The sequence below is a fragment of the Pseudomonas sp. TE3911 genome (genome assembly GCF_054062775.1).
Window position 1 is genome coordinate 1141777 of the sequence record NZ_JBSSFP010000001.1, and the last position, 922746, is coordinate 2064522.

Genomic DNA, 922746 nt, shown 5'->3' on the forward strand with positions numbered 1-922746 from the left:
CCTGGATGTTCGGTGGTTCACTGTCGGTCTACCTGGCCGGATACATAGAGACACCCTCGGCTCGCGTCATCGCGGGCTGCGCCATCATGTTCATCGCCACGCTGCTGGTGGGAGCAATGGTCAACTATCTTATTGGCGAATTGATACGTGTCACCGGTCTCTCCGGGACCGATCGATTTCTCGGCATGGCCTTTGGCGCCGCGCGTGGCGCGTTGCTGGTGGTCGTGGCGGTCGGGCTGTTGAGCCTGGGGCCGGTACAGCAGGATTCGTGGTGGCAGGAGTCGGTACTCGTGCCAAAATTTCTATTAGTTGCAGATTGGTCCAAGAACCTCATCTTGGGGTGGAGCAGTCAGTGGCTGGCCAGCGGGATCAGCGTACCCGCTGATCTTCCGTTCAAGGAACACCTCTTACCGGCCAAAACGCCTCAGTAAGCTGTGTTCAGTCAAGATTCATTAAGTAGGGGTTGCGTCGCATGTGTGGCATCGTCGGTATCGTCGGTAAGTCGAACGTCAATCAGGCGCTGTATGACGCGCTAACCGTCCTCCAGCACCGCGGCCAGGATGCTGCCGGTATTGTGACCAGCCACGACGGCCGGTTATTCCTGCGCAAGGATAATGGGCTGGTACGTGACGTGTTTCATCAGCGTCACATGCAGCGCCTGGTCGGACACATGGGCATTGGCCATGTGCGTTACCCGACTGCTGGTAGCTCGACCTCGGCTGAGGCTCAACCGTTTTACGTCAACTCGCCTTATGGCATCACCCTGGCGCACAACGGTAACCTGACCAACGTTGAGCAACTGGCCAAAGAGATTTACGAGTCTGACCTGCGCCACGTCAACACCAGCTCCGATTCGGAAGTGCTGCTCAACGTGTTTGCCCACGAGCTGGCCCAGCGCGGCAAGCTGCAGCCCACCGAAGAAGACGTGTTCGCCGCCGTGATCGACGTGCATAACCGCTGCGTCGGCGGTTATGCCGTCGTGGCGATGATTACCGGCTACGGCATCGTCGGCTTCCGCGACCCGCACGGCATCCGCCCGATCGTGTTCGGCCAGCGTCATACCGACGAAGGCGTCGAGTACATGATCGCGTCCGAAAGCGTGTCCCTCGACGTGCTGGGCTTCACCCTGATCCGCGACCTCGCGCCGGGCGAAGCGGTGTACATCACCGAAGACGGCAAGTTGCACACCCGTCAGTGCGCCGTAGCGCCGAAACTCACCCCGTGCATCTTCGAGCACGTCTACCTGGCGCGTCCGGATTCGATCATCGACGGCGTTTCGGTATACAAGGCACGCCTGCGCATGGGCGAGAAACTGGCCGACAAGATCCTGCGTGAGCGTCCTGAACACGACATCGACGTTGTGATCCCGATCCCGGATACCAGTCGTACTGCGGCGCTGGAGTTGGCGAACCATTTGGGCGTCAAGTTCCGCGAAGGCTTCGTGAAGAACCGCTACATCGGCCGTACCTTCATCATGCCGGGCCAGGCAGCGCGCAAGAAGTCGGTACGCCAGAAGCTCAACGCCATCGAGCTGGAATTTCGCGGCAAGAACGTGATGCTGGTGGATGACTCCATCGTGCGCGGCACCACCTGCAAGCAGATCATCCAGATGGCCCGCGAAGCCGGTGCTAAGAACGTGTATTTCTGTTCCGCAGCGCCTGCCGTGCGTTATCCGAACGTGTACGGTATCGACATGCCGAGCGCTCACGAATTGATCGCACACAACCGCACGACCCAGGACGTGGCCGACCTGATCGGCGCCGATTGGCTGATCTACCAGGATCTGCCGGACCTGATCGAGGCTGTCGGCGGTGGCAAGATCAAGATCGACCAGTTCGATTGCGCTGTGTTCGACGGCAAGTACGTGACCGGTGACGTCGACGAGGCTTACCTGAACAAGATCGAACAGGCGCGTAACGACTCGTCGAAGATCAAGACCCAGGCGGTGAGCGCGATCATCGATCTGTACAACAACTGAGTAAACACCGGCCCTGAGGGGCCGGTTTTGTATCTTAAATAAAGAATTGAGTAAGGAGTCGCAGCATGAGTCAGGAATGGGATGCCGGTCGCTTGGACAGCGACCTCGATGGCGTAGCTTTCGATACCCTGGCTGTGCGCGCTGGCCAGCACCGTACGCCAGAGGGCGAACACGGTGATCCGATGTTCTTCACCTCCAGCTACGTGTTCCGCACTGCCGCCGATGCGGCTGCGCGGTTTGCGGGCGAAGTGCCAGGCAATGTGTATTCGCGCTACACCAATCCTACCGTGCGCGCGTTCGAAGAGCGCATTGCGGCCCTGGAAGGCGCTGAGCAAGCGGTGGCCACGGCCACCGGCATGGCGGCCATCCTGTCGGTGGTGATGAGTCTGTGCAGCGCTGGTGACCACGTGTTGGTGTCGCGCAGTGTGTTTGGTTCGACCATCAGCCTGTTCGAGAAGTACTTCAAGCGCTTCGGTATCGAAGTGGACTATGTGCCCCTGGCAGATTTGTCCGGCTGGGACGCTGCAATCAAGGCCAACACCAAGTTGCTGTTCGTCGAGTCCCCGTCCAATCCGCTGGCCGAGCTGGTGGATATCGCCGCGCTGTCCGAAGTGGCTCACGCCAAGGGCGCGATGCTGATAGTCGACAACTGCTTCTGCACGCCGGCCTTGCAGCAGCCGCTCAAGCTGGGCGCGGACATCGTCGTGCACTCGGCTACCAAGTTCATCGACGGCCAGGGTCGTTGCATGGGTGGCGTGGTCGCCGGTCGCGGCGAGCAGATGAAGGAAGTGGTGGGTTTCTTGCGCACTGCCGGCCCAACCCTGAGCCCGTTCAACGCATGGATCTTCCTCAAAGGCCTGGAAACCCTCAGCCTGCGCATGAAAGCTCATTGCGCCAACGCTCAGGCTCTGGCCGAGTGGCTGGAGCAGCAGGACGGTATCGAGAAAGTGCACTACGCCGGCCTCAAGAGCCATCCGCAACACGAGTTGGCCCAGCGCCAGCAGCGTGGTTTCGGTGCCGTGGTGAGCTTTGAGGTGAAGGGTGGCAAAGAGGGCGCCTGGCGCTTTATCGACGCGACGCGTCTGATCTCCATCACGGCCAACCTGGGGGATAGCAAAACCACCATTACCCATCCGAGCACCACCTCCCACGGGCGCCTGGCGCCGCAGGAGCGTGAAGCGGCCGGCATTCGGGACAGCCTGATCCGTATCGCGGTAGGCCTGGAAGACGTGGCCGACTTGCAGGCAGACCTGGCCCGCGGGCTGGCTGCCTTGTGATCGAATGGTCCATGGAGGCTGCAGCGGCCAGTAATGGGCGCGTCGCACTGGTGACTGGCGCGGCGCGAGGTATTGGCCTCGGGATTGCCGCGTGGCTGATCAGCGAAGGCTGGCAAGTGGTATTGACTGACCTGGATCGCGAGCGCGGCTCCAAGGTGTCTAAGGTGCTGGGCGAGAACGCTTGGTTTATCACCATGGACGTGGCCGACGAGAAGCAGGTTGCCCAAGGGGTTGCTGAAGTGCTCGGGCAATTCGGCCGCCTGGACGCGTTGGTGTGTAACGCGGCGGTGGCCGACCCGCGCAATATCACCCTGGAAAGCCTGGACCTGGCTTACTGGAACCGCGTGCTGGCGGTGAACCTGAGCGGGCCGATGTTGCTGGCCAAGCACTGTGCGCCTTACCTGCGTGCTCACGGCGGGTCCATCGTCAACCTGGCGTCGACTCGGGCCCGTCAATCGGAACCTGATACCGAGGCTTACGCGGCGAGCAAGGGCGGCCTGCTGGCCCTGACTCATGCCTTGGCGATGAGTCTTGGGCCGGAAGTGCGGGTGAATGCGGTCAGCCCTGGCTGGATCGATGCCCGTGACCCCGCTGCGCGGCGTGCCGAGCCGTTGACTGACGCCGATCATGCCCAGCATCCGGCGGGCAGGGTGGGGGTAGTGGAGGATGTGGCGGCAATGGTGGCGTGGCTGCTGTCGCGCCAGGCCGGGTTTGTCACTGGCCAGGAGTTCGTGGTGGACGGTGGTATGAGCAAGAAGATGATCTACAGCGAGTAGTGGGGTCTTGAAGCAATTTTGTCTTTTTCAGAAAAACTTCAAGCAGGCTATTGACTTAGGTCCGCTACCTGCGTAAATTTCGCGGCCTCAACGAAGCAAAGGGTGATTAGCTCAGCTGGGAGAGCATCTGCCTTACAAGCAGAGGGTCGGCGGTTCGATCCCGTCATCACCCACCACTTCTTGAGAGTTTTACCTTCGGGTAAAACGCAACGTTAAAAGTTGCACCGACGCGCAGCGGTAGTTCAGTCGGTTAGAATACCGGCCTGTCACGCCGGGGGTCGCGGGTTCGAGTCCCGTCCGCTGCGCCATATTTTCCAGGTCTGACTTGTCAGGCTTGAGATTGAACAGCCAAGGCTGATTGATCAGATGTTTAAAGACGGTTGAGGTGTTTTGCTCAACTGATCAAGCGATACGCAGCGGTAGTTCAGTCGGTTAGAATACCGGCCTGTCACGCCGGGGGTCGCGGGTTCGAGTCCCGTCCGCTGCGCCATATCTGCCTCAAGGCCCACTGAACGCCTTGAAGCACAAAGTAAGCCTTTGGCTACTTTGATCCGATAGCAAAGACCCTGGTCGAAAGATCGGGGTTTTTTGTGTCTGCGATTTGGTGGTGTGTTGCTAGAGCCGGCGAGCCGGCTCCTGCGGCATTGTTAGAATCCCAGCTTGTCGCGCAAGCCGTAGTACCAAGCCCCCAGCGCCGCAAACGGCGTGCGCAACAGTTGCCCGCCCGGAAACGGGTAATGCGGCAGGTCGGCAAACGCATCAAAACGCTCTGCCTGACCTCTCAATGCCTCCGCCAGTACCTTGCCCGCCAAGTGGGTGTACGTCACGCCATGGCCGCTGCAGCCCTGTGAGTAGTAGATGTTGTCGCCAAGGCGCCCCACCTGCGGCAAGCGCGACAGGGTCAGCAGGAAGTTGCCGGTCCAGGCGTAGTCGATCTTCACATCCTTGAGTTGCGGGAAGGCCTTAAGCATCTTTGGGCGGATGATCGCTTCGATATTCGCTGGGTCGCGCGCGCCATATACCACGCCGCCGCCGAAGATCAGGCGTTTGTCGCTGGTGAGGCGGTAGTAGTCGAGGAGGTAATTGCAGTCCTCTACGCAGTAATCCTGCGGCAGAAGGGTCTTGGCCAATTCATCCCCCAGCGGTGCAGTGGTGATCACTTGCGTACCGCAGGGCATCGACTTGGCTGCAAGCTCCGGTACCAGGTTGCCCAGATAGGCATTACCCGCGACGATGATGAACTTGGCCCTGACCTTGCCCTGGGCTGTGTGCACGACCGGATTGGCGCCACGCTCGATACGCACTGCCGCCGATTGCTCGTAGATCGTGCCGCCCAGGGATTCTACGGCCGCGGCTTCGCCGAGTGCCAGGTTGAGCGGATGGATGTGGCCCCCGCTCATGTCCAACAGGCCGCCTACGTAGTTGTCACAGGCCACCACGTCACGGATGCGACGCTCGTCCAGCAACTCCAGCTGAGTATGGCCGTAGCGCTCCCACAGGCGCTTCTGCGATTCCAAGTGTCCCATGTGCTTGCTGTTGAGTGCGGCGAACACGCCGCCGTCCTTCAAGTCGCACTGGATCTGGTACTTGGCTACCCGCTCGCGAATGATCCTGCCGCCCTCGAACGCCATCTGCCCCAGCAACTGAGCTTGCTGAGGACCTACGCTGCGCTCGATCACATCGATGTCGCGGCTGTAGCTGTTGACGATCTGCCCGCCATTACGGCCCGACGCGCCAAAGCCCACCTTGGCAGCTTCCAGCACGGTAACGCGAAAGCCGTTCTCTAGGAGAAACAGCGCACTTGAGAGTCCGGTATAGCCGGCACCAATGACGCACACATCGGTTTCGACTTCACCCTGCAGCATCGGGCGCGGCGGAACGGCATTCGCGGAAGCGGCGTAATACGACTGTGGGTAGGGGGTGTTCGCCATCCTGGAACCTCTGTTTTATATTTTTTACGAGTGCGCCGATCCTACCTGAGTTGAAAATTGCCTGCCAGCCACCCAAAAAATGCAGGTAGGTTGGTCGCAAATAAAAAATTCGCATATTCATAGGCTTAGCTGCAAAAAAGATGTTGACACCCCTCCGGAATTCCGTAGAATGCCGCCTCACAGCAGGCACGTAGCTCAGTTGGTTAGAGCACCACCTTGACATGGTGGGGGTCGTTGGTTCGAGTCCAATCGCGCCTACCAAACAAAATCCGCTCTGCTGGGCGGTCTAGAAGGGCTCACCGAAAGGTGGGCCCTTTTTTGTTGTCTGCGATTTGAAAAGTATCATTTCGTTGCCTGCCTCTCACTAGATAGTCTTCTTCATTCCCTCATCCGTGCCAATCCAGCCAGTTCGGGCTTGGATTTCTTTTTTGCAATGCCAGCCCTTGCGCGTTCACTTTCTACAGCTGAAATCTCAAGATCTTTGACGGGTGTCGATACTGTCGTAGTGCCATCTTTTTGGGTGGGTGATGTTAAAACAGGGAGAAGCAAAATGTCGGGTGTAGAGTGGTATTACGCGCTGAGCGGTTCGCGACAGGGACCTTTTACGTTTGAGCAAATGCAAGGTTTCTTGAGTTCGAACACTATCAGCGCGCAAACAAAAGTATGGCCGGGCGAGGGCGATTGGGTCGCGTTGAAAGACACTGACTTGGCCCAAAGCATTCCACGCCCCTCGGGCCCACCACCTCTTGCAGCAACAGAAATAGACAACCGATTTGTATGGGCGTTGGCGGGCGTCCAGTTGGCGGGTGGGTTGATCGAATACTTTTCCGGTATGAGTATTTGGTGGGTTTTTGTGATCTTCAACGTAGCCCTGTGTGTTGTCGACGAAAAGCGTTTGAAAGCAGCCGGTCATGCCGCGCCACAAAGCTGGTGGGCGTTGATTGTTCCTGTTTATCTTTGGAAGCGAGCGGCGCTTTTGAAGCAGGAAAAGCACTATTTTTACGGTTGGGTGGCGGCGTTCGTTGTATCGGTCGTGCTGGGAATGTTCGGTGGCCAGTCCGCTATCGAAGAAGCGGCATGCCCAATTGTCACCGACATCATTCATAAGCAGTTTTACCAAACGTCATCGTGCGTTGCCGTGACGATTGATGACGAGATTAAAAGTGGTCTCTATCGTGCGAGCGCCTTGCTCGATAACGGAAATGAGATCGACATCACTATCGAGGAAAAGGGCAAGCAGATCCTTGTTCGGATTCCTCGCCAGTGATCGCATTGGCGTGACCAGTAAAAGCCCAACATTGTGTTGGGCTTTTTTTTGCTGCTGCGACTAAACGTGCAACGCTTGTCTAAAGTAATTGCCTGGCAGGCCGATGCATTCTCAAATCTCTGAACGTCGGATATTTGGCATGCTTATCAACATTAGCACTACCGTTTCCGTAGCAAGCACTCCAAGCACTGTCACGTCGATGGATACCGCCACCACCGAAAGTGCACGTACCGCCAGCAGTTCCTCCGCTGGCGCGAGCGGTGAAACTAAAGGTGCGGCCGGCGCGGGCGGCGGCCTGGCCTCATCGAGCTCGCAGGAGTCCGATCGGGTCAAAGAGTTGAAAAAACAGATCGAGCAGTTGCAGCAGCAGCTTCAAGAACAGCAGCAGGCCCTTCAGAAGGCTCAGTCCAGTAGCCAGAGCGCAGACGCCAAGGCTGCCGCTATAGCCGCGGCTCAAACGCAAATTGCAGGCACTGCTGCCGCATTGCAGACGGCAACTTCGGCGCTATTGCAGGCCGTCACGGATGAGGGGGGCAGCGCGTCCGGTTCGATGGTCAGCACCACCGCCTGATCGCAGAAAAGTGTGTTGAACCGCCGTTTTTATCCGCGGTTCAGCACACTTTCTCCTGCACCCTTGGGCAATCGATACACATCCACCAGCGCCCACATCCCCAGCAACGCCACCCCGATGAACGCCACGCGGAAATCCACCGGCTGCGCCTGAACCTCATGGCCTTGCACGGTCATGGATGCGCGCAACAACAGCGCAGCCACTGTCACGCCCATGCCCATGGCCAGTTGGAATGACAGGCTGAACAACGCCGACGCTTCGCTCATGCGTGCCTTGGGCACATCTGCGAAGCCAATCGAGTTGTAACAAGTGAACTGCATTGAACGTGACAGCCCGCCCACAAACAACACGGCCGCAATCAGCGAAAACGGCGTCTGTGCCGTGAACAGCGCGCACGCCATTATAGACACCACACCGATTACCCCATTGACCAACAACACTCTGCGAAAGCCGTAGCGTTGCATGATGGCGGTGGTGAAGGGTTTCATCGCCAGGTTGCCGGCAAACACCGCAAGTACCAACAGCCCCGCGTCCACTGGCGACAGGCCAAATGCGACCTGAAACAGCAGGGGCAGCAGGAAAGGCAGGGCGCTGATGGCAAGGCGAAACAGTGAGCCGCCGTAGATGCTCACGCGGAAGGTGTTGATGGACAGTGTATCGAGCGGCAACAGGGGAGCGCTGTAGTGCCGACAATGGTGCACGGCCCATACCGTCAGCAGTAAACCTGCCGCAACCAGCGCTGCGCCCGGGATGAGCATTTCGCCTGCCTGGCTGCCCAGCCATTCCAGCCCGCCCAAGAGGGCCACGCAGGCGCCTGCCAGCAGTAAAAAAACCTTCGTATCGAACTTGCGCACATCCGCCTCGCGGCCTTCCGGTACCAGCCACAGTGCCGCGACCAAGGCCAGGGCGCCCAATGGAAGGTTCACGTAGAAGATCCATGGCCACGATGCATGAGTCACGATCAGTCCACCCGCCAGCGGCCCAAGAATCGGCGCCACCAAGCCAGGCCAGGTAATCACTGCGACCATCTTCACCAAGTCTTTTTTATCGGTATTGCGCAGCACCGCTAGACGCCCGACCGGCACCATCAGTGCGCCACCGATGCCTTGCAGGACGCGGGCAAATACGAACATTTCGAGGCTTTGGCTGAGCCCGCAGAGCAGCGAGGCGAGGGTGAAAACAATGATCGCGCCAGCAAATACCCGGCGTGCACCGTAGCGGTCGGCGATCCAGCTGGACAGCGGAATGAAGATCGCCACGGCAAGAATGTAGGCGGTGATGCCAATGTTCATGTCGACCGGCGTCACGCCGAATGCCGCGGCCATGGTTGGCAGCGCGGTGGCGATCACCGTGGCGTCGAGGTTCTCCATAAAAAAAGTCACGGCGACCACCAGGGCGATCAGGCGGGTTTGCGTGCTGAGGCCGGTGTCGGCTGTGGATGAGGTCACCGGTATTTCCCCTTGTTGGATGAGGGATGGCTGCTTGGCGTCGGTCTCAGCCGTTCCATATTTAAAGTTGTAATGAAGGCGCCATGAGCACGCGGCGCCACGATGCGCGAATCTGTCGCGGACTGTCTACAGGTTGTTAACGGTGTGGACTCCAGTCGCCGACAAAATTTATTGGTTCGCAGCAACAATTTTTCTTGTTGGACACCTTCCGCTTTCAGGCAGCACAGTTGCTGCCACTGACGCTCGCCCTGACGGGTCAACAATAAAAAAACCGAGCCGACTGCACGCCACTTCCTGCTGTGAACCCTTTGTTCACATCCTGCTGTAATGGCGCCGCAGCGCGCACTTAAGGACCTCTCCGCCATGCAAACTGTTGTGAACTTATGGCCGTTGATCGGCGTACTTGTGATCGTGGTTGGCTTTGTTTTACGTTTCAATCCGCTGTTGGTGGTCACCGCTGCGGCTATTGCCACCGGGCTTGCTGCCCACTTCCCGCTGGAAAAAATCCTCGCCACCATGGGTGATGGCTTCCTTCAGACCCGTGCCCTGCAATTGATCCTGTTGTTGCCTCTGGCCGTCATCGGCTTGCTGGAGCGCCATGGCTTGCGCTTGCATGCGCAAAACTGGATTGCACGGTTTGAGCGTGCCACTGTCGGGCGTCTGCTGATCATCTATCTGTTCGTGCGTGAATCCACCGCCGCCATGGGCTTGACCAGTCTGGGCGGGCACCCGCAGATGGTGCGCCCGCTGTTGGCACCGATGGCCGAAGGTGCGGCGGAAAAGCGCTACGGCAAGCTGCCGGACAAGTTGCGGCATAAAGTGCTGGCCATGTGCGCGGCGACGGACAACGTCGGGCTGTTTTTTGGCGAAGACATTTTCGTTGCGTTTGGCGCCATTGCATTGATGCACACGTTCCTGCTGGGCTCTGGGATTGATGTCGAGCCGCTGCACATCGCGGTGTGGGGTATCCCGACGGCGATCTGCGCCTTCATCATCCATGCGATCCGCTTGCATCGGTTTGATCGACGATTGACGCGTGAGATGACTCCCGTCGCCACGCCGGCAGGGGCCTCCCAATGATTATTTCCATTCAATACCTCTACTGGCTGGCTGGTGTGTTGTTGCTGATCACCGCAGGCATGATTCTGTTGGACCGAACCCATCCCAAGCGCTGGTCCAGTGCCTTGTTCTGGTTGCTGTTTGCCATACCGTTTCTGGTGGGCGAGCGCCTGCCATCGGTGGTGATCGGTGCGGGTGTGGTGGTGATGGCATTGATAGCAGGGTTCGGCGGCGTGGGGCGTGGCACCCATGTCGAGCTGCACGACAAGGCCTCGCGCGCCAGTGCTGGCCGCCTGGGCCACAAGCTGTTTATACCGGCGCTGGCCATTCCCCTGACCACGGTAATCGGCTCGGTATTGCTCAAGCACACCGAGATCGGCGGTATACCGTTGCTGGATCCGAAAAACACCCACCTTCGTGTCTCTCGGTATCGGCTGTCTGATCGCTCTCGGCCTGGCCTGCTGGCTGACCCGCGATACGCCGGTGCAGGCCTTGCGCGAATCACGCCGCCTCACCGAAGCCCTGGGCTGGGCCATGGTGTTGCCGCAGATGCTGGCGATGCTCGGGCTGCTGTTCAATGAAGCGGGCGTCGGCACGGCTGTCGCCCATGTCACCACCACTTACATCAACCTGGATTTCAAGTTGGTCGCGGTGATGGTGTATGTGTTGGGCATGGCACTGTTTACGGTGATCATGGGCAATGGCTTCGCCGCTTTCCCGGTGATGACTGGCGGCGTCGGTGTGCCGGTGTTAGTGGGCATTTACGGCGGCAACCCGGCAGTGATGGCCGCCATCGGCATGTTCTCCGGTTACTGCGGGACCCTGATGACGCCAATGGCCGCCAACTTCAACATCGTGCCGGCGGCGTTGCTGGAATTGCCGGACAAGAACGCAGTGATCAAGGCCCAGTTGCCGACGGCGCTGATGATGCTGGTGGTCAATATTGTGCTGCTCTACCTGTTGATGTGAGGTCTTGTATGCGTACCGTACTGCTGACGGGCTTTGAGCCCTTTGATCAAGATTCGGTTAATCCGTCCTGGGAGGCCGCGTGCCAATTGGACGGCGTGCAGCTCGCCGAGGATGTGCAGATTGTTGCGCGTCGGCTGCCCTGTGCGTTCACCACCGCCCCCGAGTGTCTGGTGCAACTGATCAATGAACTGCGTCCGGTCATGGTTATCGCCACTGGTCTGGCGCCGGGGCGCGGCGAGATTTCCATCGAGCGGGTGGCGATCAATATCAACGACGCGCGTATCCCCGACAACCTGGGGTATCAGCCCATCGATACGGCAGTTGTCGTGGATGGCCCGGCGGCCTATTTTTCGACGCTACCGATCAAGGCCATGGTCAAGGCGGTGCGTGGGGCGGGGATAGCCGCGGCGGTGTCCCAGACGGCGGGCACGTTTGTCTGCAATCAGGTGTTCTACCGTTTGCAGCACGTGCTTGCGGGCACGGATGTTCGCAGTGGTTTTATTCACGTTCCCAACCAGCCATTGATGGCGCTGTCGAGCTTGGTCGATGGGTTGCGCGTCGCAGTAGCTACGGCGTGGAACACGCCGGTAGACGTGGTGGAAGTGGGCGGTCAGGTCAGTTGACGCCGCCCCAGGGATGACACTTCGGCTTGCCGGTGACGGCAAGAGGCGATTGTTTACGCCTCGCGGCCAGGGAAAAACAGTTCGAAACAGGTCACGCCGTCCTTGCTGCTGACGCTGTACCGGCCGTGATGCAACTGCATGATGGTCGCCACAATCGACAGGCCCAGGCCATTGGACTGGGCCGAACGTTCCCTTGATTCATCCACCCGATAGAACCGCTCAAACAGTCGCGATAAATGCACGGCAGGGATGGTTTCCCCCTGGTTGCTGACTCGCAGATGGATGCCCTCGGCGTCTGCAATCGCCTGGATCAACAACTCGGAACCCGGTGCGCCGTATTTGATGGCGTTGGCGCACAGGTTCGCCAGGGCCCTGCGCAGCAGCATCGGTTCGGCCCAGATCACGCCTTCACCCTCGGCACGAATGCTGATGTCCGCATCGCCTGCCAAGCCTTCAAAGTAATCGGCAATGCGGGCCACTTCATCGGTGGCGCTGAGTGCCTGGCGCTGGCGCAGGGCGCTGGCCGGGTCGGTGCGGGCCAAGAACAGCATGTTGTCGAGCATTCGCGCCAGGCGCTCAAGCTCTTCGACATTGGAGGCCAAGAGCTGCTGATAACTTTCGATGCTGCGGTTCTGTTGCAGGGCAACCTGGGTTTCCCCCAGCAGGTTGTTGATCGGCGTGCGCAGTTCGTGGGCCATGTCGGTGGATACTTGGCCCAGTTGCGCAAAACCCTTGGCCAGGCGCTCAAGCATGGTGTTGAACGACTCGATCATCGGCAGCAGTTCTTTTGGTACTCCCTGGCCGTCGATGCGTTCGGCCAGGTTGCCGACGCCGATCCCTTGAGCGTGTCGGGCCAGTCGACGTAACGGTAGCAGGCCGCGATGCACCAACAGGTAGCCCACCAGTGCGAGGAAGATCGCGGCGATGCTCGCCAGGACGTACACGCTCAACCGATAGCTGGCGAGCATGGCGGTACGCTCGGTCATCAGGCGCCCGCTGGTGACTTGCAGGCTCCCCAGGTCGCCGGAGTCTATGGATGCGGCCAAGGTGGAAAAGGGCACGCCATTTACGCCCGGCAGATGCTGCACATCGCTCAGCGTGAGGATGTGGCCTTTGGGGACCGGCTCGACTGCTGGCAGATCGATGTTGGCGGGGTTTACCAGCAGCAGCGGTTTTTGGCCGGGTGCGGCGATGCTCAGCACCGATTCGCGGTTGCCCAACATATTCTGGAACAGTTCCGGCTTGGTCTTGATCAAGTCCAGTGTGTTGCTGTCGTTAAGCAGGTTGCGTAGTTGATCCACGCGGGAAATCAATTGCACATCGTCGCGGCGGATCAGCTCGCGCTCCAACTCGCGGTACAGCGCCACGCCGACGGTAGCGAGCAGTGCAAAGGCGAGCAGGGCGAAGATCAGGGCCAGGCGCAGTGTCAGGGAATAATGGCGACGGTGGGTCATGGTTGGGTATCGAAACGGTAGCCAATGCCCCGCACGCTGTGGATCAACTTGAGCGTGAACGGGTCGTCGATTTTCAGGCGCAGGCGCCGTACGGCCACGTCCACCACGTTGGTGTCGCTGTCGAAGTTCATGTCCCATACCCGCGAGGCGATCAGCGAGCGCGACAGCACTTGGTCCTGATGGGTGGCGAACAGGTGCAACAGTGCGAACTCCTTATTGGTCAGGGTGATGCGTGTACCGGCGCGAGTGACGCGGCGTTTCAGTACGTCGATGTGCAAATCTGCGATTTGCAGGTGTTCTTCTTCCCTGAGCGGGCCGCGACGGGTCAGGGTGCGTAAGCGTGCTACCAGCTCGGCGAAAGAGAAGGGCTTGATCAGGTAATCATCGGCACCCAGCTCCAGGCCCTTGATTCGATCGGCAATATCGTCGCGAGCTGTCAGAAAAAGCACTGGGGTGTCGGAGTCTTTACGCAGGCGGCGCAGTACTTCCCAGCCGTCCATTTTCGGCATCATCACATCCAGCACGATCACGTCGAACGGCGTTTCCAGTGCTTGGTGCAGGCCGTCCACGCCGTCCCTTGCCAGGCTTACGGAGTAGCCCAGTTCCTGCAGACCGTTGAGGAGGTAATTACCGGCCTTGGGTTCGTCTTCGACAACGAGGATGTTCATGTGAAATGCCTTGATTCAATACGTGGCGCCAGTGTAGCTCGATCAATTGTCACTGGCGCAGGCCATGGCCTGCACTGGGTACTTGAGTCGTGCCAGTGCGCTCACGGTAACCCCGTACTTCAAACAGCCAGCCAACAGGATGATGACAAATTCGTAATGATTGGCTGGCTGTTGGGGCGTCAGCGTTTACAACCCAGTGGGTGATCCGTAGATTGCATCGGGCCGATTATTCGTTTCAGCTTACGAGGAAACCCCGCAGTGTCTATCCGAGGTTCAGCTGTATCAGCCCGCCTTTACCGCGCCTTCCTGTTCGATATGGATGGAACCCTGCTCAACTCCATTGCCGCTGCCGAACGTGTGTGGGGCATCTGGGCTGAACGTCATGGGCTGGACGTGGAGGCCTTCCTGACCACCATTCATGGTGCGCGGGCGATTGACACTATCACGCGCCAGGCATTGCCCGGCGTCGACCCGCAAGTTGAAGCGCAGTGGATTACCGAGGCTGAAATCAACGATGTAGAAGGCGTCGTGGCGATTCCCGGTGCCGTCGAGTTTCTCAATAGCGTGCCTGGTGATCAGTGGGCATTGGTCACCTCTGCGCCGAAGGCGTTGGCATTGCGTCGGTTGCAGGCCGCGGGTATCGCGCCACCGGCGGTGTTGGTAACGGCCGAGGATGTGGCCATCGGAAAACCGAACCCCGCCTGTTATGAGCTGGGTGCGCAACGCCTGGGTGTGCCGGTGCAGGATTGTCTGGTGTTTGAGGATGCGACGGTGGGGATTCGTGCGGGGGAGGCGGCGGGTGCGGATGTGCTGGTCGTAACATCGACGCACCTCAAGCCCATGCCCACGGAGCATCCATCGATTGAAGGGTATGAACAGTTGCAGGTGCGTCGCAGCGCTGATGGCTTGTTGTACCTGCAGAGCGCAGTGGACTGACACAAAAAAGCCGAGTCCGTCTCCGGTCTCGGCTTGGTTCGCTTGGTCAGCCGCCAGTTTTATTTTCGGCCCGCCGGCACAGCTGACGCTGCAATGCTTTCTGGATAGGCTTGAGGCAGAACATGAACAGGTACGCACACAGCAGCAGTGCCAAATCAAACCAGGACTTAGGATAGGCGGGGTCCGAACCTTCGACTTCCAGCCCCAGGCCATATTCTACGCCCACAAAGGCCAGCCCAATCAGCAGGGCAATCATCCAGGATCTGGAAAAAAATGGCTGCGCGGTAATAGGCCTCATCGACGTGCTCCTGAGTCCACACGGATGGAAGTATGTCAGTCAGGAGATTCGGCTTTGGATAGTGGAACAAGTTCCAGACGCGAGGATAATTTCATCTTTGGGGCGCATGGACTTTGGACGACGCTAATCACTCATTCAGCCCAAGAACAGTCCAATAGGCTTTCGCCAGCCGTTACATGAACGAAAGGGCTGGCTACTGAGTGCGCCTCAAGGCGTCTGGTTTTTATCCGGAGCGGTCAGGCCGGCCTGGATGCGCTGGTAGATCTCCTCGCGATGCACGGCAACATCCTTGGGGGCGTTGATGCCGATTCTTACTTGCTGGCCGCTGACGCCCAGGATGGTGATCGTGATGTCATCACCGATGTTTATGCTTTCACCGACTTTGCGGGTGAGTATAAGCATGGACTTCTCCTTGATTGCTTTTAGGACACATGTTTCAGACAGGGCAGGTGTCGGATGTGTGTAGCTTACTGCTAAGCGCTTCCCTGTGACTGCCTCTTTTAGGACGCATAGAGGCGACATTAATTCCCATGGCGGCATCATACAGGTCTGGGATACATCATTCGCATTGTTTAAGCCAACGTTTATGACGGCCAGAATAGACAGTGAATGATAAAGTTGCCTCTTTATCCTTAGAGGAGCAGGGCAGTGCGTAAAGTAGCGATGGCAATTGCGGTGTTGGCACTGGCCGGTTGCGGTGAAGGCAAACGCGTCGACGCCCCCAAGGCCAAGCCTGCCGTGACCGAAAGCCAGCCACAAACCGGCGCGATTGCCGCCCAGGAGTGGGACCTGCGAGTAGGTCCGCCGGACCACAAACTGCAGGCGATCACCGACCTGACCGCCTGGTTGCTGGAACATGGTTTTAATTTTTATATCGTGAAGGTCGACGGCAAGGACGAAGTGCTGTTGGGGCCGTTCGCAACTAAGGCCGAAGCCGAGGCAAAGCAGACCCTGCTTAACGAAAAGATGGCTCGTGCCAAGAAAACTGACACGGTGTCTGAGGTCATCGAACACCAGCCTGCGCAGTAACGGGCCGATTGGGCGGCAGCGCCGCCCATCTTCAACCGCAGGCTTTCAGGTTGACCGGGCCGACAAACTCATTGCCACGCCCCATCACACACGCCACCGTCTGGTTACGCTGGCGCTCCCAGGCTTGGACCGGGTAGGTTTTGTTCCAGGCTTCGTACAACTGACGATCCTGTTTCGACAGGCGCAAGCCGTATTGTTTGCTCATGTAGAAGTAGGTTCGCGCGATCATTCCGCGTATGGAAGGTCGCGGCATCACCTTCTTGGCCTTGAAATCCACTTGGGTCAGGCATGAACCGTACTGCCCGCGTTGCACTGGCAGCCAGCCAAAGCTGAAGTTGCTTCGGTCTCCATTGACCTCGCCGATACTCGGCACCAAATTGTGCAGGTCTGCTTCGGCACGCTTGAACACGTCATCATGGCGCGTGCAGTTCTTGCGCCCGCCATTCTGCCAGCACTGGCGCTGATGTCCGATCTGCCAGGCCGGAACAATGTGTTCCCACTCGATGCGTGCGGCGCGGTTGGCGTTTTTGCGTGGGATATATCCGCAGGCTTTCAAGTCAACGCGGTTGCCGCTGTACTTGCAGCCGCAATAGAACTCGGTGGATTGCGGGGCGTAGAGTGTCCAGGCAACTTTTTTGGCTTCACTGAAGGTTCGGGGCGCCTGAGCGTGAGCGGTAACGGCAAAAAACAGGCAACACACAGCAATAAAACGGGCACTCATTCAATCAATCTTCCTTCGGCACAACCCAGAAAATCTGCACGCCACCGTCATCCCGGTAGGCTAGGGTGACGTTGTCGTTCTCCGCAATCTCCTCCAACAAGCGCTGCCAATCGTCCTCTGGTTCCTCCGGCAAGCGGAAGATCAGGGCTGCCTTGGCTTTTTGGGCATTGGTGGAGTTGATGATTTTTTGCACGCGAATGGCCAGGCGTGTGTAGGCATCGGGCGGGGTAGGTACTGCGGAAGATGACTTTGCCACGGAGCATTCCTTAATAAGCTGTACGTGCATACAGTATTTAAGTGTGGGCAATTTCGCAACTGCTTAAAATTTAAGAGATTCGTCTGGCGGCGAGTTAGGGGGTTGGGTGTAGGGCGGGGGGAGAGGGATAGGTAGGTTGTTGTGGCGAGGGAAGTTGTTCCCGCTGGTCCGCGAAGCGGCCCCAAAAGAAGCTTTCGGGCGCTGCGTACATGAGCGGGAGCAAGCTCCCTCGCCACATACAGGGTTCAGTCAGGAATCAATATTCCCAGAAAATCCGTTGAAGCTCTTTGCTGTCTTGGGTCTTGGTCAGGGCAACCATTGCCAGAATCCGCGCTTTCTGCGGGTTCAGGTCGAGGGCAGCAACCCAGTCGTATTTGTCGTCAGGCTGTTCAGCGTTACGCAACACCATGCCGCCGGCATTCACGTGGGAGGAGCGAATGATCTGCACGCCTTGCTTGCGCAGTTCCACCAGGGCAGGCACCACTTTGGAAGATACCGAGCCATTGCCAGTACCCGCGTGGATGATTGCTTTGGCACCAGCCTGGGCCAGGGCTTTGTAGGCTGTGTCGCTTACGTTGCCGTAGCCGTAGGCGATTTCGACGTCCGGCAGGCTTTTGATGTTCTTGATGTCGAATTCCGAATCCATGGTGTGGCGCTTGGCAGGCAGGCGGAACCAGTAGGATTTGCCTTCAACCACCATGCCCATTGGGCCCCATGGGCTCTTGAAGGCTTCGGTCTTGATATTGATCATCTTGCTTACGTCGCGACCCGATTGGATCTCGTCGTTCATGGTCACCAGCACCCCTTTACCGCGCGCGTCCTTGCTGCCGGCTACAGCCACGGCGTTGTAGAGGTTGAGCATGCCGTCGGCCGACATGGCGGTGCCTGGGCGCATGGAACCAACTACCACGATTGGCTTGTCAGTTTTTTCCACCAGGTTCAGGAAATAGGCGGTCTCTTCCAGGGTGTCGGTACCGTGAGTGATTACGATGCCATCCACGTCTTTGTTGTCAGCCAGTTCCGCGACGCGCCGACCCAGTTGCAGCAGGTTCTCGTTGTTGATGCTTTCGGATGCAATTTGCATCACTTGCTCGCCACGCACATTGGCAATCTGGCTAAGTTCAGGAACACCGGCGATCAATTGCTCGATACCGACTTTGGCCGCCTGGTAGGTAGCGCTGTTGGCCGCACTGGCGCCAGCGCCGGCAATGGTGCCACCGGTGGCGAGAATTACCACGTTGGCCAGTTTGGTCTTGGATTCAACTTCCTTTGCCTGAGCGGCAACAGGGAACAGCAGCAGAAGGGCTAACGCGCCCGGAACAAAGTTCTTCAGTGCAGATTTCATTGTTTTTCTCTCTGGTTTTTGATGAGTGCTGTAGCAGGTTCATCTAGAGCGCCCGGGCGGTTCTGAATGCCACGAGGTGCTGGGTAGGAGCAGGATTTGTACCAGGCTGATTAAGTTCTTGGATATAAATTAACTATCTGATTTATAACAATAATTGTCGTTATTATGGCAGGTCCCGCAATGCGTCTGTCCGGCTTTCCGAACACGCTGCATGATTGCGTTCGGTTGTCCGAAGATGATCATCGGGAAATACTGAGTCGCATGAAGAGGTCTGTCGTTTCAGAGAACGAAGCGTTGGAGGGAATGTTTAATAACGTCCTTTCGCTGGACGGGAGGACAGAGGCTAGAGGCCTTAGATGAAAGGCTGTGTTCTACCGTTGACAAATCTCGACAAGGTTCTCATAGTTTGATTAACGCAAACGTTTGCGAGATGTTTCACACGGTGCTCCCTGAGTGCTCTGAAAGATCGTATCAGCCACCCGTGTGGGATGGCTGCCGAAGGACTCTTCGGTGCAAGCGTTGCTTACAATAATCATAAGATCGGAGTGAACCCATGAAGCTGCCATTCGCTGGACGTCTTCTTGCTGTCGCTGTGCTTGCTGCCGCATCCGCCGCTTTACCTCTGTCCTCTGCCTTTGCTGACGACGCCGCCGCCAAACCCAAGGTCGGCCTGGTGATGAAATCTCTCGCCAATGAATTCTTCGTCACCATGCAGGACGGTGCCAAGGCTTACCAGAAAGACCATGCCGCCGATTTCGACATGATCACCAACGGCATCAAGAACGAAACTGATACCAGCGCGCAGATCGATATCGTCAACCAAATGATCCTCGCCAAGGTTAACGCCATCGTCATCGCGCCTGCTGACTCCAAGGCACTGGTCACCGTACTGAAGAAAGCCTCCGACGCCGGTATCAAGGTCGTCAACATCGACAACCGCCTGGACCCCGGTGTACTGAAAAGCAAAAATCTCGATATTCCCTTCGTTGGCCCCGACAACCGCAAGGGCTCCAAGCTCGTGGGCGACTACCTGGCCAAGCAACTGGCAGCAGGTGACAAAGTCGGCATCATCGAAGGCGTACCGACTACCACCAACGCCCAACAGCGCACCGCCGGCTACAAAGATGCGATGGACGCTGCCGGTATGAAGATCGTTTCCACTCAATCCGGCAACTGGGAAATCGACCAGGGCCAGAAAGTCGCCTCGGCCATGCTGAGCGAATACCCGGACCTCAAGGCCTTGTTGGCCGGTAACGATAACATGGCCCTGGGCGCTGTCTCCGCGGTGCGTGCGGCAGGCAAGGCGGGCAAGGTAATGGTCGTGGGTTACGACAATATCGAAGCGATCAAGCCGATGTTGCAGGACGGCCGCGTACTGGCTACCGCCGACCAGGCAGCTGCCCAGCAAGCGGTATTCGGTATCCAGAACGCCCTTAAGCTGGTCAAGGGTGAGAAAGTCGATGCCAAAGACGGCGTGATCGAAACCCCGGTCGAACTCGTCCTCAAGAAGTAATTCTGGCGGCACCCAACAGCGCCCGCTCGTCCTGAGCGGGCGCCTGGAGATTTTCCTATGTCATCTTCCGCCCCGAACGCTGTCCTCTCGGTCAGCGGTATCGGTAAGACCTATGCCCAACCGGTTCTGTCCGACATCACCCTCACGCTCAACCGTGGGGAAGTGCTGGCGCTGACCGGCGAGAATGGTGCAGGCAAAAGCACCCTGTCCAAGATCATCGGCGGGCTGGTCACGCCGACCACCGGGCACATGCAATTCAATGGTCAGGATTACTGTCCTGCCAGCCGTACCCAGGCTGAAGCGTTGGGTGTGCGCATGGTCATGCAGGAACTCAACCTGCTGCCGACGCTGACCGTGGCCGAAAATCTGTTCCTGGATAACCTGCCCAGCCACTGTGGCTGGATCAGCCGCAAGCAACTGCGCAAAGCCGCGATCGAGGCCATGGCCCAAGTTGGCCTGGACGCCATCGACCCTGACACGCTGGTCGGCAGCCTGGGCATCGGTCACCAGCAAATGGTTGAGATCGCCCGTAACTTGATTGGCGACTGCCATGTACTGATCCTCGACGAACCCACGGCCATGCTCACCGCGCGTGAAGTCGAGATGCTGTTTGAGCAAATCACCCGCCTTCAGGCCCGGGGCGTGGCGATTATTTACATTTCGCACCGGCTGGAAGAGTTGGCCCGTGTTGCCCAGCGCATTGCGGTATTGCGCGACGGCAAGCTGGTCTGCGTCGAACCGATGGCCAATTACAACAGTGAGCAATTGGTCACCTTGATGGTGGGGCGCGAGCTGGGTGAACACATCGACCTGGGGCCGCGCAGCATCGGCGGCCCGGCCCTAACTGTGAAAGGCCTGAGCCGCTCGGACAAAGTCCGTGACGTGTCCTTTGAAGTGCGTGCCGGCGAGATCTATGGCATTTCCGGCCTGATCGGCGCTGGCCGTACCGAATTGCTGCGTCTGATCTTTGGTGCCGATCTGGCCGACAGCGGCACCGTGGCCCTGGGCTCACCGGCTAAGGTGGTGAGCATTCGCTCTCCCGTGGATGCAGTAGGGCATGGTATCGCCCTGATCACTGAAGATCGCAAGGGTGAAGGCCTGCTGCTGACTCAGTCCATCAGTGCCAATATTGCCCTGGGCAACATGCCGGAAATCTCTGGCGGCGGCGTGGTAAACAGCCGCGATGAAACCGCGTTGGCCAAGCGCCAGATCGACGCCATGCGCATCCGCAGTTCCAGCCCGGCGCAACTGGTGTCGGAACTGTCCGGCGGCAATCAGCAGAAAGTGGTGATTGGCCGCTGGCTGGAGCGCGACTGCTCGGTGATGTTGTTCGACGAACCCACCCGCGGAATTGATGTGGGTGCCAAGTTCGACATTTATGCCTTGCTCGGCGAATTGACCCGCCAGGGCAAAGCGCTGGTGGTGGTATCGAGCGACCTGCGTGAGCTCATGCTGATCTGCGACCGCATCGGCGTACTGTCTGCCGGGCGTCTGATCGAGACCTTTGAGCGTGACAGCTGGACCCAGGACGAATTGCTCGCGGCCGCCTTTGCCGGCTATCAGAAACGTGATGCGCTGCTCAATGACGCAGTGCTTAGGGATACCCCATGAAAACCACAACTACCTCCGGTAAAGCGGGCGGCAACTTCTACGGACTGGGCACCTACCTGGGGCTAGCGGGCGCCTTGCTCGCGATGATTACGCTGTTTTCGGTGCTCAGTGACCACTTCCTGTCCTATGACACCTTCAGCACCCTGGCCAACCAGATCCCGGACCTGATGGTGCTGGCGGTGGGCATGACGTTCATCCTGATCATCGGCGGTATCGACTTGTCGGTGGGCTCGGTGCTGGCCCTGGCGGCGTCGGCAGTCAGCGTGGCGATTCTTGGGTGGGGCTGGAGCGTGTTGCCGGCCGCTCTGCTCGGCATGGGCTGCGCCGCGTTGGCCGGCACCATCACCGGCTCGATCACCGTGGCCTGGCGGATCCCGTCGTTTATCGTGTCCCTCGGTGTGTTGGAAATGGCGCGGGGCGTTGCGTACCAAATGACCGGTTCGCGCACCGCCTACATCGGTGATTCGTTTGCCTGGCTGTCCAACCCGATTGCGTTTGGTATCTCGCCGTCGTTCATCATTGCCTTGCTGGTGATCATCGCTGCGCAGCTAGTATTGACCCGCACCGTGTTCGGTCGTTACCTGATCGGTATCGGCACCAACGAAGAGGCCGTGCGCCTGGCCGGTATCAATCCCAAGCCTTACAAGATTCTGGTGTTCAGTCTCATGGGCCTGCTGGCCGGTGTCGCGGCGTTATTCCAGATCTCGCGTTTGGAAGCAGCGGACCCGAACGCTGGCTCCGGTCTGGAGCTGCAAGTGATCGCCGCGGTGGTGATCGGCGGCACCAGCCTGATGGGCGGGCGCGGTTCGGTAATCAGTACCTTCTTTGGCGTGTTGATTATCTCGGTATTGGCCGCTGGCCTGGCACAGATCGGCGCCACGGAGCCCACGAAGCGCATCATCACCGGTGCTGTGATCGTGATTGCCGTGGTTCTCGATACGTACCGCAGCCAACGTGCTAGTCGGCGGGGCTGAACCATGGCAACGATCAAGGATGTGGCGGCGCTTGCAGGAATTTCCTACACCACCGTGTCCCATGTGGTGAACAAGACGCGCCCAGTGAGTGAGCCGGTACGGGTCAAGGTCGAAGCGGCCATCAAGCAGCTCGACTATGTGCCCAGCGCCGTCGCGCGCTCGCTCAAGGCCAAGACCACGGCCACCATCGGTTTGCTGGTACCCAACAGCCTCAACCCGTATTTCGCGGAGCTGGCACGAGGCATCGAGGATTACTGCGAGCGTAACGGCTACTGCGTGATCCTCTGCAACTCCGACGACAATGCTGAAAAACAGCGCAGCTATTTGCGGGTGTTGTTGGAAAAGCGCATCGACGGCTTGATCGTGACCTCGGTGGGTGGTGATGACAGCGGCCTCGCCGCTGGGTTGAGCGCGGTGCGCACGCCCATGGTGATTGTCGACCGGGCGCTGGACGGCATTGATGTCGATCTGGTGCGCATCGATCATGAAGAGGGCGCCTACCTGGCGACCCGGCATTTGCTTGAGCTGGGGCATCGGGACATCGCCTGTATCGGCGGCCCGGCCCACACCCGTGTCGCGCAAATGCGCCTGGCGGGATACCAGCGCGCGCTCCGCGAGGCCGGTGTGGACGTTGCGCCCAATCGCACCCGGGAAAGCGACTTCACCAGCACCGGCGGTTATGCTGCTGCCGTGCAATTGCTGGCGCAGAACCCGCCCAGCGCGATTTTTGCCAGTAACGACATGATCGGCTTCGGCGTATTGCGTGCTGCAGCTGAGCGTAATATCCGCGTGCCCGGCGAGCTGTCGGTGATCGGATTTGATGATATTCAAATGGGCCGCTATGTGTACCCGGCCCTGACCACGGTCGGCCAGTCGATCCTGCAACTGGGCGAGACGGCCGCCGAGCTTTTACTGCGACGAATTGCAACACCCCAACTGCCGATCGATCAACGCATCGTGACGCCGAGCATCGTATTGCGCGAGTCGACGGCGCCCGTCGCCGGTGTGTTCGCGCAATACCGCTGAACCGAATTGATGAGTACTGATGTATGCCAGCAAAAGTAGTGGTAGTAGGCAGCTTGAACATGGATCTGGTCACCCGCGCCAGCCGGCTGCCCCGTGCCGGTGAGACCCTGATTGGCCAAACTTTTTCCACGGTGCCGGGCGGCAAGGGTGCCAACCAGGCCGTTGCATCGGCGCGACTGGGTGCGAGTGTGGCGATGATTGGCTGTGTCGGCACCGATGCCTACGGCACTGAGTTGCGTGACGCATTGCTGGTGGAAGGTATCGATTGCCAGGCCGTCAGTACCGTGGACGGTTCCAGTGGCGTGGCGTTGATCGTGGTGGATGACAGCAGCCAGAATGCGATTGTGATTGTTGCCGGCAGCAACGGCGAGCTGACGCCCGCGTCACTGCAGGCGTCTGATGCGGTGCTGCAGGCCGCCGATGTGATCATCTGCCAGCTGGAAGTGCCGATGGCTACCGTGGCCTATGCGCTCAAGCGCGGTCGTGAACTGGGCAAGACCGTGATCCTCAACCCTGCGCCGGCCAGCGCACCGTTGCCCGCCGAGTGGTATGCCTCGGTCGATTATCTGATTCCCAACGAAAGCGAGGCCACCGCATTGAGCGGTGTGACAGTCGACTCTCTGGACAGTGCCAAAGTGGCTGCCACGCAACTGATTAAAGCCGGTGCCGGCAAAGTCATCATCACTCTGGGCGCCCAAGGTGCATTGTTTGCGGATAGCAGTGGCTTTGAGCACTTGGTGGCGCCCAAGGTCAAGGCGTTGGATACCACGGCTGCCGGCGATACCTTTGTCGGTGGTTTTGCGGCGGCCCTTGCCAGCGGTAAAAGCGAAGCCGAGGCCATACGTTTTGGTCAGGTCGCTGCAGCATTGTCAGTCACACGTGCGGGTGCGCAACCTTCCATTCCTACGCTGCATGACGTTCAAGGTTTTGTACCTTTATGAAAAAGACCCCTCTGCTCAATATCGCTCTGTCGCGGCTGATAGCTTCCCTGGGCCATGGCGACATTCTGGTGATCGGCGATGCTGGTTTGCCGGTGCCGCCCGGCGTCGAGTTGATCGACCTGGCGCTTACAAAAGGTATTCCTGATTTCATCAGCACTTTGCGTATCGTGCTCAGTGAGATGCAGGTGGAAAGCCACGTGCTGGCGGAAGAAATCCTGCTCAAGCAGCCACCTGCGCTGGCGCAGTTGAACGTGCTGAGTGAACAGGCCGCCCTCGGCGAGCGACGTCTGCTCAGTCATGAAGCGTTCAAGCAACTGAGTCGCCAGGCGCGCGCGGTTGTGCGCACCGGCGAATGCCAGCCTTACTGCAATATCGCGCTGGTGTCCGGCGTAACGTTCTAGAGTTCCCCAACGACAAGGAGTGTTTTATGCAACGTGGTCTTCCAATCCTGAGAAATCTGTTTCGGAGTGTCCTGCTTTTGTCCGCGCTCACTGCTGCAAGCGCCCACGCGGCGGAAAAAATCGACCTCATCATCGACACTGACCCAGGTGCCGACGATGTAGTGGCCTTGCTCTTCGCCATGGCTTCCCCGGACGAATTGAACATCCGTGCGCTGACCACCGTCGCCGGTAACGTGCGCCTGGACAAGACCTCGCGTAACGCGCGCCTGGCCCGCGAGTGGGCGGGGCGTGAGGACATTCCGGTCTACGCCGGTGCACCAGCGCCGATGCTGCGCAAACCGATCTATGCCGAAAACATCCATGGCAAGGAGGGCATTTCCGGCGTCACCGTGCATGAGCCTAAAAAGGGCCTGGCCGAAGGCAATGCCGTTGATTACCTGATCAAGACCCTTCGTGCTGCCAAGCCTCACAGCATCACTATCGCCATGCTGGGTCCGCAGACCAACCTGGCGCTGGCACTGACTCAGGATCCGGAAATCACCCAGGGCATCAAAGAAGTGGTAGTGATGGGCGGCGCGCACTTCAATGGAGGCAATATCACGCCGGTTGCCGAGTTCAACCTGTTCGCCGATCCGATTGCTGCAGAGATCGTGCTCAAGAGTGGCGTCAAGCTGACTTACCTGCCGCTGGATGTGACCCACAAGGTACTGACCAGTGAGGCGCGTCTGAAAAAGATTGCCGACCTCAAGAACAACGCCAGCAAGGTCGTCGGCGATATTCTCAACGAATACGTCAAAGGCGATATGGAGCACTATGGCATCCCGGGCGGCCCGGTACATGACGCCACCGTTGTTGCGTACCTGCTCAAGCCTTCGCTGTTCAGTGGTCGCGAGGTCAATGTGGTGGTGGACAGCCGTGAAGGCCCGACATTCGGGCAGACCATCGTCGATTGGTACGACGGTCTGAAACAACCAAAGAATGCGTTCTGGGTTGAGAACGGCGACGCTCAGGGCTTCTTCGATCTGCTGACTGAGCGCCTTGCGCGGCTGAAGTAAATCGATTGCCGGTCGACGTTCGTCGGCCGGTTCTTATTCGCGCTCGGGGTTGTGTGCCCCCATGTGATCGGCCGGGTATTTCTCGAATACCTGGCCAATGAAGGCTTGTGCCGCCTGAGTGCCGAGTTCCTTGACCAGCAGGTCTATACCGATGATTGCCAGTTCCTCTGGGCTTCCGGGGCTGTAGGAGCTTTGTCCTTGGGGCCACTTGGCTTTGATGTCGGCTTGGAGCGTTACGGTGGTCATGGAAGTCTCACGAGCTGAAATACTGGGTAATGCGCTGGGGCGCGGTTTTACCGGGCGCAGTTAAGCATTTTGCGCGGCGTTTGGCACTGCTACTTAGGCATGAAGCAAGTGCTGTGCGACACTGTGCTCCTGTTTAATTGCCGGGGAATACCGCGTGCAGATCGATTTGAATGACCCCGAGAATCTCACCCTGGCCGCCGTGCGCCAATTGATCGCCAGTGCCAGTGATGACGAACATACTCAATTGCGTGTGACTAAGGCCGGTATCGCCTACCTATCATCTGGGGTAGTCGGGGGCACTGACATAGATGGCCTGTTGTTTCGTCTTGAGACCTGGGCAAAGGGCTCCGGTTACGTCGGAAATGTCGCTGCCAGCGACGAGGTCTGGGTCACACAGGTTTTCAACGCGCTGAAGCAAAACTGGCCCAAGCCACCTTTTGACTACATCGACATCTACTGATTATGTTCATATCTGGTCACGATTGATCGGGCGAATGCCTGCTGATAGTCAGGCAGACTTGCCCGACGGCGATTTACGTCTTGAAACCAATCTGCAAGGCGGTTGTCGCACGATCTCTGTTCATTTTTTCAATAGGAGGCTTCATGCCTTGGAAGCTCGCATCATTCGGTACTTTGTTGGCAGCACTCGCGTTGGCGGGTTGCAGCACCCCGGGTACCTCTGAGCCAGCCAAAGACGCCGCAGTGACCGATGCAGGTCATAGCCGCTGTGAGTCAAAGGCTGCCGAGTTCACAATCGGCCAGAAAGCTTCGCCTCAGTTGCTGGAGCAAGCCCGGGCCCGTGCCGGTGCGCAGAATGCTCGCATCCTCAAGCCCAACGATATGATCACTTTGGAATACCGCTCCGACCGCTTGAACCTAAACGCTGACGACAACTTGGTGATCACTCGCGTCAATTGCGGCTGATCGCTGCTTTTGCAGCGCCCATAAAAAACCCCGCCACATGGACGGGGTTTTTTTAGCTCAGCGGAGAATTACTCGCCGCGAACCTGTGCAGCTTGCATACCCTTTTGGCCTTTCTCAGCCACGAAGGAAACGGTTTGGCCTTCTTTCAGGCTTTTGAAACCGTCGCTTTCGATAGCTTTGAAGTGTACGAACAGGTCGTCACCGCCACCTTGAGGAGTGATGAAGCCGAAGCCTTTTTCATCGTTGAACCATTTAACGGTGCCGGTTTGGCGATTAGACATGGTGTATCTCCAAGAAACATATATTTTCAGTAGTGCTGTGCTGCTCAGGCCAACTGGGCACACCGGGCTATCATAGTCGAAATGTTCGGCTTGGGAGCCCCCCCAAGGCATTGTTTGCCAATCAATAGCGTTGCATTTAGTGCTTAGGTCGGCTGAAAGCCCCGGTCTACGGGGCTTTGGCGCGAAATATCAGCTGTTAAAAAAAGCCGTAAAAGCTGCGTAATTTGTGAGAAATGGCAGTTTTCGGGCGATTTTTCCAGCAGAGCGGCCGTCTGATCTGGCGCCGATCTTACTTTTTCTTCACGACTTTGCAGGATGAAATTGCAGCCACCGCTTTGTTTTTAAGTGGTGCGCTGGCGTTCGGATTGGTCATCAATTCCTTGATTTCGGAACTGCTCAATTCGGCGTTGATCTTGTCGGCGCCACATTCGCAGTGGGCTTTGGCCGTTTTGACGTCAACGTTCTGGCTGGCGGCCGCGCTGCAGTCGTTGATGAAACTGTCACGGGCACCGGCCGGCCAATTGGAGGGCGCAGCAGCCTGCGCGCCGATGGAAAGGAGGCTCAGGGTAGCGGCGAGAGCGAGGGTAGAAGTAAAACGCATCATGGGATGCTCCTTTGGGTCGAGGACAAACAGCGATTCTCAGTGGGTTTGAGGTAGTGCGTACAGCTCAAGTTCCGTTTTGCAGCTATAAAGGCTGGAATTAGTAGTTACCTGGCCTGGCGCCGGCGCGATGACCGTTCATCTGTGCTAGCATCGCTCTCCTGGCTATTCCCGGGCGCGCCATTTGCCGCCTCGCCATGTTCTTTTTGTTCACTCCAGTCACTCTGGTTCGATTATCGGTTGGCCGAAAGGCTCCTGCCGCTGTAAGGCAGGCGTTCATCACTGAACGGCCTGGTATTGGATCTTGTACTGGCTCATCCCAACCCACGTGACCTTTGGTAGGGGTCACCACTAGGAGAGGAGGCGCCATGCCAACTATTACTCTTCCCGATGGCAGTCAACGTTCATTCGATCATGCTGTATCCGTATCCGAAGTCGCCGCATCCATTGGTGCCGGTCTGGCAAAGGCTACTGTGGCCGGCAAGGTCGACGGCAAACTGGTTGATGCCAGTGACCTGATCACCTCTGACGCCAGTCTGCAAATCATCACGCCCAAGGATCAAGAGGGGCTGGAGATCATTCGCCACTCTTGCGCGCACTTGATTGGCCATGCGGTCAAGCAGTTGTACCCAACCGCGAAGATGGTAATCGGTCCGGTTATCGAAGAAGGCTTCTATTACGACATCGCCTACGAACGTCCTTTCACTCCGGACGACATGGCTGCCATTGAGCAGCGCATGCACGCGCTGATCGAGAAAGATTACGACGTCATCAAGAAAGTCACCCCGCGCGCCGAAGTGATCGAAGTGTTCACTTCCCGTGGTGAGGACTACAAGCTGCGTTTGGTGGAAGAGATGCCGGACGAGCAGGCCATGGGCCTGTACTACCACGAAGAATACGTCGACATGTGCCGTGGTCCGCACGTGCCGAACACACGCTTCCTCAAGTCATTCAAGCTGACCAAGCTGTCCGGCGCCTACTGGCGCGGCGACGCTAAGAATGAGCAGTTGCAACGTATCTATGGCACTGCCTGGGCTGACAAGAAGCAGCTGGCCGCCTATGTCCAGCGCATCGAAGAAGCTGAAAAGCGCGATCACCGTAAGATCGGCAAGCGCCTGAATCTGTTCCACCTCCAGGAAGAAGCGCCGGGTATGGTGTTCTGGCATCCGAACGGCTGGACCCTGTATCAGGTGCTTGAGCAGTACATGCGCAAGGTGCAGCGTGATAACGGTTACCTGGAGATCAAGACCCCGCAGGTCGTTGATCGCAGTCTGTGGGAGAAATCCGGGCACTGGGCCAACTACGCCGACAATATGTTCACCACCCAGTCGGAAAACCGCGACTACGCCATTAAGCCAATGAACTGCCCATGCCATGTGCAGGTGTTCAACCAGGGCTTGAAGAGCTACCGCGAGTTGCCGATGCGCCTGGCCGAGTTCGGTGCTTGCCACCGTAACGAGCCGTCGGGTGCGCTGCACGGCATCATGCGCGTGCGCGGTTTCACTCAAGACGACGCCCACATCTTCTGCACAGAAGAGCAGATGCAGGCTGAATCCGCTGCGTTTATCAAGCTGACCATGGACGTTTATCGCGATTTCGGTTTCACCGACGTCGAGATGAAACTGTCCACTCGTCCGGAAAAGCGTGTCGGTTCCGACGAGCTGTGGGATCGCGCCGAAGCAGCACTGGCCGCAGCGCTTGATAGTGCGGGGCTTGCGTACGACCTGCAGCCGGGGGAGGGCGCGTTTTACGGTCCGAAGATCGAGTTCTCGCTGAAAGATTGCCTTGGCCGCGTCTGGCAGTGTGGTACCCTGCAGCTCGATTTTAACCTGCCGATCCGTCTGGGAGCCGAATACGTCTCCGAAGACAACAGTCGTAAGCACCCGGTTATGCTGCACCGGGCGATCCTCGGCTCGTTCGAACGGTTCGTCGGGATCCTGATCGAGCACTACGAGGGTGCATTCCCCGCGTGGCTGGCTCCGACCCAGGCAGTGATCATGAATATCACTGATAAACAGGCAGAATTTGCCGCTGAAGTTGAAAAAACTCTCAACGAAAGCGGATTTCGTGCCAAGTCCGACTTGAGAAATGAAAAGATCGGCTTTAAAATCCGCGAGCATACTTTGCTCAAGGTCCCCTATCTTTTGGTTATTGGAGATCGGGAAGTCGAGATGCAGACTGTCGCTGTGCGTACTCGTGAAGGTGCTGACCTGGGCTCTATGCCCGTCGCCCAGTTCGCTGAGTTCCTCGCGCAAGCGGTTTCCCGGCGTGGTCGCCCAGATTCGGAGTAATTATTATTAAGCGTGAAATGAGACAAGATAAACGAGCTGCACCGAAAGCCCCGATCAACGAGAATATCTCGGCACGCGAGGTTCGGTTAATTGGCGCTGACGGCGAGCAGATTGGCATCGTCTCGATTGATGAAGCGCTTCGTATTGCAGAAGAGTCCAAGCTGGACTTGGTGGAAATCTCCGCCGATGCAATCCCACCTGTTTGTCGGGTGATGGACTACGGCAAGTCGATCTTCGAAAAGAAGAAGCAGGTTGCCGCGGCGAAGAAGAACCAAAAGCAGATTCAAGTAAAAGAAATCAAGTTTCGTCCAGGGACGGAGGAAGGGGATTACCAGGTAAAACTGCGCAACCTGGTACGTTTCCTGAGTGATGGGGACAGGGCCAAGGTATCCTTGCGATTCCGCGGCCGTGAGATGGCCCACCAGGAGCTGGGGATGGAACTCCTCAAGCGGGTTGAAGCTGACTTGCTTGAGTACGGTTCGGTCGAACAGCATCCTAAGATGGAAGGACGCCAACTGATCATGGTCATCGCCCCGAAAAAGAAGAAGTAATCAACAGGGCACGGCAGGCCTTCTGATTATGTTTATCAACTGAATGCGGAGTATCCGAACATGCCAAAGATGAAGACTAAAAGTGGTGCTGCTAAGCGGTTTCTGAAAACTGCTAACGGTATCAAGCATAAGCACGCTTTCAAGAGCCACATCCTGACCAAAATGTCGACCAAGCGTAAGCGTCAACTGCGCGGTAGCAGCTTGCTGCATCCGTCTGACGTGGCAAAAGTCGAGCGCATGCTGCGCCTTCGTTAATTTTGGATCAAGAATAGAGGAAGTAACTCATGGCTCGTGTAAAGCGTGGCGTCATGGCCCGTAAGCGTCACAAAAAAATTCTGAAACTTGCTAAAGGCTACTACGGCGCGCGTTCACGCGTATTCCGTGTTGCCAAACAAGCGGTAATCAAGGCAGGCCAATACGCCTACCGTGACCGTCGTCAGAAAAAACGTCAGTTCCGCGCTCTGTGGATCGCTCGTATCAACGCCGGTGCGCGTGTTAACGGTCTGTCCTACAGCCGTTTCATCGCTGGCCTGAAAAAAGCGTCCATCGAAATCGACCGTAAGGTTCTGGCTGAACTGGCCGTGAACGAAAAAGCGGTGTTTGCTGCGATTGTCGAGAAAGCTAAAGCCTCCTTGGCTTAAGTACCCCCGACAGTCACCTTGGGCTGCTCCTGTAGCCCAAGGTGGTAAACGTCATAAATAGGGGAAGAGCCTTCAAGCTCTTCCCCTATTTTGTATCTGGAGTCTGTACATGGAAAACCTGGACGCGCTCGTCGCTCAAGCTCTTGAGGCTGTGCAAAGCGCTGAAGATATCAATGCCCTGGAGCAAATCCGGGTTCACTACCTTGGCAAAAAGGGTGAATTGACTCAGGTGATGAAGACCCTGGGGAATTTGCCAGCCGAAGAGCGCCCGCAAGTCGGCGCGCTGATTAACGTTGCCAAGGAGCGCGTCACAGAGGTTCTCAATGCGCGCAAGGCGTCGATGGAGGAGGCCGATCTTGCGGCCAAACTCGCCGCCGAGTCTATTGATGTAACTTTGCCTGGCCGTGGCCAGGCCTCGGGTGGTCTACATCCGATCACCCGGACTCTGGAACGTATCGAGCAGTTCTTCACCCATATAGGCTATGGCATTGCCGAAGGCCCTGAGGTCGAAGACGACTATCACAACTTTGAGGCGCTCAACATCCCAGGCCATCACCCGGCCAGGTCGATGCACGACACCTTCTATTTCAACGCGAACATGCTGTTGCGCACCCATACCTCACCGGTACAGGTCCGCACCATGGAAGCGAACAAACCGCCGATCCGCATCGTCTGCCCAGGTCGCGTTTATCGTAGCGACTCCGATATCACCCACTCGCCGATGTTCCATCAGGTCGAAGGCCTGCTGGTTGATCGCGATATCAACTTCGCCGACCTCAAAGGCACCATCGAAGAGTTCCTGCGAGTGTTCTTCGAGAAAGAGCTGGCGGTACGTTTCCGTCCATCGTTCTTCCCGTTCACCGAGCCTTCCGCTGAAGTCGACATGGAATGCGTGATGTGCAGCGGTAAAGGCTGCCGAGTCTGCAAGCAGACTGGTTGGCTGGAAGTGATGGGCTGCGGCATGGTTCACCCCAACGTGCTGCGCATGTCCGGGATCGATCCGGAAGAGTTCTCGGGCTTTGCCTTCGGCATGGGCGTTGAGCGTCTGGCCATGCTGCGTTACGGCGTGAACGACTTGCGTCTGTTCTTCGACAACGACTTGCGGTTCCTCGCGCAATTTCGCTAGTCGTAACGAATCTTTAGGAGAGCAGGATGAAATTCAGTGAACAATGGCTGCGCGGCTGGGTAAGCCCGCAGGTAGATCGCGACGCGCTGGTTGCTCGTCTGTCGATGGCCGGTCTTGAGGTCGATAGCGTAACGCCGGCCGCCGGTGTTTTCAGTGGCGTGGTTGTGGGCGAAGTGCTGAGCACCGAGCAGCACCCTGATGCCGACAAACTGCGTGTGTGCCAGGTCAGCAACGGGGCGGAAACTTTCCAGGTTGTGTGCGGAGCGCCAAACGTGCGTCCGGGTCTGAAGATTCCGTTTGCCATGATCGGTGCCGAACTGCCAGGCGACTTCAAGATCAAGAAGGCTAAGCTGCGCGGCGTTGAGTCCAACGGTATGCTGTGCTCCCAGGCGGAGCTGCAGGTAGGCGAAGGTAACGACGGCTTGATGGAGCTGCCGGCGGATGCGCCTGTTGGCCAGGACATTCGTGTCTACCTGGAACTGGAAGACGCCAGCATCGAGGTCGACCTGACCCCAAACCGTGGCGACTGCCTGTCCCTGGCTGGGCTGGCCCGTGAAGTGGGCGCGCTGTACAACGCCCCGGTTACCCGTCCAGTAGTTGCCGCCGTGCCTGCGGTACACGATGAAGTGCGTCCGATTGAGGTGCTGGCGCCAGCTGCCTGCCCACGTTACCTGGGCCGCGTAATTCGCAACGTCGACCTGTCCAAGCCAACTCCGCTGTGGATGGTTGAGCGCCTGCGCCGCGCCGACGTACGCAGCATCGACGCTGCCGTCGACATCACCAACTACGTGATGCTTGAACTGGGCCAGCCGCTGCACGCCTTCGATCTCGCCGAAATCAATGGCGGCATCCGCGTACGCATGGCTGAAGAAGGCGAGAAGCTGGTTCTGCTCGACGGCCAGGAAGTCAGCCTGCGCGCCGACACCCTGGTGATCGCTGACCATTCCCGCGCTCTTGCGATCGCCGGCGTAATGGGTGGCGAGCACAGCGGTGTTTCCGCGACCACTCGCGATGTCTTCCTTGAAAGCGCGTTTTTTGATCAAATCGCCATCGCTGGCAAGGCCCGCTCCTACGGCCTGCACACCGATGCGTCGCACCGTTACGAGCGTGGCGTAGACTGGAAGCTCGCCCGTGAAGCCATGGAGCGCGCCACTGGCCTGCTGCTGGAAATCACCGGTGGCGAAGCCGGCCCGATCACTGAGATTGTCAGCGAACAGCATCTGCCGTGCGTTGCGCCGATCACCCTGCGCGCCAAGAGCGTTGAGCAAATGCTTGGCCTGGTCATCGCACCGACTGAAATCGAGCAACTGTTGTCGGCCCTCGGGTTGAACATCTCTGCGGGCGGGGAAGGGCAGTGGCATGTTGAAGTGCCAAGCCATCGCTTCGATATCAGCCTGGAAGTCGATCTAATCGAAGAGTTGGCTCGTCTGTACGGTTACAACCGCCTGCCGGTTCGTTATCCGCAAGCGCGCCTGGCACCGCAACCCAAGGCCGAGGCGCGTGCGCACTTGCCAGAGTTGCGTCGTCTGCTGGTTGCCCGTGGTTACCAGGAAGCGGTGACCTACAGCTTCATCGATCCGAGACAGTTCGAACTGTTCAACCCTGGTGTCCAGCCCCTGTTGCTGGCCAACCCGATCTCCAACGACATGGCCGCGATGCGCTCGTCTCTATGGCCTGGTCTGGTGAAGGCCCTTTCCCACAACTTGAACCGCCAGCAAGACCGCGTGCGCATGTTTGAAAGTGGTCTGCGTTTCGTTGGTCAGTTGGACGGTTTGAAGCAAGAGCCGATGCTGGCCGGTGTTGTCTGCGGCAGTCGCTTGCCGGAGGGCTGGGCGCAGGGCCGCGATGCTGTGGACTTCTTCGACGTCAAGGCTGACGTGGAAGCCGTCCTTGGCTTTGCTGGTGCATTGGATGCGTTCACCTTCGTTCCTGGCAGCCACCCGGCGCTGCATCCAGGGCAGACTGCACGTATTGAACGTGAAGGTCGCTTGGTAGGCTTCGTCGGTGCTATCCACCCAGAATTGTCGAAAACCCTCGGTCTCGACCGTCCAGTATTCGTTTTCGAGTTGGTCCTGGCTGAAGTCGCCTCGGGCAAGATGCCTAAATTCAGCGAGCTGTCGCGCTTCCCAGAAGTGCGCCGCGACCTGGCACTGATCGCTGACCGTGAAGTTGCCGCCACTGCCGTTTTGGATGTTATCCGTGAAAATGCAGGGGAATGGCTGACAGACCTCAGGCTATTTGACGTCTATCAAGGTAAAGGCATTGATCCGCATAGAAAAAGCCTTGCAGTTGGCTTGACCTGGCAGCATCCATCGCGCACTCTTAATGACGATGAGGTGAATACCACGACACAAAATATCCTCACCTCGCTCGAACAAAGGTTGAACGCCACGTTAAGGAAGTGACGTATGGGGGCTTTGACGAAAGCTGAGATGGCGGAACGTCTGTACGAAGAGTTGGGTCTGAACAAGCGCGAGGCCAAGGAATTGGTCGAGCTGTTTTTTGAAGAAATCAGACACGCTCTGGAAGACAACGAACAGGTCAAGTTGTCCGGTTTCGGCAACTTTGACCTGCGTGACAAACGCCAGCGGCCTGGCCGCAATCCAAAAACGGGAGAAGAAATCCCGATCACGGCTCGCCGTGTGGTCACCTTTCGTCCAGGGCAGAAGTTGAAGGCCCGAGTTGAGGCTTATGCTGGAACCAAGTCATAACGACGAGCTACCCGTCATCCCAGGCAAACGCTACTTCACCATTGGTGAAGTCAGCGAGCTCTGTGCGGTAAAACCGCATGTGTTGCGCTACTGGGAGCAGGAGTTTCCTCAACTTAACCCCGTCAAACGCACTGGGAACCGTCGGTATTATCAGCGCCAGGATGTGCTGATGATCCGACAGATCCGCGCGTTGCTGTACGACCAGGGGTTCACCATCAGCGGCGCTCGCCAGCGCATGTCCGGTGATGAGGCCAAAGACGATACCACCCAATACAAGCAAATGATTCGCCAGATGATCTCCGAACTCGAAGATGTGCTGGTGGTTTTGAAGAAGTAATACAGGCTTTTAAAATACTTCCACATTTCAAAAGCTTGCGGTATATTCCTGATCGCTTCGTTCAGAAGCGAACCCAGTAAAACGCCTAGTCGGGGCGTAGCGCAGTCCGGTAGCGCACTAGCATGGGGTGCTAGGGGTCGAGTGTTCGAATCACTCCGTCCCGACCATATAATTCAATGACTTAGCCGCTTTCGAGCGGCTTTGTTGTTTTTGCCATAGTGACTTTCCAAGTGACCCTGGCGTTTTTCATCATGCTTCCCTCCTTTTCAGAATCGTCAGCGCTGGTGCGCGTGAGTCGGTTGCTGATACTGTGAGTTCACGCCGTTTTTGGCCCTTTTTCGCGCTGCCTTTGGCACCAATCCTGTTTGATAATTCTCTTCCTGTGAGTTCACGCCGTTTTTGGCCCTTTTTCGCGCTGCCTTTGGCACCAATCCTGTTTGATAATTCTCTTCCTTTCTCAGCTTTTTCGCATGTCAGATAGCCTTGGAAAGCGCACTGTTTCCGGGCGATTAGGGCGTTTTTCCTCAGGGCTCCGCGGCGCTAAACCCTGGAAGCTCAGTTCCGATTCTTCGTTCTTAAAGGTCACCATCCTAAATCAGCGAAACCGGCTGTACGTCACGCGGGCCGTGCCTTTGAAGACAAACGGAAGCAGCGAAAGCCGGACTTCCGATTGTGCGCTAGGGAAACGGAACAGAGCGCGGGGAGGGCGCATCCTATTCGAATTGATTGCTGACGGGCTGTGGGCCTTCTGACGACCCTTTGATCACAAGGCCCAGGGGCCGATTTGGAATCAAACCATCGCGTCCGAGAGCCTGACCTATACCTCCAAATTCGACGTTTTTGGGCCCAAACCGCAGTGCCAAACAGACCGCAAATTCACCCGACTTCTTGCTGTTTTGGTGACAAACCATTTTGCAGGTAGTTGGCACCGATTGAGTGCCGCTGAACCCTCGAAAGATCCGTCGGCCGCGGCTTCTAGCGGTCAGCTCGGAATCTCTTGCAAGGTCCTGGTCGGTGCCAAATCCGCTGCTAACTCACATCTGGGTGGAATCCTCACGGCTGCCGCGTGGGCGGGTGTAAGGAGGCGTCGGTTTTGGCACTACCTTGCACGATGTTTGGCACAACACCTCGCTGATGTAATCCGCAAAATTTGCACTTTGTTTGGCACCTTCAAATTTGAACGTACCAAGCGCTCAATCAGCGATGATGATTCGTCTAGCATTTGTCGAGCAGGTCATTGACGTTGCCTAGCTGCGCTTATCGGCTGGGACGTGGTTCTTGTTCGGAAGGGTTGTAGAAAACGGTGAAGTGCCCACAGGTGCAGAGAACTGCGCTACCGCCTATTGCGGGGTATGCCCGCCAATGAATGCGTTCCTGCTCCACGTGGTCGCCAGGATGCCGGGACTGGTAAGCGTCGAAATCGAGGTTGCTCCGAGAGCATTCTGGATTACCACAGGCCACGGTATTGGGGCGTTTTTCAGTCTTTCTTGGCATATTTCAGTCCTTACGCCTGCTTGAAAAATAACAGGCGTTACCCTCTCAGTTAGTTTGGATGCTATCGAAGTATGAGTGTCAACGTGATCAATGCTTAATGTGACATCAACACACATGACGCTCTCTGGCTGTAGGCGTGGAGGTCGCGTCGGCGGCTGATCATTCAATAGGAACGCTAGGGTAGGGCAAACAAACGTTTCCTTACTAGCACTGTGATACCAGAATTAAAAAGACCTTGGAACGCTAACCAAGCGTCCAAGGCCAAGGTACGACGGGATGGACCCACGGAGAAGTAAAACCATCCCTTCCTGCTACAGCTGCTTCCTAGCCTCCACGTCTCACCTGCATACCCACTCGTCGTTCAAACTCTGCAAACACCGTATTGGTATCGGTTCTTACCTCAAATACAAAGGGACGATTGAGTACCCCCTCCAAGCGGCTGATAGCGCTATTGAGGCCATTGACGCCGCCCGCTGCACCCTCGTTGCCAATCATCCCGTTAAGGCTCCCATTGGGCTGGCTGCCCCCTTGTCCCAAAGAGCTTGAGCCAGTCAACCGTTGGGCTTGCGCCGACATCCAGTCGGTAGGACTGGATTGCGTCATCATTGCCTGCAACCTCGCATTCGCTGCTTGAGTCGCCATACCAGCATTCACTGCACGTCCTGCAATTCCTGCCGCCCAGCTATTCGCACCTTCAATCGGTAAGCCTGATGCAGTCAGGCCCGTTTCATGGTGTGCTAGACGCTGGGCTTCCGATGACAGCCAATCTGATGACTGGTCAGGATTCTTGTCGGCCAGAGCCATACGGTTACGGTAGAAGGAAGTTTGATAGGTTCGTTGGTCATCGTTGAGTAGTTTGTTTCGTTGAGCCTGGTCAAGCCGCGAATCATCGTCTTGAGGTGTGGAGCCAGGGATAAATGCTCCTGCGATGTAAGGGGATCGACGCATCAAGTAGGTTGCTGTTGCAGCTACTGCCCCTCTGCTGGCAGGTTCTGCGACCTTTCCAGCTCTTACCGACAAGTCCGGAACACCACCGCCGAGAGGCATACCACTAGGCCAGTTGGTGACAAACACAGACGTAACGCCTGTGGCTTCTTCTAGCACTTTACCTACCGCGATTCCCTGCATGGTTTCCAGTGGGTTCCCTACACCTGGCAGCTTGTTCAGCAGTGCCCCGGCCCCTTTCTTGAGGCCTCGACCTGTGTAATAGCCGCCGATTGCTGTAGCAGCGCCCAGCCCCATCATTTGTTCACCGGAGAGATTTAGGTCATCAAGCAGATAGGTGCCCATGCTGGCGAAGGCTTCGTTGATCGGGCGCGACATGCGGTCGGTGGCGTCGCGTAATGTGGCACGCATGCGTCCAGCTGTCCCGGTGGCGCTGCTGGTGTTCTCCTTGAGCTGTTGGTTGAAAATAGGTGCTGCGTTATGAACCTGATCAGAGATACCAACCATGTTGTCCTGCCGATCACCTGAGAGCATCCACCGCCAGGCGGTGACCGCATCGCGATCCATGCTTTTGAACACCACGTTGAAAAAGCTAGCGCGGGTCTTATCATCAGGCAGCTTGTCGTACTTTTTGCGCATGTCCGCGACGACTTCAAAAGGGTCGCGACGGCTCTTGTCTTTGTTGAAAAACTCAATACCGGTGGTCTTGGATACTTGCTCTTGATAGGAGCCAGTGTTGAATACCGTCAGGAAGCTTCCGACCATCGTGCGCAGGTTGTCGGCGTTGGGCTCGACGTTGGACAAAGACTCGATCAGACCAAGGGACTGATGGAACTTAAATCCCGCAGCGCTGGCATTGGCCCCGACCTTGTTAAAGATGCCGCCCAGGTCAGTCAACTCAGCCTTGGCCGCATCCCCCGCGATGGTCATTTTTTGGAGAATATCCAGCATCGTTGCCGGGTTCTCCAGGTCAAAGCCGTATGCCTCCTTTGCTGCCATACCGGCGCCCGCCAGAATCGTAGGATCAGCGTTGCGTAGAGCGCTGGCTTGACCAATAGCATCAATACTCGACTTCGCTGCTTTTGGACTGAGACCACCAGCCAACAAGGCTTCTGCGCCGCCCAGAATAGAGTCGGGATCATTGCCATACGACTTAGATACTCGGAATACCTCTTTGCGCATATCCTCATTTTCAGCAGGCGACATGTTGGCTGTCTGCCCTAACTGGATCATCCTGCGGTCAGTCTTGGCGCTGCTCGCTACCGAAAGTCCAACACCAATACCCAACCCTGCACCGGCTAAGTGACCATTAACGCCTGTCATCATGCCTTTGACCCTACTGAACTCGGCCCGCGTGGCGGCGGCTACTGACTTGATCGTCCGCAAGCTGCTGGTGGCAGCACGAGCCAGCTGCCGAAAACTCGTACTGGTGCGATCAACACCAGTGCGAAGCGGTGTGATGCCCTCGCGTTCTGCACTGCGTAGTGTTGCCTTGGTTTCCTGAGAGGCGCGGCGAGCTGCCTGCCCCATGTCTTTAAGCCCAGCACCTGTCTGAATTACCTCGGTGCGGAACTCGCGTCCACTTTTGGTACTGTCCCGCATCGCCTGGCGAATCGCTTTAAAGCTGCCGACGCCTGCACGGCCAATACCTGAAATAGATGTTTGTGCTTTCTGGCCTTCAGTTGCCAGGGCACGAGCGCCTTCTTTACCAGCCTGGCGCAGGTCACGATTCAAGCCCGCGATCTCGCGTCGGCTGTTGCCCGAATTTGCCTGGATACGTAATGCGACGCGTAGATCGGCGGACATGAATTACCCCTTGGTTTTCTTACGTCGTTTACTCACGTAGCGAGTACCTGTTTTTTGTTTGCCTATGAGCAGGTCGAGACGTGCTTCGACCTCCGATTTAGGCATACGATTTATTTCGTCGAGTCGGTAGCCGAATCGGACAAGGGCGTGTTCGACTTGTCGCCAGCCGTGCTTGCTGCGCTCGGCAGCGCGAGCTTTTTTTCCAGCGCTTCGTCGGCGGCACCCAGCAATGCCAAGTCGGTTTCTGCCAGTTCAGCCCGCAACAAATCGAAGGTCAGCGCCTCGGCTGGAATATCACCAAGCGACAACAATTGGCGGTGATAAATAGCCATGGTCGCCACATGCAACGACGCTTCAGGATGTTCGCTCTGGACGTCGATCAAATCACCTGCCAGCGGAATACGCATGGTGAATGTCTTGTGCCGCAACCCGGCGTAGTACACGCCGACTGCTAGCTCACCGCCGATGGTCAAGCCTTCCCAACGCTTATCAATATTAGTCATCGTGACAACTCCTAAATCAGCTTAACCAGGTACTGACCAGAGGCTCCGCAGTACCTGCCCAGGGATTGCCACCGCTGGCATCTTTGACGAGTAGCGATCGGGCTCTACCTTCAAGCACTGGCGGCACCAGCAACATGCCCGGAACAACACCCAGAGGTCGGCCACCGTCGCTTTTGAAATCCATCATCGCGGCGCGAGCTGCTTCATAGTTCTCGACAGTGAGAGGTGCTTTCGAGCAGTAGGCGAACTGCCAGAAACCGAACCCAGCGTTAACCCGCGCATCCACGCCATAGCGGTACTCATCGCGCATGAACACCGACTCATCATCAACACGGGTCATCGCTTTAAGGTCATAGTCCTGACGCTTCTGGAAGATGATGGGCTTGATCGCTCGACTGACATCGAGCAGATACCAGGCAGGGCCAGCGCCATCTTGGAAGTTGCTGACCGAGACCGCGTCCCCGGTCGCGTCGCTGTTCGGATAAACCGGGTGATCGGTATCGAAGAAGTTTTGGCCGTCATAGCACTTTGTAGTGAGGCCGGCCTTGAGCAAGGCGAAGACCAATTCGTTCGGGTGGGCTGTTGACGCTCGCCCCATTTCCTCGATCAGCGGAGAGTAAACGCCAATTTGGTCATCTTCGATATCGGTACGCGATACAACGATGGAGCTTTCATACTTCTTGTTATCAATGGTGTATCCGTGAGCCGCCATATCCTTCAATACGCGGTCTCCCACCCACTCACGGAATGCTGGAAACTGTCCCAGCCAAGCGTAGGTGTTACTGCGAGTCGAGGACGGTACGACTGTGGCAATTTTCTGCCAATCGGTCGGCGTGCCTGTTTGTGCTTTTTGGAATACCGCTTTAAAAGCAACGAATAGTGCATTAATGGTGTTTTGTGTAACGATCATTTGATAAACCTATTTTTTGATTTCTTCAAGCCTTCTTCTTTTGCGAAGTTGGCAACGATGTCATAAGTTGTTGCAGATGTGAGTCCGTATTTCTTCGATATATCGACAATTGGAATATCGCTTTTCCAAGCAGCATAAATTTCCTCATTACGCTGCGCTAGTTCGTATTTGAAACCTCTTGGGATATAAATTACTCGCCCGCCAAAATTAATGGAGAGTCCTGTGACCACGTTGCTTGCAAGGTGATCTGGCGTCACCCCATGCTCCAAGGCATATGCTATTGAGCTTTCAATCGACTTGAAAAGTTCGAGCGCGGTTCCTTCCCAAGTTCCACTTGGAATGCGCCTTCCCTTCTTACTCTGTTTTTTTTCTTCGCTCACGCAGCCCCCTTCAGTGTTTAAAATTTGTCGCAAGACTCAATGCACGTTCATTAGTGATAATGTCGTACACCGTCTGTGACGCCACCGCGTACTTTCTGATTAGGTCTTCATGGGTCATGCCATTCAGAAAGTCGGCGTAAAGAGCCTCACTTCTGAGCTTTTTCTTTAGTGCTGTACCGCGTGGGAGATAAATCATTCCTCCGCCCATCACATCGCATATAGCGACAACTGCCGATTTAGCCAAGTGATGGGGTGAGGCATCGAATTCCATTTCTTTATTAATGGAGTGCTCTATTATTTCGAGCATCTCTATCATGCTCTTAGGCAAAGGATTCAAGTCTTTCTTTCGTCCGGCCTTTTTCTCGGTTTCCTGCATTTCAATGTCTCCAACCAACCTTGCGTCGACAGGAATCATTGAAACGCTTTCTCTTAGAGGTTCGTATATCAGGACGGTTTAAGGTTTTCGGCGCCGGTCAACAGCGCCGCTTTATATAGAGGAACGATTTCGAGAGATACCGTGAATCACGATATTCTGTATTGGCGGGAAAAACGTATAGAGCGTGACTGCGTTGCACAGCCATGAAGGGCGTTAGACCCGCGTTAGAAATGGAGAGCGGTGCTTAAGGTAGGCAGAGCCACCACCTCATAACAAAAAACGCTTACACGCGATCTGAGGCGTTACTTGCACCTCCTGAGCAAACTTCGAACCTGATGAAGGCTTGGGCACTCGCCCTGGTACTTGCTCACAAAGACTGTATAGGGAGTCTTGACACTGGGCAGGACACCAGTAGTGCTCGAAGAAGGCACCAGCCCAAACCTGCGGGCTTACTGTCTGTTGAGGTCGCAAGGGCGCGAGGCCAATCACCCCAGACTCACGACATTCCGCCAGCCAGCGCTTGAGCATCCGCTCGGATAACGTTCGATCCTCGCCCTTGCGGTCGTTGCAGTGCCATTCTTGCGGTCAACTAGGCACTGAGCGTGCCGTCCTCTGCTCGACCAATCAGGGTCAAGATGGCGCGTTGCTGACTGACCGTCTGACTCATGCCCTGGATCTCACGTATCAAGGCGAACCTTGCCGACATGATTGAGCGCTGATCCTGAGACAAACACCCACTCGATACCGCGCCCCGTTCGCCCAGGGCGTTGTTGGTTGCGTAATTGCTTGGACTTGACCACCTACTTGCATTCGACTTGACCGGTTGTTTGCATCGGGTTTGACCAGCACACTGCGTGTTATTGACAGACAGAAGTCGACCCGAAGCGGACGCTCAGACAGTCAATCGGAGACTGGCAGCAATTCGGGATAGTCCAACTGCTTTGGGTGACTGTGCGCCCCAGTTCTAAGCTGCTAACCTGTCCGTCCAGGAACGCTAACCATGTGCTGACAAGGGGTCTTATGTCGATTGCAGGCTTTGAGAATAAAACCGACTTTACGACCAAACTGAATGAGCACATCTCAGCATCAGGCCCGGTTAAGAGCATACAACAGCTATTTGGACGCGAAAAAGAGCTATCTTTAATAGAGGAGGCTCTATATGCCAATGGGCGTCATGTTTTTATCTATGGAGATAGGGGCGTAGGGAAATCGTCATTGGCAGCCGCCGCTGCCGCCCAGTATCAGTCCCCGGACAATTCACCTATACAGATAGGTTGTGGGCCTGATACTAGATTTTATGAAACTATTGAGAACTTAGTCGATAGGGTGATGAAATCGCTTGAGGGTAAGTATGAACACGTAATTAGCCAGTCTGTTAATATCAAGATCTATTCTATTAGCTGGAAGAGTACTGCCAAAAAGGTTGAGGTGCCTAAGGTGGACTCAATGTACTCAGCGGTCAACGCCACTGAGGAGATAGCAAAATATCACTCTGAAAACCCTGTGGTAATTATTGATGAGTTTGATCAGATAGATTCAGAGGTCGAAAGAAAGCTATTTGCGACGTTCCTCAAAGATCTTGGGGATAGAGGGGTGAATGTAAAGTTCATCTTCACTGGGGTGTCTACATCACTTGAAAAGCTCTTAGGTTCACACGAGTCGAGCTTCCGACAGCTCCATACCATTGGACTTGAGCGTTTAGGATGGTCAGCGCGAGAGGACATTGTTCGAGATGCTGCTGCTGCGTTCTCACTTTCGGTAGATGACGACGTGTGTTTCAAAATTGCCAAGATTTCTAACGGCTTTCCATATTATGCACATCTAATTACGGAAAAACTTCTCTGGCTAGCATTTAACGAAGAATCCTCTATCAGTCATCTGGACGTTACGATTTTTGAAAAGGCACTGGAAGATGCGATTTTGAGTATCGGCGCCCATCTCAAGCGGCCTTATGAGCAAGCAACATCTCATAGATCTCCTGACTACACCGAAATACTTTGGGCGACAAGTGATTCGGAGGATATTATCAGATACGGCGAGAGTATCTTTTTTTCATATATTCGCATACATGAAAAGCTGCACGGAAAAACCCCGTCCGCGGAATATCTCCCATTATCTCAGTCAAGCTTTCTAGCAAAGCTGCGCGATTTGAAGAAGAAGCAGTATGGCGAGATAATTGAGAACGCTCTAGACAGAAAAGGGATCTACACATACAGGGAAAACATACTTCGAGGCTTTATAGCTATGAAGGCTCTTGAAGGTGGCGTCGAACTGCAAGGAAATATACCGGACGCCCCTAAAGCTCCAACCGCAATGGCAAAAGCCAAGCGACCTACCTCTGCGGGAAAAGATAATACTCCTCGTATAAAATTTAGAGGGGAGGAAGAGTTACGTGAAGAAAGTTAAAATGTTCGTAGTTGCAGCCAGATATTAAAACTGAAGATATGCTTTAGTTGTAGAAAGCATTGGAAAATGTTCGGAGCAGCCGCTTCTGGCCGACACCTGCCGGTCAAGGATATTCAGTATGCTGGTCAAATCCGATGCAAATGCCTGGTCAGGTCAAATGCAAATGAATGCTCAATGGCAATGCAAACGGGTGGTCAAGTGGAATGCAACTCTCCGGTCGGTCGCCTCCTGTTCATGCGCTTCAATCAGCAGAAAGCCGGGGTAGACGCCAGCAGCGGTGGCTATCAGTGGCTCTATCTGCGCGATTCTTTGAGTTTGCGCACAACCGTTACTTTTCCAGTGTTTGGGTCAAAGACCTGTCCTTGACGCTGAATCATGGGTGCTATAGGTCCTGTGTACATGCCATATGCAAGGCAATAACGTGCTTGCTTCCCAGGTTGCGCTGGAGTGACAACGCTCAGATAACCAGCCCAGTTCAACCACTTGAGATAGTTTTTTGCTGTGGCAATACTTGTCGGCGTTGCTGTACTGGCGTACATCGCAAGCTCGGTCGCGTTGACTTCGTCCAGTATCCTGAGCGTGCGCCACATTGCTTCTGTGCCGCGACCTTGTTGGCTTGGGGTGCCGTCCAATCGAAGCTGGGGAGCCTCGGCGCCCACGTCACGAACCAATTGGAATTCAGCTCTATCCCCAACACCATTGCCGCGTTCCAGGTATCCAGCTTTTCTCAGGCTGTTTATGTATGTCCGAACGGTCTCATCGTTGAGGTCAGTGCGCCGACTGATGGTGTAACAACTAATCCCCTCAGGATGCTTTCTAATCATTTCCCACACACGCTGACGATTGCTTTTACCGTCCTGAATGACCATGTGCGCGGGCTTCCGGCCAATGCCCATTAGAGCGCTCTCCGCAATGGTGCCTCACCGGTGAACCAGCCACGGTCTCCCCACTGAGCACTATTAACAGAGTCCCAGCCGAACGCTTGGGCTTCGGATTGAAGGCGGTAAAGATTTACCACCACTCGACGTAAGCAGCCACGCACGGCTTTTCGTAAGTCTTCAAGAAGATCGTCATGAATCTGGAGATTCGGATAGCAGGCGGCTGACAATGTTCGCAGATCTTCCTGTGTGGCAGGTTGTGCTGGCACCCACTCCAATACCCTATTATGTAGGCGCTCAAGCTTGGCTAGGCTGAACGGTACGCGCTCTTCTCCGATCAGAACAATGGTTCCGTGGCTGGCGTTATAGATGTCGGTCAGAACGTTGGCCGCTGCCTTTTCTAGAAGGTACTGTGCATCGTCGACGATGAGAGGGCGCCCGCTCCGTGACAATTGATCTGCGATTTGATCAACCATCTCCGACATGGTGCGGCTTGGCACTATCGTCATCTCCCGCAAAACGGCGGCGAGAAAGGCCTTCTTTGTCCAAGTGTCCCGGCATTCGACGTAATAGGCGCGATAGATGTTCGCCGCGAATGTTGCTCCCACGGTTTTGCCTAGCCCGCTAGCACCGTACATCACCACTAATCCGGGTAAGTTGGATGGTCGTGCCATAGCACGCTCAACTGCGCTGGCCAGCAAGCCGACGTTCGTCAGGGGGACTATCTTCGGTGCGCTCATTCCGTGCTTCTCCATGCTGTTTTCTTGCTATCGGCCATCAGCGTTGGCGATGGCCCTACGAGTTGGTGTGCTCATACATCCGCTTGATGGCGGTAAAGTCGAGATGGCGCGGGTATCGCTCATGCCATAAACCTTCTTCTGAGTTAAGAATCTCCCCGGCTTGGAAGCGCTTATTGAGTGCTTCCCACAGTCGATACCTACCTATCGGGTCGCTGGGTAATTCGAATCTGTTGGTTTTAGGAACCGTAAGGCTTGCGGCAAAGCGATGAGCGTCGGCCAGTTGCTCGGCACTGAGGTCGGCGGACGGGGCAGGGGAGGTAGTGATCATTTCTACGCGACTGCCGGTCAGCGTTTCCAGCTTGTCCACGGCACGTTTCATCTGGCCTTTCTCGCGTTTGTCATAGGCCTTTTCAATCATGGATTTCGGTATGTAATCGCTGGCATTACCGTCGAGGGTTGCTTCGCCGATCAACTCCCCGTCCAGCGTGCGGACCCAAACGCGGGATGAATCGCGCACGTCGTATGCCAGGCGGATTTGCTCGCCCTGAAAGTTACGCAAAGCGTCCAGGAAATAGGTTTCTCCGGCCCAGGTAACTTCGCCGCGACGTGTCGGGCGGATAACTTGCGGGCGTGTCAGGTCATTCAACAACTCGGCGGGTGCCACAATCGGCTCCCAGCCAGCGGCAATGGCTGCCCTCCAGGCCTCATTTGGGCTCATGTGGCGAATCTTGCCGGTCAGCGGATCGCGGAGTTTGGCAAGCCCCCGGTGCGGGCTATTGTTGTAGGTTTCAATCTCGTATTCGACACCGGCCATGAACTCGGCAAAGGTCGGAATCAAACGGGTGCGGCCGGTTTCGCGTAGCTCTTTGCGGCCGATCCGATGCACTTTGGTGCCAGAATGCTTGTCCATGTCGGCGCCGATATAGCTGGTTAGTTTCTTGGCCGCGTTGACCCAAATCGTTTGATGGGAGCGCTCGATAAGACCGCGTGCCTGGCTGTTATAGGGCAGTGCGTGGGTCATGGTGCCGCCGAGACGGTCGACCACTTCACGGACGGTGTCGTTATGAAAGCCTGAGCCATTGTCGACGTAGAACATGGCGAACATGCCGTGTTGCATGGCGTCACGCAGGGCGTCCATCACACCGATGGTTGACTCGGCCTCACCGATGGAAATGCCCAGTGCCTTGCGCGTTGCGACATCTAGGACGGTGGTTACTTCCGGGCGGTAAGGCTTGCCGGTGCGCGGGTTCAATACCTCGGCGTCGAACTTGTGGCCGTCGGCGGTAAGCACGTCGCATGGGAGCAGGTTTGTTGTGGACCGGCGCTTGAAGGGTTGTAGGGCCTTCAGCTCCTGCGGCGAGCGACGGCCGCGCTCACGGGCCTCGGCGCTCAACTTATTAAGGAAGCGGCGGACGACATGAATACTCGGGCGCTCGACTGGATGCTTTAGGGCGAACTCGGCATAAGCTGCTTCGACGCTGGGCTTGGTCGGGCGCTGATAGCAGGTTAGGAATGCTGCTGACCATATTGGCAGACTCAACTCTTTCTGGCGGCGCGCTGGAGCCAACCCGATTTCACCCTGTTTACGATAGTCGGCCAGCCAGCGTTTTAGCGTGCGCTCGCTCAAAGATCGCTCGCCGGATTTACGGTTGTTCGCCCGTTCCACGAGGCCGGTCAGGTACGTGCTGAGTTGGTCGGCTTTCGCCAGACTTACTAGAGTCTCGATAGCGCGTTGCTGACTGATGGCGTGATTCAATCGCTCGATCTCGCGCACAAAGGCTAGGCGGGCCGTCATTACAGAGCGTTGGCCTTCGTTTAAACGTGACGGAAAAACAGTGTCACGCTCTAATAAATTTTGGTGGGTATTGGCACTCGGTGACGTTTGCAGCGTTGTGACTGAACGGGCAATTAGCGCTGTTTGGGTATCGACCGGTAATTGAGAGAATGGAAATTCCTGTGCTTTTGAGCCTTGCCTAAGCTGGCTTTTCCAGCCCGCACGCGATGCAGTTTTCCTAACGCCCTGAGTCGTTTTTGGCATGCCAGTTAAACCGGCGAGCTCTTTGGCGGTGTACCAGCTTTGCATCAGCAGACCTCCTGCTTCGTTACCGGACGACAGGCCCAGGTGCCATTGGCGCCAGGGCCTGTAGCTATCGCTATGCTGCTTGGCGAGCGGCCTGGTATAGAGAGTCAGCATCTTCAACGAGTAGCTGTAGAGCACGCGAAACCTTCGCGATGTCCCGAGCCCCAGTGTCATCTGCATTGCAAACGCTCAATACAGAAAGCAGGTCTTTAACGGCACCTAGACGCCAGTCGGCAGCGTCCATCAGATCCCGTCGAGTTGCACTGTCATTGAGGTAAAGGACTGGGTTTGAAGAGCCTTGTGAGTTGGAGTCGAGAGGCTTGAAGTTAGCCATGAGTCACCTCCGCAACATCGTGGCTTGATTCAAGAGCACGGGCCTTTTCCATCGCGGCGTTGTAACGACCAAGGCGTACGGAAAGTGATGAGTCTGCTCGCAGGGCGGAGAGAGCCATAGCTCTGAGGGCTGCTGCCCGGCTAAGCGCGGACGGATTTCGGGTATGTTGCTTCATGGGGTGTTGCTCCAACTTAATATGTGGAGCTGTCACCAATCGCCGTCAAACGATTTAGGGTGGCAGCTGTGCGCGGGTTGACGGACCGGGAAAGTTGGCACCCAGCGCACCCGAAGGTGCCCCACGCACAGCCGCCATAACACGAAACGGCAGGCACAAAAAAAGCGCCTGCTGTCGAATGGTGGGCGCTTATGCGCCAACTTGCTCGGGCCGTCAAACCCGGTCGCTGATGTGCAGCGACATGTGGACATTAGCGGTTTCCCATGTGATCGGCAAGAGCTAACGTTTCGTAGGGGATAGAAAAGTGGCGGGGGAAATGCGTTGCGTCTGTTTCTTTTTGCATCCGTTTTAAATCACCTGACCATTAACACGAAAGTAAAAATAAACCTTTATAAAACAATGGTTTGATATCAAAACGAAACGATGGAAACAGAAAAGATGCTCGCATCCTTTTCTTCCGCTAGAAAAAGAACCAGTTTGATGGTCGGGAAGTGGGTCAAGAGGCCTTGTTCTCGGGCTCTTTAATGATTATTAGATGAAGAGCAACGTATGCCAAAGAATCTGCAAAAGGGTGCGATACCTATCTAAATGTCGTCTTTTTTGTTTAGCGCGTCTTTGGCACTGATTCAGGGTTGAGTTGATAAGAGGTGCAGGCCGGAAACCCTTGATCTACCTGGCTTAGCTCGTTTTGTCTCGGATAATCCCGCTTCTTCCCGCCGACTTCCTCACCAGTGCCAAACCTGCCACCTCCCCACACGACCATATAATTCAATGACTTAGCCCAAGTGGAAACACTTGGGCTTTTTCATGCCTGAATTTCTTACTCGGCAGCAAACCTCGTCCATCACCGCTTAGCGCTATACCGAGAGCTTCCCTCAGTACGTTGTGGCGATGACCTGTGCTAATTGCATATCAGGCATGAACGGTGGGCTGTAGGTCGAGTGATAGTATCTGGACGCCTGCTCAAACTGGGCGCCGCGGATCTCGCCCTCTGAACCGATAAACGCCAGTGCATCGGCCTTGGCGGCGCCGAAATATTTGCTGGGATGGCTTGTCGCATCACTGGCGAAGGAGCTGAAGAAGGTGGGCCCCGATGTCGTCCAGAACATGGCGCGGTCGCCGGGTTTCTTGATCTCTCCTGCCATCGCTTGAGTGGAAAATAACGCCAGCCCTGCGATGATTGCTGCCTTCCATGATTCCATTCGTCGTCGCGCCCCTTTTGTTTAATCAGCCCAGGGTAGCAGCGCGGGCGCGGTGATTTTGCTGGGCTGGAAAAATTTCCCATATCCGGCGCATCCATCTCGGCCAAGGAGAAGCTCAATCAGGCCTAACGCGCACGTATCAAAACGTTTGCCCCATGGAAAACTGGAACACCTGCTTATCTGCATTCTCCGGCGTTCGAATCGGATACGCCAAGTTCACACTCAGCGGCCCCAAAGGGCTGTACCACGTCACGCCCACGCCTACCGAGCTGGCCATCTGGCTCAAATCCACGCTGCCACAGCCCTGGGTGGTGCTGAGGTAGCACTTGTCCGAATACACCGTGCCTACATCCCAGAACACTGAGGTCCGTACAGATTTGTTGTCTTTGATAAACGGCACCGGGAACAGGTATTCCGCCCCGCCGGTTATCAGGATATTGCCGCCCAAAGCCTCGGTGTCGCGGTCGGTGTAGTACGCCTGGCCGGCGCTGGAGTAGGCGCCGGTGGCCGGGGTGTTGCGTGGGCCGAGGGTGCCACTTTCAAAACCACGCACACTACCTTCGCCGCCTGCCGTGTAGGTTTCGTAGAAGGGCAGGCTATCGGTCGAGCCATAGCCGCCGCCGTAGCCAAGCTTGGTATGGAAGCGCAGCGACGTGCTGTTGGTGATAGGCAGGAAGGTCTGCCCCGAGTAGTCGATCTTGTAGAAGCTCAGGTCGCTGCCGGGCACTGTCACCATCACGTTGAGGTTCTGTGAGTGTCCGCGGGTGGCCAGTACACCCTTATTCAGCGTCGATTCCGACCAGCCCAGGTTGGCCTTGAAGTTGGTGAACTCCTTGCCTTCGCGGTCGACGAAGTCGTAGATCTCGTCTGCGCTGTAGGTGCCCGGTTCAATGCTGTCGTGTTGCGCCGTGAGGCCAAAACTCAGGCGAGAGGTTTCGTTGATCGGGTAGCCCAGGGTTGTGCCAAGGCCAAAGCTATTGATTGCGTAATAGGAAACGCCATCATCGTAGTAGTCGTTGTAGTCAGTCTTGCTGTAGAACGCGTTGTAGCCGAGGCTCACGCCGTCGGCAGTGAAATAGGGGTCGGTAAAACCGATGTTGTATTTGCTCTGGTACGACGAGCGGGTCAGCCCCAGGCTGGCGTAATTACCGGTGCCCAGGAAGTTGCTCTGGCTGATCGAGCCGCCGAGGATCAGGCCCGAACTTTGGGCAAAGCCGACACTGGCGGTAATCGATCCAGACGCCTGTTCTTCCACGGCGTAGTTCACGTCCAGTTGGTCATCCACACCGGCCACCGCCGGCGTTTCCACGTTCACTTCCTTGAAGAAGCCCAGACGGTCAAGGCGCACTTTGGATTGGTCGATCAAGTAGGTCGACGCCCAGCCACCTTCCATCTGGCGCATCTCACGGCGCAGCACCTTATCGTCTGTCTTGGTGTTGCCACGGAAGTTGATCCGATTGACGTAAGCCCGCTTGCCGGGGTCGACGGCGAAGGTAACGTCAACCGTATGATCTTCCTCATGCACCTGCGGAACGCCGTTGACGTTGGCGAACGTATAGCCCTCGTTTCCCAGGCGACGGGTGATCAGCTCCGAAGTGGTGGTCATCAACTTGCGCGAAAACACCTGGCCCTTTTGTACCAGCAGCAGCGAATTGACCTGATCCTCAGGCACCTTCAGCTCACCACTCAGCTTCACCGAACGGACCCTGTATTTCTGGCCTTCCTGGATGTTCACGGTGATATACACGTGTTTTTTGTCCGGGGTCATGGAGACTTGGGTCGAGGCGATATCCATGTTGATATACCCACGGTCCAGGTAGTAGGAGCGCAGCCGTTCGAGGTCGCCGGAGAGTTTTTCCCGAGCGTATTTATCGTCGTTCTTGAAAAATGACAGCCAGTTGCTGGTCTTGAGCGTGAACTGGTCGATCAGTGCTTCATCCGGGAATGCTGTATTGCCCACCACATTGATGTGCTGGATCGACGCCACTTCGCCTTCATTTATCTTGATCTTCACGCCCACGCGATTGCGCGGTTGGGGCACGACCTCAGTGTCGACCGAGGCCGAGTAGCGGCCCTGGGCAACATATTGGCGCTGCAATTCGTTGCGCACGCCTTCCAGCGTGGCCCGCTGGAAAATCTCGCCCTCAGCCAGGCCGGACTGCTTCATGCCTTTCATCAGGTCGTCGGTGGAGATCGCCTTGTTACCCTCGAACTCGATACTGGCAACCGAAGGCCGCTCAACTACATTAATAATCAGCACGTCGCCTTCGCGGCTAAGTTGAATGTCCTGGAAGAACCCGGTCTTGAACAGCGCGCGGGTCGAGTCCACCAGGCGCCGGTCATCCGCTTCATCGCCTACGTTCAGCGGCAATGCGCCAAACACGCTGCCAGCAGAGACCCGTTGCAGGCCGTTGATTCGGATATCCGAGATTTTGAAACCCTGGGCGAGCGCCAGTGAGGTATTGAGCAGCAGCGCAACCGAGCAGAGCAGGCGCGAAAAATTCATCAAGATCTTTTCCAGAATACAGCGCCGGCGCAGCCGGACGGGTGAACAGGCAGCTTAAGAGCGTGCGGCGTTTGGTGCGGTTAACCGAATGTCAAGTTAGGTAAAGGTTGGCCTGCAAAAACGCGCCAGGGCCAATAATGCGCGACCACCCACTGACGAGCTCGCGATGATCTCCGTACTGTTAGTCGACGATGACCAGGAACTCACTGGAATGCTGAGCCAATACCTGGAGCGCGAAGGATTTGCTGCGACCGCCGTGCACACGGGCGAGGAGGGTGAAGCAGAGGCGTTGTCGGGGCGCTACAGCATTGTGGTGCTGGACGTCATGCTGCCCCAGCGCTCGGGGATCGAGGTGCTCCGGCGCATTCGCGCCGTCAGCCAGGTGCCGGTGGTCTTGCTCACCGCCCGTGGCGACAACATCGACCGCATCACCGGCCTGGAACTAGGTGCCGATGATTATGTACCCAAGCCCAGCTCCCCCGGTGAGCTGGTCGCTCGCCTGCGCGCCATCATGCGCAGGGTGCAGCCAGCCGGCCAGCCGACTTCGGAGATGATCAAGACCGGCTCACTGGTGTTGTGGCCGGGCAAGCGCCAGGCAATATGGAAAGGGGTTGAGCTGGGCGTGACCAGCACCGAGTTCAGCCTGCTCGAAGAGCTCGCCCGCAGTGCCGGCCAGGTGGTGAGTAAAAAGGACCTGTCGTTGAACGCCTTGGGTTGCCCATTGACCCGCTACGACCGGCGTATCGACGTGCACATCAGCAGCATTCGGCAAAAACTCGGGCCACGCGCGGATGCCAAGGCGTGGATTCAAAGTGTGCGCGGCCTCGGCTACCTGTTGATTGCCGAATGACCAAGCCCAGCCTGCTGTTCTGGAAGCTGTTCCTGGCCTTCTGGTTGGCCACCAGCCTGACGTTCCTGGCGGGGGTCGGCGTGATTGAATTGGGCAGTTTTCGCGCGGGTGATCCGCACGTGGAAGCCATTCTTACCAGCGAAGAAAGACTGCTGGAGCAATTCGGTGTCGAAGCGGCCACCCAACTGCTTAACGTGTGGGAGCATCCCTCGGACGAGGCCATTGGGGTGTATGACAGCGCGGGCCACCTGGTGGCCGGTTCAACGGTGCTGAACCCGGTCTATGAGCGATCAATCATCAGTAAGGAAGGGCTGTCGCTGTCGGTCAAGTCCACCCATGCCCCCGACGATCACGGCAGGCCCTGGCGCCAGATCCCGCTGATTATCGGTACGCTGATGAGTGCGTTGTTCAGCGGTTATATGGCGTATTACCTGGCCTGGCCCCTGGCTCATCTTAAGCGGGCCATGAGCGACGCGGCCCAAGGGCGTTTTGAAACCCGGGTCAAGCCCGCCATGGGCAAGCGCCGAGATGAAATCGTCGACTTGGCCGAAGACTGCGACCGCATGGCCAACCAGCTGAAGGTGCTGGTGGAGGCTCAGCAGCACTTATTGCACGATATCTCCCATGAGCTGCGTTCACCCCTCACGCGCATACAGGCCGCCATCGGGTTGTTGCGCCAGGATGTGGCGCGCGTGGAAATGCTCGAACGCATCGAGCGCGAATCCGAGCGCATGGACACGCTGATCGAGGCGCTGCTCACCCTGGCTCGTCTGCAGGGGCGCCCCGAAAGCATTGAGCGTGACGCCGTGGACATCGTCGAGTTGCTGGGGATGATTGTCGAGAATGCGCAATTCGAAGCCGGCATCAAAGGCTGCCGCGTGCACCTTGGGGCATGTCCGCCATTTATTGCCTGTGTCAGCGGCGAATTGCTGTACCGCTGCTTCGAAAACGTGATCCGCAACGCTGTGCGCTACACACGGCCTGGCACCACGGTGCAGGTGTCGGCCCGGATCAGTAGCGATGGGAACCGCCTCTGCGTGCACATCACCGACCAGGGGCCGGGCGTCGAAAACCGCCGGCTGCGTAGCATTTTTAACCCGTTTGAGCGCGGTGCAGGGGACGCCAGCGTGGGCTTTGGCCTGGGCTTGGCCATTGCGGCCAGGGCAGTGCAAATGCATGGCGGCAATATTGTGGCGCGCAACGAGCCGACCGGGGGACTGACGGTGGAGGTCAACCTGCACAGCGCGCGATCTTTACACGACATTACATTGGCTTGACCGCCCTGTACGTCGCACCTCTTTAGACTGGTCACCATTGATTGAGTGGAGGTGGCGATGTTTCAGGTGCATAAAAAAGGCTTTGTGCCCGGCAGGAAAATGGTCGATGGCCTGGTCCCCTATGACTTCTTTTGTGAAGACAGCCCGGCGATCAATCTGTTTGTGTTTACCGGCGCGGCCACGCCGGATGCGACTGTGCAGGAGCAGACCTTATGGGGTTTCACCCGGCTCGAACGTTTTGAAGCAATGACCGGCGCCCTGTTGAGCAACAAGCAGCACGCCGGATGGTTTCAAAGCGTCAGCGTCCTCACCGGACCCAGCCAGAACGGAACGCAGAGCGTGAAATTCCAGCGCGTGCTGAAGATCATCAAGCACGCCAGCGCCACCCGAAAAGTCGACTACGAGATCCTGACTGACGAAGGCGACACCTACTTCACCCGTCAGACCGTTGCGCAAGACACCGCACAAACCATCATCTATTCGGCCGAATCCGTCTGATTCTGCACGTGCATGTGGCTGTTACCGGCGACCGCACTGCCCCGGCACGGGGCATTTTCTGAGCCATTTGGTAGCACATTCCTACACCGTCTTTGCGTATGCCGTCAGGCACTTGCGACCTATTTCATCCAAATCAATCACTTGGCTTACCCCATGAACGATTGGCACGCATTCTGCATTTATGTATCCGTGGATAATTGGATACAAAAATTCAAAAGGTGCAGCCGATGCAGTTCGCCCCCGCTTACGTTGATCGCCAGCCTCTCACTGCCGAGGAGGAGGCCTACAAGTTCCTCCTCGACGCCATCTGCGGTGGCCGCTACCACAAGGGCGACCGGCTGATTGCTGAGGATATCGCCAGCGAGATCGGCATGAGCCGCATGCCGGTGCGCGAGGCGTTCCGTCGCCTGGACGCCCAGGGCCTGGTGACCTTGCGTCCCAACCGTGGCGCCATCGTCAGCGGCCTGGATATCGATGAACTGCACGAAGTGTTCGAGATGCGCAGCGCCCTGGAAGGTCTGGCGGTGCGCGTAGCGGTGGGCCGTATCGGTGAGCGGCAACTCGCCGCGCTGGAGCGCCTGCTCGACGAGATGGACGACTACCGCGATGAAAGCGCCGTGTGGGTCAGCCGTCATCGTGCCTTCCACGAATACCTGTGCAGCCTCAGCGGTCGCCCGCGCCTGATGAAGCAAATCTCGGCGCTGTACTCGCTGGTGGAGGCGCCCATGCGCTTGTGGTTGCAACACGGCGAAAAACCCCTCAGCGCACGTCAGGAACACGCGGTGATCCTTGAGGCGATCCGCGCCGGTGATGGGGCACGCGCTGAAGCGGTGGTGCGCGAACACATCGAAGGCACCGTGCCCGCCCTGATCCAATTCCTGCAATCCGAACAATAAGAAAGCTGTCGTGTGTTGACGTTGAGTCCTGCCCCCGTTACTTAACGAACTGGAGTGTCTGGTCATGCATAAACGCCGTGCCTTGCTGATGGCTGTCTCCCTCGGCCTCTGTACCCAATGGGCTTTTGCTGCGCCCCAGGTGCCGGAGCGCCTGCAGAAAGTCGACAAACTCACCTACTGCTCGGGGATGGATTCACCGCCCCTGGTGTCCTTCGACGAAACCCAGCAACCGCGCGGGCTCACTGTCGATCTGGGGCTGGAAATAGCCAAACGCCTGGGCGATAAGCACGTGCAATGGCGGGTGATTCCGTTCTCCGGGCTGGTGCCGGCGTTGCTCGCCCAGCAGTGCGACATGATCGTTGACCAACTGTTCGACAAACCCGAGCGGCGCCAGGTGATCGACATCGTCAACTACATGTATTCCAGCCAGTCGGTGGTGGTGCCCAAGGGCAACCCCAAGGGCATCAAGACCCTGGATGACTTGTCCGGGCACAAGGTCGCGGTGCTCAACGGTTCGACCATCAAGACCCTGCTCGATACCCAGAATGAAAGCCTGACCAAGGCCGGCAAGCCGCCGATGAAACTGGTGGTCTACAACACCGACACCGATGCCTTTCAGGCTCTGCGCATCAGCCAGGTCGACGCATACGGCACCACCGTGGAAACCGCCGGCTACTACGCCGCAATGGCCCCGGATCTGTTCCAGGAAGGTGTGCCCGCGTTCAGCCGCATCCTCACCGGCCTGGGCATGCGCAAGGACGACCCGCAGCTCACCGCCGCCGTACAGCAGGTGATCAGCGACATGCGCAGCGATGGCAGCTACGTGCAATTGCTTAACAAATGGCATGTCAGCAGCGACACACTCGACTGAGGCGCACCGACGATGAATTTCAATTGGGATGTGTTCTGGCAGTACCTGCTCCAGCCCAGTGGGGTGTACCTCACCGGGCTGTGGCTGACCTGCCTGATCAGCATATTGGCGATGCTGCTGGGCTGTGCGCTGGGGTTGGCGGCGGCGCTGTTGCGCCTGTCGAAGAATCCGCTGCTGCACCTGCCGGTGCGCTTTTACGTGTGGTTGATGCGCGGCACACCGTTGCTGGTGCAGATCGTGTTTTTGTACACCGCACTGGCGGCTGGCGGGATTTTCCGCTTCGAAGACATCGAGCTGTTCGGCCTGATCGTTCCCGGCAATATCCAGGCAGCCATCATTGCACTGGGCCTCAACGAAGGTGCGTACATGGCCGAGATCATCCGCGCCGGTATCGGCGCGGTGGACAAAGGCCAATACGAAGCGGGGCGTTCCCTGGGTATGGGCTTTGCCAAACTGATGCGGCGCATCGTGCTGCCCCAGGCGTTCCGCGTGATCGTGCCGCCGTTGGGCAATGAGTTCAACGTCATGCTCAAGAACACCACCCTAGTCAGCGTGATCGGCGTGCAGGAACTCTTGCTTAGCACGCAGATGATCACCTCGGCGACCTTCCGCGTGTTCGAGCTGTACCTGGTGGTCGCCCTGTATTTCCTGACGCTGACCACCCTGTGGGGCTTCTTCCAGCGCTGGCTCGAAAATCGCTTCGGCCAGTCCGATCGACCTTCCTCGCCACCGCCGGCCGCCAGCCGTATGTTCGGTCGCAGCACCCTGAAATTGCTGAGGGGACGTTAACCATGGCGCACCAAAGTGAAGAGCTGATCATTGAGGCTTTGGATGTTCAGAAGTCGTTCGGCGAGTTGCAGATTCTCAAGGGTATCTCTCTGCAAGTGCGGCGGGGCGAAGTGGTGGTGCTGATCGGCGCCTCCGGCTCTGGCAAGACCACCTTTATCCGCTGCATCAACCTGCTCGAAGATATCCAGGGCGGACGCATTCGTGTCAACGGCCGCGCCATGGGCTATCGCGAACGCAGCGACGGCAGCCTGGTACGCGATTCGGAGCGCAACATCGCCCGTCAGCGCCGGGACATCGGCATGGTGTTCCAACGCTTCAACCTGTTCCCCCATATGACTGCGCTGGAAAATATCATCGAGGCGCCGATCCAGGTGCTCGGCACCCCGCGTGCCCAGGCGCTGGAACAGGCGCGCGGCTTGCTGGCGCGGGTCGGCCTGGCCGACAAAGCCAACCATTACCCGTCAATGCTCTCCGGCGGCCAGCAGCAAAGGGTAGCGATTGCCCGCGCGCTGGCGATGAAGCCCCAGGCCATGTTGTTCGACGAACCCACCAGTGCCCTCGACCCGGAAACCGTCGGCGAGGTCTTGCAGGTGATGAAGGAACTGGCGGAGGAGGGCATGACCATGGTGGTGGTCACCCATGAAATGGGGTTTGCCCGTGAAGTGGCCGACCGCGTGGTGGTGCTCGATCAGGGCGAGCTCATCGAGCAGGGGCCGCCGGAACAGATCTTCAGCCACCCCAGCCATCCGCGTACCCGGGCCTTTCTCAGTCGCGTGTTATGACCCTTTTTTGAAGAGCGTTTGCCATGTTGAAATTTTCTCCTCACGAGTACCCCTATCCGTCGCAACGCCAGAGCGTGTTTGCCCGTCGCGGCATGGTCGCCGCGTCGCAACCCCTGGCCGCCCAGGCCGGTATCGAAGTCATGCAAAAAGGCGGCAACGCCATCGACGCCGCCATCGCCACAGCCGCCGCCCTGACGGTGGTAGAGCCCACCGGTTGCGGCCTGGGCGGCGATGCGTTTGCCCTGGTCTGGTGCAAGGGCCAGTTGCACGGCCTGAACGGCAACGGCCACGCGCCGGCGGCCTTGAGTATTGAGGCGGTCAAGGCCGCCGGGCATGAACAGATGCCCCTGTATGGCTGGACCCCAGTCACGGTACCGGGTTGCCCGTCGGCGTGGGCTGAGTTGTCGCAACGCTTCGGCAAGTTGCCGTTCGCCGAGTTGCTGCAACCGGCGATTTCCTTGGCGCGGGAAGGCTTTGCGCTGTCGCCGGTGGTCGCCCATCAATGGCAGATCTCCATGAACGAATTCAGCCCGCACCGTGACGAAGTGCTGGACGCGTGGTTCGATACCTTCCTGATCGACGGTCGCGCGCCACGCGCCGGTGAGATCTTCCGTAACACGGCCCAGGCCCGCACCTTGGAAGAACTGGCCGCTACCTGCTGCGAAAGCCTCTATCGCGGCGCGCTGGCCGAGCGCCTTGACGCCCACTCGCGCGCCAGTGGAGGCTACCTGCGCGCCAGCGACCTCAAGGATTACCGCGCGCAGTGGGTGGAGCCGATCCATATCAACTACCGCGGCGTGGATGTCTGGGAAATTCCGCCCAGCGGCCAGGGCCTGGTGGCGTTGATGGCGCTGAAAATCCTTGAAGGCTTCACCTTCGATCACCGCGACAGCCAGCAGACCTGGCATCGCCAACTGGAGGCGATGAAACTTGCCTACAGCGATGGGCTGCACTACATCACCGACCCCGCGCACATGCGCGTGGCGGTGGCCGACCTGCTCAGCGACGACTACAGCAGCCGCCGCCGTGGCCAGATCAGCGAGCAGGCGCAGCCGCCCAAACCCGGCGACCCCCACGCCAGCGGCACGGTGTACCTGGCCACGGCGGACGCCGAAGGCAATATGGTCTCGTTTATCCAGAGCAACTACCACGGCTTCGGCTCCGGCGTTGTGTTGCCCGACAGCGGCATTGCGCTGCAGAACCGTGGGCAGGAATTCAGCCTCGACCCGGCCCATGCCAACCACCTGGCACCGGGCAAGAAGACCTTTCACACCATCATCCCCGGCTTCCTCACCCAGGACGGCCAGGCACTCGGCCCGTTCGGCGTGATGGGGGGGTATATGCAGCCCCAGGGTCATGTGCAGATGGTGATGAACCTGGTGGACTTCGGCCTCAACCCCCAGGCCGCGCTGGATGCGCCGCGCTGGCAATGGCTGGGTGACATGAAGGTCGGCATCGAACACGGCGCCTCGCGGGGCCTGGTCAATGCACTGGCGCGGCGTGGTCATACCGTGCAGACCGACAGCGACCTGACCGATTACGGGCGCGGGCAGATTATCCTGCGTGACCCGGTCAGCGGCGTGTTGTGTGGCGGCACCGAACCACGTGCGGATTCCCATATCGCGGTGTGGTAGGGCGCAGCATGCCCGGCCGCTGCGTGGCGACGGAACCCTTCGACATCACCGGAAACATCGGCGACAGGTGAATCAAAAAAACCATGAGACGCTCCATTTCTGCATGCTGAAGGAGTTGGGATAGTATTGAGGCCCTGGTCGTCATTGGTCTCTGAGTCGAGGCTGTTTTCGATAAAATTTCTCACCCCGTCGAGCACGCACCGAATGGCCAAACCCGCTTCTTACACGCTGGACCTGGACGGCTTCGACTGGTCCATCCTGGCCCTGGTGCAGCGCGACAACGCCTTGCCCCTGCGTACTCTCGCCGAGAAGGTCAACCTCTCCACCGCCGCCGTGCAACGCCGCATCAAGCGCTTGGAAGAGGGTGGAGTGATCATCGCGAATGTGGCCCTGGTGGACCCGGTGAAGGCCGGCAAGCCGATCACCATCATTGCCGAGGTTTCCGTCGAACGTACCAGCATCGACGCGCTGTCGACGACCAAGGCCAGCTTCTCCGTGCCCCAGGTGCAGCAGTGTTATTACGTCACCGGCGAAGCGGATTTCGTGCTGGTGCTGAACGTTGCCAGCATGCAGGAATACCAGGATCTCGCCGCCCGGCTGTTCGCCGAGAACCCCAACGTGAAGTGGTTCAAGACATTGGTGGCGCTGGATCGCGTCAAGGTAGGGCTGGAAGTGCCCATTGGCTAAAAAATAACTCTCGAAGCCTGTCCCCTTTTTTTACCTCGCCTGTCATTCCAGGCAAGTGAACAAAATCGAGAGCTTCCTCCAATGTCCGCAGTCCTACCCTTGCGTTTGCGCCCGTTGCTCAAACTGAGCCTGATGCTGAGCCTCAGCGCCAGCCCATTGTTTGTGCCTACAAGCTTTGCCGAAGACGCCGCGGCGCGTCGCAGCTATCAGGTGCCGGCCGGCAGCCTGAGCGCAGCGTTGACCCGTTTTGCCGGGTTGTCGGGCGTCAACCTGTCAGTGGATCCCGCGCTGGTCAGCGGGCGCAGCAGCAGTGGTTTATCCGGCGAGTACGGCGTGGAGGAGGGCTTCGCGCGCTTGCTGCAAGGCTCCGGCCTGCAACTGCAACCCATGGGCGAGCAGGCCTACATGTTGGTGCCAGCGCCGGACGGCGGCACCCTGGAACTGGCGCCGACCTCTATCCTCGGCACCACCGGCCTGTACGACGGCGATACTTACGCCGGTGGCCAAGTGGCGCGCCGTGGTTCCCAAGGTTTGCTGGGCACGCGGGACTTCATGGAAACACCGTTCAGCATGACCACCTACACCGCCGATGCGGTGAAGAATCAGCAGGCGCGCACCCTCGGCGACCTGATCAACAGCGACCCCTCGGTACGCGCCACCAACCCGGCCGGTGGGCGTTATGAGCAGTTCACCATTCGTGGCTTCAGCCTGTTCAACAGTGATGTGTCGTACAACGGCCTCTATGGCGTATTGCCGACCTACACCATCGACATGGAAATGGCCGACCGCGTCGACATCTTCAAAGGTCCGACCCAACTGATCAACGGCATCTCGCCGCGCGGCAGTGTGGGCGGCGGCATCAACGTGGTGCCTAAGCGCGCCACCGACAAAGACATCACCTCGTTTACCGGCACCTGGGCCTCGGATAGCCAAGCCGGTGGCGCGGTGGACGTGGGCCGGCGCTTTGGCGAGGACAACAAGTTCGGCTTGCGTTTCAACGGCGTGAAGCAGTCCGGCGACACCGAATGGGATCACCAGAGTGTCGACCGCGAGATGGCCGTGCTGGGACTGGATTTCCGGGGCGAGCGCCTGCGGTTGTCCACCGATATTGGCCGCACCGAACGGGATACCGATGCGCCCCAGGAACGTGTGCAGGTAGCGCCCGCCGCGCCGGTACCGAGCGCCAACGATGTGCGCCGCAATTACGCGCAATCCTGGAGCAAGGCCCGCACCAAGGACACCTTCGGCACTGTGAATGCCGAATATGACCTGAGCGATTCGGTGATGCTCTACGGCGGTGTAGGCGCGCGTAAAAGTAATCACGAGTTCCTGCGCCATGCGGTGTCGGTGAGCAATGCGGCCGGTGACTTCCGCGTGCAGCCCCGGGATTTCACCCGTGATGAAAACGTGCGAACGGCCACGGCGGGTGTACGCAATTGGTTCCATACCGGGCCGGTGAGTCATGAGGTCAACCTGGCACTCAGCGACTTCTATATGGACTTCACTAACGGTGGCGCGCGTTATCCAGAAGGCACGAGCAATCTCTACAACCCTGTGCAAACCCCGACGCCGTCTACGGCCACGCGCCAGGATGCGAAGGTCTACACCGAAAACCGTTTCAGCGGCGTGGCCCTGTCTGACACCCTGGGCTTCTTCGAAGACCGCTTGTTGCTGACCCTTGGCGCGCGCTGGCAGCGGGTGAAAGTCGACGACTGGAGCGATGGGGTCAAAGGCAAAACCAACTACGACGAAGAAAAACTCTCGCCATCCGGTGGCTTGCTGTTCAAGGCCACCGACAAACTGTCGCTGTACGCCAACTACATGGAAGGCTTGAGCCAAGGCAAGATCGCGCCGTCCACGTCGCGCAACGAAGACGAGATCTTCCCGCCGTTTGTCAGTCGCCAGGTGGAAGTGGGCGCCAAGTACGACGCCGGTGCCTTCGGCGTGACGGCCGCCGTGTTCCGCATCAAGCAACCGGCCTACGAGACCAACGCCACGTCGAGGCTGTTCGGGCCTAACGGCAAGCGCGAAAACTCCGGTGCGGAACTGAGTGTGTTCGGCGAGCCGCTCAAGGGTGTGCGCCTGCTCGGCGGCGTGATGTACATCGACAGCAAACTCAAGGACACCACCAACGGCACCTACGACGGCAACCGCGCGCCGGCCACGCCCAAGTACAACGTCAACGTTGGTGCCGAATGGGACGTGCCGATGCTCGAAGGCCTGACCCTGACCAGCCGTGGCATCCACTCCAGCTCGCAGTACCTGGACCAGTCCAACGTCAAGGAAATCGACGCCTGGAACCGTATCGACGTGGGTGCCCGGTATGGGTTCAAGGTCGACGACAAGCACATCACCCTGCGGGCAAATGTGGAGAACATCGCCGATAAACGCTATTGGAGCTCGGCGGGTGCGTCGGATGACAGCGAGCCGGGGCTGACCCTGTCGACACCGCGCACCTATCTGCTCTCTGCCACCGTCGACTTCTAGAGGCCGATCAAATGGGGGAGGGGCAAGTCCCCTCCCACAAATGAGAATGTTTTTTGATCACGCCGCGCTGATATGGAATAGTACCCGCCGTTTTCCCCAGCCGGTCCAGCCGGGGTGTTTTAACGCCGAGGTCCCTTCATGCAACTGTTGCGCTCCATCCCCATCCTTGCTGCCTGCCTGCTGGCGTTCTCTTCAAGCCTGTTAAGTGCTGCCCCCATCGATCTCAACGACGGCCAGCACGCTGTGCATCTGCCCGATGCGCCCAAGCGTGTGGTGGTGCTGGAGTTCTCCTTTCTCGATAGCCTCGCCGCCGTTGACGTAACCCCCGTCGGTGCAGCGGATGATGGCGACGCCAACCGCGTTTTGCCCCGTGTGCGCCAGGCCATCGGCCAATGGACGTCAGTGGGCCTGCGTTCGCAGCCGAGTATCGAGGAAATCGCCCGGCTCAAGCCGGACTTGATCGTCGCCGACCTCAATCGCCATCAAGCGCTGTACAGCGACTTGGCCAGCATCGCGCCAACCTTGTTGCTGCCTTCGCGCGGTGAGGACTATGAGGGCAGCCTCAAGTCCGCCGAGCTGATCGGTAAAGCCTTGGGCAAAAGCCCGCAGATGGAAGCGCGCATCGCCCAGAACCGCGCGAACCTGACAAAAATTGCCCAACAGATTCCCGCCGGTGCCAGCGTGCTGTTCGGTGTCGCCCGCGAAGACAGCTTTTCGGTGCACGGCCCGGATTCGTACGCCGGGAGCGTGCTCCAAGCCATCGGCCTGAAAGTGCCTTCGGTGCGCGCCAATGCCGCCCCCACCGAATTCGTCAGCCTGGAACAACTGCTGGCCCTTGACCCCGGTTGGTTGCTGGTCGGCCATTACCGTCGCCCGAGCATCGTCGACACGTGGAGCAAGCAGCCACTCTGGCAAGTGCTCGGTGCCGTGCGTAACAAGCATGTGGCCGAAGTGGATGGCGACAGCTGGGCGCGCAACCGTGGCGTGCTCGCTTCGGAGCAGATCGCCGAAGACGCCTTGGCGATTCTCAAGGGCGGCAACGCCGTACTGAGCCAATAAACATGGCGCGTAGTCTCGCGGCGGCGGGCATTGTGCTGCTCGGCGCCGTGCTGTTCTGGTTGTCGTTGTACAGCTGGTCACCGTTCACCCTGACTGCGACAGATGCCTGGAATGGCTTGGTTCATCAAGGTGCTGTCGGCGGCAATATGGCTTATATCGTTGCCCAATTGCGGGTGCCGCGCGCGGTGTGTGCGGCGCTGGTGGGTGCTTGCCTGGGCCTTGCCGGGGCACTGATGCAAGGCATCACCCGTAACCGCCTGGCCTCGCCGTCGTTATTTGGCGTGACGGCGGGAGCGGCGTTGGGGCTGGCGTTGTTTTCGACAGGATTGGTTGCACCGCCGTTTGCCGGTGGCGCCTTGCTGATGACCTGCATCGGTGGCGCGTTGGCCTGGGTCACGGTGTTCAGCCTCGGTGGCGCCTGGTCGCCGACCACGGCCCAAGGTCGCTTGGTATTGGCCGGCGTGGCGGTGGCGGCGTTGTGCGCTGCCTTGACCCGGCTCACGGTGATTCTGGTGGAGGCTCAGGCACAAAGCGTATTGAACTGGCTGGCCGGCTCCCTCGCCAATGTGGGCGCTGCCCAAGTGCAACTGCTGTGGCCGTGCACCTTGATCGGTGGCCTGTGGGCGCTGTGGTGTGCGCCACGCCTGAACCTGATCAACCTTGGCGAAGACGCCGCCCGCTCGTTGGGCGTGGGCATCACCAGCCTGCGCTTGCAAGTGTTCATTGCCAGCCTGTTGCTGGTGGGCGCCAGTGTCTGCGCGGTGGGGCCGATTGGTTTTGTCGGCTTGATTGCGCCGAATATCCTGCGCCAGTTTCTCGGCAATGATTACCGCTGGCTGATCCCGCTGAGTGCGGCGTTGGGCGCGGTGATCGTGCTCGGCGCCGACCTGCTCAGCCGCGCCGTGGCCTTTCCGGTGGAAACCCCGGCCGGTGTAGTCACGGCGCTGATCGGCGCACCGTTCTTTCTGTTTCTTGCCAGGCGCGCCCTATGATCCGCCCACGTTTTCGCCTGTGGTTGCTGCTCGGCCTGTTGCTGCTGGCGACCTTCGTCAGCCTCAGCGCCGGCACGTTGTGGCTCAAGCCCGCGACCGTCTTCGATCGCCTGCTGGCCCATGACGCCCTCGACTTCGAAGTGTGGAACCACCGCCTGCCGCGCAGCCTGATCGCCATCCTCGCAGGCGCAGCCTTCGGCTTGGCCGGTGCGATCGTGCAAGGCGTGATCCGCAACCCGCTGGCCTCGCCGGAAATCCTCGGCGTGACCCAAGGCGCGGGGTTGGCGCTGACCGTGGCGATCATCAGTTGGCCGCACCTGCCGATTGCCTGGCTGCCGTTGGTGGCCTGCCTGGGCGGTGCCGGCGGCGCTTTGCTGCTGGCGTTGTACAACACCGGCGTGAGTTTTTCCGGTGTGCGCTTCGCGCTGTCCGGGGTGGCGATTGCGGTGACCTTGTCCAGCGTCACCGAGTTTCTGATCCTGTCCCATCCGCTGGATATCAACACCGCGCTGCTCGCGCTCACCGGCAGCCTGTGGAGCCGCAACTGGCACCATGTGGCGCTGGTGTTGCCGTTCCTGCTGCTGATCCCGTTGGGGCTATGCCTGGCCAAACCGCTGAACCTGATCGCCCTCGGTGATGAAGCGGCCCACAGCCTGGGTACCGCATTGAGTCGCACGCGCTGGCTGGCGATGGCTTGCGCGGTGCTGCTCACCAGCCTGGGCGTAGGCGTGATCGGGCCGATTGGGTTTATCGGTCTGGTCGCACCGCACATGGCGCGGCGGCTGGTGGGCGGGCATCACCAGTACCTGCTGCCGGCGGCGATGCTGGTCGGCGCGCTGTTGCTGGTGCTGGCCGACACCCTCGGGCGCACGTTGATCGCGCCCAGCGAAATCCCCGCCGGGGTGCTGACGGCGGTGATTGGCGCACCGTATTTTCTTTGGTTGCTGGCACGGTTCAAGGGTTGATGACATGAGTATTCTCCAGGCCCGCGAGCTTGATATCGGCTACGGCGGCACACGCATCGTGCAGGGGCTTTCGTTTGCGCCACCGGTGGGAAAAGTCACCGCGCTGATCGGGCCCAACGGCTGCGGCAAGTCCACGTTGCTCAAGGCCTTTGCGCGCATTCTCAAACCTACGCAGGGTGAACTGACGCTCGACGGCCAGCCTTACAGCGCCTTGTCCGCCCGCCAGCTGGCACGGCAGATCGCGTTTCTGCCCCAGGTATTGCCGGTGCCGGAAGGCGTCAGCGTGCGCCAGTTGGTTGCCTACGGCCGCAGTCCTCACAACTCATTGTGGGGACGCCTCAGCGGCAGCGATCAATCCCAGGTAAACCAGGCCCTGCAGCGCCTGGAACTGGACAACCTGGCCGACCGCGCCCTGGCGGATCTGTCCGGTGGCCAGCGCCAACGCGCGTGGCTGGCGATGGTGCTGGCGCAGAACGCGCCGGTGGTATTGCTGGATGAACCGACGACCTATCTCGACATCAGTCATCAGGTCGAACTCATGGACTTGATGTGCGAACTGGCCGCCGAAGGCAAGACCGTGATCACCGTGCTCCACGACATCAACCAGGCGTGCCGCTATGCCGATCATTTGGCGGTGATGCACGGCGGTCATCTGGTCGCCGATGGCGCGCCGGGGCAGGTGATCAGTGCGCAGTTGATGCGGGAGGTCTTTGAGGTGCAGGTGCAGATCATCAATGAGCCGGTTTCCGGTACGCCGATGTGCGTCGTGGAAAAAAGCACCCGCACTCAAGCCTGACGCGTTAAAAATGTGGGAGGGGGCTTGCTCCCGATAGCGCTGAGTCAGTACAAGCTGTTCCAACTGAAGCACCGCCATCGGGAGCAAGCCCCCTCCCACATATTGATCTCCAGGGGGGCAGTTACTTAGCTTTAACTTTACGCATTCACGATCAACACATTGCCGGACTGGAATCCACTCAACTGTGGGAGGGGGCTTGCTCCCGATGGCGGTGCAACAGTCAAAACATCAAATGACTGACACACCGCCATCGGGAGCAAGCCCCCTCCCACATGTTGATCTTCAGGGGGTCAGTTACTGAGCTTTAACTTTACGCATTCACGATCAACACATTGCCGGACTGGAATCCACTCAACTGTGGGAGGGGGCTTGCTCCCGATGGCGGTGCAACAGTCAAAACATCAAGTGACTGACACCCCGCCATCGGGAGCAAGCCCCCTCCCACATGTTGATCTTCAGGGGGTCAGTTACTGAGCTTTAACTTTACGCATTCACGATCAACACATTGCCGGACTGGAATCCACTCAACTGTGGGAGGGGGCTTGCTCCCGATGGCGGTGCAACAGTCAAAACATCAAGTGACTGACACCCCGCCATCGGGAGCAAGCCCCCTCCCACATTTTGATCTTCAGGGGGTCAGTTACTTAGTTTTATCTTTACGCATTCACGATCAACACATTGCTGGACTGGAATCCACTCAACTGTGGGAGGGGGCTTGTTCCCGATTGCAGTGCAACAGCCAAAACATCAAGTGACTGACACACCGCCATCGGGAGCAAGCCCCCTCCCACATATTGATCTCCAGGGGGTCAGTTACTTAGCTTTAACTTTACGCATTCACGATCAACACATTGCCGGACTGGAATCCACTCAACTGTGGGAGGGGGCTTGTTCCCGATTGCAGTGCAACAGTCAAAACATCAAGTGACTGAAACACCGCCATCGGGAGCAAGCCCCCTCCCACATGTTGATCTTCAGGGGGGCAGTTACTTAGCTTTATCTTTACGCATTCACGATCAACACATTGCCGGACTGGAATCCACTCAACTGTGGGAGGGGGCTTGCTCCCGATAGCGGTGCAACAGCCAAAACATCAAGTGACTGACACACCGCCATCGGGAGCAAGCCCCCTCCCACATATTGATCTTCAGGGGGTCAGTTACTTAGCTTTAACTTTACGCATTCACGGTCAACACATTGCCGGATTGGAATCCACTCAACTGTGGGAGGGGGCTTGCTCCCGATGGCGGTGCAACAGTCAAAACATCAAGTGACTGACTCAGCGCTATCGGGTGCAAGCCCCCTCCCACATGTTGATCTTCAGGGGGGCAGTTACTTAGTTTTATCTTTACGCATTCACGATCAACACATTGCCGGACTGGAATCCACTCAACTGTGGGAGGGGGCTTGCTCCCGATGGCGGTGCAACAGTCAAAACATCAAGTGACTGACACCCCGCCATCGGGAGCAAGCCCCCTCCCACATTTTGATCTTTAGGGGGGCAGTTACTTAGCTTTATCTTTACGCATTCACGATCAACACATTGCCGGACTGGAATCCACTCAACTGTGGGAGGGGGCTTGCTCCCGATGGCGGTGCAACAGTCAAAACATCAAGTGACTGACACACCGCCATCGGGAGCAAACCCCCTCTCACATTTTGATTTCAGTGGACTTCGGATTTCCACACGGCCTGCTTCACCTCAATCGCCTTGGGCAACAACCGGTTCTGGAAAAACAAATCCGCCGTCGCTTGCTGCGCCTGAATAATCCCCTCATCAATCGGCAAAATCGGCGATGGCGGGCGGTTATCCATATAGCGGGCGATCACGTCACCGGGCAGGCCCATGAAGGCTGTCAGTACCTTCAAACTGTCCTCACGCTGGCTGCGGGTCAGTGCTTCGGCGTTGGTCAACTCACCCAGCAGATCATGGATAAATCCACCGTTGGCCTGGGCATATTCACGCCGCGCGGTGTACACCGGTCCCGACAACCCCAAGCCTTCACCATTGGCCAGCACATGGCTGGGGCTCTGGCTCAAGGCGAGGGACGAGTAGGGCTCCCAGATCGCCCAGGCATCCACGCTGCCTTGTTCGAACGCCGCGCGGGCATCGGCGGGCGGCAGGTACACCGGCTGGATGTCCTTGTAGCTAAGGCCCGCTTTGTTCAGCGCGCGCAGGATCAGGTTGTGGGAGCTGGAGCCTTTCTGGAAGGCAACTTTCTTGCCTTTCAAATCCGCCACCGAATGCAGTGGGCTGTCATTGCGCACCAGTATGGTTTCGGCGCTGGGCTTGGGCGGCTCGGCGCCGATATACACCAAGTCGGCGCCCGCCGCCTGGGCGAACAGCGGCGGGATGTCGCCGGTGGAGCCCACATCCAGTGCGCCCACGTTGAGCGCTTCAAGCATCTGCGGGCCGGCGGGGAATTCGATCCACTTCACATCCGTCTGCGGGAAGCGTTTTTCCAACAGGCCATGTTCCTTGGCCAGGACCAAAGCGATGGAGCCTTTCTGGTAGCCGATGCGCAGGGTGTCCGGCTCGGCCGCCCACGCGGTTTGGGTCATCAGTAAGGCCAACAACAGTGCCGGGATCTTCATGCCGGAGTCTCCTTGAAGCGATTTTCCGGGCGCGCCAAACCGAGGTTTTCCCGCAAGGTCGTGCCGGTGTATTCGGTGCGCAACAGGCCACGCCGTTGCAGTTCAGGCACCACCCACTGGGCGAAATCCTCCAGCCCACCGGGCAGATGAGGCACCAGGATATTGAAACCATCCGCCGCGCCGTTTTCGAACCAGTTTTGCAGCTCATCGGCAATCTGCGCGGGCGTGCCGATCAGGCTGTAATGCCCGCGACCACCGGCGATGCGCCGCCCCAGCTGTCCCAGGGTCAACTGTTCGCGATGAGCCAAATCACTGAGCAATTGCTGACGGCTCCGTTGCCCGCTGTCGGTCAATGGCAGCTCCGGCAACGGCCCATCCAGTGGGTACCCTGACAGGTCGAAATTGCCCAGCATGCGCCCCAGCAAGGCAACGCCGACTTCGGGCTCCACGAGATCCTGGAATGTCTCGAATTTTGCCTGGGCCTCGGCCTCGGTGTGCCCGACCACCACAAACACGCCGGGCATGATTTTCAGCGAATCCGGCTGACGTCCATACCCGTCCAGGCGCCCTTTGAGATCAGCATAAAATGCCTGGGCATTGGCCAGCGAAGTCTGTGCGGTAAACACCACCTCGGCGGTCTGTGCCGCCAAATCGCGGCCCGTTTCCGAAGAGCCCGCCTGCACGATCACCGGCTGGCCTTGAGGCGAGCGCGCCACGTTCAGCGGGCCTTTGACCCGGAAGTGTTCGCCCACATGATCGAGCACATGCCGCTTCGTCGGCTCGTAGTAGGTGCCGCTGGCTTTGTCGCGCACGAAGGCGTCGTCTTCCCAGCTGTCCCAAAGGCCCGTCACCACCTTATGAAACTCGCGGGCGCGGCTGTAGCGCTCGGCATGGCCCACGTGTTCATCGCGGCCGAAATTTTGCGCCTCTGCAGCAGCGTCCGACGTCACCAGGTTCCAACCCGCCCCGCCCCCCAGACAGGTGATCCAGCGAGGCGAATTTGCGCGCCACATGGTAGGGCTCGTTGTAGGTGGTGGTCGCCGTGGCAATCAGGCCGATATGCTCCGTCACCGCACTCAACGCCGAGAGCAGGGTCAGCGGCTCGAAATGATCCGATCGCGCCATATGGCTGGCGATCTCGCCCGTGGGCGCGGCAATGCTGTCGGCTACGAACAGTGCATCGAACCTGGCCGCTTCGGCCACCCGCGCCAAGTGTTTGTACTGGGCGAAATCCAGCCCGGCATTTGCCGGTACGTCCGGATGGCGCCACGCGGCCACATGGTGCCCGGTGGCCATGAGAAAGGCGCCGAGTTTCAGCTGACGGCTCATGTTAGAAATCCTTGCGCAGTTGCACGCCGAAGTAACGTTCATCGTCACGAGGTACGGCGCGGTAGATGTAGTTGCCGCCACTGGCCAGCAATGGCGAGTAGGACTTGTCGGCGAGGTTTTTGGCCAGCAGCGCCACGCGCCAGCCATTGCTGTAGTCCGCCAGGGCCACGCTGGCGTTCCAGATGCCGTAGGCGCCTTGTTTGGTGTCGAGGTTTTGGCTGATGTCGTACTGCACTTCGCTCTGCCAGCTGTAGTCGGTGCCCAGTTCGATATCCAGGCCGTTATCGAGTGGGATGGTGTAGTCGGCGCGTACGTAACTTTTCCAGTCCGGGCTGTAGGGCAGCGGCTTGCCGTTGACGTTGCAGGTGGCCGCCGCGCCCGCCGGGCAGGCGAATTCGTCGATGCGTGCACGGGTGTAGGCCAGGGCGCCGGAGAGCTTGAGTTGCTGGGTGGCCTGCAAGGCGTAATCGAGTTCGACGCCTTCGGTGCTGACGCTGCCGGCGTTGATCAGGCGGGTCACCACTTGGCCGGCGACCGAGTCGAAAAAGTTGGCCTGGTAGTTGTCGTAGTCGCTGTGGAAAACCGCCAGGTTGGTGGTCAGTCGGTTGTTCCAGGCCGTGGCCTTGATCCCGGCTTCCCAGGTGTTGGAGGTTTCCGGCTTGAGCGCATCGGTATCGCGCGGCTGCATGTTGAAGAACACGTTGTAGGCCGGGCCTTTGTAGCCGCGCGAGTAGGTCAGGTAGCTGGTGATGTTATCGGTCAGGTCGTACTGCACGCCGAGGCGCCCGGACCAGCCATCTTCGTCCACTGAACCCGAGCTGGACGTGGCCGGTTGAATCCCACTGACGGTGGTGGCCGAGGTGGATACGCGGCGGTGATCGTATTTCAAGTCGTCATGGGTGTAGCGCAGGCCCGCGATCCCGCGAAAGCGCGAGGTGAAGTTGAGCGTGGTCTCGCCGAACACCGCGTAGCTGTCGCTGGTGGTGCTGTAGTCGGCGACGCCACGGTCGGTGCGCGTGGTGGTGGTGAGCGTGCGCTGGTAAGTCTCTTCGTCCTTGCCATGCATGTAGAACAGGCCGCCGACGTACTCCAGGAATTCACCCTTGGGCGAGGCCAGGCGCAACTCTTGAGAGTACTGGTCGAAGGCCAGCTCACCCTTGTCGGCAGTGCCGGGAAACGCGGCGGTCACGCTGCCGAGGCGGTCGCCATCCTGGTATTGGGTGTTGTCCCAGCCGCGCCAGGCGGTGATTGAGGTCAGGGTGTAGTCGCCCAGGTTCCAGTCCAACTGGGCGGACAAACCTTTGTTGGTGTCCTCGACATGGCTGCGCGTATCGGTGTTGATGTCGCGGTTGTCGCTGGAGGCCCGCACCGGGCTCAAGGCGTTGCTGAATGCCGGGGTCAATGACTTACTGACCACACCATTCGGTGCATCGTCGTGAGACTGCATGTAGTCGGCGATCAGCGTCAGCGTCACGTCGTCGTTGGGGGTGAATTCCAACTTGCCGCGAATGCCTTTGTGGTTGTAACCGTTGACCTCCTGACCGTTGTGCTGGTTGTCGACGTTGCCGTCATAGCTGCCAAACAGCGTGCTGACCGAGCCTTTGAGCACGTCCGGCACCAGGCTGCCGCCGATGCCGAAACGGGTGCGGCTTTCATTGCCGCTGTAGTACGACTGGTCGATGTAGCCGTGGGTCTCGGCGGTGGGGGCCTTGCTGGTGATGTTGAGCACACCGGCCGAGGCGTTCTTGCCGAACAGCGTGCCTTGGGGGCCGCGCAGCACTTCGATGCGTTCCAGGTCCAGCAGGTCGAGGGTGGCCTGGCCGGGGCGCGCATAGACCACGCCGTCGATCACCGTGGCCACGGTCGGCTCCACGCCGGGGGAGGTGGAGATGGTACCCACGCCGCGTACGAATAATGAGGTGTCCTTGTTCGATGCGCCGGTACGGAAGTTCAGCGACGGCACCTGTTGCGCGATGCTCGCTACGCCGTTGCGGTTGTCGCGCTCCAGTTGCTCGCCATCGAGTACCGAGACCGCCACCGGGACTTTCTGCAGGGATTCTTCGCGGCGGGTGGCGGTGACGGTCACCGCTTCGAGGGTGGCTTGCGGCTCGTCGGCGGCAACGGCGACGCCTGCCGGAAGTGCGGTCAAACCGGCGAGGAATAACAAGTGAGTGTGTTTGTGCATGTTGTGCCCGCTCAAAAAAATGCCCTGGTCCGCTGCGGTTCTACGACCGTCAGCGCCTGTGAAACTGTCTTGGGCATTCGCTTGAGCGAGTAGCAGACAGCGCGCTTTGTTAGCGCTAACATCGGCATTATTGTTAGCTCTGCTTTAGAGCGTCAAATACTTAAAAATTAGCCTCATATTCTTTTTGGTTGTTAACAGGATTCTCCCGTGAGCGAAGAAAAACCGCGCAAGCGCCGTGGCGCCGGGCGTGTCACCTTGAATACCGTGGCGCGCCAGGCTGGCGTGTCGGCTATTACCGTGTCGCGTTATTTCAACCAGCCGGAACAGGTGTCCCCAGAACGCCGCGAACGCATTGCCCAAGTAGTCGCCGAGCTGGGTTACGTGCCCAACCTGGTGGCCGGCGGATTGGCGTCGGCGCGTGGGCGGATCGTGGCGATGGTGATCCCGAACATTTCCGGACCGATTTTTGCCAATACCATTCAGGGGTTCAGCGATACCCTCAGTCGCCATGGCTACCAACTGTTGCTGGCGTCGAGTTACTTCAGCGCTGAGCAAGAAGAAAGCGCGGTGCGGGCGTTTCTGGGTTGGTCGCCAGCGGCGCTGGTGCTGACCAGTCGCTTCCACAGTGCGGCGACCGAAAAGATGATTGCCGACGCGGACATTCCGGTGGTGGAAACCTGGGACTACGTGCCCGAGCGCGCACCGGTACAGATCGGCTTTTCCCACTACCAGGTCGGCGTCAGCGCCGCGCGTTACCTGCATGGCAAGGGCTATCGGCGCATGGCCTTCGTGCAGAACAGCGTGGCGGGTGACTTCAGCGCCCATGAGCGTGGGGAAGGATTTGCGGCAACCCTGGTCGAGCTGGGCGTGCAGCCCCAGGTGTTCGTCCCGGACGCCGGCCGCGCACCGTTCGAGGCGGGCAAGCAGGCCATGGAGGCGCTGATGAGCCACGCCATCCCACCGGAGGCGATCTTCTTCGCCAATGACAACCTGGCCGCCGGTGGCCTGCTGGCCGGGCAGCGTTCCGGATTGAAGTGCGCGGTGCTCGGGTTCGGTGATTACCCGTTTGCAGAAATGCTGCTGCCGAGCCTGAGCACCATCAAACCGCCGGCGCTTGAGATTGGTGTGCTGGCGGCGACGCGGGTCCTGGAAAGCCTGGGGGTCTTACCGGTTGCGGAGGACGTCCAGCGGCTGAATTTCTTGCAATGTCAGTTGATCGCGCGTGAGAGTGCCTGACACAACCGGGCGCTACTCACGCGGGCTCGTATGCTTATGTGCCGGTCCGACGAGTTGCCTTCGGGTAGGCCTTGTTTGCCCAGGCGATATCGCCTGGGCTGAGCATCGAGTTTCTTGAGTGGAAGGTATTACTCGTCGTCAACGCGGGGTTGATCGCGTAGTGCATGGCTGAGTCTTCGTCATACGGCAGAAAATCATAGGCAGCGCTGCGCGGCAGGGGCAGCAAGTTGGCTTGCTGGTAGTGATGGGGTATATGCCGGTCAAGTTTGGCCAGGTCCCACGGGATATTCGCGTCAGGATGCTGATGGGCATGCCGGGCGCCGAGCATGTGGCCGAATTCGTGCAACACGGTGTGGACGAATGAAGTCGACGAGTAGTCTATCGGCAGGTTCATGGTCGGCATTCCGGGGGAGACTTTTTGTGCATCGGTACCGACCATTGAGACCCCGGAACCTTGATGAATCGGCACCCCCGAGATGCGAACATCGCCTTCTTCCCCGCTGACGAATTCGAATTTGAGGTTGATATGGGGCAGCCACTCGCTGGCGGCCTGCTTGACCGCCTGCACATAAGGGTCGTCCATCTCGTAGTCATACATGGCGATTTTGAGGGTACTGTGCTGCGGCCAGTATTTATCGGGCTCACCCACATCGCGGCGACTTCGGGAGAGGCGTTCGGTCGGTTGAATGCTGTCGCCGTCCTTGGCGGGCGAGGGGGGTGGCGCGGGCAGCGGAGGCGTGAATAGTCTTGAAGCGATCATGGCGTCTTACTCGGGTTATCTGGGACAAGTCCGAGCATTGATTGGCATGGATTGCCCAGAGCGTTCCATTGAAACCCCGGCGCTCGCCCGAGGTTTATTTGCGGCGCGGTGGCATTTTGGATACGGTGCAAGCCTCTTCCTCCAGGACTTTTCCATGACCGAGTCGCCGCCGAAAACCCGCCGCGCACCCAAAGGTGAAAAACGCCGCGAAGAGCTGCTGGATGCGGCCTTGCAAGTGTTTTCCCTGGAAGGCTACAGCGGTGCCTCGATGGCGCAGGTGGCGGGAATCGTAGGGATTTCCGTGGCCGGGTTGCTGCACCATTTTCCGAGCAAGATCTCGCTGTTGATGGGCGTGTTGCAGCGGCGTGATGAGGTCAATCAGCGGATTGCCGATGAAGTGCGTGCGGAGAAAACCCTCAATGGTTTGCTCGGCAGCCTGCGCGCAATCAATCGTTCAAATGCCACGGCGCCTGGCGTGGTGCGCGCGTTTACCATCTTGAATGCCGAAAGTCTGTTGGATACCCAGCCGGCCTGGGCGTGGTTCCAGGCGCGCTACGCGGCGATTCACCAACGCATGCAAGGACAGTTTGCCGACCTGGTGGCGGCGGGGGAGGTGCGCGGCGACGTGGACATCGCCGGGCTGGTGGAGGAGATCCTGGCCATGATGGATGGCCTGCAGATCCAGTGGTTGCGGTTTCCCGAGCAGGTGGATCTGGTGGCGCGCTTCGACGCCTACATTGCGCGGGTTGAAGCGGCCATTCGAACCTGAGTCAAACACAGTCAAAAATGTGGGAGGGGGCTTGCCCATCCCACATTAGACCGAGTCGGGATCAGTTACCGGAAGCACTGCCCTGGCTGCTGTCATCGCTCATGTCATAGCCATCACCTTCACTGGTGCCGCTGTCGCCTTCATTCTGATGCAGCACACCGCCAGTCTTCACCTGTGGCAGCTCACGCAACGTCGAATTGAGCGCTGAACGCGGCAACGGGTTGCTGGTGGTCGTCGACAGTTCCTGGCGGAACGGGTTGACCAGCTTGGCGTTCAGGCGAATGTCCTGAGACGACGCGCCCACCGACAAGTTGAAGCTGTCGGCGTCCACCACCCATTGCTTGCTCTTGACGTCGTAGTAGGCCAGCGAGCGATCGTTAAGCTCGATGGTCACGCGCTTGCTCTCGCCCGGCTTCAAGAACACTTTCTTGTAGCCCTTGAGTTCCTTGAGCGCCCGCTCGACTTTCGGATTGTTCTGGCCCACGTACAGCTCGGCGACTTCGGCGCCCGCCACCTTGCCGGTGTTGGCCAGGTCGAACGACACCTTGATCGGCGCCCCTGCAACTGCAACCCCTGGCGTCACGCTGATGTTGCTGTAGCCGAAGGTGGTGTACGACAAGCCATAGCCGAACGGGTAGAGCGGCTTGATGCCTTTTTTCTCGTAACCGCGATAGCCCAGGAACAGGTCGTCCTTGTAGCTCATCTCAGCCAGGGTTTCCTGGTTGTCGAACTTGGGGAAGGTCGCGTAGATCGGGTTGTCTTCGATGTTGCGCTCGATGCTGATTGGCAACTTGGCCGACGGGTTGACCTTGCCCAGCAGGATCTCCGCCAATGCTTGGCCGCCGTTCTGCCCAGGGTAGAACGCATGCAATGCGGCCGGTACCTGGTCGATCCAGTCGCTCATTTTCAACCCGGTACCGCCGTGCAGGGTGACGACAGTATTGGGGTTGACCTTGGCGATGCTCTGGATCAGTTGGCCCTGGAACTCCGGCAGGTCGAAGCTGTGGTCAAAGCCTTCACCTTCGTATTCATTGCTGTTGCCCGCAGCCACCAGCACGGCGTCGTACTTGGCCAGGTCCTGTGGCGCCACCAGCGAGGCCCAGCTCATCTGCACGCCCACCAAACCGCCCATGGTCGAGAGGTAGCCGTTGCGGCGCGAGTATTCCAGCTTGATGTCGACGGCTTTGCCAGCCTCAAGATTGACCTTGGCGAATACCGGAATGGTCGGTGGGATGCTGTTGTTGGGCAGCGGCTTGCCGTCGCCGTTATCCAGCACTTTCTTGCCGTTGACGTAGAGACGCACGGCACCGTCGGCGCGAATCTTGAACACCTGTTCGCCGCTGACGGTCGGGGTGATCTGGCCGCTGTAGCGAATCGAAGTGGCCGCCGTATCGCCGTTCACCGGCAGGCTGTCGGTGGACCAGTCCAGGTCGACATGGCGATCGGTGCGGCTGGCCGCCGGGTCGCCGGACCAGTTGGTGTTGTTGAAGAACTCAGTCTTCACGCCTTTGACACTGTTGCCGTCGCTGTCCGTGTGAGTCCAGTTGGAGGCCGTCGGGTCCAGGGACAGGCCGTCGATAAACTCGACCTTGGCACCCGGCGCCAATTGCTGCAGGCCGCTCAGCTCGCTGATGTAGTTGGCCGCCATCACATTCGCGCTGCCGAAACCGGTGGGCGGGGCGTATTTGGCCAGGTTGCCGACCACCGCGATGGTCTTGACCTTCTTGGCATCCAGAGGCAGCAGGTTGTTCTGGTTTTTCAGCAACACGATGCCTTCGCGCGCCGCGTTCAGGGCCACGCGGTTGCTGGTGGCGCTGTTCATGTTGTGGCTGGTCAACGGCGCTTTGCTGTCGAACTTGTACAGGTAGATCTGCTTGAGGATGCGCCGCACCTTGTCATCGATGGTCGCGCTGCTCAGCTCGCCGCTGTCCAGGAACGGCTTGAGCACCGTGCTGTTCATCTGGTAGCCCATCATGTCCAGGTCGGTGCCGGCCTGCGCCGCCGGCAAGCCGTTGACCACCGCGTTGTAGTCACTCTGCACGAAGCCTGGATAGCCCCATTCGGTCTTCAGGATGTCGCGCATCAGGTGTTTGTTCTGGCAGGCGAACTCGCCGTTCACTTTCTGGAACGCACACATCATCATCGCCACCTTGCTGTTCTTCGAGGCGGACTCGAAGGGCGGCAGGGTCATCTCGCGCAGCACACGCTCGCTGATGATTTCGTCGAGGTGGAAGCGATTGCTTTCCTGGTCGTTGGCCGCGAAATGCTTGGCGTTGGCCCACACGCCACGGGACTGGATACCGTTGATCACTGCCGGCCCCAGGCTGGCGCCGAGGAACGGGTCTTCACCGGACAGATACTCGAACGCACGGCCACTGTAGGGCATGCGGTACAGGTTCACGCCGGGGCCGGTGACGAACTGATAACCGCCGCTGGCGGTGTCGTAGCCCAGTGCACGACCCAGGTCGATGGCACGGCGCGGGTTCCAACTGGCGGCCAGGTTCGGTCCGGAAGGGTAGACCACGCCCTGGGCGTTGCCTTCACTGGTGTAGCGCACACCGACGCCGCCGTCGGCACCGTGGATCTGTGGGATGCCGTATTGGGTCAGCGGCTTGACGTCCCAGCCACCGGTGCCGCCGATGTAGGCGAGTTTTTCTTCCATGGTCATCTTCGCCAGGGTTTTGTCCGCGGCCTTTTCTGCACGGTTCACCCGGCCTTCGTCCAAGGCAGGGCTGGTGGCCGCGTGCACCTGGGACACGGCCAGCGCCAGCAGGGCAAACGCCGACTGCGCACCGATCATCTTGCGTTTATTCATGGGGTTTCTCCGACAACTGTTTAGTAAAAATAGGGTGACGCTCGTCACTTTTTCGTGGGCAATAGTTCGCCTTGATCGCAATGTTTAACCGATGGCTAATTGCAATTACTTGGCGGGTTTTGCAGATTCTGTAAGTTTAATAATTGTGTTAATTATTGTTGTGGATGATGTCTTGGCGATATCACTAGATGGCATTTTGAACCGCGAAAACGTGATAATTAAGGCAATTCTTGCGGTTATAAGTCAAACGAAAGCTAATTTTTGCGTGAAATAAGAAATATTTCATTACGATTTTGAACTAAGACTAAACCTACCAGTCGATTGGTTTAAGAAAATAGATGGTGGCATGGCGAACTAGTGGCGTTGCTCGGTAGTTCTAAAAGGCCATGTTTTATACACGCTGTCATACACAACGCTTTGCTGTAGGGTCTTGAACCGATTCAAGGCGCCACGTGAGCGTTTCGCAGTTTTTTATCTGGAGAATGTTTATGAAAAAGTCCCTGCTGGGTGCCGGTTTTGTGCTGGGCGTTGCATTGAGCGGCGCGGCCATTGCGGCTGAAGCCACCGACGCGGATGCCAAGTCCGGCGCTGCCGATTCCACCGTGTTGACCCAGTCCCACGATGCCAAGGCTGCCAAGAAGCAGAAGGCTGAAACGACCAAGGGTGGCCGACCGTTGAATGGCAGCCAGGCCGCGCCGAAGACCTCGAACTAACGGCGAAACGCGGCCCCCTGCGGGAGGGGAAAGCCCACTCCCACAGGGGTTCCCAATAGCCCTTTAGAACATCGCCCCTCAGATAGCTACTCATGCCAAGTCCCTCAACGCCCATCAACGCCTGCCAGATGCACATCCCGCACACCGAACAGGTCTGCGCGTGGCTGATGCAGCACGCCGGCTTGAAAACCGTTGACCTGGAGCGCGCCCGGCGCCTGTCCCAGGAGTCTGACGACACCGAATTACTCGGCCTGCTCACCCGCCTGGGACTGGTCTCCGAAGTGGAGTTGGCCCGCGCCTGGGCAGACCTGCTTGGCGCACCGCTGTTGCTGGCGGACGCAGCGCCGCCGTTGCTCGACCCGTTACCGGCCCTGACCGAGCGTTTTATGCGCCATCACCAAGTGGTGCCCGTGGGCTGGAGCCAGGGCGGGTTGCGGGTGCTGGCGGCCAACCCGGCGTTGGTTTATCCGTTCCAGGCCATGGCTTATGCCTGCGGTGTGCCGGTGTGGCTGGCGGTGGGCCCGCGCAATGAAGTCGATACCCTGATCGAGCGCTACTACGGCCAGGGCCGCTCGGCGATGGGTACCCTGATCGAAAACCTCGACGAACAGGGCGGCGCGCTCGAAGACATCGAACACCTCAAGGACATGGCCTCCGAAGCGCCGGTGATTCGCCTGGTCAACCTGATCCTGCAGCGCGCGGTTGAACATCGCGCCTCGGACATCCATATCGAACCCTTCGAAAATCAGCTCAAGGTGCGCTACCGCATCGACGGCGTGCTGCACGAGGCGGAGGCGCCGCCGTCCAGTTCATCGGCGGCGGTGATTTCGCGGGTAAAGATCATGGCGCGCCTGGACATCGCCGAACGCCGCCTGCCCCAGGACGGGCGCATCATGCTGCGCATCCAGGGCAAGGAACTGGACTTGCGTGTGTCCACCGTGCCCACCAGTTTTGGCGAGTCGGTGGTCATGCGTTTGCTCGACCGCCAGACCGTGCAGTTCGATTTTCAGAGCCTGGGCTTCGATGGCCAGCGCCTGGAAACCTTCCTCGAAGTGCTCGAACGCCCCCACGGCATCCTGCTGGTCACCGGTCCGACTGGCTCGGGCAAGACCACCACGCTGTACACCGCGCTGTCGCGGCTCAATACCGCCGAGCGCAAGATCATCACCGTGGAAGATCCGGTGGAGTACCAGCTCGAAGGCATCAACCAGATCCAGGTAAAACCGGCCATCGGCCTCGACTTTGCCGGCGCACTGCGCTCCATCGTGCGTCAGGATCCGGACGTGATCATGATCGGCGAGATCCGCGACCTGGAAACCTGCCGCATCGCCATCCAGTCCTCGTTGACCGGCCATTTGGTGCTGTCGACCCTGCACACCAACAGTGCGGCGGCGAGTATCACGCGCTTGCTGGACATGGGCGTTGAGAGCTATCTGATCGCCTCGACCGTCAACGGCATCCTCGCCCAACGCCTGGTGCGCCGTCTTGATCCGGCTACTCGAGAAGCCTTCGAAGCACCGGCCGAATTGATCGCCGAACATGGCCTGGATCGTTTTACCGAGCAGCGCCCGATCATGCTCTATCGCCCTCGCGCCGACGCGCCCGGCGGCGGCTACCACGGCCGCAGTGCAATCACTGAATTGTTGGTGATGAACGATGAACTGCGCAGCCTGCTGATGCGTCAGGCCGACGCCGCCACCCTGGAACAGGCTGCCCGTCGCGGCGGCCTGCGCACCTTGCATGAAGAGGGCCTGCGCCAAGCCGTAGCCGGGGTTACATCCCTGGAAGAAGTGCTGCGCGTTACCCGAGGGGAGGGCACGTGAGCCTGTTCAAATACCGCGCCCTCGACAGCCAGGGCACGCCGCAAAATGGCACCCTGGAAGCCAAGGACCAGGATGCCGCCGTCGCCGCGCTGCACAAGCGCGGTTTGTTGTTATTGCACATTGATGTGGCCGGCGCTCAAGGGCTGCGCAACGCCCTTGGGCGCGGCCAGTTGAACGGCGCGGCGTTGGTCAGTTTTACCCAGCAACTGGCCACGCTTTTGGGCGCCGGACAGCCGTTGGAACGCTCCCTGGGCATTTTGCTCAAACAGCCCGGCCAGCCCCAGACCCGCGCGTTGATCGAGCGCATTCGTGAGCGCGTCAAAGCCGGTCAGCCTTTGTCCAAAGCCTTGGAAGAGGAGGGCAGCCAGTTCTCGCCGCTGTACCTGAGCATGGTGCGTGCTGGCGAGGCGGGTGGTGCCCTGGAAAACACCCTGCGTCAGCTCAGCGACTATCTGGAGCGCAGCCAGCTGTTAAGGGGCGAGGTGATCAATGCGTTGATCTATCCGGCGTTTCTGGTGGTCGGCGTACTAGGTTCACTGGCGCTGTTGCTGGCCTATGTGGTGCCGCAGTTCGTGCCGATCTTCAAAGACTTGGGCGTGCCGATCCCATTGATCACTGAAGTGATCCTGAATCTCGGCCAATTCCTGGGTGCCTACGGCTTGGCGGTGTTGGCCGGGTTGATCGTGACGATCTGGACCCTGGTCGCTCGCCTGCGGGACCCCCGGCGCCGCGAAAAATACGATCGCCGCGTGTTGGGCATTCGCCTCATCGGCCCACTGCTGCAACGGGTCGAAGCCGCCCGACTGGCGCGCACCTTGGGCACCTTGCTGAGCAATGGCGTGGCCCTGCTGCAAGCCCTGGTCATCGCCCGGCAGGTCTGCACCAACCGCGCCCTGCAAGCGCAAGTCGCCCAGGCCGCCGAGTCGGTCAAGGGCGGCGGCACCCTGGCGAGTGCCTTTGGCTCGCAGCCGCTGCTGCCGGACCTGGCCTTGCAAATGATTGAAGTCGGCGAACAGGCCGGCGAACTGGACAGCATGCTGCTCAAGGTCGCCGACGTATTCGACGTTGAAGCCAAACGCGGCATCGACCGCTTGCTCGCTGCGCTGGTGCCGTCCCTGACCGTGGTCATGGCGGTGCTGGTGGCGGTGATCATGCTGGCGATCATGCTGCCGCTGATGAGCCTGACCAGCAATATATGAACCCTCAAGGACCCACCTCCATGCGCTCAAAACCTGCACGCCGCCAAAGCGGTTTCACCCTGTTGGAAATGCTCGCCGTGATCGTACTGCTGGGCATCGTCGCGACCATCGTGGTGCGCCAGGTCGGCGGTAACGTCGACAAGGGCAAATACGGCGCGGGCAAGGCGCAACTGGCCAGCCTTTCGATGAAAATCGAAAGCTACGGGCTGGATGTCGGCTCACCGCCCAAGACCTTGCAGCAACTGGTCGAAAAACCGGGCAACAGCGCCGGTTGGGCCGGGCCGTACGCCAAGCCGTCGGACCTCAAAGACCCGTTTGGCCATGCCTTTGGCTATCGCTTTCCTGGCGAGCACGGCGCGTTTGACCTGATCTTCTACGGCCAGGACGGCCAACCCGGCGGCGAAGGCTACAGCGCCGACCTGGGCAACTGGGAATAACCCACGACCATGCCCAACGCCCAACGCGGCTTTACCCTGCTGGAGATGCTGGTGGTGATCGTCTTGATCAGCATCGCGGCCGGGTTGGTCGGTTTTGGCCTGCAACAAGGCCTGCGTGCGGCGAAAGAGCGCCAGGCGGTCGGGCAGATCGTCGAGGCGCTGCGCAGCACGCGGGCCCGGGCGATTGTCGGTGGCACCACTGAAAGCACCGTCTTCGATTTGCGCGACTTGAGTTTCCAGGCGCCCGGTCGCCCGAAAAAACACTGGCCCGCCGAGCTACAGGTAACGCTGCACACCGCCGAGCAAGCGGGCTCGGCGGTGGATTTCTATCCTGATGGCAGCTCCACCGGCGGCAACGTGCTGCTGGTCAACGGCAGCCGACGTTGGCGCATCGACATTGGCTGGCTGACCGGCAGCGTCCAGTCCAAGGCCCTGCCATGAAGGACCAGCGCGGTTTTACCCTGTTGGAAATGCTCGCCGCGCTGACGCTGATGGCGATCTGTAGCACGGTGCTGCTGGTCGCCTTCGGCCAGAGCGCGCGCTCGTTGTTGCAGGTAGCCCATAGCGACCGCCTTACCCATGCCGCCTTGAGCGTAATGGATCAGGAGGGTACCGGGCCTCTGGCGAGCGGCACGCGCCAGGGCGAACTGGACGGCATCGCCTGGCAACTGCGCATCGCCCAACAGCCCAGCCGCATCGGCCAGGCGCATTTGTTTCGCCTGGACCTGAGTGTCAGCGAAGGCCCGCGCCAGGCGAGCTTCAGCACCTTGAAACTGCGCGCCGCCGGGGCTGGATTGTGAAGCGGCGCCAGCAGGGCTTTACCCTGCTCGAAATCATGATCGTGCTCAGCCTGCTGGGGGTGCTGCTGACCCTGGTCGGCGGCGCGTTGCTCGGTGCCAATCGCGCGGTACTCAAGGCCCAGCGCTACACGGTCAGCCTGGATGAAATGCGTGCTGCCCAGCAATTTTTGCGCACCGCCATCAGCGAGGCGTTACCGCTGGATGTGACCGAGGACGACAGCCAGGTCGATGGTTTTTTCGCGGGCGGACCGCAGCGCATGCAGTTTGTGGCGACCTTGCCCGGTGTACTCGGTGGCGGCATTCAGCGTTTCACCCTGCAACTGACTGGCCCTGAGGCGCAGCGTGATTTGCAGGTGGCGTTTGCGCGGTTTGAGTCCCTGGCGCAGGTCAGCGTGCCGGCGTCACGCAGCGAGCCACAGGTGTTGCTCAAGGGCGTCGAAGACCTGCAATTCAGCTATCGCGGCTTGTCGCCCAAGGGCCAGGCCACCGGCTGGATCAGTGAGTGGCCGTGGACCAAACGCCTGCCCTACGCGGTGCGGATTGCTGCCCGCGTCGACGGCCCGGTGCCGTGGGTGCCCCAGGTGGTTGCTTTGCGCCTGAACCTGTCCGGCGGGGCGCCCGAATGATCAAGCACCAACGGGGTGTGGCCCTGCTGCTGGTGCTCTGGGTGCTGGCCTTGCTCAGTTTGTTGCTGGGCGGGCTGGCCGGTTGGGTACAGCTGGAAACGCGCCAGGCCGCGTGGCATCGCCAGCACACCCAGGCCGTGCTGGCGGCGGAGGCGGGCGTGGCGCTGGCGATGCAAGCCGTGGCCGACCCGTTACAGCGCAAACAGTGGATTGCCGACGGGCGTGAAATCCCGCTGGTGTTCGACGACGCCCAACTGCACGTGAGCCTGCGCAGCGAGCGCGGCAAGTTGTACCTCAACAGCGCCGAAGTGGGGGATTTTGCCCGCTTGGCCCTGGCCTGCGGCGCCACACAGACCCAGGCCAAGCAGTTGGCCAGGGACTTGGAAGTGCGCCGCAACCAGGGCCTTGCACCGTTTCGGGTGGTGGAAGAAGTGCGACAACTGCCGGGCATGACCCAGGCCTTGTACAGCGCGCTGGTGCCGGAAATCAGCCTGTGGAGCGGCCTGGATCGGCCCGATCCGGCGTTCGCGAGCCCGTTGATGCGCCGTGCCTTGAACCTGCCGCACCAAAGTGCGGTGGGTGCCGACCCCGGTGATGTGCTGGTGGTCAGCAGCCGCGCCCAACGCCCCGGCGGTTACCACGCCGAGCTGCAAGCCACGGTGTTATTGAGCCCCGCGCAAGGCAGCGCACAACCTTATCGAGTACTACGTTGGCAAGAATGAATGAACACTTAACCGCGCGGCTGCACCTGCTGACGCAGCCGCTCGCCCGGCGCTGGCACGGCAGCCTGCTGCAACAAGGCTGGCGCCTGTGGCTCAAGGAGCTGCGTGGCTGCCTGCCGGGGTGGTTGTTGCCCCATGACATTCCCGAGCACGTCTACCCGTGGCCGATCACTGTGCCTGTGGTGAAGCTCACCGGCGAGGCGCGCCAGGTGTTGTTGCTGGCACCGGACGCCGTGTTGGTGCAGAGCCTGCAATTGCCTGTGGCCGCCGCACGCAACCTGTCCACGGTCGTCGGTTACGAACTGGACCGCTTCACTCCGTTCGACGCCGCCCAGCTGTACTTTGTCGCGCGTCAGGAACGCCGCACGGCCGCCCATCTACAGGTGACGCTGGTGGCGATCCTGCGCGAGCGTCTGGACCAGATCCTCGATGACTGCGCGGCACTCGGCTTGCAACCCCACGCCGTGGACGTATACGACCGCGCGGGCGTGCCCATGGGCATCGACCTGCTGCCGGCGCCGTTGCGTCCGCGCCAGCGCCCGGCGGGCAAGGGCTTGCAGCGCAGTCTGCCGTGGCTGTGCGGCGCCTTACTGATTGCCGCCATGGTGCTGTGGCTCAACGACCGCCAGCGCGTGCTCGACGCCATGCAACAGAGCGTGCGTGCGCAAAAGGCCCAGGTCGCCGAGGTCCAGGCCCTGCGCCAGCAACTGCTCAACACCCGGGGCGCCGCGCAGTACTTGATCCGCCGCAAGGCCGCGCAGCCGCCCTTGGCCGCATTGCTCAATGAACTGACCGCCTGCCTGCCGCCTGACACCTGGATCGACCAGTTGGAAGTCAACGACGGTGCCGACGTGTCCTTCTCCGGGCAAAGCGCCAAGGCCAGTGCCCTGATCACCCGCATCAAGAACTGCCGCAGCCTGGAAAACGCTCAGTTCGAAGGGGTTATCCAACCCGATGCGCAAACCGGCAAGGATCAGTTTTCCTTGCGCGCCCACCTGCACCAGGAGGCCGCCGATGCGCCGACCACTGACACCCCGTGAACGCCGTGGCGCGGCCTTGATCGTCCTCGCGTTGGTGCTCGGCGGCGCGTATTGGCTGTTGATCGACAGCTGGTTCGCCGGCCCGTTGCGTACCCTGGGCGAACAGGCCGAGCAGCTGCGCGAACAGCAGCAACGCTACGCCGGCGTGCTGCGCCAGGGCGACAGCTTGCGCCAGCAACTGGAAGAAGCGCGCCAGGACCCGGCCAGCAGCACCAGCCTGTTGCCCGGCGATGACCCCAGCGCGGTGGCCGCCGATTTGATGCAGCGCATCGCCGACCTGATCAATAGCCGCGCCGGTCTCGGTGGCGGCTGCAGCCTGACCCAGCGCATGCCCATCACCCCGGAGCAGGACGATGCCGAGCCCTATCGCCAGGTCAAAGTCAGCCTGACCCTCAACTGCGCCATCGAGCCCTTAACCGCGATCCTCCATGAACTGGAGTACCAGCGACCGTTTTTGTTTGTCGATGAAATGAGTATCCGCCGCGCCCCGGATGCACCCGCCAGTGGCGGCGCCGGCAAATTGGTGGTGCACCTGTTGGTGCGTGGCTACCTGCAACCGGCTGCCGCCGCGCAGGTGCGCCGATGATCAGCACCTTGCGTCCCCTGGAGTGGGGCTTGATCGGCGTGGCCGGCCTATTGGGGCTGCTGATGGCCGGCATCCTCAGCAGCATCGGCGATGCGCCGCAGTGGTTGCCGCCGCCCGCGCCCGACACACGCGCCAATGCTGCGGCCAAGGTGCTGGTGGCCCCGAGCGCAACCCTGGACAGCCTGGCCGGCACCTGGCAGGCACCGTTGTTCAGCCCCGACCGCAGCCCCGACCGCGCGGTGGGCCAAGGCACTGTCTCCAGCCTGTCGAGCCTCACGCTGACCGGCATCGTCCTCGACGGTGACCTGCGCGTGGCGCTGCTCAAGCGCGCCGACGGCCCCCCGTTGAAAGTCCACCAGGACCAGACCCTGCCCAATGGCTGGCGCCTGGAGCACCTGACCCCCCGCGACGCCCGTTTCGTACTCGACGGCCGCAGCCAAACCCTGAGCCTGCGGGCCCTGCGTTTGCCGCCGCCGTCCAGCACACCGCCGATTACCCTTCCTCGCGAGTCCACCCCTTGATCGATACCTTCCCTGGCGCCTTGCGCACCACCGCATTTTGCCTGGCCACCGCCGTCGCCCTCGGTGGCTGCGGGACATTCCCCGACCACCTCGACCCGGACGAGGCCCTGCTGCACGAAGCAATGCAGGGCACCGGCTCGCAACGTCCGCCCGTGGACCCGGCCAGCGAACAGGCGCCGGTCGACAGCGGCCAGCCCCAGACAAAAACGCCGCCCCAGCGCCAACTGATTCGCGGCAACCAACAGTTTGTGCGGCAACCGGTTGCGGCACCGTCTGCGAAGGAGGAGGGCGGCGGCGACATCGTGTTCAACTTTGCCGACCAGCCGATTGAAGCGGTGATCAACAGCGTGATGGGCGATCTGCTGCACGAGAACTACAGCATCGCTCAGGGCGTGAAGGGCAACGTCAGCTTCTCCACCTCCAAACCGGTGAACAAGCAGCAGGCGTTGTCGATTCTGGAAACCCTGCTGTCCTGGACCGACAACGCGATGATCAAGCAGGGCAGTCGTTATGTGATCCTGCCGGCGAATCAGGCGGTGGCGGGAAAACTGGTCCCCGAAATGCGCGTGTCGCAACCGTCCAGTGGCCTGTCGGCGCGGTTGTTTCCGCTGCGCTATATCTCCGCCACCGAAATGCAGAAACTGCTCAAGCCGTTCGCCCGCGAAAATGCCTTCCTGCTGGTGGACCCGGCGCGCAATGTGCTGAGCCTGGCCGGCACCCCCGAAGAACTGGCCAATTACCAGGACACCATCGACACCTTTGACGTGGACTGGCTCAAGGGCATGTCGGTGGGCGTGTTCGGCCTGCAACGCGCCTCGGTGGCCGAACTGATGCCCGAACTGCAAAAGATGTTCGGCCCCGACAGCGGCATGCCCCTGGCGGGCATGGTGCGCTTTCTGCCTATCGAGCGGACCAACTCGGTGGTGGCGATTTCGTCGCAGCCGCAGTACCTCAGTGAAGTCGGCGACTGGATCCACACCATCGACGAAGGCGGCGGCAACGAGCCGCAGATGTATGTGTATGACGTGCGCAACATGAAGGCCACCGACCTGGCCAAGTACCTGCGGCAGATCTACGGCACAGGCGCGATCAAGGACGATACCCCGGCCAAAGTCGCCCCCGGTTTGCGCACGGCAACATTGTCGTCGCCGGGCACCAACAGCACGTCCGGCAGCACGCCGGGTGGCCTGAGCAACAATCTCAATGGCAACCAACCCGCCGCAGAGGATGAGGAGCAGGAGCCCGAAGTCGAGCAGGACACCGCCGAGCAGGGCGCGACCGAAGACGCCCCGGCCAAAAGCCTCGACGCCGGCACCCGGATCACCGCGCAAAAAAGCAGTAACCAACTGCTGGTCCGCACCCGGCCGGTGCAGTGGAAAGAGATCGAATCGGCGATCAAACGTCTCGACAATCCACCGCTGCAAGTGCAGATCGAGACGCGCATTCTCGAAGTCAAACTCACCGGTGAACTGGACCTTGGCGTGCAGTGGTACCTGGGGCGCCTGGCGGGCAATTCCACCAGCACCACTGTGGCCAATGCCTCCGGCAGCCAAGGCGCGTTGGGGGGTGGCGGTGCTGGGCTAGGCGCGGATTCGTTGTTCTACTCCTTCGTCAGCACCAACCTGCAAGTGGCGCTGCATGCATTGGAAACCAACGGTCGCACCCAAGTGCTGTCGGCGCCGTCGCTGGTGGTGATGAATAACCAGCCAGCGCAGATTCAGGTGGGGGACAACATTCCCATCAGCCAGACCACGGTTAACACGGGTACCTCGGATACCACCTTGAGCAGTGTTGAATATGTGCAGACCGGGGTGATCCTCGACGTGGTGCCGCGGATCAATCCGGGTGGATTGGTGTACATGGATATTCAGCAGCAGGTCAGTGATGCGCAGGATCAGGCGTCGAGTAAACAGCGACACGCCTACTAATCCGCGTATTTCCACGCGGTCGGTGTCCACCCAAGTGGCGGTGCAGAGTGGGCAGACGGTGTTGCTGGGCGGGTTGATCAAGCAGGACAACGCCGAGTCGGTGAGTGCGGTGCCTTACCTTGGAAAGATCCCGGGGTTGCGGTGGTTGTTTGGGAATACGAGCAAGTCCAAGGATCGGACGGAGTTGATTGTGTTGATTACGCCTAGGGTGATTACCAGCAGTAGTCAGGCGCGGCAGGTGACGGATGATTATCGGCAGCAGATGCAGTTGTTGCGGCCGGCTCGGTAGGTCTGGGTATGTGGTTGATGTGGGGCTTGCTTCGGATCTACGGGTTGTCGGTGTACATATCCGTTATTCAGGTAATAGCGGCTTGTGGTTCCGCTCTTACAGCGGGTCACTTTTGTAAAGGCCGGAATGCCGGCCAGCGTGGTTGACGGGGCGATTCCAGATCAAAAGCAAGGTCGCGGCGGCCTCAGAGCCGACCGCATTCCAAATGTGGGAGGGGCGGTGCGACGATTCGACTTGCTCCCGATTGCAGTGGTTCAGTTACAGCTCTGTTGGCTGACATACCGCCATCGGGAGCAAGCCCCCTCCCACAGTTTGATCTCCGTAGACCAGACAGATAGGTCCTAGCCTGCTGTTCTGCTTTTGATCTGCTTTTGATCTTTATCTTAGGCGCCCCGTCAAACACGCTGGCCGCACACCGAGCCTAGGCGAGGTGCCGAGTGCTGGGCAAGAGTCCTTGGTTACTTTGGGATGGGCCGACATTCCGGCTCTTTTCCAAAGTGACGCGCCTTAAGGGCGGAACCAATAACCCGCCGTTACTCCAACAACGGATATCCCCCCAATCCACCTAACCCCTCGCACCCAAAAAAACATCATTATTATGAATAAAGTAATTAATAAATAATGAAATTAGAGAATATTAGCTTATATCAAAACAGCATTATATTTTCAAAACCCATTCCGTTATGTTTGATCGCAACAGCCTACCCCTGACCTCGGATGGTACCCAGCGTAATCAAGATTCTGCGCGCCATAACCGGGTGATCATCCCCCGCAGCAGAATCGTTGGAAGTGAGTTCAACGTATGTTGCCAATTCAATCCCCGCAGTCGCCCTAACCCCAAATCGCCGCAATAGCCCCATAAAACCGAGCACCGCGCATCGCCGCGTGACTGCCCGACTTCGCGATTTGGAAATACAGGCACGCCTATGAAGCAAACGTCAAAACCCACCGCCATCCTGGCCCTGGCAATTCTGGCCAACACCGCCCATGCCCAGGACGACAGCACCTTGTCCACCGTGGTGGTCACCGGCAACCGTGGTGCTGAGCAGCGCACGGTCACCAGCAGTCCGGTGCCGATCGATGTGGTCAGCGCCAAGCAACTGCAAAGCACCGGCAAGCCGGGTTTGATGGAGGCGTTGAGTGCGGTGATCCCATCGCTGACCCTGCCGGAAAAAACCGGTTGGGACGCCAGCGGCATTGCCCGCGCGCCGAACCTGCGGGGCATGAGCGCCGCCGAAGTGCTGGTGCTGGTCAATGGCAAGCGCCGCCACACCGCCGCCACGCTGAATATCAACGGCATCAACACCGGCGCCGCCCCGGCAGACCTGGACCTGATCCCCATCAGCGCCATCGACCATGTGGAAGTGTTGCGTGACGGCGCCGCTGCCCAGTACGGCTCCGATGCCATCGCCGGGGTCATCAACGTGATCCTCAAGGCCGACACCAGCGGCACTTCGGTGACCAATGCCGGCCTTGGCTATGACGGCAAAAAACAGACCGTGCAACAAAGCCTCAACAAAGGCTTTGAGATCGGCAACGGCGGCATCGTGCAACTGGCACTGGATGCCCGCAGCCAGAACGATGACAACAAGGCCAGCGCCAACGGCTACACCTACGCACAGGCCTATGAGCAAGCCGGCCGTTCCACTTATGGCGGCTACGGCACGCCGAAGACCAACCTGCTGACCCTGGGCTACAACGCCGAGTTGCCTATCGACGACGATTTCAGCCTGTATTCCTTCACCACCTATTCACGGCGCAAGGCCGAGCAGGGGCAGAATTTCCGCCTGCCGACCATCACCAACACCATCACCACCGGGCCTAACGGTTACCCCGGCGGCTACACGCCGACCTGGTACATCGATGAGGACGACTTCCAGGCTGCGTTTGGCGGCAAGGGCACCGTCGGCGAGTGGGACTGGGATTTGTCCACCACCTACGGGCGCAACGAAGCGGAGCAGGGCACCACCCATAACCAGAACCCGTCTTTGGGCGAGGCCACGCCGAACAGCTTCACCTCCGGCACTTGGATCAGCACCGAGCTGACCACCAACCTCGACTTCAAGCGCGGCTTCGATATCGGCCTGCAAAAGCCGCTCGACCTGAGTTACGGCTTCGAGCATCGGCGCGATACCTATGAGGTGCAGGCCGGTGATTACGAGTCTTATGCCAACGGCGGTTACTGCGTAGCCCCAGGCAATTGCGCATCAAGCGGGGCGCAGGTCACCAACGGTATTTCGCCGGATGAAGAAAGCAGCGCCTCGCGCAGCAGCCTGGCCAGTTACGTCGATGTGGGCTTCAACCCGGTGCCGGACTGGTACGTGGGCACCGCGTTTCGCTACGAGCATTACAACCAGGGCGTGGGCGCCACCCGCAGCGGCAAGTTGACCACTCGCTACGATTTCACTCCACAGTTCGCCGTGCGCGCCACGGTGAGCAATGGCTTCCGCGCGCCGTCCCTGGCCAACAGCCTGTTCAGTGCGCGTTCCACCACCTATGGCGTGGTGGACGGGGTGTATCAGTCGATCAACTACGGGGTGCTGCCCACCGGTTCGGCGGCTGCCCAAGCCCTGGGCGCCCAGGATTTGAAACCCGAGCGCTCGACCAACTTCAGTCTCGGCTTCACCCTCACGCCCACCGACCGCCTGAGCTTCACCGCCGACGCCTACGTGATCAACCTGCGCGACCGCATCACCCTGACCGGCACCTTGCTGGGCCCGGAAATCACCCAGGTGCTGCAAGGCAACGGCATCACTTCCACCTCCGGCGGCCAATACTTTATCAACGGGGCCGACACCCGCACCAAAGGCCTCGACCTGGTCGGCAACTACAGCCAGGACCTGGGCCAGTACGGCGCGCTGAAGTGGACCGCAGCGTTCAACTGGAACCAGACCAAAATCCTCAACTACAAGGAGTCCACCACGATCCTCGGCACGTCCTACGACCTGATGGACCGCCAGGCACGCAACCTGATCACCGGCGTACAGCCCAGCACCAAGCTGATCCTGGGCGGTGACTGGAGCATCGATCGCTTCAACCTCAACCTGGCCCTGACCCGCTACGGCTCCTACAAGGAGGTCAATGTGTCCGCCGACCGCAGCCTCGACCGGGTCTACGCGGCCAAATGGATCACCGATCTCGACCTTGGCTACAACCTCACCAAAGACCTCAACGTGGCCATCGGCGCCAAAAACCTGTTCGACGTCTACCCCAAGAAACAAGGCGTGCCCAGCAGCACCATGGTCAGCAGCTACGGCACCTATTCGCCCTACGGATTCACCGGCGGGTACTACTACACCCGCTTGACCTATGCCTTCTAAGGCCGAGGAATAAACCATGCCTATTGTTGCCAAACCCTATGACCTGATTGACCAGCCCCGCGAGGTTCGCCAGGTCCGTGTCTCCCCACCGATCAAAGCCCTGCAAGTGGTGCCTGCCCGGCACCCGTGGCGTTGGGCCGGGTCGATCTTCGCCGCTCTGGTGCTGCTCGCGATCGCCCATTCCCTCGCCACCAACCCGCGGTGGGAGTGGGGTGTGTTCGGCCAGTGGTTCTTCTCGCCGTCGGTGCTGCGCGGGCTCGGGCAAACGTTGTTGCTGACACTGTTGAGCACGGTGTTCAGCGTGATCCTCGGCACGGCGCTGGCCCTGGCGCGACTGTCCGGCTCGCCGCTTTTGGCGGCCCTGGCCTGGGGCTATATCTGGTTTTTCCGTTCGATGCCGGCGTTGCTGGTGCTGATCATCCTGTACAACTTTGCCTACCTGTATGACCACATTGTGCTCGGTGTGCCGTTCACCAGCGTGGTGTTTGCCGAGTGGTCGACGGTGGACGTGCTCAGCCAGTTCACCACGGCGGTTCTCGGTTTGAGCCTGATGCAGGCGGCCTACGCGGCGGAGATCATTCGCGGCGGCCTGATCGGTGTGGACGCCGGTCAGCATGAAGCGGCAGCGGCGCTCGGTTTGCCTGCATCACGCCGCATCTTCCGGATCATCCTGCCCCAGGCATTGCGCTCGATCCTGCCGTCGGGCTTCAACGAGATCATCGGCCTGGTCAAGGGCACGTCCATCGTCTACGTGCTGGCCCTGCCGGAGCTGTTCTACACCGTGCAGGTCATCTACAACCGCACCCAGGCGGTGATCCCGCTGCTGATCGTCGCCACCGTGTGGTACCTGATCATCACCACCGTGCTGACCAGTGCTCAATATTACGTCGAGCGTCATTTCGCACGGGGAACGGCAAGGGTGCTGCCGCCCACGCCGTTGCAGCGCATACGCGGTTGGCTCAAGGAGAAATCCCATGAGTGAAGCGCGTGCAGGACGTATCCAGATCCAGGGCGTGGGCAAGCGCTTTGGCAGCCAGCAGGTGCTCAAGGACATCGACCTGACCATCGACCCCGGCAAGGTCACGGTAATTCTCGGGCCGTCCGGCTCGGGCAAGTCCACCTTGCTGCGCACCATCAACCACCTGGAGAAAATCGACAGCGGGCACATCACCATCGACGGTGAATACGTCGGTTATCGGCGCAAAGGTGACCTGCTGTATGAACTCAAGGAGCGGGAGATTCTCAAGCGCCGTATCGACGTGGGCTTCGTGTTCCAGAACTTCAACCTGTTCCCGCACCTCACCGCTTGGGAAAACGTCGCCGAAGCGCCTTTGGCCCACAAACGCTGGAGTAAGGCTGAGGCGCAGTCCAAGGCCGCAGAGCTGTTGGCCAAGGTCGGCCTGGCGGACAAGGTCGATGCTTATCCGCGCCAGCTTTCCGGCGGTCAGCAACAGCGCGTCGCCATCGCCCGTGCCCTGGCGCTGGACCCGAAGGTGCTGCTGTTCGACGAGCCCACATCGGCCCTCGACCCCGAGTTGGTGGGGGAAGTCCTCGACGTGATCAAGGGCCTGACCCAACTGGGCGTGACCTTGGTCATCGTCACCCATGAGATCGGCTTTGCCCGTGAAGTGGCCGACCACGTGGTGTTTCTCTGCGACGGCCAACTGATCGAAGAAGGCCCGCCTGAACAGATTTTCCGCCAACCCCGACATCCCCGCACCGTGGCCTTTCTCGGCAAAGTGCTTTAGTTAACGGAGTGACTGCCCATGTTTATCTCTACCGCTCGTATCGGCCTATTGGCGCTTGCCGTCAGCACCGCACAAAGCGCATTTGCTGTGCAACAGGTCGACCTCAGCCCCGACCGCGTGCGCGTTCATGTGCCGCGCAACGAGGCGGCCATCGCGCAGATCCCACCGGGTTTCAAGTTCGCCCAGCCGGGCAAGTTCACCGTGGCCGTGTCCGGCGTGGCCGGACCACCCCTGGCGCTGCTGGCCAGTGACGACAAAACCACCATCGGCAGCGAAGCCGACACCGCGCAATTGGTGGCCGACAGCCTTGGCCTGCAACTCAACGTGGTGCAGACCAGTTGGGAGGATTGGCCCCTGGGCGTCAGCTCGGGCAAGTACGACGCGGTGATCAGCAACGTCACCGTGACTGAGGCGCGCAAGAAGCGTTTCGACTTCGCCACCTATCGCCAGGACGTGCTCGGCTTCTACGTCAAGACCACCAGCAAGATCTCTGAGATCAAACAGGCTGCGGATATTGCTGGGCTGAAGATCATCGTCGGCTCCGGTACCAACCAGGAAAAAGTCCTGCTGGCTTGGAACGAAGCCAATGAAAAGGCCGGCCTCAAACCCGCGCTGTTGCAGTACTTCGACGACCAGGCCGCCGCGCAATTGGCGGTGCAGTCCGGGCGCAGCGATGCGCTGTTCGGGCCTAACTCGGTGTACGCCTATTCGGCGGCGATCACCGGGGGCATCAAGCGCGTCGGCACGGTGAACGGTGGCTGGCCGTTGCAGGCCGACATCGCTGTGACCACGCGCAAGGACAACGGCCTGGTCAAGCCTATCCACACCGCCCTGGAAGGCGCGATTGCCGGCGGCCAATACGAACAGGTGCTGCAACGCTGGGGCCTGGATGTGGAGCGCGTCGACAAGTCGCTGATCAACCCACCGGGCCTGCCGGATTAAGGAGCAATCGACATGGGACTGACACGACGTGAAGCGTTGTCGAGCATAGCGGCGGTAGGCGGCGAAAAAGCCGTCAAGGATGCACTGGCGGCATTAGGTTTGGGGCCGTCGTCGCACCGCCGTCCGCAACCGTTGAAACTCAAAGAAGGCTTGGGGCAAGGCACCCGCGTGCTGGTGTTGGGCGCCGGGATCGCCGGTCTGGTCACCGCCTTGGAGCTGACCCGCGCCGGGTTTGACGTGCAAGTGCTGGAGGCGCGTGAGCGGGTCGGTGGGCGCACCTGGACCCTGCGCCATGGCGACCGCGTGGACTACAAGGATGGCCGCACGCAAACGGCGGCATTCGATCAAGGGCATTACTTCAACGCCGGCCCGGCCCGTATTCCCAGCCAGCACCGCACGATCCTCGACTATTGCAGTGAGCTTGGCGTGCCGTTGGAAGTGCTGGTCAACAGCAGCCATGGCGCCCAGGTAAGGCCCGATGTGCAAAAGCCGGCGTTCAGCGTTGGCCAGGCGATCAATGATGCGCGCGGGCACTTGTCCGGCCTGCTGGCCAAAGCCGTGCAGCGTGATGCCCTTGATGATGTGCTGAGTACTGAGGAACGCACGCGGTTGCTGGCGTTTTTGCAGGTGTACGGCGACCTGTCCCAAGAGTTGGCCTTTGAGGGCACGATTCGCTCGGGGCACCTTGAGTCTCCTGCCCATCCGGGCGCGTTGCCGGCCAGTCGCAGCCCGTTGTCGCTGGATCAACTGCTGCACCCGGAACTGTGGGGCGCATTGCTGCACACCGAGTTTCCGGAGTTTTCGGCGACCATGTTCCAACCAGTCGGCGGCATGGACCGCATCACCGACGCGTTCTATCAACGGGTGAGTGATCACGTGCAGTTGGGGGCCGTGGTGCGTCAGATCCGCCAATTGGAGGACGGCGTGGCGGTGACCTATCACGACCGGCACAGTGGCCGCGAACAGGTGGTGCGTGCCGATTACCTGATCTCGACGTTGCCGCTGCCGTTGCTGGCCAAACTCGATACCGACTTCAGTGACCCGATCAAAGCCGCGCTGCTCAGCACCCGCAGCGACCAGGCGACCAAAGTGGCGTGGCAATCCCCGCGCTTCTGGGAAACCGACTACCGCACCTATGGCGGGCTGTCGTGGATCGAACACCCCGCGCGCCTGTTGTGGTACCCGAGCAACGACCTCAATACCCGCGAAGGCCTGCTCGTAGCCGGCTATGTAACCGGCGAGGGCGCCGATGCGTTTGGCGCAAAACCCTTCACCGAGCAATACGCCACGTCCAGAGAAGCGGTTGAATTGCTGCACCCCGGTTTCTCCAAACACCTGCGTAACCCGCTGGCCGTGACCTGGGAACAGATCCCCTACAGCGAGGGCCCGTGGTTGCAACGCGAACACTTCCCGGCTGACGCAAGCAGCCTGCTCGAAGCCGGCCATGGCCGTGTGTACTTCGCCGGCGACGGCCTGGTGCAAAGCGGCGTGGGTATCTGGCAGGAATCGGCTGCCAACTCGGCGCGGCATGTGATCGCGCAACTGGCCGAACGGGTAACCCAACAACGACAGGTCGCGGCACTCGCCGCCTCTTAAGGAGACACACCATGAGCGACAGCATTCAACGTACCAGCGTCGGCGATTTTCCGATCTCGCAGACCGTCACCGTGCCGGCGTCCGCCAGCCTGATCTTTGTCAGCGGGACCTTGCCGGACCCTGCCGATCCTCAGGTGCCGGGGGTCTATGGAAACACCGAAGTACAGACGGTTTCGGTATTCAACAAACTGCGCAAGGTTCTTCAGCAGCAGGACCTGGATCTGGGCGATATCGTGCAATTGCGGGTGTTTTTGGTGGGGGCTGAAGAGACCGACGGCAAGCTGGATTTTGCCGGGTTGCAGCGTGGGTATACGCAGTTCTTCGGTACGCCGGAGCAGCCGAACAAACCGGCACGGACGGCGTTGCAAGTCGTCGCGCTGCCATTGCCCGGAGCGTTGGTTGAAGTCGAAGCCATCGCTGCCCGCACAGCCTGATTCACGCGGTTAAACGTGTGGAAGGGGGCTTGGCCCTTGATGAGGGCGTGTAAGTTGATGCCTCTTTGACTGACCCGCAACCATCGGGGGCAAGCCCCCTCCCACAGTGGGATCCGTTTTTTGCCAGTCAGTCCTCATGTCCGTTATGGAGAAATCCCTATGTCCACCTCACCCCGGCAACTCAAATTCGGTGCCATCCTCACCGGCGTCGGCACTGCGCAAAACGAATGGCTGCACCCACAAATCCCCGGCGATGCCAGTGTCGATATCGACTGGTACCGTGCCCAGGCGCAACAGGCAGAAGCGGCCAAATTCGATCTGGTCTTCATCGTCGACAGCCCCTACATCACACCGGATTCCGCGCCGCATTTCCTCAACCGTCTGGAGCCACTGACCCTGCTTTCGGCCATCGCCGGTGCGACGTCGAAGATCGGCCTGGTGGCTACGCTGACCACGTCCTACACCGAACCCTTCAACGTCGCCCGCCAGTTTGCCTCGCTGGACCTGATCAGCAGCGGCCGCGCCGGTTGGAACGTAGTCACCACCGGCCTGGAAGGCGCGGCCGGCAACTTTGGCCGTGAGCAGCATATTGATCACACCGAGCGCTACCGCCGCGCGGCCGAGCACCTGAACGTGGTGCAGGGGCTGTGGGATTCCTATGAAGACGACGCCTTCGTGCGCGACAAGGCCAGCGGCGTATTCCTCGACCCGCAACGCCAGCATCGCCTCGACCACCATGGCGAGTTTTTCTCAGTGACCGGCCCGTTGAACATCGCGCGTTCAGCCCAGGGCCAGCCGGTGATTTTCCAGGCGGGTATTTCCGAGTCCGGCCGCAGCCTGGCAGCGAATTACGCCGAAGGCATTTTTGCCGGCGTGGGCAATTTCGAAGACGCCCAGGCGTATTACAGCGACATCAAAAAACGGACTGCTGCCGCCGGACGTAACCCTGATCACGTGACCATCCTGCCGGGCATTTCGCCGATCATTGCCGACACCGACGAACAGGCCCAGGCCATCGACCGCGAGCGCAATGGCGAGCTGGACCTGGACAAAGCGCTGGTGCAACTGGGGCGGCCGTTCAACTACCACGACTTCAGCCAATACCCATTGGATGAACCCTTCCCGGAGCTGGGCGACCTGGGCAGCAACGGCTATCGCGGCCATGCCGAAAACATCAAGCAAGTCGCCCGTGATCAGGGCTTGACCCTGCGCCAGGCGGCGTTGCGTTTTGCCAAGCCGTTCTCCAGCTTTGTTGGCTCGCCCAAGACCGTGGCCGACGAGATCGAACGCTGGTTTGTCGAAGGTGCGGTGGATGGTTTCAACATCCACGTGGGCGCACCGGATGACTTCGCGCGGTTTACCGACCAGGTGCTGCCGTTGTTGCGTGAGCGTGGGTTATTTCGCAGTGAGTACAGCCACAGCACCTTGCGTGGGCATCTTGGGCTGCCGGTGCCGGTGAATCGGCACACGGCTGCGCGGAGCGAGGCGGCCTGAGGGTTACCACCATTTCCAGCGGCCCTGTTGTTTCAGGGTCGCGATGATGGCTTCGCGTTTGTGGCGTAGCTCTACCGACTTTTGCCGCAGTTCGCGGCAGCGGTTGCTGTTTAGGATCAGCAGACCGACAAGTGGGCCGAGTAGGGCCAGTGCGTAGAGATAGGTGTTGGGGCGCCACAGGATGGCGGGTAGGGATATCAGCAGGCAGAGGAGGTAGATCGCGACGTTTATCCATACCCAATGGATTCGGCCGTAGAGCACTTCGTATTTGGCCAGGGCGAAAACTGCGGCGACTACCATGCCGCCAATAAAGGATGCGTTAGTGGATGTATGAATAGGAAGTGCAGAAAAATAGGTCATTGCGACCAGCAGCGTTACCAACCCTATTGAAAAGCATCCTGCAATAAGGTCGGCGCCTATTATTGGCATGAAGCGTCTTAGGAGTTTGCGCGGATCTTCGATAAAGAGCTCTGAGTGATAGGTATCTTCTCCTGTCATCCCTTTCCCGTCGTTTATGCTTTTAAGGTTGTTCAGACTGTTGGTTTTTCTTCGCTTATTCACTCGGTCACCTCTTCGTATAGACCGATTGCGAGTGTCTTGACGTTTCCGTTCATTGCACTGCTGGTAAACCCCAATGTTGCTGCCAAGGTATCTCTTATATGGTTGGCGGTGGCTTGTTTCATTTCGGTTGCGCTAATGCGTTTGGACGCCCGACCTGCTGCCTGTTCCAACTTGAGTAGCTGAGTGGTGAGGCGTGGGTCGCGGATTCTGAGCAACTCGTTGTTCAGTTTTGCCCGCTCTTGTCGGGATAGACCGCTAAGGACTTGCCGCAGGTTTTTTCCTGTCACGCGCGTAGCAGTGTTAGCCGCTTTAACCGTTACAAGCGCCGAGCTTGTGACGCCGAGCAACGCCACACCATCCAGGACAGTCATTGCAGCGTCATACCATGCATTCAGCCACAGCACCTTGCGGGGGCATCTTGGGCTGCCGGTGCCGGTGAATCGGCACACGGCTGCGCGGAGCGAGGCGGCCTGAGGGTTACCACCATTTCCAGCGGCCCTGTTGTTTCAGGGTCGCGATGATGGCTTCACGTTTGTGGCGTAGCTCTACCGACTTTTGCCGCAGTTCGCGGCAGCGGTTGCTGTTGAGGATCAGCAGACCGACCAGGGGGGCGACGAGGGTCATAGAGTAGAGATAGGTGTTGGGGCTGTAGGCGATGGTGGGAAGGGATGCCAGCAGGCAGGTGAGGTAGATCGCGACGTTTATCCAGACCCAGCGGGGGCGGCCGTATAGCACCTGTAACTGGGAAATAGAAAACACCGCGCTTATTGCTAAGCCGATAAAGAACCAATTTCGTAACATCGTACCCTTAGGCGCTCCGGATAGATAAGTGCCCAATATCAGCACCCCGGTCATGGCAATTGAAAAACACCCGGCAAGCATCCAGCCGCCGATGACTGGCATATAGCGTTTGAGCAGTGGTCGTGGATCTTCTATATAAAAAATAGAGTAATAGAGATCTTTTCCAGTCATCGTTTTCCAGTCAGGAAAATTACTGCTACTACTGTCGTACCCTAACTTCTCGAGGGTTTTCAACGCTCTCCGTTTTTTCATTGTTTGAACTCCTCATAGAGGCCGATAGCGAGCGTCTTAACGTTCCCCGAGGCCATACTGCTTGAAAATCCAAGCGTTGCAGCCAATACATCTTTTATATGGTTGGAGGTGGCCTGTTGCATGTTTGTCGCACTGATGCGTTTGGTGGCGGTTCCAGCGGCTTGTTTCAGCTTGAGCAGTTTTGTGGTCAAGCGCGGGTCTTGGATTCTGAGCAGCTCGTTGTTGAGTTTTACTCGTTCTTGTCGGGTAAGCCCTCTTAACACTTGTTGAATGGGTTTTCCCGTGACTTTCGTACTTAAGCTGATAGTTTTTACCGCCGTTAGGGCGGATGTAGTCACCCCTAGTAGTGCAATGCCGTCCAGTACAGCGACTGTCGCTTGATACCAATCCTCGCCGTCGAGACGATCTATCGTTTGCGGGCTAAATGCTTCAACACCGGTTCTGCCTAATCCGATAAGACATTGCGCAGCACTCGCAGCCGCAGCTCCTGTGGCGACAAAGGAGATCACCGCACTGGCTCCCGCAGTGAATGGCATAAACATAAACCCACTCCAGATCACCACCCAGCTCAGCAGCGCCCCTGTACACGTCACGGCCGTAATGAGTGCCTCGCTCATCCATTCCGACTCTCGAGGCTCATGCTCCAACATCCGCTTGAACTCCACCGGCCCCACATACCTCGGCGCTTCCCGCAGCACCACTTTGATCGGCCGCACGCTGCAAATCGCCTGGAACTCTCGCAGTACCACCACGTTGAACTCCCCATCGATATACACCACCCCCGCACCAATCAACGCCGGGTCGGCGTCTATGGCGAAGAACAACCGCCGCAGGTCGAGGCTGCTTTCAATGCGTTGGCGTGTGGTGCGGTGGGCTGAGGGGAATCCATCCTTGAACAGAGCGGCCGTCATTCCTTAACTCCTTTTTTTGGGAGCTGAGAGAGTAAATACGCCGCAACTGGGATGAATGTCGGAAGCTTCGCCATTTACAGTCGGGTACGTCCTGAAGCGACGTTGACGTCTTGTATGCCCGCTCCTGATTGAGGAAAAGTGCGCGCCACGTCACTTCCGGCGGACCACAGGACAAGGAGCCAACATGGCAGTCGACATGTTTTTGAGACTGGGCGACATCAAGGGTGAATCGCAAGACTTGGCCCATCGTGACGAGATCGATATCACCAACTGGGGTTGGGGATTATCGCAAACGGGCTCGATGCATTCCGGCACGGGAGGCGGTTCGGGCAAGGCCGACTTCACCAACCTGAACCTGACCAAACCCCTGGATAAATCCAGCCCCAACCTGATGATGGCGTGCGCCACCGGCAAGCATTATCCCGAGGCCAAATTGGTGGTGCGCAAGGCCGGCGGAACCAGCCCGGTGGAGTATCTGGTGATTACCTTGAAGGAAGTCATGGTGTTGTACGACAGCATCACCTTGAGCTTCGCCACCGTGGATGGTTTCAACATCCACGTGGGCGCACCGGATGACTTCGCGCGGTTTACCGACCAGGTGCTGCCGTTGTTGCGTGAGCGTGGGTTATTTCGGCAGTGAGTACAGCCACAGCACCTTGCGTGGGCATCTTGGGCTGCCGGTGCCGGTGAATCGGCACACGGCTGCGCGGAGCGAGGCGGCCTGAGGGTTACCACCATTTCCAGCGGCCCTGTTGTTTCAGGGTCGCGATGATGGCTTCGCGTTTGTGGCGTAGCTCTACCGACTTTTGCCGCAGTTCGCGGCAGCGGTTGCTGTTGAGGATCAGCAGGCCGACAAGTGGGCCGAGTAGGGCCAGTGTGTAGAGATAGGTGTTGGGGCGCCACAGGACGGCGGGTAGGGATATCAGCAGGCAGAGGAGGTAGATCGCGACGTTTATCCATACCCAATGGATTCGGCCGTAGAGCACTTCGTATTTGGCCAGGGCGAAAACTGCGCCCAAGCCCGCGGCGCTGAAAAAGCATGTCTTGGCGACAAAATCTACGGGGTAAGTAGGCAAATACGTAAGCATCGCCAAGATCGTTGTCAACGCTATCGAGAAACACCCTGCCAATGCATCACCTCCAATCACGGGCATGAACCGTTTGAGGAGTTGCCAAGGATCCTCAATAAAGAGTGATGAGTAATATTGGTCTTTTATCTTCCGTTGTTGGCTCACTGGTTAACTTCCTCGTAGATGCCCAACGCCAGAGTTCTTACGTTTCCAGAGACTGTACTGCTGGTAAAGCCGAGCAAGGCCGCAGCTATATCCATTTTGTGCGCGGCAGTTGCACGCTGCATTTGAATAGCGCTGATACGTTTGGTCACGTTGCCAGAGGCTTTTTCCAGCTTGAGCAACTTGGTCGTCAGTCTTGGATCTCGGATTTTAAGCAGCTCATTGTTCAATTTTGTCCGTTCTTGCCGTGTCAGGCCTCTAAGCACTTGCCTAGCTGTTTTTCCGGTTACTTTTGTGGTCGTTGTGACGACTTTCACGGTGACGAATGCCGAGCTGGCAACACCCATCAAAGCAATACCGTCCAACACTGCTGTTGCGGCCTCATACCACGTCTCGTTATCCAAGTAGTCATTAACTTCCGGAAAGGCTAACTCTGATGCTGTACGTAAAGCGCCACCGATGCATTGAACTGTACTTGCAACGGCAGCAGCTTTACCGATAAACGAAATTATCGAGCTAGCCCCAGCTGTAAAAGGCATCAGCGCAGCCCCACTCGCAATGACCATCCAACTCAACACTACTCCGGTGCACGCAATTGCCGTATTTATAGCTTCCACCGCCAACCTCGACTCCCGAGGCTCATGCTCCAACATCCGCTTGAACTCCACCGGCCCCACATACCTCGGCGCTTCCCGCAGCACCACTTTGATCGGCCGCACGCTGCAAATCGCCTGGAACTCCCGCAGTACCACCACGTTGAAATCCCCATCGATATACACCACCCCCGCACCGATCAACGCCGGGTCGGCGTCTATGGCGAAGAACAACCGCCGCAGGTCGAGGCTGCTTTCAATGCGTTGGCGTGTAGTACGGTGGGCTGAGGGGAATCCATCCTTGAACAGAGCGGCCGTCATTCCTTAACTCCTTTTTTTGGGAGCTGAGAGAGTAAAGACGCGGCAATTGGGATGAATGTCGGAAGCTTCGCCATTTACAGTCGGGTACGTCCTGAAGCGATGTTGACGTCTTGTATGCCCGCTCCTGATTGAGGAAAAGTGCGCGCCACGTCACTTCCGGCGGACCACAGGACAAGGAGCCAACATGGCAGTCGACATGTTTTTGAAACTGGGCGACATCAAGGGTGAATCGCAAGACTTGGCCCATCGTGACGAGATCGATATCACCAACTGGGGGTGGGGATTATCGCAAACGGGCTCGATGCATTCCGGTACGGGAGGCGGTTCGGGCAAGGCCGACTTCACCAACCTGAACCTGACCAAACCCCTGGATAAATCCAGCCCCAACCTGATGATGGCGTGCGCCACCGGCAAGCATTATCCCGAGGCCAAATTGGTGGTGCGCAAGGCCGGCGGAACCAGCCCGGTGGAGTATCTGGTGATTACCTTGAAGGAAGTCATGGTGGTGTCGTACAGCACCCGCGCTGACACGGCCGATGATGTTTTGTACGACAGCATCGCCTTGAACTTCGCCACCGTCGACGTCAGCTACCAGCCGCAGAAGGCGGATGGCGCCAAGGACGGTGGGCCGGTGAAGTTTGGCTGGAATATTCGGCAGAACGTCAAAGTCTGATCCCTTGCCGCCAACCCGGTTGTCTACCCGCTCGACGGCAATGCGACGATGGCAGCGTTGGGCACCAAACAGCTCAACCGCCTGTTCCTCAGCCCCATGCCGCTGCGCATCGAACACAATGTGCCCACCTTCGACTGCATGCCGCAGGTGGGCGAGGGCGCCCAGCATGACCCACTGACCACGTGCCCAGCGGCGCCGCCTGTGCTTAGAGGATGTTCAACGGGTAGCTGACAATCACCCGATGCTCATCACTGTCCCGTTGGGTCGTCACTTCAGTGCGCAACGACGCGTGGCGCAGGGCAATGCTCAGGTTCTTCAACGGCCCCTGCTGGATCACGTAGCTCACCGTCAGGTTGCGCTCCCACTCGCTTTTATCCCCTGTGGGCGTACGGATGTTCGAGCCGCTTTCGTACATGCCCATAAAGCTCAGGCCTGGCACGCCGACCGAGGCGAAGTCATAGCCGTAACGCACCTGCCAGGTGGTTTCCCCGGCGCGCTGGAATTTGCCGATCATCGACTCGGTCATGAAGTAGGCCGTGGAACCGTCACCCTGGTTCAACCACACCGCATCGCTGTCGCCGCTGACCTGTTGCAGGCCGGCGGCAATCGTGTGGCCGTTGACCAGGTAGGTGAATTGGGCGCTGCTCAGGCGGCTGTCGACCTTGCCCTTGGTCACGCCGTCGCCGTAGTAGCCGAAGGTGTAGAACGCTGGGTCGTTGCCGTTGGCGCCGTCGGAGCGGTTGTCGAAGTGGCGCAGGTCGGTGCGCAGGGTGCCCGGGCCGATCTGCCAGTCGTACTTGAGGCCCAGGAAGTTCTGTTTGTAGAAGTCCTGCAGGTTGCCGTAGTAGTACTGCAAGGTCAGGTCTTTGGTCGGTTTGTAGTCGACGCCGCCGTAGTAGAACTTGTTGACGAACTCACCGGTACGCGCGTTGTTGGCGCCGGGAATCGACATGCCCATCTGGTCGCTTGAACCACGGCCCTTCACGTGTTCCAACTGGCCGAGGGTGAAGGTGAAATGGTCCAGGTCCTTGGACTGCACCTGCCCGCCATTGAAGGTCTGTTGCAACATGCGGTCGGTGGACATCACCACCGGCAGCATCGGCACCAGAGTGCCGTATTTCAGCTCGGTCTTGGCAAAGCGCGCCTTGGCCGTCAGCCCCAGGCTGCCGAACTCATCCACTGCGCGGCCATCGCTGTCGGTGGGGAACACGTTGCCGTTGAACGCGGTGCTTTGCGGGTTGTAGTGGCGCCCCTTGCCGGAGTCCAGACGCACACCGAACATGCCGATGGCGTCCATGCCGAAGCCCACGGTGCCTTGGGTGTAACCGGACTCGAAGTTGGCGATAAAACCCTGGCCCCATTCCTGGGTGTAGTTGGGGGCGGCGGCGCCGCTGCGGTTGTCGGCGTTGCTGAAGAAGTTGCGGGCCAGCACATTTAGCTTGCTGTCTTCCACCAGGCCTGCGGCGTAGCCCTGCTGGGCGATGATCAGGCCACAGAGGCCGGCGAGTACGGTTGGTGCGCGATTGAAAAGCTCCATTGGTGTCATCCCCATGTGTGATTGGTTTTTTGAGGGCAGTCAAAAGCGGCAGTGAAAGTTTTCTATTTTTTTTCAGGAGCGGGAGCAACGGTGGCCGGCACGACGTGCAGTCGCACCGGCGGTAAGCGGTACAGGATGAACAGGGCGAGCACGCCAATCCCCGCGCACAGCAGCAGGCCCACGCCCACCGACTGGGCCAGCGCATCGCGGGCCAGCTCCAGCCATGGCGTGGCGTCGAGATTGGCGTGCAACAGCACTTGTGGGTCGGCATACAGGGCAATGCCCTCGGCGTGGCCCGCCGCAAGAAACACCCGTTGCAGATGGGTGCTGTAGAGCAGGTTGACCAGCACGCCCATGCCGGCAGTGCCGAGCAAACCGCCCACCAGACGCAGGGATTGAGTGAGCGCGGTGGCGATGCCGAGGAACTGCCGTTCGGCCAGGGTCTGGGTGAATACCGTGAGGTTGAGCAGGATGAATCCCAGGCCCAACCCGGCCAGTAGAATCAAGCCAAGCAACTCATTGAACGACGCGCTTCGTCCGACCACTGCCAACCCCAGGCACGCCAGCAACAACGCGACAAAACCGGCCAGCGGCAACCAGTTTGGGTTGCGCAAACGGGTCACGATTCGGCTGTTGACGATGGCGCCGAGGGTGATGCTCAACGCCAGCGGTGTGATCAACACACCGGCGTCCTGAGGCGAATACCCGTAGGCGCCTTGCAGTAAGAGCGGCAGGTAAAACAGCAGCGAAAACATGATCGCCCCGGCGGCCACCGACAGCGTGAACAGCAGCTGCAGGCTCGGCAGGATGAACAGCGCGGCCGGCAACAGCGCATGCGGGCAACGCCGTTCCCAGTGCCACAACGCAATGATCGCCGCGATGCACCCCAGACCTAACGCCGCGCTGAGTGCGAGGCTCGAATGCCCCAGCCATTCCACAAACAATTGCAGACTGCCCAACGCCAGGGCGATCAACAGTGCGCCGGGCCAATCCAGACGAATGCTGCTGTGTTGTTGCGGGCGATACCACGGCAGGAAACGCCAGGCAATCAACAGCGCCAGGCAGCCCAACGGTAGGTTGATATAGAACACCGAGCGCCAGCCGAAGGCGCCGGTGAGATAGCCCCCCAGCCCCGGGCCGATGGCATTGACCACGCTGAACAGCGCACTCAACAGCATCTGCCAGCGCAGGCGCTGGCGGGTGTCGGGAAACAGTTCGGGGATACAGGCGAACGCGGTGCCGATCAACATGCCGCCGCCAATGCCCTGCAACGCACGGCCGATCACCAGCACCAGCATGTCGTTGGCCAGGGCGCAGGCCAGGGACGCCAGAGTGAAGATCAACGTGGCGGCCAGTACGAACGGCTTACGCCCGTAGTAATCCCCCAGCCGCCCGAAAATCGGGATGGTGACGATGGACGCCAACAGATAACCAGTGGCGACCCATGCATAGAGTTCAAAGCCGTTGAGCTCGGCCACGATGCTCGGCAAGGCGTTGCCGATCACGGTCTGGTCGAGCGCCGAGAGCATCAGCACCAACGAGATGCCAATCATCGCCAGCAAGGCTTGCTTGAAACTCAGGGGAGGGTGGGCCGCCGCGGTCATCGTCGATCCTCAGCGCAACGCGGCAACGGCAGCGGCAATGCGCGCGCAGCCTTGGTCGAGGGTGCTGATGTCGGTAGCAATCGACATGCGAAAGAACGGCGCCAGGCCATAGGCCGTGCCCGCCACTACCGCCACGCCCTGGCTTTCGAGCAGGTACATCACCACTTCGCTGTCGCTGTTGAGGGTTTTACCCTCGGCGGTTGTTTTACCTAGCAGACCGCCGCAGTTCACATACAGATAGAACGCGCCGTCCGGCTTGCGGCAGCTCAGGCCGGGGATTGCATTGAGCAGTTCAAGGCAACGGTCGCGTCGTTGCTGGTACACCTCGACGCTGTGTTTGACGAAGTGTTGGTCGCCGTTGAGCGCTTCCAATGCCGCCGCCTGACTGACTGAGCAGGCGTTACTGGTGGACTGGGATTGCAGGGTCGCCATGGCGCCGATCAGGTCGGCGGGGCCGGCGGCATAACCGATGCGCCAGCCGGTCATGGCGTAAGTCTTGGACACGCCGTTGACCACTAGGGTGCGGTCCTTCAAGGCCGGTTCAATGGCCAGGATGTGTGGGTTGTCCAGACCGTCGAAGCGGATGTGCTCGTAGATGTCATCGGTCATCAGCAGCACATGCGGATAGTCCAGCAGCACGTCGGCCAGGGCGCGCAGTTCGGCTTGGCTGTAGCTGGCGCCGGTGGGGTTGCTCGGTGAGTTGAGCAGCAGCCAGCGGGTGCGCTCGGTGATCGCTTCGCGCAACTGTGCTGGGGTCAGCTTGAACCCGTTGTGTTCCGGGCAGGCCAGGGTCACCGGCTCGCCTTCGCAGGCCAGGACCATGTCCGGGTACGACACCCAGTAGGGCGCAGGAATCAGCACTTCATCACCGGCGCCTAGGGTGGCGGCGAAGGCGTTGAAGATCGCGCTCTTGGCGCCGCTGGTCACCAGTACATGAGCGGCGGTGTAGCTCAGGCCGTTCTCGCGGGCCAGTTTATCGACGATGGCCTGGCGCAGTTCCGGGGTGCCGGCGTTTTGGGTGTAACGGGTTTCACCGCGCTCGATGGCCGCGCTGGCGGCTTGGCGGATGTGGGGGGGTGTATCGAAATCCGGTTCGCCCACTACCAGGTTGATGATGGACTGGCCTTGGCGACGCAGCTCGTTGGCGCGGTCGGACGCGGCGCTGCTGGGCGATGGTTTGATGCGTTGCACACGGGCGGCGATGCGGGAGGCGGTCACGGGCGTTCCTCGATGATGGCGTTGATGGCGTCACAGTACGAGGGCCGGGCGAGGGGGCCATAAGACGAGTTTGTTCTGGGTTGATAGGCAGTGCTTATGGTTGGGCTTGCACCAAGCAGGTGCGTCCAGGCCTGGCTGCTCCGAGCGGGTGCTTTGGGTGGGGGATCAGGAGCAACCATAGCAAAGCCTTATGGCTGGTTATGCGGGTGGCCTGTCTTTTGCAAACCTGCCAGGTGTACACAAAACCAAATGTGGGAGGGGGCTTGCTCCCGAAAGCAGTGTGCCAGTCACAGATGCATCCACTGACACTGCTATCGGGAACAAGCCCCCTCCCACATTTAAGGCATCACTTGTCCCTTGCATGAGCACCGCCATTTTGAACCTGCGTCGATTGAAGTATTTCGTAAAACTGGTCGACATCGGCAGCATGACCCAGGCCGCTGATGTGTTGCATGTGGCGCAACCGGCGTTGAGTCAGCAACTGGCAACCCTGGAAGCCGAGTTGCAACAACAATTGCTGATCCGCACCAAGCGCGGGGTGACGCCGACTGAGGCGGGCAAGGTGTTGTATGGCCATGCGCAAATTATCCTGCGCCAGTGCGAACAGGCTCAGAGCGATATCAATGCCACCGGCCATGCCTTGTCCGGGCAGGTGTCGGTGGGGCTGGCGCCGGGGACGGCGGCGTCGACGTTGTCGCTGCCGTTGCTGCGCACCGTGCGCGAACGTCACCCCGGCATTCTGCTGTACCTCAATGAAAACTTCGGCACCACGTTGAGCGAACTGATCATGAACGGCCGCATGGACATGGCCGTGCTTTACGGCGGGCGGGAGGTGCATGGTTTGAGTTTTGTCTCGCTGCTGCGCGAGCCGCTGTACCTGGTGAGTGCCGACCCGGCCATTGCCAGTCGCGAAGACATCCCGCTGGCCGAGTTGGCCGACATGGACATGCTGTTGCCGCGCCCCTACAACGTCATGCGTCGGATGGTGGACGAAGCCTTCCTGCGTATCGGCCTGGGTGTGCGAGTCGTGGCCGAGATTGAATCGTCCACCACGCTCACCGCCGCCGTGGCCGACCACTTCGGTTCGACCATCCTGCCTGAGTCGTCGGCGCGGGTCATGGCTGCGGACCCTTCGGTGCATATGTGCCGCATCGTCGAGCCCGAGGTGGAGGCGCCGTTGGCGTTGTGCCTGTCCGGGCATTTGCCGTTGTCCGTGCCGGCCCAGGCGGTCAAGGCGATTCTGCTGGAGCTGGTGGCGCAGATGCGTGGCAGCGCCGTGTGAGGCGTCATAAGGTCGGCTTATCACCCCAAAGCCAAAGCGTCTTGGCCGCGTTTCGAGGGGCTCGGTAGATTGGGCTCATCCACTCAAGACACGCTCGACAGGCAGGGGCCATACATGGATTCAGCACGTATCAAGGGGTTGATGGATTTGCTGGCCGAATCCGATCTGCTGGAACTGAGCCTCACCGAAGGCGACAGCACGCTGCGGCTGTTCAAGCAGGCGGGGCAGGGGACTACCAGCGTTGCACCCACCGTGGTCGCAGCCCCCAAAGCTGCACCGGCTGCCAGCGCCGTTGAAGTCAAAGCCAGCCTTTATGGCGTGCTGCACCTGACGCCCGCCGTCGGTGAGCCGCCTTTTGTGACCGTGGGGCAAAGCATCGAGGCCGGCCAGACCGTGGCGGTGATCGAGGCGATGAAGATGTTCCACCCGGTAAAGGCCAAGGTGGCGGGCCAGGTGGTTGAGATCCTGGTCGAGGCCGGGGTTGAAGTCGACGCCGGCCAGTCGCTGTTCCGGCTCGGTTGACCCTTACGCGTATTCGTTATTCAGGTGAATCCAATGTTCGACAAAGTGCTGATCGCCAACCGTGGCGAAATCGCCCTGCGCATTCAGCGTGCCTGCCATGGCCTGGGCATCAAGACCGTGGCGGTGTTTTCCGAAGCGGACCGTCACGCCCACTACGTGCAAAACGCTGACGAATCGCTGTGCATCGGTCCGGCCGCGCCGGGCATGAGCTACCTCAACCAGACGGCGTTGCTGTTCGCCGCCAAGGTCACTGGCGCCCAGGCGATCCACCCTGGCTACGGGTTCCTTTCGGAAAACGCCGGGTTTGCCGAGCGCATCGAAACCGCCGGCCTGACCTTTATCGGCCCGAGCGCAGCCTGCATCCGCACCATGGGCGACAAGGTGGCCGCCAAGCGTGCCATGCGTGAAGCCGGTGTGCCGTGCGTGCCGGGGCCTGATTCGACAATGCCTGCCGACGACGCCAGCATTCTCGCCATCGCTGCCGAGATCGGTTACCCAGTGATCGTCAAAGCCGCCGGTGGTGGCGGTGGTCGCGGCATGCGTGTGGTGCAGGCCGAAGCCGAGTTGCTCGCTGCCATCGCGCTCACCCGTGAAGAGGCGCGGTTGGCGTTCGGCAACCCGGAGCTGTATATCGAGAAATTCCTAGGCCACCCGCGGCATGTGGAAATCCAGGTGCTGTGTGATGCCCACGGCCATGCGATCTGGCTCGGCTGCCGCGACTGTTCCCTGCAACGCCGCCACCAGAAAGTGTTGGAAGAAGCGCCCGCACCGGGCATCGATCCCGCATTGATCGCCAAGGTCGGCGAACGCTGCGCCGAGGCCTGCCGCCAGATTGGCTATCGCGGTGTGGGCACGTTTGAGTTCTTGTACGAAGACGGCGAGTTCTTTTTCATCGAGATGAACACGCGTCTGCAAGTCGAACACCCGGTCACTGAAATGACCACCGGCATCGACATCGTGCAGCAGCAACTGCGCATGGCCCGCGGCGAAGTGTTGGGCTTGCGCCAGGAGGATGTGCAGTTGAACGGCCACTCCCTGGAGTGCCGGATCAACGCCGAAGACCCGATCACCTTTATGCCCACACCCGGCTTGATTCAGCGTTGGGAAGTGCCCGGCGGATTTGGCGTGCGGGTTGATTCCCATGTCACCACCGGCTACCGCGTCCCGCCGTACTACGACTCGATGGTGGCCAAGGTAATCACCCACGGCGCCACGCGGGAAGAGGCGTTAGCGCGGATGCGTCTGGCCCTGAGCGAAATGATCGTGGACGGCATCAGCACCAATATCCCGTTGCACCGAGACATTCTCGACGATCCGGCATTCTGCGCCGGCGGTGTCGACATTCATCACCTGGAGCGCTGGTTGCAGCAAAGGAGCCCGACATGAACACCGCACCTTCCATCAGCCTGCTGGGCTCCAGCGCGTTACTGTTCGAGGCGCCGGGCGAGCTCGACCTGGCCCCGCAGCAGCGTATCTGGCGCCTGGCCCTGCAAGCGGGCGAATGGCCGGAAATCCACGAAGCCGTGCCGGGCATGAACAACCTGATGCTGACGTTCCTCACGCCGCCCCGTGAACTCAACAGCGTGTGCCAGCGCCTGCTGGATGCCTGGGAACAGAGCCAACCGCTGCCCCTGGAAGGGCGAATTGTCGAGTTGCCGGTGGTGTACGGCGGCGAATTCGGCCCGCACATGGCAGACGTGATCGCCCACACCGGGCTGGATATCGAGACCATTGCCAACCTGCATTGCGAGCCGCTGTACCCGGTGTACGCCCTGGGCAGCCACCCCGGTTACTGCTACCTCGGTGGCATGGACCCACGCCTGGCCACGCCCCGTCGCCAGGTGCCGGTGCTGAATATCGGTGCGGGCTCGGTGTCCATCGGCGGCGTGCAGACGGGCGTCTCCGCCTCGGCCGGCCCCAGCGGCTGGAACACCATCGGCCGCACCGAGATGGCATTTTTCGACCCCGCCCAAACCCCGCCTGCCATCTTGCGGCCGGGTGATTTCCTGCGCTTGCGCATCGAGAGGATCATTCGATGATCGAGATTCTATCGGCCACCGCCCTGGCCACCGTGCAGGACCTCGGTCGTTTCGGCAGCCTGGGTTACGGCGTAGGTACCTCTGGCGCCATGGACCATCTGGCCCTGGCCTTGGGCAACTTGCTGCTGGGCAATCCCGAAGACGCCGCTGCGATTGAAATCCCGCTGTTTGCGTTTGAAGTTCGCCTGCTGCAGGACTGCGCCTTTGCCCTGACCGGCGCCGCCTGCGACGCCACGCTGGACGGCCAGCCGTTGCCGCCGAACTGGGTTTGCCAAGGGCGAGAGGGTCAAGTGTTGAGCCTGGGGTATCCGACGTCTGGCAGCCGCGCTTATCTGTGTTTGGCGGGGGGCGTGGACGTGCCGTCGGTGCTGGGGTCACGCAGCACGCAATTGCGTGGCGAGTTCGGTGGTTTGGACGGCCGAGCGTTGCAGCAGGGCGATCGACTCGCTGCCTTGCGACCAGGCCTCAGCACCTTGGCGCTGGACTTCGGCGTTTTGGCGCCCAGTCTCTCGCTGCCGTTACAGGTAGACGGCGTGCCCGCGATGCGCGTGCTGCCCGCCGCTGAATACGAGCGCTTCCAGGAAACCTCCCGCGCCGCGTTCTGGGCCGGCGAGTGGAAGATCACCACCCAGAGCAATCGCTATGGCTACCGCATGGAAGGTGAACCGCTGCTGCCCATCGCACCGATGGAAATTCGCTCCCACGGCATCGTGCCCGGCGTGATCCAGGTGCCCCATGGCGGTCAGCCGATCATCCAGATGCGCGACGCGCAGCCCAGCGGCGGCTACCCCAAGTTCGGCAGCGTGATCGAGGCTGACCTATGGCGTTTGGGGCAGGCGCCGATCGGCAGCAAAGTGCGCTTTATCGAGTGCAGTTATGAAGAGGCCGTCGATGCCTTAGAAACCAATCGACGTTACCTGCGTGAAGTCAGCCGTCTGGTGGAGCTGCACCGTCAAGGAGTGAAAGCATGACGCTTGAAGAGATTCGCCAACTGGCGCTGTGGCTCAAGGAACACCACTTGGCTGGCGCAGAGGTGAGCAGGCCTGGCGTGCACCTGACCCTCAAGCGCGGTGCGCCTGCCGTCAGTGTGGTCACGCCAGTCGCGGCTGCGACAGTGGATGACAAGGTGCTGCGCACCACCGGCCTGGGTCGTCTACTGCTGACTCATCCGCAACAAAACCAGCCGTTCGTGGCTGTGGGCGATCAGCTTAGCGCCGGTCAACTGGTGGCCGTGCTGCAAGTGGGTGACCTGTTGCTGCCTCAGCGCAGCCCGAAAGCCGCCAAGGTCGTGGATATACGCGTGCCGTGCGGCACCACCGTCGGCTACGGCGAAGCCTTTCTGGGCCTGGAGTACCCGGTATGAAGATCGATTTGAATGCCGACCTCGGCGAAGGCTTCGGCCCGTGGCGCATGGGCGAGGACGAAGCACTGATGAGCCTGATTTCCTCGGCCAACGTCGCCTGCGGTTATCACGCCGGCGACCCATTGATCATGGACACCACCGTACGCCTGGCGAAAGCCGGTGGCATCGACCTGGGCGCGCATGTGGGCTTCCCGGATTTGATGGGCTTCGGTCGTCGACAGATGAACATCGAGATCAAGGAACTGGCCACCTATGTGATCTACCAGCTCGGTGCGCTGGCCGGGATGGCGGCTGTGAATGGCCATCGCATGACCCATATGAGCTTCCACGGCGCCCTGGGCAATATGGCCGCCGCCGATGCGGCGCTGGCCGAGCCGTTGGTGCGGGCGGTGGCGGCGTTCGACCCCACGCTGATCATCAGCTCTTCCAGCAGCCGCGCCATCGAAGGCGCGGCCGAAAAATGTGGTCTGCGCGTTGCCACGACGTTCCTCGCCGACCGCGCCTATGACGATGACTGCCTGCTGGTGCCACGCAAGGTCGAGGGCTCGGTGATCAAGGAGCCTGCGGCAGTCTTGCAACGGGTGCGGCAGTTGCTGGAGGAGGGCACCGTGACCGCCCTGAGCGGCAAGGTGCTGCGGGTGCCGGCCCACTCGATCCTGCTGCACGGCGACACCCCTGGCGCGGTCGACCTGGCGCGCACCATTCGCCAGGAAATCGAGCAATTGGGCGGGCGGATTACCCCGATTTCCCAGCTGCTGGCGGCGTCATAAGCAGGCCTTATCGCCACACAATCATCGCGTCTTGGTCCAGCGCCTGAAGGCTGGATAGAGTCGAACCATAACCCGCGACACAAGGATCACCCCATGCCATTTTCCGACTACAAAACCGCACTGGTCACCGGCGCCTCATCGGGCATCGGTGCCGCCGTTGTGGAGCGTCTGTGCCAGGAAGGCGTGCAGGTGCATGCCCTGGCCCGCAGTGCCGACAAGTTGCAGGCACTGGCGGCAAAGACCGGCTGCATTCCCCACGCCATCGACGTGACCGATATTGCCGGCCTGACTCGGTTGTTCGCCGAAAACACCTTCGACATCCTGGTCAATAACGCCGGTGTCGATAAACCCGGCTCCTTGCTCAAGGCCGATGCCGACGGTATCGACCTGCTGATCGACGTCAACCTTCGCGCGGTGTTGCACCTGGCGCGCCTGGCGTTGCCGGGGATGGTCGAGCGCGACTGCGGGCACATCATCAATATCAGCTCGATTGCAGCGGCCTACAACTTTGGCGGCAACTCTACCTACCACGCGACCAAGGCCGCGGTGAGCATGCTCTCGCGTCAATTGCGCATTGATGCCTTCGGCAAGCGCGTGCGGGTTACCGAGATCTGCCCAGGCCGAGTGGCCACGGACATCTTTGCCCATGTGCATGGCGACTCCGAGGAGACCTACAAACGCTTCGTCGAAGGTTTTGAATTGCCCCAGGCCGAAGACATCGCCAACGCCATTGCCTTCGCGATTGCCGCGCCGATTGCCGTCAACGTCGGGCATATGGAAATCACCCCCACCCTGCAAGTGCCGGGCGGGCTTTCTACCGCGCGACCTCAGGATTATCAGGGCTGAAACCAGCCCTCTAAAACAGAACGGATCGATCCGTCATTGCTGCACCGCGCCACGGCCACGCCGGGTGACTTTGATTTCTGCCCTAGCCCAATGCCGATAGGGATTGACCATGAAGCAAGACTTCGATTTGGCCGCGATTCTGCAAGGCGAGTATGCCGAGCTGATCGTCAAGGGCATCGAAATGACCTTGCAGCTGGCGTTGTTCGCCTGGCTGCTGGCGATATTGCTGGCGCTGACGCTGGTTACGGTGCGCCTGACCGGCAACAAGCTGGCCGACCGTCTGGTGGCGGGGTACGTGTCCTACCACCGCAACGTGCCGACCCTGGTGCAACTGATGCTGTGGTACTTCGGCGTGCCCACGTTGCTCAGCGAGTCCGCGCAACTGTGGCTGGCCAACCACAACACCGAATACCTGTTTTCGGTGATCGCCCTGGGCTTGTGCCAGGCCGCGTATTTCTGTGAAGACATGCGCAGCGGCCTGCGCGCCATTCCGGCCGGGCAGACCGAAGCGTCCAGAGCCCTGGGACTGGGCTACGTGCGCTCAATGCGCTACGTGATCCTGCCTCAGGGGGTGCGCAACTGCCTTCCGTCCTTGATCAACCACACCGTGTTGTTGTTCAAGAACACCAGCCTGGCCATGGCGATTGGCGTGATGGAGCTGACTTACGCCAGCCGCGAAGTGGAGAACTATACGTTCCGCACCTTCGAGTCGTACCTGGTGGCCACGGTGTTCTACCTGGTGTTTTCACTGCTGCTGATGGGCGCCGGGGCGTTGCTCGCTCGGCACTTCAGCAAAGCCATGGCGAGGTAGATGGCGATGTTCGATATCGTTGAAATCCTGCAGAACAACTGGACGTTGTTCCTCATCGGTCAATACCCCCACGGCCCATTGGGTGGCCTGGCGAGCACTCTGATCCTGGCCGCGCTGGCATTGCTGTTGGCGTTCCCGTTCGGCTTGCTGCTGGCGCTGGCGCGGGTATCGCCGTGGAAAGGTTTGTACTGGGTCGCCACGGTGTGGGTCTACGTGCTGCGCGGTATTCCGTTGCTGATGGTGATCTTTTGGACGTACTTCCTGGTGCCGTTGCTGATCGGCCATAACATCACCGGCTTCATGACCATGCTCTGCACCTTGGTGATCTACCAGAGCGCCTACCTGTGCGAAATCATTCGCGGCGGCATCCAGGCCTTGCCGAGTGGGCAATACGAAGCGTCCCGCGCCCTCGGCCTGGGCTACGTGCGCACCACGCTCTGGGTGATCCTGCCCCAGGCACTGTACAACGCGTTGCCGAGCCTGATCAGCCAGTTCATCTCGATCATCAAGGAGACCTCACTGGGCTACGTGATCAACGTGCAGGAGGTGACGTTTGCCGCCAACCAAGTCAACAACCAACTGCTGACCAAGCCGTTCCAGGTGTTTTTCATCCTGGCGATCATCTACTACCTGCTGTGTTTCGGCCTGACCCGCCTGGCCGGTTATGTGGAACAGCGCATTGCGCGCAAGCGCCTGGGCGACGGAGGGCAAACCCTGCCTGGCCAACCGTTGCTGGCCACCGATAATTGAAGAGGGCTGCGCTCATGCATCCAATGATCATGTTTTCGAAAATCAATAAATGGTACGGCGAGTACCAGGCGCTCACTGACATCACGGCCGAAGTGCAACCCGGCGAAGTGGTGGTGCTGTGCGGCCCTTCGGGGTCGGGCAAATCCACCTTGATTCGCACGGTCAATCGCTTGGAAGACATCCAGGCCGGCCAGATCCTGTTCGACGGCCAGGACGTTCACGGCACCGACGCGCAGATCAACCGCCTGCGTAGCCGCGTGGGGTTTGTGTTCCAGAGCTTCAACCTGTTCCCGCACCTGTCGGTGCTGGAAAACATCACCCTGGCCCCCAACAAACTGCGCAACCTCAAGGGCGCGGCGGCCAAGCAAAAAGCCATGGAACTGCTCGACCGTGTCGGCCTGGCCCACAAGGCCGGTGCTTACCCGGCGCAGTTGTCCGGCGGGCAACAGCAACGCGTGGCAATCGCCCGCGCACTGGCGATGGAGCCGCCGGTGATGCTATTCGACGAGCCCACCAGTGCCCTCGACCCGGAAATGGTCGGCGAAGTGCTGAGCGTGATGAAGGGCTTGGCCAAGGACGGCATGACCATGATGTGCGTGACCCACGAGATGAATTTCGCCCGCGAAGTGGCCGACACCATCTGGTTTATGGATGCGGGGCAGATTCTGGAAAAGAGCAGCCCCGAGGCCTTCTTCACCCAGCCCTCGCACCCGCGAGCGCAACGTTTCATCGCCGACCTGCGGGCCCATTGAGCTGCGGCGGTTTTGCTCCCTCTGCCATTTTGCTGGTCCAACTTTCTGGAGATTTCCCATGGGTATGAAGCATCTGTTTACTGCGCTGGCGTTGGGGCCACTGGCAATCGCGGTCGCACAGGCCGACCAACTGAGCGACATCATGGCCAAGCAATCCTTGAGCTGTGGGGTGTACGCCGACGTCCCGCCATTTTCCGCACCGGACCCGAAAACCCGCGAGCTGGTCGGCATGGACGTCGACCTCTGCAAAGCCCTGGCCAAGACACTCGGCGTAGCCCTGGAACTCAAGCCACTGTCGGTTGAAGCGCGTATTCCTGAAGTGAAAATGGGCCGTGTCGATGTGATCTTCGCCAACCTGGCCTACACCAAGACCCGCGCCGACCAGATCCAGTTCAGCGACCCTTACTACATCGCCAAGGAAACCCTGGTGGTGCGCGCGGCGAATGCCGACCAGCCGAAAAGCTTCTTCAAGGACAAGCGCATCAGCTCCACCAAGGGCTCGACCTCCGAACAGTCGATCCGCCTTGCTGGCGCCACCCCGGTGACCTTCCAGGACACTGGCTCGGCCTACATGGCCCTGCAACAGAACAAGGTCGTGGGCCTGGTGACCAACACCATGACCGCCCTCAAGCTGGTCAATCAGGCCAAGGCCGGTGGTGTGGAACTGGCGATTGCCAACGAACCGATGGCCCTGGAGCCGATTGGTGCCGGTATGCGCCGCGACGAGCCCGCGTTTTTGGCCAAGGTCAATGAGTCGCTGATGGCGATGGAAAAGGCCGGGGAGATCGACGCGATCTGGGAGCGCTGGATCGGCCCGAACACCGAGTACAAGATGGTGCGCGAGGACAAGGTGCAGCCTTTGAGCGCGTTGAAGTTCGAGCCGTTGCCTTAAGGGTAATCGGTCACAAAAAAGCCCGCCGTGTGTGATGCACGGCGGGCTTTTTTACTGGGTGCTCCAGACAGGGTTCAGATCCTCATCAATCATCCAGTGCGGCTGGCCAGGTGTGATACGCACGCCGCCGACCCAGCGCTCATGCGTTGCATGGTCGGGCCAATAGGCTCGGCCATGGAGCACGTCCTGCCCCAAGGGGGTCAGCGCCAACATGCGTTGCGGCCATGGTTTTTGCGGGTCTGTCTCGGTCAGCAACGGCTTGTCGCCATCGATCAATGGCCGCAACAGCACCTGAAACATCATGTCCCCCATGGACGGCAGCGGGTCGCGCTTGGCCATCAATTCGGCGAACACGCGACCGAACGGCAACGGCCCAGCTTCGGCGAGGTAGGTGAGGGACAGGCGCTCGGTCAGCGACAGACCATCGTGTGTTCCCGGCAATTCCTGCAACTGGCGCAACAGCGCCGGGGCAAGCAAGGGCAGGGCGGGATGTTTGCCGTGGGCCAACGCTGCCCATGCGATGGGTGAACTGTCGCAATAGGCTACCCAGGCCCGTTTGGCCAGTTGCACGGCCTCGTCGCCGATCAGTCTGCGCTGCGGCCAGAGCCAGGCGAGCACGTCCGGCGCTAGTTGGCCGATGCCGATAAAGCGCTCGACGCCGGGAATGCGGTCCACCTCGATCAGCTCCAGTTTGCCCGGTGCTTGTTCAAGACCGGCCAAGGCGCGGATCAGGAACAACTGGTCATAGGCATCTGCCTCACACCACAACACGCTGTGTTCGGCGCTGGCCAGGGTTTCGAGGTGGTTGTATTCATCGTCGACGCGGCGCGCTGCATCCGTCTCATTGATGGCAAAGGCTTGGCTGATAAAGGCACTGCGCATCGCACGAAATGCCGGGCTGGGCAGATCACGCACCGGACCCATGCACAGCGGGTCGCTGAGCATGTGGAACCGGCCCTTGAACCCCGCCACCTGCAGGCTATGGGCGATGTCATTGCCGCAGCGCCAGTGGGTGGTGCGCGCTTCATCGCTGGCTGCAAAGTCGGGATGGCGGGCGGCGAAGTCAATGGCGTCGATATGGGCCTTGAGCTTGGGCCAACTGCTGAAACCCAGTTGTTTGGCCACCTGCCATTGGGCCTGGGACAGTGTGGCAGCCGGGTCTTGGCTTTTCAGGTGCCGCAACAGTTCCTTGGCGCGCTTGCGCTGCTGCTCAAGGTTGAGACGGCCATCGGTGTTGGAAGATAGGGGGCGTTGCGACATACGATCTCCTTGCACAGACCTTTTCCGCTTTAAGGTTGGGAGTCGTAGAAATGAGGTGAAGCTTGAGTGTCTTGGGCGCTGCCCTTTCCGCGGAAGGTGGCGTAGAGAGCGCCAGGCGGGAAATATAGGCAGTGTGGCGCTCGATTGCAAATCAGGTATGCGCCCCCGATAGGGTTTAAGAATCGTCTTAAAGTCATGCGCTCCCGCTGACGGTTACCGTGTGCACCGTTGAATGATCGACGTTGCTGCCCAACTGTCAGGGTTACCCTATGTCCACTAAAACGCTCCGCCTCTTGATTGCCGATGCTGACCTTCAGCAGCGGATCAGGATTGAGAAGATGCTCAACCTGATGGGCTATCACCGCATTGCGCCTTTGAGCTCGTTCGATGAGTTGCGGGTGCTGACGCGTTCGGGAGGCGTGGCATTCGACCTGTTGATCATCAACAGCGCATTGGTGAGTTCGCCGCAGGAGAACCTGCTGGAGTACTGCCACGCCAACCCGTTGATTCGCCACACGCTGATTTACGATGGGCAATGCACACCGCATGTGCTGGTAGCGGGCAATCAGCCGACCTTGCACCTCTCAGTGCCGCACTTGCCGGACTTTATCGCGCTGCAGCATTGCATGGGGATCGTCGATCCTGCCCCTCGCATACGCGTGGGTAAGCGGCCGACCTTGCGCGTTGCTGACAGCCCCAATCCAGCATCGGCGCGCTTCCAGGGTGACCCGGCCTTGGTGGCGTGCGCAGTGGGGCTGTCGCCCAGGCGTTGAGGGGGTCAGGGGTTACTTGTCTTTGCGTGCATCCATGGTTTTCTGATGCTCGGCCAGGAACGGCTGCTCCGCCGGATCAAAGCGATCAATGCCGGCCGTAAAACGATGCCAGTACGGATACAACGGTTGGCGCCGTGTCACCGCTTCGATACGCGAGGACTGTTCGTCGGTGAGTTTCAGTTCGGTGGCCGCGAGGTTGTCGCGCAGATGCGCTTCAGTGCGGGCGCCGACGATCAGCGAGGTAATCCCCGGACGATCCTTGAGCCACGCCAGGCAGGTACGCGCCACCGACACGCCGTGTTCATCACCCACGGTGGCGAGGGTTTCGATGATGTCCAGCGCACGCTCCTGGTCATGGACGTAGGGTTCCGGCCAGTCGCTGCCCTGGCGGGTATTGGCCGGCGGTTTTTGCCCACGGCGCGTGGAGCCGGTTAGCAGGCCTTCGCCCATTGGCCCCCACACCAGGGTGCCGACGTTCTGATCCAGGGCCAACGGTAGCAACTCGTACTCGGCCTCGCGGGATTCCGGGGTGTAGTAGATCTGTTGGGTGATCGGCTTGAGCATGCCGTGCAGTTCGGCCTTGCCCAGGGTTTTCATCATCTGCCAGGCGGTGAAGTTGCTGGTGCCGAAGTAACGGATTTTCCCCGAGCCCACCAACAGCCGCAGGGCTTCGAGGGTTTCCTCGATGGGCGTCATGCCGTCCCAGTTGTGCAATTGGTAGAGATCGATGTGGTCGGTACCGAGGCGCTTCAAGCTGGCTTCGCAGGCGCGAATCAGGTGGTAGCGCGAGGAGCCGGAGTTGTTCGGGTTGCTGTCTACCGGGCTGCGGCCCTTGGTGGCCAGCAGGATATCGTTGCGTTTGTCACCCAGGGCCTTGCCGACCACTTCTTCGGCCAGACCGTGGGAATAGAGGTCGGCGGTGTCGACCATATTGACCCCGGCATCGAATGCGATATCGAACATGCGCTTGGCTTGGGGCACGTCCACCGATCCGCATTTTTCAAACTCGGCGCGACCGCCAAAGGGCACGGTGCCGAGGATGATTTCGGATACCAGCAGGCCCGAATGGCCCAGTTGTCGGTATTGCATGTCGTCTCCTACTTAACGTTGAACCTGAGTTTCTGAACAACGTGGGTGGCGATAGTTTGAATTTTTTCATGAAAACTTCCTGCGCCTGCTTCACCATTGCGCCCAACAGGTTTTAAGAGGAATACCGCGTCCATGAGCGCCCTGATAGAAACCCGCGCCCTCACGCGTATCGACGAGCGTCGCCAGGTGGCTTTGCTGCAACCCACGGATTTCACCTTGAAGCGCGCCGACCGTGTCTCCATCACCGGCTCATCGGGCTCTGGAAAAAGCGTCTTCCTGCGTGCGCTGGCTTTGCTCGATACGCCGAGTTCCGGGCAAGTGCTGTGGAATAACCAGCCGATCGTCAACGCGCAGATCCCCCATTACCGCAGCCATATCAGCTACCTGTCTCAACGCCCGGCGTTGCTCGAAGGCACGGTGGAGGACAACCTCAGGTTCCCGTTCAGTCTCAAGACGCTCCACCAACGCCGCTTTGACCAGGACGTGGTGACGACCTTGTTGGGGCATGCCGGCAAGGCGGCGGATTTTTTGACCAAGAACGCGTTGGACCTGTCGGGCGGTGAGTCCCAGGTGGTCTCGCTGATCCGCACACTGCAACTGAACCCCGAAGTGCTGTTGCTCGACGAGCCAACCGCCGCCCTCGACCCTGCGTCATCCCGTGACGTGGAAGCGCTGATCGACGCCTGGTTCGCCGGTAACAAGTCCCGCGCCTATATCTGGGTATCCCACGATCTGGATCAGGCACAGCGCATGAGTGACATCCACTTGCACATGAGTGCCGGTGTCCTCAGCGGAGCGGCCCAACCATGAATTATCAAAACCTCACTGCCCTGGACATGGGCATTGCCGCGTCGCTGATCCTGGTCAACGGCGCGCTGTCGTTGCTGCTGCGCCTGGGCCTTGGACGCCAGTTGTTATGGGCGGCGGTGCGCACCGTGGTGCAACTGCTGGCCATCGGTTACCTGCTGGGCTGGGTGTTTGAATTCGCCTATTGGTACGTGGTGCTGCCGCTGATGTGCGCCATGACCCTGATCGCCGGGCTTTCGGCGGCGGGGCGCGGGCGGCGTACGTATCGGGGGCAGCGGGTCGACAGCATTCTGTCGGTATGGGGCAGTTCGTGGCTGGTGACGGCGGTGGGCTTGTTTGCGGTGATCCGCATTCACCCATGGTACGAGCCGCAATACGCGATCCCGATCCTTGGCATGATCCTCGGCAACACCTTGACCGGCGTGTCCTTAGGGATTGAGCGCATGACCCAGGAACTTACCTCGGGCCGCAACACCATCGAAATGATCCTGGCCCTGGGCGGCTCACGCTGGGAAGCCGCCCAGGAAGCCATTCGCCAGGCCGTGCGCGCCGGGATGATCCCCACGCTGAACCAGATGACCGTGGTCGGCATCGTCAGTCTGCCCGGCATGATGACCGGCCAAGTGCTGGCCGGAGAGAGCCCTGTGGACGCGGTGCGGTATCAAATCGTGATCATGTTCTTGATCGCCGCGTCATCGGCGTTGGGCACGGTAGGGGCGGTGTTGCTTACCTATCGGCGGTTGTTTTCGGTGAGCCACCGCTTTTTGCGCGAGCGACTGGAAGAGCGCTGACAAACCAGCCCCTGTGGGAGCCAGCTTGCCGGCGATGGCGGTCGATCAGGCAACCTCAGGTTATCTGGCCCACCGCTTCAATCCACCTCCGCCACACCAAAATCGAGCACCACCTTCATCGCCTGGGTCTTGTCCGCTGCCAGTTCAAACGCCTGCACGGCTTGTTCGAACGGCACCGTATGGGAGATCACCGGCCGTACATCAATGACCTGGCGATTGAGCAAGTCCACCGCCTGGGCAAACTCACTGTGGAAGCGGAAGGTGCCGCGCAGGTCGATCTCGCGGCTGACCAGCAGGTTCAGCGGCAGCGACACTTCACCGCCCAACCCGACAGTGACCAGCACGCCGCGCGGGGCGATGCAGTCCAGGCCGTTGCGCAGGGCTTGGGCACTGCCGGAGACTTCGAACATCACCTCGAAGTAACCCTTCTCGGCGGTGTAGCGTTTGAGCGCATCGATGCCGTCGGCGATGTTATGGGTGCGCGTGGCGCCCATTTTTTCCGCACAGGCCAGTGCGCTGGCGGACAGGTCCACAGCGACGATTTCAGCGGCGCCGGCGGCGCGCAGGCTGCCGATCAGCAGGTTGCCGATGGGGCCGCAACCGGTCACCAGTACGCGCTTGCCGAACACCGCGCCAGCCCGTTGGATCGCATGCAACCCGACCGACAACGGCTCGGCCAGCGCACCTTCGGCGAGGCTGACGTGATCGGCCAGCACATGTGCCTGATGCGTCTCGATCACCAGGCTCTGGCGAAACGCGCCCTGGATATGCGGAAAGGGCATCGCGCTGCCGTAGAAGCGCATGTTCAGGCAATGGTTGGGCAGGCCTTCATGGCAATAGCGGCAAGCGCCGCACGGGCGTGACGGCGATACGGCAATGCGCTGGCCGACCTTGAACAGGCCGGCGTCCGAGCCCACGGCGTCGATCACTGCCGATACTTCATGGCCGAGCACCATCGGCTCGCGCAGGCGCACAGTGCCGAAGCCGCCGTGCTGGTAATAGTGCAAGTCCGAGCCGCAGATACCGCCGCGGGCGATGCGTACACGCAGTTGCTCGGCCCCCAGAGCAGGGGGTTCGTCCTGGGGGCTCACCCGCAGGTCTTTTGAGGCGTGGCAGACAATGGCGTGCATAAGGTTCTCCAGGGTTACAGCGACGCGGTGATGCCACCGTCGACATACAGGATATGACCGTTGACGAAACTTGCGGCGTCGCTGGCCAGAAACACCGCTGCACCGGCCAACTCGGCGACGTCGCCCCAGCGGCGGCTCGGTGTGCGCTGCACCAGCCAGTCGCTGAATTCGGGGTTGGCCACCAGGTTGGCGTTCAACTCGGTTTTGAAGTAACCGGGGCCGATACCGTTGACCGTCAGCCCGTGCGGGCCCCAGTCGATGGCCATGCCCTTGGTCAACATCTTCAACGCGCCTTTACTCGCCGCATACGGCGCGATGCCCGGGCGGCCCAATTCACTTTGCACCGAACAGATATTGATGATGCGCCCCCGTTTGCGCGGAATCATCGCCCGCGCCACGGCCTGACCCACCAGGAAGGCGCTGTCGAGGTTGGTGCTGATCAGTTCGCGCCAGTGCTGCTCGCTGTAGTCTTCCAGCGGCCCACGGCGTTGCATACCGGCGTTGTTCACCAGGATGTCCAAGGGGCCGAAGCGTTCCTCGATCGTTGCCACCCCGTCCTGGATTGCTGCGCTGTCGGTCACGTCGAAGGCCTGGGTGTGCACCTCCAGGCCTTCGAGGGTCAGCAGGGCGGCGGCGTCACGCAATGTGCTGCGGTTACGCCCGTTGAGCACCACCCGTGCGCCCGCTTGGGCCAGGCCACGGGCGATGGCCAGGCCGATACCGGCACTGGAACCGGTGACCAGCGCCAGCCGGCCGTCGAGGCGAAAGGTGTCTAGAACGCTTTGCATGGGCATATTTCTCCGCGCGCGCTTGTGATAATCAAAACGCTGTCTGATGGGCTTAACTTCACCTCGGTGTAGGGCGCAGGTCCAATGTTCATTTATGATCGGCTGATCAATATCCGTGATAACCAGGAGGGCTGGATGGAACTCAAGCACTTGCGCGCCTTTGTGGTACTGGCCCAGGAGCTGCATTTCGGCCGGGCGGCGGGGCAGTTGTCGATTGTGCAACCGGCGCTGAGCATGCAGATCAAGCAACTCGAAAGTGGCTTGGGCGTACGCCTGCTGGACCGCAATCGGCACTCGGTGACGTTGACCGATGCCGGTCGGGTGTTCCTGCCGGAAGCCCAGGCGACCCTGCACCAGGCCGCGCGTGCGGCGGAGGCGGCGCGGGCCTCCAACCGGGGGGAAATCGGCCGAGTGCGGCTGGGCTTTGTGTCGTCGGTATTGCCGCAACTGTTGCCCGAGTTGATCCGCGCGGTGCATCAGCGCTACCCGCGTATCGAGCTGGAACTCAAGGACATGCCCGGCCCCGATCAAGCCGCCGCGTTGAAGCATGGCCGCCTCGATTTCGGCTTGATGCGCCTGCCCGCCGCCTACCCCGGTGTGCAGACCCGTGTGGTGTTGCGCGAGCCGTTCTGTGTGGCCTTGCCGATGGATCATCCGTTGGCCGCACAGGATTCGATCCAGCCCAGCGATCTGCTCGACGTGCCGGTGTACATCCTCGCGCGGCGCTATGCGCCGGGGTTCTACGACGAATTTATCCAGGCCGTGGGCATCCCGCTGCAGATCGCGTCCGAGCTGGGCGAGTTCACCACCATGCTCGCGCTGGTCTGTGCCGGGTTGGGCGTCGGCGTTTTGCCGCAGCAGGCTGCGCGGGCGTTGCCAGCCAACTGCGTGTCGCGGCCGCTGGTATTGGGAGCGTTTCAGGCCAGCACGGGGTTGGCTTGGACCGAGTTGGACAGCGCAGTGAAGACCACGCTGTTTACGCTGATCGTTGAACTGTTTGGCGAGTGATTGTTTCACCCGGTGAAATGCTGGATTGTAAAACCTGGTGATTCCATTGATCGACGCAGCGGTAGAACATCTCAGGTGTCGGAACCCCCACCTTTTGGAGCCTTACATGTCCCAGCCTGCGATCAAACTCTATGGTTTTCCACTGTCCGGCCATTCCCATCGGGCCGAGCTGATGCTGTCCCTGCTGGGGCTGCCCACCGAATTCATCCTGGTGGACCTCAAGCAAGGCGCCCATAAATCCGCTGATTTCACGGCGACGATCAATCGCTTCGGCCAGGTGCCGGCGATTGACGATAACGGCACGGTGCTGGCGGACTCCAACGCGATCCTGGTCTACCTCGCCACGAAATACGGCAACGGCCACTGGCTGCCAAGCGACCCGGTGGGGCAGGCGCGTGTACAGCGTTGGTTGTCGGCGGCTGCCGGGCAGCTGCATGCCGGGCCCGCGACTGCACGGTTGGCCACGGTATTTGGCGCCGACGTGGACGCGGCGGCCGCCATCAGTCGCGCCCATGCCTTGTTGGAACTGGTGGAACAGCAACTGAGCGAAACCCGCTTCCTGGCTGGCGAGCAGCCGAGCATTGCAGATATCGCGTTCTACACCTACGTGGCCCATGCGCCGGAAGGTAATGTTTCGCTGGTCGACTACCCTAAGGTGCGCGCCTGGCTTGCCAGTATTGAGGCCCTGCCAGGTTTTGTGGGCATGCCGCGTACGGCGGTAGGTTTGCAATCACAGTAACCTTCCTGAGGCGCATCGATGGACCGATTTCACGAAATGCAGGTGTTCCTGGCGGTGGCCGAGGAGGAGGGTTTCGCTGCCGCCGCGCGCCGCCTGAACACCTCGCCGCCCAGCGTGACCCGCGCCATCGCGGCCATGGAACAACGCATCGGCACCCAGCTGCTGGCGCGCACTACGCGCAGCTTGCACCTGACCGAAGCCGGCCAGCGTTACCTCGCAGATTGCCGGCGCATCCTCGCCGAGTTGGACGAAGCCGAAGAAGCGGCGGCGGGCAGTTATTCGATCCCCTGCGGCCACCTTACGGTGACCGCACCGGTGCTGTTTGGCGAGCTGTTTGTGGCGCCGGTGCTGGGTGACTATCTCGACCGCTTTCCCCAGGTGAACATCAATGCCTTGCTGGTGGATCGGGTGGTCAACATGGTCGACGAAGGGATTGATGTGGCTGTGCGTATCGGCCATCTGCATGAACCGGGGCAACAGGCGATCAAGGTGGGCGAGGTGCGCCGTGTGGTGTGCGCGTCGCCTGGTTATCTCGACCAGCACGGTCGCCCGCTGCACCCCGAGCAATTGCGTGCAGCGCAAATCATCGGCCTATCCTCCAGCCATTTGGTCAGTGAGTGGGCGTTTGTCGACGCCGGCCAGCCGCTGACGGTACCCATCGAACCACGCTTGGTGGTCTCGGCGAACAACGCGGCGATTAACCTGGCGCGCCTGGGGTGGGGCATGACCCGTGTGCTGTCGTATCAAGTCGCGGCAGCGGTGGCGGCCGATGAACTGGAGATTGTGCTGGAGGCTTTTGAACCGGCGCCGCTGCCGATCCAGGTGGTGTTCCAGAGCAGCGGGCGTGTGCCGGCCAAGGTCAGTACGTTTGTGGATTTTCTCAGCCAGCGCCTGGGCCAGGACGCCGCGCTCCAACGGCACGGCTGATGGAGCGCTTTCGCGATATGCAACTGTTCGCCGCCATGGCCGGGCAACCGAGCCTGGCATCGGCGGCGCGCCGTGCGTGCGTCTCCGGCCCGACCTTGGTACGTGCCATTGCGCGGTTGGAAGCACGCCTGCACCTGACGTTGCTGCAACGCAGCACCCAAGGCGTGAGCCTTACGGACGCCGGCAGCGCCTACCTGGCCGACTGCCTGCAACTGCTGGCCAGCGTGGACGCCGCCGAAGCCTCGGCCAAGGGCGCGCATGTGCAGGCTCAGGGCAATCTGCGGGTGTTCTTGCCGCTGTTGTTCAGCCGTTACCTGATGGCGCCGGTGTTGGCCGACTATCTGGAGCGTTACCCCGACATGCGCGTAGTGGCGCGTTATCACGACTATGACCCCAACCTGCATGAGGAGGGCCTGGACGTGGCGATCCTGTTGGGCGAGCTGCCCAGCTCGTCACTGATCGCGCGGCCGCTCGGGTGGGTGCGGCAACTCCTTTGCGCCAGCCCCGATTATCTCGCCACCCACGGCGAGCCCCGGCACCCGAGCGAGCTCAAGCAGCATCGGCTGATCGCCAGTGCCGAGCACGTGCATTGGGATTTTCCAGGCTATTTGCTCAAGGCGCGTGCGCGGTTGAGTTGCTCCACGGTACAAGGCGCAATCAATGCCGCGGTGCAGGGGGCGGGCGTGGTGCGTTGCCTGAGCTACCCGCTGCACGGGCCGTTGGGCAGCGGGCAATTGCGCCGGATCTTGCCGGCCTATGAAGGGCCGCCGCTGCCAGTCAATGTGGTGTATCGCGAGGGCCGCAACGCGCCGATGCGTGTGCGCAGTTTTGTCGACCATTGCGTGGCGGCGTTGCGGGAACACCCAGCATTTCAGTTGGCGTAACAGTGGATTGTCTGGGGTGGTTATTCCCTCTGTTGGCGGGCAGGGCGCAGCATCGCAGCATCTAACGGGAGGTCATCGCCATGAATCCAATCGAACTATCCCCCTGGCATGCCGGCGAACGGCAGATGCAGGAAAGCGCCGGCGTCGCTGAGCGCATGGCTGTGGTCGGGCCCAAAGTGATTCGTGATCACTTGCCTGAGCAGCACCGGGATTTCTACCCTTTGCTGCCATACCTGTTGCTGGGTGTGGTGGACGAACAGGGCATTCCCTGGGCGACGATGGTTGAGGGCGCACCGGGTTTCGCCCATTCGCCCGAGCCGCAGACCCTGCAAATCGACAGTCTGCCCAATACCAGCGACCCCGCTCGCAATGCCGTGCGGCAAGGAGCGTCCGTGGGGCTGCTGGGCATCGACCTCAACACCCGCCGTCGCAACCGCATGAACGGCCGCATCGGCGCCCTCGATCACGAAGGTTTTTCGGTGGACGTGGTGCATACCTTCGGCAACTGCCCTAAATACATCCAACTGCGGCCGGTGGACGGTATCGCGCGCAAACCCGGCACCGTGGCCGAGCGCTCCAGCAGCCTCGACGCTGGCGCCCAAGCGATGATCCGCAACGCCGACACCTTCTTCGTCGCCAGCTATGTGGACGCTGAAGGCGAACGTTCGGTGGACGTGTCCCATCGCGGCGGCAACACCGGCTTTGTGCGCGTCGACGGCAACGTGCTGACCATCCCGGACTTCGCCGGCAACCTGTTCTTCAACACCCTGGGCAACCTGGCAGCCAACCCGGTGGCGGGTCTGCTGTTCATCGACTTTGACTCGGGCGACGTATTGCAGATTGCCGGAAGCACCTCGCTGATCCTCAGCGGTCCCGACGTGGCAGCGTTTGAAGGCGCGCAGCGGTTGTGGACGGTGACCGTGGAACACGTGGTAAGGCGCCCGGCGGCGTTGGCGTTGCGTTGGGAGTTTGAGCAGTTTTCGCCGTTCAGTCTGGCGATGGGGGGGTGGTAGTGCGCGTGCCGTTCTGGTCGAAGTGAACCCTGTACTAATGACCACAGGTAATAAGAAACGCGTGTTTAAACCTGTCATAAGTCACAGGTTACAACTCACGTTTATTCCACTTCAATACCGGTTGAACGCGCGGCGACCTCACATTGATAGTGGAGCGGGAGATCAACATGTTTGAAGACATCGAACTGCATAAGTCTAATAAAGGGACGGCCACCGGTACCATGAACGGCACGGTCGAAACCCTGAGCGGTGATCAAACGTATCCCTTTAAGGCGACATGGATCTACCGTGACAACCTAAATGGGATGTTGCGTTTCCATGGCACAGTGGATGATCTGGAAAGCCCTGGTCGAACATCGCTCATTGGGCTGGAGCTTACTCCTGAGAGCACTCCCAGCGGCACCTATAGTATTGGTGTAAACCCTGAGAGCGCTCCCAGCGACACCGATAGTATCGGCGCAACCCCTGTGACGCTGAGGTTGGATTATATGACTTTTATCCGAGACACCGGTGTCACCACAGATTACGAAGGGATTGAGGGTTGGGTTAAGCTGATAAGCGCCTACCCTGCAAAACCGATCAGCGGAAAGATGTGGTTTAAAACAAGAACACGCGTGGGGCGTGGGTACGAGGTCGAGCTGGACTTCAATATCACAGACTTTTAAGACGTAGAGCTTCAGGTGCTTGTCTGTTGAATTCAGTCTGGCACTGAGGGAAGGTCAGGCCGGGTCGTACCGTAGACCACTTCCGGGAACAGCTGGTTGGTCATCTCGATGATCTTGTTCTGTGCGTCGATAAACTTGCCCATCCGCGCGCCACCTGAAGTCGAGTCGTACAGCGCCTGGCCGACCTGGCGGCCGTTCTCGAACACCTGGATCTGGGCAAAGCTCATGTACAGCGCCATGTCCCAGCTCCATTTGCCAATGTAGGTGGTCGACAACGCACAGCTGGCAGGCGGGCTCCCGGGCGGCAATTCGCGGGTGTGAAAACCCTTGCTGCGCAGTTGCGCGGTGTAGGTGGTGTTGAATCCTTCGCGCAGGCCTTCTGCGGGGATCGTGCAGATCTCCGGGGACTGGGTGGTGGACAGGGAAACTGGGGTGACGGTTTGCGTGATGCTGCAGCCGGTAAGGGCCAGGGCAAGTGCGGGAGCTGCGATCAGGCGCATAGTGACGTCCATGTGGGGAGTAATGGCTGGATGATAGCAGTGAAGTCCTGAGGGCGATTACGATCTGCAGTGCTCAGCGTCGCGAGTGCACACCTTGTGTTGTGACGAGCAGGCTCTGTGTAGTGAGCAGGCTTGCCCTGCGCTGGGCTGCGCAGCAGCCCCAAAACCCATCACTGCGGACTGTCTGGCAAACGGCATTCCTCAGTACTGGGGGCCGCTTCGCAGCCCAGCGCAGGGCAAGCCTGCTCACCACAATAAACCTGCTCACGTCCATGTGGGGAGTAATGGCTGGATGATCGCAGTGAAGTCCTGAGGGCGATTACGATCTGCAGTGCTCAGCGTCGCGAGTGCACACATTGTGTTGTGGCAAGCGGGCTGTTTGTAGTGAGCAGGCTTGCCCTGCGCTGGGTTGCGCAGCAGCCCCAAAACCCATCACCGCGGAGTGTCTGGCAAACGGCATTCCTCAGTACTGGGGCCGCTTCGCAGCCCAGCGCAGGGCAAGCCTGCTCACCACAGTAAACCTGCTCACGTCCATGTGGGGAGTAATGGCTGGATGATGGCAGTGAAGTCCTGAGGGCGATTACGATCTGCAGTGCTCAGCGTCGCGAGTGCACACATTGTGTTGTGGCAAGCGGGCTGTTTGTAGTGAGCAGGCTTGCCCTGCGCTGGGTTGCGCAGCAGCCCCAAAACCCATCACCGCGGAGTGTCTGGCAAACGGCATTCCTCAGTACTGGGGCCGCTTCGCAGCCCAGCGCAGGGCAAGCCTGCTCACCACCACAAGCCCACTCACCATCGCGGCCACTTCTTCTTGTGTGATTGCCAGCCGTGCGCAACTGGATGGCATTGGGTGGTATTTTCATTTGCCGGGCTTTCTTTTGGGATCATTTTCAGCGCAGCTGCTGTACGCGCTGGGTGGGGCGACGATCAGAAGAATGCGTGTCGAAAACCCGGACTTTATTCTGCTTAACCGAACGAGCGGTGTTTGTCTCATTGGCTTTGCTGCCTGGCAGATGTATCGCTTATTGAGACATGAAACTGTTTGAGTCAGCCTTATGCTCCAACTAACAACAAGGACCCGTTATGCAACGCAATGTCATCAATCCCGCAAGCGTATTCAACTCTCTGCAATATGGCTTCAGCCAGGCAATTGAGGTTCCTGTTGGCCGGCGCATTCTGCTTTCAGGCCAAGTCGGGGTGGATGCCCAGGAGCGTACGGTCGGCCCAGGCATGGCCGAGCAAGTTGCTACCTCGCTGGACAATATCGAAAAGATCTTGGCCGAGGTCGGTGGTGACCTGTCCCATGTGGTGATGCTGCGGCTATATATCGTCGAGTCCGCACGTGATCAGCAGGAGCCGATAGCTGAGGCCTTGCGTGAGCGCTTTCCCCATAACCCGCCGCCTTCTTCGTGGATTATCGTCAGCGGCTTGTCGTTGCCGCAATGGTTGATCGAGGTCGAGGCGGAGGCGGTGATTACGCTGAAGTAGGGCTTCTCCATCATCGTTGTGAGCGGGCTTTCGTAGTGAGCAGGCTTGCCCTGCGCTGGGCTGCGCAGCAGCCCCAAAACCCATCACCGCGGAGTGCCTGGCAAGCGGCATTCCTCAGTATTGGGGCCGCTGCGCAGCCCAGCGCAGGGCAAGCCTGCTCACCACAATAAGTCTGCCCACCACAATAAGTCTGCTCACCACAGTAGGCCTTCTCACCACTGTAGGCCCGCTCGACAGCACTCACTCGACAGTTCCGCTAGCGCTGGCTCGTCAACACCGCCCCATCCCCCCATGCACCGCCCAGCGCGGTATACAGGTTCACCTCCGCCACCAGCTGCGCCAGCCGGTCCACGATCAATGCCTGTTGCGCGCTGAACAGCGAGCGCTGGGCATCGAGGAAGGTCAGGTTGCTGTCTACGCCGCTGCGATAGCGGTGTTGGGCCAAGTCGTAATACGCCTGGTTGGCGGCGACGAAGTCCCGTTGCGCGTTGAGTTGGTCGGTAAAGGTCTGCCGGGCCGCCAGGCCGTCGGCGACTTCCTGGAAGGCGGTCTGGATGGACTTTTCATACTGCGCCACGCCGATGTCTTTTTGCAGCTTGGCGTAGTCGAGGCTGGCGCGCAGGCTGCCGGCGTTGAAAATCGGCAGGTTGATTTGCGGCTGGAAGGTCCAACTGCCGGAGCCGCCCTTGAACAGCCCTGACAGTTCGGTGCTGGTGCTGCCGGCGTTGGCCGTAAGGCTTACCGACGGGAAGAATGCCGCACGGGCGGCGCCGATATTGGCGTTGGCCGCGCGCAACTGGTATTCGGCCTGAAGGATATCCGGGCGGCGTTGCAACAGGTCCGACGGCAGCCCGGCGGGCACGCGGGCTACCAGGTCATCCGCCAGCGGACGGGACGGCAGGGTTTGGTCCACCGGGCCGCCGACCAGCAGGGCCAGGTTGTTGAGGTCTTGCGCAACCTGGCGCTCATAGCGTGCCACGCTGGCGCGGGTGCTTTCGACGCTGGTGCGCGCCTGCACCACGTCCAGGGCCGAGGCTTTGCCCGCCGATTTGCTGCGGCTGGTCAGGTGCAGGCTGTGGTCGTTGGCCGCCAAGGTTTGCTGGGCCAGGGCCAGCAGTTCCTGGTCGGCGCGCCAGGTGAGGTAGGCATTGGCGACGTTGGCCACCAGGCTCAATTGCGCACTGCGCCGTGCCTCTTCGGTGCCCAGGTAAGTGAGCATCGCCTGTTCGCTGAGGCTGCGCACGCGGCCGAAAAAATCCAGCTCATAAGCGCTGATGCCGAGGGTGGCGGAATAGGTGGACGTAATCGCCGGTTTACCGGTGCCGTTCACAGCCCCAGGCACACGCTGACGGGTGCCGGCACCTGTGGCGGACACCGCCGGGAACAGATCGGCCCGTTGGATGCGGTACTGCGCCTGGAAGGCCTCGACGTTCAGCGCCGCCACCCGCAGGTCACGGTTATTGACCAGCGCCTCGCGGATCAGCTGTTGCAGTGCGGGGTCATGGAACAACTGCTGCCAGTCCGAGGAGGGCGTCAGCGTGCCGGCCTGTGCCAGCGCATACACACCGCTCTGGGGGTACTGGCCAGGCGTCGGTGCTTCGGGCCGCTGGTACTCGGGGATCAGCGAGCAGCCACCCAGCACGAAGACCATGCCGGTGAGGGTGAGTTTTTTCATCAAGCGCCTACCATCCATTTGGCCAAACCATGCCGGCCACTCACACCCAGCTTGGCGGCGGCGCGCTTGAGGTAGGTCTCGATTGAGCTGTTTTTAACACTGAGTTTTTCCGCCAACTGCGGCACGGTGCCGCCGGTCAACAGCCCGAGGCACACCTCCTGCTCGCGGGCCGACAGGGTGATGTCTCCGAGAGAAAGGCGCTTATAGAACTCACGCTGCAATTGCGATTGCTCAAGCAGTGTATGGCCCGGCTCGGACTGGTCGTGCGGCGCCTGGCGCAGGATCTGGGCGTGGCGTTCGATCAGCGGCAGCAGCGTGTCCGACAGGCACTTGAGAAACGACAACTCGGCCAGGGAAAACCCGCGCTGGGTCGGCGGCCGGTAGAACGAAATCACGCAGCGCCGGTTACCCTGGCGTGACACGAGGTTGCACTGGTGCGAGGTGCCGCGCGGGTGTGCGCTGTTGGGTCTGGCGTTCATCTGGATCAGCAGTGGGTCCTGCATGCTGAGCATTTGCAGTAGCAGCGGGTGGTCATCCAACTGGCACACCGCCAGGGGCGGCGGCAAGTCCTGCTTCTGGCCGGCGCTGCCGAGCAGCTTGATATCGAGCACGCGATCGCGCAGCTCGTCGAGGGTCCACTCACTGAGGTCCACCAAGTGGATCGGCACCCATTTGCTGACCAGATGCAGCATATGGTCGGCAAACGCCTCATGGCCGCTGTGTGCAATCAATTCACCCATTTCAGCGAAGAAATTCGGGCTCTGTGTGTTACCCATGCTGCGCTTCAAACTCATAGCCATCTCATCCTTGATGTCGAAAACCGTCAACGAACTCCCTGGGCCTCTGGGGGGCGATCCGTTCCTCATGAACGAGAGTCGGCACTCGAGATTTTATTTAGCCAGGGGATTCTTCCTACGTATGTAGCGGAAACGAGGGACACAAACTGCCATAAAAACCACGTCATTAATTCGACGTTTCTGAGAGCTGTTTCCGACTAAGTGAACGGCTGAGTCTTTTTGAATTTAACTTAACTTGCTGATTTAAATAGAAAATATACTTATCGAGATAAGGTTGTAAAAAATCAGTAGCGACCGCGTATAGCCAATTTCCTACAGCTCTTTAATCGTTTCAGCTGTGAACCTTCAGTCAACCGGGATCCATCCATTTAAATGTCCGGGTTTAGGGTGACAGACAGCCCCAACCCCCCATGCTCAAATCCGGCAATTTCGCCGTAATGGGGCTCCCTGCGCGGCCAGTGCCTGACACCCATGAGAAGGATCTTATGCAGCAATTTTCCAGCCTGCCGGCCAGTTTTCCCCTCACCGCGGCCCAACAGGACATCTGGCTCGACCAACTGCGGATGGGCGATTCGCCGCTGTACAACATCGGCGGTTATGTCGACTTCGAAGGTGCGGTGGTGCCTGAATTGATTCAACGAGCTGTCGAGCAGTTGGTGGCCCGGCACGATGCGCTGCGCACTCAACTGCACAGTGACGACCACGGCTTGCCTCGACAAACCTTCGCCCCCGCGTTGTTGACCGAAGTGGCGCAGTACGATTTATCCGCATTGCCCGACCCACAGGCCGCCAGCCAGGCCTTGATGCAGGCGCACATGGCGCGGCCTTATCAGAGGGAGGGCGCGCCGCTGTTCCACTTCTTCCTGGTCAAACTCGCCGACAACCACTACCGCCTCGGCACCCAGGCCCATCACGTGATCCTTGATGGCTGGGGTTTTGGCCAGATGCTGCAATCCCTGGCGCAGCTCTACACCGGCCTTGAACAAGGCCGTTCATCGGAGCCGGCGGCACCGTCTTATATCGACTTTATCGACGCCGACCAGCGCTACCGCAACTCGTCTCGCTTCGTCCGCGACCGCGCCTACTGGCTGGACAAATACCAGGTGCTGCCGGAACCGTTGCTCACGCCCAAGCACCTCGCCAACGCGACCAGCAACACCCTGGCGCAACCCTTTTCGGTTGCTTTGCTTGACCGCATGGAACAGGTGGCCAGCCGTTATCAGGCCTCGGCGTTTCATGTGCTGTTGGCGGCGATGTATGTGTACTTCACCCGCACCGCCCAGCGCCCGGATTGGGTGGTCGGGCTGCCGATTCTCAACCGCTCCAACGCGCGTTTTCGCGCCACCGTAGGGCTGTTTGCCCAAGTCAGTGCGGTGCGTTTTCAGTTCGATGAACAACTGCCGTTCGGCGCCTTGGTACGCGGCGTGCGCGACCAGCTCAAGCAGGATTTGCGTCACCAACGGTTTCCGTTGAGCGAGATGAACCGCGAACTGGGCCTGCGCCGTGCGGATCGCGCCCAACTGTTCGACCTGTCGGTGTCCTTCGAACAGGACGACCATGAACTGCGCTACGGCGCCACCCAGGCCCGCGCGATCAAGGTGTCCAACCACCATGAACCGCTGCCGATTGCCATCCACTTGCGCAGCAACCGCTGCCAGGGCACCGCGACGCTGCATTGCGTGTACAACGAGGCGTACTTCCAGCACGACGAGGTGCTCGCCTTGGCCCAGCGCTTTACCGGGTTGCTGGAGCAAGGGCTGGATAACACCGAGTTGCCTGTCGGTGCGTTCTCCATGGTCACGCCCGCCGAACAGGCCCGACTGCACGAGTGGAACGCCACCGCACAGCCGATTGCGCAGCCGCACACCCTGCACGCACGCATCGAAGCCCAGGCCGTGCGCACGCCGGACGCAGTGGCCGCGATCTACCAGGGCCGTCAGTTGACCTATGCCCAACTCAATCAAAAAGCCAATGGATTGGCCCATCAACTGATTGAGCTGGGCGTGCAGCCCGATGATCGCGTGGCGGTTCTGGCCCGGCGCAGTTTGGACACGCTGGTGGGCCTGCTGGGGATCCTCAAAGCCGGCGCCTGCTACGTGCCGGTCGACCCGGCCCATCCCGCTGAGCGCTTGAGCTATCTGCTGCAAGACAGCGCGCCGGTGGCGGTGCTCACCCAGCACGATTTGCGGCATCGCCTGTCTGCCCTGGCGCTGCCGGTGGTTGAGTTGGACCGACCGACGTTGCAGGTGGGCGCCAACCCGCACGTTGCGGTCAAACCGTCGAACCTCGCCTACGTGATCTACACCTCCGGCTCCACCGGCTTGCCCAAGGGCGTGATGGTCGAACACCACAGCGTCTGTAACCTGGTGGACTGGCACTGCCAGGCCTTTAATCTGCAGGCGGGCAGCCACACCGCCAGCGTCGCCGGCTTCGGTTTTGACGCGATGGCGTGGGAAGTCTGGCCGGCGTTGTGCGTGGGGGCCACGTTGCACCTGCCGCCGGCCCATGACGGTGCGGAAGACATCGACGCGCTGCTCGGTTGGTGGCGCGCGCAGCCGTTGGACGTGTGCTTCCTGCCGACCCCCGTGGCCGAATACGCCTTCAGCCAGCGTTTGGAGCATCCGACCCTGCGCACCTTGCTGATCGGCGGCGATCGCCTACGCAGCTTCACACGCGCACAAACCTTTGACGTGATCAACAACTACGGCCCCACCGAGGCCACCGTGGTTGCCACCTCCGGTCGCGTCGATGCGGGCCAGCCGTTGCACATCGGTGCGCCCGTCGCCAACGCGACCGTTTACCTGTTGGATGACCAGCAGCGCCCGGTGCCCATCGGCGTGGCGGGGGAGTTGTACGTTGGCGGTAAAGGCGTGGCGCGCGGTTACCTGAACCGCCCGGAACTGAGTGCCGAACGCTTTCTCGACAACCCCTTTGCGCCGGGCCGGATGTACCGCACCGGCGATCTTGCGCGCTGGCTGGCCGACGGTCAGCTTGAATACCTGGGCCGCAATGACGACCAGGTGAAAATCCGTGGCATGCGCATCGAGCTGGGGGAGATCGAATCGGCCGTGGCCACCCACACGGACGTCCAGGAAGCCGTGGTGCAGTCTCGCGACGGGCAATTGCTCGCCTGGTTTATCCCATGCCAGGCCGTTGACATCGAAACCCTGCGCACCCATCTGCAAAACTCATTGCCGGACTACATGCTGCCAGCGGCCTACATGCCCTTGGACGCGTGGCCCCTGACCGCCAACGGCAAACTCGACCGCAAGGCACTGCCGGCGCCGACCCAGGCGGCATTCGTCACTCGACGGTTCGAAGCGCCGCGCTCCGGTGTGGAGACCGTCCTGGCGCAGCTTTGGGCCGAGCTGTTGCAGGTGCAGCACGTGGGCCGTCACGACCATTTCTTCGAACTGGGCGGGCACTCGTTGCTCGCGGTGCAATTGGTGCAGCGCATGCGCCAGGCTGGTTTGCGCGCCGATGTGCAAGTGCTGTTCGGCCAGCCGACGCTGGCGGCGTTGGCGGCGGTGAGTGAAGGCAGCGAGGTGCAAGTGCCGGCCAATCGCATCCCTGCTGACTGCCGCCACATCACCTCGGATTTACTGGCGCTGGCCGAGCTGGATCAAACCAGCGTGGACGGCATCGTCGCGGCTATTCCCGGGGGCGCGGCCAACGTGCAGGAAATCTACCCCCTGGCGCCGCTGCAGGAAGGTTTGCTCTACCACCACCTCACCGATGAGCACGACCCGTACCAGCAACAGGCGCTGTTCAGCTTTGAACGGCGCGAGCAATTGGACGCCTTTGCCCAAGCCTTGCAACAGGTGATCGACCGCCACGATATTTTGCGCACCAGCCTGGCCTGGGAAGCCTTGGAGCAGCCGATGCAGGTGGTGTGGCGCGCGGCGCGCTTGCGTGTTGAACCGTGGCGTGAGGGTGATAGGCCTTTGGACTTGCGCCAGGCACCGTTGATGGCGCTGGACTATGCCGAAGCGCCCGCGGGTTGGGTCGCCCGATTGCGCTTTCATCATTTGGTGAACGACGCCACGTCCACCACTATTCTGATGCAGGAACTTCGCGCCCATCTGCTCGGCCAACAAGCGCAATTGCCGACGCCGGTGCCATATCGCACGGTGGTGGCGCAGTCTCGTTCACCGGCGCGCCAGGCGGCCCATGAGGCGTTCTTTCGTGAACTGCTGGGGGATGTGGACGAGCCTACGTTGGCCTTCGGCCTGCAGGAGCGCCAGGCCAATCGTAGCGACACCGAAGAAGCCCAGCGTGCCCTGAGTGATGACCTCAATCTGCGCTTGCGTGCTCAGGCCCGTAGTTTGGGCGTCAGTGCTGCCAGCCTGTTCCACCTGGCCTGGGCCCAGGTGCTCAGCCGTGTAGCGGGCCGTGATGATGGCGTGTTCGGCACCGTGTTGCTCGGCCGTTTGCAGGCAGGCGAGGGCGCCGACCGGGCCTTGGGCATGTTCATCAATACCCTACCATTGCGTCTGCATCTGGCCGGGCAAAACGTCGCGGACGCATTGCGCGACACCCATCGCCAACTCAGCGCCTTGCTCGCCCATGAGCAAGCTTCGCTGGCCTTGGCCCAGCGTTGCAGCAGCGCGACGCCGCTGTTCAACAGCCTGCTCAATTACCGTCATACCGATGCCGAGCGCGACCTCGTCCTGGTGCCGGGCATCGCTTTGGTCAGCGCCGAAGACATCCTCAGCTACCCGCTGATGCTCAGCGTGGACGACACCGCCAGCGGTTTTCATCTCAAGGCCAAGGCACCGCGCAAGGTCGGCGCCGAGCGAATCCTGGACTATCTGGAAACGACGCTGATCAACCTGGCGGATGCATTGGAAAATACACCGCAAGCACCGTTGCGGGACGTGCAGGTGCTGCCCGCCCGTGAAGTGCAGACACTGCTGTTGGACTTCAACGCCACCGCAACCGACTACCCCGAAACCCTTACCGTCCAGGCGCTGTTCGAAGCCCACGCCCGCCACATTCCGCACGCGGTGGCGGTGCAGGCCGGCGAGCAGCAACTGACGTATCGCGAACTCAACGAGCGCGCCAACCGGCTGGCTTTTTACCTGCGCGAGCGTGGCGTGCAGCTGGATTCCCGCGTGGCGCTGTGCGTCGAGCGCGGCCTGGACCTGGTGGTGGGGTTGCTCGCCATCCTCAAGGCCGGTGGCGCCTATGTGCCGCTGGACCCCGGTTACCCCCGCGAACGCCTGGCCTATATGCTCCAGGACAGCCAACCGGTGGCGCTGCTGGTGCACGCGGCCACCCGCGACTTGCCGGGTGAAGTCGCCATCCCGGTGATCGACTTTGACCACTGTGCCTGGAGCCACGCGCCGGAGGGCAACCCATCGGTGCCGGGGCTGAGCGTCGCCAACCTGGCCTACGTGATGTACACCTCCGGCTCCACCGGCACGCCCAAAGGCGTGATGATCGAACATCGCGGCCTGGGCAACCTGATGCACTGGGGCTCGCAACTGTGCCCTAACGCCGAGGGCGGAGCGCTGTTGCAGCGGGCGCCGTTCAGCTTCGACGGATCGGTCTGGGAGCTGTTCTGGCCGCTGGCCAATGGCATGCGATTGGTCCTGGCGCGGCCCGATGGTCATCGTGAGCCGGCCTACCTGGCGCAAGTGATTCGCGAGCAACAGATCACCGTGATCAAATTCGTACCGGCGATGTTGCAGCAGTTCCTTGAGTTGGAAGAATCCGCCCTGTGCACCAGCCTCACCGATGTGCTGTGTGGCGGCGGCGAGCTCACCGAAGCCCTGGCCCGTGGCGTGCAGGCGCGCTTGCCCAAGGTGCGCCTGCACAACGTCTATGGCCCCACCGAAGCCACCGTAGACAGCAGCGCCTGGACCCTGGAGCCCGGCGCGCCGGTGCCCGCGCTGCAATTGCCCATCGGCCGGGCGATCAACAACACGCGCCTGTACGTGCTGGACGAACACGACGCGCCGGTGCCCATGGGCGTCAGCGGCCAGTTGCATATCGGCGGTGTCGGCGTGGCCCGTGGGTATCTGGGGTTGGAGCAAATGACGGCCGAGCGCTTTATCGACAGCCCGTTTGTACAAGGGGATCGGCTGTACCGCACCGGCGACCTGGTGCGCTACCTGCCGGACGGCAACCTGGAATTCCTCGGGCGTAACGACTTCCAGGTCAAGCTGCGCGGCGTCCGTTTGGAACTGGGGGAAATCGAATCGTGCCTGCTGGCACATCCGGCGCTGCGTGAGGTGGCGGTGTTGATTCGTGATGAGCGTCTGCTTGCCTACTTCACCGTGCGCGGCCCGGCGCCGAGCCTGGAAGACTTACGCACCCATGTGCTGGCGCAGTTGCCGGAATACATGGTGCCGTCGGCCTTCGTACAGCTTGATGAACTACCGCTCAACCCCGCCGGCAAACTCGACCGCAAGGCCCTGCCAGAACCGGGGTTGGAGGCGGTCCTCAGCCGCGCCTATGAAGCGCCCCAGGGCGAAGTGGAAACCTTGATGGCCGGGATCTGGGCGCAGGTGCTCAAGCTGGAGCGGGTAGGGCGCCACGACCACTTCTTCGAACTGGGCGGGCATTCGTTATTGGCCGTGAACCTGGTGGCGCGCCTGCGCAAAGCGGGGTTGGAGGTGGATGCGCGGACGTTGTTCAGCCAGCCGACGCTGGCGCAGTTGGCTGCGTGCACGGTGGCGCAGGTGGTGAAGGTGGAGGTGCCGCAGACGGCGATTCCGCAGCTCAATCGTCGGCGGCGGATCTGAATATGAAAGCAGTCAATGTGGAGCAGGCAACTGCGGATACAGGATCAGTTCCAGGTACCCCTTGGAATAACGCTTGCCTCCAAGCGGCAGTTGCCCGGCCTCGCGCATTTCACTGGTGCTGTTGACGCGCATCAGCACGCCCACCGAGCCGTGTTGGCGCGCGTCGTTCAGCCAGGCCTGTACCTGATCCAACTCGATTTTTCGCGTGCCTGAATCTGCGAACTGCAAGCCGTAGCGCAACTCGCCCTCGGTGTCATACAGCGCCACATCGGCGCGTTGCAAGCGCCAGGCCAAGGCGCTGGCACTGCCCAGTTCGTTGCTCAACAGGGCATGGGTATGTTGCAACTCGTCCAGGTGTTCCAGCACGAACTGGTCGGGCATTTCGTTATCGGCGATCTGCGCCGGCATGCTCGCCGGCAGGAGGATCACCAGCACGCCGATGCCCAAGGCCGGCATGGCCCACAGCGTGAGCGGACGAAAGGCTTGCAGCAGGTTAGTGAGGATCCACACCAGCAACACGATAAAGGCCAGGGACAGGCTGAACATTTCGGCATGGCTGTTGCTGTACAAGGGCTTGGCGATTTGCAGGTAGATCAGGCCGATCATGGCCGCCATGCCGATCACGAAGTTGAGCAGGCCATTGCGGCTGATCTGGCGGGCGCGGCCGTTGCGCAGCAGGTCGCTCAAGGTGTGGCCCATCAGCAACGCCAGGGGCAACAGGCACGGCATGATGTAGGTCGGCAGCTTGCCGTTGCTCAAGCTGAAAAAGCCCAGGGGCAACAGCAGCCATAGGGTCAGGAAACCGATGGCTGGCTCGCGTTTTTGCTGCCAGGCCTGGCGCAGGGTGCTGGGGAGTAGGCCGGCCCAGGGCAGGCAGGACACGGCGATGATTGGCAGGAAGAACCACCAGGGCCGTACGTGTTGCGCGTCGTCGGCGCTGAATCGGCGGATGTGTTCATTCCAGAAAAAGAAGCGCCAGAAATCCGGTTCCTGGTTGTGGATCGCCAGGACCCAGGGCAAGCACACCAGCACTGCGACGCCAATCGCCAGCGGGCCATACCGCAGCAGCTGACCCAGGCGCCGCTGCCAGAGCACGTACGGCACGGCAATCAAGACCGGCAGCGCCCACGCCAGGAAGCCCTTGGTCATAAAACCCATGGCACAGGCAAACCCCAATAGCGTCCAGGCTCCCAGTCGACCGCGCGACGTGCGGCTGTCGAGGGCGAACCATAGCGCCACCAGGCTTAGGTTGACCCACAACGTAAACTGCGGATCGAGGTTGGAATACCCCGCTTGCCCCGCCACGAGGCCAAAACTCAGGTACAGCAGCGCGCAGGCGAAGCTTTTGCGCGGATCGCTCCACAGGCGACGCGCGATGAGGTAGGCGAGCAGCACGCTCAAGCCGCTGGTGAGGGCCGAGGCGATGCGTGCACCGAACAGGTTCTGGCCAAACACCGCTTGGCCCAGGGCAATCAGCCAATAACCGGCGGCGGGTTTTTCGAAATAGCGGATGCCCATGAAGTGTGGCGCCACCCAATTACCGGTCTGCAGCATTTCCTGGCTGATCTGGGCGTAGCGGGTTTCATCCGGGATCCACAGGCCGTGCAGGCCCAATGGCAATAAATAGAACGCGGCGAAGGCGAGTAACAATAGGTACAGCGGATTTAAACGCGTCATGAAAACGTCGCTCCTTGACGTTTAAGGCCAGGGTTTTTAAGTAATAAGCTCATCGTGCAAACAGTCACTGCGGTCACTAAGTAACAGGAGAGAGTCAGGGGGGTGCTTAATTAAAAGGCGCAACTAAACATGCCAGAACAGGGCTGTCTTGTTGCTGAACACAGGCAATGAGTTAGAGGTGTTTGAGCGCAGCCGGCCAGTCCGGATTGTTCATGATGCCCAGGGTCTTGAATTTACCGTTGGGCAACACTTGCACGAACAGGGCGCTGCCGTACTCGGGGAATGCCGCATGGGGGAAGCCCTGGGTTTTTTCGAAGTCGGCGATGCAGCCACTGTGCGTCACAAATACCAGGTTACGTCCCGGCTGTTTGTGGCTGAGCAGTTCTTCACCCATGGCGGCGCCGCAGACGGCCTGCTGGCCGGAGGTCAGCTCGTTTTTACCGAACATAAAGCGCAAGGTCTGGGCGGTACGGATGGCCGGGCTGGCGAGTACGTCGCTGCCTTCCATGCCCAATGATTTAAAGGCGTTGCCGAGGTTTTCGGCGTGTTCGCTGCCGTTGATCGTCAGGCCTTCAACTGGCCCCAGGCACGGATTGGTAGAACGGTCGCAGCGCTCTTCATGACGCACCAGCACGATCACGTCGCCGTCACGCCACAGCGGCATAACCTGTGAGGTCAACAGACTGTTGCCCACGCCAAGGTCCCGTGGCGAGGCCGGCCAGAACAGGCTGCAAGCGAGCAGCACGGTGATCACGGCAATGCCTGGATACAGCCGTTGCAGGCGCTTGAAAAAAGTCCGGGGCGAGCGCGGTTTGGTCAGGGTAATGTCTACCACTTCATTCACCTTGGACATTGTTGGCAATGTTGTATTAGTTAGGCGCAACGTGTTGGCGAATAGCCGCAGTGAAACAGGAGGCTGTCACAGGGCTGCTGTCTTTTCGCTGAACATGGGGCGGTTAAAAGTTATCAGGCGTGGCAACTTAATAAGTGGTCGACGCGTGACGCATAACCGGCAATTTAGAGGTGGGCGAGTGGGCATCCGGTGAAATCCATGTGAAAAATTTGCGTGGCCCCAAGGCGCAGCCGTTATTCTCGATGGCCGCCCATCAATCGAGTGCTCCCATGCTGCAGGCGCAAGGTGTCTTCAAAAGCTATGCCACCCCTCAAGGCCCGTTGGCGGTGTTGGCAGGTGTGGATTTGCACCTGGCCGCACGCAGCAGCCTGGCGTTGATGGGCGAGTCGGGCAGTGGAAAAAGCACCTTGTTGCACTTGGTGGCGGGGCTTGATCGGTTGGATCGCGGCAGTATCCAAGTGGGTGAGCAGCGCCTCGACCAGATGAGCGAGGCGCAACTGGCTCACTGGCGGCGCACTGAAATTGGCCTGGTGTTCCAGCAGTTCAACCTCATTGGCAGTTTGCGCGTCGACGACAACCTGGCGTTCCAGGCCCGGCTGGCGGGGCGCTTTGATCCGCTCTGGCAGGCGCAGTTGGTGGAACGCCTGGGCCTGGGCGACTTGCTCAAGCGCTATCCGGAACAGCTCTCGGGCGGCCAGCAACAGCGGGTCGCGGTAGGGCGGGCCTTGGCGTCGCGGCCGGGCTTGCTGTTGGCTGACGAACCCACCGGCAACCTCGACGAAGCCACCAGCGACGAGGTGTTGCAACTGATGCTGGACTTGTTGCGCGACAGCCCCACCAGCTTGTTGATGGTCACCCACAGCCCCCGTATCGCCGCACGGCTGGACCAGCAGGTGGTGTTGCATCACGGCCGCGTCCTGCCTGCGGATGCTCGCTGAAATGGCGGTGTTTTATTGGACACTGCGCGCGTTGCTCAGCCATTGGCGGCGCCACCCGGTGCAGTTTTTCAGTGTGCTCACCGGCTTGTGGCTGGCCACCGCACTCTTGACCGGCGTGCAGGCCCTCAACAGTCAGGCGCGCGACAGCTATGCCCGCGCCAGCCAGTTGATCGGCGGCGAACCCCAAGCCAGTCTCAGTGCGCCGGACGCTGCCAGTTTCCCGCAAACGCTGTTTGCCGAACTGCGCCGCGCGGGTTGGCCGGTGTCGCCGGTGGTGCAGGGGCGGTTGCAGCTCAAGGGGCATGAGGACGTGCGCCTGCAATTGATGGGCCTCGACCCGCTGTCGTTGCCCGGCAGCGGCGCGGTAGCGGGGCAGCGCTTGAGTCAGGCGCAGATGCTCGCCTTCTTTGACCCTCCGGGGCGTACCTGGATCGCGCCGCAAACCTTGCAGGCCCTGGGGCTGCACGAAGGGCAGCAACCCCTGGCGCTGAACGGGCAACGTCTGCCGCCGCTGCAAGCCCAGCCGGACATGGCGCCCGGGCTGTTACTGACCGATATCGGCTTTGCTCAACCTTTGCTTGAGATGCCTGGGCAGCTGTCGCGGCTGCTGCTGGACAAGGCCTTCGCCGCCAGCCATCCCACGCCTCCCGCAGGGCTGCAACTCAGGCAGGGCGAGGACAGCAACTTGGCGCGCCTCACCGAAAGTTTCCACCTGAACCTTGATGCGCTGGGCTTCCTGTCCTTTGTGGTGGGGCTGTTTATTGTGCACGCCGCCATCGGCCTGGCCCTGGAGCAACGCCGCGGACTGCTGCGCACCTTGCGTGCCTGTGGGGTCAGTGCGCGTTTGTTGATCCTCGGGCTTGGGGTGGAATTGGGCGCGCTGTCGCTGCTGGGCGGCGTGCTCGGCGTCGCCAGCGGATACCTTCTGGCCAGCCTGCTGTTGCCGGATGTGGCTGCCAGCCTGCGCGGCTTGTATGGCGCCGAAGTACCGGGACAGTTGAGCCTGAGTCCATGGTGGTGGCTGGCGGGGTTGGGCTTGAGCCTGTTGGGTGCCTTACTGGCCGGTGCCAGCAGCGTGTGGCGGGCGGCGCGCTTGCCGTTGCTGGCGCTGGCCAACGCCCAGGCCTGGCACGAGGCCCATGGTCGCTGGTTACGGCGTCAGGGCTGGGTCGCCGGAACGGCATTGCTGATCGCGCTGTTGGCGCTTTGGCTGGGCGACAGCTTGGCGGCGGGGTTTGTATTGATGGCGACCTTACTGCTCGGCGCGGCCTTGGGCTTGCCGGTATTGCTCAACGGGCTGCTCAAGGCCGTGTTGGGGCGCAGCCGTTCAGTGCTTGGCCAGTGGTTTCTTGCCGATTGCCGCCAACAACTGCCGGCTTTGAGCCTGGCACTGATGGCGCTGCTACTGGCCCTGGCCGCGAATATCGGCGCGGGCTCCATGACCTCGGGCTTTCGCCACACCTTCAATCATTGGCTGGAACAACGCCTCACTGCCGAGCTGTACCTCAACCCGCAAACCCCGGCCCAGGCGGATCAGCTCAGCACCTGGCTGGCGCACCAACCGTTGGTGCAGAGGGTGTTGCCTACCTGGCAGATCGCCGTGCAAGTGCAGGGCTGGCCAGCGGATCTGTTCGGGGTGGTCGACGATCCGACCTATCGCGAGCACTGGCCCTTGTTGGACGCTGCCGATGCACCTTGGGACCGGTTGCAGCGTGACGACACCTTGATGCTCAGCGAGCAGTTGGCGCGCAGGCTTTCAGTCAGGCTCGGGGATTCGATTGATATCCCCACGCCTCAAGGCGTCTGGTCACCCAAGGTGGTGGGGATTTACGCGGATTACGGCAATCCCAAGGGGCATATCCTGGTCAATTCCGAACACCTGCTGGCGCACTGGCCGACGCTCTCACCCGCGCGCTTCAACCTGCGCGTCGCGCCGTCTGATGTAGCGCCACTGGTGCGAGAAGTGCAGCGCGCATTTGCCCTGGACGACAGCCGCATCGTCGATCAACAGCAACTCAAGGGCTGGTCGAGCCAGGTGTTCGAACGCACCTTCGCCGCGACTGCGGCCCTCAACAGCCTGACCTTGGGCGTGGCTGGCGTAGCGCTGTTCATTAGCCTGCTGACCCAGAGCCAGAGCCGCCTCGGCCAACTCGCACCGCTGTGGGCGCTGGGCGTGACACGTCGACAATTGATGTTGCTGAACCTGGGCCAGACCTGGCTGCTGGCGGTGCTCACCCTGATGTTGGCGTTGCCGCTGGGGGTGTTGTTGGCATGGTGCCTGGACGCGGTGATCAACGTGCAGGCCTTTGGTTGGCGGCTGCCGCTGCAGGTGTTCCCGTGGCAGCTCGCACAATTGCTTGGGCTGGCGATGCTCGCCACATTGTTGGCATCGGCCTGGCCGTTGTGGCAGCTGTACCGCAGCCGTCCGGCGGATTTGCTGAGGACCTTTGCCCATGAAGATTAAGGCGTTGATGTGCGCGTTATTGCTGCTGGCGGCTTGTGACAAAGCCCCCGCGCCCCAAGAGAGCTTTGCAGGCCTGGGCAGCGATGCGGCGGACTTTGCCCAAGTGCTGCCCGGCAAGGTGTTCAGCTTTCCCGAGGACCATGGCCCCCATGACGGCTTTCGCATCGAGTGGTGGTACGTCACCGCCAATCTGAAGGACGCCCAAGGCAATGTGTTTGGCGTGCAATGGACGCTATTTCGCAACGCCTTGAAAGCCGGGCCGACCCAGGCCGGCTGGCGGGATTCGACGGTGTGGCTCGGCCATGCCGCCGTCACCTCCGCCAACCGCCATTACGCCGCCGAACGGCTGGCCCGTGGCGGCATTGGCCAGGCCGGTGCCCAGGCAGCGCCGTTCAATGCGTGGATTGACGATTGGAACTTTGCCAGCTGTCCTGGCGCGGTTAGTGCATTGGCGGATATGCAACTCAAGGCCAGCGCAGAGCACTTCGCCTACGACTTGCGGCTGACCTCCAGCCGTCCATTGGTGTTGCAAGGTGACAACGGCTACAGCCGTAAATCCGACCAGGGCCAGGCGTCGTATTACTACAGTCAGCCGTTCTTCACCGCCAATGGCAGCGTCAGCATCGATGGCACAACCTATCAAGTCACTGGCCCGGCGTGGCTCGACCGCGAATGGAGCAGCCAACCACTGAGCGCCAGCCAGACCGGTTGGGACTGGTTCTCCCTGCACCTCGACCGGGGCGCGCAACTGATGCTGTTTCGCGTACGCCAGAAGGACGGCGGCGGTTATCTCACCGGCACCTGGATCGACGCCCAGGGACGTACAGAGACCTTGCATAACGCTGACATCCAGCTGACACCGCTGGAAACCACGGCCATCGATGGGCGCAACCTGCCGACGCGCTGGTCGCTGAAAATACCTGGCAAACAGCTGGATATCACCACTGAAGCCGTCAACCCGAACGCCTGGATGAACCTGAGCATTCCGTATTGGGAGGGGCCGGTGAGGTTTGACGGGGGCGTGGGCTACCTGGAAATGACCGGGTATTGAGGGTACTTCCGTAAGGGCATGTCCGCGTTGACGTAGGTAACTTCCCAAATGTTATTCAGCCTTCCTCGGGTTGTGTCCGGGGTGTATCTGCTTGCTTATATTTCGACGCCATCTTCATTGCATCCCGGATGTAAGGCATGGCGCAGAGCTATCTCAACGACCGCACGATGGACTATCCGAGTGTGAAATCCCGCTTGATGGGTAGTGCTCCGAGCCGGCAGCGTTCTGATCATTTTGATGTGTTGAATCGGCACCTGCGCCATGGGCTGGTGACGCCGGGTCAGATGGTGATTATTCCCGATGCCTACAGCGTGACGTGTTCGTTGGAGGAGGCCTGGTTGATGCGCCGGGCGGAAGAAATTCACCGGCAGTTGGCGCAAGACGCGTCAGTCGGAACGGCGGTGATCAATAACTATGACTTGCTGCAGAGCTTTCTCGCGTACAGCTCGATCGGGGTGGGCAGCGTGACGTCGGCGTGGTCGCGGCATCTGGACGAGGTGGCGCATACGCTGGAGAACATTGAGCGGTTGCATCAGCGCTTTCGGGACGGTGGGTTGGACCGGCAGGCATTTTTTCGCCAGCGCCAGGTGTTGTTGTCGCTGTTGGACACCCAATTGCAAGGCGCGGCGCGCTATGGCACGGGTTTGCAGGGCAATCAGGGGTTGAAGAAGCTGCTGGGGATTTCCACGAAAAGCTATCTGAAGAAGGGTGAGATCGCCGGGTACGCGCAGCGGATTCGGGAGATCGCGCAGATGTCAAAGTGGTTGGGCAAAGGCACGTATGTGGGGTTGGCGCTGGACGTGGGCGTGGCGGGATTGGAGATCAAGGAGGCGTGTGTGACGGGGCGGGAGGCGCAGTGTCGGAGGGCGAAGTATGTGGAGACGGGGAGGTTGGTGGGGGCGGTTTCGGGGGCGGCTGTCGGGGGAAAGTATGGCGCTGCCATCGCTCATCGTGCGTGTCACATATTTTTGGGCATTTCCCTGAAGTCACAAGGTGCGCTTGTGTGCGCAGTTATCGGAGGCGCTGCGGGGGGGCACGCGGGAGGCTCTGTTCTAGGTGATGAAGGTGCGTTACTGGGTGGAAAGATTCTAGAGGTTAATGGTGAGTTGATCTTCGAGCCACAGGGAGCTTAATCGTGTCGTTTTTTCTTGCCTTTACCCTTGTGCATTTTGTTGGGATGTTTGTCGTTTTGGGGCTGATGCTGTTTGCCGAATACACAAAACTGGACAAGGTGGAGAGTTATTTCAGTCAGAACGAAAGAGTCCGCGACAATAGGCGATTCTGGAGACGAAACCAGTGGATCGACAGGCAATACCGCATGTTGTTGATGTTTGAGTACCTGTCAGACTCAGCGCGTCATGTGAAAGCAGGTGTGGTGACCGAGGCCGAACTGGCGTCTGTTCCGTTAACACTCAGGCGTTGGGTGTTGTGGCCCTATTATCTCGGCTTAATTTGGACTATTGCCACAGTCGTCTGGGTCGTTTGGCGAAGATGGTGCGACATCCCGATTGACTGAAACTTAAAGGGTGCGACCAAACTGCTCCTGCATTCACTCCCTTGGCACTTAAGCGTTGGGCCGTATGGCCATACCGTCTCGCGATGATTTGGGCTATCAGTTGAGGTTATTGGTGCACTTGGCTATAGGGGAAGCGTCCTGTTCTTTTTTTAAAACACTATAGAGGTCGATGGTGACTTGATATTCCAGCCAGAGGGGGCTTAGCCATGGATTTTTTTCTGGTCTATACCGTTGTCTGGTTTGTCGGGACGTTTGTTTTCTTAGGATTGGTACTGTTTGCCGAATATACGAAGCTCGACGAGCTGGAAAGTTACTTCAGTGAAAATGAAAAGGTTCGTAGACATAAGCGTTTTTGGAAAAGAAATCAGCGAATCGACCGGTATCATCGCATGGGGTTGATGGTCGACATTCTGTCGATGCCCAAGGCCTTCCTGAAAGCAGGCCTTGTGACTGAGGCCGAACTGGCATCTGTTCCTTTAGCGCTTAAACGTTGGGCATTGTGGCCGTATCGTCTTGGTTATGTTTGGACTATTGCCGCAGTCGTCTGGGCCGTTTGGCGAAGCTGGTGCGACATCCCGATTGACTGAATCTCATTGGGCAGCTTGACCGCATACATAGCTGTCGGCCTACGTGGTTGACCGGGCGACTTCAGATTAAAGGCAGAAGCGCGGCAGCCTTAGAGTCGATCGATTTTTTAGTGAACTCAGACCAGATGTGCGATAGGGCCTGACCCCAGTGGCAGTGGGTCAGTCATAGATGTATCAACTGACACTCCCTCATCGAGGGCAAGCCCACTCCCACATTTGATCTTCATGCATCAGATAGACCTCCGGCTGGCTTAGGCTTGTTCTCTGCTTTTGATTTTGATCTCAGGCGCCCCGTCCGGACCAAACTGACCCTCTCTTCACTCCGGCTTTAACGCCAGTTGCAACGGCACGCGCGCCATGCTCGTGTTCGTCAGCGAGCCCAGGTACAACCAGTCGCCATACTCCCGCGCCGTGGTAATCGGTGAGTAGTTGCCCGCGCTGCCATCCTGTAAGTTGGCGATGACCTTGCCGTTGGTATCCAACCCCAACACAAACGCTTTGCGCTCGATGGGCTTGGGCACCACCGTCAGTGCGCGCACCATCACTTTGCGCAGCAGCGGGTAGCCGGCGAAGCTGTCCAGCAACGGGTTGCGCGGTGAGTAGAGCGCTACCCAGAAACGGTCCTTGCCGTTGAAGCTCAGGTTGTCCGGCAGGCCGGGCAGGTTGTCGATAAACAGGTCGTGGCTGCCAGCACGTTCGCCTTTGAGCCAGTAACGGCTGATGCGGTAGGCGCCAGTTTCATTCACCAGTACGTAGCTTTCGTCCGGGCCCAGGGCTACGCCGTTGGCGAATTGCAACTGGTCGAGCAACACCTCGGTGTTGCCGTTGCTGAAGTCGTAACGCAGCAATCGCCCATCGCCGCCATGTTCGATCACCGCTTCGCCGTCTTGCCCATAACCCCAGCGGCTCGACGCATCGCTGAAATACCCATAGCGGCCGTTGGCGTCCACGATGACGTCATTGGTAAAACCGAAGGGCAGGCCATTGGCGCTGGTGCTCAGGGAAGTGAGTTGGCGGTTCGAGTCCAGCGCGAGCAGACCTTTCACCCCATCGGCAATGATCAAGCGCCCATCCGGGTGCATCGCCAGGCCCAGTGGGCGACCGCCCGTATTGGCCAGTACTTCCAGGCTTTGACTGTCGGGCGATGTGCGGATGATGCGCCCGTCATGCAGGCCGCTGATGAGCAAACCCTGTGCATCCAACAGCAACGCCTCCGGTCCGGCGATGTCCTGGGCGCCGATTTTCTGTACAGCCTTGAGTCGCTGGTTTTCGGCGAAAGGCCCATCCTTCATCGATGGCGCTTTGGGCGGTGACCAGTTCACCGGTTGTACCTTGGTGGGCATCAGCAGCAGAAAGGCGACCACCGCCAGCAGCAACACAAATAGCAGATGGCGCAGTTTTTTTGGACGGGTACTCATGACGATTCCTGGTTGTCGTTGGGGTTCGGCTCCCAGTGCAGGGTGCCGAACAGGTAATCCATCAGGGGAAGGACGATATTGAAATTGCGCCCCTGCATCAGCTCGCGACGATGGTGCAGGGCATGCAGCCGGTGCATCTGGCGAATCCACGGCAGGCGCGCCACCGGATGCTCCGCAGGCAGGTGCTCGCAGGCGTGGAACACTTCGTAGAACAGGTAGCCCAGGAGCATGCACCCGGCAAATAGCCCAGCAACGTTGGGGCTCAGTTGCTTGAGCAGCCACCAGGCGGGGAGCGTGATGGCCAGGCTGTGCAGCACGATCAACCAGGCCGGGAACAGGATCACCCGCCAGTCCCGTGGGCTGTCGTAAGTCATGTGGCCAGGGGTGAAAAAACTGTGGTGGTCGCCGGTATGGCGTGCGTAAAACAAGCGCGCGAAGGCGTGTTTGTGATGGCCGAGGTGGCGGTGCACGAGGTAGATGCAGAGGTTGAAGAACAGCAGGGTCAACGGCACGGTCAGCCATTGCAGCGCTGTGATCTGCTCAGTGCTGGACCAGGCCAGGGTGATGCAGGCGATGCCGTAACCCAGTACAAAAAAACCATGAAGCCAGGGGTTGTAGCGAGCGGAAACCGCGGCGCGGTAGCGGGCACGGAAAGCCTCGGTAGCGTCGGGCATGGTCGGGACTCATATTATTTTTGGGTGGTGACTGAGCTTAGTCCGCCTTCGCGATTGTGCGAGTCCATAGTCCATTTCACATCAGCGGATCCCAGCGTTGCGACCAGTCACCTTCGGCCTTGACCACGTCGCGCAGTAACTCAAGGGCCTGCTGCAACACCGCCGAATCCCGTGCCCGCGAATACACCAGGTAGGTTGGGAAACTGAACTCCGGCGCCTTGGCCACACGCTGCATCACACCGCTGTCCAGGTAGCTTTGCACCACCCGCGTGCGGAAATACCCGGCGCCGCCGTTTTCGAGGATGTACTGCAAGGCCAAAGGCCCCAGGTTGAAGCTCACCGCAGCGCGGGCCTTGTCGGGCAGGGCCGCGTCATGTTGCTGGCGAAAGCCCGGGCCCCAGTCGATGTAGACGTACGGCGCCGGCTTGCTGACCAATTGCACCAGGATCAGCTTTTCTTCCAGCACCTGCTCCACCTGCAACCCCGGCCAGTACTGCGGCTGGAACACCAACGCAGCGTCGAGCACTCCCAGTTCCAGTTGGCGCAACAGGTATTCGCCTTCACGCACTTCGGTGCGCAATGCGTGGCCGGGAATATGCTCGCGCAGCGCCTGGGCCCAGCCGAGCATCAGCGGGTTGCACAGGCTGACCTCTCCGCCGATATGCAGCACATTGCGATAGCCATCGGGCAACGGCAGGTCGCGGCGCGCGGCCTCCCAGGTTTGCAGCAACTGGTTGGCGTACACCACGAAGGCCTCGCCGTCAGCGGTCAGGCGTGCACCCGCGCGGTTGCGGATGAACAGCGTACTGCCCAGTTGGCGTTCCAGGCTTTTGACCCGTGCGGTGATGGCGGTCTGGGTGACGTGCAGTTTCTCGGCCGCCGCCGCGAGGCTGCCGCAGCGGGTGATTTCGAGGAAGGTGCGTGCCAGTTCGATGTCCATGAAAACCCCTGGGGATGAATGGGGGGCATTGTAGAACTGATCACTGAAGAGGGGGGCGTGGAATGCAATTCAACGGTGGACCTACTCCAAGGTATGCCCGTCAAGACAGCGAGTGGAGGGCGGCGGCTGTTTGCCAAGGGCCAGGAAATCGCCCACCCATCGGCTGATACACCCTCCGCCGTCCGGTTTGGCGGGCTCCCTGAGGCGCAGGTGTGTGACTTGAAAGGCGTCTGCCGTGCCCTGTTCAGCGTTGACCAGCACCATGCGTGCGACGCGTTCGGGAAACTGCACCGCGTAACGGCTGCCCAGGCGGGTTGCGTGGCCGTTACCCAAAAAATGCAATCGTGGGTCGCCCAGTTGTGCGCGTACATACTCCATGTCCTGAACTGCCTGTTCGACGTCATGGGCCTGAGTGAGTTCGCGAGGGCTGAGTTCAATCACATCGTAGCGGTTGAGCAGAGTGCGGTAGGCCTGTGTGTAGTAGGTCTCCCAACGGCTGACGAGGTGAATGCTGAACGTACTTGCGCTGTTTTCCTGCAGTGTGTCACCGGGTTGGACGAATACCACACCTTCACGACTCAGTGGCTCACGGGCGCCGACACGGGTTAGGTACAGGCGTTGAGTGCCTTCCCCGGGGGCCGCGTGGTTACGCGGTACTGTCACGACGCCGCACTGGGTGCGCGCCAGCACCTCAGGTGCCATCTGTTCGTCTGTGGGGAGGGTGCAATCGAGCAGCCAATCGATGGCGGTGGGTTTGATCAGTGACTCCGCCTGGACAAGATGAGTGATCAGCCAGAGACAGCCGCATGCGAGGTGTTTTGCAACATTCATCAGGAGGTCCCGGGCAGCCGTGTGGAAGCGGCTTTTTACCAAGGATCCTGAGGTGACGAATGTAGGGGCGTGAGACGACTGGTGTACGAAACAAGAGTTTCGTTTATCAGATATTAGTCTTCCAACCGCCACCCAATGCCTTGTACAGCGCGATGCTGGCCTGCAGGCGTGACAGTCGCAATTGCACGTTCAAGTCCTGGGCAGCATAAAGCGTGCGCTGGGTTTCCAGTACCGTAAGCAGGTCCTCGGCGCCCGCTTGGTAGCGGCTTTCAGCAATCTGGAAAGCGGTCTGGGCCTGCTGCAATTCTTCTGTTTGCCATTGGCGCTGCTGGTCCAGGCGCGTGATGCTGCTGAGGGCTTTTTCCACATCGGCAAAACCGTTGATGATCGCACCGCGATAGGCGTACAGCAGCTCATCCTGGCGCGCTCGGGCCTTGTCGCGTTCGGCGCTTAAACGGCCGTTGTTGAAGATCGGCCCTGCCAGTCCGGCAGTCAGCGTGTAATACGGGCTGCGCAGGATGTCCACGGCCTTGTAGGCGTCGGAGCCCAGTGTGGCGCCGAGGGTCAAGGCTGGCAGCATCGCGGCGCGCGCCACGGTGACGTCCGCTTGCGCGGCGGCCAGTTGGGCCTCTGCCTTGGCAATATCGGGGCGGCGGCTGAGCAACTGGCTGGGCATGCCGGTGCCGATGGTTGGCCATGTCAGGGCCTGGAAGGGCTCGGCGCCCAGGTCCAGGGTTTGAACCGGCTGGCCAAGGAGAGCCGCGAGGGTGATCCGGGATTCTTCGGCCAGTTGCTGAATCAATGGCAGTTGGCGTCGCTGGCTGGCGACCAGGCTTTTCTGTTGGGCCAGTTCCAGCGCCGTGGCGGAGCCCGCGTCGTAGCGGGTTTGCACCAGGTCGAGCACGTTGCGTGCATTGGCCAGGTTCAGCTCGGCGATTTGCTGGCGCTGACGTGCGGCCAGGGTTTGCGCGTAGCGGTCGGCCACGTTGCTGAGCAAGGTCAGTTCCACGGTGGCCTGATCGAACTCACTGGCCCGCAGGCCCTGCAGGGCGCTGTCTCGGGCGGCGGCGCGGCCGCCCCAGAAATCCACTTCATAACTGGCCGTCAAGCTGGCGCCGAAATTGTCGACCGCGTCGTCGCTCTGCGAGACGTCCAGGTCTGGTCCGCCCTGGCCGTGCAGCAGCTTCTGGTGGCTGGTGGCGAGGTCGAACTTCACCTCGGGTAGCAACGGCGCCCCGGCGATCACTGCACTGGCCTGGGCCTGCCGCACACGGGCCATGGCGGCGGCCACGTCGACACTGTCACGCCGGGCCTGTTCGACCAGCCGGTTCAATTGCGGGCTGCCGAATTGCGTCCACCAGCGCTGGTTGGTGGCCTGGGCCGCGTCGCGCTCGGCGAACTGCCAGGCGGCCGGCGGCGCAATATCGCTGTCCACCGCGGGTTGATCGCCGGCGCACGCACTGAGCAGCAGGCACAGGCTGACTAGGGACAGCTGCGAGGGGATGGATCGTTTATTCACTGGTCAACGCCTTAACCGGATCGAGCCGGGCAGCTTTACGGGCCGGCATAAAGCCGAATACGACGCCGGTGACCAGCGCACAACCAAATGCGCCAAGCACCGCCACCAGGGAAAACTGCACCGCCACCTTGGCCAGCACCAATACGCCGCCCACCAGCAGGGCCAGGGCAATGCCGCACAAGCCGCCGACCACCGAGAGCATGACCGCCTCGGTAAGGAACTGGCGCAGGATGTCGCGTTGGCGCGCACCGGTGGCCATGCGGATGCCGATTTCGCGGGTGCGCTCGCGCACGGTCATCAGCATGATGTTCATCACGCCAATACCGCCCACCAGCAAGGAAATCGCGGCAATCGAGCCCAACATCAGCGACAGGGTGTTCTGGGTACGGGCCTCGGCCTGAATCATTGCGGCGTTGTTGGTCAACTCGTAGTCGGGTTTGCCGTTGTGCAGCTTCTGCATAAGTTGGTCGATGGCCACTTCGGCTTCGTGGACCCTGCCTGCATCGGCGGCGGCAATCACCACGTATTCGGGGTCGTAGCTGCCAAACAAACGCACGCTGGCGGCGGTGTAGGGGATGGCGATACGGTCGTCGCTGTCCTTATCGCCGGAGGCGGCGCCTTTTTCCGCCAGCACACCGATCACCTGAAACGGCACGTTCTCGATCAGGATGTATTGTCCGATCGGATTGACCTGGCCCTTGAACAGCTTTTCGCGGATACGGTGGCCGATCACCGCGACCGTAGCCCCGCTGCGCTCGTCGGCGGTGGTGAAGTAGCTGCCCTCGACCACCGGCCAATTGAAGATATCCGGGAAGTTGGTGTCGTTGCCGCCCACGTACGCCATGTAGTCGACGTTGCCATAGCGCACGCCTGCTTTGCTGCCGTTGACCGGCATGATGCGCTTGACCTGGGGCAACGCACCCAGTGCCTCGACGTCATTGAGGGTGATGACGCCCAGTGGCGTGCGTGGGTTGGGCGATGCACCGCTCAAATAAAGAATGTTGGAGCCGAACGCGCCCATCTGCGCCATGACCTGGCGCTTGCTGCCTTCGCCGACCGCCAGCATCACCACCACCGACGCCACGCCGATGATGATCCCCAGCAGGGTCAATGCGGTGCGAAAACGGTTGATCCACATCACCCGCCAGGCGGCTTGTACCGCGTCCACCAATTCGGCTTTCCACGCGCCGTTATGCTCCGCACCGTCGACCAGGCGTTGACGCAGGTCCACGGCTTGCAACGCGCCGCTGGCGGCTGTTGGGGCGGTTTCACTGTCATCGGCCGAGTCGCTGATGATCAGGCCATCGCGAATCTCGATGATACGGTTGGCCCGCGCGGCGACTTCGCGGTCGTGGGTGATCAGGATCACCACGTGGCCCTGGCTGGCCAGTTCGTCGAGCAGGGTCATCACCTCGGCGCCGCTATGGCTGTCGAGGGCACCGGTGGGTTCGTCGGCGAGAATGATATGGCCGCCGTTCATCAGTGCGCGGGCAATGGACACCCGCTGCTGCTGACCGCCGGACAGTTGATGTGGACGGTTACCGGTACGCTCGGCCAGGCCCAGACGGGTCAGCAGGGCGTTGGCTCGGGCATGGCGTTCGGACGCGCTGATACCGGCGTAGATCGCCGGCATCTCGACGTTCTCCTGGGCCGTGCCTGAAGGAATCAGGTGGTAGCCCTGGAACACAAAACCAAAGGCCTCGCGGCGTAGCCAGGCCAATTCATCACTGTCCAGGTGGGCGACGTTTTCCCCGGCGAACAGGTAGTCCCCGACCGAGGGCCGATCGAGGCAGCCGAGGATGTTCATCAGCGTGGACTTGCCGGAGCCGGACGCACCGACGATGGCGACGAATTCCCCGGCATGGATCGACAGGTCGATGCCGCGCAACACGTCCACCTGTGGGCTGTCGCCACCGCCGTAGGACTTGCGGATGTTCTTGAGTTCGATCAGAGGCGTGGTCAACTCAACCCCCGCTGCCAGCAGCCGGGCCGATCAACAGGTGGTCGCCTTCGTTCAGTCCACCGAGTACCTGCACCCGCAGGCGATCACTGATGCCCAGTTGCACCTCGCGCTCCTCGATGCGGCCGTTCTCCGTGACAACACGGGCGATCTGTTTGTCGGCGCTGTGGCTGCCCAGCAGGGCGGCGACCGGCGCGGTCAGGGCATCCTTGACCTGGCTGGCGACAAAAAACACTTGGGTGGTCATTTCGGCCATCAACGCGTTATCGCCGTTGTCGACATCCAGCAGCACGGTGTACAGCACCACGCGGCCGGTGCCGCTTTTGCCGGAGCTATTAGGGCTGCCGCTGCCCTGGGTTTCGTTCAAGGGCTGGGGTGGAATCGGCAAGATCTGCCGCACGGTGCTGGTCCAGCGCCGGGTGCCGCCGCTCAGGGTGGTGAAGTAGGCCGTCATGCCGGGTTTTACATGGCCGATGTCGGCCTCCGAGACTTCGGCCCACACGGTCATCGGCGACAACTTGGCGATGCGCAGGATCAACGGCGTCTGCTGCTGGGCATTGAGGGTCTGGCCGACCCGCGCGTCCACGGCAACCACCGTGCCGGTCATTGGCGCGTAGATGCGCGTATAGCCCAGCTCCGCTTCATCGCTGCGCAGGCTGGCCTGAGCCTGCAGGATCTGCGCCTGGAACATATTGACCCGGGCCTGGGTGGCGCTCAGTTCGGCCTTGGCGGTCTGCACATCCTCTTCGCGGGTGGCGTTGCCGGCGACCAGACGCTGCTGGCGCTGGTACTTCTGCCGCGCCAGTTCGTGCTGGGCCTTCTGCTCCTGCAGCTGGGCCTTGAGGTTTTCGATGGCGTAGCGGCTGGCATCGAGCTTGGCTTTTTGCGTCGAGGGGTCGATCTCTACCAGCAATTGGCCTTCCTGCACCTGGTCGCCGGCTTCAACATGGATCTTGCGAATCTGCCCGGACGCCTGGGCGCCCACGTCCACGTAACGACGTGGCTGCAGGGTGCCCAAAGCGGTCACGCTGTTTTCGATATCGCCGCGGGTCACGGTGACGGTGGTCAGCGTGTCGCGGCCGGTCGGCAGTACTTGCCAGGCGGCGACCGCGATGACGGGAATCAGGCACGCCACAACTAGCAGGGCGCGTCGGGCAGGTCGAGGGCGTTTCATGCTTAGGTTCCAGCCAGGAAAGTTCGGAGCGCAGTTGCGCAGAGCTGACAGTTAAACGAGAGAAACGCGTGAGGATTTAGGCTGTTACACACTGTGTAACGGGTCGTTTGCGTAAAAAAAACGACCGGTGGCGCAAGACTTGTTTAAAAGTAGATGAGAATTACTATAAATTGCACGCACCCAAACTGCCATTACGCTATGGGTTGTCATTTTCAGGTACTCAAGGAACGGATATCGCCTTTCTGTGGCGGTCGGGAGTCATGTTGGAAAACTACTATCGCGAGCTGGTGTGTTTCCTCAACGCCAAGCTGGGCAACCGTCAGGTGGCCGAAGATGTGGTGCATGACGCCTACGTTCGGGTACTTGAGCGTTCCAGCGCTGTCCCCATCGACCAGCCCCGCGCGTTTTTATACCGCACGGCGCTGAACCTGGTGATCGACGGGCATCGGCGCAACGTACTGCGCCAGCACGAGCCGCTGGAAATACTCGACAGCGAAGAACGCTTCTCCCCCAGTTCCCCCCACGCCAGCCACGACCAAGGCCAACGCCTGGAGCTGCTTGATCGTGCCCTGGCCGAGTTGCCGAAAGCCTGCCGCGACAGCTTCCTGCTGCGCAAACTCGACGGGCTGACCCACCTGCAGATTGCCGAGCGCCTGGGTATTTCCCGCGCCCTGGTGGAAAAACATATCGTCAACGCCATGAAGCACTGTCGGGTGCGGATGCGCGAGTGGGAAGGGCACTGATCGCTGATCAGGTAAATTTTATTTCACTGTCCTCGTTTCCTATCAACACATGACCTGTTGTGCAGGTCTTGAAGGTATTCCTGCCCCATCGCCAAGGGGCTTATCCAGAGGACACTGGAATGACACAGGCAATTGCTTCGCCCGCGGTTCACGACCTTATCGGTATCGGTTTCGGCCCATCGAACCTGGCGCTGGCCATCGCTCTGCAGGAACGAGAGAAAACCCAGGGCAAGCTGGACGCGCTGTTTCTCGACAAGCAGGCCGACTACCGCTGGCATGGCAATACCCTGGTGACCCAGAGCGAACTGCAGATTTCGTTCCTCAAGGACCTGGTGACCCTGCGCAACCCCACCAGCCCGTACTCCTTCGTCAATTACCTGAAAGCCCACGACCGCCTGGTGGACTTCATCAACCTGGGCACCTTTTACCCGTGCCGCATGGAGTACAACGACTACCTGCGCTGGGTCGCGGCGCAATTCCAGAACCAGGGCCGTTATGGCGAGGAAGTACTGGCCATCGAGCCGATCCTGCATCAGCAGCAGGTCGAGGCACTGCGCGTGATTTCCCGCGATGCCCACGGTGAGCAGCACGTGCGCACGACGCGCTCGGTGGTGGTCAGCGCCGGTGGTACGCCACGAGTGCCTGCGGCGTTCAAAGGGCTCAAGGATGACAACCGCGTATTTCATCACTCCCAGTACCTGGCCCGCGTGGCGCAGCAACCCTGTGTGGACGGCAAGGCGATGCGCATCGCGATCATTGGCGGTGGCCAGAGCGCGGCTGAAGCCTTCATCGACCTCAATGACAGCTATCCGTCGGTGCAGGTCGACATGATCCTGCGCGGTTCGGCGCTAAAGCCGGCCGATGACAGCCCGTTCGTCAATGAGGTGTTCTCGCCGGCCTTCACCGACCTGGTGTTCCAACAAGTGGGGGCCGAGCGCGAGCGTTTGGTCGCGGAGTACCAGAACACCAACTATTCGGTGGTCGATCTGGACCTGATCGAGCGTATCTACGGGATTCTCTACCGCCAGAAAGTCTCCGGCATCGCCCGTCACGCGTTCCGCACCATGACCGTGGTGGAAAAAGCGGTGGCCGGCCCGATGGGTATTGAGTTGACCCTGCGCAACAATGCCAACGGTGACATCACCGTCAATCATTACGATGCGGTGGTGCTGGCCACCGGCTACGAGCGTCAGATGCACCGCGAACTGCTGGCGCCTCTGGAAGCGTATATGGGTGATTTCGAAGTGGCTCGTGACTACCGCATCGTGACCGACGATCGCTGTAAGGCGGGTATCTATATCCAGGGCTTCAGCCAGGCCAGCCATGGTTTGAGCGACACATTGCTGTCGATTCTGCCGATTCGCGCGGATGAAATTGCCGCGTCGTTGTATGAATACGACCGCAGCCGAGGCAAGGCGCGTTCGGTGCAGGACCTGCTGTTGGCCACCGCCAGCTGACAGACTGCACTTGTGACCCGGAGGGCTGCCTGATACTGTACAAAAAACCAGTATCGGTAGCCTTCCATGCAGTTGATCGAAAAACTCAGCATCCTCGCCGACGCCGCCAAGTACGACGCTTCGTGTGCCAGCAGTGGCGCACCCAAGCGCAGTTCGGAGGGCAAGGCGGGGCTGGGTTCAACCGATGGCATGGGCATCTGCCACAGCTATACGCCCGACGGCCGTTGCGTGTCGTTGCTCAAGGTGCTGCTTACCAACTTCTGTCTCTACGACTGCCAATACTGCGTCAACCGCCGCTCCAGCGACGTGCCCCGCGCGCGTTTCAGCCCGGAGGAGGTGGTCACCCTGACCCTCGATTTCTACAAGCGCAACTGCGTCAGCGGGCTGTTTCTCAGCTCCGGCATCATTCGTTCGGCCGACTACACCATGGAGCAGCTGGTACGGGTGGCGAAGCTATTGCGTGAAGAGCATGACTTCCGCGGCTATATCCACCTCAAGACCATTCCCGACGCCGACCCTGCGCTTATCGCCGAAGCCGGGCGCTACGCCGACCGGCTGAGCGTGAACATCGAACTGCCCACCGAGGCCAGCCTGAACACCCTGGCGCCGGAAAAACAAATCGTCACCATCAAGCAGGCCATGCAGACCATCTACACCGGCGAACAGACCGTGTTCAACGAACCTCGCGCCCCGCGTTTCGCCCCGGCTGGGCAGAGCACGCAGATGATCGTCGGCGCCGACGATACCGATGACAGCACCATCCTGCACGGCGCCGAGGCGCTGTATGGCAACTTCAAGCTGCGCCGCGTGTATTACTCGGCGTTCAGCCCCATCCCCAACAGCCCGAAAAGCGTGCCCCTGGCCGCGCCGCCTTTGATGCGTGAGCACCGTCTGTACCAGGCGGATTTCCTGCTGCGCAGCTATGGCTTCAGCGCCAATGAATTGTTCGAAGGCCCCGGCCATCTGGCGTTGGATATCGACCCCAAGCTGGCTTGGGCCCTGGAGCATCGTGAGGTGTTTCCCCTTGATCTGAACCGCGCCGAACCCACGCTTATTGCGCGCATCCCAGGTATCGGCCTGCGCACCACCCAACGCCTGGTGGACCTGCGTCGTGAACGCAAGATTCGCTTCGAAGACCTGGCCCGCATGCGCTGCGTGCTGGCCAAGGCCAAGCCGTTTTTCATCACCAGCGACTACCACCCGCAACAGGCTGACAGCACCAGCGTGCTGCTGCGCGAACAACTGCGCGATCGTCCGCAACCGCAACAGATGGGGTTGTGGGGATGATCAGCCTGGAATGCGACAACCTGTTCAGCACCTGGCGCGATCAGGCTCGCTGGTTGCTCAGCCATCAGGTCGACCCCAGCCAGGTGAGCTGGGGTGAGGCCGAAGTGGCGGATTTGTTCGCCACTGACGAGGCGATTCCTGAAGGGCTCGGTCCGTTTCAGGCGCGGATTCCCAAGGCGCTGATCGAGCTGCTGGAGTCTGCGTCCTGCTATCACGGCGACCAGCGTTGGAGCCTGTTGTATGAGGTGCTGTGGCGGGTCAGCCATGGCGACCGCACGGCGATGCTGGCGGGCGACAAGCTGGGCAGCGAATTGCAGCGGCGCATCAAACAGGTCAGCCGTGAAGCCCATCACCTGCATGCGTTTGTGCGGTTCATAGCGTTACCGGCAGAGGCGGGGCCTGAACTGCCGGAGTATGTGGCCTGGCATGAGCCGGCCCATGACATCTTGAAATCGGCTAGCCAGCACTTTGTCGGGCGTATGGGGCGTCATCGTTGGATGATCGCTACGCCGTTGGATGGGGTGTATTACGACGGTGAACAGCTGATTCATCAGCGCGAGTGCCCCGAGGCGTGGCAGCAATTGGCGCAGAATGTCGAAGACCCGCACAGCGCTATGTGGCTGACTTACTACAGCCATATTTTCAATCCGGCGCGGTTGAATCCCAAGGTAATGGAAGGGCACTTGCCCAGCCGGTTCTGGAAGAATCTGCCGGAGGGCAAGTTGATACCGGGGTTGATCAGCGAGGCGCGCACGGGCAAGCAGAAGGATGGGCAGGCGAAGCTGGTGGCGGCGCGCCAAGGTAAGAAAATCTTAAGCGGGCATGGTTAAAAATGTGGGAGGGGCTCAGGCCAGTTCGATGGCGGTATTTTTCACCACCGCCAACTCCGGATGCGCCACCAACTTATCAATGTGCAACTCATCATTGTTCAGCCAGATCTCCGATACCACCCGGTAGTGCTCCATGTCCCGACAGCGCATGCGCAGACTGTAGTCAAACGGCCCGCTGATCAACTGGCATTCGAACACCTGGGGGCAGGCTTTGATGCAAGCTTCGAAGGCCTTTTGCGCCGAGCGCCCGCTTTGGTTGGACAAGGCCACCAGCACCAGCAACGACAGCCCTGGCGAGACCATCTGCACGTCGATGATCGCCCCATACCCACGGATCACTCCACGGCGCTCCAGCTTGCGCACCCGCTCCAGGCAAGGCCTGGGGGTAAGGTGCACCAGTGACGAGAGCTTTTCATAGGTGATCCGCCCCTGATGGCGCAGTACTTCGATGATTGCCTCATCGATGCGATCCAGCGCGGGGGAGGTATGGGGTCCGTTGGCCTTGGTATCCATGGGTTTCACTTCAAACGGTTGGAAAGAAATTGCTGCAAGCGCTCGCTTTTGGGGTGGTCGAGGATCTCGGCGCTGCCTTGTTCCTCGACCCGTCCCTGGTGCAAGAACAGCACTTGGCTGGACACCTGGCGGGCAAAGCCCATCTCGTGGGTGACCATCAGCATGGTACGACCTTCCTCGGCCAACGTCTGTATGACTTTGAGGACTTCTCCTACAAGTTCTGGGTCCAGTGCGGACGTCGGCTCATCGAACAGAATGATTTCCGGCTCCATCGCCAAGGCCCGTGCAATCGCCACGCGCTGTTGCTGGCCGCCGGACAGGAACGCCGGGTATTGATCTGCCACGCGGCCTGGCAGGCCGACCTTGTCCAGGTACATCCGTGCGCGTTTTTCCGCCTCGGCCGCACTTACGCCCAGCACCCGGCGCGGCGCCATGGTGATGTTTTCCAGCACGGTCATGTGGCTCCACAGGTTGAAGTGCTGGAACACCATGGCCAGGCGCGTGCGCAGGTTCTGCAATTGCGCCTGATCCGGGGCACGGGTGCCGGCACGCCCTTGCTGCATTTCTATGCTGATGCCGTCCAGGGTGATGACTCCAGCGTCGGGCTGCTCCAGAAAGTTGATGCAACGCAGCATGGTGCTTTTGCCGGAGCCGCTGGCGCCGATCAGGCTGATCACATCGCCTTGGCGCGCGTTAAGGGAAACACCCTTGAGCACTTCGTGCTCGCCGTAGCGTTTATGAATGCCTTCGACTTGCAGCTTGATGGCAGCAGTTGCAGCCTTGGTAGCGGGAACATCGACAGGATAAGTGGCCAGGGCCTGCGCGGACTGATTCATGGGTTAGCCTCGGGTAGGAACAAGAAAACGCATCCAGCGACGTTCGGCCAGTCGAAACAGGCCCACCAGTGCAAAGGACAGCAACATGTACAGCAGGGCAGCGATGCCAAAGGCCTGGAACGTCAGGAACGTCTCGGCATTGGCGTCGCGGGCCACTTTGAGGATATCGGCGACGGTGGCGGTGAACGCCAGCGAGGTGGCGTGCAACATCAGGATCATTTCATTGCTGTAGGCCGGCAACGCGCGGCGCAGGGCGGCGGGCACCACCACAAACAGATTCAAGCGCCAGCCGTGCAGACCGTACGCGCGGGCGGCTTCGATCTCGCCATGGGGGATATTGCGAATCGCCCCGGCGAAGATCTCCACGGTGTAGGCGCAGGTGTTCAAAACAAACGCCAGCAGGGTGCAGTTCAGCGCATTGCGGAAAAACTGGTTGAGCAGGGCGTTGTCCTGCACCACTTCAAGGCTGTAGAGCCCGGTGTAGCAAATCAGCAGTTGGATATACAGCGGCGTGCCGCGAAACAAGTAGGTGTAGACCTCTACCGGCCAGCGCAGCCAGAAGTGCTCCGAGACCCGCGCCAGTGCCAGGGGAATCGACAGAATGAAGCCCAGCACCACCGAGATGATGAACAGCCACAGGGTCATGGCCACGCCGGAAAGGCCCGAGCCATCACTGAACAGGTAGGCCAGGCCGTATTGCTGGAACAATTCGATCATCGCGCCATCCCCTTGATGCCGAGGTTATAGCGCCGCTCGAGGCGCTTGAAGATGCGGTTGGAGAGGGTGGTGATCACCAGGTAGACCAGGCCGGCAAGGATCAGGAAGTACAGCGGCTCGTTGGTGGTCTTGCCGGCGTTTTGCGCGGCTTTGACCAGATCCGACAGGCCGATGATCGACACCAGCGCCGTGGACTTGAGCAGTACCAGCCAGTTATTGCCCAGGCCCGGCAAAGCGAAGCGCATCAACTGCGGAAACAGCACCAGATGAAACCGCTGCCAGCGACTCAAGCCATAGGCGGTGGCGGCTTCCAGTTGGCCGACCGGCACACTGAGGATTGCGCCACGGAAGTTCTCGGTGAAATACGCGCCGTAGATAAACCCCAGTGTGATCACGCCGGCGGTAAACGGGTCGATTTCAAAATAGTCCCAGCCGACGCGTTCGGTCAGGTCGTTAAGCCACAGTTGCAGGCTGTAGAAAATCAGCAGGATCAGCACCAGGTCCGGCACGCTACGGATCAACGTGGTGTACAGCGTGGCCGGCACCCGCAGCCATTTGGCGCTGGACAGCTTGGCGCCCGCGGCGAGCAGGCCGAGGGTGAGGCTCAAGGCCAGCGCGAGGAACGCCAGCTTGAGCGTCATCCAGGCACCCTGGGCCAGCATGGGGCCGTAGCCTTGCAGGTTGAGGAGTTCGTTCATGGGGGGAATCTCTAAAGGGCGCAGACATACCCCTGTGGGGGGGCTTTTGTGGGAGGGGGCTTGCTCCCGATGAGGGTGTGTCAGTTGATGCAGTTGTGACTGACCCACCGCTATCGGGAGCAAGCCCCCTCCCACGCAAATCTTTTCCCACAGGGATTGTGTTGGCTTATTCGTTGTAGATGTCCTGATCGCCGAAGTACTTCTTCTGGATCTGCGCGTAGGTGCCATCGGCCTGGACGGCGGCGATGCCCTTGTTGATCAGCGCACGCAATTCCTGGTCGTTCTTGCGCAACCCCATGGCGATATCCAGCGGCAGGGTCGGGTCCTTGAAGGCCGGGCCGGTCTTGAAGTCGGCGCCTTCAGGTTTGGACAGGAAGTTGAGCTGGGCTTCGAGTTTGTCGGTGAGGGTCGCGTCGAGGCGGCCGTTTTGCAGGTCGGCGTAGTTCTGTTCCTGGGACTGGTAGGCCTTGACCTGAGCCCCGAGCTTAGCCAGGTGCGCACGGGCATAGGCTTCCTGCAACGAGCCTTGCAGTACGCCGACCTGCTTGCCTTTCAACGATTCAGGCGTGTCGCCGAAGTCGGCGCTTTTGCGGGTGATCACGGAGGTTGGGCTGAGGAACAGCCGGTCGCTGAAGTCGATGACTTTTTCACGGGCCGGCGTCACGCGCCATGGACGACATGATGGCGTCGAATTTGCGCGCGCGCAGCGCCGGGATCATGCCGTCGAATTCGTTGTGCACCCAGGTGCATTTGACTTCGAGCTTGGCGCAGATGGCATTGCCCAATTCGATATCGAAGCCTTGCAGGCTGCCGTCAGCGGCCACGGATTCAAAGGGTGGGTATTCGGGGAATACGCCGAAGCGGATTTCTTTCCAGTCTTGGGCGTGGGCGGCGCTGGCGCACAGTGGCAACAGCAACGCAGCGAAAAGTGATCGCAGTGGAATCATGTGTCAGTCCCTATATTTTGTAATTGATGTCAGGGCAGTAAAAAGGGTGCGGCTTGCATTCATTCGGTGACTCTTCGGTCGGGCTCAGAATGCTTGATGGTGGTGCTTTTTTTGTGTCGTTTACCCGGTGCTCAAAGCGCAAATTGCGCTGTTAAAACGAGCATTGCAGCGGAATCGGCTGTTGCACCCGCTGAATCGGCTTTTCAGCTCTGTAAATCGGGCCTGCCCTCGGCGCAAAGGGGCAGGCCAGAGCGGTCTCACGCGCGCTTTTTGTGCTGTGCGCGTGGCTGCTGGGCCAGGCGTGCGAACAGGTCTTTCGGGTCGGCCAGGTCCGGCACCAACTCCAACTCGCTGCCCACATCCAGAGCCTTGGCCACGTCGAGCACGTAGCGCAGGGCCGAGTAGTCTTCGATGGCAAAACCTACCGAGTCGAACAGGGTGACCTGGCGCTCATGCTCGCGGCCGGCGACCTGGCCGTTGATCACCTGCCACAGTTCAGTCACTGGTGAGTCTTCCGGCATGTGCTGGATCTCACCTTCGATACGGCTTTGCGGCTCGTACTCGACGATGACCCGGGCGCGCTCGACGATGCGTCGGTCCAGCTCGGTCTTGCCCGGGCAGTCGCCGCCCACGGCGTTGAGGTGCATGCCGGGTTCGATCATGTCGTCAGTGAGGATGGTGGCGTAGGCCTTGTCCGCGGTCACGGTGGTGACGATATCCGCGCCCTTGACCGCTTCCGCCACGCTGCCGGCCAGGATCACCCTGATCGCCGGGAAGGCCTTGAGGTTGGCTGCCAGTTTGGCAGTGGCCTTGGCGTCGATATCGAACAGGCGGATTTCGTTGATGCCGAGCATGGCGTGGAAGGCCAGGGCCTGAAACTCGCTCTGCGAGCCGTTGCCGATCAACGCCATGCTGCGGCTGTTGTCTCGGGCCAGGTAACGCGCGACCAGCGCCGAGGTGGCGGCGGTGCGAATGGCGGTAGTCAGGGTCATTTCTGCCAGCAGCACTGGTTTGCCGGTGTCCACGTCGCCCAACGCACCGAACGCCATGACGGTGAGCATTCCGGCGAGGGTGTTTTTTGGGTGGCCGTTGACGTACTTGAAGGCGTACAGCGACGCGTCTGACACCGGCATCAACTCGATCACGCCATCCGGCGAGTGGTTGGCCAGGCGCGCGCACTTTTCAAAATCCTGCCAGCGCAGGTAGTCAGCGCGAATGTACTCGGCCATCTCGGTGATGCAGGTTTGCAGGCCTTTTTGCGAGACCAGGTAGCTGAGGTCGTTGACGTCGATATAGCGGGTCATGGCAAGACTCCTTATTGAAATGAGGGGCGGGCGGGCAGGTGCACTTCCGCGAGCATGCAGCGGGCACTGCCGCCGCCGATGCGTTCGATGTTGTCGATATTCACCACCACAGGCCGCGTATGGCGTTCCACATGCTGGCGCTGGGCCGGTTGCAGTGCGCCCCAGGCGCTGGCAGACATCACCAGCAGCGGCTGGCCGTCGCGGTCGTGGACTTCAAGCATGTTGCCGGCGAAGGCTTCCAATTGGTCGAAGTCGAGGGCGAGGATGTCCTTGCCGGTGTCGCGCAGGGAGCGTTCCAGGGCCAGGCGTTCGTTTTGGTCGGGCAGGGCTTGCAGGCACACCACCGACAGGTCGCGGCCGACGCTCATCATCACGTTGCTGTGGTAGATCGGCGCGTGGTGGCGGTCAACCGCATGGAATACGCAGAGCCGGTAGTCGAGGCGTTCGGCGAATTCGCGCAGCGCATCCTGATGGGTGCGCCCGGAGTGGCAGGCGTAGCTGATGCGGTGTTGGCGGTCGAGCACCATGCTGCCGGTGCCTTCGAGGAATATGTTCTGTTGTTCGAGGTGGCTGAGGTCGATGGTGCTGTTGATCGCAAAACGTTGCTCCAGCACTTGCAACACACCCTTGTTGCGCTCCAGTCGTCGGTTCTGGCCTTCCATCGGGTACAGCACCAGGCTGCCGTCGGCGTGGCTGCTCCACCAGTTGTTGGGGAAGATTGAGTCGGGAGTGTGGGGCGCCAGAGTGTCCTGCACCACCAGCACTTCTACGCCGTGCTGGCGCAGGGTGTCGACATAACCGTCGAACTCTTCCAGCGCTTTCTGCTGTGCGCTGAGCGGGTCAAGGGGCGGGCGTTGAAAGCGGTTGTTGATCGCAGTGTCCGGGTTGAAGGCAAAGCGCGCCGGGCGAATCATCAAGACGGTGTTGGTGGTTTGCATGGGTGCACGGATCCATGAGTAAGGCGGTGAACAAAGATGCAGTGGGGCTATTTTGTGGCTTGTGCGGGATGAATCCCGGCTGAAACCCAGGGGCGGCTCAGCCGGGAAAGCTGAAAAGGGGGGTAGGCCAGCCGAATCGGCTGCGAGAGGTGGAATGCGGTCAAAATGCGGGAGGGGCAAGCCCCCTCCCACATTGGTACAGTGGCGCCTGTTATAGCGCCGTCAGCCAGGAGGAATCATGTCTACCGCCGTTCGTCTCGCCCAACCCACCGATGCCGAAGGGATCAGCCAGGTCATCCTGGCGGCCCTGCACAGCAGCAATGCGCGGGATTACCCGGCGGACGTGATTGCCCGTGTGGCGAGCAACTTCACGCCGGACGCGGTGTTGGCCTTGCTCAAGCGGCGTGTCGTGCTGGTGGCGATTGAGGATCAGAGGGTGGTCGCCACGGCGGCACTTGATGCCAATGTGGTGCGCTCGGTGTTCGTCAACCCGACCTTGCAAGGGCAGGGCATTGGCCGGTTGCTGATGATGGAAATCGAACTACGCGCCCGCGAAGCAGGAGTCACCGTATTAAGTGTGCCGTCTTCGCTGACTGCCGAGCCGTTCTACACCAAGCTTGGGTTTCACACGGTGCGCGATGTTTACCATGGCAACGAGCGCACGCTGGTGATGGAAAAGACGTTGTCATCGCGCTACCCCATCGGGCCATATCGCGATCGTCCGCATCGCGCGCAGGTGATTGAGCTATGGCAGGCGGCGTTTGGTTATGACACGGCCCATAACCTGCCTAGCCTGGCGATCGATAAGAAGCTGGCGGTCAATGACGGGTTGTTCTTCGTGGCGACGGATAAAAAAACCGTGATCGGCACCATTCTCGCCGGGTACGACGGGCATCGTGGTTGGCTCTATTCGGTGGCGGTGCACACGGACTACCGGCGTCATGGCCTGGGCTCTTCGCTGGTGCGGCATGCGGAACAGGCGTTGACGGCGCTGGGCTGCATGAAGATCAACCTGCAGATCACCAGTGGCAATGAGGCGGTGGCGGGGTTTTACGAGGCGCTGGGGTATGGGGTGGAGGCGAGGGTCAGCATGGGGAAGAAGATTGCCGAGAATATCCCGAAAGAGTCTTGAATACGCCGGAGAGCAAATGTGGGAGGGGGCTTGCTCCCGATGGCGGTGTATCAGTCAACAGATTCATTGACTGACCCACTGCTATCGGGGGCAAGCCCCCTCCCACATGGGATATGCGTTGAGGCTGTTAGACCTTCACGATCCAACCCGCTGGTGCTTCGACGTCGCCGGTCTGCACACCGGTCAGCTCTTTGTAGAGCTTCTGGGTGATCGGGCCGACTTCGGTTTCGCTGTGGAACACATGCAGGTTGCCGTTGTACTGGATGCCGCCGATCGGCGAGATCACCGCAGCAGTACCGCAGGCGCCGGCTTCCTTGAAGTCAGCCAGCTTGTCGATGAACACTTCGCCTTCAACCACTTCCAGGCCCAGGCGGGTCTTGGCCAGTTCGATCAGCGACAGGCGGGTGATGCCTGGCAGCACCGAAGGCGACTTCGGCGTGATGAACGTGTTGTCGTGGGTAATCCCGAAGAAGTTGGCCGAGCCGACTTCTTCGATCTTCGAGTGGGTCATCGGGTCCAGGTAGATCGCATCGGCGAAACCGGATTTTTTCGCTTCAGAGCCCGGCATCAAGCTGGCCGCGTAGTTGCCGCCCACTTTCGCAGCACCGGTGCCTTGTGGCGCGGCGCGGTCGAAGGTGGAGATCTGGAAGTTGTGTGGCACCAGGCCGCCCTTGAAGTAGGCACCGACCGGAATGCAGAACACCGAGAAGATGAACTCCGGCGCGGTACGCACGCCGATGTTGTCACCGGTGCCGATTACGAACGGGCGCAGGTACAGCGCGCCGCCACTGCCGTACGGCGGGATGAAACGCTCGTTGGCCTTGACCACCTGTTTGCAGGCGTCGATGAACACGTCGGTCGGCACATGGGGCATCAGCAGGCGGGCGCAGCTGCGTTGCATGCGCGCGGCATTCTGGTCCGGACGGAACAGGTTGATCGAGCCATCCTTGCAGCGGTAGGCCTTGAGGCCTTCAAAGCACTGCTGGCCATAGTGCAGAGCGGTGGAGCCCTCACTGATGTGCAGCACGTTGTCGTCAGTCAGGGAGCCTGCTTGCCACTCGCCGTCTTTAAAGGTCTGGATATACCGTTTGTCGGTCTTGATGTAGTCAAAACCCAGCTTGTCCCAATTGATGCTTTCGTTACCCATGACACCCTCTATCTTTGGTCAAGTCGGTTTTTTTCTGAATGGGCGCAACAATACTTCATTCTTGGCTTGTGTGGGAGCCACTGGGTGGACGCCTTCAGCCTCTGTATTGACCGATCCACCGCTATCGGGGGGCAAGCCCCGTCCCACATGTGGAATGCATTCCCCTGTGGGAGGGGCGGTGCGACGATTCGACTTGCCCCCGATGGCCTCACCACGGTTTTACAGATGCAACGCGTGGCCCAATGCGCGCAGCGCAGCTTCCTGGACCGCCTCGCCGAGCGTCGGGTGAGCGTGGATGGTGCCGGCTACATCCTCCAGGCGCGAACCCATTTCCAGGCTCAGGCCGAACGCAGTGGACAGCTCAGATACACCCACACCCACGGCCTGCCAGCCGACAATCAGATGATTGTCACGCCGCGCCACCACCCGCACGAAGCCGGTTTTCGACTCCAGGGTCATCGCCCGGCCGTTGGCTGCGAAGGGGAAACTCGACACGATGCAGTCCAGGCCGGCGGCCTTGGCTTCATCGGGCGTCTTGCCGACCACCACCAGTTCCGGGTCGGTAAAGCACACCGCCGGGATCGCCGCCGGGTTGAATTCGCGGTGTTGACCGCTGATCAGTTCGGCAACCATTTCGCCCTGGGCCATGGCGCGGTGGGCGAGCATCGGCTCGCCGCTCAAGTCGCCGATGGCGTACACATTGCGCATGCTGGTCTGGCAACGGCTGTCGATCTTGATTGCCGCGCCATTCATCGCCAAGTTCAGCGCTTCAAGGTTCCAGCCTTGGGTGTTGGGTTTGCGACCCACGGCCACCAGGACCTGATCGGTCTTCAGCGACACCGTATCGCCGTTCGGATCACGCACTTGCAGGCAGTTGTCGGCAAACCCGGTGACGCTGTGCTTGAGGTACAGCTTCACCCCCAGTTGCTTGAGAGATTCGTTCACCGGCTGGGTCAGCTCGGCGTCGTAAGCCGGCAGGATGCGATCCTGGGCCTCGACCACACTCACCTCAGCGCCCAGCTTGCGGTAGGCAATCCCCAGCTCAAGGCCAATGTAGCCGCCGCCCACCACAATCAGGCGCTTGGGCACCCGGGTCGGCGCCAGGGCTTCGGTGGAGGAGATGATCGGCCCGCCAATTGGCAGCATTGGCAGGTTGACGCTTTTCGAACCGGTGGCCAGCAGCAGGTGTTCGCACTGGATGCGCTGGTCGCCAACGTCGACGGTCTTGCCGTCCACCACCTTGGCCCAGCCGTGGATCACCTGCACTTTGTGCTTTTTAAGCAGTGCGGCGACGCCAGTGGTCAGGCGGTCGACGATGCCGTTTTTCCATTCAACGCTTTTGCGGATGTCCAGGGTCGGCACATCCACTTCGATACCCAGTTGCGAACCCTGGCTATGGTGGATGGTTTGCTGAAACTGCTCGGCCACATGGATCAAGGCCTTGGACGGAATGCAGCCGATGTTCAGGCAGGTGCCGCCCAACGCCTGGCCTTCCACCAGGATGGTCGGGATGCCCAGTTGGCCGGCGCGAATGGCGGCCACATAACCGCCAGGGCCGCCGCCGATAATCAGCAGCGTGGTATGCAATGTCTGAGTCATGTCCTTACTCCAGGAACAGGCTGGCGGGTTGTTCGAGCAGGCCGCGAATGGCCTGGATGAATTGCGCCGCGTCCATGCCATCGACCACGCGGTGATCGAAGGAGCTGGAGAGGTTCATCATTTTGCGAATCACGATCTGGCCCTTGATCACCATCGGCCGCTCAACGATACGGTTGACGCCAACGATGGCCACCTCCGGCAAGTTAAGCACCGGGGTGCTGACGATGCCGCCCAAGGCGCCCAGGCTGGTCAAGGTAATGGTCGAACCCGACAACTCGTCACGACTGGCCTTGCCATTGCGCGCGGCCGTGGCCAAACGCGCGATTTCCTCGGCATTGCCCCACAGGCTGCGGGCTTCGGCGTGACGCACCACCGGCACCATCAAGCCCACGTCGCTCTGGGTGGCGACGCCCACATGCACCGCGCCGAGGCGGGTGATGACCTGGGCTTCGTCGTCATAACGCGCGTTGATTTGCGGGAAATCCCGCAGCGCCACGACCATGGCGCGCACGATAAACGGCAGTAACGTCAGCTTGCCGCGCGTTGCGCCATGCTTCTCGTTGAGGTGCACGCGCAGCTCGTCGAGGGCGGTGACGTCGATCTCTTCCACATAGCTGAAATGCGCGGCACGGCGGGTGGCGTCCTGCATGCGCTGGGCAATCTTGCGGCGCATGCCGATCACCGGGATCTGTTCTTCGGTGTTGCGTTCGGCGTAAGGGTTGGCTGCCGTCGAAGCGTTTGACGCCCCTTGTTGCAGGTAGGCGTCGAGGTCTTCGTGCAGGATCCGCCCGGCGGGGCCGGAGCCCTGGACCAGACGCAGTTGAATTCCGGCATCCAGCGCATGCTTGCGCACGGCGGGGGAGGCCAGGGGGCGTTCATCGGCATCGCGGGCCACAGGGGCCTGTGCGGTCACGACGGGCGCGGGCTTGCTTTCAACCACTGGTGCAGGTTTGGCCTCGACAACGGGAGCAGCTTTCACCGGCTCCGCCACCACGGGCGCCTCCTTGGCGTTGCCCGCACCTTCTACTTCAATGCTGATCAGAATACTGCCCACGGCCATCACTTCACCCGGCTCGCCGCCAAGGGAAATCACTTTGCCGTGCACCGGCGAGGGAATATCCACCATCGCCTTGTCGGTCATCACATCCGCCAGCACCTGGTCTTCGACGACCATGTCGCCGACCTTCACATGCCAGACCGACAGTTCAACTTCCGCGATGCCTTCGCCAATGTCCGGCATCTTGATAACGTGCGTGCCCATTCAGACCTCCATGACCCGTTTCAACGCCGCGCCCACTCGGGACGGGCCTGGGAAATACGCCCACTCCTGCGCGTGCGGGTAAGGGGTGTCCCAACCGGTGACGCGTTCGATCGGCGCTTCCAGGTGGTGGAAGCAATGCTCTTGCACCAGCGCCACCAATTCGGCACCAAAACCGCAGGTGCGGGTGGCTTCGTGCACCACCACGCAACGGCCGGTCTTCTTCACGGATTTGACGATGGTCTCCAGGTCCAGCGGCCACAGGCTGCGCAGGTCGATGACTTCGGCGTCGATGCCGGTTTCTTCGGCAGCGACTTGGGACACATACACCGTGGTGCCGTAGGTCAGCACGGTGACTGCCGAACCCGGACGCACAATGGCGGCCACGTCCAGCGGCACGGTGTAGTAACCGTCCGGCACTTGCGCTTGCGGGTGTTTCGACCACGGTGTTACCGGGCGGTCGTGGTGGCCATCGAACGGGCCGTTGTACAGGCGTTTAGGCTCAAGGAAGATCACCGGGTCATCGTTTTCGATGGACGCAATCAGCAGGCCTTTAGCGTCGTAGGGGTTGGACGGCATCACCGTGCGCAGGCCGCAGACCTGGGTGAACACCGCTTCGATACTCTGGCTGTGAGTCTGGCCGCCGTAGATGCCGCCGCCGCAGGGCATGCGCATGGTCAGCGGTGCCGTGAACTGGCCGGCCGAGCGATAACGCAGGCGCGCCGCTTCGGAGATGATCTGGTCGGTGGCGGGGTACACATAGTCGGCAAACTGAATCTCAGCCACCGGGCGCAGGCCATAGGCACCCATGCCCACGGCCACGCCGATAATGCCGCTTTCCGAGATCGGTGCGTCGAACACCCGCGAGCTGCCGTACTTGGTCTGCAAGCCTTCGGTGCAACGGAACACACCGCCGAAGTAACCCACGTCCTGGCCGAACACCACCACGTTGTCATCACGTTCAAGCATCACATCCATGGCCGAGCGCAGGGCCTGGATCATGGTCATGGTGTTGGTGGTCATGGCGGTTTCCAATTCGATGCTGTTGTTGTGATCGTTCATGTCAGACCCCCAACTCTTGACGCTGGCGCTTCAAGTGCTCCGGCATCTCTTTATAGACGTCTTCGAACATGGTCGCGGCGCTTGGAATCTGGCCACCGGCCAGGGTGCCGTACTGTTCGGCCTGTTTCTGCGCGGCGATCACCTCGGCTTCAAGTTCAGCACTGACCGCCGCGTGTTCCTCTTCGGACCACTGGCCAATCTTGATCAGGTGCTGTTTGAGACGAGCAATCGGATCGCCCAACGGGAAGTGGCTCCAATCATCGGCGGGGCGGTATTTGGACGGGTCATCGGACGTGGAGTGCGGGCCGGCGCGGTAGGTGACCCACTCGATCAGGCTCGGGCCGAGGTTGCGCCGCGCACGTTCAGCGGCCCAGGCGGAGGCAGCGTACACGGCGATAAAGTCGTTGCCGTCCACGCGCAGGGAAGCGATGCCGCAACCGACGCCGCGTCCGGCGAAAGTGGTGGCTTCACCGCCGGCGATGGCCTGGAAGGTGGAGATAGCCCATTGGTTGTTGACCACATTGAGAATCACCGGCGCGCGGTACACGTGGGCAAAGGTGAGGGCGGTGTGGAAGTCGGATTCGGCGGTGGCGCCGTCGCCGATCCAGGCCGAGGCGATTTTGGTATCGCCCTTGATCGCCGAGGCCATGCCCCAGCCCACGCCCTGAACGAATTGGGTGGCGAGGTTGCCGGAGATGGTGAAGAAGCCGGCGTCTTTCACCGAATACATAATTGGCAACTGGCGACCCTTGAGCGGGTCGCGCTCGTTGGACAGCAACTGGCAGATCAGGTCCACCAGTGGCACTTCGCGGGCCATCAGGATGCTTTGCTGGCGGTAGGTGGGGAAGCACATGTCGTCGATGTTCAACGCCAGGGCCTGGGCGCTGCCGATCGCTTCTTCGCCGAGGCTTTGCATGTAGAACGACATTTTTTTCTGACGCTGGGCGACCACCATGCGGTTGTCGAAGATGCGCGTCTTGAGCATCGCACGCATGCCTCTGCGCATGATCTCAGTGGAGACGCCCTCGGCCCACGGTCCCAAGGCTTGGCCCTGGTCGTCGAGTACGCGGATCAGGCCCTTGGCCAGGTCGGCGGTGTCGGCGGGTTCTACGTCGATGGCGGGTTTGCGCACCAGGCCGGCGTCGGTCAGGCGCAGGTAGGTGAAGTCGGTCTTGCAGCCTGGTCGGCCCGAGGGTTCAGGGACGTGCAGGCGCAGTGGTTCGTACTGCTGGGTCATGGCTTCTACGCTCGATCTTGTGAATTTCTTGTAGTGGGCGCGCTAGCTGACAGTCAGTCTTCGGGTAGAAGAAATCTTGTCCTACAACAATCATAGGCGTGGCGTAGAAGAATATTTATCTCTGTTTCGTTGCGCATGGGATCAATTGCGGATAAAAAACCTGCATAAACATAATAAACAGGTGATTTTGTCTCATGCGCAAACTGGACCGTACCGATATCGGCATTCTCAACGCTCTGCAGGAGAATGCCCGCATCACCAACGCCGACCTGGCCCGCTCGGTCAACCTGTCGCCCACGCCGTGTTTCAATCGGGTCAAGGCGATGGAGGAATTGGGCCTGATTCGCGAGCAGGTCACGCTGCTCGACGCCGATTTACTGGGGCTGCACGTCAACGTGTTTATCCATGTGAGCCTTGAAAAGCAGAACGAACTGGCGTTGCAGCAGTTCGAAGGCGCGATTTCCGACCGGCCCGAGGTGATGGAGTGCTATTTGATGGCCGGTGATCCGGACTATTTGATTCGGGTGTTGGTGCCGACGATCCAGTCGCTGGAGCGGTTCATGATGGACTTTCTGACCAAGGTACCGGGGGTGGCGAATATCCGCTCCAGTTTTGCCCTCAAACAAGTGCGTTACAAAACAGCATTGCCACTGCCAAGAGATGGACTGATGGTCTAATAAAGTGGCGCGGTTTCCCTTGGCACGTTAATAGTTAGCTAGACACCTAAACTCGCTATTTAAATATTTAGGATTGCCAATAAAAAAATACCTAATTAGTCACGTATTTTTCACGTCTGGTTTAACACATTAATCCCCATCAGGCCGTGAAGTTCGCGGCCCAGGAAAGGGGTGCGCCGCGATGTCCATGAGAGCCTTGAAGCTGAACTTCCGTACCACACTTTGTTTTGGTGTGGTGTGTCTTCTGCTGTTGATCCAAGGAGCAATGACGCTGATAAAAGTCGATAAAGTTTATTCATCGACGGTTGAAATCGAATCTAACTGGCTTCCCAGTATTCGTTCGGCAGGTGAAATAGATTCGGCTTTTTACAAACTTCGTCTTGATCTACGCCGCTATGCCATGGATATCGGGCGCCAGGATCCGGCCTCCCTTGAGAAGCTCAAAGCGACGCGCAAGGAAGCCCTTGATATTGCAGAGCGTTATGCGCCGTTAGTCTCAAGCCCCGAAGAACAAGCCAAGTACAACGACGCATTGACCGGCATAAAGAACTACAGCCAGAAGATGGATGAGTTCCTCGCGCAATCCTCGACGCTGTCCGCTGAACAGATGTCGACTTATTTGCGTGACGTCAATGGGCCGATTGCCCTTGATGTACAGCGTTCCATCAGCGAGTTGATCGCGTTGAATTCCGGTGGCTCCAATACGGCGGTTCAGGTGGCTTCCAGCGAATATGACGCGGCGCGTCTGTTCACTTGGATATTGATGGGCACCTCCTTGATGGTCACCGTCGTGGTTGCAAGCCTGTTTACCCGCAGCATCATTACTCCGGTCCGTGAACTGTTGGTATCAACCGGCAAGATTGCTGACGGCGATCTGCGCGTGGCGATTGCCATCAATGGCAACGACGAGTTGACCGAGTTGCAACGATCTACCGCGTCTATGCAAATGAACCTGAAAAGCACCTTGCAGCATATCTCGGAGGCGTCCGGGCAATTGGCTGCGGCGGCGGAGGAGATGAGCGCCATTACCCGCGAGTCCAGCGCCGGTATTGAACGCCAAAGCATGGAAACCGATCAGGCCGCGACGGCGGTTAACGAAATGACGGCGGCCGTGGAAGAAGTGGCGCGCAATGCGGTGTCGGCTTCCCAGTCAACGCAGGATTCCCAGCGCTCGGCCAAAGTCGGCCAGGAGCGTGTGACACAAACCATCGCCTCCATCGAGAAGCTCAGCGCCACGGTGCAGCAGACCGGCGTCGAAGTCGAAGGGTTGGCCAAGCAGGCCCAGGATATTGCCCGAGTGGTTGAAGTGATCCGTTCAATTGCCGAGCAAACCAACCTGCTGGCCTTGAACGCCGCCATTGAGGCGGCCAGGGCAGGGGAGCAGGGCCGAGGCTTTGCGGTCGTCGCCGACGAAGTGCGGGCATTGGCCCATAGAACCCAGACCTCGACCCAGGAAATCGAGCAGATGATCGCGAAAATCCAAACATGCTCCAGCGAAGCGGTGTCTTCCATGGCCCTTAACCGCAACGAAGCAGTGGATTCATTGAAGATCGCCCATGAAGCGGGCGCCGCGATTACTCAGATCACCGACGCCATTACCGACATCAATGACCGCAACCTGTTGATCGCCACGGCCTCTGAAGAACAGGCCCATGTGGCCCGCTCGGTGGACCAGAACCTGATCAGCATCCGTGATCTTTCCATCCAGAGCTCTTCGGCGGCTGGTCAGACGTCGATTGCCAGCCAAGAGCTGTCGCGGCTGGCGGTGGACCTCAAGCAGATCGTGTCGAAATTTGCCGTAGCCTGATCACACCTGCGTAACACCCTCGGAACATTCAATGGCATGGACGCCATGCGGGGCGGCTTTAGAGCTGGTTCAACGGAATCTTCAAGTAAACCACCCCGTTTGCCTCCGCTGGCGGCATATGACCGGCCCGCACATTCACTTGGATCGCCGGCAACAACAGCGTGGGCATCCCCAGCCCAGCATCGCGTTGGGTGCGCATCGCCACAAACGTCGCTTCATCCACTCCGTCATGCACATGAATATTGCCCGCTCGCTGCTGCGCCACGGTCGTCAGGCATTTTGCCTCGCGACCCTCGGGCGGGTAGTCATGGCACACGTACAGCTGCGTGTCGGGAGCGAAGGCCAACAGCTTGCGCATCGACGCATACAGCTGCCGCGCATCGCCGCCAGGGAAGTCGCAGCGGGCCGTGCCGACATCGGGCATGAACAGGGTGTCGCCGACCAGGATCAATCGATCCTCGATCAGATAAGCCATGTCCGCCGGGGTGTGGCCGGGCACGTGCAACGCCTGGGCCTTGAGGTTGCCGATGTGAAAGATTTCATCCGGCGCAAACAGGTGGTCGAACTGCGAGCCGTCGACGCGAAATTCCGGCTCCAGGTTGAACAGGTTCTTGAACACGCCTTGCACCTTGCTGATCGACTGACCAATGGCGATCTTGCCGCCCACTGTCCGGCGCAGGTACGGCGCGGCGGACAGGTGGTCGGCATGGGCGTGTGTCTCCAACAGCCACTGCACTTGCAAGCTGTGCTCACGCACAAAGGCAATAACCTTGTCGGCCTGGGCGGTGTCAGTACGCCCGGAGGCCGGGTCGTAGTTGAGAACCGAATCGACGATGGCACAGGGGCCGCCGTCCGTTTCATAGACGACGTAGGTGTAGGTCGACGACGTCTCGTCCAGAAAGGAATGAATCAACGCTGACATGACGGCTGCCCCTGATGCTGAAAAAAGTGATTACAATCACTTTACATTTACACATAATGTTTTGAGCTTAAGTGAGGCAAAGGACCCGAGGCAAATGGAATCTACTCTGAGTGAAGGCGAAGTCGCCCAGTTGCGCGCGTCGGCGTCCAAGGCCTGTGCCTTGCTCAAGGCCCTGGCCAATGAGGATCGCCTGTTGATCCTGTGCCAGTTGACCCAGGGCGAGCGCAACGTCGGCGAGCTGGAAACCATGACCGGCGTGCGCCAGCCCACCCTGTCACAACAGTTGGGCATCTTGCGCGACGAAGGGTTGGTCGCCACCCGTCGGGAAGGCAAGTACATCTTCTACGGGCTGGCCAGCCACGAAGTGATCCAAGTGATGAAAACCCTGTCCGGGCTGTACTGCGGCGCGGTCATAAAAAGCTGGGCGTGACGCCATACGGCAACGACCCTTGTGTGCATTGACGATAAAAGGCATCAGACCATGACCGAACAACACTGGGGCCCAACCATCAGTGGCGATATCGTTGTCATCGGCGGCGGTTCGGCAGGCATCGGCCTGCTGGCCAGCCTGCTCAAGCGCGACCCCGACCTGAACATCACCCTCATCGAACCCAACGACCACCATTGCTACCAGCCGGCCTGGACCCTCGTGGGCGGCGGCGCCTATGACCTGAAAAAGACCCGCCGCCCGTTGGCCGACGTGCTGCCTAATGGCGTCACCTGGATACAGGCAGCGGTCAGCGAGGTGCTGCCGGACGAGCAAACCCTCTTACTCGACAGCGGCCAGCGCGTGAGTTGGCAACATCTGATTGTGTGTCCCGGCCTGCGCCTGGCCTGGGAGGCTATCGAGGGCTTGCAAGACACCCTCGGTCAGCACGGCGTCACCTCCAACTACAGCTACGAATACGCCGCCTACACCTGGCAGTTGGTGCAGCAGTTGAAGGGCGGCAAGGCGATCTTCACCCAGCCGGCCATGCCGATCAAATGCGCCGGCGCGCCGCAGAAAGCCATGTACCTGTCCTGCGATCACTGGCTCAAGCAGGGCCGTCTCAAGCACATTGATGTGGAATTCAACCTGGCCGGCGCGGCGCTGTTCGGGGTGGCGACCTTTGTGCCGCCGTTGATGAAGTACGTTGAAAAATACAACGCGCGCCTGGCGTTTAATTCCAATCTGGTGAAAGTTGACGGTCCGGCACGCAAGGCCTGGTTTGCAGTGAAAGACGCCGAGGGCAATACAACGGTTGAAGAGAAATCCTTCGACCTGCTGCACGTCGTCCCGCCGCAAGTCGCCCCGGACTTTATCCGCCAAAGCCCGCTGGCCGACGCCGCCGGTTGGTGTGAAGTGCACCCCCATACCCTGCAACACCTGCACTACCCGCACATCTTCGGCCTGGGCGATGTGTGCGGCACCACCAACGCCAAGACCGCCGCCGCTGTGCGCAAGCAGATCGTGGTGGTTGCCGAAAACCTGCTGGCCCTGCGTAAGCAAGCAACCTTGCCGCTCAAGTACGACGGCTACGGGTCCTGCCCGCTGACGGTGGAGAAGGGCAAGGTGGTGCTTGCCGAGTTCGGTTACGGCGGCAAGTTGCTGCCGACCTTCGCCCTCGATCCGACCAAGGCGCGCCGTTCGATGTGGTTCCTCAAGGCTACGCTGCTGCCGTGGTTCTACTGGAACGGCATGCTCAAGGGCCGCGAGTGGCTGACCCGTCTGAGCAAGGTGGACTGAATGCTGCTGGCCAGTGTGTTGGGTGTGTTGATGGGCCTGGTCATGGGCCTGACCGGTGCGGGCGGCGGCATCCTTGGGGTGCCGGCGTTGGTGCTGGGATTGGGCTTGAGCATGACCCAGGCCGCGCCGGTGTCTTTGCTGGCGGTGGGCGCGGCGGCGGCTGTCGGTGCGATTGATGGCTTGCGCCACGGCCTGGTGCGTTACCGCGCCGCGCTGCTGATCGCCTTGCTAGGCGCGCTGTTCTCGCCGCTGGGGGTATTTCTTGCTCACCAAATGACGGAACCGGTGCTGATGGGCTTGTTCAGTGCGCTGATGGTGCTGGTGGCCTGGCGCATGTTGCAGCGTGAAAAGGTCGAGGCCGGGCCGAGTGATCACGGCGCCGCCTCCTGGGGCCAGAAGAACTGCATGCTCAATCAACAGACCGGACGCCTGGCCTGGACCGCCAAATGCAGCGCCACCCTGGCCGCGCTCGGCGCCGTGACCGGTGCGGTCTCCGGTTTGCTCGGCGTGGGCGGAGGCTTCCTGATCGTGCCGGCGTTCAAACAACTCACCGATGTGCAGATGCGCGGCATCGTCGCCACCTCGTTGATGGTGATCAGCCTGATCTCGCTGATCGGCGTGGCCGGTGCGTTGCATGCCGGGGTGAGCATCGAACCGGTGGGCTGGGTGTTTATCGGCGCCAGTATCGTCGGCATGCTGGTCGGCCGGCGCCTGTGTTCCGTGATCCCCGCGCGCACCTTGCAGGTGGGGTTTGCCAGTCTGTGTGTACTGGTGGCTGTGGGCATGTTGGCCAAGGCCGGTCTTACGCACTAAGTGCCGGGCCTGTGACCGGGCCCGTCTTACACCAGAGTTGCCGGGCACCCGCTGCCCGTCCAAAGCACCCTGAAACCACGGCCAAGGCAGCGTAGGCCGTGGCCTGGCGCTTTTCGATAATCGCCTCCGACATCAAGTCCCCGTTGCGGAGCGCGCCATGCATAACAATAAAAATCTCCCCCTGCGTCTGTTACCTGCTTTTATCGTCGGCCTTAGCCTCAGCCCGTTCGCTGACGCCGAAATCATGCTGTACGACAAGGACGAAACCACCTTTTCCACCGACGGCTACATCAACGCTTTCTACGTCAACAGTGACGTGGACCGCGCCGGCGACCAATACGACCGCCGCCAATCCCGGGTGAAGATGGGTTTTCTGCCCAATTACTTGGGCTTCAACATGGGCAAGCAGGTCGACGACCTCAAGCTCGGCGCGCGCGCCTCGTTTTGGGTGACGATCAACGACAGCGAAACCAACGGCACCGACACCGCCATCGATGTGCGCCAGTTTTACGGCACCGTGGCGAACCCAGAGTGGGGCGAAGTGCTGATCGGCAAGGACTTCGGCCTGTTCGCCCGCTCCAATATCCTGCTCGATGAACTGCTCGCCGGTTACGGCCAGGTCAGCGACAGCCTTGGCTTGGTGGACGGCGGCGGTGTGTCGTTCGGCAATATCGGCAGCGGCTACCCGTACCCGTTCCCCACCTCGCAGATTACCTACCGCACCCCAATGATGGACGGCCTGCGCGTGGCCGTCGGCATCATGGACCCGGTGGACACCAACGACAGCAGCGCACTGGGCAAGGCCTACCAGAAGAACCCGCGCACCGAGAGCGAGATCACCTACCAGTTCGACCTGGGCGGGGCGAAGATCTACAGCTGGCTCAATGGCAGCTACCAGACTTCGGACAACACCGACTCCACCGTCGAATCGGTGACGTCCAAAGGCCTGGGCTATGGCGTACAGGCGAAAATCGGCGGCTTGTCGCTGACCGGTTCGGGCTTCCAGGCCAAGGGCATCAACCCGTTCTTCACCAACAATGCCGGGGAAGCCACCCTGCGCAATGTGGACAGCAACGGTTACCTGGTGCAAGGCTCGTACAAAGTGGGCAAGAACCGTCTGGCGCTGTCCTACGGCAAGACAGAGGACGACGGCAACGGCGTGGTGGGCAGCGGGGCGGATTATGAGACGCGCGGGATTGCGTTGTTTCATGACGTGAACGACAACCTGAAGCTGGTGGCGGAGTACAACCAATTCCAGATCAAGGGGCATGACACCCGTGCGCAGAATGAAGACACCGATACCTTTGCGGTAGGTGCAGTCCTGACGTGGTAAGCCATTCAAAAATGGGGGAGGGGCGGTGCGACGATTCGACTTGCCCCCCACAGGCAGAGGTATCTACACCTCTTTGGTGAAAACACATTCTGGGAAAATAGTGCTTTCGTGGTGAGCGGGCTTGCCCCGCGCGGGGCTGCGAAGCAGCCCCAAACCAGACGCTGAGTTCTACCAGAAATATCCCCGCGTTTTTATTGGGGCTGCTGCGCAGCCCAGCGCGGGGCAAGCCCGCTCACCACAGCGTTATGTGTCGGCTTTTAGGCAAGGTGTAGATACCTTTGCCCCGATGGGGTGGATCGGTCAGTGGAGAGACTCATCCCATCGCATCCCCCCACCCAGTACCCAAGTAGCATAGGTCCCACCCCCCGCCCTTCGTACACTCATGCCTCAGAGGGGGAATCAACGATGCATAACAGTGAAGGCGTAATCAGCGCCATGTCCCAGGCCACCGACGCCGGGCAGGCGGCTGAGGAGTTGGCCCGTCAACTGCTGCACCCCTACCTGGGGTTTGTGCTGTTTTTCTGTTCGGCCTCCTACGATTTGCAGGCGTTGGGCCAGGCCCTGCAACAGTGCTTCGGTAACGTGCGCGTGGTGGGTTGCACCAGCGCCGGCGAGATCACGCCCCAGGGCTACGGCCGCAATTGCGTGACGGCGATGGGCTTTAACCACGCGCACTTTTCCATCGCCACCGAGCTGATCGATCAGGTGGAACACTTCAGCCTGATCGACGCCCAGCAGATGGTCGAACGTCTGGTCGGCGGTTGCCGCAGCAATACCCTGGCGCCGATCAAGGGCAACACGTTCGCCCTGACCCTGCTCGATGGCCTGTCCAGCCGTGAAGAGGTGGTGCTCGCGGCCCTCAGCGCCGCGCTTGGCGACATCCCGCATTTTGGCGGTTCGGCCGGCGACGACAACTTCCTCACCCACACCCACGTGTACTTTAACGGCGCCTTCCACAGCGGCGCGGCGGTGGTGGTGTTGGTCAATACCTGGCTGGATTTCGAGGTGTTTACCACCCACCACATTCTGCCGCGCAGTGAAAAGCTGGTGGTGACCGGCGCCGACAGCCCGTCGCGCCGGGTCTTCGAGCTCAACGCCGAACCTGCCGCCGAAGAGTACGCGCGGCATATCGGCGTGGCCGTGACCGATCTCGATCACCGCGTGTTCGCGGCGCACCCGCTGGCGGTGCGCATCCACGATCAGTATTACGTACGCGCGATCCAGCAAGTGCACGACGACTTGAGCCTGAGTTTCTACTGCGCCGTGGAAAACGGCATCGTCCTCACCGTGATGAAGCCCGGGCCGATCCTGCCGAACCTGCAAACGCTGTTCGACGGCCTGCAAGCGCGCCTTGGCGACCTGCTGTTGACCATCGGCTGCGACTGCTTCCTGCGCCGCCTTGAGCTGGAAGACAGTGACAATCTGGAACAGATCGGCGGCTTCCTGCGTGACCAGCGGGTGATGGGGTTCAACACCTACGGAGAACAGTTCAATGGCATGCATATCAACCAGACCTTCACCGGGGTCGCCATTGCCCGAGGCCGGCGCTGAACTGCTCGCCCAGGTTGCCCAACTGCAACAGGACAACCACAAGCTGGCGCGGATCAACGCCGCGCTGATCGAGCGCATCGAGTCCGGCGTGACCCAGGGCAACAACCCCTACACCACCTTCCAGCATTCGGTGGTACTGGCCGAGCAAGTGCGTGAACGCACCGACGCGCTGAACCAGGCGATGGCCGAACTCAAGGCCAGCAACCACTTGCTGATCAACGCCCGGTTGCGTGCCGAAACCCTGCGTGGCGAACAGGTGGCGGCGCAGAAAGCCCAGGAAAGCGAGCGCTGGATTCGCTTGATCACCGACCACGTTCCGGCCCTGATCGGCTACCTAAATGCTGACCTGGTCTACGAGTTCACCAACAAAGTCTACGAAGAATGGTACTGCTGGCCGCGCGGCATGATGCTCGGCCAGAGCCTGCGCGAAGTCCACAGCGAACAGCACTGCCAGCGCCTGGACGCCTACGTCGCCCGGGCCTTGGCGGGGGAGAGCGTGACCTTTGAATTCGCCGAGACCAATATCAATAACCAGGAGCGCTACATGCTGCGCTCCTATGTCCCCAATCTGCTGGCCAGTGGCGAAGTGGTGGGGATCTTTGTGCTGATCCGCGACATCACCGAACGCCGCCGCACCGCCGAGGCCCTGCATCAGGCCTATCAACACTTGGAGCAGCGTGTCGCCCAGCGCACCTCGGAACTCACTGCGCTTAACGACCAGTTGCTCAAGGAAATCGACGAGCGCCGCCGCATGGAAACCCGCCTGCGCGAAGCCAAGCTCGAAGCCGAACAGGCCAACCTGTCGAAAACCAAATTCCTCGCCGCCGTCAGCCACGACCTGCTGCAACCGCTGAACGCCGCGCGATTGTTCACCAGCGCTTTGCTCGAACGCCCCAGCGAACAGTTGGTGCGCAACGTGAGCAATTCCCTGGAAGACGTGGAAAACCTGCTGGGTACTCTGGTGGATATTTCCAAGCTGGATGCCGGGGTGATCAAGGCCGACATCGCGCCGTTTGCCCTGAGTGAATTGCTCGACAACCTGGCAGCCGAATACACCGAATTGGCCCGCAGCGAGGGCCTGGAGCTGCATTTTGTCGGCTGCTCGGCGCTGGTGCGCAGTGATATTCAGTTGCTGGCGCGGATTCTGCGCAACCTGCTGAGCAATGCGATTCGCTATACCTACAAAGGGCGTGTGGTGCTGGGATGTCGCCGCCAGCACCAGCGCCTGTCGATCCAGGTGTGGGACAGCGGCATGGGCATTGCCGAGGAGCGGCTGGAGGAGATTTTTCAGGAGTTCAAACGCGGCGATGTGCAGCGTCCGGACCAGGACCGCGGGTTGGGCCTGGGGCTGGCGATCGTGGAAAAAATCGCGGGGATACTGGGTCATCGCATCAGCGTCAAATCCTGGCCGGGCCAGGGCTCGATGTTCTCGGTGGAGGTGCCGTTGAGCGCCACGGCACCCAAGTCACTGCCGATGCTGGCCATGAGCGAACCGATGCTCGAACGCCTGCAAGGCGCACGGGTGTGGGTGCTGGATAACGACGCGGCGATCTGCGCGGGCATGCGCACCTTGCTGGAAGGCTGGGGCTGCCGGGTGATTACCGCCTTGTCGGAACAGGATTTGGCACGGCAGGTGGACAACTACCATGCCGAAGCCGACTTGCTGATCGCCGACTATCACCTCGACGACGACCAGAACGGTGTAGATGCCGTGGCACGCATCAACGCACGCCGGGCCAGTGCAATCCCGGCGCTGATGATCACCGCCAACTACAGCAATGAGTTGAAGCAACAGATCCGCGAATTGGGGCACACCTTGATGCACAAGCCAGTACGCCCGATGAAACTCAAGACCGCCATGAGCCACCTGCTCGGTCGGCCCTGACAAACGGAGATCAAGTGTGGGAGGGGGCTTGCCCCCGATGGCGGTGTTTCAGTCAAGTAGATGCCGACTGATCCACCGCTATCGGGAGCAAGCCCCCTCCCACATTTGACCGGTGTTGTGTCTGGAGGATTGGCGCCGCAGTTACGGCCGATGAAGCTCAATACTGCCACGAGCCACCCCTCGGTCGTCCCTGACAAACGGAGAACCAATGTGGGAGGGGGCTTGCTCCCGATGGCGGTGTTTCAGCCAAGTAGATGTCGACTGACCCACCGCTATCGGGAGCAAGCCCCCTCCCACATTTGACCGGTGTTGTGTTTGGAGGATTGGCGGCGCAGGTACGGCCAATGATGCTCAAGACCGCCACGAGCCACCCCTCGGTCGGCCCTGACAAACGGAGAACCAATGTGGGAGGGGGCTTGCCCCCGATGGCGGTGTTTCAGCCAAGTAGATGCCGACTGACCCACCGCCATCGGGAGCAAGCCCCCTCCCACATTTGACCGGTGTTGTGTTTGGAAGATTGGCGCCGCAGGTACGGCCGATGAAGCTCAAGACTGCCACGAGCCACCCCTCGGTCGGCCCTGACAAACGTAGATCAAGTGTGGGAGGGGGCTTGCCCCCGATGGCGGTGTTTCAGTCAAGTAGATGCCGACTGACCCACCGCTATCAGGGGCAAGCCCCCTCCCACATTTACCACTGTTGTGTCAGGCGGGTCAGCGGCGCAGGTACGAGCCGAAATCGATATCCCCGGCACTGAGGATCGCCTGCACCCGGTTGTGCACGTTCAACTTGCGCAGGATCGCCGACACGTGGGCCTTCACGGTGGTCTCGGCAATCTCCAGGGTGTAGGCGATCTGCTTGTTCGACTCGCCCTTGGTCATCCGCTCCAGCACCAGCAATTGCTTGCGTGTCAGGGCTTGCAGCAGTTCGGGGGCGAAGCCGGGGTTTTCGTTGAGGCGCCGGTGGGTGCCAGGCTTCTGGGTGCGGATGATGTCCGGCGGCAGGTACACGTTGCCGTTGAGAATCTGCTGGATCGCCTCGGTCATTTGCAGGCGTGGCGAGGACTTGGTGATAAAACCCACGGCGCCATAGGTGATGGCTTGCAGCACGATCTGCTTGTCCTGCTCGGCCGAGACGATCACCACCGGAATGGTCGGCGCCTCGTTGCGCAGGTTGATCAGGCCATTGAGGCCGTGCATGCCGGGCATGTTCAGGTCCAGCAGGATCAGGTCGAGGTCGTCGTGTTCCTGGGTCAGCGCCAGGGCGCTGTCGAGGTCGGCGGTTTCCATCACTTCGCTGCCGGGAAAGCCGTCGCTGATGACGTTATGGATCGCTTCGCGAAACAGTGGGTGATCGTCGGCAATCAGGATTTTGTACATGGCCGTTCACCTTTCTTATTGTGATGTTTGAAATGGCTCGGGTTGGGCGACCGTCACCGGCAGCTTCGCCGCCTCCCAGGCATCCAGACCGTCGCGATACCAGTACACAGAGGTATAGCCGAGGTTGGCGGCACGTTTTACCGCGTTCCAACTCAGCCAGCAATCGGAGCGGCAATAGAAGACCAACGGTCGCGTGAGGTCGCCGCCGCTGTAGGCATACAGGTGGCGCACGAAATAGCTTTGCCACTCCGGCGTGAGGTCGCCGTCGCCGGTATTGGCCAGCCAGTGGCTGCCGGGCAGGTTGGCGTGGGGCTGGTCTTCGATGAAGCGGCCTTGCAGCCATTGGCGGCGGTACACATCGATCAGCACCGGCGCCGGGCTTTGGCCGAGCAGGGTTTGCAGGGCCGCGGTGTCGACAATCGTGGCGCCAGGCAGGTGGTCGGGCGTGGGGCTGCGGTACAGGCTGATGCGGTAGCCGTCGGCGGAAAACAGTGGGGTGTCGGCCTGGACGTGGGCGACGAACAGGCACAGCAGTGCCAACAGAGGCAGTCGGGCGTGCAGCATGGCAGGGCAATCCTTATCGTTATGCGCGCATTACACGTGAGTCCCGAGCCCTTGGGAATGCGACGATAGACAGGAAAACCAGTACCAAAGTAGTAGTTTTATCGGCTTCAGCCTTTTTTGCGCAGTGCGGCATGCTGGGGATTGAAGGTCAGCACCGCCAGCAGCGTGAACAACAGGGTCAACCCCAGGCACACCGCCAGGGCCAGGCCGGCGAAGCGTTCATACAGGGCAAAGCGCACCAGTTCCACGGCGTGGGTAAACGGGTTGACCGCGCACAGCCAGTACAGCCATTCGCTGGAGTCGCGCATTTTCCACAGCGGGTACAACGCCGACGACAGGAAAAACAGCGGGAAAATCACGAAATTCATCACTCCGGCAAAGTTCTCCAATTGGCGAATCGCGTTCGACAGCAGAAGGCCCAATGCACTGAGCATCAACGCCACCAGCAGCAACGCCGGCAGGGCAGTCAACAGGCCCATGGCTGGCGGTTGCACGCCGTAGACCCAGGCAATCGCCAGGAATCCGTATACCTGCAACAGCGAGATCAATGCCGTGGCCAACAGTTTGCTGCACAGCAAAAACGTGCGCGGCAACGGGCTGGTCAGTAACACGCGCATGCTGCCCATCTCGCGGTCGTAGACCATCGACAACGAGCCCTGCATGCCGTTGAACAGCAGGATCATGCAGGCCAGTCCCGGAATGATGTAGACCTCGTAGGGGATGTAGGTGTCGTAGGGCTCGATCACCGAGATGCCCAACGCGGCACGGAACCCGGCGGCGAACACCACCAGCCACAGCAACGGGCGCACGAGGGCGCTGAGAAAGCGCGTGCGCTGCAACACAAAACGCAGCCACTCACGCAGCACGATGCCGCGCAGGCATTGCCAGTAAGCGTTCATGCGGCGGCTCCCGTCACAGTGGGTCGGGTCAATCGGGCGAACACACTGCCCAGGTCGCCGCCTTGTTGCTGTATCAGCTCATCAACTTGCCCGCTGGCCACCAGGCGGCCTTGGTGCAGAATCATCAGTGCATCGTTGGCCTGCACTTCGTCGAGCAAGTGAGTGGTCCACAGCACGCTTATGCCGTGCTCGGCGCACAGGCTGCGCACATGCTGGTTCAGCGCCAGGCGGCTGGCCGGGTCGAGGCCGACGCTGGCTTCGTCGAGCAACAGCACGCGCGGTTCGTGCAGCAGGGCGCGGGCGATTTCCACCCGGCGCCGATGCCCGCCGTTGAGTTCGCGGACTTTTTCGCGGCGGCGCTCGGTGAGGGCCTGGCGCGTCAGTTCGGCGTCGACCCGTGTGTCGGTCTGGCGCCGCGACAAACCATGCAGCGCGGCGTGGTAGCGCAGGTTCTGCTCAACGCTCAAGTCCAGGTCCAGGGTGCTTTGTTGGAATACCACGCCCAATTGCTTAAGGGCGGCGCGCGGCGCATCGCGCAGGGAATGACCGCCCACGCGAATGTCGCCGCTTTGCAGGTCATACAGCCGCGTGAGCAGGGCGATCAAGGTGGATTTGCCGGCGCCATTGGGCCCCAGCAATGCCGCAAAACGCCCTGGCGCCAGGCTGAAACTCACCTCGCACAAGGCCTGCCGTGCGCCATAGGCGAAGCTCACGTCGCGCACCTCCAGGGCGTTCATGGCGTCACCACCACACCCCACGGGTAACGCCCGACTTTCACCGACTTGACCACCTTGAGGCTGTCCACGTCGATCACCGACACATCACCGCTCACGCCGTTGGTGGCGAGCAACTGTTTCTCGTCCGGGGTAAATGCCATCTGCCACACGCGGCGGCCCACCAACAGGTAGTCGAGAATCTCAAAGGTCTTGGCATCAATCACCGCCACATGGTTGGCCGGGCCGAGGGCGACAAAACCGTATTTGCCGTCGGCGCTGAGCTTGATGCCGACCGGCTGGACTTTATCCGGGTGCACGCCCTTGATCTTGAAGGTCAGGGTCTTGAGGATCGCGCGGCTGGCCACGTCGAGGATGGTCACGGTGCCGCCGATTTCCGCCGAGGCCCACAGCTGCGAGCCATCGTGGTTGAACTCGACGAAGCGCGGGCGCTGGTCCACCAGGGTGCTGTCGGCCAGGGTCTGGGTGCTGGTGTCGATCCAGTGCAGCATGTTGGTGGTTTCGCTGGTGTTCACCGCCCACTTGCCGTCCGGGCTGACGGCCATGCCTTCGGGTTCGACGCCGACGTTGATCTGGCCGAGCACTTTGGAGGTCTCGGTGTCGATCACGGTGACCAGCGCATCGTCTTCGTTGGACACGTACAGCCAGCGGTTATTGGGGTGCAGGGCGAACTGCTCGGGGTCTTTGCCGGAGGGCAGTTCCTTGATGATCTTGCGCGTGGCCACGTCCATCACCTGCACGCGGTCCGAGTCGCTGGCGCAGATGTACAGCAGCTTATTGTCATGGGACAGCAGCAAGCCTCGCGGGCGCTGGCCGACTTTGAGGGTGTCGGTGACTTGCAGGGTCTGCATGTCGATCAGGCTCAGGCTGTTGTCTTTCTCGTTGGAGACCCAGGCGGTACTGGCCACGGCGTGCCCGGCGGCAAGCAGCAGGGCGCATGAGAGCAGGGTGCGGCGCATGGCGGATTCCTTATTATTGTGGGTAGGTGATCAAGGGAAGCGGCAGGTCACCTCGGGTTTGTCATAGCCCAGGCTGTCCATTTCGTTAGTGGGGTGCAGGAAGCCTTCCTGGGGCGATGTGCTGACCAACGCGCGGGGTTGCACGATGGGAATCGGTTGGCGCAATTGGCCGTTCCAGGCGCGGTAACTGAGCTTGCGGCCCTTGAAACCATCCAGGGGCAGTTGCTCGCTGATTTCCAGATCGCGGATCGCCATGGGCTCGACCTGACGCAACTTGCTCACTGCACTGGCGACGCTGCGCACGGCCATCCAGGCGGCGAAGTCGCGATCGTTCATCCAACGTCCGGCCAGGGCCTCGAAGCGTTTCTGCAGTTGGGCGGCGCCGTAGGTCTCGACGGTCTTGTGCCAACCGGTGGGCGTCAGGCCCTGGGTGCCGGCGACGGGGCGCGGGTACCAGGTCTGGTAGGGCACGTACTCGCCGAAGTCGCCGCGCTCGTCGGCCACCAGCACCACGTCGTATTCGGCGGTCTGGGTGAACAGCGGCATATCTGCCTGGGCGCTGCGGCGTTGGTCGTTATCGAAGCGCCAGGCTTTCTCCGCCACCAGACGCACGCCGAAGCGTTTGGCGGCGCGGCGCAGAGCGGCGGCGTAGGCTTGGTCATCCTCGGTGGGGCCGACGATCAACAACGCTTTCTGCCATTTACGGACGACCAGGAACTGCGCCAGCGCATCGGCGAGCATCGCCCGGCTGGGCAGCGTATGCAGCACGTTGCCCAGGCAGTCGGTGCTGCGCAGGCTGTCATCCGGGCTGCCGGCATTGAACAGCAGGCTGTCAGGCAACGCGGCGCTGAGTTGGCGAAGGCTCGCGGCGGGGGCGTTGACCACGAACAAACGCAGGCCCTGGGCATGCTGGGCTTGGGCGGCGGCGAGCAGGGCGTCCGGCGTATCAACCGTGGCGGTCGTCAGGCTGTAGCGCTGGTTGAGAAAGGCGCCGGTGCTGTTGCTGTCGATGATCGCCAGTTCAGCGCCGCGCTGCCCGGCATCGGTGGGCTCGGGAATTACATTCGACAGCAGCGGGCCCGGATCGGGCCGATAACCCAAGTAGCCGATCCGCACCTGCAAGGGCTCGGCGGCCTGGCTGGCGGTGGCCACCCCGGCTGCGCAAGCAATCGCCAGCAGATAGATCACGGCGTAAGGGGCGAGCTGGCGCATAAGGCACTCCATGACAGGAAGCGCCAGCATAGAAAGCCTTAAGGTCGCTGCAAATATGCAGAAAGTAGCGCTGGGGCAGTACCAAGGTAGTAGCTCGCAGCGCGTGAAGCGGTCTTAGCATGACGCTTCAGTGTGTTGTTCGGGAGTTGGCTATGTCGGCGTTGTGGCGCATCAATCTATGGGTCTGCGGCTTCTTCGCCCTGGTGACCTGCGCCTGCACCGCGCTGTTGCTGCACCAGGCCCTGGCCGATGTGGAGCGCGAGTTGCAATCGGCCGAAGCGGTGGTGCACTACCTGAGCGAAACCGCCGAGCGCGACCCGGCCAGCCTGCAACCCCACCTAACCGCGAGTTTGCGGCATGTACGCGTGCACTGGCTGGCGAGCGGCGACACCGCGCAAGCGCCGGCCTCGGACGGACTGGACGCCTGGCTTGGGCGCCTGCTGTTCGTCGAGGCGCGACGCAGTGCCCAGGTGCTGGACTTGCCGGACGGTCGGCGCGTGTCCATCGCCGTCGACCCACGGGATGAAATCGACGAAGTCTGGGATTCCTTGCAACAACTGTTGGGCCTGTGCGCCCTGGCGTTGGCCCTGAGTCTGTTGACTATCCGCTGGGCCGTGCGGCGGGGCATGGGCGTGCTCGATGAATTGCTGCGCGCCCTGCAACAGGTGTGCGCCGGCCAGCTCAATGCGCGTCTGCGCGGTGAAGGCGCGCCGGAAGCGCGGCAACTGGCGCTGCACTTCAACCGCATGACCGACGCCCTGGAGCAGGCGCGCACCGATAACACCCGGCTCACCCAGACCCTGCTGGCGGTGCAGGAGCAGGAACGCACCCACCTGGCCCAGACCCTGCACGATGACCTCGGCCAATACCTGGCCGGCATTCGCGCCCAGGCCTGCCTGTTGCGGCTGGTCGCCGATCAGCCGCACGTGCTGACCCGTACGGTGGGGCTGCTGGAAGATCATTGCGAGCACTTGCAGCAAGGTTTCCGCGCCCTGGTCCACGACCTCTACCCGGTGGCGTTGCAACACTTGCCGATGGGCGAGGCGTTCTCGATGCTGGTAACGCAGTGGCAGGCCAGCCATGGGATTCCCTGTCAATTGCAGGTCAGTGCCGACCTGCCGGCGTTGTCCGGCGCCAACAAAACTCACCTGTACCGCCTGCTCCAGGAAGCGCTGACCAACATCCTGCGGCATGCCGATGCCAGCCAGGTGCGCGTGCGCCTGCAACACCGCGGTTCACGTCTGCGCCTGTGGGTGCGTGATAACGGTCGCGGTGCAGTCACGCCCCAGCGGCCCGGCGTGGGCCTGTATTCGATGGCCGAACGCGCCCGCTGCCTGGGCGGCGAATTAAAGATCATCAGCCACCCCGGCGGCGGTTGGGCGCTGGCGTTGAACATGCCGTTGGAGGCCTCATGAATATTCTGTTGGTGGATGACCACGCCGTGGTGCGCCAAGGCTATGCCAGCCTGCTGCGCGCGCTGCTGCCAGCGGTCGAAGTACGCGAAGCGGCCAGTGGCGAAGAGGCCCTGAGCCGGGTGCAGGAGGCGGTGCCGCATCTGGTGATCATGGACTTCGGCCTGCCAGGCATCAGCGGCCTGGAAACCACGCGCCGCCTGCGCCAGCGCTTGCCACAATTGCGCGTGCTGTTTTTCAGCATGCACGACGAGCTGCCGCTGGTGCGCCAGGCGTTGGACGCCGGAGCCTCCGGTTACCTGACCAAAAGCTCGGCGCCCGAGGTGTTGATTGAAGCCGTGCGGCGCATCCTCGACGGCCACGCCTATATCGAACAGGCCCTGGCCACCGAGCTGGCCTACACCCCCAGTGATCAACGCTTGCAGGGCATGACCCCGCGCGAACTGGAAATCTTCCTGATGCTGGCCAAGGGCACGCCCACCCGAGCGATTGCCGACCAGCTGAATATCAGCAGCAAGACCGTGTCCAATCACCTGACCTTGCTCAAGAGCAAACTGCAGGTGAGCTCCCATGCCGAGCTGGTGCATCTGGGAATCGACATGGGGGTGGTGCGGGTGGTTGGATAATTGGGTGTGCACAAACCCACTGTGGGAGGGGCGTCGTTTCAGCGATCCCAGGTCGTTGGGCAATCCTGGCAGCCCTCCATATTGGCATCCTGAAAATTCCCATAATGTTGCCGCGCACCGGTTAGCGTGGCGTTTTCAAGGTTGCTCTCGCCGAACTTCGCTTCCTGCAGATTGGCGTCGCTGAGGTCAGCACCTTGCAAGTCGGCCTTGCTCAGCCAGGTCATCTCCAGGTCGGCCGCACGCAGGTTGGCCTTGTGCATTTTGGCCCCTGACAGCCGTGCAAATTGCAGGTAGGCCGCACTGAGGTTGGCGTTTTCGAACTGCGCGCCTTGGGCGAACAGGCCCCAACCCTGGATCGCCATCAGCGTGGCACCGCTAAAGTCCGCCAGGCGCAGGTTGCTTTGTTGCAGGCTGGCGCGGGTCAGGTTGGCGCCTTGCAGCTGGGCCTTTTCCAGGTTGGCCAGGTCGAGGTTGGCATGGCGCAGATCTGCATCGCGCAGGTCAGCGCCTGCCAGGTTCATTTTGCTCAGGTTCTGATTTCGAAGGTTGGCGCCCTTGAGGTTGGCGCCGGGGCATTGGCTGTGTTCGGCGATGGTGCAGCCGTTGACGATCAACGGGGCGTCGTCGCCATCGTCGGCGTGGACCAGGGGTAGGGATAACAGGAGTAGCAAGGGCAGGTAGTTCATTGCGAGACCTCTGGAGATACTGTGGTGAGCGGAATTGTTATGGTGAGCGGGCTTGCCCCGCGCTGGGCTGCGAAGCGGCCCTGGCATTCCTCCAGCACCTGCGTGCGCTCAGGTTCTACGACTGCTGCGCAGCCGAACGCGGGGCAAGCCCGCTCACCACAAAAAAACGCGGCCCGGCATTTCCTGAAGGGTTACTTCTGGGCCGTTTTGTTATCCCAGCTCGGGATCTTGAACACCCAGAAGGACCCGCCTTGCGCCACCGGTTTGGTCAGCTCGGCCATGTCGCCGCCCCACAACGGCACCGCGCCGCCGTAGCCGACGGTCACGCCGATGTACTGTTCGCCATCCTGTTCCCAGGTGATCGGCGGCGAGACGATGCCGCTGCCGGTCTGGAACTTCCACAGCTCCTTGCCGGTTTTGGCGTCGAAGGCCTTGAAGAAACCGTCGCCGGTGCCGGTAAACACCAGGTTGCCCTTGGTGGCCAACACGCCGGCCCACAGTGGCAAGGCTTCCTTGTGCTCCCACACCACCTTGCCGGTAGTCGGGTTCATCGCGCGCAGGGTGCCGACGTGGTCGTCATACATGCGCTTGATGCGGAAACCCATGCCCAGGTAGGCCGAGCCCTTCTTGTAGTTGACCTCTTCGGTCCAGTATTCCTCTTTCCACTGGTTGCCCGGAATGTAGAACAGGCCGGTGTCCTGACTGTAGGCCATGGGGTTCCAGTTCTTGCCACCCAGGAACGGCGGCGAGACTTCCACCGGCTTGCCTTTGGTTTCACCCGGCAATGGCTTGGCCGGACGCTGGCCTTCGTTTTCCACCGGACGCCCGGTCTTCAGGTCGATATGACTGGCCCAAGTGATGTTGTCGACAAACGGGAAGGCGTTCTGCAGCTTGCCGTTGTTGCGGTCCACCACGTAGAAGAAGCCGTTGCGGTCGGCGTGGCCGGTGGCCTTGACCACTTTGCCGTCCTTGTCCTTGTAGTCGAACAGCACCAGCTCGTTGTTGCCGGAGAAGTCCCAGGCATCGTTCGGGGTGTGCTGGTAGAACCATTTCACTTCGCCGGTGCTCGGGTCGACGCCAACCTGGCCCGAGGTGTAGAGGCTGTCGAAGTCGTGGGGGTTGCCGTCCTTGGCGGTGCGTGCCCAGGTGTTCCACGGGCCAGGATTGCCGGCGCCGACGATGATGGTGTTGGTCTCGGCATCGAAGCTTGCGCTCTGCCAAGGCGCGCCGCCACCGTGGCTCCAGGCCTCGACCTTGCCGGTTTCGGTGGTGGGGTCATCCGGCCACGAAGGGGCCTTGACGTCGCCGGTGGTGGTGCTGTCCTTGCCGTTGAGGCGGCCCATATGGCCTTCCACGAACGGGCGCATCCACACTTCTTCACCGGTGTCGGGGTCGCGGGCAAACAGCTGGCCGACCACGCCGAATTCATCGCCGGAGCTGCCGTGGATCAGCAGCACCTTGCCGCTGACCTTGTCTTTGATCAGCACCGGGGCGCCGGTCATGGTGTAGCCGGCGGCGTGGTCGCCGAATTTCTTGTTCCACACCACTTTGCCGGTGTTTTTGTCGAGGGCGATCAGGCGCGCGTCGAGGGTGCCGAAGTAGATCTTGTCGCCGAAGATCGCCGCGCCGCGGTTGACCACGTCACAGCACGGGCGAATGTTGTCGGGCAGGCGGTGGTTGTAGGTCCACAGGCGCTTGCCGGTCTTTGCATCCAGGGCGAACACGCGGGAGTAGGAACCGGTGACGTACACCACGCCGTCGCTGACGATGGCCTGGGATTCCTGGCCGCGCTGTTTCTCGTCGCCAAAGGAATAGGACCAAGCCGGGGTGAGTTTGAACACGTTCTTGTCGTTGACCTGGGCCAGCGGGCTCCAGCGCTGGGCGTTGGTGCCCATGCCGTATTGCAGCACGTCCTTGGTGGTCAGGTGGTCGTTGGCAATGTCTTCCCAGGTGACGTTGCGTGTCGATTTGGCAGGCTCGGCGGCTGCGAAGGTTGCAGCACTGAGGGACAGGCTGCCCACCAGCATAAAGGCTTGCACGGCAAGGCTTAAAGGTGAGCGGGCGGGTAGCGATCTTATTGTCATGGTTGCAGTTCCCAGTGGAGGTTTTGGCCTGCACAGGGTGGAACGCCGGGGCGCCGGGCGGATACGGAAAAAGTCCCGCTGTGGCCGGGAAGACTTCCCGGACCGCCGCTGTTTTAGGTGTGCCCCACAAGCCCTACTACCAAGGGAGGAGAGGGCGGCCACCAAAGCAGCATACGGCCCATGCCTCGGGGTTTCTAAGATGGTTGCCATAGCCTCTGCAATGAGGTTTTGCGTGCAATCCTGAGGGCAAAAATAATGACAACAAAACACAATGCCTGGCTCGTGGCTGGCCTGTTGGTGGGTGTATTCGGCGCCGGCTCTGTTTGGGCCCATGGCAACGTGGTCCCGCAAGCGGTGGAAACCAAGGGCCTGACTTCGATCAAGGACGCCGGCGTGCCGGTCAACGAAGACGGCTGGGCGGCGGTCAATCCGTACCGCACCTCACCGGAACACGATCGGGCCGTGGAAATCGGCTCGTCCGCCTACAACCAGAACTGCGCCGCCTGCCACGGCCTGGAAGCCAAGTCCGGTGGTATCGCCCCCGACCTGCGCATGCTCGATGTGGGCGAAGCCGGTGATGAGTGGTTCGTCGAGCGTGTGCGCCATGGCGCGGTGCGTGACGGCCGCGTGTACATGCCCAAAATGGCCGACTACCTGAGCCAGGAAGCCTTGTGGGCGGTGCGCACCTACCTGGACAGCGTGCACGTCGAGGAGTAAGCCATGCGCCTGTTCGCTTATGTGCTTGGCCTGGCCCTGCTGTGTTGCCAGTCGGCACAGGCGCAGGTGCGCAGCTATGACCAGATGATCGCTGACGGCGAAATCAAGGTGGCGGTGTACAAGGACTTCGCCCCCTACAGTTTCGAAGACGGCGCCAACGCGCGGGGGGTCGATGTGGAACTGGCCCAGGCCTTGGCCACGGCGCTGGGGGTAAAGCTCAAGTTGATCTGGGCGCCGGCCGGCGAGAAGCTCGATGACGACCTGCGCGACTACATCTGGCGCGGCAGCCAGTTGCACAACCAGCAACTGGCCGACCTGATGATGCGCGCGCCCTACGATCGCGATTACGCACAAAAGCGCAACGACCAGGGCGAACTGGAAAACGGCCATGTGGTGATGTTCGGGCCGTACCAGAACGAACAATGGCAGGTGGCCTATGACCGTCGGCGCCTGGACACGGTCGCCAGCGTGGCGGTGTTCGAGCAGCACCCGATTGGCGTCGAAGTCGACAGCGTGCCGTCGTTCTACCTCACCTCGGTGTTCAACGGCATGCTTGCCGCCAAGACCCATCACTACCCCGACGTCCCCCAGGCATTTGCGGCGATGAAAGCCGGTGAGGTCGATGCGGTGATGGCGATGCGCGGCGAAGTCGATTGGCAGGTGCATGAAGCCCACGACCCGCAACTGGCCCTCGCCGAAAACGCCTACCCGAACATGGGCAAGCAACGCTGGGAGATCGGCATGGCGGTACACGAGAGCAATCGCCAGTTGGCCTACGCGGTGGAAGAGGCGCTGGAAGGCCTGATCCGCGACGGCGCGGTGCAAGCCATCTATGCCCGTTACGGCCTGCAGTACGAAGTCCCCGAGATGTATCAATAGGAGCAGGCGATGAACTGGCGACTGAGCTGCATCTTGGCGTGTTGGCTGCCGCTGGCGGCTCACGCCGTGGAGGTCGACCCGGTGCCGTCGGTGATGTGGGACTTCTATCACAAGCAGTTCCTGGCGCAGGCGCCGTTCGTGTTCGACGACCGAGTCAAGCTGCTCGCGCCGCCGTTCGCCGAAGATGCGCGCCAGGTGCCGCTGGAAATCGACGCCCGCGCCTTCAACGGCCATGTGGTGAAAATCCTCGCCTGGGCCGAGCTCAACCCATTGCCGAAAATCGTCGACTTCCAGCCCAAGGCCGGCGTGCTGCCGTGGCTGTCGCTGCGGATTCGTATCGAGCAGGCCACGCCGTTGCGTGCGGCGGTGCTCACCGATGACGGCCTGTGGCATGTGGGTTCGACCCTGATCGACGCGGCCGGTGGCGGCTGCACCGCGCCCAGCGTGGTACGCACCCAGCCGGGCTGGGAAGAGCACATCGGCGAAGTGCTCGGCGGCCGTTACCCGCGTGGTGAGTTCAGCCGCGTGCGTGTGCAGGTGGCGCACCCGATGGACAACGGCATGGTCAGCGGCATCCCCGAGTTTTTTATCAACCATGCGCAACTGCGCGACCAGGACGGCCAAGTGCTGGCTGATCTTGAGCTGTTCCCGGCGGTTAGCGAGAACCCCAACCTGGCCTTCGACATCGACGCGCCGGGGCCCACCCGACTGGTGCTGCGTGACAACAGCGGCAACGAGTTCGACGCGGCCATCCCCTGACCAGAAGGAGCGCGGCATGCGCTGGATTCTATTGTTGTGCCTGGGCCTGAGCTTGCCCGCCCTGGCAGATCTCGACTACGCCCTCAAGCCCCGGCTGATCGCCGACGACACCTGGCTACTCGAAGGCAGCACTGACAATTTTGCCAAGGCCAATGGCGGCAATATCGTCAACACCGCCTTCATCGTCACCGAGGCCGGCGTGGTGGTGATCGACACCGGGCCGTCGCGGCGCTACGGCGAAGCGATGCGCGAGGCCATCGCCCGCGTCACCCCCAAGCCGGTGATCCAGGTGCTGATTACCCACCATCACCCTGACCATGCGCTGGGCAACCAGGCCTTCAAGGACGTGCCCATCGGCGCCCTGGCCGAGACCACGCGGCTGCTGCATGAGCAGGGCGACGGCATGGCGGAAAACCTCTACCGCATGGTCGGCGACTGGATGCGCGGCACTGAGGTGGTGTTGCCCACTCAGGTGCTGGAACCCGGTGTGCTGAGCGTCGGCGGCCACGACTTGCGCCTGCTCGCGCTCACCGGCCATACCGGCGCCGACCTGGCGATCTTCGACCAGAGCACCGGCGTGCTGTTCGCCGGCGACATGGTGTTTTACCAACGCGCGCTCACCACCCCCAACAGCCCGGGGCTGGCGGTGTGGCTGGCCGACCTCGGCACCCTGCAAGCCTTGCCCTGGACCCTGATCGTGCCGGGCCATGGCCCGGTGGCCAGCGACGCGCAACCCTTCACGCAAATGCGCGACTACCTGACCTGGCTCGATCAACTGCTGCGTGACGGCGCTGCCAAGGGCAACGACATGGCCGAGATGATCCGCAGCCCCATCCCCGAACGCTTCGCCGCGATCAGCCTGAGCCGCTATGAACTGATCCGCAGCGTCAGCCACCTGTACCCGCGTTACGAGCGCGAGCAGATGCAACCGCTACTAAGGAACTAGCAAACTCGATACTGCGGTCAATTGTGACAATGGCCCCTGCGCCCAAGAATCTGCACCAGACCGGGAAAATTTCCCGGGTATAACAAAAAACCGCAGAGGTAGCCGTCATGACCCAACCCGCACGTCGCCAACCCTTCGCCTTGAGTGTGTTGCTCGGTGCCATCCTGTTATCCGGCCAGGCCATGGCCTCGGTCACCGATGAGGACATCCTCCAGGACCCGAAAAACCCCGGGCAGATCGTCACCAACGGCCTGGGCGTGCAGGGCCAGCGCTACAGCCCCCTCGACACCCTGAACGTCGACAACGTCAAGGAACTGCGCCCGGTCTGGGCGTTTTCCTTTGGCGGCGAAAAGCAGCGTGGGCAACAGGCGCAGCCGATGATCAAGGACGGGGTGATGTACCTCACCGGTTCCTACTCGCGGGTGTTCGCGGTGGATGCGCGCACCGGCAAGAAACTCTGGCAGTACGATGCGCGTCTGCCCGATGACATCCGCCCGTGCTGTGACGTGATCAACCGTGGCGTGGCGCTGTACGGCGACCTGGTGTTCTTCGGCACCCTCGACGCCAAGCTGGTGGCGCTGAACAAAGACACCGGCAAAGTGGTGTGGAGCAAGCAGGTCGCCGATCACAAGGAAGGCTACTCGATCAGCGCCGCGCCCCTGGTGGTCAACGGCAAGCTGATCACCGGCGTGGCCGGTGGCGAATTCGGCGTGGTGGGCAAGATCCAGGCCTATGACCCGAAAAACGGCGAGCTGCTGTGGAGCCGCCCGACGGTCGAAGGCCATATGGGTTATGTCTACAAAGACGGCAAGGCTGTGGAAAACGGCATCTCCGGCGGCGAGGCGGGCAAGACCTGGCCGGGGGATTTGTGGAAAACCGGCGGCGCGGCACCGTGGCTGGGCGGCTACTACGACCCGGAAACCAACTTGCTGCTGTTCGGCACCGGCAACCCGGCGCCGTGGAACTCGCACCTGCGCCCTGGCGACAACCTTTACTCGTCCTCGCGCCTGGCGCTGAACCCGGACGACGGCACCATCAAGTGGCACTTCCAGAGCACGCCCCACGACGGTTGGGACTATGACGGCGTCAACGAGCTGGTCTCCTTCAACTACACCGAAGGTGGCAAGGAAGTCAAAGCGGCGGCCACCGCCGACCGCAACGGCTTCTTCTACGTGCTCGATCGCACCAACGGCAAGTTCATCCGTGGCTTCCCGTTTGTCGACAAGATCACCTGGGCCACCGGCCTGGATAAGGACGGTCGTCCGATCTACAACGAAGCCAGCCGCCCAGGTGCGCCGGGCAGCGAAACCAAGGGCACTTCGGTGTTTGTCGCACCGGCGTTCCTCGGTGCGAAGAACTGGATGCCGATGGCCTACAACCGTGACACCGGGCTGTTCTACGTGCCGTCCAACGAGTGGGGCATGGACATCTGGAACGAAGGTATCGCCTACAAGAAAGGCGCGGCGTTCCTCGGCGCGGGCTTCACTATCAAGCCGTTGAACGAAGACTACATCGGCGTACTGCGCGCCATCGATCCTAAGACGGGTAAGGAAGTCTGGCGCCACAAGAACTTCGCGCCGCTGTGGGGCGGGGTGCTGACCACCAAGGGCAACCTGGTGTTCACCGGTACGCCGGAAGGTTTCCTGCAAGCATTCAACGCCAAGACTGGCGAGAAGGTCTGGGAATTCCAGACCGGCTCCGGTGTACTCGGCTCGCCTGTGACCTGGGAAATGGACGGCGAACAGTACGTCTCGGTGCTCTCCGGCTGGGGCGGCGCGGTGCCGTTGTGGGGCGGTGAGGTGGCCAAGCGCATCAAGGACTTCAACCAGGGCGGCATGCTCTGGACCTTCAAGCTGCCCAAAGAGCTGGTCGCCAAACACTGAATCTACGACCAAATGACAAGTGCCCCCCTGCCAACGGCGCATTCGCCCGGCAACGGGGGCTCTTTACTATCGGGTCATCGCCTGTTGACCGACAGGCCCGGACCCAGACAGAGGCTTTAACATGATCTACGCACAACCTGGCACCCCTGGCGCTATCGTCAGCTTCAAGCAGCGCTACGGTAATTACATCGGCGGAGAGTTCGTCGCCCCGCTGAGCGGTGAGTATTTCACCAACACCTCGCCAGTGACCGGTGAAGCGATCGCCGAATTCCCGCGCTCCAACGCTGCCGATATCGACAAAGCCCTCGACGCCGCCCATGCCGCCGCTGACGCCTGGGGCAAGACGTCGCCCCAGGATCGCTCCCTGGTGCTGCTGAAAATCGCCGACCGTATCGAGCAGAATCTCGAAGTACTGGCCGTGACCGAAAGCTGGGACAACGGCAAGGCCGTGCGCGAAACCCTCAACGCTGACGTGCCCCTGGCCGCCGACCACTTCCGCTACTTCGCCGGCTGCATCCGCGCCCAGGAAGGCGGCGCCGCCGAGATCAACGAACACACCGCGGCCTATCACTTCCATGAGCCATTGGGCGTGGTCGGGCAGATCATTCCGTGGAACTTCCCGCTGCTGATGGCCGCCTGGAAACTCGCCCCGGCCCTCGCTGCCGGTAACTGCATCGTGCTCAAGCCGGCCGAGCAGACGCCGCTGTCGATCATGGTGTTTGCCGAGCTGATCAATGACCTGCTGCCACCGGGCGTGCTGAATATCGTGCAGGGCTTTGGCCGCGAAGCCGGGGAGGCACTGGCCACCAGCAAGCGCATCGCCAAGATTGCCTTTACCGGCTCGACCCCAATCGGTGCGCACATCATGCACGCGGCCGCCGAGAACCTCATTCCGTCTACCGTGGAACTGGGCGGCAAGTCGCCGAACATCTTCTTCGAAGACATCATGCAGGCCGAGCCGCAATTCATCGAAAAAGCCGCCGAAGGCCTGGTGCTGGCGTTCTTCAACCAGGGCGAAGTGTGCACCTGCCCGTCGCGGGCGCTGGTGCAGGAGTCGATCTACGACGACTTCATGAAAGTGGTGATGAAGAAGATCGTCAAGATCAAGCGCGGCAACCCGTTGGATACCGAGACCATGGTCGGCGCCCAGGCGTCCGAGCAGCAATACGACAAGATCCTCTCCTACCTCAAGATCGCCCAGGAAGAGGGCGCCGAGCTGCTCACCGGCGGCGCGGCCGAGCGCCTGGAAGGCGACCTGTCCAGCGGTTATTACATCCAGCCGACCCTGCTCAAGGGCCACAACAAGATGCGCGTGTTCCAGGAAGAAATCTTCGGCCCGGTGGTGGGTATCACCACCTTCAAGGACGAAGCCGAAGCCCTGGCGATTGCCAACGACAGCGAATTCGGCCTCGGCGCCGGGCTGTGGACCCGCGACATCAACCGCGCCTACCGCATGGGCCGGGCGATCAAGGCTGGCCGCGTGTGGACCAACTGTTATCACCTGTACCCGGCGCATGCGGCGTTTGGCGGCTACAAGAAGTCGGGCGTGGGGCGTGAGAACCACAAGATGATGCTCGATCACTACCAGCAGACCAAGAATTTGCTGGTGAGCTACGACATCAATCCATTGGGTTTCTTCTAACCCTCGCATTGCAACGCGGTCCCCTGTGGGAGGGGGCTTGCTCCCGATGGCGGTGGGTCAGTCAACAGTGATGTGGCTGACACATTGCTATCGGGAGCAAGCCCCCTCCCACATTTTGATCGGCGTATACCCGCTACCAATGCGGGTGCGAGCTACTTCGAAAGTAGCATTCGCACCCCCATCCCCCCATGCATTAATGCCTCTACCGGAATCTTCCGGCACAACAAGAGGACTCTCCCCATGTGGACCAAACCCGCCTTCACCGACCTGCGTATCGGCTTCGAAGTGACCATGTACTTCGCCAGCCGTTGATCCATCTCCGGCCAGCCTCGCGCTGGCCGGTGCCGTATTGGGAATGACCCTTTGGTCTGATTGCATTCGCCTGCGAATGGGTTAGTGTGAAGCGCATCTCCCAAAAATAATAAGAACAGGCTTTCCAATGAGCCCCAATCTGAGCCTCCTGCGTAAATTCGTCTCGCCTGAAATCATCTTCGGTGCCGGCTGCCGGCACAACGTCGGTAACTATGCCAAGACCTTCGGTGCGCGCAAGGTGCTGGTCGTCAGCGACCCCGGTGTGATCGCTGCCGGTTGGGTGGCGGATGTGGAAGCCAGCCTGCAAGCCATCGGTATCGACTACTGCCTGTACAGCGCTGTGTCGCCCAATCCGCGCGTCGAAGAAGTAATGCTCGGCGCCGAGGTGTATCGGGAAAACCATTGCGACGTGATCGTGGCCATCGGCGGCGGCAGTCCGATGGATTGCGGCAAGGCCATCGGCATTGTGGTCGCCCATGGGCGTAGCATTCTTGAGTTCGAGGGCGTGGACACCATTCGTGTGCCCAGCCCGCCGTTGATCCTGATCCCCACCACCGCCGGTACGTCGGCGGATGTCTCGCAGTTCGTGATCATTTCCAATCAGCAGGAGCGCATGAAGTTCTCCATCGTCAGCAAGGCGGTGGTGCCGGATGTGTCGCTGATCGACCCGGAAACCACGGCGAGCATGGACCCGTTCCTGTCCGCCTGTACCGGCATCGACGCGCTGGTGCATGCCATCGAGGCGTTCGTGTCCACCGGCCACGGCCCACTGACCGACCCCCATGCGCTGGAAGCCATGCGCCTGATCAACGGCAACCTGGTGCAGATGATCGCCAACCCCACGGACATTGCCCTGCGCGAGAAAATCATGCTCGGCAGCATGCAGGCGGGCCTGGCGTTTTCCAACGCGATCCTCGGCGCCGTGCATGCCATGTCCCACAGCCTCGGCGGCTTTCTCGATTTGCCCCACGGTTTGTGCAACGCGGTGCTGGTGGAGCATGTGGTGGCGTTCAACTACAACTCGGCGCCGGAGCGCTTCAAGGTGATTGCCGAGACCTTTGGCATTGACTGCCGTGGCCTCAACCATCGACAGATCTGCGGACGATTGGTCGACCACCTGATCGCGCTCAAACATGCCATTGGCTTCCACGAAACCCTGGGTCTGCATGGGGTGCGCGTGGCGGATATTCCGTTCCTGTCCGAGCATGCGATGGACGACCCCTGCATCCTCACCAACCCTCGTGAGTCCAGCCAGCGTGACGTCGAGGTTGTTTATGGCGAAGCGCTCTGACGACCAGCAACAAGCACTGGCCGGGCTGCTGGGCCTGGGCAATCACTCGGCACGCAAGAGTCACTACCCGGAACTCACCGCGCGCCTCGACGAGCTGGAGGCGGAGCGCAACCGCTATATCCGTCTCAACGATGAGCTGGAACAGCGCGTGGCCGCGCGCACCGATGAGCTGCTGGAAGCCAACCGCAACCTGCAACAGCAGATCGCCCAGCGTGAGCAGGTCGAGCAGGAGTTGCGCGATGCGCGCGACGCCGCGGAGGCTGCCAACCGCAGCAAGGACAAATACCTCGCCGCCGCGAGCCATGACCTGCTGCAACCGCTGAACGCGGCGCGGCTGCTGATCTCCACCCTGCGTGAACGCAACTTGCCCAGCGTCGAGCAGGTGCTGGTGGAGCGTACTCACCAGGCGCTGGAAGGCGCAGAAGATTTACTCACCGATTTGCTGGATATTTCGCGGCTCGACCAGGCGGCGGTCAAACCCGACGTGGCGCTGTATCGCCTGGATGAACTGTTTGCGCCGCTGGTCTCGGAGTTCCAGTCGGTGGCGCTGGCGGCCGGGCTGAACCTGCGTGCGCGTACCGGTCATTATGCGATTCGCACCGACTTGCGCCTGGTGACGCGGATCCTGCGTAACTTCCTCAGCAATGCCTGCCGCTACACCGACGAGGGCTGCATCCTGCTCGGCGCGCGCCGCCGTGGCGACCGCCTGCGCCTGGAGGTGTGGGACACCGGGCGCGGCATCGCGGCCGACCGGCTCGACGCGATCTTCCTCGAATTCAACCAGCTCGACGTCGGCCGCGCCTCGGATCGCAAAGGCGTGGGGCTGGGCCTGGCGATTGTCGAGCGTATCGCCGAGATCCTCGGCTACCCGGTGGCGGTCCGTTCGTGGCCGGGGCGTGGCTCGATGTTCAGCATCGAGGTGCCCATCAGCGAAGAGATGCCCCTGGCGATCAGCCAACTGCCGGTGCTGCCGACCACGGGCAACCCGCTGCCGGGGCGGCGTTTGCTGGTGATCGATAACGAGGTGAGCATCCTCGAAAGCATGCGCGCGCTGCTGGTGCAGTGGGGCTGTGAGGTGGTCACCGCCACCGACCAGGCCGGCGCGTTACTGGCGTTGCAGGGCAGGGCGCCGGAGTTGATCCTCGCCGACTACCACCTCGACCACGGCGTGGTGGGCGCTGCGGTGGTCAAGCATCTGCGCGAGCATTTCGCGCAAAAGATCCCGGCCGTGATCATCACCGCCGACCGCACCGACCAATGCCGTCGTGTGCTGCGCCGCCTTGACGCGCCGTTGTTGAACAAACCGCTCAAGCCCGGCAAGTTGCGGGCGGTATTGAGCCAGTTATTGACCTAGGGCCTTGATACCCGTCAACACCCGTTGCGGCGCTTTGCCCCATGCTGCCTGCCTGATTTAGAGCACGACGGAGCCCGCCATGAACGCCCCCGCAACAACCGCAGCATCCTTCAAGTTGCCCCTGGGCCTGGTGATCGGCGTACTGGCGATGGTCGGCGTGCTGCTGTTGCCGCTGCCCGCCGATCTGCCGGTGGCCGGGCAGCGCATGCTGGCGATCCTCGCGTTTGCCGTGGTGGTGTGGATCACCGAGGCGGTGTCCTATGAAGCCAGCGCGATCATGATTACCTCGCTCATGGCATTTTTGCTGGGCACGGCGCCGTCGCTGCAAGACCCCGCCCACCTGATCGGCTCCAGCCCGGCCATCAGCATGGCGCTCACCGGCTTTTCCAACCCGGCACTGGCCTTGGTGGCGGGCGCGTTGTTCATTGCGGCGGCCATGACCCACACCGGCCTCGACCGGCGCATCGCCCTCGTGACCCTGACCCGCGTCGGCACCAGCACCCGCGGCATTCTGCTGGGGGCGATTGCGGTGACCATCCTGCTCAGCCTCGTGGTGCCCAGTGCCACCGCGCGCAGCGCCTGTGTGGTGCCGATCATGATGGGCGTGGTCGCCGCGTTTGGCGTGGACAAGCGCTCCAATATTGCCGCCGGCCTGATGATCGTGGTGGCCCAGGGCACCAGCATCTGGAACGTCGGCATCCAGACCGCCGCCGCGCAAAACCTGCTGACTGTGGGCTTTATGGACAAGATGCTCGGCCAGCGCGTGTCGTGGATCGATTGGCTGATCGCCGGCGCGCCGTGGGCGGTGATCATGTCGGCGGTGTTGCTGTTCCTGGTGATCAAGCTGCTGCCGCCGGAAACCGACAGCATCCCCGGTGGCAAGGAGGCCGTGGCCCAGTCCCTGGTGGACATCGGCCCGATGACCGGCCCGCAGAAGCGCTTGCTCACCGTGTCGGTGCTGTTGCTGTTGGCGTGGGCGACGGAAGGGCGCCTGCACCCTTTCGACACCACCTCGACCACCTACGCCGGGTTGGTCTTCCTGCTGTTGCCGGGGATCGGTGTGATGACCTGGAAGGATGTGCAGTCGCGTATTCCGTGGGGCACGGTGATTGTATTCGGCGTGGGCATCAGCCTCGGCACCGCGTTGCTGACGACCCAAGCCGGGCAGTGGCTGGGCTCCCAAGTGGTGGCGCATACCGGGTTGGATCAGGTCGGGCCGTTGGGGGTGTTTGCGATTTTGGGAGCGTTTTTGATTGTGATCCACCTGGGCTTTGCCAGCGCCACGGCGCTGACCTCGGCGCTGCTGCCGATCCTGATTGCGGTGTTGCAGACCTTGCCCGGGGAGTTCAACCGGTTGGGGATGACCATGCTGCTGGGGTTTGTGATGAGCTACGGGTTTATCCTGCCGATTAATGCGCCGCAGAATATGGTGTGCCTGGGGACTGGGACGTTTACGGCGCGGCAGTTCGCCAAGGTGGGGATCCTGGTGACGGTGATCGGGTATGGGCTGATGTTGGTGTTTGCGGCGACTTACTGGAGTTGGTTGGGGTGGATCTGATCGGGAAGGCGGTTCTGGATGGGCATGCAATCCAAAGAGAGCAAGCCCCCTCCGACTTTTGACCGTACCCGCTCCAGGCATCAATTCCATGCCCAAGATGGCAAGATGAACCCCGCTCAGGTTTACTACTCTGAGTAATGGTTTTACCGACCTCACCCGTCGGGTCATCTAGGTCATCGAATGGATAAATACACCCCCCACACCTGGGAACCCCACGAGCGCCCGAGCCTGCCCGGTTCGCCGTCGACGCCGTGGCACCCTACGCACAAGCGTTGGCTGTATGCGCTGGTCGGTGTGCTGGTCGCGATCACTGGCGGCCTGGGAAATGCCCTGGTCATCGCCAACCTGCAATACCTGCAAGGCGCCCTCGGCGCGACCACAGCGGAAATGGCCTGGCTGCCCGCCGCCTATGTGATGACCAACGTGTGCATGAACCTGCTGCTGGTGAAGTTCCGCCAGCAGTTCGGCCTGCGCGTGTTCACCGAGGTGTTCCTGGTGCTGTACGCGCTGGTGACCTTCGGCCACTTGTTCGTTAACGATCTCAGTTCGGCCATCGCGGTGCGGGCGGCCCATGGGATGGTGGGCGCGGCCCTGAGTTCGTTGGGCTTGTACTACATGATCCAGGCGTTCCCCGCCAAGTGGCGACTCAAAGCCCTGGTGCTGGGGTTGGGCACGGCGCAGTTGGCGTTGCCGCTGGCGCGGTTGTTCTCCGAAGATTTGCTGCAAATCGCCGAGTGGCGCGGTTTGTATCTGTTTGAATTGGGGATGGCGCTGATCTGCCTGGGTTGTGTGTTCTTGCTCAAGTTGCCGCCGGGTGACCGCTTCAAGACCTTTGAGAAACTCGACTTCCTGACCTTCGGCATCCTCGCCACCGGCGTGGCGTTGCTCTGTGCGGTGCTGTCCCTGGGGCGCATCGACTGGTGGCTGGAGGCCCCGTGGATCGGTATCGCGTCAGCCTGTTCCCTGGTGTTGATCATGGCCGGCCTGGCCATTGAGCATAACCGCGCCAACCCGATGTTGATGACCCGTTGGCTGGGCAGCGGCACCATGATTCGCCTGGCACTGGCGGTGATCCTGATTCGCATGGTGCTGTCGGAGCAGTCCACCGGTGCGGTCGGGTTCATGCAGATGTTGAACATGAGCTACCAGCAGATGCATACGCTGTACGTGGTGATGCTGGCCGGCGCGATCAGCGGGCTGGCGGTCAGTGCGCTGACGATCAACCCGGCTCACCTGCTGATGCCGCTGGTGATCTCCCTGGCGCTGATGGCCACGGGCTCGGTGATGGACAGTTTCTCCAGCAACCTGACCCGGCCCGAAAACCTGTATATCAGCCAGTTCCTGTTGGGCTTTGGCGGCACTTTTTTCCTGGGACCGACCATGGTGTTGGGCACCAAGAACGTGCTGACGAACCCGCGCAATCTGGTGAGTTTTTCGGTGATGTTCGGCATTTGCCAGAACCTCGGCGGCCTGATTGGAGCCGCGTTGCTGGGAACGTTCCAGGTCGTGCGCGAGAAGTTTCATTCCAGCATGATCGTCGAACACTTGACCTTGCTCGACCCGCGTGTGGCCGCGCGGGTGAGCAGCGGTGGCTCGGCCTATGGCGGTGTCATTGCCGACCCCGAGCTGCGCAACCTGATGGGTATCCGCAGCTTGGCCACGGCGGCCACCCGTGAAGCGAATGTCATGGCTTACAACGATGTGTTCATGCTGATTGCGATCATCGCGATCCTGACCATGCTCTGGATATTTATTCGCAGTCTGTGGCTGATGAGCACCACCCAAGCAGCAGCCCCTCCCGTTCAACCCAGCGGCGCACCTTCATGACCGAACCTTCGACAACCACCACCACCGCCATTGCATCCACCCCGGAAGGCACCATGCCGCCCGGCGCCACGGTCACCGAGCCGCGCTCATTGCGCGTGCGCATCCTTTCGTCCATGGGTTTCGCCGCGATTGCCATCGTCGGGGTACTGATCGTGCTGTATGCCTGGCAACTGCCGCCGTTCAGCAGTGCGGTGGAAACCACTGAAAACGCCCTGGTACGTGGCCAAGTGACGATTATTGGCCCGCAGCTCAGCGGCTATGTGTTCGAGGTGCCAGTGCAGGACTTCCAGTACGTCAAGGCCGGTGACTTGTTGGTGCGCCTTGATGACCGCATCTACAAGCAGCGCCTGGACCAAGCCTTGGCGCAACTGGCGGTGCAGAAGGCCTCGCTGGCCAATGTGGTGCAGCAGCGCAACAGCGCCGAAGCGACCATCAAGTTACGCCAGGCTGCGCTGGTAGACAGCCAGGCACAGGCGCGTAAAAGCACTGCGGATTTGCGTCGTAACGAGGAGCTGATCAGCGACGGTTCGGTGTCCAAGCGCGAGCTGGACGTGACCCGTGCTGCCAATGCGCAGACGGTCGCCGCCGTCGCCCAAGCCCAGGCTAGCCTGGAAATCGCGCGGCAGGATTTGCAGACGGTGATCGTCAATCGCGGCTCCCTGGAAGCGGCGGTGGCGAGTGCCGATGCGGCGGTGGAATTGGCGCGGATCGATCTGTCCAACACCCGCATCACCGCACCCCGCGACGGTCAGTTGGGGCAGATTGGCGTGCGCCTCGGTGCCTACGTCAACTCTGGCGCGCAGCTGATGGCACTGGTGCCGAAGCAGCTGTGGGTGATTGCCAATATGAAAGAAACCCAAATGGACAATGTGCAGGTCGGCCAGCCGGTGACCTTTACCGTGGATGCGCTGAACCACCGCAAGTTTCATGGCACGGTGCAGCATATTTCGCCGGCCACCGGCTCGGAGTTCAGCCTGTTGCAGGCGGACAACGCGACGGGCAACTTTGTGAAGATTGCCCAGCGCGTGCCGGTAAGGATTACGGTGGACCCGGATCAGGCTGAGAGCGAACGGTTGCGGCCGGGGTTGTCGGTTGTCGTGAGTATCGATACGGCTGGGCGTCTGAAAAACTCTCCACCCTGACATCACTGACAAAACCTAAATCAAAACTGTGGGAGGGGCTTGCCCCCGATACTATAGGTATTTACACAACTTTATAGCAGTCAACGGTAATCACGATGCGAAGCGAGCCGCCGTAAGGGCGGAACCCATAGCGGCCGTTGGCTGAATAATGGATATGTACTCGGTCTGTTCCAGCATCCTGTTCGGCTGTCAGGCCGCCATCGGGGGCAAGCCCCCTCCCACATTTTGAATGTATTTCAGGGTGAAGTTGAGTTGGACCGACTGATTGTGTTCCAGCAGTTTCAGGCCCGGTCGTCCCGCTAGGTGATGAGCATTCACCGGATGACTCACCGGCTCGATGCAAAAGAACCCCAGCCCCGGCGGGCAGTACAGCAGGAAGTAATCGGCCCCGCTGGCCTGGCATTCCAGCGCATAGCCCAGGTCCGGCTGTTCGATCCGGCAATACCCGTCCCACTGGCAAAAACCGTTGTCCACCAAGCCTTGGGGCAGGGCATTCATTTCCTGGAAATCCCACTCGTCCGGCACCGGTGCCAAGCCGGTCGGCAGCTTGGACGCGTCACTCATCCACACTTGCGCGGCCTTGGCCTGCAACCGGGTACCCGGCCGACGCGGAAAGTACGGATGCAAGCCCACGCCATGCCACGCCGCTGTTTCGGCCAGATGGGTCACGCGCAGTTCGATACGCAAGGCCCCATCGCTCAAGTGAATCCGCTGCTCGGCGCGATAGGCAAAAGGCGTCTCGCAGACCACCTCCAGCACCACTTCATCTGCCGACTGGCTGACCACCTGCCACGCTTGTTGCCAGGCCGAACCGTGAATCGGCAGCGCATCGGTCAGGCTGTTAGGCGTGAGCACCAGCCAACCGTCGGGGTTATCGAAACCGCCTTGGGCAATGCGGTTGGACCAGGGCACCAACGGATAGCACCCCAGCTTGCCCGGCAAACCGGTATGGATCGCCTGCTCATCGTTATGGCGCAGCAACGGCTGCCCGGTGGCGCGCACCGTCCAGTTGACGATGCTGCCGCCCACGGCCGGATTCAAGGTGAGGTGGGTCAGGTTGTCTTCAAGTTCAATCAGCATTACAGCACCACGCTCGGCAGCCACAGCGACAATGCTGGAATGTACGTCACTGCTATCAGCACCAGGAACAGCACGGCATAAAACGGCACCAGCGCCTTTACGGTTTTCTCGATGGTGGTTTTGCCCACCGCTGCGCCGACAAACAGCACCGCGCCCACCGGCGGGGTGATCAGGCCAATGCCGAGGTTCACCAGCATGATCATGCCGAAGTGCACCGGGTCGACGCCGATACCCAACACCACCGGCAACAGGATCGGCGTGAGGATCAGGATCAGCGGCGCCATGTCCATCACCGTGCCGAGCAACAGCAGCATGGCGTTGATGCACATCAGGATCACGTAGCGGTTGTCCGACAGCGTCAGGAACAGCGTGGTGATCTTCGCCGGGATCTGCATCAGGGTCATGATGTAGCCGAAGCTGGCGGCGAAGGCGATCAGGATCATCACGATGGAAATCGTGCGCACCGTGCGGTGCATCAGCTTGGGCAGCTCGCGCCACTTGTAGTCGCGGTAGATGAACATGGTCACGAAGAACGCCCACAGCACCGCAATCGCGGCGGACTCGGTGGCAGTGAAGATGCCCGAGAGGATGCCGCCGAGGATGATCACCATGGCCATCAGGCCCCAGAGCGCATCGGCGGCAATCTTCAGCGCCTGCTTCAGGGGGATGACTTCGCCTTTGGGGTAGTTGCGTTTCTTCGCGAAGATCAGGCACAGCACCATCAGGCACGCGCTCATCAGCAGGCCCGGCACCACGCCGGCCATGAACAGCGAAGCGATGGACACTGTGCCGCCAGCCGCCAGGGAGTAGAGCACCGAGTTGTGGCTGGGTGGCGTGAGCAAGGCCTGCACCGAGCCGCTGACGGTCACCGCCGTGGCAAATTCCCGTGGATAGCCACGGCGCTCCATTTCTGGAATCAGCACCGAGCCCACCGAAGCGGTGTCCGCCACCGACGAGCCGGAGATCGCGCCGAAAAACGTCGAGGCCATGATGTTCACCAGGGACAGCCCGCCGCGCACAAAGCCCACCAGCACCCCGGCAAACGCCACCAGCCGCCGCGACATGCCGCCCTCGGCCATGATCGCCCCAGCCAGCACAAAGAACGGTATCGCCATCAGCGAAAACTTGTTCACCCCGCCAGCCACCTGAATCATCAGGGCCTGGAACGGGATATCGATCCACCACGCGCCGATCAGCGCCGACAGCCCCAGGGCATACGCCACCGGCATGCCGATCAGGATCAGGGCGATAAAGCTGCCCAGCAGAATCAATGCGTCCATATCAGGCAGCCCCTTCGTTTTCTTCTACCAGGTCGAAGCGCACCACGCGCCGGTTGCTCTGGTCACCCAGCAGCAGTTTTTCCAGCACGAAAATCAGCGTCAGCACGCCCCCGATGGGGATCGGCATATAGGTGATACCCACGCGCAGGGTGGGGATGGCGCTCATGAACTGGTTCCAGGTGGACAGGCACAACTTGGTGCCCCAGATCGCCATGAACAGGCAGATTGTCGCCATCAGCAGTTGCGAGAAAATGCCGACGATTCGGCGTTGGGCAGGTGGCAGGCGGTCCGTGACCATGGCCACCGACATGTGCGCCCCGGCACGATAACTGGCGGCTGCGCCGATAAAGGTGAACACCAGCATCAGCAGGATAGCGGTGGGCTCCGGCCAGCTGGAACCGGTGCCGAGGATGTAGCGGGCAAAGATGCCCCAGGGAATGATCAGTGCGACCCCGAGGACCGAGAGACCGGCGACCCAGATGCAGGTCATGTAGATACGGTCGTTGATGCGCAGCAGTAGATTCTTCATGGCGTTCACCGTCACCGGGCGCGTCGATGCCGACCGCGCCAGGCCTTGTCAGGGAATGGGGCGTTACTGAACGGCGTCGATACGCTTGATGATGTCGGCGTAAGGCGCGCCGTACTTGGCTCGCACCGCGGCGGTGGCGTCGTAGAAGGGCTTTTTGTCGACGGTGATGAACTCGACCCCGGCCTTCTTGAGTTTTTCCTCACTGCTGGCGGACTTGGCGTCCCACAGCACGCGCTCATCGGCCTGGGCGACTTTGGCGGCTTTTTTCACCATGTCCTGCTGGGCGGGAGTGAGTTTGTTCCAGGTGATTTTCGACATCACGATGGGCTCAGGCAGGATCAGGTGTTCGGTGAGGGTGTAGTACTTGGCGTTCTGGAAGTGGTTGTGTTCCAGCAGGGTGGGCGGGTTGTTCTCCGCGCCGTCGATGACACCGGTCTGCAAGGCACTGAAGATCTCGCCGGTGTCCATGGCGATGCCGTTGGCGCCCATGGCGTTGAAGGCGTCGATGAACAGCGGGTTGCCCTGCACGCGGATCTTCATGCCCTTGAGGTCTTCGATCTTGCGCACCGGTTTCTTGGTGTAAAGGTTGCGCGTGCCGCCGTCCATCCAGGCCAGGGCCACGAGGCCGAACTCGGAGTCGGTGATCTTGGCGAGGATTTCATCGCCGATCTCGCCGTCGATGACCTTGCGCATATGCGCCTGGTCGCGGAACACGAACGGCAGGTTGAAGACGTTCACGTCCGGCACCACCGGCCCGACGATGCCGAGGCTGACGCGGGTCATCTGCACGGCGCCCACTTGGGCCTGTTCGACCACTTCTTTCTCGGAGCCCAGCACGCCGCCCGGGAAGTACTTGAACGTGAGTTCGCCGTTGCTTTCCTTGGTCAGCGCCTTGCCCATGTTTTCTTCGGCCACCACGGTGGGGTAGCCAGCGGGGTGGATGTCGGCGAATTTGATTTCCAGCGCGTGAGCGGCGCTGCTGAGGGTGAACACTGCGGCGGCGAGCAAGGTGCGTTTGAAGTCCATTGGGGGTCACTCCTGTCTTGTTATTTTATTGTTGTATTCAAGGCACAGCGATGCAGCTAGAGGGTGAAGGTGGGCTCCGGCAATCCGGTGACGCCGGGGTTGAGCGCAAACACGCCGCCGGCGATGGACTGGTCGCTCTGGTCATCACGGATCGAGGTGACGAAGAGGGTGTCCAGCCGACTGCCGCCGAAGGCGCACATGGTGGGTTTTTTCACCGGCACGCTCAGGGAGCGATCCAGGCGACCGTCGGGGGTGAAGCGGTGGACCAAACCGGCGTCGTTGGCGCAGATCCAGTAGCAGCCTTCGGCGTCAACCGCGGCGCCGTCGGGTCGACCCAGGAAATGGTTCATGTCGACAAACACGCGGCGATTGGACGGCGTGCCGGTCTCGATGTCGTAGTCGAAGGCCCAGATCTGCTGCACCAGCGGGTGGGAATCGGAGGCGTACATCGTGCGGCCATCGGGGCTGAAGGCCAGGCCATTCAGGGTGATGAACCCGTCAAGTTGGGCGTGGGGCGCTGAACCGGACGCATAACGGTAGAGGATGCCTTGCGCCGCATTGGCGCTCATGTTGAGCACCATGCTGCCGGCCCAGAAACGGCCCTGGCGATCACAGCGGCCATCGTTCAGGCGCATGTCCGGGCGCGGGTGTTTGACACTGGCCAGAGGGGTGGTGTCGAGGCTGCCGTCGTTGTGTGCGGTGAGTTGGAAAAAGCCGGTTTCCATGCCTGCGACCCAATTGCCCGCATTGGTGCGGGCGATGCAGGCAAGCATCTGCGGGGCTTTCCAGGCGGCGACATGGCCGTTGCCGGCGCTCCAGCGCTGCAGGCCGCTGTTGGGAATGTCCACCCAGAACAGCGCGTTTTCCTCAGGCACCCATACCGGGCATTCGCCCACGGCATTGCGGGCGTCGACGATCAATTCAGCAGTCATGGCAACTCATTCCCTTGGGTTGATGTGAACTCAGTCACCGAACGGTCCGGCTGCGCAGAATGCGCCACCCTGATAGACCTTGGCCGGGTCATCGGCTGCCACTGGCGGCTGGGCTTCGACCTGGGCGCGGAACACTTCGGACGTGTCCTTGGGCACAAAACCCAGGTGTGCGGCGTGGCGGTTGTCCCACCAGGTGTCGAGGTTATCCGACATGCCGTAGACCACGGTGTGGCCGACGTTCGGCGTGTACAACGCGCGTTCGAGCAGTTGAGTGAGGTCGTCGAAACTCAGCCAGGTGTGCATCATCCGGCGGTTCTGCGGTTCCGGGAACGAGGAGCCGATACGGATGCTCACGGTCTCGATGCCGTAGCGGTCGAAGTAGAAGCTGGCCATGTCTTCGCCATAGGACTTGGACAGGCCGTAGTAGCTGTCGGGGCGGCGTGGGGAATGGGCGTCGATGGTTTCGGTCTGCTTGTAGAAGCCGATCACATGGTTAGAGCTGGCGAAGATCACGCGCTTCACGCCATGGCGGCGGGCGGCTTCGTAGATATGGAATGTGCCGCTGATATTGGCACCGAGGATTTCTTCAAACGGACGCTCCACCGAGACACCGCCAAAGTGCAGGATGGCGTCGACGCCTTCCACCAAGTGGTGCACGGCTTGTTTGTCGGCGAGGTCGCACGGTTGGACTTCCTCCGAGGCATCGGCAGCCGGGGCCATGGCGGCGATGTCGGACAGGCGCAGTACTTGGGCGTAAGGGCGCAGGCGCTCGCGCAGGACTTTACCGAGGCCACCGGCGGCACCGGTGAGCAGCAGGCGGTTGAAGGGAGCGGGGGTGGTCGTGGTCATGGGGATTCCAAATTTTTGTTGTAGGTTGTCGTATGACTATGCCGAAGTATTGTTAGGGAGCCCCCAGGTTGTCAACGTTCTTGCGGACAGAGTGCGGAGCAAAATGCGGGAGAGGGCTTGCCCTCAATGAGGGCGTGCCAGTGAATGCATCTGCTACTGACCCACCGCCATCGGGAGCAAGCCCCCTCCCACAGGGGATTTTCTTGGGCTGGGAGACTGAGCTCTACAGCAGGGAGATTGGATAGCTGATAAAGATCCGGTTTTCGTCGAACTCGTTGGTGCTGAAATCCCGACGCATGGTCGAGTTCCGCCACTTAACGTTCAGGTTCTTCAACGCACCGCTCTGCACGGTGTAGGCCAGCTCCGACTCACGCCCCCACTCCTTGCCATCAGTGATCGCCCCGGTGTGCACGTTGCTGCCGCTGATGTAGCGGTTCATCAGGGTCAGCCCCGGTACGCCGAGCACCACGAAGTTGAAGTCATGTCGCACCTGCCAGGATTTTTCCTTGGCGTTGTCATAGCTGGCGTTGTAACTGTCGTTGGCCAGGGTGCCGCCGCTGGTGCCGTTGACGCGCATCCACACGCTGTCGCCGGTGAGTTTTTGCAGGCCCACATAGAAGGTGTTGCCGCCGTATTTGGCCGAGAGCAGGGCGAAGGTGGTCTTGTTGTCCAGGTCGCCGGCCAGGGCGCTGCCGTCTTCCTTGCCGCTGAAGAAACCGAGGTTGGCGCCCAACGTCCAGTCGCCTACCGGCTGGCTGTGGGTGAGGTTGACGTAGCGCTGCTGGTAAATGTCGCTCAGTTCGGCGTACCACAGGCCGACCTGGGTGCGCTTGTCATTGAAGCTGTATTCGCCGCCGCCGAAGTTGAACCGGTCGGAGGTGAATGCCGCTTTGCCGTTCATGAACATGTCTTCCATGCTCGCGTCGTTGCGCGGGCTGTTGCCACGGAACTGGCCGCCGTAAAGGGTCAGGCCGGCGATCTCGTTGGACGTCACCTGGCCGCCGCGAAAGGTCTGGGGCAGGGAGCGACCATCGTCGGAACGCAGGATCGGCAGCACCGGCATCCATTCGCCGACCTTCAGTTCGGTCTTCGACAGTCGGGTTTTCAGCGCCACACCCAGGCGTCCGAAGTTGTCGGCGGGGCGGCCGTCATCGTGGATTGGCAGCAATTGGGTACCGCCAGTGCCTTTGCCGCCATCCAGTTTCTGGGAATACAGGCCCAACACATCAAGGCCGAAACCCACCGTGCCCTGGGTGAAGCCCGACTTGGCATCGAGAATGAAACTCTGCGTCCACTCTTCGGCCTTGCCCTGGGCGTTTGCCGGGTTGGTGAAGTTGCGGTTGAAGTAGGCGTTGCGCAGGTTGAGCGTGGCTTTGGCGTCGTCGACAAAACCTTCGGCGTGGGTGATGAGGGGCAGGGTGAAGGCCAGGCCGCCGAGACCGATAAGGCCGATACACGACGAGGAATTACGGGCGAATTGACTCACAGTGACGCTCCCTTTGATTTGTTGTTTTTATTATTTGTTATACGTCGTCGTACAACACCAGGGCGGATATTTGCGGGGTTTTCGTGGAGTGTCAAGCAGAAGTTATACGATGACTAAGTGAAGGCGGGAACAGTCAATGTGGGAGGGGCGGTGCGAGGATTCGACGTGCCCCCGATAGCAGTGGGTCAGCCGCAGATGATGTCGCTGATACACCGCCATCGGAAGCCAGGCGAATCGTCGCACCGCCCCTTGTATATTCAGTCAGCCAGGACCATCGGCGGCAAAGTGCCGAGGAGCGAAACAGCGGCTACTGCGCAAACACCCAGCAGCCACTCCACCATCACGCTGACCTTCAAACTGCCCAACTGCTGTTCGCAACGATCAAGGCGCAGCCGGTTCAGCAGTGCCAGGGCCAACATGCCCAACACCAGCATCACCTTGATCAACAGAATCAGGGAAAAACCACTGAACAACGGCGTGGGCCACAGTTGCCCGGTCAGTACGCGCACATTGATCAAGCCAGTCACCAGCAGGCCCGCGACCAGGCCATAGCCCACGCCGCTGAAACGACGCAGGACAGGTGCCAGCTCATCACGGTTCGATTGCCTGAGGATCATAACCAGCAGCAATAACCCACCCAACCATGCACCGACGCACATCAGGTGCACCACCTGGTTGAGGATCAACAGCTGCCCGCTCAGCCCGTCGAGCATGGCGCCATGGCCGACCGGCGCGAGGGTCATCAGCAAGAGTGTGATCAGCGGCAGGCGCGGGGCCTTCCACTCGGTCATCAGGGCGATGGCCAGCAACCCATTCAACATCAGATGCCAGGTCCATACCTGGCCAAAAAAGGTCTTGCCCAGCACCAACTTCACGGTCGACGGTTCCAACGCTGCCGCCCATGAGCCCGCCATGCTGACGGTGATCAACATTAACCAGATCACACCCGACGCGAGGGCAGTCCATGCCAGGCCACGGGTCAGGCGCAACAATTGTCGGTCCAGCACGGGCTGCGGTTTGGCGCCCAGGAGCCAGGGCCTGAACACACAGGCCCCGAACATCAGCAACACGACGATGAAATGCACAAAGCGGCACAGCACCAGCAGCGTCGCCATGGATTATTGGCCGACCTTGAAGCTGTATTCGCCGTTGCTCTTGTGGGTGTCGACCGAGACGGCATTCCACACCACCTTGTAGTTACCGGCCGCCAATGGCGCGGCCGGGGTGACTACGAGGGTTTTCTTGTCGGCGCCTTCGGTATCCAGGCCCTTGATGGCGATTTCGGTGCCGTCCTTGCTCAGGGATACCTTGGTGAAGGTGGCTTCGATGCCTTCGCTGAAGGTCAGGCGCAGATCCTGGGGGGCCGTTACAGTGCTGTCTGCCGCAGGCGTGGCGCTTTTGAGATGAGCATGGGCAAATGCTGCGGAGGCACCCAGCAGGGAGGCGAGCAGGGCGACAGTGGTCAGGGTTTTCTTGATCAACATTGTGCAATACCCATCAATGGTTAGGAGCGGGCAGTGTACGAAGTTTCGACTGCGCCTGTCGCCCCGATCTAGAGCGGGTGGTAGTCTTTGGCGTATGTCTTTGTCAGGGAGCCCTTATGGGCAATCACAAGATCGGAATTCGTCGGATCAACGTCGAAAAAATCCTGCTGGCGGCGGAGAAAATCTTCGCCGAGAAAGGCTACGGCAGCACCGCCATGGCCGACATTGCTGAAGAAGCGCAACTGCCGCGCTCTAACCTGCATTACTACTTCACCACCAAAAGCGAACTGTACAGCGCCGTGCTGTTCGACCTGCTGGAGGTGTGGAAACAGGACGCCCTGAGCTTCGAAACCTTCGATGACCCGCGTGTGGTCCTCAGCAGTTACATCCGCGCCAAGATGCAGCGCTCACGCACGCGGCCCTATGGTTCGAAGGTCTGGGCCAACGAAATTATCCACGGCGCGCCAACACTCGGTGAGGCGCTGGACGAGAGCCTGTACGACTGGGCCAAGATGAAGGAAGCGAAAATTCGCCAGTGGGTGGAAGACAAACGCATCCTGCCGGTGGAGCCATCGAGCCTGCTGTATATGATCTGGGCATCGACCCAGCACTATGCCGACTTTGACCACCAAGTGAAGATTTTGAATGATCACCAGCCGTTGTCGGATATGCAGTTCGAGAAGGCGATCCAGACGGTGACAGGTGTGATTTTGCGCGGGATTGGGTTGGAGCCTTGAGTGGTGTGGTGGGGCTTAGGGCCTCATCGGGGGCAAGTCGAATTGTCGCACCGCCCCTCCCACCTTTACTGCATTTTGTCTGAAAGAATGCAGACAACTGTGGGAGGGGGCTTTACTGCATTTTGTCTGAAAGAATGCAGACCATTGTGGGAGGGGGCTTGCCCCCGATAGCGGCCTACAGGCCTACACCGCCTCCCGGTAGGGATTCCTCGGATCCTGCGTCCAATTCAAAAACGGCTTGCCCGTATCGATAGGCACCATCTCGATACAATCCGCCACTGGGCAGGTGATCTGGCACAGGTTGCAGCCCACGCACTCATCATCGATCACCTCGTACTTATGCGTGCCGTCCGCCTGCTTCAAGCTGGCGATGGCCTGGTGCGAGGTATCCTCACAGGCAATATGGCAACGCCCACAGCCAATGCACGCCTCTTGGTCGATCTTGGCGATCACCTGGTAGTTGATGTCCAGGTACTTCCAGTCCGTTGTATTGCCCACCGCCCGCCCGGAAAACTCTTGCAAGCTCGCGTAACCCTGGCTGTCCATCCACCGCGACAGCCCGTCCTTCATCTCCTCCACGATGCGAAAACCATGCAGCATCGCCGCCGTGCACACTTGCACCGCGCCGCAACCGAGGGCGACAAATTCAGCGGCGTCGCGCCAGTTGCCGATGCCGCCAATGCCGCAGATCGGCAGGCCTTTTGTCTGCGGGTCGCGGGCGATTTCCGCGACCATGTTCAAGGCGATCGGCTTGACCGCTGACCCGCAATAACCGCCGTGGGTGCTTTGCGTACCGACGATGGGCAGGGCGACCATGCGATCCAGGTCCACGCTGGTGATGGAATTGATGGTGTTGATCAGCGACACCGCGTCCGCACCGCCGCGATAGGCCGCCCGCGCCGCCACACGGATGTCGGTGATGTTCGGCGTGAGCTTGACGATCACCGGTAGCGAGCAATAGGTCTTGCACCAGCGCGTCACCTGTTCCACATACTCCGGCACCTGGCCTACCGCCGCGCCCATACCGCGCTCGGGCATGCCGTGGGGGCAGCCGAAGTTCAGCTCGATACCGTCGCAACCGGTGGCTTCCACCAGGGGCAGAATGTTTTTCCAGGACTCTTCAACACACGGCACCATCAGCGACACGATCAGCGCGCGGTCGGGCCAATCCTTTTTCACCTGGGTGATTTCCCGCAGGTTGATTTCCAGGGAACGGTCGGTGATCAGCTCGATGTTGTTGATGCCCAACACTTCACGGTTGGCGCCGAAGTGCGCCGAGTAACGTGACGACACGTTGACCGCTGCGGGGTCCTCACCCAGGGTCTTCCACACCACGCCGCCCCAGCCTGCTTCAAACGCACGCACCACGTTGTACGCCTTATCGGTGGGCGGCGCGGAGGCCAGCCAGAACGGGTTGGGAGCTTTGATACCGGCGAAGACAATCGAGAGATCGGCCATTACGCAGCCTCCACATTGAGCATGAGTTGGGCGTGCATGGCTTCGGCGGCCAGCTTACCGTGTTGCACTGCCTGTACGGTGAGGTCCTGGCCGAGGCTGACGCAGTCGCCGCCGGCGTAGACCCCAGGGATGCTGGTGCGTAGCTGTTGGTCGACGAAGATGCGCTCGCCCACGCGGTGCAGCTGTTGCGCCAGGGGATCGTGCAATGCGTCGTTGTCGAAGCCTTGACCAATGGCCTTGAAGATTGCATCGGCAGCCAGTTCGAAGGTTTCCCCGGTGGGGAGCAGGCGGCCGTTTTCCACGCGGGTTCGGGCGAAGCGCATGCCGCGTACGTGGCCCTTGTCATCCAGCAGCACTTCTTCGGGCTGTGCCCAGGTTAACAGGCGCACCTGATTAGCCTTGGCGATGTCTTGTTCATGGTGAGTGGCGCCCATATCGGCAAGGCCACGGCGGTAGACGAGGTTCACATCGCGGGCGCCGAGGCGGGCCATCTGCACGGCCATGTCGATGGCGGTGTTGCCGGCGCCGAGCACGATGCAGCGGTCGGCCAGGGGCAGTTGAGTCAGGTCATCGGCCTGGCGCAGCTCGCGGATGTAATCGGTGGCGGCGAGCAGGCCGGGGGCGTCTTCGTGGGGCAGCCCCAGTTGTTTGCTGGCGGCGAGACCCAGGCCGAGGAATACCGAATCGAATTGTTGATGCAGTTCGCTCAAGGTCAGGTTGTCACCCAGGCGCTGGCCGTGGCGGATCTCGATGCCGCCGATTTGCAGGAGAAAATCCAACTCCTTCTGGGCAAAGTCGTCCACCAGTTTGTATTTGGCGATCCCGTATTCATTCAGGCCGCCTGCTTTTTCCTTGGCTTCGAAAATCACCACGTCGTGGCCATGCAGGGCTGCGCGATGGGCACAGGCCAGACCGGCTGGCCCGGCGCCCACCACGGCGATGCGCTTGCCGGTGGAAGCGGCGCGCTGGAAGGGGTGTTCGCTGAAGTGCGCATTGTCGATGGCGTAGCGTTGCAACAGGCCGATCAGCACGGGCGCGCATTCTTCGCTGTTGTTACGCACGCAGGCTTGTTGGCAGAGAATTTCGGTGGGGCAGACCCGGGCGCAGCTGCCGCCGAGGATATTGGCCGAGAGGATTTTCTGCGCTGCGCCCTGGACGTTGTCGGTGTGGATATTGCGAATGAACGACGGGATGTCGATTTCGCTGGGGCACGCGTTCACGCACGGGGCGTCGTAGCAATACAGGCAGCGCGAGGCTTCCAGTTGGGCCTGGCGGGCGTTGAGGGGCGGCGCCAGGTCGGTGAAATGGCTGGCGAGGGTGGCCCCGTCTTCATGGGGATGGGGGAGGTGGGTCAGGGTCTGGATCACGGTGTCGGCCTCACGGTTTTTTTGGATTGCCTCTAAGTGGGCATTTTTGTTGCCTGTACTGGCCTCATCGGGGGCAAGCCCCCTCCCACATTCGACCGAGTTGTATCTGAATGAATGCGGTCAAGCGTGGGAGGGGGCTTGCCCCCGATGGCGGTCTCAGCGCTTCACAGCTACGGGTTTGGAATGCTCGGCCCGCTTGCTCAACTGCTCAAACACCGACGGATACGCCGGCCGTTCCACATACCGCCCGGCCCCGCGTTCGGCGCGCAGGTCGCCATCGGCCCAGACCAGTTTGCCCTGGCTGATGGTGTGGCTCGGTACGCCGCGCACGGTCTTGCCTTCGAAGATGTTGAAGTCGACCTTTTGATGGTGCGTCTTGGCGGAAATGGTCCGCGTGCCTTCGGGGTCCCACAGCACCAGGTCGGCATCCGCACCCACGCGGATCGCGCCTTTGCGTGGGTACAGGTTGAAGATCTTCGCGGTGTTGGTGGAGGTCAGCGCGACAAACTCCTGCATCGACAGGCGCCCGGTATTGACGCCTTCGTGCCACAGCAGCGCCATGCGGTCTTCGATACCGGCGGTGCCGTTGGGGATCTTGCTGAAGTCGTCACGCCCGGCGGCTTTTTGCTCGGCGCAGAAGCAGCAGTGGTCGGTGGCGGTGGTGTGCAGGTTGCCCGATTGCAAGCCATGCCACAGCGCTTCCTGGTGCCCGCGCGGGCGGAACGGCGGGCTCATCACATAGCCGGCGGCGGTTTGCCAGTCGGGGTGTTGGTAGACGCTGTCGTCCAGCAGCAAGTGGCCGGCGAGCACTTCGCCGTACACAGCCTGGCCTTTGCCACGGGCATAGGTGATTTCATCCAGCGCTTCTTTGGTGGACACGTGCACCAGGTACAGCGGCGTGCCGATCGTCTCGGCGATACGGATCGCACGGCTGGCCGCTTCACCTTCTACCTGGGACGGGCGCGACAGCGGGTGCGCCTCCGGCCCGGTGATGCCCTGGGCCATCAACTTGCGTTGCAGGTGATACACCAACTCGCCATTTTCGGCATGCACGGTGGGCACGGCGCCGAGTTCCAGGCAGCGCTCGAAGCTGGCGACCAGGGTGTCGTCGGCCGCCATGATTGCGTTCTTGTAGGCCATGAAGTGCTTGAAGCTGTTGATGCCGTGATGGCTGACCAGCTCGGCCATTTCCTCGCGCACCTGTTCGCTCCACCAGGTGATTGCAACGTGGAAGCCGTAGTCGGATGCCGATTTTTCGGCCCAGCCGCGCCATTGGTGAAACGCTTCCATCAAGGACTGCTGCGGGTTGGGGATCACAAAATCGATGATGGAGGTGGTGCCTCCGGCCAAGCCCGCTGCTGTACCACTGAAAAAGTCTTCACTGGCCACGGTGCCCATGAAAGGCAGTTGCATGTGGGTATGGGGGTCGATGCCGCCGGGCATCAAGTATTGGCCGCTGCCATCGAGTATTTCAGTGCCGGCGGGAATATCCAGATCCGTGCCAATGGCGCGAATTAGACCGCCTGCGCATAACACATCGGCGCGGTAACTTTCATCATGGGTAATAACGGTAGCGCCACGGATCAACAGCGACATGTCGAGTTCCTCACAGGCTTGACCGGCTTGTGCCAGTTCTAAGTGTTGTAATACTGCTGCCGATGGTCGGTTAATTCCTGTCATCGGTGACAGGAATAGAAACTAGCCCGAGTTTTTCGATTGAGCAAGAAGATTTTTAATAAGCTTATATCCATATTAAGTATCTGATTTATAAGGATTAAAAATTAACATCACCAAAATGTAGCGGCCTCTCACCATTTTGACGCACTTGACAGGATCTCAATATGAGCAACATTTCTTATTGCAAATCAGACGGTTGAGATATGCCTCTTGACGGGGCTGGGAAATAAAAATAATTGTGTTGCACCAGATTGAGTCCTGACAGTTCGGGCAACTTCTACGTTATTCGGCCTGAGTCACGTGGCAAGTACCGCAGGTTCAATCGGAAAGCTGATTAACATCAGTCAGTTATATGAGCGGTAAGGGTGTGGTAGCGGTTTTCGGCACGGTTATTGAGTGCAGAAACGGCTGGCCGGGCCCGTGATGTCATGTTGTTTACGAGGTACTCCGGCCACCTGCACTCACCACGCAGGTGAGCAAAAATAATTCGAAAAAACCGTGGAGCGGCCATGCAACAGAACAGATCGCAAGTCATAGAACGCAACGGCCTGTACGAACTCGACGCCGGCCCCGACGTCCTCGACAGCCCTCGCTATAACCACGACATGGCACCGACCAAGGTGCATGAACGAACCTGGAACAAATGGCACATCACCGCGCTGTGGGTCGGCATGTCGATCTGCGTGCCCACCTACACGCTGGGTGGGGTGCTGACCGCTTACTTCGGGTTGTCGGTGGGCGAGGCGCTGATGGCGATTTTGCTCGCCAATATCGTGGTGCTGATTCCGCTGACCCTCAACGCCTTCCCCGGCACCAAGTACGGCATTCCGTTTCCGGTGTTGCTGCGTTCGTCTTTCGGGATCCTCGGTTCCAACGTGCCGTGCCTCATCCGCGCGCTGGTGGCGTGCGGCTGGTTTGGTATCCAGACGATGTTTGGCGGACTGGCGATTCACCTGTTCCTGGGGTCGATTTTCGAGGGGTGGAAGTCCCTAGGCGGCACCGGTGAAGTGATCGGCTTCATGATTTTCTGGTGTCTGAATTTGTGGGTCGTATTGCGTGGCGCCGAGTCGATCAAGCGCCTGGAAACCCTGTCGGCGCCGTTGCTGGTAGCTGTGGGCATTGGCCTGCTGGTGTGGGCGATGCCGAATGTATCTATCAGCGAGTTGATGGCTATTCCTCCCAAGCGCCCTGAAGGGGCGAGCCTCACCGGTTATTTCATGGCCGGCCTTACCGCGATGGTGGGCTTCTGGGCCACCTTGTCGCTGAATATTCCCGATTTCAGCCGCTACGCCAAAAGCCAGAAGGATCAGATCCTCGGGCAGATTTTCGGCCTGCCGCTGACCATGTTTCTGTTCGCCGCCCTCGGCGTGATCATGACCGCCGCGTCAGTGAAGCTGGTAGGCGTCAGCGTGTCCGATCCGGTGACCCTGATCGGTCATATCCAGAGCCCGGTGTGGGTGGCCGTGGCCATGGCGCTGATCATCGTCGCGACCTTGTCCACCAACACTGCCGCGAACATCGTCTCGCCCACCAACGACTTCCAGAACATCGCGCCCAAGCTGATCAACCGCACCACGGCGGTGATCCTCACCGGCCTGGTCGGGCTGGTATTGATGGGCCATGAACTGCTGAAAAAACTCGGCCTGATCGTCTCGGATGTGAGCCTGGAAACCGTGTATTCCAACTGGTTGCTGGGTTACTCAAGTTTGCTGGGCCCGATTGCCGGGATCATGGTGGTGGACTACTTCATCACTCGCAAACAGCAACTGGACCTGGCCGGTTTGTACCGCGACGACGTATACCCGGCGTGGAACTGGAGCGGCTTTATCGCCTTTGGCGTGCCGGTGGTGTTGACGTTGCTGTCGTTGGGCAGTGATGCGTTCAGCTGGTTCTACAGCTACGGCTGGTTTACCGGTTCGGCGTTGGGCGGGTTGTTGTATTACGGCCTGAATGCCAGGCGCGGAATCAGCCCGGTCGTTGTCAATTCATAAGAAATACAAGCCTGAGGAGATCCCCATGAACGCTGCCCTTGACGTTCTGCAATCGACCCACCAGCACATCAACCGCGACCGCTTGTGGCAGTCGCTGATGGACCTGGCCAAACTCGGTGCCACCCCCAAGGGCGGCGTGTGCCGCCTGGCCCTCACCGACCTCGACCGAAAGGCCCGCGACCTGTTTGTGCAGTGGTGCGAAGACGCCGGTTGCACCGTGACCGTCGACGGCATTGGCAATATTTTCGCGCGCCGTCCCGGTCGTAATCCCAACCTGCCGCCCGTGATGACCGGCAGCCATATCGACACTCAGCCCACGGGCGGCAAGTTTGATGGCTGCTTTGGTGTATTAGCCGGGGTGGAAGTGCTGCGCACCCTGAACGATCTGAATATCGAAACGGAAGCGCCGCTGGAAGTGGTGGTGTGGACCAACGAGGAAGGCTCGCGCTTCCCGCCTTGCATGATGGGCTCCGGAGTGTTTGCTGAGAAATTCACCCTGGCGGAGACGCTGACCAAAGTCGATGCGGATGGCGTGAGCGTGGGTGATGCGTTGAATGCGATTGGCTACGCGGGAACCCGTCCTGAGAGTGGGCACAAGGTCGGTGCGTATTTCGAAGCGCATATCGAACAAGGGCCGATTCTTGAGGATGAGAAGAAGACCATCGGCGTGGTACTCGGCGCCCTCGGACAAAAGTGGTTCGACCTGAAGCTGCGCGGCGTTGAAGCGCATGCGGGGCCGACACCGATGCACCTGCGCAAGGACGCCCTGGTAGGCGCGGCGGCAGTGGTGGCGGCGGTGAATGCGGCGGCGTTGGGGCATCAGCCCCATGCTTGCGGGACCGTGGGTTGCCTGCAGGCGTATCCCGGCTCACGCAACGTCATTCCTGGCGAAGTGCGCATGACCCTGGACTTCCGTCACTTGGAACCGGCGCGCTTGGATTCGATGATTGCCGAGGTGCGCAAGGTCATTGATGACACCTGCGCCAAGCATGGCTTGAGTTTTGAAATGGAACCCACGGCCGACTTCCCGCCGCTGTACTTCGACAAAGGCTGCGTTGACGCCGTGCGCGATGCGGCGAATGGGCTGGGCTTGTCGAACATGGACATCGTCAGCGGGGCAGGTCACGACGCGATCTTCGTCGCCGAGTTGGGGCCGGCGGGGATGATCTTTGTACCGTGTGAGGGGGGGATCAGCCATAACGAGATCGAGAATGCCGCCCCGGATGATCTGGCGGCAGGGTGTGCGGTATTGCTGCGCGCCATGGTGGCTGCTTCAGCAGCCATCGCCAGCGGCAAACTCGCGGCCTGAAATGCCGGTAAAAAATGTGGGAGGGGGCTTGCTCCCGATAGCGGTGTATCAGTTACAGATAATCTGACTGACCTACCGCAATCGGGAGCAAGCCCCCTCCCACATTTGAACGGTGTTGTTTCAGCTAATGTTGCCAGACGTTAGACCCAGATGGCATCCCACAATGGGTAGTCGCCAATCCGCTCCACCAGGCCCGCTCGCAATGGATTGGCCACCACCTATCGGGCCATTTTTACGGTATTGCTGCGCGCGATGGTGGCTGCGTCGGCAGCCATCGCCAGCGGCAAACTCGCCGCCTGAAATGCCGGTAAAAAATGTGGGAGGGTGTTGTTTCAGCTAATGTTGCCAGACGTTAGACCCAGATGGCATCCCACAGCGGGTAGTCGCCAATCCGCTCCACCAAGCCCGCTCGCAATGGATTAGCCACCACCTATCGGGCCATTTTCTCGGTATTGCTGCGCGCCATGGTGGCTGCATCGGCAGCCATCGCCAGCGGCAAACGCGCCGCCTGAAATGCGGGTAAAAAATGTGGGAGGGGGCTTGCTCCCGATAGCGGTGTATCAGTTGCAGATGAACTGACTGACTTACCGCAATCGGGAGCAAGCCCCCTCCCACATTTGAACGGTGTTGTTTCAGCTAATGTTGCCGGACGTTAGACCCAGATGGCATCCCACAGTGGGTAGTCGCCAATCCGCTCCACCAGGCCCGCTCGCAATGGATTAGCCACCACATACCGGGCCATTTTCACCAAGTCATCTTCCTTGCGTAGCGCCCGGTCATGGAAGCTCTCTTGCCAAAGCCGCCCCTTGCGTCCGCTTGCACCATTAACGGTCCTGGTGCTTTTTGACTTCACCTGGCACATCAAGTCCGCCAGCGAGCCTTTTTTCAGTTCAAGCAGCCAGTGGAAATGGTCCGGCATGATCACCCATGCCAGGGAATTGGCCAGCCCTTGGTACTGAGCCAGCCGAAATTGCCAGACCACTAAGCGAGCGAGATGGAAGTTGTTGAATATCGGTATGCGTTCGTGGGTGTTGGTGGTGATGAGGTAAATGCGGTTGGGTTCGCTGAAGCGGCCGATGCGCAGGCGGTGTGAAGCGGGTAAATCTGCCATTCCCTGGCCCTCTCTAGATGTGCTTAGAGAGGCTAGATTGGAGAGCAAGAGGTTGATGGGCAGGCTTTTGGCAGGATGTGTCTGGACGGTCGCCATCGGGGGCAAGCCCCCTCCCACATTGGCTTAGCGGTGCTTATACATTATGTGTCTGACGCAGAATCAGTGTGGGAGGGGGCTTGCCCCCGATGGCGGTATTTCATTCAAGGCATCATTAACTGACCCACCGTTATAGAGAGCAAGTCGCACCGCCCCTCCCAGACCTAGAGCCGTGCCAGGTCCGAGAATGATGTCAGGCGCCAGGTTGCCAGCCGCCGCCGAGTGCCGTCACGAGTCCTACACTGGCCTGCAACTGCCGCGTCTGCACCGCCTGCAATGTCCGTTGCGCTTGCAACGCCGCCGTCTGCGCCGTCACCACATCCAGGTAACTCACCGCACCTGCTTGATAGCTGTTCATCGCCAATGATTGCGTATGTTGCGCCGCGTCCGCCGCCGCTTGCTCATCCTGCGCTTCCTGCTGCAAATCCCGCAGTTGCGCGAGGTTATCTTCCACCTCACGCACGGCCTTCAGTACCTGGCTGCGGTACTGCGCGGACGCTTCTTCAAACTCGGCCTTGGCCTGGCGTTCATTGGCGCTCAGGCGCCCGCCATCAAAGATCGGCAAATTCATTAACGGCCCCAGCGCCCAATACCGATTACCCGCCGAGAGCAAATTCCCCACGCCCTGCGTTTGCCCGCCGATCAGCCCGGTCAAACTGAAATCCGGATACCACGCCGCCTTGGCTACGCCGATATTCGCGTTGGCCGCAAACACCCGGCGCTCTGCCGCCGCAATGTCCGGGCGACGTTGCAGCAGGTGGCTTGGCAGCTGCGACGGAACCCCTGGCAGGGCGATCAGTTGCTGGCCGGGCGGCAGCGTAAAGTCGCTGGCTGCCACACCCACCAATTCACCGATGGCGTGCTCGGTGAGGTTGCGTTGCCCGCGTACCTCATCCAATTGCGCCCTGGCCTGCGCCAGTTGATTTTGCGCACGGGTCAGGTCCAGCTCCGAGGCTATCTGGCCCTTGTAACGGCTGCGGGTCAGTTGCAGTGCCTGGCTGAAATCCTCCAGCGAGCCAGTAAGAATCCGGCTCTGTGCATCCAGCCCATTGAGCTGCACGTACAAGGTCGCCAACTGACGCTGCAAACTCAGGCGCGCCACCGCCAGGTCATCCCCGGACGCTTGCGCCTGGGCGTCACCGGCCGCGACCTGATTGCGAATTTTGCCCCACAGGTCCAGGTCGTAACTCAATGAAAAACCGGCGGTGTTGCTGTTGTACACCGACGGCTGCGTCTCCCCCCGTAGCGGCCGCGAGTCAGATTGGCGCTGCCGCAACGGTTGTGCGCTGGCGGTAATCTGCGGGAACAGCCCGGCGTGTAACTGACTGGCATAGGCTTGGGACGCATCGAAGTGCGCCAGCGCTGCAGCCAAGTCCGGGTTGGCCTTGAGCAATTGCTGTTGCAGGTCATTCAGGCGCGAATCGTTGTAGAGCTTCCACCATTCGGGAGCCAGTTGGTCGGACGGCTGCGCGCTGTGCCAGTGGCCGTCGCTGGTCTGTTCGCGGTAGTTGGCTGGCAGGTCAATCGACGGCACCTTGTAGGTCGGCGCCATCGAGCAACCTTGCAATACCAGCAGCGTCAACGCAGCGAGTGGTTTAAGCCCTGTGCGCATGCGCACCTTAAGCCTTACGCGCATGCGCACCTCCGGCGTCGGCCAGTTGCACAGCGTCGCCTTCGCGCAGAGCGTCGGGCGGGTTATCGACCACGCGGTCGGCAGGTTTCAGGCCCTGGTCGATTACCAGGCGTTCGCCCAGGTCGAGGCCGATATGGATGGCTTGCAGGTGCACATGGTTCTGCCCATCCAGTACCGCGACCTGGGTGCCTTGGGCGCGAAAGATCAACGCGCTGGCCGGGATGCTCACACCATGGGTGTCGGCCGGAATCGGCAGCGTGGCTTCGGCGTAATCACCCGGCAGTAGCGCGTCGTCGGGATTGTCGACCACGAACTGCGCGAGCAGGGTGCCGGAGCGGCGATCGATGGCAGTGGAGTCGCCGATCAGCCGTGCCTTGAAGTGCTCGCCAGGGTGTTCGGGCACGGTGAGCCGGGCTTCCAGGCCGGGGTGAATCACTGCCGCGTAGTTCTGTGGCACGGGTACATAAAGGCGCAGCTGGTGCGTATCCGCGATGCTGAACAACTCCGGGTCGCTGTCGGTGTCGGCCTTGATCAATTGGCCGATGTCGGTGTTGCGCGCCGTGATGGTGCCGGCGAACGGCGCGCGAATTGTCTTGTAGCCTTCCAGTGCGGACAGCCGCGCATAGTCGGCAGCAGCAGCCTGGGCATTGGCTTTGGCGGCCGCGGCGTTGGAGGTTTTTTCATCGGCTTCCTGGCGCGATACGGAGTGGCTCGCCAGCAGGTTTTGCCATCGGGTTGCGGTGGTTGCAGCGAGGCGCGCATTGGACTGTTCCTGCACCAAGCGTGCATGGGCTTGCGCCAGTTGCTGGTCGAGGTCGGGGCTGTCGATTTCGGCGAGGACTTGCCCGGCCTTGACCTGGCGGCCGATGTCGACTGTCCAGTCCTTCAAATAACCGCTGACCCGGGCGTGGATCGGCGCTTTGCTCCACGCCTCAAGGTGCGCCGGCAGGCGCAAGGTATCGCCGGCCACATTCTGCTTGGGTTGAAACACCATCACTTGCGGGATGGCGGCGGTCTCTGTCCAGGCGGTGACCGATTGCTCGTGCAGCGTGCGGGCATGCAAGCCGTTGGCGACCAACAGGGCAGCCACGGTCAGGCCGCCGACACCCATGAGCATCAGGCGCTTGCGCGAGGGTTTGTGATCAGACGACATGTGGGGTTTCTCCTGCAACTGCGCGACTAGGGTGACGCCCGTGGACCAGGCTGAAGACCACGGGAACAAACAACAGGGTGGCGATGGTGGCGAAGATCAAACCACCGATTACCGCACGGCCCAGCGGCGCGTTTTGCTCCTCGGACAGCGCCAGGGGCAACATGCCGATGATCATCGCCAGGGCGGTCATACACACCGGGCGGAAGCGCGTGTAACCGGCCTCCAGCGCGGCCTTGAGCGCATCACCATGTTCGGCCAGGCGCTCACGGCAGAAGCTAACCACCAGGATTGAGTTGGCAGTGGCTACGCCCATGCACAGGATCGCGCCGGTCAAGGCGGGCACCGACAATGAGGTGCCGCTGAGGAACAGCATCCACACGATTCCCGCAAGTGCGGCAGGCAGGGCCGTGATGATCACAAACGGGTCGGCCCACGATTGGAAGTTGACCACGATCAGCAGGTAGATCAGCACCACAGCGCCGAGCAGGCCGAAGCTCAAGCCGCTGAAGGCTTCATGCAGCGCGTCGATCTGGCCGTGCAGGCTGATCGTCGCGCCTTTTGGGCGCATGGACGCGGTGTCATCCAGCACCTTTTGCACGTCGCGGGCTACGCCGCCGAGGTCGCGGCCTTGCACGTTGGCGTACAGGTCCAGGGTCGGTTCGATGTTGTAGTGGGTCACCACCGCCGGGCTTTGCACACGGGAGATGGTTGCCACACCGCCGAGGATCTGCGACTGCCCGTTGGCGCCGGTGACGGGCAGCGCTTCCAGTGACGGAAGGCTGTCGAGGCGGTATTGCGGGGTGGCGGCGACGATGGAATAGGACACGCCGTTGGCCGGGTTGAGCCAGAAGGTCGGCGCGGTTTGCGAGCTGCCGGCGAGAGAGGCGACCATGCTGTTGGTCACGTCGCGCTCGGTAATGCCCAGGCCGTTGGCGCGCAGGCGGTCGACATTCACCTGCAGCGACGGGTAGCCGGTTGACTGCTGGATGCGCAGGTCGGCGATGCCGGGCACGTGTTGCAGGCGACGTTCCAGCTCGACGGCATAGGCGCGGTTTTCTTCATCGCTGCGCCCGGAGATTTTCACGTCCAGCGGCGCCGGCGCGCCGAAGTTGAGGATCTGGCTGCTGATGTCCGCCGGCAGGAACGCGAAGTGGCTGCCGGGAAAACTTTGCGGCAGCGCTTCACGCAGTTTTTTCACGTAGTCGGCGGTGGGTGCGTGGTCCTTTTTAAGACTGACCTGGATGTCGCCGTCCTGCGGGCCAATGGTGCCGCTGCTGCTGTAGGCCATGTCGATGCCGCTGAGCGGGATGCCAATGTTATCGACGATGGTGTCCAGTTCTTCGGCAGGGATGACCTCACGGATCCGCGCTTCGATACGGTCGAAGGCGGCGGCGCTTTCTTCGATGCGCGTGCCCAGCGGCAGGCGTACATGCAGGGCCAACGCACCGGCATCCGTGGCCGGGAAAAAGTCCTGGCCAAGGCTGGGCAATAGCAGGAATGAGGCGAGCACACAGGCCAGAAAACCCACGATAAAGCGCTTGCGATGACCCAGGGCCAATGTCAGCAAGCCATGGTAGGTGTCGCGGATATTCGAGAAGTGGCGCTCGAACCCTTGCTGGAAATTCAGCACGGCTTGCAGCGCGGCAGTGCGCGGTTTCGTGTGCTGCTCACCCTCATGGTGGTTGATGAATTCATCCTCCGGATGATGCCCCGCGCCTTGCTCCGGCGTATGCGGCTTGAGCAGGAACATCGCCAGCGTCGGTACCAGGGTGCGCGAAAGAATGAACGAGCTGGCCATGGCAAAGATCACCGCCAGCGCCATGGGCCGGAACAGATAACCGGCAATGCCTTGCAGCAGGAACATCGGCACGAACACGATGCAGATGCACAGCAGCGAGACGAACGCCGGGCCGACAATTTGCGCGGCGCCGTCGAGGATCGCGGTCTTCACCGCCTTGCCTTGTTCCAGGTGCCAGTTGATGTTTTCGATGGTCACCGTGGCGTCGTCCACTAGGATCCCCACCGCCAACGCCAGCCCGCCGAGGGTCATGACGTTGAGGGTTTGCCCGCTGACGGCCAGCAGCGCAATCGCTGAGAGCACTGCCAGAGGAATCGACGCCGCAATAATGATCGTGGAGCGCCAACTGCCGAGGAACAGCAGGATCATCGCGCTGGTCAGCAGCGCGGCGATGATGCCTTCCTGGGCCACGCTGCCCACCGATTGCTTGACGAACACCGAGGCGTCGCCCAGCAACGAGGTCTTCAGTGACGGTGGTAGGGTCTCGTTGATGCGCGGCAGCATTCCACGGATACCGTCGATGATCGACAGGGTGGAAATGCTGCCGTTTTTCAACGCCGGCATCAGCACTGCGCGATGACCGTCGACGCGCACGATGTTGGTCTGCGGCGGCGAGCCGTCACGCACGTGGGCAACCTGGCCGATGGTGATCAGCGCGCCGTCGACGGTCTTGATCGGCAGGTCGTTAAGCTCATCGATGGCCTTGGGGCTGTTGTTGAGCAGGATGGTGTATTCGTTGGGGCCGAGCTTGGCAGTGCCCACCGGAATGATCTGATTCTGCAGCGCCAGGGCATTGCCCACATCCTGGGCCGACAGGCCTTTGGCAGCCAGCGCTTGCGGGTCGAGGTCGAGGGTGATCTGACGCTGCTTGCCACCCATCGGTGTGGGCATGGCCAGGCCGGGCAGGGCGCTCAACGGCAGGCGGATGTTGTTCTGCACCAGGTCGCGGATCTTGGCTTCCGAGAGGCTTGGGCTGGAAAACGCCATTTGCAGGATCGGCACCGTGGACGCGCTGTAGTTGAGGATCAGCGGCGGCGTGATGCCCGGCGGCATTTGCTTGAGCACGGTTTGTGACACGGCGGTCACTTGGGCATTGGCGGTGCGGATATCGACGCCGGGTTGGAAGAAGATTTTCACGATGCCCATCCCTGGCAGGGATTGGGATTCGATATGTTCGATGTCGTTGACGGTGGTGCTCAGGGAGCGTTCGTAGGTGTAGATCACGCGACCCGCCATGGCGTCCGGCGACAGGCCGTTGTACTGCCAGACCACGGCGACCACAGGGATGCCGATATCGGGGAACACGTCGGTGGGAGTACGCAGGGCCGCCATCGGCCCGATGATGCAGATAAATATGGCCAACACGATAAACGTGTAGGGCTTTTGCAGTGCGGTCTTTACCAGCCCGAGCATGCGTGAACCTCCGAGGGAGCAGGATTGCAAACCCCGGCAGTCTTGCCCGACCCACCTAACACGCGCCTTTCAGCCAGGTGAAGGAACATTTAGGTAAGGGCTGAAGATCGTTTCATATGGATTCATTTGTTCCAGGCAGCGCTGCTGGTCACGCTTGTCACCCATCGGACATATCGTCTTTTTGGAGTACTGCCATGTCACTTAAACCTCTGTTGTTGATCCCTGCATTGGGTGTCGTATTGCTGCTGTCGGCGTGCGCCGGCCCGATCCCTAAAGCGGATCCGAGTGAGGCCTGGATTGGTCTGACAGAGGATGCGCCGAATGACTTGCTGGCTGAGCGCGTGGACGGCAAGCGTGTGGATGACGGGCGCTATTTCGAGGTAAAACCGGGGGCTCACAGCCTGGATGTTACGTTGTACGAAGAGGAGCCCGGCGACGACAATCAGCGGGATTGCCAAGGCCGGGTCGAATACGAAGCCTTTAAGGCGGGTGAGCACTACACGCTGGTGGAATCCAGCCTGGGCACCACCGTGCGTGCATCCTTAAAGGATGGCCACGGCAAGGAAGTTGCGGCGACGCGGGACTTCAATTGCATGCCTGGCTAGGCGTGGTGTGCCGCTGCCTTTAGGGGCTTGGCAGGTTTTACGTGGGGGTGATGGTGCCGACGGGTAATGCGCAACACCCCCCACAACATGGCGCCGGCAACCGCCAGCCAACCGCAGATCAACATCACAATCGTCGTTGCAAGGCTCATTCAGGCCTCCTTTCGCCCAGTACGGGGCACACACAGTCTTCTCAATGGACAGTCTAGCTACCTGACGGTTGCCTGCTATTGACCAATGGTCGTGTTCATCCAACTTGTTTGCTCTATCTCAGGCGGTAAACCCTGGCTTTGGGCTATACCCGCGTGGCCGAGCGCCCTATGATCAGGGCCCTTACCGGCAGTTGATCAAGAGAGTAAAAAATTGCGGTTACGGTCGAACGTTAAATCATCCCTGTTGCTGGCCTGCGCCATGGGCCTCGCGGCCTGTTCCGGGCATCCTTCGAAACTGCCGGGCTTGCCGGAGCGCGTCGAACTCAATGGTGTGCCGACCTTTCGCAGCGAGGCTTATCAGAGCGGTCCTACGGCGTTAGCCAGCATGCTGTCGCAACAAGGCATTGTCATGACACCGGGTTTGCTGGATAAGCCGCTGCGTTTGCCGGGCGGCGAAGCGGACCTGGAGCGCAACATGCAAGTGTTGGCGCGTGAGTATGGGCTGATGGTGTATCCACTGGATGCCAAACTGACGGCCGTGCTGGCGCAAGTGGCGGCGGGTTATCCGGTGATGGCGCGGGTGGGCGGCGGGCTGTGGTCGGATGCGCACTATGTCGTCGTGGTGGGCTTCAATCAGCAGAAAAGCACGGTTCTGCTGCGCTCGGGCATGGACCGGCGTTTATTGATGAGCTTCAGCGACTTTGAATCGAAGTGGGCAAGCGCCGGGCACTGGGCGATCCTCACCCAGCGTCCGAGCCAGTTGCCAGCGAATGTGGATGCCCAGCGTTGGCGCGAGGCGGCAAATGCGACGGCCCAAGCCGGGCAGGAGCAGGCGGCGGCCCAGGCGCTTAAAGTATTGTCAGAACACCGATAAAAATGTGGTGCGGCGCCCTTTAACGGTGGGCTTGCGCCGCATTCGAGCGGTTCTTCAGATTTTTGTCGGCCTTGTAGCGCAATGCCACGTCCGGCACCGAACCGCCCTTGCCGGTCTCGACCCAGCTGCGAATACGGCTGGCATCGGCAAAGTGCGTGAACTTGCCGAACGCATCCAGGATCACCAGCGACACCGGGCGATTACCCATGCTGGTCACCAGCACCAGGCAATGGCCGGCCTGGTTAGTGAAGCCGGTCTTGGTCAACTTGATATCCCAGTTGGCGCGGTTGATCAGGTGGTCAGTGTTGGAGAAACCCAGGGTGTAGTTGGGCTTGCGGAACGCAACGGTCTTTTCCTTCGTGGTGCTCAACTGGCTGAGCAGCGGGTAGTGCCGTGCGGCAGCCAACAGCTTGCTCAGGTCGCGGGCGGTGGACACGTTGTGGATCGACAGGCCGGTGGGTTCAACATAGTGGGTGTTGGTCATGCCCAGCGCCTTGGCCTTGGCGTTCATCGCCGCGATAAATGCCGGGTAGCCCCCCGGATAGTGGTGGGCCAGGCTGGCGGCGGCGCGGTTTTCCGATGACATCAGGGCGATCAGCAGCATTTCCTTGCGAGGCATTTCGCTGCCGATTTTTACGCGGGAGAACACGCCTTTCATTTCCGGCGTGTCTTTGATGTTGATGTCGATGTACTCATCCATGTTCTGCTTGGCTTCAAGCACGATCAGGCCGGTCATCAACTTGCTCACCGACGCAATCGGCACCACCACGTCGGGGTTGCTGGCGTAGATGACCTTGTTGGTCTGCAGGTCCACCAGCATGGCGCTGCCGGATGCGATCTGCAGTTTGGATGGGTCGCGCGGCGCCTGGGTGGATTCGGCGGCGTGCGCAAAGGTGCCTGTGAACGCAAAAAATAGGCTGGCAATAGAAAGACGAATTTTCACGCGGATGAACTCGCTAAAAAAGTAGGAAATACCGTTGAGCAACGGTTTCTTTGATAAATGCCGTTACATTTTAGGAGTATGGACGATGGAGTGTCGAATGTTCTTCTAAAACCAGACGAAAGTGCTTAAAAACTAAGAAAAAACAGGTTTTTTTCGGGCAATAAAAAGCCCTGCGATAAGGCAGGGCTTTTTCAGTACGACTGGTTATTAACCGTGCAGGGTCTCTGCGGCGTACAGGGTGTTCTCCAGCAGGCAAGCGCGGGTCATCGGGCCGACGCCGCCTGGCACCGGGGTGATCCAGCCAGCGCGGGGCAGGGCAGTGTCGTACACCACATCGCCTACCAGCTTGCCGTCTTCCTGACGGTTGATGCCCACGTCGATAACGATGGCGCCTTCCTTGATCCATTCACCCTTGACCAGGCCCGGCTTGCCGGCGGCTACGACAACGAGGTCGGCACGACCAACGTGGCCTGCCAGGTCCTTGGTGAAGCGGTGGGTAACGGTCACGGTGCAGCCGGCCAGCAGCAGCTCCATGGCCATCGGGCGACCGACAATGTTGGACGCGCCGACCACAACTGCATCAAGGCCGTACAGATCGACACCGGTACTTTCCAGCAGGGTCATGATGCCTTTTGGCGTGCACGGACGCAGCAGGGGGATGCGCTGGGCCAGGCGGCCGACATTGTAAGGATGGAAGCCGTCGACGTCTTTGTCCGGGCGGATACGCTCCAGCAGCTTGGACGCGTCCAAGTGCTCGGGCAGTGGCAGTTGCAGGAGGATGCCGTCGATCGCAGGGTTGTCGTTGAGGCCGTCGATCAGATCGGTGAGTGCCTCTTGGGTGGTGGCGGCAGGCAGGTCATAGGCCTTGGATATAAAGCCGACCTCTTCACAGTCTTTACGCTTGTGCGAGACATAAACCTGAGAGGCAGGATCGCTGCCGACCAGGATCACCGCGAGGCCAGGCGTGCGCAGGCCTTGCTGGCTGCGCTCGGTGACTCGTTTGGCGATCTGCTGGCGCAGGCTGGCGGCGATTGATTTGCCGTCGATAAGTTGTGCAGTCATTACGCGTGATTAACCATCGAGAGGGGGAGGAGAAGTGCGCGCATTCTCGCACGCCACGGCGTGAGGGCAAAGGCGCTTGGTCTGCAAATTGGCCTAACCCCTTAAATAAAATGAATTTTTTTCAAAAAAGATTTGACGGGTTTCCGGGCCCTCTATACTATTCGTCGCACTTGTCGGGCACAGCCTAGCACTGGTTAAGAAGGTCGAGCAGAATTGTTGTACTGCAAGGCTGGAAGCACTTAGTTTGTAATCCTCTAAGAGTACAGATTAATAAGGCGCCCGTAGCTCAGCTGGATAGAGCATCCGCCTTCTAAGCGGATGGTCGCAGGTTCGAGTCCTGCCGGGTGCGCCATTAGGCAGCTTTGGCACAAGTAGCGCTATATGGTGGGCGTAGCTCAGTTGGTAGAGCACGGGATTGTGACTCCCGTTGTCGAGGGTTCGATCCCCTTCGTCCACCCCATATTTTGAAAAGGCGCCAGATTAATCGTCTGGCGCCTTTGCTTTAAGAGCTTCAAACGCGGATGTGGTGGAATTGGTAGACACACTGGATTTAGGTTCCAGCGCCGCGAGGCGTAAGAGTTCGAGTCTCTTCATCCGCACCAATTAAAGCTTCGCCAAGCCGTCAGGCTGGGTGGGGTCAACAAAGAAGATGTTCGAGTTCTTTGTTAATGCAATATGGTGGGCGTAGCTCAGTTGGTAGAGCACGGGATTGTGACTCCCGTTGTCGAGGGTTCGATCCCCTTCGTCCACCCCATATTTTGAAAAGGCGCCAGATCAATGATCTGGCGCTTTTTTTTGCATCTGGAAAAAGCCGGGTCTTGTTTCTGTGGGCGGTTGCGGTCGAGTAGTGCGACGCGCCTAGAGATTATGGTTGTCAAAAAAGCAAGCATTCTCAATGCCTTGGCGTTAGAATCGTTGCCGGTTTTGAACGTGTAGGACTGATGCTCGTCTATAGAGGGGTCAGTACCGCTATTAAATAGCGATAACGGCGCAGTACCTGAAAAGGGCTGTGCCGTTTTCGTTTAAGCGTTTCGAGTTTCAAGGGCGGGGCGCTTCATCGTATTTGTGTTTCTCGATGCTGCTTCCCTGTCGCCGGTCTTGCTCGCAAGGCTGGCTGCCGGGGGCTGCGTTCCTGGTCCTTCTATATATAGAAGGGTTGGCGCAGAGCCCTGGCGTGATGAGCTGTATTTGCTAACGGGATGAGGTGCACGCGTGCACTTGAACCTACAAATGGCCTGCTGTTTTTTTACCCGTTTCCAGTAGGGTGACTTCTTGAGTTTGACCCTCTAGAATGCATGCCCTTGATTCTGGGGTCGGAAACGGCCGGCTAACGTCTGTGCAACGAGGAATATTCATGCAAGTTTCTGTTGAAAATACTACTGCTCTTGAGCGCCGCCTGAGCATCACCGTGCCGGCAGAGCGTATCGAGACTGCGGTCAACAAGCGTCTGCAGCAGACTGCCCAAAAGGCCAAGATCGCTGGTTTCCGTCCAGGCAAAGTGCCGATGAGCGAAATCAAGCGCCGTTTTGGTGCTGATGCGCGTCAAGAAGCTGTAGGTGACGTGATCCAGGCTTCCTTCTACGAAGCCGTTGTTGAGCAAAAGCTGAACCCAGCTGGCTCGCCTTCGATCGAGCCTAAGTCCCTGGAAGCTGGCAAGGACCTGGAATATGTTGCCGTATTTGAAGTGTTCCCAGAGTTCGAAGTCGCTGGTTTCGACGGTATCGAAATCGAGCGCCTGAGCGCTGATGTCGCTGATTCCGACCTGGACAACATGCTGGAAATCCTGCGCAAGCAGAACACTCGTTTCGAAGTGGCCGATCGTGCCGCCCAGAACGAAGACCAGCTGAACATCGATTTCGTTGGCAAGGTTGACGGCGAAGTGTTCGCTGGTGGCTCTGCCAAGGGTACCCAATTGGTACTGGGCTCCAACCGCATGATTCCTGGTTTCGAAGACGGCCTGGTTGGCGCCAAAGCTGGCGAAGAGCGTGTTCTGAACCTGACTTTCCCTGCTGACTACCAAAATCTGGACTTGGCTGGCAAAGCTGCCGAGTTCACCGTGACCGTCAACAGCGTTTCCGAGCCTAAGCTGCCAGAGCTGAACGAAGAGTTCTTCAATCAGTTTGGTATCAAGGAAACCGGCATCGAAGGCTTCCGCACCGAAGTTCGCAAGAACATGGAGCGCGAGCTGCGCCAGGCCATCAAGTCCAAGGTTAAGAATCAGGTCATGGACGGTCTGCTGGCTGCCAACCCGATCGAAGTGCCTAAGGCTTTGCTGTCCAATGAAGTGGATCGCCTGCGCGTTCAAGCGGTTCAGCAGTTTGGTGGCAATATCAAGCCTGACCAACTGCCTGCCGAGCTGTTCGAAGAGCAAGCCAAGCGTCGCGTTGTGCTGGGTTTGGTCGTGGCTGAAGTGGTCAAGCAGTTCGACCTCAAGCCTGATGAAGATCGCGTTCGCGAAATGATCCAGGAAATGGCTTCGGCCTACCAGGAGCCTGAGCAGGTTGTGGCTTGGTACTACAAGAACGACCAGCAACTGAACGAAGTGCGTTCGGTTGTGCTGGAAGAACAAGTTGTGGATACTGTTCTGCAGAAGGCTAAGGTGACCGATAAAGCGGTCTCTTACGAAGAAGCAGTCAAGCCGGCGGAAGCAGCACAAGCCGACTGATTGTCCAACTCGTTGGAAATTCAACCATAAGCCAGCCTCGCGCTGGCTTATGCGTTTTCAAGACATGACTATTTGGGAGTAACTGCAGAGCATGTTCCGTAATTCCTATATTCAGCAGAACTCTGATATCCAGGCCGCAGGCGGCTTGGTCCCGATGGTTGTCGAGCAGTCTGCTCGTGGCGAGCGCGCCTACGACATCTACTCGCGCCTGCTCAAGGAGCGAGTGATCTTTCTGGTGGGCCCGGTAGAGGACTACATGGCCAACCTGATCTGTGCGCAGCTGCTGTTCCTTGAAGCGGAAAACCCGGACAAGGACATCCATCTCTACATCAACTCGCCGGGCGGTTCGGTGACGGCAGGTATGTCGATCTACGACACCATGCAGTTCATCAAGCCTAACGTCTCGACGACCTGCATTGGCCAGGCCTGCAGCATGGGCGCGTTCCTGCTGACGGCGGGTGCTGAGGGCAAGCGTTACTGCCTGCCGAACTCGCGCGTGATGATTCACCAGCCACTGGGCGGTTTCCAGGGCCAAGCGTCGGACATCGAAATCCACGCGAAGGAAATCCTCTTCATCCGCGAACGTCTTAACACGCTGATGGCCAAGCACAGTGGGCACACGCTGGAAGAAATCGAGCGCGACACCAACCGCGACAACTTCATGAGCGCCGAAGCCGCCCGTGAATACGGGTTGATCGATGCAGTGATCGAAAAGCGCCCCGCTTAATATAAGCCGCTCAAAATAGGGCTGGTCGGCGTGTCCGATCATCGGCGGGCTTGAAAAAGCCCGCATAAGCCTTCATCTTGTGTTGCAAGCCTATCGGATTTGGATCGAACGAATGACTGACACCCGCAACGGCGAGGACAACGGCAAGCTGCTCTATTGCTCCTTCTGTGGCAAAAGCCAGCATGAAGTACGCAAGTTGATTGCCGGCCCCTCGGTCTTTATCTGCGACGAGTGCGTCGACCTGTGCAATGACATCATCCGCGAGGAGGTGCAGGAAGCACAGGCCGAGAGCAGCGCGCATAAACTGCCTTCGCCTAAAGAAATCAGCGGCATCCTTGATCAATATGTGATTGGTCAAGAGCGTGCAAAGAAGGTTCTGGCCGTAGCGGTGTACAACCACTACAAGCGTCTGAACCAGCGTGACAAGAAAGGCGACGAAGTCGAACTCGGCAAGAGCAACATCTTGCTGATCGGTCCTACAGGCTCGGGTAAAACCCTGCTTGCAGAAACCCTCGCTCGTCTGCTGAATGTTCCGTTCACCATCGCCGACGCTACCACCCTCACTGAGGCTGGCTACGTGGGTGAGGACGTCGAGAACATCATTCAGAAACTGCTGCAGAAGTGCGATTACGACGTAGAGAAGGCCCAGATGGGTATTGTCTATATCGACGAAATCGACAAGATCTCGCGCAAGTCCGACAACCCGTCGATCACCCGGGACGTTTCTGGTGAGGGCGTGCAGCAGGCTCTGTTGAAGCTGATTGAAGGCACGGTTGCTTCCGTACCGCCACAAGGCGGCCGCAAGCACCCGCAGCAGGAATTCCTTCAGGTTGATACGCGTAACATCCTGTTCATCTGTGGCGGTGCGTTCTCTGGGCTGGAAAAAGTTATTCAGCAACGTTCCACCCGGGGCGGTATCGGTTTCAGTGCAGAAGTGCGCAGCAAGGAAGAAGGCAAGAAGGTGGGCGAGTCCCTGCGTGAGGTTGAGCCTGACGATCTGGTCAAGTTCGGTCTGATCCCGGAATTCGTTGGCCGTTTGCCGGTCCTGGCCACATTGGACGAGTTGGATGAGGCTGCTCTGATTCAGATCCTCACCGAGCCGAAAAATGCCCTGACCAAGCAGTACGCCAAGCTGTTTGAGATGGAAGGTGTGGACCTTGAGTTCCGTACTGATGCCCTCAAGTCGGTAGCCAAGCGGGCGCTGGAGCGCAAGACCGGTGCACGTGGTCTGCGTTCTATCCTTGAAGGTGTATTGCTCGACACCATGTACGAAATCCCCTCGCAGTCTGAGGTGAGTAAAGTGGTGATCGACGAAAGCGTTATAGAAGGTAAGTCCAAGCCGCTGTATATCTACGAGAACAGTGAGCCGACTGCCAAAGCTGCGCCAGACGCGTAAGCGTTTCGCAGTTTCGGTACAAACAAGGGGCCCCTAGGGCCCCTTTGTTTTTTGTGCGACTTTTATCTTGAAGCGTTTACTGCGTTTAACTGCTGGCAATAAGCTTGTTTTTTTTGCATGCAGCCCCCATCTTGGTTTCAAGCTTATTTTTCAACTGTCATAGAGGCGAAATCATGAAGACAACCATTGAATTGCCTCTCCTGCCGTTGCGTGATGTCGTCGTTTATCCGCACATGGTTATCCCGCTGTTCGTGGGGCGCGAGAAGTCTATCGAAGCCCTTGAGGCAGCGATGACGGGCGACAAGCAGATCCTGCTGTTGGCCCAGAGAAATCCTGCCGATGATGATCCAGGCGAAGACGCCCTGTATCGCGTCGGTACAATTGCTACTGTCCTGCAACTGCTCAAACTGCCTGATGGCACCGTCAAGGTGCTGGTAGAAGGCGAGCAACGAGGTGCTGTAGAGCGTTTCATGGAGGTGGATGGTCATCTGCGCGCCGAAGTGGCGCTGATCGACGAAGTCGAAGCCCCTGAGCGCGAATCCGAAGTTTTTGTACGCAGCCTGCTCTCGCAGTTCGAGCAGTATGTGCAGTTGGGCAAAAAAGTCCCGGCTGAGGTCCTGTCTTCCCTCAATAGCATTGATGAGCCAAGCCGTCTGGTCGACACCATGGCCGCACACATGGCGCTGAAGATCGAGCAGAAGCAAGACATCCTCGAAATCATCGACCTGTCGGCCCGTGTTGAACATGTCCTGGCGTTGCTGGATGCCGAAATCGACCTGTTGCAGGTTGAGAAGCGCATTCGTGGTCGCGTGAAGAAACAAATGGAGCGCAGCCAGCGCGAGTACTACCTGAATGAGCAGATGAAGGCCATTCAGAAAGAACTTGGCGACAGCGAGGAGGGCCACAACGAAATCGAAGAGCTGAAAAAGCGCATTGATGCCGCAGGCCTGCCGAAAGACGCTCTTACCAAAGCTAATGCCGAGCTGAACAAGCTCAAGCAGATGTCGCCGATGTCCGCTGAAGCGACCGTGGTGCGCTCGTACATCGACTGGCTGGTGCAGGTGCCGTGGAAGGCCCAGACCAAAGTGCGTTTGGACCTGACACGTGCCGAGGAAATTCTCGACGCCGATCACTATGGCCTCGAAGAAGTCAAAGAGCGGATTCTCGAATACCTCGCCGTGCAAAAGCGCGTGAAGAAAATTCGTGGTCCGGTGTTGTGCCTGGTAGGCCCTCCAGGGGTTGGTAAAACCTCTCTCGCCGAATCGATTGCCAGTGCGACTAACCGCAAATTCGTGCGCATGGCGCTCGGCGGTGTGCGTGATGAGGCGGAAATTCGTGGTCATCGCCGAACTTACATCGGTTCGATGCCAGGAAGATTGATTCAAAAGATGACAAAGGTGGGTGTGCGCAACCCGCTGTTCCTGCTTGATGAAATCGACAAAATGGGCAGCGACATGCGTGGCGACCCGGCATCGGCGTTGCTGGAAGTGCTCGACCCTGAGCAAAACCATAATTTCAACGACCATTACCTGGAAGTCGACTACGACTTGTCTGACGTAATGTTCCTCTGCACTTCCAACTCCATGAACATCCCGCCGGCCTTGCTGGATCGGATGGAGGTGATTCGTCTACCGGGTTACACCGAGGACGAGAAGATCAACATTGCGGTCAAGTACCTCGCGCCCAAGCAAATTTCGGCGAATGGCCTGAAGAAGGGCGAGATCGAATTTGACATCGAAGCGATCCGCGACATCGTGCGTTACTACACCCGCGAGGCCGGTGTGCGGGGCCTTGAGCGCCAGATCGCGAAGATTTGCCGCAAGGCAGTCAAAGAGCATGCGCTGGAAAAACGCTTCTCCGTGAAGGTGGTGGCCGACTCCTTGGAGCACTTCCTGGGTGTGAAGAAATTCCGCTACGGCCTGGCCGAGCAGCAGGATCAAGTCGGTCAGGTGACTGGCTTGGCGTGGACCCAGGTGGGCGGGGAATTGCTGACCATCGAGGCTGCTGTGATCCCAGGCAAAGGCCAACTGATCAAGACCGGTTCCCTGGGTGACGTGATGGTTGAATCCATCACTGCTGCGCAGACCGTGGTGCGCAGTCGCGCCAGAAGCCTGGGGATCCCCCTGGACTTCCACGAGAAGCATGACACTCACATCCATATGCCGGAAGGTGCTACGCCTAAAGATGGCCCTAGCGCTGGCGTAGGCATGTGCACGGCCTTGGTGTCTGCATTGACCGGCATCCCGGTGCGTGCCGACGTTGCCATGACTGGGGAAATCACCCTGCGTGGTCAGGTATTGGCCATCGGTGGTCTGAAAGAGAAATTGCTTGCAGCACACCGGGGTGGTATCAAAACAGTGATCATCCCTGAAGAGAATGTTCGCGACTTGAAGGAAATTCCTGACAACATCAAGCAGGATCTTCAGATTAAACCGGTTAAATGGATTGACGAGGTCCTGCAAATTGCGCTGCAATACGCGCCAGAGCCCTTGCCGGATGTGGCTCCGGAGATAGTTGCCAAGGATGAAAAACGAGAGTCTGATTCCAAGGAAAGAATTAGCACGCATTAATGTGAATAAGCCTGGAGGCTTCCTTGACAGCTTTTTAGAGCCCTTGTTATAAAGCGGCTCTTAAGTGTCTGTAGGCCATTCAGCACTGGTTTTTGCTGTTTACCAAAAAACTTAGAATCATACTCAATAGATATATAAGGGGACTTAGAGTGAACAAGTCGGAACTGATTGATGCTATTGCTGCATCCGCTGATATCCCGAAAGCTGCTGCTGGCCGTGCGCTGGATGCAGTAATCGAATCCGTCACTGGCGCTCTGAAGGCCGGCGACTCCGTGGTACTGGTAGGCTTCGGTACGTTCTCTGTGACTGACCGCCCAGCTCGCACTGGCCGCAACCCACAGACTGGCAAAGCACTGCAAATCGCTGCTGCCAAAAAACCAGGTTTCAAAGCCGGTAAAGCCCTGAAAGAAGCCGTTAACTAAGCTTCGTTCAAGCCTTTGCTACCCGGGTCGGACGCAGGTCTGGCCTGGCAGCGGAGCGGTAGCTGACCCACGTATCCATTGGGTCGCCACGCCGGGGGTGCAAGTTCAACCCCCCGTCCGCTCCGCCAGTTACGAGAAGGCGCATCCTCGGATGCGCCTTTCTTCTATCCGGATTCTACCCACGCTCCACGGTTGCCAATTTTTGAAGTTCAACCGTTTCTGGGGGACGCATGCTGCAAAATATCAGGGACAATTCACAAGGCTGGATTGCCAAGACCATTATCGGGATCATCGTCGCATTGATGGCGTTCACCGGTATCGAAGCCATTTTCCAAGCTTCGGGTACTAACAAGCAGGACGTGGCCAAGGTCAACGGTGAAGAAATCACCCAGACCGAGCTGAGCCAGGCCGTCGACATGCAACGTCGACAGCTGATGCAACAGTTGGGCAAGGATTTCGACGCTTCGCTCCTCGACGAAAAACTGCTGCGCGAGGCGGCTCTCAAAGGCCTGATCGACCGCAAGCTGCTGCTGCAAGGTGCTGCCGATTCCAAGTTCGGGTTCTCTGAAGCTGCATTGGACCAGGTGATCCTGCAAACGCCGGAATTCCAGGTTGACGGCAAGTTCAACGCCGAACGCTTTGACCAGGTGATCCGTCAGTTGGGCTACAGCCGTCTGCAGTTCCGTCAGATGATGACCCAGGAAATGCTGATCGGTCAGGTTCGCGCAGGCATTGCCGGTAGCGGCTTTGTCACCGATGCCGAAGTGCTCGCATTTGCCCGTTTGGAAAAACAGACTCGCGATTTCGCCACCGTCAACATCAAGGCCAACCCTGCGGCGGTGAAGCTCACCGACGAAGAGGTCAAGGCTTACTACGACCAGCACGCCAAAGAGTTCATGACCCCGGACCAGGTGGTCATCGACTATCTGGAATTGAAGAAGTCTTCTTTCTTCGACCAGGTCAACGTCAAGGACGATGAACTGCAGGCGGCCTATCAGAAAGAAACCGCCAACCTCGCTGAACAGCGTCGCGCGGCGCACATCCTGATTGAAGTCAACGACAAGGTTTCCGACGCGCAAGCCAAGGCTAAGATCGAAGAAATCCAGGCACGCCTGGCCAAAGGTGAGAAGTTCGAAGCCCTGGCCAAGGAGTTTTCCCAGGATCCTGGCTCTGCCAACAACGGCGGTGACCTCGGCTTCGCTGGCCCTGGCGTCTACGATCCGGACTTCGAAACGGCCCTGTATGCGTTGAAACAGGACCAGGTCTCGACGCCGGTGCGCAGCACCTTCGGTTGGCACTTGATCAAGTTGTTGGGCGTTGAAGCACCGCAAGTGCCGACGTTCGCCAGCCTGAAAGACAAACTGACCCGTGAGCTCAAGGCCCAGCAGGTAGAGCAGCGTTTTGTCGAAGCGACCAAGCAATTGGAAGATGCGGCATTCGAAGCTTCTGATTTGGCTCAGCCTGCCTCTGACCTGAAGCTGACCGTGCACACCTCCGCACCGTTTGGCCGTGAAGGTGGTGACGGTGTCGCGGCCAACCGTGCCGTGGTCACCGCTGCGTTCAGCCCGGAAGTGCTGGATGAAGGTGCCAACAGCACCGCCATTGAGCTGGACCCGGAAACCATCATCGTGCTGCGTGCCAAAGAGCACCGCAAACCTGCGCAACTGCCGCTGGAAAGCGTTGCTGCGGCAATCCGCACGCAGATGGCCAAGGAGCGCGCCAGCGCGGCTGCCAAGACTCACGCTGACGAGCTGATCGCCAGCCTGCGTGATGGCAAGACACCGCTGAACCAGCCGGTCGATGGTCAGGCGTGGAAAGTCACTGAAGCGGCTACCCGTAGCCAGGAAGCGATCGACCCAGCCGTATTGCAAGCCCTGTTCCGCATGCCTAAGCCTGCGGTCAAGGACAAGCCGACCTTCACCACCGTGACCCTGGCTGACGGTAGCCTGGCGATCGTTCGCTTGAACGGCGTGAATGAAGCTGCAGCCCCATCGGAAGAAGAAAAGGCCCAATACCGCCGCTTCCTCGCTTCCCGTGTCGGCCAGCAGGACTTCGCAGCGTACCGCAAGCAGTTGGAAACCAAGGCTGATATCAAGAAGTACTGATGTTGGTTTGAACAAGAAGCCCCCGGCCTGAAAAGACCGGGGGCTTTTTTATGTGCGCTAGACTGGGTGCTCGGTATCGTCGACCCAGGAGTTCCATGCATGTTGATTCAAGGAATGGACGGCTTGCTGATCCGCCGCGCCCGTGTGGCGGATGTTTCTGCCGTGCTCCAGGTGTTCGACGAGGTGATTGCATGGTTCGTTGGCATAGGCAATACCCATCAGTGGGGCACCGAGCCCTGGTCGGCGTTGCCCCGGCGGGTCGCGCAAGTGGCTGAAGCCTGCGCGTTGCCCGGGGCGTGGGTGGTAGAGGATCCCGCAGGGCGTATCCGTGGAGCGCTGGTTTTGGGCGATCCTATGCCTTATGTACCGTTGGCGACTGAGCCCGAGGTGTATGTGCGCCTGTTGATTGCCGCGCGTGACCCGCGTGTTCGCGGCCTTGGGCGGCGCATGATGGCCTTTGCCGATGATCAGGCCCGGGCAGTAGGCGTCACGCGTTTGCGTGTGGACTGCTACGGCGGCGGGACAGGGGATCTGGTGCGTTTTTATGTGTCCTGTGGCTACGAGCGCATTTCAACATTCGACTTGGCGGGCTGGCCGGGCCAACTGTTGGGGCGCCGTCTGTGATGCGCCGGCCCAGGCCAGTAGCATCAGTAGCATAACGGCCCATGGAAAGCCCGCGACGCCCCAGCCCTGAAGCAACACGCCACCCGCCAGCCCGCCACCGGCTATCCCCAAGTTCCACACGGTCACCAGCATTGATTGTGCGGCATCCGCCGACTCGCCCGCCGATTGGGCCAGTGCGGTTTGCAACAGCGCCGGCAGGCCGCCGAACGCCAGGCCCCATAACGCCACGGCGGTATAGATGACTGCCGGCACATTGATCCAGAACGCCAGCGCCAGGGCGATCAGGCCAAACAGCGCACAACTGATTAATAGTAAGGCGCGCAGCCACCGGTCAATCAACACACCTGCCAACCAGATGCTAAGCACCGCCGAGAGGCCAAACACCAGCAGCACTCGGTCAACATCCGCATCGATCCCGGCGGGCACCAGCAACGGGGCGATGTAGGTGTAGAGAATGTTGTGGGCCAGCACGTAGGTAAACGTTACCCACAGCACCGGACGAATTCCTGGCAGGTTCAGCACCTGGCGCAGCCCCAAGCGTTTATCCGCCCGTTCGCCAGCAAAATCCGGCAGTTGCCAGCGTGCCCAAGCCAGTAACACCAAGGTCAGCCCGGTCATGATTGCAAAACTCAGGCGCCAGCCAACGGCGGTGCCGAGGAAGGTGCCCGCAGGCACACCCAGTGACAGCGCCAGCGGTGCACCCAGCATGGCCACGGCAATGGCGCGACCTTGCAAGTGTGGCGACACCATTCGGCTCGCATAACCCGCTAGCAACGCCCAAAGCAGCCCGGCGAAGACCCCGGCAAAAAATCGCGCCACGAGGGTCAGCCCGTAGTGGCTGGACAGCGCGGTTACGCTGTTGACCAAGGCAAAGCCGCCGATGGCCATCAGCAGTAACGGTCGTCTGCGCAAGCCGCGGGTCAGCAGCGTCAGGGGGATGGCTGCCAGCAACGAGCCAAGGGCATAGACCGTGACCAGTTGACCGACCAGGGCGGGCGACACGCCTAGGCCTTCGCCTATCTGGGGTAGTAATCCGGCGGGCATGGCTTCGGTGAGGATGGTGATAAAGCCAGCGCTGGCCAGGGCCAGTAGACCGCCCAGCGGTAATGAATCCCGCTGGGCTGATGCGGCGAGTGAAGGGCTGCTGCTCATGACGTTTTATCCAGGTAAAAGGGCAAGCGGGCAGAGTAGGGGGCTGTGGTTGACGGAAAAACAGGCTAAGGTTCCGAACTTATCGGACGCAAGTGTCCGCAATCGCTGAAGGCGGGATCATGGACAGCTTGGGCAGCCTTTCGGTGTTCGTGCAGGTGGCGCAGACGCTCAGCTTCACCGCCGCCGGCCGTGTGCTGGGGGTGTCGTCGTCGGCTGTAGGCAAAAGCATTGCGCGGATGGAAGAGCGCCTGGGCGTGCGGCTGTTTCACCGCAGCACGCGCAGTATCACCTTGACCAGTGAAGGCTCGCTGTTCCTTGAACGGTCGCGGCGGATTCTCGCTGAGGTGGAAGCAGCCGAGCAGGAACTGACAGACGCCGGTGCAACCCCACGGGGCAAGCTGCGTATCAGTGTGCCGCAGGTGCGTGGCTTGTTGATGCCAGTACTCAGTGACTTTATGCGCGTCTATCCGGATATCGAGTTGGATGTGGATTTCTCTGACCGTATGGTGGACGTGATCGAGGAAGGTTTCGATGCGGTGATTCGCACGGGCAAGCCGGAAGATTCGCGGTTGATAGCGCGCCACCTGGGTCACTACCAGTTGGTGCTCGTCGCCACACCGGGATACTTCGCCCAACACGGCACCCCGCAGCAACCACAGGACCTGAATGGCCACGCCTGCCTGCGCCACAAGTTCTGCGCCACGGGCAAGCTCGAGCCCTGGCCGTTGCGTCTTGCCCCGGGTACTGCGGAACCGCTGTTACGTACGCCGTTGGTCAGTACCACCATTGAGTCTCTGAACCACGTGGTGCTCGAGGGTTTGGGCATTGCCTGCCTGCCGGACTACATGGTCAACCAGGCCGTGGGCGAGGGGCGCTTGCAACGGGTGTTGGATGATTACTTGGAACACCGGGGCAGTTTCTGGATGTTGTGGCCCGGTCGCCATACCTCGACCAAGGTACGCGTGTTTATTGACCATATGTGCGCCGGGCTTTTCCCTGCAGGCCCCGGTGCGTAACCCTGTGACGTTTTACCGACAGGAATGCGCGCGCCAAGGCCTCGTTCTGTTGCACAATACCGCCCAGACCGTTTTCCTCAGGATCTTCAATGTCGACATCATTCCACTTGCGTAGCCTCGGGCTGGCGCTGGTGCTGGCGGGCGCCGCGGGCTGCTCGTCACCCAAGACCGCTATTTATGAACATGAGAACTTCGACGACTCCGGTACGTTTTCCCGGGATTACCCCGTTAGCGATGTAGCAGCGTGCGAGGCCGCGCGGCGTGCCTTGCTGAGCCAGGGCTACATCATCACCAGCAGCGACCCGAAACTGGTCGTGGGTAACAAGAGTTTCCAGCAGACCGGCGAAACTCACCTGCAGATCAGCTTCAACGTGGTGTGTGCCGATGACGGCAAAGGTAAAAAGCACTCGACGATGTTTGCCAACGCCCTTCAGGATCGCTATGCGCTGAAGAAGGTCAACAACTCCGCGAGCCTCGGTGTAGGCGTGCTGGGGTCGGTGTCGATGCCGATTGGCTCCACCGATGACTCGATGGTGAAGGTGGCGAGTGAAACGGTGTCCGCGCCGAAGTTCTACGATCGCTACTTTGCGTTGGTGGACGTCTTCCTGCCCCAGGAAGTGAAGAAGGCTGAGCATATCCCCGAGCAGCCAAAGGCGGACCTCGGTGTGCCGGAGCCGAAGGCCGCACCCGCTGCGGAGAAAGTCGAGGCGCCGAAGGAAGAGCCTGCCGTACCAGCTGCTGCGGAGCCGGTTGTGCCTGCGCCTGAAGCCGCACCGATTGCCCCGCAGGCCGAGCCCGCACCCGCCACGACCACGCCGGACCTGCCGGCGCCGACAGAAGCGATTCCGCCCCTGCCAACGCCTGCGCAGTAGTTCAGACCGCTACGGGATTCACCTTGTCGACGTTGATCCCGTAGCGTTTGATCGCTTCACTGACCTTGTCGCGACCGATCATGCCGTCATCCGCCAGCGCCTTCAGGGCGGCCAGGGCGATGAAGTGGCGATCCACCTCAAAGAACTCACGCAAGGCTTCCCGGGTGTCTGATTGCCCGAAGCCATCAGTGCCCAGCGCGACAAAGCGACGGCCCGGCACGAACGGACGAAGCTGATCGGCGAACAGTTTCACGTAGTCCGTCGCCACCACCACTGGCCCCGAGTGCCCGGCCAGGCATTGCTCTGCATAACTCGCGCGAGGCTCGCTTTCCGGGTGCAGCAGGTTCCAGCGTTCGACCGCATGCCCGTCACGGCGCAACTCGGTGAGGCTGGTCACGCTCCACACGTTGCCGTGCACACCGAAGTCGGTGGCCAGCAGTTCAGCGGCGGCGATCACTTCTCGCAGGATCGAACCACTGCCCATCAGTTGCACTTGCGCCTCAGGGTTGGCGCTGAGCCTGTACATACCTTTGAGAATGCCGCCTTCCACGCCTTCGGGCATCGCCGGGTGCGGGTAGTTTTCGTTGAGCAGGGTGATGTAGTAGTAAATGTCTTCTTGCTCAACGTACATGCGCCGCATGCCCTCGCGAATAATCACCGCCAGTTCGTAGGCAAAGGTCGGGTCATAAGAGATGCAGCACGGAATCACCGACGAGAGGATATGGCTATGACCATCGTCATGCTGCAAGCCTTCGCCCATCAGCGTGGTACGCCCGGCCGTGGCGCCCAGCAAGAAACCACGCGCGCGCGCATCGCCCGCCGCCCAAGCCAGGTCGCCGACGCGCTGGAAACCGAACATCGAATAGAAGATATAGAACGGCACGGTCATCAGGCCGTGGTTGCTGTAGGACGTACTCGCCGCGATCCATGAGGAAATGGCGCCTGACTCATTCAGGCCTTCCTGCATGATCTGTCCGTCCTTCCTCTCCTTGTAGTAGCTCAGTTGTCCGGAGTCCTGTGGGGTGTAGAGTTGGCCGACGGCGGAGTGGATGCCGATCTGACGGAACAGGCTCTCCATGCCGAAGGTGCGTGATTCGTCCGGCACGATGGGCACGATCAGCTTGCCCAGGTGCGGGTCTTTCAGCAGGGTGCCGAGGATGCGCACGAAGGCCATGGTGGTGGAAATCGCGCGCTCGCCAGTGTCCTTGAGCTGAGTGGCGAAGGCGCTCAGTTCGGGGATCTGCAGCGATTCGACCGCAGTGTGGCGCGCGGGCACATAGCCGCCCATGGCCTGGCGACGTGCGGCGAAGTAACGGGCTTCTTCGCTATCGGCTTTGGGCTTGAGGTAAGGAATTTCAGCAAGTTGCTCATCGGGCACCTCCAGGCCGAAGCGGTCGCGGAAGGCCTTGACGGCGTCGGCACCCATCTTTTTCAGTTGGTGGTTAATGTTCTGGCCTTCGCCGGCTTCGCCCATACCAAAGCCCTTGACGGTTTTTGCCAGGATCACCGTCGGTTGGCCACTGTGACGCACGGCGGCGGCATAGGCGTTGTAGACCTTGTCCGGGTCATGGCCTCCCCGTGAGAGTTTCCAGATGTCGTCGTCGGACAGGTCCGCAACCAGTGCCAGCAACTCCGGGTATTTGCCGAAGAAGTGTTCGCGCACGTAGGCGCCGTTCTGGGATTTGTAGTTCTGATAGTCACCGTCCACACATTCCATCATGCGTTGGCGCAGCAGGCCGCTTGTGTCTTTTTCCAGCAGTGCATCCCAACCACCGCCCCAGATCACTTTGATCACATTCCAGCCGGCGGCGCGGTACAGGCTTTCGAATTCCTGGATCACCTTGGCGTTGCCGCGTACCGGGCCGTCCAGGCGTTGCAGGTTGCAGTTGACCACGAAGATCAGGTTGTCGAGTTTCTCGCGTCCGGCCAGGGAAATGGCGGCCAGGGATTCCGGCTGGTCCATTTCGCCATCCCCCAGGAATGCCCAGACCTTGCGGCCCTGGTGTTGCTTGAGGTCACGAAACTCCAGGTAGCGCATAAAACGCGCCTGATAGGCCGCCGTGATCGGCCCCAGTCCCATGGACACCGTAGGAAATTGCCAGAAGTCCGGCATTAGTCGTGGGTGGGGGTAGGACGAAATGCCCTCACCACCGGCTTCACGGCGGAAGTTATCCAGTTGTGCTTCGCTGATGCGGCCTTCGAGGTAGGCGCGGCCGTAAATGCCAGGCGAGGAATGCCCCTGGATGTACACCAGGTCGCCGTCGAAGCGGTCGGTGCGGCCACGGAAGAAGTGGTCGAAGCCGACGTCGTAAAGCACAGCGGCTGACGCATAAGTGGCGATATGCCCACCCACACCTGAGTGTTTGCCTGCACGCAATACCATGGCCATGGCGTTCCAGCGGATAAACGCATTGGTGCGGCGTTCGATGGCCAGGTTGCCGGGGTAGGGCAACTGGCGATCCACCGGGATCGTGTTGACGTAAGGCGTGGTCACCCGCCCATAGAAGTCGCCATGCCGCGCCACGTCGAAATCCAGCAACTGATCGATCAGGTAATGGGCGCGCGGGCGGCCTTCGGTGGACAGCACCGATTCGATGGACTCCAGCCACTCGCGGGTTTCCTGTGGATCGACGTCGCGTCTGACTTCGTTATTCGGGGTCATGTGAGGCTCCAGGGGCGGCGGATTTCAAGTGGCGGGCTCCTTGTGGGAGCGTCGTCAATGTTATTGCAATTGCAACTACATGGCCGAATCTAGCGTGGGATGAGCTACTATTGCAACCTTCTTGAAATCCACCGGATGGTGTTGCATGTCGTCGAAAGAGCCCGATGTATGGTTCCGTTTTGTCAGGGCCCACAGGACGGTCATCCGTGAAATCGAGCGCCGCCTGGCGGCCGCCGACTTGCCCCCTTACGCCTGGTACGACGCACTGTGGGGTCTAGAAAGCGGCCCCGAAGGCACCCGCCGCATGCACGAGTTGGCCGATGTATTGGCCATTGAGCGCTATAACCTCACGCGCCTGGTAGACCGCCTGGAAAAGGAGGGCCTGGTGCTGCGTTCACGCTCCGACGGCGATGGCCGCGCGGCATTTGCGTCGATCACCGATACCGGCCGGGCGTTGCGTAAAAAAATGTGGAAGATCTACGAAAGTACGGTGGACGAGTTGTTCCTGTCGCAGATCGAACCGGAGCAGCGCCGGGCGTTTGCCGAGGCGTTGGAGCGTACCGCCGGGATGGCGGTGGAGGCGGGTGTTCAAACCCGTGGCCGACGCAAAGCTGAAACCTGATGCAGATCTCATGTGCGAGGGTGCAAGCCCCCTCCCACAATGGAATGCATTGCAGTCCATTTCAGTGCGTAGCTGATTGCAATCGCGCTTCAAAGCCCTGGCGCTAAATCCGCATAACGCTGCTACGTTTAATCTTGAAGTGCAGGAACATCATGGCGCAGACATTTTTTCGTCATGACGGCACTTTAGGCTGGTGATGCAGGTCATTTATCTGCAGCCACTTTTAACGTCAAGAAGGAGTCCATGATGGACGATTACCAGGAAGAACTGCTGGAGTACCAGGCCTTTGAATTCGATCCGCTGGATCCGGCCGACGACGCCACCGAGCTGTAAGACCGACTTCAGGCGGAATGCCGCTGACTGCGGCGAAATTCCCCTGGGGTCTGGTTGTTCCATCGCTTGAATGCCCGTTGAAAGGCTTGGGCTGAGGCAAAGCCGAGCAAGTAGGCGATCTCGCCGAACGCCAGTTCCGTATCGCGAATGTAGGTCATGGCCAGGTCGCGGCGGGTATCGTTGAGAATCGCGCGGAATTGAGTGCCTTCTTCGGCCAGTTTACGGCGCAATGTCCAGGTCGGCAGCTTCAAGCGTGCCGCCACTTCTTCCAGGTCGGGTTCCCGGCCGCCATTGAGCATCGGCCCGAGCAACCGGGTAATGCGCTCGCGCAAGCTGCGGGTGCGGGTCAACTGCTCCAACTCCCTTTCACACAATTGCAGCAAGAGCTGCCAGGTACTTGGGCAATGCTGCGGGTTACGCATTGCCAGGGTGGATTGGCTCAGGCGCAACTGGTTGGCCTCGGCACCGAAGTGGACCTGATTGGCGCCCAATAGGCTGTACTGCTCGCTGTACTCGGGGGCATCGAACTCGATGTCGATTCGTTGCGCCAGCAACGGTTGTTGTGCCAAGTTGGCGAGCTGATGCAACCAGCTGGAAATGATCGAGTCCACCACAAAACGGTTGTAGGCGTTGTAGGGGCTGATGGAATAGAAACGCAGCCAGGCGCCTTCGGCATCCTCATGAAAACTCGATTGCCCGCGATAGTTGGCACCATACAGCGGCTCAAAGCGCGTCAGGGTGCGAGCGGCTTCGCGTACGTTAGGCGCCTGTGCGGCGGTGACACCAGCCAGTCCCGCTTGGCTCAAGCGGCTGAGTTGCCCCATGCGCAAGCCCAGGCCGGGGTCGCCGGTCAGTTGAATGGCCGCATGGCCCAGGCGCATATAGCGCGGGATCGACAAGCGCGCGCCAGCTTCGGCGAGGCGCGCCGGGTCCAGGCCGTATTGCAGCAAGAGCGGTTGCGGGTCCAGGCCGTGGCTGTGGATCGCGTCGGCCAGGGTGTGCACGAAGCCCACCGACAAATCCCCGAGGCGCACCGGCTTCACCGCGTTACAGCCAGATATTCAGCAGGCGCGCGCCACGGGCGTCGCTGTCGGCGTTGATCTGCCCGTTGTGACTCAGGAAACTCTGCCCGGCAGTGCCCAAATCCCAGAACTGCCCGCGCAGAAATACGCTCATGCCGGCGCTGGCCTGGCTGATCGGTTGTTGGCTGATCAAGGTCAAGCGGCGCCACGCTTCGCCCTCACTGAGCTCTTCGGGCTTGAGGCTGATTTCCTGTGGAGTGGAGACGCTTTTGAAACCGCGCCATGGTCGATCCCAGGTCTCGCGGCCAAGCACAAAGGCCGGCACTGCAATCAGTTGCGCGCCCTGTTCGTTGAGCTTGCGGTAGTTGTCCGGGTACCAGCTGTCACTGCCCACTAGCACGCCAAGGCGGCCGGCCGGGGTGTCGACCACGCTGACGATATTTTCGTCTCCAGGCTCGATAAAACCGCGCTCATCGTAGATCGGGTAGAGCTGGCGTTGCAGATTGCCGACGGGCAAGCCGTCTGCCGCAAATACCACGCTGGCGTTAAACAGCGCGCCATGGCCGACCTGGAGTTGCCCTTGGCTCACACTTGGGTTGGGCAGGGCAATGGAGCCAGCGACCACCGTGACCCCGAATTCCTTGGCCAGGCCGCCGAACAGCACTTGATAGTCACGCGCCATGGCCGGGGCTTTCATGCGCAGGTAGGCGTCGTTGGTGCGGTCATCGCCCGTGGCGCTGATCCAGGCACGCAGGAATTGCAAGGGATTGCTCAGCGACAGCCAGTGCATCGCGTCCTTCACATGCAGCGCTTGGTACACCTCGTTTTTTTCGCCGGTGAGCATCAGCCAAGTGCCGATGTGTTCAGGCAGTACCACAATGGTCTTTTCGTTGATCAGGCCCTGGTCCCGTGCGTTTTGCAGGTACGCCGCAAGCTTCAGGTGCAGGCGTTCCAGGCTCTGGTAGTCGGCGGGGAATAACTCCGGCTGGATGCCCAGCAGGTTACCTCGATCGGCGGGTTGGCCTTCGTTGACGGCGAGGGTGCTGCGCAGGTCCGACAGGTAATGCGCCACGGGGCGCTCCTGGGTCCAGACCAGATACGCGGCGACGGCGGCAACCAGGGCCAGGGTGACGGTAAAAGCTAGAAGTTTACGCATGGGGGAACAGACAACAGACCAAGTGCAGGGTTCGCTGACTAGGGTAGGGCCCATGCGGCGGCTTGCCAAGGGGCGCTGTGCGTTTGGATCAATAAGTTGTGAGTTTCGGTCATTGAGCGGTAGGGGATCGCCTCTTAGTCTGTGGGACATAAACCGATGGCAGGCCATTCGAGCCTTCCACGTCCCGTGATGATCCGTTGTGGAGCTGTACCATGACCGCTGCTGCCTACCCGCACCTGCTGGCCCCGTTGGACCTGGGTTTTACGACCTTGCGCAACCGTACTCTGATGGGTTCGATGCACACCGGCCTTGAAGAAAAACCCGGTGGCTTCGAACGCATGGCGGCTTATTTTGCCGAGCGCGCCCGTGGCGGCGTCGGCCTGATGGTCACCGGTGGCATTGGCCCCAACGATGAAGGCGGGGTGTACGCCGGTGCGGCCAAGCTGACTACCGACGAGGAAGCGCAAAAGCACAAGATCGTGACCGAGGCCGTGCATGAAGCGGGCGGCAAGATCTGCATGCAGATCCTCCACGCCGGCCGTTATGCCTACAGCCCCAAGCAGGTCGCGCCAAGCGCCATCCAGGCGCCGATCAACCCGTTCAAGCCCAAGGAATTGGACGAAGAGGGCATCGAAAAGCAGATCCAGGATTTCGTCACCTGTTCGCTGCTGGCCCAGGTCGCCGAGTACGACGGCGTGGAAATCATGGGCTCCGAAGGTTATTTCATTAACCAGTTCCTTGCCGCCCACACCAACCACCGCACCGACCGTTGGGGCGGCAGCTACGAAAATCGCATGCGCCTTGCCGTGGAAATCGTGCGCCGGGTGCGCGAAGCGGTGGGGCCGAACTTCATCATCATCTTCCGCCTGTCGATGCTCGACCTCGTGGAAGGCGGCAGCACTTGGGAAGAAATCGTGCAGTTGGCCAAGGCCATCGAGCAGGCCGGTGCGACCATCATCAACACCGGCATCGGCTGGCACGAAGCGCGTATTCCGACCATCGCCACCAAGGTGCCACGCGGCGCGTTCAGCAAAGTCACTGCCAAGTTGCGCGGAGCGGTGCAGATCCCGCTGATCACCACCAATCGCATCAATACACCGGAAATTGCCGAGCAGATTCTCGCTGAAGGCGATGCGGACATGGTTTCGATGGCGCGACCGTTCCTCGCCGACCCGGAGTTCGTCAACAAGGCCGCCGCCGGGCGTGCCGATGAAATCAACACCTGCATCGGCTGCAACCAGGCCTGCCTGGACCACACCTTTGGCGGCAAGCTGACCACCTGTTTGGTCAATCCCCGTGCATGCTACGAGACCGAACTGAATTACCTGCCGGTCAAGCAGATCAAAAAAATCGCTGTGGTCGGCGCCGGCCCCGCTGGTCTGGCCGCTGCCACCGTAGCCGCTGAACGCGGTCACCACGTGACGCTGTTCGACTCGGCCAGCGAGATCGGCGGCCAGTTCAACATCGCCAAGCGTGTGCCCGGCAAGGAAGAGTTCTTTGAAACCCTGCGCTACTTCAAGCGCAAGTTGCAAACCACCCACGTCGAGCTGTGCCTCAACACCCGAGTGGATGTCGCGCAGCTGGCGGCTGGCGGCTACGACGAGATCATCCTGGCCACCGGCATCGCGCCCCGCACGCCGGCGATTGCGGGCGTGGAAAATGCCAAGGTGCTGAGCTACCTGGACGTAATCCTTGAACGCAAGCCGGTGGGCAAGCGCGTCGCGGTGATTGGCGCTGGCGGTATTGGTTTCGACGTGTCGGAATTCCTCGTGCACCAGGGCGTGTCTACCAGCTTGGACCGTGAAGCATTCTGGAAAGAATGGGGCATCGACACCCAGTTGCAAGCCCGTGGCGGTGTGGCCGGCATCAAGCCTCAACCCCATCCACCGGCCCGTGAAGTGTTTCTGTTGCAGCGCAAGGCTTCAAAGGTCGGCGACGGTCTGGGCAAAACCACCGGCTGGATTCACCGTACCGGCTTGAAGAACAAGCAGGTGCAGATGCTCAACAGCGTTGAGTACCTCAAAATCGACGATGACGGCCTGCATATCCGCATCGGCGCCGAGGGCGAGCCGCAGCTGTTGGCGGTGGACAATATCGTCATCTGTGCCGGCCAGGATCCGTTGCGTGAATTGCACGACGGCCTTGTCGCAGCGGGCCAGAACGTACACCTGATCGGCGGCGCCGATGTGGCGGCTGAGTTGGATGCCAAGCGCGCCATCAACCAAGGCTCACGCCTCGCCGCCCAGCTGTAAGACGACGAAAGGGGCGGTGTTAGACTACCGCCCCTTTTTTTATTCAGATGCCGCCCGATGGGTCCTTTCGATTGGCTTCCCCATGCTCCGCTTGAACCGTTAGCACTGGATTGGCTCAACGGCGTCGAGTTGGCCGTGCTGCGCCTGGACCGCATCGACCCGCTGATCAGTGGCAACAAGTGGTTCAAGCTCACCGAGCACCTGGCCCAGGCGCAACGGGCGGGGGCCGGCGGCGTTATCAGCCTCGGCGGCGCCTATTCCAACCATCTGCACGCACTGGCGGCGGCGGGCAAGCGTTTTGGCTTTCCCACTGTCGGCCTGTTGCGCGGTCATGCGCAAGACACGGCTACCGTCCAGGATTTGAAAGCATTCGGCATGCAGCTGCATTGGCTCGGTTATGGCGGCTATCGTGCGCGCCATGAGCCGGGTTTCTGGGAACCTTGGCGCGCGCTTTATCCGCATCTGTATTCCGTGCCTGAAGGCGGCGGCGGATTGGCCGGCGCAGTCGGGTGTGGGGTGTTGGTCGAACAGGCCGGTGAACAACTGAGAAACCTGGGTTGGGCCGATTACGACGGCTGGTGGCTGGCAGCAGGCACCGGCACCACGCTGGCAGGTTTGGTCCTGGCAGAGGCGGGCGCCCATCCGGTGTTCGGCGCAATGGCCGTGCCGGACGATCATGGTGTGGCGCAAAACGTGAGTGCCTTGGTGCAAGGTGGCTATACATTGCTGGATGCCAGCCGTGGTGGCTTCGCCAAGGTCGACCCGCTGTTGCTCGACTTTATTGAAACCACGGAGCAGGCCTGCGGCGTGCCGCTGGAACCGCTGTACACCGGCAAAGCCCTGCTGGCGTTGAAGCAGCAGATCGAGGCCGGGCACATCGCGCCCGGTACTCGCCTGATCTTTGTGCACACCGGCGGCCTGCAAGGCCGCCGAGGGCTTACAGCCTAGCGCGCTTACCCGGCATCATCCGCAACGCTGTGTTATCGCGCATCACATAATGATGAAAGATCCCCGCCAGGGCATGCAGGCCGATCAGCCAATACCCGATTTGGCCGAACAACACGTGCCAGCTTTCAATCTCTTTGGCCAGTGGCTTGTTCTCGCCAATTAACGGCGGCAACTCCATGCCATAGAACATCACCGAATGTCCCTCGGCACTGACGATCAGCCAACCAGCAATCGGCATACCGATCATCAAGGCGTACAGCGCGGCGTGCATCAGGGTGGCGAGCAGGCTTTGCCATTGCGGCGGGGCGGGGACGATCTTCGGCGCCACCCCCAGGCTGCGCGCGAACAGACGCAGCCATACCAATACAAACACGGTGAGGCCGAACATGAAGTGCATCTCGACGATCAAGGTGCGGGCGCCGCTGCCTTTGGGGAACTGGCCGCGTAACTCTATGCAGGCGTAGACCACCGCCAGCAGCACCACCATCAACCAGTGCAGCGCAATCGACATGGTGCTGTAGCGCGTATCGGAATTTTTCCACGGCATCGCTCGGTTCCTTATTCATCAGGGTAAACCTCCGCTCTTTGGCGACGGAGTCTTTTTACTTTATGCCTGTTTTGAACGATTTGCCCGGCGCGAATGCCTTTGTATTGACGCTTGTCAGTGGCTTTGCGGCATTTCACCGCGCGCCAGACGCTGGTTAACATCGGCGATCACCGCCGGCAGGTCAGTGATGGTATCGATCAGGTAATGCGGGCGTGAGCCTTCGAACATCGCCTCGATGCGCGTGCGTTCGCTGGCCAGGGTGGCGGCATCGAGGGCTTGAAACTGTTCATAGGTAAGCCCCAGGGCATTGCCGGAGCAGGTCAGGGCCACGGTCCACATTCCGGCGCGACGACCTTCGAGTATGCCGGGCACGGTGTCGTCGACCTTGAGGCACGCCGCCACATCATCAATTCCGAGGGCAATTACGTTGGCCAGGGCCTGGGCCGGCCATGGGCGGCCGTTGGGCACTTCGTCGGTGGCGACCACATGGTCGGCGACGTAACCATTGGTGGCGGCCAAGGCGACAACCTTGTCCATCACCTGCTTGGGGTAGCCGGAGCAGGAGCCAATCTTGATGCCTTGCTCACGCAGTTGAGCGATGGTGTCGAGTGCGCCGGGGATCAGCGCCGAGTGTTCGGCGATCTTCTCGATCTGCAACGGCATGAAGCGCTGGTAGATGGCGGTCACGTCGTCGTCGGTGGGCGTGCGGCCGAACGCCTTGCGATAACGCTCGGCGACTTGCGGTTGGTCGCAAAGGGTGCGGATATGGTCCCACTTGCCCATGCCCATCGGGCCACGGGCTTCTTCGATGGAGACTTGCACGTCGAACTCGGCGAAGGCCTCGACAAAAATCTGAGTCGGCGCGAAGGAGCCGAAGTCGACGACGGTGCCGGCCCAATCGAGGATGACGGCCTGGAGGGTGTTGGGGTTTTGATAGTTCATGGTTCAGATCCTGTGGGTTATGGGGAGAATCAGATGTCCAACACTTCCATTTCTTGCAGCACCTCGGCGATCGCCTTGACCGCCGTCTGCATGCCGGTTGCGTCGACATGGCCGATGCAGCCGACGCGGAACGTTTCCACTTGGGTCAATTTGCCGGGGTACAAGATGAAACCCTTGGCCTTGACCCGCTCGTAGAAGTCCTTGAACTGGTAGCGCGGGTCTTTGGGGGCGTGGAAGGTGACGATGATCGGTGCCTGGATTGCGGCCGGCAGAAAACTGCGCAAACCAATGCTGGCCATGCCGTTCAGAAGCGCCTGGCAGTTGTCGGCATAGCGTCGATGGCGTGCAGGCAGGCCACCTTCCTCCTGGTATTGCAGCAGCGCTTCGTGCAGGGCGGCGACCACGTGGGTCGGTGGGGTGAAGCGCCACTGGCCGGTCTTCGCCATGTAGGTGTGCTGGTCGAACAGGTCCATCGCCAGGGAATGGCAGTTGCCTTGGGCGGCGGCCAGTGCCTGCTTCTCGGCAAAGACGAAGCCCATGCCGGGCACGCCTTCGAGGCACTTGCCCGAGGCGGCGATCAGTGCGTCGAACGGTACGTTGCGGGCATCAATTGGCAGGGCGCCGAAGGAACTCATGGCGTCGATGATCAGGCGCTTGCCGTGGTTCTTAACGACCTGGGCGATCTCCGGCAACGGATTGAGAATGCCGGTGCTGGTTTCGCAGTGGATCAACGCGACGTGGGTGATGCCCGTGTCGGCCTGGAGCAAACGGTCCACATCGGCGGCGGTGGTGGGTTCGTCTTCAGCGGTTTCAAAGGTGCTGAAGTCGCGGCCCAGCACTTCACAGATCTTCGCCAGGCGCTTGCCATACGCACCGTTGATCAGGACCAGCACCTTGCCATTACGTGGGACCAGGGTGCCGATGGCCGCTTCGACGGCAAAAGTGCCGCTGCCTTGCAAGGGCACACAGTGGTGGCTTTCAGCACCATTGAGGATTGCCAGCAATTGCTCGCAGACGCTGGCAGTGAGTTGGTTGAAACGGTCATCCCATGAACCCCAGTCCACCATCATGGCCTGACGGGTGCGGTTGGATGTGGTCAGGGGGCCAGGGGTCAGCAGGATCGGCGTGGCAGTGGTCATCTCAAGTCCTCGCAAGGCATCGGGGGTTGAAGCTACGGCGCCTAAATTGCAGTTTGGCTTGTCATCAATCAAATTGTTTGTTGTTATGCGAGCTATCAGTGAGGCCGATGACTATGAACCTGTTCCAACTGCGCGCATTCGATGCCGTGGCCCGCGAGGGCAGTTTTACCCGTGCTGCCGCGCGGCTTTTCATCAGCCAACCGGCGGTGACCGGGCATATCAAGGCCCTGGAGGAGTACTACCAGATCCCGTGTGTGTTGCTACGGCGCACCGCCCGACGGGTTGAGTTGACTGAAGAGGGCGCACGGCTGGCGGCGATCACCCGGGCGATCTTCGGCCTGGTGGACGAGGCCCAGACGATGCTGGAGGCCAACCGCCAACTGCTGACCGGGCGTCTGGAAGTCGCGGCGGACGGCCCGCACTTGGTGATGCCGATGATTGCCAGCCTGCGCGCGCGCTACCCCGGGATTACCGTCAACCTGCGCCTGGGCAATGCCCAGGAAACCCTCGCCGCACTGTTATCCGAACATGCGGATGTGGCGGTGCTCACCGAAGTGGAGCCGCGCAATGGCCTGCACCTGCAACCGTTGAACGAGTCGAGGATTTGCGCATTGGTGCCGGCCAGCCATCCGTGGGCGCAGCAACCCGAGGGTATTCGCCTCGAGCAACTCAACGACGTGATCATGGTGCTGCGCGAGCCCAGCTCCATCACCCGGCGTACCTTCGATGACGCCTGTGTGGCGGCGAATGTGCAGCCCAAGGTGCTGCTGGAACTGGACAGCCGCGAGGCGGTGACCGAAGCCGTCGCTGCTGAGTTGGGGGTGGGCGTGGTCTCGTCCATGGAAGTCAGCCCCGACCCGCGCGTGCAGGCCGTGGCGATTGAGGGCGATGGGCTGGTCAACCGGCATACGCTCGGTTGCATGGAGCGGCGCCGTTCGTTGCGCCTGATTCAGGCGTTTTTCGAGTTGGCGCCGAGCTGAAGGCTGTCGCGCACGATCTCCAGGAACGTCGCCACCACCCGGCGGGAACTCTGTTCCTTGAGGCATACCAGGGTTTCTTTCATGCGCTGGCTGCAATCGCGGATCGGCATGGCGCACACCCGTGAGTCGGCGCCGAACTCCGCCGCCGAGACCACGCCCACGCCGATGCCCACCACCACCGCTTCACGCGCGGCCTCACGGCCTTCCACCTGGATCGCCGGGCGAATGCGCAAGCCTGCCTGGCTCATTTCGTGTTCAAGGGTCTGACGGGTGACCGAGCCGATTTCACGCAATACCAGCGGCGTGTCGTCCAGGTCAGCCAAGCAGATGGACTCGCGTCCGGCCCACGGGTGGTTGCGCGCGACAAAGGCGAGCAATTGGTCGTCAGGCAACGGCAGCGACAGCAGGCGCTCATCGTCGACGTCGCGGCCCAGCAAGGCCAGGTCGGCCTGGTAGTTGTACAGGCGAAACAGCGATTCGTCGGTGTTGCCGGTTTCGATCTTCACGCTGATTCCCGGGTACAGCTGGCAAAAACGCGCGATCTGCGGCAGCACATGCACGGGGGCATCCACGGCGAGGGTGAGGGTGCCGGTGAGCAACGCGCGGGAGTCCTGCAACAGTTCCTCGGCTTCGGCCTCGATCACAAACAGGCGTTGGGTGATGCTCAGCAGGCGTTCGCCCAGGTCTGTCAGGCGCACTGAGCGCTTGTTGCGATGAAATAACAGCACGCCGAATCGCTCTTCGAGTTTGCGCACCTGGTCGGAAATCGCCGGTTGCGTCAGGAACAACCGTTCCGCGGCCTGGGTGAAACTGCCGTGTACGGCCACGGCATGGAAGGCTTTGAGTTGGGTATGGGACACCGACATCGCAAATCCTCTTACAAGCTGAGCTTATATTTGAAATACGATAAATCGATTTTACCTATTAGTCAGCCATTGCTTTGATATGTCTCAACCACTGTAGGTTGAGTCCTACAACCTCCGGTGGTCATGGGCTCTGGGACACCGGACTCATCTGACCAATACCGCGCCATCCACGGCTCGGCATTGCAGTGCTTAACCATAAAAACAACAGGCATTTGCTTCTCGATTCTGCCGGCACACTCACCTGAGGTCAGAACCACCATGAATATCCCTATGGGTAGCATCAAGCGTTGGCGCGTGCAGATTTTCGCCATCACCTGGCTGGCGTACGCCGCGTTCTATTTCACTCGCAAAGCGTTTTCCGTGGCCAAGCTGGGGATCGTCGACGACCCGAGTTTCCCCCTCGACAAAATGATGATGGCCAACCTGGATGGCATTTACCTGGCGGCCTATGCCGTCGGACAGTTCACCTGGGGCATGCTGGCTGACCGCTTCGGGCCGCGTGTCGTTGTGCTCGGCGGGTTACTGATTTCTGCCGCTGCGGCGCTGGTGATGGGCACGTTTGCCACCTTGCCGATCTTTATAAGTTGCATGCTGATCCAGGGCTTGGCGCAGTCCACCGGCTGGTCTGGACTGTGCAAGAACCTCGGCAGTTTCTTCCCGGCGCAGCAGCGCGGGCGGGTGCTGGGGTTATGGAGTTCGTGCTACGCCTTCGGTGGCCTGGTGGCGTCGCCCTTTGCCGGGTGGTGGGCCTACACCCTGATCGGCAGCTGGCATGCGGCGTTTATCTCCAGTGCGGCGGTGGTAGCGTTTGTGGCGGTGCTGTTCTTTCTCTTCCAGCGCAACACGCCGCAGGACGTGGACTTGCCGGCCGTGGAACCGGAGCCGCTGTTGAGCGCCGAGGAGGCCGCCGCCGAGAAGCGCATCAGCGTGCTGGAACCGCTGCGGGCCATCTTGCGTAACCGCACCGTCTTGACCCTGGGGCTGGCGTATTTCCTGTTGAAACCGGCGCGCTACGCGATCCTGTTGTGGGGCCCGGTGATCGTGTATGAGCAAATGCCCTCGGTCGGCAAGGTCGGCGCGGCCATCGTGCCGACGGCGTTCGAACTGGCCGGTTTGCTGGGGCCAGTGCTGATCGGGCTGGCGTCCGACAAACTCTTCGGCGCCCGACGCATGCCGGCCTGCGTGCTCAGCCTGCTGGCCCTGACCGTGGCCTTGGCGCTCTTCATGGGCGCGCTGCACACCGGCAGCGTGCTGCTGGTGATGGCGTTGTTGTTTGTGATGGGCCTGACCCTCTACGGGCCGGACTCAATGATCAGCAGCACCGCCGCCATCGACTTCGGCACCGCCAAGGCGGGGGCGACAGCCGCAGGCTTTGTGAACGGTTGCGGTTCGGTGGGGGCGATCCTCGGCGGGTTGCTGCCGGGCTACTTCGATACGGTGACGGTGTTTATCGTGTTTGCCGGTGCCGCGCTCTTTTCCTCGCTGGTGCTGATGCCCTACTGGAACGCCAGGCCGGCCGTGCTGGCCCAGGTCGGGGATTTCGTGCCGGACCGCGGTCTTGCGATCAAACCCTTGCGAACCTGAGGGGGATGGCCGGTTTTTGGTGGATCAGAGCGTTTTTGCCCTATAAACTCTGCCCCCAAAGCGCCGGCCAGTAGACGTTTCGGCGCGATGTATAGAAGAGAGTGAGTCATGGGCGCACAGTGGAAAGTCAAACATAAAGAAGCGGCATCCAATGCCAAGGGCAAGATCTTTGGCAAGCTGGTGAAAGAAATCACCATCGCCGCCCGCAATGGCGCCGACACCGCGACCAACGCTCACCTGCGTCTGGTGGTGGAGCAGGCCAAGAAGGCCTCGATGCCCAAGGAAACACTGGAACGCGCGATCAAGAAGGGCGCCGGTCTGCTCGGTGAAACTGTGCAATACCACCGCGTGACCTACGAAGGTTTCGCCCCGCACCAGGTGCCGCTGATCGTTGAGTGCGTAACCGACAACATCAACCGCACCGTGGCGGAAATCCGCGTGGCGTTCCGCAAGGGTCAGTTGGGTGCTTCGGGCTCGGTAGCCTGGGACTTCAACCATGTCGGCCTGATCGAAGCGTCGCCGGATACCCCGGACGCGGATCCGGAAATGGCTGCGATTGAAGCCGGTGCACAGGACTTTGAAGACGGCGAAGAAGAGGGCGCGACCCTGTTCATCACCGAAACCACCGACTTGGACGCAGTGCAGAAAGCGTTGCCCGAGCAGGGTTTCACCGTGCTATCGGCCAAGCTGGGCTACATCTCGAAAAATCCGGTCAGCGGTTTGACGGATGAGCAGATGGCTGAAGTCGAAGCCTTCCTCGAAGGTTTGGACAACCATGATGACGTGCAGGATATGTTCGTGGGCCTGGCGGGCTGATTGAATTTATAGCTGTACAACTGTGGGAGGGGGCTTGCTCCCGATAGCGGTGGGTCTGACCCACTGCAATCGGGAGCAAGCCCCCTCCCACATGGTTTAAGAGTGTTGGATAGATGCCAGCAAGGCGTTGATTTCTTCGAAGCTCGGTCGCGCCAACACATCCGGCTGACAGCACATTTTTTGGAGTTCCAAGAGTTCACCGCTCAACCCCGTTTCAACCCGCTCCAACAATTCCCCCAGCAACACCCCGAACGCCCGCACTTCAAGTCGCTGTAACGCCCGTGTTTCCAAGGTATCCGTCGTGGCATGGAACGACGCTGCGCCAAAATCCCCTAGCAGGCAATCGCCCACTTCATTCCACAGAATATTGTGGCCGTACAGGTCGCCATGGGTGATGCCGTGCCTGTGCAAATGAGCGGCCACCGAGGCGATACCCTGGGCCATGCGCAAGGCCACATTGGCACTGAAACGGGCAGTCGGCTCGTAGATGTCGCGGGTGCACGAAGCCAGGCTCGGCAGGGCGGCGAGGTTGCGGTAACTGGGGTCAATCAGGTCCATCACCAGTGCGGCCTGGTGATCGGGATGGCCGACTATACGGCCCTCGACCTTGATCAGATTGGGATGCAGCCCGGCGGCGATGCAGGCCTGCATTTCGTGCAGCGGCGAGCCATCGCTGGTGATGGTGCCTTTATAGAGTTTGACTGCCACCGGCTTGGCCTGCGGTTTCCATAGGGCCTTGCGGATCACCCCCGAGGCGCCTTCGCCCAGCACTTCGGCCAATTCCAGCTCTGTCCACGGGATGTCCGGCGTTGCGTCGTCTGCCGCCACATCCACTGCCATTTCCACCGGGTTTCCGGCATAGGCCAACCAGGTCAGGCTTGGCAGGGCTAACAGCCATTGCGGCAGGTGGGTAAAGCGGTTGGACGCGATGCGAAGCAATTCGAGGTTGTGACAGTTGGCCAGGCTTTCCGGCAGCGCCGCGAGCTGGTTCCCGGCAAGCATCAGTTTTTGCAGCAGCGGCCGCTCGCCCAACGCGTCGGGCAACTGGCTGATGCGATTGTCGGTGAGGATCAGCCAGCGCAACAGCGGCGGTAAAGCGGCGGCGGGAACGTGGCTGATCTGGTTGGCCTTGAAGCCGATCATGCTCAACTTGGCGCACTGCCCCAGGCATTCCGGCAGCTCAGTAAAAGCGTTATCCGAGCAGAAGAGCACGCGAAGGTGCGGCAGGCGGTGCAGGTCGTCGGGCAGGCGGCTCAGGGCGTTACCGCTGAGGTTGAGGATCTCCAGGGAGTCGGCCAGCCCGAAGATTTCTTCTGGGAATTCGGTGAGCCCGCAGGACAGGTCCAGGCGCGTAACGCCGGCCAATTGGCCAGCCTTGAGTTGGGCGAGGGTATTCATGAACGGCGCGGTCACTCGGCAAGGGGGCGTAAATGGCGCTCATGATACCGGGTCGGGCACCGGTTGCGGGCTGGCGTGTTGCAGTTGATTCAGGCGGCTGGCGGTGCGCGCCAAGTCGATGGCCTGACCGCTCATCGCCTGTGCCAGCGGTTGTTCGCCGATCAGGATCAGGTGCTTGTCTTTGTCGTAGAGCACGTCCACCAGGTTGATAAAGCGCTGCTGCACAGCGATCGGGCACTCGGCCAAGTGGGGCAGGCCGTCGATGATCCAGTGATCGAAATCCTCGCACAGCAGCAGGTAGTCCATCACGGCTGTCAGCTGTTCGCAGAGGTCGCTGAAGGTAAACGCGATGGTACGAGCGTGATGCTGGCGGCAGATCAATTGTCGGTTGCCCACCGTCAGGTGCTGCGCCGGGCCATCGGTGACCGGCAGGCCGAGCGCCGCACGCTGGGTCGGTGTGCCCGGCCACACGTATTGCCCGGTGGTAAAGCGCTGCACGGAATGAGCCTGGGGCAGGCTGCGAAAATCCTTGGGCGAGCTGACTTCCAGCACCTCCATGCGCGTGGCGATCAAGTCGATCACCGGTTTGAACCGCTCGTGGTACAGCGGGTTGGGTAACAGGCCTTCGGGCGCATAGTTGGAGGTGACCAGTACCAGTACGCCGCGCTGGAACAACGCCTTGAACAGCCGGGTAATCAGCATGGCATCGCCGATATCGTGCACGTGGAACTCGTCGAAACACAGCACACGGCAGCCGTCGAGCAGTTCGTCCAGGGTGACGGCCAGGGCATCCTCGGCCTTCTGGTGGGCGAACATGCCCCGGTGCAACTGGGCGAAAAAATCATGGAAGTGCACGCGCTGCTTTTCGGCGATGGGCAGCGCCTGGAAGAAACCGTCCAGCAGCCAGCTTTTGCCGCGACCTACCGGGCCGTGCAGGTACAGGCTGCGGGTGGGTTGGCCAGCGAGCAGGCGCTGGGTCGCGCGCGCCATGGCGGCGATTGCCTGGGCCTGGCCGTCGCTGAGGGTATAGCCCTGTTGCCGGGCCTTGTTCTCAAAGAACGTCTGGATGGGCGAGTCGTCGTGGCCGTCGGTGTGTTTACCGAGCAAGCGACGGATTAAAGGAAGCACGGCCAATGGGATTCACTCTGTGTGTCGAGGTCGCTTACTTTAGGTCGCTCGGGGCGATTTGACCAATACAGAAGGGCGCGGCCAGCTATCTCTAAACGGCATGGAGCACAGGTAATCCTGTCCACACTGGCAGATTTTTTCTCAGTGACTACCCTTCTACATGGCAGTCACCCCTGTATAAGGATTTGGGGCAGTGAAGGGACGAGCAGTATTGACAGTCATGGGCGCGATGCTCTGCAGCACGGTTTACGCGGCGCAACTGCAAGTTGTGGTGCGCATCGATGTGCAACGGGGCTGTCAGTTGGTGGGCACCACCCGCAGCGCTGGCATCGAGCAACTTGGCGTATTGGATTTTGGCAGCGGCCCGCGTCTGGATGACCCGGCCGGGCCGTTGAGTGCGGCGCTGATCAGCCAGCGCCAGCCGCGCCTGGAATGTAACCCCGACACCCCGTACCAGATGCGCGTCGATGGCGGCCTGAACGGTGGTACCGGCGAAGTACGTTACCTGAGCACGGGCATCCCCTCCGGCAAACCCATTCCTTATCGCATTTATGCCGACGCCGCGCGGCGTGTTCCGTTGCCAGTGAATGTCCCGCTCAGCGGCCGTGTGCCGGACTCTGGCTCCGTCGATCTGCCGCTGTATGGTCGTATCGAACCGCTCAAGGACATCCCGGCCGTCGGCCGTTACACCGACCTGCTCAAGGTAACGGTCACATGGTGAACCGTGGCTGGACCCTGCTGGCCATGGGTGGCCTGTTGCTGCTGGCTGAAGACGCCCGCGCGGCGGTGGCCAGCGGGTTTATCCAGGCGCGCATGGTGATCACCGCCAGTTGCGAAGTGAGCAAGGGCAACGACACAGCGCCGGTCAGCCCGACGGGCGGCACCGCCATGCTGGACTTCGGCAGCCAGGGACCTACGTGGAGCAACCCCTTGGGGGCGAACATCTCAGACGGCAGTAACGCGCCGCTGACAGTCTCGTGCAACCCGACGGTCGCCAGCTTCACCGTGACCATCGACGGCGGCACCAATGCCGTCGGCACCACCCGGCGCCTGAGCAACGGCCGCCAGACTATCCCTTATCAACTGATGGCCGACCCGCGGGGGCGTATCCCTTACACCATCGGCCAGCAACGCAGTTTTGTAGCCGCTAATGGCACGCAAATGACCATCCCGGTGTGGGGCGCCGTGGTGGCCAATACCACGGCCCTCCCTGCAGGAACCTATACCGACACATTGACGGTGACACTGGATTGGTAAATCAAAAGGATGACGATCATGCATGCACTTGTATCTCGACTCGGCGTTTGTGCACTGGGTCTGGCGATGGCCTCCAGCCTGAATGCGGCCACCACGGTGACCGGCCAGATCACCTCCAGCCTGACACTGATTGCCAGTTGCCAGGTCAACGGTTCCGGAGCGGCTACTGGTCTCAACTTCGGTAGCTTGAACTTCGGCACCACCAACAGCCTGTTTACCAATGCTGACGCCCAACTGCTGGGCGGTACCGGTACTGGTGGCGCGCTCTCGATCCTGTGCTCCAGTGGCACCACGCCAGCAGTGAAAGTGCGTGCCGGTGCCCATGATGGTGCTTCTCCGGGAGGCACCCGTGCACTGGCCGACGGCGCGGGTAACTTCGTGCCTTACGACTTCTACACCGACAGCGGCCATTCGGCGCTGCTGGCGATTGACGGCGTGATCACCCTCGCGACCAGCACCGGTGTGGCGCAAACCGTGAACCTTTATGGTCGGGCAGTGGGCAAGGCCGGGCTGCCGGCGGGCACGTACTCGGACACCGTGGCCGTTGAACTGACGTTCTAATGCGCTGGCTTCGCGCATTGCTGGCCTGTGGGCTGGTGGTGCCGCTGCCGTTGTCGGCGGTGACCAGCCAGAGTTTTCAGGTGAGCGCGACGATTACGCCGGGCTGCCTGATCGTCGGCGGCGGCGCCAACTACGGTGCGCTGAACTACGGCGGTTACTCGGCCCTGGCCACCAGCACCGTGACCGCGGCGCTGACCGGCGGCGTGACCCTGCAATGCACGCCGGGGGTGGCGTTAAGCATGAGTGTCGACGGCGGCCTGCATAACAGCAGCGGGCGCAACCTGCAACTCAACAGCGGCAGTGCGCGAGTGGCTTATCAGCTGTTTCGGGACGCGGCGTTCAGCCAGAGCCTGGGGATCAGCCAGAGCGTCAGCGTGGCGTACAGCGACGCAAACAACATCAGTCTGCCGATCTATGGGCGGGTGGTTTTACCGGGCAATCAGCCTGGGGGGACCTACAGCGACACGCTGCAGGTGCAGCTGACGTGGTAGGGCTTATCGGTAAAAGGAGTGGTTTTATGCGTTCACCTTCCCGGCGGCTGTGGGCCGCAGGTATTGCCTTGGGGGCGTTGTGCACGACGGGGCTGGTGCAGGCCGCCAGTTCGGTGCTGATCTGGCCTATCGATCCGGTGCTGGAAGCTGATCAACAGGCCAGCGCGCTGTGGCTGGAGAACCGCGGAACGGAAACCGCGAGCCTGCAGATTCGCGTATTTGCCTGGAGCCAGAGTGGCTTTGACGAGCAGTACCAGAACCAGCGCGATGTGATCGGCAGCCCACCGGTGGCCAGGATCGAACCGGGTCAAAAGCAACTGGTACGCCTGACCCGCACCCGTGAAGTGCCGCCGGGCCAGGAGTTGGCCTACCGCATCATCATTGATGAAATTCCCTCGCCATTGCAGGTGCCCACGCCGCCGGAAGGCAAGAATACGGCGGCGGCGATTCGTTTCCAGATGCGCTACTCGGTGCCGTTATTCGCCTACGGCGCGGGGCTGTGGAGCAAGGAGGACGCCACGCGTCAGCGTGACCCGGCGGGCGCGGGCAAACCGGACCTGAGTTGGCACAAGGTCACCGTCGCGGGGCGCAATTACATCGAGGTGCGTAACCAGGGCGCTGTGCATGCACGACTGACGGACGCGTCGTTCAAGCAGAGCGGACAGACGCGGCCGCTGGTGGAGGGCTTGTTGGGTTATGTGCTGCCCGGCGCGACGATGCGCTGGCCGGTGCCGGATGCTGTGTCGGCTGATCAGCCGTTGCAGGTTCGCGTCAATGGTGCGGCGCAGTTGGAGAGCCTGGCGCCGAAGCGTTGAAGGCAGTGTAACGGGGCGGGGAAGCTCCGGGTTTTAAGCAGATGGAGATGTCCATTGAAGGACACAACGCCATGGTGAGTCGTGGTCGGGCTCGTCATCTATGGCTGTCGGTGGTGGTCAGCGGGCTGTGGGGCGTGGCAGTGGCTGGCGACCTGCCGCCGCCGCCGAGCAGCATGGAGGCTGTCGCCGATGCACAGTTATTTCTGGAGTTGGTGGTCAACCAGATGGACACCGGCCGCGTCGTTGCAGTCGATCAACGTGCCGGGCAACTCTATGTGCCGGCCGGCGCGCTGCAGGACGTGGGCATGAAATTGCCCGGTGAACTCAGCGGCAGCGTGGCCCTGGACGCAATCCCCGGCCTGCACAGCGATTACGACAGCAACGGCCAGCGCCTGCTGATCGACGTGCCGCCGTCGTGGTTGCAGGAGCAGTTCATCGGCAACCGCGACACCTACCCGCGTACCCAGGCCATGAGCAGCTTTGGCGCTTTGCTCAACTACGACCTGTACTTCAACGACACCGATGAAGGCGGCAGCTACCTCGCGGCTTGGAATGAAGTGCGGCTGTTCGACAACTGGGGCACCTTGTCCAACACCGGGCAGTATCGCCAGACCCTGGCCGGCGGTATCAACGACAGCACCCTCAATAATGGTTACCGGCGCTACGACACCACCTGGCGTTTCTCGGATGATGAGCGCTTGCTCACCTACGAGGCCGGCGACGTGATCAGCGGTTCGCTGCCCTGGAGCAGCTCGGTACGCTTGGGCGGGGTGCAGTTGTCGCGCGATTTTGCGGTGCGCCCCGATCTGGTTACTTATCCCTTGCCGCAATTTGCGGGCGAGGCGGCAGTGCCGTCGTCGGTGGATCTGTTCATCAACGGCTACAAATCCGAAAGCGCGCTGCTGCAACCGGGCCCCTACACCCTGACCAATATCCCGTTTATCAACGGCGCGGGTGAAGCGGTGGTCGTCACCACCGACGCCCTGGGTCGCCAAGTGTCGACCACGGTGCCGTTCTACGTCACCAGTACGCTGTTGCAACAAGGCCTGACGGATTTTTCGGTGGCGGCCGGCACGTTGCGCCGCGACTACACCGTGCGCGACTTCTCCTATGGATCAGGGGTGACCAGTGCCACGTTGCGTTATGGCTACTCCGACAACCTCACTCTGGAAAGCCACGCCGAAGCCACCAGCGATCTGACCCTCGGCGGGCTGGGCGCCAATGTGCGCCTGGGCAATTTTGGCGTGCTCAACACTGCCCTCAGTCAAAGCCAGTTTGAAGGCCGCAACGGCCAGCAACTGAGCCTGGGTTATCAGTACAACAGCACCCGTTACAGCCTGTCCTACCAACGGGTAGAACGGCGCGCCGATTACGCCGATCTGACCCTGGTCGACACGCCCTATGCCAGCCTCAGCAAGCGCAGCGAACAGGTGACCCTGAGCCTCAATCTGCAGCGTTTTGGCAGCCTGGGCCTTGGGTATTTCGACGTGCAGGCAGCGGACGATTCCCGCACGCGGCTGCTCAACCTGAGCTGGAGCAAGCCGTTGTGGCGCAACACCAGTTTCTACCTGTCGGCCAACCGCGAGATCGGCGATAGCAATTGGGCCATGCAGGCACAACTGGTAATCCCGTTCGACCTCAACGGCAGCCTGGCGTTGAGCACCGAGCGCGGAAAGGACGGCACCCGTCGCCAGCGCGTCAACTACAGCAGTGCGGTGCCCAGCCAAGGTGGGTTCGGCTACAACCTGGGGTATGCCCAAGGCGATGCACCCAGCTATCGACAAGCTGACTTGACCTGGCGTTTGCAGTCGGTGCAATTGCAGGCCGGCGTGTACGGCAGCAGCGATGCCGAGACGCGCTGGGCGGATGCCAGTGGCTCTCTGGTGTGGATGGGCGGCGACACCTTTGCTGCCAACCGCATCAACGATGCATTTGTGGTGGTGAGTACCCAGGGGTTTGCCGGGATTCCGGTGCGCTACGAAAACCAGTTGGTGGGAGAGACCGATCGCAATGGGCATTTGCTGGTGCCATGGAGCAGTGCGTATTACCGGGGCAAGTATGAAATCGATCCGCTGAACCTGCCGCTCAATGTGCAGAGCCCTAACGTGGAACAACGAGTTTCGGTGCGCCGTGGCGCGGGTTATCTGCTTGAGTTCCCGCTGCGGCGAGTGCTCGCTGCGAGCGTTACCCTGGTGGACAGTCAGCATCAGGAATTACCCCTGGGCAGTTTGGTGGTCCATGAGCAAAGCGGCCAGCAGGCGGTGGTGGGCTGGGATGGTCTGGTGTACCTGGAGAACCTGTCGGCCCACAACACCTTGCAGGTGACGTTGGGACAAGGGCGAACCTGCCAGGCGACCTTTGATATCGATGAGCAGCAACAAGGCGTGCCGCTGATCGGGCCGTTGGTGTGCCAGTGAGAGGCAGGGCATGGTTGCTGCTCGGGCTGCTGCAGGCGGGCCCGGCGATTGCGGCGTGCTCGGTGGTCACCACCGCGCCGGCCAGCTTCGGCTCGATCAGTTCAATGACGGTGCGCACTGCCGCGCAGACCAGTTCCACGGCCAACGCCGGTTTGAGTTGCACGTCGGCGCTGATTTCGCTGTTGGTGTCGTCGGACCACTTCTACGCCACCGTTACGTCGGCCCAGAGTGGCATGGTCGGGCCGACCGGTGACGTGATCGGTTACACCCTTTACGGCAACAACAGCAGCAGCTATCCGATTACCCGAGGCACGCAATTCGATTTTGGTGGATCCGGGGGGATTGCCCAGGCGTTGGGGCTGATCGCAGGGCCAGGGACGAAAACCGTGCCGCTGTACCTGAGCAGTATCACGGGCAGCAATGTGGCAGCGGGGCTATATACCGAGACGTTGAACATTGCCTGGAACTGGAACTATTGCTCGGGGATCGGCATCGGCGGCGTCTGCCTGGGACGGGACATTGGTAATGCCGTCGCGACCCTGACGGTCAGCATGATCGTCACCAACGACTGTCAGATCACCGCGCCCAATATCAGCTTTGGCAGTGCTCCGGTGATCAGTGGGTTCACTGCCGTGACCGGACAAACCATCAACATCGCCTGCACCAAGGGCAGTGCCTACACCGTGGGCCTGAGCGACGGCCAGAATCCGCTGAGTGCGGGTGGGCGGCGGCGCATGATTTCAGGCAGCAATTACCTGGCCTACGACATTTTCAAAAGCGCCGGCACCACGCGGTGGGGCAGTGTTGGCGCAGCGCGGCGGGCCAGTTCCACGGCTGAGGTCAACCCCGGCAATGGCTTGGGCACCGGCAGCCAGGTGTTCAACTACAACGCGAAAATCTACAGCGACCAGACCACCCCACCCGCTGGCACCTATCTCGACAATATAGTGCTGGACGTGGGGTTCTAGAACGGCTGAAGGGAGGGGGGCGGCTGATCCGTCGGGCTGACCACCGCATAGTTGTAGCCGCCGCCGGACCAGTATTGCGCTTGTAACCCATCTGCCGTGCGCTGGCCGCGGGGCAGGAAACCGTTGTCCGGGCCCGGTGGGCGAATGTAGAAACTGATGCGCCGACCCTGGGGATCTTCGTACAGCACCATGGCGGCGGCGCCTTGGTCGGTGGCGAGCAATCGACCGCTGACCGGCTTGAAGCCCGACTGACTCAAGTCCGGCAGGCGGTGGGCCTGGTTGAAGTAGCGGTCGAGCCACGCCTGCATGGTGCCGCTGTCCTGGCCGTTGTAGTCGGCGGGCATGATGCCTTCCTGGGCAAACAGGCGGAACGCTTGCATCGCGTCGGCCATCGGCAACATCGGTGCTTGTGTGGCTTCACGGGCGTGCCAGCCGCCGAGGCCGCCCAGGCTGACGGCAATCAGCAATACCGCCGCCGTGGCGAAGTGGCGGCGCGATTGATGCTTGATGCGTTGGCGAATCAGCGCCGGGTCCAGTGCCGGGTTGGGCGGCTGTTGCAGGGCGCCGCTCAAGGACGCGCGCAGCAGTTGCGCGTCCTGTTGCCAGGCCTGGACCCGGGCCGCGACGTCGGGATGGGCCGCCAAATAGGTGTCGAGCACACGGCGATCACTCTCCAGGAGCTGGTGGTCGACGTAGGCATGCAGGTCGCGTTCGCTGGGGGGCAGGCTGATCATTTGAGTATCCGCAGGGAAGGGCTGGCAATTTCGCCATCGCTGAGTTGACGCAAGGCTTGGCGTGCCCGGGACAGGCGCGACATCACGGTGCCCACTGGCACGTCGAGGATGTCGGCGACGTCCTTGTAGCTCAAACCTTCGACCGACACCCATAACAGCAGGGCGCGCTGTTCGGTGTTGAGTTGATCGAAGGCTTGCAGGGTCGACTGGGCGATCACGGTGCGCTCCACCGACGGCTGCGCGTCATCGCGGCCGGTAAAAAACTCCAGCATGCGTGCATAGCGCCGGGTGCGGCGGTGGGCGTCGAGGAACTGCCGATAGAGGATCGAAAACAGCCACGCGCGCAGATCGCCCTCAACGCGTTTGTCGGCCCAGCGGGTAATCGCCCGTTCCAGGGTGGACTGCACCAGGTCATCGGCGCTGCTGGCGTTACGGGTCAAGGACACGGCAAAACGCCGCAGCCTGGGGATGAGTTCACGTAACTGTTCGTCGAGTTCATGCATGGGTGTCTGGCTGGTCACTACGCTGGGACTAGAGAGACGTCCGGCGTTAAGGGTTATTCCAGGCTAGGAAAAATAAATCCACGGCCAGGGAATAGAGCAGATCGGCATTCGTCTCAATGCTCCGACCTTAAGTTTCACCCCCTAAGGCCTCTGGCCCTGGAGTTTGTTCATGGTAGATCACTCATCACCGCCCCGTCCTGCGTTGAGCACTGCGAGCCTGATTGCGCGACTCGCCGGTATTGGGGCCATAGTTGCTGTCGTTGCCGGGGCATTTGCCTACGTCAACGGCACGCTCGACCCACAGCGGCTGCGGCCGAAAACCTTGGTCAATGCCCTGGAAACGAATAACGGCGTGCACCCTGGTTTTCGCCGTAACCATGCCAAGGGCGTGTGTGTGGCCGGGTATTTCGAGAGCAGTCCCGAAGCCCGTGCGTACTCCAGTGCCCAGGTGTTCAGCGAGGCCAAGACGCCCCTGGTCGGCCGGTTTGCGTTGCCCAGTGGTAACCCATATGCACCGGACAGCAGTGTGCCGATCCGCAGCTTTGCCGTGCAGTTCAACCAATCCAACGGCCAGCAATGGCGCACGGGTATGAACAGCATGCCGGTGTTCCCGGTAGGCACGCCCGAGGCGTTCTACCAGATGCTCAAAGCGGGTGCGCCCGATCCGGCCACCGGCAAGCCGAACCCGGCGAATATGCCGGCGTTTTTCGCCGCGCATCCCGAGACGGCGCCGTTTTTGGCGTGGGTCAAGACCGCCAAGCCATCGGCCAGTTACGCCACCGAAACCTATAACGGCATCAACGCGTTTTACCTGGTGAGCGCCGATGGCAAGCGCCAGGCCGTGCGCTGGGGCGTGGTGCCGCAGAGCCAGGACGCGGCGGGGGATACTGCGCCGGCCGGTGCTGACTTCCTTGAGAAAGACTTGGCGCAGCGCCTGGCGTCAGGGCCATTGCGTTGGCAGTTGAACATCACCCTGGGCAACCCCGGCGACCCACTCGACGATGCGAGTAAGACCTGGACCGGCGAGCACAAAGTGTTGAACGCCGGCACCCTGGTGCTGCAAAGCAGCCAACCTCAGGCCGACGGTGATTGCCGCGACATCAACTTTGACCCGCTGATTCTGCCCAGCGGCATCGAAGCCTCAAATGATCCGCTGCTGGCCGCCCGCTCGGCGGCGTATGCCAGTTCGTACCTGCGCCGTGCCGGTGAAGTCGGCCCGTTGCACAGTGCCCCTCAGGAGTCGAAACCATGAATGCCCACCCTCGGTTTTTTGCGCCCCTGGCACGTCTGCTGCACTGGTTGATGGCGCTGATGGTCATCGCCATGTTGTTTATCGGCGCGGGGCTGGCGGCGTCGGTGTCGGAGCGGCATGAGTGGTTGATCCACCTGCACAAGCCGCTGGGGATTGCGATCCTGGCGTTGGTGATCGTGCGATTGGTGGTGCGTTTTTCCACCCGTCAGCCGCCGTTACCGTCTGACTTACCGCAGTGGCAAGTGCTGGCGGCCAAGGCATCCCATCTGGTGCTGTATGGGTTGATGCTGGTATTGCCGCTGCTGGGCTGGGCGATGATCTCGGCGGCAGGTGATCCGGTAATGCTCAGCAGTTCGGTGCAGTTGCCGGCGCTCGTGGCGGCTAACGCGCCGCTGTTTGCGCTGCTGCGCAAGGCCCATGGGTATCTGGCTTACCTGCTGTTTTTCACGGTGCTGGTGCACTTGGCGGCGGCGTTGTTCCATGGACTGATTCGGCGTGACGGGGTGTTGCAGAGCATGACCGGCACCAGGGACTGATGCCGGCTGAGGGCAGGGGCGTTAGCGCAGGACCGTGACGATATCGGCCACGGTACTCAACACATCCTTGCCCAATTGCTTGGACCGCTCACCCGACCAACCGGTTTTCGGGTTGGGGGCGTCGTCGTTGTCCTTGAATGGCATTTCCAGGGTCAGGGACAGGCAGTCGTATTTTTCGCCGACTGCATTGCACGCCAGGGTCATATTGGCTTCGCCCGGCAAGTCGCGGGTGTAGCCATGTGTGGTCTGGAAGTCTCGGGTCAGCGCGCTCAAGTGGCGGCGGAAGTGTTTTTCCAGCGCTTCGATACGCGGGGTATAGCCCGGGTTGCCTTCGCAGGCGGCGGTGAACACGTAGGGGATTTCTTCGTCACCGTGGATATCGAGGAACAGGTCCACACCGTACTCTTCCATCTGTTGCTGCACGAACAGTACTTCTGGACTGATCTCCTGGCTGGCGCTTTGCCAGGCACGATTGAGGTCCTGCCCCATGGCGTTGGTGCGCAAGTGACCGTGGAAGGCACCGTCGGGGTTCATGTTCGGCACGAGGTACAGGTCGGCAACGGCCAGGAGTTTTTTCATCTCGGCATCGCCGTCCTGTTGCAGGCGCTCGATGATGCCTTCCATGAACCATTCGGCCATGTGTTCGCCGGGGTGCTGCTGGGCGATGATCCAGATGTTGCGACGGCCTTCGCCGCCTTTGCCACGGCGCAGCAGTTGGATATCGCGGCCTTCGACGCTTTTACCGGTCGCCAGCAGTTGAGTGCCGGCGTATTTCAGCGCCAGCTCTATCAGCCGATCATGGCGTTCACGGCTGTAGGGCTCAAAGTAGGCGAACCAGGCATGTTTCTCGCGGGTTTCGAGGCTGATGTGCAGGATCTCTCCGTCGAAGCGCGTTGGTACTCGGAACCAGTTGACGTGATCATAAGACGCGACAGCGTGGTAGCCGCTCCAGGCGTGCTTATACGAGGAGCCACCCGCGTTGCTCAGGCGAAAGGTGTGGGTGTGGCCCACGTGCATGCCTTCGGCCTTGAAGTGGAACCATTGGAAATGGTGGCTGCGGGTATCGGGTCGAATTGCCAGCAACAAATGGTATGCATCGCTGGCGTCGAGTACTTGGATATTGCCACTGTCGAAGTCGGTGCTGATCTTGATGGAAGTCAAGGCCACGGTCATAGTCTGGTTGCCTGAATATGAGTGTTGTGACGACTATATTACACAGGAGTCTGGTAAAGACTGGACGCAAAATTGTTGCGAGAAGGGGGGCGTCATCCGTGACGCTGCCGCAGCTTAAAATCTATGAGATTGATTCTCAAGCGCTATTTCGCAGAGATCTGAGCCAGAGCGCCCGACTGACTTTCTTTTGGCGATGGTCTTTTGCTACCATGCGCGCCATCGAGCAACACACAGTCTTCATTAGCCTGAAGCCACGCCAGGGAAACTGGCAAAAAAAAGACCCGGCCAAAGAGCCGGGTCAAAAACCGTGATTAGCCTGATGAGGAGATATTCCAAGAGTCCGACCTAAGGTCCCTTGGTTTATCGACTGATCTCGCGATCAGCTGAGCACAATAATAATCATTATCATTTGCAAGTCAAATGTTTTTATCCCTGTGATAGAAATATTTTCCTTCGCGCCTCTTACGCGTTCGTCTGAGCCTCCGATGCCTGCAGCGACCGCTCTATCATCGCCTTCGCCATATCAATCAAATACACCACTGAAAACGCCAGGTCGCGCTGATTGCCTTGATGGCTGCTCGCCGATTCATAGGCCGTAGCGGCGGCGCTGCGCAACAGCTCTGAGGCGTGCACCAGCGCTTCTTCCTGACTGATGCCCGGTTTGAGTGTGAAAAAACCTTCGTCCGGGACGGGTGCTGACATATTTTCTTTCAAGTAAAAGTCCAGCGCCCTCTGGGCAGCACCGCTGCTGCGCAGGTTGTAAACGTCGTCACTCTTGGTGGCTTCAGGCAGGAGATACGGGCTCGTTGTCATAAGGGGCGGTACTCTGTGTGGGTGTCGAAAACCTTGAGCCTGATAATAGTACGTATCGTATTTATGTCGTTTTATGGATTACTACAAACTGTTTATTGCCCTGAAAAATACCTGCCGTATTGTCTGGCGCCATGGATAACTGGATAGCGTTGGTCAAGGCCAACATGAAAGACCGCAAGGTCACACAGGGTGAGCTGGCTGAACGCTTGGGCATGTCCCAGGGCGGTGTGGGCCATTGGCTCAACAAGCGGCGCGTGCCGAGCCTGGCAGACATGAACCGGGTCCTGGAAGAGTTGGGGCTGGGCTACCTGGAAGTGGTGCAGGAGGTGCGTGAGAAAACCGACGAAGTCCCCATTCAGGCTAAACAGTACACACCGTATTTTCGCTACCCGGTCAGCGAGTGGAGGGGCCTGTGCGAAGTGCGCGAAGAGCGCCCCGCTTATGGCGCCGCGGGCTTCGAGCTGTCGGACTACCATGCCCACGGAGATGCCTTTTGGCTGCCCGTGACGGGGGACGCCATGACTGCGCTTAGTGGCCTGAGCATCGCTGCGGGCATGATGATTCTGGTGGATCCCGCAATCGCCGCACAACCCGGCAGGCTGGTGGTCGCCCAATGGGCAGACAGCCCCCAGGCGACCTTCCGCCAGTTGATGGAAGAGAGCGGCGAGCTCTACCTGGTGCCGCTCAACCCTACCTACCCGAAACGGCTGTTCACCAAGGATTGCCGCATCCTTGGCGTCGTCGTGCAGGCCACGGCGAAGTTCTAATCAGCGGTTTCGAGTTCCACCAGCGCGCAACCTTCGGCAACCATTTCGCCTTCCTGGCAGAACAGCGCCTTGACCACTCCGGCCTTGGGCGCGCGGATGCTGTGCTCCATCTTCATCGCTTCGAGCACCACCAATTGCGTACCGGCTTCAACCGCTTGGCCGACTTCCACCAGCACTCGCACAATGCTGCCGTTCATCGGCGCTGTAAGGCCACCTTGATGAGACTGGTTGGCCTCGACGGCGGCAATTGGGTCGAACAGGCTCACGCCATGCATCTCGCCATCCCAACGCAAGAACAGGGTGCCCTCGCGACGTACTGCCAGATGTGAATGACGCACGCCGTGATGGTCGATCAGCAGGCGCTCCCCGCACAGTCGCGGAACATCTTCGCCCACTGTCACTCGGCGATCCTGCCCATTACAGCTCAAGTGCAGGGAAACCTCGGCGGGTAGCCCGGCACGAAACCCACGGGTGTCCGCCCAAGGCCCTTCACCCGCCGGCAAGCTCTGCATAAACGCCGAACCCGCCGCCTGCCAGAACTCATCGCTCAACTCACCGGGCACGGGCAGCAACTCATCCTGATAACGCGGAATAAATCCGGTATCCAGTTCGGCCGCCGCAAATGCGGGATGGCCAATGATGCGCCGCAGGAAGCCCAGGTTGGTCTTGATCCCGCCGACGGCAAACTCATCGAGCATACCCAGCAATCGCAGACGTGCCTGCTCACGGTCCTCGCCCCAGGCAATCAACTTGCCGAGCATCGGGTCGTAGAACGGCGAAACGCTGTCCCCTTGCCCAACGCCGCTGTCCACCCGACGCCCCGGGCCCGACGCGGATTCGCGGTACAGCGCCAAGTGCCCAGTGGCGGGCAAGAAGTCATTGGCCGGGTCCTCGGCATACAAGCGCACTTCAATCGCATGGCCGATCAGTGGCACCTGTTCCTGGCTGATCGGCAGCGCTTCGCCCTGGGCGACACGAATCTGCCAAGCCACCAGATCCAGGCCGGTGATGGCCTCGGTCACCGGGTGTTCTACTTGCAGCCGCGTGTTCATTTCCATAAAGAAGAACTCGCCGCGCGCATCCAGCAAAAACTCCACGGTACCGGCGCCAACGTAGCCGATGGCCTGGGCGGCACGCACGGCGGCTTCGCCCATGGCTTTGCGCTGTTCAACACTCAGCCCCGGCGCTGGCGCTTCCTCGACGACCTTCTGGTGCCGACGCTGGATCGAGCAATCGCGTTCATTGAGGTAGAGGCAGTGCCCCTGTTGATCGGCAAATACCTGGATCTCCACATGGCGCGGCTTGAGCAGGTATTTCTCCACCAGCATCTGGCCGTTGCCAAACGACGACAGTGCTTCACGCTGGGCGGAGGCCAATGCTTCGGCGAGTTGGTCGACGTGCTCAACCACCTTCATGCCCTTGCCACCGCCGCCCGCTGTGGCTTTTAGCAGCACCGGATAACCAATACGTTCGCAGGCGGCGCGGAAGGTTTCCAGGTCTTGGGCTTCGCCGTGATAACCCGGCACCAACGGCACACCAGCGGTTTCCATCAGCGCCTTGGCGGCGGATTTGCTACCCATGGCGTCGATGGCCGAGGCGGGCGGGCCGAGGAAGATCAGGCCGGCGGCTTCAATCGCCCGGGCAAAACCGGCGTTTTCCGATAAAAAGCCGTAGCCCGGATGAATCCCTTGGGCACCGCTGGCGTGGGCGGCCGCGATGATCTTATCGATTTGCAGGTAACTTTCCGTGGCCTTGCTGCCGCCCAGGTCCACGCGAATATCCGCCTCGCGACTGTGCCGCGCATCGCGGTCGATGGCGCTGTGCACGGCCACGGTTGTCAGGCCCATTGCTTTGGCGGTGCGCATCACCCGGCAGGCAATCTCACCTCGGTTGGCTACCAGCAGGGTCGTCAGTGTACTCATGGGCGCGGCTCCTGGGATTGCCAGCTCGGTGACCTTTTTTGCAGGAACGCCCTCAATCCTTCCTGCCCCTCGGCACTGACGCGAATCCGTGCAATTGCGTTTTCGCAGTAGCGGCGCAGTGCTGGGGTGAGGGCGCCGTTGCCCACTTCACGCAGCAGATCTTTACTCGCGCGCATCGCTGCCGGGCTGTTTTGCAACAGGTTGGCAATCCACTGCTCGACCTGGGTATCCAGCTCACCGGCCGGGTAGCTTTCGGCCAGCAAACCGATGTCTCGCGCACGTTGGCCACCAAAGCGTTCGGCCGTCAGAGCATACCGGCGCGCCGCGCGTTCGCCGATGGCCTGCACCACGAACGGACTGATCACCGCCGGCGCCAGGCCAATGCGCACTTCCGACAGGCAGAACTGCGCGTCATCGGCGCCGATCGCCATGTCGCAGCAACTGATCAACCCGAGGGCGCCACCGTAGGCTGCGCCTTGCACCACGGCCAAGGTCGGGATCTTCAGCTTGGCCAGGTTGTACATCAGCTCTGCCAGTTCGCGGGCGTCGTCGAGGTTGGTGTGGTAATCCAACTCGGCCGACTGCTGCATCCAGGCCAGGTCCGCGCCGGCACTGAAGTGCTTGCCGCGCCCGCGCAGCACCAAAAAACGCAGGGATGGATCGCCTTGCACCTGGTCGAGAGCAATGATCAATTCGCGGATCATTTCGGCATTGAACGCGTTGTTCTTGGCTTCACGACTGAGCCACAGGGTGGCGAAGCCACGGCTGTCGGTGATCAGTTCGAGGGTGTTGAAATCGCTCATGGGTACAGCTCCGATTACATGCGGAACACGCCGAAGCGGCTCGGCTCGATAGGGGCGTTCAGGGAGGCGGACAGCGCAAGGGCGAGCACCTCGCGGGTCTGCTGCGGATCGATGACACCGTCGTCCCACAGGCGCGCGCTGGAGTAGTAGGGGTGGCCCTGGGTTTCGTACTGATCGAGGATCGGCTGCTTGATCGCGGCCTCTTCTTCAGCACTGAATGCATTGCCCGCACGCTCGGCCTGCTCACGCTTGACCTGCACCAACACGCCGGCGGCCTGCTCGGCGCCCATGACCCCGATGCGTGCGTTGGGCCACATCCACAAAAAACGCGGGTCGTAGGCGCGGCCGCACATGCCGTAGTTACCGGCGCCGAAACTGCCGCCGATGATCACCGTGAACTTCGGCACCTTGGCGCAGGCCACGGCGGTGACCAGCTTGGCGCCATGCTTGGCGATGCCGCCGGCTTCGTATTTCTGGCCTACCATAAAGCCGGTGATGTTCTGCAAAAACAGCAGTGGGATCCCGCGCTGGCAGGCCAATTCGATAAAGTGCGCGCCTTTTTGCGCCGCCTCGGCAAACAGAATCCCGTTGTTGGCCAGGATCGCAATCGGGTAGCCGTGCAAGTGCGCAAAACCGCACACCAGTGTTGTGCCGAACAGCGCCTTGAATTCATCGAACACCGAACCGTCCACCAACCGTGCGATCACTTCGCGCACATCGAATGGCTGCTTGGCATCCGCCGGGATCACGCCGTACAGCTCATCGCTGCTGTACAACGGCGCGACCGGCGCGCGTTGCACCAACTGGCCCTGCTTGCGCCAATTGAGGTTGGCCACACTGCGTCGGGCCAGGGCCAGGGCGTGTTCGTCGCTGTCGGCGTAGTGGTCGGCCACGCCGGATATCTTGCAGTGCACATCGGCCCCACCGAGGTCTTCAGCGCTGACCACTTCGCCCGTGGCGGCTTTCACCAGCGGTGGGCCGGCAAGGAAGATGGTGGCCTGCTGGCGCACCATGATCGCTTCGTCCGCCATGGCGGGGACATAGGCGCCACCGGCAGTGCACGAGCCCATCACTACCGCAATCTGTGGGATGCCTTGGGCGCTCATATTGGCTTGGTTGAAGAAGATCCGCCCGAAGTGCTCGCGGTCGGGGAATACTTCATCCTGGCGCGGCAGGTTGGCGCCGCCAGAGTCCACCAAGTAGATACACGGCAGGCGGTTCTGCTCGGCGATGGTCTGGGCGCGCAGGTGCTTTTTCACGGTCAGTGGGTAATACGAACCGCCTTTCACCGTTGCGTCGTTGGCGACGATCATGCATTCGACGCCTTCCACGCGACCGATCCCGGCGATTACCCCGGCTGCAGGCACGTCTTCGCCGTACACCTGATGGGCGGCCAATTGGCTGAGTTCAAGGAACGGCGAGCCCGGATCGAGCAGGCGATTGATGCGCTCACGGGGCAGCAATTTGCCACGTGAGGTGTGCCGCTCCTGCGCCTTGGCGCCGCCGCCTTGTTGCACATGGGCGAGCAAGGTGTGCAGGGCGTCGACCTGTTGGCGCATCGCCGCGCTGTTGACGGCAAACTCCGCCGAACGCGGGTTGAGTTGAGTGTGCAAGGTGGCCATGGGACGCTCCTTCAGCGAGTTTCGTTGAAGAGTTCACGACCGATCAGCATCCGCCGAATCTCACTGGTGCCGGCGCCGATTTCATACAGTTTGGCGTCGCGCAGCAGGCGGCCGGCGGGGAATTCATTGATGTAGCCGTTGCCGCCGAGAATCTGGATCGCGTCCAGGGCCATTTGGGTGGCGCGTTCGGCGCTGTAGAGGATCACCCCGGCGGCGTCCTTGCGCGTGGTTTCGCCGCGCTCGCAGGCCTGGGCCACGGCGTAGAGGTAGGCGCGGCTGGCGTTGAGTTGGGTGTACATGTCGGCGACCTTGCCCTGGATCAGCTGGAATTCGCCGATGCTCTGGCCGAACTGCTTGCGGTCGTGGATGTAGGGAACGATCAGGTCCATGCAGGCCTGCATGATCCCCGTAGGGCCCCCGGACAGCACCACACGCTCGTAATCGAGGCCGCTCATCAGTACTTTTACGCCGCCGTTGAGCACCCCGAGGATGTTTTCCTCGGGCACTTCGACGTCATCGAAAAACAATTCGCAGGTGTTGGAGCCGCGCATACCCAGCTTGTCGAATTTGCTGCTGCGGCTGAAGCCCTTCCAGTCGCGCTCGACGATAAACGCAGTGATGCCGTGAGGGCCTTTTTCCAGGTCGGTCTTGGCATAGATCACGTAGGTGTTGGCGTCGGGACCATTGGTGATCCAAGTCTTGCTGCCGTTGAGCACGTAGCGGTCGCCGCGCTTGTCGGCGCGCAGTTTCATAGAGACCACATCGGACCCGGCGTTCGGCTCGCTCATGGCCAGAGCGCCGACGTGTTCGCCACTGATCAATTGGGGCAGGTATTTGAGTTTCTGTTCGTGATTACCGTTGCGGTTGATCTGGTTCACGCACAGGTTCGAGTGTGCGCCGTAGGACAGCGCTACAGACGCCGAACCACGGCTGATCTCCTCCATGGCCACCACATGGGCCAGGTAACCCAGGCCGGCGCCGCCGTATTCTTCGGCCACGGTAATGCCCAGCAGGCCCATGTCACCGAACTTGCGCCACAGGTCGGCGGGGAACAGGTTGTCACTGTCGATCTGAGCCGCGCGAGGCGCGATCTCCTTGGCCACGAAGGACTGCACCTGGTCGCGCAGCATGTCGATGGTTTCACCGAGGGCGAAGTTCAGGGACGGGTAACTCATGGACAGGCACCTTAAATATCAGCGTTGTTGTTGTATGGAGGGCTCATCAGAGGAGGGCGCTCACCTTTACGTTAACGTAAGCTTGCGTTGTGGTGCTGTCAATCGTAGTTTACGTTTACGTCAACCTACAAAAAAGACAACAGGGGTCGTTATGGATCAACCGCAGCCGAGCTATAGCCGTGGCGCTCAGGACAAGGCCTTGTTGGCCATGACCATTGGCCAGGCCTTCGATCGCACCGTCGCGCAATACCCTCAGGGCGAAGCGCTGGTAGTGCTTCATCAGCAACGTCGTTATACCTGGCAGCAATTGGCCGAGACGGTTGAACTGCATGCCCGCGCGTTCCTCGCATTGGGCATGCAGACCGGCGATCGCCTGGGCATCTGGGCGCCCAATTGCGCGGAGTGGTGCATCAGCCAGATCGCCAGCGCCAAGCTCGGAGTGATCCTGGTCAACATCAACCCCGCGTATCGCAGCAGCGAGCTTGCCTACGTGCTCAAGCAATCCGGCTGCCAATGGCTGGTGTGTGCCGGTTCGTTCAAGACCTCCGATTACCACGCTATGTTGCAGGAACTGAACCCCGACCTGCGCGGCCTGATCAGCCTTCACCCCGAGCCGCCCGCGGGGTTTATGCCTTGGTCGCAACTGGCGAACCTCGGCGCCGGCGTTGCGCCCGAGCAACTTCACGCGCGCCAGGCCAGCCTGCACTTCGATCAACCGGTCAACATTCAATACACCTCCGGCACCACCGGTTTCCCCAAAGGCGCCACCCTCAGTCATCACAACATACTCAATAATGGTTACATGGTCGGCGAAAGCCTGGGCCTCACCGCGCAGGATCGTCTGGTGATCCCGGTGCCGCTGTACCACTGTTTCGGCATGGTGATGGGCAACCTGGGCTGCATCACTCACGGCACCACCATGATCTACCCCAATGATGGCTTTGACCCGCTGCTGACCCTCACCGCCGTCGCCGAAGAGCGCGCCACCGGCTTGTATGGCGTGCCCACCATGTTCATCGCCATGCTCGATCATCCGGGCCGCGCCGACTTTGACCTGTCCACCCTGCGCACCGGCATCATGGCCGGCGCCACGTGCCCCATTGAAGTGATGCGCCGGGTCATCAGCGAACTGCACATGGGCGAAGTACAGATTGCCTACGGCATGACCGAAACCAGCCCGGTGTCGCTGCAGACCGGCGCCAATGACGACCTGGAACGCCGCGTGACCACTGTCGGTCGCACCCAGCCGCAACTTGAAAACAAGATCATCGACGAGGCGGGCAACACCGTTGCACGCGGCCAGATCGGCGAACTGTGCACCCGTGGCTACAGCGTGATGCTCGGCTACTGGAACAACCCCGAAGGCACCCGAGAGGCCATTGACGACGCCGGTTGGATGCACACCGGCGACCTGGCCAGCATGGATGAACACGGTTACGTGTGCATTGCCGGGCGCAACAAGGACATGATCATTCGCGGCGGCGAAAACGTGTACCCACGGGAGCTGGAAGAGTTCTTCTTCACCCACCCGGCAGTGGCTGACGTGCAGATCATCGGCATTCCCGATGCGCGCTACGGCGAAGAAATTGTCGCCTGGATCAAGTTCCACCCTGGCCATGTGGCCAATGCGCTGGAGTTGCAGGCGTGGTGCAAGGACCGCATAGCGCACTTCAAGACGCCTCGGCATTTCAAGTTTGTGGAGGAGTTCCCGATGACGGTGACGGGTAAGATCCAGAAGTTCAGGATGCGCGAAATCAGTCTCCAGGAGCTGCAGGGCGACGCCTGAAACGCGGTGCATGGCTACCGCTTCGGTATGGGGCCCATTGCCTAGAGTGGCGGGATATTCCGCTATCTGAAGGCGATGCACATGACAGACCCAGCCACACCTGACATTGAGGAGGATCAGGGCCCTCACGTCACGGTAATCCGCGACAACACGCCCGGGTGGTACACCGATGCAGTAGACGCGCGTAAAACCGAACTGACCGCCGTGGGCCTGCGTATTCCGGATTGGTACAAACAGGCGCAAGCGCCAGCCAAGGAGCGGCTCAAGAAGGTTCACGAGCGCAGTCGGCGCTCGCTGAACCAGCTCGATCAGTTGCTTGGTTCGCTGCAAAATCCGGCGGACTACGCCGAGCCATTACTGGTTGCCGCCATCGAGAAAACGTTCGGTAAACGCCTGGACGTTCGCCAGGTGTTCTATGCGCGCAAGATGGCGAACACCACATGCAACCCCGGACCCGCTGAGTTGGAACCCGACAGCGAGCATGCACTGGCGCCCGAGTTTTATTTCTATAAAGGCCTGAGCCTGCTTGAAGCGGCGCTGAATAACTTCACTGCGAGTGAGGCCACCGCACCGGTGTGCGGTGATTGCCACCTGATCACCTGTTACAACTTTCACAGCTACCGCGTACGCGTCATTCATTCTGTGTGGAGTGTCCAGGCGCAAAAACTGGACATTGACGCCTATCGTTTTGCCCAGTTGTGCCGGGAGCTTGACCTGGGCAAGTCATACTTCGAACACGTGCGTGCCACGATCAATGCACACATAAACGCAGTGCCAGGCGCGCCGCCCGGAAAGCTTTACAGCACGCTGATCACCAGCCATCGAAACCAACTGGAACTGGCCGCTGAGATCGCCTTGATGAAGGCGGATATCGACCCGTCTCAGCATGCGCTGATCAAACAGATCCTGATCGACCCAGTTGGACGCAAATGGGCGGGTGATGATGTCGCGTTCTGTCGATTTCGGCTGCTGGGGCTGGAGCTGGACAGCATCCTGATCATCGGCCCGCGGGTGATGGAGCAGTACCTGGTCAACTCCGAGATCGTGCCTCGGCCGTGCATGGTTTACATCCCCGGCGATCCGCTTTATCCGCTAAAGGCCTATTACAACGTGGGCGCTTTCACCGAAGCACTGACCCTACGCCTGTGCCGCGCACAGTACCGCACGTTCTTCAGCCAATTTGTGCCACTGGCCGAGCAGAATGATTTTTTTGCCAAGCTTAAAATGTTGCTTGACCCTGAAGAGGGGTACAGCTTCAGCGATGATTTTGATGCAAGCAAAAGGACGCCGGTCCAGCGCCAGGGGGACTACGGCAAGGTCTGGAAAGACGTGTGGTACGACAGCGCGCTGCAGCGCGTGCGTTCGATCATGAACAACGCCAGTGCCGGCCGCGGTCTCGACCGACGACATCACTACGCGAACCTACAATGCCTGGCTCTGGTCCTGGGGCAGCAAGGCCCTGGATATTCTTAATCTGGCGGCGTTCGTGGTGCCGGTGCTCGGTGAAGTGATGCTGGTGGTGGGGGCGATACAGATGGCTCGCGAGGTGTGTGAGGGCCTTGAGTCATGGTCCGACGGCGACACGCACCAGGCCTGGGCGCATCTCTCGGCGGTGGCGCTGAATGTGGCGGGGCTGGCGGTCCCCAAGGCGCTGACGGTATTGAAGGACACCGCGTTGGTCAGACGGCTGGTGCATGTCCAGATGGGCGGGCGACCGCGTCTGTATGACTTCAGCCCGGGTGCCTACAAGCATCAGGTTACATTGCCGGCCGGTCTTGTACCGCAGTCCGATGGACTCTATCCCCACGAGGGGCGCCTGTACTTGCCGGCTGCAGGTGGCGGCCACTATGAAGTCCAGGCCGCACGGGGCCGCAATGCCTTCACACTGATCCATCCCGACGGTGACACGCGTTATGCACCGCGTATCCGGCATAACGGCGAAGGCGCGTGGGTGCACGAGTTTGAACAGCCTTTGAGTTGGGATCGCACAACCTTGTTGCGCCGTATGGGCCCCCGTGTCGAGCGCCTGAGCGATGACCAGTTGGAGCAGCTTCGGCTGATCAGCGGGGTGTCCGATGATGAACTGCGCCGTATCTATGTCGAGCAGCAACTGCCGCCACCGATATTCAGCGAAACCCTGCGGCGCTTTGAGTTGGCGGGCAAGCACCAGGCGTTTATCGACCAGTTGAGCAGCAATGATCCGCAGGTGTTTGGCCGGGTCGACGCGACCTTGCAATTGAAATTGCTGGTGGACAATGGCCTGTGGCCAAAATCCAGGGTGCTGGTGATCTTTGATGCCGAAGGCAATCTGACCTGGCGTTCTGACCGGGTCAGGACGCGCAGCCAGGTGGTGAAGCTTGATGCCGAGCAGACCGACAGTGGCATGTTGCTGCCAGCTTTTCTCAAACAATTGAGTGAGCCTGAAATCCGTCAACTGCTCGACGAAGAGGCCGTGCTGCACGATCTCCGTACTCGCCTGGATTTTGGTGGGCTGACGGACGAGGAAGGCGATCCCATTCCCCGGCCGGCAAGCCGAGAAGACTTGGAGGCAAAGGCGCAGCTTATGATGCCCGCGCAGCGTACGCCCGAGGCGAGAGCACTCAGGTACCGTGACCGGTTGCTGGAGGTGGCGAAGAACACCCAGGGCAAGCTGTACCGCGAGGAGGTTTTGGCCGGTGATAGGCCCAGCAATACTCATGCACAGCTGATCCAGGACAGCTTCCCCGGACTGCCCCGGCTCGCCGCCGAGGAGCTGGCCAACCACGCCAGCCCCGAGGAGTTGGTGCACCTGGACAGCACATCCCGGTTGCCCCTGCGTCTGGCCGAAGAGGCTCGTTGTTACCTGCAAAAAGCACGGGTCATGCGTGCACATACCGACTTGCTGTTTGACAGTGAATTGACCATGGATGGCGTACACCTGGCGCTGCACAAGCTGGCGGCACTGCCCGGCCGCCTCGACGGTGTCGGCATTGAGTTGCGTGCAGGCACCTATGACGGGCCGGTGCTGGACCGCATAGGCCGTGCGGACGCCCCGCGACAGCGGCGTCTTGTGCGCGTCAGCATGAAGGAATGGGCGGTGTACCGCGAACCGCAGGTGGCTTCGTACCATCGTGCCGATAAAGACGCGTTCTACAGCGCGCTACTGGTGGCCACTGAGGATCAGGGCCTCGACATGCCGCGAATACGCGAATCGACGCCGACCTTGAAGGCACAGATCACCACTCAGCCGTTGAGCGAACAGGCGAGCCGCCAAGCCCTGCGCCTGCAAGCGATCAAGCCGGGGTTCAAGTCGCCCATGCGCCTGGCCGACGGGCGCATCGGCTACCCGCTCAGCCCGGTGGGCGGCGCGCAGCAATGGCCCTCGGTGTGCGTGATGAAAGCAATGATGCTGTACCCGTCGAAATCCATCGAGGCGGTGGTCGAGATGCTGGGGTTGCAAGGCCGTGGCAGTGCGGCGCTGGTGGCCAGGCTCAATCAGCTTGAACAAGAGTTCGCACAGCTTGACCGGGAATTGGTCGCCTGGCAGCAACAAGGTGAGCCCGGTTACCGCAGCGCCAGGCGTCGGGTCAGCGCGACCGTGCGATACGCCTGGCAGCGCGAGTCGGCTACGGCGTTCGCGGCGGATGGCACGTCTATCGGGCATGTCCTGGATCTGTCTGGTGAAGTCATCGACGAGCTTCCGCAGCTCAGCGCCAATATGGACCACGTGGGCCGCCTGACTTTACGGCGCATGGGGCTGTCGGACAGCTCCCTGCCGTTTCTGCAGTCCTTCGGCGGTTTGCGCTGGCTGGACATGCGTGAGAACAACCTCACTCAACTGCCGGAGTTCGCCAACGCGGGCGTTGGGCTGACCAAGCTCAACCTGAGCCGCAACGATATTCGCCTGACCGAGCAAAGCCGAGCGCGCCTGGAAGCCATGCATGGCCTCAAGATTCTAAACCTCTCCGGCAATCGCAACCTGGGATGGACCGCCGACGTGCGCAACATGCGCAGTCTGAACCAGCTGTATCTGAGCGATACCGGGACCACTCGTTTCCCGGCGGGCGTCGAGCAACTGACTCAACTGGCGCGGATCGACCTGCATACCAATCGGCTCACGACACTGCCGGAGTACGCGTTCCAGCATCTGGAACGGATCTCTGTGCATGACAACCCCTTTTCGGAGGCTACCCGGGTGCGCCTTCCCGGTGAGTTTCCGGTGAATCAGGCGCAATGGGCAGACCATGTCACCGCCGACGAAGCGCGGGTACTCTGGCTGGCCGATACACCGACGGCGCTGCAGGCCGAGCGCGGGATCCTGTGGGATGACCTGAGTGCCAGTGCCGACTCGGCGCCGTTCTTCACGGTACTGGCCGACACCACACGCAGCGCCGAATATGCCTCACCCAACACCCGTGCAGCCCTGGCGGCGCGGGTGTGGGACATGCTGGAAGCAGCACAGCAAAGCCAAGACATCCGCGAAACGCTCTTCAGCACCGCAGATGATCGAGTCACCTGTGGCGATGGCACCACGGTGGAGTTCATGAACCTTGAAAGGGAACTGATCGGCGCAAGGGCCCTGGTACAAGCGGGGGATGCGCACGCGGAGGGCGCACTGATCAGCACCGCGAAAAAACTGTTTCGCCTGCATCTGGTGGACACCCTTGCGCAACGGGACGTCGAGGCGCGAGGGCCTGGGTTCACCGAGCAGGTCGAAGTCATCCTGGCCTATCGGGTCGGTCTGGCGGACCGGCTGGACCTACCCGTCAAATCCCGCGGCATGTTGTTTCCCCAGCAAGCCAATGTAAGCCCGGCAGCACTCGACCAGGCCTATACGCAGGTGCTCGCGAATGAGCGGATGGTTGCGGATGAGTCAGCGTTTTTTGCCGAGCGGCGTTTCTGGCAACAGCACTTGCGCACTCGCTACCCTCAGGAGCTTGAGGCCTTGACGGCGCCCGGTACCGCGCTGAACCGGGCCAAGGGCGAGGCGCTCGAAGCGGTCTCGGACTGGCAGGCGCTGGAGGATAGCGCGCCGGACAGGGCGCAGTGGCAGGCAACACACACCGAATTGGTCGATAACCTGATGACTGTGCTGGGTAAGCCCAGGGAAGAGATTCTGGTGGATGGTTCGATGCAAAGTGCGTTCTATATCGAGCAGTTCAACCTGCTGCGCGTGGCGCAGTGGGAGCAAGAAGAACAGGCCATGCGCACACTGACGCGGTCGGTGCTCAACAACGCCGCCGCGGAGCAGGGGACAGAGGTCTGAAAAGGCCATGTGCAGAAAGCACAAAGGGGACCCGAGGGTCCCCTTTAATTTGTCGTTGCGTGCTCTTTTTTATTATTGAAGGGCGGCCTGTTGTTGTTTTTGGTAGCCGTGACCCTTTTACCGCTGTTTTTAGCGACCCCCATGCGGGGTCAAGAGCAAACGTATTTTTTTGAGCGCTGACCTGCTTCTTCGTGACCGATCCAACCAGTGGGTAGCTACCTGAGGTAGTTTTATTTTTCTCTAACCGGTTGCGGGTTTCGGCGAGCCGTACCCTGCGAAGCACATCTTCTCCAAAAAAATCTGTTAGCTGCGTCTCTGCCGTGTTGTTTTTGTTATGTCAGAGTCGTTTCGTCTTATTTTTATTAGGTTTGGCGCTTTTTATTCTTGTTATGCCATAGAGATAGCAGAAGCCGTGCCAACTTTTAAAAAGCCTTTAAAATCAGCATGTTATTTTTTTGTTCGGATTTGGCTTACGCAAAGTTCGACAAAATATGTTCCCGTGTTACTCGATGTGTAGTCGTGCGGTAACACATTGTCACGGCTGCTCTACTCAAACGGCATTACGGACCTTGGCCACCCGCGAACCCGTAGGGCGGCCCAGGACCTGACTGATTTGCAGGCCTGCGGCAATCAATGCTTGCAGGTCGATGCCGGTGTCGATCCCCAGGCCGTTGAGCAGGTAGACCACGTCTTCAGTGGCAACGTTACCGCTGGCGCCCTTGGCGTAAGGGCAGCCGCCGAGGCCCGCGATAGAGCTGTCGAACACACTGATCCCCTCAAGCAGACTGGCGTAGATGTTGGCGACCGCCTGGCCGTAGGTGTCATGGAAGTGGCCCGCCAGTTTGTCCCGTGGCACCTGCGCACCGACGACATCGAACAGTCGCCGGGTAGAGCCTGCCGTGCCGGTGCCGATGGTGTCGCCCAGGGAAACCTCGTAGCAGCCCATGGCATACAACTCCCGCGCGACTGCGGCAACTTGCTCTGGAGCAATCTCGCCTTCGTAAGGACAACCCAACACGCAGGACACATAGCCGCGCACGCTGATGCCATGTTGCCGGGCTGCAGCCATGATCGGCGCAAAGCGTTCCAGGCTTTCACTGATGGAACAGTTGATATTGCGTTGGGAAAACGCCTCGGACGCTGCCGCAAACACCGCGACTTCTTTCACCCCGGCCGCCAGCGCAGCCTCAAAACCCCGCAGGTTCGGTGCCAGTGCGCCATAGGTCACGCCGGGCTTACGCTGGATCTGCGCAAATACCTCGGCCGAACCGGCCATCTGCGGTACCCACTTGGGCGAGACGAAACTGCCAACTTCGATGTAGCTCAAACCCGCCGAGCTGAGGGCGTCCACCAGTTGCACCTTGTCGGCCACGCTGATGGGTTGGGCTTCGTTCTGCAGCCCATCGCGCGGACCGACTTCGACCAGGCGCACATGGGAGGGGAGTGGATTTGATGGGTGGGACATGGCAGTTACCTTCTGATCAATGGCCAGCCTGGCTCATGGTGTGCGCGAGGGCCTGGGTGCAGCGCTCTTCGGCGGTGTCCAGTTCCAGTTTCATCTGTTCGATATCCAGCAACTGTTGCTCAAGCTGCTCGCGGCGCTCTGCGATCTTGGCCAGCATGCTGTTGAGCTGGATGTGGTTGCCGCTGCTGGGGTCGTAGAGTTCGATGAGCTCGCGGCATTCGGCCAGGGAAAAACCGATGCGTTTGCCGCGCAGGATCAGCTTGAGGCTGACCTTGTCTCGTGCCGAATAGATGCGTTCCTGGCCCCGGCGCTCCGGGGTCAGCAGGCCTTGTTCTTCATAGAAGCGTATGGCGCGAGTGGTGATGTCGAGCTCGCGGGCGAGGTCGGAGATGCTGTAGGTGATGCTCATGGCGGCGCTCAAGAAGGTCCTGGCGCTAAGCTAATGGCAGGTTGACGTAAACGTCAAGGCCAGCTTCGCTGACCATAGGGGGCAAGCCCCCTCCACAGGGAACGCGCTTCAACCTCAGGCTTGTTGTTTGTCCAGCTTCTTCTCATGGGCCGTAACCTGCTGGCACAACTCGATCATCTGCTCACGCATCCAGCGGTTGGCCGGATCCTGGTCGGTGCTTTCGTGCCAGTACAGGTGCGTTTCCACCGCAAGCACATCGTTGACCGGCAGGTTGACCCAGTGCAACTCATGGCGCCTTGCGAAGCGTTCGGGCACGGTCATCACCATGTCGGTCTGCTGCAGCACTTGCGAGGCCATCAGGTAATGCTGGGAGCGCAGGGCGATCTTGCGTTGCAGGCCCATCTTGCCCAAGGCCAGGTCGACATGGCCCAGGCCGTTGCGGCGGCTGGAGATGTGGATATGGGTCAGCCCCAGGTAATCGTCGAGGGTCAGCTTGTCCTTGCCCGCCATCGGGTGGCCCTTGCGCATGGCGCACACGTAGCGGTCTTCCATCAGCTTGACGTGGCGCACTTGCGGGTCGGTGTTGAGCGGCGCATCCACAGCAAAATCCAGGCGCCCGGCGGCCAGTTCTTTGGTGGTTTCGCGGCGCTTGGACAGGAAACTTTCGATCACTACCGTCGGCGCCAGACGGCGCAGGCGCTGGAACAGCGCCGGCAGAATCACCGCTTCGGTGAGGTCGGTCATGCTGATGCGGTAGGTCTTGGCCGCCTGTTGCGGATTGAAGATACGGCTTTCCTGTACCGACACTCGCAGCAACGACAGCGCATTGCGCACCGGGCCGATGATGTTCTGCGCCATCGGCGTGGGCACCATGCCCTGAGCGGTGCGCACAAACAGCGGGTCGTTGAAGGTCTCGCGCAGGCGTGCCAGGGCGTTGGACACCGCCGGCTGGGTGATGCCGACGATCTGACCGGCGCGGGTCAGGTTGGCTTCGGTGTAGATCGCGTCGAAGACGATAAAGAGGTTGAGGTCGACCTTGCTCAGATTCATTGGGTTGCGCTCTTATTGTTAGGTGGCGATTTGTTGCGTGCTGAGACGCCGATCATATATCGGTGATGAATGTTAATACACGCCGAGAATAGGCTAGGTAAATTATGAGCGCTGTTCTAGCATCGATTGCATGACCTAAACAACCTCTCAAAGAAGGGAGCTGCTCATGGATTTCGCCTATTCGCCCAAGGTTCAGGAACTGCGTGAACGCGTCACCGCGTTTATGGATGCTTACGTTTATCCGGCCGAGCCGGTGTTCGAACGCCAGGTCAACGAAGGCGACCGCTGGCAGCCCACCGCCATCATGGAAGAGTTGAAAGCCAAGGCTAAAGCCGAAGGCCTGTGGAACCTGTTCCTGCCCGAGTCCGAACTGGGCGCCGGCCTGACCAACCTCGAATATGCGCCGCTGGCCGAAATCATGGGCCGTTCGCTGCTGGGCCCGGAGCCGTTCAACTGCTCGGCACCGGATACCGGCAACATGGAAGTACTGGTGCGCTACGCCAACGAAGAGCAGAAACAACGCTGGCTCGAACCGCTGTTGCGCGGCGAGATTCGCTCGGCCTTCGCCATGACCGAACCGGACGTCGCCTCGTCGGACGCCACCAACATGGCCGCCCGCGCCGAACGCCAGGGCGACGAGTGGGTGATCAATGGCAAGAAATGGTGGACCTCCGGCGCCTGCGACCCGCGCTGCAAGATCCTGATCTTCATGGGCCTGAGCAACCCCGACGCGCCGCGCCACCAGCAGCACTCGATGATCCTGGTGCCGGTGGACACCCCCGGCGTGAAAATCGTGCGCCCGCTGCCGGTGTTCGGCTACGACGACGCGCCTCACGGCCACGCCGAAGTGCTGTTCGACAACGTGCGTGTGCCCTATGAGAACGTACTGCTTGGCGAAGGCCGCGGCTTTGAAATTGCCCAAGGTCGTCTTGGCCCAGGCCGTATCCACCACTGCATGCGCTCCATTGGCATGGCCGAACGTGCGCTGGAGTTGATGTGCAAACGCGCGGTCAGCCGTACCGCGTTCGGTAAACCATTGGCACGCTTGGGCGGCAATATCGACAAGATCGCCGACTCACGGATGGAGATCGACATGGCGCGCCTGCTGACCCTGAAAGCGGCGTACATGATGGACACCGCGGGCAACAAAGTGGCGAAAAGCGAAATTGCGCAAATCAAGGTGGTGGCGCCAAACGTAGCGCTGAAGGTCATCGACCGCGCGATCCAGATCCACGGCGGCGCAGGCGTCTCCAACGACTTCCCGCTGGCCTACATGTACGCGATGCAGCGCACACTGCGCCTGGCCGACGGCCCGGACGAAGTGCACCGCGCTGCAATCGGCAAGTTTGAAATCGGCAAATATGTGCCTAAAGAGTTGATGCGCAGCGGGCAGTAATACGGCGTCGCCTGCAATCGGGGGCGAGCCCCCTCCCACATTCGACAGTATTCCTACTGGAGATACGCGGTCACCTGTGGGAGGGGGCTTGCTCCCGATGAGGCAGGATCAGGCACTGAAGATCCGGCAGTCCTCAGTACACCCAAACCTCCACCCGCCGATTTTTGATCCGCCCCTCATCCGCCGTATTCGCCGCCACCGGCATCTGCGCACCAAACCCGCGAATATCTCGCAGTACTACGCCGCTCTTGACCAACTCCCGTCGCACCGCCATCGCCCGCAATTTAGACAGCAGCGCCGCCCGCTGCGGATCGTTCTTGGTATCGCCGAATCCCACCAGCGTCACCTTTTTGTCCAGCTTGTCGTGACCCTTGAGATACGCCACCACCCGCTGTACATCCTGGCGCGCCTTGTTATCCAGGCTGGCGCTGCCTTCTTCGAAACGAAAATTCACGGTCAAGCGCTGAGCGTCCCGAGCGATGGCTTGATAGTCATCCGGCATTGTCGGGCGCGGTTCCACGGCCATGGCCTGCACCTGCTGCGCAATAAACCCACTGGCCGCCACAATCGCCTGGCCTTTGCTGCTCTGGGCAAAGTCCACCAGCGCCTTGGCCCAAGGGTTATGGGCCGTGGGCGGCAGGTAAAAGAACAATCGGCGCGACAGCGGATAATCCTCGGTGGCGATCAGGCTGTTGAGCGGCAACATCGGTTGCGAATCGCCATCCACAATCGCCACGGCCTTGGCGTGGCGCACGTAGGGCAGCCCAATAAAACCGATGCCCTGAGGGTCCTGGCTCACCGCATCGGACAATGCCTCGCTGGACTCGAAACGCTTGGCCGAAGAAACCAGGGGCTTGCCGCGCAGGCGCAACACCAATTCCTTGAAGGTGTCGTAGGTGCCCGACTGGTCATCGCGGGCGTAGATATGAATCGCGCCGCCGATGCCGCCCAGAGCCTCCCAAGTGCTGACCTCACCGTTGAAGATCTGCGCCAGTTGCTCGGTATTCAGGGTATTCAGCGGGTTCTGCGGGTTGAGGATGATTGCCAGGCCATCGATGGCGATCACGTGTTCGGCGTCGGGGCTTTTCAAGTCACCAAGCAGTTCAAGGTCTACCAGTTCGCTGTCCTTGATCGGTCGGGACGAGGCCGCAAGGTCGGCGCTGGTTTTCTTCAGGGCGGCAAAGCCTGTGCTGGAACCGTGGGCTGCGACGTCGATAGTCACCGTTTTGCCCTGGCGTGTCTTGCCGATCACGCGCTGTTCATTGGCGCCCTCGGCAGGTTCGCTGTGCACGTTCTGCAACCCTTGATACTCCATCAAACCCTTGGCCAATGCCGGGGCCAGCGCCGCGCCAATGGTGTTGGAGCCCTGGATGCGCAAGGCCGGGCCTTGATCGGGAACGGGTAGGGGGGCAGCCACAACGGAGAGGGAAAACGCGCAACACAACAGGAACAGAACGCGCAGCATCATGCCGGCACCTTCTCAAGCCAAAGGGAGTGCCGCGAGATTAAGTCAGTAGGATTTCAATAATGTGACTGACACTCAAATGATCAAAAGTGTGGGAGGGGGCTTGCCCCTTCTCCCACATTTGACCCGAGTACAGTCAGGGGGATCAGCTCAGTTCAAGCCAGATCGGCGCATGGTCCGACGGTTTTTCCAAGCCACGCAGGTCGTAATCCACGCCGGCATCCTTGACCCGTGGCAGCAAACCGTTGGAGGCCATGATCAGGTCGATTCGCAGCCCACGCTTGGGCTCATCTTCAAAGCCGCGGCTGCGGTAGTCGAACCAACTGAAGCGGTCGGCCACGTCCGGGTTGAGGTGACGGAAGCTGTCCACCAGGCCCCAGTTTTTCAGGCGGGCCATCCACTCGCGCTCTTCGGGCAGGAAGCTGCACTTGCCAGTTTTCAGCCAGCGCTTGGCGTTGTCGGCGCCGATGCCGATGTCGCAGTCTTCCGGGGAAATATTCACATCGCCCATCACCACCAGCGCCTGATCGTTGCTGAACTGGCTTTCCAACAACTGTTGCAGGTCTTCGTAAAAGCGCTGCTTGGCGGGGAATTTGGTTGGATGGTCGCGGCTTTCACCCTGTGGGAAATAGCCGTTCATGATGGTCACCGGGTTGCCGTTTTCATCGGCGAAGGTGCCCCAGATAAAACGACGCTGGGCGTCTTCTTCGTCACTGGCAAAGCCTTTGTGAAGGCTCAACGCAGGCTGACGCGAAAGCAGCGCCACGCCGTAGTGGCCTTTTTGGCCGTGGTAGTAAACGTGATAGCCCAGTGCTTGTACTTCGGCCAGAGGAAACTGGTCGTCGTGGACCTTGGTTTCCTGCAGGCCGATTACATCGGGTTGATGCTTTTCAATCAGCGCCGCCAGCTGATGGGGGCGGGCGCGCAGCCCGTTGATATTGAAGGAGACGATTTTCATGGTCGGCGGTCCAGTCTGGCAAAAGGGCGATGCTAGCGGACAAGTCGGACGGGGGCCAGCGTGGCGGTAGGACAGATGCGCTGCTAATGTCTGGGAACGACTGGTGCTGCGTAGGTTCGTACCCATAAGAACGCCATCTATTGAGTGGCGCCCAGGGAGATTGATTGTATGACTGACACTGCCATTGGCGAAGTTCGCTTGCTCAACAGCGGCTATTCCCGCGAGGCCCGCTCCCTGCTGTACCAGGCCTATCGGCATGAGCCGACGTTTGCCTACATCTTCGAAGCCGAACGCCCAGGTTATGAGCAGCGGGTACGCGCCACCGTGCGTGAGCTGGTCAAGCAGCATTTCTTTCAAAAACTTCCGGCGATCGGTTTGTTTGTGAATGATCGGCTGATCGGCATTGCCTTGATCGCACCCCCGCAACGGCGCCTGGGGATCACCGAGAGCTGGGCGTGGCAACTGCGCATGTGGCTGAGCACTGGCGTGCGCGGTACACGGCGGTATCTTGATTATCATCACGCCGTGCTGGCGTGCCTGCCGAGCGAATCGGTGCATGTGCTGCCGCTTTTGGGTATTCACCCGCAGTTCCAGGGCAAACATTACGGTGAACAGTTGCTGGAGGCGGTGCATAACTGGTGCGCCGAAGACCCGCACTCTTCGGGTGTGGTGCTGGACACCGGCAATTCCCGCTACCTGGATTTCTACAAGCGCCAGGGCTATGAGGAAATCGGCGAAGTCGCTGTAGGGCCTATCCTGGAGCATGTCTTTTTCCACCCTAATCCCCAGCTGTTACATGCTGCAACGGCTTAATGCAGAATTTTTCAGAATCGTCTGAGTTCTAAGTTTTCCCCCAGCTCGTGTAGCATCCGCGCCTATGAAGTTTCCAGGAAGATTTACCAGCGGCTTGGTTCTGCTGTTCACAAGCTGCGGCGCATTTGCGCTAAGCGAATTGGACGTGCGGATCAAACCCTCAAACGACGCGTTGAAAGCCAACATTGAAGGCTACATCGGCGGGGTTGGCGATCGTGACGAAGAGGCCTTGCTGCGGTTCAGCCGTGGCGCCGAAGAGCAGGCGCGCAAAGCGGCGCAGGCACTAGGCTTCTATCAGCCAAACATCGACAGCGAGGTGAAAGGCGGCAAGAACCCGCGCCTGATCCTCCGCGTCGACCCCGGTGAACCGGTGCATTTACGCAACGTGACTATTCGGGTCGACGGCGAGGCTGCGAACCTTAAGTCTTTTCGCGTGCCTGCCAGCGATGACCTTATCTCCGGCGCCGTGCTCAACCACGGCCACTACGAAGACGCCAAGCGTCTGATCCAGAATCAAGCCTCGCGCTACGGTTTTTTCAGCGGGCGCTTTACCAGCCAGAAACTCGCGGTGGACCCACAAGCTGGCGTCGCCGATATCGAACTCATTTATGACAGCGGCCCGCGCTACAGCCTGGGCAAGGTCAGCTTTGCCGGCGACACGCCGTTTGATGACGAACTGCTGCAACGCATGGTGCCGTTCAAAAACGGTGACCCTTACGATTCCGAACTGATCGCCGAACTCAACCAGAACCTGCAAGCCAGCGGCTTTTTCGAAGGGGTGCGCGTGGATGCCAGCCCCACCGCCTCGACACAAGACGTGATCCCGGTGGCCGTCAATCTGGACACACGCAAGCCGCGCACCATGGGCCTGGGCCTGGGTTACTCCACCGACGTCGGTCCGCGCGGCAAGGCCAACTGGACCCGTCACTGGGTTAACCCCCAGGGCCATAGTTATGGCTGGGAAGCCGAACTCTCGGCTCCGCGCCAGAACGTCGGCCTGTGGTACGACATTCCGCTGGACCCGCCGCTCACCGACAAACTGCGCTTCGCTGGCGGCTACCAGAATGAAGAACTGGCGAACACCGACACCCTGAGTAAATTGCTTACCGTCGGCCCCGAATGGCACAGCAAATTGCCCAGTGGCTGGACACGGGTGATTTCTCTCAAGTACCAGCGCGAAGAATATCGCCTGGGCAACGACTCCGGCCTGAGTAACCTGCTGATGCCTGGCATCAGTTATTCCTACCTGCGCAGCGATAACCGCATCGACCCCCACAACGGCTACCGCCTGCAATTCGACACGAAGGTGGCGAAGGAGGGCCTGGGCTCCGACACCAACTTGCTGTACGGCACGGCCATGGTCAAAGGCCTGACGACCCTGTGGGACAATCATCGTTTCCTGGCGCGGGCGCAGTTCGGCGGCAGTGCCACCAATGGCTACAAGTCGGTGCCACCGTCGTTGCGCTTCTTTGCCGGTGGCGATCAGAGCGTGCGCGGTTATGAGTACCAGACGCTGTCGCCCGAGAACGACCAAGGTGATCGCATCGGTGGCCGCTACATGGTGGCCTTGAGCGCCGAGTATCAATATTCCATCGCCGAAAAATGGCGGATCGCGACCTTCATCGACCAGGGCAACTCGTTCAACACCCTGGAACTGCCCAGCCTGAAAACCGGCGTGGGTGTCGGTATCCGCTGGGTGTCGCCGGTGGGGCCAATCCGCCTCGACCTGGCCCATGCCCTGGAAGACCCGGGCGGCGTTCGTTTGCACTTTTCCATGGGGCCTGAGCTGTGATGCGTGGTTTGAAAATAGCGGGGCTGGCCGTGGTGGCCATCCTCGCCGTGCTGTTGCTGGCACTGTGGGCGGTACTGGGCAGCCAGGCGGGCAGCCGCTGGGCGTTGGGCCAAGTGCCGGGTTTGAGTGTGGAGAATTTCCAGGGCCGTTTGGGCGGCCAGTGGAGCGCCGATCATCTGCTGTGGCAGCAAGACAGCAGTCGCGTGGAACTCAAGGCGCCCACGTTTGAGTGGTCGCCAGCCTGCCTGTTGCGCATGACCTTGTGCATTGACCGGTTGGATGTGGATCAGGTCATTCTGCAATTTCCACCCAGCACCGAAGAAAGCAGTGGCCCCCTTGTACTGCCAGATCTGAAATTGCCGGTTGCTCTCCAGTTAGGCGACGTTCGCGTCGGTAGCCTGGTGTTCAACGGCAGCGAAGAGCTTAAAGGCCTGCAACTGGCGGCGCATTGGACCGCCGCCGGCATGCAGATCGACTCAGTGCATCTGCAGCGCGACGATCTGGTGCTGGACCTGTCTGGCCTGTTGCAACCCACTGGCGACTGGCCGTTGACCGCCAGCGGAAACTTGAGCCTGCCTTACGCGCCCGGCGGCGCGCCCTGGAAAGTTGCCCTTAAGGTCGACGGCGACCTGCTCAAGACCCTCAAACTCGACGCCGACAGCCGCGGCTACCTGCCGGCCAAACTGCAGGGCGAGCTGCAACCCCTGGCTGAAAACCTTCCGGCCCAGTTGCACATCACCGCTGACGGCTTCAAGCCCAGCGCCGATCTGCCCGACACCCTGCAACTCAATCAACTGGACCTCACCGCCAAGGGTGATCTGAAAAACGGCTACCAACTGCTCGGCAAGGCCGTGCTACCGGCAGAGAAAGGTCCGGTGGACCTGCTGCTGCAAGGCAAAGTCGACGCCAACGGCGCGCAAATTGCGGGCCTGGACCTGAATGCCGGTGACAAGCAAAGCCTCAAGCTGAGTGCCAATCTGGATTGGCAACAAGGCTTCACAGCCGATGCCAGGATCGACTGGCTCGACTTCCCCTGGCATCGCCTCTATCCCGTGATCGACGAACCCCAAGTGACGGTGCGTACGTTCAACGGCGAGATTTCCTATAAAGACGGCAACTACCTGGGCAACCTCAAGGCCGACCTCGACGGCCCGGCCGGCAAGTTCAATGTGGTCACGCCGTTCAGTGGCGACCTCAAGCAAGTCTTCCTGCCCGAGCTGAAACTCACCGCCGGTCAAGGTAAGGCCGAAGGCCACCTGAACCTGCAGTTTGCCGATGGCATCGCCTGGGATACCGCGCTGGACCTGTCGGCGCTCAATCCGGCGTACTGGGTCGCTGAACTGCCGGGTACGTTGGCCGGTCCGCTGCGCAGCAAGGGCGAGTTCAAGAACGAGCAACTCAAGCTGAATGCCGACCTCGACCTCAAGGGCCGCCTGCGGGGCCAAACCGCCGTGCTGGCGGCCAAGGCCGAAGGTGCAGGGGAGCAATGGACCCTGGCCAACCTGGATATTCGCCTGGGTGACAACCGCATCAACGGCAGCGGCAGCCTGCAACAACGCCTGGCCGGGCAGATCGACATCAAGCTGGCGCGCCTCGCCCAGCTCTGGCCGCAGTTACGCGGGCAGATCAATGGCCGCCTCGACGTAGCCGGCAGCCTGAATGCGCCTCAGGGCAAACTCGACATCAAGGGCCAGCAACTGGCGTTTGCCGACAACCGCCTGCAAAGCCTCAGCCTCGGCGCTACCCTCGACAGCGCCCAGCGCGCCAAGATCGACCTCAAAGGCAGCGGTATTCAAAGCGGCGACACCCAGATCGGCACCCTGACCGCCAGCGCTCAAGGCGACATCAAGAACCAGAAGGTCCAGCTCGACTTGGCCGGTCCGCTGGTCAAGCTGGCCCTGGCCCTGGACGGCAACCTCGACAAAGGCAACTGGCGCGGGCGCCTGGCCAGCGGTGATGTCCAGGCCGGCGGGCAGGATTGGAAACTGCAAGCCCCGGCGAAGATCGATTACATGGCCGACGGCAAGCTGACCTTCGCGGCGCACTGCTGGGTCTCCGGCGGCGCCAGTCTGTGCGGCGAAGACCAGCGCCTGATGCCCGAGCCCAAGTTGCGTTACCACCTCAAGCAATTCCCAATCGACAGCCTCGCGGCCTTTTTGCCCAAGGATTTTGCCTGGCGCGGCAGGCTCAATGCCGATGTCCAGCTCGACCTGCCCGACAGCGGCCCCAAGGGCTTGATTTCGGTGGATGCCAGCGGCGGCACTTTGCGCGTCAAGGACAAGGACCAGTGGCTGGATTTTCCTTACGACACCCTCAAGCTTGAAACCACCCTCAACCCCAAGCGCATCGACACACAGTTGAACTTCCGGGGTGGCAAGCTCGGTGAATTGCTGTTGCAGGCGCAGATTAATCCGCTGCCGAAGAACAAGCCGATCACTGGCAATTTCAGCCTCACCGGGCTGGACCTGGCGGTAGCGCGTCCGTTTGTGCCGATGGTGGAAACCCTCAACGGCAAGCTCAACGGCAACGGCCGGATTTCCGGTGGCCTGCTCGCGCCGCAGATCAACGGCAATGTGAACCTGATCGGCGGCGAAGTCTCTGGTCCGGAGTTGCCCGTCAGCCTCGAAGGCCTGAACGTGCAGGCTCTCATCGCTGGCGAAAGCGTGCAGCTCAATGGTGGTTGGCGCAGTGGCAAAGCCGGGCAGGGCAGCCTCAAGGGCCAGATCGACTGGGGGCAGGCCCTGGCCGTGGACCTCAGTCTGCAAGGCTCGCAATTGCCGGTCACAGTCGAACCCTACGCCACGCTGGAAGTGGCGCCGGACCTGAAGATCACCTTGAAGGACGACAAACTGGCGATTGCCGGCAAAGTGAAGATCCCGCGTGGCGACATCACCGTGCGCGAACTGCCGCCGTCGACGGTCAAGGTCTCGGACGACACTATCATCGTCGGCAGTCAGACCGAGGAGGGCAAGCCAGCGATGGCCATGGCCATGGATATCGACGTGGCAGTGGGCGAAGACCAGCTCAACTTCTCAGGCTTCGGCCTCACCGCCAAGGTGCAGGGTCATGTGCATATCGGCGACAACATGGACACTCGTGGTGAGCTTTGGCTCAACGATGGCCGCTACCGCGCTTACGGTCAGCGGCTCAATGTGCGGCGGGCGCGCTTGCTGTTTGCCGGCCCTCTGGACCAGCCGTTCCTGGACATCGAGGCGGTGCGTGTCACCACAGAGCCGTCGCGGACCGTGACCGCCGGTATTCGCCTGAGCGGCAGCGCCGAGCAACCGACTACGCAGATTTTCTCCGAGCCGGCGATGGCCCAAGAGGATGCGTTGTCGTACTTGGTACTGGGGCGTTCACGCACCACCACTGGCGAAGACAACAACATGCTCGCCGAAGCGGCGCTGGGCCTGGGTTTGATGGGCAGCGCCGGGGTGACCTCGGACATCGCCACCAAGTTGGGCATCCAGGACTTCGACCTCGACACCCAGGGCAGCGGCAATAACACCGCCGTGGTAGCCAGCGGCAAGATCACCGAGAAGCTCAGCCTGCGCTATGGCGTGGGCGTGTTCGAGCCGGCCAGCACCATTGCCTTGCGCTACCTGCTGAGCAAGAAGGTATACCTGGAGGTGGCGAGTGGCGTGGCCAGTTCCCTCGACATTTTCTACAAGCGCGATTTCTAAGTCCTAGTCGGTCAACCAATGTGTGAGGGGGCTTGCCCCCGATTGCGGTGTGACAGTCAGCAGATGTAGTGACTGACACACCGTGATCGGGGGCAAGCCCCCTCACACATTTGCTCCCGCCTGTCGTCGAATTAGCAAGCAAGCTAATTATTCCATTTGACATTCGCTGCCTAAGCAGTAACATCTCGTCATACATTCGCTGCCTAGGCAGCAATAAGGTGACTTTCGATGCCCCATTTCACCCCCGAAAACTTCCACAACTGCCATCTCGGCCTGTTGCTGGGCCGCGCTGCGATCCTCAAGGACCGCATCATCGACACCCATATGGAACCCCACGGCATCACGGCCGCGCAGTTCAAGGTGTTGATCATCATGGCCCAGTTCGGCGTCGACACCCCGGCGGAGCTGTGCCGCAACCTGTCCCTGGACAGCGGTTCGATGACCCGCATGCTCGATCGCCTGGAGCAAAAAAACCTGCTCAGCCGCAAGCGTTCCGAGCTGGACCGACGCCAGGTGCAGTTGGTGTTGACTGCCGACGGCCAGCGCCTGGCGGACATGCTGCCGCACATCGGCGCCCAGGCGCTGAACCAACTGGCGGGCGTATTGGAGCCCGGCGAGTTGGAAACCCTGGAACAGATCCTCAAGAAAATTCTGATAGCTGCGGGTGATCCCATCACCCTTCAGCGGGTAGGTAAATGATGAATCCACGTGCCCTATGCCTAGTGCTGGTCGCCATGAGCATGGCCGGTTGCGCCAATTTCAGCGGCCTCGACACCCAAGGCCAGCGCCTCGACGCCAACACTCTGCAAGCCGGTAAATCCCTGAGCGGCGTGACCCTGTCGAGTGCGGCCTGGCCCAACGCCGATTGGTGGAAAGGCCTCGGCGACCCACAGCTCGACGGCCTGATCCATGAAGCCCTGCAAAACAGCCCCGACATGCAAGTGGCGAGCGCCCGTGCCCACCAGGCCGAAGCGGCCGCCTACGCCGCCGACGCGTCGCGCATGCCGACCCTGGATGCCAGCGCCGGTGTGACCCGTTCGCGGCTGGCCAAGGATCAGGACCCGCTGGGGCAGGGCGATGCGTACTCCACCGTGCGAAAAATCGGTGCCAGCTTCAACTACACCTTCGACCTCTGGGGTGGCCAGCGCGCCGCCTGGGAAGCTGCATTGGGCCAGGCCCGTGCCGCTGAAGTCGATCAACAGGCCGCGCGCCTGACCCTGGCTGCTGATGTGGCCAAGGCCTACAGCGACCTGGGCCAGGCCCATATCGTGCGCGACCTGGCCACTGACGACCTCAAGCGCACCCGGCAAATGCTCGATCTCAGCAAGCGCCGCCTGGATTCGGGCATCGACAGCCACTATCAGTACCAGCAGACCGAAAGCCTGGAAGCCAGCTCCCAATCGCAATTGATCGACGCGGAAAAACAACTGCAGAGTGCCAAGATCGCCCTCGCGGTGCTGCTCGGTAAAGGCCCGGATCGCGGCAATGAGCTGGCGCGTCCCAGTGTGTTGAAACCCGCTGCCGTTGCCGTACCGTCGGTGTTGCCTGCCGAACTGTTGGGCCGTCGCCCGGACCTGATCGCCGCACGGTGGCGTGTGGAGGCGGCGAGCAAGGACATCGCGGCCAGCAAGACGCGCTTCTACCCCAACCTCAACCTGAGCGCGAGCGCCGGGGCCGAGTCGTTGCTGGGGGATGCGATGTTCGGGTCGGCCAGCCGCTTCTTCAATATCGCGCCAACGATCTCGCTGCCGATCTTTGACGGCGGCCGCCTGCGCGCCGGCCTCGATGCCCGCGACGCCGACTACGACCTCGCCGTGGCCCAATACAACAAAACCCTGGTGCAAGCCTTGGGTGATATTGGCAACACCCTTTCGCAACTGCGCGAAACCGGCCGGCAGATCCAGGCCCAGCAACACGCTACCGATATTGCCCAGCAGTCCTACGACACGGTGCTTCAGCGGTACGGCTCCGGGATCGGTAACTACCTGGACGTGCTCAGCATCGAACAGCAATTGCTGCAGGCCCAGCGTCAGCTGGCGACCCTGAATGCCGGGCAGATCGCTCTATCGATTCAATTGATGCAGGCCCTGGGCGGCGGGTTCAACGCCGACAACGTGGCGTCGACCACCCCAGCCACTCGCACGGAATAATTTGAGGTATTTGTCATGGCCACTGCCGAAAACACTAACGCTACAGAACAACCCAAAGACAACAACCCGCGCAAACGCAAAGTCATGCTGATCGGCCTTGCGCTGATCGTCATCCTCAGCGTCCTCGGCGTATGGGCCTGGCACGAATTCTACGGGCGCTTCAACGAGAGCACCGACGACGCTTATGTGAACGGCAACGTGGTGGAAATCACCCCGCTGGTCACCGGCACCGTGGTGAGCATCGGCGCGGACGATGGCGACTTGGTCCACGAAGGCCAGGTGCTGGTCAACTTCGACCCGAATGACGCCGCCGTCGGCCTGCAAAGTGCCCAGGCCAACCTGGCGCGTACCGTGCGCCAGGTGCGTGGCTTGTACAGCAACGTTGATGGCATGAAAGCCCAGGTCAACGCGCAGAAAGCCGATGTGCAGACCGCTCAGGACAACTACAACCGTCGTAAGACCCTGGCCCAGGGCGGGGCGATTTCCCTTGAGGAACTGTCCCATGCCCGTGACAGTCTGACGGCCGCCAAGAACGCCCTGACCAACCTCGAGCAGCAGCTCAAAACCAGCAACGCCCTGGTGGATGACACGGTGATCTCGTCCCATCCGGACGTGCAAGCCGCCGCCGCGCAATTGCGTCAGGCCTACCTGACCAATGCGCGCAGCACCCTGATCGCGCCGGTCACCGGCTATGTCGCCAAGCGCTCCGTGCAACTGGGCCAGCGCGTGCAGCCGGGTACCGCATTGATGGCCGTGATCCCGCTGAACCAACTGTGGATCGACGCCAACTTCAAGGAAACCCAACTGCGCGACATGCGCATTGGCCAACCGGTGGACATCGAGTCGGATATCTATGGCAGTGATGTGAAATACAGCGGCACCGTCGACAGCCTCGGCGCCGGCACCGGCAGCGCGTTCGCCCTGTTGCCGGCGCAGAACGCCACCGGTAACTGGATCAAGATCGTGCAGCGAGTACCGGTGCGCATCCATATCAATGCCGAAGAGTTGGCCAAGCACCCACTGCGCGTTGGCTTGAGCACCGTGGTGAATGTGGACCTGCACGACCAGAGCGGTCCCGTGCTGGCGCAACAGCCGCCACAAAAGGCCTCTTTCACCACCAACGTGTATGACCGCCAATTGGCCGAAGCCGATGCCATGATCACCCAGTTGATCCATGACAACAGCGTCGCCGCTCCCAAGGCTGTGCAACGCTGATGAGCAATAACGCCTCGTTCACGCCACCCAGCCTGTTGATGGCCACCATTGGCCTGTCGCTGGCGACTTTTATGCAGGTGCTCGACACCACCATCGCCAACGTGGCGTTGCCGACCATTTCCGGCAACCTGGGCGTGAGTTCGGAGCAGGGCACCTGGGTGATCACCTCGTTTGCGGTGAGCAACGCCATCGCCTTGCCGCTCACCGGTTGGTTGAGCCGACGCTTTGGCGAGGTGAAGCTGTTTCTGTGGGCGACCATTCTGTTTGTGCTGGCATCGTTCCTGTGCGGGATTTCCACTTCGATGCCCGAGCTGATCGGCTTTCGGGTACTGCAAGGCTTGGTGGCGGGGCCGTTGTACCCGATGACCCAAACCTTGTTGATTGCGGTCTACCCGCCGGCGAAGCGCGGCATGGCACTCGCGTTACTGGCGATGGTCACGGTGGTCGCGCCGATTGCCGGGCCAATCCTCGGCGGCTGGATCACCGACAGCTACAGCTGGCCGTGGATCTTCTTTATCAACGTCCCCATCGGCATCTTTGCGGTGATGGTGGTGCGTGCTCAGCTGAAGAAGCGACCTGTGGTCACCAGTTATCAGCCGATGGATTACGTCGGGTTGTTAAGCCTGATCGTGGGGGTCGGCGCCTTGCAGATCATCCTCGACAAGGGCAATGACCTGGATTGGTTCGAATCCAACTTCATCATCATCGGCGCGGCGATTTCGGCGATTGCCCTGGCGGTGTTCGTCATCTGGGAACTGACCGATAAGCACCCAGTGGTCAACCTGCGGCTGTTTGCCTACCGCAACTTCCGCATCGGCACCATCGTGTTGATCCTCGGTTACGCGGGCTTCTTTGGCATCAACCTGATCCTGCCACAATGGCTGCAAACCCAGATGGGCTACACCGCCACCTGGGCCGGCCTGGCGGTGGCACCGATCGGGATTCTGCCGGTGCTGATGTCGCCGTTCGTGGGCAAGTACGCGCACAAGTTCGACCTGCGTCTTCTGGCGGGCCTGGCGTTCCTGGCGATTGGCTTGAGCTGCTTCATGCGCGCAGGCTTTACCAATGAAGTGGACTTCACCCACATCGCCCTTGTGCAGTTGTTCATGGGGATTGGTGTTGCACTGTTCTTTATGCCGACCTTGAGCATCTTGATGTCCGACCTGCCACCGCACCAGATTGCCGACGGTGCGGGCCTTGCAACCTTCCTGCGTACGTTAGGCGGCAGTTTTGCGGCGTCGCTGACCACCTGGATCTGGATTCGCCGGGCGGACCAGCACCATGCGTACATGAGCGAGAACATGACCACCTATGACGCGGCCACGCGCAATGCGCTGGATGCGTTGGGTGGGGCAGGGCACAAGGCCTATGCGCAGTTGGACCAGATCCTCACCAGCCAGGCGTACATGATGTCCACCGTGGATTACTTCACGTTATTGGGGTGGATGTTCATGGGATTGATGCTGCTGGTGTGGCTGGCGAAGCCGCCGTTTGGCGCCAAGGCAGGGCCGGAAGCAAGCGGCCACTGATCCACACGGACTGGAATGCAATCAAATGTGGGAGGGGGCTTGCCCCCGATAGCGGTGGGTCAGCCAAAAATAGGCTGACTGATCCACAGCCATCGGGGGCAAGCCCCCTTCCACATTTTGATCTCTGTTCACATTGGATCAGTGATGTTTGAGGTCTCAGGCGCCAGGCAATGCCAGCTGCGGATTCACAAAATCAAACGCCGCCAACTGAAACCCTTGCTCATCCACCTGCAACGCCCAACCCTGCTTGTCCCAATCCCCCAGCACAATGCGCTTGGCCGCCTGCTCGCCAATCTGCAGTTTGTGGATCGCCGGGCGGTGGGTATGGCCGTGGACCAGGGTGCGCACGCCGAACTGCTGCATCACCCGCGGCACTTCCTCGGGGGTTACATCGACAATGTCGTTGGCCTTCATGCGCGTCTGCGCCCGGCTCTCACTGCGCAGCTTGCGCGCCAGCTTGTGGCGGGTGCGCAAGGGCAAGTGACGCAGGATAAACAGCACAATCGGGTTACGCAGGATGCGCCGCAGCTTCATATAACCCACGTCGCGGGTGCAGAGGCTGTCGCCGTGCATCAACAGCACGGGTTCGCCATACAACTGCACGACACTCGGGTCCTTGAGCAAGGTCGCGCCTGCTGCTTTGCAGAACGCCTTGCCGATCAGGAAATCGCGGTTGCCATGCATGATAAAAATCGGGGTACCGCTGTCGCTCAGCTCGCGCAGGGCTGCGCAAATCGAACGTTGAAAGGGGGTCATCCCATCGTCGCCAATCCAGGCTTCGAAGAAGTCCCCCAGAATGTACAACGCCTGGGCGCCACGGGCGCGGCCGTGGAGCAGATCCAGAAACGCCCGGGTGATGTCCGGGCGCTCCTCTTCCAGATGCAAATCTGAAATCAGCAGTATCACCCAACGATCTCGGCTTTCTCGACGATTACGTCTTCTGCTGGAACGTCCTGGTGACCGGCTTTGGACGTGGTGGACACGCCTTTGATCTTGTCGACAACGTCCTGGCCTTCGGTGACTTTACCGAACACGGCGTAGCCCCAACCCTGCACGTTCTTGCCGCTGTGGTTCAGGAAGGCGTTATCGGCCACGTTGATGAAGAACTGTGCGGAGGCCGAATGCGGCTCCATGGTACGGGCCATGGCGACGGTGTACTTGTCGTTGGAAAGGCCGTTGTCCGCTTCGTTCTGGATGCTTGGACGCTTGTCTTTCTTCTCTTTCATGCCTGGCTCGAAACCGCCGCCCTGGATCATGAAGTTACCGATGACGCGGTGGAAAACGGTGTTTTCGTAGTGGCCAGCGTTCACGTACTCGATGAAGTTGGCGACGGTGATCGGCGCTTTCTCGGCGTTCAGCTCGATGACGATCTCGCCGTGGTTGGTGGTCAGTTTGACTTGAGTCATGTTCACTACTCTTTCAGGAAATTCGTGGGTTTGAGCGCCTTGGCGCCTTACCGGTTTGGCTAAACTGCGGCCAAGGCGCGCAGTTTAGCGTGCCTTGCAGGAATTTCGAGGTGGTTTTTTACCGCGCCCGTCATAAAAGCAGCAATAAATGCAGCAGTTTTTGACCGCGCTCTGTCAGCAGCTTGACAGCATCAGCTATGATACGGCCTTTGTTTTATCTGGCCCCAACCGGCCACGAACCTGTCTGTTCAAGGATCCTATGAGCAAGCCCACTGTCGACACTACCTCGAATTCCAAGGCCGGACCTGCCGTCCCGGTCAATTTCCTGCGCCCGATCATCCAGGCGGACCTGGATTCGGGCAAGCACACGCAGATCGTCACCCGCTTCCCGCCAGAGCCCAACGGCTACCTGCACATTGGTCACGCTAAGTCGATCTGTGTGAACTTCGGCCTGGCCCAGGAGTTCGGTGGTGTCACGCACCTGCGTTTCGACGACACCAACCCGGCCAAGGAAGACCAGGAATACATCGACGCCATTGAAAGCGACATCAAGTGGCTGGGCTTCGAATGGTCCGGTGAAGTGCGCTATGCCTCCAAATACTTCGACCAGTTGTTCGACTGGGCCGTCGAGCTGATCAAGGCCGGCAAGGCCTACGTCGACGACCTGACCCCGGAGCAGGCCAAGGAATACCGTGGCACGCTGACCGAACCGGGCAAGAACAGCCCGTTCCGCGACCGTTCCGTGGAAGAGAACCTCGACTGGTTCGCCCGCATGCGCGCCGGTGAGTTCCCGGACGGCGCCCGCGTACTGCGCGCCAAGATCGACATGGCTTCGCCGAACATGAACCTGCGCGACCCGATCATGTACCGCATCCGCCATGCCCACCACCACCAGACCGGTGACAAGTGGTGCATCTACCCGAACTACGATTTCACCCACGGTCAGTCGGACGCCATCGAAGGCATCACCCACTCCATCTGCACCCTGGAGTTCGAAAGCCATCGTCCGCTGTACGAGTGGTTCCTGGACAGCCTGCCGGTTCCGGCGCACCCGCGTCAGTACGAATTCAGCCGCCTGAACCTGAACTACACCATCACCAGCAAGCGCAAACTCAAGCAACTGGTCGATGAGAAGCACGTGTTTGGTTGGGATGACCCGCGCATGTCGACCCTGTCGGGCTTCCGCCGTCGCGGCTACACCCCGGCGTCGATCCGCAATTTCTGCGACATGGTCGGCACCAACCGTTCCGATGGCGTGGTTGACTTCGGCATGCTCGAATTCAGCATCCGTCAGGACCTCGACGCGAATGCTCCGCGCGCTATGTGCGTCTTGCGTCCGTTGAAAGTCGTGATCACCAACTATCCGGAAGACAAGGTCGATCACCTCGAACTGCCGCGTCATCCGCAGAACGAAGCACTCGGCGTGCGCAAGCTGCCATTCGCCCGTGAAATCTACATCGACCGCGATGACTTCATGGAAGAGCCGCCAAAAGGCTACAAGCGCCTGGAACCGAACGGCGAAGTACGCCTGCGCGGCAGCTACGTGATCCGCGCCGACGAAGCAATCAAGGACGCCGATGGCAACATCGTTGAGCTGCGTTGCTCCTACGACCCGGAAACCCTCGGCAAGAACCCTGAAGGCCGCAAAGTCAAAGGCGTGATCCACTGGGTGCCGGCTGCGGCCAGCATCGAGTGCGAAGTGCGTCTGTACGATCGCCTGTTCCGCTCGCCGAACCCTGAGAAGGCCGAAGACAGCGCCAGTTTCCTCGACAACATCAACCCTGATTCCCTGCAAGTACTCACTGGTTGTCGTGCTGAGCCATCGCTTGGCGACGCACAGCAGGAAGACCGTTTCCAGTTCGAGCGCGAAGGTTACTTCTGCGCGGATATCAAGGACTCGAAACCAGGCGCTCCGGTATTCAACCGTACCGTGACCTTGCGTGATTCGTGGGGCCAGTGATTCTGTTTTAAGGAACTGTCGTGCTAACGATCTACAACACACTCAGCAAGACCAAAGAAGTCTTCAAGCCGCTGGATGGCAACAAGGTGCGCATGTACGTGTGCGGCATGACCGTGTACGACTACTGCCACATCGGCCACGGCCGCAGCATGGTTGCCTTCGACCTGGTGACCCGCTGGTTGCGTTTCAGCGGCTATGACTTGACCTATGTTCGCAACATCACCGACATCGACGACAAGATCATCAACCGCGCCAATGAAAACGGTGAGTCGTTCGACGCGCTGACCGAGCGCATGATCGCCGCGATGCATGAGGACGAGGCTCGCCTCAACATCCTCAAGCCGGACATGGAGCCGCGCGCCACGGACCACATCCCTGGCATGCACGCCATGATCCAGACCCTGATCGACAAGGGTTATGCCTACGCCCCCGGCAATGGCGACGTGTACTACCGCGTCGCCAAGTTCATGGGCTACGGCAAGCTGTCGCGCAAGAAGATCGAAGACCTGCGCATCGGTGCGCGTATCGAAGTCGACGAAGCCAAGCAGGATCCGCTGGACTTCGTGCTGTGGAAAGGCACCAAGCCCGGCGAGCCGAGCTGGGAATCCCCGTGGGGCGCCGGGCGTCCGGGCTGGCACATCGAATGCTCGGTGATGTCCACCTGCTGCCTGGGCGAGACCTTCGACATTCATGGCGGCGGCAGCGACCTTGAGTTCCCGCACCACGAAAACGAAATCGCCCAGAGCGAAGCCGCCACCGGCAAGACCTACGCTAACGCCTGGATGCACTGCGGCATGATCCGCATCAATGGCGAGAAGATGTCCAAGTCCTTGAACAACTTCTTCACCATTCGCGACGTGCTGGAAAAGTACCACCCGGAAGTAGTGCGTTACCTGTTGGTGTCCAGCCACTACCGCAGCGCCATCAACTACTCGGAAGACAACCTCAAGGACGCCAAGGGCGCCCTGGAGCGGTTCTACCACGCGTTGAAAGGCTTGCCCGCCGTTGCACCGGCTGGCGGCGAAGCGTTCGTGGCACGGTTCACCGAAGTCATGAACGACGACTTCGGCACACCCGAAGCCTGCGCGGTGCTGTTCGAAATGGTGCGTGAAATCAACCGCCTGCGCGAGAGCGATCTCGACGCAGCGGCTGGCCTAGCTGCTCGCTTGAAAGAGCTGGCCAGCGTGCTGGGCGTATTGCAGATGGAAGCCGATGACTTCCTGCAAGCCGGCGCCGAAGGGCGTGTGGATGCGGCTGAGGTTGATGCGCTGATCCAGGCGCGTCTGGCGGCTCGCGCAGGCAAGGACTGGGCGGAATCCGACCGTATCCGTGACCAACTGACCGCGATGGGCGTGGTGTTGGAAGACGGGAAGGGCGGGACGACGTGGCGGTTGGCTGATCAGGCCTGATTGGCAAACGCTGGATGAAAAACGCCCCGACTGGTTCGGGGCGTTTTTTTTGCGCACCTTTTTAGTGAGCGGCTCACCCGATCGAGTGTGGGAGGGACGGAGTGAGGATTCGACATGCCCCCGATAGGGCTGTGTCAGCCAACATACCTGCCAACAGTGCCGCCGCCTTCGAAGCCTCGCTAAAGCTCGACATCTCCCACAGGGGGCTGTGTCCATGAGGTCTACAGCCGACTGCTTTCCACCTGGCAACAGCGATCAAGTGTGGGAGGGGGCTTGCCCCCGATTGCGGTGAGTCTGCAACAGATGAACTGACTGAACCACTGCGATCGGGGGCAAGCCCCCTCCCACATTTTTACCGTGTTCGCCTCAGAGCTCAGCGGCGGCTGCTGACTTCAGCGGGCACGTCATCACCGGCCATGCGCTTACGAAACAGCGCCGTACGGGCCAGCAGCACACCAGGCCCCCAACGTCGAGGCGAGGGCAGGCGGCTGCATGTGCTGGAAGACGTCCTTCATGCGCAACAACCCGGTCGCACCGATCAGCGCAAACACTCTGCGGAGTGGCTGGCAGGTGTTCACTATGTGCCGACTGGTGTACCGAATGAAGGCTAATTGCAGTTGCCGGGTTTGACTCGCGGCAATGTGCCTGAGTCACCTTTCTTGACAAACATCAATTTATGATCCTGACTTAAATCAGAGAACGTTAGCGTAGTGTGCGGCGAAACAGTTTTATCTCTTAAAGAATTTTGATCTCCTCACCGGTACGAAGGATATTGGAATGAATAAGATATTAACTGTATTGGCGCTACTGGTGTGGATGCCGATCTCCCAAGCTCAAAGTGTGTGGATGCAACTGCAAAGTCAGCACGATGCGCTAGATGTTGCTGAAGTTTCCCTCGGTAATTACAAGGTGCCTCCGGCGATTTTGGCGGAACATGCCGATGTTGAGCGGGGATGGAAAGTTATTACTGTGGACGCCAATGGCAATACGCTTTATAGCAGCACCATTAATGACAGTCGTTATCGTCGCGGCGAAGTTTTTAATGAGATAACAGGTGCAATATCAAGTGTCAGTGCGGAATCTGCTGTAGAAGGCACTGAAGAAGTATTACTTCCTTACGACAGCCAAGTGTCCAGGATCAAGATCTTTCGTATTGACCTCAAGGCGGTTGACTCACTCGATGGCACAGCGATGCGTAAGCCGTTACTGGAACTCGATCGCCAGGCCATCGAACGCTTGGCGAAGCGAGCACCTTTGCGTGGTGTCCTAGGCGATATCGACAGCGACAAGGTGGTCATGCTTAATCCGGACGGTAGCACCCAGAGAAAACCGCTGGTGTTTGCCATTGTCGGCGATGGTTATGCCCAAGACGATATGCAGGCCTTTCGTGACGACACTCAGGCCGCCATTGACATTATTATGGGTGATACTGTTTTCGATGCGATTAAAGATAAAGTGGGTTTTTTACGCTTTGACCATGTTTCGCCGGTATCGGGTGAGCCGGATACCAAGAATATTGAAACGATCATGCGGCACAGTAATCAATTGGGGCACGGCATCTATGACGTCTCGATTAAACTTTCAAAGTTCACTTACCATCAGAACGGCGTCGGCGGCCTCGCCAGTACCAATAGGATTTATATCTTTAAACCGTCTGCCAATACGCCGCTGGCCATCACATCGATTCCCCATGAAATCGGTCATGCGTTGTTCGGGTTGTCGGATGAGTATGCGTCCTATGGCGCCGGCGAGACGTGCTTCGATGTCGAGCCTGCGGCGCCGAATATCACCCGTCAGACTGACAGGGAAAAAATCAAGTGGGGCGATCTGATCAGTCCGCAAACGCCTTTGCCAACCGAAGAAAATGCGGTTGAAGCTGGCACGTTAGGCCTTTACACCATCCACAAAGACTGTACGTACGGCCCCGTACCCCAAGGCATCATGGGCGGTGGACGTTATGGCGTGAAAAGTCACGAGGCTGGTTGGGGGGCGGTCAACGAGCGGCAGATTCGCAGTGTGCTGCATGCGTACCTGGGTAACGACGTGCCGCTTGTTTTTGCCCCGTCAGTTGTCATGAAGATAAAAACCGGGGAGAGACGTGAACCCATAGTGTCCTCTTACCGCAACAGTCGCGCTCCCCTGACGGTGGAGGCGGGATCGACGAGTGTGCCTAATGCAGGCGGAGCGCCGTTTACGTATCGTTGGAAGATCCCTGTTGAACTCAACCCGCAGGTCAACGGGCGTTACGCGTTGATTGAGGCTCCAGCGGCGCCGCAATTCATGGAGTACCCGGTCGAGGTGCAGATTACTGACGGCAAGATGGCGAACACCCGGAGTGAGACGCTGAAAGTCCTTCCCTCGGTGCGGATCAAAGGGGAAATCATTGGCGCCTCTTCCGCTAACGGAGGGACCTGGGTGGAATTGACGGCCGACATCTCCCACGAAGGCGCAGAGGACCCCGAATTTCAATATCGCTGGACCGTGCCGGACGGGTGGACCCAGCCCATCGGCGTGACGCAGAAGAGTTTGCGCATCGTTGCCCCCACGCCCTCTGTCAGTACGCCCTTTACGTTCAGTGTCAGTGTCACGCCGCTGATGAAGTTACCGGGCACCGAGAACGATCCTTATCCTGAAAAAATCAGCCTTCCGGCCGATACCGTGACACTGGAGACCTCCGTTGTCGTCAGGCGCAGGCAACCCGTAGACACTGACCCCTATGCCAAAATCCAGGGACCTTCGTCGATAAAAAGCGCTCAAACCTTTCAGTTGGATGGGTCCAGTTCAGAGATCCCCCATTCGTCGGCCAAGATGACATATCGGTGGAATGCCGCTGATTTTGAGCCATCCAGTTCATCCGCAGTGGCACCTGATTTCAAAGCGCCTGAGAAAGCGGGCAGTTTCCTGGTATCGCTGACGGTGACCAACAGCGAGAACCGCAGTAATACCGTCACGCGCAGCATTCAGGTCGAGTCCGATGAGCCCACGCCCGAACCCGACAGGGTAGAGGGGCCGCAGACGCTGATGTCCGGTGAGGTGGCTGTCTTTACCGCCGTCGTCAATGATCTGCGGGATGTTCGCGGCTATAGCTGGGCGTTTTCGCCGGCGTTTGCTTACCAGAATGTGAGCGCCCCGAATATCGTGGCGAAGGCGCCCGAGGTCACGCAAAGTACGACCGGCAGGGTTACGGTGCTGGTTTACCGCACCGGTTCCCCCAATCCGACTTCGCTGTCCAAGGACGTCGTGATAGAGCCCAAGCCAGTGGATAGCCCTGCACCGCAGGCGATAATCAGCGGTCCGATTTCCGTGGAGGCAGGCAAGACGCTGACTCTGTCGGGCGCGGGGTCGAGTGGCGGCAACCTGCGTTATGCATGGACGGCGAATGAGTTTTCGCCGGCGTCTTCCTCCGGGATCGGTCCGATCCTTACCGCGCCTGCCACGGCTGGCCCACGCATCATCAACCTCATGGTGACCGATGTCGACAATCGCAGCGCCAGTGCAAGTCATACGGTTAACGTCACAGCCCAACAAGCCGGTAACTGCGCGCCGGCCTGGGTGGCGAGCAAGGCCTACGCGACGCCCAACGAGAAGGTGTCCTATGACGGTTACAACTACGAGGTCGCCCACTGGACGCAGAATAATCGGCCTGACCTGAACTTTGTATTGAGCGGTTCAGCCAAGCCGTGGCGGCGCTTGAGTCCTTGCACGCCCTGAGGCGGGCGGACCTTCAATCACTGTTGGAGCGAAGTTTGCTCGCGAAACCCTGAGTGCGCCACGATTCAGCATGAAGTGCTGCGTTATCGTTGACGAGCTTCGCGAGCTAGCGCTGATAAAGTGCCGGAGCTACGGTGTTTTATCGGCGCGGCGGCTGCTGACTTCGGCCGGCACGTCATCACCGGCCATGCGCTTGCGAAACAGTGCCGTACGGGCCAGCAGCAACGTGGTCACCGGCACGGTGATCGACAGCAAAATCGGAATCAACCACCCGTGCAGCACCGGCCCGGACTTGAGTACCGAAAAATACACGATCGACGCCAACGCTACACACCAGGCTCCCAACGTCGAGGCCAGGGCAGGCGGGTGCATGCGCTGGAAGAAGTCCTTCATGCGCAGCAAGCCGATCGCGCCGATCAGCGCAAACACACTGCTCAACACCAGCAGCACCGCGACCACGATTTCCATCCAGAACGGCATCATTCAATCACCTCCCCGCGCAGCAGGAATTTCGCCAGGGCAAACGAGCCCACAAAGCCAAACAACGCAATCAACAGCGCCGCTTCAAAGTAGGTGTCACTGGCATAACGAATACCGAGCACCAGCATCATCAGCATCGCCAGGATGTACAGATAGTCCAGCGCCAGTACCCGGTCTTGAGCTGAAGGGCCTTTGAACAGGCGGATCAGCGTCAGCACCATGGCCAGGGAGAACAGGAACAGGCTGAACAGGATTGCATTGGAGAGCAGGGCGCTCATTCGAAGATCTCCATCAATGGCCGCTCGTACGCGCTTTTGAAATGTTCGATGAAGGCCACTTCGTCCTCCAGATCGAAGACGTGCAGCAGCAGGATGCTGCGATCCAGCGCCAGTTCCGACCAGATGGTGCCGGGCACTACGGTGGTGATCATCGACAGGGCGGCAAGGCCGTTGGCGTCACGCAAGTCCAGGGGGATCTTGATGAAGCGCGAACGCGGTGGGCGCGAGCCGCATGTCAGCACAGCCCAGGCCACTTGCAGGTTGGAAACGATCACATCGCGGCCCACCAGGAAGAACAGGCGGATGATTACGCCAGGTCGGCGGATACGGATCGGCAGCGGGCGCAACGGCGCCATCAGCAGTGGGGCGAGCACCCCCAGCGCAGCACCTAGCAGCAGATGGCCAGGGCTGACGGAGAGGTTCAGCACCAGCCACAGCACCCACAATGCCAGGGACAACCACGGGGCAGGGAGCAGACGCTTCATGGTTGCACCTCCAGAGCGGCCGTCTTGGCTTCAGGGCTGAGCACTGGTCGCGTGGCCATGACCGCCATCACGTAGCTTTCCGGGTTGTTCAGGCTTTGGGCGGTGGCCTGGGTGTAGCGCATCAGCGGCTCGGCCTTGAAGGTCAGCAGGATGCTCAGGCCCAGCAGGAAGAAAATCGGCACGCATTCGTAGCGGCGCAGCAAGGGCGATGGACGCTCCTCCGGGGTCCAGAAACGCTGGACACCCAGACGGGCGAAGGCGATCAGCGAGGCCAGTCCGGACAGGATCAGCAATGCCATCAGGCCCCAGGCCGCAGGGCGAATCGGGCCTTCCTGGCCGCTACCCAGGCCCAGTGGATTGACCAGCGCACTCAGCAAGCTGAGCTTGCCGATAAACCCGGACAGCGGCGGCATGCCGATGATCAGCAGTGCGCAGGCGACAAAACTCAAGCCCAGGAACGCCATGGTCCAGGGGATCACCTGGCCGACTACGGCTTTCTGCTCGTCATCCAGGTTGACCCCTGGACGCGGGTGCAACGACTCCATGGCCTTGGGCAATGCATCGATTTCTTCATCCAACGGCAGGTCATTGGCCGAGCGCGAACGCTCGATCAATTCGGCCAGCAGGAACAGCGCACTCAACGCCAGGGTCGAGCTGACCAGATAGAACAGCGCCCCAGCGGTCAGGCTCGGCTGGGCGAAACCCACCGACGACAGCAGGATGCCGGCCGACACCAGGATGCTCAGGCTCGCCATGCGCTCCAGGCGTTGCGCCGCCACCATTGCTAGCCCAGCGAAGACGATGGTTGCCATGCCGCCGTACACCAGCCAGTCGCCACCAAACAACGCCGAAGCGCCGGCCTGGCCGGAGAACAGCAGCGTCCACAGGCGCAGCACGGTGTACACGCCGACTTTGGTCATTATCGCGAACATCGCCGCCACCGGCGCGCTGGCCGAGGAGTAAGCGGGCGCGAGCCAGAAGTTCAGCGGCCACATGCCGGCCTTGGCCAAAAACGCGGTGGCGAGGATCGCCGCACCGGCATGCAACAGGCCACGATCGGCCTCCGGTACCAGCGGGATTTTCAGTGCCAGATCAGCAAAATTCAGCGTACCGGTAACGCCGTAGATCATCGCCGCGCCAATCAGGAACAGCGACGACGCCAGCAGGTTGATCGCAATGTAATGCAGGCCCGACGACACCCGCGCGCGGCCCGAGCCGTGCAGCATCAAACCGTAGGACGCGGCCAGCAGCACCTCGAAGAACACGAACAGGTTGAACAGGTCCGCCGTGAGGAACGCGCCGTAAAGGCCCATCATCTGGATCTGGAACAGCGCATGGAAGCTGGTACCGGCACGGTCCCAGCGGGCCATGGCGAACAACAGCGCGCTCACGCCGATAATCCCAGTGAGCACCAGCATCAATGCCGAGAGTTGATCCACCACCAGCACGATGCCGAATGGCACCTGCCAGTTGCCCGGCAGGTAGACGCCAATCGAGCCGGGGCCACCTTTTTGCGTCCAGTACAACAGCAGGATCGCGATGCCGAGGCCGATGACGCTGGAGAACAGATTGATCTTGGCTTTGAGCGGGCGGCGTTTTTCGCCGAGCATCAGCATCAGCGCTGCGGTGAGCAACGGCAGCAGGATGGGGGCGACGATCAGTTGGTTGACCCAGTTCATTCCTTGGGCTCCCGGCCGTCCACATGGTCCGTGCCGGTCAGGCCCCGTGACGCCAGCAGCACCACCAGGAACAGTGCGGTCATGGCGAAGCTGATCACGATGGCCGTCAGCACCAGTGCCTGGGGCAGGGGATCGGTGTAGTTGAGCAGGTCTTGCGGCACGCCGTCCTTGATGATCGGCTCTTTACCGATAAACAGGCTGCCCATGCTGAAAATGAACAGGTTGACCCCGTACGACAACAAGCACAGGCCCATCACCACCTGAAACGTCCGTGGCCGCAGTATCAACCAGACGCCGGAGGCCGCCAGGACCCCAATGGCAATTGCGATGACTTCTTCCATCAGGCGGCTCCTTCTGTTGCGGCGACTACTTTGGCCTGGTTACTCGGTTTATGCGCGCGCACCGACTGGTGACCGAGGGCAGTGAGCATCAGCAAGGTCGAGCCGACGACCATGGCGTAAACGCCGACGTCGAAGAACAGCGCGCTGGCGACATGAATATCGCCCAGCAGCGGCAGGCTGAAATGCCAGGTGTGCGTGGTGAGGAACGGGTAGCCGACAAACAACGCGCCGATCCCGGTCAGCGTTGCCGAGAACAGGCCGAAGCCCATCCAGCGCATTGGCCGCAGGCTCATTTGTGCCTCGACCCACTGCGTACCGGCCACCATGTATTGCAGGATAAACGCCACCGACATCACCAAGCCGGCGACAAAACCGCCGCCCGGTTGATTGTGGCCGCGCATAAACAGGTAGAACGACACTACGAGGGCAATCGGCAGCAGCAGGCGTACCAGCACTGCCGGCACCATCATATAGCCCAGGGCGGTATCGCTGGCCTGGCGCGGGTTGACCAGGTCGGTCGCCACGTCCGGCGCCAGTTGGCGCTGTTGTGCAGGCAGCTGCATGCTTTCCTTGGACGGGCGGAAGCGCCGCAGCAGGGCGTACACCGTCAGCGCCACGGCGCCTAGCACGGTGATTTCGCCGAGGGTGTCGAAGCCACGGAAGTCCACCAACATCACGTTTACCACGTTGCTGCCGCCGCCTTCGGGAAGGGCGCGGCTCAGGTAGAACGAGGAAATATCGTTGGGCGTCTGGCGCGTCAGCATCGCGTAGGACAGCAGCGCCATGCCGCCACCGACCACGGTAGACAGCAGGAAGTCACGCAGGCGGCGAATGCGCGCCTTGCGTAGCGAGCTGGGCAGTGGCGAGACTTCTTCGATCCGCCGTGGCAGCCAGCGCAGGCCGAGCAGGATGAGCACGGTGGTGACCACTTCGACCACCAGTTGAGTCAATGCCAGGTCGGGCGCGGAGAACCATACGAAGGTGATGCACGTCATCAGGCCGCACACGCTGACCATGGTCAGTGCCGCCAGCCGGTGGTATTTGGCTTGCCAGGCGGCGCCCAGGGCGCAGGCAATTGCCAGCAGCCACAGGGTCACGAACACGATGGAGCCGGGGATCTTCGGCCGGTCGCCCCAACTGAGGCCGCTGTTGAACATTGGGATCATGGCGCCGATCACCGCGACGATCACCAGCAGGAACAACTGGGTCTGCAGCCGCTTGGTGCTGATGCGTTTTTCGATTTTGCGCACGCCGCGCATCATCACCACCAGGCTGCGCTCAAAGCCGCGCTTGCCGTTGAAGTAGCTGATGACCGGCGGGTACTTGAAACGGCCGAGCTTGAGCTGCTTGCGCAGCATCAGGTAGAGCACCACGCCACCGGTCATGGCCACCAGGCTCATGATCATCGGCGCGTTCCAGCCATGCCAAATGGCCAGGCTGTACTCCGGCAGTACACCGCCGACCACCGGCAGTGCCGCAGCGGCGAGGATCGAGCCGACCACCTGGGCCGGGAAAATGCCCACCAGCAGGCAGGTGAATACCAGCAACTCGACGGGGGCACGCATCCAGCGTGGTGGCTCGTGGGGTGTGTGGGGCAGGTCTTTGGCAGGCGGACCGAAGAACACATCGACCGTAAAACGCAGCGCATAGGCCACGCTGAAGGTGCCGGCGATGGTTGCGATCATCGGCAGGGCGATTTCCACCCACTGAGTGGCCGAGATAAATACGGTTTCGGCGAAGAACATCTCTTTGGACAGGAATCCATTGAGCAATGGCACGCCGGCCATGGATGCGCTCGCCACCATCGCCAGGGTCGCGGTGAACGGGATCAGGCGCACCAGGCCGCTGAGCTTGCGGATGTCGCGGGTGCCGCTTTCGTGGTCGATGATGCCCGCCGCCATGAACAGCGAGGCTTTGAAGGTGGCGTGGTTGAGGATGTGGAACACCGCCGCGACGGCCGCCAGCGGGCTGTTGAGGCCCAGCAGTAAGGTGATCAGCCCGAGGTGGCTGATGGTGGAGTAGGCCAGCAGGCCTTTGAGATCATTCTGGAACATGGCGCAGTAAGCGCCGAGGAGGAGGGTGAGGGCGCCGGCACCGCCGACGATCCAGAACCATTCTTCGCTGCCCGACAGCGAGGGCCACAGGCGGGCCAGCAGGAACACGCCGGCCTTCACCATCGTCGCCGAGTGCAGATAGGCAGACACCGGGGTCGGTGCCGCCATGGCGTGGGGCAGCCAGAAGTGGAACGGGAACTGCGCGCTTTTGCTCAAGGCGCCGATCAGCACCAGGGCCAGCATGACCGGGTACAGGGCGTGCGCGCGAATCTGATCGCCCGCCGCCAGCACCAGGTCCAGGTCATAGCTGCCGACGATATGCCCCAGCAACATCACGCCTGCCAACAGGCACAGGCCGCCTGCACCGGTGACCATCAACGCCATGTAGGCGCCGCGTCGCGCATCGGCGCGATGGTGCCAATAACCGATCAACAGGAACGAGAACAGGCTGGTCAGTTCCCAGAAAAACACGATTTGAATCAAGTTGCCGGAGATCACCAGCCCGAGCATCGCGCCCATAAAAGCCAGGAAAAATGCGAAGAAACGTGGCACCGGATCGTCCGGCGACATGTAGTAGCGCGCATACAGCGCCACCAGCGCGCCGATGCCGAGCACCAGCATCGAGAACAGCCAGGCAAACCCATCCATGCGCAACACGAAGTTCAGCCCAAGGCTGGGTAACCACATGAATTCTTCGCGGATCACGCCACCGTGGGCGATCTGGGGGTAGAGCAGGGCGACTTGAATGGTGCCGACCAGGGCCACAAGGCCGGCCAACAGGGATTCGGTGTTACGTGCATTGTGCGGCAGCAAGGCCGCTAGACAGCTGCCAATGAATGGCAGAAGCAGTAGAACTATCAGGGACATAGGCTTCTAATCTGCGGGAGTTTGGGATGCATCATACGTGCCGCTTTGATGATCACCAAACGGCAAGATGTGGCAGGATCCTACAAGGTAGGCTGAAACTTCCCATTTGGCATTGTTTCATTAGGCTGGAATTACCCCTGTCGCGAGGGCGTATGCTCTTGCCGGGCTGCGAGGCAACTCCAAAACACGAACCTCAGTTCTGACGCTCTTGCTCCAGCTCTTCAGCCAACGCGAGCGCTTTCTGCCCCTTCGTCTTTAATTCGCTGACAATCACTGCCACCACGATCAACACCGCCCCCAGCATCGCAATCGGCGGGAACCGCTCGCCGGCAATCCGCCCCACCACACCTGCCCACACCGGCTCGCCGGCGTAGATCAGCGTGGCTCGTGTCGGTGAAACGCTCTGTTGCGCCCAGTTCATCGCGACCTGGATTACCGCGCTGGTCAAGCCCAAGCCCACGGCGCTGAACAGCAGCAACCACGAAAACCCCGGCAGCGCCTCGCCCATCGGCACCACCATCAAAAACGATAGGAGTGAGGCTGTGGCCAATTGCACCACCGTCACCCGGCGCACATCCACCTGACCGGCAAATGCGCTGATCAAGATGATTTCCGCCGCAATCGCAATGGCACCGATCAAGGTCGCGATTTCACCTGGGCTGAAATTCAGCGAAGCCCCCGCAGGCCCGGTCAGCAGCATCAATCCGGCAAACGCGAGCATGATGCCGATGCTCGGCATTAACCCAGGGCGACGGCCGAGTACCAGCCATTGCAACAACGGCACGAACGGCACGTAGAGCGCGGTGATAAACGCCGACTGGCTGCTCAGGATCGTCTGCAGGCCGATGGTCTGCAAGCCGTAGCCAAACATGATCGCCACACCGATAAACACCCCGGCCTTCAATTCAAACAAGGTCAGGTCGCGCAGCGTGCGCAACGAGAAGAAACCCACCACGATGGCCGCAGCCGCAAAGCGCAGACCCACGAAAAACATCGGACCGCTCACCGTCATAGCGTGCTGCACCAATAAAAAGGTGCCGCCCCAGATCATGGTGATAAACACCAGAATGCATTCGGCTTTGCTGAAGCGGTTGAAACGCGAAGGGGTTTTGGTGGTGGTCATGGCGGCTCGGTCTTGCACAGGGAAAGGTACGGACCGCACAATGCGCCGCACGCTGGGCAGTATACTGCGCACACCCACCTATTGAGCAATATAGTGCACAAAGAAAATCCACAACGGGCCTCGGTCCTGCAGCACGTCAGCCAAAACGTTCGTCGCCTGCGCCACGCCGCCGACCTGAGCCAGACCGCGCTCTCGGAAAAGTCCGGGGTCAGCCGGCGCATGCTGGTGGCCATCGAAGCAGGCGAGAAAAACGTCAGCCTGTCCACCTTGGACCGCGTGGCCGAAGCATTGGACGTAGCCTTCAGCGACCTGATCCAGGCTCCGGACGTACGCGATCACAGCCGCATCAACGAACTGGCCTGGGCCGGTGAAATTGCCGGGAGCAAGGCGGTGCTATTGGCCAAGGCTACCGCGCGGCGCGAGGTTGAATTGTGGGAGTGGCGCCTCGAACCCGGTGATCGCTATTGCCCGGACCCCGACCTGGAAGGCTGGAGCGAGCAGCTGTTTGTGTTCGAGGGCAGCTTGACGCTGGTCGTGGGCGATCAGGAAAACACCATCGGCGCCGGCGAATTCTTCATGTTCGCCAGTCACCAGCCCCACGCCTATCGCAACGATGGCGAGGTCGCCGTGCGCTTTGTGCGCAACGTGGTGATTTAGCGGCCTTGTCTACAAGGATGCTGATGAGCACCTGTCAAGTTTCACAGCTTGTTTGTCTCATGTACCGGGCATAGGTTTATGGCATCACTGCCCGGAAGTGGTTGGTTGGCGGTGTTTGATCAATCACTGGAGGATGCACCATGAAAGACGAACAAACCCCCGTGCTGGTGAACCCCGCACCATCCCTGGAGCCATCACAGGGCGGTGTCGTCCAATATGCTGATGTGGAGGCTAAAGAGCTCAAATTGGTTATCAAACCGTTCGTTGGCATGGCAGAAGGTCAAATAATCAATGCGAAGATTGAGGGGAATGGCACCAGTTACTTCAGGGTTGAAGTTAAATCGGTAGAAACCTTGGAAATTCCCGCGTGGACTGGAAAACCGGTTTTTTTCACGCCCCTCGTTTATGTGAGTTTTGAGGTGGAAGGGCTTTCGCCGCCTTATAAATCGGACCTTGGTAAGTACATTGTCGAAGGGGCTCCTCCCACCGCTGCATAGAGCGTGTTCCATACGTTACTGTTTGCAGGTGAACAGTGACTAGACAGTTTGCTGTATGACAGCGCTCCCGTTCTTTGCGAGCTTTTAATTTAACTCATTGTTTTTAAAGTTTTTTTTCATGTGGCACGACTTCTGCTGTAGCTCCTGCATATCCCTGGAGCCTGGAGTCGGCCCATGTCAGCCCATCCTCAACACCCTGCCCATATCATCCGCTCGGACGCGGAGGCCATCGAGGTCGCCACGCGCCTGGCCGAACGCTTCGCCGTCGATGCCAGCGTGCGTGACCGCGACCGTCGCTTACCGGTAGACGAACTCGACGAGTTCTCCGCCAGCGGTCTGTGGGGCATCACTGTTCCCAAGGCCTACGGTGGCGCCGGTGTGTCTTATGTCACCGTGGCCGAAGTGATCAAGTTGATCTCCGCCGCAGACCCGTCCTTGGGGCAAATCCCGCAGAACCATCTGGGTGTCGTCGACATCCTCCTGCAAACCGCCACCGAGGAGCAGAAGCGCTATTACTTCGGCAAGGTGTTGGCGGGCTACCGCTTCGGCAATGCTTTCTCCGAGGCCAAGAGCAAAAACGCCGGCACCTTTGACACCCAAATCCGGTTTCACGGTGATACCGCGCAAATCAACGGTGAAAAGTTCTACTGCACTGGCGCACTGTTCGCCCATATCGTGCCCACGGTGGGCAATAACGAAAAGGGCCAGGCGTTCATTGGTTTTGTCGAGCGCAACGCGCCAGGCCTGACCGTGATCGACAACTGGGACGGCTTCGGCCAGCGCACCACCGCCAGCGGCGGCGTGACCCTCGACGGCGTGACTGTGCCTTTGAGCGCGGTGATTCCCGCCCACTTGGCGTTTGACCAGCCCACGGCCGATGGGCCGATTTCGCAAATCATCCAGGCAGCGGTGGATACCGGCATTGCCCTAGGCGCCCTTGAACAGGCAAAAATTTTCGCGCGCCAGGCCCGTCCCTGGATCGACAGCCAGCAGGATCACGGCTGGCAGGACCCGTTCACCATCGCCGCCATCGGCGATCTGGAATGGCGCGTGCACGGCACTGAAGCGATCCTCGCCAAGGCCGGCATCGCGGTTGACCAAGCCTTGGCGCAACCGAACGAAGACACCGTGGCCAACGCCTCGCTGATCGTCGCCCAAGCCAAGGTGCTGTCCGCCGAAACCGCCTTGCTCGCCAGCAGCAAACTCTTCGAACTGGCCGGCACCCGTTCGGTCACGGCCAAGCACAACCTCGACCGCTTCTGGCGCAACGCGCGCACCCACACCCTGCACGACCCGGCCCGCTGGAAATACCACCTGATCGGCAACTTCGTGCTCAACGGCGTGAAACCTGCGCGCCACGCCTGGAACTGAGGAACCTGACCCATGACTGCCTTGAATCTCGCGCGCCAACTGCTGGACAGCACCCGCCGCCATGTCGAAAAAAGCGCTGACCCCTATGTGATCAGCCGCTTCGGCGACTTGCAGATCCGTGTGGATGTGGCCGCTGCCTTGCTCGAACGCGCCGAAACCCACCCGAGCCCGGTGGCCGCCACCGAGGCGCAGATCGCCGCCGCCGAAGCCCTCATCGCCGCCAGTAACGCGGAATTTGAACTGACCGGGCAACGCACCGCGCTGCCGTCGACCCTGGATGATCCGTTGCGCAACAAATACCAGGTTGTCGGCAACTACCACCTCAACGGAGTGCTGTGATGTCCCGTGAAATCCGCTTGAACGCTTTCGACATGAACTGCGTCGGCCATCAATCTCCCGGCCTGTGGGCGCACCCACGTGACCGTTCGTGGCAGTACAAGGACCTGGAATACTGGACCGATCTGGCGAAAATTCTGGAGCGTGGCAAGTTCGACGGTCTGTTTATAGCCGACGTGCTGGGCATCTACGATGTGTACAACGGCAACGGTGATGCGGCGATTCGCCAGGCCACCCAAGTGCCGGTCAACGACCCGTTGTCGCTGATCGCGCCGATGGCGTTGGTCACCGAGCACCTGGGCTTTGGTCTCACCGCTTCGTTGTCGTTTGAGCATCCGTATCCATTCGCGCGTCGGCTGTCGACCCTGGACCATCTGACCAAGGGCCGTATCGGCTGGAATATCGTCACTTCCTACCTGGAAAGCGGCGCCAAGAACCTCGGCCAGAAAGCCCAGACCGAACACGACGCACGCTACGACTACGCCGAGGAATATCTGGAGGTTTGCTACAAGCTTTGGGAAGGCAGTTGGGAGGAGGGCGCGGTACTGCGCGACCGCGAGCGGCGGATTTTCAGTGATCCGAGCAAAATCCACGAGATCCGACACGTCGGCAAACACTTCCAGGTGCCCGGCATTCACCTGTGCGAGCCGTCGCCGCAGCGCACGCCTGTGCTGTACCAGGCCGGCGCGTCCAGCCGTGGCAAGCAGTTTGCCGCCGAGCAGGCCGAATGCGTGTTCGTCGCCGCGCCGTCCAAGGTGCTGCTGAAAAAAACCGTTGCCGACATCCGCCGTCGTGCGGCCGAGGCCGGGCGTGATCCGAAGAAAATCCTGATCTTCAATTTGCAGACGGTGATCGTCGACGAAACGGACGCCAAGGCTAAAGCCAAGTTTGACGACTACAAATCCTATGTGAGCTACGAAGGCGCGATGGCGCTGATCTCCGGCTGGACCGGCATCGACTTCAGCCAGTTCAAACCGGATGAGCCGCTCAAGCATGTGCACACCAACGCCATTCAATCGGCGGTGGAAGCCTTCTCCACGGCCGATCCGAATAAAGTCTGGACGCCGAATGAACTGGCGGACTGGGTCGGCATCGGTGGCTTCGGTCCGCTGTTTGTCGGCGGTCCGGAGACGGTGGCAGACCTGTTGCAGGAATGGGTCGAAGAGACCGACGTCGACGGCTTCAACCTGGCCTATGCGCTGACCCACGAAACCTTTATCGACGCTGTGGAATGGCTGGTGCCGGAGTTGCAGAAGCGTGGGGTGTACAAGACCGAATACGCCGAAGGCACGTTGCGCGAGAAGTTGTTTGGCGACGGTGCGCGACTGGGAGCCAACCACCCGGGCGCCAGCTATCGCGATCTTTCCAATGCACATAAATCCAATGTGGGAGGGGGCTTGGCGCCGATAGCGGTGGCTCAGTCAAAGGTGGTCTAACTGACCCACCGCCATCGGGAGCAAGTCGAATCGTCGCACCGCCCCTCCCACAGTTGTCCCGTGTCGATCCAAATAATCAAGCCAGCGGACCACCGCACGCACACCCTCCACTAGGAGCAAACACCTATGAGCGTGCTCGAACCCAAGGCCCTCCTGGAACACCTGCAACACTGGGCACAACTCACGCCGTTGCACATCGCCCTGCGCCACAAGCGCCAGGGCCAATGGTATGCCTGGCGCTGGATTGACACCCTGCGCGACGTCGAGCGCCTGGCCGATGGTTTGCGCCAGCAAGGTTTAAGTGAGCAGTCTCGCCTGGTGCTCAGCGGCGCCTTTGAGCCGAACCTGCTGTTGCTGGCGTTGGCGGCCCATTCCGTCGGCGCGCAAGTGCTGACGCTGGCCGATGACCTTGAGCCGCAGGCCCTGGAGCAACACCTGTGGCGTATGCATCCCAGCCACGCCTACGCTCAAGGTCGTCAGCGCGATTGGACGTTCACCCAGCGGTTGGATTTCGCCCAATTGCTCGGCCCGGTCGAGCCTGCGCAGCATTTGCAGCGCTGGTGGCAACCCTCCGGCGAAACCGCACTGTGGAGCGAGGAGGGCACCCATTGGCAAGGCGGTCTGGCGGTGCTGCTGGAGCAATGGCTGAGCAGCGGCCACGGCCTGGCCTTCCCGGAAAGCCTTGCCTCGGCGCAGCGCGATCGCAGTGAAGTGGCGCCCACCGGCTTGCTGCTGTCGCCGGAGCGTTTGCGGCACCTGGCCGATGAGATCGAAAGCCGCCTTGCACCCCGCGGCACCTGGCGCCGACGCCTGTGCGGCTGGGCCATCGCCCACCCTCAAAGCGGACTGCGCCGTTTACTGAAGAACCGTGTACGCAAACTGCTGGGTTTCCAGCGCCTGGCCTCTATCTGGCAGCCACTCAAATCCACTGCCGAGCCCGTGTGGCTGGCTGAACTCAAACGGGATATCGCATGAGCGACGCTATTCTTCAGGTGCGCGATATCTCGCTGTCATTCAAAGGGGTCAAGGCCATCAATGCCTTGTCTTTTGACGTGCAGCGCGGCGAGATCTGCGCGTTGATCGGCCCTAACGGCGCCGGTAAAAGTTCGTTGCTCAATGTGCTCAATGGCGTGTATCGCTTTGACGCCGGCGAGATCGTCTTCGAACAGCAACATTTCCACCGCATCGACCCCTTGGGCGCCGCGCGCCGAGGCATTGGCCGCACCTTCCAGAACAACGCGCTGTTCAAAAAAATGAGCGTGCTCGACAACCTTCTCACCGGCCTGTCGCGGCACATGCGCAGCAGCTTTATCGAGCAGGCCCTCGGCTTGCCACGCGCGCGCCGCGAGGCCGCGGCCTTTCGCCAGCGGGGCCAAGGCATTCTTGAGTTCCTTGAGCTGCAAGCACACCGCGATGTGCTGGTGGGCAACCTGTCCTACGGCCTGCAAAAACGTGTGGAGTTGGGCCGTGCACTGATCGCCGGACCTAGCCTGTTGCTGCTCGACGAACCCATGGCCGGGATGAACGCAGAAGAGAAACAGGACATGGCGCGCTTCGTCGCTGACGTGAACCGCGACCTCGGCACCACCGTGGTGTTGATCGAACACGACATGGGCGTGGTGATGGGACTGTCCGACCACGTGGTGGTGCTCGACTACGGGCGCAAGGTCGGCGACGGCACGCCGGCGCAAGTACAGGCCAATCCCGAGGTGATCGCCGCCTACCTGGGAGCCGTACACTGATGACCTTTTTCTTCGAAACCCTGCTCGGCGGCCTGCTCGCCGGCACGATGTATTCACTCGTCGCCATCGGCTTCGTGCTGATCTACAAAGCCAGCGGTGTGTTCAATTTTGCTCAGGGCGCGATGCTGCTGTTTGCGGCGTTGACCTTTGTCAGCCTGCATGACCAAGGCGTGCCGTTTGCTCTCGCGTTGCTGCTGACGGTGATCGTGATGATCGTCGGCGCGTTGCTCATCGAGCGCCTGGTGCTGCGCCCGCTGGTGAACCGCTCTCAGATCACCCTGTTCATGGCCACCCTCGGCTTGTCATTCATTATCGAAGGCCTGGCCCAGGGCTTGATGGGCGCGCAAGTGCGCGCCCTGGACTTGGGCATCGACGACGTGCCGCTGTTTGTCGGCCCGCTGATGCTCAGCCAGTTCGACCTGATCGCCGCAGCGGCTGCCGTGGTGCTGGTGACGGTGCTCGCGCTGCTGTTCAACAAGACCCGCATCGGTGTGTCGTTGCGCGCAGTGGCGGATGACACCACAGCAGCGCTGTCCATCGGCATCAACCTCAACCGCATCTGGCAGATCGTCTGGGCGGTGGCCGGCATTGTCGGGCTGGTGGCCGGGCTGTTGTGGGGCGCGCGCCAGGGGGTGCAGTTTTCGCTGTCGCTGGTGGTGCTCAAGGCATTGCCGGTGTTGATCATCGGCGGCTTTACCTCGATTGGTGGCGCGATTGTCGGCGGGCTGATTGTCGGCGCGGCGGAAAACCTGGCCGAGGTGTATATCGGCCCGCTGATCGGCGGCGGCATCACGCCGTGGTTCGCCTATGTCTTGGCCTTGGCCTTCCTGTATATCCGTCCCGCCGGTCTGTTCGGCGAGCGCGCTATTGAGCGAGTCTGAAACCATGTCGATCCCTGTTGCTCAAGAAACCGCGCCGTTGTTGCTGGTCCCGCGACGTGTCCCCTGGGGCCTGCTCGGCCTGCTGGCGTTGGCGTTTATCGTGGTGCCGCTGTGGGGCAATGACTATTGGCTCAATGCGATCCTGATCCCGTTTCTAGTGCTGTCGCTGGCCGGGTTGGGTTTGAACCTGCTGACCGGCTACACCGGGCAAACCTCGGTGGGCGCGGCCGGCTTCATGGCGGTCGGCGCCTTCGCGACCTACGGATTTCTGCTGCGCTTGCCGGAGCTGGGATTGCCGCTGGCATTGCTGGGCGGCGGGATTATCAGCGCCTTGGTCGGCCTGTTGTTCGGGTTGCCCAGCTCGCGGATCAAAGGCTTCTACCTGATGGTCACCACATTGGCCGCGCAGTTTTTCCTGGAATGGCTGTTCGTCAAATTCCCGTGGTTCTACAACTACGGATCGTCCGGGACTATCTCGGCGCCGAAACTGGCGCTGTTCGGCCATGACCTTAATACGCCGCTGGGCCGCTACTGGCTGACGCTGGTCACGGTGCTGCTGTTGACCTGGACCGCCGTCAACCTGGTGCGCAGCCAAGTGGGGCGCAACTGGATGGCGATCCGCGACATGGACACCGCTGCCGCCGTGGTCGGCATCCCGGTGGTGCGCTACAAGCGCCTGGCGTTTGCGGTCAGCTCGTTTTACCTCGGCATCGCCGGCGCGCTGTGGGCGTTTGCCTACCTGGGCACGGCCAGCGCCAGCAGCTTCGATATCAATCGCTCCTTCCAGATCCTGTTCATCATCATTATCGGTGGCATGGGCAGCATCGCCGGCAACTTCGTGGGCGCGGCGTTTATCAGCTTGCTGCCGATCTTTCTCAGCCACGCGGGGCAAGCGCTGTTCGGCGGCGCGGTGGACGCGGGGCAGTTGCAGAATCTGCAGAAAATCATTTTTGGCGTGTTGATCATCGTGTTCCTGATCAAGGAACCCGAGGGCTTGATTCGCCTGTTGCACAACCTTCGCGATCGGCTGCGTCAGTGGCCCCTACGTTTCTGACCTATAGAAGAGAATTTCCATGCGTGCATCCTTAAAACGATCCCTGGTCAGTGCGGCCTTTGCGTTGGCGGCGTTGTCCGCTGCCGTGCCCCAGGCGATGGCCTCGGCCGACCAGCAGTTCTTCCCCCTGGCGACTTACCGGGTGGGCGCCTACGCGTCCAGCGGCGTGCAGGTGTGGGCCGGGATGATCGACTACCTGCGCTATATCAACGAGGTCGAAGGCGGCATTAATGGCGTGAAACTGGTGTGGCAGGAATGCGAGACCGAGTGGACGGCAGAGAAGGGCATCGAGTGCTACGAGCGCTTCAAGAATGGCCTGGATGGCGCGCCGGTCGCGGTGTATCAGCCCAACGGCGCGCCGGCGGCGTATGCCTTGAGCGAGCGGGCCGAGGTGGACAAGATCCCGCTGATCACCCTCGGGTACGGTCGCACCGAAGCCACCGACGGCACGGTGTTCCCTTACAACTTCCCGGTGATGCTGACCTTCTACAGCGAAGCCTCGACCCTGGTGAACTACATTGCCCAGCGCGAAGGCGGCTTCGACAAACTCAAGGGCAAGAAGATCGCCACGGTCTACCACGACTCGGCCTATGGGCGCGAAACCCTCGGCCCGCTGAAATTGCTGGCCGAGAAATACGGCTTTGAAAATATCCAGATTCCGGTGGCTGACCCCGGCAATGAACAGTCCGCGCAATGGCGTCAGGTACGCCAGGCCAACCCGGACTGGGTGTTCCTGCGCACCTGGGGCGTGTCGACGCCGGTGGCGGTGAAGACCGCCGCGCGCTTCGGCTTCCCGGTTGACCATATCATCGGCGACATCTGGGCCAGTTCCAGCGAAGACGTATTGCCCGCTGGCGCTGCCGCCAAGGGCTACCTGGCGCTGACGCCATACCCGGCCGGCGCCGATTTTGAGATCCACAAACGCCTCAAGCAATACATCCTCGACAAGGGCCACAGCGACCTCAAGGACCTGAAAAACTTCGGCAGCGTGTACTACAACTCCGGCTTGGTGAACGCGGCCGTGGCCGTAGAGGCGATCCGCACCGGTCAGGCCAAGTTCGGCAAGCGTCCACTCAATGGTGAAGAAGGCCGCTGGGGCCTGGAACACCTGAATATCGACGACGCACGCCTCAAGGCCATGGGTTACCTGGGCCTGATGCAGAACCTCAAGCTGTCATGCCGCGACCATGAAGGCGGCGGTTCTGCGCGGGTGCAGCAATGGGACGGCGCCAACTGGACGCTGGTCAGCGAATGGATCGCTGCCGACCGTGGGCTGCTGCGCCCGTTGATCGATGAAAAATCCGCCGCGTTCGCCAAGGAAAAAGGCCTCACGCCACGCACCTGCACGGGGGATGAATAAGCCATGAGCCAGCCTGCCACTGAAGCCGAAAGCGCGTCACTGCTGACGGTCAATGACATTGAAGTGATCTACGACGGCGCGATCCTGGCGGTGGCCGGGGTCTCGCTGAGCGTGCCCAAGGGCGCCATTGTCGCTTTGCTTGGTGCCAATGGTGCCGGCAAGAGCACCACCCTCAAGGCCATCTCTGGTCTGGTGCGGGCCGAGCGCGCCGAGGTCAGCCGAGGTGTGATTGAGTACGCAGGCAAGGACCTGGCGGATGTCGGCCCCAGCCAGCGCGTGCGCCAGGGCATGGTGCATGTGCTGGAGGGGCGCCATGTGTTCGGCCAACTGACGGTGGAAGACAACCTGCGCAGCGGCGGCTTTGTGCGACGCCTGAGCCGCAAGGAAATGGAGCACGACCTGGAGCGCATCTACGCCTGGTTCCCCCGGCTCAAGACCAAGCGCCACACCCGCGCCGGGCTCACCTCGGGCGGCGAGCAGCAGATGGTCGCCATCGGCCGTGCGTTGATGACTCGTCCTACTTTGGTACTGCTCGACGAGCCATCCATGGGTTTGGCGCCTATGATCGTGCAGGAGATTTTCGAGATCATCGCGCAGCTCAACCGCGAGCAGCAGGTGAGCTTCCTGATCGCCGAGCAGAACATCAACGTCGCGCTGACCTATGCGTCCCAGGGTTACGTGCTGGATACTGGGCGCGTGGCCTTGAGCGGCAGCGCCGCTGAATTGTTGGCGCGGGGTGACTTGCATGATATTTACCTGGGTAAACAGTAAGGGCTAACCTGCATGAGTGAATCCATCCGCAACGCTGATGTACTGATCGTCGGCGGCGGCCTGAGTGGGACGATGCTGGCCGTGCAACTGCTGCGTCTAGGTGGTCAGCGTCGGATCCTGGTGATCGAGCCGCGCGCCGAGCTTGGGCGTGGCGAGGCCTACAGCGCTGTGGAGTTGGGCCACACCCTGAACGGCAACGCGGCACGCATGAGTGTTGACCCGGACAATGCCGATGACCTGACTCAATGGCTCACTGACTACATCGGCGCTGGCGGCTGGCCGGAGTCGGACCAGCAGCACGTGCCCATCAGCGAACTGTTCCCGCCCCGCGGGATTTTTGGCCTGTATGCGCAGCAACGGTTGGCTGAGGCCAAGGTGTTGTCGGCTTCCACGGTGGAGCATGTCAGGGCGCAAGTGGTCGACCTGCAAGTGGACGCGGATTCAACCCTGCTGACCCTCGACAACGGCCAGCAACTGCGCGGTGCGTTTGCCGTATTGGCCACCGGCATGTTCCCGGCGGCACGCACGCCACAAACCGAATCCAGCGGCTTGAACGCCGCGGCGGTGGACCCGTGGGATGTGCAGGCCATGACCCAACTCGACCCGCAGTCTAGGGTGCTGATCATCGGTTCCGGGCTGACCATGGTCGACGCGGTGGTGTCCCTGGAACAGGCCGGGCATCGCGGACCTATCGAGGTTTTCTCACGCCACGGTTTGTTGCCCCATGTGCGCCGGCAACCGCCGGCTTGGGAGGATTTTCTTGCCGCTGACCACGGCCTTCGCAGCCCTCGGCAGTTGCTGCGCGAAGTGCGTCGGCAATGCCGGATCGCGCTGGAGCAGGGCATCGATTGGCAGTCGCCGCTGGACACCGTGCGTGCTCATATCGGCCGGTTGTGGAGCCAGGCCAGCGAGCGGGAGAAACGTCAGTTCGTGCGGCATGTGCGGCCCTGGTGGGAAAGCCATCACCACCGCTCGCCGCCGTTGAGCGCAGAGTTGGTAGCGCGGCTGCATGAGGAAGGGCGCTTGCGGATTCAAGCGGCGTCTTTCAAAGGGCTGGAGCCTTCGGGCGAGGGCGTAACCATTCGCTTGCGTTATCGAGGCGAACAGGCGATCACCCAAGTGTTGGGGGCAGCGCTGATCAACTCCAGCGGCATCGAATACGATTGGCGCCGCGTGGCCCGGCCGTTGCCGCAGCAGTTGCTCAAACGCGGGTTGATCAGGCCTGGACCGTTGGCGTTGGGGATTGCGGCGGATGTGTCCGGCGCAGTGCTGGATGCCCAGGGGCAGGTCAGTGAACGCCTGTTTGCCATGGGCCCGCCATTGCGCGGGATGTGGTGGGAAAGCACGGCGGTGACGGATGTGGCGCTTCAGGCCAAGGCGCTGGCTTCGAGATTGGTGAAGGCCTGAATGGGGTAGGGCTTGCTTCAGATCTGCGGTTTTTTGGGGTGCATATCCGTTATTTAGGTAACGGCGGCTAGTGGTTCCGTTCTTACAGTGGGTCACTTTTGTAAAGGCCGGAATGCCGGCCATCGTGGTTGACGGGGCGATTTCAGATCAAAAGCAAGAGCGTGGCGGCCTGAGCGCCGACCGGGTTCTTAAGTTGAACTCATTTCAAATGTGGGAGGGGGCTTGCTCCCGATGGCAGTGTGTCAGTTTATGCAGCTGTGACTGACACACCGCCATCGGGAGCAAGCCCCCTCCCACAGTTTGATCTCCATAGATCAGATAGGCCTGACCTTGTCTTGGATCTGCTTTTGATTTGGCTCTTACATCCTTTTCGCAGACGAATTCAGCGGTCTTTTGATCTGCGCTTTTGATTGTGATCTTAGGCGCCCCGTCAAACACGCTGGCCGAACGCAGGCTTTAATCCGTGGCTAACCCGGCAGGACGCCGGGTTAGACGCACTGGGCCATGGATGGCCCAGTGCGGTGGCCCACGGATTCAAGCCTGAGTGCGGGCACACCGAGCCTAGGCGGCTAGTGGTCCCGCTCTTACAACGGGTCACTTTTGTAAAGGCCGGAATGCCGGCCATCGTGGTTGACGGGGCGATTTCAGATCAAAAGCAAGAGCGTGGCGGCCTGAGAGCCGACCGGTTCTTAAGTTGAACTCATTTCAAATGTGGGAGGGGGCTTGCTCCCGATGGCAGGGGGTCAGTCACAGCTGCATAAACTGAAACACCGCCATCGGGAGCAAGCCCCCTCCCACAGTTTGATCTCCATAGATCAGATAGGCCTCACCTTGTCTTGGATCTGCTTTTGATTTGGCTCTTACATCCTTTTCGCTGACGAATTCAGCGGTCTTTTGATCTGCGCTTTTTGATTGTGATCTTAGGCGCCCCGTCAAACACGCTGGCCGAACGCAGGCTTGAATCCGTGGCTAACTCGGCAGGACGCCGGGTTAGCCGCGCTGGGCCATGGATGGCCCAGCGCGGTGGCCCACGGATTCAAGCCTGAGTGCGTGCACACCGAGCCTAGGCGGCTAGTGGTTCCGCTCTTACAACGGGTCACTTTTGTAAAGGCCGGAATGCCGGCCATCGTGGCTGACGGGGCGATTTCAGATCAAAAGCAAGAGCGTGGCGGCCTGAGAGCCGACCGGTTCTTAAGTTGAACTCATTTCAAATGTGGGAGGGGGCTTGCTCCCGATGGCGGTGTGTCAGTTTATGCAGCTTTGACTGACCCTCTGCCATCGGGAGCAAGTCGAACCGTCGCACCGCCATCCCACAGGGGATCTCCATTTATCTTGAGGTCTTCACAAAGCCAGGCTTGAGGCCGAACACCTCAACCCCCTGCGCCGTCGATTGCCCGGTGGTCACTTTCACTCGCTCCACCGGCTTATCCATCGCTTCTCGATACTCCACCGTCATATCTGCCTGGATCGCCTCGCTCGGAATCACAATCGCCTGCGCATTGTTGTAGGTGATGATGGTCAACCGCGCACTCATCCCCAACCGCACCCGCTGCAACTGCTGGGGCGTCAGCTTGGGGATCGATAGCGTCACCGGAAACTGCGCACTGCCCTGGCTGTCACTGGCCATCGCCAACCCGCTGACCACACTGACTGAGCCAGTCAGCCGCTCGCCATCAAACCCATCGCCCATGACCTCCACCGCTTGGCCCTGATGCAATTGGTTGATGTCCAACTCCGAGACCTTGGCGACGATTTTCAGCCGTTCTATGTTCGCCAACCCGAACAACACCTGGCCTTGGCTGATCTTGCTCCCAACCTGGATGGGTGCGTTGGTAATGCCGCCGCCTTGGGGTGTGTTATTGCCAGGCGCGGGTACCACGATGCCGGAAAACGGCGCCTTGACCTCCTGGCCTTCGAGCAACGTGCGCAGGGCCTCGTATTTCACCGTAGCGTTGGTCAGTTCCATGTCGGCAATCTGGCGGTACTCGCCTTTGCCCTGATCGAGCGCCTGTTGCAGTTCGCTGCGGGCGGAGGCGAGGTCCAGCTGTTGTTGCTGGGCTTGCTGCTTGAGTTCGTCCAGTTCGTTGCGCGGGATGATGCCGCGCTTGAACAGGTTGTCGCTTTCGGTGAGTTTGCGCTGGGTGTTGCCGGCATTCATCTCGGTGGTGCGCAGGCTGCGGCGGGCACGGCTGACTGCCGGGCTGCTCTCCCAGTCTTGCATCTCCTGCACGGTACGCCGGGCCTTGAGCTGGGCGGAAAGTGCGTCGCGCAGTTGCACTTGGAGGGTGGCCGGGTCCATGCGCAGCAGCACCTGACCGGCCTCGACCCGTTGGCCTTGTTCCACCAGGTTGGCCTGCACGTTGCCGTCGAACGGGGCGGTGAGGATGAGGGTGGTGTCGGGCTCGATCTTGCCCACCAGACCTATCTGGTGCACCAGCGGGTCGGGTTTTATGGCCAGCCATTGCTCGGCGGTACTGGCGGGACTGGAAGCAGGACTGCGCAACGCCAGCCCCGCTCCGACCAGCAGCAGGATCACTACAGCGCCCAGCAGGCGTTTTCGATTAGTAGTCATTGAGGATGATTTCCCAACTTTCCAGCGTCATGCCCAGAGTCAAGTCGAGCTGGGTCTGGGCGTTCAAATAAGCGATCAGTGCATTGAGCTGCGCGTTTTCGGCGTTGCGCAGGTCGGTCTCGAAACTCAGCACCTGGAAGTTGGTGGAACGTCCGGCACTGAGCTTTTCCCGCTCGATCTCGATCTTGCGCCGTGACAGCTCCACCGCACGCTGGGAGATTTCATATTGGCGCCAACGGGTGCCGAGGTCGCGCACCACATCGTTGACGCTGCGCTCCAGTTCCTGACGGGCGTCGGTGATGCGGATTTCCTGATCCTCCACATTCACCCGCGCACGCACTTCGGCCTGGCGTGTGCTGATGTCACCGATGGGGATCTGCACCTGCACCCCGGCGTAGCTGTCCCAGGTGCGGTTATTGCTGCTGCCGGCGTCGTTATTGTAGTTGTCGCGAATCTGGTTCGCGCCGGCCACCAAATCCACCTGCCAGCGCCCGGAGTCTTTGGCGATCACCAGGTCGAGGTCGGCCTGCTGGCTGCCGAGCAGGGCGGCGAGGTACTCCGGTTGCTGGGTTTGCGCCAGGGTGAAAGCCTGGCGCTTGTCGATCTGCATGGGCTTGGCCTCCAGGGCTTCGGTGGCGCGAATCGGCGTGGACAGGTCCAGGGCCAGCAGACGCAGGAGCGCCATGCGATTGGTATCGAGTTGGTTTTGCGCTTCTTCCACGCCCAACTGCTGGGTGGCGATATCGGCTTCGGTCTGCACGATTTCGAACTCGGCCATGCGCCCGGCGCTGATCAGCGCCTTGTTCACGTTCAGCAAGGTGTCGGAGCGTTTGAGGGCTTCCTGCACGATCAGCAGTTGTTCCTGGGCGCGCAGCAGTTCGCGGTAGGTGGCGATGATCTGGCTGATGGTCTGCGCCACGGTGGCCTTGAGGTTCAGGCGATTGGCCTGTTCCGACAGGCGCGACAGGCGCAGCGGCGCGGTGGTGGCGTCCCAGCCGGCACCGCGCAGCAGCGGTTGGATGATCGCCAGGTCCAGGCCGTCGCTGCGGTAACGGCCGGCGCGGTCGGCGTTGTTCAGTTGCTGGGTCCAGCCCATGCTCAGTCGGGTGCCGTACTCACTGAGCAAACTGGTGGCCGGCGCCACGTTGGTGTTGCGTGCGCTGTCCTGGGAACCGCGGGTGGCGCGGTAATAGCTGTTGAGCGTGAGCTTGGGGTTGAACACGTCTTCAGCGACCCGCAGGTCGAACTTCTGCGCCACCCGTTGCAGGTAGGCGCTGCGGATTGCCGGGTTGTTGCGCAGGCCCAGGTACACCGCGTCGCCAAGGGTCAGCGCGGTGACCTGGGCGTTCAACGACACGCTGCGGGGGCTGCTGGGGGCCGAGGGACGGATGACCACATCGGCCGCCACGCCGGGCAGGCTGATTAGCGCGAGCAACCAGAGCCATTTACTCATCACGCAGGGCCTCCACCGGTTGCAATCGCGAGGCCGAAACTGCCGGGTAGAGGCCGAAGAACAAACCCACCAGCAATGTACTGCCCACGCCGAGGGGCAGGGCGGCAGCCGCCAGCGCGAACTCCCAGCCCGACAGCCAGGCGTAGAGCCAGGCAGCGCTCATGCCCAGCACCGCGCCGCACAGCGCGCCGACGGCGGTGAGGGTCACGGCTTCGAGCAGGAACAGGTTGCGGATATCCCGCTGGCGAGCGCCCAAGGCCATGCGAATGCCGATCTCGCGGCGGCGCTCCGAGACGTTCATCAGCATCACGTTCATCACCCCCACGCCACCGCCCACCAGGGAAATCGCGCCGAGGGCCAGTAGCAGGTAGGCGAAGGTGCGGCTTTGCCGGGTCATGCCGTCGATCATTTGCTGGGGCACCTGAATGTCGACAGTGTGTTCGGTGAGCTGGGTCTGCAAGGCGTCGGCGGCTGCCCGGGCGATGTGCTCCATGTCCTGGCCGGGCGCGGCGCGGATGATCACATTGCTGATCTGCGGCGTGGCGTAGATACGGCGCATGCCTTCGGCGGGGATGAACAATGACTCGTTGGCCTGCACCGGCATCAGCATCGCCCGCGGTTGGTTGTGCAGAATGCCGACGATCAGGAACAGGTAGTCGTTGATGCGCACCCGGTCGCCCAGTTGCACGGGATCGCCCGGCGCCCCGAGTGCCTGGGCGACCTGGTCGCCAATCACGCCATAGGTTTCGTTGGCGTCGTAGCTCGACAGAAAACGCCCTTGTCGCAGTTCCAGGCGCATCGTTTGGGGAATCTCCGCTGTGCCGCCGACGAAGTTGGCGTTGGCTGTGCGGCCATGGAACACGATGGGACCGCTGAACAGGCTGAGTGCGCCGATATGCGCGATGCCTGGCACGGCCTCGCGCACCGCTTGCAGGTTGAGTGGGGTACGCATCGGCACATTGTTGTTGCCTTTGGGCGGGAACTGCACCACCAGGGTGTCGGTGCCCATGTCCTTGAAAATCATCGCGGCATCCACTGCCGCGTTATGGCCGATATTGATCAGTGCTACCACCGACGAACTGCCAATCACGATGCCCAGCAGGGCCAGAACCGAGCGCTTGCCAAGGGTGCGCAGGCTGATGAAGGCTTCATGCAGCAATTGGCTGAGGCTCTGTTCGACCCGCAGGCTCATAGGCGACCGACCTCGTGCACCACGCCGTTGCGCACCAGAATCTTGCGTTCCAGTCGCTCGGCGATAGTCGCGTCGTGGGTGACGATGATCAGCGTGACCTGTTGCTCGCGGTTCAGCGCCAGCAGCAGGTCCATGATGTCCTGAGCGGTGCTGCTGTCGAGGTTGCCGGTGGGTTCGTCGGCCAGGATCACCGAAGGTTTGCCCACCAGCGCGCGGGCGATAGCAACGCGTTGGCGCTGACCGCCGGAAAGGTCGGCGGGGCGATGGTGAGCGCGGTCGGCCAAACCCACTTGTTCGAGCATGCGCAGGGCCTGCTCCACCGATTCGTGGCGCGACACACCGCGATAGCTCAGCGGCAAGGCGACGTTGTCCAAGGCGCTGAGGCGCGGCAGCAGGTTGAAGCTCTGGAACACAAAACCGATCTGCTGGTTGCGGATCGCCGCCAGTTCATCCGGGGTGGCGCTGAAAATATCGTGGCCCGCAAAGTGGTACTGGCCGCAGTTGGGCAAGTCCAACAGGCCAAGAATATTGAGTAGGGTGCTTTTACCGGAGCCGGACGCGCCGAGAATGCCGCAGCTGTCACCGCGGGTGATGGACAGGCACACGTCATTGAGAATGGACAGCTCTTGCCCGGCCAACTGATAGCGTTTGCCGATGCCTTGCAGGGAGATCAAGCCTGGGTGCGCGGGGGTATCTGTCATCATGACTACGCCTGCAGTCTCGACGCTGCCGTCATGTCCCCCGGTAAATCCTTGTAACAAGTTCGGGAGTTGTCAGGTACGCGTCACGGACTGGTTTTATTTCTTGTTTTTAAAATATTGTTTGAATACTAACCGTGTTCCCAGCGCTTCGCCAGCCATGGATGTAGAGCGGTTTTACCCTTTGAAACGATTACATAAGACGGTGTGAGGGGCCGCCAAAATTGCCCGGATCACCCTCAAAATGCCCGCTGGCCAAGGCTTTGAATCGTATGGCGGTGTATCCCCACTTGCTTTCGACCGGCCGCCCCGGTATAAAAAATCAAATTATTTTTTAAAACAATATTTCCGCCGTGGAAGCCTTTATGGTCGCGAAGAAACTCAGCGCTCCAAACATTACCAAGACTCGATTGCTGGATGCGACAGAGGCGCTCTTTATTAAGTACGGTTATGACGCAGTGTTGTTACGGCAGATTACCGAGCGAGCCCAAGTAAACCTGGCCGCTGTGAACTACCACTTCGGGGACAAGGATTCCCTGATGAAAACCCTGCTGATGCAGCGCCTGGAACCGCTCAACGAGCAGCGCCTGGAACTGCTGGCGCGCTGCGAAGCCGAGTCTGATGGCCCACTCGATTGCGATACCCTTCTAGGCGTGCTGTTCGCCCCGGCCATGGGCCTGGAGCGCAGCGATCCGGCCAGTGCGAGTGGGGAAGGGCGTTCGTTCATCCGTTTCCTGGGTCGTGTGTACAGCGACACCTCACCGTTCATCCAGGAATACCTCAAGGTGCATTACCAGCCGGTGTTCCAGCGCTTCTTCGAAGCGTTCGCCCTGGCCTTGCCAGATCTGCCGCGCAATGAGCTGGGCGTGCGCCTGCAATTTGCCCTCAAGGCGATTTCCGGGGTGATGGCCGGCACCGAACTGCGCCTGCTGATGAATTCCATGAGCCTGGGCCGCCCGGCGACGGATGCCGAAGTGATGGCCAAATTGATCACCTTGGTCTCGGCGGCGATTCGTGTGCCGCAGCAAAGCCCGGAAGCGGAAACCGCGTTGGCGAAGGTGCTGGATACCCAGCGTGCCATTCGTGAGCAAGCGGCCGCGCCCGCTGCCAAGGCCTCGCGTTAAGTCAAATCCCAGGCAAAAAAAAGCCCGCTGGGGCGGCGGGCTTGATGTACAACGTTTGTAACGGATGAGGCTTCACCCTACGTCCCGGGATGTGAATAAAACGTGAAAAATATGTAGGAGAAAGTGTGAAGGTGTAGATGCTGGGTACACGTCAACGGACCAGCTTTCTAGATCTTCCAGCGCCCGGCGCTCTTAGCCAGCCGCTGGCGCATCCCATCCACATTCGCCGCCAATTGCACCGTCAGCAACCGATAACCGTCCAACGCGCTGTAGACCGGCGTATCCAGCGCCGGCTCGCTCACGCCGGCATGGCTTGGCCGCTCCAACCGCTCTGTCACCCCCGACTTCAGCGCCCGCGCCATCCCCACCAACTGCACACGAATCTGCCGGTGCTCGGCCTTCAACAGCATCTGCATGCGCGCAGTGGCCTGTTCATCTCGCGGGTCCGGCCGCGTGTTGCCGAGAATTTCCAGGGTGCTGATGCACATGCGCAGATGCCGCTGGATCGCGTCCAGTTCGGTCATGGAGATGCGCACTTCCTTGGACACCGACGGCATCAGCGAGCGCAGTTGCACCATGGCGGCGTTCAAACGGTTCAATAATTTGAGGTGTTCATCATCAGTGACCGATTGGCCGTTGATGATCCTGCTGTAAATCGCCGCACAGTCGCGCAAAGCACTGGCCAGGTTGTAGCGCCACGAGTACACGGCATACAGCGGTAGGGCGAAGGAAAACGCCAGGGCCAGCACGATGCCAATCAGGATATCGACCGTGCGCCACAAACCATCCGAGATCGGATTGTCGCCGTGGCCGGCGACGATAAACACCGTGATCGCCGACAGCAGGGCGATGTATCCGCCCTTGCCGATGGCGTGATAGGAAAAGAACCCGCACACCACCGACATCAGCAAATAGGTCAACAGCGGCAGACCGAAGTAGGCCTGTTGCACCACCAGCAACAAGCCGACGCTGGCGCCGATCAAAGTACCGTAGGCGCGCTCCACGGCTTTCTTGCCGATATTGCCGTGGTGCTGCAAACCGCCGATCACGATCAGCATGGTCACCGACGCCCACTCACCGTGGGGCAGGTTGATGCCGGTGGTCAGCAGGATCGTCGCCAGCAAGCCAATGGACACGCGCACGGCGTGGATCAGCTTGGCATGGCGATAGCGACGGTACGGGTCGAGCAACGGGCGCAGCAGGCGCCGGGCAAACATAGGCAAATGCAGGTTAATCAACTGCTCGCGTTCCTCTAGAAAATATAATCGGTGGTCAGGAAGCTCGAATCGCGGTTGCGCAAGATGTCGCTGACCAGCGCCTTGTTGCTCTCCTGGAACTTGGTGGCTACCAAGGTGCGGATCGAGAACACCCGCAAGGCGTCATGTACCGACAACGTGCCTTCGGCCGAGTTCTTGCGCCCGTTGAATGGGAACGTGTCCGGCCCGCGTTGGCATTGGGCGTTGATATTGATCCGGCCAACCTGATTGGCAAAGGTGTCCACCAGACGCCCGACTGCCACGGCGTTGGTGCCGAAGATGCTCAATTGCTGCCCGAAGTCCGAGTCGAGTACGTACTCGATCACCGTCTCCAGATCGCGGTAAGGCACGATCGGCACCACCGGGCCAAACTGTTCTTCGTGGTACACGCGCATCTGCGGGTTCACCGGGTACAGCACGGCCGGGTAGAAAAACGAACCACGGCTGGTGCCACCGTTGGCATTCACCACCTGGGCACCGTGTTGTTGAGCATCGGCCACCAGATCATTGAGGTAATCCACCTTGCCCACTTCCGGCAGCGGCGTCAGCGACACGCCGTCTTCCCATGGCATGCCGGGCTTGAGTGTCGCCAGCTTGGCGTTGAATTTCTCGATAAAGCTGTCGACCACATCCTCATGCACAAACAGGATTTTCAACGCGGTGCAGCGCTGGCCGTTGAACGACAACGAACCGGTGACGGCCTCGCTGACGGCATTGTCCAGGTCCACCTCGGGCAACACGATGCCGGGGTTTTTCGCGTCCAGGCCCAGTGCAGCACGCAAGCGGTGCGGCTTGGGGTGCAGTTTTTTAAGGTCGCTGGCGGCCTTGTTGGTGCCGATAAACGCAAAGATATCGATCTTGCCGCTGGCCATCAGCGCGCTGACGGTTTCACGGCCACTGCCGTAGATCACGTTGATCACTCCGGCCGGGAAGCTGTCGCGGAACGCTTCCAGCAGCGGGCGGATCAGCAGCACGCCGAGCTTGGCCGGTTTGAACACCACGGTGTTGCCCATGATCAACGCCGGGATCAGCGTGGTGAAGGTCTCATTGAGCGGGTAGTTGTAGGGGCCCATGCACAGCGCTACACCCAGCGGTACGCGGCGGATTTGCCCGAGGGTGTCCTGTTCCAGTTCAAAGCGGCTGCTGCGACGGTCCAGTTCCTTGAGGGCATTGATGGTATCGGTGATGTAGTCGCAGGTGCGGTCGAACTCTTTTTGCGAGTCCTTGAGGTTCTTGCCGATTTCCCACATCAGCAGCGTGACCACGGCATCGCGCTGTTCGCGCATACGGCGCAAAAACGCTTCGACATGCTGGATACGGTCCGCCACACGCATGGTTGGCCATTCGCCCTGGCCCCGGTCGTAGGCGCGCACGGCGGCATTGAGGGCGGTGAGGGCGGTGTCGGCGTCCAGCAGCGGCGTGCTGCCGATCACCACACGGCTGTCGCCCAACTGCACCGGGCTCTGCACCTGGGCCAGCGGGCCGTTCCACACCTGCAACTGGCCATCGACCAGGTAATCACGCTGTTCAATGGGCGCTTCAAGCCGGAATTGCTCGGGAATATCGGCCACGGACGTTGGAAATAGCTGGGCGAGCAGGTTGCTGGTGGTCATGTCGCTACCCCTGGAATAGTTTCAAAACATGACTAGAGAGTCACCCAACAAAGGGCTCTATGGCAAGGCTTGCGCGCTTTCTCCTACGCACGATGACGTACGGCGGGTAAACTGCGCGCCTTTCTTGAAGGAGTTCACATGAGTCACTACCAGCCGGGCATTCTTGCCGCACCGGTGCCTTTGCAGGCACGCCATCTGTTTTTTGCCGTGCAAACCCTTGAAGCCGTACCGGCCGCGTTGGACGCGCTGGTGCAACTGGTGGATTCGGCGGCAGTGGTCGGTTTTGGTGAACCGCTGGTAAATGCACTGGGCACGCACATCGATGGTCTGCGCCCATTCCCGGCTGTCAGCGGCCCGGGTGCGAATAATCCGTCCACCCAGCAGGCACTGTGGGTGTGGCTGCACGGTGTGGATCGCGGTGAACTGCTGTTGCGCAGCCGTGCCTATGAAAAGGCCCTGGCCCCGGCGTTTGGCCTGGTGCAGTCAACCGAAGGCTTTCGCTACAAGACCGGGTTTGACCTCACCGACTATGAAGACGGCACCGAAAACCCCCACGACGACGCCGCCGTTGACGCCGCGCTGACCGACAGCGGCGCCAGCTTCGCTGCGATCCAGCAATGGCAGCACGATCTCGACGGCTTCGCCGCCTTGCCCGCCCAGGAGCGCGACCACATCATCGGCCGCCGCCATGGCGACAACGAAGAGCTGGACGACGCCCCCGAATCCGCCCACACCAAACGCACCGCCCAGGAAAGCTTTACCCCGGAAGCCTTCGTGGTACGCCGCTCGATGCCATGGGCCGAGAACGGTCAGGCGGGGTTGATGTTCCTCGCGTTCGGCCACTCGTTCGATGCTTTCGAAGCACAACTGCGGCGGATGAGCGGGTTGGAAGACGGGATTGTCGACGGGTTGTACCGCATCAGCACGCCGTTGACCGGTGGTTACTACTGGTGCCCGCCGGTTATAGGCGGGCATTTGGACCTGAGCGCGCTGGCGAACATGAAATTGTCGACAGGCAACTGATCCGCGGCTGAAAAAAATCAGCGCTGCCCTTAATCTGGCAGCCTTATCACCCGCGTGGATCGTTCATGTCTTCTGCCGCCGATGGCCTGCCTCTCAACAAACGCCTGCCTGCCGTGATCGCGATCTCCCTGGGGATCGGCATGGCGACGTTGGACACGGCCATCGTCAACACCGCACTGCCGACACTGGCCGAAGGGATTGGTACCGATTCCGCCTCGGTGATCTGGGTGGTCAACGCCTACCAGTTGGCGATTATTGCCACGGTGCTGCCGTTTGCGTCGCTGAGTGACGTGCTGGGGCATCGCCGTGTGTACCTTGGCGGGTTGCTGCTGTTTATCGTCTCGTCGCTGTTTTGCGGGTTGGCAGGTTCGCTGGAGACCCTGACGGCTGCGCGGGTGGTGCAGGGGCTGGGGGCGGCGGCGATCATGAGTGTGAACACGGCGTTGCTGCGGCATATCTACCCGTCGAAAATGCTTGGGCGCGGCCTTGGTTATAACTCGTTGGTGGTGGGGTTGGCCTTTACCTTGGGGCCGACCGCCGCCTCGGCGATCCTGTCAGTGGCGACCTGGCACTGGCTGTACCTGATCAATGTGCCGCTGGGGCTGTTGGCCCTGGCACTCGGCGTGCGTTCACTGCCCGTTCTCCCCATCACCGGGCATGCGTTTGACCGGCTGGCGGCATTGTTATGTGCCGGTTTGTTCGCCTTGTTGGTCTTGGGCCTTGGCACAGCGGTGCACGGCGCTCAAGGCGCACTGACCCTGGGCTTGATTGCCGTGGCGCTGCTGTGCGGCACCTTGTTGCTGCGTCGCCAGGCCGGTCATCCGGCGCCGATGCTCGCCTTGGACCTGTTCAAGCGGCCGGTGTTTGCCTTGTCTTCTCTCACTGCGATCTGCGCCTTCAGTGCCCAGGGCCTGGCCTTCGTGTCGCTGCCATTTCTGCTGCAAGCAGTGCTCGGCCATAGCCAGGTGGAAACCGGCTTCCTGATGACGCCGTGGCCTGCCGTGGTGGCGGTGATGGCACTGGTCGCCGGGCGCCTGGCCGACCGTGTGTCCCTGGGCCTGCTGTGCGGCATCGGCCTGCTGATGTTGAGCCTGGGCATGGCCGCATTGGCGACCTTGGACACCGGCGCGTCGGCCTTCGATATCGGTTGGCGCATGGCCTTGTGCGGCGCCGGTTTTGGTTTTTTCCAGTCGCCCAATCTCAAGGCGTTGATGACCAGTGCACCGCTGGCGCGCAGCGGCGGGGCCAGTGGCATCGTGGCGATTTCGCGCTTGTTGGGGCAGACGCTGGGCGCCTCGCTGGTGGCGTTGTGTTTCCACCTGTTCATGGCCAGCGGCCCGCACTCTGCGTTGTGGCTGGGCTGTGCATTTGCGCTGGTGGGCAGCGTGGCCAGCGGTTTGCGTTTGCTGCCCTATGGGAAAAAGACGTGACGGGGCGTTGTAAAGCGCGGTTCGCTAAGGCTACCGTGGCGACCTGAATATTTCGGGATGTTTCAGATTTATGTCCAGTCAGGCCCAACGCACTGCCGACACCACCTCCCGCCGCGCCGCGCTGACCCTGGCATTGTGCCTGCCCAGCGACGTGTTGCTCTACCTGCTGCTGCCCATGGAATCCCAGGCCTTTGGCATTACCCTGGCCCAGGCCGGGGTGTTGCTGGCGGCCAACCGCCTGGTGCGGATTTTCGGTTACCGGCATGTGTTGAATTTCTATGCGCGCAACGGCGATCGTCTGACCTGCATGATCGCCGCCGGTGCCGCTGCGCTGTGTGCTCTGGGCAATTCGGTGCTGTCCGGCTTCGCCGCGTTGCTCGGGTTGCGGCTGGTGTGGGGCCTGTGTTTCGCCGCGTTGAACCTGTCGACCCAGGTATTGGCCACCGCTGAGCCAGAGGGCGCCGCGCGCCGGGCCGGGCGTTCGCGGGCCTTGATCGCCTGGGGACCGATGCTGGCGTTGCCGTTCGGTGGTTGGCTGACGCTGTGGGCCGGGCCGCGTCCGATCTTTGTGATTCTCGCCGGTTGCTGCCTGATAGGCCTTTGGATGGCGCGCGGCTTGCCCAGCGCCGGACATGATTTGCACAGCACACCAGGGCGTCGCTTCAAGTGGCCGGACAGCGTGGCACTGTGGTCGTTTATCGAAGGCGTGGCGCTGGACGGGCTGTTTATCTTTGGGCTGTCGATCCAGGCCCAGAAAATTCTCGGCGGCGATGCGGTGCTGATTGCTGGTGGCTTAATGGCCCTGCGCTACGTCTCGGAAATGCTTCTGAGCCCCCTGGGCGGTCGCGCGGCGCAGCGATTTGGCGCCACCGCCATGTTGCTGCTGTTTTCGTTCTTGAGTGCCCTGGCCTTGAGCGCATTCGGCAGCTATTGGGTGATCGTCGGCGCGGCTGCGGTGCTGGTGCTGCGCGCATTGCAACTGCCGCTGGTGACTACCTTGGTCGCCGAGCGCAACCCCGGTTCGATGCGAGTGTCGGCGCTGGCGTCCAATGCGGTCTGGCGCGACATCGGCGCTGGCCTGGGGCCGCTGCTGGCGGGTCTGCTGCTGCCGGTGGCGTCGGCGCCGCTGGTGTTTGGCGTGGCGGGTGCGGCGATTGCGGTGAGTGCGTTGTTCTGCTGGCGAGGCAGATGATTTAAACGCTTTTCAAACCGTCCAGCCACGCGGGGTCGAAACGGGTCTGTTCGGTGTCGATTCCCAGCGTCTGCATCCTGGCTTTATGCGCGTCCATTTCGCCGACCAGTTGCGCCTGGGCGCTGGAGTTGGCGTCCAGTGCATGCATCTGCGTCAGCCCCAGGTGATAGAAACGCAGCACTTTCATGGCCGCCGGATCATTGGCCTGCACACGTTCGGTGACGGTGTGCATCACATTGGTCACGCGCATCAGCGTGCGCTTGAGCTGCCAGCCGTACACCGCAGCGGCCAGCCACGACTTGGACCAGAACGGGCCGCGCACCAGGGCGACGGTAATCAGCACCCCCGCGAACACACCGCCGACATTGAAGCGAAAGTTATCACCGCCGGGTTCGCCGAACAGCATCACCGCCAGGGTCGACAGCAGCATGGCCAAGGCCATGAACAGCACGGCCACGATCAACGTGCTGCGGCGGGTCTGTTGGCGGTAGGTGACGGGGTCGCAGGGTTTGAGCTCGAACATCCGGTCCAGGTCTCCAGGGCGGGTAGGGGGTGGCATCTTCTCATGGTCAGCGGTCAGCGGTGGGGCAATCAAGTTGAACCATGATCTGTGGCAGTTTCTCTAAACGAATGTAGTCCCTTTGAGGTGAACCACCATGCCCGAATACAAGCAACCACCGCCCGGTACACCCGACCCTGATCGCACACCCGGTGAAGAAGAGCGCGACAACGATGCCTTGCGCCCCAATGACCCGAAAGAGCGTGACGACCATGATGATGTGGAGCGCGTCGAAGAAGACTTGGAAAACCTCCACGACAAAGCTCGCCCGCTCTAACAGGAGACCATGATGAACAAGCGCTCGGATGGGCCCCCCTCTAACGAACACGCCAGCGGCAAGGATGAGCTGGGATTTGACCCCGACTCGCCGGATGTGGCTGATCCGCAGGTTGACCCGGTAGGTCCGGCGATTGCCCCGCTGGATAAAAAGGACAAGGACGAGGCGAAAAAAAAGCCGCCCTACGATCCGTTGGGCGACTTAAAGAAATAACAGCGTAATAGGTAATCAGGCCCCGCCATTGAGCGGGGCCTTCGTTTATTTGGGCGGCGTCCAGGAAACGTCGGTAATCCCGAACTTCTCCGCCCAGGGCCGGGTGGTTTTTTTCACCTGCTCGTGGCCGACGCGGCCGATACGGCTGACATGAGCAATGTCGGCATCGACCGCTGCCCAGTGCCAGGCCTCGGCGTTATTCATCACTTCGGCACGCACCACAAAGGACTTCGGTTGACCGTGCAGTTGGTAGTGGATGGTGTAGATTTTTGCGGTACTCATGTTGCCTCCCTGTCTTGTTATAGATGGAGGCTGAAGCGTTCAAAAAGGTTCATTCAAAATGACAGTTTGCATGTGAACGCGGCATAGTGACGCACTCTTACTGCGCCCAAGGACCGTGCCATGACCCGCCTCAACCATAGCCATCTGTACCTGCAGCGCCTGGGATACGATTCGCCGCCACCGCCCACCCTGGCAACTCTGCGGGATCTGCAACTGCGCCATGTGTGCACCTTCGCCTTTGAAAGCCTGTCGACCCTGCTGCGCCTGCCGGTGCCGATCGACTTGCCCAGCGTCGAGCAAAAGGTGTTGTTCGATGGCCGCGGCGGCTATTGCTATGAGTTGAACCAGATGTTCCTCGCGCTGCTGCAGGAACTGGGTTTCGAGGCCCGTGGCATTACCGGTCGGGTGGTGATGGGCGGACCGCCGGACGCGCGCACGGCACGCACCCATCGTTTGAGCCTGGTGACCCTGGACGGGGTTCGTTACATCACCGATGTAGGCTTTGGCGGCATGGTGCCCAGCAGTCCGTTGCAGTTGGACACTGAGGCCGTGCAGGCCACCGCCCATGAGCCCTATCGCCTGACGTTCAATGCAGGGGAGAACAGTTACACCTTATGGGCCGAAGTGGCCGGGGAGTGGCGTGGTTTGTATGTGTTCGACTTGCAGGTGCAGGCCGCCATCGATTACGAAATCGGTAATTGGTATGTCTCGACCCACCCGAACTCGCCGTTCTTGGGCCAATTGAAAGTCGCACTGCTGGCGCCCGGCAAACGCCATACCTTGAACAACGCGCATTACGCGATCCATTCCCTGGATCAGCCCAGCGAAAAACGGCTGCTGAACAACGCGCAAGAGCTAACGGTCTTGCTGAGGGACACCTTCGGTATTCGCGTGCCGGTGCAGCCGTCACTGGCTCAAGCAATGGCCGGCGGGTGGCCGACCTAAAGCCAGGCGACGCTATTTATGAGTGCGCTTTCTCTGCTCACGAGCGCTGCATTCGCAGCTTAATCCTACGCCCCGCAATGACACTGCCTGCATTCTCGTGTGGTCCCATCGCTATATAAATCCGCCCACGCTGAATATTTTCGGCAGTAGGCGTAGCGGGGGGCTCCAACAGGCTCAGTTTTCTGAACCGTTGGATTCGACGTCCTGACTCGCGGCTCTACTGCCAGAGCCATTTGCCCGAGGGACACATAATGGGGTCGCCCACCGAAGCTCAACCACTGGATTTCACCCTGTTGTGCTTGCCCCTGAGCGAGGCCGATGGCGGTGGCCAGAACTTTGAATATTCGGCGCAATTCTTAGAACTTGAAGAAGAGGCACTGGGTAAACCCGAGGTTCAGTACGGCGACACCGTTACCGACGCCATCGAGCCGAACTGGAAGCGCGTCATGGCCCTCGCACTGCCGATGTTGGAGCGTAGCCGCGATTTGCGCCTGGCCATCTGGGCCACCCGCGCCGAACTCAACGTGCACGGCATCGCCGGCCTGTCGGCTGGCCTGGGGCTGGTGCAGGGGTTGTTGGAAAATTGCTGGGACGGGCTGTACCCCAGGCTCGACCCGGAGGATGGCCATGACCCGCTGTTGCGCATCAATGTCCTGGCGTTCCTATGTGCCCCCAACGGCCTGGTACGCGACGTGTTGGATGCGCCGTTGATCAACGCACGAGGCATCGGCGCGGTCAGCTTGAGAATGATCGATCTGGCGATTGTCGAGCACGGCGGCGAGGGCAATCACCCGAGCCTGGCGATGATCGAAGGGGCGCTTGTCGATGCCAATGCGCAACAGCTACAGGCCATTCACCTTGCGCTGACCCAGGCGTTGGCGCACAGCCTGCAGATTGAGCAGTGGCTGACGGAAAAAGTCGGCGTAGGTCGCGCCATCGACCTCAATGGACTGGTCGCTCCACTGCGTCGCGCCGCTGAAATAGTCCGCCGGTTCTTGCTTGAACCTGCGCCAGTCGAAGCGGCTGCAGCCACTGTTGCTACCTCAGAGGTGGCCGCACCGCAGGCACTGTTCGGCGAGATCCGCAGCCGCGAAGAGGCGCGCCAGGTCATCGATCGGCTGTGCAGCTATTTTCATACCCATGAGCCCGCGAGCCCGGTGCCGTTCCTGCTGCAACGGGCAAAAACACTGATCGACAAGAATTTCATGGAGTTGCTGCAAGACCTGGCGCCCGATGGACTTGCGCAACTGGCGCAGGTCAGCGGCATCCGCACCAACGACAACTGAACGTTCATCTATCCACTCCACTCACCGGAGCCAGTTCCGTGGCCAAAGAAAGTAGCCAGAAGTTTATCGCCCGCAATCGTGCGCCGCGCGTCCAGATCGAATACGACGTGGAGATCTACGGCGCGGAAAAAACCGTGCAGTTACCCTTCGTGATGGGCGTGTTTTCAGACCTTTCCGGCAAACCGGCCGAGCCTTTGCCGCCGGTAGCCGAGCGCAAGTTTCTGGAAGTCGATGTGGACAACTTTGACGAACGCCTCAAGTCCATGAAGCCCCGTGTGGCATTCCAGGTGCCCAATACCCTGACGGGCGAGGGCAACCTGCCGGTGGAGATCACCTTTGAGAGCATGGACGACTTCTCCCCAGGTGCAATCGCCAACAAGGTGCCCAGCCTTAATCAGTTGTTGGCCGCGCGCCGCCAGCTGTCGAATCTGCTGACCTATATGGACGGCAAGGTAGGGGCCGAAGAATTGCTGGCCAAAGTGCTCAGCGATCCGAGTGTGATGCAGGCCCTGTGCGCGGCCCCCCAACAACCCGACTAACTGAATGACCGTGGTCTCTGCCGGCGCCTCGTTTGCCCCGGTATGGGGACGCTGTTGCCCATAATTCAAGGATACCGTCATGTCCACTACGCAATCGGAACAACCCGAACAGGGAGCTCCGGCCACGGCATTCGACGCCGGTGACTTCGCCAGCCTGCTGCAAAAAGAATTCAAGCCCAAGACCGACAAAGCCAGGGACGCCGTGGAATCCGCCGTGCGCACCCTGGCGGAACAGGCGCTGCAAGGCACGCAGGTGATGTCCCATGACGTGCTCGGCACGATTGAAGGCCTGATCGCCAGCCTCGACCAAAAGCTCACCGAACAGGTCAACCATATCCTCCACCATGAGGAGTTCCAGGCCGTGGAAAGCGCCTGGCGCGGCTTGCATTACCTGGTCAGTAACACCGAGACCGACGAGTCCCTGAAGATTCGGGTGATGAACATTTCCAAGCACGAAGTGCATAAGACTCTGCGCAAGTTCAAAGGAGTGGCCTGGGACCAGAGCCCGATTTTCAAGAAGCTGTATGAAGAGGAATACGGCCAGTTCGGTGGCGAGCCCTATGGCGCTTTTGTCGCTGACTACTACTTCAACAACAGTGCGCCGGACGTCGAGCTGTTGACCCAGATCGCGCGTGTCAGTGCCGCCGCGCACTGCCCGCTGATCACCGCCGCTGACCCCAGCGTGATGCTCATGGAGTCCTGGCAGGAACTGGCCAACCCACGTGACCTGACCAAAATCTTCCAGACCCCGGAGCACGCGGCGTGGCGCAGCTTGCGCGCCAGTGAAGACTCACGCTACGTGGGCCTGGCCATGCCGCGTTTCCTGGCCCGTGCCCCTTACGGTGCCAAGTCCAATCCGGTGGAAGACTTCGATTTTGAAGAAACCACCGACGCCGCCGACGCCAAGGATTTCACTTGGGCCAACGCGGCTTACGCCATGGCCGTGAATATCAACCGTTCGTTCAAACACTATGGCTGGTGTTCGCAAATTCGCGGCATCGAATCCGGCGGCGTCGTGGAGGGCTTGCCGGTGCATACCTTCCCAACTGACGACGGCGGTGTGGACATGACCTGCCCGACCGAGATCGCCATCAGCGACCGGCGCGAAGCCGAGCTGGCCAAGAACGGCTTCATGCCTCTGGTGCACAAAAAAAACAGCGATCTGGCGGCCTTCATCGGCGCCCAGTCCCTGCACAAACCGGCGGAGTACGACGACCCGGATGCCAGCGCCAACGCCAACTTGGCAGCGCGTCTGCCGTACCTGTTTGCCACGTGCCGTTTTGCTCACTACTTGAAGTGCATCGTGCGCGACAAGATCGGTTCATTCAAAGAGCGCGACGATATGCAGACCTGGCTCAACAACTGGGTTGGCCGCTACGTGGAGCACAACCCGGCGACCGCGACCGATGCCGATAAAGCGCGTAAGCCGCTGGCGGGGGCCGAGGTCGTGGTGGAAGAAATCGAAGGCAACCCCGGTTACTACAGCGCCAAGTTTTTCCTGCGTCCGCACTACCAGCTTGAAGGCTTGACCGTGTCCTTGCGGTTGGTCTCCAGGCTGCCTTCAACCCAAGCGTCATAACCCCGTTGTTCAACCTGAAAGGTACTCACCATGATCCTGCTGAACTTTAAAGGCACCCCAATCAAAGGCACTTCCACCGTCGACGGTCACAAAGACTGGATCACCCTCGACGCTATCCAAATGGGGGTTTTCCGAGCGATTTCCTCCAGTGGCGGCGGTGCTGACCGTGACACCAGCAACCCTTCGTTCTCGGAAATTTCCGTGACCAAACTGGCCGACGTGGCCTCGGCCGATCTGTTTATGCAGGCAGTGTGCGGCAAGAGCCTGGGCGATGCCGAGATCCACTTTGTCCATACGGGTGGCGCGGACAAAAAACAGCAAGTGTTTCTTAAGATCATCCTGGGCGGCGCGATTATCAGTGCTTACTCCGCCAGCAGCACTGGCGATCGGCCGGCCGAAACCCTTTCGATCAACTTCACCACCATCAGCTATGCCTATGACGCCTTCAACGGTGACACGGTAATCACCGGTACGCCGAAGAAGTGGGACTTGGAAAAGAATCAGAAGATCTGATTCGGATGCCCGACGGTGGGTGGGTTCGCCCGCCCGCCGTCCTGTCGATGGAGGCCTCAGCGCATGGCTGAACTAACCAGTCTCGAACGTTTGCAACCGTCCTTGCTCGATCGCTTGAGTGATGACGACACCGCGCAGGTTTTCGAGCCTCGCGACAAGCGCGTGTTGTCCATGCGCCGCTTGCGCAAGGCGGTATTACGCGATTTGGGGTGGCTGCTCAACAGCACCAGTCTGGGCAGCTTTCGCGACCTGAGGAAGTGCCCGTTGGCGGGACAATCAGTGCTCAATTTCGGGCTGCCCGATCTCGCGGGAAAGACGGCTGCCGGCCTGGACCGTGAAGCGTTGGGACGCCGCATTCGCCAGGCGATCTGGGATTTCGAACCGCGGATTTTGCGCGAAAGCCTGCGTGTCGTGCCGGTTGCCTCCTCGGGTGCAACCCTCAGTCCCAACCAGATGACCTTTGAAATTCATGGCGAACTCTGGGGCCAACCGTTGCCCGAGCGCCTGTACCTGAAGACCGAACTCGACCTGGAAGCAGGCGAGGCGCGGATCTTCGATATTGAGACAAGGGACGTGCGTTGAACGCAAAACTGCTGCGCTATTACGAGCGTGAGCTGGCGCATCTGCGGGAAGTTGGCGGTGAATTCGCCCGCGACTACCCCAAGGTTGCCGGCCGCCTGGGGCTGGAAACCTACGCCTGTGCCGACCCCTATGTTGAACGGTTGTTGGAAGGTTTCAGCTTTCTCGCCGCGCGGGTGCAACTGAAGATTGACGCCCAATTCCCACAATTTACCCATCACCTGCTGGAACTGATCTACCCACACTACTTGGCGCCAACGCCATCGATGGCGGTGGTGCAACTGCACCCGGACATGGGCGAGGGCAGCCTGGCCGCCGGCTTCAAGGTGCCACGCCACACGGCATTGCACAGCCAGTTGGGCAAGGGGGACCAGACCGCCTGCGAGTTTCGCACTGCCCATGAGGTAACCCTGTGGCCGGTGGAGTTGGTCGAGGCGCGCTATTTCGCCTGCAGCACGCAGGTGGCCGGGGTTGACCTGTCACGTCTCGGCGCAGTCAAGGCCGCGTTGCGCCTGCGCTTGAGTGTCGGGGCTGGCCTGGCTTTCAGCGACCTGGCCCTCGACACCCTGCGGCTGCACATCCGTGGCGGGGACGGCACGCCCGCGCGGGTTCTTGAACAGCTGTTGGCCCAAGTGGCGGGTGTTCTGGTCATGCCCATGCAAGCGTCTGGGGACTGGCATCAGCTGCTGCCCAACAGTGCGATTCGCAGCGTGGGCTATAGCGACAGCGAAGCCTTGCTGCCCATCGGGCCGCGTTCGTTCCAGGGTTATCGCTTGTTGCAGGAATACTTCGCCTTGCCGCAACGCTTCATGTTCGTCGACGTGGTGGGGTTGGCGAGCAGTGTCAGCCGCTGCACCGCCGAGCAACTGGAGCTGATCGTGTTGTTCAAGACGGCAGACCCGTTACTTGAGCAAAACCTCAGTGCCGCCAATTTCGCGCTGTATTGCACGCCGGCGATCAACCTGTTCCCGATGCGCACCGAGCGTGTGCACTTGGATGAACAGCGCTCTGAATACCATGTGAGCCCCGACCGCACACGGTCAATGGACTACGAGATCTACGAAATTGAAGGGGTGACCGGTTACGGCAGTGGCGCCGAGGCCAGTCAGACATTCGAACCCTTCTACCGCGCCAACGACCTGCAGGGACGCACGCCGCCGCGTGCGTACTACCAGGTACGGCGCGACACGCGGGTTTTGTCCGAACAGCAGCGCAGCCGAGGCCCGCGCTCCAGTTATGGGGGCAGCGAGGTATTCGTGTCGCTGGTGGACGGCGAGCAGGCTCCTCACCGCAGCGACCTGCGCCAATTGGGCATCGACGCCCTGTGCAGCAACCGCGACCTGGTGCTGAGCATGCCGGTGGGCAGTGGCAGCACCGACTTCAGCGTCCAATCCGCTGCGCCGGTGCAGTCGGTACGTTGCGTGGCAGGGCCCACGGTGCCCGCGCCGTCGTATGCCGAAGGCGATACCGCATGGCGTCTGGTCAGCCATTTGTCCCTTAACTACCTGTCACTGCTGGACCAGGACACGGAGCAGGGCGCTGTAGCCTTGCGTGACATGTTGCGCCTGTATTGCCGCGTCGACGATGCCGTTGCACATAAACAGATCGAAGGCGTGCGTTCGGTGACTGCGCAGAGCATCGTGCGGCGCCTGCCATTGTCTGGACCCGTCACCTATGGGCGAGGTTTGCAGATCAGTGTGAGCGTGGATGAGTCTGCGTTCGAGGGTGCAGGCGTCTGTGTATTGGGCTCGGTGCTGGAACAGTTTTTCGCCAAGTACGTGTCGCTCAACTCATTCACCGAGACGCGGATCGTGAGCGCGTCACGCGGCGTAATCATGCAGTGGCCTGCGCGGGTGGGCAGATGCGAGATCCTCTGAGCCTGCTCAGCGAGCTTGAAGCGCATCCGGGTCGGTTTGATTTCTACGCGGCATTGCGCCAGTTGGAGTGCGCCTTTGCGCACCTGCCGCGTATCGGCGAGGCCACGCGCCCGGCGGACGAGGCGGTGCGTTTCGGCCAGCATTCTTCGCTGGCGTTTGAGCCGGCAATGATTGCGGGCCTCATACCCGGCGACACGCCTAAACTGCTGCTCAATTTCTTCGGCCTGATGGGCGCCAATGGCCCGTTGCCGATTCACCTCACCGAATACATTCGCGACCGTCAACGCAACCTCAACGACCCTACGCTGGCGGCATTTTGCGACGTGTTTCATCACCGCATGATCAGCCTGTTCTATCGCGCCTGGGCCAGTGCCCAGCCAACGGTGAGTCTGGACCGTCCGGGGGCGGACCGGTTTGCCAACTACCTGGGATCGTTGCTCGGTATTGGCCTACCGTCGCTGCAGGCGCGCGACGGCGTGGTGGACCTCGCCAAGCTGCATTTCGCCGGTCGCCTGGGACCGCAAACACGCAATGCCGAAGGCCTGGCCGCCTTGCTTGGCGACTACCTTGGCGTTCCCGTAGAGGTCGAGCAATTTGTCGGCCACTGGATGACCCTGCCCCGTGACGGGCTGTGCACCTTGCGCAGCGGTCCGGATGCGGTGGTGCTCGGCCAGGCCACGGTCATGGGCCGGAAAGTCTGGAATGCCCAACACAAGTTTCGCCTGCTGATTGGCCCTCTGGACCTGACACAAACCCGCCGTTTGCTGCCCGGTGGCGACAGCCTGCAACGGGTGCAGGATTGGGTGCGTCAGTACGTCGGCATGGCGATGGACTGGGACGTCAACCTGATCGTCAAGAAAGAACACCGGCCTCGCTTGCGCCTGGGGTCCACGTCATTGGGCTGGACCAGTTGGCTGAGCAGCAGAGCGCCCCAGCGGGATGATCGGCAATTGCTGATCAAGCCTCGACCCTCATTTTCTTCTCAAGGAACTGCCCATGGCTGATATCAGTCGCGTCGCGCTTTTCGGCAAGCTCAACAGCCTGTGCTACCGGGCGATTGAAAGCAGCACTGTGTTCTGCAAACTGCGCGGCAATCCCTATGTCGAGCTGGTGCACTGGTTGCAGCAGTTGTTGCAATTGACCGATTCGGACCTGTTGCGCCTGGTCCGCCATTACGGCATTGATCCGGTGGTGTTGGACCGGGACCTCACTGCCGCCCTAGATCGTTTGCCTAGGGGCTCGACCTCGGTGACGGACCTGTCCTCGCAGGTCGAGGAAACCGTGGAGCGTGCTTGGGTCTACGCGACCCTGATGCTGGGTGAGTCCCAGGTGCGTTCTGGCCATTTGCTGCTGGCGATGCTGAAAACTCCGGCATTGCGTAATGGTTTGTATGGTGTGTCCCGGGAGTTCAACAACGTCAGGACCGACGATCTCAGCGAGCAGTTTGGCGCGTTGCTCAAGGATTCGCCCGAGGCCCGCATGACGGCCAGCGACGGGTACCAGGTGCCGGGTGAGGCTGTCGGTGCACTGGCGCCCGACCGTCAGGAAGGCCTGAAGCGCTTCACTGTCGACCTGACCGAGCAGGCGCGGCGAAACACGATGGACCCTATCGTCGGACGCGATGAAGAGATCCGGCAGGTCATCGATATCCTGATGCGCCGTCGCCAGAACAACCCGCTGCTGGTGGGCGAGGCGGGCGTGGGCAAAACTGCTGTGGCGGAAGGATTCGCCCAGCGCATCGCCCGTGGCGACGTGCCGCCTAGCCTGCGGGACGTACAATTGCTGGCCCTTGATGTCGGCCTGTTGCAGGCCGGTGCGAGCATGAAAGGTGAGTTTGAACAGCGCCTGCGCTCGGTCATCGATGAGGTTCAAGCCAGCGTCAAACCGGTGGTGCTGTTTATCGATGAAACCCACACCCTGGTCGGCGCAGGTGGCGCCGCGGGTACCGGCGATGCGGCTAATCTGCTCAAGCCGGCCCTGGCCCGTGGCACCTTGCGTACCTTGGGTGCAACCACGTTTGCCGAGTACAAAAAACACATCGAAAAAGATCCGGCCCTGAGCCGGCGCTTTCAGACGGTGCAGGTCGATGAGCCTGATGAAAGCCGTGCGCTGCTGATGCTGCGCGGTCTTGCCTTCAGCCTGCAGGAGCACCATCAGGTGCAGATCCTCGATTCGGCGCTGGAAGCGGCCGTGCGTTTGTCCAATCGCTATATCCCGGCGCGGCAGTTACCGGACAAGGCGGTGAGCCTGATCGACACCGCGTGCGCCCGCGTCGCCATCAGCCTGCACGCCACCCCGGCGGAAGTCGATGACAGCCGCCGGCGTATCGAATGCCTGGAAACCGAGCAGGCGATCATCCAGCGTGAACGCGCCATGGGGGCGCAAACCTCAAGTCGTTGTGCATCGGTCGATGCGTTGCTGGCGACCGAGCGCGAGCGCCTGAAGGTCCTTGGCAGCCGCTGGCACAGCGAGCTGGCGCTGGTCATGCAGATCTTGCGTCTGCGTAGCCGGTTGGTCGATGTGGATGCCGATGAACCTGAAGCGGGCCGGTTGGAACTGCGTCAATTGCAGGACCAACTGGCGTTGTTGCAAGGCGAGACTCCGTTGGTCCTGGTCAACGTCGACGAACAGGCCGTCGCGGCGGTAGTACAGGACTGGACCGGCATCCCCGTGGGTCGCATGGTCAAGAATGAAATCGAGAACGTGTTGCACCTGGCAGACCGTTTGGGCCAGCGCATTATCGGTCAGGATCATGGGCTGGAGATGATCTCGCGACGTATCCAGACCTCCCGCGCGGGCCTCGACAATCCAGGCAAACCGGTGGGGGTGTTCATGCTCGCCGGCACGTCCGGGGTGGGGAAGACCGAGACAGCCCTGGCCCTGGCCGAGGCGTTGTACGGCGGCGAGCAGAACGTCATTACCCTCAATATGAGCGAATACCAGGAAGCCCACAGCGTCTCTACCCTCAAGGGCGCGCCGCCTGGTTACGTGGGCTACGGCGAAGGCGGCGTGCTCACCGAAGCAGTACGGCGAAAGCCTTACAGCGTGGTGCTGCTGGACGAAGTGGAGAAGGCGCACTCGGATGTGCACGAACTGTTTTTCCAGGTGTTCGACAAGGGCTGGATGGAAGACGGTGAGGGGCGAGTCATCGACTTCAAGCACACCCTGATCCTGCTGACCACCAACGTCGGCACCGACCTGATCAGCCGCCAGTGCCGTGACCCGCTGGCAATGCCAGAACCGCAAGCCCTCGCAAAAGCCTTGCGTGAGCCGTTGCTGGAGGTCTTCCCGCCGGCTTTGCTCGGACGCCTCGTGGTGATCCCGTATTACCCCCTCAGCGACGCCATGCTCGACCGCATCATCCGCCTGCAACTGGAGCGGATCAGGCAGCGCATCGCTGACAGCCACAAGATTCCCTTCACGTACAGCGATGACGTGGTGCAGTTGATTGCCAGCCGCTGCACCGAGCTGGAAAGTGGTGGGCGGATGATTGACTCAATCCTGACCAACTGCTTGCTGCCAGCAATCAGCCGCGAGTTCCTCGATCGTCTGTTACAGGGCATCCCGGCCAGCCAGGTTGGGGTCAGCGTGGAAAACGGCGAGTTTGCCTATGTCTTTTCCGAGTCCGCGAGGTAGTCCCTATGGCAACCAGTCAAATGCATCGTGACATTCAGGTCAGCAGTGTGCTCGGCGACGATGTGCTGCTGTTTCGCAGCATGCAGGCATTCGAGGGGCTGTCTCGTCTCAGTGAATACGAGGTGGAGCTGTACAGCGAACGCGCCGACCTGGACATCAACGACTTGCTCGCTACGCCGATGAGCATTGCGGTGGACTTGCCCAAGGGCGGTAGTCGTTACTTCAGCGGGCATGTGAGCCACTTCTCCATAACCGGTCGTCAAGGGCGCTATACCACGTGCAAAGCGGTGTTGAGGCCGTGGTTGTGGTTCCTGACACTGGCCAGCGACTGCCGTATTTTCCAGGGCCTGAGCGTGCCGCAGATCCTCAACCAGGTGTTCGCGCCTTACAGCATTGCCGATGTCGACACCTCGGGCTTGAGTGCGGACTACGCGGCACTTAACTATTGCGTGCAATACCGCGAGAGCGATTTCAACTTTGTCAGCCGGCTGATGGAGCAGGAAGGTATCTACTACTTCTTCAAAAGCGCTGCTGGCCGTCATACCTTGGTACTTGCCGATTCCTGCGGCGCGCATTCGCCGGCGCCGGGCTATGCCCAACTGCGCTACATGCCGTCCCAGGATCACGCCCTGCGCGAAAGCGAGGTGATCTACGCCTGGCACATGAGCGGCGAGGTGGCGCCGGGCGGCTATACCCTGAAGGACTTCGACTTCGAAAAGCCCAGCGTCAATCTGATGGTCAAGTCAGCCATGCCTGGTGACTACCCGCAGTCTCGTCACGAACGTTACGACTATCCGGGTCGATACACCGAGCGCAAACAGGGCGAAACCTATGCCCGCACCTTGATTGAATCGCTGCAGACCGGCGCCGGTCGGATCAGCGGTGCCACTCGTGCCCGGGGGCTGTTCCCGGGAGCGTTGATGACCTTGGCCGAGCACCCGCGCAGTGAACAGAACGCGCAGTGTTTGCTGCTGGAAGCGCGTTACACGTTGTCGTTAGACACCTATGAGCCGACGCCACCGACCGAGCCCGCGCCCGTGTTGACTTGCGAGTTCGTGGCCATGCCGCACCAGCAGCCATTTCGAGCACCTTGCGTATCGCCCAAGCCACGGATGCACGGTCCGCAGACCGCCAAGGTGGTGGGCAAACAGGGCGAAGACATCTGGACCGACAAATACGGACGGATCAAGGTGCAGTTCCACTGGGACCGCGAGGGCAAGGGCGACGAAAACAGCTCATGTTGGGTCCGAGTAGCCCAGGGCTGGGCCGGCAAGCGTTGGGGCAGCCTGCATATCCCGCGTATCGGCCAGGAAGTGGTGGTCAGCTTTCTCGACGGCGACCCCGACCAGCCGTTGGTCACCGGCAGCGTCTATAACGCGGAATCGCTGCCGCCCTATGCACTGCCAGAAAATGCCACCCGCTCGACCCTCAAGACCCATTCTTCAAAGGGCGGTGGTGGCTACAACGAACTGCGCTTCGAGGACAAGAAGGGTTCGGAGCAGGTGTTCCTGCACGCCCAGAAAAACTTCGACCAGCGAGTGCTCAAGGATGCCCTGGACTGGGTAGGCGGCGACCGTCACTCCAGAATCGACCAGGACCTGCGCGAGAAGGTCGGCGGTGATCGTCATTCCTCTGTGGACGGCAACCGCAATGAAAAAACCAGCGGTGCGGTGTCGATGAGCGCCGGCAGCGAGATGATTATCGAGGGCGCCATGAAGACGGGTATTACCGCCGGTACCGATGTGCATATCAAGGGCGGGGCGAACGTGGTGATCGAAGCCGGCGCGAGCATCACCTTGAAGGTCGGTGGGGCCTTTATGACCTTTTCTCCAGGTTCGATTCTCGCTTCGGCCATGCCTGTGCCCTTGCCTCAGGCCGCAACCGCTGCCACCGCCGCGGCATTGGCGGCGGCCACCGGGCCTGCGGGTGTGCCGCTGCCGCCCAAGGAGGCCGACGATGGCAAGTAAGCCGTTGTCGGCTCTGTCTGCTTCTACCGTTGCCAATATTGGAAGAACTTAATGTCCTGGAAACACAAAGTGGTTTGGTCCGAAGGCATGTTGTTGCAGCCTCAGCATCTGCAACAACATGACCGTTTCCTGCAAACCCAACTGGAGGCACGGGTCACGGCGTTGCGTGCGTATGGCTGGGGCTTTTCGGCGTTGGACATTGACCCGCAGCAACTGGCTCTGGGCAAGGTATCGTTGCTTTCATACAGCGGTATATTCCCGGATGGAACGCCTGTCGGCCTGCCATTCGATGATGAAATGCCGCCGCCCCTGACCATCCCCGATGATGCGCGCGACCTGACAGTGGTGTTGGCGTTACCAAGCTTACGTCCCGGGATCCCGGAGGTTGACGACAACCCCAGTATCGAAAATTTCGCCCGACTTCGCAGCGCTGAATACGAAGTCTGGGACAGTAATGGACTGGACAGCAGTGCGCTGATGAGTGTCGGCAAGTTGCGCGTGCGTCTGGCCTTTGAGGGCGACGTGGCCGATGCCTTCACCTCACTGGGTATCGCCCACGTGGTGGAAAAGCGCGCCGACAACTGTGTGGTGCTTGATCGCGGCTACTGCCCGCCCTGTCTGGATATCCGGGCGGCCGAATGCCTCAAGGCGATGGTCGATGAGGTCGCAGGGCTGGTGCAGCAGCGGGGCGAAGCCACGGCCTCGCGCGTGGCCCGGCTCGATGGCAGTGGTGCAGCGGACATTGCCGATGTCCTGCAACTGCAGGTGCTCAATCGCAGCCTGCCGCTGATGCGCCATTTATCGACCATGAGCGGCCTGCATCCCGAGCAACTGTATCGCGACCTCTCGGCCCTGGCCGGTGAGCTGGCAACGTTTAGCCGCGACGATAAGCGCACGCCTGCCTACCCGGTGTATCGCCATACGGCCCTGGCAGAGACGTTTGCTCCGGTGATGCTTGAACTGCGTCGGATGCTCTCGACCGTGATGGATACGCGGGCCATCGCTATTCCCTTGGAAGAGCGCCAATACGGCATCCGTGTGGCCGTGCTGCCGGACCGGGCGTTACTGGCCTCGGCCACCTTCATCCTGGTGGTTCAGGCTCAAATGGCGGCCGACAGCGTGCGCAGCAGTTTCCCCTCCCAGGTCAAGATCGGCTCGATGGAGAAAATCCGCGACCTGGTCAACCTGCAACTGCCGGGTGTTGGCCTGCGGCCTTTGCCGGCAGCCCCACGGCAATTGCCGTTCTATGCGGGCTGCACGTATTTCGAACTTGATCGCAGCAGCGAGTATTGGCAACTGTTGAGCCAGTCGAGCGGTTTTGCGATCCATGTACCCGCCGGGTTTCCTGGGTTGGATATGCAATTTTGGGCCATCCGCGATTTGGCCCAAAACGAGTGAGGTGAACGCCCTGTTGCAGGGCATCCAGAAACGCAAAACGGCGCCCGAAGGCGCCGTTTTGTTTACTGCATCCCGCTAAGCGATCAAACGCCCAGTACCGCGTGCTGCACCAGGGTGAGCAACGGTTGTGGGTAAACGCCCAGGAAGAACGCGAGCAGGGCGATGGCCAGCAGCATCACGCCGCCTGCCTTCTGTTCCCAATGCAGCTCGGCATCCACACGGCGCAGGTTTGGCTCGATCAGGTACAGGGTGACCATCACCCGCAGGTAGTAGAACACGCCGATAGCGCTGCCCAGTACCAGGGACGCAACCAGCCACCACTCGTGGGCTTCGACACCGGTAGCGACGATGTAGAACTTGCCGATGAAACCCGCGGTCAGCGGGATACCGGCCAGGGACAGCATCATCACGGTCAGTACGGCGGTCAGGTACGGGCGGCGCCAGAACAGGCCGCGATACTCGTACAGGGCGTCAGCGTCACGGCCTTTGTACGGCGAGGACATCAGCGTAATTACACCGAAGGCGCCGAGGCTGGTGATCACGTAGGTGACCAGGTAAACGCCGATGGCTTCCACGGCCAGGCCTTTGCTCGCCACCAGGGCGATCAGCAGGTAGCCGAAGTGAGCGATGGACGAGTAACCCAGCAGACGCTTGAGGTTGTTCTGGGTCAGGGCCAGCAGGTTACCAAACAGGATCGACGCGATGGCGATCACGGTCAGCACGTTGCTCAGCACGCCGGTATTGGCAGCAGGCGAGATCTGGAACAGACGCACCATCACGGCAAACACAGCAACCTTGGACGCGGTAGCCAGGAACGCAGCCACCGGCGCCGGGGCGCCTTCGTACACGTCTGGGGTCCACAGGTGGAACGGCACCAGCGACAGCTTGAATGCCAGGCCGATCAGCATCATCGCCAGGCCCAGTTGGGCAATCGGCGCCGGGCTGTTGGTGGCAGCCAGTGCGTGGCCGATACCGGTGAAGCTCAGGCTGCCGGCTTCGGCGTAGAGCAGGGCCATACCGAACAACAGGAACGCGGAACCGGCCGCCGACAGCACCATGTACTTGATGCCGGCTTCCAGGGAGCGCTTGTTGAAGAAGGCGTATGCCACCAGGCCGTAGGTCGGGATCGACAGCAGTTCCAGGCCGATGAACAAGCCGGCCAGGTGCTGTGCGCTGACCAACACGATACCGCCGGCCGCAGCCAGCAGGATCAGCAGGTACAGCTCTTCGCGGTTGCCTGGGTAGCCGGTGCCGCCTTCGCCGAGGTAGGCGTGGGCGAGGGTGACGCAGGCGAGGGTGGCGACGAGGATCAGCGCGATATACAGCAGCGCGAAGTCATCGACCATCATCAGCGGGGTCACCGCCAGTGGCGCGACCTTGAGTGCCGGGATAATCGACAGCAAGGCCAGGTTCAAACCGGCACAGGACAGCAGGAACGTTTGTGAGTGATTGCGGCGCCAGGCGATTGCCAGCATCACCACCACGATGGTGAGGCTGGTAATCAGCAGCGGCGCAAGCGCGATAAAGTGTTGGATCGTGAATTCCATAGCGCTCTTACCGGGCCGAAGCGAGTTGAGAGAAGGCGGTGCCGAACCACTGCTGCACGCCATGCATCGTTGCGGCAGAAGTGTCCAGGAACGGTTGCGGGTACACGCCGATGTAGATCAGCAGCACCGCAAGGCCGAGCACCATGATCAGTTCGCGAGCATCCATCCCTTTCAGGACGGTGTCGGACTTGGCCGGGCCGAAGTAGGCGCGGTGGATCATGATCAACGAGTAGACCGAACCGAATACCAGGCCGGAAGTAGCAATGGCGCTGATCCAAGGCGTTTGCACGAAGGCACCCATCAGGATCAGGAACTCGCCGATGAAGTTGCCGGTACCCGGCAAGCCCAACGAGGCAGCGGCAAAGAACAGGCTGATCGCCGGCAGGTACGCGATGCGCGACCACACGCCGCCCATCTCACGCATGTCACGGGTGTGCAGGCGCTCGTACAACTGGCCACTCAGGATAAAGAGTGCAGCGGCGGAAACACCGTGCGCCAACATCTGGATCACTGCGCCTTGCAACGCCAGCTGGCTGCCGGAGTAGATGCCGATCAGTACGAAGCCCATGTGGGAAACGGACGAGAAGGCAATCAGACGCTTGATGTCGGTTTGCGCGAACGCCAGGAACGCACCGTAGAAGATCCCGATCAGACCCAGGGTCATGGCAATCGGCGCGAACTCCGCCGAGGCGTTCGGGAACAGCGGCAGCGCGAAACGCAGCAGGCCATAGGCAGCGGTTTTCAGCAGGATGCCGGCGAGGTCAACGGAACCGGCGGTCGGTGCCTGGGCGTGAGCGTCAGGCAGCCAGGAGTGGAACGGCACCACCGGCAGCTTCACCGCGAACGCGATGAAGAAGCCCAGCATCAGGATGTACTCGGTGGTCAGGGACATCTTGGTTTTCAACAGGTCGGCGTAGTTGAACGTAATCACGCCTGTGCTGTTGAAGTTGACCAGTACCAGACCCAGGATCGCCACCAACATGATCAGGCCGGAAGCCTGGGTGAAGATGAAGAACTTGGTCGCCGCGTAGATCCGGGTTTTCTTGCCGTCCGAAGAACTGTGACCCCAGAGCGCGATGAGGAAGTACATCGGCACCAGCATCATTTCCCAGAAGAAGAAGAACATGAACAGGTCGAGGGCGAGGAACACGCCGACAACGCCGCCCAGGATCCACATCAGGTTCAGGTGGAAGAAGCCCACGTGACGCTGGATCTCTTTCCAGGAGCAGAGTACCGAGAGGATACCCAGCAGGCCGGTCAGCAGGATCATCAACAGCGACAGGCCATCGAGGGCCAGGTGCACGTTGATGCCGAAGCGCTGGATCCACACGTGCTTGAATTCAAGCGCGAAAGTCGGATCGACACCCGGTGCCGGAGCGAATGAATAGTCACCGTGGGCCCACAGCCAGAGGCCGAGTGCGAGTTCCAGGGACATGGTCAGCAACGCAATCCAGCGGGGGAGGGTGGCGCCGAAGCGTTCACCCATCCAGCAGAGCAGGCCGCCGATGAAGGGGATCAGGATTAGCCAGGGCAGAATCATGACAGGCTCGTTTCCTTTCGCAAGTTTGCAAAGTTCGCAATGTACATAGACATGGTCAGACCGCCACGACAACGATGGCGCCGATCACCAGCACGGCACCGACCGCCATGGACGCTGCATACCAACGCAGTTGGCCGGTCTCGCTGCGGCTCAGGGCGGTGTGACCGGCCTTGGCGGCGCGCGGGATCAAACCGATGGTCTGGTCGAGCGGGTCTTTGCGCAGTACATGGCTGATAGCCAGGTAAGGCTTGACGAACAGTTTGTCGTAGATCCAGTCGAAGCCCCAGGCGGCGAACCACCAGGCCGACAGGAAGCGGCCAATGCCACTGTTGGCCACGGCCGTCACGAAGCGACGCTTGCCGAGGAACAACAGCGCGGCCAGCAGGATACCCGCGATGGCAATGGCGCCCGAGGCGATTTCCAGGCTGTGCTTGGCGGCGCCACCGGCATGGCCGGCGCTTTCCGGCAGTACACCGGCCAGGGGCGGGGTGATCAGCGCGCCGACGAAGGTCGACAGCACGATCAGCACCGACAGTGGCAACCAGTGGGAGATGCCGTGACCTGCGTGCGCTTCGGTCTTGGCTTCACCGTGGAACGTGATGAAGATCAGGCGGAAGGTGTACAGCGAGGTCATGAACGCACCCACCAGGCCTGCGTAGAGCAGGTTCTGGTTACCGCTGGCAAAGGCTTCCCAGAGGATTTCGTCTTTCGAGTAGAAACCTGCGGTCACCAGTGGCAGTGCGGCCAGGGCTGCACCACCGACGATGAAGCTGGCGTAGGCCAGCGGCAGTTTCTTCCACAGGCCGCCCATCTTGAAGATGTTCTGCTCGTGGTGGCAGGCAACGATCACCGCGCCAGAGGCAAGGAACAGCAGGGCCTTGAAGAAAGCGTGAGTCATCAGGTGGAAGATCGCCGCGTCCCAGGCGCCAACGCCCAGGGCCAGGAACATGTAGCCGATCTGGCTCATGGTCGAGTAGGCGAGGATACGCTTGATGTCGGTCTGCACCAGCGCGGCAAAGCCGGCCAGCACCAGGGTCACGCCGCCGACGATGCCCACCAGGTGCAGGATGTCCGGCGCCAGGGTGAACAGGCCGTGGGTACGGGCGATCAGGTAGACACCCGCAGTTACCATCGTAGCGGCGTGGATCAGTGCCGACACTGGGGTAGGACCGGCCATCGCATCCGCCAGCCAGGTTTGCAGCGGCAGTTGCGCGGATTTACCCACGGCGCCGCCCAGCAGCATCAGGGTCGCCAGGGTGATCCAGAAGTCGCCGACCTGGAATTTCTGTGGTGCCAGCACCAGCAGTTCCTGGATGTTCAGCGTGCCCACCTGTTGGAACAGGATGAACAGGCCGATGGCCATGAACACGTCGCCGATGCGGGTAACGATAAATGCCTTGAGTGCCGCGTTACCGTTGTTGCGGTTGCTGTAGTAGAAACCGATCAACAGATACGAGCACAGGCCCACGCCTTCCCAGCCGAAGTACAGGAACAACAGGTTATCGCCGAGCACCAGGAACAGCATGCTGGCGATAAACAGGTTGGTGTACGAGAAGAAGCGCGAGTAGCCCGCTTCACCGCGCATGTACCAGGACGCGAACAGGTGGATCAGGAAGCCCACGCCGACGACCACGCCGAGCATGGTGATCGACAGGCCGTCGACGTAGAGGGCGAAGTTAGGCTTGAAGCCTTCCACCGACATCCACTGCCACAGCACCAGGGTGTAGTGACCACCTTCCGGCGGCGCTACGTTGAATTGCCAGATGACGTAGGCGGCCACGATGGCCGACAGGCCAATGGAACCCACGCCGATCAGGGCCGAGAGGTTTTCCGACCAGCGTCCACGGGAGAACGACAGCAGTAGGAAACCAATCAGGGGAAATACGAAAGTCAGAAAGATCATGTTCATCCGCGCATCTCACTGGCAGCGTCGATATCAAGCGTGTGGAAGCGACGATACAGTTGCAGCAGGATCGCCAGGCCGATACTGGCCTCGGCGGCTGCCAGGCTGATCACCAGGATGAACATGACTTGTCCATCAGGCTGGCCCCAACGTGCACCTGCAACGATGAACGCCAGTGCCGCAGCGTTCATCATGATTTCCAGGCTCATCAACACGAACAGAATGTTACGGCGAACCATCAGGCCGACCAGGCCAAGGCAGAACAGGATGCCGGCAACCGCCAGACCATGCTCCAAAGGGATAGCAGGCATCGTCATTGCTCCTTGGCTTCGTTGCGGCCCAAGTGGAAGGCGGTGATGGCTGCCGCGAGCAGCAGCATCGAAGCCAGTTCGACCACCAGCAGGTACGGGCCGAACAGGCTGATGCCCACGGCTTTCGCGTCTACGGTGGTGTGGCCGATGGCCTGGCCGCTCTGGTGAGCGAACAGCACATACAGCAGTTCACCCAACAGCAGCGCTGCGAGGACAACCGGGCCGAGCCAGATGCCGGGCTTGAGCCAGACGCGTTCCTGGGCGACCGAAGCCGGCCCCAGGTTGAGCATCATCACCACAAACACGAACAGCACCATGATGGCGCCGGCGTAGGCGATCACTTCGAGCACACCGGCGAACGGTGCGCCAAGGCTGAAGAACGTCATGGCCACGGCGATCAGCGAAATGATCAGGTAGAGCAGGGCGTGCACGGGGTTAGTGTTGGTGATCACGCGAAGCGTGGACACCACTGCAATACCCGATGCGAAATAGAAAGCGAATTCCATCTTTCTTCCTTAAGGCAGCAAGCTCTTCACGTTGATCGGCTCGGCTTCGTTTTGTGCGGCGCCTTTCGGCTTACCGGCAACGGCCATACCTGCAACACGATAGAAGTTGTAATCAGGGTTTTTACCGGGACCAGAGATCAGCAGATCTTCTTTCTCGTACACCAGGTCCTGACGTTTGAACTCGGCCATCTCGAAATCCGGTGTCAGCTGGATTGCGGTGGTCGGGCAAGCTTCCTCGCAGAGGCCGCAGAAAATGCAGCGCGAGAAGTTGATGCGGAAGAAGTCCGGGTACCAGCGACCGTCTTCGGTTTCAGCTTTCTGCAGGGAGATGCAACCCACCGGGCACGCTACGGCGCACAGGTTGCAGGCTACGCAACGCTCTTCGCCATCGGGGTCGCGGGTCAGCACGATACGGCCGCGATAGCGCGGCGGCAGGTACACCGCTTCTTCCGGGTATTGCAGGGTGTCGCGTTTGCGGAAACCGTGACCGAATACCATCACCAGGCTTCGCAATTGGGTACCGGTACCCTTAACGATGTCGCCAATATATTTGAACATGGGTCAAATCCTCACTGAACCGCGGCCGCTGGCGTGTTCAACAACACAACGGCAGCAGTCACCAGCAAATTGATCAGGGTCAGTGGCAGGCAGAAGCGCCAGCTGAAATCCATCACCTGGTCGTATCGTGGACGCGGAATGGAAGCGCGCAGCAGGATAAACAACATGATGAAGAACGCGGTCTTCAGGAAGAACCAGAAGAACGCCAACTGCGGCAGGATGCCGAACGGACCGTGCCAGCCGCCGAAGAACAGCGTCACCAGCAGGGCAGAGATCAAGATGATGCCGATGTACTCACCGACGAAGAACATGCCCCATTTCATGCCGGCATATTCAATGTGGTAACCGTCGGCCAGTTCCTGTTCTGCTTCAGGCTGGTCGAACGGGTGACGGTGAGTCACGGCGACGCCAGCGATGAAGAACGTACAGAAGCCGAAGAACTGCGGAATGATGAACCACAGGTTCTGCGCCTGGTACTCGACGATGTCGCGCATGTTGAACGAGCCGACCTGCACCACGATGCCCATCAGCGCCAGGCCCATGAACACTTCGTAGGACACGGTCTGCGCCGAGGCACGCAAGCTGCCCAGCAGGGCGAACTTGTTGTTACTCGACCAACCGGCGAACAACACCGCGTATACCGACAGACCGGCCATGGCGAAGAAGAACAGCAAGCCGATGTTCAGGTCCGCCACGCCCCAGGTCGGGGTGATCGGGATGATCGCGAAGGCAATCAGCAAGGCGCTCATGGCCACGACCGGCGCGAGGGTGAAGATCACCTTGTCGGCAAACGGTGGGGTCCAGTCTTCCTTGAAGAACATTTTCAGCATGTCGGCAGCGATCTGGAACATGCCGAATGGGCCAACGCGGTTCGGACCGTAACGGTCCTGCCACCAGCCCAGCAGGCGACGTTCGACGAAGCTGAGCAGGGCGCCCGCAACGACCACGGCCAACAGGATCACGATGGCCTTGACGACCGAGATGATCACGTCGATCACTTCAGGGGTGAACCAGGTCATTGCGCTGCCTCCTGCAGACCGTCAACGGTTTTGCCAAAGATCGCAGGCGGAATGCCGGCGAGGCCTTTAGGCAGTGCAACCAGGCCAGCGCCCAACGCTTCGTTGATACGCAGCGGCAGACGCAGAGTCTGGCCGGCCACGTTCAGGCTGAGCACGGCACCGTCGTTGACGCCGAGACGGTCGGCTTCGGACTTGGCCACGGACACGTACGCTTCTGGGATGCGGCTTTGCACCGGCGCGGCCTTGGAAGAGTTCTCTTCGCTGCCGAACAGGTGGAAGAACGGCACAACCTGCCAAGTGCCCTGGGCCGGGTTGAACGGGCGCGGTACTGCTGCGAACCAGTTCAGCGAGTCACCGGTGCTTTCGATCAGGCGGGTGCCTGGGTCGCCAGCGCGGATGTGACCACCGACTTCGTCCTGGAACTTGTTCCAGGCTTGTGGCGAGTTCCAGCCCGGCGACCAGGCAAACGGCACCTGCTGACGCGGCTCGACTGACCCCGAGTAACCTTCCATGGAGAAGGCGAACGCGGTGTCGTTGTCTTGTGGGGTACGCGGTTCGTGCACGCTGATGTCGGCGCGCATGGCGGTACGACCGGAGTAACGCAGCGGTTCACGGGCCAGTTTCATGCCCTTGATGCGGAACGCGGCGGACGGTGCGGCATCGACGATACGCGCAAGCTGCGGTGTGCTGCCGGCGACGGCTGCGGTCACGTGGTCCAGTTGGGTCCAATCGATCGGTTGGTTCAACAGGGTCGCGCGCAGGGCATGCAGCCAGCGCCAGCCTTCGTGAACCAGGATGCTGGCGTCCATGTACTTCGGATCGAATACCTGGAAGAAGCGCTGGGCGCGGCCTTCCTGGCTGACCAGGGTGCCGTCGCCTTCGGCAAAGCTCGCCGCTGGCAATACCAACTGAGCGCGGTCGCTGGTGGCGGTCTTCTGGTGGTCGGCCACGATCAGAACTTTGGCGGCGTTCAGTGCAGCGTCAACCTTGGCGGCGTCGGTGCGTGTGTACAGGTCGTTTTCCAGCACCACCATGGCGTCGGCGTTGCCGTCGATCACGGCTTGCAGGCCAGCGTCCAGGGACTCACCACCCAGCATGGCCAAGCCTAGGCTGTTGGCTTCCGGCACGACCAGGCTGATGGAGCCGTTCTTGTCGCGCAGCTTCAAGGCCTTGGCGATGTTGGCGGCGGCTTCGATCAATGCTTTGGAACCCAGCGAGGTACCGGCAATGATCAATGGACGCTTGGCTGCCAGCAGGGCGTCGGCAATGCGTTGGGCCAGTTCGACGGCTTCAGTGTCCAGGCCTTCGACGGCAGGCGCGCTGGCGTCCAGGGCGTGGGCCACGGCGAAACCGATGCGGGCGAGGTCGTCCGGTGCAGCGTGGACGCATTCTTCGGCGATGTCGTCGAGCTTGGTTTCAGCGATGCTGGCGATAAACAGCGGGTTCAGCGCGTGCTGGCCAATGTTTTTCACCGCAGCGTCCAGCCACGGCTGTACGCGCATGGCGTCGGCCATCTCTTCAGCCTTGCCTTTGACCGACTGACGCAGGGACAGCGCGATACGCGCGGCGGTCTGGGTCAGGTCTTCACCGAGCACGAAGATGGCATCGTGGTCTTCGATGTCGCGCATGTTCGGCACTGGCAGCGGGCTGTCGTTCAGCACTTGCAGGACCAGACGGATGCGTTCCAGCTCACCAGCTTCGATGCCGGAGTAGAAGTGCTCGGCACCGACCAGTTCGCGCAACGCGTAGTTGCTTTCGAGGCTGGCGCGAGGCGAACCGATACCGACGATATTACGACCGCGCAGCAGGTCGGCGGCTTTATCCAGCGCGTCGTCCAGGCTCAGCTTAGTGCCGTCGGCCAGCAGTGGTTGGCGCGGGCGATCCTTGCGGTTGACGTAGCCATAGCCGAAACGGCCACGGTCGCACAGGAAGTACTGGTTGACCGAACCGTTGAAGCGGTTTTCGATACGACGCAGTTCGCCGTAGCGTTCGCCCGGGGAAATGTTGCAACCGCTGGAGCAGCCATGGCAGATGCTCGGGGCGAATTGCATGTCCCACTTACGGTTGTAGCGCTCGGAGTGGGTCTTGTCGGTGAACACACCGGTCGGGCAGACCTCAGTGAGGTTGCCGGAGAACTCGCTTTCGAGCACGCCGTCTTCAACGCGACCGAAGTACACGTTGTCGTGGGCGCCGAAGACACCAAGGTCGGTGCCGCCAGCGTAGTCTTTATAGAAACGTACGCACCGGTAGCAGGCGATGCAGCGGTTCATCTCGTGGGAAATGAATGGGCCGAGGTCCTGGTTCTGGTGGGTACGCTTGGTGAAGCGATAACGGCGCTCGTTGTGGCCGGTCATCACCGTCATGTCTTGCAAGTGGCAGTGACCGCCTTCCTCACAGACTGGGCAGTCGTGGGGGTGGTTGGTCATCAGCCATTCGACAACGCTGGCGCGGAACGCCTTGGATTCTTCATCTTCGATGGAGATCCAGGTGTTGTCGGTGGCTGGGGTCATGCAGGACATGACGATACGACCACGGGTGTCGTTCTCGTCGGTGTATTGCTTGACCGCACACTGGCGACAAGCACCGACGCTACCGAGTGCGGGGTGCCAGCAGAAATACGGGATGTCGAGGCCTAGTGACAGACATGCCTGTAACAGGTTGTCCGCCCCATCGACTTCGAGCGCTTTGCCGTCTACGTGGATAGTGGCCATGGTTCAAAGTTCTTCGTTGGCCCGTTGTCAGCGGGCGTGGCTAATGGAATCTTGTTATTCATGGGCATCAACACAGCCTTTACGGCGTCAGCCCATGAGAAGACGAAGGGCACGGACCCTTCGCCTTTTAAAGCGTTACGCGCCGACTACGATCGGCCTTGCCAGAGGCGGGACGGCGGCGCTGGTAGGCGCAATACCGGCTTCGAACTCCGAGCGGAAGTATTTGATTGCGCTGCCCAATGGCTCCACGGCGCCCGGTGCGTGAGCACAGAAGGTCTTGCCTGGGCCGAGGAAACCGACCAGACCCAACAGGGTCTCGATGTCACCCTCACGGCCTTCGCCATTTTCCAGGGCCATCAGCAGCTTGACGCTCCACGGCAGACCGTCGCGGCATGGGGTGCAGAAGCCACAGGATTCACGGGCAAAGAACTGCTCCATGTTGCGCAGCAGCGAGACCATGTTCACGGTGTTGTCCACCGCCATCGCCAGGCCAGTACCCATCCGGGTGCCCACCTTGCCGATGCCGCCGGCATACATTTGTGCGTCGAGGTGCTCGGGCAACAGGAAACCGGTACCAGCGCCGCCTGGCTGCCAGGCCTTCAAGGTGTAGCCGTCGCGCATGCCGCCGGCGTAGTCCTCGAAAAGCTCACGTGCGGTAACGCCGAATGGCAGCTCCCACAAGCCAGGATTCTTGACCTTGCCGGAGAAGCCCATGAGCTTGGTGCCCATGTCTTCGCTGCCTTCACGGGCCAACGATTTGTACCAGTCCACGCCGTCGGCGATGATCGCCGGCACGTTGCATAGGGTCTCAACGTTGTTGACGCAGGTTGGCTTGCCCCATACGCCCACGGCGGCGGGGAAGGGGGGCTTGGAGCGCGGGTTGGCGCGGCGCCCTTCGAGGGAGTTGATCAGTGCGGTTTCTTCACCGCAGATGTAACGCCCGGCGCCGGTGTGCACGAACAGTTCGAAATCAAAGCCGGAACCCAGGATGTTCTTGCCCAACAGGCCAGCAGCCTTGGCTTCTTCCACGGCACGGTTGAGGTGCTTGGCGGCGGTGGTGTATTCGCCACGCAGGAAGATATAGCCACGATAGGTTTTCAGCGCGCGGGCACTGATCAGCATGCCTTCGATCAGCAAATGGGGCAGTTGCTCCATCAGCATGCGGTCTTTCCAGGTGTTCGGCTCCATTTCATCCGCGTTGCACAGCAGGTAGCGGATATTGATGGACTCGTCCTTGGGCATCAGGCCCCACTTCACGCCCGTGGGGAAGCCTGCACCGCCGCGGCCTTTGAGGCCGGCGTCTTTCACGGTCTGGACGATGTCGTCCTGGGCCATGTCGGCAAAGGCTTTGCGCGCAGCGGCGTAGCCGTTCTTGGCCTGGTACTCATCGAGCCATACCGGCTCGGCATCGTCACGCAGGCGCCAGGTGAGAGGATGGGTCTCAGGCGAACGCTTGATCAGGTTGGCTGGGCCGAAAGATGTAAGGGTCATGGGTAGCCCTCAAGCAATTGGGTCACGCCAGCAGGCTGCACGTCACCGAATGTGTCGTCGTCGATCATCAACGCCGGCGCCTTGTCGCAGTTGCCCAGGCAGCACACCGGCAGCAGCGTGAAGCGGCCGTCCGGAGTGGTTTGGCCCAGGCCGATGCCCAGTTTGTTCTGGATCTCGCTGACCACGGATTCGTGACCACCGATGTAGCAGACCATGCTGTCGCACACGCGAATGATGTGACGGCCCACCGGTTGGCGGAAGATCTGGCTGTAGAACGTAGCCACGCCTTCAACGTCGCTGGCAGGGATGCCGAGAATCTCGCCGATGGCGTAGAGGGCGCCGTCCGGCACCCAGCCACGTTCCTTCTGAACGATCTTCAGGGCTTCGATCGACGCCGCGCGCGGGTCTTCGTAGTGATGCAGCTCGTGCTCGATGGCCGAGCGCTCGGTTTCACTCAAGGTGAAACGGTCTGTCTGGATAAGCGTGCTGTTCATGCTTAGCGGTCCACGTCGGCCATAACGAAATCGATACTACCCAGGTACGCAATCAAGTCCGCGACCATCTCGCCTTTGATCACCGAAGGGATCTGCTGCAAGTGCGGGAAGCTTGGAGTACGAATCCGGGTGCGGTAGCTCATGGTGCCGCCATCGCTCGTCAGGTAATAACTGTTGATACCCTTGGTCGCTTCGATCATCTGGAAGGATTCGTTGGCCGGCATGACCGGGCCCCACGAAACCTGCAGGAAGTGCGTGATCAGGGTTTCGATGTGCTGCAGCGTGCGTTCTTTGGGCGGCGGCGTGGTCAGCGGGTGATCCGCCTTGTACGGGCCGGCCGGCATGTTGCGCATGCACTGTTCGATGATCTTCAGGCTCTGGCGCATTTCTTCGACGCGCACGATGCAACGGTCGTAGGCATCGCCATTGGCGGCCACCGGCACTTCGAACTCGAAGTTCTCGTAGCCGGAGTATGGGCGCGCTTTACGCAGGTCGAAGTCGCAGCCAGTCGAGCGCAGGCCTGCACCGGTGACGCCCCATTCCAGGGCCTCTTTGGTGTTGTAGGCGGCGACGCCGATGGTACGGCCCTTGAGGATGCTGTTATCGAGCGCGGCTTTTTGGTACTCGTCCAGACGCTTGGGCATCCAGTCGATGAACTCCTTGACCAGGCGCTCCCAACCATTCGGCAGGTCGTGGGCCACGCCGCCGATGCGGTACCAGGCCGGGTGCAGACGGAAACCGGTGATGGCTTCGATGACCTTGTAGGCGCGCTGACGGTCGGTGAATGTGAAGAACACCGGGGTCATGGCGCCGACGTCCTGGATATAGGTACCCAGGAACAGCAGGTGGCTGGTGATCCGGAAGAACTCGGCCATCATGATGCGGATGGTGTCGACGCGGTCCGGGACCTTGATGCCGGCCAGCTTCTCGACCGAGAGCACGTACGGCAGGTTGTTCATCACGCCGCCGAGGTAGTCGATACGGTCGGTGTACGGGATGAAGCTGTGCCACGACTGACGCTCGGCCATCTTCTCGGCGCCACGGTGGTGGTAGCCGATGTCCGGCACGCAGTCGACGATTTCTTCGCCATCCAGTTGCAGGATGATACGGAAGGCACCGTGAGCCGAAGGGTGGTTCGGGCCCAGGTTGAGGAACATGTAGTCCTCGTTGGTGCCGGAGCGTTTCATGCCCCAGTCTTCCGGACGGAAGCGCGCAGCCTCTTCTTCAAGCTGTTGCTTGGCGAGGTTGAGGCTGAACGGGTCGAATTCGGTGGCGCGGGCAGGGAAGTCCTTGCGCAGCGGGTGACCTTCCCACGTGGGCGGCATCATGATGCGCGTCAGGTGCGGGTGGCCGGGGAAGTCGATACCGAACATGTCCCACACTTCACGCTCGTACCAGCTGGCGTTCGGCCAGATACCGGTTACGGTCGGGACGCTCAGGTCGCTCTCGGAGAGGGCAACCTTGATCATTACGTCGCTGTTACGTTCCAGCGACATCAGATGGTAGAACACCGTGAAATCGGCACCGCTTGGCAGGCCCTGGCGCTTGGTGCGCAGACGCTCGTCCACGCCATGCAGGTCATAAAGCATGACGTACGGCTTGGGCAAGTTACGCAGGAAGGTCAGGACTTCGACGAGCTTGGCGCGCGCCACCCACAGCACCGGCATACCGGTACGTGTGGCCTGGGCGGTGAAGGCGTCAGGGCCAAAACGGTTATTGAGTTCGACGACCACATCCTGGTCGTCTGCCTTATAAGGCGGGATGTACAGAGCGCTGCCTGTAGTCATGGTTTTTTATCGCTTTCGGTCAACGTAAAGAATGAAGCCAGGTGTTCGTTCTATAAAAGAAGCGGGCTGGATCAGACTTCGTCAGGGCTGCGCAGGTTGGTGACTGCGATTCGCTGTTCGCGGCGCTGTTCCTTTTGCGAGGGCATCTCGGCGCGGTAAACGCCTTGATCGCCGACGACCCAGGAAAGCGGACGACGCTCCTTGCCAATCGATTCCTGCAACAGCATCAAGCCTTGCAGAAATGCTTCAGGGCGGGGCGGGCAGCCAGGCACGTAGACGTCCACGGGCAGGAACTTATCCACCCCTTGGACCACTGAGTAGATGTCGTACATGCCACCGGAGTTGGCGCACGAACCCATGGAGATAACCCACTTCGGTTCGAGCATTTGCTCGTAGAGACGCTGAATGATCGGCGCCATCTTGATGAAGCAGGTTCCGGCGATAACCATGAAATCCGCCTGGCGCGGTGATGCCCGGATAACTTCGGCGCCAAAGCGCGCGATGTCGTGGGGCGCCGTGAAGGCGGTGGTCATTTCCACGTAGCAGCACGAAAGGCCGAAATTGTACGGCCACAGGGAGTTTTTACGCCCCCAGTTGACCGCGCCACTCAGCACGTCTTCGAGTTTGCCCATGTAGATGTTTTTGTGGACTTGGTCTTCTAACGGATCGGAAACGGTTTCCCGTTCGCCGATGGGGTACTGCTCGTTAGGAGCATCCGGGTCGATCCTGGTGAGATTGTATTGCATCGCCAAAGCCTCATTGTTTCAGCTTCGCTTGCCGCTTACGACGAGCTTCCGGAGCCCAGTCAAGGGCGCCCACTCGAAATAGGTAGACAAGGCCTGCCAACAGAATTGCTATGAAAACGAGAGCTTCGACGAATCCGGTCCAGCCGCTTTCGCGGACGGACACAGACCAGGCAAAGAGAAAGAGGGCTTCGATATCGAAGATCACGAACAGCATCGCGACCAGATAGAATTTGGCTGAGAGCCGCAGGCGGGCGCCACCTGTAGGTAGCATGCCCGACTCGAACGGTTCGTTTTTGCTGCGGCCCCAGGCTTTTGACCCGAGGAGGCTGGAAACACCGAGCATGAAGGCGCAAAGGCCGACAACACCGAGGAGGAAAATGGCAAAGCCCCAGTTGTGGGCCATGAGTCCTGTCGCTTCGGTCATGCTGGAAATCCTTAACAGAGAGCAAAGGTCTCTGAGCTCGAAAAAGTAATGATGCAGTGACGATATGTCGCAGCGCAGTCAATCGCGGTGATTTTATGGCTAAACACCGGGCAAGTAAAATTCCTATAGCGAAATTATTCGATGGAATAAGGACATAGTGCACCTTCTTGGGGCTGTAGCCCTTGCGGGGCGGGGATTAGCGGGCATTTGATCAATTATGTTTTGTTTAACCAGTAACGAAGTTTTCATGGTCTAAATGATAATGAATATTGTTTGCGCGGGGTTTAAGCGATTGTTTCTCATGTGGCGGGGTAAGTTGCCGTTACTTGTTTGATTGGCGCAAGTTGCCGGAGCGGATCTTTTAACCGATTTATCCGCAGCGAATACCGCTCTGGATCAAGGTTTTGTACAAAATCTTCAGGTTGCGTGCGTTCCCTTGTGGGAGGGGGCTTGCCCTCGATGGCTGAGTGTCAGTCAATAACGCTGTTGCTGATCCACCGTTATCGGGGGCAAGCCCCCTCCCACATTTGGATTCTCATTGGCCCGGGGCAGATATCTCAGGCAAAAAAACGCCCCGAACCAGTCGGGGCGTGATTGTCGTGCAGCACTGCGGTTAGCTCTTTAACGGGTCCGCAGTGGCTGTGTACTCACATCGATCAGTGGAACTGCTCTTCTTCAGTCGACCCGGTCAGCGCGGTCACGGACGAGGTGCCGCCCTGGATCACGGTGGTCATGTCGTCGAAGTAGCCAGTACCCACTTCCTGCTGGTGCGCCACAAAGGTGTAGCCTTTGGAGGCGTCAGCGAATTCCTGCTCCTGCAGCTTCACGTAGGCGGTCATGTCGTTGCGGGCGTAGTCGTGCGCCAGGTTGAACATGCTGTGCCACATATTGTGAATGCCGGCCAGGGTGATGAACTGGTGCTTGTAGCCCATGGCGGACAGTTCGCGCTGGAACTTGGCGATGGTCGCGTCGTCCAGGTTCTTCTTCCAGTTGAAAGAAGGCGAGCAGTTGTAGGACAGCAGTTGGTCCGGGTATTCCTTCTTGATCGCTTCGGCGAAGCGACGCGCTTCGTCCAGATCCGGCTTGGCGGTTTCGCACCAGATCAGGTCGGCATACGGTGCGTAGGCCAGACCGCGGGCGATGGCCTGGTCGAGGCCGGCGCGTACCTTGTAGAAACCTTCCTGGGTGCGTTCGCCGGTAACGAATGGTTGGTCGTACGGGTCGCAGTCGGAGGTCAACAGGTCTGCTGCGTTGGCGTCGGTACGGGCCAGGATGATGGTCGGCGTGCCGGCAACGTCAGCCGCCAGACGGGCAGCGGTCAGCTTCTGTACAGCTTCCTGGGTTGGAACCAGTACCTTGCCGCCCATATGGCCGCATTTCTTCACGGAAGCCAGTTGGTCTTCGAAGTGAACGCCCGCGGCGCCTGCTTCGATCATGCTCTTCATCAGCTCATAGGCGTTCAGTACGCCGCCGAAGCCGGCTTCGGCGTCAGCTACGATTGGCGCGAAGTAGTCGATGTAGCCTTCATCGCCTGGGCCTTTGCCGGCTTTCCACTGGATCTGGTCAGCACGACGGAACGAGTTGTTGATGCGCTTGACTACGGTCGGCACGGAGTCAACCGGGTACAGCGATTGGTCGGGGTACATGGATTCAGCGGAGTTGTTGTCCGCTGCCACTTGCCAGCCGGACAGGTAGATCGCCTGGATGCCGGCTTTTACCTGTTGGACTGCTTGGCCGCCAGTGAGGGCGCCCATGCAGTTGACGAAATCTTTGTCGGGGCGGAAGGAAGGCTTGGCACCTTGGGTGACCAGGTTCCACAGCTTCTCGGCGCCGAGTTTTGCAAAGGTGTGCTCAGGTTGAACCGAGCCACGCAGGCGGACGACGTCAGCAGCGGAATAAGCGCGGGTTACGCCTTTCCAGCGTGGGTTTTCAGCCCAATCTTTTTCAAGGGCTGCAATTTGCTGTTCGCGTGTCAGTGCCATGGGGAAAAACCTCGTCGCATAGGTCTAGGTGGAAAGATCCATTTGCCAGCCGCGCAATCGTTGCGGGGTATGGCTGCTCGCTGACCAGAAGCATAGGTGGTCAAGTCAGGTTCGACGGGGAAGGCGACGGTGAACGATGATCGAGAGGGGGCAGGTAAAGGCTGGCCGAGAACGGTCTTCGGGCATCGTGGGCCCTTGGGTATTCTGCAGCATGTTGCCGGGTTACCTGGTTAGCTTCCGTCCCTCGGGACAACTTCGTTCCAGTCGCAACCTCGTCAAACACACCTTGTGGGCGGTACAGACACGAATCGGCTCAGGTGGGTAGCTTAGAGCGACGATCCGAAGGCCCTTGCCAGGGCCCCTGATTAGCGGGAGCGAGGCCATCATGCCCATGCTTTTTTGGATCGTCAAATGTTTTGTAGTGCTTTTTTTATGGCACTACATCTTTAGTCTAATACGACTCATCAGTCAGTTTTTGGTGCTTCAGTTCAGGGTGTCGACCTTGACCCGCAACGTCAGGTCATCACGGCCCTGGGTAGAGTAGCTGCGGGTTGTAGAGGATTTGTCGGCTTGGGTTTCACGGTTGATGCCGGCCAGGGGGATCCAGTCGCCAAGACGCCCGCTGACGGTTGTGTCGGTACTTTGTACATTCACTACATCGGGACGTTCCTGGCTCATGCGGTCACGGTTGGTACTGATCGCCAGATGCACGGTCTCGCCGGTGACGCTGGCAGTGACGTAGAAGCCCTGGGTGACGTTGCGGTATTGGGTCTGGTTCTGCGGGCGGCCGTAGGCGTCTGGTTGGGTGGTGGTCAGTGGCACGCTCTGGCCGACCTGGATTAGCGCAGGCACGCCTTCGCTGGCCTGGATCTGCTGGATGCCGCCGTCGCGACTGGCAGTACCGTAGTTGATGATGCGGGTTTGGCTATCGCCACTGTTCTGTTGGTTGTTTTCGTTGGTGTCTACAGTAATCAGCAGGCGCTTGGCCGGTGTGTCCAGTTGTGCAATAAATGCGCGCAGGTCCTGGAGCTTGCTGGGATCGGCGTTAACAATAAGTTGGTTGCCGTAGGCGCTGACGGTGCCGTCCTTGCCGATGAAATTCTGCGCCACCGGCAATAGATCGGCGCTGGTGCGGTTGTTCAGGTTGACGACTTCGGTGTCGGCCATTGTCGAGCAACTGACGGCCAGGAGGAGGGCGGTGAGCAGGGTGCGTAGGGACATGTCCGTTATCTCTGCGAGTCATTTAGGCTTGATAGTGCCAGTTTGTCGGCCTGGCGTGTAGTGAGCGGGCTTGCCCTGCGCTGGGCTGCGTAGCGGCCCCTATAAAAAACGCCGCGTTCTTTCAGAAAGAACGCGGCGTTTGGTTTTGTGGCTGCTAAGCAGCCCAGCGCGGGGCAAGCCCGCTCACCACAGACAAGCCCTTAAGCAGGGATCAGCCCCCACGCACCATATCAACATGGGGAATCCCGACTTCCAGGAACTCATCGCTGACGATCTTGAAGCCCAACCGCTCATAAAACGGCGCTGCGTAGACCTGCGCGCTGAGGAACTGTTTGGTCTGGCCGCGTTGCTCGGCCACGCCAATCACCGCTTCCATCAGCTTGTCGCCAACCTTCAGGCCGCGCCAGTCCTTGAGGACCGATACGCGGCCGATCTCGCCGCTGGGCAGCAGGCGAGCGGTGCCGATTGGAAAGTCGCCTTCGAACGCCAGGAAGTGCATCGCACCAGCGTCATCCGCGTCCCACTCCAACTCGGGTGGAACCGATTGTTCAGCGATAAATACCGCTTCACGAATGCGCCGAATCTCGGCGATATCCTTTTGCCAGTCCGCGACACTTACGTGAATTTTATTCATCGGCAAATCCCAGGCTGCCTTGCTTGACCAGCTCGCACAGCAGGTCGCGGCCGTCTTCGTCGGCGAGCCACTCACCCAGGTTTTCGCTGTGCAACGCATCTGCGGAGCACACCAGTTTCAACAGTTCACGCAGCTTGCCGGGCAGGTAGCGGCTCTGGCCGCTGGCAAACAGCAGCACGTCGTCGTCCACTTCCGACCACGCCATGCGCGCGCTTGGGTTGCGTACCAGAATCGCGCCGTCTTGCAGGGTGCTGATGAAGTCTTCTTCGCCCAACTCTTCGCCGGCGACGAGTTCTGGGTAGCGCGGTTCGGTCATGAACTGGCCGAACCAGGTCAGTAGCATGCGTTCGTCGCTCATGTGCTCGGCCAGCAGGCTCTTGAGGCGGTCGAGGGCGTCGCGCTGGATCTGATGCGGGTCGCTGACCGGCTGCGCGTCGGCGTCGGTGTAGCGCTCTTCATCCGTCAGGTATTGGGCGAGGAAATCGGTGAAGTGCGTGAGCACTTCGGCGGCGCTCGGCGCACGGAAGCCGACCGAGTAGGTCATGCAGTCGTCTTCGGCGATGCCGAAGTGTGCCAGGCGTGGCGGCAGATAGAGCATGTCGCCCGGTTCGAGTACCCATTCGGCGGTTTCTTCGAATTCGGCGAGGATGCGCAGGTCGGCGTGTTGCAGCAGCGGGCTTTCGGAGTTGCACATCTGGCCGATCTTCCAGTTGCGCTTGCCTTGGGCTTGCAGCAGGAACACATCGTAGTTGTCGAAGTGCGGACCAACGCTGCCGCCAGGCGCGGCGAAGCTGATCATCACATCGTCGATGCGCCAGCTTGGTAGAAAGCGGAACTGCTCCAGCAGCTCGGCCACTTCCGGAACGAACTGGTCGACCGCCTGCACCAGCAGGGTCCACTCGCGCTCAGGCAGGCTGCCGAAGGCGTCTTCGGCGAACGGGCCGCGACGCAGTTCCCACGGGCGCTCGCCGTGTTCGATCACCAGGCGCGATTCGACTTCTTCTTCCAAGGCCAGGCCGGCCAGTTCGTCGGCGTCGATCGGGCTTTCGAAATCAGGGATGGCCTGACGGATCAGCAGTGGTTTTTTCTGCCAGTAGTCGCGCAGGAATTCCCGTGCCGTGATGCCGCCCAGAAGTTGAAGAGGGATGTCAGGATTCATGTGTAACCTATTGAAAGAAAGCACTTTTCAGACTGGAATAAAAACGCCCGGCGCGGCCGGGCGTCTCAAGGGTCTTGCGATGATCAGATGCGCTTGGCTTGCTCTACCGCGTTGCCGATGTAGTTGGCCGGGGTGAGCAGTTTCAGCTCGGCCTTGGCGGCGGCTGGCATGTCCAGGCCGTCGATGAAAGTTTGCAGCGCTTCAGGGCTGATGCCCTTGCCGCGCGTCAACTCTTTCAGCTTCTCGTACGGGTTTTCGATGTTGTAGCGACGCATCACGGTCTGGATCGGCTCGGCCAGCACTTCCCAGCATGCGTCCAGATCAGCGGCGATTTTCTGCGCGTTGAGCTCCAGCTTGCTGATGCCTTTGAGGCTGGCTTCGTACGCGATCACGCTGTGGGCAAAACCCACGCCGAGGTTGCGCAGTACGGTCGAGTCGGTCAGGTCGCGCTGCCAGCGGGAGATCGGCAGCTTGCTGGCCAGATGCTGGAACAGGGCGTTGGCGATGCCGAGGTTGCCTTCGGAGTTTTCGAAGTCGATCGGGTTGACCTTGTGCGGCATGGTCGACGAACCGATTTCACCGGCAATGGTGCGCTGCTTGAAGTAGCCCAGGGAGATGTAGCCCCAGATATCGCGATCGAAGTCGATCAGGATGGTGTTGAAGCGCGCAATGGCGTCGAACAGCTCCGCGATGTAGTCGTGGGGCTCGATCTGCGTGGTGTAAGGGTTGAAGCCCAGGCCCAGCTCGTCTTCGATGAAGGCGCGGGCGTTGGCTTCCCAGTCGATCTCAGGGTAGGCCGACAGGTGCGCGTTGTAATTGCCGACGGCGCCGTTGATCTTGCCCAGCAATGGTACGGCAGCGACTTGAGCAATCTGACGCTCCAGACGATACACCACGTTGGCGAGTTCTTTGCCCAGCGTGGTCGGCGAAGCCGGCTGGCCGTGGGTGCGCGACAGCATTGGCACGTCAGCGAAACGGATGGCCAGTTCGCGGATAGCTTCGGCGGTCTGGCGCATCAGTGGCAGCATCACGTCATCGCGGCCTTCGCGCAGCATCAGGGCGTGGGACAGGTTGTTGATGTCCTCGCTGGTGCAGGCAAAGTGGATGAACTCGCTGACCTGGGCCAGTTCCGGCAGCTTGGCCGCCTGCTCTTTGAGCAGGTATTCAATGGCTTTGACGTCGTGGTTGGTGGTGCGCTCGATCTCTTTCACACGCTCGGCGTGCTCCAGGGAGAAGTTTTCCGCCAGCGTGTTGAGCACAGCGTTGGCTTCGGCAGAGAACGCCGGCACTTCGCTGATGGCGGGATGAGCGGCCAGGCGCTGGAGCCAGCGCACTTCAACCAGAACACGAGCACGGATCAAGCCGTATTCGCTGAAAATAGGGCGCAGGGCCTGGGTTTTGCCGGCGTAGCGGCCGTCAACAGGGGAAACCGCAGTGAGCGAAGAGAGCTGCATGGGGTGTTCTCGGACAGTCGGGCAACGAAATGGGGCGCGTATCATACATGAAAAAATCCGCCGGTCCGTCGCCAACTGACCGGCGTATTACGCGTAACGGCTTGAAAAAAGCCCTTTGCTGCGACTTATTCGTTGCGCATCAACGGGTAAAGCTCTTTGAGCAATTTTCGACGGCTGATCACCAGCTGCCAGCGATGGCCGCCCAACTGGCGCCACAACCGCGCCGAGCGAATACCGGCCAGAAGCAGGGCGCGGATTTTCGAGGCGTTGTTCGGTTGCTGCAGGTTGCGCATGTCGCCGTGAACCTGGATCCGCTGGCGCAAAGTGCTCAAGGTGTCTTGATACAGCGCACCACAGGCGGCGATCACGTTTTCGTGGGCCGGGCCGAAGTGTTCTACCTGAGACTGGATCTGTGGCAGGCGTTTGCCGATGGTTTCCAGCATGTCTTCGCGCTTGGCCAGTTGGCGCTCGAGGCCGAGCATCGACAGGGCGTAGCGCAGCGGCTCGCGCTGCAGGGTGCTGGGGTCGCGCTCCAGGGCGCCGATCAGGGCGCGGTAACCTTCACGCAGTGCGAGGTCGTCGCCGCCGTAGACTTCCAGGGTGTCCTTGGGGTCGCGGATCAGCAGGCTGCCGAGCATGCAAGTCAGGCCGGCTTCGGTGACCTGGCCGGTCTTGGCGATCTTGTCCACGAGCACGGCGGAGAGAAATACCCCGCCGAGTGCCGTCAATTGCTCTTGGGTAGGGCTCATGCCGGGTTGCTCCAGGCTTGCGCGACTTCAATCACGCCGCCGCCCAGGCAAATTTCGCCGTCATAGAACACCACCGACTGGCCAGGAGTGACCGCACGTTGCGGGTCATCAAAGGTGGCGCGGTAGCCTGTCGCCGTTTTTTCCAGGGTGCAGGGCTGGTCGCTTTGGCGATAGCGCACTTTGGCAGTCAGGCGGCGCGGGGTGCTCAGGTCGATCGGGTTGACCCAATAGATCTCCGAGGCCAGCAGCGCGCCCGAGAACAGCAGCGGGTGTTCATTACCCTGGCCGACGATCAGCACGTTGTTTTCCAGGTCCTTGACCAGCACATACCACGGCTCTTCACCGGCGTCTTTCAAACCGCCGATGCCCAGGCCCTGGCGTTGGCCGATGGTGTGGTACATCAGGCCGTGGTGACGGCCGATCACTTCACCTTCGGTGGTCTTGATCTCACCCGGCTGCGCCGGAAGGTATTGCTTAAGGAAGTCGCTGAAGCGGCGCTCGCCGATAAAGCAAATCCCGGTGGAATCCTTTTTCTTCGCGGTAGCCAGGCCGTGTTTCTCGGCGATCCTGCGAACTTCGGGTTTTTCCAGCTCGCCCACCGGGAACAGGGTCTTGGCGATCTGTTCACCGCCAACAGCGTGTAGGAAGTAGCTCTGGTCCTTGTTCGGGTCCAGGCCCTTGAGCAGTTCAGTACGGCCATCGATGTCGCGACGGCGCACGTAGTGGCCAGTGGCAATCAGGTCGGCGCCAAGGATCATGGCGTAGTCGAGGAACGCCTTGAACTTGATTTCGCGGTTGCACAGGATGTCCGGGTTCGGCGTGCGACCGGCCTTGTATTCAGCCAGGAAGTGCTCGAACACATTGTCCCAGTACTCGGCGGCGAAGTTGGCGGTGTGCAGCTTGATACCGATCTTGTCACACACGGCCTGGGCATCTGCCAGGTCGTCCATGGCGGTGCAATATTCCGTTCCATCGTCTTCTTCCCAGTTCTTCATGAACAGGCCTTCCACCTCATAACCCTGCTCCATGAGCAGAACGGCGGAAACGGAAGAATCCACGCCGCCGGACATGCCGACGATGACGCGCTTCTTTTGTGTGTCAGAAGGGGCTGGATCACGCATAGGGTTTCAACGGGTGTCTTGAAAAAGGACGCGATTCTAGCAGGCCTGGGCCCGCAAGGCTAAAGAGAAGGGCGGATCAATTCCAGACTGTGACGCTGGCCGGCCAGATAATCATCGATGCAGTGGATGATCAGCTCGCTGCGCCAGTCCTCGCGCACGGCCATCAGCTCGTCACGGCTCAGCCAGCGGGCGCGCAGGATGCCTTCGTCGAGTTGGTAGTTCGGGTGGTGTTTCAGGGCTTTGGCAATGAAACAGACCCGTTGGTAGGTCACGCCATTGCTGGGTGCGGTGTACAGATAGATGCCTACGATACCGGTAGCTTCCACGTCCCAGCCGGTTTCTTCGAGGGTTTCACGCACGGCTGCTTCGGTGAGGGTTTCATGCGGGTCGAGGTGGCCGGCGGGCTGGTTGAGCACAGCGCGGCCGCCCTTGAGTTCTTCGACCATCAGGAAGCGTCCGTTGTCTTCGACGATGGTGGCGACGGTAATGTGGGGTTGCCAGGTCATAAGCGGGTCTCGAATTCAGGCGGGGCAGCTCCCATGATACGCCTGGCATCAGCAAGCTGCTCAGAACGTGCCGGTGGTCTGAGCCGAGGGAGAGAAAATCAATGTCGTCTCATTGTCCGGGTCGGGTTGCCACTTCTGAACATCCAGAGGGTTATTTTCGTTGCGAATAATACACTTCCACTTCACCTCCTGATTGAGCTCAACATTTGCAAAACTCACCTCGCCTGTCCACGTCGGGTAGTTTGCAGGGCTTAGCAAAAAAGCTTTCGCTGGAACCCATTCCCCGATCTCCGGTCGCGAGCCAACCACGTAAACGCTATATCCGGGTGTCGTGATGCCGTTTTTACAGGTGAAGTTTGCCTGGAGGAAATACTTTATTTTGATGTCTTGACCTGCATCTGACAATGGCGCTAAAGCGAGCAGGAACAGGTATAGCGGCAGTAGTTTGTGGGTGCGAAACATTTGATGGACTCCTGTTCTCGGGTCATTAATCACAAGAGCAGAATGTTCTTTTGGGGGCAGGGCGTAACCTGTCAACATTTACAGTTCGCTAGCATTTTTCGATATAGCTTCAGCTCTGTCAGGGCCTTAAAACAAAAACCCCGGCACATGGCCGGGGCTTCTTTGCATCCTTACAACCTTACTTCAACTTGGCAATCGCCGCATTGAGGGTGTTGCTTGGGCGCATGGCCTTGCTGGTCAGCTCTGGGTTCGGCGCGTAGTAGCCGCCGATGTCCACTGGCTTGCCCTGTACGGCGTTGAGTTCGGCAACAATGGTTGCTTCGTTCTCGGCCAGAGTTTTTGCCAGTTCGCCGAACTGCGCTTGCAGTGCAGTGTCCTCGGTCTGGGCGGCCAGGGCTTGAGCCCAGTACAGCGCCAGGTAGAAGTGGCTGCCGCGGTTGTCGATGTTGCCGACTTTGCGCGATGGCGACTTGTTGTTGTCGAGGAATTGGCCAGTGGCCTGGTCCAGGGTCTTGGACAGTACCAGGGCTTTCGGGTTGTTGTACGTCACACCCAAATGCTCAAGGGAGGCGGCCAGGGCCAGGAATTCGCCCAGGGAGTCCCAGCGCAGGAAGTTTTCTTCCAGCAACTGTTGCACGTGCTTCGGTGCCGAACCGCCGGCGCCGGTTTCGAACAGGCCACCGCCGTTCATCAGCGGCACGATCGACAGCATCTTGGCGCTGGTGCCCAGTTCCATGATCGGGAACAGGTCGGTCAGGTAGTCGCGCAGTACGTTGCCGGTCACCGAGATGGTGTCCAGGCCCTTGCGGGTGCGCTCCAGGGTGAACTTCATCGCGTCGACTGGCGACATGATGCGGATGTCCAGACCTTCGGTGTTGTGGTCTTTCAGATAGGCCTGAACTTTCTCGACCACGACGCCGTCGTGAGCGCGCTTAGGGTCCAGCCAGAAGATGGCAGGGGTGTTGCTGGCGCGCGCGCGGTTGACGGCAAGCTTGACCCAATCCTGGATCGGCGCGTCTTTGGTCTGGCACATGCGGAAGATGTCGCCGGCTTCGACGTTCTGTTCCATCAGCAGGTTGCCCTTGCTGTCGGTGATACGGACTACGCCGTCAGCCTTGATCTGGAAAGTCTTGTCGTGGGAGCCGTACTCTTCGGCTTTCTTCGCCATCAGGCCAACGTTTGGCACGCTGCCCATGGTGGTTGGATCGAACGCGCCATTGGCCTTGCAGTCTTCGATGACGGCTTGGTAGATGGTGGCGTAGCAGCGATCCGGGATCACGGCCTTGGTGTCGTGCAATTGGCCGTCGGTGCCCCACATCTTGCCGGAGTCACGGATCATGGCTGGCATCGAGGCGTCGACGATGACGTCGCTCGGCACGTGCAGGTTGGTGATGCCTTTGTCGGAGTTGACCATCGCCAGGGAAGGGCGAGCGGCGTAGACCGCCTGGATGTCAGCTTCGATCTGCGCTTGCTGCTCGGCCGGAAGAGCCTTGATGCGAGCGTACAGGTCACCGATGCCGTTGTTCAGGTTGAAGCCGATCTGCTCCAGTACCGTGGCGTGCTTGGCCAGGGCATCTTTATAGAACTCGGCAACGATCTGGCCGAACATGATTGGGTCGGAGACCTTCATCATGGTGGCTTTGAGGTGAACCGACAGCAGTACGCCTTGTTTCTTGGCGTCTTCGATTTCAGCGGCGATGAACGAGCGCAGTGCGTTTTTGCTCAGCACGGCGCTGTCGAGGATCTCGCCAGCTTGAGCGGTAGTCTTTTCTTTCAGGACGGTGGTGGTGCCGTCCTTGCCGACCAGCTCAATTTTGACAGTATCAGCGGCTTCGATCTGTACGGCTTTTTCGCTGCCGTAGAAGTCGCCATTGCTCATGTGGGCGATGTGGGACTTGGAGTCCGCAGCCCATGCGCCCATTTTGTGCGGGTGCTTGCGGGCATAGTTCTTGACCGACAGCGGCGCACGGCGGTCGGAGTTGCCTTCGCGCAGTACCGGGTTCACGGCGCTGCCCTTGACCTTGTCGTAACGTGCACGGGTTTCTTTTTCCGCGTCGGTGGTTACGGTTTCCGGGTAGTCCGGCAGGGCGTAGCCCTGGGCCTGCAGTTCCTTGATCGCCGCTTGCAGCTGCGGGGTCGAGGCGCTGATGTTAGGCAGCTTGATGATGTTGGCTTCAGGGGTAACGGCCAGGTCGCCCAGTTCGGCGAGGTGGTCCGGTATGGCCTTGTTGCCCAGTTGCTCGGGGAAGCTTGCGAGGATGCGCCCGGCGAGAGAAATATCGCGGGTTTCCACGGCAATATCAGCGGAAGCGGTGAAGGCCTCTACGATAGGCAGCAGTGAATAGGTGGCGAGGGCAGGGGCTTCGTCGGTGAAGGTGTAGATGATCTTCGAGCGGGTGGGCATATTCGGATTAACTCTCTTCTTTGCTGAAAGCGTGCGCAGAAACTCGAGATGCGCCGGGTGGAGCGCGTTCGTTCAAAGTCATCCATGAGCGAAATGTCGAGGTTTCTTCGCGGTGATGTTGGGTTGCATCAGTCGAGCGTCAAGCGGGTGGACTATTGTAATAGTCCGGCTTTGTAGCTGAAGGCACCTATTCTAGAGCGGTCAGCCGTCGTGACTCTTGGGTCAGCGGCGGCATTATACATAGGTCGCTATGCTTACGCCGAGCCTTCATACAAAAGGTGTGTCGTCCATTGGTCTAAAGGTCGCAGGTACCGGGGTACGCCTAAAGTCGCATGATGTGCTCAAGATTGGCGCTTTTCCCTTTGCTTTCAGGCTTGTAGGCGACAAATTATGCTGTTTTCGATGCAAATGAACATGGCGTGAGGTTTCGGTCGTCATTTATCTGGAGTAGGCTCGAACGCAGCCAGATGTTTAATCCATAGATGGAGTTCAGCATGGGATACAAGAAGATTCAGGTTCCGGCAGTCGGCGACAAAATCACCGTCAATGCAGACCATTCTCTCAATGTTCCTGACCAACCGATCATCCCTTATATCGAAGGTGACGGTATTGGCGTCGACATCAGCCCGGTGATGATCAAAGTGGTCGACGCAGCTGTTGAAAAGGCATACGGCGGCAAGCGCAAGATCTCGTGGATGGAGGTGTACGCCGGCGAAAAGGCGACTGAGGTCTACGATCAGGATACCTGGCTGCCCCAGGAAACCCTGGATGCCGTCAAGGATTACGTGGTGTCCATCAAGGGTCCGCTGACCACGCCGGTCGGTGGTGGTATTCGATCGCTGAACGTGGCTCTGCGTCAGCAGCTCGACCTTTATGTGTGCCTGCGCCCAGTGCGTTGGTTCGAAGGTGTGCCGAGTCCGGTCAAGAAGCCCGGCGACGTGGACATGACCATCTTTCGCGAAAACTCCGAAGACATTTACGCCGGGATCGAGTGGAAGGCTGGCTCGCCGGAAGCTATTAAAGTGATCAAGTTCCTCAAGGAGGAAATGGGCGTTACCAAGATCCGCTTCGACCAGGATTGCGGGATTGGCATCAAGCCGGTGTCCAAAGAGGGCACTAAGCGCTTGGCGCGCAAGGCCTTGCAATATGTGGTGGATAACGACCGCGAATCGCTGACCATCGTGCACAAAGGCAACATCATGAAGTTCACCGAAGGGGCCTTCAAGGAATGGGCCTATGAAGTGGCGGCCGAAGAGTTCGGCGCGACCCTGCTCGATGGTGGGCCGTGGATGCAGTTCAAGAACCCGCGCACCGGCAGGAATGTGGTGGTCAAGGATGCAATCGCCGACGCCATGCTCCAGCAGATCCTGCTGCGTCCGGCTGAATATGACGTGATTGCAACCCTTAACCTCAATGGTGACTACCTGTCTGATGCGTTGGCGGCGGAAGTGGGTGGTATCGGCATTGCGCCGGGTGCCAACCTGTCTGACACCGTTGCAATGTTCGAGGCGACTCACGGGACAGCGCCCAAGTATGCGGGCAAGGATCAGGTCAATCCGGGGTCTTTGATCCTTTCAGCGGAAATGATGCTGCGTCATATGGGTTGGATTGAAGCTGCCGATCTGATCATCAAGGGCACCAATGGCGCCATTTCGGCCAAGACCGTGACCTATGATTTCGAGCGCCTGATGGAGGGCGCCACGCTGGTGTCGTCGTCGGGCTTCGGTGATGCGCTGATCTCGCATATGTAACGTCTCACGCGACAAAAAACGGCCATCCCAGCTTGAGTGGGATGGCCGTTTTTCTTGCCGCAGACTGCATGCTCGGCGGCGGTTCAGGCCGGTTGCTTCTTCTCTTTATGAGCGTGTTTCTCCGTGGTCTTTTCCGGTGCTTGCGCGCTCACTGCGCCGATGTTCACGGCATGCAGTCCCTTGGGGCCTTGAATGATTTCAAAACTCACGGGCTGGCCCGCTTTCAGCGTTCTATAACCATCCATTTGGATTGCTGAATAGTGCGCAAAAAGGTCCTCGTTTTTCCCTTCCTCATTAACAAAGCCATATCCTTTGGCGTTGTTGAACCACTTGACCTTGCCATTGATCTTGACGCCGGACATACCCATTTCCCTCTGCACCAGACTCCATCACTGGAGTATCATCCAGTTTATCCGTCCTAACCCGAATAAATTAAGGTTGACTGCGCGGACCTTTTTTACCCACTGTGGGTTCTATTGGTTGTAACACCGATTCGCCGATAGTCAAGGCGACCGGCCAGTTGAGAGTTGAAATTCTGACAGGTCGCCCCCACCACTGTATTTGAACCACTGACGAACCTTTCTTTCCATGCATGCAATCAGCCAGATTCGACTAACATTCAATCAGGATCGACCGGATCACGAACACGATGACGACGGTTCTGCAGGCATTGCTGTTCAGGAGGCCAAGCCTGCTCTACAGGCGCCGCCGATGTACAAGGTGGTTTTGTTCAATGATGACTACACACCGATGGATTTCGTGGTCGAAGTGCTCGAGGTGTTTTTTAACCTGAACCGAGAGTTGGCGACCAAGGTAATGCTGGCCGTTCACACAGAAGGACGGGCAGTATGTGGAGTGTTTACCCGTGACATCGCCGAGACAAAGGCCATGCAGGTCAACCAGTACGCCAGGGAAAGCCAGCATCCGCTACTCTGTGAAATCGAGAAGGACGGTTAACGCCGACCACTTGGGTATGAGGTGAAGCTATGTTAAACCGCGAGCTCGAAGTCACCCTCAATCTTGCCTTCAAGGAGGCTCGTTCGAAGCGTCATGAATTCATGACAGTCGAACACCTTTTGCTGGCACTTTTGGATAACGAAGCTGCCGCCACCGTTCTGCGTGCGTGCGGCGCCAACCTCGACAAACTCAAGCATGACCTGCAGGAGTTTATCGACTCCACCACGCCACTGATCCCCGTGCATGACGAGGACCGCGAGACCCAGCCAACCCTGGGCTTCCAGCGGGTATTGCAGCGTGCTGTTTTCCACGTACAGAGCTCCGGTAAGCGTGAAGTCACAGGCGCCAACGTGCTTGTGGCGATCTTCAGCGAACAGGAAAGCCAGGCAGTGTTCCTGCTCAAACAGCAGAGCGTTGCCCGTATTGATGTCGTCAACTATATCGCCCACGGTATCTCCAAGGTGCCTGGGCACGGCGATCATTCCGAGGGTGAGCAGGATATGCAGGACGACGAGGGCGGTGAGTCTTCTTCTTCAAGCAACCCGCTGGATGCCTATGCCAGCAATCTCAACGAACTGGCGCGCCAGGGTCGGATCGATCCGCTGGTGGGGCGTGAGCTTGAGGTTGAGCGTGTAGCGCAAATCCTCGCGCGTCGTCGCAAGAACAATCCGTTGCTGGTGGGTGAGGCGGGCGTGGGTAAAACCGCAATCGCCGAAGGCTTGGCCAAGCGTATAGTGGATAACCAGGTGCCTGACCTGCTGGCCAACAGCGTAGTCTACTCCCTTGATCTGGGCGCGTTGCTCGCCGGGACCAAGTACCGGGGCGATTTCGAGAAGCGCTTCAAGGCGTTGCTCGGCGAGTTGAAAAAACGCCCGCAGGCGATCCTGTTCATCGACGAAATCCACACCATCATTGGTGCTGGCGCGGCGTCTGGCGGGGTGATGGATGCGTCCAATCTGCTCAAGCCGTTGCTGTCGTCGGGTGATATCCGCTGCATTGGTTCGACCACCTTCCAGGAATTCCGTGGCATCTTCGAGAAAGACCGTGCGCTGGCGCGTCGCTTCCAGAAGGTCGACGTGTCCGAGCCTTCGGTTGAAGACACCATCAGCATCCTGCGCGGGCTCAAGGGGCGTTTTGAAGCGCACCATGGCATCGAGTACACCGATGAGGCGCTGCGTGCAGCTGCAGAGCTGGCGTCGCGTTACATCAATGATCGGCATATGCCGGATAAAGCCATCGACGTGATCGACGAGGCGGGGGCTTATCAGCGCCTGCAACCGATCGAGAAACGTGTGAAACGCATCGACGTGCCTCAGGTCGAGGACATCGTGGCGAAGATTGCGCGAATTCCACCAAAGCACGTCAACAGCTCCGACAAAGAGCTGCTGCGTAACTTGGAGCGCGATCTCAAGCTCACTGTGTTCGGCCAGGATGCAGCCATCGACGCGCTGTCCACTGCGATCAAATTGTCGCGTGCGGGCCTCAAGTCGCCGGACAAACCGGTCGGCTCGTTCCTGTTTGCTGGCCCGACCGGTGTCGGCAAAACCGAAGCGGCGCGGCAGTTGGCCAAGGCCATGGGGATCGAGCTTGTGCGGTTCGACATGTCTGAGTACATGGAGCGTCATACCGTGTCGCGCTTGATCGGTGCGCCTCCTGGGTATGTAGGCTTTGATCAGGGCGGTTTGTTGACCGAAGCGATCACTAAGCAGCCCCATTGCGTATTGCTGCTCGATGAAATCGAGAAGGCTCACCCGGAAGTCTTCAACCTGCTGCTGCAGGTCATGGATCACGGGACCCTGACCGACAACAACGGACGCAAGGCGGACTTCCGCAACGTGATCGTAATCATGACCACCAACGCCGGTGCCGAAACAGCCGCGCGGGCTTCGATCGGCTTTACCCATCAGGACCACTCCTCTGATGCGATGGAAGTGATCAAAAAGAGCTTCACGCCGGAGTTCCGCAACCGTCTGGACACCATTATCCAGTTTGGTCGCCTCAGCCACGAGGTTATCAAGAGTGTGGTGGACAAGTTCCTCACCGAGCTTCAAGCGCAGTTGGAAGACAAGCGCGTGCAGCTGGATGTCACGGAGGCGGCGCGCAGTTGGATCGCCGAGGGTGGCTACGATGCCGCAATGGGCGCCCGCCCAATGGCGCGTCTGATCCAGGACAAGATCAAGCGGCCATTGGCCGAAGAGATCCTGTTCGGCGAACTCTCCGACCATGGTGGCGTGGTGCATATCGACCTGAAGGATGGCGAGCTGACCTTCGAGTTCGAAACCACGGCTGAAATGGCCTGATCGTTCTGCAGTAACGCAAAAGGCGCCGAAAGGCGCCTTTTTGCTGTCTTGAAATGCAGTTCTCAGAACAATGAAGATCCGGTGTGGGAGGGGGCAAGTCGCCTCCCACAGGAATCATCGGTGTTTGAGAATCCCATGCACACAAAAACGCCCGGCATAACCGGGCGTTTTGTATTGACTTGCTTAGCGAGCGCGGTAAGTGATGCGCCCTTTGCTCAAGTCATAGGGCGTCAGCTCGACGCGCACTTTGTCACCGGTAAGAATACGAATGTAGTTCTTGCGCATCTTGCCGGAGATATGCGCGGTTACGACGTGCCCATTTTCCAACTCCACACGAAACATGGTGTTGGGCAGGGTGTCGACGACAGTGCCTTCCATTTCGAAGCTGTCTTCTTTCGACATGCAGTAAAGCCCTCGGTATCCAGTGAATGGCCCGGTGCAACTGCGCCAGGCAAAAGCGGCGTGCATTGTGCCCGAAAAAGGGTGTTTAAGCCAAGGGGTTCTAGTTAAGCGTGACCCATCTTTGATTAATTAGCAGTTCTATGGGGCGATATTGGGTCTTGTAGCTCATCTTTTTGCAGTTCTTGATCCAGTATCCGAGGTAGACGGCCTCCAGCTCCAGGCGCAGTGCTTCGCCGATTTGCCAGAGGATTGCAAAGCGCCCGAGGCTGCGGCGCTCTTCGGCAGGTTCATAGAACGTGTATACCGCCGACAGGCCATTAGGCAGCAAGTCGGTCACGGCGACGGCCAGCAGGCGACCGTCCGCTCGAAACTCATAGAAGCGTGAAAAGGGTAGGTCACGCACTAGAAACGTGGAGAACTGGTCGCGGCTCGGGGGGAACATATCGCCGTCGGCGTGGCGTTGCTCAATATAGCGCTGGTAAAGGTCGAAATATTCTTCGGTAAATCGAGGCTTGCACGATGTCACCGTCAGGTCGGCGTTGCGCTTGAGGATGCGCTTCTGGTTACGATCCGGCAGAAATTGCGCCACGGGCAGGCGTGCCGGTACGCAGGCATTGCAGTTCTGACAATGGGGTCGGTAAAGGTGGTCGCCACTGCGTCGAAAGCCCATTTCCGAAAGATCGGCATACACGTGCACGTCCATCGGTTGGCTGGGGTCGAGGAACAACGTGGTGGCCTGCTCGTCTGGCAGATAGCTGCAAGAGTGGGCTTGAGTGGCATAAAACTTCAAACGCGCCAACTCGGTCATGATCAACCCTCGGGATAAGCTTTGAAATAAGTGTAAGCCAGGTGCGCGGATGTCGCCTAAGAAACCCATGGTCCGGTGTTGGGCTGGTCCAAGTGGTCGCGTAGAAAACCGGCGAACTCAGTGCGAGGAATGGCGCGGGCACCCAAGCTGTGCAAGTGATCGTTGGGCATCTGGCAGTCGATCAGCACAAAGCCCCAGGCCTGTAATTGTCGTGTCAGTGTGGCGAAGCCGAATTTTGAGGCATTGTCGGCGCGGCTGAACATGGATTCGCCAAAAAACAGTTGGCCCATCGCTAGGCCATACAGGCCTCCCACCAGCACCCCTTCGTCCCATACTTCTACCGAGTGTGCATGGCCGCGTTTGTGCAACTCCAGGTAGGCGCTCTGAATGCCTTCGGTGATCCAGGTGCCATCGGCATAGGCGCGCGGTGCGGCGCAGGCTTGGATGACTGCTGCGAAGTCCTGGTCGAATGTCACGCTGTAGCGCTGCTGGCGTAACAGCTTGCTCAGGCTGCGGGATACGTGCAGCTCGTCAGGGAAGATCACCGTGCGCGGGTCCGGAGACCACCAGAGGATCGGTTGACCCTCCGAGAACCATGGGAAGCAGCCATGGCGGTAGGCTTGGACCAGTCGCTCGGCCGACAGGTCGCCGCCGGCGGCGAGCAGGCCATTGGGTTCGCGCATAGCTTTGGCCAGCGGTGGGAAGGTCAGGGTATTGCGTTGTAACCAGGTCAGCATGGCATCCAGGCTTATGGAAGGGGAGGGGAGTGGCAGGTATGACACCCGCCTCGGCAGTGCTGATTATTGTCGACGCAGCGCCATCGGGCCAGCTTGAATCAGCCATTGATGCGTATTAGCGTGAGCGGGTGTTTCTGCAACTCTATGCCGGGGGTGTGGTCGTATTCGGGGCCGGCCCATGCAGGCCATTTGCCAAGCTTGTCTGGATTAGTAAAAACAGTTCATAAGCCTTTGTCAGCAAAGACAATGCATGCTCAAATTGAACATGTCGTGACACACAATTGGCTATGCTGCCTGAAGAAAGCCAAGTGGCGTGGCATCGGGGGTACAAACCCGTACAATGCGGCCATTGTGGCGTTATCGTCCTTTCATTCAGCAATTGCCCAGTGTTAAACGTACATTCAACGACGATCGTTTATTTTTCAACTGCTCGGATTGGGCAGTATTTGCAGTCATTCAACAGATGGACGCGCTAAAGGCGCAGGAAAAGACCCGTTTTGAAGAAATCCGCCGCAACACCTAAAGCAGCAGTCGTGCCGGCTTGGCGCCAGCACCTGCATTATCGACTCAAGGAAGGCGCGCTGATCGCTATCGGCGCGCTGTGCTTGTTCCTGATGATGGCCTTGCTCACCTACGGCAAGGACGATCCGGGCTGGAGCCACAACAGCAAGATAGACGATGTGCAAAACTTCGGCGGTCCGGTGGGTTCCTACAGCGCCGACATCCTCTTCATGGTGCTGGGTTACTTTGCTTACATCTTCCCGCTGCTGCTGGCGATCAAGACCTGGCAGATCTTCCGTCAGCGTCACGAGCCGTGGCAGTGGAGCGGCTGGCTGTTCTCCTGGCGCCTGATCGGTCTGGTGTTCCTGGTGCTCTCCGGCGCGGCGCTGGCCCATATTCATTTCCATGCGCCCACCGGTTTGCCGGCGGGCGCGGGCGGGGCCTTGGGCGAAAGCCTCGGCGACCTGGCGCGCAAGACCCTGAATATCCAGGGCAGCACTCTGATGTTTATTGCGCTTTTCCTGTTCGGCCTCACGGTGTTCACCGACCTCTCGTGGTTCAAGGTGATGGACGTGACAGGCAAGATCACCCTCGACCTGCTCGAATTATTCCAGGGCGCAGCCAACCGTTGGTGGTCCGCTCGTGTTGACCGCAAACGCATGGTGGCTCAGTTGCGTGAGGTGGATACCCGCGTCAACGAAGTCGTAGCCCCAAGCACACCGGATCGCCGCGAACAGGCCAAGGTCAAGGAGCGCCTGATCGAGCGCGAACAGGCCCTGAGCAAGCACATGTCCGACCGCGAGAAGCAGGTGCCGCCTGTGATTGCACCTGCGCCGCCCAAGGCCCCCGAGCCAAGCCATCGCGTGCAGAAAGAGAAACAGGCGCCGTTGTTTGTCGATAGCGCTGTCGAAGGCACCTTGCCGCCGATCTCGATTCTCGACCCGGCTGAAAAGAAACAGCTCAACTATTCCCCCGAATCACTGGCGGCTGTCGGCCACTTGCTGGAAATCAAGCTCAAGGAATTCGGCGTCGAAGTGTCGGTGGACTCGATCCACCCTGGCCCGGTGATTACCCGTTACGAAATTCAGCCGGCCGCTGGTGTGAAAGTCAGCCGCATCTCCAACTTGGCCAAAGACTTGGCCCGCTCCCTGGCCGTGACCAGCGTGCGTGTGGTGGAAGTGATCCCCGGCAAAACCACCGTGGGTATCGAGATTCCCAACGAAGACCGCCAGATCGTGCGCTTCTCCGAAGTACTGTCGACGCCGGAATACGACAACTTCAAATCGCCGGTCACCCTGGCGCTGGGCCATGACATCGGCGGTAAGCCGGTTATCACTGACCTGGCGAAAATGCCTCACCTGCTGGTCGCCGGTACCACCGGTTCCGGTAAGTCGGTGGGCGTGAACGCGATGATCCTATCGATCCTGTTCAAGTCCGGCCCGGAAGACGCCAAGCTGATCATGATCGACCCGAAGATGCTTGAACTGTCGATCTACGAAGGCATTCCACATCTGCTGTGCCCGGTGGTCACCGACATGAAGGACGCGGCCAACGCCCTGCGCTGGAGCGTTGCCGAGATGGAGCGCCGCTACAAGCTGATGGCGAAGATGGGTGTACGTAACCTGTCGGGCTTCAACGCCAAGGTCAAGGAAGCCCAGGACGCCGGCACACCGCTGACCGACCCGCTGTACAAACGCGAAAGTATTCACGACGAAGCGCCACTGTTGAGCAAGCTGCCGACCATCGTGGTGGTGGTCGACGAGTTCGCCGACATGATGATGATCGTCGGCAAGAAGGTTGAAGAGCTGATCGCGCGTATCGCCCAGAAAGCGCGGGCAGCAGGTATTCACTTGATCCTCGCCACCCAGCGTCCGTCGGTGGACGTGATCACCGGTCTGATCAAGGCCAACATCCCGACGCGCATGGCGTTCCAGGTATCGAGCAAGATCGACTCGCGGACCATCATCGACCAGGGTGGCGCCGAGCAACTGTTGGGTCACGGCGACATGCTCTACATGCCACCGGGCACCAGCCTGCCGATTCGCGTACACGGCGCCTTTGTTTCCGATGATGAAGTGCACCGCGTGGTGGAAGCCTGGAAGCTGCGCGGCGCACCCGAATACAACGACGACATCCTCGCCGGCGTCGAAGAAGCTGGCAGCGGTTTCGACGGTGGCAGCAGCGGTGGCGACGACGATGCCGAGACCGACGCCCTTTACGACGAAGCCGTGGCGTTTGTGCTGGAAAGCCGTCGCGCGTCGATTTCTGCAGTTCAGCGCAAGCTGAAAATCGGCTACAACCGCGCCGCCCGCATGATCGAAGCGATGGAAAACGCCGGTGTCGTCACCGCAATGAACACCAACGGCTCGCGTGAAGTCATTGCCCCTGGGCAGATGCGCGACTGATCCCGCGCCGCGTGGCAGCACGCGGCGCGCCCTTACGACTCAATGAGGACTCCCATGCGCTTTATCCGCATGCTGTTGTTGCCGGCACTGGCCCTGACCGCTGTTTCGGCTCACGCTGACCCGGCCTCTGTCGCCAGCCTGACCAACCTGCTGGACAAATCCAAGACCCTGACGGCGCGCTTCTCCCAACTGACCCTGGATGCCGGCGGTACCCGTTTGCAGGAAACGGCAGGCGAAATGGCTGTGCAGCGTCCGGGGCTGTTCTACTGGCACACCGAAGGGAAGGCTGAGCAGACCATCGTTTCCGACGGCCAGAAGGTCACGTTGTGGGACCCGGATCTGGAACAGGCGACTATCAAGAAGCTCGACCCGCGCCTGAATCAGACGCCTGCGCTGTTGCTGTCGGGTGATGTGTCGAAGATTAACGACAGCTTCGACATCACCTCCAAGCAAACCAGCAACGTGATCGAATTCACCCTCAAGCCGAAGTCCAAGGACACGCTGTTTGACAGCCTGCACCTGTCTTTCGGTAACGGCGTGATCAATAACATGCGCCTGATCGACAGCGTCGGCCAACGCACCGATATCCTGTTCTCCGGGGTCAAGGCCAACGAGCCGGTGCCTGCTTCCAAGTTCAAGTTCGACATCCCTAAGGGTGCCGACGTGATCCAGGAATAAACCAGAGGTTTCAAACGCTGCCCATGGATCTGTTTCGAAGTGACCCGATTGCCCAACCCCTGGCCGCGCGTTTGCGTTCGACCAACCTGGATGAGTACGTCGGTCAGGAACACCTGCTCGCTCGCGGCAAGCCTTTGCGCGAAGCCCTGGAGCAGGGCGCGCTGCATTCGATGATTTTCTGGGGCCCGCCGGGGGTGGGTAAAACCACTCTGGCGCGGCTGCTGGCGAAAGTCTCGGATGCGCACTTCGAAACGGTTTCCGCGGTGCTGGCTGGGGTCAAGGAAATCCGCCAGGCGGTGGAAGTGGCCAAGCAGCAGGCTGGGCAATACGGTAAGCGCACCATCCTGTTTGTCGACGAAGTGCATCGCTTCAACAAGTCGCAGCAGGATGCGTTCCTGCCTTATGTCGAAGATGGCACGCTGATCTTTATCGGCGCCACTACCGAAAACCCGTCCTTCGAATTGAATAACGCCTTGCTGTCGCGGGCGCGAGTGTATGTGCTCAAGAGCCTCGATGAAGCGGCGATGCAAAAGCTGCTGCACCGCGCGTTGAGTGAAGACAAGGGCCTGGGCAAGCGCCAACTGAGTGTCAGCGAAGAAGGCTTCAAGATCCTGCTCACCGCTGCCGATGGCGACGGTCGCCGTTTTCTCAACCTGCTGGAGAATGCGTCGGACCTGGCCGAGGATGGCAGCGAGATTGGCGTCGATCTGTTGCAAAGCCTGCTCGGCGACACTCGTCGTCGGTTCGACAAGGGCGGCGAAGCGTTCTACGACCAGATTTCGGCGCTGCACAAATCTGTGCGTGGCTCCAACCCTGACGGCGCGCTGTATTGGTTCGCGCGGATGATCGACGGCGGCTGCGACCCCTTGTACCTGGCGCGCCGCGTGGTACGCATGGCCAGCGAAGACATCGGCAACGCTGACCCGCGCGCCTTGAGCCTGTGCCTGGCGGCGTGGGACGTGCAGGAGCGGCTCGGCAGCCCGGAAGGTGAGTTGGCGGTGGCCCAGGCCATCACTTACTTGGCCTGCGCGCCGAAAAGCAACGCGGTGTACATGGGCTTCAAGGCGGCGCTACGTGCTGCCGCCGAGCACGGCTCCCTTGAAGTGCCGCTGCACCTGCGCAATGCGCCGACCAAGTTGATGAAACAATTGGGCTACGGCGATGAATACCGCTATGCCCACGATGAGCCGGACGCCTATGCCGCCGGCGAAGACTACTTCCCAGATGAGCTTGAGCCATTGCCGCTCTACCAGCCGGTGCCCCGTGGCCTGGAGCTGAAAATCGGTGAAAAACTCAATCACCTGGCCCAACTCGATCGCCTCAGCCCCAAACAGCGGAGAAAGTAGTGCTCAAGACGATTCTTGCCGTGTCCGCAGCCGGCATCGCTGGTACATTATTGCGTTTCGCCACCGGTACTTGGGTGAGCGCCAACTGGCCTAAGCATTTTTATGCCGCAACCCTTGCGGTCAACCTTGTTGGCTGCTTGATCATTGGGTTGCTGTACGGCTGGTTCCTGTTGCGCCCGGAAATACCGATTGAAATTCGTGCCGGCTTGATTGTCGGCTTTGTAGGCGGTCTGACGACCTTTTCATCCTTTTCACTGGATACGCTGCGCTTGCTGGAAAGCGGGCAGGCCCTGGTCGCCTTTGGGTACCTGGGCATCAGCGTGTTCGGCGGGCTGCTCGCCACCTGGGCTGGCCTGTCCTTGACCAAACTTTGATAAACGAGAGACCGACATGCTCGATTCCAAACTGTTACGTAGCAACCTTCAGGACGTAGCGGACCGCCTGGCATCCCGTGGCTTTGCCTTGGATGTTGCGCGCATCGAAGCGCTGGAAGAACAGCGCAAGACCGTCCAGACCCGCACCGAAGCACTGCAGGCTGAGCGTAATGCGCGTTCCAAATCCATCGGTCAGGCCAAGCAGCGCGGCGAAGACATCGCGCCGCTGATGGCGGACGTCGAGCGTATGGGCACCGAGCTGTCCGACGGCAAGGTCGAGCTGGACAAGATCCAATCCGAGCTGGATTCGATCCTGCTGGGCATCCCCAACATTCCGCACGAGTCTGTGCCCGTTGGCGAAGACGAAGACGGCAACGTCGAAGTGCGCCGCTGGGGCACGCCAAAAGCCTTTGATTTCGAGATCAAGGACCACGTCGCCCTGGGCGAATTGACCGGTGGCCTGGATTTCGAAACCGCCGCCAAGATGTCCGGCGCGCGCTTTGCGTTGCTGCGCGGTCCGATTGCGCGCATGCACCGTGCCTTGGCGCAATTCATGATCAACCTGCACACCGGCGAGCACGGCTACGAAGAGGCCTACACCCCGTACCTGGTTCAAGGTCCGGCGCTGATGGGTACCAGCCAGTTGCCGAAGTTCGAAGAAGACCTGTTCAAGATCAGCCGCGATGGTGAAGCCGATCTGTACCTGATCCCGACTGCTGAAGTGTCGCTGACCAACATCGTCGCTGGCGAGATCCTCGATGCCAAGCAACTTCCACTCAAGTTCGTGGCCCACAGCCCGTGCTTCCGCAGTGAAGCCGGTGCATCGGGTCGTGACACCCGCGGCATGATCCGCCAGCACCAGTTCGACAAGGTGGAGATGGTGCAAGTAGTTGAGCCGTCGACCTCCATGGAAGCCCTGGAAGGCCTGACCGCCAACGCCGAACGCGTGCTGCAACTGCTGGAGCTGCCGTACCGAGTGCTGGCTCTGTGCACCGGCGACATGGGTTTCAGTGCCGTGAAGACCTACGATCTGGAAGTTTGGGTGCCGAGCCAGGATAAGTACCGCGAGATCTCGTCGTGCTCCAACTGCGGTGATTTCCAGGCCCGTCGTATGCAGGCGCGTTTCCGTAACCCGGAAACCGGCAAGCCGGAACTGGTGCACACCCTCAACGGTTCGGGCCTGGCTGTAGGTCGTACCCTGGTTGCCGTGCTGGAAAACTACCAGCAGGCTGACGGTTCTATCCGCGTACCTGAAGTGCTCAAGCCTTACATGGCGGGCGTTGAGGTCATCGGCTAAATGGAATTTCTGCCGCTGTTTCATAACCTGCGCGGCAGCCGTGTGTTGGTCGTTGGTGGCGGGGAAATTGCTTTGCGCAAATCCCGGCTGCTGGCCGACGCCGGTGCGGTGTTGCGGGTGGTTGCTCCTCAGATCGAAGACCAGTTGCGTGAATTGGTACTGGGCAGTGGCGGGGAACTGATTGTGCGCGGTTATCAGGAGGCCGACCTTGACGGTTGCACCCTGATCATCGCCGCCACCGACGACGAGCCACTGAATGCGCAAGTGTCCAGTGATGCCAAGCGTCGCTGTGTACCGGTCAATGTGGTGGACGCGCCGGCCTTGTGCAGTGTGATCTTCCCGGCAATTGTCGACCGCTCTCCCTTGGTGATTGCGGTGTCCAGCGGCGGCGATGCGCCGGTGCTGGCACGCTTGATCCGCGCCAAGCTGGAAACCTGGATTCCGTCCACCTATGGCCAGTTGGCGGGGTTAGCGGCGCGTTTTCGTGCCCAGGTCAAAGGCTTGTATCCGGATGTGCAGCAACGTCGTGCGTTCTGGGAAGAAGTGTTCCAGGGCCCGATTGCCGACCGCCAGTTGGCCGGGCAGGGTGATGAGGCTGAGCGTCTACTGATTGAAAAGGTCAACGGCGCACCGCCGTATGCGCCGGGTGAGGTCTACCTGGTGGGCGCAGGCCCGGGCGATCCCGACCTGTTGACCTTCCGCGCGCTGCGTTTGATGCAGCAAGCGGACGTGGTGCTCTATGACCGCTTGGTCGCCCCGGCGATTCTTGACCTGTGCCGCCGCGATGCCGAACGTGTGTATGTCGGCAAGCGTCGCGCAGACCATGCCGTGCCGCAGGACCAGATCAACCAGCAACTGGTGGACCTGGCCAAGCAAGGCAAGCGCGTGCTGCGCCTCAAGGGTGGCGATCCGTTCATCTTCGGGCGTGGTGGTGAAGAGATCGAAGAGCTGGCGGCCCATGGCATCCCGTTCCAGGTGGTACCAGGAATCACGGCGGCCAGCGGCTGCGCGGCCTATGCGGGTATTCCGCTGACTCACCGTGACTATGCGCAGTCAGTACGCTTTATCACCGGGCATTTGAAGAACGGGACGTCGGACCTGCCTTGGAGTGATCTCGTGGGGCCGTCGCAAACCCTAGTGTTCTACATGGGCTTGATTGGCTTGCCGATTATCTGCGAGCAACTGATCAAGCATGGCCGTGCTTCTGATACCCCGGCGGCGTTAATCCAGCAGGGCACCACCTCCAACCAGCGCGTGTTCACCGGCACGCTGGCGGACTTGCCGCGCATGGTGGCGGAGCATGAAGTGCATGCGCCGACGCTGGTGATCGTGGGTGAGGTGGTGATGTTGCGTGAGAAGCTGAAGTGGTTTGAAGGCGCCCAGTCTCAGGTCTGAGCCTTTTAAAAACATCGGGAGCAAGCCCCCTTCCATATTTTTACTGTATTCACAGTTCCAAATGTGGAAGGGGGCTTGCTCTCGATGAGGCCATCACACACAGCGCATTTCCTGAATCAGCGCCAGACGCCTTCGCCACTCAACCGCTGGCGATCATGCCCAGCATCAAACCTTTGCAACGGCCCCTTTGGCACAACCCCCGTCGGGTTGATCGTGCGGTGACTGGCATAGTAATGCCCCTTGATGTGCTCAAAATCCACCGTCTCGGCCACCCCCGGCCACTGAAACATTTCCCTCAGCCAATTCGACAGATTCGGATAATCCGCAATCCGCCGCAGATTGCATTTGAAGTGGCTGTAATACACCGCATCAAAACGAATCAACGTGGTGAACAACCGCACATCCGCTTCGGTCAGGTACTCGCCGGCCAGGTAGCGATGGTCGCCCAAGTGCTGTTCCAGATGGTCCAGTTCAGCAAACACATCATCAAACGCGCTTTCATACGCTTTTTGTGAGGTGGCAAAACCTGCGCGGTACACGCCATTGTTCACGGCCGGATAGATCCGCTCGTTCAGCTCATCGATGGTTGTACGTAGGGACTCGGGATAGAAATCCAGGGTATTGCCAGTCAGTCCGTTGAAGGCGCTGTTGAACATGCGGATGATCTCCGCCGATTCATTGCTGACGATGCGCTTGAGCTTCTTGTCCCACAAGACCGGCACGGTCACGCGGCCGGTGTAGTCGGCTGTGTCGGCGGTGTAGCGTTGGTGCATAAATTCGAAATTATCCAGCTTATCGCCGGTCGAGCCGTGGGCCTTGTCGAAGGTCCAGCCGTTTTCCAGCATCAGCCAGCTGACTACGGACACATCGATCAGGCTTTCGAGGCCCTTGAGCTTGCGCAGGATCAGCGTGCGGTGCGCCCATGGGCAGGCCAGGGACACATAGAGGTGATAACGACCGGCCTCGGCCTTAAAGCCGCCTTCGCCGCTCGGGCCAGGTTGGCCGTCGGCGGTCACCCAGTGGCGCCGCTGTGCCTGTTCCCGTTGGAAAGCGCCGTCTGCGCTACTTTCGTACCACTGGTCTTTCCAGCGTCCTTCGATCAGCAAACCCATGACTGGCTCCTTGGCTAATAAGCGTTGGAGCCCAGTCTAAAGGGATGAGTTCGAACTAAAAGCGCAAAGACTGCGGATGAATGATCGATTAAATCGATTTATCCCGTGCTTCCCAATATTGCTGCGCCAGTTCGAACGCCTGCTCCCGCGGGTGGTCAAGGCCGCGCAAGGCCAGGGCCATGGTGGCGATCAGCGCCAGCTGCGGGTAGCTGTCCTCTGCATCGCCGCGCCATACGGCCTTCAAGTGCTCAGGCTCCAGCGTTGCCGGCTTGACGTGGCGCTGGGCGGAGAGGGCGGGCCATTCTTCATCCCAGCTCTCGCCGCCGGTGGTGCCGTACAGGTGGCTGATAGTGTCGGGGTTGATCTCTATCTCGCCACCGTCGCCTTTCACCACAATCACGTTATCCCCGAGCAGCCCGCTGGCATCGCGGTGCACGCCCTGGTAGCCCGGATGAAAGATGCTTTGCAAGCCGCAACGGGCATTCAACGGGTTGAGCAGCCGCGCCAGCGAGTGGATCGGCGAGCGAAGACCCAAGGTGTTGCGCAAATCGATCATGCGTTGCAGTTGTGGTGCCCAGTCGCCCAGCGGGATAAATGCGAGGTTTGCGTGCTCAAACGCCGTACCGACCTGTTGCCAGTTTCGGCACAGGGGAATGTGCAGGGTATCCAGCAGCTGCTCGGTGTATAGCCGGCCCGCCGTATGGGCGCCGCCGCCGTGTATCAGGATGCGCACACCGTTCTGCGCCAGGCATTTGGCTGCCAGCAGGAACCACGGCAGGTGGCGTTTCTTGCCGGCATAGGTGGGCCAGTCGACGTCGACATTCAGTGCGGGGGCATCCAGGCGCTCGCGCACGGCTTCGGTGAAGCCGGCGAGTTCTTCCGGGCTTTCTTCCTTGTGCCGAAGCAGCATCAGGAAGGCGCCCAGTTGGGTGTCTTCGACTTTTTCGTCGAGCAACATGCCCATGGCTTCGCGGGCTTCTTCGCGGGTGAGGTTACGCGCGCCGCGCTTGCCTTTGCCCAGGATGCGTACGAATTGCGCAAATGGGTGCTCGGCAGGAGTTTGCAGGGTCAGTGGGGAGAAGTCGGTCATAAGCAATTCGTCGGCCGGGGCAGGCCCGCCAGCTTGGCGGCGAGTTTGGCGGGAGTGCCGTTGAACAATTGGTTGAGGTGCAGGCTGTTGCCTTTGTCCGGGCCTAGCTTCAAGGCGGTGTACTTGATCAGCGGGCGCGTGGCTGGGGACAGCTGGAATTCGGCGTAAAAGCCGCGCAATAGTTCGAGGATTTCCCAGTGCGCCGCAGTCAATACCAGGTTTTCGGCGGTGGCCAGGGCGTTGGCCACCTCGGTGGACCAGTCGTTCAGGTCGACGAGGTAGCCGTCTTTGTCCAGTTCGAGGCGGCGCTCGCCCACGGTCAGGGTGTTCATAGCCAGGTGTTGACCTTGTCGTAGTCGATCGACAGTTGCACGAAACCGGGATAGTCCACGCTGTCGGCCCAGTCCGGTAATGGCAGGTTGCGCGCCTGCATGTCTTCGGCCAGCACAAAGACCTTCACGCCCTTGGTTTGCAGGGCTGGGGCGTGCAGCCCGTAGGCGCCGTCGCCGCACAGCATGATCGCGTCCTCGGCGCCGCAGATACGCAGGCAGCTGTCGAGGCGGCTATCGGTAAACGGGGAGTGAGACACCACGTGTAAAGTCGACATCAGAGGGTAATTACCTGGTCGTAACGGTCAATCAATTGGGAAATAGCGTCGTTGCTCAACGGTTGCGCTTCGGTTGGCGGCGTCAAGCCACGCACGGCCATGCTGTGGCGGCAGACAAACACATCATCGATGCCGAACAGCTCCAATGCCTGCAGGTTGGCACTGAGGTCCTTTTGTTGCACGGCCTTGGCGTTCTGGTGCGGCGCGAGCTGGAACACGCCGTCATCCATGAACAGCAAGCCGATGGGCAGATCAAAGGCGCCACCCGCCAGCACGATATCCAGCGCTTCCCGTGCGCTCGGCCCGGACCACGGCGCCTGACGGCTGATCAGCAATAAGGATTTGGACATTTCACGGCCCTCCAAAACAGATCAGGCGGTCGGCATCCTGGATTGCATCATGCAATTGCCCCAGGCCTGACAGCGTCCACGGTGCATCCAGGTTCACTGCGCTGCGTTGATAGCGCGTGGCCTCTTCGCTGTTGAGCACGCCACGACGCAGGGCGGCGGCGATGCATACCACGCCGTCGAGCTGATGAGTGCTGACAAACTCACGCCATTGGCGGGCAATGTCCTGCTCATCTTGGGGCGCTACGAGGTTGTTGGACGCGCTGTAAACGCCATCCTGATAAAAAAACAACCGCACAATCTCATGCCCACCGGCCAACGCCGCCTGGGCGAAGAGCAAGGCGCGGCGCGAAGAGGGCGCGTGGGCGGCGGAATACAGGGCAATCGCGAACTTCATGGAACACTCGGCAAGCAAACGTAGGCCAATGATAAAGCCGCCGTCGCGAAAAAGCCCGCCGTGATCAAAACGGTCACTGTCGGTGATCGTTCTGACGATTGCCGGTAGGCGCAAGGCTGCCTAGTCTGTGGGCATTCGAACCGAAAGTGGAGTCCCCATGTCAGGTCCCTTGGCGTCCCTCAAAGTACTGGATTTTTCCACCTTGCTGCCCGGCCCGTTTGCTTCGTTGATGCTGGCGGACATGGGCGCCGAGGTGCTGCGTATCGAATCGCCCACGCGCCTGGACATGCTGCGGGTCTTGCCGCCCCATGATCAGGGCACCTCGGCAAGCCATGCCTACCTCAATCGCAATAAACGCAGCCTGGCGCTGGACCTCAAGCAGGTCGAGGCCTTGGAGATTGTGCGGGCGCTGGTCAAAGACTACGACATCGTGCTCGAACAGTTTCGCCCCGGCGTGATGGAACGCTTGGGCCTGGGGTATGAGGCATTGAAGGCGATTAATCCCCGGCTGATTTATGTGTCGATCACCGGTTATGGCCAGACCGGCCCGTATAAGGATCGCGCCGGCCACGATATCAACTACCTGGCACTGGCAGGCGTGGCCAGCTATACCGGGCGCCAGGACAGCGGGCCGCTGCCGTTGGGTGTGCAGTTGGCGGACGTGGGCGGGGGTTCGCTGCATGCGGTGGTGGGGTTGCTGGCGGCCGTTATCGCCCGCCAGCAAAGTGGCGTCGGGCAATACCTGGATGTAAGCATGACCGATTGCTCGTTCAGCTTGAATGCCATGGCTGGGGCGGGTTATCTCGCCTGTGGTGCGGAGCCGGAATGGGAAGGCCATGTGCTCAATGGCGGGAGTTTCTACGATTACTACCGCTCGCGCGATGGGCGCTGGATGTCGGTGGGCAGCCTGGAGCCGGCGTTTATGCAGCAATTGTGTGAAGCGTTGGGGCGCCCGGAGCTGGCCGCGCAGGGCTTGAAGCCAGAGCGGCAGGCGGCGCTTAAGCAGGCCTTGCAAGTGGAGTTCGAGAAGCGCAGTTTCGCGGAATTATGCGAGCTGTTTGCCGGGGTTGATGCCTGCGTTGAACCTGTGCTGACGCTCAGCGAAGCCGTTGCCCATCCGCAGTTAAAGGCGCGGGCACTGGTCAGCCAGGTGCCCAGGGGCGATGGCTCGAGCCAGGCGCAGATTGCCTGCCCGTTGAAATTTTCGGAAGGGTTGCCAGCGCCCCGGCACATTGGCGTCGCCGTGGGCGCGCACAGTGATGAAGTGTTGGCGGAGCTGGGCTTGAGCCCGCCGCGCATCAGCGAGCTGCGCAGCTCCAAGGTGATTATGTAGTGGCTGGGCGGACGATATCGGGAGCAAGCCTCCTCCCACATTCAGGCCTGTGAATACGATCAAAATGTGGGAGGGGGGTTGCTCCCGATGAGGCCTTTATTCCACCCGGGTTTCGCCGGTAAACACCAATGTCTGCCGACAGCGCCGACACAGATACCGCCGCCCCTGAGCCACCATGCCATGGCGCTGCGACGAAAACGGAAAGTCGCTGTCGGCACATGGGCAGCGGTAGATATAGCGGGTCACCTGGCGCCGCTGCACGGCATAGGTATGGCAACGGTCCGGCGGCAGTTCGTAGACCCCGCGCATGATCAACTGCCATTCCTCGCCATGGGGCTGGATGCGTTCACCAAACAATTGGTGGGCGATCAGGTGCGCCACCTCATGGGCCACGGTCTGCTTGAGGAAGTGCTGGCTGTTTTCTCGGTACAACTGTGGGTTAAAGCGCAGCAGGTTCTCGTGCAAATGCGCGACACCGGCTTTCTGGCCCCGCAGCTTGAGGCTGACCTGGGGGCGTTTGAAGCTTCGTTTGAAAAAGGATTCGGCTTGCAGGAAACAATCTTCGACGCGGGTATTGAGTTGCTCGGGCATGCTGTACATATCTCCAGAGATGCCCAGTATGCCGCAAAGCTGAGTGTTTCCGAATCTGTCAGGCGCCGAATGGTCATGCATAACGCACAAAGCCACCTTGCGGTGGCCTTGCCTACGGTTTCAGCGGTTCAGTTGGTATAGATCGGCCCTACGCCCAGGCCCCAGACGATCACCGTAAACGCCATGATCGCCACCAGCACCACCAGGCCTACGGCCAGTACCGAGCTGGAAAACAGGAAGCCCTCGTCCGGATCGATGTTCATGAACGTCGGCAGCCCCACATACAACAGGTACACCGTGTAGCAGATCGCCGCTGTGCCCACGACCATACCCAGCCACATGTGCGGGTAGAGCGCCGCCAGCCCGCCGATAAACAGCGGCGTCGCGGTGTAGGTCGCAAAGGCCACGCAGCGGGCCATGCTGGGGTTGGCGTCGTAGGTACGGGCCATCCAATGAATGAACGCGCCCATCACCGCCACGCCGCCAAGCATGGCTGCGTACGACATGATGGTCATCCACAACGCACTTTCCTGGGTCAGCATCACCGGCGCGCGATTGCCGATGACCCAGCCCACCTGGGTGGTGCCGATAAACGCTGATATTGCGGGAATTGCCGCGAGAATCAGGGTGTGAGTGAGGTACATGTGGCCGATGCTTTCTTCTTTATCGCCACGGATTTCCCGCCATTCCTGGTCGGGATGGGTAAACAGCCCCACGACGTGATGGATCATGCCAGTCACTCCTGTCGTTGTTACCATCGCCCCCCATCGGAGCGCCCACGGGCCAATTGGCCTGAAAGGTCTGGATATAGATGTGCGACCTCACGTCGCAGTATAGGAAGGGATGACCGGAATAACTGTAGGGCCTTTAGAGCAAATCGCACTGTAAACAGTGGGCCTAATCGCAGATTGGAATGCGGGGCCACGTTGAATGTGTGGACTCGACATCGGTAAGATACCCGGCTTTTCGTCACACACCTCCAGCGGATCCAATCGCCATGGGCACTCTTACGGTCAACCAGAACAAACTGCAAAAACGCCTGCGTCGCCTGGCGGGTGAAGCAGTCGCCGATTTCAACATGATCGAGGATGGCGACAAGGTCATGGTCTGCCTCTCCGGCGGCAAAGACAGTTACACCCTGCTCGATGTGCTGCTGCACCTGCAAAAGGTCGCGCCGATCAAGTTCGACATCGTTGCCGTCAACATGGACCAGAAACAACCGGGGTTTCCCGAGCACGTGCTGCCGGCTTACCTGAAAGCGCTGGGCGTCGAGTACCACATCGTCGAGAAAGACACCTATTCGGTGGTCAAGGAGTTGATCCCGGAAGGCAAGACCACCTGCTCGCTGTGCTCGCGCCTGCGCCGTGGCACGCTCTACACCTTTGCCGATGAAATCGGTGCGACCAAGATGGCATTGGGTCACCATCGCGACGACATCGTCGAAACCTTCTTCCTCAACATGTTCTTCAACGGCTCCCTCAAGGCCATGCCGCCCAAGCTGCGCTCCGATGACGGACGCAACGTAGTAATCCGTCCGCTGGCGTATTGCAACGAAAAAGACATCCAGGCCTACTCCGACTTCAAGCAATTCCCGATCATCCCGTGCAACCTGTGCGGCTCCCAGGAAAACCTGCAGCGCCAGGTGGTCAAGGAGATGCTGGTGGACTGGGAGCGCAAGACGCCGGGGCGCACCGAAAGCATCTTCCGCAGCTTGCAGAACGTGCAGCCGTCGCAGTTGGCCGACCGCAACCTGTTTGACTTCACCAGCCTGAAAATCGACGAGACGGCCGCTTCGCGCTTCGTCAACGTAGTGAACCTCTGAAGCAGTTCAACGCTCTGAAAGACGGCGCTCAAGGGCGCCGTTTTCATTTCAATCCCCAGGAGAGGGCATGCGCGATTACAAGTGGCTGCACGAATATTGTCTGAACCGCTTTGGTTCAGCGGCTCAACTGGAAGCCCACCTGCCGGCACCCAAGACCCCGGCCCAATTGCGCAAGATCAGCGATGATCGCTACCTGTCGACCTTGGCGCTCCGGGTGTTTCGCGCCGGGTTGAAGCACAGTGTAGTGGACGCCAAGTGGCCGGCGTTTGAGCAGGTGTTCTTCGGCTTCGATCCGGAAAAAGTCGTGCTGATGGGCGCCGAGCACTTGGAACGCCTGATGCAGGACACGCGTATCATCCGTCACCTGGGCAAGCTCAAGAGCGTGCCGCGCAATGCGCAGATGATTCTGGATATTGAGCAAGAGAAGGGCAGCTTCGGCGCGTTTATCGCCGACTGGCCGGTGACGGATATCGTCGGGCTCTGGAAGTACCTGAGCAAGCACGGCCATCAGTTGGGCGGCCTGTCGGCGCCGCGATTCTTGCGGATGGTGGGCAAGGATACGTTTGTGCCGAGTGATGACGTAGTGGCTGCATTGAATGCGCAGAAGATCGTCGACAAGGCGCCGACCAGCCTGCGGGATCTGGCAACGGTTCAGGGCGCGTTCAACCAGTGGCATGCCGAGAGTGGGCGGCCGATGTGTCAGTTGTCGATGATGTTGGCTTACACCGTCAACCACTGACCCAGTCGGCGCAAGTTCTTGTGTGGTGAGCTCGCTCGCCACACAAGCCGGATGCACTGCAAATCGTTGATCAGGCCTCAGCCAGCCGCCGATTCAACTGATGCCGCCACCGCACATAGAGCAGTGCGGTACAAAACACCGCCAGACTTGCCAGCATCTCAAGCACCCCGAACCACTGGCGGTTCGGATCATACGCCGCCAGCGCGCCCTTGATGAAATACAGGTTCACCGCAAAGCACATCCATGAATGCCCCCGCGCACTGCCGCTGATCATGCCCGGCGCCAGCAACAACAGCGGCACCAGTTCGATCAGCAGGATCACCCACGGGCGTGCGCCATGCAGGTCGGCGACGAACAGGTAATACACGCAGAGCAAACCCACCAGGCTAAAAAACGCCAGCAGGCTCAGCGCGCGTGCCACCTTGACCCGCGGCTCCAGCCACGCTTGGGGCGGCAGAACTTTAGGCTTTTTGGCCACGACCATTCTCCAGCAGCGTGGCGGTGGTGGCGAGGCGCAACCCCAGTGCCCGGCACAGGGTGATTTCATGTTGATCGAGCATGCGCTTGCCGTCCGGCCCGGAATGGTGGCTGGCGCCATATGGCGTACCGCCGCCCTGGGTGTCGAGCAATGCCTGTTCGCTGTAGGGCAGGCCGGTGATCAGCATGCCGTGGTGCAGCAGCGGTAGCAGCATCGACATCAGCGTGGTCTCCTGGCCGCCGTGCAGGCTGGCGGTGGAGGTGAACACGCCAGCCGGCTTGCCGACTAGCGCGCCGGTGAGCCACAGGTTGCTGGTGCCATCGAGGAAGTACTTGAGCGGCGCAGCCATGTTGCCGAAGCGCGTCGGGCTCCCCAGGGCCAGGCCTGAGCAGTTCTTCAGATCATCTAGATTGGCATACAGCGCGCCTTCGTCCGGAATGCTCGGCGCCACGGCTTCGCATTCGGTGGAGATCGCCGGCACTGTGCGCAAGCGCGCCTCCATGCCGCCTTGCTCAATGCCCCGGGCAATCTGCCGGGCCATTTCGCTGACCGAGCCGTTGCGGCTGTAATACAGCACCAACACGTACGGTGTGGTCACGGCAGAATCTCCAGCACGTTTTCTGGTGGGCGGCCGATGATGGCTTTGTCGGCGGTTTCCAGGATCGGACGCTCCATTAGCTTGGGGTGTTCGGCGATGGCGGCGATCAGATGGGCTTCGCTGAGGCTGGCGTCGGCCAGGTTGAGAGTTTTGTACTCGTCTTCGCCGGTACGCAGCAATTGACGGGCGCTGAGGCCCAGTTTGGCCAGCAAGGCCTTGATTTGCGACGCACCCAGCGGGGTTTCCAGGTAGCGCACCACGGTTGGGGTGAGACCGCGGGCTTCAAGCAATTCGAGCGCACCGCGGGATTTCGAGCAGCGCGGGTTGTGATAAAGCGTCAGATCGGTCATGTGCGGGTCGCATCTTGCGTAAGGTGGCGGGTATTCTACCCGCGCTGCACCCCGTCCTTAAACCGTAAGAGGCGATAGGTCGCAGCCAACGTTCATTTTTGCGAAGGATTACCCCATGACACGTCGACTGATCGGTGCATTGGCGATCATTACAACCCTGCTGCTCAGCGGCTGCGGGAATGACTATGGCGTTGACCAGTACGGCCAGAAAGTCGCGGCCGAGCGCTTGGACAAGCAATGGCTGGTGGTCAACTACTGGGCAGAATGGTGTGGCCCGTGCCGCACGGAAATCCCTGAGCTCAATGCCTTGGCGGAACAGCTGAAGGGGCAGGGCGTGGGGGTGTTCGGGGTTAACTTCGACAATGTGCAGGGTGCAGAGCTGAAAGAGGCCAGCGACAAGCTGGGCATTAAATTCACCGTGCTGGCGCAAAACCCCGACGGGATCTTTGAAATTCCGCGCAGCGAGGCATTGCCGGTGACTTACATCATTGATGACAAGGGCAAGGTGCGTGAGCAGTTGATGGGCGAACAGACGGCGGAAGGGGTACTGGCCAAACTCAAGGCCTTGCGCGGTTAAAGCAACCACTCAAATCAAATGTGGGAGGGGGCTTGCCCCCGATTGCAGTGTTTCAGTCAATACATCCGTTGACTGTTACACCGCCATCGGGGCCAAGCCCTCTCCCACATTTGGACCGCAAGCAGCGTGATCAGCCTTCTTCCAGCCACAGGCGAATCGGCTTGCCTTCGGCCGGCCAGAAGCGGGTCTGCTCGATCGGCGAGATGTCCCAGCGTTGTACGCTTTGCAGGGCCTGGAAGAAGCGATGCTCCTGCTCCATCAAGGCCTCGGCGCAGAGCTTGCGGGTGCTGCCGATTTTGCCGAAGCTGAGTTTGTCGCCATCGACCGTGTACGGCGCAAACCAGTGGTTGCAGCCGCCATTACCGTAGGCGCGGCCATCGGCGCCGAGGGTGACAGTCAGGTGTGCGTAGTCCATCAATGGCCGCTCACCAATCCACTCCACCACGTAACTGTGATCCTGCTTGAGCTTGACCGCATCACCGGCACAGCCGCTCAAGGCCACGCCGACGGCGGCGAGCAGAAGCAGGCCTTTCATTGCGCAGCCTTCTGGCATTTCGGGCAGCGGTGCTTGTCGCCTTCACTGGCCCAGCCCAACTCTTTGATGCGCGCGTTGGCGGCAGGCTGCAGCGGTTCTTTGGTCAGCTTGGTTTCTACCGCGAATTCAAACTCCAGCACGGTGTCGCAGCTGTCGCAGTTGACCTTCCAAGTGTGAATCTCCAACTCGCCGAATTTCGGCCCTTGAGCCATGGCGACCCATTGGCCCGCCGGGCGGATGGAGTAGCGCGCGTCACCTTCAACGGTCAGGCGCATCGACAGGGTTTTACTGCCGCGCAGGGTGACGATCAGGACATCGCCATGCTTGATCGAACCACCGTTGCCGGTGACTTGGTAACGGCCCGGCACTAGGGCTCGGCATTCGATTAGGGTGTGTTGCGGGCTCAGCAAGCTGAAGCGGAAATCGTGTTCGGCCATGGATCCTCCAAATAGGCGCGGCATCCTATCACGGGTGCCTGCTCATCATGAGCTTGCTATGTGACCGCTGATCATCCTTCGACGAGGTTCTGCGCCCGACCATCGGCCCATGCAGCAATGTTGGCAAGGGTAGTGCCGGCAATGGCCGCCAGGGCCTCGCGGGTAAGGAACGCCTGGTGTGCGGTGATGATCACGTTGGGGAAGGTCAGCAGGCGTGCGAGCACGTCGTCTTGCAGGGGCAAGTCCGAGCGGTCCTCAAAAAACAGCTGGGCTTCTTCTTCGTAGACATCCAGCCCCAAGTAGCCGAGTTGGCCGTCCTTGAGGGCTTCGATCAATGCCGGGGTATCCACCAGGCCGCCACGGCCAGTATTGATCAGCATCGCGCCGGGCTGCATGTGCGACAGGGAACGGGCGTTGATCAGGTGCTTGCTGTCAGCGGTCAGCGGGCAGTGCAGGCTGATGATCTGCGCCTGGGCCAGTAACTCGGGCAGGCTCACGTACTTCGCGCCCATTGCCTGTACCTGTTGATTGGGGAAGGGGTCGTAGGCGAGCAACTCACAGCCGAACCCGGCCATGATCCTGGCAAATGTCGCGCCGATCTGCCCAGTGCCGACAACACCGACAGTCTTGCCCACCAGGTCGAAACCGGTAAGACCGTGCAAGCTGAAGTCACCCTCGCGGGTGCGGTTGTAGGCACGGTGCAGGCGGCGGTTGAGTGCGAGGATCAGCGCTACGGCGTGTTCAGCGACCGCATGGGGCGAGTAAGCAGGTACCCGTACGATCGTCAGGCCCAGGCGCTTGGCGACGGCGAGGTCGACATGGTTGTAACCCGCCGAGCGCAGTGCAATCAGTCGGGTGCCGCCCTTGGCCAGGTGTTCCAGCACCGGGGCGCTGAGGTCGTCGTTGATAAAGGCGCAAACCACCTCGTGGTGTTCGGCCAGGGCCACGGTGTCGAGATTGAGTCGGGCCGGCTGGAATTGCAGTTCCAGCCCAGCTGGCAGTGGCTCGCCGAGGAAACTATCGCGGTCGTAGGTCTGGCTGCTGAAAAGAATCACGCGCATTGAAAAGCTCCCTGCAATTTGTCAGTGGGTCAGCGCCATGAAATAGGGTCAGACACTGACCCGTGCTTCGCTGGCCAGTCGCGCGATGGCCATGTCCAGTTCGTCCAGCGCGGTCATCGCCTTGGCATCGTCCTGCTTGAGCAGGGTTTCGGCGCGCTGGCAGGCGGCGCGCAGTTGCGGTACGCCACAGTAGCGGGTGGCGCCGTGCAAGCGGTGGACGCGTTCGATCAGCGCCAGGTTGTCCTTGGCGTCGCGGGCGATGTGAATGGCTTGGCGGTCGGCTTCCAGGGAGGCCAGCAGCATGGCAAGCATGTCAGCCGCCAGATCGGTTTTACCCGCGGCCAGGCGTAGGCCTTCCTCATGGTCCAGAACCGGCAACTGCACCCCTGGGCCCAGACCTTCAGTGACACGCTCAGGCACTTGGTTGCGCAAGGCTAGGCCGGTCCACTTCAACACCACTTGGGCCAGTTGCCTTTCGCTGATGGGTTTGGTCAGGTAATCGTCCATGCCGCTTTGCAGCAAGGCGCGTTTTTCGTTAGCCATGGCGTGAGCAGTAAGGGCGACCACTGGCAAGGGTGTGCCATGGCGCTCACTTTCCCACTGACGGATCGCCTCGGTGCTCTGGCGCCCATCCATGCCAGGCATTTGTACGTCCATCAGCACCAGATCGAAGGTGTCCTGTTTTACCGCGTCGACTGCGGCATAACCGCTTTCTACCGCACGTACCTGGGCGCCCATGTCCTCCAGCAACGTCTGCACCAAGAGCAGGTTTGCCGGGTTGTCGTCGACACACAGCACACGCGGCGCACGGCTGGACAGCGGCTCGCCCGGTTCGCTGCGCGACGGGCGCGGGCTGATCAGGTCGGAGAGGGCGCGGCGAAGCTTGCGGGTGCATGCCGGCTTGGCCTGCAACTGGCTGTTGGGGTTGGGCACCGACTGGTTGAACAGCATCTGTTCTGTGGTTGGGCACAGCACCAGCACTTTGCAACCCAGGCGTTCCAGGTCCCAAAGATGCTGGTTGAGGCGTTCGGGCGGGATGTCGTTGGCGGTGACGCCGAGCACCGCCAAGTCGATGGCTTGCTCGGTCTGATGGGCGCTGGTGATGCCGTTGGTCAGGTTTTCCAGGCTGTTGAACGGCGTGACTTCCAGGCCGCAGTCTTCCAGTTGATGTTGCAAGGCCTGGCGCGCCAGTTCGTGGTTTTCCAGTACCGCCACGCGATGGCCCAGCAGCGGCGCGCAGGGCAGGTCTTCGATGTCGTCGCGGGTTTTGGGCAGGTTCAGGCTGATCCAGAATTCCGACCCTTCGCCCGGCGTACTGTCGACGCCGATTTCACCGCCCATTTGCTCGATCAGGCGCTTGGAAATCACCAGGCCCAGCCCGGTGCCGCCCGGCTGGCGCGACAGAGAGTTATCGGCTTGGCTGAACGCCTGGAATAAAGCCCGCACATCCTGGCTGGACAGGCCGATGCCGGTGTCCTGCACGCTGATGCGCAGTTGCACGCTGTCTTCCTGTTCCTCCTCGATCATCGCCCGGGCCACGATAGTGCCCTCGCGGGTGAACTTGATGGCGTTGCTGATCAGGTTGGTCAGGATCTGCTTGAGCCGCAGAGGGTCGCCCACCAGTGCTAGCGGCGTGTCGCGGTACACCAGGCTGACGAGCTCCAACTGCTTGGCATGGGCAGCGGGGGCGAGGATGGTGAGGGTGTCTTGCAGCAAATCCCGCAGGTTGAACGGGATGCTGTCGAGCACCAACTTGCCGGCCTCAATCTTCGAGAAGTCGAGGATCTCGTTGATGATGCCCAACAGGTTGTCGGCGGATTTTTCGATAGTGCCCAGGTAATCCAACTGGCGCGGTGTGAGCTCGCTTTTTTGCAGCAGGTGGGTAAAGCCGAGGATACCGTTGAGCGGTGTGCGGATTTCATGGCTCATATTGGCCAGGAACTCGGACTTGATACGGCTGGCCTCGAGTGCTTCTTTGCGGGCCAGGTCCAGCTCGATGTTCTGGATTTCGATGGTTTCCAGATTCTGGCGTACGTCTTCGGTGGCCTGGTCGATGCTGTGCTGCAGTTCTTCCTGGGCGTTTTGCAGGGTTTCGGCCATGCGGTTGACGCCTGAGGCGAGTTGGTCCAGCTCCTGGCTGCCCAAAGGAGGCAAGCGGGTTTCCAGGTTGCCGTCCTTGAGCTGGGCCACTGCTTGCTTGATCAGGCCAATCGGCTCGTTGATCGTGCGGCTGATGCGCAGCGCCAGGGCTGCTGTGCAGATCAGGCCAATGGCGATCAACAGCAGGCTGGCGAACAGACTGCGATAGCCGCGCAGCAACATACCGTTGTGGGACAGTTCTACTTCGACCCAGCCCAAGAGGCGGTCGGCTTCATCGGGGATCAAGTCGCCGGCAAGGTTGCGATGGCGGCCAAACACCGGCAGCAGATAGCGCGTGGCGTCATTGTCGGTGCGTTGCAGCAGGTGAGAGCTGTTGCCGGCCGGCGGCTGGTTGAGCATGGTCGGGCCAGCGTGGGCGAGGGGCGTACGGTCCGGCGCAAGGAACGACACGGTGCGCACGTCCAGTTGTTCCAGGGATTGAGTGGCGATGCGCTCCAGCAGGTCAGTGTTCTTGCTGCTTAAAGCAGGAGCCACCAGAGGCGCCAATTGCTCGGTGATCATTTCGCCGCGCTGCAGCAATTGGGTCTGCAACTCCGAGAGTTGCATCCAGGTGAAGTAGCCCCCCAACAGTAAGGCCATCAGGCTGGTCGGTAATAAGCTCAGCAACAGTACGCGGCCTTTTATCCCCATTCTTCTAAGCACGCCACTCTCCTGCTACCACACTGAAATCAATCTTCCGCGCCGGCATCCGGCCCGCGCCACCTGCGCAGTGTAGCCATTTGCACGGCCTGGAATCTCGCAAATTGTTGAGAGAGGGCAATCTTCGGCTCGTTTGGCCCCGTAGCGATTGCCTGCGCCAGGGTAATCTTGAATAATCAGCGATTGAGAATGACTTGCAGACGCTAATGAATCCCGCAGCAGTTGGCCTACCCAATATCCTGACCATCGAAGATGATCCCGTGCTGGGCGCCTATGTCCACGAGCATCTGGGGCGCTGTGGCTTCCAGGTCACCTGGTGCCAGAACGGCCAGCAAGGGCTGGCGATGGCGCGCGAACAGGCGTTCGACCTGGTGTTGATGGATATCCTGCTGCCGGGGCTGGATGGTTTGTCGATCTTGACTCATCTACGCCAGAGTCATTCGATCCCGGTAATCCTGATGTCGGCATTGGGTGCCGAGGCCGATCGCGTCAGCGGTTTTCGCCTGGGCGCCGATGACTACTTGCCTAAGCCGTTCAGCATGGTCGAGTTGCGCGTGCGCATCGAAGCCATCCTGCGCAGGGTGGCCCTGGATCGACGCCCGCTGCCGACGCTTGCGCCGGTGCGTGGGGATGCTCGCACACTGCGTTTCGACGATGAGCTGTGCGATGTGTTTCATCAGGAACACTGGGCAGGCCTGACCCGCAGCGAATACCGCCTGTTGGAAACCCTACACCGCAACACTGAAGAAGTCCTCAGCAAAGCATTCCTTTACCAACATGTGTTGCAGCGCGGCTATGCGCCCCATGACCGCAGCCTCGACATGCACATCAGCCAGATCCGTCGCAAGCTCAAGGCGATCGGCTACAGCGAGCGCGAAGTGCGCACGGTGTGGGGCAAGGGCTATGTGCTCAGTGGTCACGACGATGGGCTTTGAAAGGGCGCTGAAACGGCTGCCGGGCAAACATTCATTATTTTGGAAGCTCGCCTGCCTGTTGATTGCCTTCTGTTTGCTGATGATCTGGCTTAGTTGGTCCTGGGGCCGGTACATGGAGCAAAAGAACGCGTATTTGTCCGACGAGGCGAGGGTCACGCTGAGTGGTTATGCGGTGAGCGCCGAGCAGGCCTGGAACCGTGGCGGCCATGCCGGTGTTGATGCGTGGCTGCAGGCGATGGGCAAACAGGAAAGCACGTGGATCGGCGTAATAGGCAACGACTTGCAGTCGTTGAGCAGCTATCCACTGACCGCTACGGAAAGCCAGCGCCTGACGTTCTTGCGGGGCCTGGATTGGCCGGTCAGCCGCCACGTCAAGGGCTTGCCGTGGCTCAAGATCCCGTTTGCGGTAGATCCGGGTGCCGGTTCGCTGGTCATTGAATTGCCACAGCGTTTTATGCCGGGGCGTTATCAAGTTGTCTGGCGCGTGGTGACCAATGGTGTGATTCCAGGCCTCTTTACCTTGTTGCTGTGCGTCGGCCTGTACCGGCTGCTGATCATGCCTCTCAATCAACTGCGCGAGCAGGCCAATGCCTGGCGTGCCGATCAATTGAACACGCGGATGCCCCTTGACGCCACCAGTCGACAGGACGAATTGGGCGAGTTGGGCCGTGCGTTTGACCACATGTCTGAGCGTTTGCAGGGCACTGTTGTATTGCAACAACAACTGCTGCGGGACATGTCCCATGAACTACGCACTCCGTTGAGCCGCTTGCGCGTGGCCTGCGACAGCGAGCAGGATCTTGCTCAGTTGCGTGAGCGTTTGGGCCGAGAGATTGACGCTATGCAGCGCCTGGTGGAAGACAGCTTGCAGCTGGCCTGGCTGGACACCGAGCGGGCGCCACTGCCCAAGGAGGATCTTCAGGTACAGGCGTTGTGGGACATGTTGCGGGAGAATGCCTGCTTTGAAAGCGATTGGTCCGCATCGCGACTGCCGTGCCTGCTGGGCGCTGACTGTTGGGTGCGCGGTAATCTAAACGCCCTGGCCCAGGCCTTGGAAAATATCCTGCGCAACGCCATACGCCACTCTCCGGAGAACGGGGTTGTGTGTCTGGATGGGCGACGCGATGGGGAGTACTGGCACCTGTGGTTGGAGGATCAGGGCGGGGGGATTGATGAGCGTGATCTGGAGCGGATTTTTGCGCCGTTCACGCGCTTGGACGGCTCGCGGCCCGGTGATGGTGGTTTCGGCCTGGGCCTGAGCATCGCGCGCAATGCCGTTCAGCGTCAGGACGGCAGCCTGTGGGCGCAAAACACCGGTCAGGGCCTGCGTGTACACCTGCGGTTACCGGCGCGCTAGGGCTCAGCCCCGGCGCAGCTTGCGCTTCTTCCATTGGCGCGCGACCCACCAGCGCCAATAGCCCATCGTCAGGCAATAGGCCAATGCGCCCAGCACCAGCCCCAACACCACTGAGCCGAGCAAGAAGGGTTGCCACAGCGTACTCAACTGGCCGCTGATCCATTCCCAGGTCAAGTCATCGGGCAGGCTGCGCGGGGGCACGTTCATCAACCAGGCGCCGGTCATGTAAGTACAAACAAATACCACTGGCATCGTGATCGGGTTTGTCAGCCAAACCAGGCTGACGGCGATGGGCATATTGCCGCGCACGGTAATTGCCAGCACCGCAGCCAATAGCATCTGCAACGGAATGGGGATAAATGCTGCGAACAGACCCACCGCCATGGCGCGCGCCACTGAGTGCCGATTCAGATGCCAGAGGTTCGGGTCATGCAGCAGCGTGCCAAGAAACTGTAATGACTTGTGTTCCCTGATACTGGTGGGGTCGGGCATGTACCGTTTGAATAAGCGCCGTGGCATAAGGGGTCCAGGTCAGTTCGAGGGGCAAGTATGCCCGCATTCTATAAACAGAAAATTCAGACTTTGTGACAAAACATCATAGGACGTACCGAGCACCCAGCTAAGACTGAGTGGATCACTTGAAAAGGATGATTCATGAAGACAGGGATGTTCGCGCTGGCGCTGGGCTTGCTTGCCCTGCGTTTCCTACCTGAGTTACCGACCACTGGATGGCTGATAGCCATGCTGGTGCTGGTTTTGATGCTGCTGCCATTTCGTACGTCTCCCTTGGCGTTTTTCCTGCTGGGCTTGAGCTGGGCGTGCATCAGTGCGCAATGGGCGCTGGATGATCGCCTGCCACCGGCGCTCGATGGCCAGACGCGATGGTTGGAGGGGCGCGTCATTGGGTTGCCACAACAGACCGGCACCGGGGTGCGTTTCGATCTGGCCGACAGCCGGTCGCGTAACGCCCGGTTGCCCAAGCGCATCCGTGTGTCCTGGCACGGTGGGCCCGAGGTACGCAGCGGGGAGCGCTGGCGCCTGGCAGTCACGCTTAAGCGGCCGTCCGGGCTGCTAAATTTTCACGGTTTTGATCAAGAGGCATGGTTGCTGGCCCAACGCATTGGCGCCACTGGCTCGGTAAAAGACGGTGAGCGCCTGTCGCCGGCCCGCCATGCCTGGCGCGACACGGTCCGCCAACGGTTGATTGCCGTCGACGCTCAAGGTCGCGAGGCGGGCCTGGCAGCTTTGGTGCTGGGGGACGGTTCCGGGCTGGCAGCCGAGGATTGGCAGGTGTTGCAGGACACCGGCACGGTGCACCTGCTGGTGATTTCCGGCCAGCATATCGGCCTGCTGGCGGGGCTGATCTACGGGTTGGTCGCGTTACTGGCACGCTACGGTTTCTGGCCTCGAATGTGGCCATGGCTGCCGTGGGCGTGTGGCTTGGCGTTTGCGTCCGCGCTGGGTTATGGCCTGTTGGCGGGGTTCGGTGTGCCGGTCCAGCGGGCCTGCGTCATGGTGGGCCTGATGCTGCTGTGGCGTTTGCGCTTCCGTCATTTGGGGTTCTGGTGGCCGTTGTTGCTGGCGCTCAATGGTGTACTGATCCTTGAACCATTGGCCAGCCTGCAACCGGGGTTTTGGCTTTCTTTTACGGCTGTTGCCGTATTGATCCTGGCTTTCGGCGGGCGCCTGGGGCCGTGGGGTGTCTGGCAGGCCTGGACGCGTCCTCAATGGTTTATTGCCATTGGCCTGCTTCCTGTGTTGTTGGTGCTCGGGTTGCCCATCAGCGTCAGTGCGCCGCTGGCCAATCTGGTGGCCGTGCCTTGGATCAGTCTTGTGGTGTTGCCGCTGGCGTTGCTGGGGACCGCCATGCTGCCGCTGCCATATTTGGGGGAGGGCTTGCTGTGGCTGGCGGGTGGGGCGTTGGATGCGTTGTTCCTGGGTCTGGCATGGCTCGCAGGGCAAGTGCCCGCGTGGATACCTGCCGATGTGCCCTTGGGTTACTGGCTGATCAGTCTGATGGGTGCGGTGCTGTTGTTGCTGCCCAAAGGCGTGCCGTTTCGGCTGTTGGGCTGGCCTATGTTGCTGTTGGCAGTCTTTCCACCGCGTGAGCCGGTGCCCCATGGGCGTGTGGAGGTGGTGCAGTTGGATGTGGGGCAGGGGCAGTCCTTGATTCTGCGTACCCGGCATCACACGTTGCTTTACGACGCCGGCCTGCGGTCTGGCACAGTTGATCTTGGGGCTCGTGTGGTATTGCCGTCGCTGAAAAAACTCGGCGTCGAGTCACTGGACATGATGTTGCTTAGTCACGCTGATGCCGATCATGCCGGTGGGGCAGCGGCTGTTGCCCGAGGGGTGCCGATCAAGCGGGTGGTGGGCGGCGAAACCGAAGGGTTGCCAGCGTTTCTCGGAGCCCAGCCATGTATCAGTGGCGAACAGTGGGAGTGGGACGGTGTGTCATTCGAGTTGTGGCAGTGGTCTGAGGCTATTAATGGCAATCCAAAGTCTTGCGTTCTGCAGGTCCAAGCCAATGGTGAACGGCTATTGCTCACCGGGGATATTGATCGCGCCGCCGAACGGGCATTTCTCGACTCACCACTGGCCGTGCGGACCGATTGGCTGCAAGCCCCTCACCATGGCAGCCGGAGTTCGTCATCCTGGCCTTTTCTACGGCGGCTGGCACCCACGTCAGTGCTGATCTCCCGTGGGCGTGGCAATGCGTTCGGCCATCCTCATCCACAGGTGGTTGAGCGCTACCAGGCGCTGGGCAGCCAGTTATATGACAGTGCTGAGCATGGAGCGGTGCGCTTGCAATTGGGGGCTTTCCTGCCACCCATTGTTGCGCGTAGTCAACGCCGTTTTTGGCGCGAAGCGTTACCGTAATTCGACGTTACTATAAGGCTGGAGCCTACGACAGGCGAAGCCATGGCTGACGAACCCCGTTGCCGAACCTGTATGGTAAAGTGGCGCACTTTTTCGAGGGGACATTCACTGTGTGGGAATTGGTCAAATCCGGCGGCTGGATGATGTTGCCGATTATCTTGAGCTCCATCGCCGCACTCGGCATCGTTGCCGAACGCTTGTGGACCCTGCGCGCCAGTCGAGTCACGCCCGAGCATCTATTGGGGCAGGTCTGGGGCTGGATCAAGAACAAGCAACTGGACAAGGAAAAACTCAAGGCACTGCGCGCTGATTCGCCTTTGGGCGAAATCCTCGCCGCGGGCTTGGCTAACTCCAAGCATGGCCGCGAGATCATGAAAGAGTGCATTGAAGAGGCCGCCGCCCGGGTTATTCATGAACTGGAGCGCTACATTAATGCTCTCGGCACCATCGCTGCCATGGCACCGTTGCTCGGTCTGCTGGGAACGGTATTGGGCATGATCGATATTTTCAGCTCATTCATGGGGTCGGGCATGACCACCAACGCGGCGGTGCTCGCCGGGGGGATTTCCAAGGCCCTGATTACCACGGCAGCAGGCTTGATGGTCGGTATTCCTGCGGTGTTCTTCCATCGTTTCCTGCAGCGGCGCATCGATGAGCTGGTGGTCGGCATGGAGCAGGAGGCCATCAAGTTGGTGGAAGTGGTGCAAGGCGACCGTGATGTGGACCTGGTTGGGGGCAAAGCGTGAAATTTCGCCGCAAGCAACGGGAAAATGTCGATATCAACCTCGCGTCGCTGATCGACGTGGTATTTATCCTGCTGCTGTTTTTTGTCGTCACCACCACCTTCACCCGGCAGACCGAACTGCGTGTCGACTTGCCGGAAGCGGTGAGTGGTTCGCCGGCGGAAGACCAGGAAATCAAGCAACTGGACATCGCCATCAGCGCCGACGGCGCGTTCTCGGTGAATAACCAGTTACTGGAGAAAAACGATCTCGCCAGCCTGATGGTCGCCCTGGAGAAAGAATCCGGAGGAGACACCAAGATGCCGTTGTCCATCAGTGCCGATGGCAAGACCCAGCATCAGGCCGTTATCACCGCGATGGACGCCGCCGGCAAGCTCGGTTTCAGCCATCTGCGCATGAGCACTGTCGAGGCGGCGAGCCAACCTTGATGCCCATGTCCGATCGTTTGCTCAAGGCCTGGTACGAGGGGCATCCGGCGCTCGCGTTATTGCGGCCGCTGGAGTCTTTGTATCGCCGCGTAGTGCAGCGCAAACGCGCGCGGTTCGTGGCGGGCGAGGGCGACATTTATCAATCGCCCGTGCCAGTGGTGGTGGTCGGTAACATCACCGTAGGCGGCACCGGCAAGACGCCGTTGATCCTGTGGTTGATCGAACACTGTCGGCGCAATGGCTTGCGTGTAGGTGTGGTCAGTCGAGGGTACGGCGCCAAGCCTGCGCAACTGCCATGGCGCGTCGAGGCCAGCCAAAGCGCCGAAGTGGCGGGTGACGAACCTTTGTTGATCGTGCAGCGTTGCGGCGTGCCCATGATGATCGATCCCGATCGCAGCCGTGCGGTCAAGGCACTGTTGGCCTGCGAGCCGCTGGACCTGATTCTTTCCGATGATGGTCTGCAACACTATCGCCTGGCCCGTGACCTGGAACTGGTGTTGATCGACGCCGCCCGTGGCCTTGGTAATCGTCATTGCCTCCCGGCCGGGCCGTTGCGCGAGCCGGTCGAGCGCCTGCAGAGTGTAGATGCGCTGCTCTATAACGGCGCAGTATCAGATCGCGACGATGGCTTTGCCTTCCGCCTGCAGCCTACGGCACTCGTTAATCTGTATACCGGCGAACGCCAGTCGGTGGAGTACTTTCAAGCAGGTCAACGGGTGCACGCGGTCGCCGGTATCGGCAACCCGCAACGTTTCTTCAACACCCTTGAAACGCTACACTGGCAACCGATACCCCATGCGTTTGCCGACCATGCGCCCTACAGCGCCGAAGTCTTGAATTTTACTCCGTCATTGCCGCTGGTAATGACCGAGAAGGACGCGGTGAAGTGCCGCGCCTTTGCCCAGCCCGACTGGTGGTACCTTGCGGTGGATGCGGTGCCGTCACCGGCGTTCGTCGCGTGGTTCGACACGCAGCTGACGCGCTTGTTGCCCGCCCGTCCCTTGCCTTAAAACACTTCTTTCCAGGAAATATTCATGGACACCAAACTGCTCGATATCCTTGCTTGCCCGATCTGCAAAGGCCCGCTCAAGCTCAGCGCCGACAAAACCGAGCTGATCAGTAAAGGCGCGGGCCTGGCATATCCGATACGTGATGGCATCCCGGTAATGCTGGAAAGCGAAGCCCGCACCCTGACCACCGATGAGCGCCTGGATAAATGACCACCGCCTTTACCGTTGTCATTCCCTCGCGTTACGCATCGACCCGCCTGCCAGGCAAGCCGCTGCAATTGATCGGCAGCAAGCCGATGATCCAGCTGGTGTGGGAACAGGCCTGTAAAAGCAGCGCTGATCGGGTGGTTGTAGCGACTGACGATCCACGCATTATTGACGCGTGCAAAGGCTTTGGCGCCGAAGCGGTATTAACCCGCGAAGACCATAACTCCGGCACCGACCGCCTGGCCGAAGTGGCCACGCAGCTTGGTCTGGCGCCTGACGCCATCGTGGTCAATGTACAAGGCGACGAACCGTTGATTCCGCCGAGCGTGATCGACCAGGTGGCCGCCAACCTGGCTGCCCATGGTGAAGCGCGCATGGCCACCCTTGCCGAGCCGATTCACGATATTGAAACCCTGTTCAACCCGAACGTGGTGAAGGTGGTCAGTGATGTGAATGGCCTGGCGTTGACCTTCAGCCGTTCCACCTTGCCCTGGGCGCGTGACGCCTTTGCCAAGAACCGAGACGTGTTGCCGGAGGGCGTACCGTACCGCCGGCATATCGGCATCTATGCCTACCGCGCAGGTTTCCTGCATGACTTCGTCAGTTGGGGACCGTGCTGGTTGGAAAATACCGAATCCCTGGAACAACTGCGGGCCCTGTGGCACGGCGTGCGTATTCACGTAGGCGATGCGTTGGAAGCGCCGCCTGCCGGTGTCGATACCCCGGAAGACCTTGAGCGCGTCCGTCGCCTGCTGGGGGCCTGATGGAGGTTCTGTTTGTCTGCTTGGGCAATATCTGTCGCTCGCCCACCGCTGAAGGCGTCCTGCGCCATAAATTGCGCGAAGCCGGGCTGGCCGGGCAGGTCGAGGTTGCTTCTGCTGGCACCGGCGACTGGCATGTCGGTAACCCGCCGGACCAGCGCAGCCAGCGTGCAGCGTTGGTCCGCGGTTACGATTTGTCGGGCCAGCGTGCCCAGCAGGTCTCCCGTGCTGACTTTGCGCGTTATGACCTGATCCTGGCGATGGATAGCAGCAACCTGCGCAACCTCAAGGCGCTACAGTCAGGGCAGGGTAAGGCCGAACTGGATTTGTTTCTGCGCCGCTACCACTCGGAAGTGGACGACGTGCCAGACCCGTATTACGAGGGCGAGCAAGGCTTCGAGCGAGTGCTGGACCTGATCGAGCGGGCCTGTGATTTATTGGTGATCGAATTGAAGGGGCGATTATGACCTTGCAAGTGCATGCGCAGGTTTCGCTCAAGCCATTCAACAGTTTTGGCATCGACGTTCGCGCCCGGCTTTATGCCGAGGCCCGCAGCGACGCCGATGTGCGAGAGGCATTGGCTTACGCTTCGGCGCAAGCGTTGCCCTTATTGGTGATCGGCGGTGGCAGCAATCTGCTGCTGACCCAGGACATACCTGCGTTGGTGCTACGTATGGCCACCCAGGGCATTCGCGTGCTGCACGATGACGGCGTGCATGTGGTGGTTGAAGCCGAGGCGGGCGAGGCGTGGCACCCATTTGTACTTTGGACATTGGCGGAGGGCTTTTGCGGTCTGGAGAATCTCAGTCTTATCCCTGGGACCGTTGGGGCTGCCCCCATGCAGAACATTGGCGCCTACGGTGTGGAGATCAAGGATGTATTTGCCGGCCTGACCGCACTGGATCGTCATACCGGTGAGCTACGGGACTTCAGCCTGCAAGAATGCAACTTTGCCTACCGTGACAGCCTGTTCAAGCACGAAACCGGACGCTGGTTGATCCTGCGGGTACGCTTTGCCCTGAGCCGCGTCAGCCACCTCAAACTCGACTATGGTCCGGTACAACAGCGCCTGGCAGGGCAGGGCATCACTGACGCGACGCCAAGCGATGTCAGTCGCGCGATTTGCAGCATTCGCAGCGAAAAATTGCCAGATCCGGCAGTACTGGGCAATGCCGGCAGCTTCTTCAAGAATCCGCTGGTGACCAGGGCATTGGCTGAAGAACTTCGAGCGCAGTATCCGGACCTGGTGGCCTACCCCCAGGGGGATAGGCACATGAAGCTTGCCGCCGGTTGGCTGATCGACAAGGCCGGCTGGAAGGGCTTTCGTGAGGGTGACGCGGGCGTGCACAAGCTGCAGGCGCTGGTGCTTGTCAACTATGGCAACGCCACAGGGCATGATATTGCGCACCTGGCCCAGCGTATCCAAAAGGATATCGTTGAGCGTTTCAAGGTCGAACTGGAAATGGAACCCAACCAGTACTGATGCCTTGCTCCTGGTAAGTAAAAAATAAAAATGCCCCGTATCTTTCGATGCGGGGCATTTTTTATTCGGCTAACAATTAGTCATCGCGGCTCATGATGCCGAAGATCTGCAACAGGCTGATAAACAGGTTGTAGATCGACACATACAGGCTAACAGTGGCCATGATGTAGTTGCGCTCACCGCCGTGGATGATGGCGCTGGTCTGGAACAGGATGCACACCGAGGAGAACAGCACAAACCCCGCGCTGATCGCCAGTTGCAGGCCACTGATCTGGAAGAACATGCCTGCAACCACCGCCGCCAGCAATACGAAGAAGCCTGCGGTGATAAAGCCGCCCAGGAAGCTCATGTCCTTGCGGGTGATCAGCACGTAGGCCGACAGACCGCCAAATACCAGGGCCGTCATAGCAAACGCCGAGCTGACCACTTCCGCTCCGCCAGCCATGCCGAGGTAACGGTTGAGGATCGGGCCGAGGATGAAGCCCATGAAACCGGTCAAGGCAAACGCCGACACCAAGCCCCAGGCCGAGTCACGCAGCTTGTTGGTCAGGAAAAACAGACCATAGAAGCCAATCAGCACGACAAAGATATTCGGATAGCCGACGCGCATCTGCTGCGCTACGAACGCCATCACGCCGCTGAATGCGAGGGTAAGGGCGAGCAGGCCATAGGTGTTGCGCAACACGCGGCTGACTTCAAGCTGCTCAGCCTGCGCGTTACCATTCACTGCGTAATTCTGTTCGCGCATGGCGACACTCCTTCGGTTTTGAAACGTTCAGTCGCAAAGATCATAACAGACGCTCTGTAACAAGCGATGGCGAGAGTTTGACAGTGTGTTTCATTCGGGTATTATGGCGCCCGCTGAGACAGGATGACCTACTATAATCCTGTGACGCAAAAGGGAAATTGGCAGAGTGGTTGAATGCACCGGTCTTGAAAACCGGCGGACGTTAATAGCGTCTCCAGGGTTCGAATCCCTGGTTTCCCGCCAAGATTCAAACGAAAGCCCCGCAAATGCGGGGCTTTCGTGTTTCTGGAGTTCTGGTTGCGGAAGACGGTTCGTCATAGGCATGCCTAAATTTGCCTATTCGAAGGATTTGACGGTTGTATATCTCCTTCTGTAACCCGTTTGGTAACCGCCTGCTCACCGTGCACCAGTGGCTGACTCGGGCCGCGAATGTCGATAACTTTCGGTGCTGTCTTGGGCCTTCTATCACGAAGTTGAAACCACCACAGTGGCTTAGTAGCCGCGTTGTACCTCCTTTGCCTTCCTGATGCGTCGGTCCGGATTCTCCCGCTCAGCATCCCCAATCAGGGGGCATGCTTAGTTTGGTTCCATAAATTGTCCCAATAATTTTGTGGCTTTTCTGAAGAGCTTTTACTCGTCATCTTTTTGTTTTTTTACTATTATCGCTCATCTGTGCACTCAAGGAAGAGAGGCTGAGCGCCTTGAGTCTGGTAGAAAATTTACACTCGATCACTGAATGAGTTATGACTTTTACCCAGAACCTAACGACTCAGCCAACCGTAATTACTTCTTGGTGAAACCGATGGATAAAATGTGTGGCATCGTTGTAGTGGTAGGACTTGCCCTCTCGGGATGCGCTACGAAAACTCCAGAAAAACCTAACGTGACTCCACCCCCTGCCGTGGTCCATGAAGCACCACCTGAAGTCGCCCATTCGACACCAGAAAATTGGACTGTGCGTTATGAAGCTGCACCTGCTGCGAACGCCAGTGCTGAATCCCCAGACCATGCCTCTGCTGAAGCCGCTCAGTCAGAATCAGAAACAGACCTAAATCAAAATCGCGCTGAGCAATGCCGTAAAGAGCTGGATGTTTTAAAGGTTTACAACAAAGCGTCTTACGCCAAATATGAAGCGGAATACCAAGCCATTGCTGCCAAAACTGCTAAATACATGGAAATTAAAGACTCGTTAGGTCCCGATTTAAACTACATGGTTATGCCCGCTTATCAATTTCAAATTCGCGAGTTCTGCTTCCGAGTTAAAACCCGTCTGTCGGAGCTTGTGCTTCGCCAAGCCAAATAATGACTCCACGTTAGGGGCGGTCTTTTGCCAGTAGAGGGAGCGCTGAAAAAGACTTCCGTCTCTGTTGAAGTACGTGCCTCACGGGACTCGAATGGTTGAGCGCCGATGAAGTATATTTTCTTCGCGGTTGCCGAATGCGCTGGCAAGCATAAGTAGATCCAGCATGGGCACTTCTTAGCCTAGAGAGGCTATGGGGTGTCCAAGAAGCGCTCGAACCCCTGGTTTCCCACCAAGATTCATACGAAAGCCCCGCAATGCGGGGCTTTTTTGGTTTTGGGATTTTGGAGTCAGGTGGGCAATACCTCTCACTGCCACACCCGCAGCCACTGTTAAAGGCAGTTTCTCATCTCAATCAGCAGAAAAGCTGAGCCACCGAAAGCAGGCAAATCATCTGGGCAAACATCTGTGCTCGAATTGGATGCTTCATCGCCGTCACCTCGTAGGCAGTTGCTGGTGGTAGTGCCGTAGGCAATGTACATATATGCGCCAGAACGCTCGAAAATGGAAATGCAACCCTGGCTCGCCAACAACACATTCAACTGCTTCCAGAAGTATAGACCCTGTGACGAATTCGTCACGAAGCGCTCTGGCACACACTTCGAACACAATCTGCCGATATCGGTCGCACTTTTTTTGATTTCTCGGCTCTATCCTTGTCCCAGCCCCGCCGATTCCCCGCGAGGGCAGTAGAACAAGATCGGGTTTCGATGGATCGTACGTTTCCTCTTTCAATCATTCGTCGCCTACGCCGGCCACTGCTGTTGGTTGCGATGTTTGTACTCGGCGCCACCGGTTGCACCCAGCAACAGGGGCAGGACATTGCCAAGCAGTTCAGCAATGGAAAGCCCGATGAGTTCTTTCAAACCAGTGTCGATCGTATGGCGACCCTGGGCATGCGTGACAACCTGCAAAGTTTGTATTTACTGATGAGCAAGCTCTATCTGCGCAATCCCAGCCAGTGGCGACAGTCGGGTTACCCGGATGCGGTGAGTGCCGAGCGAGAGATTCGCCAGGCGATTGAGCAGCGACGACCGCTGCCCGCCCTGGGCGAGCGTCGCGATCTGGTCGCCTTGAGCTACTCCTTGAGCCCAGAGTTTCAGGGCGATCGAGTCGGTGCGTTTATCTATGCGATCGGCAGCATGCTGGTGACAGCCCATGGTGGGCGCACCGAGTTCTACATAACCGACTCGATCAATCCACAGTTTGTCAGCAATGCCGCGCGCAATATCGAGAAGGCCACATGGCTGCTCAGCAAGCGCCAGGATGCGAATGGCGTGTTGCTGTTGTTTTCCAATGAGATATCGGAGGAGGGCAGCAACCTTAGTTTTGCGGTGGAATTTGGCAAGATCGTGGCGCGCCTCGATCTGCTGACACAGATGCTTGATGAACGATACCGGCGTATAGGTCTCAACTATGCGCAAAGCTTATTGCTGATGAATTTCCTGCCAGTACAGTGAGCTGCCGGCAGGCAACGCGGTAGCGTCAGCCCGATATGCACTACCCTAATCCTCGTGCAGGTAAGGTCTTTCTCTTTTGGTTGTAGGAAACAGCCTATCTTGCACCCCCGTGCTTGAAACACCCCGACGTCGGCAATAGCCTCGGACTTTTCCGAAAAAGTGAGGCCCTACCTTGGGGAAGCGAAAAACGGTGTGGCCGACGGACCGCGAGATACGCCTGCGCTTTATCCTCTTTGCGGTGATCAACGCCGCGAGTATCGAGGGAGTTCCCGCCGAGTTGTTATTGCCTGCGCACAAACTGCTGCGTGACTCACCCACCGAAGCGCAGTTGATCGAGGCCCTTCGGGAAATACTGGCGGCTGATGAGATGTACGGGTTCAGGTTTGCGGTGGGATCCGAGGCAGACGATCTGATGCAGGCACTGGATAAGCCCGGCGATTAATCCATCTTCGTTGAGCGGAACAACTGAGGGGCAAGTGACTATTCGTCGGCCTATGCTTAAGCCGTAGGCCGCATGGCCGATGCAGTGATGACTACCCCAGGGACGCCGCCATGTTTAATCGCCGTTTGAAGAAGGATCTGCAGGACCGGGACGACGAGCTTTTCCAGTTACGACAGCTTGTTGCGCAGTATGACCGTGGCATGCTCTCCATATGCCTGGATGCTGACTTGCGGCTTACGGCCGTCAACGAGGATTTTGCCCGGGCTTTGGGCTACTCCCGCGAACAGTTGCAGGGTCGACTCCTGAGTGAAATTGTTCCGCCTTACGTCATGGATTTACCCTGTTTTCGTGACTTCAACGCAGCAATCGCCCGTTCAGAGCCGGTGAGTGACGATTACCGCTTCCTGCGCAGTGACGCCAGCCTGGCGTGGATCAACCTGACATGGTGCCCGATCAGAGGGCGTGACGGCCGGCTGTCGCAGATCCAGGGCTACGGCACCGAAGTCAGTCGCGCCATTGAGCAAGCCAAAGAAAACGAAGCGTTTATCAACGCGTTGATACGTTCGACGGCCGTCATCCAGTTCCGACTGGACGGAACGGTGGTCACCGCCAATACCCAGTTCCTCGACGCCATGGGCTACACGCTCGATCAGATCGTCGGCAAAAAACACAGTATGTTCTGCACCACGCAGGAGGCCGCTTCGAGCGGTTACGCCGCGTTCTGGCAAACCCTCAATCGCGGCGAATTTGTCGCCAGCCGCTTCAAACGCGTGGACAGCCGTGGCAACGAGGTGTGGCTCGAAGCTACCTACAACCCGGTGCACGATGCGGAAGGCAAGCTGTGCAAAGTGGTCAAGTTTGCCAGCGTGGTCACCGACCAGGTCTTGCGCGAGTCCGAGGTCAAGGCCGCCGCCGGCGTGGCCTACGAGGTGTCGCTGCAAACCGATGTCACGGCCGAACGTGGCGCCGCGGTTGTGCAGAACACTGTACAGACCATGCAAAACATTGCTCTGCAAATGCAATCCGCCACCGGGAGCATTGAGGCGTTGGGCAAACAATCGTTGCTGATCAGCGCCATTGTGCAGACCATCGGGGGCATCGCCGCGCAAACCAATCTGCTCGCGCTCAATGCCGCAATTGAGGCCGCCCGAGCGGGTGAACAGGGCCGTGGATTTGCGGTCGTAGCTGATGAGGTAAGGCAATTGGCCAGCCGTACCAGCACTGCAACCGAAGAGATCGTCAGCGTGGTCCAGCAGAACCAGCGCCTCGCCGACGAAGCCATCACAGAAATGTTCAGCAGTCGCGAGCAAGCTGAGCAAGGCCTGACACTGGCCAACCAGGCCGGCGCCGTCATCACCGAGATCCAGGGTGGCGCCAAGCAGGTGGTGAATGCGGTGGGGCGTTTTGCGAATGAGCTGCAATAGCCCAGGTATAGGGCTGCTTGGTTTTATTTGAGAATCAGGAGAGCGCTATCAAACCTTTAACCTCTGAAGAACTGGCGGTCATCGCCGAGATAGAAACGGCGTCCAATATTCTGCGGCTGACTACACGCCTGACGGATATGCGCTTCTCGGCGATCTCGAAAATGACCGATACCCATTGGGTGGCATGTGCGGTGTACGACGAGCTGCATTTTGGCGTGGAGGTCGGCTATGAATTGCAGCTTGAAGCCACGCTGTGCAACGGTCTGCGTGCTAATCCCACCCCCATCATCATCGAACACGCCAGCAAGGATCCGGTTTTCTGGCAAAACCCATTGCCCAGGGAACATGGCTTCGAAAGCTATATCTCACTGCCGATTGTCTTTTCCGATGGCAGCGTCTTCGGCACCCTATGCGCCTTGGACGTACTCCCCAAAAAACTGGAAAACCCGCAAATGATCGAGATACTCACCATCTTCACTCGCCTGATCAGCACCACGCTGGAATTGCAGTACAGCCGGACCTGAGGCTGATGTTTCTGAACCAGCGTTAGATCGTTTATTTCCTTAAGGTTGGTGGGTATTCCTGGTTCGAATATCCATCACATCGATTTCGCTGTTTTGATTTACCAAGCCGTTGTCATCACAGCGGAATGCCGGTCATCACATTACGTTTCGCTGTTGCGGTTGACTAAGCGGGCTGCGCAACACCCATTCCCGCTGCTCTGCCGTCGTCTTGTGCAGCGCTCCGGCATCACTAGAATCGGCGCCAGAACTTAGCCATTTCCTGTCGATTACGGAGTTTCGAACATGATGAACGCAATGCAGATGCCGATGAACACCGCCATGCCAATGATGCCGATGATGGGCATGCCGATGATGATGGCGACCATGAAGTGCGAAATGGCCGGTGACGCGATGATGTGCACCATGAAGCCTGCCGCCGGCATGGACATGGCTCAGTTCAAGACCAACGCCGAGATGATGGCGATGATGATGAACTGCGGCATGCCGATGATGATGCAGTGCGCCAATATGTCGATGATGTGCCTGTCGGCCGACGCCATGGCCATGATGGCGAGCATGAATATGCCGATGATGATGCCGATGGGCATGTCGATGCCGATGATGAAGTGCGTGATGGAATGCACGATGCAGGCCGATGGCATGCTGTGCAAAATGATGCCGATGCCGGGCATGAGCATGGCCATGATGGACAACTGCTGCATGCTCATGAACAAGTTGATGAGCGATTGCGCCATGCCGATGATGATGAGCTGCAACGGCATGCCAATGATGTGCTGCACCTGCTGACAGGTCCCGCGCAACCAAAAACGCCCCGAATAGTCGGGGCGTTTTGCATTCAGTCCAACCGTTCTGGGTAGGTGATCACCAGGAACGCCACCGCCTCGCTGTCCGCCGGGTTGCGGTAGCGGTGGGGCTGGTCGGCGTAGAACAGGATCGAATCGCCGGTAGACAGCAAGTAGCGCTCTTCATTGACGCTGACTTCCAATACGCCCTGGGCGACCACCAGGTTTTCCTGGATGCCTGGGCCATGGCCTGCGGACACTTCCTCACCCAGAGCGCGCAGGCGGATCTCGTAGAACTCCGACTGGCGCGCCGTATCGTAGGGAAATAACGCTCGACTGATAAATGCCCCATCGGCACTCACCAGGCGTTTGCTCTGTTGCGCCGGCAACACCTCGACCCCTTCGAATGCGCGGTCTTCCAGGAACGCCGCCACCGACACTTTCAATCCTTTGGCAATCTTGCACAGCACCTTGATCGACGGCACGCTGCGCCCGGATTCGATCTGCGCCAGCATCGCCCGGCTCACGCCACAGGCACGGGCCAGTCCGTCCAGTGACAAGTGGCGCTTGCTGCGCAGGCGTTGCAGGTTATGGGCGACGCACAGGCTGATTACATCGTCGTCCGTAGTAGGTTTGGGTAGGGGGGCGGGAGGTTCGGGAAGCACATGCAGGAAATTCATCGGCCTACGCCCGGCGGGTATCGCTGGGCGTCGCAGCGTGGTTGGTAAACACCGCCAACCCTGCGCGTGCCGCGTACATCGTCCACATCAACTCAGCCGCTGCGCGGGCCTGGCGGCGTTTGCGGTGAAGGGTAAAGTCAATGACGTTCGCGGATGTTGGCATCGGGGTGATCTCTTAGGTGACTCAGTGGCTCCACAATAATGGTTAGTGGTTATTTCTTTAAATACTGAGTTTGCATGTGTTAATTCGTTTTTGGACTTAAAAAGAAAGTGGGTCCGAAGGTGTTGTGGGAAGGGTCTGGTCCATTAAAAAGGCGTGACTTGGTGATCATCGCTGGCTTCCCATCACTGTTCGCGTGACGGCCCAGCCGTCACGCCCCCGCATTTCAAGGACTCACCCATGCTGCTGCGCCAACCTCCATTCCTGTTTGCCGCCCTGACCTTAAGCTCGCTGGTGCATGCCGAAAACTTGCAGCTGGCACCGGTCGAAGTCACCACCGCTGAAGCCACGGCTGGAGAAGTCGCCCAGGCGCAGCTCAAGAGCGTGCCCGGCGCCACCAATTACATCGACATGAGCAGCGTGCAGCAGGGGCGGGTGAGCACCAACGAAGATGTGTTCAAGTACCAGCCGGGGGTGTACGCCAAGGCGGCGAATAACGAAGGGGTGAAGCTGTCCATTCGCGGTTCGGGCCTCAACCGCAGCCCTGGCTCCCATGCGTCGGGGCTCTACGAGATGTTCGATGGGCTGCCGCTGACCGGCCCCGGTGGCACACCTTATGAGCTCAAGGATCCGTTATGGCAAAGCCGGGTCGAGGTGTTACGCGGCGCCAACGGTTTTGATCAGGGCGCCCTGGCGCTCGGTGGCGCGGTCAACTACGTGACCCGAACCGGCTACGACGCACCCAAGCTGCAGGTGCGCTATGAGGCGGGCAGTCGTGGCTACGCCCAGCGCGAGATCAGTTCGGGGCAGGTGCTGGGGGATGCGGACTACTACATCAGCCTGACCGACTCGGAATCCGACGGCTACCAGCGCCAAAGCGCGGCCACAGGCAAGGGCGTGGCTGCCAACTTCGGCTATCGCTTTAACCCGAATCTGGAAACCCGCTTTTATTTCCGTTACCGCGAAACCACCAACGACACACCCGGCAAACTCACCCGCGACCAGATCAGTCACGACCCGCGTGCCGCCAACAGCCTCAACGCCGCTCGCGACTCCAAGCGCCTGCAACCCGGCTCAACCTGGATCGCCAACAAGACCACCCTGCAACTGGACGACAACTCCCGCCTTGAAGTTGGCCTGGCGTATCACGATTACCCGATGGACCTGCGCGAGGGCACTATCCGTCTGAAAGTCGCCTACACCGACGTCAGCAGCACCCTCAATTACATCCGCCAGGACACGGTGTTCGGTCACGACAGCAAAACCACCCTAGGCCTGCGCACCACCCAGGCGATGCCCAATAACGGCGGTGCCGAGTATGTGCGCATTCCCGCTGGCAACACGGCCAGCTACGCCCCCGGCACCAAGACCCGCGACTACAGCTACCTCGGTTCCGACACCGTGTTGCATATCGGCAACGACCTGGAACTGATACCGGACCTGTGGCTGACCACCGGCCTGGCCGCCATCTACACCCGTCGCGAAACCCAGGTCAGCTATCCCGAAGGCCAGGCGCCGCTCAGCCAGCACGATTGGGACTACGCGCCTCGCATCGGGCTGCGTTACGACTTCAACCCGCAATTGCAGGTGTACGGCAACCTCAGCCGCTCCGTCGAGCCGCCGCACGCGTGGTCGATGATCTGGGGTTCCAACAAGTATTTCCCTGCGGGCAGCGGACCGGCCACCGGATTGGCGCGTGAAGGCGTCAGCCTGAAAAACCAGACCGCCACCACCCTGGAAGTCGGCGGTCGCGGTGAAGCGTGGCTCGGCCAGTGGGACCTGGCGCTTTACCGCTCCGAAGTGCGCCACGAACTGCTCACCGTAGAAACTCAAGCCCAGACTTCAACCAGCAATGCCATCGTTGCCGAATCCAACGCCAGCCCCACCGTGCATCAAGGCGTGGAACTGGGCCTGCTCAGCCCGGTGTGGGATGGCGGCCGCAGCGGCAAGCTTGACCTGCGCCAGGCCTACACCTTCAGCGACTTCCATTACCGTGACGACGAGCGCTTTGGTGGCAACACCTTGCCGGGCATCCCCAAGCACTACTATCAGGCGCAACTGCGCTACAGCCACCCGACCGGTTTCTACACCAGCCTCAACACCGAGCATTCATCAAAGGTGGCGGTGGACTACGCCAACTCCTACTACGCCGCGGCCTATACGATCGTCGGCGCAACGTTCGGCTACGACGCGCCAAAGCAGGATTGGCAAGCTTGGGTTGACCTGCGCAACCTCACTAACCGCCGTTACGCCAACACGGTCACGCCGGGCTATGACGACAAAGGCCTGGATGTTGCTCGGTCTACACCCGCGGATGGTCGTGGCATCTACACCGGCGTGTCGTGGAGCTGGCGCTAAGCGGACACACTTGTGGGAATGGGCTTTCAGAGAATGTGAGCCCGCTTGCTCCAACGCTGTTTTACTGGCATTGTTTGCGCAATTGGTAACACTTCCCATTTGAGAATTTTTTGCGCATGCATGACATTCCGGCCGCGCTGGGCGACTCAGCGCGTCAGCAGGCCCTTACGGCGATGTACCGCGAGCACCATGGTTGGTTGCATGGCTGGCTGCGCAGGAAACTCGGTTGCTCCCAGCACGCCGCCGACTTGGCACATGACGCATTCATCCGTGTCCTGATGCTGGCCGAGCCGCAAGCTATCAAGGAACCCCGGGCCTTCCTGGCCACCACGGCAGGGCGCCTGCTGATCGACGGCGCCCGTCGTCGGCGTATCGAAAAAGCCTATATGGAAGCGCTGGTCATCCAGTGCGAAGACGCCGGCATGCCCGACCCGGCGGCGATCCATGTTGCGCTACAAGCCTTGGAACGCATCGCCGAAATGCTCGCCGGTTTACCGACCAAGGCCCGCGAGGCGTTCCTGTTGAGTCGCCTCGATGGGTTGACCTACAGCGAAATCGCCGCACGCCTGGCGGTGTCCCCCAGCACCGTCAAAAACTACATTTCCAGCGCCCTGGTGCACTGCTATCACAGCCTGCACGCGGCGGATCCACTGACATGAACTCCGAACAGATCATCCAGCAAGCAGCGAATTGGCTGACGCGCCTGCACGATGAGGATGTCACCGACGCTGACCGTCAGGCCTTCACTACCTGGTGCGAGGCCGACCCGCGCCACGCCGTGGCCATCGACCGCATGCGCGCCTTATGGGGCAGCCTCGACAGCGTGCCGGCGCAACCGGCTCGCCTCGCCCTGAACCGCGCATTTGCCCCGCAACGGGCGCGCAGCGCACAGGTGCTGGGGGTGCTCGGCGTCGTGTTCTGCGGTTGGCTGAGCCTGGAGCACCTGCCGGTGTGGATGGCCGACCAGCGCACCGGCGTCGGCGAGCGCCGTCAGATCGCGCTCGAAGACGGCAGCCAGTTGCAGCTCAACAGCAACTCGGCGGTGGACGTGAAGTTCGACGGCCACCAGCGGGTGATCGAGCTGCTGCAAGGCGAACTCTGGGTAGACGTGGCCAAAGATGCGCAACGGCCGTTCGTGGTACGAACCGACCAAGGCACGGCGACCGCACTGGGTACGCGTTACCTGGTCAAGCGTGCGCCGGACGGCACAACAGTGGTCACTGTGATCGAGTCCACCGTGGCGGTTAAAGGTGAGGTCGAGGAAGGCGTCAAGGTCACCGCCGGCCAGCGTTCCGTCCTCGACCATGGCCGCGCCATGCCTGCGCAGGCGATCGGCAATGCCGACCCGGACGCCTGGACTCGCGGCCTGCTCAAAGTCAACGACCAGCCGCTGAGCGAAGTACTGCAAACCCTGGCCAGCTACCGTCCTGGCATGGTGCGTTTCGACCCACAAGCGCTGCGCGACCTGCGCGTGTCTGGCGTGTTCAAGCTGGACGATACGGCGGCGGCCCTGTCGACCTTGGCGGATAACCTGCCGATCCAGGTGGAGTACTTCACCGACTTGCTGGTGGTGATCAAGCCCCGCTAGTGCTGGCGCAGGCGTTTGTACAAGGTATTGCGGCTCACCCCCAGTTCCCGCGCCAAGTGGGAAATATTCCCGCCGGCCGCCTTCAAACGTTGGGTCAGATCAATGCTGTCGTCCAGGTACTCACTGGTCGGCAGCGGCGGCGCCACGTTCAAATCCACAAAAAAATCATCCGGCAGATGCTCCGCCCGTATCGGTTGCTCCTCGGCCATGGCCAGCGCCACCTGCAAAACGCTGCTGACCTGGCGCAAATTCCCCGGCCATGGGTGCTGCTCGAATAACGCCAACACCTCAGCGCTCAAACCGGCCCATTGAGTGGGCTCGCGGTGTTGTTGCCACAGTTGCTGGAACAGCGCCTGCTTGTCGGTACGCTCGCGCAAGGGTGGCAACTCCAGGGTCAGGCCGCCGATGCGGTAGTACAAATCCTCGCGAAAGCGCCCGGCTTGCACCAGCTCGCGCAGTGCGCGGTTGGTCGCCGATATGATGCGCAAATCCACTGGGAACAACTCGCTGCTGCCCACCGGTTGCACACAACGCTCCTGCAACACGCGCAGCAGGCGCGCCTGGGTCGGCAGTGGCATATCACCGATCTCATCGAGAAACAGCGTGCCCTTGTCGGCCTTGCGGATCAGGCCAATGCTGCCTTTTTGATTGGCGCCGGTGAACGCGCCTTTTTCGTAGCCGAACAGTTCCGATTCCACCAGCTCAGCGGGAATCGCCGCACAGTTCACCGCGATAAACGCCTTCTGGCTGCGGGAGCTGGCCTGGTGCAGGGCTTTGACGAACACTTCTTTGCCCACGCCGGTTTCGCCGTGGATCAGCAGCGGGATATCTTTTTCCAGCAAACGCTCGGCCTGGCGCACGGCTTTTTCTACGCGAGCATCACCAAAATGCAGGGTGTTGAGACCAATCGTCGCCTGTTTCGAAACCACAGGCTCAGTGAAGACGCGCGCCTGCACTGGCATCTGCTTGGGGCGTTTCAATAAGCACTGAAACCGATTGCGTCCCGCCGCTTGCAACGAAAACGGCAAGCCCTCCGGTTGGTTGAGCAACTCCAGCAGCGACACTTTGAACAAGCTGTCGATCATCACCCGCGACAGGCTGATGCCCAGCAGGTTATCGGCGCGGCGGTTGGCCGACAGCACCTGGCCACTTTCATCAAAGATCAGCAGGCCCGCCCATTGGCTGTCCAGGTTGCTCAGGCCGGTGTTGAAGGTCAGTTGGAAATGCTCACCACGAAATAGATTGAGGATCAGCCGGTTCTCAACGGTCTGGCTCATCATCTTGACCATGCCCAGAGTGTGGGAGGGCGGCAGGTAACTGTCGCTGGATACATCCAACACCGCGATGATCTCGCGCTGAGCATCGAAGATTGGGGCCGCCGAGCCGGTCATGAAACGGTTGGCCTTGAGGAAATGTTCGTCGTGTTCGATATGCACCGCCTGGGCACAGGCCAGCGCGGTGCCGATGGCATTCGTACCGCTGGAGCGCTCCTGCCAACTGGCACCGGCGCTGAATCCACGGGCCAGTTTGGGCTCGATAAAGCGTTGGGTGCCCCACGAGGTCAACACCTGGCCCTGGTTGTCCGCCAGCATGATCAGGCAGTTGGAATTGCTCAGGATGTTTTCGTAATAGGGCAGGACTTCCTGGTGCGTGGTCTGCACCAGGGAATGCTGGCTTTCCAGCAGTTGGCTGATGCCCTCGGCCGGCAATTGATCGAAGCTGGGCGTGCTTTGGTGGTCCAGGCCGAAGGCGCGGCAACGGCGCCAGGAGTCTTGGATGATGGTGTCGTGCGCCAAGGGTTCGGCCATCGGGCGACCTTCTGTTTTTATTGTTTTTATGGGGCCCCGCAGGCGCGGGGGCCCCATTAGTGTTGTTCAGAACTGTTCATTGTCAACCCCCTGAGTGTTCAGTTGTTCAGCCCGATTGTTCACTCCCGAACATCCCATTCACTCCATTTCCTTGTGGATCAAGCACCTGCCGTTTTTGGCACGAAACTCGCTCTGACGACTGGCCAGATTCATTCCAATAATAAAAAGGTCGTGTCATGTCATTGACCCTGGAACATGTCTCCCGCGTCGTCGAAGGCCAAACCTGGATCGACGATGCCACCCTGCGTTTCGAACCCGGTTCCTTTAACGTGCTGCTCGGTCGCACCCTGTCCGGCAAGACCAGCCTGATGCGCTTGATGGCCGGCCTGGACAAACCCGACAGCGGTCGCATCCTGATGAACGGCGTCGACGTCACCCACAAGCCGGTGCGCCTGCGCAACGTGTCGATGGTGTATCAGCAGTTCATCAACTACCCGACCATGACCGTGTTCGAAAATATCGCCTCGCCGTTGCGGCAGGCCGGTGTGTCCAACGAGGTGATCCAGAGCAAGGTGCTGGAAACCGCCAGGATGCTGCGCATCGAGAAGTTCCTCCAGCGCCACCCGCTGGAGCTGTCCGGTGGCCAGCAGCAACGCACGGCCATGGCCCGCGCGTTGGTCAAGGATGCCGAACTGATCCTGTTCGACGAGCCGCTGGTGAACTTGGACTACAAACTACGCGAAGAGCTGCGCCAGGAAATGCGCGAGCTGTTCCAGGCCCGCCACACCATAGCGATTTACGCCACCACCGAACCCAACGAAGCCCTGGCCCTGGGTGGCACCACCACCATCCTGCACGAAGGCCGGGTGATCCAGAGCGGCAAGGCCGCGGAGGTCTACCACCAGCCACAGACGGTGCTCGCCGCCGAGCTGTTTTCCGAGCCACCGATCAACCTGATGCCTGGGCGTATTGCTGGCAACGAGGTGAGTTTCGCCAATTTTGTGCACTTCCCGCTGAACGTCGACCTGCGCCCCATCGGCGAGGGCGAATTCCGCTTTGGCGTGCGCCCCAGCCATATCAGCCTGGTGCCGAGCAACGACGACGATCTGGAGCTGGCGGTAACCGTAGAAGTCGCCGAGATCAGCGGCTCGGAAACCTTCCTGCATGTGCGCAGCGAACACTTCCTGTTGGTGCTGCACCTGCCGGGGGTACATGAGTACGACGTCGACGCGCCGATCCGCGTGTATATCCCCACCCATAAACTGTTTGTGTTCGATGGCCAGGGCCGTTTGGTCCAGGCCCCCGGGCGCCGTGTCGCGAGGGTTGCCTGATGGCCGAGATCCATTTGCAGAACCTGGCGCACAGCTATAACCCCGCGCCGACCGGGCCCGAAGACTACGCGATTCGGGAAATGAACCACGTCTGGGAACAGGGCGGCGCCTACGCTTTGCTCGGCCCGTCGGGCTGCGGCAAGTCGACCCTGCTCAATATCATTTCCGGCCTGCTCAGCCCGTCCGAAGGCCAAGTGTTGTTTGACACGAAAGTCGTCAACGACCTCACGCCCGAGAAGCGCAACATCGCCCAGGTGTTCCAGTTCCCCGTGGTGTACGACACCATGACCGTGTTCGACAACCTGGCGTTCCCACTGCGAAACCAGGGCATGGCCGAAGCGAAAATTCACAGCAAGGTGCAGGAAATCGCCGAAGTCCTCGACCTGCAAAACCTGCTGAGCAAGAAAGCGCGCAACCTCACCGCTGACGAAAAACAGAAAGTCTCCATGGGCCGTGGCCTGGTGCGTGACGACGTGTCGGCCATCCTGTTCGATGAGCCGCTGACAGTGATCGACCCGCACCTCAAATGGAAACTGCGACGCAAGCTCAAGCAGATCCATGAGCAGTTCAACATCACCATGGTCTATGTCACCCATGACCAGTTGGAGGCTTCCACCTTTGCCGACAAGATCGCGGTGATGTATGGCGGGCAGATCGTGCAATTCGGCACGCCACGGCAATTGTTCGAGCGGCCTAGCCACACGTTTGTCGGCTATTTCATCGGCAGCCCTGGGATGAATCTGATCGAAGTGCAGGCCGAGGCGGGCGGGGTGCGGTTTGCCGGCACCCACTTGCCATTGCCCGAGGCGTTGCAACAACGCATCGCCAGCACGGACTACAAGAAATTGCAGGTGGGCATCCGCCCGGAATTTATCCACGTGTGGGACGAGTACAACCCCGACGCCATGCAGGCCGATGTCACACATCTGGAAGACCTCGGCACCTACAAGATCATGACGCTCAAGCTTGATGGCGCCACCTTGAAAGTGCGTTTGGCCGAAGACAAACCGGTGCCCGAAGGCACGGCCTCCATCAGCTTTCCCGCGCAATGGCTGATGCTCTACGCCGACGATTACCTGCTGGAGGTGCTGCCATGAACAAGGTGCAGAACAACAAGGCCTGGTGGTTGGTGCTGCCGGTTTTCCTGCTGGTGGCGTTCAGCGCGGTGATCCCGATGATGACCGTGGTCAACTATTCGGTGCAGGACATTTTCGACCAATCCAGCCGCTATTTCGTCGGCGCCGATTGGTACAAGCAGGTATTGCTCGACCCGCGGCTGCACGACTCCCTGCTGCGCCAGTTCATCTATTCGGCCTGCGTGCTGTTGATCGAAATACCCCTGGGCATCGCCATCGCCCTGACCATGCCGACCAAGGGCCGTTGGTCGTCCCTGGTACTGATCGTGTTGGCGATCCCACTGCTGATCCCGTGGAACGTGGTGGGCACCATCTGGCAGATCTTCGGCCGTGCTGACATTGGCCTGCTGGGTTACAGCCTCAACGCCATGGGCATCAGCTACAACTACGCGGCCAATACGGCGGATGCCTGGGTGACCGTGCTGGTGATGGACGTATGGCACTGGACCTCACTGGTCGCGCTGCTGTGCTATTCGGGGTTGCGGGCGATTCCGGACGTGTACTACCAGGCCGCGCGGATTGATCGTGCATCGGCCTGGGCAGTCTTCCGACATATCCAACTGCCCAAGATGAAAAGCGTGCTGCTGATCGCGGTAATGCTGCGGTTTATGGACAGCTTCATGATCTACACCGAGCCCTTCGTCCTGACCGGCGGTGGACCGGGTAACGCCACCACTTTCCTGAGTCAGACGTTGACCCAGATGGCTGTAGGTCAATTCGACCTAGGCCCGGCGGCGGCGTTTTCCCTGGTGTATTTCCTGATCATCTTGTTGGTGTCCTGGCTGTTCTACACCGCCATGACCCACTCTGACGCCAACCGCTGAGGCCGCTGACATGAGCAAACGCAAGCTTATTCCGCTGCTGATCTACATCCTGTTCCTGCTGGTGCCGATCTACTGGCTGTTGAACATGTCCTTCAAGAGCAACACCGAAATCCTCGGCGGGCTCACGTTGTTTCCCCAGGATTTCACCCTGGCGAACTACAAGGTGATCTTCACCGACCCCAGTTGGTACACCGGCTACCTCAACTCGCTGTACTACGTAAGCCTGAACACGGTGATTTCCCTGAGTGTGGCGCTGCCGGCGGCGTATGCGTTCTCGCGCTATCGTTTCCTGGGGGATAAGCACCTGTTCTTCTGGCTGCTGACCAACCGCATGGCGCCGCCGGCGGTGTTCTTGCTGCCGTTCTTCCAGCTGTATTCATCCATCGGTTTGTTCGACACGCACATCGCTGTAGCCCTGGCTCACTGCCTTTTTAACGTGCCGTTGGCGGTGTGGATCCTCGAAGGCTTCATGTCCGGCGTGCCCAAGGAAATCGACGAAACCGCCTACATCGACGGCTACTCGTTTCCGAAGTTCTTCGTGAAGATTTTTATCCCGTTGATCGGCTCCGGCATCGGTGTGACTGCGTTTTTCTGCTTTATGTTTTCCTGGGTCGAGCTGCTCCTGGCGCGCACCCTGACGTCGGTCAACGCCAAGCCCATCGCAGCGGTGATGACGCGCACGGTGTCGGCCTCGGGTATCGATTGGGGCGTGCTGGCAGCGGCGGGGGTGTTGACCATCCTGCCGGGCATGCTGGTGATCTGGTTTGTTCGCAACCACGTGGCCAAGGGCTTTGCCCTGGGCCGGGTCTGAGGAGTCGATGATGGAATGGATGGCCTGGACCACCCCCACTGCACTGTTCTTTGGCGGCATCGCCCTGATTCTGGCGGGCATGACCACTTGGGAACTGCGTTCGCCGAGCATCCCCCGGCGCGGTTTGTTACCGATCAGCACCACCCGTGGTGATCGCTTGTTTATCGGTCTTCTCGGCAGCGCCTACCTGCATTTGCTGGTTATCGGCGTTACCGACTGGAGCATCTGGGTGGCGTCCGCGCTCTCCCTGGTATGGCTGTTGAGTGTGATGCGTTGGGGTTGATGCCCTTATAAATAAACAACCTGGAGGTCTCTATGTTGAATAAGAACAATAAGCTGCGACATAGCATTTCATTGGCTGCCGTACTGGCCCTCAGCGGTTTGAGCGCCACGGCTTGGGCCGATGCGTACGAAGATGCCGCGAAAAAATGGATCGGCAGCGAGTTCAAACCGTCCACGCTCACGGCTGAGCAGCAGCTTGAGGAGCTCAAGTGGTTTATCAAGGCCTCGGAACCGTTCCGTGGGATGAAGATCAACGTGGTGTCGGAAACCCTCACCACCCACGAGTATGAATCCAAGGTGCTGGCCAAGGCCTTCAGTGAAATCACCGGGATCAAGCTGACCCACGACCTGCTTCAGGAAGGCGACGTGGTCGAGAAGCTGCAAACCCAGATGCAGTCGGACAAGAACATCTATGACGGCTGGGTCAACGATTCCGACTTGATCGGTACGCACTTTCGCTATGGCAAGACCGAATCCATCACCGACCTGATGGCCAACGAAGGCAAGGACTTCACCTCGCCGACCCTCGACCTCAAAGACTTTATCGGCCTGTCCTTCACCACCGCGCCGGACGGCAAGATCTACCAGCTGCCCGACCAGCAATTCGCCAACCTTTATTGGTTCCGCGCCGACTGGTTCGAGCGCCCGGAGCTCAAAGCCAAGTTCAAGGAGAAATACGGCTACGACCTCGGCGTGCCGGTGAACTGGTCGGCCTATGAAGACATCGCCAAATTCTTCAGCGAAGACGTCAAGGAAATCGACGGCAAGCGCATCTACGGGCACATGGACTACGGCAAGAAAGACCCGTCCCTGGGCTGGCGCTTCACCGATGCCTGGTTCTCCATGGCCGGCGGCGGCGACAAAGGCCTGCCCAACGGCTTGCCGGTGGACGAGTGGGGCATTCGCGTGGAGGACTGCCATCCGGTGGGCTCCAGCGTGACCCGCGGCGGCGACACCAACGGCCCGGCCGCGGTGTTTGCCACGCAGAAATATGTGGACTGGATGAAAGCCTATGCGCCACCGGAAGCGGCGGGCATGACCTTCTCCGAGTCGGGGCCGGTGCCGTCCCAAGGCAACATCGCCCAGCAGATCTTCTGGTACACCGCGTTCACCGCCGACATGGTCAAACCGGGCTTGCCGGTGGTGAATGCCGACGGCACGCCGAAATGGCGCATGGCGCCGTCGCCTGTGGGACCTTACTGGGAAAAGGGCATGAAGAAGGGCTATCAGGACGTAGGCTCCTGGACCTTCCTCAAATCCACGCCTGAGAAGCAAAAACTCGCGGCCTGGCTCTACGCGCAGTTCGTGACCTCGAAAACCGTCTCGCTGAAAAAAACCATCGTGGGTTTGACGCCGATTCGTGAGTCCGACATCAACTCCCAGGCCATGACCGACATGGCCCCCAAACTCGGCGGTCTGGTGGAGTTCTACCGCAGCCCGGCGCGCACCGAGTGGTCACCGACCGGCACCAACGTGCCGGACTACCCACGTCTGGCGCAACTGTGGTGGAGCAACATCGCCTCGGCCGCCAGCGGCGAGAAAACCCCGCAACAGGCGCTGGACAACCTGGCCAAGGAGCAGGACGCGATCATGACGCGCCTGGAACGCTCCAAAGTGCAACCGGTGTGCGGCCCGAAAATGAACCCCGAGCGTGACGCGCAATACTGGTTCGACCAACCGGGCGCACCGAAACCGAAACTGGCGAACGAGAAGCCAAAAGGCGAGACCGTGAGCTACGGCGACCTGCTCAAGTCGTGGGAGGCGGCGCGTAAATAACAGGTCTGCTGGATTTCTGTGACGAGGGAGCTTGCTCCCGTTGGACTGCGCAGCCGCCTCATTTTTGGGGGCGCTTCGCGGCCCAACGGGGGCGGCTCCCTCGCCACATCTATCAGTGCCTCTCGGCGCCATTCGAACCGAACTCCATGGCGGTCAGAACAACTGACCATCGCCGCTGATCCGTACCTTGCCAACCCTGATTGAATTTTCCGCATACCCGCAGGTTCTGCATTTTAGAAGCGTGTGGTTTTCAGCGCTCTTGCGGGGCCTCCTTGTCGGGAGGCCTGGTTGTATCGGACTTTGCGGAAACTGCCATCATGACGCTACTTACAGCGCTGTCGGGCCAACCGGCCTCTATCACCCACCCGGTTCACGGCCAGTATCGCGGGGTTTACCAGCAGCTCTATCGCGAAGCTCCGGGCGCTGAAGAGGCTGCGCGGGCGTTTCTGCAAGGGCAATTGAGCCAGGTGCGCGAGGCGTCGTCCGAGCTGCCGCCATTGCCTGAAGAATTGTCGGCCTGGATCGAGCAGCGGTGTGCCGATGTCGCCCAGGCCTACGCCGGGTACTTGGAACAACGCCAGCAAGGCCATCCAAGGCGCTACTTCCAGAACAAAGCTCAGGCGTTGTATTTCCTGCAACGCGTGGCGCCGACCAAACAGGTCGACGGCGCCTGGCTCAACGGTTTGCTGCGCTATTGGCAGGATCCGCGGTTCGACGGCCTGCTCACCACTTACCTGGAAGAATTGGGCGACGGCGAAGCGGCGCAGAACCATGTGCTGATCTACCGCAAATTGCTCAGCGATCACGACGCCGACAGCGACGCCGGCCTCGACGACGCCCACTACCAGCAGGGTGCTCTGCAGCTGGCGCTGGGACTGTGTGCCGAAGCGTTTTTGCCGGAAATCATCGGCTACAACCTCGGCTATGAGCAGCTACCGCTGCACCTGCTGATCACCGCCTACGAATTGAGCGAGCTGGGGATTGACCCGTATTACTTCACTCTCCACGTCACCATCGACAACGCCAGCAGTGGCCATGCGTGCAAGGCGGCGCAGTCGGTGCTCAGCCTGCTGCCGCTGGGGGAGGGCCGTGCGGAGTTCTACCGGCGCGTTGCCGAGGGTTATCGCCTTAACGATCTTGGCCCTGGCACGCTGGCGGTGATCGACGCGTTTGATCTGCACGACGAGGTGGTCGCCATGCTCGAACGCAAGCGCACCTTCGGCCAGCACATGCATTCGGACTACTGCCGCTTCGAGGGCAAGACTGTCAACCAGTGGCTGGCCCAGCCGGGCCAGGCCGGCGCGTTTCTCAAGGCGATGGAAGACAAGGGCTGGATCAAGCGCCACCAGGACCCGGCCGACAGCCGCTTCTGGCAATTGATCGAGGGGGCTGGCGCTGCGATGTTCGGTGTGTTCAGCGGCTATGAGAAACAGGTGCTGCATGACTGGATCGCCGGCGACTGGATCAGCGGCGAGCGCATCGCGCCCGTACGGCCGGGGCGCGGCAGCCGGACTTCCCGCGAGCACCATCGCCCGGCCGACCCGGATATTCAGGCGCTGGTGGATTCGTTGTGGAATTTGCCCGATGAGCAGCAGCTCACCGCACTGTTGCCCTGGCTCTCGGCACGCCGCCACTGCACGCCTGCCGGGTTGTATGCGACTCGCCGATTTATCCAACTGCGCGCACGTCTGCGCTAAGGAATTCACCCATGTCTGCGCAACAACTCGCTGATCGCGCCCTGCTGAACCTGGGCCGGGGCTTGAAGGAAAACGGCTACCGTTTCATCACGCCGACGCCGTTGACCCATGAACGGTTTTACCAGCGTCTGGGGACGCCGCTGGCGGTGGACCTGCGTGACGTGTTCGGCTGGTCCATGCCGTTTGATCACGGGCTGTTACCTGATGCCTTTCGCGAAGAATTGCAGCAAGCCGATGTAGTCGAGCAGCACGATTCGCTGTGGCGCAGCACGGTGCGGTGGTCGAGCCTGAGTGATCTGTTGTTCGCCCATTCGGCGTATCCCACCACACAGGCGGATGCGGTGTTTTTCGGGCCGGACAGTTACCGTTTCGCGCAACTGATCGAGGCTCATCTGCAGCAGCGTTTCGAGCCGATTAAGCGCGCGGTGGATATCGGCTGCGGCGCAGGTGTGGGCGCGCTGATGATCGCCCGTGCGCGGCCCGACGCCGAAGTGTTGGCGGTGGATATCAACCCGCGCGCCTTGCGCCTCACGGCGGTGAATGCCGAGTTGGCGGGGCTGGTCAACGTCAGCGCTTACCATAGTGATGTGCTGGGCAGCGTCCAAGGCGAGTTCGATTTGATCGTCGCCAACCCACCCTATATGAACGATGACCGCCAACGCGCCTATCGGCATGGCGGCGGGGCGCTGGGTGAGGAACTGTCGGTGCGTATTGTCGGCGAGTCGCTCCCACGCCTGGCCTTGGGCGGCAGTCTGGTGCTGTACACCGGGGTGGCGATCGTCGCCGGGGAAGACCCTTTCCTGAAGGCGGTCATGCCTTTATTGGGCAGCGATGCAGTGGGCTGGACCTATCGCGAACTTGACCCGGATGTGTTCGGCGAAGAACTCGACAAACCGGGGTATGAGCGCGTGGAGCGTATCGCCGTGGTCGCGCTCACCGTTACGCGCTTGTTCTGACGCCGCCCAAGCCAGTGTCGCCGACACGCACGCCTGTCTGCGGTAGGTGGTGGACCGCCTTCTGGCCCAGCGTCGGGGTGACTGCTGATCAGCTGCCGCCCCGAGCTGAAAGGTCAGGCGGCCGCTTGCGGTTGCAGATGGAGCTCGCCGTCGACTTCCTTGACCAAGCCGCTGGCGAGGAACAATGGGGCCAAGCGCTTGTGCAGCTGTGGCTCGACAAATTCCTTGACCGTATCCAGTGCCAACACGCCACTGAGCGGCAACTCGGCCTTGGAGTACGACAACCATGCCTTCTTCAGCGCCATCAGTACATCACTGCCCGCTGTGGAGGCAAAGCGGCGTTGGGTCGGTTTACTGTCGAAGTTGAAAGTGTGCTGGAACTCATAGCCGCTTTCATCGCCACCGCTGGCACTGCAGCGGATGCAGGTGCACGGGCCGTCACCGAAGGCGCTGCGCAGGTAGGCGTTGAAGTCCACCACGGGCTTGAGTGACAGACGCTTATCCACTTCGAACAGGTCCCCAGTCATTTTTTCGTCAGTGTTCAACGTGCATTTCCTCGCGGGTCGGTGGCCGTTTTTCAAAGCGCGGCACAATAGCAGCCGTGCGAAGTGTGGAACAGCATTTCCACGCAGAGCGGGCTGGTGCCAGGCATGTTGCGTGGGTTGATCACCGAAACTTGCTGGGAGGGGGGCGATGAGTATGGGTCTCTACACAACTCCCAGAAGCTGAAACAACTCCCAGAGCCTTACATAAATCCCAGAGGCTGACACAACTCCCTGAGCCTCACATAATTCCTAGAGGCTGACACATGACCCTGTGGTGAGCGGGCTTGCCCCGCGTTGGGCTGCGCAGCAGCCCCAAAACCAGACGCTGGGTTCTAACAGAAAAATCCCAACTTTTGCTGGCTGAGTACATATCCGTTGCTGCGGTAACGGCCGCCTAGGGTTCTGCTCTTACAGCAGGTCTTTTTTGTAAAGGCCGGCATGCCAGCCCAGCCAAAAGTAACCAAAAGGCCTTCGCCCCACCACTCGGCAACTCGCCTAGGCTCGGTGTGCCCGTAATCCGACATTGATTTGGGGGGCCGCCGCCACGCGCCGTCCATGGCGCAGGGCCGCTAAACCGGCATCCCTGCCGGTTTACCCCCCAAATCAATGTCGAATTCCGGCCATCGTGGTTGACGGGGCGATTTCAGATCAAAAGCAAGGCCGCGGCGGCCTTAGAGCCGACCGGGTTCTCAGCTCCAACTCCGTCCAAATGTGGGAGGGGGCTTGCTCCCGATGAGGGTGTGTCAGTTGATGCAGCTGTGACTGACCCACTGCTATCGGGAGCAAGCCCCCTCCCACAGTTTGATCTCCATAGATCAGACAGATAGGTCCTAGCCTGCTGTCCTGCTTTTGCTCTGCTTTTGCTCTGCTTTTGCTCTGCTTTTGCTCTGCTTTTGCTCTGCTTTTGCTCTGCTTTTGCTCTGCTTTTGCTCTGCTTTTGCTCTGCTTTTGCTCTGCTTTTGCTCTGCTTTTGATCTGGCTTTTACATCCTTTTCACTGACGAAGTCAGCGGTCTGTTGATCTGCGCTTTTGATTGTGTGAATCGCCCCCGCCCACATTCGACCTTCAGTACCTGAGGCCTCACCGAAAGAACTCCCCCGGCGTCGCATCAAACTGCTGGCGAAACGCATTGATAAACGCCGACGTCGACTCATACCCACACCCCAGCGCCACATCCGTCACGCGCTCGCCTTGCTCCAGGGCGGGCAGGGCGCTCAGCAGGCGTAGGCGCTGGCGCCAGGCGCGGAAGGTCAGGCCGGTATCCCTCAAAAACAAGCGGCTGAGCGTCTTTTCGCTAAGCCCCAGTTTTTCGCTCCATTGCCCCAGTGTGGTCTGCTGCTCCGGGCGCAGGTTCAAGCTGCGGTAGATCTGTCGTAAACGTGGGTCGAGGGGCAGTGGCAGCATCAAGTCCACCTGGGGCGCGGCGGCGAGTTGGTCGAGTACCACTTGGGCCAGGCGCCCCTCGGGACCGTCCTCGGCATATTCCACCGGCAGCTCGCTGAAGCTGCGGATCAATTCGCGCAACAGGCTGCTCACCTCCAGCACGTGGCAACACTCCGAGGCCCAGGCGGTCACGCTACAATCGAGGTACAGGCTGCGCATTTCGGTGTGGGGCGAGCTGAACACGCGGTGCGGCATGCCCGCCGGGATCCACACCGCCCGCTGCGGCGGCGCGACAAAGCGGCCGGCGCTGGTCTGGATCTCCAGCACGCCTGAAATCGCGTAAGACAATTGCACCCACGGGTGACTGTGGCGCCGGGTCAACGCGCGATTGGGCAAGGATTCGGTGCGCCCGTACACCGGCCGTGGCAGGCTGGACAGCCCGGGGATGCTGCGGCGCACCGTTTTGTCATGTCCTTTAGGCGGCATTTACTGGCTCATTGGCGTTAGTCGGTAACAAGCCGTTACGTTAGAGTCGCGGTGACGCTCTTGGCAACCCCTGGAAGATCCGCTTATGACACGCCCTCGTTTTCTGCCCGACAACTTCACTCTGACCCTGATCGCCACGGTGATCCTCGCTTCCTTGCTGCCCGCCAGCGGCCAGACCGCCGTAGCCTTCGGTTGGGTCACCAACCTGGCCATCGCGCTGCTGTTCTTCCTGCATGGCGCCAAGCTGTCGCGCCAGGCCATCGTTGCCGGGGCTGGCCACTGGCGCCTGCACTTGCTGGTGTTCAGCCTGACCTTCGTGCTGTTCCCCTTGTTGGGCCTGGCGCTCAAGCCGGTGCTGTCGCCGCTGATCGGCAAAGACCTGTACATGGGCATGCTTTACCTCTGCGCCTTGCCGGCCACCGTGCAATCGGCGATTGCGTTCACTTCGCTGGCGCGGGGCAATATACCGGCGGCGATTTGCAGCGCGGCGGCGTCGAGCCTGTTCGGTATCTTCCTTACGCCGCTGCTGGTGACGTTATTGCTCAACGTGCACGGCGAAGGCAGCTCCACGGTCGATGCCATCCTGAAAATCAGCGTGCAACTGCTGCTGCCTTTTATCGCCGGGCAAATCGCGCGGCGCTGGATCGGCGAGTGGGTGGGCCGCAATAAGGCCTGGCTCAAATTCGTCGACCAAGGCTCGATCCTGCTGGTGGTCTACGGCGCATTCAGCGAAGCGGTCAACGAAGGCATCTGGCATCAGATCCCACTGTGGGAACTGGGCGGTCTGGTGGTGGCCTGCTGCGTGTTGCTGGCCTTGGTGCTGGTGGCGTCGAGCGTGCTGGGCAAGGCGTTTGGCTTCAATCAGGAAGACCGGATCACCATTTTGTTCTGCGGTTCGAAGAAGAGCCTGGCCACCGGCGTACCCATGGCACAAGTGCTGTTTGCCGGGGCGAGCATGGGGGTGTTGATTTTGCCGTTGATGCTGTTTCACCAGATCCAGTTGATGGTCTGCGCGGCGTTAGCGCAGCGGTATGCCAAGCGTCCTGAAAGCGTTCCGGAGTTGATGGCGCAGGTAGATCCTTGATTCAAACCGACGAATAACCTCAAGTTACTGCTCAGCCCGGCGACTTACTGCTTACTGGCCCAAGAAGGAGTGTCGGCATGAGCAGTAAAGGTATTTCGGTAATCGCAGGCCTCCTCGGCCTATGGGCAAGTACATGCGGCGCGGCGCAGTCCGTGGGGCAGGGCACCATCGCGTTCAGTGGCAGCATCGTCGAGCCAGGGTGTGCGACAAATGCGCGCAGTGGGCTGGTGACGGAAGGCAAGGGCTGTGTCGCTTCCGGTCGTGCCAATCGCTTCGACGTGCGCAGTTTGATGCCGGTGGCGGGTGTCGCCGTTCCCCGGCTATCGCCTGTTGCAGACAGCGGCCTTGGGCGTGATCACGATCAGCGGTATGTGCTGGTAGACAGCGCCGGCCAGCCGATTGTGTCGGGCAAGTACGTCGTCACTGTGACCACACCGTGACAAAACTGAGGGTGTCTTGAGGGGTATCGGCGTCAACAGCCAGCCGAGAAACCTATAGAATGCCAAGCGGCGGCGCTTGTCCTGGGTGGCCGTTTGATCATCGCCAGAGTACCTCGCCTTTCAATGAGCATTTCAGCCGCAACCCCCCAAGCCAACTGGCAACCGGTCATCGCCCTTGCGCTGGCCGCGTTTGTGTTCAATACCACCGAATTCGTACCGGTCGGCCTGCTGAGCGCCATTGGTGCCAGCTTCGACATGCCCGTGTCCAGCGTCGGCCTGATGCTCACCATCTACGCCTGGATCGTGTCCCTGACCTCACTGCCGGTGATGCTGCTGACCCGTAACGTCGAGCGGCGCAAATTGCTGATCGTGCTGTTCGGCATGTTTATCCTCAGCCATATCCTTTCCAGCGTGGCCAACAGTTTTGGCTTGCTGATGGTCAGCCGGATCGGCATTGCCTTGTCCCATGCGTTGTTCTGGTCGATCACCGCGTCCCTCGCGGTGCGCCTGGCGCCGGAGGGCAAACAGGTGCAAGCCCTCGGTTTGCTGGCCACCGGTACGTCATTGGCGATGGTGTTGGGGATTCCTCTGGGGCGTCTGCTCGGCGAGGCCATGGGCTGGCGCACTACCTTCCTGGTGATCGGCGCTTTCGCCGCCGCTCTCGTGTTCTGGCTGGCACGCACGTTGCCACCGTTGCCGAGCCAGAACTCCGGTTCCCTGCGCAGCCTGCCGCTGCTGTTCAAGCGCCCGGCGCTGGTGGCGCTTTACGTGCTCACCGCGCTCACGGTGACCGCGCAATTCACCGCCTACAGCTACATCGAACCCTTCGTCGAAGGCGTGGCCGGGATGGATGGCAGCGCCGTGACCCTGATCCTGCTGGTCTTCGGCGGCGCGGGCATCATCGGCTCGTTGCTGTTCAGCCTGGTGCACCGCTTCAACCCGCACCTGTTTGTGGTCGGCGCGGTGTTTATCCTGGCCGCGTGCCTCACGCTGATGCTGCCCTTGAGCGGCGCCGAGTCGTACCTGGTGATCCTGAGCATTTTCTGGGGCATGGCGATCATGGGCTTCGGCCTGGCCATGCAATCCAAAGTGCTGGTACTGGCGCCGGACGCCACTGACGTAGCCATGGCGATGTTCTCCGGCATCTACAACATCGGCATTGGCGGCGGCGCCCTGATGGGCAGTTGGGTCGGCAGTCACTTCGGTTTCGCCTGGATTGGCGTGGCGGGGGGGATGCTGGCGGCGGTGGCGTTGATCGGGTATTGCCTGGCGATTCGCAGGTTCGGCACGGGTGTGGCACAAAGCTGATGCAGGAGCGAGCCAGCTCGCTCCTGCAGGTTGACGGCGTTACAGCCCAGCCAACAGCGCCTTCAACTTCTCCTGATCCCGCGCAAACTGGCGAATGCCTTCGGCCAGTTTTTCGGTGGCCATTGCATCTTCATTCGACGCCCAGCGGAACTGCGCTTCGGTCAACGGTTGGCGCGCTTCACCGGCCGCCCCAGGTTGCAGCTTGCGTTCCAGCGGCCCGTTGTCTTCAGCCAGTTTTTGCAGCAAGTCCGGGCTGATGGTCAGGCGATCACAGCCGGCCAGTTGTTCGATCTGGCTGAGGGTACGGAAGCTGGCGCCCATCACCACGGTCGGGATGGCGTTGGCTTTGTAGTAGTTGTAGATGCGCGTCACCGACTGCACGCCTGGGTCTTCAGCCCCGGTGTAGTCCAGGCCTGTGCTCTTGCGGTACCAGTCGTAGATGCGGCCCACGAACGGCGAGATCAGGAACACGCCAGCGTCGGCGCAGGCCTGAGCCTGGGCGAAGGAGAACAGCAGGGTGAGGTTGGTCTGGATGCCGGATTTTTCCAGACGTTCGGCGGTGCGGATGCCTTCCCAGGTGGAGGCCAGTTTAATCAGCACGCGGTCGCGGCCGACGCCGGCCTGGTCGTACAGGGCGATCAATTGGTTGGCCTTGGCCCACAGCGCGTCTTCATCGAAGGACAGACGCGCGTCGACTTCAGTGGAGATGCGCCCCGGAATCACCTTGAGAATGCCGCAGCCCACTGACACCGCGAAGCGGTCACACGCCAGGCCTACATCGCCTTTGGATGACGACACCGCATTGCGCAGCAATTCGGCGTATTCCGGGATCGCAGCGGCTTTGAGCAGCAGTGACGGGTTAGTGGTGGCGTCGACAGGGCGCAGGCGGCTGATGGCTTCCAGGTCGCCGGTGTCGCAGACCACGGTGGTGAATTGCTTGAGTTGTTCGAGCTTGGACGTCATGAGCGGCTGTCTCCAAAAAATAGGTTATTGGTTGAGGGCCTGTGCGGTATCCAGGTCGGTGATCAGGATGTCCAGGTAGCCGCCCTTGAGCGCGCCGCGTATCGCCTGGACCTTGTTCAGCCCGCCGGCCAGGCCGAGCACGCGGTGGATTGAGCGCAGCTTGGGCAGTGCCACCGACACCACGAATTCTTCATCTTCTTCCAATACCGGCTTGCCCTGGGCATCGAAGTAGCGCAGGCAGATATCGCCCACCGCACCGCGCTCGGCCAGCAGGCGCAGCATGTCCTCGGTGTAGTAGTTGCCGCTGTTGCGCAGCAATTGCGAGGGCTCCAGGTCGCCGATGCCGACGATCGCCAGGGTGATGCTGTCAAAGCGTTGCAGCACTTCCTTGACCTCTTCCATCTGCACGATGCGCTGCTTGCTCTGCACCGATTGCTCAATGCTTTGGGACGGCAGCAAATACGCCGGGCAGTTGAGCAGGGTGGCCAGGCGTTGGGTCAGCAAGGTGGCTTCGAACGCGCCTTTGTTGCCGACGCCACCGAGCAGTTGCACCACTTCCTCGGCGCCTTGCTTGCCCGACTGCGCATGCAGGTGGCCGACCATGGCGCGAATAGTGCTGCTCCACGATGAAATGCCGATATGGTCCTGGGGCGACAGGCTGGTTTCCAGGTAGTGCGCAGCGGCCGAGCCGATGGCTTGCTTGATGCTTTCGTCATTTCCGGCCTCGGTGGCTTCCACCACGATCACCCGGCGCACGCCGTAGCGACGTTGCAATTGGGTTTCCAGTTCCAGGTGCAGGCCTTGCAGGCGCATCACGCTGATCTTCACTACGCCTTCCTGCAGCGCCCGGCGCAGGGCGCGGCTGATAAAGGACTGGGACAGGTCCAGTTGCGTGGAGATTTCGGACTGCTTGAGCCCTTCTTCGTAATAGAGGCTCGCGATCTTGGTGATCAGGCGCTGTTCTTCGATCTGGCTCATGAAAGCCTCAGTTATTGACACAATGGCCGTGAGGATACCAAACCCTTACGACATGATCAGGCCGCCGTCGATATTGATCGCCTGGCCGGTCAGGTACGCCGCGTCGTCGGAGGCCAGGAAGGCTACCAGACCCGCCACATCCGAGGGTTTGCCGGCACGGCGCAGGGGGATGTTCTTGACCCACTCGGCCATCAATTCACCCTTGCCGTAGCGTTTTTCGTCGGTGCTGAGGATCTCGCCCCACACGCGGTCGTTGTAGTCCCACATCTCGCTTTCGATGATGCCGGGGCAGAATGCGTTGACGGTGATGTTATGCGGCGCCAGCTCCAGGGACAGGCTTTGGGTGATGCCGATCACGCCCATTTTGCTGGCTGCGTAGTGCGGTGTGTAGATAAAACCCTGGCGACCTTGCCCGGACGAGGTGTTGATCAACCGCCCGCTGCCTTGCTTGACCATGTACTTGGCCGCTTCCCTGCACCCCAGCCACACGCCGGTGGTGTTGACCTGTAGCACCTTATCGAAATCAGCGCGGGGCATTTTGTCGTAGTGGTCGATGGTGATGATGCCGGCGTTCTGCACCGACACGTCGATGCTGCCGAAGCGGGCGTGGCCTTCGCGGTAGAGCTTCTCGATATCGCTTTCGTTGGTGACGTCGATGCCGAGGGCGAGGGCGCTCACGCCGTATTCCTGCGCCAGTTGGTCGGCGGTGAACGTCACGCGCTCCAGGTCGTTGGAGGCCAGCACCAGGTTGGCGCCTTCCTGAGCGAAGCGCTCGGCTATGCCGGCACCAATGCCACGGCAGGCGCCGGTGATCACGATGGTTTTACCGCTGAAACGTTGCGACATCACAAGACTCCTTACCAGCACACAAAGCCGCCATCGACCAACAGGTCGACACCGGTGCAGAAAGATGACGCCTGGCTGACCAGGAAAATTGCCGGGCCGACCATTTCTTCCACGCTGGCCATACGGCCCATGGGCGTGGTCTGTTCAAAGATCTTCACCTGGTCGGCGACTTCCGGGCGCGAGTTCATCGGCGTGGCGGTGTAGCCGGGGCTGATGCAGTTGACGCGCAGGCCCTTGTCGGCCCATTCCATCGCCAGGCTTTTGCTCAGGTGGATCACCCCAGCCTTGGAGGTGTTGTAGTGCGCCTGCAACAGGCCACGGTTGACGATGCTGCCGGACATGGAGGCGATGTTGACGATTGCACCTTTGCCACGCGGCAACATCACGGCGGCCTGGGCCTGGCAGCTGAGGAAGATGCCGGTGAGGTTGATGTCCAGTGTGGTTTGCCAGCGTTGCAGTTCCAGGTCTTCGGCGGCCTGGGCGTTGGCGATGCCGGCGCAGTTGACCGCGACGCTGAGTTCGCCGAGTTCCTGTTCGGTTCGTGCGACCGCTGCATCCAGTGCGGCGCGCTCGGTGACGGTGCCGCTCAACGCCAAGGCGCGACGGCCCAGCGCCTGGATGCGTTCTACCGTGCTGGCAATGCCGGGGCTGCCCGGAAGATCAAAGCAGGCGACATCTGCGCCGGCTTCGGCCAGCCCGACAGCGATGGCTTGGCCGATGCCGCTGCCGGCGCCGGTGACAAAGGCCACTTGGCCCTGAAGACTGAAAAGCTGCATGGATAACTCCGTTATTTGAAATCACAGTGGACCCGTGTGGGAGGGGGCTTGCTCCCGATAGCAGTGGTTCAGTGACAGATGCTTCTACTGACACTCCCTCATCGGGGGCAAGCCCCCTCCCACATTTGATCGCCATTGTTTGTGAGGACCTGGTTCCTAGGCGGTGGCCATTTCCATCACCGACACCGGTGTGGCCTCGCCACGCTCCAGAATCCCCATCTGCCGGCCTCGGCTCATCACCATCACCCGATGGGACAAGCCCAGCACTTCATCCAGGTCGGAACTGACCACGATCACCGCCATGCCCTTGGCCGCCAAGTCCGCGATCACTTCATAAATCGCCGCCCGTGCACCCACGTCGATGCCGCGTGTTGGCTCATCCAGAATGAACACCTTGGGGTTGCGTGCCAGCCACTTGGCGATGATTACCTTCTGCTGGTTGCCGCCGGACAAACTGGAAATCCGCGACTGCGGCGAACCTTTCACGCCGAGCCGCGCCACCGCCGTTCGGGCGAATTCACGCAGCGGGGCAGGGAGCACCCAACCGCGTTTGTCCAGCAGGTCGGTGTTGCCGTAGACCAGGTTGTCTTCGATGCGATGTTCCACGACTACGCCTTGCTGTTTGCGGTCTTCAGGTACCAGCACTACACCGGCCTGAATCGCTTCAAACGGGCTGCGCAGCTGGCGCACCTCACCGTCCAGCACCATCTGCCCCTTGATGTCCTGGGCCGCACCGGCAATGGTGCGCACCAGCTCCGTACGCCCGGCGCCGACCACGCCGGCAATGCCGAACACTTCGCCGGCACGCACGCTGAAGTCGATGCCATGCAAAGCGAATTCGCGGCAGGTCAGGTCTTTGACCTGCAACATCACCTGCTCCTGCGGCGCCTGCAGCGCGGGGAAAATCCGCTCCAGGCTGCGCCCGACCATCTGCTCCACCAGCTCGCGCACCGGCACTTGCGCGGTGGCATGCAGGGCGATCTGACGACCGTCGCGCAGCACCAGCACGCGGTCGGCGATGCGCGCGATTTCTTCCAGGCGATGGCTGATATAGATAAACGACACGCCTTCTGCTTTCAGCCGTTCCACCTGCTTGAACAGCAACTCGGTTTCTTCAGCGCCCAGCGCAGCGGTGGGTTCATCGAGGATCAGCAAGCTGGCCTTCAAGGTCAGCGCCTTGGCGATTTCCACCAATTGCTGGGCCGCCACACTCAGGCCTTCGACCTTGCGCGACGCCGGCACGTTGAGCCCCAGGCGTTCCAGTTGGATCTGCGCCTGGGCCTCGATGTAGTCGCGATCGACCCGCCCGTAACGCATGGGCAGGCGACCGACGAAGATGTTCTCGGCGATCGACAGTTGCGGCAGCAGACGGATTTCCTGGTGGATCAGGCCGATACCTGCGCCCAGTGCCGCACCCGGCGAGGCGGGTGCATACGGCGCGCCGAGCCAGGTCATGCTGCCGCCAGCTTCGGGTTGCACGAGGCCTGCGATGATCGACGACAAGGTCGACTTACCGGCACCGTTTTCACCGAGCAGGGCCAGCACTTCACCGCGGCGAATATCCACATTGACCTGGGACAACACCTGCACCGGGCCGTAGGCCTTGCTGATATTGCGCAGGCACAGCACCGCATCGGCGCTGCTATCCAGAGCTGCTGCTTGCATGACGACCTCCAAGGCTTACGGGTGCTGTTGCAGGAACGGCGCGACGTTTTCTTTGGTGGTCAGCACGGTGGGCAGCAGTTGCTCCTTGGGCACGGCCTTGCCGGCTTTGAGATCAATCGCCGAGGCCACGGCCAGGCGCCCCATTTTCTGGGTCTGCTGAGTCATGGTGGCGTTGAGCACGCCGCTTTCGACGGCCTTGAGCCCGGCGACGTCGCCGTCAAAACCGACGACCACGACCTTGTGATCCAGGTTGCCGACCTTCACCGCTTGGGCTGCGCCCAGGGCCATGGCATCGGCGCGGCCGAAGAATACGGTGATATTCGGATCACGCTGGAGCAGGTCCTGGGCCACGGCGAAGCCTTTGTCTTGAGCCCATTCGGCGGGTTGCTGGGCCACGACCTTGAGGTCCGGGAAGGCTTTCAGGCCCTCCTCGAAACCCTTGGCGCGATCATTCTCCGGCGTGGTGCCGAGTTGGCCTTGCAGGATCGCAATGCGGCCTTTGCCGTCGGTGATCTTGCCCACGTACTCGGCCAGGGTCTTGGCGCCGGCCACGCTGTCGCTGGCGATAAAGGTGTCGCCTGGTGCGTCGGGGGCGTTGCGGTCCACGGCGATCACCGGGATACCGGCGGCCTTGGCGGCTTTGACGGGCACACCGGCGGCGGTAGCACCGGCGGGGATGTAGATCAGCACGTCGATCTGGCGGGTGATCAGGTCTTCAATCTGGCTGACCTGGGTCGAGGAGTTGCCTTGGGCGTCCACGGTGATCACCTTGATCCCCTTGGCCTTGCCCTCGGCTTCCACCGATTGCTTGATCTGGTTGAAGAAGTCGGCCTGCAGGTTGGCCACGGCCAGGCCGATGGTCAGGTCCTTGGCCCAGGTGGTGCCGGCAGCGGTAAGGGTCGCGGCCGCCAGAGCAGTGGCGATAAGCAGTTTCTTGGGGCTGAACATGTCGGTGACTCCTGGTTTTATTGTTGGAGGGTGTCAACTGTCGAACAGGTTTAACGGGCAGTACTGGAACGGCGTCGCAGGGTGTCGATGGTTACGGCGAGGGCGATGACCACGCCGATCACCACTTGTTGAATAAACGGGGAAACGCCCAGCAGGTTGAGGCCATTGCGCAACACGCCAATGATCAGCACGCCCACCAGGGTGCCGCCGATGCTGCCGACGCCGCCGCTGAGGCTGGCCCCGCCAATCACCACGGCGGCAATAGCGTCCAGTTCCAGGCTGAGGCCGGCACTGGGTTGGGAAGAGTCGAGGCGCGCCGCCAGGGTCACGGCGGCGATGCCGGCCAGCGCACCACTGATGGCGTACACCCACAAGGTAATCGCACGCACCTTGATGCCGGACAGGCGCGCCACTTCAGGGCTGCCGCCCATGGCGTAGAGGTTGCGGCCGCCGGCACGAAAGCGCAGGAACACCCACGCCACCAGCAGCATCACCAGAAACAGCCCGACGGTTGCCGAGAGAAAGCCGAAGTGCCGCACCGTGGCCAGGCTGGTGAACCACTCCGGGTAGCCGACGATCTGCCGGCCTTCGGTGAGGATATTCGCCAAGCCACGGGCCACCGACATCATGGTCAGCGTGGCAATAAAGGGCGGCAGCTTGGCGTAGGTGATCAACGCGCCGGACACCAGCCCGGCGAGCATCCCGGTGGCAATCGAGATCGGAATCGCGAAGCCCAGCGGCACTGCCTGATCCTGGTAGAGCCAGCCGAGCATCATCATCGAGAAGGCCAGCACCGAGCCTACCGACAGGTCGATGCCGCCGATGACGATCACCGCCGTCATGCCGATCGCCAGGATGCCCAGCACCGTGACCTGATCGAGGATGTTCAGGCCATTGCGCAAGGAGAAGAAGAATTCGGAACTGAAGGAGAAGACCAGCACCAGCAACACCAGCCCGATCAACGGGCCGCCGATGTTGCTGGGCAGCAGTTTCACAATACGTGGGCGGGGTGGCGGCTTGAGTTCGGCCGGGTGCTGGACAATAGCTTTGGCGTCCACAGTGTTCTCCTGATTTATTTTTTTTGGAGTGCTTTCAGGTCGCTTGAATATTTATGCGTGCCTGACTGTTAATTCAGATTCCAGTGACACCGTGGCAAAGTCAAGCGCTTAATTTTTCAGGTATGCCTCTAAACCGGCGCTTTCACCACGGCCAAAGCCACGGGATAGACCAGCCCGTGTGGGATTTTGCCCGTTTGTCCGAGGGATGTTTCTTCTATTTATTTCGTTTTTCCGTGGATCGCTCACTTGACCGCGCGGACGATCAGCGTCTAAATAGAAATATATTGTCACTGCTGAATAAATATTCAAACACAGCTTTGGACACTTTCACCTCACGTGGTCAGCCCCACAGGAGCCGCTGCATGAATGCCTTCCAGTACGACGCCCACCAGATCAAGGAACAGGCCCGCCTGATCCGCCGCCATGTGATCCACCTCAACGCCGATTCACCGGCGGGCGGTCACACCGGAGCGGACCTGTCGGAAACCGACATCCTCGCCACTCTGTACTTCCGCATCCTCAATACCGGCCCGGAACGCACTGAAGACCCTGATCGCGATATCTATATCCAGAGCAAGGGCCATGGCGTGGGTGGTTTGTATTGCTGCCTGGCACAGGCGGGCTATATCCCTACTGAATTGTTGCCCACTTACCAGCACTTCAATTCCCATTTGCCCGGCCATCCGGTACGCCAGAAAACCCCCGGCATCGAACTCAACACCGGCGCCCTTGGCCACGGCTTGCCAGTGGCAGTGGGGCTGGCATTGGCGGCAAAGATGTCCGGCAGCAAAAAACGCATCTACGTGCTGACCGGCGACGGCGAACTGGCCGAAGGCTCCAACTGGGAAGCCGCCATGGCGGCAGCCAAGTACGGGTTGGATAACCTGTTTGTGATCGTCGACAAGAACAAACTGCAACTGGCCGGCCTGACCGCCGAGATCATGCCGCTCGACCCACTGGACGTGAAATGGGCCGCCTTCGGCTTCACCGTCAGCGAATGCGATGGCAACGACGTGGGCCAGTTGATCGAAACCCTGGAAACCATGCAGACCCAAACCGGCGCGCCCCAGGTGCTGATCGCCCACACCATCAAAGGCAAGGGCGTGTCGTTTATCGAAGCCCGCCCTGAATGGCACCACCGTGTGCCGAAGGGCGATGAAATCAATGCAGCACTGGAGGAGTTGAACCATGGCGAGTGAACATTTGGCGAGTGTCATGGTGCAGGCCTTTATTGATGCAGTCGACGCCGGGTTGGACGTCGTGCCAGTGGTCAGCGATTCCACGTCTACGGCCAAGATCGGTCCGTTTATGCAGCGCTTTCCAGAGCGGTTGATCAATGTCGGGATTGCCGAGCAGTCCTTGGTCAGCGTCGCGGCGGGGCTGGCGCTGGGCGGTAAGATTGCAGCCACCTGCAATGCGGCGCCGTTTCTAATCTCTCGCGCCAATGAGCAGATCAAGGTGGACGTCTGCTACAACCAGGCCAATGTGAAAATGTTCGGCCTGAACGCCGGTACCAGCTATGGCCCGTTGGCCAGCACCCACCACAGCCTTGACGATATTTCTGTGATGCGCGGCTTCGGCAATGTGCAGATTTTTGCCCCGGCGGATGCCGTCGAGTGCCGGCAGATCGTCGATTACGCGCTGCGTTACCACGGCCCGGTGTATATCCGTCTCGATGGTAAAGCCTTGCCGGACGTCCACGGCGCCGACTATCAGTTTGTGCCCGGTCAGGTAGACATCCTGCGCCAGGGCGCCGATGTGAGCATCGTGGCCCTGGGCTCGGTGGTGCATGAAGCGGTGGATGCGGCGGCCTTGCTGGCGGAGCAGGGCATCCAGGCGCAGGTGATCAACCTGTCGTCGATCCGGCCCTTGCAGCGTGATGTATTGCTCAGCGCCTTGAGCGGCACCCGCGCCGTCATCAGCGTGGAAGAACACAACGTTAATGGCGGCGTCGGCAGCCTGGTCGCTGAAGTGCTGGCTGAAGCCGGGCTGGGCATTCCATTGATCCGCCTGGGTATCGGCGATGGCGAGTACGCCGCCGCCGGTGCCCGCGAACCGACCCGCGCCTTGCATAACATCGACGCGGCTGGGATCGTGGCGGCTGCCACTCGGTTGCGGTGAAATCAATGAATAACAACACCCCGCTGATCCTTGCGATAGATGAAGGCACCAGCAACGCCAAGGCGGTGCTGGTCAACGAACTGGGCCAGGTGATCGCGCGCGGTTCGCGGCCCTTGAGCATCAGTCATCCCCAGGCCGGGTTTTCCGAGCAGGACCCGCTGCTGATCTGGCAAAACACGTTGGCTGCGATTGAAGAGTGCCTGGCCCAGGTAGATCGGCCGATCACTGCGCTCGCGATCAGCAACCAGCGCGAATCGGTGGTGGCTTGGGATAGGCATACCGGTGAGCCATTGTCGCCGTGCATCAGTTGGCAGTGCCGACGCTCTACGGCGTTATGCACGCAACTGCATGCGCAGGGTCATGAAGCGCTGATCCTGGAAAAGACCGGGCTGGCGTTGGACCCGATGTTCTCGGCGGGCAAATTTCGCTGGATTCTCGACAACCTGGACAATGGTCACGCCCGCGCCGCTGCGGGTGATATTTGCCTGGGCACGGTCGACAGCTGGCTGTTGTGGCAACTCAGCGGCGGTCAGGTGTTCGCCACCGACTATTCCAATGCCGCACGCACCCAGTTGTTCAACCTGCACTCATGCGCCTGGGATCCTGAGCTTTTGGCACTGTTCGGCATTCCTGCTGCGGCCTTGGCGCCGATCCAGCCGAGCGCCGGGTTCTTCGCCGAAACCGTCGCCGTGGGCGGCTTGCCCGCCGGTATCCCGGTGATGTCGATGATTGGCGACTCCCATGCCGCGCTGTACGGGCAGGGCGGTTTTGCGCCGGGTTTGGTCAAGGCCACCCTCGGCACCGGTTCGTCCTTGATGACGCCCATGAGTGGCCCGATTGCGTCCACCCATGGCTTGTCCACCACATTGGCCTGGCATGACGGCAGCCAACCCACCTTCGGCATGGAGGGCAATATCGTCCATACCGGCGCTGCCGTGCAGTGGGCGTCGCGCCTGGTGGCTGGCGAATCCCTGGATGCCTTGACCGAACAGGCTGCGCAACTGCCGGATAACGGCGGTGTGTATTTTGTCCCGGCGCTGTCGGGCCTCGGCGCACCGCACTGGAAGGCCGACGCCCGTGGGCTGATCTGCGGGTTGACCGAAGCCACGTCCGGCGCGCACATCCTGCGCGCCTCGCTGGAATCCATCGGCTATCAGATTCGCGATGTGTTTGAGGCGATGCAACAAGACATCGGCAGTCCTTTGAAGGAACTGTGGGTGGACGGCGGCGCCACGCGCAATCGCTGGCTGATGCAGTTCCTTGCCAACCTGCTGCAACGCCCGGTGGTGCGCAGCCTGTCGCCGGAGGTGTCGGCGCTGGGCGCAGCGCACCTGGCGGGACGGGCGTTGGGCGTGTGGGCGAGTGATACGGCGCTGGGGCAGTTGGAGCGCCAGCGCGAGCGGTTTGAGCCGCAGGATGACCCCGCAATGGCAGGGCGTTATGCAGAGTGGAAAAAGGCTTTAGCCCGAACACTCCTCTAACGGCATATGCAAACCCACTGTGGGAGGGGCGGTGCGACGATTCGACTTGCCGCCGATGAACATAGGGATCTACATAACGTTGACTCAACACTGAACGTCCGGCAGATAGGGCTGTTGTGGCGAGCGGGCTTGTCCCGCGTTGGGCTGCGTAGCAGCCCCAAAACCAGCCTCAACAGAGTGTCTGATACACCGCATTCTTCTTGACTGGGGCTGCTTTGCAGCCCAACGCGGGACAAGCCCGCTCGCCACAGGGATATTTGTCAGCGTCTGAAAAGTTGTTTAGATACCCATGGTCATCGGGGGCAAGTCGAATCGTCGCACCGCCCCTCCCACATTTAGATCACGCCAGCCTTCAAGGCCGCCAGGTCTGCACATCCTTGGCATCCACCGCCTTGGGCAATAACCCCGCCTTGAAGAACGCATCGGCAATCTTCTGCTGCTCACCCAACTGATCCACCGTCACCGGCTGCACCTGATAACTGCGGTGCGCGTTCGCCGCTTCCACCGTGGCCACGTCCAGGTTGCCCCACAGCGGGCCGAGCACTTTCGCCGCTTCTTGCGGATGGGCTTTCACCCACTTGCCGGTCTTTTCCAATTCCCCATACACCACCTTCAGCACTTCTGGGTGCGCCTTGGCGTAGGGCGTGCCTGTCAGGTAGTAACGCTTGTAACTGGCGAGGCCTGCGCCATCGGCCAGGGTGCGGGTCGGCAGTTGGCGCTGCACGCTGGTGAGGAAGGGTTCCCAGGTGACCCAGGCGTCGACTTTGTTGTTCTCGAACGCCGCGCGGCCATCGGCTGGCGACAGGTAAGCCGGTTCGATATCCGAGAACGCCAGGCCAGCTTTATTCAGGGCGGCGATCAACAAATAGTGAGTGCCGGCAGCCTTGGTCACCGCGATTTTCTTGCCCTTCAAGTCCGCCAACTGTTGGATCGGCGAGTCCTTGCGCACCACGATGGCCTGGGCCGAAGGCGAGGGCGCTTCCTGGGCGAAGTAGGTGAGTTTGGCCTGGGCGGCCTGGGCGAAGATCGGCACGGTGTCAGCCACGTCGGCGCTGATGTCGACGTTGCCGACGTTCAGCGCTTCCAGCAGCGGCAGGCCGCTGGGGAACTCATGCCAGCTCACATCGATGTTGTCGGCCTTGAGGGCTTTCTCCAGGGTGCCCTGGGTCTTGAGCAGGGTGATCAGCGTGGAGGATTTCTGGTAACCGATGCGCACGGTTTCCTGGGCTTGCGCACTAAAGGCAACGGAAAAGGCCAGCAATCCTAATACAGCGGCGAGGGGACGACGAAGGGACATGGTGGGCTCGATCTTCAACGAAATAGCCCTGAGCTTAATGATCTAAAAACCATTCGATAAATACTCTTTCGATCTGAGCTTAGGATGCTTTCAGCCGCTTCCTGCCCGCTGGAACAGCTGGGCCATGGGCGGGTGCGCGGCTTCGATCATCAAGTAATACACCTCCGTTTCGCTGCCCCCGCGCGCCGAATGGGGTCGGTGGTGTGGCTCAGTCCACGCAGATCGCCCGGCCCAGCTTGCCTTTCTCTACCGTCGCCGAGCAGCCGAAGTGGCCGTTATCTACCTGGCACGCGCCGGTCACCGGGCCGTTGCCGGACTGGGTGGTGACACTGGTCTGGCACTCGCCTTCACACTGACTGGAGTCGGTGCACGCCTTGCCTGCGTCCTTATATGGTGTGATGCACTTCCAGCTTTGCAGCTTGCCGACTTGCTTCATGGTGCCGCCGCCCGCCAGGCAGGTGGACGCTGCAGCGTCCTGAGCGGGCGGGGTCGTGGTGCATGCCGATACCAGCAGTAAAGCGGCCAGGCCAATCATTAATTTCATGCAAAGTCCTCGTGGAGTGAGCGCAGCGGTGCAGTGTACGGGCATATGGACTACTTTGATTGACGAGCGATCCCCACCCGGTAATGACTCATGCACACGTTATGGAAGCGGTATGTGGCCCTGCTGGAAAATGACCTGAGCACTCAGATCTTCGACAATGTTAAAAACCTGCTGGTGTGCGCGCTGCTGTTCGCGGCGGGCACCAATACGCTGCTCGGGCAACGTGAACTCTTTATTGGCATGTTCGCGTCAAACGTGGCGGGCTGGGGGCTGATCATCCTGTCCACGGTGTTGATGCTGTTGAACGTCAGCGACGGCATTCGCCGGCTGGCCAAGCTGCGTTATCACTTGGCATTGCAGCTGTTGTTGATCCTGGTTTATCTGGTGGTGGCCGAGCGGGTTGTGGAGATTGTGTGGGGCTTCCGCGCCCATTGAAGTATCCTCCGCACCCCGCTTTCCACTGATTCAAAGACAGATGACAGGACAAGACATGCAGGCGCTGCTGGAGTCGATCCTCGACGAAGTGCGCCCACTGATCGGCCTCGGCAAAGTCGCCGACTACATTCCCGCGCTGGCCGATGTACCGGCCAACCAACTGGGCATCGCCGTGTATGGCAACGACGGTTCGGCCTACCGCGCCGGAGATGCCGATACGCTGTTCTCGGTGCAGAGCATTTCCAAGGTGTTCAGCCTGGTGCAGGCCATCGACCATGGCGGCGAATCCATCTGGGAACGCTTGGGCCACGAGCCGTCGGGGCAACCGTTCAACTCGTTGGTGCAACTGGAGTTCGAACGCGGTCGCCCGCGTAACCCCTTCATCAATGCCGGTGCGCTGGTGATCTGCGACATCAACCAATCACGCTTTGCGGTGCCGATCCTGTCGATGCGCGACTTCGTGCGGCGCCTGTCGGGAAACCCGCAGATCCTGGTCAACAGCGTCGTCGCCGACTCCGAAGCCCAGCACGGCGCGCGCAACGCGGCCATGGCCTACTTGATGAAATCCTTCGGCAACTTCCACAACGACGTGGATGCTGTACTGCATAGCTACTTCAACTACTGCGCCTTGCAGATGAGCTGCCTGGACTTGGCCAAGGCGTTCAGCTTCCTCGCCAACGAGGGCACGAGTGCCCACAGCGGCGAACAGATCCTCACCGCGCGCCAGACCAAGCAAGTCAACTCGATCATGGCCACCAGCGGGCTGTATGACGAGGCGGGGAATTTTGCTTATCGCGTGGGCTTGCCGGGCAAGAGCGGGGTCGGCGGCGGCATTGTCGCGGTGGTGCCGGGGCAATTTACCGTGTGCGTGTGGTCGCCGGAGTTGAACGCGGCGGGGAACTCACTGGCGGGGATCAAGGCGTTGGAGTTGTTGAGTGAGCGGATTGGGTGGTCGGTGTTTTGAGAGCGTTCCCACGCGCGTGGGAACGCTGATCTGGATGTCATGCCGCTGGAGGGGCGTCATCCAATGCTACGCTGCCGCCGCAGCCCAGGAATTTTCCCTTTTCTCAGATGGATGTCTGTATGGCCTATGAACTCCATATCGCCCGTGTCGAAAGCAATGCAATAACGCCTGAAGAATGGCGTGACGTGTGTGCCGGTGACCCGTCCCTCCTGTTGCAGGACGAAGTGACTGCCGTTAATCCCACGACAGGAGCGACGATCTCCATCAGCGGTAACCAAACGGCGTACTGGACCTCTCCCACCACGCAGCAGGATTACTATTTCGATTATCGCCGTGGCCAAATTTCGTTTGTATACAGCGATGAGAGCATCGTGAAAGCCAAGGCGATTGCCCTGGCCCTCGCCGCTGAAATTCGAGGCGATGAGGGGGAGAAATACTGATACGCCTAGGCTTTACGCGGCTTCACGAACAGGTCGATCAGCAGGTACAGCGCGCCGACAGTAATTGCGATATCCGCAATATTGAACACCCCGGTATGCGCTGGCCCGACGTTCAGGACCATGTAATCAACCACATGGCCGTCGCGAAACACCCGGTCGATCAGGTTGGCGATGCCACCCAAGGCGATGGCGTACAGCGGCAAGACTTTACGCAGCGGCTGGTTCCAGTTGGAGAGGGACCACCCCATCGCCCAGGCCACCACAACGGCCACGCCGACGATAAAGATCAGTTGTTTGACCTGTGGTGGCAAAGCGGCGCCCAGGCTCAGGAATGCGCCAGGGTTGAGGCTTAGCTCCAACGCAAAGTTGATCGGGTTTGAGCCGATTTTGAAGCTGTTGGCCTGCAGTGAAACCAGGGCCCAGAGTTTCACAAGCTGGTCCATAGCAATGAAGGTGATGCCGGCGAGGAGGGCGAAGCTGCGGCCTCGCAATAGGGGCGACGTGCTCAAGCGGTAACTTCCTGTTTCGGGGCGGTCGATAAGGCGGCTGAAGATAGCTCAGGCGCTCTATCCCGTCCATCTTCAAGCCGCCGGGCAGGCTGTGTTCAACGCCTTAAGTTCAGGACTCAGTACCTTTGTGCAAATTGCCGATAATTGCAGTGCACACGGTCATCTGTGAATTCCAATGTGGGAGGGGGCTTGCCCCCGATTACGGTGTGTCAGTCACTGCTGCTGTGACTGATGTACTGCAATCGGGGGCAAGCCCCCTCCCACATTGGATGTTCAGTGTCTTGGAACTCGGTATCCGCCCAAACAAAAAATGCGCCCCTGAGGGCGCATTTTTTTGTTCGGTCAGCTATCGCCTATCAGGCAATCGCATCCCAGGCTCGATCACCGTGCTCGTCCTTGATCCGAGTCGGCAAGCCCATCACGTCCAGCGCCTTGAGGAACGGCTCAGCCGGCAGTTCCTCGACGTTGGCCATGTGTTTCACATCCCACTCGCCACGGGCTACCAGCAGCGCTGCGGCTACCGGTGGAACGCCTGCGGTGTAGGAGATGCCCTGGCTGTCGGTTTCAACGTAGGCTTCTTCGTGATCCGCTACGTTGTAGATGAACATCTCGCGCGGCTGGCCGTCCTTGGTGCCTTTGACCAGGTCGCCGATGCAGGTCTTGCCGGTGTAGCCCGGAGCCAGCGAAGACGGGTCGGGCAGCACGGCCTTGACCACTTTCAACGGCACCACTTCCAGGCCTTCGGCGGTGGTGACCGGCTTCTCGGAGAGCAGGCCGAGGTTTTTCAGCACGGTGAACACGTTGATGTAGTGTTCGCCGAAGCTCATCCAGAAACGCACGTTGGGCACGTCGAGGTTTTTCGACAGCGAGTGCACTTCATCGTGGCCGGTGAGGTAGAGGTTCTGCGAACCCACGACCGGGAGGTCGTCGGTACGTTTGACTTCGAACATGGTGTTGCTGGTCCACTGGCTGTTCTGCCAGCTCCACACCTGCCCGGTGAATTCGCGGAAGTTGATTTCCGGATCGAAATTGGTGGCGAAGTATTTGCCATGGGAGCCGGCATTGACGTCGAGGATGTCGATCGAATCAATGCGGTCGAAATGCTGTTGCTGCGCCAGCGCGGCATACGCGTTGACGACACCCGGGTCGAAGCCCACGCCAAGGATGGCGGTGATGTTCTTCTGTTTGCACTCTTCCAGGTGGTTCCATTCGTAGTTGCCGTACCACGGTGGGGTCTCGCAGACCTTGCCCGGCTCTTCGTGGATGGCGGTGTCGAGGTACGCAACGCCCGTGTCGATGCAGGCACGCAGTACCGACATGTTGAGGAACGCGGAACCCACGTTGATGACGATCTGCGATTCAGTCTCGCGGATCAGGGCCTTGGTCGCTTCCACGTCCAGGGCGTTCAGCGCGAAGGCCTGGATGTCGGCGGGAACCTTGAGGCTACCCTTGGCCTTGACGCTGTCGATGATGGCCTGGCATTTGGAGATGTTGCGCGACGCGATAGCAATACGACCGAGTTCGTCGTTGTGCTGCGCGCACTTGTGGGCCACCACCTTGGCGACACCTCCTGCACCAATGATAAGAACGTTCTTTTTCAATTGCTTTATTTCTCCTATATCCGCCAGCTTACGAAAGGCTGGACAGGTAGTCGTCGTAACCAAATTCACGAACCACTTCGACTGTACCGTCGAGTTGTTTCACTACGATGGACGGCATTTTCAGGCCGTTGAACCAATTTTTCTTGACCATGGTGTAGCCCGCGGTGTCGATGAACGACAGCCGATCGCCGATGGCCAGCGGACGATCAAATTGATACTCGCCGAAGATGTCCCCGGCCAGGCAGGATTTGCCGCACACCATGTAGGTGTGTTCACCGTCGCTCGGCGCCAGTTTGGCGTTGAGGCGGTAGATCAGCAGGTCCAGCAGGTGGGCTTCGATGGAGCTGTCCACGACGGCGAGGTTTTTGCCGTTGTAGAGCGTGTCGAGCACGGTGACTTCCAGGGAGGCGCTGTTGGTGATCGCCGCTTCGCCGGGTTCCAGGTAGACCTGCACGTCGTACTTCTGCGAGAACGCCTTGAGGCGCTGGCAGAAGGCGTCGATGGCATAGCCTTCACCGGTGAAGTGGATGCCGCCGCCGAGGCTGACCCAGTTGACCTTGTGCAGCAGCGCGCCGAAGCGTTCTTCGATGGTGTTCAGCATCTGGTCGAACAGGTTGAAATCGCCGTTCTCGCAGTTGTTGTGGAACATGAAGCCGGAGATCTGCTCGATCACGCCTTCGATCTTCACCGGGTCCCATTCGCCCAGGCGGCTGAATGGACGCGCCGGGTCAGCCAGCAGGTAGTCGGAGCTGCTCACTTGCGGGTTGACGCGCAGGCCGCGGGTCTTGCCTTCACTGCGCTCAGCAAAACGCTGCAGCTGGCTGATGGAGTTGAAGATGATCTTGTCGCAGTTATCGAGCATCTCTTCGATTTCATCGTCGGCCCAGGCCACGCTGTAGGCGTGCGCCTCACCTTCGAACTTCTGGCGACCGAGCTTCAACTCATACAGCGACGACGAGGTGGTGCCGTCCATGTATTCCTGCATCAGGTCGAACACCGACCACGTGGCAAAGCACTTGAGCGCCAGCAGGGCCTTGGCGCCGGACTGCTCGCGCACGTAAGCAATCTTCTGCATGTTGACCAGAAGCTTCTGTTTATCGATGAGGTAGTACGGCGTTTTGATCATTTTTGAGAGCCTGCGGCGGTGCCTGCCAAAAAAGGACACGCATTGTGCCCGCACTTGGATCGAATCGAAAGGTTAGCCGGCGGATTTTGCACGCCGGTTTTTCAAGCATAGCCCCGGAGTATGACTATCTAAGGATATGCACCGGCCCGGTGTGGGAGGGGGCTTGCTCCCGATAGCGGTGTGTCAGGCACCCTATTGGCGGGCTGATCCACCGCTATCGGGAGCGAGCCCCCTCCCACATTTTGGCCTATGTGACTTTGTTGCACTGCCATCAAACCGTCATCTCCCCACCACCTTCCTGCCACATTCCCCCGTTACTGTCCTCGCCAATGAGATCGATCTCAAGCGAGTAAACATGACTGACCTGAAAGACGTTGCGCGGCTGGCTGGCGTATCCCGCGCCACTGCCGCCCGCACCTTTGCCTCTCCCGAGCAGGTGCGCCCGGCGACCCGTGAGCAGGTGTTCGCCGCCGCCCGTGAGTTGGGGTTTCGGCCCAACCTGCTCGGCCGCCAACTGCGCCTGCAAACCACCCAGTTGATCGGCGTGGTAGTGCCCAACCTGCTCAACCCGGTGTTCGCCGAGCAGTTCCAGGCCATGGAGCGTGCCGCGCGGTTGCGTGGCTACAGCCTGGTGCTGGCGACCACCGACTACAGCAGCGAGCGCGAGTGCATCGTAGTGGAAGAACTGCTGCGCCAGCGCGTCGATGGCCTGGTGCTGACGGTCACCGATGCCGAAAGCAACAGCGTGCTCAGCAGCCTGAATACCGAACAAACCCCGTTCGTGCTGGCCTATCACCAACCGAGCAACCCCAACTACAGCGCCGTGTCGGTGGACAACCGCGCGGGCATGGCCTTGGCCACGCGCTACTTGCTGGAGGCCGGTCATCGACGCATCAGCATGGTCGCCGGCCCCGCCTTGCAGTCCGACCGCGCACGCCTGCGCTATGCCGGTTACTGCGACGCGATGAAGGAATACGGCCTCAAAAGCCGCGCGGTGATCGAAATGCCCGCGCATACCCAGGCCGAATTCGCTGCCATCCAGCCGTACCTCAACGGCCCCGACGCCCCCAGCGCGCTGGTGTGTTCCAACGATTTCCTGGCTATCAGCCTGATCGCAGAGCTGCGCCGCAATGCCTGGAATGTACCCGGGCAGTTGTCGGTGATGGGCTTTGACGGCATCGCCCTCGGCACCCAGATGCACCCGACCCTGTGCAGCGTGGTGCAGCCCATCGCGCTGCTGGCCAGCACGGTGATTGATCAACTGCTGGCGCAGATCGCCGGGAATGCCCCGGTTTCCCATTGCCTGCCTTGCCATATCCGGCCGGGCGAAAGTACCCAACCCTTTGAGGAGTCCCTTGATGCGCGCATTCAGTAAAACCCTGGCAGCCGTGCTGCTGTGCGGTGTGGCCAGCCTGGCCCAGGCCGCCGACACGGCTATTTGCTACAACTGCCCGCCGGACTGGGCCGACTGGGGCACCCAGCTCAAGGCCATCGCCGCCGACACGGGTGTGCAGGTGCCGCTGGACAACAAGAACTCCGGCCAGTCCCTGGCGCAACTGGTGGCCGAAAAGGCCGCGCCGGTCGCGGACGTGGTGTATTACGGCGTGACCTTCGGCTTGCAGGCGCAAAAGGCCGGTGTGGTTGATGGCTACAAACCCAAGGGCTGGGAGCAGATCCCCGCCGGGTTGAAAGACCCCGCCGGCCAGTGGTTTGCGATCCACTCCGGCACCTTGGGCATCATGGTCAACGTCGATGCATTGGGTGGCTTGCCGGTGCCGCAAAGCTGGGCCGACCTGCTCAAGCCTGAATACAAAGGCATGGTCGGCTACCTGGACCCGTCCAGCGCCTTCGTCGGTTATGTCTCTGCCGTGGCGATCAACCGCGCAATGGGCGGCGACCTGGACAACTTCGCCCCGGCCATCGACTACTTCCAGAAGCTGGCGAAAAACGCCCCCATCGTGCCCAAGCAGACCGCCTATGCGCGGGTGCTGTCCGGCGAGTTGCCGATCCTGGTGGACTACGATTTCAACGCCTACCGCGCCCGCTACAAAGACAACGCCAACGTCGCCTTCGTGATCCCCAAGGAAGGCAGCATCAGCGTGCCCTATGTGATGAGTCTGGTGGCCAACGCGCCGCACCGCGCCAATGGCGAGAAGGTGCTGGACTTCGTGCTGTCGGACCAAGGCCAGGCACTCTGGGCCAAGGCGTACTTGCGCCCCGTACGCCCGGTGACCATGCCGGCCGACGTCGCCGCGCAGTTCCTGCCCGACAGCGATTACGCCCGCGCCGGTGTGGTGGACTATCAGAAAATGGCCGCTGTGCAGGAAGCCTTCGCCGCCCGTTACCTGAACGAGGTCAAGTAAGTGGCTGCATCGGCAAAACAGGCGGCCTGGGCGCTGGCCCCGGCCTTTGCGGTGCTGTTCGCGTTCTGGCTGTTGCCGCTGGCGCACTTGATGGTGCTCGGCGCCGACAGCCGCGACAGTCACGGCAGCGGCTATTGGCAGGTGCTCAGTAGCGCGCAGTACCTGGGTAGCCTGGCGCAGACTTGCGTGCTGGCGATCGTGGTGACGTTCACCGCGTTGTTGATCGGTGGCATCAGCGGCGTATTCCTTGCGCGCCAGCAGTTTTTCGGGCGCTCGGCGTTGGTGGCCTTGCTCACGTTTCCTCTGGCGTTTCCCGGGGTGGTGGTGGGCTTTCTGGTGATCCTGTTGGCCGGGCGCCAGGGGTTGCTGGCGTCCCTGGGCCTGCAAGTGGCCGGTGAGCGCTGGATTCTTTGCCTACTCGCTGGCCGGGCTGTTTGTCGGCTACCTGTACTTCTCGATTCCCCGGGTGATCCTCACGGTGATGGCCGCATGCGAAAGCCTCGACCGCAGCCTGGAAGAGGCCGCGCATTCGCTGGGAGCAGGGCACTGGCGGGTGGTGTGCGACGTGATCGTGCCGGGCCTGGCGCCGGCGTTGGCGTCCTGCGGCGCGATTTGCTTCGCCACGTCCATGGGCGCCTTCGGCACCGCGTTCACCTTGGGCACGCGCCTGAATGTGACCCCGGTGGCGATCTACAACGTGTTCACCAACTACGCCAACTTTGCCGTCGCCGCCGCGTTGTCGGTGGTGCTCGGCGCGGTGACCTGGGCGGTGTTATTGCTCACGCGGCGCCTGGTGAAAAATGCGGGGACTGTCTTGTGAAGCGCTCATCGCTGTTCGTGATTCAACTGCTGTTTACCTTGCTGGTGTGCGCATTCATGTTGGTGCCGGTGCTGATGTCGTTGCTGGCCGGGTTGACGCGCAATTTCTTCGTCGGCCTGTCCAGCGGCCTGACCTTCGACTGGTTGATCCAGGTATGGCAGGCCTACTCGCCCACCGTATGGCTGTCGTTGCAATTGGCGCTGGCGTGCGCGGTGTGTGTCTGCGTGATCGGCGTACCGGCGGCCTATGCGCTGGTGTGCATGAACAACCGCTTCAGCCGTGCCTTCGAAGAACTGATGGTGTTGCCGGTGGCGATGCCGGGGTTGGCCAGTGCGCTGGCGTTGCTGCTCACCTACGGCCAGTTCGGCACGTTTCGCAGCAGCTGGTTGTTCATCCTGGTGGGCCATGTGTTGTTCACCTTGCCGTTCCTGGTACGTCCGGTGATGGCGGTGATGCAACGCCAGCAACTGCCGGTGCTGGAAGAGGCAGCGGCCAGTCTGGGCGCCGGGCCGATCAAGCGCTTTTTCAGCGTGGTGGTGCCCAACTGCCGGGCGGGGATTCTCGCTGGCGTGCTGATGGTGGTGACCTTGTCGTTGGGCGAATTCAACCTGACCTGGATGCTCCACACACCCATGACCAAGACATTGCCCGTGGGCCTGGCCGACAGCTACGCCTCGGCGCGCCTGGAAATCGCTAGCGCCTACACCCTTATCTTTTTGCTGATGATCGTGCCGCTGCTGATTGCGTTGCAGGCCATCAGCGCTCGTTTGTCCCGTGGAGAGCGTCGATGACCGCTATCACTATTCGCCTGCAAGGCTGTCGCAAGGCGTTCGCCGACGGCACCGTGGCTGTGCATGATCTGAACCTGACCGTTGAAGGCGGTGAAACCCTGGCGATCCTCGGCCCGTCCGGCTGCGGCAAGACCACCACCTTGCGCCTGATTGCCGGCCTGGAACGCCCGGATGTGGGCCAGGTTTTTTTCGGCACCGACGACGTCACCCGCCTGCCCATCGAGCGCCGCGACGTGGGCATGGTGTTCCAGAACTACGCGTTGTTTCCCAACCTCGATGTGGCCGGCAATATCGTCTACGGCTTGAAGATTCGCGGCATGGCGCCGCTTGCGCGGAACAAGCGCTGCGAGGAACTGCTGGAGCTGGTGGGCCTGCAACAGCATGGCAAGCGCAGCATCCACGAACTGTCCGGTGGCCAGCGTCAACGCGTGGCCTTGGCCCGTGCCTTGGCGCCGCGCCCTAAGGTGCTGTTGCTGGACGAACCGCTGGCCGCCCTGGATGCGCAATTGCGCGAGCGCTTGCGCAGCGAGCTGAATGAACTGCTGCGCGGTCTCGGTATCACCTCGGTATTTGTCACCCACGATCAGGGCGAAGCCATGGCCCTGGGCGATCGTATCCTGGTGATGGAGCACGGCCGCGTCGCGCAACTGGCCAGCCCACGGGAGATCTACCAGAAACCGGCCAATGCTTTCGTCGCCGGTTTTGTCGGCAACCTCAATGCATTTGCTGTTACCTCGCGAACAGCCCATGGCCTGAAAGTCTGCGGCGGCGAGTTGCCGTGGCAGGCCGCCGACGTGCCCAGCACGGTGTACTGCCGCCCCGAACACCTGCGGGTGATGGAGAGCGAAGGGCACTTGCACGGCTATCTATTGGCGCAGTTCTTCCAGGGCGCACAAAGCCGCCTGCTGGTGGATGTGGGCGGCCCGCAACCGCTGCTGGTGGACAGCAGCGACAACCACCTGTACGCCGTCGGCGCGCCGATCGCCCTGGCGATTGCGCCGCACATGTTGTTCACCCTGAATGCGTGAGAGTTTGCTTGTGAATCGTCCGTTTCTTGTTGCGCAAATCAGCGACCTGCACCTTAAAGCCGGCCAGCGCCTGACGTACGGGGTGGTCGATACCTTGGGCGCGCTGCGTCGTGCCGTCGACCATTTAAACGCCAGCCAACCCCGGCCCGATATCGTGGTGGTCAGCGGTGACCTGGTGGACTTCGGCCGCGCCGATGAATACGCCGTGCTGCACCCCGAACTCGCGCGCCTGCACATGCCGTGCTACCTGGTGCCCGGCAACCACGACACACGCGGTCCGTTGCTTGAGGCATTCCGTGATCACGCTTATTTGCCGTCGTCGGCAGAGGGGCCGTTGGACTGGGTGGTGGACGAGCATCCGCTGCGCTTGATCGGCCTGGACTCGACTATCCCCGGTGGGCATGGCGGCCAGCTACTGGACAGCCAATTGCACTGGTTGGACGAGCAACTGGCACGCCGCCCGGACGCGCCGACGTTGCTGATCCTGCACCACCCGCCGTTTATCAGCGGCATCGGCCATATGGACCGCGAACCCTTTATCAATGCCGCCGCACTGGAGCGCGTCGTGGCGCGCCACCCGCAAGTGGAACGCCTGCTGTGCGGGCACCTGCACCGGCCGATGCAACGACGCTTTGGCGGCAGCTTGAGTTGTGTGTGCCCCGGCACCTCCCATCAGATTGTGCTGGACCTGCAAGACGCCGCGCCCGCGCATTTCAACCTGGAACCGGCGGGGTATTTGTTGCATCGCTGGGATGCGCAACACGGCTTGATCAGCCACAACGGCGTGTTCGGGGATTACCCGGGGCCGTATCCGTTTTATGACGCTCATGGATTGATTGACTGAGGTTTACGGAGGTTTCACTTCACTCAACTAGCTAACAACTAAGTAACTGAACAACCGTTAATGCCCCGGCCAACGTCACGTTTGGCCGACGGTATCCTGCTGCCCATTTTTTGCGCCCGGAACTTGGATTCCGCGCCGGAGTTCGTCCTGATGAAAGCCACGTTGAATGTATTAAGTGTATTGACCGGCAGCCTGGGCATTGCTCTGAGCCCCTTGGCGTCTGCTGACTTTTTGAGCGACAGCAAAGCCAACTTGAGCATGCGTAACTTCTACTTCAATAACGACAACCGCGACGGCACGGCGGCACCGTCGAAGACCGAAGAGTGGGGCCAGGCCTTTATCCTCAACTACCAGTCGGGCTTCACTGACGGCACCGTCGGTTTTGGCCTGGACGCCATCGGCATGCTCGGCGTGACCCTCGACAGCAGCGCCGCGCGCCATGTCGGCAGCTCGATGATCCCCACCGAAGACGGCAAGGCCACGGATAACTGGGCCCGTGGCGGCGCGACCGCCAAGGCACGCTTTGCCAAGACCGAAGCGCGCTACGGCTACCTGCGCCCGAACCTGCCGATCCTGGTGAGCAACGACGGCCGCCTGTTGCCGCAGTCGTTCGAAGGCGGGCAAGTCACCAGCAAGGACATCGACAACCTGACCCTGGTCGGCGGCCAGCTTGAGCACACCACCGGTCGCGGTTCCAGCGACCGCAGTGGCCTGGCCGCGGCGGGCGGTACCCAGGAAAGCAATAAATTCACCTACGCCGGCGCGGACTACCAACTGACCAAGGACCTGATGGTCCAGTACTACTACGCCAATCTCGAAGACTATTACCAGCAACACTTCGCCGGGTTGATCCACGTATTGCCGTTGGGCGAATACGGCTCATTGAAAACCGACCTGCGCTACTTCAAGACCAGCTCCGACGGCAAAAACAGCAGTGCTGCCGGCCGTGCCGAGGGCTACAAGCTGGGCGGCTATACCAAGAACGGCAACGGTGAAATCGACAACAACACCTGGAGCGCCGCGTTCATCTACTCCCTGGGCCCGCACGCGATCACCGCCGGCTACCAGCAAGTCTCGGACGACAGCAACTTCGCCCAACTCAACCAGGGCGGCCTGGTGAACAAAGGCGAGGGTGGTGCCAGCCTGTACCTCTACACCGACCGAACCGTGCAGACCTTCATCCAGGCCGGCGAACGCACTGCCTTTGCCCAGTACGCCTACGACTTCGCGTCGCTGGGTGTACCCGGCCTGAAGGCCTCGGTGATGTACCTGAAGGGCGACCACATTCTTACCGCCAGCGGCAACGACGCCAGCGAGTGGGAGCGGGACATCTCGTTGGATTACGTGGTGCAGAGTGGCACGTTCAAGAACGTCGGGTTCGGCTGGCGTAACGGCGTGTCACGCAGTGAAGTGGCGCGGGACCAGGACCAGAATCGGGTGTTTGTGAGTTATTCGATTCCGTTGATGTAGTACAGCTGAGCGCCTCACCTCTGTAGGCGCGAGTGGGCGCTCAGTGATCGTGCATGCGTTGCGGTGTCATCGCTGATCTGATGAAAACCGCAGCGCAGATAAAATGCTGCGGCTTCGGGTGTATCGGTAGATAAGCGCACATCGTGGAATTTCAGCGTGGCGTAACCCAGCAGTGCTTGAACCAAGGCCTTACCCACGTCTCGCCCTCGCATTTGGGGAGTCACGTATACCCGGCGCAGCCGGCCCACGGTTGAGCCGGCGTAGGGATCACGGGAAACGCCGCCGACTGCAATCAGTTGCTCCTGGTAAAACACGCCCAAAAGGTACTCGCCCGGTTGTTCGAACCGATTGGCGCCTGTTTCCCACTCTGTGATCAGGCGCGTGAGGAACCTGAACCCTTCGGCAATGGCTTGCGCTTCCAGCGTGTGGATCTCGTCTGGGAGTTCTTCCAGTCTACGTATCGAAGGGGCTTCGCTGGAGGGCTTCATAGGGACTCTTTGTGTGGGCACTGAGCGTTCGACCTCATAGCTGATTGCGCCCCAAAGACAACAGCCTTGGGTAATGACATCCCTGTAGGGACCTATCCGAAATAGCGTGGCGGGCACTGTACCTGTGGCGAGGGAGGCGTGCTCAAACCACCCGGTTTCTGCCCGCGGCCTTGGCCTCATACAAACACATGTCCGCGCGTTTGAGCAGTGCCAGGGAGTCACGGTCCGAAGGCTCGGCCACGCCCACGCCGATGCTTACGGTCAGACGGCCTACGGTGGGAAACACTGCCGCCTCGACGGCCGCGCGGATTTTTTCGGCGACCACGTCGGGGCTGTCCGGCGCTTCGACTTCCGGCAGCAGCACGGCGAATTCTTCCCCGCCATAACGCGCCACAAAGTCAGTGGCGCGCGTCGTGCTTTCTATCAGCGCGGCGAGTTGGCACAGCACATCATCGCCAATGGCGTGGCCGTAGGTGTCGTTGACGCGCTTGAAGTAATCGGCATCGATCAGCAGCAGGGCGAAGGTGCGGCCGGTACGTTGGAACAGCAGGCTGTTCTCGGCGAGTTTTTCATCGAAGCGGCGACGGTTGAACACGCCGGTGAGGGCATCGTGGGTGGCCAGTTTCAGCAGTTCGGCGTTGGCCTGGGTGAGGTCGGCGGTGCGTTGGGCGACAGTGGCTTCCAGGGAGGCGTTGGCTTCCTGCAGCTGGCGTTCCTTGGCCAGCAGCGCTTGGGTCATGCCGGTGAGCGAACGGCCCAGTTGGGCGATTTCCAGTACCGAGTGCTCCTGGGGAAACACTGCGCCGGGCTGGTGCTCCTGGACTTGCTTGGCGGATTTGGCCAGTTGTTCGATAGGGCGACTGAGGGAGGAGGCCAGGTAATACGCCGCGACCATAAACGCCACGGCGGCGAGTACACCGAGTATCAGCAGTTTGTAGAGCAGCGTGCGCGCCGGTTGCAGGGCCACATCCAACGGCTGGCGCACCATGATGTACCAAGTCATTTTTGCGTTGGAGGGGCTGGGCACCGCGACCGAAGCGGTCACAAAACCGTCCGCCGTGGACCAGCCGGAAGGCGTGACCAGCTTGTCTTTAGGCATCTGCTCGCCGGCCAGCAGTTCGGGATAAAGCACCTTGCCGTCGAAGTCGACAATCAGCGCCTCGATATCAGGGATGGCGTCCTTCTGCATCACTGCCGAATCGACGATTTGCGTCACCCAGCGCCAGTGCGCATGGGCCCCCAGCACGCCGATGGTCTCGCCCTTGGCGTTACGGATAGGCTCGGCGAAATCAATAAAACGCAACAGCTCGCCGTTGGCCGCCCCTGGCAGCAACTTGGCCAGCAGCACCGCCTCATGGGGATCGCCGGTGTACTCGCCAAGCAGACCGGCCTGGAACCATGGGCGCTGGCTGACAGATTGATTCACCAGCAGCCCATTCACCGCCTGGCGCACACGGCCGTCGGCATCGGCGACGCCCATCCACGCGTACTCGGCGCGAGACTGGGTACGCAGCTCCATCAGCGTGAGGATGTCCGGCTCGTTCAAGTCACCCTTGCGAAACAGCGGCGCTTTGCTGAGCAGGGTCACTTCCAGCTGACGCTCGCGCAGTTGCACGGCCAACAGCGCAGCCGTGGAGCGCGCTGTGCTCAACAAAGCAACGCCGCTGGCCTGCTTCATCTGCCCAGTTGCGATATGCCCTACATAAAAGCCCACGCTCAGCAAGGTGAGCAGGGATAAACCGGCAAACCATAAGGTCAGGTGACTGCGCAGACTGGCTTTGATCATGGGTGCTCATTTGAATGTATTGTTTGCGAGCATAGTACCCGCAATGAATGAGTGCCGTGTCGGCTAAAGGCAAGCCTCAACATGAGCGAAACTTGTGCTGATCTAAAATAGAATGAGTTTGTCTCACTATGATCAATTCCCGACAATGACTGCCATACATAACGACATTGGAGTTGTAAGTCATGGCTGTCGCTCATTCCCTGGGATTTCCGCGCATTGGACGCGATCGTGAACTGAAAAAAGCGCAGGAAGCGTTCTGGAAGGGTGAGCTCGACGAGGACGGCCTGCGCGCCGTTGGCCGTGACCTGCGCAAGACCCATTGGGCGTTGCAGAAACAGGCCGGTATTGAGTTGCTGCCCGCTGGCGATTTCGCCTGGTACGACCAGGTGCTGACTCACTCGCTGATGTTCGGCGTGATCCCTGAGCGCTTTCGCCCGGCGGATGGCAAGGCCACCCTGCAAACCCTGTTCGGTATGGCGCGGGGTGTCAGCGACAACTGCTGCGGCGGTGCCCACGCCCAGGAAATGACCAAGTGGTTCGATACCAACTACCACTACTTGGTGCCTGAATTCAGCGTCGACCAGCACTTCCATCTGGGCTGGGATCAACTCTTCGAAGAAGTGCAGGAAGCTCTCGAGCTGGGCCACACCGTCAAGCCGGTGGTGATTGGCCCGTTGACGTACCTGTGGCTGGGCAAGGCCAAGGGCGGCGACTTCGACAAGCTTGATCTGCTGGAGCGCCTGCTTCCGTTGTATGGCCAAATCTTCCAACGCCTGGCGGACCTGGGCGTGGAATGGGTACAGATCGACGAGCCGATCCTGGTGCTCGACCTGCCACAAGAGTGGAAAAACGCTTTCGAACGCGCCTATAACCTGATCCAGCGCGACCCATTGAAAAAGCTAGTGGCGACCTACTTCGGTGGTCTGGAAGAGAACCTCGGCCTGGCCGCGAACCTGCCAGTGGATGGCCTGCACATCGACCTGATACGGGCGCCGGAGCAGTACCCGACCATCCTCGACCGGCTGCCGGCGTACAAGGTGCTGTCCCTGGGGGTAGTGAACGGACGCAACGTCTGGCGCTGCGACCTGGAAAACGCCCTGGCGACCTTGCAGCATGCTCATGAAAAACTCGGTGATCGCCTTTGGGTGGCGCCGTCCTGCTCGCTGCTGCACAGCCCGGTGGACCTGGGCCGTGAAGACAAGCTGGATGCCGAGTTGAAAAGCTGGCTGGCCTTCGCTGTGCAGAAGTGCGCCGAAGTAGCGGTGCTGGCCCAGGCGGTCAACCAACCTGAAGCGCCCAACGTGCTTGCTGCTCTGACGCACAGCCGCACGGTGCAGGCCGCACGCGCCGCTTCGCCAAGAATCCACAAACCGGCCGTCCAGGCACGTGTTGCCGCTATTACTGACAAGGACAGCCAGCGCCACTCGCTGTTTGCCCAGCGTATCGAGCAACAGCGCGCTGGCCTCAAACTGCCGTTGTTCCCGACCACCACCATCGGTTCGTTCCCGCAAACAGCCTCGATTCGCCTGGCGCGCCAGTCATACAAGGCCGGCAAGTTGAGCGAGGCCGAATACGTCGAAGCGATGCACAGCGAAATCAGGCACGCCGTCGAAGTGCAGGAAAACCTCGGCCTGGATGTGCTGGTGCATGGTGAAGCTGAACGTAACGACATGGTCGAGTACTTCGCCGAGCAACTGGATGGCTACGTGTTCACGCGCTTCGGCTGGGTCCAGAGCTACGGTTCGCGTTGCGTGAAACCAGCCGTAATTTTCGGCGACCTGAGCCGTCCGAAGGCGATGACCGTGGAGTGGATCCGCTATGCCCAAGGCCTGACCCACAAGGTCATGAAAGGCATGCTGACCGGTCCGGTGACCATGCTGATGTGGTCGTTCCCCCGCGAAGACGTGAGCCGTGAAGTGCAGGCCCGCCAACTGGCCCTGGCGATTCGTGATGAAGTGGTGGATTTGGAAACCGCTGGCATCAAGATCGTGCAGATCGACGAAGCCGCGTTTCGCGAAGGCCTGCCGTTGCGCCAGGCACAGTGGCAGCACTACCTGGATTGGGCCACCGAAGTGTTCCGCCTGTGTGCCTCTGGCGTGCGTGACGACACCCAGATCCATACCCACATGTGCTACAGCGAGTTCAACGATGTGATCGAGTCCATCGCAGCGATGGATGCCGATGTGATCACCATCGAAACCTCACGTTCGGACATGGAGTTGCTGAACGCGTTTGAAGCCTTCGCCTACCCGAATGACATCGGCCCGGGAGTCTACGACATCCACTCGCCACGGGTGCCCGATGCATCGGAAATGGCTAACCTGCTGCGCAAGGCTGCCAAGCGGATCCCGGCCGAGCGGTTGTGGGTGAACCCGGATTGCGGTTTGAAGACGCGTGGCTGGCCGGAGACTGAGGCGGCGCTGATTCATATGGTCACTGCGGCGCGTCAACTGCGAGCGGAATTGGCGTAACGCGGTTAAAAATGTGGGGCGAGGTTTGCTTTCGATGGCGGTTTGTTGGTGTGCGTATCCGTTTCTGCGGTAACGGCGGGTATTGGTTCCGCCCTTACGGCGGGTCACTTTGGAAAAGAGCCCCAAAGTAACCAAAGGGCTCTTGCCCCAACACTCGGCACCTCGCCTAGGCTCGGTGTGCCCTCACTCCGGCTTGAATCCGTGGGCCGCCGCGATGGGCCATCCATGGCCCAGCGCGGCTAACCCGGCGTCCTGCCGGGTTACCCACGGATTCAAGCCTGCGTTCGGCCAGCGTGTTTGACGGGGCGCCTGAGATCAAGATCAAAAGCGCAGATCAAAAGAACGCTGACTTCGTCAGCGAAAAGGATGTAAGGGCCAGAGCAAAAGCAGAGCAAAAGCAGATCTAAAGCAGAGCAAAAGCAGATCTAAAGAAGAACAAAAGCAGAGCAAAAGCAGAGCAAAAGCAGAACAGCAGGCTAGGACCTATCTGGCTGATCTATGGAGATCAAACTGTGGGAGGGGGCTTGCTCCCGATGGCAGTGGGTCAGTCACAGCTGCATCAACTGACACACCCTCATCGGGAGCAAGCCCCCTCCCACAGTTGGACGGAGTTCGGCTTAAGAATCCGGTCGCCGTAAGGGCGAAACCGTAAGCCGCCGTTATCGCAGCAACGGATATGTACTCAGCCAGCATCCTGACTCGGAGACATCGTAGTCAGGGCCTGTAGCATCGCCACACTGCCCCTCCCACAATTAAATCTACGCTCATAGGTATTTGAGCCACGCCAGATCCCTTCGACGCGCCTTCAGCCCGGCAAACCAGCGCACTGGCACGTAAAGCACCAGCGGCAGCAACAGGGCCGCCAGCCATACGGCACCGATGCTATCGAACCCGAAGTAGTTGCCATGGTTGAGGCCGAACGCCGCCACACACGCTACATACAGCACTTTCAGCACGTACAGGTGCAGCAGGTAAAAGAACATCGGCGCTGCACCAAACACGGCCAATACTCCGATCCAACGTTTATGCCCCGCGCGCTCAAACGCCAACAGCAACAACAGTCCAATCCCCAACGTCAACGCCAGGAACAACAACGAAGGCGGGTATTTGGTCACGTTGAAAAAGCTCATCACCGTTTGCACGCCGGTCTCGTACGTCTGCCAAGGCTTCTCGCCGTAGCCGTTGACCGCACGCAACATCACAAACCCCATCAACGAACCCGCACCGGCCAGCAACAGATGGCGCTGGCGCGCTGCAGGCACGGTGGCATTGGCGAACCACGGACCGATGCTGTAGCCCAGTGCAATCACACCGATCCACGGCAACACCGGATAGGTAGTGCGCAAGCGCAGGTCGGCGGACACGTCGATCCAACTGCGTTCATGCAGGATTGCCCACAGATTCTGCAGCGCCGAACCTGGAGCAAAGTGCACGCCATCCAGCAGGTTGTGCCCGCCGATGATCACCAGCGCCACGATGATCAGCAGCGGGCGCGGCAGCCACACGAGGGCGGCGAGGGCGATCATGCTGATGCCAATCGCCCAGATTACTTGCATGTAGATCACGCTCGGTGGGAGCTGGAAGGTCCAGGCAAAGTTGACCAGGGTGAATTCCAGCACCACCAGGAACAACCCGCGCTTGAACAGGAACGCCGACACATCGCGGCGGCCCTGGTATTTCTGGCCGTACAAAAACGCGGATAACCCCGTGAGCAAGACAAACACCGGCGCACACAGGTGGGCGAGGGTGCGGCTGATAAACAGCGCAGGTTCGGTGTTGTCGATGCTCATCGGGTCGCCGACCTGACGGTGCAGAAGGAAGGTTTCGCGAACGTGGTCGAGCAGCATGAACAGGATCACCAGGCCGCGCAGGGCGTCGATGGAGAGCAGGCGTTGACGGAGGGGAACAGCATCGGTCATGGGTGTGGTCGCAGGGCTGGGTGGAAAGTGGATGTTATCCTATAACATTAAATTGCACATTGCTGAGGTCCGTCACCCAGACTAGAATGCGATCAATTCTTAATTACTCCGTGGCCTTGATGCCGGTGACTCGCATGTCGTCCCCCCTCAACCTGCCTATTCAGGCGCTGTACTGCGAACACCACGGATGGTTGTACCGCTGGCTCGACCGCAAACTGGGCAATGCCAGTGATGCGGCCGACCTGGCTCACGACACCTTCGTGCGGTTGCTGAGTCGCCAGAGCTGCGCCGGTTTTGGCAGCGAGCCACGGGCGTTGCTCACTCATATTGCCAAGGGCCTGATGATCGACAGTTGGCGTCGTCAGGAGGTCGAACGCGCCTACCTGGAAACCATCGCCCACTTGCCCGAGCAGCAAGTGCCATCGCCGGAAACCCGCTGGCTGATTCTCGAAGCGCTGTACCGTATCGAAGCCATGCTGCGAGACTTGCCCGAGAAAACCCGCCAGGCGTTCCTGATGTCGCAGCTCGATGGCCTGACGTACCAGCAGATTGCCGATGAGTTGAAGGTGTCGCTGGTGTCGGTCAAACGCTATATGCGCGATGCTTTCCTCGCCTGCCTGAGCGTGGCATGAACCCGTCGATTGACCCGCTGATCCTGGGCGAAGCCGCCGACTGGATGGTGCAGTTGCAGTCCGGCAGCGCGACCGACGAAGACCACCGCGCCATCGCCCAATGGCAAGGCCGCAGCGCCCAGCACGCGCAGGCCTGGCAGCGTGCGCAGGCGATTCTGGGGGACTTCAACAGCGTGCCGAGTGCGATTGCCGGCGACACCCTCAAGCGTATCGGCCGCAAAAAATCCCTTGGCCGGCGCCAGGCATTGGGGTTGTTGCTGCTGGCAGGTCCGGCGACGTGGCTGGCCTTGCAGCAAAAGCCCTGGCAGTCGTGGGCGGCCGACCAGCACACCGCCATCGGCGAGCAACGCAATTTGACCTTGCCTGACGGTACGCGCCTGCTGATCAACACCGCCAGCTCGTTGAATATCGGCTTCACCGATCAGGTACGGCGCATCGAACTGCTGCAAGGCGAAGTGATGATCACCACCGCCAAGGACCCTGCGCCAAGCCATCGTCCGTTTATCGTACAAACCCGCCACGGCACCGCCCGTGCGCTGGGCACGCACTTCAGCGTGCGTGTCGGTGAGCACAGCAGCCGCGTGGCCGTGATCGAAGGAGCGGTGGAGATGCTGCCTACCCACGCCGAGCGTGGGTTGATCCTCAAGGCCGGTGAGCAGAGCGCATTTGGCAACGACAGCGTGGCGGCGGTTGGGCCGCTGGATGTCAGCGCCATGACCTGGGAGAACGGCATGCTGCTGGCCCAGCATATGCGCCTGGCGGATTTGCTCGACGAACTGGGGCGCTACCGTGCCGGCGTGTTGCGTTGCCACCCCGGTGTGGCGGGGTTGACCGTTTCCGGCGCATTCCCCCTGCGTGATACGGATGCCAGCCTGCGCCTGTTGCAGGAAACCCTGCCGGTGACCGTCAGCCGCTTGACCGGCTACTGGGTCACCGTCGAGCCGCGTTGAAATTTCTTTCAGATTCGCTGATACCTTTTTCGTTGTCGTCCGGTGTAAGGGGGAACCCTCAACGTTGCACCGCGCCGACAGGAACGCCCATGAACGCCAGACTGCACCTTTTTTGCCCCCGTCCCCTCAAGGCGCTGAGCCTGGCTGTTGCGCTTGCCACTTTCGCACCGCTGCACAGCGCCATGGCAGCAGAGACAGTCGCGGGCGCCGCGCGCAGCTATGCCCTCGCGCCGGGGCCCTTGGGCAATGTGTTGGCGCAGTTCGCGGCGTTATCCGGTGTGCCGCTGTCGTTTGATTCCGCGCTGCTCAATGACCAACAGAGTCCGGGCCTGCAAGGCAGCTACACTGCGCAATCGGGTTTCATGCAACTGCTCCAGGGCAGCGGCTACACCGTGCAAAGCACCGGCAGCGGCGGCTACACCGTGGTGCCCGAGGCCACTGGCGACGTGCTGCAACTGGGCGCCACCACCATCAGCGCCGAAACGAGTGGGGCAGAGGTGGACACCTATGGCGGTGGCCAGGTAGCGCGTTCGGCGCGCCTGGGGGTGTTGGGCAATCGCTCGATCAATGACGTGCCGTTCAGCGTGGTCAGCTACACCTCCAAAACCATCGCCGACCAACAGGCGCGCACCGTGGGCGACGTGTTGCTCAACGACGCGTCGGTGCGCCAGTCCTCCGGGTTCGGTAACTTCTCCCAAGTGTTTACCATCCGCGGCCTGCCACTGAACACCGATGACATTGCTTTCAACGGCCTCTATGGCGTGCTGCCCCGGCAGATCGTCACCACCGAGGCCCTGGAGCGTGTGGAGTTGTTCAAAGGCCCCAACGCCTTCGTCAACGGCGTATCGCCGGCGGGCAGCGGGATTGGCGGCAGCGTCAACCTGGTGCCCAAGCGCGCCCAAGACACCGCGACCCGCAGCATCAGCCTCGACACCACCACCGACGGCCAGGCCGGTGGGCACCTCGACCTGGGCCAGCGCTTTGGCGAAGACAACCGTTTCGGTGCGCGGGTCAACCTGGCCAAACACGGCGGTGACACGGCCATCGAGGATGAATTCAAAAGCTCACAACTGATCGCCATCGCCCTGGATTACCGTAGCGAGCGCCTGCGCATGTCCACCGATTTCGGCTACCAGAAAGAGCGTATCAACAGCGGCCGCTCGGTGGTCTACCCCACAGGTACCCAAGTGCCGAAGGCGCCATCGGCGAAAACACAACTACGCCCAGGACTGGAGCTGGTCGGAGTTGGAAGACACCTACGGCATGTTCAATGCCGAGTACGACCTCAATGACAACTGGACGGCTTACGTGGGCGGCGGCGCCAAGCACACGCGGGAGAATGGTCAGTATTCGTCGTTGTATGTGGGCAACAACGGTGCTGGGCAAGTGGGCTTTTTGTATTCGCCCCATGATGAGGACAACAAGAGTGCCATGGCCGGTTTGAACGGGCATTTCAGCACTGGGCCGGTGACCCATCAGATGAACGTCGGTCTGTCGGGAGTCTGGGGCGAACAGCGTTCGGCGTTTGAAGCGATCCTGCGGGGCAATCGCAAGCCCGGCGATCTGTACAACCCGACCCAGATAGCGCGCCCGACCGTCACCTATTTCGGCAGCGATGTGCACGACCCACGCATCGTTGGCAAAAACCGCATCAGGAGTGCTGCGGTGTCCGACACCTTGGGCTTTATCGACGATCGCGTATTGCTGACGTTGGGCGTGCGCCGCCAGACCATCGAAGTGGACGCCTGGAACACCACCACCGGCGTGCGCAGTGCCAACTATGCCGAGTCGATCACCACGCCGGTTTATGGCCTGGTGGTCAAGCCTTGGGAGCATGTGGCGTTCTACGCCAACCGTATCGAAGGCTTGGCCCAAGGTCCGACGGCGCCGCTGACCAACGTCACCAATCCCGGCGAAGTCTTTGCGCCCAACCGCAGCAAACAGACTGAAGCCGGGGTCAAGTTCGATTGGGACAGCTATGGCGCTACCCTCGGTGTCTACCGCATCGAACAGCCGAACAGTGCGACCAACACCAACGCCAATGGCACCAATACCTTCAGCGTCGACGGTGAGCAGATCAACAAAGGTGTGGAACTCAACGTCTTCGGCGAACCCCTCGACGGCCTGCGCGTGCTGGCCGGTGCGACCTGGATGAACACCGAGTTGAAGCGCACCGCCAACGGCCTCACCGACGGCAACCGCGCCGCCGGTGTGCCGCGGTTTCAGTTCAACGTGGGCGCCGATTGGGACATTCCTGGCATCCAGGGCGCTGCGGTTAACGCACGGCTGCTGCGCACCGGCGGCGAGTACGTCAACGCTGACAACACACTCAGCATTCCGGCCTGGACCCGTGTTGACCTCGGTGCGCGTTATGGCTTCAAGGCCGACGACAAGTTCATCACCTTGCGCGCCAACGTCGAGAATGTCGCGAACAAGGCGTACTGGGCGTCGGCGTCGACCGCCAATAACTACCTGACCCAGGGCGAGCCACGGACGGTGAAGCTATCGGCAACGGTGGACTTCTAAAGGGTAAACACGGTCCACTGTCGAACGTGTTTGGGGGGGCGCCAGACGCCTGACGCCCACCCAATACCGATCTATAAAGGACGTGTAGGCACCCACCGGCAGCCCTACACGGGCGAGGTCGATATTCAGGCGTTTTAAGCAGTATTCCCGCCAGGAATGCCCCCATAAAAACCCTGCATTGTCTTTATCCGCGCACATCTCGTAGCGTGAGGGCTCATTCAAGGAGATTGCCCATGAGCCAGAGCCCGTTGCGCCTTTACGTTGATTCGCTGTTCACCAGCCCCTACGCGATGTCGGTGTTCGTCACCCTGCGGGAGAAGGGCCTGGCCTTCGAACTGGTTACCCTGGACCTGGATGCCGCGCAAAACCAGACCGCCGATTTCGCCCGGCTGTCTGTGACCCAACGGGTGCCAACCCTGGTGGAAGGTGACTTTGCGTTGTCGGAATCTTCGGCGATCACCGAGTATCTGGAAGAGGCCTACCCCGAGACAGCGGTGTACCCCGCCGATCCAAAGCAGCGGGCGAGGGCGCGGCAGGTACAGGCGTGGTTGCGCAGTGATTTGCTGCCAATTCGTCAGGAGCGTTCCACGCTGGTGGTGTTCTACGGCCAGCAGATGCCGCCGTTGTTACCCGTGGCCGAAGCGGCCGCCAAGCGGTTGATCACTGGGGCGCAGGCGTTGTTGGCGGGTAACCCGACGAACCTGTTCGGTGAGTGGTCGATTGCTGATGTGGATCTGGCGATCATGCTCAACCGCCTGATCCTCAACGGCGACCGCGTACCGGCTGAGTTGGTGGCGTATGCCCAGCGTCAGTGGCAGCGGCCGTCGGTGCAGGAATGGGTCAATCAGCAACGTCCTGCGCTGTAGCGTTTGCGGTGATGTGTTCCACACGCCGATCCAGGTCTTCCCAATCGGCCATGCCCAGCACCCGCGTAGTGTTCAAGCCGCGCAGGTAACCGCGCAGTTGTTGGGCGCTGGCACAGACTTGGTCGGCGTCGGCGTTGATGTCCTGCAGCACGGTTTCATAGTCGACCAGGTAATCGGCGACCCGCTCGCGAAATTCCGGCAAGACGGCTTCACGGATGCGGTCGAAGGTTTTCTGGTGGGGCTTCATGGCGGCTCCTTATCGGTTTTATCGCAACACTATCGCTTCAGATAATAGTCACCATCACGCAACGCAAGTTCTGTTTTCGCACGGAAAGCGCAAAATCCCTTCATCGAGACGCTGTTCAAGGAAATGCGCGATGAGGACGATTATTCAGCTTGGTCTAATGATTCTGATGCTGGGTACGGTGGCAGTGAGCAACGCGGTCATCGCCGGCGAACTGCGTACAGGCCATTTGCTACCCATCGCCGGTAGCGTAAACTCCCTGCAGCACACGCAGTCAGTCGGTGTGTTGTTGAGCGACAATACTCGCGACAACCTCAGCTATCTGGAACGCTACCACGATATGGCCTTGAATGGCGCCAAGGATGCCCTCGACGGGCGTATCCGCCAGGCGTTCGTCAACAGCTCCGACCCGGAGTTGGCCATTGATTGGTTGATGAGTTCGCTGCAGGGCGCCTTTTTGTCGGTGACCGTCTACGACAACCTGGATGCCTTGGTGCAGGCTCATCCCGATGTAGTGGTGATGCTCGATACCCATAATCAACTGCTCACCCAGCGTAACGATCAGGTCGAGGCGCGCTTTATTGCGCGGTTCTATGACGCCGACCTGCAATACATCGCCAAGGCCGAAGGCTCGGTGCACAAACAGGTGCCGTCGGTGTGGGTCCGTGACAAGGACGCGCCGGAAATTGCCGCGCAGATCGAGCAGCAGCGAGATGTGCAGTTGGATGCTTTGAAGCAGTTTGATGCGTCGCTCAAGGCGCTGGTACGTGCCGGTTGATGTGAACGTTTATATTCAATATCAGGATTTTTTCATGCGCTCTTTTTTTGTACCGGCTACGGCTCTTTTGATGGCCGGCTGTGTCTCTGCCCCAAACACTCCAACCTTGACCCTGCAAACCAGCAAAGGCCCTGACGCCTATTTCCAATGCGTCTTGCCCAAGCTGGAAAAACACGGGATTACGTCGACCGTGACCCAGAACTCGCGCCACGCCCGCGCGGTGTTGACCAGTAAGATTGCGGCCGACGATGTGCTGGAAGCCTACAAGGCTGGAGAGGGCGCCAAGGTGTTCCTGTATGAGCGCAAGCCGCTGGCGTCGGCGTTAACGCCGTCGCGACTGGAGTTGGCGGCGCAGGAATGTAAGTAGCACACACATCCAATGTGGGAGGAGGCTTGCTGTGGTGAGCAGGCTTGCCCTGCGCTGGGCTGCGAAGCCGCCCCTCCCCACAGGTTGATGTGTACTCGACCTAGGCTTTGGCTTCGTTGCTGAAACTGTTGACGGTCTTGACCAGCCCTTGAGCCGCCAACGCCACCAATTCACCGCCTTTCTCCACCGTCGCCAGCGCCGGGTCCGAGCCCATGCGTCCATCGGGGAAGCGTGCACGGAAGTCCAGGGCTTCGCGGATCGGACCGGTGTTGGCGATCTGCGGCGAATAGTCGGCCGACTTGATCGAGTCCGGATACGCCCACTGCGTCACCGCGATCTCTGACGGCGTGGCATGACTGCCGTGGCCTACCGGGAATTGGCGGTGGGCCAGGTCACTGACGCCTTCCAGGTCCCACCAGTTCACCAGCTTCAGGGCGAAGCCGGCGGGTCGACGGGCAAAACTGGCTTCGGCGTACAGCTCGGAAAACGCCGCCTCGATGGTTGCGATATTCCCGCCATGGCCGTTGAGGAACAGGATCTTGTCGAAACCATGCCCGGCCAGCGAACGCACCCAATCGCCAATCGCGGCGATAAAGGTGGAAGGGCGCAAGGAAATGGTGCCGGGGAAACCCAGGTGATGCTGGGCCATACCGATATTGAAGGTCGGCCCGATCAGGATGTCGGCGTTTTTTTGCGCCTCAACGGCGATGATTTCCGGACACATCCAGTCTGTGCCCAGCAGACCGGTCGGGCCGTGCTGCTCGTTGGAGCCGATGGGGATCACCACCGTGCGACTGCGCTCCAGAAACTGCCCGATCTCGATCCAGGTCGATTGGTGTAGAAGCATTGAACGCTCTCTTTTATCTGTGGGGACAGGCTAACCGCCACGGATTGTACGACTACTTGCCACCTGTTGGAGTTTGCAATTGAGGTACGTCGAGGACTTCAACCAGCGCTGGTCGGGGTACCACGAAAACATAAACTGCCCGTCCTTGAGTTTATCCACCACCTGGCGCGCCACCTGCGGGCGCACCGCCGGGCAACCCTGGCTGCGGCCGATACGGCCTTCGCGCTTGCTCCACAGCGGGCTTACGTAGTCGGCGGCGTGAATCACGATGGCGCGATCACGGGCCTGGTCATTGAACCCCGGCTCCAAGCCATCCATGCGCAGCGAGTAACCGTGGGTGCCCAGGTAACTTTCCTGGGTGCGGAACAGGCCCAGGCTGGATTGATGGCTACCTTCGGTATTGGAGAACTGGGTGGCGAAGTTCTCCCCGGACTTGGCGCCGTGGGCTACCAGGTCGCGCAGCACCAGGGTTTTCTTGCGCAGGTCGAAGATCCACAGCCGACGGGCGGTCGACGGCTGAGAATAGTCAATCACGGCCAGGCGCTCGGAGCGTTCCTCGCCATTGCTGACCGCGCACTGCATCGCGCTCAGGGCACTTTTCAGCACAGTGGGATTGAGTTCTGGAGCCGAGCGCGCCAGGCTGCTATACAAGGAAGGAGGGTTGCCATTGGCGGCGAGCGCAGAATTGCTCAATACAGCCAAACTCAAGGCGATTCCCAGGCGATACATAAAAGTCAGCATCTACAGTACATCTCCCCCACTGTGGATTGGAGCCAAGCCATTGTTCAAAAAACACGCATGTTACTTGAGCATTTGCCTGCTCGTTGCACCATTGGTCGCCACAGCGGATGCGCTGCCGGTGGAACCGCTGCCGGTCACGACCCCCGCGCCGGTGGACCTGGCTCCGTTGCAACAAGCCCTGGCGCAGTTGCCCAGTGTTTGCCCAGGCCTGGCGCCGCAGATCGACGCGCCAGCCCTTGCGCGCCTGCAAGCGTTCTATCAGCAGCAAGGCGATGCACCGTTATGGTCGGACGAGACGCGCCGCCAAGCACTCCAAACGCAATTGCTGATGCTCGCCGACGATGGCCTGGATCCCACCCACTATAGTCTGCCCGCGCCGCACGCCACGCAAAACGTACTGTGCAGCGATATCGACAGCAGCCAACACTACCTGCAAGCCCTCCAGGACTTGCACTTCGGCCGGCTGCAGCAATCGCGCTTCGAACCGCTGTGGCATTCCCAGCCTCCCACCCGCGATCCCAACACCGACGTGCTGGCCTTTGCCGCCATCGGCTTGAATGACATGGCGCAAGCGTTCGACCAGGCACGCCCCAGCGCAGATTTGTACCGCAGCCTGCGCAATGCCTATTCCACGGTGCGCCAGCAGCCATTGCCCCATTGGGAGGCGGTTGGCAGCGGCCCGTTGTTGCGTCCCGGCATGGAAGACCCACGCGTTCCGGAACTGGCGCGGCGGCTCTACAGCGGTGGTTATCTGCCCAGCGAACCGAAGGGCGTCGGCAAGCAATACCGTCCTGAGTTAGTCACGGCGGTGAAGGCTTTCCAGGTCAGCCACTCCTTGCAATCGGACGGTGTGATCGGCGCCGGCACCGTGGCCGAACTCAACATCAGCCCGGCCATGCGCCGCGAGCAACTGCGCATCAACCTTGAACGCTTCCGCTGGCTGGCCCAGGACCTGGAGCCCGAAGGCGTGCTGGTCAACGTCGCCGCCGCGCAATTGAGCGTGTACCAGAGCGGCATCCCGGTGTGGCAAACCCGCCTGCAAGTGGGCCGCGCCGAACGCCAGACGCCGCTGCTCAAATCCCGCATTACCCGGCTGACGCTCAACCCCACCTGGACGATCCCGCCGACCATCATGCGTGAGGATAAACTCCCGGCCATCCGCCTGAACCCTGAATACCTGCGCCAGCAAAACCTGCAAGTGCTCGACGCCGAAGGCCACCCGCTGGCGCCCGAGCAGATCGACTGGGCGCGCCCCGGCAATATCCTGCTGCGCCAGGAAGCTGGGCCGCGCAACCCGTTGGGCAAGATCGTGATGCGCTTTCCCAACCCGTACTCGGTGTACCTGCACGACACCCCGAGCCAGCCGCTGTTCACCAAAGGCCCTCGCGCATTCAGCTCCGGTTGCGTGCGGGTGGAACAACCGTTGTTGCTGCGCGATCTGCTGGTCAGCCCGGCCGAACGCGCGCGCACCGATGAACTGCTGGCCACTGGCGTGACCCATGAATTCAGGCTGTCCACACCGGTGCCGGTGTTGCTCGGTTACTGGACGGTTGAAGTCGACCGCCAGGGTGGGTTGGTCTACGCGCCGGATATTTACGCGCGGGACCTGGTGTTGATGAAGGCGATGGGCAGCGTGCTCTAGTCCCCGGTCAGTGCTCTTTCTGTGGTGAGCGGGCTTGTCCCGCGCTGGGCTGCGCAGCAGCCTCAAAACCTGCCACAACCCCAGCGTTTTGTGCCGTTTCAGGGGACCAGGTGCGATCAAACAGTGGCGCCAGCGCCACCTGATGACTGATGCCAATCACTGTGCATTCAGGCAATTGCTCACGCACCAGCACCAATAGGGCATGCGCACTGGCCTCGTCGAGCTGATTGGTCGCTTCATCCAGGTACAACGTATCCGGCGCATACAGCAGCGCGCGCGCCAGACCGATGCGCTGTTGTTCACCGCCCGACAGTTCCCGCGCCCATTCACGTTGTTCGTCCAGGCGCTTTACCAACCCCGGCAACCCCACCTGTAGCAGCACGGCAACCAAGCGCACGCCACTCGGCACTTCAACCGCAGGGTAAGCCAGCAACTGACGCAGCGGCATGCTCGGCAGATAAGGCTTCTGCGGCAGCAAAAGGCTGCGCCCTGGCGGCAATTGCCAGCCGCCCCGGCAATACGGCCAGATGCCCTGCAAGGTGCGCAGCAACGTGGATTTGCCGATACCACTGCGGCCGGCAATCAATAGCCACTCCCCCTGAGCCACTTGTACTGACACATCGCCCAGCAGCAGGCCCGCGTCAGGGCGCAGTACATCCAGGCCGCTGACGCACAGGCAGTCGCCAATCACCGGTGCCTGGGCCTGGCAGCGGCTGGCGGCGATGGCGTGTTCAAACTGCCCCAGCCGTTCCACCGCCGAACTCCAGCGCATCAACTTCGGGTACAGCTTGATAAACCAACTGAGGGAGCCTTGCACCGCGCCAAACGCGCTGCGGATCTGCATCAATCCGCCTAACGTGATGGTCTTGGCCAGAAACGCGGGCAGGGCGGCAAACACCGGAATGATCAGGCTGACCCGTTCATAGCTGACGGTAAACAGGCTGAGGTTACGCTCGCGGCCCATCAGTTGCCGCCAGTTGTGCGCAATCGCCTGGAAACGCTCAGCCAGGTGCGCGCGCTCCACCGCCTCGCCCCGGTACAGGGCGATCTGTTCGGCGTGTTCACGCTTGCGCAGCAGGCTGGCACGAAAGTCAGCTTCATAGTGCTGGCGGTCCACGTTCAGGCGGTGCAGCGGACGGCCGACCCAGTGGGTGATCAAGCTGCCGGCCAGGGTGTAGAGCACCACAATCCACACCAGGTAGCCCGACAGTGTGATGCTGTATTCGCCGACGCTGAACGTCTGCACCCCCGACAGTTGCCAGAGAATGCTCATGAAAGCACCGACCTGGGCCATGTTGATGATGAACGATGCCACCAACTCCACACTCAGGTCGGCAACGATATCCACGTCCTCGCTGATGCGCTGGTCGGGGTTGTCCGGCTCGCCGTTCAGGCCCAGGCGGTAGAAGGCCTGGTCAGCGAGCCAGGCATGGGTGAACTGCTCGGTCATGGCCTGGCGCCAACGCAGCACCAAGGCTTTGCGCACCCAGTCCAGGGCGACGACGATCAGCACATAGGCGCCGAGGTAAATCACGTAGCGGCCCATCAGCGCGTACAGCGCAGGCGTGTCGAATGCGCCGAGGGTGTCGTAGAAGCTTTTGCTCCAGGCGTTGATCAAGACATTGATCTGTACGATCAACAGGCCCATGCCGATGATGCTGACCAGCATCAGCCAGCCCAGCCACTGCGAGCCCTGGCGCCAGAACGGCGCGGCCAGGCGGTAGAACGTACGCAGGCTCTTCAAGGGGCATCCACCTTTGGCAGGACGCGCAGCAGCACTTGGTTATTCGCCGGGAACAACTGGCTGGCCAAGGGTTTGAGCAATTCCAGTCGCAGGCCGTCCGGCAAACGGGTCTGGCGGCTCAGGTAGCGCGGGTCTTGCCATTGGCGTTCGCTGAGCAACAGGCGGCGCCATTGGGTGGTGGGATCGAGCAAGCGCTTTCGCTCCTGACGGCGCAGTTCCATGCGTTCGTCAGCGACCCATTTCGCATCCACCGAACGGCCTAACTGCGCCAGAGTCTGCTGGGCCAGCGCCCACAGCTCGTCGGCGCGTTGGGGGTCGCAGGTGAAGCTCAACTGGCTTTCGATGCGCTGGGTGTCGGGGTTCAGTTCGCTGTCGAAGCGCAGGCGGTAGACGCCGGACGCCTCGCCACGCAGGCGTTGCTTGAGCTGCTGGTTGGCCAGTTCACGCAGGGCTGCGACACGGGCCGCCGCTTCGGGCGTCCATGGCTGTTCGCTGAAGCTGTTGGCTTCGAGTACCACGCGAGGTTCCAGGGCTACGGCGATGTCGGCGCGGCGTTGACCGGGTTTTTGCAGGGCAGGGCGGCCGGGTTGGGCAACGCCGCGCGGGATATTGGCCAGTTGCTCGACCACGGCTTTTGCCAGGTGCGCCGGATCCATGTCCGCCATCAGGTAGTAGGTGACCGGGGCCTGCTTGAGCTGCTGCCAGTCCTCGTTCAGGGTGCTTGATTGCAATGCCTCCAAGGCGTGTTGATCCGGGGCTTGCCAGGTGTCGACGCCGTAGCGCAGTTCACGTCGGGCGGCGGCGATGGCGTCCGGTCGGGTGCTCACGCGGGTCAGCAGATCATCGCGGGCAGCGCTGAACAGTTCGTCATCGATCGGCGCGCCCACCTGGCTCTGGCGATAGCTTTGCAGCAGTGTGGTCAGGGCGACAATCGAGGCGTTTGAGCGGGCGCTTAATTGCAGGCGCGTAGCACTTTGTTCAAGGCTCAAGGTTGCCTTGTGCTGTTTACGCCACGCCTCCAATCCTGGCGCGCCACTCTGGTTGCCCAGTTGCGCCGCCATTTGCAGGCGCCAGGCGGGTACGTCGCGGCGCTCGTAACCGGCGGACGATTCGGCTTGCAGTCGCCATTGGCCGTCTTCGGCATTGCGGCGCAGCCAGACCAGGCGATCACCGTTGCTCAGTTGCCAGTGCTCGACCTGTTCAGCGGTAAAGCTGCGTTTGCCCAGCACCGAACCGGGTGCACCAGCCGATGGCAGTGTGAAGGTGGCAGCAGGCGGTGCCACCGGCGGGGCCGACTGCGGCGCTGCCAGTGATGAGTGGGCAATGGACGCGCGCAACTGTTGCACATCGTCCACCGTCGGCAGGCGCACCACACGGTTGCCCGGCGCGGTGAATTGCAGCACTTGGTCGGGGCTGTTCAGCCAACGGTTCAGGCGGGCATTGAGGGCTGCGAGGTCGATGGTGTCCAGCGCGTTAAGCGTGCGCTGGGCGATCTGATGCGGCGCGACGACGGGGCGGTTCTGCACGGCGGCATCGTTGAGCGAGGTCACCCATTGCTCGAAGGTGCGCGACTCATCCTTGGCCAGCATGGCGTCTGCCAATAAGCGGATTTTGCTCCGTTCCCGGTCCAGATCCTGCGCAGTCAACCCGTGTTGGCGCACACGCTCCAACTCGGTCAGCAGCTGCTTCAGGGCATCGTCATGATGAGCACCGTCAACACCGGCCGCGACGCCCAGTACGCTGGAATACTCGCCGATCAAGGTCTTCTGTGCGGTAAGGCTGCGCACGCCGGTTGGCAGGGGTTGGCGGCGTAACTGGGCCAACAGCGCCGACAGGGCCATGCGGTCGACCAAACGCTCGCGGCTGGCCTCGGCCGTGATGCCACGGCTGTCCGGTTCGTGCAGGCGAAACAGCAGGGACACTTGGTTGCTGCCGGTTTGCGGGTCTTGCAGGCGGAAGATTTTGAGCTGGTTATCGAGAGGCAGTTCGCGGTGTTCACGTTCCGGTAGTGCCTTGGCGAGGGGGGTGCCAAAGGCCTGCTGGATCTGCTGCGTCAACTGCTGTGGCTCGAAGTCGCCGACCACCGACAACACCATGTTATTGGGTACGTACCAACGCTGTTGAAAGCGCTGCAAGGCACCGAGCGACGCTTCGCGGATCGCCGTTTCATTGCCGATGGTGCGATGTTGCGGGTAACGCGAACCCACTCGTTGAGTGGCCGCGCGTTGGTCATTCATGCGTTGGGCCACGCCAAGGCCGCCGCGCCATTCTTCGATGACGATGGGGCGTTCGCGCTCAAGGTCTGCGGCGTTGTAATCACCCGCGAACACCAGTTGCGCAAGCTTTTCCAAGGCTATCGGTGTTTGCGTGGTACCGGCCATGGGGCTGAGCAGGTACTGGGTGCGGTCATAGCTGGTCATGGCGTTGTAGTTGCGGCCCTGCACCCAACCCAACGCGGTCATCTGCGCACGCAGGTCGCTGGCTTGGCCCGCACGGCTGCGGAAGGTCAGGTGTTCGAGCATATGGGCCACGCCCACCTGGTCGTCGTCTTCATCCACCGAGCCGGCGCGCACGGTCAGGCGCAGGTCCAGGCGACCGGTTTGGGTGCTGTCCTGCACCAAGCGGTATTCCAAGCCATTGGCCAGTTGGCCGCGCACCACCTGGGGCGCCCACGGCAGCGGTTCTTGGGTGACGGGCGATGCGCAGGCGCACAGCAGCAGTGGGCCGAGCAGGCCTGCAAGTAACTTATTCATCAAGGGTTCCAGGCTAATCAGGTGGCTGGTTAGAAGCGGTAGCCGACTTCGAGCCAATATTGGCGGCCGACTTCATAGGTGACGGTCGAGCTGCCACTGCCGACGATCTCGTTGACGTGGTCGGTGACGTTGGTGATGTCCACCGCGGCGAACAGCGCCTGCTCCTTGCCTGTGGGGATTTCCCAACTGATGCGCATGTCCCACGTGGGGGCGGCCTTGACAGTCGCGGCGTCGTACACCGCCAGGTCATCGCCGTCGACGGTCACGGTTTTGCTGGTACTGACGATCTGTTCGTAGGGACCGCGATAGCGCAGGAAGTTACTGATGGTGAGGTTCCACTGCGGGATCTCGGTGATGGTGGTCAGGCGGGCTGTCCAGGGGCGATTGAAGTCGCTGGCAGGCAGGTCGCTATAGGCCATGCGCTTGCCGTCGTAGATCACGTCAGCATCGGCGAATTCATCGGCGTCGATACCTGACTCGTAAGTGCCGTAGGCGTCTTTGGTGCGTGACCAGTCAAAGGCTGCTTGCACGCTGGTGCGGGTGCCTTGCCAATTGAATTCCCCTTTGGGGGTGATGGTCAGGCTGATGTTATCGCTCTCGCTGGAAGCTTGGTTGGTGTAGGTGTAGTAGATGCTGTCATAGCCGGCTTGTGCTCCAAGGCCCAGCACGCGAGAGGAGGCCTTGACGATTTTGTCCTTGCCTTCGCGGTGCACGTACTTGAGGCGAAAGTCGGTGTCGAGCCAAACCTGATCAAGCCCCAGGGTCCATTCGTCATCGTAGGGCACCTTGAGGTCGGTCAGCTTGTTCAGGTTTTCCACTTGAGTGGAACGCCACGCGCCGTCTTGGGTGGTGCGGGTGTAGAGCGTGTTAAAACCCTGGCGACCGTCGGCCAGGCGGTATTTGAACAGGTTGCGGCCGTAGTAGCGGTTGACGCCGAATACCAGCACGGTACTGCGGTCACCGAAGAAGTCGTAGTCACCGGCAAAACGTGGGGCCAGGTTCTGTTGTTGCATGTAGTCGTCGCCTTCCAGGCGTAACCCCGGACGCAGGCCGAGCTTGCCGATCTGCATCGCGTCTTCGACGAACACTGCGTATTTGTTTTCCGTCAGGTCGATCTTGCCGGCGCCGTACTCCAGGCGCGTACCGGCCCACTGGCGGGTGGACCCGTTGAGCAGCGTACCGATGGAACACAGGTTGTCGTTGTTGGCGCAGGTGGCAATGCTGTCGCGCTTGTTGATGGTGGCGGAGGTGGCCATTTTTTCCCGCTCCCAGGTCGCTTGGGTGCGGGTCAGTTGCAGACCGGTGACCACTTTGTGTTCGGTGCCCGCCCAGTTGAAGGCCTGCCAGTCAGCCTTGAGTTTGTAGTCGATGCTGCTCTGGGTCTGGTCCAGGTTGCCATAGGCACCCTCGCCACTACGGGAGTTGGTAGTTTCCGGGCGACCCCAGTCTTTGGTCGTGGAGTAGAACCAGGCGATCGCGTCATTGGATTCGGAGCGGCGCGAGCTGTTGAGGTCGCTGACCGCCAGCGTGTGCGACCAGCGCGCCGTGTCGCCTTCCCATACGGCTTTGACCGAGCCCTGCCAGCCGCCGTTGATGTTGGTGAAATCAGCGTTGCGGTAGTTTTCGCGGAAATAGGTGTTTTCCTGGGGCGCCTGGATAAATGAACCGTCGAGGCTGAGCCTGTCGTTGACGTTCCAGTAGGACTTGACCATGTAGTTGTCGAGTTGACGCGTCTGGTCCCGAGTGTTCTCGCCGGTGGGGCTGTTGTAGCCCCCGGTGTAGGTGTTCAACGGAATGACCGAGCGCTTTTGCGAGAAGCTCAGGATGCCGCCGAAGTCTTCGGTCAGGTGGCCTTCGAGTCTGCCGCGCAGCGTCGTCTTCTCGAACTCGGGCTGGTATTGCTCGTTGGATGCGTTGTCGAAGTTAGCTTGGTCTTTCTCGGTGATGTGGTAACTCGTCCACGCCGACCGGCTCATGGAATAGGAGAGTTTACCGTGCAGCGCCTGCGTGGGCCGACGGGTGATAGCGTCGACTACACCACCGTTGAATCCCCCATATTCGGCGGGCACGTTGCTGTCGTAGACCGTCACTTCCTGCAGCAGGTCGGCGTCCAGGGCGATGCCGTGGGAGCGACTCGGTGCTGCATCGAACTGACGGGTTTCGCCGTAGCCGTGGGCGCCGGGGTCGAGGTCGTTGTTGATCGAGATACCGTCGATCATGAAGTTGTTCTGGTAGAACTTGGCACCGTTGATGCTGATGTCCGCCGGGTCGATTTCTCCGGGGGTCTTGGAACTCTGCTGCGCACCGCTGAACTGCACGCTGGGGTGCATTTGCAGCAGCGTGGTGATGTCGCCATTGGCGCCGGGGAAGGCCTGGATCGCCTTTTGATCAATAACGGTGGCGCCCTGGAACGAGTTTTCCTGGGTGAAACCCAGCACCACCGTGCTGTCCAGCATTAAGGGTTCACCGGCAGCGGCATTGGGCAGGCGATGGAATACCAGCGCGCCATCCTGATAGCCCCAGCCGATGCCGGTCCCTTGCAACAGGTAAGCGAGGGCAGCGTCGTTGCTCATGTCGCCATTCACACCGGGGGAACTCACGCCCTTGAGCAGCTGCGGGTCAACGCTCACTTGCTTGCCGCTCTGTAGGCCGAAGGCGATCAAGGCGCCGGCCAGCGGCTGCGGCGGGATGTTGAACACGTGGCCCGAGGCGGGCGCATCGGGTTGCGCCAGGGCCAGCGGCAGCGGGCCAAATGCGCAGCAAAGCCCGAGCACGCTGGCGGCAGCACCTTTTTTCAGGCGCAGCGGCCACGTGCCCGGCGTACCGAACGGGTGAAGGGTGTGTGTCATGCAAAGATCCCCGCGCCGGCACAAAAAACCGGCCAGTCAATGAATACGAATAAATCTCAATTGCTGCGCGCGGGACAGAAGACGGGACAGCGCGGGGGATTTTCAGAAAAAAGCTGAATTATTTTTAAATGCCGGGAAATTACTTGCTCAACACCAGCAGCCACGGGCTGTAGGCGCTGACTTTTGCGCCGTAGGGTTGCAGCACGGCCTGCAGCGCCGCCTTGGGTTTGCGCAGGTCGTAAACCCCCGTGACCCGCTGCGCACCCAGTTGCTTATCGCGCAGCACAATGATGGCGGGTGTATAGCGGCGCAGTTGTTCCAGTACCTCGTTGATCGGCAGGTCATCGGCAATCAACTGGCCCTGACGCCAGGAAGCAGCCTGGCTGGGGGAAAAACTGCCGAGTTCGGCGCGCCCGGCGCGCAAGGTGAGGCGTTGCCCCGGCACGAGGCTGGCGAGGGTGCGGCGGGCTTGCGCATCGGTGACATTGACCGAGCCTTGTTGCACGGCGACGCTCGGATCATCCGGCGTGGCATTGACGTTGAACGCGGTGCCGGTCACGGTCACGCGCAATGTCGTGGTCAATACATGAAAGGGTTTGCTCTTGTCCGGCGTCACCTTGAAAAACGCCTGGCCGGTCAGCAATCGCACATCGCGGTGATTGTCGGCGATGTCGACGGCAATCGCCGAATGGCTGTCGAGTTGCACCACGCTGCCGTCACTGAGGGTGATGTCGCGGGTTTCCCCAGCGCCGGTGCGGTAATCGGCTTGCCAGCGCAGCAGCAGGCTCGGCGCCAACGCCACCACCAGACACGCCGCGATGGCAGCGGCGACCCAGCGTCGAACCCGGCGCGGGCGGGCGGTGTAACGCTGCAGTGGCGCTGCGGGCTGTGGCCAATGTTCTGCGCTGACCGGCGCTACATGCCCAGTCAACTGCCATACGCGTTCAGCCTTGCGATAGGCCTTGGCATTGGCCTCGCTGGCTGCGCACCAATCGGCCACTTGCCCACGCAGGCCCGCATCCAGCGGGGCCTGTTGCACGCGCATCAGCCAGTCCAGGGCCTGGTCGCGGCGGGTGTTGGCGCTATCCTCGGTGGGCATGAATGGCGTATCTCCGCAGGCAAAAAACGGCGGGCAGGATCCCATGGATTCGCCCTTCACCGCAAAAGACGCATCAGCAGAGTTTTTTTTCAGAAAAGTGTCGGTGCGCTCAGTCATCGTCCACCTCCAGGCAGTCCATGCAGTGGCGCAGCGCGTCGTGAACCAGTTGATGCACCAATGCAGTCGACACCCCCAAAGCGGCGGCTACCTGTTGCAACGTGAACCCGCCCAGCCGATGCATTTCAAAAGCGCGGCGGGTGCGCTCGGGCAATTGGGCCAAGGCGCGGGAGATGGCTTCCAGTTCATTCTGGCTGCTCACTTCACGCTCAGGGGAGGCGCTGCTGGAGGGCAAGTCGTTGAGCAATTCGTCGCCACCGGGCTGCACCCGCTCGGTGGCGGTGCGGCGCGTCAGGTCCAGGGCAAGGTTGCGTACGATGCGGTACAGATAGCTGGCCGGGTGGCGGATATCGGCCTGCTCATCCTGGCCGCTGAAACGCAACCAGGCTTCCTGCACCACGTCCTCGGCGCGCGCGCGGCAGCCCACGATGGGCGTGGCATAGTCCAGCAGCGCGGCCCGGTGGGTCAGGTAAAGCTGGAGTTTTTCATCCGCCAAGAGAGTCAGCTGCCTGCGCGCGACTGTGCCGCGTGGCACAGACTGGGAAGTGAGAGGGCGCGGAGTTTAGCGGTGGTTGATAATGGTTATCAACAACTTGATCGCTTTTGTTGCGCGGCAATCAACGGCGCAAGTGCTTGAGGAGCTTTTCAACAGCCTGCGCCGCATCGATCTGGGCGGTGTCGACCGTCAATGGCGCGTCATCCCAAGGTTCGTATTCATGAACCAATACCGACTGCCAGCTCGGCGCAATTAGCCCTGGAATATCGCTCTCACGGCTTTCGACGCGGCGTTGGTGCTCACGCGTATCAGAGCAAACGATTTGGATATCGACCAACGCCACCCCCGCCGTTGCGGCAGTTGCTCGCCACGCCGCGCGGCTTTCCTGCACCGGGTTCACGCAGTCGGCGACCACCGTATGCCCCAACTGCAAGTTGCTCAAGCCCAGAGCGTTCGCCACGCCATAGCCGCTGGCGCCCGGCACCACAGCTGCATCGCGAAGCGCTTGCTCGATGACATCGATGCGCAGGTAAACCGCATTGAACCGGCGTGCCAGTTCGCGGGCAATCGTGGTCTTGCCGGTGCCGGGCAAGCCGCTGAAGACGATAAGCATGGTTCGGTCCTTCGATAGTTCACAGGGGCGCGTTCAGGGTATCCTCCACTTCCTCCACAGGTCGACCCCAGGACACTCCATGCCCTTGCAGTTCGTAAAAATGCACGCCCATGGCGATGACTTCATCATCGTCGACCGCCGTGGCCTGGACGACCCGATCACCCCACAGATCGCCCGCCGCCTGGGCAATCGCCACACTGGCATCGGCTTCAATCAACTGGCCGTGGTGCTTGATTGCGAAGATGCCGTCGCACGTATCAAGTTCTGGAACCCCAACGGCACAGCGCTGCAAACCTGCGGGAGCGCCACCCGAGGCGTGGCCGACCGTTTGATGCATGAAATCGGCGGCGATTCGGTTGTGCTGCGCACTGACCGTGGCCTGCTGACCTGCGTGCGCGAGTCGGGGCGGCGGGTGTCGGTGAACATGGGCGAGCCGTCGTTGGACTGGGCATCAGTGCCGCTGGCCGAGGCCATGGACACGGGCACCTTGCCGATCGACGGCAGCCCGGCGGCGTGCAGCATGGGCAATCCCCATTGCACGTTTTTTGTCGACGACATCAACGCCATCGATGTGGCGGCAATAGGCCCGGCGTTGGAACTTCATCCGTTGTTCCCGGCCAGGACCAATGTGCATTTTGTGCAGGTGCTGGACCGTGGGCATATCCGCCTGCGCATCTGGGAGCGTGGCGGTGGCGTGCCGTTGGGTTCCGGTTCGTGCTGTTGCGGGGCGGTGGTCAATGGCATCCGGCGCGGCTTGCTGGATGCCACGGTGCAGGTGCAGTGCGATGGCGGCACGGTCACCGTGCACTGGGCGGGCGAGGGCGGCGTGGTGTTGACCGGCAGTGTCGAGCCGATCATGCAGGGCAGTGTCTATCTGTCCTGAAACTTCACCGTAAACGTGGTGCCGGTGTTGGCGCAGGAACTCACCGCCACATCGCCGCCATGCACTTTGGCCAGCTCGCGCACGATATACAGCCCCAGGCCCACACTGCGTACGTCACTGCCCTGGTCGGTGCCGCGGGTCATGGGCTCGAACAGCCCGGTCAGCAAGGCTTCGGGAATTGCCGGGCCGTGGTTGTGCACAGCGACTTCACACGCGCCATCACCCAGGTTCGAGGTGATGGTGATGGGTTGCAGCGGGTCGCCATAAGCCACGCTGTTGGCCACCAGGTTGCCGATGATCTGCTGCACACGGTCTGCGTCCAGACACGCGCCGCCACTGCCTTTGGCCTGATGCTCCAACGTCGCTTTGGGGAATGCCACACGCAGCTCATCCACCGTGCGATGAATCACGTCATGCAGGTCCAGCGGCGCCGCCTTGATGCTGATGCCCTGGCCGACCCGGGCCTGGGTGAAGTCCAACAGGTCGGCAATCATGCGTTGGGCGCGTTCGGATGATTGGCCGATATGCCCAAGTAGCTGGCGTTCTTTGGCGGTGCGCTCGCCACGGTTGAGAAAGTCCGACGCCATGCGGATCGCCGTAAGGGGGTTTTTCAGGTCATGGCTGACAATCGCAACCATCTGCTCGGCAAACAGTGCGCGGCGCTGGGCAATGGCGTAGGCCTCGCTCAGTTCGGCCTGTGCCTGGTGCAGCGCCAGTTCGGTAGCGGTCTTTTCCTGCAGCAGCGCTTCGGCCAGGTTGCGTGCGTTGAGCAGCTCGCGCTCGTACTTGTCCCGGTCGGTGGTGCCGAACAACGCCAGGTCGTGCACTACAGCGCCGGCCTGTTCGCGTTTGTTGCCGTTGAGCAGCACGGTCACCTTGTGCCCGTCGTGGTGCAGCATGTCCAACTTCACTTCGGTGACGCTGCCGTGCATGCGTAGCATCGGCGCCAGGTGGGTCTGGTGGAAGATCCGCCCGCCTATGGTCAGCAGGTCCTGGAAGCGATGGCCGCACAACTCGGCATTGCTGAACCCCAACCAATCACTGAAGCGCGCGTTGGCTTGCAGGATCGTGCCGTCTTCCGAGGTGACGGCCAGGGCGCAGGCGGCGCTGTCGAACAGCTCAGTGGGCACGGGAAACCGCCCAAGGCGCGAGGAATGCGTCCATGGCCGCCGCGCAGGCTTGCGGCGCGCTCATGTGCGGGCAGTGGCCGACGTTAGCCACCAGGCAATAGGTGCTGTTGGGCAACACGCGGTGCAGGTATTCGCCCACGGCCACGGGGGCAATCAGGTCGTCGCTCGATTGCAGGATCAACACCGGGGTGGTCAGGCCGATCACGTCCTGGCGGTTGTCGGACATGAAGGTGACGCGCGCGAATTGCTTGGCGATGTCCGGTTCGGTGCGGCAGAAACTGTCGGTCAGTTCGTCACTCAGCGCTGGCTGCCCAGGCGCGCCCATGATCACCGGGGCCATGGCGCTGGACCAACCGAGGTAGTTGCTGTCGAGGGTGTCGAGCAGGTCGTCGATATCGCTGCGCTTGAAGCCGCCTACGTAGTCATCGATATCGATATAGCGCGGTGAGGGACCGATCATCACATGGGCAGCGACACGGCCGGGGCTCAGGCGATCGGCGAGGGTGCCGATCATCGCGCTGACCGAGTGCCCCACCAGAATCACCGGGCCTTCGGCATAGGCGTCGATGATTTCGTTGAGGTCGCGGGCGTAGCCTTCCAGCACGTTGTATTTGGTCTTGTCGAAGGCGCTCAGGTCAGACAGACCGGCGCCCACCAAGTCATACATCACCACGCGAAAGCGGTCTTCAAACTGCGGTGCCAAGTATTTCCACATGGCCTGGTTGCAGCCGAATCCATGGGAAAACACCAGGGTCGAAGCCCCACGGCCCATCACAGTAACGTTGTTGCGGTGGCGTAGGTCCATGTGGGTCCCGAAATTATGGCGTATTGCTATATACGCGGCAGTTTAGATAGTCATCGGCGTGGGGTCACGCGTTATAGCGCTGATAAGGTAAAGTCGGCGCCTTCAGGAAGAAACTTCAGGTAACAAACATGATGCGGTGGTTACGGCAATCTCTCTCGATTCTGCTGGTAGTGGTGTTCACCAGCCCGTTAATCAGCGCCCAGGCTGACACCTCGCCGATTGGCATCGCCCTTGACCAGCGGGTGATAGACCTCACCAACACCCTCGACACCAGCACCACCACTCGTCTGAAAGAGCAGCTCGCCGCCCTCGAACAACGCAAAGGCGCCCAGGTGGCCGTGTTGCTGGTGCCCTCCACTGGCGAGGCGAGCATCGAGGATTACGCCAACCAATTGTTCCGCGCCTGGAAACTGGGGCGCAAGGACGTCAACGACGGCATCCTGCTGGTGGTGGCCAAGGCTGATCGCAAGGTGCGTATCGAAGTGGGCTACGGCCTGGAAGGCACCGTCACCGACCTGTTGGCCCACCGCATCATTGAGGAGCACATTACGCCGGCGTTTCGTCGGGGCGACTACGCGGGCGGCATCAGCCAAGGCGTGGATGATCTGGTCGTGCTGGTGGACGGCGGAGAGTTGCCTCAGGTGACAGGCCCCGGCGTTGCGCCCGAGGCCATCGCGGTGTTGCTCGCGTTTATCGTTGGTGCGATTGGCGGCGTGCTGATGGCCGCGCGAAAGCTGGGTTGGCGCGGGGCGTTAATCGCCACGGCCGCCGTCACTGTGTTGCTGGCGGTGTTCGCCGGTGGCCGGGAATGGCCGGTGTATCTGCTGGTATTGCCGCTGAGCATCCTGATTGGCGGCGCCACCTTCGGCGCATTGTGGCTGGCGCGCACGGCGTTCTACTGCGTGATGGGGGTGCTGGCCTATGTCGTCGGTGTGGTGATAGCCAACCGGTTTGTAGAGGTCAGTTATGTCCATTGGCTGGTCTGGCCGTTTGGCGGGGCGTTAGTGCTGGGCTTATACCTTGGGTTGTACTTCGTCATCAAAGCATCCTGGAAAAAGAGCCCGCGCTTTTTCCTCCTGCGTGCGTTGGCGGTCACGGCTGTCTACGTTGCCGCAGGGATGCTGCTGGGGCACGGTTACCAGGGCTGGATCGTGGCGATCCCCGTGGCCTCCTTCGTGGCGTTTATTGTGTTTGTGCAGAGCATTGCCAGTTCCGGGTCGGGTTCGAGTCGGAGTTCCGGTTCAAGCTCCAGCTCTAGTGGCTCCAGCTCCAGCAATTCCTCGGGGGGCGGCGGTTCCAGTGGCGGCGGCGGGGCTTCGGGGAGTTGGTAAGCCTGACGAGGCCCTGACCGTTACAGCTGTTTAGAGAGAAAAACGCGGCTGCTGCCTTGGGGCGCGCAGGGTATTTCTCCAAACCGCACCCATCCATTTTTCTCGTAAAACCCCGGCGCCTGAAAGCTAATGGTGTACAGCACCGCATTCAGGCAGCCCCGACGCCGAGCTTCGTCTTCAAAAGCTTTCAGCAACTGGCTGCCGAGGCCCGTGCCACGCAGGGAGTCGGGCAGGTGAAACAGGTCAAGGAAGGCCATGCCGAACGCTGTTCTACCCGTAATGCCTCCCAAGACTTCCTGGGTGTGCGGGTCTCTGATCAACACCGTCAAAGGGCGCCGGTCATGGTAACCGGCGGCCTGTTCGTTGAAGGCGGCCAGGCCGCTACTCAGGATACGCTCGGCGTCGGGGTTGGGTTGGTCGCTGATTTCAATCTGAGCATGCTGCATCGCGATGGCGTCCGTGTTGTGCCTAACCTTGGCGCTGGCCCGTGGTTCAGTGGGGCGAGGCGTCTGATGAGTGTTCGGGTGATGCTTGTCCTGTTTTGTTTCCAGAGGGCGTTGCAGCGTCTGTTGCCGGCGCCGACTTCCTGGGTGTGCGAATCGCGTTGCTGCTTTGAGTGAGCACACAGTAGTCGGAATGTTCCGGCCACTCCTTGAGCGTTTTGTTGATCAGGCGGGTTGGGCACAAAAGCAGCACATCGCCGAAGGAAAACAGTGGGAATGCCGATACCACCGGTTGTCCACGCAAGGTCTCGACATTGCCCCACACTGCGCTTTCGAAGTCTTCCTTGGCGTAGGTTTTCGTCAGCAGGAACCTGGCCTCGACCACGGTGTGCGCGTCCATGACACGTGCTGCCGCGTAAACGATTGTCGCAGGGCTCCCCGGCGAAATACCAATCACCATGCTCCCGGTAATGAGCACTGCCAGCAGGCACAGGCCCAGGCGCTTGAACAGGTCAGCCTTGCTGACATAGAACACCACCACGGGCGTTAGCGTGACGCTGGCGGCGAACATCGAGATGAACATCAACTGCCTGACGGCTTCAGGCGTGTCCTCGCCCGTATAGGCTTTCAGTACAAGGCTGGCAGGAAACACCGCGGAAATCACTGTACTGACCAGCAACAATGCCACCATCAACATGAACCAGCAGCGTAGGGACCAGCTATTGGCATTGCTGGGGCTCGCCATGGTTGCGCATGTGTCGACCGCGACCCTGAATGTCTTGGTTGCCAGCAGGGTGCCTAGTGACACAACGAGCCAGAGCAGTGTCCAGCCGAGTTTTTCCCCGTCACTCAATGCAGGTCCTTCAAAGATCTGCCACAGCAATAGCAGGATGCCTGTCAGCACAGGCAGCAGAAGCAGACCCACCAACCGGTTCTGCAGAGAGGTGATGTCATTGAACAAGGACACCGTGAGCCCGAACAGTACTGTGGTTGAGAGCAGAATCAGCAGATATACGCCAAGCATGCCGATCACTGTTGCCAACCAGGGGATCAGCGCGGACTTTGCCTCAATCGCGGCAGCCATCACATCCGGCCGGCCAATCGCAGTGGCATAGGTCGACAGCGTATAAAACCCCAGCAAGGTGCCCATCCCGGCGAAAATAACGCTAAGGGGCGCCCAGTAGGTCAGGACCCGTTTGAGGTTTTTTTTCAGGGCTTGTTGAAAGGTCAGCGGTCTTGCGTGAATCACGTCGTGGTTCCTTCACGGGTGGTCGATGAGCAGGATTCAAGGATGGCTGAGGCGCATCACCATCTCATGCCACGCCATCCCGCCGTGATCCGAAGGCGAAGGCCGAACATAGGTGTAACCCAGCCGCGCGTACAACGGCACATGCCGCTCCTTGCACATCAGGTGAATGGTTCGTTTGCCTAGCGTCTCCATGCGCTGCACAAACTCGCTCATCAACACCGTGGAATAGCCGTTGCCCTGATGCGCTGGGTCGACCACCACCGACATGATCACCACATTCGGCGCCTCGGGTGCATGCCCCACCAACTCCTTGAATGCCTCGTCCGACATCACCACTTCATGGGCGCAGCCACTGTTGATAAATCCCACCACCTCGCTATCGGCTTCAAGAATCAGGAAGCCTTGCGGGTACAACGCAATGCGCGTGGCGATCTTCTCCAGGGTCGCGGCTTCGTCGCCTTCGTAGGCAGTGATTTCTATCTCAAAGCAACGGGCAGCGTCGGCGGGGAGGGCGTTGCGCAGGGTGAGGGCGGGCATGCAGGTTCCTGGGGCATTGATTGAAAGGGCACATGATAGATACAAACCCGCCACGTGGCACAGTCTACGGTGTATGTCGCGACATCCTGACTGTTGCACTGCCCCCAGCATCGCGCCACTCGATCGCGCTAATATAAAAAACCACGTCTGGCTCCAAGGTATCGATCAAGCCTTGAAGTCACCAACACGCATAAAGGAAGGACCCTGTGCTGGAAATAAAACGCGCCACCCCCGAAGACGCCAACGCCGCTTTTGACATCCGCCGCGAAGCCATCCGCAGCCAATGCATCGGTGCCTACACCGCTGAGCAAATGGCGCTCTGGACTCGCGGCAGTGCCGACGATGGTTACAGCACGTTGATGGAAAAACCGTTTTACCTCGGCTGGGTAAACGATGAACCGGTCGCCACCGGCATGCTCGACCTCGACAACAATGAAGTGGGCGCGTTGTTTGTACTGCCGCAGTTCACCGGGCGTGGGTACGGCAAGGCGATGCTGGATCATCTTGAGGCGCTTGCGCGGGAACTGGAGTTAGCAGAGGTGGTGCTGGATGCGACATTGAATGCGGCGAGTTTCTATCGGGCATGCGGCTACGTGGGGGAGCAGCCGGCGATCTACCACTCGCCGTCGGGGCTGGAGTTGGCGTGTATACCGATGACTAAGCGGATTGAATGAGCAGCGCTACCCAATGAGGGGCTTACTGGCGATAGCGGTGGTTCAGGCAACAAAGCTCTCGACACTGTCCTTGCCCCTCAACAGGTACGGAAGGCCGCGCGCAGCCCCTCTATAACCGCGTCAACCGAGTCCCCATGAACCTGCGGCGGCACCCGACTTTCCCCAAATTCGCGCCACACAAACAGCGTCAACTCGGCGCCGTCGGTCTGCGCCTGCGCATGGCCGGGCGCGGCAAAGCTATGCAGCAATCGATAACGCTCATCCCGCCAGAACGCATCTTCCACCCAGTCATACACCGGGATGAAATGAAAATGCAGCGGGAACCCAGGCATATGCCCGTAGCGGCTGATGTACAGCCACTTGGGTTCGAGTTGGGCCTCCATGACCCGCTGGGTCCTGGCCAGTAACCCACCCAGTTCGGCCAGTGCGGCTTCCGGCATGTCGGCCAGGGAATGAATACGCGCCTTGGCACCCAGCATCAGGTAGCCCGGCAGTTTTGACGCCAGGTGATGGTTGAGCTGCCAGTGCTCGGTCTCAAGCAGGATGTAAGCAGGGTCGATCTGCATCAGCGCGCATCCACGGGAACAAGACCGGCAGGATAACAAGCGTCGCCACCTGTATCCCACAAAAGCATGGGATCTGTGTCTGTCGCCTACCGTTGCAGGCCGATAGCCTTCCTCCACCACAACTCACGACTGAGCCCCCCATGAACCTCACCGCTGTCCCCTTTGGCACCACCGACTGGTCCGCCATCGACCCCGTCGTTTACCCCGGCGTTACCGGCCATGCGCTGTGGCGCACCTGCCATTTCGGAAACACTCGTGTACGCATGGTGGAGTACACCCCCGGCTACCTGGCCGATCACTGGTGCAAACGCGGGCATGTGTTGTTGTGCCTGGAAGGCGAGTTGGACACGGAGTTGGAAGACGGCCGTCAGTTCACGCTGACGGCCGGGATGAGTTACCAGGTAGGTAATGACATGGAAGCGCATCGCTCATCGACGAGCGTTGGGGCGAAGCTGTTTATCGTGGATTGATGCAGCACGGTCAGTGCATCTTGCTGTGGTCCATATGGCTATGGTCCACACCATCCAAACCACGTGCTGGCGCGGTCACTTCGACGGTCTGCTGTTCACCCTTGGCGTTTTCCACCGTCAGGGTCAGCGGTACTTGGTCGCCTTCCTTGATCTGCCCGGTCAGGCCCATCAGCATCACGTGGTAGCCATTCGGGTCGAGTGTGACGGCCTTGCCTGCGGGCAAGGCCACTGCGTCTACCGGGCCCATGCGCATGACGTCGTCTTTCATGCTCATTTCATGGATCTGCACGTCCTTTGCCACCGGCGATGCCACACGCAGTAACTTGCTGTCGCTGTCGGCCGTGACGGTCATGAACGCGCCGCTGGACGGCTGGCCCTGCACCGTGGCGCGCACCCAGGCGTCGGTCACTTGCACCTGGGCGCTGGCGTGGGCGGCGAAACCCAAGAGGGCGAGGCCGAAGGTGAAGCGCTTGAGGTGTTGAACGGCAGTCATTAGCAGACCTCCATGACGGTGAGCAGGTCTTCTGCGCACTCTTTTGCGGTAAGGGATGCTTGCAGGCCCAGGCGCAGGTTGCCGCGCGTGTCGAAGACGAAACTGGTGGCCGTGTGGGACAGCGTGTAGGTGTCGCCGGCGGGGATCTTTTCATAAAAGATCCCGAACTCCTTGGCGGCCACGGCGATTTCTTCGGGGGTGCCGTACAGCGCTTCGAAGCTCGGATCGAAGGCCTTGACGTACTTGTCGAGAATCTCCGGTGTGTCGCGTTCCGGGTCGAGGGTGATAAAGATCACCTGCATGATCTCGCCGTCGCGGCCCATCAGCTTCTTGGCTTGGGCGGCGCGGGCGAGGGTGGTCGGGCACACGGCCGGGCACTGGGTGAAGCCGAAGAACACCACCGGCATCAGGCCACGGTAGGAGCTGAGGGTGACGGTGTCGCCCTCGGTGTTCTTGAGCTTGAAGGTGCGGCCCATGATCTTGTCGCTCAAGTCCTTGCCGTACTTGAAGTTCAACCTGGGGCTGTTGTCACAACCGGTCAGCAGGCCCAGACCCAGCAGGCCCATGCCGGTCAGGACCTTGCGGCGGGTGAATAACGTACTCATCAACTGTGCATCCTGTGAAACGCCTGCATTGCTCTGGATCTACACATCAGGCTTTGAAAAGGAGTAAACGAGGAGGGCGCCAAGTCTACCAACCCTGGCGATGGCACGTAATCTGCGACGTTCTGCCACAGGGGGCCGCCGTATTTCATCCCTTTGCGGCTTCGGTGGTAGAGTCGCCGCCATGAAATCGAGCCACCCCGACCGTTCGCCAATCGTCTGGACCCTGTACTTCTGCGTACTGATGAACCTGTTCGTGTGCGGTTTGGGCCATGGCCAGATGATGGGCCAGGAGCTCAATGGGATCGGCGGCGCGTTCTGTTCGGTGGACGGTAAGCAGACGCCACTTTCCGACAAAGGGTTGGGCAGCCCGTCTTCCAGCAACATCTCGAACTACTTTGCCTGCCCGGTGTGCGCCGCCCTGACGGTCGCCCTGGTGTTCCTGATTGGACTGGCGTGGCTGTTGGGCCTCGGACAAACCCCGCGCCCGGCCCGTGAACAACGCAACAAGGCGCCGCCGCGCCATGCCTGGCCCTCGGCCAATCCCCGCGCTTCCCCCGCATTCTGACGTGTGCCTTGGGCTTCCTGTGACCAGGAGGCGTTCTATCGTCACGACTGTGAGTGCATTTCATGAACCAACAATTGCCTGCAGGCGCCAGTCGCCTGATCAGCAAGGCGTCCCGTCGCCTGCGCGCGGAACCGGCGCGGGCTGAATACCCGAGTAACTCCCGCTGCTTCGTGCACCTGGATGCACGCCTTTTGCCCTACTGGCACACCCTGTTCGATATCTGCCCAGCGCTGCTAAAGCTCGACCCGCCCGAGGGCTTGAACCTGTTCCGCAGCTTTATGACCTGGGCCTATCGCAACCAGCCCGCGCAGGATTGGACCTACCACCTGAATGTGTGCCGCTGGTTGCTGAGCTCGACGTATCGCCAGCACATCGACGATGAGCCCATCGAAGCGTTCATGGCGGCCGCCGCAGCGTGTTGGGTCAACACCGATACCAGCCACGCGCAGGGGGTAGTCCTGGCCTGGCAATCGATGACGGTGTTCGATTGCAAGCAAGCGATGTTCGCCGACGCTGCACCCTCAGCCTTGCCACCCTCGCCATGGGATTTCGCCTGGTGCCCGTTGAATGCCCAAGGACGCTTCAACGACTGGTTGCCTGTGCCTTGATCGGTATCAAGGCGCGTGCGTATTGCGTTGGCACTAAATGGTGCAGCACATCGCAGCGTCGGTGGCGTGGCCCGGAACAGCGCGCGCTGACTGACAGGCTGCGTTGCCGATTACGGTTGAGCTGTCAGCTGCCGGTGCGTGGTTTTGGCTGACGGTCTTTGTCTTCATCATCGCGGTCATCAGCCTTGGGAGTTTTGTCCGGCTGTTTGACGGTGTCCTGGCTTTTTTTGCCGCTGTCGGCCGGGCTGCTCGGGTACGTGCCGGGTGGCAGCGCGGAGCCTGCAGCCCCGTCGCCTGCAACAGCATTGGCTGCAGGTGTCGGGTTGTCGCCGAAAGCGGCGAGGGCGGGTTGGCCTGAAAGAGCCGTCAGGCAGAGTGCAAGCACGATCCTTTGTCTATTCGTCATGATTCAATCCTCTTGATTCATCGAACACACCCGTGGACTTGTCCACGGGTCGACGGGTGCGTCACGCAGCCATTGGCTTGTCCGCCATCGCCTTCTTATGCGCGGCCTTCATGGCTTGCATTTGTTCACCCAGTTCTTCCAGTAGAGCTTTGCCCAGCAGTTTCTTAGCTTGAGGAAACATCTCGGTTTCCTCTTCTTCAATGTGGTGTTCCAGCAGTTCCTTGACCACCTTCACCCGACCGGAAAACTCGGTGGTGGACGGCTCCGTCTGCTTCAGGTCAGGCAGCACCAGCGAGTCGACGGTGCGATGCTCTTCCTTGGCTTCGTGGTACATGATGTCCTGCTCCTTGCCGCCGGCTTTTCGGAACGCCGGGTACAGAATCTCTTCTTCAAGCTTGGTGTGCAGGCTGATTTCCATTTCGAGTTTAGCCAGCAACTCGGTGCGCTTTTTAACCCCGCGTTCGGTGGATTCGCTCAGTTGGGTCAACAATGCTTTAACACGTTCATGGTCGGCTTTGAGCAGGTCGATGGCATTCATGATGAAACCTCACAGTCAGGGTACGGGCGCGTCGAGGTGCGCGCGTTGTCTGGTAGGAAATTGCATAAGTCAGACCATCATGGATGATCGGTTAAACGTCATTCGAATCAATAAGTTGAGATTGATTTTAGAAAACCTGTGTCGTGCAGCTTGCATGGTCGGTCCCCAACCAGGTTGCATTAAACCCGCTTCTACCTGCGCACTGGACAGACGGAGGTGGCTCGGCATGTGCCGCAACCATTGGGCGAGAGCGCCCTGGCGTAATTTCGATGGAACCCTTGGGGGGAATGCTTGACCTAACCCTTAGACCTCAGGAGGTGAATCATGGAAATAAATTATGTCTGGATCGGTTTGGCGGTAATTCTGCTGCTCTTGGAATTGTGGGCAATTAACGTCGTATTGCGCAGTACCGGTGGCTGGGAGACCAAGGGGCTGTGGCTGGTGATCCTGATCTTTGTGCCGTTGCTGGGCCTGATTGCGTGGGCGATGTTCGGGCCCAAACGCGAGATGCCGGAACACCGCAAGAGCTGACGCCTAAGGCCGTTAGCAAACAGGCGCCCTATGGGCGCCTGTTTACGTTCAGGTGCCGGATATCAGCCAGCCAGCGCCTTGGCAATCGCCTCATTGAACGCCGGCAAATCGTCGGGTGTACGGGAGGTGATCAAGGTCCAGCCATTGGCGTTGCATTGCTTGACCTCGGCGTCGACCCAACCGGCAGCGCCGGCGTTTTCCAGGTCGATGCGGACGCTTTTGTAGGAGGTCAACGTCTTGCCTTTGATTACGCCCGCGTCGATCAGCGTCCACGGCCCATGACAAATGGCCGCAATGGTTTTGCCGTCGGCGGCGAAGTCCTTGATCAAGCGCAGCGCCGCTGCGTCCTGGCGCAGGGTGTCGGCGTTCACGGTACCGCCGGGGATCACCAGCGCATCAAAATCGCTGCTCTGCACATCCGACAGTTGCACCTCGGATTCCACGGTCCTGTCCTTTTCGGTATCACCGACAAACGTTTGGGTGCTGCCGCCCTTGCTGGAAGCGTGGGTCACCGTCGCGCCAAAACCGCGCAGCGCTTCCAGGGGCTTGAGCAACTCGTCGCGCTCGATGCCGGTGTTGGAGGTGATGATGAGGATTTTCTTTCCGTTGAGTTGCGAGGTCATGGTCGAGTGTCTCCTGGGTGAAGGGGGTTAATGGTCGTGTCTGGCCTGTCGCTTCCTGGCCATTTCAGCTTCGCCGATACCTGACTGTTGAGGGCGCGCGTGGGCAAAAGGTTTAAATTTTTTTGCGCCGATTTCTACGCTGAAATTTCCTTGAACTATCGAAATACCCAGGGCTCTGCTTCACACAGGACGCGATTTTTTGTGCGCCCTTAATTGCTTGGAGAGATACCGTGGCCGCTCCCATAACTGCCGTTAAAACGCCTGACCGTATGAGCTCGCAAGAGGCACGGAAAAGTGCAGACTCAGCCGCCACGGCTGATCGCAAGCGGGGTCAATAAGCATGGCGCGCGCGATTACCGCTGCTGAATTGGGGATCGAACTCAAGCCTGACGACGACAGCGGCTTGTTCAAGTGGTTTATCGCCAGTTTCCTGATGGGCAAGCGAATCCAGGCACCCATTGCCGCACAGGCATACAGGGTGATTGTGGAGCAGCAGGGGCGCGACACTGCCCGCAAGTTGCAGCACTGTACGTCGCGAGAGTTGGTGGCAATGCTGGGGCGTGCCCATTACGTTCGCTACGACGAATCTACTGCGCAGCGGCTGCTGGACCTCAGCGCGAAGCTGAACGCCGATTACGGGGGAAAGATCACTCACGTACGTCGCGCCAGTGCAGACCGCAAGGCGTTTGAGAATCGCTTGGCCGAGTTCGATGGCGTAGGCCCCAAGACCATCGAGATTTTCATGCGCGATGCGGCGGCGGTGCTGTTTTGACGGGATTGTTGTACGTCGGCTGTGCGGGCTGGAGCTTGCCGCGTGAGCACTGGCCGGCGTTCAGCGACGCGGGCACGCATTTGCAGCGCTACGCGTCGCGCTTTAACGCGGTGGAGATCAACAGCTCGTTCTATCGTCCACACCTGCCGAAAACGTACGCACGTTGGGGCCAATCCGTGCCGTCTGCGTTTCGTTTTTCGGTGAAAGTGCCCAAGCGTATTACCCACGAGTTGGGCCTGCAGCGTTGTGAAGCTGCGCTGGATGAGTTTCTCGAACAGTGCGCGCCTCTGCGTGAACACATGGGCTGCCTGCTGGTGCAACTGCCTCCCTCATTGAGCTATGAGCCCTCCAGTGCTAGCGCCTTTTTCATGGCTGTTCGCCGATGTTTTGCCGGCAATGTGGTGCTTGAGCCGCGCCACGCCAGTTGGCTGGCAGCTGAGGCGATGTTGCAGGATTTGCACATAGGACGGGTTGCAGTCGACCCACCCGTGATCGACGCCACGCCCACCTGCGCGGGATGGCAAGGCGTGCGCTATTGGCGCCTGCACGGATCACCGCGCATCTATCACAGCGCCTATGGCCCGGAGCGTGTACTCGGGTTCGCAAGGCACCTGAGCCGGTCGGCTGCAGATGGCATTCCTACCTGGTGCATTTTCGACAACACCGCCAGCGGCCATGCGGTGGCCGATGCCCTGTACCTACTCGACCTCAACCCGCAACACTTCCAACCCTAGCTGCTCGTACGCCTCCACACTCGGCACATGCCACTCGGTAATCAACGTGTGAATCCGGCTGCACGGCGCCACCACAAACGGCTCCACCGCGCCGAGTTTGTCCGCCATGGTCACCGCGACCACCTGGGAGGCGCTGTCGAGCAAGGCTTGCTTGACCGCGACTTCATCAAAGTGCAGCGAGCTGATGCCTACTTGCGGATGCAATGCGCATACGCCGGTAAACAACAGGTCGGCCTTGATGCTCTGGATCAGGCGTACGGCTTCGTGGCCGCCGGTGGACAGCGTGGCCGGGTTGAGTTGGCCGCCGGCCAGAATCACGGTCACATTGGGATGGTCGGCCAAGGCAATGGCGATCATCGGTGAGGTTGTGACCACCGTCAGCCGGATCGCGCGCGGCAATGACTGGGCGATCTGCAGCGTGGTCGAGCCGGAATCGAACAGCACAATCTGGCCGTCTTCCACCCTCTGTGCGGCCAACTGCGCGAGTTGGCGTTTGGCGTCATTGGTCTCGCCGACCCGGGTGAAAAAATCTTTGCCTGTGTCCTTGGGCCGAGGCAGGGCGCCGCCGTGTACGCGCTGCAACAGGCCGGCGGCGGCGAGTTCGCCAAGGTCACGGCGGATGGTGTCCTGAGACACCGCAAAGTGTTCCACCAGTTCCGAGGCGGTGACTTTGCCATCACGCTCCAGCAGCAACAGAATCTTCTGTTTGCGGAGGGAAGGCAGGTCGATGGCTTGATGAGTGTCGTGCATGTTTTTGCGCTTTTTTGCGGGTTTGTGCGAGATTAGTCGCCCGTAGATATAAACGCAATCACTGGTTGAGCGACCGTGGTGCGGCTACTCTCTGCGCTCAGTTCAGGGAGAGGTGACCTAGATGTCGTTGATCACAACCATCGAAGATTTACGCAAGCTGGCGCAAAAACGTGTCCCAAGGATGTTCTACGATTATGCCGATTCCGGCTCCTGGACTGAGAGCACCTACCGGGCGAATGAAAGCGATTTTGCCCGGATCAAATTCCGCCAGCGGGTGGCGCGCAACATTGATGAGCGCTCGATCCGCACCGCTATGATCGGCCAGGACATGGCCATGCCCGTGGCCCTGGCTCCCACCGGCCTTGCGGGTATGCAGCATGCCGATGGCGAGATTCTCACCGCCCGCGCTGCCGCCAGGTTCGGCCTGCGCTACACCTTGTCGACCATGAGCATCTGCTCCCTTGAAGACATCGCTGAACAGGTGGGCCAGCCGTTCTGGTTCCAGCTGTATGTGATGCGTGATCGTGGCTTCGTCGAGCAACTGATCGAACGCGCCAAGGCCGCTGGCGTAGATGCGCTGGTGCTGACCCTGGACTTGCAGATCCTGGGGCAACGGCACAAGGACCTGATCAACGGCCTGTCTGCGCCGCCCAAACTGACCCTGCCGAATATCCTCAATATGGCGACCAAACCGCGTTGGGTGATGGGCATGCTCGGCACCCAACGGCGCGGTTTCGGCAATATCGTTGGGCATGTGAAGGGTGTGGCGGACATGAGTTCGCTGTCGTCCTGGACCGCCCAGCAATTCGACCCGCGACTGAGCTGGGACGATGTGGCGTGGATCAAGAAATGCTGGGGCGGCAAGTTGATCATCAAGGGCATCCTCGATGTCGAAGACGCACGCCTGGCGGCTGATTCCGGTGCGGATGCCTTGGTGGTGAGTAACCACGGTGGCCGTCAGTTGGACGGCGCGCCGTCGAGCATCAGCCAGTTGCCGGCGATTGTCGATGCGGTAGGCGAGCGTATCGAGGTGTGGCTCGATGGCGGTATTCGTTCCGGCCAGGACGTACTCAAGGCGATGGCGCTCGGCGCTAAAGGCACCATGATCGGTCGTGCGCATTTGTATGGTTTGGGTGCGATGGGTGAGGCGGGCGTGACCAAGGCACTTGACATCATCGCCCGTGAATTGGACGTGTCGATGGCGCTGTGTGGCTATAACGATATACGCGATGTGAACCGTGAGATTTTGCTGCCGGGGACCTTTCCCGAAAGCATTGTTTGAGCAAAAAAATCGTAAAAATACGAAAAGAGTTGTCCACGAAAACCGTGGGTATCTCTGTGGATAACTTTGCAAGACCCCGGCGGGTATGGCGATTTAGGCCGCGGTCAATATTTGATCAACTTTCAGCGAGGCCCAGTATGGGCAGGGTTTGCGCTTGACAGCCAAGCGCGAACCCAGTGTCGAAAAGCTGTTTTATGACTCGCCCTTGCGCTCCGCGGAGTGCGTGACAGCGTGTGCGGGCATCTTGGTCTGCATCAAGTTGTCGAGAGCCTGGCGATAACTGCGACCGGCCAGACTCATGCTGTTGTTATGGCTGGCGCCGGGCACCAGCAACAGCCGCTTGGGTTCCTGGGCAGCTTCAAACAATTGTTGGCTGAAGCGCGGCGGCACGTAGCGGTCGTCGAGGCCATGCACCACCAGCAACGGCATATGGATGTCGGCAATCTTGTCGATAGAATCAAACTTTTGCGACAGCAACCAGCGCACCGGCAACGACGTGTTGGCCACCGCCGTCGCCACGTCTGCCAGGGAGGTAAAGGTGGATTCGATCACCAGGCCGCGCACCGGCCGAGGCGTTTGCTTGCCCAGTTCGGCAGCCAGGTCGATGGCGACCGCGCCACCGAGGGAATGCCCGTAGATCAGGCGCTTGCTCGGGTCGGGTTGCAGCACTTGGAAACGTTCCCAGGCGATACGCGCATCTTCGTACACGGTGGTTTCCGACGGCAGCTCGCCGCGGCTTTGGCCAAAGCCGCGATAGTCGATGGCCAGAACCGAATAGCCGAGGGCATGCAATTGCTCGATGCGGAACAATTGCCCGGTGAGGTTCCAGCGTACGCCATGCAGGTAGAGGATCGCTGGCGCGTCCTTTTTGTCCGCCGGGTACCACCAACCATGAATGTTCTGCCCCGACTTAAAACTGGCGGGCTTGAGTTCAAATTCCTGCACCGCCTTGGGCAAGCCGCTGTACCAACTGGCGGTGCCCGGTTCGATGCGAAACACCAGTTCGCGCTCCTTGTGTTGCAGCACGCTGCACCCCCACCGGCAGGCCGACGATCAACAACGCCATGCACAGCAGGGGCAACCAGCGCAGGCTCAGGCGCGATAGAAAACGAGAGGGCATGAAGATTCCTGAACAAAGGTGAAGCTGGGGTTTTACCAGATGGCCTACACAGGCAGGTATAAATTCGACGGCCGCCCACGGCGATTGCTTGCAAAGTGTTACAGCATTGAACAACCCGTACACCGGTTGTTAGGGTAGGCGGCCGAACAGGAGAGCAAGCACATGGATTTCACAGGTAAAACCGCCATCGTCACCGGCGGTGCGCGGGGGTTGGGACTCAGTTATGCACGGGCACTGGCCCTGGGCGGTGCCCGGGTGGTGATCAGCGATATCGGCGCCGACAAGGTGGGCGCCGGCAACGATGCCTCGGTGGTCCAGGCGGCGGCAGAAGCCTTGCAGGCCGAAGGGCTCGCGGTGATCGGACATGGCGGTGACTTGTCCACCAACGAGGGCTGTCAGCAACTGGTTGCGTACGCCATCGAGGCATTCGGTCAACTCGATATCCTTATTCACAACGCCGGTTGGGTGGGTTACCAGAACATCCAAGACCTGGATGCCGCGTTCCTGCAGCGGGCCATGGACATCAACCTCTACGCGCCACTTTGGCTGTGCAAGCACGCGTGGCCGCACCTTCTGCGCTCAACCGCGCCACGGATTATCCTCACCACGTCCGACCGCGCCATGTACGCACAATACGAGCAGACCGGCCTGGTGGCCTATAGCGCTGGCAAGATGGCGCAACTGGGGATCATGAACGCGCTGAGCCATGAGGGTGCCGAGGCCGGCATCCGGGTCAATGCGATCTCGCCGGTGGCCAAGACGCGGATGTGGGGCGTGACCGAGGAACCTGACGAACTCAAGCCGGATTGGGTAACCCCGGGGGTATTGTTTCTCGCCTCCACGCTGTGCGAGGACACGGGCTACATCCTGCGGGCCAGCAACGGTCAATTCACCGCAACGCGCTTCACTGAGAATCCCGGGGTGGACTACCCGCGCAACCTGGCGCGGATCAACGCCGGCAGTGCTGAAGAAGTCGCGGCAGCGTGGCCTCGCATCAAACAAGCGTGAACCCCCGATTACTCCTTGGAACAAAGAGCCCGACCATGGACAACAGCCCCGTTCGCATCACCGCCGAAGAGACCCTCTCGGACAACTGGTACCTGCTGAAAAAATACAGCTTCGACCTGCGTCGTCGCGACGGCAGTTGGCAAGCTCAGACCCGCGAGGTGTACGACCGAGGCAATGGCGCGACCATCCTGCTGTACAACCGCGCGCAACGCACCGTGTTGCTGATTCGCCAGTTCCGCATGCCCACCTTCGTCAATGACTACCACGGTTATCTGATCGAAGCGGCGGCGGGCTTGCTGGACAATGCCAGCCCCGAGGAGCGTATTCGCCTGGAGGCCGAGGAAGAGACCGGTTATCGCGTGGGGCAGGTTGAGAAGGTCTACGCGGCGTTCATGAGCCCAGGCTCGGTCACTGAGCGGATTCACTTTTTTATCGGCGAATACCAGCCGGGGGATCGGGTCAGTGGTGGCGGTGGCCTGGAAGAGGAGGGCGAGGACATCGAGGTGCTGGAACTGGGCTTCGAGCAGGCCCTGGCGATGGTGCAGAGCGGCGAGATCGCCGACGGCAAGACCATCATGCTGCTGCAGCACCTGGAGTTGCGTATGTTGAAAGAAGGCTGGTGACTTAAACAGCACGTACATCCAATTTTCCCACCTCCCATCCGCGGCAAACTCCCCTCATCGCTGACATTTCAAGGCAGAGGGGCACACCATGGACCCAGCACCACAGACGGGACCCGACGAAGTCGTCACCCTGGTCGTCAAACACTTGATCAAGCAAGGCCAGGAAGCCAACTACGAAGCCTGGCTGCGCCGCATCGTGCGCATCGCCGGCGAGCGCCCAGGGCACTTGGGTGTCGACGTGGTGCGCAGCAAACAGAACAACCTGGCGCTATTCACTTGCGTATTGCGCTACCGCTCCACCGACGACCTGGAAACCTGGCTCGACTCCCCCGAGCGTAAAACCCTGATTGTCGAAGCCTCGCCGATGCTGGCCGATGGCGACAAGACCGAGATCGGTGCGGTCAACGAATTCTGGTTCGCGCCCCTGGCCGACAGCGCCGCCAAGCCGCCGCGCTGGAAACAGGCGGTCGTCAGCCTGTTTGTGATTTTGCCGCAGACCTTGCTGTTGCCGTTTATCTGGGGGCCCATCCTGCGTCTGCACCCGTTCCTGTCCAACTACGTGGTCTCCACCTTCCTGGTCACCCTGACCATCGTGCTGCTGGTGGTGTACCTGCTGATGCCGGCGGCTACCCGCCTGTTCGCACCCTGGCTTGAAGCCTCTGTAAAGGAAACCCTATGAACGCCGATCTGATTCTGTTCAATGGCCAGTTCCACACCGTGGACCGTGAAAACCCGCGCGCAACCGCCGTCGCCATCAGCCAGGGCCGCTTTGTCGCCGTCGGCACCGATGGCGAGGCCATGGCCCTGCGTGGCAGCGGCACCCAGGTCATCGACCTCAAGGGCCGCACCGTGATTCCCGGCCTCAATGACTCCCACCTGCACCTGATCCGTGGCGGGCTGAACTACAACCTCGAACTACGCTGGGAAGGCGTGCCGTCCCTGGCCGATGCACTGCGCATGCTCAAGGACCAGGCCGACCGCACGCCCACGCCGCAATGGGTGCGCGTGGTGGGCGGCTGGAACGAATTCCAGTTCGCCGAAAAACGCATGCCGACCCTGGAAGAGCTCAACCAGGCCGCGCCGGACACGCCGGTGTTTGTGCTGCACCTGTATGACCGCGCCTTGCTCAACCGCGCCGCCCTGCGCGTGGCCGGCTACACCAAAGACACGCCGAACCCGCCGGGCGGCGAGATCGTGCGCGACAGCAACGGCAACCCCACCGGCATGCTGGTGGCGCGGCCCAACGCGATGATTCTGTATTCGACCCTGGCCAAGGGCCCGAAACTGCCGCTGGAATACCAGGTCAACTCCACGCGCCAGTTCATGCGTGAACTCAATCGCCTGGGCCTCACCAGCGCCATCGACGCTGGCGGCGGTTTCCAGAACTACCCCGATGACTACGCGGTGATCGAGCAACTGGCCAAGGACGAACAGCTGACGGTGCGCATCGCCTACAACCTGTTCACCCAGAAGCCCAAGGAAGAACTCAGCGACTTCAAGAACTGGACCGGCAGCGTCACCCTGCATCAGGGCGATGACTACCTGCGCCATAACGGCGCCGGCGAGATGCTGGTGTTCTCGGCGGCGGACTTTGAAGACTTCCTGGAGCCGCGCCCGGATCTGCCCCTGACCATGGAGCAGGAGCTGGAACCGGTGGTGCGCCACCTGGTGGAACAACGCTGGCCGTTCCGCTTGCATGCCACCTATGACGAGTCCATCTCGCGCATGCTCGACGTGTTCGAAAAGGTCAACCGCGACATCCCGTTCAATGGGCTGCCGTGGTTTTTCGACCACGCCGAGACCATCACCCCGAAAAATATCGAGCGCGTTCGAGCCCTCGGCGGCGGCATTGCGATCCAGGACCGCATGGCGTTCCAGGGTGAGTATTTTGTCGAGCGCTACGGTGCCAAGGCTGCCGAAGCCACGCCGCCGATCAAGCGCATGCTCGCCGAAGGCGTGCCGGTAGGGGCGGGCACCGACGCCACACGGGTGTCGAGCTACAACCCTTGGACCTCGCTGTACTGGATGGTCAGCGGCCGTACCGTCGGCGGCCTGGAACTGCACGCCGAAGGTCTGCCGCGCCTCACCGCGCTGGAGCTGTTCACCCATGGCAGCGCCTGGTTCTCGTCCGAGCAGGGCAAGAAAGGCCAGATCAAGGTCGGCCAATTGGCGGACGTCGCCGCGCTGTCAGCGGACTTCTTCAGTGTCGATGAAGAAGCCATCAAGTGGATCGAGTCAGTGCTCACCGTGGTGGGCGGCAAGGTCGTGTACGGCGCCGGCGACTTCGAAGACTACGCACCGCCGCGCGTGCCGGTGCTGCCGGACTGGTCGCCGGTGGTCAAGGTGCCTGGTCACTGGCGTCCAAATTCGCCTTTGCAAGCTCAAGTACACCAATGCAGCGGCCCGTGCGGCGTGCATTCCCACAGCCATGAGAAAGCCCGTCTTTCCAGCGTGCCGGTCAGCGACTTCCAGGGTTTCTGGGGTGCGTTCGGCTGCTCGTGTTTTGCCTTTTAAACCCCCCAAGGAGTTAACCCATGACTTACAAGCGCTTGAACAAAGATGACGCCGTCGTACTGTTGGTCGACCACCAGACGGGCCTGATCTCCCTGGTACAGGATTTCTCCCCCAATGAATTCAAGAACAACGTACTGGCCCTGGCCGACGTGGCGAAGTTCTTCAACCTGCCGACCATCCTGACCACCAGTTTTGAAGGCGGTCCTAACGGCCCATTGGTGCCAGAACTCAAGGCACTGTTCCCGGACGCGCCGTACATCGCCCGTCCTGGCCAGATCAACGCGTGGGACAACGAAGATTTCGTCAAGGCGGTCAAGGCCACCGGCCGCAAGCAGATCATCATTGCCGGTGTAGTGACGGACGTGTGCGTAGCGTTCCCGACCCTGTGTGCCCTCGCTGAAGGCTTCGAAGTGTTCGTCGTCACCGATGCTTCCGGGACCTTCAATGAAACCGTGCAACAAGCCGCCTGGGCGCGCATGACCGCCGCCGGCGCCCAGCTGGTGAACTGGTTCTCCGTGGCCTGCGAGCTGCAAGTGGACTGGCGCAACGACATGGAAGGCCTGGCCAACCTGCTGTCGCCGCGCATCCCCAACTACCGCAACCTGATGAACAGCTACTCGGCGTTTACTGCCAAGTAACCGGTTTTCAAGCCTGTAGGTGATCAATGTGGGAGGGGGCTTGCCCCCGATAGCGGTGCCTCAGTCAAAGCTATTGAGACTGACACACCGCAATCGGGAGCAAGCCCCCTCCCACATTTGATTTGTGGTGTTGCGACCATCCAGTTATAAATCAGCCCATCGTCCACCGAGAAGCGACAATGAACCCCTTCGAAGACATGCGCCTGTTTTGCCAGGTCATGGAATCCGGCAGCTTCACCGCTGCCGCCGAACAATTGGGCCTGTCCAAGCAATTCGTCAGCCGCCGCCTGATCCAGCTGGAAGATCGCCTCGGCGTGCGCCTGCTCAACCGCTCGACGCGCCGGCTGGATGTCACGCCCCTGGGCCAGAGCTACTACGAATCCGCCTTGCGCCTGCTCGGTGAAGTCGAGCAAGTGGAGCAGGGCATCGCCGGCCAGAACAGCGAACCGCGCGGCACCATTCGCCTCAGTGCGCCGTTGTCGTTTGCCATGGCGCACCTGGGTTGCCTGTTACCGTTGTTTTTGCAGCGCCATCCCCAAGTGTCGGTGGAGGTCGACCTCAGCGATCGCCCCGTGGACCTGATCGGCGAAGGCTACGACCTGGTGTTGCGCATCGGCACCCTGGAAGACTCCACCCTGATCGCCCGCCGTATCGCCAGCATCCAGCGGGTGTATTGCGCCAGCCCCGACTACCTGGCTCTGCGCGGCACACCCTTGCAACCCGATGATCTGGCTCAACACGACTGCCTGCCTTACGGCCATGGCCGTCAAGTTCAATGGCGCTTCAAGGGCAAGGTGCAGGCGCTGAATGTCAGCGGTCGCATGCGCGTGAATAACGGTGAGCTGTTGCGTGACACCGCCATCGCCGGGCTGGGCGTCACTTATCTGCCGACCTTTATCGTTGGCGACGCGTTGAAGGACGGTCGCCTGATCACCATTCTCGACGACTTCGCCCCCGAAGCCCTGACCTTGTCGGCGGTCTATCCCCAACATCGGCAAAGCTCGCGGCCGGTGCAGGCGTTGGTGGAGTTCCTGCGCGAGCGCCTGGCTAGCGGCTGTTGAACAACTGGCGGATCAGGTTCGGGGTGCTGCCAGTCCAGCGCTTGAATGAGCGTCTAAAGTTCGCCGCATCATTGAAGTTCAGGTACGCCGCCACTTCATCATTGCTGTAGCCCTTGACCTGGTACAGGTGCAGCGCCACCTGTTTGCGTACCCGGTCCACTTGCTGCTGAAAGCCGGTGTGGTGTTTGTGCAGTTTGCGCTTGAGGGTCGCCGGACTCATGGCGAAGGCCTGGGCCGCCTGTTCCAGGCTCGGCGGTTGGCGCACCTGCTCGCGCAAATAGTCGTAGAGGCAATCGAGAAAACTGCCGGCAAAGCCCAAATGTTCGATCTGTTCGCGAGCCTGCTGGCGCGCGACCTGGCCGGCGGTAGCCGAAGCCCCGGGCCAGGCGCGGGTGAGGTGTTCGCGGGGGATGCACATCATGTCCAGCGGGCGCTCGAAGCGCGTCTCTTCGCCCAGATGCACCCAATACTGCTCGACATAACGCGGCTCGGCATGGCTGAAACTGCACACCCACGGCAGACGCTCGCCGCTGAGCCATTGGCTCATGGCAACCAGCGACGTCATGCTCGCTTCCAGCAGAAACCGCCACTGCTCGCCAGCACCGCAACTGTCCAGCCAATACAGGTAGGCGTGGTGCTCATCCAGCTCCACTTGCAGGGTGACCAACGGGCTGAGCAGCACCTGTTGCTGAATAAGGATCTCCAGCGCCTGATGCAGATTCTGTGCATGGCCCAAGGCATGGCTGGCTGCGCCGTAATAGCCGAGCAGCAAGCGCTGGCCCAACAGAAAACTGCTGTCGTCGGCATCCAGCAGCTTTCGACTGTTACCGATCAGTGCCAGGAACTGCTGCGGGCTCAAGCGCGCCGTTCCGGCCAGGATGTCCTCATGGAACAGCCCGGTGCCGCGCAGCAAACGATGGCTGTCGATGTCACGGGACAGTGCCAGGTCAATCAGCGTGGCCGGTTGGTTGTGCCCTGGTATGAAGCGGCTGTCGGCCTCATACCAGTTGGTTTTCACCGCCATCTCAGGCGCTTTTCGCGAGAGGTTGCTTGGCCCTGGCCAACGCCAGGTTCAGGCGCTTGAGCAAGTCCTGGGGCGGCTCGTCCAGGGCCATTACTACCGCTGTGGTCGCCGCCAGTTGCAGGCGTTCGCCCTGTTGCCGGGTTTTGTGGGCCAGGCCATGTACCGCTTGCTGCAACTCCAGCGCGAGCTCTTTGGCCTGGCGCTCGCCGGTGTTGGGCAGCAGCACCACAAAGCGGTCACCGGCCAGTCGACAAAGCAAGTCCTGGCGGCGCAGATTGAGTAACAACAAATGGCTGAGGGCCTGGAGCACGGCGTCACCTTCGACATGCCCGTAGGCCTGGTTAATGGCGGCGAAGTTGTCCAGGTCCAGTGCCAGCAGTGACAGCGGTTGTTGCTGTTCGCGGCTGTCGTGCAGGCTGTCGGCCAATTGGCGCTTGAGGTAGTCGGCACCGGCCAGGGGCGTGAGTTTGTCGAACAGGCGGTGCTCGCGAAACAGCCGTTCGCGCTTTTCCATCTGCGCGCTGATCGCCAGTTGTTCGCGGTGCCAGTGGTAGATACCGATGGTCAGCAGAATCATGCCCACTGGCATCGGGCCGGATTCCAGCCAGTGGTCCCAGGTGATGCTGTCAGGCAGGCGGATAAACTCATCGAGGCTGTCGATCCACCACGAAAAGAAGATGCACGACAGCCCCAGCGCCAGGTAATTGGTGACGCGCCCGGCGGGGCGGCTTTTAAGCACCAGGCCCAGCCACACCAGGGCGAGCAGGGCGGAACCGCCTTCGCCGAAAATATCCAGCCAGACCCACTCGCTGACGCTTTTCAACTCGCCGCAGGCCAGGTGCAGGATCAGCCCGGCGTTGGCGGCAATGAGCAAGAGTGCGAGTTTCCAGCGATGAGGTTTGAGCACGGAAAACATGGCCGCGGGTCCTTGGGCGAATGAGCGATGGGCGCCAGCACAGCAGATGGATGTGACGGTTGGATGACGGCGTGGGAGGGTCGAATCAGCTCACCTCAAACACACTGGAGATCAGAAAATGTGGGAGGGGGCTTGCTCCCGATGGCGGTGTATCAGTCAACAGATAGGCCAGCTGACCAATCGCTATCGGGGGCAAGCCCCCTCCCACAGGGGATCTCCACAGGTCATATCAGCTCATTCCACGTCCCGGTTCGGGCAAAACCCCCGGTTTACGGGGCTTCGCGCCGACCCCTGTCACAGAACCGTCATCCCCCACCCCTAGCTTGCCCTCCCAGTTGCCGGGCCATTTGCCTGGCGCCAACGGATTCTTGGGGAGGATTTCATGTACAAGCGCACCGGGCTCGTCAGCTTCACGCTCACCGCCTTGGCCCTGGCGATTGCCAGCGAACGGTTGAGCGCCGCCGAGGCCACCACCACCGAGCATGTCGAAGTGGTCGGCCAGGCCGCTGCCATCGATCAAGCGCTTAAAGAGCAGCGCAGCTCTGACAGCATCAAAAGCGTGGTGCATGCCGACGGCGTGGCCCAGTTGCCGGATGAAAACGTCGCAGAAGCGGTACAGCGTTTGCCCGGCATCAGCGTCGAGCGCGATCAGGGCGAAGGGCGATTTGTCAGCGTGCGTGGCCTCGGCCCGGACCTCAACAGCGTAACCATCAACGGCACCCTGGTGCCCGCCCCGGAAAGCGCGCGCCGCGCCGTGGCCCTCGATGTGCTGCCTTCAGAACTGGTGCAGTCGCTGTCGGTGATCAAGACCCTCACCCCGGACATGGACGCCAACTCCCTCGGTGGCACCGTCGACGTGCAGAGCTTGTCGGCCTTCGACCACAAAGGCCTGTTCTACACCGGCAGTACCGAGGCCAGTTACGACAAGAATACGAGTCAGACCAGCCCCAAATTCTCCGGCGCGGCGAGCAACCGTTTCAGCCTCGGCGACGGCATCGACAACTTTGGCGTAGCCGCAGCCCTAAGCTGGCAGAAGCGTGATTTTGGCTCGGACAACGTCGAAACCGGCGGTGCCTGGGACTTCACCGACGGCGCCAAACTCAACGAATTCGAACAGCGCGACTACGACATCAGCCGCGAACGCGCCGGCGGTGGACTGAACTTCGACTACAAGCCCGATGACCTCAGCAGCTACTACCTGCGCACCCTCTACAGCCGCTACAAAGACACCGAAACCCGCAACTCCACCAGCATTGAATTTGCCGACCCCCAAGCCGCTGGTGAACTGGGCGACGCTGAAGCCAAGCGCAAGCTGAAGAACCGTGAGGAAACCCAGGAAATCCAGTCCTACGTGTTCGGCGGTGAGCGCATGCTTGGCCTGTGGACCCTCAGCGGTCAGGCCGGCTACAGCCAATCGAGCGAAGACAGCCCGGCGCACATCGCCGGAGCCACCTTCGACGGCGGCGACTTTGCCAACAGCGGTTTCTACGACAAGGACAAGCCACGGCCAATCATCGGTGCCGGTTTCTACGACCCAAGCAACTTCACGCTCGACAAAGTTGATTGGGAAAAACAGAACACCAAGGACACCGAGAAAAACCTGCGCCTGGACCTGGCCCGCGACTACGACCTGAGCGGCTATGCGTCCCAGGTCAAATTCGGTGGCAAGGTGAGTCGCCGTAATAAGGACAATGACCTGGAGGCCTGGGTCTATAAGGACTTCGACACCCTTGGCTACACCGCCGACCAGCTCAACCTGACCCAGTTCCAGAAGGGCAGTGTCGACTATCGCTTGGGCAACTACGGGCCAGGCATCAGCGCCAGCGGCATCAAGCAACTGATCGGCAGCCTCAATGCGGCGGACTTTTATGACGAGACCGAGTCCCGGGTCAACGACTTCACCATTCGCGAAGACATCAACGCCGGCTACCTGATGAACACCATCGACATCGACGACTGGCGCTTTATCGCCGGCCTGCGCTACGAAGGCACCGAGTTCGAAGCCAAGGGTACCGGCGCCACCGATGGCGTGTTCACTGCCACCGAGACCAAGCGCCAGTATCACCACTGGCTGCCGGGCCTGCATGCGCGCTACCAGATCGACAAAAACACCCAGGTGCGCGCGGCCTGGACCAAGTCCGTGGTGCGCCCGACCTTCGGCCAACTGGCGCCGGGTTTTGTGATCGACGATGACGAAGCCACCTTTGGCAACCCGGACCTCAAGCCCCTGGAATCGAGCAACCTCGACCTTGGCATCGAGCACTTCATGGGCCGCGCCGGCACCGTCTCAGCGTTCGTGTTTTACAAAGACATCAAGAACTTCGTTTACAACACCGACGTGGCCGGCACCGGCGCCTGGACCAACTTCTCCGAGGCCCACACCTACGCCAACGGCGACAGCGCCAAGCTCTATGGCCTGGAACTGGCCTACTCGCAGAAATTCGACTGGCTGCCCGCGCCCTGGAACGGTCTGCTGATCGGCGCCAACAGCACCTTCAGCCGCTCCAGCGCGGATATCGAAGGCTTCGACGCCGCCAGCGGCACGAACCGCAAACGCAACATCAGCCTGCCGAACCAATCGGACACCGTCGGCAACCTGATGCTCGGTTGGGAAGACGACAAGCTCAGCCTGCGCCTGTCGGCCAACTACAAATCGGCCTACCTGTATGAACTGGCCTCGATCAACGACAAGGCCCACGACCTGCATGTGGACGCGCAGACCTTCGTCGATTTCAGCGCGCGCTACTCGCTGACCAAGAACCTGCAAGTCAGCTTCGAGGCCCAGAACCTCACCGATGAGTCGTACTTCGTCTACACCGGCCACCGCAGCTACAACGGCCAATACGAAGAGTACGGCCCGACCTACAAGCTCGGCCTGACCTTCACCCATTTCTAACTCACACCTCGATTCCAATGTAGGAGGGCGCTTGCTCCCGATAGCGGTGGTTCAGTGAATACATCTGCTGACTGACACACCCTCATCGGGAGCAAGACCCCTCCCACATGGGAACTCCATTGTTTTCGAAGGATTTGTTTGTACATGAGAATCTCCACGTTGTACTTGCTGATATCGGTGTTGACCTGCACTCATGCACTGGCTGCCGACCTGACCCTGACGCCTTGGGCGACATCCCTGAACGCCGAAGCAGTGGCTTTCCTCCCCAGCACCCCCGAGCGCCTGGCCGCCAGCACCCGCGACGGCCTGCAACTGCTCGACGCCAAAGGCACTGAACTGACCCGGTTCAAAGGCAACTTCAGCAGCCTCGACACCCGCACCGCAGGCGCCCAGGTACTGGTCGCCAGCCTCGACAATGATCGTCAACAAGCGCTGTTGATCACCCTCGACGCCGCCAGCAAAACCTGGGGCAAACCGCTGTACCTGCCGGCCCGCGATTACCCGGTGAACGGCCTGTGCCTGTACCGCGATTCAGCGGCCAACCTGTTTGTGTTTTTGGTGGGTGAGGAGGGCAAGGGCGAGCAATGGTTGGTGGGCAATGGCGCGACGCTGCTGACTGAACCCCAGCGTGTGCGCGGTTTGCCGCTGCCACCATCGGCGCAGTTCTGCCAGGTGGACGACGGGACGAATCAACTGATAGTCAATGAAGAAAATGTCGGCTGGTGGGCCTACCCGGCGCACCCGGAAGCGGACGTGAAACGCACCCCGGTGGCGGTGTTCGATAATCCCAAGCGTGAAGCCGGTGCCGTCGCCCTGGTGCCGGGTGGCGTGGTCGCGCTCGATCCAAAGACTGCGCAACTTCACCTGTTCCAAAGGACGGGCGAGCGCTGGGTGGAACAGCCGAGCCTGAGCTTGCCTGGCCTGAAAGAACCCGAGCAATTGAGCGTCAACGGCCAACAGCTGCTGGTACGCGACGACGACAGCGGCACGCTCTACCAGGGCAAGCTCAACTGGCAGGCCAAGCCTGTAGCGGCCGATCCTGTACTGCCGGAAGTCGCCGCCGTGCGCCAAACCGACCCAGTCGGCCGCCAGGGTGATGCGGCGGATGATCCGGCGATCTGGATTCACCCCGACACCCCGGCCAAAAGCCGCGTGCTTGGCACCAATAAAAAACAAGGCCTGTTGGCCTATGACCTTGACGGCAAGCTGTTGCAGGAATTGGCGGTCGGACGCCTGAACAACGTCGACGTCCGCCCCAACTTCAAGCTGGGCGCCCAGACCGTGGATCTGGCCGTCGCCAGCAATCGTGATCACAACAGCCTCAGCGTATTCAGCATCGACCGTCAGAGCGGCGAGTTGCGCGAAGCCGGTGAAGTGCCTACGCCGCTCAAGGAAATCTATGGCATCTGCCTGTATCAGCCCGCCAGCGGCGAGATCTATGCCATCGCCAACGGCAAGGACGGCACCTTCCTGCAATACCGCCTGAGCGCCCCGGATGGCCGTGTGCAAGGTGAGCTGGTGCGCCAGTTCAAGGTCGACAGCCAGCCTGAAGGCTGCGTGGCCGACGACCAGCGCCAGCGCTTGTTTATCGGCGAAGAAGACGTGGGGGTGTGGGCGGTGGACGCTCGTGCCGATCAACCGGCCACCCTCACTAGCGTGATCAAGGTCGGCCCGCAGTTGCACGCGGACGTCGAGGGCCTGGCGCTGTATCAGAGCGACAAACGCGACTATTTGGTGATCTCAAGCCAAGGCAACGACAGCTACCTGGTGGTGGATGCCGAGCCGCCGTTTGCGATTCACGGTGGGTTTCGCGTCGGCCTTAATGCCGCCGCCGGTATCGACGGCGCCTCGGAAACCGATGGCTTGGAGGTCACCGCCATCAACCTGGGCGGGCCTTGGAGCCAAGGCATGCTGGTGGTGCAGGACGGCCGCAAGCGCATGCCCGAGCAAACCCAGAATTTTAAATTCGTACCGTGGGCTGACGTGACCCGTGCGCTGAAATTGCCGTGAACCGTCATCACCCCGTCATCACTTTTTAATCGAATAGGACATCACCATGCACGCGACGATGGAACATATGACGATCTGGGGCCTTATCAGTGACGCCAGCCTGTTGGTCAAGGCGGTCATGATCACCTTGCTGCTGGCGTCGTTGCTCAGCTGGTACCTGATCATCCAGCGCGGCAGCGTACTGCGCCGCCTGGAGCGCCAGTTGAATGGCTTCGTGCAGCGCTTTCGCGCAGCGTCGGACTTGCAACCGCTGTACCGCGAAACCGTGCAGGCGGGCGAGGGCGGGATTGCGCCGATCTTTATTGCCGGCGTCCAGGAATACCAGCACCTGCACAGCCATGACCCTGCGGTGCTCGAAGGTGTTGAGCGGGCCTTGCAGGTGGCGATCACCGAGCAGGAAATCGAACTGGAAAAGGGCCTGCAATTTCTCGCGACCGTGGGTTCAGTCAGCCCGTACATCGGTTTGTTTGGCACGGTGTGGGGGATCATGAATTCCTTTATCGGTTTGTCCCAAGTGCAACAGGCCACGTTGTCGACAGTGGCGCCGGGCATTGCCGAAGCGCTGATCGCCACAGCCATCGGCCTGTTTGCAGCCATCCCGGCGGTGATCGCCTATAACCGCTTCGCGGCGCGTGGCCAGACGCTGCTCACCCGTTACTACGCGTTTGGCAATGAGCTGCAAGTGCGCCTGCACCGCACCCTGCGCGGTGCGCCGATCAACCTGGCCGTGGCCGCCTGAAAGGAGCAACTCCCATGTTAGTCAGGCCGCAACGCAAGCACGGGCCCAAGGCCGAAATGAACGTGGTGCCGTATATCGACGTGATGCTGGTGCTGCTGGTGATCTTCATGGTCACCGCGCCAATGCTGACCCAGGGCGTGAAGATCGAGCTGCCCAAGGTCGCCGCCGAGGCGCTGGCCACCGATACCCGCCAGCAGATCCTGACGCTGTCGGTAAAGGCCGATGGCGGCTACTACTGGAACCTCGGCGGCGAGCTCGACACCCAGCACCAGACCGACAGCGCCGTGAGCCTGGACGAAATGGGCGCCAAGGTCATGCAGGTGGTGGCGGCACGCAGCGACACCCAGGTCTACATCCGCGCCGACGACAACGCCGGCTACGGACGTGTGGTTGCAGCCATGGCGGTGTTGCAAAAAGGCGGTGTCAGCAACCTGGGGCTGGTGACCGAGGCCCCGCAATGACGGCGATGATCATGCACAGTCCGACGCTTGTGATGGAACCCAGGGATACCTCCGGCGTGTGGCGAAACAGCTTCGCCGCCAGCCTGGCGGTGGCGCTGCACGTGGGCGTGTTGGCGGCGTTGATGGTGGGCTGGTCGACGGAAAAACCGATGGTGGAGGCACCTCGGGTGATGCACACGCAGTTGGTCATGCTGCCGCCTGCGCCGGTGGCAGTACCAGAACCGGTGGTTGCTGCACCGGCACCTGCGCCGCCGGAGCCGGTGGTGATTCCGGTACCAGTGAAACCTGCGGTCGACCCCCGAATCCAGGCGCAAAAACTGGAGAAAGCCGCCCTGGCGCGTAAACGCGTCGAAGAAAAGAAAATCGAGCAACAACAGGAACGCCTGGCCACCGAACAACGCACCCGCGAGCTGGAACTACAGCGCCAGGCCCAGGAGCGATTGGCTGCGGAAAAAGCCCGCCTCGCCACACCTGCGCCTGCAGCGGCACCGGCCTTTGACAGCCGCCAATACCAGCCTCTGAGCAAGGAAGCGCCGGATTACCCAGAGCGTGCTTTGGACAAGAACATCGAAGGCGATTGCACCCTGGAGTACAGCGTCAACACTCAAGGCCGCGTGGAAAATCCCAAGGTGTTGGACGGCTGCCACCCGTTGTTCATGCGTCCTTCACTGGCGGCGGCGAACACCTTCCGCTATCAGCCAAGGATCGTTGATGGCAAGGCTGTTGTGGTCCCGGCTGTGAGGAATACCTTTCACTACCGCATCAAATGATCCGTTCGGTTGGCAATGCTGCTGTTGTGGTGAGCTTGGTTTACCGCAGGTGGTGTTTAGTTGACCAGGATGTTGGATGGGATCGAGTGCATATCCGTTGCTGCGGTAACGGCCGCCTGTGGTTCCGCTCTTACAGCGGGTCACTTTTGTAAAGGCACAAAAGTAACCAAAAGGCCTTCGCCCCACCACTCGGTGCCTCGCCTAGGCTCGGCATGCCCGTAATCCGACATTGATTTGGGGGGCCGCCGCCACGCGCCATCCATGGCGCAGGGCGGCTAAACCGGCATCCCTGCCGGTTTACCCCCCAAATCAACGTCGGATTCCGGCCATCGTGGTTGACGGGGCGATTTCAGATCAAAAGCAAGGCCGCGGCGGCCTTAGAGCCGACCGGGTTCTCAGCTCCAACTCCGTCCAAATGTGGGAGGGGGCTTGCTCCCGATGAGGGGGTGTCAGTTGATGCAGTTGTGACTGACCCACTGCTATCGGGAGCAAGCCCCCTCCCACAGTTTGATCTCCATAGATCAGACAGATAGGTCCTAGCCTGCTGTCCTGCTTTTGCTCTGTTTTTGATCTGTTTTTGATCTGTTTTTGATCTGTTTTTGATCTGCTTTAGATCTGCTTTAGATCTGCTTTAGATCTGCTTTAGATCTGCTTTAGATCTGCTTTAGATCTGCTTTTGATTTGGCTCTTACATCCTTTTCGCTGACGAAGTCAGCGGTCTTTTGATCTGCGCTTTTGATCTTGATCTCAGGCGCCCCGTCAAACACGCTGGCCGAACGCAGGCTTGAATCCGTGGGTAACCCGGCAGGACGCCGGGTTAGCCACGCTGGGCCATGGATGGCCCATCGCGGCGGCCCACGGATTCAAGCCGGAGTGCGGGCACACCGAGCCTAGGCGAGGTGCCGAGTGTTGGGGCAAGAGCCCTTTGGTTACTTTGGGGCTTTTCCAAAGTGACCCGCCGTAAGGGCGGAACCAATACCCGCCGTTACCGCATAAACGGATATGTACACCAAAAAACCGCAATCCAAACAACCCCCACCTTCAAACGGCATCACCCATTAGCCAGATTCACCAATTCCACACCCAAAACATAACGCTCCAGGTTCGCCAAAAACGTATCAGCAATCTCATTACGGCTATCGGTCGATATCGCCGACGTATGCGGCGACAACCTCACCCTCGGATGCGTATACAACGGGTGCCCATCCGGCAACGGTTCCGGCTCGGTCACGTCGAGCGATGCCAGGCCGATTTGCCCGTTATCCAGCGCTTCCAGCAGCGCCTCCTGATCCACCAACCCGCCGCGCGCAATGTTGATCAAATGCAGCCCCGGCTTGGCGCTGCCCAACACGTCCCGATCGACGATATGGCGCGTAGCCTCGGTCAGCGGTGCCGCCAGCACCAGGTGGTCGGCGCGGGCGAACAGGTCGTGGATGTCCCTGGCCGCCTCGACCCCGTCGATCCCGAACGGTGTCGGGCTTTGGCGCAGCGCAACCACCTTGATTCCCAGCGCGTGAGCCTTCTGCGCCAGGCGTTCGCCAATCGCACCAAAGCCGAGAATCCCCAATGTGGTGCCCTTGAGCGGACGCAGCGGGGTGAAATTCCACTGTGAATCCTTCACCCAGATATCCGGCAAATGCTTGGACGCGGCAAAGATCGCCGCCAGGGCGAACTCGGCCAGGTTGTCGGCGGCGCTGCCCCGGGAGGTGGTCACCGGCGGGCCGTTGAACAGCCATTGCGGGTAGAAGTCGATGCCCGATGAGACCAAGTGCACCCATTGCGCGCCGTAGGGCCAGCCTGGCGGCGGGGTCTCCGGGGCGGTGTAGCCGCGCACGTTGATCGGACGCAGCAACAGGATATTCGCCTGGGGCGGCAGGTCGCTTGGCACGCCCACCGGAACGCCGATCACCTGGGCTTCGGGGTGGACCGTGCGCAGGCGAGCGCGGATCACGTCGTTGTAGTCTTCGTCCAACTGGCTGGCAATAATCACGTGAGTCATGTGCGTTCCTTCTGGCGTTGGGCGAACACGGCTTTACCGACGCCTTGCAGCACTGCATCGTTCTGGGGGGTATGTACGCGACTGCACAGCACATCGCGGTAGTGGCGTTGCAGCGGGCTATGGCGCGACAGGCCAGGGTTGCCGGAAGCCTCAATGGCCAGTTCCACCGCGCGAATAGCGTTGTGGGTGACCAGGTACTTCAACTGTGCGGCGTTGGCGGCCGGGGTGTGGCCGTCGGCGGCGGCGTCGAGCAGGCTGCGGTTGGCGAACAGCAGGGTGTCGATATGCCCGACGGTTTCCTGAAAGCGCGGCAAGGTCGACAACGCCGCACCGAGGTTGGACGGCGTGCGTTCTTCCAGCCAGTTCACCAGCCAGTCCCGCGCGGCCTGGGCCACGGCGTCGTACACCGACGAGAGCAGCACCGACATCCACAGGAAACCCTCCGCATCCAACTCCGGCTGCGGTGCGCTCCAAGGGCTGACACTGACGGCGTGGTCCAGCGGCACCAGCACGTTGTCGAGCACCACTTCATGGCTGCAGGTGGCGCGCATGCCGAGGTGGTCCCAGGTGTCGATGATGCTCACGCCGGGGCTGTCCTTGGGCACCAGCCAGGCGCCCACCAGCGGGTCGGCGTCGTCACTGCGCGCCCACACGCTGAACCAGCTCAGGCCATGGCTGCCGGTGGAGTAGATCTTGCGCCCACTGATGCGCCAGCCTTCGGCGGTGCGCACCGCAGTGGTCGCGGGCAGGCCGCCACGGGCCGGGGTGCCGAGGTCGGGCTCGACGCGCAGGGCGTTGATCAGCGCACCGTTACGCACTGCGTCTTCGGCGACTTTCACGCGCAGGTGCTGGGGCCAGGTTTTGCTGTCTTGCAGGCGTGTGTGTTGCAGGTATTGCATCACCAGGATCAGCGCGGTGGACGGCTCGCCCTTGGCAATCGCACTAATCGCCTTGCGCGCCTGAGGCAGGCTGGCACCGCCGCCGCCCAGGGTTTTGGGCACGGTGAGGGCGACCAGGCCGTGTTCATGCAATAGCTGGAAGTTGGCGTGGGGGAAGGCGCCACTGTCATCGTACTGCGGCGCGGTACTGGCCAGCTCGGTGGTGAGGCGTTCGAGCAAGGCTTCGAAATTGGCGACTTCCACGGAGCGTAGAGACGGTTGGGTCATAAGAATGTACTCGGTCAAAAATGTGGGAGGGGCGGCGCGACGATTCGACTTGCCCCTCCCACAGAGGATTTTTGGCTTAGATGGCGAGGCGCACAGGCTGTTGGCCCAACAAGCGCTCCACCACCTGCACCACCGGCTCGGCTTCGGTACGTACCAGCCAATCCGGGCTAACGTCTACGAACGCGACCGTGCCGTCCTGGGCAATCACCACGACGGTCGGTTGGGGCAACTCCCAGGTCCCCGTACCGGTGGTTTCACCGATGTGACTGCCCTTGGCCAATGCCGCGTTACGCGAGGCTTCATCGAAGCTGTAGAGAATCCCCAAGCGCCGCCCGAGGTTGTTATCCGGGTCGCTGGCGACCAGCAGTTGCAGCGCGTGGTGGGTCTTGATTTCCACCAGGCGTTCCGGCACTTGCGGGCTGATCGCTACCAGCGGTACACCCAATTCGCGCAGGCGTGGGTACAGCTGGCGCTCGTAATAGGGCAGGGCGATGTTGCACGCCGGGCAGCCGGCAAAACGGAAGAAGATCAGCACCGCCGGGCCGTCTGCCAACAGCAGCTCGCGGTTGAGTTCGCCGCCTTCGACGTTGAGCAAGGTAAACGGGTCGAGCTCATCACCCACCTGCACGTAGTCGTCTACCCGCGCTTCATCCACCAGGCGCTGGCGCTGGTCGATATTGACTTGCAACGCCGCCGGGGCCCAGGTCGCTACACGCTCGGCGTGCAGCGCCGCCAACTGACGGTTAAGGGATTCGCTCATGCCAATGCCTCCTGCGGCGCTTGCACCTCGACGCTGTAGCGGTTGACCGGTACGTCCAGGCCCAGGTTGTCGCGCAGGGTCTGCCCGGTGTATTCGGTGCGGAACAGGCCGCGCTGTTGCAGCACCGGCACCACCAGTTCGGTGAAGTACTGCAAGCCATCCGGCAGCACCGAGTTGACGATGAAGCCATCGCTGGCGCCGCGCTCGAACCAGGTCTGGATCGCATCAGCGACTTGCTCAGGGGTGCCGACAAAATCACGCTTGGGCCGCGAGAACCGCAGGGCCACTTCACGCAGCGTGAGGCCTTCGTCCTTGGCCAGTTGCTTGATGCGATCGGAGCCGCCTTTCTGGCTGTTGGAGCCCAGGTCGCCGAGTTCCGGGAAGGGTTCGTCCAGGGGGTATTTACTGAAATCGTGGTCGTTGAACGGGCGGCCGAGGGCGACGATGGCGTCTTCCACGGTGACCAGCTCCACGGCCTGCTGGTAGCGGCTTTCCACTTCGGCCTCGTCGCGCCCGACAATCGGGCGGATGCCCGGCAGGATCGACAGGCTGTCGGCATCGCGGCCAAAGCCTTTGGCACGGCGTTTGAGGTCCTGGGAGTAGGCCAGGCCTTCTTCGATGCTTTCCACATGCACAAAAATCGCATCGGAATGTTCGGCGGCAAAGTTACGCCCGTCTTCCGAGGTGCCGGCCTGGAAAATTGCGGGCTGGCCCTGGCGCGAACGCGCAATGTTCAGCGGGCCTTTGACCGAGAAAAACTCGCCCTTGTGGTTCAACGCGTGAAGCTTGTCCGGGGTGAAAAACTCGCCGCTTTGCTTGTTGTAGGCAAAGGCGTCGTCCTCCCAGGAATCCCACAGGCCCTTGACTACGTTCAGGTGTTCCTTGGCGATGCGGTAGCGCACGGCATGGGGCGGGTGCTCGGCCTTGCCGAAGTTATCGGCGGTGCCGCTGAGCCACGAGGTGACCACGTTCCATCCGGCGCGGCCGCCGCTGATATGGTCCAGAGACGCGAACTGACGCGCCACTTGGTACGGCTCGGTGTAGCTGACGGTCACGGTGGCGACCAGGCCGATATGGGTGGTCAATGCCGCGAGGGCTGACAAGATCGTCAGCGGCTCGAAACGGTTGAGGTAATGGGGGCTGGATTTGGCGTGTATATGCAGGCTATCGGCGATGAACACAAAGTCGAATTTGGCAGCTTCGGCCAGTTCAGTCTGCTGCTTGTAGAAGCCGAAATTCGTACTGGCATTCGGTTGTGCCTGCGGGTGGCGCCATTCGCCCCAGCCGTGGCCGACACCGTGGACCATGGCACCCAGTTTTAAATGGCGTGGTTTTAGTTGACGTGGCTGGCTCATGTTCTGTTCCTTCAGCGCGAGACTTGGTTGTTGGGGGCACGCTTGGCGTTAAAGCTTTTGTCGAAGCCCTGTGACACGTCGATGTGTTTGGTCAGCAGGCCTTCTTTTTGGTAGGTGTCGGCGGTGGTTTGCAGGCCACTGATCACGCTGTCGTCGATCAATACCGGGCTCAGACGGGTTTCCTTGGCCACCGCCACATGCACGGCCAGTGGCAGGCCGGTGATTTTGGTCTGGGCGGCGGCGTATTCGTTGGGGTGCGTATTGGCCCAGGCGTAGGCGCGATCGACGCGGGCGACAAAGTCGTCCAGCTGCGTGCGCTTGTCGGCAATGGCCTGGCTGGTGGCCGCGAGGTACAGGTGGTTGCTCAACAGCGTGTTGCCACTGGCGATGATTCGCGCCTGGCTTTGGGAGGTCACCACGGTGGTGTAAGGGTCCCAGGTCGCCCAGGCATCGGCGGTGCCGTTATCCAGCACCAAGCGGGATTCGGCGGGCAACAAGAAGATGAACTGCACATCCTGGCTGGTCAGGCCCGCGCTGGCCAACGCCTTGATCGCCAGGTAATGCCCGATGGAGCCACGCCCGGTGACGATTTTCTTACCCTTGAGGTCGGCGGCCGTCTTGATTGGCGAGTCCTTGGGTACCAGCAGCGCGGTGGTGTTGCGTCCTTCGGCGTGGATGATGCTGACCACTTTTAAGGACGCCCCGGCACCCAGCGCGAACACGTAAGGCGCATCGCCCAAGGCACCGACATCCACCGCGCCGGCATTCAGGGCTTCGCCCAGGGGCGAGGCGGAGGGGAACTCCGACCACTGGATGGCATAGGGCACGTCTTTGGTTTCGCCGGACACTTCCAGCAGCGTCTTGATCGTCGATTTCTGATTGGCCACCCGCAGTGGTTGCAGGTCGGCGGCGTGGGCGCTGGTGGCCAGGCCAAGGGCCAGGGCAGTACCCAGGAACAGGCGCTTGAAGGGGGTGGTAAAGACCATGGGATAGAGGCTCCAGGCAGATCAAAAAAGGTGTGGGTTACCTCCGCCTGGAAAGGGGTCGGTGAAGCCTGCCCCCATTCAGAGGCAGGTGTGTTAGATGATCAGATCACGTAGAACCCATGGGTCCCATCACGGGCCAACTGGGCAACCAAACCGAACTCCCAATCCAGATATGCCTGCATGGCTTCCTTGGGGTTGTCAGTGCCTTCGTACGGACGGCGGTAGCGGTCGATCCGTGGTGAGGCCAGGTGGGTTTCGCCTTCTTCCAGGGGCAATTTCGCGTTGATCCAGCCTGCCGTGCCGTCTTCCAGCAGGAACACTTGCTTGCCGGTGATGGCTTCGACTTCAGCCACCGCCAGGCGCGCCAGTTGGCTGCTGCCGCAGGTCAGCACGTAGCGCTCGGCGGTCGGCACTTTGGCGAGGGCCTGGGGCAGTTGCGCGCGCAGGGCCCACCAGGCGCCGGGGATGTGGCGTTTGACGTAGTTGGCGCTGGCGGTGAAGTCCAGCACCACGGTGTCGCCGTGGGCCAGCCAGTCGGCGAGGGTGTGGGGGCTGATCAGTTCGGCTTGGGGCGGCGTGGGCACCGGGGCGACCCAGACGCCTTTTTCGCTGAAGTGCGCCGCTTGCAGGCCGTCCAGCACGTGCACGTCCCAGCCCAGTTGGGCGAGCCAGGACGCGGACATGTTGGCGCGCACGCCGTCGTCATCCGCCAGCACCAGGCGTGCGCCGCGTACGCTGGCCACGTGATCGGTTTCCTGGACCAATTGGCCGCCGGGGGTGGAGCGAGCGCCGGGCAGGTGACCGGCTTCGAATTCTTCCGGGGTGCGCACATCGAACAGGTAGGTGGTGCGAGTGGTTTCCTGCTGCCAGGCGTGCAGATCGTCAAGGGTGGCACGGCCAACGCGGACTTTGTCGGCGACGCGGCGTGCCTCGATGGCGGCGACCTGGCGATGTTCTTCCGAGGTTGGGGCAAAGCGTCTCGCCTGGCCGTGGGCGAGTGTTTGCCCGGCCAGGGTCCAGCCGATGGTGCCATTGCGCAGTGCGGATACCGGGTTGGCCACGCCCGCATTGATCAGCGACTGGGTACCGATGATGCTGCGGGTGCGTCCGGCGCAGTTGACGATAATGCGCGTGGCCGGATCCGGCGCCAGTTCACGGGCGCGCAGCACCAGTTCGGCACCGGGCACGCTGATGCTGGTGGGAATGCTCATGGTTTGGTATTCGTCGAAGCGGCGGGCGTCGAGCACCACCACGTCGGCGTGGCTGTCGAGCAGGGCCTGCACTTCTTCGGCGGCCAGGGACGGCGTGTGACGCTCGCTCTCTACCAGTTCGCCAAAGGCTTTGCTCGGCACGTTCACGTCAATAAACAGCTCGCCACCGGCGCTACGCCAGCCATTGAGGCCCCCTTCGAGCAGGCTGACTTGGGTGTAGCCCAATGCAATCAGGCGCTCGGCGGCGCGGCTGGCCAGACCTTCGCCGTTGTCGTAGACGGTGACCTGGGTATCACGCCGTGGAATGCGCGAATACACCTCCAGCTCCAGCTTGGACAGCGGGATATTCGCCGCGAACAGCGGGTGGGATTCAGCAAACGGCGCTTCTTCGCGCACGTCGATCAGGGCGACTTCTGCATGGTCCAACAGGGCCTGGCGAATCTGGGCGAAATTGCGGGTCGGTACGGTGCTCATAGGGCAGGGCTCTTTTCTTTGGACAAATCCCAGATGTTCGGGAGGAAGGCGTTGGAATAACCGGAGATAAACAGTTTCTCGCTGCCGTCGGGCTGGTACACCGCACGGCGTACCGCACCGATATTGGCGCCGTACACGTGAATGCTGATGGACACTTGGTCGCTGTGGGCGTTGCTGACCTGATGAATGTCGCCGACCTTGGGCGATACGGCTTCGACCTGGCCCGGCACCAGCTTAATAGGCTTGCCTTCGGCGACCAGGCTGCCGTCGGGGGCGCGTTCAAACCCTTGGGAAAACTCCGCGCCGCGCAACATGCCGATCAGCCCCCACACCCGGTGGTCATGAATCGGCGTGGTCTGCCCCGGACCCCAGACAAAACTGACGACGCTGAAGCGCTGGCGCGAATCGGCGTGCAGCAAAAATTGCTGGTAGCGCTCGGGGTTGGGTTGGGCGAATTCGTCGGGGAGCCAGTCATCATGGCTGACCAGTTGCGCGAGCAGCTTGCCGCCACGGTGCAACAGGTCGCCTTCGCGCGGATTGCCGTCGATCAGTTCCGCCAGGGCGCCAATGAAGGCTCTGAGTCTCTCGGGGTGTCGGGCCTGGGTCATGGCAATTCCATCAGTCGGTGTTGATGGGTTTATCTAAGCATAATGTTTATAGTTAATATGCTATTTTTTAATGATTAGCTTATAGCTGAAGGTAATTTAGAACCGGCATGTATAGCGTTAGACGTTATCGATCACAGCGTGGGCTATTCAGATAACGTTCCTGCAACTATGCTTCGCGGACATCTTAATGACTGTTCTCTATGTGCGGCCCAAATGAAAATTGACGATATCGATGCCTTTGTCGAAGTGATTCGTTGCCAGTCCATCAGCCATGCCGCCGAGTCGTTGCAACTGACCCAGCCGGCCATTACTCGCCGCGTGCAGAACTTCGAGCAGGCGCTGGGGGTGGAGCTGTTTGACCGCAACACCAAGCCCCTCAAACCGACGTTGATCGGTACCCGCGTGTATGAACAATGCCGGTTGATCCTGCGCGAGATGGATGCCTTGCGTGAGCTGGTAGCCACCGACGCACCCCCCTCCGGCGTACTGCGCCTGGGCGTGCCGCAGACCATCGGCGATGTAGTGCTGCTGGACGCGCTGAAGCTGCTGCGCACTGAGTACCCCGAACTGCGCGCCCAGGTCGCGACCGGATGGGGCAGCCAGTTGGTCGGCAAGATTGAACGGGGCGAACTGGACGCGGCGGCGGCATTGTTCCCGGCAGGCAAGATCTTCCCGGATAACATCGTTGGCGAGTCTATCGGCAAGATGGAGTTGGTGGTGGTGTGCGCCAAGGCGCAGTTGCCGAAAAAACCCTGCAAGCTGGCGGATGTGTACCAGAACGGGTGGATTCTTAACCCGGACGGCTGCGGGTTCCGTGCCGGGTTGCAACGCACTTTGTCCGATCAGGGCTTGGCGCTGCGGGTCAACCTGGAAACCTTCGGCACTGAATTGCAATTGGGTCTGGTCGCCGATGGCCTGGGCTTGGGCCTGGTGCCGCGTCCCTTGCTGGAGCGCAGCGCTCACCGCGAACAATTGGCGGTAGTGCCGCTCAAGGACTTCAAACCGGTGATGGACCTTTGGCTGATCTACCCGCATTTCCTCGGCAACCTGCAAGGGCCGGTGGATGCGTTTGGCAAATGGGTGGCGGCGTCGTTGCACAAGATTCGGGATGCGGCTTGATATGAAAAAAAATAATAATTAGCTTAGATTAAAATGTGCTTTTTATTATTTTTGAGCATCCCCTAGGCTTGCCTGGAAGTCCTTAAGGCCATCCAGGAAGTTTTGCCATGAGCAGCGTCACCTCGATTTCCAGCGTCTCCAACAACGTTCGTCAACGCGTCACGCCAGAAGAGTGGGAAGTGCGCGTGAAACTGGCCGCCGCCTACCGCCTGGCGGCCTTGTACAAGTGGACCGATCACATTTACACCCACTTCTCCGCCCGTGTACCGGGCCCGGAGGAGCATTTCCTGATCAATGCCTTCGGCCTGTTGTTCGATGAAATCAACGCCTCCAACCTGGTCAAGGTCGACCTCGACGGCACGATCGTCGACGACCCCACCGGTCTGGGTATCAACTACGCCGGCTACGTGATCCACAGCGCCATCCACGGCGCTCGCCATGACTTGCAAGCGGTGCTGCACACCCATACTCGCGATGGTATTGCGGTGTCCGCGCAGAAGGACGGCTTGTTGCCGATTTCCCAACACTCCATCGCCTTTTCCGGGCGAGTGGCCTACCACGGCTATGAAGGCATCGCCCTCGACCTGGACGAGCGTGAGCGGTTGGTGGCGGATCTGGGCGACAAGAGCGTGATGATCCTGCGCAACCACGGGCTGTTGACGGCGGGTATCAGCGTCGAACATGCCTTCCAGCAGCTGCAAGGGTTGGAGCGTGCGTGCAATATTCAGATCGCGGCGCAAGCGGCGGGGAATGCTGAGCTGGTCTTTCCGCCACAGGAGGTAGTGGCGAAGGTTGAAGAACAGGCCAAGGCGCATAGCAGCGGCGAGGGGCCGGGCGTGGCGCGGCATTGGAATGCGCTGATTCGGCAGTTGGAACGCAGCGATACCGACTACAAGAACTGATCCTGAGCTAAATGAAGATAGGCAGGTGGGAGAGGGCGAGTCGAATCAACGCACCGCCCCTCCCACATTGGTTTTGCCGTGTTCTGGCTTACGCGACCTGTTTGGCCTGCTCGCGTTCTGCAATCAGTTGGCGGGTGAGGGGGATCAACCGCTTGCCGTAGTCGATCGCATCATTGAGCGGATCAAACCCACGGATCAGGAAGGTGGTGATGCCGAGGTCGTAGTAATCCACCAGCGCTTCAGCCACTTGTTCGGCGGTGCCCACCAACGAGGTTGAGTTCCCTTGCGCGCCCAGCAACCCCGCAATCCCCGTCCACAAACGCTTGTCCAGCCGGGAACCCTGTGCCGCCGCTGCGAGTAGCCGACGCGAGCCTTCATTCGGCGGTTCACGCCGCACAAATCCATTCTTCTCAGCCAACTCAGTGGCCTGTTGCAAGATGCTGTCAGCGCGTGCCCACGCCAGCTCTTCGGTCTCGGCGAGGATCGGTCGCAGCGACAGGCTGAAGCGAATCGTGCGTCCATGCTTGGCTGCTTCGGCCCGGACCTGAGTCACGATCTCGCGCACTTGCTCGTAGGTTTCGCCCCACAGTGCGTACACGTCGGCATGTTTGCCCGCCACTTCAATCGCGGCCTGGGAAGACCCTCCGAAGTACAGTGGGATATGCGGTTGCTGCGGCGACTTCACGGTGGAGTGCGCGCCTTCGACCTGGTAGTAGGTGCCGGTGAAATCGAAGGGCTGTTCGCTGGTCCATTCCTGTCGCACCACACTCAGATATTCGTCGGTCCGTGCGTAGCGTTCGTCCTTGCCGATATGGCTGCCATCGGCGCGCAGTTCGCGGTCGTCGCCACCGGTGATGATATGCACGGCGGTGCGCCCGCCGTTGAACACATCCAACGTGGCGAACTGGCGCGCGGCGAGGGTGGGTTGTGCAAAACCGGGGCGGTGGGCGATCAGGAATTGCAGTTTGCGGGTGACGCTGGCGGCATGGGAGGCGATCAGCGTGCTGTCCGGGCTGTTGGAGTGGAAGGCCACCAGGGCGCGGTCGAAGCCGGCCTCTTCGTGGGCGCGGGCCACGGTTTCCACGTAGTCCGGTTGCAGGGTCGGGCCGCTGCGTGGATGAATTTCGGATGCATGGTGGCCGCCGATATAGCCGATGAATTCGATGCTCATGGTCTGTCCTTGTCGAGTAGGGAGTGTGTACCTCCGCCGGGCAGGGGGTCGGTCATGCTCGTCCAAGGTAGGGGCCCCGACGTCCGCTGTAAAATGCCGTTTGGTTCTAACCTAATTATTAAAAAATAGAATTATTTTGTGATTTTATATCAGTAAATAGCATTATCTGAGTTGGCAGCGCCGCAACCCCAAGTGTTTGCGAGTTGAGTGCACTTTCTAATAGACGAAAAAAAACCGGCTGATCAGGCCGGTTTGGGGGTGCCCTCGAACAGGGCGGGTTATGCGTGGTTTTCCATCAGACGGTCCGAGCCACCTTCAGCTACGCGGTTTTCCATCAGACGATCCGAGCCACCTTCAGCTACGCGGTTTTCCATCAGACGATCCGAGCCACCTTCAGCTACGCGGTTTTCCTGCAGACGGTCCGAGCCACCTTCAGCTACACGGTTTTCCATCAGACGATCCGAGCCACCTTCAGCTACGCGTTTTTCCAGAAGACGATCCGAACCACCTTCAGCTACACGGTTTTCCATCAGACGATCCGAGCCACCTTCAGCTACGCGGTTTTCCAGCAGACGGTCCGAACCACCTTCAGCTACACGGTTTTCCATCAGACGATCCGAGCCACCTTCAGCTACACGGTTTTCCATCAGACGGTCCGAGCCACCTTCAGCTACGCGGTTTTCCAGCAGACGATCCGAACCACCTTCGGCAACACGGTTTTCGATCAGTCGATCCGAACCGCCTTCAGCGACTACAGGGTGGGCAAATGCGTTTGCAGCGAGTACCGAGAAAGCGAGGCTAAGCAAGATTTGGCGTTTCATGATGGTGTGCTCCGAGTGTTTTAGTTTGGGTGTTGCCTGGTATGGGTTTGATGTTACGCGTTGCATTTTTTAAGAGAACTTCATTGCGCTGATGGTGACTATCGATGCCAGCGATGGACCGTTTGCAACGGCCATCGCCCGGCTGATCAAGGCATTTGCGGCAGTTCCTGAGGTCGCAGGTCGAACACCAGCACCTCGGCGTCCTGACCTTGACTCAAGTGGACGCGCTGCTCATCACGCACTCGGGCACCGTCACCTTCCTGCAAGCGCTGGCCGTTGATCTCCACGCTGCCCCGGGCCACATGGATGTACACGTGGCGATCCGGCGGCAGGTCAAGGGTTGTGGCTTCGTCACCGTTGAACAGCCCGGCGTACACCCTGGCGTCCTGGCGTACGCTCAGGGAACCGTCGGCGCCGTCCGGCGAGATGATCAACTGCAGGCGCCCACGCTTTTGTGCCTCGCTGAAGTGTTCCTGTTGATAGCGCGGTTCGGCACCGGCCACGGCGGGCACGATCCAGATTTGCAGGAAGTGCACCCCACGGTTTTGGCTGTGGTTGAACTCGCTGTGGGCCACGCCGCTGCCGGCGCTCATCAGTTGCACATCGCCAGGGCGGATCACCGAGCCAGTGCCCAGAGTGTCCTTGTGCTCCAGGGCGCCTTCGAGCACATAAGAGAAAATCTCCATGTCACGGTGCGGGTGCTGGCCGAAGCCTTTGCCGGCGGCGACGCGATCATCGTTGATCACCAGCAGGTCGGAAAAACCCTGCTCGTTGGGGTTCCAGTAGTTGGCGAACGAGAAGGTGTGGAACGACTTCAACCAACCGTGATTGGCGGCGCCGCGTTCGGAAGCTTTGCGAAGGGTCAGCATGGTGGTGTCCTCAAGTGGGCGCTGGCTGCGAGATGCAGGGCGCTTGCGTTGAGAAGAAGGTTACTGGTTACTGAAATATTCATTAAGAAGCTGAAATCTGAATAACTGTCCCTCTCAGATTGACAGTGAAAGGCATGCCATAATGCCTCCCGCTTTCTTCCCCTCGATGGATGCCTTCTGTATGAAAACCGTGGCCATGGCGCTGTTCCCGGACTTCCTCTTGCTCGACATGGCCGGGCCGCTTGAAGTGTTTTCCATCGCCAACCGCTACCTGCCGGCGGCGGCGCATTATCAGATCCTTACTGTTGGTACCGAACCAGGCCCACTGCGCGCATCCAACGGCGTAATGGTGCAGACCGACCTGTTGCTGGAGCAGGCCGACGGTGCCTATGACCTCTTGCTGGTGCCCGGTGGCCCCGGTGCCTATAACGAATGCCATCCGGCGCTGCTGCCCTGGCTAAAAGCAGCGGCGCCACGGGCACGGCGCTTTGGCTCGATCTGCACGGGCGCCTTTGTGCTCGGGCACGCCGGGCTGTTGGACGAGCACCGCGTGACCACTCACTGGCATTACACCGAGCGGCTGATCAAGGCGTTCCCCAACGCCATCGTCGAGACCGACCGTATCTATCTGCAGGACGGGCGGTTGATTACCTCGGGCGGGGTCACGGCCGGTATCGACCTGGCGTTGTCCATCGTTGCCCAGGACCATGGCAAGCAGGTGGCGGTGGATGTGGCGAAGGTGCTGTTGGTGGTGATGAAACGCCAGGGCGGCCAGGCCCAATTCAGCCCGATGACCGCGGCCGTGGCGCCCCAGGAAACTGCGATTACCCGCGTGCAGAACCATGTTCTCGCGCACCTGGAGCAGCCGTTCACCATCGAGTCCATGGCCGAGTTGGCCGGCATGAGTGCGCGCCACTTTGCCCGGTTGTTTGCCAAGGATGTGCAGATGACGCCCATGGCCTTCCTGCAAGGCGCGCGCATCGACCGTGCTCGGCAATTGCTGGAAACCACTGATCTGCCGCTCAAGACCGTGGCGTTCCATGCAGGCTTTGGCAGCGTGCGGCACATGCGCTTTTTATTCAGTGAAAAGCTCGGTCTTAACCCTACCCAATACCGACAGCAGTTCAGTTAACGACAGGATGTCCGTCTCGCACACCCGATTGTCCGTATCGCTCCCCGTGCCAGCATTGTCCTGTCATGGGTAGCTGGCAAGAATAGCGTCGAGCCCACGGAAAAGGATGCGCGAACGCCCAAGGCCGGGTGTTTCAGCGCGATTGCAGACATGAACGACCCTCAGGCGATTGACGCGGATAGCACGGTGCGCTTCGGTGCCTATGCCTTTCACCGGCAGCAGCGACTGGTCAGCAAGGCGGGTTGGCCGGTGCCGTTGGGCGGGCGGGCGCTGGATATCCTCGCGATGCTGCTGGAAGCGCCTGGGCAATTTTTCAGCAAGGCCACCCTGATCGAGCGGGTCTGGCCGAATAGCGTGGTGGAAGAGAACAACCTGCGGGTGCACATCGCCGCGCTGCGCCGTGCCCTCGACGGGCAACGGTTTATCCTCAATGACCCCCAGCGCGGCTACTGCTTCGCTGCGCCCGTGCAAGGCGTGGCCGCAGCGGTGCTGCCTCGGCACAACCTGGCCGCGCGGCTCAGCCCGGTGATTGGCCGTGATGAACTGCTGGGCGTGCTGGTGCGGCGTTTGTCCGGGCAGCGGCTGATGACCCTCACCGGATGCGCCGGCGTGGGCAAGAGCACCTTGGCCCTGGCCCTGGCCGAGCGCGTGTTGCCGCGCTACCGCGACGGTGTGTGGTGGGTCGACCTGGCCACCGTCGAGGCGCCGCTGATGATGCTGCGCCACCTGGCCACGGTCCTGCATCTCGAACCCAGCGGCAGCGCCACTGAACTGTGCCGTCAATTGGCTTCCCGACAATTATTGCTGGTACTTGATGGCGCTGATCTGCTGCTTGGCGCCTGTCGACATCTGCTGCGTGTGCTTAGCGAAAACGCGCCCCGGATCAGTGTGCTCGTCAGTAGCCGTGAAGCCTTGCATGCCCCGGGCGAGTGGGTGTTGCGCGTGCCCCAGTTGGCGCTTCCAGCTCCGTCGGTGTTGGGCAGCGTTGAACAGGCGATGGTGAGTCCGGCGGTGCAGTTGTTTGTTGCACGGGTGCGTGCCAGCCAGCAGGGGTTTGTGTTGCGGCCCCAGGACTTGGCACCGCTGCGTGATATCTGCCGGCGCCTCGACGGTATTCCTCTGGCTCTCGAACTGGCCGCCGCCCAAGTGGACGCCCTTGGCGTCCGTGGTGTGCAGGCGCAAGTGTGCAGGGGCTTGCAGATCCTCACGCGGGGGCGCCGCACAGCGGTTGAGCGCCACCAATCCCTCAGCGCCGCGCTGGATTGGACCTACCAGCGCCTGAGCTTGCCGGAGCGCTGGCTGTTCCTGCAGATGAGCCTGTTCAAAATGGCGGTGACTTTGCCCACCTTGAGTGAGCTGGTGGTCGGCACGGAGCTGGAGCATGCCGACCTGTCTTACTTGTTGAGTCGGCTGGTCGACACCTCACTGCTGAACCTTGAGCCCGGCCCAGGTTATCCGCGCTATCGCCTGCTCAACAGTGTGCGCAGCTACGCCTTGGCACTTCTGCGCGACCCACAGCAGGTAGCACGCTTGCAACAGGGCTATGGGCATTACCTGGGGCCGTTTTCAGGCCGGCCGTTTGTCTTGCAACTCGTCGAGCAGGCGGCGCACGCGGATTAGATCTTGGGTGGCGAAGCCTTCGGTAAACCGCTCATAGACTGAACCCAGCAGGTCGCGCGCGGCCTGCACACGACCTTGCTTGTGCCACAGCCGCGCCAAGCTGTCTGCGCATCGTAACTCCCAGGCCAGCGCGCCTTGCTGGTGCGCCAGGCCCAGGGCTTCGAGCAACAGGCTTTCGGCTGATTGGGCATCGGGCATGGCCTCGGCGCGCACGCGCAGAATCTCCGGTGTGCACCAGCCGGCCGCACCGCTTCGGGCGCGTTCGAACAGGGCGTCATCCACTGCGATGGCGTTGAAGGTCACCAGGATGTCCTCGACCAGGCCCAGCCCTTGTACTTCGGCAATCTGCGCCGTGCCTTCGTAGCATTGCGCCCAGGTGTGGAACAACTGCACTGAATGTTTTTGCGCCTGCTGCAACAGCAGGTCCAACTGATCGCGGGCCGCAAGCGTATCGCCGTTGTACTGAGCGATCACCACCCCAGCCAGGGCCAGGGTGTAGCAGATCGACGTGCCGTGGTTGATCTGCAACGCCAGCGCCAGTGCCTGGCTTGCAGTGCGCCACGCGCGTTCAGGGAAACCGCTCAGCCACAGGATGCGCGCGAGGATGGTCAGCGAAGCCACGCTTTGGTCGTACTGCACGCCAAAGCCATGGGTAAACCGGTTGAGATGGCCGCTCTGGGCCATGCGCTGGATCACCTGTTCGGCATTGTGCTGCGCCAGCACCTGATTGCCGGCGAAGTGCTGCGCCAGCACTCGCAGGCGTTGGGCGCTGAGGGCCAGCAACGACTCGGTGTGTGGCCCCAACCGGTCGAAATGCAGGCTTTGCTTCAACGCCTCACGGTAGTTGCCGCTGCACAGGCTGACCGCCATTTGCCCCGACACTGCACGCAGTTGGCCGGGCAGGTTTTTGTCAGCTTCGGCCAGGCGTCGTGCACAGGCAAAGGCGTCTATGGTCTGCGGCGTACTGCCCTGGGCGTGATAGGAAAAACTGCCGAAGGCCAACTGCAATGCCATGTGCAAGCGCTGGCTCGGCGCACTCGATTGCCCCAGTCGCGCCAGGGCCTTGCTCACGTAGAGGCCGTGTTCGCGCAGCAGCGATAGCTCCTGCCACAACGGCATGGCGCTGACGGTGAGGCGAATGCCCAGCACGTGCACACCCTGGTCGCCCAGGCCCCAGTCGAGGGCGGCACGGATGTCTTCGCGCAGCGGGGCATAGCGGTCGATCCACGGCTGGGTAGCGATCTGCTCCCAATCTTCCTGCGCCTGGTCCATCAGCGCCAGGCAGCGGTTGGCGTGACGTTCACGGGTGGCATCAAGCTCGTCGGCGACACTGAGTTTTTCCAGGGCGTAGGTGCGGGTGATGTCCAGCAGGCGATAGACCATCTCGTCATCGCCGGGCTCCACATTGAGCAAGGATTTGGCGACCAGTTGAGTGATCGAGCCCAGCACCTCGGTCGGTGCGATCTGTTCTCCGGCAATCACCGCCGCCGCGCTGGCCAGGCTGAAACCACCCCGGAACACGGCGAGACGGCGCAGGCAGATTTGCTCGCACGTCGTGAGCAGGTCGAAGCTCCAATCCAGGGTCGCGCGCAAGGTTTGATGCCGGGGCAGGGCACTGCGCCGGCCTCGGGTGAGCAGGCGGAAATTGTCTTCCATCTGCACCAGCAACCCCGGCAGGCCGAAGCGCTCGATCTGCGCCGCCACCAATTCGATTGCCAGGGGAATACCGTCCAGGCGCTGGCAGATATCAATCGCCAGGGGCAGTTCGGCTTCGCTCAGTTCGAAGCTGTCCTGATGGGACATGGCGCGTTCGATCAGCAGTTGCAGGGCAGGATAGCCCAGGGCCTGGGCGCGGTTGCCGGTGGCGGGTGGGCAGGCCAGGGGTTCCAGGCGTTGCACCGATTCGCCTTCGGCGCGCAATGCTTCGCGGCTGGTGGCCAGGATGTGCAGTTTTGGGGCATGGCGCAGCAGGGTTTCGCTGATCAGCGCAATGTCGTCCAGCAAGTGCTCGCAGTTGTCGATCACCAGCAGCACCTGGCGCTCTTGCAGGCGGCGCGCGAAGGTGGCCAGCGGTTCGTGCTCGGTGTGGGTCAGGTCGAGCAGGGCGGCGAGGTTGGGCAGGATCATCGACGGCGCGCTGAGGGGCGCCAGGTCCAGCAGTCGGATACCGTCGCGGTAATGGCCGATCAGCAATTCCGCCACGCGCAACGCCACGGTGGTCTTGCCGATGCCGCCGGCGCCCGTCAGGGTGATAAAGCGTTGTTCGGGCAGGTGCTGCACCAGGCTGTCGATCAGCGCCTGGCGGCCGAGCATGCGGGTGCGGCGCAGCGGCAGGTTGTGGCAGGGGCGTTGGGGCGTGCCTTCTGTGGGTAGGCTCATAGGCTCGATGCTCAGTGGCGCAACAAAACTGTAGCCACGCTGGGCCACCGTAACGATATAGCGCTGCCCGGCCTGGCCATCGCCCAGCGCCTTGCGCAACGCCGCCATATGCACCCGCAGGTTGCCGTCCTCTACCACGCTTTTGGGCCAGACCCGAGCGATCAGCTCCTGCTTGCTCACCACATTACCGGCCTGCTCCAGCAGGATCAGCAGGATATCCACGGCCCGCCGGCCCAGGCGCAACGGACGACCAGCCTCCAGCACCAGGCGCTGGTGGGGATGGATACGGTACGGCCCGAAGTGCACGGCCTGATCGCGTTGGTCACTCATGGGTGGCCATGCTCTGGAGAAAGTAAGCGGCCAGCATATTCCAGGTGCTTGCAGACCACTAGGCAGCGATCTCTTGAGGCTTGTGACGCAGTTGGTGGTTTCGCCAGGTCATCGGATTGACACCCTCGCTGCGGGTGAACATATGGCAGAAATGTGCCTGGTCGCAGAACCCGCATTCCAGGCTGATCTGCGTCAGGCTCAAGGAAGACTGAGTGATCAATTCCTTGGCCCGCTGGATGCGTTGCAGGCGTATCCATTCCTGGGGCGACAGCCCGGTGGTGCACTTGAATGCACGGGAGAAATGGCTGCGCGACAGCGCGCAGGCCTGGGCCAGGTCGGCAATCGCCAGGCTTTCGCCGAGGTTAGCGAGGATCAATTGCTTGGCGATACGCTCGCGCCGGGGGCATAGGCCGCCGGTAGCGGATAAGCGAGGAGCGCAGTGCTCAGTTCGGGCCATGACGGATATCCGCAGTCGATGGGAGCGTTCCCGGTGAATGGATGCAGTGTAGATGGCGTCAATCTTGTTGCCGTACCGTCTGGCTGACGAGTTAATCGTTGTTAATTTCGTCAGGTGCAGTGACGGAAAAGACAGCACAGACATGCAATCAACCCCTTGTTTTGCGTGCTTAGCTGGCAGTCTGCTAACCGTTTGGATACCGCCATGAACCGCAATGACCTGCGTCGCGTCGACATGAACCTGCTGGTGATTTTCGAGGCGTTGATGTTCGAGAAGAACCTGACCCGGGTCGCCGAAAAACTCTTCATGGGCCAACCGGCGGTAAGTGCGGCCTTAGGCCGGCTGCGCGACCTGTTCGACGACCCGTTGCTGCTGCGCAACGGGCGGGGCATGGAGCCCACGCCGCGCGCCCTGGCGATACTCAAGGAGCTGCAACCGGCTATGGACACCATTTCCGGCGCGGTCAGCCGCGCCAAGGATTTCGACCCGTCCACCAGCTGTGCGGTGTTCCGTATCGGCCTGTCCGACGACGCCGAATTTGGCTTGTTTCCGCCGTTGCTCAGTCAGCTTCGCGAAGAAGCCCCCGGCATCATCGTGGTGGTACGCCGCGCCAATTACTTGCTGATGTCCGCGCTGCTGGCCAGTGGCGAGATTTCGGTGGGGGTGAGCTACACCACTGAACTGCCCGCGAATGCCAAGCGCAAGAAACTGCGAGATATCCCGTGCAAGGTATTGCGTGGGGATGACGGGGTGGCGCCGCTGACGCTGGATGATTATTGCGAACGGCCCCATGCGATGGTGTCGTTCTCCGGGGATTTGAGCGGCAACATCGATTTGGATTTGGCCCGCATCGGCCGCGCGCGGCGGGTGGTGCTGGCGGTGCCGCAATTCAGCGGGTTGCGGGCGTTGTTGGCGGGAACGCAGATCATTGCGACGGTGCCGGATTATGCGGCGTGTGCGTTGACCGAGGGCACCACGTTACGGGCAGAGGATCCGCCGTTTGCGATTGATGCGGCGGAGTTGTCGATGGTGTGGAGTGGGGTGCATGACAATGATCCGGCGGAGCGTTGGTTGAGGTTGAGGATTGCCGAGCATATGGCGGGGGGGGTTGGTTGATTGAGTGCATATCCGTTGCTGCGGTAACGGCCGCCTATGGTTCCGCTCTTACAGCGGGTCACTTTTGTAAAGGCCGGAATGCCGGCCCAGCCAAAAGTAACCAAAAGGCCTTCTCCCCACCACTCGGTGCCTCGCCTAGGCTCGGCATGCCCGTAATCCGACATTGATTTGGGGGGCCGCCGCCACGCGCCATCCATGGCGCAGGGCGGCTAAACCGGCATCCCTGCCGGTTTACCCCCCAAATCAATGTCGAATTCCGGCCATCGTGGTTGACGGGGCGATTTCAGATCAAAAGCAAGGCCGCGGCGGCCTTAGAGCCGACCGGGTTCTCAGCTCCAACTCCGTCCAAATGTGGGAGGGGGCTTGCTCCCGATGAGGGTGTTTCAGTTGATGCGGCTGTGACTGACCCACTGCTATCGGGAGCAAGCCCCCTCCCACAGTTTGATCTCCATAGATCAGATAGATAGGTCCTAGCCTGCTGTCCTGCTGTCCTGCTGTCCTGCTTTTGCTCTGCTTTAGCTCTGCTTTAGCTCTGCTTTAGCTCTGCTTTAGATTTGGCTCTTACATCCTTTTCGCTGACGAAGTCAGCGGTCTTTTGATCTGCGCTTTTGATCTTGATCTCAGGCGCCCCGTCAAACACGCTGGCCGAACGCAGGCTTGAATCCGTGGGTAACCCGGCAGGACGCCGGGTTAGCCGCGCTGGGCCATGGATGGCCCATCGCGGCGGCCCACGGATTCAAGTCGGAGTGCGGGCACACCGAGCCTAGGCGAGGTGCCGAGTGTTGGGGCGAAGGCCTTTTGCTTACTTTTGGCTGGGCCGGCATTCCGGCCTTTCCAAAAGTGAGCCGCTGTAAGAGCGGAACCATAAGTAGCCGTTACCTAACCAACGGATATGTACTCAACTCAACCCCCCCCCCCCCGACTACCGGCTCTTGTAAGAAATTTCCCATAAGAGTACAAATGTACTCCATGACGACCCTGACTCCCCGCCGCACCGCCATCCTGACCTTCATCCGCGACCGTATCGCGCAACAAGGCCAGCCCCCCAGCCTCGCCGAGATCGCCGAGGCGTTCGGCTTTGCCTCCCGCAGCGTCGCGCGCAAACACGTGGTGGCCCTGACCGAAGCCGGCTTCATTGAGGTCAACCCCAACCAGGCTCGCGGTATTCGCCTGCTCAACCAACCCATGCGTCCGGAGTGGCTGGACGTGCCCGTGCTCGGCCGAGTCGCCGCCGGCCTGCCCATCGGTGCTGACGCCGAAGTGCACAGTCGCCTGCAACTCGACCCAAGCACCTTCGCGAAAACCCCCGACTACCTGCTGCGGGTGCAGGGCGATTCGATGATCGAAGACGGCATCCTTGACGGCGATCTGGTAGGCGTACGCCGCAGTGCCGAGGCCTTGAACGGGCAGATCGTGGTGGCGCGCCTGGATGGCGAAGTCACCATCAAGCGTTTCGAACGCAGTGGCGACCGCGTGCGCCTGCTGCCGCGCAACCCCGCGTATCAACCTATTGTGGTGGGCCCTGATCAGGACCTGGCCATCGAAGGGGTGTTCTGCGGCCTGGTGAGGCAAGGCTGATGGGCGCCGTCGTTGCCCTGGACGCGCTGTTCAATGGCGGCCGCGTCTGGAAAGGCCGGCCGGCCGCGCCTCCCGCCAGTGTGCACCCCACCGGGCTGGCCGCGCTGGATGCGGTGCTGCCCAGCGGCGGCTGGCCTGAATCGGCTTTGAGTGAAATCCTCATGGCCAAGGAGGGCATCGGCGAACTGCAACTGGTGCTGCCCACCCTGGCGCGCCTGTCAAAGGCGGGGGAGCGCATTGTGTTGGTGGCGCCGCCGTATACGCCGTATCCCCATGCCTGGCAGAACGCCGGGGTGGATGTACGCCAGCTTTCAGTGATCCAGGCCGAGGAACGTGATGCGCTGTGGGCCGTGGAGCAGTGCCTGCGCTCCGGCAGTTGCGGCGCGGTGCTGTGCTGGCCGCGCAAGGCCGATGACCGGGCGCTGCGGCGCTTGCAGGTGGCAGCAGAAACCGGCCAGACCCTGGCGTTTGCCTGGCGCGCCTTGAGTGAGGGGGTCAATTCATCGCCTGCTGCCCTGCGTTTGGCGGTCGATGCGAAACCCGCCCAAGTACGGGTGATCAAGTGCCGTGGCGGTTTGGCCCATCCGGCGCCGATTGCGTTGGCGGGGCACTGAGGTTGCCATGCGCTGGGTGTGTATTGTCTTCCCGCAATTGGCGCTGGACGGGGTGCAGCGTGTGCACCCCGAGCCCGACCAACCCCTCGCGCTGCTGGCCGGTACGCCACAGCGGCGCGTACTGCAAACCGTCAACGACGCCGCCCGCGCCTTGGGCCTGCGTCCAGGCCTTTCACTGACGGCGGCCCATGCCCTGGCCAAGACTTTTGCCAGCGCCGAATACGACCCCGTGGAAATCGAACGCTGGCAGCAGTTCCTGGCAGCCTGGGCCTATCGCTTCAGTTCCCAGGTCAGTGTGCATTACCCGCGTGCGTTGCTGTTTGAGATCGAATCGAGCCTGGGCCTGTTCGGTCCCTGGCCGCAGTTCGAAGCGCGCTTGCGCAAAGAATTGACCGAGCTGGGCTTTCGTCACCGCATCGTCGCCGCGCCCAACCCGGCGGCGGCGCGGGTGCTGGCCAATATTTACGACGGTCTGGCCATCGACGATGAGGCATTGATGCAGGCCCTCGCACCACTGCCCATCGACCGCGCCGGCCTTGAGCCTCAGGCCGCTACCGCCTTGTCGCGCATGGGCCTGCGCACCCTGTCCCAGGTGCAGGCCTTGCCCCGGCACACCCTGGCACGGCGCTTTGATGCCGGCCTGCTCAAGCACCTGGATGCCTTGACCGGGCAACGCCCGCTGGCCCTTGGGTTTTACCAGCCGCCGGACCAGTTCGATGTGCGCATCGAATTGAATTTCGACGTGCAGTCCCACCAGGCGCTGCTGTTTCCATTGCGGCGCTTGACCGCTGATTTATCCGCCTTTCTCTGCGGACGCGACAGTGGCGTGCAGCGTTTTGACCTGCACCTGGAGCACGCCCAGTTACCCGACAGTGTGATCAAGGTTGGCCTGCTCAGCGCCGAGCGCGAGCCGGCGATGCTGTTCGAACTGGCCCGTGGGCGCCTGGAGCAAGTGCAAGTCACCGCGCCGGTGCGCGGTTTTCGCCTGGTGGCCCAGGACTTGCCGGTGTTTGTGCCGCAGCGCCAGGACCTGTTCGACGACCGCCCGCAACAGACCCTGCCCTGGGAGCAATTGCGCGAACGCCTGCGCGCGCGCCTTGGGGATGAGGCGGTACAAGGCTTGCGTTTTCATGCCGACCATCGCCCCGAGTGCGCTTGGCAAGCAACGGCCGACAGTCGCACATGCCCGACCTTGAACAAGGTGCAACGCCCCGGTTGGCTGCTCAGGGAACCCACCTTGCTGACCGAGCAAGGTGTGCAGATTCTGATGGGCCCGGAACGTATCGAATCCGGCTGGTGGGACGGCGCCGATATCCGCCGTGACTATTACCTGATCCAGACCCGCGCCGGTCAGCAAGGCTGGGCCTACCGCAGCGTGGGGCAGGGCGATGGTTTGTGGCTGCAAGGCTGGTTTGCATGAACTACGCCGAGCTGCATTGCCTGTCCAATTTCAGTTTTCAGCGCGGCGCGTCCACCGCGCTGGAGTTGTTCGAGCGCGCCAAGCGTCAGGGCTACAGCGCCTTGGCGATCACTGATGAATGCACGTTGTCAGGCATCGTGCGTGCGTGGCAAGCGGCGAAGGCGGTGGAGTTACCGCTGATTATCGGCAGCGAAGTGCGCATCGAAAACGGCCCGAAACTGGTGCTGCTGGTAGAAAACCTCAGCGGTTACCAGCACCTGTGCCGCCTGATCACCCTGGCCAGGCGGCGTGCGGAAAAAGGCAGTTATCGCCTGCTGCACGAAGACTTCGACGCACCGCTCAACGGCCTGTTGGCGCTATGGGTCGCCGACGACAGCGACACCCAGGCCTCGATCCAATGGCTGCGCCGCACGTTTGCCGAGCGCCTGTGGCTGGCGGTGCACCTGCATTGCGGCCAAGACGATGCGCGGCATCTGGAGCAGCGCCTGCACCTGGCCGCCAACCTGAATATCCCGGCGGTGGCCTGTGGTGATGTGCACATGCACGCACGCGGTCGACGCGCCCTGCAAGACACCATGACCGCCATCCGCCATCACGTCCCGGTGGCCGAAGCCGGCACGCGCCTGCACCCCAATGGCGAGCGGCATCTGCGCGGCCTTGATGCCCTGGGCACGCTGTACCCCCATGCCTTGCTCGATGAAACCCTGGTCATCGCCCGCCGTTGCACCTTCGACCTCGGCCAGTTGCGTTATCACTACCCGCGCGAATTGGTGCCCGAGGGGCATGACGCCGAATCCTGGCTGCGCGCCGTCACCGAAGAAGGCATCGCCCTGCGTTGGCCTCACGGAATCGACGCCAAGACCATGCAGCAGATCAATCACGAACTGACATTGATCAGCAAACTGGGTTACGAAAGTTATTTCCTCACCGTGCACGATATTGTGCGCTTCGCCCGCAGCCGTTCGATCCTGTGCCAGGGCCGCGGGTCGGCGGCCAACTCGGCGGTGTGTTTTGCCTTGGGCATTACCGAGATCAACCCGAGCCTTACGAATATGCTGTTTGAGCGCTTCCTGTCAGAGGAGCGCAACGAGCCACCGGATATCGACGTGGACTTCGAGCACGAACGCCGCGAAGAAGTGCTGCAGTACGTTTTCCAGCGCTACGGCCGCACCCGCGCGGCGCTGACGGCGGTGGTCAGCAGCTACCACGCCGCCGGTGCGGTGCGCGATGTGGCCAAGGCCCTTGGGTTGCCGCCGGACCAGATCAACGCCCTGGCCGACTGCTGCGGGCGCTGGAGTGATGATGCGCCTCCGCTGGAACGCCTGCGTGAAGGCGGCTTCGACCCGGACAGCCCGATCCTGCGCCGTGTGCTCACGCTCACCCAGCAACTGATCGGTTTTCCCCGGCACCTGTCCCAACATCCCGGCGGTTTCGTGATTTCCGAATACCCGCTGGACACTCTGGTGCCGGTGGAAAACGCGGCCATGGCCGAGCGCACCATTATCCAATGGGACAAGGACGATCTGGATGCCGTGGGCCTGCTCAAGGTGGATATCCTCGCCTTGGGCATGCTCAGTGCGATTCGCCGCTGTTTCGATTTGCTGCGCCGCCACCGCAACCTCGACCTGGCCCTGGCGACGATCCCCAAGGAAGACCCGGCCACCTACGCGATGATCAGCAAGGCCGACACCATTGGCGTATTTCAGATCGAGTCGCGGGCGCAGATGTCGATGCTGCCCCGGCTCAAGCCGCAGACGTTTTATGACCTTGTGATCGAGGTCGCTATTGTGCGGCCCGGTCCGATCCAGGGAGGGATGGTGCATCCGTATCTACGACGACGTAACAAGGAAGAAAAAACCACCTACCCGTCACCGGAACTTGAAAGCGTATTGAAGCGCACCCTGGGCATTCCGCTGTTCCAGGAGCAAGTGATGCAGATCGCCATGGTCGCCGCCGACTACAGCCCTGGCGAGGCCGACCAGTTGCGCCGCTCCATGGCCGCGTGGAAACGTCACGGCGGCCTGGAACCCCATCAGGACCGCTTGCGCACCGGCATGCTGAAAAACGGCTACACCGAGGAGTTTGCCGCGCAGATTTTCGAGCAGATCAAGGGCTTTGGCAGCTATGGCTTTCCTGAGTCCCATGCGGCCAGTTTCGCCTTGCTGACTTACGCCAGTTGCTGGCTCAAATGCCACGAGCCGGCGGCATTCGCCTGCGCGTTGATCAACAGCTGGCCTATGGGTTTCTACAGCCCGGACCAGATACTGCAGGACGCACGGCGCCATCGCTTGCAGATTCGCCCGGTGGATGTGCAGGCCAGCGACTGGGATTGCAGCCTGGAACCCATTGACGGCCAGCAACCGGCGATCCGTATGGGCTTGCGCATGATCGCGGGGTTTCGTGAAGAGGATGGTCGGCGCATCGAGGCCGCCCGCCCTGGCACAGGTTTCAGTGACATTGCTGATCTGGACCAGCGCGCCGGTCTGGACGCCCGTGCCCAGGCGTTGCTGGCCGACGCCGGCGCCCTGCGTGCCCTGGCTGGAAACCGGCACCAAGCCCGCTGGGACGTGGCGGGGGTGCACAAACAATTGGGGCTGTTCGCCGGGCTGCCCAGCCCCGACGAAGCCGTGGTCGCTTTACCCGCACCGACGGTCGGCGAGGACTTGCAGGCTGATTACGCCACCGTCGGCACCACTCTCGGCCCGCACCCGCTGGCGTTGTTGCGCGATGAGCTGCGCAAGCGGCGTTGTCGCAGCTCCCGCGAGCTGATGGCGGTGGAGCATGGGCGTAATGTGAGTGTCGCGGGGTTGGTCACGGGGCGGCAACGTCCGGGCACGGCCAGCGGTGTGACCTTTGTCACCTTGGAAGATGAGTTCGGCAATCTCAATGTGGTGGTCTGGCGCGATCTGGCTGAACGTCAGCGCCAGGCGCTGGTGGGGTCGCGCTTGCTCAAGGTAGACGGGCGCTGGGAGGCGGTCGGCGAGGTGCGCCATCTGATCGCCGGGCGGCTCACCGACCTCACGCCGTTGCTGGAAGGCATGTCTGTGCGCAGCCGGGATTTCCACTGAGGTGACCCCAAATTAATACCAGATGAAACCATCTGCTCCGTGTAAGCTCCAAAAATGGCGACTGTCTTCTCTTTTGCACTGAGCCGAACGATGCAATTTTTATCTAACCCCCACGGCTGTGAAGGTTGGGCCGGTGAAATGGCCCAGCGCATTCGCGCGTTCGATTGGTCGACCACGGACCTCGGTCCCATTAACCAGTGGTCCACTAGCCTGGCCTGTAACGTGCAGATGATGCTCGCATCGCCGATGCCGATGGTGATGTTGTGGGGGCGGGCCGGGTACATGATTTACAACGACAGTTACTCGGTCTTTGCCGGCGGCCGCCACCCGTCTTTGCTGGGGGCTCCGGTGGAGTTGGGTTGGCCGGAGGTGGCGGATTTCAATCGCCATGTGGTGGACACCTGTCTGGCCGGCGGCACTCTGTCCTTCAACAACAAAGACCTGGTGCTGCTGCGCAATGGTCAGCCGGAAACCGTGTGGCTGGATTTGTATTACAGCCCCGTCGCCGGCGACAACCAGCAACCGGCCGGCGTGTTGGCGATTGTGGTCGATACCACCGAACTGGTGAAGTCCGAACAGGTGCGCCAGGAACTCACCCATAACCTCGAACAACGGGTGGCCGCTGAAGTGCAGGCGCGCTCCAGTGCCGAGGACCAGTTGCGCCAATCGCAAAAACTCGAAGCCATCGGCGGCCTCACCGGCGGCGTGGCCCACGACTTCAATAACCTGTTGCAAGTGATCGCCGGCAATCTGCACTTGCTGGCCCGCCATGAGCCAGACAATGCCCAGGTGCAGCGCCGCGTCAACGCGGCCATCGCGGCAGTGGAGCGCGGGGCCAAGCTGTCGGCGCAACTGCTGGCCTTTGCCCGCCGCCAGCCGTTGTCGCCGGCGGTGTACAACCCGCAACGCATCTATGCCGGCCTTGGCGAACTGTTGCAGCGCGCACTGGGAGAAACCATTCATATCGATGTGCAGTTGCCCCAGGATTCCTGGAGCATCAACGTCGACCGTAACCAGTTGGAAAATGCGTTGCTCAACCTGGCGATCAATGCCCGCGACGCCATGAAAGGTGAGGGGGTGATCCGCATCAGCGGCGAAAACATCATCCTTAACCCCGGCGATTGCATCGGCAAAAGCGTCAGTCCCGGAGAATATGTGCGCCTGGCGGTCACCGACACCGGGGTGGGCATGCCACCTGGGATCCAGGCCAGGGTGTTCGAACCGTTCTTCACCACCAAGCGCGACGGTCACGGTACCGGCCTGGGCTTGAGCATGGTGTTCGGCTTTGTGCGTCAAAGTGGCGGGCATGTCGAGGTCAGCAGCGAAGAAGGCCAGGGCACCGTGGTGCAGTTGTACTTCCCGCGCAGCCTGGGCGAGGAGTGCCTTGAAGCGTCAGACGAGCCCGTTGCGTCCGTAGGCGGCCAGGAAACGATCCTGGTGGTCGAAGACAATGAAGGCGTGCGCCTGACGGTGGTGGACGTGCTCGAACAGTCGGGCTACACCGTGATCACCGCCGAGGACGGCGACCAGGCCATGTCGAAGCTCAAAGCTGGCCTGCAACCCGAGTTGATTTTTACCGACGTGGTCATGCCCGGCCGCCTTAAAAGCACCGACCTGGCCGCCTGGGCCCGTGCACAAACCCCGCCCGTGCCGGTGCTGTTCACTTCCGGTCACACCCGCGACATCCTCTCCAGCAACCACCTGCTGAGCCCCGATATTCATCTGCTGAGCAAGCCCTACAGCCCCGAAGCCCTGACGCTACGGGTGCGCAGCGTGCTCACCGCACGATAAGGTTGACCATGACTTCACAGCGCAACATCCCTGCGATCACTGCCCAACGCCCAGGCTTTGTCAGGGTGCGCGGCGCCCGCGAGCACAACCTGCAAAACGTCGACGTGGATATTCCCCGGGATGCCCTGGTGGTGTTTACCGGCGTGTCGGGTTCGGGCAAGTCGTCCCTGGCGTTTTCCACGGTGTATGCCGAGGCCCAGCGGCGCTACTTCGAATCGGTGGCGCCTTACGCGCGGCGCCTGATCGACCAGGTTGGCGTGCCCGACGTGGACAGCATCGAAGGCCTGCCGCCCGCCGTGGCCCTGCAACAGCAGCGTGGCACGCCCAGCGCGCGATCTTCGGTGGGCAGCGTCACCACGTTATCGAGCCTGATCCGCATGCTCTATTCCCGCGCCGGCAGCTACCCTGCGGGGCAAGCGATGCTGTATGCCGAGGACTTTTCGCCGAACCTGCCCCAGGGTGCGTGCCCGCAATGTCATGGCCTGGGCCGCGTGTATGAAGTGACCGAGGCGCTGATGGTGCCCGACCCTTCGCTGAGCATTCGCCAGCGCGCGGTGGCCTCCTGGCCGTTGGCGTGGCAGGGCCAGAACCTGCGCGACATTCTGGTGACCTTGGGCTATGACGTGGATATCCCATGGCGCGACCTGCCAAAAAAGCAGCGCGACTGGATCCTGTTCACCGAAGAAACCCCCACTGTGCCGGTGTATGCCGGTTTCACCCCGGAGCAAACCCGCGAGGCGTTGAAGCGCAAGCTGGAGCCTAGTTACCAGGGCACGTTCAGCGGCGCGCGGCGCTACATCCTGCACACCTTTAGCCATACCCAAAGCGCGCTGATGAAAAAGCGCGTGTCGCAGTTCATGCAGGGCAGCGCCTGCCCGCTGTGTGAAGGCAAGCGGCTGACCAAGGCGGCGCTCTCGGTGAAGTTTGCCGGGGTGGATATTGGCGAGTTGTCGCAGCTGTCGTTGTCGCAGCTGGCCGAACTGCTGCGGCCGGTGGCGGCGGGGCAGGACACGATGAAGCTCTCGGTGGAGAAGCGCCTGGCTGCGCAGCGTATCGCCCAGGACTTGCTGGAGCGGGTCAGCACCTTGATCGAATTGGGCCTGGGTTATCTGTCCCTGGAGCGCAGCACACCGACCTTGTCGTCCGGGGAGTTGCAACGTTTACGCTTGGCCACGCAATTGGGCTCGCAATTGTTTGGAGTGATCTATGTGCTGGATGAGCCTTCGGCGGGCTTGCATCCGGCGGATGGCGAGGCGTTGTTCACCGCGCTTGAGCGCTTGAAGGCCGCCGGTAATTCGTTGTTTGTGGTGGAGCACGACTTGGAAACCATGCGCCGCGCCGACTGGTTGATCGACGTCGGCCCGGCCGCTGGCGAGCATGGCGGACAAGTGCTGTACAGCGGGCCACCTGCTGGGTTGGCTGACGTAGAGGCGTCGCAGACCCGTGAGTATTTGTTCGCCGAGCGGCGTACATCAAATCCCTCTCGCCGCGAACCCAGTGGTTGGTTGAAGTTGGAGGGCGTGACGCGCAATAACCTCAATGGTCTGAACGTGGATTTTCCCTTGGGCTGCTTCACCTCGGTGACCGGCATTTCCGGCTCGGGCAAGTCCAGCCTGGTCAGCCAGGCGCTGCTGGAATTGGTGGGCAGTGGCCTTGGGCGTGTGGTGGAGAACGACGAAGAGCCGAGCCTGGAAGATGACACGCCGCAAACCAGTGGCGGGCGCATCAGCGCCGGGCTGGAACAGATCCGACGCCTAGTGCAGGTGGATCAGAAACCCATCGGCCGTACGCCACGTTCCAACCTGGCGACCTACACCGGGCTGTTCGACAACGTGCGCAAACTGTTCGCCGCCACGCCTGCGGCAAAGAAGCGCCATTACGATGCGGGCCAGTTCTCCTTCAACGTCGCCAAGGGCCGTTGCCCGAACTGCGAGGGCGAGGGCTTTGTCAGCGTCGAGTTGTTGTTTATGCCGAGTGTGTACGCACCCTGTCCGACCTGCCATGGCGCGCGCTACAACCCAGAAACCTTGGCGATCAAATGGCAAGGCTTGAGCATCGCTCAGGTGCTCGGGATGACCGTCGAGCAGGCAGTCGAGGTCTTTGCCGAGCAGCCAGGGGTACTGCGCTCGTTGCAGGTGCTGCGGGATATCGGCCTGGGTTATCTGCGACTGGGTCAACCGGCTACCGAACTGTCCGGGGGGGAAGCGCAGCGGATCAAATTGGCCACCGAGCTGCAACGCAATGCCCGTGGGTCGACCTTGTATGTGTTGGATGAGCCAACGACCGGGCTGCATCCACGGGATGTGGATCGCCTGCTCAGCCAGCTCAATCACTTGGTGGATGCAGGGCACACGGTGGTGGTGGTCGAGCATGAAATGCGTGTGGTGGCCCAGAGTGACTGGGTGATCGATATCGGTCCGGGGGCAGGGGATTTGGGCGGACAAGTGGTGGCCAGCGGTACGCCGCAAAAAGTTGCCAAGAGCAAGAAAAGCCGGACTGCGCCATTCCTGGCCCGAGCGTTGAACTAACAGTTAAACAGGTCCACATGTGGGAGGGGGCTTGCCCCCGATAGCGGTGGGTCAGTCACCCCATCAAGTGCCTGACAGATAGCTATCGGGGGCAAGCCCCCTCCCACAGAGTGATCAGTGTCTGGTCAGTTGGATTTGTGCCTTGGCCTGCTTCACCACATGTTCCACCGTAAACCCAAACTTCTCCTGCAACTTCGCCAACGGCGCCGAAGCCCCGAAGCTGTTCATCACCACCTTGGCGCCGGTTTGCCCGACATAGCGGTCCCACCCCAATGGTCCAGCCTGTTCCATCACTACGCGCGCCGTCACCGCCGGCGGCAACACACTGTCGCGATAGGCCTGGTCCTGTTCTTCAAACAACTCCCAGCTCGGCATCGAGACGACTTGTGCGGCAATCCCTTCGCACTTGAGTTGTTCATAGGCCGCCACCGCCAGGCTGACTTCACTGCCGGTGCCGATCAAAATCACCTGAGGTTTATCCGCCCCCGCCAACACATAAGCGCCTTTGGCTGCACCGGTCGCCGCTGCGTATTGCGTGCGATCCAGAGTCGGCAGCGGCTGGCGTGACAGCACCACACAGCTCGGCCGATGGGTTTGCGCCAGCGCAACTTTCCACAGCTCCAGGGTTTCGTTGGCGTCGCCAGGGCGAAGGGTCAGCAACCCTGGCGTGGCGCGCAACTGCGTCAGGTGCTCAATGGGCTGGTGCGTCGGCCCATCTTCCCCCACGCCGATGGAGTCGTGGGTAAACACGAACACCACCGGCAACTCCATGATCGCCGCCAGACGGATCGGCGGTTTCATGTAGTCGCTGAATACCAGGAAGGTCGAGGTGTACGGCCGCAAATACGACAGCGCCATGCCATTGGCGATGGCGCCCATGGCGTGTTCGCGAATACCGAAATGCAGGTTGCGCCCGCTGTAGTCATCAGCGCTGAAGCGCCCGGCACCGTCGAAGGTGAGGTTGGTCTTGGTCGAAGGCGACAAGTCCGCCGAGCCGCCGAGCAGCCAGGGGATTTGCTGGGCGAAGGCATTCAGTACCTCGCCACCCGCCGCGCGGCTGGCGACGCCCTTGGCATCGGCGGCAAAGTCGGGCAGGTCAGCCTGCCAGTGCTCGGGCATCTCCCCGGCGCGCATCCGCCGTAGTTCATCGGCCAATTGAGGGTCGAGACGGGCCAGGGTCTGGTTCCATTGCTGGTACAGCGGTTCGGCGCGGGCGTGCAGGGCGTCGCGCAAGAGCGTGCGCGCCTCATCGGGCACCAGGAAGCTGGAATCCTGCGGCCAACCATACGCAGCTTTGGTCAGGCGGATTTCGTGATCACCCAACGGCTCGCCATGGGCGGCGGCGGTGTTGTGCTTGTGGGGCGAACCGTAGCCGATCACGCTGTCGACCACGATCAGCGTCGGCGCGCCGGTATTCGCCTGGAAGGTCTCCAGGGCTGCGCTCAGTGCCTGCAAGTCGTTGGCATCGGTGACGTGCAAGGTGTGCCAGCCATAGGCCTGGAAACGCTTGATCACGTCTTCGCTGAAGGCAAGCTCAGTGTGGCCTTCGATACTGATGGTGTTGTTGTCGTAGATCCAGCACAGGTTATCCAGCTTCAAATGGCCGGCCATCGACGCCGCTTCGCTGCTGATGCCCTCCATCATGTCGCCGTCGCCACACAGGGTGTAGACGTTGTAATCGAACAGCACATGGTCGTCATGGTTAAAGCGCTCAGCCAGCCAACGCTCGGCCATCGCCATGCCCACGCTGTTGGCGCAGCCCTGGCCAAGGGGGCCTGTGGTGGTTTCCACGCCTGTGGTCATGCGGTATTCCGGATGCCCCGGCGTCTTGGAGTCGGCCTGACGGAATTGCTTGATATCGTCCAGGCTGATCGCCGGGTGCCCGGTGCGCTTGCCATGGGCATCAATTTCTTTCACACCGGCCAAGTGCAGCAGCGAATACAACAGCATGGATGCATGCCCCACTGACAACACAAATCGGTCACGGTTGGGCCAGTCGGGATGCTCGGGGTGATAGCGCAGAAACCGGCTCCACAGCGTGTATCCCACCGGCGCCAGGCCCATGGGCGTGCCCGGATGGCCGGAGTTGGCCTTCTGCACGGCGTCCATCGCCAGGGTGCGCAGGGTGTTGATGCATAGGGTGTCGACAGTGGTTGCGGCGTTAGTCATGAAACCGGTCTCCCTCAAGTGACGATCTACTGTGGAGGGCCGGGCGCCGCGAAGGTTTGATCCCATTGCCGTTGCCGCGACGAACGGGGACGTATTGACTTCAAACATGACAAGACCCTTTGCAATGGTCTAGCTTCAAGGGCGTAGGCCATTGATCAACTTGCGGAGGTACGTCATGCCAGTGAAACACGACCTGTATCAGGATTTGGGTTTGAGCAAGGAAGTCGTTCACGAACGCAGGGCGAGCGATAAACGGCTGGACTCGCTGCTCACCCAATACGACGCTGCCGACGGCGAGGTGCTCCGGGCGGAATCAGAAAAGGCCGACGACACGGTGGTGGAGGTGTTGAAGAAGAAACGCCTGCTGATCAAGGACGAAATCGCAGGGCGCCTCGACGCCTGAAACGCGGCAAGGTTTGTTCAGATTTGACTGAGGGACATCGTGGGAATCACTCCTTATGATGCGCCCCGTCCGCCCGGCTCTGGGGACGTTTTGCGGCGCACGGATTGTGCTGTTGAGCTGGGTGGACTCCTTCAGAATCGATTGAGAATTGTGCCAAATTTGAAGTGGCGGCGATTTTCATGTCGTAAGCAAGGACGGCGATTAACATACCCGCCGTCATGAAAATAAGTGTTAACGATAGAGTCGATATTTTTTGTTCGTTGAAAAGCACGCCAATAGTTAGTAGGGCGATAGGTAGGGTGAACTGTATAAGTCCGGTAAGGGCCAAGGGCATTTTTCCTGTGGCGAAAGAAAACATTAGCAAAGGTATGATAGAGATTAATCCTGCGAGCCAGATTAGCCCGCTTGATCGGTCGGAAAGTTCGCCAGGTAAAATGATGGGTAAGTCGAATAGCCAGATGACGAGCGCTAAACCGGCGGTCAGGAAAGTAGTTTCTAGGAATAAGCCATTCACAGCGTCTACTGGGGTTGCTTTTTTTAGGTATGTGTACGAGCCCCAAGTGGTAGCGATTAATAAATAAATCCAGTGATTTAAGGTATTGCTAAAGGCGATGAGCAATACAATTGCGATGAATGAAATTGAGATTGCCAGAATTTTCGTGTGCGTGATTCGCTCTCTGTAAATTGAAATGCCTAATACAATGGCGATAAACGGGGCTAGCAGATATCCCAAGCCGCTTTCCAAGACATTGCCGTTAATTGAGGCGCTTATAAAAGTCAGCCAGTTGACGGCGACAAGCAAAGATGCAGCGCAGTGAATGAGGATTGATCGCGGTGTCAGGTTTTTTATTTGATTGACTTTTCGGGGTGTGAATATAAAAAATGAAAGCGCGGCTGTAGATAATATGATCCTGTAGGTGAGTACTGTTAATGGCGGAATCTCTTCAAGTGCTTTCCAATAAAGGGACGATGCCGCCAAGATTAAGTTTGCGGAACCAGAAATAAGTATTGCCATGCAGAGCGCTGCTCGAGAGGGTTGTAGTGGTCGCATGACTTTTATTCTGGTCGATGAGGGAAATCAATGTTTCCCGCCTGGGATGAATGAAGAAAGCTATTCCATTGTCAATAATCTTTGTAGGTAAAACACAGCGCTAGTTGACGTTGTCTTGACCTTCTCTGTTCGACACGATTGCTGTTGTTAGTCAGCGTCGTACCGAATTGAATTTATTGCAAACTGCGAACTTCCTAAAATAATGTAGGGGGTTTCCGCTACCGGTAGTTTGTAAGGGCGTGAAAGACCCCTCTGCGCCCGTGACTATCGCGGCGCAAGGATGTGCTATTGGGCCGGGTGGACGCTGTCTTTCAAGCCAGCAGCGCTTCAGTGCACGCATCGATCGAACGCTGTTGGGTCTCGCTGTACAGCTGCAATTCATCGATGGTCTTGCGCCCCAAAGCCTTTTCGAATTCCGCCTGGTTTGAATTGGCGGCGTAATGACTCTGTGCCGCATCCCCCAAATTCGACTGGAAAATCCCCGCCGCACTCACCGGCAGAAAATCCTCATACACCAACGGCTCTACATCCACATGACCGGCGGCGATCAGTGCTTGCAATGTGCGTGGTTGATCGGCTTGGCCGCGTGCCGCCAGGCCTTGTTCCGTGGCGAAGTAGCGGAAGTACGCCAAGCCTTGTTCGCGCATCTGCTCGTGGTTGTCGGGGAAGGCCTGGAAGTGTTGTTCCATCAAGTGCATGTAGCGCGCGGCGTTGGATTCGTTGGGGAACGCGCCCAGTTCGTCGCGGGCGGCGTTCAGCAGTTGGTCGTAGAGGGCGCGGCCTTTGGGCGTGAGGGCGACGCCACGCTGTTCGATTTCACCGAAGCGGGCGCTGTGGCTGCCTTGGGCGTCGGTGAAGGCGATGGCTTCGTCGAGGGCCTTGAAGCTGGTCTGGCGCAGCAGGATCGGGCACTGGCGGCGCGGTGGGCCTTCGATCACGGCCTTGGGGGTTATGCCCTTGGCGGGCATGGCGGTCTGTACCTGATCAATGTCCAGGGTGCGCGGGGTGAGGTGGTTGATGTGCGGCCCCTTGAAGGCCACCACATCGGCGATCAGGCGGTGCTGGTCACTGAGTTGCTGGTACTGCGCGGCGGTAACGGTGGCGGTGTGGTGCCAGCGGAAGGTTTCCAGGGCCTGGCGGATGAATTCGGCGGCCTCGTCGGCGTTGAGGCCGCCGTTTGTTTCCGCTTTTGCGATAAGCGCCAGGGCGCCGGGGGTGAAGATCGAGCGCTTTGCCAATGCAGTTTGGGCGAAGGCGCGAAGTTCGGCATTCTCGATCAATTCCAGGCGCAGCAGGGAGGTGAACACCCGAAACGGGCTGGCTTGCAGCGCGTGTTCATGCACCGCGCGAAATGCTGTGGAATGCACCGGCACGCCGGCTGGCGTGAGGTCGTAGTAGCCCACGGGCTGCATGCCCATCACCGCAAACAGGCGGCTGATTGTGGCCAATTCCGCTGCTGTGCCCAAGCGAATGGCGCCGTGGCGTTCCATGTCCAGACGCTGGATTTCGCCGGTGCGTTGCAGCTGTTGCGCCAGGCTCGGTTCGCTGTCGAGCACGCGGCTATTGGTCTCGGCCACCAACTCCATCAGCGCGCCATACAGGGGAACTTCATCTCGGTACATATCGGACATGGCCTTGGAAAACCCCTTGCGGATCTCGTCTGGGCTGACATGTGCGGTACTGGGCATAGAAAAATTCCTGATGACGGTGGAGAGGGTGATGGTCTTTTACTGGATTTTGTTGGGCCCCAGGTGCGCTTGCAAACGAAGATTCCTCTGGACTTCATTCTGCAAATGAATGAACGGCATTCTCTGCCAAGTCTTCATGTGCACGCGGGTGTGGATGGGCTCTACACTGCTCCTCACCTTGTCGGCGATGGAGGACCCAATGACGGCCACGCCCGTAACGCAAACGATTGAAGGCCAACGCCTGGCCACTGAAGACGCCGAGCGCTGGCGCGAATGGGGCCCATACCTGAGTGAACGCCAATGGGGCACCGTGCGTGAAGACTACAGCGCCGATGGCGATGCCTGGCGCTACTTTCCCCATGAACACGCGCGCAGCCGCGCCTACCGTTGGGGTGAGGACGGCCTGGCCGGTTTCAGCGACAAGGCGCAACGCTGGTGCCTCGGGCTGGCGCTGTGGAACGAGCGCGATGCGATCCTCAAGGAGCGGTTGTTCGGTCTCAACAACGCCGAGGGCAACCATGGCGAGGACGTCAAGGAACTGTACTTTTTCGTCGATGGCGTACCGAGTCATGCCTACATGCGCATGCTCTACAAATACCCCCATGCCGCCTTTCCCTATGCTGACCTGATTACCGAGAACGCCCGTCGCGGGCTGGGTGATGCCGAGTATGAAATCCTCGATACCGGCGTGTTTGAGGACAACCGCTATTGCGATGTCAGCGTCGAGTACGCCAAGCAGCAGCCTGACGATATTTTCATGCGGGTCACGGTGCATAACCGCTCGGAGCAGCCGACGCGTTTGCAGGTAATGCCTCAACTGTGGGCGCGTAACGACTGGAGCTGGACCTTTGATGCGCCCAAGCCGCAGTTGCGGCTGGACGGCGAGCAGGTGTTGGCCCGTCATCATGAATTGCCGGATCGTTATCTGAGTGCCTGGGGCCAGGATGGCTTGGAATGGTTGTTCTGCGAAAACGAAAGCAATGTCGTCAAGCTGGACGGGCAGCTGGCACCGGGCCCGTTCAAGGATGGCATCAACGATTACGTGGTCAGTGGCGCTCAATCGGCGATTCGCCGGGACACCGGTACCAAGGTTGCCGCGCGGTTCATCCTTGAACTGGCAGGGCAGGAAAGCAAAACCTTGTACCTGCGCTTTGCTCCCGTGGATGCGCCCCCGGCCAACGCCCGTAAATTGTTCGAGCAACGTCGTCAGGAAGCCGATGACTTCTATGCGGCCCTGCAACAGGGCATTGGCGATGCGGACGCGCGCAATGTGCAGCGCCAAGCCCTGGCCGGCTTGTTGTGGTCCAAGCAGCTCTACTATTTCGACGTGAACCAATGGCTCGATGGTGACCCAGCCCAGCCCGCGCCGCCGCCTGAGCGCCTGCATATCCGCAATACCCATTGGCGGCACCTGTCCAACTTCGACATCCTTTCCATGCCCGACACCTGGGAATACCCGTGGTATGCCTCGTGGGACCAGGGCTTTCAGGCGGTGGCGATGGCGCTGATCGATCCGGGTTACGCCAAGCAACAGTTGCTGCTGCTGGTGAAGGATCGCTTCATGCATCCCAACGGCCAACTGCCGGCTTATGAATGGCGCTTCGATGATGCGAACCCGCCGGTGCATGCCTGGGCCAGTTGGCGGGTTTACCAGCAGGACAAGGCGTTGACCGGTGTAGGCGACATGGATTTTCTAGAGCGGATTTTCCATAAGCTGCTGCTGAATTTTTCCTGGTGGGTCAACCGCAAGGACGCCGAGGGCCGCAACCTGTTCCAGGGCGGTTTTCTCGGGCTGGATAACATTGCGTTGTTTGACCGTTCGGCGGCATTGCCGCCGGGGTATCAGTTGGACCAGGCCGACGGCACCGCGTGGGTTGCCGCGTATGCCCTGGACCTGATGCGCATCGCCCTGGAGCTGGCCAGGCGCAATGCCGTGTACGTGGATATTGCGGTGAAGTTTTTCGAACATTTCCTGTATATCGCCGGTGCCATTAACCGGGTCGATGACAGTGCCGAAGGTTTGTGGGATGAGCAGGACCTGTTCTTCTACGACGTGCTGCACAGCCCCGATGGGCAGAACGAGCCGGTACGTTTGCGCTCCATCGTCGGCCTGATGCCGTTGTTCGCCGTGCTGGTGCTGGAGCAGCGCGAGCATGAAGGCCTGGAGGGTTTGCGCGAACGGTTGCTGGGCTTTATGAAACACCGGCCGGACTTGGCTAAATTGGTCTCACGCTGGAACGAGCCGGGGCAGGGCAATCGCTTGTTGCTGGCGTTGTTGCGGGGCGAACGCACAAAGGACCTGCTGCGCCGTATGTTGGAGGACAGTGAGTTCCTCTCTGCGTTTGGCGTGCGCTCGCTGTCCAAAGCCTTCGCCGAGCAGCCCCTGGCGCTGAAGATGAACGGCGACACCCTCAGCGCGCGTTACCAGCCTGGCGAGTCCGACTCACGATTGTATGGCGGCAACTCGAATTGGCGTGGGCCCGTGTGGATGCCTGTCAATTACATGCTGATTGAATCGCTGCGTGAGTTTCATCGGTACTACGCGGATAACTTCTCGGTGGAGTACCCAACGGGCAGCGGGTATCTGTCATCCCTGGAGGAAGTGGCTGAAGGCCTCAGTCAGCGGCTGACCGGGCTGTTTCTAAGGGATGACAATGGATGTAGGCCATCGATGGCGGGGTATTCGCAGTTGGAAGCGGACCCGCTCAGCCGTGATCTGGTGTTGTTCCATGAGTATTTTCACGGGGAAACCGGGCGCGGGTTGGGGGCGTCCCATCAGACGGGGTGGAGTGCGTTGGTGGCGTTGCTGCTGCAACCGAAGGTGTGAGCTGCGGCCTCGGACCTTGATTGATCCCAGGTTAGTTGGCAAAAAAAATCCCGCCTGGAGAGGCGGGATCGAGATGCAAGCTTGCCTGTGAATCAGGAAGGGAACAGCTCACTCAGTTTCATCGCCAGCATCATGTCGCCTTCAGTGCGCAGTTTGCCGCCCATGAAGGCCTGCATGCCGTCAGTCGAACCGTCGACGATGCCTTCCAGGGTCGCGCTGTCCATGACCAGGGTCACTTGTGCGTCCGGGTTTTCACCTTCATGCAGTTCGCAGGTTTTGTCTTTGACGACCAGGGAAAAGTTCTTGGTGTCATCGATACGGAAACCGAATACCAGGTCCAAGCCGTCGGCAGCGCTTGGGTTGAATTTGGCTTTCATTGCTTCTACAGCTTTGGCTACGTCAGTCATGGTTTCGATCCTTTTGGGTGGAGTCCAGTGACCTTGGGGTCACGGTTGGCCGCACTTCATCGGAAGGTGATGAGTTGCGGCGCCTTCAACAGTTGCAAGTGGCTATGACTGTTGAAGGAAGCCAGTGCCACCTCGCGACCGCGGAATTTCAGCTGGTTGAGCGAGGTGTTAACAATTTGCCAGTTCAGTTCGAAAGCCTGTGTAGCAGGCATTCGGGTAATCAGGTGGAGCAGGGCAGTGATGGTGCCGCCGGAGGTGAACACGGCGATTTTCTGTGTGTTGTCTGCGGCATCGAGAATGCGTTGCAAGCCACCCTGAACGCGCTCGACAAACCCCAGCCAGCTTTCCAGTCCCGCTGTGTCATAAGTGCCGGCCAGCCAGCGTTCAATGATCAGGGCGAAGATGCGTTGGAATTCGCTGCGGTTCTGCGCGGCATTGCGCAGGATGTCCAGGGCGTCGGGTTCGGTGGTGAGCAGGTCGGGGAGCAGGGCGCGGATGATCGCTTCAGCATCGAATTCGTTGAAGGCGCTGTCGGTTTCCAAGGCCGGAACCGGCAGGCCAAGGGCGCGGTATTGATCGAAGGCAGCCGTGGCGGTGTGCTGCTGGCGGCGCAGGTCGCCGGCCACGCAGCGGTCGAACACGATGCCCATGTCCGCCAGGTGGCGACCGAGCACTTGTGCCTGCTCCACACCAACGGGCGACAGGACGTCATAGTCGTCTGCACCGAAGGAGGCCTGGCCATGTCGAATCAGATAGATGCTGCCCACGTCCGTTTTCCCGGTACGTTGAAAGTCTGGCGAGGTTATGGGGATGCCAGGGAGCTGTCAATGAAAAAACATACGCTTGTTTTAAAAGCTCCTTAGAGGCCTTGGCTGCCGACGGTTTGATCACTGGCCCGAATGCGGTGCCATCGGTATGCTTGGGCAATCCGCGCCTGGCGCACTGCTCTTGTAAATGCACTTGTAAGGAGTCACATGGATTTTTTGGCCGAATATGCCAGCTTCCTGGCGAAGACTGTCACCCTGGTGGTCGCTATTCTGGTGGTACTGATCAGCTTCGCCGCACTGCGCAGTAAAGGTCGTCGCAAATCCGCCGGCCAACTGCAGGTCAGCAAGCTCAATGATTTCTACAAGGGCCTGCGCGAGCGCCTGGAGTCGAGCCTGCTCGACAAGGACCAGCTCAAAGCCCTGCGCAAGTCCGAAAGCAAAACTGAAAAGAAGAACAGTAAGAAAAAACCCGAGGCCAAGCCACGGGTATTCGTGCTGGATTTCGACGGTGACATCAAGGCCTCGGCGACCGAGAGCCTGCGCCATGAAATCACCGCATTGCTGAGCTTGGCCACGCCCAAGGACGAAGTGGTGCTGCGTCTGGAAAGTGGTGGCGGCATGGTGCACAGCTACGGCTTGGCCTCGTCACAATTGGCGCGTATCCGCCAGGCGGGCGTGCCATTGACCGTGTGCATCGACAAGGTCGCGGCCAGCGGCGGTTACATGATGGCGTGCATCGGCGAGAAGATCATCAGCGCGCCGTTTGCCATCCTGGGCTCCATCGGCGTAGTGGCGCAGTTGCCCAACGTCAATCGCCTGCTCAAAAAACACGATATCGACTTTGAAGTGCTGACCGCGGGCGAATACAAACGCACCCTCACCGTGTTTGGCGAAAACACCGAAAAGGGCCGCGAGAAGTTTCAGGAAGACCTGGATATCACTCATCAACTGTTCAAGAACTTCGTGTCGCGGTATCGCCCGCAGTTGGCGATTGATGACGTGGCCACGGGTGAAGTGTGGCTCGGCGTTGCAGCCCTCGACAAACAATTGGTCGACGAGCTGCAAACCAGCGACGAATACCTGGCCATCAAGGCCAAGACCGCCGAGGTGTTCCACCTGCACTATGCCGAGCGCAAAAGCCTGCAAGAGCGCGTGGGCCTGGCGGCCAGCGGTTCGGTGGACCGGGTGCTGCTGACCTGGTGGAGCCGGTTGACCCAGCAGCGGTTTTGGTAACCCCACCTTCAGAATGCATGGGGTCCCCTGTGGGAGGGAGCAAGCCACCTCCCACAGGGGTATGGGTTTCAAAGACAGGTTTTGTAATAGTTTTGCGTTGTGGGAAACTTGCTTTTCGTCTGTAGGATTCAAGTCCTTTTGTTATTTCAGGATTTGCATGAACACCCTCTCGGAGCCCCCCAGTCGTCTTTCCCCAAGACATCCGCTGCTGCCGTTCCCGCTGAAACATCCCGTATTCCGACTGCTAACCTTGTTCCGGTCCACTGACCGCGCTTTGCCGTGTCCGGCACTCTGAAACCTAGATAGAGATTTATATAAATGGAATGGTTAGCGGATCCAACGGCCTGGCTCGGCCTGTTGACCTTGATTGTGCTGGAACTGGTGCTGGGTATCGACAACCTGGTGTTTATCGCGATCCTGGCGGACAAGTTGCCACCGGAGCAGCGTGACCGTGCGCGGTTGATCGGTTTGTCCCTGGCATTGCTGATGCGCCTTGGCCTGCTGGCGAGTATTTCGTGGTTGGTGACCCTTACCCAGCCGCTGTTCGAGGTGTTCGACAAGAGTTTCTCCGGCCGTGACCTGATCATGCTGTTCGGTGGTGTATTCCTGCTGTTCAAGGCCACCATGGAATTGCACGAGCGCCTTGAAGGGCATGTGGCTCAGCGCACTGGCAACGTGGCGTATGCGATGTTCTGGCCGATCGTGGCGCAGATCGTGGTGCTTGATGCGGTGTTCTCCCTGGATGCGGTGATTACCGCCGTGGGCATGGTGGATGAGCTGGCGGTGATGATGATCGCGGTGATCATTTCCATCGGCCTGATGATCGTGGCGAGCAAGCCGCTGACGCGCTTCGTGAACGCCCACCCCACAGTGATCATGCTGTGCCTGGGCTTCCTGATGATGATCGGTTTTGCGCTGACCGCCGAAGGCCTGGGTTTCCATATTCCGAAGGGTTACCTGTACGCAGCCATTGGCTTCTCGATCCTGATCGAAGTGTTCAACCAGATTGCCCGCGCCCGTCGCAAGAAATCGGCGCAGGGTGTGTTGCCGGTGCGCGAGCGTACTGCCCATGCGGTGATGCGCTTGCTCGGCGGTCGCAGCCTGGCGGTAGAAGAGGTGGGCGAAGACGTGGCCGACTTGCTGGGCGAGACAGATGCCAATCAGGGCCCGCTGTTTGATCGACGTGAACGCGTGATGATCAGTGGCGTGCTGCAACTGGCCGAGCGGCCGATTCGTACCTTGATGACGCCGCGGGCCAAGGTCGACTTTATCGACCTGGCGGACGATGCCGACACGATTCGCCTGAAATTGATGCATTCGTCCTACTCTCGCCTGCCGTTGATCCGCAACGGCGTGGTGGATGAGCCGTTGGGCTTCGTGCATAAAAAGGAACTGCTCAAGGAATACCTTGCCGGCAACGAGCCGAACCTGGAGCACCTGGCGCGTCGAGCGATCAACCTGCTGGAGAGTTTTTCGATCCTCAACGCCCTGGAACAGATGCGTCAGGAATCGACCCACATCGCCTTCGTGATCAACGAATTCGGCGACTTCATGGGCGTGTTGAGCATGACCGACATTCTCGAGTCCATCGCCGGTGAATTGCCGGATGCCAGTGAGATCGAAGGGCCGGATATTGTCGAAGAGGGCGACGGCTTCCGTGCCAATGGCGCCTTGAACCTGACCCAGATTCGTCAGCGTACCGGCTTCAAGGTTGTCGCGACGGAGGATTACCAGACTCTGGCCGGGTTGGTGATGAGCCTGCTCGACCGCCTGCCCGTGGTGGGCGATAGCCTGGAGCATGAGGGCTGGCGCTTGACGGTGGCTGCGGTCGAGGAGCGGCGGGTGACGCAGGTGGTTTTGCGCGCTTGTGGGGGGCATAGAGCATGAATGCGTTTTCGATCGTCTGCACTTGTTCGTCCTCGGGGCCGAACCCTCTGAACGTCTGCATCAGTGTGCCGTTGAGATAAATCAGCAGCGTTGGGGTACCCGTAACCTTCGGGTGCCTCGGGGTTTTCGCGCAATCAAGTACCAGGCTCACCACTGAGCGATACTTGCGGGCAATCCTCTGGAACAGCGGCCCGGAGATCGCGCAGCCCGGGCAGTGATCTGAGACAAACAGCAGGAATACCGGCCGCGACGTGCTCAGTACGCGCTGGTAATCCTCGGCATTTGCAATGGTCGCGGTGGCAACCCCCATGATGATCTCCTTACGAGCGGCGCGGGTTTCTGCCAACGCTAAGCTCGAGGGTCATCGTCGTCTACTGTCAACCTTCACAGGTCCGCGTCACGCTCCAGGCGTTCGCGGGCCTTGCGTGCCTGGTTCGCGCACTTGCGGTATTCCTCATTGTCACTGGACGCTTTGGCGCGGCGATAGCCGTGGTGGTTTTGGCTGCTGTAATTGATGTCGAAGGCTTCTTTGAGCTTGCGCAATTCTTCTTTGCATTCGCGGCGGTCGTTGTTGGCCGACGCGCTGCCGGCGGCCAGAAACGAAAGCAGTACCAGGGTGAGACTGAGCTTCATCGCAATGCAGTCCTTGTCGTTGGGTGTGTGCCAAAGGCTAGCCCAGCACAGGGATTTTTCCATGGGGCGGGCGCACCGTTGGGGTGCGCGGTAACGGGGCGGTGACGCACGCCAATGGCGCTGTGATCCCCTGTGAGGCCTTGGGTAGCAATCTGAATCCGGATGCTGGCGCAACGCCGCATCTTACGCTGCGCGTTATCTATCTGATTACCAAGGACTTTACCGAGGCCGTAGTTTTCACTAAGTGCGTATGGCACACTTTCTGCTGTCTATTCCGTTGTTACATACTAAGTTCCGGTATAGCGGAATACACAACTTCTGGAGTGCTTGTCATGCATCACCGACCTTCCGTGTTCAAAGCGTGTGTTTTTCTCTTCGCCGCATCGGCTTCCCTCGCAGGCGTTGTGCAGGCGGCGGACAGCAAGCTCGATAACGTGCTCAAACGTGGGCATTTGATCGTGGGTACAGGCAGTACCAATGCGCCGTGGCACTTCCAGGGAGCGGATGGCAAGTTGCAGGGGTTTGATATCGACATCGGCCGCATCGTGGCCAAAGGTTTGTTCAACGATCCGAGCAAAGTCGAGTTTGTGGTGCAGTCGTCTGACGCGCGCATTCCCAACCTGCTGACGGACAAAGTCGACATGAGCTGCCAGTTCATCACCGTCACCGCCAGCCGTGCACAGCAGGTGGCGTTCACCCTGCCGTACTACCGCGAAGGCGTGGGCCTGCTGCTGCCGAACAACAGCAAGTACAAAGAGATTGAAGACCTGCAGGCGGCTGGCGATGGCGTCACCGTGGCCGTGCTGCAAAACGTGTACGCCGAAGAACTGGTGCACCAGGCGCTGCCCAAGGCCAAGGTCGACCAATACGACAGCGTCGACCTGATGTACCAGGCCGTGAATTCCGGTCGCGCCGATGCCGCCGCCACCGACCAATCCTCGGTCAAATACCTGATGGTGCAGAACCCCGGCCGCTACCGCAGCCCGGCTTACGCCTGGAGCCCGCAAACCTACGCGTGCGCGGTCAAGCGTGGTGATCAGGACTGGCTGAACTTCGTCAACACTGCCCTGCATGAAGCCATGACCGGTGTGGAATTCCCAACCTACAAAGCCTCGTTCAAGCAGTGGTTCGGTGTCGACCTGCCAGAACCGGCGATTGGTTTCCCTGTTGAATTCAAGTGATCCGGAACAACCGGGGTGCCTGCCAAGGCGCCCCAACTAGGTACTGTCGACCATGAACTATCAGTTGAACTTTGCCGCCGTGTGGCGCGATTTCGACACCTTGCTGGCGGGGCTCGGTCTTGGCCTGCAACTGGCATTGCTGTCGATCGCCATCGGCTGCGTGATCGGCCTGTTGATGGCGTTTGCCATGCTGTCCAAACATCGTGCGCTGCGCATCTTCGCCTCGGTGTATGTGACAGTGATTCGCAACACGCCGATCCTGGTGCTGATCCTGTTGATCTACTTCGCCTTGCCCAGCCTGGGTATCCGGCTGGACAAGATCCCCTCGTTCATCATCACGCTGTCGTTGTACGCCGGTGCCTACCTGACCGAAGTGTTCCGCGCCGGTCTGTTGAATATTCCCAAGGGGCTGCGTGAAGCCGGATTGGCGATTGGCCTCGGCGAGTGGCGTATCCGTGCGTATATCACCGTGCCGGTGATGTTGCGCAATGTGCTGCCGGCGCTCTCGAACAACTTTATCTCGCTGTTCAAGGACACCTCGCTCGCCGCTGCGATTGCGGTGCCCGAGCTGACCTATTACGCCCGCAAGATCAACGTCGAAAGCTACCGGGTGATTGAAACCTGGCTGGTCACGACCGCGCTCTACGTGGCTGCCTGTTACCTCATTGCCATGTTGCTCCGCTACCTGGAACAGCGTCTGGCGATCCGTCGTTAAGGAGGGTTTTTATGTACGAATCCCCCAGTTGGCTACACGAGTTGTGGGTCGCCCGAGAGACCCTCTGGGCCGGCTTTCAGACCAGCATTTACTGTTCGGCGCTGGCGATTGTCTTTGGCACCCTGATCGGCATCTTCGCCGGGCTGGTGCTGACCTACGGCAAATTCTGGATGCGTGCGCCGTTTCGCCTGTACGTGGATTTGATCCGCGGTACACCGGTGTTCGTGTTGGTGTTGGCGTGTTTCTACATGCTGCCGGCGCTCGGCTGGCAGATCAGCGCGTTCCAGGCCGGTGCCGTCGGGCTCACGCTGTTCTGCGGCTCCCATGTGTCGGAAATCGTGCGCGGCGCACTGCAAGCCATTCCCCGTGGGCAACTGGAAGCGGGTAAGGCGATTGGCCTTACGTTCTACCAGTCCCTGGCCTACGTGCTGTTGCCCCAGGCATTGCGGCAGATCCTGCCGACCTGGGTCAATTCCTCCACGGAGATCGTCAAGGCCTCGACCTTGCTCTCGGTGATCGGCGTGGCCGAGTTGCTGCTCAGTACCCAGCAAGTCATCGCACGTACCTTCATGACCCTGGAGTTCTACCTGTTCGCCGGGTTTATGTTCTTTGTCATCAACTACGCCATCGAGTTATTCGGGCGCTACATTGAAAAGCGGGTGGCCTTGCCATGAACCAACCTCAAACAACCGAGCCGTTGCTGAACATTCGCGGCCTGCGCAAACAATACGGCGATGTGGAAGTGCTCAAAGGCGTCGACCTGTCTATGCAGCGCGGCAACGTAGTGACCTTGATCGGTTCCAGCGGCTCGGGCAAGACCACGCTGCTGCGTTGCGTCAACCTGCTGGAAGAGTTCCAGGGCGGCCAGATCACCCTGGACGGCGAATCCATCGGCTACAGCGACATTGGCGGCAAGCGCGTGCGCCACCCCGAACGCGTCATCGCCCAGCACCGGGCGATGACCGGCATGGCGTTCCAGCAGTTCAACCTGTTTCCGCACCTGACCGCCTTGCAGAACGTCACCCTGGGCCTGCTCAAGGTCAAGAAGATGGGCAAGGATGAAGCCGTGGCTTTGGCGGAAAAATGGCTGGACCGCGTAGGACTTTTAGAGCGCCGCAATCATTTCCCCGGCCAGTTGTCCGGCGGCCAGCAACAGCGTGTCGCGATTGCCCGTGCGATTGCGATGAACCCCAGCTTGATGCTGTTCGACGAAGTCACCTCAGCCCTCGATCCGGAGTTGGTAGGTGAAGTGCTCAGTGTGATCAAAGGCCTGGCGGAAGAGGGCATGACCATGTTGCTGGTCACCCACGAAATGCGCTTTGCCTATGAAGTCTCGGACAAGATCGTATTCATGAACCAGGGGCGGATTGAAGAGCAGGGCTCGTCGAAGGATATCTTCGAGCGGCCTCAATCGCCGCGCCTGGCGGAATTTCTCAAGAACATTCGTTTTTAATCAGGAGCATCGTTTTATGAGCATCACTCGTTACGGAGCCGGCAGTACTGCCGGCGGTGGCCAGCCTCGTCCCTTCGCCCGCGCGGTGGAAGCGGACGGTTGGCTGTACGTCTCGGGCCAAGTGCCTGCGGTGGACGGCGAAATCATCACCGGCGGGATCATCGAACAAACCCGCCAGACCATGCGCAACGTGGTGGCGATCCTCGAAGAAGCCGGCTACGAGCTCAAAGACGTAGTGCGCGTCGGCGTATGGCTGGAAGACCCTCGGGACTTCTGGAGTTTCAACAAGGTCTTCGGCGAATACTTCACACCCGAACATGCCCCGGCGCGGGCCTGTGTACAGGCCAATATGATGGTGGATTGCAAGGTGGAGATTGATTGTGTGGCCTACAAGAAAAAGGGCTAAATTGCCCCACTCTTAAGCACCAGAGATCAAATGTGGGAGGGGGCTTGCCCCCGATAGCGGTGTATCAGTAACAGAGGTGTTGATTGACACGCCGCCATCGGGGGCAAGCCCCTCCCACAGTGGACCTGCGCCAGCCCTACCATTTCGACCGGACCGAAATTGCCATGACCGAAGACACCATCAAACGCCGCGCCAAAGGCCTGGACCGTGCATTCGACATCCTTGATTTCCTCAAGGAAGTCGGCCAGCCCCTGCGGCCGAATGATATCGCCAGCGGCATTGGCAGCCCCAAGTCCACCGTCTATGAATTGGTCGCATCCTTGCTGGAGCGCCGCATTCTGGAAACCGTGGGCAAGGACGGTCACGTCTACCTCGGTCGCCAGTTGTACTTCCTCGGCCAGGCGCACCTGCGACACTTCGACCTGACTCGCGAGGCCGATCACGCCTTGCAGGAGATCGTCAGCCAGACCCATGAAACCGCGCAGATGTGCCTGCTCAACGGGCGCAAATACACCGTGGCGCTGATGCGCGAAGGCGAGCGGCATTTCCGGATTTCTTCGGACATCGGCGAAAACGCCCCGATCCCCTGGACCGCCTCCGGGCGCCTGCTGCTGGGGCACCTGAGTGACCAGCAAATTGTCGACCTGATCGACCACGATGACTTCATCCTGCCGGACGGCCAGCGTCTGCCGCTGGAAACGTTCCTCGCGCAAATCCGTCAGGCTACCCTCGATGGGTTCTTTTCCTTCGACAGTGTGGCCGACACCTTTACCCACTGCTTTGCCGCCCCGGTGCGGGACGCGCAAGGCATCAGCATTGCGACCCTGTGCATCGTCGCCCCTCGGGCCGATGCGCAAAAAAACTACAACGACTATCGCCGGGTGTTGATCGACAGCGCCAATCACCTGGCGCGTCGCATCAACGAATAGGAGCTTTACATGTCTGCCATCAACGCCGTTGAAAAAGGCGCCGCCGCCGTCGGCGCCCACCTGGTCCGAGACGTCAGCCTGCCGGCCCTGGTGCTGCACCGCGACGCCCTGGAACACAACATCCGTTGGATGCAGGAGTTTGTCAGCAACAGCGGCGCCGAACTCGCGCCCCATGGCAAGACCAGCATGATGCCGGCACTGTTCCAGCGTCAGATCGCCCAGGGCGCCTGGGGTATTACCCTGGCCAACGCCGTGCAGACCCGCGCCGCCTATGCCGGGGGTGTGCGCCGTGTGTTGATGGCCAACCAACTGGTGGGCGCGCCGAACATGGCGTTGATCGCTGACCTGCTGGCGGACAAGGATTTTGACTTCCACTGCATGGTCGACCACCCGGACAACGTCGCCGACCTGGGTCTGTTCTTCGCCGCCCGTGGCCTGCGCCTGAACGTGATGATCGAGTACGGCGTGGTTGGCGGCCGTTGCGGTTGCCGCAGCGAGCAGGAAGTGCGCGACCTGGCCAAGGCGATCAAGGCCCAGCCGGCCCTGGCCCTCACCGGTATTGAAGGCTACGAAGGCGTGATCCATGGCGAGCACGCCGTCAGCGGCATCCGCGACTTCGCCGCCAGCCTGGTGCGCCTAGCAGTGGACTTGCAGAACAACGGTTCTTTCGACTTGGCCAAGCCGATCGTCACAGCGTCGGGTTCGGCGTGGTACGACCTGATCGCCGAATCCTTTGAAGCGCAGAACGCCGCCGGCCGCTTCCTCAGCGTATTGCGCCCCGGCAGTTATGTGGCCCACGACCATGGCATCTACAAAGAAGCTCAATGCTGCGTGCTCGACCGCCGCAGCGACCTCAGTGAAGGCCTGCGCCCGGCCCTGGAAGTCTGGGCTCATGTGCAGTCGTTGCCTGAGCCCGGTTTTGCGGTGATCGCCCTCGGTAAGCGCGACGTGGCCTACGACGCCGGGTTGCCGGTGCCACTCAAGCGCTACAAGGCCGGTATTGTGCCGGCGCAAGGCGATGATGTGAGCGCGTGCAAGGTCACGGCCGTGATGGACCAGCATGCGTTCATGGTTGTGGCGCCTGGGGTTGAACTGCGCATTGGCGACATCATTTCCTTTGGCACTTCCCATCCTTGCCTGACGTTTGACAAGTGGCAGGTGGGTTGCCTGGTGGATGAACAGTTGCAGGTGATCGAGTCCCTGCATACCTGCTTCTAGATCGCGTCGCTCCTATCGGAGGCAAGCCCCCTCCCATACTTTGATGTGTGAACACATTTCAAATGTGGGAGGGGGCTTGCCCCCGATGAGGCCATCAGCCCCCCCCGAGACAGCAGCCATGACCACCCATCCACGCATCGCCCTCATCGGTGAATGCATGATCGAACTGCAACACCGCGCCGACGGTAGCCTGCAACAAAGCTTCGGCGGCGACACCCTGAACACGGCGGTGTACCTGCGCCGTGAGTTGGGCCCGATCGGCAGCGTCGATTACGTCACCGCCTTGGGCGATGACAGCTTCAGCGACGCCATGTGCCAGCAATGGACCGACGAAGGCCTGGGGCTGGGCTTGGTCCAGCGCCTGCCGGGGCGGTTGCCGGGCTTGTACTGCATTCAGACCGACGCCAACGGCGAGCGTAAATTCCTCTACTGGCGCAACGAAGCCGCGGTGCGCGACTGTTTCACCACGCCGGCCGCCGAGCCCATCCTGGCCGCGTTGCCGGCCTATGACGTGGTCTATTTCAGCGGCATTACCCTGGCGGTACTGGGGGAGGTTGGGCGCGAGCGTTTGCTGCAAGCGCTGGTTGACGCGCGCCGACGCGGCGCTACGGTGGTGTTCGACAACAACTACCGGCCGCGTCTGTGGGGCAGTGTCGAGGCGGCGCGTGCGGCTTATCGCACGGTTTTGGCCGAGGTAGATATCGCCTTGCTCACCGAGGATGACGAGCGCGCTCTGTTTGGCTATGCCGACAGCGAGCAGGTGTTTGCGGCCTATCCGGCGATTGAGGAAGTGGTGCTAAAACGTGGGGCGGATGCGTGTTTGATCCGCTGTGCGCGGGAGCGTTTTGCCGTGCCGGCGTTGAAGGTCGAGAAGGTGGTGGACACCACTGCGGCGGGGGATTCGTTCAGTGCGGCGTATCTGGCCGGGCGGCTCAACGGTGATTCGCCAGAGGAGGCTGCGTTGGCGGGGCATCGGTTGGCGAGCCGGGTCATCCAGGTACCGGGTGCGCTGATTCCCAGAGACTAAGTGAGTGGCCGCCCGCGGCGGATCGGGCCCACACGTGACCGCATTTCATCGGGAGGAATGCGATCCCTGTGGGAGGGGGCTTGCCCCCGATAGCGGTCTTAAGTCAAAGCCTCAGTCGCGGTAAAACACCTGCACCAAGTGATACCCAAACTTGCTCTTGATCGGCCCGTGAACCACCTTCACCGGCTTCTTGAAAATCACCGCATCAATCGCCCCGACCATCTGCCCCGGCCGCACTTCACCCAAATCGCCGCCACGTTTGCCCGACGGGCAGGTGGAGTACTTCTTGGCCAACACATCAAAGGCTTCGCCCTTGGCAATGCGCTGCTTGAGTTGTTCGGCTTCTTCACTGGTTTTCACCAGGATATGACGGGCTTGGGCTTTCATTGGTCTCTACCAGGTGTGCGACGGCGCGCGATTATGCCTGAACTCATTCGGCTACGTTGATCATGCTGCGGATTTTAGTCGCCAGCAGGTCGATGGAAAACGGCTTGGCCACCATGTCCATCCCATCTTCCAGGAAGCCCTGGCGCTCGGCGGCTTTTTCGGCGTAGCCGGTCATGAACAGCACCTTCAAGCCTGGGCGATGCTGGCGTGCAATCTCCGCCAGTTGCCGGCCGTTCATGCCCGGCAGGCCGACGTCGGTCACCAGCAGGTCCACGCGCAGATCCGACTCCAGCAGTGGCAACGCGGTGCGTGAATCCGCTGCCTGATGCGCGGTGTAGCCCAATTCATCCAGCACATTCACCACCAGCATGCGCACCGCCGCGTCGTCCTCAACCACCACGACTGCTTCACCGGCCAGTGCCACCGGCACTTCGCCGAGGCTGGCGGGCAGGTTGCTTTCCAGTGCGGTGCCATGCAGGCGTGGCAGGTACAGGCGCACGCAGGTGCCCTGGCCAGGTTCGCTCTGGATCGTGACGTGGCCGCCGGACTGCTGGGCAAACCCGTAAATCATCGACAGGCCCAGGCCGGTGCCCTGGCCGATGGGTTTGGTGGTGAAGAAAGGATCGAATGCTTTGGCGAGGATTTTTGGTGCCATGCCGGTGCCGTTGTCGCACACACCGAGCATCACGTAGTCGCCGGCCTTGACCGGTTCGAGGGTGGTTATGTCGGTGCCGTCCAGGTAGCTGTTGGCGGTTTCAATCAACAATTCGCCGCCGTCGGGCATGGCGTCGCGGGCGTTGATCACCAGGTTGAGCAGGGCGTTTTCCAGCTGGCTGGCGTCGGTGTTGACTGGCCAGATGTCTTGACCCAGTTGCACCTTGAGCGTGATATGCGCGCCTTTGGTGCGCTGGAACAGGTCCTCCAGGGACGCTACTAGCTGATTGGGGTCGGTGGGGCGACGGTCCAGTGACTGGCGCCGCGAAAACGCTAACAGACGGTGAGTGAGGGCGGCAGCGCGGTGAGCCGACGACACGGCGGCATCGGTAAAGCGCCCGATTTCCTCGCTGCGCCCAGCGACGATATAGCGCTGCATCAGGTCCAGGCTGCCGATAATGCCGGTGAGCATGTTGTTGAAATCGTGGGCGATGCCGCCGGTGAGCTGGCCCAACGCTTCCATTTTCTGCGCATGGCGCAATGCATCTTCGGCGCGCTCGCGCTCGAACATCTCGTTTTGCAGGCGTTGGTTGGCCTCGGCCAGGGCCTGGGTGCGCTCGGCCACGCGTTCTTCGAGGTTATCGTTGAGGTGGCGCAGGGCTTCTTCGGTGAGTTTGCGTTCGGTCTCGTCAATCACAAAGATGTAGAAACCATTGACCGAGCCGTCATTGCTGAAACGCGGCAAGTACTTCATCAGCGCATGGCGGGGACGCCCGTCGCGGTGGGGCGTGATGGTCATGAAGCTGCACGCCTTGCCCTTGAGTGCGGCAGCGATCTGGTGTTCGCGCCCGGCATACACTTCGTCGCCCAATACTTCGCGGATGCTCTTGCCGTACAGCTCCTGGGGCGTCATGCCGTACCAATCAAGGTAGGCGCTGTTGTTCAGGCGAAAGCGCTGCTCGTGGTCGACGTAGCCGATCAGCACCGGCATGGCGTTGATGATCAGCTGCAATTCGGTCTGGCTTTGGCGCAGGGCCTGCTCGGTGTGCTTGCGCTCGGTCAGGTCCAGGGCGGCACCGAGGAAACGTGCGGGGCGGCCGTGGTGATCCTTGTAGCAACGGCCTCGGGCAAACACCCAGCGGACCTGGCCATCGGCTTGCTGCAGGCGGTATTCCTCAGCGTATTCGGTGCCGTGGGTGATGCAGTGCTTGATACTGCGCGCCACCGTGGCCCGGTCTTCGGGATGCACACCTTGGAGGTAATCGCTGATGGGCAGCCGGTTCGCGTCGTCGGGGTCGACACCGTGCAGGTAGGCGAAGTGGGCGTCGGCAATAAAGTGATCCTCGCCGATGTCCCAATCCCAGGTGCCCACGGCGTCGGTCGCCGCCAGTGCAAGCTGCAAGCGTTGCTCGGTGTTGTGCTGGGCCTTGCGGCGCTCGTTGGTTTCGATGGCAGTGACGAGGATGCCGGCCACGTTGGCGCTTTCATCGCGGATCGGGCTGTAGGTCAGGTCGAGCCAGATTTCCGTGTCGCGATTATTGCGTTGCAGGACAAAGCGCTGCTCGCTGAAGGTGCGCACCTGGCCGCTGAGCACGGCGTCGTAGACCGGGCCGGTAAAGCTTTCCAGCTCTGGCCACGTCTGGTGCGCCGGTTGGCCCATGGCTTCGGGGTGTTTGTTTCCGGCCAGCAGGGCGAAACCGTCGTTGTAGAGTTGGGTGAGTTGGCTGCCCCACAGCAGGAGCATGGGCATCGGCGAATGGACGACAATATCGACCGCTGTGCGCAGGCTTTGCGGCCAATCATTGGCCTCACCGAGTGGGCTTCGTGCCCAGTCCAGCCGCGCAATTAATGCAGCGGCGTCGCTACCGGTGGATGTTCCTTTCATAAAAAGCCCTGAGCGTAACGCTTTGAAAAATGACAACACCCATTATCCCGTGAGTCGAGAATGGGTGACTACCCCCGAAAAATAGCATGCATTCGGCGTTTGTCTTCAAATGAGTGCGTCAGCGCTGAATCCTTTCATCTTTATGCCAGTTCCGGGCGGTCGCGGAACTGTTCCAATGCCTGCGGGTTGGCCAGGGCGTCGGTGTTCTTGACCGGCTCGCCATGCACCACATTGCGCACCGCCAATTCGACAATCTTGCCGCTGATGGTACGAGGGATATCGCTGACAGCCAGGATTTTGGCCGGCACATGGCGCGGTGTGGTGTTGGCGCGGATCACTTGGCGGATCTGCTGTTGCAACGCCTCATCCAACTCGATGCCCTCATCGAGGCGCACAAACAGCACCACGCGCACGTCGTCTTGCCAGCGTTGGCCGATGGCCAGGCTTTCCAGTACCTGTGGGACTTTCTCCACTTGGCGATAGATCTCCGCCGTGCCGATGCGCACGCCGCCGGGGTTGAGCACCGCGTCGGAGCGTCCGTGAATCAGCAGGCTGCCATTAGGGCGTTGCTCAGCGTAGTCGCCCTGGGCCCACACGCCGGGGAACTGACTGAAATACGAGGCGCGCAGCTTCTTCTGGTCGGGGTCATTCCACAAGCCGATGGGCATGGCCGGGAAGTGCCGGGTACACACCAGCTCGCCTTTTTCACCGACCAACGGCTGGCCGTGGTCGTCCCACACTTCAATGGCCATCGCCAGGCTCTTGCACTGCATTTCGCCTCGGCGCACCGGCAACACCGGGTTGCCGATAACAAAGCAGGACACGATATCGGTGCCGCCGGACATGGACGATAAACACAGCTCGCCCTTGATCTCGCGGTACACATAGTCGTAGCTCTGGGGTGACAGCGGCGACCCGGTCGAGATCAGCCCCTTGAGGCTGCCCAGGTCGTGGCTCAGGCGCGGTTGCAGCCCGGCCTTTTCCAGGGTGGCGAGGAATTTTGGGCTGGTGCCGAACACGCTGATCTTTTCGGCATCAATCAAGTCGATCAGGCGCTCAGGTCCAGGATGAAAGGGCGAGCCGTCATACAGTACAGCCGTGGCGCCGATGGCCAGTACCGAGACCAGCCAGTTCCACATCATCCAGCCGCAGGTGGTGTAGTAGAACAGGCAGTCCTCGCGGGACAGATCGGCATGCAGGCCGTGTTCCTTGAGGTGTGTAAGCAATACGCCGCCGGTGCTGTGGATGATGCACTTGGGCACGCCGGTGGTGCCGCTGGAATAGAGGATGTACAGCGGATGATCGAAGGGCACCGCGACAAACTCAGGCTCGCCGCCGGGTTGGTAAAAGTCCTGCCACAGCACAACCTTCGCCTGGGTGCGGTAGTCCTCGACCTGCGCCTCGGGCCGCGCGTACGGCACCACAATCAACTGCTCCAGGGACGGCAGCCGTTCGAGGATTTCATTGAGTTTGGCGCTCTGGTCGATGGGTTTTCCGGCGTACCGATAACCGGCGCAGGTAATAAGCACCTTGGGCTCGATCTGGCCGAACCGGTCGATCACGCCTTGGGTGCCGAAGTCCGGCGAGGAGCACGACCAGATTGCGCCCAGGCTGGTGGTGGCGAGCATGCCCACCAGGGTTTGCCAGGTGTTGGGCATGCACGCCGCCACCCGGTCACCGATGCCGACGCCAGCCGATCGCAGACTGTTTTGCAGGCCGGCGACGTGAGCGGCCAGTTCGGCGTAGGTGAGTTGTTCGCGCTGGCCGTCTTCGCTGATCGCGACCACGGCCGGGTGGTGGTCACGCCGACGCAGCAGGTGCTCGGCGAAATTCAGGGTCGCGCCGGGGAACCACTGGGCGCTGGGCATCTCGGCGACTTCGATCAGTACCGCGCCGGGCGGGCTGCGAAACTGCACGTCGAAGTAGACGACGATCGCCTGCCAGAAGTCCGGCCGCTGGTCGATGCTCCATTGGTGGAGGGCGGGGTAGTCGCCCAGTTGCAAGGCATGGCGGTCGTTGATGAAGCGGCGGAACTGGTCCATCCGCGTGTGGCGGATGCGTTCCGGTGAGGGTTGCCAGAGGATCTCGGACATCAGCAAGGTCTCTTGTTTTTATGCAAGTCTTCAAAACAATAGAATTCTACTGTGGGAGGGGGCTTGCTCCCGATAGCGGAGTACCAGCTAGCCCGCGCGGTACTGACCCACCGCCATCGGGAGCAAGCCCCCTCCCATAATTTAGAACGCCAGTGTCTGTTTTATTGGGCCAGCCAGCCGCCATCATTGTTTTTATGCAAGTCTTCAAAACAATAGAATTCTACTGTGGGAGGGGGCTTGCTCCCGATAGCGGAGTACCAGCTAGCCCGTGCGGTACTGACCCACCGCCATCGGGAGCAAGCCCCCGCCCATAATTTAGAACGCCAGTGTCTGTTTTATTGGGCCAGCCAGCCGCCATCATTGTTTTTATGCAAGTCTTCAAAACAATAGAATTCTACTGTGGGAGGGGGCTTGCTCCCGATAGCGGAGTACCAGCTAGCCCGTGCGGTACTGACCCACCGCCATCGGGAGCAAGCCCCCTCCCACAATTTAGAACGCCAGTGTCTGTTTTATTGGGCCAGCCAGCCGCCATCATTGTTTTTATGCAAGTCTTCAAAACAATAGAATTCTACTGTGGGAGGGGGCTTGCTCCCGATAGCGGAGTATCAGCTAGCCCGTGTGGTACTGACCCGCCGCCATCGGGAGCAAGCCCCCTCCCACAATTTAGAACGCCAGTGTCTGTTTTTATTGGGCCAGCCAGCTGCCATCATTGTTTTTATGCAGGTCTTCAAAACAATAGAATTCTACTGTGGGAGGGGGCTTGCTCCCGATAGCGGAGTATCAGCTAGCCCGTGTGGTACTGACCCGCCGCCATCGGGAGCAAGCCCCCTCCCACAATTTAGAACGCCAGTGTCTGGTTTTATTGGGCCAGCCAGCCGCCATCAATGTTCCACGCCGCGCCACGTACCTGCGCACCGGCCTCGCTGCACAAAAACAACACCAACTCACCCAACTGCGGCGGCGTCACAAACTCCAGGGACGGCTGTTTCTCCGCCAGCAAATCATGCTGCGCCTGGTGCGGGTCCACACCTTTGGTTACGCGATCATCAATTTGCTTCTGCACCAGCGGCGTCAGCACCCAGCCGGGGCAAATCGCATTACAGGTCACATTGCTGGTTGCCGTCTCCAGGCCTACCACTTTGGTCAAACCGATCACGCCATGCTTGGCCGCCACATAGGCTGCCTTGCCCACCGAACCGACCAGGCCGTGAACCGAGGCGATATTAACGATACGCCCCCAGCCCTTGGTCTTCATGCCCGGCAGGCTCAGGCGCGTGCTGTGGAACACCGAGGACAGGTTGATCGCGATGATTGAGTCCCAGCGTTCGGCCGGGAACTCTTCCACCGCCGCCACATGCTGAATGCCGGCGTTGTTGACCAGGATGTCCACGCCACCGAACTCACGCTCGGCGTAGGCGAACATATCGGCGATCTGCGCCGGGTCGCTGACGTCCGCAGGGTGATGCCCCACCTTGCCACCAAACGCCTGCACCTGCGCGATCACCGCGCTGGCGTCGCCGAAGCCGTTGAGGATCAAGTTGGCCCCTGCCTGTGCCAGGCTCAAGGCAATGCCCAGGCCGATGCCACTGGTGGAGCCGGTGACCAGGGCGGTCTTGCCATTCAAAGTCGTCATGAAAACCTCACACAATGCCGGTGGCGTAGAAAGTACCGATCACCACGAACACCGCGAGGGTCTTGATAATCGTGATGCCGAAAATGTCTTTGTAGGCTTCGCGGTGGGTCAGGCCGGTCACCGCCAGCAGGGTGATCACCGCGCCGTTGTGGGGCAGGGTGTCCATGCCGCCGCTGGCCATGGCCGCGACCCGGTGCAGCACTTCAAGGGGGATATTGGCCGCATGGGCCGCCGAAATAAAGCTCTCGGACATGGCCGCCAGGGCGATACTCATACCGCCCGACGCGGAACCGGTGATACCGGCCAGCAGGGTCACGGTAATTGCTTCGTTGACCAGCGGGTTGGGGATGGCCTTGAGCCAGTCCGCCAGCACGAGAAAGCCTGGCAGCGAGGCAATCACCGCACCAAAACCGTATTCAGACGCGGTATTCATTGCTGCCAGCAAGGCGCCGCTGACCGCACTTTTGCTACCTTCGGCGAGCTTGCTTTTGATCGCCGACCAGCCGAAGGCCAGCACCATCAAGATCCCGACCAGCAACGCCGCCTGCACCGCCCAGATCGCGGTGAGCTTGGCGATTTCAGTGGTCACTGGCGCGCTCATGCCCGGCAGGCTGAGGCTGTGGGTCTTGCCGTACCACTGCGGGATCCAGTGGGTGAACAACAGGTTCATCACGCCCACCAGGATCAGCGGCGACAGCGCGATCCACGGGTTGGGCAGAGTGAGGTTTTCGGCGGTCTCAGGCTCGTTGCGCAACTCAGTGCCATAGCCTTCACCCGCGCGCTGGGCCTTGTTGCGTTGCCGCGCCAGGTACAGCATGCCGGTGCAGAACACGAAGATCGTGCCGATCAACCCCAGCCACGGCGCCGCCCAGGCGGTGGTGTTGAAGAAGGTGCTGGGGATGATGTTCTGGATCTGCGGCGTGCCGGGCAGGGCATCCATCGTGAACGAGAATGCGCCGAGGGCGATGGTCGCCGGGATCAGGCGCTTGGGGATATTGCTCTGGCGGAACATCTCCGCCGCGAACGGGTACACCGCGAACACCACCACAAACAGCGATACGCCGCCGTAGGTGAGCAGGGCGCAGACCAGCACGATCACCAACATCGCCTGACGCGTGCCAAGCAAGCGGATCGCAGCGGCCACGATGGAGCGCGAGAACCCCGACAACTCGATCAACTTGCCGAAGACCGCACCGAGCAGGAACACCGGGAAGTACAGTTTGATAAAGCCGACCATTTTCTCCATGAACACCCCGGTAAAGGCGGGGGCGACAGCGGACGGGTCGGTGAGCAGTACCGCGCCAAGGGCGGCGATGGGGGCAAACAGGATAACGCTATAGCCACGGTAGGCGGCCAGCATCAGCAGCGCGAGCGCGGCCAGGGCAATGATCACACTCATGGTGTGTCTCCATCGGATTGTTATTTTTGTGGGTGAAACTGTGGGGAGGGCTATAGCGAGATGTGTGCCATATTTTCAAGTTATTGAAATATATGGATATTTTTTAATTTCTTTCGAGTGTTTTTGGGTTTTGTCTCAATTTCGAGACAAGCGAAGATCAAATGTGGGAGGGGGCTTGCCCCCGATAGCGGTGCATCGGCCAGCACATGTGTTGACTGACCTGATGCTATCGGGGGCAAGCCCCCTCCCACATGGATTGTCTTTATATGGAGAACTTAGTCTCTTTGTGGAGATTAGGCGATGCCCAGTGCCACCATCTTCTTGTACAGCGTCGACCGTCCCAGCCCCAATCGCCTGGCCGCCTCGACCACGTTGCCGTCACAGGCCTTAAGTGCCGTCGCAATCAGCTGTCGATCAAACCGCTCCCGCGCCTCGGCGAATGTCTCGCCCTCAACCGTTGCGACCGCGCCGCGCTCCACGGGGCTGAACGTGCCGATCGCCGCGCGAATGTCCGTGGCATTCAACACCAAGTCATCACTCAGCAACGCCGCCCGCTCCAGCACATTACGCAGCTCACGGATGTTCCCCGGCCACGCATGCTGTGCCAACAGCGCCAGAGCCTCGCGGTCCAGCTCATGCTGGCTGCGCAGTTCTTCGAGGATCGCCTCGCTCAATGCCGGAATGTCCTCCAACCGATCACGCAGTGGCGGCACGTGGATCGGCAACACATTCAGCCGGTAATACAAATCGGCGCGGAACTCACCACGCTTGATCGCCGCTTCCAGGTCCATGGAGGTCGCCGCGATTACCCGCACATCGCTGTGCAGCATCTCGTTGGAACCCACCGGTTCGAATTCCTTTTCCTGCAACACCCGCAGCAATTTGCTTTGCAGCGGCAGCGGCATATCCCCGATTTCATCGAGGAACAGCGTGCCGCCCTGGGCAATCTGGAATTTGCCTGGACGGCCCTTGCGATCAGCGCCGGTAAAGGCGCCTGGCGCGGTGCCGAAGAATTCGGCTTCGAGCAGGTCGTGGGGAATCGCCGCGCTGTTGACGCTGACAAACGCCTTGTGCGCCCGCGGCGAGGCACCGTGGATGGCCTGGGCCAGCAACTCTTTGCCGGTGCCGGTTTCGCCGAGCAACAACACCGGCGACTCGGCACTCGCGCTGCGCCGGGCACGGCGTTTGACCTCAAGGCTGGCGGCGCTGGTGCCGATAAAGTGCGCGAAGTTGTACTTGCTCTGGCGTGAGCGCAGCAGTGAGCGGGTGGAGGCCAGCTCCTGCTGCATGCTCAGGTAGCGTTCGATCAACGGCGACAGGTTGCGCAGTTCATCGAACAACGCGAAACCAATCGCGCCGATCACCGCGCCAGCGTCGTTGTGGATCGGCAGGCGCATCACCACCAACGGGCCTTTGGGTGTGTCCTGGATATCCAGCAGGATCGGCTGGTCGTTACGTACCACTTGGCGCAACAGGCTATTGGAAATCACCTGCTCGCACGGCTGGCCGATGGCTTCGTCAGCGCTTTTGAGGCCGAAGCGCTTGGCGTAGCGCTCATTCATCCACACGATATTGGCGTCGCGGTCGACAATCACCGTGCCTTCGCTGGACTGCTCGATGATCTCGAACAGCGACTGGATCGCCAGGCCGCGAACCTGTTGGTAGTCCTTGAGGCTGGTGCTCATGTCGACAGCCCGCACGCCGCCGCCAGCAACTCCTTGGTGTAGGGATGTTGTGGCGATTCGAACACATCATGGCTCGCGCCGCGCTCCACCACCTTGCCGTCCTTGATCACGATCATGTCGTGGGCCATGGCGCGTACCACGGCCAGGTCGTGGCTGATGAACAAGTAGGTCAGGCCGTACTTTTCCTGCAGCTCGCGCAGCAGTGCAACCACCTGTTTTTGCACCGTGCGGTCAAGCGCCGAAGTCGGTTCGTCCAGCAGCATCAGCGCGGGTTTCAACACCAGGGCGCGGGCGATGGCGATGCGTTGCCGCTGGCCGCCGGAGAATTCATGGGGGTAGCGATGGCGGCTGGCGGGGTCTAGGCCCACGTCCTTGAGCACCTGGATCACTTGCGCGTCGCGGTCGGCGAGGCTGCACGGCGCGTGGACTTCCAAGCCTTCGCTGATGATTTGCTGTACCGACATGCGCGGGCTGAGGCTGCCGTAAGGGTCCTGGAAAACCACCTGCATCTGTTTGCGCCATGGGCGCATTTGCTGATGGTTCAGCGGGTCGAGGGATTCACCTTGGAAGCGGATGCTGCCGGTGGAATCCAGCAGGCGCAGGATCGCCTGGCCCAGGGTGGATTTGCCCGAGCCTGACTCGCCGACAATCCCCAGGGTCTTGCCGCGCTGCACGTTGAGGCTGATGCCATCCACGGCGCGCAGGTAGGTTTTGCGCCGAAACAGCCCACCGCTGAGGGGGAACTCTACGGTCAGGTCATCCACTTCCAACACGGTCTCGCGCGGATCGCTGCACAGCACATCGCCGGACGGCTCGGCGTCCAGCAACAGGCGGCTGTAAGGGTGTTGCGGCGCCGTGAACAAGGTCTCGCAGTCAGCCTGCTCGACAATCTCCCCGGCGCGCATCACGCACACGCGCTGGGCGATGCTGCGCACCAGGTTGAGGTCATGGCTGATCAACAGCAGCGACATACCCAGGCGCTGTTGCAAGGACTTGAGCAGCAGCAAGATCTTGCGCTGCACGGTCACGTCCAGCGCGGTGGTGGGTTCGTCGGCAATCAGCAACTCAGGCTCGCAGGCCAGGGCCATGGCGATCATCACGCGTTGGCGTTGGCCGCCGGACAGTTGGTGCGGATAAGCCTTGAGGCGCTCCTGGGGTTTCTGGATGCCCACCAGTTCGAGCAGTTCAAGGATGCGCGCCTGCGCCGCCTTGCCGCCCATGCCCTTGTGCAGCAGCAACGTTTCGCCGATTTGCTTTTCGATGCTGTGCAGCGGGTTGAGGGAGGTCATGGGCTCCTGGAAGATCATCGCGATACGGTTGCCGCGCAGTTTCTGCAGGGTCGCCGTCGACGCGCCGATCAACTCCTGGCCGCGATATTTAACCGAGCCCGTGGTAGCTGTGCCGGCTTCGGGCAGCAATTGCAGGATCGAATGGGCCGTCACCGACTTGCCCGAGCCCGACTCGCCTACCAGTGCCAAACACTCGCCGGGGCGCACGTCCAGGCTCAGGTTACGCACCACGGTCTGGCCGCTGAAGGCGACACTGAGGTCGCGGATTTCGATCAGGTTCATAGGGACTCACTCATGAACGTGGGTCGAAGGCGTCACGCAACGCCTCGCCAATAAAGACCAGCAGCGACAGAATCAGCGCCAAGGTGAAAAACGCCGTCAGGCCCAGCCATGGCGCTTGCAGGTTCTGCTTGCCCTGGGCGATCAGTTCGCCCAGGGATGCGCTGCCCGCCGGCATGCCGAAGCCGAGGAAATCCAGAGCGCTCAAGGTGGAAATCGCGCCGGTCAAAATAAACGGCAGGTAGCTCAAGGTGGCGGTCATCGCATTCGGCAGGATATGTCGGCGGATGATCTTGCCATCGCCCAGGCCCAGCGCCCGTGCAGCCTTGACGTATTCCAGGTTGCGCCCGCGCAGGAACTCGGCGCGCACCACGTCCACCAGGGCCAGCCAGGAAAACAGCGCCATGATCCCCAGCAACCACCAGAAATTGGGCTCGACAAAGCCCGACAGAATGATCAGCAGGTACAGCACCGGCAGACCGGACCAGACCTCAAGTACCCGCTGGCCGATCAGGTCGACCCAGCCGCCGTAGTAACCCTGCAACGCGCCGGCGGCGATGCCAATGGCTGCGCTGATGGCCGTCAGCGCCAGGGCGAACAGGATCGACACCCGCGCGCCGAAAATGACCCTCGCCAGCACGTCGCGGGACTGGTCATCGGTGCCCAGCCAGTTCACCGCCGAGGGCGGGCTGGGGGCAGGGCGGGTCAGTTCGTAGTTGGGGGTGTCATCGCTGAAAGGGATCGGCGGGAACAACATCCAGCCGCCGTCCTGTTTGATCAGCTTTTGCACATAGTCGCTGCGGTAGTCGGCCTGGAACGGCAGCTGGCCGCCGAACTGCTGCTCGGTGTAACGCTTGAACACCGGGAAATACAGTTCGTTCTTGAAACTCAGCACCAGGGGTTTGTCGTTGGCGATCAGTTCGCCGCCGAGGGTCAGGATAAAGAGGCCGATAAACAGCCACAGCGACCACCAGCCACGGCGATTTTTCTTGAAACGCTCGAAGCGTCGGCGTGCCACGGGAGACAAGTTAAGCATCAGGCGTTCCTCGCGGCGAAGTCGATACGCGGGTCCACCAGGGTGTAGCAGAGGTCACCGATGAGTTTTATCAGCAGGCCAAACAGGGTGAAGATAAACAGCGAACCGAACACCACCGGGTAATCCCGCGAAACCGCCGCGTCGTAGCTCATGCGACCGAGGCCATCCAGGGAGAAAATCACCTCGATCAGCAAGGATCCTGCAAAAAACACGCTGATAAATGCCTGGGGAATCCCCGAGATCACCAGCAGCATGGCGTTGCGGAACACATGGCCGTACAGCACACGTCGTTCGCTCAAGCCTTTGGCCCGCGCGGTCACCACGTATTGGCGGGTGATTTCATTGAGGAACGAGTTTTTGGTGAGAATGGTCAGGGTGGCGAATCCGCCGATTACCAAAGACGTCACCGGCAACACCAGGTGCCAGAAGTAGTCGGCGATCTTGCCCACGGTGCTCAGTTCTTCGAAGTTCTCCGACACCAGTCCGCGCACCGGGAACCAGTTCAGGGAGGTGCCGCCGGCGAACACCACGATCAGGAACATCGCGAACAGGAACGCTGGCATCGCATAGCCGATCACGATGGCAGTGCTGCTCCACACATCAAAGCTGCTGCCGTGGCGCACCGCCTTACGTATCCCCAGCGGGATCGACACCAGGTAAGTGATCAGCGTGGCCCACAGCCCGAGGGAAATGGTGACGGGCATCTTTTCCAGGATCAGGTCGATCACCGTCGAGCCGCGAAAGAAGCTGTTGCCGAAATCCAACTGGGCATAGCTCTTGAGCATCAGCCAAAGGCGTTCCGGTGCGGACTTGTCGAAGCCGTACTGTTTTTCAATGTCCTTGATCAGCTTCGGGTCCAGGCCCCGACTGGACCGCGAGCCGCTGCTGATGCCTTCGCCGGATGAGCCGCCGACACCGCCGCCGCCAATCCCCTGCAAGTGGGCGATGGCCTGTTCCACCGGGCCACCGGGGGCGGCCTGCACGATCACGAAATTCACCAGCAGGATGATCACCAGGGTTGGGATGATCAGCAGCAGGCGCCGCACGATATAGGCAAACATCAGCGCGCTCCTCCGCGTTTTTTCAGTTCGGCATTCATCTGCTCAGTGGTCAGAGGTGTGGGGCTGACTTCCCACCAGGTTTCCAGGGCCTCGTCATTCTTGGCCTCGATGGCCGGGCGGCCGAAACGGTTCCACCAGGCGGCGGACGTACCGGGCGGGTAGTAATTGGGGATCCATAGGTAATTCCATTGCAGCACCCGGTCCAGAGCATGGGCGTAGGTGAGCATCTGCGCCTGTGTGTCGGCTTTGACCAGACCTTTGATCAAGGCGTCAACCGCCGGGTCCTTGAGCACCATGTAGTTGTTTGCGCCCGAATCAAAAGCGGCGCTGGAACCAAAGTAGTTGTACAGCTCCATGCCCGGCGAGGTGGTGACAGGAAACCCGGTGACGATCATGTCGTAGTCCCGTGTCATCAAACGGTTGACGTACTGAGAGGAGTCGATGCGACGGATATTAAGGGTGATGCCGATCTGCGCCAGGTTGCGTTTGTACGGTAGTAACAGTCGCTCCAGACCGGCCTGCGCATTGAGGAAGGTGAACTCAAGCGGTTCGCCTTCGGCGTTTACCAGCTTGTCGCCGTTGGGTTTCCAACCGGCCTCTTCCAGCAGGGCCAGTGCTTGGAGCTGTTTGTCACGGATCATGCCGCTGCCGTCGGTGACCGGTGCCTTGAACACCTGGGTAAACACCTCGTCAGGGATCTGCCCACGCAACGGTTCAAGAATCGCCAGCTCTTCCTGGGTGGGCAGTTGGGTAGCCGCCAGCGGGCTATTAGAGAAGAAACTCTGCTGACGAATGTACATATTTCGCATCATCTGCCGGTTGGCCCATTCGAAATCCCACAGCATTGCCAAGGCCTGGCGCACGCGGCGGTCTTTGAATACCGGCTTCTGCACGTTGAAGACATAGCCTTGGGCCGGTTGCGGCATTTCCTTGGCCAGGTGAGCGCGTTGCAGGCGGCCATCGTCCAGGGCAGGGCCGTTGTAGCCGATGGAGTAGCCGGTGGCGGAAAATTCACGATTGAAATCGTAGGCGCCGCCTCGCAGCACCTGGCGGGCTACTTCGGTATCACCGAAAAACTCCAGGCTCAGGTGATCGAAGTTGTACAGGCCACGGCTGACGGGCAAGTCTTTGCCCCACCAGTCAGGGTCGCGCGTAAAGGTGATGGTGTTGCCGGAGTCGACCTTACTGACCTTGTACGGGCCGCTGCCCAGTGGGGCTTCGTAGCCGCCGCCATTGGCGAAGTCGCGGGTCTTCCACCAGTGCTCCGGGAACACCGGCAGGGTGGCGATATCCAGGGGGAGGGTGCGGTTTTCGTTGCTGGAAAAGTCGAAGCGCACCTGGCGCTCACCTTCCACTTCGACGTGCTTGACGTCGGCGAACAGTGTGCGAAAACGCAGGCTGCCTTGGGTCATTAATAAATCAAAGCTGTAGCGTACGTCTTCGGCGGTGATGGGTTTGCCGTCGGCAAAGCGCGCCTTGGGGTTCAGGTAGAAACGCAGGGACAGGCCGTCCTCGGCGCGCTCCATTTTTTCGGCGACCAGGCCGTAGACCGTATAGGGTTCGTCCAGGGAGCGCAGGGCGAGGGGCGCGTAGAGCCAGCCGTCAACCTGTGACACGCCGATGCCTTTGTCGATATAGGGCAGCACATGATCGAAGCGTCCGATTTCGATGGCCGAGCGCCGCAGGCTGCCGCCCTTGGGCGCGTTGGGGTTGGCGTAGTCGAAATGGGTAAAACCGGCGGGGTACTTGGCCGGTTCGCCGTACACCGTCAGTGACGGTTGGGGGGCCGCGATCACGGCGGTGCTGGCCAGCAGCAGGGCGAGGGTAGAGCGAAATAGAGTCGAAAAGGCCAATCGCATTATCAGTCTTGAACGCCGGAAGAACAGGAATAGGGATTTGTACGCTAACGGCATCAGCGTCGCCAGTCATCACATGCACAACGGCCCACCAAAAGGCGGGCCGTTGTTTGTAGCATCAGCGTGGACTGGATCAGTCCTGGCGGCTGGTGACTTCCAGCAGGTGGTAGCCGAACTGGGTTTTCACCGGGCCTTGCACGGTGTTGACCGGGGCGCTGAAAACTACGGTGTCGAATTCTTTAACCATTTGGCCTGGACCGAACGAACCCAGGTCGCCGCCTTGACGGCTGGATGGGCAGCTGGAGTTGGCTTTGGCGATTTCTGCGAAATCGGCGCCGCCTTCGATTTGGGCCTTGAGTTCGTTGCACTTGTCTTCAGTGGAAACGAGGATGTGACGGGCGGTGGCTTTGGCCATGGGGAGTAACTCCTTGAGTAAAAAGGGTGAGCGTACCGGATTCAGGCGGTTATTTCCTGGCAAAGTTCCCGGTATTTGATCGGCCGGTCTCAGGGCAGCACGATATAGTCGTTGCGCTGCAGGATTGCCCGGTGTGGTGCCTGGACGAGGTGCAGGTAGCGCCCGTCGACCAGGTCGATGGGCAGGCAGTCATCGATATCCAGCACGCCGTCGGTGTGACCCTGGGACCAATGCCCCAGCATCTGTTGCTTGCCCATGCGGGTGGCTTCCTGTTTGTTGCGCGCGACCACCAGCAGGTAATGATGGGCCTCGCCAAAGGTGTTCGCTTCGTACCCGCCAAGGTTGACGAAGTACAAGTGATGGGCGCCGGCCTGGGGCGCCAGGTGGCTGAGTTCGACCTTCCAGCCGTCGACGCCATCCACGGCCATCCAGGAATCGATATGCACGCCCTTGGGGCTGCCAAACCAACCGTCGCGCAATTGCGGGTAAGTGGCTTCCAGCGTATCCGCAGCGGCGAACACCACATCGTGAACTTCGATTTTCGCCCTGGGGTGCTTGCCCCCGAGCATCACGATAAACAGCATTGCGGGTCTTTCCTCGCGACTTGGCAAAGGGCAACCATACTTCGATTGAACCCTTTTGTCCGACCAATGCCACACTGTTAATCCGCGAACTCATCAGGAGGTTGTCATGCGTACTATTGATCTGGCCGGCGTTCCCGTCCCTGTCATCGGCCAGGGAACCTGGCGCATGGGCGAAAACCCGGACCAGCACCGCGCCGAAGTCGCCGCGTTGCAACTGGGGATCGACGAGGGCATGACCCTGATCGATACCGCCGAAATGTATGGCGAGGGCGGCGCCGAAACGGTGGTTGGCGAAGCTATTCGCGGCAAACGTGACCAGGTGTTCCTCGTGAGCAAAGTCTACCCGCACAATGCCAGCCACAAGGGTGTGCCGCGGGCCTGCGAAGCCAGCCTCCAGCGGCTGGGCACTGACTACATCGACCTGTACTTGCTGCACTGGCGTGGCCAATACCCGCTTGAAGAAACCGTGGAAGCCTTCGAGCGTCTGCGCGAAGCCGGCAAGATCGGTCGTTGGGGTGTCTCCAACTTCGACGTGGCAGACCTGCAGGAGCTTGCCTCCCCAGCCTGTGCAACCAATCAGGTGCTCTACAACATCGAAGAGCGCGGCATCGAGTTCGATCTGCTGCCCTGGTGGCAGCAACATCACTTGCCCTTGATGGCGTACTGCCCGATCGCGCAAGGCGGTGAGTTACTGTCCAGCGCGACGCTCAAGCAGATCGCCCATCGTCATGAGGTCACACCGGCGCAGGTCGCTCTGGCCTGGGTGTTGCGCCAAGAGGGCGTGATCGCCATTCCCAAGGCTGTGTCGCCGGAGCACGTGCGACTGAACGCAGCCGCCGCCAAACTGGTGCTCGATGAGCATGACCTAGACGCCATCGACCGCGTCTTCGGTGCGCCCAAGCGCAAGCATCCGCTGGCGATGGTCTAACCCGCTGGCAGAAACGGCGCCGTCCCTGGCGCCCGTTCCTGCGTGGGGCCGGGTTAACCGGCTACCGGGCTGCGCCAGTCATCCGACCCGGACGTGCCGGACACTTCGTGGGTCCATACGATCTTGCGATAGGTGAAGTACACGTCCTCCAAGTGTGTGAAGTGGGCATTGCTCGGGTCCTGGCAGTTGGGCATGCGTGATTGGATGTCCACGATGGTTGCCCCTTCCAGTTCGATGGTGAAGTAGTGCTCCTGTGCTCCGGCAGATGTGCTGCGCATCCATTCCAGGCGGCACGTGACCTGCTCACCGCTGGTCAAGGCGCTGAACAGGAGTGGTGATGACTTATCGAAGACCTTACTGATCATCAGCGGTTTGTGAACCCTCTGGCCGGTTGGTTGACCGGACTGTGGGTCCCGCGGAACGACTACTTGGTGGGAAAAGGCCTGGACCAGGATCTGGTCTGCATGGCCCTGCTGATAAGTGTTGCCTACAGAGTCCTGAGTAAATGTGCCTGCCGTAATCAAACCCTGTTTGACGCCGGTGATAGAGAGATACGCGGGTGTTGGCATGACGGGTTTCCTTGCCTGATTGAAAGGTCGTTCACACCGGCGACTGCGCCGGTTGGGGAAATGCCTATAACAAGAAACGTGCCTGAAAGTGTGGGAACCAATAAGTACTTGGTGTCCGTTGAGTGTCTGCGCGGCATGTAGAAAGTTATTGAGGGTTTGGAGGTGGTTTGTCGGGTATTAACTGCGCATAAGTGCGCATTTAATTGCTCATGCCGATAGGGCGCCTGGCAATTGATTTTCACTGATATTCGATTCGAAAGGCTGGTTTTATTGCGCAATATCCAGCATATGCCTCAGTTTACGTCGCCCGTAGGACAAGTCTTAAGTATGTGGTTATTGCTTGCTGAATGTTATTGGCATGGCTAAGGTTTGCGAACTTCGTGGCGAGTCGAGCGAAGCCAAGATGACATTCTGGTGCGAATTTTAAGTTTGCTTAGTTTGTTGTTCGTACCTTGATTAATTGCGTGCGGTCCTAAATGGGATACTCGGATAAACTCTGCGTTCATTATCTTGAACTTGCCAAACTACCCTGTTCGCAAACAAGTTTTGCTGGCGGTGATATACGGTATTCGAGTGAGTATGAAGCCCTGGAGTCTGAACTGGGAAAGATGCAGTCCATTCATGGCGCTGGCCAGCCGGACTGGCAAAAGACTCTGAACATCAGCGAATGCCTGCTGCGTGAGCAGTCCAAAGATCTGCGCGTGGCTGTCTGGCTGACGTGGGCGCTGTACCAGCGCGAATCCTTTGCCGGTCTGCTGGCAGGGCTCGGGTTGCTGCGTCATCTCTGTGAGCATCATTGGTCCACGGTGCACCCACAAAAGCTGCGCACCCGCAGCCCCTGCTTTGAAGGAACTGTGCAGTGCGATCCGCGAATATTCGCTGTTCCAGGCGATTTTGCAGGTGATCAAGCGCCTGCGCGACGCCCATCCGTTGCTGGATGACGACGCGCTCTATGACAGGTTGGAGTTTCAGGCCAACCCAGGTCTTGGTTTTCCCGGTCACGACATCGACCGGGTGGAGTTTTTTGTTGAACACGGTCAATTGCGTGCGCGTCTTCGCCTCAACGTTCTGGGGCTGTGTGGCGCTGGGTCGCCCTTGCCGGCGTTTTACGGCGAGCAGGCGTTTGCCGATGAGGCGAGTGGACACGCCACTCGCGATTTTCTGGACCTGTTTCACCATCGGCTGCAACGGCTGATGCTGCCTATCTGGCGCAAATACCGTTACCAGGTGAGCTTCCAGGCGCAGGCCCGTGACGCGTTTTCCGAGCAGATGTTTGCGTTGATTGGGTTGAAGGGCCGGCAGCTGCGCACTGCAGCGCAGTTGGACTGCAAGCGGCTGTTGCCCTACCTGGGTCTGCTTAGTCTGCGGGCGCATTCGGCGGCGGTAATCGAGACAGTGCTGCGTTACTACTTCAAGCACGACCGCGTGTTTATTGAGCAGTGGGTCGAACGCTCGGTGGTCATTACTCCCGCGCAGTTGAACCAGTTGGGTGGCAGCCCACGCGCAACGTGAAGCACACTTGAATGCTGCAGATTTGCTTGAGTTGGTCCTGGGGCAACCGCTGCAGCACATCCAGCCCATTTACATCGACGAACAGATACTTTTCAGGAAAGGAGAAATACTCCTGCAAATGGCGATACCCACTAAACGTAGTGTGCGGATAGGGCATCAGCGCATGCTCCTCGGCGAACCCCACCGGTTTTACCTGCTCAGCGTCGAGTCGCATCAACAGGGGCTTGCCATCAGCCGCGCTCACAGCTCGTCCATCGCAGTCCAGTGGTCGTAACTCGATACCTTCAAGCTCGCGCAATAGGCTCAGATATAACCCTTGGCTGATGTAGCGATCTCCCGCCAGATGCAGACGTAATTGGTCGAACTCACATTCGCTGAAATTGCCTCCGGCACTCATGTCGAGGCGCAGGCTCATCAACGCCTGTTCGCCTTGGACGCAATACTCCAATGCGCTCAGTTGCAACGGCAGGATGCGGGTGTCGTAACAGGTCCGAAAGCGACAGCGTTCGCCATTCACCGCACCGCTTTCGACTGGCGTATTCCGTGCGACCATCACCCCGACGCCCGTATGCTTCAGCGGGTCAAACTGCAAAATGCTGAACGCAGGTATCGGCCGCATATAGTTGGGCCACAGCAAATGCATCAACGAGTGCGTCAGCTCTGGCAACTCGTCATCCAATTTCTGGCGCAAGCGACCGGTGAGAAAGGCAAAACCTTCCAGCAATCGCTCCACATCCGGATCCTGGCCAGCCTCCCCTATGTGTATATCAATCAGCGCTACCAAAGTGAGGTCTATGGCTTTTACACCAAGGCGATCCAGCATCGGTATCCGTTCGATGCCACTGCCACCAGTGATGTCGCCCTAGGCGATTTCCAGGCGTTTTTCAAACCCCAGGGCGCCATGGCGAGCTTTTATGAAAGCTACCTGCGCTCCTTTGTCAGTGCCGAGGGCAGTCGCTATCGCCTACGGGGACTCGATGGCCGTAGCCTGGGGCTGTCGCGCTCACTGTTGGACCAACTGACCAGAGCCCAGATGATCCGCCAGGGCTTCTTCACCGAAGATCAGGGGGACTGGGCGGTGCGGTTCACGCTGGCTCCCTATAGCCTTGATCAGGCAGTCAGCCGTGCCGTCTTGAGCATTGGGGATCAACACCTTGAATACCGTCATGGTCCGATTGTGCCTATGGCGTTCCAGTGGCCGGGCGAGACGGATAATGGCCGTAGCAGCCTGGTACTGGAGAGGGCTGTGCAGCGCCCGTTGGGGATTGAAAAAAACGCGGGCCCCTGGTCGTTGTTTCGATTTTTCGAGCTGATGCAAAGTGAGCCAGCGATTGGTCAGGGCGCACAGCTGATCAAGGCCGAACTCGATGGCATGCGCGCCAACTTCCTGCTCAGCAGTCAGCGCAGTCTCGGTCCGTTCCAAATGGCGAACTGGCGCACATTCCGCTTGCCGGAGCAACTGTGAACCAGGCACATACCGCGGGATACAGTGCTGGGCGAACGGTCCGGGGCAAGGCGCGTTTGCGCAACGAGGACGCGTTTCTCGACTGCCCCCAGCGGGGGTGTTGGGCAGTAGCCGACGGTATGGGTGGCCATCAGGCTGGGGATGTGGCCAGCCGCTGGGTAATCAGCAGCCTGGCTTCGTTACCTGATCAGGGCAGCTTTGACGAACGGGTCGAGGCCGTGCGGCGGTGTTTGCGATCGCTCGACAGTGAAATGGGGCAAGCAATAAAGCAAGCCGCCGAGGGCATCATGGGCAGCACCGTGGTGGTGCTACTGCGCGAGGGCAATCGCGCCGCGTGCATTTGGGTCGGGGATAGCCGTTGCTATCTGTGGCGGGGACAGCGGTTGTACCAACTGTCGCGGGACCACTCGCTGTGGCAGCACTTGATGGACAAGCAGCAGTTGAGCCTGGAGCAGGCCCAGGCCCATCCGGATGCCAAGGCGTTGACCCGTGCCATTGGCGGCCGACAGCCACTGAGCCTGGCAGTGCTGGAACTCAGTATCCAGCCGGGGGATGTATTTTTGTTGTGCAGCGATGGTTTGTATCAGGGACTCAGCCACGGCGAACTGGGCAGTGCCCTGAGTGTGGGGACGCCCTTGCAGGTGGTGGATCGCTTATTTACCAACGTGATGCGAGGGGCCGCGCGGGATGACCTGACGGCCGTGGTGGTTCAGCCATGAGTGCAGTCCCCGGCCCGCCGAACCTGCTTGCAGGACGCTATCACCTCGAACGCGAATTGGGCACAGGCGGGATGGGCGTGGTTTACCGCGCTCGTGATCTGCTGCACGAGGCGTTCGGCGAGCCCAACGCATGGGTGGCGCTGAAGCTGCTGGGCGATACGCTCGCCGAATCCCCCGACGGCCATGTATTGCTGTACAGCGAGTTCGCCCTGACCCGACGCCTGCGCCACGATCATGTGGTCAGAACGTTTTCCTTCGAGGTTGACACCCCGCGCCAGGTTGCATTCTTCACCATGGAGTTGCTCACCGGTATGACCCTGGACCGGCTGCTCAAGGAGTGCCCTGATGGATTGCCTTGGAGGGAGCTGAAACCCATCGCAATGCAACTCTTGGATGCGCTGGCGTATGCCCACCAGCAGGGCGTTCTGCATGGCGATGTGAAGCCCGCCAATATCATGGTGGGCGAGCAGGGTGTGCAGTTGTTTGATTTTGGTTTGGGGCATGGCGAGGCACAGCAGGCTGCAGGTTTGCCTGGCTTGAGTCGCAGCCGCTTAAACGCCTGGACGCCGGCGTATGCGGCACCGGAATTGCTGGCGGGCGGGCGCCTGTCTCCCAGGGCCGATCTGTATGGCGCGGCCTGTGTGATCTATGAACTCGCCCAGGGAAACCGCCCCGGCAAGGGGCAGTTGAATAAGCCATTGCCGAGGCCACGACAACTGCCCCGCCAGTGCTGGTCCGCGTTGCGTTCTGCGTTGGAGGTGGACCCTGAACGACGCACCCTTTCGGCCGAAGAATTGTGCGAAGCGATAAATGGACGGCGACGCCACTGGTTGTTTTAGTGGGCGTATCAGCCGTTCAAATCGTGCAGTTGGCAGTATTCGACCCAACTCAGTCCGGCCATCTGCGCCACTTCCTTGTGCACTTCCAGGCGCAGGGCCTCGAAGTCCTCGGAGGAGTCGGTGGTCAGTTTGAGCGTCAATTCCCATGCAAAGAGACCCTGGCGTTCGGCTTCTGCCTCAAACGCTTCATGCAGCCGTTCGGCGCGGTACTGTGCCAGGGTTTCGCCCTTGGCCTGGGCGGCCAGCGGGTTCAGCGTGTTCAGTTCTGCGGCCACATCGGGGTGTTCGTTCAAGAATCGGTCCAGCGCGAGCTGGTGGTTATCGCCAGGTGGTGACAAGGGTGTGCTCCAAATCAGATGGAATCAGGCTTCAGTTTTTGGCCCGAGACGAGCCATATGCGCATTAAGCGCAGACAACACGTATTGAAGCAGATTCCAGGATTGGCCCAGGTCACAACATTCAACAATTGAAAAAAAACCGGCGTTGCCTGCTATTCATTGCTGAAATTTCCGCCCTGAACATGGCAAAAGGCTTTCGCTCCCGGTGTCAGGACGTGTAGCGTTAGCCCCGGTATTTTGGGCACTGCCTTCCATGGGCAGAGGGCGATGGGCAGAGGGTGGGTCATGGCGCAAACGCTGTTCAAACTGTTCTTCACCCAGCGTCTGGCTGCCTTGGCCAGTACCGAGTCGTTGCGTGCGATCCGCGAAGGGCTGCTGTGGATCCTGCCGTGCCTGCTGGTGTCAGCGGGTTTTCTGATCCTGTCCGAATGTGCGCGGGTACTGGGGTTCGATCCGCAGGTGGTAGCGCTCCTCGCAGGGTTGCACAACCAGATCAGTTCAGTGATTCCGCTGCTGGTGGCGGCTTCCATCGGTTACATGCTGGCGATCCAGTACCGCCTGCCGCAGCTACCGGTGGCGTTTCTGTGCCTGGCCCATGTAGTGGTCGCGACCTTTATCCTGCGCGAATACCCCCGCGCGTCTGCCACGTTCGTCCTGTTTATCGCCATTGCCTCACCGCTGCTGAATGTGCCGGCCATGGCCTGGCTGTACCGCTACCGCTGGAGCCGCCTGGTCAATGAAGACCTGGTAGGGCACAACCTGCGGGGTACGATCAATATGGTGGTGCCCGGTGCCATCACCGCTCTGGCGCTGGTGGTGGCGCTGTCTTTGTTGCTGCAGATTCCTTATGTGGCGCAGTTGCAGGGGCCCCAGGTGATTGAAGCCCTGGAGTCGCCCTATGGCAGCGGTTTGTTTGTCACGTTGATGAACTCGCTGTTGTGGTTTTTCGGGATCCACGGCGTGTACGCCATGCAACCGCTGTTCGACGTACTGGATCAGGCGGTGGTGCTCAACGGCGCCGCGCTGGCAGCAGGTGAGCCGATTAAATATGTACTCAACAGCGGCCTATTGGGCAGTTTTGCCTTTATCGGCGGCTCGGGCGGTGCATTGTGCTTGCTGGTGGCAATCCTGCTGTTTTCCAAGAGTCAGTCGATGCGCCTGCTGGCCGTGGCGAGCTTGCCGCTCTCGCTGTTCAACGTCAGTGAAGTCCTGCTGTTCGGCCTGCCGATCATCCTCAACCCACGCCTGTTCATTCCGTTTCTGGTAGTCCCTGCCCTGAACGCAATGGTGGCGTTGACCGTGGTGGAGTTGGGGTGGGTATCTCCGGCGGTGGCCAGCGTGCCGTTCACTTCCCCGGTATTGCTCAATGCCTACCTGAGCACCCACGGCGATCTGGCGGCAGTCGCGCTGCAAGTAACGCTATTGGCCCTGGGCACCCTGGTGTACGCGCCGTATGTACGTGCAATCCATCGCCAGGCCGCTGAAGGTGGAACGGTGTACCTGAAATCCCTCGACATGACCTTCCGAGGCCTCGAAGAGAAAGGCCGGCTGCGCGAGCTGGACCCGGTGCTGGCGTCCCACAGGACCTTCGCGCGCCAAGCCAATGAACTGAGCCACATCCAACAGATCAGCGACTACGAGTTCTACCTTGAATTCCAGCCGCAGGTCTCGACACGCACCGGCCTGTGTACTGGCTGCGAAGCGCTGATGCGCGCCCGCGATGCCCAGGGCACCGTGCACTCGCCGTGGGAATTCCTGCAATGGTTGGCGCAGGCGCGGCTGATGCCGGACGTGGATGTGTGGGTGGCGTCCCAGGCGATTCGTCAGTATCAGAAGTGGCAAAAGCTCGGTTTTGCGCTGCCCATGACCATCAACATTTCCAGCGCGACCCTGACCGACGCGGCCTATGGCGAACGCCTCGTGGAAATCCTCGCTCAGGCCCATGGGCAGGTGTCGGTGGAAATCACCGAAGACGCGCTGATCAGCGACATCCCGGCCACGCGCCAGACCATCCGCAAATTGCAGGACATCGGCGCCAAGGTCTATATCGATGACTTCGGCACCGGGTTTTCGGCCCTGAGCTATCTGCACCAATTCCCGGTGGACTTCATCAAGATCGATCGCAGTTTCGTGGTGGCCCAACACGATCCCAAAGGCGCCCAAGTGCTGACCGGCATGCTGCGTTTCTGCGAAGCGCTGAACCTGGGCGTGGTGGTGGAGGGTGTGGAGACCGCCGAGCAGTTGGCCTTCCTGAACACCGGCCCTGAGTTGATTATCCAGGGCTGGTATTTCAGCAAGGCACTGCCGGGCGATCAGTTGGAAGGCTTTGTGCGCGAGCGTGAAGCCTTGGCGCAAGCCTAGTAGCCGCGCTGAGTCTGTTCGATGTCTTCGATCAGGCTGTCGATGCCCTCCAGGCGCGCGCGGTTATCGTGGTCCCAAGGATGAAAGCCGGGTTTGAAGTAGTGCAGCCAAGGCCGCAGCATCCGTGGGAAAACTCCCTTGGGCCCATACAGAAACTTCAGCATGCGCCAGAAGCCTTTGAGGTGACCGCCGGCCTTACGGTCTGCGAGCAAGAGGCGTACGTGGAAATCCAGTACGACCAGCCAGAAGAACACCGTGGTGGTGAGCATGGCGCCGGTGCGCAGCAGATAGCGCTTGGGGCCGGGCTTGATCACCGTATTCCACACGTCGAAGGCCACAGCCTTGTGTTCGGTTTCCTCCAGAGCGTGCCAGTACCACATCTGCTGGTAGCCCTTGAGTGAGTCGCCAAAGCGGGACGGATCGCTGAGCAGGATTTCCGCAAGCATCGCTGTGTAGTGCTCAAGGGCAATGGTGATTGCCAGGTTGAAGGCGGGTGGAAAGTGTTTTTTCTGCAGGTCCAGGACGAACTTGAGACGACGGTCCAGGGTGTGTGCCGGCAGCCCTGCCGCTTGCATCAGTTCGTTGTAGGCCACGTGTTCACGGCTGTGCATCGCCTCCTGACCGATAAAGCCCTGGATCTCTTTTTTCAGCGCAGGGTCCTCCACGCGCTGGCGGTAGTGGCGCACGCTGTCCATGAAAAACAGCTCGCCCTGGGGAAACAGCAGGGACAGGGCATTGAAAAAATGCGTGATGAACGGGCCCTGTTCGTGCCAGTTGGTGATGCGCTCGGCGGGCAGGACAAAACGGACGTCGCGGCGGATAGGCAGCATAGTGCGTGCTCCTGTTCAGAGACGGGGTTCGTCATTGGTTTCAAATACTGGCCTGCGTTGCTTGGGCGCCATGCGTTTGCTGGCGAACACCACCAACGCTTGATAGGCCGCGGGCAAGCAACGGGCGAGCAGGTCGAGGAAATACGCATCGCGGCCGATCAGCACGCGGCGTTTGTTTTTGCGGATGCCTTGGAGGATCACTTTGGCGGCCTGGTCGGCATCGGTGATGAAGAGTTTTTCGAAATCGGCGCGGGCTTGCTGTTCGCTGTGGATCAGGAAGCCGGTCATGTTCGCGTCGATGCGGCTGCTGCGGCAAATGTCGGTCCGAATGCCACCGGGGTGAACGCAGGTGGCCGACACGCCGCAGCGTTGCAGATCCAGTTCCTGGCGCAGTGCTTCGGTGAAGCCGCGCACGGCGAATTTAGTGGCGTTGTAGCCGCTCATTCCCGGTTGGGCAAACAGGCCAAACACGCTGGAGGTGTTGATTACATGACCTTCGCCGCTGGCTTTGAGATAGGGCAGGAACGCCTTGGTGCCGTGGACTACTCCCCAGAAGTTGATGCCGACAATCCATTCCAGGTCGGCATAGTCCACGCCCTCCACGGTGCTGGAGAGGGCCACCCCGGCATTGTTGAACACTAGGTTGACCTGGCCGTGCTCAGCCATGCAGCGCGCGGCCCATTCTTCCATGGCCTGGCGATCGGACACGTCCAGCACCTGGGTGGTGATCATCACGGGTGACAGGGTGGAGGTCTTGATCAGCGTCAGGGTTTGCTCCAGGCCTGAGGCGTTTTTGTCCGCCAGCGCCAGATGGCAACCTTCCCGCGCGAGTGCCAGAGCCAACGCGCGACCCATGCCGGATGCCGCGCCAGTGATGGCCGCCACGCGACCGTTGAATGACTTCATGACAGGCTGCCTTCTGCGGTGGAATGGGCGGCCGCCGCGGGACGGGCGGGCGTATTGAGCGGTAACCGATCGACTTCATAGTCCTTGAGCGCAAACTGTCGCGTGACCTGCTTGAAGCGCCACGTGGAGCCGGGCCACAGGGTGGTGTTTTTGCCGGTGCGCGGGTCTAGGTACCAGCTCTGGCAACCGCCGGTGTTCCAGATGGTGCGCTTGAGTTGGTCCTGCAGTTGGCGGTTGTACGCTTGTTCCACCGCTGGCTTGACGTCCACTGTGGCGATGCGCTGGCGCTGCATCTGCTTGAGTGCGTCGAGGATGTAGGTCACCTGCGCCTCGATCATCAGGATCATCGAGTTATGCCCCAGACCGGTATTGGGCCCGACGATCAAAAACAGGTTGGGATAACCCGGTACCGTCGTGCCCTTGTAGGCATGGGCGCCGTCGTGCCAGGCGTCCATCAGGTCCACACCGTCGCGCCCGATGATGCAGTCGCGGGGCACGGGGTCGGTAGCTTGGAAGCCGGTGCCGAAGATCAGGCAATCGGCCGGGTGCTTGATGCCATCGGCGGTGATCACGCCGTCGGCTTCGATGCGCAGCACGCGGTCGGTGACCACCTCGACATTGCTGCGCGACAGCGCCGGGTAGTAGTCATTGGAGATCAGCACGCGCTTGCAGCCGATGGTGTAGTCCGGCGTCAGGGTCTTTCGCAGGGACGGGCGGGCCACTTGCTTGTGCAGATGGCGTTGGGCGATTTTCTGCACCATCTTCATCAGCCTCGGGTGCAGGGCAAAGCCGACTACGCGACCTTCCAGCGCCCAGTAAAAGGCGCCGCGCACCAGGCGCTGGGTGAAAGGCAGGTGCTTGAACAGCCAGCGTTCGAGGGGCGAAATTGCCCGGTCAGGCTTGGGCATGATCCACGGTGGCGTGCGCTGGAACAGGTCCAGGTGGGCCACCTGCGGCGCAATCTGCGGCACGAACTGGATGGCACTGGCGCCGGTGCCGATCACCGCCACGCGTTTGCCTTTCAAGGAATAGTCATGGTCCCACTGCTGGGAGTGGAAGCGCTTGCCCTTGAAGTTCTCCAGGCCTGGAATCTCCGGCAGCGCCGGGCGCGACAGGCCGCCCATACCCGATACCAGCACCCGTGCGCTCACGTGCCGGCCATCGCTGAAGCTCAATTGCCAGCGTTGCTGCTGCTCATCGAATACTGCGCGTTCAAGGCCCTTGTTGAAACGCAGGTAAGGCGCCAGGCCGAAGCGCACAGCGCATTGCTCCAAGTAGGCGCGTATTTCCGCTTGGCGCGCGAACTGCCGCGTCCAGTTCGGGTTGGGCGCAAAGGAAAACGAATACACATGGGACTGCACATCGCAGGCGCAGCCTGGGTAGTGGTTGTCCCGCCAAGTACCGCCGAGGGTCTCGGCCTGTTCGGCGATAAAGAAGTCGGTGAACCCGGCCTCTTTGAGTTTGATGGCCATGCACAGGCCGGCGAAGCCTGAACCGATGATGGCGATGTCGATGGATTCACTGTGGGCATTCATAGGCTGTCCTTGATGGGCATCGGATGTGCTCCTGTTTTTGTTTTGTCTTTTAGATAAAACACCATTGCAAAGAAAAATTGAATTAATTATTTTAAAAAAGATTTTAAATAATCTACCTGAAAATATCGCCTACGCTAGGACCATGTTTGGTATGCACCACTTGTCCGACGGACGAGCACGGTCTGCATGAGGTCAAAGTCCAGGGGGCGGGCGATGGCTGAGGCCTTGACCAATTCCGGTCGGGTCGCCAGCAGCAGGGAAGCAGAGGACCGAGCTATGGCTGTGGAGTGGGTTGCCGCTGCGGCGGGCGCAAGTGCGGTGTTGTGGGGCTTCAGCGCCTGGATGACACGGCGCATTGAAGCCGCTGTCCCCATCAATGGGCGCTTGGTGGAGGTCGATGGCGAGCGCTTTCATTATGTAGAAGAGGGCAAAGGCCCACCCCTGGTGATGATTCACGGGCTGATGGGCAGCAGTCGCAACCTGACCTATGCCTTGTCCGGCCAGTTGCGTGAGCATTTTCGGGTGATCACCCTCGACCGTCCCGGGTCGGGTTATTCCACGCGTCATAAAGGCACGCCAGCGGACCTGCCGGCCCAGGCGCGGCAGGTCGCAGCGTTTATGCGAGCACTGGGCCTGGAAAAGCCCCTGGTGTTGGGGCATTCCCTGGGCGGAGCGATATCCCTGGCCCTGGCCCTCGACCACCCCGAGGCCGTATCCGGCCTGGTGCTGGTGGCGCCGCTGACCCATCCCCAACCCACCTTGCCGTTGGTGTTCTGGTCGCTGGCGGTGCGACCGGCCTGGTTGCGACGCTGGGTCGCCCATACCCTCACCGTGCCCATTGGCCTGTTGACCCGGCGTTCGGTGGTCAAGGGCGTATTCGCCCCGGACACCGCTCCCGAAGATTTCGCCACCCAGGGCGGCGGGCTGCTGGGCATGCGCCCCGACAACTTTTATGCAGCCTCCAGCGAGATCGCACAGGTCAACGACTTCCTGCCGGACATGGTCAAGCGCTACTCGCAACTGACGCTGCCCATCGGCCTGATCTATGGCGCGCGAGACAAGGTGCTGGACTTTCGCAAACACGGCCAGGCCCTCGCCGACAAAGTGCCAGGCCTCAAGCTGCAAGTGGTGGAAGGGCGCGGCCATATGCTGCCGATCACCGCCACGGCGCGAGTGGTTGAGGCGGTGTTGCAGGTGGCCAAGCGCGCGCGTCCGGCGCAAACGGCCACAGTCCTGCATCCGCCCTTTGCCCTGGCGAACAAATAATCGTGGTCCTCATTGCGGGTTCGAACGGCGCAAATGCTTGCCCTAGAGACCTGACCAAACGGCTGAAAAAGAGACTGCTCGGTCACGTAAAAAAGGCTTCGAAAAAGTAGTTGACGACCTAACGATTCCGCGTTATTTATTTAAAAAAATATTTCAATGTTTGTTTTGAAATGATTTTTGAAATGCCTAAGAGCGAATAAAAATGAAAAAAACGTCTTTTATCGCATGGTTGATTTCCCGGAGCCTTCTTCGCTCCCTGAACCTGTTTTCCACCTCCCTGCCAAGGAGGCTGCCATGAACCAGACTCTGGCAGCGCCAAGCGTGTGGACCGATGGCAAGCGCCACCTGTGGTGGTTGGGCATCATGCCGCTGGCCACACCCCTGTTGTCCGGCTCCCTTGCCATTTTCACCGGCGTCCAGCAGTTATGGTGGGTCGGCGTGCTGGTGATCTTCGGGCTGATCCCACTGATTGACGGCCTGCTCGGCGAAGACGTGAGCAACCCGCCCGAGTCGGCGGTCAGCCATCTGGAAACCCAACGCTACTACCGCTGGATCGTCTACACCGGCGTGCTGTTCGTCATCTCGTCAGTGATCATTACCGGCTGGCTGGCTGCCGGCGGCATCGAATGGATCATCCAAGGTGGTCTGTTGCACGCCACCGCTCACCTTGATCCTTCCAACTGGCTGGTCCACGCCGCCAGTTACATCACCGATCGCACGCAACTGCATGGCGCACCGAGCTGGTTCACCTACTTGGGGATGGCCATGTCGACCGGCGCCGCCACCGGCATTGCCATCAACACTGCCCATGAACTGGGGCACAAACCCAACGCCTTGGAAGTGTTCCTGGCCAAGGTCACATTGGCACCGACCTTCTATGGGCACTTCTACACCGAGCACAACCGTGGTCACCATGTGCGTGTCGCCACGCCAGAAGACCCCGCCAGCTCGCGCTTGGGCGAAAGTTTCTGGGCCTTCCTGCCGCGCTCGGTGTGGTTCAGTGCGCACTCAGCGTGGAACCTGGAGCGTGAACGCTTGCGCAAACTCGGCCTGCCGGCCTGGCACTGGAAGAACGGTGTACTCAGTGCCTGGATGTACAGCGTAGTGCTGTGGGGCGCGATGATTGCCTGGCTGGGGGCGGCGGTGATTCCCTTCTTGATTATCCAGGGCATCTACGGGTTCTCGTTGCTGGAAGTCGTGAACTATGTCGAACACTACGGCCTGAAACGCCAGAAGTTACCCAATGGTCGTTATGAACGCTGCTCGCCTCGGCACTCCTGGAACAGTAATCGGATTGTCACCAATATCTTTCTGTTCCAGTTGCAGCGGCACTCCGACCACCACGCCAACCCCACGCGCAGTTATCAGTCGCTGCGCCACTTTGATGAATCGCCGCAACTGCCCTATGGGTACGCGAGCATGATTGTTTGGGCCTATGTACCTTACTTATGGCGCCGGCGCATGGACCATCGGGTGCTTAATCATTACGCCGGGGATATCAGCCTGACCAATCTTCAGCCCTCACAACGTTTGAAGTATCTGGAGAAGTACAGCAACAGCGCCAAGCCGTTCTGACATGAAGTGATACCCAGTTGTGTACTCGGGGCCTTAAATGCCGCGCAGGATTTTATCGCCCCGAGTAAGTGGTTTGACCCGAACAACAATAATTAAAGGGAAGGACGTACACCATGCAATCACCTGCCAAGTTCACTACCCATATTCTATTGGCTGCACTGGGCCTGATCGTTTATCACCAGGCCCAGGCCGCCCGTATCGAACCGGCCGGCAGTGCGTTCACCGCCCAAGGCCCCATCAGTTTTTCCAAGGGGGCGCTGATCAGCGCCGACTGCACCATTAAGGTCGCGGGCAAAGTCGCTGCCGATGGTTCATCCGTGAATGTCGACAAAGTTGAGTTCGATGGCGGCCTCAAGTGCAGCCGGGTCGAAGCCACCAACTTGCCGTGGGTGCTGGTGGCCAAAGACACCAAAAGCGGTTCCATGTCGAATATCAGCGTGGATGTGCACGCCTTCGGACTGGGCGGCAAGTGCGGGCCTTCTACCGCTGATGGCACGTGGGACAACGCCACCGGAAAGTTGGAAGCGGCCAATGTACCCATTGGCGAAGACTGCAAGATCAAGACGGTGTCGATCAAGATGCCGCCCACCTTCAAAGTAGTTGAATAACGCCGTCCACGTTTAGAGCGGTAATTGAATTGAGATTTGGCTGGAAAGGGAAGTTCTGCAGTTTCACCGTGACCTCTCGTTCATGGCCATTACCCCCTGGCGAATGACTCGCCATTACATGTGAGGAAAAACAATGAAAAGTTTGAAAACCCTCGTTTGTGCAACTTCTTTTGCTCTGTGCTTTGGTGCCGTTTCGATGGCAAACGCCGCGACCATTGCACCTGCTGGTGCCGCTTTTACCACCTCGGGCTCTATCACCGTTAAGTCGCCGGCGTCCCTGAATATTCCGGTCACTTGCAACATTATCTTCACCGGTACCGTGGCGAGTGGTGGTGCTGGAGCTTCGATTACCGGCGCCACGGTCAGCGGTTCCAACCCGCTGTGCGGCGTTCCGGTGTTGAGCAACCTGCCATGGCCGCTGACGGTCGCTGGTACTGGGCCTGACGCGTTCACCGGCACTGTTTCGGGTGTGAAATTCAAAATCGCCTCTGACTGCAGCGCTACGCCGGTGACCATCGCGGTCAACTGGAAGAACTCCACCAACACGCTGGGTATTTCTACGCCTCAAACCGTGGGCTCTTGCACAATTACCGCCCTTACCGCTGTTCCAAGTCCAGCGTTCACCGTTAGCCCATAAGTACCCTGAGTACTTGACGTGATGATCACACGTTGAAACTGGCAAGTGCCTCGTAAGAGGCACTTGTTTGAAAAAGTTTGCAAGGGTGGAATACAACAATAAGGAGTGGCGCATGAGTATTAAGAGAACAGCCGCACGCAGTCTATTGGGCTTTAGCATTTCATCTGATCAGTGGCGCTACGCATAGGCGAAGTGACTCGCCAGACCCTGTGAGGAATAACAATGAAAAGCTTGAAAACGTTCGGTTGTGTAACACTCTTTGCTCTTTGCGGTGGGGCCATATCGACCGCCAGTGCGGCCACTATTGCCCCTGCCGGTAGCGCATTTACCACAGCGGGCACTATTACTATAAAGTCTCCCCTTAGTCTTAATGTACCAGTGACTTGCAACTTCGCGATGGCCGGTTCGGTTGCATCTGATGGATCAGTTGCAGCGATTACCAGTGCCGTGTTCAGCGGTTCAAACCCCATATGCTCAATTCCTGTCGCGAGTAATTTTGTGTGGCGTTTGAAGCTGACAGGTAGCGGTCCCGACGTGTTCCCCGGAACGCTTGGTGCGTTGAAGTTAAAGGTTGCATCGGACTGTAGCAGTTCTCCAGTGAACATCAGTGTTATCTGGAAAAACTCTACTAACACCCTGAGCATCACAAGCCCTCAAACCGTGGGGGCTTGCACGATCACAGGTCTCACTGCTTCACCCAGTCCGGCGTTTACTGTTTCTCCGTAAATGGCCTGGGTGCTGGATGGGACGGTCATGAATTGCAGTGAGCAAGTGCCTGGCAAGAGGCACTTGTTGAAGTAAACCGGGTTCGGAAAAACCGATATCGGTGCTTAACAACTATAAGGAGTCGGGCATGAATAATAAGAAAGCACACGCACGCACGTTAATAAACCTGGCCGTTATCGGCGGCCTGATGGTTATAGCCGGCAGTGCGCAAGCCGGTGGGTTCTCTACTCCGACGTTCGGGGCGGAAGGCTGGGGCCGCGCGTTCGGTGGTGGTTCGATGTTTAAGGATGATCCGTCATCGGCTTACAACAACCCGGCGGCGATGGCGTTCATTGATCACAATATCTCGCAGTTCAACGTTGACTACGCGCGTATCAATATTCACTACAAAGGTACCGCCAAAGACTACGCAGGCAATCCGACCTCCACCACGACTGTTAACCCCGATACCTTTGAGTTCAATTCCGTGCCCCGCGATGGTGATGGAGGGCAGGGCGGTTTTACCGCCTGGGTGCCGACCGGATTCATGGTCATGCCGATCGGTGACCGTTTCGCTTTCGGTCTCAGCCAAGTGGTGCCCATGGGCGCACGTACCACCTGGGACAATGACTGGAAGGGCCGGGATTTTGCGGTTGACACGCGCATCGAAACCGTCGGGTTGACGGGGTCGCTTTCGTTCAAGGTCAACGATGAGTTTTCCATCGGCGGTGGCGCGATTGTTCAGCACACCAAAGGCTTCGTCAGCCAGAACGTTGACCTCTATGCCGCCGCTGCACTTGCTCCGAATTCGATCCCATTCCCGGCGGGCATTGGCTACTCGCTCATGCGAGTCAAAGTCGACAATACCTCGGTGGGCTGGTTTGCCGGCCTGGCCTGGAAGCCAACCCCACAAGACACTCTGGGTTTGAACTACCACGCCAAGATCAAGAACAAGCTTGAAGGCAAATACAACATCTACGCTGACGAAGGCTCCCAGGGCCTGATCGATGCTGGGTTGCCGGGCATTTTGTATCCAGGTCTCAACCTTCAAATGAACGGTAAAGCCTCCACCCAATTGGACGTTCCTGCCAGCGCAGCGATTGATTGGGTTCACCAGTTCAATGATCGTTTTACCCTCGGTGCCAGTGTCTTGTGGACCCAATGGTCGTCATTCAAAAACCTGACCCTGAAGTCTGAGGGGTCGACCATCGTTGCCATCCCTTACAACTACAAGGACGCCTGGATGGTCTCTCTCGGCGGCGACTATAAGCTCACCGATGATTTCACGTTGCGCGCCGGTGTTGCGACGGACCAGACACCTACCCGTAACTCCACCCGCGACCCGCGTATCCCGGATGGCGACCGGATCTTCACCTCGCTGGGCTTCGGTTACAAAATCAGAGCGATTCCGGGCCTGGGCATCGACGGCTCCTACTCCCACCAGTTCGTGGAAAAAGCCAAGTTGAAAACCCAGAACCAGGATCGTCTCGGGGGGGCAACCCTGGACGGCAAGGCCGAAGCCTATGGCGATGTCGTGAGCCTGGGGGTCACTTACAACTTCTGATCCTGTGTTACGCCGTGCCGGTGCGAAGCCCGCAGTCAGCGCATCTTTCTGCAGGTTTTTCACCGGTAATGCAACGAAGGGGTCGCCCACGCGACCCGTTCCGATTTCGTCCAATTCGCGTTGATTCGGCTGACAGGTTCAGTCGCTATTTTTTTCGCTTAAGCATTAAATAAAAATTTCAAAACAAAATTTGAAATTAGCTTTCCAAGTTTGTAGTGTGGCTTTACGCCGCAGGTCAATTCGACCTTGCGCACGTAAACCACGCCCTGAATCGAGTAGAGGTATCCCCATGGTTATCTGGTTATTGGTGGGTTTCGCAGCCGCGATTGCCCTGGCGTATCGACAAGCTGCCGCGACCCTGTGGTTAGGGGCCGGCTTGATCTGGTTGGCACTGGGTTACGTGTTCAACGTGGTGGCAGGTTTTGGGGCCAGCGTCGCGGCGCTGCTGGTGATAGCGCCCGCGTTGCTGATGACGATCAAACCCCTGCGTCGCACCTTGCTCACCAGCAAGGCCCTCGGCCTCTTTCGCACGATCATGCCGGCAATGTCCGACACCGAGCGTGCGGCTATCGAGTCCGGTACCGTGTGGTGGGACGCCGAGTTGTTCAGCGGCAAACCCGATTGGCAGCGCCTGTTGCAAGCCGCGCCGGCCAGCCTCAGCGCCGAGGAGCAAGCCTTCCTCGACAATGAAGTGGAAACCTTGTGCGACATCGCCAACGACTGGGAAACCACCCAGGTCTGGCAGGACATGTCCCCCGAAGGCTGGCAGTACACCAAGGATGCCGGTTTCCTCGGCATGATCATTCCCAAGCAGTACGGCGGCAAAGGCTTCTCCCACTATGCCCATTCGCAAGTGGTGATGAAGCTGTCGACGCGCTGCTCGGCGGCGGCGATTTCGGTGATGGTGCCCAACTCCCTCGGCCCGGCCGAGCTGTTGCTGCACTACGGCACCGACGCCCAACGTAATTACTACCTGCCGCGCCTGGCTCGGGGTGAAGACATCCCGTGCTTTGCCCTGACCAGCCCGTATGCGGGCTCGGATGCCGGGGCCATTCCAGACTTGGGTATTGTCTGTAAGGGCATGCACGAGGGCGAAGAAGTGCTGGGTTTCAAAGTGACCTGGGACAAGCGCTATATCACCCTCGGCCCCATCGCCACCGTGCTGGGCCTGGCGTTTCGCGCTGAAGACCCGGACGGCTTGCTGGGCCCGAAAGGTTCGCTCGGCATCACCTGCGCACTGATCCCCACGTCCCACCCCGGCGTAAACAGCGGTCGCCGCCATTGGCCACTTAACGCCGTATTCCAGAACGGCCCAACCACCGGCAAGGACGTCTTCATCCCGTTGGAATGGGTGATCGGCGGCCGTGAGCAAGTCGGTAATGGCTGGCGCATGCTGATGGAGTGCCTAGCAGCGGGCCGTGCCATTTCGTTGCCGTCGGCCAACGTCGGCCTGGCCAAGGTTGCGGTGCGTGGCACTACGGCTTATGCCGCGATGCGCAAGCAGTTCGGCCTGCCCATCGGCAAGTTCGAAGGGGTGCAGGCACCTCTGGCGCGCATGGCCGGGCATTTGTATGCCTGCGATGCGGTGCGCAAGGTATCGGTAGCGTCCCTGGATGCCGGCGAGAAACCTTCGGTGATCTCCGCCATTGCGAAGTACCACGTCACCGAGCGTGCGCGAATCATCGTCAACGACGGCATGGACATCGTCGCCGGCAAGGGCATTTGCATGGGCCCGAATAACTTCCTGGCCCGTGCGTATCAGCAAAGCCCCATCGCCATCACGGTGGAAGGCGCGAATATCATGACGCGCTGCCTCATCATCTTTGGCCAGGGCCTGATCCGTTGCCATCCCTATGTGTTCCGTGAGATGGAAGCGGCGCGCAACCCGGACCGGCGTAAGGCGCTGGAAGACTTTGACAGCGCGATGTTCGGCCACGTGAGTTTCGTGCTAGCCAACACCGTACGTGCGGCGGTGCATTCGCTGACTGGCGGCCGTCTGATTTCCGCACCTGCCAAGACCGACCCCGCGCTGGCGTCCTACTACCGCCAGGCCAATCGTCTGTCGGTGGTGCTGGCGCTGATCTCGGACATTTCCATGGGTGTGCTGGGCGGTGCCCTCAAGCGCAAGGAAAGTATCACCGGGCGTCTGGGGGATATTCTGTCGCAGCTGTACATTTTGTCCTGCGTGCTCAAGCGTTTCGAGGATGACGGCCGGCCTCAGTCAGACCTGCCGCTGGTGCACTGGTCGGCTCAGGATGCGCTAGTGCGTGCTCATGAAGCCCTTGCCGAAGTGCTGGAAAACTACCCGTCCAAAGCCGCCGCCGCCGTGGTGCGCGGCCTGACGTTCCCGTTCGGCATTCCGCTGCGCAAACCGTCGGATCGCCTACTGGCCCAGGTGGCCGATGTGGTGCAGACACCGGGCGAGACCCGTGACCGGTTGTTGGCCAATTCCTACATTCCACGTCCGGAAATCGACAAGTTGGCGTATGGCGAGTTGGGCTTCCGTCTGCTGCCACAAGTGGAGCTGATCGACGCCCGGCTCAAGCCTGCCATCAAGCAAGGCGTGCTCGAACCGATGCCTATTTCCGCCACGGCTTTCACCACCTGGCGCGTCAAGGCCAGGGCGCTGGACTTGATCAGCGACGACGAAGACGCCTTGCTCGCGCGCTATGTGGAATACGCCGACCACGGTATCCAGGTGGATGACTTCCCGCAGGACTTTGGTTTGCTGGAGGCCTTGCAGCAGCGCAAGCAGGCGTTGGAACCGGCCACCAAGCGGCGCAGCAGCCAAAGCGAAAACGCCTCGGTCAACTAGGACAAACGCGGCCAATGTGGGAGGGCGCTTGCACCCGATAGCAATCCATCAGTCACCGACTCATTGGCTGAACCACCGCTATCGGGGGCATGCCCCTCCCACATGGACCGGGTTTACAAGGTCAGAATGTGTTGTGAGTGAATGCTGATATGAGTGACAGCTACCTATCGTTCGTCAATTCCCCCTGGGGCCGTCGCCTGGCCCAGGCAGTGGGCTTGCCCCAGCCCGTGCCGTTGCAACGCCATCGCAGCGGTCAGCCGGGCCTGGCTAATCCGGTGATTGTCGCCGGGGCAGGGCGCCTGGCCTCCCAGGTGCACCAGGTCTTCAGCGCCACCGACACGGTCGCGGCTACCCCGGCAACGCTCAAGGCGCCGTCCACGGTCAAAGCGCAGGGCGCGGTGTATGACGCCAGCGCGGTGGTCGACCTTAAACAGTTGGATGAGCTGTACGTATTCTTCCACGCCAACGCCAAGCGCCTGGGCCAACACGCACGGGTGGTGGTGCTCGGCACTGCACCGGAGCATTGCGCGGACTTGCCCCACGCCGTCGCCCAACGCGCCCTCGAAGGGCTGGTGCGTTCGCTGGCCAAGGAGCTGCGTCGGGCGATCACCGTCCAGTTGCTTTATGTTGCGCCGGGTGCCGAAGACGGGTTGGACAGCAGCCTGCGTTTCTTCCTGTCGCGGCGTTCGGCCTATGTGTCGGGGCAAGTGGTGCGATTGGAAAAACCGGTAGATGGCAACCCTAGTGTCAACTGGGACAAGCCTTTCGCTGGCCGACGTGCGCTGGTCACTGGCGCTTCCCGTGGCATCGGTTTGGCCATCGCCCAAGTCTTGGCGCGTGAAGGGGCGCACGTGGTGTGTGTGGACGTGCCCCAGGCCCAGCAATCGTTGGAACAGGCCGCCGCCAGCGTCGATGGTTCAGCGTTGCCCCTGGACATCACCGCGCCGGACGCAGCCTCGTCGTTGCTGGCCCACGTCAGCCAATACGGCGCGTTCGATGTGGTGGTGCACAACGCCGGCATCACCCGCGACAAGACCATCGCAAAAATGCCCGAAGCGGCCTGGCGCGATGTGCTGGCGGTCAACCTCGAAGCACCGTTGCACCTGAGCACCGCATTGATGGAAAACCAGGGGCTTAATCCCGGTGGGCGCATTGTGTGTGTGTCATCGATTTCCGGTATTGCCGGCAACCTCGGCCAAAGCAACTACGCCACCTCCAAGGCTGGCGTGATCGGCCTGGTGCAAGGCCTCGCGACACGCGCCGCCACGCAGCAGGTGACGGTGAATGCCGTAGCGCCGGGGTTTATCGAGACCCAGATGACAGCAAAGATTCCCCTGATGATTCGCGAAGCAGGGCGGCGCATGAACTCTATGAGCCAGGGCGGGCAGCCCATCGATGTGGCCGAGACCATCGCCTGGTTGGCGCATCCCGCGTCGGGTGGCGTCAATGGCCAAGTCGTTCGTGTGTGCGGCCAAAGTCTGCTGGGAGCCTGAGCCATGGACTACGTGACCCAGATTATCGACCCGCCGCCCTCGCGCACCCAGTTGTTGCTGGATGGCGTGCGCGCCCTGCGTAAGCCCAAGTTCGACGGCGCGCCGGTACTGCCCAAGGAGCGGCTGGTGCGCTCGGCGGTGGGGTTATCCGCCGCCGGCATCGCCGCCTATGGCCGTGCCTGCAGGTTCCGGCGCGAGCAGGGTGTGCCGCTGTCCTATCCCCATGTGCTGGCGTTCCCGCTGCACTTGATGCTGTTGACCCGGCCAAGCTTCCCGTACCCGGCCAGCGGCATGGTGCACTTGGCCAATCGCATTCGTCAGCACCAGCGCCTGCACGAAGGTCAGGCCTTGCGCCTGGAGGTGTATGCCGAGCGCTGGGTCGCCCACCCCAAGGGCCAGGCGCTGAGCATCGCCACACGCGCTTACAGCGCCGGCACCCTGGCGTGGGAAAGCGACAGCCTCTACCTGCGCCGCGACGTAAAAGACCCGATCGGCGAGCCCTGGGGCGACGCGTTGCCATTGCAGGAACACGGCCTGCTGCGCACCCAGCGCTGGGTTTTACCCGCCGACCTGGGCCGGCGCTTCGCCAAGGTTTCGGGGGATTTCAACCCAATCCACACCTCGGTGATCGGCGCAAAACTCTTCGGTTTCCGCCGCGCCATCGCCCACGGCATGTGGACGCTTGGCCGCGCCTTGGCCGCCCAGCAACCGCCCGGTGGATTGGATCAGGCCGAAGCCCATTGCGACTTCAAGTTGCCGATCTTTTTGCCCGGCCAAGTTGCCCTGTGGCAACACCCTGTGACCGGCCCGCGTCGCGAATTCGAAGTGCGCAATTTCGCCGGCGACAAACCCCATATGCGCGGGCTATTTGTCTGGAATGAGAGCCATACATGAGTGACTACAGCTTCAATCCGGCCCCGACCCGCCGCGTGGCGATTATCGGCGGCAACCGTATCCCTTTTGCCCGTTCCAACACGGTGTATGCCCACGACAGCAACCAGGATTTGCTGGTAGCGGCGCTGCAAGGCTTGGTCGACCGTTACAACCTGCATGGCCAGCGCCTGGGCGAGTTTGCCGCCGGCGCGGTGATCAAGCATTCGCGGGATTTCAACCTCGCACGTGAGTCCCTGCTATCAACCACCTTGTCCCCCGAGACCCCGGCCTACGATCTGCAACAAGCCTGCGGCACGGGCCTGGAAGCGGCATTGCTGGTGGCGAATAAAATCGCCCTGGGCCAGATCGAAGTAGGCATTGCCGGTGGCGCCGATACCACCTCCGACGCCCCCATCGGCATCAACGAATCCTTGCGCCATACCTTGCTCGCAGCCAACCGCGCCAAGGGCTTGGGCGACAAGCTCAAGGCTCTGTTGAAGGCGCGGCCGTCGATGTTTTTCAAACCGCTGCTGCCACGCAACGGCGAGCCGCGCACCGGTTTGTCCATGGGCGAGCACTGCGAAGAAATGGCCAAGCGCTGGCAGATCAAGCGCCTGGCCCAAGATGAGCTGACCCTCACTAGTCACCAACGCCTGGATGCCGCGTACAAACGCGGTTTCTTCGAGGACCTGATCAGCCCCCACCGCGGCCTGACCCGTGACAACAATCTGCGGGCCGACGCCAGCCTGGAAAAACTCGCCGGTCTATCCCCAGCCTACGACCGCCAGAACGGCACGCTCACAGCGGGCAACTCCACGCCTCTGACCGATGGCGCCTCGGTGGTGCTGCTGGTCAGCGAAGAGTGGGCGGCCGCCAACGGCTGGCCGGTGCTGGCTTACCTACGCACCGGCGAAACCGCCGCGGTGAATTTTGTCGACGGCACCGAAGGTCTGCTGATGGCCCCGGCCTATGCCGTGCCGCGCATGCTCAAGCGCGAAGGCCTGAGCTTTGCCGACTTCGATTTTTTCGAAATCCACGAAGCCTTTGCCGCTCAGGTGTTGTGCACCCTCAAGGCCTGGGAAGACGCCGACTATTGCCGCGAACGCCTGGGCCTCGACGCGCCGCTGGGCGTCATCGACCGCGCCAAAATGAACGTCAACGGCGGTTCCCTCGGCTGCGGTCATCCGTTTGCCGCCACCGGTGGCCGGCAATTGGCGGCGTTGGCCAAGGCCATCCACGAGCGCGGCGGCGGGCGCGGGTTGATCTCGATCTGTGCAGCGGGCGGGCTGGGCATTACCGCCATTGTCGAAAAGTAGCGCTACCCAAAATAACAATAAGGAGACTGCCATGAACGCTATCAGCCAGGAACACACCGAACGCGTGTGGTTGAATGCTTATCTGCCCGGCGTCCCGGCAGACATTGATGCCGCGATTGAGGAATACCCATCGCTGCGGGAAGTATTCCTGGAGCACCTGGAAAAATTCCGTGAGCGCGTGGCTTACGTCAGCATCGGCACTGAAATGACCTACGCCGACTGGCAGGTCCAAGGCATTGCGTTTGCCGCCTGGCTCCAGGGCCAGGGCGTACAGCCGGGCGACCGTGTGGCGCTGATGATGCCCAATTGCTTGCAGTACCCGATCTGCCTGCTCGGCACCATCCTGGCTGGCGCGGTGGTGGTCAACGTCAACCCGCTGTACACCGCCCACGAACTCAAACACTTGCTCAAGGACAGCGGCGCCGAGACGGTGGTGATCTTCGAAAACTTCGCCCACACCCTGGAGAAGGTTGTGGCTGGCAGCAGCGTCAAGCGCGTGGTAATCGCGGCCATCGGCGACTTGCTCGGCACCTTCAAGGGCGCGGCAATGAACTTCATCCTGCGCAGCGTGCAGAAGCAGGTACCCGCGTTCAAGCTGCCGGGGGCGGTACGTTTCAATCGGGTGTTGAAACAGGGGCGGGCCCTCAACCACTTTCCGGTGAGCATGGCCCTGGATGACCTGGCCTTCCTGCAATACACCGGCGGCACCACTGGCGACGCCAAAGGCGTGATGCTCAGCCACCGTAATATCATCGCCAACCTATTGCAGGCCAAGGCGTGGGTCGGCGACCAACTGGACCAACACAAGCAGGAAACCAACGTCACGTTGCTGCCGCTGTACCACATCTTTTCCCTGACGGTGAACTGCCTGATGTTCATGTGCCTGGGCGGGCGCAACATCCTCATCGCGAACCCTCGGGACGTGAAGCGGGTGCAGATGATCCTGCGCAAGGAGCGCTTCAACGGCATTGCCGGGGTCAACACACTGTTTAACGGCTTGCTGGAAAACAAGGAGTTCTGCGCGCGGGACTTTTCCGACCTGCGCATGGTGATCGCCGGCGGCATGGCCACCCATACGGCGGTGGCCAAGCGCTGGAAGGAAGTCACTGGGCTGCCGATCATCGAAGGTTATGGCCTGACCGAGTGCTCGCCGGTAGTGAGCATCAGCCCGATCAACATTGCGCGCATGCGCGAGATGGAATTCACCGGCAGCATCGGTGTGCCGTTGCCGTCCACCTGGGTGCGCTTTATGCGTGAGGACGGTGAACTCGCCGACATTGGCGAGCAGGGCGAACTGCAAGTGCGTGGCCCGCAGGTGATGCAGGGCTACTGGAAACGCCCCGAGGCAACCGCCGAGGTGCTGGATGCGCAGGGCTGGTTGTCCACCGGCGATATTGGTGTGATGGACGATCGCGGCTATATCCGGCTGGTGGACCGCAAGAAGGACATGATCCTGGTCTCGGGCTTCAACGTGTATCCGAATGAAATCGAAGACGTGGTGGCGATGCACCCTGGCGTAGGCGAAGTAGCGGCGATTGGCGTGGAGGACGGCGTCACGGGCGAGAAAGTGAAGATCATCGTGGTGCGCAAGGACCCGAACCTGACCCAGGAACAGATCCTCGCCCATTGCCGGGAATACCTGACGGGCTACAAGGTGCCCAGGTATGTGGAGTTTCGCACCACCGAGTTGCCTAAAACCACCGTGGGTAAAGTGCTGCGCCGAGCCTTGCGCTGATTTAAATGTGTAGGTGATCTAAATGTGGGAGGGGGCTTGCTCCCGATGGCGGTGGCCCAGTTGGAACATCTTCGTCTGACACACCGCCATCGGGAGCAAGCCCCCTCCCACATGTTCAAACCGAGTTCACGTTGACCCAACGTTCTTCCTGGGCAGCCACGCGAATCGCCGTCGCCAACCGCTCCACTTCCCACGCGGCTTCAAAGTCGGTGCCATCGGTCCCCTGGCCTGCGACGGCCATGATCAATTCTTGCACTTCCAGGGTCTTTAACTCGTTGTAGCCAAGTTGGTGTCCCGCTGCCGGGCTGAACGCCGCATAACCGGGCAGGGAAGGGCCGGCCAGCAAGCGTTGGAAGCCGTCCTGGCCGACACGGCACAGGCGAAGCTCATTCAAGCGCTCCTGATCGAACGCCAAGGTGCCTTTGGTGCCGCTGATCTCGAAGCTCAAGTGGTTCTTGTAGCCATGTTTGAGCCAACTGCTGCTCACCGTGCCGCGCGCGCCATTGGCGAAACGCAGCAGGGCATGTACCTGGTCATCCACGGCGATAGGTTTGAGTTCGTTGCTGCCTTTGACAGCCGGGCGTTGAACGTGGACGGTCTGGGTATCGGCGCAGACGCTGACCACATTCCCGACCAGATAGCGCGCCATCGACAGCAAGTGGCTGCCCAAGTCCGCCAGGGCGCCGCCGGCGTGTTCCACTTCGCAGCGCCAGGACCAGGGTGATGTTGGGTCAGCCATAAAGTCTTCGCTGAACTCGCCCTGGAAGCTGATGAGGTCACCCAACTCGCCACTGGCGATCAATTGCCGCGCCAAGGTGATCATCGGGTTGTGTTGATAGTTGTAGCCCACCCGGGTTACTACCCCGGCGGCACTGGCGGCGCGGCGCATGGCGTCGGCCTGTTCCAGGCTCACGGCCAGGGGTTTTTCGCAATACACCGCTTTGCCGGCGGCAATCGCGGCCATCGCCATGGGGTAGTGCAGGTGGTTGGGGGTGGTGATGGCCACGATATCGACCTTGGGGTCGTTGATCAGCGCCTGCCAGTCGCCATGGGCGTGATCGAACCCCAAGGACGAGGCGCAGTGCTGGGCGCGTTCGGTGTCGGCATCGGCCAGGGCGGCCAGCTTCAGGGTGACTGGCAGTTCAAACACCGCCCGGGCATTGTTGAACGCCAAGGCGTGGGCGCGGCCCATGAAGCCTGTGCCGATCAAGCCGATTCCGAGTTCACGCATAGCCGTGGTCCTTTGGATTATTGTTTTCAGGATGTGCATTAATGGAATAAAAATTCCCATATTTCAATAGATGGAATAAAAATTCATTAACGCCTCGGTAATCACCTTGGCGAATGCAGCTATATTCACCAAGTGGCCAAAAGCCGCCAGTTAACAAAAGATAACGTAGCGCCGATTGTCAGACGATTCCAAAGCCCGATAGGATGGCCCCTGCTTCCTTCAGGCGCTCTAGATTGCAGGTTTCAGAGCCCGGGAAGGCAAGACCTAACAATAATAAATGGGAGAAAGGTCTATGAGTGAGCCTGTCATGGGTTGGGTTGTTTGCCGCCCACGCGCCGCACGCAGGGTTGCGTTGCTGGCCACAGCGCTCTCGTTGCTGGCCGGTGCTGCGTTGACGACACCGGTGCTGGCAGCCAGCGATACCCCCGCAACGCCAGCGTTTGCGATTGAGTCCCCCAAGGCCGCCAAAGGCCTGATGATCGACGTGGTGCATGCCGGCAAGCGCCTGGTAGCCGTCGGTGATCGCGGGCATATCCTCTATTCCGATGACCAGGGCTCTACCTGGACCCAAGCTAAAGTCCCCACCCGCCAATTGCTCACGGCAGTGTTTTTCGTCGACGACAAACATGGCTGGGCGGTAGGCCACGATGCGCAAATTCTCGCCAGCACCGACGGCGGCGCCACCTGGGCCCAGCAATACCAGGACCTCAAGCGCGAAGCGCCGCTGCTCGATGTGTGGTTCAAAGACGCCAATCACGGCCTGGCCGTCGGCGCTTACGGTGCATTGATCGAAACCACCGATGGCGGCAAGAGCTGGAACGACGTCAGTGACCGCCTCGACAACGAAGACCAGTTCCACCTCAACGCCATCGCCCAGATCAAGGATGCCGGCCTGTTTATCGTCGGCGAGCAGGGCAGCATGTTCCGCTCCAGTGACGACGGGCAGACCTGGGAAAAACTCGAAGGCCCTTATGAAGGTTCGCTGTTCGGTGTGATCAGCACCGCGCAACCGCAAACGCTGCTGGCCTTCGGCCTGCGCGGCAATCTGTACCGTTCCACCGATTTCGGCAGCACCTGGGAGCAGGTTGAGTTGAACGCCACCCGTGGCGCCTTGGAGTTTGGTTTGTCGGGCGCGACCTTGCTGGATGACGGCGCAATCGTGGTGGTCGGCAACGGTGGCAGCGTGGTGGTCAGCCACGACGATGGTCAGACCTTCAGCGTGTTCAACCGCTCTGACCGTATTTCACTGTCGTCGGTGACGGCGGCGGGCAATGGCAACTTGATTCTGGCCGGGCAGGGTGGCGTTCGCGTATCGACGCCGACTGGCGCTGAGCTCGTAAAACAATAAGAAGGCGGGGACAGAATGAGCAGTCATCACAACGATAAAGCGACCTTTCTTGAGCGCCTGATTTTCAACAATCGCCCGGCAGTGATCGTCATCTGCCTGCTGGTGAGCGTGTTCCTGTTCTGGCAGGCGACGCTGATTCGCCCGTCCACCAGCTTTGAAAAGATGATCCCCCTCAAGCACCCCTTCATCGAAAAGATGATGGAACACCGCAACGACTTGGCCAACCTGGGCAACACCGTGCGCATCTCGGTGGAGGCCAAGGACGGTGACATCTTCACGAAGGAGTACATGGAGACCCTGAGGCAGATCAACGACGAGGTGTTCTACATCTCCGGCGTCGACCGCTCGGGCCTCAAGTCGCTGTGGAGTCCTAGCGTGCGCTGGACCGAAGTGACCGAAGAGGGGTTCGCCGGCGGTGAGGTGATCCCCCAAAGCTACAACGGCTCGGCGCAAAGCCTCGATCAACTGCGCAATAACGTACTCAAGTCCGGCCAGGTCGGGCGCTTGGTCGCCAACGATTTCAAGTCGAGCATCGTGGATATCCCGCTGCTGGAGTCCTATCCGGACCCGCAGGATCAGGGCAAGTTGCTGGCCCTGGACTATCGCAAGTTCTCCCATGAACTCGAAGACAAGATCCGCGACAAGTTCGAAGCCCAGAACCCCAACGTCAAGATCCACATCGTGGGCTTTGCCAAGAAGGTCGGCGACCTGATCGACGGCCTGGTAATGGTGGTGCTGTTCTTCGGCATCGCATTCGTCATCACCCTGATTCTGCTGCTGTGGTTCACCAACTGCCTGCGCAGCACCATCGCGGTGTTGAGCACCACCTTGGTTGCGGTGGTCTGGCAACTGGGGTTGATGCACTTCTTCGGCTTCGGGCTGGACCCGTATTCGATGCTGGTGCCGTTCCTGATTTTCGCCATCGGTATTTCCCATGGCGTGCAGAAGATCAACGGTATCGCCCTGCAATCCAGCGAGGCCGACAACGCGTTGACGGCTGCACGGCGGACCTTTCGTCAACTGTTCCTGCCGGGGATGATCGCGATCCTGGCGGATGCGGTCGGGTTCATTACGCTGTTGATCATCGACATCGGCGTGATTCGTGAGTTGGCCATCGGCGCGTCCATCGGCGTGGCGGTGATCGTGTTCACCAACTTGATCCTGCTGCCGGTGGCGATTTCCTATGTCGGCATCAGCAAGCGCGCCATCGCCAAGAGCAAGAAAGACGCAAACCGCGAGCATCCGTTCTGGCGCCTGCTGTCCAAATTCGCCAGCGCCAAAGTCGCGCCAGTGTCGGTCTTGCTAGCCCTGGTCGCCTTTGGCGGCGGCCTCTGGTACAGCCAGAACCTCAAGATCGGCGACTTGGACCAAGGTGCACCGGAGCTGCGCCCGGACTCGCGCTACAACAAAGACAACAACTTCATCATCAGCAATTACTCCACCAGCTCCGACGTGCTGGTGGTAATGGTCAAGACCAAGGCCGAAGGCTGCTCGCGGTATGAAGCCATGGCGCCCATCGATCAGTTGATGTGGAAGATGCAGAACACCGAGGGCGTGCAGTCGGCGATCTCGCTGGTGACCGTGTCCAAGCAGATGATTAAAGGCATGAACGAGGGCAACCTGAAATGGGAAACCCTGTCGCGTAACCCGGACGTGCTGAACAACTCCATTGCCCGCGCCGACGGCCTGTACAACAACAACTGCTCACTGGCGCCGGTGCTGGTGTTCCTCAACGACCACAAGGCCGAAACCCTCGACCGCGCCGTGCATGCGGTGCAGGACTTCGCCAAGGAAAACAACAAGGACGGCCTGGAGTTCATCCTCGCCGCCGGTAACGCCGGGATCGAAGCTGCCACCAACGAGGTCATCAAGGAGTCGGAACTGACCATCCTGATCCTGGTGTACCTGTGCGTGGCGACCATGTGCATGATCACCTTCCGCTCGTGGGCCGCGACCCTGTGCATCGTGCTGCCACTGGTGCTCACCTCGGTACTGGGCAATGCGCTGATGGCGTTCATGGGCATCGGCGTCAAGGTCGCGACCTTGCCGGTGGTGGCGTTGGGCGTGGGGATTGGCGTGGACTACGGCATCTACATCTACAGCCGCCTGGAAAGTTTCCTGCGTGCCGGGTTGCCGTTGCAGGAAGCCTATTACCAGACGCTCAAATCCACCGGTAAAGCCGTGCTGTTTACCGGCCTGTGCCTGGCCATCGGCGTGTGCACCTGGATCTTCTCGGCCATCAAGTTCCAGGCCGACATGGGCCTGATGCTCACCTTCATGCTGCTGTGGAACATGTTCGGTGCACTGTGGCTGCTGCCGGCACTGGCGCGCTTCCTGATCAAACCCGAGAAGCTGGCGGGTCAGAAGGGCAATTCGCTGTTTGCCCACTGAGCCCAAGGCGGTACACAACGTCCGGCGTCAGCGACGCCGGACGTTGAGGGTCAATTGATGGTTGGCGCGATAGCCAGGAAGAGCTGGTCCTGGGGCGGCGCGATCAATACGTACAGGATTCTTTCCACCGGGTCGGCCCCTGCCGCCTGCTCAGTGCGCAATTTCGACTGGACATGTTCCTTGAGCAAATCCTTTTGCGTGTATTTGCGCTGGCTTGCCAGTTTCAAGTGGGCTCGCGTGTAGCGCTCAGGCGGTGCGTCGGCGGTGGCGTAGTGAAAGTGGGCATACCACAGCACACTGGGCGGCTTTTGCGCTTTGTCGTACACCGCGTATTCGGTGAAGAAATCCCCACTGAGGGTTGGCCGCTGCGGGTCTGCCAGGCTGGTCAGGTTGATATCGATCTCCTTGTGCCGCCAGAGGTAATCGAGGCTTTCCAGGGTTGGCCACTGGCGTTTGTAGGCGTCGCTGCACAGTCGTGTGGCCATGCGCTGCATGTCCCTGGCGTTGGCGCGGTAGCGATCGATGGCGTCCTGCGCCCTGGGCTGGTCGCTGTGATCCCGTGCGATTTCATCCGCAAGTGCGTTGAGTCTATCGGCCTGTCCGGTGAGCAACTCATCCCAGTCGGCCGGGTTGACGTCTTGCCGGGTGAGGGCGGACTCCAGCTTCTTCTGTTGGGCACTGATCAGACGTTCGATCTCGGGGCGTTGCCGCAGCACTTTCTCGCCCTGGTCTTTGAGCATTGCCAGGGTAGAGGCCGGCGCCGCCGGTTCGGGGGCGGCCATGGGTTGCTGGGGCGTTTCCACCCAACTGCCGGCATCATCCGCGTCGAAGGTGGTCAGGGGTTCACCGGTCAGGCTATTGGTAATGGTGAGTCGTTCGCGAGGGTGTAGACCATCGACAGGTTTCAGCTCGCCGATCCAGTACGTGCGCGTACGGGTTTTGAAGATACGTTTGGCCGGCTCTTTCGGCCTGAGCAACGTGGCGGCGGATGCTTCGACCTCCAGTGCTTCCTGGCTGCGCACCACACTTTCCAGCTCGTTTTCAGCCAGCGTCCGCGCCCGACTCAGCCCGGCCAGCAGGCGTTCGGCCACGGGGTGTACGCGTTGCGGATTGATGAACGTGAGCGCCTCGATGGCCTGCTCGTAGCTGCGGTACTTGTCCAGGATTGTGCCGTACAGCAATCGTTGCTCATCCAGCGGATAACCGCTGCTGCTGCGCACTTCGGTATGTGACAGCAAGGCCTGGCCCAGGCTCGAATTGTTTAGATGGTCGATGTACAGCGCCTCCAGCGGCGACGCCTCCAGCGCCGACAATTTCACGACCACCCACGAGAGCGGGATCAGCGCATGCATCTCCAGGTTCTGCGCAAAAAAGTGCTGGAACGTCGTAATTTTGGACAACGCTTGCGTGCGCAACACACGTCCGGCCACGGAGTCCTGTTCCAGCAACTCAAGGGTGGTTTCCATCTCGCGCGAGCGGGCCGCCATGCGTTGAACGACGTCCGCCAGTTCAATCGAGCGGGTCACATGTTCGTTATACGCCCAGGGACGACCTTCGCGCAGTTCCTCGCGCATCCGGCTGGCCAGGTGGCTCATGGGCTCGCCACGCTCAGTGAACATAAAGGTGTCGGCCCATTTCTGCAGGTGGAAATGCGTGCGCATTTGCTCGTCCCAAAGCGTTTTGAGCGTGATGGCCTGGTCCTGCACATGGGGGCCGGCACCCGCGTATTTCTGCAGGTCCTGACCTACCTTGTACAGCTCGATGCGCTTTGGCAGTACCTTGGCGTAACTCTGCTCGAGTTTATCCAGGACCACCTCATAGTCGGTGCGCGCCTTCGAATAGTTGGCCATCGCCTCCTGATGCTTTGCTTCGATCGCGGGTTTCAGCACATCGAGGGCGTTTTGCAGCAGGTTCCACAGCTTCTTTAAGGTAATCGCATGTTTGTTCAGGGCGTCGCGGTTATTGTTAAGGCGGGTCAACCAATCTCTGAACTCGGCCATGTCCGGGGAAATCTGCGCATTGAGCGTGTCCATGCGGTCCTTCAATTGCACCGCCTGGCGACGATTCTCCTCGCGCAGCGTTGCCAGGCGCTTGGGCCCACCGCCCGCCAGCTTGAGCCCGCGGTCTAGGGTCCAGTGGCCCTTGCCATCGGTGCGCAGCTTGATGCCGGGGTGGTCGGGTTTGTTCGGGTCAATGATGAATATGTCGTCCACGTCCGGGGTAATGTTGACGCGAAACAGCAGGCCGCCCACCGTGGCGTGCCAGCGCTGGCCGATCTTGAACAACCCGCGATAAGGGCCGAGCGCGACGGGGTCCGGGGCGTGTTCAGGCCAGGGCACATTGACCTCCAGCAGTTTCCTTAACAAACGCGCCGAGGCACTGTCGCTGGCCAGGGAGCGGTCGATATCCAACAGGGTGCGGCCGCCGCCGGGCGGTTCGGCAGGCAAGCCGACGATGCCCCGTCGCACCACGGCCGGGGTTGAGATGGCCTGGCCCTGCGGGTGTTGCAATGGCAACCGTGGGACCTCCGCTTGCGCAGGGGGCTGTGCTACGTGGTCGCGTATCCCCAGGTGAATCAGAACCATGCTGGTGTTGAGCAGCAGGTCGACCCACGCCAGTTCACGGGCAATCGGGTCTTTGCTTTCCAGGGCTGGTACGTCCTGCTTGAGGCTCAGGGCCAACTGCATGAACCAGCCCACCGCCGCCAAGGGCCCACGCACCAGCATCAGCAAGGTGTTGAAGCCCAGTTGCACGCCTTCGAGAATCAGCGCCCAGCGGCTTTCGGCGTTGGAGGTCGAATCACGGTCGGCTTGCTCCTGCAGTTGCCGCGCTTCGCACTCGTACAGGTAGTCCATCAGTTGGTTGTTGCCCAGCGCCTGGAGGATTTGATCGCTGCTTTCATCACTCGGCGGGGCCAGCGTCGCGGGGCGTGGAATGGGCGGCAAGGGGTCGAACTCGGAACCTATGCCGCTGACACGCACGTAATGGGGTTCCCGGAACCCGCCGTTGCTGTACACCGCTCTGGCAGGGTCTTCCATCCAGGCCAGGACGCTGTCCTGCAGCTCGCCGGGTTCGGCGATGGCGGCCAGCAGACTGGCGCGGTCGGTGAATTCCAACAGCGAATCCCGATATGCCGGGCGATACAACAAGCGCGGGCCTGGCTGCCCGTTGCGCGGCTCGATGATGAACATATTCTGCACCCCATCCGCCTTGGCGCCGGGCTTGCGTTGAAAGGCGAGCACACGCATGACCACTTCATCCATGCCCGCCCAGCGCTCGGTACTGTGGGTGCCCAGCACTGCTTCGACATAGCGCAGCCCTCGCGACGTAAGCCCGGCCTGGCCTTTGATCTTGTATTCCAGGGCCTGGGTTTTCAGGTCGATGGGACGCTGCACAAGGAACAGCCGCTTGCGCTCTTGCGCCTGGGCGTCCTCGCCGAGCAGTGACTGGTGAAGGTAAGCCGGGTAGTTGCGCCCGACATCGATGCGCTGCACCAGCGCGAGCAGGTACTCCGGGGTCAGGCTGCTGTCGACCGGCTGGCCATCCGCATGGCGCACCGTCATGCGGCCGGCAGGTTTACCTGAAAGGTTCTTGAGCGCCAGGTCGACCAGGCTCATTGACACGCGGTCGATGTAGCCACTTTGCAGGGTGCCCACCGGCACTTCGAAGGTCAGTTGCAGTGCGCCGGCCCGGTAGGCGCCCTGGGCAAGTTCCTTGCAGCTGCGTTCGCCGTGTTCGGTGGCGTTGCGGTCCAGGCACAGTTGGTGATCCAGATGGCTGGCGGCATAGCTGCGAATATCCTCGAGATCATCGAGGTAGTGTTTGCCTTGATTCAGACGCCGAAGGCTGGCCTGTTCGAGCAGGCACTGAGAAAACGCGAAACGATCGGCCGCCGAGGCGTTTTGCAGCCAGCCGGGCAGGGCCGCCTCGATCGCCGGCGCGGGATGGCTGGCGATGGCGGGGGAGTCGGTGAACAGGCTCGCCAGGTCGGTGATTGCCGCAAACTGCTGTTCCAACGCCTTGACGCTGGTGCCCGCAGGCAGGCGCAGACTGGCCAGGTTCTCCAGTTGCCGATCCAATACCAGCGCCGCCTGCACTTCGAAAATATCGCCATCGGGCTCGTACAGGCGCCAAGTGATGGTGTCGGCCATCCCCTCTGCCTGCATGCGTTTGCCCCATGCCTCGCCGAATGCATCCAGGCTGGCGTAGGAATCGATCCGGCCGGACAAACCACACAGCAGCACGCGCGTGCCGCTGACCACTAGAATATCGCTGGCCTGCTGCGTCAGTGATGTGCTGCCTTGTACAAGCTGGGTTTCCAGGGTGTAGGCGTGGATCGCATTGGCAGGCCATGGCTGCTCGGTCCTGGTTTCTCGGCTGGGATAGTCGGCCAGGGTGCTCAGTATCTGCAGTTGCTGGGTGTCGTCCCCCGATTGACGGACGGCGCTGGCCCTGAATGCGCCGCGCAGCACTTCGGCCAACCATTGCCAGCGACTGACGCCGGTATCGCTGTCCTGTTCCCAATACGCGGCCAGCGCCTCTTGGGCCCCGATAAACAGGATCAAGGGCAGTTCCCGTATCGCGTTTTCGAAGACGTTCAGGTCGTAGCTGCGCTCGCCATCGGCCTGAAACGTGAGTCGGCTGCCGGTGGCGTCGCTCAGGTAGGCGTCCAACCCGTAACTCAATGAAAGGTCGGGAAAATGGCCGTCGGCAAGGAATTGCAGCGCCACATCCAGCAGCGGCCGCAGTGCCCGGCCGCCCCCCTCACGGGGGAGCGCCATGTACAGATCCGAAGGGGCGATGGACAGGGGCGGGTAGTGTTCTTTCAGGGTGCGGGCCAGCATTTCTGCAACTACCGACCGCAGGGCGGGGCGCGTTGAAAACTGCCCCTTTATCACGGTTTTCAGCAGGTTTTCCGCCGGGATCGGCGTGACGATTGGCATGAAAGGTATTCCTTTACGTTGGATAAGCGAATGCCCGCCTAACCTAACGCCAACGCCACGCCTGATGCGGTAGCCCGATAGCACACATGTGCGCGAACGGCTCGGGCCGCTTCATTACGGGAACGATAAGAACCAGCGCTGCGCCAGCGCCTTGCCAATCAAGCCTCGGTGTACGTCGACCACTGCCTGCGGGCCCTGCGCCTTGGCGAGCAACGAGTAATAGCTTTGCTTGCGCTGTTCGCGGGTTTTCACGTGCGCGGCGGTGTAATCGGCCCCTGCGGTGTCTGCGGTGGGGTAGTGAAAATGCGCATACCACACCGGGTAGCCTTTGGGATCATTGATCGCGTACTCCTGGATGAAGTCCTGGCGCTCACCCTTCAATCGGGTCCGCCCGCCCAACTTGGCCACGTTGACCTGGCGCTGGTTGAGCAGGTATTCCAGATTGCCGTGGGTGGGCGGCAGTTCCAGGCTCAGTTGGTGCCGCAATGTCTGGCCCAAGGCACTCAAGCGTTCACCGGCCTTACGCATGTCGCTGGCCAGTGCCTGGTCAGCGGTGGTCCTGGCACTCTCGGGCTGAGCGGCGATGGCCTGGTCCAACTCGGTGGCGAGTTTGTCATAGCGAGCCGCTTCGTAATCCAGGACCTCCTGGACCTCCTGGGGGTGCCTGCTGCTTTTTTTGTAATGCTCGGCCCTGCGCAGATGATCATCCAGCATGGCCAGCAACTTGCGCGCTTCACCCTTGACCTGGCTCAGGCTGCGCGGTGGGACGGGCGCCTGGGGCGGCGTCTGCACCACATACTCGACCCATACATCGCCCTGCTGTGAATAGCTCTCGACCACTTGCCGGGTGTTCTCGTTGCGTACTTCGACCACTTCAACGTTGTGCACCCGCTGCACGTCGCCGATCAGCGTGCCCCTGCGCCGGGTCTTGATTACCCGTTTCGCCGATGTGGCCGCCGGGGCCTGAGCCGGCACAGGCCTGGGTGGCTGGCTGCTGGTGTGTGCAATCGGTCTGACCTCCCTGGACAGACGTTGTGTTACCTCGTCGTAGAGCCCGCGGACCAGGTTCAGCAACCGGCCGCTGAACGTCGCATCCAGGCCCTCGACGTCGACAATTTCCAACCCGAGCAACCCATCCAGCGCACGGCCGTAATGCTCCACCAGACTTTCCAACACACTCAGCCGATCACTGGACGACAGCACCAGGCCGTTGAGTTCGGCGTGGGTGCGTACCTGCTGCTGCAGCGGGCTGACAATGTTATCCATTGCCTTGAACAGCGGGTGTCCGAAATCCTTCACGCTCAGGTATTTCAAGGTGCGCAGCTGCAAGTCCTTGATGGACAGCGCGCTGATCTCGTTCACCCGATTGGCAGTCATCTCGTTGAATCGTTTGGCGCCGCTGGAGCCCATTGACTGCATGTGTTCAAGGTGTCGCGCCTGGCGTTCAAGCCAGCGGATACTGCGCTCGTTGATGTCTGCCAGCTGGGACGTGAACTGGCGATAGCGGTTGCGTTCAAGCACGACTGCCACATTGAAACCGGGACCTTCACGCCGGAACTGCGGGTGGGCGCGGTACAGGTCTTCTCTGTCGAGCTCGGCAATGGCCACATGTTTACGGGCATTGAGAACGGCGTCGTGCAACAGGTCCAGGGTTTTTGTCAGCGATAAGGGAACGTTTAAGGCTTCACGCTCCTTGAGGCTGTCCAGGATCTGCTGCTGGTGCAGGCTTTGTTTCTCAAGGGCGGCATCGTACTGCTGACGCGCCTCTGCCAGTGGCTTGCCGCTTAAACCGGTCTGCCGGGCTTCTGCCTTGTCGACCTCGGGCTGAGTTTGCAAGTAGGCCTGAAGGTCATCCTCCAATGCCTTGACGCGGTTGGCCTTGCGCTCGCGCTCGGCAGCAATGCGCTTTGGCGGCATGCCACCGCGCAGGCGCAGCCGGGAGTCCACTGACCAGATGCCCTGGCCGTCGTCGCGCAGGTAAGGGCCAGGCCGTTGGGCATCGGTGGGGTCGGTAATTCGCACGCTGCCATCGTCCTCCAGGTTGACGCGGAACAGGTCGCTGTCGACTTGCGCATGCCAACGGTTATCGATGAGGTACAAGCCCTTGCGGGGGCCATTCAAGACCGGCTGTGGCAGGTCACCCGGCATCGGTACCTTGAGTGACGCGAGGCTGGCGCGCTGGCTGGGCGTAAGGCGATAACGGGCCTGGGCGTAGCTGAAATCCACGGCGGTGTGCAAGCCTTGTGGCTGCACGCCGGGCAATGCAACGGTGCCTTGGCGAATCCGTGCAGGTGTGCGCGCCGGCCATGCTTGCGGGCGTCGCTGCGGCACGCGTGGCGCCACGGCTGGGCGCGGGGCAGTGGGGGCCAGCGGGGATTCCAGCAGCAGTGTTGCGACAGTGAGCAACAGGTCGATCGCGCCTTGCTCGCGAGACGTGGCGGATGAACTGTCGAGCAACTGAATGTCCTGGCTGAGGCTGCTGTACAGCGCCAACAACCATCCCACCATCATTGACGGGCCTGACAGAAGCGGTTGCAGCAAGCTGCCGAACAACAAACTGCCGCCCTCCATCAGCACCTGCCAGCGACTTTCACTGTTGGACGTGGACTCGCGCTCGGCCTGTTCAATCAAGGCCCGGCTGTGGTCGCTGAACAGGTAAGTCATCAGCCGCCCGGTGACCAGGCACTGGTGCAGTTCGTCGTTGGCGCCGTCGCTGGCGAATGTCGCCGGTGGCGGCGTGCGGCGCGGCGCGAACTCATCGCCCTGGCCAAAACGCAGATAATGGGGCTCCTGAAAACCGCCGTGGTCGTAAATCGGTCGGGCGGTATCGGATAGCCAGGTCAGGACACTGGTTTGCAATTCACCCGGTTGCGCAATGGCCTGGAACAGCGCCGCTCGGCTGGAGAACTCCTGCAATGCCTGGGCATACAAGGGCCGGTAAAGCAGATGCGGGCCGCGTTCACTGTCCTGGAACTCGATCAAGTACATGGCGCTGACCTTGTCGGCCTTTGCGCCGGGACTGCGCAAAAAGGACAGGTGACGGATCACCACCGGCTTGCCGTCGACCTTCTGTTCGGCACTGCTCCCTTGCATCAACGCCGCCACCATACGGGCGCCTTGTGGCGTGATGCCGGCTTCGCCCTTGAGGCTCAGTTCCAGCGCCAGCAAGCACAGTTGCATCGGCTGCTGAGCGGCGAACAGTGTTTCCCGCTCCCGCGCCTGGGGTGTGTCGCCAAACAGCGCTTGCTTGAGCAACTCGGGGTAGTGCTTGCCGATGTCGACGCGCTTGATCAATCCGTCGCCGCCAATCACCGTTTCGCGGGTCAACCAGGCCGGTAACGGTGAGCCCTGGCGATGGGCGATGGACAACTCGCCGCTGGGCAGGCCTGCCAGGTTCTTGAGCGCCAGTTCCGTCAGGCTCATGTGGACACGTTCGACAATACCCACGGTGCCAGGGTAGCCCGCGGCAACGGCGAACGTCAGTTGCAGGTCATCAGGGTGCAGGGCCACTTGCCCGGTGGTGTCACCGGCAGCGCTCGCCTCATGGTCAAGTGCTTGCTGCAGGGCATGCACGGTATAGGTGTGGATATCGTCGATGCCGGTGAGAAAAGAGCGCCCACCCGCCCGCTGTTTCGCGGTGGCCAGGGCCAGGCTGTATTGCCGGTATCGCTCGCGGTATCCGGGGGGCGCATCGCGCAAGGCATCCGGCAACCGAGCGCGCACGGCATCCAGGGTGCGGACGGCGCCGTCTTGCGCATCCAGGAAAAACTCGCCGGGGTCGGTGAGCCGCAGGTACAGCCCCTGCAGGGTTTCCTGGCGTTGTTCCAGGGGCAGTTTCAGAGCGGCCAGGCGTTCCATTTGCAGGTTAAACAGCGTCGTGGCCTGGTAATCAAAGATCGAGCCCTCGGGCTCGTAACGATTGCAGGTGATCGTCTCTGCCTCGTACTGGGCTGCGGCTCGCTCGCCCCAAGCAAGGGTGAAGGCATCCATGGACGAGAACGCCTCGACACGCCCGCCGGGGGAACACAGCAGCACCGGCGCCTTGCCGTTGATGGCACGCGTCAGTAGCAACTGCTCTGACAACACGCGCGTGGTTTGGCCTGCGTTATCCAGTTGTGTCTCCAGGCTGTAGGCGTATACCGCGTGCTCACCATATCGCGCGATCCGCTGTTCGCGGTCCGGGGTGCCAATGAGTTGGTCAAGGGTCTGCCGCACGTCCGCATCCAGGTCGGTCAGACGCAAGGCGCTGGCTTGCAGGGTGGTCATGAGCATGTCGCTGAGCCAACGCCAGCGGCTGCCGCCCGTGCCCGAGGGCTCATTCCAGTAATGGGCCAATGCGTCCTGTGCGGCAATGGGCAGTGTCGAACACAGATCCTGGATCAGCGATTGGACCACCGTCATCTCCAGCTTTTCGCGGGTCAGGCCCGGCAGTTTCAGACGTTTGGGCGGTACGTCCGAGAGGTAGTGATCGATACCGTACGCCTCACCGAGATCCAATGGCCCGATACCGGCGAGGTAATTGAAGATGACGTCCATCAATGGCTGAAACGTCCAGCCCTTAGTCGCTTGCGGGATTGCCAGGTGCGTAAGCGCCAGGTCAATGCTCAACGAGGGGTAGCGTTCGCGCAGGGCGTTGCCGAGCAGGGTCTGGACCAAGGGCATGAGGCTCGGGCGGGTGGCGAACTGGCGGCTGACGGCCTGGACGGTTAGGGGAGGAGACGATAACGGTTGCATAGGGATGAAAATCCTTTTCGTGCGGATGCGGGCTTCAATCGCAGTGGCCGGGGTGCTGGTCGTTGGGCCATGCGCCACGGATGTGGACCAAGAATGGCAAGTCGGCGCACGCGCTGGCGGTATCCGGATATCGTTGGGCAACGCGATGGGGGAAGGGCGTGAGGAATTGGCTTATCATCACGCTCTTTTCTTTGCGTGAACGATCCCGATGACTGCCGCTAGCCTCCTGACTGAACTTGCCAACACCGATATGCTCGAAGTCGATGGGTTGCACGCCTTTGATTTCACCCTCGACGATCAGGCGCTGGTGATCACCTGCATCGACGGACGCGCTGAAAAGCGCTGGTCTTTCAGCGTGGCGCAAGTACAGGCCGCGACCTTTGATGAAACGTTGCAAAGCTGGACCCTCACCGGTGACTCGGGCGAGCACCGTCTCGTGTGCATGAGTGCTTTCACCGGCAACAATAACGACGAGGAAGACGAGCATGATGATGCGTAAATTCTGGCCCCTGTTGATGGCGGGCAGTGTCGGTGCGATGTCGGTACAGGCCGCGCCGGCCGAGACCTATGAACTGTTGGTAGGCAGCTACACCGCCGGCAGCAGCGAAGGGATTTACCGCCTGCAATTCGACAGCCGCACAGGCCGGTTTCAGGGCCAGCCGGTGTTGGCGGCCAAGGCGGACAATCCGTCGTGGCTGACCCTTTCCAAGGACCAGACCCATCTGTTCGTGGTCAATGAAAATGGCCCAGGCCAGAAAGACCCGGTCGGCCGCGTGAGCAGCTATCGCATCGACCCGAAGAATCAGCAACTGACCCTGATCAACCAGGTGCAGAGCCTGGGTAATGAGCCGACTCACTCCAGCATTGCGGCCGATGGACGTTACTTGTTTGTCGCCAACTATTCCGTGAAGGAGGATCCGGGCGGCAGCCTGGCGGTGCTGCCGGTGGATGCCGAGGGCAAGCTGTCGGCACCGGTGCAGTTGAGCGGACACCCCGCCAGCCGGGTCAACCCCGAGCGTCAGGCTTCCAACCATGTGCACTCGGTGGTGTCGGCGCCGGATGGCAAGTACGTGTTCGTGCAGGACCTGGGGGCAGATAAAGTGTTTGCTTACCGCTATGACCCCAAGGCCAACCACGAGCAACCACTGACGCCGGCTTCCCCGGCCTCGGTGCAACTGCCTCCGGGCAGCGGGCCGCGTCACTTGCTGTTCAGCGCCGATGGCAAGCACGCCTGGCTGACGACCGAAATGAGCGCCCAGGTCGCGGTGTTTGACTACCACGACGGCACACTTACGCAGACCCAGTTGGTGGATTTCGCCGCCGGGCAACCGGTGTCGGACAAGGCCGGCGCAGCGTTGCACGCATCCAGCGACGGCAAATTCCTGTACCTGAGCAACCGCGGCACGGCCAATCAGCTGCTGGTGTTCAGCATCGACCCGGCGACTGGGCACCTCAAGGAGCTGCAGCGCCGTTCCGTAGAAGGCGACCATCCGCGCGAATTCAGCCTGGACCCGAGCGGCAGGTTCCTACTGTTCGCCAACCAGAAAAGCAATGAAATCGTGGTCGTCGAACGCGACCCCAAGACCGGCCTGCTGGGTAAAACCGTGCAGAAATTGCCGATCGATGCGCCCAGCGACCTCAAGTTCCTGGTGCGTCAATAAGCCACAGGCCCCGCAGTGCGGGGCCTGAGCCTTTGTATTAATTGCATTAATAGCGGCTAATGTTTCAAAGCATTTCTAAGGTTTAACCCTCGGGCGTAAGTTGGGTTCCAAGGCCTTCCCAGGCCACCCCACCAAACGAATACAAGGGCTACCGACATGAACTTCAATCTCTTCTCGATCATCGCCGCTTCCGCCGTCTCCGCCACCGTTGCCTTGCCTGCCGCCGCCAGCGTGGAAGTCAGCGGCAAACAGTCCGGCACCACCGCGTACACCCAGAAATACCTGCAACAAAGTGCCAACTTCTATGCGGCGCTGGATCACAAAACCCAGCACTGAGCGACAGGTGCGTGAGATCTGATGTGGTAGGGCTCAGGATTTGGCCATCACCGCGATAAACAACGGTGATTCCAGAAAGCGTTGCAGCCAGGCCTGAAGCCGGTGATACGGCGTCCCTGCAAACCATTCCCGATCCACATGGGCAAACTGGCGCACAAACGGCGCCAGTGCCACATCGGCAAGGCTCAGGTGATCGGCCAGCAAGTAATCTCGCTGCGCCAGCAATCCTTCCAGCTTTTGCAAGAACACCTCACCCTCGGCCCGATAATGTTCCATCGGCTGCTCGGGGTAGCGTTCGGGGTACTTGTATCGATTCAAGTGCTGTTTGAACCCCAGATCATTCTCGGCGATCAGTGCCAGCGTGGCCGGGTTGCCCTGTAGCAACCAATCGTCAGGATCGTGCTGCGCCAGGGCCCATTGCATGATCGCCAGGCTCTCGTCGATGACCACGCCATCCACCACCAGCACCGGCACCGTACCCTTGGGCGACAGCGCCAGCATCTCGGCCGGCTTGGCCTTGAGGCTCACCTCGACAATACGCATCGACACCCCCGAGTAGCGCAGCGCCAGACGAGCGCGCATGGCGTACGGGCAGCGCCGAAACGAATACAGCAACACTTCGCTCACTTGACCTCCAGCGTGCTCAAACCATTGCCCTGGCGCATGACCTGGATCTGCACCGGGATGCGCTCGTGCATTTCCTGTACGTGGGAAATCACCGCCACCTTGCGACCTTGGGCCTGCAAACCGTCCAGTGCATCCATCGCCAATTGCAATGACTCGGGGTCCAGGCTGCCGAAACCTTCGTCGATAAACAGCGACTCGATCTTCAATGTGCTCGACGCCATCGATGCCAGGCCCAGGGCCAATGCCAGCGACACCAGGAACGTCTCGCCGCCGGACAGCGAATGCACCGAGCGAAGTTCATCACCCATTTCCGTGTCCATCACCAGCAACCCCAACATGCTGCCGCCGCGCTTGAGGCGATAGCGGCGCACCAGTTGGCGCAATTGCACGTTGGCGTGATGCACCAGCAGGTCGAGGTTGTAAGCCTGGGCGAGCTTGCGGAATTTGTCGCCGCTGGCCGAGCCGATCAGCGATTCGAGACGTGCCCAACGCTGCCATTCCTCATAGGCGTTGGCGGTGGTCAGCGCCAGCGCCGCGTTGGCTTCTTGGCGCCGCTGGTCTTCGGACTGGCGCGCGCGTAATTCAGCGACCTGTTTTTCGCCCTCGGCCAATTGCTGGTTGAGGGCGGCGAGGGTGCTGTCCAGTTGTTCGGCGTCGAGGTTGCCGTTGTGCAGGGCCTGGTGCTCGGCAAGGCGTTGTTCGCGCTCCAGCAGCAATACCTTGGCTTGTTCGACGGCCTTTTCGCTGGCCTGCAGATGCTGGCGCAGGGCGTTGACCTGAGCGTCGTCGAAGGCCAGCAGGCGGGTGAGGCCAGTGTCGTCGAGTTCCGGGTGCTGGGCACGCCACTCAGCCAGGCGCGTATCAAGGGCCTGTTGCTCGGCATGCAACGCTTGCGCACGCTCCTGTTGAGCCTTGAGATCGGCCGCCAGTTGGATCAGTTCGTTGTGCAGGACCTGCAACTGTTGGTTGGCGTCGGTTTCGCTCTGGCGCGATTGCACCACGGCCTGTTCCAGTTGCTGCTGCCACTGTTCGGCGCTGGCGTGCACGCCCAGCAAGGTGCCGAGAGTTTCCTGGGCGGCCTGTTGTTGCGCTGCCAACTCGCTGACTTGTTGGTTCAATGTCTCGAGCTGCGCCAGACGATGTTGCTGATGGGTGTGCTCTTTCTCGATGGCCTGCTGGCGTTCCTGCTGCTCGACCAGCTCATCGCGTTGTTGGCCCAGTTGTTCAAGGCGCTGACTGACCTGCTGGTCGAGCAGCATAAAGGTCGCGGCCGGTTCGCTGCGCAAGCCTTCAAGGGTCTCGGCCGGCAACAGGCTGGCGAAGGCGTGTAGTTCTTCTTCAAGACGCTCGCGGTCGTTGGACAGTTCGCGCTGCTGATCCAGCATCAATTGGCGGGCCTGCTGGCTCGCATCCTGAGCGATTTGCAGTTGCTGCTGCAGGCGTCCGGCATTTTGTTGCAAGTTGAGCAGGGCGCTCTGGCGTTGCTCGTCCTGGGTGGTGCGTTCGGTCAGTTGGCTCAGTTGCTGGGTCAACCAACTGCTTCGCTTGGCCACGTCCTGGTTGAACAGCGAGGCGGACAATGGGTGCGCCTCAAGGCTGGGTGTGAGGCCCTGCTGCTGGTTTGCCAACTGCTCCTGCTGGTGCAGGAATTCCTTTTGCTGGGCGATCAAACCGCCCACTTCACCACGCAGTTCGTTGAGTTTTTCCTTGAGGGTATCGACGGTTTTCTGCGCGCTGGCCTCTTCGTTTTCATCATGGCGGCCGAGACTGTGCAGCAACGCTTCGGGCTGATGATACGGGTGCTCATGGCTGCCGCACACCGGGCACGGCTGGTCATCCTGCAACTGTGCGCGCAGTTCCTCGACGCTGGCACTGCGCGCCAGGCGCTGGCGTTCCAGCAGGTGTTTGGTCACCGTCAGGGTCTGTTCGGCCACGGCCAGTTCGGCCTTGGTTTGCAGGCCTTTCTGGTTCAACTGCTCCCGTTTCTGCGCGGCATCGGCGAGCTTTTGCGTGAGCGCAGCCGCTTGCTGGTCCAACTGCTGCTGGCTGTCCCACAGGCGTATCAGGTCTTCGAAGGCACGTTGTTGTTTGCGGTTGTCGTGCAACAGACTGGCCAGCAACTGCACCTGTTCGGCCACTGCGTGGGGTTCGGCGCCGGCTTCTTGATAGAGCAGGTCGAGGGCTTCGCGTTGCTGGGAAAATTTCTCTGCGGCCGTGGTGGCGCGCTGTTCCAGTTGAGGCAGTTCGGCCTGGCCTTTTTTCAGGCGGTTGCCGATCAGCATCAGCTGTTGCAGGCGGTCACGGTAGGCGTTCCAGGCATCGCTCAGAGGGGCGAGTGCGGCATTGCGCTCAAGCTCGGCCGACAAGCGTTGCAGCCGCTCGGCGACGTGGGTGTGTTTGTCTTGCAGGCCCTTGAGCAGGGCGTGGCCTTCGGTGCAGGCGTGTTCCTGCTGCTGTTTTTCCTCGGCGCGCTTGCTCAAGTCCCGAGTCAAGTGAGCCAGGGTGCTGTGTGCTTCAAAGGCCTGGCGCAATAGCGGGACAGCGTCTGCCTGGTTTTTCAAGGCCTGGGCCAGGGCCGTTTGCGCGTTCGATTGTTGCTGTTGGGCTTGTTGCTGACGGCTATGCAGGGCGTTTTGCTGCTCGATATGCTGCTGAATCTGCACGGCCAATGGCTGAAGCAACGTGTCGAGTTCACTCAAACGTGCGAAATGATGGCGTTGCGGTGCCAATTGCTCCAGGCGATTGAGGTCCTGGCGCTCTGAGCCCTGGTTAGCCCAATCTGTCTCTGCGCGTTGCAACTGCTCGGTGGCAGCGCGTTGGCGATCCTGCCACTCACGCAACTCCTTAAGCCAAGTGTGCTGCAACTCCAGTTGCTTGAGCTGGGCCTGCTGGGCCTTGAGGTGTTGCTGGGCGTCGGTCAGTTGCTGATCCAGTTCGGCGCGCGCTTCAGCGGCCAGGGGCACTACGCCGGTTGCCTGGTCCTGCAACTGTTTGTGCGCGTCCTTGGCCTCCTTGGCCTTGTCGAAGGCGCGACGGCCGAGTTGGGTGTACAACGCGGTATCGGTGAGCTTTTCCAGCAGTTCGCTGCGCTCGTTGTCGTTGGCCTTGAGAAACGCGCTGAACTCACTTTGCGCCAGCAGCACGGCGCGGGTGAACTGCTCGAAATTCAGGCCCAGGGCCAGTTCCAGCTGGGTCTTGTATTCGGTCTTCTGGCTGGCCAGCAGTTGGTCGCTGTCCAGGTCAATCAGGCTTTGACGGCTGTTTTGCAGTTTGCCACTGGCTTTGTCGCGGGCACGATTGGCTTCCCAGCGCGCGCGATAGCGACGGCCGCTGACACCGACAAAATCCACTTCGGCATAACCGCCGCCGGTGCCGCGACGGATCAGAGTGCGCGGGTCGCCGATGGAAATATCGCTGTAGGCATCCGGCATTTTCGCCTGGCCGGTATCGCCCAGCCGTGGCACGGCGCCGAATAGCGCCAGGCACAGCGCATCGAGCAGGGTACTTTTACCGGCGCCGGTAGGCCCGGTGATTGCGAACAAACCCGCGCTGGCCAGGGGCTCGGCGGTAAAGTCGATCTCGAATGGGCCGGCCAGGGAGGCGAGGTTCTTCAGGCGGATGGCGAGAATTTTCATGGCTGTTCCTCCTGCTGTTGCACTTCCTGGAGCAGCACGGCGAAGTCCTTCAAGGTCTGTTCATCCACGTCGCTGCCGTAGCTGTCCTGCCAGGCGCGGCTGAACAGCTCTTGCGGCGTGAGTTGGTCGAGTTCGATCAAGCGTTCTTCGTCAGTGGCATCGCTGCCGCGTTTGCCTGCGTATTCGGCGGCGATGCGCACCAGGCGCACGGCCTTGCCTTGCAGGGCGCTTTCGATTTGCTGGCGCAGGTCAGGCTGCGGCTCGTCAAGGCGCACACGTACTTCGAGCCAGGGGTGGCGCTGGGTTTCGGCGAGCAGGTCGACATCGGGCAAGTCCGCCAACGCTCTGAGGATGTCGGCCAGGGGCGCGGCCTCCAGCCGTTGCAGGTTGACCGAGCGCGGTATCAGGAGCGGTTCGACGCTGACCAGTCGTTCGCCCTGGAACGTCACGTCGAGAATCTGGTGTTTGTAGCCGATCTCGGAAAACGACAGCGGGATCGGCGAGCCACTGTAGCGAATGCGTTCTTCGCCGTTCACCTTTTGCGGCTTGTGCAAGTGGCCGAGGGCAACATAGCCGACACTTTTGTCGAACAGGTTGGCGGGCAGCGCCTCGGCATTGCCGATGATCAGGCTGCGCTCGGAGTCTTCCGACACTGAACCACCGGCCATATGGGCGTGGCTGATGGCAATCAGCGCCTGGCCTCTTTTGCGTTTGGCGTTGGCGGCGGCGATCAACCATTCATGTACCTGGCCGATACCGCGCAGGTAGTCGTCACCCAGGTGCGCGCCGGTCACTTCCGCCGGGCGCAAGAAGGGCAATGCCAGGCACCACGCGGCGATCTTGCCTTTGGCATCCGGCAGTGGAATCAGCAGGCGTTCGGCGTCCAATTGGCCGTCATCGAGCCACAGCACGCGCCCGAGAGCATGGGCGCGCAAACGGCGCATCAACGGTGCAGGCAACTCGATGCGCGAACCGGAATCGTGGTTGCCGGCGATCATCACAATGGTCAGCTTGGGGTTTTGCTCGTGGGCGCTGATGATGAAGTCATACAGCCGCTCCTGTGCCTTGAGCGGCGGGTTGACCGTGTCGAAGATATCGCCGGCGATCAGCAGCACATCGGGATGTTGGGCGCCGATCTGGCGCAGCAGCCATTCCAGGAAACAAGCGTGTTCGTAGTCGCGTTCCTGGCCGTGGAGGTTTTGGCCAAGGTGCCAGTCGGAGGTGTGGAACAAACGCAAGGCGAACTCCGTGAAAAAAATAGAAAAGTGAATGGCCGCCGTATACAGAGAATGGCGGTGAAAAGGAGGGGAGTTTACCTTACAGAGCAGTGAACCTACTCAGCCAACGACGCAACTTTGTCGACTGAGTGAGGTGTCTGGCGGGGGGGGGGCAGCTTGCTGGCTGGCTTACGCCGGAGTGAAGGGGGAAAACGGCAAACTTTCATTCAGGACATCCTTGCCTGTTCGCGTTCCTACAATGTATTGCGCGGGAATCGCCGTCAGGAAGGTGGCCTCTCGGGTATGTACCGGATGACAAAGCGCGATAATCGTTGCCGTCTCATAGGTGTTGCCGTTGTGAATGATGCAGTATTTGCGGGTGGTTCCGACGTTCGACAACGGTATCTGTCGTTCTCGATCGCCCTTGTTGGTCAGTTCCCACGCCATGAGCTCACGGTCGGGGATTGAAATCTTGTAGAAATAGCTTTTCGCGAATGCGCCCTCCTGCGTTTGAGCGGTGGCCACCAGCCCGCCAGGGGTTTGTTCGCGCCACGTCATGCCCACGTCATGGCATGAAAGGCGCATGTTTCCTTTCATGAATTGTTGAGCGAGATATAGACGTGCCTGGTTGCCGTTCATGGTTGGGATAGGCGGTTTTGCGGTGAACCCTTGTTTACGAATCACGCTGTCCGCTGGGTTGCGGTCGTCACCTCGGTAAAAGTCCATCCAATAAATCCTCTGATTTCAAGCGCACGGCAGGTATTGCCGACCGCTGCAGAAGTTTGACTGGCGGGGAGGTATTTGCTGAATCGGACTAATCTGCTGGTTCAGAAAGCGTCAACTCCCGTGTAGGAAATTGACTGGCGTGTGGGCTCTCAATCGCGAGGTTTTTTTGCTGGGCAATGGCCTACTTGGGATAGAGCGGCGGCAGGCTGGTGGTGTCGGTCGTTGAGTCCAGCTCGCGTTCGGCGATTGGGATGGCTTTTATCGCGCGCCATAGGTCTTCGCCCAGCCAGTATTGGCCGCTCTCGCTGTACAGCGCGCCGTTGAGCCCATCCAACGCGTCCGACAACGGCACAAAGCGCGCCGCCATGTCGGCCAGGGTTTCCGGTTGTTGGCGTGCCCAGGCGTCGAGCGCCTGGCGGGTGGCCTGGGGGTCGTTGGCCTGGGTCGCGCGTTTGAGGTCGTCGAGCAAGGTGCGCGGGCTCGGGCCGGTTTGTGCGGCGCGCAGTACCGCCGGTTGCCGGCGCGCACGCCACCACAGGCCGAAGCCCAGCAGCGTGGTGCAGGCCAGGATCAGCGTACTCAGTTGCCACAGCCACAAACGGCTGTCGTCCGGCGCGGTGATGATGGTCGGCGTGGCGGGGGTGTCCACCACCAGGCTGGGGTTGTTGGCCACTTGCAGCGTGCGGGCGGGCAGGCTGGTGCGTTCGAGGTGGTCTTCGTGGGTGTTCCACCACACCACTTCCACGGACGGCAGTTCCAGCGGGCCGACCCGGTTGGGCACCAGGGCTTCGCGGTCTTCGCGGCTGCCGATCAGGCCACGGTCGCTGGTCTGGTTGCCGAGCACCGGTTGGTCGGGATAGCGGCGCAGGCCATTGATGTCGGTGCTGGGCAAGGCTGGCAGTTGGGCACTGGACAGGCCCTCGGCCTTGACCGTGAGGCTGCGGGTCAAGGAGTCGCCGACTTGCACATGTTCAGGTTCTGGGTTCCAGGCCTCGGTCAGCGTCAGGCTGCGCGCCGGCAACCAGGGCGTGTCGGCGGGATACAACTCTGGCTTGGGTTTGACCTGCAACGTCAGCGGCGCCGAGCTCACGTGGATCAGCTTGCCGGGCTTGGTGCCCTGAAGGGTGTTTTCCTGAGGCGGGCGCGATTCCACCAGCGTGGCGCTGAAGGTCTGCGTCGGCAGTTCCAGGGCGCCGCTGTGCTGCGGGTAGATCGCATAGCGGGTTTCGATCACGCCATGGCGGATGCTGTTGATGACTTTTTCGTACGTGCGCGACTCGCCCAGTTGTTCCACGCGGGCATCCGGAATCTGCAACGGCGTGAGGCTGCTGTCGTCATACAGCGACACCGAGTGGTAAACACGTACGGTCAGCAGCGCCTGGGCCTGCACGTACACGCTGGTCTGGTCGAGGTTGGCTTCGATAAAGACGGGTGCCAATTCGGCATTGCTGTTCTGGCTGGCGGTTTCCACCACTTGCAGGCTGATGGGTTGGGTCGTGTAGTCGCCCACTTGCAAGGGGGGGATCACCACCGTGCCGTTTTCCTTGGGCAGCAAGGTAATGATCCAGCGCGTGGTGGCGTGGTTATCGCCGCCCAGGGTGGTGAGCTGGTTGAGCTGGCGGGTGCCGCTGACTTCAAACTGCGCGTCCAGGGGCGAAAGGTCGGGCTTGCCGAATTGGGTGACGTCACTCGATTCCACCGTCAGTTCCACCGTTTCCCCGGAATTGAGGCGGCTGCGGTCGACGCTGGCGACCAGGTTCGCCGCCTGGGCGTGGCCTGCCGTCAACGCGAGCAGAAGCAGAAGGGTGGTGCGGCGGCTCATCGAGTCTTGTCCTGATGTTGTTGCTGTTCGTACCAGAATTTGCGTCGCAGCAGTTCGCCGGGGTTGTCCGGGATCTCCTGCAGCCATTGTTCCAGGGCTTGGCGACGTTCACCGTCGAGGCTTGCGTCGTTAGGGCGCAGCGGCGGGGTGGTGGTTTGCTCGTCGCCCAGTTCGCTGCCCGGCACTTCGTTGCCGCCGGTTTGCGGTGTGGCGCCAGTCTGGGTATCACCGGTGCCTGCTTCGCCTTGGCCCTGGGACGACTGCTCGCCGCCAGTGGCATTCTGCCCGCTGGCGCCCGGTTGCGCAGTTTGGCCGGGTTGGGTGGATTCGTCATCCTCGTTTTTTGCCGGCTGTTCTGGCTCGGGCTTTGCCTGTTCCTGCATCAGGGATTCCACCAGAGCCTTGTTTTTCAGGGCCGGTTGCAGGTCAGGTTGGGCTTCTAGGGCTTGTTCGTAGGCGTCGATAGCCGCTTCCAGTTCGCCGGATTTGGCCAACGCGTTACCGCGATTGTAGTGAGCGTAGGCGTCATTGCCTTCGGCAAACCGCTTGATGGCTTCGGCATAGTTGCCAGCTTCGTACAGGGCAACGCCTTGCCATTGCACGTCCTGAAAGTGTTCGGCGGCTTCGGCGGGGCGTTTTTTCTTCAGCAGGTATTGGCCTTGCTGGTCGGGACGCAGCCACAAATCCTGGAGTTCAAAGGCGTAGCTCGGCTGCGGCGCTGCCATTAGCAGCAAGGGCAGGCAGAACAACCAGCCACGGCGCCCGGCGCAAGCGGCGAGCAGCAGCAACGGGAGGAGCAGCCAGTAACCCTGGTCGGCCCAGGTGTCGAGGTGCAGCAACTGGCCGTCATTGCGCAGGGCTTGCGGCGGGTCGAGTACGCCGAGCTGGCGCAGGTCTTTATCGTCGAGGCGTGCGGCACGGTAACGCCCGCCCATTTCGCTGGCGAAGGCTTTGAGCGTGGGGCTGTCGAGGCGTGGTACCAGAATCGCACCGTGTTCGTCCTTGAGAAATTCGCCGCTTTCCTGGGTGACCGGCGTGCCTTCGCGGCTGCCGATGCCGAGGATCGACAGGGGTGGCGACTGGTTACTTTGCAGCAGCAGGCGAATGCCTTGGCGCTCCTGCTTGGACAGGGATGAGCCGATCAGCAGCAGGCGCCCTTGGCCGAGACCGCTGTGCTTGAGCAGGTCGAGGGCTTTCTGTACTGCCAGGTCGGCGCGGTGGCCGGGTTCGGGCATGATCGAGGGGCGCAACGCTTCGAGCAGGTTGCGGCTGGTGCCCAGGTCGTCCGAGAGTGGCACCAGTGTGTGTGCGCTGCCGGCATACACAACGATGGCGGTTTGCGCGTCGGTGCGCGCTTGCAACAAGTCATACAGCTTGCGGCGTGCCTGTTCCAGGCGGTTGGGCGGGCTGTCGGTGGCGAGCATTTCCGGGGTCAGTTCCAGCAGTACCACCAACGGGTCGGACGGCTTCTGACTGGTTTGTTCAACCCGTTGCCAACTGGGGCCAAGCAATGCCAGCACGGCCAACAGCCAGGCGATACCGAGCACCACCCACGGCGATTTACTTTCGCGGCCGTTGCCACCGCTGAGCAGCACGGCGTGGAAGGCCGGCGGCAGGATCATCTGCCAGCGCCCGGCGCGTTTTTGGCGGTGCCACAGTTGCCACAGCAACCAGCCGAGCAACGGCAACAGCAACAGCCACCAGGGGCGGAACCAGTGCGGCCAGAGGTCGATCATCGACGCCTCCGCAAACGCAGGCGTTTAAGGCGCTGGCGCCATTCAGGGCTTTGTTGCAGGAAGATCCCCTTGCTCGACAATTTGCTGAACCAGCGTTGCAGGGCGTTGTTGGGCCAGCGTTCCTGGATCACCAGCAACATGCTCAGGAGCAGCGCCAGGGCCAGCGGGCCGCTGTACAACGCCAGCGCCGGGCGGGCTTGGGTTGGTTGCTGTTCGACGGGCTCCAGTTGGTCGAGGGTTTCCTTGATGGTTTGCAGTTCTTCGCCGTCGCGGGCACGGAAATATTGCCCGCCGGTGGCGTTGGCAATGGCCTTGAGCGCCGGTTCGTCGAGGTCCAGGCTTGGGTTGACGCCGAGAATGCCCAGGGATCCGGTTTGCTCAGGGTCAGCGCCGATACCGATCGGGTAGATCTTCACGCCTTCTTCGGCAGCCAGGCGCGCGGCGGTCAGTGGATCGATCTGACCCGCGTTGTTGGCGCCGTCCGTGATCAGAATCAGCACACGGCTTTGCGCCGGGCGCTGGCGCAGGCGCTTGAGGGCCAGACCAATGGCATCGCCAATGGCGGTATTTTTGCCGGCGATGCCGATGCGCGCTTCATCCAGCCAGGTACGCACGGTGCGGCGGTCAAACGTCAGCGGCGCTTGCAGGTAGGCTTGGCTGCCGAACAGGATCAGGCCGACACGGTCGCCGTCGCGGTGCTCAAGGAAGTCACCGAGGAGGTTCTTGACCAGGGTTAAGCGGCTCACGTCCTCGTCCCGCCAATGCATATCGGGGAAATCCATGGAACCGGACACGTCGACCGCCACCAGCAGGTCGCGACCACTGGCGGCAATCGGCAGTGGTTCGCCGAGCCACTCAGGACGTGCGGCGGCGGTCAACAGCAGCAGCCACAGCACCACAAAAGGGGCTTGTTGGCGCCAGCCCGGCAAGTTGACGCGGGCGCGGCGCTTGGCCAGGCCTTCGAGATCACTGAGGTAGCTGACTTTCAGTGCCGGCTCGCCGCTGTCGGCCACAGGCAGGATAAGCCGCATCAACCAGGGCAACGGCAACAGGACGAAGATCCACGGCCAGGCGAACTCAAACATGTTTGCGAATCCAGGTGTCGACGGCTTGGGTCAGGCCGGCGATGGCCTTGTCGTCGAGTTTGCATTCGGGTTTATAGGCGCCTTCCACCAGTACCATCCAGCGGGTGAGGCCGGCAGCCGGGCAGCGGTTGTCGAGGAACGCCAGCCATTTGCGCCCATTGAGGGTGTGGCTCTGGCTGTAAGGGTAGTCGTTGCGGCACAGGCGCTTGAGCAGGCCATTGAGTTGTTGCAGCCAGGCACCGGCGGGCGCGCCGTCATAGGGTTTGGGCATGAGGGCCAGTTCTGCCAGTGCGGCGATGCGCAGCGGGTCCAAGGGTTGTTCGGCGCGTGCCACTGGGCGTCGCGCAGGGAGGAAGCGGCGCAAGGACCAAAGCCCCCAACCCAGCAACGGGATCACCAGCAGCAACAGCCACCAACCCGGTGCAGGCGGCCAGAAGCCGATGCTTGGCGGGGCGATCAGCGGTTGCAGTTGGTCAAGGCTGCTCATTGTTTTTTGGCCGGGCGTTGCGGGTTGAGGTATTCGCGCAGTTGCTCGACCATTTCGCTCTGGGTGCTCAAGGGCATCAGCAGTATTCGCAGTTTTTGCGCGAGCAGTTCCCAACGGGCGATGCGTGCTTCAGCTTGGGCCTTATAGGCTTGGCGCAAGTCGTAATTCAGCGTGTCCAGTTCCAGTTGCGCCCCTCTTTGCGCAAAACGCAGCAGCCCCGCGGCGGGCAGGGCGTGGTCCAGCGGGTCGGAGATCGGCAACAGCAGCAGGTCGCAATGGCGTGACAATAGGCTCAACTGTTGCTCGGCGCCCTCAGTGAGGGCGCGTTCATCGCAGATCACAATCACCAGGCTGCCAGGGCGCAGCACTTCGCGGCCACGGCGCAGGGCCATGCCCAAGGCATCGGCTTCGGGGCGGCTTTCGGTGTCCAGGCTCTGGTTGACGCGCACCAGGCGGTTAAGCAGTTGCAGTAGGCTTTGCTTGCTGCGCCGGGGTTTGATTTCGTAGTGCTCATTGTCTCCAAACACTAGCCCGCCGACCCGGTCGTTATGCCCCAGCGCGGCCCAGCCGATCAGGCTCGCCGCCTGGGCCGCGAGCACGGATTTGAACATCTGGCCCGAGCCGAAAAACAGCCGGCAGCTTTGCTCGACCATGATAAAAATCGGTCGCTCGCGCTCTTCGTGGAACAGTTTGGTGTGTGGTTCCTGGGTGCGGGCAGTCACGCGCCAATCGATGGTGCGCACATCGTCGCCAGCCTGGTATACGCGCACCTGGTCGAAGTCGACTCCGCGCCCGCGCAGTTTGGAGTGATGCAAGCCGATCAGCGGGCTGCGCTGGCTCGGCGTGGAAAACAGCTGCACTTCGCGCACGCGGTGGCGCATCTCAATCAACTCGCTGAGCGTGACGCGGATTCCATCGCTGGCATTCATCGAGTTCAAGCGACGGCAACGACGTCGAGGATGCGTTGCACCACACGGTCCTGGTCGATGCCAGCCGCTTCGGCTTCGAACGACAGGATGATGCGATGGCGCAGTACGTCGAACAACACCGCCTGGATATCTTCCGGGCTCACGAAGTCCCGTCCGGCCAGCCAGGCGTGGGCGCGGGCGCAGCGGTCGAGGGCGATGGAACCGCGGGGGCTGGCGCCGTAGGCGATCCACTCGGCCATCTCTGGGTCGAACTTGGCCGGGGTGCGTGTGGCCATGACCAATTGCACCAGGTATTCCTCCACCGCATCGGCCATGTACAGGCCAAGGATTTCTTTGCGCGCGGCAAAAATCGCCTGCTGGCTGACGCGGCGTTCGGGCTTGGTTTCACCATTGAGGGCTTCGCCACGGGCTTGTTGCAGGATGCGCCGCTCCACGGCGGCGTCCGGGAAGCCGATCTTGACGTGCATCAGGAAACGATCGAGCTGGGCTTCGGGCAGCGGGTAGGTGCCTTCCTGCTCTATGGGGTTTTGCGTGGCCATCACCAAAAACAGCGGCGACAGTTCGTAGGTGCTGCGTCCTACGCTGACTTGGCGCTCAGCCATGGCTTCGAGCAACGCCGATTGCACTTTGGCCGGCGCCCGGTTGATTTCGTCGGCCAGCACCAGATTGTGGAAGATAGGCCCTTGCTGGAACACGAAACTGCCGGTTTCCGGGCGATAGATCTCGGTGCCGGTGATGTCGGCGGGCAGCAGGTCAGGGGTGAACTGGATACGATGGAACTGCGCTTCGATACCTTCGGCCAGCTCTTTGATGGCCTTGGTCTTGGCCAAGCCTGGCGCGCCTTCGACCAGCATATGGCCGTCGGCGAGCAGGGCGATCAGCAGGCGATCAATGAGTTTTTCCTGGCCGAGAATCTGCGTAGAAAGAAAGGTTCGCAGCGCGAGCAGCGCTTCACGATGTTCCATCGATGACGGTTCCTGGAGAGATGAGCCTCTACGTCATGCAGCAAACGTCGGGCTGGGGCGCCTACTTTAATGCATGGCGGGGGGTGGCGACTAACGGCGCGCGGGGTATTTTCAGGAAAACTTGTAGGAATTTTGTTTAGGAAGCAGGAATGGGGTGAGCGGGCCTGTCCGCTCACCCCGGATGCTTCAAGGGCATGGCTCCCCGATTTTCCATTCTTTGCCCCATTGCGCGGAGTAAAGGTCCGGCGGCTTGTTCTGGCTATAGAAGTTATGTTCGTAGACCTTGTCTTTGTACAAGACTTTCTCCCAGGCGGTCTGGTAGGTCTTGGTCGGCGACCACGGCGGGGTGCTTCTGCAGTTATCTGCTTTGACGGTGATCGGCCGGTCCAGCCTTAGCGTACCTCCGCGCCCGTCACTGACCGCCACGCTGATGGTCGCGCGGGTGTCGCTGCTGACCGGGCGGGCAGTCACGCTGAGGGTGCGGGTATTGAGGGCGGTGGCGGTGAGGACGGTTGGGAGCGTCCAAGCGTACGTCATGGGGTCGCCATCCGGGTCGCTGGTGTTGGCGGTGAAATTCACGGTTTTGCCCGATTCGACCGTCTCATCGCCCTGCAGGCTGCCCACCGGCGGCCGGTTGACGGGGGCGCTGGCGTTCACTTTGACAGTGTGGCTTGCACTGGCGCTGGCGCCGCGTGCGTCGGTGACGGTCAACGTGATGCTGCGCGTACCGTCCGTGTTTGGCGCGACGAGCGTAGCGGTCGGCTGCGTCGACGTTGACGGGGTAAAGCCCGATGCGGTCCATGCATAGCGCAGGTCCTGGCCGGTGGACGAAACGCCCGACACTTGCAGCTGCTTGCCGGCTTCAACCGTGGATGGCGCGGTGATCCTGGCGACAACGGGTGATTCGCCACCACAGGTGCCCAGGCGACGCCAGGGTTTGGCGGCGCCGGTTTCAACAAAATTCAGGTCCGGGCGTGCGCCCTGGGACCAGTGCGCGACCTGATAGTTGTAACCGCTGTAGGAGACTTTTTCGCTGACATTGGAATACGCCTTGGTGGCGACCCACGCGGCGACGCAGTCACCGACCGGTGGCGTTTCGGTGGCTTTGATCGTGAGGTTTTCGACCAGCGTGATGCTGCGTGTGCCATCGGACACCAGCACTGATATAGACGTGCGGGTGTCGACAGGCATCACGGGTGCCGCCAGCGCAATGGTCGGCCCCTCACCGGTCGCGGGCGTGAAACCCGTGGCAGTCCAGCGATACGTCAGCGGTTTGTTAGTGGGTGATTCGGCGTAGACCTGCCCGGTGAATGCCGCCCCCGACTTAACCTCTTCGGGCAGGGCCAGGCGGCCGGTGGGCGGCTGGCCTGCGCCGTCGGCGAGCAGTTTCTTGATCGCTAAATCCAGGTCGGGCTGCACGCCGATCTCGGTGCGATTGCCGTTGGCCTGTGGGTAGCCGGTTTCGACGAGGATTCTGCGCAGTTCCTTGGGCGGGATGTTGCCCAGCCCGTTGGCTCGCGCCACGCCTTGTAACGACGCCATCACCCCGGCAATGATCGGGTTGGCTGACGAGGTGCCGCTGTACGTGTGGCTATAGCCGGTGGTGGGGTTGGAAGCACTCCACGTGGTCGTGGTCACGGAACCGCCCCAGCTGAACACGTCCACCCGGCTGCCGTATTGGGAAAAATACGACCTCAATCCGGTCTTCGGCTCGACGGCGCCGGCATAGACACTGCCGGAGTCGAATATGTTGCGATCGAACCAGCCGTTGAAGTAGGGGTGATCAAGATTGATGTTGCCGTTCGCCGCCGCCAATACCACGTGCAAACCTTTTTCCTCTGTCATGAAGGTGATGATGTCACGGACGGCCTTGCTGTACTCAAGGGGCATGAAGCAATCGGCGGCGCAGCCTACGCCGGGCAATGTCGCATATTTGAAGTGCACGCCTAACTGTACGACGTCGCCAGGACTGGAGCGCTCGGCCAGTTGCAGCAGTCGTGAGTCGCCATATTGGGTGTAGCCCAACTGCGTCTCGGGGACGATGCCGGTGGTTCCGAATCCATTTTCCCTGGAGGCGATGGTGCCGACGCTGGCCGTGTCATGGGCGCCAACGACGGCACCCTGGCTGATTTCCAGAAAAGGCTTAGGCAAGTCCAGATGGTTGTAGGACCAATGACTGATTTCCGAAGAAACTACTCGCATGTTTTCGCCCTTGCCGCCAGGAATTTTCCAGGCTTGCGTAGCATTTACACCGCCTATTCTGTAGGGCGCTAGCGCGGTCCTGTCATACAGATAGCCTTGGCGAGCAGTGTGGTCCGGAATGTCATTACGCAGGCTTTCCATCGCCGGCGTGCCGTTATCGTTTTCCATTCCATCGACCTGCGGCTCGAAGTCGACGTCTTCAATCGCCGGGTCCTGCTTGAGCTTCGCAGCCAGTGCCTGGGCCTGGTCAGGTGTCAGGTGCTGGGTGTCGATAATGTAATAGCGGTCCAGCCGATGCCGCTGCAAGGCCTGAAATCCCTCCAGCGTACGCGTCTTGGAAGGCGGCACCAGCGCCTTGATGTTGGGTACATGGGTCTGGAAGGTGCTGGACGGGTCGTAGGTGTCCTGGAAATGCCTCGACGTCGAGCCATCGTCCTTGAGCAGCAGGACCAGATGTGAATAACCAGCGTTGGCAGGCGCTGCCGACAACGCCGAGGAAGCCGCGCCCAAAAGGACGATGGCGAGAAGCTTGCTGATGGATTTCATCGGAGCACCTGTGCAGTCACCGTGATTTCAATCAGCTAAGGCGCAAAACCGAAGGCGGGATACTGTTAGAAATAACAGTCACGACAAACGGTCAAGGCCCTCGATCTTGACTGCGCAGGGGGTTGAAGGCCCCGGTTTCAGGCGCGAGCGTAGGTGCCAGTGCCCTTGAGGATGTTCTGCAGAGTTGCTTCCACTTCTGCCATATCTGCCACTGCTGTGGCGTGGCTGATCTCCAATTTATCCTTGCCACCGAGGGCGTCGGCATCGCCGGCGGCCAGTTCCACGGTCAGGGTCGTGTCGCTCAGGGTGATTTTCAGGCCATCGAGGGTTGAAGGCCCGTAGTCCCAGGTGAGTTCCACTTCGTCTTCATCGGGGTAGCGGGTCAACATGAACATTTCGCCGTTCTTGCCGTGGCAGCAGAGCATGGCCATGTTGTCTTCTTCGTCGTCGCACGGTGTGGCCATCAGGGCGTCGGTTTTGATTTGCAGCATGGGGAATCCTGTCTGGGGGAGGGCATCGCGTGGGCAATTGTGCCATTGCCGCGAATTTTGTGCTTCTTCCTGTGTCAGACTCAGGGCATGACCTGGCATGGAGAATCAGTCATTTTCGACACTCACCCCCGAACAATCAGGCGTTTTTTCACCCGAAATCACGGGTTGCCCAAGTTGCAACCGCGAGCCTGCTTACCGATGACCGAATATGTCGCAGCTTCGCAAGCAGCGCGCTTCCCTCAGTCGTTAAGCTGCGCAACGGATGCAGTTCTCGTTCCACAGCCTGCCAGGCGTCTGACCTGCCCGTCGTACCGTCACCCGGCAGGGTGCGCATCTTATGGAAGTTGTATGTGACCTCATTGTCTTGTCCAGCTTCACCCTCCTGTCATCCTGATTCGTCTATGGTGCTTTAGTTACCGGCGAACAGAGCTGACGGTCTCCCCGCAAGGGGATAACACGCGACGCTTCCATCAATAACAAGCCCAAGCGGAGTACCACAGATGGCGTTCTTCACCGCAGCCAGCAAGGCCGACTTCCAGCATCAACTGCAAGCGGCACTGGCGCAGCACATCAGCGAACAGGCACTGCCACAAGTGGCGCTGTTCGCTGAACAATTCTTCGGCATCATTTCCCTGGACGAACTGACCCAGCGTCGCCTTTCCGACCTGGCCGGTTGCACCCTGTCTGCCTGGCGCCTGCTTGAGCGCTTTGATCACACCCAGCCACAAGTGCGGGTCTACAACCCCGATTACGAACGTCATGGCTGGCAGTCGACCCATACCGCGGTCGAAGTGCTGCACCATGACCTGCCGTTTCTGGTGGACTCGGTGCGTACCGAGCTGAACCGTCGCGGCTACAGCATTCACACCCTGCAAACCACCGTGCTGAGTGTGCGTCGTGGCAGCAAAGGCGAGTTGCTGGAAATCCTGCCGAAAGGCACGCAGGGCGACGACATCCAGCAAGAATCGCTGATGTACCTGGAAATCGACCGCTGCGCCAACGCCGCCGAACTGAACGTGCTGAGCAAAGAGCTTGAGCAGGTTCTGGGTGAAGTGCGCGTGGCCGTGGCCGATTTTGAACCGATGAAAGCCAAGGTCCAGGACCTGCTGGCCGGTATCGACGCCAGCCAGTTCGGTATCGATGGCGAAGAAAAAGCCGAGATCAAGAACTTCCTGGAGTGGCTAGTGGGCAACCACTTCACCTTCCTGGGCTATGAAGAATTCGTGGTACGTGACGAGGCGGACGGTGGTCATATTCAATATGACGCCAGTTCCTTCCTCGGTCTGACCAAGCTGCTGCGTGCTGGCCTGACCGCCGATGACCTGCGCATCGAAGACTACGCTGTGTCTTACCTGCGTGAACCGACCGTGCTGTCGTTCGCCAAGGCTGCGCACCCAAGCCGTGTTCACCGCCCGGCCTACCCGGACTACGTATCGATCCGTGAGATCGATGCCGACGGCAAGGTCATCAAGGAACATCGCTTCATGGGCTTGTACACCTCGTCGGTGTATGGCGAAAGCGTGCGAGTCATTCCGTACATTCGTCGCAAAGTGGCCGAAATCGAACGCCGTTCGGGCTTCCAGGCCAAGGCGCACTTGGGCAAGGAGCTTGCCCAGGTCGTTGAAGTACTGCCCCGTGACGACCTGTTCCAGACCCCGGTCGACGAGCTGTTCAGCACTGTGATGTCGATTGTGCAGATTCAGGAACGCAACAAGATCCGCGTGTTCCTGCGCAAAGACCCGTACGGTCGTTTCTGCTACTGCCTGGCCTATGTGCCGCGCGACATCTATTCCACCGAAGTGCGCCAGAAGATCCAGCAAGTGCTGATGGATCGCCTGAAAGCCTCGGACTGCGAGTTCTGGACCTTCTTCTCCGAGTCCGTACTGGCCCGTGTCCAGTTGATTCTGCGGGTAGACCCCAAGAACCGCCTCGACATCGACCCGCTGCAACTGGAAAAAGAAGTGGTGCAGGCCTGCCGCAGCTGGCAGGACGACTACTCCAGCCTGGTGGTCGAAAGCTTCGGCGAAGCCCAGGGCACCAATGTGCTGGCGGACTTCCCGAAAGGCTTCCCGGCCGGCTACCGCGAGCGTTTTGCCGCGCATTCAGCCGTCGTCGACATGCAGCACCTCAACAGCCTGACCGAAGCCAACCCGCTGGTGATGAGCTTCTATCAGCCACTGGGCCAGGTCTCCGGCCAACGCGAGCTGCATTGCAAGCTCTACCACGCCGACACCCCGCTGGCGCTGTCCGACGTACTGCCGATCCTGGAAAACCTCGGCCTGCGCGTGTTGGGTGAATTCCCTTACCGACTGCGCCACGCCAATGGCCGTGAGTTCTGGATCCATGATTTTGCGTTCATCGCCGCCGAAGGCGTGAACCTGGATATCCAGCAGCTCAACGACACCCTGCAAGATGCGTTCGTGCACATCGTCCACGGCGATGCCGAGAACGATGCGTTCAACCGTCTGGTATTGACCGCCGGACTGCCATGGCGCGACGTCGCGCTGCTGCGTGCCTACGCCCGTTACCTCAAGCAGATCCGCCTGGGCTTCGACTTGGGTTACATCGCCAGCACCCTGAACAACCACACCGACATCGCCCGCGAGTTGACCCGGTTGTTCAAAACCCGCTTCTACCTGGCGCGCAAGCTCACCGCCGATGACCTTGAAGACAAGCAGCAACGGTTGGAGCAAGCGATCCTCACGGCCCTGGACGACGTTCAGGTGCTCAACGAAGACCGCATCCTGCGTCGCTACCTTGACCTGATCAAGGCCACCCTGCGTACCAACTTCTACCAGACCGACGCCAACGGCCAGAACAAGTCGTACTTCAGCTTCAAGTTCGACCCGCGCGCCATTCCCGAGCTGCCTAAGCCGGTGCCGAAGTTTGAAATCTTCGTGTACTCGCCACGGGTCGAAGGTGTGCACCTGCGCTTTGGTAACGTCGCTCGCGGCGGCCTTCGCTGGTCCGACCGTGAAGAAGACTTCCGCACCGAAGTGCTCGGCCTGGTAAAAGCCCAGCAAGTGAAGAACTCGGTGATCGTACCGGTGGGCGCCAAGGGCGGCTTCCTGCCGCGTCGCCTGCCACTGGGCGGCACGCGGGATGAAATCGCGGCCGAGGGTATTGCCTGCTACCGCATCTTCATTTCGGGCCTGTTGGACATCACCGACAACCTCAAGGACGGCGCTCTGGTGCCGCCGGCCAACGTCGTGCGTCATGACGACGATGACCCGTACCTCGTCGTAGCAGCCGACAAGGGCACCGCGACCTTCTCCGACATCGCCAACGGCATCGCTATCGACTACGGCTTCTGGCTGGGTGATGCGTTCGCATCCGGTGGTTCCGCCGGTTACGACCACAAGAAAATGGGCATCACCGCCAAAGGCGCGTGGGTCGGTGTGCAGCGTCATTTCCGTGAGCGCGGCATCAACGTGCAGGAAGACAGCATCACCGTGGTGGGCGTCGGCGATATGGCCGGTGACGTGTTCGGTAACGGCCTGTTGATGTCCGACAAGCTGCAACTGGTCGCAGCCTTCAACCACCTGCACATCTTCATCGATCCAAACCCGAACCCGGCGACCAGCTTCGTCGAGCGTCAGCGTATGTTCGAGCTGCCGCGTTCGGCCTGGACCGACTACGACACCAGCATCATGTCCGAAGGCGGCGGTATCTTCTCGCGCAGCGCGAAGAGCATTGCCATCTCGCCGCAGATGAAAGAACGCTTCGACATCTCGGCCGACAAGCTGACCCCGACCGAACTGCTGAACGCCTTGCTCAAGGCGCCGGTGGACCTGTTGTGGAACGGCGGTATCGGTACGTACGTCAAGGCCAGCACCGAAAGCCACGCCGATGTCGGCGACAAGGCCAACGACGCGCTGCGCGTCAACGGCAACGAACTGCGCTGCAAGGTGGTGGGCGAGGGCGGTAACCTCGGTATGACCCAGCTGGGTCGTGTGGAATTCGGCCTCAATGGCGGCGGTTCCAACACCGACTTCATCGACAACGCCGGTGGTGTGGACTGCTCCGACCACGAAGTGAACATCAAAATCCTGCTCAACGAAGTGGTGCAGGCCGGTGACATGACCGACAAGCAACGCAACCAGTTGCTGGCGAGCATGACCGACGAAGTCGGCAACCTGGTGTTGGGCAACAACTATAAGCAAACCCAGGCCCTGTCCCTGGCTGCCCGCAAGGCTTACGAGCGAGCAGCCGAGTACAAACGCTTGATGAGCGACCTGGAAGGCCGTGGCAAGCTGGACCGCGCCATCGAGTACCTGCCGACCGAGGAGCAGCTCGCCGAGCGCGCCGCCAACGGCAAGGGCTTGACCCGTCCGGAACTGTCGGTGCTGATCTCGTACAGCAAGATCGACCTCAAGGAAGCATTGCTCAAGTCCCTGGTGCCGGATGACGAGTACCTGACCCGTGACATGGAGACCGCGTTCCCACCGAGCCTGGTCGCCAAGTTCGGCGAGGCCATGCGTCGTCACCGCCTGAAGCGTGAGATCGTCAGCACCCAGATCGCCAACGACCTGGTTAACCACATGGGCATCACCTTCGTTCAACGACTCAAAGAGTCGACCGGCATGAGCCCGGCGAACGTGGCCGGCGCTTATGTGATCGTGCGCGACATCTTCCACCTCCCGCACTGGTTCCGCCAGATCGAAGCCCTGGACCACCAGGTCTCCGCTGACGTGCAATTGCAGTTGATGGATGAGCTGATGCGCCTGGGCCGCCGCGCTACGCGTTGGTTCCTACGCAGCCGTCGCAACGAGCAGGACGCTGGGCGTGACACCGCGCACTTCGGTCCGCACCTGGCCGCACTGGGCCTCAAGCTCGACGAACTGCTGGAAGGACCGACCCGCGAAGGCTGGCAGAAACGCTATCAGGCTTACACTGAAGCGGGCGTGCCGGAGTTGTTGGCGCGTATGGTTGCAGGCACTACTCACCTGTACACCCTGCTGCCAATCATCGAAGCCGCTGACGTAACCGGGCATGACGCCGCCGAAGTGGCCAAGGCCTACTTCGCCGTAGGCAGCGCTCTGGACTTGCCATGGTACCTGCAGCAGATCAGCGATCTGCCAGTGGCCAACAACTGGCAGGCTGCGGCTCGCGAAGCGTTCCGCGACGACGTGGACTGGCAGCAACGGGCGATTACCATTTCTGTCCTGCAAATGGCCGACGCGCCACAAGACATGGAAGCCCGCGTGGCCCTGTGGCTTGAGCAGCACAAGGACATGGCGGATCGTTGGGTGGCCATGATGGTGGAGATTCGTGCTGCGGTCGGTACGGACTACGCCATGTATGCGGTCGCCAACCGTGAGTTGCTGGACTTGGCCTTGAGTGGGCCGTCGGTGCTGCAACCGGCTTGATTTAGCGCCTGAAACAAAAGCCCCTGCATTGTGAGATGCAGGGGCTTTTTGTTGGAATGCCCTTTATCAAACACCCCAAAAACTGTGGGAGGGGGCTTGCCCCCGATAGCAGAGTGTCAGCCAGCCTCTTCATGACTGGCCCACCGCTATCGGGGGCACGCCCCCTCCCACATTTTGATCTCGTTTTATCTGGAGATTAATGGTGTTTCAGCAACTTGGCTTCCAGATGATCCAGGTGTTGGCTCATCAGCGCCACGGCGGTGCTTGAGTCGCGTTGCTCCACCGCATCCACAATCGCCACATGCTCCTGCCACGCGCAATACGTGCAGGCTTTTGCTTCGAATTGGGCAATGATCAACGACGTCAACGGCACCAGGCTGTTGAGGAACTGCGCCAACGGACCATTCCCCGCCATCACCGCCAGTTGCAGGTGAAACTCCCCCGACAAGCGAATCGCCGGCCCACGCTGGTCGCGTTCAATGCACTCGCGTTCGCGAGCAATCAACTCGCGCAGTTGGCGTATCTGCGTCGCCGTGGCCTGGGCACACGCCAGTTGCACCACGGTGATTTCGGTCATGCGCCGTGCTTCGAGGATCTGCCGCGTCTGCTGTGCGTCCGGTGCCGCTACTTGAGCGCGCTGGTTGGGACGCAGGATGATCACTTGCTGATGAGACAGCTTGGCCAATACGCGGCGAATCACACTGCGGCTCACGCCAAAGGTTTCACCCAGGCTTTCTTCTGTAAAGCGGCTGGCCGGGGCGATGCGTTGTTCGAGGATCGCGTCGAACAGCCGTGGGTAGATGTCATCCACCGTTGGCTTTTTACCGGCTACCAGGCGCAGGGCGGGGAGGAAGGGCTCGCGGTGCAGGGCGTGGGCGGTCATGGTCGTCTCCAAAAAGTCAGCTGCCCAGATGGTCGTCCGGGATGTTCAAGCGAATACCCATGCGCAGGCCTTCCTGGAGGATGTGCTTGCGCATTTCTGCGCTGGCCAGGGCGCTGTTCTTGTTGCGTATGGCGCGCACCACCGCGTCGTTTTCCTGCAGGCGCTCGGCCAGGTGTTCAGGAGAGTTGCGCAGAACCTGGGCGCTTTGCTTGAGGGCGTTGCTGGTCTGTTGCACCACGTTCTGGAAAATCGGGTTGGACGTGAGCGCGAAGAGTTCTTCGTGAAAGCCGATGTAGGCGTTCATGCCTGCTTCGGCGTCACCAGCGTCGAGAGCCTCGCGCATGTCCATTAGGGTCAAGCGCAATTGGCCGACTTCCTTGCTGCTGATGGACTGGGCCACAAGGCCGACGATGAAGGGTTCGAGGGTGTAGCGCAGTTGCAGGAGGTCTTCGAGACTGGCGTCGGCCACGGCGTCGCTGGATTGGGGTTCACTGACGCTGGTTTCGAGCACGACCACGCCTTTGCCGGGCATGGAGCGCACCAGGCCGAGGGTTTCCAGCACGATCACCGCTTCGCGCAGACTGGGGCGGCTGATGCCCATCTGTTCGGCCAGTTCGCGCTGGCCGGGCAGCATTTCGCCCCGGCGCCACTGACCTCGCGCCAGGGCGGCGCGGAGTTTTTCTACGACTGAATTGACGACCGTTGAGGTGCTGATCACGTCGATACTTCCTTAATGTTGCTAATACAGTCATGTGGGAGGGGGCTTGCCCTCGATGGCCGTGGATCAGTTACAGATCTATCAACTGACCGTCCTCATCGGGGGCAAGCCCCCTCCCACATTAGCCAGTGTTGCCCATGAGACAGCGTTAGAATTCCTGGTGGGCCGGCAGCACCGGTTTCTTGGCCTGGAAGGCATACCCTTGCTGGCCGTCCAACACCTTGTTGGCGCGCTGGATATCGATGTCTTTTTCCCAGCGTGCGATGGCCACGGTGGCGACGCAGTTGCCGATCAGGTTAGTCAGTGCGCGGCCGATGCCCATGAACCAATCCACCGCCAATACCAGCACCAGGCCCACTACCGGAATCGCCGGGATTGCTGTCAGCGTTGCCGCCAGAATTACCAGCGCAGAGCCGGGAATCCCGTGGGCGCCTTTGGAGGTGATCAACGACACGAGCAGGATGGTCAGCAAGTCAGTCATCGACAGCGGCGTGCCGGTGGCGTTGGCGATAAACACGATGGCCAGGGTCAGGTAGATCGAGAAACCGTCGAGGTTGAACGAATACCCCGTTGGAATCACCAGGCCCACGGTGGAGCTACCAATGCCCAGGTGTTCGAGTTTGCGCATGACCTGCGGCAGCACGGCATCGGAGGAGGCGGTCCCCATCACGATCAGCAGTTCTTCGCGCAGGTACTTAAGCAACGGCAGCATGCGCAGGCCCGACAGGCGCATTACCAGGCCCAGGATCAGTCCGACGAAGGCAAAGCAGGTCAGGTAGAACAGGCCAACCAGGCTGCCCAGGTGTTGCAGGGAGTCCAGGCCGTAAGTGCTGGTGGTGAAGGCAATCGCGCCGAACACACCGATTGGCGCCAGGCGCACGATCATGCCCATGATGCGGAAGATCACGTGGCTAAGCTCATTGATCAGCCGTGTGATGCCTGAGGCCGCTTCGCCCACCAGGTTCAGCGCGCTGCCAAACAGCACCGAGAACAGCAGCACTTGCAGCACGTTGTTGTCGGCAAAGGCGCCGATCACCGAGTTGGGGATCAGGTCCATCAGGAACTGGCTGGTGCCCTTGATGTGCTGGCCCTTGTCGGCCAGTTCATTGAGGCCGGCGGAGGAGAGCTGCTCCAGGTGGATATTGGCACCTTGGCCGATACCGGTGCTGAAGGCCATGACCAGGCCGATCACCAGGGCGATGGTGGTGAGGATTTCAAAGTAGATCACCGACTTGAGGCCGATTCGTCCGACTTTCTTCAAGTCGCCGGCGCCGGAAATGCCACTGACCACGACGCAGAACACGATCAGGCCAATCAGCATTTTGATCAGCTTGATAAAGCCGTCACCCAGGGGTTTGAGTTGCGAGGAGAATTCGGGAAGGGCCAGGCCGCAGATGATGCCAAGCATCAGGCCAATTACGACTTGCAGGAAAATCGAACGCGAGCACCATCTGAGCATGGGAGGGATCTCTATTCGGTGCCCTGGTGGTTCCAGGGCTTAATTGTTGTGGTCATACCGGTAAGTCCAGTGCGGGGCCAGTCTACGCCGGGTTTTTTCGAAATCACAAGTCATTATTGGTTGATTGACAAGTCCCGGTCTGACCAGTTGGTCGCTGAGGGCGATGCTTGAGCGGTTGGCGGGCTGGAAAAATTTTCGTCTATCATCCGCCGCTCGGCTTATGAGGTGATGGATGGACACTCCAGGATTGACCACTGACGCAGCGGGCCACACCCATTGCAGCTGGCGCACCTCGGCGCCGGAATATCCGCGTTACCACGACCAGGAATGGGGTGTGCCGGTGGCGGACGATGTCCAGCTGTACGAGAAAATTTGCCTGGAAGGCTTTCAGGCGGGGATGGCGTGGATCACCATTTTGCGCAAGCGCGAGCAGTTTCGTGCGGCGTTCGAGGGCTTTGATTTTCGTCGGGTGGCGCAGTACGGCGAGGCTGATATAGAGCGGCTGATGCAGGATCCGGGGATTGTGCGTAATCGGGCCAAGATCGTGTCCACCATCAACAACGCGCGCAGGGCCTGTGAGCTGGTGGATGAAACCGGATCGCTGGCGCGGTGGTTGTGGGCGTTCGAGCCGGGTGATGAAGAGCGCCCGGCGGTGGTGGACCTGGCTTACTGGACGGGCAACCCCACCTCATCGGCCTCGGTGCGACTGTCCAAGGCCCTTAAAAAACGTGGCTGGACCTTTGTAGGTCCGACCACGATGTATGCGCTGATGCAGGCGATGGGGATGGTCAATGATCACCTTGAGGGCTGTGTGTGCCGGTCAAGGATCGAAGAACTGCGCTGCCTATTCAAACGCCCCTAGTCCCTGACTCAACGCGGTCAAAACTGTGGGAGGGGGCTTGCTCCCGATAGCGGTAGTTCAGCCAAATGGGTGTCGTGACGCACTGCTATCGGGAGCAAGCCCCCTCCCACATTTAGCGACCGCCCATACTTCTGATAGATGTCTTAGCTGATCATTTTGGAAGAGGGGTCAGCACCTCGGCCTTGTCATCCAACACCATCACCACCAGTAACTTCGCTGGCTGGGTCTGGCTGGCATTGCTGGATTCAAAGTGCCGCGAACCCGCGGGCTCGTAGAACGATTCGCCGACCTTGTAGGTTATCGCCTTCTCATCATTGACTCGCGAAGTGATCGCGCCCTCCAGCACATAGGCCACCGCCGTCCCCGTATGGCTATGGGGAACGGTGGCCTGGCCGGGGGCGTAATCAACGGTGAGCATGATGGTTTTCTTGCCGGGCACGTTGGTCAGGGCGTGCTCCTGCAGCACCTTGATCGACTCCTGGTTGTACACCGGTTCGTGGGCAAAGGCGCTGAGTGAAGCGAGCATCAGGGTGGTGGCGAGCAGGCGTTTCATGTTCGGGTTTCCGAGTAGTTCGAGACCTGTCCACCCTACGCCGCAGAACCTGGCCGACCAATGACCAATCCGCCGGAAAAGCCCCTAGCCAATCTGTTTGAGAATGTCGCGCACTTTGTCCAGCGCCGGGTCTATATCCAGGGTTTCGATGGCGCCGAATCCAATAATCAGCCCAGGGCGCACCGGTGCGTCGTGGAAGAACACATCAAGCGGGTATAAACCCACTTCGGCCTCACGCGCCAATGTCATCAGCAACGGAATGCTCACCGGCACCTTGCACAGCGCCGCCATATGAAACCCCGCCACGGTGGGCACGGCTTCGAACCACGGCGACAAATCCCCGGCCAGTCGTTGCAGGATGCGCTCACGACGCCCGGCATATACGGAGTGGCAGCGGCGGATGTGTTTGAGCAGGTAGCCTTCGCTGATGAACTTGGCCAGCGCCCATTGCGGCAAGGTGGAGCTGTGCTGGTCGGTCAATTGCTTGGCCTTGAGTACCGCGCCGTGGATCGCCGGCGGCAGCACCAGATAGCCCAGGCGCAGTTCGGGCAGCAGGGTTTTGGAGAAGGTGCCGACGTAAGTGACTACGCCGCGGGTGTCCATGCTTTGCAGGGAGTCGGTGGGGCGGCCTTCGTAGCGGAATTCACTGTCGTAGTCGTCCTCGATGATGATCGCCCCCAGGTCGAAGGCGCGGACCAGCAAGGCTTCACGGCGCGCCAGGCTCATGGGCATGCCGAGGGGGAACTGGTGGGAGGGGGTCACATAGATCAAGCGGGTGCCGTCGGGGATCTGATCCACCTGAATGCCTTGGTCATCCACTGGCACACTGGCGACGCGGGCGCCCATCGCCTGGAACAACTGGCGTGCGGGGCTGTAGCCAGGGTCTTCCATGGCGACGATGCTGCCTGGTTCCAGCACCACGCGGGCCAGCAGGTCCAGCCCTTGTTGCGCGCCATTGGTGACCACGATGTCGTCATCGCGGCATTTGACGCCTCGGGAAAAGGCGATATGCCCGGCGATGGCACTGCGCAGTGCCGGCAAGCCTTCGGGTTGGCTGTAGAAGCCGCTGTTCTGGGCAATGCGGCGCAGGGCGTCCTGGGTGCAGCGTCGCCATTCGTCTTGTGGGAACTGATTGCGGCTGGTGGCGCCGCCGAGAAATTCGTAGCGCAGGAGGTTGTCGCGTGTGGGGTGGCGCATCGGCGAGGGCAGCGCCTGCCATTTAGCCAGGTTGTTGGCGCAGGCCAGGTCGGTGGCAGTTTGCAGGCGATCCGCTGGGGGCGCCCAAGCGTTAACGAAGGTGCCACGACCGATCTTTCCCACCAGCAAGCCTTCATAGGTCAACGTGGCGTAGGTATCGGACACGGTCTTGCGCGATACGCCCAACTGCTCGGCCAGCAGGCGGCTGGGCGGCAGTTGCGCGCCTGCCGCGAGACGCCCGGCCGCAATGGCTTCGCGCAATTGCTGATAAAGCTGGGCCGCCAGGTCCTTGCGGCCTTTGATGACGATGTGCAGTTCCATGTTTCACTCTGAGACAAATCGATCTACGCCAAGGTTACGCGTAAATCGACCTGTAGAAACCCGGGCGAAGTCAGGAGAGGAAACCACCGTCTACATTCAGCGACACACCGGTGGTGTAGCTGGACGCGTCACTCGCCAGAAACAGCACCGCGCCGGCCATCTCGCTTGGGTCGGCCACACGCTTGAGCGGGATCTGCGCCAGGGCCATTTTCAGGATCGCATCGTTTTTCACCAGCGCCGAGGCGAACTTGGTGTCCGTCAGGCCCGGCAGCAGGGCGTTGCAACGGATGCCGAATTCAGCGCATTCCTTGGCGAACACTTTGGTCATGTTGATCACCGCGGCCTTGGTCACCGAGTAGATGCCTTGGAAGACACCCGGCGAGATGCCGTTGATCGAGGCCACGTTGATGATGCTGCCGCCGCCGTTTTCGCGCATCAGCTTGCCGGCTTCCACCGACATGAAGAAGTAGCCGCGAATGTTCACGTCAACGGTCTTCTGGAACGCGCCCAGATCGGTGTCCAGCACGTTGCAGAACTGCGGGTTGGTGGCTGCGTTGTTGACCAGAATATCCAGGCGGCCGAACTGCTCGCGAATGCCGGCGAACACCTGGCTAATCTGCTCCATTTCACCAATATGGCAGGCAACCGCAGTGGCCTTGCCGCCGTCGGCGATGATTGCGTCGGCCACATGCTGGCAGCCTTCTAGCTTGCGGCTGGAGACGATCACATGGGCGCCTTGCTGGGCCAGCAACTTGGCGATGGCCTCACCGATGCCACGGCTGGCGCCGGAGACAAACGCAATTTTGCCGTCGAGGTCGAACAGATGAGTCTTGGACATGGGGGTTCCTTGTTTTTGTGCGATCAGAGGGCTGATTTAGCGATTACCTTCAGGCTCATTTGCTCCAGCAGTGAGTTCATCTGAATGAACTGAGCAAAGCGTTTGTCCTGGGTCTGGCCATGGAAGAAACGGTAGTAGATCTGCTGAACGATGCCGGCCAGGCGGAACAGGCCGTAGGTGTAATAGAAGTCGAAATTATCGATCTGGATGCCCGACCGTTCGGCGTAGTAGTCGACGAACTCGCGGCGGGTGAGCATCCCGGGCGCATTGCTTGGCTGGCGGCGCATCAGTTGCACCGGCGCGGGGTCGGCGGCCTCTATCCAGTAGGCGAGGGTGTTGCCCAAGTCCATCAGCGGATCGCCGAGTGTGGTGAGCTCCCAGTCCAGTACGCCGATGATCTGCATCGGGTTGTGCGGGTCGAGGATCACGTTATCGAAGCGGTAGTCGTTATGCACGATGCTTGATGTCGGGTGGTCGGCCGGCATCTTGTCGTTGAGCCAGGCCCGCACTGCCTCCCATTTGGGCGCATCGGGGGTCAGGGCCTTTTCGTAGCGGTCGCTCCAGCCGCGAATCTGGCGTGCCACATAGCCTTCGGGTTTGCCCAGGTCGGCCAGTCCGCAGGCGGTGTAGTCGACTTGGTGCAGCTCGACGAACTTGTCGATAAAGCTTTTGCACAGTGCTTCGGTCTTGGTTGCATCCAGCCCCAGCTCAGGCGGCAGGTCGGAGCGCAGGATGATGCCCTTGACGCGTTCCATCACGTAGAACTCAGCGCCGATCACCGACTCATCGGTGCAATGCACATAGGCTTTGGGGCAATACGGGAAGCCATCTTTTAGCTGATTGAGAATGCGGAATTCACGGCCCATGTCATGGGCTGACTTGGCCTTGTGACCGAAGGGCGGGCGGCGCAGGACGAATTCCTGCCCAGGGTATTCCAACAGGTAAGTCAGGTTGGACGCGCCGCCGGGGAACTGGCTGATCGCAGGCGTGCCGCTCAGGCCCGGGATATGGGCCTTGAGATAGGGATCGATCAGGCCAGCGTCAAGTTCTTCGCCTGGGCGAATCTGGGTCGATTGGTCGTTCAGCGCCATGCTTATCCCTTCTGCTTATTCTAAAGGCCTTGGACTATTTCCTAATCTAATGCGCACGACCGCCCAGCGACAAGGTCGGGGCGGCTTAATAGGTTAGCGTGTTGGATGATGATCAGCGTGCCTGATTGGTCATTTTACGGGCGCGGGTAACGCGACCGGCGTGAGCACTGGTCGGCCGGCGAAGTACTCCACCAGATTGTCGGCCACCCGTTGCACGGTGTCGTGAGCGGCTTCCGGTGAAAGGCCGGCCACATGGGAGGTGAGTACGGTATTGCTCAGGTGCTTGAGGGCGTCGGGCACCTTGGGTTCGTCGTCGAATACATCCAGCGCAGCCCCGCCAATGCGGCGCTGTTCAAGGGCGGTGATCAGGTCGGCGGTAACCACCACGCTGCCACGGCCAATATTGACCAAGTAGCCATTCGGCCCCAGAGCATCCAGGGCGTGACGATCAATCAGGTGACGGGTGCTCGGGCCACCGGGCGTGGCCAGGATCATGAAGTCCGAAGTGCGCGCCAGCTCCACGGCGCTGGCGCAGTAGGTGTAGTCCACATCTTCACGGGGCTGACGGTTGTGATAGCTCACTTCCATACCGAATCCGAGGGCGGCGCGCTTGGCGATTTCCAGGCCCACGGCGCCCAAGCCAAGAATGCCCAGTTGCTTGCCGCCCAGGGAAGGGCGCATCACCTTGGGCCATTCACCGCGCCGCACGGCGACGTCGGTCTGCGGGATGCCGCGCACCAGGGACAGCAACAGCGCCATAGCGTGGTCCGCCACCGACGGCGCATTCACCCCGGCGCCGTTGGTCACGACAATCCCACGATTGCTGGCGGCCTGCAGGTCAACATGTTCGTAACCGGCGCCGATCACACAGATGATTTCCAGCAGCGGCAGCGCAGCGATTTCGTCGGCGTAAAGGCCCAGGGGGCCGCGGGTCAACACGGCGTTGATCTGGCCGCCATGGCGCTTGATGGCTTGGGCACGTTCGGCTGGAGTTGGCGCCAGGATCACATGAAAGTCATTGCTCTCGATGATTTGCAGGTAGTCGTTGATGGTTTCAACCAGGACCAGAACAGTGGTGGTCATCGGACGGCTCTTCCTTGTGGGGCGGGATGGAAGAGAGAGTATGCGACATTTTATAGGGCGGTGATGCAAGGTCCGCAGGGGGCGGGTAGAGGGCCGTGAATCCATAGCATGGATCCACGCCCTGGTGAGTCGCGCAGTCTTAGCCGATGCGAGGCATTGGGATCATTGTGTTGTTCGGTTTGGGCGCAGCAGCGTATTCAATGCCGTTAAAAGGGAAGCTGGGAGGCTGCTGTGGCTTGGGCTTATCTTGTGCCGCGATTTGATCGGCAATATGCATCGCCACGCTGTCGACCAAGTGGCCGGCGTGGGACAGATTGAGGTTTGAAATCGTCATGGTTGAATCTCCAAGGTTCGTGATAAGGCTCCCTCTGAGTGGGCGAAACAGGCGTCACGTTCCTGACTGGAACAAATTGTCGTCAATTGGATTGATCTGCTTCGTACAACCATTCCTCAGCTAAGTCTTTGCTTATTCAAAAGAATCCCGGACAATCCGGCCCCTTCTATGGTCGGGGCGCTGCCTGTCAGGTTTTTCTGACTCGTCCCGGCCGTGTAAATGCGGAGATCCGACCGGATGAATGATCAGGCCAATAGCGTCGACGAACGCTATGCAACGACACCTGCAACCCTCACAAGCTGGAGCCGCCAGGACACCACCTGGATGCTTGGCCTGTTCGGCACCGCCATTGGCGCCGGTACCTTGTTCCTGCCAATCAACGCCGGCCTGGGCGGTTTCTGGCCGCTGGTGATCCTGGCAGTGCTGGCGTTTCCGATGACCTTCTTTGCCCACCGTGGGCTGACCCGTTTTGTGCTCTCCGGCCGTGAAGGTTCGGACATTACTGATGTGGTCGAAGAGCATTTCGGTATCAAAGCGGGTGCACTGATCACCTTGCTGTACTTCTTCGCGATTTTCCCGATCCTGCTGATCTACAGCGTGGCCCTGACCAACACGGTCAGCAGCTTTATGGAGCACCAGTTGCACATCATGCCGCCGCCACGGGCGCTGCTGGCGTTTGTGCTGATCCTCGGCTTGCTGGCGGTGGTGCGTTGCGGCGAACAAGTGATCGTCAAGGCCATGAGCATGATGGTGTACCCGTTTATCGTCGCCTTGCTGTTCCTTGCGGTGTACCTGATCCCGCATTGGAACGGTGGCATCCTCAGCACCGCGAGTGTGGTCCCGGCGCCTTCGGCCTTGCTCAATACCCTGTGGCTGGCGATTCCGGTGATGGTGTTCTCGTTCAACCACTCCCCGATCATCTCGGCGTTCGCGGTTGACCAGAAGCGCCAGTACGGCGAACACGCCGATGAGCGCAGTTCGCAGATCCTGTCCCGCGCGCACCTGTTGATGGTGGTGATGGTGCTGTTCTTCGTGTTCAGCTGCGTGCTGACCCTGTCGCCGGCCCAGTTAGCTGAAGCGAAGGCGCAGAACCTGTCGATCCTGTCGTACCTGGCCAACCACTTCAACAACCCGACCATCGCGTTCGCTGCACCGTTGATCGCGTTCGTGGCGATTGCCAAGTCGTTCCTCGGTCATTACATCGGCGCGAGCGAGGGCCTCAAGGGTCTGGTGCTCAAAAGCGGTCGCCGTCCAGCTGCGAAGACGCTGGACCGTATGACTGCGGGCTTCATGCTGGTGGTGTGCTGGATCGTCGCCACGCTGAACCCCAGCATCCTCGGCATGATCGAGACCCTGGGCGGGCCAATCATTGCGTCGATCCTGTTCCTGATGCCGATGTACGCGATCCGCAAGGTGCCGGCCATGGCCAAGTACCGTGGGCACGCGTCCAACGTGTTTGTCACCGCAGTGGGCCTGGTGGCAATTACTGCATTGATTTACTCGCTGCTGTCCTGAACCCAGGGCTCACGCAAGCAAGCCGATTCGCGCATAGCGCGAATCGGCTTTTTTTTGCCCGCGCAAAAGCTGATGCGGCTCAACCGCAGCCGAGCAATGAGGGCTAAGCTTACGCACGCTTTTTGCCAGGATGGGTTGGGCCGATTGAAGACTGAAACCGATGCACCCGTTGCCGTACCGTCGAACCGCATCCAAGACCTGCTGGCTGGCTTATCCATCGCGGGTTTGCTGCTGCCGGAAGCCGTCGCCTATTCCAGTATCGCCGCGCTGCCGCCCCAGGCCGGGGTGATCGCTTTATTTGCAGGCCTGGTGTGCTACGGCCTGTTCGGCACTAGCCGCTTTGCGATTGTTTCGGCTACCTCGTCGTCGGCGGCCGTTTTGGCGGCGGCGACGGCGAGCCTGGCGGGAGATGACCCGGCACTGAGGCTTTCCCTGGCCTTCGGGCTGGTACTGCTCACCGGGGTGTTTTTCCTGTTGGCCGGCCTGTTGAAACTTGGCGGCGTCACTTCGTTTATCGCCAAGCCCGTGTTGCGTGGCTTCGCCTTCGGCCTGGCGCTGACCATCATCCTCAAGCAATTGGCCAGTGTGGTGGGCGTGCACCTGACCGATAACAACCTGATCCGTTTTCTGCCGCAGTTGCTGGAGCAGCTACCGCGTTGGAACTGGCCTGCGGCGCTGGTGGCGGGGCTGGCGTTGCTGGTGTTGTGGCTGTGCGCACGCTTCCCGCGTCTGCCGGGTGGTCTGGTGGTCGTGGTGCTCGGCATCGCTGCCGGGCAGTACCTGGACCTGCAGGCCTATGGCGTGGCGCAGATCGGCATGATCGACCTGCGCCTGGAGCTGGGGCATTTGCCGATGCTGCCGTTTGCCGACTGGCTGCGCCTCGGGGAATTGGCGTTTGCGCTGGTGATGGTCCTGTACGCGGAGTCCTACGGCTCTATCAGTTCGTTCGCGCTCAAGCATGGCGACCGCGTGTCCTCCAACCGTGACCTGCTTGCGCTGGGAGTGGCCAACCTGGTCTCCGGTCTGTTCCACGGCATGCCGGCCGGTGCCGGGTATTCGGCGACGTCGGCCAACGAGGCGGCCGGCGCCTATTCGCGCCTGGCGGGGATTGTCGCGGCGCTGGTGATATTGCTGATCGTGCTGACGGTGCTGCCCTATGTCGCGCTCACGCCGGAGCCGGTGTTGGCGGCCGTCGTCATCTATGCCCTGGGTCGAGGCTTGAGTTTGCAGCCGCTGGGGCGTTATTTCCTGTGGCGCCGCGATCGCGTGCTGGTGATTTGTGCGGTGGCGGCGGTGCTGGTGCTGGGCGTGCTGGATGGTTTGCTGCTCGCGGTCGCAATCAGTGTGATGTTGATGCTGCGCCAGATGTCGTCGGCCGACATTCAAGTGCTGGGCCGCCTGGGTGACAGCCATGACTTTGTCGACCGCCTGCACCATGCCGATGCCCTGGCCGTCCCGGGGGTATTGATCGTGCGGCCCAGCGAAGCGCTATTTTTTGCGAATGCCGAGCGCATCCTGGGCGCGGCCTTGCGCCTGATGCGTCATTCCCAGGCGCAGGCGGTAGTGTTGAGCCTGGAAGAATCGCCGGACCTCGACGGCACCAGCATCGAAGCGCTGGCGGCTTTTTTTGCGCAAGTACACGGGGAGGGCAAGCGCCTGGTACTTGCCCGCGTGCGGCATGACGCGCGCGAGGTGTTGCAGGGGCTGCCCGAAGCATTGGCGTCCCATGTGCTGCTCAGTGGCTTGAGCGTCGATGGCGCGGTGCAGCTGGCGCTGGAGGTGAGCAAGGCGTGACGCGTGGGGATTGCTCCAAATAGCGGTGGGTCAGTGGCAGATGCGTCAACTGACTCGCCCATCGGGGGCAAGCCCCCTCCCACATTTGGAGCGGTGTCTTCAGCCAGCTCATCTTCAGGATCAGACGGTGGTGCGGTTGAAGGTATAAGGTCGCCCGTTGCGGTCAAAGCTGTGGGAGGGGACAAGCCCTCTCTCACATTTGGATCGGTGTCTTCAGCCAGCTCACCTTGAGGATCAGACGATGGTGCGGTTGAAGGTATAAGGTCGCCCGTTGCGGTCAAAGCTGTGGGAGGGGGCAAGCCCCCTCCCACATTTTGATCGGTGTCTTCAGCCAGCTCACCTTGAGGATCAGACGGTGGTGCGGTTGAAGGTATAAGGTTGCTCGTCGCGGCCAAAACTGTGGGAGGGGGCAAGCCCCCTCCCACATTTGGATCGGTGTCTTCAGCCAGCCCACCTTGAGGATCAGGCGGTGGTGCGGTTGAAGGTATAAGGTCGCCCGTCGCGGTCAAAACTGTGGGAGGGGGCTTGCTCCCGATAGCGGTGGGTCAGTGACAGAGGGATCAATTGAATGTGTTTATATTCCAGGCATAAAAAAACGCCGCGTATCTTGCGATACGCGGCGTTTTTGTTACATCAACACCTTAGGCTTGAATCACCGGGATGTTGGCGCTTGCTGCGATCTTGCGGAACTCAGCGATCTGGTCGAAGTTCAGGTAGCGGTAGACGTCGCTGGCCATGGTGTCCAGTTTCGCCGCGTAGCCCATGTACTCTTCGACGGTCGGCAGGCGACCCAGGGTGGAGGCTACTGCCGCCAGCTCAGCCGAGGCCAGGTAGACGTTGGCACCATCACCCAGACGGTTAGGGAAGTTACGGGTCGAGGTCGACACAACAGTCGAGTTCGGTTCTACACGTGCCTGGTTACCCATGCACAGCGAGCAGCCCGGCATTTCCATGCGCGCGCCAGCCTTGCCGTAGATGCCGTAGTAGCCTTCTTCGGTCAGTTGGTGAGCGTCCATCTTGGTCGGCGGCGAGAGCCACAGACGGGTAGGCAGCTGACCCTTGACCTGCTCCAGCAACTTACCGGCAGCGCGGAAGTGACCGATGTTGGTCATGCACGAACCGATGAACACTTCGTCGATCTTCTCGCCGGCAACACTCGACAGCAGACGAGCGTCGTCCGGGTCGTTTGGTGCGCAGAGGATCGGCTCGTTGATTTCGGCCAGGTCGATCTCGATGATTTCGGCGTATTCCGCGTCGGCATCGGCTTCCATCAGCTCTGGGTTGGCTACCCAGGCTTCCATCGCTTGAGCGCGACGTTCCAGGGTGCGTGCATCGCCGTAGCCTTCGCCGATCATCCAGCGCAGCAGGGTGATGTTGGAGTTCAGGTACTCGGTGACGGACTCTTTCGACAGCTTGATGGTGCAACCGGCAGCCGAACGTTCGGCCGAGGCGTCGGACAGCTCGAAAGCCTGTTCCAGCGTCAGGTCGTTCAGGCCTTCGATTTCCAGGATGCGGCCGGAGAAGGCGTTTTTCTTGCCTTTCTTCTCGACAGTCAACAAACCGGACTGGATCGCGTAGTAAGGAATGGCATGAACCAGGTCACGCAGGGTGATGCCAGGTTTCATTTTGCCTTTGAAGCGCACCAGGATCGATTCCGGCATGTCCAGTGGCATTACGCCAGTGGCTGCGGCGAACGCGACCAGACCGGAACCGGCTGGGAACGAGATGCCCATCGGGAAGCGGGTGTGGGAGTCACCACCGGTACCGACGGTATCCGGCAGCAGCATGCGGTTCAGCCAGCTGTGGATGATGCCGTCGCCTGGACGCAGCGATACACCGCCACGGGTCATGATGAAGTCAGGCAGGGTGTGGTGGGTGGTCACGTCGATCGGCTTTGGATAAGCCGCGGTGTGGCAGAAAGACTGCATTACCAGATCGGTCGAGAAGCCCAGGCACGCCAGGTCTTTCAGTTCGTCACGGGTCATAGGACCGGTGGTGTCCTGGGAACCCACGGTGGTCATCTTCGGTTCGCAGTACGTACCTGGACGAACGCCTTTGCCTTCCGGCAGGCCGCAGGCCTTGCCGACCATTTTCTGGGCCAGGGTGAAACCCTTGCCAGTGTCGACCGGTGCTTCAGGCAGCTTGAACAGGTCGGTAGGGCCCAGACCCAATTCGGCGCGAGCCTTGTCGGTCAGGCCACGGCCGATGATCAGCGGGATACGGCCGCCGGCACGAACTTCGTCCAACAGGACCGGGGTCTTCATTTCGAAGGTGGTCAGGACTTCATCGGTGCCGTGTTTGCAGACTTTGCCAGCATGAGGATACAGGTCGATGACGTCGCCCATGTTCATGTTGGTCACGTCGAATTCGATTGGCAGTGCGCCAGCATCTTCCATGGTGTTGTAGAAGATCGGAGCGATCTTGCTGCCGAAGCAGAAACCGCCGGCACGCTTGTTCGGTACGTAAGGTACGTCGTCGCCGAAGAACCACAGTACCGAGTTGGTAGCGGATTTACGCGAAGAGCCGGTACCGACCACGTCACCGACGTAGGCGATCGGGAAGCCTTGGCCGCGCATTTCTTCGATCTGCTTCATCGGGCCGGTCTTGCCTTGCTCGTCCGGCACGATGCCTTCGCGAGCCATTTTCAGCATGGCCAAGGCGTGCAGCGGGATGTCAGGGCGGGACCAGGCGTCCGGAGCAGGGGACAGGTCGTCGGTGTTGGTTTCGCCGGTGACCTTGAATACGCGCAGGCTGATCTTGTCGGCCAGGGTAGGGCGGTTGCGGAACCATTCGCCGTCAGCCCAGGACTGGATTACGGCTTTAGCGTGCTCGTTGCCGTTGCGGGCTTTTTCGGCAACGTCGTGGAACGCGTCGAACATCAGCAGGGTGTGCTTGAGTTGGGCCGCGGCGACAGGCGCCAGCTCGGCGTCGTCCAGCAGCTCGACCAACGTCACGATGTTGTAGCCGCCTTGCATGGTGCCGAGCAGTTCAACAGCGCGTTTCTTGTCGATCAGGGGGGAAGTGGCTTCGCCCTTGGCCAGGGCAGACAGGAAACCGGCCTTGACGTAGGCAGCTTCGTCAACACCAGGTGGAATGCGGTTGGTGATCAGGTCAACGAGGAATTCTTCTTCGCCGGCTGGAGGATTTTTCAGCAGCTCGACCAGGCCTGCGGTTTGTTCGGCGTTAAGCGGCTGGGGAACAATACCCAGGGCTGCACGCTCTTCGATATGTTTGCGGTAGGCTTCAAGCACAGTTATTACCCTCATCAGTGGTCCCACGGGACGCTCATCCAGAAATGAACGGCACGCATGCGCTCGGGGGCTTTTTGGGCCGCAAAGCCAGCGCTGCCGGCATTCCTCACAGAAGCTGCTTTCAAAGTTTTACGCCTGCAGAACGGAGCTGATGAGGGTTGGCGCGGTTGTTGACCTACCGGGGTCAAGTCCGCGCCAACACCGTTCTGAAGGAACGACTGTGCTCGTGACGCTTTGAAAACAGCTTCCAGCGGATTATTGGCGCCTTACAAGGCCGGATGATTCTACGGCAAAAAATTTCTAAAGGTAAGTTGCCATGGCAAGTTTGCTGGGTGATCAACCTTAGACAAAGGGCTAACATGGCGCACTGTTTCGCTGATTTGCGTGTCATTGCCCATGTCCAACCAAACCATCAAGACCCCCTGCGTCGGCCTGTGCTCCACAGTTTACGGCGATCTGGTGTGCCGTGGCTGCAAGCGCTTCCACCACGAAGTAATCCTGTGGAATGGCTATAGCGAAGAAGAAAAACGTGCGGTATGGCTGCGCCTGGAGCAACTGCTGGTGCAGGTGATGGCCGGCAAACTGGAGATTTTCGACCCCAAGACCCTGCGCGGTCAGTTGGAGCAGCGCAAGATCCGCTTCGTGCCGCACCAATCCGAGTACTGCTGGGCATACCAGTTGATTGCGCGCGGTGCGCGGGTCATCAATAACCTGGAGGCGTACGGCATGGTGCTGTTGCCGGAGTTTCGTGAATGGGCGTTGCCGGAACTGCGCGATGCCATCGACCGTGAGTTCTTTATCCTGTCCGAGGCCCACTACCAGCGCTATATCGCCCCAGGGTTCCTCAGGGATGCGCTCTCTACCTGACGGCAAAAATCGGAATGTGGGAGGGGGCAAGCCGCCCCCCACATTGGACGTCGGTTATCTGGAGGATAGGCGTCAGGGTTTGGTGACCAGCTCTTCCAGGTGATCCATCAATGTCTGCGGCTTGAGCACCAACACATCACTTTCCACAGCATCCAGCACCACCTCCGCCGTGTTGCCGATCAGTGCACCGGAAATTCCGGTGCGCGCTACGGTACCGATGATGGTCACTGCTGCCTGCCACTTGTGCGCCGCGAATGGAATCAGCACATCCGCCGGGCCTTCCTCGATATGCAGGTGCGCGTCGTCCACGTCGAACTCAGCCTGGAACGCCTGGCACTGCTCGCGGTAGCGCGCTTCGATGGTTTCCTTGAGTTGGAACGTCGGGTCCGCCGCTGACAGCATCGGCGACGGATGGGCGCTGATCACATGCAGCTGCGCCTTGGCGAGGCTGGCGATGTCGAAGCCATGATCAATGATCGAATTGTGCAGCGAACGGTGCTCGCTGTCGGTATTGCCCACATCAATTGCTGCCAGGATCACCCCGCCAGCCCATGGCGTGGACGTCTTGACCAGCAACACTGGTGTCGGGCAAAAGCGCAGCAGCTTCCAGTCCGCCGGTGTCAGCAGCGCCTTTTTCAGCGGGCTGTCGGGAAAATGTTGCTTGATCACCAAACCGCAGCCCTCAGCCTGCTGCACATCAATGATGGTTTCATGCAGGCTGGCATTCCACGCCTGTTCGGTGGTCACGCTGTAGCCATCCTCCTGCAATCCCGCCTTGAGCAGGCTCAACAGCGCCGAATGCTCATGGTTTTTATCGCAGACCAGCAAGTGCAGGTGCGCGCCGGTAACCTCGGCGATCAGCTTGGCGCGCTTGAGGGCCAGGCTTTCCGAATGCTCGGGCTCGATGACCACCAGGATACTGCGGATGGCTTGCATGGTCGGGATCTCCAAAAGAGTGGGCGTGGAATAACTATAGTTGCTGCCCGGCAGCCGTCATGTTGATGCACATCAAGGCCGGTGGCTGGTGGTCTGCGGCGTGGTCGGTATAATCGCCGGCCTTTTGTGATCCTTTTGCCCGTGAGCCCGATGAACCTGCCAGAAATCCACGAATTCCTCGGTTGCCGCACCCCCGACGCCTGGGTCCAGGCCGCGTTGGCCGATCAGGAAACGCTGCTGATCGACCACAAGAACTGCGAATTCAAGGCCGCGAGCACCGCCTTGAGCCTGATCGCCAAGTATCACGGCCATGTCGACCTGATCAACATGATGTCGCGCCTGGCCCGCGAAGAACTGGTGCACCACGAACAGGTCATGCGCCTGATGAAAAAGCGCAAGATTGAACTGCGCCAGTTGCACGCCAGCCGTTATGCTTCGGGCCTGCGCAAAGTCGTGCGCAACCATGAGCCAGTGAAATTGGTGGATACGTTGGTAGTCGGGGCGTTTATCGAGGCGCGCAGTTGCGAGCGTTTCGAAGCGTTGGTGCCGCATTTGGACGAAGAACTCAGCAAGTTCTACTTCGGCCTGCTGAAAAGCGAGGCGCGGCATTTCCAGGGTTACCTGAAGCTGGCCTACCAGTATGGCGATGCAAAGGATATCGCTCAGGTAATCGAGCGGGTGAGGGCGGCCGAGCAGGAATTGATCGAGTCACCTGACGTCGAGTTTCGCTTTCACAGTGGTGTGCCGGCCTGAGGCGACGGCCACGCCGATCAGTGCGGTGATCCCGGTCAGCAGCAGGATCACCGTTTGCGTGCCCAAGGGCGCTGCCAGCACGGCAATCACCAGGCCGGCCAGGGGCTGTGGCAGGTTATTGAGTAGGGTGATCATGCCGACGGTCTTGCCAAAGTCCTCTACCGGGATGACCTGCTGGCGCACGCTGCGCATATAGACGCTGTACATCTTGTCGAAGCCTATAACCAGCAGGAAGCCAAGGCTGTAAGCCCACAGGCTGGGGCTGACCGCCATGATCAGCGCGCCCACAGTGATCAGTCCGTAAGACACGCCGCCGAGGCGTTTTAACGGCAAGGTCGTGCGCGACAGGTAGAACAGAATCACGATAGTCACCAGCGCACCTGCCGCTTGCAGCAGCGCGTAGGCATCCTTGTCGGCGTTGAAATCGCCAGTGACCATGGCGGCGGAAGTGGCCAGGGTGGCGCCAATGAGCAGGTTCACGCCCACCGTCAGCGCAATCAGGCGTTTCAACCCCGGCAGGTTGCGGATATGCGCGACGGCGATGCGCAGCGGTTGCAGCCAGATATCACGGTGCTGCTGATGGGGCTGCGGGTTGACTGAGGTGTTACGTTGCCACGCGCGCATCGCCAGGTCTGCCAACACGAACAGCCCTGCAACCCCCAGCACTACCCAATGCCAGGCCCACACCTCCAGCATCAGCGCGGCCAACAACGGCCCCAGTACCAGGCCGGATTGGTCGGCGATCTGGGAGTAGGACAACGTCTTGGCATAGCTGTATTGCGCAAAGATATGCGGCATCAGCACCTCCCGGGCCATGATGCCTTGGGTGGTCAGCACCCCGCATAGCGCGGACAGCAGCACCAGCCAGTAGATACCGTCGAACATCCCGTAAAGCGCCACAGCCACCACACAGGCCAGCGCCCGGTAGACCTGGCTGATATGCAGGATACGCACGGGCGAATACTTGTCGCACACGGCGCCGCACACCGGGAAGGCCAGGAAGCGTGGCAGCGACTCGATAAAAAAGGCCAGGCCCGCCCACGACGCACTTTGGGTGGTTTGAAATACGATCAGCGGCACGATAAACAACAGGATCTGATCCGCCAGACGCGACAGGAACAGCGAAACAAAGAACGCCAGGTAATCCTTACGCATACAACTCCCTGTGATTGGCGTTAAAGAATGCAGGCTATTTGTAAAAAACTCTTAAAAACATGAAGCTTCAGCGACGCCCGTTGGCTATCTGCTTCAGTTGCCCAGCTTGCCACCTATAATGCCGCCTCTTCAATCCGCGTGCGCGCACTGAGAACGTATGGAAAACCTGGGTCAGGGTAAGGTTCTGCTTGTTGAGGACGACGAGAGGCTGGCGGGGCTGATCGCGCATTTTTTATCACAACATGGCTTCGAGCCTCGCGTGGTACACCGAGGTGATGAAGCCTTGGCGGCGTTCCTGGCGTTCAAACCGAAAATGGTCGTACTCGACCTGATGCTGCCGGGCCAGAGCGGCCTACAGGTGTGCCGCGAGATTCGCAGTGTGTCCGACACTCCCATCGTGATCCTCACCGCCAAGGAGGATGACCTGGACCATATCCTCGGCCTGGAATCCGGCGCCGACGACTACGTGATCAAACCGATCAAACCGCCGGTGCTGCTGGCGCGCCTGCGTGCGCTGCAACGCCGCCAATTGCCGGAGCCTACCGTACGCGGGGCGCTGGCGTTCGGTCGGTTGGCCATCGACCGCAGTTGCCGGGTCGTCAGCCTGGGGGACGAAAAGATCGACCTCACCACCATGGAGTTCGAATTGCTGTGGTTGCTGGCCAGCAACGCCGGCACCATTCTTTCCCGCGATGACATTCTCAACCGCATGCGCGGCATCGCGTTCGACGGCCTTAACCGCAGCGTCGACGTCTACATCAGCAAACTGCGTGGCAAACTCAATGACAACCCACGTGAGCCGGTGTGTATCAAGACGATCTGGGGCAAGGGGTATCTGTTCAATCCGTTTGCTTGGGAGGTCTAGATGCTGCGCTTATACATGCGCCTGTACATCATCCTCGCGCTGGGGTTGGCGGGGGCGATTTGGCTGGTCAACTACACCTTTGATGAACTGCTGCCCGAAGCCAACGAAACCTATAATCGCGAAGCCATGCGTGGCCCGGCGTACGGTCTGGTGGAGCAGTTGCGCCCGTTGCCAGCCGATGCGCGCCCGGCGCGGCTGGCCCAATTGCAGCCACATTATGGTTTGCTGCTGAAACTGGTCCAGCGTGATGAATTGGCCCTGACCCCCCGTGAACAACAATTGTTGGCGGCCGGCCACTTGGTAGTGCGTGGCGATTTCATGGAGTTCATCGCCTCGGTCGACAGCGGTCCACAACTGCTCGAAATCAAACTGCCGGCAGAGCCGAAATGGCTATACCTGTGGGCCTACAGCCTGCTGGGTCTGTGCCTGGCGGTAGTGCTGTATTTCTGGGTGCGTCCGCATTGGCGTGACTTGGAGCACATCCGTCTGGCCGCACAACGTTTTGGCGACAACGACCTCGGCTCGCGCATCCTGCTGCCGCGCCGCTCCACCGTGCGCGAGCTGGCCGGGCACTTCAATCAGATGGCCGAGCGTATCGAGAGCTTGATCGCCAACCAGCGCGAACTCACCAATGCGGTGTCCCATGAGCTGCGTACGCCAATTGCACGATTGTCGTTTGAACTCGACCAACTCAAGCAGCAGGCCGACCCGCGTCAGCGCAGCGAATTGATCGCCGATATGTACGCCGACCTGGGCGAGCTGGAGGAAATGGTCTCCGAACTGCTGACCTACGCCAGCCTGGAACGCGGCGCGACCCAGGTCACTCGCGAGCGCATCGAAGCCCATAGCTGGCTCGACAGCGTGATCGGTAGCGTGGCCCTGGAGGCGGAGGCGGCGGGCATACACCTGTCGTTGCGCACCTGCGAAGTGGACGTGATCCAGATCGAGCCGCGTTTCATGGCGCGAGCGGTGATCAACCTGCTGCGCAATGCCATCCGTTACGCCGAGCACCGTGTGGACATTTCACTGATCAAATTCGGCAACGGTTATGAAGTGCGGGTATGTGACGACGGCCCGGGTGTACCCGAGGAGAGCCGGGCGAAGATCTTCCAACCGTTTATGCGCCTGGATGCCAGCCGTGATCGCCGTACCGGCGGCTTCGGCCTGGGCCTGGCGCTGGTGCAGCGAGTGTCCCAATGGCATGGCGGGCAGGTGCATGTGCAGGATTCGGAGCGGGGCGGGGCGTCGTTTCGGATGACGTGGGCGAATGCTGAATAACGTTTATGAACACGATGAAGGTCAAATGTGGTGGAGGGCTTGCTGTGGCTGAGCAAGCCCTTCATCACAGGGTGGGCTCGTGTCCGGCTTTAATGGTCCAGCGCACTCAACACTGCATGGGCGACTTTCACCCGCTCTGCATTCGGGTAGTTCTTGTTCCCCAGAATCACCACCCCTAATCCCTTGCTCGGCACGTAGGCCACATAGGCGCCAAAACCATTGGTGGAGCCGGTCTTGTTCACCAGCGTGTTGGCGTGGGGCGCTTGGGCAGGGGTTAGCCAGTTCACCTTGTGCGGCTCCATGGCCATTGGTGTGGAGTTGCCGTCAGTCAACGCATCGAGCGTGATGGGATAAGGGTACATTTCCCAGCCCAGCCCTTGGGTCATGCCGTCGACGGTGTAGTAGCCGGTATGAGTGATGCTGACCGCGCGTTGCACGGCGCTTTCCAGCTTCGCCGGGTTCATGTTGGCTTGCATATATCGCAGCAAGTCCGAGGCGCTGGTCTTGATGCCGTAAGCCTCACTGTCCATGGCGCCGGGGCCGACGCGCACCGGTTTGCCATCCTTGCCGTAGCCTTGTGCGTAGAGGCTCATCTGACTCGGCGGCACCTTGACGAAGGTGTGCTTGAGCCCAAGTTTGGGCAGCAGGGTTTTTTCCATCGCCTGATCGAACGGTTGCTTGAGGCTCTGCGCCGTCAGGTAGCCGAACAGGCCCAGGCTCGGGTTGGAATACAAACGCTGGGTGCCTGGGGCGAAGTTGGCCTTCCACTGCTGGAAGTAGCTGATCATGTGCTGATTGTTGTCAGCCTCCGGTGGAAATTGCAGAGGCAGGCCGCCGGCGGTGTAGGTGCCGAGGTTAAGAATGCTGATGTGATCAAACTTGCCGCCACCCAAGGCAGGCAGGTAGTCGCTGGCCGGGGCCGAAAGCTTGAGTTTGCCGGTGGCCGCCGCATAACCGGCGAGGGTGGCGGTGAAGGTTTTGCTCACCGACCCGACTTCGAACAGGGTGTTCTCGCTGACGGGCTGCCCCGTCTCCTGGGACGCGACGCCGTAGTTGAAATAGTGCGCTTTGCCGTCCTGAACCACGCCGACCACAAGACCGGCAATGGACTGTTGCTGCATCAGCGGCTTGACACTCGCGTCCACCACCGCCTGCAGATCGGTCGCGGCCAGGCAGTGGCCGGTAGCGACAAGGGCGGCTACCGCCGTGAGATTGCGCATGCCTGAGAACATAGATAGGGGCATGAGAGTGTTTCCATGAAAGTGATCGATTAAAAAAAGACCCTCGCGGGGGAGGCAAATATAGGCAGTTCGCCTGCTTTGGGCAAACGATGAAGTCTCTTGCCTGGGTATAACGGGAGAAGGCCAACGTGATAAATTTTTTAGAAACATAATGAAACATTCTCCGAGGCGCACCGCTCTACCGCTACACCTGTACTGAGTTATTTCATGAAAACACCGCGCCCCTCCGCTCGTATGCCCCACCTGACCCAACTGCGAAACCTCAAGATGGCGCGCTCGGCCCACGCTTATGTGCGCGGCAGTACTGTTCAATTCTACGAGTGGCTGCACAGCTTGCCTGGACGCCGTTTGCCCCGCGGGCCAGCGATCTGGATCTGCGGCGACTGCCACGCTGGCAACCTTGGCCCCACCGGCGACACCAAGGGGCGCATCGATATGCATATCCGCGACCTGGACCAGGCAGTGATTGGCAACCCGGCCCACGACCTGGTGCGCCTGGCCTTGTCCCTGGCGACCGCTGCGCGAGGCTCGGACCTGCCGGGGGTAACCACCGCACGCATGCTTGAAGAAATGATGGTGGGCTACGAGCAAGCCTTCAAAGACAAACCCGATGAAACGCCGCCACGCCCGTCCCAGGTCAAGGCGGGGATGCGCAACGCCGTGGCGCGCACCTGGAAGCACTTGGCCCGTGAGCGCATCGAAAGCGCCCGGCCGACCATCCCGTTAGGCAAGCATTTCTGGCCGTTGTCGCGGGCCGAAAAAAGTGCGCTGAAAGTCGTCTGCGCGTCGGACGAGATCCACCAGTTGGTTACTTCGCTCAAAGGCCGGCCCAAGGATGCCAAGGTCGAACTTTTGGATTGCGCTTATTGGGTCAAGGGCTGCAGCTCCCTTGGCTTGTTGCGCTACGCGGCCTTGCTCGGTGTTGGTGATAAGGATGATCAGGCGTATTGCCTGATCGATATCAAGGAGGCGGTCGGCGCCGCTGCACCCCGGGCCGCACGGGCGAAGATGCCGAGGGACAACGCCCGCCGGGTTGTGGAAGCTGCGCGTCAGCTGTCGCCGGGCCTTGGCGAGCGGATGGTGGCTACGCGGTTTCTGGATCACGGGTTTTTTATTCGCGAACTGCTGCCTCAGGACATGAAGTTGGAGTTGGATGAGTTGAGTGAGACCGACGCGATGCACGCTGCGGGTTATTTGGCTCGGGTGGTTGGCGTTGCTCATGCCCGGCAGATGGATCGGGCGACTCGTAAGGATTGGATGGCGGTTTTGCAGGAAAACCGGTCAAGGGAGTTGGATGCGCCTTCGTGGTTGTGGACCAGCGTGGTGCAGCTGGTGGGGAGTCATGAGCAGGGGTATTTGGATCATTGCCGGCGGTATGCTTTGGAGCATTGATGTCGAGGGGGTGATGGGTTTTGCGTAGGAGAGCTGGTACATGTCTGTTTCTGCGTCAACGGCGGCCAGGGTTACGCCATTTGACTGATGGTCCCCTTTCCAAATGTGGGAGGGGTCTTGCTCCCGATGGCGGCCTGACAGTCGACTCATATGTTGGTTGGGGTACGTATCCATCTCTGCGGTAACGGCGGCTTAGGGTTCCGCGCTTACAGCGGGTCACTTTTGGAAAGGCCGGAATGCCGGCCCAGCCAAAAGTAACCAAAAGGCCTTCGCCCCAACACTCGGTGCTTCGTCTGGAATCGGCATGCCCTCACTCCGGCTGGATCTATGGCCCAGTGCGGCTAACCCGGCGTCCTGCCGGGTTGCCCACGGATTCAAGCCTGCGTTCGGCCAGCGCGTCTGACGGGGCGCTTTGGATCAAGATCAAAAGCAGGAGCAACAGCCAGAGCAGCGCCAGTCATGCCAGGTATTTGTTGAACCACCCCAGTGTTCTTTCCCATGCCAGGTTGGCGGCTGCTTCGTCATAACGTGGCGTCGAGTCATTGTGGAAGCCGTGATTGGCGCCCTTGTAGATGAACGCTTCATAGGTTGTGCCGGCCGCTTTCAAGGCTGCCTCGTAGGGCGGCCAGCCTTCGTTGATGCGTGTATCCAGCTCGCCGAAGTGCAGCAAGATCGGCGCCTTGATCCGCGGTACGTCCTTGGCTTCCGGTTGGCGGCCGTAGAAGGATACGGCTGCGCCCAGTTCGGGGTAGGCCACCGCTGCTGCGTTGGTCACGCCACCGCCGTAGCAGAAGCCGGTGATGCCGACTTTTCCGGTGCTGCTGTCGTGGTGCATCAGCCATTCGATGGCGGCGAAGAAGTCGTTCATCAGTTTGGTCGGGTCGACGGTCTGTTGCAGCGCTACGCCTTTTTCGTCATTGCCGGGGTAGCCGCCGACCGAGGTCAGACCGTCCGGGGCCAGGGCGATGAAGCCGGCTTTGGCCAGGCGCCGGGCGACGTCTTCGATATACGGGTTCAGGCCGCGGTTTTCGTGGACCACCACCACCGCCGGCAACTTGCCCGCAGCCTTGGCCGGGCGTACCAGGTAGCCGCGTACCGTGCCGTTGCCCTTGGGTGAGGGGTAGGTGACGTAGTCGGCGACGATGTCCGGGTCGGTGAATTTCACTTGCTCGGCCAGGGCGTAGTTAGGGCTCAGGGAGGCGAGCAGGGCGGAAGCGGTCAGGCCGCCAAAAGTGAACAGCGCAGCGCGGTCGAGAAACTCACGGCGGTTGATCTTGCCGTGGGCGTAGCCGTCGTAGAGTTCCAGCAGTTCGGGGGCAAAGTCTTTCGCGGTGAGACGAGTCATCGGTGCAATCCTCGATTAGCGGTGACAGTCAATGTAGACCAGCTTCAGTCCTCGCGGCCATGGGCGGCAGCGGCCAGTTGCCCGGTGTCGACGCGCACGAACACCGAGTCGCCGATTGCCGTGAGCACGTCGCCGGCGTATACCTCGCAGACCACGCGGGTTTTTCGCTCCACGTCGCCTTCCACCCTGGCGCGCAAGGTGAGGGTGACGCCCATGGGCGTGGGCTTGATGAATTTGATGCCGAGGTTGCCGGTCACGCAGTCGATGCGTGGCAGGCTGCCGGGTTCGCGTTGCTCGGTGCGGTAGTGGTAGGCCATGGCGGTCCAGTTGGAATGGCAGTCCACCAGCATGGCGATGAGGCCGCCGTAGACCAGGTCCGGCCAGCCAGTGAAGTGAGCTTCTGGCGCGTGTTGGGTGATCAAATGGATGCCGTCTGCGTCCCAGCGGCTCTTGATGTGCAGCCCGTGAGGGTTGCTGCCCCCGCAGCCGTAGCAGATGCCTTCCGGTGCGGTGATGTCTTGTAGCGCTTGCATGCAACGTCCTTATTGTTGTGGGCGACTATTCTGTTTAGCAGGACAAACGCGTGATGGGAATACATCCAGACTTTGCGGAGTGGTGCATGAAACGTGGATTTTTGCCGGTTGCGCTTGTCCTGGGCTTTATCGCCAGCGCCCAGGCGGTGGAGTACAAGGACGTCAATCACACTGCCAGCCAGATCAGTTTCACCTACGAACAACTGGGGCAGCGGATGTATGGGAGGTTCAAGGAATTCGAGGGCACCTTGGCCTTTGATACGCAGGCGCCGGAGGCGGGACACGCGCTGCTCAAGATCCAGCTCACCAGCATCAGCGCCGGCAGTGACGATGCCAATGACACCCTGCAACGCGCGTCCTGGTTTGACACCGCGACCTATCCGGTCGGGGTGTATGAATCCACTGGGGTCAAGGCGCTGGGGAATAACCGCTTCAGGATCAGCGGCAACCTGACCATCAAGGGCACCACACGCCCGGTTGATGTAAAGGTGGTGCTCAAGGAGCTGGATGGCATTGGCGTGTTCGACGGCGAATTCATCCTCAATCGCGGCGATTTCAAGATCGGTGAGGGTGAATGGGCCGGCAACAGCGTGGTTTCCAACGACATCCATATCAAATTCAAGATGGTCGCACCGCAGCGTTAGCGGGCGAACTTCTTCGCACCGGCCACGCAGGCGATCACCGCCACCGTCACCAGCACCATGCCGAGACTGACCTGTTCATGCAGCAGGCCCGCTGCCAGCGCCAGGCCGAAGAACGGTTGCAGCAACTGCAACTGGCCGACGGCCGCGATGCCACCTTGAGCCAGCCCGCGATACCAGAACACAAAGCCGATCAACATGCTGAACAGCGCCACATAGCCCAGGCTCAGCCAGGCTGTCAGGCTGATGCCGGCAAAGCTTGGCGGAGCAAGGAGCAGGCCTAACGGCAGCACCACTGGCAGCGACACCACCAGCGCCCAGCAGATCACCTGCCAGCCGCCCAGGCTGCGCGACAGTTTCGCGCCCTCGGCATAGCCCAAGCCGCACACCAACACCGCCAGGAGCATCAGCAAATCGCCAGCCGGTGCGGCGCTCACGCCCTGGGCGAAGGCATAACCCATCACCAGGGCACTGCCCAGAATCGAAAACACCCAGAACACCGGTCGCGGGCGCTCGCCGCCCCGCAGTACGCCAAACACCGCCGTGGCCAGGGGGAGCAGGCCGATAAACACGATGGAATGGGCGGAGGTTACGTATTGCAGGGCCAGGGCGGTGAGCAGGGGGAAGCCGATTACCACGCCGAGGGAGACGATCAGCAGGGGCACCCATTGAGTGCGCGCGGGGCGTTTTTCCTTGAACAGCCACAGCAGAAGCAGCCCCAATGCGGCAGCGATGGCGGCGCGAATCATCGTCAGAAACACCGGATCGAATTCCATGACCGCCAAGCGCGTAGCGGGCAGTGAGCCGCTGAAAATCACCACGCCGATAAAGCCATTGATCCAACCCTGAGTGCTGTTGTCCAGGGCGTTGAGGGGAGACGTACGTTCCATGGGGGCTGTCCCGAAAAAGAGGAGTTGCGTGGTGCCCATCCTAGGATCGAGAATCAAGACAATCAAAAAATTGTCATGGATACATCGCCAATGCCCCGCGCCCGTTACAAGTCACTGGTCGACACCTTTGCCGATGACATTCGCAGCGGAAGACTGCCCCCTGGTATGCGATTGCCTACCCATCGCCAATTGGCCGCGGATCATGGCTTGGCGCTGGTCACCGCCAGTCGGGTGTACGCCGAGCTGGAGGCCATGGGGCTGGTCAGCGGAGAAACCGGGCGCGGCACCTTCGTGCGCGAGATTGCGTTGCCGCCAGGGCAGGGCAGTGGGCAGATGACCATCGCGGCGGGCATGCTCGACCTCAACTTCAATTACCCCTCGTTGCCGGGTCAGGCGGACTTGCTGCGCACTGCGTTGCGCCAATTGGCGCTGTCCGGTGACCTCGAAGCGCTGCTGCGTTATCAGCCCCACGCCGGTCGCCTGCATGAGCGCGCCACCATTGCCCGCCATCTGCTGAGCCGAGGGCTGACAGTGCAGGCCGAGCAGGTGTTGGTGGTCAGCGGCGCCCAACATGGGTTGGCGGTGGCGATGATGGCGTTGCTCAAGCCGGGGGATGTGATCGCGGTGGACGCGTTGACCTATTCAGGGTTCAAGGTGTTGGCAGAGACCCTGCATCTGGAAATCGTCGCGATTCCCGTCACCGCCAGCGGCCCGGACCTGGAATATCTGCATAGCGTGTGTCGCAAGCGTCCGGTTCGCGCGGTGTACAGCATGCCGACCCTGCACAATCCGCTGGGCTGGGTGATGGGCATGGCGCAGCGCGAGCAGCTGGTCGCCATCGCCCGCCAGCACAACCTGATGATCATTGAAGACGCGGCCTACGCGTTTTTAGTTGAGGACGCGCCAACGCCCCTGGCGAGCCTGGCACCGGAACGTACGGTGTATGTGGGTGGGTTGTCGAAGAGTGTCGCCACAGGGCTGCGCGTGGGATTTGTCGCGGCGCCTGTTGCGTGGATGAAGGCGTTGGAGCGCACCATCATGGCGACCACCTGGAACGTGCCCGGGGTGATGAGCGCGATTGCCGTGGCCTGGATCGAGGACGGCACCGTTGCCCACTTGGAAGCACAAAAGCGCCAGGATGCCCGGGCTCGGCAAGCCTTGGCTGCGCAGGTGTTGAAGGGGGTGGCCCACACCAGCCACCCGTCATCGTATTTTTTGTGGCTCCCGCTGGCGGAAGATGCCCGCGCCGATCAAGTCGCCATGGCCTTGCAGCGCGAGGGCGTTTCCGTGTCCACCGCTGAGCCCTTTGCCGTTTCGGCCCAGGTGCCCCATGCGCTACGCCTGGCGTTGGGTTCGGTGGACATGCCGTCGCTGCGCGAGGCGTTGCTCAAGGTGCGCAACGTGGTGGCGTGGTGAGCCACCGCTAGCCATCAGAATTTAAAGGCCTGGCGACCGATCAGCAGCCAGTGGCCTTTCTGCTTTTGCCAGACCTGGAAGTTTTCGATGTCGGTAGGCACTTCGACGCCACTGTTCACCGCCTGTGCGTGAAAGTGGTTGCGCACCAGTGCCGTGTCGCCTTGCAGAGTGATGGTTTGTTTTTGCATTTCCAGAGTCTTGAAGCCGCTGCGACCGGTCTCGATATCGGCGATGAATTCCTGTTTGTTCTGAATTTTGCCGCTGGAGTGGCCGTAGGTGAGTTGCTCGGCAGTGAGGGCCTGGAGCTGCTTGATGTCTTTGTGCAGCATGGCTTGGGTCAGGTGATCGACCGCTTGGGCTACGTCGTTGTCGGCGGGGGCTGCGGCCACGTAGCCGCTGAACAGGCACAGAAAACCGATCAGCACTTTGACGTTTTGCATGGGTGTTTCCTTATTGTTGTTGGGGTGTGCACGACAGCTATAGTCGTCGTACAACCATGCAATATTTGCCGGCCCTAAGGAAAGTAAAATTTTGAAATACCCTGACAAGATTGGTATTTGTAGGTTTTAGCTCCTTATACGATGTCCCGACACGCGGGGTACTCGTACACGGCAGGTTTTGGCACTTCCTGGGTGGCTGGCACATCGCTATGCTAAAGCCGACCCAACACCTGCCCGAGTGACAAAATGGATTTTGACTGGCACAGCGACCCCATCACCCGCGCCACCCCGGTGACCGCACACTACAAAAACACCCAGAACGTGCGGCGCTTCATGCGTGAGCACTGCGGGCCGACCTTCAAGTTCGATCGTCCCTTCATGGCCTGGATTCGCAACGATATCCCCAAGACCCTGGGCGACGTGGTGGATGAATGGCAGCGCTTGAACCATGACACCCGCCCATGATCAACCAGGGCCTGGTTGTAGTGATCAACTACGGCATTCACCTGGCGCCCGGCCTGTGGTTTGCCTTCACCCCCAAATCGCTGCCAGGTGCCGCTGTGTGCTGCCGGCATTTGTCGTTAAAACAAAGCCGGTAACTGACACGATGAGGATCAAAATGTGGGAGGGGGCTTGCTCCCGATGGCGGTGGTTCAGTTGGAACAGCTTTGCCTGATACACCGCCATCGGGAGCAAGCCCCCTCCCACAGGGTAAATCGTTAGTTTGTGATCAGTGGCGGGGTGCGCGGGGGGATCAATCGCTTGCTGCCGGTCGCTTCATACGCCGCCGCCAACCGCAGCAATGCCGAGTCATCATAAGCGCGCCCGGCAAATGTCAGCCCTACCGGCATGCCGATGTCCGCCATCACGCCCATCGGCACGGTGACGGTTGGCACGCCCAGGTGGCGGATGGCGAGGTTGCCGTTGGCCACCCAGATACCATTGCTCCAGGCGATATCGGCGCTGGCTTCGTTTACATCGGCATCCGCCGGGCCTACGTCGGCGACGGTGGGGAAGAGCACAGCGTTGAGGCCGAGTGTTTCCATCCAGTCTTCCAGGTCGATCCGCCGGGTTTGCTCCAGGCCGCGCAGGCCATCGGGCACGGTGCTGATTTCATTCCAGGGCGTGATGCCGCGCTGGGCCATGCGCACGTATTCGTCCATGCCGGCGGCGAGGTCGTCTTCACGGTTGGGCAGGGTGCCGGGGTCGTGGGGGAAGATTTTCGGGCCGTCCACATCCGCCAGGCGGTTGAGGGTTGGGTCGTTGTTGGCGCGCAGGAAATCATCGAAAGCCCAGGCGGACAGTTCCCATAACTCGTCGTGCAGGAATTCCTTGGATACCAAACCTCGGGTGAACACCGTCGGCGCGCCGGGGCGATCGCCTTCGCAGTTGGACACCAGGGGGAAATCCACTTCGATGACTTCGGCGCCAGCCGCTTCCAGCGCCTTGCGGGCGTCTTTCCACAGGTCGATCACGCTGGCGCGGGTGTTGATCTGTTGCCCGGTCGGGCCGCCGATGCCGGGTTTTTCGCTGGTGCCGGCGTCGGGGTCGGCATTGGTGTACATGCGCGGTACACCCAGGCGTTTGCCCGCGAGGGATTCAGCCGTCGCAGCCAGCTCAGCGTAAGACGCCGGGCGCACCGAGGCGACGCTGGGGATCGGCACCCAGGGTTGCAGGCGCCACAGGTCGCCACGGGTGTCGGGGTCTTCGGCGACCACCACATCGAGGACTTCCAGCAGGTCGGCCATGGTGCGGGCGTATGGCACCACCACGTCCATGGTTGGCGTCAGCGGCCAATTGCCGCGCACCGAAATCACCCCACGGGAGGGGGTGTAGGCGCACAGGCCATTGTTGGACGCCGGACCGCGTCCGCTGGACCAGGTTTCTTCTGCAAGGCCGAATGCCGCGAAACTGGCGGCGGTTGCAGTACCCGCGCCGTTGGACGAGCCGGAGGCGAACGGTGCGGTGAGGTAGTCAGCGTTATAGGGGCTTTCGGCGCGGCCATATACGCCACGCTGCATGCCGCCATTGGCCATCGGCGGCATATTGGTCTTGCCCAGGCAAATGGCGCCACCGGCGCGCAGGCGTTCGATGGTGAACGCGTCGCGCTGGGCGGTCAGTTTGGCAAATGCCGGGCTGCCGGAGGCCGCAGTCAGGCCTTTGACCAGGTAACTGTCCTTGGCGGTGTAGGGAATGCCATCCAATGGCCCAAGCGTTTCGCCCTTGGCCCGGCGTGCATCGGACGCCTCGGCTTCTTTGAGCGCTTGTGGGTTGCGCACCACCACAGCGTTAAGCGCGGTGGCGGTCTGCGGGCCGTCGTACGCATCGATCCGTGCGAGATAAGCCTGGACCAATTCAACGGCAGTGGTCTGGCCGGATTCAAGCGCCGCGCGCAATTGGGCAATGGAGACTTCGGTAACTTGCATGACGTTTTCTTCGCCGCCTTCAGATGGAGGTATGGCCGCAGTCTACGTACAGATATTTCACAAAACCAGCGCCGAATAGTCCGCGAAGGCAGCGCGCATCACCTGCCAGGTCGCCTCGTCAGCCGGAATCAGATGCTCGATGCGCAGCGAGGTGAGGGTGATGTCCTGGGGCATGCCGAACGTGGTGAAGGTCGACAAAAAGTTCAGCTCGCCTTCGAGTGAGCGGATGCGCGTGAGCACCAGCGGCGGCATTTCGGTGGGTAATTGGGTGTGAGTCGGCGCTGGCAAACTCGCCAGCAGGGCAGCCAATGCCGGATTGCCCAGCGCCTCGCGGGTTGCCCGTTGCCAGGCCAGGGTGCGGATCTCTTCGGCGTTGATGAGGTGGTCGCCCAGGCCACCGGTTTGCAGCAGGGTGGTCAGCAGGTTCAAGCCATCGGCTGCATCTGCTTTGATGCCCACCCGTTCAAACAACAGCCCGGTACTGACATTCGCCGCCAGCACTTGCCACTCACTGCCCAGCAGAATCGCAGGCGCGGGGTTGTTTGCATGCAGCACATGGTTGACCGCTTCGCGAACCGCGGCCATGGCCGGTGAGGCAAGCGGGGTCGCGGTGTAGCGCGGGGCGTAACCGGCGGCGAGGAACACGCGGTTGGATTGCTCCAGCGGTGTCTCCAGTGCCGTCAACAGGTTGTGCAGTGTCCCCGGACTAGGTGTGGCGCGACCGGTTTCGAGGCAACTGAGATGACGCTGAGAAATCCCGGTGATCAGGGCGAGGTCCAGTTGGCTCAACTTGGCCTGTCGGCGCAGTTGGCGCAGGTGTTCACCGGCGCTAGCAGGGTTTTCCATGACGTGTTCATGACCTCCGAGGTCATTGCGAGGGGCCAAACCTTATCACTAAGGTGGGCCTCGATCACTTCAAGGACGACACCATGCACAGACCTTATATTGCCCTGGCCGGCTTGCTCGGTTTTTCGCTGTACACCCTGGTTACGATGCTGACTGCCGAGCAATCGCTGCTGGCCTTTGGGCGCGAGCTGATGTCTCGACCGGACACCGCGCAAGTGGTGATCGACCTTTACCTGATGGCGGTATTGGCGTGTGTATGGATGTATCGGGATGCGCGCGGGCGAGGGCGGTCAGTGCGTTCGGTGGTGCCGTACTTTTTATTGACGGTGGTGTTTGTGTCAGTGGGGCCGCTGCTCTATATCGTGGTGCAGGGAGTCAGGGATGAATGACCTCCTGAGAGTCTATGCCCTGTGTGTACTGGTGCTATGCCTGAAGATGTTTGCGGTTTCCTGCTACCAAGGGTATTTCCGCATTCGAGGCCTGGCATTCACCAACGCTGAAGATGCGGCTTTCTTTAAGCGCGCCAGGCATTCGATAGAGCTGCCACCGGTTGGCCGAGCGAGCAGAGCGTGGGCCAATGATCTGGAGAACATCCCCGTGTTTTTTGTGCTGGGAGGGCTGTGTGTTGCGCTGGAGGCGCCCGCTGTGGCGAGTGCGTGGTTGTTTGGCGGTTTTACCCTGGCCCGTCTGGCGCATACGGTGACGTATCTGGCGGGTTGGCAACCTTGGCGAACGCTGGCGTATGGGGTCGGGGTGATCTGTTTGCTCGGGCTTGGCGCGATGACTTGTTGCAGGCTTGTCTGAAATTCAGTGGCCTCCCGCTTACTTTTGTAGTGAGCGAGCTTGCCTCGCGCGGGGCAAGCCCGCTCACCACAAAAGCGCCTCACGGACTCAAACCCATCGCCTGCCTTTGGTTGTCTTGATACGCCGTCACCTGTAACTGGCCTTGAAGTCGTATGGGGTCGGGGTGATCTGCTTGCTCGGGCTTGGCGCTATGACCTGTTTAAGGTTTGTATAAAGTTCAGCGGCATCCCGCTTACTTCTGTAGTGAGCGAGCTTGCCTCGCGCGGGGCAAGCCCGCTCACCACAAAAAGCGCCTCACGGACTCAAACCCATCGCCTGCCTTCGGTTGTCTTGATACGCCGTAACCTGTAACTGGCCTTGAAGTCGTATGGGGTCGGGGTGATCTGCTTGCTCGGGCTTGGCGCGATGACTTGTTGCAGGCTTGTCTGAAATTCAGTGGCATCCCGCTCACTTCTGTAGTGAGCGAGCTTGCCTCGCGCGGGGCAAGCCCGGTCACCACAAAAGCGCCTCACTGACTCAAACCCATCGCCTGCCTTTGGTTGTCTTGATACGCCGTGACCTGTAACTGGCCTTGAAGTCTCCGGCGCCACCGGCGGACTGCTCACACCGAAGCGTTGGAGTCGGTCAGGACGGGGCGGAGTGTGGGGGTTAGTTACGATCTCTAACCGTAGGGCGTGGCGCCCCTGCGATCCACCAACCGGATACTGTCCCGCCCACCCCGCTTGGACTCATACAGCGTCGTATCCCCTTGCTCAATCAACGCCGCCAGGCTCTCCGGCGGCTGATCGAACAGGTTGGCGCCAATGCTCAGGGTCACCGGTTGCGGGGTGCTGAAGCTCTGCGAGGCCAGTTGCTGAAACTGGTCGCGCAGGCTGCTGCCCAGTTCGACTATCTGCTCAGCCGACGTGGGATTGAGCAGGATCACAAACTCATCGCCGCCCAGCCGTGCTGCCAGTGCGCCTCGGGGCACGACGGCGCGGATCATTTCGCTCAATGCGATCAACAGGCGGTCGCCGGCGGTGTGGCCGTGGAGGTCGTTGACGCCTTTGAAGTTGTCGATGTCGATCAGCAGCAGTGCGCCGGGTTGGGTCGAAGATACCTGGGCCAGCAGGCGAGGGGCGCGCAGGTCGAGGGCGCGACGGTTATAGAGGGCGGTGAGTGGATCGCGGGCGGCGAGGCGGGCGATCTGTTGTTCGCGGCGGTAGCGTTCGGAACCCGTCATGGACAAGGCAATCAGCATGATTGCCATGGCGCCTTCCACCAGGGAGATCTGGATGATCTCGCCCTTGAAGGCGGCGAGGTCGATCAGGGTGCCGGGAATGACCACCGACAGCGTTTTGGCCACGTAAAAGGTCCCGTGGAGCAGCAGCACAAAACGCAACTGCACCGCGCCGACGCTCAGGGACCGGCCATGGGGCCGCAGCAGGAAACTGGCGCGCAGGGTGGGCAGGGCGACCAACAGCGATTGCACCGCCAGCATGGCTTTGGACCATGATTGGTCCGTTGGCAGCGCGAGCATGGCGAACCAGATCACGGGCATCAGGGCCCAGGCGCGTGACACGCGTACTTGGGTAAACCGCGCCACGCCGAGCAGAAACAGGAAGTGTGCGGTCACCAGCAAACCGTTGGCGAACCAGATGCCGATGACTAAAAAGCCATTAATGCGCAGCAGGGCCAGGAGCGAACCGATGGTGATGGTGGCGAAACCGCTGCTCCACAACAGCAGCGAGGGTTCGCGCACGCTGCGCCATTCGACCAGCAGGTAAAGGGCGGCAGCGGCTGCCAGGGCAACGGTGAGTGCCAAAATCGTGGGAGGGTCGAGCGTCATTTCTTGCTGGGTCTGCCTGGTGTGCGTTTAAACCGGGATTGTAAGCGCACACGCAGGTTTTTCAGAGCATTCTGTGTAGTGGCACACAGCCAGCCGATGATCGGCGGGTCAAACGCCTTTGGTCGACGGCAGCAGAATCGTCAGGATACCCACCAGCGGCAGGAACGAGCACAGTTTGTAGACGTACTCGATGCCGTGGTTATCCGCGAGCAAACCGAGCAACGCCGCGCCAATCCCGCTGAAACCGAACATCAGGCCAAAGAACACACCTGCGATCATCCCGACATTGCCCGGCACCAGTTCTTGGGCAAACACCACAATGGCCGAGAACGCCGAAGCCAGGATAAAGCCAATCACCACACTGAGCACGGCGGTCCAGAACAGATCGACGTAGGGCAGGGCCAGGGTGAAGGGCGCGGCGCCGAGGATGGAGAACCAGATGACTTTCTTGCGGCCGATTTTGTCGCCGATCGGGCCGCCCGCGAAGGTGCCCACGGCCACCGCACCGAGGAACAGGAACAGGTACATCTGGGAACTCGATACCGACAGGTGGAATTTTTCAATCAGGTAAAACGTGAAGTAGCTGGTCAGGCTGGTCATGTAGAAGTACTTGGAGAACACCAGCACTGCGAGCACCACCAGGGCAAACGTCACGCGGCCTTTGGACAAGCCGTGGGTGGCTTTGCCGCCTTGCTTGAGCTTGAACAGCGCGAGGTGGTTGCGGTACCAGCGGCTCAAGCCATACAGCACCAGGATCGCGAACACCGCGAACAGACCGAACCAGGCGATATTGCCCTGGCCGTAGGGAATGATGATCGCCGCTGCCAGCAACGGGCCGAAGGCGCTGCCGGTGTTGCCACCGACCTGGAAGGTCGATTGCGCAAGGCCGTAGCGTCCGCCGGAAGCCAGGCGCGCCACGCGGGAGGTTTCCGGGTGGAAGGTCGACGAGCCTACGCCCACCAGACCCGCCGCCAGCAGGATCGCCGGGAAGCTGCCGACAAACGCCAGCATCAGGATGCCGATCAATGTGCACACCATGCCGGCCGGCAGCAGCCAAGGCTTGGGATGACGATCAGTGTGGTAGCCGATCCACGGTTGCAGCAGCGAGGCGGTCAGTTGGAAGGTCAGGGTGATCAGGCCCACCTGGGCAAACGTCAGTCCGTAATTGGCCTTGAGCATGGGGTAGATCGACGGCAGCACGGCCTGGATCAGGTCATTGATCAGGTGCGCCAAAGCGCAGGCACCGAGGATACGCATAACTAATGGGCTTGCTTGGGGCGCACTGGTAGCAGTGGCGGGTGACGCGGTGAGTGTCGACATGCAGGCATTCCATACAAGGCAGCGAACAGGGGCCGCCAATACGTGGCTGGCGGCCCATTTCAAATTGTGTCGGGCTTTATGCTAGATTCAGTAAAAATGTCTGTCTCACGAAATTCGGGCAGTAACTGTCGCAAAAAGGGCTAAATGATCAAGTCACTGGATAAATTCCTGCAGGAGATCGACGAAGGCGAGTGGGCCGTGATCAGTTCGGCCACCGACTATCCTGAAAACTGGGTGATCCCCGACCACAGCCACGAGAAGCATCAACTGCTCTACGCGACCGAAGGGGTCATGGTAGTGCATTCGGCGCAGAACCAGTGGACAGTGCCGCCCAATCGCGGCTTCTGGATGCCCTGCGGGCACGTGCATTCCCTGCGCTGCGTAGGGCCGCTGAAAATGCGCAGCGTGTTTGTGCGCCCCGACAGCTTCCCCAATCTGCCCACCGAAACCAAGGCTGTGAGCATCTCGCCGCTGCTGAGCGAGCTGATCAAGGCCTCGGTCAGCCTCAAGCCACCTTATGCCGAAGACTCGCGGGATGCGCGGATCATGCACCTGATCCTCGACGAACTGGCCATCCTGCCCGCGTTGCCGTTATCCCTGCCACAGCCTGCCGACCCGCGTATCCAGCGGATCTGCCTGGCGCTGCAACAGAATCCGGGCGATGCCTCGACAGTGGCGCACTGGAGCGAGCGCCTGGGCCTGGATCAGAAAACCATCCAGCGCCTGTTTCGCAAGGAAACCGCCATGACCTTCGGCCAATGGCGCCAACAGGCGCGGTTGCTACTGGCCCTGGAGCGCATGGCGATGGGGGAAAAGATCATCGACGTAGCGTTGGAGCTGGGCTACGAAAGCCCCAGCGCCTTCACCAGCATGTTCAAGAAACAGTTCGGCAAGACGCCGAGCCTGTTTTTCAAACCGGGCCCAGCAGCCGGTTGAACGCGTCGGTATCCAGCGGGCGGCTGAGGAAGTAGCCCTGGCCTTCATCACAGGCCACGGCCTTGAGCATCGCCAGGTGCTCGGCGGTTTCGATGCCTTCGGCGGTCACCGTGAGTGCCAGGGCACGTCCCAGGCCGACGATGGCATGGATGATGGCTTGGTCGTCCTCGCTGTCTTCCAGTCGGGTCAGAAAGCTGCGGTCTATTTTCAAGCCATCGAACGGGAACGCGCGCAGGTAGCTCAGTGATGAATACCCGGTGCCAAAGTCGTCCATGGCGATGCGGATGCCCAGTTGTTTGAGGGCGCGCATCACGTCCAGCGCACCGACGGCGTCTTCGAGCATGACGCTTTCGGTGATTTCCAGTTCCACCCGCGCCGGTTCGATACCCGATGCCTGCAACGCGTGACGCACGCGCTCCATCAGGTTGCCGCGCTTGAACTCGGTCGGCGACAGGTTGACCGACACAAACAACGCATCCGGCCACTGGGCGGCACAGGCACAGGCGGTTTCCAGCACCCAGTCACTCAGCGACAGGATCAGGCCGGACTCTTCGGCAATCGGGATAAAGGTGTCCGGCGCGATCAGGCCGCGCTCCGGGTGTTGCCAGCGCACCAGCGCTTCGGCGCCGACCATCTGCCCGTCGGCTATGCGGTAACGCGGCTGAAAGTGCAGGCACAATTCCCCATGTTTGATCCCATAGCGCAGGTCGCTTTCCAGGCGTCGACGCTCGATGATTCGTGCATTCATCTCGCCGGAGTAGAAGCGCCAGGTATTGCGCCCGGCGGACTTGGCCTCGTACAGCGCGATGTCCGCGTAGCGCAGCATTTCGGTGACGTTGCCGGCGTCATTGGGCGCCAGCGCAATACCGATGCTGGCGCTGATAAACACTTCCTGCTCATCGATCCGGATCGCGCGCTCAAGGGAGACGATCAAGCGTTTGCAAAAGTTTTCGACGTCGTCCTGGGTGCCGGCATCGCTGAGGATCAGCACAAATTCATCGCCGCCAACCCGCGCCACCAGATCACCGTGGCGCACGCAGTCGGTCAGGCGGCTCGACACTTCATTGAGCACCCGGTCGCCGGCGGCATGCCCGAGCAAGTCATTGACCGGTTTGAATCGGTCCAGGTCCAGGCTGAGCATGACCAAGGGTTGCTCAACGAGGGGCAGCGTCTTGAGCTTGGCGTCCAGGAAGGCTTGCAGACGCGTGCGATTGGGCAACCCGGTCAGGGCGTCATGCTGGGACAAAAATTCAATGCGTCTGCGCGCCTCGACTTCTTCAGTCACGTCGGTGGCGGTGCCGCGAAACCCGCCGCACGGCATTTTCCGCGCCGATAGCCGGGTGGTGCGCTCTTGCCCTTGGGCATCCACATACAGGCATTGCACGCTGAGGTCCGGGCGTCGGCCGGGCGTGCACAGCCACTGTGACAACAAACCGTCTTCGGTGCCCAGCAGGTCATTCATGGCCGCGCCGATCCAGGCGTCGCGGGTCAACCCGGTTACGCTTTCGAAACGCTCCGAGAGGTAGGTAAAGCGCCAATCGCCGTTGATCTCCCAGACCCAGTCGGAACTGGCTTCTACCACATCGCGAAAGCGCGCTTCGCTGGTGGCCAAGGCGTTCTGGCTGGTTTGCAGCGAGCTGTGACTGGCATCCAGCGCCAGGGCGGCGGCTGTGCTGCGGCGCAAGATCATCCACGTCATCAGGCACACCAGCAGCGCGGCCAGGCCCAGCAAGGGCAGGCCGACGCCAATGAGGCGTCGGCCGGGCTGTTCCGGCTGCCAGTACAGGCTACCGGCGCTGCCGTTGTCGCCGAGGGGTAAAAACACGCCCTTGGCGATGTCTTCAGGGGTGGCGATGTGCAGGTTGCCCACGCCGAAGTCATCGCCGATCAGGCCCAATTTGGCGCTGTCGAGGATGTCGACAAAGACCAGCACCGAGGCTGGCCTACCGTCTGCAACCACCGTGGGGTCGGTGCCCGGCGTAATGGCTGCGGCAGCCACCAGGGCGGGGCTGCCGCGTACGTTGATGAACGTGCTCACCGGGGTTTCGTTGTCTACGCCGGCGCGAGCCTGTTCGAGCAGTTGGGTGAGGGGCTGATCGAGCCATTCGCTGAGCTCAAAGGTTTGCAGTTCGCCTTCGACCACGGTGTACACCGTGCGATTGGCATCGTTGACCACAAACAGGCCCTGAAAACCGAAGTCTTGGAACAGTGTGGGCCCGATATTGCCGCGCTCGAAGGCCCAATCCTTGTCCACCTGTACATGCAGGTGCTTGTAGGCATCGCTCCAGAACGCGTAGTCCTTGACCGTCACCCGCATGGCTTTTTCCATGGACTGTATGGCTTTGCGAGTATGGAACGCGCTTTCGGCCTGCTCGGTGCGGTCCAGGTCATGGGCGATGTAAAGCAGTGAGTAAGCCGCTGCCGCAAAGACAACGGCCAGCAAGGCCATGAAATTCAACAGTGACGTGCGTGCCAGTGACAGGCTGGTGCGGGTGGACAGCGAGCGGACGATTGGAGCGAGAGAGTTGGGCATTATTTAGCGCAGGGCCTCGCTGCAAGTCAGGGGTATGACAAGTTATCGGCGGCCCTTGGAAAAGATTGAGTGCGTCAGGCTGTGCTCAAGTGTTGTGCGCGAACACTGACGCAGCGTGTTGCCCACGCAAGCAACGCCGCCCCGCACAGCAGCGCCGCACTCAACTCAAACGTCGCCCGATAGCCACTGAAGTCAAACACCACACCGCCCACCGTGGCGCCTGAAGCAATCGCCAACTGGATGATCGCGACCATCAGGCCGCCCCCTGCTTCGGCATCCTTGGGCAGGGTGTTGGCCAGCCACGTCCACCAACCCACGGGGGCGGCGGTCGCGACCAGGCCCCAGAGCCCCAGCAACAGGGTTGTCATCGCCGTCGAGCTGCCGAAGGCGACCAAGGCCAGGGCGATCAACGCCATCAGCAGTGGGATGGCAATCAGCGTGGGATACAGGCTGCGCTTCAAAAAACGCTCGATCAGGAACGTGCCCGCCAGACCGGCCATGCCCAGTACCAGCAGCATCAGCGACAACAGGGACACGCTGACCTGGGTGACGGTTTCCAGGAACGGTCGCAGGTAGGTGAACAGCATGAACTGACCCATGAAAAACACACTGACCGCCAGCATGCCCATGATCACAGGCGGCTGTTTCATCAGGCGCAGCACGTTGGTGGTCTTTGCCTCGCCCCGCGACTTGATCGAGGGCAGGCTGATCAGCAGCCACACCACGGCGATCACCGCCACCGGCACCACGCAGAAAAACGCGCCACGCCAGCCGATCATTCCGCCCAGAAAGCTGCCCAGTGGAGCAGCAATCACCGTCGCCAGGGCGTTGCCACCGTTGACCACGGCCAGGGCACGCGGCACTTGATCGTCCGGTACCAAGCGCATGGCGGTGGCGGCCGACAGTGACCAGAACCCGCCGATGGCAACGCCGATCAGCGCTCGCCCCAACATGAAGACCATGTAGTTCGGCGCAAAGGCCACGACCGTTCCGGACACGATCATCAGCAGTGTCAGCGCCACCAGCAGGCGCTTGCGATCCACCCGCGCTGCCACGGCGGCAATCACCAGGCTGGTGAGCAAGGCAAACAGCCCTGACACCGAAATGCCCTGGCCGGCCTGGCCTTGAGTGATGTTGAGGTCGGCCGCCAGTGGCGTCAGCAGGCTGACCGGCATGAACTCCGAGGCGACTAATGTAAAGGCCGCCAGGGACATAGCGAGCACCGCGCCCCAGCGCGGTGCATTCGGGTTATTGGGCATCACTTGAGGTTGTTCTTGAAGAAGGTGGTGAGGTGGGCAAACGGAATCAGATTGACCCGGTCGTACAGGTCCACATGCCCCGCGTTCGGGATGATGAGCAATTCCTTCGGTTCGGCCGCACGCTGGTAGGCGTCTTCGCTGAACTCGCGGGAGTGCGCGTTGGCCCCGCTGATCAGCAACAGCGGACGCGGAGAGATCGTCTCGATGTCGTTGAACGGGTAGAAGTTCATGAACTTCACGTTGCTGGTCAGCGTCGGCATGGTGGTGGTCTGCGGCGACGCACCGGCAGGCGTGACCTGGCCACGTGGCGTGCGGTAGAAGTCAAAGAACTCGTCCCCCACCGGATTGCCCGTCAGCTTGAGCGGCGTGCCGCTGGTGTAGAGGGTCTCGCCGCCCTGGAATTCCACATAGCGCTGGTTGGCCGCTTGCAGCAGGATATGCCGGCGCTGTTCCAGGGTGACGCCGTGCTTGAGGCCGTTGCGGTTGGCCGCGCCCATGTCGTACATGCTGACGGTGGCGATGGCCTTGAGGCGGGGGTCGATCTTCGCCGCCGCGATGACGAAGCTGCCGCTGCCACAGATACCGATCACGCCAATGCGTTCACGGTCGACCATCTGCCGGGTGCCGAGGAAGTCCACGGCGGCGCTGAAGTCCTCGGTGTAGAGGTCGGGCAGCACCGCGTTTCGCGGTGTGCCGGCGCTGTCGCCCCAGAACGACAGGTCCAGAGAGAGTGTGACGAAGCCCTGTTCGGCCATTTTGGTGGCGTACAGGTTCGCGCTCTGTTCTTTGACGGCACCCATCGGGTGACCGACGATAATCGCGGGGCTTTTAGCACCCGAGCTCAGGTTTTTCGGCACGAACAGGTTGCCGGCAACCTGCAGGCCGTATTGGTTGTTGAAGGTGACCTTTTCGACCGTCACCTTGTCGCTTGTGTAGAAGTTGTCAGCACTGTTGGACATATCGGCTCCCAGAGCAGTTAAAGACGTCACCAGCAAACCAAGGGCAAGCAAGAGGCGTTTCATGGGCGGATCCTTGAAAGGGTTGGTCCGCACATTTTCCCGGTGTGGCGGCGGCGTCTGTAGTGCGTTCCGATGGATTACTTGCCTGATGCTCTGAGTCTGGGGGGTTACGGGGGACGCCGTGGACTGCGCGGGGTAGAGTTCGCGGATCAACAAAAAGGGCAGGTTATGAAGAACAATCTGGACGCGCTGGTCCACGCTATTGCATCGCGCATCGCTGCGCCTGGGGACTGCCCCATGCCGATCCCGGGCCTGGGGTTCTATCGGCGTGAGCAGCCGTGCACGCCGGTGGTGTGCATGGTCGAACCGAGCATTGTGCTGGTGGCCCAGGGGCAGAAGCAGCTGTGGGTGGGCGGCGAGGGGTATCCGTATGACACGTCACGCTTCCTGGTGACATCGCTGGACATTCCTGCCAATTCCGAAGTGCTGCAGGCGAGCCCCACGCGGCCGTGCCTGGGGCTGACCTTTAAGCTGGACCTGCGCATATTGGCCGAGCTGATCGCCCAGAGTGAGCTGCCGCCCAAGCGCGAGCGTTCAGTGCTCAAAGGGGTCGGCATCGGGGTTGTCACCGACGGCATGCTGGCGTCGTTTGCGCGGCTGGTGGCGTTGCTCGATGAGCCCGAGGCGATCCCGGTACTCGCACCACTGATCCAGCGCGAGATCCACTACCGCTTATTGCAAAGCGACCAGGCTGGACGACTGCGGCAGATTTGTTCAGTGGACGGGCAGGGCTACCGTATCGCCAAGGCGATTGACTGGCTCAAACTCAACTACGACGCAGTGCTGCGCGTGGAAGACTTGGCGGCGCGGGTGCAGATGAGCGCGGCCACGTTCCATCATCACTTTCGCCAACTCACGGCGATGAGTCCGTTGCAGTATCAGAAGTGGCTGCGTTTGAACGAGGCGCGCCGGTTGATGCTTAACGAGCATCAGGATGTCTCCAGTGCGGCGTTCAAAGTGGGCTATGAAAGCCCGTCGCAGTTCAGCCGCGAATACAGCCGGCTGTTTGGCGTGCCGCCCAAGCGCGACATCGCCGGGTTACGCGGCAAGCCGAAATTTAACGATCATTCTGTGTCAAGTTAGCGAAAAAGATGCAGCCAATCAGTCGGGCAAACAGGCTCAGGGTTTCCGGCAGGTTGGGGTCATCAAACAGCATCGCTTGTGAATCCAAGGCACACAGCGCGCCGAACAAGCGGCCATCTGGCAGGAAAATCGGCGCGCCGGCGTAGCTTTCGATAGCGAACTGCTTGACTACCGGGCGTGAAGCGAAGCGGCCGTTTGCGCTGACCTGCGGGATGAACAAGGTCTGTGGATTAATGCAGAACTCGCTGCACAGGGTGGTTTCCAGGTTAAGCACGTCATCCACATTGATCCCCATTTCCATAGGGTCGTGGACCGAGCAGACCACCCATTCCAGGTCGGTGAACTTGGCGATGCCGGCAAAGCGCATCCCGGTCAGGCGGGTGACCAACTGCAGAATGCTGGTGGTGGCTTCTATTTCGGCGATGGCGGCGCGTTCGTCTGCGCTCAGTAGCGAATGTGCTGCGGTGAAGCTGGGAAGCATGCTGAGCTCTCCAAAGGCGTGGTGGCCGGGGCCACCACGCACGGTCAAGTCTTAATTAATTCGCGGGTGCTGTTGCACCAGATTCTGGCGCTTAGCTTCCAATTCCGCAATTTCGGCGTCGATGTCTTCGATCTTCTGCTCGATATTGTCGTGGTGTTCCTGCAGCAACTCCTTGGCTTCTTCCATGTCCGAAGCTGCCGGTGCCGCGCCACGCAGAGGCTTGTTGGCAGTTTCCTTCATCGTCAGGCCGGTGATCAAACCGACCACGGCAAACACCATCAGGTAGTAGGCGGGCATGAACAGGTCATTGGTGCTTTCCACCAGCCACGCCACGGCCGTCGGTGTTACACCGGCGATCAGTACCGAGACGTTGAACGCACTGGCCAGCGCGCTATAGCGCAGGTGAGTGGGGAACATCGCTGGCAAGGTCGAAGCCATCACGCCGATGAAGAAGTTCAGGATCACAGCGAGGATCAAGAGGCCGGCGAAGATCAGGCCGATCTTGCCGCTGGTGATCAGCATAAATGCCGGGATCGACAGAAACAGCAAGCCAACACTGCCCGCGATGATGAAAGGCTTGCGGCCGATCTTGTCACTGATAAAGCCAATGAACGGTTGCACGAACAGCATGCCGACCATGATCGCGATGATGATCAGCACGCCGCTGTTTTCTTTGTAATGCAGGTTGTGGGACAGGTAGCTCGGCATGTAGGTGAGCAGCATGTAGTACGTCACGTTGGTGGCCGCGACGATACCGATGCAGGTCAGCAGGCTGCGCCAATGCTTGGTGGCGACTTCCTTGAAGGAGACCTTGGGACCGTGGGTCAGGCCTTCGCGGTCGCCTTGTTCGAGCTTGTCCATGTGTTGCTGGAACGCGGGGGTTTCTTCCAGCGCATGGCGCAGATACAGGCCGATGATGCCCAGAGGCAGAGCCAGGAAGAACGGCAGGCGCCAGCCCCACGATTCGAATTCGGCTTCGCCAAGCACGCTGGAGATCAATACCACTACGCCGGCACCGAGCACAAAACCGGCAATCGAGCCGAAGTCCAGCCAACTGCCGAGGAAGCCGCGCTTGCGGTCCGGGGCGTATTCGGCGACGAAGATCGACGCGCCGGTGTATTCACCACCCACCGAGAAACCCTGGGCCATCTTGCACAGCAGCAGCAGGATCGGCGCCCAGATGCCAATGGACGCATAGCCGGGAATCAGGCCGATGGCGAAGGTGCTCAGGGACATGATCACAATGGTGGCGGCGAGGACTTTCTGCCGTCCGTATTTATCGCCCAGCGCGCCGAAGAACAGGCCACCCAGCGGACGAATCAGGAAAGGCACGGAGAACGTACCCAGCGCGGCGATCATTTGTACGCTGGGGGAGGCGTCCGGGAAGAACACTTTACCGAGCACATAGGCGACAAACCCGTAGACACCGAAGTCGAACCATTCCATGGCATTGCCAAGGGCGGCGGCGGTAATTGCTTTGCGCACCTTGGCATCGTCGACGATGGTGATGTCCTTCAACCCGATGGGTTTGACGCTTTTTCTACGTAATTTCATGCGAACCACTCTAAAACAGAACAGGGGTGGTGCTATCACTGCGATAGCACCGCTCTGTCACTTCAGATACAAGCGGACACGAAAAAATTCACCCGTTGCTGTACTTTTTCTCGACTGGCAGCAGATCTACCTGTGAAAAGCGCTATTTCACGACCCCGCTACCCCCTGTAGTGAGCGGGCTTGTCGAATCGTCGCACTGCCCGCGCTGGGCTGCGAAGCAGCCCCAAAACCACACAACCCGGTTTGTCTGGAAAACCGGGTTGGCGTTGATGGGGCTGCTTCGCAGCCCAGCGCGGGACAAGCCCGCTCACCACAAAAGCCCGCTCACCACAAAAAAAGAGCGACACCCTTGAGAGAGAACCACCCCAATGCCCACCTCACGCCTGAGCTACCGTCCACCAACCCCCGGGGATCTGCCGCGATTGTTCTCGATCTTCGGCGACCCACAGACCAACCGGTTCAATCCTTCCGGTCCCTTGGCAAGCCTTGCCGATGCGCGGCGGTTGCTCGACCACTGGCTCGCACAATGGGCGCGCGACGGTTATGGCTGGTGGGCGATTGCCCGGCGTGAATCCCCAGAGCATCTCATCGGCTTTGGCGGTATCGCACCGCTCAACTACCTCACTGAGCGGCGTATCAACCTCGGCTACCGTTTTGCCGTGGAGGCCTGGGGGCACGGCTATGCCACTGAGCTTGCCCGCGATGCGCTGGTGCTGGCGTTTGAAACCCTGAACTTGCCCGAAGTGTTCGGGCTGGTTCGGCCCGATCACGCCGCCTCGATCCGCGTGTTGGAAAAGGTGGGCCTGCAGCACATTGGCGTCCTCGACGATGTGCCCGGTCAGGCACCGAGTCTGGTGTTACGCATTTGTCATCCTACAACTACCTCTCTCTGAAACTTCTCGTAACCACGTAGTCCCTAGACAGGCGGCAATCTTTCAGATTGACACCGCTCATGGGTCTCGATATAAAAGTCGCAGTTGTACGACGACATATGACGTTACATATGTCCTACCTAACAAAAATAAAAAGTGATGCCATGAATCTGAACGAGCCCATCAGCGCCCAGCGCGTTGGCCAGGCGGTAGGCAACTATCGCTGGACCATCTGTGCGATGTTGTTTTTCGCCACCACCGTCAACTACCTCGACCGCCAGGTGCTCAGCCTGTTGGCACCGCAGCTGTCCACGCAATTTGGCTGGAGCAATACCGATTACGCCAACATCGCGGCGGTGTTCCAGTTCGTGTATGCGATTTCCATGCTGTTTGCTGGGCGCTTTGTCGACAAGATCGGCACCAAGGCCGCTTACGTGGTCGCCATCGCCATTTGGTCCACCGGCGCCGTCATGCATGCGTTCTCGGTGCAGATGGGCGAGGGCATTGCCGCTGTCAGCAGTGCGATTGGGCTGGCGGTGATTCCGGTATCGATTGCCGGGTTCATGCTCTCCCGAGCGGTGCTGGCGATTGGCGAGGCGGGTAATTTTCCGATCGCGATCAAAGCCACTGCCGAATACTTCCCCAAGAAAGAGCGCTCCTTCGCGACCGGCATCTTCAACTCCGGCGCCAACGTCGGCGCGATCCTGGCGCCGATCTGCGTGCCGCTGATTGCTGGCATGTGGGGGTGGGAAGCCGCGTTCATGGTGATCGGCATGCTCGGTTTCCTATGGGTAGCGGTGTGGGCAGCGGTGTATGAAAAACCCGAGCAGCAAAAACGCCTGTCGGCCGAAGAACTGGCCTATATCCGCAGTGACCAGACCGTACAGCCGTTCACCAAAGCCCCGTCTGGCGCGCCCGAAAAGAAAGTCTCGTGGTTCAAGTTGCTGACCTACCGCCAGACCTGGGCCTTTGCCTTTGGCAAGTTCATGACTGACGGCGTGTGGTGGTTCTTCCTGTTCTGGCTGCCGACTTACCTGTCCGCGCAATACGGCATGAAGGGCGCCGATATCGTCATGCCGCTGGCGGTGCTGTACAGCATGACCATGGTCGGCAGCATCGGCGGCGGCTGGTTCCCCAGCTACTTTATGGCGCGCGGCGATGCCCCGTACGACGGCCGCATGAAAGCCATGCTGGTGATCGCGCTGTTCCCGTTGGTGGTGTTGTTGGCGCAGCCCCTGGGCTACATCAGCTTCTGGGTGCCGGTATTGCTGATCGGCGTGGGCGCGTCTGCGCACCAGGCGTGGTCGTGCAACATCTTCACTACCGTGTCCGACATGTTCCCGCAGAAAACCGTGGCCTCGGTGGTCGGTATCGGTGGCATGGCCGGTGGGATCGGCGGTGTGGTGATGACCAAGATCGGCGGGTGGGTGTTTGACTATTACAAGTCAATCAACGACATCCACACCGGCTACATGATCATGTTTGCTATCTGCGCCCTGGCCTACCTGGTGGCGTGGAGCGTGATGAAGACCTTGGTACCGCGTCACAAGGAAATCACCGACCTGTGAAAACCACAGGTCGCGAGGTGCACTTGCGCCTCACACCCGTTCAGCACCCCCGCAGGTGCTGGCGGGGTCTGCCCTGGTCAGGATGATCCGCACCGCCATCACCACACCGGTTAGCACAGCGGCCAAGCCTGCGGTTTCCATCGGCGTTGGCCAGCGCCCGTGAAACCCCAGGCCGAGCAGGGTGGCGAAGAGTGATTCAAGGGCGATCAATTGGCCGCTCAATACCATAGGCAAGCGCTGTGTTGCGGCGTTCCAGGCCCAGGCGCCGACCACGGTCGACATCAGCGCGATGATCAGGCTCCAGGCATACAGCGGCCCAGCGCGGGAGAGCTCAAGGCCCAACGTCGGAAGCTTGAGCAGGCCGAAGCTCTGTATCAGCGGCAGCAACCCCAGTGTGGCGGTGCCTGCACCGAGCAGCATCAACGCGCTCCAGAGTCCAATGCTCGACGCGGGAAGGTGCATCAATTGCTTTTGATTGATCACGCTGAAGCCTATCCACAAGCCAACCGCGCTCAACGAAAACAGCAGCCCCAACCACCAGGAAGCAAGGCTCAATGAAGGCTGGTGCAGGCTGCTCAGATTGGCCAACAACAGCCCCACGGTCAGGCACGTCAACGGCATCGCCAGCCTGCGCCACTGCACGGTTTTGTCCCTGGCGTTGCCGAGCAGAGCCAGCAACACGGGGACCATCCCCACCAGCGTCGGCGTCAGCACCGGGCCGCCGAACATGACTCCCGCAGCGATGCACGCGCCGTATCCCAGGCAGCCCAAGGCGCCGAGCGCTGCGGCGAGGCAGAGCTGGCCAGGCCGCAAAAAACGCAGGTGCGCCCGGCACAGAATCACGCCCAATACACCCAGTGCGCCCGCGATCAAAAAACGCACCACCATCAGGTCGTAGAGGGTGTATTCGCCACTGACGTAAGGCGTGATGAAGTTCAGCGCCCAGCCTAGGGTCGAGATGACCGCCAGGGTTACGCCAACAAATATCGAGCTCTTCGGTAAGGTCATCAGGGTTATCCATCAGGCGAGAGATCCATGGTGCCTAGCCGCGAGGCTGTGCTACAAACGAGTTCTCCGCCCTGAATGCATAACTTCAGATTATGAATACGCTCGGTAAAACCTTGCCGCCTCTTGCCAGCTTGTTGCCCTTTGAAGCAGCAGCGCGCCTGTGCAGTTTCTCCAGGGCGGCGGATGAATTGCACATCACCCAGGCGGCTGTCAGCCGACAGATTCGCGGGCTTGAAGACAACCTCGGGGTGAAGCTGTTTTACCGGCGCAACCGCGCGGTATCCCTTACGCAAGAAGGGCGTGACCTGGCGCGGGTGGTTAGCGACGCATTGCACAGCATCGGTGACAGCGCAGCCCTCTTGCGCGCCGCGCAACGCAGCGACCGGGTGGTGCTGCTCTGCCAACTGTGCGAGGCGTTTTATTGGTTGATGCCGCGTCTGTCGAGTTTCCACCAGCAATACCCGCATCTCGATATCCAGGTCGTGACCTCAACCCGGCCGCTGACGGAGTTCAATGCGCACTTCGACGTTGCTCTGCAAAGTTCGCGGCGACCCAGTGGCCCACATCCCTTGATGTTCACCGCTGCTGACGAAGTGTTCCCGGTGTGCAGCCCGGCCTACTTCGATGCGCGACAACCGGTGTCGCTCACCGAATTACAGTCGGCCACTTTTTTGCACCACAGCTCCCAGCCTCCGCACTTGATGGAGTGGGACAGTTGGTTGCAGGTATTCGGGCAGGCAGTGGCCGCCAATGCGCGCAGTGCCACATTCGACAGTTATCCATTGATGTTGCAGGCAGCGGTGGAAGGGCATGGAGTTGCCATGGGCTGGCGCCGTACGGCAAGCAGGCTGATCGAGAGTGGGGCGCTGGTCAGGCCCTGTGTGGAGAGCGTGCATTTACCCGAGGCGATTTCGATTTATCGTCATCAAGGCGCGGGCGACCGCCCAGAGATCGCGGCGTTGTTGGGCTGGTTGCAGGAGCAATTAAAGGGCGACAGCTGACGGCTGATCAGCTGTCGCACACTCAATGCGCTGTTATTGGTTACGCGTCACGCGCCACACCGTATTGGCCAAGTCATCCGCAATGATCAGCGCACCTTTGGGGTCCACCGTCACGCCCACCGGGCGGCCACGGGTCTTGCCGTCGTCGCCACGGAAGCCGGTGGCGAAGTCAACCGGCTCACCCGCCGGTTTGCCATTGCTGAACGGCACAAAGATCACCTTGTAGCCCACCGGATTCTCACGGTTCCAACTGCCGTGCTCGCCGACGAACACGCCGTCGGCGAATTTTTCGCCCATGGCCGGGATGGAAAAGTCCACACCAAGTGCCGCCACGTGAGAGCCCAAGCTGTAATCCGGCTTGATCGCAGCAGCGACTTTGGCCGGGTTCTGTGGTTGTGCGCGCGGGTCGACGTTCTGGCCCCAGTAGCTGTAGGGCCAACCGTAGAAGGCACCTTCACGCACCGAGGTCAGGTAGTCCGGCACGAGGTCGGGGCCGAGTTCATCGCGTTCATTGACCACTGTCCACAGTTGCCCGGAGTCGGGTTGGATGGTCAGCGCCGTGGGATTGCGCAGCCCGGTCGCGTAGGGCTTGTGCGCGCCGGTGGCGGCGTCGATCTGCCAGACCATGGCGCGGTCGATCTCCACTTCCATGCCGCGTTCGGTGACGTTGCTGTTGGAGCCGATGCCCACGTACAGCTGGCGCCCGTCGGCACTCACGGCCAGGGACTTGGTCCAGTGGTGGTTGATCTGTGCCGGCAGGTCGGTGACTTTGACCGGCGCACCGCTGGCCTTGGTCTGGCCGTCGGTGTAGTCGAAACGCACCAGCGCATCCTGATTGGCGACGTAGAGCTTGCCGTCCGCAAATGCCAGGCCATAGGGCGCGTTGAGGTTGTCGGCGAACACGGTTTTCAGCTCGTAGGTGCCGTCACCGTCGGCATCGCGCAGCAGGGTCAGGCGGTTGCCGCTCTTGACCTTGGTGTTGCCCTCGGCCTTGATCAGGCTGGCGATCACATCCTTGGGCTTGAGCTTGGCCGCACTGCCGCCACGGCCTTCGGCGACGAGGATGTCACCGTTGGGCAGCACCAGGGTCTGGCGCGGGATGGCCAGGTCGGTGGCGATGGCCGTGACGCTGTAGCCTTCGGGCACTTTGGGTTTCTGATCGCCCCATGGCGCGGGCTCGGCGATCTTCATGCTCGGCAGCAGGCTGCTTTGTTGTTCCGGCAATTTGGGATCAGGGCCGCGGGCCTGGGTTTTATCGCCTTCGCCACCGCAGGCGCTTAACAGCAGGGCGGCACTCAACAGGGTCAATGTGCTGGAGGTTTTCATTTCACACCTCCCGAACGCAGGCCGGTCCAGGTCGCTGCGAGCGTCAGCAGCATCACGATCGCCGACAACACCAGGCCGGTCGGCATGGAGGCGTAGGCGTCCTTGGCGTGTTGGAACGCGTTGACCAGGCCGAGTATCCAGGTGGCCAACAACAGCAGGACATACCGAGTAGGTTGCCCGGCCTTCCGCTCGGCGCGCAGCAGGTTGACCAGTGCAAACAGCAGCGCAAAACCACCGAATACCAACGCACCGGCGATCAGCCAGGAGGCGAAGTTCGCCCACTGGATCTGGTAGGTCTGGGTGTAGGCGATGTCACTGAGCAACGCGCCAAGAAACAGCGGCACGGTGCCGGCGAGCAAGGTCGCATGCAGCGGACCTGGCGTGGGGCGATAGGTGGAGAGGGTAGTCATGGGGGGGCGGCTCCTTTTTATCCAACGCCCCTGGGCGGGGCAGCGCATAGGAAATGAGCGCGGCGCTTGTCAGAAAGTTCAGGGTGATTGGTGTCTAAATATTATGAGCCCGCTGCCAGAGCCCATGCATAAGGCCGTATCATCGTGTACTTTCCTTTCGCCAGGCGCCTCTATGACACACCCTCGCATTGGCTTCGCATGCCAGTACAAGCACCCCGAACGCCTATTGTCGCCCAGCGCCCTCAAGCTGATCGAAGGCCCGTTCAACCCCCGCACGACCACCTTGCGCTGGATGGACGGGGTTACGCCGCAGGTCGCCCGCGAAAAATTGGTCGAAGTGGTCACCCATAATCTGGCAGCGCAATTGCGCCTGTTGGCCTATGTCGCCCAACTGCCGCCAACCTTGCGCATGCTGCGCTTGAGCAGCGACCTGCTGCCGTTCTACAGCCATCCGAAAGTCGCCGACGTCTATAAAGATCCCGCCATCGAGCGCCAATTGATTGAAGGTTTCGCCGCCATCGGCGAGCTGGCGCGTGCCTCGGATATTCGGCTGTCGTTCCACCCTGGCCAATACTGCGTGCTCGGTTCGGAAAACCCCGGCGTGGTTGAAAACAGCCTCGCCGAATTCGAATACCACGCCGACATGATCCGCATGATGGGCTACGGGCGGCAGTTCCAGGACCTTAAGTGCAACGTGCACATCGCCGGACGCCTGGGCGTTGAGGGCACTCGCGCGGTGTGGTCGCGCTTGTCTGAGGTGGCGCGCAACTGCATCACCTTCGAGAACGATGAAAAGACCTACGGGCTCGACCACTGCCTGCAAGTCGCCGATCTGGCGCCGGTGGTGCTCGATATTCACCACTGCTGGATCAACGAAAACGAGTACATCGATCCCAGCAGCGAACGCGTCACTCGCGTGATCGACAGCTGGCGCGGCGTGCGGCCGACGATGCACTACTCCCAGCCCCAGGAAGTCCTCCAGGAACTGGGCTTCGACGCCGAGCACAAGTTGGAAATGGACGCGCTGTTGCAGGTGGTCTCCAAGCGTGACCTGTACGCCCACAGCGCGCAGATGTGGAACCGCTGGACCAACAACTACGCGCTGCAGTTTCTGGAGCGCTTCGACATCATGTTGGAATCCAAGGACAAAAACGTGGCAGCGCTGGCGTTTTATGAGCACTGGAAGAGGCAGTCGTGATGATGTCGAACAGCTCGGGTATTGACCCGGATGGCTATATCCTAAGCGTCCCCCACAACCCAATGCAGCCTGAGTTCCAGGCATTGCTTGAGGATGTCTGCGCTTCGCTGTCTCCGGATGATTTGGGGCTGGACAGCCTCTATCTGTACGGCAGTGTCGCAAGGGGAGACGCCACGCCCGGTGTCTCTGACCTGGACCTCACGCTGGTGCTGCGCGAACCGCCCACTGCGCCGCTGCTGGCGCGTCTGGAAGCGATTCGCCGGGCGCTGGAGCAACGGCACCCGCAAGTCATTAAGGTCGATTTTGACATCGGCAGTCGTGGGCAAGTGTTAGCGGCTGACAACAGCAACAGTTGGGGCTTCTGGCTCAAGCACCATTGCCGCTGCCTGTGGGGCAATGATCTTTCCCTGCATTTCGAGCGGTTTCGGCCGTCCCGCGACATTGCCGTGGCGTTGAATGCCGACTTTGAACACGTGCTGGCCGGCTACCTCACGCGTATTGCGCAAGCCGCTACCCAGCAGGACCGATTGCGCTTGCAGCGTGAGGCGTCGCGCAAGGTTGTGCGTGCCACGCATGTGTTGCGCTCGGAAGATGCGACAACGTGGCCACAGACACTCGAAGAGCATGTTGCACTGTTCGTCAGACGTTATCCGACGATGATCACGCAGGTGGCGTTCTTTCTGTTTGAAGCGCGAAATCCTGAAGCCGAAGTCGACAACTTCACGACCCGGCTGCAGACATTTCTGGGTTGGATGGCCTCGCAACAGCAATAAAGGTGTTGGCCGTGAGGCCGCCACTGCAGCATGGCCATCTCCACACTTTCTAAAGACCAACACATAACCCTGTGGTGAGCGGGCTTGCCCCGCGCTGGGCTGCGAAGCAGCCCCAAAACCTGCCAACGCGGTTTTACTAAGAAATCACGGCGGTCTTAGTGGGGCCGCTCCGCAGCCCAGCGCGGGGCAAGCCCGCTCACCACAAGAGCGTCGTTTTCTCAGGTTATGTATTCACTACAGATGTGTAGATGCCCACGGCCATTGCAGCATGGCCATCTCCATACTTCCTAAGACCAACACATAACCCTGTGGTGAGCGGGCTTGCCCCGCGCTGGGCTGCGAAGCAGCCCCAAAGCCTACCAACGCGGTTTTACTAAGAAATCACGGCGGTCTTAGTGGGGCCGCTCCGCAGCCCAGCGCGGGGCAAGCCCGCTCACCACAAGAGCATCGTTTTCTCAGGTTATGTCTTCACCGCAGATGTGTAGATGCCCACGGCCATTGCAGCATGGCCATCTCCATACTTCCTAAGACCAACACATAACCCTGTGGTGAGCGGGCTTGCCCCGCGCTGGGCTGCGAAGCAGCCCCAAAGCCTACCAACGCGGTTTTACTAAGAAATCACGGCGGTCTTAGTGGGGCCGCTCCGCAGCCCAGCGCGGGGCAAGCCCGCTCACCACAAGAGCGTCGTTTTGTCAGGTTATGTCTTCACCGCAGATGTGTAGATGCCCACGGCCATTGCAGCATGGCCATCTCCACACTTCCTAAAGACCAACACATAACCCTGTGGTGAGCGGGCTAGCCCCGCGCTGGGCTGCGAAGCAGCCCCAAAGCCTGCCAACGCGGTTTTACTAAGAAATCACGGCGGTCTTAGTGGGGCCGCTCCGCAGCCCGGCGCGGGGCAAGCCCGCTCACCACAAGAGCGTCGTTTTCTCAGGTTATGTATTCACAAGATGTTTAGCTACCCACGACCATTGCAGCATGAGCATCTACACACTTCCTAAAGGCTGACACATAACACTTGTGGTGAGCGGGCTTGCCCCGCGCTGGGCTGCGAAGCAGCCCCAAAACCTGCCAACGCGGTTTTACTGGGCCAACGCGGTGGTCTTAGTGGGGCCGCTCTGCAGCCCGGCGCGGGCGGTGCGACGATTCGATAAGCCCGCTCCCAGCGTTGATCAATGTGCTTGCCAACCCTCAGGACTTGAAGCGTCCCACCAACCCATTGAGCTCATCCGACAAATTCGACAAGCGCCCCGAGTCGTCCTGCGCGGAGTTGGCCAGGCTTTCCACCAGGCGCGCTTCGTCGTAGATCTGCTGGATATGCCGGTTGATTTCTTCGGCCACGCTGTGTTGTTCCTCGGCGGCGGCGGAGATTTGCAGGTTCTGGTCGCGGATCTCGTTGACCGACAACTGGATGCCTTCAAAGCTGTCCCGCGCGCTTTCAATGGACGACACACTGGCCCGTGACAGGTCCAGGCAACTGCCCATTTTTTGCGTGACTTCCTGGGTCTTGTTTTCCAGGGTGCCCAGCAGGTTTTCGATTTCGCCGGTGGAGTCGGAGGTGCGCTTGGCCAGCGCCCGTACTTCATCGGCCACTACCGCAAAACCACGACCCTGATCACCGGCGCGGGCTGCTTCGATGGCGGCGTTGAGCGCCAGCAGGTTGGTCTGTTCGGCAATCGCGCGGATGGTGCCGATGATCTGGTTGATGCTGCGGCTGCCGGCTTCGAGTTCGACCATGGCGTCGGACGACTCGGTCAGACGGCGGCCCAGGCGGTTGACGTTATCGGTGGTGACTTCGATCTGTTGCTTGCCCTCGGCCACACGGCGATGGCCGTTCTCCGCCGACTCTGCCGCGCTGCTGCAGGAGCGCGCGACTTCGTTAGCGGTGGCGACCATTTCGTTGAATGCGGTGGACACCAGTTCCACGGCCTCGCGCTGGCGCCCGGCGGCTTCGTTCATGTTGTGCGCCACTTCGCTGTTGACCTTGGAGGCGTTGTGCAAATTGGCCGAGGCCGCGCCGATGTGCTGGATCAATTGGCGGATGGCGGCGAGGAACTTGTTGAACCAGCCAGCGAGTTCAGCGGTTTCATCCTTGCCCTGCACGTGCAGTTCGTGGCGCAGGTCGCCTTCACCCTCGGCAATCGACTGCAAACCGGTACTGACCTGGCCGATGGGCTTGACGATCACTTTGGAAAACGCCGCCGCGAGCACGCCGAAGATCAGCACCAGCACGCCGACGATGACGGCGGTGAGGTAGGTCATGCGCGTGGCTTCGGCCATGACTTCGCGGTGTTCGATCAGGCCGATATAGCGCCAGCCCAGGCCGGGAGAGGTCCACACGTTGGCCATGTAGCGCACGCCGTTGATTTCCACTTCGGTAGAACCCTGGGGTGTCTCGGCCAAGTGCGCATAGGCGGCACCCAGCTCCTTGAGCGGCTTGAAGCTGTGGGCGGCGTCGCGCGGGTCGACCAGCACCACACCGTCCTCGATCAGCATTACGTAGCCGCTTTCGCCGAGCTTGATGCTCTTGACCAACTCGGTGAGGTTCTTCAGCGACACGCTGACCACGAACACCCCCTTGGCCTTGCCGGCGTTATCCAGCAATGCCCGCGCGGTGCCCACCAGCGCTACGTCGTCTTTGTCGTAATAGTACGCCGGGGTGCGCACGGTCTTGCCGGGGCTGGCCATCGCGGCTTTGTACCAGGGGCGTGTGCGTGGATCGTATTTAGCCAGTTGTGGATCATCGGGCCATTTGACGTAGGTGCCGTCTTCCAGGCCGATGGACAGGATGGCCGCCGCCGGATGGGTGGCGCCAAACCGGGCGAATCGGTCGATCACCTCTTGCGCGGCCGCAGGCATCGGTTGGCTGGCGGCGTCGGCGGGTTGGTAATTCTTGAGGGTGTTGACGGAGGTGTATACAGGATCCGTGGCCATTTGATCGACGTTCTGCAGCGTGCCGTCGAAGAACTGACGGATATTGCCATCGATCTGGCGGATTTCGCGGGTGCTGCCGTCGATGAACTGATCGACCGCCTGGGTCCGCGTGTTCATGACAGAGATCACCGCCACCAGGCTGACCGGGATAAACGCGACAGAGACAAACGCCAGTACAAGCTTATTTTTTATTTTCATCGAGACGACCATCAGCACGGAGGGTGGTGAAACCGTCGCATTCTGCACCCGCAGCGCGGCGATTTGCTATCACCGCTGTTTCGGCTAGATGCCGGCAAATCTTTAGGGTTTTTTGTACACAATACAATCGGCGATTGTTCTGTATCCAATCAGTAGACATCACGCAGATAACGCTTCTGCTCACTCAGTTGGCGCCAGTACTCCACGGCGTCGTCTACGCCCAGTCCGCCGTGGGTATTTGCGACCTGGCGCAGTGCCTGGTCAACGTCCTTGGCCATATGGCTGGCATCCCCGCAGATGTACAGCTTGGCGCCGTCCTGCAACCAGCGCCACAGCTCGGCGCCGTGTTCGCGGATGCGGTCCTGCACGTAGATCTTCTGCGCTTGGTCGCGGGAAAACGCCAGGCTCAGATGGTTGAGCAGGCCGTCGCGCTGCATGCCTTGCAGTTCGTCCTGGTAATAAAAATCGCTGGCGGCGTACTGCTCGCCAAAAAACAGCCAGTTACGCCCCTGATGCCCCAGGGCCCGACGCTCCTGCAAGAACGCACGGAACGGCGCCACACCGGTGCCGGGACCGATCATGATCATCGGCACGTCGCCGTCGTTGGGCGTGCGGAAGTGCTTGGACGGCTGCACAAACACCGGCACTTCGCCGTCGCCGACGCGGTCGGCGAGGAAGGTGGAGGACACGCCTTTGCGCTTGCCATAACGCACGGCGGCCACCGTCAGGTGCACTTCGTGGGGATGGGCCTTGGCACTGGAGGCAATCGAATACAGACGCGGTTGCAGACGTTTGAGGGTGCCCAGTAGCTCGTCCGCCGAGCAGTCGATGGGATATTGCTGCAGCACATCCGTGAGCTGTCGGCCCCATAGCCAGTCTTTGAGTTCAGCCTTGCGCTCGGGCCGCAGCAGTTGTTCCAGGCCCGGATTGGCACTGCGCTCGGCAATAAAGGCCAGGGTCTCGCTGCCAGGACGGGCGATCTCGAAGTGCTGGGTCAGCGCCTGTTGCAGCGATACCTCACCAAAGGTGTCGATGTTTACCGAGGCGCTGGCGCTCAGGTGGGTCAGCTCCAGCAGTTCGCTCACCAGTTCCGGGCAGTTGCGCGGCCGCACGCCGAGGGCGTCTCCGGCTTCGTAGGTCAGGCCGGAGTCCGCCAGGTCCAGGGCGAATTGGCGAGTTTCCTTGTGGGCGTTCTGGGGGTTCAGGTGCCGGTTGAGCAGCAGGCGTGATTGATGCAGTTTGGTTTTGCCGGCGGGTGTGGCGGCCAGTGTGACGGGCTTTGCCGGGTTGAGGGTTTGCTGCAACTTCGTCAGCCAGGCATCGGCGCGTTCTTCGAATTCGGTATCGCAGTCGACGCGTTCCAGCAGGCGTGTGGCACCCAGTTCCACTAGGCGCTGGTCAAGCCTTTTGCCGTGCTTGCAAAACTGGTCGTAATTCGGATCACCCAGGGCCAGTACGGCAAAGCGCAGGGACTCCAGGCGCGTGTCGACGGTGCTAAGGCTGTGCCAGAAACCTTCGCCATTGTCCGGTGGGTCGCCGTCGCCAAAGGTGCTGCTGATCAGCGCCAGGTTCTGGGTACTCGCCAGTTTGCTCGTCGGGAAGTCCGCCATGGCGCTCAGCTCCACGCTGATGCCCGCTTCGCGCAGGCGTTTGGCGAAGCGCTCGGCCAGGGCTTCGGCGTTGCCGGTCTGTGAGGCCCACAACAGGGTGACGTCCGGGGAGGGGAGCGGTGCAGCGCCTGTGCGACTGAACAAACCACCGAGTAACCCGTCCAGCCACAAGCGGGCGTCCTGGGCCAATGGCGCGCTTGCCGGCATCACCGGGACGCCAGTGTCTTGCCGCGCGGCGCTCGAGTGCAGGCCACTGAGGAAGCCGGCGAGGTAGGTGCGTTCACTGTCGCTCAGTGTCGGGGCCGGCCTGTTACGGATACCGGCGAGATCAGCGAAGGCGTCAAGGCGCGACATGGTGAGGTCCTCCGGAAGGTCATGGGAAGTGGGCGCCGGTTGGTCGAGGAATTGATGGTCGATCAGCTCGACTCGGGCCAGCGCGACCGCGCAGCACTTGAACTCGGGCTGCAGGGAAATCGGGTCGACGGCATCGTTGGTCACCGCATTGATCGCCAAGTGCTGGCCAAACACATCGTTCCAGTGGAAGGGCGCAAAGCAGTTGCCGGGACGCACGCGGTCAGTGATCACCGCAGGCAGAACGGCACGCCCACGCAAGGAGCGCACCTCTACCGGATCCTTGGCCGTGATGCCGAGGCGCGCGGCATCGTCGGGATGGATTTCCACGAACGGGCCGGGGTTGAGTTTGTTCAGGGTGGCGACTTTGCCGGTCTTGGTCAGGGTGTGCCACTGGTGCTGCAGGCGGCCGGTGTTGAGCACGAAAGGGAAGCGGTCGTCGGGCATTTCCGCAGGCGGCATATGGGGGCGCGGAAAGAATTGGCCTTTGCCGCTGTCGGTGGCGAATCTGAGCGTGCCGGTATTCAGGTAGCGGATCGGGTTTCGGTCTGCGCCGTCGGCTGAAGGGCAAGGCCATTGCAACGGTTGTTCACGCAGGCGCGCATGGCTTGCGCCGCGCATGTCATAGCCGGTCTTGGGGTTCCAGGCGCGTTTGATTTCTTCGAACACGTCGGCGGCGCTGGCATATGTGAACGCGTCGGCAAAGCCCATTTCACAGGCGACACGGGCGATGATCTGCCAGTCCGGCAAGGTTTCACCGGGTGCATCGACAGCCTTTTGCATCAGGGTCAGGTTGCGCTCGGAATTAATCATCACCCCTTCGGCCTCGGCCCACAGCGCGCCGGGCAGCAGGATGTCGGCGTAGCGGTTGGTCTCGGTGTCGAGGTAGGCGTCCTGGGCGATGACCAGTTCTGCTGTGCGCAAACCGTCGATAGCGGTTTGGCGATTGGGCACGCTGGCCACCGGGTTGGTGCAGATGATCCAGCAGGCTTTGATCTGCCCGGCGGCCATCTGTTCGAACATCGCCACGGTGCCGTTGCCGGCTTGGCGCGGCAGGCGGTCAGGCGGGATTTGCCAGAGGTCTTCGATAAATGCGCGGTCGGCGTCGACCATGACCGAGCGCTGTCCTGGCAGGCCCGGGCCCATGTAGCCCATTTCGCGGCCGCCCATGGCATTGGGTTGGCCGGTGAGGGAAAACGGCCCGCTGCCGGGGCGGCAAATCGCGCCGGTGGCCAGGTGCAGGTTGCACAGGGCGTTGGTGTTCCAGGTGCCGTGGGTGCTTTGGTTGAGCCCCATGGTCCAGCAGCTCATCCACTCGGCGGCCTGGCCGATCCAGTCGGCGGCTTGGCGGATGTCCGCTTCGGCCAAACCCGTGATGGCAGCGACGCTGTGGGGCGGGTAGTCCTCAAGAAAACCGGGCATAACCTCCCAACCTTCGGTGAACGTGGCGATAAAGCCGGGGTCGGTGTGGCCGTTTTTCACCAGCAGGTGCAGCAGCCCATTGAGCAGCGCGAGGTCGGTGCCGGGTTTGATCGGCAGGTACAGATCAGCTTTGTCGGCGGTGGCGCTGCGCCGGGGGTCGACCACGATCAGCTTCGCCCCGGCCTTGACCCGGTCCATCATGCGCAGGAACAAAATCGGATGACAGTCGGCCATATTGGCGCCGATCACGAAGAACAGGTCGGCGCGGTCAAAGTCTTCATAGGAACCCGGTGGCCCGTCGGAACCGAGGGACAGCTTGTAGCCGCTGCCGGCACTGGCCATGCACAACCGCGAGTTGGATTCGATATTGCGGGTGCGCACAAAACCCTTGGCCAATTTGTTGATCAGGTACTGCGCCTCCAGGGACATTTGTCCGGACACGTAGAACGCCAACGCATCGGGGCCGTCACGGTCGAGGATATGGCGCAAACGGCCGGCGGTTTCGCTGATGGCGGTGTCCATGGCGACCCGCACCGGGTCGTGATCGCGCTGCTCACGCAGGTAAGCGTTTTCCATGCGCCCGGACTCGGCGATGGCTTGGCCGCACGTAGTGCCTTTGGTGCACAGGCGGCCAACGTTGGTGGGGTGGGCCTTGTCGCCGATCACCTTGACCACCTTATTGTTTTCCACTTGCATCACGATGCCGCAGCCGACGCCACAATAAGGACACACGCTACGTACGCTTTGGTTTGCCATCCGTCACCCTCTAAACTTTTTTACCCGCCAACAAAAAAGCGCCCTGCAACCCTCCGTTTGGAAACGGGGGTTGCACGGCGCCTTTGTCGTGAATGGGCAATCAGCGTTGATTGCTTTATGCAGGTGTTCCTAGCAAGTCACGCGCCAGGTTTTTTCGAACGCTGCAATGGGTGCTTTTTTGTGAAGAACCGGCTTGTTCTGGTGAGCTGGCTGTTGGGGTGTGCGGGCTAGTCGAATCGTCGCACCGCCCGCACTGGGCTGCGAAGCAGCCTCAACACTCACCAGCCTGGAAATTGATGATGCAAGTGCGCCTTTTTGATGCAACACGCACCAGTTGGATGCGCAATCCACGCTGTTCAGGCGAAGCGAGGAGACTGCAGCGGCCCCACGTACGGCTCCGCGGCCAATTGGCATAGAGCCTGCAAGCTCCCCGTCAACCCCACTCGGTCAACGACGATCGACAGGCCATTGAGGTCATGGGCATAAAGCGATGGATCCGGCGAAGTCGTCCGAACAGATCCCGCATAAGAACAGGCAAAGACGCCTGGAACCGCAAGGTTTCAGGCGTTTTTTTTTGCTTTTTAAACCGTGATGAATGTTGTCAGGTGCTGATATGAACAAACCGATGAAAACCCTGATCGTCGTTGGCAATGGCATGGTCGGTCACCATTGTGTGGCGCAACTGATCGAGCGCGGCGCGCTGCAACACTACCACCTGCATGTGTTCAGCGAAGAGCCGATGCGCGCCTATGACCGTGTGCACCTGTCCGAGTATTTCACGGGCCGCGATGCCGAGTCGTTGGCACTCTCCGAGGCATCGCTGTACCAGACGCCGGGAGTGACGTTGCACCTGGGCGTGCCGGTGCTGGAGATCGACCGCGTTCGCCGTGAGGTGATCACGGCTCAGGGCTGCGTGGCCTACGACACATTGGTCCTGGCCACCGGCTCCTATCCGTTCGTGCCGCCGATCGAAGGCGCCGAAGGGGATTCGCGGTTGGTGTATCGCACCTTGCACGACCTTGATGCCATCCGTGCAGCGGCAGCCAATGCCCGACGTGGTGTGGTGGTGGGCGGTGGCCTGCTGGGCCTGGAAGCCGCCAACGCCCTGAAAAGCTTGGGGCTGGAAGCCCATGTGGTGGAGTTCGCACCGCGCTTGATGCCAGTGCAGTTGGATGATTTCGGCGGTCTGGCGCTCAAGGCCCAGATCGAACGGCTGGGCGTCGGTGTGCACCTTTCCCGTGCCACGCAGTCGATCAGCACGGGCGAGCAGTACCGCTATCGCATGAACTTTGCCAACGACGAGTTCCTCGAAACCGACCTTATCGTGTTCTCCGCCGGCATCCGCGCACAGGACGCCCTGGCGCGCCAGGCTGGCCTGGAGATTGGTCCGCGTGGCGGGGTGGTGATCAACGATGAGTGCTTGAGTTGCGATCCGCACATCTACGCGATTGGCGAGTGCGCGTCCTGGAACGGCAGCCTGTTCGGCCTGGTCGCACCGGGGTACCAGATGGCCCGCGGGGTAGCCGCGCTGTTATGCGGGCAGGTCGCCGAGCCCTTTGTCGGTGCCGACATGTCCACCAAGCTCAAACTGCTCGGCGTGGACGTGGGTTCCATCGGCGACGCCCATGCCCACACGCCGGGTGCGCGCAGCTATCAGTTCATCGATGAGGCCAGCGCCAGTTACCGCCGCCTAGTGGTAGACGCATCGGGCAAGCATGTGATCGGCGCAGTGCTGGTTGGCGACAACAGCTACTACGACACGTTGCTGCAATACATGCAGAACGCGATTGCACTGCCTGCGGAACCGGCCAGCCTGATCCTGCCTTCGTCCGCCGGTGCACCGACTCTCGGCCCAGGCGCGTTGCCGGAATCGGCCACGGTGTGTTCCTGCCACAACGTGACCAAAGGCGCGATTTGCTCGGCCATCGACGGCGGTTGCAGCGACCTCGGCCTGCTCAAATCCCAGACCAAGGCTTGCACCGGTTGCGGCGGTTGCGCGGGCTTGCTCAAGCAAGTGTTTGAACACGAGTTGATTGCCCGTGGCGTCAGTGTCGACAAGAGCCTGTGCGAACACTTCGCCTACACCCGTCAGGAGCTGTATGCCCTGGTGCGTGTGGAAGGGGTGACCACCTTCGAAGAACTGCTGACCAAACACGGCCGTGGCCACACCGGTTGCGACGTGTGCAAACCGGCGGTCGGTTCGATCCTGGCGTCGTGCTGGAACCAGCCAATCATGGACGCCTCGTTGGTGCCGTTGCAGGACACCAACGACACGTTCATGGCCAACATGCAGAAGAACGGCACCTACTCGGTGGTGCCACGGATTCCCGGTGGTGAAATCACGGCCGACAAGCTGATCGTGATTGGTGAAGTGGCGAAGAAATACGACCTCTACACCAAGATCACCGGCGGCCAGCGCATCGACTTGTTTGGCGCGCAGTTGCATGAACTGCCGGATATCTGGGCCGAGCTGATCGCCGCTGGCTTTGAGACCGGGCACGCGTATGGCAAATCCACGCGTACGGTGAAGTCCTGCGTGGGCAGCACTTGGTGCCGCTACGGCGTGCAGGACAGCGTGAAAATGGCGCTGCTGATCGAGGATCGCTACAAGGGCCTGCGTTCGCCGCACAAACTCAAGTTCGCGGTGTCCGGCTGCACCCGTGAATGCGCCGAAGCCCAGAGCAAGGACGTGGGCGTGATCGCCACCGAGAAGGGCTGGAACCTTTACATCGCGGGCAACGGCGGCATGCGTCCGCGCCATGCCGAACTGTTCGCTACTGACCTCGACGACGCCACGTTGATCCAGTACATCGACCGCTTCCTGATGTTCTACATCCGCACCGCTGACAAACTGCAACGCACCTCTGTGTGGCGCGAAAGCCTGGAAGGTGGCTTGGATTTCCTCAAAGACGTAATCCTGCACGACAGTCTCGGCCTGGGCGCGGAGCTGGAAGCGCAGATGCAGCTGGTCGTCGACCGCTACGAATGCGAGTGGGCCAACGCCCTCAAGGATCCGGAAAAACTCAAGCGCTTCCGCACCTTCGTCAACGACAAACGCCCCGACCCGGACATCCACTTTGTCCAGGAACGCGGCCAGCGCCGGCCGATCATGGCCGCCGAACTCAACCTGATTCCCGTCATCGAGGAGATTGCCTGATGAGCCAGCCTGACACTCAGCACCACCTGTCCACCTGGAAAGGGGTGTGCAGTGAGCAAGACCTGGTGAGCAACTCCGGCGTAGTGGTTTGGCTGGACGGCGCGCAAGTGGCGCTGTTCTACCTGCCGGGTGCGCAGGAGCAGACGCTGTTCGCCATCGACAACCATGACCCGGAGTCGGGGGCGAATGTAATTGGCCGTGGATTGATCGGCAGTATCAAGGGCGATTTGGTGGTGGCTGCGCCGATCTATAAGCAGCATTACCGCTTGCAGGATGGCCAGTGCCTGGAGTCGCCACACCAGCGATTGCAGGTGTGGCCGGTGCGATTGAATGAGGGCGTGGTGGAACTCGCAGTGAGTTGATACACCTCGGTCAAAATGTGGGAGGGGGCTTGCTCCCGATGGCGGTGTGTCAGTCAATATCGGTATGGCTGAACCACTGCCATCGGGAGCAAGCCCCCTCCCACATAAAAAACTGCATCGCAGTGGAGAAATCTTACTGCTCTTTGCTGCAATCACGCTGCGTAATGCCTTTCTCCTTTGCGTACTAGGACGACCAGTGCCTGGAGGCGCCACACCAGCGATTGCAGGTGTGGCCGGTGCGATTGAATGAGGGCGTGGTGGAACTCGCAGTGAGCTGATCGACCTCGGTCCAAGTGTGGGAGGGGGCTTGCTCCCGATGGCGGTGTGTCAGTCAACATCGGTATGGCTGAACCACCGCCATCGGGAGCAAGCCCCCTCCCACATAAAACCGCATTGCAGCTGAGAAATACTACTGCTCTTTGCTGCAATCACGGGGGGTAATGCCTTTCTCCTTCGCGTACTAGGACGGCCAGTGCTGGAGGCGCCACACCAGCGATTGCAGGTGTGGCCGGTGCGATTGAATGAGGGCGTGGTGGAACTCGCAGTGAGCTGATACACCTCGGTCAAAATGTGGGAGGGGGCTTGCTCCCGATGGCGGTGTGTCAGTCAATATCGGTATGGCTGAACCACTGCCATCGGGAGCAAGCCCCCTCCCACATAAAACCGCATTGCGGTGGAGAAATCTTACTGCTCTTTGCTGCAATCACGCGGGGTAATGCCTTTCTCCTTCGCGTACTGCGCCGCCGAGGCTTCGATGATCGGCCGCAGCAGCGCGCGGTCGGCTTGTACCCAATCGCTGATCAGGTTCCAGCGCTGGCCATCCCACTGCTGGAAGCGTACCGCGCCGCCGCCTTCATGGTCGGCGCAGGACAGTTTCAGCGGTTGCACCAGGCCTTTTGCGCCCAGGGCCTGAAGACGTGCATCGTCCAAGTTCAGGTGTTCGAAACCCCAGCGTACTTGTTCGCCAGTGAGGGGCTGGTGGCCGTATTTTTCCTGGGCCAGGCGCACGGCTTCGACGTTGAGAATGCCGTTCACCACACCGAGGTTGTAGTACACCGTGCCGAAGCGCTTCGGATCGGCCAGGTTGCCTTTGCCCGCGTCCACCACGCTTTGCTTGATGCCTTGCAGCACTGGGAAATCGGTGCCGGACGGGTGGGTGGTAATAGAGATAAAACCCTTGGCTGCGTTGCCGGCCGGCAACACGTCTTCTTCCGAGTTGCTCCAGATATTGCCGATGATGTGATCAGCCGGGTAACCGACTTTTTGCGCAGATTTGAGCGCCACCGGGTTCATCACGCCCCAGCCGCGCAGGATCACCCAGTCCGGCTTGAGACGGCGAATGTTCAGCCACTGCGATTGTTGCTCGTTGCCAGGGTGTGGCACTTCCAGCAGGGTCAATTCGAAGCCGGAATTTTTGGCCAGGGTTTCCAGTACCCCGTTGGTTTCCTTGCCGTACGGCGAGCCGTGGTAGAGCACGGCGATTTTCTTGCCCTTGAGTTTGTCGGCACCGCCTTCGCGCTGGCCGATGTAGTTGATGATCGCCGAGACTTCCGAATACGGGTTGAGCTGCAACGGGAACACGTAGGGGAAGACGCTGCCGTCGGTGGAGTCGGTGCGTCCGTGGTTGATGGTGATCAGCGGTAGTTTGTCGGCGGTCGAGCGATCCAGCGTGGCGTAGGCGATGCCCACCGACAGCGGGTTGGTGGCCGCTGCGGGCGCACCGTTGAGACCGCCCTTGAGGCGCTCGTAGCATTCGACGCCTTTTTCCACCACGTACTCGGTCTCGCATTCGCTCCAGGTCAACTTGACGCCGTTCACGCCGCCGTTGGCGTTGATGTATTGCAGGTAGTCGATAAACCCACCGAAGAAGCCGGTGCCACCGGCGGCATAGGGCCCGACCCGATAGCTCTGCAACGGAAAGTATTGTTCGTTGGCGGCCTGGACGGTGCCCGTGAGCGTGGCGGTGATCAAGGCCAGGCCCAAGGCCAGGCGGCGCAGCGGTGCGGGGTGTCTCATGGAGGCAGTTCCTCGGGGTTCAGCTCGGGGGTTAGTAAGTTAGTAACGCAGCGGCCATACCCTGGCCCGTTGACGAAAGCGCTGCCACAGTCGGGCCAGCCCCTCCGGTTCCTTGATCAGGAAGGTGATGATCAGTGCACCGAACAGCATCTTCTGAAGGTTTTCCAGCTGGCCGGCGTCCATCAATCCGGCCGGCAGCAACGCGAAGAGGTTGCCCAGCAGGATCGGGAACAACACGATGAAGGCCGCGCCGAGGACGTTGCCGAGCACACTGCCCAGACCGCCGATAATGATGATGAAGAGCACCTGAAATGAGCGGCTCAGGTCGAAGCCGTGAGGCTCCACCGTGCCCAGGTAGGCGAAGGCCCAAAGCGACCCCGCGACGCCCAGGTAGAAGCCGCTGATGGCAAACGCCAGCAGCTTGGCCTTGAGCAGCCGAATGCCGATCACGGCGGCGGCGGTGTCCATGTCTCGCACGGCCATCCAGTTGCGGCCCAGCTCACTGCGCACCAGGTTTTTACCGAGCCAGAACAGCGCCACGACCACGCTGAGGGTCAGCAGGTAGCGGCCACACGGCGAGCTGAAATCAACCCCAGCGATCAGCAATGGCGGTGAGGTGATTACGCCGGACGCGTTGTCGTTGGTAAACCAGCTGAAGCGGGTCAGTACCCACTCCACCACGAACTGGGCGGCCAGGGTCGCTACCAACAGGTAAAAGCCCTTGATGCGCAGGCTCGGCAGACCGAAGAACACCGCCACCAGCGCAGCGATCACGCCGCCCAGGCCAAAGCTCACCAGCAGCGGCAAACCGGGTACGCGCAATTGCAGGTTGTAGGCGGCAAATGCGCCCACCGCCATGAACGCCGCCGAGCCCAGAGAGAGTTGCCCGGCGTAGCCAGTCAGCAGGTTCAGGCCGAGGCCGGCCAGGGACAGCACCAGCAGCGGCACGAGGATCGCGCTGAACCAGTAGTCGTTGCCCAACCACGGCATCACCACAAAGGCAAAGCCCAGCAGTAGCCACAGTGCGATGCGGTCCTGGCGCAGGCGAAAGGTGCGGCGCTCGGCCGCGTAGGAGGTACTGATTTGACCGACTTCTTGATACAGCATGCAGGCATTTCCTCAAAAAACGATCAGACCCGTTCGATGGCGCGCTCGCCGAACAACCCGGCAGGGCGCACCAGCAAGAACAGCAAGGCAAGAACGTAAGGCACCCAGTTTTCAATGCCGCTGCCGATGATCGGGCCGAGGTAGATCTCGGCGATTTTTTCGCTCGCGCCGATGATCAAGCCGCCGACAATCGCGCCGCCGATGGACGAAAATCCGCCGATGATCAGCACCGGCAATGCCTTGAGTACCACCAGCGATAACGAGAATTGCACCCCCAATCGCGCGCCCCAAAGCAACCCGGCCACCAGCCCGACAAACCCCGCCACGGCCCACACCAGGGCCCAGATGCGCGGCAGGCGAATGCCCACCGCCATGGACGCCAGCGGGTCGTCTGCGACTGCACGCAGCGACAGGCCGATACGGGTTTTGTTGAACAGCAATGACAGGGCGAGCACCAACGCGGCGGCGGTGCCGGCAGCGAACAGGTCGAACTGCGAGAGCAGCATGCCGCGGATTTCCAGCGGCTCGTCGGCAATGCCCAAATCCAGGCCATGCACCTGCGCACCCCAGAGGAATTGCGCGAAGCCTTCGATCATGTAGGACAGCCCAAGGGTGGCCATGAACAGGATGATCGGCGGGCGATTGACCAGGGGCCGCAGCACCACTTTCTCGATCAGCAGCGCAAGCACCACCATGCTCACCAGGGTCAGCAAAAACGCGAAGACAAACGGAAAGCCGCGCTCCAGCAGGCTGACAAAGGTCAGTGCGGCGAACAGCACCATGGCGCCCTGGGCGAAGTTGAAGACGCCCGAGGCTTTGTAGATCAGCACAAAACCGATCGCCACCAGGGAATACATCACGCCCGCCAGCAGGCCGCCGATCAGCACCTCAAAGAAAAATTCCATGCTCAAGTTCCCAGATAGGCGGCGATGACATCGGGGTTGGCGCGCACTTGCTCGGGTGTGCCGTCGCCGATCTTGCGGCCGTAGTCGAGCACCACTACGTGGTCGCACAAGCCCATGACCACACCGATATCGTGCTCGATCAGCACCACGGTGGTGCCGAACTCGCGGTTGATGTCGCGGATGAATTGGCTCATCTGGGCTTTCTCCTGAGCGTTCATACCGGCCATGGGCTCATCCAGCAGCAACAGGGTCGGCTCGGACGCCAGGGCGCGGGCCAGTTCGACACGCTTTTGCAGGCCATAGGGCAGGGTGCCCACCAGCACGTGTCGCCAGGGATGGATCTGCAAAAACGCGATGACTTTTTCGGCGTGCAGGCGGTGCGCGTCCTCCTCGCGCGGGGCTCGGCCCAGGCGCAGCATCTGCTCGATCCAGTTGCTGCGGCGCTTGAGGTTGCGCCCGGTGAGCACGTTGTCGAGCACGCTCATGCCCTTGAACAGCGCGATGTTCTGGAAGGTTCGCGCAATCCCGCCTTCGGCCGCCTGATGCGCGCGCATGCGCCGTCGGGTGTGGCCGGCGTAGTGGATGCTGCCGCTTTGGGGGTGGTAAACGCCGTTGATCACATTGAGCAGCGAACTCTTGCCGGCGCCGTTGGGGCCGATCAGCCCGCAGATGTCCCCGGCCTTGACGTCGAAACTGATGGAGGTGATGGCCTTGATGCCCTTGAACGACAGGGTAATGTCATCGAGCCGCAGTAAGACCGCTTGAGTGGTTGCATGCATGGTTGGGCTCGTCAGACAGCGTGAGGCAGTCGTTGGTCGGCGGGTTGGTGTTGGGGCGCTGGCTCTTGCCAACGGCCGGGATCGATGCCCAGGGCGGTAAAGAACGCCGCACTGTCCGGGCTCAACGCTGGCCCTACCAGCAAGGGCACGCGCAAGCGGCTCATGCCCAGCACATCGAGCAATGGTCGACGCACCAGCCAGTGGCCCAGCCAGCGGCGAATGATCGATGGGGTTGGCTGCATCGCCCAGCGGTACAGGCGATGACTGAATGTGCCCGGCAGCGGCAGGCGCTCACGTGCCCACTGTTCCAGACGGCCGTAGGATTCACGGGTGCCCAGCACCAAGGTTGGGCCTAGCTCGCGGCGGTCGGTGTCACGGGTGGCCAGGGCTTCGGGGAAGTTCAGGCGAAAACCAGCGTGCAGCCAGGGCGCCAGCAAGTAGCGCGCCTGCCCGCTGGCGGCGAAAACCCGCGCGGCCAGGGCTTCCTCATTGGCGTCGAGGTGTTCGCGGGCCACCAAAGTGCGCGCGTCCATGAGCAACTGCCCGTGGGTCAACTGCACGCGGGTATCGGCGTGGAACACAAAGGCGAGGGCGGTTGACTGAGTGGCGCACGCCGGGGCAGGGAGGTCCGTGCGCAAGTCCGCATAAGCGACCAAGTGGGGGCCTTTGTGTTGATCCAGACCGCGCCCATCGAGGTACACCACCACACCGGGCCCACTGATTGACGGAATCGCCTCGGCGTTTTCGGCGAGAACAAATGTCGGCCGCAGTTGCACCAGCAGCGCACGATTGTCGCGCTCGGGATCGAGCAGCGTGACACTACCCCCCAACCACTGCGCGGCCAGTGCCAGCAGCAAGGCTTCGGGGCGCGCCTGACTGATGATCAGCAGATCATCGTCAGGCCCGAAGTCGCGCTGGTGAAGGGCTGCGGCGAGTTGGCGTATGTCGTCTGCCAGTTCGCTCCAACGTCGCTCTTGCCAGATGCCCAGGCGCTTGTAACGCAAGGCAATCGCCGACCCTCGGGTGTGGGCTTGATGCAGCAGCGCCTGGGGCAGTGTCTGGGGCATGGGTGTGTCCTTTGGGTCGATGCAAAGGTGATTGCACGCGCCATGCCAGGGGGATAAATGCTTTTATTTCAAAGGGATACGTTTAATTTTAAAAGGGAGAGCCTGTTTGGATTCAGCACAAGCTGTGCAACTGCTGTTGGTGGGGCAACAGGCGTTTCCTCAGGTGGCCTGTCAGGTAACTCCCTTGGACTGTTCCCGTTGCTGAAAAGCAGGGGGCAAGCGTTAAAATGCCGCCCGCATCTTGCCCCCATCAAGGACCCTACATGCCACTGATCACGGAACGCGTAGCCCTGGCCCGCATCGGCGCCAATGAGAAGGTTATCTGCCGCATGGCCTCGGGCTGGGCGGTGATGGGGGATGTGCAGTTTCTGCCGGGCTACTGCCTGCTGCTGCCCGATCCGGTGGTCGCGAGTTTGAACGACCTGGATACCGAAGCCCGCGCGACTTACCTGCTGGACATGGCGCGCCTCGGTGATGCGGTGTTGCACGCCACCGACGCCCAGCGCATGAATTACGAAATCCTGGGCAACTCCGAGCCTGAGTTGCACTGCCATATATTCCCGCGCTACGCCTCGGAACCCGACGACAAGCGCCGGATGCCGGCATGGTTTTATGACTGGAAGAATGCTGTGCTTTATGCCGAAGAGGTGCATGGGGATTTGCGCAAGGCCATCGAGCGGTTGCTGCGTCAACCCAGTTGAGAGGCGAGAGCGTGCAGCCGCATTGGCGCCAACTTTTATTAACTTTCGCGTGAAGAGTGCAGTTAGAAATATGAATCTACTCGATCCGTTGACTGGAACAGAAGCGTTGACTCAATCGGGGAGACCCATAGAACCTGGGTTTCTAACGGCTTTCTGGGGCTGGGGTTTTTCAGCATTGGATAACCCCCTGCTACGAGGTTATCTGGCAGAGTTTTTGGTGTATCGGGCACTGTTCAACATGCCTAGCCCCGATTTCAAGGTACCCACCTCGCATTTTTCAACCAAGATGGAAGGCGATGTTCATGACCTCGTGTTTTTCATGAATGATGAAAAATTCACTATCCAAGTTAAATCGAAAGACTCCTATAGCAAATCTCAGGTGTTCGATACCTCCTTCGCTGAAGGATTCGATTGTGTCTCCAATAGTCCGCTGCCCGCTGAGCATTGGTCAGACTTTTACATCTTCGCTTATCTCGCATTGGATAATAAAAAGTGTCAGGAGAACGAGCGTCTTCATGATAAGTGGAACCCCAATCCATCTCGTGCACTGCCGATGGAGAAAGCGCGGTTCAAGCTCAATAAGCAGGCGTTGGTGAAATCGGTGTTGGAACTCGATAACTGGAGCTTCTACATTCTTGACCGAGCGCAATTACGTGGGCAGAAAAGCATCAACTTGAACAAGCTGCGCAGTAAGGTCAATAAGGGGGAAGCTGTGTGGGTACAGCATGACGGTATTGCAGATGCGTTGGTGGATTTCGCCCTCGAACGGCACGCTAAACGATGCGATGAAATGCTTTAGGTTCCCTTCGCTCGTGGGGTACGTCACATAGCCGCCAGCGAAACCGCTACACTGCCGCCCCCGAATTTCAGCAAGGATGCTTTGAATGCGTTCGCTCGTCAGCGCTGTGCTCCTCTCCATGACCCTGGCGGCCCCGGCCATGGCCGAGCCTCGTTCGTTCTCGGTCAATGACCCGAGCGGCAAATACCTGGTCGAAGTGTTGTTCCCGCAGGTGCCGCAGGACTTGCAGTACCTGGCGCGAGCCCTGATCACGATACGCGACGTAACTACCCTCGAAATCCTCCAGCAATTGCAGACTCCGGACGCCCAGGTGCCGCTGGACCAGAATGGTAAAACCGTCGACTGGCGTTTGATGGGCGAGAACGGCGTGGTCTACTTTGCCGACATCAATCAGGATGGCCGCCAGGACTTGGCAATCCGCAATGGCACCGGCGCGGATAAAGACTTCCAGTCCAGTTACGATGTTTACCTGCAAGACCCGCACAAGACGCAGTGGGTGCTCAACGGCCCTCTGACCGATCTTGCGAACGAAACCTCCGGCGGTATGTTTTCAGTCAATCCCAAGGACGGCGTTATCCATTCGCAGACCGACCAGGGTTGCTGCTGGACCCGCGCCAGCCGCTATCAGATGCGCGACGGTGAGTTGGTGAGGCTCAGCGCGTACACCCAGGCCCAAGTGCCTGCGACGGACGATGACGCCAACAACAGCATGCCCAGCGGCTACATGCTGCGCACCACCGGTGAGTGGAAGGACGGCCAGTGGCTGGAAACCCCAAGGCTCGAAGGGCCGGTCAATGAGGACCCTGAGTTCCTGGCTGGCACCCTCAACGGCAAGATCCCGGTGCAACTCTGGTACCAGCAACAGGGCGCGGTGTTGATTGGTGAATTGCGCTACACCAAAAGCGGCAGCGGCAAGCCAATCAAGTTGGTAGGCGAGTTGGGTGAATACGGCGACCAGTCGTTTGTCTATCTGCACGAATATGCCGACGATGGTCATCAAACCGGCATCTGGCGCATCACGCGGGAAACCGTCGAGCCCTATGCTTACTCCGGCACGTGGGTCAGTGGCGCCCAGGGTGACAAGCCGGAGTTGCAAATCCAACTGCATCGCGAGGACCGTGAGCCTGAGTACAAGAAACTCGGTGACGTTGCCCGCGATCAGCGTGACGGTCACTACCAGATGCGCAACGACTTCCTCGACCGTGACGGCGACCTGGACCTGAAGATCCTCCCCGACCGCGATGCCCAGGGCCGCGAAGTGGCGGAGTTCACCGTAACGCTCAAGGAAACCGGTACCGACAAGGTCATCGTCAGCGCGCACCACAGCGTGCCGATGGAAACCGAGAACCTGATTATCGTGCGCGAGCCGTTGGCGACCCGGCGCGCCGGCCCGTATCACATTCAACTGGTGAAGGGTTTTGCGGTGATCAACCACAACTCGGCGCCGGACTTTCCGGATTACTTCACGGGGATGTATCGCAAGCAATAGCGCAGATGCTGAGCCAGCCGCTTAACATCGATGGGTGATTTGAATGCCGGAAACTACCCAGCGACCAACCTAAAGCAGTGCCGCCCGACAAGCGAGCGGCCTTGCCGTGCGCGCGGGTCAGTCGGTGGCTTCAACCCATTCGCAGTTTATGAGCGGCGTTCCATCCCCGACGCGCATGTAATAGGCGTCTGGAACCGCGATCCGTTCATGGGAGGTGCCCACCGGCCCGTCGTGGTAATCGGTGAACAACTGCCCACCGGTAATCTCCCAGCGCACGGAGTACCCCTGCGTTGACCGATAAAGCCAGAGGCGCGGCGCCGCGCGGCAGGACAGGTAGTTGCCGTCCTGAAGCTGAAGCTGCATGCGGTTGCCGTCGCTGGAGACATTTTTGAACTTGGCTTTGTCGCCGTTGGACGGCGTTGCGCTGATGTAGTCCCAAAAGCTCCAGCTGGCCTGGTTGCCTACGAAATAGGCAAAACTATCCTGCACCTTGCCGTTGTCATCGACGTATTGAAGCTTGAGGTAGTACCACTTGTTTTCTGGTAAAGCCTGGCTGCCGCTGCGAGGGGGCAGCGGACCGCCCCTGGGTTCGAAAGGTTTGTCGTCCTTGGAGGGGCTGATTGAGTCGCTCATGGGTTCATCCTTTAGAAGAGAGAGTCGAAATGAAAACTCGCCCGAGCCAAAGCCATAATGCGGATAGGTAATGCAGGGGAGGAACGCGGGAATACATCAGGTTGCGCCTTGCGCACAACGGCTTGGGACTGTGCTACGACATTGGGACGATCACCCGTTTGCGTTACGGCTTGTCCTTCTCTCATCCATGATTTCAGCAACCGATGGCTCAAGCCATCGAGGCGTTTTGCAAGGTTAGGTCATGACGGCGGATTCGTCGAAAAAAAACTGCGGCATGGCGCCCGCCAGGCTCAATGACTGGCGCCATGCAGCGGCTGATCAGCGGTTAAAGCGTTCTACCAACGCATATTGAGTGGCCGCCGTATTGGTCAGCTGCTTGCTAAGGTCGGTGGATTGATGGGCTTGTATCGACGTCTGGTCAGCCAGCTCCGCGATAGTGGTGATGTTGCGGCTGATCTCCTCGGCGACCGCGCTTTGTTCCTCAGTGGCGGCGGCGATCTGGGTGGTCATTTCGGTGATATGAGACACCGCTTCGCTGATGCCGACCAAAGCCTGGTCTGCTTCCAGCACCCAGGCTACGCCTTCCTGCGCCTGGCGTTGGCCGTTTTCCATGCTTTGCACGGCATTGTTGGACGATGCCTGCAACTGAGTGATCAGCGCATGGATTTGAGTGGTGGATTGGGAGGTACGCTGCGCGAGTTGGCGCACTTCATCGGCCACCACGGCAAACCCGCGGCCTTGCTCACCGGCGCGGGCCGCTTCGATGGCGGCGTTGAGGGCGAGCAGGTTGGTTTGATCGGCGATGCCTTTGATCACGTCCACCACGCTGCCGATTTCGTCACTGTCCTTGGCCAACTGCGCCACGGTGGTGCCGGTTTCGCCCACGACGGCGGACAAGCGCTCAATGGCCAGGCGGGTATCACGCGCGACTTCACGGCCACGTCCGGTCAGCACGTTGGCCTGCTGGGTGGCGTCGGCGGTGCGCTGCACATGGCTGGCGACTTCCTGGGTGGTCGCAGCCATCTGGTTGACGGCCGCCGAGACCTGCTCGGTTTCAACGCGTTGGCGATCCAGGCCTTTGGAGCTGGCGGTGGCCAACTGATCCGATTGCCCGGCCAGGGCGCTGAGTTGTTCGGCACTGTCCTGCAAGCGTGTGAGGCAGGTTTTCAGGCGCGAGTTTTGGCTGAGGAACGCGGTTTCCAGGCGTGCCTGGGGGCCGCTGGCGTCGCTGTACATCTGGGCAATCAAGGCATCCGACGTCGAGGGCTCGACACCCGCCAGCAGGCGCAAGGTGCTGCCTTGGCGTACGCGTGAGCAGAGCATACCCACCGGCACGGCAACGGCCACGGCCACCGCAATGGCGATCGGTGCAGTGAGGAAAAGCCCGGCAATGCTGCCGGCGATACCGGTGGCCACGTACGGCACGGCACTCAACGCCGCGGGCAGCCAAGTGTCCTTGATTAGCGCGCTGGATTTGCCTTGGCTGAGGCGGCGATACAGCACCTGCGCCCGGCGGATTTCATCGGCGCTGGGCTTGACCCTCACCGATTCAAAACCAACGACTTCGCGGCCGTGGAAGATCGGTGTGACGTAGGCGTTAACCCAGTAATGGTCGCCGTTTTTCGAGCGGTTCTTGACGATGCCCATCCACGGCAGGCCTTGCTTGAGCGCACGCCACATATGGGCAAACACGGCCGGTGGGACATCGGGGTGACGCACGATGTTCTGCGGCGCGCCGATCAGATCGGCCCGTTCAAAACCGCTGATTTCGACAAAGGCGTCGTTGCAGTAAGTGATGCCCCCGTGAATATCGGTGGCGGAGATAAGTTTTTGCGAAGGCGCGAGTGAAATCTCACGTTGTGTTACTGGCTGGTTGTTGCGCATTCCGGCTACTCCCTGGTTGCACACAGTGCATCGGCGCCAACGTGCAGAAGATTAATTCACATCGGCTATTTCGCCAGCCATTGGTCAAAAGCCTGAAACTTATTGATGAAAAACCTCATAATGGCGGCCATTTTTGTTTAGCCCGTAATTCTGGTGTGCCCCCATGGAAATCAAGGTCAACTTTCTCGACAACCTCCGGCTTGAAGCCAAGTTCGATGACTTCACGGTGATTGCCGACCAACCTATTCGCTATAAGGGCGATGGTTCGGCACCGGGGCCCTTCGACTACTTCCTGGCATCGTCGGCGCTGTGCGCGGCGTACTTTGTGAAGCTGTACTGCCAGACCCGCAACATCCCCACCGACAATATCCGCCTGTCCCAGAACAACATCGTCGACCCGGAAAACCGCTACAACCAGATCTTCAAGATCCAGGTCGAGTTGCCCGCGGATATCTCCGATAAGGACCGCCAGGGCATCCTGCGCTCCATCGACCGTTGCACGGTGAAAAAAGTGGTGCAGGCCGGTCCCGAATTTGTGATCGAAGAGGTGGAAAATCTCGACGCCGACGCCCAGGCCTTGTTGATGCCCAGCAGCCTGTCGGAGCAGGGCACCTACATCGCGGGCAAGGACCTGCCGCTGGAACAGACCATCGCCAACATGTCCGGGATCCTTGCCGGCCTGGGCATGAAGATCGAGATCGCCTCGTGGCGCAATATCGTGCCCAACGTGTGGTCGCTGCATATCCGCGATGCGCACTCGCCAATGTGTTTCACCAACGGCAAGGGCGCGACCAAAGAGGGCGCGCTGGCGTCGGCATTGGGCGAATTCATCGAGCGGCTCAACTGCAACTTCTTCTACAACGACCAATTCTGGGGTGAAGAACTGGCCAACGCGCCGTTCGTGCATTACCCGGACGAGCGTTGGTTCCAGCCAGGCCCCAACGACGAGCTGCCGACTGAAATCCTCGACGCTTATTGCCGCAAGGTTTACGACCGCGAAGGCGAGCTGCGCGGTTCGCATCTGTTCGACACCAACTCCGGCAACGAAGCGCGCGGCATTGTTTCGCTGCCGTTCGTGCGCCAGTCCGATGGCGAGGTGGTGTACTTCCCGTCCAACCTGATCGAAAACCTCTACCTCAGCAACGGCATGAGCGCGGGCAACACCCTGGCTGAAGCCCAGGTGCAATGCCTTTCGGAGATTTTCGAGCGCGCGGTCAAGCGTGAAATCATCGAAGGTGAATTTGCCTTGCCGGACGTGCCGGCTGAGGTGCTCGCCAAATACCCAAGCATTGTGGCGGGCATCGAAGGCCTGGAAGCCCAGGGCTTCCCGGTGCTGGTCAAGGATGCATCCCTGGGCGGCGAATTCCCGGTGATGTGTGTGACCTTGATGAACCCGCGCACCGGCGGGGTATTCGCCTCCTTCGGTGCCCACCCGAGCCTGGAAGTGGCGCTGGAGCGCAGCCTCACCGAATTACTGCAAGGCCGCAGTTTCGAGGGTTTGAACGACTTGCCGCAGCCGACCTTCGAAGGCCAGGCGGTGACGGAGCCGAACAACTTCGTCGAGCACTTCATCGACTCCAGCGGTGTGGTGTCGTGGCGCTTCTTCAGCGCGCAATCGGACTACGAGTTTGTCGAGTGGGACTTCTCCGGTGAAGGCGAAGACTCCAACGTCCAAGAGGCTGCGACCTTATTCGGCATCCTGGAAGGCATGGGCAAAGAAGCCTATATGGCGGTGTACGAGCACCTCGGCGCCACCGCTTGCCGCATCCTGGTGCCGGATTACTCGGAAATCTACCCGGTGGACGACCTGATCTGGGACAACACCAACAAAGCGCTGTTCTTCCGCGAGGACATTCTCAACCTGCATCGCCTGGACACGGAAGAATTGCAGGCATTGGTCGAGCGCCTGATCGAAAGCGAGCTGGACGATTACACCGACATCACCACCTTGATCGGCATCGAGTTCGACGACAACACGGTATGGGGCCAACTGACCATCCTGGAGCTGAAGCTGCTGATTTTCCTGGCCTTGCAGCAATATGAAGAGGCCAAGGAGTGCGTGGAGATGTTCCTGCAGTACAACGACAACACCGCCGAGCGCGGCCTGTTCTACCAGGCGTTGAACGGTGTGCTGGAGATGGAACTGGACGACGACTTGGACTTGGCGGATTACGAAGCCAACTTCCGCCGCATGTTTGGTAATGAGCGAATGGATGCGGTGATCGGCTCGGTCGATGGCAGTGTGCGGTTCTATGGGTTGACGCCGACCAGCATCAAGCTGGAAGGCTTGGACCGGCATTTGCGTTTGATTGACAGCTACAAGAAGCTGCATTCGGCGCGTGCCAACATCGTCCAGGTGTAACGCATACCCAATGTGGGAGGGGGCTTGCTCCCGATGGCGGTGGTTCAGACAAATATTCAGTGCCTGACACGCCGCTATCGGGAGCAAGCCCCCTCCCACATTTGATCGTTGTTTTCTGGGGGGGTTATATACGGGCCAAGGCTTGCGCCAGATCCGCTCGTAGATCCTCCACATCCTCAACCCCCACCGACAACCGCACCAACCCGTCGCCAATCCCCAGCTGCGCCCGCGTCGCCGCCGGGATGCTGGCATGGGTCATGATCGCCGGATGTTCGATCAGGCTTTCCACACCTCCCAGGCTTTCGGCCAGGGCGAAGATGTTCACGTGTTCCAGAAAGCGGGTGGCGCCCGCCAGGTCGCTGTTCAAATCCACTGAAATCATCCCACCAAACCCGCGCATTTGCCGGCGTGCCAGTTCGTGCTGCGGGTGGGATGCCAGGCCTGGGTAATAGACCCGCGCCACTTGCGGTTGTTGCTCCAGCCAGGTGGCCAGGTCCAGCGCGTTGCTGCAATGACGCTCCATGCGCAGGGCCAACGTTTTCACGCCCCGCAGGGTCAGGAACGCGTCGAAGGGCCCGGCGATGGCGCCCACTGAGTTCTGCAGGAAACCCAGGCGATCAGCCAATTCGGGGTTGTCACCGACAATGGCGATACCGCCGATCACATCGGAATGGCCGTTGAGGTATTTAGTGGTGGAGTGCACCACCACATCCACGCCCAGCTCCAGCGGGCGCTGGATCCAGGGGCTGGCGAAGGTGTTGTCAGCCACGCAGATGATCCCGCGATTGCGGCAGATACCTGCGATGGCGGCCAAGTCGGTGAGGCTGAGCAGCGGGTTGCTCGGGGTTTCGACCCAGACCATGCGCGTATCGTCCTGCAAGGATGCTTCAAACGCCGTTACATCACTCAAATCGACAAAGCTGAAACGATGCCCGGCGCTGCGTTGGCGCACCTTGTCGAACAGCCGAAAGGTGCCGCCATAGAGGTCGTTACCGGAAACGATATGGGCGCCCGCATCCAGCAGCTCCAGCACCGTGGAAATCGCCGCCAGCCCGGATGCAAAGGCAAACGCTTGGCTGCCGCCTTCAAGGTCGGCCACGCAACGCTCCAGAGCAAACCGCGTGGGGTTGTGGGAGCGGCCGTAGTCGAAGCCCTTGTGCACGCCGGGGCTGTCTTGCAGGTAGGTGGAGTTGGCGTAGATCGGCGGCATCAGCGCGCCAGTGGTTGGGTCTGGGAACTGCCCGGCGTGGATCACACGGGTGGCAAACGCACTTTTATCAGGCTGGCTCATGCAAGGGATCTCCGCAGGTGGTTGAGCAGGTCGACGCGGGTGATCAGGCCATAAAAGCCTCCTGCATCGGCAATGATGGCGACCAAGCCGCGATCCAGTTCAGTTTGCAATTCGGCCAGGCTGGCGCTGGGGGACAGGGTTTGAAGGTTGTCGGTCATGGCGCTGGCGACGATCATCGTGAAGTGCGCGGCATCGTGGTGCAGGCCCAGCAGGATGTCGGATTCGTCGATCACGCCCACCAGTTCGCGGCCGTTGACCAACACAGGCAGTTGCGACACGTCGGCCAGGCGCATGCGCTGGAAGGCGGTGAGCAGGGTGTCGTCGGGGCTCACGCTGATCACGCGGCCGTCTTCGAAGCGGCGGGCGATCAGGTCGCGCAGGTCGCCGTAGTGTTTGTAATGCAGCAACCCCGCGTCGGTCATCCACTGGTCGTTGTAGACCTTCGACAGATAGCGCGTGCCGGTGTCGCACACAAAGCTGACCACGCGCTTGGGCGTGGTTTGTTCGCGGCAATAGCGCAAGGCAGCGGCGAGCAGGGTGCCGGTGGAGGACCCGCCGAGAATGCCCTCGGCCTTGAGCAGTTGGCGCGCGTGGTCGAAGCTCTCTTCATCGCTGATGGAATAGGCGTGGCGCACGCTGGACAGGTCGGCAATCGACGGAATGAAGTCCTCGCCAATGCCTTCCACGGCCCACGAGCCGGGTGTTATCAACTGGCCGCTGCGGCTGTATTCAGCCATTACCGAACCCACCGGATCGGCCAGTACCATTTCCAGCTCCGGTTGCACGCGCTTGAAGAATCGGGTCAGGCCGGTGAGTGTGCCTGCCGAACCGACGCCGACCACAATGGCATCCAGGTCGTGCTGGGTTTGCGCCCAGATCTCCGGCGCGGTGCTGGTCTCGTGAGCCTGGGGATTGGCCGGGTTGTTGAACTGGTCGGCGAAGAATGAGCCGGGAATCTCCTGGGCCAGGCGCGCAGCCATGTCCTGGTAATACTCGGGGTGGCCCTTGCCCACATCGGAGCGGGTGATATGCACCTCGGCGCCCATGGCCTTAAGGTGCAGCACTTTCTCCGTGGACATTTTGTCGGGTACCACCAGCACCACCCGATAACCCTTAGCCCTGCCCACCAGCGCCAGGCCCAAGCCGGTGTTGCCGGCGGTTGCCTCAATGATGGTGCCGCCGGGACGCAGGCGGCCGTCACGCTCGGCGGCGTCAATCATGGCCAGGCCGATGCGGTCCTTGATGGAACCGCCGGGGTTTTGGGATTCCAGCTTGAGGAACAGCGTGCAGAGGCCGGTATCGAAACGGCTGACCCGTACCAACGGCGTGTTGCCGATCAGTTCGAGTACGGCGGGGCGTGAGAGTGCGGGCATGGCGTCACCTGGGTGCGCAGAGGAGACATGAAACACTAGGTCGGTATTGGGTGAGTCGCAACCGGACCGTCGGCTCGCTGTCTTTTTTTGGCGCATGGGCCGACGCGACAATTGCGCCTGACGCTGCCAGGCGGAGCGCATTGAAGCCCTGGATAGCCTCGCCAGTTGCCGCCTCAGCCCTTTATCGCTGCCTCAATCGCCGCAATGTCGATTTTGGTCATGGTCATCATCGCCTCGAACGCGCGCTTGGCGATGGCTGGATCAGGGTTAGTCACCGCCTCCGTCAACACGCGCGGCGAGATTTGCCACGACAGGCCCCACTTGTCCTTGCACCAGCCGCAGGCGCTCGGCTGGCCGCCGTTGTCGATGATTGCGTTCCAGTACCGGTCGGTTTCGGCTTGGTCATCGGTGGCCACTTGGAAGGAAAACGCCTCGGTGTGGGGAAAGATCGGGCCGCCGTTCAGGCCGATGCAGGGGATGCCGAGTACCGTGAATTCGACGGTCAAGACGTCGCCCCGCTTGCCGGACGGGTAATCCGCTGGTGCACGATGCACGGCGTTCACCGCACTGTCGGGAAAGGTGTTGGCGTAGAACTTGGCAGCCTCTTCGGCGCTCCCGTTGTACCAGAGGCAGAGGGTGTTTTTGTGGGTCATGAGCAGTCTCCACGCAGTCGAGGGTCTGTGGAGTTTAGCTGCGTTTCAATGGCGGCCTTATCAAGTCGAGACGGTTGAGGTCGGCGTTATAGGCTCGATAGAGGTCGGCCAATTCGTGGTGGGTCATCAGCGTTCACTTCTACCCGTTGAGTTCTGCGCTGACCTCATCCGCCCACATCGTGCCCGGCACGGCGGCGGCAGGATCGATGCATTCGATCTCAGGTAAACAGCGTGCCATCGTGTTGTCTCGCAGATGTGCCTGGAACACGCACAAGCTGCGGGCGAACTGGGGCAGTGAGGTATTGATGAGTACGCGTGCGTGATGGGCGTCGTGGTTGAAATAGACAATCGTCCCACTGTGTCGATCAAGCGCGATGACGTCCCCGGAGCCGGTGTGCCCCAAAGGATAATAGTGGTTGGCGATGCCGAATATTGCCAACCTGCGTTGTGCTTCGGCTTGGCTGTAGGCCTCGAAACTCAGAAAGGGCGCGGCGTCGCGCGGCAGGCCGTGCTTGAGGAGGAATTCAGCGTCTGGCGCGGGGAGGGTGGCCAGGTCAGTGGGGTTGAAGGTGATGAATTCGTCAAAGCCGAGGTCCAGGCCGGGCGGGTCGGGTGGCAGTAGCGAGATGAAATGTGTTTTGAAGTCGAAGTCGGTCATAGTCGTTCGCCGCGTTATGTGAAGGGGGGCGGGATGCTGACATAGAAACACTGCAGGGCCTGGGGTAGAACCCGTTCACAGCCTCAAGGTTAATCCAGCTAATGCCGCAGCAATGGTTGCCGCAGCATGAGTGCGAGGAGTTTTAGTTACTCGACTTATCTGGCTGTGGCACCGTATGAATTTCGTCATACATAGCGGTTGCCACTGAAGCAGCATAAACAATGTATTTCAGATCGCTCGCGTCACTCTTGACTTCATAAATTTCACACAGAAGACTTCTTTTGTCCTTGGGTAACTTCACTGGCGACCAAGATGAAGGACTTTTGAAGTTATACTCAGGGCCTTTGTATGTTAGAGACCTGATTCCAACAACCATGCGCTTATAGTGTTGCCTATCAGGTCTTTTAGAATTTTCATAGCTGCCTTTAAATGTTCCTAGAGAGCCTGAGACAACATCTACGCACGCTTTGTCTAGCTCGGTCTCATAATCAGCAGCCGCATAGGTTCCAACGGTCCCATGATTGGAATAGAATTTTGCACGCGGCGACAACTGTTCTTCTGGGTATTTGGCGGTGTATTCATCACCCTCGAAGTAATATTCGATATACCCTCGCGAAATATCTACCCTGCTATATTTCTTTCTCTTTTCTATGATGTCGTTGAAAGAGTACCAGCGCTGCTCAATTAGTTTATGCTCGACTTCCAGTCCGCCCGCAAAGACCTTCAAGGAAAGCGCGGAGCCAAATAAGATAGATGCAATCAAAAGATTTTTCATGAATTGACCTGAAGTATGATTTTTTATTTTATTTAAAATAGGTCTGTTGATGTTGCGCGTTGATTAATTCCGCGAACCTTTTCAGCTTCGGCTTGTGTCTTCTGTTGAACAGTCCAAGTGATTGCCGCACCTACAATTGTCAAGCTTGTTGCCATATCAAAGCCAAGCTGGATGTTACTGAACCATGTGCTCATTTGACTTCCTTGAGTTTTATTTGATTTCCTTGAACATCACTTTTTGTAGCCGTTTACGCCGTAACAACGGACTCCAGCTCAAATTTCACGCCGCATAAGCGGCGTTGTCGTGCTTTTTTAATCGTGCTCTCGCTCTGAGCGGGCACGTCGCCGGTAATTTGCTGCGTGAGCATAAAGGCGATGCCGGGTCGCAACAACCGTCCGTCGCTACCTACACCGCCAACGCCCCGTATCTGAACCTTTCCGCTGGCGTTGTGCAGCACCACTACGAGACCAAACCCGCAGCGCACTGGTCTGGCGCCATGAGTTGCGCGAGGAATAGGTGCGTTCGGTGGTCAACTACGTGGCGGATGTTGCTGGCAAAACCAGCTTCGGCAGTAACGGCCCATCGGCGATCAAGGACACCGGCGTGCTCGGTCTGGGCGTGACGTGGGGGTTGCGATGCGGGCCACTTAAACTGCGTGGCCTGCACTCATGGTGCAGCGATCACTCACTGATCCGACCAAACCGCCAGTTCATAACCATCCGGATCAATGAAGTGGAACCTGCGCCCACCGGGGAACGCAAACGTCTCGCGGCTTATCACAGCGCCTGCCGCCGTGATTCGTTGGTGCGCCCCTTCGAGGTCATTCGCAAACAAAATCACCAACGGCCCCCCTGGCCGAACGGGTTCTCCCGTGGTGAACCCGCCCGTCAGCCGCCCATCGCTGAACTCGGTGTAGGTGGGCCCGTAGTCCACGAATGTCCAGCCGAAAACGGCGCCGTAGAAGGTTTTGCTTCGGGCAATGTCGCCCACGTTGAATTCTATGTTGTCGATCTGACGGTCTTGACCACGAACGCTCATGGTTGCCTCCTTGGCGGATGATTGAGGCGCGAGTGTAACGGTTCTGACGACGGACTGAGTTACCATGCCGCCGCGAAATTCCCGCCGACCGCTCTGGCTACCTATGTCCTCCAACGCGCTGTACACCGATCTTTCCATCTACTACGACCTGATGTGCGCCGACATCGACTATCGCGCACAGAGTCACAGCGTTCGCCGGTTGCACCAACTGTTCGGCAATAACGGGCGCCGGCACTTGGACCTGGCCTGCGGCACCGGGCCCCATGTGCGTCATTTCCTCGACTTTGGCTACCACAGCGCCGGCCTGGACATCAGCCAACCGATGCTGGACCTCGCCCAACTGCGCTGCCCGGAGGCGCGGTTCAGCCGCCAGGACATGGCGGGTTTCCAGGTGGACGACGCGCAAGATCTGATCACCTGCTTTCTCTACTCGACCCATTACAACGCCAGCCTGGCCAAACTGCGCATGTGCCTGACCAGCGTGCACGAGGCACTCGCTGAAAATGGCGTGTTCTGTTTCAACGCGGTGGACAAGCTGCACATCGACAACCGTTTGCTGGTACGCCATAGCGTTGAGTTTGAAGGCAGCCACTTCACCTTCGGTTCCGGCTGGCACTACAGCGAGGAGGGCGAGCAGCAGGCGCTGCGCCTGAGTATCGAGAAGACCACCGCGGGTGTGACTGAGGCTTGGCAGGACGAACATCCGATGGTCGCCTTCAGTTTCACCGAGTTGCAGCAGTTGTTGACGCCACAGTTCGAGGTGCACATCTTCGAGCATGACTACGAATGCATCACGTCCTGGGAGGGCACGAGCGGGAATGCTTTGTTTGTCTGCGTGAAGCGCTGATACCTGCTTTACCCAGTTTCCTGTGGGAGATGTCGAGCTTTAGCGAGGCCTCGAAGGCGGCGGTACAGGCGAAATATTCTTACCTGACCCACCGCATTCGTGGGCATTACGTCATGTAGCACTAACGCGAGAGCACCGCCGCTCAGCCTTTTTCCTCAGCGCCCACGTCATGCAGGGAGATCCTCGATGTCTCCGGCAACGCCAACCCGCCTGCCAGCGCCAGCAACGCTACGGCTATCAGATAAAACGCGGGTGACAGGTTGCTGCCCGTGGTGCTGATCAACCATGTCGCCATCAGCGGCGCGGTACCCCCAAAGATTGTATAGGCCATGTTGTAGGTGATCGCCGAGGCGGTATACCGCGTCCGAGTCGGGAAGGTCTCCGACAGCAACGCCGCCGTGACCACCCCACATAACACCGCACCCACCGCGAGCAGCATCACCCCCACGATCGAGGCCGCGAACGAACCTGAACTGGCCATCAGGAACGACGGATACACCACCACCATCAGCAACACGCAGGCGGTCATTACCGTGACCCGACGACCCACCCTATCCGAATACAGCCCCGCCAGCGGGCAGATGGCCGCGGCGAAAATCAGCGCGATCAACGACACCAGCAACGCCGCCGCCCGACTCAGCCCACCTGCCACCTGCAGGTATGTCGCGAAGTAGGTGGTGAACATATAAAACGAGAGCGCAGTCAGCGATACAAACGCGCCCAGGCAGCAAATCGCCGCACCGTGGTTGCGCAAGGTTTCCTTGAGCGGAGAGTGGGCGACAGCGTGTTCCTGTTTCACGGCCTGGAAGGCGGGTGTCTCATCCAGTTTCCAGCGCAGATACAGCCCGACCAGACCCAGCGGTGCGGCGATCAGGAACGGCAGGCGCCAGCCCCAACTGCCCATCGCCTCGGCGGACAGCGACGCCTCTAGGGCGTAGGCCACCACTGCGGCAGCGGCGAACGCGGAGAACGTCGACACCGGCACGAAACTGCCGTACCAGGCGCGTTTGTTGCTCGGCGCGTGCTCCATCAGATAGGCGCAGGCACCGGCATATTCGCCCCCGGCGGAGAAGCCTTGGGCGCAGCGAATCAGCGACAACAGAATCGGCGCTGTCACGCCGATGGCGGCATAAGTGGGCAGCAGGCCGATCAAGGTGGTCGCACCGGCCATCAGCAAAATCGTCATGGCCAGGGTACGCTTGCGGCCGATGCGGTCGCCGAGCATGCCAAAGAAAATCCCGCCCAACGGCCGAAAGGCGAAGGCCACGGCAAACACGGCAAAGGTCTTGAGCAGTGCTGCGCTGGCATCGCCACTGGGGAAGAATTGTTGCGCGATGGTGGTGGCAAGAAAGCCATAGACGGCGAAGTCGAACCACTCGACGAAGTTACCGATGCCGGCGGCGATGATGACCTTTCGCAGGGTTTGGGGGCTGACCTGTTCGGTGGATGAGCTCGTCATGGGGGAAGGCCTCGGAATGCGCAGGGGGATGCCTGATTATCCGAGGCGGCGGCCAGACGGCGGGGTTCAAAAGAGTCCTCCGCGTAGTCAGCAGCGACTTTCTGCAAGGGCTAGAGGCACGCTTCAGGCCTTGGCGGAACGCTGAGCGGACGTGCGATACGTCAGCAGCACAATTCCTGTCACCACGATGACGCCGCCAGTCACCTGACCGGCGCTGAGCATTTGATCGAGCACGAGCCAGCCCATCAGCAACGTCGCCAGCGGCTCAATGTTCATCACCGGCGCATTTCGCGGCATATCCAGGCGCGGCACCGACATGAACAGCACGATAAAACCGGTGCCGTAGAGCACGACCAACGTGGCCAGCGCCAGCCAACCGGTCAGGCTGGCCGGTGGGCTCAGGCCGTCGGCAAGGGCGCCACTCCAGCCCGCAAGGTTAACGCTGCTGAACACAATGAAGATTGTCAGCAGACTGCGCACCGAACCCCGTACCTGGGACAACTTGTGATCGGTGATCCACAGCGCGCAAGCGAATACAAAGGCAGCGCAGAAGGCGAGGGTGACGCCGAGCAGCCATTGCGGGCCGATGTCGGCGTCGGCTGAAAGGCGAGCGGGCACGTCCAGCACGAACACCAGACCCACCAGAATCAAACCCATCAGCAAGGCGGTGCGCGCCGTCGGACGTGGGCCGCCTAGTGCCCAGGTCAGCAGCGCCAGCAAAATCGGGAAAACGTTGGCCACCAGCAACGCCAGCGCTACCGGTACGCGGGCTACGGCGGAATAGAGGCACAGGCTTTGCGCGGTGATGAGCAGGCCCAGCAGTAACTGCCAGCGCCATGCACCCGAAGGCAGGCGCAGGCTTTGCCGTTGCCAGAGTACCAGCGCGCCCAGCACCAACAACGTACCGCCGGAGCGCAGCAGAATAGCGAGGAGAACACCGGCGCCGTCGTCGAAGGCCACGCGAGCGGCGATGTGGTTGCCGGCGAAGGCGCAGCCCATGCAGAGCAGGATCAGCACGGCGATGTGGCGGGGGAAAAGATTGGGGGCAGGGGGCGTCATGGTAAGGGCTCGGGCAGTGGCTTCCATCGTCGAGGATGGCAAATTATTTTTAGGTTGTCGTACAACGCTGTGGCGGATTTGTAGCGTGTTTGGGGCGAATGGGCAAGGGAGGTTTTTTGTGGGATGACCGCGGGCTTTGTTTCTTATGGACTTAACAAGATTGTTTAGGTGATTGCGTTGAGGTAGAGATAGACAGGGCTGAGCAGGAGAGGTCGTATGACTATTGAGGGCCTATTGAGTAATTCGCCATGCGCGACCATGAGGCCCGTTTAATATCGTTCGGGTGCTGGCAAGCGGTCGCGCAGTGCAGAGGTGCAATGTCTCACTGGAGCGTCGGTAATCGGTCCAACGCACAATTTCGGTCCATTTTCGGCTCATCGGCCATGGGGACGCGCGCGCCCGAATCGACATTGAATATGTCAATGTGACAACCGCTCAGCGCGCCCGGGCTGTCGACAATTCCTCCTTTGATCACGTAACGCGCGCCCGGCGCAAATTGGCTGACAAACGCTATGCTGCACGAGCGATTGGCATTGGCCGCACCGCGCATCACCAAGTGCAGCGGCTTGCCGGCTTCAATCGGAAAGAAGCCCTCCGGCGTCGATACGTTCTTATAAACGGAAACCAACTGCCCTCCCTGCGCAATCGCCACGGTTCTGCCGTATTTGCAGGCCATTGGAGGCGCCTCGACCAGGGACACGCTGTTTCGATAATTCTCCATCGACACCAACTCGCTACGGATAAGCGCCTGAGGCGCCCCCGCGGGCACGAGGTATTTCGGTGCTGGGGCGCAGCCTGCAAGCAGCAGAAGTGAACACAGGTAGAGAGGCTTCATAATTTCCTTATCAAGGTCGGTAAAGGGCGGCCTCAACTAGCCTGATGAATCAGAATGGGTCAAGCAGTAAGTGAGAAGGATAGATACCTGACCCGGTTTGAAATAAAGGTGAATCGCCCTTGGTTTATTGAATAGGCGCAACGGTTGCTCTTGGCCGAGGCTGTGTAAAAACGGTTTTCTACGCGATAGGCACTCAAAACTGGACTGAAAATCGCGCTTCTGTGCGAAATTCACATCTGCTGATGTGCCGATAAATTTCGGATTTAACGTAGATGCGCACACTTCAATTTTGGCTAAGCGGTTTTATACACTCTGGTCCAGAAGTGGACTCTCAAATTTGTCTACGGTATCTGGGCCGCTTCAATGGCTCCCCAGGATAGAAGTTGGAGCACAAAATATGCCCGTCGCACCCAATCAGAATTCCCCAATCATTTTGGTCCTGGCTCAACAGAGCGACTTGGATAATCTTGTAGCCATTCGAATTGAGGCCATGCGCGAAAGTCTGGAGCGTGTTGGTCGATTTGATCCAGTCCGCGCGCGCGAGCGGTTTGTTAGTGGTTTTGAGGCTCGCAACACACGCTACATCGAGGCGTCTGGAGAGAGGGTTGGTTTCGTCGTGATCAAGCATCAACACAATGAACTCTTGCTCGACCACTTGTATGTGAGACCGAGCGCGCAAGGGTCAGGGGTAGGGTCTGCTGTTCTCACTCAGATTTTCAAAGAGGCGGATGCGGCTGCGCTCCCTATTAAAGTGGGTGCTCTCAAAGAAAGCGCTTCGAATCGCTTTTATATCCGCCATGGCTTCCAATTCATCGGAAGCAGTGAGTTCGACAATCACTATATTCGACAGAGTGTTCCGGCGATCGGCCCAGATTGCTAGCTGGATGCGATGCACCTCGACGTGCGCTTTGACACACTCTGGACCATAAGCAGACGCTCGTGATTTGCTGCCTTTCATGATGGGCAGAGCTAGACCAATACCGACTGATAATCACCGCCGGTGTTCAAACCAATACTGAAGTCATTTCTGGACGGTAAACGCAGTAACTGCCGAGCAGAGTTCTGAAAACACCCAATGGTCTATCCTTCAAGACTTGACGCAAATTGATCAGGGCCCTGATGTATGAACGCTCTCTGGATCGCATTGGCCATTTTTGGGTGCCTGGTTGCTTCCTCGCTTCTCATGATGTTTTGGTACCCAAGACTGGCATCCCACCACAGGGATGACGACACCAACACCGTAATTCGTCTAGTCGCCAATATTTTTGTGGTTATGACATCGCTGGTCTTTGGCTTGATGATTAATTCTGCCAAAAACACCTTCGAGTCCATTGATGCAAACTTCCATGGGTACGCAACCAGCATGATCATTTTTGATCGGACACTGCGGGGCTATGGCGATGCGGCACAAGACACGCGCAATCGTCTGATCACCTATCTTGAGCGCGCTATCGAGACCCCGTATCGGGGAGACGAAGCGCTGCAGCATCGAAACAGCGAGGCGGCTAAATACCTGGATGACATAGGCAAGTCATTGGCTGTTATCAAGCCCCCGGACCGCTACCATGAAACGATGCTTCAGGATATTCGTCAGCAATATCATTCGCTCATCGAGCAACGCTGGAGGATCGTCGAGCAGTCGGAGGGAGCGATTCCTGGCCCCCTTATTGGGATGCTTGTTGCTTGGTTGACGCTCATTTTCGCTAGTTTTGGATACCGCGCACCCCGTAATTCGATGGTGATAGGAATGTTCATCATCTCGTCACTGCTCATTGCGGCTTCCGTATACCTTGTGTTGGACATGGACGTGCCATTTCATGGCCCTATCCAAATATCCGACGAACCCCTGCGCAGGGCGCTCGCCGTAATGCAGCTATAGGGGAGCATGACGGGCAGCGTTTTGAGTAGTGGTCTCGGAGCGGGTCATATTGATGTCTGCTTTTGGCCGTTCGTTGCATTTCGCGAACGGCAGCTTTGGGTCGGAAGCCGCGCCTTATGAACGACGGATTTCGGCCATACGCGGGCAGTCACTTTTGTTCGCCATCAAGCGATGGACAGCTCCTCGCTTGCCTCAGTTTGAACGCGGGTTTATCGCCGAATTGGCGCATTGCTACACCGACAATATGGACTCATGAAGTCCATGGAATTTTGAGGGTCTCCGGCTCAACATTGACGCCGGTTCAACAGGGAGGCTGCAATGGATCTGAAGTTCAGTCACGTAGATGTACTGGTCAATAATCTCGAAGAAGCCTGTGCTTACTACGCACAGATACTTAATGCCCGGATATCCAAAACGCTCGTTTGGGAACGAGGTGGCCTGCATGTGCGCTACGCGATAGCGCTGATCGGTCAAGAGCGTTTCATGTTGGTACAGCCATTGGCGGGGAACCTGAGGGAGCTATTAGACTCCGCGGGAGAAGGGATGATTTATCGCCACTGCTATTCGACGCCGGACATCGAGAAGGCCTACGACGAACTGATGGTCGCCGGTGTTCAGCCACAAGACGAAAACGGAAAGCCATTGGCCCGCGCGAACCTGCAATCCCCATCGGGGACACGCATTATCTGGTTGCCCAAGCGCTTTGGGCACTTCTCCATCGAAATCCTGGAAGACAAGGCGTTAGAGGCATTTGTAGAGGATGCATTTTCCTGAGTTATGCGGCGATGAAGGTCTGCTTGCGGCCAGAAGCGGACGTCCAGCCCACCACTTTCTTCAGGGAGAAGCTGCCAACAGGAAGGCAATCTTGAAAAGGATATAAACTCGCCTGGCGGTGTCCCAGACGTCAACATACGGAAATAGATTCGTGCAGATTCATATTATCTACACCCGAACAATCATGTTCCTCTCCAAGCATCCTTACCAATCATGGAGAGAAATTCAAAATCAGTACCCTGACTACATGACTTCGCTCGGCCCTTGGGAAGAAGATACGGTCATCGAATACCTTGCAGATGAATACCCAGAACTTTCCCCGCATCCGCAAGAGCAAGTCAATGCATTCATAGCGGATACTCAAGAGGCAAGAGTGCTTACTTTTGCCGCGTAAATCGTCTTAGCGAGCATTCTCAGAAGCTCGCACTCGACGTCCGCTTTGGGTCGATAGCTGCCGGTGGCGACTGGCAGTCATCGGCCAGAAGCGGCCACTCAATGGTGTCTATAGCGGAATTCATCTCCTGACTGACCTCGGTTTACGACATAGAAGCGTACACCAATGAGTGGGGGCTCTTAACATCAGCAGGTTAGCTGGACTGCTGATCGCTGATGCTTTCTTCTTCTCTGAGTTGGCCACTCATCGCATCGCAGCTAGCCGACCACGATGTCAGCCATTGCGGCATCGCTGGCGACTTTTCGGGTAGTCCCAACTCCCGAACAAATTCGCCTGGTGGAATAATCCCTTTAGATGAGCGGAATAGACCCCGCATTACTACAACTCCGATCACCCGTCCTTTGCTCAGAAACCGATGTTCCATAAAGCTCCATTTGTCGTCCCAGCCCAGCATTCTGGTGTGGACTTCAAACGTTTCAAACAGCCTAAGCTCACGACGAAATTTACCCCAGGTGTCCCCTACGATTGGTAGCGCTTTCGTTCTAATAGCCACTCGATACGCACCACTGCGCAGAACGAAATCCATACGTCCGACATCGGCGAGTGTGAAGTATCGGCCATTGGTGACGTGTCGATTGAAGTCAAGATCTAGAGGCCATACGCGCATTCGGATGACGGTTGACCCCAGAGCTTTTACGGGGTTGCGCCACGGTCGGCGGAGTAGCATGAACAGAAGCCGAAACCATAGATTCATAAAAAACACCGATAGTTGAATGATCGGTGCACTTTAAAGAGTGAGGAGTGGGCTAGGTAGGTCTGAAAATGACTTAATTTGCCTTAAAAGTGCATTTGAATCACTGCTGCCAGAGGATTAGTGGTTTTATGGTGAAATCTGGCTCCAAGGCTATAACCGTCCGGGCAACACACCTTCCTAACAACGTCACTTGATCCTCAATTGGGTTTCATTACGTCGCCTTAGTCCTAGCTGAAAGCGGTTGAAACTCAATCAAGCGAATGGCCGCTACTGGCCGAAAGCAGTCTTTCATGGACCACTGCAAGCCCCCAGGCGTGCTCCTCTATTCGCAAGCACAAGCTATGGCCAACGTTAAGCATTGCCACTGTCTGCGAAAGGGTGCGGTATTTCGACCGATTGGTGCGACCGTAAATCTGACGCGCATTTCGAACAGTTAGGAGGCCGAGACCTTGGTTTTCAGCAGACGCTAAAAAGCCCGCCAGGGCAGCCTTCGGCTCATTATGGAGCTCGATAAAATGTAATTCAGTTAAATATAAAGCGGTTCCTGTTTTAACTATAGAGTTTGAAGTAAATATCCACCCTAGAATAGAAATCCATTCATATAGGTGCGTTTAGATGGTGCGGGTAGTTCGATTGGATTGTTTGAGGTTCAATTTAGTTCTTTAGTACCGTAACCCTATTTAATTCTTGAATTACTGCCGTCCGGCGCCGCATAGTGTCAATGCGCCATATCCCTGGCTGCGCCGTGAGAATACTAAAAAATCGGAGAGTCAGCATGTTAAATTCCTTGTCGGTGCGGAAGAGGTTGTTGTTAAGTTTTGGCTTGATGGTAGTGATTATTTTTATGATCTCTGCATTTTCTGTCACTAGCTTAAATGGATCAAATCTACGCTTCTCAAGTTATGTTGATGGTTTGAATAAGCGCATGGGCCTGATGAATGATCTATTGCTCGCTGCGCAGCAACGTGCGATCTCAGCACGAAACCTCGTGCTGGTTACCTCGGCAGCTGACAGACAGGCCGAGGCCGATACCGTAAATATCGAACATCAGAAGGTTAAAAGTATTTTGTCAGCGTTAGTGGCTGGAGTCGCTGCCTTGCCTCCATCCGTTGATGGTAATAACGCTCGGAGCTTAGTTGCTAACATTGAGGAGATTGAGAAAGCGTATGGTCCGATTGCTTTGGAAATCACGCGGTTAGCCGTTGCTGGCGATGAAAAAGCGGCTATTGATATGATGAACAACCAATGCTTGCCACTCCTAAAGAAACTGGTGGCTAGCGTTACAACTTACAAGAGTTTTAACTCAGGTCTAGCGCTGGCTAGCATTAGTGAAGCGCAGAACGATTATAAAGACACCCGTAATCTTCTGATGTTTTTCTGCGCAGTAGCAATTGTCATCGGGGTAGTACTGACTACTCTAATAGTTCGTGGCTTATCACGTGCTCTTGGTGCAGAGCCTACTGTCTTGTCCACCATCGCTCAGCGCGTTGCCAGTGGTGACTTGCGCCCGATTCTTGAAGCGAAAATGTCAGCGGCCGGCAGTGTGCTGTCCTCCTTGGGTGAAATGCAGTCACGCCTGAGCCTGCTTATTAGTCAGGTTAATACGTCATCGGGCGTAATTTCTGATGCAGCCGTTGACCTTTCCGCAGCGACAGAGCAGACCCGCATCGGGGTTGGTAATCAGAGAACTGAAATCGACCAAGTCGCCACTGCGATTCACGAAATGGTAGCAACCACTCTCGAAGTTGCACGCAACTCTGAGGAAGCAGCCCATGCGGCGCTCACCGCTAACCTCCAAGCGCAGACCGGCGGAACCATGGCAAAAGAAGCAATAACCCAAATAAAACGTCTCGCATCTGAAGTATCAAAATCTGCCGCAGCCATGGCACAACTCAGGATAGAGAGCCTGAATATAGGCGGGGTATTGCAGGTCATAACGTCTGTCGCCGATCAAACCAACTTGTTGGCGTTAAATGCCGCTATCGAAGCTGCTAGGGCGGGCGATGCTGGTCGAGGATTTGCGGTGGTGGCTGATGAGGTGAGAACGCTCGCCAAACGAACTCAGGGCGCAACCCTGGAAATTGGAGCGCTGACTGCCAATCTGCAAAAAATAGCCGAAGAAGCTGCTGGGATGATGGAAGTGTGCCGCGGTTTGACGGATGAAACGGTAATACAGGTTTCAAACACTGGGGGCTCGGTTGAAACCATCGTGGAGATGATTGACAACATTCAGCAGATGGTAAGACAAATCGCTACTGCAGGTGAGGAACAAAGTTGCGTCGCGGAAGAAATTAACCGGAGTGTTACGTCGGTTCGCAATATTGCGGATGATTCAGCTTTATCGTGCGAACGAACTGCCCGTTCAAGTACTAACTTGGCCGAGCTCGGAGCCGTGCTACAGCAGCAAATAGGTAACTTTAAGGTTTGACGAGTTTATTAAGATTGCGTCTATGAATTGAGGGGCACTTGAGTTGAGCCACACTCAGCATTACGGTCAATAATCAGCGCAAGCACCTACATCAGAACGACCTGTATAGCTTCTCGACCTCGTATTCTCTCTTTAGAACTGGGTACGCAAGCGGCGGAACTCGAACCGCTGCTATTGGCCTGAAGTTATCTCTCACGACGTATTTCAAATAGGCCCAAGCGCGCGATCAACACAACGCCGAGGCCTTTCGAAGATCACCACCTCACGGATGAAACCGGCGCCCCAACGCGTCCAACCGCACCGCAATCGGCGGCAGTTGTTCGCTGCTCCTGGCCAGCATCTCTACATCCTGTGCCGTGCTCTGCGCGATGCCCTGCACCGACTGCAAGCGCCCGACGATCTCCAGGTTTGCTGAGGTCTGTTCCCGCGTAGTGCTGACGATCCGCCCGTTCAGCGCATCGATTTGGGTGATGTCATTGCCTACTGCCTTTAGCATTTGCACCGCGACCTGGCTGTCTTCCACGCAACGTTCTACGCCTTGGCGGCTGTCCTGCATGGCTTCGACGGCTTCGCGGCTGCCTTGCTGCAAGCCTTCGATGATGGTTTTGATTTCCTGGGTGGAAACCGCTGTGCGTTGCGCCAGGTTGCGCACTTCGTCGGCGACGACGGCGAAGCCGCGGCCTTGCTCACCGGCGCGGGCGGCTTCGATGGCGGCGTTGAGGGCGAGGAGGTTGGTTTGGTTGGCGATGCTGCTGATGACGTCGAGCACCGAGCCGATCTGTTCGGCTTGCACGGCCAAGCCTTGAACGGTCTGGTGGGTGTCGGTGAGGCGTGTGGCCAGTTGGGTGATTTCGTGTTGGGCGCGGCCGACGCTTTCCTGGCCGCGCAGGATTTGTTGGCTGGCGACGTCGGCGTGCGCGACCGCTTCCTCGACGTGCACCGTAATGTTGCCCATGGCGTGTTCCATGCGCTGCATGGAGTCAGTCATTTGTGCGATTTCGGCCAGTTGGTGGCGTGCGCCTTTTTCCAGGGTGCCGCTGGCGTGGGCCAGTTCTTGTCCGAGTTGGCCGAGGCCGTGGGAGTCGCGGGAGACGCCATCAATGAGCCCGGTGATCTGTTGCAGGAAGTGGTCGAAGCGCTTGGCCAGGGACATATGCGCCTTGCCTTCACCTTGTGCGGTTTCCACGGTGAGCTGGGTGGTGACAGCGAGCATTTTTTCGAGCATTTCCTGGCTCTCGACGGCTTCGGCCTGGCTGTGCACGGCGAGGTAGAGCAGGGCGACGGTTTCCATCACCACGTAGAAAGCATGCACAAACACCATGGTCCAGCCGCCGTGGTGTTCCATCACGAAGACCGGGAAGCCTTGATGCTGTAAGGCATGGAAGACCACGTGGTGCACGGCGATGGTGAGTGCGGCCACGAGGATCGGCAGCCAGTCGCGGTAAAACGTCAGCACCGCCAGCAGGGCGAAAATTCCGAAGTGGGCTTCGATCACGCCTTGTGCCTGGTTGATATGCAGCGCGGCCATGACCATCAGACCAGCGCCCAGTGCGCAGCGCATCACGCGCGTGCCGCCGATGGCGCGGTAGAGCGCGGTGAGCAGCAGGCTTGTGCCGCCACCGACTACGATTGCTTGGATCAAGGTGTCGTGCCAGAACGCCAGGCCTACGGAGAACAGCGTCATCAGCCAGATCAACGCCAGCATGATGCGGTCGGCTTTGCGGTAGTGCTCTAGAAAACGCGTGCGGACGGGCATTCACTCTTACTCCCTGTGGTGTGGCCAGGAACAAAGCATGCGGCGTGCCACGATGGCGCGCTGCTACAGAGCAAAGCAGGTATCAGGATTTTTGCAGGTACGGGGGAAGCAAAAGCTTATCGGCAGTTGGGGAGAGAGCTTTAAGCGCCACTGCCAGGAGGAAAGGCTGCCCGAGCGGGCAGCCTTGATGACGATCAGAAGGTGTATTTGGCCGTCAGCATCATGTTGCGTGGGGTGCCGTAGCTGTCGCCGCCGTAGTCCACGGATTTGGCGATGGTTGAGTAGTAGCTGCGGTCGAAGATGTTGTTGGCGTTGAGCTGCAGGTCCAGGTTGTCGTTGACCCTGTAGCCGGCCATCAAGTCGGTGACGGCGTAGGCGCCTTGTTGCAGGCGGTAGGTACTGCCGTCAGCCAGCTTGACGTCGTTGTACATGCGGCTCTGCCAGGAGATGTTGCCGCCCACCCGGAATTTCTCCAGCGCGCCCTGGAGGTTGTAGCGGGTGGTCAGTTTGAACAAGTGCTCCGGGGTGTCGGTGTCGTACTGCTTGTTGACAAGCTGCGGGTTGGCTTCGTCCTTGATGGTGTGGGTGCGGGCGTAGGTGTAGCCACCGCCGACCTGCCAGTTCTCGGTGAGGGCGCCTTGCAGTTCGAAGTCGATACCCTGGCTGCGAATCTCGCCGGAGGCTTCATAGCACTCGGTCTGCGGGCAGTTTTGCACGGTCACTTTGGTGGCACGATTTTCCTGATCGACGCGGAACAGTGCGACGCTGGCATTCAGCGCGCCGCCCAGGTATTCGCCTTTAACGCCGACCTCGTAGTTTTTGCCGACAATCGGCTTGACCGGGGTCGCCGAACTATCTTTGGCGGTTTGCGGCGTGAAAATGTCGCTGTAGCTGACGTAGACCGAGTGATGGTCATCCAACTCGTAGATCAAACCCGCGTAGCGCGTCAGGTTGCGGGTGACTTTGTAGTCGCCGCTGTTGCTGCCATGGGCATCGTAGTCATACCAGTCCAGGCGCCCGCCGAGGATCAGCTTGAGCGGGTCGGCCAGGCTCAGGCGCGTGGTCAGGTAGAAGCCGTCCTGGGTGGTGATTTCACGGGTGTCGGTGGTGTGGACGAAGTCCGGTTTGCCTGCGGTAATCGGCCAATTGGTGTCGTACGGGCTGTAGTCGTGGCTGGTCATGTCGTAAATGCGGCGGCTGGCACCGACCACCAGCTCATGGGTGCGCCCGAACGCCTGGAACGGGCCGCTGACGAAGGCGTCGACGCCAGCCTGATTTTCGTCATAGGCGGCCTGGTAGACGGTTCGCGCCAGTGATTTGTCAGCAGCCCAGCGCGATTGATACGAGCCCGAGAACAAGGCTTTCTGCTCGGCGTAGTTGGCGTTGACCTGCAGCTTCCAGTCGTTGGCCAGTTGCTGGCGCAGTTCGGCGAAGACCGTGTTGATCTCCTGGTCCTTGTTCTCCCAGTCGGTGCCGGGGTTGTAGGAGCGGGGCAGGTCGAGGTGATGGCCATCCTGACCGATCATTGCGGAACCCCAGAAGTAATTGGTCTTGTCCTTCTGGTTTGAGTAGCCGAGGGTCAGAGTGGTGTCTTCACCCAAGTCAGCTTCGGTGACGGCATAGAACAGGCCGTGATACTCCTCGGCGTTGTCGATGAAGCTGTTGGCGTCGCGGTAGGAGGTGACCACCCGGCCGCGCCAGGTGCCGCTGTCATTGAGCGGGCTGGAGGCGTCGAGTTCGCCACGGTAGTTGTCCCAGCTGCCAGCGGCGCCGGTCAGGGTGACTTTCTGCTCGTCCAGGGGCCGCTTGCGGATCAGGTTGATGGCGGCCGACGGGTTGCCCGCGCCGGTCACCAGGCCGGTCGCGCCGCGCACCACTTCAACGCGGTCGAACATCGCCAGGTTGGGCTGCGCGCCGACTGAAGCGCCGTTATAGCCGCTCGGAATACCGTCATACATCAGGTTGTCGATGTCGAAACCGCGCGAGGTATAGGACTGCCGGCCCGGTCCGTTGGAGTAATTCAGGAACAACCCGGGCGTTGCGTTGACCACGTCGTTGATGCTGGTCATTGCCTGGTCATCCATGCGCTGGCGCGTAATCACGGTGACGGCTTGTGGCGTTTCACGCAGGGTGAGTGGCAACTTGGTCGCGGTCTTCATCGCGCCGGTGGTGTAGGACTGCGTGCCCTCAGTGGTTTCGCCCAACTGCTGCTCGCCGGAGATTTGGGTGGCGCCCAGTTCCAGGGTGGTGACCGGTGCTTCGGCGTCGGCGGCGAAGGCCGCGTGCGAGGTGGCGAGACAGACCGCCAACGCGATCAAACTGGGTGTAAAACCTTTACCGCCGGGCTGGTGCACAGGCATCGAACGAGCTCTCCCCTAAGTGCCTTTCCCTGGCGAATAATAAAAGTGTTGATAATTATTCGCATCAGTGTGACAGATTGATTCTGTAGGAAAAAGCCATAGGGATGAATTAGTTAACGAATTTTTCACATCTGCATGGCAGGCCTTTCGCCAGCACCTGCCGTTATCGAGCGTTTATGGACGGTGTTCAATCGCGCTTCGGAATCGCCACCCGGCTTGTCGCTTTCACTTCGCGCAGCGCCAGGCTCGACTGGATCGACGCGATCCCCAATTGTCGCCTCAGGACGCTCTCTACAAAGTCGCTGTAGCTGTCGAGATCTTCCGCCAGCACCTGCAACAGGTAATCCGCATCCCCGGTGATCTTGTGGCACGACAGCACCTGAGGCAGTTCCTTGACCACCGCTTCGAAGGCGTCCGGCGCGTGGTCGGTGTGGATGGCAAAGCGCACATGCACAAACGCCATGATGTCCAGGCCGAGCAGCTTGCGATCCAGGTTGGCCTGGTAGTCCTTGATCACGCCTTCTTCTTCCAGGCGCTTGCGGCGGCGCCAGCACGGCGTGAGGCTCAGGGCCAGACGCTCGCTGAGTTGGGCGTTGGAAATACTCGCGTCTTCCTGCAGCAAGGCGAGGATGGCGAGATCGGTGTCGTCAAGAACGACCTGCTTGGTTTTATTTTTCATATTCGCCTGTAATAGGGGTAAAAAATCCCGATAAAACTAACAGCGCAAGAACTAAAAGCAAAGAAAGCCCCGCACCGCCAGAACAAAATAGACCCTGTCTTTTACTGGCGGATGTATACACATGCTGACTGTTTTTAGCGATGCCCACCGTTTGCACCATGGCACCGAATTGAAGGATGGCGTACTCAAGCCATCGTTCGAGCAACCGAGCCGCGCCGACACCGTGCGTGACCGCGTTCAGCACGTCGGGCTCGGCGATATCATCGTGCCGCGCGCCTTTGACCGCGCCTGTTACGTCAACGCCCACAGCGAGCGCTACGTCTCCTTCCTTGAAACCGCATGGGCCGAATGGACCGCCATCGGCCGCAGCCATGACGCGCTGCCGCTGGTGTGGCCGGTGCGCGATCTGGCCAATGAACAGGTGCCGGATTTCATCGACGGCAAGCTGGGGTTCTATGCCATGGACGCCGGTTCGCCGATCACCGCGACCACGTGGCAGGCGGTGAAGACCAGCGCGGACATTGCACTCACTGGCCTCGCGCTCATCGATGAGGGCCACAACAGCGCCTTCGCCCTGTGCCGCCCACCCGGCCACCATGCCGCCCGCGAATACATGGGCGGTTATTGCTACCTCAACAACGCCGCGATTGCCGCACAACAGGCCATCACCCAAGGCGCCAAACGCGTTGCGGTACTGGACGTGGATTTCCACCATGGCAACGGCACACAGAACATTTTCTACGACCGCCCGGATGTGCTGTTCATCTCCCTGCATGGCGAGCCCGCCGTGTCCTACCCGTACTTTTCCGGCGCCAACAGCGAGCGCGGCAAGGGTGCAGGGGAGGGCTTCAACCTGAATTATCCGTTGCCGAAAAACACCACCTGGGATCACTACAAAATTGCCCTCGCCGACGCGTGCCAGCGGCTCAAACACTTCGCCCCTGAAGTGCTGGTGATTTCCCTCGGCGTCGACACGTTCAAGGACGACCCCATCAGCCACTTCCTCCTCGACAGCGAAGACTTCCTCGGCATGGGCGAGATCATCGCCAGCGTGGGCGTGCCGACGTTGTTCGTAATGGAAGGGGGCTACATGGTCGATGAGATCGGCATCAATGCCGTCAACGTGTTGCACGGTTTCGAAAGCAAAACCGCCTGACCCCCTAACAACAACGACCGCCCAACTTTTTTCTGCCAAAACTCAAAAACATAACAAGAGGTTTTGTGATGAAAACAACTACGTCCGGGCTTTGCGAAAAGCCTGCGTTGCAACGCACCCTGAGCAACCGTCATATCCAGCTGATGGCCATGGGCGGTGCGATCGGCACCGGCCTGTTCATGGGCTCCGGCAAGATCATTGCGCTGTCCGGCACCTCGATCATCCTGATCTACATGATCATCGGGCTGTTTGTGTATTTCGTGATGCGCGCCATGGGCGAGCTGCTGCTGTCCAATCTCAACTTCAAGAGCTTTGCCGACTTTGCCGGCGCCTACCTGGGACCGCGCGCCGCGTTTTTTCTCGGCTGGTCATACTGGCTGAGCTGGAGCGTGGCGGTGGTGGGGGATGCGGTGGTGGTCGGCGGGTTTTTCCAGTACTGGTTCCCGGACCTGCCGGCGTGGATGCCGGCGGTGGGCATGCTGTTAACGTTGTTCGCGTTGAATGCGCTGACTGTCAGGTTGTTCGGCGAAGTGGAGTTCTGGTTCGCAATCATCAAGATCATCGCCGTGGTGACCCTGATCGGGGTGAGCGTGGTGCTGATCGCTGGCTCGTTTGTCTCACCCACCGGCGTCACTGCATCGCTGTCGCATTTGCTGGACAAGCAGGCGGCGTTTCCCAACGGCCTGTTCGGCTTTTTCGCCGGGTTCCAGATGGCGATTTTCTCCTTTGCCGGCACCGAGCTGATCGGCACCGCCGCGGCCGAAACCCGTGCGCCGGAGAAGACGTTGCCCAAGGCAATCAATTCGATTCCGTTGCGCATCATTCTGTTCTACGTGCTGGCCCTGGCATGCATCATCGCCGTGACCTCGTGGCAGCAGGTGTCGCCGAGCAAAAGCCCGTTTGTGGAGCTGTTCCTGGTGGCGGGGTTTCCTGCGGCTGCGGGCATTGTCAATTTCGTGGTACTCACCTCGGCGGCGTCCTCGGCCAACAGCGGGGTGTTTTCCGCCAGCCGCATGTTGTTCGGGTTGGCCGATCTGGGGGATGCGCCAGGTGTTTTCCGACGCTTGTCCAACAGCAGCGTTCCGTTGTTTAGCCTGGCCTTCACCACGGTATTGATGCTGCTCGGCTTGGTGTTGCTGTTTGTGGTGCCGGAGGTGATGACCGCCTTCACCATTGTGTCGACGGTCTCGGCGATCCTGGTGATTTTTACGTGGTCGACGATTCTCGCGTCGTACATCGCTTACCGTAAAAAACGCCCGGACCTGCACGCCAAGTCCACTTACAAGATGCCCGGCGGTGTGCCGATGGCTTGGTTTTCCCTGGGTTTCCTTGCGTTCGTGCTCTGCCTGCTGGCGTTGCGGCCAGACACACGCCTGGCCCTGTATGTGATGCCGGTCTGGTTTATCTGGCTGGCGATTGCCTACCAGATCAGAACGCCATTCTCAGGCCAACCGTCCCTTGGCGGCCGTTGAAGGTGTTGCTGTCCAGGTTGCGGTTGTAACCCACCTCGCTGTAAACGCTGATGTCTTGGGTGACCTTCAACGTTGCACCGACGCTGAGGTCCAGGGTGGTGGACTTCTGCTCGGTGTCGATGTCGGTGACATCGGCAAAGGTCACGGTGTTCTGTCCGGCGCGGGTGTGCCAGACATTCGCCCGTACATAAGGCACCAGTGGCATGCCACGCATTTGGTAGTCGCCGCGCAGGCGGATTCCCAAGCGCGTGGTCAGCTGGGTATCGGCGTCATAGGACACGTCGGAAACCCCGTCGTTCTGGCTGTTCAACGTGGTCTTGCTGACGATCAGTTGTGCCTGGGGTTCCGCGACCCAGTTGGTCGTCACCGGGATCGGCCAGCCGACTTCGGCGGAGGCTGTGACGTTGTGCCCGCGGGTTTTCATCTTCACACCACGGTCCGACTCGTTGTTGCCATTGAAGCGTGTGCCCATTAACACCAGGTCAAGGTAGGCCTGGTTGGCGCCGATCAACGTCCAGTACACGCCCAGGCTGTCACCGCGCAAGGTGGTTTTGCCGGCGTTCTTGTCCTCCCGGCCGCCGTTGAAGCCTTTGACTGTGCCCCGCAAACGGCTATGGCCGACGAAAAACCCCAGGCGTTGCTGGCCATCGCCCATGGCGCTGGCATAGAGATCGCTGCCCACCTGGAAGCCCGTTACCGAACTGTCCAACGTCGGGCTCACCGTGCCGGCGAAACTCTGGCGACTGCTGTTGCCGTAGACCCGACCCCACCCGGCCGATAAAGCGCCGGCCTGCTGTTGCTGGCTCTGGTCACCCATGCGCTGGTGAAAGGTGCCGAGCATGCCTTGCACGATTTGCTGGGCGGCGGGAAACAGCGCGGCGTAGAGCGGCACTTCCGGGCGGTAGATGGGAATCGGCTCTGTCCCAGGGTTGGGCGGCAGCGGTGGTTCATCGGGAATGGGGACAGGCAACGGCACGATAATGACCGGGTTCGGCGGCACCACCGGGATGGTCGAACGCAGGTAGTAGTTTTCGGCGGTGCCGGCGGTGACGCCGCCCTTGAACAGGTAATAGTCGAACGCGCCGGCAGACACCGGCGCGCCAAGGGTAAAGGCGGTGCCGCTGCCGGTGGCGCCGTTGAGCGCCTGCACCACCTGGATACCATCTTGCAGCGTAGCGGCGCCTGCGCCGCCGAGGTTAGTGACGCGAATGCTCGTACTCCCCTGGATGGTCCCCTGGCTGATTACCAGTTTGTCGCTGGGCGAACCGTCGCCACCCAATACACTTTGCAGCGCGAGTTGGCCGCCGCTGGCGTTGTAGTTGCCATTGACCGTCAGGGTATCGCCGGTGCTGGTGCTGCCGGTGGTCATGTCGATCAGGCCGCTGTTGTTCAGGGTCGTCAGTTGGCCGGCGGTAAACGGGTTGATGATCCCTGTACTGACCCGTAATGCCGAGCTGCCATTCACGTTCATGGTGCCGGTCCCGGTAGCGGCATCACCCAGTGTGAAGGTGCCGCCGAGGGACAAGCTCGAATTGTTATCCAGGTTGACGATTTCCCAGTTCTGATAACGTTGCGGTGTGCTGACCTGGCTGTTGTCGAACGTCAGGGTATCGTTCTCCGTTCCGCCGTCCACAACGGGAGTAGGGGCGACAATGGCTTCGGTCAGGTTTTTCAGCAGCGCCGTGTCGTTATCGCCGGCCAGCAGTACTGCCGAGTCGAGTTGGCCCGCGCCGTTCCACTCGAACTGGTCATTCCCCGCGCTCATGCGAATTTCCCCGGCAATCCTGCCACCCTTGATGACGATGATGTCGGCCCCGCCGCTGACGCTAAGGTTACCGCCAATGAAACTGGTGCCCGATACCAGGATCGTGTCGTCGCCAAAGCCGGTGACGAAGTTGCCGACAACGGTGCCGCCACGCATATCAAACAGGTTGTTGTCGAGTTTCATGTCGACGCGTCCGATGCTGCCGCCGGTCATCAATCCGTGGTCGCCATCTTCAAAGGCGCCTGTGATGGTACCGCCGCTCATGGCGAAGTCGTCGATGCCATCCCCTTGGGCAAGGGATGTGATCGTGCCGCCGCTCATGGAGAATTTGTCCAATCCGGCGCCCTGGAAAATTCCACCGGCCGTACCGCCGCTGATTTGCATCACATCGGCACCGGAGCCCTGCAAGATCACACTGTTGACCGCCCCCTGGAACAGGCGAAAGATATTCGCGCCATCGCCCATGTTGACCCCACTGGTGCCGATGACCGCATCCGCGGTGTTCATCTCGATGAGGTCATTGCCCGCGCCATAACCGACGCCCAACACGCTGCCGTTGCCGGAGGGAAATATCAGACTGTTGTTACCTTGCGCATCAATGAGGTTGCCCCCCGCGCCGCTGGTGCAGGTCACCACATCGTCACCTGGCGTGATGGTGAAGGTGCACGCCTGAGCAGTGCTTGAACAGCTCAACAGCCATGCTGCTGACGCCATAATCAGGCTGGCGCCGGTCCGTTGGGGAAGTCGTTTGCTCATGATCCGTCCTCGCTCAATGCGACCTGACTCCACGGTGCCTGATGACAGGCACGGTTAAGGACCATGGCAACAACGAACGCGATACGGAGCAGGGAATACGAGTTACCTGCTTCGAAAACACCGGCCAATGCAAAGGGTTGGCATGGCTTTCTCGACTGCACCTCACCTGTGCAGCACGTTTTGAACCTTAGACGCACATCCCTCGCGTCGCTACTGTGAGAAATAACAGGTACGGACGAGTCGGCGGCTATGCGAAGACGATCTCGTAAGGCTCGCGCATGCGATCCAACAACACCTGCGCCAGCATCGGCGCCAGGCCGATCTGCGGGTCACCCACCAGTTGACTCGCATAGGCATGTACCGCGTGGAGTTTGCGCGCAACGCTCCATGTGTCCAGGCGCACCTTGCGCGCCCGTTGCCAGGGGATGATTGCACCCTCGCGCGCGGGCCAGTGCCAGGCCCAGATCGGCAGTTCATACAGCTGCGCACCGACGAGATTGCACGCCTTCGCACTGGCGCGGCCGACCGCTTCGTGGTCGGGGTTGCCGTCGTTGCGCCACGTGGTGAACACCACATCGCCCGCTTGCAAGTAGCGCGCGATGAATTGGCTCAGTTGCGGCTCACGGGCCGACAGGGCGTTGTCGCAAAACCCACCGCGAATCCATTTCAGGCTATGCATGGGCATGCCCAGGCGACGCAGCGCTTCGGCGCTTTCCTGGGGCCGCACGACGCTTAAGCGGCTGGCCGGCCACCGGTGTGAGCCAGGATGGCTGGCGCTGCCGTCGGTGATGGAGATCAGTTGCAGGGGATATTCAAGGGTGCTGAGCAGTTGCAGCATGCCGCCGCACGCCAACACTTCGTCGCCCGGATGGGGCGCGATGACCACCACCCGTGCACCGGCCGGGACCAGCGATGTCGCAGAGATAGGGGCGATTTGCGCCAGCTGCGGCGCAGTGTTCCAGATTTGCGCGGGGCCGCGACGGCCTTCACTGAGGGAGGCAGACTTCATGAGCGTTACATCCTTGTGGATTGGTGCTGGGTCGTGCCCCGTTGACGGGACGACTCTATTTATTCACCACAGACTCCGCCGTGATGGGTGCGTGGCCATTCAACCCTGAATGACCAGCAAGGCGTCTTCAGCATAGACAAGGATTCGCCGCTTTTACATTCTGTAATATGGATTTTTTCACGACGCCGGCATCAGGCTCTTCAAATAATCGCCAAACCCGCCTTGGGCGCGGGATTCCAGGCGCGCACTAGTGATCACCTGCGGGGTATTGCTCCAGGCGATAGAGGCGCCACAGCGTTCCAGGTTGCGCACCAATTGCACGTCCTCATGGCAGGCCAAGGGTTCGAAGCCGCCTGCGCGAATGTAAGCACCCGCGCTCACCCCCAGGTTGGCGCCGTGGATGTGCCGATGCCCGTCCTGCGCCTGATAGCCCTGGAGGTAGCGGATCTGCGCGGCCGGGTCGAAGCCCTCGCTCCACGCGTCCACCGTCACCGTGCCGCATACCGCATCGGCGTTCAGCGCCAACTGCGCTACCAGCCAATCAGGCGCGACGCGGCTGTCGGCGTCGGTGCAGGAGATCCAGCGTGCGCCCTGATTGAGCAGATGCCGCGCACCCAGCCCGCGCACATGCCCAACATTGCGCGCCTGCACTTCGAAGTGCTGCACCGGATAGCTCTGGACGATGGCTGCGCTGTCATCGCTGCAACTGTCGAGCACCAGCAGGATCTGCACCGCTTCGCCCTGCAGGCCAGGGTGGCGGGCCGCGATCAACGCGGCGTCCAGGCAGTCGGGTAACAGCGCTTGTTCGTTATGCACCGGGATCAGAACGCCGATCATCGCAGGCCCTCATGGCGAGCGACCGAGGTGCCATCGCGGCACCACAGGTCGAGGAGAAAATCCTGTTCGTGGTAGCTGGCGATGCGCGGCATTGCCAGTCGTTCATGGAGCAGGGCATGCACCTGCTCAGCTGTCTGCGGACAGCCTTCAATCGGTACGCGCCAGTGGCACGCCAGCAGTTGGCCGTCGTCGGTCAGGCTGGCGAGGGCGCGGTCGATCACGCGGCCTAAATCGTCTGCGTCGAGGTAGTAACACAGCTCGCTGAGCACGATCAGCTCGAAGCGCTCGGTCGGCCATTGTTCCGGCAGGCGGCTCTGTTGCACCTCGGCATGGGGGAACCCCAACAAACGGCTGCGCGCCAGGCTGACGGCGGCGGCGGCGGTGTCACAGCACAGCAGGCGATCACAGCGTGGCGCCAGTTCGAAACTCAGCTCGCCATTGGCGCAGCCCGGCTCAAAAATGGCGGCATAGCGCGGACGCGTCAGCACAGCAAGGGTCAATGCGCGTTTGCGTCGCTCATACCAGCGTTGACGAAACGCCCAAGGGTCATCATTTTCGGCGAACAGTTGGTCGAAATACGGCGTAGCCACACTCATACGAATACCACTTCAAACGGTTGCAGCAAGCGCTCCACCACATAGGGCGCGAGCACCGGGGGCAGGCCGATCTGCGGGTCACCTTCCAATTGGCTGGCGAACGCGTGAATAGCGTGGCGCTTACGGGCCACCGACTCGCAGCTCAGAGGGATTTTGCGCGCGCGGTGCCACGGCACTTGGCTGTCTTCGGCGGTTGCCCAGTGCCACGTCCACACCGGCAGCTCGTACAGCGTAGCGCCCACCGCTTGGGCGGCCTTGGCACTGGCGCGGCCTACGGCTTCGTGGTCGCAGTGGCCGTCTTCTCGCCACGTGGTAAACAGCACATCCGTGGGCTTGAGGTAGCGTTGGATAAAGGCGCTCAATTCGTCCTCTCGCGCCGCTACCTTGCTGTCGGTAAACCCGGCGCGCAGCCATTTCAAACTGTGCAATGGCAAACCCAGCCGATGCAGGGCTTGCGCTGATTCCTGGGGCCGCACCACGCTCAGGCGCTCTACGGGCCAGCGCCGAGAGCCGGGGTGACTGGCGCTGCCGTCGGTCACCGAAATCAGCTGTATGGGCCGACCGAGCGCCGCCAGACCTTGCAACAGACCACCACAGCCCAGCACTTCATCATCCGGATGGGGCGCGATGATCACGGCGCGATGCCCTTCAGGTACTAACTGTTCGACGCTGATCTGCGGCAACTCGGCCATCCGCGGCGAGGCCTGCCAGTGATGCAGTGGGGTGCCTTGGCCGACAATCGGGTTGGGTTTCATAACTGCCACCTCCCTGTGGGTTCGCCTGCGATCAGCTCACCCAGGCCGGCCAAGTCACGTTCGGCGTGACTCTGGCGCAGGTACACCGGCAAATCCGCCATCAACTGCGCAAAGTGCGGGTCCTTGCAATAGGGGCCTGCACCGACGGCACGCCCCACGTGGTGCATCACTTGCTCGACCGTGTCTTCAATGCAAGCCCGCGTCTGCTGGGCCAGCACTCGGGCATCAGCCTTAGGTTCAAGGTCGATGTGCTCGGCGCTGGCGCGCAGAACGCAGGCGGCTCCGTTCAGCGCACTGTCCACTGAACCCAAGTGGGCGAGGGCATGGGGTTCCGGGCGTTTGGCGCATTGCTCACGCAAGACTTCCGCCAGGCGTTGCGCGGCGCCATACCAGCACGCCGCAATACCAATCCCGCCTTGCCAGAAGCCGGGGCGGGTGAGGTACTCACCGGGGTGGCCGACGGCAATGCCGCGCACCCCCTCAAAGACCACTTCAACGCTGCCCGTCGCCGCCATGCCGACCGCGTGCCAGCCGTCCTTCGTCACAGTTACGCCCGGCTGCTGCATCTCGACCGCGACCAGTTGCTGCCGATCTTCTTCATCCCAGGCCGTCAGCAACCCATGGCTGACCACGGCCGCGCCGGAACACCAGGCTTTACGACCGTCCACCATCAGTCGATGGCCGTCGCGCCGCACGCGTACCTTGGCACTCGGCGGTTCGGCGGCCCACATGCCCCACGTGCTACCCAAGGGCGGCAGGGGGCTGTCCAGTTCTGCAATGATCGCCAACGCGTCGGTATGACCCTCAAACAACTTGCACAGGCGCAAGTCATGCCCGGCGACCTGGGCCAGGCGACTGAAGCGTGCCAAGGTCTGCCCGCTGCCGGGCAGCGGCAGTTGGTCAAGGCCTTCTTCCTGAAGCGCCTTCAGGGCATCCCCCAGGGCTTGCGTGTCCGCATAACCCCGGTAGCCTTGAAGGAATCCGTGTAAAGCCATCTCACACCTCGTCTTCGCGCTGCAGTTCAAACAACAACAGCGAGCGGCCGGTCACCGCGTATTCATGTTCAAAATCAAAGCGTTCCTGACCGCGTACTGCGGTGTCATTGGTATCGAGCATGCAGGTCCAGAACTCACCCTCGGGCACTGGCGGCAGGCGGAAATTGACCATGTCGTGGTGCGCGTTGACCACCAGCAACAAGGTCGCATCGGCACCGGCGCGACGAATCCCGGTTTCCTGGGCGCGGCCGTCCATCAACATGCCGAGGCAGCGACCGTGGCTGTCTTCCCACTGTTCGGTGGTCATTTCGTTGCCGTCGGGTGCGAGCCAGGTTACGTCCTTCACGCCGATGTCTTCGTTATAGTCGCCGACCAGGAAGCGTCCACGTCGCAGGATCGGGTAGGCCAAGCGTAGCTTGATCAAGCGTTTGACGAACTTGAGCAGCGACTTGCCGTCATCGTCCAGTTCCCAGTTGACCCAGCCGATCTCGCTGTCCTGGCAATAGGCATTGTTGTTGCCGTGCTGAGTGCGGGCGAATTCGTCACCGGCGACGATCATCGGCGTGCCTTGGGCCAGCAGCAGGGTGGCGAAGAAGTTACGCATCTGGCGCAGGCGCAGCGCGTTGATTTCCGGGTCGTCGGTGGGACCTTCAACGCCGTGGTTCCAGGACAGGTTGTTGTTGCTGCCGTCCTGATTGTTCTCGTCGTTGTCTTCGTTGTGCTTGTCGTTGTACGACACGAGATCATGCAGGGTGAAACCGTCGTGGGCGGTGATGAAATTCACCGAGCTGTACGGGCGGCGACCGCGATGATTGAACATCTCGCCCGAGGCGGTCATGCGCCCGGCGAAGTCCGCGAGCTGGCCGTCGTCGCCTTTCCAGAATGCGCGCACGGTATCGCGGAAACGGTCGTTCCATTCCACCCAGCCCGGTGGGAAATTGCCCACTTGATAGCCGCCCGGGCCGCAGTCCCAAGGCTCGGCGATCAGTTTGAGCTGACGCAGTACCGGGTCCTGGCGGCAGGCCACGAGGAAACTGTGGCGCTCGTCGAAACCATCGCGATAGCGGCCAAGGATCGTTGCCAGGTCAAAGCGGAAACCGTCGACATGCATCTCGTTGGCCCAGTACCGCAAGGAGTCAGTGACCATTTGCAGCACGCACGGGTGACTCAAGTCCAGGGTGTTACCGGTGCCGGAATCGTTGATGTAGAAGCGCTTGTCGTCAGGCATCAAGCGGTAGTACGAGGCATTGTCGATGCCGCGCATGGACAGGGTCGGACCGCGCTCGTTGCCTTCGGCGGTGTGGTTGTAGACCACGTCGAGGATCACTTCCAGCTTCTGTTCGTGCAGGTGCGCGACCATCTCCTTGAACTCGGCGATCTTGCCGCTGGCCAGGTAGCGCGGGTCGGGGGCAAAGAACGCGATGCTGTTGTAGCCCCAGTAGTTGGTCATGCCTTTTTCCAGCAGGTGCTGGTCGTTGACGAAGGCGTGCACCGGCAGCAGCTCCACCGACGAAATACCCAACTGGCGAATGTGCTTGAGCACATCGTCTTCCATCAACCCGGCGCACGTGCCGCGCACGGATTCACCCACCGAGGGGTGACGCATGCTGATGCCGCGCAGGTGGGTTTCATAAATGATCGTACGGTCCCATGGCACCCGCACCGGCTGGTCGTTACCCCAGGTGTGTGCCGGATCGATGACCTTGCACTTGGGCACGAACGGCGCGCTGTCACGCTCGTCGAAACTGAGGTCGTCGTCGGGATGGCCGATGGTGTAGCCGAACAGTGCTTCGGACCATTTAAGCTCACCTACCAGCTGTTTGGCGTAGGGGTCGATCAGCAATTTGTGGTGGTTGAAACGATGACCATTGGCCGGATCGTAGGCGCCGTATACCCGATAACCGTAAATCAGTCCTGGATGGGCATCGGGCAAGTAACCGTGGAAGATTTCGTCGGTGTATTCCGGCAGCTCGATGCGCTCCAGCTCTACTTCGCCGGCGTCGTCGAACAGGCACAGTTCCACCTTGGTGGCGTTGGCCGAAAACAGCGCAAAGTTGACACCCAGGCCGTCCCAGGTGGCACCGAGCGGGAAGGGCAAACCTTCGCGAATCCGCGACGGTTCATGTTCCTGCGTCGCTTGGTTTTTGTCGGGTTTGCTCATTCAAGTTGCTCCTGCAAGGGTCTTTTTTCAGGCCGAACGCCGCCAGGCTGACGAACGTTCAGCTCACAATCAGTGTGATGAAGTAACCGCCTGCCGAACGCGTCGGCAGGCGGTTGATAGGATTAAGGCTTTGGCTTTTTCGGAGCCGAGGGCTTTTTCGCCGCAGGAGGTGTCGGCTTGCTGGCAACCGGAGCCGGCGGTTTGGCTTTGGCGGGCGGCTTGGGCGCGGCCTTCGGCTTGGCGCCAGCCTTGGGTTTACTCGGCGTCAGCGCTTCGGCTTCGGCCAGCTTGCGCGCCATCTCCCAGTGGCGCGCATCTTCACCATGGGGCTTACCTTCAGACTCCCAGATCTGATGCGCCAGTTCGCGTATGCGTTTGTCTTCAGTACTCATCACAATGCTCCTCACAGAAAATTTTCAGCTTTCTTGATCATCAGGATTGATAAAGACATTGACCGGGAAATCCCCCAGGGCAGTGCTGATCAACAGCTCCTTGTCTGGTGTGACTGCGCCTGTATGAAAAAGTCCCTTCCAGTTTTGAGTTGGTGCGGCGAACGGTAATTTCAGCCGCGTATCGCCCCAAACCTGCGCATTGATCTGGGGATACACACCGTTCTCCAGCAAGTGATGTGACCAGCGTGGAACCACTACCAGCAGGCGTTTGCCCTGGTGTTCGCGACAGAATGCGACCACCCGCTCGGCATGCTGGCCGACCACTTCCAGCGGTGTGTAGGTACCGTTGCGAAACAGCTCAGGCTGGGCCTTGCGCAAGGCCAGCACCTGGGCAATCACCGCCTGTTTGATGCGCCCGTCACGCCAGTTGAACAACAGTTCGCCGATGTCCGTTGGGGTCTCGAGTGCCCGTTGTCGTGCACTGAAATCCACCGGACGACGGTTGTCCGGATCCACCAGGCTGAAGTCCCAGAACTCCGCGCCCTGGTACAGGTCTGGTACACCCGGCACAGTCATGCGAAGCAAGGATTGCGCCAGCCCGTTGAGCGCCCCGGCCGGGGCAATCGCCTGGGCAGCCGCCGCAATTGCGGTGCGCAACGTGCGACCTTCTTCACTGAGCAATAGACGCGACAGAAACGCTTCCACGCCTTGTTCGTAGGCGTCGTTGGGCGCACTCCAACTGCTGTTCAATTTGGCTTCGCGCAGGGCCTTTTGTTGCCACTGCCAGAGGCGTTGTTGATAGCCGTCGAAGTCATCACCCTGGTCCAGCGGCCAACTGCCCAGCAGCACTTGGTAGAGGATCAGCTCATCACCGGCCGACGGCGTGTCGGCATCGCTGCGTAACGGTGCTGCCAGGGTGCGCCACTGCTCAACCTGTTCCACGTACCAGTCGGCGCACTCGCTGAGCACTGCCAGTCGAGCGCGGGTGTCTTCGCCGCGTTTGTGGTCGTGGGTGGCGGTGGCCAGCAGGTTATCCGGGAAGGCTTCCAAGCGCTGTTGGTTGATCGAATGGAATTCGGTCAACGGTGCGCTGAACTGCTCAGTACTGAAGCCCACATCATTACGCGACAGCAGCACCGCTGAGCGATAGAACGCGGTGTCTTCCACGGCTTTGGCGGCCGCGGGCGAGGTCAGTTGCTGGAAGCGTACGCAGGCATGCTTGAGGATCTTGCGCTCACGGCCCACCGGACGTTGGCGCCAAGGCTGGCCGCCGAGGGATTTTTCGAGGTGATCCAGCACCGGCCAGTCGCCCTCGCTCAAGGTGGTGCGGGCACCGTCCATGGCCTGCTGGAACACCGCGTCGTCGGCGGCGCTGCGGCCCAAGGCGCTGATGTAAGTGCGGTACACCGGGAAGTGCACGATCAGTTCCTGCAGGGCGCGGCGAATCGCACCCAGGGTCAGGTCGCGGGTCATCACATCGTCGCGGGCCACTTGCAGGAGCGCTTGGGCGACGCTTTCAAAGTCCCCGCCCAACGAGCCGTTGAGGATCTGCTGGCGGGCCAGACGGGCTTCTTCGATAAACGCTGAGGGCCGTTCGGTATGGCGTGTCCACAGCTCGGCCAGCGGTGCAAAGCCGTCCGGCTGGTGTTGCAGCAAGGACAGTTGGTCCATGAATTCATAACCGGTGGTGCCGTCCACACACCAATCCTCACGCAGGGTTTCGCCTTCACCGAGGATCTTCTCGACAAAGATCGGCAAGTGCCGCCCAGGTGCCAGGGCGTCCACTCGGCGACGCAGCTTGCGGCAATAACCCCGCGGGTCGGCCAGGCCGTCGATATGGTCGATACGTAACCCATCCACCAAACCTTCGCTGATCAGTTCGAAAATCTTGCCGTGGGTGGCCTCGAACACCGCCGTGCGTTCTACGCGCAGGCCACCCAGCTCATTGACGTCGAAGAAGCGCCGCCAGTTGATATCGTCTGCCGCCGTGCGCCAACTCGCCAGACGGTAGGCCTGTTGTTCGAGCAACTGATGCAGGCGGTTGAAACCCTCGGGTTGGCGCCCATCGAACTGGGTCAAGCGGTCTTCGATAGCCGCCAGGACCTCAGTCGCCCGCTCGGCCAGTGCCTGCTTGAGCCAGGCGGCTTCGGCGTAGGTGTCGTCCTGATAGGCGAGGGCGGCGAAACGGTCAGCCAGGGGTTTGAGCGTTTCATCGCTGCCCAGGATCAACGCGTAATCCCGTGGGCAGATCGGGAAGCGATGCTCGTAATGCTCGACATAAAATGCGCCGTGGACCGCATCGAAATGCAATGTCAGGGTGCCGGTCTGTAACGCTTCGCCGTAGTCGCTGCCCAGAAACGGCATCAACAGTTGACCCTTGAGCAGCGGGTCGGGCGAGTGCCACTGGATGTCGAAGAACTCGCTGTACGGGCTCAGGCGGCCCCACTCCAGCAGGTCCAGCCACCACGGGTTATCGGCACCGCCAACGGCCATATGGTTGGAGACGATATCGAGGATCAGCCCCATGTCGTGTTCACGCAGGGCGGCGACCAGGCGGCGCAAGGCGGGTTCACCGCCCAGTTCCGGATTGACGCGGGTCGGGTCGACCACGTCGTAGCCGTGCATGGACCCGGCGCGGGCGCTTAGCAGGGGCGAAGCGTAAAGATGGCTGATGCCTAACTCGGCAAAATACGGCACCAGCGGCACCGCATCGTCCAACGTAAAGCCTTTATGAAATTGAAGGCGCTGGGTGGCGCGCAGGGGCAGTGTCTTCATCGGTCACGCTCATAGGCCTGGTTGCGCGCGACGGCCAATAGTTCAAGGCGGCGCGCGGCTCCGGCATTGTCCAGCAAACTTGAAGCCTCACCCGCCAGGCGTCGGCGCCAATTGGGATGGGTATCGGTGGTGCCGGGCAGGTTGGCTTGTTCTTCGACGCCCAGGGCGTCTTCCAGTGGCAACAACACCAACGGCGCACGGGTATGGCCGAGGTAGCGCACGCTGGCGTCGATCATGTGGTCGGTTTCGTTACGGATCTCGTCAACGAAGTTCTGCGGGTCCTGGCTCAAGGCCTGGCGCAGGGCCTGGCGTTCGCGCAGGCGGTGTTCGCTCCATTGCTCCACGGTGGGCGCATCGATCAGGCCGAGTTGGATGTTCCAATCGATGTCGCGGCTGTGCCACCAACCATTGAGCGTGGGCAAATCGTGGGTGCTGGTAGTGGCCAGGGCGTTGTTCGGCCAGTCGAGAATCGGCGTGAACTGACCATCGTGGCCTTGCTCGAAGAGCAGCACACGCATCCCCAGGATAGAGCGGCTGCTGAGTTTTTCGCGCAGGCCGTCGGGCACAGTGCCGAGGTCTTCACCGAGGACGATGGCTTGATGGCGGTGAGATTCCAGCGCCAACAGACGCAACAGGTCGTCCACCGGGTAATACAGGTAAGCGCCTTCGCGAGGGGATGCGTCCATGGGGATGACCCACAGGCGTTGCAGGCCCATCACATGGTCGATGCGTAAACCACCGGCATGGGCGAAGTTGGCGCGCAGCATCTCGATAAATGCGCGGAACCCATTGCGCTGGAGGCCTTCCGGCGAGAACGCGGAAATGCCCCAGCCCTGGCCCGCACGGTTGAGGATGTCCGGCGGCGCGCCCACGGTCAGGTTGGCCAGCAGTTCATCCTGGCGGCTCCAGGCCTGGCTGCCACCGCCGTCAGCTCCCACCGCCAGGTCGGCGATCAAGCCAACGCCCATGCCACTGCCCTTGGCGGCTTGTTGCGCGCGCTCAAGGCAGCGGGCGATCAGCCATTGGGTGAAGGCGAAGTAGCCGATCTCTTCTCGGTTGTCCTCGGCAAACTTCGCCAGCGCCGGGCTCTGCGGGGTACGCCACTCCTGCGGCCAGTGGCGCCAGTCGAGCGCTTCGCCGGCAGCCGCGCGCACAGCTTGCACCGCTTCAAAGCGACAGTGATTTTCCAGGGCTTCACCGCCGGCCTGGCGGAAACTCAGGAAATCGGCATGTTGCGGATGCTGGCCGTGGCGGAAGTCTTCGTACAGCGCGCGCAACAGGCGTTGCTTGGCTTTGGCGGCGGCGGGCCACTCGATCAGGGTGTGTTGCTCCAGTGCGTGCAGCTCATCCTCCAGACCAAGGGCGTCGATGGCGTTGCGCACTTCACGTTCGCCAAGGATGCAGCCGGGCGAGGCGTACAAGCTGTTGAGGAACAAACGGCTGGACGGCGAATAGGGGCTGTAGCGCCCTGTGTCGGCGCTGAACATCGCGTGCATCGGGCTGATTGCCAGGGCATCGGCGCCGCGCTCGGCGGCAGAACGGGCCAGGTGTTCCAGGGCCAGGGTGTCGCCGAAGCCCCCATCGCCCAGACGGCGCAGCGAGTACAGCTGCGCACTCAGGCCCCAGGCGCGGGCGGGCTGGCTGTCGACCGAGTCGGCGACGCTGTAGCAGTGAGTGGGGGCGACGGCCAGCGTGAAGGTCTGGTCGTTAATGTGCACCTGGTGGTAGCCCAGGGCGATGATGCCCGGCAGCACGGCGGCGCCGTCCAGGCGCAGGTCCAGGGTTTCGCCGTCTTCCAGGCTGACACGGCACAGGGTGTCGGGTTCGAAGTAGTGCGCCAAGTCAAGGCCGTCGCCGCTGTCGACCGTCATCAAGGGCGGCAGGTGTTTGTCTTGTTGCGCCCGCTCCAGTTCCAGCAGGCTGGTATTGATCTCTGCGTCGCTGTCGGCCGGATGACCGAGGCCTTTGAGGACAGCGCGCAGGGCATCGGGTGTCACGCGTTGCGGGCGGCCGTTGGCGTCGATCCAATCGACGGCCAGGCCTGCGCGGCTGGCGAGGATTTCCAGGTTCGCTTCACTCAAGGGTGTTCTCCAACAGGGGAAAGGCTGACGCGCGCGCTGTACGGCGGCAGTTGCGCGCCTTGCTCAGCAGGCGTGGCAAAAAGTAGGTGCTCCGGCGCCGGATGATTCACGGGCGTGGCACTGAGGTTCAGGTCGATCTGCAACAGGCTGCCATTGCCCAATCGCCAGCGGCCTGTCACAGCGCCGTCCGCCAGCACTTGGGCGCCCAGCGCCACACTGCCGGGCAAGTGCGGCACGAGGTGGCGATGGCGCAGGCTCAGCAGTTGGCGGTAGAACTGCGCCTGTTCGCTGTCGGTAAATGTCGGGTTTGATTGCTGGAAGGTAGGCAGGGCGTTGGGGTCAGGGATGCGTTCGCGTCGCTCGGGATCCTGGAATGCGGCGAAGTCGGCAAACTCGTTGCGCCGGCCTTCACGTACCGCTTCGGCCAGTTCGCCGTGGTGGTCGGTGAAAAATAGAAAGGGCTCTTTGGCGTTGACCTCATCGCCCATGAACATCAGCGGGATCATCGGCGACAGCAGCAGCAACGTGGTCGCGGCCTTGAGTGCCTGAGGCGAGCACAGTTGATGCAGGCGCTCGCCCAACGCGCGGTTGCCGATCTGGTCGTGGTTCTGCAAAAACAGCACAAAGGCACTGGGTGGAAGGTGCGCGCTGGGTTCGCCACGGGTGTGGCCATGGCGTGTGGTCTCGCCTTGGTAGATGAACCCTTCGCCCAGGCAGCGCGCCAGCTTGGCTGTGGTGTCTGCGGCGAAGTCGCTGTAATAGGCGTCGGTTTCACCGGTGAGCAGCACGTGCAGCGCGTTATGGCCGTCGTCATTCCACTGTGCATCGAAATCATGCTCCAGCAGGCTGGCCTGGTTGAATTCGTTCTCCAGCACCAGCCAAACGTGGCGACCGGTGTCGACCTGCTGGCGCACACGCTGTGCCAGTTGTTGCAGGAAACCGGGATTGTCGATGGCGTGCACGGCATCCAGGCGCAGGCCGTCGAAGCGGTACTCCATCAGCCACATCAGTGCGTTGTCGAGGAAAAAGTGGCGCACCTCGCGGCGCTCGAAATCGATCCCCGCGCCCCAGGGGGTGTGCACGTCTTCGCGAAAAAAGCCTTGGGCGTATTGGCCCAGGTAGTTGCCGTCAGGACCGAAGTGGTTGTAGACCACGTCGAGGATCACGGCCAGGCCGTGCTCGTGAGCGCTGTCGATCAAGTGCTTGAGCTGCTCGGGCGTGCCGTACGAGGAATGGGGCGCGTAGGGTAGAACCCCGTCGTAGCCCCAGTTGCGTTCGCCGGGGAACTGCGCCAAGGGCATCAACTCAATGGCCGTGACGCCCAGCTCGGCCAGGCGTGGCAGGTGTTTCTCCACGCCGGCGTAGCCTCCCATTGCGCCGACATGCAGCTCGTAGATCACCGCCTCATGCCACGGGCGACCTTGCCATTGGCTGTGCCGCCATTTATAGGCGAGGGGGTCAACCACTCGGCTCCAACCGTGCACATCGCACGCTTGGGCCCGGGATGCGGGGTCGGGCACGTCTTTTTCCCCGTCGATGTTGTAGCGGTAGAGCGTGCCCGCCGGGCACTTTATTTCTACTTCAAACCAGCCCTCTGCCTGCGGCAGCATGGCAACTGATTTGCCGTCTTCCAATTCAACGCTGACATAAAACGCGTCTGGCGCCCACAAGGCAAAACGCGTGTGTTGCGCGTCCAGCATGATTGCGCCGTGGGGCCAGGTTTCTAGAGTCCGTAACGGCATCTATAGAGGCCTCCCTTGATTACTTGACTGATTTCCCCAGGGCCTTGGCCACAAGTTGTTCGTAGAGTTCGGCGTAGGGTTCGACTGCCTGGCACCAATTGAACGGTTGGGTCATGGCACGGCAACGCATGGCGTTGAGCAGGCCTGGGAAAGCGAAGACCTTGAACGCGCGGCTCAGGGCTTCTTCATAACTTTCCACCGTGGATTCATTGAACAGGAACCCGGTGACGCCATTTTCGATAGTGTCTGCCAGCCCGCCGGTATTGCGTGCCACCGGCAGTGAGCCGAAGCGCTGGGCGTACATCTGGCTCAGGCCGCAGGGCTCGTAGCGCGATGGCATCAGCAGGAAGTCGCTGCCGGCAAACATACGGCGCGCGTCGGTTTCGTTGAAGCCGATGCGCACGCCGACTTGGCCCGGGAAGCGCAGGGCCAGTTCGCGCATGGCCTGTTCTTCTTCCGGTTCGCCGCGCCCGATGATTGCGATCTGGCCGCCGTTCTCAACGATGAAGCCAGCCACCGCTTCGGTCAGGTCCAGGCCTTTTTGGTAGACAAGACGCGAGACCACGGCGAACAGCGGGCCGGTGGAATCGTGCAGACCGAACAATTCGCGCACGTGGGCGGCATTGATTGCCTTGCCTTCCCAGTCGCCGATATTGAAGTTGTGAGTCAGGTGTTCGTCGGTGGAGGTTTCCCAGCTTTCATCAATCCCGTTGGGGATACCACTGAGCAGGCCTTGCTGGGTCTTGGCGGCGAGAAAACCGTCGAGGCCGCAGCCAAATTCCGGGGTGGTGATTTCCTGGGCGTAGGTGGCGCTAACCGTGGTGATATGGCTGGAATAAGCCATGCCGGCCTTGAGGAACGACATCTTGCCGTAGAACTCCATGCCTTCCTGCTGCAGGGCGTGGGGCGGGATACCCAGCTCTGGCGTCGAGGCCAGGCTGACCACACCTTGATAGGCCAAGTTATGAATGGTGAACAGGGTCGGCGTACGTGACCCACGCCAGTGCATATACGCCGGGGCCAGGCCAGCAGGCCAGTCGTGGGCGTGCACCAAGTCCGGGCACCAGTGGATCTGTGCGAGGTTGGCGGCGATGTCAGCGGCGGCCAGGCCCAGGCGGGCGAAGCGGATATGGTTGTCCGGCCAGTCGCGGCCGTTGTTGGCACCGTAAGGCGTGCCTTCACGCTCGTAGAGCTCGGGGCAGATCAACACATAAATGACAAGGCCGTCCTTGAGGTCCATACGCCCGATCTTGCATGGCGGCAGCGCTGCGTGGCCGCCCAGTTCACCGATGATGTGGATCGGGTTGTCGCTTTCCATGACCTGCGGGTAGCCGGGGATCAACACGCGCACATCATGCAGGTGAGCCATGGCACGGGGCAGGGCCGCGGAGACGTCGCCCAAGCCACCGGTTTTCACCAGGTCAGCAAACTCGGACGTGACAAACAGCACTTTCTTTCGATTCGGGTTGTGACTCACGATCGGCCGCACAGAGCTTGGCAGGTCGGCCAACGACGTAGGCCCCCCTGCAGGCTGACTGAAACGCTCTCCCTGAGTATCTACTGCGGCACTGATCATAATGCACTCCCATTTTGTTGGTCGGCTAATGGCCCGCTGCCACTAGCTCCGATTGGCCGCATCCTGCGGCCAGGCGCACAAGCACTGTACAAACTGGCAAGGCGTATGCCAGTTGCACGGATTGCGAAAAAAGATTGGATGGACGGGCATGTGCTGTGAAGCGTGTGTGCTCGCCTTACCTTAAAACTGGACCAATGGCAGAGTCGGAAAGTTTAGATTTTTTGCGGGGTTTTTGTTTTGGAACGGACCCATCGGTCATCAGTCTAGGACAGATCCTCATAGCCTGTAGGGTTTCTGGGAAGATTTTGTAGGACAAAAAACTTTTAACCTGAGAGTCAGTGGTTATTAGCCAATTGTCTGTGGGGCACTGGTGTATTTCGAGGTAATGCGGTTTGACCTGGGTTTTGTAGTGAGCAGGCTTGCCCTGCGCTGGGCTGCGAAGCGGCCGCATTAGGGGCACCGCTTATGTACCTGGTGCATCAAGGTGAACCATTTGGGAGCGCTTCGCACTCCGTCGCAGGGCAAGCCTGCTCACCACAGGGGTTGTGGCGCCTGTGGGCAGGAGGTTGTGAGCTTATTTCTGAGCAAACCTCTCACCACAGCGTTGTTTGCGACTGTGGAGTGGGGCTGAGCCGTATTTTGTAGTGAGCAGGCTTGCCCTGCGCTGGGCTGCGAAGCAGCCCCATTGGGAGCACCGCCTATGTACCTGATGCAGCAAGGCGAGCCATTTGGGAGCGCTTCGCACTCCGGCGCAGGGCAAGCCTGCTCACCACAGAGGTTGTGGCGCCCGTGGGCAGGAGGTTGTGAGCTTATTTCTGAGCAAACCTCTCACCACCGCGTTGTTTGCGACTGTGGAGTGGGGCTGAGCCGTATTTTGTAGTGAGCAGGCTTGCCCTGCGCTGGGCTGCGAAGCAGCCCCATTGGGAGCACCGCCTATGTACCTGATGCAGCAAGGCGAGCCATTTGGGAGCGCTTCGCACTCCGGCGCAGGGCAAGCCTGCTCACCACAGAGGTCGCGGCGCCTGTCGCAGCAGGTTGTGAGCTTATTTTCTGAGCAAGCCTGCTCACCACAGGGGTTGTGGCGCCTGTGGCAGGAGGTTGTGAGCTTATTTTTTGAACAAGCCTCTCACCACAGGGTTGTTTGCGACTGTGGAGTGGGGCTGAGCCGTATTTTGTAGTGAGCAGGCTTGCCCTGCGCTGGGCTGCGAAGCAGCCCCATTAGGGGCACCGCCTATGTACCTGATGCAGCAAGGTGAACCATTTGGGAGCGCTTCGCACTCCGGCGCAGGGCAAGCCTGCTCACCACAGAGGTTGTGGCGCCCGTGGGCAGGAGGTTGTGAGCTTATTTTCTGAGCAAGCCTGCTCACCACAGGGGATGTGGCGGCCGTGGACAGGAGGATGTGAGCTTATTTTCTGAGCAAGCCTCTCTCCAGAGGGGCGGCGTGCGCCTCTGCGGTGAGAGGCGCCCTGTATTGGTGCGTCAGCCGAGCGGGCGGATGGGCGCGTTGTTCGCCCAGGCTTGGATATCCTCGATCATCTGCTGGTAGAACTGCCGGTAATTCTGCTCGCTCACATAGCCCACATGGGGCGTGGCCAGCACGTTGGGCAAGCGGCGGAACGGATGATCCAGCGGCAACGGCTCCTCGGCATACACATCCAGTGCAGCCCCCGCCAGGCGACCACGGCTCAATGCCTCAACCAATGCCTGCTCATCCACAATCGGCCCACGCGCGGTATTCACCAGACGCGCCGTCGGTTTCATCCAGCCCAGCGCCTCGGCATCCACCAGGCCGCGGGTGCGGTCGCTGAGTACCAGGTGGATGGTCAGGATATCGGCCTGTTTGAACAGGTCTTCCTTGCTGACCCAGGTCACACCGGCTTGCGTCGCACGCTCCGGCGTGAGGTTTTCACTCCAGGCAATCACGCGCATGCCGAAGACTTGGGCAAATTGCGCGACCTTCTGGCCGATGCTGCCCAGACCAAGGATGCCCAGCGTCTTCCCGTACAGGTCGCCGCCAAGGCCGACCTGCCAGTGCCCGGCGCGCACGGAGTTGGCCTCGGCCAGCAGGTTGCGGGTGGAGGCCATGATCAATGCCCACGTCAATTCCGGCGCCGCCTGTTTATAGCTGTCGGTGCCGCAGACGTGAATGCCCAGGGCCTTGGCGGCGGGGATATCGATGGCCGCGTTGCGCATGCCGCCGGTCACCAGCAACTTGAGGTTCGGCAACCCCTGCAACAGCGCGGCGTCGAATGGGGTGCGTTCACGCATCACGCAAATCACTTCGAACGCTTGCAGACGTTCGATCATTACGGCGGTATCGGCCGGGTAATCGTGCAGGAAGTGCACCTGGCCGACCGACTCCAGCACCGACCAATCCACCACGTCACGGGCCACATTCTGCCAATCATCAATGACTGCGATTTGTACCGACATTCACGAGTGCCTCGAAAAAGGTTGGATTAAAGCGCGTTCAAACCCTGCAACAGCGCTTGGTGAAACTTCGCCGGTTCTTCCATCTGCGGCGCGTGGCCCAGGCCGGGAAACTCCACCAGCGTTGCGTGGGGGATCAGCTTGGCCACGGTTTTGCCCAACACCGCGTAGTTGCCGAGCTTAGCTTTGACCTCGGGCGGCGCGACATCCTTGCCGATGGCGGTGTTGTCGGAGGTGCCGATCAGCAACAGGGTAGGCATCTGCAGGTTCTTGAATTCGTAGTACACCGGCTGGGTGAAGATCATGTCGTAAATCAACGCCGAGTTCCATGCGACCCGCGTATGCCCCGGGCCGTTGCTCAGGCCGGCATACATATCCACCCACCGCTCGTATTCCGGCTTCCAGCGGCCGACGTAGTACGTGTTGAGCTGGTATTGGCGAATCCCATCGGCGCTGACTTTCAGTTCACGGGCATACCACTGGTCGACGCTGAGCGCAGGCACGCCCAGGGCTTTCCAGTCTTCCAGGCCGATGGGGTTGACCAGCGCCAACTGCTCAGTCTGCTCGGGGTACATCAGCGCGTAACGCGTGGCGAGCATGCCGCCGGTGGAGTGGCCGAGCAGGGTGACCTTTTGAATGCCGAGCTTTTCCAGCAGTTGGTGGGTGTTGAGGGCCAACTGCTGGAAGCTGTACTGGTAGTGCTCGGGTTTGCTGGAGCTGCAAAAACCGACCTGGTCCGGTGCGATCACTCGGTAACCGGCATCACTCAGGGCCTTGATCGAGCTTTCCCACGTTGCACCACAGAAATTTTTGCCGTGCATCAGCACGACGGCGCGACCATTGGCGGTGCCTTTGGCCGGCACGTCCATGTAGCCCATTTGCAGGGATTCGCCTTGGGATTGGAATTGGAAATGTTCAAGGGGGTAGGGGTACTGGAAACCTTGCAGCTCGGGACCGTAGGTGGCCGCGAGCGCAGTCGCTGTGCTGGCCGTCAGCAGGCCGGCGATGCAAAAAGCGCGGAATAGAGGCATGGGCGGGGCTCCAGGAAGGGTGTCCGGATGCTCTTTGCGAGGGATTAAGTGGGGATTAACACCCATTGCAGGGTCACGGCGGCCAGCACGGCATAGCGCAGGCCTTTAGCTAGGGTCACCAGCAGCAGAAACCGCCACAAGGGCTCACGCATTACCCCGGCCACCAACGTCAGCGGGTCGCCAATGATCGGCACCCAACTGAGCAGCAGCGTCCAGTGTCCCCAGCGCTGGTAATGGGTGCGCGCTTTTTCCAGTTGCCTGTCGCTGACCGGAAACCAGCGCCGACCCTTGAAGTGCTCCACCCAGCGGCCCAGCCACCAGTTGACCAGCGACCCGAGAACATTGCCCAGGGTCGCGATACCCAACAGCCACCACAGGCCGTAATGCCCGCTGAGCAACAGGCCCACCAGCACCGCTTCCGATTGCAATGGGAGTAAGGTCGCCGCACCAAAGGCGGCGACGAACAGCCCGAGGTAACCCATCAGCATCGATCAGTGCGCCGGGTACTCAGCCACCACGACATCGTTGCCGTCCCGGGTCAGCCCGATGACTTGATAGGCCTCGCTGCGCCCGTCCATTTCCATGCCGGGCGAACCCATCGGCATGCCCGGTGCGGCAATACCCAGCAGGTCGTCGCGCTTGCGCAAGGCCAGCACTTGATCGGCGGGCACGTGGCCCTCGACGAATTTGCCGTCGATCACGGCGGTGTGGCAGGAGCCCAGGCGCGGGGCCACGCCCAGGCGTTGCTTGACGGCACTCATGTCGGCCTCGACATGGTCGTTGACCTTGAAGCCGTTACTTTCCAGGTGGCTGATCCACTTTTTGCAGCAGCCGCAGTTGGCGTCACGGTGCACGTCGATGGGGATGAGGTCAGCGGCCTGGGCCAGGGTGCTGGTGAAGAGGGCTGAAAGCAGGGCCAATCGCAATGGGGTTTTCATCAGGTTTTCGTCCAAGACCAGGCAGTAAGCCGGGCATTCTCCGCGCTTTTTTGAAGGGAGCGCCGTTGTAATGTTTCAAAGTTATACAAGATTCGCGTTTTCAAGGCGGTGCCTGAGCTGGTCCAGCGCAATCGCTGATAGTTCGATCATGCGTTCGTGCAGGCTGGCCAACTGCAATTCGGTTTCATAGGTCAGCACACGCTTGAACAGCGTGCCGTCGTGAAAGGGCAGGAGGAAATAGTGGATGGAACCATCGACGGCGAGGGATGTGAACACCGTCTTGAACTCGTCGGGACGACGGGCGATCTGCACGCGGTAGCTCATGGGCACGCGTACACCCAGCAGGTCGATCATTTCGGTAAAGCGTGCACCGGCGGGGAGCGATCCGGTGGTGCCGGTGTCGGCCCCGAGGGATGTGGGGTGCCATTCATGCCAGCGATCCGGTTGGGTCACGTAGTCGTAAACAGCGTCAATGGGGGCTTGGATAAAGCGTTCCTGACTGATCCGCTCCAAGCGGAACGACTGCTCGACAGCGCGCATGGCACACCTCCTGTGTGGCGGGGCTTAACACTTGGAACTGTCAGAATAGTCCGACTCCCGCGCTTTGCACGGGAGCCTTTAGAGAATTGATCAGCGCACTTTAAAGCGGCCCATCAAGGCGATCACCCGGCCATTGGCATCCAGCAGGCTCTGGGTATTGGTTTCGGTGGCATGGCCGCTTTGTACCAACTCTTCGACCATGTGTCGGATTTGCACCATGCTGCGGTTGATCTCCTCGGTCACCGCGCTTTGCTGCTCGGCGGCTGTGGCGATCTGCGTGCTGAGGTTGTTGATATGGCTCACGGAACCCGCCATTTCATCCAGCCCGGTGTTGACTCGCGCCGTGGCATCCGCTGCCGATTGGCAGCTGGCCTGGGTATTTTCCATGGCCGCGACCGAGGAGCTCACCCCGGCAGTCAGGCGTGCCAGCATCTCGTTGATCTGCGAGGTGCTTGCCTGAGTGCGCGCAGCCAAGGCGCGCACTTCGTCGGCGACCACTGCAAAGCCTCGACCTTGCTCACCGGCCCGCGCCGCTTCAATGGCGGCGTTGAGGGCCAACAGGTTGGTCTGGCCGGCAATGGCGCCGATCACCCCGAGGGTCTCGGTGATGCGTGCGGCGTCCTGGCGCATGTTTTCCACGGTGTGGGTGGCGGCGGCAACTTCGCCGATCAAGGCGCTGACACTGGTGGATGCTTCCCCAACGACCACGCGGGAGCGATCGGCGTGCTCATTGGCGCGCTGAGTGAACGAGGCGGTTTCGGCCGCGTTTTGCGCGACGTTGTCGGCGGTGGAGCTCATCTCGGTGATGGCGGTGACGGTCTGGTCGGTTTCCGAGGCGTGACGCACCAGGATCTGGTTGGTATGGGCCGAGGTCCGTTGCAATTGCTCAAGGCCTGACGACATCGCGCCGGTGGCCTGGGTGACTTCGCCGATCATGTTTTGCAGGTAGACGATGAAGTGGTTCACCGAGTGACCGATGGCGCCGAGTTCGTCTTCGGCGCGGATGGTGATACGTCGCGTGAGGTCGGCATCGCCAGCGGACAGCGCGTCGATATTGGTTTTGAGGATCTTCATGCGCTGCACCAGTTGGCGGATCGCATACGCCGCCAGCAGCACCAGCAGCAACACCATTGGGATCTGCAACAGCGCCAGACTGCCGAGCACGTCATCGCGCTGGGCAGTGATCAGTGAAGTGGGCAGGGCGGTGGCGAGGAACCATGGCGTGCCTTCGATGGGGCGCAGATAGAAAGTGCTGGCCACGCCGCCATTGTCGAACTCGCTGCGTTGCAGTGCCTGGTCGCGATGGGCCAGGGCTTTGCTGACCTGGGTGGCAAATGCCGAGGTGGACGTCAGTTCGCTGATGTTCTTCAACACCACGGGGCTGCTCAGGCGCGAGCTGTTGCTGATGATCTTGCCATCGCCCTCGACGATCAGCATTTGCCCGCCGATGTCTTTTTCCTTGCTGGCCACCAGGTCATTGAAGAAACCCAGGGTCACGTCGATGGTGGCCACGCCATAGGCGGCGCCGTCACGCTGGATCGCCATGGCGCAGTTGGTGCGCGGCTCCTGGCTGGCGTCGTCTTTGTAGGCAGCCGCCCAGGCGCATTGCCCGCGCGGCGAAGCGAGGCCGCCTTTGTACCAGCTCTGGTCGTAATAGTTGGGCGCGGGGTCGCTGTTCCAGAACGTGTTCACCGCCAGCTTGCCCGACGCATCGCGGTGCCAGAACGTGCTGTGCTTGTTGCGGCCCGGCGTGCGCTGGTTGGGCAGCGGCCAGATACCACCACCAAATACCTTCAGTTCACCATATTGGTCGACCAGGCCTGGCAGGACCTTGTCGATGGCATCGCTGTCGAGCAGTGGAATAGTTTGGGTGATGGTGCGTTGCTGGGCCTGAACCTTGTTCAGTTCGCCCTGAATTTGTTCTGCCACCTCACTGATGCGGTTGAGCACCACCTGTTCTTCGGTCTGTCGCAGCTTGGGTGCGACCAACTGGCCGATACCCACGACGGTCAACACGAATAGCACCAGGACGAACAGCACCAGAAACAGGGTATAGCGGGCTTGGATAGAGCGCATTGGGGGCATGGGGTCGTCCTTACGAAGCGTTTATTATCGACGCGGCTTTTTTAGAGCTTCGTTGGGCTATCGGCTTGGAAACGCTTAGCTTTAGGTACGCTCGTGCAAATAAAGTGAAGGGCTAAACGGTTGGGATTGGCAATTCAACTGGGAGCCCATGGACAGTTGTCTCGGTAAACCGTGCCGATAATGGGTTGAGCGGCGCGCCCCACCTGGCACGGGGTTGCAGCGCTAGGGGTGGGCCATGCGCTGTGACCGCTAGTGTGCCGGGTGGGATTTGGGTTTACGGCTTGATGTAAATCTGGAGATCGCCGGGGATACCGCCGCTGCCGACCGGTTTGGTGGGATCCTGTGGATGGCCCAGGACTCTGGTTCCGAAATGGTTCGTGGCGCTGGGCCTGTCAAACACACCAATGCCGATGCTGCCGGTCAACTCAGCGAGGCCGGGCACACCTTCGGAGGTGTTCATATGTGAATGCCCAACCAATGCAGCCCACTTATCAGCACCTGAGGTGGCCTGGATGGTTTCAGCGGCGTAATAGTTGAACTCTTCAAGCCGCGTGATCGACGCGGAGCCAGTAGTGGTCGGCTTCTTCAAGCCGCGTAGGTCTTTGTGGCGGGTGAGGTAGTAGTGATCAAGAGGCAAGACCTCTATGCCGTTATCCTCCAGCTTTTTGCGTAACTCTTGGAATGTCGGGCCGCTTCGAAGCTGCTTGCTTTGACCAAGGATGCCAATTCCGTCGTCGACAAGCCCTTGGGGCATATCTATCAACCCCTCGAAGTAAACTCTTTTAACGCCCTCGTTTTTTAGTGTGGCGACGTTATCGAACAGTGCCCGGAAGCTCGCCATCTGCTTGTGGGATTCTCCAAATACCACGCCTTGCGAGGCTTTCAACGCTGTTTCGATCAGGTCAGGGACAGGGACGTTGCCGGCGATGTGCGGGATGGTCGGTCGCGTCGGGAGGCCCGCCTGCTGGATGGCGTCAAAATAGTCCTTCATTTCATCTTTGAACTTTTGAATGGTCGCCATTTTGGTGTCGGGTTTGAAATGATCCGGTTCCAGTTTGCCGCGCATACTTTCTGCGTAGTCGCCGACGGGCAACGGCTTTCTGACTCGCACTGGGCGCGCGATGGAGGCCATAGGGTTGTATCGATGACGGTGCTGTGCAGGGGACGGGGAGTGGGTATGGGGGGAGCCGGGTGCCAAGGTGTCGAGCGGGTTGAAGTCTGCCAAAGGCGTGCCGTAGGGCTTCATCGCCGCGGGGTCGTAGGCATACCGTTGTCCGTTGGACAGGATGGTGTCGGCCCGGAAGGTCTGGTCGGCGATCTTGAAGGTGCCGTGAGTAATGGGCCCATGCTCGTTGGCGATGACCCTTGCCATATTAAAGGCCCCACTGGTTTTCTTGATGGTGTCGATGCCTTTGCCGATCAGCTTGGCGCCTCCCTGCACCAGATCACCCAGCCCGCTCGCTGGGTTGAGCTCACCGATGAGCGTGGTTCCCAAAATTTTTGCCACCCGAACCGCCTTGGTTGTCGCGCTGAAGCCCTTGACCGCGACGTTCCCAATTTTCGCTGCTGCACCTGCGCCGGCAGTGACGAATCCGAAAATATCCATCCCCAGATCGACAACACCGTCCAGGACGTTGCCGTTCTTGAAGTTGACGATGGCCGATCTCAGGGGAATCAGGTCGAGAAAGAAATCCGCCAGTTTCTCCTCGACGTCCATCTGTTGATCGTAGGTGGTGGTTCCCCTGGCCTGCTTGACCACGTCCTTGTTATCAATATCCAGGTGTTCGACAAACGCATCGGCAATGGATTGCGTTCGGTTGCTTGAAAAGCTGTCGGGAACGGACAGTGGATTCCCCGCAGTGTTGTTTGGCTGCCAAACGGTGTCATCGGCGTTGGTTGGGAGGAACTGCTCTATTGGATAGACGAGGTTTGACTCGCGATCACGTTCTTTGGTCAATACGGTGCCTGGGACCGTGGTGATGGAACCCTGCTTAAGGTCGATCGCGTAAACCGTTTCGCCGCTGCCCCCGGTGGCTTTAACCAGCAGTTGTTCGTTTTTCTCTACAAGGGTTCTGCCAGTGAACCCCATACCCAACTGGTATGTATTGTTTTGATAGAACTCCAGCTTCCCGTATTCCAGGTTTTGCCTGTCTGCCAGCGGGAGCTGAGCGATCAAGTGTTTGACCGTCGTACCAATGCCTTGTTTGCGTGAGTTGATTGCTTGGGAAAGTTGAGAATTAAAGACGGCGTTTACATCGAATGCCAGGGACTTACCTTCCAGTGCGTCAAGGATGCGCGGGTCTTTGGTTTCCCACGAAAACTGATCCAGCCCGCTCATGGCGATATCCAAGAGCGAATGGTGGCCTGCTGGCGCTCGATTGGGGTCGTAGAGCGGTTGCGCGTAGGGTTGGCTGGTGTCCTTGACCGTTAGCAGCTTCTCTTCAAACGGGACATCCTCGCCAAAACGTTCTTTTAGTTTGGCCAACGCGATGTCTTTACGGCTGGGCATGTCGGTTTGGATCTGGCCGGTGGCTTCTAGCCGTAAATTCGCTTGTTGATTGAAAGCGGTTTTGACCTTGTCGATGTCGGCATCGTTGTACCGATCGGCTTCGGCCTGGCTGATAACGCCGTTTACGACGCCCCAGACCCGCAGGGCCGCACTCTGCGCTTTTTGGGTGATGGACAGGTCTTGCAGGCTGGCGCCTTCAGCGGCCGACATGACCTGGGCAAAGGTCATGTTCGGCACCTTTCCCGGTGTTTGCGCTTCTATCGTCGCGGCGGCGATCGACAGGTTGAGCCACGCGGTGCTGCCATACGTCACCCTGGCCGGCAGGTCCTTGATCAGTAATTCGGGGGCTTTCCTTGCCAGAAGCACGTACGCGCCAACGCTGGCCATTGCGGCGGATGTTTTGCGTTTTTTTATCAGGTGTTGGCTCAGGCTGGTCACCACGGCCGACGCGGGTTTGCCCCAGTGGGCTTCCTGTGCGAGGTTGAAACTGGCGATTGCGCTGGGGTGGGCGTGGTCAATCGATTCTGGATCCAGCGCCAGGTTGATAGCGGTCAGCGTGTATTCGTTGACGCTGGTGTCAGTTGCAACGCCGTTCAATTTGGTCTGAATGGCTTGCCCCAGCGCCTGTGCCCGTGGGGTGGTCAGGATAGCGACCAAGGCTTTCGCCGGATCGGTGGCGGCTTCGCCGGAAGGTGGCTGGTTGCTGTTCAGGTATTCCAAAACGCCAAGGCTTACGCCTATGTGCGCTGGGTTCGGATGCTGCGCCACGTAGTGCCTCAGCGTACCAAGTAGCGCCTCTTCGTTGCGCATGCTCATTGGTATCGGCCAGGACAGCCCACCGCCTAAATTGCCCAGTGGATGCTCTAACGCCCGGTTGAACACGGCGTCTGCCAAGGCAATCAGGCCGAAATGGTTATTGGGGAGCATCAGGTTGTTGGACGTGATGTAGGCGTCGAGCGTGACGGCCGCGTCTGCTTCTATCGGGTAGGACGAACCCGGTTGAATATCCATCGGCGTCGCCTTCAACGCGGCGAGGATCGCTTGCGGTGTGGCATTCACACCTAAGCGTGTTGCCGTTTCGCTGAGTTTTTGTCCTAGGCTCCTGAGGTTCTGGTTGTCCGCCATCATCTGTTTCAAGCCAGTGCTGGCACGTGAGAGGCGGGGGGAGGACGCGCCGGTTTGGAGGTTTGCTGAAGGATTGCTGGCGTGTAAACCAGGCGATTGATTATTGATAGGCGGGGGCGGTAGGTGAGGCTGAGATGGGGTTTGAGTGGGTGTGTGAACATTCAACATGGGGTGGTCACCTTTTCAGACAAGCTGTAATAAGCGTCTTTCATGAGGAGGTTCCCTTTTCCTCAGACGTCCCCGATTGGGTGTAGAAAACACCCTGCGAGGTTCCTTGCGGAAATACCGAGGTCTGTAAAATTAAGTGTTGGCAACGGCGTGAAAAGTCTTTTATGAAACCGGTAAATCAGCCCTGTGTCTCGATGTGATGGCTCAGATTGCCGTAAGGCGTTTGCAGGTCAATCCGGCCCAGGGCGAGCCAAAGCTTTTCATCGCCTGTAATATGAGCGCCTGTCGGCCCGGCCTATGCCTGCCCCAGGGCCGGTGTTGGCAGGGAAGGCTTCAAACAATGGATACACTCTTCAAGTTCAGGAACTTGTCATGACCCAAAAGCAACGTTTGAAATATTCACTTCTGATTGCCCTGGCTGTATTGGGGACGATGTTTGGCCTGTCCTACTTGCAGAACACCGGGGTCATCAGTGAGAAAACTTTCCAGACCATCGCCATTGCCGTCGCGGTGATCGTGGTGGTGATCAACGGCGTCATGCGTCGCAAGGTCAAGCTCTGAGCGTGAAGGCATGGGCATGAAGCTCTGACTTCAGGCGCGTCCTTCGAGCACCTTGGCAGCCTCTTCGTGGAGGCTGTAACTCTTATCGGCATTGAGGGTGATCACGCCCTCGCTGCACAGGCGCTTGAGCACCTCGCGCACGCTGAGAAACGACAGCGGGATGCCAAGGTTCAGCAAGTGGCTGTGCACGCCGCGCACCCCGAGAGTGCGCTGGCTGTCGGCAGCCGTGAGCAGGGCGTCGATGACCTTCAGCCGAATCAGGCTGGTGCGCAAACCGAAACACTTAAGTAAGTGGCGAATACGCTGGTTGCCATGCTGTTCGGGCGCTTTGCCGAACACTTGCGTGCCGCCGCCAAAGTTGGCGTCGGCAACCGATGAATGTCCGTCCGTGGGCACTTGCGGGTTGTACATGCAAAAAACTCCTTATCAGAGCCTGATCAGGAAAATGATGGCGCTCTTACTAATAAGACGAACGAGCGAGCGAAATCATGAAGTGTTGGATGTAGAAATTTCGTCAGTGTCGGTTTTGTCACAACCAACGTCCTTCAGATAAAGCGGCCGCGTCGCTAAATTTCTCCCGGTTTTGTGCGTTCTTACGGTGGGGTAACTGCCCCCGGTGAGGGTGTTCAATTTGACTGTGGAGTCTGCGTGATTATTTCCAACGGGTTGTCCAGGATGGGTGTAGCAGGGCTATTGCTGGGGTTGAGCCTGGCCGCATCGGCGCGCGAGCAGGTGGCGCAGGCGTCGGCAGATATCCGCCGTACCAGTTATGGGGTGCCGCATATTCGTGCCAACGATGAGCGTGGCCTGGGGTTCGGCATTGGTTATGCCTATGCCCAGGACAACCTGTGCCTGCTGGCCAATGAGGTGGTCACGGTAAATGGCGAGCGGGCAAAGTTTTTCGGCCCCGATCAGTCAACCCTGGAAGAGCGCAACAATCTGGCCAGTGATGTTTTCTTTACCTGGCTGAATACGCCAGAGACGGTGGCGGCCTTTTGGACAGCCCAGAGCCCCGAGATAAAAGACCGTATCGAAGGTTACGTCGCTGGCTACAACCGTTACTTGAAAGAGCAGGGCGCTCCCGCGCAGTGCCAGGCGGCATGGGTACGCCCGTTGGTCGCTGAAGACGTGGTGAAATTGACCCGCAGGCTGCTGGTGGAAGGCGGTGTCGGCCAATTCGCCGAAGCGCTGGTTGGCGCGGCGCCGCCTCAAGCCACTGCCAGCGTGCAGCCCAACGGCAGGGCGTTTGAGTTGGCTGCGGCCAACCAGCAGCGTTTCACCCTTGATCGTGGCAGCAACGCGGTGGCTGTGGGCCGTGAGCGCTCGTTCAATGGGCGTGGGATGTTGCTGGCCAACCCGCACTTTCCGTGGGTGGGTGGCATGCGCTTTTATGAGATGCACCTGACCATTCCAGGCCAATTGGACGTGATGGGCGCCGCGTTGCCGGGCTTGCCAGTGGTCAACATTGGCTTTAACCAGCATGTGGCATGGACCCATACGGTCGACACGTCCAAGCATTTCACCTTGTACCGCCTCACCCTGGATCCGAAGGACTCGACGCGCTACATGCTCGATGGCAAGTCCGTCCCCCTGGAAAAAACCTCGGTGACGGTGCAGGTCAAGCAAGCGGACGGCAGTGTTAAACCCGTGGTTCATCCGGTCTATAGCTCGCAGTTCGGCCCCGTCGTGCAATGGCCTGGCAAGCTGGACTGGGACAGCCATTACGCGTTCAGCCTGCGCGACGCCAACCTTGGCAACGATCGCGTCCTGCAACAGTGGTACGCGATGAACCGCGCCGGCAGCCTCAACGAGCTGCAAACTTCGGTGCACACCCTGCAAGGCATCCCATGGGTCAATACCCTGGCCGCCGACGATCAGGGTCAGAGCCTGTACATGAACCTCTCGGTGGTGCCCAACGTCAGCGCGGCCAAGCTTGCCCAGTGCAGCGATCCACGTGCCGGCCTGCAAATGATCATGCTCGACGGCGCCCACAGCGCCTGCGCCTGGGACGTCGACCCACGCTCAGCCCAGCCCGGCATCTTTCCGGCTGACCAACTGCCGCAACTGGAGCGCACTGACTATGTGCAGCACTCCAACGATTCGGCCTGGATGGTCAACCCCAAGGCGCCGCTGGCAGGTTTCTCACCGGTGATCAGCCAGGACAACATCGGCCTGGGCCCGCGAGCGCGGTTTGCCCTGCAGCGCCTGCAATCCCTGGATAAGCAACCGATCAGCGTTGCCGACCTGCAAAACATGGTGATGGACAACGAGGTGTACCTGGCCGGCCAGGTCATGCCGGATTTGCTGGCGTTCTGCGCCAAACACCTCGGCACCGATGCGGCGGCACTGAAGCCGCTGTGCACCAGCCTTAAAGACTGGGACCGGCACGCCAACCTCGACAGCGGCCTGGGTCTGGTGCACTTCATCAACCTGGTGGAGCAGCTGGAGCAAATCCCTGATGCCTGGCGCGTTGCCTTCGACCCGGCCCAACCGCTGACCACACCGCGCGGCCTGGCCATCGACCGTGCCCCGGTCGCCAAGGCCCTGCGCGAAGCCATGCTGGCCTCTGCCGCAGACGTCGCCAAGCTCGGCCTCAAGCCCGGCAGTAAATGGGGCGATGTCCAAGTCTCCGGCCAAACCCCGATCCACGGCGGCCCGCAGGAACTGGGGATCTACAACGCCATGCAAACCGTGCCCCGTGCCGATGGCAAGCGCGAAGTAGTCAGCGGCAGCAGCTACCTGCAAATCGTCACCTTCGACGACCAAGGCCCACACGCCCAGGGCGTACTGACGTTCTCCCTGTCCAGCAACCCCGCATCGAAATACGCCAAGGACCAGACCCAAGCGTTCTCCGAGAAAAAACTGCGCTCACTGCCGTTCACCGACGCCCAGATCAAGGCCGACCCGCAATACCAGTCGCAGCGCATCAAGGAGTAGGGCAGGCACGCAACCCCTTGATGCCAATGCGAAATATTTTTGAAATCAAGGGGTTGCAGGCATTGGCAAATGAGTACATAATGGCGCCCATCGAACGCAACGAAGCATTAAAAACTTCAATGTATTCAATGAGTTAGAGTAGAGGCATGGCTTTGTAGCCCACTCAAGTTTTTATGCGGTGAATGTCAGCAACCAGGGCATTAATCGTTTGAGGCCGAGTAGCAAAATGGTTATGCAGTGGATTGCAAATCCACCTACGCCGGTTCGATTCCGACCTCGGCCTCCACTCTTGAAAACCCCGTAGATTAACGTCTACGGGGTTTTTTTATTGTCTGGTGAAAAGTTGGAGTCGTTCACTCGGTTAGAATCATTCTTTGCCCAGTCAGGAGTCTTCTTATGAAATGGATCAGATACTTCAACAGCGCCGCTGAGCGATACGGCAGCAGATTTTCAAACCTGCAAATCCGCCTCTTGGCTGCATTCCTGCTGGTCGTTCACTGTTTGATGCTTTGGGCTATTCCCAGCTACACCTCGACGTTTCTCGGCGCGTTCGCAGCCACGCTTGGCGCGCTGACGGTGTTCCGGCCAGACCCGCCGCGTTGATTCACGACCGGTTGATGCGCAGCCCCTTAACCTCATCCGCATACGCCGCTAGTTTTGCCTGTTGATTTGCCAGCAGCGCGCACATTCTCATCAATGCTGCCGCCTCATCCGGCGTTCTGCCTTTGGACGCCAGGGTGGTCAACTCCATGACTGACCATCCAATAACAGCCGCGGCATCTTCAAGGTCGTAGAACAATTCCTGCTGGGCGGTTCTGGGCCCGTCGAGGCCCTGTATCAAGTCTTCCATTTATTTCTCCGTTTGGTGCCGATTCAGCTCAAGGCCCATGACAACCATCCCGACTTCCGCCAAATCCGTATCGAATGGGATCTCACCGATCTGCCGGAACCCAAACGCTTCGTAAAACCGTCGGGCGTTTGAATTGCTCTTGAGCACATCCAGCCACAGTAAGTGCTCTCCACGCTGCACTGCCTGATCGCAGATAAACTGCAAAAGTTGCTTGCCGTAGCCATGTCAGGCGGCGGTTTTGAGGAAATAGATTTTTTGCAGTTCTGCGCCCAGCTCACCGGTGATTGGCGTTGGTGTTGACCAGTTGACCTTGGAAAACCCAATGGGTGTGCCCCGTTCATCTGAGGCGATAAGCCATGACTGACGCTCGGGCAGGTCGAGTGATCGGCTCAACGCGTCGCGTGAGAAATCCTGATCCAGGAAATCCCGCATGCCATCAGGGGACCACAAGGACGAGAAATGCTGTTGATAGGTCTCGCAGCCCAATGCTCGTAGGCTATCGAGATCGGCTTCAGTCGCTGCACGAATATTGATCATCTAAATCGCCCCGGTTAACTCAAACCCACTGCTCATACGTGTATCCACTACAACACAAACCCTACCAAGACGTTACACGAAAGCCGTGACGGACTTCATTTACAGCGGTCTTACTTTACGTACACCAAACCTTGTAAAGCAGAGAGCGTTGTCATGAAGTTGAATTACCTTACCAAGGCGGCTGTTGTTGTCGCGCTGTTGTCCTCCTTGTCGGGCTGCTGGATGTTTATGCCTCCGGGCGGTGGTGGTGGCGGCGGCCATGGCGGTGGTGGTCATGGTCAAGGCGGCGGCCCTGGCGGCGGTGGTGGTCAGCGTTAACCGTTAGTCAACGAGAGCAGGTCATGAACAATGACCTGCCTTTTTTTTGCCTGGGATAAATCGCGGACAAAGAAAAGCCCGCGATGGGGAGTGCGGGCTAAAAGGGATGTTCATTAGGAGCTGGGTCTACCCTATTCGGTCGTCTGTGAAAGGTTTGTGAAAAGTGTACGCCTCAATCCGCGCATGGCTGTATGGGGCAGTGGAGGCCATAACCCACTACTGTCGCCTGCATACAACCCCTGTTTGGATGCTGCCTCATGTTCATGTCCACCAGCCTGCTCTCAGCCTTTGTGCTGTTCGCTTTCGTGTCCTCGATCACCCCTGGGCCCAATAACACCATGTTGCTCGCCTCGGGGGTTAACTTCGGGTTTCGCCGCTCGATGCCCCATGCGCTGGGGATCAGTATCGGCTTCATGCTGCTGGTGATTTCGGTCGGCCTGGGATTGGGCGAAGTGTTCAAGGTGTTTCCTTGGGCCTACACCGTATTGCGCTATGTCGGCGCCGCGTACCTGTTGTACCTGGCGTGGAAGATTGCGACGGCAGGCGGCATGTCCGACAGCAGTGACGAACACGGTAAGCCCATGACATTTCTCGGCGCCGCTGCGTTTCAGTGGGTGAACCCCAAGGCGTGGATCATGGCGCTGGGAGCCATCACCACGTACACGCCGGCCGAGGGTTATGTCACCAACGTGCTGGTGATTGCGTTGGTGTTTGCGGTGGTGAACCTGCCCAGCGTGTGCGTGTGGGTGGGCTGCGGTAGCGGCCTGCGCAATGTATTGCGTGAGCCGCGTTGGCTGAGGCTGTTCAACTGGTCCATGGCCGCGTTGCTGGTGCTGTCGCTGTACCCGATGTTGTTTGCCAGTTAAGCGCTAGACCGGTGAGATCGTCGCCAGCAGGCCGATGCCGATGGTCAGCACTAAAAAACCGAACAGGAAAATCGCCATCTTGGTCATAAGGCCTCCGAAGGGAAGGGAATAAGGATTGGGGGTATTGTCCGCCTTGAGCGCATTTCAATACAGGCGCAGATAACAAAGAAAAAACCGTATCAGATGGGCCTTGTACTGTTCTGCCACGGGCTTCCGGGGGCTGTGCTTTTTACAAGATCAGCGCCTGAGACAGCCAACGCATTTCCCCCTAAGATGGCGCCCACGGCATCAACAATAACAGTGGGCCAACCCTCGATGGAAAGACGTCAATTCAGCGGCGGCATGAAAGGCAAGAACCTGCGCTACCTCAATGAAACCCCGCAACCGGCATCGGTCACCCGTGTCGGCTTCCTGTTGCTCGAACACTTCTCCCTGCCGGCATTCACCCAGACCCTCGACACCTTCGTCACCGCCAACCTGCTGCGTCCCGATCTGTTCGCTTCGCGGACGTTTGGTTGGGGTGACGGCGAAGTGATCAGCGACCTGGGTCTGGTCATCCGCCCCGATGCGTGCCTTGATGCTGCTGCGCTGCATGATTTGGACTTGCTGGTGATCTGCGGCGGTTTTCGCACTGAACTCAAGGCCGGCGAGGATTTCATCCAACTGCTGCGCAGCGCTGGCGAGCGCGGCGTGCACCTCGCGGGGTTGTGGAACGGCGCTTGGTTTCTTGGTCGCGCAGGGCTGTTGCAGGGCTACCGTTGCGCCATCCACCCCGAACACCGCCCGGCGCTGGCGGAAGTGTCCAAAGCCACCGACGTCACCAGTGAACCCTACGTGATCGACCGCGACCGCCTGACCGCCTCCAGCCCTTCAGGCGCGTTCCATATGGCCCTGGACTGGATCAAGAGCCTGCATGGCAAAGCACTGGTCGAAGGTATCGAGGACATCCTGGCGTTTGAGGAGTCCCGCTACCGGCGTATCAAACCCACTGAAAATGTCAGCGTCAGCGCGCCGTTGCGTGAAGTGGTAAAGCTGATGGACGCCAACCTCGAAGAGCCTTTGGAACTGGACCAGCTCGCCGTCTACGCGGGTCGTTCCCGCCGCCAGCTTGAGCGGTTGTTCAAGGAACAGCTGGGCACCACGCCGCAGCGCTACTACATGGAATTGCGAGTGACGGAAGCGCGTCGGTTGTTGCAGCACACCGAGTTGTCACAGGTGGAAGTGCTGGTGGCGTGCGGATTTGTGTCGCCGAGCCATTTCAGCAAGTGCTACAGCTCGTATTTCGGCTATCGCCCCTCGAAGGAGAAGCGGTTGGTCAAATAGCCGACGCCGATCCGTTGTGGGAGCGGCCGCTCTGTTCAGAATCGATCCTGTCGATCCACGGCGTAATGACGGCTATTGCAATGCAACGAATGGGCTCCGTACCCCTCATATGTCTACGAGTAACGTTTCACGACGACAGGTACCGAGCTTATGACCGCTGCTGAAAACAACCATGTGAACTGGCTGGTAGAACAATCGATGCTGCATGCGGCCCGCCAGCGCGCCAAGCTCTATTCGGGGCAGGGCCGGTTGTGGCAGCAGCCCTTTGCACAGACACGGCCGCGCGACGCCACGGCGCTCTCGTCGGTGTGGTTCACCGCCTATCCGGCCTCGATCGTGACCCGTGAGGGCGGTACGGTGCTGGAGGCGCTGGGGGATGAAACCCTGTGGCATACCTTGTCGAAGATCGGCATCCAAGGCATTCATAACGGCCCGCTGAAAAAGTCCGGTGGGCTGAGCGGCACACGGCACACGCCGACCATCGACGGCAACTTCGACCGCATCAGCTTCGAGATCGACCCGCAGTTGGGCACTGAGGCGCAGTTGCAGGCGTTGACGCGCATGGCGGCGGCGCACAACGCGGTGATCATTGACGATGTGATCCCGTCCCACACCGGCAAGGGCGCGGATTTCCGCCTGGCCGAAATGGCGTACGAGGATTACCCCGGCCTCTACCACATGGTGGAAATTCGTGAGGAAGACTGGCCGTTGCTGCCCGACGTGGCCGAGGGCCGCGATGCGCAGAACCTCAGCCCGCTGCAAGTGGACGCCCTGCGCGACAAGCACTACATCGTCGGCCAGTTGCAGCGGGTGATCTTCTTTGAGCCTGGCGTGAAGGAAACCGACTGGAGCACCACGCCCGTGGTCATCGGCGTGGATGGCAAGCCGCGTCGCTGGGTGTACCTGCATTACTTCAAGGAAGGTCAGCCGTCACTCAACTGGCTGGACCCGACCTTCGCCGCGCAGCAGATGATCATCGGCGACGCCCTGCACGCCATCGACGTGATGGGTGCCAAGATCCTGCGCCTGGACGCCAACGGCTTCCTTGGTGTGGAACGAAAGCTCGATGGCACGGCCTGGTCGGAGAGCCATCCCCTGTCGATCACCGGCAACCAACTGCTCGGCGGGGCGATTCGCAAGGCGGGAGGGTTCAGTTTTCAGGAGCTGAACCTCACTGTCGACGATATCGCCTCCATGTCCCACGGCGGCGCCGACCTGTCCTATGACTTCATCACCCGTCCCGCGTACCAGCATGCACTGCTGATGGGCGATGCCGAGTTCCTGCGCCTGATGCTGCGTGAAATGCACCGTCAGGGCATCGACCCTGGCTCGCTGATCCATGCCTTGCAGAATCACGACGAGTTGACCCTTGAACTGGTGCACTTCTGGACCCTGCACGCCAACGACAGCTTCCTTTACCAAGGCCAGACCTTCCCCGGCAATATCCTGCGCGAGCACATTCGCGAACAGATGTACGAACGCCTGACGGGCGAGCATGCGCCGTACAACCTTAAGTTCGTCACCAATGGCGTGTCCTGCACCACGGCGAGCATCATCACGGCGGCGCTGGGCATTCGTGACCTGGACGCGATTACGCCTGCGGATATCGAACAGATCCGCCAGATCCATTTACTGCTGGTGATGTACAACGCCATGCAGCCAGGGGTGTTTGCCTTGTCCGGCTGGGATTTGGTCGGGGCGCTGCCGTTGGCGGCCGACGACGTTGAGCACTTGATGCAGGACGGCGACACCCGCTGGATTCATCGCGGCGCCTACGACCTGGTAGACCTGAACCCGGACGCAGAATTGTCGGCCGGCCAGATGCCGCGCTCGAAAAGCCTGTACGGCAGCCTGAACAGCCAGTTGCTGGACCCCGAATCGTTTGCCTCGCAGCTGCAAAAAATCTTAGCCGTACGCCGCGCCTACGACATTGCCGCCAGCCGTCAGATCCTCGTGCCAGACGTGGAAAACCCGGCGCTGCTGATCATGGTTCACGACTTGCCGGCCGGGAAGGGCACGCAAATCACCGCGCTGAACTTCGGCGCGACGCCGATCACCGAAACCCTCAACCTGCCGGGTATCGCGGCGGGGATGGTGGTGGACATCATCAACGAACGGGTTGAAGGGGACCTGACGGCAGAGGGTGAGTTCACCATTACCCTGGATGCGTACGAGGGCCTGGCGTTGCGGGTTATCGGCAGCACGCCGATGTAACCCCCATCCTCCAAGCACCAAATGTGGGAGGGGGCTTGCCCCCGACCCCCGATAGCAGTGGGTCAGTTATTAAATCAGTGACTGACACACCGCTATCGGGGGCAAGTCGAATCGTCGCACCGCCCCTCCCACATTTGAACCCGCAGTGTTTTCAGGCATGTGGCCGCTTTTCAGCCAACTGAAACCGATACCCCACCCCATACAACGACTCAATCGGCGTTTCCCCAGGGCACACCTGTTCCAGCTTTCGCCGCAGGTTGCGGATATGGCTGTCCACCGTGCGGTCGGTCACCACGCGGTGGTCGGAATAGATGTGATCCAACAATTGGTCGCGGGAAAATACGCGGCCGGCGGCGCGGGCGAAGGTGTTGAGCAGGCGCAATTCAAGGGGCGTGAGGTCCAGCGTGATGCCGTCCAGCGAGGCCTGGTAGCGAGCCTCGTCGATCAGCAGGCGTGGCGCGCTGGTGTCCAGTAACTGCGGGCTGCGGCGCAGGATGGCCTTGACCCGGGCCACCACTTCACGGGGGCTGAAGGGCTTGCAGATGTAATCGTCGGCGCCCAGTTCCAGGCCGAGCAGGCGGTCCACTTCTTCGACGCGGGCGGTGATCATGATGATCGGCACCGCGCTGAAACCACGCAGGTCCTGGCACAGCTGCATGCCGTCACGGCCGGGCAGCATCAGGTCGAGCAGGACTAATTTAGGTTCGTGGGCGCGCACGGCGGGCACCACGTGCAGGCCATTGTCCAGGCACAGCGTGGTGTAGCCGGCCGCCTCGAGGTAGTCCCGCATCAGGGCGGCGAGTTTGGGTTCGTCTTCGACGATCAGGATCGGCTGTTCATCGTTCATGGTTCACAGGCTCCGGGGCAGGCGCAGGATCAGCCACAGGCCGCCATAGGGCGAGTGGTCGGCAACCAGGCTGCCATCGTGGGCGTTGGCGATGCTGCGGCAGATTGCCAGGCCCAGGCCAGCGCCGCCATGCTCACGGTTGCGCGATGACTCGCCGCGGTAGAACCGCTCGAACAAGCGCGGCAACTGGTCTGCGGACACGCCCGGCCCGGAGTCGAGAAAGTCGATACGCACCGTGTCGCGGTCGACACCGACACTGATGCGCAACGTGCCGTTGACGTCGGTGTAGCGCACGGCATTTTCCAGCAGGTTGGAAAACAATTGCTGCAAGCGACTGGCATCCGCCAGCAACTCCACGGGCTGGCGCGGCAACTCCAGGTCGATCTGCAACTGGCGGGCGGTGAAGCGGTCCCGGTACATCGCCAGGCTGTTTTCGAGCAGGTCGTTCAGCAGGCATGGGGCCTTGCGGTAGGTCAGGGCGCCTACGTCCGCCAGCGACAGTTCATACAGGTCATCCACCAGCTTGCTGAGCATGCTGACTTCGCCTTGCAGCGACTTCATTGAGCTTTGGTCAAGGCTGCGCACACCGTCCTCGATCGCCTCCAGTTCTCCACGCAGTACCGACAGCGGGGTGCGCAGTTCATGGGAGACATCGGCCATAAATTCTCGGCGCATTTTCTCGTTGCGCTCCAAGGTGTAGGCCAATTGGTTGAAGTCGCGGGACAGTTGGCCGACTTCGTCGTCGGAGGCCACGGCTACGCGACTGCCGTAATCGCCGCTGGCCAGACGGTGGGTGGCGGCGGCCACGCGCTTGACCGGCTCCAGCAGTGTGCGGGCGATCCACCAGGCTATCAGCATCGCCAGCAGCAACGAGAACACGCCCATCACCAGGCTGGTGCGCAGTTGGTACTGCTGGAAGCGTTCGCCGCCGGCTTCGGTCACGCTCTGGAATGGCGTGACGGCCAGCCAGCCGACGGTTTCACTGTTCACCACCACGGGCTGTACCAGCGCATCTTCGCCAATGGCCGGGTAACCGGTGACGCGTTTCTTGTCTTTATCGAGGAGGGCGATGCGAAACAGTGCACCGGTCAAGTCCGAGGCCAGCGGCGGGCGCAAATCATCCGTCGCACGCGCGGCATCCGGGTCGGGCCGCATGACGTCAAACCAGCGATCCGGCCGATTGCGCAGAAAGTCCCAATTGCCCTCACGTTGGTAAGCCGTGGCCAGGCGCGGCACCACCTGGGCCATGCGCTCCATTGCCTGCTCATTGATAAAGCCCAGGAACCCCCGACCAAAACTCCAACTGGTGGCCAGGCCCATGCTCAGGATGACCAGCAACACACCGGCCAGCACCGCGACAAACAACTTGGTGGAGATACTCAACTTCATGAATGGGGGCCGTAACAAAAGGGACGCGTCCATTTAGGCCCCCACGGACGAAAGATTCAACCCAGGTCGGCAATCTTCAATTTTCCTGCACATTTGCCTTGCAGCATGAGGGTAAGGCTTGCACCACCCCGTCTTGCAGAGGCAACTATGTCGACCAAATTCTTCGCCAAATACCTGGTAACCGCCGCGGTTCTCCTGTCCCTCATCATTCTGGTGCTGCTCGGCGGCTGCTCGGCTGGCGACCCCGCGCCCGAAGTCGCTGCCCCCAAAGTCTCGGTGATCACCGTTGAACCCAAGAGCCAGGTGCGGACCACTGAACTGGCCGGGCGTACCCAGGCCTTTATGGTCGCCGAGATTCGCCCGCAGGTCGGCGGGATCGTGCAACAGCGCCTGTTTGTCGAAGGCGCCGAGGTGAAAGCCGGGCAGGCGCTGTACCAACTGGATGCGGCACCGTACAAGGCGGCGCTGGCTGAGGCCCAGGCGAGCCTGGCCAAGGCGCGCGCCACGTTGAAGTCGGCACAGACCACCGCCGCGCGTAACGCCCAGTTGGTGAAGATCGACGCCATCAGCCAGCAAACCAACGAGGACTCACAGGCCACCCTGCTGACCGCCGCCGCTGACGTGCAGGTGGCCCAGGCCGACCTCGACACCGCCCGCATCAACTTGGCCTATACCCGCATCACGTCGCCGGTCGCGGGGCGCATCGAAACGTCTACCGTGACACCCGGTGCGCTGGTGGTGGCCAACCAGGACACCGCACTCACGACCGTGCAGCAACTCGACCCGATCTATGTGGATGTGACCCAGTCCACCACCGAATTGCTGGCCCTCAAGCGCGACCTGGCTAGTGGCGTGTTGCAGGCCAACGGTGACGGCGAGGCCCGCATCAGCCTCAAGCTGGATGACGGCAGCGCCTACAACCACGACGGCCGCCTCAAGTTCAGCGGGGTCAGCGTCAACCAGGGCACCGGCACCGTGACCTTGCGCGCGGTATTCGACAACCCGGAGCATTTGCTGATGCCCGGCATGTACGTGCGCGGCGTGTTGGAGCAGGCCCGCGATGACCAGGCGATCCTGATTCCGCAAAAAGCCGTGAGCCGCAGCGCCAGCGGCGTGACCTCGGTGTTGCTGGTGGTTGACGGCAAGGTCGAGCAACGCGTGCTCACCGTTGACCGCGCCGTGGGCAACCAGTGGTGGGTGACCGCCGGTTTGAAGGCCGGTGACCAGGTGATCGTCGAGGGTGGGCAAAAAGTCCGCATCGGCGCCGTGGTCCAGACCCAGGCCGCAGATGCCGGCGCCCTGGCGCAGGAGGGTTGAACATGGCGCGTTTCTTTATTGATCGACCGATTTTCGCCTGGGTCATCGCCATCGTCATCATGCTCGGCGGTGCGTTATCCATCAGCCAGTTGCCGCTGGAGCAGTACCCGGACATCGCGCCGCCCACCGTGCGTATTTCCGCCACCTACACCGGCGCGTCGGCCAAGACCGTCGAAGACTCGGTGACCCAGGTCATCGAGCAGCAAATGAAAGGCCTGGACAACCTGACCTACATGTCCGCCTCCAGCAGTTCGGCGGGCAGCGCCAGTATCAGCCTGACCTTTGGCGCCGGCACCGACCCGGATGTGGCGCAGATGCAGGTGCAGAACAAGCTGCAACAGGCCGAATCGCGCTTGCCGCAGTCGGTGCAGAGCGAAGGCTTGACCGTGACCAAGGGCGGTTCGGACTTTTTGATGATTGCCGCCCTGGCCTCGGATAATCCCAGCGTCACCGGGACCCAGATTGGTGACTACATCTCCAGCACCTTGCTCGATTCCATCAGCCGTATCGACGGCGTGGGCGACGTACAGACCCTCGGTTCTGGCTACGCCATGCGCATCTGGCTGGACCCGGCGCTACTGGAAAAATACGCGCTGATGCCGTCGGATGTGAGCTCTGCGCTGGAGGCGCAAAACACCGAAGTGTCAGCCGGCCAACTCGGCGCATTGCCGGCGGTGAAGGGGCAGCAACTCAATGCCACCATCAGCGCGCGCAGCAAGCTGCAAACGGCCGAAGCGTTCCGCAACGTGGTGATCAAGTCCAGCAGCGACGGCGCGGTAGTGCTGCTCGGCGACGTGGCGACCGTGGAGTTGGGCAGCGAGAGTTATGACATCAACTCGGCCCTCAACGGCAAGCCGGCCGCCGCCATGGGCGTGCAACTGGCGGCGGGCGCCAATGCGCTGGACGTGGGCGAGGCGGTCAAGGCCAAGCTCAAGGAGCTGGCGCCGTTTTACCCCACTGAAATGCAATTGAAGAACGTGATCGCCTACGACACCACGCCCTTTGTGAGCCTGTCCATCGAGGAAGTGGTCAAGTCCCTGGGCGAGGCCATCGTGCTGGTGGTGCTGATCATGTTCCTGTTCCTGCAAAACCTGCGCGCTACGCTGATCCCGGCGATCACGGTGCCGGTGGTTCTGTTGGGCACGTTTGGCGTGTTGGCGTTGTTCGGGTACTCGATCAATACCCTGACCATGTTTGCCATGGTCCTGGCCATTGGGTTGCTGGTCGACGATGCGATTGTGGTGGTGGAAAACGTCGAACGGGTGATGGCCGAGCAGGGCTTGTCGGCCCTGGCGGCCACGCGGCAGTCGATGGATGAAATCACCAGCGCGCTGGTCGGCATCGCCCTGGTGTTGAGTGCGGTGTTTATTCCCATGGCGTTTTTTGGGGGCTCCACCGGGATTATCTATCGGCAGTTTTCGGTGACCATCGTCTCGGCCATGGTGCTTTCGGTGGTGGTCGCGATGACCCTCACGCCAGCACTGTGCGCCACGCTGCTCAAGCCAGGGCACGCCGTTCAACGGGGCTTTTTCGGCTGGTTCAATCGTTCCTTTGATCGTTGCTCCCGCGCGTATGAAACGTTGGTTGGCGGTGTCCTGCAACGCTCACGCCGCAGCCTGGTGGTGTACGCGCTGATCGCTGCAGCCATGGCGGCGGGTTACGCCAGCTTGCCTACCTCGTTCCTGCCGGATGAGGATCAGGGCATTCTCATGGCGCAAATCCAGCTGCCGGTGGGGGCCACCGACAGCCGTACCCAGGCGGTGTTGCACCAGTTCGAGCAGTACATGCTCAAGCAGCCGGAAGTCGAGGCGATGATCAGCATCAGCGGGCTGGGCATGGGCGGCAACAGCCAGAACACCGCGCGCGCGTTTATTCGCTTGAAGGACTGGAGTGAGCGCTCAGACGATGCCGCTACGATTGCCCAACGCGCCACGTTGGCACTGGCAAGCATTGGCGATGCCGATGTGTTCGTGATGCAACCGCCCGCCGTGCGCGGCCTGGGCCAGAGTTCAGGGTTTGATTTGCAGCTCAAGGACCTCGCCGGTCTTGGCCACGATGCGTTGGTGGCGGCGCGCGAGCAGTTTATTGCGCTGGCCAGGCAAGACCCGCGCCTGCTGGGCGTACGCAGCAATGGCCTGGACGACGCACCGCAACTCAAAATCAGCATCGATGACCGCAAGGCGGGGGCCTTGAGCCTGAGCACCAGCGACATCAACAGCACCTTGTCCACGGCGTTGGGCGGCACGTATGTGAACGACTTCCTCAACCAGGGCCGCGTGAAGAAGGTCTACGTGCAGGGCGACGCCAGCACCCGCATGCAAGCGGCGGATCTGGATCACTGGTTCGTGCGCAACAGCAACGGTGAAATGGTGCCGTTTTCGTCATTTGCCAGCAGTGCCTGGAGCTATGGCTCGCCTTTGCTGGAGCGCTACAACGGCACATCCTCCCTGGAAGTGGTAGGCGACCCGGCGCCCGGCGTGAGCTCCGGCGCTGCGATGGACGCGGTGGAAGCGATTGCTCGGCAACTGCCCGATGGCATCGGCTACGAGTGGACCGGCCAGTCCTACCAACTGCGTCTTTCCGGATCCCAGGCGCCGTTGCTGTATGCGGTGTCCATCCTGTTTGTGTTCCTGTGCCTGGCCGCACTGTACGAGAGCTGGTCGGTGCCGTTCTCGGTGATTCTGGTGGTGCCGCTGGGCATCGTTGGCGCGGTGTTGGCCACGCGATTGACCGGGTTGAGCAATGACGTGTACTTCCAGGTCGGCCTGCTGACCACCGTTGGGCTGGCGGCGAAAAACGCGATCCTGATCGTCGAATTTGCCAAGCACCTGCAAGAGCAGGGCAACAGCCTTCGCGAGGCGACGCTGATTGCCGTGCGCCAGCGCTTGCGGCCGATCCTGATGACCTCGCTGGCCTTCATGTTCGGCGTGCTGCCCCTGGCCGTGAGCAGTGGCGCAGGTTCCGCCGGGCGTCGCGCCATCGGTACCGGTGTGCTGGGCGGCATGTTCAGCGCCACGGTGCTGGGGATCTTCTTTGTACCGCTGTTTTTTGTGTTGATCCGCCGCCGCTTTGGCCGTGTCAGCACGACGCCCACTGTCGAAAAAGGTGACGCATGATCCGCTTTCTCTGTCCGTTAGTGGCCGCCTTGGTCCTGAGCGGCTGCATCAACCTGGCGCCGCAGTATCAACAGCCTGAAGCCCCGGTGCCTGGCGAATGGCAAGCGGGTGTGCAGGGTGAGGTGCCGGCTGACATCCAGTGGCAGCAGTTCTTTACCGACCGCCGCCTGGCACACCTGCAAACCCTGGCGCTGGCCAATAACCGCGACCTGCGCCTGGCCAGCCTGAATATCGAGAAGGCCCAGGCGCAATACCGCATCCAGCGCGCCGCGGCGCTCCCGACCATCGACGCCAGCGTCAGCGGTACTCACAGCCGCACGCCGGGTTCGCTGTCCAGCAGCGGCACGGCCGTCACCAGCCACGACTACAGTGCCCAACTGGGGCTGAGCAGCTATGAAGTCGACGTGTTCGGCCGCGTGCAGAACCTGCAGGACGAAGCGCTGGAAGACTACCTGGCGCTGACCGAAACCCGGCGCAGCACGCAAATCAGCCTGGTGGCCGAAGTGGCCACCGCCTGGCTGACCCTGGCCGCCGACAACGAGCACCTGCAACTGGCCGAGGAGACCCTGGCCAGTCAGCAATCCACCTACGAACTGACCCAGCGCAGCCACGCCCTGGGTGGTTCCACGGCGTTGGCTGTGGCCCAGGCGCAAACCACCGTCGAGTCAGCGCGGGTCGATGTGGCCGAGTATCAGAGCCAGATTCTCCAGGATCGCAACGCCTTGCGCTTGCTGGTTGGCAGCGACATTCCCGACGCCCTGCTGCCCGACACCCATCTGCAATCGGCGGCGGCGTTGGTGCAGGTGCCGGCCGAGCTGCCATCGAGCCTGTTGCAGCGACGCCCCGATGTACTCGCGGCGGAGCACAGCCTCAAGTCCGCGAATATCGACATTGGCGCGGCCCGTGCGGCGTTTTTCCCCAGCATCAGCCTCACCGCGAATGCGGGCTCCGCCAGTTCGTCACTGTCCAGCCTGTTCAAGGCCGGCAGCGGCGCCTGGACCTTCGCCCCGAGCATCAGCGTGCCGATCTTCGATGCCGGCAGTAACCGCGCGACCCTGGATGCGGCCAAGGTCGAGAAAGAGATCCAAGTGCAGACCTACCAGCAAACCCTGCAAACCGCATTCAAGGAAGTCGCCGATGCCCTGGCCGTGCGCAGCACCCTGGACCAACGCCTCACCGCCCAGCAAGCGCTGACCGATGCCAGCCAGAAGAGCTACGACCTGTCCGACGCGCTCTACCGCGCCGGCTCGCAAAGCTACCTCGAAGCCCTGGACTCCCAGCGCTCGCTGTACAGCGCCCAGCAGGACCTGATCACCCTGCGCCTGGCGGAGCAGAGTAATCGGGTGAGTTTGTATAAGGTGATGGGGGGAGGGTGGCAGTAGGTTAAGGCTACAGGGCGGCGGATTGCGCCGCCTGCAACACCCGCAACAAATTCCCACTCCAGATATTCGCGATCTGCGCCTCGCTATACCCGGCATCCAACAACCGCTGGGTAATCACCGGCAACTGGCTGACATCTTCCAGCCCGGTCACGCCACCGCCGCCATCCCAGTCGGCGCCTATGCCGACGTGATCGGGGCCGGCCACTTCGAGCAAATGCAGCAGGTGCTTCATGAACACATCGAAGCTCGCCTTGGGTTGGGCGAAGCGTTGGTTGAGGGTGTCGCGTTCTTGGTAGAGCGCCTTGATCTGTTCTGGACTCAGGGCGGCAAGGTTGTGAAAGCGTGCACCGAGGGCGGCCATGGCTTTGTTGCGTTCCGGGTTGGGCGTGAGGGGGATCAGGTAGTCGCTGTAGGCGTTGACCTGGATGACACCGCCCTTGGCCGCCAGTTGGCGCACGCGGTTGTCGTCGAGGTTGCGCGGGTGCGGGTTGACCGCGCGGCTGCTGGAGTGGGAGGCGATCAGTGGGGCGCTGGACAACGCCAGCATCTGGTCGAACACCGCGTCGCTGGCGTGGGACACGTCCAGCAGGATGCCCAGGCGGTTGGCTCGCTGCACCAGGTCCCGGCCCTTGGGGCTCAGGCCTTTCCATTCCGGCAGGGCGGTGGCCGAGTCGGCCAGGTCGTTGTTCATGAAATGCACCAGGCCGAGCATGCGCAGGCCTTGGCGGTAGTAGGTGTTGAGCAACTCGGGATCGGAGCTGAGCGGGTCGGCATTTTCCATGCTGATAAACACCACGCGCTTGCCTTGGGCGGCGATGTGTCGGGCGTCGTCGGCGGTGAGGGCCAGGGCGAAGCTGTCGGGGTTGCGGTCGATGACGTCGCGGATGCGCGTGAGGGTGGCCAGGCCATACGCGCTGGCGTAGGCGCGGCCTTCCTCGGTGCGTGGGCCCTGAGGGGTGTAGACCGCAAAAAAACCACCATCCAGGCCGCCTTCGCGCATGCGCGGCAGGTCGACCTGGCTGCCGTCCTGTTCGTAGTCGTGGCGCTCCAGGATGTTCCAACCGGGGCGGGTCAGGGTCAGCGGTGTGTCGAGGTGGCTGTCCAGCACCAGCAGGCGCTGGTGCAGGGCGAGGGTCGTGGGACTCACTTGCGCGTGGGCCAGAAACGGCAACAAGGCGAGGATCAGCAGGCGCTTGGTCATGTTCAAAACTCCATGCTCAAGGTGCTTTGGAAGGTGCGCGGCGAACCGGGTCGGAACACGGCGGGGCCGCTGGTGCTGGTGAGGATGTAGCCCAGGTAGTCCTTGTCGAACAGGTTGTCGACGTTAAAGCGCAACTTGACGTTTTTCAGCGGGCCGTAATGCACGCGCTCGCCGCCCAAGTCCAGGTAGGCGTTGTACAGGGTGTAACCGGGCACCGATTCACTGTTGGTGAAGTTGCTGTAGCGCTCGCCGATGTAGCGCGCCGAAAAGTTAAGTAACGCCCACGGTGCCAGCTCGTAAGTAACCCCAGCCTGTGCCAGCCAGCGGGGGCTGTCGGGCACGTCATTGTCACGGATCGACAGGCCGGCGGCATCGTTCTGGAAGGTGGATTTGTTGTAGGTCAGGTTGCCGTTGAGCACTACCTTGTCGGCCAGGATCGGTGGTTTCCATTGACCGCTCAGCTCCGTGCCATAGGCCTGCACCTTGCCGACGTTCTGGTAGTAGGTTTCCACCTGGCTGCTGCCGGGCACCGCTGAGGCAAAGGCTTGCAGGCGGTTGTCGAAGTCGGTGCGGTACAGCGCCCAGGCGGCGTTGAAGGTCGGACGGTTGATGCGATAACCCACCTCGTAGTTCTTCGCCCGTTCGGCATCCGGCGGCGGTGCGCTGGGGCTGGCAGCGCGGAAAATGTCGTCGGCGCCACGGGGCAGGGCCATGTTTTCCGAGTAAGAGGCGAACACTTGGGTGTCGTCGGTGAGGTTGTAGACCAGCCCGGCCTGGGGCAGGAAGGCGTCGTTCCATTGGGTACTGAGGCGCGGTTGGCGATTGTTGATGTAGTCACCGGCGTTGCGATAGCCCTCGATGCGGTACTTAAGGTTCAAGCTCTTGAAGCCGAATTGCAGGCGCAGGCGATCATCGAGCAGGGTCCAGGTGTCCTTGAGGTGGTACTGCAACGAATTGCGCGTGGAGCTGAAATCCCCTTGCAGGTGCACCGGTTCATTGAACAGCGGCTCGCCAGCCGGGCTGCCATCGGTGAGGTTGTAGCGGCCTTGCTGGCGGTTGAACACATCGGTCTCGGCCCACAGCCCGGTGTCGATCTGGTGTTGACCCACTTCCCATTGCAGCCCGGTACGCCCCCCGAACCGGTGCCCGCTCAGGGACGACAGCCCGTATTGCACGCCTTTGGGGGTGAACAGACCGTCCACATTGCTTTCGGCATTGTGCAGCGCCAGGGAGGTGGCGTAGGCCTCGGGCGACACGCCAAAGCCCTTCTTGGCTTCGTAGTACAGGGTGGTGTAGTTGAGCAGGTCCGGACGGATCTCGAACTGGCCGCCGAGGCTGTACAAGGTGTCGCGCCGCTGGTTCACCGCCTGTTTGTAGAACTGGTTGTAGCCGGTGTTGCTGTAGCGCACACCCGGCACGCTTTCGGGTAGATCGGGAAGGCTGTCCAGGTAGGCGAAGTAACGGCCCGAACGCCCGAAGAGGTCGTTGGCGCTGCCGTCGTACTGGGCGATGCTGACGTAGGGCGAGTCATAGTCGTAGAACGAGTTGTGCACCGCGCGCAGCCACACTTCATCGCGATCACCGAAGCGATAACGCACTTTGGCCTCCAAGTGTTCGCGATCGATGGTACCGGGGCCGCGCCACAGGTCGCCGTCGATTTTTGAACGGCTGAAATACGCTGACAGGCCTTGGTATTCGCCGCTTTGCAACTTGACGAAACTGCGCCGCAGACTGTCGCTGCCCAAGGTATAGGACAGGCTCACGCCAGGCTTCACCGTGGGGTTGCTGGTCTGGTAATCCACATACGGACCCAGTGACGCATAGCCCGATTGCGACACATCCCCGGCCCCGGTAGAGGCCGTGACCCGTTCGGTGTTTTCGTTGTCGACGTAGCGATAGATCGGGCTGCCGCCAAACTGGTCGGTACGGCCCAACGGCACGCCGTCGATGGAAAAACCGATCTGCTGCAAATTGAACGCCCGCACGAACACCGAGTTGCCGAACTCATACAAGCCCAGCGCATCGTTGACCTGCACGTTGAAGCCCGGTAGCGCTTCGAGCATTTTCAGCCCCGAGGTGCCCGCCGGCGCCGACAGCAGCGCCTGGTGCGAGATGCTCAGGGTGTTGCTGATCTTATCTTCGCCGATGGCGGCGCTGGCTTCGGTGACGCGTGCGCCGACCACCTCGACCTTGCTCAGTTGCGGTTCGGTGGAGCTGGCGGATTGCGCGGCCCACGTGGAGTCGGCCAGCAGCAGGCTGGCGAGCAGGGTTTTACGGTACTGAGCAATCATTGTTCGTCCTTGGTTGGAATGTTAGAGCCCGGCGTGGGCCTGGGCGAGGAAGTCGGGCCGGGCCCACTCATGCACGCTGAAGTCGTTCTGCAAGAAACCGCGCTGCACCAGGAAATCCTTTTTCAGCTCCAGCGCGGCGAGGTTCTGCGGGCCCAGTTGCGGTACAAAATCCAGCTCGGCGATGGCCTGGCGGATAAACCCGGCATCCGGCAGGAACGTCACGCGGGTGAACAACTCAGCGGCGGCCTCGCGGTGCTGGTTGATCCAGCGCCCCGCGCGGATCGCCGCACGCAGGAACGCCACGACTACCTGGGGGTGTTGTTCGGCAAAGGCACGGTTGACGGTGGTGGCGTAGGGGCCGTTGTGGTTTTTCAGGGTCCAGTCGGGGTAGCGCTCCAGGTCTTCGATCACCGTGAATTCACCGCTGGCGAGCAACGCCGGCACGTGCCCCGCGGCGATATGCACCGCCTCCACACGGCCTTCAGCCAATGCACGGACTTCCTGGCCCGGCTTGCCGTGCAGGCCGTGCAATTGCGCCCAGAACGCCGATGGCCGCGCGGCCGGCTGCAAAGTGTGGGGATCGCCTTCGTCCTCCAGCTCGATCAGCCGCACTTGAGACGGCTCCAGTCCGGCCAGTTGCAGCGCATTGAACAGGCCATGCTCGGCGAGCGCCTTGAGCACATCCACCCGCGCCTTGTTACGGCTGACCGGGACGCCGATGCGTTTGCCGAATAGGTCCGCGACCTGGCGGATACGCCCGTCGGCGCGTACCAGAATCTGCCCGGCGCATTGGCTCGCGGTGGTGGCCACCAGCAGCGTGTCGGCCTGGTCCGCACGGGCCCACAGGGCGGGCACGGCGCCGCCGTCACGAATCAACCGCGACTCGCCATGGGTGAAGTGCGGCAGCCAACCCTGGTTATCGGGCAGCGAGCGCAGGTAGATCGCTTCGGCACCGACGCGCTGGTATTCCTCATCCAGCCAGCCGAGTTCCACGGCGATGTTGGACGCGACCAGCAGCGGGCAAATGCTGTAGTGGGTGGGCAGTGTTTGGCTCATGGCAGACTCCTTGGGGCAGGTGGGGTGACAGTCAGGCGTTCAAGGCCTTGTTGCAGGTCGGCGATCAGGTCTTCGACGGCTTCAAGGCCCACGTGCAGGCGCAGCAACACGCCGGGTTCAATCTGGGCCGAAGGGTGGCGTTGCTGCTGGCGGATCAGGCTTTCGAAACCGCCCCAACTGGCGCCCATGGCGAACAGCCGAAGGCTTTCCAGAAAGCTTTTGGTTTGCGGTTCTGAGATGGGTTTGAGCACCACGCCGAACAGGCCGGTGGAACCGAGAAAGTCGCGTTTGAACACGTCGTGTCCCGTCGCGCCCGGTAAGGCCGGATGCAGCACTTGGGCGACTTGCGGACGCTGTAGCAACCACTGCGCAACGGTCAGTGCCGAGCGCTCGTGCTGGCGCAGGCGCACGCCGAGGGTGCGAAGGCCACGCAGGCCCAGGTAGGCGTCGTCGGCACTGGCGATATAGCCCAGCTGACGCACGGTTTCGCGCACGCCGGGGTAAAGCGCTTGCGTGGTGACGATCACGCCGAGCATCGCGTCGCTGTGGCCCACCAGGTACTTGGTGGCGGCATGGATCGAGATATCCACGCCGTGTTCAAACGCCTTGAAAAACAGCGGCGTGGCCCAGGTGTTATCGAGCATCAGCAGCGCGCCATGGGCGTGGGCCGCGTGGGCGAGGGCGGGAATATCCTGCACTTCGAACGTACTTGAACCGGGCGCTTCGGCATACACCAGGCGTGTATTCGGGCGCAGCAAGCCGGCGATATCCGCGCCGAGCATCGGCGCGAAATAGCTGGCCTGGATGCCATAGCGCGGCAGGATTTGGTCGAACACCTGGCGCGCATGCCAGTAGCAGTTGTCGGTGACCAGAATATGGTCGCCGGCCCGCGCCACGGCCAACACCGCACCGACAATCGCCGCCAGGCCGCTGGGCATGATCAGCCCTCGAAAGCCTCCCTCCAATTCGGCCACGGCGTCTTCGAACGCGGCGGTGGTGGGGTTGCCGTTACGTCCATAGATATGCCCGCGGTAGTGCGGGTCATCGGCCTGCTGGAGGTGGTTTGTCAGGGTGCTGGTGTCGGGCCAGATAAAGGTCGAGCTGCGATACACCGGGGTGTTGACGGTACCGGCATGGTTGGCCGGATCACGGCCGAGGTGGGTCAACAGGGTGTCGTCGCGCATGGTCGTGGTACTCGTCGAAAGGCTCATCGGCGTTCCAGCCGTTTGGCCCAGCGTGAAAGGGGATAGATGTAGAGAAAGAACGCGATAAACACCACGCCATAGGCGGGCAGCAGCAGGTCGCTGCGCAATTGGCTGGAGAGGTGCGATTGCAGGGTGGTCATCAGCTCTTCCACCCCCAGCAGATTGGCCAGGGAAGTGGACATGGTCACCGCGCAATACAGGTTCATCCACGGCGCTACCAGGCTTGGCAGGGTCTGCGGAATGATCACGTAGCGCAGGGCCTGGCCGTGGCGCAGCCCCAAGGCCTGGGCGGCCTCCCACTGGCCCGACGGCACCGCGTACACGCCTCCGCGCACAATCTCCGAGACGTAGCCGATGGCGGGCAACGCCAGGCCCAGCGCGACTTTCAGCCAGTCCGGCAACTGCCACCAGCGCCCGGCCCACTGCACTTCGTAAGGCAGCAAGTAGGCCACGTAAAACATCACCACCAGCCAGGGCAGGTTGCGCAGCAAACGGCTCAGATGTCCGGCACCACGGCGCAGAGCCGGGCGAGCACTGACTTGCAGGCTGCCAAGCAGGACGCCGAAGACCGTCGCCACCAACATGGCGGTGACGCCCATCAGGATATTCAGGCCAAAGCCTTGCAGCAGCGCCGGGGCCCACTGCCACAGCAGCATCAGTGGCGAAGGTTCAGACAGCATTCGGCAACTCCTGGCCCGGCAGGCGCAGGTGATACTCCAGGCGGCGCAACAGCCAACTGCTGAGGCCGATCAACAACAGCCAGACCAGCAACAGCACTTGCATCATCTCGGCGACGTTGAAGTTATCCGACCAGATTCGGTTGCTCGCATAGAGCAACTCCGGCACCGCGATCGCGTAGGCGATGGAGGTGGACTTGATGGTCTGCACCACCGTATTGCCCATCGCCGGCAGGCTATTGCGCAGCGCCAGCGGCAGCACGATATGGCGCAGCACGGTGCGCTCCTGCATACCCAGGGCGGCGGCCGCCTGGAGCGTGGCGCGTGGCACCCCATCAATCCCGGCGCGCAGGTTCACTGCCTGGAACGCGCCGCTGTGCAGGGCGATCACAATGATCGCCCACTGCGTGCCGTTGAGCAGGCGCACCCCGTCCACCAGCGGCAGTAACGCACCGACGCCGAAGTAGAAAAAGAACAACTGCACCAACAGCGGCGTGTTGCGAAACAACGCCACGTACGCGCCGCTGATCCCGCGCCACAGACCTTGACGCGAACCCAGGCCGGCGGCGCCGACGACACCGATCAACAGCGACAGCGCGATACTTGCCAGTGACAACAGCAAGGTCAGGCCCAGGCCCAGCAGAAAACGCTGACGGTCCATCGGGTCCCAGACGATGCTCAGCGACAGGCCATGCTGTTCCAGCCACAGGCGCAGGTTGACCTCACTCATGGCGTGCCTGCGCATGCTGCTGCGCGACCCAGGCATTCGGCGCCAGACCGTAACGCTGCTCCAAGGCGATGATCAGACCCTTGGCATGCCAGCCTTCGACAATGTTCGACACCGCCGCCAACAACTCCGGCTGGCCCTTGCGCAGGGCAATCCCCCACGGCGCCGGTGCCTGCCCCGGCAGCTTGACCTCGTAGTCGGCCCACTCAGGTTGACGGGCGAGGGCGCTGTACAACGCATCATCCCCCATCGCCCCCAGGCAGCGACTGTCAGCCACCGCCTTGCGCACCTCGGCGGTGCCGTTAAAACGACGCGAACTGCACGCCGTAGCGGCTTTCGAATGGCCGCACCCACACACTTGTGGCCGGCGCGCAGAGCGTCTTGCCGCGCAGACTTTCCCAATCGGGCACCGCCGTACTTTTCGGCGCAAACACCGTGGCCGCCGAGCTATAAAACCCCGGACTGGCAAAATCCACTTCCCGACGCCGGGCTGGCGTGTCCAACAAGGACGTCACCAACACCTCGCAACGTCCCTGATCGAGAAACAACAAACGATTGAGCGGATTGACCTGCACCAACGACAACTTCAACGGTTGACCGACCCGAGCAGACAACTGCTGCTGCAGATCAACAATCAAATCCATGATCAACCCACTGGGCTTGCCCTGGGCATCCAGCATCTTGAACGGAGGAAACTCATCACTGGTGCAGACATTGAGCGTGCCACGGGATTGAGCCCGTTCGAGCAAAACCTCGGCGTGAGCCGAAAGCACACTGAAAGCAAGCACCGCCGCAACCAACCCACCCGGCCGGAAGCCCGCAAAGCGATGCTTTTGATCCGGCTTTTGACCTGGCTTTTGATCTACAGCGCCCCGTCGACCACGCTGGCCGGAGTGAGGGCATGCCGAGCCTAGGCGAGGCACCGAGTGGTGGGGCGAGAGCCTTTTGCTTACTTTTGGGCTCTTCCAAAAGTGAGCCGCTGTAAGAGCGGAACCCAAAGCCGCCGTTACCGCAGCAACGGATATGCACACCGATAACCCACGACCGAAAGCCAGTCGAATCGTCGCACCACCCCTCCCAAATCCAGACCGTGCCGTGTCAGTCGCAACACCGCTCATGTCGCACTCCACCCCAACCGCGACCGCTGCGCCGCGCCACTGGGAAACGGCTGCGGAGTACCGAGCTGCTGCGCCAAAAACGTCAAATACGCCGCCTCCTCCAAATTGATCAACAACCGCGTAACCGCCAACACCCCCCGCTCGGACCAGGCAAACGGACCATGATTAGCCAGCAACGCCGCCGGCGCCCGCGGATGCTCGCGCAACGCCGCCACCACCGGCTCCGGCGCATACCGCGGCCCCCACGCCGTCAGTGGCACCTCCTGGTCCTCATCCAGAATCCCCAACAACTGAGAGGCATGGGCCCGTAACGGCCGGCCCGCAATCGCAAACGCCGTCAGATACGGCGAGTGCGTATGAATCACCGCATTCACCTGGCCCCGCTCGCGATAAATCGCCACATGCAGTGCCGCCACCTCTTTGAGGTTGTCAGTCAGGCTGCCCTGGCTGCGCTGCAACTCGAAATCCACAATCGCCGCCACACCGCTGTCAGCCCCGCTCAACGAGGCAATCACCAGCCGCTCTTCGCCGGGAACACGCAGGCTGATATTTCCCGCCTCATTGCCCGACAGCACCTGATGCTTGATCAGCAACTGCTTGGCCAGTGCAAAGTCATGCTCGAACTCTTGGGTAAAACGCACAGGATCAAAGCTCATGGGAACTCCTTAATGAGGGTCAGAAGCGGTAGTCGGCTTTCACGTAGTAGAAGGCGCCTTCGGCACCGGCCGGGGAGATGCTCTGGTAGGCCACGCGCCCACCGACAAAGCGGTTGGCCACGTCGATCTTGTCGGGGTAGCTGTCAAAAATATTGTTGCCGCCCAGGGTCAGGGTGAGGGCCTGGCTGATGTCGTAGGACACGCTGGCATTGCTCACCCACTGCGCGGAAAACGTCTGGTCGCGGGCTTCGCCGAGGTTGGAATCGAGGGTGTAGGTGCCATAGCGGATCGTGTTGAAACTCGCCTGCCACGCGCCTTTACGCCAGTCGGCCCCCAGGATCAGCTTGGTATTGGGCGAGGCACTTTCCACGTAGCTGAGGGCTTCGCGGTTGATCAACGTGATGCCGGTGCCGGCGAGGGGGCCGGGGTTGTCTTTGATATCGGTGACCTGGGTCTTGCTGTAGTTGAACGCGCCGTTGAGGGTCAGTTGGCTGGCGTCGTCCAGGTCCAGACGATAGTGGGCGGCCACATCGACGCCGCTGGTCTTGGTGTCCAGGGCGTTGGTGAAAAAGCTCACGCCGGAGTAGTTGCCATAGCCTTGGCTGGCGAGGATCTGGCTGACCTGGGTGCCACTGAGGGTTTCCGACAGGGCGATACGGTCCTGAATGCGTATGTGATACGCGTCGACGCTGACGCTCGCGCGCTCCAGCGGCTGCCACACCACACCGAGGGACAGGCTGGTGGATTTTTCCGGCTTCAGGTCACTGGCGCCCAACGCCCGGGCTACCGGCGTGTTCACGCTGACGGTGCCGACCTGATAGGCCGTGGGGTCGCCGGCCTTGAATTCGGTCTGGGTCGCCGAGGTGCCGATCTGACCCAACGTCGGCGCGCGGTAACCGCTGCTTACCGTCGAGCGCAGGCCCCACTGCGGGGTGAGGTCGTAGCGTACGGAAAACTTGCCGGTGGTCGTGGTGCCAAAATCATCGTAGTGCTCGCTGCGCCCGGCCAGGCCCAGTTGCAGTTTGTCGGTGACCTGCTGCTCCAGGCCCAGGTAGCCGCCGAACACATGGCGTGCATAACGGCCTTCGTCACTGTCCTGGGTGCCGGGAAAACCCTGGGCGCCGCCGGCACGGGTGGGCAGGGCCGTGCCATGGGTCCAGGATGCAAGGTCGCCGGCGATCACTTCATAGGCTTCGTTACGCCACGCCAGGCCACTGGAAAACACCAGTGGACCCGCGCCCCAGCTCACCTTGAATTCCTTCACATGGTCCAGACCGACGTTGGTTTGCTCGTTGATCAACGCGCCGGCGTTGAAGCTGGTGGGACTGGCAGGTCCGAGGCTGGCGTTAAGCGAATCACTGAGGTGGTAGTCGATGCGATTGCGGCCGTAGTTGGCGCTGAGATCGAAGCTGCCCAGGCTGTCATCGCGGAGTTTCACCCCGCCAGTGACCGACGCATCCCGCGAACGTACATCGAGCAGGGGCAGGAATCCGTTGGGGTACACGGCCACCAGGTTGTTGGCGTCGATAGGCCGGCGAAAGGTGGCCTGGGATTCACCGGTGCGGTCCTGGTAAGTGGCGAAACCATAGAGGTCGACCGCATCGTTGAGTGACAGGCCGGTGTTGAGCGCCAGGTTCCAATCCTCAAGCCCCGGAGAACCGTAGCGCCAATGACGGTCGGCATCCGCTTCGCGGGCATCTGCAGTTGGGTAGAACTGCCGGCCATCGGTGCCGCCGGTGGAAGTGCGCTCGCTGCGCAGGCCCTCGCCGCTGAGGGTGAGGAAGCCGTCGCCGGGCAAGGTGAAACCGGTCCAGCCACCGACCGAGCGGCGAAAACCATCGCCCTTGGTGTATTGGCCAAAGGTGCTTTGCACCGCGCCGCCGTGATCCTGCTCCTTGAGCACGATATTGATCACCCCGGCAATTGCGTCGGAGCCGTATTGGGCCGAGGCGCCATCGCGCAGCACTTCGATATGGTCGACGGCGCTGACTGGAATCGTCGACAAGTCCACCGCCTGGGAACCCCGGCCCAAGGTGGCCTTGGTGTTGACGAATGCCGAGGCGTGTCGACGCTTGCCATTGACCAGCACCAGCACTTGATCAGACGCCAAGCCGCGCAGCGACACCGGCCGCTGCGACGACACGCCATCGGTGCCGTTGACTTGCGGGTAGTTCACTGACGGCACCAGGGTTTCCAGGGCCTTAGCCAGGTTATCGGTGCCGCTGCGCTCCAGTTGTTCGTTGCTGATCACATCCACCGGTGCCGCACTTTGCAGGGCGGTGACATCGCTACGGCGGGTGCCGATCACTTCAACCGACTTAAGGCGTGGCGCGGCCGGTTCGCTGCTGATCGCGGCTGCAGGTGTACTGGTGTCCGTCAGGCGATGGATCAACACGGCGCCACTGGCGGTCTGGCTGAAGCCCAGTTGTGAACCACTCAAGGCGATCCCCAGCGCCTGCTCCTGGCTCAAGCGGCCCTGGATCGAACGACTTGCGCGGCCTTCAACCAGCGGCGGATCAAAAGCGATGGAATGGCCGCTTTGCTGGGAAATGCTCAGCAGCACTTCATCCAGGGGCCCGGCGGGAATATTGAACTCAATGACCTTGTGTACGGCGGCCGCATCGTTTTGCGCCAGCACCAGGCTTGGCAGCGCCAGGCCGCCCAGGGCCAATGCGCACGCCAGGGGCGCCAGGGTGAATCCTGTTTTCAACATGCCAATCTGCTCCGGGTCGTGATGTTCTTTACGACCTTGAGCAACTTCGTGGGCTTTTTTTCACTGCTAAGTTAGAACACTTAGTTCGGTCTCTAGATCATTTAGTTGCGCTTATAAGCTTCGATCAAACTGATCTAAGTGTGCAGTGAAAATATAAGGGAGTATCTGCACAAGGGTACTGACAGCCAGATCGGGTTGTCCGCGCAAAGCTCACAAGTCATGGACTTGTACAGCGGTCTGCACGCTTACGGAAAAGCTCATCAGGAGACAGATGCCCATGTCTGAATTGTCCGTTCTAAATCCAGCCAGCCCAGCGCCGGCGATCCATTGCGAAAACACTGTGCCGCGTAGCATGGTGCACCGTGCTGCTGTCAGCGAAGTCTTCCTGACGGGCGCGGAGTTGGTAAAAGAGGGTCACTTCCGCTGCAGCGCCCAACTACCGCGTACCCACAGTTACTTCAGTGAACATACGCATCGTTCGGCACACTACGACATGTTGTTATTGCTGGAAGTGTTCCGCCAGGCGTCGATCTATATCTCTCATGCGTTCTTGGATGTGAGTGCCCAGGACAAGTTTATTTACCTGGACAGTGTCACTCGCGTCACCGAGCGCAGTTTGCTGGTGGTGGGGGATCGCCCGGCGTCGGCACAGATCGATGTGTTTGTGGTGGACGAATACCTGCGCCATGGCGAGCGCAGTGGCGTGACCCTGAACATGTCCCTGAGCATCAATGGCGAAGTCGCCGCACGGCATGAGCGCATGAGCATCCGTTGGATGAGCGGCGCTTCGTGGAACAAGATGCGCGCCCGTGGCCTGGCGGCGATTCCCGCCGACGCGGACCCGTTGGCGCAACTGCCGCCACCGTTGAGCCCGTCGGCGGTAGGGCGCCATTGGCTGAACAACGTGGTGCTGGGCAAGGACGTGGAGCAGGGCGCCGACCGCCTGGTGGCGCCGCTGATTGTGGACCTTAACAACCCGGCGATCTTCGACCATCCCCTCGACCATATCCCCGGCATGCTGCTGCTCGAAGGTTTCCGGCAAGCGGCCTTGGTGGTGGCGGATCGGCAATTGCAGGCCGCCCCTGATCAGTGGCTGTTGTCCAGTTGCCATGTGGTGTTCACCCGCTTCGGCGAGTTCGGTTTGCCGACACGGGTGCGTGCCGATCTCAATGCCCTGGCAATCGATGAACACGGGCGCATCACTCTGGCCCTGGACGTGGAGCAGGGCGGCGTGGTGATTGCCACAGCCGAGCTTGAGTTGTTGCCCGTGGCGGCCAGCCAGCCGTTGGCCTTGGTTGCGGGGGGTGTGCGATGAGCGATTTGAAGTTTATCTGGTTCGATTTCGGGGGCGTGCTGTCGCCGCCGATCCCCGCGTTGTTCGAGCAGTATCAGGTCAAGACCGGCTTGGCCCCGCGCGTGCTGCAACAGGCCATGAGTGATGTGGCCGAGGAACTGGGCGTGCCGATGCTGGCGCCGGTGGAGAGCGCTTTGCTCACCGAAAAGGAGTGGGGCCAACGCCTGGAATTGGCATTGCGGCGCCGCGACCCGCAGATTGATTTGTCCCGTGCGCGCCTGCAAACCTTTGGCGAGCATTGGTTCGCCGGAGTGCCGGCCAATGCGCCGTTGGTGGCCGCGGTGCGTGCGCTCAAGCGTGCTGGCTTGCGTGTGGGCATCCTCACCAACAACGTGGTGGAGTGGGAGCAGCACTGGCGGGCGATGGTGGGTTTGGACGAGGTGGTCGACCTGATCGTAGATTCAAGCCGGGAAGGCACCCGCAAGCCGGAAGCGGCGTTCTTCGAGGTCGCCACCGCACGTTCAGGCGTCAGCGCGGCTGACAGTTTGTTGATCGATGACGTGGCCGAAAACATCGACGCCGCCGTCGCGCTGGGCTGGCAAGTGCTGCACTTTATCGACAACCACCAGGCCCTTACCCAGTTGCAGCGCCTGACCGGTGTGAACCTGTTGCAACCTGTCGGGGAGCCTGCCTGATGAATATCGCCGTCGTCACCACCCCGCCAGTCACCGTGGCGCGCATCCCCAACCTGGATGCGCCGCCAGCCTATCAACCCGCCAGCCCCGCCAATGGCTTGCCCAGGATCCTCTTGCCCAGCGGCCACTTGGCGTATCACCTGACCCGCTATGAACACGTGCAGGCGTTGCTGCTGGACAACCGCGCCATTCGCGCTCCGTGCAACGAAGAAGACGGTGCGAGTTTTCTGCCCACCATCACGCCGCCAGAGTTACTGCTTAACAACGACATTCCCGATCACGGCCGCCTGCGTAAAGTGGTCGCGCGGGATTTCAGCCCCAGTGGGGTGGCGTTGCTGGCGGAAAAAGTGCAGCAGGCGACCCATGAGCGCCTGGATGTATTACAGCGCCAGGCCCCCGGTGCAGACCTGTTTGCCCAGGTGCTTGATCACATTCCTGCGACGGTGGACTGCCAACTCCTCGGCATCCCCCTGAGTGACCGTGAATACTATCGGCCGCTCAGCCATACGGTGCAGGTCGCGTCGGATGCAGATGTGCCGGAGCTGCTGAACCAATTCTGGGGCGTCTACAACTACCTCACCGACCTGGTGACGGGCGCGCGCCCTACCTATCCCGATGGGCTGATCCAGCGTTTCGTCGCCACCCGCAACGACAGTGAACCGCCACTCAACGACAAGGAGTTGGTGGGCATCCTGCTCGGCGTGCTGATCGGCGGCGACCAGAACATTCTTACCGTGCTCACCAAGGCGGTGTACACCCTGTTGGCCGCGCCCGAGCTGTGGCAGCAGTTGGTGGACGACCCTGCGCTGATCCCGAATGCTGTCGAAGAGCTGCTGCGCGTGATCCCCCTGGGCACCATCTCGACCTTCCCGCGCCTGGCCAGTGTCGACCTTGACGGGCCGTGGGGGTTGATCCCAGAGGGCAGCATCATCTACGCCGATGCATTCGCAGCCAACCGTGACCCAGCGGTGTTTCCTGAACCCTTGGCGATTCGCTTGGACCGTAACGACGCGCGGCATTTGCAGTTCGGCTACGGCATGCACAACTGCATGGGCGCGGCCCTCGCGCGCCTGGAAATCACCACGGTGTTGCAGATTCTGGTGCAGCGCTTTCCCAACTTGCGCCTGGCGGTGCCGGCGGACCAGGTGCCCTGGGTCGACGGCATCATCCTGCGCCGACCGGTGCGTTTGCCGGTGCACGGTTTCACTTCAACCTGACCCTGGAAGGACCCATGAAAAACTCGTTTGCCGACACGGCTCTACTCTCGATCATCCTGCTGGCGATCTTCGTTGTGCCCAGCTCCATCTCCGGCACGGCCCTCGCGTTGCCGGCCATCGGCGCCGATATCCAGGCGCCGTTGACCAGCCTGCAATGGGTGGTCAACGCCTTCAACCTGGCGTTTGCCTGCTTCACCCTGGCCTGGGGCGCGCTGGCTGATCGGCTCGGGCGCAAGCGCTGTTTTGTCGCCGGTGCGTCGCTGTATGTGGTGGCCTCGGTGCTGTCTGCGGTGGCCGACAGCGCGTGGTTGCTGGACGCGGCACGGGGGCTGGCGGGGATTGGTGCGGCGGCGATTTTCTCGTGCGGCATTGCCATCCTCTCCACCCACTTCAGTGGGCCGGCGCGGTTACGTGCATTTGCCTTGTTCGGCACCGTTGCGGGGCTGGGTGTGAGCCTGGGGCCGACCTTGTCCGGCTTACTGCTGGACAGCGTCGGCTGGCGCGCGATTTTCTGGGCGCACGCAGTCACCTTGGTCATTGTGCTGTTGGGCACCCCTTTGATCACGCGGGACGGCGAACTGGCAGAACGCACTGCACGCTTTGATGTGCCGGGCGCGACGTTATTTGTGTTGGCCTTGTTGGCGCTGATGGTTGCCATCGTGCAGGGCTCGCAGTGGGGCTGGAGCAGCCCGGGCGTGCTGGGCCTGGTCGCGGTCGCGGCGGTGTTGCTGGCGGTATTTACCTGGCAGGAGCGCCGCCATCGCCAGCCGATGCTGGACCTGTCGCTGCTGGCAAGCGGGCCTTTTGTCGGCCTGGCGTTGGTCACCGTGGCGGCATCGTTTGGCTTTGTGACGCTGCTGACGTACTTGCCGAGCTACTTGTTCGGCGTACTGCAATTGAGCGCGACCCACGCAGGCCTGGCGATGTTGCTGCTGACGGTGCCAATGCTGTTCTGCCCGATTCTGGCCGGCAAGTGGGCGGCGCGTGGGGTGTCGGCGATCGGCATTCTCAAGGTCAGCCTAATTGCGTTGCTGGTGGGCGTCGTGTCGTTGGCGCTGGTCAGCCAGGTTGGCGTGGCGTTGTGGCAACTGGCAGTGCCGTTACTGCTGGTGGGCATTGGCATGGGATTGTCGGCCGGGCTGGTGGATGGTCTGGCGCTCAAGACCGTGCCCGAGCAGAAAGCCGGGATGGCTGCCGGTTTGCTTAACACCTTCCGCCTGGGCAGCGAGGCGATTGCTGTGGCGTTGTATGGTTCGTTGCTGGCCACCTTGCTGGACAGCCAATTGCGCACAACCTTGAGCCGCCTGGCGCCCGATCCCTCGACCCTGCAACGCTGGATCGATGACGTGGCCGCCGGCAATCTCACCGGGTCGTTGCAAGCCCTGAGTACGGAACAGGCCGGCACGGTGCACAGCCTGTTTATCGGCGGCTATGACAGTGCGTTCCACGGCGTGCTCTGGGCGTTGGCCGCGATCCTGCTGGTGCTGACCGCAGTGGTCGCCTGGCTGGTGCGCCCGCTGCGTGAACAGGAGCGTACGGAGGCGCAATTAGCCGCTAACTGAGTGACTCACCACACCGCCTGCGGCGCTCGCAAGCGGTGCTTTTGCGTGCCTGCAGGGGTGCCAAGGGTTATGCAGAAAATGCAGCTTATTGGATGTTTTTATTCTTTTATTCGGTGATGCCCGCTGGGGCAAACTGGACTCACCTGCCTGGATGCAGGTCTACCTCAAACCGACAGGCCCACCACCACTTGTCCGCTGGCGTGTGCAGTCCATGAAGACTATGGACCTATGGACCCGAATGCCTTGCTCAAGAGCCGCCTCATCGGCCAGATTTTCCAACAGCACTACAGCTGGTTGTGCGCACGCTTGTCGTACCGCACCGGTTGCAGCCACAGCGCCGAGGACATCGCCGCCGAGACCTTTCTCAAGGTGTGGATGCTGCCCGATCCCACGGCCATTCGCGAACCGCGCGCGCTGCTCACCACCATCGCCCAGCGCCTGATGTATGAGGGCTGGCGCCGTCGCGATCTGGAAAAAGCCTACCTGCAAATCCTCGCCGAAGTGCCTGAACACGTGCACCCGTCGCCCCAGGAACAGTTGATCCTGATCGAAAGCCTGCTGGCCATCGACCGGCTGCTGGATGGCCTTTCAGGGCAAGCCAAGGCGGTGTTCGTGCACAGCCAGTTGGACGGCATGACCTACGCGCAGATCAGTGAACGGCTCGGCCTGTCGCTGGGGCGCATCCACCAATTGATGACCCAGGCCCTGCGCGCCTGTTACCTAGGGTTGAACGAGTGAGCAAACGAGCGTTGAACGACCCGGTGGCCGAGGAGGCCATTGGTTGGCTGGTGCAGATCCAGTCCGGAGATTTCAGTGTCGAACAGCAAGCGGCGCTGGAGGTGTGGCGTGGCACTTCGGCCCATCATCGTCAGGTCTACGCGCAACTGATCGCAGGGCTGGATCAACTCAAGGCTTCGCCGTGGCGCGGACGCTCCAGCTCGCAACTGTTGCGCAGCCTGGAACAGCCCAACAGTCGCCGCGCGTTCCTGCGCACCAGCTTGTGTGCGCTGGGGCTGGCGGCGGGTGTGGGTTGGGTCACGCGCTTTGAACCGGGCGGGCAGTCATACGCCACCGGCACGGGCGAGCGACGTACCTGGCAGTTGCCCGACGGTTCGACGCTCAAACTCAATGCCCGCAGCCAGGTGATCGCGACGCTCGCCAACGGGCAGCCCAGCCTGGAGCTGCGTGCAGGCGAGATATTAGTGAATGCCTCGCGCCCGTTGCAGGTCAGTAGCCGTGCCGGACGTATCACTGGCGCCAGCGGTCGCTTGATGCTGAGCGAGCAGGGTGCGGCCTTGCGTCTGGTCACCCTCGATAGCGATGTGGTGTTGCATCTCGAAGGCGGTACGCAGCAGCGCGTGGCGATGCATCAGAGCACGGTGTTTGATCATCAGCGGATTCTCACTCAGGTGCCGATGGCGACCAGTGAGACCGCTTGGTTGGAGGGTTGGTTGGTGGTGCGTAATCAGACATTGGCGAGCGTGGTGGATGCGATTCGGCCCTACCGCAATGGCATCGTACGGCTGGACTCGGCAGTGGCGGGGTTGCGGGTGACAGGGCGGTTTCCGTTGGATGATGCGCAGCAGACGTTGGAGGCGCTGGAACAGAGTTTGCCGATCAGGGTCAGGCAGTGGGGGGGAATGGTTGTGTTGATTGGGGGGAGGGTGTAGGCGGGTTGGGTACATATCCGTTGCTGCGGTAACGGCGGCCTAGGGCTCCGCCCTTACAGTGGGTCAGTCACTGTTGCATTGACTGACCCACTGCTATCACCAGTAAGCGCGTCAGAACTTGCCATCCACGCCGATGCGGAAGGTGTCGTTTCGTTCGTCGCTACCCAGAGCGGTCTTGTAGGAGACGCCCATTTGCCAGGATCGGCCCAGGTTGAAGTCCAGCCCGAGGTCCAGATTGGCGAAGTTGCCACGCCAGATTTTCAATAGGCTGCGGTATAAATCGCCAACGCGTCCTCCTCAAGCACGGGCCGTGGATTGTTCACCAGCAGTCGCTGTTGTTGCATCGCACTGCGGGCCAGCTCCGGCAGGCTTTCCAAAGTGACTCCGGCGTCTCTCAAGCGCAAAGGCAGCCCGACCGCTTCGTGAATCCTGCGCAATTCTTCAATCAGTTGTGCGGCGCCATCTCCTGGCAGCAGACGCTCACCCAGTACGCACGGCGCCAGTTCGGCGTAGAGCGCATGGGCGTGGGACAGATTGAAGGTCAGCACCGGGTTGAGAACCAGTGCGTTGGACAGCCCGTGGGGCAGGTGGAATGTGATGCCCAGCGGGTAAGCCAATGCATGCACCGCCGCGACCGGCGCGTTGGCGAAAGCCTGGCCGGCCAGGCAAGCGCCCAGCAGCATGGCCTGGCGCGCTTCAAGGTCCTGCGGCGCGCGCACGGCTTGCTCAAGGTTGGCGCTGAGCAGGCGCAGGGCTTCACGGGCCAGCAGGTCCGAGATCGGGTTTTTACGCAACTTGCTGGTGTAGGCCTCGATGGCGTGCACCATCGCGTCGATGCCGGTGGCAGCGGTGACCGGGTCGGGCAGGCCGACGGTCAGTTGTGCGTCAAGGATCGCCAGGTCCGGCAGCAGTTGCTGGGACACCACGCCGGATTTACCAGTGGCGGTAGTGACGATGGAAATCGGCGTGACTTCAGAACCGGTCCCGGCCGTGGTCGGCACCTGGATCAACGGCAGACGCGCGCCGTTGGCCTGGTTGACGCCGTAGATGTCGCTCAAGGTCTGGCGTTGCTCGGGGTGTGCCAGGTAGGCGACCAGCTTGGCGGTGTCCATGGAGCTGCCGCCGCCGAAGCCGACGATCAGGTCGGCACCGATTGCACGTGCTTGTTCAGTGGCCGCCAGCACCAGCTCTTCGGCCGGGTCGGCGAGGACGTCGCTGTACACCTGCAGGTTGATCCCCGCAGCGGTGAAACCGGGCAAGACTGAATCCAGCAGGTTGTGGCGCAGGATGCCTGCGTCGGTGACCAGTAATACGTTACGTGCACCACGGGCGGCGCACTGTTCGGCCAATTGTGCGGCGGCGCCGCTGGCGCAGATCAGGTGCGCGGTGGTGCTGAAATTGAATGCTTTCATGAATAACCTCTGCTTATTCTGATTGAGGGGGCAGGCCGGCATCGATGATCGTCTGGGCCACCGCTTCCATGCTGGTGCGGCTGGCCATGGCATCGCGTTGCAGGCGCCGGTGAGCGTCGTTTTCGCCGATGCGATGGCGGGCCATGAGCAGGGCCTTCGCCATGGAGATCTTCGACACCGCCGGTTGACGGGTCTGTAATTTGCGCAGTTGCGCCAGCATGTCGATGCGCGCACGCCAGGCAGCGCGGGCCATCAGTAATTGGGTTAACAAGCCGAAGGGTCGCAGTGGGCGCTCGATCACGGCTGCCGGCTGGGTTTCCAGCACCAGTTGCAACATCGACGGGTTTTCATAGCCCACCACGGCAATGATCGGTGGCGCCTGTTCGCTCAAGCCTTCCACCAGCGCCTGGGTATTCAGGCGCTGGCTGAGTTCCACGGCGAGCAGCACCACATCGGTGTGCTCTGGCAAATGCGCAGGCACCGGCCAGCATTGCTCAACGATGCAGCCGATGCGCTGCAACTGGTCCAGCACCACGCGGGCCTCGGCATCTACCGGGTGAATCACCAGCACGCGCAGGCCCTTGAGTTCGCGCAACAGCGAAGGTGCCTGGGTCATCTCGCACTCCCACTGTTCATGGCTGCACATCCAGCTGGTAATCGACCATGTAAGGGCTGGGTTTCACCGGCTGCTCGCTCTGCACCACCAGCTCGAAACGGCGTTGGTGGTCGAGACGCGCAATACGAGGCCACAGCCAAGTGTGCTGGGTGTCCGGGTCGATCTGCACGCGGCCCTGGGGCGCGTCGAACTGCGCACCGGCCAAGGCCTTGCGCAGCGCTTCGATGGACGAACCCTCGGCACGCCGCGCTGCCTCGGCGAACAGATGCACCTGGAAGTACGCCGCCTCACCGCCCGCCGTCAGCGGCGCCGTGTCACCGAAGCGCGCTCGGTAACGTGCGACGAACGCCTGGCTGGCAGGCGTCGCCAGGGTGGAGAACCACGGCGCCGCCGACACATGCCCTTCGGCCTCTTCATCGCTCATGTGCAACACGTCGACCTCGTTGGTCGCGAGGCTGACGATGGGCATGCGCGCCGGGTCGAAACCGGCCTGTCGGTACGCGCGGTGCAGGGCCGGAATATCGCTGCCGACGATGGTCGAGTAGATCGCATCCGGTGCCGTGGCCCGCGCCCGTTGCATCACCCGTTCGAAGTCCTCGGCGGTGGCGTGGAACGGCAAGTAGATCTCGTCCACCACTTCGCCACCGGCCTGTTCGAACAGTTCGCGCATGATGCGGTTGGACTCGAACGGGTACACGTAGGAGCCACCGACAAACAGCACGCGGTTGCCGAAATGCGCCAGTACGTACTGCGCCAGTTGGACTGAGTTCTGGTTCGGTGCGGAGCCGGTGTAGTAACACCAGGGCGAGTATTCAAACCCTTCGTAGAGGGTCGGGTAGAACAGCAGTCGGCGGCGGCTCTCGACCACCGGCAACACCACTTTGCGGGTGCTCGACATGTGGGTGCCGAACAACACCTGCACCTGGTGCTCGTCACACAGGCGCAGGGCGCTGTCGCGGTAGTCCGACGGTTCCGCGCCGGGATGGCCGTCCACTGGCACCAGTGGTCGTCCGTGGATGCCGCCGGCGTCGTTGACCTCGGCGATCGCCAGGTGGGTGGCATTGGCCTGGGTGGTTTCCGAGGCAGCGGTAAGGCTGCTCTCGGAAAACAGCAGGCCGACTTTGTAGTCAGAGGCGCTCATGAAATCAGGCTTTCCCAGTCGATATGTTGTTCAAAGGCGTGCGCGACCTGGTACAGCGTGGCTTCGTCGTAGTCCCGCGCCACCAGCATCATGCCCACTGGCAGGCCACTGGCAAGCCCACACGGGAGTGACAGGGCAGGGTGGCCGGTAACGTCGAAGGGCGCGGTGTTCGCGTTCATTTCCAGGGCCCGTTGCACCCACTCGCTGGGTGAGGCGTCTGCTGTCGGCAATGTTGGCGCCTTGAGCGGTACGGTGGGCATCAGCAGCACATCGAAGTCCTGCAATTGCTGGTCGTAGGCCGCACGTAATTGCCGTGCAGCATTCTGAGCCTTGGCGTAGTACTGGCCGCCAAAACGGGTGTACGCGTATTCACCGGCCAGCAGGCAGGTTTTCAGGTCGTGCGGGAATTGCCCAGCCTGGGTCTGCCAGTCTTGCTGTGCGTTCATCAGGCTCTCTACGTACAGGCCTTTCCAATTCGAGCCGTAATTGTAGCCGCGCAGCAATTGGGTGGTGCCTTCCACCGCGATGGGTGTCCAGATGGCGTGGCCCAGGGCGTGCAGCGGTATCGAGATGCCCTCCACCCGTGCCCCGAGGTCTACGAACAACGCAGCGGCACGGCGCACCGCCGCGTCCACATCGGCCTCGGAGTTGGCATGCCCGAAGCCCTCGCGCACCACACCGATCCGCAGGCCCTTGCAGCCTTTGCCGAGGGCCTGTGTATAAGCTTCGGTCGGCACGACGCGGTCCTGCCTGGGGTCGAGGCCATCGGCGCCGGCCAGCACTTCCAAGAGCAGCGCGTTGTCGGCGAGGTTGGCACTCATGATGCCGGCGTGGTCCAGGGTCATCTCGATGGGCATGATCCCGGTGTAGGGGATCAACCCATGGGTCGGCTTCATGCCGTAGATACCGGAGTAGGCCGCCGGAATGCGGACCGAACCGCCCTGGTCAGTGCCGATGCCCAGATCCACTTCGCCGGCCGCGATCAGCGCCGCGCAGCCCGACGACGAACCGCCGGTGGAATGCCCCGGATTACGCGGGTTGTGCACTGCGCCGGTGGCGTTGGTATGGCTGCTGCCCGACACACAAAAGAACTCGCAATGGGCCTTGCCCAGAATCTGTCCGGCAGCGTCCAACACACGTGTCGCGACAGTGGCGTCAATGTCCGGCACGTAGCCCTGCAGGGTCGATGCACCGTTCATCATCGGCACGCCGGCCAGGCAGATATTATCCTTGAGCGCCACGCGCTTGCCGGCCAACTTGCCCGTTGGTGCCCCCTGAATCTCGGTGCGTACGTACCAGGCGTTGTAAGGGTTGTGCTGCGGCACCTGGCCAGGGCCGCGAGGGTAACGGGGGGGCAATGGCGGGTTGGCGATGCCATCCAGGCGGTCGTAGTCCTGCCACACGGCGTCGAGAATGTTCGCGTATTCGTGCAGCAGCGGCTCGGCCATTTGCAGGCCAAGGCTGTGGCCGACTTCGGTGAGATCGGCCAGGGTAGGGCGTTGAATAGACATGGCAGGTTCCTTATGCATGAAAGCCCATGAAGCGCTCAGCGATGGCTTCGGCGCTGGTGTGAGCCGGGTCGACCTCGTCCACCAGTTGGCCGTTCTCGATGATCAGAATGCGGTCGGACAGGGCACTGAGAAATTCGATGTCCTGTTCCACCAGGATCACCGCCAGATTCTGTTCCACACGCAGGCGCTGCAGGGTTTCAATGATTTCGTCGCAGATCGATGGCTGGATGCCCTCGGTGGGCTCGTCCAGCAGGATGATTTTCGGGTTGCCGCACAGGCAGCGTGCGAGGGCCAGCAGTTGTTGCTCTCCGCCGGACAGCGCGCCACCGGGCTGGTCGAGCAAGCGGTGCAGGCGCGGGAAGTACGCGAGGATGCGTTCGATGGTGGCGTCGGCTGCGGCGAAGTCCTTCACGCAGCCCATGCGCAGGTTTTCCCGCACGCTCAGGTACGGGAATATCTGCCGGCCCTGGGGCACATAGCCGATGCCGGCGCGGGCGCGTTGGTGGGCGGCGGCTTTGCTTAAGTCTTCTCCGGCAAAATGCAGGCTGCCGGCCATGGCGGGGATTTCGCCCATTAAGGCGCGCAACAGGGTGGTCTTGCCCATGCCATTGCGACCCAGTACACCGACGCAGGTGTTGGCGGCACAGCTCAAGCGGATGTCACGCAACACGGGAATACGCCCATAACCGGCGGATAGACCGATGACTTCAAGCATGTTTGATCTCCTGCTTGCCCAAGTACGCTTCGCGCACGGCCGGGTCCTGGGTCACTTCGGCAAAGCTGCCTTGGGCGAGGATTGCGCCTTGGTTGAACACGGTGACGGTGCCTGCGATCAGGCGGATGAACTCCATGTCGTGCTCGACCACCACCACGGTGCTGTGGGCGTTGATTTCTTTGATCAGCGCGGCGGTCTTGCGCACTTCCTGGTACGTCATGCCGGCGGCGGGTTCGTCCAGTAATACCAACTCCGGGCGCGAGGCGAGGATCATGCCCAACTCCACCCATTGGCGTTGGCCGTGGGCCAGGTCGCCCACCAGGCGTGCGCGCAAGTCGACCAGGCCGATGCGTTCCAGGGTCTGCTCGGCAGTGGCGCGGGCTTCGTTTGGCGCTTGTCGGCGACTGGCGGCCAAGCGCAGGTTTTCCAACACATCCAGGCCGTCGAAGACGCTGGGGGCCTGGGTTTTGATGCCGATGCCGAGCCGGGCGACATGGTGCGGCGCCAGCCCTGAAATGCGCTGGCCCTTGAAGTGGCATACGCCGCGCGTGGGTTTGAGTTGGCCGCTGAGCATCTTGAAGAAGGTGCTTTTGCCGGCGCCATTGGGGCCGATCAGGCAACGCAGCTCGCCGCTGTCGAGGGTGAAATCCACGGCTTTGACCGCGTGAACGCCGCCGAAGCTGACGCCCAGGCCTTGGGTTTGCAACAGGCTCATAGTGCGCGCTCCTGTGCAGGTGTCGGTTGCGGGCGACGTTGGAAAACACGCGCTGCCCAACCGGTCAAGGTCGGCAGCAAGCCACGGGGCAGCAACATGACGAACACCAGCAGAATCAGGCCGAGCACAAAGCCGCTGTCCACATGCTGCTGTTCACCGAGGCGCGCCATCAGCGCCTGTATGCCGATGCACGCCACGATCGGCCCGAACAAGGTGCCACGGCCACCGACGATGACCCAGATGATGATCTGCGCCGATTGCGCCAATCCGAACACACCTGGGCTGACAAACGCGCCCCAGTTGGCGAACAGGCAACCCGCGAGCCCGGCGATGCCGCCACCCAGGCTGAACACGATCAACTTGTGCAGGCGCGTGTCATAGCCCAGCAAACCGGCGCGCTGTTCGTTCTCACGAATGGCCACCACCACTTTGCCGAAGCGGCTGGCGAGCAGGCCGCGCAGCCCCAGGTAACAGAGGATCAGCGCGGCGCCGATTACCTGGAACAGGGTTTCCGGTTCGAGCACACGTTCAGGGTTGAACGGCATGTTGAGGGTGGGAATCGCTGGAATGCCGTTGAAACCGCCGAGCAGTGCGCTGCCGATGTGGTATTCGGAGCCCGAGGTGGAGTTCATCACGTTGAACAGAATCAGCGTGACCGCCAGCGTAATCACCCCCAGGTACACGTCGCTGATGCCGCCGTAGAACATGAAGTAACCCATGGCGGCGGCGACCAGGGCGGGCACTGCGATGGCCAGCAGCACCGGCCAGGTGCTGTCGCCGATGTTCAGCACACCGATGGCATAGGCATAGGCGCCCAGGCCAAAAAACGCCGCCTGGCCAAAACACAGGATGCCGCCGAAGCCCCAGATAAACGCCAGGCTCAGGGCCAGCAGCGCCATCACCAAGTAGATGGTCAAGGACAGCAGGGTAAACAGATCCAGCCACTGTGGCAGGACCGCCACCAGCAGCGCAGCCACGACGCAGCCGAGCACCGGTAATAGGGTGCGGGTATCAACAGGCATCAGAACGCCCTCCGAAAGAATCGACCGGTAATGCCCTGGGGCAGTACGCGAATCAGCACAATGGCCGCCAGCAGCAACGCCACTTCACCAAACACCGGAGTGCTGAAGAACGTCACCACCTGGCTGATCACGCCGAAGCCACCGGCGGCGGTGAGGGTGCCGGTGATCACTGCACTGCCGCCGCCGATCACGGTGATGAAAGCCTTGGCGATGTAGCTGGCGCCGAGGGTTGGAATCACCCCGGTAAGCGGCGCCAGCACGGCACCGCCCAAGCCCGCGAGCGCCGCGCCCAGGCCAAAGGTCAGGCTGTAGATCCGTCCGGGATTGGCCCCGAGTGCAGCGGCCATCTTGGCGTTTTGCATGGTGGCGCGGGCGCACAGGCCGAAGTGGGTAAACCGCAGCAGCGCCCACATGCCCAGCAGCACGGCGACCGCCACGGCGATCACAAACAGGCCGTAGCCGCTGGTTTGATAAGCGCCCACGGTGATGCCCGGCAAGGGCGAGCTGATGCCCACCGTCGTGTTGCCGAACAGCATGGTGGCAGCGCCGGTCAGTGCCAGGCTCAGGCCCCAAGTGGCGAGCATGGTGTCGATCATGCGGCCATACAGGTGTCGCACCAGCAGGCGTTCCACCAGCATGCCGAACAGGCCCACGCTCAAGGGCGCCAGCACCAGGATCGAAATCCAGATCGGTACGTGCAGGTTGTGGGTGGCGAGCACGGCGACGTAACCGCCGAGCATCATGAATTCACCGTGGGCGAGGTTGATGATTTTCATCATTCCGAACACCACCGCCAGGCCAATGCTCAGCAGCACCAGCGTGGCGATGGCGCCCACGATTTGCAGGGAAAAAATGGCAGCCCAATCCATGTCGGCCTCCTTACAGCGCGATGCTGTATTGTTTGGCGTCGCGCGGGTTCTTCACCAGGTCGCACACGGCGGCGGTGTCGGACGGCGCTTGCTGGGCAAAGCTTTCGACCACCTCCAGGCGGCGGTCGCGGACTTCGGCGATGTGCACGTCGAGCACACAGTGGTGGGTCGCCGGGTCGATGCTGACCTTGCCGCTGGGCAGGTCCAGGCTGATGCCTTTTTCCAGGGCCTGGGTCACGGCCATGCGCTCCACCGTACCTGCCTGGCGCACGCCTTCGGCCCACAGCATCATGCCCTGGTAAGCGCCCATGGCCAGTTCGGTGATGTACGGATAGTCCGCGCCGAAGCGCTTATGGAAGCGCTCGACGAACGCCTGGTTCTGCGACGTGGCCAGTTCCTGCACATAGTTCTGGCAGATCAGGATGCCGTTGCATTCTTCCGGCGACAGCACGATGTGCTCGTTACCGCCGGCGAAGGTGGTGGAGGCAATCGGCAGCTTGCCGGTCATGCCTGCGGCTTTCCACTGGCGATAGAACGACATGTGCGCGCCGCCCACCAGCGCCGACCAGACGAAGTCCGGCTTGGCTTCCTGGATCTTCGAGATCGTCGCGCCGAAGTTGGTCACGTCCAGTGGGAAGAACTCGATGCCGACGCTTTCGCCGCCCGCTTGCTCGACGTACTTCTTGACCCAGGCGGTGACGATCTGCCCGTAGTTGTAGTCCGCCGCGACGATGTAGACCTTCTTGCCCCACTTCTTGGTGACATGGGACACCAGCTTCTCCACGGTCTGGCCGGGTGTGACACCGGTGCCAAAGAAGTTGCGGTCACACACGCCGCCTTCGTATTGGTTGTTGTAGAAATACAGGGTCTTGTAGCGGTCCAGCACCGGACGCACCACTTCCCGCGACGCCGACGTGATACCGGCGTGCACCACCGCCGCGCGATCCTTGAGCGCGGCCTGTTGGGCGTATTGCGCGTAAAGCTGCATGTTCGACTGAGTGTCGTACTTGATCAGGTTGAGCGGGCGGCCGAGCAAGCCGCCGGCGCTGTTGAGTTCTTCGACAGCGAAGGTCAGTGCATCGACGATGGGTTTGCCGTAGATGTCGAGGCCGCCGGAGTTGTCATACAGCGAGGCGATATTGATCGCGTCGTCGGCAGCAAACGCCGAGAAACTCTTGAGGCTCAACGTGGACACTGCAGCCGCGGAAATCGCAGATGCACGCAGGAAAGCACGACGATTCATAGCCATTCGGAAGACTCCTGAAACCCGGACTCCCTATCCACTGCGGCCCGAAGCACGCCAGGAAAAGCGCCGGGCATGACGGTTTGCAATGAAGGAAAGAAGGTCTGGGAAGAAATGCAGGCGGGGAAGGAGGGCCTGATTTCACATACCGACGGCGCTGTCGGCTGGATATGTGATTCGCTTCACTTGGAGACACCAGCCGCATCGTTGAGGCTGGGTCGCCCACCCTGAGAGGATGGGGGAAACGAGTGCCGCATGGCGCGGCGATAGCTTAAAAGCAAGCTTCAGGCCATAAACGCTATGTTTATGATTTTAAAGGAAACCAGTGTGTATGACGACGCTGGTCACGCTCCGAAAAATGTCACCTGGGTAGAAACGACGCACCGTGTGCGTGCGTTTGGAACAGGTGCGCGGTTGCTTTACGCCGTGTAAACGGCGCCTCAAGAGCCAAGCCCACGCTTGCATGATGCAAATACGGTCAGTGTTCAATCTGTCGTCGCGTGAGCACGGGAGAACGGCGAGGCGATATTCTCAGGCTACGGCTTCAGTTTTAACGGGTGAACGCTTCATGCGTTTTGCATAAAAAACTTTGATCGTTTTTGAAAGGGTTTTTTCAATCAGGAAGTATGAAGCGATGGACAGCGAAATTAAAAAGATGACAAAGACTGAAAAATTAATCGTACTGGATTCAAAAAGAAACTGAGTCGGCAGCATTTGGAAAGCAAGGTGAGCCGGCGCTTGCAGTATGTAAAGCGAATAGCTGGATTCTCCGAGTATGACAAGCACGGGTATGAAGGGGGCTTTTTTTAGTAAGTTGTTTGCTATGGCGCAAAAGTAAATCGCTGGGGCAAACAGGATAGCTGTGAAACTACTTCCGTACGCTAAGTGCGCGCCGATGGCGTCATCTATTCTTGGGCCGTAATCAATTATCTTGCCGATAATGGCGAACAACACGATGCTGAGAACGAGCGCAGTCTTCTCCCCGACGACGTTGCGCAATACGCCTGCTTTGAATATGAGCCCGGCAGTGAACCCAAGGACAAAGCTGCACAGGTGTGACGGTGGAAAATAATTGATCAGCGAGTGCAGGCGCGGACTGGTATTGCCATAGGGGTCTGTACGGCTGTAGTAGCTGAGCACGAGTTGGCTGAAAACCCAAAGGAGTAGCGAAGACGCCAGCCACACCTTGAGGCGTACGTGTTTTTTTATATTGCTGACAAAAATCAGCAAGGGGCAAATCAAATAGAAAAACATCTCAACTGAAACAGACCAGCCAGGGTAATTTAAAGTCGTTGCGTATTTTGGGAACCACGCTTGAATAAGGGCGGCGGATATAAAAAATTTGCCGTTTAGTGAGCTGCTTGTTATTGCCATGTAAGCCAGTAGCGCTATTAGATAAATGGGCAATATCCTGGCGGCTCTGTTTACATGGAATTGTGAGGTTGGAATGTTCTTTTTTGTATTCGATAGGGCGAGCACAAAGCCTGACAGTACGAAAAAGAAAGTGACCATGATCGGCCCGCAATTCAGTATCGTTGGCAAGCTTGCGTAAATTTGCGTTTCTTTTCCGTAATGGAAAAGAACCACTACGATGGCTGCAACAAAGCGCAGAAATGTTAAAGACTCTAGCCGCTCTACGGGCAATTTTGCATTTCCCAAGGACTCATCAATTGTGTTGCAGGCATGCATTTTTTGTTCGGGCACGATTCCTTTGCCTCTTGAGATGTCGCGTGAATAGTTGGCTTTTATCTAGCGGGCACGAGAAAACCGGTACCACGCCGACTATTAGCCGGTGATGGCTGCTGGGTTCTCCCTGATAGGTGGGCGCGCAGACGGGTGACCAAAGCCACATTTCGACAATTCGCGTTGTAGGAAGGTTCGTTGCGGGTAGTCAGATTGTTGTGCGCGTACGGCAGTCGCGGTTTGGAGGCCGAGCTTGAGCCCGAAGAGGATCTGGCGCCTTTCTAACGGGCAAAAAAAAGCCCGCTTGTGGGCGGGCCTAAAGGGAATTCTTCAAAGGAGTAGGGTGATTTAGCACCCTGTCCTGTAAATGCAAGGTGAAAAGGATGTCGCAAAAGCAGAAAGCAACGCACGTAGCCAGCTCTATGTAATACCTGGGGAAGTTGTAATCGTCAGGATTCCCGACTCAATAGATGGCGCTCCGAAGGGCAGATACAAGAAGCTCAGCGCGAAGATCGTCCAGCAAACGCCAACGATCAGTGCGAACGGACCCACTACTTTCAGTCGAATCTTCCCGTGACTGAGCCAAAACCTCGCGATTAATGGCTTATGGCCGCCATTGGTCGGCAATAACGAGATCACGCCGAACGCGCCCGGCAACCTAATACATACTGACTCATCTCACCATTAGGGGCCCTCGATGAGAGAGGCACAGCGAAGACTAGCCATGACAGCCTGGCGCGACCTGTTTACACAGGCCGTAAGTCAAACGGACGCAGAGGTTAAGTATTTTGGATTGTTGCGGCGGGCTGACGCCATGGAGCTTGCCGAACTCATCACCAGCGATGAGTGGAGAAAGCTGGTGCAGCAGGCGGGAGCAATGCTTTCCAGCACCGCAGAGTGTATGGGCGGACCTGGCTAGGGCAGAGACTTGGTTGCTTCGGTTTCTTCGTCTATCGCCATGCTGGTGGTGGCGGGATCCCCTCGCAGGTACGGAGTCGCCACAGAAGTTTTGCAAGGGTTAAGTAGCACGGCACATATTTTTTACTGAGTTTCCCTATCTGAGCCCAGCGCGATTGCTGGGCTTTTTTGCTATGCAGTCATGAGAACAGCGAAGTAGTCGGTGAAGTATGCCGATTTGATTTGCGTCGGCGGAACGCCAGGGAAGGGAGTTGCGAAGCAGTGTCAAAAATTGCGGAGCGCAAAAGATAAGGGCCTGCATGACGTTAATCATGCAAGCCCTTGATATCTATGGTGCCCGAACCCGGAATCGAACCGGGACGCCCTTACGAGCGGGGGATTTTAAGTCCCATGCGTCTACCAGTTTCGCCATTCGGGCGGTAGCGCGGTGTAGCAGGGTTGGGAATATATAGATCAAGGCGCGTATGCGCAAGGCCGTAACGCACCTTTGTTGGGCATCGAGCAAGATGAAAAAGCTCGAAAGATCAGTGGGCTACAGGGGTTTTAAAAGAGAGTCCAGTAGGTTTCTGCTACCCGAACACAAGAATCACAGACGGGCATCATGAATCTTCAGCAGAAAGGCAGAGCGATCGCAAACAAGCCCCGGTTTAGCCGGGGCTTGCGTGTGCAGGCCTAAACGAAAGGCTGGCCGCTGAACCCTCTGGGCAAACGCTGCAACCCTGGCAGGTCGGTGAGACGTTGGGTCCAGGCGCTGCGCCAGTCAGTGGCGGTGGGGGACTTGGCTTTGCGCGAAGCACGCCGAGCGGCATTGCGTTGGGTGCGGCGGGCTTCCTTGTAGGCCTCAGTGTTGCGGCAGGTACGGCACTTGACCCGGTTCAGCTCAGCGCTGGAGGGGAGGTTGGTACCGTGGTGGCCGCAAGCCAGATGCCCGGCGACCTTGAAGTGAATGACCATGTAAGCGTCTCCTTCTTATGGGGTGCACCCATCGGTAAACCCACGACGGGTGCGAAGAGGGCGGGCGCAGAAAGATCCCGGCACCTGTCATTACGACCTCACAGTTGCCTAGGCGTTCGTTTATGGCTCTAGCCTGCTCAGCAGCGCGCTGCCGTCAGTCGATCAGTGCCAGCAGGTCCGTGTCGCCGACATCCACTCCGGCCTGGGTCAGCAAGGTGGTCGCCTGGCCCCGGTGGTGGGTCTGATGATTGAAAAAGTGCAATAGCAGGCTGGAAAAGGGCTTGTCGGCGGCGGCGCCACGCATGTTGTGGTAATGCAAGCGCAGGTCGAGATCAGGCTCGCGCAGGGTCTTGGTCCAATCGATGATCAGTTGGTCCAGCCAGGTACGACGGGCAGCCAGCGCGCTAAGGTCGGCAAAGGCCAGATGCTTGAGGTCGACGGGCATGGCAATGGCTTCCAGTGGGGCCAGCGCTGTAAAGCCTGACGGGTGCTGGGCGAAGCGTTTGAGCCAGACCGTGTCTCCCTGCGCCAGGTGGTTGAGTGTGCCGAGTATCGAGCCGAAAAAAGCATGACGGTCCGTGCGTAATTGCGCATCCGAAAGCCTGGCGGCGGCGTCATAGACTTTGCGATTCATCCACTGGTTGTAGGTCGCCATCAGCGCAATCTGCTCGATTCGGTTCACGGGTTTCCCTGCTTGAATACGCGCCCGCTCGGCGGTCATGGAGTTTCGGCAGCGGCGGACTATGGTTGTTGAACGCCAATTCTACGCGCGCAAGGGTGACACCATGAACACAAGTGACCTACTCGAACAACTGCTGCGCGCCGGGCAGTCCGGCGGTGGCGCTGCGGGCGGCGGCCTGGGCGGGCTGCTCGGCGGTTTGCTCAAGGGTACCAGCACCGGCAATGCTTCGGCCGGTGGCGGTCTGGGTGGATTGTTAGGCGGCCTCGGCGGCATGCTCGGTGGCGGGGCGGCGACACGTTCTGCACAGGGGCGCTCCGGCGGGATGAATTACGCGGCGTTGGCGTCGTTGGGGATGATGGCGTTCAAGGCGTATCAGGCATGGCAGAGTCAGCAGGCCTCCAAACCGCAGTCGTCCTTTCAGACAGTCGACCAGCTGGGTGGCCTCGAAGCCGAGGCCCACAGCCATGCAGTGTTGCGTGCCTTGATTGCCGCGGCGAAGGCCGACGGTCGGATCGATGACGCAGAGCAGCAAATGATCTCCACTGAACTGGGCAAGCACACCGACGACCCGCAACTGCAGCAGTGGCTCGACGCCGAAGTCGCCAAGCCCTTGGATGCTGCGGATTTTGCCGAATTCGCACATGACCCGGCGATAGCGGCCGAGGTGTACCTGGCCAGTGTGATGCTGGTGGATGATCAGCAGGACGCAGAGCGCAATTATCTGGATGAGCTGGCGGCTACGCTGAGCATTGATCCTCAAATGCAGCTGCAACTTGAGCAGCAGCTTAAAAGCCCAGCGTAGGCAGCGCCTGCCGCATTGGCCTTCGACACGACGGCGATAAGCAAAACAACGCTCAGGGCCAGGCCGATAAAGATCAGATTGCGCCGCAGCGCACGGCGTTTGGCCGGCGGCAACAGCAGCAGGCTGTGGCGCACATCGCGGCGGTGACGCGCGCGGTATTTGGCAAACCCGTCAGGGCGCTTTGGGGTGTGTGGGTTGTGCATGACGCACCTCGCTTGGGTTCAGTTTTCTACGGTAAGCACCGAAATGCCGCTGGCTCGGGCCTGGCAGACCAGCTCCGATGTGTCCTCACCGCCCGGCAAGGCGATGACCACGTCGGGGTGGCTGTCGGTCAGCATGAAGTGGTTGCGTTGGCGTTCTGCCTGCTTGCCGTGGCGTTGCCAATTGGGTGGGTAACGCACCACGTCGATACCGATTTCACGGGCCCATTCTTCGATATCGCTGCCGAGAAACTGGTTGCCGCCGTGGATCAGTACTTGCACCGGGCGCAGGCGATGGTAGGCGTCCAGCACCTGGCGAGACTTTTTGGTGTCGGCGTAATGACGACCTGCACAGATCAAGATGCGCATAGTCCGATTCCTTGTAAGACACGGTGGCGGCCCAGCGGCCGCCACCGTTTAAACGGCAGGGGTGATCAGTACCACTGCTTGAAGCGGCGGATGTAGATCGTTTTCATCAGTTGGGCCACGCAGCAGTAGCTGAGCAAGGTGCCCACCAGCCATGGGAAGTAAGCCAGTGGCAGTGGCTGCAAGCCCACCAGGGTGCCCAGGGGCGAGAACGGCACGTAGATCCCCAGTACGATCACCAAGCAGGTCATCATCAGCACCGGCCATGCGGCCGTGCTCTGGAAGAAGGGGATCTTGCGGGTGCGCAGCATATGCACCACCAGGGTTTGCGACAGCAGTCCTTCGATAAACCAGCCGGACTGGAACAGCGTCTGCATCTCGACGCTGTTGGCGGCAAACACGTACCACATCAGCGCAAAGGTAGTGATGTCGAAAATCGACGAGGTCGGCCCGATCCACAGCATGAAACGGCCGATGTTTTTCGCGTCCCACTTGCGTGGCTTGGCCAGGTATTCCTTGTCCATCTTGTCCCACGGCAACGCCAGCTGGGAGATGTCATACATCAGGTTTTGCAGCAGCAAGTGGATCGCCAGCATCGGCATGAACGGGATAAACGCACTGGCCACCAGCACTGAGAACACGTTGCCGAAATTGGAGCTGGCGGTCATGTTCAGGTACTTCATGATATTGCCGAAGGTTTCGCGGCCCTTGAGCACGCCTTCCTCCAGCACCATCAGGCTTTTTTCCAGCAGGATGATGTCCGCCGACTCCTTGGCGATGTCGGTGCCACTGTCCACCGAGATGCCCACGTCGGCATCGCGCAGCGCAGGGGCATCGTTGATGCCGTCCCCGAGGAAGCCCACCGTATGGCCGTTGGCTTGCAGGGCCTTGAGCACACGGGATTTCTGCAACGGCGTGAGTTTGGCGAATACCGTGCGTTCCTCTACTCGGCGCGCCAGGGTGACGTCGTCCATCAATTCGATTTCAACGCCCAGCAGCGGTTGGCCGGGCTCAAGGCCGACCTGACGGCAGATCTTGCTGGTGACGACCGCGTTGTCGCCGGTCAGCACTTTGACCGCCACGCCGATCTGTTGCAGTGCGGCAATCGCAGGGCCGGCGGTTTCCTTCGGTGGATCGAGGAAGGTCAGAAAACCGTGGATCACCAGGTTGCGCTCATCGACGGTGGTGTACTGCTGGCGTGCCAACGCCTTGGGGATCGTGCGAGTCGCCACCACCAGCACGCGAAAGCCGTCTTCGTTGTAATCGTTGGCAATTGACAGCAGTTGCTCGCGACGGCGCTCATCCAACGGCACCGCGGCGCCAGCGTCCATTACATGGGTGGAAATACCCAGCATCTCTTCCACGGCGCCTTTGCACACCAGCAGATGGTCGCCGGCCGCGTCCCTGACCACGATGGACAGGCGGCGGCGTACAAAGTCGAAGGGCAACTCATCGACCTTGCTGTAGGCAAACGGCACTTGGAATGTCGGGTTCTGTTGCGAAAACTGCACCACCGCCTGGTCCATCAGGTTCTTCATGCCGCTCTGGTGGTAGCTGTTGAGCCAGGCCAGGGACAGCACGGCATCATCACGCTGGCCAAAGGCGTTGACGTGATGTTCGAGGATGATTCTGTCCTGGGTCAGGGTGCCGGTCTTGTCGGTGCACAACACGTCCATGGAGCCGAAGTTTTGGATCGCGTTGAGGCGCTTGACCACCACTTTGCGCTTGGCCATGGCCGTGGCGCCCTTGGCCAGGTTGGCGCTGACGATCATCGGCAGCATTTCCGGGGTGAGGCCCACGGCAACCGCCAGCGCAAACAGGAAGGCATCGCCCCAGTCACCCTTGGAGAAACCGTTGAGGAAGAACACGATGGGCACCATCACCAGCATGAAGCGGATCAGCAGCCAACTGACACTGTTGACCCCACGGTCGAACGCGGTCTGCACTCGCGAGCCGACAATCGCCTTGGCCAGGGAGCCAAAGTAGGTGCGCGGTCCAGTGGCCACCACCACGGCCGTGGCCCGGCCGCTGACCACGTTGGTGCCCATAAAGCAGATATTGGGCAGGTCCAGCAGGTTGCCTTGGTCGGCGATCACCGGTCCGGCGGTTTTTTGCGTAACGTCGCCCAGGGTGTCGTACTTCTCCACCGGCAAGGCTTCGCCGGTGAGCACGGCCTGGCTGATAAACAGGTCTCGGGATTCGATCAGGCGGATGTCGGCGGGGATCATGTCCCCGGCCGACAGTTGCACGATATCGCCCGCCACCAGCTCGCGCATCGGTACTTCGCGCAGGGTCGGTTGGCTGCCCACTTGCTCACGGCGCAGTACGGTGGCGGTGGTGCGCACCATGGCTTTCAAGGCCTCGGCGGATTTTGCCGAGCGGTGCTCCTGCCAGAAGCGCAATAGGCTGCTGAGCAGGACCATGGTCATGATGATGATGACTTTGGTCGGGTCAGCGTCTTCGCCTTCCTGCATCGGCAGCCAGCAATCGGTAAAGAAGCTGATGGCGCCCAGGGTCAGCAGCACGTAGATGAACGGGTTGTTCAGTGCGTGCAGGAACTGGATGAGGGCGTGCGGCGGCTTGTCATGGGCGACTTCGTTAGCGCCTTCCCGTTGCAGACGTGCAGAGGCGTCCAATTCGGTCAGGCCATCCTGGGTGGCGCGTACGTTGGCCAGGGTGGCTTGCAGGCCGTTTTGGGCTTCGCGGGCGGCACGCATCGACAGTTTGGTGCCTTCGCAGGTGCTCTTTTTCTTGCTCAGTGGCGTGTTTTTTACGGCGCTCATTGTTTGTACTCCTGTCGCCAATTCTCGACAAAACATACCCGGTACTTACCTGAATACAGGCGAGCAAAAGCATGCCGAGCCGCGGACTTCGCGATCGGTTTTATTAAAGTGTTCACATAACTTCTATAAGGCCCGCCAACAGCGCGTTAGTTAACTAACGTGCAGCGGGCTACGACTGGATGCGTTCATAAAGAACTCCAGGGAATTAATAAGAAAGTTGCTGTTTTCAGCCAGGTCAGGCGGCGCGAGCGCTCACATACAGACCGAGCATCAAGCCAGCGTGAGCCAGGCTGGAAACCTTCGGTCTCTGCGGGTCTTGAGGGTCGGCATGTTCCCAGTGCTGCATCAATTGGCCGCTTTGCGGGCAGATACGCCAGTGCGCCAGCGGTCGGGCTGGATGCACTTGAGGGGAGGGTGCAACAAAGGTCGACCGGGCAGGGCAAAAGCCTGCGGGTGCTCGGCCTGGCTTGGCGCGCAGGGCTGCGGCCAGCGTGCGTACATCGGGTAAAACAAGGAGTTGGAAGGTCATAACACACCTCGGGACCGGACGGGCATCCGGTGAGGCAGTTACGGTGGAGCATCAAGCTCTAGCGCAGCTTACCGGACCGGGGAGACGAGTCCTGTCATATTCTGGGTTTGGCGCCCGACGCCCGCAAATGCGGTGCTCGGACAGCGACTAGATACTGTGTCCATTGGCTTCTTTTGTGAGGTTTAAAAAAGGCCCCAGTTGCGGGCAGGGGCAATCTACTCAGACAGTTACAAAATGTCAACGCATGATTAATTAAACTGACCAGTGTTCAGACTTCATTCAGACAAAACGCGTTGGAAGTTGTTGGCTATATAACTTCATATACCGTGCGCGGCGAGAATCGCCAGATATATCAATACCAGCCCGCAGGCGCCATAACTGATGCGTTGCCACAGGGGCGAAGCGTTTTTGCGTAACAGGTTAACCAGCGCCGCGATCAGAAAGCAGGACAACACCGATGCCAGCATGAAGCCTGCAAAAAACATCAAGGTTTGCCCATGGCTGGGCGTGGCGCCGACAATGCCAGACAAGGCACTGCCCAATGCCCCCCAGTAAACAATGTTCTTCGGATTGGCCAACGAGATCGCCGCGCCCACCGCCAAGGCATTCTGCCCGGAGCTGGCCGGTGCGCTGCCGGCTTCAGGCAACCGCCAAGCGTCGATCAGGCTACGCACGCCGAGCCACGCCAGGTACAGCGCGCAGACAATGGTCAGCGGCACACGCACGGCGTCGTGCTGGATCAGCAGGGCAATGCCGGTCAGGCCGATCACGGCCCAGACGGCGTCACCGACCAGTGAGCCGATCTGCACCATCAGCGCGGGAGTAAAGCCATGGAGCAAGCCGCGCCGTAAGGTCTCCGCCAGCACGGCGCCAGGGGAGAGGCAAAACACAAAACCGAATACCAGCGCGTAGAAAAAGATCGTCAACATGCCCGCGTTCCTTCAATTGATGGGGGCAGTGTGAGACGCAGGTTGGAGGGTGTCTTGAACCAGATTGCGCAGTTCAACGTTTCACGACGCTCTGGTAACGACCCGGGGTCATGCCGTAAGCCGCGCGAAAATGCCGATTGAGGTGGCTCTGGTCGGCAAACCCGAGGTCATGGGCGACGTCCGAGGCTGGCGCGCCCATGCGCAACAAACCCTTGGCGCGACGGGTGCGCAGTTGCATGGCCCACTGTCGAGGACTTAGCCCGGTGGCTTTCTGAAAGGCGCGCAGCAGGTGGAACTTGGACAGCCCCAACTCATCGCCGAGGTGGTCCAACGGCAGCGATTGATGCAGGTGCGCCGCCAGCAACTCCTGGGCGCGGCTGACCATGGGGTTAGCCGTGGCAGGGGTGCTGGGCAGACGCACGCCGCTGATCGCGACCACCTCTCCCAGCAGCGACACCAAGGCGTCTTCGTTCAGCTCGCGAACCAAGGCGTCGACGCTCAATGCGCCTTTCACCGCCGCCGCCAGGCGTTGCGCGAGCAGCGGTTGAAAACATAACGGGCGATCAAACTCCAGGTGCGCCAAGCCCAAGTCCGCGGCCAATTGATCCGCCGTGACGTAGAGGCTGACGAACTGCCAGGGCGCGCCATCCGCCGCACCGCCGCCTTGAATCTGCCCTGGGTTGTACAGCGTAATGCTGCCCGGCCCCGCGTCGAATTCCCTGCGGTCCAGCCAGACTTTCTCCTCGCCCACCAGGTTCACGCCGATCACACACTCGTCGTGGCTATGGCGAGCGAACGTCAAGCCGGTGCAAACCGTGCTGCTGACTTCGTAGTTGCCAAGCCAGGCGTGTTGCAGGGCTTTCATCGGCATTCTCCGTCAGATACTCAGACGCAGGGCGAGGGCGGCGAGGGTGACCAGCAGCACCGGCAAGGTCAGCACAATCCCGACCTTGAAGTAGTAACCCCAAGTGATGGTGATGCCTTTGCGCGCCAGGATATGCAACCACAGCAATGTGGCCAAGCTGCCGATGGGGGTGATTTTCGGGCCCAGGTCGCTGCCGATGACGTTGGCGTAGATCATCGCATCCTTAACCACGCCCACGGCATGGCTGTGCTCAATGGACAACGCGCCGATCAGCACTGTGGGCAGGTTGTTCATGACTGACGACAGCAAGGCCGTCAGCACACCGGTGCCCATGGCCGCGCCCCACACGCCGTACTCGGCGAAGGTGTCGAGCCAGGTGGCGAGGTAATCCGTGAGGCCAGCATTACGCAGGCCGTAGACCACCAGGTACATGCCCAAGGAAAAGATCACGATCTGCCACGGCGCTTCCTTCAGCACTTTGCGCGTGGAGATCTTATGGCCCTTGGCGGCGATGACCAGTAAGAGCACGGCACATACGGCGGAAATCGCACTGATGGGAATGCCCAGTGGCTCAAGCGCGAAACAGCCGATCAGCAGGATGCCCAGCACCCACCAGCCAGCGCGGAAGGTGGCACGGTCGTGGACGGCACTGGCGGGGTCGGCTAGGTCGGCGGGGTCGTAGGTTTGCGGGATGTCGCGGCGGAAGAACCACAGCAACACCGCCAGCGTGGCCGCGACGCTGACAAAGTTGACCGGAACCATCACCGCCGCATATTCGTTGAAGCCGATCTTGAAGTAGTCCGCCGAGACGATGTTCACCAGGTTCGATACCACGAGCGGCAGGCTTGCAGTGTCGGCGATAAAGCCTGCACCCATGACGAACGCCAGGGTCGCCGCCGGCGAGAAACGCAGGGCCAGCAGCATCGACATGACAATCGGAGTAAGGATCAGTGCCGCGCCGTCATTGGCGAACAGCGCCGACACCAGCGCACCGAGCAGCACCATATAGGCAAACAAGCGACGGCCGCGTCCACGGCCCCAACGCGCCACATGCAGCGCGGTCCAGGCGAAGAAACCGGCTTCATCCAGCAGCAGGCTGATGATGATCAGCGCGACAAACGTGCCGGTGGCGTTCCAGATGATGTGCCATACCACGGGGATGTCCGAAAGGCTGACCGCGCCGCAGGCGAGGGCCAGGATCGCGCCCAAGGTGGCGCTCCAGCCGACGCCAAGCCCCTTGGGCTGCCAGATAACCAGGACGATGGTGGCGATAAAAATAGCAACGGCGACAAGCATGAATTAACGCTCCGGTGGCTCAGCGGCAGGTGCTGGCCCGTTGTGGTCTGCAACCATGGCGGGTTGTATGAAGGGGGTTAGGGAATATACGTATTTCCCGATATTTCAGCCAAACCTTGTTTCAATTGACGTGGATCAAACACCGACAAATCAACCACAAGTGATTGAAATTAAAATGAAACACGAATGTCCTAAAGTGCCCGCCCATTGCTGAAGAAGGAAGACCCCGCGTGACCCGTGCCACTCGTAACCTGCGCAAGACCCTGGATTCCGTCGCGGAAAATAACGAAACCGCGGCGTTTGACCTGATGCGCGCCGTCGAAAAGCTCGGCGATGAAGTGCTGCGTCAACGCTTGCTCAATACGATTCATCGTCTGAACCAGGACGCCTACGAATTGCGTGAAGCTCGCGACTCGGTGGAGCAGGTCTCTGTAAAGCTCGCTTGAGCAAGATCGTTCAAGACAACTCCCTGATTACGCTGGCATGCTTGTCGACTGTCTGTCGATGAGCCGTCTCCATGCCTACTGCCTTACCTCATTACGCCTTCGCTCGCGGCGCCATCGCCGTTATTCCCCTGTCCCTGGCGTGTGCCCCTTGGGGGCTGCTGGCCGGCTCCATGGCCATCGATGCGCAATTCACCCCGCTGCAGGCCCAAGGCCTTTCCGCCATTGTGTTCGCCGGTGCTGCGCAACTGGTTGCCATCGGGATGGTCAAGAGTGGCGCCAGCCTGATTTCCATCGTGCTGACCACCTTGCTGCTGACGTCCCAGCATTTGCTGTACGGCATGCATATGCGCCCCACGTTGTCGGCACTTAATAGCCGTTGGCGCATGAGCCTGGGGTTTCTACTGACCGATGAGTTCTTCGCACTGGTCAGCCACTATGATCGCCAGACCTTCAATCGCTGGTATGCCTTGGGCGTCGGCCTGACGTTTTATATCGCCTGGAACCTGTTCACCCTGGCCGGTATCGTGTTGGGCAAAAGCATTCCCGGTCTTGATCAACTGGGCCTGGAATTTTCTATTGCCGCGACGTTTATCGCTCTGATCACTCCCGTTGTGCGGGATGTGCCGACCGTGGTCTGCGTGGCGGTGTCACTGCTGTGTTCGGTGTGGCTGAGTTTCCTGCACTGGGAGTCAGCGGTGGTGGTGTCCGGCGTGCTGGGCATGAGCGCAGGGTTTGTCTGCAAGCGATTGGGAGTAGGGCAGCGATGATTTACCTGATGATTGTGGCCATGGGCCTGGTGGTATTTCTCAACCGCTACCTGTTTATCGAACCGCGCCTGCCGGTGCGCCTCAACCGTGGGGCGCGGGAGTTTCTCGGGTTTGCCGTGCCGGGGATGCTGACAGCGATTTGCGGGCCAATTATTTTTCTCGCTGACCATCAGCTCAACCTGAGCCCGGCCAACCCCTATTTGCTGGCGGGTATCAGTGCGGTCGCGTTGATGTTCTGGACGCGCAATGTGCTGCTCACGGTGCTGCTGAGCATGGCGTTGTTCTATCTGTTCCGTTGGTGGCTCTGACGCGAAGGCAAAAAAAAGCCCGCGGGAGGGCGGGCAGAAGGGAGACTTCTAAAAATGAGCCAAGCCACTATAGATGGCACGCTCCTGCGTCACAGTGAAACAAAGTTCATCCAGGCGTCAGTCAGCTGCGCGGCAATGCTACAGTCGCGCTTTTTTAATGGAGGCGATGGCATGTACAAGGTGGTAATGGGCGCATTGGTATTGGCAGCACTGACCGGCTGCGCAGGTTCGAAGATGAACGAAGCCCGTTCGGGAGCCCCCTACAAGACTCTGGCATCGGACAAGGCCACCCTGGTGGTTGCCGAGTGCATCCAGTTTGGCTGGCAGGATGAAAGCGTGTTTGGCGTCGATGCCGGCGGCTTCAAAGAGCCGAACGGGGCGGGTGGTTTCACCGTCTACACCACCGGTGGCGATTACTTCGTCGACGTGCAAAGTGCGGGTGCCGGATCGTCCGTCAAATACTACGCCGCCGAGGATGAGATGCCCGCCAAGCGTCGTTTGGCCGCGCTGGCGACTTGTCTGTAGTCCCTTGCCTTAGTCTGTTTAGGAAACGCCCGGCGGGACAGCCGCCGGACATTCGCTTATCATTCTCACTGCTCGCCCGGCTTGATGGCTCTTTACCAGTACAAGGACGTCGAGGCCAAATTGTCGGGCGAGCATCTTTTCCCCTTATCGCGGCATGAAACCCAAGTGCCAGCGACGAGGGATCTTCAGTGACACCACCCCCAACACCCCAGCCAACACAGCGCTGACCAGCAACGCCTTCAGGCCCATCTGCTGCTCCAGCAACGCGCCGATCACGGCCCCCACAAACATCCCGCCCCACGGGATCAACTGCACCCGCCAGCCATTGCGACGCTCGCCCAGCATCCAACGCCCCAGGCCACGGCCAAAACGAGACAACGCACCCGTGACGTAGGTAAGGCCTACGGGCAAACCGTTGACCTCTTCGACGGCCGCATTAAGCATGCCCATTGCAATGATGGCTGCCAGCAACGCGGGCAAGGTATCGTCTGACGGCCACAGCGCGCCTGCGCACAACAACGCAGCAATACACAGCAGCAAAGGTAGTGCATGCCGCTTGCCAAAACGACTCACTACTACGCCCAATGCGTTGCCGACCACGAAGGTGGCGACCAGCAATAACAATCGCGCCGTCAGCCCCAAGTCCCCGGCACTGATTGCCACCGCAAGGCGCGTAGTGTTGCCGCTCATGAACGAAACGAAGTCGCCGCTGGCCATAAAACCGATGGCGTCGGTCATGCCCGCCAGCACCGAAAGACTGGCCACCAGCATCATGCCGACCCGGCCGCGCCAACGCTGTCGATGGGCAAGTGCAGCATTGACGTAAGGCTTTCGGGACGAAGGCAGCATAGGACCGGGCTCCACGGTGAGATTATCCGGCCACTACGGTAGGGCGCTTTGACCACGCATGCAATGACCTCAGACAGCTTCCAGGCGCCAGCCCTCCTGCGTCCAGTTCAAGCGGTGCGTCGGCCCGATCGCCTGCACAAACGCCTCATCATGAGACACCACCACCATCGCTCCGCTAAACCCTTGCAGCGCCTGCTCAAAAGCCCTCACCGATTCCAGGTCCAAGTGATTGGTAGGCTCGTCGAGCAGCAACAGTTGCGCGGGCACGTGGCGCCACAGGGCAATCGCCATCGCGGCTTTCAAACGTTCGCCGCCGCTGAGTTGCACCGCGGGTTGTGTCACGCGCAGGGCGTCCAGTTGCAGCAAGGCCAGGCGCGCACGCAACTCGGCTTCGGTCAGCGGCGTACCGAGCAGGTTGAGCTGTTCGATGATCGAGCGCTGGTTGTCCAGCAGGGTGAGATGCTGATCAATGTAGGCACTGGGCACGTGCACGCGGCATTGCCCCGTGACCGCTTGCCATTGGCCAGCCAACAGCTTGAGCAGCGTGGACTTGCCGCAACCGTTCGGCCCATGCACCGCGACACGTACCGGGCCTGTGAGGTGCATGTTGACGCACCTCGCGGGCAGCCACGGCAGTTGGGCATCGATTAAGGTCGCGACTGTGCGCCCGCTGGGCACCGTCGACGCCGGTAATGCGAGCAACGTTGTTGACTCATCCTGCACCCGCTCGTAAGCCTGGCGCACGTGGCTGTCCAGATCTTCTTTGCGGTGCCGATGGGCGCTGCGTACGGTGCTGACGATTTGTGTGGCTGCGCCTTTCCAGCGTGCCTTGGTGAAACGGTCAATGTTGGCGACTTGCGCCTGCTTGCGGGAGTGGGCTGCGTTGCGTTGCAGGCTGTCGTGGTCCTTTTGCAGGCGCTTGCGTTCGCGGCTGCGCTCCAGGCGTGCGTGCTCCAATGCGGCGACAGCGGCCTGCTGTTGGTTGTCTCGTTGCACGCGATAGACATCGTAATTACCGCCATACACCCGCACGCCGAGGGGCGACAGCATCGATGATGCGCCCCAGGCTATTGAGCAACTGCCGATCATGGCTGACCACCACCAGGCCGCCACGCCAATCAGCCAGAACCCGCAGCAGCCACGTGCGGCCTGCGCTGTCGAGGTGGTTGGTGGGCTCATCAAGCACCAGCAACTGCGGCGCAGACAACAGCGCACCGATCACCACAACCCGCGCCAGTTGGCCACCGCTGAGTTGCTCGGCAGGCGTGCTGGCACTCAGCTGTGACAACCCCGCTGTATCCAAAGCGCTGCGTAAGCGGTCGGCGAGGTCCCAGCGTTCATTGATCAATGCCAGATCTTCCACGCTGGCGGTGCCTTGGGCCATGCGCTCCAACGCCGCCAAGGCGTCTGCGATTCCCGTGAGTTGGGCGACGGTATCCCCCGGTTCGACGACAACCGCCTGTGGCACATATGCCACGTTTGGCGGGCGATCCAGCGCGCCGGAGGAGGGTGAAAGCAACCCGGCGATCAGCTTGGCGAGAACACTTTTGCCCCGGCCATTGCGCCCCACAATCCCGGTGGGCGTAAGGTCGATGGACAGCGTGAGGTCTTCCAGCAGGGTTTCGCCGTTGGCGAATTGGAAAGATAGGTGTTGCAGGGAAACCAACGCGGGCAGCCGGTTGACGTGAGTCATCAGCACCTCCAAAGCAATGTCGAACAGGCCAACAAGCACGCCAGGCGGCTCGTTGCAGGTACATTCTGGAAGGCTTAGTGGTTCACGTCGGCGGTCATCCCATGGGGCAGAAAGGAGACAGAGCCTAACTCGCCTTGGCGAGCTGTTCAAGGAACATGGCCAGTGCGACTTCCTCAGCCTTGAGCCCTTTGCGCACCCGAGGCTTGGGTAAGGTGTGCAGTTCGCCCAGGCTGAAATGCTCCAGCACTGCCGGATGGATATAGCACTTGCGGCACACTGCCGGTGTATTGCCCAACTGCCGGGCCACGTCCTTGACCATGGCCACCACATGCCGTTTGGCGTCGGATTCGGGCTGCCACTCCAACTCACGCAACACGGCGAGCGCCATGGCGGTGCCGGCCCAGGTGCGATAGTCCTTGGCGGTGAAGTCGGCGCCGGTGAGGCTGTGCAGGTACGCATTTACATCATGGGAACTGACGGTGCGCCGCTCGCCGTCTTCGTCCAGATACTGAAACAGATCCTGCCCGGGCAATTCCATGCAGCGCTTGACCACATTCGCCAAGCGTCGATCCTTGACGCTGACCTGATGCTCCACGCCGCTTTTGCCGCGAAACTGGAACTGAATCTCGCTGCCCTTGACGTCCACATGGCGGTTACGCAGCGTGGTCAAACCGTAGGACTTGTTGTCGCGTGCGTACTGGGTATTGCCGACTCGGATCAAGGTGGCGTCCAGCAGCATCACAACCGTGGCCAGCACTTTTTCTCGGGTAAAACCGGGTTCGGCCAGTTGCGCTTCCAGCTGCTTGCGCAGCTTGGGCAGTGCGCTACCGAACGCTTGCAGGCGTGAGTATTTGTCGGTGTCGCGCACTTCGCGCCAGCGTGGGTGGTAGCGGTATTGCTTGCGTCCACGGGCGTCGCGTCCGGTGGCTTGCAGATGGCCACGCGGGTCGGCGCAGATCCACACGTCGGTGTAGGCGGGCGGGACGGCGAGGGCGTTCAGACGTTTGATTTCGTCCTTGTCTGTGATGCGCTCAGCCTTGGCATTGAAATACTGGAACTTGCCGCGCACATGTTTGCGGCGAATGCCGGGCTGGGTGTCGTCAACGTAATGCAGGTCGCGGGGCAGGTCGGCGGGGATCGCGGAGTCAGGCATAGCGGGTTCCTTGGCAACAAATCAGGCCGGTATGTCTGATTGACCACAGCGTTTTGCGGTCGTGCCAAATGGTTACGCCAGTACCGCGACTGCCTTGATTTGTGCCCACAGCGTCTGGCCAGGATGCAGGTGCAACTGGTCGCGGGAGAAGCGGGTGATGCGCGCCAGCAGGGGCGTGCCCTCGGCTTCCAGGCGTACAAGTACGTGGGCGCTGTTGTCTGCGGGTATTTCCTGGATGACCGTTACCGGCAAGCGGTTGAGGATGCTGCTCGGTTCCGATCCTTGCAGGCTGAGGCTGACGTCTCGCGCCTGCACCTTGACCCGCAGCGCTTTGCCCACGGCCAGCGGTGCATGGGCCACGCGCATGGACAGGGCGCTGTCGGGCAGATGCAGCGTCAGCAACTGATAGTCCGCGTCATAGGCACTGACGGTGCCGTTGATCACCACGCCGGCATCGTCGCCCCGCGCCAACGGCAGGTCGAGCCGCGCCAGGGTTTCGCCGATCGGGCCGCTGGCCAACGCCTTGCCGTCACTGAGCAGCACGATGTGGTCGGCCAGGCGCGCGACTTCATCCTGGGCATGGCTGACGTACAGCACCGGGATGTCCAGTTCGTCGTGTAGGCGTTCCAGGTAAGGCAGGATTTCATTTTTTCGCTGGCTGTCGAGGGCGGCCAACGGTTCATCCATCAACAGCAGTTTCGGGCTGGTGAGCAAGGCGCGGGCGATGCCGATGCGCTGGCGTTCACCGCCGGACAAGTGCTGGGGGTTTCGCTCAAGTAGGTGACCGATCCCCAACAGCTCCGTGGCCTGGGCCATGTCCACCCGGCGCTGCTGGCGGGGAATGCGTTTGAGACCAAACTCCAGGTTGGCCCGCACCGACAAATGCGGGAACAGGCTGGCCTCCTGAAACACATAACCCAGCGCGCGCTTATGAGGCGGTACGAACAACCCGCTGCGGCTGTCTTGCCAGACGTCATTGTTGACCTGGATAAAACCGTCGGCGGCGCGCTCCAGCCCGGCGATGCAGCGCAGGCAGGTGGTCTTGCCGGAGCCGGAATGCCCGTACAGCGCGGTGACACCACGCCCTGGAAGATGGAGGTCCACCTCCAGGGCAAAGCCGGAATAGTTGAGTTGCAGGCGTACATCAATCATCGACATCAGCTCCAGCCCATCTTGGTTTTACGGCTGGAGTAGAGCGCCAGCAACACGAGGAACGCGAACACCACCATGGCGCCGGCCAGCCAATGGGCCTGGGCGTATTCCATGGCTTCAACATGGTCGTAGATCTGCACCGAGACCACGCGGGTCTTGTCCGGGATATTGCCGCCGATCATCAGCACCACGCCAAACTCACCGACAGTGTGGGCAAATCCGAGGATCGAGGCAGTGATAAACCCCGGGCGCGCCAGGGGCAGGATGACCGTAAAGAATGTATCCCATGGATTGGCGCGCAAGGTCGCGGCCACTTCCAATGGGCGAGTGCCGATGGCGGAGAAGGCGTTTTGCAACGGCTGCACCACGAACGGCATGGAATAGATCACCGAACCAATGACGAGCCCGGCGAAACTGAAGGTGAGGGTGCCCAGGCCGAGCCATTGGGTGAACTGGCCGAAGTAGCCATGGGGGCCCATGGTCAGCAGCAGGTAAAAGCCGATTACCGTGGGTGGCAACACCAGCGGCAGGGCCACTATCGCGCCGATGGGACCGCGCCACCAGGAGCGGGTGCGCGACAGCCACAGGGCAATTGGAGTGCCGATGACCAGCAGGATCACGGTGGTCAGTGACGCCAGTTTGATGGTCAACCAGATAGCGGAAAAATCGGCACTCGATAGGGGCATTTATTTGGCCAGCTCGTAACCGTAGTACTTAATGACGGCAGCGGCTTTCGGCCCTTTGAGGTACTCGACCAGCGCTTTGGCAGCGGCGCTGTCTTTGCCTTTGTTGAGGATCACCGCGTCTTGTTTGATCGGGTCGTGCATGGCTGCGGGGACAATCCACGCCGAACCGCTGGTGACTTTGCCGTCTTTATAGATCTGCGACAAGGCGACAAAACCCAGCTCTGCGTTGCCGGTGGACACGAACTGGAATGCCTGGGTGATGTTCTGGCCTTCGACGAGCTTGTCCTTGACCTTCTCGGTCAGGCCTTCTTTCGCCAGTACTTGGGTCGCGGCCAGGCCGTAAGGTGCGGCTTTCGGGTTGGCGATGGACAGGTGCTTGAAGTCGTTTTTCTTCAGGACTTCACCCTTGGCGTCCACATAGCCGTCTTTGGCCGACCACAGCGCGAGGGTGCCCACGGCGTAGGTGAAGCGCGTGCCTTTGACGGTGTCGCCTTCGCTTTCGAGTTTTTGCGGGGTGGTGTCGTCGGCGCTGAGGAACACTTCAAACGGGGCACCGTTCTTGATCTGGGTGTAGAACTGCCCGGTCGCGCCGTAGGCAGCAACCAGCTTGTGGCCGGTGTCTTTTTCGAAGTCGGCGGCAATAGCCTGGATCGGCGCGGTGAAGTTGGCGGCGACGGCCACTTGCACCTCATCAGCGTGGGCGGAGCCGAAAGAGAATGCAGCGACCAGCAAGGCAAGGCGTGAGGCGTGAATCATCATGAAGCAGCTCCTTGGGATGTACGGCTTGTTCTAGGGAGAAGGGCTAACCGCTATGTATTGGAATATATAGCGGTTAACCATCCCCGGTACAGCGCAAAGTTGCCACCTATTTCTGGGCTATTTAAGTTTGGCCAGCGTTTGTTCGGCCAGTTCGCGGGTCAGGTCGTAGGTCGTCATGTCTTTGCCAAGGCGCAGTGCCTGGCCTGACCACAGGTTGCTGAAACCCGCTTCATCCTTGGCCTTGAGGGGCATCAAAGCGCCGCCAGCACGCGGAAACGCGGGTGCTGCCGGGTTGATTGCACCCAGTTCACGCATCACCCGGTTGACGATGCCTCGCGCCGGACGGCCGGTGAACAGGTTGGTCAGCGCAGTTTCGCTGGCCTGTGCGTGACGCAGTGCGCGGTGATGGGACGCGCTGACCGTCGCTTCAGGCGTGAATAAATACGCTGTGCCGATTTGTACCGCGCTCGCCCCCAAGGCAAACGCCGCGACAATACCCCGTGCATCGCCAACACCACCGGCGGCAATCACTGGCACCTTCACGGCGTCGACGATCTGGGGTAAGAGGGCGAACAGACCTATCTGCGTGTTGAGGTCATCACTGAGGAATAATCCTCTATGCCCGCCGGCCTCGCTGCCCATGGCGATAATTGCGTCGCAACCGTGCTGTTCAAGCCAAACGGCCTCTTCCACTGTGGTGGCCGACGACAACACCCGGGCGCCGGTGGCTTTTACCCGGTCCAACAAGGATGTTTCCGGCAGGCCGAAGTGGAAACTGACGACTTCGGGTCGGAATTCTTCCACTACCCGGCAGGCAGCGTCGTTGAACGGGGCGCGGTCACTGACAGGGGGAGGCGCTTCAAAGTCAGCGCCCAATTCACGGTAGTAAGGCTCCAGCAACGCCTTCCAGCGGCGATCCCGCGCTTCATCTGCTTCGGGCGGCTGGTGGCAGAAGAAGTTGACGTTGATAGGGCGGGCGTTGGCGTGGCGAATAGTGGTCAGCGCCTCGCGCAGTTGCTCGATACTCAGTGTCGCCGCAGGCATTGAGCCGAGTGCACCGGCTTGGCAGGCCGCAATGACCATTGCAGCGGTAGTGGCACCGGCCATGGGCGCCTGAATGATGGGCAGGTCGATGCCCAATAGGTCGAGAATGCGCGTGTCTGGCCAGTTGCTCATGGGGTGCGTCTCCAGCGATCGTCGGACTTTTCGCTGTTTTAGCAGGGCATCCGCTGTGCGGCCAGTCCGTTTTATTCACTGGACGACGTTGCGTTTTCGTGCGGGTTTAGTGGTCGCGTTCACGGTCGAGCAATTGCTGCTTGCGCTCAACGCCCCAGCGATAGCCGGAAAGATCCCCATTGCTCCGTACCACGCGGTGACACGGAATCGCGACCGCCAAACAGTTAGCGCCGCAGGCCTGGGCTACAGCCCGGAACGACTTGGGCGCGCCAATGCGCTCGGCAATTTGCCCATAGCTCGCGGTGTCGCCTACCGGTATATCGCGCAACGCCTGCCAGACCCGTTGCTGGAATGCGGTGCCGCGCAGGTCCAACGGCAAATCCAGCCCGAGGGCGGGTGCCTCGATGAAACCTACGACGTGTGCGATCAGCTGTTCGAAGTTGTGGTCGGCTCCCACCAGGTCAGCGTTGGGAAACTGGTCTTGCAGGTCACGCACCAGTTGGTCCGGCTCATCCCCTAGCAGGATCGCGCACACCCCGCGGCTGCTCTGGGCCACCAGAATCGAACCCAGTGAACATTCTCCGACAGCAAACAGGATTGCACTGTTGGTGCCGCCGGCCTTGTAGTCACTGGGTTTCATCCCCAGCAACTGGTCGGCTGATTCATAAAAGCGGCTATTAGAGTTGAAGCCAGCGTCGTACAAGGCATTGGTCACCGTCTGTTTTGCCTTGAGTCCGTTGCGCACTTTTTGTGAGCGATGTGCGCTGGCGTAGCCCTTCGGCGTCAAGCCGGTGACGGCTTTGAAGATCCGATGGAAATGGAAAGGGCTCAGCCCGGCGAGGGTGGCGAGGGTGTTGAGGTTGGGTGGGATTTCTGCCTGCTCGATATGGCGGCAGGCGTCGGCCACCCGTTGTGCGTCTTGCGCGGCCCGTTGAGTCTGATCACCGGCGGCGCGTTTGCTGGGACGATAACCGGCTGCTTCGGCCTGCGCGGGTGTGTCGAAGAATTCGATATTTTCCGGGCGCGGCAAGCGCGAGACGCTGCTGGGACGGCAATACACGCCGGTGGTTTTCACACCGTAGACGAACAGCGTGTCGGCCTTGGAATCACGGGCGAGTATCGCCGCCCAGCGCGGATCTTGTTCGGTAGTCATGTTCGGCACTCTTGACGGATCCCGGCCAGATTAGCCGTGCCGCGCCGGTCAGGCACTCCGAAGCTTGCGCTCAAATTAGCCAGCGGTGCGAAAAGTCAGGTTGATGCGTTGCGGGCCCATGATCGGGTGCACGCCTTCCTTGATCGGCATCACACCATGGAAACGCAGGCGGTCAACGCCGCCCCAGACAACCACGTCGCCATGGAACAGCGAGACCTTTTGGGTTTTGTCACTGCGCTGGTGTCCACCAAAAAGGAAAATCGCCGGTAACCCCAGCGAAACCGACACCACGGGCGCGCTGTACTGACGTTCATTCTTGTCTTGATGCAACGACATTTTGGCGCCTGGTACGTAGCGGTTGATCAGGCAAGCGTCGGGCGCGAAGTCGATAAACCCGGCGTCTGCCGCCGCCAGGACGGCAAGTTGTCGCAAAACATCGGGCAGTGCCGGCCACGGTTGTTGACTGCGCGGGTCCAGCGGGCTGTAGCGGTAACCGCTGGTGTCGGTGGTCCAACCCAGGGCGCCGCAACTGCTCAGCGCCGCGGACATGGTGAAACCACCAGGGGTGACCATTTGCCGAAACGGGGATTGAGCCAGCACGCGCCGCAACTCGGGCAGAAGCCGCTCAATCCACGGCAGGGCGAAGCCCCGTAATACGTAGGACTGTTCACCAATTTGCTCGCGCCCTGCGGGTTGTTGCAAGGCGTCATCGGCGAAAAGGTCGGCTGTGGGGCCGGGCATGTTCTTACAGCGCCTTGCTCACGTTGATGTCGGTGATCACATCACTGGCATCATGGATTTTCGCCAAAGCCTGCAAGGCCTCTTCCACGCTGTTGGTCGTCAGTTGGGCGAACTCAAAGCGGCGTTCGCCGTTGAGTTTGTACTTGATTACGTATTTGGTGGTGGTCACGGTGATTTCCTGTGGCGTGTTCGAATCAGCTCAGCTTGGTGCTGGTGCGACGTACAATGCGAATCTTGTGGGACAGCGCGGGTTTGCGCGTAACGCTGATGGCGCGGCGGGTCACTACATCCAGGGTAATGTTCCAAAATCCGGTGCTGGGAGCAGTGATCTTGGCGGGAAACTTGTCGAACGCGCCGCCGTGGTAAGTGTGACGGCCGCCATTTTTAAAGCTGCGAAAATTCGCATCGCTCATCAGGCGGATATTGCAAGTCTGCGAGCATTCGATGACGACGATATCTCCCTCATTGAGGTGCTCGCGCTGGTGAATGAATTTCATGAGGGTGTCTCCAGAAGGGCTTTTTCTGAAAAATCAGAACGATACGTAGGTTAAGATGGAGTTTATCAGCCCCAGCGCGTTTATTATCGGCCTGTCTTCAACGTCGTCGACAATTTAAAACAGTTATTTACCGAGTAATCAGGGATAAATCCTACGTGGGCGGGAGAAAATTACCATCCCGGCTGTCGTAGGGTCTTTAAGTGGAGATTTTGTATGAAGTGGAGTGTGTTGGTTCTGGCCTTGGCGATAGGTGGGTGTGCTTCGGTTGCAGATATCAAGCAGACCCCACCGACGCTGGCGGTCATTTCCGGGAAGAAACCCCAGGAATACGCCGCGTGTGTGGTTCGGAAACTATCTACTACCCGCCGGCCGCCCCAGATCGAACCGCATAAGGACGGTGGCGTGCAGGTGATCGTTCCACAGAAGTTCTCGGCCGATCCTTCGGCGATTTTCGAAATTGACGAGCGTTCCAGTGGTAGCAGCATCAAGCTGTACGAGAGCATGTCCAACGTGCCGATCCGCCCGGGCGACGTAAAGAAGGCCGGGGAAGAATGCATTTCTGGCTGATGCCGTTGTGGAAAAATCAGATATGAAGCGTGAACACGTCCAAGCCCGGCATGCCGAGGGGCAAATCTCGGCGACCCATGTCATCCAGAATCCTGCCGACCTTGGCGAATGGATCGTGTTCTTCAAGAAAAGCGGGGGGCGCAGTTATTTCCTGGTCGATGATCAGGATGAGGTCGAATCCTTTGCCAGCCTTGATGAGCTGACCGAGATCCTAAGGGAGCTGGGCATCAAGTTTGCCGAGATCCACTTGTAGCCTGCAGTTACTTGCAGACCACCACCACACTGCGGTTTTTAAAATTGCCGACGTCCTGGCCCAAGGTCTTGTCGCTTTCCTTCAAGGATGGCGTGCCCTCTGTGCCGACGATGCGATAGCCGGTGCCTGCGCAGGAGGCGTCGGCTTTTTCGTAGCAGCTGGCCCAAGAGTTGGCTTCGCCGGAGCAGTCGATGGTCAGGCCTTGCTCGCCGTTTTTTAGGTAGACATCGGAAGTGGTGGTGCAGCCGGCAAGCGCCAGTACCGCAGTCAGTGCCAGAAGTTTGTTCATGAGTGTTCGTCGTCGAGGGTGTGGGAAGGGCGCTGACACTGTCGTGGGGCGTTTTCGGCAGATTATAGCGAACTGCCATCTAGGTACAGATAAACACAAAAAAAGCCCCTTAAATCGGGGGCTTTTTGCGTAGGCCTGTAGGCTTACTTGGTCTTCGGTCGTTTGCTCGACGCGTGGCCCGCTTCATCCACAAACACTTCGGCTACGGCAATCGCCATGCTCTCGGTCTCGAAAACGCCCGCGACGCTGTCGCCGTGGAAGTTGATCAGGTGCCAGCCGTCTGCTCGCTTGGTGATCAGGTAGCCGTTCACGCCTTTGGGTTCTGACATCTATTAACAATCTCGTGGTCTGGTTCAAGGTCATCATGATAGCGCCAAATGCCGAGCAGCCGCGCAAGTTATTCCAAGGCAGTGTTCCGGCCTTGAAAGCGTGCTAAAAGGGTTTACGCTCTTTTAAACAGGGGCGCGGGGGCATTTTTTGCCGTGGCGGTGCAAACGTTCTTCGTAAGATAAGTGGAACTTACGCCGACATTTTTTCTCTATGTTGACATCGCAACGCCAGCAGGACCCATTGTAAGGTGACTGCGGCGTGATTAGACTGCGCCGAATTCCGTACGCACAGCCCTTTGTAAGGACTTATATGATCAAGAAATGCTTGTTCCCAGCAGCCGGTTACGGCACTCGCTTCTTGCCAGCGACCAAGGCCATGCCTAAAGAGATGCTGCCGGTGGTAAACAAGCCACTGATTCAGTACGGCGTCGAAGAGGCATTGGATGCCGGTCTGAACGAAATCTCCATCGTTACCGGTCGTGGTAAACGCGCCCTGGAAGACCACTTCGACATCAGCTACGAGCTGGAAAACCAGATCAAGGGCACCGACAAGGAAAAATACCTGGTCGGTATCCGCAAGCTGCTGGACGAGTGCTCGTTCTCCTACACCCGTCAGACCCAGATGAAAGGCCTTGGCCACGCCATCCTGACCGGTCGCCCGCTGATCGGTGACGAACCGTTCGCCGTGGTGCTCGCGGACGACCTGTGTGTGAACCTGGAAGGCGACGGCGTACTGACCCAAATGGTCAAGCTGTACCAGAAATACCGTTGCACCATCGTTGCGGTTCAAGAAGTTGATCCTCAAGAGACCAACAAGTACGGCGTGATCGCCGGTGACGACATTGGTGATGGCCTGATCCGCGTACGCGACATGGTTGAGAAGCCGGCGCCTGAAGATGCACCGTCGAATCTGGCGATCATCGGTCGTTACATCCTGACTCCGGACATCTTCAAGTTGATCGAAGAAACCGAGCCAGGCAAGGGTGGTGAAATCCAAATCACCGACGCCCTGTTGAAGCAGGCCAAAGACGGTTGCGTGATCGCCTACAAGTTCAAGGGTCGTCGTTTTGACTGCGGTGGCGCCGAAGGCTACATCGAAGCAACCAACTTCTGCTACGAGCACTTCTACAAGACTGGCAAGGCTTACTGATTCACGCTTGCCCGCTGCTAAAAAGCCACCTTCGGGTGGCTTTTTCGTTTTTCAGCCCCATGTAAGTCGGTATGCTGATGTCCTGCCGAGGAGAGTGAAATGGCCTACGATTTTGATCTGTATGTGATTGGCGCCGGTTCCGGCGGTGTTCGTGCGGCGCGCTTTGCTGCGGGCTTTGGCGCCAAGGTAGCCGTGGCGGAAAGCCGTTATTTGGGCGGCACCTGCGTTAACGTGGGCTGCGTACCTAAGAAGCTGTTGGTGTACGGCGCGCATTTTGCCGAAGACTTCGAGCAGGCCAGTGGCTTTGGCTGGTCCCTTGGGGAGGCGAATTTTGATTGGGCGACGCTGATCGCCAACAAGGATCGCGAGATCAACCGCCTCAATGGCATCTACCGCAACTTGCTGGTCAACAGTGGCGTGACCCTGCATGAAGGGCATGCGCGCTTGGTTGATCCACATCAAGTGGAGATCAATGGCGAGCGTTTCACCGCCAAACACATCCTGATCGCAACTGGCGGCTGGCCGCAGATTCCGGATATTCCAGGGCGTGAGCACGCCATCGGCTCCAACGAGGCGTTCTTCCTTAAAGAGCTGCCCAAGCGCGTGCTGGTGGTTGGTGGTGGTTATATCGCCGTTGAGTTCGCGGGTATTTTCCATGGGCTGGGTGCTAAGACGTCGCTGCTGTATCGCGGCGATCTGTTCCTGCGTGGTTTTGATGGTGCGGTGCGCAAGCACCTGCAGGAAGAGCTGACCAAGCGTGGCCTGGACCTGCAATTCAATGCCGATATCGAACGCATTGAAAAACAAGTCGACGGTAGTCTTAAGGCCACCCTGAAGGACGGTCGTGTGCTGGAAGCTGATTGCGTCTTCTACGCCACGGGCCGGCGTCCGATGCTGGATAACCTGGGGCTGGAAAACACAGGCGTCGAGTTGGATGAGCGTGGCTTTGTTCAGGTCAATGACCTGTACGAAACTACCGAAGCGTCAATCCTGGCTATCGGTGATGTGATCGGTCGCGTGCAGCTGACGCCGGTGGCGCTGGCTGAAGGCATGGCCGTGGCGCGTCGTTTGTTCAAACCTGAGCAATATCGCCCGGTGGATTACGCAATGATTCCGACGGCGGTATTCAGCTTGCCGAATATCGGCACTGTCGGCTTGACGGAAGAAGAGGCGAAAAAGAACGGCCATAAGGTGCAGATCTTCGAAAGCCGTTTCCGGCCAATGAAGTTGACCCTAACGGATTGCCAGGAGAAAACCCTGATGAAATTGGTGGTTGATGCCGACACCGACAAGGTGCTGGGTTGCCATATGGTCGGCCCGGACGCCGGTGAGATCGTCCAGGGCCTTGCGATTGCGCTCAAGGCCGGCGCCACCAAGCGTCACTTCGATGAAACCATCGGCGTGCACCCTACGGCGGCGGAAGAGTTCGTCACCATGCGCACGCCTGTGGCGGACTGATCAGGCTTTAGGCGTTGCCTCTGGCGCCGTTGCAACGACGGCCGCCAGTCGCAATGCCTCGATACTGGCCTGAGCCTTGATAAGGTCCAGTTCCAGGGTCTTGTTGGCGTGCTGGTGTTCGGTCAGTGCTTCCTGGCGTGACTGGCTTTCCAGCACGGCTACCCGCAGACGCTCTTGAAGCAGGGCGCGCTCGCTATCTATCTGGTTCATCTGTTCGCTCAGCTTCGCCTGCTGCGCTTGATCTTTGCGGGTTTGCTCCTGCAGCGTCGTCAATTCCTTCGCCGTCACCCGATGCTCGATCAGTAGGCGCTCGTTGTCGCGATGCAGTTGAGTGATCTCATCCTGGCGCACCATAGCGCTTTGTTGGGCCTGGCGCAGTTCCGCCTGTACCTGCTGCAGCTGGCCTTCATGGCGCCGCTGCTCCTGCTCGCGTTGCTCCTTGATTGCATTGCGGTAGTGCTCCAGCGCGTCGCGGGCGTGAAGGTGCTTTTCTTCCAGTGAGCGAATCTGTTCGTCCTTATCGCTAATCCTCAGCTCGTAATCACTGCACGCCTGGCTAAGCCCTGCATTACGGGTTTGCTCGGTCTGAAGGCTGGTACTGGCTGTTTGCAGCGCAGCGCTTTCTTCGGCCAGCGCCGCGGCCTGAATATCGAATTGCTGCTTGAGTTGGCCGTGGGCCTCTTGAAGCGCGTCGAGCTCGGCGAGTAGGGCGGCTTTCTGCTGTTCGAACTGCGCCAAGGCCAGGTCAATCGGCTCTTGAGCCTTCTCCTTTAAGCGCTGAGCCAGTCGCGAAACCAGTTCACCCAACTCGTCGTCAATCGGCGCTTCGGTGATGGTTAGGCGACTTTCGCTGTCGTCCAGCTCCTTCAGGTAGCGATGGATCGTGGTTTTCGAACCGGTATTGCCCATTTCGATGCGTACTGCGTCGATGCTTGGGTTCTCGCCGCGGGCAAGGATCGCCAGGCGTGCCGTTTGAACTACTGCTTTGTTTATGCCGCCGCGAGCCATGGGGTCTCCGTCGATTTAGTATTGTGGTACATGGTATGTATATACGTACTATATCACGAATATAAAGTCCTTAAAAATCAAGCTTTCTCAGATGGGATATTGGCGTATTATCCCGCGTCATAAGCGCTTCACGCGCAGAAACGCATGCCCGCAGTACGAATAGGCCTCCCATGAGCGATCTTGATCGTTATCTCAACGCTGCAACCCGAGACAACACACGCCGTAGCTACCGCGCGGCGATCGAGCACTTTGAAGTCAACTGGGGCGGGTTTCTGCCGGCAACCAGTGACAGCGTGGCGCGCTATCTGGCGGCCCATGCGGGCGTGCTTGCGGTTAACACCCTGAAGCTGAGGCTGTCGGCGCTTGCGCAATGGCACACCAGCCAGGGGTTCCCCGACCCGACCAAAGCCCCCGTGGTGCGCAAAGTGCTCAAGGGGATTCGCGCCGTGCACCCTGTGCAGGAGAAGCAGGCCGAGCCATTGCAGCTCAAGCATTTGGAGCAGGTGGTTGCATCGCTTGATGCTGAAGCGCGGGAGGCCGCCCACGCACACGATCAGCCGCGCTTGCTGCGTGCCAAGCGCGACACCGCGTTAATCCTGCTCGGCTTCTGGCGTGGCTTTCGTAGCGATGAGTTGTGTCGACTGAGCATTGAACATGTTCAGGCCACACCCGGAACCGGCATCAGCCTGTACCTTCCGCGCAGCAAAAGTGACCGCGACAACCTCGGCAAGACCTATCACACGCCTGCGCTGCTGCGCCTGTGCCCCGTTCAGGCCTACAGCGAATGGCTCAGCGCAGCAGCGCTGGTGCGTGGTCCGGTATTCCGGGGCATCGACCGTTGGGGCAACCTGGGCGAGGAGGGCTTGCACCCCAACAGCGTGATCCCGTTGTTGCGTCAGGCGCTGGAGCGCGCAGGCATCGCCGCCGAGCAGTACACCAGCCATTCCCTGCGTCGGGGCTTTGCCACCTGGGCCCATCGCAGCGGCTGGGATTTAAAGTCGTTGATGAGTTACGTCGGCTGGAACGACATGAAATCCGCCATGCGCTATGTTGAAGCGACGCCCTTTCTTGGCATGACATTGGCCACTCAACCGCTGCTTTGAGATTTCTTCTATTAATACAGTCTCCTGATAGGGAAAACCAATCGTCAGCATCAGGTTTGCCAATGAGCCAGCGTCGGAAAGAGTGGGTAGGATTCACCCCATCAACTTCTTAACCCCTGACGGAGAGTCAACGATGCCTATCATCAACAGCCAAGTAAAACCGTTCAAAGCTACCGCGTTCAAAAACGGCAACTTCGTAGACGTGTCTGATGCTGACCTGAAAGGTAAGTGGTCGGTGTTCTTCTTCTACCCAGCCGACTTCACCTTCGTTTGCCCAACCGAGCTGGAAGACCTGGCTGACAACCACGCCGAATTCCAGAAACTGGGCGTCGAAATCTACAGCGTTTCCACCGACACCCATTTTGCCCACGCTGCCTGGCACAACACCTCGCCAGCCATCGGCAAGATCCAATACACCATGATCGGCGACCCAACCCTGACCATCTCCCGCAACTTCGACGTGCTGATCGAAGAAGCTGGCCTGGCAGATCGCGGTACGTTCGTGATCAACCCAGAAGGTCAGATCAAGATCGTTGAACTGAACGACGGTGGTGTTGGCCGTGACGCTTCCGAGCTGCTGCGCAAAATCAAAGCTGCCCAGTACGTCGCTGCCCACCCAGGCGAAGTGTGCCCAGCCAAGTGGAAAGAAGGCGAGGCCACCTTGGCTCCGTCCCTGGACCTGGTCGGCAAGATCTAAGTCTATGAAGCATCAAGGGCGGGTTTCCGCACCTACCAAGTAAGCTGCAACCGCCCTCAAAAACGCCCGGGCGAGATTCGCTCGGGCGTTTTTTTATACCCAGAATTAAAGGAAATCGCCCGTATGTTGGACGCCAATCTTAAAGCTCAGTTGAAGTCATACCTGGAACGGGTCACCCAGCCGATCGAGATCGTCGCCTCCCTCGATGACGGCGCGAAATCCCAGGAAATGCTTGCCCTTCTGCAGGACGTAACCAGCCTCACCACGCTGATCGCCCTGAAAACCGATGGCGATGACGCGCGTAAACCGTCGTTCTCCATCAACCGCCCAGGTGCCGATATCAGCCTGCGTTTCGCCGGCATCCCCATGGGCCATGAATTTACTTCGCTGGTGTTGGCCCTGCTGCAAGTCGGTGGCCACCCGTCGAAGGCCAGTGTCGAAGTGATTGAACAGATTCGCGCCCTTAAAGGTGAGTTCAGCTTCGAGACTTACTTCTCGCTGTCGTGCCAGAACTGCCCGGACGTGGTCCAAGCGCTGAACCTGATGGCCGTTCTCAACCCGAACATCCGTCACGTCGCCATCGACGGTGCGCTGTTCCAGGCTGAAGTCGACGAGCGCCAGATCATGGCGGTGCCAAGTGTGTACCTCAATGGCGTGAACTTCGGCCAGGGCCGCATGGGCCTGGAAGAAATTCTCGCCAAGCTCGACACCAGTGGTATTGAAAAAGCCGCCGAAAAAATCAGCGCCAAAGACGCCTTTGACGTACTCGTCGTCGGCGGTGGTCCAGCCGGTTCAGCGGCCGCGATCTATGCTGCGCGTAAAGGCATCCGCACCGGTGTTGCCGCCGAGCGTTTTGGTGGTCAGGTGCTGGACACCATGTCCATCGAGAACTTCATCTCGGTACAGGAAACCGAGGGGCCGAAACTGGCCAGCGCACTGGAGGCTCATGTGCGTCAGTACGACGTGGATATCATGAACCTACAGCGTGCCAGCAGCCTGGTCCCGGCGAAAAACCCTGGTGACTTGCACGAGATTCGTTTTGAAAGCGGCGCGACGCTCAAGTCAAAGACCGTGATTTTGGCCACTGGCGCCCGCTGGCGTGAAATGGGCGTGCCGGGCGAGCAGGAATACAAAGCCAAAGGCGTATGCTTCTGCCCGCATTGCGATGGTCCGTTGTTCAAAGGCAAGCGTGTGGCAGTGATCGGCGGCGGTAACTCCGGCGTGGAAGCAGCGATCGACTTGGCGGGCATCGTAAGCCACGTAACCTTGCTGGAGTTCGATAGCAAGCTGCGCGCCGATGCGGTGTTGCAGCGCAAGCTTTACAGCCTGCCGAATGTTGACGTGATCACCAGTGCGCTGACCAGTGAAGTCAAAGGCGATGGCCAGAAAGTCACGGGCTTGGCATACAAGGATCGTGACAGCGGCGAGTTCAAGACCATCGACCTGGAAGGTATCTTCGTGCAGATCGGCCTGCTGCCTAACACCGACTGGCTCAAAGGCACCGTAGAGTTGACCCCGCGTGGCGAAATCATCGTTGATGCGCGTGGCGAAACTTCACTGCCCGGAGTGTTTGCCGCGGGTGACGTGACGACCGTGCCGTACAAGCAGATCGTGATTGCAGTAGGCGAGGGCGCCAAGGCTTCCCTGAGTGCTTTTGATCACCTGATCCGCACCTCCGCGCCAGCGTAACTACCCAGCTGCAAATGAAAAACCCCATGATCACTCATGGGGTTTTTTCGTTACAGCGGCGTGGGCTGGATAATCTCGACCCAGTACGCATCCGGGTCCTTGATGAACGCCAGGCTCTTCATGCGGCCATCGGTCAGGCGCTTCTGGAAATCGCAGCCCAGGGCTTCGAAGCGTTCACACGCAGCGACGATATCCGGCACCGCGATGCAGATATGGCCAAAACCACGCGGGTCGGTGTTGCCGTTGTGGTAGGCGAAGTCGGCGTCGTTTTCGGTGCCGTGGTTGTGGGTCAGTTCCAGGATGCCAGGGATCGACTTCATCCACTGGGTGCGCGCGGCGGCGTCGGCCGGGATCTGGGATTTGTCCACCAGGGCCAGGAAATAGAGGCTGAATTCAGCCTCGGGGAAATCACGCTTTTCAACCAGCGAAAAACCCAGTACGCGGGTGTAGAAGTCCAGGGACTTGGTGATGTCCTTGACCCGCAACATGGTGTGGTTGAACACGAAGTTCGTGGTGGCGGTGTCAGGTTGGGCGGTGACGCCCGGGAAAGTGTTCAGTTCGTGCAGGCTCATGGGCCCTCCAGAAAAAAATGGGGCAAACGCGGCTCCAGGTGAGAGGAGCGTTCCCTTGGCTTGCGGCTGGCATCCGTGCAGCCGGGCCATGATACGCAAGGCCCGCCTGCTGCGCCAAATGAAAAAGGTCACGCGGGTCTTGCGATCAGCGGGTAGCGGGCCTCACACTTTGTCGCTTGAACCTTGGGTATCTTTCGCATGACCGAACGTCGTAAACCGCTGTTGAGTGCTGTATGCCTGCTGTTGGCCAGTCCTTTCGTTTCGGCGGCGGATCCGGAAATCCACTGGCCCAGCGGCTGGCAAGTCGAGGAGGTGGTGCGTGATGGTGAAACGCCGGCAACGCCACAGCCGGTTTCGCGTCAGCGTTCAATCAAGAACGATGAAAACGGCAACACGCTGATGGTGATGGAGTTGACGGCAACGCCGACTGAGGCGGGCCATAACGTTAATCTTCAGGGTGTATTGCTGGAAATGCGCAAGTCCATCCAGAAAGATTTTGCCCAGAGCGGTTACCAAAGTGTCTGCAGCAAAATGCACTCGACAACATTGAGTCGGCTTGAGGCCATGGAAACTACCTGTGTGATTACCGAGAATGGACGGCACGTGCTTTCACAAACATTGGTGGGAGCTGTTGATACCGATAAAGCGTATGTTTTCTCATACGCGGGTCAAGCCGATGCTTACGAGGCGAGTAAGGATGAAGTCCGTTCGGTGCGCGACAGCCTCAAACTTTAAGTGCGTGTTGCGCGTCGAATTTGAACAAAATGAAATGTTATTTAAGTTCGGTTTCGAACCCTTGAATAAAAAAGCCCCGCTGACGCGGGGCTCTTTATTAGTGCGGTGTAATCAGCCGCGAAGCCAGGAATCTACAGTGGCGGCGCCGTACTGTTCTTTCCATGCTTTGAGGCCGCGGTGGTTGCCGCCTTTGGTTTCGATAAGCTCGCCGGTGTGCGGGTTGTGGTAGACCTTGACCACGCGCGCACGGCGTTGTTTTGGTGCGTTGGCAGCAGCAGCGCTGGCCTTGCCCGGGTTTGGATCAAGGATCAGGATGATGTCACGCAGGCCTTTGCCGTAGGTTTTCATCAGCCCTTGAAGTTTTTCTTCGAATTCGATTTCTTTCTTCAGGCCAGCATCGTTCTTCAGGGATTCCAGCTGGGCAAGCTGCTCTTGAAGGGCTTTTTCTGCTGCGCGAAATTCGGCGAGTCTGGACAAAATCTGTACTCCAATAGTGTTGTTGGCTGATATCAACTGCAGACAAAGCTATTAGCCAATAGCGTTAAGGCGACTCAAAGAGGACGTCGTCCTGCGAGTTCTGCACAGGCAAGAAAAATTGTAGTAGTTAATCCGCTACGAGTAAATCATGTCTTTTGTCTTACTAACATTATTTCAACGCCGCTAATACGTGGCTATTCAATGGCTGGTCAGGTTTTTAATGAATTCATCGCTGGGTAGTGGCTTTCCAAACAGATAGCCCTGCAGGAAATCCACGCCGTGAGCAGCCAGGTATTCGCATTGTTCGACCGTTTCCACACCTTCAGCAACGACACCCAGATCCAGTTTGCCGGACAACTCTATGATGCTGTCCAGGATATGCCTCGACAGTGCGTCTGCACCGATCATGGCGACAAAACTCTGGTCGATTTTCAAGTAGTCCACATTGAAGTTGCGCAAGTAGCCCAGGCTTGAGTGGCCGGTACCAAAGTCATCGATGGCAATCATGACGCCCAGTTGGTGCAAGGCGTCGAACAGGCGACGGGTGATATCGGTGGGCTCGATCAGCTCGCGCTCGGTCAACTCCAGCACCAAGGTCACCTGGCCCGGTATGAAGGCGGCGAGAAACTCACGGCAATCGTCCACCAGCGTCAGGTCGAGGCAATGGCGGGCGGTGATATTCACGCCGATGTGGAACCCCGGGCAAAACCGTGCCGCATGGGGAGCCAGTTGTACGGCGGTCTGGCGCAGCAGGGCGCGGGTCATCGGCACGATCAGGCCGGAATGTTCGGCCAGAGGGATAAATAGATCAGGCCGTACCAAGCCTTCCTTGGGATGCTGCCAGCGCATGAGCACTTCACAGCCGGCCCATTCGCGGGTGTCGCCGCGTACCACCGGCTGAAAATACGGAATGAACTCATCGGCGCCCAACGCCCGTCGCAGTTCATGGGTCGGTGCCGAGGAGCGTTTTTGCAGCCAATGCGCGAGCAGGCCTGCCATTGCGCCAAAGAACACCACCAGGCTGAACATTGCACGATAGCGCGCCTGCATGTAACGCCAGACCTCGCCGTCCGGCATGCCGGCGTCGACGCTGTAACCATAGCGTTGCGAGGCCAAGTGATGATGGGCTACGGCAAATTTCGGCACTTCCGTGGTATGAACACTGCCGTCGGCAGCCAGCCAGTTGGGCCCCACTTGCAGGACCAGTTGTGCATAGCGGCTGATCAGGCGCAAGGCGTTGGTCAGGTGATAACCGTCAATTGAAGCAAACGCGCCTTGGCCTCCGTCGACCAGTCGGTACACCAGCAGCGCAGTGTCCGGCGTCACCGGGTTGCCATTCATCAACCAAAGCCGACCGTCCACATAGTCGTCGGGGTTTACGGGCGACTCATAGTTGCTGCCGAACAGTGAGCTGCAATAGATATTCTTCTGCCAGGACAACGTCGTGGCGCGCACGAACGGGCGCCTTGTGACCTGCTCGCGCAACGCCAATTGCGTGCCGTTATCGCAGGGCTGGCCTGCCAGCGGCAGCAGGGCCTGCGCGGCGAGGGCGGTGTTATCGAGCATCAGGTCGAATTGGCGCACCGCTTCCTCGGCGGTTTGCGCCGTGCTTTGCTCAAGGGTTCTTTCTGCTTGCCAATACAGGATGGCCAAGCCGAGCAGGATTGGCAGCAGACCGCAGAGGGCGCTGATCGAGTAGCGGACGATTGGCTCTCGCGGGCCTTTGACGGTGAGGGGCATGAGTTGTGCGGCCTGTTGCGGAGTAGGGGATGCGCCGGCAGGCCGGTCAGTATTATTTCGATAATAGATGGCTCGGTGGACAATTGCTTGCCCTACCACCGCGTTGCGCAATCTCGATGAACGCCAGCGTCGCGGGTGATGACTGGCGCCGATCAAGCACTGCCAAGCCAATCTGGCGCGGTACACGAGGGGATAGGGGGCGTTTCACATAGCGCGGGTCGTCCAGCGGTGGCAACGACGCCTCGGCCACGATGCTCAACCCGTCCCCGCGACTGACGGCTTCCAGAGTGCTCAGCAGTTGGGCGCAGCGATACCGCACCTTGGGCCGTAATTGGGCCGCACCGAACAGTCGGGACACCAGTTCCGACGATCCTGCCTCGGTGAGAATAAAAGGGTCGTCACACAGCTCCTGCAGAGTCAGGGCATCGCGATCGGCCAGTGGGTGCTCCGTAGGCAACAACGCGACCATTTGGTCCTCAAACAAGGCGAAGGTGTCGAAGCGCTCCTGCTCCAAGACCACAAAGCCTACATCGATCCGCCGCTCATCCAGCCACTGCAACACTTGCCGGTCAGGGCCTTCATCCACGTGGACCTCAATGCCCGGGTAGGCTGCACGAAACTGGCTGAGGATACCGGGCAGCAGGCGAATCGACGCAGTTGGCCCAAACGAGCCGACGCGCAGGGTGCCGCGCTTCATGCCACGGGCATCTGCGGCTTCCTGTTGCAGCGTGTTGGCCAGGCCGAGCATGGCACGGGCGCGTCCAAGCAATTGCTGGCCGATCTCGCTCGGCTCCACCAGGTTTTGATGGCGCCGGAACAGCTCGACACCGAGCTCTTGCTCCAACGCCTTGATCGCATGGGACACCGCCGACTGGCTGATGCCCAGCCGGTGCGCTGCGCTGGTAAAGCCCTGAAGTTCGGCCACCAGTGAGAAAATTTCCAGTTGGGTCAAGGTCATGAGCAAATACTCATTTTACGATGATTGATCATTAGCAGAAGAATAACCCAGATCTTCCTTCACTTGAGCCAACCCAATGAGCCCCGCTTCGGATCGCCTGACCTATTGCAAACTCGCCGCCGTCACCATGATCTGGGGCGGCACCTTTATCGCTGGTCGTTACCTGGCCGATCAGCTCAATCCGCTGCTGGCCGCGAGCCTGCGTTTTATCCTGGCGAGCCTGGCGTTGTTGCTGTTCATGGCCTTCGCACGCATCCCACTGGCTCGCCCGAGTCTTCGGCAACTTGCGCAACTGGCGGCGCTGGGGTTCTTCGGGATTTTCATCTACAACCTGTGCTTCTTTTATGGGCTGCAGTACATCAATGCGTCGCGGGCGTCATTGATCGTGGCGTTGAACCCGGCGGTGATTGGCCTGGCGTCGTGGTTGTTGTTCAAAGAGCACCTGAATCGCACCAAGGTAATAGGGATTGCATTGTGCGTGGCTGGCGCAGTCGCTGTGATTGTCAGTCGCAACCCTCAGCTGATGCAGGCAGGCGCCCATAGTTGGTGGGGTGACTTGCTGATCCTTGGTTGTGTGGCGGCGTGGGGCGTTTATTCGCTGGCTTCCCGCGGGCTGAACGCAAGCCTGGGGCCATTGCAGACCGTGACGTGGTCGGTATTGCTGGGAACCCTGATGTTGACCGCAACCACAGCGCTGTCAGGAAACTTCACGTTCAAAGAGGTCGCAAGCCTTGGGCCTTCACAGCTGCTGAGCCTGCTGTATTTGGGTGTGCTCGGCTCGGCGCTGGCTTATATCGGTTACTACGACGGCATCCGGCGGATTGGCACGACACGTTCCGGTGTATTTATCGCGCTTAACCCGCTGACCGCAGTGATCTGCGGCGCCTTATTGCTGGGTGAAGCGTTGACCTTGCCCATGCTGATAGGCGGTGCCTTCATTTTGGCTGGCATTTACCTGTGTAACAAACCCCTTGCACGGGCAAGGGCAATAGGGATTTGATGAAGAGTACGGACAAACATCTTTACGCTGTGTAGAATCGATTTACGCATACAAGAATATGGACTTGCGCTCACGCAAGCCTCAGCCGTCAGAGACTGATGTAACCATGAAGCGACTCGGCTCCCCCCTCATCTTTGGTGACTTCCTCGCCCGCAGCGTGCGAGGCCTGTCCTGCGCGCCTCCCTCCCACCTCATCCTTGCTTGCAAATAACCCCTTGCTACCTACAAGAATGATGAGGCACCGACCATGACCGTCCAACACGAAAACCCAATGGGCCTGATGGGCTTTGAATTTATTGAATTCGCATCGCCGACCCCGGGCACCCTGGAGCCGATCTTCGAGATCATGGGCTTCAGCAAAGTCGCGACCCACCGCTCCAAGAACGTGCACCTGTACCGCCAGGGCGAGATCAATCTGATCCTCAACAACGAACCCAACAGCATCGCCTCGTATTTCGCGGCCGAGCATGGCCCGTCAGTCTGCGGCATGGCATTCCGCGTCAAGGACTCGCAACAAGCCTATACCCGCGCACTGGAGTTGGGCGCTCAACCAATCCATATCGAAACCGGGCCGATGGAGCTGAACCTGCCGGCAATCAAAGGCATCGGCGGCGCGCCGTTGTACTTGATCGACCGGTTTGGTGAAGGCAGCTCGATCTATGACATCGACTTCGTCTACCTCGACGGCGTGGAGCGCAACCCACAAGGCGCAGGGCTGAAGGTCATCGACCATCTGACTCATAACGTCTATCGCGGGCGCATGGCTTACTGGGCGAACTTCTACGAGAAGCTGTTCAACTTCCGTGAGGCGCGTTACTTCGATATCAAAGGCGAATACACCGGCTTGACCTCCAAGGCCATGAGCGCGCCGGACGGCATGATCCGCATCCCGCTGAACGAGGAGTCGTCCAAGGGCGCCGGGCAGATCGAAGAGTTCCTGATGCAGTTCAACGGCGAAGGCATCCAGCACGTTGCGTTCCTCACCGACGACCTGGTCAAAACCTGGGACGCGCTGAAGAAGATCGGCATGCGCTTCATGACCGCGCCGCCGGACACCTACTATGAAATGCTCGAAGGCCGCCTGCCGAATCACGGTGAACCGGTGGATCAGTTGCAGGCTCGTGGCATCCTGCTGGACGGCTCATCCATCGAAGGTGACAAGCGCCTGCTGCTGCAAATCTTCTCGGAAACCCTGATGGGCCCGGTGTTTTTCGAGTTCATCCAGCGCAAAGGCGATGATGGGTTTGGCGAGGGCAACTTCAAGGCGTTGTTTGAGTCGATCGAGCGCGATCAAGTCCGCCGTGGCGTATTGACCGCCGACTAGCCATCCAAAGCCTGTCAGGCTTTTCGGGCAATTCAAGAACATGCTCCGTATCGAAAGGTACGGAGCTTTTTTTTTGCCTGCCAAACACGTCAGAAAGGTTTTGCAACAGACAACTCCTTGGGGCTGTGGAACAAAATTTTACGAGACTCCACCCATGGACGTCGCAAGAGCTGATCCTCTCCTGCGTCATAAGTGTGCGTTTCGCGACCCCTAATTTTAAGGAAAGACTGATTATGACAAAACACACTCTGGCGGCTGCAGTGCTGGCTTTGTGCGGCTTCGCTGCCAGCTCCGCTTATGCAGCAGACGGTACCATCACGATCACCGGCTCGGTCAGTGGCACTACCTGCACCATCAGCGGCGGCACCGGAGCCTCGCCAGGTTCAGGTGCCAACTTCCCGGTCGTTCTTGATCGCGTGCAAACCTCGGCCCTCAAGGCCGCAGGCGATACGGCCGGCAGCAAGCGCTACTTTGTCTATGTGGGCGGCTCGGGCGGATGCCCGAACGGTACCAAGGTCGCCGTACGTTACGAGCCGACCAGCCCTGGCATCAACCCGGCAACCGGCAACCTGCGTAATACCGCCACTGCAACACCCGCCTCGCGGGTGGAGGTACAAATTCTCGATGGCGCTTCCAACACGCCAATGGACTTGCGCGTAGGTAATAACTCAACCGTTGCCACCGTGACCAATGGTCTGGCGACCTTACCGTTCTACGCACGCTACATCGCCAATGGCGGAGCGGCAGGCGCGGGCAATGTCACCAGCAGCGTGCAGTACTCGGTCACCTTTCCTTGATGCAGCCGCGCTGATAACCATTGCGTTTGTTGCCTGAGATCCTCGCTCGACCCTGCGGTCGGGCGCAGGACAACTGTTTTCAAGGATTACCCGATGCAGGATTTAATGATGTTCTTAAGTCATCGCGTGGTGTCCGTCGCGCTGAGTCTGGCCTTGTGCATAGCCTCGCATGCGGCGCACGCGGGGGTAGTTATCGACGGTACGCGACAGATTTACCCCGAGCAGCGACGCGAGGTCACCATACGAGTGACCAATGATGACAAACACGCACCCCGTCTGGTCCAGGCGTGGCTGGACGCAGGTGATGCCGAGGCAGCGCCGACACTGAGCGATGTGCCTTTCGTGCTGTCTCCCCCGGTATTTCGCCTGGACGCCGGCAAAAGCCAGTTCATGCGCTTGTCCTACACCAAGGCACCGCTACCTGCGGATAGAGAGTCGCTGTTTTGGTTGAACGTACTTGAAGTGCCGGGCGCCACCAATGAGTTTGATCCCACCCTCGAAGACAGCCAGCGGAATCACTTCAAGTTTGCGTTCCGTATCCGCACCAAGGTGTTTTTTCGCCCGGCGCAGTTATCTGGAACACCCGAGGAGGCGCCAGGGCTGTTGCGCTGGTCCCTGGAGCATGTCGCCCAAGACACCGTGATACAGGTGCACAACCCTTCGGCTTATCACGTCACCTTCAACGACATTTACCTGCTTATGGGCTCCCATCCCGACGCGAAAAAATTGTCACTGCCCGAAGCGATGGTGGAACCGGGAGGCACGTTGAAGTTGCCGGTGCCGAACGCCGCGAAGGTAATACCCGCCGATGCGCGGGTGAATTTCACCTACATCAACGATTTCGGCAGCTTTTCATCGGCGCAGCCTGCTGTATTGCATCGCTGAACGCGTCCCCGGAACGTTGCTGATCGCAAGCAAACGTACATTTCTCAGCGTCCACTGAAGTCATAACTATGCCTAGTCACATCCAAGTACGGGTGCATCGTTGCGCCCCGATTTTGCCATTCCAGCATCGAAAGATGATGTTGGGCGGTTTGATGAGTGCGGCCGTAATCGCAAGCGATTCCGCGCTTGCGTCTGAGTTGAGCTTTGATCTGAACGCATTCTCCAGCGGCCTGGCATCGTCGGTTGACATGTCACGGTTCAATACCGGCAACCAGATGAGTCCTGGCCTATATCGCATAGATATCGTGGTCAACGGCCAGGCTTTGGGGCGCAGGGAGGTGGAGTTCGTCGCGGCCCACGCAAAGACCGGTGCGCAGCCGTGTTTGAGTCGCGAAGTATTGGAAAAAATCGGTATCGCGATGGATAAAGTCGATACCGATACCCGTGGGCGCGAGCTCGCGAACCCTGCCGCAGCCGGCCAGTATTGCGGCGACCTGGGGCAGTGGATTCCGATGGCGTCCAGCTCGTTCGATCCGGGCGCCCTTGAGTTAGCCGCCAGCGTGCCGCAGGCCTACATGAACCGGTCGATGCGCGGCTACATTGACCCCGAGTTGTTGGATGAGGGCATTACCGCCGGGCTGCTCAATTACAACTTCAGTACCAATGCGGTCACCGCTGGTGAAGGCGACGGTCGCACTTACCTGGGCCTCAATGCGGGGATTAATCTGGGCGCCTGGCGCTTGCGGCACCAAGGTGCCCAAGCCTGGAGCAACCGCACAGGGTTTGAGACTTATCAGAACACGTCCACTTATGTGCAGCGCAGCATCATCCCCTGGCAATCACAACTCACTATTGGAGACACCTTCAGCAACGGACAGATTGTCGACGGGGTACGCGTGCGAGGCGTAAGCCTGGCAACCGACGACCGCATGCGTCCGCAGACGCAGCAAGGTTATGCACCGCAGGTACGCGGTGTCGCCGACAGTAATGCAACGGTCACTGTCAGCCAGAACGGGTACACCATTTATGAGACGACAGTCGCGCCTGGCCCTTTTGTCATCAGTGATTTGCATGCCACGGGTTATGGCGGTGATTTGATCGTCAGCGTGACGGAAGTCGACGGGCGCCGAAACACCTTCGTCGTGCCGTACTCGGTGGCCCCGGAATTACTGCGGGCCGACACGACAAAATACAGCGCCACCTTGGGTGAGGTGCAGCAAAAGGGCATCGATGCCAAGGGCGCAAACGTCTTTCAAGGCACTCTCCAACACGGCTTGACCGATGACTTGACGGTGTATGGCGGCGGCAGTCTTTCCAACGGTTATGAGCAGGGCAAGATCGGTATTGCATTGAATACGTCCATCGGTGCTTTCTCGCTGGACGGCGCCACCTCGCATACCAAGGTGGCTGATCATGGACGCCTGTCCGGCCAAAGCCTGGGCGTGGGCTACAACAAAAGTCTGCCCGCCTCGGGTACGCATTTTGCGCTGGGTGCATACCGGTTCTCTACAGAGGGTTACCTGAACCTTCCGGATGCACTGAATGTGCGTGAAATCGCTCGCCAGTCCGGTGATGTCAACGGTTATGCCCGGCAAAAAAGTCGGCTCGACCTGACCATCAGCCAGCAGTTGGGCATAGGCACCTTGAGCCTGTACGGCAGCTCTGTCGACTATTGGGGCGGGCAGGAAGGGCGCCAGGTTTCATTCACCGCCAGTTACGGCTCGACCTGGAACAAGGTCAACTGGAACCTCTCGGCGCAGCGCTCAAGGGTCCAGGACACGCGACAACTGACTCAAAGCGAGCTCAGTGACGATGTGTTTTTCGGGCGTATCGGCCAACCCGGGCGCATCGATAACCGCTACATGCTGACGTTATCGATGCCGCTGGGGAGCGAACCGAGGTCGCCGACCATCAATACTTCGCTGTCTCGGGACAGTGGCGATACACGGGGCAGCCAGCAGCAAGTGGGCATCAACGGCTTCCTGGGCGAGAACGCCGAGTTCGACTACGGTTTTTCCGCCAGCCGCGCGACCAGTGATCAATCGAGTTCCAGGCAACTTAACACCCACGCAGGGTACCGCACCGGTTCTGCCAGCGTGCGTGCAGGCTATGGTCAGAGCCGCGATAGATCCCAGCTTTCATTTGGCGCCGATGGCGGCATCGTCGCTCACGCTGGCGGCGTGACGTTTTCGCAAAGCCTGGGAGAGGCCTCTGCGCTGGTTCATGTGCCGGATGCCGAAGGCGCAGTTTTGGGCCACGACGGTGTTACACGCATCAATAGCAGCGGGTATGCCGTGGTTCCGTCACTCAGGGCATTCCAAAACAATACGGTGAGTGTTGATCCACAAGGCATGTCCATGGACGTGGAGCTTCAAGAGTCGAGCCTGGATATCGTTCCAACCCTCGGTGCAGTGCAATTGGTGGAGTTCAAGACCGTCAGCGGGCGGGCGGTGATCGTCCAGGCCAAACAGCAGAACGGCACGCCGCTGCCATTTGCGGCTCAGGTTCTGGACCAGCAAGGCCGGGAAGTCGGCGTAGTGGGCCAAGCCAGCAAAGCTTTTGTGCGCGATATCCCGGCTGCCGGCACGTTGATCGTCAAATGGGGTGAAAAAATTTCTGAACGATGCGACGTCCACTACCAGATGGCTGCGCATGCCGCGAACAGCCGCCAGCAAGACGTCGACTATCTCCAAGGGTTGTGCGTACCCAGCTCGGTTCGCCAAGTAGCCGGCAGTATTGAACGGCACCCGTGAATATTCGGTGCCACATCTGTGGGGCACCAGCAGAGGACTTTTGAATGAACTTATCTTGGCTTGCTGCCTCGACGTTGGGCGGCTGGATGCTAGCGATGCAAGCGCATGCTTTTTCAGGTGGGGATTGTTATCCGCAAGGGGCAACGGCGATCAACATTGCCCCCATCATCCCCCCGACCAACCCTCAGGTCGGGCAAGTGATCGGTTTGGCGGGAGGCTATCCCTTTAATGCACCGGCAAGTGTCATGCAGTGCCGTTACGACTTCTGGAGCGATTTCCACTGGGTAACTGCGACGATCAACGCGGTCAACTCCAGCTCCACTGGCAGGACATTCAACGCCAACGGTGTGTCCATGCCAGTGTTCGCCACAGGCGTGCCCGGGGTTGGGTTTGCAATGATGGCCCGCGACCCGAATCATGGCTTCGCCGCTGTCGGTCAATCGGCAGCATCACTGCTCAGGGTGAAGTATCCCAAGCCAGTTGTCTGGGGCCTGCAGGGACGGCTTTACCTGGTGGCCACGGGAGGGGCGATTTCTCCGGGGACTGTGCCCACACGCACTGTCGCGCATTACAGGGTGCAAAATACCAATACCTCAGCCCCTGGGTATCATCCGGTCAATATGCAGGCGCTGGTCATTAGCCCACCGCTAAAGCCGACATGCCGGGTTTCGACGCCCTCCATTGCGATGTCTTTGGGAAGCGTACCGGTTACGGCGTTCCGTGGCGTCGGCAGTCATGCCGGCAGCGTAACCCGCAATATCACGCTCTTGTGCGAAGGCGGCACCGGAGGCACGCGTGATGTGTTTATCACCGTCACTGACCATACCACCCGCTCGAATCGCAGCGATGTGCTGTCCCTGACCGCAAGTTCCCAGGCCAAGGGCGTGGCCCTGCAGTTGGTACGCGGCGGCAATATTCTGGTTCGTTACGGTGCGGACTCCTCAAGCGTGGGCAACCCTAATCAATGGCTGGTGGGGACGACGGGCAATGGCACGGTGCAAATTCCGCTGACTGCGCGCTATATCCAGACACAACAGACGATTGCGCCAGGCAGCGCAAATGGCGTGGCAACGTTCACGATGAGTTACCGATGAGCCGGACGTTCCTGCGACGGCTCAACGTGATAGGGCTGCTGATGGCGCTGCAGGCACCTCTGGTCCAAGGCGAAATCGTCATCGACCGTACCCGTGTGATCTATCCGGCTCAAGCCCGCGAAGTAACGGTCAACCTTACCAATGAAACGGATGGCCCGCGGCTGGTCCAGGTATGGATCGACGCCAACGATAGCGAGGCGTCACCTGAAAACAGTGATGTGCCGTTCACTGTCACTCAACCGATTTTCCGCATGGAGGCCGGCAGTGGACGAGCGCTGCGCGTGCTCTATCAATCGTCTTCACACACGAACGAGGACCGGGAATCAGTGTATTGGCTCAACGTGCTTGCGATCAGGCCGACAGGCGAGCCCGCTGTGCAAAATAACCAAGTGAATCTGGCATTTCGTACGCGGGTTAAATTGTTCTTGCGGCCGAACCAACTAGCGGGGACGGCGGCAAGCTCGATTAATGACTTGAAATGGCAACTAGTTACCGGGGATGAGTCGACGCTGCACGTGAATAATCCCGGCGATTACCACGTCACGCTGTCCGGCATCGTTGTGACACGCGAGGGCGTTGAATACCACAGCGAAGACCCGCCGATGATCGCACCACGATCCACCGCCGTCGTGACGATGCCAAGGCTGCCGCACGGCGCGGCGGGGAGCGCAACAGTGCGCTTCACTACACTTGACGATCAAGGTGCAACCCAAACGCATTCGGCGCTGTTGGGCAATTCCAGGTGAAGACGGTTCAAGCCCTGCGCTGGCGTACCAGGTGCTTGAACCCTTCGAACACCAGCACCATGACTGCGATCCAAATCGGGATATAGGTCAGCCATTCGCCGGCCTTGATGCCTTCACCCAGCAGCAAGGCTACGAACAGCAAGAGCACCGGCTCGACATAGCTGAGCAGCCCGAACAGGCTGAACGACAGTAATCGGCTGGCAATGATGTAGCTCACCAATGCAGAGGCGCTGATCAGACCCAGCATGGGAATCAATGCGTAAAGCTTTGGGTGCACATCCATCACCGCAAAACCTTGCTCGCCGCTTTGCACGAACCACCAAGCCACCGGCAGCATCAGCGCCATATCCAGCCAGAGCCCACCCAAGTTATCGGTCTTAAGGTATTTGCGCACGATGAAGTAAAGCGGATAGCCAATGATCACCACCAGCGTTGCCCACGAAAACCCACCGGCTTGGTACAACTCGTTGAGTACCCCAAGGCCGGCAAAGAACACTGCGATCTTTTGCAGATAGGACAGCTGCTCACCCCATACCAGCCGTCCGGTGAGCACCATGGTCAATGGCAGCAGAAAGTAACCCACCGAAACATCCAGGCTGCGCCCGTTCAGTGGTGCCCACATGAACAACCACAGCTGCACGCCCAGCAAGGCCGAAGACAACACGACGCCTGCGATCAATCGAGGCTTTGCCGCCAGTACCTGCAGCAATTCCCAAACACGCCGCCATTCGCCGCTGACGATCATGAACACCGTCATGCACGGCACCGTCAGCAGCATGCGCCAGCCGAAAATCTCCAGACCGCTCAACGGCGTGAGCAACGATGTGAAGTAATACATCACGGCAAACAACACCGAGGCCGAGACCGATAACACAACACCTTTAGACACGCTGTCCTCGCGAAAACCGATTTGTACAAGAGAGGCGGGCATTATGGTGCTTGCGGCGTGAAACGGCTGCTCTGTTTTGGGGCGATTGGTGGGAAATTTTCTCACGCCATAAAATTTCTCCTATCCCGGTGGCGAGCGGGCTTGCCCGTGTTGGGCTGCGATGCAGCCCCGCAACCTCTTTCGGTCAACACCCGCTGCCGCTCGCCCCAACAGCACTCGACTACGAGCGAGCGACGCGCCCCGAGACATAGTGGCTAACATCATTGAACCCTGGGGTGGACGAGTGCCCCGATGTCACCAATGAATCGATAAACGCTTCATCCTCAGCCGTGATCTTCACGTCCAGCGCGCCGGTGTAGGCATCCCACTGGGCCTCGGTACGCGGTCCGACAATCGCCGAACTCACCGCAGAGTTGTTCAATACCCAGGCGATGGCAAACTCGACGATCTCCACACCACGTCCCTGGGTATATTGCTGAATTTGCTGGGCAATGCGCAGCGACTCCACGCGCCATTCGGTTTCCAGGATCCGTTTATCCTGGCGTGCGGCGCGGCTGCCCGGTTCTGGCGTGACATCCGGCGCGTATTTACCGCTGAGCACGCCTCGGGCCAGCGGGCTGTAAGGCACCACGCCCAGGCCATAGGCGGCAGCGGCGGTAATCTGCTCCGCTTCAGCCTGACGGTTGACGATGTTGTACAGCGGTTGGCTGATCACCGGCCTGTCCACGCCCAAACGCTCGGCCACGCGGATCACCTCGGCAATGCGCCAACCGCGGTAGTTGGATAAGCCCCAGTAGCGGATCTTGCCCTGGCGGATCAAATCGCCAATCGCAGAAATCGTGACCTCCAGAGGGGTAGCGTGGTCTTCGCGGTGCAGGTAGTAGATGTCGAGGTAATCGGTGTCGAGTCGGGTCAGGCTGGCGTCGAGCGCATTGAAAATCCGTTTGCGGCTCAAGCCACTGCGGTTGGGCAAACCGTCCGGCGGACCGAAACCGACTTTGCTCGCCACCACCCAATCCTGGCGGTGACGGGCAATGGCTTCGCCGACGAGTTCCTCGGAGCGTCCGCCGGTGTATACGTCGGCCGTGTCGATAAAATTGATGCCCTGATCCCAGGCCTTATCGATGATGCGCAGCGAGTCCTCGGTATTGGTCTGCTCGCCAAACATCATGGTGCCCAGCGTCAAGGCGCTGACCTTCAAACCGGACTGGCCCAATGTGCGGTAAATCATGCAAAGCTCCTTGCGGCTGTGAGACGTCGTCCATGCAATACCAGACTCAGAGGCTCTGGAACAAGCCCTGAGCGTGTTTCTTCATTCGCTCAGCAACGCGTGGCAGCGTACTTGGAGAAACCGATGCAGCACTTTTACCCGCTCCGACACTTGCAGGCGGTGCGGGCACATCAGGTTGAATGGCGTCGGTTCGCCTTGCCAATCCGGCAACACGTGCACCAGGCGGCCGGCCTTCAGATCCCGGGCGATATCCAGGTTGGCTTTATAGGCGATGCCGTGACCGGCCAAGGCCCAGCGCCGCACAATTTCACCGTCGTCGCTCAGGTAATCGCCTGTCACGTTGACTTCCTGCAGCTCGCTGCCCTGGCGAAAGAACCACGTACTGTTGGCGCGCCCCTGACGCATGTACCGCAGTGTGTTGTGTTGCGCCAACTGCGCGGGCGTCGTGGGTGTGCCGTGACGCGCGAGGTACTCGGGGCTGGCACATGCAATGCGCTGGTGACCGGGCACGACAGGCAGTGCCACCAGACTGGAGTCACGGGGTACGCCGAAGCGCAGGGCGATATCGACGGTGTCGCGGAAAAGGTCAGCATTGCTGTCGTTGAGCAGCAATTGCAGACGGATATTCGGGTGTTCCGCCTTGAATTCGTCGAGCCAGCCCAAGACGACATTGCGTCCAAAATCCGACGGCGCGGCCAATTGCAGCAATCCGGTCAACCCCTGGCTGTGCTGCTTGAGGGCTTGTTCACCTTCGGCCAATGCGGCCAGGGCTTCGCGCACGCTGTCCAGGTAGCGCTTGCCTTCCTCGGTCAGGCGCATGCTGCGGGTAGAGCGCGCGAGCAGGCGAATGCCCAGCCGTGTTTCCAGACGCTTGAGGGCGATGCTGGCCGCAGCAGGCGTCAACCCCAGGCCGCGCGCGGCGGCGGACAAACTGCCCGTGTCGGCGGTGCGCACAAAAACTTCAAGGTCTAGGATTGAACTCATTTGTAAAAATCCTTTAAAGATCTTGTCGTTTTACCGGGATTTTTCGTCGATTGCCAAGCTGGGAAGATGAACGCTCACTTTCTGACCCAGGACATCTCCCCATGACATCTTCCCTCAACGGTAAAACGGTCGTCGTGATCGGCGGCAGCAGTGGCATTGGCGCGGCGGTGGCCAAGGCCGCCGCTGCACGCGGTGCTCAGGTGGTGTTGGCGGGGCGGCGCCTATCGTCGGGCCGCGACAACGGCCTACGCAGCGAGCCAGTGGATGTCACCGACGCCGCCTCCCTGCAGCGTTTGTTCGAAACCGTCGGGCGTTTTGACCATCTGGTGTACACCTCCGGCCCTTCGGTACGCGCCAAGACCTTGATCGAAACCGATTTGGACGAGGCCCAGGACAACTTCAACGTGAAACTCTGGGGCGCGTTGCGGGCGATCCAGCAGGCGCTGCCTTTCCTAGATGAGCGCGGGAGTATCAGTCTGACCTCCGGGCAACTGGGCCGTAAGTTGGCGCCGGGCCAGTTCATCAAAGTTGGTATCAACGCGGCCACTGAAGCCCTGGGCAAGCAGTTGGCAAAGGAGTTGGCGCCGCGACGCGTCAACGTGGTGAGTCCCGGTGTGATTGATACCCCGGCGTATGCAGGGTTGGCCGAGGACCAGCGCCTGGCGATGTTTGCCAAGGCCGGTGGCGCGTTGCCGGTGGGGCGCGTGGGGCAGGCAGAGGAAGTGGCGGCGGGGTATGTGCTGGCCATGGAAAATGGCTACATGACCGGTGCTGTCATTGATATCGACGGCGGCGGGCTGCTGTAAGCGCGGACGAGATGTGGGAGGGGCTTGCCCCCTCCCACATGGACGCCGTCAAGCCTTGAGGGTGCGCGTCATCCGCAACGCCAACACACTACCGGCCACAATCACCGCCGCCAGTAGGTACAACGCAATATCGGTGGACCCCGTCGTATCCTTCACAAAGCCCACGATGTACGGGCTGAGAAAGCCCGCCATCTGGCCCATGGAGTTGATCAACGCCAAACCACCCGCCGCCGCGCCCGCGCTGAGCATCGCAGTCGGCACTGGCCAGAACATCGGCAGACCGGTGAGGGCGCCCATGGTGGCGATCGTCAGGCCCAGAATCGCAATCGCCGGGGTCGTGGCGAAGTTCACCGCAATCACCAGACCAATCGCGCCCATCAACATGGGCACCACTAAGTGCCAGCGGCGCTCTTTGCGCAAGTCTGCGGAGCGGCCCACCAGCAGCATAAAGACCGCCGCCAGCAAATACGGAATCGCACTGAGCCAGCCGATCACCAAGTTATCGCTGAACCCCAGGTTCTTGATGATCGACGGCAGCCAGAAGTTGATCGCGTACACACCACTCTGGATGCAAAAGTAGATCAGGCCGAATGCCCAGATCGCTGGGTTCTTGAACACTTCGGCGAGGGAATCGGTGGTGGTTTTCGGCTTGTTGGCCAGGTCCGTCGCCTGGTCGGCTTCCAGTACCGCACGCTCGTGGGGTTTGAGCCACTTGGCGTGGGCAAACGTGTCACTGAGCAGGAAGTAGGCGAGGGCGCCGAGGATTACGGTGGGGATGCCTTGCAGCAGAAACATCCACTGCCAACCCGCCAAACCGCCTTGGCCGGCGGCGAAGTGGTTGAGGATCCAGCCGGAGAACGGGCTGCCGAGTAAGCCGGACACCGGAATCGCCGACATGAACAGCGCCATGATCCGTCCACGGCGGAACGTTGGGAACCACTGCGACAGGTACAGCACCACGCCAGGGAAGAAGCCGGCTTCGGCGGCGCCCGTGAACAGGCGCAGGGTGTAGAAATGCGTCGGCGTGGTGACGAACAGCAGGCACGTGGACAAGGTGCCCCACACAATCATCATCAACGCGATCCAGCGCCGTGGACCGAACTTGGTCAGCGCCAGGTTGCTCGGTACGCCGCACAGCACGTAGCCAATGAAGAATATCCCGGCACCCAGGCCGTACACGGTTTCACTGAATTTCAGCGCATCAAGCATCTGCAACTTGGCAAAGCCGACGTTGACCCGGTCAAGGTAGTTGAACAGATAGCAGATGAAAATGAAGGGGATCAGGCGCAGGGTAATGCGCTTGTAGATGGCGTTTTTATCGTCATCGGTGGCCAGTGTGGCAGCGGCGCTCTGTGACATGGCGTTCTCTCTTTATTATGATTTTTCGCGATGCGAGGGTAACGTTGATCGCTCAACGAGTCTCGGCCACGGGGCGGGGTGCTGTCTTTGTGCTCGCGCACAGTGATGGAAACTTTGCGCTGTGCCGATGAACAACCATGCTTTTTTAGGAATTTAGACTCATGTTCGAGTTGGATCATGACTTGGCACAGGACATCGTCGATCGGACCATGGCGATTTTGCCCTACAACGTCAATGTCATGGACAGCCAGGGACTGATTCTCGGCAGTGGTGAGTCCGAGCGCATCAACACTCGCCATGAAGGTGCGCAACTCGTGCTGGCCAATGGTCGCGTGGTGGAAATCGACGGCCAGACCGCCAAACACCTCAAGGGCGTACAGCCGGGTATCAACCTGCCGCTGATGCACGATCAGCGTCTGATCGGCGTGCTGGGTATCACCGGCGAACCTGAACTGCTGCGCACCTACGCGGAACTGGTGCGTATGACCGCAGAAATGTTGGTCAGCCATCGCCATCAGCAAGCCGAGCAGCAATGGCGACGCCAGCGTTGCGACGATCTATTGGCGTTGCTCCTCGCCGAAACCGGTGATTCGCCGCGCCTGGTCGACGAAGCTCAGCAACTGGGACTCAAGCCGCAGCTGGCGCGCACGCCGTACCTTTTCGAACTGGGGCCGGGCCAGTCGGCGGAGGCATTAAGCGCGTGGCTGACGTCGCGCTATCCGGACAGTTGGTGCGTCAGCTCGGCGCAGTTCTCGTTGTTATGGTGCCGGCCCGCGGCGGTGCAAGTGGATAATCCGCGTCTGCTGGAAAAGCTCGAAGGCCAAGGTTGGAATGTGCTGCGCGTAGCCGTCGGAGGGCAAGCGGAAGGACTGGCCGGGCTGCGCCGTTGCTATCGGCGCGTGGGTGACTTACTGGCCTACGGTCGCGATGTACTGCCGCACTCACGGCTGCTGACCCTCAACCGTTATCGCCTGCCGGTGATGCTCTGGCGCCATCGCAACGACGACGCCCTCGATGAACTGCTCAACCCCCTGCGCAAAGTGCTCGCCAAGGACAACAACGGCCAATTGCTGGCCACGCTGCGCAGTTGGTGCGAGCACGATGGTCAAAGCCAGGCCTGCGCCGACGCGCTGGGTATCCACCGCAACAGTCTGCGTTACCGCATGGAGCGCATCGCTGAACTCAGTGGCGTCGACCCGCTGACTCTAGACGGCATGCTCGCCCTGTACCTGGGCGTCCAGCTGTTGCCCCAGGCTTTGTCGGAATGAACAACAAACCTCACCCGCACTTGTGCATCGGACCGGCGTCATTCCCGGTGCCAACTGGCAGCATGGGCGTCATAAAAACCGGAGAAAGCCCATGAAAATCATCATCGCCCCCGACTCGTTCAAGGACAGCCTGAGTGCCGAAGGCGTTGCCCAGGCCATTGCCCAAGGCTTGGCCGAGGTCTGGCCGGACGCGCAGTTGATCCAGTGCCCGATGGCGGACGGCGGTGAAGGAACGGTGGACTCGGTACTCGCCGCCTGCAACGGCGAGCTGCGCCGCCAGGCGGTTCGCGGACCGTTGGGCGCGACGGTTGACGCGCGCTGGGGCTGGTTGGCCGACAGCCACACAGCGATCATCGAAATGGCCGAAGCCAGCGGCTTGCAATTGGTCCCACCAGGACAGCGCGATGCGTGTATCAGCAGCACTTACGGTACCGGCGAGCTGATCCGCGCCGCCCTGGATGCCGGCGCACAGCGCATCATCCTGGCGATTGGCGGCAGTGCCACCAACGATGGAGGCGCGGGGGCGATGCAGGCGCTTGGCGTGCACTTGTTTGATGCCCACTCCCAAGTGCTGGCGCCGGGCGGTTTGGCCTTAGCTGGCCTGGCCCATATCAGCCTTGAGCGGCTTGATCCGCGCCTGTCTGAGGTGCGCTTTGAAATCGCGGCCGACGTCAACAATCCCCTGTGTGGCCCCCACGGTGCCTCAGCCATTTTTGGCCCGCAGAAAGGTGCCAGTCCCGCACACGTCCAACAACTGGACGCGGCCCTCAGCCACTTCGCCGATCACTGCGCCAAGATCTTGCCCAAGGACGTGCGCGACGAACCCGGCAGCGGCGCCGCCGGCGGCCTGGGCTTCGCCGCCAAGGCCTTTCTCGGTGCGCAGTTTCGAGCCGGCGTGGAAGTCGTCGCCGAATTGGTTGGCCTGGACGCCGTCGTACGCGACGCTGACCTGGTCATCACCGGCGAGGGCCGCTTCGACGCCCAGACCCTGCGCGGCAAAACCCCTTTTGGCGTCGCTCGTATCGCCCAGCAGCACGGCGTGCCCGTGATCGTCATCGCAGGCACCCTGGGCGACGGCTACGAGCAAATGTACGCCCACGGCGTCGACGCCGCCTTCGCCTTGCCGAACGGGCCGATGAGCCTGGAACAGGCGTGCAGTGAGGCCCCGCGATTATTGCGCGAGCGGGCGGCGGACATTGCGCGGGTGTGGCGCGTGGCGGCGTACGGCTGATAGAAGCAGTGGTTAGCGCCGTGACAGATCTGTCGATAATTACTATGATCCGTGCTTACTTTGAAGACTGGCCGACCTGGCCGGGCATGTTGGAAGCCGATCATGCAGATCAAGCGTTTTACCCTCGTCAATTTCCGCGGCATCGAGAAGATGGAACTCGATTTCGAGGGCAAGAAGACTGTCGCCTTGGTGGGCGTCAATGGGGTGGGCAAGTCTTCGATTTTGGATGCGTTGGCGATTGCGCTTTCTAATCTGACCTCAAGGATTGTTAATCAGGCATCAAAGTCGAGGGCGATATCAAAAGATGACATAAAAGCCGGGGCTGAATACACGAGATTGAAAGTTGTTGCCGGGTTCCAAGATGAGCGCGATGTCGATTGGGCAATTGCACTTAACCGGAAATCGGGAAAGCATCCTAAGGAACGTAGCAGTGAGTTAGCCTTGTTAAAAGAGGCTGCGGCATCTTTCGAGATAAATGCCATTCACTACGAACTCGTTGGTGACAAATCTCTTCATTTGCCTCTTGCAGTTTATTACGACGTCCATCGAGCTGTATTAGACGTTCCTTTACGCGTTCGTGAGCGGTTGGTTAACACCATAGATGAAGGCTACGACGACGCGCTCGGTCATGGGGGAGCTGACTTCAAAAGATTTTTCATCTGGTTTCGCAACCAAGAGGATCTCGAAAATGAAATTAGTCGAGACCTGTCGGGGTTCCGTGACCATGAGCTTTCAGCAGTTAGACGGGCAATTGAAACATTCACCGGATTCAAGGACATTCGAGTACGTCGTAAGCCAACACTTAGAATGACTGTTCTCAAAGGTAGTATCGAATTCAACGTCCTGCAGCTTTCTGATGGGGAGAAATGTTTGCTGGCGCTGGTTGGCGATTTGGCCAGGAGACTTACGTTGCTAAATCGTGAAGTGCCCGATCCATTAAAAGGTAAAGGTGTCGTCCTTATAGACGAACTCGACCTCCACCTCCACCCCGGCTGGCAACGCACTGTCGTCGCCAATCTGGAAAAAACCTTCCCGAATTGCCAATTCATTATCACCACCCATTCCCCACAAATACTGGGTGAGCTTCCCGCTGAGTCTGTGATGCTGCTTAAGGACGGCCAATATCTAGGTCATCCAGAACGCGCGCTGGGCATGCGCAGCGGTGAAGTCATTGAGGAGTTGATGGGGGGAAGCGCGCAGAACCAGCACGTCAGCCGACAACTTAGAAAAATTCATCGCTACCTAGACGATGATGACCTTGATTCCGCCCAGGCCAACCTTATCCAACTGCGAGAACAGGTCGGAAAAATCCCCGATGTCCTCGAAGCTCAAGCCAGCATCGACTCTCTGAGGTCGTTAGAAGAGGGCGAAGCGTGAGGTCTATTAAAAAGGGTGCAGAACCGCGGGCCTTGATTGAATGGAAAAGGGAAAACCGAGAGACGCCCCATAATCTTTACTACGGAAGGGGCAGCAGCTTTCCAAGTGAAGCAGTGCGTCAGGCGCTCTTGAGGGAACAGTTTCATTTGTGTGCTTACACCTTGCGGCGGCTTCCGACAGCGGCGCAATGTCGGGTGAAGGGTCAGGGCACGCAATTTAGCTGTCACATCGAACATGTCCTTTCACAAAAGCACCACCAGGCTGAAAGCACTGCATATAACAACTTGGTGGCGTGCTACCCATCCAGCCAAACCAAAGTTGCGTGCGGCTATGGGGCAGTGGAAAAAGATGACTACGACTCGGCCCGTAAGCCTTTTGTTTCGCCGCTGACAACCAATGTCGAGCGCCATTTCAGATACACCAGTGACGGCTATGTAGAAGGCCTGAATTCTGATGCGATTGAGACCATCGAGGTTCTCAAACTCAATCATCCTACTTTGGTCAACGACCGAGCTGCCGTCATAAAAGGCCGGTTGAAGCCTCGTGGCACGCCGGTTTCAGCAGCAACCGCCCGGCGAATGGTCGACGAAGTTGACACTCCCGACGCCGAGCATTGCCTTCCGGAATATTGCGAGGCGCTTAAGCAGCAGGCCGAGCGTCACGCACGGCAACTCGAAAAACGCGCGGCTCGCGTACGCGGTCAAGTAAGGCCCTGAAGCCTACCCCCGCCGACCTCTAACATGGGACAATCCGCGCCTTTTTTCGACACGGAGAGTCCCCATGCTGCGCCCCGCACTCCTGGCCTTGCTGTTGACCAGCACTGCCACCTTCGCTCAAACCAACACTGAAAGCGTTCCCTTGCTCCGGGAAATCAAGAATTGGGTAACGGGTTGCGACAACCTGCGTAATTGCCATGCCCTCAGCGCACCCAGTGGCGTCGACGAGGAGGACTACAGCTCGCTGACTTTGCATATCTGGCATCAGGCCGGGCCTGAAGGTTACCTGCGTTTGCGCTTCGACCACCGCGGTGAGGCGCTCGACCTGTCGACCCTGCTGTTGGACGGCCAGCCGCTGGGGCTGGAGTTGACGCAGGGTCTGCACGTTGAACTGGACGATCAGGGCGGTGATCCCGAGGTGCAGTCCTATGGCGTGATCGAGGAGGCAGTGGCGCGGCGTTGGTTGCAGCGTTTGCGTAATGGCCAGCGCCTGCAATTGCCGGGGGATGAACAGGCGCATGTGTCGCTGAGTGGGCTGAGCGCTTCACTGCTGTTGATGGATGCGGTGCAGGGGCGGGTGGATAACGTCACGGCCTTGGCCCGCCCAGGTAAGGGCGCGGCCAGCGCCGTGCCTGCACGTTTGCCCACACCGGTGCTGCGTAAATTCCCAGGAGCACCGATGTTGACTGCGCAGGAGCAGGCCGGTCTTATAGCGGCCGCGTTGCACACCGTCACGCCCGAGGACAACGGCACCGGCAGCGCACCCGAGGCGAACGCTGGTGCCCTCACGGCGCAGCAGGCGATGACCGTGGTGCGTTATGACTGCGCGGCCTACAACTGTGAATACGATGTGGTCAGCCGCCAGCGCCAGGCGCCGTATGCCGAAACTCCGATGCAGCTTGAGCCCTTGCCATTAGGGATCGAGCCACTGCAAGGCTCTGTGGGATATGACGCAGCCAGTGGCACCTTGAGTTATTTCTACAAGCTCCGGGGAATTGGCGATTGTGGCGCGGGCGCCGTCTGGGTGTTTGACGGCAAGGGTTTCCAGCTCAGTGAACTGCTGTCCATGCCGCGCTGCACTGGGGTGGGTTACGGTGATTGGCCGGCGTTGTGGTCGACGGCGCCAGCGCCCTAGCCATCGGGCGGGCAGGGCCTCTACACTGGCTGGCCACGTGTTTTTCAAAGGATGAAACACCATGCACACACCTGAACCCCATATCGTGATCCAGCGCTTTACCGAGGCCCATCTTGAGGGCGTCGCAGCGCTCTATAACGAACCGGCGGTGTGTCGACAGGTGCTGCAAATGCCTTACCAATCGGTGGAGGCCTGGCGCAACAAGCTGGTGATGGACAACGAGCGTCGGCTGCAACTGGTGGCGGTGCACGGCGGCGAGGTGATCGGCCAACTCGGCTTGGAACAGTACCTGCGCGTGCGCCAGGCCCATGTGGGTTCGTTCGGCATGGGCGTTGCGCCGGCCTGGCAGGGCAAGGGGGTGGGGTCGCGTCTGTTGAGCGCTGCGCTGGACGTGGCTGACAACTGGATGAATCTTCACCGCGTGGAGTTAAAGGTGTACGCCGACAACGAAGCCGCGCAACACCTGTACCGTAAATTCGGTTTCGAGGTGGAAGGTCTGCTGCGCGATTACGCCCTGCGTGACGGTGTGTTTGTCGACACCGTCAGCATGGCCCGTCTGCGCCAGCGGGGTTAACCCAGAGCAAACGCCACCGCAGCCTGCGCATGCAGCTCGGTGGTGTCCAGCAGCGGCAGGTCGCTGTGTTCGGGCTTGATCAACAGGCCTATTTCCGTGCAACCAAGGATGATTGCCTGGGCGCCACGGGCGGCCAGGGATTTGATCACCCGTTGATAGATCTGGCGTGAAGTGTCGCTGATCACGCCCACACACAACTCTTCGTAGATGATGCGGTGCACATCCTTACGCTCATCCGTGTCCGGCACCAACACCGTCAAGCCGTGATCGGTCAGGCGGGACGTGAGAAAGTCCTGCGCCATGGTGAATGCGGTGCCCAACAAACCGACCGTCAGCGTGCCGGCCTCCACTGCGGCCAAACCGGCTGCATCGGCGATGTGCAGGAACGGAATCGACACCGCCGCTTCGATGCGCGGCGCCACTTTATGCATCGTGTTGGTACACAGCACCACACACTCGGCGCCGCCAGCCTGCAGGCGGCGTGCAGCATCTTCGAGGATCTGCGCGGTGTCATCCCAACGCCCCGCATGCTGGGCCTGTTCCACTGGGCCGAAATCCACGCTGTACATCAACAGTTGCGCCGAGCGTAGCGGGCCCAGTTGGTCGCGCACACGCTGGTTGATGATGCGGTAATACTCGGCGCTGGACTCCCAGCTCATGCCGCCGATAAGGCCGATGGTGCGCATGTGATCTTCCTGACAAGGGATGTGACTTCACCTTACCCACTGGCCAACCAATAGTCATACGCAGTTGCCAGCCAAATGACCGGTGCAGTTTTAAGGCGTACGGCGAACCGCCGCATCTGCCATGATCAGTCTTCGCAACCTGGCTCACCCAAGGAAATCCGCAATGGACGATGTACAACAACTGGGCGAGATGCTTCGTCATTACGCCGACAGCGAAGCCCACAAAAAACAGCAATTCGACGTGCAGTCAGCCCGCTGGGCGCAAAAGCTCGGCGAGTTGTTCGGGCAGATTGAGCTGTGGCTGGAACCGGTCAAAACCGTCGGGCTGCTGGAAGTCAATCGTGAAGCCTATGTGGCCAGCGGCCCGAGCGTGCCGGTGGAGACGTCCACCTTCAAGACTGAGAAGCTCATTGTGCAGATCACCGGCAAAACCGTGGAGTTCGTGCCGGATGTGATGGGGGCGGGCGGTTCGATTTCCGTCGCGGTGATGGGCTTGACCGCAGCCCGCCATGGCAGCGTCTCGCTGGTGCTGGCGGCCGACAAGAACGACTGGCTGTGGAAGAAAACCAATGGCCTGAAAGACCCCGACACCTTCGGCTTCGACGCCAACTTCCTGGCTTCGCAATTACAAAGCCTGATCCCGCGCGATCGCGCTTGAGTCGTCAGCTTTGACGCCGATCCCAGGCCTGGCAAATGCCCGAGGCTAAATAAGGCGTATTCCCCAGGATTGGCTATACCTACAGCTCACTGTTTCGATGATGACCGCCAAGGAGTTCGATGATGAAACTAAGGCTAATGATCGGCGCGCTGTGTATCGCCACGCTGGGGATGACCGGTTGCGCCAGCAAGGTCACGCAACCGGATGAGTATTCGGGCTTTCTGTCCGACTACAGCCAACTCAAACAAGCCCAGTCGCCGTCGGGCGCCGTGGTGATGCGCTGGGTCGATCCCAAGCTGGACCTGAGCCGCTACAACGCGGCGTACATCGAACCGACTCAGTTCTACCCCAAACCCCACGCCACCGCGAAAATCCCCGAGAGCACTCTCAACGGTATCAACGCCTACTACAACCAAGCGCTCAAGCGTGAGCTGGCCAAGTCACTGCCCCTGGCCAGCGCGCCCGGCCCTGGCGTGATCGTGGTGCGCGCGGCAATCACCGCCGTCAGCAGCAAGACCGAGGGCCTGAAACCCTATGAATTCGTCCCGGTGGCCTTGGTGGCAGCGGCGGTGAGTACCGGTACCGGCATCCTTGACCAGGAAACCACTTTGGGGACCGAAGCGCAGTTCCTCGACGGGGCCACTGGCAAGGTGATCGCCCAGGTGGTGCGCAAAGGCACCGGCAAGCCGTTGGACAATGCTGCCCAGGTAATGAAGGCCGATGACGTCAAAAGCGTGATCGATGGCTGGGCGTCGGACCTGCATCAGTCCTATGTAAAGCTCAGAAACCACTAGAACGCATTTCTGGCCAGGCGGTTGTAATAGCTGAGCAGGGCGTCGTAGCGGCGGGTGACGCGGTAATAGTCGTCACTCAACTGCTGCGGCGCGGCGTGGTCCTGCCAGTCCTGGTGCAGGGTGGTCAACGCCTTGAGGTATTCATCGGCAGGCGCCTTGATGTTGTACCAGAGGTAAATCGCCTCATCGTCCAGCCTTCTGCTGGGCATGGCATTGAGAAAGACTCTGCTGTCCTCGGCGGCCTTGCGTACCCCCTCGGTCAAGTCAGCCACGCGCTGCGGGGTCAGGTTGGCGTCGCGCACGCCTTGCTCGATCTGGTTCACCGCCTGGCGCGCCGCGATCATGTAGTTGAGCAAGTGCCACTGCATGTCTCGGCCAAAGCGCGCTTCCAGCAACGCCAGTTGCGCGGGACGCACACTCAGGTCTTCATCCGCCAACTGTTGGCGCAGAGAAGTGGACGCCGTCAGGTACTTTTCGACGACCTGATCGTAGGCCAGCAGCAATTGCTTGCCAGCGGCCTCTGACGCTATTTCCTGCGTTGTCGGCGCCAGGCTGCGCGCCTGCACGCGAGTAACCCCATCGGCCAGTGCCGTGACGTTGTACAACGCTTGCGCGTAGGCACCGGCGGCGGCGAGCAAGTTGCTGTCGGGCGCCTGGCGTTCCAGTTTCACCGTGTACTGCTGCGAACATACCGACCGCTGGATAAGGTACGGCTCGGGCTCATTGCGGTCGCCATAGGTATCGAGGGTGGGCTTGTCGGGCTCCACTTCGGGAATGGGGTAATACGCGAGGCGCGTATCCCGGTCGACGCGGTTTACGCAATCAATGATCGGTGCCAGGGCACTGGCTCTGGCAGTGTAGGGACTGTCGCGCTGGTCCAGCCACAGTTGCACTTTTTGCAACGGTCTGGTGGCGCTGGCCACCCCGAGCAGGCCAAGGCCCAATGCGATGCTTATGGGTAACAACCATTTTGGATTCATAGCTTGCCCTCCTGGCCGTACCACTGCACTTGGGTGGCGGGCGCCTGGCACTCAACCACGCTACGTGGCATGCGGCTGCACAGGCGTTCGGTCCACTGCTGCAGACCTTGGTTGCGGGTAACCAAGTGCTGGTTGTCGAGCATCTTCAACCCGGCATAGAGCGCGACCGCGCCAACAAGACAAAGCGCGCCGCCCAGGACGGCCCAGCGTGGATGCCGGGCGGTCCACGGGGTGTGGTGATTCATGAACGGCCGCTTGATCAAACCCACCAGCGCCAGTGCGACCGCCAGGGTCAAACTGGCGAACGGGCTGAACACATAACCCAACGCTGCGGCCAGAATGAGACCCGGTACCAGGTCACGTATCGGCAGCAACGGCAAGTGGGTTGGGCTGAGCCAGCGGGGCAAGCGTTGGCTGAGTTGTTCATCCAGCACGCGGTAATGGTGGGCCAGCGGTCGCCAGGCCTGCCAGGCTATGCCCGCACACACCACGGCGCCGATCGACCACAGAATGCCCTGGCCCAGGGTCGGTATTACTTTGCCGGCCAAGGCTTCGGCCTTTACCAGCACACCCACCAGGCAACTGAGCACCAGCGCAACGATCCACGGCCAGCTGTCCATGGAGGCCTCCCAGCCCTGCCAGAAATACACCGTGCCACCGGGCATGCCTTCGGCAACGCTGACGTGGTCGGCATAAATATCGGCACTCAACGTCTTGCAGGCCTTCCAGTCGTCTTCGTCGAAGCGCTGAGCAAAGGCACGGCGCTGGCCAAGGCTCATGGGTGCCAGTAGCAAGCGCGCGGCACGCTGTTGCGGGCTGTCGGGCGGTTGTGCGGCCAATGCACGTTGGTGCGCCATAAAAGCAGGACCTTCTTGGCGCTTCAACATCTGCGCCCAGTCTCCAGCGAGGCACCCATGATCTGCGCCACCGTGCCAGTTTTGTCCGGCGCAAACCGCTTCGAATACAGTGCTCGACCAGTAATGATGGTTGGCAAGCAGTCTGGCCAACCATTCGTTGAACCACTCGGCATGAGGATGATTGTTCACCCAGGCATGCGCGTTGGGTGTAGCGGCGTAGGCCGCCAGGAACGCAGCGTCGTCTTGCTGGCCAAGGGCTTGGTGCAAGGGGTTCTGCAATTGGGTCCGTTGCTGGAACTCCAGGGTGCTGATTAACGCGCTGGGCAGTTCCAGGCGTTGCCAGGCAGTCAGCCAGTTGAAGGTTTCGAAGGCCCACCGGGTGTCTTCGGCATTCAGATCGCCTTCGATGCAGCGCTGTAACAGGTGGACTTCCAGCAACAGCGCGGTGCCATCGGCCATGGCCGCTTCGTAATGCTGAGCGAGGGTTTGGTCGGGCGTCTCGACCAGCACGTCATCAGCGACCTGCTCGTCCGGGTTCCACGCCAGTGCAGCCTCATAGGCTTCGCGCAGGCGCTGAAAGCCTTGCGGGTCATCGTCCGGGCGGGTCTGTTTCAGCAAGGCGGCGTATTGGCGCTTGATCGTACGGCTATCGGCATCCGGCGTCAGGCCGAGGACATTCCAGCAAGTCATGTGCGGTACAGCTCCCTAGACAATCGCAGGCGCCATGCCTGTTTTACGGCGTGATATTCCAACGGTATGGGGCAGGGCGCGCCCGGTCCAGCGCTGTTGCGACCGGGCGCGAGGTGTCACTTAAGCGGCGTCAGTGGCGGTAGCTTCCATTGACCGGAACCTACCTCAGGCTTGGGCAGGTAAATGCGCAGCACAGCGAAGAATGGGCCGGGTGGAGCCGGCAACCAGTTGCTCTGTTCGGCTTTCGGTGGCTCATGGTGCTGTAGCGCCAGGGTCACGCCGCCATCGGCGTCGCGCTTGAGATCAGGCAACATATGCGAGTTGATCAGGTAGCGTTTCTTGTGGTTGGGCACCAGCAACTTGGTCTTTGCGTCGTACAGGGTCAGGGACCAGAACGCATCGGCTGGCGGCAGTTGGTCCTTGGCGAAATGCACGGTGTAACTGTGGCGCGCACCGTTGGCAGGCTTGCCTTCGCTGTCGACGACGTACTCGAGGTAAGCGGCCTCGTCGCTGGAGTTGCCGAAGATCCCCATGTCCGCACCGGCGTAGCGGTACAGGTAGTTGTTTTGCAGATGGTCGCGACTGCCGAACAAATCACCGCTGGGCACTTGATGCGTGTCGATCCTGTCTTTTTTGAACGCTGCAAATTCAGCGCGGGCATCGCTGATGCCATCTTCCAGGGCTTTGCGCTGCTCGGCGGTCAACTGGTTGAGCGCGAAGGGTGCGCCGGGGGCGATGCCGATCCTGGCAAAACGCGCGAGCAGCTCTTTTTCACTGTCCTGAGGGGCGGCGAAGGAGAGCATGAAGTTCAGGTAGCGGAACAGCTGCGGGCCTTCGACCATGGTCGCCGTAGGCTTGGGCCATTCGACCTTCGGCGCCTTGGCCGGCGCGGCTTGTTTCACATAGCTGCTCAGGGACTGGACTTTGTAGCCGCTCTGGATCTGCTTGACCTTGTTCAGGTCTTTTTCATCGAACAGCTGCGTGCGGTACAGGGCGTAGGCGATGTTGCTTTCGCTGTACACCACGCGGTCAACGTCCACCGGCTGCTGACCTTTCCAGTCCGGGCCGGCAATCATGTAGTGGCCGCCGTTGTTGCCGGTGCTGCGGGTGCCCAGGTAGGCGAAGTTCTGTGTGTAAAGATCGATCAACTGCACCGAGTAGTAACGGTTGTCTTCGATCTTCGGCAACGTCAGCACCAGCGGCTCGCTGCGCAGGTCCATCCATACAAACGAGTAGGCCGTGTCGGAGCTCGGGGTCACGGACGCCGTGTCTTTGGGCGTAAACACCTGGGCGGTGTTGCCTATCCGGTTGAACGGCGCCTTGAAGTTGGCACCGCCTTTATCAACGGCCTGGGTGTAAAGCGTCTTGTACATCTGCACGACCGGGTAGCCATACAGATACGCTTCCTTGGCGATAGCCCGCGCTTCGCCCGGGGTCGCGGTGAAATCGGCCAAGGCGCCGGTACTCATGAGTATCGAGAGGCTCGCCAACAGCAGGCGCGTCGGTTGTTTGATCATGTTGTTGCGTCTCTTAATGAGCAGGGGTGATGTCTTCCAGTTTTCAGCTTTTATCGACGTTGGCCTCGGTCGGCGCATACAGCCGTAAAAAGCTGAACCCGTGTTTGCCGGACGAAGTTTGCACCCAGTTGCGCTCGAAGTCTTTTGGCGCGTGCGTTGAGGGGCACGATCGCGCTAGCGTCCTATTGAATGAGTAACGGGGCAGGGCGGCGACGAGTGTCAAACGTTGGGCAGCATCGCTTTGACTTTGTCACGCAGTTGATCGATGGAAAACGGCTTGGCAATCACCTGCATGCCGTCAGGCACATCGATGTTTTCGGCATAGCCGCTGGCGAACAGGATGGGCAGGGAGGGGCGCAACTCACGCACTTTGGTTGCCAGTTGCTTGCCGTCCATATCGGGCAAGCCAACGTCGGTCATCATCAGGTCAATCACCTGGTCAGTATCTTTAACCTTTTCCAAGGCCTTTTCAGCGTCGCCTGCTTCAAGCACCTTGAACTCCAACTCCTCAAGCACATCGACGATCAGCATGCGCACGATGGCGTCGTCTTCAACGACAAGGATGGTGGAGATGACTGTGGACATAATATGGAATTCCCAAAAAAGGCGAGGTTTACCGGCTGCCGTTCTGACAGGCCTCTTCCTTGAGTAAGCGCGGCCTGTAGACAAGTTCCCGCAAGCGGTAAAAACAATGCAATACAAAAGGCTAGGGAGAATAGCTTGTTCCGCTGTAGGAATCTGTACAAAACAGCTTTAGAAAAATGGTCTTGCCCGCCAGTTTGGGGCAAACTCCCGGTTTTTCCGTATTTGGCCAAGGCATGCCCATGACTCCTGCGTCGTCCGTCGATGAAAAGAGCTTTCGTAACCTCCTGAGCCGGAACGTGGCATTGCCCCTGGGTGTGGGTGTGCTGAGCGCCGTGTTTTTCGTCTGCCTGATTACCTATTTGCTAACGGTGATCAAGTGGGTTGAGCACACCGATCGGGTAATCAATAACCTTAACGAGTCGTCCAAGCTCACCGTGGACTTGGAAACCGGCATGCGTGGTTTCCTGATTACCGGCGACGAGCATTTCCTCGACCCATACGAAGTGGCTAAGCCGCGCATCATTGCCGACCTGCGCAATTTGCAGGAACTGGTGGCCGATAACCCGCAACAGGTCGACCGCCTCAAACGCCTTGAGGCCATGCAGGACGAGTGGAATAAATACGCCCAGTCGATGATAGATATGCAGCGCCAGAGCGGTGATTACCGCGGCGCGGTCAAGGCTGGCCGCGGCAAGCGCCTCACCGATGAGATTCGCAAGGAGTACGACGATGCGGTGGCGATGGAGCAACAGCTTCGCCTCACTCGCAATGAGGACGTGACGCGCACCACGGTGATCAGTGTCACCTTGTACCTGGTATTCGTACTCGGTTTGAGTGGCTTTCTGGCGTATATCGGCAGGAAGAATTTACTCTCTTTATCAGAGAGTTACGCCGCAACCCTCGCGTCTCAGCAGAAGATTGCACGGCGCCTCGAACAGCAGGCTTGGTTGCGCAACGGGCAAACCGAGCTGGCCGAGCAAGTGCTGGGCCAACTGAGCCTGAACATGCTAGGGCGCAATATCCTGCAGTTTTTCGCCCAATACATGGGCTCGGCGGTTGCGGCGCTGTATGTACGCGAAGAGCACGGCGGCCTCAAGCGGGCCGCCACTTATGGCTTCTCCCGTGACCAGGAGCAACTGGAACAATCGATCTACAGTGACGAAGGCATCGTTGGGCAGGCTGCCCAGCTGGATCGCCTGATTCGCCTGGACGATGTGCCGGTGGACTACTTTAAAGTCAGTTCCGGCCTTGGCGAAGGCGCCACCCGCAGCGTGCTTGTGATGCCGACCAGCGATGATGACCGCGTCAACGGGGTAGTCGAACTCGGCTTCCTGCGCCCGCTGGAGGACCGTGACGTTGAGTTGCTGGAACTCATCGGCGGCAACATCGGCACCTCCATCGAAGCCGCGCGTTATCGTCAGCGTTTGCAGGAAGTGCTGGCCGAAACCCAGCAGCTCAACGAAGAGCTGCAAGTGCAGCAGGAAGAGCTCAAGACCGCCAACGAAGAGTTGGAAGAGCAGTCACGCATCCTCAAGGAATCCCAGGCCCACCTGGAGACCCAACAAGCAGAGCTGGAGCAGACTAACGAACAATTGGCCGAGCAGGCCCAGACCCTGGCCGAACAGCGCGACGCCATGGACCGCAAGAACATCCAGCTCAATCAGGCTCAGGTAGAACTGGAAGACCGCGCCGAAGAGTTGCAGCGGTCCAGCAAGTACAAGTCCGAATTCCTCGCCAACATGTCCCACGAACTGCGCACGCCGCTGAACAGCTCGTTGATTCTGGCCAAATTGCTGGCGGAAAACCCCCAGGATAACCTCAGTGCCGAACAGGTCAAGTTCGCCGAATCGATCTATTCGGCCGGTAATGACCTGCTCAACCTGATCAACGACATTCTGGATATTTCCAAGGTGGAAGCCGGCAAACTGGAAGTGCGCCCGGAAAACTCCAGCGTGACGCGTCTTGTGGACGGTCTGCGCGGGATGTTCGAGCCGCTGGCCGCCGACCGCAAGTTGGGGTTCCAGGTGGAGATCCAGCCAGGTGCGCCGATCATGCTGTACACCGACCGCCAGCGCCTGGAGCAGATCCTCAAGAACCTGCTGTCTAACGCGGTCAAGTTCACCGAACAGGGCCAGGTCAGCCTGTCGGTATCAAGCGCATCGGAAGGGGGCATTGCCTTTACCGTGCGCGATTCCGGGATCGGCATTGCTCCGGACCAGCAGGAAAGCATCTTCGAAGCCTTCCGCCAGGCCGATGGCACCACCAACCGGCGTTACGGCGGCACCGG

General features: G+C 60.5%; 802 protein-coding genes, 12 tRNA genes and 22 pseudogenes (2 of these 836 cut by a window edge). 421 read left to right on the forward strand and 415 right to left on the reverse strand.

Annotated elements, in window-relative coordinates; genetic code table 11:
• From ACVWXD_RS05260 to ACVWXD_RS05290, 7 genes are all read left to right on the forward strand, one after another.
• Positions 1-431, forward strand: the 3' portion of a protein-coding gene (locus tag ACVWXD_RS05260; protein ID WP_003192538.1) for a CvpA family protein. 127 nt of this gene lie to the left of the window's left edge; 431 of the gene's 558 nt are visible here — the last part of the coding sequence; its start codon lies beyond the left edge, outside the window; the stop codon is at positions 429-431.
• A gap of 41 nt (positions 432-472) precedes the next feature.
• Positions 473-1978 (forward strand): amidophosphoribosyltransferase, encoded by a 1506-nt coding sequence (gene purF / locus ACVWXD_RS05265; protein WP_032888260.1) that lies wholly within the window; start codon positions 473-475, stop codon positions 1976-1978.
• Between the two features lie 65 nt (positions 1979-2043).
• A complete protein-coding gene (locus ACVWXD_RS05270) occupies positions 2044-3255 on the forward strand; it encodes an O-succinylhomoserine sulfhydrylase (protein ID WP_032888258.1) in 1212 nt (403 codons plus the stop codon).
• Positions 3256-3266: 11 nt separating this feature from the next.
• Positions 3267-4031, forward strand: a complete 765-nt coding sequence (locus ACVWXD_RS05275; protein ID WP_032888256.1) for an SDR family oxidoreductase — start codon at positions 3267-3269, stop codon at positions 4029-4031.
• Between the two features lie 100 nt (positions 4032-4131).
• Positions 4132-4207 (forward strand) — tRNA-Val (locus tag ACVWXD_RS05280).
• Positions 4208-4262: 55 nt separating this feature from the next.
• Positions 4263-4339 (forward strand) — tRNA-Asp (locus ACVWXD_RS05285).
• A gap of 105 nt (positions 4340-4444) precedes the next feature.
• Positions 4445-4521: transfer RNA gene (locus tag ACVWXD_RS05290), tRNA-Asp, on the forward strand.
• A 157-nt stretch (positions 4522-4678) separates the two neighbouring features.
• On the opposite strand, the gene ACVWXD_RS05295 is transcribed toward ACVWXD_RS05290, so the two are convergent.
• A complete protein-coding gene (locus ACVWXD_RS05295; RefSeq protein WP_457370745.1) occupies positions 4679-5962 on the reverse strand; it encodes an NAD(P)/FAD-dependent oxidoreductase in 1284 nt (427 codons plus the stop codon).
• 184 nt (positions 5963-6146) lie between these two features.
• On the opposite strand from ACVWXD_RS05295, the gene ACVWXD_RS05300 reads away from it, so the two are divergent.
• The 3 genes from ACVWXD_RS05300 (at position 6147) to ACVWXD_RS05310 (ending at position 7800) form a co-directional block, all read left to right on the forward strand.
• Positions 6147-6223, forward strand: a tRNA-Val gene (locus ACVWXD_RS05300).
• Between the two features lie 289 nt (positions 6224-6512).
• A complete protein-coding gene (locus ACVWXD_RS05305) occupies positions 6513-7229 on the forward strand; it encodes a DUF4339 domain-containing protein (RefSeq protein WP_050442833.1) in 717 nt (238 codons plus the stop codon).
• Between the two features lie 139 nt (positions 7230-7368).
• A complete protein-coding gene (locus ACVWXD_RS05310) occupies positions 7369-7800 on the forward strand; it encodes a hypothetical protein (protein WP_457370746.1) in 432 nt (143 codons plus the stop codon).
• Positions 7801-7829: 29 nt separating this feature from the next.
• Here the strand turns inward: ACVWXD_RS05310 and ACVWXD_RS05315 are convergent, their stop codons facing one another.
• Positions 7830-9254, reverse strand: a complete 1425-nt coding sequence (locus tag ACVWXD_RS05315) for an MFS transporter (protein ID WP_181644234.1) — start codon at positions 9252-9254, stop codon at positions 7830-7832.
• A gap of 357 nt (positions 9255-9611) precedes the next feature.
• On the opposite strand from ACVWXD_RS05315, the gene ACVWXD_RS05320 reads away from it, so the two are divergent.
• The 3 genes and pseudogenes from ACVWXD_RS05320 (at position 9612) to pcp (ending at position 11899) form a co-directional block, all read left to right on the forward strand.
• Positions 9612-10328, forward strand: a complete 717-nt coding sequence (locus ACVWXD_RS05320; RefSeq protein WP_032887001.1) for a DUF969 domain-containing protein — start codon at positions 9612-9614, stop codon at positions 10326-10328.
• Positions 10325-11276: pseudogene (locus ACVWXD_RS05325) on the forward strand (DUF979 domain-containing protein). The gene ACVWXD_RS05320 and the pseudogene ACVWXD_RS05325 overlap by 4 nt, the downstream one beginning before the upstream one ends.
• 8 nt (positions 11277-11284) lie before the next feature.
• Entirely contained in the window at positions 11285-11899 is a 615-nt protein-coding gene (gene pcp / locus ACVWXD_RS05330) for a pyroglutamyl-peptidase I (protein WP_181644215.1), read from the forward strand.
• A 53-nt stretch (positions 11900-11952) separates the two neighbouring features.
• Here the strand turns inward: pcp and ACVWXD_RS05335 are convergent, their stop codons facing one another.
• On the reverse strand, positions 11953-13353 hold the full coding sequence (locus ACVWXD_RS05335; protein ID WP_457370747.1) for a heavy metal sensor histidine kinase: 1401 nt from the start codon (positions 13351-13353) through the stop codon (positions 11953-11955).
• Positions 13350-14021, reverse strand: a complete 672-nt coding sequence (locus ACVWXD_RS05340; protein WP_457370748.1) for a heavy metal response regulator transcription factor — start codon at positions 14019-14021, stop codon at positions 13350-13352. The genes ACVWXD_RS05335 and ACVWXD_RS05340 overlap by 4 nt, the downstream gene beginning before the upstream one ends.
• A gap of 258 nt (positions 14022-14279) precedes the next feature.
• Between ACVWXD_RS05340 and ACVWXD_RS05345 the strand changes: the two genes are divergently transcribed.
• Positions 14280-14957, forward strand: a complete 678-nt coding sequence (locus ACVWXD_RS05345) for an HAD family hydrolase (protein WP_457370749.1) — start codon at positions 14280-14282, stop codon at positions 14955-14957.
• A gap of 46 nt (positions 14958-15003) precedes the next feature.
• Here the strand turns inward: ACVWXD_RS05345 and ACVWXD_RS05350 are convergent, their stop codons facing one another.
• Both ACVWXD_RS05350 and csrA read right to left on the reverse strand, forming a co-directional pair.
• Positions 15004-15255: a hypothetical protein gene (locus ACVWXD_RS05350; RefSeq protein WP_457370750.1), complete on the reverse strand. Its 252-nt coding sequence runs from the start codon at positions 15253-15255 to the stop codon at positions 15004-15006.
• A 207-nt stretch (positions 15256-15462) separates the two neighbouring features.
• Positions 15463-15657, reverse strand: a complete 195-nt coding sequence (gene csrA / locus ACVWXD_RS05355; RefSeq protein WP_003192511.1) for a carbon storage regulator CsrA — start codon at positions 15655-15657, stop codon at positions 15463-15465.
• A gap of 261 nt (positions 15658-15918) precedes the next feature.
• Here csrA and ACVWXD_RS05360 point away from each other — a divergent pair, with 261 nt between their 5' ends.
• Positions 15919-16284, forward strand: coding sequence for an SPOR domain-containing protein (locus ACVWXD_RS05360; protein ID WP_457371576.1), 366 nt, complete (start codon positions 15919-15921; stop codon positions 16282-16284).
• A 31-nt stretch (positions 16285-16315) separates the two neighbouring features.
• Here the strand turns inward: ACVWXD_RS05360 and ACVWXD_RS05365 are convergent, their stop codons facing one another.
• The 3 genes from ACVWXD_RS05365 to ACVWXD_RS05375 form a co-directional block, all read right to left on the reverse strand.
• A complete protein-coding gene (locus tag ACVWXD_RS05365; RefSeq protein WP_122680531.1) occupies positions 16316-17005 on the reverse strand; it encodes an endonuclease I family protein in 690 nt (229 codons plus the stop codon).
• Between the two features lie 4 nt (positions 17006-17009).
• Positions 17010-17261 (reverse strand): DUF1654 domain-containing protein, encoded by a 252-nt coding sequence (locus tag ACVWXD_RS05370; RefSeq protein WP_095185575.1) that lies wholly within the window; start codon positions 17259-17261, stop codon positions 17010-17012.
• 256 nt (positions 17262-17517) lie between these two features.
• Positions 17518-18606, reverse strand: coding sequence for an asparaginase (locus ACVWXD_RS05375; RefSeq protein ID WP_032886990.1), 1089 nt, complete (start codon positions 18604-18606; stop codon positions 17518-17520).
• A gap of 553 nt (positions 18607-19159) precedes the next feature.
• Between ACVWXD_RS05375 and ACVWXD_RS05380 the strand changes: the two genes are divergently transcribed.
• The 7 genes from ACVWXD_RS05380 to ACVWXD_RS05410 are packed head-to-tail and all read left to right on the forward strand — an operon-like array spanning position 19160 to position 26127.
• Positions 19160-20119, forward strand: a complete 960-nt coding sequence (locus ACVWXD_RS05380; protein WP_032886989.1) for a sugar ABC transporter substrate-binding protein — start codon at positions 19160-19162, stop codon at positions 20117-20119.
• A 57-nt stretch (positions 20120-20176) separates the two neighbouring features.
• Positions 20177-21730, forward strand: coding sequence for a sugar ABC transporter ATP-binding protein (locus tag ACVWXD_RS05385; RefSeq protein ID WP_095185576.1), 1554 nt, complete (start codon positions 20177-20179; stop codon positions 21728-21730).
• Positions 21727-22704: an ABC transporter permease gene (locus ACVWXD_RS05390; RefSeq protein WP_401384102.1), complete on the forward strand. Its 978-nt coding sequence runs from the start codon at positions 21727-21729 to the stop codon at positions 22702-22704. Before ACVWXD_RS05385 ends, ACVWXD_RS05390 begins: the two co-directional genes overlap by 4 nt.
• Positions 22705-22707: 3 nt before the next feature.
• Entirely contained in the window at positions 22708-23730 is a 1023-nt protein-coding gene (locus ACVWXD_RS05395; RefSeq protein WP_032886984.1) for a LacI family DNA-binding transcriptional regulator, read from the forward strand.
• A gap of 23 nt (positions 23731-23753) precedes the next feature.
• The gene (rbsK, locus tag ACVWXD_RS05400) at positions 23754-24671 is read left to right on the forward strand and encodes a ribokinase (RefSeq protein WP_260366422.1); all 918 of its coding nucleotides are present in this window, start codon (positions 23754-23756) and stop codon (positions 24669-24671) included.
• Positions 24668-25072: a D-ribose pyranase gene (gene rbsD / locus ACVWXD_RS05405; protein WP_032886981.1), complete on the forward strand. Its 405-nt coding sequence runs from the start codon at positions 24668-24670 to the stop codon at positions 25070-25072. Before rbsK ends, rbsD begins: the two co-directional genes overlap by 4 nt.
• A 26-nt stretch (positions 25073-25098) precedes the next feature.
• Positions 25099-26127, forward strand: a complete 1029-nt coding sequence (locus ACVWXD_RS05410; protein ID WP_032886980.1) for a nucleoside hydrolase — start codon at positions 25099-25101, stop codon at positions 26125-26127.
• 33 nt (positions 26128-26160) lie between these two features.
• On the opposite strand, the gene ACVWXD_RS05415 is transcribed toward ACVWXD_RS05410, so the two are convergent.
• The gene (locus tag ACVWXD_RS05415; protein WP_032886978.1) at positions 26161-26373 is read right to left on the reverse strand and encodes a hypothetical protein; all 213 of its coding nucleotides are present in this window, start codon (positions 26371-26373) and stop codon (positions 26161-26163) included.
• Between the two features lie 154 nt (positions 26374-26527).
• On the opposite strand from ACVWXD_RS05415, the gene ACVWXD_RS05420 reads away from it, so the two are divergent.
• Together ACVWXD_RS05420 and ACVWXD_RS05425 are read left to right on the forward strand one after the other, a co-directional pair.
• Entirely contained in the window at positions 26528-26833 is a 306-nt protein-coding gene (locus ACVWXD_RS05420) for a hypothetical protein (RefSeq protein WP_032886977.1), read from the forward strand.
• A 143-nt stretch (positions 26834-26976) separates the two neighbouring features.
• A complete protein-coding gene (locus ACVWXD_RS05425; RefSeq protein ID WP_032886976.1) occupies positions 26977-27297 on the forward strand; it encodes an I78 family peptidase inhibitor in 321 nt (106 codons plus the stop codon).
• A 68-nt stretch (positions 27298-27365) separates the two neighbouring features.
• Here ACVWXD_RS05425 and ACVWXD_RS05430 read toward each other — a convergent pair whose 3' ends face one another.
• Positions 27366-27578, reverse strand: a complete 213-nt coding sequence (locus ACVWXD_RS05430; protein WP_003234260.1) for a cold-shock protein — start codon at positions 27576-27578, stop codon at positions 27366-27368.
• Between the two features lie 289 nt (positions 27579-27867).
• Positions 27868-28182 carry a hypothetical protein gene (locus ACVWXD_RS05435; protein ID WP_081797709.1) on the reverse strand — a complete coding sequence of 105 codons (315 nt, stop codon included), beginning with the start codon at positions 28180-28182 and terminating at the stop codon, positions 27868-27870.
• A gap of 365 nt (positions 28183-28547) precedes the next feature.
• Here ACVWXD_RS05435 and thrS point away from each other — a divergent pair, with 365 nt between their 5' ends.
• The 9 genes from thrS (at position 28548) to ACVWXD_RS05480 (ending at position 36003) form a co-directional block, all read left to right on the forward strand.
• Positions 28548-30470 carry a threonine--tRNA ligase gene (gene thrS, locus ACVWXD_RS05440; RefSeq protein ID WP_457370751.1) on the forward strand — a complete coding sequence of 641 codons (1923 nt, stop codon included), beginning with the start codon at positions 28548-28550 and terminating at the stop codon, positions 30468-30470.
• Entirely contained in the window at positions 30470-31021 is a 552-nt protein-coding gene (gene infC / locus ACVWXD_RS05445) for a translation initiation factor IF-3 (RefSeq protein ID WP_015884933.1), read from the forward strand. Before thrS ends, infC begins: the two co-directional genes overlap by 1 nt.
• A gap of 60 nt (positions 31022-31081) precedes the next feature.
• Positions 31082-31276, forward strand: a complete 195-nt coding sequence (gene rpmI, locus ACVWXD_RS05450) for a 50S ribosomal protein L35 (protein ID WP_002553160.1) — start codon at positions 31082-31084, stop codon at positions 31274-31276.
• Between the two features lie 29 nt (positions 31277-31305).
• On the forward strand, positions 31306-31662 hold the full coding sequence (gene rplT, locus ACVWXD_RS05455) for a 50S ribosomal protein L20 (protein ID WP_003192488.1): 357 nt from the start codon (positions 31306-31308) through the stop codon (positions 31660-31662).
• A gap of 109 nt (positions 31663-31771) precedes the next feature.
• Positions 31772-32788, forward strand: coding sequence for a phenylalanine--tRNA ligase subunit alpha (gene pheS, locus ACVWXD_RS05460; protein ID WP_032886973.1), 1017 nt, complete (start codon positions 31772-31774; stop codon positions 32786-32788).
• 26 nt (positions 32789-32814) lie between these two features.
• Entirely contained in the window at positions 32815-35193 is a 2379-nt protein-coding gene (gene pheT, locus ACVWXD_RS05465) for a phenylalanine--tRNA ligase subunit beta (protein ID WP_122756856.1), read from the forward strand.
• A gap of 3 nt (positions 35194-35196) precedes the next feature.
• Complete coding sequence (gene ihfA / locus ACVWXD_RS05470; protein WP_002553164.1) at positions 35197-35499, forward strand: integration host factor subunit alpha; 303 nt, start codon at positions 35197-35199, stop codon at positions 35497-35499.
• Positions 35480-35836, forward strand: coding sequence for a MerR family transcriptional regulator (locus tag ACVWXD_RS05475; RefSeq protein WP_003219935.1), 357 nt, complete (start codon positions 35480-35482; stop codon positions 35834-35836). Before ihfA ends, ACVWXD_RS05475 begins: the two co-directional genes overlap by 20 nt.
• Positions 35837-35926: 90 nt before the next feature.
• Positions 35927-36003: transfer RNA gene (locus ACVWXD_RS05480), tRNA-Pro, on the forward strand.
• 1651 nt (positions 36004-37654) lie between these two features.
• On the opposite strand, the gene ACVWXD_RS05485 is transcribed toward ACVWXD_RS05480, so the two are convergent.
• The 5 genes from ACVWXD_RS05485 to ACVWXD_RS05505 all read right to left on the reverse strand — a co-directional run bounded on the left by ACVWXD_RS05485 (position 37655) and on the right by ACVWXD_RS05505 (position 42289).
• Positions 37655-40081, reverse strand: coding sequence for a phage tail tape measure protein (locus ACVWXD_RS05485; protein ID WP_457370752.1), 2427 nt, complete (start codon positions 40079-40081; stop codon positions 37655-37657).
• 110 nt (positions 40082-40191) lie between these two features.
• Positions 40192-40584, reverse strand: a complete 393-nt coding sequence (locus tag ACVWXD_RS05490) for a hypothetical protein (protein WP_457370753.1) — start codon at positions 40582-40584, stop codon at positions 40192-40194.
• Between the two features lie 16 nt (positions 40585-40600).
• Positions 40601-41494 carry a Mu-like prophage major head subunit gpT family protein gene (locus ACVWXD_RS05495; protein ID WP_457370754.1) on the reverse strand — a complete coding sequence of 298 codons (894 nt, stop codon included), beginning with the start codon at positions 41492-41494 and terminating at the stop codon, positions 40601-40603.
• Positions 41491-41874 (reverse strand): Mor transcription activator family protein, encoded by a 384-nt coding sequence (locus ACVWXD_RS05500; protein ID WP_457370755.1) that lies wholly within the window; start codon positions 41872-41874, stop codon positions 41491-41493. Before ACVWXD_RS05500 ends, ACVWXD_RS05495 begins: the two co-directional genes overlap by 4 nt.
• A gap of 10 nt (positions 41875-41884) precedes the next feature.
• Positions 41885-42289, reverse strand: coding sequence for a Mor transcription activator family protein (locus tag ACVWXD_RS05505; protein ID WP_457370756.1), 405 nt, complete (start codon positions 42287-42289; stop codon positions 41885-41887).
• Positions 42290-43270: 981 nt separating this feature from the next.
• Here ACVWXD_RS05505 and ACVWXD_RS05510 point away from each other — a divergent pair.
• Entirely contained in the window at positions 43271-44656 is a 1386-nt protein-coding gene (locus ACVWXD_RS05510) for an AAA family ATPase (protein WP_457370757.1), read from the forward strand.
• A gap of 293 nt (positions 44657-44949) precedes the next feature.
• Here the strand turns inward: ACVWXD_RS05510 and ACVWXD_RS05515 are convergent, their stop codons facing one another.
• From ACVWXD_RS05515 to bamA, 6 genes are all read right to left on the reverse strand, one after another.
• Positions 44950-45525, reverse strand: a complete 576-nt coding sequence (locus tag ACVWXD_RS05515; RefSeq protein ID WP_457370758.1) for a hypothetical protein — start codon at positions 45523-45525, stop codon at positions 44950-44952.
• Positions 45526-45551: 26 nt separating this feature from the next.
• Positions 45552-46274, reverse strand: coding sequence for an AAA family ATPase (locus ACVWXD_RS05520; RefSeq protein WP_457370759.1), 723 nt, complete (start codon positions 46272-46274; stop codon positions 45552-45554).
• Between the two features lie 55 nt (positions 46275-46329).
• Entirely contained in the window at positions 46330-48534 is a 2205-nt protein-coding gene (locus ACVWXD_RS05525) for a DNA-binding protein (RefSeq protein ID WP_457370760.1), read from the reverse strand.
• Between the two features lie 146 nt (positions 48535-48680).
• Positions 48681-48863 (reverse strand): hypothetical protein, encoded by a 183-nt coding sequence (locus tag ACVWXD_RS05530; RefSeq protein ID WP_426101287.1) that lies wholly within the window; start codon positions 48861-48863, stop codon positions 48681-48683.
• 875 nt (positions 48864-49738) lie between these two features.
• Positions 49739-50065 carry a DUF2388 domain-containing protein gene (locus tag ACVWXD_RS05535; RefSeq protein ID WP_457370761.1) on the reverse strand — a complete coding sequence of 109 codons (327 nt, stop codon included), beginning with the start codon at positions 50063-50065 and terminating at the stop codon, positions 49739-49741.
• Between the two features lie 139 nt (positions 50066-50204).
• The gene (gene bamA, locus ACVWXD_RS05540) at positions 50205-52571 is read right to left on the reverse strand and encodes an outer membrane protein assembly factor BamA (protein WP_260366425.1); all 2367 of its coding nucleotides are present in this window, start codon (positions 52569-52571) and stop codon (positions 50205-50207) included.
• A 166-nt stretch (positions 52572-52737) separates the two neighbouring features.
• Between bamA and ACVWXD_RS05545 the strand changes: the two genes are divergently transcribed.
• The 14 genes from ACVWXD_RS05545 to fecE all read left to right on the forward strand — a co-directional run bounded on the left by ACVWXD_RS05545 (position 52738) and on the right by fecE (position 67154).
• Complete coding sequence (locus ACVWXD_RS05545) at positions 52738-53421, forward strand: response regulator transcription factor (protein WP_032886945.1); 684 nt, start codon at positions 52738-52740, stop codon at positions 53419-53421.
• A complete protein-coding gene (locus tag ACVWXD_RS05550; protein ID WP_095185596.1) occupies positions 53418-54698 on the forward strand; it encodes a HAMP domain-containing sensor histidine kinase in 1281 nt (426 codons plus the stop codon). The genes ACVWXD_RS05545 and ACVWXD_RS05550 overlap by 4 nt, the downstream gene beginning before the upstream one ends.
• Positions 54699-54755: 57 nt before the next feature.
• The gene (locus ACVWXD_RS05555) at positions 54756-55196 is read left to right on the forward strand and encodes a hypothetical protein (RefSeq protein WP_122764681.1); all 441 of its coding nucleotides are present in this window, start codon (positions 54756-54758) and stop codon (positions 55194-55196) included.
• Positions 55197-55423: 227 nt separating this feature from the next.
• Positions 55424-56092, forward strand: coding sequence for a GntR family transcriptional regulator (locus ACVWXD_RS05560; RefSeq protein WP_032886938.1), 669 nt, complete (start codon positions 55424-55426; stop codon positions 56090-56092).
• Positions 56093-56156: 64 nt separating this feature from the next.
• Positions 56157-56963: an ABC transporter substrate-binding protein gene (locus ACVWXD_RS05565; protein ID WP_032886935.1), complete on the forward strand. Its 807-nt coding sequence runs from the start codon at positions 56157-56159 to the stop codon at positions 56961-56963.
• 12 nt (positions 56964-56975) lie between these two features.
• Positions 56976-57752 carry an amino acid ABC transporter permease gene (locus ACVWXD_RS05570; RefSeq protein WP_032886933.1) on the forward strand — a complete coding sequence of 259 codons (777 nt, stop codon included), beginning with the start codon at positions 56976-56978 and terminating at the stop codon, positions 57750-57752.
• 2 nt (positions 57753-57754) lie between these two features.
• The gene (locus tag ACVWXD_RS05575) at positions 57755-58534 is read left to right on the forward strand and encodes an amino acid ABC transporter ATP-binding protein (RefSeq protein WP_095185598.1); all 780 of its coding nucleotides are present in this window, start codon (positions 57755-57757) and stop codon (positions 58532-58534) included.
• 23 nt (positions 58535-58557) lie between these two features.
• Positions 58558-60168, forward strand: coding sequence for a gamma-glutamyltransferase family protein (locus tag ACVWXD_RS05580; RefSeq protein ID WP_260366427.1), 1611 nt, complete (start codon positions 58558-58560; stop codon positions 60166-60168).
• 204 nt (positions 60169-60372) lie between these two features.
• Positions 60373-60855 carry an Lrp/AsnC family transcriptional regulator gene (locus ACVWXD_RS05585; protein ID WP_032886925.1) on the forward strand — a complete coding sequence of 161 codons (483 nt, stop codon included), beginning with the start codon at positions 60373-60375 and terminating at the stop codon, positions 60853-60855.
• A gap of 81 nt (positions 60856-60936) precedes the next feature.
• Positions 60937-63342, forward strand: a complete 2406-nt coding sequence (locus ACVWXD_RS05590; RefSeq protein ID WP_457370762.1) for a TonB-dependent siderophore receptor — start codon at positions 60937-60939, stop codon at positions 63340-63342.
• A 138-nt stretch (positions 63343-63480) separates the two neighbouring features.
• Positions 63481-64401 (forward strand): Fe(3+) dicitrate ABC transporter substrate-binding protein, encoded by a 921-nt coding sequence (locus ACVWXD_RS05595; RefSeq protein WP_032886920.1) that lies wholly within the window; start codon positions 63481-63483, stop codon positions 64399-64401.
• Between the two features lie 2 nt (positions 64402-64403).
• A complete protein-coding gene (gene fecC / locus ACVWXD_RS05600; RefSeq protein WP_095185601.1) occupies positions 64404-65393 on the forward strand; it encodes an iron-dicitrate ABC transporter permease FecC in 990 nt (329 codons plus the stop codon).
• Positions 65390-66358 carry an iron chelate uptake ABC transporter family permease subunit gene (locus ACVWXD_RS05605; protein WP_032886918.1) on the forward strand — a complete coding sequence of 323 codons (969 nt, stop codon included), beginning with the start codon at positions 65390-65392 and terminating at the stop codon, positions 66356-66358. Before fecC ends, ACVWXD_RS05605 begins: the two co-directional genes overlap by 4 nt.
• Positions 66359-66362: 4 nt before the next feature.
• Entirely contained in the window at positions 66363-67154 is a 792-nt protein-coding gene (gene fecE / locus ACVWXD_RS05610; protein WP_095185603.1) for a Fe(3+) dicitrate ABC transporter ATP-binding protein FecE, read from the forward strand.
• A 1665-nt stretch (positions 67155-68819) separates the two neighbouring features.
• Here fecE and ACVWXD_RS05615 read toward each other — a convergent pair.
• From ACVWXD_RS05615 to ACVWXD_RS05625, 3 genes and pseudogenes are all read right to left on the reverse strand, one after another.
• Entirely contained in the window at positions 68820-69749 is a 930-nt protein-coding gene (locus ACVWXD_RS05615; RefSeq protein ID WP_032887227.1) for a sulfonate ABC transporter substrate-binding protein, read from the reverse strand.
• Positions 69746-71078 (reverse strand): annotated as a pseudogene (locus ACVWXD_RS05620) (LLM class flavin-dependent oxidoreductase). Before ACVWXD_RS05620 ends, ACVWXD_RS05615 begins: the two are co-directional and overlap by 4 nt.
• Before the next feature lies 1 nt (position 71079).
• Positions 71080-73263, reverse strand: coding sequence for a TonB-dependent receptor (locus ACVWXD_RS05625; RefSeq protein ID WP_122752874.1), 2184 nt, complete (start codon positions 73261-73263; stop codon positions 71080-71082).
• 207 nt (positions 73264-73470) lie between these two features.
• Between ACVWXD_RS05625 and ACVWXD_RS05630 the strand changes: the two genes are divergently transcribed.
• Entirely contained in the window at positions 73471-74499 is a 1029-nt protein-coding gene (locus ACVWXD_RS05630; RefSeq protein ID WP_457370763.1) for a LacI family DNA-binding transcriptional regulator, read from the forward strand.
• Positions 74500-74533: 34 nt separating this feature from the next.
• On the opposite strand, the gene ACVWXD_RS05635 is transcribed toward ACVWXD_RS05630, so the two are convergent.
• A complete protein-coding gene (locus ACVWXD_RS05635; protein ID WP_401380198.1) occupies positions 74534-75259 on the reverse strand; it encodes a M12 family metallopeptidase in 726 nt (241 codons plus the stop codon).
• A 154-nt stretch (positions 75260-75413) separates the two neighbouring features.
• On the opposite strand from ACVWXD_RS05635, the gene ACVWXD_RS05640 reads away from it, so the two are divergent.
• Entirely contained in the window at positions 75414-76028 is a 615-nt protein-coding gene (locus ACVWXD_RS05640) for a TetR/AcrR family transcriptional regulator (RefSeq protein ID WP_032887231.1), read from the forward strand.
• Positions 76029-76089: 61 nt separating this feature from the next.
• Here ACVWXD_RS05640 and ACVWXD_RS05645 read toward each other — a convergent pair whose 3' ends face one another.
• Positions 76090-78843 carry a beta-glucosidase gene (locus ACVWXD_RS05645; protein ID WP_032887232.1) on the reverse strand — a complete coding sequence of 918 codons (2754 nt, stop codon included), beginning with the start codon at positions 78841-78843 and terminating at the stop codon, positions 76090-76092.
• A 488-nt stretch (positions 78844-79331) separates the two neighbouring features.
• Here ACVWXD_RS05645 and ACVWXD_RS05650 point away from each other — a divergent pair, with 488 nt between their 5' ends.
• From ACVWXD_RS05650 to ACVWXD_RS05740, 19 genes and pseudogenes are all read left to right on the forward strand, one after another.
• Complete coding sequence (locus tag ACVWXD_RS05650; protein WP_032887233.1) at positions 79332-79556, forward strand: hypothetical protein; 225 nt, start codon at positions 79332-79334, stop codon at positions 79554-79556.
• A 92-nt stretch (positions 79557-79648) separates the two neighbouring features.
• Positions 79649-81379, forward strand: coding sequence for a type II secretion system ATPase GspE (gspE, locus tag ACVWXD_RS05655; RefSeq protein ID WP_095185609.1), 1731 nt, complete (start codon positions 79649-79651; stop codon positions 81377-81379).
• On the forward strand, positions 81376-82578 hold the full coding sequence (gspF, locus tag ACVWXD_RS05660) for a type II secretion system inner membrane protein GspF (protein ID WP_032887236.1): 1203 nt from the start codon (positions 81376-81378) through the stop codon (positions 82576-82578). Before gspE ends, gspF begins: the two co-directional genes overlap by 4 nt.
• A gap of 20 nt (positions 82579-82598) precedes the next feature.
• A complete protein-coding gene (gspG, locus tag ACVWXD_RS05665; protein ID WP_095185610.1) occupies positions 82599-83015 on the forward strand; it encodes a type II secretion system major pseudopilin GspG in 417 nt (138 codons plus the stop codon).
• A 9-nt stretch (positions 83016-83024) separates the two neighbouring features.
• On the forward strand, positions 83025-83456 hold the full coding sequence (locus tag ACVWXD_RS05670; RefSeq protein WP_032887238.1) for a prepilin-type N-terminal cleavage/methylation domain-containing protein: 432 nt from the start codon (positions 83025-83027) through the stop codon (positions 83454-83456).
• Complete coding sequence (locus tag ACVWXD_RS05675) at positions 83453-83815, forward strand: type II secretion system protein (RefSeq protein WP_181644329.1); 363 nt, start codon at positions 83453-83455, stop codon at positions 83813-83815. Before ACVWXD_RS05670 ends, ACVWXD_RS05675 begins: the two co-directional genes overlap by 4 nt.
• Positions 83812-84441 (forward strand): prepilin-type N-terminal cleavage/methylation domain-containing protein, encoded by a 630-nt coding sequence (locus tag ACVWXD_RS05680; RefSeq protein ID WP_401380192.1) that lies wholly within the window; start codon positions 83812-83814, stop codon positions 84439-84441. Before ACVWXD_RS05675 ends, ACVWXD_RS05680 begins: the two co-directional genes overlap by 4 nt.
• Positions 84438-85163, forward strand: coding sequence for a general secretion pathway protein GspK (locus tag ACVWXD_RS05685; protein WP_099600900.1), 726 nt, complete (start codon positions 84438-84440; stop codon positions 85161-85163). The genes ACVWXD_RS05680 and ACVWXD_RS05685 overlap by 4 nt, the downstream gene beginning before the upstream one ends.
• The gene (locus tag ACVWXD_RS05690; RefSeq protein ID WP_095185612.1) at positions 85160-86203 is read left to right on the forward strand and encodes a PilN domain-containing protein; all 1044 of its coding nucleotides are present in this window, start codon (positions 85160-85162) and stop codon (positions 86201-86203) included. The genes ACVWXD_RS05685 and ACVWXD_RS05690 overlap by 4 nt, the downstream gene beginning before the upstream one ends.
• Positions 86178-86789, forward strand: a complete 612-nt coding sequence (gspM, locus tag ACVWXD_RS05695) for a type II secretion system protein GspM (RefSeq protein WP_095185613.1) — start codon at positions 86178-86180, stop codon at positions 86787-86789. The genes ACVWXD_RS05690 and gspM overlap by 26 nt, the downstream gene beginning before the upstream one ends.
• On the forward strand, positions 86786-87310 hold the full coding sequence (locus tag ACVWXD_RS05700; protein ID WP_099600901.1) for a general secretion pathway protein GspN: 525 nt from the start codon (positions 86786-86788) through the stop codon (positions 87308-87310). The genes gspM and ACVWXD_RS05700 overlap by 4 nt, the downstream gene beginning before the upstream one ends.
• Positions 87307-89527: pseudogene (gene gspD, locus ACVWXD_RS05705) on the forward strand (type II secretion system secretin GspD). The gene ACVWXD_RS05700 and the pseudogene gspD overlap by 4 nt, the downstream one beginning before the upstream one ends.
• A gap of 926 nt (positions 89528-90453) precedes the next feature.
• Positions 90454-92847: a TonB-dependent receptor plug domain-containing protein gene (locus ACVWXD_RS05710; RefSeq protein WP_457370764.1), complete on the forward strand. Its 2394-nt coding sequence runs from the start codon at positions 90454-90456 to the stop codon at positions 92845-92847.
• Positions 92848-92863: 16 nt separating this feature from the next.
• Entirely contained in the window at positions 92864-93829 is a 966-nt protein-coding gene (locus ACVWXD_RS05715) for an amino acid ABC transporter permease (protein ID WP_032887249.1), read from the forward strand.
• The gene (locus tag ACVWXD_RS05720) at positions 93822-94595 is read left to right on the forward strand and encodes an amino acid ABC transporter ATP-binding protein (RefSeq protein ID WP_032887251.1); all 774 of its coding nucleotides are present in this window, start codon (positions 93822-93824) and stop codon (positions 94593-94595) included. Before ACVWXD_RS05715 ends, ACVWXD_RS05720 begins: the two co-directional genes overlap by 8 nt.
• A gap of 18 nt (positions 94596-94613) precedes the next feature.
• On the forward strand, positions 94614-95537 hold the full coding sequence (locus ACVWXD_RS05725; protein WP_032887252.1) for an ABC transporter substrate-binding protein: 924 nt from the start codon (positions 94614-94616) through the stop codon (positions 95535-95537).
• Between the two features lie 12 nt (positions 95538-95549).
• Positions 95550-97133: a flavin monoamine oxidase family protein gene (locus tag ACVWXD_RS05730; RefSeq protein WP_401380184.1), complete on the forward strand. Its 1584-nt coding sequence runs from the start codon at positions 95550-95552 to the stop codon at positions 97131-97133.
• Positions 97134-97144: 11 nt separating this feature from the next.
• Entirely contained in the window at positions 97145-97567 is a 423-nt protein-coding gene (locus tag ACVWXD_RS05735) for a RidA family protein (RefSeq protein WP_260368155.1), read from the forward strand.
• A 159-nt stretch (positions 97568-97726) separates the two neighbouring features.
• Positions 97727-99061, forward strand: coding sequence for an LLM class flavin-dependent oxidoreductase (locus ACVWXD_RS05740; protein WP_260368156.1), 1335 nt, complete (start codon positions 97727-97729; stop codon positions 99059-99061).
• A gap of 3 nt (positions 99062-99064) precedes the next feature.
• On the opposite strand, the gene ACVWXD_RS05745 is transcribed toward ACVWXD_RS05740, so the two are convergent.
• The 4 genes from ACVWXD_RS05745 to ACVWXD_RS05760 form a co-directional block, all read right to left on the reverse strand.
• Complete coding sequence (locus tag ACVWXD_RS05745; RefSeq protein ID WP_457370765.1) at positions 99065-99622, reverse strand: hypothetical protein; 558 nt, start codon at positions 99620-99622, stop codon at positions 99065-99067.
• Positions 99619-99993, reverse strand: a complete 375-nt coding sequence (locus tag ACVWXD_RS05750) for a hypothetical protein (protein ID WP_457370766.1) — start codon at positions 99991-99993, stop codon at positions 99619-99621. The genes ACVWXD_RS05745 and ACVWXD_RS05750 overlap by 4 nt, the downstream gene beginning before the upstream one ends.
• A gap of 106 nt (positions 99994-100099) precedes the next feature.
• Entirely contained in the window at positions 100100-100675 is a 576-nt protein-coding gene (locus ACVWXD_RS05755; RefSeq protein ID WP_457370767.1) for a hypothetical protein, read from the reverse strand.
• Positions 100672-101586, reverse strand: a complete 915-nt coding sequence (locus tag ACVWXD_RS05760) for an NAD synthetase (RefSeq protein WP_457370768.1) — start codon at positions 101584-101586, stop codon at positions 100672-100674. The genes ACVWXD_RS05755 and ACVWXD_RS05760 overlap by 4 nt, the downstream gene beginning before the upstream one ends.
• A gap of 184 nt (positions 101587-101770) precedes the next feature.
• Between ACVWXD_RS05760 and ACVWXD_RS05765 the strand changes: the two genes are divergently transcribed.
• The gene (locus ACVWXD_RS05765; protein WP_457370769.1) at positions 101771-102226 is read left to right on the forward strand and encodes a type VI secretion system tube protein Hcp; all 456 of its coding nucleotides are present in this window, start codon (positions 101771-101773) and stop codon (positions 102224-102226) included.
• Between the two features lie 88 nt (positions 102227-102314).
• Here the strand turns inward: ACVWXD_RS05765 and ACVWXD_RS05770 are convergent, their stop codons facing one another.
• Both ACVWXD_RS05770 and ACVWXD_RS05775 read right to left on the reverse strand, forming a co-directional pair.
• The gene (locus ACVWXD_RS05770; RefSeq protein ID WP_260368159.1) at positions 102315-102821 is read right to left on the reverse strand and encodes a hypothetical protein; all 507 of its coding nucleotides are present in this window, start codon (positions 102819-102821) and stop codon (positions 102315-102317) included.
• On the reverse strand, positions 102818-103732 hold the full coding sequence (locus ACVWXD_RS05775) for an NAD synthetase (protein ID WP_122752863.1): 915 nt from the start codon (positions 103730-103732) through the stop codon (positions 102818-102820). Before ACVWXD_RS05775 ends, ACVWXD_RS05770 begins: the two co-directional genes overlap by 4 nt.
• A gap of 184 nt (positions 103733-103916) precedes the next feature.
• On the opposite strand from ACVWXD_RS05775, the gene ACVWXD_RS05780 reads away from it, so the two are divergent.
• Together ACVWXD_RS05780 and ACVWXD_RS05785 are read left to right on the forward strand one after the other, a co-directional pair.
• A complete protein-coding gene (locus ACVWXD_RS05780; protein WP_032887259.1) occupies positions 103917-104405 on the forward strand; it encodes an Hcp family type VI secretion system effector in 489 nt (162 codons plus the stop codon).
• Positions 104406-104453: 48 nt separating this feature from the next.
• On the forward strand, positions 104454-104636 hold the full coding sequence (locus tag ACVWXD_RS05785; RefSeq protein ID WP_401380181.1) for a hypothetical protein: 183 nt from the start codon (positions 104454-104456) through the stop codon (positions 104634-104636).
• On the opposite strand, the gene ACVWXD_RS05790 is transcribed toward ACVWXD_RS05785, so the two are convergent.
• The 3 genes from ACVWXD_RS05790 to ACVWXD_RS05800 all read right to left on the reverse strand — a co-directional run bounded on the left by ACVWXD_RS05790 (position 104611) and on the right by ACVWXD_RS05800 (position 108764).
• The gene (locus ACVWXD_RS05790; protein ID WP_457370770.1) at positions 104611-105942 is read right to left on the reverse strand and encodes an OprD family porin; all 1332 of its coding nucleotides are present in this window, start codon (positions 105940-105942) and stop codon (positions 104611-104613) included. The two genes, ACVWXD_RS05785 and ACVWXD_RS05790, sit on opposite strands and share 26 nt — an antisense overlap.
• Positions 105943-106004: 62 nt before the next feature.
• Complete coding sequence (locus ACVWXD_RS05795) at positions 106005-107546, reverse strand: MFS transporter (protein ID WP_457370771.1); 1542 nt, start codon at positions 107544-107546, stop codon at positions 106005-106007.
• A 9-nt stretch (positions 107547-107555) separates the two neighbouring features.
• The gene (locus ACVWXD_RS05800; protein WP_457370772.1) at positions 107556-108764 is read right to left on the reverse strand and encodes an aspartate transaminase; all 1209 of its coding nucleotides are present in this window, start codon (positions 108762-108764) and stop codon (positions 107556-107558) included.
• A gap of 376 nt (positions 108765-109140) precedes the next feature.
• Here ACVWXD_RS05800 and nac point away from each other — a divergent pair, with 376 nt between their 5' ends.
• The 12 genes from nac to ACVWXD_RS05860 all read left to right on the forward strand — a co-directional run bounded on the left by nac (position 109141) and on the right by ACVWXD_RS05860 (position 118791).
• Entirely contained in the window at positions 109141-110046 is a 906-nt protein-coding gene (nac, locus tag ACVWXD_RS05805) for a nitrogen assimilation transcriptional regulator NAC (RefSeq protein ID WP_032887298.1), read from the forward strand.
• 114 nt (positions 110047-110160) lie between these two features.
• Complete coding sequence (locus ACVWXD_RS05810) at positions 110161-110568, forward strand: acetyl-CoA carboxylase biotin carboxyl carrier protein (RefSeq protein WP_032887263.1); 408 nt, start codon at positions 110161-110163, stop codon at positions 110566-110568.
• Between the two features lie 33 nt (positions 110569-110601).
• Positions 110602-111954, forward strand: a complete 1353-nt coding sequence (gene accC / locus ACVWXD_RS05815) for an acetyl-CoA carboxylase biotin carboxylase subunit (RefSeq protein WP_260368161.1) — start codon at positions 110602-110604, stop codon at positions 111952-111954.
• A complete protein-coding gene (pxpB, locus tag ACVWXD_RS05820; protein WP_442117475.1) occupies positions 111951-112607 on the forward strand; it encodes a 5-oxoprolinase subunit PxpB in 657 nt (218 codons plus the stop codon). Before accC ends, pxpB begins: the two co-directional genes overlap by 4 nt.
• Positions 112604-113578 (forward strand): 5-oxoprolinase subunit C family protein, encoded by a 975-nt coding sequence (locus ACVWXD_RS05825; RefSeq protein WP_286819096.1) that lies wholly within the window; start codon positions 112604-112606, stop codon positions 113576-113578. Before pxpB ends, ACVWXD_RS05825 begins: the two co-directional genes overlap by 4 nt.
• A complete protein-coding gene (locus tag ACVWXD_RS05830) occupies positions 113575-113970 on the forward strand; it encodes a biotin/lipoyl-containing protein (RefSeq protein WP_457370773.1) in 396 nt (131 codons plus the stop codon). The genes ACVWXD_RS05825 and ACVWXD_RS05830 overlap by 4 nt, the downstream gene beginning before the upstream one ends.
• Complete coding sequence (locus tag ACVWXD_RS05835; protein WP_032887268.1) at positions 113967-114740, forward strand: LamB/YcsF family protein; 774 nt, start codon at positions 113967-113969, stop codon at positions 114738-114740. Before ACVWXD_RS05830 ends, ACVWXD_RS05835 begins: the two co-directional genes overlap by 4 nt.
• A gap of 93 nt (positions 114741-114833) precedes the next feature.
• A complete protein-coding gene (locus ACVWXD_RS05840; protein ID WP_032887269.1) occupies positions 114834-115586 on the forward strand; it encodes an SDR family oxidoreductase in 753 nt (250 codons plus the stop codon).
• Positions 115587-115695: 109 nt separating this feature from the next.
• On the forward strand, positions 115696-116397 hold the full coding sequence (locus ACVWXD_RS05845; protein WP_457370774.1) for an amino acid ABC transporter permease: 702 nt from the start codon (positions 115696-115698) through the stop codon (positions 116395-116397).
• 6 nt (positions 116398-116403) lie between these two features.
• Positions 116404-117147 carry an amino acid ABC transporter permease gene (locus ACVWXD_RS05850; RefSeq protein ID WP_032887299.1) on the forward strand — a complete coding sequence of 248 codons (744 nt, stop codon included), beginning with the start codon at positions 116404-116406 and terminating at the stop codon, positions 117145-117147.
• A 23-nt stretch (positions 117148-117170) separates the two neighbouring features.
• Positions 117171-117899 (forward strand): amino acid ABC transporter ATP-binding protein, encoded by a 729-nt coding sequence (locus ACVWXD_RS05855; protein WP_177434288.1) that lies wholly within the window; start codon positions 117171-117173, stop codon positions 117897-117899.
• 58 nt (positions 117900-117957) lie between these two features.
• Complete coding sequence (locus ACVWXD_RS05860; RefSeq protein WP_457370775.1) at positions 117958-118791, forward strand: ABC transporter substrate-binding protein; 834 nt, start codon at positions 117958-117960, stop codon at positions 118789-118791.
• Between the two features lie 51 nt (positions 118792-118842).
• Here the strand turns inward: ACVWXD_RS05860 and ACVWXD_RS05865 are convergent, their stop codons facing one another.
• Complete coding sequence (locus tag ACVWXD_RS05865; protein WP_457370776.1) at positions 118843-120051, reverse strand: DUF1835 domain-containing protein; 1209 nt, start codon at positions 120049-120051, stop codon at positions 118843-118845.
• 269 nt (positions 120052-120320) lie between these two features.
• Between ACVWXD_RS05865 and ACVWXD_RS05870 the strand changes: the two genes are divergently transcribed.
• Complete coding sequence (locus ACVWXD_RS05870) at positions 120321-120824, forward strand: ANTAR domain-containing protein (protein WP_032887274.1); 504 nt, start codon at positions 120321-120323, stop codon at positions 120822-120824.
• A gap of 12 nt (positions 120825-120836) precedes the next feature.
• Here the strand turns inward: ACVWXD_RS05870 and ACVWXD_RS05875 are convergent, their stop codons facing one another.
• Entirely contained in the window at positions 120837-121913 is a 1077-nt protein-coding gene (locus tag ACVWXD_RS05875; protein WP_181644343.1) for an aldo/keto reductase, read from the reverse strand.
• Between the two features lie 132 nt (positions 121914-122045).
• Between ACVWXD_RS05875 and ACVWXD_RS05880 the strand changes: the two genes are divergently transcribed.
• Both ACVWXD_RS05880 and ACVWXD_RS05885 read left to right on the forward strand, forming a co-directional pair.
• Entirely contained in the window at positions 122046-122723 is a 678-nt protein-coding gene (locus tag ACVWXD_RS05880) for an ABC transporter ATP-binding protein (RefSeq protein WP_181644344.1), read from the forward strand.
• Complete coding sequence (locus ACVWXD_RS05885) at positions 122720-123511, forward strand: ABC transporter permease (RefSeq protein WP_099600917.1); 792 nt, start codon at positions 122720-122722, stop codon at positions 123509-123511. Before ACVWXD_RS05880 ends, ACVWXD_RS05885 begins: the two co-directional genes overlap by 4 nt.
• 77 nt (positions 123512-123588) lie before the next feature.
• Here the strand turns inward: ACVWXD_RS05885 and ACVWXD_RS05890 are convergent, their stop codons facing one another.
• Positions 123589-124641: an L-idonate 5-dehydrogenase gene (locus ACVWXD_RS05890; protein ID WP_457370777.1), complete on the reverse strand. Its 1053-nt coding sequence runs from the start codon at positions 124639-124641 to the stop codon at positions 123589-123591.
• A 14-nt stretch (positions 124642-124655) separates the two neighbouring features.
• Positions 124656-125429, reverse strand: a complete 774-nt coding sequence (locus tag ACVWXD_RS05895; protein WP_032887279.1) for a glucose 1-dehydrogenase — start codon at positions 125427-125429, stop codon at positions 124656-124658.
• A gap of 135 nt (positions 125430-125564) precedes the next feature.
• Here ACVWXD_RS05895 and ACVWXD_RS05900 point away from each other — a divergent pair, with 135 nt between their 5' ends.
• From ACVWXD_RS05900 to ACVWXD_RS05925, 6 genes are all read left to right on the forward strand, one after another.
• Positions 125565-126437, forward strand: coding sequence for a LysR family transcriptional regulator (locus ACVWXD_RS05900; protein ID WP_181644357.1), 873 nt, complete (start codon positions 125565-125567; stop codon positions 126435-126437).
• Positions 126438-126543: 106 nt separating this feature from the next.
• Positions 126544-127176 carry a glutathione S-transferase family protein gene (locus tag ACVWXD_RS05905; RefSeq protein ID WP_095185638.1) on the forward strand — a complete coding sequence of 211 codons (633 nt, stop codon included), beginning with the start codon at positions 126544-126546 and terminating at the stop codon, positions 127174-127176.
• Between the two features lie 18 nt (positions 127177-127194).
• Positions 127195-128103, forward strand: coding sequence for a LysR family transcriptional regulator (locus tag ACVWXD_RS05910; RefSeq protein ID WP_260368166.1), 909 nt, complete (start codon positions 127195-127197; stop codon positions 128101-128103).
• Positions 128103-128987: a LysR family transcriptional regulator gene (locus ACVWXD_RS05915; RefSeq protein WP_260368167.1), complete on the forward strand. Its 885-nt coding sequence runs from the start codon at positions 128103-128105 to the stop codon at positions 128985-128987. The genes ACVWXD_RS05910 and ACVWXD_RS05915 overlap by 1 nt, the downstream gene beginning before the upstream one ends.
• An 80-nt stretch (positions 128988-129067) precedes the next feature.
• On the forward strand, positions 129068-130000 hold the full coding sequence (locus ACVWXD_RS05920) for a pyridoxamine 5'-phosphate oxidase family protein (protein ID WP_181644346.1): 933 nt from the start codon (positions 129068-129070) through the stop codon (positions 129998-130000).
• Between the two features lie 167 nt (positions 130001-130167).
• Positions 130168-130665, forward strand: coding sequence for a hypothetical protein (locus ACVWXD_RS05925; RefSeq protein WP_181644347.1), 498 nt, complete (start codon positions 130168-130170; stop codon positions 130663-130665).
• A gap of 32 nt (positions 130666-130697) precedes the next feature.
• Here ACVWXD_RS05925 and ACVWXD_RS05930 read toward each other — a convergent pair whose 3' ends face one another.
• Positions 130698-131165: an Sbal_3080 family lipoprotein gene (locus tag ACVWXD_RS05930; protein WP_050442838.1), complete on the reverse strand. Its 468-nt coding sequence runs from the start codon at positions 131163-131165 to the stop codon at positions 130698-130700.
• A gap of 608 nt (positions 131166-131773) precedes the next feature.
• On the opposite strand from ACVWXD_RS05930, the gene ACVWXD_RS05935 reads away from it, so the two are divergent.
• Both ACVWXD_RS05935 and ACVWXD_RS05940 read left to right on the forward strand, forming a co-directional pair.
• A complete protein-coding gene (locus tag ACVWXD_RS05935) occupies positions 131774-132208 on the forward strand; it encodes a hypothetical protein (RefSeq protein WP_260367812.1) in 435 nt (144 codons plus the stop codon).
• 37 nt (positions 132209-132245) lie between these two features.
• On the forward strand, positions 132246-132650 hold the full coding sequence (locus ACVWXD_RS05940; protein WP_032887285.1) for a RidA family protein: 405 nt from the start codon (positions 132246-132248) through the stop codon (positions 132648-132650).
• Positions 132651-132906: 256 nt separating this feature from the next.
• On the opposite strand, the gene adeC is transcribed toward ACVWXD_RS05940, so the two are convergent.
• Positions 132907-134325 (reverse strand): AdeC/AdeK/OprM family multidrug efflux complex outer membrane factor, encoded by a 1419-nt coding sequence (gene adeC, locus ACVWXD_RS05945; protein WP_032887287.1) that lies wholly within the window; start codon positions 134323-134325, stop codon positions 132907-132909.
• A complete protein-coding gene (locus tag ACVWXD_RS05950) occupies positions 134325-135119 on the reverse strand; it encodes a helix-turn-helix transcriptional regulator (RefSeq protein WP_032887288.1) in 795 nt (264 codons plus the stop codon). The genes adeC and ACVWXD_RS05950 overlap by 1 nt, the downstream gene beginning before the upstream one ends.
• 488 nt (positions 135120-135607) lie before the next feature.
• Here ACVWXD_RS05950 and ACVWXD_RS05955 point away from each other — a divergent pair, with 488 nt between their 5' ends.
• A complete protein-coding gene (locus tag ACVWXD_RS05955; RefSeq protein WP_457370778.1) occupies positions 135608-141871 on the forward strand; it encodes an amino acid adenylation domain-containing protein in 6264 nt (2087 codons plus the stop codon).
• Positions 141872-141883: 12 nt separating this feature from the next.
• On the opposite strand, the gene arnT is transcribed toward ACVWXD_RS05955, so the two are convergent.
• Together arnT and pmrG are read right to left on the reverse strand one after the other, a co-directional pair.
• A complete protein-coding gene (arnT, locus tag ACVWXD_RS05960; protein ID WP_122756821.1) occupies positions 141884-143548 on the reverse strand; it encodes a lipid IV(A) 4-amino-4-deoxy-L-arabinosyltransferase in 1665 nt (554 codons plus the stop codon).
• Positions 143549-143720: 172 nt separating this feature from the next.
• Entirely contained in the window at positions 143721-144401 is a 681-nt protein-coding gene (gene pmrG / locus ACVWXD_RS05965; RefSeq protein WP_032887292.1) for a lipopolysaccharide core heptose(II)-phosphate phosphatase PmrG, read from the reverse strand.
• 269 nt (positions 144402-144670) lie between these two features.
• On the opposite strand from pmrG, the gene ACVWXD_RS05970 reads away from it, so the two are divergent.
• From ACVWXD_RS05970 to ACVWXD_RS05995, 6 genes are all read left to right on the forward strand, one after another.
• Positions 144671-145339, forward strand: a complete 669-nt coding sequence (locus ACVWXD_RS05970) for an ABC transporter ATP-binding protein (protein WP_032887293.1) — start codon at positions 144671-144673, stop codon at positions 145337-145339.
• A 1-nt stretch (position 145340) separates the two neighbouring features.
• Positions 145341-147803 carry an ABC transporter permease gene (locus ACVWXD_RS05975; protein WP_181640604.1) on the forward strand — a complete coding sequence of 821 codons (2463 nt, stop codon included), beginning with the start codon at positions 145341-145343 and terminating at the stop codon, positions 147801-147803.
• The gene (locus ACVWXD_RS05980; protein ID WP_260367809.1) at positions 147793-148854 is read left to right on the forward strand and encodes a lipocalin-like domain-containing protein; all 1062 of its coding nucleotides are present in this window, start codon (positions 147793-147795) and stop codon (positions 148852-148854) included. Before ACVWXD_RS05975 ends, ACVWXD_RS05980 begins: the two co-directional genes overlap by 11 nt.
• Before the next feature lie 137 nt (positions 148855-148991).
• A complete protein-coding gene (locus tag ACVWXD_RS05985; RefSeq protein ID WP_260367808.1) occupies positions 148992-149987 on the forward strand; it encodes a hypothetical protein in 996 nt (331 codons plus the stop codon).
• Between the two features lie 2 nt (positions 149988-149989).
• Positions 149990-150370, forward strand: a complete 381-nt coding sequence (locus ACVWXD_RS05990; RefSeq protein WP_181643878.1) for a hypothetical protein — start codon at positions 149990-149992, stop codon at positions 150368-150370.
• Positions 150371-150576: 206 nt separating this feature from the next.
• Positions 150577-150957, forward strand: a complete 381-nt coding sequence (locus ACVWXD_RS05995; RefSeq protein ID WP_032888179.1) for a hypothetical protein — start codon at positions 150577-150579, stop codon at positions 150955-150957.
• 317 nt (positions 150958-151274) lie between these two features.
• On the opposite strand, the gene ACVWXD_RS06000 is transcribed toward ACVWXD_RS05995, so the two are convergent.
• The 7 genes from ACVWXD_RS06000 to ACVWXD_RS06030 all read right to left on the reverse strand — a co-directional run bounded on the left by ACVWXD_RS06000 (position 151275) and on the right by ACVWXD_RS06030 (position 159473).
• A complete protein-coding gene (locus tag ACVWXD_RS06000) occupies positions 151275-152375 on the reverse strand; it encodes an SMP-30/gluconolactonase/LRE family protein (RefSeq protein WP_457370779.1) in 1101 nt (366 codons plus the stop codon).
• Entirely contained in the window at positions 152372-153049 is a 678-nt protein-coding gene (locus ACVWXD_RS06005) for a sterol desaturase family protein (protein ID WP_122680579.1), read from the reverse strand. The genes ACVWXD_RS06000 and ACVWXD_RS06005 overlap by 4 nt, the downstream gene beginning before the upstream one ends.
• Positions 153050-153125: 76 nt before the next feature.
• Positions 153126-153989, reverse strand: a complete 864-nt coding sequence (locus tag ACVWXD_RS06010) for a LysR family transcriptional regulator (protein ID WP_260367807.1) — start codon at positions 153987-153989, stop codon at positions 153126-153128.
• An 81-nt stretch (positions 153990-154070) separates the two neighbouring features.
• Positions 154071-154820, reverse strand: a complete 750-nt coding sequence (locus ACVWXD_RS06015; protein ID WP_457370780.1) for an alpha/beta fold hydrolase — start codon at positions 154818-154820, stop codon at positions 154071-154073.
• A gap of 106 nt (positions 154821-154926) precedes the next feature.
• A complete protein-coding gene (locus ACVWXD_RS06020; RefSeq protein WP_457370781.1) occupies positions 154927-156339 on the reverse strand; it encodes an efflux transporter outer membrane subunit in 1413 nt (470 codons plus the stop codon).
• Positions 156332-158302, reverse strand: coding sequence for a MacB family efflux pump subunit (locus ACVWXD_RS06025; protein WP_095184348.1), 1971 nt, complete (start codon positions 158300-158302; stop codon positions 156332-156334). Before ACVWXD_RS06025 ends, ACVWXD_RS06020 begins: the two co-directional genes overlap by 8 nt.
• A gap of 1 nt (position 158303) precedes the next feature.
• Complete coding sequence (locus ACVWXD_RS06030; RefSeq protein WP_457370782.1) at positions 158304-159473, reverse strand: efflux RND transporter periplasmic adaptor subunit; 1170 nt, start codon at positions 159471-159473, stop codon at positions 158304-158306.
• A gap of 260 nt (positions 159474-159733) precedes the next feature.
• Between ACVWXD_RS06030 and ACVWXD_RS06035 the strand changes: the two genes are divergently transcribed.
• The 4 genes from ACVWXD_RS06035 (at position 159734) to ACVWXD_RS06050 (ending at position 163790) form a co-directional block, all read left to right on the forward strand.
• The gene (locus tag ACVWXD_RS06035; RefSeq protein ID WP_099600935.1) at positions 159734-160216 is read left to right on the forward strand and encodes a sigma-70 family RNA polymerase sigma factor; all 483 of its coding nucleotides are present in this window, start codon (positions 159734-159736) and stop codon (positions 160214-160216) included.
• Between the two features lie 119 nt (positions 160217-160335).
• Positions 160336-161673: a lysine N(6)-hydroxylase/L-ornithine N(5)-oxygenase family protein gene (locus ACVWXD_RS06040; protein ID WP_032888163.1), complete on the forward strand. Its 1338-nt coding sequence runs from the start codon at positions 160336-160338 to the stop codon at positions 161671-161673.
• A 66-nt stretch (positions 161674-161739) separates the two neighbouring features.
• Entirely contained in the window at positions 161740-162960 is a 1221-nt protein-coding gene (locus tag ACVWXD_RS06045) for a putative DNA modification/repair radical SAM protein (RefSeq protein ID WP_032888160.1), read from the forward strand.
• Positions 162957-163790 carry a TIGR03915 family putative DNA repair protein gene (locus tag ACVWXD_RS06050; protein WP_260367804.1) on the forward strand — a complete coding sequence of 278 codons (834 nt, stop codon included), beginning with the start codon at positions 162957-162959 and terminating at the stop codon, positions 163788-163790. The genes ACVWXD_RS06045 and ACVWXD_RS06050 overlap by 4 nt, the downstream gene beginning before the upstream one ends.
• 15 nt (positions 163791-163805) lie before the next feature.
• Here ACVWXD_RS06050 and ACVWXD_RS06055 read toward each other — a convergent pair whose 3' ends face one another.
• The 7 genes and pseudogenes from ACVWXD_RS06055 to ctlX form a co-directional block, all read right to left on the reverse strand.
• Positions 163806-164303, reverse strand: a complete 498-nt coding sequence (locus ACVWXD_RS06055; RefSeq protein WP_032888155.1) for an Lrp/AsnC family transcriptional regulator — start codon at positions 164301-164303, stop codon at positions 163806-163808.
• 5 nt (positions 164304-164308) lie between these two features.
• The gene (locus ACVWXD_RS06060) at positions 164309-165139 is read right to left on the reverse strand and encodes an ABC transporter ATP-binding protein (RefSeq protein ID WP_233896853.1); all 831 of its coding nucleotides are present in this window, start codon (positions 165137-165139) and stop codon (positions 164309-164311) included.
• Between the two features lie 3 nt (positions 165140-165142).
• The gene (locus ACVWXD_RS06065) at positions 165143-165856 is read right to left on the reverse strand and encodes an ABC transporter permease (protein ID WP_032888153.1); all 714 of its coding nucleotides are present in this window, start codon (positions 165854-165856) and stop codon (positions 165143-165145) included.
• The gene (locus tag ACVWXD_RS06070; protein WP_032888150.1) at positions 165853-166554 is read right to left on the reverse strand and encodes an ABC transporter permease; all 702 of its coding nucleotides are present in this window, start codon (positions 166552-166554) and stop codon (positions 165853-165855) included. Before ACVWXD_RS06070 ends, ACVWXD_RS06065 begins: the two co-directional genes overlap by 4 nt.
• Before the next feature lie 166 nt (positions 166555-166720).
• Positions 166721-167501 (reverse strand): annotated as a pseudogene (locus ACVWXD_RS06075) (ABC transporter substrate-binding protein).
• Between the two features lie 257 nt (positions 167502-167758).
• Positions 167759-168805: an ornithine cyclodeaminase gene (locus ACVWXD_RS06080; RefSeq protein ID WP_457370783.1), complete on the reverse strand. Its 1047-nt coding sequence runs from the start codon at positions 168803-168805 to the stop codon at positions 167759-167761.
• A gap of 11 nt (positions 168806-168816) precedes the next feature.
• On the reverse strand, positions 168817-169743 hold the full coding sequence (gene ctlX / locus ACVWXD_RS06085) for a citrulline utilization hydrolase CtlX (protein ID WP_457370784.1): 927 nt from the start codon (positions 169741-169743) through the stop codon (positions 168817-168819).
• 238 nt (positions 169744-169981) lie between these two features.
• On the opposite strand from ctlX, the gene ACVWXD_RS06090 reads away from it, so the two are divergent.
• Positions 169982-170875: a GNAT family acetyltransferase gene (locus tag ACVWXD_RS06090; protein ID WP_099600938.1), complete on the forward strand. Its 894-nt coding sequence runs from the start codon at positions 169982-169984 to the stop codon at positions 170873-170875.
• Positions 170876-171002: 127 nt separating this feature from the next.
• Here ACVWXD_RS06090 and ACVWXD_RS06095 read toward each other — a convergent pair whose 3' ends face one another.
• The 5 genes from ACVWXD_RS06095 to ACVWXD_RS06115 form a co-directional block, all read right to left on the reverse strand.
• Positions 171003-172022, reverse strand: a complete 1020-nt coding sequence (locus ACVWXD_RS06095; protein WP_032888142.1) for a branched-chain amino acid aminotransferase — start codon at positions 172020-172022, stop codon at positions 171003-171005.
• Positions 172023-172241: 219 nt separating this feature from the next.
• Entirely contained in the window at positions 172242-173621 is a 1380-nt protein-coding gene (gene lpdA, locus ACVWXD_RS06100; protein ID WP_095184356.1) for a dihydrolipoyl dehydrogenase, read from the reverse strand.
• A 4-nt stretch (positions 173622-173625) separates the two neighbouring features.
• Positions 173626-174882, reverse strand: coding sequence for a dihydrolipoamide acetyltransferase family protein (locus tag ACVWXD_RS06105; protein WP_032888137.1), 1257 nt, complete (start codon positions 174880-174882; stop codon positions 173626-173628).
• The gene (locus ACVWXD_RS06110; RefSeq protein ID WP_181643865.1) at positions 174883-175941 is read right to left on the reverse strand and encodes an alpha-ketoacid dehydrogenase subunit beta; all 1059 of its coding nucleotides are present in this window, start codon (positions 175939-175941) and stop codon (positions 174883-174885) included.
• A gap of 1 nt (position 175942) precedes the next feature.
• Positions 175943-177178: a 3-methyl-2-oxobutanoate dehydrogenase (2-methylpropanoyl-transferring) subunit alpha gene (locus ACVWXD_RS06115; protein ID WP_181643864.1), complete on the reverse strand. Its 1236-nt coding sequence runs from the start codon at positions 177176-177178 to the stop codon at positions 175943-175945.
• Between the two features lie 194 nt (positions 177179-177372).
• On the opposite strand from ACVWXD_RS06115, the gene ACVWXD_RS06120 reads away from it, so the two are divergent.
• Positions 177373-177855, forward strand: coding sequence for an Lrp/AsnC family transcriptional regulator (locus ACVWXD_RS06120; protein WP_015884756.1), 483 nt, complete (start codon positions 177373-177375; stop codon positions 177853-177855).
• A gap of 187 nt (positions 177856-178042) precedes the next feature.
• Positions 178043-179662, forward strand: a complete 1620-nt coding sequence (locus ACVWXD_RS06125) for a methyl-accepting chemotaxis protein (protein WP_457371577.1) — start codon at positions 178043-178045, stop codon at positions 179660-179662.
• 58 nt (positions 179663-179720) lie between these two features.
• Here the strand turns inward: ACVWXD_RS06125 and ACVWXD_RS06130 are convergent, their stop codons facing one another.
• Positions 179721-180584, reverse strand: a complete 864-nt coding sequence (locus ACVWXD_RS06130; RefSeq protein WP_032888127.1) for an MBL fold metallo-hydrolase — start codon at positions 180582-180584, stop codon at positions 179721-179723.
• 94 nt (positions 180585-180678) lie between these two features.
• On the opposite strand from ACVWXD_RS06130, the gene ACVWXD_RS06135 reads away from it, so the two are divergent.
• The 6 genes from ACVWXD_RS06135 to ACVWXD_RS06160 all read left to right on the forward strand — a co-directional run bounded on the left by ACVWXD_RS06135 (position 180679) and on the right by ACVWXD_RS06160 (position 187892).
• Entirely contained in the window at positions 180679-181014 is a 336-nt protein-coding gene (locus tag ACVWXD_RS06135; protein ID WP_017527038.1) for an ArsR/SmtB family transcription factor, read from the forward strand.
• Between the two features lie 51 nt (positions 181015-181065).
• On the forward strand, positions 181066-182310 hold the full coding sequence (locus ACVWXD_RS06140; protein ID WP_032888125.1) for an NAD(P)/FAD-dependent oxidoreductase: 1245 nt from the start codon (positions 181066-181068) through the stop codon (positions 182308-182310).
• A complete protein-coding gene (locus tag ACVWXD_RS06145) occupies positions 182311-183123 on the forward strand; it encodes a sulfite exporter TauE/SafE family protein (protein WP_032888123.1) in 813 nt (270 codons plus the stop codon).
• A 157-nt stretch (positions 183124-183280) separates the two neighbouring features.
• Positions 183281-184456 (forward strand): porin, encoded by a 1176-nt coding sequence (locus ACVWXD_RS06150; RefSeq protein WP_032888121.1) that lies wholly within the window; start codon positions 183281-183283, stop codon positions 184454-184456.
• Positions 184457-184861: 405 nt separating this feature from the next.
• A complete protein-coding gene (nosP, locus tag ACVWXD_RS06155) occupies positions 184862-186007 on the forward strand; it encodes a nitric oxide-sensing protein NosP (protein ID WP_457370785.1) in 1146 nt (381 codons plus the stop codon).
• Positions 185949-187892 (forward strand): PAS domain-containing hybrid sensor histidine kinase/response regulator, encoded by a 1944-nt coding sequence (locus tag ACVWXD_RS06160; RefSeq protein WP_050442845.1) that lies wholly within the window; start codon positions 185949-185951, stop codon positions 187890-187892. The genes nosP and ACVWXD_RS06160 overlap by 59 nt, the downstream gene beginning before the upstream one ends.
• Before the next feature lie 710 nt (positions 187893-188602).
• On the opposite strand, the gene ACVWXD_RS06165 is transcribed toward ACVWXD_RS06160, so the two are convergent.
• The 6 genes from ACVWXD_RS06165 to ACVWXD_RS06190 form a co-directional block, all read right to left on the reverse strand.
• Positions 188603-189268 carry a response regulator transcription factor gene (locus ACVWXD_RS06165; protein ID WP_032889994.1) on the reverse strand — a complete coding sequence of 222 codons (666 nt, stop codon included), beginning with the start codon at positions 189266-189268 and terminating at the stop codon, positions 188603-188605.
• 15 nt (positions 189269-189283) lie between these two features.
• Entirely contained in the window at positions 189284-189832 is a 549-nt protein-coding gene (locus tag ACVWXD_RS06170) for a PQQ-dependent catabolism-associated CXXCW motif protein (RefSeq protein ID WP_032889991.1), read from the reverse strand.
• A 107-nt stretch (positions 189833-189939) separates the two neighbouring features.
• Positions 189940-190731, reverse strand: a complete 792-nt coding sequence (locus ACVWXD_RS06175) for an ABC transporter permease (RefSeq protein WP_099600947.1) — start codon at positions 190729-190731, stop codon at positions 189940-189942.
• Positions 190728-191468 (reverse strand): ABC transporter ATP-binding protein, encoded by a 741-nt coding sequence (locus ACVWXD_RS06180; protein WP_122765531.1) that lies wholly within the window; start codon positions 191466-191468, stop codon positions 190728-190730. The genes ACVWXD_RS06175 and ACVWXD_RS06180 overlap by 4 nt, the downstream gene beginning before the upstream one ends.
• Positions 191465-192424 (reverse strand): YVTN family beta-propeller repeat protein, encoded by a 960-nt coding sequence (locus ACVWXD_RS06185; RefSeq protein WP_032889983.1) that lies wholly within the window; start codon positions 192422-192424, stop codon positions 191465-191467. The genes ACVWXD_RS06180 and ACVWXD_RS06185 overlap by 4 nt, the downstream gene beginning before the upstream one ends.
• Positions 192425-192454: 30 nt before the next feature.
• Entirely contained in the window at positions 192455-193636 is a 1182-nt protein-coding gene (locus ACVWXD_RS06190) for an ABC transporter substrate-binding protein (protein ID WP_457370786.1), read from the reverse strand.
• 152 nt (positions 193637-193788) lie between these two features.
• Here ACVWXD_RS06190 and ACVWXD_RS06195 point away from each other — a divergent pair, with 152 nt between their 5' ends.
• Together ACVWXD_RS06195 and ACVWXD_RS06200 are read left to right on the forward strand one after the other, a co-directional pair.
• Complete coding sequence (locus tag ACVWXD_RS06195) at positions 193789-195051, forward strand: sensor histidine kinase (RefSeq protein ID WP_260367800.1); 1263 nt, start codon at positions 193789-193791, stop codon at positions 195049-195051.
• A complete protein-coding gene (locus tag ACVWXD_RS06200) occupies positions 195048-195674 on the forward strand; it encodes a response regulator transcription factor (protein ID WP_032889977.1) in 627 nt (208 codons plus the stop codon). Before ACVWXD_RS06195 ends, ACVWXD_RS06200 begins: the two co-directional genes overlap by 4 nt.
• Before the next feature lie 38 nt (positions 195675-195712).
• On the opposite strand, the gene ACVWXD_RS06205 is transcribed toward ACVWXD_RS06200, so the two are convergent.
• Complete coding sequence (locus ACVWXD_RS06205) at positions 195713-196360, reverse strand: pentapeptide repeat-containing protein (RefSeq protein WP_181640446.1); 648 nt, start codon at positions 196358-196360, stop codon at positions 195713-195715.
• A gap of 191 nt (positions 196361-196551) precedes the next feature.
• A complete protein-coding gene (gene exaA, locus ACVWXD_RS06210; protein ID WP_032889973.1) occupies positions 196552-198444 on the reverse strand; it encodes a quinoprotein ethanol dehydrogenase in 1893 nt (630 codons plus the stop codon).
• A 255-nt stretch (positions 198445-198699) separates the two neighbouring features.
• Here exaA and pedF point away from each other — a divergent pair, with 255 nt between their 5' ends.
• The 12 genes from pedF (at position 198700) to ACVWXD_RS06270 (ending at position 212754) form a co-directional block, all read left to right on the forward strand.
• Positions 198700-199161 (forward strand): cytochrome c-550 PedF, encoded by a 462-nt coding sequence (gene pedF / locus ACVWXD_RS06215; protein WP_032889971.1) that lies wholly within the window; start codon positions 198700-198702, stop codon positions 199159-199161.
• 3 nt (positions 199162-199164) lie between these two features.
• Complete coding sequence (locus tag ACVWXD_RS06220) at positions 199165-200040, forward strand: substrate-binding periplasmic protein (RefSeq protein WP_181643858.1); 876 nt, start codon at positions 199165-199167, stop codon at positions 200038-200040.
• Positions 200041-200049: 9 nt separating this feature from the next.
• Positions 200050-200799 (forward strand): quinoprotein dehydrogenase-associated SoxYZ-like carrier, encoded by a 750-nt coding sequence (locus ACVWXD_RS06225; RefSeq protein ID WP_181643857.1) that lies wholly within the window; start codon positions 200050-200052, stop codon positions 200797-200799.
• Between the two features lie 16 nt (positions 200800-200815).
• Entirely contained in the window at positions 200816-201745 is a 930-nt protein-coding gene (locus ACVWXD_RS06230) for a quinoprotein relay system zinc metallohydrolase 1 (protein ID WP_401380121.1), read from the forward strand.
• A gap of 107 nt (positions 201746-201852) precedes the next feature.
• Positions 201853-203628, forward strand: coding sequence for a PQQ-dependent methanol/ethanol family dehydrogenase (locus tag ACVWXD_RS06235; protein WP_457370787.1), 1776 nt, complete (start codon positions 201853-201855; stop codon positions 203626-203628).
• A gap of 121 nt (positions 203629-203749) precedes the next feature.
• Positions 203750-205270, forward strand: coding sequence for an acetaldehyde dehydrogenase ExaC (gene exaC / locus ACVWXD_RS06240; RefSeq protein ID WP_032889961.1), 1521 nt, complete (start codon positions 203750-203752; stop codon positions 205268-205270).
• 240 nt (positions 205271-205510) lie between these two features.
• Positions 205511-205582, forward strand: coding sequence for a pyrroloquinoline quinone precursor peptide PqqA (pqqA, locus tag ACVWXD_RS06245; RefSeq protein WP_010209364.1), 72 nt, complete (start codon positions 205511-205513; stop codon positions 205580-205582).
• Positions 205583-205709: 127 nt separating this feature from the next.
• Complete coding sequence (gene ercA / locus ACVWXD_RS06250; RefSeq protein ID WP_032889958.1) at positions 205710-206873, forward strand: alcohol dehydrogenase-like regulatory protein ErcA; 1164 nt, start codon at positions 205710-205712, stop codon at positions 206871-206873.
• Positions 206857-208227 (forward strand): ATP-binding response regulator, encoded by a 1371-nt coding sequence (locus tag ACVWXD_RS06255; protein ID WP_032889957.1) that lies wholly within the window; start codon positions 206857-206859, stop codon positions 208225-208227. The genes ercA and ACVWXD_RS06255 overlap by 17 nt, the downstream gene beginning before the upstream one ends.
• A 79-nt stretch (positions 208228-208306) precedes the next feature.
• Entirely contained in the window at positions 208307-209785 is a 1479-nt protein-coding gene (locus ACVWXD_RS06260) for a DASS family sodium-coupled anion symporter (protein ID WP_032889954.1), read from the forward strand.
• 180 nt (positions 209786-209965) lie between these two features.
• Positions 209966-211612 carry an MFS transporter gene (locus ACVWXD_RS06265; RefSeq protein WP_032889953.1) on the forward strand — a complete coding sequence of 549 codons (1647 nt, stop codon included), beginning with the start codon at positions 209966-209968 and terminating at the stop codon, positions 211610-211612.
• Positions 211609-212754: an HlyD family secretion protein gene (locus ACVWXD_RS06270; protein WP_032889950.1), complete on the forward strand. Its 1146-nt coding sequence runs from the start codon at positions 211609-211611 to the stop codon at positions 212752-212754. Before ACVWXD_RS06265 ends, ACVWXD_RS06270 begins: the two co-directional genes overlap by 4 nt.
• A 189-nt stretch (positions 212755-212943) precedes the next feature.
• Here the strand turns inward: ACVWXD_RS06270 and ACVWXD_RS06275 are convergent, their stop codons facing one another.
• From ACVWXD_RS06275 to copC, 9 genes are all read right to left on the reverse strand, one after another.
• Positions 212944-213834: an aldose 1-epimerase gene (locus tag ACVWXD_RS06275; protein ID WP_401380114.1), complete on the reverse strand. Its 891-nt coding sequence runs from the start codon at positions 213832-213834 to the stop codon at positions 212944-212946.
• Positions 213834-215114 (reverse strand): TRAP transporter large permease, encoded by a 1281-nt coding sequence (locus ACVWXD_RS06280; protein WP_032889946.1) that lies wholly within the window; start codon positions 215112-215114, stop codon positions 213834-213836. The genes ACVWXD_RS06275 and ACVWXD_RS06280 overlap by 1 nt, the downstream gene beginning before the upstream one ends.
• 1 nt (position 215115) lies before the next feature.
• Positions 215116-215643: a TRAP transporter small permease gene (locus tag ACVWXD_RS06285; RefSeq protein ID WP_032889944.1), complete on the reverse strand. Its 528-nt coding sequence runs from the start codon at positions 215641-215643 to the stop codon at positions 215116-215118.
• A gap of 63 nt (positions 215644-215706) precedes the next feature.
• Positions 215707-216669, reverse strand: coding sequence for a TRAP transporter substrate-binding protein (locus ACVWXD_RS06290; RefSeq protein ID WP_032889942.1), 963 nt, complete (start codon positions 216667-216669; stop codon positions 215707-215709).
• A gap of 56 nt (positions 216670-216725) precedes the next feature.
• Positions 216726-217601 carry an SMP-30/gluconolactonase/LRE family protein gene (locus ACVWXD_RS06295; RefSeq protein ID WP_457370788.1) on the reverse strand — a complete coding sequence of 292 codons (876 nt, stop codon included), beginning with the start codon at positions 217599-217601 and terminating at the stop codon, positions 216726-216728.
• 30 nt (positions 217602-217631) lie between these two features.
• Positions 217632-218450, reverse strand: a complete 819-nt coding sequence (locus tag ACVWXD_RS06300) for an NAD-dependent epimerase/dehydratase family protein (protein WP_032889940.1) — start codon at positions 218448-218450, stop codon at positions 217632-217634.
• A 223-nt stretch (positions 218451-218673) separates the two neighbouring features.
• Complete coding sequence (locus ACVWXD_RS06305; RefSeq protein ID WP_032889938.1) at positions 218674-219936, reverse strand: OprD family porin; 1263 nt, start codon at positions 219934-219936, stop codon at positions 218674-218676.
• Positions 219937-220193: 257 nt separating this feature from the next.
• A complete protein-coding gene (gene copD / locus ACVWXD_RS06310; RefSeq protein WP_457370789.1) occupies positions 220194-221051 on the reverse strand; it encodes a copper homeostasis membrane protein CopD in 858 nt (285 codons plus the stop codon).
• Positions 221052-221054: 3 nt separating this feature from the next.
• Entirely contained in the window at positions 221055-221420 is a 366-nt protein-coding gene (copC, locus tag ACVWXD_RS06315; RefSeq protein WP_032889934.1) for a copper homeostasis periplasmic binding protein CopC, read from the reverse strand.
• A 116-nt stretch (positions 221421-221536) separates the two neighbouring features.
• Between copC and ACVWXD_RS06320 the strand changes: the two genes are divergently transcribed.
• Positions 221537-222157 carry a TetR/AcrR family transcriptional regulator gene (locus ACVWXD_RS06320; protein ID WP_032889933.1) on the forward strand — a complete coding sequence of 207 codons (621 nt, stop codon included), beginning with the start codon at positions 221537-221539 and terminating at the stop codon, positions 222155-222157.
• A gap of 183 nt (positions 222158-222340) precedes the next feature.
• On the opposite strand, the gene preA is transcribed toward ACVWXD_RS06320, so the two are convergent.
• The 3 genes from preA to hydA form a co-directional block, all read right to left on the reverse strand.
• Positions 222341-223615, reverse strand: coding sequence for an NAD-dependent dihydropyrimidine dehydrogenase subunit PreA (preA, locus tag ACVWXD_RS06325; protein WP_032889931.1), 1275 nt, complete (start codon positions 223613-223615; stop codon positions 222341-222343).
• Positions 223615-224982: an NAD(P)-dependent oxidoreductase gene (locus tag ACVWXD_RS06330; RefSeq protein WP_457370790.1), complete on the reverse strand. Its 1368-nt coding sequence runs from the start codon at positions 224980-224982 to the stop codon at positions 223615-223617. Before ACVWXD_RS06330 ends, preA begins: the two co-directional genes overlap by 1 nt.
• A 156-nt stretch (positions 224983-225138) precedes the next feature.
• Positions 225139-226578, reverse strand: coding sequence for a dihydropyrimidinase (gene hydA / locus ACVWXD_RS06335; protein ID WP_122680595.1), 1440 nt, complete (start codon positions 226576-226578; stop codon positions 225139-225141).
• Positions 226579-227168: 590 nt separating this feature from the next.
• Here hydA and ACVWXD_RS06340 point away from each other — a divergent pair.
• Entirely contained in the window at positions 227169-228650 is a 1482-nt protein-coding gene (locus tag ACVWXD_RS06340; RefSeq protein WP_032889926.1) for an NCS1 family nucleobase:cation symporter-1, read from the forward strand.
• Between the two features lie 25 nt (positions 228651-228675).
• Positions 228676-229959, forward strand: a complete 1284-nt coding sequence (locus tag ACVWXD_RS06345; RefSeq protein ID WP_457370791.1) for a Zn-dependent hydrolase — start codon at positions 228676-228678, stop codon at positions 229957-229959.
• Between the two features lie 140 nt (positions 229960-230099).
• On the opposite strand, the pseudogene ACVWXD_RS06350 reads toward ACVWXD_RS06345, so the two are convergent.
• The 6 genes and pseudogenes from ACVWXD_RS06350 to ACVWXD_RS06375 all read right to left on the reverse strand — a co-directional run.
• A pseudogene (locus tag ACVWXD_RS06350) lies at positions 230100-230195 on the reverse strand (REP-associated tyrosine transposase); the annotation flags it as partial.
• A gap of 116 nt (positions 230196-230311) precedes the next feature.
• Positions 230312-230389, reverse strand: a pseudogene (locus ACVWXD_RS06355) (REP-associated tyrosine transposase); the annotation flags it as partial.
• A 222-nt stretch (positions 230390-230611) separates the two neighbouring features.
• Positions 230612-231070 carry an REP-associated tyrosine transposase gene (locus ACVWXD_RS06360; RefSeq protein ID WP_095184376.1) on the reverse strand — a complete coding sequence of 153 codons (459 nt, stop codon included), beginning with the start codon at positions 231068-231070 and terminating at the stop codon, positions 230612-230614.
• A gap of 289 nt (positions 231071-231359) precedes the next feature.
• Complete coding sequence (locus ACVWXD_RS06365) at positions 231360-232778, reverse strand: efflux transporter outer membrane subunit (protein WP_457371578.1); 1419 nt, start codon at positions 232776-232778, stop codon at positions 231360-231362.
• A gap of 7 nt (positions 232779-232785) precedes the next feature.
• Positions 232786-233952 (reverse strand): efflux RND transporter periplasmic adaptor subunit, encoded by a 1167-nt coding sequence (locus tag ACVWXD_RS06370; RefSeq protein WP_457370792.1) that lies wholly within the window; start codon positions 233950-233952, stop codon positions 232786-232788.
• Positions 233942-237163, reverse strand: coding sequence for an efflux RND transporter permease subunit (locus tag ACVWXD_RS06375; RefSeq protein ID WP_401380104.1), 3222 nt, complete (start codon positions 237161-237163; stop codon positions 233942-233944). The genes ACVWXD_RS06370 and ACVWXD_RS06375 overlap by 11 nt, the downstream gene beginning before the upstream one ends.
• A gap of 194 nt (positions 237164-237357) precedes the next feature.
• Here ACVWXD_RS06375 and ACVWXD_RS06380 point away from each other — a divergent pair, with 194 nt between their 5' ends.
• Positions 237358-237768 carry a PA0061/PA0062 family lipoprotein gene (locus ACVWXD_RS06380; protein ID WP_095184380.1) on the forward strand — a complete coding sequence of 137 codons (411 nt, stop codon included), beginning with the start codon at positions 237358-237360 and terminating at the stop codon, positions 237766-237768.
• Here the strand turns inward: ACVWXD_RS06380 and ACVWXD_RS06385 are convergent.
• Positions 237765-237917, reverse strand: coding sequence for a hypothetical protein (locus tag ACVWXD_RS06385; RefSeq protein WP_163034900.1), 153 nt, complete (start codon positions 237915-237917; stop codon positions 237765-237767). The two genes, ACVWXD_RS06380 and ACVWXD_RS06385, sit on opposite strands and share 4 nt — an antisense overlap.
• A 211-nt stretch (positions 237918-238128) precedes the next feature.
• Here ACVWXD_RS06385 and ACVWXD_RS06390 point away from each other — a divergent pair, with 211 nt between their 5' ends.
• Positions 238129-238791 (forward strand): C39 family peptidase, encoded by a 663-nt coding sequence (locus ACVWXD_RS06390; RefSeq protein ID WP_081797819.1) that lies wholly within the window; start codon positions 238129-238131, stop codon positions 238789-238791.
• 19 nt (positions 238792-238810) lie between these two features.
• Here the strand turns inward: ACVWXD_RS06390 and pbpG are convergent, their stop codons facing one another.
• Together pbpG and folD are read right to left on the reverse strand one after the other, a co-directional pair.
• A complete protein-coding gene (gene pbpG, locus ACVWXD_RS06395) occupies positions 238811-239734 on the reverse strand; it encodes a D-alanyl-D-alanine endopeptidase (protein WP_032890050.1) in 924 nt (307 codons plus the stop codon).
• Positions 239735-239941: 207 nt separating this feature from the next.
• Positions 239942-240796, reverse strand: coding sequence for a bifunctional methylenetetrahydrofolate dehydrogenase/methenyltetrahydrofolate cyclohydrolase FolD (gene folD, locus ACVWXD_RS06400; RefSeq protein WP_032889913.1), 855 nt, complete (start codon positions 240794-240796; stop codon positions 239942-239944).
• Between the two features lie 275 nt (positions 240797-241071).
• On the opposite strand from folD, the gene ACVWXD_RS06405 reads away from it, so the two are divergent.
• The 11 genes from ACVWXD_RS06405 (at position 241072) to ACVWXD_RS06455 (ending at position 251305) form a co-directional block, all read left to right on the forward strand.
• Positions 241072-241148 (forward strand) — tRNA-Arg (locus ACVWXD_RS06405).
• Positions 241149-241180: 32 nt separating this feature from the next.
• A tRNA-His gene (locus ACVWXD_RS06410) sits at positions 241181-241256 on the forward strand.
• 57 nt (positions 241257-241313) lie between these two features.
• A tRNA-Leu gene (locus ACVWXD_RS06415) sits at positions 241314-241398 on the forward strand.
• A 76-nt stretch (positions 241399-241474) separates the two neighbouring features.
• Positions 241475-241550 (forward strand) — tRNA-His (locus ACVWXD_RS06420).
• A 600-nt stretch (positions 241551-242150) separates the two neighbouring features.
• Positions 242151-243461 (forward strand): trigger factor, encoded by a 1311-nt coding sequence (gene tig / locus ACVWXD_RS06425; RefSeq protein WP_032889911.1) that lies wholly within the window; start codon positions 242151-242153, stop codon positions 243459-243461.
• Between the two features lie 91 nt (positions 243462-243552).
• The gene (clpP, locus tag ACVWXD_RS06430; protein WP_003174822.1) at positions 243553-244188 is read left to right on the forward strand and encodes an ATP-dependent Clp endopeptidase proteolytic subunit ClpP; all 636 of its coding nucleotides are present in this window, start codon (positions 243553-243555) and stop codon (positions 244186-244188) included.
• Positions 244189-244300: 112 nt separating this feature from the next.
• A complete protein-coding gene (clpX, locus tag ACVWXD_RS06435; RefSeq protein ID WP_003238279.1) occupies positions 244301-245584 on the forward strand; it encodes an ATP-dependent Clp protease ATP-binding subunit ClpX in 1284 nt (427 codons plus the stop codon).
• Between the two features lie 173 nt (positions 245585-245757).
• The gene (gene lon, locus ACVWXD_RS06440) at positions 245758-248154 is read left to right on the forward strand and encodes an endopeptidase La (RefSeq protein WP_032889909.1); all 2397 of its coding nucleotides are present in this window, start codon (positions 245758-245760) and stop codon (positions 248152-248154) included.
• A gap of 149 nt (positions 248155-248303) precedes the next feature.
• Entirely contained in the window at positions 248304-248576 is a 273-nt protein-coding gene (locus ACVWXD_RS06445) for an HU family DNA-binding protein (RefSeq protein ID WP_003174819.1), read from the forward strand.
• A 230-nt stretch (positions 248577-248806) separates the two neighbouring features.
• Positions 248807-250681, forward strand: coding sequence for a SurA N-terminal domain-containing protein (locus tag ACVWXD_RS06450; protein ID WP_122680601.1), 1875 nt, complete (start codon positions 248807-248809; stop codon positions 250679-250681).
• Positions 250682-250780: 99 nt separating this feature from the next.
• Positions 250781-251305, forward strand: coding sequence for a GNAT family N-acetyltransferase (locus tag ACVWXD_RS06455; RefSeq protein WP_122765519.1), 525 nt, complete (start codon positions 250781-250783; stop codon positions 251303-251305).
• Here the strand turns inward: ACVWXD_RS06455 and ACVWXD_RS06460 are convergent.
• Entirely contained in the window at positions 251252-252457 is a 1206-nt protein-coding gene (locus tag ACVWXD_RS06460; protein WP_181643845.1) for an MFS transporter, read from the reverse strand. The genes ACVWXD_RS06455 and ACVWXD_RS06460 overlap by 54 nt on opposite strands.
• 119 nt (positions 252458-252576) lie before the next feature.
• Between ACVWXD_RS06460 and ACVWXD_RS06465 the strand changes: the two genes are divergently transcribed.
• Complete coding sequence (locus ACVWXD_RS06465; protein ID WP_181643844.1) at positions 252577-253473, forward strand: LysR family transcriptional regulator; 897 nt, start codon at positions 252577-252579, stop codon at positions 253471-253473.
• 89 nt (positions 253474-253562) lie between these two features.
• Entirely contained in the window at positions 253563-254345 is a 783-nt protein-coding gene (locus tag ACVWXD_RS06470) for a DUF2242 domain-containing protein (RefSeq protein ID WP_095184387.1), read from the forward strand.
• Between the two features lies 1 nt (position 254346).
• Here the strand turns inward: ACVWXD_RS06470 and aceE are convergent, their stop codons facing one another.
• Positions 254347-257007 carry a pyruvate dehydrogenase (acetyl-transferring), homodimeric type gene (aceE, locus tag ACVWXD_RS06475; RefSeq protein WP_457370793.1) on the reverse strand — a complete coding sequence of 887 codons (2661 nt, stop codon included), beginning with the start codon at positions 257005-257007 and terminating at the stop codon, positions 254347-254349.
• 145 nt (positions 257008-257152) lie between these two features.
• Here aceE and ACVWXD_RS06480 point away from each other — a divergent pair, with 145 nt between their 5' ends.
• A complete protein-coding gene (locus ACVWXD_RS06480; protein WP_095184389.1) occupies positions 257153-257629 on the forward strand; it encodes a MarR family winged helix-turn-helix transcriptional regulator in 477 nt (158 codons plus the stop codon).
• 341 nt (positions 257630-257970) lie between these two features.
• Here the strand turns inward: ACVWXD_RS06480 and ACVWXD_RS06485 are convergent, their stop codons facing one another.
• Positions 257971-259005 carry an AraC family transcriptional regulator gene (locus ACVWXD_RS06485; protein ID WP_032889894.1) on the reverse strand — a complete coding sequence of 345 codons (1035 nt, stop codon included), beginning with the start codon at positions 259003-259005 and terminating at the stop codon, positions 257971-257973.
• A gap of 4 nt (positions 259006-259009) precedes the next feature.
• Positions 259010-260140 (reverse strand): carbon-nitrogen hydrolase family protein, encoded by a 1131-nt coding sequence (locus ACVWXD_RS06490; RefSeq protein ID WP_032889892.1) that lies wholly within the window; start codon positions 260138-260140, stop codon positions 259010-259012.
• Positions 260141-260352: 212 nt separating this feature from the next.
• Between ACVWXD_RS06490 and ACVWXD_RS06495 the strand changes: the two genes are divergently transcribed.
• Together ACVWXD_RS06495 and ACVWXD_RS06500 are read left to right on the forward strand one after the other, a co-directional pair.
• Complete coding sequence (locus tag ACVWXD_RS06495) at positions 260353-262392, forward strand: NADPH-dependent 2,4-dienoyl-CoA reductase (protein WP_181640433.1); 2040 nt, start codon at positions 260353-260355, stop codon at positions 262390-262392.
• Between the two features lie 57 nt (positions 262393-262449).
• On the forward strand, positions 262450-263340 hold the full coding sequence (locus tag ACVWXD_RS06500) for a 1-aminocyclopropane-1-carboxylate deaminase/D-cysteine desulfhydrase (protein WP_457370794.1): 891 nt from the start codon (positions 262450-262452) through the stop codon (positions 263338-263340).
• Here ACVWXD_RS06500 and ACVWXD_RS06505 read toward each other — a convergent pair.
• The 3 genes from ACVWXD_RS06505 to ACVWXD_RS06515 all read right to left on the reverse strand — a co-directional run bounded on the left by ACVWXD_RS06505 (position 263330) and on the right by ACVWXD_RS06515 (position 265968).
• Positions 263330-263887 carry a cytochrome b gene (locus tag ACVWXD_RS06505; protein ID WP_032889883.1) on the reverse strand — a complete coding sequence of 186 codons (558 nt, stop codon included), beginning with the start codon at positions 263885-263887 and terminating at the stop codon, positions 263330-263332. The genes ACVWXD_RS06500 and ACVWXD_RS06505 overlap by 11 nt on opposite strands.
• A gap of 114 nt (positions 263888-264001) precedes the next feature.
• Positions 264002-264829, reverse strand: a complete 828-nt coding sequence (phnX, locus tag ACVWXD_RS06510) for a phosphonoacetaldehyde hydrolase (protein ID WP_032889878.1) — start codon at positions 264827-264829, stop codon at positions 264002-264004.
• A gap of 29 nt (positions 264830-264858) precedes the next feature.
• The gene (locus tag ACVWXD_RS06515; protein WP_457370795.1) at positions 264859-265968 is read right to left on the reverse strand and encodes a 2-aminoethylphosphonate--pyruvate transaminase; all 1110 of its coding nucleotides are present in this window, start codon (positions 265966-265968) and stop codon (positions 264859-264861) included.
• Between the two features lie 113 nt (positions 265969-266081).
• Between ACVWXD_RS06515 and ACVWXD_RS06520 the strand changes: the two genes are divergently transcribed.
• Positions 266082-266948, forward strand: coding sequence for a LysR substrate-binding domain-containing protein (locus tag ACVWXD_RS06520; protein ID WP_457370796.1), 867 nt, complete (start codon positions 266082-266084; stop codon positions 266946-266948).
• On the opposite strand, the gene ACVWXD_RS06525 is transcribed toward ACVWXD_RS06520, so the two are convergent.
• Positions 266918-267814, reverse strand: a complete 897-nt coding sequence (locus tag ACVWXD_RS06525; protein ID WP_457370797.1) for a LysR substrate-binding domain-containing protein — start codon at positions 267812-267814, stop codon at positions 266918-266920. The genes ACVWXD_RS06520 and ACVWXD_RS06525 overlap by 31 nt on opposite strands.
• A 258-nt stretch (positions 267815-268072) precedes the next feature.
• Between ACVWXD_RS06525 and ACVWXD_RS06530 the strand changes: the two genes are divergently transcribed.
• Together ACVWXD_RS06530 and ACVWXD_RS06535 are read left to right on the forward strand one after the other, a co-directional pair.
• Positions 268073-269398 carry an MFS transporter gene (locus ACVWXD_RS06530; protein ID WP_032889872.1) on the forward strand — a complete coding sequence of 442 codons (1326 nt, stop codon included), beginning with the start codon at positions 268073-268075 and terminating at the stop codon, positions 269396-269398.
• 108 nt (positions 269399-269506) lie between these two features.
• Positions 269507-270214: a YebC/PmpR family DNA-binding transcriptional regulator gene (locus ACVWXD_RS06535; protein WP_032889871.1), complete on the forward strand. Its 708-nt coding sequence runs from the start codon at positions 269507-269509 to the stop codon at positions 270212-270214.
• 96 nt (positions 270215-270310) lie between these two features.
• Here the strand turns inward: ACVWXD_RS06535 and ACVWXD_RS06540 are convergent, their stop codons facing one another.
• Positions 270311-271612, reverse strand: a complete 1302-nt coding sequence (locus tag ACVWXD_RS06540; protein WP_457370798.1) for a protein kinase — start codon at positions 271610-271612, stop codon at positions 270311-270313.
• A 39-nt stretch (positions 271613-271651) separates the two neighbouring features.
• Positions 271652-272746, reverse strand: a complete 1095-nt coding sequence (gene zapE, locus ACVWXD_RS06545; protein WP_457370799.1) for a cell division protein ZapE — start codon at positions 272744-272746, stop codon at positions 271652-271654.
• A 214-nt stretch (positions 272747-272960) separates the two neighbouring features.
• Between zapE and ACVWXD_RS06550 the strand changes: the two genes are divergently transcribed.
• The 7 genes from ACVWXD_RS06550 (at position 272961) to ACVWXD_RS06580 (ending at position 279249) form a co-directional block, all read left to right on the forward strand.
• The gene (locus tag ACVWXD_RS06550; RefSeq protein ID WP_032889867.1) at positions 272961-273461 is read left to right on the forward strand and encodes a Csu type fimbrial protein; all 501 of its coding nucleotides are present in this window, start codon (positions 272961-272963) and stop codon (positions 273459-273461) included.
• Positions 273455-273997, forward strand: a complete 543-nt coding sequence (locus ACVWXD_RS06555; RefSeq protein WP_122680612.1) for a Csu type fimbrial protein — start codon at positions 273455-273457, stop codon at positions 273995-273997. The genes ACVWXD_RS06550 and ACVWXD_RS06555 overlap by 7 nt, the downstream gene beginning before the upstream one ends.
• Before the next feature lie 18 nt (positions 273998-274015).
• Positions 274016-274558 (forward strand): Csu type fimbrial protein, encoded by a 543-nt coding sequence (locus ACVWXD_RS06560; protein WP_032889863.1) that lies wholly within the window; start codon positions 274016-274018, stop codon positions 274556-274558.
• A complete protein-coding gene (locus ACVWXD_RS06565) occupies positions 274558-275049 on the forward strand; it encodes a Csu type fimbrial protein (RefSeq protein ID WP_122765508.1) in 492 nt (163 codons plus the stop codon). The genes ACVWXD_RS06560 and ACVWXD_RS06565 overlap by 1 nt, the downstream gene beginning before the upstream one ends.
• Before the next feature lie 26 nt (positions 275050-275075).
• A complete protein-coding gene (locus ACVWXD_RS06570; protein ID WP_095184396.1) occupies positions 275076-275864 on the forward strand; it encodes a fimbrial biogenesis chaperone in 789 nt (262 codons plus the stop codon).
• Positions 275865-275935: 71 nt separating this feature from the next.
• Positions 275936-278281 (forward strand): fimbria/pilus outer membrane usher protein, encoded by a 2346-nt coding sequence (locus ACVWXD_RS06575; RefSeq protein ID WP_095184397.1) that lies wholly within the window; start codon positions 275936-275938, stop codon positions 278279-278281.
• Positions 278272-279249 carry a Csu type fimbrial protein gene (locus ACVWXD_RS06580; protein WP_457370800.1) on the forward strand — a complete coding sequence of 326 codons (978 nt, stop codon included), beginning with the start codon at positions 278272-278274 and terminating at the stop codon, positions 279247-279249. Before ACVWXD_RS06575 ends, ACVWXD_RS06580 begins: the two co-directional genes overlap by 10 nt.
• Here ACVWXD_RS06580 and ACVWXD_RS06585 read toward each other — a convergent pair.
• Together ACVWXD_RS06585 and ACVWXD_RS06590 are read right to left on the reverse strand one after the other, a co-directional pair.
• Positions 279246-279983 (reverse strand): anti-sigma factor family protein, encoded by a 738-nt coding sequence (locus ACVWXD_RS06585; protein WP_457370801.1) that lies wholly within the window; start codon positions 279981-279983, stop codon positions 279246-279248. The two genes, ACVWXD_RS06580 and ACVWXD_RS06585, sit on opposite strands and share 4 nt — an antisense overlap.
• Entirely contained in the window at positions 279980-280486 is a 507-nt protein-coding gene (locus ACVWXD_RS06590; RefSeq protein ID WP_032889850.1) for a sigma-70 family RNA polymerase sigma factor, read from the reverse strand. Before ACVWXD_RS06590 ends, ACVWXD_RS06585 begins: the two co-directional genes overlap by 4 nt.
• A gap of 169 nt (positions 280487-280655) precedes the next feature.
• On the opposite strand from ACVWXD_RS06590, the gene ACVWXD_RS06595 reads away from it, so the two are divergent.
• Together ACVWXD_RS06595 and ACVWXD_RS06600 are read left to right on the forward strand one after the other, a co-directional pair.
• Positions 280656-281738 carry a catalase family peroxidase gene (locus ACVWXD_RS06595; RefSeq protein WP_457370802.1) on the forward strand — a complete coding sequence of 361 codons (1083 nt, stop codon included), beginning with the start codon at positions 280656-280658 and terminating at the stop codon, positions 281736-281738.
• Complete coding sequence (locus ACVWXD_RS06600; protein WP_032889846.1) at positions 281735-282274, forward strand: cytochrome b; 540 nt, start codon at positions 281735-281737, stop codon at positions 282272-282274. The genes ACVWXD_RS06595 and ACVWXD_RS06600 overlap by 4 nt, the downstream gene beginning before the upstream one ends.
• Before the next feature lie 21 nt (positions 282275-282295).
• Here the strand turns inward: ACVWXD_RS06600 and ACVWXD_RS06605 are convergent, their stop codons facing one another.
• Positions 282296-283447 (reverse strand): M14 family metallopeptidase, encoded by a 1152-nt coding sequence (locus ACVWXD_RS06605; protein ID WP_032889844.1) that lies wholly within the window; start codon positions 283445-283447, stop codon positions 282296-282298.
• Between the two features lie 98 nt (positions 283448-283545).
• Here ACVWXD_RS06605 and ACVWXD_RS06610 point away from each other — a divergent pair, with 98 nt between their 5' ends.
• The gene (locus ACVWXD_RS06610; RefSeq protein ID WP_179178769.1) at positions 283546-283758 is read left to right on the forward strand and encodes a hypothetical protein; all 213 of its coding nucleotides are present in this window, start codon (positions 283546-283548) and stop codon (positions 283756-283758) included.
• Positions 283759-283909: 151 nt separating this feature from the next.
• On the opposite strand, the gene ACVWXD_RS06615 is transcribed toward ACVWXD_RS06610, so the two are convergent.
• Positions 283910-284260: a DUF6124 family protein gene (locus tag ACVWXD_RS06615; protein ID WP_032889839.1), complete on the reverse strand. Its 351-nt coding sequence runs from the start codon at positions 284258-284260 to the stop codon at positions 283910-283912.
• A gap of 131 nt (positions 284261-284391) precedes the next feature.
• On the opposite strand from ACVWXD_RS06615, the gene ACVWXD_RS06620 reads away from it, so the two are divergent.
• Positions 284392-285027, forward strand: a complete 636-nt coding sequence (locus tag ACVWXD_RS06620) for a LexA family protein (protein WP_095184402.1) — start codon at positions 284392-284394, stop codon at positions 285025-285027.
• Here the strand turns inward: ACVWXD_RS06620 and ACVWXD_RS06625 are convergent.
• Genes ACVWXD_RS06625 through ACVWXD_RS06640 form a run of 4 tightly spaced genes read right to left on the reverse strand, consistent with a single transcriptional unit; the run spans position 285024 to position 290549 of the window.
• On the reverse strand, positions 285024-286949 hold the full coding sequence (locus tag ACVWXD_RS06625; RefSeq protein ID WP_181643835.1) for an acetyl/propionyl/methylcrotonyl-CoA carboxylase subunit alpha: 1926 nt from the start codon (positions 286947-286949) through the stop codon (positions 285024-285026). The genes ACVWXD_RS06620 and ACVWXD_RS06625 overlap by 4 nt on opposite strands.
• The gene (locus tag ACVWXD_RS06630; RefSeq protein WP_099600981.1) at positions 286946-287752 is read right to left on the reverse strand and encodes a gamma-carboxygeranoyl-CoA hydratase; all 807 of its coding nucleotides are present in this window, start codon (positions 287750-287752) and stop codon (positions 286946-286948) included. Before ACVWXD_RS06630 ends, ACVWXD_RS06625 begins: the two co-directional genes overlap by 4 nt.
• Positions 287753-287766: 14 nt before the next feature.
• A complete protein-coding gene (locus ACVWXD_RS06635) occupies positions 287767-289374 on the reverse strand; it encodes a carboxyl transferase domain-containing protein (protein ID WP_095184404.1) in 1608 nt (535 codons plus the stop codon).
• Positions 289375-289385: 11 nt separating this feature from the next.
• A complete protein-coding gene (locus tag ACVWXD_RS06640) occupies positions 289386-290549 on the reverse strand; it encodes an isovaleryl-CoA dehydrogenase (protein WP_032889830.1) in 1164 nt (387 codons plus the stop codon).
• Positions 290550-290700: 151 nt separating this feature from the next.
• On the opposite strand from ACVWXD_RS06640, the gene ACVWXD_RS06645 reads away from it, so the two are divergent.
• The 3 genes from ACVWXD_RS06645 to ACVWXD_RS06655 all read left to right on the forward strand — a co-directional run bounded on the left by ACVWXD_RS06645 (position 290701) and on the right by ACVWXD_RS06655 (position 297580).
• Positions 290701-292335 (forward strand): AMP-binding protein, encoded by a 1635-nt coding sequence (locus tag ACVWXD_RS06645; RefSeq protein WP_122765500.1) that lies wholly within the window; start codon positions 290701-290703, stop codon positions 292333-292335.
• An 81-nt stretch (positions 292336-292416) separates the two neighbouring features.
• Entirely contained in the window at positions 292417-293808 is a 1392-nt protein-coding gene (locus tag ACVWXD_RS06650) for a dermonecrotic toxin domain-containing protein (RefSeq protein ID WP_457370803.1), read from the forward strand.
• Positions 293717-297580: an NEL-type E3 ubiquitin ligase domain-containing protein gene (locus tag ACVWXD_RS06655; protein ID WP_457370804.1), complete on the forward strand. Its 3864-nt coding sequence runs from the start codon at positions 293717-293719 to the stop codon at positions 297578-297580. Before ACVWXD_RS06650 ends, ACVWXD_RS06655 begins: the two co-directional genes overlap by 92 nt.
• A 550-nt stretch (positions 297581-298130) precedes the next feature.
• Here ACVWXD_RS06655 and ACVWXD_RS06660 read toward each other — a convergent pair.
• The 3 genes from ACVWXD_RS06660 to ACVWXD_RS06670 all read right to left on the reverse strand — a co-directional run bounded on the left by ACVWXD_RS06660 (position 298131) and on the right by ACVWXD_RS06670 (position 300504).
• A complete protein-coding gene (locus ACVWXD_RS06660; RefSeq protein ID WP_457370805.1) occupies positions 298131-299045 on the reverse strand; it encodes a hydroxymethylglutaryl-CoA lyase in 915 nt (304 codons plus the stop codon).
• Positions 299046-299061: 16 nt separating this feature from the next.
• The gene (locus tag ACVWXD_RS06665) at positions 299062-299454 is read right to left on the reverse strand and encodes a MerR family transcriptional regulator (protein WP_032889825.1); all 393 of its coding nucleotides are present in this window, start codon (positions 299452-299454) and stop codon (positions 299062-299064) included.
• A 114-nt stretch (positions 299455-299568) separates the two neighbouring features.
• On the reverse strand, positions 299569-300504 hold the full coding sequence (locus ACVWXD_RS06670) for a LysR family transcriptional regulator (protein WP_457370806.1): 936 nt from the start codon (positions 300502-300504) through the stop codon (positions 299569-299571).
• A 166-nt stretch (positions 300505-300670) separates the two neighbouring features.
• Between ACVWXD_RS06670 and ACVWXD_RS06675 the strand changes: the two genes are divergently transcribed.
• Positions 300671-301900, forward strand: a complete 1230-nt coding sequence (locus tag ACVWXD_RS06675; RefSeq protein ID WP_122753641.1) for an acyl-CoA dehydrogenase — start codon at positions 300671-300673, stop codon at positions 301898-301900.
• Between the two features lie 133 nt (positions 301901-302033).
• Here ACVWXD_RS06675 and ACVWXD_RS06680 read toward each other — a convergent pair whose 3' ends face one another.
• On the reverse strand, positions 302034-303368 hold the full coding sequence (locus ACVWXD_RS06680; RefSeq protein ID WP_457370807.1) for a substrate-binding domain-containing protein: 1335 nt from the start codon (positions 303366-303368) through the stop codon (positions 302034-302036).
• 142 nt (positions 303369-303510) lie between these two features.
• Positions 303511-304323 (reverse strand): exodeoxyribonuclease III, encoded by an 813-nt coding sequence (gene xthA / locus ACVWXD_RS06685; RefSeq protein WP_032889816.1) that lies wholly within the window; start codon positions 304321-304323, stop codon positions 303511-303513.
• 168 nt (positions 304324-304491) lie between these two features.
• Here xthA and ACVWXD_RS06690 point away from each other — a divergent pair, with 168 nt between their 5' ends.
• From ACVWXD_RS06690 to ACVWXD_RS06720, 7 genes are all read left to right on the forward strand, one after another.
• Entirely contained in the window at positions 304492-305136 is a 645-nt protein-coding gene (locus ACVWXD_RS06690; protein ID WP_032889813.1) for a GNAT family N-acetyltransferase, read from the forward strand.
• Between the two features lie 64 nt (positions 305137-305200).
• Positions 305201-306928, forward strand: coding sequence for an autotransporter assembly complex protein TamA (locus ACVWXD_RS06695; protein WP_032889811.1), 1728 nt, complete (start codon positions 305201-305203; stop codon positions 306926-306928).
• Entirely contained in the window at positions 306928-310611 is a 3684-nt protein-coding gene (locus ACVWXD_RS06700; protein ID WP_457370808.1) for a translocation/assembly module TamB domain-containing protein, read from the forward strand. Before ACVWXD_RS06695 ends, ACVWXD_RS06700 begins: the two co-directional genes overlap by 1 nt.
• Before the next feature lie 228 nt (positions 310612-310839).
• Positions 310840-311310 carry a MarR family winged helix-turn-helix transcriptional regulator gene (locus tag ACVWXD_RS06705; RefSeq protein WP_095184411.1) on the forward strand — a complete coding sequence of 157 codons (471 nt, stop codon included), beginning with the start codon at positions 310840-310842 and terminating at the stop codon, positions 311308-311310.
• Positions 311310-312761 (forward strand): efflux transporter outer membrane subunit, encoded by a 1452-nt coding sequence (locus ACVWXD_RS06710; RefSeq protein ID WP_457370809.1) that lies wholly within the window; start codon positions 311310-311312, stop codon positions 312759-312761. The genes ACVWXD_RS06705 and ACVWXD_RS06710 overlap by 1 nt, the downstream gene beginning before the upstream one ends.
• 15 nt (positions 312762-312776) lie before the next feature.
• Positions 312777-313976, forward strand: a complete 1200-nt coding sequence (locus tag ACVWXD_RS06715) for an HlyD family secretion protein (RefSeq protein ID WP_032889802.1) — start codon at positions 312777-312779, stop codon at positions 313974-313976.
• Positions 313976-315505 carry a DHA2 family efflux MFS transporter permease subunit gene (locus tag ACVWXD_RS06720; protein ID WP_032889801.1) on the forward strand — a complete coding sequence of 510 codons (1530 nt, stop codon included), beginning with the start codon at positions 313976-313978 and terminating at the stop codon, positions 315503-315505. The genes ACVWXD_RS06715 and ACVWXD_RS06720 overlap by 1 nt, the downstream gene beginning before the upstream one ends.
• 156 nt (positions 315506-315661) lie before the next feature.
• Here the strand turns inward: ACVWXD_RS06720 and lpxH are convergent, their stop codons facing one another.
• Together lpxH and ACVWXD_RS06730 are read right to left on the reverse strand one after the other, a co-directional pair.
• On the reverse strand, positions 315662-316411 hold the full coding sequence (lpxH, locus tag ACVWXD_RS06725) for a UDP-2,3-diacylglucosamine diphosphatase (protein ID WP_032889799.1): 750 nt from the start codon (positions 316409-316411) through the stop codon (positions 315662-315664).
• A complete protein-coding gene (locus ACVWXD_RS06730) occupies positions 316408-316911 on the reverse strand; it encodes a peptidylprolyl isomerase (RefSeq protein WP_032889796.1) in 504 nt (167 codons plus the stop codon). The genes lpxH and ACVWXD_RS06730 overlap by 4 nt, the downstream gene beginning before the upstream one ends.
• A gap of 259 nt (positions 316912-317170) precedes the next feature.
• On the opposite strand from ACVWXD_RS06730, the gene ACVWXD_RS06735 reads away from it, so the two are divergent.
• Together ACVWXD_RS06735 and cysS are read left to right on the forward strand one after the other, a co-directional pair.
• Complete coding sequence (locus tag ACVWXD_RS06735; protein WP_457370810.1) at positions 317171-318871, forward strand: glutamine--tRNA ligase/YqeY domain fusion protein; 1701 nt, start codon at positions 317171-317173, stop codon at positions 318869-318871.
• A 20-nt stretch (positions 318872-318891) separates the two neighbouring features.
• Complete coding sequence (cysS, locus tag ACVWXD_RS06740; RefSeq protein WP_032889792.1) at positions 318892-320280, forward strand: cysteine--tRNA ligase; 1389 nt, start codon at positions 318892-318894, stop codon at positions 320278-320280.
• 373 nt (positions 320281-320653) lie between these two features.
• Here cysS and ACVWXD_RS06745 read toward each other — a convergent pair.
• A pseudogene (locus ACVWXD_RS06745) lies at positions 320654-320882 on the reverse strand (monovalent cation/H(+) antiporter subunit G).
• Between the two features lie 175 nt (positions 320883-321057).
• Between ACVWXD_RS06745 and ACVWXD_RS06750 the strand changes: the two are divergent.
• Positions 321058-323991 carry a M64 family metallopeptidase gene (locus tag ACVWXD_RS06750; RefSeq protein ID WP_181643828.1) on the forward strand — a complete coding sequence of 978 codons (2934 nt, stop codon included), beginning with the start codon at positions 321058-321060 and terminating at the stop codon, positions 323989-323991.
• Positions 323992-324120: 129 nt separating this feature from the next.
• Here the strand turns inward: ACVWXD_RS06750 and ACVWXD_RS06755 are convergent, their stop codons facing one another.
• From ACVWXD_RS06755 to ACVWXD_RS06785, 7 genes are all read right to left on the reverse strand, one after another.
• Positions 324121-324474: a Na+/H+ antiporter subunit G gene (locus ACVWXD_RS06755; protein WP_032889780.1), complete on the reverse strand. Its 354-nt coding sequence runs from the start codon at positions 324472-324474 to the stop codon at positions 324121-324123.
• Complete coding sequence (locus ACVWXD_RS06760; protein ID WP_005789171.1) at positions 324471-324749, reverse strand: K+/H+ antiporter subunit F; 279 nt, start codon at positions 324747-324749, stop codon at positions 324471-324473. The genes ACVWXD_RS06755 and ACVWXD_RS06760 overlap by 4 nt, the downstream gene beginning before the upstream one ends.
• Positions 324746-325234: a Na+/H+ antiporter subunit E gene (locus ACVWXD_RS06765; protein ID WP_032889779.1), complete on the reverse strand. Its 489-nt coding sequence runs from the start codon at positions 325232-325234 to the stop codon at positions 324746-324748. The genes ACVWXD_RS06760 and ACVWXD_RS06765 overlap by 4 nt, the downstream gene beginning before the upstream one ends.
• Positions 325231-326913, reverse strand: coding sequence for a monovalent cation/H+ antiporter subunit D (locus ACVWXD_RS06770; protein ID WP_032889777.1), 1683 nt, complete (start codon positions 326911-326913; stop codon positions 325231-325233). The genes ACVWXD_RS06765 and ACVWXD_RS06770 overlap by 4 nt, the downstream gene beginning before the upstream one ends.
• Positions 326910-327254: a Na+/H+ antiporter subunit C gene (locus tag ACVWXD_RS06775; protein WP_003192163.1), complete on the reverse strand. Its 345-nt coding sequence runs from the start codon at positions 327252-327254 to the stop codon at positions 326910-326912. The genes ACVWXD_RS06770 and ACVWXD_RS06775 overlap by 4 nt, the downstream gene beginning before the upstream one ends.
• Positions 327254-330175, reverse strand: coding sequence for a monovalent cation/H+ antiporter subunit A (locus ACVWXD_RS06780; protein ID WP_181643827.1), 2922 nt, complete (start codon positions 330173-330175; stop codon positions 327254-327256). Before ACVWXD_RS06780 ends, ACVWXD_RS06775 begins: the two co-directional genes overlap by 1 nt.
• Before the next feature lie 193 nt (positions 330176-330368).
• Positions 330369-331298: a DMT family transporter gene (locus tag ACVWXD_RS06785; RefSeq protein WP_095184419.1), complete on the reverse strand. Its 930-nt coding sequence runs from the start codon at positions 331296-331298 to the stop codon at positions 330369-330371.
• Between the two features lie 93 nt (positions 331299-331391).
• Here ACVWXD_RS06785 and ACVWXD_RS06790 point away from each other — a divergent pair, with 93 nt between their 5' ends.
• The 12 genes from ACVWXD_RS06790 (at position 331392) to ACVWXD_RS06845 (ending at position 342810) form a co-directional block, all read left to right on the forward strand.
• Entirely contained in the window at positions 331392-331955 is a 564-nt protein-coding gene (locus tag ACVWXD_RS06790; protein ID WP_095184420.1) for a helix-turn-helix domain-containing protein, read from the forward strand.
• Positions 331956-332095: 140 nt separating this feature from the next.
• Complete coding sequence (locus ACVWXD_RS06795; RefSeq protein ID WP_457370811.1) at positions 332096-332452, forward strand: hypothetical protein; 357 nt, start codon at positions 332096-332098, stop codon at positions 332450-332452.
• A 174-nt stretch (positions 332453-332626) separates the two neighbouring features.
• Complete coding sequence (locus ACVWXD_RS06800; RefSeq protein WP_032889769.1) at positions 332627-333823, forward strand: SfnB family sulfur acquisition oxidoreductase; 1197 nt, start codon at positions 332627-332629, stop codon at positions 333821-333823.
• 12 nt (positions 333824-333835) lie between these two features.
• Complete coding sequence (locus tag ACVWXD_RS06805; protein WP_099600995.1) at positions 333836-334162, forward strand: acyl-CoA dehydrogenase; 327 nt, start codon at positions 333836-333838, stop codon at positions 334160-334162.
• Positions 334162-335595 carry an LLM class flavin-dependent oxidoreductase gene (locus tag ACVWXD_RS06810; RefSeq protein WP_339483095.1) on the forward strand — a complete coding sequence of 478 codons (1434 nt, stop codon included), beginning with the start codon at positions 334162-334164 and terminating at the stop codon, positions 335593-335595. Before ACVWXD_RS06805 ends, ACVWXD_RS06810 begins: the two co-directional genes overlap by 1 nt.
• A gap of 126 nt (positions 335596-335721) precedes the next feature.
• Entirely contained in the window at positions 335722-336570 is an 849-nt protein-coding gene (locus ACVWXD_RS06815; RefSeq protein ID WP_457370812.1) for an AMP-binding protein, read from the forward strand.
• A complete protein-coding gene (locus ACVWXD_RS06820) occupies positions 336567-337337 on the forward strand; it encodes an ABC transporter ATP-binding protein (protein WP_032889762.1) in 771 nt (256 codons plus the stop codon). The genes ACVWXD_RS06815 and ACVWXD_RS06820 overlap by 4 nt, the downstream gene beginning before the upstream one ends.
• On the forward strand, positions 337337-338218 hold the full coding sequence (locus ACVWXD_RS06825; RefSeq protein WP_032889760.1) for a branched-chain amino acid ABC transporter permease: 882 nt from the start codon (positions 337337-337339) through the stop codon (positions 338216-338218). Before ACVWXD_RS06820 ends, ACVWXD_RS06825 begins: the two co-directional genes overlap by 1 nt.
• 4 nt (positions 338219-338222) lie before the next feature.
• Complete coding sequence (locus tag ACVWXD_RS06830) at positions 338223-339272, forward strand: branched-chain amino acid ABC transporter permease (protein WP_181639988.1); 1050 nt, start codon at positions 338223-338225, stop codon at positions 339270-339272.
• Positions 339273-339291: 19 nt separating this feature from the next.
• Positions 339292-340632, forward strand: coding sequence for an ABC transporter substrate-binding protein (locus ACVWXD_RS06835; RefSeq protein WP_032889756.1), 1341 nt, complete (start codon positions 339292-339294; stop codon positions 340630-340632).
• A gap of 3 nt (positions 340633-340635) precedes the next feature.
• On the forward strand, positions 340636-341403 hold the full coding sequence (locus tag ACVWXD_RS06840; RefSeq protein WP_457370813.1) for an ABC transporter ATP-binding protein: 768 nt from the start codon (positions 340636-340638) through the stop codon (positions 341401-341403).
• Between the two features lie 12 nt (positions 341404-341415).
• On the forward strand, positions 341416-342810 hold the full coding sequence (locus ACVWXD_RS06845) for an FAD/NAD(P)-binding protein (RefSeq protein ID WP_401381901.1): 1395 nt from the start codon (positions 341416-341418) through the stop codon (positions 342808-342810).
• Between the two features lie 1327 nt (positions 342811-344137).
• On the opposite strand, the gene ACVWXD_RS06850 is transcribed toward ACVWXD_RS06845, so the two are convergent.
• From ACVWXD_RS06850 to ACVWXD_RS06865, 4 genes are read right to left on the reverse strand one after another with little or no spacing between them, the layout of a single operon-like run.
• Positions 344138-345382: an efflux RND transporter periplasmic adaptor subunit gene (locus tag ACVWXD_RS06850; RefSeq protein ID WP_095184426.1), complete on the reverse strand. Its 1245-nt coding sequence runs from the start codon at positions 345380-345382 to the stop codon at positions 344138-344140.
• Entirely contained in the window at positions 345372-346835 is a 1464-nt protein-coding gene (locus ACVWXD_RS06855) for a TolC family protein (RefSeq protein ID WP_457370814.1), read from the reverse strand. The genes ACVWXD_RS06850 and ACVWXD_RS06855 overlap by 11 nt, the downstream gene beginning before the upstream one ends.
• Positions 346828-348027 (reverse strand): ABC transporter permease, encoded by a 1200-nt coding sequence (locus ACVWXD_RS06860; RefSeq protein WP_032889744.1) that lies wholly within the window; start codon positions 348025-348027, stop codon positions 346828-346830. The genes ACVWXD_RS06855 and ACVWXD_RS06860 overlap by 8 nt, the downstream gene beginning before the upstream one ends.
• Positions 348024-348731 carry an ABC transporter ATP-binding protein gene (locus ACVWXD_RS06865; RefSeq protein ID WP_032889741.1) on the reverse strand — a complete coding sequence of 236 codons (708 nt, stop codon included), beginning with the start codon at positions 348729-348731 and terminating at the stop codon, positions 348024-348026. The genes ACVWXD_RS06860 and ACVWXD_RS06865 overlap by 4 nt, the downstream gene beginning before the upstream one ends.
• A gap of 359 nt (positions 348732-349090) precedes the next feature.
• On the opposite strand from ACVWXD_RS06865, the gene ACVWXD_RS06870 reads away from it, so the two are divergent.
• Positions 349091-349849 carry a TetR/AcrR family transcriptional regulator gene (locus ACVWXD_RS06870; RefSeq protein WP_032889739.1) on the forward strand — a complete coding sequence of 253 codons (759 nt, stop codon included), beginning with the start codon at positions 349091-349093 and terminating at the stop codon, positions 349847-349849.
• 167 nt (positions 349850-350016) lie between these two features.
• On the opposite strand, the gene ACVWXD_RS06875 is transcribed toward ACVWXD_RS06870, so the two are convergent.
• Both ACVWXD_RS06875 and ACVWXD_RS06880 read right to left on the reverse strand, forming a co-directional pair.
• Positions 350017-351078, reverse strand: coding sequence for an FUSC family protein (locus ACVWXD_RS06875; protein WP_457371579.1), 1062 nt, complete (start codon positions 351076-351078; stop codon positions 350017-350019).
• Between the two features lie 23 nt (positions 351079-351101).
• Complete coding sequence (locus ACVWXD_RS06880; protein ID WP_457370815.1) at positions 351102-352718, reverse strand: NADP-dependent glyceraldehyde-3-phosphate dehydrogenase; 1617 nt, start codon at positions 352716-352718, stop codon at positions 351102-351104.
• Between the two features lie 138 nt (positions 352719-352856).
• On the opposite strand from ACVWXD_RS06880, the gene ACVWXD_RS06885 reads away from it, so the two are divergent.
• From ACVWXD_RS06885 to ACVWXD_RS06895, 3 genes are all read left to right on the forward strand, one after another.
• A complete protein-coding gene (locus ACVWXD_RS06885) occupies positions 352857-353741 on the forward strand; it encodes a Dyp-type peroxidase (RefSeq protein ID WP_095184427.1) in 885 nt (294 codons plus the stop codon).
• A 65-nt stretch (positions 353742-353806) separates the two neighbouring features.
• A complete protein-coding gene (locus tag ACVWXD_RS06890) occupies positions 353807-355171 on the forward strand; it encodes an MFS transporter (RefSeq protein ID WP_181643421.1) in 1365 nt (454 codons plus the stop codon).
• A 70-nt stretch (positions 355172-355241) separates the two neighbouring features.
• Complete coding sequence (locus ACVWXD_RS06895; protein ID WP_032889729.1) at positions 355242-356363, forward strand: MFS transporter; 1122 nt, start codon at positions 355242-355244, stop codon at positions 356361-356363.
• A 1-nt stretch (position 356364) separates the two neighbouring features.
• Here the strand turns inward: ACVWXD_RS06895 and ACVWXD_RS06900 are convergent, their stop codons facing one another.
• Complete coding sequence (locus tag ACVWXD_RS06900) at positions 356365-356886, reverse strand: DUF3087 family protein (RefSeq protein ID WP_122756426.1); 522 nt, start codon at positions 356884-356886, stop codon at positions 356365-356367.
• 133 nt (positions 356887-357019) lie between these two features.
• Between ACVWXD_RS06900 and ACVWXD_RS06905 the strand changes: the two genes are divergently transcribed.
• Complete coding sequence (locus tag ACVWXD_RS06905) at positions 357020-357199, forward strand: hypothetical protein (RefSeq protein WP_032889724.1); 180 nt, start codon at positions 357020-357022, stop codon at positions 357197-357199.
• 12 nt (positions 357200-357211) lie between these two features.
• On the forward strand, positions 357212-357412 hold the full coding sequence (locus ACVWXD_RS06910; protein WP_032889722.1) for a DUF6021 family protein: 201 nt from the start codon (positions 357212-357214) through the stop codon (positions 357410-357412).
• Positions 357413-357457: 45 nt separating this feature from the next.
• Here the strand turns inward: ACVWXD_RS06910 and ACVWXD_RS06915 are convergent, their stop codons facing one another.
• Positions 357458-357694 carry a DUF6555 family protein gene (locus tag ACVWXD_RS06915; RefSeq protein ID WP_032889720.1) on the reverse strand — a complete coding sequence of 79 codons (237 nt, stop codon included), beginning with the start codon at positions 357692-357694 and terminating at the stop codon, positions 357458-357460.
• A gap of 120 nt (positions 357695-357814) precedes the next feature.
• Between ACVWXD_RS06915 and ACVWXD_RS06920 the strand changes: the two genes are divergently transcribed.
• From ACVWXD_RS06920 to tssK, 11 genes are all read left to right on the forward strand, one after another.
• Positions 357815-358639, forward strand: a complete 825-nt coding sequence (locus ACVWXD_RS06920) for an arylamine N-acetyltransferase family protein (protein WP_099601009.1) — start codon at positions 357815-357817, stop codon at positions 358637-358639.
• Positions 358640-358890: 251 nt separating this feature from the next.
• On the forward strand, positions 358891-359925 hold the full coding sequence (gene tssA / locus ACVWXD_RS06925) for a type VI secretion system protein TssA (RefSeq protein ID WP_179180063.1): 1035 nt from the start codon (positions 358891-358893) through the stop codon (positions 359923-359925).
• A gap of 38 nt (positions 359926-359963) precedes the next feature.
• Entirely contained in the window at positions 359964-360464 is a 501-nt protein-coding gene (gene tssB, locus ACVWXD_RS06930) for a type VI secretion system contractile sheath small subunit (RefSeq protein ID WP_032889715.1), read from the forward strand.
• Positions 360465-360543: 79 nt separating this feature from the next.
• A complete protein-coding gene (gene tssC, locus ACVWXD_RS06935) occupies positions 360544-362043 on the forward strand; it encodes a type VI secretion system contractile sheath large subunit (protein ID WP_032889713.1) in 1500 nt (499 codons plus the stop codon).
• A gap of 30 nt (positions 362044-362073) precedes the next feature.
• The gene (locus tag ACVWXD_RS06940) at positions 362074-362556 is read left to right on the forward strand and encodes an Hcp family type VI secretion system effector (RefSeq protein WP_032889711.1); all 483 of its coding nucleotides are present in this window, start codon (positions 362074-362076) and stop codon (positions 362554-362556) included.
• A 63-nt stretch (positions 362557-362619) separates the two neighbouring features.
• Positions 362620-363138, forward strand: a complete 519-nt coding sequence (tssE, locus tag ACVWXD_RS06945; protein ID WP_032889708.1) for a type VI secretion system baseplate subunit TssE — start codon at positions 362620-362622, stop codon at positions 363136-363138.
• The gene (tssF, locus tag ACVWXD_RS06950; protein ID WP_181643418.1) at positions 363135-365012 is read left to right on the forward strand and encodes a type VI secretion system baseplate subunit TssF; all 1878 of its coding nucleotides are present in this window, start codon (positions 363135-363137) and stop codon (positions 365010-365012) included. Before tssE ends, tssF (ACVWXD_RS06950) begins: the two co-directional genes overlap by 4 nt.
• A complete protein-coding gene (gene tssG / locus ACVWXD_RS06955; RefSeq protein WP_032889704.1) occupies positions 364997-366016 on the forward strand; it encodes a type VI secretion system baseplate subunit TssG in 1020 nt (339 codons plus the stop codon). The genes tssF (ACVWXD_RS06950) and tssG (ACVWXD_RS06955) overlap by 16 nt, the downstream gene beginning before the upstream one ends.
• Complete coding sequence (gene tssH / locus ACVWXD_RS06960; RefSeq protein WP_457370816.1) at positions 366009-368648, forward strand: type VI secretion system ATPase TssH; 2640 nt, start codon at positions 366009-366011, stop codon at positions 368646-368648. The genes tssG (ACVWXD_RS06955) and tssH overlap by 8 nt, the downstream gene beginning before the upstream one ends.
• Positions 368649-368653: 5 nt before the next feature.
• The gene (locus ACVWXD_RS06965) at positions 368654-370615 is read left to right on the forward strand and encodes a type VI secretion system Vgr family protein (protein ID WP_181643416.1); all 1962 of its coding nucleotides are present in this window, start codon (positions 368654-368656) and stop codon (positions 370613-370615) included.
• Positions 370616-370666: 51 nt separating this feature from the next.
• Positions 370667-372013 carry a type VI secretion system baseplate subunit TssK gene (gene tssK, locus ACVWXD_RS06970; RefSeq protein WP_181643415.1) on the forward strand — a complete coding sequence of 449 codons (1347 nt, stop codon included), beginning with the start codon at positions 370667-370669 and terminating at the stop codon, positions 372011-372013.
• 83 nt (positions 372014-372096) lie between these two features.
• On the opposite strand, the gene nuoN is transcribed toward tssK, so the two are convergent.
• The 23 genes from nuoN to ACVWXD_RS07085 form a co-directional block, all read right to left on the reverse strand.
• Positions 372097-373560 (reverse strand): NADH-quinone oxidoreductase subunit NuoN, encoded by a 1464-nt coding sequence (gene nuoN, locus ACVWXD_RS06975; protein ID WP_003174731.1) that lies wholly within the window; start codon positions 373558-373560, stop codon positions 372097-372099.
• Positions 373561-373567: 7 nt separating this feature from the next.
• Positions 373568-375100, reverse strand: a complete 1533-nt coding sequence (gene nuoM, locus ACVWXD_RS06980; RefSeq protein ID WP_017527174.1) for an NADH-quinone oxidoreductase subunit M — start codon at positions 375098-375100, stop codon at positions 373568-373570.
• Positions 375101-375155: 55 nt separating this feature from the next.
• Positions 375156-377009, reverse strand: coding sequence for an NADH-quinone oxidoreductase subunit L (gene nuoL, locus ACVWXD_RS06985; protein ID WP_099601015.1), 1854 nt, complete (start codon positions 377007-377009; stop codon positions 375156-375158).
• Positions 377006-377314, reverse strand: coding sequence for an NADH-quinone oxidoreductase subunit NuoK (gene nuoK / locus ACVWXD_RS06990; protein WP_003174727.1), 309 nt, complete (start codon positions 377312-377314; stop codon positions 377006-377008). The genes nuoL and nuoK overlap by 4 nt, the downstream gene beginning before the upstream one ends.
• Before the next feature lie 2 nt (positions 377315-377316).
• Complete coding sequence (gene nuoJ / locus ACVWXD_RS06995; protein ID WP_003174726.1) at positions 377317-377820, reverse strand: NADH-quinone oxidoreductase subunit J; 504 nt, start codon at positions 377818-377820, stop codon at positions 377317-377319.
• Positions 377821-377829: 9 nt separating this feature from the next.
• Positions 377830-378378: an NADH-quinone oxidoreductase subunit NuoI gene (gene nuoI / locus ACVWXD_RS07000; protein ID WP_003174725.1), complete on the reverse strand. Its 549-nt coding sequence runs from the start codon at positions 378376-378378 to the stop codon at positions 377830-377832.
• A gap of 11 nt (positions 378379-378389) precedes the next feature.
• Positions 378390-379397 carry an NADH-quinone oxidoreductase subunit NuoH gene (gene nuoH / locus ACVWXD_RS07005; protein WP_003174724.1) on the reverse strand — a complete coding sequence of 336 codons (1008 nt, stop codon included), beginning with the start codon at positions 379395-379397 and terminating at the stop codon, positions 378390-378392.
• Positions 379394-382108, reverse strand: a complete 2715-nt coding sequence (nuoG, locus tag ACVWXD_RS07010) for an NADH-quinone oxidoreductase subunit NuoG (RefSeq protein WP_032889693.1) — start codon at positions 382106-382108, stop codon at positions 379394-379396. The genes nuoH and nuoG overlap by 4 nt, the downstream gene beginning before the upstream one ends.
• Positions 382109-382243: 135 nt before the next feature.
• Positions 382244-383599, reverse strand: a complete 1356-nt coding sequence (gene nuoF, locus ACVWXD_RS07015; RefSeq protein ID WP_003174722.1) for an NADH-quinone oxidoreductase subunit NuoF — start codon at positions 383597-383599, stop codon at positions 382244-382246.
• The gene (gene nuoE, locus ACVWXD_RS07020) at positions 383596-384093 is read right to left on the reverse strand and encodes an NADH-quinone oxidoreductase subunit NuoE (protein WP_003174721.1); all 498 of its coding nucleotides are present in this window, start codon (positions 384091-384093) and stop codon (positions 383596-383598) included. The genes nuoF and nuoE overlap by 4 nt, the downstream gene beginning before the upstream one ends.
• Before the next feature lie 2 nt (positions 384094-384095).
• On the reverse strand, positions 384096-385880 hold the full coding sequence (gene nuoC / locus ACVWXD_RS07025; RefSeq protein ID WP_095184439.1) for an NADH-quinone oxidoreductase subunit C/D: 1785 nt from the start codon (positions 385878-385880) through the stop codon (positions 384096-384098).
• Positions 385881-385951: 71 nt separating this feature from the next.
• Entirely contained in the window at positions 385952-386626 is a 675-nt protein-coding gene (locus ACVWXD_RS07030) for a NuoB/complex I 20 kDa subunit family protein (protein ID WP_003174719.1), read from the reverse strand.
• 10 nt (positions 386627-386636) lie between these two features.
• Positions 386637-387050: an NADH-quinone oxidoreductase subunit A gene (locus ACVWXD_RS07035; protein ID WP_003219575.1), complete on the reverse strand. Its 414-nt coding sequence runs from the start codon at positions 387048-387050 to the stop codon at positions 386637-386639.
• Between the two features lie 656 nt (positions 387051-387706).
• Positions 387707-389032, reverse strand: coding sequence for an isocitrate lyase (gene aceA / locus ACVWXD_RS07040; protein WP_010458877.1), 1326 nt, complete (start codon positions 389030-389032; stop codon positions 387707-387709).
• Between the two features lie 483 nt (positions 389033-389515).
• Complete coding sequence (locus tag ACVWXD_RS07045) at positions 389516-390253, reverse strand: secretin N-terminal domain-containing protein (protein WP_181643413.1); 738 nt, start codon at positions 390251-390253, stop codon at positions 389516-389518.
• Between the two features lie 211 nt (positions 390254-390464).
• Complete coding sequence (locus ACVWXD_RS07050; protein WP_032889687.1) at positions 390465-390887, reverse strand: GNAT family N-acetyltransferase; 423 nt, start codon at positions 390885-390887, stop codon at positions 390465-390467.
• A complete protein-coding gene (locus ACVWXD_RS07055) occupies positions 390880-392046 on the reverse strand; it encodes a ribosomal protein uL16 3-hydroxylase (protein ID WP_032889686.1) in 1167 nt (388 codons plus the stop codon). The genes ACVWXD_RS07050 and ACVWXD_RS07055 overlap by 8 nt, the downstream gene beginning before the upstream one ends.
• Positions 392047-392129: 83 nt before the next feature.
• Positions 392130-393500: an adenylosuccinate lyase gene (gene purB, locus ACVWXD_RS07060; protein WP_032889684.1), complete on the reverse strand. Its 1371-nt coding sequence runs from the start codon at positions 393498-393500 to the stop codon at positions 392130-392132.
• A 125-nt stretch (positions 393501-393625) separates the two neighbouring features.
• On the reverse strand, positions 393626-394249 hold the full coding sequence (hflD, locus tag ACVWXD_RS07065) for a high frequency lysogenization protein HflD (protein WP_027606331.1): 624 nt from the start codon (positions 394247-394249) through the stop codon (positions 393626-393628).
• Positions 394246-395370 (reverse strand): tRNA 2-thiouridine(34) synthase MnmA, encoded by a 1125-nt coding sequence (gene mnmA / locus ACVWXD_RS07070; protein WP_032889682.1) that lies wholly within the window; start codon positions 395368-395370, stop codon positions 394246-394248. The genes hflD and mnmA overlap by 4 nt, the downstream gene beginning before the upstream one ends.
• 59 nt (positions 395371-395429) lie before the next feature.
• Positions 395430-395876, reverse strand: a complete 447-nt coding sequence (locus tag ACVWXD_RS07075) for an NUDIX hydrolase (protein ID WP_181643412.1) — start codon at positions 395874-395876, stop codon at positions 395430-395432.
• Positions 395877-395936: 60 nt separating this feature from the next.
• On the reverse strand, positions 395937-396338 hold the full coding sequence (locus tag ACVWXD_RS07080) for a carbohydrate-binding module family 20 domain-containing protein (RefSeq protein ID WP_122756437.1): 402 nt from the start codon (positions 396336-396338) through the stop codon (positions 395937-395939).
• A 178-nt stretch (positions 396339-396516) separates the two neighbouring features.
• Positions 396517-398742, reverse strand: a complete 2226-nt coding sequence (locus ACVWXD_RS07085; protein WP_099601025.1) for an NADP-dependent isocitrate dehydrogenase — start codon at positions 398740-398742, stop codon at positions 396517-396519.
• A 494-nt stretch (positions 398743-399236) separates the two neighbouring features.
• On the opposite strand from ACVWXD_RS07085, the gene icd reads away from it, so the two are divergent.
• Complete coding sequence (icd, locus tag ACVWXD_RS07090) at positions 399237-400493, forward strand: NADP-dependent isocitrate dehydrogenase (protein WP_457370817.1); 1257 nt, start codon at positions 399237-399239, stop codon at positions 400491-400493.
• Between the two features lie 83 nt (positions 400494-400576).
• Here icd and cspD read toward each other — a convergent pair whose 3' ends face one another.
• The gene (gene cspD / locus ACVWXD_RS07095) at positions 400577-400855 is read right to left on the reverse strand and encodes a cold shock domain-containing protein CspD (protein WP_163033180.1); all 279 of its coding nucleotides are present in this window, start codon (positions 400853-400855) and stop codon (positions 400577-400579) included.
• Between the two features lie 226 nt (positions 400856-401081).
• On the opposite strand from cspD, the gene clpS reads away from it, so the two are divergent.
• Positions 401082-401450 (forward strand): ATP-dependent Clp protease adapter ClpS, encoded by a 369-nt coding sequence (gene clpS / locus ACVWXD_RS07100; protein WP_010567912.1) that lies wholly within the window; start codon positions 401082-401084, stop codon positions 401448-401450.
• Between the two features lie 29 nt (positions 401451-401479).
• Positions 401480-403750 carry an ATP-dependent Clp protease ATP-binding subunit ClpA gene (gene clpA / locus ACVWXD_RS07105; RefSeq protein ID WP_032889678.1) on the forward strand — a complete coding sequence of 757 codons (2271 nt, stop codon included), beginning with the start codon at positions 401480-401482 and terminating at the stop codon, positions 403748-403750.
• Positions 403751-403933: 183 nt separating this feature from the next.
• Here clpA and infA read toward each other — a convergent pair whose 3' ends face one another.
• From infA to aat, 3 genes are all read right to left on the reverse strand, one after another.
• Positions 403934-404152 carry a translation initiation factor IF-1 gene (infA, locus tag ACVWXD_RS07110; protein WP_002553999.1) on the reverse strand — a complete coding sequence of 73 codons (219 nt, stop codon included), beginning with the start codon at positions 404150-404152 and terminating at the stop codon, positions 403934-403936.
• 100 nt (positions 404153-404252) lie between these two features.
• Positions 404253-404960 (reverse strand): arginyltransferase, encoded by a 708-nt coding sequence (locus ACVWXD_RS07115; protein WP_032889677.1) that lies wholly within the window; start codon positions 404958-404960, stop codon positions 404253-404255.
• A 56-nt stretch (positions 404961-405016) separates the two neighbouring features.
• Complete coding sequence (gene aat, locus ACVWXD_RS07120) at positions 405017-405697, reverse strand: leucyl/phenylalanyl-tRNA--protein transferase (RefSeq protein WP_032889676.1); 681 nt, start codon at positions 405695-405697, stop codon at positions 405017-405019.
• Between the two features lie 497 nt (positions 405698-406194).
• Here aat and ACVWXD_RS07125 point away from each other — a divergent pair, with 497 nt between their 5' ends.
• Genes ACVWXD_RS07125 through cysG form a run of 6 tightly spaced genes read left to right on the forward strand, consistent with a single transcriptional unit; the run spans position 406195 to position 413693 of the window.
• Positions 406195-408603 carry a DNA translocase FtsK gene (locus ACVWXD_RS07125; RefSeq protein WP_032889675.1) on the forward strand — a complete coding sequence of 803 codons (2409 nt, stop codon included), beginning with the start codon at positions 406195-406197 and terminating at the stop codon, positions 408601-408603.
• A gap of 54 nt (positions 408604-408657) precedes the next feature.
• Entirely contained in the window at positions 408658-409281 is a 624-nt protein-coding gene (gene lolA, locus ACVWXD_RS07130) for an outer membrane lipoprotein chaperone LolA (protein WP_032889674.1), read from the forward strand.
• 23 nt (positions 409282-409304) lie between these two features.
• Positions 409305-410627, forward strand: coding sequence for a replication-associated recombination protein A (locus ACVWXD_RS07135; RefSeq protein ID WP_032889673.1), 1323 nt, complete (start codon positions 409305-409307; stop codon positions 410625-410627).
• The gene (gene crcB / locus ACVWXD_RS07140) at positions 410627-411001 is read left to right on the forward strand and encodes a fluoride efflux transporter CrcB (protein WP_032889672.1); all 375 of its coding nucleotides are present in this window, start codon (positions 410627-410629) and stop codon (positions 410999-411001) included. Before ACVWXD_RS07135 ends, crcB begins: the two co-directional genes overlap by 1 nt.
• Positions 411002-411017: 16 nt before the next feature.
• A complete protein-coding gene (gene serS, locus ACVWXD_RS07145; RefSeq protein ID WP_032889671.1) occupies positions 411018-412298 on the forward strand; it encodes a serine--tRNA ligase in 1281 nt (426 codons plus the stop codon).
• On the forward strand, positions 412299-413693 hold the full coding sequence (gene cysG / locus ACVWXD_RS07150) for a siroheme synthase CysG (protein ID WP_181643408.1): 1395 nt from the start codon (positions 412299-412301) through the stop codon (positions 413691-413693). It abuts the gene before it with no gap.
• Positions 413694-413809: 116 nt separating this feature from the next.
• On the opposite strand, the gene ACVWXD_RS07155 is transcribed toward cysG, so the two are convergent.
• The 6 genes from ACVWXD_RS07155 to tusD form a co-directional block, all read right to left on the reverse strand.
• Positions 413810-414805 (reverse strand): glutathione S-transferase family protein, encoded by a 996-nt coding sequence (locus ACVWXD_RS07155; protein WP_181643407.1) that lies wholly within the window; start codon positions 414803-414805, stop codon positions 413810-413812.
• An 88-nt stretch (positions 414806-414893) separates the two neighbouring features.
• On the reverse strand, positions 414894-415895 hold the full coding sequence (locus ACVWXD_RS07160; protein ID WP_181643406.1) for a glycosyl transferase family protein: 1002 nt from the start codon (positions 415893-415895) through the stop codon (positions 414894-414896).
• Positions 415892-416227 carry a TusE/DsrC/DsvC family sulfur relay protein gene (locus tag ACVWXD_RS07165; protein WP_032889667.1) on the reverse strand — a complete coding sequence of 112 codons (336 nt, stop codon included), beginning with the start codon at positions 416225-416227 and terminating at the stop codon, positions 415892-415894. Before ACVWXD_RS07165 ends, ACVWXD_RS07160 begins: the two co-directional genes overlap by 4 nt.
• Entirely contained in the window at positions 416224-416502 is a 279-nt protein-coding gene (gene tusB, locus ACVWXD_RS07170) for a sulfurtransferase complex subunit TusB (RefSeq protein WP_457370818.1), read from the reverse strand. The genes ACVWXD_RS07165 and tusB overlap by 4 nt, the downstream gene beginning before the upstream one ends.
• Entirely contained in the window at positions 416502-416852 is a 351-nt protein-coding gene (tusC, locus tag ACVWXD_RS07175; protein WP_032889665.1) for a sulfurtransferase complex subunit TusC, read from the reverse strand. Before tusC ends, tusB begins: the two co-directional genes overlap by 1 nt.
• Before the next feature lies 1 nt (position 416853).
• Entirely contained in the window at positions 416854-417246 is a 393-nt protein-coding gene (tusD, locus tag ACVWXD_RS07180; protein ID WP_032890039.1) for a sulfurtransferase complex subunit TusD, read from the reverse strand.
• Positions 417247-417403: 157 nt separating this feature from the next.
• On the opposite strand from tusD, the gene ACVWXD_RS07185 reads away from it, so the two are divergent.
• Positions 417404-418579: a CaiB/BaiF CoA transferase family protein gene (locus ACVWXD_RS07185; RefSeq protein ID WP_181643404.1), complete on the forward strand. Its 1176-nt coding sequence runs from the start codon at positions 417404-417406 to the stop codon at positions 418577-418579.
• Positions 418580-418675: 96 nt separating this feature from the next.
• On the opposite strand, the gene ACVWXD_RS07190 is transcribed toward ACVWXD_RS07185, so the two are convergent.
• Together ACVWXD_RS07190 and ACVWXD_RS07195 are read right to left on the reverse strand one after the other, a co-directional pair.
• Positions 418676-419170 (reverse strand): SprT family zinc-dependent metalloprotease, encoded by a 495-nt coding sequence (locus tag ACVWXD_RS07190; protein WP_032890037.1) that lies wholly within the window; start codon positions 419168-419170, stop codon positions 418676-418678.
• Between the two features lie 128 nt (positions 419171-419298).
• Positions 419299-419901, reverse strand: a complete 603-nt coding sequence (locus tag ACVWXD_RS07195) for a Yip1 family protein (protein WP_032889661.1) — start codon at positions 419899-419901, stop codon at positions 419299-419301.
• Between the two features lie 266 nt (positions 419902-420167).
• Between ACVWXD_RS07195 and ttcA the strand changes: the two genes are divergently transcribed.
• Positions 420168-420992 carry a tRNA 2-thiocytidine(32) synthetase TtcA gene (gene ttcA, locus ACVWXD_RS07200; protein ID WP_122753670.1) on the forward strand — a complete coding sequence of 275 codons (825 nt, stop codon included), beginning with the start codon at positions 420168-420170 and terminating at the stop codon, positions 420990-420992.
• Positions 420993-421059: 67 nt separating this feature from the next.
• Complete coding sequence (locus ACVWXD_RS07205; protein WP_099601035.1) at positions 421060-421731, forward strand: DNA-3-methyladenine glycosylase I; 672 nt, start codon at positions 421060-421062, stop codon at positions 421729-421731.
• A gap of 70 nt (positions 421732-421801) precedes the next feature.
• Here ACVWXD_RS07205 and ACVWXD_RS07210 read toward each other — a convergent pair whose 3' ends face one another.
• The 3 genes from ACVWXD_RS07210 to arsC are packed head-to-tail and all read right to left on the reverse strand — an operon-like array spanning position 421802 to position 423157.
• The gene (locus ACVWXD_RS07210) at positions 421802-422209 is read right to left on the reverse strand and encodes a DUF2069 domain-containing protein (RefSeq protein WP_032890035.1); all 408 of its coding nucleotides are present in this window, start codon (positions 422207-422209) and stop codon (positions 421802-421804) included.
• Positions 422193-422807 (reverse strand): NAD(P)H:quinone oxidoreductase, encoded by a 615-nt coding sequence (wrbA, locus tag ACVWXD_RS07215; RefSeq protein WP_032889655.1) that lies wholly within the window; start codon positions 422805-422807, stop codon positions 422193-422195. The genes ACVWXD_RS07210 and wrbA overlap by 17 nt, the downstream gene beginning before the upstream one ends.
• Complete coding sequence (gene arsC / locus ACVWXD_RS07220; protein ID WP_181643403.1) at positions 422804-423157, reverse strand: arsenate reductase (glutaredoxin); 354 nt, start codon at positions 423155-423157, stop codon at positions 422804-422806. Before arsC ends, wrbA begins: the two co-directional genes overlap by 4 nt.
• 115 nt (positions 423158-423272) lie before the next feature.
• Here arsC and ACVWXD_RS07225 point away from each other — a divergent pair, with 115 nt between their 5' ends.
• Positions 423273-423734 carry a TlpA disulfide reductase family protein gene (locus ACVWXD_RS07225; RefSeq protein WP_032889653.1) on the forward strand — a complete coding sequence of 154 codons (462 nt, stop codon included), beginning with the start codon at positions 423273-423275 and terminating at the stop codon, positions 423732-423734.
• A 130-nt stretch (positions 423735-423864) separates the two neighbouring features.
• Here the strand turns inward: ACVWXD_RS07225 and ACVWXD_RS07230 are convergent, their stop codons facing one another.
• The 4 genes from ACVWXD_RS07230 to ACVWXD_RS07245 form a co-directional block, all read right to left on the reverse strand.
• Positions 423865-424269, reverse strand: coding sequence for an META domain-containing protein (locus ACVWXD_RS07230; RefSeq protein WP_181643401.1), 405 nt, complete (start codon positions 424267-424269; stop codon positions 423865-423867).
• On the reverse strand, positions 424266-424706 hold the full coding sequence (locus ACVWXD_RS07235; protein WP_032889650.1) for a hypothetical protein: 441 nt from the start codon (positions 424704-424706) through the stop codon (positions 424266-424268). Before ACVWXD_RS07235 ends, ACVWXD_RS07230 begins: the two co-directional genes overlap by 4 nt.
• A gap of 71 nt (positions 424707-424777) precedes the next feature.
• Positions 424778-425767 (reverse strand): 2-hydroxyacid dehydrogenase, encoded by a 990-nt coding sequence (locus tag ACVWXD_RS07240; protein ID WP_032889649.1) that lies wholly within the window; start codon positions 425765-425767, stop codon positions 424778-424780.
• 48 nt (positions 425768-425815) lie between these two features.
• Entirely contained in the window at positions 425816-428569 is a 2754-nt protein-coding gene (locus tag ACVWXD_RS07245) for a response regulator (protein WP_032889648.1), read from the reverse strand.
• 203 nt (positions 428570-428772) lie between these two features.
• On the opposite strand from ACVWXD_RS07245, the gene ACVWXD_RS07250 reads away from it, so the two are divergent.
• A complete protein-coding gene (locus ACVWXD_RS07250; protein ID WP_032889647.1) occupies positions 428773-429501 on the forward strand; it encodes a response regulator transcription factor in 729 nt (242 codons plus the stop codon).
• Positions 429491-430858 (forward strand): sensor histidine kinase, encoded by a 1368-nt coding sequence (locus ACVWXD_RS07255; RefSeq protein ID WP_032889646.1) that lies wholly within the window; start codon positions 429491-429493, stop codon positions 430856-430858. The genes ACVWXD_RS07250 and ACVWXD_RS07255 overlap by 11 nt, the downstream gene beginning before the upstream one ends.
• Before the next feature lie 3 nt (positions 430859-430861).
• On the opposite strand, the gene ACVWXD_RS07260 is transcribed toward ACVWXD_RS07255, so the two are convergent.
• Positions 430862-431377: a DUF2062 domain-containing protein gene (locus ACVWXD_RS07260; protein WP_032889645.1), complete on the reverse strand. Its 516-nt coding sequence runs from the start codon at positions 431375-431377 to the stop codon at positions 430862-430864.
• Between the two features lie 135 nt (positions 431378-431512).
• Here ACVWXD_RS07260 and ACVWXD_RS07265 point away from each other — a divergent pair, with 135 nt between their 5' ends.
• The 8 genes from ACVWXD_RS07265 (at position 431513) to murB (ending at position 438370) form a co-directional block, all read left to right on the forward strand.
• Positions 431513-433738, forward strand: coding sequence for a DNA internalization-related competence protein ComEC/Rec2 (locus tag ACVWXD_RS07265; RefSeq protein WP_242461429.1), 2226 nt, complete (start codon positions 431513-431515; stop codon positions 433736-433738).
• Positions 433739-433848: 110 nt separating this feature from the next.
• On the forward strand, positions 433849-434484 hold the full coding sequence (locus ACVWXD_RS07270) for a MotA/TolQ/ExbB proton channel family protein (protein WP_032890033.1): 636 nt from the start codon (positions 433849-433851) through the stop codon (positions 434482-434484).
• On the forward strand, positions 434481-434909 hold the full coding sequence (locus ACVWXD_RS07275; protein ID WP_095184456.1) for an ExbD/TolR family protein: 429 nt from the start codon (positions 434481-434483) through the stop codon (positions 434907-434909). Before ACVWXD_RS07270 ends, ACVWXD_RS07275 begins: the two co-directional genes overlap by 4 nt.
• Positions 434909-435919 carry a tetraacyldisaccharide 4'-kinase gene (gene lpxK, locus ACVWXD_RS07280; RefSeq protein ID WP_457370819.1) on the forward strand — a complete coding sequence of 337 codons (1011 nt, stop codon included), beginning with the start codon at positions 434909-434911 and terminating at the stop codon, positions 435917-435919. Before ACVWXD_RS07275 ends, lpxK begins: the two co-directional genes overlap by 1 nt.
• 24 nt (positions 435920-435943) lie before the next feature.
• Entirely contained in the window at positions 435944-436129 is a 186-nt protein-coding gene (locus tag ACVWXD_RS07285; protein ID WP_003174668.1) for a Trm112 family protein, read from the forward strand.
• Positions 436126-436890, forward strand: a complete 765-nt coding sequence (gene kdsB / locus ACVWXD_RS07290; protein WP_032889641.1) for a 3-deoxy-manno-octulosonate cytidylyltransferase — start codon at positions 436126-436128, stop codon at positions 436888-436890. Before ACVWXD_RS07285 ends, kdsB begins: the two co-directional genes overlap by 4 nt.
• Positions 436890-437354, forward strand: coding sequence for a low molecular weight protein-tyrosine-phosphatase (locus ACVWXD_RS07295; protein ID WP_032889640.1), 465 nt, complete (start codon positions 436890-436892; stop codon positions 437352-437354). Before kdsB ends, ACVWXD_RS07295 begins: the two co-directional genes overlap by 1 nt.
• Complete coding sequence (gene murB / locus ACVWXD_RS07300; RefSeq protein ID WP_122680659.1) at positions 437351-438370, forward strand: UDP-N-acetylmuramate dehydrogenase; 1020 nt, start codon at positions 437351-437353, stop codon at positions 438368-438370. Before ACVWXD_RS07295 ends, murB begins: the two co-directional genes overlap by 4 nt.
• Positions 438371-438446: 76 nt before the next feature.
• Here the strand turns inward: murB and ACVWXD_RS07305 are convergent, their stop codons facing one another.
• Positions 438447-439118 (reverse strand): Bax inhibitor-1/YccA family protein, encoded by a 672-nt coding sequence (locus ACVWXD_RS07305; protein ID WP_003174664.1) that lies wholly within the window; start codon positions 439116-439118, stop codon positions 438447-438449.
• 152 nt (positions 439119-439270) lie between these two features.
• On the opposite strand from ACVWXD_RS07305, the gene ACVWXD_RS07310 reads away from it, so the two are divergent.
• From ACVWXD_RS07310 to ACVWXD_RS07340, 7 genes are all read left to right on the forward strand, one after another.
• A tRNA-Ser gene (locus tag ACVWXD_RS07310) sits at positions 439271-439361 on the forward strand.
• Between the two features lie 493 nt (positions 439362-439854).
• The gene (locus ACVWXD_RS07315) at positions 439855-440421 is read left to right on the forward strand and encodes a hypothetical protein (RefSeq protein ID WP_260366924.1); all 567 of its coding nucleotides are present in this window, start codon (positions 439855-439857) and stop codon (positions 440419-440421) included.
• Between the two features lie 707 nt (positions 440422-441128).
• Positions 441129-441878, forward strand: coding sequence for a hypothetical protein (locus ACVWXD_RS07320; RefSeq protein WP_032889588.1), 750 nt, complete (start codon positions 441129-441131; stop codon positions 441876-441878).
• 172 nt (positions 441879-442050) lie between these two features.
• Positions 442051-442320, forward strand: coding sequence for a hypothetical protein (locus ACVWXD_RS07325; RefSeq protein ID WP_095184460.1), 270 nt, complete (start codon positions 442051-442053; stop codon positions 442318-442320).
• A 110-nt stretch (positions 442321-442430) separates the two neighbouring features.
• Positions 442431-443744, forward strand: coding sequence for a methyl-accepting chemotaxis protein (locus ACVWXD_RS07330; RefSeq protein WP_032889586.1), 1314 nt, complete (start codon positions 442431-442433; stop codon positions 443742-443744).
• A 17-nt stretch (positions 443745-443761) separates the two neighbouring features.
• On the forward strand, positions 443762-444268 hold the full coding sequence (locus ACVWXD_RS07335) for a GAF domain-containing protein (protein ID WP_233896832.1): 507 nt from the start codon (positions 443762-443764) through the stop codon (positions 444266-444268).
• A gap of 282 nt (positions 444269-444550) precedes the next feature.
• A complete protein-coding gene (locus tag ACVWXD_RS07340; RefSeq protein ID WP_164440486.1) occupies positions 444551-445054 on the forward strand; it encodes a hypothetical protein in 504 nt (167 codons plus the stop codon).
• A 49-nt stretch (positions 445055-445103) separates the two neighbouring features.
• On the opposite strand, the gene ACVWXD_RS07345 is transcribed toward ACVWXD_RS07340, so the two are convergent.
• Positions 445104-445730, reverse strand: coding sequence for a helix-turn-helix domain-containing protein (locus tag ACVWXD_RS07345; protein ID WP_099601318.1), 627 nt, complete (start codon positions 445728-445730; stop codon positions 445104-445106).
• 4 nt (positions 445731-445734) lie between these two features.
• On the reverse strand, positions 445735-445893 hold the full coding sequence (locus tag ACVWXD_RS07350) for a hypothetical protein (protein WP_163033225.1): 159 nt from the start codon (positions 445891-445893) through the stop codon (positions 445735-445737).
• 237 nt (positions 445894-446130) lie between these two features.
• On the opposite strand from ACVWXD_RS07350, the gene ACVWXD_RS07355 reads away from it, so the two are divergent.
• The 3 genes from ACVWXD_RS07355 to ACVWXD_RS07365 all read left to right on the forward strand — a co-directional run bounded on the left by ACVWXD_RS07355 (position 446131) and on the right by ACVWXD_RS07365 (position 449836).
• The gene (locus ACVWXD_RS07355) at positions 446131-448248 is read left to right on the forward strand and encodes a TonB-dependent receptor family protein (protein WP_401379900.1); all 2118 of its coding nucleotides are present in this window, start codon (positions 446131-446133) and stop codon (positions 448246-448248) included.
• A gap of 116 nt (positions 448249-448364) precedes the next feature.
• A complete protein-coding gene (locus ACVWXD_RS07360) occupies positions 448365-448907 on the forward strand; it encodes a sigma-70 family RNA polymerase sigma factor (RefSeq protein WP_032889583.1) in 543 nt (180 codons plus the stop codon).
• On the forward strand, positions 448904-449836 hold the full coding sequence (locus ACVWXD_RS07365) for a FecR family protein (protein ID WP_122756492.1): 933 nt from the start codon (positions 448904-448906) through the stop codon (positions 449834-449836). Before ACVWXD_RS07360 ends, ACVWXD_RS07365 begins: the two co-directional genes overlap by 4 nt.
• Here the strand turns inward: ACVWXD_RS07365 and ACVWXD_RS07370 are convergent.
• Complete coding sequence (locus tag ACVWXD_RS07370) at positions 449833-451644, reverse strand: sigma-54-dependent Fis family transcriptional regulator (RefSeq protein ID WP_099601322.1); 1812 nt, start codon at positions 451642-451644, stop codon at positions 449833-449835. The two genes, ACVWXD_RS07365 and ACVWXD_RS07370, sit on opposite strands and share 4 nt — an antisense overlap.
• A gap of 236 nt (positions 451645-451880) precedes the next feature.
• Here ACVWXD_RS07370 and ACVWXD_RS07375 point away from each other — a divergent pair, with 236 nt between their 5' ends.
• The 8 genes from ACVWXD_RS07375 (at position 451881) to ACVWXD_RS07410 (ending at position 460457) form a co-directional block, all read left to right on the forward strand.
• The gene (locus ACVWXD_RS07375; RefSeq protein WP_032889580.1) at positions 451881-452975 is read left to right on the forward strand and encodes an ABC transporter ATP-binding protein; all 1095 of its coding nucleotides are present in this window, start codon (positions 451881-451883) and stop codon (positions 452973-452975) included.
• A complete protein-coding gene (locus ACVWXD_RS07380; protein ID WP_122822437.1) occupies positions 452975-454072 on the forward strand; it encodes an ABC transporter ATP-binding protein in 1098 nt (365 codons plus the stop codon). Before ACVWXD_RS07375 ends, ACVWXD_RS07380 begins: the two co-directional genes overlap by 1 nt.
• On the forward strand, positions 454069-454935 hold the full coding sequence (locus ACVWXD_RS07385; protein WP_032889576.1) for a carbohydrate ABC transporter permease: 867 nt from the start codon (positions 454069-454071) through the stop codon (positions 454933-454935). Before ACVWXD_RS07380 ends, ACVWXD_RS07385 begins: the two co-directional genes overlap by 4 nt.
• Positions 454936-454945: 10 nt before the next feature.
• A complete protein-coding gene (locus ACVWXD_RS07390) occupies positions 454946-455746 on the forward strand; it encodes a carbohydrate ABC transporter permease (protein ID WP_003232361.1) in 801 nt (266 codons plus the stop codon).
• 10 nt (positions 455747-455756) lie between these two features.
• Positions 455757-456029: a DUF2160 domain-containing protein gene (locus tag ACVWXD_RS07395; protein ID WP_014718862.1), complete on the forward strand. Its 273-nt coding sequence runs from the start codon at positions 455757-455759 to the stop codon at positions 456027-456029.
• Positions 456030-456061: 32 nt separating this feature from the next.
• Positions 456062-457804 (forward strand): ABC transporter substrate-binding protein, encoded by a 1743-nt coding sequence (locus ACVWXD_RS07400; RefSeq protein ID WP_032889572.1) that lies wholly within the window; start codon positions 456062-456064, stop codon positions 457802-457804.
• Positions 457805-458121: 317 nt separating this feature from the next.
• Positions 458122-459501 (forward strand): iron-containing redox enzyme family protein, encoded by a 1380-nt coding sequence (locus ACVWXD_RS07405; protein ID WP_032889570.1) that lies wholly within the window; start codon positions 458122-458124, stop codon positions 459499-459501.
• A gap of 11 nt (positions 459502-459512) precedes the next feature.
• Positions 459513-460457, forward strand: coding sequence for a class I SAM-dependent methyltransferase (locus ACVWXD_RS07410; protein ID WP_260366927.1), 945 nt, complete (start codon positions 459513-459515; stop codon positions 460455-460457).
• 113 nt (positions 460458-460570) lie between these two features.
• Here the strand turns inward: ACVWXD_RS07410 and ACVWXD_RS07415 are convergent, their stop codons facing one another.
• The 3 genes from ACVWXD_RS07415 to ACVWXD_RS07425 form a co-directional block, all read right to left on the reverse strand.
• Positions 460571-461002 carry a hypothetical protein gene (locus ACVWXD_RS07415; RefSeq protein ID WP_032889566.1) on the reverse strand — a complete coding sequence of 144 codons (432 nt, stop codon included), beginning with the start codon at positions 461000-461002 and terminating at the stop codon, positions 460571-460573.
• Positions 461003-461832: 830 nt separating this feature from the next.
• Positions 461833-462132 (reverse strand): hypothetical protein, encoded by a 300-nt coding sequence (locus tag ACVWXD_RS07420; protein ID WP_457371605.1) that lies wholly within the window; start codon positions 462130-462132, stop codon positions 461833-461835.
• Positions 462083-462871: an AraC family transcriptional regulator gene (locus ACVWXD_RS07425; protein ID WP_095184469.1), complete on the reverse strand. Its 789-nt coding sequence runs from the start codon at positions 462869-462871 to the stop codon at positions 462083-462085. The genes ACVWXD_RS07420 and ACVWXD_RS07425 overlap by 50 nt, the downstream gene beginning before the upstream one ends.
• An 85-nt stretch (positions 462872-462956) precedes the next feature.
• Here ACVWXD_RS07425 and ACVWXD_RS07430 point away from each other — a divergent pair, with 85 nt between their 5' ends.
• The 3 genes from ACVWXD_RS07430 to ACVWXD_RS07440 all read left to right on the forward strand — a co-directional run bounded on the left by ACVWXD_RS07430 (position 462957) and on the right by ACVWXD_RS07440 (position 465703).
• Entirely contained in the window at positions 462957-463955 is a 999-nt protein-coding gene (locus ACVWXD_RS07430; RefSeq protein ID WP_099602696.1) for a bile acid:sodium symporter family protein, read from the forward strand.
• Between the two features lie 77 nt (positions 463956-464032).
• Positions 464033-464395, forward strand: a complete 363-nt coding sequence (locus ACVWXD_RS07435) for a type 1 fimbrial protein (protein ID WP_095184471.1) — start codon at positions 464033-464035, stop codon at positions 464393-464395.
• Positions 464396-464518: 123 nt separating this feature from the next.
• The gene (locus ACVWXD_RS07440) at positions 464519-465703 is read left to right on the forward strand and encodes a sugar transporter (RefSeq protein WP_032889558.1); all 1185 of its coding nucleotides are present in this window, start codon (positions 464519-464521) and stop codon (positions 465701-465703) included.
• Between the two features lie 39 nt (positions 465704-465742).
• Here ACVWXD_RS07440 and tal read toward each other — a convergent pair whose 3' ends face one another.
• The 7 genes from tal to ACVWXD_RS07475 all read right to left on the reverse strand — a co-directional run bounded on the left by tal (position 465743) and on the right by ACVWXD_RS07475 (position 472937).
• On the reverse strand, positions 465743-466666 hold the full coding sequence (gene tal / locus ACVWXD_RS07445; protein WP_457370820.1) for a transaldolase: 924 nt from the start codon (positions 466664-466666) through the stop codon (positions 465743-465745).
• A 24-nt stretch (positions 466667-466690) separates the two neighbouring features.
• Positions 466691-467644 (reverse strand): sugar-binding transcriptional regulator, encoded by a 954-nt coding sequence (locus tag ACVWXD_RS07450; protein WP_181644162.1) that lies wholly within the window; start codon positions 467642-467644, stop codon positions 466691-466693.
• A gap of 45 nt (positions 467645-467689) precedes the next feature.
• A complete protein-coding gene (locus tag ACVWXD_RS07455) occupies positions 467690-468490 on the reverse strand; it encodes an SDR family oxidoreductase (protein ID WP_122681258.1) in 801 nt (266 codons plus the stop codon).
• Positions 468491-468501: 11 nt separating this feature from the next.
• Positions 468502-469281 (reverse strand): SDR family oxidoreductase, encoded by a 780-nt coding sequence (locus tag ACVWXD_RS07460; protein ID WP_260368257.1) that lies wholly within the window; start codon positions 469279-469281, stop codon positions 468502-468504.
• Positions 469282-469422: 141 nt separating this feature from the next.
• A complete protein-coding gene (locus ACVWXD_RS07465; RefSeq protein WP_032889548.1) occupies positions 469423-470931 on the reverse strand; it encodes a sugar ABC transporter ATP-binding protein in 1509 nt (502 codons plus the stop codon).
• Between the two features lie 15 nt (positions 470932-470946).
• On the reverse strand, positions 470947-471879 hold the full coding sequence (locus tag ACVWXD_RS07470; protein ID WP_032889545.1) for a sugar ABC transporter substrate-binding protein: 933 nt from the start codon (positions 471877-471879) through the stop codon (positions 470947-470949).
• Positions 471880-471929: 50 nt separating this feature from the next.
• Complete coding sequence (locus tag ACVWXD_RS07475) at positions 471930-472937, reverse strand: ABC transporter permease (protein ID WP_050442857.1); 1008 nt, start codon at positions 472935-472937, stop codon at positions 471930-471932.
• A 362-nt stretch (positions 472938-473299) separates the two neighbouring features.
• On the opposite strand from ACVWXD_RS07475, the gene ACVWXD_RS07480 reads away from it, so the two are divergent.
• From ACVWXD_RS07480 to ACVWXD_RS07490, 3 genes are read left to right on the forward strand one after another with little or no spacing between them, the layout of a single operon-like run.
• Positions 473300-474136 (forward strand): transketolase, encoded by an 837-nt coding sequence (locus tag ACVWXD_RS07480; RefSeq protein WP_260368255.1) that lies wholly within the window; start codon positions 473300-473302, stop codon positions 474134-474136.
• Positions 474126-475058 carry a transketolase family protein gene (locus ACVWXD_RS07485; RefSeq protein ID WP_181644163.1) on the forward strand — a complete coding sequence of 311 codons (933 nt, stop codon included), beginning with the start codon at positions 474126-474128 and terminating at the stop codon, positions 475056-475058. The genes ACVWXD_RS07480 and ACVWXD_RS07485 overlap by 11 nt, the downstream gene beginning before the upstream one ends.
• A 5-nt stretch (positions 475059-475063) precedes the next feature.
• A complete protein-coding gene (locus ACVWXD_RS07490) occupies positions 475064-476539 on the forward strand; it encodes an FGGY family carbohydrate kinase (protein ID WP_032889537.1) in 1476 nt (491 codons plus the stop codon).
• 352 nt (positions 476540-476891) lie between these two features.
• Here the strand turns inward: ACVWXD_RS07490 and ACVWXD_RS07495 are convergent, their stop codons facing one another.
• Together ACVWXD_RS07495 and ACVWXD_RS07500 are read right to left on the reverse strand one after the other, a co-directional pair.
• Positions 476892-477836, reverse strand: a complete 945-nt coding sequence (locus ACVWXD_RS07495; RefSeq protein ID WP_181644164.1) for an aliphatic sulfonate ABC transporter substrate-binding protein — start codon at positions 477834-477836, stop codon at positions 476892-476894.
• A gap of 208 nt (positions 477837-478044) precedes the next feature.
• Positions 478045-478380 carry a hypothetical protein gene (locus ACVWXD_RS07500; protein ID WP_032889532.1) on the reverse strand — a complete coding sequence of 112 codons (336 nt, stop codon included), beginning with the start codon at positions 478378-478380 and terminating at the stop codon, positions 478045-478047.
• A gap of 90 nt (positions 478381-478470) precedes the next feature.
• Here ACVWXD_RS07500 and ACVWXD_RS07505 point away from each other — a divergent pair, with 90 nt between their 5' ends.
• From ACVWXD_RS07505 to ACVWXD_RS07515, 3 genes are all read left to right on the forward strand, one after another.
• A complete protein-coding gene (locus ACVWXD_RS07505) occupies positions 478471-478815 on the forward strand; it encodes a hypothetical protein (protein WP_032889529.1) in 345 nt (114 codons plus the stop codon).
• Between the two features lie 55 nt (positions 478816-478870).
• Positions 478871-479779 (forward strand): glutaminase B, encoded by a 909-nt coding sequence (gene glsB / locus ACVWXD_RS07510; protein WP_032889526.1) that lies wholly within the window; start codon positions 478871-478873, stop codon positions 479777-479779.
• Positions 479780-479898: 119 nt separating this feature from the next.
• Positions 479899-480219, forward strand: coding sequence for a hypothetical protein (locus ACVWXD_RS07515; protein ID WP_233896829.1), 321 nt, complete (start codon positions 479899-479901; stop codon positions 480217-480219).
• Positions 480220-480224: 5 nt separating this feature from the next.
• Here the strand turns inward: ACVWXD_RS07515 and lspA are convergent, their stop codons facing one another.
• From lspA to ACVWXD_RS07530, 3 genes are all read right to left on the reverse strand, one after another.
• On the reverse strand, positions 480225-480728 hold the full coding sequence (gene lspA / locus ACVWXD_RS07520) for a signal peptidase II (protein ID WP_032889521.1): 504 nt from the start codon (positions 480726-480728) through the stop codon (positions 480225-480227).
• A gap of 356 nt (positions 480729-481084) precedes the next feature.
• Positions 481085-482329, reverse strand: coding sequence for a saccharopine dehydrogenase family protein (locus ACVWXD_RS07525; RefSeq protein ID WP_032889518.1), 1245 nt, complete (start codon positions 482327-482329; stop codon positions 481085-481087).
• Between the two features lie 28 nt (positions 482330-482357).
• Complete coding sequence (locus ACVWXD_RS07530; protein ID WP_074847089.1) at positions 482358-483455, reverse strand: carboxynorspermidine decarboxylase; 1098 nt, start codon at positions 483453-483455, stop codon at positions 482358-482360.
• A gap of 355 nt (positions 483456-483810) precedes the next feature.
• Between ACVWXD_RS07530 and ACVWXD_RS07535 the strand changes: the two genes are divergently transcribed.
• The 7 genes and pseudogenes from ACVWXD_RS07535 (at position 483811) to ACVWXD_RS07565 (ending at position 490771) form a co-directional block, all read left to right on the forward strand.
• The gene (locus tag ACVWXD_RS07535) at positions 483811-484830 is read left to right on the forward strand and encodes a LacI family DNA-binding transcriptional regulator (RefSeq protein WP_032889511.1); all 1020 of its coding nucleotides are present in this window, start codon (positions 483811-483813) and stop codon (positions 484828-484830) included.
• On the forward strand, positions 484814-485818 hold the full coding sequence (locus ACVWXD_RS07540; RefSeq protein WP_131699895.1) for an ABC transporter substrate-binding protein: 1005 nt from the start codon (positions 484814-484816) through the stop codon (positions 485816-485818). Before ACVWXD_RS07535 ends, ACVWXD_RS07540 begins: the two co-directional genes overlap by 17 nt.
• Positions 485819-486638 (forward strand): annotated as a pseudogene (locus ACVWXD_RS07545) (ABC transporter permease).
• Positions 486635-487429 carry an ABC transporter permease gene (locus ACVWXD_RS07550; RefSeq protein WP_032889505.1) on the forward strand — a complete coding sequence of 265 codons (795 nt, stop codon included), beginning with the start codon at positions 486635-486637 and terminating at the stop codon, positions 487427-487429. Before ACVWXD_RS07545 ends, ACVWXD_RS07550 begins: the two are co-directional and overlap by 4 nt.
• Positions 487426-488457, forward strand: coding sequence for an ABC transporter ATP-binding protein (locus ACVWXD_RS07555; RefSeq protein ID WP_181644166.1), 1032 nt, complete (start codon positions 487426-487428; stop codon positions 488455-488457). The genes ACVWXD_RS07550 and ACVWXD_RS07555 overlap by 4 nt, the downstream gene beginning before the upstream one ends.
• 10 nt (positions 488458-488467) lie before the next feature.
• A complete protein-coding gene (locus ACVWXD_RS07560; RefSeq protein ID WP_099602710.1) occupies positions 488468-489301 on the forward strand; it encodes a phosphodiesterase in 834 nt (277 codons plus the stop codon).
• 150 nt (positions 489302-489451) lie between these two features.
• Complete coding sequence (locus ACVWXD_RS07565) at positions 489452-490771, forward strand: OprD family porin (RefSeq protein ID WP_032890006.1); 1320 nt, start codon at positions 489452-489454, stop codon at positions 490769-490771.
• A gap of 14 nt (positions 490772-490785) precedes the next feature.
• Here the strand turns inward: ACVWXD_RS07565 and ACVWXD_RS07570 are convergent, their stop codons facing one another.
• Complete coding sequence (locus ACVWXD_RS07570) at positions 490786-491259, reverse strand: GNAT family N-acetyltransferase (protein ID WP_457370821.1); 474 nt, start codon at positions 491257-491259, stop codon at positions 490786-490788.
• A gap of 142 nt (positions 491260-491401) precedes the next feature.
• Entirely contained in the window at positions 491402-493045 is a 1644-nt protein-coding gene (locus ACVWXD_RS07575) for a sensor domain-containing diguanylate cyclase (RefSeq protein WP_122681248.1), read from the reverse strand.
• Positions 493046-493227: 182 nt separating this feature from the next.
• Between ACVWXD_RS07575 and metE the strand changes: the two genes are divergently transcribed.
• On the forward strand, positions 493228-495516 hold the full coding sequence (gene metE / locus ACVWXD_RS07580) for a 5-methyltetrahydropteroyltriglutamate--homocysteine S-methyltransferase (RefSeq protein WP_457370822.1): 2289 nt from the start codon (positions 493228-493230) through the stop codon (positions 495514-495516).
• 764 nt (positions 495517-496280) lie between these two features.
• On the opposite strand, the gene ACVWXD_RS07585 is transcribed toward metE, so the two are convergent.
• Entirely contained in the window at positions 496281-497435 is a 1155-nt protein-coding gene (locus ACVWXD_RS07585) for a DUF1624 domain-containing protein (protein ID WP_457370823.1), read from the reverse strand.
• A gap of 134 nt (positions 497436-497569) precedes the next feature.
• On the opposite strand from ACVWXD_RS07585, the gene ACVWXD_RS07590 reads away from it, so the two are divergent.
• The 4 genes and pseudogenes from ACVWXD_RS07590 (at position 497570) to yfcF (ending at position 502409) form a co-directional block, all read left to right on the forward strand.
• A complete protein-coding gene (locus tag ACVWXD_RS07590) occupies positions 497570-498067 on the forward strand; it encodes a sigma-70 family RNA polymerase sigma factor (RefSeq protein WP_095184486.1) in 498 nt (165 codons plus the stop codon).
• Positions 498064-499017: a FecR domain-containing protein gene (locus ACVWXD_RS07595; RefSeq protein WP_260368058.1), complete on the forward strand. Its 954-nt coding sequence runs from the start codon at positions 498064-498066 to the stop codon at positions 499015-499017. The genes ACVWXD_RS07590 and ACVWXD_RS07595 overlap by 4 nt, the downstream gene beginning before the upstream one ends.
• 89 nt (positions 499018-499106) lie before the next feature.
• Positions 499107-501543, forward strand: a pseudogene (locus tag ACVWXD_RS07600) (TonB-dependent siderophore receptor).
• Between the two features lie 233 nt (positions 501544-501776).
• Complete coding sequence (yfcF, locus tag ACVWXD_RS07605) at positions 501777-502409, forward strand: glutathione transferase (protein WP_260368060.1); 633 nt, start codon at positions 501777-501779, stop codon at positions 502407-502409.
• On the opposite strand, the gene ACVWXD_RS07610 is transcribed toward yfcF, so the two are convergent.
• Positions 502384-502656 (reverse strand): hypothetical protein, encoded by a 273-nt coding sequence (locus tag ACVWXD_RS07610; RefSeq protein ID WP_032889487.1) that lies wholly within the window; start codon positions 502654-502656, stop codon positions 502384-502386. The two genes, yfcF and ACVWXD_RS07610, sit on opposite strands and share 26 nt — an antisense overlap.
• A 130-nt stretch (positions 502657-502786) precedes the next feature.
• Between ACVWXD_RS07610 and ACVWXD_RS07615 the strand changes: the two genes are divergently transcribed.
• Together ACVWXD_RS07615 and ACVWXD_RS07620 are read left to right on the forward strand one after the other, a co-directional pair.
• Positions 502787-503431, forward strand: a complete 645-nt coding sequence (locus tag ACVWXD_RS07615; RefSeq protein ID WP_260368061.1) for an ATPase — start codon at positions 502787-502789, stop codon at positions 503429-503431.
• A gap of 34 nt (positions 503432-503465) precedes the next feature.
• Positions 503466-503798 (forward strand): hypothetical protein, encoded by a 333-nt coding sequence (locus ACVWXD_RS07620; protein WP_095185009.1) that lies wholly within the window; start codon positions 503466-503468, stop codon positions 503796-503798.
• Between the two features lie 100 nt (positions 503799-503898).
• Here ACVWXD_RS07620 and ACVWXD_RS07625 read toward each other — a convergent pair whose 3' ends face one another.
• On the reverse strand, positions 503899-504645 hold the full coding sequence (locus ACVWXD_RS07625) for a creatininase family protein (RefSeq protein ID WP_099602230.1): 747 nt from the start codon (positions 504643-504645) through the stop codon (positions 503899-503901).
• A gap of 30 nt (positions 504646-504675) precedes the next feature.
• Positions 504676-505386: a murein L,D-transpeptidase catalytic domain family protein gene (locus tag ACVWXD_RS07630; RefSeq protein ID WP_260368062.1), complete on the reverse strand. Its 711-nt coding sequence runs from the start codon at positions 505384-505386 to the stop codon at positions 504676-504678.
• 40 nt (positions 505387-505426) lie between these two features.
• Here ACVWXD_RS07630 and ACVWXD_RS07635 point away from each other — a divergent pair, with 40 nt between their 5' ends.
• Positions 505427-507028 carry a L,D-transpeptidase family protein gene (locus tag ACVWXD_RS07635; protein WP_099602232.1) on the forward strand — a complete coding sequence of 534 codons (1602 nt, stop codon included), beginning with the start codon at positions 505427-505429 and terminating at the stop codon, positions 507026-507028.
• A gap of 7 nt (positions 507029-507035) precedes the next feature.
• On the opposite strand, the gene ACVWXD_RS07640 is transcribed toward ACVWXD_RS07635, so the two are convergent.
• The 6 genes from ACVWXD_RS07640 to ACVWXD_RS07665 all read right to left on the reverse strand — a co-directional run bounded on the left by ACVWXD_RS07640 (position 507036) and on the right by ACVWXD_RS07665 (position 516699).
• Entirely contained in the window at positions 507036-508772 is a 1737-nt protein-coding gene (locus ACVWXD_RS07640; RefSeq protein ID WP_457370824.1) for an ABC transporter ATP-binding protein/permease, read from the reverse strand.
• A complete protein-coding gene (locus ACVWXD_RS07645; RefSeq protein ID WP_457370825.1) occupies positions 508769-511525 on the reverse strand; it encodes an insulinase family protein in 2757 nt (918 codons plus the stop codon). The genes ACVWXD_RS07640 and ACVWXD_RS07645 overlap by 4 nt, the downstream gene beginning before the upstream one ends.
• A 29-nt stretch (positions 511526-511554) precedes the next feature.
• A complete protein-coding gene (locus tag ACVWXD_RS07650) occupies positions 511555-514374 on the reverse strand; it encodes a TonB-dependent receptor plug domain-containing protein (protein ID WP_457370826.1) in 2820 nt (939 codons plus the stop codon).
• 139 nt (positions 514375-514513) lie between these two features.
• A complete protein-coding gene (locus tag ACVWXD_RS07655) occupies positions 514514-515473 on the reverse strand; it encodes a FecR family protein (RefSeq protein ID WP_457370827.1) in 960 nt (319 codons plus the stop codon).
• Between the two features lie 109 nt (positions 515474-515582).
• Positions 515583-516086 carry a sigma-70 family RNA polymerase sigma factor gene (locus ACVWXD_RS07660; protein ID WP_032889474.1) on the reverse strand — a complete coding sequence of 168 codons (504 nt, stop codon included), beginning with the start codon at positions 516084-516086 and terminating at the stop codon, positions 515583-515585.
• A gap of 121 nt (positions 516087-516207) precedes the next feature.
• The gene (locus ACVWXD_RS07665; protein WP_122681818.1) at positions 516208-516699 is read right to left on the reverse strand and encodes an AAA family ATPase; all 492 of its coding nucleotides are present in this window, start codon (positions 516697-516699) and stop codon (positions 516208-516210) included.
• Between the two features lie 79 nt (positions 516700-516778).
• On the opposite strand from ACVWXD_RS07665, the gene dapF reads away from it, so the two are divergent.
• Entirely contained in the window at positions 516779-517582 is an 804-nt protein-coding gene (gene dapF / locus ACVWXD_RS07670; protein WP_339482914.1) for a diaminopimelate epimerase, read from the forward strand.
• Here the strand turns inward: dapF and ACVWXD_RS07675 are convergent.
• Both ACVWXD_RS07675 and ACVWXD_RS07680 read right to left on the reverse strand, forming a co-directional pair.
• A complete protein-coding gene (locus tag ACVWXD_RS07675; protein ID WP_260368066.1) occupies positions 517570-518712 on the reverse strand; it encodes a PAS domain-containing sensor histidine kinase in 1143 nt (380 codons plus the stop codon). The genes dapF and ACVWXD_RS07675 overlap by 13 nt on opposite strands.
• Positions 518702-519517: an alpha/beta fold hydrolase gene (locus ACVWXD_RS07680; protein WP_260368067.1), complete on the reverse strand. Its 816-nt coding sequence runs from the start codon at positions 519515-519517 to the stop codon at positions 518702-518704. The genes ACVWXD_RS07675 and ACVWXD_RS07680 overlap by 11 nt, the downstream gene beginning before the upstream one ends.
• A 128-nt stretch (positions 519518-519645) precedes the next feature.
• Between ACVWXD_RS07680 and ACVWXD_RS07685 the strand changes: the two genes are divergently transcribed.
• Positions 519646-520848: a TPM domain-containing protein gene (locus ACVWXD_RS07685; RefSeq protein ID WP_457370828.1), complete on the forward strand. Its 1203-nt coding sequence runs from the start codon at positions 519646-519648 to the stop codon at positions 520846-520848.
• A gap of 20 nt (positions 520849-520868) precedes the next feature.
• Here ACVWXD_RS07685 and ACVWXD_RS07690 read toward each other — a convergent pair whose 3' ends face one another.
• From ACVWXD_RS07690 to ACVWXD_RS07700, 3 genes are all read right to left on the reverse strand, one after another.
• Positions 520869-521294 (reverse strand): GNAT family N-acetyltransferase, encoded by a 426-nt coding sequence (locus ACVWXD_RS07690; protein WP_032889463.1) that lies wholly within the window; start codon positions 521292-521294, stop codon positions 520869-520871.
• Positions 521295-521340: 46 nt separating this feature from the next.
• Complete coding sequence (locus ACVWXD_RS07695) at positions 521341-522441, reverse strand: hypothetical protein (protein ID WP_457370829.1); 1101 nt, start codon at positions 522439-522441, stop codon at positions 521341-521343.
• Between the two features lie 135 nt (positions 522442-522576).
• Positions 522577-523077 (reverse strand): GNAT family N-acetyltransferase, encoded by a 501-nt coding sequence (locus ACVWXD_RS07700; protein ID WP_401383382.1) that lies wholly within the window; start codon positions 523075-523077, stop codon positions 522577-522579.
• Between the two features lie 206 nt (positions 523078-523283).
• Here ACVWXD_RS07700 and ACVWXD_RS07705 point away from each other — a divergent pair, with 206 nt between their 5' ends.
• Positions 523284-523751 carry a GNAT family N-acetyltransferase gene (locus ACVWXD_RS07705; RefSeq protein WP_099602240.1) on the forward strand — a complete coding sequence of 156 codons (468 nt, stop codon included), beginning with the start codon at positions 523284-523286 and terminating at the stop codon, positions 523749-523751.
• Positions 523752-523828: 77 nt separating this feature from the next.
• Here the strand turns inward: ACVWXD_RS07705 and ACVWXD_RS07710 are convergent, their stop codons facing one another.
• On the reverse strand, positions 523829-524317 hold the full coding sequence (locus ACVWXD_RS07710; protein ID WP_457370830.1) for an HIT family protein: 489 nt from the start codon (positions 524315-524317) through the stop codon (positions 523829-523831).
• A gap of 140 nt (positions 524318-524457) precedes the next feature.
• Here ACVWXD_RS07710 and ACVWXD_RS07715 point away from each other — a divergent pair, with 140 nt between their 5' ends.
• Positions 524458-524787: a DHCW motif cupin fold protein gene (locus ACVWXD_RS07715; RefSeq protein WP_032889453.1), complete on the forward strand. Its 330-nt coding sequence runs from the start codon at positions 524458-524460 to the stop codon at positions 524785-524787.
• A 10-nt stretch (positions 524788-524797) separates the two neighbouring features.
• On the opposite strand, the gene ACVWXD_RS07720 is transcribed toward ACVWXD_RS07715, so the two are convergent.
• Together ACVWXD_RS07720 and ACVWXD_RS07725 are read right to left on the reverse strand one after the other, a co-directional pair.
• Positions 524798-525280, reverse strand: coding sequence for a copper chaperone PCu(A)C (locus ACVWXD_RS07720; RefSeq protein WP_095184506.1), 483 nt, complete (start codon positions 525278-525280; stop codon positions 524798-524800).
• Positions 525280-525885, reverse strand: coding sequence for an SCO family protein (locus ACVWXD_RS07725; RefSeq protein ID WP_032889449.1), 606 nt, complete (start codon positions 525883-525885; stop codon positions 525280-525282). The genes ACVWXD_RS07720 and ACVWXD_RS07725 overlap by 1 nt, the downstream gene beginning before the upstream one ends.
• Before the next feature lie 181 nt (positions 525886-526066).
• On the opposite strand from ACVWXD_RS07725, the gene ACVWXD_RS07730 reads away from it, so the two are divergent.
• Both ACVWXD_RS07730 and ACVWXD_RS07735 read left to right on the forward strand, forming a co-directional pair.
• A complete protein-coding gene (locus ACVWXD_RS07730; protein ID WP_401383373.1) occupies positions 526067-526450 on the forward strand; it encodes a DUF2946 domain-containing protein in 384 nt (127 codons plus the stop codon).
• Positions 526451-526512: 62 nt separating this feature from the next.
• Positions 526513-527058: a putative natural product biosynthesis protein gene (locus ACVWXD_RS07735; RefSeq protein WP_457370831.1), complete on the forward strand. Its 546-nt coding sequence runs from the start codon at positions 526513-526515 to the stop codon at positions 527056-527058.
• 124 nt (positions 527059-527182) lie between these two features.
• Here the strand turns inward: ACVWXD_RS07735 and ACVWXD_RS07740 are convergent, their stop codons facing one another.
• Both ACVWXD_RS07740 and ACVWXD_RS07745 read right to left on the reverse strand, forming a co-directional pair.
• Entirely contained in the window at positions 527183-527464 is a 282-nt protein-coding gene (locus tag ACVWXD_RS07740) for a hypothetical protein (protein ID WP_122681829.1), read from the reverse strand.
• A gap of 61 nt (positions 527465-527525) precedes the next feature.
• Entirely contained in the window at positions 527526-528002 is a 477-nt protein-coding gene (locus ACVWXD_RS07745; RefSeq protein ID WP_032889441.1) for a hemerythrin domain-containing protein, read from the reverse strand.
• Positions 528003-528326: 324 nt separating this feature from the next.
• Here ACVWXD_RS07745 and ACVWXD_RS07750 point away from each other — a divergent pair, with 324 nt between their 5' ends.
• On the forward strand, positions 528327-528533 hold the full coding sequence (locus ACVWXD_RS07750) for a PLDc N-terminal domain-containing protein (protein WP_095184509.1): 207 nt from the start codon (positions 528327-528329) through the stop codon (positions 528531-528533).
• 62 nt (positions 528534-528595) lie between these two features.
• Here ACVWXD_RS07750 and ACVWXD_RS07755 read toward each other — a convergent pair whose 3' ends face one another.
• The gene (locus ACVWXD_RS07755) at positions 528596-529156 is read right to left on the reverse strand and encodes a type 1 glutamine amidotransferase domain-containing protein (RefSeq protein ID WP_032889437.1); all 561 of its coding nucleotides are present in this window, start codon (positions 529154-529156) and stop codon (positions 528596-528598) included.
• 340 nt (positions 529157-529496) lie between these two features.
• Between ACVWXD_RS07755 and ACVWXD_RS07760 the strand changes: the two genes are divergently transcribed.
• Positions 529497-529928: a DNA methylase gene (locus ACVWXD_RS07760; RefSeq protein ID WP_095184510.1), complete on the forward strand. Its 432-nt coding sequence runs from the start codon at positions 529497-529499 to the stop codon at positions 529926-529928.
• Entirely contained in the window at positions 529925-530662 is a 738-nt protein-coding gene (locus ACVWXD_RS07765; protein WP_401383364.1) for a DUF72 domain-containing protein, read from the forward strand. The genes ACVWXD_RS07760 and ACVWXD_RS07765 overlap by 4 nt, the downstream gene beginning before the upstream one ends.
• Here ACVWXD_RS07765 and ACVWXD_RS07770 read toward each other — a convergent pair.
• Positions 530627-531412: a DeoR/GlpR family DNA-binding transcription regulator gene (locus ACVWXD_RS07770; protein ID WP_032889432.1), complete on the reverse strand. Its 786-nt coding sequence runs from the start codon at positions 531410-531412 to the stop codon at positions 530627-530629. The genes ACVWXD_RS07765 and ACVWXD_RS07770 overlap by 36 nt on opposite strands.
• A 121-nt stretch (positions 531413-531533) precedes the next feature.
• Between ACVWXD_RS07770 and ACVWXD_RS07775 the strand changes: the two genes are divergently transcribed.
• Entirely contained in the window at positions 531534-532694 is a 1161-nt protein-coding gene (locus ACVWXD_RS07775) for an alpha-hydroxy acid oxidase (RefSeq protein ID WP_032889430.1), read from the forward strand.
• A 192-nt stretch (positions 532695-532886) separates the two neighbouring features.
• On the opposite strand, the pseudogene ACVWXD_RS07780 reads toward ACVWXD_RS07775, so the two are convergent.
• Positions 532887-533814, reverse strand: a pseudogene (locus tag ACVWXD_RS07780) (alpha/beta hydrolase).
• 162 nt (positions 533815-533976) lie between these two features.
• On the opposite strand from ACVWXD_RS07780, the gene ACVWXD_RS07785 reads away from it, so the two are divergent.
• The 6 genes from ACVWXD_RS07785 to ACVWXD_RS07810 all read left to right on the forward strand — a co-directional run bounded on the left by ACVWXD_RS07785 (position 533977) and on the right by ACVWXD_RS07810 (position 539658).
• A complete protein-coding gene (locus ACVWXD_RS07785) occupies positions 533977-534822 on the forward strand; it encodes an SDR family NAD(P)-dependent oxidoreductase (protein ID WP_032889425.1) in 846 nt (281 codons plus the stop codon).
• 35 nt (positions 534823-534857) lie between these two features.
• Positions 534858-535445, forward strand: coding sequence for an NUDIX domain-containing protein (locus tag ACVWXD_RS07790; protein WP_032889423.1), 588 nt, complete (start codon positions 534858-534860; stop codon positions 535443-535445).
• Between the two features lie 88 nt (positions 535446-535533).
• A complete protein-coding gene (locus tag ACVWXD_RS07795; RefSeq protein WP_032889421.1) occupies positions 535534-536124 on the forward strand; it encodes an antibiotic biosynthesis monooxygenase in 591 nt (196 codons plus the stop codon).
• Complete coding sequence (locus tag ACVWXD_RS07800; RefSeq protein WP_181639940.1) at positions 536121-537959, forward strand: amidohydrolase; 1839 nt, start codon at positions 536121-536123, stop codon at positions 537957-537959. Before ACVWXD_RS07795 ends, ACVWXD_RS07800 begins: the two co-directional genes overlap by 4 nt.
• 20 nt (positions 537960-537979) lie before the next feature.
• On the forward strand, positions 537980-538597 hold the full coding sequence (gene ycaC / locus ACVWXD_RS07805) for an isochorismate family cysteine hydrolase YcaC (RefSeq protein WP_032889415.1): 618 nt from the start codon (positions 537980-537982) through the stop codon (positions 538595-538597).
• A 179-nt stretch (positions 538598-538776) separates the two neighbouring features.
• Positions 538777-539658: a LysR family transcriptional regulator gene (locus tag ACVWXD_RS07810; RefSeq protein ID WP_095184514.1), complete on the forward strand. Its 882-nt coding sequence runs from the start codon at positions 538777-538779 to the stop codon at positions 539656-539658.
• Here ACVWXD_RS07810 and ACVWXD_RS07815 read toward each other — a convergent pair.
• Both ACVWXD_RS07815 and ACVWXD_RS07820 read right to left on the reverse strand, forming a co-directional pair.
• Entirely contained in the window at positions 539645-540682 is a 1038-nt protein-coding gene (locus tag ACVWXD_RS07815) for an AraC family transcriptional regulator ligand-binding domain-containing protein (RefSeq protein ID WP_457370832.1), read from the reverse strand. The genes ACVWXD_RS07810 and ACVWXD_RS07815 overlap by 14 nt on opposite strands.
• Position 540683: 1 nt before the next feature.
• Positions 540684-541598 (reverse strand): GGDEF domain-containing protein, encoded by a 915-nt coding sequence (locus tag ACVWXD_RS07820; protein ID WP_181644183.1) that lies wholly within the window; start codon positions 541596-541598, stop codon positions 540684-540686.
• 382 nt (positions 541599-541980) lie between these two features.
• Here ACVWXD_RS07820 and ACVWXD_RS07825 point away from each other — a divergent pair, with 382 nt between their 5' ends.
• The 5 genes from ACVWXD_RS07825 (at position 541981) to ACVWXD_RS07845 (ending at position 548474) form a co-directional block, all read left to right on the forward strand.
• The gene (locus ACVWXD_RS07825) at positions 541981-544494 is read left to right on the forward strand and encodes a TonB-dependent receptor (RefSeq protein WP_122764163.1); all 2514 of its coding nucleotides are present in this window, start codon (positions 541981-541983) and stop codon (positions 544492-544494) included.
• A gap of 144 nt (positions 544495-544638) precedes the next feature.
• Positions 544639-546504, forward strand: a complete 1866-nt coding sequence (locus tag ACVWXD_RS07830; protein ID WP_032889402.1) for a phytase — start codon at positions 544639-544641, stop codon at positions 546502-546504.
• A gap of 46 nt (positions 546505-546550) precedes the next feature.
• A complete protein-coding gene (gene tolQ, locus ACVWXD_RS07835) occupies positions 546551-547243 on the forward strand; it encodes a protein TolQ (RefSeq protein WP_032889400.1) in 693 nt (230 codons plus the stop codon).
• 14 nt (positions 547244-547257) lie between these two features.
• A complete protein-coding gene (gene tolR / locus ACVWXD_RS07840) occupies positions 547258-547704 on the forward strand; it encodes a protein TolR (protein ID WP_032889397.1) in 447 nt (148 codons plus the stop codon).
• Entirely contained in the window at positions 547701-548474 is a 774-nt protein-coding gene (locus tag ACVWXD_RS07845) for a TonB family protein (RefSeq protein ID WP_260368076.1), read from the forward strand. The genes tolR and ACVWXD_RS07845 overlap by 4 nt, the downstream gene beginning before the upstream one ends.
• 1051 nt (positions 548475-549525) lie before the next feature.
• Here the strand turns inward: ACVWXD_RS07845 and ACVWXD_RS07850 are convergent.
• The 7 genes from ACVWXD_RS07850 to ACVWXD_RS07880 all read right to left on the reverse strand — a co-directional run bounded on the left by ACVWXD_RS07850 (position 549526) and on the right by ACVWXD_RS07880 (position 557033).
• Entirely contained in the window at positions 549526-550473 is a 948-nt protein-coding gene (locus ACVWXD_RS07850; protein WP_181644186.1) for a D-isomer specific 2-hydroxyacid dehydrogenase family protein, read from the reverse strand.
• Positions 550470-551639 carry an acyl-CoA dehydrogenase family protein gene (locus ACVWXD_RS07855; protein ID WP_032886603.1) on the reverse strand — a complete coding sequence of 390 codons (1170 nt, stop codon included), beginning with the start codon at positions 551637-551639 and terminating at the stop codon, positions 550470-550472. The genes ACVWXD_RS07850 and ACVWXD_RS07855 overlap by 4 nt, the downstream gene beginning before the upstream one ends.
• A gap of 76 nt (positions 551640-551715) precedes the next feature.
• Entirely contained in the window at positions 551716-552399 is a 684-nt protein-coding gene (locus tag ACVWXD_RS07860) for a peroxiredoxin-like family protein (protein ID WP_447096729.1), read from the reverse strand.
• A complete protein-coding gene (locus ACVWXD_RS07865; RefSeq protein WP_179178841.1) occupies positions 552396-553754 on the reverse strand; it encodes an LLM class flavin-dependent oxidoreductase in 1359 nt (452 codons plus the stop codon). Before ACVWXD_RS07865 ends, ACVWXD_RS07860 begins: the two co-directional genes overlap by 4 nt.
• Before the next feature lie 11 nt (positions 553755-553765).
• On the reverse strand, positions 553766-554740 hold the full coding sequence (locus ACVWXD_RS07870; RefSeq protein ID WP_032886599.1) for an ABC transporter substrate-binding protein: 975 nt from the start codon (positions 554738-554740) through the stop codon (positions 553766-553768).
• Positions 554741-554841: 101 nt separating this feature from the next.
• The gene (locus ACVWXD_RS07875; protein ID WP_457370833.1) at positions 554842-556425 is read right to left on the reverse strand and encodes a rhodanese homology domain-containing protein; all 1584 of its coding nucleotides are present in this window, start codon (positions 556423-556425) and stop codon (positions 554842-554844) included.
• A complete protein-coding gene (locus ACVWXD_RS07880) occupies positions 556422-557033 on the reverse strand; it encodes a cysteine dioxygenase family protein (protein ID WP_032886597.1) in 612 nt (203 codons plus the stop codon). Before ACVWXD_RS07880 ends, ACVWXD_RS07875 begins: the two co-directional genes overlap by 4 nt.
• Positions 557034-557246: 213 nt before the next feature.
• Here ACVWXD_RS07880 and ACVWXD_RS07885 point away from each other — a divergent pair, with 213 nt between their 5' ends.
• Positions 557247-558152, forward strand: coding sequence for a LysR family transcriptional regulator (locus tag ACVWXD_RS07885; RefSeq protein ID WP_181644190.1), 906 nt, complete (start codon positions 557247-557249; stop codon positions 558150-558152).
• A 107-nt stretch (positions 558153-558259) separates the two neighbouring features.
• Positions 558260-559054: a class II aldolase/adducin family protein gene (locus ACVWXD_RS07890; RefSeq protein ID WP_032886594.1), complete on the forward strand. Its 795-nt coding sequence runs from the start codon at positions 558260-558262 to the stop codon at positions 559052-559054.
• 88 nt (positions 559055-559142) lie between these two features.
• Here the strand turns inward: ACVWXD_RS07890 and ACVWXD_RS07895 are convergent, their stop codons facing one another.
• From ACVWXD_RS07895 to ACVWXD_RS07905, 3 genes are all read right to left on the reverse strand, one after another.
• A complete protein-coding gene (locus ACVWXD_RS07895; protein WP_032886593.1) occupies positions 559143-560225 on the reverse strand; it encodes an LLM class flavin-dependent oxidoreductase in 1083 nt (360 codons plus the stop codon).
• Between the two features lie 278 nt (positions 560226-560503).
• Positions 560504-561046 (reverse strand): phage infection protein, encoded by a 543-nt coding sequence (locus ACVWXD_RS07900; RefSeq protein ID WP_457370834.1) that lies wholly within the window; start codon positions 561044-561046, stop codon positions 560504-560506.
• Between the two features lie 146 nt (positions 561047-561192).
• The gene (locus tag ACVWXD_RS07905) at positions 561193-561915 is read right to left on the reverse strand and encodes a pirin family protein (RefSeq protein WP_181644192.1); all 723 of its coding nucleotides are present in this window, start codon (positions 561913-561915) and stop codon (positions 561193-561195) included.
• A gap of 181 nt (positions 561916-562096) precedes the next feature.
• Here ACVWXD_RS07905 and ACVWXD_RS07910 point away from each other — a divergent pair, with 181 nt between their 5' ends.
• Both ACVWXD_RS07910 and ACVWXD_RS07915 read left to right on the forward strand, forming a co-directional pair.
• On the forward strand, positions 562097-563047 hold the full coding sequence (locus ACVWXD_RS07910) for a GlxA family transcriptional regulator (RefSeq protein ID WP_032886590.1): 951 nt from the start codon (positions 562097-562099) through the stop codon (positions 563045-563047).
• Positions 563048-563197: 150 nt separating this feature from the next.
• Positions 563198-564667: a winged helix-turn-helix domain-containing protein gene (locus tag ACVWXD_RS07915; RefSeq protein WP_260368263.1), complete on the forward strand. Its 1470-nt coding sequence runs from the start codon at positions 563198-563200 to the stop codon at positions 564665-564667.
• Here ACVWXD_RS07915 and ACVWXD_RS07920 read toward each other — a convergent pair.
• Together ACVWXD_RS07920 and ACVWXD_RS07925 are read right to left on the reverse strand one after the other, a co-directional pair.
• Positions 564614-567376 carry an ATP-binding protein gene (locus tag ACVWXD_RS07920; RefSeq protein WP_457370835.1) on the reverse strand — a complete coding sequence of 921 codons (2763 nt, stop codon included), beginning with the start codon at positions 567374-567376 and terminating at the stop codon, positions 564614-564616. The genes ACVWXD_RS07915 and ACVWXD_RS07920 overlap by 54 nt on opposite strands.
• Positions 567377-567434: 58 nt before the next feature.
• Positions 567435-567833, reverse strand: coding sequence for a helix-turn-helix domain-containing protein (locus tag ACVWXD_RS07925; protein WP_095184531.1), 399 nt, complete (start codon positions 567831-567833; stop codon positions 567435-567437).
• A gap of 204 nt (positions 567834-568037) precedes the next feature.
• On the opposite strand from ACVWXD_RS07925, the gene ACVWXD_RS07930 reads away from it, so the two are divergent.
• The 7 genes from ACVWXD_RS07930 to uvrA all read left to right on the forward strand — a co-directional run bounded on the left by ACVWXD_RS07930 (position 568038) and on the right by uvrA (position 579948).
• A complete protein-coding gene (locus tag ACVWXD_RS07930; RefSeq protein WP_032886585.1) occupies positions 568038-568949 on the forward strand; it encodes a LysR family transcriptional regulator in 912 nt (303 codons plus the stop codon).
• Between the two features lie 960 nt (positions 568950-569909).
• Positions 569910-570527: a transcriptional repressor LexA gene (gene lexA, locus ACVWXD_RS07935; protein ID WP_032886583.1), complete on the forward strand. Its 618-nt coding sequence runs from the start codon at positions 569910-569912 to the stop codon at positions 570525-570527.
• The gene (imuA, locus tag ACVWXD_RS07940) at positions 570527-571141 is read left to right on the forward strand and encodes a translesion DNA synthesis-associated protein ImuA (RefSeq protein ID WP_095184532.1); all 615 of its coding nucleotides are present in this window, start codon (positions 570527-570529) and stop codon (positions 571139-571141) included. The genes lexA and imuA overlap by 1 nt, the downstream gene beginning before the upstream one ends.
• Before the next feature lie 7 nt (positions 571142-571148).
• On the forward strand, positions 571149-572561 hold the full coding sequence (locus ACVWXD_RS07945; RefSeq protein WP_095184533.1) for a Y-family DNA polymerase: 1413 nt from the start codon (positions 571149-571151) through the stop codon (positions 572559-572561).
• Complete coding sequence (locus ACVWXD_RS07950) at positions 572537-575629, forward strand: error-prone DNA polymerase (RefSeq protein ID WP_218186592.1); 3093 nt, start codon at positions 572537-572539, stop codon at positions 575627-575629. Before ACVWXD_RS07945 ends, ACVWXD_RS07950 begins: the two co-directional genes overlap by 25 nt.
• A gap of 90 nt (positions 575630-575719) precedes the next feature.
• A complete protein-coding gene (locus ACVWXD_RS07955; RefSeq protein ID WP_122756562.1) occupies positions 575720-577420 on the forward strand; it encodes an ATP-binding protein in 1701 nt (566 codons plus the stop codon).
• 8 nt (positions 577421-577428) lie between these two features.
• The gene (uvrA, locus tag ACVWXD_RS07960) at positions 577429-579948 is read left to right on the forward strand and encodes an excinuclease ABC subunit UvrA (protein ID WP_457370836.1); all 2520 of its coding nucleotides are present in this window, start codon (positions 577429-577431) and stop codon (positions 579946-579948) included.
• Between the two features lie 114 nt (positions 579949-580062).
• Here the strand turns inward: uvrA and tkt are convergent, their stop codons facing one another.
• Positions 580063-582117, reverse strand: coding sequence for a transketolase (tkt, locus tag ACVWXD_RS07965; RefSeq protein ID WP_457370837.1), 2055 nt, complete (start codon positions 582115-582117; stop codon positions 580063-580065).
• A 175-nt stretch (positions 582118-582292) separates the two neighbouring features.
• On the opposite strand from tkt, the gene ACVWXD_RS07970 reads away from it, so the two are divergent.
• Positions 582293-582520, forward strand: coding sequence for a YdcH family protein (locus ACVWXD_RS07970; RefSeq protein ID WP_032886572.1), 228 nt, complete (start codon positions 582293-582295; stop codon positions 582518-582520).
• Between the two features lie 46 nt (positions 582521-582566).
• Here ACVWXD_RS07970 and ACVWXD_RS07975 read toward each other — a convergent pair whose 3' ends face one another.
• Both ACVWXD_RS07975 and hglS read right to left on the reverse strand, forming a co-directional pair.
• Positions 582567-583535 carry an EamA family transporter gene (locus ACVWXD_RS07975; RefSeq protein WP_181643351.1) on the reverse strand — a complete coding sequence of 323 codons (969 nt, stop codon included), beginning with the start codon at positions 583533-583535 and terminating at the stop codon, positions 582567-582569.
• A gap of 347 nt (positions 583536-583882) precedes the next feature.
• Positions 583883-585259 carry a 2-oxoadipate dioxygenase/decarboxylase HglS gene (gene hglS, locus ACVWXD_RS07980; protein ID WP_457370838.1) on the reverse strand — a complete coding sequence of 459 codons (1377 nt, stop codon included), beginning with the start codon at positions 585257-585259 and terminating at the stop codon, positions 583883-583885.
• 199 nt (positions 585260-585458) lie between these two features.
• On the opposite strand from hglS, the gene ACVWXD_RS07985 reads away from it, so the two are divergent.
• A complete protein-coding gene (locus ACVWXD_RS07985) occupies positions 585459-588086 on the forward strand; it encodes an MGH1-like glycoside hydrolase domain-containing protein (RefSeq protein ID WP_457370839.1) in 2628 nt (875 codons plus the stop codon).
• Between the two features lie 92 nt (positions 588087-588178).
• Here ACVWXD_RS07985 and ACVWXD_RS07990 read toward each other — a convergent pair whose 3' ends face one another.
• Together ACVWXD_RS07990 and ACVWXD_RS07995 are read right to left on the reverse strand one after the other, a co-directional pair.
• Positions 588179-588493, reverse strand: a complete 315-nt coding sequence (locus tag ACVWXD_RS07990; RefSeq protein ID WP_032886566.1) for an SCP2 sterol-binding domain-containing protein — start codon at positions 588491-588493, stop codon at positions 588179-588181.
• Positions 588494-588549: 56 nt separating this feature from the next.
• Positions 588550-589260: a histidine phosphatase family protein gene (locus tag ACVWXD_RS07995; protein WP_260368080.1), complete on the reverse strand. Its 711-nt coding sequence runs from the start codon at positions 589258-589260 to the stop codon at positions 588550-588552.
• A 207-nt stretch (positions 589261-589467) separates the two neighbouring features.
• Here ACVWXD_RS07995 and sohB point away from each other — a divergent pair, with 207 nt between their 5' ends.
• Positions 589468-590493, forward strand: coding sequence for a protease SohB (gene sohB, locus ACVWXD_RS08000; protein ID WP_260368081.1), 1026 nt, complete (start codon positions 589468-589470; stop codon positions 590491-590493).
• A 318-nt stretch (positions 590494-590811) separates the two neighbouring features.
• Positions 590812-592380 carry a TerC family protein gene (locus ACVWXD_RS08005; RefSeq protein ID WP_032886560.1) on the forward strand — a complete coding sequence of 523 codons (1569 nt, stop codon included), beginning with the start codon at positions 590812-590814 and terminating at the stop codon, positions 592378-592380.
• A gap of 19 nt (positions 592381-592399) precedes the next feature.
• Here ACVWXD_RS08005 and ACVWXD_RS08010 read toward each other — a convergent pair.
• Positions 592400-592690 (reverse strand): annotated as a pseudogene (locus tag ACVWXD_RS08010) (thioredoxin family protein); the annotation flags it as partial.
• Between the two features lie 74 nt (positions 592691-592764).
• Positions 592765-593013, reverse strand: coding sequence for a hypothetical protein (locus ACVWXD_RS08015; RefSeq protein ID WP_032886558.1), 249 nt, complete (start codon positions 593011-593013; stop codon positions 592765-592767).
• Positions 593014-593345: 332 nt separating this feature from the next.
• Between ACVWXD_RS08015 and ACVWXD_RS08020 the strand changes: the two genes are divergently transcribed.
• The 8 genes from ACVWXD_RS08020 to ACVWXD_RS08055 all read left to right on the forward strand — a co-directional run bounded on the left by ACVWXD_RS08020 (position 593346) and on the right by ACVWXD_RS08055 (position 599942).
• Positions 593346-594194, forward strand: a complete 849-nt coding sequence (locus ACVWXD_RS08020) for a transporter substrate-binding domain-containing protein (RefSeq protein ID WP_032886556.1) — start codon at positions 593346-593348, stop codon at positions 594192-594194.
• Positions 594195-594246: 52 nt separating this feature from the next.
• On the forward strand, positions 594247-594909 hold the full coding sequence (locus ACVWXD_RS08025; protein WP_065878346.1) for an amino acid ABC transporter permease: 663 nt from the start codon (positions 594247-594249) through the stop codon (positions 594907-594909).
• Positions 594910-594920: 11 nt separating this feature from the next.
• On the forward strand, positions 594921-595583 hold the full coding sequence (locus ACVWXD_RS08030) for an amino acid ABC transporter permease (protein ID WP_122680719.1): 663 nt from the start codon (positions 594921-594923) through the stop codon (positions 595581-595583).
• Positions 595580-596362, forward strand: a complete 783-nt coding sequence (locus ACVWXD_RS08035; RefSeq protein WP_032886550.1) for an amino acid ABC transporter ATP-binding protein — start codon at positions 595580-595582, stop codon at positions 596360-596362. The genes ACVWXD_RS08030 and ACVWXD_RS08035 overlap by 4 nt, the downstream gene beginning before the upstream one ends.
• 16 nt (positions 596363-596378) lie before the next feature.
• On the forward strand, positions 596379-596768 hold the full coding sequence (locus tag ACVWXD_RS08040; RefSeq protein ID WP_010210958.1) for a RidA family protein: 390 nt from the start codon (positions 596379-596381) through the stop codon (positions 596766-596768).
• Positions 596769-596932: 164 nt separating this feature from the next.
• On the forward strand, positions 596933-597697 hold the full coding sequence (locus ACVWXD_RS08045) for an IclR family transcriptional regulator (RefSeq protein ID WP_032886547.1): 765 nt from the start codon (positions 596933-596935) through the stop codon (positions 597695-597697).
• A gap of 9 nt (positions 597698-597706) precedes the next feature.
• On the forward strand, positions 597707-598915 hold the full coding sequence (locus tag ACVWXD_RS08050) for an amino acid deaminase (protein ID WP_122753073.1): 1209 nt from the start codon (positions 597707-597709) through the stop codon (positions 598913-598915).
• Between the two features lie 118 nt (positions 598916-599033).
• Positions 599034-599942 carry a sugar kinase gene (locus ACVWXD_RS08055; RefSeq protein ID WP_181643345.1) on the forward strand — a complete coding sequence of 303 codons (909 nt, stop codon included), beginning with the start codon at positions 599034-599036 and terminating at the stop codon, positions 599940-599942.
• A gap of 111 nt (positions 599943-600053) precedes the next feature.
• Here the strand turns inward: ACVWXD_RS08055 and ACVWXD_RS08060 are convergent, their stop codons facing one another.
• The 12 genes from ACVWXD_RS08060 to ACVWXD_RS08115 form a co-directional block, all read right to left on the reverse strand.
• Positions 600054-600329: a peptidylprolyl isomerase gene (locus ACVWXD_RS08060; protein ID WP_003174397.1), complete on the reverse strand. Its 276-nt coding sequence runs from the start codon at positions 600327-600329 to the stop codon at positions 600054-600056.
• Positions 600330-600372: 43 nt separating this feature from the next.
• Positions 600373-602868 (reverse strand): PAS domain-containing protein, encoded by a 2496-nt coding sequence (locus ACVWXD_RS08065; protein ID WP_032886541.1) that lies wholly within the window; start codon positions 602866-602868, stop codon positions 600373-600375.
• A 140-nt stretch (positions 602869-603008) separates the two neighbouring features.
• A complete protein-coding gene (locus ACVWXD_RS08070) occupies positions 603009-604961 on the reverse strand; it encodes an acetoacetate--CoA ligase (protein ID WP_457370840.1) in 1953 nt (650 codons plus the stop codon).
• An 859-nt stretch (positions 604962-605820) separates the two neighbouring features.
• On the reverse strand, positions 605821-606594 hold the full coding sequence (hbdH, locus tag ACVWXD_RS08075) for a 3-hydroxybutyrate dehydrogenase (protein WP_122756553.1): 774 nt from the start codon (positions 606592-606594) through the stop codon (positions 605821-605823).
• A gap of 7 nt (positions 606595-606601) precedes the next feature.
• Positions 606602-607993 carry a GntP family permease gene (locus ACVWXD_RS08080; protein ID WP_457370841.1) on the reverse strand — a complete coding sequence of 464 codons (1392 nt, stop codon included), beginning with the start codon at positions 607991-607993 and terminating at the stop codon, positions 606602-606604.
• A gap of 293 nt (positions 607994-608286) precedes the next feature.
• Positions 608287-609678, reverse strand: coding sequence for a sigma-54 interaction domain-containing protein (locus ACVWXD_RS08085; RefSeq protein WP_181640563.1), 1392 nt, complete (start codon positions 609676-609678; stop codon positions 608287-608289).
• On the reverse strand, positions 609675-611249 hold the full coding sequence (locus ACVWXD_RS08090; RefSeq protein ID WP_457370842.1) for an ABC transporter ATP-binding protein: 1575 nt from the start codon (positions 611247-611249) through the stop codon (positions 609675-609677). Before ACVWXD_RS08090 ends, ACVWXD_RS08085 begins: the two co-directional genes overlap by 4 nt.
• Positions 611250-611259: 10 nt before the next feature.
• Complete coding sequence (locus ACVWXD_RS08095; RefSeq protein WP_034104518.1) at positions 611260-612282, reverse strand: ABC transporter permease; 1023 nt, start codon at positions 612280-612282, stop codon at positions 611260-611262.
• Positions 612282-613343, reverse strand: a complete 1062-nt coding sequence (locus tag ACVWXD_RS08100; RefSeq protein ID WP_457370843.1) for a microcin C ABC transporter permease YejB — start codon at positions 613341-613343, stop codon at positions 612282-612284. Before ACVWXD_RS08100 ends, ACVWXD_RS08095 begins: the two co-directional genes overlap by 1 nt.
• Positions 613343-615202, reverse strand: coding sequence for an extracellular solute-binding protein (locus ACVWXD_RS08105; protein ID WP_032886532.1), 1860 nt, complete (start codon positions 615200-615202; stop codon positions 613343-613345). Before ACVWXD_RS08105 ends, ACVWXD_RS08100 begins: the two co-directional genes overlap by 1 nt.
• A gap of 130 nt (positions 615203-615332) precedes the next feature.
• Positions 615333-615614, reverse strand: coding sequence for a peptidylprolyl isomerase (locus tag ACVWXD_RS08110; protein ID WP_005788801.1), 282 nt, complete (start codon positions 615612-615614; stop codon positions 615333-615335).
• A gap of 89 nt (positions 615615-615703) precedes the next feature.
• Entirely contained in the window at positions 615704-616198 is a 495-nt protein-coding gene (locus tag ACVWXD_RS08115; RefSeq protein ID WP_457370844.1) for a DUF1543 domain-containing protein, read from the reverse strand.
• Positions 616199-616304: 106 nt separating this feature from the next.
• On the opposite strand from ACVWXD_RS08115, the gene ACVWXD_RS08120 reads away from it, so the two are divergent.
• Positions 616305-617126 (forward strand): aldo/keto reductase, encoded by an 822-nt coding sequence (locus ACVWXD_RS08120; RefSeq protein WP_032886530.1) that lies wholly within the window; start codon positions 616305-616307, stop codon positions 617124-617126.
• Between the two features lie 53 nt (positions 617127-617179).
• Here ACVWXD_RS08120 and ACVWXD_RS08125 read toward each other — a convergent pair whose 3' ends face one another.
• Entirely contained in the window at positions 617180-617695 is a 516-nt protein-coding gene (locus ACVWXD_RS08125) for an Hcp family type VI secretion system effector (RefSeq protein WP_032886529.1), read from the reverse strand.
• 476 nt (positions 617696-618171) lie between these two features.
• Between ACVWXD_RS08125 and ACVWXD_RS08130 the strand changes: the two are divergent.
• A pseudogene (locus ACVWXD_RS08130) lies at positions 618172-618531 on the forward strand (type VI secretion system ImpA family N-terminal domain-containing protein); the annotation flags it as partial.
• Positions 618491-619186 (forward strand): annotated as a pseudogene (gene tssG, locus ACVWXD_RS08135) (type VI secretion system baseplate subunit TssG); the annotation flags it as partial. The pseudogenes ACVWXD_RS08130 and tssG (ACVWXD_RS08135), both read left to right, overlap by 41 nt.
• Before the next feature lie 10 nt (positions 619187-619196).
• On the opposite strand, the pseudogene tssF (ACVWXD_RS08140) reads toward tssG (ACVWXD_RS08135), so the two are convergent.
• Positions 619197-619967, reverse strand: a pseudogene (tssF, locus tag ACVWXD_RS08140) (type VI secretion system baseplate subunit TssF); the annotation flags it as partial.
• Here tssF (ACVWXD_RS08140) and ACVWXD_RS08145 point away from each other — a divergent pair.
• The 3 genes and pseudogenes from ACVWXD_RS08145 to ACVWXD_RS08155 form a co-directional block, all read left to right on the forward strand.
• Positions 619965-620672 (forward strand): annotated as a pseudogene (locus ACVWXD_RS08145) (type VI secretion IcmF C-terminal domain-containing protein); the annotation flags it as partial. The pseudogenes tssF (ACVWXD_RS08140) and ACVWXD_RS08145 sit on opposite strands and share 3 nt — an antisense overlap.
• On the forward strand, positions 620669-621391 hold the full coding sequence (locus ACVWXD_RS08150; RefSeq protein WP_457370845.1) for a PP2C family protein-serine/threonine phosphatase: 723 nt from the start codon (positions 620669-620671) through the stop codon (positions 621389-621391). The pseudogene ACVWXD_RS08145 and the gene ACVWXD_RS08150, both read left to right, overlap by 4 nt.
• Positions 621388-622230, forward strand: coding sequence for a serine/threonine-protein kinase (locus tag ACVWXD_RS08155; protein WP_457370846.1), 843 nt, complete (start codon positions 621388-621390; stop codon positions 622228-622230). The genes ACVWXD_RS08150 and ACVWXD_RS08155 overlap by 4 nt, the downstream gene beginning before the upstream one ends.
• An 8-nt stretch (positions 622231-622238) precedes the next feature.
• On the opposite strand, the gene ACVWXD_RS08160 is transcribed toward ACVWXD_RS08155, so the two are convergent.
• Positions 622239-622568, reverse strand: a complete 330-nt coding sequence (locus ACVWXD_RS08160; RefSeq protein WP_032886512.1) for a DUF6388 family protein — start codon at positions 622566-622568, stop codon at positions 622239-622241.
• Positions 622569-622853: 285 nt separating this feature from the next.
• On the opposite strand from ACVWXD_RS08160, the gene ACVWXD_RS08165 reads away from it, so the two are divergent.
• Positions 622854-624929 carry a PTS sugar transporter subunit IIC/EAL domain-containing protein gene (locus ACVWXD_RS08165; RefSeq protein ID WP_457370847.1) on the forward strand — a complete coding sequence of 692 codons (2076 nt, stop codon included), beginning with the start codon at positions 622854-622856 and terminating at the stop codon, positions 624927-624929.
• Here the strand turns inward: ACVWXD_RS08165 and ACVWXD_RS08170 are convergent.
• The 3 genes from ACVWXD_RS08170 to ACVWXD_RS08180 are packed head-to-tail and all read right to left on the reverse strand — an operon-like array spanning position 624926 to position 628200.
• On the reverse strand, positions 624926-625759 hold the full coding sequence (locus ACVWXD_RS08170) for a metal-dependent hydrolase (protein ID WP_457370848.1): 834 nt from the start codon (positions 625757-625759) through the stop codon (positions 624926-624928). The genes ACVWXD_RS08165 and ACVWXD_RS08170 overlap by 4 nt on opposite strands.
• A 15-nt stretch (positions 625760-625774) precedes the next feature.
• The gene (locus tag ACVWXD_RS08175; protein ID WP_032886509.1) at positions 625775-626665 is read right to left on the reverse strand and encodes an SDR family NAD(P)-dependent oxidoreductase; all 891 of its coding nucleotides are present in this window, start codon (positions 626663-626665) and stop codon (positions 625775-625777) included.
• Positions 626662-628200 carry a flavin-containing monooxygenase gene (locus ACVWXD_RS08180; protein ID WP_095184565.1) on the reverse strand — a complete coding sequence of 513 codons (1539 nt, stop codon included), beginning with the start codon at positions 628198-628200 and terminating at the stop codon, positions 626662-626664. Before ACVWXD_RS08180 ends, ACVWXD_RS08175 begins: the two co-directional genes overlap by 4 nt.
• A 276-nt stretch (positions 628201-628476) precedes the next feature.
• On the opposite strand from ACVWXD_RS08180, the gene ACVWXD_RS08185 reads away from it, so the two are divergent.
• The 11 genes from ACVWXD_RS08185 to ACVWXD_RS08235 all read left to right on the forward strand — a co-directional run bounded on the left by ACVWXD_RS08185 (position 628477) and on the right by ACVWXD_RS08235 (position 642787).
• Entirely contained in the window at positions 628477-629466 is a 990-nt protein-coding gene (locus tag ACVWXD_RS08185) for an alpha/beta fold hydrolase (protein WP_179178868.1), read from the forward strand.
• A gap of 294 nt (positions 629467-629760) precedes the next feature.
• Positions 629761-631041, forward strand: a complete 1281-nt coding sequence (locus ACVWXD_RS08190) for an alkane 1-monooxygenase (protein ID WP_095184567.1) — start codon at positions 629761-629763, stop codon at positions 631039-631041.
• 113 nt (positions 631042-631154) lie between these two features.
• On the forward strand, positions 631155-631649 hold the full coding sequence (gene praA / locus ACVWXD_RS08195) for an alkane oxidation protein activator PraA (RefSeq protein ID WP_032886505.1): 495 nt from the start codon (positions 631155-631157) through the stop codon (positions 631647-631649).
• Positions 631650-631782: 133 nt separating this feature from the next.
• The gene (gene praB, locus ACVWXD_RS08200; protein ID WP_081797686.1) at positions 631783-632286 is read left to right on the forward strand and encodes an alkane oxidation protein activator PraB; all 504 of its coding nucleotides are present in this window, start codon (positions 631783-631785) and stop codon (positions 632284-632286) included.
• A 222-nt stretch (positions 632287-632508) separates the two neighbouring features.
• A complete protein-coding gene (gene praB / locus ACVWXD_RS08205; protein WP_277419709.1) occupies positions 632509-633012 on the forward strand; it encodes an alkane oxidation protein activator PraB in 504 nt (167 codons plus the stop codon).
• Between the two features lie 127 nt (positions 633013-633139).
• Complete coding sequence (locus ACVWXD_RS08210) at positions 633140-634555, forward strand: outer membrane protein transport protein (protein ID WP_181643328.1); 1416 nt, start codon at positions 633140-633142, stop codon at positions 634553-634555.
• A gap of 289 nt (positions 634556-634844) precedes the next feature.
• The gene (locus ACVWXD_RS08215) at positions 634845-637370 is read left to right on the forward strand and encodes an acyl-CoA dehydrogenase (RefSeq protein WP_122756541.1); all 2526 of its coding nucleotides are present in this window, start codon (positions 634845-634847) and stop codon (positions 637368-637370) included.
• A 149-nt stretch (positions 637371-637519) separates the two neighbouring features.
• A complete protein-coding gene (locus ACVWXD_RS08220) occupies positions 637520-638863 on the forward strand; it encodes a 3-oxoacyl-ACP reductase (protein ID WP_095184571.1) in 1344 nt (447 codons plus the stop codon).
• 3 nt (positions 638864-638866) lie between these two features.
• Positions 638867-639757 (forward strand): MaoC/PaaZ C-terminal domain-containing protein, encoded by an 891-nt coding sequence (locus tag ACVWXD_RS08225; RefSeq protein ID WP_457370849.1) that lies wholly within the window; start codon positions 638867-638869, stop codon positions 639755-639757.
• Positions 639754-641052: an acetyl-CoA C-acetyltransferase gene (locus ACVWXD_RS08230; RefSeq protein WP_457370850.1), complete on the forward strand. Its 1299-nt coding sequence runs from the start codon at positions 639754-639756 to the stop codon at positions 641050-641052. The genes ACVWXD_RS08225 and ACVWXD_RS08230 overlap by 4 nt, the downstream gene beginning before the upstream one ends.
• Before the next feature lie 31 nt (positions 641053-641083).
• Entirely contained in the window at positions 641084-642787 is a 1704-nt protein-coding gene (locus tag ACVWXD_RS08235; RefSeq protein WP_122680865.1) for an AMP-binding protein, read from the forward strand.
• Between the two features lie 115 nt (positions 642788-642902).
• Here ACVWXD_RS08235 and ACVWXD_RS08240 read toward each other — a convergent pair whose 3' ends face one another.
• Positions 642903-644018: a Gfo/Idh/MocA family protein gene (locus ACVWXD_RS08240; protein WP_457370851.1), complete on the reverse strand. Its 1116-nt coding sequence runs from the start codon at positions 644016-644018 to the stop codon at positions 642903-642905.
• 307 nt (positions 644019-644325) lie between these two features.
• On the opposite strand from ACVWXD_RS08240, the gene ACVWXD_RS08245 reads away from it, so the two are divergent.
• Both ACVWXD_RS08245 and ACVWXD_RS08250 read left to right on the forward strand, forming a co-directional pair.
• Positions 644326-645366 (forward strand): WD40/YVTN/BNR-like repeat-containing protein, encoded by a 1041-nt coding sequence (locus ACVWXD_RS08245; protein WP_242461431.1) that lies wholly within the window; start codon positions 644326-644328, stop codon positions 645364-645366.
• A gap of 15 nt (positions 645367-645381) precedes the next feature.
• Positions 645382-647757, forward strand: coding sequence for an efflux RND transporter permease subunit (locus ACVWXD_RS08250; RefSeq protein ID WP_032886494.1), 2376 nt, complete (start codon positions 645382-645384; stop codon positions 647755-647757).
• Positions 647758-647807: 50 nt separating this feature from the next.
• Here the strand turns inward: ACVWXD_RS08250 and ACVWXD_RS08255 are convergent, their stop codons facing one another.
• Together ACVWXD_RS08255 and ACVWXD_RS08260 are read right to left on the reverse strand one after the other, a co-directional pair.
• Complete coding sequence (locus tag ACVWXD_RS08255; RefSeq protein ID WP_260368013.1) at positions 647808-652700, reverse strand: dermonecrotic toxin domain-containing protein; 4893 nt, start codon at positions 652698-652700, stop codon at positions 647808-647810.
• 114 nt (positions 652701-652814) lie between these two features.
• Positions 652815-657434 carry a hypothetical protein gene (locus ACVWXD_RS08260; RefSeq protein WP_457370852.1) on the reverse strand — a complete coding sequence of 1540 codons (4620 nt, stop codon included), beginning with the start codon at positions 657432-657434 and terminating at the stop codon, positions 652815-652817.
• 208 nt (positions 657435-657642) lie between these two features.
• Between ACVWXD_RS08260 and ACVWXD_RS08265 the strand changes: the two genes are divergently transcribed.
• The 3 genes from ACVWXD_RS08265 to ACVWXD_RS08275 all read left to right on the forward strand — a co-directional run bounded on the left by ACVWXD_RS08265 (position 657643) and on the right by ACVWXD_RS08275 (position 659431).
• Positions 657643-657933 carry a DUF5629 family protein gene (locus tag ACVWXD_RS08265; protein WP_032887223.1) on the forward strand — a complete coding sequence of 97 codons (291 nt, stop codon included), beginning with the start codon at positions 657643-657645 and terminating at the stop codon, positions 657931-657933.
• A complete protein-coding gene (locus tag ACVWXD_RS08270) occupies positions 657920-659095 on the forward strand; it encodes a lactonase family protein (RefSeq protein ID WP_032887222.1) in 1176 nt (391 codons plus the stop codon). Before ACVWXD_RS08265 ends, ACVWXD_RS08270 begins: the two co-directional genes overlap by 14 nt.
• Positions 659096-659251: 156 nt before the next feature.
• The gene (locus tag ACVWXD_RS08275) at positions 659252-659431 is read left to right on the forward strand and encodes a hypothetical protein (RefSeq protein WP_032887221.1); all 180 of its coding nucleotides are present in this window, start codon (positions 659252-659254) and stop codon (positions 659429-659431) included.
• Between the two features lie 33 nt (positions 659432-659464).
• Here the strand turns inward: ACVWXD_RS08275 and ACVWXD_RS08280 are convergent, their stop codons facing one another.
• The 12 genes from ACVWXD_RS08280 to ACVWXD_RS08335 all read right to left on the reverse strand — a co-directional run bounded on the left by ACVWXD_RS08280 (position 659465) and on the right by ACVWXD_RS08335 (position 675899).
• Complete coding sequence (locus ACVWXD_RS08280; protein ID WP_032887219.1) at positions 659465-660058, reverse strand: glutathione S-transferase; 594 nt, start codon at positions 660056-660058, stop codon at positions 659465-659467.
• Positions 660055-663693, reverse strand: a complete 3639-nt coding sequence (locus ACVWXD_RS08285; RefSeq protein WP_457370853.1) for an AAA family ATPase — start codon at positions 663691-663693, stop codon at positions 660055-660057. The genes ACVWXD_RS08280 and ACVWXD_RS08285 overlap by 4 nt, the downstream gene beginning before the upstream one ends.
• The gene (locus ACVWXD_RS08290) at positions 663690-664931 is read right to left on the reverse strand and encodes an exonuclease SbcCD subunit D C-terminal domain-containing protein (protein WP_181643319.1); all 1242 of its coding nucleotides are present in this window, start codon (positions 664929-664931) and stop codon (positions 663690-663692) included. Before ACVWXD_RS08290 ends, ACVWXD_RS08285 begins: the two co-directional genes overlap by 4 nt.
• 168 nt (positions 664932-665099) lie before the next feature.
• Positions 665100-665636 carry a hypothetical protein gene (locus tag ACVWXD_RS08295; protein ID WP_032887214.1) on the reverse strand — a complete coding sequence of 179 codons (537 nt, stop codon included), beginning with the start codon at positions 665634-665636 and terminating at the stop codon, positions 665100-665102.
• 181 nt (positions 665637-665817) lie between these two features.
• A complete protein-coding gene (locus ACVWXD_RS08300; RefSeq protein WP_032887212.1) occupies positions 665818-667458 on the reverse strand; it encodes a BatD family protein in 1641 nt (546 codons plus the stop codon).
• Positions 667455-669194, reverse strand: coding sequence for a tetratricopeptide repeat protein (locus ACVWXD_RS08305; RefSeq protein ID WP_032887211.1), 1740 nt, complete (start codon positions 669192-669194; stop codon positions 667455-667457). The genes ACVWXD_RS08300 and ACVWXD_RS08305 overlap by 4 nt, the downstream gene beginning before the upstream one ends.
• Positions 669191-670279 (reverse strand): vWA domain-containing protein, encoded by a 1089-nt coding sequence (locus ACVWXD_RS08310; RefSeq protein ID WP_032887209.1) that lies wholly within the window; start codon positions 670277-670279, stop codon positions 669191-669193. The genes ACVWXD_RS08305 and ACVWXD_RS08310 overlap by 4 nt, the downstream gene beginning before the upstream one ends.
• The gene (locus ACVWXD_RS08315; RefSeq protein ID WP_032887208.1) at positions 670272-670766 is read right to left on the reverse strand and encodes a DUF4381 domain-containing protein; all 495 of its coding nucleotides are present in this window, start codon (positions 670764-670766) and stop codon (positions 670272-670274) included. Before ACVWXD_RS08315 ends, ACVWXD_RS08310 begins: the two co-directional genes overlap by 8 nt.
• Complete coding sequence (locus ACVWXD_RS08320) at positions 670763-671695, reverse strand: DUF58 domain-containing protein (RefSeq protein ID WP_032887206.1); 933 nt, start codon at positions 671693-671695, stop codon at positions 670763-670765. Before ACVWXD_RS08320 ends, ACVWXD_RS08315 begins: the two co-directional genes overlap by 4 nt.
• A gap of 5 nt (positions 671696-671700) precedes the next feature.
• The gene (locus ACVWXD_RS08325) at positions 671701-672660 is read right to left on the reverse strand and encodes an AAA family ATPase (RefSeq protein WP_017739127.1); all 960 of its coding nucleotides are present in this window, start codon (positions 672658-672660) and stop codon (positions 671701-671703) included.
• Positions 672661-672846: 186 nt separating this feature from the next.
• Complete coding sequence (locus tag ACVWXD_RS08330) at positions 672847-675408, reverse strand: S8 family serine peptidase (protein ID WP_457370854.1); 2562 nt, start codon at positions 675406-675408, stop codon at positions 672847-672849.
• A 137-nt stretch (positions 675409-675545) separates the two neighbouring features.
• A complete protein-coding gene (locus ACVWXD_RS08335) occupies positions 675546-675899 on the reverse strand; it encodes a hypothetical protein (protein WP_260368018.1) in 354 nt (117 codons plus the stop codon).
• 500 nt (positions 675900-676399) lie between these two features.
• Between ACVWXD_RS08335 and ACVWXD_RS08340 the strand changes: the two genes are divergently transcribed.
• Positions 676400-681268 carry an NAD-glutamate dehydrogenase gene (locus tag ACVWXD_RS08340; protein ID WP_032887202.1) on the forward strand — a complete coding sequence of 1623 codons (4869 nt, stop codon included), beginning with the start codon at positions 676400-676402 and terminating at the stop codon, positions 681266-681268.
• Between the two features lie 196 nt (positions 681269-681464).
• Here ACVWXD_RS08340 and ACVWXD_RS08345 read toward each other — a convergent pair whose 3' ends face one another.
• The 3 genes from ACVWXD_RS08345 to ACVWXD_RS08355 all read right to left on the reverse strand — a co-directional run bounded on the left by ACVWXD_RS08345 (position 681465) and on the right by ACVWXD_RS08355 (position 684343).
• Positions 681465-682151, reverse strand: a complete 687-nt coding sequence (locus ACVWXD_RS08345; protein WP_260368019.1) for a GntR family transcriptional regulator — start codon at positions 682149-682151, stop codon at positions 681465-681467.
• A 16-nt stretch (positions 682152-682167) separates the two neighbouring features.
• Positions 682168-682869, reverse strand: a complete 702-nt coding sequence (locus ACVWXD_RS08350) for a FadR/GntR family transcriptional regulator (protein ID WP_095184588.1) — start codon at positions 682867-682869, stop codon at positions 682168-682170.
• Between the two features lie 148 nt (positions 682870-683017).
• Positions 683018-684343: a C4-dicarboxylate transporter DctA gene (locus tag ACVWXD_RS08355; protein ID WP_177326439.1), complete on the reverse strand. Its 1326-nt coding sequence runs from the start codon at positions 684341-684343 to the stop codon at positions 683018-683020.
• A 217-nt stretch (positions 684344-684560) separates the two neighbouring features.
• On the opposite strand from ACVWXD_RS08355, the gene ACVWXD_RS08360 reads away from it, so the two are divergent.
• Complete coding sequence (locus ACVWXD_RS08360; protein WP_181643316.1) at positions 684561-685190, forward strand: DNA-3-methyladenine glycosylase I; 630 nt, start codon at positions 684561-684563, stop codon at positions 685188-685190.
• 151 nt (positions 685191-685341) lie between these two features.
• Here ACVWXD_RS08360 and ACVWXD_RS08365 read toward each other — a convergent pair whose 3' ends face one another.
• The 6 genes from ACVWXD_RS08365 to ACVWXD_RS08390 all read right to left on the reverse strand — a co-directional run bounded on the left by ACVWXD_RS08365 (position 685342) and on the right by ACVWXD_RS08390 (position 690607).
• Positions 685342-685743, reverse strand: a complete 402-nt coding sequence (locus ACVWXD_RS08365; RefSeq protein WP_122753039.1) for a cupin domain-containing protein — start codon at positions 685741-685743, stop codon at positions 685342-685344.
• Between the two features lie 84 nt (positions 685744-685827).
• Entirely contained in the window at positions 685828-687261 is a 1434-nt protein-coding gene (gene pdxR, locus ACVWXD_RS08370) for a MocR-like pyridoxine biosynthesis transcription factor PdxR (RefSeq protein WP_122756529.1), read from the reverse strand.
• A 70-nt stretch (positions 687262-687331) separates the two neighbouring features.
• On the reverse strand, positions 687332-688099 hold the full coding sequence (locus ACVWXD_RS08375; RefSeq protein WP_032887191.1) for an SDR family oxidoreductase: 768 nt from the start codon (positions 688097-688099) through the stop codon (positions 687332-687334).
• A 23-nt stretch (positions 688100-688122) separates the two neighbouring features.
• On the reverse strand, positions 688123-689190 hold the full coding sequence (locus tag ACVWXD_RS08380) for a phosphotransferase family protein (protein WP_181643313.1): 1068 nt from the start codon (positions 689188-689190) through the stop codon (positions 688123-688125).
• 129 nt (positions 689191-689319) lie between these two features.
• Positions 689320-690273, reverse strand: a complete 954-nt coding sequence (locus ACVWXD_RS08385; protein ID WP_457370855.1) for a 2-hydroxyacid dehydrogenase — start codon at positions 690271-690273, stop codon at positions 689320-689322.
• A 139-nt stretch (positions 690274-690412) separates the two neighbouring features.
• Complete coding sequence (locus tag ACVWXD_RS08390; RefSeq protein WP_032887188.1) at positions 690413-690607, reverse strand: hypothetical protein; 195 nt, start codon at positions 690605-690607, stop codon at positions 690413-690415.
• Between the two features lie 237 nt (positions 690608-690844).
• Between ACVWXD_RS08390 and ACVWXD_RS08395 the strand changes: the two genes are divergently transcribed.
• Positions 690845-692122 (forward strand): serine/threonine transporter, encoded by a 1278-nt coding sequence (locus ACVWXD_RS08395; protein WP_032887187.1) that lies wholly within the window; start codon positions 690845-690847, stop codon positions 692120-692122.
• Positions 692123-692266: 144 nt separating this feature from the next.
• Entirely contained in the window at positions 692267-693916 is a 1650-nt protein-coding gene (locus ACVWXD_RS08400; protein ID WP_457370856.1) for a SulP family inorganic anion transporter, read from the forward strand.
• A gap of 641 nt (positions 693917-694557) precedes the next feature.
• Here the strand turns inward: ACVWXD_RS08400 and acnB are convergent.
• Positions 694558-697167: a bifunctional aconitate hydratase 2/2-methylisocitrate dehydratase gene (gene acnB / locus ACVWXD_RS08405; protein ID WP_032887185.1), complete on the reverse strand. Its 2610-nt coding sequence runs from the start codon at positions 697165-697167 to the stop codon at positions 694558-694560.
• Between the two features lie 396 nt (positions 697168-697563).
• On the opposite strand from acnB, the gene ACVWXD_RS08410 reads away from it, so the two are divergent.
• Positions 697564-698034, forward strand: a complete 471-nt coding sequence (locus ACVWXD_RS08410; RefSeq protein ID WP_181643311.1) for a DUF1289 domain-containing protein — start codon at positions 697564-697566, stop codon at positions 698032-698034.
• A 72-nt stretch (positions 698035-698106) separates the two neighbouring features.
• Here the strand turns inward: ACVWXD_RS08410 and ACVWXD_RS08415 are convergent, their stop codons facing one another.
• Complete coding sequence (locus ACVWXD_RS08415; protein ID WP_032887183.1) at positions 698107-698970, reverse strand: universal stress protein; 864 nt, start codon at positions 698968-698970, stop codon at positions 698107-698109.
• Positions 698971-699120: 150 nt separating this feature from the next.
• Between ACVWXD_RS08415 and miaE the strand changes: the two genes are divergently transcribed.
• Positions 699121-699723 carry a tRNA-(ms[2]io[6]A)-hydroxylase gene (gene miaE, locus ACVWXD_RS08420; protein ID WP_032887182.1) on the forward strand — a complete coding sequence of 201 codons (603 nt, stop codon included), beginning with the start codon at positions 699121-699123 and terminating at the stop codon, positions 699721-699723.
• Here the strand turns inward: miaE and ACVWXD_RS08425 are convergent.
• Positions 699679-700878 carry an MFS transporter gene (locus tag ACVWXD_RS08425; RefSeq protein WP_457370857.1) on the reverse strand — a complete coding sequence of 400 codons (1200 nt, stop codon included), beginning with the start codon at positions 700876-700878 and terminating at the stop codon, positions 699679-699681. The genes miaE and ACVWXD_RS08425 overlap by 45 nt on opposite strands.
• 157 nt (positions 700879-701035) lie before the next feature.
• Between ACVWXD_RS08425 and ACVWXD_RS08430 the strand changes: the two genes are divergently transcribed.
• Entirely contained in the window at positions 701036-701743 is a 708-nt protein-coding gene (locus ACVWXD_RS08430; RefSeq protein WP_457370858.1) for a winged helix-turn-helix domain-containing protein, read from the forward strand.
• Positions 701744-703021 carry an ATP-binding protein gene (locus tag ACVWXD_RS08435; protein WP_032887179.1) on the forward strand — a complete coding sequence of 426 codons (1278 nt, stop codon included), beginning with the start codon at positions 701744-701746 and terminating at the stop codon, positions 703019-703021.
• 89 nt (positions 703022-703110) lie between these two features.
• On the opposite strand, the gene ampC is transcribed toward ACVWXD_RS08435, so the two are convergent.
• Positions 703111-704265: a class C beta-lactamase gene (gene ampC, locus ACVWXD_RS08440; protein ID WP_457370859.1), complete on the reverse strand. Its 1155-nt coding sequence runs from the start codon at positions 704263-704265 to the stop codon at positions 703111-703113.
• 204 nt (positions 704266-704469) lie between these two features.
• Here ampC and ACVWXD_RS08445 point away from each other — a divergent pair, with 204 nt between their 5' ends.
• Complete coding sequence (locus ACVWXD_RS08445; protein WP_032887177.1) at positions 704470-705654, forward strand: DUF2252 family protein; 1185 nt, start codon at positions 704470-704472, stop codon at positions 705652-705654.
• Between the two features lie 457 nt (positions 705655-706111).
• On the opposite strand, the gene yghX is transcribed toward ACVWXD_RS08445, so the two are convergent.
• Together yghX and ACVWXD_RS08455 are read right to left on the reverse strand one after the other, a co-directional pair.
• Positions 706112-706999: a YghX family hydrolase gene (gene yghX, locus ACVWXD_RS08450; protein ID WP_457370860.1), complete on the reverse strand. Its 888-nt coding sequence runs from the start codon at positions 706997-706999 to the stop codon at positions 706112-706114.
• A gap of 44 nt (positions 707000-707043) precedes the next feature.
• On the reverse strand, positions 707044-707532 hold the full coding sequence (locus tag ACVWXD_RS08455) for a PaaI family thioesterase (RefSeq protein ID WP_260368026.1): 489 nt from the start codon (positions 707530-707532) through the stop codon (positions 707044-707046).
• Positions 707533-707618: 86 nt separating this feature from the next.
• Here ACVWXD_RS08455 and ACVWXD_RS08460 point away from each other — a divergent pair, with 86 nt between their 5' ends.
• Positions 707619-708176 carry a YceI family protein gene (locus ACVWXD_RS08460; protein WP_260368027.1) on the forward strand — a complete coding sequence of 186 codons (558 nt, stop codon included), beginning with the start codon at positions 707619-707621 and terminating at the stop codon, positions 708174-708176.
• Here the strand turns inward: ACVWXD_RS08460 and ACVWXD_RS08465 are convergent.
• Complete coding sequence (locus ACVWXD_RS08465) at positions 708173-709063, reverse strand: DMT family transporter (RefSeq protein WP_032887172.1); 891 nt, start codon at positions 709061-709063, stop codon at positions 708173-708175. The genes ACVWXD_RS08460 and ACVWXD_RS08465 overlap by 4 nt on opposite strands.
• Positions 709064-709153: 90 nt before the next feature.
• On the opposite strand from ACVWXD_RS08465, the gene ACVWXD_RS08470 reads away from it, so the two are divergent.
• A complete protein-coding gene (locus ACVWXD_RS08470; protein ID WP_457370861.1) occupies positions 709154-710479 on the forward strand; it encodes an aminotransferase-like domain-containing protein in 1326 nt (441 codons plus the stop codon).
• A 14-nt stretch (positions 710480-710493) separates the two neighbouring features.
• Here ACVWXD_RS08470 and ACVWXD_RS08475 read toward each other — a convergent pair whose 3' ends face one another.
• Positions 710494-710919, reverse strand: a complete 426-nt coding sequence (locus ACVWXD_RS08475; protein WP_032887170.1) for a nuclear transport factor 2 family protein — start codon at positions 710917-710919, stop codon at positions 710494-710496.
• Between the two features lie 246 nt (positions 710920-711165).
• Between ACVWXD_RS08475 and ACVWXD_RS08480 the strand changes: the two genes are divergently transcribed.
• Entirely contained in the window at positions 711166-711384 is a 219-nt protein-coding gene (locus tag ACVWXD_RS08480; RefSeq protein ID WP_122680892.1) for a DUF6434 domain-containing protein, read from the forward strand.
• Between the two features lie 254 nt (positions 711385-711638).
• Here ACVWXD_RS08480 and ACVWXD_RS08485 read toward each other — a convergent pair whose 3' ends face one another.
• A complete protein-coding gene (locus ACVWXD_RS08485) occupies positions 711639-713345 on the reverse strand; it encodes an amidase (RefSeq protein ID WP_457370862.1) in 1707 nt (568 codons plus the stop codon).
• Between the two features lie 57 nt (positions 713346-713402).
• On the reverse strand, positions 713403-714191 hold the full coding sequence (locus ACVWXD_RS08490) for a helix-turn-helix domain-containing protein (protein ID WP_032887167.1): 789 nt from the start codon (positions 714189-714191) through the stop codon (positions 713403-713405).
• A gap of 83 nt (positions 714192-714274) precedes the next feature.
• Here ACVWXD_RS08490 and ACVWXD_RS08495 point away from each other — a divergent pair, with 83 nt between their 5' ends.
• On the forward strand, positions 714275-714580 hold the full coding sequence (locus tag ACVWXD_RS08495) for a DUF2834 domain-containing protein (protein WP_457370863.1): 306 nt from the start codon (positions 714275-714277) through the stop codon (positions 714578-714580).
• On the forward strand, positions 714573-714995 hold the full coding sequence (locus ACVWXD_RS08500; RefSeq protein ID WP_095184605.1) for an MAPEG family protein: 423 nt from the start codon (positions 714573-714575) through the stop codon (positions 714993-714995). Before ACVWXD_RS08495 ends, ACVWXD_RS08500 begins: the two co-directional genes overlap by 8 nt.
• 661 nt (positions 714996-715656) lie before the next feature.
• On the opposite strand, the gene ACVWXD_RS08505 is transcribed toward ACVWXD_RS08500, so the two are convergent.
• Positions 715657-716823 carry a GGDEF domain-containing protein gene (locus ACVWXD_RS08505; protein WP_095184606.1) on the reverse strand — a complete coding sequence of 389 codons (1167 nt, stop codon included), beginning with the start codon at positions 716821-716823 and terminating at the stop codon, positions 715657-715659.
• 108 nt (positions 716824-716931) lie between these two features.
• The gene (locus ACVWXD_RS08510) at positions 716932-718143 is read right to left on the reverse strand and encodes an MFS transporter (RefSeq protein ID WP_095184607.1); all 1212 of its coding nucleotides are present in this window, start codon (positions 718141-718143) and stop codon (positions 716932-716934) included.
• Between the two features lie 144 nt (positions 718144-718287).
• Here ACVWXD_RS08510 and ACVWXD_RS08515 point away from each other — a divergent pair, with 144 nt between their 5' ends.
• Complete coding sequence (locus ACVWXD_RS08515; protein ID WP_032885323.1) at positions 718288-719079, forward strand: AraC family transcriptional regulator; 792 nt, start codon at positions 718288-718290, stop codon at positions 719077-719079.
• Here the strand turns inward: ACVWXD_RS08515 and ACVWXD_RS08520 are convergent.
• The 3 genes from ACVWXD_RS08520 to ACVWXD_RS08530 form a co-directional block, all read right to left on the reverse strand.
• The gene (locus tag ACVWXD_RS08520) at positions 719054-721612 is read right to left on the reverse strand and encodes a bifunctional diguanylate cyclase/phosphodiesterase (RefSeq protein ID WP_457370864.1); all 2559 of its coding nucleotides are present in this window, start codon (positions 721610-721612) and stop codon (positions 719054-719056) included. The two genes, ACVWXD_RS08515 and ACVWXD_RS08520, sit on opposite strands and share 26 nt — an antisense overlap.
• 74 nt (positions 721613-721686) lie before the next feature.
• Positions 721687-722871 (reverse strand): MFS transporter, encoded by a 1185-nt coding sequence (locus ACVWXD_RS08525; RefSeq protein WP_260368253.1) that lies wholly within the window; start codon positions 722869-722871, stop codon positions 721687-721689.
• A complete protein-coding gene (locus ACVWXD_RS08530; RefSeq protein WP_095184610.1) occupies positions 722871-723893 on the reverse strand; it encodes an alpha/beta hydrolase in 1023 nt (340 codons plus the stop codon). The genes ACVWXD_RS08525 and ACVWXD_RS08530 overlap by 1 nt, the downstream gene beginning before the upstream one ends.
• A gap of 165 nt (positions 723894-724058) precedes the next feature.
• Here ACVWXD_RS08530 and ACVWXD_RS08535 point away from each other — a divergent pair, with 165 nt between their 5' ends.
• Positions 724059-724973 (forward strand): AraC family transcriptional regulator, encoded by a 915-nt coding sequence (locus tag ACVWXD_RS08535; protein ID WP_095184611.1) that lies wholly within the window; start codon positions 724059-724061, stop codon positions 724971-724973.
• On the opposite strand, the gene ACVWXD_RS08540 is transcribed toward ACVWXD_RS08535, so the two are convergent.
• Entirely contained in the window at positions 724948-725454 is a 507-nt protein-coding gene (locus ACVWXD_RS08540; RefSeq protein ID WP_095184612.1) for a GAF domain-containing protein, read from the reverse strand. The genes ACVWXD_RS08535 and ACVWXD_RS08540 overlap by 26 nt on opposite strands.
• A 51-nt stretch (positions 725455-725505) precedes the next feature.
• Entirely contained in the window at positions 725506-727008 is a 1503-nt protein-coding gene (proP, locus tag ACVWXD_RS08545) for a glycine betaine/L-proline transporter ProP (RefSeq protein ID WP_032885317.1), read from the reverse strand.
• 368 nt (positions 727009-727376) lie between these two features.
• On the opposite strand from proP, the gene ACVWXD_RS08550 reads away from it, so the two are divergent.
• Positions 727377-727901: a GNAT family N-acetyltransferase gene (locus tag ACVWXD_RS08550; RefSeq protein WP_457370865.1), complete on the forward strand. Its 525-nt coding sequence runs from the start codon at positions 727377-727379 to the stop codon at positions 727899-727901.
• 143 nt (positions 727902-728044) lie between these two features.
• Positions 728045-729448 carry an MFS transporter gene (locus ACVWXD_RS08555; protein ID WP_032885315.1) on the forward strand — a complete coding sequence of 468 codons (1404 nt, stop codon included), beginning with the start codon at positions 728045-728047 and terminating at the stop codon, positions 729446-729448.
• A gap of 30 nt (positions 729449-729478) precedes the next feature.
• Here the strand turns inward: ACVWXD_RS08555 and ACVWXD_RS08560 are convergent, their stop codons facing one another.
• Positions 729479-730456 carry a DMT family transporter gene (locus tag ACVWXD_RS08560; RefSeq protein ID WP_181643298.1) on the reverse strand — a complete coding sequence of 326 codons (978 nt, stop codon included), beginning with the start codon at positions 730454-730456 and terminating at the stop codon, positions 729479-729481.
• A gap of 92 nt (positions 730457-730548) precedes the next feature.
• Between ACVWXD_RS08560 and ACVWXD_RS08565 the strand changes: the two genes are divergently transcribed.
• Positions 730549-731457, forward strand: coding sequence for a LysR substrate-binding domain-containing protein (locus tag ACVWXD_RS08565; protein ID WP_286817513.1), 909 nt, complete (start codon positions 730549-730551; stop codon positions 731455-731457).
• A gap of 33 nt (positions 731458-731490) precedes the next feature.
• On the opposite strand, the gene ACVWXD_RS08570 is transcribed toward ACVWXD_RS08565, so the two are convergent.
• Positions 731491-732783, reverse strand: coding sequence for a PQQ-dependent sugar dehydrogenase (locus tag ACVWXD_RS08570; RefSeq protein WP_032885313.1), 1293 nt, complete (start codon positions 732781-732783; stop codon positions 731491-731493).
• Positions 732780-733193: a DUF2231 domain-containing protein gene (locus tag ACVWXD_RS08575; protein WP_032885312.1), complete on the reverse strand. Its 414-nt coding sequence runs from the start codon at positions 733191-733193 to the stop codon at positions 732780-732782. Before ACVWXD_RS08575 ends, ACVWXD_RS08570 begins: the two co-directional genes overlap by 4 nt.
• Positions 733194-733365: 172 nt before the next feature.
• Between ACVWXD_RS08575 and ACVWXD_RS08580 the strand changes: the two genes are divergently transcribed.
• Both ACVWXD_RS08580 and ACVWXD_RS08585 read left to right on the forward strand, forming a co-directional pair.
• The gene (locus tag ACVWXD_RS08580) at positions 733366-734391 is read left to right on the forward strand and encodes a UV damage endonuclease UvsE (protein ID WP_032885311.1); all 1026 of its coding nucleotides are present in this window, start codon (positions 733366-733368) and stop codon (positions 734389-734391) included.
• A gap of 2 nt (positions 734392-734393) precedes the next feature.
• Positions 734394-735164: a nucleotidyltransferase domain-containing protein gene (locus ACVWXD_RS08585; protein WP_457371580.1), complete on the forward strand. Its 771-nt coding sequence runs from the start codon at positions 734394-734396 to the stop codon at positions 735162-735164.
• A 1191-nt stretch (positions 735165-736355) separates the two neighbouring features.
• Here ACVWXD_RS08585 and ACVWXD_RS08590 read toward each other — a convergent pair.
• The 3 genes and pseudogenes from ACVWXD_RS08590 to ACVWXD_RS08600 form a co-directional block, all read right to left on the reverse strand.
• Positions 736356-737123 (reverse strand): methyl-accepting chemotaxis protein, encoded by a 768-nt coding sequence (locus ACVWXD_RS08590; protein ID WP_371260683.1) that lies wholly within the window; start codon positions 737121-737123, stop codon positions 736356-736358.
• A gap of 87 nt (positions 737124-737210) precedes the next feature.
• Positions 737211-738308, reverse strand: a pseudogene (locus ACVWXD_RS08595) (cache domain-containing protein); the annotation flags it as partial.
• A 137-nt stretch (positions 738309-738445) separates the two neighbouring features.
• Complete coding sequence (locus tag ACVWXD_RS08600) at positions 738446-742435, reverse strand: molybdopterin-dependent oxidoreductase (protein ID WP_401379981.1); 3990 nt, start codon at positions 742433-742435, stop codon at positions 738446-738448.
• Positions 742436-743048: 613 nt separating this feature from the next.
• Here ACVWXD_RS08600 and nirB point away from each other — a divergent pair.
• Together nirB and nirD are read left to right on the forward strand one after the other, a co-directional pair.
• Positions 743049-745592: a nitrite reductase large subunit NirB gene (gene nirB / locus ACVWXD_RS08605; protein WP_457370866.1), complete on the forward strand. Its 2544-nt coding sequence runs from the start codon at positions 743049-743051 to the stop codon at positions 745590-745592.
• Positions 745592-745954: a nitrite reductase small subunit NirD gene (nirD, locus tag ACVWXD_RS08610; RefSeq protein WP_181643292.1), complete on the forward strand. Its 363-nt coding sequence runs from the start codon at positions 745592-745594 to the stop codon at positions 745952-745954. Before nirB ends, nirD begins: the two co-directional genes overlap by 1 nt.
• Before the next feature lie 684 nt (positions 745955-746638).
• On the opposite strand, the gene ACVWXD_RS08615 is transcribed toward nirD, so the two are convergent.
• Genes ACVWXD_RS08615 through ACVWXD_RS08635 form a run of 5 tightly spaced genes read right to left on the reverse strand, consistent with a single transcriptional unit; the run spans position 746639 to position 751828 of the window.
• Positions 746639-747970, reverse strand: a complete 1332-nt coding sequence (locus ACVWXD_RS08615) for an ABC transporter substrate-binding protein (protein WP_181643536.1) — start codon at positions 747968-747970, stop codon at positions 746639-746641.
• Positions 747971-748009: 39 nt separating this feature from the next.
• Positions 748010-749077 carry a branched-chain amino acid ABC transporter permease gene (locus ACVWXD_RS08620; RefSeq protein ID WP_095184622.1) on the reverse strand — a complete coding sequence of 356 codons (1068 nt, stop codon included), beginning with the start codon at positions 749075-749077 and terminating at the stop codon, positions 748010-748012.
• A gap of 23 nt (positions 749078-749100) precedes the next feature.
• Positions 749101-749982: a branched-chain amino acid ABC transporter permease gene (locus tag ACVWXD_RS08625; RefSeq protein ID WP_032885303.1), complete on the reverse strand. Its 882-nt coding sequence runs from the start codon at positions 749980-749982 to the stop codon at positions 749101-749103.
• A 2-nt stretch (positions 749983-749984) separates the two neighbouring features.
• The gene (locus ACVWXD_RS08630) at positions 749985-750761 is read right to left on the reverse strand and encodes an ABC transporter ATP-binding protein (RefSeq protein WP_181643535.1); all 777 of its coding nucleotides are present in this window, start codon (positions 750759-750761) and stop codon (positions 749985-749987) included.
• Positions 750762-750772: 11 nt separating this feature from the next.
• On the reverse strand, positions 750773-751828 hold the full coding sequence (locus tag ACVWXD_RS08635; RefSeq protein WP_032885301.1) for an AMP-binding protein: 1056 nt from the start codon (positions 751826-751828) through the stop codon (positions 750773-750775).
• 263 nt (positions 751829-752091) lie between these two features.
• On the opposite strand from ACVWXD_RS08635, the gene ACVWXD_RS08640 reads away from it, so the two are divergent.
• The 3 genes from ACVWXD_RS08640 (at position 752092) to ACVWXD_RS08650 (ending at position 754817) form a co-directional block, all read left to right on the forward strand.
• Positions 752092-752529, forward strand: a complete 438-nt coding sequence (locus ACVWXD_RS08640) for an HIT family protein (RefSeq protein ID WP_457370867.1) — start codon at positions 752092-752094, stop codon at positions 752527-752529.
• A gap of 70 nt (positions 752530-752599) precedes the next feature.
• Positions 752600-753328, forward strand: a complete 729-nt coding sequence (locus tag ACVWXD_RS08645; RefSeq protein ID WP_457370868.1) for a hypothetical protein — start codon at positions 752600-752602, stop codon at positions 753326-753328.
• An 85-nt stretch (positions 753329-753413) separates the two neighbouring features.
• Positions 753414-754817 (forward strand): XAC2610-related protein, encoded by a 1404-nt coding sequence (locus ACVWXD_RS08650; protein WP_447096781.1) that lies wholly within the window; start codon positions 753414-753416, stop codon positions 754815-754817.
• Positions 754818-754934: 117 nt separating this feature from the next.
• On the opposite strand, the gene ACVWXD_RS08655 is transcribed toward ACVWXD_RS08650, so the two are convergent.
• The 3 genes and pseudogenes from ACVWXD_RS08655 to ACVWXD_RS08665 all read right to left on the reverse strand — a co-directional run.
• Positions 754935-755450 carry a hypothetical protein gene (locus ACVWXD_RS08655; RefSeq protein WP_260366761.1) on the reverse strand — a complete coding sequence of 172 codons (516 nt, stop codon included), beginning with the start codon at positions 755448-755450 and terminating at the stop codon, positions 754935-754937.
• Positions 755451-755768: 318 nt separating this feature from the next.
• Positions 755769-756713 (reverse strand): annotated as a pseudogene (locus tag ACVWXD_RS08660) (methyl-accepting chemotaxis protein); the annotation flags it as partial.
• Between the two features lie 351 nt (positions 756714-757064).
• A pseudogene (locus tag ACVWXD_RS08665) lies at positions 757065-757334 on the reverse strand (PAS domain-containing protein); the annotation flags it as partial.
• A 163-nt stretch (positions 757335-757497) separates the two neighbouring features.
• On the opposite strand from ACVWXD_RS08665, the gene ACVWXD_RS08670 reads away from it, so the two are divergent.
• On the forward strand, positions 757498-759696 hold the full coding sequence (locus ACVWXD_RS08670) for an OsmC domain/YcaO domain-containing protein (protein WP_032885296.1): 2199 nt from the start codon (positions 757498-757500) through the stop codon (positions 759694-759696).
• Between the two features lie 124 nt (positions 759697-759820).
• On the opposite strand, the gene ACVWXD_RS08675 is transcribed toward ACVWXD_RS08670, so the two are convergent.
• From ACVWXD_RS08675 to ACVWXD_RS08705, 7 genes are all read right to left on the reverse strand, one after another.
• Positions 759821-760987 carry a cystathionine gamma-synthase gene (locus ACVWXD_RS08675; protein ID WP_122681096.1) on the reverse strand — a complete coding sequence of 389 codons (1167 nt, stop codon included), beginning with the start codon at positions 760985-760987 and terminating at the stop codon, positions 759821-759823.
• Positions 760984-762360: a pyridoxal-phosphate dependent enzyme gene (locus ACVWXD_RS08680; RefSeq protein WP_457370869.1), complete on the reverse strand. Its 1377-nt coding sequence runs from the start codon at positions 762358-762360 to the stop codon at positions 760984-760986. The genes ACVWXD_RS08675 and ACVWXD_RS08680 overlap by 4 nt, the downstream gene beginning before the upstream one ends.
• Positions 762361-762533: 173 nt before the next feature.
• Entirely contained in the window at positions 762534-763013 is a 480-nt protein-coding gene (locus ACVWXD_RS08685) for a VOC family protein (protein ID WP_095184631.1), read from the reverse strand.
• Positions 763014-763152: 139 nt separating this feature from the next.
• Positions 763153-763671 carry an SUKH-4 family immunity protein gene (locus ACVWXD_RS08690; RefSeq protein WP_260366762.1) on the reverse strand — a complete coding sequence of 173 codons (519 nt, stop codon included), beginning with the start codon at positions 763669-763671 and terminating at the stop codon, positions 763153-763155.
• Between the two features lie 142 nt (positions 763672-763813).
• Entirely contained in the window at positions 763814-764446 is a 633-nt protein-coding gene (locus tag ACVWXD_RS08695) for a hypothetical protein (protein ID WP_181643528.1), read from the reverse strand.
• Between the two features lie 32 nt (positions 764447-764478).
• On the reverse strand, positions 764479-764640 hold the full coding sequence (locus tag ACVWXD_RS08700) for a hypothetical protein (protein ID WP_158234810.1): 162 nt from the start codon (positions 764638-764640) through the stop codon (positions 764479-764481).
• Between the two features lie 490 nt (positions 764641-765130).
• Complete coding sequence (locus ACVWXD_RS08705; RefSeq protein ID WP_099602345.1) at positions 765131-765484, reverse strand: VOC family protein; 354 nt, start codon at positions 765482-765484, stop codon at positions 765131-765133.
• A gap of 103 nt (positions 765485-765587) precedes the next feature.
• Here ACVWXD_RS08705 and ACVWXD_RS08710 point away from each other — a divergent pair, with 103 nt between their 5' ends.
• Positions 765588-766331 carry a class I SAM-dependent DNA methyltransferase gene (locus ACVWXD_RS08710; protein WP_163033213.1) on the forward strand — a complete coding sequence of 248 codons (744 nt, stop codon included), beginning with the start codon at positions 765588-765590 and terminating at the stop codon, positions 766329-766331.
• A 142-nt stretch (positions 766332-766473) separates the two neighbouring features.
• Here ACVWXD_RS08710 and ACVWXD_RS08715 read toward each other — a convergent pair whose 3' ends face one another.
• The 3 genes from ACVWXD_RS08715 to ACVWXD_RS08725 form a co-directional block, all read right to left on the reverse strand.
• Positions 766474-767790, reverse strand: coding sequence for an MFS transporter (locus tag ACVWXD_RS08715; protein WP_457370870.1), 1317 nt, complete (start codon positions 767788-767790; stop codon positions 766474-766476).
• A 123-nt stretch (positions 767791-767913) separates the two neighbouring features.
• On the reverse strand, positions 767914-768849 hold the full coding sequence (locus ACVWXD_RS08720) for an EamA family transporter (protein WP_181643522.1): 936 nt from the start codon (positions 768847-768849) through the stop codon (positions 767914-767916).
• A 322-nt stretch (positions 768850-769171) separates the two neighbouring features.
• Positions 769172-769684 carry a hypothetical protein gene (locus tag ACVWXD_RS08725; RefSeq protein ID WP_032885281.1) on the reverse strand — a complete coding sequence of 171 codons (513 nt, stop codon included), beginning with the start codon at positions 769682-769684 and terminating at the stop codon, positions 769172-769174.
• A 397-nt stretch (positions 769685-770081) separates the two neighbouring features.
• Between ACVWXD_RS08725 and ACVWXD_RS08730 the strand changes: the two genes are divergently transcribed.
• From ACVWXD_RS08730 to ACVWXD_RS08745, 4 genes are all read left to right on the forward strand, one after another.
• Positions 770082-770564 carry a GNAT family N-acetyltransferase gene (locus ACVWXD_RS08730; protein WP_457370871.1) on the forward strand — a complete coding sequence of 161 codons (483 nt, stop codon included), beginning with the start codon at positions 770082-770084 and terminating at the stop codon, positions 770562-770564.
• 243 nt (positions 770565-770807) lie between these two features.
• The gene (locus ACVWXD_RS08735; protein ID WP_181639589.1) at positions 770808-771563 is read left to right on the forward strand and encodes a bestrophin-like domain; all 756 of its coding nucleotides are present in this window, start codon (positions 770808-770810) and stop codon (positions 771561-771563) included.
• A 318-nt stretch (positions 771564-771881) separates the two neighbouring features.
• Positions 771882-772337: a VOC family protein gene (locus ACVWXD_RS08740; protein ID WP_032885278.1), complete on the forward strand. Its 456-nt coding sequence runs from the start codon at positions 771882-771884 to the stop codon at positions 772335-772337.
• 151 nt (positions 772338-772488) lie between these two features.
• Positions 772489-772731 carry a hypothetical protein gene (locus tag ACVWXD_RS08745; RefSeq protein ID WP_122681087.1) on the forward strand — a complete coding sequence of 81 codons (243 nt, stop codon included), beginning with the start codon at positions 772489-772491 and terminating at the stop codon, positions 772729-772731.
• 193 nt (positions 772732-772924) lie between these two features.
• On the opposite strand, the gene ACVWXD_RS08750 is transcribed toward ACVWXD_RS08745, so the two are convergent.
• Positions 772925-773485, reverse strand: a complete 561-nt coding sequence (locus ACVWXD_RS08750; RefSeq protein ID WP_457370872.1) for a thioesterase family protein — start codon at positions 773483-773485, stop codon at positions 772925-772927.
• 775 nt (positions 773486-774260) lie between these two features.
• Between ACVWXD_RS08750 and ACVWXD_RS08755 the strand changes: the two genes are divergently transcribed.
• The gene (locus ACVWXD_RS08755; protein ID WP_163033211.1) at positions 774261-775913 is read left to right on the forward strand and encodes a methyl-accepting chemotaxis protein; all 1653 of its coding nucleotides are present in this window, start codon (positions 774261-774263) and stop codon (positions 775911-775913) included.
• Positions 775914-776175: 262 nt separating this feature from the next.
• On the opposite strand, the gene ACVWXD_RS08760 is transcribed toward ACVWXD_RS08755, so the two are convergent.
• From ACVWXD_RS08760 to ACVWXD_RS08770, 3 genes are all read right to left on the reverse strand, one after another.
• Complete coding sequence (locus ACVWXD_RS08760) at positions 776176-777669, reverse strand: methyl-accepting chemotaxis protein (protein ID WP_122765225.1); 1494 nt, start codon at positions 777667-777669, stop codon at positions 776176-776178.
• Positions 777670-777863: 194 nt separating this feature from the next.
• On the reverse strand, positions 777864-780029 hold the full coding sequence (locus ACVWXD_RS08765; RefSeq protein WP_457370873.1) for a TonB-dependent siderophore receptor: 2166 nt from the start codon (positions 780027-780029) through the stop codon (positions 777864-777866).
• 187 nt (positions 780030-780216) lie between these two features.
• Positions 780217-780708 (reverse strand): Lrp/AsnC family transcriptional regulator, encoded by a 492-nt coding sequence (locus tag ACVWXD_RS08770; protein WP_260366771.1) that lies wholly within the window; start codon positions 780706-780708, stop codon positions 780217-780219.
• Between the two features lie 121 nt (positions 780709-780829).
• On the opposite strand from ACVWXD_RS08770, the gene ACVWXD_RS08775 reads away from it, so the two are divergent.
• The gene (locus tag ACVWXD_RS08775; protein WP_099602617.1) at positions 780830-781864 is read left to right on the forward strand and encodes a histone deacetylase family protein; all 1035 of its coding nucleotides are present in this window, start codon (positions 780830-780832) and stop codon (positions 781862-781864) included.
• Between the two features lie 68 nt (positions 781865-781932).
• Positions 781933-783336, forward strand: a complete 1404-nt coding sequence (locus tag ACVWXD_RS08780) for an amino acid permease (RefSeq protein ID WP_122753469.1) — start codon at positions 781933-781935, stop codon at positions 783334-783336.
• Here the strand turns inward: ACVWXD_RS08780 and ACVWXD_RS08785 are convergent.
• The 20 genes and pseudogenes from ACVWXD_RS08785 to ACVWXD_RS08880 form a co-directional block, all read right to left on the reverse strand.
• Entirely contained in the window at positions 783293-785857 is a 2565-nt protein-coding gene (locus ACVWXD_RS08785; protein ID WP_181643517.1) for an autotransporter family protein, read from the reverse strand. The genes ACVWXD_RS08780 and ACVWXD_RS08785 overlap by 44 nt on opposite strands.
• A 247-nt stretch (positions 785858-786104) precedes the next feature.
• Positions 786105-786866 carry a PIG-L deacetylase family protein gene (locus tag ACVWXD_RS08790; RefSeq protein ID WP_032885266.1) on the reverse strand — a complete coding sequence of 254 codons (762 nt, stop codon included), beginning with the start codon at positions 786864-786866 and terminating at the stop codon, positions 786105-786107.
• 177 nt (positions 786867-787043) lie between these two features.
• Entirely contained in the window at positions 787044-787703 is a 660-nt protein-coding gene (locus ACVWXD_RS08795; RefSeq protein ID WP_095184653.1) for a glycosyltransferase, read from the reverse strand.
• Positions 787700-788299, reverse strand: a complete 600-nt coding sequence (locus ACVWXD_RS08800) for an SAM-dependent methyltransferase (RefSeq protein WP_099602614.1) — start codon at positions 788297-788299, stop codon at positions 787700-787702. Before ACVWXD_RS08800 ends, ACVWXD_RS08795 begins: the two co-directional genes overlap by 4 nt.
• Entirely contained in the window at positions 788296-789054 is a 759-nt protein-coding gene (locus ACVWXD_RS08805) for a PIG-L deacetylase family protein (protein ID WP_032885263.1), read from the reverse strand. Before ACVWXD_RS08805 ends, ACVWXD_RS08800 begins: the two co-directional genes overlap by 4 nt.
• On the reverse strand, positions 789051-790049 hold the full coding sequence (locus ACVWXD_RS08810) for an acyl-CoA dehydrogenase family protein (protein ID WP_122753466.1): 999 nt from the start codon (positions 790047-790049) through the stop codon (positions 789051-789053). The genes ACVWXD_RS08805 and ACVWXD_RS08810 overlap by 4 nt, the downstream gene beginning before the upstream one ends.
• Before the next feature lies 1 nt (position 790050).
• Complete coding sequence (glgX, locus tag ACVWXD_RS08815; protein WP_032885261.1) at positions 790051-792210, reverse strand: glycogen debranching protein GlgX; 2160 nt, start codon at positions 792208-792210, stop codon at positions 790051-790053.
• Positions 792211-792332: 122 nt separating this feature from the next.
• Entirely contained in the window at positions 792333-792602 is a 270-nt protein-coding gene (locus ACVWXD_RS08820) for a DUF2934 domain-containing protein (RefSeq protein WP_095184657.1), read from the reverse strand.
• A 24-nt stretch (positions 792603-792626) separates the two neighbouring features.
• Positions 792627-795377, reverse strand: a complete 2751-nt coding sequence (locus ACVWXD_RS08825) for a malto-oligosyltrehalose synthase (protein ID WP_032885258.1) — start codon at positions 795375-795377, stop codon at positions 792627-792629.
• Positions 795374-797458 (reverse strand): 4-alpha-glucanotransferase, encoded by a 2085-nt coding sequence (gene malQ, locus ACVWXD_RS08830; protein WP_401381586.1) that lies wholly within the window; start codon positions 797456-797458, stop codon positions 795374-795376. The genes ACVWXD_RS08825 and malQ overlap by 4 nt, the downstream gene beginning before the upstream one ends.
• Positions 797455-799200, reverse strand: coding sequence for a malto-oligosyltrehalose trehalohydrolase (gene treZ, locus ACVWXD_RS08835; protein WP_457370874.1), 1746 nt, complete (start codon positions 799198-799200; stop codon positions 797455-797457). Before treZ ends, malQ begins: the two co-directional genes overlap by 4 nt.
• A 19-nt stretch (positions 799201-799219) precedes the next feature.
• On the reverse strand, positions 799220-800776 hold the full coding sequence (glgA, locus tag ACVWXD_RS08840) for a glycogen synthase GlgA (protein WP_081797612.1): 1557 nt from the start codon (positions 800774-800776) through the stop codon (positions 799220-799222).
• A gap of 1480 nt (positions 800777-802256) precedes the next feature.
• Positions 802257-803210 (reverse strand): D-2-hydroxyacid dehydrogenase family protein, encoded by a 954-nt coding sequence (locus tag ACVWXD_RS08845; protein ID WP_339481489.1) that lies wholly within the window; start codon positions 803208-803210, stop codon positions 802257-802259.
• A 26-nt stretch (positions 803211-803236) separates the two neighbouring features.
• Positions 803237-804238: an alpha/beta fold hydrolase gene (locus tag ACVWXD_RS08850; protein WP_181643514.1), complete on the reverse strand. Its 1002-nt coding sequence runs from the start codon at positions 804236-804238 to the stop codon at positions 803237-803239.
• 44 nt (positions 804239-804282) lie between these two features.
• The gene (locus ACVWXD_RS08855) at positions 804283-804726 is read right to left on the reverse strand and encodes a YqaA family protein (RefSeq protein ID WP_260366777.1); all 444 of its coding nucleotides are present in this window, start codon (positions 804724-804726) and stop codon (positions 804283-804285) included.
• A gap of 3 nt (positions 804727-804729) precedes the next feature.
• On the reverse strand, positions 804730-805176 hold the full coding sequence (locus ACVWXD_RS08860) for a DUF411 domain-containing protein (RefSeq protein WP_122757531.1): 447 nt from the start codon (positions 805174-805176) through the stop codon (positions 804730-804732).
• Between the two features lie 81 nt (positions 805177-805257).
• Positions 805258-805716 (reverse strand): SRPBCC family protein, encoded by a 459-nt coding sequence (locus ACVWXD_RS08865; RefSeq protein WP_032885248.1) that lies wholly within the window; start codon positions 805714-805716, stop codon positions 805258-805260.
• A 90-nt stretch (positions 805717-805806) separates the two neighbouring features.
• A complete protein-coding gene (locus ACVWXD_RS08870) occupies positions 805807-806652 on the reverse strand; it encodes a methyl-accepting chemotaxis protein (RefSeq protein WP_371853996.1) in 846 nt (281 codons plus the stop codon).
• A 15-nt stretch (positions 806653-806667) separates the two neighbouring features.
• Positions 806668-807801 (reverse strand): annotated as a pseudogene (locus ACVWXD_RS08875) (HAMP domain-containing protein); the annotation flags it as partial.
• A 274-nt stretch (positions 807802-808075) separates the two neighbouring features.
• Complete coding sequence (locus ACVWXD_RS08880; protein WP_457370875.1) at positions 808076-811438, reverse strand: membrane-targeted effector domain-containing toxin; 3363 nt, start codon at positions 811436-811438, stop codon at positions 808076-808078.
• A 537-nt stretch (positions 811439-811975) separates the two neighbouring features.
• Here ACVWXD_RS08880 and ACVWXD_RS08885 point away from each other — a divergent pair.
• On the forward strand, positions 811976-812164 hold the full coding sequence (locus tag ACVWXD_RS08885) for a hypothetical protein (RefSeq protein WP_032885243.1): 189 nt from the start codon (positions 811976-811978) through the stop codon (positions 812162-812164).
• A 30-nt stretch (positions 812165-812194) separates the two neighbouring features.
• Here ACVWXD_RS08885 and ACVWXD_RS08890 read toward each other — a convergent pair whose 3' ends face one another.
• Positions 812195-812575 carry a hypothetical protein gene (locus tag ACVWXD_RS08890; protein WP_032885241.1) on the reverse strand — a complete coding sequence of 127 codons (381 nt, stop codon included), beginning with the start codon at positions 812573-812575 and terminating at the stop codon, positions 812195-812197.
• Positions 812576-812812: 237 nt separating this feature from the next.
• Between ACVWXD_RS08890 and pvdQ the strand changes: the two genes are divergently transcribed.
• The 3 genes from pvdQ to ACVWXD_RS08905 all read left to right on the forward strand — a co-directional run bounded on the left by pvdQ (position 812813) and on the right by ACVWXD_RS08905 (position 815704).
• Positions 812813-815101 (forward strand): bifunctional acylase PvdQ, encoded by a 2289-nt coding sequence (gene pvdQ / locus ACVWXD_RS08895; RefSeq protein ID WP_457370876.1) that lies wholly within the window; start codon positions 812813-812815, stop codon positions 815099-815101.
• Positions 815102-815313: 212 nt separating this feature from the next.
• Positions 815314-815387 (forward strand) — tRNA-Cys (locus ACVWXD_RS08900).
• 110 nt (positions 815388-815497) lie between these two features.
• Positions 815498-815704, forward strand: coding sequence for a hypothetical protein (locus ACVWXD_RS08905; RefSeq protein WP_099602557.1), 207 nt, complete (start codon positions 815498-815500; stop codon positions 815702-815704).
• Between the two features lies 1 nt (position 815705).
• Here ACVWXD_RS08905 and ACVWXD_RS08910 read toward each other — a convergent pair whose 3' ends face one another.
• The 3 genes and pseudogenes from ACVWXD_RS08910 to ACVWXD_RS08920 all read right to left on the reverse strand — a co-directional run bounded on the left by ACVWXD_RS08910 (position 815706) and on the right by ACVWXD_RS08920 (position 816488).
• Positions 815706-815951, reverse strand: a complete 246-nt coding sequence (locus tag ACVWXD_RS08910; RefSeq protein ID WP_032885235.1) for a hypothetical protein — start codon at positions 815949-815951, stop codon at positions 815706-815708.
• Positions 815952-816164 (reverse strand): annotated as a pseudogene (locus tag ACVWXD_RS08915) (GNAT family N-acetyltransferase); the annotation flags it as partial.
• A gap of 12 nt (positions 816165-816176) precedes the next feature.
• On the reverse strand, positions 816177-816488 hold the full coding sequence (locus ACVWXD_RS08920) for a GNAT family N-acetyltransferase (protein ID WP_401381606.1): 312 nt from the start codon (positions 816486-816488) through the stop codon (positions 816177-816179).
• A 153-nt stretch (positions 816489-816641) separates the two neighbouring features.
• Here ACVWXD_RS08920 and ACVWXD_RS08925 point away from each other — a divergent pair, with 153 nt between their 5' ends.
• From ACVWXD_RS08925 to treS, 4 genes are all read left to right on the forward strand, one after another.
• Positions 816642-816806 carry a hypothetical protein gene (locus ACVWXD_RS08925; protein ID WP_163034964.1) on the forward strand — a complete coding sequence of 55 codons (165 nt, stop codon included), beginning with the start codon at positions 816642-816644 and terminating at the stop codon, positions 816804-816806.
• 257 nt (positions 816807-817063) lie between these two features.
• A complete protein-coding gene (locus ACVWXD_RS08930; protein ID WP_095184677.1) occupies positions 817064-817672 on the forward strand; it encodes a LysE family translocator in 609 nt (202 codons plus the stop codon).
• A gap of 342 nt (positions 817673-818014) precedes the next feature.
• Entirely contained in the window at positions 818015-818995 is a 981-nt protein-coding gene (locus tag ACVWXD_RS08935; protein ID WP_095184678.1) for a GlxA family transcriptional regulator, read from the forward strand.
• Positions 818996-819145: 150 nt separating this feature from the next.
• Positions 819146-821209 (forward strand): maltose alpha-D-glucosyltransferase, encoded by a 2064-nt coding sequence (gene treS / locus ACVWXD_RS08940; RefSeq protein WP_122680932.1) that lies wholly within the window; start codon positions 819146-819148, stop codon positions 821207-821209.
• A 151-nt stretch (positions 821210-821360) separates the two neighbouring features.
• Here treS and ACVWXD_RS08945 read toward each other — a convergent pair whose 3' ends face one another.
• Positions 821361-822056 carry a response regulator gene (locus ACVWXD_RS08945; protein ID WP_122765210.1) on the reverse strand — a complete coding sequence of 232 codons (696 nt, stop codon included), beginning with the start codon at positions 822054-822056 and terminating at the stop codon, positions 821361-821363.
• A 3-nt stretch (positions 822057-822059) separates the two neighbouring features.
• Positions 822060-823445: a sensor histidine kinase efflux regulator BaeS gene (baeS, locus tag ACVWXD_RS08950; protein ID WP_122757519.1), complete on the reverse strand. Its 1386-nt coding sequence runs from the start codon at positions 823443-823445 to the stop codon at positions 822060-822062.
• 147 nt (positions 823446-823592) lie between these two features.
• Between baeS and ACVWXD_RS08955 the strand changes: the two genes are divergently transcribed.
• The 3 genes from ACVWXD_RS08955 to ACVWXD_RS08965 are packed head-to-tail and all read left to right on the forward strand — an operon-like array spanning position 823593 to position 829260.
• Complete coding sequence (locus ACVWXD_RS08955; RefSeq protein WP_095184682.1) at positions 823593-824762, forward strand: efflux RND transporter periplasmic adaptor subunit; 1170 nt, start codon at positions 823593-823595, stop codon at positions 824760-824762.
• Between the two features lie 2 nt (positions 824763-824764).
• Complete coding sequence (locus ACVWXD_RS08960; protein ID WP_181643506.1) at positions 824765-827878, forward strand: efflux RND transporter permease subunit; 3114 nt, start codon at positions 824765-824767, stop codon at positions 827876-827878.
• On the forward strand, positions 827875-829260 hold the full coding sequence (locus tag ACVWXD_RS08965) for an efflux transporter outer membrane subunit (RefSeq protein ID WP_457370877.1): 1386 nt from the start codon (positions 827875-827877) through the stop codon (positions 829258-829260). The genes ACVWXD_RS08960 and ACVWXD_RS08965 overlap by 4 nt, the downstream gene beginning before the upstream one ends.
• Positions 829261-829267: 7 nt before the next feature.
• Here ACVWXD_RS08965 and ACVWXD_RS08970 read toward each other — a convergent pair whose 3' ends face one another.
• The 10 genes from ACVWXD_RS08970 to ACVWXD_RS09015 all read right to left on the reverse strand — a co-directional run bounded on the left by ACVWXD_RS08970 (position 829268) and on the right by ACVWXD_RS09015 (position 840904).
• On the reverse strand, positions 829268-830461 hold the full coding sequence (locus ACVWXD_RS08970; protein WP_457370878.1) for a dipeptidase: 1194 nt from the start codon (positions 830459-830461) through the stop codon (positions 829268-829270).
• A gap of 2 nt (positions 830462-830463) precedes the next feature.
• Positions 830464-832752, reverse strand: coding sequence for a TonB-dependent receptor (locus ACVWXD_RS08975; protein WP_457370879.1), 2289 nt, complete (start codon positions 832750-832752; stop codon positions 830464-830466).
• A 21-nt stretch (positions 832753-832773) separates the two neighbouring features.
• Complete coding sequence (locus tag ACVWXD_RS08980) at positions 832774-833808, reverse strand: ABC transporter substrate-binding protein (RefSeq protein ID WP_181643502.1); 1035 nt, start codon at positions 833806-833808, stop codon at positions 832774-832776.
• Complete coding sequence (gene metC, locus ACVWXD_RS08985) at positions 833805-835019, reverse strand: cystathionine beta-lyase (protein ID WP_241089473.1); 1215 nt, start codon at positions 835017-835019, stop codon at positions 833805-833807. The genes ACVWXD_RS08980 and metC overlap by 4 nt, the downstream gene beginning before the upstream one ends.
• Entirely contained in the window at positions 835016-835693 is a 678-nt protein-coding gene (locus tag ACVWXD_RS08990; RefSeq protein WP_181643501.1) for an amino acid ABC transporter permease, read from the reverse strand. The genes metC and ACVWXD_RS08990 overlap by 4 nt, the downstream gene beginning before the upstream one ends.
• Entirely contained in the window at positions 835683-836420 is a 738-nt protein-coding gene (locus ACVWXD_RS08995) for an amino acid ABC transporter permease (RefSeq protein WP_203219272.1), read from the reverse strand. The genes ACVWXD_RS08990 and ACVWXD_RS08995 overlap by 11 nt, the downstream gene beginning before the upstream one ends.
• Positions 836413-836694, reverse strand: coding sequence for a hypothetical protein (locus tag ACVWXD_RS09000; RefSeq protein WP_457370880.1), 282 nt, complete (start codon positions 836692-836694; stop codon positions 836413-836415). The genes ACVWXD_RS08995 and ACVWXD_RS09000 overlap by 8 nt, the downstream gene beginning before the upstream one ends.
• A gap of 25 nt (positions 836695-836719) precedes the next feature.
• Complete coding sequence (locus tag ACVWXD_RS09005) at positions 836720-837205, reverse strand: transporter substrate-binding domain-containing protein (protein WP_457370881.1); 486 nt, start codon at positions 837203-837205, stop codon at positions 836720-836722.
• Positions 837206-837531: 326 nt separating this feature from the next.
• Complete coding sequence (locus ACVWXD_RS09010) at positions 837532-838191, reverse strand: class II aldolase/adducin family protein (RefSeq protein ID WP_095184690.1); 660 nt, start codon at positions 838189-838191, stop codon at positions 837532-837534.
• 19 nt (positions 838192-838210) lie between these two features.
• On the reverse strand, positions 838211-840904 hold the full coding sequence (locus ACVWXD_RS09015; RefSeq protein WP_181643498.1) for a TonB-dependent receptor: 2694 nt from the start codon (positions 840902-840904) through the stop codon (positions 838211-838213).
• 277 nt (positions 840905-841181) lie between these two features.
• On the opposite strand from ACVWXD_RS09015, the gene ACVWXD_RS09020 reads away from it, so the two are divergent.
• The 6 genes from ACVWXD_RS09020 (at position 841182) to ACVWXD_RS09045 (ending at position 847342) form a co-directional block, all read left to right on the forward strand.
• Positions 841182-842219, forward strand: a complete 1038-nt coding sequence (locus tag ACVWXD_RS09020) for a ScbA/BarX family gamma-butyrolactone biosynthesis protein (RefSeq protein ID WP_181643497.1) — start codon at positions 841182-841184, stop codon at positions 842217-842219.
• On the forward strand, positions 842216-842893 hold the full coding sequence (locus ACVWXD_RS09025) for an HAD family hydrolase (RefSeq protein WP_181643496.1): 678 nt from the start codon (positions 842216-842218) through the stop codon (positions 842891-842893). Before ACVWXD_RS09020 ends, ACVWXD_RS09025 begins: the two co-directional genes overlap by 4 nt.
• Positions 842893-844110 (forward strand): cytochrome P450, encoded by a 1218-nt coding sequence (locus ACVWXD_RS09030; RefSeq protein ID WP_095184694.1) that lies wholly within the window; start codon positions 842893-842895, stop codon positions 844108-844110. Before ACVWXD_RS09025 ends, ACVWXD_RS09030 begins: the two co-directional genes overlap by 1 nt.
• Positions 844111-844124: 14 nt before the next feature.
• Positions 844125-845672, forward strand: a complete 1548-nt coding sequence (locus ACVWXD_RS09035; RefSeq protein WP_095184695.1) for an MFS transporter — start codon at positions 844125-844127, stop codon at positions 845670-845672.
• A 228-nt stretch (positions 845673-845900) separates the two neighbouring features.
• On the forward strand, positions 845901-846410 hold the full coding sequence (locus ACVWXD_RS09040; protein ID WP_032885202.1) for a sigma-70 family RNA polymerase sigma factor: 510 nt from the start codon (positions 845901-845903) through the stop codon (positions 846408-846410).
• Positions 846407-847342 (forward strand): FecR family protein, encoded by a 936-nt coding sequence (locus ACVWXD_RS09045; protein WP_181643494.1) that lies wholly within the window; start codon positions 846407-846409, stop codon positions 847340-847342. Before ACVWXD_RS09040 ends, ACVWXD_RS09045 begins: the two co-directional genes overlap by 4 nt.
• Before the next feature lie 111 nt (positions 847343-847453).
• Here ACVWXD_RS09045 and ACVWXD_RS09050 read toward each other — a convergent pair whose 3' ends face one another.
• The 14 genes from ACVWXD_RS09050 to ACVWXD_RS09115 all read right to left on the reverse strand — a co-directional run bounded on the left by ACVWXD_RS09050 (position 847454) and on the right by ACVWXD_RS09115 (position 860823).
• Entirely contained in the window at positions 847454-847606 is a 153-nt protein-coding gene (locus ACVWXD_RS09050; protein WP_155989950.1) for a hypothetical protein, read from the reverse strand.
• Positions 847603-848754: an iron-containing alcohol dehydrogenase gene (locus ACVWXD_RS09055; RefSeq protein ID WP_457370882.1), complete on the reverse strand. Its 1152-nt coding sequence runs from the start codon at positions 848752-848754 to the stop codon at positions 847603-847605. Before ACVWXD_RS09055 ends, ACVWXD_RS09050 begins: the two co-directional genes overlap by 4 nt.
• A 13-nt stretch (positions 848755-848767) precedes the next feature.
• Positions 848768-849370: an ANTAR domain-containing response regulator gene (locus ACVWXD_RS09060; protein WP_095184698.1), complete on the reverse strand. Its 603-nt coding sequence runs from the start codon at positions 849368-849370 to the stop codon at positions 848768-848770.
• 16 nt (positions 849371-849386) lie between these two features.
• Positions 849387-850511: a transporter substrate-binding domain-containing protein gene (locus tag ACVWXD_RS09065; RefSeq protein ID WP_032885738.1), complete on the reverse strand. Its 1125-nt coding sequence runs from the start codon at positions 850509-850511 to the stop codon at positions 849387-849389.
• Entirely contained in the window at positions 850508-852022 is a 1515-nt protein-coding gene (locus ACVWXD_RS09070) for an amidase (RefSeq protein WP_181643491.1), read from the reverse strand. The genes ACVWXD_RS09065 and ACVWXD_RS09070 overlap by 4 nt, the downstream gene beginning before the upstream one ends.
• Before the next feature lie 10 nt (positions 852023-852032).
• A complete protein-coding gene (locus tag ACVWXD_RS09075) occupies positions 852033-852737 on the reverse strand; it encodes an ABC transporter ATP-binding protein (protein ID WP_095184701.1) in 705 nt (234 codons plus the stop codon).
• Positions 852730-853452 carry an ATP-binding cassette domain-containing protein gene (locus ACVWXD_RS09080; protein ID WP_099602533.1) on the reverse strand — a complete coding sequence of 241 codons (723 nt, stop codon included), beginning with the start codon at positions 853450-853452 and terminating at the stop codon, positions 852730-852732. The genes ACVWXD_RS09075 and ACVWXD_RS09080 overlap by 8 nt, the downstream gene beginning before the upstream one ends.
• Complete coding sequence (locus ACVWXD_RS09085; RefSeq protein WP_122680950.1) at positions 853449-854474, reverse strand: ABC transporter permease subunit; 1026 nt, start codon at positions 854472-854474, stop codon at positions 853449-853451. Before ACVWXD_RS09085 ends, ACVWXD_RS09080 begins: the two co-directional genes overlap by 4 nt.
• On the reverse strand, positions 854474-855343 hold the full coding sequence (locus ACVWXD_RS09090) for an ABC transporter permease subunit (protein WP_032885732.1): 870 nt from the start codon (positions 855341-855343) through the stop codon (positions 854474-854476). The genes ACVWXD_RS09085 and ACVWXD_RS09090 overlap by 1 nt, the downstream gene beginning before the upstream one ends.
• 10 nt (positions 855344-855353) lie before the next feature.
• Positions 855354-856592, reverse strand: a complete 1239-nt coding sequence (locus tag ACVWXD_RS09095) for an urea ABC transporter substrate-binding protein (RefSeq protein ID WP_099602532.1) — start codon at positions 856590-856592, stop codon at positions 855354-855356.
• A gap of 525 nt (positions 856593-857117) precedes the next feature.
• Positions 857118-858290: an acyltransferase family protein gene (locus tag ACVWXD_RS09100; RefSeq protein ID WP_457370883.1), complete on the reverse strand. Its 1173-nt coding sequence runs from the start codon at positions 858288-858290 to the stop codon at positions 857118-857120.
• Positions 858291-859518: 1228 nt separating this feature from the next.
• A tRNA-Leu gene (locus ACVWXD_RS09105) sits at positions 859519-859605 on the reverse strand.
• Positions 859606-859859: 254 nt separating this feature from the next.
• Positions 859860-860141 carry a hypothetical protein gene (locus tag ACVWXD_RS09110; RefSeq protein WP_032885726.1) on the reverse strand — a complete coding sequence of 94 codons (282 nt, stop codon included), beginning with the start codon at positions 860139-860141 and terminating at the stop codon, positions 859860-859862.
• 154 nt (positions 860142-860295) lie between these two features.
• Entirely contained in the window at positions 860296-860823 is a 528-nt protein-coding gene (locus ACVWXD_RS09115; protein WP_457370884.1) for a DinB family protein, read from the reverse strand.
• Positions 860824-860926: 103 nt separating this feature from the next.
• Between ACVWXD_RS09115 and ACVWXD_RS09120 the strand changes: the two genes are divergently transcribed.
• Positions 860927-861625, forward strand: coding sequence for a tellurite resistance TerB family protein (locus tag ACVWXD_RS09120; protein ID WP_181643488.1), 699 nt, complete (start codon positions 860927-860929; stop codon positions 861623-861625).
• Here ACVWXD_RS09120 and ACVWXD_RS09125 read toward each other — a convergent pair.
• The 7 genes and pseudogenes from ACVWXD_RS09125 to ACVWXD_RS09155 form a co-directional block, all read right to left on the reverse strand.
• Positions 861589-861828 (reverse strand): annotated as a pseudogene (locus ACVWXD_RS09125) (hypothetical protein); the annotation flags it as partial. The gene ACVWXD_RS09120 and the pseudogene ACVWXD_RS09125 overlap by 37 nt on opposite strands.
• Before the next feature lie 18 nt (positions 861829-861846).
• Complete coding sequence (locus ACVWXD_RS09130; RefSeq protein WP_095184707.1) at positions 861847-862194, reverse strand: DUF2493 domain-containing protein; 348 nt, start codon at positions 862192-862194, stop codon at positions 861847-861849.
• Positions 862195-862259: 65 nt separating this feature from the next.
• Positions 862260-864974 carry a magnesium-translocating P-type ATPase gene (mgtA, locus tag ACVWXD_RS09135; protein WP_181643487.1) on the reverse strand — a complete coding sequence of 905 codons (2715 nt, stop codon included), beginning with the start codon at positions 864972-864974 and terminating at the stop codon, positions 862260-862262.
• Positions 864975-865209: 235 nt separating this feature from the next.
• Positions 865210-865503, reverse strand: a complete 294-nt coding sequence (locus tag ACVWXD_RS09140; protein WP_081797647.1) for a hypothetical protein — start codon at positions 865501-865503, stop codon at positions 865210-865212.
• A 317-nt stretch (positions 865504-865820) separates the two neighbouring features.
• Positions 865821-866432 (reverse strand): LysE family transporter, encoded by a 612-nt coding sequence (locus tag ACVWXD_RS09145; RefSeq protein WP_181643486.1) that lies wholly within the window; start codon positions 866430-866432, stop codon positions 865821-865823.
• Positions 866433-866505: 73 nt separating this feature from the next.
• Positions 866506-867297 carry an AraC family transcriptional regulator gene (locus ACVWXD_RS09150; RefSeq protein ID WP_181643485.1) on the reverse strand — a complete coding sequence of 264 codons (792 nt, stop codon included), beginning with the start codon at positions 867295-867297 and terminating at the stop codon, positions 866506-866508.
• Positions 867298-867309: 12 nt separating this feature from the next.
• A complete protein-coding gene (locus ACVWXD_RS09155; protein ID WP_099602524.1) occupies positions 867310-868593 on the reverse strand; it encodes an arsenic transporter in 1284 nt (427 codons plus the stop codon).
• Between the two features lie 230 nt (positions 868594-868823).
• On the opposite strand from ACVWXD_RS09155, the gene ACVWXD_RS09160 reads away from it, so the two are divergent.
• The 4 genes from ACVWXD_RS09160 (at position 868824) to ACVWXD_RS09175 (ending at position 870639) form a co-directional block, all read left to right on the forward strand.
• Positions 868824-869039 carry a hypothetical protein gene (locus ACVWXD_RS09160; protein WP_003191339.1) on the forward strand — a complete coding sequence of 72 codons (216 nt, stop codon included), beginning with the start codon at positions 868824-868826 and terminating at the stop codon, positions 869037-869039.
• A gap of 71 nt (positions 869040-869110) precedes the next feature.
• Positions 869111-869806 carry an AzlC family ABC transporter permease gene (locus tag ACVWXD_RS09165; protein WP_032885718.1) on the forward strand — a complete coding sequence of 232 codons (696 nt, stop codon included), beginning with the start codon at positions 869111-869113 and terminating at the stop codon, positions 869804-869806.
• Positions 869803-870114 carry an AzlD domain-containing protein gene (locus ACVWXD_RS09170; RefSeq protein ID WP_032885717.1) on the forward strand — a complete coding sequence of 104 codons (312 nt, stop codon included), beginning with the start codon at positions 869803-869805 and terminating at the stop codon, positions 870112-870114. The genes ACVWXD_RS09165 and ACVWXD_RS09170 overlap by 4 nt, the downstream gene beginning before the upstream one ends.
• 171 nt (positions 870115-870285) lie before the next feature.
• Entirely contained in the window at positions 870286-870639 is a 354-nt protein-coding gene (locus ACVWXD_RS09175) for a hypothetical protein (protein WP_032885716.1), read from the forward strand.
• Positions 870640-870783: 144 nt separating this feature from the next.
• Here the strand turns inward: ACVWXD_RS09175 and ACVWXD_RS09180 are convergent, their stop codons facing one another.
• The 11 genes and pseudogenes from ACVWXD_RS09180 to ACVWXD_RS09230 form a co-directional block, all read right to left on the reverse strand.
• Positions 870784-871488, reverse strand: coding sequence for a YoaK family protein (locus tag ACVWXD_RS09180; RefSeq protein ID WP_032885715.1), 705 nt, complete (start codon positions 871486-871488; stop codon positions 870784-870786).
• Positions 871489-871557: 69 nt separating this feature from the next.
• Positions 871558-873181 (reverse strand): annotated as a pseudogene (locus tag ACVWXD_RS09185) (ABC-F family ATP-binding cassette domain-containing protein).
• Between the two features lie 124 nt (positions 873182-873305).
• Entirely contained in the window at positions 873306-874334 is a 1029-nt protein-coding gene (locus ACVWXD_RS09190) for a DNA topoisomerase IB (protein WP_032885714.1), read from the reverse strand.
• A gap of 72 nt (positions 874335-874406) precedes the next feature.
• On the reverse strand, positions 874407-875486 hold the full coding sequence (gene modC, locus ACVWXD_RS09195) for a molybdenum ABC transporter ATP-binding protein (protein WP_122757660.1): 1080 nt from the start codon (positions 875484-875486) through the stop codon (positions 874407-874409).
• Positions 875487-875491: 5 nt separating this feature from the next.
• On the reverse strand, positions 875492-876172 hold the full coding sequence (gene modB / locus ACVWXD_RS09200; protein WP_032885713.1) for a molybdate ABC transporter permease subunit: 681 nt from the start codon (positions 876170-876172) through the stop codon (positions 875492-875494).
• Positions 876173-876931 carry a molybdate ABC transporter substrate-binding protein gene (gene modA, locus ACVWXD_RS09205; protein ID WP_457370885.1) on the reverse strand — a complete coding sequence of 253 codons (759 nt, stop codon included), beginning with the start codon at positions 876929-876931 and terminating at the stop codon, positions 876173-876175.
• A 117-nt stretch (positions 876932-877048) separates the two neighbouring features.
• Complete coding sequence (locus tag ACVWXD_RS09210; RefSeq protein ID WP_181643482.1) at positions 877049-878107, reverse strand: NAD(P)H-dependent flavin oxidoreductase; 1059 nt, start codon at positions 878105-878107, stop codon at positions 877049-877051.
• A 106-nt stretch (positions 878108-878213) separates the two neighbouring features.
• Positions 878214-879260, reverse strand: coding sequence for a bifunctional DNA-binding transcriptional regulator/O6-methylguanine-DNA methyltransferase Ada (gene ada, locus ACVWXD_RS09215; RefSeq protein ID WP_181643481.1), 1047 nt, complete (start codon positions 879258-879260; stop codon positions 878214-878216).
• A gap of 75 nt (positions 879261-879335) precedes the next feature.
• Entirely contained in the window at positions 879336-880001 is a 666-nt protein-coding gene (gene alkB / locus ACVWXD_RS09220; RefSeq protein WP_122765182.1) for a DNA oxidative demethylase AlkB, read from the reverse strand.
• Between the two features lie 4 nt (positions 880002-880005).
• Positions 880006-880170: a hypothetical protein gene (locus tag ACVWXD_RS09225; protein WP_095184721.1), complete on the reverse strand. Its 165-nt coding sequence runs from the start codon at positions 880168-880170 to the stop codon at positions 880006-880008.
• Between the two features lie 25 nt (positions 880171-880195).
• Complete coding sequence (locus ACVWXD_RS09230) at positions 880196-880498, reverse strand: DUF1883 domain-containing protein (protein ID WP_003173824.1); 303 nt, start codon at positions 880496-880498, stop codon at positions 880196-880198.
• 213 nt (positions 880499-880711) lie between these two features.
• Here ACVWXD_RS09230 and ACVWXD_RS09235 point away from each other — a divergent pair, with 213 nt between their 5' ends.
• Positions 880712-881065 carry a hypothetical protein gene (locus ACVWXD_RS09235; RefSeq protein WP_032885707.1) on the forward strand — a complete coding sequence of 118 codons (354 nt, stop codon included), beginning with the start codon at positions 880712-880714 and terminating at the stop codon, positions 881063-881065.
• Positions 881066-881087: 22 nt separating this feature from the next.
• Positions 881088-881318 carry a hypothetical protein gene (locus ACVWXD_RS09240; RefSeq protein ID WP_032885706.1) on the forward strand — a complete coding sequence of 77 codons (231 nt, stop codon included), beginning with the start codon at positions 881088-881090 and terminating at the stop codon, positions 881316-881318.
• 7 nt (positions 881319-881325) lie between these two features.
• Here ACVWXD_RS09240 and ACVWXD_RS09245 read toward each other — a convergent pair whose 3' ends face one another.
• A complete protein-coding gene (locus ACVWXD_RS09245; protein WP_032885705.1) occupies positions 881326-881607 on the reverse strand; it encodes a hypothetical protein in 282 nt (93 codons plus the stop codon).
• A 143-nt stretch (positions 881608-881750) separates the two neighbouring features.
• Positions 881751-881936, reverse strand: coding sequence for a hypothetical protein (locus ACVWXD_RS09250; RefSeq protein WP_003191311.1), 186 nt, complete (start codon positions 881934-881936; stop codon positions 881751-881753).
• A gap of 310 nt (positions 881937-882246) precedes the next feature.
• Between ACVWXD_RS09250 and galU the strand changes: the two genes are divergently transcribed.
• Positions 882247-883086 carry a UTP--glucose-1-phosphate uridylyltransferase GalU gene (galU, locus tag ACVWXD_RS09255; RefSeq protein WP_003212579.1) on the forward strand — a complete coding sequence of 280 codons (840 nt, stop codon included), beginning with the start codon at positions 882247-882249 and terminating at the stop codon, positions 883084-883086.
• A 99-nt stretch (positions 883087-883185) separates the two neighbouring features.
• Positions 883186-884544 (forward strand): glutathione-disulfide reductase, encoded by a 1359-nt coding sequence (gorA, locus tag ACVWXD_RS09260; RefSeq protein ID WP_181643479.1) that lies wholly within the window; start codon positions 883186-883188, stop codon positions 884542-884544.
• On the opposite strand, the gene ACVWXD_RS09265 is transcribed toward gorA, so the two are convergent.
• Positions 884545-885552 carry a DNA-binding protein gene (locus ACVWXD_RS09265; RefSeq protein WP_181643478.1) on the reverse strand — a complete coding sequence of 336 codons (1008 nt, stop codon included), beginning with the start codon at positions 885550-885552 and terminating at the stop codon, positions 884545-884547.
• Between the two features lie 170 nt (positions 885553-885722).
• Here ACVWXD_RS09265 and ACVWXD_RS09270 point away from each other — a divergent pair, with 170 nt between their 5' ends.
• From ACVWXD_RS09270 to ahpF, 3 genes are all read left to right on the forward strand, one after another.
• A complete protein-coding gene (locus ACVWXD_RS09270; RefSeq protein WP_260366800.1) occupies positions 885723-886655 on the forward strand; it encodes a site-specific integrase in 933 nt (310 codons plus the stop codon).
• 133 nt (positions 886656-886788) lie between these two features.
• The gene (ahpC, locus tag ACVWXD_RS09275; RefSeq protein WP_032885701.1) at positions 886789-887352 is read left to right on the forward strand and encodes an alkyl hydroperoxide reductase subunit C; all 564 of its coding nucleotides are present in this window, start codon (positions 886789-886791) and stop codon (positions 887350-887352) included.
• A gap of 123 nt (positions 887353-887475) precedes the next feature.
• Positions 887476-889041: an alkyl hydroperoxide reductase subunit F gene (gene ahpF, locus ACVWXD_RS09280; RefSeq protein WP_032885700.1), complete on the forward strand. Its 1566-nt coding sequence runs from the start codon at positions 887476-887478 to the stop codon at positions 889039-889041.
• Between the two features lie 50 nt (positions 889042-889091).
• On the opposite strand, the gene gloA is transcribed toward ahpF, so the two are convergent.
• Positions 889092-889613 carry a lactoylglutathione lyase gene (gene gloA / locus ACVWXD_RS09285; protein WP_032885699.1) on the reverse strand — a complete coding sequence of 174 codons (522 nt, stop codon included), beginning with the start codon at positions 889611-889613 and terminating at the stop codon, positions 889092-889094.
• Positions 889614-889811: 198 nt separating this feature from the next.
• On the opposite strand from gloA, the gene ACVWXD_RS09290 reads away from it, so the two are divergent.
• A complete protein-coding gene (locus tag ACVWXD_RS09290) occupies positions 889812-890348 on the forward strand; it encodes a DUF4946 domain-containing protein (protein ID WP_181643477.1) in 537 nt (178 codons plus the stop codon).
• Between the two features lie 111 nt (positions 890349-890459).
• On the opposite strand, the gene ACVWXD_RS09295 is transcribed toward ACVWXD_RS09290, so the two are convergent.
• The 3 genes from ACVWXD_RS09295 to ACVWXD_RS09305 form a co-directional block, all read right to left on the reverse strand.
• A complete protein-coding gene (locus tag ACVWXD_RS09295) occupies positions 890460-890825 on the reverse strand; it encodes a histone-like nucleoid-structuring protein, MvaT/MvaU family (protein ID WP_032885697.1) in 366 nt (121 codons plus the stop codon).
• A 198-nt stretch (positions 890826-891023) separates the two neighbouring features.
• Positions 891024-892565: an EAL domain-containing protein gene (locus tag ACVWXD_RS09300; protein WP_181643476.1), complete on the reverse strand. Its 1542-nt coding sequence runs from the start codon at positions 892563-892565 to the stop codon at positions 891024-891026.
• A gap of 52 nt (positions 892566-892617) precedes the next feature.
• Positions 892618-893523, reverse strand: a complete 906-nt coding sequence (locus tag ACVWXD_RS09305) for a LysR family transcriptional regulator (RefSeq protein WP_181643475.1) — start codon at positions 893521-893523, stop codon at positions 892618-892620.
• 76 nt (positions 893524-893599) lie between these two features.
• Here ACVWXD_RS09305 and ACVWXD_RS09310 point away from each other — a divergent pair, with 76 nt between their 5' ends.
• The 7 genes from ACVWXD_RS09310 (at position 893600) to ACVWXD_RS09340 (ending at position 902122) form a co-directional block, all read left to right on the forward strand.
• Positions 893600-894523, forward strand: a complete 924-nt coding sequence (locus ACVWXD_RS09310) for a DMT family transporter (protein WP_181643474.1) — start codon at positions 893600-893602, stop codon at positions 894521-894523.
• Positions 894524-894770: 247 nt separating this feature from the next.
• Positions 894771-895847, forward strand: coding sequence for a 4-hydroxyphenylpyruvate dioxygenase (gene hppD / locus ACVWXD_RS09315; RefSeq protein ID WP_032885693.1), 1077 nt, complete (start codon positions 894771-894773; stop codon positions 895845-895847).
• 233 nt (positions 895848-896080) lie between these two features.
• Positions 896081-896644 (forward strand): fimbrial protein, encoded by a 564-nt coding sequence (locus ACVWXD_RS09320; protein ID WP_032885692.1) that lies wholly within the window; start codon positions 896081-896083, stop codon positions 896642-896644.
• Positions 896645-896752: 108 nt separating this feature from the next.
• A complete protein-coding gene (locus ACVWXD_RS09325) occupies positions 896753-897529 on the forward strand; it encodes a fimbrial biogenesis chaperone (protein WP_241089565.1) in 777 nt (258 codons plus the stop codon).
• Positions 897530-897681: 152 nt separating this feature from the next.
• On the forward strand, positions 897682-900282 hold the full coding sequence (locus tag ACVWXD_RS09330) for a fimbria/pilus outer membrane usher protein (RefSeq protein WP_242461435.1): 2601 nt from the start codon (positions 897682-897684) through the stop codon (positions 900280-900282).
• A gap of 44 nt (positions 900283-900326) precedes the next feature.
• Positions 900327-901376, forward strand: coding sequence for a fimbrial protein (locus ACVWXD_RS09335; protein WP_122680968.1), 1050 nt, complete (start codon positions 900327-900329; stop codon positions 901374-901376).
• Entirely contained in the window at positions 901373-902122 is a 750-nt protein-coding gene (locus tag ACVWXD_RS09340; protein ID WP_181643472.1) for a fimbrial biogenesis chaperone, read from the forward strand. The genes ACVWXD_RS09335 and ACVWXD_RS09340 overlap by 4 nt, the downstream gene beginning before the upstream one ends.
• A gap of 7 nt (positions 902123-902129) precedes the next feature.
• On the opposite strand, the gene rarD is transcribed toward ACVWXD_RS09340, so the two are convergent.
• The 3 genes from rarD to ACVWXD_RS09355 form a co-directional block, all read right to left on the reverse strand.
• Positions 902130-903011 carry an EamA family transporter RarD gene (gene rarD / locus ACVWXD_RS09345; RefSeq protein WP_032885747.1) on the reverse strand — a complete coding sequence of 294 codons (882 nt, stop codon included), beginning with the start codon at positions 903009-903011 and terminating at the stop codon, positions 902130-902132.
• Positions 903012-903231: 220 nt separating this feature from the next.
• Positions 903232-904242 carry an aldo/keto reductase gene (locus tag ACVWXD_RS09350; RefSeq protein WP_457370886.1) on the reverse strand — a complete coding sequence of 337 codons (1011 nt, stop codon included), beginning with the start codon at positions 904240-904242 and terminating at the stop codon, positions 903232-903234.
• An 81-nt stretch (positions 904243-904323) separates the two neighbouring features.
• Complete coding sequence (locus tag ACVWXD_RS09355; RefSeq protein ID WP_260366805.1) at positions 904324-905226, reverse strand: LysR family transcriptional regulator; 903 nt, start codon at positions 905224-905226, stop codon at positions 904324-904326.
• Positions 905227-905327: 101 nt separating this feature from the next.
• Between ACVWXD_RS09355 and ACVWXD_RS09360 the strand changes: the two genes are divergently transcribed.
• Positions 905328-906032, forward strand: a complete 705-nt coding sequence (locus ACVWXD_RS09360; protein ID WP_260366806.1) for an SDR family oxidoreductase — start codon at positions 905328-905330, stop codon at positions 906030-906032.
• Between the two features lie 48 nt (positions 906033-906080).
• On the opposite strand, the gene ACVWXD_RS09365 is transcribed toward ACVWXD_RS09360, so the two are convergent.
• Positions 906081-907391 (reverse strand): MFS transporter, encoded by a 1311-nt coding sequence (locus tag ACVWXD_RS09365; RefSeq protein ID WP_122757460.1) that lies wholly within the window; start codon positions 907389-907391, stop codon positions 906081-906083.
• A 161-nt stretch (positions 907392-907552) separates the two neighbouring features.
• On the opposite strand from ACVWXD_RS09365, the gene ACVWXD_RS09370 reads away from it, so the two are divergent.
• The 6 genes from ACVWXD_RS09370 to ACVWXD_RS09395 all read left to right on the forward strand — a co-directional run bounded on the left by ACVWXD_RS09370 (position 907553) and on the right by ACVWXD_RS09395 (position 913692).
• Positions 907553-908659 (forward strand): sugar diacid recognition domain-containing protein, encoded by a 1107-nt coding sequence (locus tag ACVWXD_RS09370; protein WP_032885687.1) that lies wholly within the window; start codon positions 907553-907555, stop codon positions 908657-908659.
• A gap of 91 nt (positions 908660-908750) precedes the next feature.
• Positions 908751-909890, forward strand: coding sequence for a glycerate kinase (locus tag ACVWXD_RS09375; protein WP_457370887.1), 1140 nt, complete (start codon positions 908751-908753; stop codon positions 909888-909890).
• Positions 909891-909992: 102 nt separating this feature from the next.
• Positions 909993-911267 carry an AAA family ATPase gene (locus ACVWXD_RS09380; RefSeq protein ID WP_122757456.1) on the forward strand — a complete coding sequence of 425 codons (1275 nt, stop codon included), beginning with the start codon at positions 909993-909995 and terminating at the stop codon, positions 911265-911267.
• A gap of 32 nt (positions 911268-911299) precedes the next feature.
• Positions 911300-911983 carry an HNH endonuclease family protein gene (locus ACVWXD_RS09385; RefSeq protein WP_164440552.1) on the forward strand — a complete coding sequence of 228 codons (684 nt, stop codon included), beginning with the start codon at positions 911300-911302 and terminating at the stop codon, positions 911981-911983.
• Between the two features lie 64 nt (positions 911984-912047).
• A complete protein-coding gene (locus ACVWXD_RS09390; protein WP_457370888.1) occupies positions 912048-913118 on the forward strand; it encodes a DUF1176 domain-containing protein in 1071 nt (356 codons plus the stop codon).
• A 61-nt stretch (positions 913119-913179) separates the two neighbouring features.
• Entirely contained in the window at positions 913180-913692 is a 513-nt protein-coding gene (locus tag ACVWXD_RS09395; protein WP_122765171.1) for a GNAT family N-acetyltransferase, read from the forward strand.
• Here the strand turns inward: ACVWXD_RS09395 and ACVWXD_RS09400 are convergent.
• On the reverse strand, positions 913689-914378 hold the full coding sequence (locus tag ACVWXD_RS09400) for an aspartate/glutamate racemase family protein (protein WP_401379432.1): 690 nt from the start codon (positions 914376-914378) through the stop codon (positions 913689-913691). The genes ACVWXD_RS09395 and ACVWXD_RS09400 overlap by 4 nt on opposite strands.
• Before the next feature lie 163 nt (positions 914379-914541).
• Here ACVWXD_RS09400 and ACVWXD_RS09405 point away from each other — a divergent pair, with 163 nt between their 5' ends.
• Positions 914542-915036: a hypothetical protein gene (locus ACVWXD_RS09405; protein WP_032885682.1), complete on the forward strand. Its 495-nt coding sequence runs from the start codon at positions 914542-914544 to the stop codon at positions 915034-915036.
• Positions 915037-915158: 122 nt separating this feature from the next.
• A complete protein-coding gene (locus ACVWXD_RS09410; RefSeq protein ID WP_457370889.1) occupies positions 915159-915830 on the forward strand; it encodes a DUF3313 domain-containing protein in 672 nt (223 codons plus the stop codon).
• Here ACVWXD_RS09410 and ACVWXD_RS09415 read toward each other — a convergent pair.
• The 4 genes from ACVWXD_RS09415 to ACVWXD_RS09430 all read right to left on the reverse strand — a co-directional run bounded on the left by ACVWXD_RS09415 (position 915827) and on the right by ACVWXD_RS09430 (position 920459).
• Positions 915827-916810 carry a DUF3829 domain-containing protein gene (locus ACVWXD_RS09415; RefSeq protein ID WP_095184741.1) on the reverse strand — a complete coding sequence of 328 codons (984 nt, stop codon included), beginning with the start codon at positions 916808-916810 and terminating at the stop codon, positions 915827-915829. The genes ACVWXD_RS09410 and ACVWXD_RS09415 overlap by 4 nt on opposite strands.
• Positions 916807-918357, reverse strand: coding sequence for a J domain-containing protein (locus tag ACVWXD_RS09420; RefSeq protein ID WP_457370890.1), 1551 nt, complete (start codon positions 918355-918357; stop codon positions 916807-916809). The genes ACVWXD_RS09415 and ACVWXD_RS09420 overlap by 4 nt, the downstream gene beginning before the upstream one ends.
• 116 nt (positions 918358-918473) lie before the next feature.
• Positions 918474-919874, reverse strand: coding sequence for a DUF1254 domain-containing protein (locus ACVWXD_RS09425; protein ID WP_181643462.1), 1401 nt, complete (start codon positions 919872-919874; stop codon positions 918474-918476).
• 219 nt (positions 919875-920093) lie between these two features.
• Entirely contained in the window at positions 920094-920459 is a 366-nt protein-coding gene (locus ACVWXD_RS09430) for a response regulator (RefSeq protein WP_181643461.1), read from the reverse strand.
• 239 nt (positions 920460-920698) lie between these two features.
• Here ACVWXD_RS09430 and ACVWXD_RS09435 point away from each other — a divergent pair, with 239 nt between their 5' ends.
• Positions 920699-922746, forward strand: the 5' portion of a protein-coding gene (locus tag ACVWXD_RS09435; protein WP_286817680.1) for a response regulator. It continues 1450 nt past the right edge of the window; the window shows 2048 of its 3498 coding nt (coding positions 1-2048); its start codon is at positions 920699-920701; its stop codon lies off the right edge, out of view.

Excerpts from the sequence above, each read along its gene's own strand:
- hflD (WP_027606331.1), bottom strand. The coding sequence starts at position 394,249 with ATGAGCCCTACCCAAGAGCAATTGACGGCACTCGGCGGGGTATTTCTC.
- ACVWXD_RS07425 (WP_095184469.1), bottom strand. The coding sequence starts at position 462,871 with ATGCCGCCTAAAGGACATGACAAAACGGTGCGCCGCAGCATCCCCGGG.
- ACVWXD_RS08750 (WP_457370872.1), bottom strand. The coding sequence starts at position 773,485 with ATGAATCTATGGTTTCGGCTTCTGTTCATGCTACTCCGCCGACCGTGG.
- ACVWXD_RS06290 (WP_032889942.1), bottom strand. The coding sequence starts at position 216,669 with ATGGACTTCAAACGCACCTTGCTCGCCGCCGCAGTGTTCACCCTCAGC.
- proP (WP_032885317.1), bottom strand. The coding sequence starts at position 727,008 with ATGAAATTACGTAGAAAAAGCGTCAAACCCATCGGGTTGAAGGACATC.
- ACVWXD_RS08720 (WP_181643522.1), bottom strand. The coding sequence starts at position 768,849 with ATGACGCCCCCTGCCCCCAATCTTTTCCCCCGCCACATCGCCGTGCTG.
- ACVWXD_RS09320 (WP_032885692.1), top strand. The coding sequence starts at position 896,081 with ATGACAAAACACACTCTGGCGGCTGCAGTGCTGGCTTTGTGCGGCTTC.
- ACVWXD_RS07620 (WP_095185009.1), top strand. The coding sequence starts at position 503,466 with ATGCGCTCTTTTTTTGTACCGGCTACGGCTCTTTTGATGGCCGGCTGT.
- tolR (WP_032889397.1), top strand. The coding sequence starts at position 547,258 with ATGTTAGTCAGGCCGCAACGCAAGCACGGGCCCAAGGCCGAAATGAAC.
- ACVWXD_RS07880 (WP_032886597.1), bottom strand. The coding sequence starts at position 557,033 with ATGACCCAGGCCCGACACCCCGAGAGACTCAGAGCCTTCATTGGCGCC.
- ACVWXD_RS09305 (WP_181643475.1), bottom strand. The coding sequence starts at position 893,523 with ATGACCTTGACCCAACTGGAAATTTTCTCACTGGTGGCCGAACTTCAG.
- ACVWXD_RS08705 (WP_099602345.1), bottom strand. The coding sequence starts at position 765,484 with ATGAGCGTTCGTGGTCAAGACCGTCAGATCGACAACATAGAATTCAAC.
- ACVWXD_RS06460 (WP_181643845.1), bottom strand. The coding sequence starts at position 252,457 with ATGAGCAGCAGCCCTTCACTCGCCGCATCAGCCCAGCGGGATTCATTA.
- ACVWXD_RS07895 (WP_032886593.1), bottom strand. The coding sequence starts at position 560,225 with ATGAGCATCGAATTCATCGGCTATATCGGCGGCCACCATGCATCCGAA.
- ACVWXD_RS07305 (WP_003174664.1), bottom strand. The coding sequence starts at position 439,118 with ATGCGCGAACAGAATTACGCAGTGAATGGTAACGCGCAGGCTGAGCAG.
- ACVWXD_RS09400 (WP_401379432.1), bottom strand. The coding sequence starts at position 914,378 with ATGCGCACCATCGGCCTTATCGGCGGCATGAGCTGGGAGTCCAGCGCC.
- hbdH (WP_122756553.1), bottom strand. The coding sequence starts at position 606,594 with ATGACGACTTTGAATGGCAAGACCGCCCTGGTCACCGGCTCCACCAGT.
- ACVWXD_RS07735 (WP_457370831.1), top strand. The coding sequence starts at position 526,513 with ATGAACCAACAATTGCCTGCAGGCGCCAGTCGCCTGATCAGCAAGGCG.
- ACVWXD_RS08995 (WP_203219272.1), bottom strand. The coding sequence starts at position 836,420 with ATGAGTGAGGTCAACCTGCGCCTGTGGCTGGAACAGCATGGCCTGTCG.
- ACVWXD_RS06500 (WP_457370794.1), top strand. The coding sequence starts at position 262,450 with ATGGGTCCTTTCGATTGGCTTCCCCATGCTCCGCTTGAACCGTTAGCA.
- ACVWXD_RS06230 (WP_401380121.1), top strand. The coding sequence starts at position 200,816 with ATGCGCTGGATTCTATTGTTGTGCCTGGGCCTGAGCTTGCCCGCCCTG.
- ACVWXD_RS05865 (WP_457370776.1), bottom strand. The coding sequence starts at position 120,051 with ATGTCGCAACGCCCCCTATCTTCCAACACCGATGGCCGTCTCAACCTT.
- aceE (WP_457370793.1), bottom strand. The coding sequence starts at position 257,007 with ATGACCCCGAATAACGAAGTCAGACGCGACGTCGATCCACAGGAAACC.
- ACVWXD_RS08105 (WP_032886532.1), bottom strand. The coding sequence starts at position 615,202 with ATGCGATTGGCCTTTTCGACTCTATTTCGCTCTACCCTCGCCCTGCTG.
- lpdA (WP_095184356.1), bottom strand. The coding sequence starts at position 173,621 with ATGACTCAGACATTGCATACCACGCTGCTGATTATCGGCGGCGGCCCT.
- ACVWXD_RS06620 (WP_095184402.1), top strand. The coding sequence starts at position 284,392 with ATGGATAACTGGATAGCGTTGGTCAAGGCCAACATGAAAGACCGCAAG.
- ACVWXD_RS06555 (WP_122680612.1), top strand. The coding sequence starts at position 273,455 with ATGGTGAACCGTGGCTGGACCCTGCTGGCCATGGGTGGCCTGTTGCTG.
- ACVWXD_RS09155 (WP_099602524.1), bottom strand. The coding sequence starts at position 868,593 with ATGCTTGTCGCCGTTGCTATTTTTATCGCCACCATCGTCCTGGTTATC.
- ACVWXD_RS07115 (WP_032889677.1), bottom strand. The coding sequence starts at position 404,960 with ATGACCGAGTTGGCGCGTTTGAAGTTTTATGCCACTCAAGCCCACTCT.
- ACVWXD_RS08555 (WP_032885315.1), top strand. The coding sequence starts at position 728,045 with ATGAATCTGAACGAGCCCATCAGCGCCCAGCGCGTTGGCCAGGCGGTA.
- ACVWXD_RS05305 (WP_050442833.1), top strand. The coding sequence starts at position 6,513 with ATGTCGGGTGTAGAGTGGTATTACGCGCTGAGCGGTTCGCGACAGGGA.
- ACVWXD_RS08210 (WP_181643328.1), top strand. The coding sequence starts at position 633,140 with ATGAATAATAAGAAAGCACACGCACGCACGTTAATAAACCTGGCCGTT.
- ACVWXD_RS07595 (WP_260368058.1), top strand. The coding sequence starts at position 498,064 with ATGAACCCGTCGATTGACCCGCTGATCCTGGGCGAAGCCGCCGACTGG.
- ACVWXD_RS09245 (WP_032885705.1), bottom strand. The coding sequence starts at position 881,607 with ATGAACAAACTTCTGGCACTGACTGCGGTACTGGCGCTTGCCGGCTGC.
- gspE (WP_095185609.1), top strand. The coding sequence starts at position 79,649 with ATGCCAAGTCCCTCAACGCCCATCAACGCCTGCCAGATGCACATCCCG.
- ACVWXD_RS05375 (WP_032886990.1), bottom strand. The coding sequence starts at position 18,606 with ATGAAATCTGCACTGAAGAACTTTGTTCCGGGCGCGTTAGCCCTTCTG.
- ACVWXD_RS07810 (WP_095184514.1), top strand. The coding sequence starts at position 538,777 with ATGAACCCCTTCGAAGACATGCGCCTGTTTTGCCAGGTCATGGAATCC.
- tusC (WP_032889665.1), bottom strand. The coding sequence starts at position 416,852 with ATGTCCAAATCCTTATTGCTGATCAGCCGTCAGGCGCCGTGGTCCGGG.
- ACVWXD_RS06880 (WP_457370815.1), bottom strand. The coding sequence starts at position 352,718 with ATGACCACCAGCAACCTGCTCGCCCAGCTATTTCCAACGTCCGTGGCC.
- ACVWXD_RS06755 (WP_032889780.1), bottom strand. The coding sequence starts at position 324,474 with ATGATGCCGTTCTGGATGGAAATCGTGGTCGCGGTGCTGCTGGTGTTG.
- mgtA (WP_181643487.1), bottom strand. The coding sequence starts at position 864,974 with ATGAGCGCCGTAAAAAACACGCCACTGAGCAAGAAAAAGAGCACCTGC.
- ACVWXD_RS07750 (WP_095184509.1), top strand. The coding sequence starts at position 528,327 with ATGGAAATAAATTATGTCTGGATCGGTTTGGCGGTAATTCTGCTGCTC.
- ACVWXD_RS08180 (WP_095184565.1), bottom strand. The coding sequence starts at position 628,200 with ATGAATGCCCACAGTGAATCCATCGACATCGCCATCATCGGTTCAGGC.
- ACVWXD_RS08845 (WP_339481489.1), bottom strand. The coding sequence starts at position 803,210 with ATGTCGGTACAAATCGCAGTCATTGATGATTGGCAGAATGTGGCCCGT.
- ACVWXD_RS05720 (WP_032887251.1), top strand. The coding sequence starts at position 93,822 with ATGAGTGAAGCGCGTGCAGGACGTATCCAGATCCAGGGCGTGGGCAAG.
- ACVWXD_RS07725 (WP_032889449.1), bottom strand. The coding sequence starts at position 525,885 with ATGAGTACGTTATTCACCCGCCGCAAGGTCCTGACCGGCATGGGCCTG.
- ACVWXD_RS06525 (WP_457370797.1), bottom strand. The coding sequence starts at position 267,814 with ATGTCGGTGTCCCATACCCAACTCAAAGCCTTCCATGCCGTGGCCGTA.
- ACVWXD_RS08590 (WP_371260683.1), bottom strand. The coding sequence starts at position 737,123 with ATGAACGAAGCCGCCGGGCGCCAGCGCGAGGCCGTGGAACTGGTGTCC.
- ACVWXD_RS08085 (WP_181640563.1), bottom strand. The coding sequence starts at position 609,678 with ATGAGCACCAGCCTCAAGGACTACCAACAGGTTCGCGGCCTGGCGATC.
- ACVWXD_RS08080 (WP_457370841.1), bottom strand. The coding sequence starts at position 607,993 with ATGAGTGTGATCATTGCCCTGGCCGCGCTCGCGCTGCTGATGCTGGCC.
- ACVWXD_RS09030 (WP_095184694.1), top strand. The coding sequence starts at position 842,893 with ATGAATATCGCCGTCGTCACCACCCCGCCAGTCACCGTGGCGCGCATC.
- ACVWXD_RS07900 (WP_457370834.1), bottom strand. The coding sequence starts at position 561,046 with ATGAAACGCCAAATCTTGCTTAGCCTCGCTTTCTCGGTACTCGCTGCA.
- nuoJ (WP_003174726.1), bottom strand. The coding sequence starts at position 377,820 with ATGGAATTCGCTTTCTATTTCGCATCGGGTATTGCAGTGGTGTCCACG.
- ACVWXD_RS08565 (WP_286817513.1), top strand. The coding sequence starts at position 730,549 with ATGAATACGCTCGGTAAAACCTTGCCGCCTCTTGCCAGCTTGTTGCCC.
- ACVWXD_RS06910 (WP_032889722.1), top strand. The coding sequence starts at position 357,212 with ATGAACAAGCGCTCGGATGGGCCCCCCTCTAACGAACACGCCAGCGGC.
- ACVWXD_RS07505 (WP_032889529.1), top strand. The coding sequence starts at position 478,471 with ATGCACACGTTATGGAAGCGGTATGTGGCCCTGCTGGAAAATGACCTG.
- ACVWXD_RS07820 (WP_181644183.1), bottom strand. The coding sequence starts at position 541,598 with ATGTTTTCCGTGCTCAAACCTCATCGCTGGAAACTCGCACTCTTGCTC.
- ACVWXD_RS09330 (WP_242461435.1), top strand. The coding sequence starts at position 897,682 with ATGAGTGCGGCCGTAATCGCAAGCGATTCCGCGCTTGCGTCTGAGTTG.
- ACVWXD_RS06285 (WP_032889944.1), bottom strand. The coding sequence starts at position 215,643 with ATGAAGAATCTACTGCTGCGCATCAACGACCGTATCTACATGACCTGC.
- ACVWXD_RS07370 (WP_099601322.1), bottom strand. The coding sequence starts at position 451,644 with ATGGCCGAACCCTTGGCGCACGACACCATCATCCAAGACTCCTGGCGC.
- ACVWXD_RS05830 (WP_457370773.1), top strand. The coding sequence starts at position 113,575 with ATGACGCTTGAAGAGATTCGCCAACTGGCGCTGTGGCTCAAGGAACAC.
- ACVWXD_RS07465 (WP_032889548.1), bottom strand. The coding sequence starts at position 470,931 with ATGCAAGCAGCAGCTCTGGATAGCAGCGCCGATGCGGTGCTGTGCCTG.
- ACVWXD_RS05950 (WP_032887288.1), bottom strand. The coding sequence starts at position 135,119 with ATGAGTTTGAAGCGCAGCATGGGTAACACACAGAGCCCGAATTTCTTC.
- ACVWXD_RS08435 (WP_032887179.1), top strand. The coding sequence starts at position 701,744 with ATGCTGCGCTTATACATGCGCCTGTACATCATCCTCGCGCTGGGGTTG.
- ACVWXD_RS08820 (WP_095184657.1), bottom strand. The coding sequence starts at position 792,602 with ATGAGTACTGAAGACAAACGCATACGCGAACTGGCGCATCAGATCTGG.
- ACVWXD_RS08890 (WP_032885241.1), bottom strand. The coding sequence starts at position 812,575 with ATGTACAACCCGCAAGTGCCCACGGACGGACATTCATCGGTTGCCGAC.
- ACVWXD_RS06165 (WP_032889994.1), bottom strand. The coding sequence starts at position 189,268 with ATGTACAAAATCCTGATTGCCGACGATCACCCACTGTTTCGCGAAGCG.
- ACVWXD_RS08255 (WP_260368013.1), bottom strand. The coding sequence starts at position 652,700 with ATGCCAATCGTCACGCCGATCCCGGCGGAAAACCTGCTGAAAACCGTG.
- ACVWXD_RS06775 (WP_003192163.1), bottom strand. The coding sequence starts at position 327,254 with ATGGAAGAAGTCATCGCAATTGCCATTGGGGTCCTGGCGGCCTCCGGC.
- ACVWXD_RS08510 (WP_095184607.1), bottom strand. The coding sequence starts at position 718,143 with ATGTCGACACTCACCGCGTCACCCGCCACTGCTACCAGTGCGCCCCAA.
- ACVWXD_RS06450 (WP_122680601.1), top strand. The coding sequence starts at position 248,807 with ATGCTGCAAAATATCAGGGACAATTCACAAGGCTGGATTGCCAAGACC.
- ACVWXD_RS08110 (WP_005788801.1), bottom strand. The coding sequence starts at position 615,614 with ATGGCCAAAGCCACCGCCCGTCACATCCTCGTTTCCACTGAAGACAAG.
- ACVWXD_RS07760 (WP_095184510.1), top strand. The coding sequence starts at position 529,497 with ATGGCGCGCGCGATTACCGCTGCTGAATTGGGGATCGAACTCAAGCCT.
- ACVWXD_RS08930 (WP_095184677.1), top strand. The coding sequence starts at position 817,064 with ATGTTCATGTCCACCAGCCTGCTCTCAGCCTTTGTGCTGTTCGCTTTC.
- ACVWXD_RS09170 (WP_032885717.1), top strand. The coding sequence starts at position 869,803 with ATGATTTACCTGATGATTGTGGCCATGGGCCTGGTGGTATTTCTCAAC.
- ACVWXD_RS05790 (WP_457370770.1), bottom strand. The coding sequence starts at position 105,942 with ATGGAGCTTTTCAATCGCGCACCAACCGTACTCGCCGGCCTCTGTGGC.
- ACVWXD_RS07990 (WP_032886566.1), bottom strand. The coding sequence starts at position 588,493 with ATGACTGACGTAGCCAAAGCTGTAGAAGCAATGAAAGCCAAATTCAAC.
- ACVWXD_RS06010 (WP_260367807.1), bottom strand. The coding sequence starts at position 153,989 with ATGGACATCGAACTGGCACGCACCTTCCTCGAAATCACCCGCTGCGGC.
- ACVWXD_RS05555 (WP_122764681.1), top strand. The coding sequence starts at position 54,756 with ATGTTTCAGGTGCATAAAAAAGGCTTTGTGCCCGGCAGGAAAATGGTC.
- alkB (WP_122765182.1), bottom strand. The coding sequence starts at position 880,001 with ATGCCCGGCCCCACAGCCGACCTTTTCGCCGATGACGCCTTGCAACAA.
- ACVWXD_RS06465 (WP_181643844.1), top strand. The coding sequence starts at position 252,577 with ATGGACAGCTTGGGCAGCCTTTCGGTGTTCGTGCAGGTGGCGCAGACG.
- ACVWXD_RS09375 (WP_457370887.1), top strand. The coding sequence starts at position 908,751 with ATGAAAATCATCATCGCCCCCGACTCGTTCAAGGACAGCCTGAGTGCC.
- ACVWXD_RS09075 (WP_095184701.1), bottom strand. The coding sequence starts at position 852,737 with ATGCTTGAAGTCATCGGTCTATCCGCCGGTTATGGGCGTATTCCCGTG.
- preA (WP_032889931.1), bottom strand. The coding sequence starts at position 223,615 with ATGGCCGATCTCTCGATTGTCTTCGCCGGTATCAAAGCTCCCAACCCG.
- ACVWXD_RS08690 (WP_260366762.1), bottom strand. The coding sequence starts at position 763,671 with ATGACCGACTTCGACTTCAAAACACATTTCATCTCGCTACTGCCACCC.
- ACVWXD_RS06700 (WP_457370808.1), top strand. The coding sequence starts at position 306,928 with ATGCGTGGTTTGAAAATAGCGGGGCTGGCCGTGGTGGCCATCCTCGCC.
- ACVWXD_RS08945 (WP_122765210.1), bottom strand. The coding sequence starts at position 822,056 with ATGAACGATGAACAGCCGATCCTGATCGTCGAAGACGAACCCAAACTC.
- ACVWXD_RS07295 (WP_032889640.1), top strand. The coding sequence starts at position 436,890 with ATGGAGGTTCTGTTTGTCTGCTTGGGCAATATCTGTCGCTCGCCCACC.
- ACVWXD_RS06770 (WP_032889777.1), bottom strand. The coding sequence starts at position 326,913 with ATGAACTGGGTCAACCAACTGATCGTCGCCCCCATCCTGCTGCCGTTG.
- ACVWXD_RS05495 (WP_457370754.1), bottom strand. The coding sequence starts at position 41,494 with ATGATCGTTACACAAAACACCATTAATGCACTATTCGTTGCTTTTAAA.
- ACVWXD_RS07945 (WP_095184533.1), top strand. The coding sequence starts at position 571,149 with ATGCGCTGGGTGTGTATTGTCTTCCCGCAATTGGCGCTGGACGGGGTG.
- ercA (WP_032889958.1), top strand. The coding sequence starts at position 205,710 with ATGAGCCCCAATCTGAGCCTCCTGCGTAAATTCGTCTCGCCTGAAATC.
- ACVWXD_RS06370 (WP_457370792.1), bottom strand. The coding sequence starts at position 233,952 with ATGTCGTCTGATCACAAACCCTCGCGCAAGCGCCTGATGCTCATGGGT.
- ACVWXD_RS08415 (WP_032887183.1), bottom strand. The coding sequence starts at position 698,970 with ATGCAAGCCATCCGCAGTATCCTGGTGGTCATCGAGCCCGAGCATTCG.
- ACVWXD_RS08305 (WP_032887211.1), bottom strand. The coding sequence starts at position 669,194 with ATGATCGACCTCTGGCCGCACTGGTTCCGCCCCTGGTGGCTGTTGCTG.
- clpA (WP_032889678.1), top strand. The coding sequence starts at position 401,480 with ATGTTAAACCGCGAGCTCGAAGTCACCCTCAATCTTGCCTTCAAGGAG.
- ACVWXD_RS06550 (WP_032889867.1), top strand. The coding sequence starts at position 272,961 with ATGGGCGCGATGCTCTGCAGCACGGTTTACGCGGCGCAACTGCAAGTT.
- lexA (WP_032886583.1), top strand. The coding sequence starts at position 569,910 with ATGTACTCCATGACGACCCTGACTCCCCGCCGCACCGCCATCCTGACC.
- ACVWXD_RS05845 (WP_457370774.1), top strand. The coding sequence starts at position 115,696 with ATGAAGCAAGACTTCGATTTGGCCGCGATTCTGCAAGGCGAGTATGCC.
- ACVWXD_RS06915 (WP_032889720.1), bottom strand. The coding sequence starts at position 357,694 with ATGAGTACCGCAAAAATCTACACCATCCACTACCAACTGCACGGTCAA.
- ACVWXD_RS09130 (WP_095184707.1), bottom strand. The coding sequence starts at position 862,194 with ATGCGCATCTTGATCTGTGCAGGTCGTCATTACGCCGACACCAAAAAG.
- ACVWXD_RS06615 (WP_032889839.1), bottom strand. The coding sequence starts at position 284,260 with ATGACAACGAGCCCGTATCTCCTGCCTGAAGCCACCAAGAGTGACGAC.
- ACVWXD_RS05980 (WP_260367809.1), top strand. The coding sequence starts at position 147,793 with ATGAAGATTAAGGCGTTGATGTGCGCGTTATTGCTGCTGGCGGCTTGT.
- ACVWXD_RS08025 (WP_065878346.1), top strand. The coding sequence starts at position 594,247 with ATGAACTATCAGTTGAACTTTGCCGCCGTGTGGCGCGATTTCGACACC.
- ACVWXD_RS06660 (WP_457370805.1), bottom strand. The coding sequence starts at position 299,045 with ATGTCCCACCCATCAAATCCACTCCCCTCCCATGTGCGCCTGGTCGAA.
- ACVWXD_RS08630 (WP_181643535.1), bottom strand. The coding sequence starts at position 750,761 with ATGCATGCAACCACTCAAGCGGTCTTACTGCGGCTCGATGACATTACC.
- ACVWXD_RS09015 (WP_181643498.1), bottom strand. The coding sequence starts at position 840,904 with ATGTTGAAAACAGGATTCACCCTGGCGCCCCTGGCGTGCGCATTGGCC.
- ACVWXD_RS08250 (WP_032886494.1), top strand. The coding sequence starts at position 645,382 with ATGAGCAGTCATCACAACGATAAAGCGACCTTTCTTGAGCGCCTGATT.
- ACVWXD_RS07315 (WP_260366924.1), top strand. The coding sequence starts at position 439,855 with ATGAGTTATGACTTTTACCCAGAACCTAACGACTCAGCCAACCGTAAT.
- ACVWXD_RS09065 (WP_032885738.1), bottom strand. The coding sequence starts at position 850,511 with ATGAGCGCCTCTGACTACAAAGTCGGCCTGCTGTTTTCCGAGAGCAGC.
- ACVWXD_RS08360 (WP_181643316.1), top strand. The coding sequence starts at position 684,561 with ATGGACACTCCAGGATTGACCACTGACGCAGCGGGCCACACCCATTGC.
- ACVWXD_RS05810 (WP_032887263.1), top strand. The coding sequence starts at position 110,161 with ATGGATTCAGCACGTATCAAGGGGTTGATGGATTTGCTGGCCGAATCC.
- ACVWXD_RS08315 (WP_032887208.1), bottom strand. The coding sequence starts at position 670,766 with ATGAGCAGCCTTGACCAACTGCAACCGCTGATCGCCCCGCCAAGCATC.
- ACVWXD_RS08260 (WP_457370852.1), bottom strand. The coding sequence starts at position 657,434 with ATGCAACCGTTATCGTCTCCTCCCCTAACCGTCCAGGCCGTCAGCCGC.
- ACVWXD_RS05320 (WP_032887001.1), top strand. The coding sequence starts at position 9,612 with ATGCAAACTGTTGTGAACTTATGGCCGTTGATCGGCGTACTTGTGATC.
- glgA (WP_081797612.1), bottom strand. The coding sequence starts at position 800,776 with ATGATCAGTGCCGCAGTAGATACTCAGGGAGAGCGTTTCAGTCAGCCT.
- ACVWXD_RS06160 (WP_050442845.1), top strand. The coding sequence starts at position 185,949 with ATGGCATGCATATCAACCAGACCTTCACCGGGGTCGCCATTGCCCGAG.
- ACVWXD_RS09430 (WP_181643461.1), bottom strand. The coding sequence starts at position 920,459 with ATGTCCACAGTCATCTCCACCATCCTTGTCGTTGAAGACGACGCCATC.
- pxpB (WP_442117475.1), top strand. The coding sequence starts at position 111,951 with ATGAACACCGCACCTTCCATCAGCCTGCTGGGCTCCAGCGCGTTACTG.
- ACVWXD_RS07420 (WP_457371605.1), bottom strand. The coding sequence starts at position 462,132 with ATGCGTTTCGCCAGCAGTTTGATGCGACGCCGGGGGAGTTCTTTCGGT.
- ACVWXD_RS06835 (WP_032889756.1), top strand. The coding sequence starts at position 339,292 with ATGCGTGCATCCTTAAAACGATCCCTGGTCAGTGCGGCCTTTGCGTTG.
- ACVWXD_RS05905 (WP_095185638.1), top strand. The coding sequence starts at position 126,544 with ATGTCCCAGCCTGCGATCAAACTCTATGGTTTTCCACTGTCCGGCCAT.
- ACVWXD_RS07155 (WP_181643407.1), bottom strand. The coding sequence starts at position 414,805 with ATGGGTTTGCTGATCGAAGGACGCTGGAAAGACCAGTGGTACGAAAGT.
- ACVWXD_RS08975 (WP_457370879.1), bottom strand. The coding sequence starts at position 832,752 with ATGATTGCTCAGTACCGTAAAACCCTGCTCGCCAGCCTGCTGCTGGCC.
- ACVWXD_RS08530 (WP_095184610.1), bottom strand. The coding sequence starts at position 723,893 with ATGAAACGCCTCTTGCTTGCCCTTGGTTTGCTGGTGACGTCTTTAACT.
- aceA (WP_010458877.1), bottom strand. The coding sequence starts at position 389,032 with ATGGCACTGACACGCGAACAGCAAATTGCAGCCCTTGAAAAAGATTGG.
- ACVWXD_RS06140 (WP_032888125.1), top strand. The coding sequence starts at position 181,066 with ATGACCGAACAACACTGGGGCCCAACCATCAGTGGCGATATCGTTGTC.
- ACVWXD_RS07815 (WP_457370832.1), bottom strand. The coding sequence starts at position 540,682 with ATGGCGGTGAAAACCAACTGGTATGAGGCCGACAGCCGCTTCATACCA.
- ACVWXD_RS06575 (WP_095184397.1), top strand. The coding sequence starts at position 275,936 with ATGGTGAGTCGTGGTCGGGCTCGTCATCTATGGCTGTCGGTGGTGGTC.
- ACVWXD_RS09240 (WP_032885706.1), top strand. The coding sequence starts at position 881,088 with ATGAAGCGTGAACACGTCCAAGCCCGGCATGCCGAGGGGCAAATCTCG.
- praB (WP_081797686.1), top strand. The coding sequence starts at position 631,783 with ATGAAAAGTTTGAAAACCCTCGTTTGTGCAACTTCTTTTGCTCTGTGC.
- imuA (WP_095184532.1), top strand. The coding sequence starts at position 570,527 with ATGGGCGCCGTCGTTGCCCTGGACGCGCTGTTCAATGGCGGCCGCGTC.
- ACVWXD_RS07800 (WP_181639940.1), top strand. The coding sequence starts at position 536,121 with ATGAACGCCGATCTGATTCTGTTCAATGGCCAGTTCCACACCGTGGAC.
- ACVWXD_RS07555 (WP_181644166.1), top strand. The coding sequence starts at position 487,426 with ATGACCGCTATCACTATTCGCCTGCAAGGCTGTCGCAAGGCGTTCGCC.
- ACVWXD_RS07330 (WP_032889586.1), top strand. The coding sequence starts at position 442,431 with ATGTTTAATCGCCGTTTGAAGAAGGATCTGCAGGACCGGGACGACGAG.
- ACVWXD_RS08475 (WP_032887170.1), bottom strand. The coding sequence starts at position 710,919 with ATGCAAAACGTCAAAGTGCTGATCGGTTTTCTGTGCCTGTTCAGCGGC.
- ACVWXD_RS06810 (WP_339483095.1), top strand. The coding sequence starts at position 334,162 with ATGTCCCGTGAAATCCGCTTGAACGCTTTCGACATGAACTGCGTCGGC.
- treZ (WP_457370874.1), bottom strand. The coding sequence starts at position 799,200 with ATGCCGTTACGGACTCTAGAAACCTGGCCCCACGGCGCAATCATGCTG.
- ACVWXD_RS06595 (WP_457370802.1), top strand. The coding sequence starts at position 280,656 with ATGGTAGATCACTCATCACCGCCCCGTCCTGCGTTGAGCACTGCGAGC.
- ACVWXD_RS09180 (WP_032885715.1), bottom strand. The coding sequence starts at position 871,488 with ATGCTGCCTTCGTCCCGAAAGCCTTACGTCAATGCTGCACTTGCCCAT.
- ACVWXD_RS06055 (WP_032888155.1), bottom strand. The coding sequence starts at position 164,303 with ATGGATACCAAGGCCAACGGACCCCATACCTCCCCCGCGCTGGATCGC.
- ACVWXD_RS08060 (WP_003174397.1), bottom strand. The coding sequence starts at position 600,329 with ATGAAAGCCCAAGCCCGTCATATCCTGGTGAAAACCAGTGAAGAAGCC.
- ACVWXD_RS08460 (WP_260368027.1), top strand. The coding sequence starts at position 707,619 with ATGAAACGTGGATTTTTGCCGGTTGCGCTTGTCCTGGGCTTTATCGCC.
- ACVWXD_RS05530 (WP_426101287.1), bottom strand. The coding sequence starts at position 48,863 with ATGAAGCAACATACCCGAAATCCGTCCGCGCTTAGCCGGGCAGCAGCC.
- ACVWXD_RS07185 (WP_181643404.1), top strand. The coding sequence starts at position 417,404 with ATGTCAGGTCCCTTGGCGTCCCTCAAAGTACTGGATTTTTCCACCTTG.
- pheT (WP_122756856.1), top strand. The coding sequence starts at position 32,815 with ATGAAATTCAGTGAACAATGGCTGCGCGGCTGGGTAAGCCCGCAGGTA.
- ACVWXD_RS05435 (WP_081797709.1), bottom strand. The coding sequence starts at position 28,182 with ATGATGCGTTTTACTTCTACCCTCGCTCTCGCCGCTACCCTGAGCCTC.
- ACVWXD_RS07655 (WP_457370827.1), bottom strand. The coding sequence starts at position 515,473 with ATGCCCACCGAGGATAGCGCCAACACCCGCCGCGACCAGGCCCTGGAC.
- ACVWXD_RS07665 (WP_122681818.1), bottom strand. The coding sequence starts at position 516,699 with ATGCTTATCGTCTTCAGCGGCTTGCCCGGCACCGGCAAGACCACGATT.
- ACVWXD_RS07075 (WP_181643412.1), bottom strand. The coding sequence starts at position 395,876 with ATGACCTGGCAACCCCACATTACCGTCGCCACCATCGTCGAAGACAAC.
- ACVWXD_RS05690 (WP_095185612.1), top strand. The coding sequence starts at position 85,160 with ATGAATGAACACTTAACCGCGCGGCTGCACCTGCTGACGCAGCCGCTC.
- ACVWXD_RS08320 (WP_032887206.1), bottom strand. The coding sequence starts at position 671,695 with ATGAATGCCAGCGATGGAATCCGCGTCACGCTCAGCGAGTTGATTGAG.
- ACVWXD_RS09355 (WP_260366805.1), bottom strand. The coding sequence starts at position 905,226 with ATGAGTTCAATCCTAGACCTTGAAGTTTTTGTGCGCACCGCCGACACG.
- ACVWXD_RS08785 (WP_181643517.1), bottom strand. The coding sequence starts at position 785,857 with ATGAGCAAACGACTTCCCCAACGGACCGGCGCCAGCCTGATTATGGCG.
- ACVWXD_RS08500 (WP_095184605.1), top strand. The coding sequence starts at position 714,573 with ATGAATGACCTCCTGAGAGTCTATGCCCTGTGTGTACTGGTGCTATGC.
- ACVWXD_RS07390 (WP_003232361.1), top strand. The coding sequence starts at position 454,946 with ATGAGCAAACGCAAGCTTATTCCGCTGCTGATCTACATCCTGTTCCTG.
- gloA (WP_032885699.1), bottom strand. The coding sequence starts at position 889,613 with ATGAGCCTGCACGAACTGAACACTTTCCCGGGCGTCACCGCCCAACCT.
- ACVWXD_RS06375 (WP_401380104.1), bottom strand. The coding sequence starts at position 237,163 with ATGCTCGGGCTGGTAAAGACCGCACTGCAAAAGCCCTACACGTTTATC.
- ACVWXD_RS05855 (WP_177434288.1), top strand. The coding sequence starts at position 117,171 with ATGATCATGTTTTCGAAAATCAATAAATGGTACGGCGAGTACCAGGCG.
- ACVWXD_RS06570 (WP_095184396.1), top strand. The coding sequence starts at position 275,076 with ATGCGTTCACCTTCCCGGCGGCTGTGGGCCGCAGGTATTGCCTTGGGG.
- ACVWXD_RS06730 (WP_032889796.1), bottom strand. The coding sequence starts at position 316,911 with ATGACTCAAGTCAAACTGACCACCAACCACGGCGAGATCGTCATCGAG.
- ACVWXD_RS05380 (WP_032886989.1), top strand. The coding sequence starts at position 19,160 with ATGAAGCTGCCATTCGCTGGACGTCTTCTTGCTGTCGCTGTGCTTGCT.
- ACVWXD_RS08040 (WP_010210958.1), top strand. The coding sequence starts at position 596,379 with ATGAGCATCACTCGTTACGGAGCCGGCAGTACTGCCGGCGGTGGCCAG.
- ACVWXD_RS05525 (WP_457370760.1), bottom strand. The coding sequence starts at position 48,534 with ATGCAGATGACACTGGGGCTCGGGACATCGCGAAGGTTTCGCGTGCTC.
- ACVWXD_RS06855 (WP_457370814.1), bottom strand. The coding sequence starts at position 346,835 with ATGAGTAAATGGCTCTGGTTGCTCGCGCTAATCAGCCTGCCCGGCGTG.
- ACVWXD_RS06860 (WP_032889744.1), bottom strand. The coding sequence starts at position 348,027 with ATGAGCCTGCGGGTCGAACAGAGCCTCAGCCAATTGCTGCATGAAGCC.
- ACVWXD_RS08865 (WP_032885248.1), bottom strand. The coding sequence starts at position 805,716 with ATGCGCGCTGTCGAGCAGTCGTTCCGCTTGGAGCGGATCAGTCAGGAA.
- ACVWXD_RS05640 (WP_032887231.1), top strand. The coding sequence starts at position 75,414 with ATGACCGAGTCGCCGCCGAAAACCCGCCGCGCACCCAAAGGTGAAAAA.
- ACVWXD_RS06005 (WP_122680579.1), bottom strand. The coding sequence starts at position 153,049 with ATGCCCGACGCTACCGAGGCTTTCCGTGCCCGCTACCGCGCCGCGGTT.
- ACVWXD_RS06045 (WP_032888160.1), top strand. The coding sequence starts at position 161,740 with ATGCAGTTGATCGAAAAACTCAGCATCCTCGCCGACGCCGCCAAGTAC.
- ACVWXD_RS06105 (WP_032888137.1), bottom strand. The coding sequence starts at position 174,882 with ATGGGCACGCACGTTATCAAGATGCCGGACATTGGCGAAGGCATCGCG.
- ACVWXD_RS08375 (WP_032887191.1), bottom strand. The coding sequence starts at position 688,099 with ATGTCCAAGACTCATCTGTTCGACCTCGACGGCAAAATTGCGTTTGTC.
- ACVWXD_RS07680 (WP_260368067.1), bottom strand. The coding sequence starts at position 519,517 with ATGGACCTACGCCACCGCAACAACGTTACTGTGATGGGCCGTGGGGCT.
- ACVWXD_RS08295 (WP_032887214.1), bottom strand. The coding sequence starts at position 665,636 with ATGGACTTTTACCGAGGTGACGACCGCAACCCAGCGGACAGCGTGATT.
- miaE (WP_032887182.1), top strand. The coding sequence starts at position 699,121 with ATGAACCTGCCAGAAATCCACGAATTCCTCGGTTGCCGCACCCCCGAC.
- ACVWXD_RS08580 (WP_032885311.1), top strand. The coding sequence starts at position 733,366 with ATGACACACCCTCGCATTGGCTTCGCATGCCAGTACAAGCACCCCGAA.
- ACVWXD_RS06665 (WP_032889825.1), bottom strand. The coding sequence starts at position 299,454 with ATGAGCATCACCTACAGCATCTCCGACCTCGCCCGCGAGCTCGACATC.
- copC (WP_032889934.1), bottom strand. The coding sequence starts at position 221,420 with ATGTTGATCAAGAAAACCCTGACCACTGTCGCCCTGCTCGCCTCCCTG.
- ACVWXD_RS05675 (WP_181644329.1), top strand. The coding sequence starts at position 83,453 with ATGAAGGACCAGCGCGGTTTTACCCTGTTGGAAATGCTCGCCGCGCTG.
- ihfA (WP_002553164.1), top strand. The coding sequence starts at position 35,197 with ATGGGGGCTTTGACGAAAGCTGAGATGGCGGAACGTCTGTACGAAGAG.
- ACVWXD_RS09230 (WP_003173824.1), bottom strand. The coding sequence starts at position 880,498 with ATGAAATTCATTCACCAGCGCGAGCACCTCAATGAGGGAGATATCGTC.
- ACVWXD_RS07515 (WP_233896829.1), top strand. The coding sequence starts at position 479,899 with ATGGCCTATGAACTCCATATCGCCCGTGTCGAAAGCAATGCAATAACG.
- ACVWXD_RS06885 (WP_095184427.1), top strand. The coding sequence starts at position 352,857 with ATGAGTCACTACCAGCCGGGCATTCTTGCCGCACCGGTGCCTTTGCAG.
- ACVWXD_RS06060 (WP_233896853.1), bottom strand. The coding sequence starts at position 165,139 with ATGAATCAGTCCGCGCAGGCCCTGGCCACTTATCCTGTCGATGTTCCC.
- nirD (WP_181643292.1), top strand. The coding sequence starts at position 745,592 with ATGAGCCAGCCTGACACTCAGCACCACCTGTCCACCTGGAAAGGGGTG.
- ACVWXD_RS06205 (WP_181640446.1), bottom strand. The coding sequence starts at position 196,360 with ATGAACTACCTGCCCTTGCTACTCCTGTTATCCCTACCCCTGGTCCAC.
- accC (WP_260368161.1), top strand. The coding sequence starts at position 110,602 with ATGTTCGACAAAGTGCTGATCGCCAACCGTGGCGAAATCGCCCTGCGC.
- ACVWXD_RS05890 (WP_457370777.1), bottom strand. The coding sequence starts at position 124,641 with ATGCACGCCATTGTCTGCCACGCCTCAAAAGACCTGCGGGTGAGCCCC.
- ACVWXD_RS07570 (WP_457370821.1), bottom strand. The coding sequence starts at position 491,259 with ATGAAGCCCTCCAGCGAAGCCCCTTCGATACGTAGACTGGAAGAACTC.
- ACVWXD_RS06050 (WP_260367804.1), top strand. The coding sequence starts at position 162,957 with ATGATCAGCCTGGAATGCGACAACCTGTTCAGCACCTGGCGCGATCAG.
- ACVWXD_RS07970 (WP_032886572.1), top strand. The coding sequence starts at position 582,293 with ATGCCAGTGAAACACGACCTGTATCAGGATTTGGGTTTGAGCAAGGAA.
- clpX (WP_003238279.1), top strand. The coding sequence starts at position 244,301 with ATGACTGACACCCGCAACGGCGAGGACAACGGCAAGCTGCTCTATTGC.
- ACVWXD_RS07410 (WP_260366927.1), top strand. The coding sequence starts at position 459,513 with ATGTCTGCGCAACAACTCGCTGATCGCGCCCTGCTGAACCTGGGCCGG.
- aat (WP_032889676.1), bottom strand. The coding sequence starts at position 405,697 with ATGCTGACCTGGTTACAACGCAATACCCTGACCTTCCCACCGCTGGCC.
- ACVWXD_RS06220 (WP_181643858.1), top strand. The coding sequence starts at position 199,165 with ATGCGCCTGTTCGCTTATGTGCTTGGCCTGGCCCTGCTGTGTTGCCAG.
- ACVWXD_RS09360 (WP_260366806.1), top strand. The coding sequence starts at position 905,328 with ATGACATCTTCCCTCAACGGTAAAACGGTCGTCGTGATCGGCGGCAGC.
- ACVWXD_RS07135 (WP_032889673.1), top strand. The coding sequence starts at position 409,305 with ATGGATCTGTTTCGAAGTGACCCGATTGCCCAACCCCTGGCCGCGCGT.
- ACVWXD_RS08960 (WP_181643506.1), top strand. The coding sequence starts at position 824,765 with ATGGCGCGTTTCTTTATTGATCGACCGATTTTCGCCTGGGTCATCGCC.
- ACVWXD_RS08535 (WP_095184611.1), top strand. The coding sequence starts at position 724,059 with ATGAAGAACAATCTGGACGCGCTGGTCCACGCTATTGCATCGCGCATC.
- ACVWXD_RS06195 (WP_260367800.1), top strand. The coding sequence starts at position 193,789 with ATGTCGGCGTTGTGGCGCATCAATCTATGGGTCTGCGGCTTCTTCGCC.
- ACVWXD_RS07955 (WP_122756562.1), top strand. The coding sequence starts at position 575,720 with ATGCAATTTTTATCTAACCCCCACGGCTGTGAAGGTTGGGCCGGTGAA.
- ycaC (WP_032889415.1), top strand. The coding sequence starts at position 537,980 with ATGACTTACAAGCGCTTGAACAAAGATGACGCCGTCGTACTGTTGGTC.
- ACVWXD_RS08990 (WP_181643501.1), bottom strand. The coding sequence starts at position 835,693 with ATGCTGTCTGAACCTTCGCCACTGATGCTGCTGTGGCAGTGGGCCCCG.
- ACVWXD_RS06635 (WP_095184404.1), bottom strand. The coding sequence starts at position 289,374 with ATGGCCACCTTGCACACTCAACTCAACCCGCGTTCGGCGGAGTTTGCC.
- nuoG (WP_032889693.1), bottom strand. The coding sequence starts at position 382,108 with ATGGCCACTATCCACGTAGACGGCAAAGCGCTCGAAGTCGATGGGGCG.
- ACVWXD_RS07785 (WP_032889425.1), top strand. The coding sequence starts at position 533,977 with ATGGATTTCACAGGTAAAACCGCCATCGTCACCGGCGGTGCGCGGGGG.
- ACVWXD_RS05645 (WP_032887232.1), bottom strand. The coding sequence starts at position 78,843 with ATGAATAAACGCAAGATGATCGGTGCGCAGTCGGCGTTTGCCCTGCTG.
- ACVWXD_RS05835 (WP_032887268.1), top strand. The coding sequence starts at position 113,967 with ATGAAGATCGATTTGAATGCCGACCTCGGCGAAGGCTTCGGCCCGTGG.
- ACVWXD_RS08455 (WP_260368026.1), bottom strand. The coding sequence starts at position 707,532 with ATGCAAGCGCTACAAGACATCACCGCACCGGAAGGCATCTGCTACGGC.
- ACVWXD_RS09265 (WP_181643478.1), bottom strand. The coding sequence starts at position 885,552 with ATGGCTCGCGGCGGCATAAACAAAGCAGTAGTTCAAACGGCACGCCTG.
- tssC (WP_032889713.1), top strand. The coding sequence starts at position 360,544 with ATGTCCACTACGCAATCGGAACAACCCGAACAGGGAGCTCCGGCCACG.
- nuoM (WP_017527174.1), bottom strand. The coding sequence starts at position 375,100 with ATGATTCTGCCCTGGCTAATCCTGATCCCCTTCATCGGCGGCCTGCTC.
- ACVWXD_RS05575 (WP_095185598.1), top strand. The coding sequence starts at position 57,755 with ATGGCGCACCAAAGTGAAGAGCTGATCATTGAGGCTTTGGATGTTCAG.
- ACVWXD_RS06385 (WP_163034900.1), bottom strand. The coding sequence starts at position 237,917 with ATGAGCCTTGCAACGACGATTGTGATGTTGATCTGCGGTTGGCTGGCG.
- ACVWXD_RS08710 (WP_163033213.1), top strand. The coding sequence starts at position 765,588 with ATGTCCTCCAACGCGCTGTACACCGATCTTTCCATCTACTACGACCTG.
- csrA (WP_003192511.1), bottom strand. The coding sequence starts at position 15,657 with ATGCTTATACTCACCCGCAAAGTCGGTGAAAGCATAAACATCGGTGAT.
- ACVWXD_RS09340 (WP_181643472.1), top strand. The coding sequence starts at position 901,373 with ATGAGCCGGACGTTCCTGCGACGGCTCAACGTGATAGGGCTGCTGATG.
- purB (WP_032889684.1), bottom strand. The coding sequence starts at position 393,500 with ATGCAGCTCTCTTCGCTCACTGCGGTTTCCCCTGTTGACGGCCGCTAC.
- ACVWXD_RS07865 (WP_179178841.1), bottom strand. The coding sequence starts at position 553,754 with ATGAGCCAGCCACGTCAACTAAAACCACGCCATTTAAAACTGGGTGCC.
- ACVWXD_RS06110 (WP_181643865.1), bottom strand. The coding sequence starts at position 175,941 with ATGAACGATCACAACAACAGCATCGAATTGGAAACCGCCATGACCACC.
- ACVWXD_RS05975 (WP_181640604.1), top strand. The coding sequence starts at position 145,341 with ATGGCGGTGTTTTATTGGACACTGCGCGCGTTGCTCAGCCATTGGCGG.
- ACVWXD_RS08905 (WP_099602557.1), top strand. The coding sequence starts at position 815,498 with ATGAAATGGATCAGATACTTCAACAGCGCCGCTGAGCGATACGGCAGC.
- ACVWXD_RS07435 (WP_095184471.1), top strand. The coding sequence starts at position 464,033 with ATGAGCAGTAAAGGTATTTCGGTAATCGCAGGCCTCCTCGGCCTATGG.
- ACVWXD_RS06940 (WP_032889711.1), top strand. The coding sequence starts at position 362,074 with ATGATCCTGCTGAACTTTAAAGGCACCCCAATCAAAGGCACTTCCACC.
- hydA (WP_122680595.1), bottom strand. The coding sequence starts at position 226,578 with ATGTCGCTGTTGATCCGTGGCGCTACCGTTATTACCCATGATGAAAGT.
- ACVWXD_RS06505 (WP_032889883.1), bottom strand. The coding sequence starts at position 263,887 with ATGCCGTGGAAAAATTCCGATACGCGCTACAGCACCATGTCGATTGCG.
- ACVWXD_RS09380 (WP_122757456.1), top strand. The coding sequence starts at position 909,993 with ATGCAGATCAAGCGTTTTACCCTCGTCAATTTCCGCGGCATCGAGAAG.
- ACVWXD_RS06295 (WP_457370788.1), bottom strand. The coding sequence starts at position 217,601 with ATGACTGCTGAATTGATCGTCGACGCCCGCAATGCCGTGGGCGAATGC.
- ACVWXD_RS08325 (WP_017739127.1), bottom strand. The coding sequence starts at position 672,660 with ATGGAACATCGTGAAGCGCTGCTCGCGCTGCGAACCTTTCTTTCTACG.
- ACVWXD_RS09035 (WP_095184695.1), top strand. The coding sequence starts at position 844,125 with ATGAAAAACTCGTTTGCCGACACGGCTCTACTCTCGATCATCCTGCTG.
- ACVWXD_RS08685 (WP_095184631.1), bottom strand. The coding sequence starts at position 763,013 with ATGACCCACAAAAACACCCTCTGCCTCTGGTACAACGGGAGCGCCGAA.
- ACVWXD_RS05860 (WP_457370775.1), top strand. The coding sequence starts at position 117,958 with ATGGGTATGAAGCATCTGTTTACTGCGCTGGCGTTGGGGCCACTGGCA.
- ACVWXD_RS09060 (WP_095184698.1), bottom strand. The coding sequence starts at position 849,370 with ATGACCCAGGCACCTTCGCTGTTGCGCGAACTCAAGGGCCTGCGCGTG.
- ACVWXD_RS06585 (WP_457370801.1), bottom strand. The coding sequence starts at position 279,983 with ATGATCAGCCTGCCCCCCAGCGAACGCGACCTGCATGCCTACGTCGAC.
- rpmI (WP_002553160.1), top strand. The coding sequence starts at position 31,082 with ATGCCAAAGATGAAGACTAAAAGTGGTGCTGCTAAGCGGTTTCTGAAA.
- ACVWXD_RS06135 (WP_017527038.1), top strand. The coding sequence starts at position 180,679 with ATGGAATCTACTCTGAGTGAAGGCGAAGTCGCCCAGTTGCGCGCGTCG.
- ACVWXD_RS08175 (WP_032886509.1), bottom strand. The coding sequence starts at position 626,665 with ATGAAGTCATTCAACGGTCGCGTGGCGGCCATCACTGGCGCGGCATCC.
- ACVWXD_RS08735 (WP_181639589.1), top strand. The coding sequence starts at position 770,808 with ATGAACGCTCTCTGGATCGCATTGGCCATTTTTGGGTGCCTGGTTGCT.
- ACVWXD_RS08125 (WP_032886529.1), bottom strand. The coding sequence starts at position 617,695 with ATGCCAACACCCGCGTATCTCTCTATCACCGGCGTCAAACAGGGTTTG.
- tig (WP_032889911.1), top strand. The coding sequence starts at position 242,151 with ATGCAAGTTTCTGTTGAAAATACTACTGCTCTTGAGCGCCGCCTGAGC.
- ACVWXD_RS05895 (WP_032887279.1), bottom strand. The coding sequence starts at position 125,429 with ATGCAAAGCGTTCTAGACACCTTTCGCCTCGACGGCCGGCTGGCGCTG.
- ACVWXD_RS07080 (WP_122756437.1), bottom strand. The coding sequence starts at position 396,338 with ATGTTTCGCACCCACAAACTACTGCCGCTATACCTGTTCCTGCTCGCT.
- ACVWXD_RS08390 (WP_032887188.1), bottom strand. The coding sequence starts at position 690,607 with ATGACGATTTCAAACCTCAATCTGTCCCACGCCGGCCACTTGGTCGAC.
- ACVWXD_RS09055 (WP_457370882.1), bottom strand. The coding sequence starts at position 848,754 with ATGAAAGCATTCAATTTCAGCACCACCGCGCACCTGATCTGCGCCAGC.
- ACVWXD_RS08055 (WP_181643345.1), top strand. The coding sequence starts at position 599,034 with ATGACCACCCATCCACGCATCGCCCTCATCGGTGAATGCATGATCGAA.
- ahpC (WP_032885701.1), top strand. The coding sequence starts at position 886,789 with ATGCCTATCATCAACAGCCAAGTAAAACCGTTCAAAGCTACCGCGTTC.
- ACVWXD_RS07870 (WP_032886599.1), bottom strand. The coding sequence starts at position 554,740 with ATGGTCTTTACCACCCCCTTCAAGCGCCTGTTCCTGGGTACTGCCCTG.
- ACVWXD_RS05925 (WP_181644347.1), top strand. The coding sequence starts at position 130,168 with ATGTTTGAAGACATCGAACTGCATAAGTCTAATAAAGGGACGGCCACC.
- ACVWXD_RS09270 (WP_260366800.1), top strand. The coding sequence starts at position 885,723 with ATGAGCGATCTTGATCGTTATCTCAACGCTGCAACCCGAGACAACACA.
- ACVWXD_RS06120 (WP_015884756.1), top strand. The coding sequence starts at position 177,373 with ATGCGCAAACTGGACCGTACCGATATCGGCATTCTCAACGCTCTGCAG.
- ACVWXD_RS06845 (WP_401381901.1), top strand. The coding sequence starts at position 341,416 with ATGAGTGAATCCATCCGCAACGCTGATGTACTGATCGTCGGCGGCGGC.
- nuoF (WP_003174722.1), bottom strand. The coding sequence starts at position 383,599 with ATGACCCTTACATCTTTCGGCCCAGCCAACCTGATCAAGCGTTCGCCT.
- ACVWXD_RS09040 (WP_032885202.1), top strand. The coding sequence starts at position 845,901 with ATGGACCCGAATGCCTTGCTCAAGAGCCGCCTCATCGGCCAGATTTTC.
- pheS (WP_032886973.1), top strand. The coding sequence starts at position 31,772 with ATGGAAAACCTGGACGCGCTCGTCGCTCAAGCTCTTGAGGCTGTGCAA.
- ACVWXD_RS09120 (WP_181643488.1), top strand. The coding sequence starts at position 860,927 with ATGAACACAAGTGACCTACTCGAACAACTGCTGCGCGCCGGGCAGTCC.
- ACVWXD_RS08225 (WP_457370849.1), top strand. The coding sequence starts at position 638,867 with ATGGACTACGTGACCCAGATTATCGACCCGCCGCCCTCGCGCACCCAG.
- ACVWXD_RS08540 (WP_095184612.1), bottom strand. The coding sequence starts at position 725,454 with ATGCTTCCCAGCTTCACCGCAGCACATTCGCTACTGAGCGCAGACGAA.
- ACVWXD_RS05295 (WP_457370745.1), bottom strand. The coding sequence starts at position 5,962 with ATGGCGAACACCCCCTACCCACAGTCGTATTACGCCGCTTCCGCGAAT.
- ACVWXD_RS09020 (WP_181643497.1), top strand. The coding sequence starts at position 841,182 with ATGTCTGAATTGTCCGTTCTAAATCCAGCCAGCCCAGCGCCGGCGATC.
- ACVWXD_RS06825 (WP_032889760.1), top strand. The coding sequence starts at position 337,337 with ATGACCTTTTTCTTCGAAACCCTGCTCGGCGGCCTGCTCGCCGGCACG.
- dapF (WP_339482914.1), top strand. The coding sequence starts at position 516,779 with ATGCCCTTGCAGTTCGTAAAAATGCACGCCCATGGCGATGACTTCATC.
- ACVWXD_RS07565 (WP_032890006.1), top strand. The coding sequence starts at position 489,452 with ATGAAAGCCACGTTGAATGTATTAAGTGTATTGACCGGCAGCCTGGGC.
- glgX (WP_032885261.1), bottom strand. The coding sequence starts at position 792,210 with ATGAGCAAACCCGACAAAAACCAAGCGACGCAGGAACATGAACCGTCG.
- galU (WP_003212579.1), top strand. The coding sequence starts at position 882,247 with ATGATCAAGAAATGCTTGTTCCCAGCAGCCGGTTACGGCACTCGCTTC.
- pmrG (WP_032887292.1), bottom strand. The coding sequence starts at position 144,401 with ATGTCCAAGGTGAATGAAGTGGTAGACATTACCCTGACCAAACCGCGC.
- ACVWXD_RS07645 (WP_457370825.1), bottom strand. The coding sequence starts at position 511,525 with ATGAATAAGTTACTTGCAGGCCTGCTCGGCCCACTGCTGCTGTGCGCC.
- modA (WP_457370885.1), bottom strand. The coding sequence starts at position 876,931 with ATGATGATTCACGCCTCACGCCTTGCCTTGCTGGTCGCTGCATTCTCT.
- ACVWXD_RS08800 (WP_099602614.1), bottom strand. The coding sequence starts at position 788,299 with ATGAGTGTGGCTACGCCGTATTTCGACCAACTGTTCGCCGAAAATGAT.
- ACVWXD_RS08860 (WP_122757531.1), bottom strand. The coding sequence starts at position 805,176 with ATGAAAACCCCATTGCGATTGGCCCTGCTTTCAGCCCTCTTCACCAGC.
- ACVWXD_RS08695 (WP_181643528.1), bottom strand. The coding sequence starts at position 764,446 with ATGAAAAATCTTTTGATTGCATCTATCTTATTTGGCTCCGCGCTTTCC.
- ACVWXD_RS08020 (WP_032886556.1), top strand. The coding sequence starts at position 593,346 with ATGCATCACCGACCTTCCGTGTTCAAAGCGTGTGTTTTTCTCTTCGCC.
- tkt (WP_457370837.1), bottom strand. The coding sequence starts at position 582,117 with ATGACTAACGCCGCAACCACTGTCGACACCCTATGCATCAACACCCTG.
- hppD (WP_032885693.1), top strand. The coding sequence starts at position 894,771 with ATGACCGTCCAACACGAAAACCCAATGGGCCTGATGGGCTTTGAATTT.
- ACVWXD_RS09390 (WP_457370888.1), top strand. The coding sequence starts at position 912,048 with ATGCTGCGCCCCGCACTCCTGGCCTTGCTGTTGACCAGCACTGCCACC.
- ACVWXD_RS06920 (WP_099601009.1), top strand. The coding sequence starts at position 357,815 with ATGACCCGCCTCAACCATAGCCATCTGTACCTGCAGCGCCTGGGATAC.
- infA (WP_002553999.1), bottom strand. The coding sequence starts at position 404,152 with ATGTCGAAAGAAGACAGCTTCGAAATGGAAGGCACTGTCGTCGACACC.
- baeS (WP_122757519.1), bottom strand. The coding sequence starts at position 823,445 with ATGAAGTTGAGTATCTCCACCAAGTTGTTTGTCGCGGTGCTGGCCGGT.
- ACVWXD_RS08005 (WP_032886560.1), top strand. The coding sequence starts at position 590,812 with ATGGAATGGTTAGCGGATCCAACGGCCTGGCTCGGCCTGTTGACCTTG.
- ACVWXD_RS08335 (WP_260368018.1), bottom strand. The coding sequence starts at position 675,899 with ATGCTGCAAATCAAAACCGACGCCCTGATGGCCACACCGTGCGACGAC.
- adeC (WP_032887287.1), bottom strand. The coding sequence starts at position 134,325 with ATGAAAAAACTCACCCTCACCGGCATGGTCTTCGTGCTGGGTGGCTGC.
- ACVWXD_RS08050 (WP_122753073.1), top strand. The coding sequence starts at position 597,707 with ATGTCTGCCATCAACGCCGTTGAAAAAGGCGCCGCCGCCGTCGGCGCC.
- ACVWXD_RS08525 (WP_260368253.1), bottom strand. The coding sequence starts at position 722,871 with ATGCCCAATAACCCGAATGCACCGCGCTGGGGCGCGGTGCTCGCTATG.
- ACVWXD_RS08385 (WP_457370855.1), bottom strand. The coding sequence starts at position 690,273 with ATGACCACCACTGTTCTGGTCCTGGTTGAAACCATCAACGACTACCTG.
- sohB (WP_260368081.1), top strand. The coding sequence starts at position 589,468 with ATGGATTTTTTGGCCGAATATGCCAGCTTCCTGGCGAAGACTGTCACC.
- ACVWXD_RS08520 (WP_457370864.1), bottom strand. The coding sequence starts at position 721,612 with ATGCCCAACTCTCTCGCTCCAATCGTCCGCTCGCTGTCCACCCGCACC.
- ACVWXD_RS07350 (WP_163033225.1), bottom strand. The coding sequence starts at position 445,893 with ATGCCAACATCCGCGAACGTCATTGACTTTACCCTTCACCGCAAACGC.
- ACVWXD_RS08340 (WP_032887202.1), top strand. The coding sequence starts at position 676,400 with ATGGCGTTCTTCACCGCAGCCAGCAAGGCCGACTTCCAGCATCAACTG.
- ACVWXD_RS06150 (WP_032888121.1), top strand. The coding sequence starts at position 183,281 with ATGCATAACAATAAAAATCTCCCCCTGCGTCTGTTACCTGCTTTTATC.
- ACVWXD_RS05390 (WP_401384102.1), top strand. The coding sequence starts at position 21,727 with ATGAAAACCACAACTACCTCCGGTAAAGCGGGCGGCAACTTCTACGGA.
- cysG (WP_181643408.1), top strand. The coding sequence starts at position 412,299 with ATGGAATTTCTGCCGCTGTTTCATAACCTGCGCGGCAGCCGTGTGTTG.
- ACVWXD_RS05840 (WP_032887269.1), top strand. The coding sequence starts at position 114,834 with ATGCCATTTTCCGACTACAAAACCGCACTGGTCACCGGCGCCTCATCG.
- ACVWXD_RS08585 (WP_457371580.1), top strand. The coding sequence starts at position 734,394 with ATGTCGAACAGCTCGGGTATTGACCCGGATGGCTATATCCTAAGCGTC.
- ACVWXD_RS05340 (WP_457370748.1), bottom strand. The coding sequence starts at position 14,021 with ATGAACATCCTCGTTGTCGAAGACGAACCCAAGGCCGGTAATTACCTC.
- ACVWXD_RS07625 (WP_099602230.1), bottom strand. The coding sequence starts at position 504,645 with ATGCTTCTACACCAATCGACCTGGATCGAGATCGGGCAGTTTCTGGAG.
- ACVWXD_RS07590 (WP_095184486.1), top strand. The coding sequence starts at position 497,570 with ATGTCGTCCCCCCTCAACCTGCCTATTCAGGCGCTGTACTGCGAACAC.
- ACVWXD_RS08220 (WP_095184571.1), top strand. The coding sequence starts at position 637,520 with ATGAGTGACAGCTACCTATCGTTCGTCAATTCCCCCTGGGGCCGTCGC.
- ACVWXD_RS07260 (WP_032889645.1), bottom strand. The coding sequence starts at position 431,377 with ATGCCACGGCGCTTATTCAAACGGTACATGCCCGACCCCACCAGTATC.
- ACVWXD_RS07915 (WP_260368263.1), top strand. The coding sequence starts at position 563,198 with ATGAACGACCCTCAGGCGATTGACGCGGATAGCACGGTGCGCTTCGGT.
- ACVWXD_RS05570 (WP_032886933.1), top strand. The coding sequence starts at position 56,976 with ATGAATTTCAATTGGGATGTGTTCTGGCAGTACCTGCTCCAGCCCAGT.
- purF (WP_032888260.1), top strand. The coding sequence starts at position 473 with ATGTGTGGCATCGTCGGTATCGTCGGTAAGTCGAACGTCAATCAGGCG.
- ACVWXD_RS06870 (WP_032889739.1), top strand. The coding sequence starts at position 349,091 with ATGGTCGCGAAGAAACTCAGCGCTCCAAACATTACCAAGACTCGATTG.
- ACVWXD_RS05270 (WP_032888258.1), top strand. The coding sequence starts at position 2,044 with ATGAGTCAGGAATGGGATGCCGGTCGCTTGGACAGCGACCTCGATGGC.
- nuoL (WP_099601015.1), bottom strand. The coding sequence starts at position 377,009 with ATGAACATGATCTTTCTGACTTTCGTATTTCCCCTGATTGGTTTCCTA.
- ACVWXD_RS06480 (WP_095184389.1), top strand. The coding sequence starts at position 257,153 with ATGTCGTCGAAAGAGCCCGATGTATGGTTCCGTTTTGTCAGGGCCCAC.
- pedF (WP_032889971.1), top strand. The coding sequence starts at position 198,700 with ATGACAACAAAACACAATGCCTGGCTCGTGGCTGGCCTGTTGGTGGGT.
- ACVWXD_RS07050 (WP_032889687.1), bottom strand. The coding sequence starts at position 390,887 with ATGAATAAAATTCACGTAAGTGTCGCGGACTGGCAAAAGGATATCGCC.
- ACVWXD_RS05795 (WP_457370771.1), bottom strand. The coding sequence starts at position 107,546 with ATGACCGCGGCGGCCCACCCTCCCCTGAGTTTCAAGCAAGCCTTGCTG.
- ACVWXD_RS08935 (WP_095184678.1), top strand. The coding sequence starts at position 818,015 with ATGAAAGGCAAGAACCTGCGCTACCTCAATGAAACCCCGCAACCGGCA.
- ACVWXD_RS07585 (WP_457370823.1), bottom strand. The coding sequence starts at position 497,435 with ATGACCGATGCTGTTCCCCTCCGTCAACGCCTGCTCTCCATCGACGCC.
- ACVWXD_RS09095 (WP_099602532.1), bottom strand. The coding sequence starts at position 856,592 with ATGGCTATGAATCGTCGTGCTTTCCTGCGTGCATCTGCGATTTCCGCG.
- ACVWXD_RS05940 (WP_032887285.1), top strand. The coding sequence starts at position 132,246 with ATGCAACGCAATGTCATCAATCCCGCAAGCGTATTCAACTCTCTGCAA.
- ACVWXD_RS08755 (WP_163033211.1), top strand. The coding sequence starts at position 774,261 with ATGTTAAATTCCTTGTCGGTGCGGAAGAGGTTGTTGTTAAGTTTTGGC.
- nuoI (WP_003174725.1), bottom strand. The coding sequence starts at position 378,378 with ATGTTCAAATATATTGGCGACATCGTTAAGGGTACCGGTACCCAATTG.
- ACVWXD_RS08770 (WP_260366771.1), bottom strand. The coding sequence starts at position 780,708 with ATGAAAAATAAAACCAAGCAGGTCGTTCTTGACGACACCGATCTCGCC.
- ACVWXD_RS06515 (WP_457370795.1), bottom strand. The coding sequence starts at position 265,968 with ATGACCACTGCCACGCCGATCCTGCTGACCCCTGGCCCCCTGACCACA.
- ACVWXD_RS07985 (WP_457370839.1), top strand. The coding sequence starts at position 585,459 with ATGACGGCCACGCCCGTAACGCAAACGATTGAAGGCCAACGCCTGGCC.
- ACVWXD_RS08600 (WP_401379981.1), bottom strand. The coding sequence starts at position 742,435 with ATGGCAAACCAAAGCGTACGTAGCGTGTGTCCTTATTGTGGCGTCGGC.
- murB (WP_122680659.1), top strand. The coding sequence starts at position 437,351 with ATGACCTTGCAAGTGCATGCGCAGGTTTCGCTCAAGCCATTCAACAGT.
- copD (WP_457370789.1), bottom strand. The coding sequence starts at position 221,051 with ATGGCGACGCTGCTGGTGCTGTGCCGCTTTGTGCATTTCATCGTCGTG.
- ACVWXD_RS08505 (WP_095184606.1), bottom strand. The coding sequence starts at position 716,823 with ATGACGCTCGACCCTCCCACGATTTTGGCACTCACCGTTGCCCTGGCA.
- ACVWXD_RS07250 (WP_032889647.1), top strand. The coding sequence starts at position 428,773 with ATGAATCCCGCAGCAGTTGGCCTACCCAATATCCTGACCATCGAAGAT.
- ACVWXD_RS05870 (WP_032887274.1), top strand. The coding sequence starts at position 120,321 with ATGTCCACTAAAACGCTCCGCCTCTTGATTGCCGATGCTGACCTTCAG.
- ACVWXD_RS06185 (WP_032889983.1), bottom strand. The coding sequence starts at position 192,424 with ATGCGCCGCACCCTGCTCTCATGCGCCCTGCTGCTTGCCGCCGGGCAC.
- ACVWXD_RS05755 (WP_457370767.1), bottom strand. The coding sequence starts at position 100,675 with ATGAAAAAACGGAGAGCGTTGAAAACCCTCGAGAAGTTAGGGTACGAC.
- ACVWXD_RS08410 (WP_181643311.1), top strand. The coding sequence starts at position 697,564 with ATGTCCAACCAAACCATCAAGACCCCCTGCGTCGGCCTGTGCTCCACA.
- ACVWXD_RS09350 (WP_457370886.1), bottom strand. The coding sequence starts at position 904,242 with ATGATTTACCGCACATTGGGCCAGTCCGGTTTGAAGGTCAGCGCCTTG.
- ACVWXD_RS05515 (WP_457370758.1), bottom strand. The coding sequence starts at position 45,525 with ATGGTCATTCAGGACGGTAAAAGCAATCGTCAGCGTGTGTGGGAAATG.
- bamA (WP_260366425.1), bottom strand. The coding sequence starts at position 52,571 with ATGAATTTTTCGCGCCTGCTCTGCTCGGTTGCGCTGCTGCTCAATACC.
- ACVWXD_RS07385 (WP_032889576.1), top strand. The coding sequence starts at position 454,069 with ATGAACAAGGTGCAGAACAACAAGGCCTGGTGGTTGGTGCTGCCGGTT.
- tssG (WP_032889704.1), top strand. The coding sequence starts at position 364,997 with ATGCGAGATCCTCTGAGCCTGCTCAGCGAGCTTGAAGCGCATCCGGGT.
- tssH (WP_457370816.1), top strand. The coding sequence starts at position 366,009 with ATGGCTGATATCAGTCGCGTCGCGCTTTTCGGCAAGCTCAACAGCCTG.
- ACVWXD_RS07400 (WP_032889572.1), top strand. The coding sequence starts at position 456,062 with ATGTTGAATAAGAACAATAAGCTGCGACATAGCATTTCATTGGCTGCC.
- nuoC (WP_095184439.1), bottom strand. The coding sequence starts at position 385,880 with ATGACTACAGGCAGCGCTCTGTACATCCCGCCTTATAAGGCAGACGAC.
- ACVWXD_RS06900 (WP_122756426.1), bottom strand. The coding sequence starts at position 356,886 with ATGTTCGAGCTCAAACCCTGCGACCCCGTCACCTACCGCCAACAGACC.
- ACVWXD_RS05430 (WP_003234260.1), bottom strand. The coding sequence starts at position 27,578 with ATGTCTAATCGCCAAACCGGCACCGTTAAATGGTTCAACGATGAAAAA.
- gspG (WP_095185610.1), top strand. The coding sequence starts at position 82,599 with ATGCGCTCAAAACCTGCACGCCGCCAAAGCGGTTTCACCCTGTTGGAA.
- ACVWXD_RS08650 (WP_447096781.1), top strand. The coding sequence starts at position 753,414 with ATGCGTTCGCTCGTCAGCGCTGTGCTCCTCTCCATGACCCTGGCGGCC.
- ACVWXD_RS05930 (WP_050442838.1), bottom strand. The coding sequence starts at position 131,165 with ATGCGCCTGATCGCAGCTCCCGCACTTGCCCTGGCCCTTACCGGCTGC.
- ACVWXD_RS08300 (WP_032887212.1), bottom strand. The coding sequence starts at position 667,458 with ATGAGCCGCCGCACCACCCTTCTGCTTCTGCTCGCGTTGACGGCAGGC.
- ACVWXD_RS09410 (WP_457370889.1), top strand. The coding sequence starts at position 915,159 with ATGAAACTAAGGCTAATGATCGGCGCGCTGTGTATCGCCACGCTGGGG.
- ACVWXD_RS08970 (WP_457370878.1), bottom strand. The coding sequence starts at position 830,461 with ATGACCAAGCGCCTGCTGATCCTCGCCTTGTTGCCGTTTCTGGCCCAC.
- ACVWXD_RS07235 (WP_032889650.1), bottom strand. The coding sequence starts at position 424,706 with ATGGCCGAACACGATTTCCGCTTCAGCTTGCTGAGCCCGCAACACACC.
- tusB (WP_457370818.1), bottom strand. The coding sequence starts at position 416,502 with ATGTCGACTTTACACGTGGTGTCTCACTCCCCGTTTACCGATAGCCGC.
- icd (WP_457370817.1), top strand. The coding sequence starts at position 399,237 with ATGGGATACAAGAAGATTCAGGTTCCGGCAGTCGGCGACAAAATCACC.
- ACVWXD_RS09415 (WP_095184741.1), bottom strand. The coding sequence starts at position 916,810 with ATGAATCCAAAATGGTTGTTACCCATAAGCATCGCATTGGGCCTTGGC.
- ACVWXD_RS08365 (WP_122753039.1), bottom strand. The coding sequence starts at position 685,743 with ATGAAACGCCTGCTCGCCACCACCCTGATGCTCGCTTCACTCAGCGCC.
- ACVWXD_RS07165 (WP_032889667.1), bottom strand. The coding sequence starts at position 416,227 with ATGAACACCCTGACCGTGGGCGAGCGCCGCCTCGAACTGGACAAAGAC.
- ACVWXD_RS06805 (WP_099600995.1), top strand. The coding sequence starts at position 333,836 with ATGACTGCCTTGAATCTCGCGCGCCAACTGCTGGACAGCACCCGCCGC.
- ACVWXD_RS08805 (WP_032885263.1), bottom strand. The coding sequence starts at position 789,054 with ATGAAACCCAACCCGATTGTCGGCCAAGGCACCCCACTGCATCACTGG.
- ACVWXD_RS06640 (WP_032889830.1), bottom strand. The coding sequence starts at position 290,549 with ATGAGTTACCCGTCCCTGAACTTCGCCCTCGGTGAAACCATCGACATG.
- ACVWXD_RS05360 (WP_457371576.1), top strand. The coding sequence starts at position 15,919 with ATGGCAATTGCGGTGTTGGCACTGGCCGGTTGCGGTGAAGGCAAACGC.
- ACVWXD_RS05350 (WP_457370750.1), bottom strand. The coding sequence starts at position 15,255 with ATGAGGCCTATTACCGCGCAGCCATTTTTTTCCAGATCCTGGATGATT.
- ACVWXD_RS07540 (WP_131699895.1), top strand. The coding sequence starts at position 484,814 with ATGCGCGCATTCAGTAAAACCCTGGCAGCCGTGCTGCTGTGCGGTGTG.
- ACVWXD_RS08790 (WP_032885266.1), bottom strand. The coding sequence starts at position 786,866 with ATGAAGTCTGCCTCCCTCAGTGAAGGCCGTCGCGGCCCCGCGCAAATC.
- ACVWXD_RS06225 (WP_181643857.1), top strand. The coding sequence starts at position 200,050 with ATGAACTGGCGACTGAGCTGCATCTTGGCGTGTTGGCTGCCGCTGGCG.
- ACVWXD_RS09080 (WP_099602533.1), bottom strand. The coding sequence starts at position 853,452 with ATGAGCCTGTTGCAAACCCAAGGCCTGGGCGTCAGCTTCGGCGGCGTT.
- ACVWXD_RS08925 (WP_163034964.1), top strand. The coding sequence starts at position 816,642 with ATGAAGTTGAATTACCTTACCAAGGCGGCTGTTGTTGTCGCGCTGTTG.
- ACVWXD_RS07495 (WP_181644164.1), bottom strand. The coding sequence starts at position 477,836 with ATGTCCCTTCGTCGTCCCCTCGCCGCTGTATTAGGATTGCTGGCCTTT.
- ctlX (WP_457370784.1), bottom strand. The coding sequence starts at position 169,743 with ATGCAAACCACCAACACCGTCTTGATGATTCGCCCGGCGCGCTTTGCC.
- clpP (WP_003174822.1), top strand. The coding sequence starts at position 243,553 with ATGTTCCGTAATTCCTATATTCAGCAGAACTCTGATATCCAGGCCGCA.
- ACVWXD_RS06565 (WP_122765508.1), top strand. The coding sequence starts at position 274,558 with ATGCGCTGGCTTCGCGCATTGCTGGCCTGTGGGCTGGTGGTGCCGCTG.
- yghX (WP_457370860.1), bottom strand. The coding sequence starts at position 706,999 with ATGACTCGTCTCACCGCGAAAGACTTTGCCCCCGAACTGCTGGAACTC.
- ACVWXD_RS07030 (WP_003174719.1), bottom strand. The coding sequence starts at position 386,626 with ATGCAATACAATCTCACCAGGATCGACCCGGATGCTCCTAACGAGCAG.
- ACVWXD_RS07885 (WP_181644190.1), top strand. The coding sequence starts at position 557,247 with ATGAAAATTGACGATATCGATGCCTTTGTCGAAGTGATTCGTTGCCAG.
- ACVWXD_RS05415 (WP_032886978.1), bottom strand. The coding sequence starts at position 26,373 with ATGACCACCGTAACGCTCCAAGCCGACATCAAAGCCAAGTGGCCCCAA.
- ACVWXD_RS07575 (WP_122681248.1), bottom strand. The coding sequence starts at position 493,045 with ATGATCAAAGCCAGTCTGCGCAGTCACCTGACCTTATGGTTTGCCGGT.
- ACVWXD_RS05760 (WP_457370768.1), bottom strand. The coding sequence starts at position 101,586 with ATGACGGCCGCTCTGTTCAAGGATGGATTCCCCTCAGCCCACCGCACC.
- ACVWXD_RS05995 (WP_032888179.1), top strand. The coding sequence starts at position 150,577 with ATGGATTTTTTTCTGGTCTATACCGTTGTCTGGTTTGTCGGGACGTTT.
- ACVWXD_RS05425 (WP_032886976.1), top strand. The coding sequence starts at position 26,977 with ATGCCTTGGAAGCTCGCATCATTCGGTACTTTGTTGGCAGCACTCGCG.
- ACVWXD_RS09425 (WP_181643462.1), bottom strand. The coding sequence starts at position 919,874 with ATGATCAAACAACCGACGCGCCTGCTGTTGGCGAGCCTCTCGATACTC.
- clpS (WP_010567912.1), top strand. The coding sequence starts at position 401,082 with ATGCATGCAATCAGCCAGATTCGACTAACATTCAATCAGGATCGACCG.
- serS (WP_032889671.1), top strand. The coding sequence starts at position 411,018 with ATGCTCGATTCCAAACTGTTACGTAGCAACCTTCAGGACGTAGCGGAC.
- exaA (WP_032889973.1), bottom strand. The coding sequence starts at position 198,444 with ATGACAATAAGATCGCTACCCGCCCGCTCACCTTTAAGCCTTGCCGTG.
- ACVWXD_RS08275 (WP_032887221.1), top strand. The coding sequence starts at position 659,252 with ATGAACTTCAATCTCTTCTCGATCATCGCCGCTTCCGCCGTCTCCGCC.
- ACVWXD_RS09370 (WP_032885687.1), top strand. The coding sequence starts at position 907,553 with ATGTTCGAGTTGGATCATGACTTGGCACAGGACATCGTCGATCGGACC.
- ACVWXD_RS05685 (WP_099600900.1), top strand. The coding sequence starts at position 84,438 with ATGATCAAGCACCAACGGGGTGTGGCCCTGCTGCTGGTGCTCTGGGTG.
- ACVWXD_RS08115 (WP_457370844.1), bottom strand. The coding sequence starts at position 616,198 with ATGCTGTTTATCGTGATGCTCGGGGGCAAGCACCCCAGGGCGAAAATC.
- ACVWXD_RS07360 (WP_032889583.1), top strand. The coding sequence starts at position 448,365 with ATGCATGACATTCCGGCCGCGCTGGGCGACTCAGCGCGTCAGCAGGCC.
- ACVWXD_RS08030 (WP_122680719.1), top strand. The coding sequence starts at position 594,921 with ATGTACGAATCCCCCAGTTGGCTACACGAGTTGTGGGTCGCCCGAGAG.
- ACVWXD_RS07405 (WP_032889570.1), top strand. The coding sequence starts at position 458,122 with ATGACGCTACTTACAGCGCTGTCGGGCCAACCGGCCTCTATCACCCAC.
- ACVWXD_RS08680 (WP_457370869.1), bottom strand. The coding sequence starts at position 762,360 with ATGCCCGCACTCTCACGCCCCGCCGTACTCGAACTGATCGGCAACACG.
- praA (WP_032886505.1), top strand. The coding sequence starts at position 631,155 with ATGCAATCACCTGCCAAGTTCACTACCCATATTCTATTGGCTGCACTG.
- ACVWXD_RS06530 (WP_032889872.1), top strand. The coding sequence starts at position 268,073 with ATGAATATCCCTATGGGTAGCATCAAGCGTTGGCGCGTGCAGATTTTC.
- ACVWXD_RS07795 (WP_032889421.1), top strand. The coding sequence starts at position 535,534 with ATGGACCCAGCACCACAGACGGGACCCGACGAAGTCGTCACCCTGGTC.
- ACVWXD_RS07455 (WP_122681258.1), bottom strand. The coding sequence starts at position 468,490 with ATGTCGCAACGTTTCAGCGGTAAAACCATCGTGATCACCGGCGCCTGC.
- gorA (WP_181643479.1), top strand. The coding sequence starts at position 883,186 with ATGGCCTACGATTTTGATCTGTATGTGATTGGCGCCGGTTCCGGCGGT.
- ACVWXD_RS08885 (WP_032885243.1), top strand. The coding sequence starts at position 811,976 with ATGACCCAAAAGCAACGTTTGAAATATTCACTTCTGATTGCCCTGGCT.
- ACVWXD_RS09085 (WP_122680950.1), bottom strand. The coding sequence starts at position 854,474 with ATGCCTGTTGATACCCGCACCCTATTACCGGTGCTCGGCTGCGTCGTG.
- uvrA (WP_457370836.1), top strand. The coding sequence starts at position 577,429 with ATGACTTCACAGCGCAACATCCCTGCGATCACTGCCCAACGCCCAGGC.
- folD (WP_032889913.1), bottom strand. The coding sequence starts at position 240,796 with ATGACTGCACAACTTATCGACGGCAAATCAATCGCCGCCAGCCTGCGC.
- ACVWXD_RS06795 (WP_457370811.1), top strand. The coding sequence starts at position 332,096 with ATGAAAGACGAACAAACCCCCGTGCTGGTGAACCCCGCACCATCCCTG.
- ada (WP_181643481.1), bottom strand. The coding sequence starts at position 879,260 with ATGACTACCGAACAAGATCCGCGCTGGGCGGCGATACTCGCCCGTGAT.
- pdxR (WP_122756529.1), bottom strand. The coding sequence starts at position 687,261 with ATGGAACTGCACATCGTCATCAAAGGCCGCAAGGACCTGGCGGCCCAG.
- ACVWXD_RS06470 (WP_095184387.1), top strand. The coding sequence starts at position 253,563 with ATGTCGACATCATTCCACTTGCGTAGCCTCGGGCTGGCGCTGGTGCTG.
- ACVWXD_RS07615 (WP_260368061.1), top strand. The coding sequence starts at position 502,787 with ATGAGGACGATTATTCAGCTTGGTCTAATGATTCTGATGCTGGGTACG.
- ACVWXD_RS06650 (WP_457370803.1), top strand. The coding sequence starts at position 292,417 with ATGACAGACCCAGCCACACCTGACATTGAGGAGGATCAGGGCCCTCAC.
- ACVWXD_RS06095 (WP_032888142.1), bottom strand. The coding sequence starts at position 172,022 with ATGGGTAACGAAAGCATCAATTGGGACAAGCTGGGTTTTGACTACATC.
- tssE (WP_032889708.1), top strand. The coding sequence starts at position 362,620 with ATGGCTGAACTAACCAGTCTCGAACGTTTGCAACCGTCCTTGCTCGAT.
- ACVWXD_RS06760 (WP_005789171.1), bottom strand. The coding sequence starts at position 324,749 with ATGAGCGCCCTGCTCTCCAATGCAATCCTGTTCAGCCTGTTCCTGTTC.
- ACVWXD_RS06170 (WP_032889991.1), bottom strand. The coding sequence starts at position 189,832 with ATGCTGCACGCCCGACTGCCTCTGTTGGCACTGCTGTGCCTGTTCGTC.
- ACVWXD_RS06890 (WP_181643421.1), top strand. The coding sequence starts at position 353,807 with ATGTCTTCTGCCGCCGATGGCCTGCCTCTCAACAAACGCCTGCCTGCC.
- ACVWXD_RS06455 (WP_122765519.1), top strand. The coding sequence starts at position 250,781 with ATGTTGATTCAAGGAATGGACGGCTTGCTGATCCGCCGCGCCCGTGTG.
- ACVWXD_RS07685 (WP_457370828.1), top strand. The coding sequence starts at position 519,646 with ATGATGCGGTGGTTACGGCAATCTCTCTCGATTCTGCTGGTAGTGGTG.
- ACVWXD_RS07430 (WP_099602696.1), top strand. The coding sequence starts at position 462,957 with ATGACACGCCCTCGTTTTCTGCCCGACAACTTCACTCTGACCCTGATC.
- ACVWXD_RS06190 (WP_457370786.1), bottom strand. The coding sequence starts at position 193,636 with ATGCGCCAGCTCGCCCCTTACGCCGTGATCTATCTGCTGGCGATTGCT.
- ACVWXD_RS07035 (WP_003219575.1), bottom strand. The coding sequence starts at position 387,050 with ATGACCGAAGCGACAGGACTCATGGCCCACAACTGGGGCTTTGCCATT.
- ACVWXD_RS05565 (WP_032886935.1), top strand. The coding sequence starts at position 56,157 with ATGCATAAACGCCGTGCCTTGCTGATGGCTGTCTCCCTCGGCCTCTGT.
- cspD (WP_163033180.1), bottom strand. The coding sequence starts at position 400,855 with ATGTCCGGCGTCAAGATCAATGGCAAGGTCAAGTGGTTCAACAACGCC.
- ACVWXD_RS05550 (WP_095185596.1), top strand. The coding sequence starts at position 53,418 with ATGACCAAGCCCAGCCTGCTGTTCTGGAAGCTGTTCCTGGCCTTCTGG.
- ACVWXD_RS08715 (WP_457370870.1), bottom strand. The coding sequence starts at position 767,790 with ATGACGAGCTCATCCACCGAACAGGTCAGCCCCCAAACCCTGCGAAAG.
- ACVWXD_RS06600 (WP_032889846.1), top strand. The coding sequence starts at position 281,735 with ATGAATGCCCACCCTCGGTTTTTTGCGCCCCTGGCACGTCTGCTGCAC.
- ACVWXD_RS07875 (WP_457370833.1), bottom strand. The coding sequence starts at position 556,425 with ATGAGCACCGTACCGACCCGCAATTTCGCCCAGATTCGCCAGGCCCTG.
- ACVWXD_RS06850 (WP_095184426.1), bottom strand. The coding sequence starts at position 345,382 with ATGACTACTAATCGAAAACGCCTGCTGGGCGCTGTAGTGATCCTGCTG.
- ACVWXD_RS06705 (WP_095184411.1), top strand. The coding sequence starts at position 310,840 with ATGCCCCATTTCACCCCCGAAAACTTCCACAACTGCCATCTCGGCCTG.
- ACVWXD_RS08825 (WP_032885258.1), bottom strand. The coding sequence starts at position 795,377 with ATGAAGACACTGCCCCTGCGCGCCACCCAGCGCCTTCAATTTCATAAA.
- ACVWXD_RS06180 (WP_122765531.1), bottom strand. The coding sequence starts at position 191,468 with ATGAACGCCCTGGAGGTGCGCGACGTGAGCTTCGCCTATGGCGCACGG.
- ACVWXD_RS08245 (WP_242461431.1), top strand. The coding sequence starts at position 644,326 with ATGGGTTGGGTTGTTTGCCGCCCACGCGCCGCACGCAGGGTTGCGTTG.
- ACVWXD_RS08955 (WP_095184682.1), top strand. The coding sequence starts at position 823,593 with ATGTCGACCAAATTCTTCGCCAAATACCTGGTAACCGCCGCGGTTCTC.
- ACVWXD_RS05725 (WP_032887252.1), top strand. The coding sequence starts at position 94,614 with ATGTTTATCTCTACCGCTCGTATCGGCCTATTGGCGCTTGCCGTCAGC.
- ACVWXD_RS06680 (WP_457370807.1), bottom strand. The coding sequence starts at position 303,368 with ATGATGCTGCGCGTTCTGTTCCTGTTGTGTTGCGCGTTTTCCCTCTCC.
- modC (WP_122757660.1), bottom strand. The coding sequence starts at position 875,486 with ATGATTGATGTACGCCTGCAACTCAACTATTCCGGCTTTGCCCTGGAG.
- ACVWXD_RS07715 (WP_032889453.1), top strand. The coding sequence starts at position 524,458 with ATGAACCTCACCGCTGTCCCCTTTGGCACCACCGACTGGTCCGCCATC.
- ACVWXD_RS08870 (WP_371853996.1), bottom strand. The coding sequence starts at position 806,652 with ATGATCGGCGAAGTCACCCAGGCCACCGGCGCGATGTCGTCAGGCCTT.
- ACVWXD_RS08310 (WP_032887209.1), bottom strand. The coding sequence starts at position 670,279 with ATGTTTGAGTTCGCCTGGCCGTGGATCTTCGTCCTGTTGCCGTTGCCC.
- ACVWXD_RS08095 (WP_034104518.1), bottom strand. The coding sequence starts at position 612,282 with ATGCTTAACTTGTCTCCCGTGGCACGCCGACGCTTCGAGCGTTTCAAG.
- ttcA (WP_122753670.1), top strand. The coding sequence starts at position 420,168 with ATGGGCACTCTTACGGTCAACCAGAACAAACTGCAAAAACGCCTGCGT.
- ACVWXD_RS08515 (WP_032885323.1), top strand. The coding sequence starts at position 718,288 with ATGATCAAGTCACTGGATAAATTCCTGCAGGAGATCGACGAAGGCGAG.
- ACVWXD_RS08550 (WP_457370865.1), top strand. The coding sequence starts at position 727,377 with ATGCCCACCTCACGCCTGAGCTACCGTCCACCAACCCCCGGGGATCTG.
- ACVWXD_RS07480 (WP_260368255.1), top strand. The coding sequence starts at position 473,300 with ATGAATGCCTTCCAGTACGACGCCCACCAGATCAAGGAACAGGCCCGC.
- ACVWXD_RS05490 (WP_457370753.1), bottom strand. The coding sequence starts at position 40,584 with ATGACTAATATTGATAAGCGTTGGGAAGGCTTGACCATCGGCGGTGAG.
- nuoH (WP_003174724.1), bottom strand. The coding sequence starts at position 379,397 with ATGACCTGGTTCACCCCTGAAGTGATCGACGTGATCATCTCGGTCGTC.
- ACVWXD_RS09150 (WP_181643485.1), bottom strand. The coding sequence starts at position 867,297 with ATGAAAGCCCTGCAACACGCCTGGCTTGGCAACTACGAAGTCAGCAGC.
- ACVWXD_RS05335 (WP_457370747.1), bottom strand. The coding sequence starts at position 13,353 with ATGACCCACCGTCGCCATTATTCCCTGACACTGCGCCTGGCCCTGATC.
- ACVWXD_RS08740 (WP_032885278.1), top strand. The coding sequence starts at position 771,882 with ATGGATCTGAAGTTCAGTCACGTAGATGTACTGGTCAATAATCTCGAA.
- ACVWXD_RS06520 (WP_457370796.1), top strand. The coding sequence starts at position 266,082 with ATGAACCTGTTCCAACTGCGCGCATTCGATGCCGTGGCCCGCGAGGGC.
- ACVWXD_RS08980 (WP_181643502.1), bottom strand. The coding sequence starts at position 833,808 with ATGAGCCAAACACTGCCCACCCACTACAGCATTTGCCCGCTGCTGGTC.
- ACVWXD_RS08620 (WP_095184622.1), bottom strand. The coding sequence starts at position 749,077 with ATGCTGTATCAAGAAGTCGGTCAAATCAGTACCTCCTACGCGGCCGAG.
- ACVWXD_RS05635 (WP_401380198.1), bottom strand. The coding sequence starts at position 75,259 with ATGATCGCTTCAAGACTATTCACGCCTCCGCTGCCCGCGCCACCCCCC.
- lon (WP_032889909.1), top strand. The coding sequence starts at position 245,758 with ATGAAGACAACCATTGAATTGCCTCTCCTGCCGTTGCGTGATGTCGTC.
- yfcF (WP_260368060.1), top strand. The coding sequence starts at position 501,777 with ATGAGCCAGAGCCCGTTGCGCCTTTACGTTGATTCGCTGTTCACCAGC.
- ACVWXD_RS08090 (WP_457370842.1), bottom strand. The coding sequence starts at position 611,249 with ATGAACCTGATCGAAATCCGCGACCTCAGTGTCGCCTTCAGCGGCCAG.
- nirB (WP_457370866.1), top strand. The coding sequence starts at position 743,049 with ATGAACAAACCGATGAAAACCCTGATCGTCGTTGGCAATGGCATGGTC.
- ACVWXD_RS09395 (WP_122765171.1), top strand. The coding sequence starts at position 913,180 with ATGCACACACCTGAACCCCATATCGTGATCCAGCGCTTTACCGAGGCC.
- ACVWXD_RS06865 (WP_032889741.1), bottom strand. The coding sequence starts at position 348,731 with ATGATGACAGATACCCCCGCGCACCCAGGCTTGATCTCCCTGCAAGGC.
- ACVWXD_RS05825 (WP_286819096.1), top strand. The coding sequence starts at position 112,604 with ATGATCGAGATTCTATCGGCCACCGCCCTGGCCACCGTGCAGGACCTC.
- ACVWXD_RS08855 (WP_260366777.1), bottom strand. The coding sequence starts at position 804,726 with ATGCTGATGGGTTACCTCGGGCTGTTCGTCGCCGCCTTTGGTGCGGCG.
- ACVWXD_RS07790 (WP_032889423.1), top strand. The coding sequence starts at position 534,858 with ATGGACAACAGCCCCGTTCGCATCACCGCCGAAGAGACCCTCTCGGAC.
- ACVWXD_RS06360 (WP_095184376.1), bottom strand. The coding sequence starts at position 231,070 with ATGGCAGATTTACCCGCTTCACACCGCCTGCGCATCGGCCGCTTCAGC.
- ACVWXD_RS07285 (WP_003174668.1), top strand. The coding sequence starts at position 435,944 with ATGGACACCAAACTGCTCGATATCCTTGCTTGCCCGATCTGCAAAGGC.
- pcp (WP_181644215.1), top strand. The coding sequence starts at position 11,285 with ATGCGTACCGTACTGCTGACGGGCTTTGAGCCCTTTGATCAAGATTCG.
- ACVWXD_RS06670 (WP_457370806.1), bottom strand. The coding sequence starts at position 300,504 with ATGAATCTGAGCAAGGTCGACCTCAACCTCTTTATCGTCTTCGACGCG.
- ACVWXD_RS08775 (WP_099602617.1), top strand. The coding sequence starts at position 780,830 with ATGCTGACTGTTTTTAGCGATGCCCACCGTTTGCACCATGGCACCGAA.
- ACVWXD_RS05910 (WP_260368166.1), top strand. The coding sequence starts at position 127,195 with ATGGACCGATTTCACGAAATGCAGGTGTTCCTGGCGGTGGCCGAGGAG.
- ACVWXD_RS08670 (WP_032885296.1), top strand. The coding sequence starts at position 757,498 with ATGGAAATCAAGGTCAACTTTCTCGACAACCTCCGGCTTGAAGCCAAG.
- ACVWXD_RS05955 (WP_457370778.1), top strand. The coding sequence starts at position 135,608 with ATGCAGCAATTTTCCAGCCTGCCGGCCAGTTTTCCCCTCACCGCGGCC.
- ACVWXD_RS07850 (WP_181644186.1), bottom strand. The coding sequence starts at position 550,473 with ATGACTCACGTGATTATTGCCAGCCAGTTGGACGAAGACTACAACGAC.
- ACVWXD_RS07470 (WP_032889545.1), bottom strand. The coding sequence starts at position 471,879 with ATGTTCAGCCCCAAGAAACTGCTTATCGCCACTGCTCTGGCGGCCGCG.
- ACVWXD_RS06695 (WP_032889811.1), top strand. The coding sequence starts at position 305,201 with ATGAAGTTTCCAGGAAGATTTACCAGCGGCTTGGTTCTGCTGTTCACA.
- ACVWXD_RS05850 (WP_032887299.1), top strand. The coding sequence starts at position 116,404 with ATGTTCGATATCGTTGAAATCCTGCAGAACAACTGGACGTTGTTCCTC.
- ampC (WP_457370859.1), bottom strand. The coding sequence starts at position 704,265 with ATGCCCCTATCTATGTTCTCAGGCATGCGCAATCTCACGGCGGTAGCC.
- ACVWXD_RS08345 (WP_260368019.1), bottom strand. The coding sequence starts at position 682,151 with ATGACCGCCCACGCCCTGCACCGCGAGCCCTTCCTCCCCGCCCTGCGC.
- ACVWXD_RS05520 (WP_457370759.1), bottom strand. The coding sequence starts at position 46,274 with ATGAGCGCACCGAAGATAGTCCCCCTGACGAACGTCGGCTTGCTGGCC.
- ACVWXD_RS07830 (WP_032889402.1), top strand. The coding sequence starts at position 544,639 with ATGAGAATCTCCACGTTGTACTTGCTGATATCGGTGTTGACCTGCACT.
- nuoK (WP_003174727.1), bottom strand. The coding sequence starts at position 377,314 with ATGCCTGCTATCCCTTTGGAGCATGGTCTGGCGGTTGCCGGCATCCTG.
- ACVWXD_RS05615 (WP_032887227.1), bottom strand. The coding sequence starts at position 69,749 with ATGAAGATCCCGGCACTGTTGTTGGCCTTACTGATGACCCAAACCGCG.
- ACVWXD_RS07630 (WP_260368062.1), bottom strand. The coding sequence starts at position 505,386 with ATGCTGACTTTTATGTATCGCCTGGGAATCGCCTTGAGTTTGGCTGTA.
- ACVWXD_RS09335 (WP_122680968.1), top strand. The coding sequence starts at position 900,327 with ATGAACTTATCTTGGCTTGCTGCCTCGACGTTGGGCGGCTGGATGCTA.
- ACVWXD_RS08645 (WP_457370868.1), top strand. The coding sequence starts at position 752,600 with ATGAATCTACTCGATCCGTTGACTGGAACAGAAGCGTTGACTCAATCG.
- ACVWXD_RS08570 (WP_032885313.1), bottom strand. The coding sequence starts at position 732,783 with ATGAAAACCTCCAGCACATTGACCCTGTTGAGTGCCGCCCTGCTGTTA.
- kdsB (WP_032889641.1), top strand. The coding sequence starts at position 436,126 with ATGACCACCGCCTTTACCGTTGTCATTCCCTCGCGTTACGCATCGACC.
- ACVWXD_RS05785 (WP_401380181.1), top strand. The coding sequence starts at position 104,454 with ATGGCAGCGTTGGGCACCAAACAGCTCAACCGCCTGTTCCTCAGCCCC.
- ACVWXD_RS07755 (WP_032889437.1), bottom strand. The coding sequence starts at position 529,156 with ATGACCTCGCAACTCAACGGAAAGAAAATCCTCATCATCACCTCCAAC.
- ACVWXD_RS06080 (WP_457370783.1), bottom strand. The coding sequence starts at position 168,805 with ATGACCCGCTATATCGACGTCAACGACCTCAGCTACCTGGTCTCGCAA.
- ACVWXD_RS08675 (WP_122681096.1), bottom strand. The coding sequence starts at position 760,987 with ATGAGCCAGCCTGATAAAAGTGCGTTTGCCACCCGTGTGATCCACGCC.
- ACVWXD_RS07225 (WP_032889653.1), top strand. The coding sequence starts at position 423,273 with ATGACACGTCGACTGATCGGTGCATTGGCGATCATTACAACCCTGCTG.
- ACVWXD_RS08285 (WP_457370853.1), bottom strand. The coding sequence starts at position 663,693 with ATGAAAATTCTCGCCATCCGCCTGAAGAACCTCGCCTCCCTGGCCGGC.
- ACVWXD_RS06145 (WP_032888123.1), top strand. The coding sequence starts at position 182,311 with ATGCTGCTGGCCAGTGTGTTGGGTGTGTTGATGGGCCTGGTCATGGGC.
- ACVWXD_RS08765 (WP_457370873.1), bottom strand. The coding sequence starts at position 780,029 with ATGCCTGTGCACCAGCCCGGCGGTAAAGGTTTTACACCCAGTTTGATC.
- ACVWXD_RS07490 (WP_032889537.1), top strand. The coding sequence starts at position 475,064 with ATGAATAACAACACCCCGCTGATCCTTGCGATAGATGAAGGCACCAGC.
- ACVWXD_RS07085 (WP_099601025.1), bottom strand. The coding sequence starts at position 398,742 with ATGCCCACCCGCTCGAAGATCATCTACACCTTCACCGACGAAGCCCCT.
- praB (WP_277419709.1), top strand. The coding sequence starts at position 632,509 with ATGAAAAGCTTGAAAACGTTCGGTTGTGTAACACTCTTTGCTCTTTGC.
- ACVWXD_RS06840 (WP_457370813.1), top strand. The coding sequence starts at position 340,636 with ATGAGCCAGCCTGCCACTGAAGCCGAAAGCGCGTCACTGCTGACGGTC.
- ACVWXD_RS05880 (WP_181644344.1), top strand. The coding sequence starts at position 122,046 with ATGAGCGCCCTGATAGAAACCCGCGCCCTCACGCGTATCGACGAGCGT.
- fecE (WP_095185603.1), top strand. The coding sequence starts at position 66,363 with ATGAGTATTCTCCAGGCCCGCGAGCTTGATATCGGCTACGGCGGCACA.
- ACVWXD_RS08240 (WP_457370851.1), bottom strand. The coding sequence starts at position 644,018 with ATGCGTGAACTCGGAATCGGCTTGATCGGCACAGGCTTCATGGGCCGC.
- ACVWXD_RS09190 (WP_032885714.1), bottom strand. The coding sequence starts at position 874,334 with ATGCCTGACTCCGCGATCCCCGCCGACCTGCCCCGCGACCTGCATTAC.
- ACVWXD_RS05730 (WP_401380184.1), top strand. The coding sequence starts at position 95,550 with ATGGGACTGACACGACGTGAAGCGTTGTCGAGCATAGCGGCGGTAGGC.
- ACVWXD_RS07045 (WP_181643413.1), bottom strand. The coding sequence starts at position 390,253 with ATGTCCCTACGCACCCTGCTCACCGCCCTCCTCCTGGCCGTCAGTTGC.
- ACVWXD_RS07930 (WP_032886585.1), top strand. The coding sequence starts at position 568,038 with ATGAACCGCAATGACCTGCGTCGCGTCGACATGAACCTGCTGGTGATT.
- ACVWXD_RS07925 (WP_095184531.1), bottom strand. The coding sequence starts at position 567,833 with ATGGCCCGAACTGAGCACTGCGCTCCTCGCTTATCCGCTACCGGCGGC.
- ACVWXD_RS06200 (WP_032889977.1), top strand. The coding sequence starts at position 195,048 with ATGAATATTCTGTTGGTGGATGACCACGCCGTGGTGCGCCAAGGCTAT.
- ACVWXD_RS09175 (WP_032885716.1), top strand. The coding sequence starts at position 870,286 with ATGTACAAGGTGGTAATGGGCGCATTGGTATTGGCAGCACTGACCGGC.
- ACVWXD_RS08795 (WP_095184653.1), bottom strand. The coding sequence starts at position 787,703 with ATGATCGGCGTTCTGATCCCGGTGCATAACGAACAAGCGCTGTTACCC.
- ACVWXD_RS09090 (WP_032885732.1), bottom strand. The coding sequence starts at position 855,343 with ATGGATTGGGCTGCCATTTTTTCCCTGCAAATCGTGGGCGCCATCGCC.
- ACVWXD_RS07910 (WP_032886590.1), top strand. The coding sequence starts at position 562,097 with ATGAAAACCGTGGCCATGGCGCTGTTCCCGGACTTCCTCTTGCTCGAC.
- ACVWXD_RS06280 (WP_032889946.1), bottom strand. The coding sequence starts at position 215,114 with ATGGACGCATTGATTCTGCTGGGCAGCTTTATCGCCCTGATCCTGATC.
- ACVWXD_RS07205 (WP_099601035.1), top strand. The coding sequence starts at position 421,060 with ATGCGCGATTACAAGTGGCTGCACGAATATTGTCTGAACCGCTTTGGT.
- ACVWXD_RS06495 (WP_181640433.1), top strand. The coding sequence starts at position 260,353 with ATGACCGCTGCTGCCTACCCGCACCTGCTGGCCCCGTTGGACCTGGGT.
- ACVWXD_RS05310 (WP_457370746.1), top strand. The coding sequence starts at position 7,369 with ATGCTTATCAACATTAGCACTACCGTTTCCGTAGCAAGCACTCCAAGC.
- hglS (WP_457370838.1), bottom strand. The coding sequence starts at position 585,259 with ATGCCCAGTACCGCACATGTCAGCCCAGACGAGATCCGCAAGGGGTTT.
- ACVWXD_RS08270 (WP_032887222.1), top strand. The coding sequence starts at position 657,920 with ATGATGATGCGTAAATTCTGGCCCCTGTTGATGGCGGGCAGTGTCGGT.
- rbsK (WP_260366422.1), top strand. The coding sequence starts at position 23,754 with ATGCCAGCAAAAGTAGTGGTAGTAGGCAGCTTGAACATGGATCTGGTC.
- ACVWXD_RS06260 (WP_032889954.1), top strand. The coding sequence starts at position 208,307 with ATGAACGCCCCCGCAACAACCGCAGCATCCTTCAAGTTGCCCCTGGGC.
- ACVWXD_RS09250 (WP_003191311.1), bottom strand. The coding sequence starts at position 881,936 with ATGTCAGAACCCAAAGGCGTGAACGGCTACCTGATCACCAAGCGAGCA.
- ACVWXD_RS07700 (WP_401383382.1), bottom strand. The coding sequence starts at position 523,077 with ATGCCCGCCCTCACCCTGCGCAACGCCCTCCCCGCCGACGCTGCCCGT.
- ACVWXD_RS07375 (WP_032889580.1), top strand. The coding sequence starts at position 451,881 with ATGTCATTGACCCTGGAACATGTCTCCCGCGTCGTCGAAGGCCAAACC.
- ACVWXD_RS06895 (WP_032889729.1), top strand. The coding sequence starts at position 355,242 with ATGTCCAGTCAGGCCCAACGCACTGCCGACACCACCTCCCGCCGCGCC.
- ACVWXD_RS06630 (WP_099600981.1), bottom strand. The coding sequence starts at position 287,752 with ATGAGCGATTTCAACACCCTCGAACTGATCACCGACAGCCGTGGCTTC.
- ACVWXD_RS07265 (WP_242461429.1), top strand. The coding sequence starts at position 431,513 with ATGAAGACAGGGATGTTCGCGCTGGCGCTGGGCTTGCTTGCCCTGCGT.
- phnX (WP_032889878.1), bottom strand. The coding sequence starts at position 264,829 with ATGAACTATCAAAACCCCAACACCCTCCAGGCCGTCATCCTCGATTGG.
- rplT (WP_003192488.1), top strand. The coding sequence starts at position 31,306 with ATGGCTCGTGTAAAGCGTGGCGTCATGGCCCGTAAGCGTCACAAAAAA.
- tal (WP_457370820.1), bottom strand. The coding sequence starts at position 466,666 with ATGACGTCCAAGCTCGAACAACTCAAGCAATTCACCACCGTGGTCTGC.
- exaC (WP_032889961.1), top strand. The coding sequence starts at position 203,750 with ATGATCTACGCACAACCTGGCACCCCTGGCGCTATCGTCAGCTTCAAG.
- tusD (WP_032890039.1), bottom strand. The coding sequence starts at position 417,246 with ATGAAGTTCGCGATTGCCCTGTATTCCGCCGCCCACGCGCCCTCTTCG.
- ACVWXD_RS08265 (WP_032887223.1), top strand. The coding sequence starts at position 657,643 with ATGACTGCCGCTAGCCTCCTGACTGAACTTGCCAACACCGATATGCTC.
- ACVWXD_RS06340 (WP_032889926.1), top strand. The coding sequence starts at position 227,169 with ATGCAACAGAACAGATCGCAAGTCATAGAACGCAACGGCCTGTACGAA.
- ACVWXD_RS07825 (WP_122764163.1), top strand. The coding sequence starts at position 541,981 with ATGTACAAGCGCACCGGGCTCGTCAGCTTCACGCTCACCGCCTTGGCC.
- thrS (WP_457370751.1), top strand. The coding sequence starts at position 28,548 with ATGCCAACTATTACTCTTCCCGATGGCAGTCAACGTTCATTCGATCAT.
- ACVWXD_RS08430 (WP_457370858.1), top strand. The coding sequence starts at position 701,036 with ATGGAAAACCTGGGTCAGGGTAAGGTTCTGCTTGTTGAGGACGACGAG.
- ACVWXD_RS08045 (WP_032886547.1), top strand. The coding sequence starts at position 596,933 with ATGACCGAAGACACCATCAAACGCCGCGCCAAAGGCCTGGACCGTGCA.
- ACVWXD_RS09290 (WP_181643477.1), top strand. The coding sequence starts at position 889,812 with ATGACCGAACGTCGTAAACCGCTGTTGAGTGCTGTATGCCTGCTGTTG.
- ACVWXD_RS08965 (WP_457370877.1), top strand. The coding sequence starts at position 827,875 with ATGATCCGCTTTCTCTGTCCGTTAGTGGCCGCCTTGGTCCTGAGCGGC.
- ACVWXD_RS08170 (WP_457370848.1), bottom strand. The coding sequence starts at position 625,759 with ATGCTGCCTATCCGCCGCGACGTCCGTTTTGTCCTGCCCGCCGAGCGC.
- ACVWXD_RS06720 (WP_032889801.1), top strand. The coding sequence starts at position 313,976 with ATGAGCAATAACGCCTCGTTCACGCCACCCAGCCTGTTGATGGCCACC.
- ACVWXD_RS06590 (WP_032889850.1), bottom strand. The coding sequence starts at position 280,486 with ATGCATGAACTCGACGAACAGTTACGTGAACTCATCCCCAGGCTGCGG.
- ACVWXD_RS08810 (WP_122753466.1), bottom strand. The coding sequence starts at position 790,049 with ATGGCTTTACACGGATTCCTTCAAGGCTACCGGGGTTATGCGGACACG.
- metC (WP_241089473.1), bottom strand. The coding sequence starts at position 835,019 with ATGAGCCTTTCGACGAGTACCACGACCATGCGCGACGACACCCTGTTG.
- ACVWXD_RS06560 (WP_032889863.1), top strand. The coding sequence starts at position 274,016 with ATGCATGCACTTGTATCTCGACTCGGCGTTTGTGCACTGGGTCTGGCG.
- ACVWXD_RS06535 (WP_032889871.1), top strand. The coding sequence starts at position 269,507 with ATGGGCGCACAGTGGAAAGTCAAACATAAAGAAGCGGCATCCAATGCC.
- modB (WP_032885713.1), bottom strand. The coding sequence starts at position 876,172 with ATGCCCCTATCGAGTGCCGATTTTTCCGCTATCTGGTTGACCATCAAA.
- ACVWXD_RS08035 (WP_032886550.1), top strand. The coding sequence starts at position 595,580 with ATGAACCAACCTCAAACAACCGAGCCGTTGCTGAACATTCGCGGCCTG.
- ACVWXD_RS06125 (WP_457371577.1), top strand. The coding sequence starts at position 178,043 with ATGAGAGCCTTGAAGCTGAACTTCCGTACCACACTTTGTTTTGGTGTG.
- ACVWXD_RS05365 (WP_122680531.1), bottom strand. The coding sequence starts at position 17,005 with ATGAGTGCCCGTTTTATTGCTGTGTGTTGCCTGTTTTTTGCCGTTACC.
- ACVWXD_RS07745 (WP_032889441.1), bottom strand. The coding sequence starts at position 528,002 with ATGAATGCCATCGACCTGCTCAAAGCCGACCATGAACGTGTTAAAGCA.
- ACVWXD_RS06300 (WP_032889940.1), bottom strand. The coding sequence starts at position 218,450 with ATGACCACGACCACCCCCGCTCCCTTCAACCGCCTGCTGCTCACCGGT.
- ACVWXD_RS08230 (WP_457370850.1), top strand. The coding sequence starts at position 639,754 with ATGAGTGACTACAGCTTCAATCCGGCCCCGACCCGCCGCGTGGCGATT.
- ACVWXD_RS09235 (WP_032885707.1), top strand. The coding sequence starts at position 880,712 with ATGAAGTGGAGTGTGTTGGTTCTGGCCTTGGCGATAGGTGGGTGTGCT.
- tssK (WP_181643415.1), top strand. The coding sequence starts at position 370,667 with ATGTCCTGGAAACACAAAGTGGTTTGGTCCGAAGGCATGTTGTTGCAG.
- ACVWXD_RS06780 (WP_181643827.1), bottom strand. The coding sequence starts at position 330,175 with ATGTCCCTGATAGTTCTACTGCTTCTGCCATTCATTGGCAGCTGTCTA.
- ACVWXD_RS07710 (WP_457370830.1), bottom strand. The coding sequence starts at position 524,317 with ATGCAGATCGACCCTGCTTACATCCTGCTTGAGACCGAGCACTGGCAG.
- ACVWXD_RS06710 (WP_457370809.1), top strand. The coding sequence starts at position 311,310 with ATGAATCCACGTGCCCTATGCCTAGTGCTGGTCGCCATGAGCATGGCC.
- ACVWXD_RS08185 (WP_179178868.1), top strand. The coding sequence starts at position 628,477 with ATGGCTGTGGAGTGGGTTGCCGCTGCGGCGGGCGCAAGTGCGGTGTTG.
- ACVWXD_RS09165 (WP_032885718.1), top strand. The coding sequence starts at position 869,111 with ATGCCTACTGCCTTACCTCATTACGCCTTCGCTCGCGGCGCCATCGCC.
- ACVWXD_RS07190 (WP_032890037.1), bottom strand. The coding sequence starts at position 419,170 with ATGCCCGAGCAACTCAATACCCGCGTCGAAGATTGTTTCCTGCAAGCC.
- ACVWXD_RS05485 (WP_457370752.1), bottom strand. The coding sequence starts at position 40,081 with ATGTCCGCCGATCTACGCGTCGCATTACGTATCCAGGCAAATTCGGGC.
- ACVWXD_RS07195 (WP_032889661.1), bottom strand. The coding sequence starts at position 419,901 with ATGATCCATCACGTCGTGGGGCTGTTTACCCATCCCGACCAGGAATGG.
- rbsD (WP_032886981.1), top strand. The coding sequence starts at position 24,668 with ATGAAAAAGACCCCTCTGCTCAATATCGCTCTGTCGCGGCTGATAGCT.
- ACVWXD_RS08760 (WP_122765225.1), bottom strand. The coding sequence starts at position 777,669 with ATGCCCGTCCGCACGCGTTTTCTAGAGCACTACCGCAAAGCCGACCGC.
- ACVWXD_RS06270 (WP_032889950.1), top strand. The coding sequence starts at position 211,609 with ATGACCGAACCTTCGACAACCACCACCACCGCCATTGCATCCACCCCG.
- ACVWXD_RS07345 (WP_099601318.1), bottom strand. The coding sequence starts at position 445,730 with ATGAATTTCCTGCATGTGCTTCCCGAACCTCCCGCCCCCCTACCCAAA.
- ACVWXD_RS07160 (WP_181643406.1), bottom strand. The coding sequence starts at position 415,895 with ATGACCGACTTCTCCCCACTGACCCTGCAAACTCCTGCCGAGCACCCA.
- ACVWXD_RS08070 (WP_457370840.1), bottom strand. The coding sequence starts at position 604,961 with ATGTCCGAGATCCTCTGGCAACCCTCACCGGAACGCATCCGCCACACG.
- nosP (WP_457370785.1), top strand. The coding sequence starts at position 184,862 with ATGCATAACAGTGAAGGCGTAATCAGCGCCATGTCCCAGGCCACCGAC.
- ACVWXD_RS08190 (WP_095184567.1), top strand. The coding sequence starts at position 629,761 with ATGAACCAGACTCTGGCAGCGCCAAGCGTGTGGACCGATGGCAAGCGC.
- ACVWXD_RS07650 (WP_457370826.1), bottom strand. The coding sequence starts at position 514,374 with ATGACACACACCCTTCACCCGTTCGGTACGCCGGGCACGTGGCCGCTG.
- ACVWXD_RS07320 (WP_032889588.1), top strand. The coding sequence starts at position 441,129 with ATGGATCGTACGTTTCCTCTTTCAATCATTCGTCGCCTACGCCGGCCA.
- ACVWXD_RS06345 (WP_457370791.1), top strand. The coding sequence starts at position 228,676 with ATGAACGCTGCCCTTGACGTTCTGCAATCGACCCACCAGCACATCAAC.
- gspM (WP_095185613.1), top strand. The coding sequence starts at position 86,178 with ATGCGCCGACCACTGACACCCCGTGAACGCCGTGGCGCGGCCTTGATC.
- ACVWXD_RS08470 (WP_457370861.1), top strand. The coding sequence starts at position 709,154 with ATGCCCCGCGCCCGTTACAAGTCACTGGTCGACACCTTTGCCGATGAC.
- ACVWXD_RS07395 (WP_014718862.1), top strand. The coding sequence starts at position 455,757 with ATGGAATGGATGGCCTGGACCACCCCCACTGCACTGTTCTTTGGCGGC.
- ACVWXD_RS05670 (WP_032887238.1), top strand. The coding sequence starts at position 83,025 with ATGCCCAACGCCCAACGCGGCTTTACCCTGCTGGAGATGCTGGTGGTG.
- ACVWXD_RS05750 (WP_457370766.1), bottom strand. The coding sequence starts at position 99,993 with ATGACTGTCCTGGATGGTGTGGCGTTGCTCGGCGTCACAAGCTCGGCG.
- ACVWXD_RS07240 (WP_032889649.1), bottom strand. The coding sequence starts at position 425,767 with ATGCGCGTGATTCTTTTCAGCAGCCAGACCTACGACCGCGATAGTTTC.
- xthA (WP_032889816.1), bottom strand. The coding sequence starts at position 304,323 with ATGAAAATCGTCTCCTTCAATATCAACGGGCTGCGCGCCCGCCCCCAT.
- ACVWXD_RS07775 (WP_032889430.1), top strand. The coding sequence starts at position 531,534 with ATGTCGTTGATCACAACCATCGAAGATTTACGCAAGCTGGCGCAAAAA.
- ACVWXD_RS07740 (WP_122681829.1), bottom strand. The coding sequence starts at position 527,464 with ATGACGAATAGACAAAGGATCGTGCTTGCACTCTGCCTGACGGCTCTT.
- ACVWXD_RS07530 (WP_074847089.1), bottom strand. The coding sequence starts at position 483,455 with ATGATCAAAACGCCGTACTACCTCATCGATAAACAGAAGCTTCTGGTC.
- ACVWXD_RS06735 (WP_457370810.1), top strand. The coding sequence starts at position 317,171 with ATGAGCAAGCCCACTGTCGACACTACCTCGAATTCCAAGGCCGGACCT.
- ACVWXD_RS06715 (WP_032889802.1), top strand. The coding sequence starts at position 312,777 with ATGGCCACTGCCGAAAACACTAACGCTACAGAACAACCCAAAGACAAC.
- ACVWXD_RS05625 (WP_122752874.1), bottom strand. The coding sequence starts at position 73,263 with ATGCACAAACACACTCACTTGTTATTCCTCGCCGGTTTGACCGCACTT.
- ACVWXD_RS08730 (WP_457370871.1), top strand. The coding sequence starts at position 770,082 with ATGCCCGTCGCACCCAATCAGAATTCCCCAATCATTTTGGTCCTGGCT.
- ACVWXD_RS06380 (WP_095184380.1), top strand. The coding sequence starts at position 237,358 with ATGTCACTTAAACCTCTGTTGTTGATCCCTGCATTGGGTGTCGTATTG.
- ACVWXD_RS09420 (WP_457370890.1), bottom strand. The coding sequence starts at position 918,357 with ATGACTTGCTGGAATGTCCTCGGCCTGACGCCGGATGCCGATAGCCGT.
- ACVWXD_RS07500 (WP_032889532.1), bottom strand. The coding sequence starts at position 478,380 with ATGAAATTAATGATTGGCCTGGCCGCTTTACTGCTGGTATCGGCATGC.
- tolQ (WP_032889400.1), top strand. The coding sequence starts at position 546,551 with ATGCACGCGACGATGGAACATATGACGATCTGGGGCCTTATCAGTGAC.
- ACVWXD_RS06265 (WP_032889953.1), top strand. The coding sequence starts at position 209,966 with ATGGATAAATACACCCCCCACACCTGGGAACCCCACGAGCGCCCGAGC.
- ACVWXD_RS09140 (WP_081797647.1), bottom strand. The coding sequence starts at position 865,503 with ATGACCTTCCAACTCCTTGTTTTACCCGATGTACGCACGCTGGCCGCA.
- ACVWXD_RS08155 (WP_457370846.1), top strand. The coding sequence starts at position 621,388 with ATGAGTGCAGTCCCCGGCCCGCCGAACCTGCTTGCAGGACGCTATCAC.
- ACVWXD_RS06235 (WP_457370787.1), top strand. The coding sequence starts at position 201,853 with ATGACCCAACCCGCACGTCGCCAACCCTTCGCCTTGAGTGTGTTGCTC.
- ACVWXD_RS05900 (WP_181644357.1), top strand. The coding sequence starts at position 125,565 with ATGGAACTCAAGCACTTGCGCGCCTTTGTGGTACTGGCCCAGGAGCTG.
- ACVWXD_RS06320 (WP_032889933.1), top strand. The coding sequence starts at position 221,537 with ATGGGCAATCACAAGATCGGAATTCGTCGGATCAACGTCGAAAAAATC.
- ACVWXD_RS07230 (WP_181643401.1), bottom strand. The coding sequence starts at position 424,269 with ATGAAAGGCCTGCTTCTGCTCGCCGCCGTCGGCGTGGCCTTGAGCGGC.
- lolA (WP_032889674.1), top strand. The coding sequence starts at position 408,658 with ATGCGCTTTATCCGCATGCTGTTGTTGCCGGCACTGGCCCTGACCGCT.
- ACVWXD_RS07720 (WP_095184506.1), bottom strand. The coding sequence starts at position 525,280 with ATGACTGCCGTTCAACACCTCAAGCGCTTCACCTTCGGCCTCGCCCTC.
- arsC (WP_181643403.1), bottom strand. The coding sequence starts at position 423,157 with ATGACCGATCTGACGCTTTATCACAACCCGCGCTGCTCGAAATCCCGC.
- ACVWXD_RS07055 (WP_032889686.1), bottom strand. The coding sequence starts at position 392,046 with ATGAATCCTGACATCCCTCTTCAACTTCTGGGCGGCATCACGGCACGG.
- ACVWXD_RS06175 (WP_099600947.1), bottom strand. The coding sequence starts at position 190,731 with ATGAACGCTTACTGGCAATGCCTGCGCGGCATCGTGCTGCGTGAGTGG.
- ACVWXD_RS09365 (WP_122757460.1), bottom strand. The coding sequence starts at position 907,391 with ATGTCACAGAGCGCCGCTGCCACACTGGCCACCGATGACGATAAAAAC.
- nuoN (WP_003174731.1), bottom strand. The coding sequence starts at position 373,560 with ATGGAATTCACGATCCAACACTTTATCGCGCTTGCGCCGCTGCTGATT.
- treS (WP_122680932.1), top strand. The coding sequence starts at position 819,146 with ATGACCGCTGCTGAAAACAACCATGTGAACTGGCTGGTAGAACAATCG.
- ACVWXD_RS08065 (WP_032886541.1), bottom strand. The coding sequence starts at position 602,868 with ATGAAAGGAACATCCACCGGTAGCGACGCCGCTGCATTAATTGCGCGG.
- ACVWXD_RS05985 (WP_260367808.1), top strand. The coding sequence starts at position 148,992 with ATGGCGCAGAGCTATCTCAACGACCGCACGATGGACTATCCGAGTGTG.
- ACVWXD_RS08395 (WP_032887187.1), top strand. The coding sequence starts at position 690,845 with ATGAATGATCAGGCCAATAGCGTCGACGAACGCTATGCAACGACACCT.
- ACVWXD_RS06275 (WP_401380114.1), bottom strand. The coding sequence starts at position 213,834 with ATGCTGATTGAACTTGAAGACAACCTGACCCACCTCACCTTGAATCCG.
- ACVWXD_RS06675 (WP_122753641.1), top strand. The coding sequence starts at position 300,671 with ATGGATTTCGCCTATTCGCCCAAGGTTCAGGAACTGCGTGAACGCGTC.
- ACVWXD_RS05920 (WP_181644346.1), top strand. The coding sequence starts at position 129,068 with ATGAATCCAATCGAACTATCCCCCTGGCATGCCGGCGAACGGCAGATG.
- ACVWXD_RS05740 (WP_260368156.1), top strand. The coding sequence starts at position 97,727 with ATGTCCACCTCACCCCGGCAACTCAAATTCGGTGCCATCCTCACCGGC.
- ACVWXD_RS07770 (WP_032889432.1), bottom strand. The coding sequence starts at position 531,412 with ATGCACGACACTCATCAAGCCATCGACCTGCCTTCCCTCCGCAAACAG.
- ACVWXD_RS06015 (WP_457370780.1), bottom strand. The coding sequence starts at position 154,820 with ATGAATGTTGCAAAACACCTCGCATGCGGCTGTCTCTGGCTGATCACT.
- ACVWXD_RS06035 (WP_099600935.1), top strand. The coding sequence starts at position 159,734 with ATGTTGGAAAACTACTATCGCGAGCTGGTGTGTTTCCTCAACGCCAAG.
- ACVWXD_RS05885 (WP_099600917.1), top strand. The coding sequence starts at position 122,720 with ATGAATTATCAAAACCTCACTGCCCTGGACATGGGCATTGCCGCGTCG.
- ACVWXD_RS05700 (WP_099600901.1), top strand. The coding sequence starts at position 86,786 with ATGATCAGCACCTTGCGTCCCCTGGAGTGGGGCTTGATCGGCGTGGCC.
- ACVWXD_RS05595 (WP_032886920.1), top strand. The coding sequence starts at position 63,481 with ATGCAACTGTTGCGCTCCATCCCCATCCTTGCTGCCTGCCTGCTGGCG.
- ACVWXD_RS07255 (WP_032889646.1), top strand. The coding sequence starts at position 429,491 with ATGGGCTTTGAAAGGGCGCTGAAACGGCTGCCGGGCAAACATTCATTA.
- ACVWXD_RS05510 (WP_457370757.1), top strand. The coding sequence starts at position 43,271 with ATGTCGATTGCAGGCTTTGAGAATAAAACCGACTTTACGACCAAACTG.
- ACVWXD_RS06090 (WP_099600938.1), top strand. The coding sequence starts at position 169,982 with ATGTCTACCGCCGTTCGTCTCGCCCAACCCACCGATGCCGAAGGGATC.
- ACVWXD_RS06065 (WP_032888153.1), bottom strand. The coding sequence starts at position 165,856 with ATGATCGAATTGTTCCAGCAATACGGCCTGGCCTACCTGTTCAGTGAT.
- ACVWXD_RS05765 (WP_457370769.1), top strand. The coding sequence starts at position 101,771 with ATGGCAGTCGACATGTTTTTGAGACTGGGCGACATCAAGGGTGAATCG.
- ACVWXD_RS07610 (WP_032889487.1), bottom strand. The coding sequence starts at position 502,656 with ATGAAGCCCCACCAGAAAACCTTCGACCGCATCCGTGAAGCCGTCTTG.
- ACVWXD_RS05505 (WP_457370756.1), bottom strand. The coding sequence starts at position 42,289 with ATGATTCCTGTCGACGCAAGGTTGGTTGGAGACATTGAAATGCAGGAA.
- ACVWXD_RS09145 (WP_181643486.1), bottom strand. The coding sequence starts at position 866,432 with ATGTTGACGATCTTTTTCTACGCGCTGGTATTCGGTTTTGTGTTTTGC.
- ACVWXD_RS06040 (WP_032888163.1), top strand. The coding sequence starts at position 160,336 with ATGACACAGGCAATTGCTTCGCCCGCGGTTCACGACCTTATCGGTATC.
- ACVWXD_RS08655 (WP_260366761.1), bottom strand. The coding sequence starts at position 755,450 with ATGAGCGACTCAATCAGCCCCTCCAAGGACGACAAACCTTTCGAACCC.
- ACVWXD_RS08640 (WP_457370867.1), top strand. The coding sequence starts at position 752,092 with ATGCCACTGATCACGGAACGCGTAGCCCTGGCCCGCATCGGCGCCAAT.
- ACVWXD_RS06000 (WP_457370779.1), bottom strand. The coding sequence starts at position 152,375 with ATGAGTACCCGTCCAAAAAAACTGCGCCATCTGCTATTTGTGTTGCTG.
- glsB (WP_032889526.1), top strand. The coding sequence starts at position 478,871 with ATGCAGGCGCTGCTGGAGTCGATCCTCGACGAAGTGCGCCCACTGATC.
- ACVWXD_RS09325 (WP_241089565.1), top strand. The coding sequence starts at position 896,753 with ATGTTCTTAAGTCATCGCGTGGTGTCCGTCGCGCTGAGTCTGGCCTTG.
- ACVWXD_RS06070 (WP_032888150.1), bottom strand. The coding sequence starts at position 166,554 with ATGAACGAACTCCTCAACCTGCAAGGCTACGGCCCCATGCTGGCCCAG.
- ACVWXD_RS05875 (WP_181644343.1), bottom strand. The coding sequence starts at position 121,913 with ATGCAATACCGACAACTGGGCCATTCGGGCCTGCTGGTATCCGAAATC.
- mnmA (WP_032889682.1), bottom strand. The coding sequence starts at position 395,370 with ATGCGTGATCCAGCCCCTTCTGACACACAAAAGAAGCGCGTCATCGTC.
- ACVWXD_RS06690 (WP_032889813.1), top strand. The coding sequence starts at position 304,492 with ATGACTGACACTGCCATTGGCGAAGTTCGCTTGCTCAACAGCGGCTAT.
- tssA (WP_179180063.1), top strand. The coding sequence starts at position 358,891 with ATGGGGTCGCCCACCGAAGCTCAACCACTGGATTTCACCCTGTTGTGC.
- ACVWXD_RS06030 (WP_457370782.1), bottom strand. The coding sequence starts at position 159,473 with ATGAAACGCCCTCGACCTGCCCGACGCGCCCTGCTAGTTGTGGCGTGC.
- ACVWXD_RS06130 (WP_032888127.1), bottom strand. The coding sequence starts at position 180,584 with ATGTCAGCGTTGATTCATTCCTTTCTGGACGAGACGTCGTCGACCTAC.
- metE (WP_457370822.1), top strand. The coding sequence starts at position 493,228 with ATGGCTGTCGCTCATTCCCTGGGATTTCCGCGCATTGGACGCGATCGT.
- ACVWXD_RS09210 (WP_181643482.1), bottom strand. The coding sequence starts at position 878,107 with ATGAGCAACTGGCCAGACACGCGCATTCTCGACCTATTGGGCATCGAC.
- ACVWXD_RS07975 (WP_181643351.1), bottom strand. The coding sequence starts at position 583,535 with ATGGCAATACTTATTTCTGGTTCCGCAAACTTAATCTTGGCGGCATCG.
- ACVWXD_RS08480 (WP_122680892.1), top strand. The coding sequence starts at position 711,166 with ATGGATTTTGACTGGCACAGCGACCCCATCACCCGCGCCACCCCGGTG.
- ACVWXD_RS08235 (WP_122680865.1), top strand. The coding sequence starts at position 641,084 with ATGAACGCTATCAGCCAGGAACACACCGAACGCGTGTGGTTGAATGCT.
- ACVWXD_RS08575 (WP_032885312.1), bottom strand. The coding sequence starts at position 733,193 with ATGACTACCCTCTCCACCTATCGCCCCACGCCAGGTCCGCTGCATGCG.
- ACVWXD_RS05560 (WP_032886938.1), top strand. The coding sequence starts at position 55,424 with ATGCAGTTCGCCCCCGCTTACGTTGATCGCCAGCCTCTCACTGCCGAG.
- ACVWXD_RS05915 (WP_260368167.1), top strand. The coding sequence starts at position 128,103 with ATGGAGCGCTTTCGCGATATGCAACTGTTCGCCGCCATGGCCGGGCAA.
- ACVWXD_RS07920 (WP_457370835.1), bottom strand. The coding sequence starts at position 567,376 with ATGAGTGACCAACGCGATCAGGCCGTGCACTTCGGGCCGTACCGTATC.
- ACVWXD_RS07690 (WP_032889463.1), bottom strand. The coding sequence starts at position 521,294 with ATGCAGCATGCTCAGATTGAAATCAGCGACCAACCCAACCCCGACGCC.
- ACVWXD_RS05715 (WP_032887249.1), top strand. The coding sequence starts at position 92,864 with ATGCCTATTGTTGCCAAACCCTATGACCTGATTGACCAGCCCCGCGAG.
- ACVWXD_RS08560 (WP_181643298.1), bottom strand. The coding sequence starts at position 730,456 with ATGACCTTACCGAAGAGCTCGATATTTGTTGGCGTAACCCTGGCGGTC.
- ACVWXD_RS08215 (WP_122756541.1), top strand. The coding sequence starts at position 634,845 with ATGGTTATCTGGTTATTGGTGGGTTTCGCAGCCGCGATTGCCCTGGCG.
- ahpF (WP_032885700.1), top strand. The coding sequence starts at position 887,476 with ATGTTGGACGCCAATCTTAAAGCTCAGTTGAAGTCATACCTGGAACGG.
- ACVWXD_RS05605 (WP_032886918.1), top strand. The coding sequence starts at position 65,390 with ATGATCCGCCCACGTTTTCGCCTGTGGTTGCTGCTCGGCCTGTTGCTG.
- ACVWXD_RS09025 (WP_181643496.1), top strand. The coding sequence starts at position 842,216 with ATGAGCGATTTGAAGTTTATCTGGTTCGATTTCGGGGGCGTGCTGTCG.
- ACVWXD_RS08850 (WP_181643514.1), bottom strand. The coding sequence starts at position 804,238 with ATGCCTCTATTCCGCGCTTTTTGCATCGCCGGCCTGCTGACGGCCAGC.
- ACVWXD_RS05545 (WP_032886945.1), top strand. The coding sequence starts at position 52,738 with ATGATCTCCGTACTGTTAGTCGACGATGACCAGGAACTCACTGGAATG.
- ACVWXD_RS06605 (WP_032889844.1), bottom strand. The coding sequence starts at position 283,447 with ATGACCGTGGCCTTGACTTCCATCAAGATCAGCACCGACTTCGACAGT.
- ACVWXD_RS07730 (WP_401383373.1), top strand. The coding sequence starts at position 526,067 with ATGAAATCGAGCCACCCCGACCGTTCGCCAATCGTCTGGACCCTGTAC.
- ACVWXD_RS08615 (WP_181643536.1), bottom strand. The coding sequence starts at position 747,970 with ATGAGACACCCCGCACCGCTGCGCCGCCTGGCCTTGGGCCTGGCCTTG.
- ACVWXD_RS05590 (WP_457370762.1), top strand. The coding sequence starts at position 60,937 with ATGTCCGCAGTCCTACCCTTGCGTTTGCGCCCGTTGCTCAAACTGAGC.
- ACVWXD_RS05475 (WP_003219935.1), top strand. The coding sequence starts at position 35,480 with ATGCTGGAACCAAGTCATAACGACGAGCTACCCGTCATCCCAGGCAAA.
- ACVWXD_RS08725 (WP_032885281.1), bottom strand. The coding sequence starts at position 769,684 with ATGAAGCCTCTCTACCTGTGTTCACTTCTGCTGCTTGCAGGCTGCGCC.
- ACVWXD_RS07535 (WP_032889511.1), top strand. The coding sequence starts at position 483,811 with ATGACTGACCTGAAAGACGTTGCGCGGCTGGCTGGCGTATCCCGCGCC.
- ACVWXD_RS06830 (WP_181639988.1), top strand. The coding sequence starts at position 338,223 with ATGTCGATCCCTGTTGCTCAAGAAACCGCGCCGTTGTTGCTGGTCCCG.
- ACVWXD_RS05410 (WP_032886980.1), top strand. The coding sequence starts at position 25,099 with ATGCAACGTGGTCTTCCAATCCTGAGAAATCTGTTTCGGAGTGTCCTG.
- ACVWXD_RS09310 (WP_181643474.1), top strand. The coding sequence starts at position 893,600 with ATGAGCCCCGCTTCGGATCGCCTGACCTATTGCAAACTCGCCGCCGTC.
- ACVWXD_RS08880 (WP_457370875.1), bottom strand. The coding sequence starts at position 811,438 with ATGATGGCGGACAACCAGAACCTCAGGAGCCTAGGACAAAAACTCAGC.
- ACVWXD_RS07860 (WP_447096729.1), bottom strand. The coding sequence starts at position 552,399 with ATGAGCGAATCCCTTAACCGTCAGTTGGCGGCGCTGCACGCCGAGCGT.
- ACVWXD_RS07485 (WP_181644163.1), top strand. The coding sequence starts at position 474,126 with ATGGCGAGTGAACATTTGGCGAGTGTCATGGTGCAGGCCTTTATTGAT.
- ACVWXD_RS05775 (WP_122752863.1), bottom strand. The coding sequence starts at position 103,732 with ATGACGGCCGCTCTGTTCAAGGATGGATTCCCCTCAGCCCACCGTACT.
- arnT (WP_122756821.1), bottom strand. The coding sequence starts at position 143,548 with ATGACGCGTTTAAATCCGCTGTACCTATTGTTACTCGCCTTCGCCGCG.
- ACVWXD_RS08425 (WP_457370857.1), bottom strand. The coding sequence starts at position 700,878 with ATGCGTAAGGATTACCTGGCGTTCTTTGTTTCGCTGTTCCTGTCGCGT.
- ACVWXD_RS05535 (WP_457370761.1), bottom strand. The coding sequence starts at position 50,065 with ATGGAATCATGGAAGGCAGCAATCATCGCAGGGCTGGCGTTATTTTCC.
- ACVWXD_RS06115 (WP_181643864.1), bottom strand. The coding sequence starts at position 177,178 with ATGACCCAGCAGTACGAACCACTGCGCCTGCACGTCCCTGAACCCTCG.
- ACVWXD_RS05970 (WP_032887293.1), top strand. The coding sequence starts at position 144,671 with ATGCTGCAGGCGCAAGGTGTCTTCAAAAGCTATGCCACCCCTCAAGGC.
- ACVWXD_RS06490 (WP_032889892.1), bottom strand. The coding sequence starts at position 260,140 with ATGCGTAAACTTCTAGCTTTTACCGTCACCCTGGCCCTGGTTGCCGCC.
- ACVWXD_RS08700 (WP_158234810.1), bottom strand. The coding sequence starts at position 764,640 with ATGAGCACATGGTTCAGTAACATCCAGCTTGGCTTTGATATGGCAACA.
- ACVWXD_RS05710 (WP_457370764.1), top strand. The coding sequence starts at position 90,454 with ATGAAGCAAACGTCAAAACCCACCGCCATCCTGGCCCTGGCAATTCTG.
- ACVWXD_RS06750 (WP_181643828.1), top strand. The coding sequence starts at position 321,058 with ATGAATAAGATATTAACTGTATTGGCGCTACTGGTGTGGATGCCGATC.
- ACVWXD_RS07380 (WP_122822437.1), top strand. The coding sequence starts at position 452,975 with ATGGCCGAGATCCATTTGCAGAACCTGGCGCACAGCTATAACCCCGCG.
- ACVWXD_RS06965 (WP_181643416.1), top strand. The coding sequence starts at position 368,654 with ATGGCAACCAGTCAAATGCATCGTGACATTCAGGTCAGCAGTGTGCTC.
- ACVWXD_RS05650 (WP_032887233.1), top strand. The coding sequence starts at position 79,332 with ATGAAAAAGTCCCTGCTGGGTGCCGGTTTTGTGCTGGGCGTTGCATTG.
- ACVWXD_RS05275 (WP_032888256.1), top strand. The coding sequence starts at position 3,267 with ATGGAGGCTGCAGCGGCCAGTAATGGGCGCGTCGCACTGGTGACTGGC.
- ACVWXD_RS06255 (WP_032889957.1), top strand. The coding sequence starts at position 206,857 with ATGGCGAAGCGCTCTGACGACCAGCAACAAGCACTGGCCGGGCTGCTG.
- ACVWXD_RS07855 (WP_032886603.1), bottom strand. The coding sequence starts at position 551,639 with ATGACCCAACCGTCTCTACGCTCCGTGGAAGTCGCCAATTTCGAAGCC.
- ACVWXD_RS08485 (WP_457370862.1), bottom strand. The coding sequence starts at position 713,345 with ATGCAAGTTACCGAAGTCTCCATTGCCCAATTGCGCGCGGCGCTTGAA.
- ACVWXD_RS08490 (WP_032887167.1), bottom strand. The coding sequence starts at position 714,191 with ATGGAAAACCCTGCTAGCGCCGGTGAACACCTGCGCCAACTGCGCCGA.
- ACVWXD_RS08100 (WP_457370843.1), bottom strand. The coding sequence starts at position 613,343 with ATGTTTGCCTATATCGTGCGGCGCCTGCTGCTGATCATCCCAACCCTG.
- lpxK (WP_457370819.1), top strand. The coding sequence starts at position 434,909 with ATGCCCATGTCCGATCGTTTGCTCAAGGCCTGGTACGAGGGGCATCCG.
- ACVWXD_RS08910 (WP_032885235.1), bottom strand. The coding sequence starts at position 815,951 with ATGGAAGACTTGATACAGGGCCTCGACGGGCCCAGAACCGCCCAGCAG.
- ACVWXD_RS05585 (WP_032886925.1), top strand. The coding sequence starts at position 60,373 with ATGGCCAAACCCGCTTCTTACACGCTGGACCTGGACGGCTTCGACTGG.
- ACVWXD_RS07905 (WP_181644192.1), bottom strand. The coding sequence starts at position 561,915 with ATGCTGACCCTTCGCAAAGCTTCCGAACGCGGCGCCGCCAATCACGGT.
- ACVWXD_RS09110 (WP_032885726.1), bottom strand. The coding sequence starts at position 860,141 with ATGGTCATTCACTTCAAGGTCGCCGGGCATCTGGCTTGCGGCCACCAC.
- ACVWXD_RS06625 (WP_181643835.1), bottom strand. The coding sequence starts at position 286,949 with ATGAGTACACTGACGACCCTGCTGGTAGCCAACCGAGGTGAGATTGCC.
- ACVWXD_RS06800 (WP_032889769.1), top strand. The coding sequence starts at position 332,627 with ATGTCAGCCCATCCTCAACACCCTGCCCATATCATCCGCTCGGACGCG.
- ACVWXD_RS08165 (WP_457370847.1), top strand. The coding sequence starts at position 622,854 with ATGGCGCAAACGCTGTTCAAACTGTTCTTCACCCAGCGTCTGGCTGCC.
- ACVWXD_RS08330 (WP_457370854.1), bottom strand. The coding sequence starts at position 675,408 with ATGAAATCCATCAGCAAGCTTCTCGCCATCGTCCTTTTGGGCGCGGCT.
- ACVWXD_RS08380 (WP_181643313.1), bottom strand. The coding sequence starts at position 689,190 with ATGGCGCTGAACGACCAATCGACCCAGATTCGCCCAGGCGAAGAACTT.
- ACVWXD_RS08495 (WP_457370863.1), top strand. The coding sequence starts at position 714,275 with ATGCACAGACCTTATATTGCCCTGGCCGGCTTGCTCGGTTTTTCGCTG.
- ACVWXD_RS06765 (WP_032889779.1), bottom strand. The coding sequence starts at position 325,234 with ATGAAGCGTCTGCTCCCTGCCCCGTGGTTGTCCCTGGCATTGTGGGTG.
- ACVWXD_RS06815 (WP_457370812.1), top strand. The coding sequence starts at position 335,722 with ATGAGCGTGCTCGAACCCAAGGCCCTCCTGGAACACCTGCAACACTGG.
- fecC (WP_095185601.1), top strand. The coding sequence starts at position 64,404 with ATGGCGCGTAGTCTCGCGGCGGCGGGCATTGTGCTGCTCGGCGCCGTG.
- ACVWXD_RS05780 (WP_032887259.1), top strand. The coding sequence starts at position 103,917 with ATGGCAGTCGACATGTTTTTGAAACTGGGCGACATCAAGGGTGAATCG.
- ACVWXD_RS09070 (WP_181643491.1), bottom strand. The coding sequence starts at position 852,022 with ATGTCTATTCAACGCCCTACCCTGGCCGATCTCACCGAAGTCGGCCAC.
- ACVWXD_RS07890 (WP_032886594.1), top strand. The coding sequence starts at position 558,260 with ATGAGCAGCGTCACCTCGATTTCCAGCGTCTCCAACAACGTTCGTCAA.
- ACVWXD_RS08625 (WP_032885303.1), bottom strand. The coding sequence starts at position 749,982 with ATGGAATTTTTCTTTGAGGTGCTGATCGGCGGCCTGCTGGCGGGCGTG.
- ACVWXD_RS06820 (WP_032889762.1), top strand. The coding sequence starts at position 336,567 with ATGAGCGACGCTATTCTTCAGGTGCGCGATATCTCGCTGTCATTCAAA.
- ACVWXD_RS08780 (WP_122753469.1), top strand. The coding sequence starts at position 781,933 with ATGAAAACAACTACGTCCGGGCTTTGCGAAAAGCCTGCGTTGCAACGC.
- ACVWXD_RS09405 (WP_032885682.1), top strand. The coding sequence starts at position 914,542 with ATGGACGATGTACAACAACTGGGCGAGATGCTTCGTCATTACGCCGAC.
- ACVWXD_RS06785 (WP_095184419.1), bottom strand. The coding sequence starts at position 331,298 with ATGACCACCACCAAAACCCCTTCGCGTTTCAACCGCTTCAGCAAAGCC.
- ACVWXD_RS07450 (WP_181644162.1), bottom strand. The coding sequence starts at position 467,644 with ATGAGCCAGATCGAAGAACAGCGCCTGATCACCAAGATCGCGAGCCTC.
- ACVWXD_RS08465 (WP_032887172.1), bottom strand. The coding sequence starts at position 709,063 with ATGGAACGTACGTCTCCCCTCAACGCCCTGGACAACAGCACTCAGGGT.
- ACVWXD_RS08120 (WP_032886530.1), top strand. The coding sequence starts at position 616,305 with ATGCGTACTATTGATCTGGCCGGCGTTCCCGTCCCTGTCATCGGCCAG.
- ACVWXD_RS08920 (WP_401381606.1), bottom strand. The coding sequence starts at position 816,488 with ATGATCAATATTCGTGCAGCGACTGAAGCCGATCTCGATAGCCTACGA.
- ACVWXD_RS07695 (WP_457370829.1), bottom strand. The coding sequence starts at position 522,441 with ATGGGCACCTTGCTGGGGTTTTATACGCTGTCGACCTATGCCACTGCG.
- ACVWXD_RS06905 (WP_032889724.1), top strand. The coding sequence starts at position 357,020 with ATGCCCGAATACAAGCAACCACCGCCCGGTACACCCGACCCTGATCGC.
- ACVWXD_RS09010 (WP_095184690.1), bottom strand. The coding sequence starts at position 838,191 with ATGAGCTTTGATCCTGTGCGTTTTACCCAAGAGTTCGAGCATGACTTT.
- ACVWXD_RS07340 (WP_164440486.1), top strand. The coding sequence starts at position 444,551 with ATGATGAACGCAATGCAGATGCCGATGAACACCGCCATGCCAATGATG.
- ACVWXD_RS08015 (WP_032886558.1), bottom strand. The coding sequence starts at position 593,013 with ATGAAGCTCAGTCTCACCCTGGTACTGCTTTCGTTTCTGGCCGCCGGC.
- ACVWXD_RS08635 (WP_032885301.1), bottom strand. The coding sequence starts at position 751,828 with ATGCCCCAGACACTGCCCCAGGCGCTGCTGCATCAAGCCCACACCCGA.
- ACVWXD_RS07365 (WP_122756492.1), top strand. The coding sequence starts at position 448,904 with ATGAACTCCGAACAGATCATCCAGCAAGCAGCGAATTGGCTGACGCGC.
- ACVWXD_RS08445 (WP_032887177.1), top strand. The coding sequence starts at position 704,470 with ATGAAAACACCGCGCCCCTCCGCTCGTATGCCCCACCTGACCCAACTG.
- nuoE (WP_003174721.1), bottom strand. The coding sequence starts at position 384,093 with ATGAACAGCACGCTTATCCAGACAGACCGTTTCACCTTGAGTGAAACC.
- ACVWXD_RS07845 (WP_260368076.1), top strand. The coding sequence starts at position 547,701 with ATGACGGCGATGATCATGCACAGTCCGACGCTTGTGATGGAACCCAGG.
- ACVWXD_RS05395 (WP_032886984.1), top strand. The coding sequence starts at position 22,708 with ATGGCAACGATCAAGGATGTGGCGGCGCTTGCAGGAATTTCCTACACC.
- ACVWXD_RS05580 (WP_260366427.1), top strand. The coding sequence starts at position 58,558 with ATGTTGAAATTTTCTCCTCACGAGTACCCCTATCCGTCGCAACGCCAG.
- ACVWXD_RS07355 (WP_401379900.1), top strand. The coding sequence starts at position 446,131 with ATGCTGCTGCGCCAACCTCCATTCCTGTTTGCCGCCCTGACCTTAAGC.
- ACVWXD_RS05385 (WP_095185576.1), top strand. The coding sequence starts at position 20,177 with ATGTCATCTTCCGCCCCGAACGCTGTCCTCTCGGTCAGCGGTATCGGT.
- ACVWXD_RS06645 (WP_122765500.1), top strand. The coding sequence starts at position 290,701 with ATGGATCAACCGCAGCCGAGCTATAGCCGTGGCGCTCAGGACAAGGCC.
- ACVWXD_RS06365 (WP_457371578.1), bottom strand. The coding sequence starts at position 232,778 with ATGCGCACAGGGCTTAAACCACTCGCTGCGTTGACGCTGCTGGTATTG.
- ACVWXD_RS09300 (WP_181643476.1), bottom strand. The coding sequence starts at position 892,565 with ATGCCCCTCACCGTCAAAGGCCCGCGAGAGCCAATCGTCCGCTACTCG.
- ACVWXD_RS05735 (WP_260368155.1), top strand. The coding sequence starts at position 97,145 with ATGAGCGACAGCATTCAACGTACCAGCGTCGGCGATTTTCCGATCTCG.
- ACVWXD_RS06540 (WP_457370798.1), bottom strand. The coding sequence starts at position 271,612 with ATGAATACCCTCGCCCAACTCAAGGCTGGCCAATTGGCCGGCGTTACG.
- ACVWXD_RS07440 (WP_032889558.1), top strand. The coding sequence starts at position 464,519 with ATGAGCATTTCAGCCGCAACCCCCCAAGCCAACTGGCAACCGGTCATC.